Source organism: Maritalea porphyrae, assembly GCF_030159895.1.
GTDB classification, from domain to species: Bacteria; Pseudomonadota; Alphaproteobacteria; order Rhizobiales; family Devosiaceae; genus Maritalea; species Maritalea porphyrae.
This window is the reverse complement of the sequence record NZ_BSNI01000002.1, coordinates 245710-1079565: the sequence shown is the minus strand read 5'-3', so window position 1 is coordinate 1079565 and position 833856 is coordinate 245710. Positions and strand designations below refer to the sequence as shown.

Below are 833856 nucleotides of genomic sequence, written 5' to 3'. Positions count from 1 at the left end.
AGGCTAGAGATCACCTCGGTCAGCTTATCGCCTACCCGGTTGGTGTCGTTCTTTAGCTGCAGGAACGAGCCTTGATAGTCGCCTTCCATGCGCTTGGTCAGGTCCGTATTGGCCAAAGCCGCCAGCACTTCACCGGTTTCTGTGACCCCGCGGTCCACGGTTTCCACCAACTCGTTCACCCCATGGGCCAAACGGTTCAGCTCTTCATCAGGGAACTCGGCTTCCACCCGGCGGGTAAAGTCACCACTAACCGCTGCATCCACCACTTCACCAAAGGCACGCTGCAACTCTTGCATCATGTCTGCACGCTCTGCGGTGCGCTGCTTGGCGGCCATCTTCTCTTCTTCGGTCATTTCGTTCACCCGAAGACCGTTCGCTCTGAACACCTCAACAGCGCGCGCCATCTCACCAAGCTCGTTACTGCGTTGGGTGAAGGGTACATCCGCGTCTAGATCACCACCAGCCAAGTTGCGCATAGTTGTTGTGATCTTTTTAAGCGGTTGGGTAATCGTCCAACCAATTGCGAGACCAGCCAGCACCATTAGAAGCAACGCCACCCCAATAACAGACAGGATGAAGGTCCGCGCATTTTGTGTCACCTGAGCCAATTCAGTTCGCGCTGCTTGCCCTTTTACGTCTGCGTCTTCAATGATTATGGCGAGCTCACTGACCATGGACTGATACAATCCATCGAGCTGCGTTTGCATATCCAAATGCCGCGCTTTGGCGCCTGCATATTCGTCAAAACCAACATTGTAGACCTCAAGCAAGTCAGCCAATTCGATCCGCGCCATCGGGTCAACGTTCTGCTTTTGGGCGGCACGGAGAACTTTCTTGATCTGCTTATCGACGCCGAGAATATTTCGGTCACCGCCGGCGATCACAAAGTTGCGTTCTGCTAAGCGCATGCGGGTATATTCAAGATTGATGAGGTCTGATTTGAAGGGTTTAATTTTTGCCGCGACGGCTTTGTCTGCTTCGGTGAAATCGAAGAAGAAGCCACTATCGGCATTGGCGGAAATTTCAATGCTGGTCTCAACAAGAACGTCAAACAGACTTCGATATTCTTGCAGGTACGTTTGCGTTGCAGTGATATGAGCCATCATCTCGCTTTCGCCTGCCATGACTGCGAGTTGGTCTAACAATTCTGCTGATTTAGTGCTCTCAACGCGCTGAAGTTCAGCCAGAGCCAAATCGTCGCGCAAAATGAAGTCTTTTTCAAATTGGCGCATCAAAAGGTTTGAACGGCCGATAGACTGTGCAAGTTGCTGCACCGCTGCAAAGTGGCGTTCATCTTCAATCGCCGCCGTCTTTTGCTGTTCTGAGAGGATAAACATGGCGCCAACTGCCAACATCAAAAGAGCACTCATTGCTGAGCTGATGGCAATTCGGCTCGAGATTTTCAGCGATTTCAGTGTCGCGAAACTCGGCAATGTAAAAGAGATTTTCGGCGGCTTCACTTGGTTTCCTCCTCACCAAATTCAACTGCAGACTAAGCGTTAATGGTTTCTAATTGGTTACATACCAATTTAATACAAATGGAAGTAAAAAACGCCAACTGCTCGCGCAAAAAGCAATTGTGGGCAAAACCGAAAACGTAAATTTCAAGTGCGGAACATCAGTTGTCGATTTTTGCGACGCACAGCAAGTCCGCGTCTGATCTCACAATCATCGCTGGCATTAAAATTAACTAACGACAATTTTGAACGTTGCGCCTTTGTTGACTTCGCCATTGGCACTTATTGACCAATTGTGGCGGTCGCAAACTGCAGCACAGATGGCAAGTCCTATACCTGAACCATCATATTGTGCGGTCGAGTGAATGCGCGTGAACGGTTGAAACATCTTTTGTTTAAACCTCTCGTCGAACCCAACACCGTTATCTGAAATAGTTATTACGAATCCTGATTTTGATTTCTTCGCAGATATTTTGACAACTGGTGGCCGATCTTTGGATCGGTATTTAATCGCATTGCTGATAATGTTTCGAAAAAGTTGCTCGACGAGAATGCGGTCGCATTCAATTGTGGGCAGTTTGCCTACTTTGATTTGGGCACTTTCTTCCTGAATACGCACAGCAAGCTCATCTAGGATTGTTTGAACAACGGTATTCAGGTTCTCCTTTGCTAGGTTCAATTCTGTATTGTTGGTCTTGGAGAGATGCAGCAAGTCTTGAATTAGATTACTCATCCGTCTTGCGGATTGCGAAACCACGTCAATGAAGTACCGCCCCTCTTCATCCAGATATTCCTTTTTCGACGTGACCAAGAGTTCGCTAAATTGTCGGATTTTGCGCAGCGGCTCCTGTAGGTCGTGCGACGCAACATAAGCGAATTGATTTAGTCCTTCGTTGGCTTGTTCAAGCTCCTTGTTCTTGTCTTCAAGCCCTTGTCGTGCGCGATTTCGTTCCGTTACATCAACAAGCACACCTAGCAGCTGTTTTTCGCGCCCCGTTTCACCCAAATAGCCTGACAATTCCACGTCAATTATTTCGCCATTTTTGCGAACAAACTGGTACTGGATATTTTCTACGGTTTTGTTCTTTTCAAGCGTAGGTATGACATTCTTTGCTGCATGTTCAGCGGATTCCGGCGTTTGAAATTCGCCAATTTTTCGGCCAATGACCTTTTTGCGAGAATATCCCAAACTTTTGAGCCAATAGTCTGACACATCAATGATTGTCGCTTCCGGGGTGAGCGTGTGCATCATCACAGGGGTCTTATGGTAGAGACTTTGATATCTTTCTTTTTGTTGATCGAGTTCCTCATTTAGCTCAATAAGTCGTTTCTCGTTCGTCTTTAGCTCTGTAATGTCGGTCGCAACGACAACGATTGTCTGTTCACCTGTTTCGGAGTCAGTGAAAGGCACTTTATCGACTTTCACCCAAGCATCATTCCCATCGGGAAGGTCAAAATGCTCAATAATGTCGAGCAGAGGTTTGCCACTATTAATGGCCTGAAGGTCTTCCTGAAAATATCGATCGCTCAAATCAGGCAAGAGGTCCGCCGTATTGCGCCCCTCTATTTCTTCGACCGTTTTGCCCATCCACATGGCGGCGGTTTTGTTCGCCCGCAGGATGTTGTTTTTGTCATCTTTGTACCAAACTGCTGACGTCACACCGTCGAATATGTGCTGCAGAATGTTCTCAGATCGACGAACCGCGCGGAATTGGTTTGCTCGCTCAAGGCTTGCCCCGATCCAGCCAGCAAGAATACGTATGTAGCTGAGCTCAGTTTCAGTGAATTTGCGCGCTCTTGCTTTCTTCGTGGAGAAGAAACCGATCGTACCATATTGTTTTCCCGCCACCGAAACCGGACATCCAAGATAGCATTTCACGCCAAATTTTGCGACGGCGGGATGGTCGACCTTGTCGGTTTTTGATAGATTTGAATAGGCAACGATGTCGTTGGTGCGACGGACAAGTGAACACAAAATGTCATCCTCAGAGACCGCCTGATTATTTCCATAGGCATCGGGTTCTGAGCCTACATAGTATTTCTGGCGTACGTCGTTTCGTCCAAACTGTGTAATAAGTGCATGGTCCAGACCCAAATATTCTAAGCCGCAAGCCAAGAATTGTTCTGCCCGTTCTGCATAGTCGCCATCGCTGAGCATTTCGACATCCATCAACTTGCGCAAGGCCGTTTGATGGTTCACTTCAAGGGTCGCATCTCGCCCGGTTGCTTGATAAGCGACGACCTTGCCAGACTTGTCGGCAATTGAACGGACAGTCAGCCGCCGGAACTCTGTTTTTCCATTTTCGCGCCGTCGAACAGCCGTAAGCGGCAGTGTTTGGTTTGGCTTCAGGCCACTAATGATTTCATCAAGTTCGTGCTGCTGCTCGTCTTTGCCACCATAGCCTGTGACGAATTTTTTCTTTGAAAGCGTTTTACTGACATGTTCGCCAATTATTTCGTCGACAGACATCCCCTGAAGCTTTGCAAACTTTTCATTGCAATAGGTCACAATGCCATCCGCCTTGTCCCAGCGAATTATATATTCAGTGATGTCCGATAGAATACTCGCGTAATATTGCGCTTGCTTTTTCACGCTTTCTTGCGCTTCTTTAAGGTCTTTGATGTTGATCGTGGTAATTACAATGCCGTCAACGCCGGAGCCGCTTGTCGTGTACGGCAAGATCCGGAGCAAATACGGTATTTGATCGACCTCTACTTCAAGCTCAATGCGACGCTTTTTATCGCGGGACTCCTTGAGCAGTTCTTGGAGCTCGCCAAACTGAAATTTGTGCGTGAGGTGATTGATCGGCCGACCAATATCACCGTCCAATAGATTGAATGTTTCACTTGCTGCTGGTGTGAAACGACGAATGCTAAATTCGCTGTCCAAAAAAATCGTACCGATTTCCGTACCTTCGAGCAAATTATCCATATCATTAGTAAGCTCTACCAACTCGTCAATTTTGCGCTGGTGTTCAGATGACACGGTAAACAATTCTTCGTTGACCGAATGCAGCTCTTCGTTTGTACTCTGAAGTTCCTCGTTTGAGGCCATCAACTCCTCATTTGTGGCCTGAAGCTCCTCATTGCTTGTTTCGAGTTCTTCAATTGTCGTCTGCAAGTTCTCTTCAGTTGAAGCTAGGTCGCGCTCTAGCTCTTCTGTGCGCCGATGGAGGTTATCAATGAGTTCTTCACGGTTGGCGGTTTTTATATTCTTGTTTTTCTGTCTGTCGGTCGGCTTCACTTCCGACTTCTCAATCGTGAGCAACAGATAACTGTGTTCGCCTACAGGATTTCCCGCGCGCGAAATTGTAACGAAATATGTGTGAGCCTCGCCGCCTTTGGGCCCGTAGACAGCTTTGCGGCTATATGTTCCGCTCTTTGAAAGCTTAAACCGCTCAAGGCCAGCTTCAACTATTTGGCCAAGTTCGCGCGGCAGCAGTTCAGCAATTTTGTCGGTGAAATTACCTGTTTGAAGAGTCAGCAACTCAGCCGCATCGCGAAAGATGTGCACGATACGCCCGTCCGTCGTAATTAGATAACCTGGCGGGGCGTACTTCTTTACAATGTCCTGCAATGCGCTATCGATCAGCCGTCGTTCTTCAATGTTAGGGTTCGGCGCACGAGCACTGCGACGGCTTTCTAGCTTTTTGAGCTCACCGTTGCTTGCAGACGCCATGCCTAATGCGTTGGTGAGTATCTCTGGCTCTAAAAGCCGCACATCACGTAACTTTTGAAAGACGCGTGCTCTTTCGTCAATTGCGGTGAATTCGTCAGCCAATTTCCCCGGCGTTTCGCTCGTTCCTAAAAACAAAAAGCCTTTGTGCCGCAAGGCAAAGTGGAACATGAAAATAGCACGTTGCTGAGCCTTGTCGTTCAGATAAATCAGTACATTTCGACAACTAACAAGATCCATCCTTGTAAATGGTGGGTCAGAAAGCAAACTGTGCGGACTAAATGTAACAAGGCGTCTGATATCAGAGACGACCTGATATCTACTTTCGCTTATTGGGACAAAATATCGGCCAATTATGCCTTTAGATATCTTCGCAACACTTTCACCTGAATAGACGCCCTCGGTTGCCACATCTAAAGAGCGAGAGTGAATGTCTGTTGCAATGATTTTTGCGTTTAAATCTCGCTTATTCTTGCGAGCGGCTTCGGCAAGCAATATGGCAATAGAGTACGCCTCTTCACCACTGGCGCAGCCGGGCACCCAGATGCGCACTTGATAGTCGGGTGCCATTTTCTTGACAAGCTCAGGCACCACTTTTGTCTTTAAGGCCTTGAATGCCTTTTCGTCACGAAAGAACGAAGTCACTTCAATCAGCAGATCGTTGTATAATGCATCGAGTTCGTTGCGGTCCTCGTTGAGGTGCAAATAGTAACGTGAGAGCTCATTTATGTTGCACAATTCTGCTCTACGCCGAATACGACGTGCCACGGTGGTGTATTTATATTGTTCAAAATCGGTGCCATAACGATCGCGCAATAGACCAAATATCGAGCTGAGCACGGGGTTCCCAGCGCCTTGCCCATCTTGTGGTGCAAAGGTACCGTTCCGGGCAAATCGAATGACTTGTTTTGGAAGGTCATCGGGTGTTGTGACTATATCAGCTAGGCCAGCACTTATTACCGAGTTTGGCATGCCCTCAAATTTCGCACTATTTGGCGTTTGTACGAACACACCTCCACCTGCGGCGCGAATTGATGCACATCCCTTTGTACCATCTGAGCCGGTGCCGGAGAGGATGACACCTATTGACTGTGGGCCGTATTCACGTGCGGCGACTTCAAAAAAGCTGTTGATAGGCAGGTAAGGGCTCTCAAACTGGTCCAGTGGCTTAACAACGAAATGGCCGTTTTTAATATCCATGTGAACATGTGGGCGGTTGAGGTAAACATGATTTTCCTCAATTGCCATGCCATCTTCAACTTTGCGAATTTGCATTTTTGTGTGGCGGGCAAGCAGCTCATCCATCGAAGATTCAAAGTCTGGAGATAGGTGCTGAACGATGACGAAGGCGAGACCACTGTCGATGGGAACCGCGCCAAAGAACTCTTCAAATGGCGCTAGGCCGCCAGCACTGGCACCAATAACGACCATCTTTGTTTTCGTTTTTTTTGAGCTCGTTGAATCCGTTCGGTTCTGTTCGTTCATTTGCTCCACATTTTTACTTGTGGCACTGAGTTTGCTGGTCGTTCACCCAACGCACACTCGTTTAACAATTTTTTAACTATAATTTTGAAGATTAACAAAAATACTTAACTTTGGAAATGATTGTGCAGTCAAGTCAGCTAGAAAAAATGTCAGAGTTGTTGCTGTTGAAAGATCAAGTCAAAGAGCAACTCGAAACACTCGAAGTAGTAGCCACAAACCCGCAGAGCGTAGAAGCCCTAATTGCTATTAGTAGTGAGGTGAGGCGTGTTTCAAAACTAAGTCGTTCCTTGGCGCGTGAAATTACAGAACTTTCACATAGCCAACGTAGCGGAATGCGCCACTAAGTTAGCTCAAAGTCGCTCCATTTTACCAAAATCGTCTCAAATAGGGTCTTAAGCTCTGCTAAGCCTGCGGGTTTGGAATGTACTGCGCTGGCTCCGATATCCAAAGCGCTTTGAAGCATGGTTTTGTCCGTTGCCGTTGTGACGACTATGATTGGAGTGTCCTGGAATATGTTGTCGTTCTTCCAAGTTGCAAGAACCTCATATCCGTCAATTCCTGGCATGTTTAGATCTAACAATACAAGGTCAATTCCGCCAACAATACTTGAATTTTGATCCGCAAAATCAATTGCTTGCTGCCCGTCTGAACAGATGGTCACTGTAAAGTTCTGAGAATTACTTTCGATCTGAGCCAAAGTCCGCTTCATCAGAAATAGCTCTGCAGGGTCGTCATCGACAATAAGTAAGTTGGTGCAGTTTTGCAGTCGCGGTTTTTGCAATGTCTTTTACCAGTATGCTAGCTCAGCGCGTTTGGCACTTTCCTCCTCATATACCGCATTTTTCGCGCAAATTCTATTTGTGTAAAACGCGTAAATTTGGCGTTAACTTTTTGTTAACCATGGTTACTGCACACTTAATACTAAGCAGTTAGTAAAATAATGGAGAATATTACGGAGAGAAAAAATGGAAAATTTACATCGTGCTTCAAGAGCAACGCAACCAAAACCTCTTCAGGATATTGATCGCGAGCAGCTCTCTTGTTTCTTGCTAGATGACGATCATATCGACATTGGCTATTTGACTCACCAATTGGGCGCGATCGAACATATTGACTTTGATATTGTTACAGCACGTAATTTGGAAGATGCCCAAAGAATAGTTGATAACACCTCATTCGACTTATACTTAGTCGACTTCTGGCTCAGCTCTGAAACGGCTGTACCAATTATCTCCAAACTTGCTTCATCACAAAACAGAAAAGCGATTGTCGTGCTATCCACGCTTGAAGAGGCAACTTTTCAAGAAATGGGGTTACGTGCGGGCGCCGCACAGTTCTTATCCAAACAGGAGCTAACCCCATTTAACCTAGAAAGCTGCATTCGAAGTGCTCGCTCATTTGCAATGAAAGCGGAGGCGTTGGACGAAAAGCTCAATAGCTATCGAGCAAGCCAAGCAAAAGACTTAAACTGGCTTGCCCAATGGACCGAAAGTCTGGTCGATCGGCTGATGTTTGCAACCAGCAAAAACGGTGAACAAGATACAGAGGTTCTAGAGAAAATCCACGCGGATCTAACGACGATTTCCCATCGCCTCCGGATTTTTTCGGGGCAAAATCTTGAGCAAAATAGTTGCCTAATCGATGCAAATCAATTGCTTGAAGATTTTACCAGGTCGATGTTTGAAACTCCTTATCGCGTCGTGCAAGAAAGCCCATTTCATAAGATATTTGTACGATGCAACCGGGACGCGACGTTGGAAGTGTTAAAGATGGTTGCCGAGTTTTTGCATAACTCTAGTGACACCAAAGGTGCAATTCAGGTTGAGCTTTCCGATGATCAAAATTTTGGAAAATTTAGCTTCCGAGTGCGGCCGTGTCCGCAATTGCATGATGCACACCTCGAGTTATCGAGCGAATTCCCGCAGGCCGGCATTAAATCGTTGATGTCAAACGATGAAATAAACACCATGCAAGCAGTTCGTGCATTGTTGCAACGGATGGGCGGGAGCCTAAACACGCGCTCTGAAATGGAGGCCGTCATTTTCGAAGTGGCAGTGCCAAGCCAGGCGGCTACTTAGACTATTCTGACTGTTTACTCCTCGTGAGCGGGGCCGGTCTTTGTTGGTCTTAAGCCCTGCCGACGAAAAGTAACAGATTTCTTGCGAGTCTAAGAGAAATTGTCTCAGATTATCGCGCAGAACACGCCGGATGATCCTGTTGGAAATCCACTAGTGTATGAAGGAAATGGTGCACCGGGGAAGATTCGAACTCCCGACCCCTTGATTCGTAGTCAAGTACTCTATCCAGCTGAGCTACCGGTGCATTTTGACGTTGGGTAATTGCTACCCTCATCAGTGAGGCAAAGGCATATACTGGGCTGATTTGGAATGCAAGTACCTCAATTGTATCTTTTTTGTTTTTTATGCTTTTTTTCGATAACCAGGCAAATATGGTAAACCTAGTTAGTTGCTGGCTAGTGGCAATTCCACCGAAAAAACAGTGCCTTGTTCGCCCTCGAGGTAGGTTAGCTTACCCCCATGAGCCTCCGCAATCTCTTTGGCAATAACAAGTCCAAGGCCGGTGCCGCCAGCTCTTCCCGATCCATCAAACGCAACAAACAGGTTTTCTTTCGCACGTGGGGGCAGGCCGGGACCGTTGTCACCAATAAGTATTTGATTGCAATTGGAGCCCTCAATGCGTTTCACGTACACTTTTTTGCCGCCATCAGCTTTGGTATGACTTTCCAAAGCCTCACGGGCATTTTTCATGATATTGACGAACACGCGCGAAATTTGGTCTGGGTCGACATTGATTACAACGTCGTCCGGCACATCATTTTCGAATTCTATTGATGGGTGGGAACGCACGCCTGCATCGATTGCCGACTCGTCTATTAGCGCCCGCAAATCCACGTGCATAAACTTTGGCGGAATGGTCTTTTGACGACCATAATCTAGAACGGACTGGGCAAAATTGATGGCGCGATCCAGTGTGGTCACCAGACGTGGTGCCAGGCGTTGCACCTGAGGGTCCTCAAGCGTCGCCACTTGATCAGATAGCAATTGCGCAGCGCTTAGCGTGTTGCGTAAGTCGTGATTAATCTTGGCAACAGCTAACCCTAGGTCAGCCAAGTGTTGCTTTTGACGCAACATGGAGAAGATGTCTTGCTCCATCATGGCCAATTCACGTTCCGCAATGCCCACTTCGTCAGTCCTATTGGATGGGACGATGATGCGGTTCGCATCTTCAGGCGTTTTGCGGAAAGCAATCATATTTTGCGTCATGCGCCCGATTGGGCGCACCAACAAGCGGTTTAGGAAGAAGAAGATAGCGGCTGCAGTTGCAACGGCAACCAATAGCGACAGCCAGAAGATATTGCGCGAATAAGCCAACATTTCTTGTCTCAACCCTGCTTCACTCATCAGCACTTCAACCGCTAGGTCGGTCGAACCTGAAGGCACGCCAATGATACGCATGGTACGATTGCTGCCATTGATGATCACATCAAGTGCACCGATAATGAGTGGTAGAGAATCGCGCTGTCGGGTGTCAGCATCCACAACAGCGATTGGCATTGGCATATCAAGTCGTTCAATCAATTGAGACTTGTCATCCATTCGCACCACCAGTGCTTCGGCCTGCGCAGATTTGAGCAGATTATTGATCATATCCGGCGTTAGATCCATTGCGTCGGGCACGGTTTCAATTACGCGCGCAGCGACACCGGCAACTTGAATGCGGTCATCCAACCAACGAATGCGAAAATTGGCGACTGATGGCAGGTAAATCACAACTTCAACAATCATGATCATCGCAATGATCATTGTGATCAGCTTAACCGAAAGCCCAAAGCGCGCGCGCTGATATGGTTGATTCTGTGAAATGGCCATAGTGGAACACTAATCCAGTTTTGATCAGCCAAACAAACGGTTTAATGCAATCAACCCTTTGAGCAAGGGATTGTCTAATTTGTCTTTGTAAAATTCAATGCTGATGCGTTTTGCCACTTCAAACAATGTGGGATAGGGCGACACCATTTTTGTAAACGCGCCAACTTTCATATTGTTGGCAATTGCGAAGGCGTACATGTTGATCAATTCATCAGCATGCAATCCAACAGCCCCTGCCCCGATGATCTTACCAGAATTGTCGGTTAGGACTTTAAGAAGGCCATCGGTTTGGCGTTCGGCTCTTGCGCGGTCGTTTTCGTCAAAACTCCAGCGCAAAACCTTGAAACGATCACCATATTTCTCACGCGCTTCTTCTTCATTCATGCCGACCTGAGCGATTGCAGGATCGGTATAGGTGGCCCAAGGGATAATTTGACGGTTTTGCTTTACCGGCAATCCAAACAGAGCATTGCGAACAACCAGCCCAGCTTGATACCCAGCAACATGGGTGAACTGCAGTCCGCTTGCCACATCACCGATGGCGTAAACCCTGCGGTTGCTGGTTTTTAAGCCATCATTGATGTTGATACCGCGTTTGGTGTGTTCGACTTGGGCCGCTTCCAAATTCAGTTTTTCGACATTGGGCACGCGCCCTGCCGCCACCAATAGATGTGTGCCTACGATAGTTTCGATATCACCGTCCGGGTTCTCGATATCTACAGCGATTGCGCGCGACTTCTTTTTCACTTCGAGCACTTTTGTTCGCGCACGAATATCAACACCTTCACGTCGAATGTGACGCAACGCGATATCGGTAAATTCACGGTCGTCTTTAGCTAAGGGCTCCGCCATCTCAAGCACCGTAACATTGCAGCCAAGGCGCTGGTGCGCCTGTGCCAACTCCATGCCGATAGGGCCACCACCAACAATGATGAGATCGGCGGGCTTGCGGCGTTGTTCAAAAATCGTCTCGTTTGTCAGAAACGGCACATCGGCCAACCCCGGCACCGGCGGCACCATTGGACGCGAGCCTGTTGCGATCACAAATCGACGCGCGCGAATCTGCTCGTTTCCAACCTGCACGGTCCTTTTGTCGACAAAACTCGCTTCACCCTCGATCACATTGACGCCAAGACCGCGAAATCGTTCCACCGAATCGTTTGGCGCAATCCCAGCAATGACCTGTTTGATATGATCATTGATGCGACCAAAGTTTGGCTTTGGCTCCTCCGCCTGAATGCCAAATTCGGGAGCCGTGCGCATGAGCTGTGCGCGCGTGCCCGCCGCAATAAGCGCTTTTGAGGGCACGCACCCTGTGTTCAAGCAATCGCCACCCATCTTGTCGCGTTCGATCAGAACAACAGATGCGCCAAGTTGGGCAGCGGCCGCTGCAACTGTCAAACCGCCTGAGCCGGCACCAATTACGCAAAGGTCAGGTTTAAGATATTCAGCCATAAATGATGCCTTTTGTTCTAGCTGGTCGCATTATTCGCACGGAGGCGCTTAATCACAATAGGTAAAAGGGAAATAAGACCCAGTGCGGAAAACGCGATGATAAGTTCAGTCGTTACCAAATCCCCTGGCGACAGAGAGACCCCACAATTGTCTGATGCTGCTTGTGTGCAATCAGTAAAAGCGACGGATTGAGCTTCAACCAGCGACCGTATTCCTTCTCCCGCGTACGCATATGCAAAGGTGCCGGGGGCAATGCCGACAAGTGTTGTCCAAAAGAATATGCCAAACGGCACCCCTAGAATCGCTGGCACAATATTTACCAACGTAAATGGGAATGCTGGCACGAGCCTTAGGAAAAACATATAGTTCACCGCATCGTCTTGCATGCCTTTGCGTAATTTTTGCACAAACGGCCCAGCGCTCTCGCGCAAATGCTCTCCAAGTGAAGTGCTCGCAATCCAAAAAAGAATCGAAGCGCCAACAGTGGCAGATAAGATGGTAACAAAGCCTGCAATCCACCACCCAAAAAAGATACCACCGGCAATTGTAAGTACCCAAGCTGCAGGAAATGATAGCGCCACAGCAACCACATAAACCAGTCCAAAAATTCCAACCGATAGGCCAAGGTTTTGTGCGATAAAGGTTTGAAGCGCGTTGAAGTTTTCCAGCAGGGCCTCAAAGGAGAGGACTTTATAAGCCCCGGTCGCGGCAAAAACGCCCACAATCAACGCAAACACCGCCAAAGGCAGCCATCTTTTCATATTCTTTTGCAAGATTTCAGTCCTTCAACTATTGCGGCGTAAGTTCCCTGCGGTGGTTTTGCCTTGATTTTTAACGCAACATAGCGGCAAAAATGCTAAACATCTCATAGCCTCACTTGAATTTGACGTGACGTGATCAACCACTCAAGCGCTGTTGATAACAATTGAACGTGGGGCAAAGGCGAAAAGCACACATTCTTTGCCTCCTTTGAGATTGACTTGACGCCCCATTTTGCCTATACACCGCCCAACTCGGCCATAAATTGTGGCGCGACACCGATTTTCTGTTGCGTGCTGCTGACTACTAGAATGGCTACCTGTTTTTTAATTTTCGAGAGGAACAGTGCCGCGAACGGCATTGTGGATGAGCAATGAAGCGTACCTTTCAGCCTAGCAATCTTGTGCGCACTCGTCGTCACGGTTTCCGTGCACGCATGGCGACAAAAAATGGCCGTAAAATCTTGAACGCTCGCCGCGCACGCGGTCGCAAGCGTTTGTCTGCGTAAGAATGTTCTTGATGACCCGTTGGATTTGCCATGGGTCAGAACATTTGCAGGGGGTTGCATGCGCCGTTTGAAGCATCGGGCGCAGTTTTTACAAGCCGCGCGTGGACTGAAATCGGTCCGCCGCGGCTTTGTGCTGCAAGCAACAAAGTGTGACGACGCAGAGCCTGGAATCGGGTTTACGGTCACAAAGCGCGTCGGCAACGCCCCAGAACGCAACAGAATTAAGCGCCGATTGCGCGCGCTAAGTGAAAAAATAGCGCAAAAATTCAAGCCTAATTTCAACTATGTATTGATTGGGCGTAGAGAAGCGTTACATGAACCTTTTAGCCTTTTAGAAGAAGGCTTGGGTCGAGCGATCGAAAAAATACACAGTCCGCACGCAAAGCGGGTGGATGCACGGGAGCGGAAAGCAAAATCATGAATGGTGAAGGCCGCAATTATATCTTAGCGATCGGCTTGTCGATCTTGGTCCTTGTAGGTTGGCAATACTTTGTTGCTGGGCCGCAGTTGGAAAAGGCACAACAACAAGCCGAATTGGCTGCACAGCAAGCAGCTGAAACGGACCCTAATGCAGGCTTGCCAACGCCGGGAACTGTATCAACCAGCACGCAGGCTGATGCAGCATCAGCGTTGATTACCGGCACACGGGAAGAAGTGATTGCGGCAACAGATCGCGTCAAAATCTCGACAGGTGCGCTTGATGGCTCGATCAATCTTGTTGGCGGTCGGCTTGATGACCTTCACCTCACCCAATATCGTGAGACAATTGAAGACGACAGCCCAATCATCACATTGCTTTCTCCGCAAGGTACTCCAAAACCTTATTACGCGGAACAGGGCTGGACAGCGCTTGCCGGTTCAACGGTTAAATTGCCAAGGCCAACGACCGTTTGGTCAGTTGAAGGCAACCCGACGCTAAATGCGAACAATCCTGTTACCTTGACTTACGACAATGGCGAAGGCTTGGTTTTCAATCGCACATTTGAAGTCGATGAAAACTATCTCTTCACCGTTAAACAGACAGTCCAGAACAACTCTGCAGGCGATATTGCGCTTTACCCCTACTCTTACGTAGCGCGCCAAGAAACTCCTGAAACTTCAGGCTTCTTCATTTTGCATGAAGGCCCGATTGGCGTGTTGGGTGACGCAAACCTAGTTGAATTGGGTTACAAAGATTTGGTTGAAGATAGCCGCAAGAAGTATGATGCAAAATCAGGCTGGCTTGGCTTCACTGACAAATATTGGGCGGCGACTGTTTTCCCAGAGGCTGGCGCAATCATCAATGCTCAGTTTGATTACAAGAAAACTGACGGTCGTGACACTTATCGCGCAAGCTATGTAACAACCGAGCCAACCGTTGTGCCGGCAGGTTCAACAGCTGAACATCAAAGCTATATCTTTGCAGGTGCGAAAGTTGAGCGCATCATTGATTCCTATGAAAAGGGTCTTGGCCTTGATCGTTTGGAATTGCTGATCGACTGGGGTTGGTTCCATTTCATCACCAAACCACTATTCTACGTGATCCGTTTCTTGAACGACATTTTGGGCAACTTTGGTCTTGCGATTTTGGCCGTGACAGTTCTGATCAAGATCGCTTTCTTCTGGTTCGCTAACAAGTCTTACGCGTCAATGGCGGGGATGAAAAAAGTTCAGCCGGAAATGAAGGAAATTCAAGAACGGCACAAAGAAGACCGCATGGCCCAACAACAAGCCATGATGGAGCTTTATAAGCGCGAAAAAATCAACCCAATGAGTGGTTGTTGGCCGGTGCTTATCCAGATCCCTGTGTTCTTCTCGCTTTATAAAGTGCTGTTTGTCACCATTGAAATGCGCCAAGCGCCATTCTTTGGCTGGGTACAAGATTTGGCTGTGCCTGATCCAACAAACCTATTCAATCTGTTTGGATTGATCCCAGTGGATCCAACAGCTTTGCCTCTCATTGGTGGTTTCCTTGTACTCGGTGCATGGCCATTGATCATGGGTTTGACCATGTTCGTGCAAATGCGTTTGAACCCACCGCCAGCCGATGCAACTCAGGCTGCGATCTTTGCTTGGATGCCAGTGATCTTTACATTCATGTTGGCTGGTTTCCCAGCGGGTCTGGTGATCTATTGGGCATGGAACAACTTCTTGTCCATCTTGCAGCAATATTTCATCATGAAGCGCCACGGCGCAGATGTGGATATTCTTGGCAACATCATGGCGACTTTCAAAAAGAAATCGCCTGAAGGTGAAGCTAAATAAGTCTCGTCCTATAACTGGACCAGTACGGTACTAAAGATTAAAGTCGCGTCGCATATACGACGCGGCTTTTTTTGTGTGGTGATTTATGTTTGGCCCAAACCCAAATGATCCAACTCCTCTTCCTGGCATCGACCAGCTAATATTCTTGAAGAACCATATCACGCGGCCAGATATCGTGGTTGGCGACTATACCTACTATGATGATGAAGACGATGCGGCAGAATTTGAACGCCGCAATGTGCTTTATCACTATGAGTTTGTTGGCGATAAGCTGATCATCGGAAAATTCTGCTCGCTCGCGAAAGACTGCACATTTATGATGAATGGTGCCAACCATACCTTTACTTCGTTTTCGACTTTTCCTTTCGCTGTTTTTAAAAATGGTTGGGGCGATGGTGATGTTGAGCAGCTCAAAAGCCAGTCTCGCGGTGATACGATTGTTGGCAACGATGTTTGGATTGGCCGAGCGGCAACGATTATGCCGGGCGTACAAATCGGCGACGGTGCTATAATTGGCGCTCATGCCGTGGTTGGGCGAGACGTTCCACCTTACACAATCGTAGCCGGCAACCCTGCCCGGGAAATCCGCAAACGTTTCGACGGTGAAACCGTGAATGCTTTGCAAAACATCAAGTGGTGGGACTGGTCGATTGAAAAAATTACGAAGAATTTGGAAGCGATCACGAATGCGGACCTAGACGCATTGCGCAATGCGGTATAGACCGCACAGATGACCGAATTTAGAGAAGACGAAATTGAAGCAGGCAGACTGCTATTTGCGCGCCCTTGGCAGTTTATCAAGGGGTGCGTGCGTGTTGACGACCTTCCGCCGGGAGATCGGACCGAAATCGCATTTGCAGGCCGCTCCAACGTCGGCAAATCCTCTTTGATCAACGCACTAACCAATCGTGTAAATTTGGCGCGTACGTCAAACACGCCAGGCCGTACGCAAGAGCTCAATATCTTTGAAGCGGACGACGCGCCAATGCGGATTGTCGATATGCCGGGTTATGGCTTTGCTAAAGCGCCCAAAAAGACCGTTGAAAAATGGACAAGGCTCATCCACTCATACTTGAAAGGGCGCGCCACACTGCGCCGCGTTTTTGTGCTGATTGATGGACGCCACGGCCCAAAAGCAGCGGATGAAACCGTTATGAACGAACTGGATACGGCTGCTGTATCCTATCAGATCGTATTGACGAAAGCTGATAAGCCAAAGGCTGGAGAGTTAGAGCGCATTCAAGCCAAAACGGCGCAGATGATTGCAAAACACCCTGCGGCACATCCAGAGATGATTATCACTTCATCTGAAAAGGGTGTTGGAATTGAAGAATTACGAGCAACGATCGCCCGCTTCTAATTTGCAGTTCGCCTAGCTTTGGCAACCGCTTGTTCAGGACGCTTTGACCTGCGCCTTATAATCTTGCATGAAACGATTGAAGTCATGTGCTGACATCGGCTTGGCGTATAAGTACCCTTGCAGGGAATCAACGCCAAGTTCGCGCAACACTTGTGCCTGGCCTTCAGTTTCGACACCCTCTGCGAGCACTTCGATATTCAACGTCTTACCCATATCGATCATCGATTTTGTAAGTCGTCGTTGTTCATCAGATGTATCAATGGACGTTACAAACTGGCGGTCAATCTTGATGCGCTTTGGCTCAAGGTTTAGCAATCCAATTATTGATGCGTGACCAGTACCAAAATCATCGATTTCGATGTCGATGCCCATTTGTTTGATTTTCTCTAGATTGCGTTCAACCACTAGATCGCGGTCATCCAAGAAGATCGATTCAAGCAGTTCGAATGTGATGCGACCAGGCTCAATCTGCAATTCTTTAAGACGGCGTATTAGATTCTCATCGCGCAAACGTGGCGACGATATATTCACCGACGCATGTTCGACGGAAATGCCTTGTTCTTCCCAGAATTTCAAATCATTCAGGACAGTGGCCAATACGTCGTGATCGATATCGTCGATAACATTTATGTCTTCAGCGACTTTGAGAAATTCGAATGGGCTAAGCACGCCCTTGTCCGGATGATCCCAACGCGCAAGCGCTTCTACCCCAACAATTTCACCGCTATGCGCGTCGAACTGGGGCTGATAAAATGGAATGAACTGCCCTAACTCTAGGCCCCACAAAATCTCTTCAGAGACTTCACGTGCTTTGACAATTCGCGCCTGCTGATCATTTGAGAAGAACTCAAAGCAATTCCGACCCAGCTCTTTGGCTCGATACAGTGCTATATCTGACTTGGTCATCAAGTCGTTCAGATCGGCCTCGCCCTTATCAGCGTACGCAATGCCAACGCTTGCACCAAACCGACAAGGTTGCCCTTCATACATAACGGGAACCTTTAACGCATCAATTATCGAATCGGCGAGCGACGCCAACTCGGCTTTGTCAAAGGTACGCTCTACAATGATGACAAATTCATCGCCTCCGACACGGGCGACAAAGTCTGATTCATCCAAGGCTTTTGTTAAAACCGTCGCGACATGTCGCAGAACCGCATCGCCGGCCAAATGGCCAAGTGAATCGTTAATCTGCTTAAAGCGATCAAGATCAATCGCCAGCATGGCAACCGTATCATCGCTGTGCTCCTCAGCTGAGTAGTTTTCAATCGTCTGATCAAGGAAACGTCGGTTCGGCAACTTGGTCAATGGGTCATGCAACGCCAAGTGCTTAATGCGAATTTGCATGCCCTCGAGTTCTGCATTTCGGCTTTCAGCCAATCGTTTGGCGTCGAGTAACTCTTCGCGCATATTTACGTCAGCCGTGATATCCCAATTGACGCCGACCATTTTCGGGTCGCCATCAGCTGGTTGATAATAGGCACAACGCGACTGCAAATGCCTAATTTTACCGCTTGGCGTGATAATCCGAAACTCGGTACTCAGTTGAGACTTTGTACGTATCGCCTCATTAAACGATGTCATCACCCGATCCACATCATCGGGGTGCAAGGCATTGGTGAATACATCTGGAGAATAGGTCGTGTCAGCGGCTTCTAATCCAAACAAGAGGTTCGTTCGTCTGTCCCAGAAACGCTCACCTGTCACCAAATTGGCTTCCCAAACACCAATATCTGAAGATGATAGTGCAACGTTTAGCCGTTCCGAAATGAGTGCGATTTTTTCTTCGCGCGTTGCCAATTCATCTGTTTGGTTCTTTCGCTGTCGCATCAGGTGGCCTGAATAGGCGGTTGGCGCGAAGATCAACAAGCCGGCAAACAACATTGCGATACGCAAAGAAGTGAGATCGGCAGCATGCGCGGGCCATCCACCTTTTGGACAGGCCAGCATTTGCCAAGAACCGTTTGGCAGTCGGACATCGACCATTACAGCTTTTTCGTATCCGCGCTTGTCGGGTCCAAAAAACACCTCGCCTTGCGATCCCAACGCATCCTTGCCAACCAATGAAACGTCAATCGGCAAATCTGGATCGGTAAGCCCGCTATTTGCATAGAGTTTTTGAACGTCAATTACCGCTGAAACAATACCCCAAAAACGCTGCGTGCCGTCAGGGTTGTCCGTGAACACTGGAAAGCGTCCAATAAAACCTTGGCCGCCTTGGACAAGATTAACCGGACCGGCAAGAATTAGACTTCCACTATCGCGTGCGCGCAATGCGGCTGCGCGCTGGGCTGCATTCTTGTTGTAATCAAGACCCATGGCCTTCTCATTACCTTTACGCGGATAGATCATCTCAATAACAAGATCAGGTGCGCCAGCGATAATTATGAGTTCTGAATGGCCATCAAAGAGGTTCTTGGCGAGCCTTTCGAATTGCTGAGGCGTCATATCCGGTTGCCCAGAAAGCACCGACACCAACCCCTTCGCCAATTGAAGGTTTGAGTTGATATTGCCTTCGATGCGCGAGCGCAAAAGATTTGCCTGGCTCGTGACTTCTTCGCGGACAGATTGTTCGTAAATCGAGCGCGACTGATATTCCGAGTATTGCCAGAAACAAATGGTCAGAACGAGCGCAATCAGCGCTGGAATGTTTGTCAGACTCCAGACGTGCTTTTTGAACACATCTACAACTCGTTCCATCATACGCCTTTTTGTAGCTCGCTAAAGAAAACAACTATAAAGGACTTTATGAACGGAATGATTAATTATTGATTTAGGATGCGGCGTCCAAAAAGCGTCGAAAATACTCAGCCATCAGCATATTGTCGTTCTTTTCGCCCACTGATTTGATCGCACTCTCGCCTGTCGCTTTGTCGAACAGTTCGCCGGTTCGCAATTCATAGACGGCTGTTGCATATTCATTCGCAAATTCAGGGTGCGCTTGGATGCTTATTGCTGCGCCATTGTCATATTCCAGCATTGCGTATGGCGTAAACTCACTGCCTCCAACCACTTTGCTGTTTGGCGGAGGAGACAAGACCTGATCTTGATGGATTACATTGAATTGCATCTGATCGGGTGCATCGCCCATAAAACTAGGCTTCTGAGTAATTTTGTACTCATGGCGACCAAGACCCCAGCCTTTTTCTGACTTTTCAACGACGCCGCCAAGCGCGTCAGCCATGATTTGGTGCCCAAAGCACACTCCAATCATTGGAATTGAACGCGCGTAAGCGCCGCGAATAAACTCGCGCAATGGCTCCATCCAAGGCTTCTGATCGTAGACCCCAAGCGCTGAGCCTGTGATGATGATGGCCTCTGTTTTTTCAAGGGGCGGCAATGGCTCATCCTCGATCAAACTCACAGTTTCAAATGTGAATTTGCCACCTCCATCGCCGACAAGATCGGCGAACATTTTGCCATAATTGTCAAACTGGTTCCGCAACGGCTCTGCAACGAGCCCCGTTTGCAACACTGAAACCTTCATTTCCAACACCATTTTCTCATGCGCAAATTATGATCAAATAATTTGATCAAATTTAGATTGGCCACATTTTTGCGTCCGAAGCAAGACAAGTCGCGAAATTTTGTTTATGGGTGTTTTGTGACGGTGGAACGGGCGAGAAATACATTGAGCATTGATAAAACCAAAGAAGCAGCAATTTTGGCGCAAGCACTGCCATATATGCTGCGCTATGATCATCGCGTTGTCGTAGTAAAATATGGTGGCCACGCAATGGGCGACCCAGAACTTGCGCGCGCGTTTGCTCGCGACATTGTTTTGCTTCGTCAGTCTGGCGTAATGCCAATCGTGGTACATGGCGGCGGACCACAAATTGGCAAAATGCTCGATCGACTGAACATTGTATCCGAGTTCAAAGATGGCCTGCGTGTCACTGACCGCGCCACGGTTGATATCGTTGAGATGGTTTTGGCCGGTGCGATTAACAAGCAAATTGTAACCGCAATTACCCAAGAGGGCGGCCGGGCCATCGGGTTGTGCGGCAAAGATGCGGGCATGGTCGAAGCCAAAAAGCTCAAACGCACCTCAATGGACCCTGACAGCAACATTGAACGCATTATAGATTTGGGATTTGTGGGCGAACCAGCGGATGTGAACCCTGAGATACTCTACCGTCTGATCGGCGAAGAGATCATCCCCGTGATTGCGCCAATTGCAGCGGGCAAAAACGGCGACACATTTAATATCAATGCTGACACATTTGCCGGCGCGATTGCTTCTGCCATGGATGCAAAGCGCTTCTTGTTGCTGACAGATGTGGAAGGCGTCCTAGATCAAGACATGAAGTTGATCCCCGATATGGACATCGAAAAAGCACAAGAATTGATTGATTCTGGTGTCGCAAAGGGTGGCATGATCCCGAAACTTGAAACAGCCATCAATGCTGTGAAAAGTGGCGTACAAGGTGTGGTAATCGTGAACGGCAAGACCGAACATGCGGTTTTGCTTGAGTTGTTCACTGAGCATGGTGCTGGCACATTGATTCACCAGACCGGCGAAATCGGAGACGACGAATAATGCCACTCTCTGACGTCCGCCATTGGGTGTTTGATTTAGACAACACCCTCTACCCGCGCACATGTAGATTATTTGATCAGATTGACAAATTGATCACCGCATATGTGGCTGACGTAACCGGACTTGATCCAGTCCCTGCACGAAAGTTACAGAAAGACTTTTATCGCGATCACGGCACCACTTTGCGTGGTCTGATGGCGACGCGCGATATCGACCCTCACCACTTTTTGTCTAAAGTGCACAACATAGACTATTCGCCGGTTCAACCGAATCCTGATTTGATATCTGCCATAAAGGCGTTGCCCGGGCAGAAACTGATATTTACCAATGCGGATGTTGGCCATGCAGAAGCAGTGATTGATCGGCTCGGTGGCAGTGATGTGTTTGATGGTGTCTTTGGTATTGTAGAAGCAGACTTTGAACCGAAGCCGTTCCGACAACCATATGAAAAGTTTCTTCTAGATCATGGCGTCGACGCCAAACAAGCCGCTATGTTTGAAGATATGGAGAAAAACCTTCTTACGGCTCACGAAGTTGGCATGCGCACAGTGCATGTGATCCCAGATGCCAGTTTTGAAGATGACAGTTTGGAAGATTTTGAACTGCGACGCAAAGACGATCACGAGCATGTGCATCACGTCACAGACGATCTATCCTCGTTTTTAGCTCCTTTTACTGTTCGCTAAGTCGAGTACCGTTGCAAATAATCCGACAACTCCTGCCCAGCGGCAGGCGTGAACTTTTCTCGCGTCAACTCAATTTGGCTAATTCTGTCGACCCTAAAATCTCGAAAATCTTCTCGCGTCAAGCACCAAGCGGTCAAGAGCCATTTAGGCCCAAAGTTGGCAAGCGCTAGTGGATGCACCTGCCTTTCAGTTTGTTTCCCTTCAAGCGAACAATAGTTGAACCGAACAATTCGCCGTCCATCGATCGCTTTACGCAGCTGCCGGAGCGCTGAAGTCGGCATTTGAACACCCTCAGGCGGCACAACCATAAGGTGTGGGGTATCCAGTTTTGACTTGTGCGTTTCGGGCACAGCGTCGCGTATCTTTTCCAATGCCTCGCGCGCTGCAGATGAAAGATCATCATCCGCGATCAACGCCAGCGTCTTTGCCCCCAGCGCCAGCGCTTCGAGTTGTTCAAAGGTGAAACTTAATGGCGGCAAATCAAACTCGCCGCGCAGCATGAAACCGACCCCAGTTTCAGAATCGATTGGTGCGCCCGACCCGATCAGGTGCGCCATGTCCCGGTAGATAGAACGCTTAGAGGTTTCCAATCTGTCTGCAATTTGTTGCGCCGTAAGGGCACCGTTGGCGGTGCGAAGTATTTGAATTATCCGGAATAGCCGTTCTGCCCGTCGCATATATTCATCCTTGATCAAACACTATGGCCATAAGGGTGGCAACAGGGTGATGTTAATGCTCTTCCATCAACAATGGAAGGACATGAAAATGAGTACTATTTTTGAATTGGTTAGCTTCAAGGTGAAAAACGCAGACAAGGCTGCTCAGCTCCGACGCGAAGCGATGGAACACGCCAAACAGTTTAAAGGTTTCATCAATTATCGCGCACTGACAAACACGGAAGACCCCACACTTTTCACAGACCTTGTCGAATGGGCCAGCCTAGAAGACGCACAGGCCGCGGCTGAAAAAGTGATGACCTTACCTGAGTTTCAAGCGATGATGAGCGAAATTGAGGCCGTCGAAAGCATGAAACATTTCAGCATCGACAAAATAGTTGAATAGGCGAAAAAAAGAGCCCGGTGCATCGGCGCCGGGCTCGAATTTGTTAAAAAGATTTCTGTTACTCGACAACGCAGTCGCAGTTTTCGTCCGTAATGGTGGGCAGGTTATAGGCCTCACGAACCACGCACCAAGCTTCCTCTGCGGTATCAACAACTTTGAACAGATCAACATCATCGGGCGAAATAGTGCCTTCTTCCGCCAAAGCCTCAAGATTGATAACGCGTTTCCAGAAATGTGAGCCAAACAAAAGCACTGGCACACGTTCCATTCGACCAGTTTGGATCAATGTTAGAGTCTCGAAAAACTCATCCATGGTGCCGAATCCGCCTGGGAATACGGCGATGACCTTAGCGCGCAGCAAAAAGTGAATTTTTCGCGTTGCGAAGTAGTGGAAGTTAAAGCTGAGATCTGGTGTCACATAGAGGTTTGGAGCTTGCTCGTGTGGCAGAACAATGTTCAAGCCAATCGATGGTGCGCCAACTTCCGTTGCGCCTTTGTTGCCCGCTTCCATTACACCGGGTCCACCACCGGTCACAACGACATATTCTTTGTAATCAAGTGTCTCAGAGGTCAGCGAAGCCAATCGAGCAAATTTGCGCGCCTCATCGTAGTATTTAGAGTTTTTCTCAAGGTTCTTTTTTTGAATGTCATTCTTGGCCGCCCATGCTTCCGCGCCAGGTGCAGGCAAACGCGCACCACCAAAAAGGACCACTGTGGAATTGATGCCGCGTTCTTTGAGCCATAATTCAGGCTTCAGAATTTCAAGCTGCAATCGAATTGCACGCGTATCTTCTGATGTCATGAACTCTTCATCAGAAAACGCCAATCGATAGGCTGCAGATTCCGTTTGTGGTGTCTTTGGGACCCGCCTTGTGACGCTAATATCTTCTTGGGAAGTGCGTAACGAGGTGTGGCGGCGTTTTGACATATATATCTCCAATATTCTATTGCCCGCTATTATGCTCATAATCGCGTTAACGATCAGTGCCCTCAACCGGATTACACAATAGTGATTGTTTCGTGTGTCGACCAGTTGACACCCATGGCGACGGCGCTAATGTCGCGAGCAATCACTTAGATCAGTTGGAGAGCTTGGAAATATGTCATTTGCCGACTTGGCCCAGACCATTGATGCAGCGTTCGATGACCGCGAGAACGTAAATCTTAACACGCAGGGTGCCGTGCGCGATGCTGTAAATGAAGCGCTTGCGCTGATGGATGATGGCAAACTGCGGGTAGCGGAACAGAATGAAGCGGGCGAATGGACCGTCAACCAATGGGCGAAAAAGGCAGTTTTGTTGTCTTTCCGTCTCAACGATATGGAAACTATTCCAGGCGGACCAGGTGGTGCGACATGGTGGGACAAAGTTCCATCTAAATTCGCAGGTTGGAGCGAGAACCGTTTTCGTGAGGCTGGCTTTCGAGCGGTTCCGGGTTCCATCGTTCGCCATTCAGCACATATTGCACCCGGTGCCGTTTTGATGCCGTCATTTGTCAATCTTGGTGCCTATGTTGGCGAGAACACAATGGTCGACACATGGGCTGCGGTGGGTTCATGTGCCCAGATTGGTGCAAATGTTCACCTTTCCGGTGGCGTTGGCATCGGTGGTGTTTTAGAGCCATTGCAAGCAGATCCAGTAATTATTGAGGATGATTGTTTTATCGGTGCACGTTCTGAAATCGTTGAAGGCGTTCGGGTTGGCAAAGGCTCCGTGATTTCAATGGGCGTATTCATTGGCCAATCAACTAAAATCGTCAACCGCCACACAGGCGAAGTACATATGGGTGAAGTGCCACCATATTCTGTGGTTGTGTCTGGTTCTATGCCGGGCAAGCCATTGCCTGATGGCACGCCAGGACCAAGCCTTTATTGCGCAGTAATCGTGAAACAAGTGGACGAAAAGACACGTTCCAAGACATCGATTAACGATCTGTTGCGAGACTAGGACATGGCCGTCGCCCTAGATCTATTGCGAGACTTGATCCGCTGTAACTCTGTGACACCTGCAGACGACGGCGCGATTGATATTCTTGTGCAGTTTTTGGAGCCTTTGGGTTTTACCTGTACGCGCACGCCCTTTGAGGGCGACGGCAGCTATCGTGTTGAAAACCTGTTTGCTACGCGCGGTAATAGCGGACCGCACTTATTATTCGCTGGGCACACGGATGTGGTCCCGGTGGGTGATGCAGGGGCGTGGACACACGATCCTTTCTCAGCCGACGTCGACAACGAAGGCATTATGTGGGGCCGTGGCGCAGTAGATATGAAAAGTGGCGTCGCGGCCTTTTGCGCTGCACTACCAGCGTTTATCGAAAGCGGTGCAGCGGACAATTGCACAATCTCGTTGCTGATCACTGGCGATGAAGAAGCTGACGCCATCAATGGGACAGTCAAAGTGCTCAAGTGGGCGGCCGAACAGGGACACAAATTTGATTTCGGCCTTGTTGGCGAACCCTCTAGTGCGGAGTTTTTGGGTGATTTAGTTCGGATTGGTCGACGCGGATCAATGAGTTTTTCGGTGACAGTTGGCGGCGAGCAAGGTCATGTCGCCTATCCGCACAAAGCGAACAACCCCATTCCGATCCTTGCCGGCATTGCGACGCAACTGAGTTGCACTGCTTTGGATGAGGGCAACGAAAACTTCCCGCCATCAAATTTGGAGCTTACAACCGTTGATGTTGGGAACGCCGCAACAAATGTCATTCCTGCCAAGGGTACATTGAAAGGCAATATTCGGTTCAACGATATTTGGAATGCGCAGAAGCTGGAGTACTGGCTCGGGGAACAAATCCTGAAGGTTCCCGCAAAAGGCTGCGACGTTGAATTGAACATCAAACAGCCAGTGTCTCGCTCCTTCGTTTCAGACGGGTCGAAGCATGTCGACATGTTAGTTGATAGTGTTGCAACCGTTTCGGGAGTATCGCCCGAACGTTCAACAGGTGGCGGCACATCGGACGCGCGCTTCATCGCTGATTATTGCCCAGTGGCTGAGTTTGGCCTAGTTGGCAAAACGATGCACCAGGTCGACGAACGTGTATCCACACAAATGGTGCTTGAACTTCAAGCCGTTTATGCCCATTTTCTAGATAGTTTTGCTCAGCAAGGATAGCTTTTCGTGAATCCAAACAGCCTCATCGAAGAAATAGTTGCTGCCGCGCGCGGCTGTTGGGGCATTTTGTCTGGCAACCGATTAGAAGCGAACCGCCTGGACGGCAGTCTTGCAGGCATCTCGACATCAGCAATTGCTGTTTTGATTGCTTTTGGCGCGCAAGCCATGCTGCGTTTGCCGCTGCCAGCAGACGTGATCGCGCCAATGCCGCTATTAGTTTTGCTGCATCTGTTGGCAGTAAACGTGGCTGGATTTTATGGCGTCTATTTGTTTTTGCGCATGAAAGGAAACTTGGGCGACTTTGGCAGCTATATCACCGCGCACAACTGGTCGAACCTTTTCTTTTTGATTGTCGCCCTGCCCCTGGCAATTGTTTTGCCTGGGCTGATTGGCAGCCTGATCATCACAATCGCCACAGCCGTTTTCTATTTCCGAGCCGCTAATTTTTTGCTCGATATTCGTGGACCCGACCTCATTCTGATGATTGGTGCACAGCTTCTTGCAATGCTCGCCTGCATCATCGTGCTGATGTTCCTTGGCAGCATCGTCCCGGGATTGGGTTTTCGGATTATCGGCTAGGCCTAGTAATCGACTTGCGTCAAATACAGCCCACAAGCAGGCGCAACCGGCCCGCAAGCTTTGCGATCAGCTGCGTCTAAGGCCGCTTTGAAGTCAGCAAGGCTCCACTTGCCTTCACCAACCATCTTCAACGAACCTACGAATGAACGCACCTGGCTGTGCAAGAAACTTCGCGCAGAAACATTCACAAAGATCGTTTCACCATCGCGGGTCACATCCATACGATCGAGGGTTTTTATTGGCGACTTTGCTTGGCAAAGGCTGGCGCGGAAAGTTGAGAAGTCATGCTGTCCGAGTGCGAGTTGCGCTGCATCGTGCATCGCTTTGTCGTCCAAAGGCACCATGACGTGCCACACACGATTATGATCAAGGGCCGGACGTGAGCGACGATTTAAGATTTGATATTCATAGTGTCGTGCTTTGGCACTAAATCTTGCCTCGAAATCGTCAGCAACTTTTTCCCAGGTAAGAATAGATATGGGGTGCGGTTTGAGATGAAAATTGATCGCCTCACCGACTTTAAATGGGTCGTAGTCTCTTTCCAAATCGAAGTGGATCACTTGCCCCAGTGCGTGCACGCCGCTATCGGTGCGCCCAGCTGCTTGAATAACCGGACGCTCGCCAGCAAATTTCTCAATCGCCGCTTCGATTTTGTTCTGAACGGCGCGACCATCCTTCTGGCTTTGCCAGCCAGTATAGGGCGTCCCATCATATTCAACGGTGAGCTTATAGCGTGGCATTAGCTGAGCACTTTGCCTTCAAGAGAACCCGTGCCACGAACAAAGGTTTCGGCATCCATTACGCTTTTGCCTTCTCGCTGCACATGGGTCAGCGCAATCGCGCCATGTCCAGTTGCAACAGTTAGACCAGCATCCAAAATGGTGCCTGCTGCTCCTGTGCCTTCAGCCAATGCTGATTTGATTGCTTTAACGCGGGTTGGCTTGCCATTCAATTCAATTTCAAACCATGCACCTGGGAAAGGCGAGAGTCCGCGTATCTGATTATGGATGTCTTGTGCAGACCGAGACCAGTCAATCCGGGCTTCAGCTTTGTCAATTTTCTTTGCGTAGGTCACACCTTCTGTCGACTGGGGGACAAAATGCAAACTCTCGCGCTCCAGCGCCGGTAGCGCCCTTCCCATCAAGTCAGCACCACGGATCATCATCTGATCGTGCAGCTCACCGGCAGTCATGTTTTCAGAAATCGGGATTTCATCAATTAGACCGACGGCACCGGTGTCCAACCCTTCGTCCATTTGCATAACCATCAGACCGGTTTGTGTGTCGCCGGCCATGATCGCACGCTGGATTGGGGCCGCGCCACGCCAACGTGGTAACAATGAACCATGAAGGTTCAAGCAGCCTTTTGCTGGCGCTTCCAAAATCCGTTTAGGCAACAACAAGCCATAAGCAACGACCACTGCAACATCAGCATCCAAAGCTTCAAACGCCTCGATGTCTGCCTCATTTTTGAAATTGAGTGGTGTGCGCACTTCAAGGCCAAAACCCTCAGCGAGTTCATGCACAGGAGACTTACGCTCTTTTTTGCCTCGACCGGCAGGGCGCGGTGGCTGCGAATAGACGGCCACAACATCGTGGCCGCGTCCGATGATCTCGCTCAAGGTAGGCACCGCGATTTCTGGGGTGCCCATAAATATGACGCGCATGGATTAACCTGCTGCTCTCTTGGCCAGTTTCTGGAATTTTTTGGTTACACGTTCGCGTTTCAAACGCGATAGATAATCAATGAACAGCTTGCCATTCAGGTGATCAACCTCGTGTTGAACGATAGTCGACAATAGCCCTTCACACTCTAACTCGTGCGATTTACCGTCAATGTCGAGAAAAGCAACTCTACAAAGATCCGGCCGTTCCACATCTTCATAATATTCAGGGATCGACAGACACCCTTCTTGGTGCACGCGCAATTCTTCAGAGAACCACTTGATGTCTGGATTGATCATGGCAAGCGGCGCACGATCTTCCTCTTCGCCAGCAGGGTCCATTACTATCACCCGATGCATCACACCAATTTGCGGCGCAGCAAGCCCAACGCCGGGCGCGTCATACATGGTGTCGAACATGTCAGTGACAAGCGTTTTTATCTCATCATTGATCTCAACAACAGGCGCAGCCACTTCGCGCAAACAAGGGGTTGGAATGTGAAGAATGGGCCTAATAGCCATCGTGCAAGTTACCTTTGGTTCAATTTAACCGTGTCGATAGGATGAAAGGGCTTTGCGGGTCAAGACAAGCTTTCAAATTGCGTCTATCGACCTCCCACATATGTAGGTGTTTTTAGGCAATTTTCCAGATCGATTTGGTCAATGCGAAAATGGCGAATCAGATAGAATTAGGAAATGGAACAAGTTCTCTTTTCCGCCTTTGGGCGTGATTTCACATCGACCGAAACCGTATTGCTTTTCTTGGCGACGTTGTTGGTGCTTTCGATAGCGGCAATTATAACCATAATGCGCGCGAACCGGCGCCGCCAAGACGATGCCATTGCGCTCGCGCAACGCAACGCAGAAATGGAACGCCATATGGCCGACTTGATGCGTGTACAATCCGAAATGACGGGGCGCATGCACACGATGTCTGAGATTTTTGGCTCACGCACCTCGGATTTGGCACGCTTGCTTACGGAACGGATCGAAGGAGCAAGCCACCGCACCAATCAATCGGTGAACGAAACACGGGTCAAAACAGAAGAGAGCCTATCCAAACTAAATGAACGACTGGCCGTAATTGACCGGGCACAGTCCACGATTGCTGAATTGTCGACAGAAGTGGTGTCGCTGCGTGACATATTAGCGAACAAGCAAAGTCGTGGCGCTTTCGGCCAAGGTCGCATGGAAGCAATTGTTGCGGACGGTTTGCCAGCAGCAAGCTTTAATTTTCAAGCAACACTGTCCAACAACAATAGACCCGACTGTCTGGTCACATTGCCGAACGATGCACCAAACTTGGTGATTGATGCAAAGTTTCCGTTGGAAGCATGGCAGAGGTTGCAAGCGGCAGAAAGCCCAGAAGAGATCAAGCAGGCTATCGCCTCATTCCGCAACGATATGAAGGTGCACATAAAAGCCATCTCAGAGAAATATTTTATTCCAGGAGAGACGCACGACACTGCCTTTTTGTTCGTGCCGTCCGAAGCGATTTTTGCCGACATTCATGAGCGCTTTGAAGACATCGTACAACAGGCGCTACGCCAGCGCGTGGTGATTGTTTCACCGTCTTTATTGATGCTGTCAATTCAAGTGGTGCAAGCCTTATTGCGTGACGTGAAAATGCGAGAGCAAGCGCACATTATCCAACAAGAAGTATCGAACTTACTCACCGATGTGGGGCGGTTGTCTGATCGTGTCTTAAAGCTGCAATCGCACTTTCAACAAGCCAACAAAGATGTGGAGCAAATCCTGATCTCAACCGGCAAAGTAACCAAACGATCTGAACGTATAGAGCAGATGGACTTTGAAGATCGTGACTCGAATGAAGACAAAACCAAGCAACTGCCTCTTTAGTCCAACTAGAACGCTTCGAAACAATCGTAATTGCGCTGGCGAAAAATCAAACCATCTTTGAACTCGAAAATGCATGCGAAATGCGCAACCATTTCGTCGCCAACTTTTAGCGAAGCCACGGGCACGCTCATAGTTCCGCGCCAAATAAGTTCTGCGACCAGACTTTCTTCGCCTTCTACAATGTTGTTGATCGTGAATTCTTGTTTTTGCAGAATTTTCGCACCGCGCGCTGCACCATCCAAAATGGCGGCGATATCACGATCTACGCGCTCCGGGGTAATTTTGTTGGGAAACTCAGTTTGAACAACATCAGGATGAAAGTAAGCTGCAAGTTCATCGCCTTGCTTCAATTGGTTGAGCGCTGAAAGATAAGATCTAACCAGCTCCGCGTTTGACGACGTCATCACAATCTCCGCTTCAATCAAGGTTTTTAAAAATCGGTTCGCGCATTAAGCGCTTGGGTCAACGTCCCTTCGTCCAGATAGTCCAACTCGCCACCAACAGGTACGCCATGAGCAAGACGGGTGATCTTAACCTCAAAACTCTCAAGCCTGTCTGTTACATAGTGCGCTGTGGTTTGCCCATCAACTGTAGCGTTTACCGCTAACACAACCTCGCGCACATCGCCTTTTTCGACACGATCAACAAGTGTGTTGATGTTCAGATCTTCGGGACCTACGCCATCGAGGGGCGACAAAGTCCCGCCGAGCACATGATAAAGTGACTTATTAGCCCCTGCCCGCTCCAGCGCCCAAAGATCAGCTACGTCTTCGACAACGATCAATAGCCCTGATTCAATTCGGCGCGTATCACTACAAATGTTGCATGGAGATTTGGTATCAACATTGCCGCACTGGGCGCATGTCACCACTGTATCGACTGCGCGATCAAGCGCTGTGGCAAGCGGCACCATCAGGGTGTCTTTTTTCTTGATCAGATGCAAAACTGCGCGACGTGCAGAACGTGGCCCCAGCCCTGGCAGACGCGCCAAAAGCTGGACCAATTGCTCAATCTCTGGACCGCCATTTTGGTTGTTCATGAACGGGATCTTACATCCTTAGAATGGCAATTTCATGCCCGGAGGAATTGGCAAACCTGCTGTCATTTCCTGCATTTTTTCTTGGCTTAGTGCCTCTGCTTTTCCGCGTGCATCAGCATGAGCGGCGATGATCAAATCTTCCAAAATCTCCGCTTCTTCTTCCTTGAGCAAAGAAGGATCGATTTTCACACCGCGCATGTCGCCTTTGCCAGTCAAAGTGACAGTCACCATGCCAGCACCTGCGGTACCTTCAACTTCTGTTGCTTCCAGCTCAGCTTGCATTTCGCCAACTTTGGCCTGCATCTCCTGAGCCTTCTTCATCATGCCCATTATGTCTTTCATTCGTCTATTCCTTCGTCTCGTTCGCCATCATCCAGCCATTGTTCGGCTGGCGGTTCATCGTCAATTAGTGATTTTTCGTTGACCAAGCGTGCGCCTGGAAAAGCTGCAAGAATTGCTTTGACCGATGGGTCCTGCATTGCCTTGTCGAGCTTTTCTTGCGCGGCGCGGTCGCGCTGCTGACGAATGGTGTTTTCGGCCTTTTGCTTGGACACTGTGACCATCCAAGGTCGATTTGTCCATTCTTTGAGCTTTTGTGAAAGCTGCGACGCCACCGACTGATCAGTGTTAGGCGTCAAAGCGATTTCAATGCGACCATCGGCAACTGAAACCGGGCTTACATTCGCCTCCAGCGCATGTTTGAGGACAAGCTCGCGTTTTTCGCCGCACAGCGCAACAATCTCTTCAAAAGTTGAGATCGACATTGTTGGTTTGCTAACAGGCGAAGCTTGTGGCGCATGGTTGACGCTTACGGCTTGCATTCGTGCACCGCCACCCGCCGCGGCTTGCATTCCACCGCCACCGGTTGGGCGTCCTGAAGGTGCGGACTGTGCAGAAGCACTTCCGCCTTGTGGCGCATCACCGAGTTTTTTGATCAGCTCATCCGGCGTCGGCAAATCAGCGGCATAAGCCAAACGAATAAGCACCATTTCAGCGGCCTGGATAGCGTCGTGGGCATTGTTGATCTCTTGAATGCCTTTATTCAATATCTGCCAGGTGCGCGACAAAACTCGAATATTGAGCTTTTGCGCCATCTCTTTGCCGCGTGTCTTTTCGTCCGGGGTTAGCACAGGGTCTTTGTCGGCTCCCGGCACGACCTTGAGACGGGTGACCAGATGGGTGGTCGACGCCAAATCTGTAACGATGGTCGCTGCATCCGCGCCCGCATCATATTGATGTCGCAGCTGCTCAAGTGCGCTGGCCGCGTCGCCCTTCATTAAGGTCTCGAACAGATCAAGTGTTAGGGCTCTATCCGCAAGACCGAGCATCTGCCTTACGGTTTCCGCTTTAATATCTCCACCAGAATGGGCGATGGCCTGATCAAGCAAGGAGAGGTTATCGCGCACCGATCCTTCACCCGCTCGAATGACCAATTGCAAAGCATCTTGTTCAAACGTGATGCCTTCTTTTTCCAAGATACCACCAAGATAATCTTGCAGAGCCTCGGGACCAACACGACGCAGATCAAATCGTTGGCAGCGCGAAAGGATCGTGATCGGCACCTTGCGAATTTCTGTCGTGGCAAAAATGAACTTCACATATGGGGGGGGCTCTTCCAGCGTTTTCAACAGGCCGTTGAACGCCGCCTTAGAGAGCATGTGCACTTCGTCAATAATGAAAACTTTATAGGGCGCAGAAACCGGGCCATAGCGCACGCTATCGATAATTTCGCGGATATCATCAATGCCAGTATGTGACGCGGCATCCATTTCAATAATGTCGACGTGGCGGCTTTCAATAATCGCGCGGCAATGCTTGCCTTCTGTTTCCAAATCCAGGTTTGGGCGCGCCCCATTATCATCTTCAAAGTTCAACGCGCGTGCAAGAATACGGGCAGTTGTCGTCTTGCCGACCCCGCGGACACCGGTAAGCATGAAGGCGTGGGCGATGCGGTTTGCACTAAACGCATTTTTTAGCGTTTGCACCATCGCCTCTTGGCCGATGAATGTCGCAAAGCTCTCAGGGCGGTATTTGCGGGCAAGTACCAGATAAGATTCTTGTTTGTCCGCCAATTTTTGCCCCGCCAAAGATTTGTGAAAGTTGGTCGCGCTATTTGACACCGATTCTGAGGCGTCGCGCAAAGCAAAAGAAGGAGGCTGGCAACGACCCGTTCCTAACTCGTTAGGGCTGCTTCCTTCCGGACCTGACCCGGTTGGCGAGCGGTTCGTCCGCGCCAACCTCCCAACGCGACTATATGGTTGATCTTTGCCTAGATTGCAAGAGACCAACACAGGTTTCTAGTGATTGGGAAGCAGACTATTTCTCGTTGCCGCCTTCATCATAGCTTTTCTTGGATGGGTAGACCCCAAGAATGTTGATGTAGTCGGTGAAAAACTCCAACTCTTCCATGGCAAACTGAACACCCCGATCATCTGGGTGCCCTTCAATATCCGCATAGAATTGCGTGGCGGTGAAATTGCCATCAACCATGTAGCTTTCAAGCTTGGTCATGTTGATGCCATTGGTCGCAAATCCGCCCATCGCCTTATAGAGCGCGGCAGGGACGTTGCGAACACGGAATACGAAAGTGGTTTTCACATCTGGCGCGGGTTTAATGTCGAGCATTTCGCGCGACATGATGAGAAAGCGCGTTGTGTTATGGTCCTCATCCTCAATGTCTTCAGCCAACAAATCTAGGCCGTATATCTCGCCCGCTAACCGTGAAGCAATTGCGGCGCGACGCTTGTCGCCAAGTTCAGCGACTTCTCGCGCTGAGCCAGCAGTATCCACTGAGTTTATTGCTGTTAGATTGTGATCACGAATAAATTTACGGCATTGGCCAAGCGCAACGGAAAGACTTTGCACTTCTTCAATCTCGTCAATCTTCGTGCCCTTGATGCCCAGCAGGCACATATTCACACGGTGATAGTACTCGCCAATTATCTTCAGTCCACTTTCGGGCAAGATGTGGTGAATATCTGTAATACGGCCATATAGTGAGTTTTCCACTGGAACCATTGCGTAGTCTGCGTCACCATTTTGGACTGCTGCAATGGTGTTTTCAAAGGTAACGCAAGGCACTGCTTCTTCGTCAGGAAATACAGCATTGACTGCCGCATGACCGAATGCACCTTTTTCCCCTTGGAATGCGACCTTTAACATATCAATACCTTTGAAAACGCTTGTTAAACCGGTGGGCAATATCAACATCGACAAAGAAAGAGTCAATGCACTTGCCGCGCATATGCGTTCGGCGTCAAAACGGCGGAAATGTCGCATATTGCATGAAGGGAGTTGCACCTTTGCGGCGCAGTATATATGGTCCGCGCGCGAATAGCTGGTTTTGCAAATGGCTTGCGGGAATCAGTTTGGTTTGAATAGTGATATTTGAACGTTGCAGATTTAGCTGTCGGATATGGGGCGGCAGCGTGGAGAAGGCATAAAATGAATTGGATTGACCTGCAGAAAATTTTCGGTGCTGTTTTGGGCACGTTGTTGTTCATTATGGCGGGCGGCTTCCTGGCAGAAAGCATCTACCATCCTGTAGCTGGCGAAGGCGGCGGTTACACGATTGAGGTGGCGGACGCTGGACATGGCGATGACCATGGTGAAGAAGCGGCTGTGGAAGAAGTTTCTCTTGCGGCTTTGCTTGCGAACGCGGATGCATCAAAGGGCGAGAAAGTTATCAAGAAATGTACAGCTTGCCACTCGTTTGACGAAGGCGGAGCGAACAAAGTTGGCCCAGCGCTTTATGACATTGTTGGGCGCACGATCGCTGGTGTTGATGGTTTCGGATATTCTGACGTTTTCAACGAGTACAAGGCTGAAGGCCGTACATGGACGTACGAAGACCTTGATGCATTCTTGTTGAAGCCAAAAGATTACGCACCGGGTACAAAGATGAGCTTTGCTGGTTTGAAAAAAGAAACTGATCGTGCTGACTTGCTTGCATATTTGCAAACACTTTCAGCTGCGCCGGTTGCTTTCCCAACCGAGTAAGCGAACGCAAATCGCCTTTTGCGATTAGACGAACAAACAAGGTCGTGCCATAAAGGCGCGGCCTTTTTTGTTGGAGTTCTTTTATGACCATGTTGATGCATTTGAGTGATGTAAGCGAACGCGAATGGGCTGACGCCTTTCAGAAGGCACTGCCTAACCACAAAATCGTCACACGCGAAGACAAGTTCGACCTCAAAGAGATCAAATACCTTTATGTCTGGAAACCCGAAGCAGATGCCTTTGACGGTTTAGTCAACTTGGAAGTCATATTTTCGCTCGGTGCCGGAGTTGATGGCATCGTCAAACATCCCAAGCTGCCGCAAGGCGTGCCTGTTGTGCGATTTGTAGACGATGAATTGACTCAGTGTATGACCGACTATGTCGTAGCAAACGTGGCCATGCATCACAGGCAAGCCACGCGCTACAAGCGTGATCAAACGCAACGGCAATGGGATCAATACTATCCGGAGCGCGCATCCACAATCAATGTTGGCATTATGGGCCTCGGGCAACTGGGCGCTGATGCTGCTGAAAAGCTCAATTATCTTGGATACAATGTTGCTGGCTGGGCAAGATCTGCAAAAAATATAGCGGGGATCGAAGAATTTACAGGAGCAGAAACTTTCGACGCCTTCTTGAATCGCACCGACATTCTTGTTTGCCTTCTGCCGCTAACACCAGACACAACAGACATTTTGTGCATGAACAATTTCAAAAAGCTGCGCCGCGGTCATCTTCCCGGCGGCCCTTGCATCGTCAACGCTGCGCGCGGTGGTCACCAAAATGAAGACGATATCGTTACCGCCCTGCTCGATGGCACTTTAGGCGCGGCAAGCCTTGATGTATTTAAGGTTGAACCATTGCCATCGACAAGTGCGCTTTGGTCTTTTGATAATTGCTATATCACGCCACACATTGCAGCCATTTCTGGTCTGGACGCTGGTGTAAGGTTGGTCACAGAACAAATCACCCGATTTGAGCAATCGGGTGAATTGAAACATGTGGTTGATACAAAACGGGGTTACTAGCCAAATCGTTTTTTGAGCGCCAAATATGCAGCGCGTTGGCCCTGTTCAGTACCGCCTAATGGGCGACCAGGGCGCGGCTTATCAGCCCAAGCCATCATGTCCATGTGGCTCCAACTTTTGGCTTTCTTCACAAAGCGTCGCAAAAACAGAGCCGCTGTGATGGCGCCGCCAAATCCACCTGCAGAAATGTGATTCACATCTGCAATAGGTGAAGCGAGCATCTCATCATAATTGTCCCACAGCGGAAGCCGCCAAAGTGGATCAGACGCTGGCACCCCTTCCGCCATTATTTGGCTTGCGAAATCGTCGTCATTGGAAAACAGGGCGGCAAGCTCTGTGCCCACAGCGACGCGCGCGGCACCAGTAAGGGTTGCCATGTCTATCACGATTTCTGGGCTCTCCTCATCCGCCAATGTGAGAGCGTCTGCGAGTACCAAGCGTCCTTCCGCATCGGTATTTCCGATTTCAACGGTCATGCCATTGCGGGATGGCAGAATATCCCCTGGACGGAAGGCAGAACCCGAAATCGCATTTTCAACAACTGGAATAAGAACGCGCAAACGAACGTTCAGCTTGGCGCTCATAATGGCATGTGCGAGACCAAGCACGTTGGCCGAACCGCCCATATCCTTTTTCATCAGCAACATGCTCGCGGCCGGTTTGATATCTAGTCCGCCGCTGTCAAAAATAACGCCTTTGCCGACAAGCGTTACCTTTGGTGCATCTTCTTTTCCCCAAGTAAAATCAAGAAGGCGCGGCGCTTGCGCTGACGCGCGTCCAACCGCGTGGATCATTGGGTAATTTTGTGCCAACAAATCATCGCCAACGATTGAACGGACATCAGCCCCGTGTTTTTTGGCAAACTCTCGGATGGCGGTTTCGTAGTTATCGGGCCCGAGATCATTTGCTGGACGATTGATCAGGTCACGCGCAAGTTCCGCGGCTTCCGCCATCAATGCGACTTCCGATTTGTCCGCACCTTCGGCGCTACCCAAACTTACCTTATTCTCCGACTTTTTGAAGTCGGTGAACTGATAACCACCAAGACGAAAGCCAAGGGCTGCAATATTCGGGTTATCAAAGTCACCCTTTAGGTCAAACTCGCCGTCCTTGAGTTGAGCAGCCGCAAGCCCGGTCACCATAGGGTGCGACTTTCCGCGCTCGCCTAGGCCAAATACATACTGATCGATATCGCCATTTTCAGAAGGAATTGCCAAGAGTTCTCCGGCCTTTCCTTCAAACTTTGCCGCCTTCAGCCAGTTTGTCTGCGCGTCGCTTAGCGATTGAAGTTCGTTCGCAGTGCCTTGCCAAATACAAGTGATTGTCTTGCTCATAATATCCCGCTTGTTTTTGATTTGTTGGACCAGAAATAACGCGCATTTGAGCTGTTGGCAATTGGTTCGACCAAGTGAGTTTTAACCGCCTGTTAGGGTTAATGATTTATTGAAAATAGGAGTGCGCTCAGTTTAAGGGCGCCTGCTTTTTCGGAGAAGTTTTCGTGTTGTTCCATCGCTCCACTCACTTTAAGCAGTTCCGCGCTTTGGCGCTTGCGAGCGTTGCTGTTATCGCGCTTAGCGCGTGTGCTGCAAATCGTGGCGGAAGTGACATACGTACACCAGACTTCTCAGGGCTCACACAGGTTCAAAAACAAGCTGCGGTTCAGGACTTTTCTCAAAAATACCAGCAGAACCCGCGCGATACTCGCGTTGTGATTTACTATGCCGCGGCGCTTCGCGCCGCCGGACAGGCCGGCCAAGCTGTAACCGTTTTAGAACGTGCGCGAACAGAACAGCCGCGCAATCGAGATATTGCGCTAGCATTTGCAAAAGCGTTGGCAGCGAATGGGCAATTTGCCCAGGCGCTCAACATCATTGATGCGACAATCCGCGTTGAAGCACCTCACTGGAATACGCTTAGCGTCAAAGGGGCAATCCTTGATCAGATGGGGCGTAACGCTGAAGCACGTGCACTATATTCTCAAGCTATGGTCACAGCGCCAAACGAAGCCTCATTGCATGCCAATATGGGCCTATCTTTTGCCATGACCGGTGATTTGCAGCAGGCAGAAAAACACCTACGCAAAGCGAAGAGTTTACCAGGTGCGACGGGTAGAATTCGGCAGAACTTGGCATTGGTGATCGGTCTGCAAGGCAGATTTGATGAGGCACGCGCAATCTATGCAGCCGAACTTGAGCCCGAAGCAGTTGAGAGCAATATGGCATACATAAGAGCGCTCCTAACCCAGCAAAACAAATGGGATTTGATCAAGGGCAAAAAGTAAGGCTCTCGATCCTTGTTTCACCCTCACCTATCAGCATGCTTAAAGCCTGCATTGAAAACGATGCGAGCGATTTGCTTTAGCCTCTTTCTAGCCGGGCACGTTTGTGCTGAATGCGCTCATAAGCGCCGGTGCCATGATCATGATGAACAGAACTGGCAAGAAGAAAAGAATAAGAGGTACTGTTAGCTTTGGTGGCAATGCAGCTGCTTTTTGCTCTGCAGCCATCATACGCATTTCACGTCCCTCTTCGGCCATCACACGCAGCGAACTGCCCACAGATGTACCGTATTTGTCTGACTGAATCAGAGCTGTCATGACGGATTTAACTTCGTCCAACCCAGTACGTTCAGCCATGTTGTCAAAAGCGCGAGAACGCTTGTCCAAAAACGACAATTCCGCCGTGGTCAGCGTCAATTCTTCGCCAAGTTCTTCACTTTGAGTAGAGATTTCCTTGGCGACCTTTGCGAACGCATGTTCAATCGACATACCACTTTCCACACATAGCAGCATCAAATCTAGGCAATCCGACCAAGCGCTTCGAATAGATTGTTGGCGTTTGGTGGTTTTGTTTTTCAACAAGATTACGGGTAGGTACGAAGATAGTATGCCAACCCCAATTGAATAGGTAATTGAAAGGTAGAGCGGACCATCTTTTTGGAAGATGAAAACGAAATAGAACAACGCAATTGCGGTCATGCCCAATGGCACGACAAAACGTAGGAACACAAACGTCGTGATCGCGGCAGGTCCGCGGTAACCAGCACGCGCCAACTTCAGCGCCGTTTGGTCATCAGCGAATGCCTTTTTGAGCGAAAACTTCTCCACAATGTTTTTGACAGTATCGGAGTTTTCTACCTTACGTCGCGCATGCTTATCTTCACCGCGTAAACGGGAGATTTCTTCCACACGTAGTCTTTCGCGTTCAATCGCCACCTTTTTGATACGCGATTTCATGTCTTTGGATTCAGTGATTTGTGATCCAAAAGTGAAAACAATAGCAGCGACGGAAACTGCCGCAAGCACAGAGATCAAAAAATCTGAACTGGTAACTAGCCCTACGAAATCCATGTGTTTTCCTTGCCCCGAACCGGACGCATCTTAATAGTCAAACTGAATCATTTTGTGCATGACGAACACACCGAATGCCATCATGAAGCCTGCAATCCCAAGCCACATATTGCCCAGCGGCGTCGTGAAAAGCGGCAACATGTATGTCGGGCTAACCAGCGAAACCAAAATAGAAACTACAAATGGCAGCGCGCCGATGATGCCAGCAGAAGCCTTAGCTTCAGACGAAACTGCTTTCACCTTTGCTTTCATTTTCTTACGGTTCCGCAACACCACAGCGAGGTTACCCAGCGCTTCGGAAAGGTTACCACCTGACTGTTGTTGAACGGTGATCACGACAACAAAGAAGTTTACTTCTGCGATTGGTAGTCGCTCAAATAAAATTGGCACGGCTTCGGCAATGTTTTTGCCAACCGACTGCTGCTCAACGATCCGTGTAAACTCAGTCTTCACCGGCTCTTTTGCTTCGCTTGCAACGACGCGCATTGACTCGTTTAGCGGCATACCGGCCTTTACGCCACGCACGATGGATTCAACAGCGTTCGGAAATTCGTCGAGGAATTTGGTCTGATACTTCTTGGTACGTTGTTTGACGTACCACATTGGAACCACATATGTACCGGCTGCACCGAAGACAACCGCGAACCAAATTGGCACTCCGGTCAACCAGGCTATTAAGAACACCAAGGCGCCCAAAATAATGGAGTTTCGCCAAAACCCGCTCACCGAAATGCGCATACCTGCATGTGCAAGGCGCTTTTTCAGTGAAATTCTTTTGTTCTTTTTATTCTGCTCGCTTTGCTCGTCCAGAATGTCTTGCAAGGATTTGCGACGTTCCTGACGCATCTTTGCTGGATCTATCCGATCTTTGCGGCCGTTAGCACGCTCACCAGCCGTTAGCGCTTTCATGCGCTTATCGGCGCGACCACCGCCAACAAGGCCAGGCACAAAAGCCAGCGCTATTGCTCCAAACGCTACCGCTGATAGCAGTATCAAGACAAAAGGTGGCATCGTCTACGCGGCCCCCACATTTTCGGAATTGGCACGCTCAAGCGCTTCTACTAGGTTCAACTCTTCGCCGTAATAACGGGCGCGCTCTGCAAATTTCGGTTTTGTAATACCGGTTGAGCGGTGTCGCCCAATCAGGTCTCCGTTCGCATCTTCGCCAACAATGTCATAAACAAAGATATCTTGGGTGACGATCACATCACCCTCCATGCCCATGATTTCTGACACATGAGTGATACGTCGAGAACCATCACGCAAACGCGCTGCCTGAACAACGACATCAACGGAGGAAACGATCATTTCACGGATCGTGCGGGAAGGAAGCGAATAGCCACCCATTGTAATCATCGATTCAAGACGAGACAAAGCTTCACGCGGCGAGTTGGCGTGCAATGTCCCCATCGAGCCATCGTGACCGGTGTTCATCGCTTGAAGCAAATCAAACGCTTCTGGGCCACGCACCTCACCAACGATGATCCGCTCTGGACGCATCCGCAAGCAGTTCTTGACGAGATCACGCATGGTGATCTCACCTTCCCCTTCAAGGTTGGGCGGTCGAGTTTCCAAGCGGACAACATGCGGTTGTTGGAGCTGAAGCTCAGCACTATCTTCGCACGTGATAATCCGCTCGTCAGACTCAATAAACGCAGTCAGACAGTTCAAAAGGGTCGTCTTACCAGAGCCCGTACCGCCGGAGATCAAAACGTTTGCCCGAACTTTACCTAAGATTTGCAGAATCTGAGCACCGTCAGGAGAAATCGAGCCAAACTTGGTTAGTTGCTCAAGTGTCAGCTTGTCTTTCTTAAACTTACGAATGGTGAGCGCTGCACCATCAATTGCCAATGGCGGACCAATTACGTTTACACGTGAGCCATCAGGTAGACGCGCATCACATATTGGACTTGATTCATCAACGCGACGACCGACTTGGCTCACAATGCGTTGGCAAACATTCATCAGATGCGCATTGTCGCGGAACCGCACATTGGTCAGACGCACCTTGCCGTTCACTTCAATGTATGTTGTTGCAGCACCGTTGACCATAATGTCGGCGATATCATCGCGTGCGAGAAGCGGTTCAAGAGGACCATATCCAAGGACATCGTTACAAATATCTTCGAGCAAATCTTCCTGCTCAGATATGGACATTACAATCGATTTGAGGGCAATGATCTCGGATACGATGTCGCGGATTTCTTCGCGAGCAGATTCAATTTCCATCGTCGCCAGTTGGCTAAGGTCGATGCTGTCAATTAGCGCATTAAAGACTGACGATTTGGTTTTGAAATACTCACTGTCAACGCCACGATTTTTAACCTCGCCGTCGACATCCATCACCTGCTCTTTGGGCTCTCGAACTGGTGGCTTAGTTTTTTGAGCGGTTGGCGCAGGCGTTCGAGCCGTTGGCGCTTTTGGCGCAGGTGTAGCGGCTGGCGCTGGCTTTTGTGGCGCCGCGCCATTCGTATTGCCCCCAAAGCTTGTGCGTTTCCCAAACATATACTGCCTTACCCGTTCATTTTACCGCTAAGCGAGTTTCAATTTCTTCAACAAACCCGGTAGAACCCCACCTTGTTGTCCATATTCATTGAGCGAACGTCCGCTTGTCTTGAGCGCGAGATTTGTGAAAACCTCATTGACCTTGTGTGACGCATTTACTTCCGCAATCATTTGGCCATTATTTGCCGCAGAGCCAAACAACGCCGGATCAAATTGGATTTGCGCAAAGCACTCTGAATCTATTGACGCGCCAAATTCAGCCGCGGCAATTTCTGGCCGTTTCGCGATACCGACTTTGTTCAGAAGCAGAATTGGATCGGCCTCATCGGGGCGCAATTCTTTCAGTTTATCCAGAATTGTCTTGGTGTTTCTTAAGTTGGCCAAATCTGGTTCGGCAACGACAACAATTTCATCAACAGTAGACAGGGTGTGTCGAATCCAACCATTCCAGGCATGCGGCAAGTCGAGAACCACCAACGGCACATTATTCTGGCAAATCTCGACGATCTGCTCAAAGGAGCGTTCATCGAAATCGTAGTCACGATCTAGCGTGCCTGGTGCAGTTAACAAGTTTACGTGGTTCGCACATTTCGACATCAGCCGATCGATGACAACGTCGTCAACCACATCATTTGAGAACACTGCGTCCGCAAGACCGTGAGGCGGCTCTTGGTTATAGTTCAAACCCGCGGTGCCGAATGGCAGATCCATGTCCAATATCAAAACATCACGACGCACTGTTTGAGAAATTGCCCAAGCTGTATTGTGCGCCAGCGTAGACGAGCCTGCGCCACCTTTTGCAGACAGGAAGGCAATTGTGCGGCCAATTGGGGCTGCGCCCTCACCAGCAAACTGTTCAGAAATTGTATCAACCAGAGCACTGCTCGCGAACGGCATCACGAGATATTCTGAAACACCAAAACGGATGAGCTTTCTGTATAGCTCCACATCGTTTTGATGGCCGATGACAATCACCTTGGTAGATGCGTCACAGACACCTGCCAACTCGTCTAGGCTATCGATCAATTCTTCTGCCGCCAAGGTCGATTCAAGAACAATCAAGTTTGGTGTCGGATTGACCCGATAGACCTCAATTGCTGCGCTGATGCCACCATTGTGGGTTGTGAGCGCAACCTTGTTCATGCGGCGATCTGAAACCGCTTGCTCGATCGTCTGCGCGGTTTTTGCATTTTCGCAAAACGCTTGGATCGTAATGTGCGGCACAAGACGTGCACCCGCAATGGACGCGTCGTCTATTGCATTCGGATCGTTGTCATACTCACTCATTTAGATACTCCAAATTCAATCCGTGGCTACTAGTCCAACACAAAGCCAATAGAGCCTTGCAGGTTGCCGTTCTTTTGGTCGCCGACGCCGTACATTTTTTCCATGTGACCTAAGAAATAGGTGGAAGCGTCGTCCGACATCGTGAAATTGTCAGTTGGCAGAGTGTAATCTTGGCGGTGGCCCTCCTCTGCTAGATAAGGCGTTACCAAAACCAACAGTTCAGATTCCGAGCGCACAAAGTCCCGCGATCTAAACAAAGTTCCCAAAATCGGAATTTTACCTAGACCCGGTAGCTCATTGAATCGCTGCCTCTGATCTTCTTCAATCAATCCAGCGATTGCCAATGTTGACCCTGCCCGAAGTCGAACTGATGTCTTGGCATTGCGCTGCTTGATGGCCGGAATATTCACTGGACCAGCAGAATAGCCACCCTCAGCGTTGATTTCTGAGACCTTCGTTTCCACGTCCATTGAAATCTCATTGCCTGTATGAACAGTCGGTTTGAAATTCAGCTCGATGCCAAACTTCTTAAACTCGTATTCAATGGTGCCATCAACTGGGTCATAACCAACAGGTACAGGGAATTCGCCGCCGGCGAGGAATTCAGCTTCTGCCCCGGAGATAGCGGTGAGAACTGGTTCCGCAAGCATACGAATTGCACCGCGCCGTTCAAGCGCACGAATTGTTGCCTCAACCGACAAGCTGCCAAGTGAGAAGCCTGTTTTTGCAGAATTTGGTGCAACGACATTGGAAACGCCGCCCAAACCTGGTGCTGTCACAACTGTTGTCGACAGACCGCCAACACTCAATGTTGTGTTCAGATCGATGCCCAATTGTTTAACAGTCTCACGCTGAACTTCTGCCACGGTCACCTTGAGCATAACTTGTTGCGCACCATCAACTTTGATGATGTTGGCAACCGACTCTGCCCCTTCTTCCGTGAACTGACCGGCAATGGCCACTGCCTTTGCGACATCGTCAGCACTACGGGCTGTTCCGGATAGGACTAGTTTTCCGTTCAATGTTTGGACATCAATATTGCTGCCAGGTAGCAAGCGCCCGATTGTTGCTTGCAATCCTTTGCTAGATTGCTGAACGGTTACATCAAGCACCGCAATTGGTGTGCCGCGCTCGTTTAGGAACAAGTTGTTCGCTTCACCTAAGCTAACGCCCTGAATAATTGCGCGCCGCTTTGTACGAACAACCGCGGAAACGACGCCTGGGTTGGAGACAATTACTTCCTTCGCTGAAGCGGGAAGTTCAACCACAAGAGACTTGTTCAACCCAATTTCAACACGATGCTCTTTACCGATTTGATTTTGCGATATGCGTAAATAGCCCGGCGCGGCAATCGCGCTTGGCATCAAAGCCAACAACGTCAACAGCATCAGCATCATTGCGGCCGTCGTGCGCGCAATGTTGGGCATTCTGCTTTTGTTTGCTGCAAAGGAACAAGTCTTTGACATCTCTTAACTACTCCTATTGCAACGGCGGCGGGGTCGAACCACTGCCGGCGTTGTTGCCATAATTCTGGCTCGTACTATTACTAGTTGTGTTCATAAAAATAGGCTGCTGAATTGCAGATGTTGGCATCGCATCTACTTGCCCACTATCGCCGGGAATGCTGACCTTTGCCGAAACCGACTGCCCTGCACGGATTAGTTGGATCGTTGAATCGTTGCCCGTCGCATCTGCGGCAGGTCCGTCTGCAAAATCAACGATCGAGCGGAGAACAAGCGAAAGCTCGCCGACCTTCTGCGCGTTAACGATGGTCTCTGCTTGCGCCGGCGTTAATTCAAGAGTTGCGATCGTATCGTCTTCAAATACTTCGCCTTCTTCGGAAACTTCACCTGTGGAACCTTTTTCACCAAGCCTTGAGCCAAGCGCCAAAACACGCGCATTGGTCAAAATTGTCTGAGATACATCGCCAAAGGCAGTTGGTTGCGTCACGATGACATCCACGCGATCGTTTGGAACAATAAAGCCACCGGCGCCAGACACGGCGGAGACTTCAACTGAAACCCCACGCATTCCTTGTCCAATAACGGCGGATAGATATCCCTGGTCTGCCCGAACCAGTTTCGCTTCGCGGATTGGCTCACCGGTAAAGATTTCAAACCTTGCAACCACACCATCAAGTTGAGTGTCCGCATCCGGCATAGCCTCGCTGGTCACATATTCGGGCCGAACGGCATCTTCTGGCCACGCTTGCCATTCAAGCATGTCTGGTGAAATGCGTTGCCCTACACCAATAGTCTGATTGGCAATAAGCACCTTCATGCGCTCAACCACAGGCTCTGCAACTTGCACTGTCGATTCTTTGGGGCCGCTATTGACGGCAAAAAAAGCAGCTAGGCCACCTGCACCAAGTGCGACTGCTAAAAGTATTAAACGCGCCGGTTTCATTACACTTACACCCCGGTTTGGACACAACAAAGCACAGAAAATGCGCAAAGCTTTTGGAGCAGTATCGGGCCAAAGGGTCAAAACTTGGTTAACCGACCCTTTTGAATTAGTGTTAATAGAAACTAAATAACGTCAATGAGTTAGATGAATTGCTAGGCGGTTCCAAGCAGTGCTGCAAAGATAGGCGTATCCGCATAAACGACCATGGCGCCCGCAGCGAGCGCTATGCCGTATGGAACGCCTACTGTTTTGTCGTGCAAGCGCAAGATCCAATTCGCCTTAGGAAGCCACGATACGGGGAATTTCCAGCGAAACAGCAGTATGGCAAAGGTAAGGACGCCGCCAAAGAATGCTGAGTAGCCCACAAACTCGATTGCAGAGCCAGTACCCATCCAAAGGCCAATTGCGGCAGCCAGTTTGGCATCTCCACCACCAATCCAGCCAGGAATGAACAGCAAGAATGCTACAATGAGCACCGCGACACCGACCGCGAAGTGGTATCCGATTTCCATCAAAGGCATGCCAATAAAGAGTGCGCAAACCAGAAAACCAACAATGAGTGCTGCCGATATCCAATTTGGAATGCGCATGGTTAGAAGATCATAGGCGGCTGAAAACGCCATAAGCGTGGGAAATACTATCGCCAAAATTGCATTTATCATGCCGTATGACCTTTTCTCTTATTCTGTTTTGCACTCGCTTTTACTTGTTAATGGTTAGACCGGAGTAAACTAACCAACCACAAAACAAAAAAAGAGGGGCAAAGCCCCTCTTTAATACATCCATAAGATGCTCCGTCTGTCGACGGCAACAAATTATGCAGCTGGTGTCATGGCTGTTGTGATGCTTTCAAACACAGACTTGAGCTGACCGCCCATTGCTGTTGCAGCGCCAATGATTACCACTGAAATAAGTGCAGCGATTAGACCGTATTCAATTGCGGTCGCGCCAGACTCGTCTTTAAGAAACTTTTTTACCAAAGTCATTTTGTTGCTCCTTGCTCCTTGCCACGACGTGACAATTAAAACTGTCCGATCCTCACCATCGAACTCATGGACCAACTTATGCTTGCTTTCTTGAAATAGTGTTAATTTGGCAGGTCACTATCTAGCAAACACGACTGCCATTACTTATGATTACTACATTATTACTATTCATGGTTAACAAATATTTACCTCACCAAGCTTACCCCGCACCAAGAAACGTCCAATTCCTGCTAACTATTATATATAGACGATGAATTGGGTGCATTTGCCATTTGTTCACCATTATTGTGCATCTTGGGAATGAGTTTATAGTTACAGTTAGGTAAATCATGGCCTTTGCAAAATTTGTCGCTCAGTTAAGCGCAGGTGTTTTGGGGATCACAATTGCAACCGCATCATATGCTGCGGAAACGCAAAATGAGATCAGCGTCATGATGAATATGGCGCGCATTCTTCGCCTGCCATCGGCAGCGTCTACCGTTGTGATCGGTAACCCAGTTATCGCAGATGCGACGATACAAGATCCACAAACACTTGTTCTGACGGGCAAGGGTTATGGGTCTACTAACTTGATTGCGCTTGATGCCGTTGGAAATCCGATTGCCGATCTCATTATCAATGTGGGCGCGGACAGTTCTAGTTTAGTGACTGTTTTTATGGGTAGCGCAAAGACCTCGGTTTCATGCGCACCAAATTGCCAGCCAATGGCACTTGGCGGCGACCATCCCGATTTTGTCTCAGATGTTGCTAAGTCGCACAAAGAAGCAGCATCGGTTGGCAAGGATTCTGGTAGTTAAGAGCCATTTCCCTACGCATTCGAGTTTGTTTTTCAAGAGAACAGTAATGTTCTTGATCGATAATGCTTGAAAACGCCTGCAGGCATTTGGAATTGGATTACGCCTTGATCACGAACTTTCGAACATTGTTTGTACGATCTGCAAAAAATATCGCTCGCCGCGAAGAAGGGGCGACAGCGATTGAGTTTGCCTTGCTCGCATTTCCGTTTTTCGCGTTAATTGGAGCCATCCTGGAAACAGGTATGTTCTTACTAGGCAGCCAAGTATTTGATAGCGCCGTCGACGATGCATCGCGCGCAATTTTGGTTGGCGATGCAAAAAGCTACAACGCCGCTGATTTTCGGAACGAGATTTGTCAGCATACATTTGGCCTAATCAACTGCCCAGACATCAAGTTGCGCACTCGACCAATTGGATCGTTCTCTGCAGCAAACACTAGTCCACCTGTGGATGAAAATGGGGATTGGATCTTAAACGAGAAATTTGATCCAGGTAATTCTCGCCAAGTCATACTGGTAGAAGCCTATTATAAGTGGAATACTTTCTTAGGCTTTGACTTTGGTTTTTCAAAATATGGCAGCGCGACTGTTATTTCGGCTGCACGTGTATTCATGAACGAGCCATTCTGATGAGAGTCTTGGTCAAGAGTATTATAAAACAACTCAAGCGCTTTAGACGCGAAACGTCCGCGGTTGCGGCAGTTGAGTTTGCACTCATCCTACCTGCGCTGTTGTTTACCTATATTGGAACCGCCGAGGTAAGCCGGTTAATCATTATGGATCGCCGGCTGGCCGTAGTTGCCGGCTCGGTAGCGGATTTGGTCGCACGTGCCGACGGTTCGTTGCCCAATGCTACGCTGCAAGACTATTTTCAAGCCGCTCAATTCACCATGGAACCCTATCCCTCAGCGACTTTGCAGCAAGTCGTGACCAGCATTTATGTCGACAAAAATGGCAAAGCGAAAGTGAGGTGGAGTGAAGGCTTCAATGGCGGAAGCGCGCACCCTAAGAATTCAACATTCTCGGTCCCAAAAGAGATAAACAATCAGTCGAAAAAGAAGTACCTAATTGTTGGCGAAGCAACAGTTCAGTGGACGCCGATTGTCGATTTTATGTTCAAATCGGGCTTCACGCTAAGCCGCACCTACTACTTTCGACCTCGCTTTGATGCGGAAATCACAATAAACTAAGCCTAACTCACCCGAAAAAACGGAACAGATTTATGTCTGACTATTTGATCCCGGTCTTTGATCTGGGCGGCGTCTTTATTGACTGGAACCCTATGTATTTGTTCCGAAAGCTATTTGACACTGAAGAAGATGCACAGTGGTTCTATGATCATGTTTGCACAGGTATGTGGAACATCGAGTTTGACGCTGGCAAATCCTATGCCGAAGGCATCCAGGAGAAAACTAATCAGTTCCCGCAATATTTCGATCAAATCTCGGCTTTCGATCGTCGTTGGCACGAAATGATCGCTGGTGTTCATCAGGGTACAATTGCAATTCAAGAGGAGTTGATCGCGGCAAATATACCAACTTTTGCCATTACCAATTTCTCACGCGAAAAGTTCCATGAGTGTTTGGAGAAGTATGCGTTCTTGCGGAAATTTGATGGCATTGTCGTATCTGGAAACGAGCGGTTGATAAAACCAGATTACCGCATCTTCGCGTGCTTTTTGGATCGCTATAGCCTAGCAGCTGATCAATGCGTCTTAATTGACGATAGCTATCCTAATATTGCTGCTGCCCGCCACATGGGAATGAAAACTGTACACTTTGAAAATGCGGATCAAGCACGTAAAGAGCTGATTGCGTTGGGCATGCCTTTGGCTGCAAAGTCATAGCCGTTCGTAAGACTCGACCAGATATCCATCTGTATCGCCAAAACCGAGCCGCTTGAGGGGATAGATCCCCTCTTGCGTCAGAACACCGTCGACGAATGTGAGCTTGAAGGCAATCGACTGCCCTTCATAATTCGGGTAACTGCAATATTGAATGTGCTCGATATAGTCAGCTCCTGCTAGATCATACCGTCCACCGCCTGCATTGAAAGATTTTGCGCCGCGCAGCAGCTCCGCATCGGTTGCCTCTGCTGAAAAGGGAGCGCGATCCTCGGGCAGGCGCGTTAAAAACGCAAAGTGCGTCTGCGTGAAGATCTTCACAAACTCCCACTTTGGATCATAGATGCTTGTGGTTGAGCCTTTGGTGGTCAACTCTGCGCTAACAAGTCTCCATTCACCAAGCAAATCAGAGGCATTCATGATACTCCCCTATCGTGTGCCATACATGCGGTCGCCCGCATCACCTAAACCAGGAACGATATAACCTTTTTCATTGAGCTGTTCGTCAATCGCGGCGGTAAAAATCGGCACATCTGGATGTGCTTTTTGAAACGCCTTAATGCCCTCTGGTGCAGCCAACAGACACAAAAATCTTAGATTGTCCGCTCCGCGACGCTTGATCCGATCTACAGCAGTGATCGCAGAGTTCGCAGTGGCGAGCATTGGGTCAACCACAACGACTAGTCGATCTGCAACATCTGTCGGCGCTTTGAAGTAATATTCAATTGCCTCCAAACTTTCGGGATCGCGGTAGAGACCAATGTGAGACACGCGAGCAGATGGCACCAGATCCAGCATGCCTTCCAACAGGCCATTGCCAGCACGCAAAATCGAAGCAAATACCAGTTTCTTGCCCTTGAGCTTCGGCGATTTCATTGGCTGAATTGGCGTTTCAATATCGATATCTTCAAGTTCAAGGTCACGCGTAATCTCATAGCAAAGCAAATGAGAAATTTCGCGTAGCAACCGCCGAAAGCTTGCCGTCGACGTTTCCTTGTTACGCATGATGGTAAGCTTGTGCTGCACCAGAGGGTGATCAACAACCGTTACATTTTCCATATTCTTCGCCTCTGATTTCTTATAAGAACGCCGTGCCGTGCGGGCCGGCGGGCAATTTCAGCCATTGCGCCACTGTCTCACCAATATCAGCAAAAGTCGATCTTGCGCCCTTTGATCCTTTGGTCAAAGTTGGGGAAAACAATAAAACCGGCACCTGCTCTCGCGTGTGATCGTTCCCCTGCCATGTCGGATCACATCCATGATCCGCGGTTAAGACAAGTAAATCATCATCGCGCATCTTTGCGATAATTTCTGGCAAGCGTTGGTCAAACTGTTCAAGCGCAGCGGCATATCCAGGCACATCACGCCGATGGCCAAAGTGCATATCGAAATCCACAAAGTTGGTGAATATCAAATCGCCATCGCGAGCCATCTCCATGGCATCAAGTGTTGCATCAAACAGCTTCATGTTGCCGTTTGCCTTAATCTTGTGAGTTACACCTTGGGCTGCATAAATATCGGATATTTTGCCGACCGCAAAAACTTGTCGACCATTTCCCTTTGCGCGATCAAGCAAGGTTGGTTCTGGCGGCAATACTGAAAAATCGCGCCTGTTGCCAGTGCGTTCGAACGTATCGCTGGTTTCGCCCACGAAAGGTCGTGCGATGACGCGGCCGATGTTATACGGCTTGACCAATTCATAGGCGATTTCGCAAATCTCATATAATCGATCCAAACCAAAATGTGTTTCGTGCGCTGCAATTTGGAAAACGCTATCAGCGCTCGTGTAACAAATCGGTTTTCCTGATCGAATACTCTCTTCGCCAAGTTCTGCAATTACAAACGTACCGGAGGCGTGTTTATCTCCAAGAATACCCGGTAAATTCGCGCGTTTTACGAATGCATCCGTCAATTTACGTGGAAATGTGGGTTCTGTATCGGGAAAATAACCCCAGTCAAATTGCACCGGCACACCAGCAATTTCCCAATGTCCCGAGGGCGTGTCTTTTCCCTTGGAAACTTCTTTGGCATGCGCCCAGACGCCCGCTTTGTGGTCACCACTCAGACCAATTGGCAACTCTCCACTAGCTGCTTTTGCAGCTTGACCCAAGCCAAGCATATCCATATTTGGGATACGCAAGGGCCCATTGCGCAATCCATCTTGATTACCCTTACCAGCGGCGCAAAAAGCAGCGATATGCCCGAGCGTATTTGAGCCCTCGTCGCCGTACTCGGCTGCGTCGGGTGCACCGCCAATGCCAAAACTATCAAGAACACACAATATTACACGGGGCATATTGGCCTCCATTTGAATTATGACGCTTGTCGCCGCCTAGGCGGTGATCAAACCATGAAACAGCTCATGCGCCTCTTGCTCACCATCTAGTTGATAGGCATGCCGCAGGCGCGCTGACGCCTCTGCGGCGCTAGCTTCGTCGGCTGCATGTAGGCGGGCAATTGGCACATCTTTGCTCAAATTTGTCCCAATCGGCGCAATTTGGTCAAATCCCACCGCGTAATCCAATTGATCGGTTGGTGTTTTCCGCCCGCCACCGAGCACCACAACAGCCATGCCGACACCCTTTGCATCAATTGCACGAACTTGTGCTTCCCGCTCTGCGAACACATCTCTTACAATCGGCGCAACTGGCAGGTGATTATCATAGTTCTCGACAAAATCGACCGGTCCGCCCAGCAGGGAAACCATTTGGCCGAATTTTTCGGCTGCAGCGCCGCTATTCAAGGCGTTTAAGCATTTGCTGCGCGCCGTATCCATGTCACTTTCTAGGCCGGCCAGCCCAAGACCTAGGGCCGCCAATTCTATTGTGACGTCCAATAGACGATTGTCCTGATGCGCGCCTGACAAGAATTCGACGGCATTGCGCACTTCAAGGGCATTGCCTGCAGCGCTGGCCAAAGGTTCGTTCATGTCAGTGATAAGAGCGGAAGTTTTCACCCCTGCTCCATTTGCAACTTTCACCAGGCTATTGGCAAGTTCGTCCGCATCATCTGCTGTTCGCATAAATGCGCCTGTACCAACTTTCACATCAAGAACAAGCGCATCCAATCCGGCGGCTAATTTCTTTGATAGGATTGATGAGGTGATTAATGAGACATTTTCAACTGTCGCCGTGACGTCGCGAATGCCATACATGATCTTATCTGCCGGCGCTAAATCCGTCGTTTGACCAATAATGGCACAACCGACTTCGCGAACAACCTGCCGAAAAAGCGCATTATCCGGCGAAGTGGTATATCCCGGAATCGCATCAAATTTATCTAGCGTTCCACCCGTGTGTCCCAAACCGCGACCTGAGATCATCGGCACGTTCGCACCAACAGCCGCCCAGATCGGCGCCAACATCAAAGACACATTGTCGCCAACACCACCGGTTGAGTGCTTGTCTAAAATTGGGCCATCAAAGTCCGACCAGTCAAGAACTTCGCCGCTATCGCGCATAGCCTCAGTTAGCGAAATGCGTTCTTCTAGATCCATATTTTGGAAATAGATCGCCATCGCGAGTGCCGCGGCTTGCTCGTGCTTCACAGTGCCATTGTTCAGTCCGGCGATGAAGTACAATATCTCCTCTCGGGAAAGCTTCTCTCCGTCACGCTTTTTTGCAATTACTTCTTGGGGCAGAAAGACCATTTGGCACTACTTTACAATTTGTACAACCGAACTGGCGGCTTGTCGGCTCGTTTGATAACTTGTTTTGCTTCTAGGTCGAGCTGCACGCACTTTACCCACCAACCCGCTGTTTTACCGCCAGGGAAAAGTTCTTCTGGCAGATGTGGTTTGACCGCTTCGACCACGTCACCCGCCTTCATACCGGGCTCTTTTGTCGGTAGAACGGCGAGCATCGCTTTTTTCATGGCAGCATATTTCGCTGCATCTACGCGCTCAGATTTGCCAGGGTGGTTGATATTTTCAACGACAACCTTTTCCGACATCACTTCTGCCCTTCCATATTTTTTATGCGCCGTACGGCACCCACACATTTTTCACCTGGGTGGACCTTGCCATGAAGTACTCGCCTTCACAAACAGACTTGTCTGCCCAATCAATCGCTTTGCCCTTGTTGGTCCAAGTTTGTTTGAGATTGTGGATAGACATTTCCTCAACCCGTTTTCCGCCAGCTGCGTCGCCGACATAGAAATGGGCATCCACACCATCATGCTCAACCAGGGTGTTGGTAAGGCTCTCTTTTTCGCCTGTGACAATGTTTACAACGCCACCTGGCAAATCGGATGTTTCCAAAATCTGGTAGAAGTCTGTCATAGCCAAAGGAGAATGCTCTGATGGGATCAGCACCGCCGTATTGCCCATGGCAATGGCAGGGGCGAGCAGCGAGATCGCGCCGAGCAACGGCGCTTCGTCTGGCGCTGTTATGCCGATCACACCAATTGGCTCAACCATCGCGACGGTCATGGCACGCGTCGGGGGATTGTGAACCGCCCCATCATATTTATCAGCCCATCCTGCAAAGGCAAACAGACGTTCAATGGTTTGGTCGACTTCTTTTTTTGCAGCACCAACACTAGCACCTGTCATGGCGCGAATGCGGTCAGCAAACTCAGCTTTTCGATAGTCTAGATTTTCGCCCATGTAATATAGGATTTGCGAACGCAAGTGAGCAGTTTTGTTGCCCCAGCCGAGCGCACTTCGGGCTGCTTCAACCGCATTGCGGATGTCTTTCCGGTTACCTTCTCCAACTTCGGCGATCAGTTTGCCATCAGGTCCGGTTATCGCACGGGCATAGCCACCATCTGGACGAGACTGTTTGCCACCCACATAGAGTTTTGCTGTGCGGTCAATACCGTCTGTTTCAAATAGCTTTGGCGCAACTGGTTTTTGCGATGCTGGCAGGGCTTTGAGCTTAGTTTCCCAAGTGGGGCGCAAATAGGCTGCCATGCCTTCTTTACCACCCTCTCGACCAAACCCGCTTTCTTTGTAGCCACCAAAACCACAAGCTGCATCAAATTGGTTGGTTGAGTTTATCCAAACAATGCCTGCCTTCACGCGAGGTGCAATATCGAGTGCAAGATTGATGTTCTCGCTCCAAACACTGGCAGCAAGGCCATATAGTGAATTGTTCGCCAAAGACACTGCCTCGTCAGGCGTGCGGAAACTCATCGCTACCAGCACTGGGCCAAATACCTCTTCGCTGGCAATTGTGTTGGCAGGGCTGACATTTGTGAAAAGGGTTGGCTTCATGAAGCAGCCATCAGCAGGTAGCTCACCGTCCGGTTGATATCTTATCGCACCTTCCTGTTCGCCCTTTTTCATCAATTCGGCAACGCGCTCAACCTGGATAGGCGCAATCAGCGCACCAATATCAATCGCCTTGTCTAACGGGTCACCAATGCGCAGCTTCGCCATGCGGGCTTTGAGTTTTTTGATAAACCGCTTTTCAATGCTTTCTTGCACCAAAAGGCGGGAACCCGCGCAGCAAACCTGACCCTGATTAAACCATATTGCGTCGACCAGACCTTCAACGGCGCTATCAATGTCCGCATCTTCAAAAACGATAAATGGCGACTTGCCGCCTAGTTCCAGCGAAATGCCTTTGCCTGAACCGGCGGTTGCTTTGCGAATGGCTTTGCCTACGCCTGTTGACCCGGTAAAGGCAACTTTGTCGATATCCGGGTGGTCCATGATCGCAGCGCCGACTTCGCCATCGCCCGTGACGATATTCACAACACCGGGTGGAAGATCAATTTCGCGGCAAATTTCAGCGAACAGCAGTGCTGTAAGCGAAGTAAACTCCGCAGGTTTAAGCACAACGGTGTTACCAGCTGCCAGTGCAGGCGCGATCTTCCACGCCATCATCAACAACGGGAAATTCCATGGGATCACTTGGCCACAAACGCCATAGGGCTGATGATCTGGGAACTCGCGTTCAATATGTTGTGCCCAGCCTGCATGGTGATAGAAATGACGGGCGACAAGCGGAACATCAATATCTCGGCTTTCGCGGATCGGTTTGCCGTTGTCCATCGTTTCAAGCACTGCAAACAAGCGGGCGTGTTTCTGCACCTGACGTGCAATTGCATAAAGGTATTTTGCCCGTTCAAAACCGGACAAGGCCTGCCATGGCCCTGTTGCCTTACGCGCAGCTTTTAAGGCACGATCAAGGTCTGCCTTCGTGCTTTGCGTAATTTGCGCCAGTTCTTTGCCATTGGCTGGATTGATTGTGGCAAAGCCTTTTCCGGGCTTCGTGAAGGTGCCATCAATAAAGCTTCCGAACTTACGCCCGTGACTATCTAGCCAAGCAACCGCTTGCTCATCACCTTCAGGCGCAGGACCATATTCAAGGTTTTTGAAAATCTCAGGAATGTTCATTGTCCTAAACCATTGGCTGGCGATAGTCAGCTGAGTAGCGACCTGTCGCGTTGTGTTCGAGTTGTCTTTCAATATCGGTCAAGAGGCTGGACGCGCCGAAACGGAACAGATGTGGCTGCAACCAGTTGTCGCCCAATTCTTCCTTCATCAGCGCCATAAATGTCAGCGCGTCTTTGGCTTTGGAGATTCCGCCGGCAGGCTTGTAACCAATTTCAATGCCTGTTTCTTCGTGGAACCATCGGATCATACGGATCATGGACAGCGAGGTCTGCAGATCTGCATTGACTTTTTCTTTGCCCGTTGACGTTTTGATGAAATCCGCGCCAGCCAACATGCAAACAAGAGAAGCCTTTGCCACATTGGTTTGGGTGGCTAACTCGCCAGTTCCCAAAATGGTTTTCAAATGCGCTTCACCGCATGCTTCGCGGAATGCTTTCATTTGATCGTAGAGGGCTTGCCAATCACCATTCAAAACATGGTGACGTTCAATCACCACGTCGATTTCTTTGGCTCCAGCGGCAACGGATGCCTCAACTTCTTTGATGCGTGTTTCAAACGGGGTCAGACCTGCAGGGAAGCCAGTGGAAACCGCTGCCACTGGAATGCCCGTGCCCTTAAGTGCATTAACGGCTGTTTCGACAAAATTGTGGTAAACGCAGACCGCGCCAGGGTTTACCTTTAGTCCATCAGCGCCCAGCGCCTTCAGGATCTCAGGTCGGACAGGCTGACGGGCTTTGGCGCAAAGGCGCTCAACGCGGCCCGCGCTGTCGTCGCCATTTAGCGTTGTTAGATCAATGAACGTGATTGCGCGCAAAAGCCAAGCAGCCTGCCACTGTTTTTTGACAGAGCGCCGGGTGCCGATCGTTGAAGCACGACGCTCAAGCGCTGAGCGGTTCATCCGCACTTGGCGCATCCACCCAAGATCCAAGTCGAAACCAGGATTGCGCTGATGATTATGGTTATGTGCGCCCAAATCTACTGCCTTAAGGGTCATAGTTCCCCTACCAATCTCTCAAGCAATTGCTCAAGTTTTTTTGCGCCTTTCAGCGCCATTTCTTTGGTGTGCTGATGCGAGATATTCTCGTCGGACAATCCCGCGCCCATATTTGTTATTGATGAACAAGCCCAAACCCGCATGCCCAAAAATCGAGCCAATATGGCTTCTGGTACGGTAGACATGCCAACCGCATTCGCACCAAAGCCTTTGATCATGTTGATCTCGGCGGGCGTTTCAAACGTTGGTCCAGAATACCAAGCATAGACCCCTTCTTTCAAGGTCAGCCATAAATCGTCGGCAATCCCGGTAGCCAGCTTGCGCAATTGAGGATCATAAGCATCGACCATATTTACAAAACGGTCGTCTGTTGGCTCGCCGATCAGCGGGTTGAAACCGTTATAATTGATGTGATCAGAAATCATCATCAATTCGCCCGGCGGTATGTCTTTTTCCAACGAACCGGCAGAATTGGTGAGCAGGAGTGTCTTCACCCCGACTTCGCGCAGAGTTTCAAGCGCGGGGCGCATTACATCCGCTCGCCCTTCCTCATAATAGTGCGCACGCCCCGTCAGGATAGCAATTCGCTTGCCACTCAAGTTGCCAATGAGGAGAGACTTGCCGTGGCCAGAAACGCCACCTGTTGGAAACCCAACAAGCTCTTGATATTTGATCTCAACACGCTCTTCGAGCAGGTCACCAACGCCTGAAAGGCCCGAACCTAAGACAAGCGCGACTTCAATCGGCGCGTCTCCTGCATGATCATGTATAATTTCTGCATTTGCAGCGGCTTCGCTCATTTAACCGCCTCCAAGCTTTCAGGTCCAAAACTATCCGGCAGAATCTCGTTCATTGTGTAGCTTTTCGCGTCGCCGTCCTCTCCCGTGCAGATAATCACCGTGTCAGCGGTTGCAAATTCCCGAATGCGTTGTCGGCATCCGCCGCAGGGCGTCACAGGATCGACACCCTTACCGATGACGAAGATTCGGTGGATCTTTTTGGCACCCGCACCAACCATGGCTGAAATTGCGGAAGCTTCCGCGCACGACCCTTGTGGGTAAGCTGCGTTTTCAATATTGCAGCCTGCATACACATTTCCGTCGTCCGCCAAAATTGCCGCGCCAACTGGAAAGTCCGAATAAGGCACGTGAGCATGCTTGCGCACCTTTTGGGCCGCATCATAGAGGGCTTGCGTTACCGCATCCATTTTATCTCTCCTTGACGTAGGGCTGTCCAACAGCTTTTGGCGGAATAGCCCGTCCGATAAAGCCAGCAAGCAACACAACAGTGAGCACATATGGCAGCGCTTGAATAAACTGCACTGGCACCTCGCCGATCAGCGGGAACTCAACACCCTGCAAGCGGATTTGTGCCGCACTCAAAACACCAAACAACAAACATGTCCAAAGGGCATTCCAAGGTTTCCATTTTGCGAAAATCAACGCCGCAAGCGCAATAAATCCGCGGCCAGCAGTCATATTTTCACTGAAGTTTGCGCCTTGGGATGTCGACAAATATGCTCCAGCAACACCGCATAGGATACCGGTAATGATTAGCGCCTGATAACGCAGTTTAAATACTGAGATACCGGCTGTATCCAGCGCCTTTGGGTTTTCGCCCACAGCGCGCAAACGCAAACCAAGACGGGTTTTCATTAGCACCCATGCTGTTATCGGCACCGCTGCAAACGCAAAATAAACAATGATCGAATGACCCGAAATCAGCTGTTCGTAAATTGGGCCAACGAACGGAACTTGACCAATTTCAGCGGCAAATGGCAATTCGATTGGGCCAATCCGCACGTCTTTTGGCAAGTTTGGTGTCGTACCACCGCGCTTGAAAATTGAGTGGCCGATAAACACGGTTCCACCAAGAGCGAGGAAGTTCAACGCGACGCCCGATATCACTTGGTTGCCGCGCAAATTGATCGACGCAATCGCGTGGATCATAGACATGCAACAAGAAACAAAGATCGCGGCCAACATGCCATACCAAACATTGCCCGTCAGCGCTGCAACGGCCGCAGCAGCAAATGCTGCGCCGAGCATTTTGCCCTCGAGACCAATATCAACGATGCCCGAACGTTCAGAATAAAGACCAGCAATACACGCAAGAAGAAGTGGTACCGCGAAGCGTACGCTTGAATTGAGCAAAGGAATTATGTCTTCGAATCCCATCGTTACGCCTCCTCTGTTGCGGTTGAATCGTCGGTGCGTGGTTTTGATCTGAATGCGCCAAAGACGCGCTCTAAGACCGGCTTGAACATTTCATCCATTGCACCAGAGAACAGGATTACCAACGCCTGGATAACCAAGACAAGTTCGCTTGGCACTGCAGGCATAACGAATGCCAGTTCCACGCCACCTTGATATAGGGCGCCAAACAGAATTGCGGCCAAAACGATCCCAACCGGGTGAGCCCGACCCATGAATGCGACCGCAATGCCGATAAAACCAAAACCTTGCACATATCCAACAACAAGGCGCTTTTGCACGCTAACAGCTTCATTGACCGCCATCATCCCGGCTAGAGCGCCAGAGATTGCCATTGCGATCACAATAATCGAAACAGCAGAGATGCCGGCATATCGAGCTGCCTCTGGGTTTTGGCCCAATGTGCGGATCTTGAACCCAAGCTTTGTCCGCCAGAGCAGAATGTAGACACCAATCAATGCCAAAATGCCAAAGATCAACATAATGTTGACGGGTGAGTGTTTGAAAAACTCAAAATACTCGGACAGAAGCGGAATACGTCCAGTTTCCGCAATGGTACGTGTTTCTGCGTTAGCACCTGGGTTTGTAATCACCTGCGCCAACATATAGCTCATGAAAGCTGATGCGATGAAGTTGAACATGATCGTGGTGATCACGATGTGACTTCCGCGTTTTGCTTGCAAATAACCTGGAATGGCAGCCCAAAGCGCCCCAAGTGTCATTGCCCCGACAATTGAGCCAACAAGCACAAACACCCAATGGGTTTGATCAAGCCAAAGCGCCATCATTATGGCACCAAGTCCGGCCACATAGGCTTGCCCCTCACCGCCGATATTGAACAGTCCGGAGTGATAAGCCACCGCAACAGCCAAGCCCGTAAAAGTGAGGCTCGTGGCATAATGCAGTGTAAAGCCAAGTCCATAGCCGCTGCCGAATGCACCGTAGGCCAGGACACGCATAGCTTCGATTGGGTTTTCACCAATCAGGGCAACCGCAAGGCCACCTACAAACAGCGCCAGCAGCACATTCATGGCTGGCATGAGGACGTTTAACGCCCAACTTGGCAATGGTTGTCTTGCACCACTCATTGCAACTCCCCCGAAATTATTGTTGGGCTGGGTCTAGCCCGGCCATTGCCAATCCGAATTCTTTTTCGCTGGCGGTAGGTGGCAGCTCGGTGACAATTTCACCGTCGAACATTACCAGCACGCGGTCTGACAAAGCGCGCACCTCGTCCAGTTCCACAGACACCAGCAAAACCGCCTTACCTTGATCACGTAATTCAATGATTTGCTTATGGATAAACTCAATGGCGCCGATATCCACACCACGTGTTGGCTGACCAACGATCAAAATGTCTAGGTCGCGGTCCATTTCACGTGCCAAGACGATCTTTTGCTGGTTGCCACCTGAGAAATTCGCCGTTTTCAGCCTTGGGTTTTGCGGTCGAATGTCAAACATCTCAATGCGCTTTTGCGCATCAGCCCGAGCATTTGAAACTGACAAAATGGGACCATCGCCAAACTTTGGATCATCTTCATATCCAAGCATGGAGTTTTCCCACTCCTCAAAAGTGGTCACCAACCCCATCTTATGACGATCCTCGGGCACATGAGCGAGCCCCATGCGACGAACTTCATCCGCAACACCGGCGCCGCTAAACTCAATTTTCTTGCCGTTAATTCGCACTTCACCCAACAAGGGGGGAAACATGCCCGAAATGGCTTCGAGAAGTTGCGATTGACCGTTGCCCGCAACACCCGCAATACCGACAATCTCACCGGCACGCACGTCCAACGATACGTTTTTCACGCGCGGCACACCAATGTCGTCGGTAACCGATAGGTTCTCGACTTCCAAAACCTTGTCGCCGGGTTTTGATTCAGTCTTCTCGACCTGCAAAAGCACCCGACGGCCAACCATCATTTCAGCCAGTTGGTCTGGTGATGTATCTTTAGTGGCAACGGTTCCAACCATCGTGCCACGTCGCATCACGGAAACGGTATCCGTAATCGCCATGATTTCACGCAGCTTATGCGTGATCAAAATAATGGTTTTACCTTCATCGCGAAGCTGCTCAAGAATGCGGAAAAGCTGATCCGCTTCCGTTGGCGTCAAAACGCCCGTCGGCTCATCAAGAATGAGCACGTCAGCGCCACGATAAAGTGCTTTCAGGATTTCCACCCGCTGTTCTTGGCCCACAGAGAGGTCTTCAATGATGGCATCCGGATCAACATCTAGACCATAGTCATTTGCCAGTCGCGTCAGTTCTTCGCGCGCCGCAGCTTTGCTTGATGCCAGCAGATGATCGCCTTCAGCACCAAGAATGACGTTTTCCAAAACTGTAAAGTTTTCAACCAACATGAAATGCTGGTGCACCATGCCGATACCCAAATCGAGTGCATGGCTGGAATCTTTGATTTTCACCTTTGCGCCGTGAACAAAAATCTCACCAGCGTCGGCGGTATAAAACCCGTATAAGATCGACATCAATGTCGATTTGCCTGCTCCGTTTTCCCCCACAATACCATGAATGGAATTCCGTTTTACGGTCAGGTTTATGTCTTTGTTTGCCTGAACCGGACCAAAGGACTTTGACACGCCTTTAAGATCGATAGCAGAAATTGACTCAGCAGCCTGTGAAGGCTGCTGAGCTGTTTGCGTTTGGTTCTCAACCATGTCGAGTTACCGTTCCCAGTTCAGATTAAGATACTGGGCAAGAATTGTCTGAACGGTAATCGTGAACTACGATTTCGCCAGAGTTGATTTTAGCTGTGTAATCAGCCAAAGCCGCTTTCATTTCGTCTGAAAGCAATGGCTCGTTGTACTCATCAACTGCCGCGCCAACACCTTCTTCAGCCAAACCAAGAACTTGGATGCCTGATGTCCAGTTCCCGTTCAACTCGTCAGTGAAGGCGTTTTGAACCGCCACGTCAACGCGCTTCACCATTGATGAAAGCATGTTGCCTGGGAACAAGTAGTTTTGGTTGCTATCTACGCCGATACCATATTTACCAGCATCCGCAGCAGCTTGAAGCGCACCTTCGCCAGCAGCACCAGCAGCGGCATAAACCACGTCAGCGCCACGCTCTAGTTGCGAACGGCCAACTTCACCAGCTGTGTTGATGTCGTTAAAGGCAGCAAAGTCTGTGCCAATAAAGTTCTGCAACACTTGGATGTCTGCGTTTGCAGCTTTCGCGCCCTGGACATAGCCACAACCAAATGCTTGCAATAGTGGGAAATCAAACGCGGTTACATAACCAATTGTACCGGTTTCTGATTTCATGGCAGCCAATACGCCAACCAAGAATGAACCTTCTTGCTCTTTAAACAGAACAGAACGCACGTTCGGTAGATCTACAACACTGTCGATAATTGCAAAGTGTGTGTCTGGGAATTCTTTAGCCACAACGGTTAGCGGCTCAGCCCATGTGAAACCAGGCACCACGATTGGGCTCGCACCCTGCTGTGCAAAACGACGAAGCGCTTGCTCGCGTTGTGCGTCTGTTTGAATTTCGAGGTCTTGGTATGAATTGCCAGTTGCTTTTGCGTAAGCTTCGGCACCATTCCACGCCATTTCGTTGAATGATTTGTCGTTCTTGCCAGCCGCATCATAGATGAGTGCAGGATCAGCAAGCGCCACACCTGTCATCAAAGCAGTAAATGTTGCTGCGCCAAGTATGGCCTTTGCGCCAATAGAAATTTTCTTTTGGACGGTCATGAATGTCTCCCTTGTCACGTCGTCATATGGTTTAACACCGCAGGTCCGAAAACCTGAGATGCGTCCATTTGATGTTTTTAATTCAAGCGTTTTATGAGTTCCTCCGCAAGCAAAAACGCCAGCTTGCACACCTCAATCGTTAGCGGGTGCGAAAGAATATTTCAAGCATTTTTTGACCATTCGGTCAAACAGGTGGCTTTTCGCCAGTAAAACCATTGTGTTTTACTATATGGTAAAATTTTAAAGTGTGATTATTTGACCCCCAGAACTTTCAGCGTCCGCTTGATCGTGGGTCACCAAAAGTGTGGGAAGTTTCTTCGCTTTTGCTTGCGCAAAGACAAACTGGCGGACCTTTTCACGCAATCCAGAATCAAGCGCTGAAAATGGTTCATCCAAAAGCAAGGCTTTGGGCTCTGATAACAGCACCCGAACGAGCGCAATTCTTGACTGTTGACCGCCCGATAGCGTTAGCGGATCTCGCTCGCCTAAGTCTGCCATATGAACGGCATCTAGCGCGCTACGCACCCTTTCGCACCTCTCATGCTTTGTGCCCGCCGCTGGAAGTCCAAATAGAAGATTTTCTTCGACGCTGAGATGGGGAAACAATAATGGGTCTTGAAACATCAATCCCACTTTCCGTTGCTCTGGCGGGACTTCTGAAATGTCGACCCCATCAAGTATGACCCGCCCAGAAAAACTGAACGAAGGGGCAAGAAAGCCTGAAATCAAGTTGAGAAGCGTAGATTTGCCGGAACCTGAGGCCCCCATGATGGTCAGCACCTCTCCAGGCTTGACCGTCGCGTCGATGCTGAAAAGCTGCTTGCTGCCCTGAAAAAGTCTCAAGTCCTTGAGGCGAAGCGCGTGATCATTTTGTACCATTGTCATGACCTACCTGAAGAACTTCCTATTTGGATATGTAAGCCGTGGTATCATGACAGCTGCCAAGAATCCAATCGCAGGTAGTAGAGTTTGAACTAATGCATAGACGCCGATCAGCCGTCGATCACCGCCTGCTGCCAGCGCGACAGCCTCGGTCGTAATCGTTGGAACTCGTCCAGCGCCAATGAGCAAGGTTGGTAAATACTGGGCTATCGAAATAGCCATACCCAATGCTGTCGCAAGCAAGATTGGCTTTAATAGCATTGGCAGCCGCACGGCAAGCAGTGCCCTGTTTTGCGACTGACCAAGGCTTGTCGCCACACGCAGATAACGCCGGTCAAAGCTTCTAAACGGCGCTGCCAGTGATAGGAACACATAAGGTAGAACGAAGATGCTATGCGCGAGCGCCACCGGCCAAAAGCTGCCATCCCAACCGATCCGCACCAAAAGAACCGAGATACCGAACAAAAATGCGATCTGCGGGACAATCAACGGTAAATAGAGAATGCGCAGCGCAGCCGGCGTGAATTCGATGTCGCGGCGATATTCGTTCTCCAAACAAGCGATCGTTAAAAACAGCGAAATCGACGTCGCGGTTGCTGCAATCAACATTGCATTTATCACCGGCACCCACAGGGCGCCCGCACTTGCGATCCATTTCTTTGACGTGAATTGAACCGGCAAAGCATCGGGGAAGCGCCAAAATCCGGCTAATGACCAAATTGCCAAAATGACAAATGAGAGCAGAGAAATAATAACCACGCCAGTGATCAGAGTATTAGCACTGAAGCGAAACCAGCGATCATTTTGATGTCGGTGGCCATTTATTGTTGCGCGGCGTCCCATATAGGCAACCAACTCTTCGCCCAACCGCCAAACCAAAATTGCAAATAGGGTCGCGCCCAACTGCCAAACAGCACCAGCCGCAGCAACAAAACGCATTTCTAGTTCTGGATCATTCATCCATCGCAAAAGCTGCACAGGCAACATAGCGGGGAAGTTGGGGCCCAGAATAAGTGAGACATCAACGACAGAGGTGGCGTAGGCAATCACAGCATAAACGGGCAATCGCATTTGCTTATAGAGCGCGGGAAAAACCACAGTGAACCATGCCCAAACACGCCCATAGCCCAGGGAGCGCGCAACTTGAAGACGCTCGTCAACATTGATTTGGCTCGATACAGAAAGTGCCACCAAGAACAGAAATGGGATTTCTTTTAGTACTAAGCCAAACAGCAATGCTTGGCCCATAGGGTCATTGATGATCAGCCAATCTGGTGGATGATCAAACCCTGTAGCCCAAGGCGACACAAGTCGCACCAACCAGCCTGATGGCGCGATAAGAAAGGCGAAGCCAAAGGCCGCAGCGGCGTGCGGAACTGACATGAGCGGCGAAACAAAACGCGTAATGCGGTTGAAAAGTGTCGTCCCCCTCGAAGATGCGAAAAAGCTCGTGACAAGCGCCAATGAAATAAAGGTGGTTGCCAATCCAATCCAGATTGATAAATGCACGGAGTGCCAAAAACCGGGTTTAAGCGTAACCTCACGCATGAACTCAGTCGTTATCTGATTGCCGCCAAGGGATGGGAAATAGCCAATGGCCGGAAGCACGACACCAGCCAAGCCCGCCAAGAGCGGACCAGTTAGAACAATAATCATGACGACCGGGGCGAGTATCAAAGGATCGCCCCAGCCCTTGTTTCTAGTCTGCATTAGTTAGAGCGCACGTAGCGTTTTGCCCATTCTTCTTCTAACTTCACGGCCCAGCTTGCATCTGGCTCCAGCAATGTTGCGCCAAATTGATCCGCCGCCAAAGTCGCTGGACCACGTTCCAGCGCATCAAACAAGGCTTTGCCCTCTGCAGGCAGCGCATTGATATTAAGAACGGTTGGATCGCCCCAAATGTTCTCGTCAGCTTTGCGCGCTTGAGCTTCAGCTGAAAGCAAGAAATCCGCAACGACCATAGCGCCCGCTTTTGCGTTTGCGTTATATGGAATCGTCACAAAGTGTGAATTGCCCATCGAGCCGTAATCCAAAACGAATGAGCGAACGCTGTCCGGCAACTCTTGCTGCTTGATTGCTGAAGATGCCTCACCCGGGTTAAACGTCATCGCGATGCCAATTTCACCATCTGCAAGCAAATTCTTCAACTGGGTCGTATCCGACGCGTAGACTTCACCCTTACGCCAGAGGTTTGGTTTGAGACGATCAAGATACCCCCAAAGCGGCGCAGTCACAGTGTCAAAATCTGCATCTTCCGCTGGTTGGCGCAGTATAGATTGGTCCTCAACCACGCCGTAAAGCACCTGCTTAAGGAAAGTTGTACCGATGAAATTTGGTGGTGCGGCATAGGTAAAGCGGCCAGGATTTTCTTCAACCCACTGCGCCAAGTCTTCAAGGTTCTTCGGCGGCGTTTCAAGCCACGCGCTGTCATAATAAAATGTCAGCTGCGCCATCCCCCATGGGCTCTCTTGCCCGTCCACAGGCACCGTGAAATCATAAGTTAGCGTTGGTTTGCCTTCAATATCGGCAAATTGATAGTTTGGCAGCTTTTCGGACCAGTTGTCGTCGATCAACAGTCCCTGGCGTTTCATTGAGGCAAAATTTTCGCCATTGATCCAGATGAGATCAACCGAGCCGCCCTCGTTGCGACCCGCAGCCTTTTCGGTGACCACCCGATTTACTGCGTTAGCGGTATCGTCCAGTTTGACGTGATTAAGGGTCACACCATATTTGTCCTGAACTTGTTCGCCAACCCATGCGATGTAGGCGTTGATGTTTGGTGCCCCACCCCAGGCGTTGAAATATACTTCTTGGCCCTTTGCCGCTTCAACAACTGCAGGCCAATTTGATGGATCAACATCTTCGGCCAAACTGGCAGATGGCAAAGCCAACAAGGTTAGCGCGCTCGCGGCGGCGACAATTTTATTCAGCATAATCAACAAGGTCCCTCAAATTACGATATTGCCCACGGCCAGAAATGCCTTGGCCACTAAACAAGTGCAATACACTTTGATGTTATATCAATGTGAGAGAACAAATTGGAACGGGGTTTATTGCCGCGACAAGGCAGAACTATTGCACAGGTACTGCCGTTGCACCAAATTGCTCGGCAAAGTGCTCAAAGAATCGGTCAATCACGCCTTGGGCGGTGCCTGAAACAAGCTTTGAACCGATTTTTTCAATTGAACCAGAAACCTCGCCATAGGCTTCAAACAGCAATGTTGATCCATCCGCATGATCTGCCAATTCAATATCAGCAAAGCCCTTGGCCAGCCCAAGAAGCCCACCACGACCTTGTCCTGACAAAGTGTAGCTGCGCGCCGGATCAACATTTGAAAGCGACAAGTCACCAACGAACTTAGGTTTGGCCACGCCTAGATTCACTTTAATCGCTGCTTCCAAATTGGCGTCATCCACCCATTCGATGCGATGGCAACCAGGGATGCAGGCCTTTAGGACTTCAGTGTCATTCAATGCGTTCCAAACCGCAGTACGCGGCGCGGAAATTATGTAATGTCCAACAAATTTCATGTTTACCCTTTACCTGAGCGCCAAATGACACAATATCTCAAACACATGGTAACATGGTTGCAAGCTGTCAATCGTTAGCTGTAAAAAGCTACTTGAGACCAAAACCTAATTAAGGCTACAACACCGGGGAAGTATCATTATGTCAACTGAACTTGCTGAAAAGCCATTGCAATATCTGGACAAAGCAATGGGCGCCATTCGCGAAATGGGCCTGTGGCCTGAAAATGTAGAAGAAGCACCAATTACAGGTCTTTTGGAACAGATCACTGAGTTGGACGAAACCCGTGTAATTTTGATCGGGCGCACATTGAACCAAGCCAGCATTTTCAACGAAGTGGTGCGCGAACAAATCGCTGCGATGAGCATTGGTGAACGTTACGAAGATATCACCAAGGGCTTTGACAGCATTCGCGACGATGCCAAAGGCATGGTGGATCAGCTTCAAGATGGCAAATTGGACATGCTTGAACGGGCATCCAACGTATGGATGAAAGTGACGCGTGGCGACATTCCGACCCGTTTCGAAAAAATCCGCACAATCTATTTGGACGTCACCAAAGACACTAAAGATCAGATTGATCGCGAACACACCATCTTGGAAGCTTATCGTGACTTCCGCGGTGCGCTGAAACAATCTGAAGTGATGGCCCTAGAGGTTTTTGAAAAAGCTGAAGTTCACCTTCAGGAACGCAAAGATGCGCTATCAGCAGCCACTAAAGAGTTGGAAGACTTTGCAGAAGGTACACCGGCAGATCGAGCGCGCTTAGAGATGGCGCGTGACGAGCGTTTGCGCGAAATGCAGAACGAAGAACGTCGCTACCAAATCGCCAAAGATCTTTCTGACAACCTCACCATTTCTTACAATACTTCAGAAGTCGTGATGGCTCGGTTGGCGCAAACGACAAACGCAAAAGAACGCGTCTACCAGCAATCAATTTCGTTCTTCTCTACCAACGAGACCGTGCTAACTGCGCTCAGCGCGTCGTTTACAGGTTTGTTTGGCTTGCATGAAAGCACCGAAACGCTGAACGCAATGAAAGAAGGCATGTCAAAAAGCCTTGAGACATTGGCTGAGATTGGCGACACCGTGCAAGAAGAAGCACTTAAGGCAGGCTACGGCCCAACAATCCGTGCCGATGCTGTGATGAAGTTGGTTGATAGCGTTGTGAATTTCCAAGAAAAATCACGCGGGATCATCAATGAGATGCGTGAGCAATCAACACGCAACTCAGCCGAAATTCGCGATGCTGTTGAAGATGGCAAGCGGCGGTTGGCAAAATTGGCTTCTGAAGGCAACACCATTTTGCTTGAAGACAAGAGCTAAATGCCTGTTGGTCTGGTCCAAACGGACAAATGCATGTTGAGTTGAGCTGAATGACACGAGCTAAAAAAACAAAAGCTGCACCGCTAGATGAAGTGATGCTGGCAATGGATGTGGTGGACACACTGCGCCATAGCGATAATCTGGTTGCCCGCGAACTGGGTGAAGAGGATCGCGCTAGCGCGCTCATGGAACGGCTGCGTGAAGTGTATCGTCAGCAAGGCATCGATGTGCCAGACCGGATATTACGCGAAGGGGTGGCCGCGCTAAACGAAGCGCGGTTTGCCTACTCGCCGCCGTCTGGCGGTTTAGGTTATTGGTTAGCTCGCTTTTACGTCTCACGGCGGAAATGGGGCCGCCCAGTTACGATTATTCTACTTGCCGCAATCATTGGATTTGTAGGCTATAACTTTGCGTACAAGCCTTACCTAGAAGGACAAGCGCAGGCGGCAATTGAGCGTGTGCAGACTGAGCTGCCGCAAGAAATAGATCAACTGCTTGCACAAATCCAATCAACGGCAAAAGTTGAAACCGCGATTGCGACAGCAACAGAAATTGCGGAGCGCGGCAAAACAGCGGCCGCAGCAAAGGATGCTGTCCGCGCCGAATTGGCGGTTGCAGATTTGAATGCACTACTCGACAAATTGCGCGATGAATATCGCTTGCAAATTGTCAATCGCGAAGGCGCGGATACAGGCATTTGGACATTTCCAGATGTGAATGACAATGCGCGGAATTATTACCTCATTGTTGAAGCAATTGGCACCGACGGATCGGCTCAGACCAAATCGATTGTCAACGAAGAAACTGGCCAAGCTGAGCGCGTAACTCAATGGGGAGTGCGCGTTTCCGAAGTGGTGTTCAATGGTGTCAAAGATGACAAATTGGATGATGGGATTATTCAGAACAACATTCTGGGCCTCAAGCAGTATGGCTACTTGGATGCCGATTACGTCATTCCAGTATTGGGCGGTGAGATAACACAATGGTAAAGCGCAAAAGAAAAGTTTCCGGCCCCGAAGCCCTGCGCTCGCTTGATCGCGCGTTGGATGATATTCGCCGCGATGAGAAGCAAATGACGCGGCTATCTGCGGACGCAACAGCCCGTATCAGTCGGTTGCGTGAAATTGAAGCAGAGCAGTTTATTGCGTTGGCGGAATTGCGCTTGGACCCAGCACGCAAAACCGAAATCACCGGCGATATTTCACGTGCAGAAAAACAAGCTCGCTCTATTTTGGAAAAGCACGAAAGCCAGTTTAACGACATTGCTGAGAGGCTCGATTCAATTGATCAAGAGATCAAATCGATCGTTGAAAAACGGCAAAAGGCGCAGGAGGTTTATGAGAAAGCCGAAGCAGAACTGGATGCGCTGAGTGGCGAGGTCTTCAAAACGCTTAAGACCGATGAAAAGTATCAAGCCCAACTGACAAAAGCGAACGAAGCAAAGTCCGTTGCAGAACATGCATTGAAGAAAACCGAAGTTGCAGAAGCTGACCGCGAAGAAAAGGGCAAACCTTATCGCGAGGACCCATTGTTCATGTATCTTTGGGAAAGCGGCTACGGCACCAGCTCTTATAGCAGCAACAATTTGGTGCGCTTCTTTGATAAAATGATCGCAGACATGGTGCGCTATCATGATGCAAAACCAAACTTTGCTATATTGAACGAAATTCCGATGCGCTTGCGCGAGCATGCAGAGCGCTTGCTTGAAGATGCGGATAAAGAACACGCAAAACTGAAGAAGCTCGAAGACAAAGCGTTTGATGCTGCGGGTGGCAAATCATATCGCGTGAATTCAGAAAAAGCGGAAAAAGAAATCGCAGCGATTGATGAAGCGCAGGTGCGTCTTGAGGACGAACGTGATGAATTGGCCCGCAACCATTCGAAACTGGCAGATGGTGGCGACACAGCGTATCACGAGGCTGTTGAAACCCTTACTGACGGCTTGCAACGTGAAACGATTTCAGAGCTTTACGATCAAGCACGGCAAACGTCGAGCCGCGAAGACGATTTGATCATTCGCAAAATTGACGCCGTTCGCGAAGAGATTGTTGAACAAGAAACCGATCTTGCAGAAGCAAAGGGTCGGCTTAAGACATTGGCGGCACGGCGTCGCGAGTTGGAAGATATTGAATGGGAATTCAAGAAATCCAACTTTGACGATCCACGCATGAAATTTGACGATGATCTGATCGAAGATGTTTTGGAAGAGTTTTTGAAGGGCGCTATCACTGCCGCTGGATATTGGGGCCAATGGCAAGCGGCGCAAAAGGGCATGAATTACGGCTCGCGCTCAAAAAGCAAAACCACGCGTTCAAAGTCTGGCCCTTGGAGTAAAGGCAACTTAGATTTCGGCTCCTTTGGTTCGCCAAGCAGTGACTTTTCACGGCCACGCGGCTCTTCTCGCCGAGGTTCAAAAGGCAGCCGCAAGCATGGCAACTTTAAGACCGGCGGCAAATTCTAAAGGGAATTCGTAGATGTCAGACGTCCACGACAGCGCGGCAAAGGGATATCAATCCGCGGCCGACAAGTATCAGCGTGGACGCCCTGATTATGCAGTTCAAACATTAGACTGGCTTCTAGAAGACCTAGCAATCGCCCCACAAAGTTCTGTTGTTGATCTTGGCGCAGGCACTGGCAAATTCACCAAACGCCTATGCGAATTATCGGACCAAGTTATTGCCGTCGAACCAGTCGACGCAATGCGCGAAACGCTTGCCCAGAATTTGCCACAAGTCCGGGCCCTAAGAGGCACTGCCACCTCTATTCCACTAGAAAACGATTCTGTTGATGTTTTGGTTTGCGCGCAATCGTTTCACTGGTTCGCTTCAGACGAGTCTGTCGCTGAAATCCACCGCGTTTTAAAACCCGGCGGCCTGTTTGGTTTGATTTGGAATGTCCGCAAAGCGCGCGGCGATTGGGTAGACCAACTAACGCGGATTGTATCGCAATATGAAGGCGATGCGCCGCGCTACTCTACAGGGGCGTGGCGTAAACCCTTCCCAGCGCGTGGGTTTGGCCCGCTGCAAGAAAAGAGTTTCCCACATGCACATATTGGTGACCCTGAGGATGTAATCATCAATCGGTTTATGTCGGTCAGCTTTATTGCGGCGCAGGATGAAGCGACGCGCAGCGACATAGAAGGGCAAATCCGCAAATTAATCATCACGCACCCAGAGCTAAAGGGGCAAGCTGAAGTATCTTTCCCCTATGCCACTGAGTGTTTTTGGTGTGTCAAAGAAGTTTAGCAGTCTTTGATATCTTGTTGCTTGGCTTGCTTTAGCAAATCCATGATCGTCATATTGTCGATCAATGGCATCAAATCACCTTTGCCACCTTGCGCGATGTAAACGGAAAAGCGTTCCTGGCCATAGTCGATCGGCGCTGTTTTACAGAAATCCGGCTGTACGCCGATTGAGAGCTTTCCGCTTTTGGTCTCTTTTGATTTCATGTCGCGCATCGTCGCTTGCAACTCTAAAATCTTGGTCTTTGCTTCATCGTTAAATTGAAACAGCGAAAGTACTTTGCCACGGCTTCGCGGAAAACTGCTCAACGAAAGATTGTTTTGGTCCACTTGCACCAATGCAAAACGATGGGTCGATGGCCCCTGCCCCGCAGCCTCAATGGTCATTGAGAATGTTGAAGTGTCAGGCTGCGCCTTAAGGCTTGGCGTTGCCTGAACTCCAAACACCAGATTTGCCATATCACTGGTCAACGGATCGAAATTGGACATCGTCTGCATGGTTTTGATTGTTGACAATGACACACATGCATTCAGTGCCAAGGCTAAAGCGGCAATTGCCAAAAATTTCAAGTAAAACATTAAAAAAACACCCTCATGCTTGATCACAAGGGTGTTTTACTATTCAAAATGGGGTCGCAATGTGGCGAAATTAAAAAATCTCTCCTAATGCGTTTGCGCCTTTGTCGGCTGAGCTGACCAGCGCCCGCATGCCAGCAAACAATTCTCGGCCTAAGCCGTGATGAGAAGACGAAAGATCCTGTGTCGCCAATGGTCGCGCGTCAAACTCAGCTTGGTCCCCCAAAAACTCAAGTGTTCCCTTTTCAGCATCCAAGCGCAGCATATCGCCATCTTTAATCTTCGCGATCGGGCCACCATCCACTGCTTCTGGTGTCAAATGAATAGCGGCCGGAATTTTGCCTGATGCGCCAGACATGCGTCCGTCGGTGACCAATGCAACCTTGTAGCCACGCCCCTGCAAAATGCCTAGTGGCGGTGTCAATTTGTGCAATTCAGGCATACCAATGGCCTTTGGACCTGAGAACCGTACCACCGCAATCATATCTTGTTCCAGATCACCCTTTTTGAAAGCGTCTTGCATCTCATCTTGCGAGTGGAACACCTTTGCTGGCGCTTCAACAAACCGGTGCTCTTCTTTCACCGCAGAGATTTTGATAACTGACTGGCCCAAATTGCCTTTAAGCAATTTCAAGCCGCCAGTTTTGGCAAATGCCGCGTCTGTGCCCGCTAAGACTTTGTCGTTCCCGGTGGTTTTTGGCGCGGACACAAAGTGAATTTTGTCGCCATCAAGTTTAGGCTCCTGCGCATAAACATGTAGGCCCGACCCCCAGATGGTTTTCACGTCTTCATGCAGCGCACCATCATTGAGCAGCTGATCGATCATGAAACCCATGCCGCCAGCGGCGTGGAAGTGGTTCACGTCTGCCATCCCGTTGGGATATACCCGCGCGAGCAACGGTGTTGCGTCAGACAGGTCAGACATATCTTGCCATGTAATTTGAATGCCAGCAGCGGCGGCCATGGCAATCAGGTGAATGGTGTGGTTGGTCGACCCGCCTGTTGCGTGCAAACCGATCATACCATTCACTATTGCTTTTTCATCAATCACTTGGCCAACAGGCGTGAATTCATTGCCCAAAGCGGTAATTGCCAATGCGCGACGGGCCGCCTCTTTGGTCAATGCGGTTCGCATTGGCGTACCTGGATTGACGAAACTTGAGCCAGGAATATGCAGGCCCATAATTTCCATGAGCATCTGGTTGGTGTTCGCTGTCCCATAGAATGTGCAAGTGCCGGGCGAATGGTAGCTATCGCTTTCAGCTTGCAAGAGTTCATCGCGACCAACTTTGCCTTCTGCATATAGCTGACGAATGCGTGCTTTTTCATCGTTCGGCAAGCCGGTAGGCATTGGCCCAGCTGGCACAAATACCGCAGGGATATGACCAAATGTCAGAGCAGCAATAACCAGACCCGGCACAATCTTGTCGCAGATGCCAAGATACATGGCTGCGTCAAACATATTATGGCTTAGGCCAATCGCTGCTGACATGGCAATCACGTCGCGCGAGAACAAAGACAGGTCCATACCCGGTTGGCCTTGGGTAACGCCATCGCACATGGAAGGAACGCCGCCAGCCACTTGTGCAGTCGCGTTCATTTCGCGCGCTGCCTCTTTGATTAGATCCGGATAATCTTTATAGGGCTGATGGGCCGACAACATATCGTTGTAAGCGGTGATAATACCAATATTTGGCGTAATGTCGTCGGAGAGTTTTTCTTTCTCTGCCGGTGCGCAAGCTGCAAAACCGTGCGCAAGGTTACCGCAAGAAAGCGCAGACCGATGCACGCCGCGTCTAATCTGCGCGTCCATACGATCCAAATAGATCCGACGCGTTTTCTCACTACGCTTGATGATCCGGTCGGTGACGTCCTTGATTTGATTATTTACGCTCATCGGTCATCTCCAGTTCGTGTTGTGCCCTCAATCAGGGAGGATTATTTTAAGGGCACCAATAAATGTTGAGTGGCGTTCGATCCTGACGCAAAACGGCGCGGACTGGCATGTCATTTACATCGCCTTCGCCTTGCGCTGCTTCTAAGACTTCTTGCTTAGCCTCGCCTTCAATATGAAGCGCCAAAAGCTCTGTATTTAGCAAGGCCGGTAGCGTGAATGTGATGCGTTCTTCGCCCGCTCCAGCAGCGCGCATTGAAGAAAAGATCTGATCGTTTGCCAAATCGATCGCCGCTTCCAGATTGTCGCCACCTGGGAAAAAGCTGGCCGTGTGGCCGTCGGTGCCCATGCCTAAAATCACCACAGTGATCGGCTGCGCCATGCCATCAAAACGCGTTGTCAGCTCACCAATGCCGTCATCGGCACTTTTACCTTCGACAAACAAGGGTTCGAAGTGTGCATTAGCGGCATCACCTTGCAACAAGTTTTCGGCCACGAGTTTGGCGTTTGAGCGGTCCGAGGTTGGCGGCACCCAGCGTTCGTCAACCAACGAAATAAATACTTTTGACCAGTCAAGTTCAGCGCGGCCCAAATGCTGAAAGAATAGCTTTGGCGTCGATCCACCAGACACCAGCAGGCTCGCTTTGCCGTTGCGCGCAATCGCTGTGCGCAGCGCGCCGGCAACATCTTCGGCCAATGCGGCAGCAAGAATGTCTTTGTTGGCAAATTCGGTTTTAGAGGCCTTTTGGGTCATCTGCTTCCTCGTGCCATGTGCGTCCATCTCTTTCGATCAGCGCTATAGAGGCTGTTGGGCCCCAAGTGCCTGCGGTATAGCCGTGCAATTGGCTGGTGTCATTGTCCCAAGCTTCGCGGATCGGGTCGATCCAACGCCAAGCCGCTTCCAACTCGTCGCGGCGCATGAACAATGTCTGGTTACCACGAACCACGTCCATTAGTAGGCGCTCATAGGCTTCTGGTGTGCGCTGCACGAATGTGTCAGCAAATGACAGATTGAGTGGCACCTGGCGCAACCGCATGCCACCTGGGCCGGGGTCCTTAATCATAAGGAACATTTTCACGCCCTCATCTGGCTGCAAACGCAACACCAAACGGTTTGCTTTTGGCACGCCTTCGGAACGTGAGAAAATTGAATGCGGGATTTCGCGGAACTGGATTACGATCTCGGATGCGCGGGTTGCCATGCGCTTGCCGGTGCGCAAGTAGAATGGCACGCCATTCCAGCGCCAGTTTTCAACCTCAGCCTTGATCGCCACAAAGGTTTCGGTGTTTGAAGAAACGCCATCGCCGAGCTCTTCTAGATAGCCGGGGACTTTGGTTTCTTCAGAAGACACGCCGCGATACTGACCACGCACGGTGAGTTTTTCTACCGCATCGCCAACAATTGGCTTCAAAGCGCGCAGCACTTTGAGTTTTTCATCGCGCAGCGCATTGGCCTCATCAGAAGCTGGTGGTTCCATCGCCACAAGACACAAGAGCTGCAGCAAGTGGTTTTGCACCATATCGCGCAACGCGCCCGACTTTTCGTAATAGCTGCGACCGCCTGATCCGACGCTCTCCGCTACCGTGATCTGTACGTGATCGATATGCGCGGAGTTCCAAATCGGCTCGAACAGCGCATTTGCAAAACGCAAAGCAAGCAGGTTCTGAACTGTCTCTTTGCCCAGATAATGATCGATCCGATAGACTTGGTCTTCGCGGAAAACCTTGCCCACGGTGTCGTTGATATCGATTGAGCTCTCAAGGTCGCGCCCCAGTGGCTTTTCCAGCACTACTCGCGCATCGGGCGTCCAATAATTGCGGGTAGCCAAATAATCGCAAATCGGTTCGAAAAGGAACGGCGCAACCGCCAAATAGAATGCCCGCACAACCTCGGGGTCGTCGCGTAACGAATTGTCGAGCTCGGCCCAGCCGTCTTTGTCGGTTACATCGTTGGTGATGTAGGTGAAGATAGAAGCAAATTCGTGCAATTGCTCTTCATTGATCAGGGTCGCATCAACGAATTGGCGAACCGAAGCGATTGCAAAGGCTTGGAATTCCTCATCGGTCATTTCCGAGCGCGAAACGCCAATAATGCGCGAATTTGTATCGAATTGCTGATCGATAAATCGATGGAAAAGCGCCGGGATTAGTTTGCGTTGGCTCAGATCACCTGTGGCGCCAAACACCACATAATCAAACGGATCAACCGGGATAATTCGGCTCGACATTGCTTGCCTCCTAGCTTGCGGCTTTCGCCATCAATAGCGCACCATGCTGTGCGTCAGCTTGTGCACCCATCACATAATCACCATAGCGTTCTTTCAGCAGCGGCAGCAGACGCTCGCCAAACCCGCCAACGATGGCCAGTTTTTTTGCGCCGCGCGCCTTGAACCAATGAGCGAACTGATCCAGTTGCTCATATTCAAACGCCATCATTTCTTCAGCAATTGGATCGCCTTGCTCAACAAATTCCATGAACATCGGGATCAAGCTGGCAAAGTCTTTGGGCCACGCCTTAAACGACCACGCCATCATTGAATCCGTTGAGCCGCCTAGCTTTTCAACAACTGCCTCGGTTAAAGGCGAGCCTTCGCATAATCCATCCAGCGCCTCAATCGAGCGACGGGCAATCGCGCGGCCCAAAATGGCGCCCGATGCCGTATCAGAAATATGATAGCCCCAACCGCCTACAGGGTGGAGTTTGCCATCAACTTTGGCAAGGCCAGCTGAACCAGTACCGACAATCAACACTGCGCCATCTTCACCAAGATGCGCGCCTTCACGCGCTGTCTCAACGTCATTGTGAACTAGGGTTTTGGCAAAAGGGTAGTCGCGGGCAGCAAAATCACGTTTTGAGCTTTCCAAATGCGCACCAGCAAGACCAAGACAAGCAACGGTGTTGGCCATCTCTTTTTCGCCTAAACCGGCCTTTTCAAACACCTTATGGCTTACTTCGATAATCGAGCCATAGGCTTGGCTGCCATCACCAATGGTGGTGTTGGCCGGACCGCCCCGAGTTTCAGCGATTGTTTCGAGATTTTGATTGGCGAGGCGTGCGCGACAATTGGTGCCGCCGCCATCAATGCCAAGATAGTAATTTTGCACCGGGCGCTCTCCTAAAACTTTGCGCGGGTGAGATGATACGGCGCGATACATAAAGGCAAAACGTCTTAGACGAAAGTATTAATCGCCACTTTTGTAACAAAAAGTCCACCTCTTGCGTTTTTTCTCGTTTCGACGCACTTTCATGCGCTCCAAATCAGCCAAAACTTTTCGAGGGCGCATTGACCCAAAAACTGACCGTTTGCACCACCTGCAAATTTTCAAAAGAATCTGCATACGACAAAGACGGTCGCACCGGCGGTGAACTGTTGCGGAATCGATTGGAAGATTCACGAAGTGTTCGCGGACTTTCTCTGAACATTGTTGGTCACGAGTGTTTGTGGGCATGCAAGCACTCATGCGCTGTCTTATTAGAAGACGAGAAACGAACAGGTTATCTAGCTGGCTATTTCGCCCCCGAGGATAAAGACGCCGAAGCAATTTTGGATTGGTGCGAAGCACATGATCGCACTGAAGACGGAAACGTGCCGTTCATCGAATGGCCGCAGGGCATGCGTGGCCATTTCATCGCCCGTATTCCGGGCAAAGCGGAGACCAAATAAATGAGCGGACACCATTTGATTTTGGGCGGCGCCAAATCTGGCAAGACGTCTCACGCTGAACAGCTAGCGCTCAAATGCGTGGATAAACCTGTCTATTTGGCCACAGGACAGGCTTGGGATGATGAAATGCACGCACGAATTGATGCGCACAAAAACGACCGTGTCGACAAATTCATCACTGTGGAAGAGCCGTTAAATGTCATTTCGGCCTTGGAACATTGTCGCAGTGTCTCAAAGATAGTTCTTTTGGATTGCCTTACTCTTTGGATCACCAATTTGATGATGGCTGAAATGAGTGTAAGCGAGAGTGTCGATGCGCTCATACATTGGCTTCAGACCAATGCCGAGATGCAAGTAATTTTGGTTTCCAATGAAGTTGGACAAGGTATTGTGCCGGACAACAAAATGGCGCGTGAGTTTCGCGACCATGCCGGGGTCAGCCATCAAAAGCTCGCCACGATTTGTACTGACGTTACTTTCGTAACCGCGGGTATCGCCAAGAAACTAAAAGGCTAGCCAAAAATAAGTGCCAGCACAAAAAGAACGGCAAGCGTTGCCCATAAGCTATTGCTGTAAAGCTTTAATGCACGATCGATATCTTCTGGCTCGATAATATCCTTGCCTTCACCCATCGTCGCCAACTCGACCGTTTCACCATCATAGTCCCGAGCGCCACCGAGCTTGACACCAATCGCGCCTGCCATCGCCGCTTCGGGCCAACCGGCGTTGGGTGAACGGTGCTGGCTGGCATCGCGCTTGGCGGAGCGCCACGCCGCTTTGTGATCCATGCCGGAAGTTAAGCGCGCGGTTAGTGTAAAGATTAGTGCTGACAGTCGCGCAGGTATGAAGTTGGCCAGATCATCAAGTTTGGCGCTAGCAAAACCGAAATCGGCGAAACGCTCATTTTTGTGACCAACCATTGAATCTGCCGTATTGATCGCCTTGTAAAGTGCAACGCCTGGCAGTCCGAACAGTAGCAAATAAAAGATCGGGGCGATGATGCCGTCCGAGGTGTTTTCGGCCAAGCTTTCGACGGCGGCACGGGCAACCCCGTCTTCGTTCAGTTGTTCAGGATCACGCCCTACAATGTGAGACACCGCATGCCGTCCTTGAGTCAAACTCTCACGCAAACCATCAGCTACCGATTTAACCGCCATGCCCAATTCTTTTTGGGCGATTAGAGTGCTCGCAAGGAAAATCTCAACAGCCCAGCCAAATGGAATGTCGCGCAATGTCCAGACAACGAGCAGCGAGATAAAGGCTGTGGTGGCCAACAAAATGGCAAGCATTACAAAGCCATTTCGCCGACGTCGTGCAGCGCTAATCGCTGGATTGTTGGCGTTTTGCTCAAGGATTTCGATGAGTTTGCCCATCCACATCACAGGGTGGCCAACAGCGTTTAGGACTGGGCGCGGATAACCGATAAAGCGCTCCAACAAGGTGGCGGCGAAGGCAAGCACTGCACTAATCATGATGTTTTCCTGGCCTCTTTCATTGTGGCTGCGATTTGGTCGAGATTGACGTGATGTTCCAAATGGTTTGCGAACCCATCCAGTACTTGGTCAATGCGGCGTTCAAATTCAAGCGCTGCGCCGTTTGCTGCCCCCAATTGCGCAAGGAAGTGTCGACGAAATTCGTCTGAAGAGAACAGCCCATGCAGGTATGTGCCAATGACACGGCCATTCGGAGATACCGCACCTTCAGCATTGTCACCAACCATGGCGAATGGTCGATCTCGATCCGCGCCAATGGTTTCACCCATATGCATGTGATAACCAGCGAGTGGCATATCCGTACCGGACGAAACTGCATTTTCGAGCCGCAATTGTTTTTGCTCACTCAGTTCGGTTTTCACATCAAGAAGTCCCAGACCATTTGTCGATTTTGGCGAACCTTCGATGCCTTTTGGGTCTGCGATTGATTGCCCGAGCATTTGATACCCACCGCAAATGCCCAGAACGCTTTTCCCCTGGCGCACATGTGCTTTGATGTCCACGTCCCAGCCTTGCGAAACCAAAAACTCAAAGTCGGAAATGGTGGATTTAGAGCCAGGCAGAATGATCAAATCCGCATCCAAAGGCAGCGGGTTTCCGGGTTGAATAATGTGAACGGAAACGCCCTCTTCTTGGCGCAATGGATCAAGATCATCAAAGTTGGCGATGCGCGGCAAACGCGGCACCGCAATTTTGAACTCCCCCTTGCCCATCTCCTGCGGATGATCCAATGCCAACACATCTTCTGGCGGTAAAAGTCGCGCATCTGGGTAATCGGGCAATGGCCCCCAACAAAGCAAACCCGACCGATCTTCGATATATCGTCTGCCTTCATCAAAAAGGCTCGGATCACCGTGAAAACGATTGATCAACGAGCCAACGATCAGCGCTCGGTCTTTTGGGTCGATGACTTCAAGTGTGCCAATGATTGATGCGATGACACCGCCACGATGAATATCGCCGACCAACATCACGGGCAGATTGAGCGCACGGGCAAATCCAAAATTGGCAATGTCGGCGCTACGCAGGTTGATCTCTGACGCGCTGCCGGCCCCTTCTACGAAAACTAAGTCCGCCTCTGATTGCAGCTCTTCAAAAGCCGAAATTGCCTCAGGCAGATAGATGCTGCGCTTTTTGAAATATTCGCGTGCGGTCATAGAAGCGACTCGCTTGCCGCGCACAACCACTTGCGCCCCAGTTTCCTGTTCCGGTTTCAAAAGAACAGGGTTCATGGCCGTTGTCGGCTCTGTTTTGCAGGCGCGTGCCTGCAGTGCTTGCGCGCGGCCAATCTCGCCACCATCGGCAGTAACCGCTGCATTATTTGACATGTTTTGCGGCTTGAACGGGCGCACGCTAAATCCACGATTGGTAAAGGCACGGCACAGCCCAGCCGTAACGAGGCTTTTGCCCACGTCCGAGCCTGTTCCCATAATCATGAGCGATTTAGCCATGTCGCCTATTCCGCAGCTTGGTCGATAATATGAGCGTATGAACCCATAATGCTGCCCAGAACACAACCCATCGGCGCTACTGGCGTGCCTTGCGCGTCGGTTGCCTCAAACAAGCAGTTGTCTATCTCGCCAGATTGTGACGAATAGTGGAACTCATGTCCGCGCAATTTCTTGGGCCATGGCAACGGGCTTTGGTGGGATAGTTGCCGATAGCCAAGTTGCCTTCGTGGTTTGTTGATATTGCTACTATGTGGCAAAAGCCCCAGCATATTTTGGGTTTCGCCCTGCTTGTTAGTGAGGCTTTGCCCCAGCACCATATAGCCGCCGCACTCGCCATAGATCAGTTTGCCTGCATCGGTTGCAAGGTGCATGCCTTTGGCAAAGGTAGAAGCATTTGAGATGTGCTCAGCGTGCAGTTCTGGATAACCACCGGGTAGAAAAATCGCATCCGCATCTAATGCAGGCGCCTCGTCTCTCAACGGCGAGAAGAAGCTGATTTGGGCACCCATTCCCTGCCAGTCCGACAAAAAGTGCGGATAGATGAACGCAAATGCTGCGTCTCTCGCTACGGCGACGTGCTGCCCCAAGGGTGCTAGCCGCTTCGGCGTTGATGTATAACGAATTGGCATTGCGATTGATTGCAAGACACTTAGATCAATGTTCTTTTCAATCCGCTCAACCGATGTCATGGCCACCGCATTTGCGGCATCAAAGTCTTGCGGCAATGTCAGCCCGAGGTGGCGTGACGGGATCGTCAACTCATCATCGCGCCCCAGAGCGCCCAGATAAGATATATCGAGCGGCTCCAGCGCTGATTTGAGCATTTGCTCGTGTCGTGCGCTAGCGACGCGATTAAGGATTGCCCCTGCAACTTTGATGTCTTGCCTTAGGGTCGAAAAGCCATGCACAACGGCTGCGATCGATTGCGCCATTGAGCCAACATCGACAACCAAAATGATCGGCAAATCGAGCGCAGCCGCCAAATCGGCAGTGGACCCCTTCCCACTTACAGCGCCATCAAAAAGACCCATCACTCCTTCAATAAGCAACAGATCAGCGCCGTCTGCGGCCGTTGTGGCGCGCGCGCGCAATTGCTGTTCGGACATGGCCCATGGGTCAAGATTTGAAGCCGGTCTTTTGGTGGTCAGCGCGTGGAATGACGCATCTATATAATCGGGACCCGTTTTTGCGGAGGCGACCTTTACGCCGCGATTTTTCAACGCGCCGAGCAACCCCATCGTTATAAGGGTTTTTCCAGAACCAGAACTCGGTGCGGCAATGATCAACCCGTTAGCCAATTCGGTTCTCCGACGGTTTATACCAGTTCAATATCTCGCGATAATTGACCACTTGCCCGACCACCACAATCGCTGGGGTTGGCACATCTTCGCGCTCTACAAAAGCGCCCGCCTCGCCAAGTGTGGTGACCGCAACGGACTGTTCTGGCAAAGTTGTATTGGAAAGTATCGCCAACGCATCTTCTGGTTTACGACCCGCCGCCATTAGCTTTTCTGAGATCGACCCTAAATGCTTCACTGCCATAAACATAACAATCACCGGTGCGGCTGTGGCGATAGATTGCCAGTCGACAGCTTGGGGTACATTGCCGGTTTCATCGTGGCCGGTGAGGAATATCACCGCTTGGTTGGTGTCTCGGTGGGTGACCGGAATCCCTGCATAAGCAAGCCCGCCAATACCCGAGGTGATGCCTGGCACAATCCGGAACTTAATGCCCGCCTTGGCCAGCGTCTCGCTTTCTTCGCCACCACGCCCAAATACAAACGGATCGCCGCCTTTTAGGCGCAAAACCTTTTTGCCCTCTTTAGCCCAATCGATCAGACTGATTGAAATGTCTTTTTGCTTTGGCGAAGGTTTGCCGCCGCGTTTTCCTGCGTAGATGCATTGGGCATTGGGGTTGGCGTATTTTAGCAGCTCTTTTCCCACCAGCGCATCATAAACAATCACGTCGGCCTGACCTAAAGCGTAATATCCAAGCATTGAAATCAGCCCGGCAGCGCCCGGTCCTGCGCCAACGAGCCAAACAGTGCCCGGCTCAAACGCCGGGAAATCTGCATCATCCAACCGTCCGAAATGCCCACGTGGCTTTTCAGGCGCGAACAGATTTTTGAGGCGATGCAAAAAGCTCATTTAAACTTCTTTCTTTGCGGATAGCGCGTGGCCGCTATATAGAACATTGATATGAGTGCGGACAGCCCAAAACAAGACGGATCTGACCAATTGCGACGCGGCTGGACCACTGGCGCATGCGCCACCGCTGCAACTGTTGCGGCGCTCTCGGCTTTGCTCGAGGGCGAGTTTCCCGATCCTGTCGAAATCACGTTGCCGGGCGGACAAACGCCTAGCTTTGCTTTGGCTCAAGAAAAGCTGGGCGATGGTTTTGCGCGGTGTGGCATCATCAAAGATGCAGGCGACGATCCGGATGTCACCCATGGCGCGATGATTGTTTCGCGCGTTAAAAAGGGAACGTCGGGTAGCGGCGTAACGTTTAGAGCGGGCCAAGGCGTTGGCACATTTACCAAGCCCGGTTTGCCTTTGCCCCCCGGCGAACCAGCCATCAACCCAGTTCCTCGACAAATGATGCGTGAGCATGTGGAAGCAATTTGCAAAAAGCATGGTGTTGCCGCGGACGTTGAGATTACCATTTCGGTGCCCACTGGCGAAGAGCTGGCCGAAAAAACGTGGAACCCCCGGCTTGGCATTTTGGGCGGCATATCGATATTGGGCACCACCGGAATCGTCATTCCCTATAGCTGCTCGGCGTGGATTCATTCGATCCATCGAGGTATCGATGTAGCGCGTGCACAAGGTTTGACCCACGTGGTGGGCTCGACCGGCGACACGTCCGAAAAAGCAGCGATGGCGTATCTGAAATTGCCGCAGGAAGCTTTCTTGGATATGGGCGACTTTGTGGGTGGCTTGCTCAAATACATCAAGAAAAACCCGGTGCCACAACTGACCATTGCTGGCGGGTTTGCAAAATTGGTGAAGCTGGCGCAAGGCCATATGGATTTGCATTCAGGCCGCTCCCAAGTTGACTTCAACTGGTTGGCAGATGTTGCGTGCGACCTTGGCGGCGGCGATATGCTTTGCACAGAAATCCTTGGGGCCAAAACGGCCAAACATGTTCTGGAAATGTGCCAAGAAGCGGACATTGATATTGCGGTGCGTGTTGCTGAGCTGGCGAACAGCCAAGCGCAGGCCAAGTTGGATATCAACAAGACCAAAACAAGTGTTTTGGTGGTGGACCGAAATGGGGTTATAATCGCTACCAGATAATCGCAACTGGGAGGTGAGACTATGCGCATTTTGGTATTTGGCGGCACCGGAGAAGCGATTGATTTGGCGAACGGATTGGTTCGACAGGGCCATCAAGTCACCACGTCGCTTGCCGGTCGAACGCGCAAGCCACGACTGCCCAATGGGCACATTCACAAAGGTGGTTTTGGCGGCACGCAAGGGTTGGTGGATTTTATCAGCCGCAATGGCTTTGAAATGATCATTGACGCCACGCATGCTTTTGCGGCGACCATGTCCACGCACATTGTGGATGCATGCATTGAGTTGAACAAACCAATGCTGCGCCTTACCCGCGAAGCCTGGCAAGCAGGTGTGGACGATAATTGGCAACACGTATCGAGCATTGAAAGCGCGGCAAAAGAGCTGCCAACCGGCGCGCATGTTTTGGTGACAGTTGGCCGCCAGCATATTGAGCCTTTGGTGCTTTGCGAAAACTGCAAAGTCTTTGTGCGCGCGATTGAGCATCCCGAAATTATTTTGCCGCCACATGTGACGGTGATTTTGGAACGGCCACCGTTCCGTTTGAGCGATGAATTGGCGTTTATGCGCGAGCACGAAATCACGCATTTGGTGACCAAAAATGCCGGTGGTGATCAAACCGCTGCGAAGTTGGAAGCCGCGCGCATGGTGGGTGCCAAAGTGATCATGATCGAGCGACCGCTTTTGCCAGAGGCGCCCGAGGTTTATTCGGTTGATGCGGCTTTGGAGTTCGTCGCCGATCATTCGGCCTCCGCTGCCTGACGCTTTTTCTTCTTGCCTTTGTTGCGCAAGACATGAGCAAAATCGGCGCTATAGAGCTCGCTGTCGCGGAACTGTTTTTGGCCAAATACTTTGCCGACAAAGATCAACGCCGTGCGGGTGATTTTCTCTGCACGAACATCTGCACGCATGTCTTTCAAGGTAGTGGTGATGAACTTTTCGTCTGGCCAAGTGGCGCGATAGGCGATGATCACCGGACAATCCGCGCCATAGTAAGGTGTCAAAGTCTCCTCGACATATTTCAAGTTGCGAATGGAAAGGTGAATGGCGAGCGTTGCCCGCGATTGACCCAATATCTCAAGCGTCTCATGCTCAGGCATCGACGACGCCTTGCCTGATGTACGCGTAATGATGATGGTCTGTGCAATTTCTGGCAGCGTCAATTCAGTTTGCAGTTTTGCCGCGGCACCAGCAAAGGCGGGCACCCCGGGCACCACTTCATATGGAATGGCTAGATCATCAAGTCGACGCATTTGTTCAGCAACCGCCCCGTAAATCGAGGGATCGCCCGAATGCACGCGGGCGACATCTTCACCGCGCTCGTGGGCGCTTTTCATGTCTTCAATGATCTCGTCCAGGTTCATCGGCGCAGTGTCTTTCACCAACGCGCCTTCAGGTGCCGCTTCAACAATTTCTGTAGGGACCAATGAACCCGCAAAAAGACAGGTGGGGCAACGCTCAATCAGTTTGAGGCCGCGCACGGTGATCAAATCTGCAGCGCCGGGACCCGCGCCAATAAAATATACGGTCATGATGCTTGATCCAATTTTGCAGCTTTTTTTGCGTAGCCACGCGGGGTGAAGGCAACGGTTTCGCCCGAACCGCGCGTGAAGCTTTTTGATTGCGAAGAGCCGAACATGACGATGGTCAGCATGTCGATCTCTTCGGGGTTGAAATCGGCCAGCGTCACAACGCGCACATTTTCGGCAGGACGCCCAAGATTTGAAGCAATGACCACAGGCGTGCTATCTGGACGATGTTCTAGAAACTTTTGCTTTGCAATCTCAATGAGGTCCGTGCGGCGCATTGAACGTGGATTGTAGAAAGCCGTAACGAAATCCCCGGCTGCTGCTGCGTCCAACCGTTTGAGAATGTCCTCGCGCGGGGTTAGCAAATCCGACAGTGAGATGCAGCAGAAGTCGTGCCCAATTAGCGCACCGGATTTGGCAGCTGCAGCTTGGAATGCCGAAATTCCCGGGCATGTTTCAATCGCCACGCGATTTGCGGCATCTGATATGGCACGTTCGCCGGTTGCGGCGAGCAGTTCATAAATAAGCGCACCCATAGCGAAGATGTTCGCATCGCCTGAACAGATCAAGGCGACTTGTTTGCCCTTGCCTGCCAATTCGAGCGCGTGGCGCACACGCAATTCTTCCTCACCCAACGCGAACCGATGCTCTGTTTGATCGGTCTTTGCGTCTGCGGCAAGGTCAAGATAAAGGCCGTAACCAACCCAATCCGTGGTGCGGCGCAAGGCCATGTCGGCAACTGGCGTGCGCAATTTATTGGTGCCCGGGCCAAGGCCCACGAGATAAAGCGCGCCCGCGGGTGTGCCAAAGCTTTCGACATCAATAGGCGTTGCGCTAACACCAATAGCGCAGGTTGCTTTGCCGGTCTTTTGCTTTTCAACCAACAATTTGCCCGCATTGATCGCCGATGCCTCGGCGACTGAAGGGGTGCCAACTTCGCTCAACACAACCGTTGATGGGTTGGGCACACGGCTGGCTTCTTGCTTTAGTTCTTCAGCTGTGAATGTGCGCAACGGCACGCGAAAATGATTGGCTACTGCATTTAGTGCTGCCTCATCAGATTTGAGATCAATTGAAGCTATAACGGCAATTGCAAGTGGCGAAATATTGTTTGCTGCCAAGGTGTTTTCGACCAGTTCAATGACGTGGTCCGCGGGACAATGACGTTCACAACCAATGCCAACAACCAATTTCTGTGGCACAATATGCAGCACATCAGAATTCTGGCACAGGTGATCAACCACGACGTTTACTGCAGCTTCAAATGCGACCAACCCGCTTTGCTCTAACCAAGGCGCCTCGCCGATTAGGTTGATCTTTTCGCCCGCTAGCAACTCAGCCATTGCTGGTTTTGCAGCTTCAGGATTTGCAACCACATATCCCGTTGGCGGTTCATCCAATGAAACGCCAAGCTCGTTGTCAGACGCCGTTGTGATCGCGGCATTGCCACCAAGCAAACGCGACAATTCGCTGGCCAAATGGTTTGCGCCATGATGTCCGCCCAGCAGCGGCACCGTTTGAGATCCATCCGGGGACACTGCAAGAACTGCGGGTTCTGTTTGCTTGTCGTCAAGCAAGGGCGCAATGAAGCGCATCAAAATGCCCGCCGCGCACACACCAATTATGCTGCGCCCGGCACTAAATGCGGATTGGACAAGCGCTTTGCCGTCTTGCAAATTACCTTCGCTTTTCAACCAAAGCTGTGCATCAAGATGGTTCGCGATCCGGCGCGCCGTCGCATCACCGGCGGTAGAATATGAGACTACCAATGGTGGCTTTACTTGCCCCATGCTTCATCTCCTTTGTAGCAAAGAATGGTTGAAAAATACGGACGTTCGTCTTTGGCAAAGTCCAAAAGCGGCGTGATGACTTGGCGGTCTTGCGTGGCATATTCTACAACAATTGCGTTGTTGGCGTGCCCAGTTTTTGTGAGCACGTTGCGCACCCGATCAAAATGTCGACCGACTTTGATAATCGCAGCACTTTGAGTCTCGGTGAGTTCGGCGATGAGTTTTTCGTCATCGAGCGGTGCGGGCAAAACCTTTAGCGTTTCATTGCGCGCGGCAAGTGGTCGAGCAACTGCCGAGGCAGTTGCGGTGAGCGAAGTAATGCCTGGTACAATTGCAATTTGTGCCTCAGGCAATCGCTCAAGCAGATACATTGCCGACCCATAGAAAAGCGGATCGCCTTCACAAAGGTAAGCGACGGACTTTCCCTCATTCAACAGCGATGAAATGGCGGCAGCAATTTCATCATATGCAAGTTGTGCAGGTTTTCGCTCCACCTTCATCGGCATATTGACGGGCAAGCGGGTCGCTTGACCAGCAATGTGCATTTCAGCGATCGACAATGCGAGCGACTTCTCGCCCGGTTTTTGCGGATAGACGACAACATCTGCTGCACCAATGGCCTTAACGGCTTTCAGCGTCAAAAGCTCTGGGTCACCCGGCCCGACGCCAACAAGGGTTAGTTTTCCGCTCATCTGTCGCCCTCAATGGGTTTGGTCACATTCCATTGAGTAACCGCCATGCGTGGACGCAAAGTCTTGTGCGATCCAACAGTATCGAGATGCGAAACTTCGATACGGGCCAAATCACCACCATGCTTTTCAAGCCGTGCAACAAGTGCCGTTTCGCCATCAAGCGTAACCGCATTGGCAACCAAACGACCGCCTGGCTTCAGCGCCTCCCAACAAGCATCAAACAATTCTTGATTACCCACATCGCCGCCAATGAATATTGCGTCTGGTGATGGCAACGCGTCAAAGCTCTGCGGCGCCTGCCCAGCGACAATCTTCAACCCAGGCGCGCCCAGCGCCTTGCGATTTTTTTCGATCATTTCAATGCGTGCCGACATGCGTTCAAAACATGTTGCGGTGGCGCGTGGTGCTGCACGCATCCATTCAATGGCGATTGAACCGCAACCCGCGCCCACATCCCACAAATGTTGTGACGGCAAGGGTGCAAGTTTCGCCAATGTGGCGGCGCGCACCTCGCGCTTGGTCAATTGGCCATCATGCACAAACGCGCCATCAGGCAGTCCAGGCAGTGGCGGCAACACCGGCGCGCGTTCGTCCGCCACGCAATCAATGGCAACCGTATTGAGATTTCCCACGCCCTTATTGGTATGGTCCTTGGCTTTGAACGCTACCTGACTTTCCGTTTCACCGCCCATGGCATTAAGTACGGTCACTTGGCTTTCGCCATATCCGCGATTGGTCAAAATCTTAGCTATATCAGCCACCGTAGTCGCATCGCTGGTAAGCGCCAAAATGCGCTGACCGGGTACAATGTGACTGTGCAATATTTCTACTGGGCGTCCATGAACCGAGATACATTTAACGTTTTGCAGCGGCCATTTCATCCGCGCTGCGGCCAACGAAAAGGCGGAAGGCGCTGGATGAATTTCGAACTCATGTTCAGCAATATGTGCAGTCAGTGTTGCGCCAATACCAAACCATGTCGGATCACCTGTGGCCAATATGACCGTCGGGGTGCCGCGATAGGATAGAATTTGCTCAATCATCGCGCTCAAAGGCGATTGCCAAGTAACCAATCGATCATCCAGCTCGCGCACTTTTGGCAAACTACGTGGTGGGCCAATGATCACTTTGGCTTGGTCAAGCAAGAGCCGTTGCTCGGGTGCCAATGATTGCACACCACGCGCTGTGACGCCAATTACATGTAGCCAAGGCTCTGTCATGACCATTCCCTTCCGATTGTTGTGGCATTAAGGGCGGCGCTGGCCATTGCTGACCCGCCGCGCCGACCCAAAACAGTTACAAATGGTATGTTTAAATTTGCATCTGCCAAGGCCTGTTTAGATTCTGCAGCGCCAACAAATCCCACTGGTGTTGCGATGATCGCGGCCGGTTTCGGACCACCCCGCTCAATCAACTCAAGCAAATGAAAAAGGGTTGTCGGTGCGTTGCCAACAACAACCACAGCGCCCTCCAATTCGTCCTTCCACAACTCAACCGCAGCGGCTGAGCGGGTCGTCTGCATCTGCTTTGCAAGGGTTGGCACAGAGGGCTGGTTAAGCGTGCAAGTGGGCTCAAAACCTTCAGGCAAAAAACGACGAATAATGCCTGAGCGCACCATTTCGCAGTCACAAAAAATGGGCTTGCGCGCTGAAATTGCGTTGCCGACGGCTGAGGCCACATCGCCGAACCAGCGAATATCTGTTGTCAGATCAACCATGCCACACGCATGGATCATGCGCACAACGACAGCACGCAAAGCGGCAGGGAAATGCTCCAGCGCCGCTTCACGTTCAATTGTGGCAAAGCTCTCTTTGTAGATTGCTTGCGGGTCGCGTAGCCAGTCCACCGGCCCTACCCCTTACCTTTAGCCTGTTTTTCCATTGTTTTTGGCCCCAATGGATGGTCCGCAAACGGATAAGGGTGGTGATGGTGATCATGCGCATGATTGTGATCATCATGGTGATGATGGACGTGCGAATGATCATGGCTGTGATCGTGAGCATGGTCGTGGGAGTGGACAGGCGTCCATTCAAGCCCATGTTTCTTGCAAAACTCTTCATCACGACAGGAGGCGTCGCAATCTCCGTTGCACGGACAGTCTTCCATGCCACCGCCAATGCCTTCAACATGGTGATGGTGGCTTTCCTGCGCCAGCCCAACTTCCGCTTCAAAACCCAGTACCTGCTCGCGATATTTGCACATTTGGCAATTCATCACGTTTTCGCCGTTCAGCGTTTCTTCAATGCGGTCCATAAAGGTATCAACGACCAAATCATGATCGTTGAGGTAGCCGGCTTTAATAAACTCAATGTCAGGGTGTTCGGCAGCAACTTCGTCGGTATAACTATAAATCCGCTTCACCAAAACGCCGGTGAACAAGAAATATGGGAAAACAACGATCCGCTTGTAACCAAGCTTTGTCGCATGGCGAAGGGCTGGTGCTGTTAGCGGAAACGTTACGCCAGAATAGGCAACTTCCCCCCATCCAAAGCCCATGCCTTCCCAAAGCATACGCATAACTTTGGCAACGTTGGAGTTTGCATCTGGGTCAGAAGCACCGCGTCCAACGACCACCAAAAGCGTTTCTTCGCGCGGCACGTCGCCACCAGCGCTAGCCAACGCTTCTTCAATGCGGTCGCCAGCTGCACGGATCATCTTTAAGTCCACACCAAGCTCACGGCCATAAATGACTTCCATCTCAGGGTTTTGTGCCTGATAGCCGTTGAGCACTGATGGAATGTCATTCTTTGCATGACCGGCGGCAAACAGCATGCCCGGCACCGCAAGCACTTTTTTGATGCCCTGCTCTTTGAGCTGGTTCAAACCATGATGGATAACCGGATCGGCAAATTCTAAATAGCCATATTCAACCGGCACATCGCCTGCATGTTCTTTCAGCCGATCCTTCAGGTGTGCAAATTCGCCTACCGCCAATTTGTTGCGGCTTCCATGGCCGCACAGCATCACTGCTGTGTCGGCCGGCAAGTTGAGTTTACGCTTCACGATTTGCGGCCGCGTGCAAACAACACGAGCGCAATAACGGCAAGTCCCAACGCTACAGGCGCGGCGCTCATCAAAGCCAACTCAGCTAAGGTGTGGGCGTGCCCGTCAACCACTTCTGTATGGCCGGAATGTGCAAAAGCTGTGCCTGCAGTGGCAAGGGTGGCGATAGCTGAAAGGATAATTTTAGTCATTTTCTACCTCTGGATTTATATGAAAAGAGGCAGAGTTCATTTATTTCAAACGTCGAGCAGCTCAGGACTTGGCCCCCTAATTGGGTCGACCGCACCGGAATCGCTTTCAGTTCCTAAAGGAACGCTGCGAGAGCTGTTTTACGGCTTCGCCAACCATGGGTCAATGATTGAACAAGGTCTAAATGGATTAGTTCAGCTTTTAGTGTTTCGATCCAACTGCATTTAACGCGGGCCAGTTATTCTGACGTCACAAGTTCATCGACAAAGGGGTGGCGAAGATGAATAGGAAGCAAATCCCAATCTTGATCGAAAGTGGCAAGGGCGCCATTGGCATAACGGCTGCAGCGCTTATCATGGCGGAAATTGCCGTGTACTTTATCTATAGTGGATTTGGCGCTGAACGGCTCGTGTTTGAATTTCTTACCACCGCCTCGATCACCGCATTGGTGGCGCTTCCAATCGGCTTCTACATTTCATTGCAAAAAGCCAAGTTGCGACACTTATCGGTCAAATTGTCTTGGCTTGCTAATCACGACCCTTTGTCTGGCTTGCCCAACCGTCGCAAATTCCTAGGTGAGGTTCGCGAAAACGTTGAAAATAACCCTACCCATCGCGGCGTTGGCTCTTTCCTGGTTATTGATGCTGACCACTTCAAAACACTTAACGACACATTTGGCCATTCTGCTGGAGATGACGCGATCCGTCACATATCGGATGTTATAGAACAAAACCTTGGTGAGGGCGACGTCGCGGGACGAATTGGCGGCGAGGAATTCGGCGTGTTCTTGAACACAACACACTATCAAAGCGCGCTCAAGGTCGCGGAAAAGATTTGCAGAGGCGTGCGTCAAATCCGTTTCGAAGACGGCGACAATGGGCACCGAATGAGCGTTTCTATTGGTGTTTCAACCCACGAGCCTGGGCAATCTCTGCGCGAGTTTGTGCAAGCCGCGGATGAAAGCCTTACAATTGCAAAATCTGCTGGGCGCAACCAAATTGTCTTTGACTGCGACATGCGGCAAAGCCAGCAAGTGGCCCTAAACTGATCTCCTAGCGCAGCGAAGAGCTCAGAGAAATCAGACCGGACAACGGAAACGCCTTGTTAACCAATGTTTTCAGGCTGAAATTAACTGAATGGGCGTAGCTTGTTTCTGAAAATACGTAGAGTAGTGTTCGTCGGGAACCCAAAAATGTCCAAGAATGTTGATACACAAAAAGCAACCACACGCGATTTTTCCATAATTCTTGGTGCGGTCCGTGTTATGGTTTCTGCGGTCATTCTGGCCGAGATCTGTGTCTTCTCCATTTATTCATTTTTGGACCCCTCTGCCTTGCCGCGCGGCATGACGGTGACGTTTTTTGTAGCGACAGCCGTTGCCTTTCCAATCGGCTATTACATTCATAACCAAAATGCAAAGTTGCGAAAACTGTCACGACAGTTGGCGATCATTGCAAGCACCGACCAGATGTCAGGTTTGCTGAACCGTACTGCGTTTCTAGAGGCAGTGAAAGAGGCGCTACATACGCCAAAATCTGGGCCAACAGCTGGCAGCTTTCTGTTCATCGATGTCGATCATTTTAAAAAACTCAATGACGATTTTGGCCATTCTGTTGGTGATGAAGCGATCAAAGCAATTGCTGATGCGATCAAAGCAACGCCCGAGGAAAAGGCCCTTGTTGGCCGGATTGGCGGCGAAGAGTTTGGTATGTTTTTACCCTACGCAAACAAGAAGAAAGCCAAAATTGTTGCGGAGTCAATTCGTCGCAAAGTGCGCAAACTTGTTTACGAAAAAGGTGAGCATCGCCACCAGCTGAGTATATCTGTTGGCGGGGCGCTGCACCAAGCAGGGCAATCGCTTAGTGACTTTGTACAACGCGCTGATGAGTGCATGTATCTAGCAAAATCCCAAGGCCGCAATCGGGTCGTATTTGAGAAAACCAACCAACCGCAAATTCCCGAAAACGAGATTAGGCAGACTGCCTAAGAAAGCCGTTCTCAACGCTTTGCGCAAGGATGCTTGCAGCAAGTCTATGCAACTGTTTTGAGCCGTCAGCGATGACTGTGTGGCGTTGCGTAACCTCCTGAGAAGTCACGCCAAAAACGGCCCATCGCACGCCTTTTGTGTAGAAATTATTGAGCAATGGCGAGAGCCGATCCATTGCGCGAGCGAACTGTGCATCACTCGTTTGATGCGCTTCAAACTCCATCCAAAGTGCCTGCAGCTCTTCGCCAATCTCTGTTGGCAGCATCCCATAAATTCGGTTGGCGGCAGCGATTTCACGCTCTTCTTTTCCCTCTTGCGCCGCAAGGTCGTAAATGGGTGAATCGCCCGCATCAATTTCCACAATGTCGTGAACCAGCAGCATTTTGAGGACGCGCAAAAGGTCGATTTTTGTATTGGAATACTCCTCCAAAATCACGGACATTATCGCCAAATTCCAAGAATGTTCAGCATCATTCTCTAATCTGTCCACGCTGATCAATTGGGTTTGCCGAATGATGGATTTGAGCTTGTCCATCTCCGTCACAAAGCGAATGGTTTTGGTCAACGATGCATCATCAAATTCGATGGTCTGCATGTATTCAGCGAGCGCTATGTGGTCGTTCTTTGGATCAGCGCCCGGATTGTTACTGTCGCGCACAACTCCAAATTTTTGGTAGGTAGCGAGCAAGTGCTCGTACATGTTTTGAATGGCGGGCGAAGCGTCTGCCATGCTAACCATCTGGCTGCGCACCATCGCCTCATCCACCCCCTGGTCCACCCAGCACCCCTCGCCTGCAAAGCCGTAATAAATAAAGGGTGACAGACGATCGATTGCTTTGGCGAATTTCGCTTCTGCCGTTTCGCGCGCCTCAAACTCTTGCCATAGGGCGGTCAGTTCAACAGTTTGATCTTGCGGCAACAAACCAAAGATGCGTTTTGCGGCTTCAAGTTCACGCTCGTATTGCTCCTGTGCATCCGCGCCCGCGTAAATATAGGTGTCGCCCGCATCGATTTCGACGACATCGTGTACCAGCAAGAGCTTGATTACATGTTCAATATTTACTGGCTCAGCGGCAAATGGTTCCAACACCAACGCCATAAGCGCCACATGCCAAGAATGCTCCGCGTCGTTCTCCACACGATCTTCGCAAATGATCTTGGTCATCCGGTCAATGGATTTGAGTTTATCCATTTCCATGATGAAGGCGATCTGTTGCTCTAGGCGCGGATTTTCGATTTTGAGTTGGGGCATTTCGGTGGTCATGGTTTTGTGTCCTTGAACTTTGAAAAAGCAAATTTGTCCCTTCAAACGGATGCGTGAAGGGTGAAATAGGTCACAAGGCGCGGCGGGCGCCTAATGCTCTGTTTGACAGTGATTATGATCGCTCAAGACTTCGAGTATGCGGCATTTTTCAATGGTGCCATGCTGGCAATTTTTGAGCATGGATTGCAATTCTGCCTTCAAGCGCTCGAGCTTTTGAATACGCTGTGTGACATCGTTTAGATGATGCATGGTGATTTGGTCAAGGTCTTCGCATGGCGCTTCGGGGTGGCCCGCTAGGCGAATAAACTCGCGAATGGCATCAATAGAAAATCCAAGCGCTCGCGCATGGGCAATCATGCGAAGACGATCAAGCGCGTCGCTGAAATATCGCCGCTGGCCACCTTCTGTTCGATAAGGTTCTTCAAGCAACCCAATCTGTTCATAGTAGCGGATGGTAGGCACTTTCACGTCTGAAAGGCGCGACAATTGGCCGATTGAATATTCTTGCAGTTTTTCGTTCATTGGGGCTTGAACCTATAGTGACTAGAGCAATTATAGATATCACCAACGAGAAGAAAACAAAAGAAAGACACGTTGGAATGAGCGAAAAATGCTGCGGCCAAACCAAAACATTTGACGGGATGTCCGCCGAATATAAGAAACGCCTGATTTGGGTGACCATCATCAATTTGGTAATGTTCGTGGTCGAAATGGGCGGCGGGCAACTGTCAGGCTCACAAGCGCTCAAAGCGGATGCGTTAGACTTTTTGCAAGATGGGGTGACCTATGCGATCAGCTTTTGGGTGATCGGCCGTCCGCAAAGCGTTCGCGCAACTGCGGCCTTTTTTAAGGGGCTAACGCTTTTGGGCATGGGCTTGTGGGTTGCTGGTTCCACCGCCTATCAGTTCTTCTATGTTGGGGTACCTCATGCTGAAACCATGGGTCTGATTGGCTTTTTGGCGCTCACTGCAAATGTGGTCAGCGTCCTTCTTTTGATGGCTTATAAAGATGGCGACGCCAATGTACGGTCGGTTTGGCTGTGTTCGCGCAATGATGCGATTGGCAATGTGGGTGTGATGATCGCCGCGCTTGGCGTTTGGGGCACGGCTTCGGGTTGGCCCGATTTGATCGTTGCGATCATTATGGCCGGCTTGTTCTTGTCCTCAGCTTGGCAGGTACTGAACCAATCGATCCGCGAACTTAAAACTGGCGAGGCCACAAACAGCCACAGCCACTAGGGTCTAGCCCCTAAAGCGCGTTGATCAGTTCGAGCAATTTCCCCACGGTACGCCGATTACGCAAGGTAAGCGGCGTGCCAATTTTCTTTGCAAAGTTCAGCGCGCCAAGTTTTGAGCGGCCCGAACCATTGGCGAAATAAAAGTGCACCTGATTGCCAACAATTTGCACAAGCTCGTCGCCTTCGGCGACATTTGCTAATACAGTTTCAGCATCAGGTGCAAACCCGCCCTTGGCAAACCCTGTCATCATGAAACGCAGTTCGCGTTCCTCATTGAAAAAGGGGTAGTCGTCAAATACGGCCTGCAATTCCTTGTCACCGCGAACCATAATCTCGACCGCATAGCCAAACTGATCTTCGAATGCATTTTCCAAATGCGATTCAATTTCGTTTGGGCTGACATCACTTTGAAAAACCGCATTGCCAGATTGAATGTAGGTGGTAACCTTTTGACAATCAGCACCCTCTAGCATCGCTTTTAAATCGACCATTGTTATTTTATTGTGTCCGCCCACATTTAGGCCACGAAACAAGGCCACATATTTATACATCAGTCTGTCGCGCCTTCCTGGCAGAATCTAAAAGCTATTATTGAAGAAGTGAAACATGAACGCTCCCCAATCCGCAATTGAAAACAAACTGGGCGCTTGGCCCGATCAAGTCGAAGCCGTTGTTTTCGATATGGACGGGTTATTGCTCGACACTGAGCAAATCTACAAGCGGGTCATGCAACAGCTTTGCAAAGAATGGGGTTTTGAGCTTTCACACGATATGTTTGCTGCGTTTGTGGGCATTCCACAAACCGAAAATGTGCCAATCTATCAGCGCTTCTTTGGAAAAGACTTTGATGTTGAAACCTACGAAGGATTGATGGTGGAACGCGCGCACGCTGAGATGGCAAATGGTATTCCCCTAAAGCACGGCGCAAAGGAACTGGTGGCCGGGTTGAGCAAGCGCGGTGTGCCAATTGCGGTGGCAACTTCCACCGGTGCGTCAGCGCACAAGCATCTCGATCAAGCTGGTTTGCACAGCTATTTCGACACGATTGTCACCCGCGCAGATGTGAGCCAAGGCAAACCGCACCCAGAACCCTTTCTAACAGCAACAGAGCGTTTGGGCGTGAACCCAAGCAACTGCATTGCGTTTGAAGATAGCCATAATGGCGTACGCTCCGCGAGCGCTGCGGGTTTGGCCACGGTGATGGTGCCAGACATTCTAGACCCAACTGACGAAATTGCCGCCATGTGCGTCGCAATATTGCCGAGCCTTTTGCACTTCAAAGCTGAGATTGATCACTTCTTTGGGTGATGAAGTCGCCTCAAATTAGATCCAGATAAACCGCATGAACAAAAACAAAATTGAGCGCAAGCACTGGATAGGTGCAGGGATAACTTTGGCAAACGCTGCCAAATCGCTTCTTGATCGCGTTGACACGCTCGAACACGCTGAAAAAAGCAAAGTTCTACAGCCTTCAAAGGAGCCACGCCTCGGCGCACCAGATGGCTTTGGCATAAAACCTATGCTTCTGGCTCTCAGTATGGAAATTGCCCTCAAGGCGTGGATTGTGTTTGACCGGAAGAACTCAGAAGTGATCCGCGGACACAACCTTTCTGAGCTATTTGGTCAGCTCAATTCGCAAAGCAAAGAAAAACTGGAGCAACGCTTCCTGTCTGAAATTGTTGCACAATTTCCAAATCGCTTCCACCAAGAGTATAGAATTGGGAATTTACTCGAACAACACAAAAATGCGTTTCAGGATTGGCGGTACTTTTACGAGCAAGATCATCTGCACATGAATGTCGGTGAGTTTAAAGCCACAGTGGAAATGGTTATCCGTGAATTCAACAAGCGCCACTACATTGACGACGGTGTTCGCAATTCTTGAGCTGAAGAGAATTACCCTTCAGCTCAAGAATTCTCGCACAAATGAACTTATTCCTTGATTGCGGTATTGACCTACATCTGCGATGGCAAGAACAGCGATAGGGCTGGAATGCCAACAAGCAGAGCCAAGCGGATAATGTCTGCCACCCAAAATGGGGTAACCCCTTTAAAGATGGTGCCAGTGGACACGTCGCCAACAACGTTCTTCAAGATGAACACATTGAGCCCAACAGGTGGGGTGATGAGGCTGATTTCCGTCACCACCACAACCACGACGCCGAACCAAACCGGGTCAAAACCAAGGCCAATGACAAGCGGGAAGAAAATCGGCACCGTCAGCAACAGCATCGACAAGCTTTCAAAGATCATACCCAACACAATGTAGATGCCCAAAATGATGGCCATAACCATCCAAGGGGCAAGATTGTATGACGAGATCATGTCGCGCAACCCTTCGGTCAAACCGGCCACATTAATGAAGTTTGAGAATATCCACGCGCCGATCAACACGCTGAACAAGGACGCTGTGGTGATGGCCGTTTCTTTAAGCACTTCGCCAACTGCTTTGAACGTTAGGTTGCCACGGAACAGCGCGATCAAAAACGCACCTGCTGCGCCCATGCCTGCCGCTTCAGTTGGTGAGAATGTCAAATGAATGGGCCATACGTCCAAAACGCCATAAAGCCCACCGATCACCAAGAAGAACAAGATCAAAACGGCCCACACGCCGCGCAGTGCGCCAAGGCGTCCGACCCAGTTGGTGCGCTCGCCTGCTGGCCCAGCATTTGGGTTGCGGGTGACGGTATATTTGACCGCAAAAATGTAGAACAGAATGCCAAGCAAACCTGGAATGATGCCGGCCATAAACAATTTGCCAATTGAAGTTTCGGTCAGCAAACCATAGATCACCAAGATGACAGATGGCGGGATGAGAATGCCCAATGTTCCACCAGCGGCAATCGAGGCGGTGGAAAGGCTATCTTCATAGCCATATTTGCGCATTTGCGGCATGGCCACTTTGGACATGGTTGCAGCGGTTGCAAGCGAAGATCCACAAATAGCGGCAAAGCCACCACAAGCTAGAATGGTCGCCATGGCCAATCCGCCGCGCAAATGGCCCAAGAAAGCGTAAGAAACTTGATAGAGCTCGCGGGCGATACCGCCTTTATTGACGAACAAGCCCATTAGAATAAATAGCGGGACCACGGACAAGCCGTAATCTTGCGACGTATCGATGATCAGGCGCGACACCATCGATAGCGCACCGCGAAAACTTGTTTCGTGCATATAGCCAATCATGCCCACCAAACCCATGGCGAAAGCGATCGGCATACGCAACATAACCAGCACCAAAACGGCGCCAAACCCGATGACAGCTTCAATCATTTTGTTCTTCCAGATATTGAGGTGCAAACAAAGTGATGAGGCCACGGGCGATCAACACAAACGCACTGATAAAGGTCATGATGGCGATAAACCATCCAATGTAGAACTGAGGAATAGATAGATATTCGGTTACATCACCATAGTCGCGGGCGCGTTCTGCCAGCACGACAATACGTTGTGCGGGCCAGAGTAACATCGCGCCACAAGCGAGATTGATGATCGTATCCCGGATGCGCACCACCCATTTATTGGTGAAAAGCGGGTCTGCCAAATCCACCACAATATGCTCTTGTTTGCCCGAAATGATCGGCAAAATCAGGAACACTATGATGGCCATAAACATGCGTGTGAGTTCAGTTGCAGCTTCAATTGGTGAATTGAACGTTGAGCGCATGATCACATCTGCAAAGGTCATTGCCATGAGCAAAAACAAAACAGCAGACGCAAGAAAAATCGGGACTTGCGACAATTGCCGAACAAGTTTCAAGGCAGACTTCATGTGGGTTACCTCAGTTAAGCAAATGATTGGCGCAGGTCATGCTGACCCGCGCCGCATCTTATTGTCAAATCAAGGGCCGCTTATTGCGCGGCCATTTCAGCTTTGACCATGTCGTAGGCTGCTTGCGCATCAACGCCTGCCGCTTCTAGCTCTGCCAAGATTTTGGCAGTCACTTTGGTTGCGATTTCAGCGTAAGCCGCTTGATCCGCCTCAGAAGCCACAGTGATTGTGTTGCCTTCTGTTTCTTCAGTTGCAGCGCGACCGATATTGTCGATCTCATCCCAAGCAGCGCCAAGCATGCGGCTTGCTGGTTCGCCAAACACTTTTTCAGCAAGTGCTTTTTGAAGGTCTGCAGGCAAGCTATCAAATGTTTCTTGGCTCATCAAAAATGCGAATGAACCGCGATAGAAACCACCTGGCATTTCGTAGACATTTTCAGCCACTTCAGTCAGCTTGAAGCCTTTGCGGCTTTCAAACGGCATAGCCACCGCATCCGCTGCGTCGGAATCAAGTGTTTCATACACTTTCGGGGCAGGCACTTGAATGCCGATCAAGCCCAATTCGGCACCCACGTCACCAGCAACACCGCCACCGATACGGGTTTTCAAACCGTTCAAGTCAGCCAATGATTGCACTTCTTTATTGGAGTGAATTTGGCCTGGACCATGGGTTGTTAGGCCCATAAGTTTCACGCCACGGTGCTCATTGAGAGCTGCCAAGTGTGCTTCGTGGACACGCCAGTAGGCAACTGACGCCGCTTCTGCATTGCCTTCATAACCTGGCAATTCGATAAGCTTTGTGCCAACAAAACGGCCTGGCTGATAGCCGTGGAAAATGATGGTCATGTCGGCAGCGCCATCCATCACCAAATCCATTTGAGCAGGTGGTGGAGCAAGGCCAAGTTTCACTTCAGCTGTAACTTTTCCGTCCGTTGCTTCCTCGATCATTTTGATCAGGTTTGGCCACATGATGGCGTTGATGCCGTGACCAGGACCAGTCCAGCTTGAAATTGTGAGTTTGTGATCTGCCGCAAAAGCACTTGTGCCAGCGGTCAGTGCAACAGCGGCAGCGGCTGCGAGTTTAACAAATTTGTTCATTACTACCTCCCTGAATGAACTCTCCTACATTCGCACCGATTGCTCTTTAGCAATTGGAACGTCTCTTATTCGGGTTTGAAAAAAGCTACTGCTTTTCCAATCCTTTTATTCCGCCAATAAGCAAATCCGTTGCCAGATCGGCGTAATCTGATCGCGTCATCCCCTTGCCGCGGCGATACCAAAGATAGAACCAGTTCAGCATCCCAAACAGGGACATGGTGACTGGTCTAAGTGTCTCCTCGCGTTGTTCAAAACACATAGGAGATACTGCATTGATGGCATCGGAAAGTGTAACTACCAAGCGCCTTTGCATGTCTGCGAGCGTTTTTTGATTTGCCCTTGGTAGGGATGTCGTTGCTTCGAGCTGAAGCTTATGTTCAGCGTCTGCGTCGCGATATTGACCCAAAATAGCATGCACCAAATTGCGTAAATGCTGCTCTGGATCTTCGTTTTGTTTCACCGCATCAACCGCGTCCACCAAATCCTTCAAATGGGTAAAAATTATGTCGTAGAGAAGGACTTCTTTGCTCTCATAATAGTGATAGATGAGCGCCTTGGAGACACCACATTCAATAGCCAGTTGGCTCATTGATGATCTGTCAAAACCATTTTTGGCAAAGAACTTCGCTGCGGTCTTCAGAATGGCGAGGCGCTTTTCTTCATGGTCTTTTGCGATGGTGCGTACCACTAGCCCTGCCCCTCCGCTCGATTATCAATCACGCGAACGGCTTTGCCTTGTGAGCGCGGCACGCCGCCGGGCTCCTTGGTGATCACTTGTGCGGAGACGCCGATATTGTCTTTGATTTTTTTGGACAATAGTTTTGCAGATTGGGCGCGCGCATCGTCCGATGCTGCGTCTTTGGTCGCTTCCACATGCACGATCATCCCGTCCATTCGACCGTGATGGATCAATTCGATCTGGAAGTGGGGGGCAAGCCCCTCAACGGCCAAAACTTGCACTTCAACCTGGGTTGGGAACACATTGACACCGCGCAGGATGATCATGTCGTCCGAACGGCCAGTGATTTTCTCCATACGTCGCATAGAGCGTGCTGTGCCAGGCAACAATCGTGTTAGATCGCGGGTGCGGTAACGAATGATTGGCAGCGCCTCTTTGGTGAGTGACGTGAACACCAACTCGCCTTCTTCACCCTCTTCGACTAGTTCGCCGGTTTCCGGATTGATGATTTCTGGATAGAAGTGATCTTCCCAAATGTGCAAACCGTCTTTGGTTTCTACACATTCGTTGGCAACACCCGGCCCAATCACTTCGGACAGTCCGTAAATGTCAACCGCGTGCATATCAAAGGCCTGCTCAACTTCGAGGCGAGTTGCATTGGTCCAAGGCTCGGCGCCAAAAATCCCGACTTGCAGCGAGCTTTCCCGCGGATCGACACCTTGTTTGCGAAACTCATCCAAAATCGCCAGCATATAAGAAGGCGTAACCGTGATCGCGTGCGGTTGGAAATCTTGGATCAACTGCACCTGACGCGATGTCATGCCGCCGGAAATGGGCACCACTGAACAGCCTAAAGCTTCTGCGCCATAGTGGGCGCCCAAGCCGCCGGTGAACAAGCCATAGCCATAGGCATTGTGCAGGATATCACCTTTACGCACACCCGCAGCCCGCAGTGACCGCGCGACCACAGAAGACCACATTTCAATATCGTTTTTGGTGTAGCCAACCACTGTCGGTTTGCCCGTTGTGCCTGAGGAGGCGTGGATGCGGCTAACCTGCTCACGCGGCACGGCGAACATGCCAAAAGGGTAATTGTCACGAAGGTCAGTTTTGACCGTGAACGGGAACTTTGACAGGTCCGACAATGACTTCAGATCGTCAGGGTGAACACCCGCCTCATCGAATTTTTGCTTATAGAAAGGCACATTGTTGTAGGCATGAGCCAGAGTTGATTTCATCCGCTCAAGCTGCAATGCGGCGATTTCATCACGCGAGGCAATCTCAATCGGATCGAGATCAGCTTTATTTGGTGTAAGATCCTTCATAACTCCCCCTTACGCGCGCTCAAGCATCAGAGCGATGCCTTGGCCAACACCGATGCACATGGTGCACAGCGCGCGCTTACTGCCTGTATTTTGCAATTCAATGCCTGCGGTCAGCGCTAGGCGCGCACCGGACATTCCAAGCGGATGGCCAAGTGCAATGGCGCCACCATTTGGATTGACGAAATCCGCATCTTCGGCCACGCCTAATTGGCGCAAAACGGCAATACCTTGAGACGCAAATGCCTCGTTCAGTTCGATCAAATCGACGTCTGAAATCTTCAACCCTTGGCGGTCCAAGAGCTTTTGCGATGCCGGTGCTGGACCGATACCCATGATGCGCGGTTCAACGCCCGCCGTTGCAAGTCCAGTGATTTTAGCTTTTGGTTTCAGCCCATATTTTTCAACAGCGGCTTTTGACGCAATGATAATGGCAACTGCGCCATCATTGACACCAGATGCGTTGCCAGCAGTTACGGTTCCGCCTTCACGGAAAGGCGTAGCCAGCGACGCAAGCTTTTCCATGGTCGACGCGCGCGGGTGCTCGTCCTGCGCAAAGACAATTGGGTCTTTCTTGCGCTGCGGGATTTGAACAGAAACGATTTCTTGCGCCAATCGGCCCGAAGCAGTGGCCTTGGCCGCGCGCTCTTGAGATCGGAACGCGAAAGCGTCTTGATCTTGCCGCGAAACGTTAAAGTCCTCAGCAACATTTTCGCCGGTTTCGGGCATGGAATCGATGCCATACTGCTTCTTCATCAGTTTATTGACGAAGCGCCAGCCGATTGTAGTGTCGTAAATCTCTGCGTTGCGCGAAAAGGCGGTATCAGCTTTTGGCATCACAAATGGTGCGCGGCTCATGCTCTCAACGCCACCGGCCAGAATCACTTCTGCTTCGCCCGCTTTGATTGCACGTGCGGCCATGCCGACTGCATCCAAACCGGAACCGCAAAGACGATTGATGGTGGTACCCGGCACGCTTGTTGGCAACCCCGCAAGAAGTGTCGCCATACGCGCTACATTGCGGTTGTCTTCGCCCGCCTGGTTGGCGCACCCCATATAGCAATCATCGATGGCGGCTGGATCAAGATTTGGCGCCGCTTCCATTGTCTTTTTAATCACATGGGCGAGCATATCGTCTGGACGTACCGATGACAGCGTGCCGCCAAACCGACCAATTGGAGTTCTAAACCCTTCGCACAAATAGGCTTCGTTCACGCCTCATTCTCCGTAAAATGTGTACCTTTGATGGTGCGCGAGTGTCCGCGAAAATGCGCCAACGCCTCATCATTTTGATTTGTTATTGTCACGTCGTAGATGCCAGAACGCCCTGATTTACTGACTTCAACAGCCTTAGCGGTCAGCACGTCACCCTTTTTGCCGGGTGCGGAATAGGTGATAGAATTTTGATAGGCGACCGCGAGCTGATTATAGCTGTTGCAAGCGAAGGCAAACGCGCTATCGGCCAGCATAAAAATGTAACCGCCATGACAGATTTTGTGGCCGTTTAAATGCTGATCATCAATGATCATGGACAGGACAGCACTGCCAACGCCAACTTCAACGAGTTTCATACCAACGCGCTGCGACGCGGAATCATTATCCCACATGGCTTGTGCCGATTTTTGTGCGCGTTCCAGCGGCGTCATCATTCAATACCGCCGAATTTGGTTGGTCGCTTATCAAGAAACGCACTTACGCCTTCCGCATAATCTTTAGATCGCCCACAACGCCCCTGCATTTCAGCCTCAACAGCCAAATGCTCATCCAGTGAATGGTCGAATGATGTTTGCAAGGCTCGCTTCATCATGCCCAACCCAAACGTTGGGCCTTCTGCCATTTGCGCAGTGAACTTTCGCACCTCATCCATCAACTGATCATCTGGCAATGCCTGCCAGATCATACCCCATTCAACCGCTTGCTTTGCGGGAACAGGCGTTGCTGTCATGCAGATATATTTCGCGCGCGCCTCACCAATAAGACGCGGCAATATCCAACTACCACCAGCATCGGGCACCAAGCCAACTTTTGAAAAACTCTGGATGAATTTGGCACTTTCCGCCGCAAAAACCACATCGCAGCCGAGCGCAATATTGACACCCGCGCCTGCCGCTACGCCATTTACAGCACAAATGATTGGCTTGTTGATTGAGCGAATGAGTTTGACCAGCGGGTTGTAGAAATTTGAAATGGTCGCCTGCAAATCTGGTGGCGACGTCATTTTGCGTGGATCGCGCGCGTCCAGATCTTGCCCGGCACAGAATCCCCGCCCGGACCCTGTGAGCAAAATGGCCCGAACCGAATCATCATCTTTTGCTTCACCCAATGCCGCCTGTAATGCGCCGTGCATTTCGTCATTGAACGAATTCAATCGATCTGGTCGATTAAGCGCTATTTCCACCCAGCCATCGGCCTTTGTGACGATAATTGTGTCGCTCACGCGATCCTCCCCAGGATATCCCGACAAATGTTCGAGATTTACTTCTCATGTGAAATTTAGCTTTACATAAACCGACTGGTTGGTCAATATATGTTCGAAATTGGATGTTTCGACTTTTGGGGGATGGACGTTGTCGAACGTTGTAAGTTGCGAGATTAAGGGCGATATCGCTCTTGTTAAAATTGACAACCCACCGGTAAATGCAACTGGCGTTGCTGTTCGCATTGGGTTGCTAGATGCTGTGGCCGCAGCAGAAAAGGCAAACGCGAAAGCGGCAATTGTCTACTGCGCGGGACGCACCTTTGTTGCTGGCGGCGATATTTCAGAATTTGGCAAGCCGCCGCAAGAACCGCATTTGCCGGACGTCTATCAGACAATCGAAGACAGCTCAGTCCCCTGGATCGCAGCGACCCACGGAACCACACTTGGTGGCGGATTTGAATTGGCAATGGCGTGCGATTTTCGCCTCGCCCAAAAAGGCACGCGGTTCGGACTACCTGAGGTTAATCTCGGCTTAGTCCCTGGTGCGGCTGGATCACAGCGCTTGCCACGTCTCATCGGGGTTGAAGCCGCCGTCGAATTGGCCACGACAGGTCAACTGATTGACGCGCAAAAGCTATATGACCTTGGTGGGTTAGATGAGGTTTTTGATGGTGATCCGCTAGAAGCCGCAACTGCCTTTGCTGCAGATTTGCCAACTGTCTTGTCGCCGATCAGCCAGCGCACACCGGCTGTAGTTGCTTATGACTATTTTGAAAACAAACGCGCCGAGATCGTCAAACGAGCAAAAGGTCAAACATCGCCGCTCGACAATTTGCGCGCCATTGAGTGGGCCGCTACTTTGCCCTTCAAAGAGGGCCAACCCAAAGAACGCGCGCTGCACTTAGAGTTACGTGACAGCGCGCAATCAAAAGCACTGCGTCATGCCTTCTTCTCCGAACGTGCAGTGAGCAAACCTAAGGCAATTGAGGGCGGCACGCCGCTTGAAATCCGAAAAATCACTGTTGTTGGTGGCGGCTTGATGGGTGCAGGAATTGGCTTTGCGTGCCTCAATGCAGGTTATGACGTTACACTAATTGAGCGCGATCAAGCTGCCGCAGACGCAGGGCGGGAGCGCATTGAGGGTTTGATTGCCGGCGGTGTGAAGCGTGGCAAAATATCAGACGAGAAGGCTGAAAAGCTTAAATCCAACCTGATCGTTTCAGACGATTATGCCGCCTCGGCCGACGCAGATTTGGCCATAGAAGCCGTATTCGAAGATTTGAGCGTAAAGCAGCAAGTGTTCCAATCGCTTGCCAGCCACATGCGTGAAGATGCGATCTTGGCGACAAACACATCCTATATCGACCCAACGCAAATCTTTGACGGCATCACGAACCCCTCCCGCTTTATCGGGCTGCACTTCTTTTCGCCTGCCCACATCATGAAACTACTCGAAATTGTGCGTCTGCCGACAACATCAAAAGACGTGTTGGCCACTGGGTTTGATTTGGGCAAACGGCTGCGCAAAGTGGGTGTTCTTTCGGGCATATGCGACGGGTTTATTGGCAACCGCATTTTGTCGGCCTACCGCCGTCAAGCGGATTATTTGTTGATGGATGGTTGCACGCCAAAACAGATCGACGAGGCAATGCGCGGCTTTGGCATGCCGATGGGACCGTATGAGTTGCAGGACCTCACGGGTCTGCAAATCTCATGGGCTAATCGCAAACGCCAAGCGCCGACCCGTTCCCCCAATGAGCGTTACGTGCGCATTGGCGATTTGTTGTGTGAGGCAGAGCGTTTCGGGCAACGCAGCCAAAAAGGCTGGTACGCTTATGTCGAGGGCGACCGCAAACCCAATGAAGACAGCTTTGTCACCGATCTTATTGAGAAAGAGGCAAGTGAAGCTGGCATTGAACGACGTACCTTCACAGACCAAGAAATTATCGATCGGCTGCTAGCGGTGATGATCAATGAAGGCGCGCTGATTGTTGAAGAAGGCATCGCCGAACGTGACCTTGATGTGGATTTGGTAAAAATTCACGGCTACGGCTTCCCGCGCTGGCGCGGCGGCCCGATGCATTATGCCAACGAAATTGGCATTGATCGCGTCAAGAATGCGATAGCAGATGTGGCAGCGCAAAGCCCAAACAGCTGGCGACTTTCGGAGCGGCTCAAGTGACCACGATTGAGCGCGAGATGATAGAAGGGTTCGACCTGACAAATCCGCCAGATGGATTTGCTGAGGACCCGTTCCCCTTTTATCATGCGTTGCTCGAATACGCGCCCGTTTGCGCTCAGCCAGACGGGTCATTTGTTTTGACCCGCTACGCCGATCTCGACCGCATTTACCGCGACACAACGCTTTTTATCTCTGATAAGAAACGCGCCTTCCTGCCAAAATTTGGCGGCGACGCGCCGCTATATGAGCACCATACGACCTCGCTTGTATTCAACGAACCACCGCTACACACACGCGTACGCAAAATCATGGTCGGCGCACTCAATGCTCGCGCAATCGCCAATATGGAACCGGGGTTGATTGACACAATTGACATGCTTTTGGATCAGATGGATGGCCGGGAACAGGTTGACCTCATCGAGGATTTCGCCAGCAAGATCCCAATCCAAATCATTGGCAATATGTTTAATATGCCGATGGCAGATCGCGAGCCGCTACGTGATTGGTCGCTGGCGATTTTGGGCGCACTTGAACCAACGCTGACAGCAGAGCAACTCGCCAAAGGAAATCAATCTGTCATCGATTTCAAAGCCTATTTGAAAGACTTGGCTGATGATCGTCGCAGACACCCAGGTGATCCCGAGACCGATGTTTTGACGCGTTTGATTGAAAGCGAAGAAGGCGAACTATCCGAAACTGAGCTGCTGCAAAACTGCATCTTCATTCTAAACGCTGGCCACGAAACCACCACGAACCTGATCGGCAATGCGCTGGCTGCATTGCACGATTTCCCGGGGCAAAAATATGCCCTCAAGTCCAATCCCGAGATCATCAAAACCGGGGTCGATGAATTCTTGCGCTTCTTGTCACCCAACCAATTGGGCAACCGTGAAACAACGGCTGATATTGAAATTGACGGACATAAAATTCCGGCAGGCAGCAATTTGCATTTGGTGATTGGTGCAGCCAACCGCGACCCAGCACAATTTGACGATCCAGACGAGTTAAAATTGATGCGCAAACCAAACCGGCATTTGGCATTTGCGGGCGGACCGCACCTGTGCGTTGGCTTTCAACTGGCGCGAATGGAAGGGCGCATCGCGGTCAATCGCTTCCTCAAGAAATATCCAAACTATCAACTCACCGGCAATGCAGAGTTAGGCGGGCGTCTAAGATTCCGTGGCTATGCGAAATTGCCAGCAAAACTGAACTAAGGGTTTAAAATCAATGTCTATTATGCAGCTTGAAAGCTATGCAGGCGGCCAGTGGGTGGGACCATCTGGCAAGACACGCAAAATCTTCTCCGCCGTTACCGGTGAACACATTGCCAACGCTGGGTCTGACAGCTTGGATTTCCAAGCCGTGATCGACTACGCCAAACAAAAGGGCGGTCCGGCACTGCGCGCCATGACGTTTCATGATCGGGCGCGAATGCTCAAGGCGCTGGCGACCTATTTGAACGAGCGGCGCGACCCGCTTTATGAGCTTTCATACAAGACCGGTGCAACGCTTGCGGACAGTAAGATTGATATTGATGGTGGAATTGGCACCATGTTCGTATACGCCTCCAAAGGTCGTCGCGAAATGCCCGATGCACACATCTACCCGGACGGCGATCTCGAAATCCTTTCGCGCAACGGCACTTTTTTGGGTCAGCATTATTGCACGCCATTACTAGGCGTTGCGGTGCATATTAACGCGTTCAATTTTCCAATGTGGGGAATGTTAGAAAAGCTTGCGCCAACGCTATTGGCTGGCGTTCCAGCGATTGTGAAGCCGGCCACTTCAACATCGTATCTCACAGAAGCTTGCGTGAAGATGATGATAGAAAGCGGCATATTGCCAGAAGGTGCAGTGCAACTAATCATGGGGGGAACGGGCGATTTGCTGGACCGACTTGATTGCCAGGACGTGGTAAGCTTTACGGGCTCTGCGAACACGGCATCCTATCTGAAATCAAACGACAATATTTTGAAAAACGGCGTCCGCTTTGTCGCTGAACAGGATAGCCTGAATGCTTCCGTGCTTGGACCAGATGCAACACCGGATACGCCTGAGTTCGATCTCTTCATCAAAGAAGCATCGCGCGAAATGACCACAAAGGCTGGTCAAAAATGCACGGCCATTCGCCGCATGATTGTGCAGCAAGACAGAGTGCAAGATGTAATTGATGCGATGAGCGCGCGCCTGGCCAAAACAGTGATCGGCGATCCGACGGCGGATGGCACCCGCATGGGCGCACTTGCTTCGCTTGATCAAAAACGCGATGTGTTGGAAAAGGCGGCAGAAATTGGTTCTGAATGCACCCTCGCCTATGGCGATCAAGATGCACTTTCACTAAACGGCGACGATTTGGACAATGGCGCATTTGTTTCGCCGATGTTGTTCCATTGCGAAAATCCCGACACCGCTTCAATCGTCCACTCAACTGAGGCCTTTGGCCCGGTGGCCACGGTTATGGGCTATCGCGATCTCAATCATGCAATTGAGTTGATGAATAAAGGTGGCGGTTCGCTTGTAGCGTCAGTGATCACCAATGATCCAAGCGTTGCGCAGCAACTCACCATGGGCGCTGGCGCATTCCACGGTCGGCTATATTTCAACAACCGTGACTCAATGAAAGAGTCGACAGGCCACGGCTCGCCTTTGCCGCACATGGTTCATGGCGGCCCCGGTCGTGCCGGTGGTGGCGAGGAACTCGGCGGCGTGCGTGGTGTAACGCACTATATGCAGCGCACAGCAGTGCAAGGCAGCCCCGATTTGCTGACCGCAATTGGCGGCACCTATGTGAAGGGCGCAAAGTTTATTGAACCGCCTGCCCATCCTTTCACACGCACGTTCAACGAGCTGCAAATTGGCGAAACCGTGCACACACCCTCGCGCAAAGTAACGCTTGAAGATATCGAGCATTTCGCCCACTTCACAGGGGATACATTCTACGCGCATATGGATGAAGAAGCCGCAGCAGCCAATCCATTTTTCCCCGGGCGCGTTGCGCATGGCTATTTGCTCTTGAGCTTCGCCGCCGGCTTGTTTGTTGAACCGAACCCTGGTCCAGTTTTGGCCAATACGGGCTTAAATGATCTTAGCTTCCAAAAGCCTGTGAGCGCGGGCGACGAAGTGCGCGTGAGCATTACAGTGAAACGCAAAACCAAGCGCACCGACGAATATGGCGAGGTGCGCTGGCACGTCAATATGTTCAACCAGGATGATGAGCAAGTGGCTGAATATGAGCTTTTGACGATGGTGGCGTTTGAGCGTACATAGGAGTGCATGAGCACGGCTAACCCACTGATTCAACCATTGATTGACCATCTACATTCAGATGGTCGATTGCGCGTTTGGTCGGTGGTGATCACTATTTTCGGTGATGCTATACAACCACATGGCGGCACTGTCGCCATGTCGGACCTGCAAACGATTCTTGGCACAATGAATGTGGAAAGCGGCGCTTTGCGCACGGCGATGTCGCGGCTGGCCAAAGAGGGCTGGGTTACGCGCGAAAAGCAAGGCCGCAATAGCTTTTACCAGCTTTCCAAAGCGGGGTTGAAAAGTTTCATCCCAGCAACGCAGAAAATCTACAAAGCAGAGTTTTCGCCTGATCCTCAGAGTTTGATAATTGCGATTGGTCCCGACGTAATTGGCCATGCCCGCGAAACACAAAATGCCTTGCTAGATGCATTTGGCGGCCTGCAACTGCGCAACGGCGTTGCTTTGTTTGCCGACCCAAGTGAAAAAGTGCGCAAACAGCTAGCCGATGCGGACATGATCCAGATTGAGAGTCAAATCGATGCGTTGCCCGAATGGGTGGTTGAGAAGCTGGATTTGCAGTCATTGGCTGATGACTATCTGTCGTTGATCGAGCGGTTTGCGCCGCTGGTCGAGACACGATCCAAGTTGGAAACACTTTCGGCGCTTGAAGCACTGTGCGTCCGCACATTGCTAATTCATGATTGGCGGCGACTGATTTTGAAGCAACCTGCATTGCCAAAACACCTTCTGCCTATCGACTGGCCGGGCGCGCCCTGCCACGCTTTGGTGCGTGACCTGTATTTGTCGTTGCTCGAGCAGAGTCAAAACTGGTGGGATGCAGAACCCAAAAAAGCAGCGCAAGCTGAATTGATGCGCCGCTTCAAATCATAGAATTGCTAGTCTTCGATGTAGGCGAAAACGCCGGTTGAAGTCGTTGCAACTTTTTCGCTGCCTTCAGCAAAAATATCGACGCGCGTTGTCGCCAACCGCTTACCGTTCGACAGCACGGTTACTTTGTAAATAACATTACCCTCGGGCAATGGGCGCATGAAGTTAGTGGACATATCGACGGTAACGCAATTGCGGAAACGTCCGTTCAAGTAGCTCAGTGCTAGAAAGCTCACAGTGTCGGACCCAGCCATAAGCGCCTGACCTGAAACTAAGCCGCCATTGGGGCCACGATGACGCAGAATTTTTTCCGTCGCCGGCATGACGAATTGAGTTTCCGATTCGCTCAGTTCCCTGACCTTGATGCCCAATTCTTGCACCCAAGGTGCGCAAATCTCTTCGATCAATCCCTCAAGTTCAGCCGCATTTAGGCGTTTTTCCATCCCCAATACTCCAATACGTTACAAAATTTACTTGATATGTGAATTTTCGTCACCTATTATTATCAGGAACGGAGAGGGATGCCAATATGTATTCACAAGGATTGATCGGTGCGGACGGCACCACAGAAGAAACTGAAGAGTTTCTCGCCGCCTTTCAGGCGCGTATTGATCGCGAAGAAAAGATCGAACCAAACGACCCGATGCCAGAAGGCTATCGCAAAACATTGATCCGACAAATCGGCCAGCATGCGCATTCTGAAATTGTTGGCATGCTGCCTGAGGGCAATTGGATCACGCGCGCTCCATCGTTGCGCCGCAAGGCTGCTTTGTTGGCCAAAGTGCAGGATGAAGGTGGGCACGGTCTTTATCTTTATTCGGCAGCCGAAACACTCGGCGTCAGCCGTGAGCAAATGACCGAAGAACTGCTTTCAGGCAAAGCGAAATACTCGTCGATCTTCAACTACCCTACCCCAACTTGGGCAGATATGGGCACGATCGGATGGCTCGTTGATGGCGCGGCTATCATGAACCAAATTCCGCTGTGCCGCTGTTCATATGGGCCATACGCCCGCGCAATGATCCGCGTTTGCAAAGAAGAGAGTTTTCACCAGCGCCAAGGCTACGAGCTTCTAATCTCTTTGTGCAATGGCACCAAAGAGCAAAAGGACATGGCCCAGGATTCGATCAATCGCTGGTGGTGGCCATCGCTGATGATGTTCGGACCCCATGATGCAGATTCAAGCCATTCCGAACAGTCCATGAAATGGAAAATCAAACGTTTTTCAAACGACGAATTGCGCCAGAAATTTATCGACGCGACCGTTCCGCAGGCTGAGTATCTTGGCCTTACCGTTCCTGACCCGGACCTAAAATGGAATCCGGAAAAGAACAATGGAAAAGGCGGCTATGACCACGGTGAAATCAATTGGGTTGAGTTTTGGCAGGTTGTGAAAGGCCATGGCCAAATGAACCGTGACCGTATCAAAGCACGCAAAAAGGCTTGGAACGATGGTGAGTGGGTACGCGATGCTGCGCTCGCCCATGCTGAAAAACGGGCTGCGCGTCAAACCGCACAAGCTGCAGAATAGGGAAGAGAAAATGAGTAAAGAAACGCCACTTTGGGAAGTGTTTATCCGCCCGCGCAACGGTTTATCGCACAAGCATTGCGGGTCTTTGCATGCGGCTGATGAAGTTATGGCGCTACAAGCTGCGCGCGATACATATACGCGTCGCGGCGAAGGCCTTTCGATTTGGGTTGTGCCTTCAAAATCCATTTTTGCTTCTGATCCGGATCAGGCGGCTGAGAACTTTGAGCCAGGCGTCGACAAAGTCTATCGCCACCCAACATTCTATGACATCCCCGAAGAAGTGGGGCACATGTAATGTCTGTTGCTTTGTTTAATGCCTTGTTGGAGCTTGGGGATGATCACTTGATCCTTGGGCACCGGGTTTCTGAGTGGTGCGGCCATGCCCCATTGCTCGAAGAAGATTTGGCAATGCCAAATATGGCGCTTGATAATATCGGGGCGTCGCGCAACATCTACACCTATGCGGGCGAAGTTGAAGGCAAGGGTCGGGACGAAGACCAACTCGCTTATTTGCGCCTTGATCGGGAATATAAAAACTGCCTGTTGGTGGAACGCCCGAATGAAGATTTTGCCCACACGATGCTTAAGCAGCTCTATTTCTCAGCATTTATGGAGCCCTATTGGCAAGCAGCCCTATCGTCATCTGATGAGACCATTCGCGGCATTGCTGGAAAAGCTGTCAAGGAGATGGCGTACCATATTCGTCATGCTGGCGAGTGGGTGATCCGGCTCGGCGACGGCACCGAGGAAAGCGCCAAACGCATGAAGGAAGCAGTTGAAGAACTGACGCCTTACGTAGAAGAGCTTTTTGTTATGTCTGCAGATGCGCAAGAATGCGCAGATGATGGCATATTGCCGGACCGCGAAGCGCTTCGTGCGCAATGGAACCAGACCGTTGCAAACATCTTTGACCAAGCATTGTTGGAGTTGCCTGAAGTCAAATATCCGCAGCTTGGCGGACGCACTGGTCATCATGGCGAAGAGATGGGCTTCTTGTTAGCTGAATTACAGTATGTTCAGCGTGCTTATCCGGGCATGAGCTGGTAGCTATGGATCAGCTTCACCCCTCTCAAAAGCAACGCGATGCTGAGGCACAAAAGGTATGGGACGCAGCGGCAGTTGTGCCCGATCCTGAAGTGCCGTGCGTCAATGTGGCTGAGCTTGGGATATTGCGCAACGTCGAGATGATTGACGGGGAAGCGGTGGCATATGTCACACCAACATATACCGGTTGCCCCGCGGTTTTGGCCATTGAATTGGCGATTGAGGTTGCGTTGCGTGAAGCAGGGTTTGAGCCAAGAATTGAACGGGTGATTTCACCCGCATGGACAACCGACTGGATTAGCGATGAGGGACGCGAAAAACTTCGCGCCTATGGCATTGCGCCTCCGGTTGCTGGGTCCAACTCAAAGCTCGCGTTATTTGGCGAGACCATTGTGGCTTGTCCGCAGTGCGAAAGCGAAAACACCGAAAAGCTATCTGAATTTGGGTCGACAGCCTGCAAAGCACAATATCGCTGCAAAGACTGTCTTGAGCCCTTCGACTATTTCAAATGTATCTGAGGTCCGAACATGGCACCCAAATTTCACGAACTAACAATTTCTAAAGTTGAAGATCTAACGGACGATGCCAAAGCCATAAGCTTTGCGGTACCCGCCGAACTGAAAAGCGACTATCATTTCACGCCTGGGCAATATCTCACTTTGCGTGCCGATATTGAAGGCGATGATGTCCGTCGTTCCTATTCAATTTCCTCCCCGCTTGGGGCAAGAGACCTTACCGTTGGCATTCGGCGGGTTGAAGAGGGTAAGTTTTCGAGCTTTGCAACAGCGGACCTGCAGGTTGGCCAGAAACTGCAAGTGATGACACCCGAAGGCCGTTTCACCGCTGACATTGGCAACATCAAAGATGCACTTCTGATCGCCGCGGGTTCCGGCATCACCCCTATGATGTCGATCGCCCAGTCGCTACTAGAAGGCGATGAGGACGCAAACGTCACCTTGGTTTACGGCAACCGCGAAACTAAATCGATCATGTTCCGCGAGCAGCTGGAGTTCTTGAAAGACCGTTTTATGGAGCGGCTCACGTTGATCCATATCCTTAGCCGAGAAGACCAGGACGTACCAATTCTGAACGGGCGCATTGATGCGGATAAAATCAACGCACTGATCAACACATCAGCGATAGATCCAAAATCTGCGGACGGCGTGTTCATCTGTGGCCCTGGGGAAATGATCGAGGTTGTGCGGGCAACCTGCGAAGAAGTTGGCGTCGACAAATCTAAAATCCACTTCGAACTGTTCACACCGGCAGATGGCCAAGAACCGCGCAAAGCACCAACAAAAGAAATGCTAGAAGCAGCGGAACAGGGTGTTGCCGTTGAGATTATTCTGGACGGCTCAAAACGCAGCTTTAAACTCACTGACGCGAATGAAACGGTGCTAGAGGCAGCCAACAAGCACGGCCTTGAGCTGCCCTTTTCCTGCAAAGGCGGCATGTGCTGCACTTGTCGGTGCAAAGTGGCAAAAGGCAGCGCTGAAATGGCGGTGAATTACTCGCTGGAGCCTTGGGAAATCGAAGCTGGGTTTACCCTTGCATGCCAAGCACGGCCGACCAGCGACAATCTAACGTTGGATTTTGACGAGCTGTAAGCGCGTCAATCGGATAGCAGCAATGCAAAACGGAGGGCATCGCCCTCCGTTTTTGTTTGAACGCTTTATTCCACATCCTGAGTTTGCTATTTTTCGAAAATGGGCAAAAAGAACTACTTGATTGAGGGTGTTTCTTGCACCGGCAAGACTTCGGTTTGTTCGGCACTAGAAGCGCGTGGTTATCATGCCCTCAATGGGGATCGCGTTCTTGCATATTGTGGTGACCCAACCACCGGCGCGCCGCTTGATCACGTTGGACACGACACCCACATCTGGGACGTGAATAAGGTCAAAGAACTTGCAGAAGACCCTCAACATTGCGCCACTTTTTTCTGTGGCGGCAGTCGCAATTTCAACAAATTCATTCACTTATTTGACAAAGTTTTTGTACTAGAAATTGATCTGGCAACGCTCAACAAACGGCTGTCTGAGAGGCCGACGGATGATTGGGGCGGTCACGAATCCGAACGCGAGTTGATCCGACAACTTCATGCGAACGGCGGAGATGTGCCAGCATCTGGCACACGAATAGATGCCACCGCTCCAATTCAACAAGTGGTTGACCAGATTTTGGCGCACTGTGGACTAAGCCGTCGTCTTTGACATTGCGCTAAAAAATCAGCCCTTGGCAGCATTTCTGTATTTCTCAAGTGCTGCTTCTTTCACCACGCCGTAACCTTTGACCATCTCGACAAGCTTTGCACGTTCCATCGCTTGTGCATGGTTTTCAGCACTGAGATTGTCGGCCAACATGGCCACCAATTCAATATAGTCATCACGAAGCTGACGCTCGTCGCGACGATCTTTGCCCCATCCAAACACATCCAGCGCTGAACCCCGCAATGGACGCATGGCGTTCAACAACTTCAACGCGGGCAGTGCGACTACACCAGGAATGGCAAACTTTTTCGGTCGACCATTCGGCTCCTTAATCCAGTTGAGCATTGGTGGTGCCAAATGGAAGGTGAGCTTGCCGCCCTGTTTGAAGCGCTTTTGCGCCTCGCCCAAATGCTTTGTTTCAAGATGCAAGCGCGCCACTTCATATTCGTCCTTATAGGCCATGAGGCGCGAGAGTTGATGGGCGACAATTTCACTGAAGCCGGTTTTGCCAATCGATTGTTCCGCAGAGATTACGTTCGACATGATGTTCTTATACTGCGCGGCATAATTGGCATCTTGATAATCGACCAAAAACGCTTCGCGCTCAGCCACCAATTCATCCAGCGTTTGCTCTAACTCTGCCTTAAGGTCTTGAACGAACAGTTCGGGTTGTTCAGCAATCAAACGGCCCAATTCAAAGGCCTGTAGGTTAGCATCAATCGCTTTGCCATTTAACTCAACCGCGCGACGGATCGCATCGGCCTCCAAGGGCACTTGTCCCATTTGCCACGCCATGCCGGTCAGCATCATGTTTGAGAAAACACTATCGCCGAACAATTGCACTGATAAATCGGTTACATCGAAGGCGTCGACTTTTGCGGCATACTCCTTGAGCTTGTTCAATCTAATCTCTTCTTGGAAATCAGCAAGGCCGCGCAACACAAAGTCTGCGGTTGGTAGAATTTTCGTATTGGCAATCACATGGGTTTTGCCTTTGGCGAGCGTTGCCATTGGCTCCGGCATATTGGCAACCACCAAATCGCAAGCGATTAAGGCATCTGCGCAAGACTTGTCGATCCGCACCGGTGTTTCTAAACCGGGCTTTTCCAAGATTTTGAGGTGCGAGATCACCGCGCCACCTTTTTGCGCAAAGCCCATAAAGTCCAATACCGACGCACCTTTGCCTTGCAAGTGCGCCGCCATCGCCAAAACTGCACCGACGGTTACGACACCCGTGCCGCCAATCCCGGTGATTAGTATCTCTCCAGTTTTTGCCAGTTTTGGTTCTGGCAAAGAAGCAACATTTGAAAGCAAATGATTGCGCCGGTTTGCATCGCCGGTTGCTTTTTCTTCGTCGCCTTCAATGGTGACAAAGCTTGGGCAGAACCCTTCAACACACGAAAAATCTTTGTTGCATGAGGATTGATCAATGGTGCGCTTGACGCCCCATTTGGTTTTCACCGGACTGACGGAAATACAGTTTGACTGTACTGAGCAATCGCCGCAGCCTTCGCAAACGCTTGGATTGATGAACACCCGCTTTTTGGGGTCCTCAATCAGACCGCGCTTACGCTTACGCCGTTTTTCAGTGGCGCAACCTTGATCATAAATAAGCGCTGTCACGCCTTTAAGGTCTTTAAGTTCTTCTTGCACACCATCCAATTCTTTGCGGTGGTGTATGCTCATCCCTTCGCCGCGCATCAAATCCCAAGCAAAACGCTTCGGATTATCACTGACGAGTGCTATCCGCTTGATGCCTTCGGCACGCAGTTGCGCGATGATGGCTTCAACACTCAACTCACCGTCAACATCTTGTCCGCCTGTCATCGCGACGGCATGATTGTATAAGATTTTGTAGGTGACATTTGTTTGCGCCGCGATGGATTGGCGAATGGCCAAAAGCCCCGAATGGAAATAAGTCCCGTCGCCGAGATTTTGGAAAATATGCTCTCGGCCCGTATAGGGCGACATGCCGATCCAATTGATCCCCTCGCCACCCATTTGTACAATTCCGTTGGTCTCGCGCCCCATCCAAGACGCCATATAGTGGCAACCAATGCCGGGCAGTGCTTTGCTGCCTTCAGGCAAATTGGTGGAGCGGTTGTGTGGGCAACCTGAACAGAAATATGGGGTGCGGCGCCCCACCTCAATATCAGACAGGTTTGGCGCGGGCTGGGCATTAGGAGGTGTACCCGCAAGGTCCAAAAACTCATGAACCACCCGCGCCAAAATTGAAGGGCGAAGCTCGCCAGCTTCTGGCAACAAAGGTGCACCTTTTGCGTCCTTTTTGCCGACTATTGTGAAGCGATTGCCGTTCTGTTTGTTGAAAAACCAGTCTTTTAGCTGCGTTTCAACCACTGCTCGTTTTTCCTCAACGACCAATAGCTTGTCCGCATCTTGCAAGAAGCTTTCGAAGCCTGATGGCTCAATAGGCCACACGAGTCCAACTTTATAAACACCAACACCGTGGCGTTTCGCTGCGGCTTCGGAGACGCCTAGTTTTTTAAGTGTTTCAATCAGATCCGCGTAAGCCTTGCCAACTGCAACAATTGCTGTTTTCGGCTTCTTCGCCCCAAACGCAACTTTGTCGATTGGATTGGCTTTTGCGAACGCACGCATCGCATCAAGCCGCGCTAAGAGTTTTTGCTCAAGCACCGGACCAAAGCTGCTGGCGGGATCATGATTCAGATCGAATGGCGGGGTAAAGTCACTTGGCTCTTTGAATTTGCGTGGGTGCGGCACTTCAGTTGCAGCGCTAGATTCCAAAACTTCAGAAATGGTTTTGAAGCCAATCCAAGCGCCTGTGAAACGAGACGCAGCAAATCCATAAAGACCAAACGGAATATAGTCAGCAACACCAGCCGGGTGTAGCACAGGCATCATGAAGTGTTCGGCCGCTTGATCTGATTGGTGTGGCATAGATGATGACACGCAACCATGATCGTCGCCCAAAAAAGCTAGCACGCCGCCATGTTTAGAGCTGCCCAACGCGTTGCCATGTTTTAAGGCGTCGCCAGACCGGTCAACACCGGGGCCCTTGCCATACCAAATGCCAAAAACGCCATCCACTTCGACTTGCGGATCGCTCGCCACTTCCTGCGTACCAATTATCGCAGTTGCGGCCAAATCCTCATTGATTGCTGGTTTTACCGTGATCTTATACTCATCCAATGCCAGCTTGGCTTTCGCCATAGCTTGGTCATAAGCCCCCAGCGGCGAACCTCGATAACCAGAAACGAACCCTGCTGTGTTCAAACCGGCCGCAATATCGGCCTTTGCTTGCTCAATGGGAATGCGCACCAAAATGTCCGTACCGGACAAAAACACCCGCTCTTGGGTCAGCCCATCGCGCAGTTCATAGTCCGGATATGCGAAAACGCTCGCATTCGCTGGTGTCAGATCCATAATGTTCCCCTATTCCTTGAGAACCATTATCGCTGATTTTTATTGACATATCTGATCAGATTAGTGCTCAATTATATCAAAATTCGGCAATCCATTTCAGAAAGCCTTCAATTTTGAATAATCAATTCGCAATAGATCAAATTGACGGCAAAATCTTAGATTTGCTGCAACAAAACAGCCGTTTGTCAAATCAAGAGATCGCCAACCAAGTTGGCAGCTCTGTTTCCTCTGTATGGCGGCGGATCAACGCGTTGGAAGAAGCAGGTGTGATTACCGCTTACGGATTGACGGTTTCGCCCGAACTGATGGGCTACAGCGAGACCATTTTGCTGCAGGTCAGCCTAGGACAACACCATGATGATTATTTAGAAGAGTTCACAACTCTGGTGAATTCAATTCCCGAAATCTTGGAGTGTTATGCAACTACTGGCGAATATGATTACGTATTGAAAGTGCTTGCCACTGACATGAGGTCCTACCATCGGTTTTTGCGCAACAGTTTGATGAGCAAACCCTTTATTTCCAAGACTTTCTCTCAAGTGGTGATGGACAAAATCAAATTCCAGAAAGCGGTTCCAACGCTTGCGGCACGGACCAAACGATAATGGATGTTGTGCTCAGGAACCTACAACTTTCTGATTTGCGCGCGTATCGTCAGTTGATTTCACCTGATCGCGCGTTCCACCAGTTCAACGGTCCCTATTTCGGTCTTCCTGATGATGCAGAACAAGACCAATATGTCGAACGTTTGCGTGAGAAGTTGGAAAGCGAAACACCCGACTTAAGAAAGCAACTGATTGTCGACGCATCCACCGATCGAATTATAGGTGAAGTAAGCTGGTATTGGCGTTCTGAAGCAACTAATTGGATCGAGATTGGCATTCTGATCTTCAATCAATCAGACTGGTCAAAGGGAATTGGCGAGAACGCATTGCGTTTATGGATCGACCATTTGTTTTTAGAACGTGACGACCTTACCCGCCTTGGGCTGACAACTTGGAGCGGCAACAAAGGCATGATGCGCTTGGCCGAAAAGCTCGGCATGAGCCAAGAGGCTTGCTATCGCCAAGCACGACATTGGAAAGGCGAGTATTTCGATTCAGTGAGCTATGGCATACTGAAAGAGGAATGGGCTGCTTAGCTGCTTTCGGGCGAAATTATAGGTGCTTTAACGTCGCGCCAGGCGCCGAATCCGCCATCAATGTGCGCTACATTTTCGAACCCCATATCCCTTGCTGTTTTTGTGGCCAAGGCCGACCGCCACCCGGCGGCACAAAAGAAAACAAGTTTCTTGTCCGTCGCTAATTCAGGTTTATGATATGGGCTTTCTGGATCAATCCAAAACTCAAGCATGCCGCGCGGCACATGCACTGCGCCGCCAATTTTGCCTTCGCGCTTCAGTTCGCGAATATCGCGCAAGTCGACAAGTTGTATTTCACCTTGCGCAGCCAGTTTTTGAGCCAACTCAACTGGCAGAGTTTCGATTTCTGTAAGTGCTTGATCGACAAGCTGCTTAACGGTTTTCAACGCAAACTCCTTTATGCTGCTAGAACGTCGGCCCAGTCTTTGTGCCGCTTGAACTGCACGACAACGTAGGAACAAACAGGAACGATTTTGCGCCTGTTCTTGCGCGCAAACTCCACGCCCTCAACTACCAATTTCGCCGCAATACCTTGCCCCTCGAACTGTTTTGGAACACGCGTATGGTCTATGATCATTTGATTGTGGTTTCGCACAAATGTCATCTCAGCCACGTGCCCCTCACCAAGGTCCGCAAAGAAGCGCCCGCGCGTGTTATCTTCTTCAAATTCTATTTTGATGTCCTTGGTCATTTATCGGCCTTTGCGAGCAACTTTGTTGCGAGTTTTCGAATGGGATTATGCGAAGGCGCTAAGTCAAGCTTTGTGAGCGCCGTTGCAGAATGAAATGTGAGCTTGGTTGATTCCGCACTGATGCGCAATTGCGGCTCCGCAGATAGACGGGTCTTGAAAACTGACACATGGGTTTGGACGACATTTCCGTCATCATATGCACCTATGGTGCCCGGATCATCGAACAGCTTTACAAACTGCAGATCAAGACCAGATAAGCCGGTCTCTTCCTCCAATTCGCGGGCAGCACAATCCTTTGGCCTTTCATTGGGCTCGGCACTGCCACCTGGGAAACTCCATTGTCCATTGTCGCTGCGTTTCTCCAACAAAACACCGTCGCGCCAAAACAAGAGCGTGACAGCGCCGATTGCGAGAGGCCGATTGATCGGTGGCGCATCTTCTAGCCGCTCAAAGAATTTAGCCTCCTAGTGTGTCCAAAAAATCTATCGCGGCGCTAAGCGCAGTGACTTCAGTCCCGGCAAGTCCGGCCGACAAAAACAAGGTCAGGTCACCGCTGCTATAAGCATACTGGCTCGCGCCCAAATGTTGTATGTTCAAGTCCACATCGTGGAACATGTGCTTTTCGCCCTGTCCTTTGATCTGTTGCGGGCTGTCCGACACAAGCAGCCGGCAACGGTCAACAATATCAAGTGGCAATTCGTGTCGGCCAACAAATTTCGGACCAAGCGTTGAAACGTGTGCACCCTGTTTGAGCCAACCAGTCTCAATGACCGGCTTTGCAGAATTGGTAGCCAAAACGACCAGATCGGCATCGTGAACCGCTCTTTCAGCACTCGTGCTTGGGGTGATATTTACGCCGAACTTTTTCGCCATCTTAGCGGCAAAATCACCGCGTCTATCCAGCGAGCGGCTATAAACACTGATTTTGTTGATGGTCCGAAGGCTCAATATGGCCTCGAGTTGCGTCTGCGCCTGTAATCCAGTGCCAACCAGTGCCAGTTTTTCAATTCGGTTTTCGGGCACTAGCTTGTCTATGGCAACACCACCTAGGCATCCTGTGCGAATAGCGCCCAAGCGCTCGCCAACAGCGATCCCTTTTAGCTTTGCTGCCTGCCGATCATAGGCGACGACAAGTTGGTCTTCTTGTGCATTTTTGGCTTTAGGGAATGTATCATAGACCCGGAACCCGGCGACTTCTTTGTTGCCGCCGCAGGTAAACACCAGCGCGCCGGGGTCGAAGTTTACCGCATGGCGCGGCGGTGCAATGGCTTCGCCGCGCGCATCTGCTTCAACTTGCGCGCGAACTGCATCGAGAAAAACGCTGGTTGGAATGGCGTTTAGGTCTTCTTCTTGCAGTATGCGCATATGGCCTCTTTTTTAGTTGTTAGAACTCAATTCCTACTTGTGCTTTCACGCCGGAGCGGAATGGGTGTTTAACTTGGGTCATATCGGTGACCAAATCCGCAAACTCAATCAGCTCATCTTTAGCATTCCGACCTGTGATGATCACATGTTTCATCTCAGGTTTTTGCTCAAGGACTTCCAGCACTTCCTCGATGGGCAAATAGTCGTACCGCAACACGATATTTAGCTCATCACACAGAACCATGTCATGTTTGTCGTCCAAAATAAATGCCTTAGCTTGTTCCCAAGCAGCGCGGGCTGCATCGATGTCGCGCTGGCGGTCTTGAGTTTCCCAAGTAAAGCCCTCACCCATGGTCGCCAATGAAACTTGATCTGGGAACTTATCGAGCACATTGCGCTCGCCTGTGCCCCATTTGCCTTTCACGAACTGCACTACGGCGACCTTCATGCCATTGCCAAGCGCACGAAACACCATGCCAAAAGCTGCGGTAGATTTACCCTTGCCCTTGCCGGTATGAACAATAGTTAGGCCCTTTTCGATGGTCTTGGTGGCGATGATTTTATCGCGCGCCGCCTTCTTCTTTTTCATTTTTTCAGTATGGCGGGCATTGAGCTCTTCTTCGCTCATATTGTCGGTTTTCTTGCTCATAGCTGATCATTGCTCCCATCTAAAAAGGCATAGGTTGAATTGCGTTTTGGCGTCCAGAAGCCGCGCTCCATCGCCTCACGAAACTTGGCTATTAATTCGTCATAGCCATATTTATTGTTTTCTTGAATGAAGGTGCGCACCTCATCATCAAGAACAAAAGCGTCAAACGCAATATCGAAATGGTGCGACTTGACCGCGCCGGTTGTAGCGGCAAAGGCAAACATATAATCGGTTGTGGCGATGATTTCGAACGCGCCCTTATAGCCGTGGCGCATCACGCCTGAAATCCACTTTGGATTGACCACACGCGAGCGCATGACCTTGGCAATTTCTTCATCCAGCGTTTTGGCAACGGGACGTTCGGGGCGCGAATGGTCGTTGTGGTAGTTGATCGGCTGGTGCCCAGACAAAGCCGTAGCTGTCGCCGTTAATCCACCTTCAAACTGATAATAGTCATCGCTATCCAAAAGGTCATGTTCGCGGTTGTCTTGGTTGTGCACAATCGCCTCAACCGACTTTAAACGCGACACCAATTGCGCGCGTGCTTTTTGGCCTTTGGCTTTGGAGCCATAGGCATATTGACCCCAATTGAGGAAGGCTGTGGCGATATCATCAATATCTTGCCAATTGCCGCTATCCATAATGCCTTGGAGACCAGCGCCATAAGCGCCAGGTTTGGAGCCAAAAATCCGATAGCCCGCTTGCATTGCTGCATCGGCCTCAGACTGCCCCTCGCCCATCAGCGCGAGCGCATCTGTGCGCATCCGCTCGGCAATTGGGTTTTCGCTTGACGGTTCATCCAATGCGCCAATGGCGCGGATGGCTTTGTCGAACAAGTCAATTTGAGCAGGGAACGCATCGCGGAAGAAGCCTGAAATCCTCAAAGTGACATCAACACGCGGACGACCGAGTATGGCCAATGGGATAATCTCATAGCCTGAGACGCGATGCGACCCCACATCCCATTTTGGCTTTGCACCAATCAGCGCCAAGGCCTGGGCGATATCGTCACCGCCGGTGCGCATGTTTGAAGTTCCCCACACTGACAAAGCAATAGCCGACAAATAGGTGCCGTGATCTTGGAAGTGACGCGTAATCAGGTTTTCAGCAGACTTTTTGCCCAACTCCCAAGCGGTGGGTGTGGGTACGGCTCGGTTATCAACAGAATAGAAATTGCGCCCGGTGGGCAACACATCCAAACGCCCGCGCGTCGGCGCGCCCGACGATCCGGGCGAGACAAACTTACCAGAAAGGCCTTTGAGCAAATTGGCTCGCTCAAGCTGACCCGATTGCTCTAGCTTTGGCGCAATCGCATTTTCAATCTCGCCCAGCACCGCCGGGGTTGAAACCCAATCTGGGTCGCATTCCAACTCCGCGGCCACAAGTTTGGCGGCGAGCAATTCCAGCCGCTCAATTGTGTGGCCCATATGCCGCCAATTGTCGTCAGATTGTGCAACTAGGACTTCAGGTTTTGGACCATCCCAAAGCTCGCCCATCGGGGCCGAAAGTGGATCAAAGCCCAGCGCCAAATCGTCAGCCAAAGCGCGAATGAGCGATTTATCTTCTGCTCGATCTTCGCCGCGTGGCACACGGGCCAACGCGACCAGCAGATCGGTATGCAATCGACCTTTCGGCGCATGGCCGAATATGTGCAAACCGTCCCGCACCTGGGCTTCTTTGAGCTCGCACAAAAACGTGTCGATGGTCACCAACGCATCATCGTCGGGTTGATCCTCCAATCCCATATCCTTATCGAGACCGGTATCTTTGCAAAGGTCAAGAATGCGGGATTTGAGATCATTCAATCGACGCTGATCGAGCCCTGAGGCGTTGTAATATTCATCCGCCAGTGCCTCGAGGTCTTTGAGCGGACCATAGGTTTCCGCCCGCGTCAACGGCGGCGTCAAATGATCGATAATCACCGCACCGGTTCTCCGTTTGGCTTGCGTGCCTTCGCCCGGATCATTGACAATGAACGGATAGAAATGCGGCAAGCTTCCCCATAGCATTTGCGGGTAACAGTTGGGGCTTAGCGCATTGGCTTTGCCGGGCAGCCATTCCAAGTTTCCGTGCTTGCCATTGTGGATAATGGCTTGTGCGCCGAATTGATGGCGCAGCCACAAATAGGCGGCCAGATAGGCATGAGGCGGCACCAAATCCGGATCGTGATAACTCGCTTCAGCGTCCAAATGATAACCGCGCGCAGGCTGCAGCATTACCACCGCATTGCCATAATCAAGCACCGGCAAATGAAAGGTGTCATCGCGCACAAATGGATCGTTTGATGGCTCACCCCAGCGATCCGTCACGTCCTTTTGCACGGCTTCAGGCAAGGCAGAAAACAGCCTATGATAGTTCTCAAGCGTTAGTTTTGCAGGACTGGTGCCACGCATCGGATGAGCATTTGTTGGCCCCTGCTGCAAAGCTTCCACAAGGGCGTTGCTATTTTCAGGCAAGTCGCTCAACCCATTATCCGCCTGTTTGAGAAAGTTCAAAATCTCAACAGTTGATTGTGGCGCATCATAGCCAACGCCATTGGCAATTCGGCCGTCGCGAATAGGATAATTGGCTAAAACAATGCCAACTTTGCGCTCGGCTGCTTTGGTGTTCTTCAGCGCGATCCAGTTACGTGTTAGCTCCGCCGCTGCAGCAATGCCAGGCGCGTGTGGCTGGTTGGCGGACAAGGGACATTGGGTGCGTTCATGCCATATATTTTGTTCTTTATGGGCAATCAGAATATCGCCAATGCGTCCATCTAGTTCTGGCAGCACGACCTGCATCGCCAAGTCTTTGGCGCTTAAGCCCTGAATATCTTTATCCCAAACTTCTGCAGGGCGCCCGCCCTGTACCAATTGGATAATCGGCGCATCCGTGTTGGCAAATGGGTTTTGCATGCCGCTCAGATCGTTGATGCCAAGCGCAAAGCCGGTTGCGTTGAGGATCACATCGGGAAAGAACTTTTGGAAAGCGTTTTGCGCGAACTCAACACAATGTTGTTCTTTGAGCGATGCAACAACCAAAGGCAGTGCTTGAATGTCTTGTGCCGCTAGAGCATCCATTAGCGCATGGATGGGCGCCATATTGCCGCCATCCAAAAGTGCGCGATAAAAGATGATCGGTGCGATTGGTTTATGCGCGTCAAGAGCAACATCTTTAAGCGCCAGAACGCCCTTCTTCGGATCATAAATGCCCGCGCGTGGTGTTTGTTTTGGTGTAGGCAGATCGGCCATGTCGGCAGCAATTTGCTGCATGGCAATAAGCGTTGCTGCCATGTTGTCAGCACCACCGGCCACAAACAAAGCATGCAATGCATCATAGGCATCACCGCTGATCGTCGAGCGCGCCTGCAAGTCCGGATCCGGGTTTGCATCGCCAGGCAACAGGGCAAGCTTGATTCCGTTATCGGCGCAAATGGCCGAAAGCTGATCAACGCCATAGGACCAATAGGCGCGCCCGCCAAGCAAACGCACGACGATCAATTTGGCCTTGATCGCGGTTTGCTCTAACCAAAGATCGACCGAAAAATTGTGGCTGATGCGCATGGTGTTGGCCAAACGCAATTGAGCGAAATTTTGCGCGTCGGCAGCGTTGGCAAGCGCAGCCAGCTCTGTGTCGGCGGCAGAAAGAAACAGAATATCGGCAGGGCTCTGACCAAGGTCAATCGCTTCGCCTTCTTGCTGAATCTCGCCGGCTTGTGCGGTGAGGAGGTGCATTAGCCCTGCCCCAGCGCCGCCTGCAATTCTTGTGTAATTTGATCGCGATTTAGAGGTGCCTGACCAATGACGACCAGCGCGGTGCCGCGCTCGTCTTGCTCACCCCATACCTGATCAAAATATGTGTCGATACGTGGCCCCACAGCCTGCAAAGACAACCGCGCTGGCGCATCTTTGATCGCAGCAAATCCTTTGAGGCGCAAAATGTCATGCTTGCGAATGACGTTTTCTACCGCGTCCGACAATTGCTTTTTGTTGGCAATCTCGCCAAGGCGAATGGAGAAGCTGTCAAAATCATCATGCTCGTGATGATGATGATGGTGTTCATCTCCTTCGGCGGCATGGTGACGCTCATGATGCGACATGCGCTGTTCCATATCAGCTTCAGATTCGCTCTCGATGCCAAGTAGCGCCGCCATATCGACTTCGCCTTTTTGAGTACGCACCAGTTTCACACCGTCGCGCAAATGGCGGCGCAATTCAGCCTCAACTGCGTTCAACTTTTCTTCGTCCACGAGATCGGATTTGTTGAGCAAAATCAGATCGGCACAAACCAATTGATCCTCAAATAGTTCGCCCATAGGCGTATCATGATCCAGCATTTCATCTGACTGACGTTGCTTGTTCACCGCATCTTCGTCCGAGGCAAAGCGACCATCTGCCAAAGCGGCGGCATCGGCCACGGTAACCACACCATCAACGGTGACGTCAGCTTTTATCTCTGGCCAATTGAACGCGCGCACCAATGGCTGTGGCAGCGCCAAGCCCGACGTTTCAATAACGATGTGATCAGGGCGCGGCTCACGCGCCAAAAGCTGCGTGATGGTCGGGATAAAATCTTCAGCCACGGTGCAGCAAATGCACCCGTTGGCCAATTCAACCATATCTGTTTCGTCACATGCTTCGTCGCCGCAGCCCTTAAGCACGTCGCGGTCAACGCCCACATCACCAAACTCATTGATAATTAGCGCGATGCGTTTGCCCTTGGCATTGTTTAGAACGTGGCGCACAAGTGTGGTTTTGCCAGCACCCAAAAAGCCTGTGATTACCGTTGCCGGAATTTTCTTTTTCATTTCTAGTCCTTCTCCGTCCGCCCGACGGGTTAAATGGTATGTGCTTGCGCGAAAAAACGCGCCTTTGGTGTGGCAGGTCTCCTGGCTTGCGATTCGGACAACGGTTCTTCGCCTTCCCGACCCCAATGTAGGGTCAGTGGCAAATCAAAGAGCCGTCTCATCGCTCACAGTTGCGGGGGCAGCCATGGTTTTGGTCGCTTTTGCGTACGCCGCACCATGTTCCCTTTTCATCTCGTTGACGAACTACGCCAACAAGAACCACGTTGGATGATGTGACATTAAAGTGCGGGCAAGGTCAATCGCTGGATTGAAGCACGCCGCGCATCATTTCGCGCTTTCCCGCATGGCCGGCGCATTTTTCAACCGCAAAGCCTGCTGCCTGCAAGTTTCGACGCACCCAGCCAGCTGCTGTGTAAGTGGCGAATGTGCCTTCTGGGTTGGTCTTGTTTGCTAACTCATGCATCAATGCCTCTTCCCACATTTGCGGATTCTTTGACGGCGCAAAGCCATCAAGGAACCAAACGTCTGCTTTGTTGTTCCAGCCCGGCAGTGTTTCACGCACATCGCCAACAATCAGTTGAAACGTTGTTTGTGCGTCCAACTGGATCGATTTACCCAAGATGGCCTCGCTCCAGCTCTCAACAAGCGTATCCCGCATGATTTCAAGCATCGGCCAAGGGGCAATGGCGCGGGTAATCTCGTCTGCGGTCATGGGGTAAAGCTCAAACGAAGTAAACACAAGCTGCTGACCTTCGGATCGTTGCTCAATCCATTGCCGCCATGTTTCCAATAGGTTTAACCCGGTGCCAAATCCAAGCTCGCCAATGGAAAAATTGTTGGCACTGATCCAACGCACATGCACTTCATTGCCACGCAAAAAGACATGATCGCACTCCAAGCGTCCATCTGCGCGTGAGTAGAAATGATCATCAAAGCTTTGCGAAAATGGCAGGTCATTGTCGTGCCATTCAACATTATTGTCTTTGGTCATTGGTGGCATCCAGTCATCAAAAAGGGGCGACACCTTTTATCGGATGCGCCCCTTCAAATTCAGTGTTTTGCTCGCGGACTATGCAGCGGCGAACAACCGCTTTTCAAATATGCCGTTGTCTTTAAGGCCAGACAAGAACTTCGCGCCAGCAAGTGCACCAAGGTCTACAAGTGGCTCAACGATGATCACGGTCATATATGCAGCGCCGAATGAAAGAACGCTTGCTACATTTTCAGCGCCAAAGCCTTGGCCGTAAAATGCCCAGAACATCACCCAAGCGACAATACCGCCTTGGTAGAGTGTTGAAAGCTGCAACGCTTGGCCGTAACCAATGTCTTTGTATGCAGTTTTTGCGGGAATGATCTTTTGCGCCAAAGCAGCCATTGCGAACAATGGCACAAGCAATGTGGTTACGTTGATGCCGAATTGTGGCAAATCAAATGGTGCGAACAGCATGCCTTGCAGCAATAGTCCTAGCGTTAGACCGATTGCGGCAGGCGCTGCACCAAATAGCAGGAAAAGCGTTGAGCCCATGATCAAATGCACTTCAGACACGCCAACTGGGTGGTGCGGCAGCACTTGGAAATAAACAAACACCATTGCTGTGGTGAACAGGCTGCGAATTGCCAAAGAAGCCGCGCCATCATTTTTGACCATGTCCCACGCCATTTTGGCGGTGTAGCCCAATGCGCCAGTTGCTGTTGCGTATGAAAGGGTGATTTTTGCACCATCTACGATGCCGGGTTCGATATGCATATCGATTTTGTCCTTTAAACTCCGTCGCACTTACCCCGTGCGAATCGTCGTTACGTTTTAGACATTTGGGAGTGGTCTTCGAGCAGCGTGCACGTTGACATTTCTCCCCGAAATGTCCGGTTCCTTTTCACATCAGGCCGGTCTCCGGACTTATGAGTTGGGCAACATGCCCGGGTTTGATCGCCTTCCCACGAAAACGCAGTGGCTATTTGATCGCACCTAACACTCATCTACCGTTGCGGGGGCAGTGCTGGATTTGGTCCCCTAATTGGGTCGACCGGACCAGCTTCCCGTTTCATCCATTCAATTTGGCTTTGTCGCCGAATGGACACCTGAAGTGTTGTCGAACCTAAAATCAGCGCTATAGCTTGTCAATCAACTTTGAATGTGATCAACCCGAATTCATGAGCAATGTTTTGAGCAAAAATTATGATTTGGCGATTATCGGCGGCGGGGTCGTTGGCCTTTGGTGCGCCTATTTTGCGCAAAAGTCCGGGTTAAAAACCGCGCTGTTTGAAGCCAACACGATTGCCTCAGGTGCAAGTGGTGGGTTGTTGGGGGCATTGATGCCGCATATGCCAACCCAATGGAATGGCAAAAAGCAGTTTCAGTTTGACGGTTTGGTCGAGTTGGAAGATCTAGTTGCGGAGATAGAAGCAACGACCGGTGTGAGTTGCGGCTATGCCCGGGTTGGTCGTTTGCAACCCTTGTCGCGTCCGGAACACCTTAATGATGCACAAGAGCGCTGTGCCGCAGCTCACGACAGGTGGCAATACGGTGAGCGTCAGTTTGAAATGCGCATTGTCGACGAGCCGCACAGCTCGGGCTGGCCAGACAGCGATGTGATGCCGCATGGCGCAGTATTTGACGATCTTTCCGCCCATGTGAATCCGCGCGCTGTTACCGCTGCTTTGTTGAAATCCATCGCCGGCCAAGTGGACATATTTGAACACACACCCGTTACATCTGGCGAAAACAAAAAAATGACGCTGAACGATGGCACCATGATCAATGCGAAGGACTTCATCGTTGCAGCTGGGCTTGGGTCATTTGATATTCTAAAGCCCTTCACACCGTCGCTGGCAGGTCGCCCTGTAAAAGGGCAAGCCGCTCTTTTGGACACAAAACTTGACCCAAAGTTGCCGGTCCTCTTTCAACAAGGTGTCTATCTGATCGTACACGAGGATGGACGCACTGCGATTGGCAGCACGTCCGAGCGCGAGTTTGAGGATGCGCGTGCTACCGATCAGTTGCTTGAAGATGTAATTGCGAAGGCACGCATGATCTGCCCGGTGATCAAAGATGCACCTGTTGCAGAACGGTGGGCGAATTTGCGGATGCAGCCCATTGGCCGCGACCCACTATTGGGGCGATTGCCAGATCATGATGGCGTGCATATCGCCACTGGCGGCTTCAAGATCGGCTTTGGCATTGCCCATCGGATGGCGCAGGCGGTGCTGGCGCCGATTACCGGTTCAACACCGATTGAAATCCCTGAAAGCTTTCGGATCGAAAACAGGGTTAATCCAGCCTAGTCAAGGGTTTGACCGCGTTTAACCATAGATTTTCACTAAGCTTTTTAACGCTACCAACAAGATGGTCGCGCAACAATTTTTCTTTCTGATTATCTTGCACATGCTCAATGAATAATGAGCCCCAATTCATTTCGATCGACAAGCGGGAATAACCCGCGCTCGAAGGGAAACAGGGTAGGCGGATATTTAGGAGAGAATGATGGGACGCTGGACAAAAGTTGAAAAAGGCGGTGCGGACAATTTTGGTAAGGGCCAAGTCAGCATTCAACACAACCTCAATGACAGTGGGTTTTTCACAGATGACGCGCTAGCAGATCTTATTGATCGCTACCCGCGCGAATTTTACATGCTCAACACCATGACCAAGGTGGGTGAGGAAAAGGTTTGGCGCTCTGGCGACAAAGGCGACTTGTCAGGCAAAGAGATCATCAAAGCCATTCACGACGGTCAGGTTTGGATGTGTTTGCGCCGGTTTGACGTTGTGGCACCAGAGTACCACAAGTTGATCGACGACTCGTTTGAAGAGCTTGAAGAAGGCAACCCGAACCTGAAAACGTTCAAACGTGAATCAAGCTTGTTGATTTCGTCGCCGACAGCGCGGGTATTTTATCACACAGATATTCCGTTTATTTGCCTTTGGCACCTCCGCGGTAAAAAGCGCGTTTGGCTATATGATGCGGAAAACAAAACCCATCTGCCTGACGAAACGCTTGAGGGCGTGATCTTGCGCGAGACAGAAGAAGAAGTGGCGTACGACGCTGAATGGGACAAGAATGCACAAAGCGTCTTGCTTGAGCCCGGCCAAGCTCTTTCGTGGGAATTGAACGCACCGCACCGTGTGGACAATGTTGAGGGTCTCAACGTGTCGATCACCACAGAGTTCTTCACCCCAGAAGCGCAACGCAAATATGGTGTTTACTACACCAACGGCTATATGCGCCGCTATATGGGCATGCAGCCAAAATCAACAAACATTGATGGCTTGGGTGCATATGCTAAATGTGCGGCCGCTCTTGGCATCAAAAAGCTTGGATTGCTCAAGGGCAAAGAGCGCAAGATGATGTGTTCTTTCACCATGGATAAAAACGATCTGACAAAAATCGTCGATATCCCTGCTAATGAGCAGTGGGAAATCAAACAAGCTTAGTTTGATCCTTGCAAATGAAATTCGAGAGGCTGCAATTTTTGCGGCCTCTTTTTTTTGCTTCCCTGAAAGGGAATTGCTTTGCCTCCCTTTCAAGCTAAGCTTGGGCGATGAAAAGTAACTCACAAAAAGACGTAAGCGGGTTTGGTCGCTTATTGCGAAATCTGCGCGATCGACGAGGATTGAGCCAACTCGCTTTATCTTCAAATGCAGGCACAACGCCACGCCATCTTTCGTTCATTGAAACTGGCAGATCACGGCCCGGGCGCGATTTGATCTTGCGGCTCGCGGGTGCAATGCAATTACCGTCGCGCGAAATCAATCAACTTCTTGGCCTTGCTGGTTTACAGCCTGAGATGGCGGAATATAGCTTTGAACATCAAAAAATCGAACCCTATCGCGCGGCATTAGTAGCGGTTCTAGAAAAACACGACCCTTATCCGGGCTGTGCCATGAATGGTGCGGGTGACATTTTATTGGCAAATGAGGCCTACAAAGCATTTGCACCAAATTCCATGACAACCTCGCCAGAAGAGCGCGTTGAGATATTTTTCAACCCAGACGGCAATGCCCCCAAATTGGTTGAGAACTGGGCCGAAGTTGCCCACGGCTTATTGGATCGCCAACGTGCAGAGCTAGCCGGATGCTTCAACCACCGTCTTGAAAAAATGGTTTCTCGCATGGAGGAACTTCTTAAAAATGTTGAGCGACCTCCGCTTAGGGGCGGAGAAACAGACATTGTTCTTTCGCCAATTTTGATCGTTGGCGGGAAAAGGCTTTCGACCTTCTCGACATTTATGAAATTCTCTCATGCGCACGAAGTGACGTTGAGCGAGGTGCGTGTTGAATTGACTTTTCCGACAGATCAAACGACGCAAGAATTTTTCGAAGAATTGGCCGAAAAAACGCAGCCGCTTCCCTGATCGGGAATTGGGTTCGCGCCCCTTCATCATACATCCTTGGCGTTAGACAAGGAGACCGATATGAAAATGAAGTTCAGTATTGATATTGACGTGCCAGCAGAAAAGTCTTGGCACAAATTGTGCGATGGCTTTGGAAACACCGGGGAATGGACCAGCTTGCTGGATAGTTCGGCGATGATTGGTGATGTTGAGCCAGGGTCACATCGTGAATGCCATATTGGCAAGAAGGTTCTTACCGAGAACATTACCCACGTCGACAATCTGGCAATGCGCATCGACTATGATCTGATCAAGGGACGTCCTGCAATTGTCAATGCTGCTCGAAATAGTTGGCGCGTCACGAGCCTTGGCCCTAACCGCAGCAGAGTAACCATGTCGCCGAACATGGTAATGAAGTGGTGGGCAAAACCCATGGGTCCGCTTTTGGTCTTGGGGTTAAACCAAACCATGCCCAAAGTATTGGAAGAGTTCAAATTCTGGGCAGAAACAGGCCGGGTTCACCCAAGGAAAGCCAAAAGGAACAAAGATGGTAAGGCGCGACAGATGGCTGTGACGACCTGACGAAATATGTTGCTAGTTACGCCCGAAAAAAGGGGTTGGCATCTGCTCATCCATTTTTCTTCACATGTTTAGGAACATTTTCCTTCAACTTTAGAATCGTTCTAAGCTGTTGAATTTTCATTTGATTTTATATATGGATTGTGTAACTCCACTTAATTAGAGCTAGGGGAAGTCGCAATTTCTAGCGTGCAATTTTGATAAACGTGGAGCATTGGCGATTACCGCGCCAGTGAATTGAGATGAGAATTTTGAAGAATTTGGCAACCGCTGGCGCGATTGCATGTTTGATGACAACAAGTGCGCTCGCTGGCGGTCACGACGCAAAGGCTGTTTTGGACACCTACGCTGATATTGCACTTGCGGGTTATGAAGACAGCTTGGTGACGGCTAAAGCATTGGACGCAGCAATTGATCGGCTGCTTGCAGAACCAACTGCGGCTAATCTCGATGCGGCCCGTGCTGCATGGATTGCGGCGCGCGTGCCATACCAGCAAACAGAAGCCTATCGTTTCGGCAATCCAATTGTTGATGAGTGGGAAGGCAAAGTAAACGCTTGGCCGCTCGACGAGGGCCTAATCGATTATGTCGACCTAGGCTATTATGGCGCTGAAAGCGACGAAAACGGACTATTCACAGCAAATGTGATCGCCAACAAGCAAGTCTACATCAATGGCAAAACTGTAACGATTGAAAACATCACCGCTGACGTGATCGCGAATGAGTTGCACGAAGCGGGCGGCGTTGAAGCCAATGTGGCATCTGGTTATCACGCAATTGAGTTTTTGCTTTGGGGCCAAGACTTGAATGGAACGGGTCCGGGCGCAGGAAATCGACCCGCAACTGATTTTGACACCGAAAACTGTACTGGCGGCAGTTGCGATCGTCGTGGCGATTTCTTGCAAGCCGCATCAGAATTGATGATCGCTGACCTTGAAGAAATGGTGGCAAATTGGGCTGCTGGCGGCGCAGCGCGTGAAGCTGTCACATCGGGTGACGAGAAAGCGGGCCTTGCAACAATTCTGGCGGGTATGGGATCATTGTCTTATGGCGAGTTGGCCGGAGAACGTATGAAGCTTGGCCTTTTGGTGCATGATCCAGAAGAAGAGCATGATTGTTTTTCTGACAACACCCACTATTCACATTTCTACGACGCAAAGGGCATCCAAAACGTCTATTTGGGCAGCTATACACGCGTAGATGGCTCAGTGATTGCCGGACCATCATTGGCTGAATTCATCGCCCATATTGATGCAGACTTGGACAAAGAACTGCGGGACAAGTTGGATGCGACCATGGGCAAGATGCAAGCAATGGTGGATCGCGCTGAAACTGAAGCCTATGACCAAATGATTGGTGAAGGCAACGCTGAAGGTAACGCAGTTGTGCAAGCGGCAATTGATGCCTTGGTTGACCAAACCCGCTCAATCGAACGCGTAGTGGCAAAGCTTGATTTGGCCGATGTCGCGATTGAAGGTTCTGACAGCTTGGACAATCCGAACGCTGTATTTGAATAGCAACAATTATGGGATCGCCATTGGGGCGGTCCCTTTATCATTTGGAGATTACCAATGGCCCGCGACTTCTTAGTTGGGGTCGCATTGTTCCCTTTTTTGGTTGGACTTGCGGTCGCACAAGAGCACCATCCAGAACGCCACGATTTGAGCGCAGCCGAGCGCGAGCGCGTTCAGTCTGTCACTCGCCCCACATCAGATTTTTCAAAACCTGAAAAGTTTGAGAATATGCAGGGCGGCGCAGGCACGTCGCGCAAATTGGTATCGCGCGATGCTTTTTCGCACTTTTCGGCAAATCTAGATTTCGCCGACCAAGAAAAGTTCAATCTTGGCAACGGGTTTTTTGAAAAATTGTGGGTCTCGTCACCCTCCTCCACATTCGCCTCTGACGGGCTTGGCCCGCTTTTCAACGCCCGCGCCTGCCAATCTTGTCACCTCAAAGATGGACGAGGCCATGCCCCAGCCAACGAAGTTGACGATCGGGTATCAATGTTCCTGCGGCTTTCCGTTCCTCCGCAAACAGAAGAAGAAAAAGCAAAACTCGCCACCGGTGAGCTTCAAGTGATTGAAGAGCCAACCTATGGCAGGCAATTGCAGGATTTGGCTGTGCCTGGGGTGCCGGCGGAAGGGCAAATGCAAATCTCCTATGAAGAGAATGAGGTAAAGCTTGGCGATGGCGAAAGCGCCTATTTGCGCACACCGACCTACACAATCACCGATCTCAATTATGGCCCACTTGACCCCGATGTGATGATATCGCCGCGTGTTGCCCCGCAAATGATTGGGCTTGGGCTTCTGGAAGCAATCCACCCTACAGACATTTTGGCGCAAGCTGACCCAAATGACGTTGATGGCGACGGGATATCTGGGCGGGTCTCTTGGGTTTATTACCCTGGATACGACAAGCAAATTGGCCGCTTTGGTCACAAAGCATCACACGCAACAGTGCGTGCGCAAAGTGCCGGTGCGTTCGCAGGTGATCTAGGACTATCAACACCAGACGTCCCCAAACATTGGGGTGAATGCACCGACTTCCAAATGGCCTGCCTTGCCGCTGCGCACGGGGTACAGCAAAGCCAGGGCGATACTGAAGTGCCTGATCCAATTTTGGAACTTGTCACATTCTATGCGCAAAACCTGGCCGTACCGATGCGACGTGACGCTGATGACCCTGAAGTGCTGCGCGGCAAAGAATTATTCTACAATATCGGCTGTGCGAGTTGTCACACACCTAAATATGTCACGCGGCGTGACGCACCACACAAGGCTCAGCAGTTCCAATTGATCTGGCCGTACACCGATCTGCTTTTGCACGATATGGGCGACGGATTGGCTGACAATCGCCCGGTGGGCAGCGCTTCTGGGCGCGAATGGCGCACGCCACCATTGTGGGGCATCGGGCTAACAGAAACAGTGTCTGGACACACGCAGTTTTTGCATGATGGTCGCGCCCGCAATCTGCTTGAAGCCATTTTGTGGCATGGGGGCGAAGCGCAAGCCTCGCGTGACCAAGTTGTCGCCATGAATAAGCTTGACCGTTCCTCGCTTTTGAGTTTCTTGAATTCCCTATGATTAGATTTATTGCCCCTGCCCTTTTTGCCCTATCACTGTTCACAGCCAACGCTTTTGCCGATGGCATCGAAAAGCGCGTTGTGGATCAGTTCATCATGCCGCAATATCTCGCGTTTGAAGACGCAGCAGCCGCGCAAACTCACAAGTTGGAAACACTATGCGCGTCGCCAAGCACCGCACATTTGGAGGCAGCACGCAGTGCTTTTGCAGCATTGGCTTTGCAGTGGAGTCGCGCCGAAATTGTTCGATTTGGTCCGGTGCTGCAAGAAAACCGCTTAGAAAGAATCCTGTTCTGGCCGGACCGCAAGTCGATTGGTCTAAAGCAAGTTCAGCGCGCTATTGGCCAGAAAGATCAGACCGCCCTCACCATCGGGTCTTTGCAAAAAAAGAGTGTCGCCTTGCAAGGATTAGGTGCCCTTGAATTTGTTCTGTTTGGTACCGGTGCCGACGAAGCGCTTTTGCACCAAGATGATTATCGCTGCCAATTCGGTTTGACAATCTCCAGTGCTTTACTTGAAGTTGCTGCCGAAATTGTCACCGAATGGGACAAAGCTGGCGGGTTTGCTGATATTCTGGAAAACCCGGGTGAAAACAATCAGAATTATCGTGAATCTGCCGAGACAAAACGCGATATTCTGGGAACAATTGCGCACGGCCCTGGCATTTTTCATGACACCCGATTGAAGAACTATTTGGGCGATGATGCCGGATCAGCAAAACCCAAATCGGGTTTATTCTGGCGCAGCGGCTTGACGCTTAAGAGTATTGCGGCCAATGTCGAGGGCCTGAGTGACTTTACGCAAGCTGCTGATTTTAATACGCTTCTTGATGAGGAACAGCATTGGATAATTGACAGCTACTTGTTTGAAGCTAAAAACGCTGTTCACGCTACCAAGCTTGAAAGCCCCGTGCTTGAAGCGCCGATATCCAATGAGCGCAGCAAACTTGAATATTTGTCGCTCGTTCTACACTCCATGGCAGGAATTGCCACAGATGATCTGGCGCAAGCCCTTGGTTTAACTGCAGGTTTTTCATCGCTAGATGGTGACTAACATGTGGTCGCGGCGTAACTTCCTCACCATGGCAGGCGCCTCGTATTTGGGCGCATTGACTTCGTCTGCTTACGCCGCAATTTCCCAGTCCGATCAATTTTTTGCGTCCACTTGCCGCTTTAGAGACGGTGATTTTGGTGTCGTCATTCTCAATGCAGCGGGCGCCATTATTTCGAGCGAGAAATTGCCCGCTCGTGGACATGATTTAGTGCAATGTTCAACCACTGGAAACATCTTGGTTTTTGCGCGTCGGCCCGGCATTTTTGCAGCGCTTTTTGACCGTCGCGGCAGACCGCTTGGGCAAATAAATGCTGCTGCCGATCGGCACTTTTATGGACATGGTATCTTCTCAAAAGATGGCAAATATTTCTACGCCACCGAAAATGATTATGAGAGTGCGCGCGGCATTATTGGCATCTATCGGGTCGACGCTCAACACATTGAACGAATTGGCGAATTTTATTCAGGCGGCATTGGCCCGCACGACCTGCATCTAAGCGATGATGGGCAGAAATTGATAGTTGCAAATGGGGGCATTGAAACGCACCCGGACTTTGCGCGCACCAAACTCAACATTTCTACCATGCGCCCCAATGTTTGTTGGCTGAACACCAAAGACGGCAGCAATGTCACAACGTTCGAGCCGCCAACCGAATTGCATAAATTGTCGCTACGGCATATGGCAACGGCCGATGGGCAACGCGTTTGGGTGGGTGGCCAGTTGCAAGATGGCGCGCCCCCCGAAACCCCTTTGATCGCAAGTCTAAGTCTAGATGATGGGCTCGCATTTTTGGGGATTGAAGAGCAGACCCAAAGTGCCCTAAAGGGATATGTCGGCTCAATCGAGGTTTCGGCGGATGGTGAGCAGATTTGTGTGACCTCCCCCAAAGGCAATTTGGCTGTTTTGCTGGATAAATTCGGTAATGTCATACATCGGCAAACTGCGCCAAATGTCTGCGGTGCTGCGGTGGACGATACAAATCAATTTCGGCTCTCAACGGGTGCCGGAGAATTTGGTCAAGTCGGTCACAAGCTCCACGATATCGATGGTATAGATTTCGACAATCATATGGTTGCGCTAGCTTCGCTCAGATGAACATCGCCTATCGCTATTCATTGACATGTCACAAAATCAAAGTAGTGGTTTTTCGATCAGTGCTTTGTATTCCTTTGCGAAATATGTTTGCTTGATCACATGAAAGTCTAAGGCAGCGAGGCATTGCTTTGAGAATAACGATTGTTGGCGCAGGTTATGTAGGATTGGTGAGCGGTGCGTGCTTTGCCGACTTTGGGCATCACGTGACTTGTGTCGATAAGGACGCGACCAAAATTGACGCCCTGCGTAATGGCGATATACCGATCTTCGAACCACGGCTCGACGATTTAGTTGCTAAAAACAGCAAAGCTGATCGGCTTAAGTTCACCACTGAGTTGAAAGAGTCCGTTGCAGATGCAGACATTGTTTTTATTGCGGTAGGCACCCCAAGTCGACGTGGCGATGGGCATGCCGATTTGAGCTATGTTTATGATGCAGCAGGTGAGATTGCGGATGCCATTGAAGGGTTCACCGTGGTGGCCACTAAGTCCACAGTGCCGGTCGGCACCGGTGATGAAGTAGAAAGAATAATTCGCGAACGTAACCCGAAGGCTGATTTCGTTGTCGCATCAAACCCTGAGTTCTTGCGGGAAGGCGCCGCGATTGAAGACTTCAAGCACCCCGATCGCATTGTTGTCGGCATCGAAGATGAACGCGCACGCAGTCCAATGTCGGAGCTATACCGACCGATCTATCTGAACAAAGGGCCATTGGTCTTCACTTCTCGCCGCACTGCGGAGCTAATTAAATATGCGTCCAACAGCTTTTTGGCGATGAAGATAACCTTCATCAATGAAATGGCAGATCTGAGTGAAGCCGTTGGGGCTGATGTCCAGGATGTGGCGCGTGTAATTGGTCTTGATAAACGCATTGGTTCGAAGTTTCTAAACAGCGGGCCCGGCTTTGGCGGATCGTGCTTCCCAAAGGATACAACTGCGCTGGTCAAAACCGCTAATGATTATGAGCGCCCTCTCTCCCTGATTGAAACAACAATTGCGGTGAACGATCGACGTAAGCGCGCGATGGCGCGCAAAGTTATCGATGCGGTCGGCGGCAACGTTCGGGGCAAACGCATCGCTATGTTGGGTCTTACTTTTAAGCCCAACACCGACGACATGCGCGACGCGCCCTCTTTGGCCATTGCACAGGCATTAAAGGATGGCGGCGCCACAATCTCAGCATATGATCCCGAAGGCATGGAACAGGCCAGAGCTGAGTTGCCATTTCTAGACTTTTGCCATGATGCTTACGCGGCGGCAGAGAACGCAGAAGCGCTTGTGATTGTGACCGAATGGGACCAATTTCGCGCGCTCGATTTCACTCGCCTGAAGCAAGTTATGGCGCAACCAATTCTTGTTGACTTGCGCAATATATACCGCAAGTCAGAGATTGAGCCCTATGGGTTCAAATATCGCTGTGTCGGTCGCCCGCACGAAGAAATCTAGCCCAGCGATCATCCAATTGGATCGCGTTCATATCATTCCAGATGGAGCTGCGATCTCTTGCGATTGTCGGGCTTTATCTTTATTGGCTAGACATATATGTTGGTTCAAATGCGTTGCTGGTTGGCTTCGGCTCATTGGCAACGCATAAATAGAACATCAAACGTACGCGGCCATATGACCAATTCATCTGCCACATTTCACCATCATGGTGACCTTTCATCGTCTTCAACTGATACTGACGCAGGCGAAGCCGTTCGAGATGCACTGTTTGTGGGGTCGGTGGAAAAAGCTCTTCGTGTTTTGCAAGCCTTTAGCGGCGATAAGTCGGCGCTTAGCCTTTCCGAAATATCTGAACGCACCGGTTTGGGCAAAAGCGCTGCGCAACGATTTTGCCACACGCTAGTAAATTTAGGATATTTGTTGCGCGACGAACGCAGCCGGCAATTGCGTCCATCGCCGAAACTCCTAGAGTTCTCTTTTACCTTTTTGGCATCTGACCCACTGACGTCCATCGCTGCCCCTTTTTTGTTGCAGGCGCGCGAACTATCCGGTGAGGCAGTGAATTTGGCGCTACCGCATGGCCTTGATGTCATTTACATCACTCGGCTGCCTAGCCTTAATTCACATTTGGTCAACCCGCCTATTGGTGGCCGTGCACCAATGTTTTGCACTTCTAGCGGACGTGCTTATTTATCTGCTCTGCCAGAGGCAGAAGCTGAAGCGATTATTGACCGCTCAAATCTGCAGGCTATTACCCCGCATACAATTACAGATCGCGAACAAATATTGTCCCTGATTGCGCAAGCCCGCAAAGATGGGTTTGCCTCAGCGGTGCAAGAATGCATCAATGGCGAACTAACCGTTGGCTCGCCCATTTATGGCCGCGATGGCCGCGTTATTGCTTCGATGAATATTTGTGTTCATGGGCGCGCATGGAGCCCGGCGGAAGTGATCGAAAAACTCTCACCCATTGCCGTAAAGACAGCAACCGAAATATCCCAAGCATTGGCCACATCGCCACATATGTAGATGCTAGATGCAATTCTTGCGTCCCCTACAAAAAACCAACCCGCCGTAGCGGATTGGTCGGTTTGACTAGTCGTTTCGGGAGAAGGTGGACAAATAAGAAAATCTGCCCATGTCCAAAAGGCTATTCAGCGGCGAAATACATATCTTTCGCGTACCAGTTTTGCTGAACATTCTCGATTGGCCAGCCTTTAAGGGCTGGGTTTTTCATCATCACACTTGTGTAATGATAAATTGGAACAACCGGCATTTCTGCGGCCAAAATCTGCTCGATCTTGGTGTAAGCCGCGCTTGGGTCCTTTGAGGTTTTTGCCTCATCAAGAAGCGCATCAACATCTGCATTTGAGAAACTTGCCCAGTTTTGCGCGCCGCCTGTGCGGTGCAAATCAAGAAATGTTGAAGCTTCGTTGTAGTCTCCAATCCAAGCATAACGGATCATATCAAAGTTTTTACTCCGACCCGTTTCAAGCATGGTTTTCCATTCCATGTTTGTTGGCACAGCTTTTACGCCGAGCTTCTGCTCCCACATTGCAGAAATTGCTGTTGCAATTTTCTTGTGCGTTTCCGACGTGTTGTACAACAAGTCAAACTCTAGTGGATTATCCGCGCTGTAACCTGCCGCAGCCAATAGCTCTTTTGCTTTCGCATCTCGTTCTGCTTGAGACCAAGCCGCATAGTCGGTTTTTGGATCAACAAATCCGGCGGTTGCTGCAGGTGTTACATTGTATGCGGGGCGCTGACCACCTTGCAAAATATTGTCCGTGATGACATTTCGATCCACCGCATAAGACAAAGCCTGGCGCACGCGAACATCTTTGAACGCCTCTGGTCCGCTATCCGACATATTGAAGCTGTAGTAATAGGAGCCCAAATATGGCAGCGACAGAGTTTCGTCAGGACGCTCTTTTTTCAACCTTATGAATTGACCCGACGGCACCGCCGTAACATCCAATTCACCTGCAAGATAGCGAGTAAAAGCGATGTTTTCATCATTGATGACTTGGGTTTCGACACGCTCAATAATGGTTGCGTCATTGTTCCAATACATTGGGTTGCGTTCGCGAGCGGTACGTTCCTTTAGCACCCACTCGGTGAGTTTGTACGCACCGTTTGAGACCATGTTCTCAGGACGGGTCCACTCAGCGCCATGTGCTTCAACTGTTGCTTTGTGTACTGGAAACACTGTCGCTAGCACAGTCATTGATGCGAAATATGGAAGCGGTGCAGTGAGGCGGACTTCGAACGTGTAATCATCAACTGCGCGCACGCCAAGTTCTGACTTATCCAATTCCCCTGACAGAACCGCAGACGCGTTTTCAATCGACATCAGATCAACATACCAAGAATAAGGAGAACCCAATTCAGGGTCGACCGAACGTTGCCATGCGTAGACAAAGTCGTGAGCCGTGACTGGGTCACCGTTTGACCATTTTGCATTTTTACGCAAATTGAATGTGTAAACATCGTTGGATTCGTTGGCAGACCAGCTTTCAGCGACGCCAGGCACTAGGTTCCCGTCAGCGTCTTGGTTGAGAAGACCTTCAAACAAATCGCGTGCAAACGAGAACCCGGTTACGTCTTCCATCAATTGTGGATCGAGCGACGGAATACCATCAAGTAGACGCATACGCAGTACCTGATTGTCCGCCAGAGTTTCGCCAGTGACCGGGTGGGTTGCGGCTGCCAACGCGCTGCCCATTAGGGCTAGGCTTAGCGTTGCGCCAATTGCTGCGCTTTTCATCAATTTTGGAAAATTCATTATCCCTCCATATCTCAGGTCTCCCGCCTACCCTCCGCAAGCTTTGGCCTAAGTATTATATTGCAATAGAAAGAATTATATAAAGATACCAACCATTATGCAAGCATGGATTTCATCCAAAACTGAAGTCAAATGGCTGAACACACTTGATTGGTCCGCGCACCCGCCGTAAAGAAACTGGGCGCGCCTATTCTTCGCAATGCACCCAAACAGTCCAAAACTCAGCCAGGTTCGACCGACCAAGAAAAGCAGTTATGTCCATGCAATCGATTACATCACCATTTCTACTTCACCTAAATGATGGCTGGACAATTGAAAGTGCCGACAAATCAAAATGTGCGGATCTTAGGGTGCCTGGTGACGTGCATTCGGCACTACTTGCTTCTGAACAAACCCCAAATCCTTATTGGCGCGATACGGAGCAGTCACTTGATTGGATTCATGAGCAAGAATGGACGGCGTCGACCGACTTTGAATTTGAAGGCGATATCTGCAAACGCCATATTCTGACTTTCATGTCTGTTGATTGCGTTGCCACCGTACATTTGAACGACGTGGAAATTGGTCAGTGCAATAGTCAATTCAAGCGCTGGGATTTCGATACCAGCGCTGCGCTGAAGCTGGGCAAAAACGCCTTGCGTGTGACGTTCCACTCAAACAGTGAAGCTGCTGCCGATGCAGCAGCGCGTTCCACTATTCCAACGCCCTATCTGTCTTTCAATAATCGCTTGCCGCACTACAACTTCCTGCGCAAGACCCAGTGCCACGCTGGCTGGGACTGGAATATCGCCCTCTCCCCACTCGGTTTTTACGACGATATTTTTCTCAGCGTTGCGGACCCTGTGCAATTTGACGAGTTTATGGTGCGTCAGAAACACCATGAAAATGGTAACGTAACGCTTGAACTTGACGTCCATTTTGCAGCACATGGCGTAGGCGAAATTGAACTTGAAGCAAGCATTTGCGGCGTCGATACCAGTGCTTTGATCAACTACTATCCCGGCGAAAACAGACATTCAATTTCAATAGAGATCGACAACCCTGTCCTTTGGTGGCCCGTTGGTAGAGGCGAGCAAATCTTGCACAGGCTTGAAGTGCGATTGGGCGATGTAGTGCGCACGCGAAAAATCGGTTTTCGCGACATCAAGTTAGACACAAGCGCTGACGAAATTGGCAACCGATTTGCGTTTTGCATCAATGGCGAAGAAATGTTTATGCGCGGGGCCAATTGGATCCCGGCCGATGCATTGCCACAAAATTGCTCACCAGAGACAATCCGCGATCGCCTCCAATCGGCAGTTGACGCCAACATGAACATGATCCGAGTTTGGGGCGGCGGCCAGTATGAGCCGGATTGGTTTTATGACATGTGCTCGGAAATGGGCATCTTCGTCTGGCATGATTTCATGTTTGCCTGCAATCTATACCCAGCCCACGACAAAACGTGGCTGAAATCGGTACGCGAAGAGGCACGCTATCAAATAAAGCGCCTTTCTGGTCAGGCCTGCATGGCCCTTTGGTGCGGTGACAATGAGCTGGTTGGCGCGCTAAATTGGTACGATGAAGGCAAGGCCGATCGAGACCGCTATTTGGCGATTTATGATCGTCTCAACCATAGTCTGGAAGAGGCCGTTGATGAACTTGAACCCGACATTCCTTTCTGGCCATCCTCACCTTCTGTTGGACCACTAAACTTCAGCGATGGCTGGCATGATGACAGGTCGGGCGACATGCACTTTTGGGATGTGTGGCACTCGTCAAAAGACTTCGAGCACTATCGCACGGTGAAACCCCGCTTCTGCTCTGAATTTGGCTTTCAGTCATTCCCATCGATGAAGGTGATCGAAGGCTTTACTGAGCCTGAAGATCGCAATGTATCGTCGAAAGTGATGGACGTGCATCAGCGAAATGAAGGTGGCAATAGCCGTATTGTTGAAACGATCTCGCGCTACTTCCGGTTCCCTGATGGTTTTGAAAACATGGTCTATCTCAGCCAAGTCAGTCAGTCCCTTGCGATGAAAACGTCAATTGAGTTTTGGCGCGCGCAGGCGCCCAGATGTATGGGCACGCTATATTGGCAATTGAATGACACATGGCCAGTGGCGAGCTGGTCGAGCCTTGAATATGGCGGCAATTGGAAACTGACACACTATGCAGCAAAGCGCTTCTTTGCGCCTATCTTGATTACGGCACAGCCCGATGAGGAAAACGGGGACATTGTTTTTTATGCTGTTTCCGACCTAGAAGGCGCGAGCACACTCTCGCTGAATATTGAATTGGTAAGCATTTCAGGTGAAGTAAATACTCACAAAGTCTTGGACGTTGAATGTGTACCAAACAGCGCGCAATCAGTATACCGCATGAAGGCGTCCGATGTGCCCACGAATGCATTTTTGCACTTCACCTGGGCGGACAAAGCGGGGCGCAAAATGGGCGAAAATGACTATCTGCCGCAACGGCCCAAAGCGTACGCATTTGAAACGCCCGCTATTGAAGTGAGGCAATCGATTGCAGAAGATGGTGGCGCACAAGTTACCTTGGTTTCAGACACACCAGCACTGTTTGTTACTTTTGACCATGGTGGCGCGGACATTTATTCAGACAATTGTTTCACTCTATTGCCGAACAGGGAAAAGACGATCTACATCGCTCGCAAACGTGGCGGCGATACATTTAACACCGCCAAGTCTTTGCATTATTTAAAAGGCTAGCCGCGGCCGCGATAGGTTGGCACGTCTTGGCTTGGTATCCATACCGATTTCGGCGCGTCGCCCGTTTGCCAGAACACATCAATTGGGATGCCACCACGTGGGTACCAGTAACCGCCAATGCGCAACCATAGTGGATCGAGCAACTCAACGAGGCGACGGCCAATTGAAACCGTACAATCTTCGTGAAATGCGCCATGATTGCGGAATGCGCCGAGGAAGAGTTTTAAGGACTTGCTTTCGACTAGCCAATCGCTCGGAACGTAGTCAATCACCAAATGGGCAAAATCTGGTTGCCCTGTCATAGGGCAAAGAGAGGTAAATTCAGGTGCAGTGAACCGCACGCAATAATGTACGCCCACTTGCGGATTTGGCACCTTTTCTAGCACCGCTTCCTCAGGACTATTTGGCAATTTGGTTTCGCCACCCAATTGAGTGAGATTGGCGTAGATGTCTTTTTTGTCGGTCATTTTTTCTCTTCTAGTTAAACGCCACGTTGATTGCCCCAAAGCATAACATGCAGCTGAGGCAGCACTGTCGCGGTATACCAATGGGTTTGGTTGACCTTGTCGATCAACCACAACATGCGTTGGTTGATGCCTTCAAGATCAATCTGTGCGTTTTCATCTTCAGCTGGCGGTGGCGTGTGATTGCCGGGCTGCAGGTAAATTGGCAAATGTGGATGCGATGCTGCAACTTCTTGTGCAAACTCTAGGTCCAAATCGTCAAAAACCACAAACTTCAAAACTGTATTGCCAGCCGTTTCGCCCGCCTTCACGCAGGCGGCAAGCTGGCGGGCATCAAATACCATTTCGCTTGAAGGTGGTTTCGGGCTCAGCACTAAAACATCAAGATCCCCAAACCACGGCTTACACACACTGCCTTGCGTTTCCATTGCAAAAGTGAAGCCCTCGACCTTGCCTAATGCAAGCAACTCTTCAAAGGGCTGTATGGCAGGGTTGCCGCCAGAAAGGGTAATCATGATTGGCTTGTTGCCAGTAAGGGATTTGACTTGATCGAGTATTTCCCTTGCATGCATTGGCTTCCAATTTTGCCGATAATCATTATCAACGGCATGCAAGCTATCACACCAAACGCAGCGATAATCGCAACCACCTGTGCGGACAAAAACGGTTGGGCGCCCAATGACAACTCCTTCGCCCTGAATGGTGGGGCCAAAGATCTCGCTAACCTTTATGCGCTGCTCAAAACTTGTCATCTAGGTCGGTACTCTGCCCAGGTTTTTGGCGTTTCGCTGATGCGCACTGCTGCGGTTTCTGGGAATCGTTTCTTACACCAATCAAAAATGCTTTTTGCCAAAAACTCAGCGGTTACAGCGTCACTTTTGAACACTTCATTGAGGTGCCGGTGGTCAAGCGTATCGTCAATGTATGATTTAAGTGCTGCGAGTTCTTGATAGTCCCGAACAAATCCGAATTGATTTAAAGTCTCTGACTTTAGCTCCACCACAACCACATAATTGTGGCCATGAAGGCGCGCGCATTGGTGATCACTGGGCAAGTCGGTCAATTGATGAGAAGCCGAGAAGTGAAATTCTTTGGTGATGGTGTACATTATGTCTTCCCACCGGTTGCTTGCCGCCAAAAATTTGGATCGGCGTAGATGGTGGGATCTTCAACTCCAGCGATATCAAATGCCTCACGTCGCTCAACGCAGGTTCCACACCGCCCGCAATGTTGCTCGCCACCTTTATAGCAGGACCAAGTGGTTTCAAAAGGCACGCTATACTTTGCGCCATCCGTTACGATGTCGGCTTTCGATTGGTGCACATAGGGCGCCATCAGCTCTATCTGTGCATATCCATCTAGAGCGTGGTCCTGCATTTTTTGGAACGCATTGATGAAATCTGGTCGACAGTCTGGATAAATGAAATGATCGCCACCATGCACTGCCGCCGCCACTGCCTCTGCTCCATTTGCCGAGGCAATGCCAAAGGCAATTGCGAGCATGATCGCATTGCGGTTTGGCACCACGGTGACTCGCATTGTGTCTTCTTCATAGTGTCCATCGGGCACATCCAAATCGTCCGTTAGCGCGGAACCGGTAAGGCTTTGCCCTATATGTTGAATGTCGATGATTTGGTGACGAACACCAAGCTGCGCAGCGCAAAGCGCGGCGCTATCAATTTCTTTTTTGTGCCGCTGACCGTAGTCAAACGACAACAAGCCCATCAATTCATGTTCATTGTTGATCCGATACGCAAGCGTCACCGAATCCAATCCGCCTGAGCAGATTACGATGGTTTTCATTTGTCAGTCCTTGTTTTGTCCGGGTAGGCTGCGACCGGTTTCGGTGCCGTGTCTATCAGGCCAACGTGAATAGCGAAAGAGGGCAACACTCATTTTCAATTGCCCATCCAAAAGTAATATTCAATACCAACTGGAGGCGTGCATACATTGACCTAGGATCATGGGGCTGCTAAACATGAATCATCATTCATGTTTGTTGAGAGGCATCGTGACACCAAAGACGAAGCGCGGCAAAAACCGCCGCGAGAAAATTCTGCGAGCTGCCGAAAAAGTATTCGGCACAATGGGCTTTGCTGATGCCTCAATTACTGACATCACGCGAGAAGCGGACACTGCTCAAGGCACACTCTACATATACTTTAAAGGCAAGGAACAGGTGTTTTCCGAGCTTGTTGAAGAAATGGGCCACTTAACGCGCGAGGTGATTGCGCAAGCGGTCGCTGGGGCGGACACGCGGTTGGAAGCAGAACGACAAGGCCTAAAGGCATTTTTAGAGTTCGTGCGGGAACGCCCTGAACTCTACACCATTGTCGAAGAAGCCCGATTTGTTGACCCAGTGGCGTACAAATCCTACTTCGCCAATTTTGCCCAAGCATACCAAACCGGACTGGAAGAGGCGCAATCAACCGGTGAAATCAGTGCCGGCGACAGCGAAGTGCGAGCTTGGGCATTGATGGGAATAGCAAAGGCTTTGGGCGAACGGTATGCCATTATGGATCAGGCAACCGATATTGAACATGTCGTGAATGTCGCTTTTGACCTCATCGAAAATGGACTACGTGCATGACGACCCGGTTGGTGACATCATGCCCCATAGACAATTTGTCCAATCAATTGACGGGACGGCGGATCACCCTGAACAACCCCAAACGCAGCAATGCGCTGGTTCCTGAGCTAACACGAGAGCTACTTGTTGAGTTAGAAACCGTTAAAGATCGTGGAGAGAAAATTGTAATAATTGACGCCGAAGGCGCGCACTTCTCCACGGGTGGCGACATTGGTCGCTTCGCTGAACAGATTGATCAAAAAAACGGCCAATCCTTTGCCCACACATTGGTCGAACAACTGCAATTGATTGTGTTCAAGCTTCTAGCTATGGACGCGATTATTGTCACCGCCGCACAAGGGGCAATCACTGGCGGCAGCGCTGGGATTGTGTTTGCGTCAGACCTGGTCGTTTTTGACGAGACCAGTTTCATACAACCTTATTATCGCGAAGTAGGGTTTGCACCTGATGGTGGCTGGAGCGCCTTACTGCCAGAGATTATTGGTGCAAAACGTGCAGCCACAATACAGCTAGCCAACAAACGGATTGAACCGAAAGTGGCCGTTGAATGGGGTATCGGCCAACACCTAACCTCAGTCGGTAAAGCACAAGAAAAAGCACATTCAATCGCAATGGAACTTTCGCGGCTACCAAATTTCGATGCATTGACTATTGCGAAGCGTCTCGTCTGGAACGAAGAAAAGCTGGAAACAATTGAAAGAGGGCTAGAAGCCGAAACAGGTGCGTTTTTAAACCTATTTCGCGCTCCGCATATTCCGTCAACCCTTGCCGCATTTAGCACTGGTCGCGCGAGTTGAACATGCATGATTTCATCCCCGACATGGCTGCGAAGCGTGCAGAACTAACCCCGAAAGACATCGCCTTTACGACATATGAATCTGGCGAACAGTGGAGTTACGAGCGCGTCAATGAGGCGGCAAACAACCTTGCACACAGTCTTAAAGAACTTGGACTCGCGGCAGGTGACCGACTTGGCATTTTGACACGCAACAATGTGGAGTTCTTCGTTACGCTATTTGCTTGTCAAAAAGCGAAATTGGTTTTGGCCCCTTTAAATTGGCGACAGCCCGTCGCCGAATTGAAGCCGGTTATCGAAGGGGTTGGCATTTCCGCAATCATGTTTGACGAACCCAGCGCCGTCGCGGGTGCGCAGTTGGCAAAACAATTTGGCATCGCCTCAATCGGTATCAACGCAAAGGCAGCTCATTCTTTTGACGATCTATGCAAAGGCATAGGCAAGCCAATAAATGCGATGGTGGATGCGAATTCTGTCTGGTATCTGCTGTTCACTTCTGGAACGACCGGGGTGCCAAAAGCGGTGATTCAAACACCAAAAATGGCATGGGCAAATGCGATCAACATTGGACAAGCCATCGGGCTAACGCGGAGCGACCGCGCGGTGAACTATTTGCCGCTTTTTCACACCGCGGGCATAAATCTTTACACACTGCCGGTGTTCCTGAATGGCGGTCATTCAACAATCGTTCCGCAATTTGACGCGGATGCATTGGTGGCGATGATCGGGCGAAAAGAGGTTTCCAAATTCTTTGGCGTACCTGCGATATACCAAATGCTCAGCCTGCGAGATGACTTTGACAAAATAGATTTTGAAGGCATCAAATTCGGGTGCGGCGGTGCGGCATTGGCAGAGAACCTAATTGCAAAATATGCGGCCCGTAGCGCTCTTATTTGCAATGGGTTTGGGATGACTGAAACTGGTCCCACCGCATTCTATATGGACGAAGCTAGCGTTGAAGCGAAGATCGGGTCTGTGGGCAAGGTTCAATCGATGACAAATATGCGGCTAGCGAACGTTCCTGATGGGCAAGAGGGCACCGGCGAAATACAGTTTTGCGGCCCCGCAATAACACCGGGATATTTTCAAGACAATGCAGCGACCGATGCCGCTTTTACCCTCGATGGCTGGCTGAAATCAGGCGATGTTGGACGGCGCGATGCAGATGGTTATGTCTATGTAGTTGACCGCATAAAGGACATGTATATTTCTGGTGGCGAGAATGTTTATCCTGCAGAAGTGGAAAAAGTTCTCGTGACCCATCCAGATATTTTAGAAGCTGCAGTGATCGGTGTCGCTGACGAAAAGTGGGGCGAAGTTGGCGCCGCGTTTTTGCTGCCACGCCCTGACCACAACATCGACACTGCTGCACTAACAGAATGGTGCCGTGCGCGACTTGCGCCATACAAAATTTCAAAGAGTTTTCACGTGGTGGATGATTTTCCGCGCACAGCTGCTGGCAAAATCCGCAAACCCGATTTGAAGGAGATTTATCTCAATGCGCAAGTTTGAAGGTGTGTGGCACCCTACTCAGGCCGACTTTGATTTGTTTGCTGAGATTTCTGGCGACGATAATCCAATACATGTTGATACGGACTTTTCGGCCAAAACACGTTTTGGTCGCACTGTTTCGCACGGCATGTTGCTCTATTCAAAGCTCTGGGGGCTATTGCAGCAGAATGTGCCAGACGCACAACAAGCTTCGCAGGAATTAATGTTTCCGCGCCCGTGCTATGCGGGTGATGTGATCTCGCTAAAGATTGAAGAAACAGAGGCAAACAAGTTTTCAATTACTGCTACACGTCAAAGCAACAACGAGAACGTGTTGGAAGGCACGATGGAATTGACATGATGCACATCGATCAAATTGAGAAAACCACCCGCGCGTATTCTGCCAAAGATATTGAGAACTACGCGCTACAAACCGGTGTTGGTGTAGAAACTATCACGTCTATTCCAGAGCCTTTGTTGGCGGCGCAGATTTCATATCTGTTGGGTGTGAAGCTGCCCGGCAATGGCACCATGTATCTAAAACAAGAAATGGCATTTCCCAATCGCGCGCCGCTTGGCGAACCGATTACCACAAGTGTGCGGATTACAGATTTGCGCAAAGAAAAAGGTCTAGTCGATCTATGGGCGAGCTGTGAGACGGCCGATGGCACAGTGGTGTGCGAGGGACGCTCATTGGTCATGAATAAGGTCAATTGGGACTGAGTCAGTATCCTGATTGCAGCTACAGGCTGCGCGCAAATTCAGCCACAGTTTGAGCGAACTGCTTCGGCTCTTCAAAATGCGGCGCGTGGCCAGAAAGTGCAAAACCTTTCTTGGTCGCTTCTTGCGCCTGCGCAACGATCCAATTGGCCACTGGCTCACCATAGGCCCTGCTTTTTTCGCCATAGCAAACCAACATTGGCACATCAATTTTGGCGATGGTCGCGCGTTCGTCGAGCTTTGTTAGGTCTACCCACATTTGGTGCATCTGTTCAGGATCTTGCTCAGAAATTGTCTTTGCCGCTGCGCTGGCGGGCCAATGATCTGGTCCGGCTTCGGCAGCAAACATGCCCGATGCGACAGCCTTGGCACTCAATGCCCAATCGTCACGCAAATGGGCTGTACTGGCCGCGATGGTTTCTACTGTTCGACCAACAAGCCCCAATTCCCAATCGCCTTCGTTGACGATTTTTGGGCTCATATCAACCGTGATGAGGCCCGCGACTTTTGTTGATCCAAACCGGCGCAAATAGTTCCACGAGATCGCTGCACCCATGGACCAGCCGACAAGAACAATGTCGTTCAAGTCATTGCCAGCAATCAACTTGTGCACGAAATCCGCACACTCATCGATACTCGCCTTCAAATGGGCTGACCCGCCGTGTCCAGGCAGATCAGGGGTATAGCATTCAAAGGCGTCACCCAGTAGCTCAATCTGCTGATCAAAGGCGCTGCCATTCATTGTCCAGCCGTGCAGAAAGATGATCGTTTTTCTTTGTTTTTCCGCCCTCATTTACGTTCACCGCGCAAACGCCCAACAACGCCTTTGGGGAAGAAGTAAACGGAGAGAACAAACAAGATGCCGAGCCACAAAAGCCAACGATCTGGATTAAAGATCAGCGGCAAAAGGGGAAGTGAAGACGTAGCGTCGGCGGCCACCACCATTAGATTTTGCAGATAGTTTTGAGCAATGACAAAAATCGTTGCGCCAATAACCGCCCCGTAAATTGTACCCATACCGCCAATCACGACCATTAGCAGTATGTCGATCATAATCTCAAAACTCAGGGTTGTGTCCGGGCCAACATAGCGCAGCCAAATCGCATAAAGTGAACCAGCAACTGCGGCGCCCACCGCAGAAATGATTGATGCACCGGTGCGGAAAAACACAATCTTGTAGCCAACCGCTTCGGCTCGAAATTCATTTTCTCGGATCGCTTGCAACACCCGACCAAAAGGCGAGTTTACGACGCGTAGGAACACCAGAATAAGTGCCAGGCTGCCAAAGAACATCAAATAGTAATTCAGCAATTTACCATTGATCTTCACCCCCAGCACGGGATCAGCGAGATATTTTTGCGCTGATGTCTGGGCGCGCGGAATCTTGAAGTTCAAGCCATCTTCGCCACCTGTGATACCGGACATTTGGCTGAACAAAACAGCGACAGCTGTGGCCACAGCCAAGGTGATCATGGCAAAGAAAATAGCTCTAACACGCAGACTGAAAAGACCAATGATCGCCGCTAATATTGCCGCAACCAGCGCCCCGGCCAAAGTACCAGCGATCAGCGCATCAAACCCGCGCCCCATATGAACAGACGCGAGTGCAACGCCATATGCACCAACGCCAAAGAACATGGTGTGAGCAAAGCTGACAATACCCGTATAACCAAGCAGCAGATCGTAACTGGCAACCAACGCAATGAAGATGCAAATGCGCGCCGCCGTGTCCAACGACCGAGTGCCGGGGAAAAGGAAAGGGGCAAACGCAAGTCCCAAAAATATGACGACGAGGACAAGCGATAAGATTTTGCTGCGCGGCATGTCGCCAGAAAGGATGTGTTTCAGCATTTTACTTGGCCCTCACGACTGGCACCATGCCTTGGGGTCGCCACATCAAAATGAGCACCATCAATCCAATATTGGAAACAAGGGCGAGTTTGGGGTCGAGGAAGCCAACATAGTTTTGCAAAAGGCCGACCAGCAGCGCACCGATGAAGCATCCTTCAACCGAGCCGAGCCCGCCGATAATGACAACGATAAACACAAGCACCATCAAGTTGCCGCCCATATGCGCGGTGATGACCTCTTGGTATAAACCCCACATCACGCCGCCCAATCCGGCAAGCGCAGAACCTGCAATGAAAATCGAGATGAACACCAGACGCAGCGGATAGCCAAGTGCTTTCACCATCTCGCCATTTTCGACGCCAGCACGCACGATCAATCCAATTTTTGTATGCCGCAGCACCCAACGCATGGCAAAGAAAATGCCCAAGCCAAAAACGACGGCCAGCAAGCGGTATTTCTCAACGGCTGCGCCGAGAAAGATGAATGCGCCCTTGAGCGCTTCAGGGCGGTTGATGAATATCTCATCTGGTCCCCACAGCACCAAAATAAGTTGTTCGACAACGATCATGCCGCCCATGGTGACCAAAATCTGTTTGAGGTGCGCGCCATAGACGGGCTTGACGATGACCCGCTCAAACGCCCAGCCGAGCGCCCCTGCCCCAATCATTGCGCCAACGATTGCCGCTAGAATGGCAAGTATATTGAGGAATAAGGACGGTGCACCGGTGAGTGCGCCAAGGGAAAGCAAAATGGAAATGCCAATAAACGCACCCACCGAAACAAAGGCGCCGTGACCAAAATTGATCACATCCATGAGACCAAACACGAGCGTTAACCCCGAGGCCATGATGAAAATCATCATCCCCATAGCAAGCCCTGAGACTGTTAGCGTCATCCATGAGCTTGGTGCTTGGATTGCGACCATGCCCACCAGCATGAGCAAAGGCACCAGGGCGATTGGGATATAAGGTGCGAACCGATCTTTTAGGCTGGCTTGCCCTAAGGTTGGATTGTGTTGTGGGGCAGTGCTCATGATGCCTCCATGTTCAGGCCCATAAGCCTTTCTTGCAGCTCATTGTCTTGCGCCAACTCGTTCATCGGGCCAGTCCAGATAATCTTGCCATCTTCCATAACTGCGCAATGATCACCCAGATATTTGGCGACTTCGAAATTCTGTTCGACCATCAAAATTGTTGCCCCTTTTGCCTTAAGCTCGGAAAGAGCCGCCGCCATTGTGTTGATAATGGCTGGCGCCAAGCCTTTGGTCGGTTCGTCAATGAGGTAAAGCTGACGTTCTTCTGCCATTGCCCTTGCTATCGAAAGCATCTGTTTTTGACCGCCGGATAAGTTGCCTGCAGCCGAATGCCAAAAGGTCTTCAGCGGCGGAAATGCGAGGAAAATACGATCCATACGCTCTTGCGATAATGGTGCGCTGACCGCTGCCAGCCGCATGTTCTCTTCAACCGTTAGGTCAGAGAATATGCCCATATCCTCAGGCACATAGCCAACACCCTGTTTGGCGATTTGCGCGGTCGGTTGCCTGGTGACGTCCATGCCAGCTAACTCAATAGTGCCTGCGTGCGCCTGCCAAAGCCCCATAATTGTGCGCAATGTGGTTGTTTTGCCTGCGCCATTGCGCCCCAGCAACATAGTCACTTCGCCTTTGGGCACTTCAAGGTTTACGCCATGCAAAATGTTGTATTGGTGGATGTTCGCGTGCACATCTTTTAGCGACAGGAGACTATTCGACATGGCCGAGCGCCTTTCCCATATAGGCCTCTTGCACGATCGACGATGACATCACGGTTGAAGGGTCGCCATCAGCAACTAGCGCGCCATTGTGCAAAACAATAATTCGATCAGCCAGTGTGCGGATGACATCCATCTTGTGCTCAACAAGCAACACACACTTCGTTTGGTCATTTTTGAGCTGTTCGATCAACTCAAGCACCACGGGCGCTTCATCGGCGGACATGCCGGCGGTCGGCTCATCAAACATATAGATCAGCGGATCAAGCGCGATTAGCATCGCCACTTCAAGTTTGCGTTGATCGCCATGTGGTAGGGCCGAAACAATCGTATCGCGCTGGGCGAGCAAATTGACATTTTGCAGCACCTGATCGGCGTCTTCACGAATTTGCACATGATCATCAGCCATTGAAAACAGGTCAAAACCCTTTTTAGCTTTGGATTGGATGACCAGACGTACATTCTCGAACACAGTGAGATTAGGGAATAGATTGGTGAGCTGGAATGCACGCCCAATGCCTCTTTCAGCGCGTCGTGCCACTGGCAATCTAGAAATTTCTTCGCCTGCAACTTGCACTGACCCGGCAGTTGGTGTGATTTGTCCGCTGATCAGATTGAAGTAAGTCGTTTTGCCTGCGCCGTTTGGCCCGACAATGGCGGTTAACTCGCCTGCGGGAAACACACAGCTGATCGCATCAACCGCCACGTGGCCGCCAAATCGGACGGTCAGGTCTTTTGTTGCCAATAATGGATGTGACATTGTTCGCCAATTCATCTGGTTTGGCCGGGGCAAACCGCCCCAGCCAGATTTTTGTGACTATTGATTGCGAATTGGAATTGGCAATTCATCAATTGTCAATTCACGCACCAAACTTGGGATGCCGTAATCGACGTCATCTTTGACCACGGTTTTGAAGTGATACATGGTTTGCAGCGCCTGATGGTCTTCAGGACGGAATGTCATAGTGCCCTTTGGGGTCTCCCAAGACATGCCTTCCATCGCTTCAATCAGCGCTTCAGTATCTGTTGAACCAGCCTTCTTGATGGCTTCAACCGCAGCGATACCTGCTGCCATCCCACCAGCGGTGAAGAAATCTGGCGGGCTGTCATAGCGATCAAAATGCTCTTTAACGAGCCAATCGTTCACAGGGTTGTCGGGCAACTCGTAATAGTAATAGGTCGCCCCTTCCATGCCGGGAAACTCTTTGTAGGCTTTGAGTGCCGCCAAAATGTTGCCACCCGTTGCTATTTCAATGCCGAACCGTGACGGGTCCATAGCATTGATTTTGCTCATCGGGTTGCCACCACCGGCCCATATAATGAACAAGCGTTTTTCGCCTTCAAGGTCTTTCATTGCATTGAAAATACGCTCTGCCGCAGCCGTGAAATCGGTTGTGTCAGTTGGTGCATACTCTTCGTGCGCAATTGAGAAGCCCTTACTGTCCAGCGCTTCGCGGAAAGCAGTGATGCCATCTCGACCGAACGCATAGTCTTGTGCAAGGGTTGCGATGTGAACATTTTCGCCGCCCAGTGCAATCGCGTTGGCGACCGCATCCTGGCTTGAATTGCGACCCGTGCGGAAGATGTAGCGGTTCCAGTTAGATCCGGTGATTGAATCCGCAACTGCAGGTTCAACAATCAAGATCTTCTCATATTCTTCAGCAACTGGAAGCATGGCCAACGCAACACCAGAACTTACTGGGCCGATGGCCAAATCCACCTCATCGTCGCCATAGGCTTCTTCCAACAAAGCTTTGCCATTGTCTGGTTTTAGCTGTGTGTCTTTTTCAATGATGACGATCTTTTCGCCATTAATCTCCCATGTACCGCCCGTGGCATATTCAATGCCCATCTCAAGGCCTACATGGCTTTGTTTCGCATAGGCCTCAAACGGGCCGGTTTTTCCATAAATGTGCGCGATTTTGATGTCAGCGAGCGCGGTCGTGCTCATCAACAATGCGGTAGCTAACCCTAAAATTGGGGCTTTAGTCATCTGGTCCTCCCTCCAAACTAGAATTCATGAAATATGAATCATAATTCATGTTTAGACGAAAATGGAACACGCGTCAATCAAGCTGGCTTGGACAAGCGAACTCGAACGATGCCTAGAGGGCAGGTTTTCTCTGAATGTCAGAATACAAAATTGGCGGCGGGCACCTTGCCAGCCACCAAGCATTTAATGCGCAATCGAAGAGTACGACTAGTCGCGCAACAGGTCTTGCTGCTCCTTAGTGAGCAATCGTGGGGACAGGCCGTGCGTCAACAAAGTAAGCTTTGCCGTCTCTTCCAGCTCTTCAATGGCAAAAACTGCAGCTTCCAAGTCTTTTCCAGCAACGACCGGACCGTGATGGGCGAGAAGGACAGCAGATCGTTTTCCAGCCAGTCCCCGAACTGCATCTCCCATGGCAGGATCGCCAGGTACAAAAAATGGCAGCATCTTCAATTTGCCGACGCGCATAATGGAATAAGCCGTTAGAGGCGGCAACACGTCTTCTGGGTCAATATCGGGCAACAATGATAGCGCAACAGAATGGGTCGAGTGGAGATGAACTACTGCGCCAGTATTGTTTCGTGTTTCGTAAAATGCGCTATGAAGCGGCTTTTCTTTGGTTGGCTTTAAGCCGGAAACCAGCATTCCATCACTATTGAAATGGCTAATTTCGTTCGGATCCAAGAACCCCATAGATTTGCCCGTCGGCGTCACTAACAAATCCCCATTGGACAAGCGTACGGAAATATTGCCAGAGGCACCGCAGGTCAGCCCACGATCAAACATTGACTTGGCCCAAATGCAGATTTGTTCTTTCTGCTTATTGGCTTCGTGCATTTTCACCCCCAAGAACCGCCAATGCCTGCTTAAAGAAATTGGGCTCACCAAAATTTCCAGATTTAAGCGCCAATACTGTGTCGGTTCCAACAACGCTCAATGCGGGTACGCCTGGTGCAATTTCAGGTCCAACATCCATTGCGGCAACGCTTAGACCTTCAACCACAGCGCCGGAAGTTTCTCCGCCAGCAACAATTAGCCTTTCACCGCCAGCGTCAACGAACGCACATGCAAGCTGGGAAAAGAACTGCTCAAAAGCGCTCGCTATTTCTTCGCGGCCAAATTTCGCTTGTGCCTTTTTGACAATTCCAGGGTCAGCTGAAGAGTAGACCATTGGCGCTGTGTCTTGGGCGACCGCCCAGTCTGCAATTTCCTTGGCCGCATACGCGCCAGCAATCATTTGATCTGCTTTCAATTCAAGAACAGCGCCATCTGCCGTTTGTCTATAAAGCTCAACCTGCCCTCGCGTTGCGATTGAACACGAACCTGACAATATCAGAGCTTTGCCTTGCTTGCCTTCCCAATCGTTACCCTCAACAGTTGTGCCAAAGTTTGCAGGCAAGCCCATAGCAATGCCAGATCCCCCTACCAGCAGCTTTCGACCTTTCGCAGCAGCGCCAATTTCCATCAAATCTTGATTTTGGATCGCATCAACAATCACCATTTGCTTGGATGCCGGCATTGAATCTCGAATTGCCTCCGCGCCCTGACAAACAACCGAAAATGGTACGTTGCTCACTTCCCAACTGGTTTGCGGCTTCAAAACCTTGCGAAGATCCGGCTCAGTCATTGGCGTCAGCGGATGATTTTGCATCCCACTCTGATTGAGAAGTTTGTCCCCCACAAACAAATGCGCCTGAAAAACACTCCGACCATTTGCCGGAAATGCTGGGCAAACAAGCACCACAGGTTCACCCAATCTTTCAGCCAAGGCTTCAGCAACCGGGCCAATATTTCCTTCAGGTGTTGAGTCAAAGGTCGAGCACACCTTTAGAACGATCTGTTCTGCCCCCTGCTCCAGCAACCAATCACAAGCGCTAAGGGAGTTCGAGACCGCTTCTTCAATTGGGCAAGTTCGCGACTTAAGCGAAACAACACCCGCATCAACTTCACCAAAATCAGTGGTTGGCACGCCAACGAATTGGCGCGCATTCATGCCATTGGAGCGCAGCATCAATGCAATGTCAGAAGCGCCAGTAAAGTCGTCAGCAATTACACCGATTTTCATATTTCAAAGTCCTTGATCGGGCCCTGATCGAGCCGAAAAATGTGTGGAGCGACAACGCTTGGAAAGTGTTCTCTGACGAGCGGATCATGCCCCGGCACAATCAATTGCGGCTTTGAGGCGAGCGTCTTTAACTGTTCGAAACCTGCAAGCATTTCATCTTTGTCCACAACGATGGGGAAAAGCTTTTGGGCAAAGACATTTTCATAATAGTGAGCCGCATCCGATGCCAAACAAACATAACCCACATCAGTGCGCACCCGCACGGATTGCAGCCCCTTTGAATGCCCGCCAATGCAATGCACCGTTACGCCATCCGCCACTTGGGCGTCGCCATCAACAAATTCAACACGGCCAGAATAGACACGCTTTACCGCTTCGCAGATATGGTCTGCGGTGAACGGTGCGACAAGGGTTGGGTCGCACATGCACGGGCCAGTGGCAAACGCCATTTCGCGTTCCTGCAGATAGAGCTTTGCATTGGGGAACAAGGCCAAACCACCGGCGTGGTCATAATGTAGATGTGTGACAATAATCCGGTCGACATCCACAGCGCTCAACCCCAACGGTTTCAGCGCTTCACGCGGATCAATACTGATAGGACGACCTCGACGTTGACCTTCGTCCATGTCGTAACCAGTATCAACCAGAATGGTCTCTGTGCCTTTTTTGAGAACCCAAATGAAGTAGTCCATATGGTGCGGCACGTTGTGATGCGGATCGTCAATAAAGCTATCGGCGCGGGTTCGCGCATTGCGTTCTGCGTATTTAACCGCGTAGATTTCCCAATTTGACATCAGCTCACCTGACTAAAAGTCTCGACATGTTTTGTTTCGATCATATCAGAAACTTGCCGATCAAATGCGATGAAGTGCGCGCTTTTGAGATGATCACCAAATGCTTCGGGACTGTCGTAAATCTCGTAAAGCAACACCTCATTTGGTCGAGACGGGTCGGTGAGAACATCAAATTGCTTGCACAATGGCTCAAGCGAGACCGACGCATTGGCATTTTGCCTCATGAGGGGCATAAATGCCCCCCAATTTTCTGGTTTGATTTTGAACCTAACGACTACTGCGAACATGATAAGCCCCTTAGCTAAAAACGCCGACCATGGTCATGGAAACTGCAGGCACATAGGTGACAAGCAATAATGCTGCGATCGCGGCAATGTAGAGCAGAGCCATTTTCCGTGCGATGGTGAGCACCCCCACACCCGATATGCGCGAAGCCACATAAAGCGTTGCACCAACTGGTGGTGTAAATAGTCCAACAGCCACGTTACAGGTCATGATGACACCAAGGTGTACTGGGTCGACGCCAAATGTTTGCGCGGTTGGCAAAAACAATGGCGCGGTGAGCAAAATGGCTGGAACTGGATCAAGCACCAGACCCAAGATGAGCAGCACGATATTGACCAACAATAAGAACATCCAAGGGCTGTTAGAGAACTCTTGTACGAACGCCACCAAAATTTGCGGCATTTGCTCCAACGTGATCAGCCAACCCAACACGGTTGTTGCGCCAATAACAACCATCACAACGGCGCTCGTAACGAACGCATCAACGAGCAGTTTGGGCAAATCCTTGATGTGGAAATCGCGATAAACAAACATGGTTACAACTAGACCATAAACAACTGCAAGTGCCGCCGCTTCAGTTGGCGTGACCCAGCCGGTGAAGATACCACCAAGGATAAGGATGGGCATAAAGAGTGCGGGCGCGGTGCCAACAAATGATGTCCACAGCTCGCGGCGGCTCACCCGTTCTCCACCAGCGTCGCAGCCGGTTGATTTACCCACATAGTAACAAACGCCCATAAAGAAGACGCCAAAAATGATGCCAGGCACCATGCCAGCCAAAAACAGATCGGCCACGGAAACATTGCCAACAAATCCATAGATCAACATTGGAATCGATGGCGGAATTATTATGCCGATAGTTCCCGCGGAAGCCACAAGACCGGCTGAAAACCCTTTATCATAGCCCTTCTTGGCCATGTTCTTAATCATCACTGAGCCGATCGCAGCGCTATCTGCAATCGCAGAACCAGAGATGCCACCAAAGATCATTGATGCGCCAACGACGACCATGCCAAGTCCGCCTGGCATAAAACCAAATGAAGCGCGTGCGAAATTGATAATCCGTAGACCAACACCGCCGCGGCTCATCAATTCCCCAGCGATAATAAACAGGGGGATGGCCAAGAAGTGGTTTGGCTCAACGCCACCGATGAAGTTTAGGTAAAGCGCTTGAAGTGGGAAGCCAAGATCGAACACGATTATGGGTAAAACCGCGGTTAGCAAAATCGCCCACACGAGCGGCATACCGAGAAATACGGATGCCAGAAATACAAAAACGACGAACAATAGGGTCACGACAAATCCTCCAGATCGGCGCCGTCATTGTGGTGCGGCGATTGGTTGTCCTTAATCAGGTGAGGTGCGAAAAACTCGACCCCCACATTGTAGAGGTGAAAGATGAGACTTAGCGCCATACCAACGGGCATGGACGCATAGAGCAGCCCAACCGGCCAATAAAGAACCGTAGTTTTTTGCGCCCATGTATGGGTAGAAATAGACCACCCGGTAACAATCAAGCTCAAAAGCAGGAGGATGATGGCCAGATCGATAATCCGAGCGAGCCAAAGTTGAGCCACGGAGGGAAGAACCGTCTCAACGATTTCTGTGACGCGCATATGCGCGCCCCTCGCGACCGCTGCCGCGCAGCCCAGAAAAGTCACCCACAAAAGCAGAAAGGCAGTCACTTCCAGCGACCAAGCAAGGTCGAAACCAGCAAAACCGCGGAGCGACGCATTTGTGAATACTAAAATGACAATTGATGCACCGCCAAGCGCGAGCGCGAAATCGATTAGTCGGCTAAGCCAAACTAGACCAATTGGATAAATCGGTCGAAAGTCCATATCATCCTCCCAGTAGGGAAATGCCGGGGAAAGTTCCCCGACATTCTAAGCATTGTTACATTGCAGGCAGAGCTTCACGGATGTCCGCTGCGTCTTGCAAGATTTGGTTGACCTGCTCTTCGCCATAGACACCGCGTGCTTTTTCATACACTGGGAATACTGCGTTCCGGAATGGTAGGATTTCTGGAACAGCAACAACCGCACCTTCAGCTTTCATTTCTTCAAGCTGTTGTTCCACTGAGTTTTTCACCAAGTGGCGGCTAAAGACTGACGCTTCAGCAGCGGCTTTGCGCACAGCTTCTTTGTCTGCATCGGAGAACTTCTGCCACGTGGCTTCTGAAACAGTAAGCGGCAATGGGCTGTAAACGTGACGTGTAAGCGTGATGTTTGGTGCAACTTCATAAAAGCGAAGTGACTTGATCGTATCCACTGGGTTTTCTTGACCGTTTACGGTGCCCTGTTGGATTGACAAATATACGTCCGTGATTGGCATCACAACGGTTTGGAAACCAATTGCTTCCATAGACCAGCGGATCATATCGTTTGGATATACCCGCATTTTCTGGCCAACCGCATCTTCAGGCGAAGCCAAAGGATTTTTGGTTGTAAAGCTTCGGAAACCCGCTTCCCAAGTTGAAAGTACACGGAAGCCTTTTTCTGGAAGCTTGTCGAACTCACCCTGCAGCCACTTCGAATTATCATATAGCTCCCAACCTTGTTCATATGTATCCACCAAGAAAGGCATTGCCGTTAGGTTTAGCGAAGGCAAGTGGGTTGCGTATGAACCTGTTGCTGAAACGGTAAAATCGATGCCGCCCAACTGCAGCTGCTCAATCGCTTTTGGATCATTTGCAAGCTGGCCCGCTGGGAAAATTCGAACTTCGTAACGGCCTTCTGTATATTCCGCGACCTTTTCAGCAAACACTTCGGCTGCCGCTTGACGCGAACCGCCTGGGTTATCGGTGTGGCTAAACTTTAGCACTTCGGCGGCGTGTGCTGCCATGCCAGCAGCAGCCATCATGCCTGCTGCGATTGCAAGCGTTGAAATGAGTTTCTTCATCATGTTCCTCCCGAACATAAAAATTTTTGTTGCATTACATTGCGTATACATTAAATAATGCATTGTCAACAAACGTACATCAAAATGTGCGTGTGAAATGTGAGATGGAAAAATGTCAGGGACACAAATGGCCAACAAATTTGAGATCGCGGTTTTCAATGGTGATGGGATTGGACCCGAAATAATGGAACCAACGGTGGCCATTTTGAAATCACTTGCGGATGCAAGCGGCGCTTATAGTTTTAAATTCGATTTTGCAGACGCCGGCGCTAGTCACTATGCAAAAACAGGCGTTTCCTTGCCTGAGGCGTCTTTGGAAAGTGCGCGTAATGCCGATGCTATTTTGCTTTCCGCGATGGGTTTGCCCTCAGTTCGATACGAAGATGGCACAGAGATTTCACCGCAGATCGATCTGAGAAAAGAGCTCAACCTTTTTGCTGGTGTTCGCCCCGTCCGCATTGCACCAGGCCAAAAATCACCCCTCAAATTAGAAGAGAATCAGGCCATCGATTTCGTGCTTATTCGTGAAAGCACAGAAGGATTGTTCTATAGCCAAGGCAAAGGTGAAGTCACAAAGGACAGCGCCAGCGAAACCATGATGATTACGCGCCAGACCAGCGAAGACCTTTTTCAGTTTGCATTTTCGTTGGCGAAACAACGCAAGGCGCTAAACCAAGGCAAGGGCGAACTGACCTGCGTTGACAAGGCAAACGTATTCCGCGCGTTCGCATTCTTCCGCGATATTTTTGATAAAGAAGCTGCAAAACACACAGACGTGACCGCAAAACATGCCTATGTTGACGCTACGGCTTTGTGGATGGTTACAAAACCCTGGGACTTTGATGTCTTGGTAACCGAAAACATGTTTGGCGACATTCTTTCCGACCTAGGGGCAGGATTAATGGGTGGATTAGGCCTTGCGCCTTCTGCCGATATTGGCAAGCACAATGCCGTGTTCCAACCCTGTCACGGCTCAGCGCCTGATATTGCGGGGCAAAACATAGCCAATCCATTTGCAATGATACTATCCGCTGCAATGATGCTTGAATGGCTGGGCTTAAAAGCCGACAATCAGCAAATGATCAAGGATGCACAGCTGCTCCGCGATGCGGTAGATGCAGTTGTTGTTGATGGAAAGAAAACCACGCGCGATTTGGGCGGCTCCTCAAACACAACCCAGGCGGGTGAAGCAGTAATGGAACGATTGTAGTATGGCCAGTTCTAAACGCCTAATGGTTGCCTGTTATGGTGCTGGCTATTTTAGTCAGTTTCATTTTGACGCCTGGGATCGGATCAGAGACGCAAAACTTGTTGGAATTGCCAACCGCTCAGTCGACAAAATCCCAGACTTGGGCGTTGAAAAGTTTTCCGATGTTGACGTCATGCTTGCGGAAACGAACCCAGACATTCTCGACATCATTACGCCACCAGTTACGCATCTTTCGGCCATCAAAAGTGGCATTGCGAACGGCGTGCAAGCGATCATTTGCCAAAAACCATTCTGCGAAAACATGGCCCAAGCGAAAGATGCCACCCGACTGGCAAAGGAAGCTGGCGTTCCTCTAATCATTCACGAGAATTTTCGCTTTCAACCTTGGTATCGGCTAATAAAAGCCAAACTTGATGAGGGACTCATCGGCGACTTGCTACAACTGACTTTTCGGTTGCGCACTGGTGATGGCCAAGGAGCGGAAGCATATTTGGAGCGCCAACCCTTTTTTCGCGAGATGGACAAATTGTTGATCCACGAAACTGGCGTTCATTGGATCGACACGTTCAGATATTTATTGGGTGAACCCAAAAGCGTTTACGCTGATCTGCGCCAGCTCAACCCTGTCATCAAGGGAGAAGATGCCGGTTTCATGTTGTTCGACTATGGAAAGGGCAGACGCGCGCTATTTGATGGCAACAGATTATTGGACCACGATGCCAAAAACTGCCGAACAACTTTGGGCGAAGCCTTAGTTGAAGGCACAAGGGGCACACTCAATTTGCAGGGTAATGGAGCCGTGACATTTCGAAAGTTTGGTACTCAAGACACCGAGATTTTGTTAGAAGAACAGGACTGGGGCGGATTCGCTGGTGATTGTGTATTTGCCCTTCAACAACATGTGGTTGACGGAATTCTTGGACGTGGTCAATTTGAAAATGGGGCCGAAGACTACTTAAGAGTTATTGAAATCGAAGACGCTGCGTATAAATCTGCAGCGCAAAACAAACGGGTGGACATCTAATAAAGTGAGCCAAGAACAGCGGACGAAGTCACAAACGAAAACAGCGATTGATGGTTTGAAGGAGTTGATATTTTCTGGCGAACTGCCTGCCGGCTCTGACCATTTGGAGACTGAACTCGCTCAACGACTTGGCATGTCCCGGACCCCTGTTCGCGAGGCAACCCTAATGCTGGAGGGGCAAGGTTTGCTTGAAGTGCGTCCGCGTAAAGGTGTCCGTATTTTGTCGCTCTCCGTCGTTGACATGGACGAGATTTATGAGTTGCTCACTGAACTTGAAAGCCTTGCCGCTCGTCGGGCGGCAAACGCTGGACATAGCAAGGACGATTTGAGTGTTCTAGCGAACGCCATTGACGAGATGGAAACAGCGCTTGCAAGTGAAGATCGAGAATCCTGGGCACGCGCCGACGAAAAATTTCATACAGAATTAGTACGCTTGGGCGGAAATAGCCGGGTCATTTCAATTGTAGCAAACTTCAATAACCAAGTGCGCCGTGCGCGTGCGATGACGCTATATATTCGTCCATTGCCGGAAAAATCCAACGAAGACCACCGTGCTGTGTTGGAAGCTATTGCAGCTGGCGACGCGGCGCTTGCCTTTTCCGTTCACCATGAACACCGTTCGAATGCGCGCAAAATGCTTATTGAACTACTGAAGAAACACGGTTTGAAACACGTATAGAACACTTCTTGTTTTGCTTTTCAGAGCAAATCGCGCCACCATGCCCGAAAACACCATTGCATAATACCAACTAAATTTGCCGTCTACCTGCCCTCCCGTTGCGACAAGCAGCCTAGCATCCAAAATATCGAAGATGATCCGCACACAATAGCGCCACAAAAGATAGCTATTCAGCTTTTGCATCAACACCCCACGAAGGACGCTCCTAAAATGTCTAAATTGTCCGCAATCAAAAATGCAAAAGTCGTTCTTGGAGACGAAATCATAATTGGCAGCATCGGGGTGAGCGACGGAGAGATTATTTCCGTCGATCAAAGTAGCGGAACGACCGGATTGGATTTTCAGGGTGACTATTTGTTGCCGGGCCTTATAGAGCTTCATACTGACCAGCTCGAAAATCATTATCGACCAAGACCTGGCATATTCTGGAACCCTATGGCGGCCCTTCAAGCTCATGATGCGCAGGTCGCAGCATCAGGTATTACAACCGTTTACGATGCCGTTCGCCTTGGGTCGGATGCGGACACGAAAAATATGGGTGAGCATGTTGATGTTCTTGTTGGCGCAATTGAACAAGCCAATAGAGAACAGCGATTGCGCGCAGAACATCTTGTGCATTTGCGCTGCGAGTTATCATCGCATGACACCCTCGACCAATTTGACCAATATTGCGAACGAGAGATTGTCAAACTTGCCAGCTTGATGGACCACACACCGGGGCAAAGACAATTCGTCAAGATGGAGCAATATTACGCTTACTACCAAGGAAGAACAGGCAGATCCGATGCGGAAATGGAACGTTTCATTGCTGATCGCAAAGCGGATCAAGCTAAGTATTCAGATCGAAACCGAAGGGCGATTGTTGCGCGGAGCCGTGAAGCTGGTCTTGCGCTTGCAAGCCATGACGACGCCACCATTGCACATGTTGACGAGGCATTGGAAGACGGAGTCGCAATTTCTGAGTTCCCAACCACACTGGATGCAGCCCTTGCCGCCAGGAATGCGGAGCTAGCAATTTTGATGGGCGCACCAAATGTGGTTCGCGGTAAATCGCATTCTGGAAACATCTCTGCCACCGATTTGGCCGAACAAGGATTGCTCGATATTTTGAGCTCTGACTATGTTCCATTTTCGCTTCTGCAGGCAGCCTTTTCATTGACGAAAAACAGCGACCAAATATCCCTGCCTCAATCTGTTGCTCTGGTTACGAAAAACCCTGCAAAGGCTGCAGGGCTGGAGGATCGAGGTGAAATTGCGCAAGGCAAAAGAGCCGACTTAGTTCGCGTCACGCTTCCAGAGGATGGCGTGCCGATTGTACGCGCTGTGTGGCGCGACGGCTTACGGATAGCCTAAAGTGGTGCAAAAAAGGACCTACCCAGGGACATTGGTCTTGGTCGTCGGCAGCTCTGGAGTGGGAAAAGACAGCTTGTTGGCGGGGGCACGAAATCAACTCACAGGCCACGCCAGTTTCAGTTTCCCAAAGAGGCTGGTGACGCGCAAACCGGTTTCGGACCTTGAGGACCATGACACCGTTACATTCGACGAGTACTTGGGATTGGTCAGCAAAGGCAGCGCCGCACTAAGCTGGCAAGCGCATGGTCTCGGGTACATTATCCCCAAGACTATTGAAAATGACTTAGAAGTCGGCAAGGTCGTTGCGTGCAATGTCTCCCGCACCATAATCGCTGACGCCGCGAATAAATATCCGGTGCATGTCGTCAACATTGTTGCCGAGTTGGAACTGCGTGCAAAAAGACTGGCAAATAGGGGACGCGAGAACGAAGACAGCATTAGGCGTCGCCTCGCTCGAGAACCAATCGCACTCCCCACAGACATCCCAACAACTGAAATATCAAACAACGGCGAGATGAGAGTCGGCATAAAGGCTTTGGTTGATTTGCTTGTCTCGCTGCAGACACAAAATCAGGAATAACAGGTTCGCCCAGTCTGGGATGACATTAGAACGTGCACTGATCAAACCTAATATAAGGACCATGCCAAAGCCAGATTTTTGGTCTGGCAGCATCTTCCCAATTGCCATTATCATACTCTCTTGCAGCGATGGTTGTAACGCCTAAACCAATCCAACAAACGTGACCGAACCCGAATTAAGTTTGTCAATGCAAATGACCGAATGCGCTTGTTGTCCGGCAACAAATCCGCCGTATTCTGGGAACCGCTTGATAACGCTGGCTGGAACACTCGTAGCACATGCAAGCGCTTCTTCTAATTCTATTTGGGCAAAATCCCTTAGGTTTTGCACGCTGTTTGCAAGGTCAATATTTGCACCGGCTAATGTCCCATCTGAGAGCTCCAAGCGCTCATTTCGCATTTGCACCGTGCGGCCACCAAAGTTAAATTCGAGGGCCTCTGATCCCGTGAGTGCCATAGTGTCAGAAACTAGGAACAAGCCCCGAGACGGCGCTTTGGTTTGGAATGCAATGGAAACGTTGGTTGGATGCACATGATGTCCGTCAACAATTATGCCGGCTGCAAGGCACTTGTTGGAAAGAACAGCACCAACTAGACCAGGCGCCCGGCCGCAAGTCTGACTCATAGCGTTGAACAAATGCGTTGCACAAGTTGCTCCAGCTCTAATTGCAGCCATGCATGCCTCGTAATCGCCATTTGTGTGCCCAAGCGATACAATTGCACCTGCTCTGCAAAGCTTTTCGATTTGCTCTGGCGAAACAGATTCCACCGCTACAGTGACCATGAGGGTGGGCAAAAGCGCAGCGGCGGCGCATAGCACTTCGAGGTCTTTTTCGTCCATGGGCCGGATCAGGTCGGCGTCGTGCGCACCTTTCTTACAAACCGCTAGATGTGGACCTTCAAGGTGCAAACCCAAAATGCCTGGCACTTGATTTTCAATGGCCTTTGAAACTGCCGCTATCGCGAGATCAACTTGTTTCGGCGTGTCCGTTGTTAAGGTAGGCAACAACGCAGTGGTGCCTGTCTTAATGTGCACAGCAGACATGCGTGCTATGGTTTCAACTGATGGGTCATGGGTTAACAAAAGGCCACCCCCACCATTCACCTGCAGGTCAACAAAACCGGGTGCAACAATTTGACCAGGAAATGGCTTCACAAGGCAATTTGCGGGCACGAGGTTGTTTTCAAAGATGCCCTCGACGTTGCCGTTGTGAAGGACCAAGCTTTTTCCCCAATGCATGTTTTCACCGTCAAAAACGGCATCACCCGTAAAGGCAACCTTAGAATTCATTCAGAAACTCATTTTTCAAAATCGGGATTAAGTCTTTTGGAGTGTTTTGAAAACTCCGACAAAGCAATTGCGCCGACCAATGCACTGTCGTGCATCAAGTTTGCTGCAACAATATCTGGGCGAAACAGCTCTGGCTCAAAACTCAAGTGCTCTTGCACACTCGAAAGATAGCCCGGCGACAGACCAATTGAGCCACCAAGCGTAACTTTTTGTAGGCCGAGGGTCGTTGTTAGATCTGCGCATAGAATTGCAATGGCTTTCGCCGAGGTCTGCGTGATCTCAAGCGCCCAATTCGCGCCGTCAGCCGCAGCTTCAAAAACGTCGCGTGCGCTTCTGACTCTGTGGCCATTCTGATTTGCTATTCTGGATATGGCGCGACCGCCAGCTATGCTTTCTACCGTCGCTGTACGTCCGCTCCCGCAGATTGCGCTCGATAATCGGCTTGACGCAAACCCGACATGTCCAGCCAAACCATTGGGACTAGAAATTGGCATTCCATCAATTACAATGCCTCCACCTACTCCTGTAGATACGGTTACATAGGCAAAATGTGAAGTGCCAGCACCGCTGCCAAACCGGGCCTCAGCAAAGGCCGCCGCGATTGCATCGTTGCAGACAAAAACGGTGCAACCCAACCGCGCTTTCAGCAGTTCTTTGATCGGCGTATCTTGAATACTCGTCAGCGTGCCCACGTTGACTGCCGACCACACACCTTGTGTGGTGACGCGTCCGGCAACGGCAATGCTCACGGCATCAGGGATTTGCCAACCAACTTGGATCAATAGCCTTTCAATGGCATCGACTTGTTCACCCGGTGAAGCACCTGATGCCGTTGCACACTGAACACGTTCGGTGATTTTTCCATTTTCGATGCGGGCAGCGGCGAGCTTGGTGCCGCCCAAATCGACCGCAAATCCTTTCACACCCTCGATGTTTAGCTGTTGGTTCATCTGCGCTCTGCCGCATCCACGAACCAGCTGGTTGTAACTTCCAGCCGTGTCAAAGCACTTCCGACAGTAACCGCATTTGCGCCCTGCTCCAGCGCTAGGGCCGCCAACTCGGGGGTATTGAAACGTCCTTCCGCCATAACAAATGCATCAAGGGTTGCAAACTTCTGCACCAAGCTCAAATCGGGTGCATCGGTTGATGCAGAGTTGGTGCCAACATAACCAGAAAGCGTTGTCCCAACGATTTGCGCACCAGAATTTATCGCGTATTGCGCATCTTCGAAGCTAGCACAATCGGCCATTGCAATAACGTCCTGCTGCAGGATCGCTGCAACGATGTCTTCGCGCTGATCCGTGCGTGGTCTATCAGTTGCATCATAGGCAATCACATCAGCACCGGCTTTTGCTAAGGCTTCAACATCCTCAACAGAAGGCGTGATGCGCACATGAGTGCTGACCAAATCGCGCTTTGTGATCGCGATGATGGGCGCATTCACTAGCCGCCGCACCGCAATGGTGTTTTCAACACCTTCTACGCGGACCGCTATGGCACCACCTGCGATTGCTGCGGCTGCCATCGCTGCGATAATGTTGGGTTGATCCATTTGCCCATTGGGCACTGGCTGGCAGGACACAACGATCCCGCCATCCAAGGTTTTAAGGAGTTTCATTGATCACCCCATCAAACTTGGCAAACCAGTTGCCAATATCGGGAAAACACACACCAAAACCAGCACAATGATAGGTGGCAGGAGCCAAGGGAGGATCGCTTTTGCGAGCTTTTGGTATTGAATTCCCCCGACCTGCGCCACCACAAACAACGCCATTCCCATTGGCGGAGTTAGAATTGAGATCATCAAGTTTAAGACAATGATGATGCCAAAGTGGACCGGATCGATCCCAAATCCGGCCGCAATAGGCACCAGAATTGGCACGATAATGAGCAAGATTGCCAGTGATTCAACGAAGCAACCCAAAGCGAAGATCATCAGATTGACGGCAATGAGAAATGAGATTGGATCGCTGGCGATAGTGAGAAACATTTGTGCGATTTGTTGTGGGGCTTGCTCACGTGCCAAGACATATCCCAGAAGGCTAACGCCTGCGATGATCGTTGCGATAGATGCAGAAGTGGTGACTGTTTCGTAGAGGGCATCCCAAAGGCGTTTGAGTGTTAGCTCTCGGTAAAAAACAATGTCGATGGCGATCGCGTAAACAACAGTGATCGCCGCTGCTTCAGTTGGTGAAAACAATCCGCTAAAGATCCCACCAACAATAACGACAGGTGTCAGCAACGCTGGGAACGAGCGGATGAACAAGCCACCAATCTCGCGTTTGGTGCTTTTTTGATCGACAACGTAGTTTCTGCGCTTTGCCACAAAGTAGACCATGGCCATTAAAGAAAGTGCGCAAAGGACGCCCGGCACGATACCGCCAAGGAATAGTTTGCCAATCGATGTGTTGGAAGCCACGCCGTAAAGAACCATCGTAATCGACGGGGGCACCAATGGACCAATCATAGAGGATGCAGCAGTGACGGAACCAGAAAACTCGTCGTCATATCCCGCTTCGCGCATTACCTCGATTTCCATTTTCCCTAGGCCACCGGCATCTGCCAATGCCGAGCCAGACATGCCTGAGAAGAACAGAGAAGCAAGGACATTCACGTGACCAAGCCCGCCAGTAATATGACCTACAAGAGCGCGCGCAAACGCAAACAAATGATGGGTAATTCTTGATGAATTCAAAATGGCAGCAGCGAGAATAAAAAACGGGACCGCCAACATGGGAAAGCTGTTTAGTCCATCAACCATGCGCTGAACGGCAAAGGCTAACCCCATGCCAGTGAAATAGAAATACCCCATCGATACGAAGATCATCGCTATGCCAATAGGCACACCGAACAGCACGAGAAAGAGCCAAACAAGTCCAATTGTTCCAAGGATCATTTTGCTACGCCTCAGCCAGGAGTTCATTTTTGCGCTTGTTCAAACGCTGCAAAACACGAAATATTATGAAAAATGAAGCCACAAAAGCGGATGCGTAAAGCGCAGCATCGCTCGTTGGCAGGGTCACAGATTCATTGCGCAAGGTGCGCAAAACTGTTTTGTAGCCGATCCAACTTAGATTGCACAAAACAGCCAAATAGACCAAATCAATCAATGTGAACAAGGCGATACGAACGCGCTTTGCAAAAAGCTCGGTAATGAACCCCATGTTCAGCTGCGCATCGTTTCGCTCAACTTCAGCGATTGCCAAAAAGGCCATCCAAACCCACAGCCAACGGGCCAATTCCTCTGTCCACACGGGTCCCGCAACAATATTGGTACGGCCCAAGATCTGCAGCAGAACGACAAGCAACAGCACAATAAATATGAGCGATGCGATGATGCCTTCAAAGCTGTATCTGGAGTTCAATTTCACTGTGATTACCTTTTAGGTGAGCTGGGGGTCTCCCCCCAGCCCGAGGGAGTTACTCGCCAATTACTTCAGCGATTGCGCCCTCGCCGAACTCGGCTTCAAGCGTATCGTAGTATGGCTTCATTGCAGCACGGAATGGTGTTAGATCAGGATATGTGATTTCCAGACCACGCTCTTTGAATGTATCAATTAGGTCGTTTTCGGCGTCAATTGTCAGACTGTTGGATTTATCGCCACCCGCATCGACTGCCGCTGCAACCCAAGCTTGTTCTTGTGGGCTGAAACCGTCCCAGGTGGACTTTGAAATTTGAATAGCTGCCGATGCGATGAAGTGGTTTGTCATCGCGATATGGCTTTGAACTTCGTAGAACTTCATTGCGTCAATCGTTGGCAATGGGTTCTCTTCCGCATCAACTTGATTAGTTTGCAACGCAAGGTAAACCTCTTGGAAAGCAACTGGTGCAGGTGTTGCACCAGTGTTTTCAGCAAAGGCGATCAGGAATGGAACGTTTGGTGTGCGCAAACGCAAACCCTTCATATCGTCCATTGAATTGATCGCGCGGTTGGATGTTGTTTGGCGCGTGCCGTAGTACCAAACATCAAGAAGTTTGACGCCTTGATCTTGGAACTTGGCATCCATTTTTTGACCCCAAGGGCCCGCAATGATTTTCTTTAGATGGTCATAGCTTTCAACAACATATGGCGCGCCGATAAGCTTAAGCTCTGGAATGGTGTAGCTCATGTCTGGATAACCAGTCATGACCATATCAAGTTCACCCGCTTGAACTTGCGCCACCATGGCTTTGAAATCGCCCAAGGTGGCCGATGGGAAGAGTTTAACCTTCATCTCGCCGCCAGAAAGCGCTTCAAGATTTGCTTTGAATTCCAAAGCGCCTTGATAGACGTTTGAAACTTCATTGTCTTGCATACCAAAGGTTAGTTCTGTGGCGTGCACACTTGTCGTTGCTAACAACATGGCAGCTAAGCCACCAAGGATTTTCTTATTGTTTTTCATCGTTTCCTCCGTTTGATGATGAATGGCAAAGACAAGCTCCGCCAGCCGGTCAAGGCTTTTGTTCTTGCCCTGAAAGTTGAATTTGGTTCGAAAGATCAGCGTGTTTAGGCACCCGTAACCGCGCTCGATAGGAACGTGCTAGGTGCCGCTCGGTAACGTTTGTTGCTGTAACCACATCGCCGTTTAGGATCGCTTGATAGATTTCGCGATGTTCTTCATAGGCAATGGTGTCGTGCTTTTCAGGCTCTGGCATGGTCGGCCGATGTTCAAGCAACGCACTGACAAACATGTCGTGCAACTGCAAAATCACCGGGTTGCCAACAACCGACACAATCGCTCTGTGAAAAGCGATATCTGTCGCTGGGAATTCAGCCGTCCCGATTGAAGAAAAGTTCTTCTCTAGTGCTGTTTGCAGTTTTGTTATCTGCACATTGTCAGCACGGTTTGCAGCTTCTCTTGCAGCGCCTGCTTCAATAAATTGACGCATTTGCTCCAGATGGGCCGCACTTTCTGCATCACCCAAAATCTCGCGCAAATGCGATCCTGTTGTCATCAGAATGGCTTGGATGGAAGGCTTTGCGGCACGCGGACGCTTGCCCCCGCCTGTTTCCACATAACCTCGCATTTGCATTTGAGTGAGTGCTTCACGCACCGTCGGTCTAGAGGCAGAGAAATGCTCACACAATTCTCGCTCCGTCGGCAGTGCATCATTTAGTGTAATAGAACCATCACGAATTTGGCCGATCAATGCATCAGCTATCGCATCAGCTGCGCGCTTGGGCTCTTGCATTTGATTTTCTGTCGCCAATTTTCAGTCCTCCTCTTGATAAACAAAGACACCCCGAAGATAGGGCAAGAGCGCCAGTCGCTCAAGCCTCTGGTTTACCAAGTTGTCATTTTGGTATTACTAAATTTTCATATTGTCAAACAAAAATAATAAATGTATCAATTTTAAGCATACAAGAATGTCATTCAGGTGAGATTCTTTTACGAATGGACATAAGGAATGACAATGAATCGGCTAAAAGGCATGCACGCAGCGCTACTTACCGGACTTTCTGACGAAGGTGAGTTTTCCCCCACGCGCCAGCGGAGCATTAATGGGTATGTTTTACGACAAGGCCTGGACGGCCTCTATGTTGGAGGCAGTAGTGGCGAGTCTGGACTACTCACAATAGATGAATTGTTAGACCAACAGGCAATTGTCGCTGAGGATACAAAATCTGAAGACTGCCAACTGATCGCACATGTTGGCGCACCAAATTTACGTGATTCAATCCAGCTTGCTCAATCTGCGCAAAGACTCGGATATGACGCGCTAAGCGCCCTACCGCCTCATGCCTATCCGTTTTCTGACAAAGAAATCATTGCCTATTACACAGAGCTAAGTGCAGCAACAGACCTGCCCATGATTGTCTACGAAGTACCGATTCGAACAGGTAGGCCGCTAAGCAATGATGTCTTGGCGCAACTTCTCAATCTCAAAAATGTCGCTGGAATCAAGTTCACCTCAAGCGACATGTTCAAAATGGCGCGCCTGCGCAAGGCGCATCCGCAAAAACTGATTTTCTTCGGATTTGACGAGGTCTACTTGGCTGCTGCGGCACTTGGCGTAGATGGGGGCATCGGCACAACCTACAACATTCTGGGCAAACTGTATGCCGCGCTTCACACTGCAATTGCCAAACAAGACCTAACTCAGGCCCGGAAGCTTCAAGAATTATCACAAGAGTTTGTTGCGACCATTCTTTCAACAGGCGTTTTGCCCGGCGTGAAAGTCGCCATGCAGGAAATTGGTGTTGATTGCGGGCCAACGCGAGCGCCGTTTTTGGTGCAATCCACAGAGGGTGAAAAGGCCGTTAGAAGCCTCATTCGATCACCCGAATACCAACAATGGTTGGCGACATAAAATAATAAAAACAACAAGCGAGTTCACATTGCATTCACAGGAGGAAAAGATGCATTTGACGACTAAACTATTGGGCGCTGTATTTGGTGCTGCGGCACTGGTTGGGGGCATAACATCAGCCCACGCCGAAGCGTGGCCAGACCTGCCCCTAGGTTTGAAAAACGGCGTCGCCGTCAAAATCGACAACCAGATCATTGCAGGTCTAGGCACCGCTGGAAGTGCAATGTTTGCGCTAGATTTGGAGAACCTTGGCGACGGATGGCAAGCGATCGCATCTTTCTCGGGCCCAGCACCAGGGCAACCTGCTTTTGGCACTTCAAACGGCAAATTGTTTGTGTTCAGCGGGTCTGGCATGCAAGCAGACACAGATGTTGCACCCATCATTTTCGAGGACGTGCACGCCTATGACCCATCTTCAGACAGCTGGCAAAAAGTTGATGCCAAAACACCTGTGGGCTTTCTGGGTGCTTCAGGCCTATCTCTTTCTGATGGACGCATCGCAATAGTTGGCGGTTACAACAAAGAACTCTTTGACAAGTATCTGCATGAGGTCCTCACAACGGATAAAGCCGCGGAGCCTGAGAAGTGGGACAAAATTGTTGCTGATTACATGAGTATGGAACCGGCGGACTACCTTTGGAACAAAAAGCTTTGGGCGTTCGATCCGGCGACAGCCGGTTGGACAGATCTTGGCGAGAACCCATACGATCCGAACACAGGCAGCGGCATAGCTGTTCTTGGCGACGATGCGTTTATGGTCATCAACGGTGAGATCAAACCCGGCCTTAGAACCGATCAAGTCAAAACCATCGCCGTCGCTGACAACGAAGTGAGCTGGACGCTAAAACCAGAACTTCCGGCGCAAGATGGCGCGGAAGTTCAAGAGGGGTTGGCAGCTCCATATGTTGGCGTTTCCACCAACGGCGCTGTCCTTGTTGCGGGCGGCGCCAATTTCCCCGGCGCGCGCGCCAAAGCGCATCGTGGAGAATGGTTTGCCCATGAAGGTCTTAGCAAAGTGAGAGCCGATGGCGTGTTTACGTTCAACGATGACACCTGGAAACAAGTGGGTACATTGGATGAAGGCTTGGCTTATGGCGCCTCCATCACACTTGAAGAAGGCGTTTTGTTTATCGGTGGCGAAGACAACGACGGTAAACCACGCAACGAAGTGTTCCTGGTTGATTGGGACGGAGAAACGCTGACCATGAGTGACTAACCAGTTTTGGGGCGGCTTTGTTCGCCCCAAAACAATACATCAATGACAAATGTTGTTCATACTAATGCTGCGAGCTCGTCAAAGTGGTCAAATTGCACCTTCGCTCGTTTTCCCGTTAGTTCGCCGAAACCCTTTCGATGATATGCAAAATCGACGCCAGCTCTCTGTGAAGCTATTGCATCTACATCACTGTCTCCAACAAAAAGAGCGCTACTTTCCCGCACCCCAACAGCACCCAAACAGTATAGGATTGGACTCGGCTCGGGCTTTGGCGATGGTGTGGTTTCAAATCCAGCAACTGTATCAAAAAACTGACTGATCCCAACCGCCTTTACGATTGAAAACGCTCGATCAAAAGGACGATTGGTGCAAAGCCCAATTCTCGTGTCATTATCCCTCAACGTTTGTAACAGCGCTTCAACCCCTGGGTATAGTTTTGCCAATTTTTGCGAAGCGTCATAGGCTTTTTCAAAAGCAGAGGTGGTCGAAACCAGCTGCTCCGCAGTCAGATTTGCACCTGCACGCACAAGACAGCGGGCAATAAAAACCTCTTGCCCGTTGCCGACGAAGCTTTTGATTTCGTCTGCGTGCACTGCTTTATGGCCGATGCCTTCCAGCATCGCGTTGGCCGCTTGATGGAAACTGGGAAGACTATCCACCAGCGTACCATCGAGATCGAATATCACCGCCTCATAACTAAGCTGCATGTTGCTTTTGCCCCCGCGGCAAAAACACCGCGCTCTTTGAATTGATCACCAAACCAACCCTAAAACCGATATCAAGAATAGGTTGATCAACCGCGTGGCTCTGATCCACAACAATCTGCGTATTGGCGACATCCACCAAATAACGAACTTGAGCGCCCAAAAACTCTCGGTGTGATACAACGCCGTTGAGTTCTGACGCTTCAGAATTTTCACTTAAGGAAATGTTTTGTGGGCGCAACACCAAGCTACCTGTTCCCGTTGCTTCATTGTCTATTGGCAACTGTTCACCGGTTTCTAACATCAGGCGGGTTGAACCATTCGAGCGCACCAACTCACCCGCCAAAATGTTGGCGGTGCCAAGGAAACCTGCAACGAAAAGATTCTCCGGATGATCATAAAGCGTTTGCGGAGAACCAACTTGTTGCACGACCCCTTGGTCAAGTACTGCCATTCGGTCCGCGGTTGTGTTTGCTTCTTCCTGATCGTGGGTCACAAATATTGTTGTCAGTCCCAATTTGCGCTGCAGGGCCAGCAATTCGCGGCGCATTTGTACCCGCAAACTTGCATCAAGGTTAGACAGCGGTTCATCAAGCAATAAGACATCTGGCTTTGTAACGATTGTACGCGCCAAAGCGACACGCTGTTGCTGACCGCCGGAAAGCTGCGATGGCATGCGCTCGGCATAGTCCAGCAACCCCACCAACGACAGAGCAGCCTCAACCTTTTCATCGATCAGCCTCGTAGGCACCTTTTTTTCCACCAGCCCAAATGCAACATTCTTGCGGACAGACATATGAGGCCAAAGCGCGTAGCTTTGAAACACCATCCCCACATTTCGCTCCCAAGGGGGCAGGCCAGCCAAATTGCGATCGCCAACAAGGATTTGCCCCTGCGGTTGCGGGCCAAAGCCTGCAATGGCACGCAACAAAGTTGATTTACCCGATCCTGATGGCCCCAAAAAGGCAAAGAACTCGCCCGGTTCAATTTCAAGATTAACGCCGGTAAGTACCTTTGTACTGCCGAAGGATAGGTGCAAATCGCGAACGCTAATGCCAGATTTTGATTTGATATGTGTCATAATTATTCTCCCTAACTGAGCACCAACTAGTGCTCGCCTGTCCGTGCTTTGCGTTCCCGGTCAATAATGCACTGTGCAAGCATTGTGCCTGCAGCCACAATGACAACGGCCAGAATACCGAGGGCAGCGCCAGCGCCGCGTCCCGATGGTGTTTGCATGAATAGATAGATCCCGTAGGCCAACGGCGCATCGCTATCTGAGGACACCAGCATAATGGTGGCCGACAGCTCAACCGCAGCAGTTGCAAAGCTGGTGACAAAGCCAGCAAGAATGCCGCCCGACATCAGTGGAATAACCACTTTTCGGATTGTTCTTGAGCGTGTTGCGCCCAAATTTTCTGCCGCTTCCTCAAGTGACTGACTGACTTGTTGCAACGCGGCGGTGCAAGCCCGAAGGGCATAAGGCAAACGCCTGATCATTAGTGCAACAACAATGATGACCCACCAGCTTGCCAAAGGTTTGCCGACGAACGGCACTTCAAAATCATTGAACGTCCGCAGATAGCCAATGCCAAGCACAACTCCAGGAACGGCGAGCGCCGCAGTTGCCATATAATCGAGCCATTTCCGGCCGACAATTTTCGTACGCAACACGATATAGGCAATGGCTGTCGCCAACACGATGTCCAGGAACGCGGCGGCACCAGCATAAATCAACGTGTTTTTGATATATTGCCCGGACTGGCCGAACATGGTGTTGAAGTTTTCAAGCGTATAGCCATCTGGTAGTGGGCTGTACGACCAAATAGTGCCAAAGGCCAAAAGTCCAAGAGCGATATGTGGTGACAACACCAAAAGCAAAATTGCAATAACAATGCCATAAGCACCGATGTTTTCACGCGTTGATAGTTTTCTGCGGCTGAGACCGCCGCCGCCTTTTTGCGTGGTCGCGTAATCCTTGCCGCGCATCAACAAGAAGCTGGCCCACAAAGAAAACACAGAGAATGCCACCAAGATGAATGAGATTACATAACCCATTGGGTCTGAAATACCGATGGATGAAATCCGCAAATAGGCTTGTGGCGCGAGCATATTGTTGACGTTAAGAAGCAAAGGCGTTCCCAAATCGTCAAATACCTTGATGAACACAAGCGAAGCGCCCGCCAAATAGCCTGGTGCCGCCAAAGGAAACACAACACGCCGGAACAAGCGCAAACCATGGGCACCTAAGTTTTGCGCGCTTTCTTCCATTGAACGGTCAATATTGCGCAAGCTTGTCGACAGATTGATCAAGATGAACGGGAAATAGTGTACGCTTTGCACCAAAATCACGCCATTTAGCCCCTCCATGAAGGGAATGTTGATCCCATATTGAGCCAGCAACAAGTTGATTGAGCCATTGCGTCCGAAAAGAAGCTGCATTGCGATCGCGCCAACAAATGGTGGCATGATCAATGGAATGAAGCCCAAGCTTTGGATGAGCATAGCGCCGCTGAACTCAAAGCGCGATGTTATGTAGGCCAAAGGCAAGGCAAACACACTGGCCAGAACCACGGACATTGCCGAAACATAAAACGAGTTGAAAAACGATTCACGGAACAAGGAAGACGAGAAAAAATCGCCAAAGTTCTGAAGCGTCAACGCACCTGAATTTGGATCCAGGAATGCGACGTAAATAACCTTTGCGACTGGCAGGATGAGAAATCCAAATAGCAAAGTGGCAATGAATATTGCAGCGAGCGCTGTGCCTGAAAGTGAAGGAAATATTCGATCCGTAAGGGATCGCTTAATGCCCGGCTTGCCGCCTGCATCTTGTGTCGTCGTATCCATAATGAGGTCCTTTGGCAGACATGGTGTGTTGACGCCAGCGGCGTCAACACAGTTCCAAGGAGGGTGAAGCTACAAAAGGCTAGCAGCTTCGTTAGCGAGCTCGGTGGCGCGTTTGTAGTTTGCAACTACTTTTTCGTCCCACTGTTGCTCGATTTCTGCCTGGCGACCTTCAACAACGTCGGTCGCTTTCTTGCGCTTTTTCTTAAAGATGCCAGAGAAGTCCGGATCCAATGATGTGGCTTCATCAATCGGCACTTCGGCGATCAATGCGCGTGCCTCTGCGATGAGGGCTTTGGCTTGCGCATTGTCTGCATCACCAAGCTTTTCTTCGGCCATTTGCACGGCACGCACAGCTTCGCGCAGATCATCCAAACGATATGTGATCATCACATCAAACAAGGAGTTGACCACATTGTAGCGATCGCCAGATGTATTCACGTCGAAATTAACCGAGGCTTGGATCGAACCATCAAATGGATTTGGAAAACCTTCTGGTGCTGTGAAGTAAGCGTCAGCGTTCACTGGCAAACGACGAATTTCTGGCAGCATCAACAGCTCTTGCCCTTCAACGGACAGGAGGTAAGAAATGAAGGCCTTCGCCGCTTCTTCGTTCGGCGCGTTGGCAATCACGCCAACATTTGCCGGCACGATAGCGGTGGTTGATGGGTACACAAAATCAACTGGAAAACCAGATGCTTTTGATGCCAAGCCGAAGAAGTCAATCACGATCCCAAGGCCAAATTGACCTGAGTTCACACCATCTGGAACGCCAAAGCTACGCTCTGTTACGTTGGAGAAATTGCCCGCGATGAATTTCCATTTCTCCCAACCTTCTTCCCAACCGTCGCCTTGCAGTACTGTTTCTACAGTCAGGTGTGTGGTGCCAGAACGTGATGGCGCTGACATGCCGACGTGGCCAAAATATTCGGCCTTTGCCAGGTCATCCCACTCTTTTGCCGGCTCAAGATTTTTCGCTGCCAAGTAGCGCTCATTATGCATGATGCCATAACCCGCAGCGGCAAAACCGTTATAGAAGCCATCAGGATCGTTGATCGGATAACCGCCAACATCTGACGGGATTTTGGCATTAGAAACGCCGGACTTGATTAGCAGGCTGTCGCTTTTAAGAACCTCAAATGCGTCAGGCGCAGATGCCCAAAAAATGTCGCTTGTGTTCGAGGATGCTGTTTCTTGGATATACTTCACCGATGATGATGTGGACTTGTTGATCACCTCAACATCAATATCGGGGTACATAGCCTCAAAGCCTTTTTCAAAAGGCGTCGTAAGTGTTTTTGGAAATGATGTCACAACCACCAGCTTTTCGGCGGCCATTGCAGCGGTGCTCGCGAACGCGCAGATCGCCACGCCTGCTAGCAAGGCATTACGTAATAGTCTCATATTGGTTCCTCCCAAATATTTGGAGTGAGCAGTGGTGCTCACGCCCTTACATTTGCAACAGGTGTGCCAATATTGGTCCATCGTCTTAAGATGCTGAAATATATAACTTATACGCGGCGTGCGAAAGTTGAGACAAGCAGAACTACGCACCAAATGCGACCCGGATGTGTCAAGTTTGACACATCCGGAGACTACGAAGAAAAGTGTTTTGAAATGCCGTACTTTCTCATACGCAGATAGAGTTTTTTGCGCGGTATATCCAGAAGCGACGCTGCTTCGCCAATTGCACCAGCGGTTTGTTTTAGGGCTTCTTCAATTTTTTGTTTTTCAAATGCATCAATGGCTTCTTCCAAACCGGTTGCCGAGATCGTATTTCCATCACCATTGTTGGCAAAAGCAAGCGGGAGCCCGATTACAAAACGCTCGGCTGTGTTTTTTAGTTCCCGAATATTGCCGGGCCATTCATAGGCCAAAAGCTTGCGCCGTAGTTGGTCTGAGATTGTTGGCATTGGCCGATTGTGAAATGCCGCTGCTGCCTCAGCGAAACGACAAAACAACAACTCGATATCAGGCTTGCGCTGTTTGAGCGGTGCCAACTCAATCGACGCGACATTGAGCCTGTACATAAGATCAGCGCGCAATCTTTGAGCGGCCACAAGCGCGGATAGCTCCCCTTTCACCGCTGCAACCACTCGAAAATTTAGTTTTTTGGATTTGGCACCACCAAGCCTAGTCACTTCCCGTGTTTCCAAAACGCGCAACAAAATAGCCTGAAATGGCATGGGCATTGATTCTAGTTCGTCTAAGAACAGCGTGCCGCCGTCCGCCGCTTCGAAATACCCGATATGACTGGTATCGGCGCCCGTGAAGGCGCCACGCTCATGTCCAAAAAACGCGCTATCGACCAAGTTTGCTGGCAGCGCACCACAATTGACCGCGACAAATGGATGTGGCTTTCGCGCTGAGTTTTCGTGCAGACATCTTGCAACAAGGTCTTTGCCCGAACCGGTTTCGCCTTTGATGATTAGATCGACCTCCAAAGACGCCAAGGTTGCGACCTGCTGGCGCAATTGCTTGGCCGGTTCAGAGTTGCCAATTATTTGCGCTTCAAGTTGATCACTATTGAGCAGAGCTTTGAGTTTTTTGTTTTGCAGATGCAATGATCGCTTTTCGAGCGCGCGCCCAACAACCGCAGCAAGCTGGTTCGGGTCAATCGGCTTTTCCAAAAAATCATATGCTCCGGCCTTCATCGCAGCCGTTGCTTGGGCAACCTGCCCATGTCCCGTGATCATAATAAAAGGTATATCGGGATCGATTTCTCGCACCGCATCCAATAATGCATGACCATCCATCTTGGGCATCCGAACGTCGCTGATTACCACGATGTTGAGATCCTTTTCGATGCTGTTTTTTGCTACAACTGGATCGGAGTAAGTTTCAACATTGTTGCCTGCGAGTTCGAGATTTTCGGCAATCTCTTCCAAAAGATCCAAATCATCATCGACCAGAACTACTGTTTGTAGATTTGCACTCATTATGTTGCTCGTTCTAACTCGAAAAGGGCTGTGGCGCCTCTACCCTGATTGTTCTCTAAGCGCAATGCGCCGCCTAGATCTTGTGCGATTGTATAGGAAATGCTGAGGCCCAGACCTGTCCCTTTGCCAACTTCTTTTGTTGTCACAAATGGGTCGAACGGGTCTTTTTGATCCACCTGCAAACCAATGCCATTGTCGATGACTTTAACAGTGACCCGGCCTTCTGTCGCATCTGCCGTTATGCGGATTTTACCGTCTGTATTGTTGGCTTCAACGACGGCATCAACTGCGTTTGAAATCAGATTGACCAAAACCTGTTCCACCAAAAGCGGGTCTGCCATCACTTGGGCGTGCAACGCTTCACGGTCTAGGTCGATCGTCAGATTTTTCTGCTCCAAAATGCTTGGCTGCATCAATTCGATTGCGCGATCAACGGAAGGCAGCAAAGCCATATCGACAATTTTATAATCTGATCGGCGTGCGAAATGCGCAAATTGATTGACCAATGCAGACATTCGATCCGTCATTCGAATGATCTTGTTGAACGCTTTGTCGAGTGCCGTTTTATCCGTTTTCGACTCTAATCTAGTCAGCGCATTGTGTGCGGCAAAACGTGTTGCCGATATGGGTTGGTTGAGTTCGTGCGAGATGCCAGCGGACAATTGTCCCAACGCTGCCAACTTTCCGGCTTGAACCAGATCTGCTTGGGTCTTTTGCAATTGATCATTTGCGCGTTTACGCTCTTCGATTTCTGTTCTGAGACGAGCAAGGTTCTGTTCGCGCTCTTTAACCGATTGACGGAACACCTCCACCGCTTCGCCCATCCGCCCGATCTCATCGGTACCAACGGGGATCGCCGCACTATCTGTTTCGCCACGCGCAATTGCTCTTAGAGTGATTGAAAGATCCCGCAACCGCGCAACAATTCTCCGCCGCACATAAAAGATCACGATGGCCAGCGCTGCCATCAACCCAGCAATGGTTAGCGCAACGATCCGCCCGCTGGCCAGCTGCATTGCGGAAAGCGCATCGCCGGCAACCTGCACCGCTGTGGCACGTCGTGTCGACCCAATAGCGGACAGTTTTGATTGGAATTCAGAAAGGCTTTGCTGCGTTTGCGCCAGTTCCAATAGAACATTTTGCCTTGTTTGAACGAGTCGGCGCCCAACTGCAAAAATGCCATCATCACCCTGAGACAATTGACGAAGTTGCGCCAGAGACTGGCGCAATGTGATAAGGCCACCCGCATCGCCAAGTTCTGCCAATATGCGCGTTGCTCTGTCGAGACTGTCAGCTGATATATCGGAAAACTGATCTAGGCCATCAGTCGTTTGCGCATTGGCGGCTTGCAGCATCGCGGTGATGGCGAACGCCCCTTCCCGACCCGCATCTTGGACGAGGTCTCGCTTTGCACTTTCACTGCGCAGCAGTTCAAATTCAGATTGTGCCCAGCTTTCGCCTTGCGATTCATCCAGATGCGACAGCGCATTTTCGATATTGAAGGAAATATCAAGCAACAATGGGGAAATCTCACCTTGGAAATCGGCTTGTAGCCAACGGATTTCTTCGGCGCGACCAATCATCGCCTTTTCAAGCAAGAACTGTTGGTCGGAAAAAGCCAACAAAGCTTTGATGTGCGATTCAATCTCAAGCCGGGCGTCATCCAAACTGGATTCAGACGCCGAGCTGATTTTTTCCGCAAGCGATATCAGCGCTTGGTTCAAATTTTGCTGAAACTCCGGTTGGCTCGCACGCAAATGTGGTTCTGCAAGCAATGTTGCCATGGATGCCAGCTCAGTGGCACTCGCAGCAATTTCATTGATCTGCACAATTTCGGGCATTTGGTCATGGACGATTTCGTCAATATCATCACCAAGCTGCGTAAACTGGATCACCGTTGTGGCGGCAATGATCGACATGATGGCGGAGATCAACACAAATGACGCAAATAGCCGGCCCCAAACTGTCGAGGCACCTGGGAGCCGGTTTAGAAAGCCGCCAACTATCACATTTTTGGGTTGATCACTCATTCGCCCAAGGTCCGCAATTCCGCTTCAGCCTGCGCGAGCAGTGTATCTGCCTGCACACGCCATTGTTCTTGGAATCGCTTTTGCTCCGCTGTGTTGGGGGCATAGCGCGCGCCCGGACCTGGCATGGGGCTTGGTTGCATTGTGGCGACTTGGTGCTCCGCGATTGGCATCGTCAACAAGTAAACTTTTGCACGATTAAGACCCTGTTGCTGGTCGACGGTTAGGTCACTACGTTGCTCATACTGCCTGATCTGACGCCAAATACCACGTCTGCGGCTAAATTGTTGCGTGACGAATTGGTCAAAAATCTCATTGACCATCCAATAGCGCCGTGCCGCCATATTCGGGTCATAGCTTGCCCAACTCAATTTGAGCGCTGCCATAAGCGATGGATGCGATGAATAGTCCAATGTGTCGCGCAATTCCGCGTCAATTGGTATGCGGTTTAGCGTGGGTACCAATAAGAGTTTTTGCCCCGCACGCGACAGCACAAATTGAACAAATTTGTCCGCATTTGCAGGAGATGCTCCATGCCTTAGTTTTGCAATTCGGGCTGGCACCAATGTAACCGGACGACCATATCTAAATTCTAGGCCCGGCTCCGATGTGGCGAGAAAATCAATGCTTAGACCGATATCAAACCGACCGGTTTTCAACCCATCGACCACGCCAAAACTACGCGACGTAATGGTTGCGAAATTGGCGCTTAAGGCCAGAATATAGCTCCAGCCTTCTTCCCATCCACGGTCCTGCAAAAACTGTTCGAGCAGAACGTGAGTTGTGCCCGATCGTGACGGACGCGCGATTCCAATTTTGCCATCAAAGCGCGCATCAAGAAGATCGTTCCAACCACGGGGCGGTTCCTGCAACTGCTCTGATCGCCAGCTCCACCCCACTGATGACAGCGCAAATGCATGATGATGCTTGTCCCCTATCGGGGCGAGATGGCCGAAAGCGTCTAACATATCAAACGCTTCTGGCGAAGATGCCCAGAACAGGTCAAAACCCCGCTCATTCCCCAAGGAGATTTCACCAAGTGCGTGGTTGGTGTTCTTATTTAGAACAAGCACTTTGACCGCAGGATTGCGCTTTTCGAACTCTTCTACATATGGGCCAAAAACCCGCTCTGACATCGAGGTGAGAATTCTAAGCGTTTGATCGCGCTTTGATCCGCTCGACTGCGCATGGCCCACGGAAGAAACAGTGACAAGAGCAATGAAGAGACCAAATATTTTGTGAATAAGAGAATGGCGCGGCATTGGTCTAGGTTACATTCATTCCCGAATTGGTGACAATCAGTTTATGCAATTGTCGAACAATTTGGTTTTGTGGAACCTAATTCGCGGTCAAGTTGGTATTGAGCGGGTTCTGTCAAATGCTACCTGGCGTTCGCCCACAAATATGATCTATTGATACAAAAGTGTTCAACACAGCACGCGAGTTCATGGCGGCCACCGCACAGAAAATCAGAGGTAAAATCGGCTTATCGCGGACCCCACTTAACCCATTGGTAAATCGACAAAGAAAGTTGTCCCGCCCCTTGGGTTGTCATCAAAGCCAATGTTTCCGTTCATTGCATCAACGATTTCTTTTGAAATGAATAGACCTAGCCCGGCACCGCCTTGCGCTCGCGTTTCCGAACTATCCGCTTGAGAAAAGCGTCCAAATATCTTTGACTTAAAATCCTCTGGAATCCCTTCCCCATTGTCACTAACGAAAACCCTTACATCAGCAGCGCGCTGCTCTAGCCCCACACGAATTTCTCCAGGATTTGCAGAAAACTTTGCAGCGTTTGACAGCAAATTCGTAAGCACCTGCATCAGTCGATTTTTATCGACATCCAATTCCACTTCTGAATCGATTTTTTCAACTGAAATAGTGGCGTTTTGTTGGTCGGCATATGGCTGACTCAGGTCTGCTGCATGCTGAAGCAACTCACCAAGCTTGACCCTCTCGGGCTTTAGAACAAGATTACCGGACATTATGCCATTAATGTCTAGCAAGTCGTCTACAAGCCGACCCAAGCGCTCCACGTTGGCGTGAGCGACTGTCACAAGTTCAACGGCTTTGGGCGGCATGCCTTCTATAACGCCACCATTAAGCAAGCCGAGGGCGCCCTTGATAGATGTGAGTGGGGTTCTCAGCTCATGACTTACAGTTGCGACGAATTCTGTTTTGAGCCGGTCCAACTTCCTCAACTCAGAAATATCTTGAACGGTACCGGCAATTTTTGTTGGCTTGCCATTTTCTGTGACAAGCTCGACGTGTTGGATGACGTCAATGACATGTCCATCGGCTTGGACAAGCTGATGCTCAAAATTGGTCGGCCCTGTCAACAAGCTCTCCAACCTCAACTGTTTTCGCACCCTTTTGCGATCATCGGCTGCAAGAAAATCGTCTAGAAAGTCAATTGCAAACCGCTCAGGGACACTCTTAACGCCAATAATCCGCAACACCTCATCAGAGCACCAGAACGTCCCATTTTCGATATCGAACTCCCAGTTGCCCATGCTTGCAATTTCTTGCGCTTGGCCCAAACGGCGTTCGCTTTTAACCAAGTTCGCCGTTCGATCCATCACCAGCGCATTCAAACGTTCCTCACGCCCGCTAACAATAAGTACGAATATGCCAACCATGCTTGTGATCGCCAAACCAGCAACCATGACCAGCCAGGTGTTCTGCTGGCGCGTAGTTGCGACATATTCACGAGAAGGGAAAAACTCTGCGACCCAGTTTCGGCCACCAAAATCTATGTCGAAGGACGTTGTTAGATTTTCTTCTCCACCGAAGAGACCTTGCTCTTTTAGAACTCGAATGCCCTCCGTCTCTGGTCGATTTTCAAACAAGAACTGTTCACCTTTTGGCGCAGATGTATCTCTTAATTGAACCACAAATTGTTCCGCGCCAAAACTTGACAAAGCAGCCGTCGAAATGTCCCCACCTCTGAAAACTGCAACCATAAAGCCACGGACATTGGCTCGTCTTGTATCGATGTCAGGTGGCGCGGTCCGGCTGTTATAGACGGGCATAAAGGCAAGAACACCAAACTGTTTTGCACTCTCTTGAACCAGCGTAATGCGCTGCGTTGCGACAACCGTTCCTTTGTCTATGGCATTTTCAAATGCCGCCCGTCGGGCTTTATTGGAGCCGACGTCAAAGCCAAATGCCGATTTGTTTTGCTCAAAGGGTTCAATGAATTTCACACTGACATAATTGTCGCGCTGAGTTGCGGGAATAATTTCTCCATTCTCATCGCGTTCAACAATTGTGAACTCTGTGAATCCCTCGGCACGAACACTGTCCTCAAAGGTTTCGCGTTCAGCGTCGTAGATGTATGGGTTCCATGACAACGCTTGAAGACCACTAAAATTCTGCAAGAACCGCTGGCTGAAGTTCTGAAAGTCCGCCCGCGTCATGTTGTCGGAAGAAGATACGAACCCTTCCATATAGTGCAATATCTCTGTGTGATCCTTGAAAGCCTTGGACATCGATGTTCCAGCAAGATCGGCAACAGAGCTAAACTGCAATTGCAGGCGCTGACGCTCCCAAGCCGCACTCATGCTCACAACCAAAACTGTGATCCCAAAAGCCGCTAAAATAGCGCTGGTCACAGTAAGGCCGCGCTTCAACCAGTGTGTTGTATCAACAAAACTCCAAACCAGCACCAATGGGGCCGCGACAAACACGCCCACAACATCGCCAGCCCACCAGGTTGTGGCATTTACAATGAACTCGGACTGTTCAATACCGCCCAAGAGTAACAACGCCGTAGTCGACCAAATTGGATTAAACAGGCATGAAACCACTCCCCCCCAAAAGAGGAAGAGTAAAACACTTCGCTCATCATTCAATCGACTAGGAAACCGGCCAAATCTTCTTAGTAACCATGCCCCCAACAAAGCTTGGAATGCTGCACCAATTCCAATGATCGCTGGAATTGTCAGCGATTGAAGAAGTGTCGCAAAACTTGAGCTGAACTCATTTGTTGAGAAATTTACAATTATTGAGCCGAGCACAACGGCGAACGACATTCGCCAGCCCCAGATCAATACAGCACCTAGCGCCACCCCAGACGGCAACCAAACCAGAGTTGCATAGCCCGGCGGAATTGCCAAGGAAACACCAATTTTCCCAAGAACGCTATACAGCGCCAATACTGTTAGAAATCTGACGATAAACTTGGTTTGTAAAGCGCTTGTCATCAGACACCTATCATTTTGAGTTAAACACTTGAAGCAATTCTAGACGACTGGTCGTTAACGGATTGATGACAGCCAACATCTGTAGAATGTTTGCCAGTTTGAGTGTTTCCTGACCCGAACAGCAAGTAATCAAGTTGCACCCGCTTCACTAAAAGATCTTTAAAACAAACAACAACACCTATTGATCATCTAGAACAAGTATCACGCGCACAATCGCCACACTTTGCGGCAGGCGACCTAGAAACAGCCGATGAATATTTGGAACGTCTGATGCGACAACCTTGGAATGTGTTGTTTACACTATTGTGAGAACCTACTGGCAATTGACTTACTGCCAAGCATGCTTTGCTGGCATTAGAAGAATGAGAGCGTGTTTTGGATAGAGCATTTAGACAAGCCGCTGCGACAATGGCGAGCTTCATCTTTGCAATCATTAGCTTTGCAATGTCCGTTTCGCAATTAGATGCGTTGATTATTTGGCTGCCTGCCGGACTTGCAGTTTGGCTATTCCTTTTCCAAGTCCGCTATTCGCTTGTGATTGTTCTGGGAACAACCATATTCTCGCTCTTGTTGTTTTTTGACGTAACAAAGCAAGAAGCAAGCCTTGAAAATCATCATTTTGCCGCTCTCGCACTGACCGCACTGATTTCTCCTTTCTCCTCTTTAGTTGTTGCAAAGTTCTTGGGTCGCTTACGGGATGGCGCGCGCGAGCTTAGCACTGGAACAAGGGATTTTGCTTTGCTGGTATTGGTTTTTTCCATTTTAAGCATGTTACCAGCGTTGCTACTTATTCCCGGATATTCCCTCCCAATTGAAGAAATTGGCAATATTGCTGCGCGAGATTGGTTCGCTCAGTTCTTGGGCGTTGTTATATTTGCTCCAGCATATCTCGATTTCTTTCAAAGACGGCACCTGCAAGAGCATGCTAGGGCGCGCAAGCTCAGCGATTGGGTGGCCGTTTATGCTATTCCTGTGGCCGTATTCAGCAGTACCGTGTTTGCATGGCAAGCAACTCACTCGAGCTTAGAGCGCAGCGTAAACACACAGTTTGATGCATTGGTTTCGGAAAATGAAGACGCCCTCAAAAGCAAAATCCACTCCTATGAAAACGCTGTGCTAGGTAGTGCCGGTCTCATCTACGCTTCGGAAACCGTTAGCCGACAAGAATGGCGTTCCTATGTGCAGACGCTAAATGTCGCTGAGAGCTTTCCCGGGATAAGCGGAATTGGGTTCATAAAAAGCGTAGATCAACGCGACATGCGACAGTTTATTGCTTCGCAACAACGCGACGGGGCAGCCGAGTTTGCACCGCACCCGGAAGTTTTTGAAGACAGCAATTACATAATTCAATTCATAGAACCAATTGAGACTAATGCCCCCGCATTGGGCCTAAATATTGCGTTTGAACGCAATCGGAAGGCCGCGGCGGACTTAGCGGCCAAAACCCGAAATTCTGCAATTACAGACAGAATTCTATTAGTACAAGACAGCGAACAAACGCCAGGTTTCTTATTGCTGCATCCAATCTATGAAACCCCGCTGGCGCGCACCGAAGGCGAACCGATATCATCAACATTGCTTGGGTGGGTTTACGCGCCATTTATCGGCAAGAACTTGTTGCAGGACTTAACCTCAGCGCAAGGCTCATTGTTCAATGTTGCCATCTATGCAGGCAAAGCCGAAGACGAAGATAAACTGATCTATTCTAGTTCAAATGAAGTCGCGAGCCTGCCTAACAGTTTCAACCCACTAAAGCGCCAAAAAACCATAGACCTTCTGCAAAAGGAGTGGACAATAATCTGGTGCAGCACAACGGCATTTACGGCGCAAACAACAAATCACCAACCTGAATATATTCTTGTCGGCGGCTCGCTGATCTCTTGCTTGCTCGGCCTGTTTTTGGCGACGGTCACAAACTCGGCTGCTCGCGTCCGGGCAGAGGTGGACTACAAGACGAGCGAAATCGCGAATGCTAGGAATGGTCTACAGGCAGTATTGGACACTGTCGTCGACGGTGTTGTTCAAATTTCAAAGGACGGAAGGATTTTGGGGTTCAACCCTTCGGCAGAACGCATATTTGGATATGCCGCCGATGAAGTAATTGGCAAGAATGTGAACGTTCTCATGCCTGAGCCTTACCACTCCCAACATGATGGCTATATTCATAATTTCTTGTCGACCGGCAAAAAAAGAATAATCGGCATGGGCCGTACAGTTTCTGCAATGCGGAAAGACGGTTCAATTTTCCCAATGGAATTGGGCGTAAACCAAATTCAGCAAGACGGAGACATAGCTTTTGTTGGAAGCATTCGAGACATAACTGATCGAGTGGCCGCAGAAGAGGCTCTAAAACAAGAAGAACAAAACTTCAGACAAACCATGCAACTTGCGCCAATTCCTGCGGTTGCAATATCTCCTGAAGGTAAGTTGATCCGTGCGAACAACGCGTTGCAACAGTTGCTTGGCTACGAAGAAGATGAGTTGAAGGGTACAAACTCAAAGCTCTCACACCCCGATGACATTAGTTTAGACGCACAGCAGATGAAACAAGTTTTGGCTGGCGCTATTTCGTTCTATTCCGTTGAAAAACGCCTGATCACAAAGGCAGGTAAAATCGTTTGGGTGGAGCAACATGTTTCACTTGTAAAAAAGGCAAATGGCGAACCAAAGTACTTTTTGAAACAAATGATTAACCTAACGGAGAGAAAGAAAACCCAACTGATCAAGGACGAGTTTATCGCAACAGTAAGCCATGAATTGCGCACCCCTATAACATCAATTAGCGGAGCACTTGGGCTCATCATTGGCGCCTTCTCAAAGGATCTACCGGAGAAGGTTTCTGACTTGTTGCAGATCGCTCACAACAACAGCGAACGGCTGATTGCGATCGTGAACGACATTTTGGATATGGAGAAGCTCGGTTCGGGGCAAATGCATTATGAATTCAAAGACTTAAGCCTTGAATACTTGTTGACCCAATCACTTTCTCTCAATGCGTCGTACGCAGAAAAACACGAAGTTGAGCTTGAACTCATACAACCAGATAAAGCCCTAAAGCTGCATGTTGACGAACTGCGCTTCAACCAAGTGTTGACGAATTTTATATCAAACGCCTGCAAATTCTCGCCCGCCGGGGGCAGAGTTCGGGTGGAAACCAAGCGTGTCGGCAAACGGGTCAGAATTTGCGTTGCAGACAACGGATCAGGAATTCCCGACGAGTTTAGGAACCGGATATTTACTAAATTCGCTCAAGCTGACTCTTCGAGCACCCGAAAAAAGGGTGGAACAGGGTTGGGCTTGATGATTAGCAAACAAATTGTCGAGCAAATGAACGGTGCAATTGGATTTGAATCCACGCCGAACGTTGAGACAGTATTCTGGGCTGAATTCGAACCCGTTACCTAAGAGAATTGGAATTGGCACAACTCGATTGTGACATTGATAGGGGTTAGGAAATTTGAACACTCAGCAAATCGAAAAACCACACATACTATGTGTAGACGATGAAGCCGACATTCTAAGCGTTGCGAAGCTTTCACTCGAGACCGTCGGTGGGTTCCAGGTTTCGTGTTGTTCAAGCGGGATAGAAGCAATTCAAGAAATTGAAGGATTGGCACCCGATCTAGTATTGCTTGACGTAATGATGCCAACAATGGGCGGACCCGCAACGCTAAAGTCGCTCAAAGAAATGCCATCCAACGCTAACACGCCAATCGTTTTCATGACGGCACGCGTTCAGCCAGCAGAAGTCCAAGCATATTTGGAAATGGGCGCCTCAGCAGTTATCAGCAAACCATTTGACCCGATGGAATTACCGAACAAAGTGCGCGGCATTCTGGAAAAAGCTGCGACACAAAATTAGTGAGTTTGGCTGCGTAGTCGCCAAAAAGTAGTATCAATGAGCACATCAACAAACAGTAGTTTTGACATCGCAATGGATGATTTGCGGCTTCAATACTTGTCGTCCTTATCCGAGCGCGAGGAAGCGCTCTACGATTTCTTGATGAAACTCGCAATGGGCATTTTAGTTCAGTCAGATTTTGAGTTGGCAGCTGAGGTCGCGCATAATTTGGCGGGCACAGGCACCACTTATGGGCTACCGGACATAACGGACCGCGCCACTGAGCTCGAAGACTATCTTGGTCAAAGTGCGCCAATTGACTTAGAGCATGTTAAAACACTGACCGAAAATCTGTTGGATACGTGTAGCGCCGCACGCTCACGCAATGTACCTGTTCGCCCCAGTACCGCGGCGCCATCTGTCAAAGAGGTGATGGTACAACCGCCAACAAAACCCTTGATTAACGCGCGGGTGATGATTGTCGATGACGACAAGAATGCTCAAGATATTTTACGCCAGCTATTGGGACAAAGTGCAAACTGTTCAGTTTTTTCAAGCGCGGACGATGCATATGCTGCGATCGAAGCAGTCAATCCGCACTTGATTTTGTTGGATGACAAGATGCCGGGTAGCATGTCCGGATACGAATTGCTCCAAAGAATTAAGAGCGAACGCCGCTTTGCCGGAATCGAAGTCATCATGATTACTGCCGTCGACGAACCCAAATCTGTATTGCGATCTCTCTCAGCAGGCGCCGCCGACTACATTGTGAAACCGTTCGACCCAAACGTTGTAGGGCGCAAACTACGTCTTCGCATGAATCGACTTAGCCAAAGCATACTCTTGGTCGAGGACGATGACTCGACGCTCAACATGCTTTTGAACAAATTCAGATCGAAAGGTTACCCGTGTTCATTTGCGCGGGACGGCGTCCAAGCGCTCGAAATTCTCAAAACTAACCCGCCTAGCCTGGTGGTCCTTGATAGAATGATGCCTGGCTTGGACGGCCTTGCGCTTTTGCAAATGATCCGTCAGTTCCCGTCTTTGCGCTCATTGCCAGTCGTCATGCTTAGTGCAAAACGACTAGATAAAGATATTCAAGTGGGCCTCGAACAAGGTGCAACTGATTATGTTGTCAAGCCATTCAACATCGATGAGTTGGTTTTGCGTTGCGAGAAGCTCCTCGGCGAACAAGGTGAACGGGCGACACACTAGTTTGCACACTCCGAACCGATGGGGCAGAGAACAACCAAAACGATATGAAAGATTTGATCATTTCATTCCCTACACAAGCATTTCTGCAATTTGATCCGCTCGTTCTGATTTGGAATACAACGCTTGTTTTGGCCATTGTTTCGTGCGCAGTTCTTTTGATCTTGATTGTGAGGCGTTATTTCTCTGCGCGACGCAGGGATTTTGAAACCGAGCGTCGCAAGTATTTGAGCCAATTATTGTTGCACGCGCTAAACAGTCCAATAGATTTAGCAGACGACATAGCGAGCCAAATTAAGGCAAGCGACCATATGCTACTAATTGACATTGCGCTTGACTATGTGCGTTCGATGCAAGGCGAGGAACCTCGAAAAATAGTCGGTTTGGTTCACAAGTGGGTTGGGATCGACGCGTTTTCTGAATTGCTCGATAAGACAAAACGTGGCCCTAAAATCAGAATTCTTACCTTGTTGTCACATTTGAGCGACAAACCTTCATTCGATCTGTTGTTTAAATATGGTGATCATGCTGAACCCTATGTCCAACTTGCAGCGCTCCAGAGTTTGGCGAAAAGGTGTACGCCGGATCAAGTTGGCAAAGTTTTGAGGCTAGTTAGGCAAACTGGCAGAACAAACACCACTTATTTGGCCGATGTTCTAACTCAACTTGGTGTTGTGGCCGCGCCGCAACTTGTTCAGCTTTTGGACTCTGATGTAAATGACAGTGTTTGCGTCGCGATAATCGCTGCACTTGGCAATATCGGCGACGAAGCGGCCGTCGAAGCACTGAAGGCACGCACAAACTCAACCAATAGCCAAATAAGAACCACAATTGCTGCGTCACTTGGACAAATCGGAAGCAAAACGGCCGCCACTGAGCTCATCAAACTTGCAACTGATGGTAACGACGATGTTCGAAAAGCGGCCGTTGCGGCTCTTGGCAACCTCAATGAACCATCGGTACTTCCAACCATTTATGACGCGCTTTCGGACCCGGCCTGGTGGGTGAGATATACTGCCGGTACGGCGTTGGTGCGCTATGGGGACGGTGGCATTGCATTATTGCGGCTTATGTCTCGTCAAGATGGGCCTGCGGCGATTAACGCCAAACAAGTTCTGGCAGAATATCAGTTAGCGCGCACATGATTGAAAATTTTGGAACAAACGTCCTTTCCTACTTTGCAGCGAACCAAGGTTGGGTCCATCTTTTCTTATGGACGATCTTTGCAATCGGCATTTTACAAAACCTAATCAGCGCATTGCAGCTACCTTTCGCCTATTTTGAGTTAAAAAGGCACTCACAAACAGAAGACACAGAATCGAACTGGCAATTGCTTATTTCAGAAGAAGCGCCAGCCATGTCGATTTTGGTGCCCGCATACAATGAAAGTGCAACAATTGTCGCCAATGTCCGCTCAATGCTGTTCGTGCAATACCCAAATCTAGAGATTGTAGTGGCGAACGATGGATCAACCGACAATACATTAGATGAGTTGAAAAACGCTTTTTCACTAGAACCAGTGACGCGGGCTCATGAGCTAGTTGCTCCTCACGAACCAATTCGTGGTGTCTATGGGAGTAAGCTCTACCCAAACCTCTTGGTTGTCGACAAAGAAAATGGCGGCTGCAAAGCTGACGCTGTCAACGCAGCGCTGAATTTTTCTCGAAATCCGCTCTATTGTGTGGTCGATGCCGATTCTTTGCTTGAGCCAGAAGCATTGCTGCGCAGCGTCCGCCCTTTCATGGAAGAGCCCGACGAAATGGTGGCCGTTGGTGGGACAATCAGGGTCCTGAATGGCTGCACCGTTGAAAACGGTGAGATTGTGAAGTTTGACTTGCCACAACGCTTCCTTCCGCTGGTTCAGTCAATGGAATATATCCGCGCATTCTTGATGGCGCGTTTGGCATGGAGCAGTTGGGGAATGCTCTCCATCGTATCCGGCGCGTTCGGGATATTTAGGCGCGACGTTTCACTAGAAATTGGCGGCTGGTCTCTGGATACAATCGGCGAAGACTACGACTTTGTCGTGAAGTTGCACCGCTACATGGCGGACAAAAAGCGTGCGTATAAAATGCGTTATGTGCCAGAGCCCGTTTGTTGGACTGAAGCTCCCGAGGACCTCAAAATTCTCAAATCGCAGCGCACGCGGTGGCAGCGTGGCGCACTGGAAGTGGCTTTCAAAAACAAGGATATGGTGTTCAACCCTAAATATGGCAAATTCGGCATGTTCGCGATGCCAAACAACTATTTGGTTGACGTGATCGGCCCACTGGCTGAACTGATCGGATATCTGGTTTTGCCGCTATTTTTCTTCCTAGGCTGGATAAACTATCCATATCTTCTGGCATTTATTGCCATCTTTTTCGTTTTTGGAACATTCATTGGTGTCTCGACCCTTGTTCTAGAAGAATTAGAGCTTCAACGCTCCCCTCGTGCGTCTGATCTATTGAAACTGGGATTGGTCGCAGTGCTCGAAAACTTTGGATACCGACAACTAAACAGCATTTGGCGGGTAATCGGTTGGTATCAATTCATTCGTAAAGTTGAAGGCTGGGGTGAAATGACCCGCAAGGGCGACAAAAAGTAACCTTGCCCAAAGTGTTGTCTTCAAGTCCATTTCATACCGCAATGTTGCAGGTATCGGATCAGCAACCAGTGCAACATTCGGAACTCCCTGTGCTCCGCACAATTCAAGTTCAGATCTTGTACAAAAACGCAATGTCGACCTAGGGGCTGCTACCCACGTTCGCTCGCTTCGCAATTTAGCCGGACTTACTCGCTGGGATTGCATATGAGTTTTATGGCGGAGAGACAGGGATTCGAACCCTGGAGACGGTTACCCGCCTACACGCGTTCCAGGCGTGCGCCTTCGACCACTCGGCCACCTCTCCGACGCGACAGCAGAAGCTGCCAGAACATTACTTGCGTTTCGCAAAAAACACCCAAATCATTTGGGATGAGATTACGTTGCAATCGCGCGCACTATACTGATCGCGAAACTGATCGCAAGTGTTCACTTATGCGTTCACGCGCTTGAAACGCTTTTTTTGCGCGCCTATTGTCTTTTGGGAAGAAAAACAGACCAAACGGAACGATTCATGCGAACGATTGCACGGCTAATTGGCTCCATATTCTTGGCGCTTATGCTGATCATGATCATTATGGACGGCGCGAAAGTGCTAAGCTCCAATCAACTGGCATTCACCCCTTTAGGGCAGATCTGGTTCCAAATTGACCAAGCGCTTGGCACATTGACGCTGAACACGCTGCAAGCTGTCGTGCAACGTTACGTTCATCCATTTGTTTGGGACCCGATTTTCATAACCGTTTTGGGTGCCCCTGCATGGCTAATCAGTGCAATTTTCGGCGTGTTTTTTCTTTATTTGGGGCGGACACGTACACGCGAACGCTACAAACACATTGACGAGCTTTAAAAAGGTGAGCACATGGATATCGCAATGCACAACCTAGATCACTTTGTAAGTGGCAACCCTATTGGTGGCCCCTATCCCGATGGAAATGAAACCATCTATCTCGCATTGGGCTGTTTTTGGGGGGCTGAACGGCTTTTTTGGCGGCTTGATGGCGTGTGGGTGACAGCCGTAGGCTATCAAGGTGGCAGTGTCGACAATCCGAGCTACCAAGATGTTTGTACTGGCAACACCGGTCATGCCGAGGCCGTATTGGTCAACTTTGATCCAAACAAAATATCTCTTGAAGAGATTCTGGTGCATTTTTGGCAAGAACACGATCCTACCCAAGGCAATCGCCAGGGTAACGATGTTGGCAGCCAATATCGCAGCGCGATTTACTTCACTTCTGCTGAGCAAGAGGAAGTGGTGCAAAAGAGTTTTGAAGCCTATGCCCTTTCACTTAAGGACAGCGGCTTTGGCCCAATTACCACTGAAATTAGATCCGCCGACAAATTCTTCTTTGCGGAAGAGTATCATCAGCAATATTTGGCCAAAAACCCAAACGGCTATTGTGGCCTTAAAGGCACCGGCATAAGTTGCACCATAGGCGGTGCATAAAACCAATGCTGAACCGAGACCAATTCGAGAAATTCTGCTTTTCGCTGCCGAAGGTGACCCACGTTGTCCAATGGGGTAACGCTTCTGTTTTCAAAATTGGCGGCAAAATTTTTGCGATCTACAGCCATTGGGATGACGAAGACCGAGACACGATCAGCTTCAAATGTTCGAATGAATCGTTTGCCATTCTGCCTACTCAGGAAGGCATTTTTCCCGCCAAATATCTAGCACGTGCCAAATGGGTACAACTTACAGATGAGGCCGGGTGGGATGAAGAAACCTGCAAAGCCTATATCAGCCAAGCTTATGAGATTATTTGCAGCAAACTCACAAAGAAGGCACGAGCGGAGCTCGGTGTTTAGCGCTAAATCAGCTTGCGCCAGGCGTGTTCATTTGCACTAATAGCCTCAATTGGTTCTTAAGGAGCGTTGGATGCGTGTTCTGATATTATTTGTTTCAGTCTTGTTGCTTGGCTTGTTGGCGGGTTGCGCCACACTTAGCAAGGCACAGTGCCAGACTGGTGATTGGCAAAGTGTCGGTGAACTGGACGGTCGTGCTGGCTACCCATCTACACGTATTGCAGAACACAATGAAGCGTGTTCAAAGCATGGCGTTACTGTTGACCGAGCGCTTTACAATAAAGGTTATCAAGCTGGACTGAAAGCTTATTGCACCCCCAACAATGCTGCGAAAATTGGACTCGCTGGACGCGCATATAACAATGTTTGCACCGGTGAGAATGGCATCAGCTTCTTGCGGATATATCGTGAAGCAAACGACGTTTATACAATCGACCGCGAAATTGTAGCAATCCAAGATGAAGTTGTTGCACTAACGGAAAAACTAGCTGATCCAAACACTACTCAGGCCGAGCGCGATCAGATTGCGCGCCAAATTCGCTCACTAAACTCGCAGCTTTCATTGAAATTCAGCACACGAGCACGTGAAGATGCGGAGTTGCGGCAAGTGCTATTAGAAGAACAAAAAAGACTTTCGAGCCTCTAACAAAAAGGGCGACACTTTGTGTCGCCCTTTTTAGTCATCTTGTATCAAAACTTAGGCAGTTGGCTGCTTCACCACACGTAGATATGGCTTCACTTCGTTCCAGCCTTCTGGGAATTTTTTCGCTGCATCTTCGTTAGAAAGCGCTGGCACGATGATCACGTCTTCGCCGTCTCTCCAGTTCACAGGTGTTGCCACTTGATGGTTTGCCGTGAGCTGCAGTGAATCGATTACACGCAGCACCTCATCAAAGTTACGACCGGTCGATGCAGGATATTCGATTTTGAGTTTGATCTTCTTGTCTGGCCCAACCACGAATACCGAGCGAACAGTTAGCGTGTTGTCGGCAGACGGATGGATCATCGAATAAAGGTTGGCCACCTTTTTGTCTGGATCTGCGATCAGTGGGAAATTGAGGGCCGTACCTTGTGTTTCCTCAATATCGCCAACCCAAGCCTTGTGATCCTCAATCGGATCAACTGACAAGCCAAGCACTTTCACGCCGCGTTTTTCAAACTCTGGTTTTAGCTTCGCAGTGTAGCCTAGTTCTGTTGTGCAAACAGGCGTGAAGTTTTTCGGATGTGAGAACAAAACAGCCCAGCTTCCATCGATATAGTCGTGAAAGTTGATGTGGCCTTCTGTTGTGTCTGCTTCAAAATTAGGGGCTTCGTCGCCGATTAGCAATCCCATGGTGTTATCCCTTATCTGTTTTAGTATTGAGATTAATATGTGCTGCTTAATAGCAAAAGAAAACGCCCCGAAAGCGGAATATTTTTGCCAATTATGAGTTAAGTGCAAAAGCCCATTCTTTGGATTTAGCGATTTGCGACAATCGTTAAAAAAGCAGCCTAGAAAGGTCGGCTAAAATGCGCTTTTCGTGCATCAGAAAAACGATACATGGGGCAATGGAAAACAAAAGAGCAAACTGCCAACCTGCAGATGCAAACCTGGCAATGCCGTATGCGAGCAAGCCCGCGGCGGTCATAAACAGCAGTTCGACAATGTGAACATTTAGGAACCTTATCAGTTCGTGCATTTCTACATACCTACTCTGCCCCCAAAGCTGATCCTTGGGACGAGTATGCACAAATTGAATTTTATTGTGATGAAGTGGCTAAATGGCTTTTAAATCAAAAGCCATTTAGCTTTGCATGTAGTTTGTTCGCCTAATGGCCAGCGTCAAGACGACCAGTTTGCAGATCGTAGTCTGTCGCAACAGCGTATTCAGGATCATCTTCGGCGGGTTCAACCAGTTGCCCAGCCTTTTTCAACAGCGTTTTGCAGTCATTGGACAAGTGCCGCAACTTCAGCTTTGTACCGTTTGCTTCATATTTGGCGGCAAGTGCTTCAATTGCTTGTAGACCAGAGTGATCCACCACGCGGGAACCTGCAAAGTCGATTATCACTGTTTCAGGATCTTCTTTTGGATCGAATAAGGCCATAAAGCTTTCAATCGAGCCAAAGAACAAAGGCCCTTCCAGCTTGTAGATCTTTTCTTTGTCACCTTCATGGTAGCCAGGCGTGTTGGCGTGCATACGGGTGGAAGCATTCCAAGCATAGACCAATGCCGATACGATCACACCTACAACCACAGCGGTCGCGAGATCGGTCGCCACAGTAACAACGGTTACGAGCACGATAACAAATGCATCTGCGCGTGGAATTCGCATCATGATCTGGATTGAACGCCAAGCAAAAGTACCAATCACCACCATGAACATCACGCCAACCAGCGCCGCCAAGGGGATCATTTCAATCCACTGCGAGGCAAACAGGATAAAGATGAGCAAGAAAATTGCGGCTGAAATGCCAGACCATCGCGTGCGACCGCCAGACTTAACATTGATCATTGATTGACCGATCATGGCGCAACCGCCCATGCCGCCGAAAAAGCCGGTGACTAGGTTTGCCAAACCTTGAGCGATGCTTTCTTGCGAAGCGCCGCCTTTTGTTTCGGTGATTTCGGCAACCAGGTTGAGGGTCAGCAAAGACTCGATAAGTCCAATCGCTGCTAGGATTACCGCATAAGGCAAAATAATTTGTAGCGTTTCCAGCGTGAACGGAACCATTGGAATATGGAATTGCGGCAGTCCGCCTTTGATTGAAGCCAAGTCGCCAACGCGCGGCACATCAAGACCGAGCGCGATCACCGCAACCGAAACAGTACCGATAGCCAGCAAGGGCGCTGGAACGAATTTGATATATTTGCCACCAAAATGGATGATGCACATAGTTATGATCGTGAGTAGCAGCATCAAATATAGCGGCATGCCAGTCATCCATTCACCGCTGGCAACACCATGGCCACCGCCGTGGCTAGAGCCTGGCACTTGGAACTGGTTGAGCTGGGCTAAGAAAATCACAATGGCGAGGCCGTTCACAAACCCAAGCATTACTGGGTGCGGCACCATTCGAATGAACTTGCCCCAGCGCATTATGCCGACAATGATTTGGATAATGCCCATCAACACGACGGTTGCAAACAGATACTCAACACCATGTTGAGCCACCAAAGACACCATGACAACGGCCAGCGCACCAGTAGCACCTGAAATCATCCCTGGACGCCCGCCAATTGTCGCGGTGATAAGACCAACGATGAATGCCGCATATAGACCGACAAGTGGGTGTACGCCTGCGACAAAAGCAAAGGCGACAGCCTCCGGCACGAGGGCCAAGGCAACTGTTAATCCGGCTAAGATGTCGATGCGCAGTTGCGCAGGTGATGGCGCGACGAAACCGTCGGCGGAAGCGGCAAGAAATCGGTTGAACAAGATGAGTATACTCGCTGATCTGTTGGCAGGCAAAATCCTGCGTGAAACCCCTGAACTCCAGGCGTTTATCGCAGTTTGATATCGTTTGCAAGACAAGCACACATGCTTCTAGTGCTTCGCGCGTCCGCTTTGTCCCAAAGAACGTCCCATATGGCGTTCCAACCAACGCACAACTAAGGTGAGTGAAATAGTCATCACAAGATAAAGAAACGCAACGACATTGTAGGTTTCAAAAAACTTAAATGTTGATGCAGAATAAACCTTGCCCAATTGGGTGATATCCTGAACGCCAAGCACCGAAACAAGTGCGCTGTCCTTAATCATTGCGATCAGTTCGTTGCCCATGGGAGGCAAGATCAGCCGAAATGCCTGCGGGGCAACAATGAACCGAAAAGTGTGCCAACTCGAAAGCCCAAGTGCTTTGGCGGCTTCGACTTGCCCACGGTCAACGGCTTGAATACCTGCACGGAAAATTTCTGCGATAAAGGCTGAATAGGAAATGGTGAGCGCAATAATTGCACGCCAAGTAAAATCAAAACCGCGCACGGTCATTTTGCCGAAAAGCCCTGCCTCAATAAGCGGAGCCATTGCCCAATTGAAAGCATCAACAAACCAAGGGGCACCAACAAACGCTATATAGAAAAGCAGCACCAGCATCGGGATGCCGCGCACAATTTCGATATAAAAGGTCGCAACCTCGCGCAGAACGCGTGACGGAGAGATACGTGCCAGTACGACCACAGTTGCCAACAAGACACTTAGGGTGAAAGCAACAATAGTCACATATAGCGTTGTCGTTAATCCGCGGCTTAAGGCTGTGAATATGGTTTGATAGCCTTCATCGGCCACCAAAAACCAAAACACAATTGTGGCCCCCAAGATCGCTGCCAGCAACCAAAATGGAATCTCGCGGTTTTCAGATTTGGCAGATGGGGACATCAACTTATGGGCACTTTTTACTGAAAAAGAAGTGCCCGCCATAATAGCGGGCACAATCTGGTTTACTGACTAGCTTTATACTCAAAGAACCACTTCTGGTTCAGTTTTTCGAGTGTGCCATCTTCACGCATAGCCTTTAGTGCTGCGTTGATAGGTTCAACAAGGTCTGACCCTGGCGTAAAGATAAATCCAAAATCTTCTGTGCCCAACGCATCACCGACAACTTTGAATGCGCCGGGGTTTGCGCCCATATATCCTTGGGCAGAGGTGCTATCCATCAACACTGTGTCAACGTCGCCGGTTTTCAACGCTTGCACACTTGCACCGAAAGTCTCAAACAATTTGATGCGTGGGTTCGCTTCGTCACCGTCTAGCATGCTATAAACTGCAACATAGAAATTTGTTGTGCCAGGCTGCGCGCCAACCAACAATTCTGCGTCTTGCGCAAACTCGCCAGCATTTGAAAAACGATCCTCATCAGCACGTACAAGTAAGAACTGCTGCGATGTCATATATGGTTCTGAGAAGTCAATTTGGGTCGCCCGCTCTTCGGTGATGGTAATCCCATCCATTCCAACATCAAACTGGCCGTCGCGTACCGCTTGGATCATTGTGTCCCAGCTTGAAAGCTGCCAATCTACCTTGGCGTTAAGGCGTTTTGCAATTTCATTGAACGCATCATATTCCCAACCAATGCCCTCGCCTGTTTTCGGGTCAACAAAATTGAGTGGCGTATATGCATTTTCAGTAACAGCTACAATTGTGCGCCCTTCAAGATCCGGCAAATCAGACGCAATTGCAGGGCTGGTTACCCCCAAGAGCGCAGCAAGAGATGCTGCGATAAGCGATGTCAGTTTCATGAAAAACCTCCCAAATTCGATTCTGAAATAGTTGATTTGTTGGTCAAAACATTAGGGTGCAGATTGGCAATTGAAAACCCTTTTTGCAATTCATGCATTGAAGCGTTGCGCTATTCGCTGGACAAAGCACAACAATTGCATTGACAATCACGCCACTTGTCTATTTTTGGCAATCACAAGTGCCCATGTGGGCAACCTCACCGCATCGTGCGGTGCGCAACAGGAGATTATTCGAGTTGGAAACAAGGTTAGGTGCCGAGATCTACGGCATTGATCGCTGGGGACACCAAATACTGACCGTTCTAGCCAATGGCGATGCCGGGCTGGTTGATGTCATGAACCCCAAGGCTGCTCCGGTCAGCATTCCATCAATCGTGCAAGATTTGGGCGAGAGGGGTATCAACTCTCCAATTTTGTTGCGCGTAAACTCGTTTTTGCAGAATAGCCTGATTGAACTCAATCAAGGGTTCGCGAAAGCAATTTCTGACTACCAATTTGAAGGGCAATACCGCGGCGTGTTCCCGATCAAAGTCAACCAGCAAGCAGAAGTGGTTGAACGCCTTGTGGAGACCGGTCGCCAATTCAGTTATGGACTGGAGGTAGGATCCAAACCCGAATTGCTCATTGCTCTTTCGCAAAACCTGGCAAAAGACAGTTTGTTGATTTGTAATGGTGTGAAGGATGAGGAGTTCATTCGCCTTGCCATCCTTTCATGCAAAATTGGTTTCAACACCATCATAGTTCTGGAAAGCCCTAAGGAGCTGGACCTTGTAATCCGCGTTTCTAAGGCTTTGGGCGAAAAGCCACGACTTGGCGTACGGATTAAACTAACACATAAGATCACCGGCTATTGGGCTGAAAGTTCGGGCGACCGGTCGAGCTTTGGCATGACGACAGATAATGTTGTTGCGGTGGCTGAGCGGCTAAAAGCTGAAGGCATGGACGATTGTCTGATCTTGCAGCACTCTCATTTGGGATCTCAAATCTCGGACATTATTGATGTACGCCGGATCGTGAATGAAGCCTGTCGGTTCTTCACTGAGCTCAAAGCGCTCGGCATGCCATTGCAGTTCCTTGATTTGGGCGGCGGCTTGGGCGTTGATTACACGGGTGAAAAACAGTCGAACGAAAACTCGATCAACTATAGTTTGCCAGAATATTGCGAAGCGATTGTTGAAACCGTGAAATACGCCATGGATGAAGCCGGAATCGCACATCCCAATATCGTTACCGAAAGCGGACGCGGTGTTGTGGCTTTGTCATCGATGCTGATTTTCGATGTTCTGGACACCACACTTTATGACAGTGCAACATTGCCAGAGGTTGATAGCGACGCTCACCATTTGATTAGGGACTTGCTGGCCGTTCAGGACTATTTATCCACGAAACGCTTGCAGGAGTGCGTCAACGACGCGATTTATTATCGCGACGAGATGCGCGCCTTGTTCCGTCGTGGCAACATGGACATCAAGTCGTTGGCACAAGCAGAGACGGTTTTCCGTTTTCTTGTTGCGCAATTCAAAAAGCTGGCAGTCGACACGGAAACGTCGCCACAACTCGACGAGCAGCTTGGCCATTTTGCCGATATTTACCACGGCAACTTTTCGCTGTTCCAGTCTTTGCCTGATGTGTGGGCGATTGACCAATTGCACCCGATCATGCCGCTTCAGCGCTTGAACGAAACACCAACGCGACAAGCTATGCTCTCGGATATCACCTGCGATTCCGACGGCAAGGTTGATCGGTTCGTCTTAGCAGATGGTATTTCTAAAACGTTGCCTGTGCATGATTTGGCAGAAGATGAAGCTTATTATATCGGTGTCTTCTTTGTTGGTGCGTACCAGGAAACCCTTGGCGATTTGCACAATCTGTTTGGTGATACAAATGTTGTGACCGTGGCGCTTGGTGAAGATGGCAATTTCGACCTGATTCATGAGGTTGAAGGCGACACGATTGCTGAAGTACTCGACTATGTCGAATACGAAGCGCAGGCATGTCTATCCACATTCAGAAAACGAGTGGATCGGGCTGTAAGCGAAAAGCAATTATCAATCTCTGAACGCCGCGTTTTGATCGAGGCTTACAAAGACAGCCTTTCTGGCTACACTTACTTCGAAAAGTAGATTTTCACCCCAACCTAAAAGGGAAACTTTGATGGGCAAAACACTTGTCATTGGCGCCGGGGGCGTTGGATCAGTCGCTGTACACAAAATGGCGATGAATATAGATATCTTCACCGAAATCACTTTGGCCAGCCGCCGCAAATTTAAGTGCGACGACATTGCCAAGTCTGTTAAAGAGCGCACAGGCGTCGATATCAACACTGCAGAAATTGATGCGATGGACGTTGACGCAACCGCGGAGTTGATCAAAAAAACCGGTGCTGAGTTGGTGGTGAATTTGGCGTTGCCTTATCAGGATTTGGCAATCATGGATGCGTGCCTGAAAGCGGGCGCAAACTATCTTGATACTGCAAACTATGAGCCCGAAGATGAAGCCAAGTTTGAGTATCACTGGCAATGGGCCTATCAGGACAAGTTCAAGGAAGCTGGTCTAACTGCAATTTTGGGCTCAGGCTTTGACCCCGGCGTGACATCTGTATTTGCAACATGGCTCAAGAAGCACAAGCTAGACACGATCCGTCAGATCGACATTCTAGACTGCAATGGCGGTGACAACGGCAAAGCGTTTGCGACCAACTTCAATCCGGAAATCAACATCCGTGAGGTGACGGCCCCTGCCCGCCACTGGGAAAATGGTGACTGGGTGGAAACCCCTGCAATGACAACAAAATACAGCTTCGACTTTCCAGAAGTGGGCGAGAAGAACATGTATTTGATGTATCACGAAGAACTGGAGAGCCTTAAGACGCACTTCCCAGAGATTGAACGCGCGCGGTTCTGGATGACATTTGGTGATGCCTATATCAACCATGTCACCGTTCTTCAAAATATTGGGATGACATCAATTGAGCCAGTTGTACACGATGGCAAAGAAATCATTCCATTGCAGTTCTTGGCGACCGTGCTGCCGGACCCCAGCGACTTGGGTGAATTGACTAAGGGCAAAACCTGTATCGGTGATATCGCAACCGGCCAAGCCAAAGACGGTTCTGGCGAGAAAACATTCTACATCTACAATAATTGTGACCATGAAGAATGCTATGCGGAGGTCGGTTCACAAGCTGTTGCCTACACAACCGGTGTACCAGCCATGATTGGCGCAGCGCAATTCCTTAAAGGCAATTGGAATGAACCAGGCGTGTGGAACATGGAACAGCTTGATCCTGATGACTTTATGGACATGCTGAACAGCCACGGCTTGCCTTGGGAAGTAAAAGAACTTTCTGGTCCAGTTCAGTTCTAATCAAGACGAAGAGGCTGGGCGATGAGCGATTTGGGATTGCCGCAAAGTGGCGATGAAGGCGAGTTTGCAAAATTCGACCTTTATTCTGTGCCGTCGCCCTGTTTTGTGGTGGACGAGGTTGCCATAGAACGCAACCTCGCCATCTTGGCGGATGTAAAAGAACAGTCTGGCGCCAAGGTTTTATTGGCGCTAAAGGCGTTTTCAATGTTTGCTCTGGCGCCCCTGGTACAAAAATATTTGGATGGCACCTGTGCTTCGGGTCTTCATGAAGCACAATTGGCCGCCAAACATTTCGGCGGATCGCTGACAACGTTTTGTGCCGGCTACAAAGCACAGGATCTACCTGAGATTATTAATCTGAGCGATCACTTGATATTCAACTCGGTCGCACAAAAAAATCGTTTCGCTTCAATTGTTGAAAATGCTCGCTCAGCAAACCAAAATGTCTCGATTGGATTGAGGGTTAACCCAGAACATTCGGAGGGCCATACCGAAAAGTATGATCCTTGTGCACCCTGTTCGCGGCTGGGCATACCGGCATCCCAACTGAATGCGTCTGATTTTGATGGGATCGACGGCGTACACATGCACACTTTGTGTGAGCAAGGTTTTGAGCCGCTGGAACGGACCTGGGCTGCTGTGCTTCCCAAACTCAAGCCCTTTTTGAAGAACCTCAAATGGATCAATTTCGGCGGCGGACACCACATCACACGGCCTGACTATAATCGGGATGGGTTGATCAGCTTCATCAAAGATATTCGAAACGAATTTGATGTGGATGTCTATCTAGAGCCCGGCGAAGCATGTGCAATTGACGCGGGCATATTGGTTGGTGAAATACTCGACCTAACGACCAATGATAAACAATTGGCAATCACAGATATATCGGCGACATGCCACATGCCGGACGTTATTGAAGCCCCCTATCGACCCGCAATGCTGGGTGAAAAACAAAACGGGCAGAGCTTTTTGTTGGGTGGCCCCTCTTGTCTCGCAGGGGACGTGATTGGCAATTACCAGCCGGCCAAACCGTTTGAGATTGGTGACAGGTTCGCATTTTTGGACCAGGCTCATTATTCAATGGTCAAAACCAACACCTTTAACGGCGTGCCCTTGCCGTCAATTGCTGTTTGGAATTCAGCTACCAATCGAACTCGGATCATAAAGCAGTTTGGCTTTGTAGATTTTGAACAACGGCTTTCATAAGGACTTGCTGAATGGTTGATTTTCTTGACAGTGAATTGACATCCGCTGAGCGCAACATAGCGGGCGCGAAATTTGTAATTGTTCCGATGCCGTTAGAACGTACCGTTTCTTACGGCTCTGGCACCGCGGGTGGTCCAGAAGCAATTATTGAGGCATCGAATGAACTTGAGCGCATATGCCCTGAGGGCGAACCCTGCGTGCACGGCATCGCAACAGTTGACCCAATCCACTGTGATGGCCAGCTCCCTGAAGTTATGGCCAGACTAGCCCGCCAAACCGCGACCATCGCGGCACAAGGCAAAGTTCCGGTTACGCTTGGTGGCGAGCATTCCCTGACATATGGGGCGGTCAGCGGTGTCGCCGAAGCACTCGGCCGCAAAGTCGGGATCATTCAGATCGATGCACACGCTGACCTGCGCATCGCCTACCAAGGCGAAAAGCACTCACATGCATCTGTCATGAATTTGCTTTGTGAAGAAGGTCATTCCCTGGCACAGTTTGGCGTGCGTGCGCTATGCCAGCAGGAGGTCGAAGGCCGAGAAAAATTTGCTGTAGCTTTTGTTGATGGCGAAGAGCTGGTGACGAACAATATTCACTCGGTGACATTGCCCAAAGATTTTCCAAACGACGTTTACATCAGTTTTGATGTGGACGGCTTGGACCCTTCAATCATGCCCGCAACCGGCACGCCAGTTCCCGGTGGCTTGGGCTACTATCAGGCACTAAACATCGTGCGATCCGCTTTGAAGGGTCGCAAATGTGTCGGCATGGATATTGTAGAATTAGCACCCAATCGCGACAGCCAAGCGTGGGACTTCACCACCGCGCAGATCGTTTATCGATTGATGGGTATGGTCGCTTAAGCAAATTTGCGTTTAGTGCTAGTCGGCAAATATGCCGTCAAAATCTGCAAAGCCCTTTACCTCGATCGGGTTTCCCGATGGGTCGAAGAAGAACATTGTGGATTGTTCACCAGGTTCACCGGCAAAACGTGTTGTCGGTTCAATCACAAATTCAATTTGTGCAGATTGCAGCTTTGCAGCCAACGCATCCCATTCCGCTTTTGGCAGAATAACCCCTAAATGTGGCATCGGCACCATGTGCTCGCCAACTTTGCCTGTGTTCGCAACAGGAAATGGCTTGCCCAAATGCAGCGATATTTGATGGCCGAAGAAATCAAAATCCACCCATGTGTCGGTGCTGCGCCCTTCAGCGCACCCAAGCAAACCGGCGTAGAAAGCGCGCGCTTCATCTAAGTCTGTGACATGATAGGCAAGATGGAAGCGCGATTTCGACATTTTAGTTGTCACCCATTTTAAGCGCTTTGATGAACGCTTCTTGTGGAATTTCAACCTTGCCGAATTGGCGCATCTTTTTCTTACCAGCTTTTTGCTTGTCCAATAGCTTCCGCTTACGCGTGGCATCACCACCATAGCATTTCGCAGTAACGTCTTTACGCAAAGCAGAGATTGTCTCACGGGCAATAACTTTGCCGCCAATTGCTGCCTGAATCGGTATTTTGAACAAGTGTTGTGGGATCAGTTCTTTGAGCTTCTCACACATGACACGGCCGCGCGCTTCAGCGGCAGAACGGTGCACCAACATTGAAAGCGCATCAACAGGTTCGCCATTTACGAGCACAGACATTTTCACCAAATCGCCGGCGCGATAGTCCGAGATTTGATAGTCAAAACTCGCATAGCCTTTAGAGATCGACTTCAGGCGATCATAAAAATCAAACACGACTTCGTTTAGCGGCAAATCATACTGCACCATGGCACGTGTGCCGACATAAGTTAGGTCGGTTTGAATGCCTCGGCGGTCCTGACATAGTTTCAGGATCGGTCCCAAATACTCATCTGGCGTGAGGATGTTGGCTTTGATCCACGGCTCGCGGATCTCTTCAATCTTCATCACATCTGGCATATCTGCCGGGTTGTGAAGTTGTGTTTCGCTGCCATCGCGAAGCCCAAGTTCATAAACAACGCTTGGCGCTGTTGCGATCAAATCAAGATCGAATTCGCGGCTCAAGCGCTCTTGAATAATCTCAAGGTGCAACAATCCCAAAAAGCCACAACGGAAGCCGAAGCCCAAAGCGGCGGAAGTTTCCATTTCATATGAGAAACTCGCATCATTGAGACGCAGCTTGCCCATCGCCGCACGCAAATCTTCAAAGTCATTTGCATCCACAGGGAACAAACCGCAGAACACAACGGGCTGCGCCGGGCGGAAACCTTCAAGCGCTTGAGCGCATGGTTTCTTCGCGTCAGTGATTGTGTCACCAACGTTAGTGTCGGCAACTTCTTTGATCGAGGCAGTGATAAATCCAATTTCACCGGGACCAAGTTCTGGCATCTCGACAAGCTTAGGCGTGAACACACCCACACGATCCAAATCATAGATCGCGCCGGTATTCATCATTTTGACCTTCTGGCCCTTTTTGATGGTGCCATCAATCACGCGGATCAAAACAATCACACCTAGATAGGCATCGTACCAACTGTCCACCAACATCGCTTTGAGCGGCGCATCACGGTCGCCGATGGGTGATGGCAAGCGCTCAACGATAGCTTCAAGCACATCATCAATGCCGATGCCTGTTTTGGCTGAAATCTCAACCGCATCGGTTGCATCTAGTCCGATCACGTCTTCGATTTGCTGCTTGACCCGATCGGGTTCAGCCGCGGGCAGATCGATCTTGTTGAGGACCGGAACGATTTCGTGGTCTACTTCGATTGCCTGATACACGTTGGCTAGTGTTTGAGCTTCCACACCTTGTGAGGCATCAACCACCAGCAGCGAGCCTTCACAGGCTGCGAGTGACCGGTTCACTTCGTAGGCAAAATCTACGTGTCCCGGTGTATCGATCAGATTGAGCACATATGTCTCGCCATTGTTTGCCTTGTAGGACAAGCGAACGGTTTGGGCTTTAATGGTAATGCCACGCTCTCGCTCAATATCCATGCTGTCGAGAACTTGCTGCTGCATCTCACGCTCAGCCAGTCCGCCAGTTTTTTGAATCAACCGGTCAGCCAAAGTGGATTTGCCGTGGTCGATGTGAGCCACGATGGAGAAATTGCGAATGTGTTTCAAGTCAGTCATAGGGCGCTGATTATCAGCTTTATTGCGACACGAAAAGAGAAATTGCACGAGTTGGCGAAATTGGTGAAAACCAAGGCTAGATTGCATGTTTGGGCATATTCAAAGCCGCCAAAATTGCTGCGCAAATTGCGGTCAATCACAAGCTGCCAATGGTCGCACAAGAAACAGCCACATATAGGTTGATCCATTGCCCGCCATGACACAAACTACAAACCAAAATCATATTGAAGATTCTATCGCTCTCAGAGGTGAAGACAACATGTTGCGACGTGTTCTAGGTTGGCAAAAAAGACATTTTGACGAGTTGAGCGAAGCAGAAATATTAGCGCTGGCTATTTCTTCTGAAGAAGATGATGCGCGCATTTACGCCGCTTACGCCGAGATGCTTCGCGAAGAGTACCCAGCAAGCGCTGCCGTGTTCGACGGCATGGTCGAAGAAGAGAACGAGCACCGCCACCGACTGATTGCAGCCTATGAGAAGAAATTTGGTAGCAATATTCCACTGGTGCGACGCGAGCATGTGCGAGGCTTTTTAGACCGCAAACCCGTTTGGCTGGTGAAAAACCTACCGCTTGAGACCATTCGTCAACAGGCTTGGGAAATGGAAGAGGCCGCGCAAAACTTCTACCTCGAAGCCGTTAAGCGCACCAAGGATGCAAGCATTAGAAAGCTATTGGGCGATCTCGCAATCGCAGAACAGCATCACAAACGCGCTGCGAACGAACTTGAGGAAACGCACCTGCACGACGATGCAATTGCGGACGAAAAAGACCAAGCGCATCGCAAATTCTTGCTAACTTATGTGCAGCCTGGCCTAGCGGGACTAATGGATGGCTCTGTGTCGACCCTGGCCCCGATATTTGCGGCAGCATTTGCGACACAAAACACGTGGGAGACTTTCTTAGTTGGCTTGGCCGCATCAATTGGTGCGGGCATTTCGATGGGTTTCACTGAAGCAGCGTCCGATGATGGTAAACTTACAGGTCGTGGCTCGCCGATAAAGCGCGGCTTTGCCTCGGGCATTATGACGACAATCGGCGGATTGGGACACGCATTACCCTATCTGATCACAGATTTTTGGACTGCTACAATTACCGCCATAGTTGTTGTCTTTATTGAATTGTGGGCAATTGCCTGGATCCAAAACAAATATATGGATACGCCATTCTGGCGTGCGGTGATGCAAGTTGTGTTTGGTGGGTCATTAGTGTTTGCTGCAGGCATACTCATTGGCAATGCCGGCTAGCACATTAAAGGAATAAAATGAACGCGATTTCTGACGACCCGGTTGCACGGGAAAGCCTACCATTGTTGCCAGCAAAAACCGTTTCGGTTGGCCGGTTTGATATTTCCTATTGCGACATTGGCGCCAAAGATGCACCGACCATTGTACTTTGCCACGGGCTTGCATCAAGCGGACGGCAGTTTTCAGACGATGCGCTTTTCTTTGTTGAACATGGTTTTCGCGTCATCTTGCCGGACCTACGTGGGCACGGAAGGTCCAGTGTGCCGAAAAATCTCAAAGTTGATGAGTTTTCCATTCCCAATATGGCGAACGACCTTATCGCCATTTTGGATGATGCGAGCGTTGAAGCGGTCCATTATGTCGGAAATTCGCTTGGCGGCATTCTAGCTCTGCATTTGCTACCAACACACGCTGATCGGTTCATCACATTTACTACTTTTGGCACCTCCTATGCGCTCTCTACCCCGCGCTTTCCGGCAGATGCTGTGCCAAAAATCTATGATTTCATTGGGCCTGAATGGGTAGACAAAATCATTGCAGGCAGCACGTCAAAACGACGCTCTGCGCAGGAATTGGTTCATGAATTACTTGATGATTACGACATTACTGCTGTGAGCTATACGGCAAAGAATGTTGGCAATTATGACCTGATTAAGAACGCAAAGTCCTTCCAAAAACCCATTTTGATGCTGCGTGGCGGTGAAGATGTGTTGGTCAATGCAGCGCTTATGACCACAATGCATGAGATGAAGAAGCAACAGAATTTTGCTTATATGGATATTCCAAGAGGCGGTCACTGTGCCAATTTGGACGCGCAACAAGAAGTGCGCATCGCGTTGCTTGGCTTTTTCAAATTGCACGCGCCACTGGCGACGACCTAGGACGCGGAACAGTGAATGATCGGGCCAAAAATTTTATAGAACGCAAGGGCCACCATATTGCGTTCACAACATATGGCGATAAATCCGATTTGCCTTTGGTGATATGCCACGGTCTTGCCGCGAACGGCACTCAGTTCATTTCGGATGCTGAATATTTTGCCCAACAGGGTTTCTATGTAATTGTTCCGGATTTGCGTGGCCACGGACAGTCGCAGTTGCTGGTTGACCCAAACCTTCTCGAATTTTCAATCCCAGAACTGGCGAGTGACGTAATAGCTGTTTTGGACCATATGGGCTTAGATCAAGTGCACTTTGTTGGCAACTCGTTGGGAGGAGTTATCGGCCTGCAACTGATGGGAGAACACAGCAACCGATTAGCAACTTTTGCAAGCTTTGGCACCGCGTATGCGCTCAATTCATCACCAATTGCCATTTGGCTTTTGCCCCGAATGCTTAAGTTGTTAGGGAGCAGAATTGTTGCTGCAATGGGGGCGAAAAGCACTTCAGATAACCCAGATGTGCAAGCGATTGTTCACAAGATTTACGCCGAATCCAATTTACAGGTCGTGGCACGAATTTCAGCGGAGATTGGCAAATACGATCTCATTGACAACGCAATTGCTTTCAAAAAGCCACTATTGATGTTGAGAGGGGCCAAGGACAAAACGGTGAATTCAGAATTGGGCCCAACTTTGGAACGAATGCACGCACTAGAGAACTTCAAACTGGTGGAGATCGAAAATGCGGGCCACTGCGCAAACCTAGACGCCCCCGATCTTGTCCGCAGTGAACTGCTCAAACACTTCGCCAAGGCCTAACGAGCCATCTCCCATTTATTGCCAACTCTTATAAGCTTTTGGGGGATTAAGCCGAAAGGCTCGGGTACGACGTTTTGGGAAAAATCAAGCACTTCTAATTCGACAGCATCGAGCTTGATTAAAATATAGTCGTCCGCCTTTGGCCCTTCTGGAAAGAATAGACGCCAATAAGGCTTCCATTTTTTGGCTCGCGTTGCGACGTCGTCAACAATGCTTGCGGTCGCTTTTACAATCAGGTTTGAATTATCCTTTGTACTGGAAAAGGCCAGCGTTACCTGCGGGTTTGCATGCACTTGCTTCACTTTGCGAGAGGACGGGCTGGTGCCGACCCAAAATGTGAAGCTTTGATCATCAAATATTGGCTCGACCAACCGTGCATCAGGAGCAGCTTCATTGTCCGAATTAGTGACGATGAAGGCATACCGTGAGCGCGCGATTTGCCGCTTTGCACTGGCCAAAGCTTGTTCCGCTGTGTTTTGAAACCCCGCGCGTTTGCGCGATTTGTAACCGGAGAGCATCCAGTTCAGTAGTTTCTTCTTTATGGGTTTGATCACGTGCTACACCTTTCCCCTGCCAGTGGGCTGATCTTACATGGATTGAACGTGAGGCAAATACGCTTTATGCCGCAGTGCCTTTGCGATAGAGCCCAACAATCGCAAGCAAAACCATGGCCAAAAACAAGGTCCACTGCGGCATAACCCAAACACTAGCAAATAGATTGATGCCAGAGGCGATGAAGAGAATTGTTATGCCCGAATAAAGAGCAATAATTGTTAGCGATAATTCCGTTGGCGCTTTAGAGGTCCTTGCAGCGCGCCAAAACACCCAACCGCCCACAATCAACAACAATGTGATTTGGTTCCACATGACTTCGGCAATGCCTTTTGACAATTCTGGCGCATTCGAAGCGTTGAGCGGCGACATAATCTCTGGTGTTCCCCCAACGACGTGCAACGCGGTTGTTGCAAAGGAAAGCAATGCAGCGGCTAAGAGCCACATATTGTTTTGTTTAAAAAAGCTGTTCATGAGTGCGGCTCCCTGCCATAACATACGCATCCGTATTTAAATCAGTGCCGGCCGCAATACAATACGGCTCCGTATGTTAAATTGACGCAGGGTTAACCCGATGGGCAGAAAAGCAAAACACGACAAGCAAGATTGGATTTTGGCCGCATTCCAAACCTTGGGGGACAAGGGCGTTGACGGGGTCAAGGTTGAACGCATTGCAAAACAGCTTGGTACCACCAAAGGGTCATTCTACTGGCACTTTGCTGATCGTGGGGCACTGCTTGTCGAAATGCTCGACTTTTGGGATCAGCAGGGTACGCGCACAATTATTGAGCAATTGCGCGAAGCGGGTATACCGGCAGACGAACAACTAAGGCAACTTGGGCGCATAGCCACTGAAACGCGCACTCACGGACTGGATGCCATTGCAGTGGAAGGCGCTTTGCGCGCTTGGGCAGGACAAGATGAGAAAGTTGCTGCGCTCATATCAAAGACCGAAAACACACGCATCAAGTTTGTTGCGGGTCTGCTTGTCGACATCGGCTATGGTGAGCAAGAAGCTCATTCACTTGCTCACCAAATTTACCTGATGCTTTTGGGCGTCTATTCCATTTCCCGATATGATGCGAACCCAATCCATAGTCAAACCTACATTGAGTTCGTCGATCAATTGGCCGATCTCAAACGTTGAATTGATCTCCGCCAAAATCCTTCCCAGCGGTAATAGGCGCCGACGCCCAGTACAATTGTTGCAACGATTGCCATCGGTATCCACTCCAAATCTCTCAAACCAAAAATGTGTGCAAGCACGCGATCAGGAAGTAGGGCAAACGTAAAGGGGATGCATAGCGCGCCCCAATACATGGACCGCATTGACGCCCGGTGTGCAGCAATTCGCCCTGCCCGCGCATGGCTGATCGCTTGATAAAGCCCAATAAAGGTGACAGGCACAAAGATGTGTATGGGGCTAAATATCCAAATCATGCGCAATTGATGAATGAACGCGGCACTGATCGCCGCCCCCAACATCAGGACAACCCAAACCCAGCCAAGCACTCGATGATGTGCGTTACCCTTTTTGTTCAAGAGCACATAAAGCCCCAGAATTAAACTGGCGATTGCACAAACCATATGCACTTGAACGGCAAATGGGATTTCAAAGAATATGCTAAGCTTCACGTGTTCCGTCCTATTTTTTTCAAATGATAAAAGCGCTACTTGCATTCGCAGGACTATCTCGGCAAAAGTCTTTGAAACAATGATCGGTTCGCGAATGAAAGGGATGGTTCGTGATTGGCAACGCCTTGCAATTGACGCTTCGCGAAATGCGTGCGCTTTTCACAGCGCCTAAGGCACTTGCGGCGATGGCAATCCTTGGGATTATGCTGGGGTTGGTCGGCCCGTTTTCAACATTCGACTATTTCGAACCTATACCGCGCGTCGCCTATTGGATCTGCATGGTCTTTTTAGGATATGCAGCTGGCGCCTTTGGCGGCGGACTCGCTGTCAATCTGATCAATCAGGTTTGGAAATCCCCAAATGTCTGGCTTGTGATCTTATGTGCCGGAATTGGTTCGGGCATGTTGGTTTCAATTGTCGTTTACGTCGTCAACGCCGTGGTGATTGGAGACTGGGATATTGATGGTTTCTCCGGCATCCTGACGGCAGTGTATTGCGTGTTGATTTCAATTTGTGTTGCCGCCTTACACGTATTGTTTTTGCGTGAGGACCGACCGGGTGCATCAAAACAAATCGAGATTTTGGCCCGCTTACAAATCCAAAATCGCGGACAGTTGCTCTATATGTCGATGCAAGACCATTATGTGAATGTGGTCACATCTCGCGGACAGGAACTACTTCTGATGCGCATGAGCGACGCAATGAAAGAAGCCGAAGGGGTTGATGGACTAAAGATCCACCGGTCCCATTGGATTGCACGGGATGGCATCAAACGCGTAGACCGGCAAAATGGCAACTATATCGTTGAGATGTTAGATGGCACCAAATTGCCGGTTAGCCGTGGCCAAGTGCAAGCTGCGAAAGACGCCGGCATTCTCACCTGATGCAGTCTAGCTCGCTTGATCTTCCTTGGCGTTGAGCTTTCTTTGCTCTTCGCGCAATTGCTTCATGCGTTCTTTGTTAAGTTCAGCAAACCTTTTGGCCTGATCGCCGATATGTTCCTGACCACGCTCTTGGGCCAAACGGATTTGTTTTTCACGCTCTGCCGCCCGCGCTTTGCTCTTCTCGCTAATTTTATCAACGCAATGGTGACACTGTTGGCCCTCGATAAAATCCTTGTGTTGCATGTCTTCGGGCGACAATGGGAAACGGCACGCGCGACAAAGCGTAAGGTCACCTTCCACAAGGCCATGGCCAACCGAAACGCGTTCGTCAAAAACAAAGCACTCGCCATTCCACATGCTTTTGTCTTGAGGCGTTTCTTCCAAGTATTTTAGGATACCGCCCTTGAGGTGATAAACCTCCTCGAACCCCTTTGCGAGCATATAGGCCGACGCTTTTTCGCATCGAATGCCGCCAGTACAGAACATTGCAACTTTTTTGTTTTTCTTCGGATCAAGGTTCTTTTCGACAAAGTCTTTGAACTGCGTGAAATTCTCAGTTTGCGGATCAACCGCCCCTTCAAAGGTTCCAATTGCGACTTCATAATCGTTGCGCGTATCCAGAACCACTGTCTCGTCGTCTGATATGACATCGTTCCAGTTTTCTGGTTCAACATAGGTACCCACGACCTTGGTGGGATCGGCTTCCGGCGCGCGAAGGGTAACAATTTCTTTTTTCAACTTCACTTTCATGCGCATAAAAGGCATTTCGCTTGCTGCGGAGAACTTCACCTCTCCGCCTTTGAACCGCCCTTTGAACAGATTGCCGCGCTCTAAATATTCAACCAGCTTGTCAACGGATTCAGGTGTGCCTGCGACGGTGCCGTTTATGCCTTCTTCGGCAAGAAGCAGCGCTCCCTTGATCCCATGTTGAACACAAAAGTCATAAATCGGATCGCGCAAATCACGATAGTCCGGTAGCGCCACAAATTTGTACAGTGCAACCACTTTGAATTCAGACATATCTATCTACCTTAGATCTCATGCAAGCCGACGTTGGGGTTTAGCAAAACTTGCGCTTTTGGCCAAGTCCTAACCGCGCGCACCAAATTCTTTTGATTTTTTGCCTTGCCTTAGACCTACTCCAATAGACTAATCCTACCATCGGAACAATTTAATCGATTTGCAGGAGAACCAAATGGCGTACCGAGCTAGCGAAGATAGATATGACAATATGCAATACCGCAGAACTGGTCGCTCGGGATTGAAACTACCAGCGATTAGCCTTGGCCTGTGGCAGAATTTCGGCGGCACTCGTGACTACCCCAGCGCATTTAAAATCTTGAGCTACGCATTTGATCAAGGCGTCACTCATTTTGACTTGGCAAACAATTATGGCCCGCCTCCCGGGTCATCTGAAGAATTGTTTGGGCAAATGATGGTTCGCGATTTTGCACCATACCGGGATGAGATGATCATTTCTTCAAAAGCAGGATATGATATGTGGCCCGGTCCATATGGAGAATTTGGGTCCCGCAAATATCTCATAGCCAGTTGTGATCAGAGTTTGAAACGCTGCAACGTCGATTACTTTGACATTTTTTATTCACACCGGTTTGACCCAGAAACACCATTGGAAGAGACAATGGGGGCGCTTGCGTCGCTATACCATCAAGGCAAAGCACTTTATGTCGGTGTTTCATCCTATCCAAAAAAAGAAACAATCGAGGCAAGCCGCATCTTGAATGAAATGGGTGTACCACTCACCATCCATCAACCAAGCTATTCAATCCTGAACCGGTGGATCGAGGATGATGGAACCTTGGACACGCTAGGCGAATTGGGTGTCGGCTGCATTGCCTTCTCGCCTCTTGCGCAAGGTGTATTGAGCGGCAAATATTCTAAAGACAAAGCAACTGGCACGCGCGCAACGGAGCCAGGTTCATCATTGTTTGGCAGACATCTTGAAACTGGGGTTCTCGCTGCTGTCGATGCATTGCAGGACTTGGCTGACAAACGTGGCCAAACCTTGGTGCAGTTGGCTCTGGCTTGGGTCCTTCGCCGTGAAGAAATGACCTCGGCATTGATCGGTGTGCGCACGCTTGAACAACTCAAAGACAATTTGGGCGCTCTGAGCAATCTCGAACTTAGTGATGATGAGCTAAAAATTATTGACGATGCAGCAAAAGGCGGCATGATGGACCTGCATCCTCAACCAGGCGGTTGGTTGCGCTAGCCGCCGTCCTAAACACAGAGCTTGGCAATATGGACTTTCGTGTCGCGCGCCCCGATGAGCTTAAACAGATCGCCTCACTCTATCACCGCATCTGGCACGAAACACAGGCTCCGCATCAACATCCTGACATCGCAAAATTTCGCGATGTCAGGTTTATGCAAGACCGCATTAATGCATTCTATCCAAACATCATTATTGCGTTGGATGAACTCGACATTGTTGGCCTTGTCGTTGCAAAAGAAGCAAGATTGTCTCAGTTATTTGTCGACAGTCAGCAGCGCGGCAAAGGTGTTGGTCAGAAACTGTTGGCGTTGGCCGAAGCAAAGTTGCGCGCCGAAGGGGCAGTGCGCATCACGTTAAATTGTCTTGTAGGCAATGATGCGGCGCGACGCTTTTATGAGCGTAACGATTGGCGCGTTTCCAGAATGGAAACAAAAATGGGACAAACGCACAAAGGCGAAGTCCCAATTGAAGTATTCGAAATGGAAAGAACGCTAGACGTGCTTGATCATTTCGCTTGATTGCTTCCATCCCGATTTATCGTAGATTTCACGACCGGCATCTGATGCATGCAAAACTATCAGGCTTGCACCGCGTTTTTTGAGCTCGGCTTCCCCCAACGCCATCAGGCGACTGGCAATACCTTGGCGTCGACAATGATGTTCCACATAGACGTTGGAAATATAACCTCGTAAGTGATCCTTAGGGTGCAACACGTGCGGCGCCCAGTCGATAATCGACAAGCCAATTCCACCGGCCGGCTTGCCGCTTTCTTCAAGGATGAACCCGAAATACTCACCATTGTGAAGTCGCGGATTTAACCACTTGCGAAACTCGACAATCATCGCCTCAATGTTTTCGAGCGGCTCCCCAATATCGCGGAACATCTCAAACCGATGGTGGCAAATAAGATCTAAATCTGAGGTACGAATTTCGCGCTCGACAAGGCTCATGCTGGCTCCGGAAGTTTACCGATCTTTTTGCGCCAAATAGCAGGTGCAATATTGTGCACGCTTTCACCAGTGGCATCCACTGCTACTGTTACTGGCATATTTTCTACTTCAAATTCGTAAATGGCTTCCATACCAAGCTCTTCAAATGCCACTACGCGCGACGAGCGAATGGCTTTTGAGATCAGGTATGCCGCACCGCCAGTGGCCATCAAATAGGCTGCTTTGTGCTTTTTGATCGCGTCCAAACCAGATGGACCGCGTTCGGCTTTGCCGATCATTGCAACAAGACCAGTTTTGTCGAGCATCATCTCAGTAAACTTGTCCATGCGCGTGGCGGTCGTCGGTCCCGCAGGTCCCACGGCTTCTTCTCCAACCGGATCCACCGGCCCCACATAGTAAATCACACGGTCAGTGAAATCGACGCCATCTGGCAACCCTTCGCCGCTTTCATAAAGCGATTGAATACGCTTATGGGCGGCGTCTCGACCAGTAAGGATCTTGCCGTTGAGCAACAAACGATTACCCTGTTTCCAAGTGGCGACTTCTTCTTTTGTCAATTTGCCAAGGTCAACTGACTTTGCCTCACTAGATGGGGTCCATCCAATATCCGGCCATGCGCTCAATGGTGGCGGCGTCAGATCGGCTGCGCCAGTACCATCAAGTGTAAAATGTACATGGCGGTTGGCCGCGCAGTTTGGTGCCAAACCAACCGGTTTCGAAGCTGCGTGCGTTGGCAAGTCAAGCACCTTCACATCAACGACCGTCGTCAGACCGCCCAAGCCTTGCGCACCGATGCCTAACGCGTTGACCTTTTCAAACAGTTCAAGCCGCAATTCCTCTGCGGTAGAGTTCGGGCCGCGTTCAATGAGTTCTTGAATGTTGACCGGTGCCATCAATGATTTTTTCGCCAAATACATGGCCTTTTCTGGCGTTCCACCAATGCCTAGACCAAGCACGCCCGGCGGGCACCAGCCAGCACCCAGTGTGGGCACGGTTTTCAGCACCCATTCGACGATATCGTCAGACGGGTTAAGCATTGCCAATTTGGCTTTGTTCTCTGATCCCCCGCCTTTTGCTGCAACGGTTACGTCAACTTTGTCACCTGCAACCATTTCGTAATGGATTACCGCTGGTGCATTGTCGCCGGAATTGTTACGCTTTCCCGCAGGGTCCATCAAAATCGAGGCGCGCAACAAGTTCTCTTCAACACCCGTGTAGGCTTGGCGCACACCTTCGTTGACCATTTCGTCGATGGTCATATCTGTGTCCCAGCGCACATCTTGGCCAATTTCCAAGAACACCAAGGCAATGCCAGTATCCTGACAAATTGGCCTATGCCCCTCCGCACACATGCGCGAGTTGGTCAAAATCTGCGCGATCGCATCCTTTGCTGCCGGGTTTTCTTCCTTTTCATAGGCTTTAGCCACGGCTTGGACATAATCCAGCGGATGGTAATAAGAAATGAACTGAAAACCGTCCGCAATGGACTGGATGAAATCTTCTTTTTTAATTGCAGGCATTTTGGAACCCTCGCGACCAAGGAGAAATAATGTTGATCGCTTGTCCCACGAGTTGGGTTAATTTTCAACCAAACCTTTGGTTTAACTCGGAACCTGCGACGCTTTGGCTGCAGCCAATAGGAAGGCCAGTGAGAACCCATATAGTGTAGTAAGAAGGTCAAATCCAAACACAAAATCGGTTAGGCCGAATACAATGTATGCAGCCGGCAACAAAACCAAACCATAAACAGCGCGGGGGTTGGCGCGCAATTTCGGATCGATCGCCAGATTTATAATTGGCGCAGCAATGATGATGGCGTAGGCCATGAGCCCTAGAATTCCGCCAGCAACCGCAAAATCGGCAACGTCATTGTGATAGGAGAAATATTGCTTCACTGGCGCAAATATCTCTGGCGTAGGATGATTTGACACCAAAGCCTCCCAATGCCCTGCCCAACCATGTCCTACGAGCGGCGATTGCCAAAAGCCATTCCATGCGCCAACTAACATTTCGTACCGCAATTCAGACGAGTGCCCGGGCAGACGGCCAGCGGCGAGTTCTGCCATGGTTTGCACAAATCGGGTAATAAACCCGTTTGGGTCAACATACACGATGATTAAAAGCACACCGACAATGACACCCAGGACTGTGACGGTCGCCCGCTTTGATTGCCGCCATAGCTGCGGCAGGGCGACAGCCAGTGCCACCAACGACATTATCGGCACCGCAAGCAGTGTGCCACGAGATCCCGCTAGTATTATGATGAGTAAGGACGCAACCCACGCCGCGCAAAAAACCAAATTGGACAAAGAACGAAGGTCAGGTCGAACACCGACCAAGGCAAGGAAACCAAGCACGGCGGCTACTCGCGCGACCGCGTTGGGACCTGCTGAAACTGCGACCGTACGGCCAATTCCCAACCCATATCGCTGCGCGTGCGCAAACAGCAATCCCAGTAAACAACCCAGTGCACAATAAACAGCAATCCTGAAGAAGGAAGGCGGTTTAGGCAAATTGTTCAGGTATTGGTAGAGCAGAATGGGTAAAGCTAGGCCCAAAAAGCTGACTAGAAACGACATATCATTTGGCGTGTCTGCATTGATTGCAAAGGCAACACCTAGAAGCATAAACCCGCAAAGCAGCGCCGCAAGGGTTGGCTGCCAGGTAAACCGCGCACGTGCACCGCTGAAGTAGAAGCTGATTGCTGCAGCAAGCGACAGCAGAAGCGCTAAAACAATTGAAATCGATCCGAACAGAAGCGGTATAAGAAAGGTTGTCGCCAACAGTAGTGCCAAGCCAAATTGTGGCCAGAACGACTGCAGAGATCGGGTTCTATTTACCATTTAATCGGCTGCTTCTCGTGGATCAAGTCATCAAACAATTGGGGTTTATGTCGATTGACTTTCCAGCCAGTGTTGATCGCTTTAAAATGCAAAAAGTGTGCGTTCCCAATATATCGGCGACCTAAAAGCGGACGCCCTTCAATCCAATGCATATACGGGAAGACATTGTGTTTTGCTAGCCATTTTCGTGACGGATCAATTACCCATTTGCCGGCACTGACATACGATTCTTCTGGATTTTTTTTAACTGTTGAAAATGAGCGATGATCAACCTGGTCGGAACCTTCCTCTGCGATTGGCTCGATCCATACCCCTTTCATGGAAAGAATGCCTATATCTGTTGATTTTACCAAGCTACATATTTGGCCATCAGAAACGGCAAGTTCATCGATGTCCAAATTCACAATTGAGTTTGCATGTACACCAATTCGCCGCAATACAATACTCATACACGAGACCTGCAAAAACTGTGGCCAATATGGGTTGACTTTCAAAATATCGTCTTTGTAACCATATGGATAAGGGACTGAAATCACACATGTTTTTTCCAACCCAGGGATATCAGCCAGACAGGAGTGGATGGCATCAACATTGTAGGCATTTGATCCATTGTCAAAAAAGACAATAGCACTCACACCGTGATGTCGTACGTGATAATCTGCCCAATACTTTATCCACGCAAGATCATTGTTCTTTGAAAGAGTGAATAAGATATTCTCATTCGAAAATTCATTGGAAAGTGACGGTTGCACCTGAATTTGAAAGTTTTCGTTAGCAAAACACATCTCAATGTGGGTCGTCCCTATTGGCACATTTTGTAGGCGCGTCGACATAACTGACAGGGAAAAGAAGTGTTTGGCTTTTACGTCATGACCCGACGGTAGAGCACGGTACGTTGCTCGCTTGTAGTATTTCTTCAAATTCGTCGGTGCCGGTCCAATGCAAAGCACTTCGCCACCGTCATTGCTATAGAAACAGTCAAAATAAAGCGTTTGGGCGTCAAAATTACCTATGAACTTTTCGGGACGGATCCGATTAGGCGAACGAGGAAGCCGTTTGACATCGCTATTCGAATTTAAACGCACGGTAGACAGTTTGATGTCCATTTTTTTGCTAGAGTGCGAGTTCCGAAGACTCCCCGTTGATGCTCTGTCCATTTGCTTACCCAAAAATCTCGTCTAGTTTTTCGGCTAGGATTTCATCCTTTAGATGAAGTTCCGGATCAAAATTTTGTGCGAGATGCCTTTCATGTTGCCATTCACGCAACTCACCTTTTTGCGTGTTTGCGCGCCAGCCGGTATTGATGCCTGCAAAATGATAACACTTGAACTCCCGTGAAACCGGATATGGGTTCCAAACACCGTCAACCCAATGAGTATTGGGTTGTGCGACAAGCTGCCTTGGTTTCACCCGCCCTGGTGACATTGCCCACTTTTTAAATTTATCTTGCGGGCCCAGTTGCTTCCGGCTTCTGTACACAAAATCTGAAAAACTGACTGAATTGTTACCAGGGCTGCCGGGAGCCAAGACATTTTCAACGAGATATCTGTGAAACTTTGTACACCCGAACCACCGCTTTTCGGTCGCCTCAAATATCGACCGACCTTTGTTGGACAGTACAAGTTCGTCAATATCGACATTTAAAATTGAACGCGCCTTAGACGCCATACGAAGATACAGCGACATATACATAACCGGCTGGGCAAAGCGTACATATCCATTTTGCCCATTATCTTGTGCAATCTTGTCCATCGTGCCGAAGTGAAATGGCCAATCAACAACAATGGATTGATCCAAACCCTCAACACCTTCAAGGGCCGCGGATAGCTCACTCTTGGTGTATCTGCTCGAATTGTTATCAAAGACTACTACCGCATTTGCTGCATGCTCTTTTTGGTAGAACTTGGCCCAATCCGCTATCCAATTCAAATCGTTGTCGTTATTGATGCAGCACAACACGCGCATCCCAGCGAAGTCGCTAGATAGGTTTCTGCCTATGGTGGCACGCAGGGTTTGGGTCCCAATCCTCATAGTCAGGCCTACATCTTCTTCGGGAAGATCAACATATGCTACACACGCTGACCGGCTTTTTTGAAACTGCAGTTTAGCTACAACGCCAGATTGGTCCCCGACAACAATTGCTGCTTCTAACTCGCCTTTCAAATTGGCCGGACTTGGTCCAACAAACCAAATGCGCGCATCATTGATGTCGCGGAAAACATCGTAGAAAAGTCCAAATTCGTCAAAGCCCTCCCAAAAGAAGTCTGGCCGACTCAACTCCGACATATACGGTCGTCGCCTTAAACCTTCTTCTGGTTTGAGGAAGATGGGGTGCGGCGAGACGATTCTTTTCATTTGCAACTGACGGTTACTAACTTGGTTACCCGCGCAACATCGCGCCGGTTGCTTTTTCAACCGCTGCGATGATTTTATTGCTCACCGCTTCGATTTCTTCGTCCGTCAGCGTTTTTTGACGTGGCTGCAATGTGACTTCAATGGCGACAGATTTTTTACCTTCGCCCACATGTTCGCCTTCAAAAACGTCAAAGATCGAGGTGGACTGAATTAGTTTTTTGTCTGCCGAATTTGCTGCTTTGACGAGCTTACCTGCTTCAACATTGCGATCCGCAAGGAAGGCGAAGTCGCGACGAACGGGTTGCAAATCAGAGATGTCCAACGCGCCTTTTGCTTTGCTCGCCTTTTTACGTGGTGACGGGATTGCATCCAAGTTCAATTCAAATGCAACAACCGGTCCGGTTAAATCAAGCTCGGAAATCAGCGCTGGGTGCAATTCGCCAAACCAACCCAAGATCATTTTTGGCCCCAGTTGCAAGCGACCAGCGCGTCCTGGGTGGGCCCAATCGGCAGGCTCGGCCACAACTTGAATGTTGTTCACATCCATGCCCAACGCATCAAGAGCACCAAGCGCATCGGCTTTTGCATCAAACACATCAACTTTGTTGGCTTTGCCCTGCCAGTCGCGCCCAACTTGGGCAAACTTAGCCGTGCCTGCACGTACGCCAGTTGCGTAGTTGAGTTGACCGTCAATGCTGTCATTTTTAAAGACCTGACCGACCTCAAAAAGCGCCACATCCGCAAATCCGCGATTTGCATTGCGGCCAACGGCTGCCAAAAGACCGGGCAACAATGACGGACGCATATCTGTGAGGTCAGAAACAATTGGGTTTTCCAATTTCAATTCGTCAGCGCCACCGCCAAACAAAGTGGCTTCTTTTTCTGAAATGAACGACCAGGTGACGGCCTCGTGGAAACCGCGAGCAGCCAATGTGCGACGTGCAATGCGACGACGGTTTTGAATGGTTGTGAGCATTTTCGGCGCAACGCCTGAAAGACGAGGCAAAGGATCAACCGGCACTTTATCAACGCCAACGATTCGCATCACTTCTTCCACCAAATCGGCTTTGCCTTCAATGTCTGGACGATATGAAGGCACATTAACTTTGACCACATCGCCTGAACCAGCAACCCAGAAACCAAGCCGTGTTAGAATTGCTTTTGCTTCTGCAAATGGCACTTTCAGACCTGTCAAACGGGTGATTTCAGCTAGTGGAAACTCGATAACTTTTTCAGGTGATTTTACTTCACCGGCTACGGTTACTTCGTGCACTTCGCCGCCACAAATTTCCAAGATCATTTTGGTTGCAAGTTCGATGCCCGGCAATACAAACTCAGGGTCTGCATGACGTTCCAAGCGATAGCGCGCATCCGAAACGATGCCCGTTTTACGACCGGTTTGCGCAATTAGCAATGGTTCCCACCAAGCGCATTCCATGAAGATATTTGTGGTGTCCTCAGTACATCCGCTTTCCTCGCCGCCCATAATGCCGCCAATACAGAGCGGGCCATTGTCGTCGGCCAAGATACACATGGTCTCGTCAAGTTCGTAGGTCTTGCCATCAAGCGCGAGAATCTTCTCACCCTTTTTGGCGTTTCGCGCATGGAACTGACCATTGATTTTGTCAGCATCATAAGCATGCAGCGGGCGACCGCGATCATATGAAATATAGTTGGTAATATCGGCAAGCGCATTAATTGGGCGCAAGCCAATCGCGATCAAGCGCTTTTGCAACCACTCTGGTGAGGGACCGTTTTTCACGCCTTTGAACAAACGTCCTGCAAACATTTTACAAGCCTGCGGCTCGCCCTCGCCAAAGCGGAAGTCAACGGAGATGTCGCCTTCCCCATTCAACGTAGCGGGAACAGGTGCCACTATGCCGTCTTTCAATTCGCCGATGCCTGCAGCAGCCAAGTCGCGCGCAATGCCATAAATGCCTGTTGCATCACCTCGGTTTGGTGTAATTGCGATATCAACGACCACATCGTCAATGCCTGCATAGTCAACAAATTTGGTGCCAACCGGCGCGTCCTCTGGCAGATCAATAATGCCATCATGTTCGTCCGACAGCATCAGCTCGCGTTCAGAGCACAACATCCCGTTACTTTCTTCACCCCGAATATTGCCTTTGGTCAGGGTGAAATCGACGCCTGGCACATATGTGCCCACTGCAGCAAATACGCCCTTCATGCCTGTGCGCGCGTTCGGCGCGCCACAAACAACCTTCACCGGATCGCCTGAGCCTGTATTAACCATGCAGACGCGCAATTTGTCGGCATTTGGGTGCTTTTCAGCACTTATCACTTCGCAGACCGTGAAGTCGTTCAAAACTTTTGCTTGGTCTTCAACCTCTTCGACTTCCAAGCCGATCATGGTGAGGGTTTCAATGATCTCATCGTTTGACGCTTTGGTGTCGAGATGATCTTTGAGCCAATCAATTGTGAATTTCATCGGTCTACTCTTTTGTCGTTTCTTGTTCGAACACTTCAACTAATTCAAAGCGTTCGCAAACCAGTTTCATATCAGGTGAATACCCGCCATTGCGGGTGAAAAAATCAATGTGGGCTTGGCGCCAAAACTCAAATGAAAGGTCGCCCTCGCCTTCGGCGCGCGCAAAGTCTTCATCCACTTCGTCAAAGCTATTCACTTCCACAGATGTGGCTTGGATGATGCAGCGCGGGTTGCCATTCCAATCCGGAACAATGAATTGTTCTCCCACTTTGGGCAACGGCTCGCCCTCTTCCTCGTAGATCGAGAGCGATCCGCAAGTTGCCGTTTTTTTGCCTTCAACAATCAACCCAACCAATTCATCGCGCAACTCTTGCCCATCGCCAAACTCAGCAATCTCCAAATTGCGATATTTTGCGGCCAAACCACCAACGATGAAAATTCGCTTCAACAAATGGGCAAAACCACGGGCATCATCAATAGCGTAGTGTGTGTGCGGTTGGTTGCCGATCCAGCTATCCGGAACGCCACGGGTCGTCCATTTTTCATGCGGCGAGTTGGCGATTACACCCGCCATGGCGTAAATGTCTGCGCAGCCGCCAGCAAATACATTTTCTGAATGGTTCGGCGTTGCGAAAGCCCGCAAGCCCAAATAGGTATCGAGATAGTGGTCCACAAACGGGCCGTCAAAAATGAGCGGTGCCGCAGCAAATACCCGACGTCCTTCAAACCCCTTCACCCACGCAACAAAGTCTGCCATCGCCTTTTCTGGCGCAACTGCATTTGTCGTGGCGGCTTTGTAGGCCTCTGGTTCGGTCTTCCACCATTCCATTGTGTGCGGGTCCTGCTCGCGATCCGCACGCGGTTCCAACACGACTTCAAACTCACCCAAAAAATCGCCGCGACGGTTCATCGCCACAGATGCAAAACTCAGCATTGAGTTGCGCAACGGGCTAAGGCCATCTGCTTCAATGTCAGTGACGATATAGACCGCATTGTCCATATCGTTCGACGTTGATGTCACGATGAAAGGCCCCCAAACAATGTTGGTAGATCAAGAGGGCGGAAGCCATAATGCTCCATCCAACGTTTGTCGGCATCGAAAAAGTCGCGCAGGTCAGGCATGCCATATTTCAGCATCGCGATACGATCGATTCCCATGCCCCATGCAAACCCTTGGTAGATATCTGGATCAAGTCCGCAATTGCGGATCACATTTGGATGGACCATGCCGCAACCCAAAATCTCCAGCCAATCATTGCCTTCGCCAATTTTCACTTCCTTGCCGGAACGATCGCATTGCACGTCGACTTCCATTGATGGCTCGGTGAACGGGAAGAAGGATGGACGGAAGCGGGTTTTTACATTGTCCACTTCGAAATAGGCTTTGAGGAACTCTTCTAGTACCCAGCGCAACTGGCCAATGTGCGATGATTTGTCAATCACCAAACCTTCAAGCTGGTGAAACATTGGTGTGTGGGTCTGGTCACTGTCGCAACGATAAGTGCGACCGGGGATCACCACTCGGATTGGTGGCTCTTGGTTTTCCATTGTACGGATTTGCACAGGTGAAGTGTGCGTGCGCAGCACCATTTTGCTGCCGTTGTCGTCGCCTTCTTTGGCTTTCATGAAGAAGGTGTCATGCATTTCACGGGCCGGGTGACCTTCTGGGAAGTTCAGCGCGGTGAAATTATAGTAATCGCTTTCAATGTCCGGACCTTCAGCAATCGCAAAACCCATGTCAGAAAAGATAGCTGTAATCTCGTCCAGTGTTTGCGACACAGGGTGGATGGAACCACGCTGCATTGGACCAGGCTGCAATGGCAGTGTCACATCAACTTTTTCTGACGCCAAGCGCGCTTCCAGCGCCGCTTTTTTTAGCTCAGCAGACTTCGCCTCAATGAGCGCCGCCATATCGTTTTTCAAACCGTTGATCGCCGGTCCTGCACTTTTGCGCTCCTCTGGGGACATTTTGCCCAAAGATTTGAGCTGCTCGGAAACAGAACCCTTTTTGCCAAGCGCTGCGACACGCACAGCGTCCAGCGCCTTCTCATCACTTGCGTTTTCAATGTCGGCGGTGATTTGTTCGCGCAGCGTATCAAGTGAGATTACGTCGTTCATTTTGGACCTCTTGTCCCCTCATGCATCGAAGCTGAGTCCTGTTTAGACTCATTAATTTCTTTGTCGGTGATTTGTTGCGCACCTTACAAATGCACAAAGCCCTGCGCCACCCCTTTTGGGAGCGGCACAAGGCTTATAATTCGGCCTCAGTAAGTGAGGAAGAAAGCTTTACGCTGAAACCCGCTCGTGGGTTACTGCGTCAACTTCTTTGAGGTAGCCAAGTGCGCTTTTTGCAGTTGCAACCAAAGCAGCGAAGCTTTCTGGGTTGCGTACTGCCAAATCAGCGAGCACTTTACGGTCCACCGCAACCTCAGCCTTGCTGAGGCCGTCGATAAATCGACCGTATGTTAGGCCATGCTCGCGCACAGCAGCGTTGATACGCTGGATCCACAAAGCGCGGAAATTCCGCTTTCTTGCTTTACGGTCGCGATATGCGTACTGGCCAGCTTTTTCAACTGCCTGTTTAGCAATACGGATCGTATTCTTACGACGGCCGTAATAGCCTTTTGCAGCTTTAATTGTTTTCTTATGACGGGCGTGAGAAGTTACGCCTCTTTTTACACGTGACATGGAACTGTTTCCTTAAAAGTCGTGGTTAGGCGTAAGGCATGAATTTTTTCACCGTACGTGCATCCTGTGCGCACATCGCACTGGTGCCACGATTTTGGCGAATATATTTACCATTATGGCTGATCAAACGGTGACGTTTGCCAGCTGCTGCTGCCATGACTTTGCCAGTGCCAGTCACTTTAAAGCGCTTTTTTGCGCCTGACTTTGTCTTCAGTTTGGGCATTTTGCTCGTCCTTATTCTTTGCCTATTGGTTTAACCCACTAGGCGGGTTCAGCATTTTGGATCAACACGGCATACCCTTTGGCCGGCCGACCCGCTTGAAGTTCAGGGTTATAATCCCACTATTTCCAATATGCAAGCATTGAATCGAATGCCGGTAACAACAATCTACTCGTCGTGTTGATCAATCAAGATATTGTTTCCGTCGGGGTCTTGGAACATGGCCATTTTCGGATAGTCCTGCCCACCCATTTGGCGTGAATATTCCACACCTAGCTCATCAAGCTTCTTGTGGATTGGCGCAATGTCTTTAGGGTTGAACGTCATGATATTCGTATCAAACATTCCTTGAAAGATGCCGACCTTTGCATCGCCATTCTGCAATACCAGCCAATTCTGCTCTTCCACACCTGCGACTATTTCAAAGCCAAGTGATAAATAGAACTCTTTGGACTTTTTGATGTCCTTAACATTCAAACTAACTGAAAACCGTCCTAATTCCATTTTTATACCCTCTATGCTGTTTGCGCTTTCCGGCGCGTTAAATACCAATGGCCAATACTTGCCAAAATCGAAACCACAATCCCAATCATCCAGACTGTCGCGCCCATAACTAGAAACTGCATAATAGGCGAGGAGAACATTTCTTTTTGCGCCTCAGCCTCCGCTACAGCTTTTTCGAACTCGGGGCCCTCTTGCACCGGAAACTGGGAAATGTAGTAGGCGTAATAATCGTTCATGAAATCTGGGTTGATCCAGAAGGTATAAATATTATTGGTTAGTCCAAATATCGCGCCGGCAATAAGCGTTACGCCAAGCCCAAGCTTTAGCCGCTGCCAAATGCTAGTGTCAGGCGCTGCATCTTTAAAGTGCGCATTAATTGCCAGAACAATCACGAGCAACGCGGCAATCATGCCGATATAGCCCGCCACTTCGGCCATCGCATAGTCAACAGGCCCGTTTTGGAAGAACATGAAGTACGGTGCATATAGAAACACCGTCATCACGCCGCCGCAGATCAGTCCCCATTTCAAAATCGCATTGATCATTTTTCACTCCCTGATGTGAGAACTCTAGCACAGCGCAAAGCCAAGGCCACGTCATCACCCAAAAGGGTGAATTTGGTGCTTTTCAGTCTATGAACCCGCGCATTTTCGCTTCTGCGGCAGCTTCTGTACGGTTGGTGACGTCAAGTTTTACGAAAAGATTTTTGACATGGGTTTTCACCGTGTTTTGCGTCACGCCCAAGGATTGTGCGATTTCGGCATTGGAAAAGCCATGCACCAAATAAGAAAGCACATCGCGCTCACGTGCGCTGAGATCGTCCGTATGCCGAATTGCGGCGGGTGCGGGGCGTCTGCGCTTTGACTTGAAGTGAATGAATGACCAAGCCAGTGCAAAGCCGCCGATGAGAAAAACGATGGCGATAACTGCGAGATAGAATTCACTACTGACGATGCCAACTGTGTTGGCACGGCGCAAAAATTCCAACAGAAGCAAAAGGACGCCCAACACCGTTCCGTATCGTATAATTGTTTTCAGCATTGTTTCTGTTCAATCCGCATTCATTTCAAAAAAATGGTGACGGTAAAGGCGAGAAAATTCAAGTTAGAAACAAAAAACGGGCCCGAAGGCCCGTCAAAATTCGTTGGATTGCACCGCTTATTTCTGAGCGGTTGGCGCCAAGATCATAATCATTTGGCGACCTTCGGTTTTTGGCTGTGCCTCAACCTTTGAAATTTCGGTAACTTGATCGCGCACTTTGTGGAGCAATTGTAGGCCCAATTCTTGGTGAGCCATTTCGCGACCACGGAAACGCATGGTGACTTTCACTTTGTCGCCACCTTCCAAGAATTTCACAACATTACGCATCTTAACGTCGAAATCATGCGTGTCCGTGTTTGGACGCATCTTGATCTCTTTGACATCAATAATCTTTTGCTTTTTGCGCGCTTCAGCCGCCTTCTTTTGAGCTGCATATTTGTACTTGCCCAAGTCCAAAATCTTACAAACCGGCGGTTTCGCGTTGGGCGATATCTCCACAAGGTCAAGGCCAGCATCGCGGGCACGTTCCAATGCATCACGTGTACTCACTGTACCGTGGTTGGTGCCTTCTTCATCGATGAGTTGAACATCAGGGGAGGTAATTTCTCGATTTGAGCGCGGGCCATCTTTTTGAGGCTGCACGGGTCTTTGTGGACGACGAATGGTGACTTTTCCTTCTTTTGTGAAACCATTTGGATTTACGCGCATAAAATCTGGTTAAATCGCTTTAAAGTCAACCGTGAAACCGCATATTTGCTGTTGGATTGCGAAATAGTTGCAGCTCTTTTATCAAATAGCTCTGTTTTAGTGCGAATCGACGGCCATATGGATCAACCACCGCTCAACAAATTGACGATCGTCAATCAAGAATCCCCCCGCGAATTAGCGGTTTTGGCCAGAGAAGGCGGTTCACCCGGTCTATTTTGGTTGGGCGGTTACAATTCGGATATGGCGGGTCAAAAGGCTCAAGCAGTTGATGCTTTTGGCCATGATAATGGTCTCGCGGTCACACGCTTTGATTATACTGCCCATGGCCGATCCTCCGGTGATTTCATGCAAGCTTGCATCAGCACATGGCTGGAAGATGCAATAGCGGTTTTTGAGAACTACGCAGTTGGACCGCAGATTTTGATTGGCTCTTCAATGGGCGGTTGGCTGGCGATGTTGCTCAATCGGCATTTGACGAAATCCGGTAAGGGCAATCTGATCAAAGCCATGCTGCTGATTGCGCCAGCGGTCGACATAACCAAAGAACTGGTGCCGCAACGGTTTAGCGACCAGCAATTGGCAAAAATGAAGAGCGATGGGCACATTGAAGTGCCGAGCGCCTATTCTGAAGAGCCTTACATTTACACACAGAAGCTCATGGATGATGGCGAACAGCACCTATTGTTTGGCGCGCCTTTGGAAACGGGTTGTCCGGTTCATATATTGCAAGGTCAGCAGGACCCAGATGTGCCACCAGGGCATGCGCAGCGCCTGCTGCAACATCTCATGCTAGATGAGGCAACGCTGACCCTTGTGCCCGATGGCGATCACCGTCTTTCACGGCCGCAAGACCTTGAATTGATGGCCTCTATTTTGAATTCTCTTGTTCAAGAATAGACTGCAAACCTTCGCGATAGGTGGGGTATTTCAACGACAGCCCCAGGTCCTTTTTGAGCCGCGAATTGCCGCATCGTTTGTTATCACCGTAGAACGAGCGCGCCATCGGCGTCATGTCTGCGGTTTCAAACGGCTCTTCGGGTGGTGGGTCAATACCAAGCATTTGGGCCGCATGTTCAATCACCAAATTTGGCGGTGCTGGCTCATCGTCAGCGCCGTTAAACACACCAGTTGCCTGCATTGCGGCGGCTGCATTTACAATTTGGGCAATGTCTTCAACATGAATACGATTGAAAACTTGGCCCGGCTTCACGATCCGGCGCGACTTACCGTTGCGTAATTTGTCAAAGGTTGAACGCCCTGGCCCATAGATGCCAGCGAGCCGGAATATGGCGAAAGATACACCAACTTTCCGCGCATATTCTGCCCATTTCTGTTCAGCGTCCACACGCCATTTGCCGCGTTTAGAAACCGGGTTTGGTTTTGTGTCTTCCGAAATCCAAGCCCCGTCGAAATCGCCATAAACACCAACAGTAGAAAGATAGCCCAGCCATTTTAGCGCGGCAGCTTTTTCAAAAAAATCAGGGATCGCATTCAGAACCGGGTCACCCTGTTCGGAAGGTGACGCCGACAGCACAATATGGGTCGCGGAACGCAAATGCGCTGCCAACTCATCGGTTAGCTGACCATTGAAAACTACAGCTTCAAATCCATCTTTTTTAAGCTCAGCCACCCGCTCGGCTGAACGCGTTGTGCCAACAACTTCGCCTGGCCATCGTTGCGCAATCGCTTTGCCAGAATAGCCCATGCCAAAAATCAATAGCTTCATCAATTATGTCCCGTGCCATTCGGCAATTACAGTGTCGTCTGTTTCGCCTTTCAGGGCCCTCACCTTGTATCGATCAAACGCGTTTTCGCTCAAGTGCTGTTTAAGCGCCCAAATTGCAGCACCGCGCACAATTGGATTTTTGTCACTTGTGTGAGGCTCAATATGTTCGCTCATTTCGTGCCCCGCGGCATTTCCCATAGCAATCAGGACGTTGCGCAGAAATGCATCGCGCCCCAAACGTTTCACCGGCGAACCAGAAAAGAACTTTCGAAATGCTTCATCGTCTAACTTTGCCAATTCGATCAAGTCGGGGCTACGCAAATCATCGCGCATCTGCAATTTCTGATCCGCAGTGGTTTTTGCAAATTTGTTCCACGGGCAAACCGCCAAGCAGTCATCACAACCATAAATGCGATTGCCAATTGGTTTGCGAAATTCTTGTGGGATCACGCCCTTGAATTCATTGGTGAGATAGGCAATGCACTTGCGTGCATCCAACTTATAGGGCGCTGGGAATGCGTTTGTGGGGCATATGTCCAAGCATCTTGTGCAAGAACCACAATGGTCTATTTCAGGTGCTGTGTTTTCTAACTCAAGGTCCGTGAGAATTGTTCCAAGGAACAACCAGCAACCTTCGGATTTTGAAACCAAAACCGTGTGTTTGCCTTGCCAACCAATGCCTGCTTGCTGCGCCAATGGTTTTTCCATCAAGGGTGCAGTATCAACAAACACCTTTACTTCGGCCTCACCACGCCGAGCGAGGACGCCGGCGATTTCTTTCAGCTTGCCTTTGATGATGTCGTGATAATCTTTGTTGCGCGCATAAACTGAGACAATACCTTTGTCCGTTTGCGCTAGCATATCCATTGGATTGCTATCTGGCGTGTAATTATAGGCCAACACAATTGCAGACTTAGCCTCGGGCCAAAGTGCTTTTGGACTAATGCGACGGTCCAGTGTTTCGGCCATCCATTCCATATCGCCGTGCCATTGTTCCGAGATGGCATTTGTGAGGTTTTGCTGCCAGGATTCTGGCGCGTCTGCTGGCCCAATGCCAAATTGTACAAACCCGAGCTTTTCAGCACGGGCTTTAAGCTCAACAATGAGTTTATCGGTGGCCACTTGGCTCAAAAATCAAGGTCCGCGTAATTTGCAGAGGCAGGCATTCCCACTACCCGGTCCAGCAAAAGCGTGCGGAAAGCAGGACGAGACTTGAGACGTTGATACCAGTCTTTGACTTCCGGCACAGTGTCCCACGGCATTTCTGAAAGATAATCAAGCGTCGAGATTTGAGCCGCCAATGCAAAGTCGGCCAAGGTCATCTCGTCACCAGCCAGCCAACGGCGCGTGGCCAACAGATAGTTGAAGTAGGTCAAATGCTCAGTGAGATTTGCCCTTGCGGCGCGTAAGACTGATGTATCTGGCGTCCCACCCGGCAAATCGTTCTTGATGTACTTCTCTTCAACAATGTAACGGGTGACGTCGTCTGCAAGCTTATTGAGCGTCCAATCGACAAGACGACGGGTTTCAGCTCTGCCAATTGGATCTGTTGGCAACAAGACAGGTTGTGCGCCGAATTGTTCTTCGACAAAATAAATGACCGCACTTGCGCCAACCAGCGTTAGTTGATCATCCACATGCAACACTGGGACGTCACCACTTGGGTTGACCTCCAAAAAATCCGGTTCGCGACGCCACGCTTTTATGTGCACCAGTTCAACGTCCACGCCATACTCCGCGCACATAAGCCGCACCAAGCGAGACGTTGGATCAAGCGTATAATGGAGCAATTTTGGCTGAGACATTTTTCGACCCCATTGTGGTTTTAGTTGGTGTTTTGCAGCGAGAGCAAAAAGCGTTAGAGATACGATAACATCTTAACGTTAATTTGCGCCAAATTTTCGCCAATTGATAGGAGAACTCATGGCCGCCGATCAAGGCATTTTTGTGCCCCTGCTACTCGGGATTGTTGAAGGGTTAACAGAGTTTTTACCTGTGTCCTCCACCGCCCATATCCTCCTACTTGGTGAATGGCTTGGATTTGAGAACCCAGGCAGCTCTTTTGAAGTACTCATTCAATTGGGCGCAATTCTGGCAATTGTGACCATCTATTTCAAAAAACTATTGGATTTGGCCATTGATGCCCTGCGTGGCAAACCTTATGCGCTCAAATTTGCGTTGGGTGTATTGCTGGCTTCGGTTCCAGCGGCACTGGCTGGGGTCATGTTGCATGGCTATATCAAGACGGTGCTCTACAACACGCCACTCATCATTTGTTCAATGTTGATTACTGGTGGCATCATCTTGCTGATCGTTGATCGCATGAAATTGAAGCCAAAATACACTGACATTTACGAATATCCGCTGCCGCTTTGTTTTAGCATCGGCATATTTCAAATGTTGGCCTTGGTACCAGGCGTTTCGCGTTCGGGCGCAACAATTGTTGGCTCGATGCTCATGGGCACAGACAAACGCTCAGCCGCCGAATTCACATTCTTTATTGCCCTGCCCATTATGACAGGGGCATTTGGATATGATTTATACAAAAATATCGATCTAATCACTTTTGACGCTGGACTTGATATAGCCGTCGGCTTTGCCGCTGCGTTTATTGTGGGGGCGATTGTTGTGCGCTACCTGTTGGATTTCGTGTCGAAATACGGCTTTGCGCTTTTTGGCTGGTGGCGAATTATCGCTGGTGTTGTTGGGTTGTTTGCGCTTGGCCTCGTAGGCTAAGCGCAAACCAAATCAAACAGACCTAATTGGTCGTCGGCATATTTTCTTCATATTGGCCGTTTTTGCGGAAACGCCACATATAAGTCGGCAAAATTGCTGCCATAGTCGTTGCTTCAACGCCAAAAGCGCCTAGTGTGCGTTTCTGCTTTTGCGCTTCTTCGGAGACCACATTGTCATATTGAAGCAAGGTGACCTGATCCGAAGTCAACCAAGGGTTCGGCAAGATCTGAAGCACCGAACCAATGAATTTGGCAATTGGCGTTGGCACAGGCAACAACAGATTGTTCCGGCCGGTTTCTGCGAGCAGGCGCTCAAGCAGTTCGCGCATTGTTTCAACTTGTGGCCCACCAATTTCGTAGACCTTGCCGCCTTTTACGCCGCCCATTGCAGCAACAGCAAATGCTTCGGCTACGTCACCAACATAAATTGGCTGCATCTTGGTGTCGCCACCAACCAATGGCAAAATTGGGGAAAGCCGTGCAATCGCACCGAACAAATTGAAGAAGCCATCGTCCAATCCAAAAATGATGGATGGGCGAATGATCACAGCTTTTGGAAATTCTTTTAGAACAGCTTCTTCACCAAGAGCTTTTGAGCGCGCATATTCGCTTTGAGAGTCTTTGTCTGCGCCAATGGCCGACATGTGAACAAGCGTTTCAACACCTGCCACTTTTGCAGCTTCAGCAACGTTCTTTGCACCTTCGGTTTGCACAGCGTGGAAATTCTGCTTTCCACTTTCAAACAAGATGCCCGTGAGGTTGATAACAATGTCTGCGCCCTTGACTGCACGGATAACTGAATCGCGATAGCGCACATTGGCTTGAATGGGCACAACTTGGCCAACGCCACCTAGTGGCTTAACATCGCCGGCAAGATCGGGACGACGAACGGCCACGCGAATGCGATGTCCCTGCTTTGCAAGTTCTTGCACCACTTGGCGCCCAACAAAACCAGAACCACCAAAAATTGTGATCAATTTGCCCGCATTGTCGCTCATCTTTTTTTGAACCTTTAATCCATTGCGCGATTAGACATGCCAAGCCCTCAACGCTTGGTTGGCCTTTGTTTAGCTTGATCCTATTGGCTTTGTCGAGGGTTTAGACACGCGAATAATTGACGCAAACAAATTACCGCTGGCTCGGCATCCTTCAGATTGACAAATCAGAGCCTGATAAATAGAGAAATTGATGGTGTTGCCCTGGTGGCGGAATTGGTAGACGCGCTAGCTTCAGGTGCTAGTTTTCGCAAGGAAGTGGAAGTTCGAGTCTTCTCCAGGGCACCAACACATCACCCGAAAAATCAAATCAACAGCCGTGGCAGCCATAACACCAGTATTGGAAAGGCGATTAGCAATCCAACGCGAACCAATTCGGCTAAAAAGAATGGCAACACACCCTTAAAGGTCTCCGACATTGGCACATCTTCGGCGATGGACGAGATGACGAACACATTTAGCCCGACGGGTGGCGTGATTAATCCCAATTCAACGACAATCAACGCCAAGAGCCCAAACCAGATTTTGAGCTCGTCGGAACTCATGCCAAAGCCAGATCCCGCAGCGAGCTGATAATCGCCGCCATTGAGTTCCAAAAGCACGGGCCAGAAGAACGGGATGGCGAGCAAAATCATCGACAAAGAATCCATCAAGCAGCCAAGCGCAATGAGACTAATGAGCAATATGCCCAGCACCAACAATGGTGGCAGGCCAGATGTGGCCATCCATTCAGCCATCGCCTGTGGCACGCCCGCACGTGACATGAATATTTTGAGCATTTCAGCGCCCAATAAGATCAGATAGATCATGCCCGTTGTTTTGGCGGTTTCTTCAATCGCTTCACGGAGTTGCTCGAACCTAATGGATTTGCGCAAGCCGCCATATGCCAACACCAGAACAACGCCAACAGCAGCGGCCGGGGTTGGGTTGAACCACCCCAGATACATGCCGCCAATGACCAAACCAAATATGCCAATTACGGGCGCAACACCAAAGGTCGCCGCCATCCATTCTTTAGTCGAAACGCGTTCGGCATTTGGCGCGGCGCCCGGGAAAATCCGCGCGTAAATGCTGATGGCCAAAATGAACAAGATCACCGCCAATATACCAGGAACCAACGCTGCCATGAACATAGTGACAACATTGGCTTCAACAATAATTGAATAAATGATCAGAACGACCGATGGGGGGATGAGAATACCCAACACACCGCCGGCAGCGAGGGTGCCGGTGGCCAATGCCCCCGAGTATTTCTGTTCTCGCAACTGCGGCAGCGCCACTTTGCCCATGGTGGATGCCGTGGCTAAAGACGATCCGCAGACCGCACCAAATCCAGCGCAAGCAGCAACGGCGGCCATAGCGGAGCCGCCTCTAAATTGGCCGAACCAAGCCTTTGCGGCACGAAACAAATCATGGCTTAATCCAGCGCGCGTTGCCAGTGCCCCCATCAGCACAAACATGGGCAAAACCGACAGGTCGTAAATGGAGAATTGTCCATAGGCGAGGGTTTTGAGTTGGCTCAAAAATATGTCAGTGCCATTTAGAAGTGTTACGCCGATCCCACCAACCAAAATCATGGCGTAGGCGACGGGCATGCGCAATACGATCAACACAACTAGCGCGCCCAGACCGGCAAAACCGATCAGCAATGCATCAATCATTTGCGCCACCAGTTTTGGCCTCATGCAGGCTATGCCGCAGCGTAAGCATCGATGTGGCAACAAGCAGGCTAAGCGAGATGAGGATTGGGACGAATGCCAGCCAATGGGGCAAACGCAGAATTGAAGTGGTGTAGCCATATCGGTATTGGTCCAGCAGACCAAAGCTCATACGCCACAAAAGAATGAGCGAGAAAGCCAAGGCGACCATGCTGGCAAATGCTTTAAGCGCAGCGATCAGTCGTGGCGATGCTTTGGCCGTAAAAATATCGGCGGTGACGTTTGCGCCGTGCAGTTGGCAAAAAGGCAAAAAGGCAAATGCAGCGATAGCGACACCCATCTCGGTGAGTTCGAGATCGCCGGGAATGGGGTAGCCGAACATCGCGCCAAGGCTTGAGAGGAAGTTTACTGCAACAACAAAAAACAGCGCTACACCGCCGAACATCGCCCATAAGTGAACCAGCCGAGATAGTATCTGGCTTTTTGGTTCACTCTGCGATGGATCAACACTCAACGACATAGAACACTACATAAAGCAGTTGCTTGCTCTATTCCATGGGTTTGCGCGCGTTGATATCATCAGCGGGTGTTTGATGTGCTGTCGGCAAAGTAGATTTGCAGTGCCGCAAGCAAATTATCTGCATCTTTCTGACTGTTATACGCCGCGATCGACACCCGAACGATTGTTTGGTCCTGCCAGCTAAAAACTGGGATTTCGACTTTTCGTTCGTTCAGAAGAAATGCTTTGAGCTTACGCGGGTCGGTCTTGGGCACAGGCATTGCGACCATTTGTGGCGCGCAGAATTCTGGCGTACTCAAGGATGGCAGTTTTGTAAACGCGGCCACGCGTTGTGCTAGCTCTTGCGCACGCTGATTGCACGCTTTGCTGACCTCAGCCCAATTGTGGGTTTTGCGAAACTCTAGCGCTGCGGGGACCGCCAGCCAGGCGGACGGGTCTTGTGTGCCTTGAATTTCAAAACTGTCTAGAAACGCTGTGCGATCTTCTTTGCGATCCTTCACGTTCCAGCCGTGGCTAATCACCAAAGGTTCCAGCTTTTGGTGCCAGTTGGGGTGCGCCCACAAAAAGCCAGCGCCTTTTGGCGCTAGCAACCATTTATGGCAATTGCCCACGTAAAAATCTGCGCCAAGCGCATCCAAATCCAGATCGATCAGTCCCGGCGCGTGGGCGCCATCAATCACGGTAATGATGCCGCGTTTGCGTGCTTCATCAATGACCCGCTTTATTGGAAAACGAAGCGCTGTTGGTGATGTGATGTGACTGAGCAGCAAAATTTTGGTGCGCTTGCTCATTTGAGAGACAAGATCTTCAAAGAACACGTCTTCGCTTGCAAGCGGCAACGTCACTTGTGCACGAACGATTTTTGCACCGACCTTGCGCACCAAAAATTCCCAGGTATTTTCAACGGCTGCGTATTCATGATCGGTCGTTAGAATTTCGTCGCCTTCGGCCAACGCAATCGAACGTGCGATCGCATTTAAGCCCGTTGTTGCATTGGTCACGCGCACGAGATTTTGAGCCGAAGTGTTAAACTCTTTTGCCAATGCCTCTCTGGGTTTTGAGAGATTTGTAATTAAGTCGCGCTCTTGATCAAGAAAGGCGACTGGCTGGTTTTCCAACCGCAATTGCCAGTCCTGATAGTTTTGAAATACAGGCTTGGGACAGGAGCCAAACGAGCCGTGATTGAGAAAGGTTAAGCCCTCCTGCAACAAAAAATAGTCGGCAAAATTCGTCGTCATACTCAGCGACCCTTCAGTGTTGGATCAAGTGCATCGCGAAGCCCATCAGCAAACATGGTGACAACCAATACGGTGATCGCCAAGGCCAGCGTTGGAAACAGGGCAAGATGCCAATAATAGAACATAAAATTGATACCCAGATTAATCATCTGCCCCCAACTTGGTGTCGGTGGTGGAATACCCACGCCTAAAAAGCTCAAGCCTGCTTCTAGCATCATGGCAAGTGGTATTGCCAAAACAAACCCCACAATTACCGGTGAGATTGAATTTGGAATGATGTGGCGAAAAATGATGTACCAGGTCGAACCACCCAGCGCTTGAGCGGCTCGAATAAACTCTTTGGAACGAAATGCCATTACTTGCGCGCGCACCATCAAGCACACCTGTACCCAGCCAAACAATGCGGCGATCAAAACGATATTGAAGTAGCCACCTTTGGTAAGCGCGGCCAGCAACAAAGCGGCCAATAGCGGCGGCACAACGGAGAAAATTTCAATTATCCGCATGATAATCCAATCGACTTTTCCGCCGAAAAATCCAGCCAACGCCCCAAGCGGCAAACCTATGACGACACTAAATGTCGCGGCAGCCAAACCGATTGAAATGGAAACGCGCGCACCATGAATAATGCGGGAAAAATAGTCGCGACCCAAATCATCAATACCAAACCAATGTTGGGCAGAGGGGAAGGCCAAGGTGTTTGTTAGAAATTTCTGCTCGTTTGGCTCTGCACCTGTAAGGAATGGTGCAAACACGGCAACCAAAAGAATAAACAACAGCAATACGCCGGAAAACACCGCCCCCTTGTTTGCTAAGAAGCGATGCCAAGCATAATAGGCCGCGCCGCGAGAAATTGGGGCATCATTGCCCGTCAACGTCAATTGAGAATTGGCCATTTGCTATTTCCCCCCAAGTCGAATGCGCGGATTAAGGAGCGCATAGGCAATGTCTGCCAGAAAATAGGCGACACAAAACATAAGTGTAATGATCAGAACCAACGCCATTTCCAGCGGGTAGTCTCGAGATTCAATGCTCGACACAAAATAGGCACCAAGTCCAGGCACCCGGAACATGGCTTCAACAAAGATACTGCCTGTCGCTGTGCCGATAAACATGGGCAAAAACACCGTGACCATGGGAATGGCTGAGTTGCGCAGGACATGTTTGAAAATCACATCTCGCTCGGAAAGGCCCTTTGCACGCAACACGGTCACGAACGGCTTATTGAGGGTATCGAGCATCGCCGAACGCGTATAACGCGCATAAGTTGCTAGCGGAATTGCTGCATAGGCAATAATCGGCAATATCCAGCTCTCGGGGCTTCCCCAACCGCTTGCCGGCAGCCAGCCCAGCCAAACCGCGAAGACAAGAATGAGCAACATCGAAATCACAAATACGGGTATGGTGAGCCCAAGCGTCGCCAATGCAGACGCCAAATAGTCTATCCAGCTATTACGGTTGAGCGCGGCGCATAGGCCAAGGATGATCCCTAAGGGTGCGCCAATTAAAACGCCTGCTCCACCAAGCACCAAACTTGGAATCCAGGCGCGGCTCAGCAATTCAATCACGGTTTCACCTGGGCTTTGAAATGGCACCCCAAAATCAAAGTGCAACACGCCCCACATATATTTTAGGTACTGCATGTAGAGCGGTTGATCCAATCCATATTGGGCCATGATCTTTGCACGCACCGCTTCAGAAACTGGCATTTCGGTCGCGTCAAATGGCCCGCCCGGAATGGCATGCATCATTACAAAAACAAGGATCGATACAACCACAAAAGTGACGCTGATCGACAATAGGCGACGTACGATATAGCCGATCATGATGATGCTCCTTCCATTGGAATTGCTTCGACCAAATGCCCGTGCGCAATTTGCGCCATCTTTGGATTAGATTGCGAGGTAAACTGCGCTAACGGCAGCTTTGGTATTTCGGCCGCAATATCCTCTTGCGAGCGGAAACTTCTGCGCTTCCGCAATTTGGGGTTTAGAACCGGAATGCTGTCCAACAATGATTGCGTATATGGGTGCTGCGCGTTTTGGAAAATCTGCTCGGTTTCAGCATGCTCCACAATCCGCCCGCGATGCATCACCACGATTTCATCAACCAACGATCTGACAACCGATAGTTCATGGCTGATGAAAAGGATGGACAACCCCATTTCGTCGCTCAGATCATGTAGCAGATTAATCACCTGCGCTTTTACTGACACGTCTAAGGCCGATGTGGGTTCATCTGCGATCAACACTTTTGGCTTGAGCGCGAGCGCGTGGGCAATCGAAACACGCTGCCTTTGCCCACCTGAAAGCTCATGCGGGTATCGATTGGCAAACATGCCGCCCAGCCCCACGATTTCCAACAGCTCATTCGCTTTGGCACGACGGGTTTTTGTGTCGTGCATTTTGTGAATAACAAATGGCTCCGCAACAATCTCCCACAAAGTCATCATTGGGTTGAGCGACGAGTAGCTATCCTGAAAAATGATCTGCATCTGCGCACGATGCGGCTTCAACTCGTCAGACGACAGTTTAGTGATGTCCGTTCCGTTGAGAATTATCGCACCGTCTGAAGGTTCAAGTAGCCGCATGGCCATCAAACCGACAGTTGATTTGCCTGATCCACTTTCGCCGACCAAACCAACAATTTTGCGTTCCGGTATTTTGATCGAGACATCGTCAACCGCGCGATGCTCAACCAAATTTGAGCCAAAGAGCCCCAAACCACCCTGTTTTTTGTAAAAACTCTTATTCAGGCCCCTGAGTTCCAAAGCGTTGTTCATGACATCACCTTTAGGCATGCTGTTGCATGGTTTGGGCCGAAGCGTTGCAGAACAGGCATTTGCTCAACGCATTTGGCGTCAGCTTTTTCACACCTGAAATGAAATGGACACCCTGCCGGCGGCGCGAGCGGATTGGGCGCTTGGCCGGGAATTTCTCTCAGTTTGCGCTTTCCTGCCACTTGCCCTGGAATGCTGGCGAGTAAGGCTTGTGCGTATGGGTGACGTGGTGCCTCGAACAAATCAAACACCGTTGTTTGTTCCATCACCTTGCCGCCATACATCACCACGATATCATTGACGGTTTCTGCTACTACACCTAGGTCATGAGTGATCATGATAAGGCCCATACCTGTTTCTTGTTGCAGATCACCTATCAATTGCAGAATTTGCGCTTGCACCGTAACGTCGAGCGCCGTTGTTGGTTCATCGGCAATTAGAATTTTGGGTTCGCATATCAGGGCCATTGCGATCATCGCGCGTTGCAACATGCCACCAGAAAGTTGGTGGGGGTAGCTGGACATGACCCGGTTTGGATCCGGCATCTCCACTCTGTTCAACATCGACAATACTCGTTGCTCTGCCTCAGATTTGCTGACATCAAAGTGCGCAAGCACCGTTTCAGTGAGTTGATCGGCAATTTTGAACAAGGGATCAAACGATGCCATCGGATCTTGGAATATCAATGAGGCGACCTTGCCCCGCACTCCCGCTAGTTCATTTTTGGGACAGGTGAGCATATCGACGCCATCAAGCCTAAGCTTTGTCGCCCGAACCGTTGCTGATTGAGTTGGCAGCAATCGCAACAACGCCATAAGCGAAACTGACTTCCCAGAACCAGATTCACCAACAATGCCGAGGGACTGGCCGTGCTCCAAAGTTAGAGATACGTCTCTTACCGCTTGCACTTGCCCATCGGGACTTGAAAAGCTGACGCTTAAATTTTCTATTTCTACAAGAGGCATTTCGCTCACCAATTCCACTCAAATTTGCTGGCCGCAGCGCCCTGCCCCGTCGGGAGGAGATACAGGACGCTGCAGCCTTTGCAGCCTACTTCGTTACGTGTGTATAGAAGTAGGTAATGCGGGCATCCAATGGTGAGAAACCAAGCTTGTTTGGCGAGGTACCTTCACCCTTCACTTCGTTTTTGATGAGTGAAGTTGTGATCGGGTGCATTAGTGGAATAATCGACACATTGTTGATCAACTCCATTTCAGCTTTTTCATAGAGTTCGAGGCGAGTTTCCCAGTTTGGGTTGCTGTCTGCTTGAGCGACCAGCTCGTCATATGATGCGAGGTGGTGCGAGTGGCGGCCGCCGTTGTAGAAAATGCCGTAGAAGTTTGATGGGTCGAGATAGTCAAACTCATATGGTGACAAGAACAATGAGTTTTTCTTATTGAGCAACGCGTCCATCCATTCCTGGATGCTCATCACCTTGATGTCCATCTCAATGCCGAGATGCTCTTTATATTCGGCTTGCAAATATTGCAGCATTGGTGCGGTAATTGCGCCATTATAGCCACCTTGTTTGCGGTACCACACTTCTACTTTTGGAAAGCCTTCGCCGTTTGGATAGCCAGCTTTTGCCAGGTGCTCTCGAGCTTTTTCTGGGTCAAAAGTGGCGTATTGGGTCAAGCCTTCATTGTAACCTGGGAAACCCGGGGCCAGCAAAGATTTGGCTGGAATGGCTAGGTTTTTCAGCACGGTTGAGGTCATCTCCTCACGGTCAACCGCGTACCAAAGCGCTTTACGCACGTCGATATTGTTGAATGGTTCTGCTTCTAGGTCGAACGAGAAGTAGGACACCGCAAAGATTGCATTGGTACGCAATTGCTCTTTGAATTTTGCTTCAGCAAACGGGATTTGCCCAGCGTTCAGGTTTGTTAGGTCCGTATCGCCCGCCAAGTAAGCAGGGAAGCCAACTTCTGGTGCGCCAACAGAAGGATCAATGGTCACCTTGTCGATTTGTGCAGGCCATGGCCCGGCATAATCAGCACGTTTTGAGAACACCATTTTGTTGGTGGATTTTTCCCAGCTGTCCAGCTTGAACGCGCCTGAAGACACTAGCGTGTCCACATTTGCGGCATAGTCGTCACCGTGCTCATCCCAAATGTGTTTTGGCACCGGATACCAAAGCGAAATCACGCTCGGCAGATAGGGTTTTGCTGTTTCTGTTGTCACCGTCAGCGTATGCTCATCTGGTGCGCCAAGACCCAATTCAGCAACATCTGCGCTGCCTTCGGTTACTGGTTTCCAGTTTTTAATACCGCCAGCGAAATCCCAATACCAGGCAAAGTCATATCCTGATGTGGCCGCACGTTGTAGCGAGAACAAATAGTCTTCTGAAGTGAGAGGATGGCCATCGGACCAAGTCAAATTATTCCGCAGATTGATGGTCCATGTTAGTCCATCCTCGGATTGCGACCAGCTTTCAGCGGCAAGACCAACAAGATCATATTCTTTGTCGAAAGCGGTGAGCGGCAATTGCAGTAATTCAGGCTTACCAGCACGTGCATAGACCGTTTTCATATAGTCCATATATGTGCCCGACGTTGAATCATGGAAGCCGGTGATGCCGGTTTCAGCAACAACGGGCCCCTGTCCCAACATCAGCCCGGCTGCCAACAGCCCAGCAAATTTCATTATGCGTTTCATTTTCTTCTCCCTTTGTGCGCAGACACAGCTTTCCCGCTCTCAAAAATGAAGTTTTTTGAGTCATCTGCATGCTTTGAAATTTGGGTGCGCTAGATTGTTATTGTTCGACCCGCATCGCGCTCAAAGGGATCGTTGTTAGCTCTGTGAGACTGAGCGGACCTCCCGTTCCACCAAATCCAATATTTCAATTATTGCGGTGACGGCGTCGTCAGCTGATCGCCGCGCGATCGCCTCGCATAAATTGGCGTGCAGTGGCACCGAACGAAAACCAAATGCAGGATCTTCAAATGGCGAATTGTCCACTTTGGACGCGTGAAATGCATCATCCACATCGCGAATGACTTGCCCAAACATGGTGTTGCCGCTTGCCTCATAAATTACAGCGTGAAATTCGTGGTCTGCCTCGCGCCAACGCAAGCCATCATTGACCAAACGTTCCATCTTCTTATAAGCGGCGCGCATCTTCTCAATTTGCCCATCTGAAATGTTTTGCGCTGCGCGTTGCACCACTTCTTTTTCCAATGTACGACGCACATCCAGAATTCTAAGCAAGCCTTCGGCTTCAAGCTTTGTGGTGGTTGAACCCAAGCCTTTTGACGACTTAATGTTGGCAGTGATGTATGTACCGGACCCGCGGCGGCGGCGCACAAGCCCCAACCCTTCCCACCGATTTAGGGCTTCGCGGATAGTGGAACGGCCAACGCCCAATTGATCGGCAAGCAAAGTCTCCGATGGCAAAGCATCCCCAATTTGCAGATCCGCTGCTTCAATCATTTGCACCAAAGCGTCCAATACTTCTGCCGTGCGGCTCTTGCGCTCAATCTTGGGCAATAGCTTCGCAGCGCTCTTTTGATCATCGTGCTTTTTCGATTTCGACTTCACAGCAGCCAACGGCCCACTCCTCGTATTTATATGATGTAATATGTCTGACAACTTTAAGAGTCAACATTGAATGGACATAAAATGCCAATAAGTGTTCAACTTTTCACTAAAGGTCAGACAACTTACGTCTTTTGTGAAAACCTATTGTTTTGCGGAAGATCCCGTCAAATTGGGCTGGTCGCGCGCTCAACAAGTTCTAATAGGAACTGAGCTCAATATTTTCGAAGCATCGGAATTTTCTCGCGAGCCTTCGCAGAGCTAAGCAAGATTTCAAACCGTTTCAGCCGGGTTTCTTCCTTTTTGGCACTCATGACCCACCAAATTGAGTCGCGCTTGTAGGATGGTGCCAAGTCAGAAAAGAATGCCCAGGCTGTCTCGCTGGCTTTAAGTTGCTCTTCAAAATTGGGGTCGAGCGTCATGCGTCTACTGTTTGACGTGTACCCCTCTTTGTCTTCTCTTATGTTGTAAAGTGCCAAGCCTGCTGGCTTCATTTTGCCAAGCTTGATGAGCTCTTTGACTTTTTTGACGTTGACCGCGCTCCAGACACTTTTGGGGTTTCGGGGTGTAAATCGAATTTTGTAGCTTTGCGCATCGATGGACTTTCGCACACCATCGATCCATCCATAACAAAGGGCTGCATCAACAGACTGCGACCAGGTCAAACTTGGACGACCTGTGTCTTTTTTGTAGTAGCCAACCCAAAGCTCGCTCATATCGCTGTGGTTTTTCTCCAACCAATCAGCAAACTCCTCTTGTGTCGTGAAAAAGCGAACTTCGTCCATCTATAACAGCTTTCGACGGTTGGGTTCCGCTCTCCGAAGAGCCCAGAGAGCGGAAAGAGTTTTGGCTTGTTTGAGCGCTAACTTGTAGGTGTGTCTCCAAGCCATTTCAAGATTGCCGCATTTGTCTCATCTGGCTTTTCTTGTTGGATCCAGTGGCCGCAATCCAAACTCACCACATCAACATTTGGCACGAAGTCGGCTAGGTTCTCTGATTTCGGAATAACATCGCGGTCACCATAAATCATAAGCGCAGGCATTTTAACAATGGGGTCAATGTCGGCTAGGATATGCCAGTTCCGATCTAGATTTCGGTACCAGTTTATGCTGCTGGTAAATCCCGTTTTCTCAAACGACTGGGCAAATACCGCCAGCTCACCTTTATCCATCACTGGGTCCCCCAACGGCTCACCCGCCAGAGCGAGATTGATCATCATCATGCCCGGTTCAGGAGGCATCGGCGGTACGTTCTTGCGGAAAATATTGCGCAGAAATTGGTGTGTATTTTGATCCAGCACCGCATCTGCGACGCCCGGCTGCCGGTTGAAGTGCACGAAATAATGGTCCCCACCAAAGAACTCTTCCATCAACTCAATCCAAGGTTTTTCGGTTCGCGCCTGGTAAGGTAAAGCAAGATTTATGATCTTCTTCACGCGCTCGGGATGAAGCAGCGCCATCGACCAAACCACGTTTGCACCCCAGTCATGCCCCATGAAAACGGCATCATCATAGCCAAAATGATCAAGTAACCCACAAAGGTCGCCCGTAAGATGCTCGATGTCATACGCTGACACTTCGGTGGGGCAAGATGAGTTACCGTAACCGCGCTGGTTGGGCACAATGACATGATATCCCGCGTCTGCGAGAATTGGCATTTGATGACGCCATGAAAAAGCGTGCTCGGGCCAACCGTGACAAAGCACAATTGGGTTGCCCAAATTCTTACGACCCGCTTCAAATACTTCGATTTCCACGCCATTGAGCGAGACCATAGTTGGTGTTGGGAAATCACCTGAAACTGACATAACATTTTCTCCTTGCTGATATGTTCAACAAGTGCGTAAACTCAAATAGTGCCAAATTCTGGCACTATTTAATGTCAGGAATGACAAATGAACGTTCGCATGCGAAAAGACGCCATCGTGCGCAGTTTACGGCGCAATGGTACATCAACTGTCGCCCAACTATCTGAGGAGGTTGGTGCATCTAGGCGCACGATTTTGCGTGATATTTGCAGCTTGCGCGATGAAGGCTTTGTCATCCACTCTGAAACTGGCCGAGGTGGCGGGCTGCAGCTTGACCCGCAGTCCCTACAAACAACAGCACGCCTTTCCGTTGCGGAAGTTTTTGCGCTCCTCATCAGCGTCGCTTCCATGCGCGCCGCTGGTAATCTGCCATTTGCGGGCCTTGCTGATCGTGGGCTGGAAAAAATCGAAAAAGCACTGCCGCCCGACAAAGTGCGTGACCTGCGAAGGTTCTTGGATTGCCTCTATATAGGGACACTCGCACCGCAAATTGACACCAGCAATGTGGGCAAAATGGATGCTGAATTGTTGCCCGCGTTCGAAACCGCTTTCTTAAAACGGTTATACTTGAGATTTGCCTATCAAGACGCGAAAGGGGCAACTAGCACCCGCTGCGTCGAACCGCAGGCAATGCTCATTCTGCCCCCACTTTGGTATCTTGTTGCATGGGATCCAGAACGTAATGATTTTCGACATTTCCGCATGGATCGAATAAGCGCCCCAACGTTTGTCGAAGGCAAAACCTTTCGCCGACGCCATGTCCACTTTGATGACAATGTGCGCCCCGTTCGCTGAAACTTCGCTCTACTTGGACCTAAATTGCGGCTGTGACCTCTTCCAAGTAATCAGTCAAGTCACTAGGGATAATTGGCGAGAGCTTTTCACGCACCAACGCATGGTAGTTATTGAGCCATTTGAGCTCGCCGTTGGTCAACATTTCACGCACTACAGGTTTTGTCGAAATGGGAATCATGGACAAAGTTTCAAAACGTAAAAAGCCTTCGCCTGCCTCGACAATCTCAAACAGATTTTCGATGCGGATGCCATATTCACCAGCAACGTAGAAACCTGGTTCGTTGCTCAACACCATGCCGGGCACCAATTCGACTTCGTTGATGGCGCGGCCAATGCGTTGCGGCTGTTCGTGCACAGAAAGATTGTGCCCAACCCCGTGGCCGGTGCCATGATCATAGTCTTTATGCAACGCCCATAGCGGTGCGCGGGCGATGGCATCAAGATGATGGCCATAAGTTTTCTTGGGGAAGCGCACTTGTGCCAGCGCAATAAAGCCTTTGAGCACGGCTGTGTAATTCTTACAGAACTCATCATCTTGTTGCTGAAAAATGAATGTGCGGGTCGCATCAGTCGTGCCGTTAATGAACTGCCCGCCAGAATCGTGTAGATAGACATCGTTTTGCCCAATCGCCCGGTTGGACCGTTCGTTGACCTTATAGTGGCACATTGCACCATTGGGACCAGAACCCGAAATCACGTCAAAGCTTAGCTGTTCATAGCCATCCAGCTCTTCGCGGAAACGTTCAATTTGTCGCGCCGCTTCAAGTTCGGATAGCAGCTCTCCGCTCGCCTGCCGCGGACCAACATTGGTTTCGAGCCAATGACCCAACTGCACCCAAGCCACACCATCAGCAACGTGACATTCGCGCATACCTTGCAGCTCAATTTCATTTTTTTGCGCCTTGGCCAGGGTGATCGGGCTAGATTGCTTCACGATTTTCGGCGAGGCTTGCGCGGCAAACTTGACGGCGACGGGCACCATTGTTGGATCGCAGCTTAAGCGCTGGCCGTTTGATGCGGCCGTTTCGACTGCGCTTAGAAAGTCACTAGGTGCGCGAAAATTCACACCATCCAGTTCGAAGCTGGAACGATCTTGGGGAATTTTTTGCTGGTCGACAAACCAAATGACTTCACCATCTTTGTCTAATGTTAGGAACGAATTGACAAATGGGTTGTAGGCAATGTCATCTCCTCGAATATTAAGCAACCACGCAATATTGTCAGGTTGATTTTCGATCAGAATGTCAGCGCCCGATTGACTTAGTTTGGCTGCAATCTGTTGCCGTTTCACCAAGGAGTGTTCCCCACAAAGTGCTTCGCCAAAAGGTCTGGCTTGCGCATCCGAAGGTGCTGGCTGGTCATCCCACAATTGATCTATGAGATTGCCTTCAGTGGCGACCAAGAAGTTATGCGACTTTTGCACAGCCTCGCGAAAAGCTCGGTGCCAAGTGAACGGAATATGCATAGGGTCAAAGGCATAGGATTTGTTGCGCTCCGTGCTTTCACTAAACCATGCAGCCAGCGGCTCATCATGCAAATGACGATATTGGAACAACTCTTCAGGGCATTGTTCGCGCACTTGCACTGTATATCGGCCATCAACAAAGATTATCGCTTGATCCAACGTGATCAGTGCAACGCCGGCCGAGCCTGAAAAACCCGTTGCCCATTCAAGCCGACGGTCGCATGGCGCAATATATTCTGCCATATGCGCGTCAAATCGCGGAACAATCAGCCCGTCAAAGCCATTGGATTTCAGCGCGGCGCGAATGGCGTCCAGTCGTTCTTTTTGCAACGAAAATTGTTTGAGCATATTGATCCTAGTTTGCTGTGGGTTCCACCAGGTGGCAGGCAACTTGCCCGGATTTTGGATTACCTTCAAGTATTGGCTTTCGCTCGCGACAGATGTCCTGCGCAATTGGGCAGCGGCCATGGAATGCACAGCCTGAAGGGATGTTTAGTGGACTGGGCAGTTCGCCAGTAAGCACAATCTCATTTCCTTTTTCGTCCGGATTTAGGGACGGCGCAGCGCTCAGTAGCGCTTGAGAATAGGGATGCTTTGGATTGGCAAACAAGCCCTTGGCATCACCAATCTCGACGACAGAACCAAGATAAATTACCGCCACACGATGGGAAACATGCCGAACCAAGCGCAAGTCATGGGCAACGAACAAGACCGTTAAGCCCAACTCATCTTGTAAGCTGAGTAGCAAATTTACCACCTGCGCCTGCACTGACACATCAAGTGCCGATACCAATTCGTCCGCGATCAGCACTTCAGGTTCCACGCTCAATGCGCGCGCGATGGCGATGCGCTGACGTTGACCACCCGAAAACTCGTGCGGCAGTTTCTCAGCCGCATCGCGAGGTAGTCGCACCAAATCCAAAAGTTCATCGATGCGAGCGCCCACCGCTTCAGGCGGACACATATTGTGAACCGTCAGCGCCTCACGCAGCATGTCCCCAACCCGCAAGCGCGGATTGAGTGAAGAATAAGGGTCCTGAAAAATCATCTGTACGCGGCGGTTAAACTCGCGCAACGCGGCCCCCTTGTTCGAAGCGGTTGAACGACCGTGAAATGAAATGTCGCCAGACTGGGGTTTATAAAGCCCGGCAATGGCGCGGGCCAAGGTAGATTTACCGCAACCGCTTTCACCCACAATGCCAAGCGTTTCGCCTTTTTGCAGCGCGAGTGAAACCCCATTAAGGGCTTGGACAGCCTTTGCAGATTTAGCCAAAAACATGTCGAGCAAGGAACGATCTTTTTTGAAATGTAAAACCAGGTTTTCGGTTTGAAGTACAGGCTCACTCATTACGCCACCCCCTTGGTTGCTTCACCAGAATTTGTGGGGTTAAAGCAAGCGACTTGATGCTGTTCGCCAATCAGAGGTGGCTTCTTTTCCGCACAGTCAGCAACGCTATGCGCACATCGGGGTGCAAATGCACAACCAAGGGGCAAATTCATTAGACTGGGCGGCGTGCCGGGCAATGAAAACAGTGGTGTTCGCGGCTCGATATTTTCGGGAACTGACTGAAGCAAACCCATTGTATATCGATGCTTTGGCGCACGCAGCACCTCTCGCGTTGCGCCTGTTTCCACCAATTTGCCACCATACATGACCGCCAAGCGATCGCATGTTTGCGCAGCAACACCTAAATCGTGGGTAACCAAAATCACAGCCATGCCAAGGTCTTTGGACAAATCCAAAATCAGTTTTAGGATTTGCTTTTGAATGGTGACATCAAGTGCAGTTGTCGGTTCGTCCGCCAACAATAGCTTGGGATTGGAGGCAAGCGCGATGGCGATCATCACCCGTTGGCGCATGCCACCGGAAAACTGGTGGGGGTAGTCATTCAGCCGATTTTCAGCATCGGGAATGCCCACCATTTCCAACAATTCGATGGAACGGCGACGACGACCCGGTTTGTCCAGGCTAGTATGTTCGACGAGATTTTCGCCAATTTGCAGCCCGACAGTCAGCAAGGGATTAAGCGATGACATAGGTTCTTGGAAAATCATCGCGATGTCTTTACCGCGCACCTTGCGCAAGTCGCGTTCAAGCATAGCGACAAGGTTTTCCCCTTGCCAATTCACCTCTCCCGTCACTTCGCCGTATCGGCGCGATAGACCAATGATCGACCTTAGCGTGATCGACTTTCCCGAACCGCTTTCACCCACAATACCCAGCACTTCACCCTGATTAAGGTGGAAACTGACATTGTCGACGGCCTTAAGCTGTTTGCCCGCTACGTCAAAACTTGTCGAAAGGTTTTTGACGTCAAGAATGCGGGGGTGGGCGCTCGTGATGTGCGCATTTTCTAACATATTCCCTACCCCCTTGGCCGCATGAGATCGGCAATGCCGTCGCCGACCAGTGAAAACCCTAGCCCGGTCAGAACGATAGCAATGCCGGGCATCAGACTTAGCCACCATGCAGTTGTAATGAAGTTTCGGCCCTCGGCGATGAGTACACCCCATTCGGCTTGAGGCGGCTGTGCGCCAAGGCCCAGATAGCCCAGCGATGAGCCAAGCAAAATGGCCAGTGCCATATCGGTCATCCAATAGACAATTACGGGCGTAATGGCGTTTGGCAGCAAATGCCGAAAAATAATGCGACGATCTGAGTAACCCATCACTTTGCCAGCCGCTGCATAATCATTGGCCAACTGCCCCATGATTTCGGCGCGCATTAGACGTGCGTAGTAGACCCAACCGACCAATGTGATGGCAATGTACATATTGGTAAGACCCGGTCCCAAGACGGCAACAACCGCAATCACCAACACCAAGAAAGGAAAGGTGATAATCGCGTCCACACAGCGACCAAAAATTGCGTCGGCTATGCCACCATAGTAACCGACTAGCGAACCAACAGTTACGCCGATTATCAGTGCGAATATCGTGGCAACAAACGCCATTTGTATATTGACGGAATAGGCCCATATGACACGAGAAAACGTGTCGCGGCCCAAATTGTCTGTGCCAAACCAATGTTCAGCGGACGGTGGTTGTTTCAGCGCTGAATAGTTGAACGCATTCGGATCAAATGGCGCAAAAAAGCTTGGGAAAAGCGCGAGTGCAATTGAGCTGAGCAAAATGGCCAACCCGACAAGAAAACCGGGACGCAGCAAGACAAACAATTGGCTTTTGCGCAAGGAGAATGAACTGGTCATCATGACACCCGCAATCTTGGATCAAGCATGGCTTGAATCATGTCGGTGAGCAAAAAGATCAGTGAAACCAAAACCGCAAATGTTAGGGTAAGACCTTGGATGAGCGGGTAGTCGCGCGCAAAAATGGCGTCGAGCATCAAACGTCCAACACCGGGCACAGCAAACACGGTTTCAGTCACCAATGTGCCACTCATCAAATTGCCAATGGACAGACCTAGCAGCGTCACTGTTGAGATAAGTGCATTGCGCAAAATGTGGCGCCCCAAAATCACATGTTCGGGCAAGCCTTTGGCTCTTGCAAATTGCACATATTCTGCATCCATCACTTCGATGACCGACGAGCGCAGATTGCGCATGATGATTGCAGAGGTATAGAGCGCCACGGTGAGCGCTGGCAGAAGCAAATGATACATGTGCTCCCAAAACGTCGTTCCATATCCACCCACAGGGAACCAGCGCATCTGCGCCGCCAAGAAGGTAAGCAACAGCAAACCGATGTAAAAAACCGGGGTCGATAGACCAATTTGAAATACTGAGCGAATACCGACATCAATCCAACCATTGCGATTTAGCGCAGCGACAAAGGCCAGAGGTCCTGCAATTAATAGAGAGAACAAGACGGCGTACAGGGCAAGAAATCCTGAAGCGGGCAACCTTTCTAGTATGACTTCGGTAACAGGCGCTTTCATCAAGATGCTGTCGCCAAGGTTGCCAGTGAAAACATTCTTCACAAAATATGCGAACTGAACCCAAATCGGCTCATGCAAGCCAAGACGTTCGCGGATTTGCTCAAGTTGTTCGGCGGTTGCTTTGGCATCAGCCATTGCAATGGCTGGATCCCCTGGCAATGCGCGCACAAGCAAAAAGATAATGACCATCACGATCAAAAAGGTCGGAATGATCTGCAAAAGTCGCGAAATGAAATAGGAAAGCGACGACATAGAGAAAAGTCCTCAATGGGGGTTCATGCGGACGCTAAAAGCGCCCGCATGAGGGTTAGTCGAGGGGTAATTTATTAGCGATCAATCCAAGTTGTCGCGAACTCGTTATTGCCCAATGGCGTTTGCACATAGCCCTTAATGTCTTGAGACAAGGCAACTGCAAACGGGGTTTCATACATGAACAATAATGGCGCTTCAGCCGCATAGATTTCCTGCATCCGTGCATATTGTTCAGCACGTTTCGCAGGATCCATTTCGGTATTTGACGCTTCATAGAGACTGTTGAACTCATCATTGTTCCAGCCGGTTCCAACAGCTTTTGCCGTCGGGTTGTAACCAAGCCAGCCCGCAACTTGTGCCGGATCATTCACGTCGTTCACCCAACCATAGGTGTGGATATCAAAATCACCAGATCGGTTCTTTGCGCCACGTGTTGGGCCATCAACTTGCTCGACGTTTAGCTTGATACCGATGTCTGACCACATCTGTTGCAACGCCGCTAGGATAATGCCGTCATCTGCGGAACCTGCGAGAGTGGTTAGGGTGATCTCGGTGCCTTCGGCTCCCGCTTCTGCAACCAGCGCTTTGGCCTTTTCCAAATCATATTGATAGATCGGACCATTATCTGTTGCAAGCTGCGTGGTCGATGCCATCAAGCCAGAGCTAACCGGCTTTCCAGCGCCGTGCAAGACAAGTTGTACCAGCGCATCTTTGTTGGTTGCATAGTTTAATGCCTGGCGCAATTTGAGATCAGACAATGGGTTGGCGCTACCATCCGCACGCTCTGGTCGCGTGTTAATTGGTGAGTAGATAATGCGTGTTGATGGGAACAACTCCATATTGATGTTGGCATCTGCTTGCATTTCAGAAACGCGCGCAAAAGGAATAAACTCTGCCGCGTCAACCTCGCCAGCCTGCAACTTCAAAATGCGGGTTGCATCGTCTGGGATGACAAGGAAGTTGATGCCATCAATATATGGTAGAGGTTTGCCGTCTTCACCTTCACGCCAATAATGAGAGTTCGCTGCGAATTGCATCATTGAACCACGCTGGTGCGCTTTCATCACAAACGGACCTGAACCAACAAAGCCTTCCATCGATAGTGCTTTGGCTTTGTCCTGATCTGTTTCGCCGGCAGCTGATTCAAATGCATCAGCAGAAACAATCGCTGTGTTAAAAGTTGCCAACATCAACACAATTGTTGGGTCAGAGTTTTTCAGACCGATGGTGACCTTGTTACCTTCAGAGGTCACGTTATCGATTGAAGCGAGAAGCCCAGCCCACGGGCTAAGATCTGGGTTCGCCGCACGATTGAGTGAGAAAACAACGTCTTTGCCCTCAATTGCTGAGCCATCAGAGAATTTGATGCCGTCGCGAAGTGTTAGCTCAACACTCAGACCATCTTCCGCCACTTTGTAGCTGGCAGCCAGGCCTGAGGTGATGGTTTTTCCATCGGCTTCGGTGCGCAACAAAGTGTCATAGAGGTTAGTGACCATCCAAATATCGGGATTTCGATCCGCATAAATCGGGTCGATCAGCGTCGAATCGTCATAACGGGCAAATGTGAGCGAACCACCGCGCTCCAGCGCGATTGCTGGGAACGCTGACATCAAGGCTGTAGCCGCCACGGTTGCCATAAGGATTTTTTTCATCGTGCATTTCCTCCCTTGCAGATGAGATGCGTTGTTACGCATTGCAGATTGTATCCAATATCAAAATACGCACTATCCAACTTTGAAGTCAAACTAAAATTTATTTTAGTAAAAATTCAACAGCCCTTGCGCGATGTGATTTCACAGTGCAAGTTGCACGCTGAATGCAGCGCGTCGGGCTTTGCGAATGGATCATCGGAAGAAAAATTGAACGCACAACGACCAGAACCGAGTAACGAACAGATCGGCAGTTCGATCAGACGCCGCCGCAAAGCTCTTAGCAAAACACTTGTTCAAGTGGCCCAAGAGACAGAATTGACGGTTGGATTTATCTCACAAGTCGAACGCGGCATATGCGCGCCCTCCTTGTCATCGTTCATGCGCATTGCAACGTCTCTCAACACCAGCATTGAACAATTGCTAAACGTGTCAGAGAGTTTTGAAGCGGTCACCAAAGCCGAACATCGGCAAAGCTATAGCTTGGGCGAGGCTGGCCGTTGGTACGAAAAACTGGGGCCAGGCTTTTCAGGTTCTTTGTTCTATCCGTGTATCATCCACCGCCCGCCCGGACATGTGTCCGAACATATGCACCACAAGGGCGAAGTGTTTTGCTATTTGATTTCTGGCGAGCTGGAATATCATTTGGGTGATGCCGTTCACATGTTGGTTGCTGGGGACAGCATTCATCATGACACCAGCGTCAAACATTTCTCAAAAGTCATAAGCGAAGAAGAAACCACTGAATTGTGGGTCAGCTCCCATCCTTTGGCAGGCCACTAAACAAACCTGCCGATTTAGCAAAGCTTTAAGCGCCATTCCCCTATAATCCGCTACTTGCTGAAAGTGGATTTCAAGAATGGCCGCGAATATCGAAAAAGAAAACAGAGGGCATACCGCGCGATTGGTGCGCAATGTATGGCTGGGCTGTTTTGCATTCGTGGCGGCATTTGTGGGTGCGGTTTACCTGACTGTGCAATTTGCGGGTGAAGCGGCAAATGACATCAGCACAACGCGCGAGCTGCAATTGGTTGCCTTTGACGTGCAGCGAGTTGCCGACAACGCCATCGCCGCCCAACAAAGGATAGTGAAATCTGATCAGCTGTTTTTGGAAACAAAAAAGCCACTTAATGATGCGCGAGAGTTCGACAAGTTAATCGGCCTAAAAATGGCGCGTGAGCCTTTTTCTGTATTCTCAATCATCGATGATGAGAGCAATTTGGTTTACGCAGAAACTCAATTCAGCGTGAGTGCGCCCAAAGACCGAATAAAGTATGCTCAGCGACTAATCACAACCGCCAACGATTTGGTGCAGGACGTTTATCAGACGTTCGATGAAATGAAGGCGCCTTCTCAAGACGGCTATGTTGTGCCTTCACATTTCCTATATGATGAAAAGGCGATGACGGTTTTTGCCTTTAGGTACTTTGATGGCAAACTGCACTTGATCGTCGCTCAGCCAATTTTGGCAATGACCAGTTATATGCGCATCGATTCCGAGCATCCCTTCATATCGGTTGCGGCAATTCCCATTCCAAACTTGTACTTTTCGCAAACCGCATCTCAAATTGGCATGCAAAACCTTTATCCAGCCGCATTGCAAGATGCGGAAATGGGGAAAACTTCATTGCTACTGCCAAACGGCAATTTGCCAGCTGCCGCCCTGTTGGAATGGGATGCGACATCGCCGAAACTTACAATTTTGCAGGACGCAACGCCCTATCTGATCGCACTTTTGTTGATCATTTTGATATCGACCATCTTGGTCGCAACCAAGTTTGCAAGCGTTTTGACCACTTTGGGTTTGGTCAACCGACGCAATAGATTCATGGCGCGTCATTGCGGGCTAACCAACCTCGCAAATCGGTCCAAATTTGATGAGATGATCGACAAAGCGGCAAAGAACTGCCATGCGAAACCGTTTACGCTTTTGACCATTGATTTGGACAAGTTCAAGCCCCTCAACGACAATTTCGGACATGCCGCCGGCGATATGATTTTGGTTGAAATTGCCAAACGTTACCAAGAAGCCGTTGGCGAATTCGGCACTGTTGCGCGTGTCGGTGGCGATGAATTTATGGTCCTTTTGAAACAAAATTTTGGGCGCAACATCACCCAGCAACTTGCGCAAGAGCTGGTCGACCTTTCGTCTTGGCCAATCTCAACACCTTATGGGGAACTAAGCGTTGGCTGCTCAATTGGCATTGCAAATGCGCCAAAGGATGGCAGGACCGCGCCAGATGTGATGCGGCGCGCCGATGAGGCAATGTATCACTCAAAGCGCCAAGGCGGTAGTCGTGCAACATTTGCCGAAGATCGGGTGACGCATGACGACGCACCAGCAGAATTTCAATCGCACGCAAGCTAAGTTCCACGTTCTCAACGGAAGGGTGGCGCGTAGAGCAATCCACCTTTTTGCCATTGGGCATTTAGTCCACGCGTTAGCCCAATCGGCGTATCAAGCCCAATATTGCGGTCGAATATTTCCTCGTAATTACCAACGGCCTTTACAACGGAAACAACCCAATCGACTTCTACGCCCAAATGCGAGCCCAAACCATCTTGCGTGCCCAGCAGCCGGCCGATGTCGCGATGGGTTGTGGTTGCGGCCAGCGTCTCAACATTTTGCGACGTGATGCCCAACTCCTCGGCGGCAATCAAGGCGTTGAGCGTCCAGCGCACTAAATCGACCCAATTTTCGTCCCCTTGATTTACCACTGGGCCAAGTGGCTCTTTGGAAATAATCTCGGGCAAAATGGTGTGATCTTCGGGGTTATCTAATTTCGCTCGAGTCGCGGCGAGCGCTGAAGCATCTGCGGTATAAACGTCACATTCGCCCGTGGCGTATAACACTTCAGCGCTCGTTGCATCTTCAAATCGCACTGGAATATATCGAATTTTGTTAGCTTGGAAATAATCCGAAAGATTGAGCTCAGTCGTTGTGCCCACTTGCACACAAATCCGCGCGCCATTTAGGTCCAAGGCGGTTTCGATCTTGGTGCGTTTTGGAATTAGAAAACCTTGACCATCATAATAGGATGTACCAGCGAAACTCAGATGCAGCTTGGTGTCTCGCGAAAATGTCCATGTGGTGTTGCGCGACAAAAGATCAATCTCGCCGGATTGCAGCGCTTCAAATCTTTGCTTTGCTGTTAGTGCAACAAATCTGACCGCATCTCCATCACCAAAAATTGCGGCGGAAACTGCTCGACAGAAATCAACGTCAAACCCGGACCAGTTGCCTCGACTGTCCTGCTGCGCAAAACCGGCAAGTCCTGTATTTACACCGCAGTTGAGTGTCCCGCGTTCTTTGATTGTCTCAAGGGTACCTGCTTGAGCAGCAGAAACAGACATCACGATGTACGCTAACAATGCTAGGAGCTGAAAACTTCGGCGCATAGATCCTATGATCCCTTGCAGTTGATTAATTGTCACGCAAAACGACTACGAAGCAACTTACATTCAAAACATTGAAGCAATCTTGAGCAAGCGCAAATTATTGATCGATTGCCTTGCGCATTTCCTCAACAAATTTGCTCACCGCCACCGGCAAAGTCCGTTTGTGCAGTTGCCCAACGAACAAGAATCCTGGCTCAACCTCTCCTTGGTGCAAGGGAATACGAACCAAATCGCCATTGCCTTGATTGTCGTCGGCATGCGCATAGGAAAACGCGATCCCGCCATTCAGACTTGCAATATTCTTTACAAGCGTTGCGTCATCGGCCTCTACTGCTGGCACGCAATTTAGACCTTTACGAACAGCCGCTGCCTCTATGAGTTCACGCACTCCGTCTCCTCGTGGCGGCAGAATCGCGCCGTACTCCAAACAATCAACGAGCCGAAGTGCGCTGCGCTTTGCCAATGGGTGGGCCGTCGACATTAGACAGTGGATTTCCTGTTGCGTGTGAATAAGCGTATGCACATCAGCTAGGCGCAAAGGCTGAAACACAATCGCAATGTCCGCATCTAGATTGTGCAATTGCCGTTCAACTTCGTTGCGCGCAAAGGTTTCAATCGCAAAGGTCACGCCTGGGAAGTTTGTGCGATAGTCTTGGACCAGCTTAGGCAAAAGGTTCGCGCCAATTTCCTTTGTGGTGGCAATGCGTACATGCCCCAGCCGAACGCCGGATAGGTCCGCTATCCGCGAACGGACACGCTCCAGATCTGCCATTTGAGATCGGATGTGCTGGATAAACAACTCGCCCGCACTGTTGAGCCGTACACCTAAAGAGTGACGTTCGAAAATCTCGATTCCCAACTCTTCTTCCACAGCCAAAATACGTCGGTTCAATGCAGAAGGTGTGATGGCCAGAATTTCAGCTGCCGCCCGGATGGAGCCCGCTTTGGCCACTGCATCAATATATTTGAGCGCAAGCATGTGCCGCATTTCAACAAAATCCTAGCGTGTTGCATTTTTTGCAACACTTAGCGGAATTTTTAGCAGCAGACAACATCACGTGGTTTTGGCATCTTAAATTTAGGTCAACCATACTGACGCGAAACGGGTCGAACTCCTCCCGACACCGGCCCCAGAAAGGACCGAAATTGACGCCTGCTAAAACAATGAAGAAATCTATTGTCCCTCAACTTGCCGCTGCAATGCTCACCAGTGCTGCCGCAATCTTCGCACTAAGTAACGACGCTTTTGCTGACATGCTGGACGTAGAAAAGGACGAGCTGCGCTTGGGCTTTATCAAGCTCACGGACATGGCACCGTTGGCCATTGCCTATGAGAAAGGCTTTTTTGAAGATGAGGGCCTGTTCGTAACTCTCGAGCCGCAAGCGAACTGGAAAGTCCTACTTGATCGCACCATCACTGGCGAACTTGATGGCGCACACATGTTGGCAGGTCAACCTTTGGCTGCAACCATTGGGTACGGCACTAAAGCACATATTGTGACGCCATTTTCGATGGACTTGAATGGCAACGGCATCACCGTTTCAAACGAAGTTTGGGAAATGATGAAGCCGCACCTTGAATATGACGCAGATGGCAAACCGGTTCATCCGATCAGCGCGGCTTCACTGAAGCCAGTTGTTGAAGCCTTCGAAGCAGAGGGTAAGAATTTCAATATGGGCATGGTTTTCCCTGTGTCCACACACAATTACGAATTGCGTTACTGGCTAGCGGCAGGTGGCATCCACCCTGGGTTCTATTCTCCTTCCGATGTATCTGGTCAAATCGATGCTGATGCTTTGCTGTCAGTAACGCCGCCCCCACAAATGCCAGCCACGTTGGAAGCCGGTACTATCCACGGCTATTGCGTTGGTGAACCTTGGAACCAAGCGGCGGTGTTCAAAGGCATTGGCGTGCCGGTGATCACTGACTTTGAGATTTGGAAAAATAACCCTGAGAAGGTCTTTGGTCTCACCAAAGAGTTCACAGAAGAAAATCCAAACACAACGCTTGCGCTTACCAAAGCTCTTATCCGCGCCGCAAAATGGCTAGATGAGAATGACAACGCAAACCGTGCAGAAGCGGTGGAGATTTTGTCTCGCTCTGAATATGTGGGCGCTGATGCTGAAGTTATTGCCAACTCGATGACGGGCACATTTGAATATGAAAAGGGCGACAAACGCTCTGTGCCTGATTTCAATGTGTTCTATCGCTACAACGCGACTTACCCGTTCTACTCAGATGCTGTTTGGTACCTAACCCAAATGCGTCGCTGGGGGCAGATTGCGGAGCAAAAAGACGACACTTGGTATGACGATGTTGCCAAAAGTGTCTATCGCCCAGACATCTATTTGGAAGCTGCCAAAATGCTTTTGGAAGAAGGCTATGTGGCAGAGGCAGAGGTTCCTTGGGATAGCGACGGCTATAAAGCCCCAACACCTGGCTCCGACATAATTGACGGCATTCCATTCGATGCAAAACAGCCCAATGCCTATCTCGACAGCTTAGAAATCGGCCTTAAGACCGGTCAGCTTGTCGAACAAAACGGCAGCTAGGGCAAGGAGGGCGCTGGCTGGCGGATGGCCCCAAACAATCCACCAGCCAGCGACATTTCCACGTAAAATAAGGTTCGACAAACATGACTGATATTTCCACTCAAACTGCGCGGCCAGAAAGCACAATTCGCAAAAGCGCTCTAACATGGATCAATAAAGCAAGCTCTTGGCTCGAGGCCTTGGGCTTTGCGTGGTTGACGCCACTATTGAAAATGGCCGCCGGCGAAAGCCCACGTGAACAACTGCCTGTTCTCAAACAGGTATTAATGGTCCCAGTTTTAGGCATCACGGTGTTTTTGCTCGCTTGGGCAGCACTTGCGCCAACCGTTCAGACATCGCTCGGCGCGATACCCGGCCCGGTGCAGGTTTTCGAACAAACGCAAAATTTGTGGGCAGATCATGTACGAGAACGCGAAAAAGCAGCGGCTTTTTATCAGCGCCAGGACGAGCGCAACGCCAAACTGATCGCTGAGGGGAAAAACGACAAGGTCAAAAACCGGACATATACCGGCAAACCCACCTATATCGATCAAATCTTCACGTCGCTATTTACCGTGGCATTAGGGTTTATCATCGCCACCATCATCGCCGTGCCACTAGGCATCGCATCTGGTCTTTCAAAGACATTTAATGGCGCCATAAATCCGCTGATTCAGATTTTTAAGCCTGTTTCACCGCTCGCGTGGCTGCCAATTGTGACCATGATCATCTCGGCGACTTATGTGAACCCAGTTGATTGGCTTTCCAAGTCTATGGTGACTTCTGCGGTGACAGTGACGCTTTGTTCCTTGTGGCCATCCTTGATCAACACCGCTCTGGGTGTTGCATCGGTCGACAAAGAGTTGATGAATGTGGGTAAAGTGCTTCAGCTCCCGACATACAAAACAATCACTAAACTGGTTCTGCCATCTTCTTTGCCACTCATCTTTACTGGTCTACGCTTGTCCCTTGGCGTGGGTTGGATGGTTTTGATCGCGGCTGAAATGCTGGCGCAGAACCCAGGCTTGGGCAAATTCGTATGGGACGAGTTCCAAAACGGCTCTTCGCAAAGCTTGGCAAAGATCATGGTTGCTGTGCTGACCATTGGCATTGTTGGATTCATGCTTGATCGCCTGATGTTCGCGTTGCAACGCGCCTTCACCTTCTCAGCAAACCGCTAGGAGGGAGTACACAATGTCGATATTAGAAATTTCGAAATTGTCGGTGCATTTCGGCGAAGGAGACCAGTGTCAGAGGGTCCTCACTGACATTGATCTAAAGGTCGAAGAAGGAGAATTCATTGCAATTGTTGGGTTCTCCGGCACCGGCAAAACGACGCTGATCTCTGCCCTTGCTGGGCTGCAAGAACCCACCAGCGGTGGCGTTATTTATCGTGGGCAAGAAATTGATGGCCCCGGCGCAGAACGTGGCGTGGTGTTTCAATCTTACTCTTTGATGCCTTGGCTTACGGTTGAAGGCAATGTCAGCTTGGCTGTTGATCAAGTCTTCAAAGACAAGCCTAAGGCTGAACGCAAAGAAATCGTTGATCGGTACATCGACATGGTTGGATTAAGCCATGCGACAAACCGACGACCCGCTGAGTTGTCTGGTGGTATGCGGCAACGGGTTTCTGTGGCGCGCGCGCTTGCGATGCAGCCAGAGATTTTGCTGCTTGATGAACCACTATCAGCACTTGATGCCCTCACCCGCTCAAAGCTTCAAGATGAGTTTGCAGACATTTGCGAACGTGAGAAAAAGACAATCATCCTGATCACCAACGATGTGGATGAAGCGATTTTGCTAGCGGACCGGATTATTCCATTAAACCCCGGCCCTGATGCGACGCTTGGACCTCACTTTGAGGTAAATATCGAGCGTCCACGCGACCGTACAGCAATGAACAATGATGAGCGGTTTATCAAGCTGCGAGCGGCAGTAACCGACTATTTGATAACTGTTGGGGCTGAAGCACAGGAGAGCGATGAACTTGTAGCGCTGCCAAATATCGAACCGGTGCGGCTAGGTAAAAAAGAAGCCTTGCCGAAAGCCTATGCGGAGATGTCTGCGACTGGGCGCGAGGAACGCTATCTGGAGTTCTCTGAACTCACCAAGGTCTATCCAACACCAAAAGGCCCGCTAACCGTTGTCGACGGGTTCGACATGAAAATCAAAAAAGGTGAATTCATTACCCTGATTGGTCACTCTGGTTGCGGCAAGTCGACGGTTTTGTCGATGGCTGCGGGTCTAAATAAGATCACAGAAGGCGGCATTATTTTGGATGGCCATCACATCTCCAATGCGGGCCCAGACAAGGCGGTGGTGTTCCAGGCACCTAACCTCATGCCGTGGCTTACCGCCTATGAAAATGTGGAGCTGGGCGTTGATAAAGTATATCCAAACGCCAGCGCAGCTGAACGTCGCGATGTGGTTGAATATTACCTTTCCAAGCTTGGCCTTGCCGACAGCATGCAACGCCTTGCGGGTGACTTGTCCAACGGCATGAAACAGCGTGTTGGCATTGCCCGTGCATTTGCCCTTTCGCCAAAACTTTTATTGCTTGATGAGCCGTTTGGGATGCTCGACAGTCTAACACGCTGGGAATTGCAGGACGTGCTGATGGATGTGTGGAAGCGCACCCAAGTGACCGCAATTTGCGTAACCCACGACGTTGACGAAGCGATTTTGTTGGCCGACCGCGTGGTGATGATGTCGAACGGCCCGAACGCCAAAATCGGCAACATTATGGAAGTTGATTTGCCACGACCGCGTTCGCGCAAAGTCTTGCTTGATCACCCTGATTACTACGCTTACCGCGAAGAACTATTGGAGTTCTTGGAAGCTTATGAAGGTGGCGCCGACCCAAGCGAAGATCAGCTATCTGCCATTAAAGAAAAACGTGCCGCGCGCATTGCGCGCCAGCGTGCAGCATCAATTGCTGCGGCTGAGTAGGAGGCAAAAATGAAGAAACAAAAACTCGTTATTATCGGCAATGGCATGGCGCCGGGGCGTATGCTGGAGCATCTATTTGAAATGGCCCCTGACGCTTATGACGTCACCATTTTCAACGCTGAGCCGCGCGTCAATTATGACCGGATCATGCTATCGCCTGTCCTATCAGGCGAAAAGAGCTTTGAAGAAATCATCATCCATGGTGACGGTTGGTACATCAAGCATGGGATCATGCTGTACAAAGGCCACAAGATCGTTGAGATCGACCGGGAAAATAAAACCGTCACCTCAGACCAAGGCACAACCGAAAGCTACGACAAGCTGGCAATTGCCACCGGTTCAAACCCATTTATCATTCCTGTCCCCGGCCACGATATGGCTGGCGTTTTGTCTTACCGCGATTTGGACGATGTGACCGCTATGATGTTGGCGGCGCAAGCTCGCGACAAAGCCGTCGTCATTGGCGGCGGCTTGCTTGGTTTGGAAGCCGCGGCAGGTCTTCAGGCGCGTGGCATGGACGTAACTGTCGTACACTTGATGCCAACCTTGATGGAGCGCCAGCTAGATCCATCTGCTGGCTACTTATTGCAAAAGGAAATGGAAAGCCGCGGCATTGCGGTGAAAACCCAAGCAAACACCAAACGCATTTTGGGCGACAAAAAGGTCGAAGGACTTGAGCTCGAAAATGGCGAAGTGATCGATTGCTCGCTTGTTGTGATGGCGGTAGGCATTCGCCCCAATGGCATTTTGGGCTCCGAAGCAGATCTAAACGTCAATCGCGGCATTGTTGTTGATCCGCAAATGCGCACCAGCGACCCAGACATTTTGGCTTTGGGCGAATGCGCAGAGATTGACGGACAGGTCTATGGCTTGGTGGCACCCCTATACGAAATGGCACGTATCGCCGCTCACACATTGACGGGTGACGACAGCCAATCGTTCCAACACCAAGACACTGCAACAAAGCTCAAAGTTACGGGCATCGACTTGTTCTCGGTTGGTGACTTTGCTGAAGGCGAAGACCGCGACGAGATCGTTTTGCGCGATGCAAATGCGGGTATCTACAAACGCGTCATTTTGCAGGACAATAAAATCATTGGCACGGTTCTTTACGGTGAAACTTCGGATGGTGCGTGGTTTAACGACCTGAAGAAGAAAGAAACAGACGTTTCTGAAATGCGAGATACCTTGATATTCGGCCAAGCCTATCAAGGAGGGGCCGCAATGGACCCCATGGCGGCCGTTGCAGCGTTGCCCGATGATGCAGAAATCTGCGGCTGCAATGGCATTTGCAAATCTAAAATCGTCGGAACTATTCAAGAAAAAGGCCTCACTTCGCTAGATGAGGTGCGCGCCCACACTAAGGCTTCAGCGTCTTGCGGCACATGCACCGGTTTGGTTGAGCAGCTGATGGCGCTAACCTTAGGCGATGACTTCAGCGCAAATGCTGCGCAATCCATGTGCCCGTGCACTGATTTGGGACATGGCGATGTGCGCCGCCTGATCAAAGCAAAAGAGCTAAAATCTATCCCTGCTGTGATGCAGGAGCTAGAATGGAAAACTTCATGCGGTTGCGCCAAATGTCGCCCAGCACTCAACTACTATCTGGTGTGCGATTGGCCTGACGTTTACGCTGACGACTATCAGTCTCGCTACATTAATGAGCGTGTTCACGCCAACATCCAAAAAGACGGCACTTATTCGGTGGTTCCACGCATGTGGGGCGGCATGACATCATCCTCTGAGCTACGCGCCATAGCCGATGTGGTCGACAAGTTTGATATTCCCAGCGTCAAAGTTACGGGTGGTCAACGCATCGACATGTTGGGCATCAAAAAGGAAGACCTTCCCGCTGTTTGGGCGGATCTTGGAAAGGCAGGATTTGTTTCAGGACAAGCCTACGCCAAAGGTTTGCGCACGGTAAAGACATGCGTTGGCAGCGACTGGTGCCGTTTCGGCACCCAAGACAGCACAGGGTTAGGCATCAAGCTTGAGAAGTTTATGTGGGGGTCCTGGACACCTGCAAAACTGAAGCTTGCGGTTTCAGGCTGCCCTAGAAACTGCGCCGAAGCGACCTGCAAAGACATTGGCATTATCTGCGTTGATAGTGGCTACGAAATTCACTTCGCAGGCGCAGCCGGTCTCGACATAAAAGGCACTGAGATTTTGGGCAAGGTCACAACCGAAAATGAAGCGTTGGAACATGTGGTTGCACTCGCACAAATGTATCGCGAGCAAGGCTTCTACCTTGAGCGGATTTACAAATGGGCGGCCCGCATAGGCTTGGATGAAATTCGCAAGCAAATCATGGACGACGAGGACCGCAGAAAAGACTATTTCGACCGGTTTGTATTTAGCCAAAAATTTGCGCAAGTTGATCCGTGGTCCGAACGGGTTTCGGGCAAGGACAAACACGAATTCAAACCAATAGCCACGCTTGACTTGGAGGCGGCAGAATGAGCGCTGTAAATGTAGCAATGTCGCAAGACTGGATTGATGTAGGCGCAACCGAAGAAGTGCCACAACGTGGCGCGCGCTGCGTCAAAAAAGGCGATCTCACTATCGCAATTTTCCGCACCCAAGATGACCAGTTTTTTGCTTTGGAAGATAAGTGTCCACACAAGCATGGGCCGCTCAGCCAAGGCATTGTGCACGATGGCTGTGTCACCTGCCCATTGCACAATTGGGTGATTTCACTCAGTTCCGGTCAAGCACAGGGTGCTGACGAGGGTGAAACACGCACCTTCACTGTCGAAGTGCGTGATGGGCGCTTGCTACTTGATCTGGAGGAATTGCGCTAATGGTGGATAGCGGTACCATTCGCACCACTTGCCCCTATTGCGGGGTTGGTTGCGGCGTGTTGGCAACGCCGCAGCAAAATGGCCATGTCTCCATCGAAGGCGATCCAGGTCACCCAGCGAATTATGGTCGACTTTGCTCAAAGGGCAATGCATTGGGTGAAACATTGGGCCTAGACGGTCGCCTGCTCTACCCGGAAGTTGACGGCAAAACAGTTGGCTGGGACCAAGCGCTTGATCATGTGGCGCACAAACTCAACACCACCATTCAAAAACACGGCCCCGATTCTGTTGGCTTTTATTTGTCCGGGCAAATGCTGACCGAGGACTATTACATTGCCAACAAGCTGATGAAGGGCTTCATTGGCTCTGCCAATGTGGACACCAATTCGCGGCTTTGCATGTCTTCAACTGTAGCAGGACACAAGCGTGCCTTCGGCGCTGACACGGTGCCTGGGAATTATGAAGATCTGGAGCACGCAGACCTGGTGGTTCTGGTTGGCTCCAATATGACATGGTGCCACCCGGTTTTGTTTCAACGTCTAATGGCTGCAAAAGAACAGCGGCCCGGGCTCAATATTGTTGTGATTGACCCACGGCGCACCAAAACGGCTGAGCTGGCCAATCTGCATTTACCCATCAAGCCAGATGGCGATGTGGCGCTTTTCAACGGATTGTTGCAGCGCATCGTTGCCAGCCAAATGGTGGACACCAACTATGTGGGCGATCACACCACAGGATTTGCTGCAGCTGTAAACGCCACGCAAATCAGCCAAAAAGAGCTCATCAAACAAACAGGGCTAAGTGCTGCGCAGCTGGACGAGTTTTACTCACTCTTTGTGAACACCGAAAAAGTGGTGACCTGCTTTAGCCAAGGGGTCAACCAATCCACAAGTGGCACTGACAAAGTCAACGCCATTATCAATTGCCATCTCGCGACCGGTCGCATTGGGCGCAAGGGCATGGGGCCATTTTCACTTACCGGGCAACCCAATGCGATGGGTGGCCGCGAAGTGGGTGGATTGGCCAACATGCTCGCCGCGCATATGGATATGGAAAATCAAGAGCACCGCACGTTGGTGCAAGAGTTTTGGGGAGCGCCGAACCTCGCCCCCAAGCCCGGATTAAAAGCTGTCGAGCTTTTCCGGGCACTTAAAACGGGCAAGATCAAAGCCCTTTGGATCATGGGAACCAATCCCATGGTCAGCCTGCCAGAAACGGAAAATGTCGCCAAAGCATTGGCCAATTGCCCCACGGTCATCGTCTCTGACATCATGGCAGACACTGCCACCTCGCAGTTTGCAACCGTGAAACTGCCGGCCCTTGGTTGGGGGGAAAAGTCGGGCACGGTCACCAATTCTGAGCGCCGAGTGTCGCGCCAACGCGCCTTTTTGCCTGCACCGGGAGAAGCGAGACCTGATTGGTGGCATGTGGCTGAGGTGGGCAAAAAAATGGGCTTTGTTGACGCCTTTTCTTTCAAAAGCGCTGCAGAAATCTTTGCCGAACACGCAGCCCTTTCTGGCCACAAAAACGATGGAAAACGCGACTTCGACATTGGCGCTTATGCTGATGTTTCTGAAGCGGCTTACGATGCGCTTTCGCCATTTCAATGGCCACAACCGAAAAATGCAGAACCATCAATCACCCGCTTCTTCGCGAACGGTAGTTTTTACACGAAAGACAAACGCGCCAATTTCGTGCCAACGCGTCTGCAATCTCAAACCAAACCTGGTCGCGGCAAGCAAGTGCTAAACACTGGGCGGGTGCGCGACCACTGGCACACGATGACCCGGACCGGCAAAAGCCCGACTTTATCCGGCCACATTGCCGAGCCCTATTGTGAGATTGCCCGAAGTGACGCTTCGCGGCTTGGAATTGAAAGCGCCGATTTGGTTTTGTTGAGGTCAGGCAGAACAGAGATAATTTTGCGCGCACTGATCAGCGACAAGATCCAAACGGGCCACGTTTTTGCCCCCATGCATTGGAGTTCAAACCTTTCCTCACTGACGTCGGTCAACGCCATGGTGAAAGCGGACCTTGACCCCCATTCTGGCCAACCCGCACTGAAAAGCGGACGGGTGACTTTGGAGCGCGCCAGAATGGCAATTTTTGGATTTGCCGTGACGCGGCATGAACCTATGGATTTGCCCACAGCCTATTGGGCCAAGGCGATTACCAAATCAGGATGGCGCATTGAGTTTGCGCATAACAGCGCGCGTGCTCTCCCCAATTTGGTGAAAGCAATCGCGAATACCGATGTGGATACCGCCGATGTGGCGTTTCATGCCCCAAAAGAAAACCAGCAACGACTGGCTTGGTTTGATGGCGCGCACTTGCGCACGGCGATTTATTTTGGCGCTGAACCTGTAGCGGTGTCGCGCGATTGGGCTGTCGCGCAATTGGACGCGACATTTGACGATCCCACACGCCGCTATCGCATGGTTGCTGGGCGTCCCGGCAAGGATATGCCAGACCCGGGGCCAATTGTGTGTAGCTGCTTTTCAGTCGGTGCCAACCAGATATTGGAAGCAGCGGACAATGGCTGCCGGTCGGTTGCCGAGATTGGCCAAAAACTTAGTGCAGGCACCAATTGTGGGTCTTGCAAAGCGGAAATAGCGGAGTTGATACATGAACGCGCCCTTCTTGCGGCAGAGTAGTCGCCCGGTTACGCAAACGCGCAAAAAGCGCATCGATGAGCTGTCCGTATTGCCGGTTTTTTTCAACCTTACCGGCAAACAGGTGCTGATCATTGGCGGCACAGATGCTGCTGCGTGGAAGGCAGAGCTGCTCGCTGCGGCGGGTGCGAAAGTATTTGTTCACGCGGCGAGCTATAGCGATGACTTCAAGGCTTTGATCAAATCATCGGCCGACCGTTTCTACATCCGGCGGCAACATCAATTGGCGACAGACATTGCTGAAGCCTCCATGGTGATCTGCGATGCGCCCAACGCACATGCGGCAAAGCAAGTGAGATCAATTGCCAAGCTTTACGGCGTGCCTGTGAACATTATTGACCAGCCCGAGCATTGCGATTTTCAGTTCGGCTCAATCGTCAATCGCTCACCTGCCGTGATCGCGATTTCAACAAGCAGTGCCGCGCCCATTTTTGGTCAGGCCATTCGGCGTCGCATTGAAATGGTGTTGCCCGCCAAGCTATCGGCATGGGCTGCCCTGGCACAACAGTTTCGAGAAAAGGCCAATGCCATGTTGGCACCTGGCCATGAACGGCGCAGCTTTTGGGAGCGGTTTGTCGACAAAGCTTTTCGCGAAGAGGTCAAACCCTCAAGCACTGAAGAGTTAATTGAGGCGGCCAAAAACATCAAATCTGGCGCATCTCGGCCTTCAATTCTGACCCATATCGGCTATCGCGTTGACGATCCTGAAATGGTCACCATCAAAGCGATGCGGGCATTGCAGTCTGCCGATGTGATTGTGCACAGCTCAACTACGCCTGACGCAATATTAGAGTTAGCGCGGCGCGAAGCCAAAAGAGTTTGCGTCGATGATCCGAACATCGCCAATGCACCGGCGGGCAAGCACGTGGTCAAACTAATTGAGGGTAATCCATGCCTTTTTGATCAGCTAGAAGCTTCCCCAAAAACAACTTCATGTGTACCCGAAACAGCATGAATTTGCTCTTTGCTCATCAAGCAAAATGCCGTGGACAGGCCATCAGCACGTGCCGCTGATTTATCAATCACACTGATTGTTTGCCAGTTGCCACCCGGCAAGCCAGTACGCGGATCAAGAATGTGGCCAACAATGCCTTGCTGATCAAAGAATGTGCCATTTGGCGCTGATGTTGCGATCGCCGCATTTGAAAGCTGGCGCTGTTGATCCGCCAAAGTGATCGGCCAAGCGCCACCATCAGGGGCAATGCCAATCGCATTGATCTCGCCCGTATTGACCAACACGTCCGTTACGCCTTCTCGCCGCAGCAATTGCGCCACCTTGTCAGCAATATAGCCTTGGGCGATACCATTGAACGTCAACGCCATGCCGGGTTTGGAAAATGAAACCATTTCTGGCGACACGGTGATATTTTGAAATCCAACTCGGCTTCGCGCGTCCGCAATTTCGGCTTTTGAAGGTTTTGCTCCTGCCGCGTATCTTTGCGCATAAAGCGCCCATAAGGGTTGGATGGTTGGATCAAATGCGCCATTGGTTTCATTCACAATTCGGGCGCTGATATTGAGCAAATCTAGTAACTCGATTGCAGGCGCAGCAAGCGCGCCATAGCGGTTGAGAATTGAAAGTTGGCTATCGGACTGATACAAGGAAAACACTTTTTCCAACCGTGCAATTTCTTGCAAAGCACTATCAAGCAATGCGTCAGCGTTTGGATGATCGAGCACGATATTCGCATTTGCACCCAACGCAACGCCGCGCCAATTCACGACAGACGCGTTAGCGACTGTGCCAAGCACCGGCAATGCAGCTGCACCCGCCAAGATTGAAATCATGCGACGCCTAGTGATCATTGATCTGACCCTTCTTCATCTACCGGAGCCAGCACAGCCTGTGCTGAAATCTCGTCCAACAACTTCACTTCACCGCCACGAAGAGCGGCAAATTCAAGGGCTTTTTCCTTTGAAGAAAATGGCGCTAATTCAGGGGCACCCATTCCCCCTTTTGCGTCGGAGCCGACAACGTAATATGCCTCATCTGCTCTGATCCAATTCATATCACCTGGTTCTGACCAGCTTTTTGCTTTGCCCATATCATTGACATACATCACCAAAATCTCTGCCGATTGTTCGGGGGATTTGATGTAGGCAAGACCATCGCGTACTTGGGAAAACCACAATGGATTTTGCATGCCTGCAAGATACATCTGAGCCTTGGGCCCATCATGTTCCAAAATCACCATTTGGCAATAATGGCCCGCGGCCTCCTCGGTCAAAGCGATTGGGTCGGGTGCGTTTTGCACCGCCGCCTCACTGGAACACCCCACAAGAAACAACGCACTTCCAAGCAATGCTACAGTCCTAATATTGATCATGGCTCGACCTTTCTAAAGGCAAGAAGAGCGAACAAAAGGGCGACCACTGGCCACAGCAACAAAGAGGTCAATTGGCCATAGAAGCCAGTGACGCTGCTGGCGGCACCAAGGCCTGATGCAAGCATATTGACGGACTGATCCGGCATATTGAGCAAGCGGAAAGCATCAGCTGGATTTGCGACCAATGCATAGGGGAAAATGGTTTTTGAGAAGGTCCCGCCCGCATCTGCCACAAGCGCACCCAACAAACCCAAATCATAAAGCACTACTGCAATGAGCCAGAGACCAATCGCGACACCTGACGCAGCACCTGTTTGTTTGACCAAAGAGGAGATGGTGTAGCCGAGCCCAAGAAATGTTGCGCCAAGTGCCAACGAAGTAAAATAGAGTGCGGACAAGGGCCCCCACTCAATAGCGCCTACGCCGTGCCTTGAAGCAATAATCGCGGTGGTTAGGCCCAAGCCAATTGCGATAGCGGCGCCCAACACAACCATATGGGCAATGAATTTACCGAGCAGTATTTCAGCGCGCGACAATGGATAAGACAAACCCAAAGTCAGCGTGCCCCGTTCGGCTTCTCCTGCAATGGCGTCGAACGACAATAAGAGACCAATAAGTGGCACCAAATAGACGGACAAAGTTGTGATTGAAGTGATCGCGATGATCATCGGGCTTGCGCCCAGATCACCAGTTGGGGCGTTGCCGGCAATGGTCAAGACCACATTGAACAACGCCATCAATAGGATGGCCGTAGCTACCCAGAGATTGCGTCGGGCAATTAACAGTTCTAGTCGTGCAATGGACAGGATTGAGGTCATTTTGTTTGCTCCTCAACGTTGCTGAAATGGCGATAAAGCTCTTCCAAACTTGCTGGCGTGACATCCACATCCTTAACCACTGGGCCAAGCGCAGTAATTGCAGAGAGAACGCCGATTTTTTGATCTGGCGCGCACATCAGTTCCAGCGATTGGCAGTTGACCCGCTTGCCGCCCAACTGTTGGTTCACACCTTCAATGGTGTCATTAGACGCAGTGACTTTGAACTTGATGGGCAAGCTGGCGAGATCGCGCAGTTTTTGCAGACTGTCATTGGCCACCAATTGCCCCTTGGATAGGATTGCAATCCGATCGGTGCGCAGTTCTAACTCGGTTAGCGCGTGAGAGGACAACATCACAGCGGAGCCGTTATTCGCTAGCTCTTCAACGATATCGTAGAACTCATGGCGACTGACTGGATCGAGCCCGCTTGTGGGTTCATCCAAAATGGCCAGTTTCGGCTGCCCCAACACAACCTGCGCCAAGCCTATGCGTTGGCGCATACCCTTTGAATAGGTTCGAATTCTACGGTCAGCAGCGTGGGCCAATCCCACACGCTCAAGCAAATCATCCGCTGCTTTAAGGGAAGTGGATTTTAGCCGTGCGAAATGGTGCAATTGCTCACGCCCGGTAAGCGCACCATGAAACGCAACGCTTTCGGGCAAATATCCCGTTTGTTTTCGGGCGGCCGCCGTTCCGGGTGCATGACCGAGCACATCAATTGACCCAGCAGTTATCGGCATCAATCCCAGCACCATCTTGATGATGGTTGTTTTACCCGCACCATTATGGCCGAGCAGCGCGACACGTTCGCCTGGCTCCACATTAAGGGAAACGTCCGATACGGTTTCCAATGTGCCATGGCGTTTGATCACATGTTCGATTTTGAGGGCAGGCATTATCGTTCCTCCCATTCTTTCAGGTTTGGCAGCACTGGCTGCATCAATGGCGCTTTGTCGACCACGCCGCCGGGCAAAAGCGCGGGGAACGCTGATTGCGACCATCGGATCAACTGCACGGCAGGCGAGCCGAGCAGCGACTTGGCCGCAGGTTGTGTCCACAAAACATGGTCCATTATGTCGTTGGGGCGATAGGCAGCATCGGCGATGCCATTGCCATCTAGGTCAAAGGCTGAGTGATCGGACCAGAAGTTCCCTTTGCCTTCAACACTCCAGTCCACCCATTTGGACCCCACATATTTGACTTGTGTGCGATTTGAAATGAATGAATTTTGCGCGAATGTGTTGCGTTCAGAACCTGCGGTGAAGTGAATGCCAATTTGGCATTGGGCGAACAGATTTTGGTTAAACTGATTTTTGTGCGCATTGTAGATAAACACGCATTTCTCGCCACCTTCTTCAACTCGATTACCAATGATTGTGCTCTTGTTTGTGTAATTGAGCATGATGCCATGGTCGCGGTCGCCTCGGCTAAGATTGTTCTCAATCACCACATTGTCCGAATACATGATGGCGTAGCCAAGGTGATTGGCAAGCGAAGTGTTCCCCCGCACGACGGAATTGTTGGCGTGCATATAGTGGATCGCAAATCGCAAGTCGCGCATGCGATTGCCTTCAAAGACATTCTTTTTTGACGTGTTTACAAATATGCCGTCGCGCCCATAACGAATGTCATTTCCAATGACTTTGCTGCCGGTCGCGTTCCAGACATATACACCATTGCCTCGCGCATTCATGCGATGGTCTAGGCGGCCCTCGATTTTGTTTTTTTGCACCAAGGCATTTTTGGTGCCGTGAATATCGATTCCAACAAGATTGCCAATCAGCTCATTGTGCTCCACCAGCGCACGGTCGGCTGTTTTCGATATTGTGATGCCGGCGTCTTTGGTTTCACCGTCTGAACCAGAGCCTGTGATTTTGAGACCGCGCACGGTCACGTCTTTGGCTAAAATGGTTACGACAGACCCTTGTTCATTGCCTATCACGTGGGCATGGCTCTGCCCATCTAGAACGATTGATTTATCAATCTCAATTGGTCCTTTGTAAGTACCAGGCGCTAGGCGGATGATGTCACCCGCCTCAGCATTTTGCAAAGCGATTGCCAAGGCTTCACCTTCAGGCGCAATTTGCCATTCGCGGGCCATGGCGGTGGCCGCGCTGAACATAATCAGCAAAAGGGCAAGAAGGCGAAGCATTTGTTTGGCAGTCCTTATTTTGGCTCGACGAACATCCGGCCGCGCATTTCCATGTGCAGCGCATGACAGAACCACTGGCAATAGAACCAGTGAACGCCAGGACGACCCGCAATGAAAGTGATGGACGCTGTTGCTTGTGGTCCAACTTCCATAGCCACATTGTGGTTAGACAATGAGAAGCCGTGAGTTAGATCATCAATGTCATCAAGGTTTGTGACGTAGACGGTTACTTCGTCGCCTTGTTTCACTGTGAAGCTTTCAAGCGAGAAGTTTGGCGCCATTGATGTCATGTAGACACGCACTTTGTTGCCATCACGAATGACTTCTTCTGAACCTTCCTCCAAGTCCACACCATCAGCAGCAGCTTGAGCCTTCGCATCATCGAACATTGGATCATTGCGATCCCAAACATTGCTTGGGTTCACTTTTGAACGGTGCACGATGATTGAATCGTGAGGTTCTGCGAATGTTGGGCCATCGTGAACGATTTTCATCTCATCAGATGAAATGTCGATCAATTGCTCGTTTTCAGGCTTCAAAGGACCAACGTTCAAGAAACGGTCTTTTGAGAACTTGTTCATTGAAACAAGCCATTTGCCATCAGCTTCAGCTGTTTCACCCATAGAAGTTGAGTTGTGACCAGGCTGGTATGCAACGTCCACTTTTGAGATGATTGGATCAACGTCTTCACCCGCATAGAGGCGGATCGCTTTGTCGATGTTCCATTTTACAACTTGGCTGTCCAAGAACAGGGTTGTGAAAGCATTGCCCTTGCCATCATAGGCAGTGTGCAATGGACCAAGGCCCAATTCTGGTTCAGCAACGATTGCTGAACGTGGATCAGCATCTTCTTCGAACAATGCGTCTAGTTTTGTCACGTCGATCACTGAAACGGTTGGTGACAATTTACCAGCCACACAAACGTGTTTCTTATCAGGTGCTGTGTTGATGCCGTGTGGGCTGTTCGGGATAGGAATATAACGCGTATATTTCTTGTTTGATCCCTTACGACCATCGATTACTGGCACGCCGTTGAGCACTTGAACGTCGCCGTTTGCTACGCCTTTTTCGATCTCAGCAAGATTGAACACAACAACGTGGTCCATCTCGTTTTCGGTCATTTCAGCAAGGTTCATACCCATTTCTGAGTTGTAGCTTGTTGAGAAGGCATATTTGCCCTGATAGTCACAGTCCGTGTTATCAAGGTTACCAGAAACCATAACCTGCCAGCTTACCTTCATCTCATCGCCATCGATGGCTGAGAAAATGTTGGTATAAGTTGACACATCATGCATTGTTGAGCCGTCATTCACCAATGGTGCTTCGTGCTCACCGTTCGCAAACACATAACCAGTGCGCGGGAATTTCTGAGGACGAAGGCCGTGGATGTCATGGGCATTCGGAATCTCAATCATCTTGTCGCATTTCATAACGTCAAGACGCACACGCGCAACACGAGTGTTTGCTTTGTCGTTCATGAACAGATAGCGGCCATCATATGTGCCGTCTGTGAATGACATGTGTGGGTGGTGAAGGTCACCTTGGTCGTAGGTTTTTAGACCGCTTTGAGCGAGAAACTCTTTGGTTTCTTCTGTCAAACCTTCAGTCAGAATTTTCAGTGACTCGTTGGTTTGGCCCCAGCCAGTCGCTGAACAGCGGTTAAACACTGGAACGCGCATCAATTCACGCATTGAAGGTACACCAAGAACGCGCAATTCACCGGCTTGGCCTGATGACCAGAAACCGTAATATTCGTCCAACTCACCCGGTGCGAGTGAATGGCTACCTTCCGAAGCAGCAGCAGGTGTTGCCATCAGCGCGGCGCCACCAGTGGCAGCAATACCGCCAGCAAGAAATGCACCTGCACCTGTTCCTGAAAGCAAATCCCGGCGGGAAATACCTTCTTTTTTTACTTCATTGTCAGACATGTTAGCTCTCCTTTTCGCTACTGTCTTAAGTGGTCTTTTTGTTGAGCAGTTTTTCCATTGCTGCTCTGGAGGCTGCCTCGCTTGCGCTCCGACGCTCCCGTCCTTTTCGTTTTTTGATACAGACAGGGCATTTCTGGTCATCCTGGTAGAGCACTTGGCAGTGCAAACAGTTGACGCATTCGTTTGGATTGATTTCCCCAGTGGGGTGGATCGCCTGAACCGGACATTCGTTAGAACAAGTCTGGCAAGGGCTACCGCATTCTTTGTATCGTTTGAGCCAATCAAACATGCGGATCCGTGCAGGGATCGCTAGCGCCGCGCCCAAGGGGCAAAGATAGCGGCAATAAAAACGTTCGATGAACAGGCCAGCACCCAAAATGAGAGTGGCAAAAACAACGAACGGCCATGCGCGATCAAATTTGAGAATTATGGCTGTCTTAAATGGCTCAACTTCCGCATATTGCTCAGCCATTGGAATGGACACCAATGAGAGGCCAAACAATCCTAAAAAGATCATATATTTCAGTGGCCAAAGGCGCTCGTGCAGCCCCCATGGCAGCTCCCATTGGGGCACCTTGAAAAAGCGGGCAATTTGGTTGGTGATTTCCTGCAATGCGCCAAATGGGCAGAGCCATCCACAAAAAGCACCACGTCCCCAAAACAATAGGGCAGCCGCTACAGAGAACCACAAGATGAACACCAATGGATCGAGCAAGAACGCATCCCAACTGAAGCCGTGCTGCAAGCTTGCTGCGAGCGCCATCAAGTTGACGATCGACAATTGTGCGTTCTGGCCCCAGCCAAGAAACACCAATGTGACCACCAAAAAGCTCATGCGGAACCAGTAGAAAAAGCGCGCATTTTGTGTGAATTGTTTTTGAAAGAAGAATGTTGCGGTCAGTACAGCTAGCATGACGCCAAGCACAACAATCTCGAATTGTTTGTCGCGCCAAATGCGTTGCCAAAGTGCCGCGCGCGCAGCTTGGTCGTCAGTGACATCCACAGCCGATGCAACTGGCGCAACTTCTGGCAATGGAGCCAAATATTGTTCTGGCAACTTGTAACCAAGGTCGAATGTTAGAAATGTCTTATCAACCGGTCCAACTTCTCGGTGCGAGAGCAACTGCAAACGCCAAGGTTTTGTTGGATCAAACTCAGCATTTGCTGGAATTTTGAACAGGTCAAGTTCAGTGAAACTCGGCGCACCGTCAGCTGCGATTTCGCCTAAGCGACGCTGTTGTTTATCGTGAAAGCGGACAGAAATGTCGCCTTGGATCAGCTGGATGCGATCAAAGATGCCGCCGCGCACATATCCTGACCCTTTGAATGAATAGAGCCCACGGCCGGCGATCAAAATCGCCTGTTCGCCTTCGTCTAGCCACTCAACAAGGTTGGCATATTCAGCATCACCCAAAAGGCTTTTGCCTATGCTGGGTGCAGAGACCAACGCCGCATGCATATCAATATAGGTGGTTTCGGGATCTTTCTTGATAGGTCGTTTGATCGCGCGCGGGTCACCTGCTTCTTCAAAGGCTGCGTTGATCTGCCCCACATCCAATGTCATGCGGCGCACAGTGCCGTCACCTGACATGGTATGCCAATCATTGATCATTGTGTCGTCGGCGCTCAGTTCGCGCTGCGGACTATTGTCGGCGCTGGCGTTGCTCAACCCGCCCAAGCCCATTGCACGCGCCACTTTAATGGCGGACCGCACGATAGAATCGTCAATAATCATGATGGTCACAGTGGCGCCAGAAATGATCTCTAGATCATGCGCAGAGCCGCCTTCAGCCGCCTCTTTGACGATATCAAGGCCCTTATAGCTGGCGGTCAGCTTTTTGATTTTGCTATCTGGAATGCCGATCAAGACGATTGGCTCAGAGTGTTCAACCATCTCAGCGCCCAGCAGCTTTCCGTCCAAATCAATTGCAGCCATCACGTGGATGGGTTTGCCCGAATAGCCCGTGGTGCCAACAAAATCTGATGTGACGAATGTGTAGCCGACAATTTCGCTGCCGACGAGAATCGGCGCTACAGGCACATCAAGCTTGATGTCGCCATATGAACTTGCATCAGCATGGAACGTTTGCGCAGCGACCTTATCGATAAACTTTTCAAGTACCGGGCGCGCAGTTTGCCCAAGCGCTGCAGATGTGTTGAACGCAATGGCCAGTGAAATTACGGCCAAGATCAAAATGGGTGGAAATGCTAGTTTGAACTGCCTCATGAGAACGCTCCCACAAGGCTGGCGGGGAATGGATTTGGAAATAACATATTGACTTTACTTGTCATGGAAGGTGGTCCGCGCAGCATTTGGCTGTGGATCAAGTCAGTGACTATTCTGCGTTCTGTAGATGGGCTATCTGCTTTGAATTGCGCTGCGGCTAAGAATTGCTCTTTGTCGACAAGCGTCGCTAGCTGCCAAACGCTCGGTGTCGCGCAATCAGTGCACTTATTGCAATCTGGGCAATTCTGATCTTGTTCGACGCCATTCGCATCGACCACCAACACACCCTGCTCACCACAAATCACTTGCAAGTCAGGCGCTGCTTGCGCGGCGAAGGGCTGAGAAACAATCATCAAAACTGCAAAGATCATCAAGAACTCGCCGACGAGCTTGAAGGCAGCTCTTCGCGTGTCTGAGTTCTTGAATGTGTTGCTAAGCGCGTACATGATGCAAACCGATTTTCGTTACGGATGCTGGATACGCCTTGATGAACATCAAGACTTTGTTCTAGATCAAATTCAAGTTCTGTTGATCGAAATATTTTTACTAATGGTCAAAAATCGAGCGAGATGTTCGGCAACGCTTCAAATTATGGGCGCCAGTTTGCGCTGCATCAAATTGCCACCTTGTGTGTTGACCTATAAGTGCGCACAAGTTCGGTTCAACAATTTGGAGAGATCGTCTCATGAAACTTACAACTTTGGCATTGAGCGGGATGCTCGCCATTTCCACCTTTGGCTCTGCTGTCGTCGCGCAAGATTTTGACTCAGCAACCGAAATTGAAGCGGCAATCGCTGCGGGTGATCTGGCTAAGGGCGAGAAGGTTTTCAAAAAATGCAAAGGCTGTCACAAGGTTGGTGACAAGGCTAAGAACTCTGTCGGTCCGCAGCTGAACAACTTCTTTGCAATTGAACTTGGGTCGGCTGAAGGCTTTAAATACTCACAGCCATTGCTCGACAAAAAGGCCGAAGGCCAAATCTGGGATATTGAAGCGCTAGATGCGTTCTTGAAAAAGCCAAAAGACTATATTCCAAAAACTAAGATGACATTTGCTGGCCTTAAAAAAGATGCTGACCGCGCAAACGTAATCGCCTATTTGGCGAGCATTCAGGTCACAGAATAACAGCTATTCGCTGCCTCTAGCAGCGCACAATCGAAGTATATGAGGGGCATCAGTTGATGCCCCTTTTTTCGTCGGTTCTATGCGACTGATGCTTCTGGCACAGAGAGCGGAGCAGTGGTAGATGCGTGCAGCAACTGTTCATAGGCCCCGAAATACGAGCGAACCATTCTTTCAGCAGTAAAATGATCTAAATAGCGTCGCCGTGCGTTTTGGCCGAATTGCACCGCGGTTTCTTCATCATTCCATAACCTGTCCATTGCTGACCGCAATGCCAATGGTTCCGAATGCGGACAGATCAACCCCGTCACATTTCCCAGATTAACAAATGATGTTCCTGTACCGATCTCACAGGTGATCATGGGTTTTTCATGCATCGCGGCCTCAATTAACGACACCCCAAATGCCTCAGACCTAAGATTTGAAGGAAATACAAACCCAGAGCAGTTTTCGAGCAACGCACATTTTTCGTCTCCACTGACTTGACCAAGGAAGTGTACATTGTCTGCTCCTATCGAAGCCGCAAGCTGCTCCAATTCCGCGCGTTCCGGTCCGTCGCCAGCAATCGCAACCGGAAAAGGCGCATCCTTTGCTGCCAACACCAAATCACGCAATCCCTTGTAGTATCTAAGAACTCCTAAAAACAAAAAGAACCTGCTACCCAGTTTTTCCCGCCAACCGTCACGCAGGTTGGACGCGATAGGTGCGCCTAACCTGTCTGATAAACCCAATGGGATGACGCTTGTTTTGTGGGCAAATCGCTTCAACGTGGAACTTGTATCAATGTAGTTTTGCGATGTTGCGACAATCTGATCGACCCTATTTAAGAACATTCGTTTGAGCGGTGAATAAAGCAAAGCCATGGCTTTTTGACGCACAATATCTGAATGATAAGTCACAAGGGTTGGTTTCGTTGAATGCGACAAGAGATATGCTAGATCTGCAAACGGATATGGATAATGTAAGTGAATGATGTCCGCCCAGGCCGCATGATATGCAAAATCCGATATTGCTCTAAACGACATGGGCGTAGACGCATAATCCACCAGCGATTGAGACTGAAAAAGCTCGTATCCTTCCAAACGTATCGGCCTGTCTGCAGCGTGAGGGCTCATTGCGAGCACACGTGTCTGTACGCCCAAGGGCGCGGTGATCTTGGCCACTTGATCCACAAATTGCTCAACACCGCCAATCGTATCTGGCTTATGTGTTTTGTAAAAATGCAATACTTTCAACGTTTTTGCCTTTTTCAATCAATAAATTTTTGCATAGCATCTCGAATTCAATGGCCGCATTCTGCCAAGCGAATCTGTTGGAGTTCTCTCGAGCCCTACGGCCCAGATCAGCCCGCAATAGGGGCTCATCGATCAGACGCGCCATTGCTGCTCGTATGGTTTGGTAGTCGTGGGGATCGGCAAAAAGCGCGCCCCTACCTGCAACTTCGGGCATAGCGGAGACATTGGATGTCAGTACAGGCGTCGCATATTTTTGCGCTTCAATAATTGGCAGGCCAAACCCTTCAAACAACGAGGGAAGTACTAAGAATTTCGCAGCCTTGTAACTTTGCTCCAACTCGGCATCATCGACGAAACCAGACCAATGCACAAAACGAGAAATATCAAGTTGATTGGCCAGCTCCTTCAGGTGCCCCTGTTTCCAACCTGATGCGCCAATAATTCTAAGATGGCACTTCTGCTTTTGCATAGGGCTTAGTTCGGCATAAGCACGCAATAACGATTCAAGATTCTTCCTGGGTTCATTAGTTCCTACAAAAAGCATGAATGGCTGTTTTGACTTCTGCGTTGCTGCGTGGGTTGCCTCAACTGGTCGTGTTAGCCCAGGATAGATCGTCTGGCATCGGGAAGAAGCATCAGGAAACTCCAGCGCCACATCAGCTGCAGTGAACTTGGACATACAAACTATGCGATCAGCTTTGCCAATGGCCCGGGGCATCAAAAGCTTTTCACCCTGCAGACCCAATGCCGACATTGTTTCTGGATAACGCTTCCAAACCAAATCATGGATCGTCAAAACACACGGCACACCCAACGGAAACAGTGGCAGACGGTGCGCCGGGCCCCAAAAGAGATCTATGTCGCTTGCTCGAATTCTTTCCGGCAACACAAACTGGCTCCAAAACATCCCCCCCAATCGTCCAGAAAAATTGTCCGCTTTTAGCGTGATATTCGGGTGGTCAAATTCTGCGAGCGTCATATTCCGGGGCGCAAACAGCATAATTTCCACGCCATTGCAGGCTAACGCTTGCACCATGTTCAACACATAGCGCGAAATGCCCGAAAGTGAGCCACACAGATTTTTGGCATCAACTCCAATTCGCAAATTCGGAACCCCACAATGAAAAAACATCAACACAACTGCGGTTTCGCTGGACGAAATCCCGCACAATTCTCAAAATATCTCTCGTGTTATCGCACAAAAATCTGCTATATGCAATTTACTGCACGTGTATTCACTGCAGTTTTAATCACTGCACATACCTTCACTGCTGTTAATTTTGCTGTATGGTGGGTAGGTGGTGCATGTGCCACCGGTATGCCGCATTGTAAACCAATTACTTTTGGGTTACACAGCGGCACACTTTTATTGTTTGATCGGGCGTCTTACGCCTTTAAATTTTGCGTCGGTTGTTTTAGGTTTGGCATAAATGAAACAGATTTCACCACTTCAACAAGCATTTGGTAAATTCAGAAAGATCGTCGTAAGCACGCTAATCTTCAGCTTTGCGATCAACTGTCTATTGTTTGTCGGCCCCCTTTACATGCTGCAGATTTATGATCGCGTCTTGTCGAGCCGAAACGAAACAACTCTTGTCATGATCTCTCTGATAGCATTGGCAATGTTGATGGTTTACGGGATCATGGAGTTTGTGCGATCGCGAATGCTTGTGCGTGCAGGATTGCAGTTCGACGATGTGCTAACCAACACAATATTTCCGCGCGTCGTTAAAGCGCGACTAGCAAATCCCAACGGGGGTGCGGAATATATACTTTCAGATATCGACAAAGTTCGAGAATTTTTGACAGGTCAAGGGATTCTTACATTCTTTGATGCCCTTTGGGTCCCACTGTTTTTAGTCATATGCTATTTGTTCCACCCATGGCTTGGCGCAATCGCTGCAGGTGGCGCGATTGTCATCTTTGTCCTGGCATTTCTGAATGACTTCACAACTAAAAAACAACTTCAAGAAGCAAATAATGCCGTTCAAAGCGCCAACCAGTTTGCTGGCGCCGTACTTCAGAATGCTGAAGTAATCAAATCGATGGGTATGGAAAAACCACTTGGCGAGCGCTGGCAAGATCGGCATGCAACGATGCTGACTGCACAAGCTGGCGCTAGCGACAAAGCTGGTGCTGTGATGGCTTTTTCCAAGTTCATCCGTATGGCTCTACAATCTGCAATATTGGGAATGGGAGCTTACTTGGCGCTACAACAACAAGTCTCCCCTGGGGTAATGATCGCCGCGTCGATAATGATGGGTCGCGCGCTGTCGCCAGTCGAGCAGTCTGTTGCGCAATGGAAACAGTTCGTTGCCGCACGACAGGCGAGCCAACGCATGAAACGGCTATTCGACAGTGTGCCAGCGGATCTAGAGCGTACTGAATTGCCAAAACCCGTCGGTGAAATAAGCGTTGAACAATTCACCACCCTTGTTCCCGGCACGCGGACACCGCTTTTGAAAGGCATAAATTTTCAAGTTCCGGCGGGACAAACTCTCGCAGTTGTTGGACCAAGCGGTTCAGGAAAATCTACACTGCTGCGCAGCTTGGTAGGTGTCCAGCCAGCAGCAAATGGTACAATTCGTATAGATGGCGCAGAATTATCGCAGTGGAACGCAGAGCAGTTGGGTCAACACTTAGGCTACTTGCCTCAGGACGTGAAACTTTTTGCCGGAACAATCGCGGAGAACATTTCACGTTTTCGAGATGCTGATAGTGACGACGTCGTGCGAGCTGCAAAGATGGCCGGCGTACACGAAATGATCCTACATCTAAAGGATGGCTACGAAACGCAAATCGGCGACAACGGACACCAGCTTTCTGGAGGTCAAAGACAACGGGTTGGTTTGGCTCGCGCTCTGTTTGGTTTGCCGCAAATTGTCATTTTGGATGAACCAAATTCAAACTTGGATAATGACGGCGAAGCAGCACTAACCGATGCTATACGCTCTCTGAAGGAAATCGGTATTACTGTTATTGTTGCTACGCATAAAACCAACCTGCTGGCGGTTTGTGATAAGGTATTGGTGATGCAAGATGGAGCGGTTCGCGCCCTAACCACACCGCGCGAACTCCTCAAACCAGCAGAAAGTGTTGCACCTAAAAATCCGGCGAAGGCAGCTGCTGCACCCGTCGTCAACAATGTTGTAAACGTGCAGTAACGGGACCAGCCACAAATGAAGACTGAAGATAAAAAGAAGGTGCGGAATAGTCCGCGCGCTTTCGTGATCATTGGTTATGCCGTAATCCTCTTGACTTTTGGGGTTCTGGGCAGCTGGGCATCGTTTGCAAAAATTGACAGTGCCGTTATTGCCAGCGGAACCATTGCAGTAGAAAGCAACCGAAAAGCAATTCAGCACCTTGAAGGTGGCATTGTCGAAGCGATTTTGGTCAAAGAAGCTGAACGGGTCGAAGAAGGACAGGTTCTTGTTCGGTTAAACGGCATACAAGCAAAATCTACGCTTGGCGTTTTGCAGAACCGTTTGCGCATCGCATTGGCAAGTGAAGCGCGGTTACAAGCAGAGCGCAATGTGAAGCCGGAAATCGATTTCTCTTCTATCCAAGATGCAATGGACGAAGAAGAGGTTATGGCTTCGGTGAACGACCAGATCAGCATCTTCAACGACCGAACATCAATTTTGAACTCGCAAGTTGAGATTTTGAATGGTCGTATTGACCAGTTATATCGAGAAATAGATGGCTTAAACATCCAAAAGGAAGCCTTTGTTGAACGTGTCGAAATCTTGAGCAAGCAGCTCGAAAGATTGCGCGACGGCGTGGCAAAAGAGATTGTTCCTGAAAATGTCTTATCTGCTCGCGAGGAAGAGTTTGTCAGTGTGAAGGCCAATGTGGGCAAAATCGAAACTGAGCTCGCAAAGGTTGGTAAATCCATAGGCGAAACCAAACTGCAAATCATTCAAACAGAACAGCAGTTCAAAGAGCGCGCCAATGCAGAATTCAAGGAAGTCAATGCTCAGATCCAAGAGCTGCGGGAAAACCTCAAAGTTGCAGAGGAAGTTGTGGATCGCTTGGATGTCCGTGCGCCTGTAAGCGGCAGCGTACAAAACATCAAGATCCACACTGCGGGTGGCGTGGTGCGCCCGGGCGAAAAAATGATGGAAATTGTGCCAATCAACGATCAGCTCGTTATCAATGCACGGGTTTCCCCAATTGACATTGACAATGTGCACCCAGGTTTGCGGACAGAGGTGCGCTTTGTTGCCTTCCAAAGCCGGTTCTTGCCGATTGTGCTGGGCACAGTTGAAAGCGTGTCGCGCGATGTAATTGTGCCAGAAGATGGCCGGACGCCTGAATATTTCTTGGCACAAATTGATGTGATTGAGGATATGGTGCCGGAGGAAGTTCAGGGGCGATTGCGCGCGGGTATGCCTGCGGATGTGATCATCACAACGGGCGAACGCTCAGTAATTGACTATCTGGTTGCGCCAATGGCCGATGCTATTGCGAAATCAATGCGCGAGGAATAGCGGTTTGGCAATAGCAAAGCCCAAACCTTTTGCCTGACAAAACAAAAAAGCCCGATCGTCTGATCGGGCTTTTTTGATTGGCTAAACCACTGAGCCAACTAGTTAGTTGTTTCAATTTCGCCCTTTAGCACCTGTGCATAAGCATTGCGCGCTGTTTGAGCTATCGCGAGCTGGGCATTCAATCTTGAAATCTCAGCATCCGCCGCTTGAAGATTACCCAATTGCGACTTCGCCTGATCAGACAAGTCAGCGAGATTAAACTCTTTGCCATCAATTGTGATTGTGTTTATTTGCTCAGTCATAGTGAACTCTTCAATTCCATAAAAAATATTCGTTGTTGGACAATCAGTCCAACTTGGTTGGCTTATACACCCCCTACCGACAAGCTGAATTATTGTTCAACATTATGCGGTGGGTATATTTGTTACTGTACAGCTTCGTAGCGTAATATTCATACCATTGCAAGTGTCGAAATTGACTATCAGTTATCGCTGACAAATTGCTCATAGTGTTGTTTTAATGTGTATCATATTGGGAAAAACACTTACACATTTGCAATATTTGATGTGTTTGTTAACTCTTTATTGACAATAATCAATACTGCATGCGAACGGCCCGATAAACGAAAGTATATCGGTTCAACATATGAAACTGGGACACGAGGCGCAGATCGGCTCGATGTGTTTGTACAAGAATATGATACAATCAACGCCTCGTGTAATGGGTTATACGCAAGTTGATCATTTGCCCCGGGTTGCTCACCCATTTATTCCCTTAGCTACATCATGATCCGTTGATCGATCATTGGAAGCTTTTTTGAGCCGCCGTCGCGGTCTTGCGACCGCTTCCCCGGCACCCCCGCCAATTGCTGCTCAACACAAATGCAGAGCAAGCGAGGGAAAAAACTTCCAGAACAGCTTCAACTTGCTGCCCGATGAATTACGCCTGCCCTCGGTGTCGGACTGGACATATGATCATTTGCGGCACTGATTGCGACCAACCAGCACCCCACCCTTAATCCCTCCCCATCAAGGGGAGGGAAATGGGACCCCGCATCAAGTGCGGGGTGGTACGGTTAGGTTTGCTTTCCTTTCGCACCGTCCCGGCCTTGAGCCGGGACCAATTGGAGGACAGGCTCGTCATAACCCTAGATGTAGATCCCGGATCTACCCGCGCAAACCGAGCACCTTCCCGGGATGCCACGAGAAGAAGCCTCTGACCTTTTTTGATAGCGCCGCCGCCCAACAAAGAGGCCTCCCTCCCCTTGATGGGGAGGGATTGAGGGTGTGGGGTGAATGGCTTTGTTTGCGTCGACTTGGGAAATGGAAAATTCTCAAACGACCCCGCATCAAGTGCGGGGATTTCAAATGGTCTGCCGCTCACCAAACTCAAGTAGGGCGAACGCCCAAAACCCCATAAGGGGCATTCCCGGCCTTGAGCCGGGATCAAATAAAAGCGCAACGAACAACCATCCGCTTAGCCCCCCCAAAAAGCCAACAAAAATCCCGCCCCTCATTGTATGAAGGGCGGGACCAAAGAAGTACCAAGATCAGAACATGAGTGCCGAAGGGCGACACACAAATTCTTTGGATCAATTCCCCCGAGCAAAAAGCCCGGGGGAAATGGGATTAGATGTTGAAGTTTGCAGCAACGAAATCATCAATGTCAGAGCTACCAATTGTTCCAACGAGTGTCGCTGTGATATTGCCACCAGCATCAGACGTCGCAAAGAACACGTTTTGCGTTACTCCAGCATCGCTGCTTGCAGCAGTAACAAACACAGCTTTTGCACTATTAGCCATGTCGATGTTGGCGTATTCACCACCAACGGCCAGTGCGGCTGTTAGACCAGCTGCAGTTGTGATGTCTTCACCACCTGCAATGTCGACCAACAAGTTAACATCATTCTCAACACTTGAAGAAGCGCCAGGATTTACTGTCAATTTACCGTTCATTGCTGTTGCATTTAGGAACGCGTCGATATCGAGCACATCACCACCTGCACCGAGTGTAAAGTTGGTTATCGTGTCTGTACCGTTGTCTGCTGCTGTTGCCGCAGTGACAATAGTAAAGTCAGTTGCTGCACCCTCAGTATCCAGTTTGATGATATCGTTGCCTTTACCGCCAGTGATAAGGTTAGCAGTTACTGCAGCGTCGCCAGTTGCACCAGAAACGTCAATTGTGTCGTTTCCGTCACCACCGTTAACCACGATCGCACCGTCATGAGTTGCTGATGACACAACAGTGATCGTATCGTCACCTTTGCCGCCATTCAAAGTGATAAGGTTAGCAGAAGCTGCTGTAACTTCTTCTACTTTGATGGTGTCGTTACCATCTGCACCAGTCACATTGATGTCGCTTGCTACACCAGCCGTTGCATCAGTGTTCTTGAGGTCAACGCTGACAGCATTGGTACCAGTTAGGGCCGAAGCATCGATATTGACGTCATCAGCAGCAGCGCCCGTTGCCAAAGCATGTGCTTTGATGCCGAGTGTACCACCAACATTGGTCGCCAGAGTGTTAGCAAAGCCGCCAAGTGTCCAAGTCAAATCACCTGCGATGGCGCCGGTGAACTCAATTGTTTCAACATTTGTGATTGTGTTGAAAGTTGAGTCTGCAACTGTAAGTGTTGCAGTTGTAGCGTTTGCATCTGTGATCTGAACAGTGTCCGAACCCGCACCACCATCAATTGTTGCAGCTGCAACGTTTGCTTGGGTTCCGATTACTTTGTCATCTGCGGCACCAGCGTTGACAGTGGTTGTTCCACCTGCACCAACTGTGCCGATTGTGATCTCGTCTTTAGCAGCTGAGCCGGTAACAACCAACGCTCCAGTTTGACCGCCAGTCGCAATTTTCGCGCCGCCAGTAACACCAGATGCATCAATCGCTGTAACTTTCACAGCATTTGCACTTGCATTCAGATCAACTGCTTTTGAACCCGTTAGGTTGACAGTTTTAAGGTCTGCTGCAGAAGTAAACGACACAGCTGTAAGGTCCGTTGCAGTTGCAAGGTCCTTATCACCAGAATTTGCAACGAAATTGAGGGTTTCAAAACCATCAATAGTTGCTGTCGTCAAATCTGCAGATGTAGTTGCTGTGGCGTGAGCCGCAGTAACAGACAAAACGTCCGATGTGCCAGTTGCAGTGCTCAACGAGAATGTTGAACCCGCGTTGTCTGCCGTCAATGTAATGTCACCAGCCAAGGCCGCTTGCATTTTGGTCAAACCACCATCACCGATAGAGGCTTTCGTGATGGTCGTAGACGCACCAAACACTGACATATCAAGGTTTGAGTTTGTATCGCGCTGAATAACTTCAAAGTTAGTGTAACGACCTGCTTCGTCTGCAGTGCTAACATCTGCGTCAGCGGCAACAACAAGTGTATCTTCGCCTGCACCCGCATCAACAGCAAATTTGTCAGCTGCAGCAAAACCATCATCATCGGTTGTAACAGTGTCTTTGCCAGCACCAAGAGTGATTTTTGCGTCTTTGTTGTCTGCCGCAACTGTTAGAACCACACCACCTGTATTGCCTGATGCGTCAACAGTATCAAAATCATTGTCCAATTGACCGATTGTGGCTTTGCCAGCACCTGTGATGTTCAATGTGGCGTCCGCACCGGAAGTAACTACAGCACCTGCAGTCAAATCCACAGCGGCGTCAATTGCAACGGTTTTGGCACCTGCCGCATTCAAATCCTCTGTGGTAGATTTTGTACCGGAAGCTTTGAATGTCACGGTCTCCAGCTTTGCGCCAGTTACGACCACATCATCGTCACCAGTATTGTCTACTGAGACATTGTTCAATCCAACTGTGATCGCAGTTGCATCGGCGTGAGCAGCAATGGTGATACCATTGTTGCCGCCAGCATCTTTAAGGGCAATATCTGTAAGGCCAACAGTCGCAACATTCTTACCAACTGTTAGCTTCATGTCGCCATCGCCGCGAAGCAAATTCACTTCCGTCAAGCTAGCTTGCGCAGAAGCGGAAACGTCAAAGTCTGCATCTTGATCGTAGACATTGAGCTTTTCAACACTAGTCAAAGCTGGAAGTGCTGATGCTGATCCGTCTGAAAAAATGTTCAAAGTGTCAACACCGTCGCCACCGTTAAGTGTGTCGGCTGTTGAGGCAACATCTGTACCAGTGTCATCAGCGTTGAAGGTGTCTGCACCTGCACCACCGGTGAAAGTATCAATTGCCGTTGTCAAGGTGAACGACTGCGACGGAGCAGCACCACCAGCCACAAATGCGTCAGTTGCAGCAGCGGCAGCTGTTACAGTTGCGGCATCGTCTGTTACGCCATCAAGCACGGCAGCAGCGTTTGCTTTTGCAGCAGCGTTGTTTTCGTAATCAAGGCCAGAAACGTTAGCAAGATCAGTTGCCCAATCTACACCAGCGGTCACTTTGTTGTTCAGAGTTGTAAGATCGTTGCCGTTGGCATCGTCTTTAGCGCCTGACATGATATCGATGATCATTTGACCAACTGGCTTGCCGCCAGCAAGTTCAGCCAACCAATATGCTTTACCCGCTGTATCTGGCGCGCGATTAAACAGGTTCATGTAAACTGAATCGATGAATGAATCAGCAGAAGCCACAAGTGGGTTAGCCAAATAAGGATATTTGGTTGTTGATTCTGTTTGTACCGCAAATGAGTTTGCGATTTCGGCCAAAGTCATGCCAGCATTGGCACGGCCAATCCAGTAGTTCAAGCCGTCTGGATCTGGAGCGCGGTCGTAGTAACCAACGTAGATCTTGGTGATATCTTCTTTAATGCCCATTAGATAAATCCCTTCCCAATGGTCTTTTGTTTCATTTTGCTCAGCATTGGTGACGCGTTGCCAAAAAGCGCTGGCCACCTAATCCACCGAAGTCATCCACGCGCGCAGGCGCGCCTATTGCCGCCCTTTTCAGGCCAGCAAAGGCATCACTTGCATGCATGATGGTTTGGAGGTTGTATTTTCAACGTTGTGGCTGAGCCGCACAGACGCTGTGCAAGCCGTTGATTTTGCAACGGTTTGCAGAGTATCTGCTGGTTTGCTGAATGAGAGATTCAACCCCAGATTGTTAGTGAGGCTAACGGTCTGGTCCGCCAAAAATTTCAGCACACCTTCAGCCAAACCAAATATTGATAAGCTTTCATCTTGGCTTTTATTGACCGCAAGAATCGAAAGTGAAGTAACGTTATCGATGTGTGCTGATGATGCGCAAAGCATGATACGACCTCCCCTTAAAGTCTTGTCTTAAAGTCACGACCCACACCGAGCGGCGCTGGCCAAATTCAATACGCAACGGGCTTTGTGAGACCGCCGCCCGAAACTAAAAACACCTTGTTCCATGCACGCAGGCCGCATTGCGCAAGCCAACGCCAATGTACAGCAAAAGTGATACTCGGTTTTACTGTACGGTTCAAGGAAAAAAGTACAGCAAATTTCATACACCCGTCAGGCGTTGTTTTTTCGCAACAGTTTCAGCGTGTTAAAGTGAGGGGGAAAATGCGGATCGGTGCTTGATATAAGCGAATCGTGCAGTTTTGTTGTTGACGTTTTTACAACACATCCGATATAGTGAATTTCACTGTTAGATTTACGCGTGTTCGCGCGACTTAACCTTACTTTAGGATCGAGATAATGCTCACAAACAAAGCAACGCAAGTAAAGGAAACAAACTTGCTACGACAACAAGCAGGAGCTTGGTTCAAAGAGATGCGTGAGGCGAAGGGGATTTCGCAGCGCGAGATGGCGAGCCAACTCAACCTAGAGTATTACACCTTTATCTCCCAGTTGGAGAACGGGCGCGGTCGTATCCCGCAGAACCGTTATCGCGACTGGGCTGAAGTGTTGGGCGTGGACCCTAAAGACTTCGTGAAGAAGCTAATGTCCTTTTACGACCCGGAAACCTACGAGATTTTGTTCGGCGATATTGCCTCTTAAGCGATCCAATATAACCGCAGGGCGCGCGGTACTTTTCTAGCGTTCAATATTAGATTTTTTGTTTTGAGTTGCGTTTTAAGGATATTGCCGCCGGAGGTGGCAAAGGGGAAAATGGCCGAAATCATTTTATTCAAAGATAAGCGCGGGGGAACTGCAGGCAGCACGCAAAGCGCCGCTTCGCTCGCTTATAAAACTCAGCAAAATCAAGACTGGGGCAACCAAGAGCTTGCCGATCTTTATCGCGTCAAGCGGTTGCTTGACCAAGCAGGCGTTGTCATAGAAACCGACCGGGGCCTGACAGACGAAGGTGACCCTTGGTTTGTTTTTTGCCATCCAGATGGCGATGTGTTTGTGCACCTCTGCCGGTTCGATGGTGAATATTTGCTCGACAGCACCAGCATTGAAGCGCCATTGCGCGGCAACAGCTTTGCCGATTTGATCAATGAGTTTGTTGATCGTGCAATTGAAAAGCGCGCGGCAAACATTGTCCCATTGCGGCCTGGCGATGGGGTTTATCTACACCCTGCAATTATGTTGACAGCCCTTATTTGGACCATGTTCGTTGCCTCAGATGAGTTGATTGGAATTGCGCATGGCGCTGAGATTGACCAGTCCGAGCACGATTTTGATCTGTTGCTCAGCGCGCCAATGCCAGAAACGGATGGCGCGTTCGGTATTTTGCAGGCAGCGCTTGAAGAGCGCGGCGACAACGCAAATGTAGTCGCGAAAGAGAGCGCGGAACCTGCAGATCGCGAAACACAAATTACCTCGTCCAGCACAATTTTGCCGAACCCGATATCGCTTAGCCTTTCCGCCATCGCAGTGACCTTTGGGATGAGCACCAAGTCTAGCTTTGAGTTTTTGCAAAGCAGCAAGGAATCGAAGGCTCAGGACACATCAACACTTGTCGCGGAACTTGAGCAAGCGCTAGAGGCAGACGCCCAGACGGTGACACGCGAAGAAGAATTCGCAAATAGTCCGGATCTGGATAGTTCCAGGTCAGACGGAACGTCGTCTAAGCAGGGCTCGGACAAGGCCGAAGTCTCGGAAATCCACGTGTTTAACATCCCCAACGCCTTTTCCATGGCCCACGCAGCCGGGGAAAGCTTTGACACTGGCAAGTTGGACATCATTTTGCCAAGCATTTTTGATGTTTCGTTTGAGGGGCAATCCGCTTCATCTGGCTCTGAGGGTCCAACAGCGAGAAAAGGTGTGTCGACAAAACCCAACACATCGCAAGTTCACGAAGAAAGTGAAAACAACGCAGGTACCGGCATTCGTTTGGAAATAGCCTTCGGCCATAATGTGAGTTTGAGCGCCTATCAAATCGACAATCAAGAGTTATTCGCTAGCTTTGACATTTCAACGATACAAGGGTTCGATTGGTCTGGCATACTTGGTGACATTGAACTGAATGTGGTCGAGGAAAACAATGACGTGGCGGATACGCCATCGGTCTCACCAAAGCCAACCGGCGGCACAATTCGCGCCACAGAGGTCACAGAATATACGCAAACTGCGATGGACTTTGTTCGCTATCTGCTCTCGGAAAAAGACACAGTTGAAATGGTCGTACTTGAAGGCAAAATCATTCTTGTTGATCTGTCTGCTTTCGACGAAATCACAGATGTAAGCTACTTACGCAGCTGGACTTATGACGACATTGGTATAGTTTCAACCATTGGTCACTTATCAGACTTTGAAGCATTTGGCCTAGTTTCAGCCTAGGCAAAACCTGCAACAACGCTCAGCTGGAACCTTAACCGGATTTGTTTCGATGCAGCGCACGCATTAATCCAGACAATCGTCGACCGATTGTTGGGTAGCCGTGGGCTTCACGCCAGCGTTTTGCACCCCTAGCTTTGTTAAAGAAACTCTCGTCATTCTTGTTGCATGACGACACAATTTCGCGCACACCATCTGCGATGTCTTTTGGGCGAGCGCCAGGCAAATAATGCACTGCGTCCGCCACATCATCAAAAATGGGAGACGGTGAAACCAAAACCGGTTTACCCGTCGCTATGCCATAACGCACGGCGCCGCTCGCAGATTCGCCTGTTTGTTGATAGGGATAGACGAGCAAATCTACATCTTTGAGCAGTTGGAAGCTCTCATTATCAGTCAGAAACTCGTGATGCATTTCAACAAAGTCATTCAGCTCAAGTTCCAAAACGCGATCCTTCAAACGCTTTTCAAGTTGCATAGAAACATTCGCTGGGTATCGCGCATTGACGAGTTTCAGATGACAATTCACTCCATCGTCCCGCAAAAGCTTAACCGCCTCAACCAGCTCCAAAACCCCTTTGTTGGGCAGTAAAAATCCATAAGCGGCCAAGGTGAGTTTGACATTGCCAGCGGGCAGTATGAGATGTTCGCCACTATCAATGTTTGGAATGGTCAGACAGCCGTGCGGCAAAAGCGTTGCCTTGCGATCCAACCCAAGGCCCTTGAGACGATTTAGATCGTTGATCGAATGCACCAGCAAACGATCACACACATCCAAACCTGCCCTTAACAGGACGAGTTTTCTTGCGGGATCATGCGCTGGATCAATGGTGGAATGGAGCGTCACCACAACTGAGCGCCCCTCATCATGTTGGGTCAACAAGAATTTGTTGAGACGTTCAAAATCAAAGAACCCGTAATTGAATTGCAAATGGATAACATCCAATTTCCGCTCTCGGATCTCCTTGCAAAGAGTGCTCAAATCATCTGGTCCGCCTTCTACCCAACAGGGTACAACACTGTATTTATCTTCACGTTCCACTTTGGCTTGATCGTCCGCCAAAATTGCGACCGGCAGATCGAATTGGGCGAGCAAATGCGCCGAATAGGTGGCAATACCACATCGCTTACGAAAGGTCGTAATCCAGCCAATCTTGGGCAGGGACGATGTTGCGGATTCATGCGCGGCGACAATGTTACGTTTGGCAACCTCTGACCAGTCAAACTGCCGGCGCAACTCATTCGCTCGTTCTTGTTTTTGGGTTGGACCTAGATGATTTGCGCAAGCCTCTCTCATTAGCCTTGCAAGGTGATCGGCATCAGGCTCTGCCCAAACGCTATCAAAGATGTCTTCATGAGTATCTGCACGTGCAAATGAATAGTCGACGAGCTGACTATTCTGAACGTTACAAAAGTCCAATTGGCCGCTCCACCCTGTCGCTATAACACGTAGACCTGACAGCATCGCTTCGGCGATCGGCAAGCCAAACCCTTCAGCCCGACTTGGCGCAACCAAAATGTCACTTTGTTCGTACAGCGACTTCAGCTGTGCATCGCTCATATCATCAAAAATGATTTCGACGTGAGGGAAACCTGGTTCGCTGTTTCGCAAGCGCTCCAGTTGCTCGGCGATATGATTATGCGGGTTTTCAAAAGTCTTGATGATCAAAGACACATCATCTGTTTTACTGAACGCTTTGCCGAACGCAGTGAGTAAAACGTCTGCTCCTTTGCGTGGAAAACAGGATGAAACGTGCAAGATTTTGGTTGTTTTACCCGGCGCGATGTAGTTGGCATCAGCGACAATTCTGTCCCAGTGATCGACGCCATTCCCCACAACAGCAATCGGTAGGTCAACGCCATTGTCGATCAGTGTTTTTTTGCAGTGTTGCGACGTGACCGTAATAAATCGCAAATACTCGTTAAACGATTGGGCAAATGCATTTGGCATTGCCGTCTCTTCCCAGGCGTAGTTGTGCAACGCAGCATTAGGATGATCAATATCTGTAACGCGGGGCGGATACATATTGCGCGACAAAGTCTCAGGTTGCGTCCTTGCTCGCTCATCGCGAGCCCGCTGATAGAGCTTGTTAATGGATGGATTGGCTGAGAGAAAATCTGGATCAGGATCAAAATCGCCGGGCCCCTCTGACGACCAAAGTGCAACTTCTTGTCCGGACTGCTCAAGCGCGATTGCAAGTTCTCTATTTACAGACGCAAGACTGTAGCTTGAATCAAATGGCCCTTCCATTCGCCAGCTGTTGCCGCTCGCGCCACTTTGTGCAAATGCGCGTTCTAGTGCGGTACGATTGTCCGCCCAATTCTGTAAAATCGAGTTCTCTTCAAGCTCATTGAGTTTGTCATCCTCTTGCGCACCATGCAGCGCGCGCAGAAACCTTTCCTCGACCTGATCGAGATGCGCACGCACATTTTTCTGCTCAATGCTTTGAGACCGAGCTTTTGCGAACCGCTCCAATTGCTCAAGTATCAATTCAGCCGAACGCATCCAGCTAAAGGTCTTGGCGCGTTCAAAGCCTTGCGTTGCAAGCTGTTTCTTAAATGCCGGATCTGTCAGCACTTTATTGAGCAGCGTCGAAATCGACTCTGTGTTGTGGGGATCAAATAGTGCCTCTGGGTTTCCAATCACCTCAGGTATGCTCGAACAGTCCGAACCGATCGCCGCTGTACCACATTGCATTGCCTCGAGAGGCGGCAGTCCAAATCCCTCATGCATTGAGGGAAACACGAAAACCTCAGCCAAGCTAAATAGGGAAATGAGATCATCATCACTGATGTAACTGGTAAACACCAACCGATCCAAAACGCCGCGCTTGACTGCACGAGCCTTTATTTCATTCACCTCAAAATCCGGCATACTGCCAGCCAGCACCAGTTGGTGTGTGTTTTTGACATCGGCATCTAGCGCTGCGAACCCATCGACCAACCGCAGGAGGTTTTTGCGCGGGTCCGCGCCACCCGTATAGAATACAAATTTGTCATGCACCCCGAAACGTTCAAGCATTTGCGCGCGCTCAGTTTCATCAAAATGTCGCGGTTGAAATGCGTCGTCTGCAGCCTCAGACGCATTGACAATTTTATCCGGATCGAATCCCAAATACTCAATCGCTTCACCCCGCGCAGATTCCGAAATAGCAATTAGAGCATCAGCCAATTTTAAAGTCTCGATCTTCTCCAAATATACCGTTTTGAAATCTGGGTGTGGATCCAGATAACGAGGGGCATTTATCAGTGGAATCAAGTCATGGATGGTCACCACAAATGGCACTGTTGCAAACACACCCAAGCTGGTTACAGCGTCGTCGCTAAACCCTTCAAAAAAGCTAGGACAGAACACAACGTCTGGCGCGATGGCCTCAATTTGAGCCTCCCACACCAGTGCTGCTGCGCGTGAGCGGGAATGGTTGGCTGGCTGATTCAGTTCAATTTCTGATGGCAGATGAGTAACATGCAGCTTTTCCGGCCCGACTCGATCACCAAAATCATTAATGATTTCAACGAGACTGGCCTTTAGCGCTCCATTGGCGATTAGATGCACATCATGTTTTTGCCCACATAGCTCAATCAAGCATTTGGTCAGCTCGCGCGCATATCGGCCCATACCGCGTAGTCGGCTTTGTGTTTGGCACGCTTGTAGATCAATCAGTATACGCAACATAATTAGGTCTTATCTTTTGAGCTTTTGAGGGCTAAGTATCTTTCGCGCAGCTGGCTCGCCCGGGGGGTGAGCTGCCAAGTTGCTAATTGGTAATCTGCATTCAAATCCAACTGCGGGTTAGCCATGATGCGTCGCAACCGACGGCTAATGTATGGCGTTTTAGCCAACACCGCGACAATGAAGCGCCTCAAGGAAGGGTGCTTATTGACGAAACGTCCAACGATCCGAATGAGTTTCACAATGATGATTTTGGCGTGAAGAATAAGCTTGGAAATGAACGCGGACACTAGTTGGTTTCCTTGACCTTAAGCGGCTCAATTGACAGTTTTGGCGGAATCCAACTGGTGCCTTCAAAAAGCGCATATTTGGTATTTGCCACGGTGAAAGTCAGCGCAAGGTCGCGCCACTCATAGTTTTTGGTGATGTGGCTATCTGATTGATGCAATGCCACTTGGATTGAATAGTTGCCGTGGCCAATTTCAACATCAAATTCAAATTTATATCGATAGGATTCACCGGCCTTCAAGTCGGTCAAAATCTGTTTTGTGTGGAATGAATTCGTTCCGAAAACCGCCCGCCCGAGCCGATCTTTGATCATATAGCCCACAACAAGTTCTGGAATTGGCTGCTTCACTGCAACATCAATGATGATCGCGGCTTTGTCACCGACCAACAGGCTTTCGGCATCATCATCGTTTTCGTCAACCAGTTGAATGTTTTCTATTGTGGCTTCGCCCGTGCCTGAGATCGTCCGCACTCGTCCATCTTCTCCCTTGATTTGCTCCAGCTTGCTGCCCTCGCGCGCGGCAACCAATGCATTGTAGAAATCGAGCACTTCTTCGGGGTCACCATCCTTGGCCACTCGGCCTTCGTGGATCAGGAGTGCTCGATCACAAAGAGATGCGACCGACGCCCGATCATGAGAGACCAACAGAAGCGTTGTGCCTTGCTCCTGAAACTCACGGATGCGCGCAAAGCTCTTGTGCTGAAAATAGGCATCGCCAACCGACAAAGCTTCATCAACAATCAGGATGTCGGGCCGAAACGCCGTGGCAACCGAAAACGCCAGCCTCACTTGCATGCCGCTTGAGTAGGTGCGGATAGGCTCATCAAAATAGCTACCGATTTCGGCAAATGCTTCAATATCAGCCATCACATTTTCAATTTGGTCTTTGTCAAACCCCATCAGACCAGCCGTATTCCACACATTGGCGCGTCCGGTCATATCGGGGTTAAACCCCATACCAAGCTCCAAAAGCGCTGACACGCGACCGTTCAGCGAAACGGATCCTGCATTTGCCTGCATGGTGCCGGATATGATTTTGAGAAGTGTCGATTTCCCAGCGCCATTCTGTCCGATCAATCCAATGGCTTGTCTGGGCTCTACCTCAAAGCTGATATCTTCAAGAATAGTCTTTTCAATGAGCGGCGCCACATGAACACCCATCCAGCCAAGCACGCGGTGCCACTCAGATTTGTAAGTCTTGAAAGACTTAGTGATGTTTTGAACCGAGATTATGCTCATAAGACATCCACCATGTCTGGACCTGCGCGTCTGAAAACAACCAGCGCAAACAGGCTAAACGCTACCCCCATGGCCGCAACCAGAAGAACGCCCGCAAATGAGGGAACCAATGACTGAACAATGACTTGATGATAGAAATCGACGAACTGGTAAACCGGGTTCAACCGCATCCATTGCATGAACTTTTCTGGAATGATGTTGGCGGGGTAAACGATTGGCGTAAGCCAAAACAACACCTGCAGAACAATCGGCGTGACTTGCTCTACGTCGCGAATAAAAACATTTACCACGCCCAAGAATATGCCCAACCCCATGGCAAACATGGCAATGATTGGGATCATCAACAATATTAGCAAAAACGACCAGCCCGGTGGGTGCCCCAGTACAAAAAAGATGACGATCATAACTGCAAACAAAATCAGGTTATTGGTGACCGCGGCACCAACCTCGATAATTGGGAGGGTTACACGCGGGAAGTTCACTTTTTTGATGGCGTTTGCGTTTGCAACGAAAACTTTGATGCAACGATCCAGCACTTCAGAGAAAAGGTTCCAGGCCAACAGTCCAGACATCAAGTAGATCGCATAGCCGTAGGTATTGCTAATGCCTGGAACTTTGGCAGATAGCAGATTACTCAGAATGAAAGCATATATGAGCACCTGCGACAGCGGCTGAAACACAATCCAAGCGGCACCCAATCTTGAGCGTACAAAACGTGACTTAAAATCATTCCAGATCGAATTCATCAAAAAATGGCGATAAGCCCAAAGACTAAGAACAAGGTCTTTCATTCACAAAATGTCCTGCAGCCCAAGGGGCAAGTGTAGAGTAAAACTAATATAGGCAAGACAGTTACGCGGTTAGAAAGAGAAATTCAAGCGCTTGTTCTGCAAGTATCCGAATATGTAATCGAGAACGCGCACAGTCGGCCATCTAGGTTGAGCAAAAATACACGGCATTGCTACGACCTTCGTCGAATATGTCTATATATATTTGCCTGTTTTACCCCAGCGCTGTTGACGATCGCAAAGTGTCACGCCAAAACAGCAAGAAAAAACAAAAAAATCTTCATTCTGAGGACCTAGGGTTATGAATATTGAAGAGCTGGACGCACCCGGCTACGAACGCGTGGTTTATGCAAGCGATGAGAATAGTGGCCTAAAATCTATTATTGCCATTCACTCTACCAAACTTGGGCCCGCCGCAGGCGGCTGCCGGATGTATAAATATGGCACCGTTGAAGAAGCAAAAACCGATGCGTTGAACCTTGCCAAAGGCATGACTTACAAAAATGCCGCGGCCAGCCTGCCACTTGGTGGCGGCAAATCCGTTATCATTGCGGATCCTCACAAAGACAAAACGCCCGAACTCATGCAAGCCTTCGGTAAGTTCGTCAACGCACTTGAAGGGCGGTACTATACTGCAGAAGATGTTGGCATCTCAGTTGAAGATATTGCTGAAGCGGCGAAATTCACTTCCTATGCGGCGGGCCTTTCCGAAGGTCCATTTGGCAGCGGCGACCCATCTCCCGTCACCGCCCGTGGCGTATATTTATGCATGCAAGTTGCAGCGAAATATGGGCTGGGTTCAGCTGATTTGAAGGGCAAGACCATCGCCGTGCAGGGCCTTGGTCATGTGGGCATGTACCTTTGCGAATTTCTGGCTAATGCAGGCGCAAAGATTATTGCGACCGACATCAATCAAAAAGCCATTGAAGAGGCCAAATCACGATTTGATGCAACAATAGTTGCACCTGACGCGATTTATGCGGTGGAGGCTGACATTTTTGCACCATGCGCGATGGGTGGCAGCGTTTCTGCTAACTCAATCTCCCAGCTTAAGGCAAAAGTGGTTGCAGGTGCCGCCAACAACCAATTGGCGGATGCTGATTGCGGCCAACTACTCGCTGACAAAGGCATACTCTATGCGCCAGACTATGTGGTGAATGGCGGAGGGATCATTAACGTTGCGGCGGAGATATTGAAAATATCCGATCAAGCCTGGGTGAACGAAAAAGTGGAACGCTTGGCAACCACCACGGATCAAATCCTGAGTGAAGCAACCGCGAACAATGTGCTACCGCACAAGATTGCCGATCAATTTGTCGACAATATTTTGGCCAGCGCTTAGTCGCAAATCTAGTGCGAGAAAACCTACAGAAAAGGGGCCGGCAGAACCGACCCCCTCACTGCATGGATATGCTTAGCGACTTATTTTTTAGCCAATAGGTCGCGAATTTCACCCAATAGAACTTCTTCTTTTGAAGGTGCTGGCGGCGCCTTTGGCGCTTCTTCTTCCTTCTTTTTCATTGAGTTGATGCCCTTCACCACAAGGAAGATGGCAAAGGCAACGATCAAGAATTTCACGACAGCATTGATGAACAAGCCAATATTCATCGTAACTGCGCCTGCTTCTTGCGCTGCAGCCAAGGTCGCGTACGAACCTGCGGCTTCGTCTTTAAGAACAATGAACATGTTTGAGAAATCGACACCGCCGATAAGCAAGCCAATTACCGGCATAAACACGTCATCAACGAGCGAACCAACAATTGCACCGAAGGCCGCGCCAATAATTACACCTACGGCCAAATCGACCATGTTGCCCTTCATGGCAAACGCTTTAAACTCTTTGAGCATACTGATTTAATTCCCCTTTTGCCCTATCAATAGAACCACTTTTGTCTTTGCGTGGCCCTTGGTGCAAAACCATAACAAAATCTTAACTCATTGCAATTGCGTAAACGATATGAACGCTTTGTTCTACCATTTAGGACAATAAAGCCAGCGAGAGTCAATTTATACGGTTTCAATCTGCCCGCTTTCAGGTAAAAAGTATCTAACAATCAACAACACTTAAAAGGTGACCCAATGACCATTCGGCAACATGTCGGCGACCTTCCAAATCTTGATAATTATGGACGCCAAGTGGCAATTGACACCGAAACAATGGGGCTGAACCCATTGCGCGACCGTTTGTGTGTTGTGCAGCTTTCACCTGGTGATGGCACTGCGGACGTTGTGCGCATTGAACAGGGACAGACCGAAGCACCGAATTTGCAGAAATTGTTGGCCGATACCGAACGCACCAAGCTCTTCCACTTTGCCCGCTTTGATGTGGCGGCGCTTTACAATGCCTTTGGCACCATGACGACCCCATCCTATTGCACCAAAATTGCTTCGAAATTGGTTCGCACTTACACGGATCGGCACGGTTTGAAGGACTTGTCGCGCGAATTGTTGGGCGTCGACATGTCCAAACAGCAACAAAGCTCGGATTGGGGGGCTGATCAACTCAGCAACGCGCAACTAGAATACGCGGCAAGCGATGTTTTATATTTGCACGATTTGCGTCGTCACCTTGATCGGATGTTAAAACGCGAGGGCCGCATGGAAATGGCACAGTCTTGTTTTGACTTTTTGCCCACACGTGTGCAGCTTGATTTGGCTGGCTGGCCGGAAACAGACATTTTCGCGCATAGCTAAGCTGAAAACCAATTGGCGGTGTAATGGCAGAGCTGAAATCCATTAGCGCGGATCGCGATCTAGACCGTACTTTTAAGCATATCGGCATGCGGCGGCGGGTCATCCAGCTGTTGCGTTTCGCGGTGCCGCTTGCAGGCCTTGGGCTTTTTGCCTATTTGGTTTTGCCACTCATTATCAGTTCACTGTTCCCGGCCGCGCAATTTGACGCCATCCGCATTTCCAGCGACAGGTTGGTCATTGATGCACCGCGCGCCAAAGGCACACTGAGCGATGGTGGGCGCTATCGCGTTTCGGCACATAGCGCAGAAACTGGACTTGCAAATCAAGACATTGTGGATTTGGTAGATTTGGTCGGTGACTTGTTTTTCGTTGACGGCACAACAGCCAAGGCGATTTCAGACGACGGGCGCTATAGTTTTATAGATGAAACACTTGAATTGTTTTCAACTATTTATCTCACGTCTTCCAAGGGAGATAAGGGCACCATCGGCAATGGTGTGATTTATCTGAGCGAACAACGTTTTACCGGCGAAGACGGGGTGAAATTTGAGTTTATTGACGGCACAACACTTGATGCTGCCACAATGAAGTATGACAGTGCGCGCGGCAAATGGGAGTTTACCAAAGCAACACTTGTGTTGGCTCCTGAAACAGTTGAAGAGGCGCACAATTAATGTGGACTGGTTTTATGCGTAACATCGTTTTGGCACTATTTGTTACTTTGTGTGGACTTGTTGGCACCGTAAATGCCGAGGTTGGCGGCGCGGTCAATATCACCGCCGATTTGTTTGAAATTGATCAGCAAGCACAAACCGGAACCTTTACTGGGAATGTCTATGCGCACCAAGAGACATTTCAACTTTGGGCACCGCGCGTTGTCGCCTATTATGGCGAAGGTGGCCCCTCTGATCTTATCAAGATAACTGCGGATGGCCGCATCCGCGTGGAATTTGGCACACAAAAAGCGATTTCAGATCGTGGGGTCTACGATCCCAAAACACGTCTGCTCACTTTGCTCGGCAATGTGTCTGCCACTCAAGAGGGCAGCAGCGATGTAATTAACAGCCAAGAGATGGTGATTGATCTCAACAATGACACCACACGCTTTGAGGGCACTGGCACGGACAACGGTCGGGTCACCGCGACCTTTGGTTCAGGGAGTTAGGTGTGAGCGGAGCAATTGACCCAACTGGCTGGCTCGTTGCCCACTCGCTGGCCAAATCGTACGGCAAAAAGGTAGTCATTCGCGAAGTTTCCGTCGCGGTAAATCGCGGCGAAGCCGTTGGACTGTTAGGACCAAACGGTGCAGGCAAAACCACTGTTTTCTCTATGATCATGGGCATTGTGAAGCCGGACCAAGGGGAAATTCTGCTGCATGGCCGCCCGATCACGGGTCTACCGCTATTTCAACGCGGGCGGCTGGGCATGGGTTATTTGCCGCAAGAGCCATCCATTTTTCGCGGGATGGATGTGAAAGACAATATTCTGTCCATTCTTGAAGGCCACGTAAAATCGCGCAAAGCCCGACACGACAGATTAGACCAACTGTTGGATGAATTCTCAATCACCCATATTCGCGATGCAAACGCATTGTCCCTTTCCGGGGGCGAACGTCGACGTGTCGAAATTGCGCGCGCTTTGGCGGCAGACCCGGCCTTTATGCTGCTCGACGAGCCATTTGCCGGTGTCGATCCAATCGCCGTGGGCGAAATTCAAGGCCTTGTGAAACAGCTCACAGACAAGGGCATCGGCGTTTTGATTACCGACCACAATGTTCGCGAAACCTTGGGATTGGTTGATCGCGCTTACATCATCCATGGTGGCCAAGTCATGGTTCAAGGGCGCCCTGAAGACATCACCAATGATCCAGAGGCGCGCCGAGTATATCTTGGTGAGGACTTCTCACTCTAAAATATTCATATTAAAGCAAGAATATCTCCAAAAACTTGGCATGAAACTTGTATATGTTCGGCGATCCGTCTTGTAATGCGTGGGCAAATCGTGGCATTTTCAACTCGTTGAACAATCGCAACCACAATGGAGCGCCACTTTTATGGCGATAGGCCCTCGCCTTGAGTTAAGACAAGCCCAGACGCTTAAATTGACGCCGCAATTGATGCAGTCAATTAAGCTTTTGCAGCTATCTCATCTTGAGTTGAGCACCTTTGTTGAAAGCGAATTACTGCACAATCCGCTGCTTGAGCGCGGTGATCCCGATGGGGACAACGCCGTCGACAATGATCAGGGCGATAACGAAGCCCAACCCGCTGCCAGTGAAACCCAAGACATTGTCTCACGTTCAGAACAAATGGAAAGTGCGGTGTCGCTTGCGGGCGAAATGGACACGGATGCATCAAATCTGTTTCCCGAACAAGTGGGCCAAGATTCAGTTTCACAATCGACAACCAGTTGGCAGGAAAGTCGCGGACAATCTGTTGGGCCGGAGAAGGCTGAGATTGATCAATATGTTTCCTCGCAAAAGTCGCTAGGCGACCATTTAATTGAGCAAGTTCAGCTGATTTTGCGGCATCCGGGAGACCTGCTTATTGCTAGCGCAATCATCGAGAACCTCAATGAAGCAGGCTACCTCGACACCGAGTTGGACAACATCGCCGAGCAATTGGGCACCGAACTTGGCCATGTGGAAGCGGTTTTAGAGGCCATTCAGGGTTGCGATCCAATCGGCATTTTTGCCCGTAGCGTGCCAGAATGCTTGGCCATCCAGCTGCGTGAAAAAGATCGCCTCGACCCAATGATGCAGTCACTTCTGGACAATATCGATCTTGTGGCTGCCCACAAGTTTAAGGAACTGATGGCGCTCATTAGGTGCGATCAAGACGATCTTAAAGACATGCTCACCGAGATCAAGCGACTAAACCCGCGGCCTGGCGCATCATTTGAAGGATCTGCCATTCAATCTGTCGTGCCGGACGTCCATATTCGCCCAGCCAATGGTGGCGGTTGGCAAATTGAGTTGAATAACGAAGTCCTGCCTAACGTTTTGATCAACCGCACCTACTACGCGGAGATATCGGCCAAAGCGAAAAAGGGAGAGGAAAAGTCGTATTTGCAGGAATGTATGCAGACCGCGAATTGGCTGACCAAAAGTCTTGATCAGCGTGCACAGACTATTCTGAAAGTCACCAGCGAAATCGCTCGGCTGCAAGACGGTTTTTTGGTGCATGGCGTGTCCCATCTCAAACCTATGACGCTGAAAATGGTGGCTGAGGCGGTCGATATGCACGAGAGCACCATAAGCCGCGTCACGGCCAACAAATATGTTTCAACGCCCCGTGGTCTTTTTGAACTGCGGTACTTCTTTACCAGCGCGATTTCCAGCTCTACCAACGGCGATGATGATCACTCCGCCGAAGCAGTGCGGCACGAAATCAAGCAATTGATCGATGCCGAAGATCCGAAGAAAATTCTGTCTGATGACAAAATTGCAGCCATTTTAAACGAGAAGCATCAAATGGGCGTGGCCCGACGTACGGTCGCCAAATATCGCGAAGCGATGGGCATTCCCTCTTCCGTGCTGCGCCGCCGTCAAAAGCGCGAACTGTTGAGCTAGCAAGAATAGGCTAGAATATTGACCAATCTAGCGCTTCAACCACTTCTTCTAAGATTTGCGTTCCAATCAAAGAGTTGCCTTGTTTATCTAGTCCAGGCGACCACACTGCGATTGAAGCGACATTGGGGACAATCGCTAAAATCATGCCACTAACTCCGCTTTTTGCTGGGACACCAACGCGATAGGCGAAATCGCCTGAGCCATCATAGTGCCCGCAGGTGAGCATGATTGCCGCGATCCGTTTTGCTCGCTTTTTCGCAACAATTTGTGCGCCACCTGTGCCCAACCCGCCACCAAATGCTAGAAACCGGCCAGCCCGCGATAGTTGAGCGCAAGACATGGATAATGCGCATTGATGATAGTAGACACCCAAGGTGAGATCGGGTTCATTTCTCAGGTTATTGAAAGACAACAAATAGTTGGCCAACGCGCGATTGCGATGCCCTGTTTGTGTTTCGGATCGCGCCACCGCTTTGTCGATATGGATAGTGTCATCTTGGGCAAGACTTCGCGCAAAACGAACAATTTCACCCAAAGCTTCTTTGGGCTGGTAATTAGCCAATATCTCGTCGGTCACCACGATTGCGCCAGCGTTGACGAACGGATTTCGCGGAATACCCCGCTCATGCTCAAGCTGCAAAATAGAATCGAATGCAGAACCCGAGGGCTCACGCCCAACGCGGCTCCACAAACCGTCGCCAACGGTGCCCAACGCCATAGCCAATGTGAAAACCTTTGACACAGATTGGATGGTGCTTTGATCTTCAAAGTCACCAGCTCCAAACGTGTCGCCACTTGACAGCGTGACAGCGATGCCGGCCTTTTGGGGATTCGCTTTGGCCAACTCAGGAATATATGACGCCACTTCACCGCGCACGGCGCGCGTCGACGCATTTTCAATCGCATTGTTGATTGTTTTGCTGATTTGTTCGCGATCTACATTCATTTGAAGTATTCCATATTCCGACAGCATTTTGTTGGATGTTTTCCGACATTGAGGAACCCCAACAATAGTTGAACAACATGTTCGGGAGAACACGCACTTGAGAACCAAGTGACCCAGATCAACGCGCTGTTTTGGGGAATTTTGCATAGAATTAACCGCGCCGCGAAAAGCGGGGTGATTCATAAGTGCATAGCTAAAGATGTTAGCGTTTTTTTTAATCTAGTGGAAGGGAATTAGACAAGATAATCGCAAAATTGAGCGATTGCGTTTTCGCCAAATAGGGCGCTACACTTTCACTTATGAGAACAATTGTTCTCGGCTTTAAGAGCCCTTCAATAATTTAAACGAAATGGGGTACAAAATGAACTTACGTGTTTCAGGCAAGAACATGGATGTCGGCGATGCATTGCGCACAAAGGCATTGGACCATCTTGAATCAGCGGTCACCAAATATTTTGACGGCGGGTATGATGGCCATCTCACTTTGGAACATGAAGGAAACCGGTTCAGCGCCGATTGCCTCGTTCATTTGGATACAGGCGTTGTGTTGCAAGCAAGCGGCGAAGCAGCAGATGCGATTGCGGCCTTTGAAACTGCGGCAGAACACATTGAAAAACGTTTGCGCCGCTACAAGCGCAAACTGAAAAACCATCGCCGCGTAGCGGGCAGTTCTCCAACAGCCCAAAGCTATATTCTGGCGTCTCCAGACTTGGAAGAAGAGGTTGAAGAAGACTTCTCACCTGCCGTGATTGCGGAGAGCACTTCTGACCTTCATTCAATGAGCGTTGGTGAAGCCGTTATGGAACTCGACCTCAGCCAGCAGGACGTGCTCGTTTTCCGCCATGCTGGACATGGGCGCGTAAATGTGGTTTATCGCCGGGCTGATGGAAATATCGGCTGGGTTGACCCAGCGCAGCAAGACGCTTAAAACGCGTCGCTTCGGAAAGAAGTTTAAGAGAGATTTTTGATGGAACTCGCGGACATCCTTGCAAAACAAGCGATCGTGCCTTGCGCAAAGGCCACTTGCAAGCGGCAACTGTTGCAGCTTGCAGCGGACAAAGCTGCCGAGCTTGTTGAAGGCGACGCCCATGAAATCTTCAAAACGCTAACCGAACGCGAGCAATTGGGCACTACGGGGCTTGGCGAGGGAATCGCCATCCCCCACGGTAAAATTGAAGGCTTAAAAGGTGTGACCTGCATCTTTATCCGCCTCGACCATCCAATTGATTTTGAATCGGTGGACGACAAGCCGGTTGATTTGGCATTCGTGCTGCTTGCGCCAAAAGGTGCGGGCGCTGATCATCTCAAAGCCTTGTCACGCATTGCGCGCGTTGTGCGCTCAAACAATGTGGCAGAACAAGCGCGTACGATCCGCGATGCGGACGAACTTTATACGCTACTGACCAAGTCCAAAGGTCACTCCGACGCCGCTTAGGCACCTCGATTGACAATCATCAAGCTTTAGTCGCACCCTACCCTCCATTCTTTTTAAGAATTGGAGATGCAAGATGTTGCGCATACTTTTATTGATGTTTTTGATCGGCTCCAGCAGCGCCATGGCGTTCGAAGTGAAATTTGAATGGGGCGACACGCCGGCATGCAACACAGGCTGGCCAGATGTTATTAATAGCCCGGCATTTGAAATTGTCGATGTGCCAGACGGCACGAAAAAATTGAAATTCTTTCTAAAAGATCTTGATGCGCCTGGCTTTACGCATGGTGGCGGGACGGTGACCTACAATAGTGATGGCAAGATTGCAGCAGGTGCGTTCACCTACAAAGGCCCTTGCCCACCGAATGGGCAACATAGATACCAATGGACGGTAACTCCGTTTGATCGATATGGCGACAAACTGGGCAAGGCGACAGCCAAGCGCCTATTTCCGGAGAAGTAACGCAATATCAAGCGTCCGGCACTAGTGCCGGACCGCCATATTGTGTCCCGTTTCATCAAGCCATTCCAAAAGCGCAGCGGTATTGTCTGTGATCAGCACAGGCGTGCCATCAGCGGCAAATAGCGCTTCAAATTTGGCTTGTTCTGGCGCGTCTTTGGCTTCGGGAAACATCGCTTTGAGCTGTTTGCCGGTTAGATGACGTCGATAGACGATTTTATTTTCGCCAAGCGCAAGAAAGTCTTCCTTGCTCAATGGCAGGGCTTGGGTGGACTGAGCCATAATACTACTCCTTACACAAATGATGCTAAGCGCTGAACGTGGTCAAAGCGCGGCACAATACCGCTTGATCAATTCGCGGACTTGATCTTGATCCGCTTGGCGACCTTTTCGATATTCGGACGCCGGATCATGACATTGAGCAAACCATCGCGCAGCTCGGCACCATCAACCAACATGGCTTCAGCTAGCAAAAAACTGCGTTGGAATTGGCGCGCTGCAATACCGCGATGCAAAAACTCGCGCTTTGGATCTTCGGATTGACGCCCACGGATCAAAAGCTGATTGTCTTCAAGTGTGATTTCCAATTCATCCTCGGAAAAGCCCGCGACTGCAATTGAGATCAAGAAAGTCTCAGAGCCATCATCATCGGCAACACGTTCGATATTATATGGCGGATAGCCGTCAGCTGCCTTCGCAAGGCGATCTAGGCGCTGTTCGAACTCATCAAATCCGAGCAAGAATGGTGAGGAGAAAAATGACATACGTGACATAATCTAATTTCAAGAAAGCGATTGCAATTCAGCCAATGCGCCTTTTTGTCCTTTGTTCAAGCAACTGTTTTGGCCCGCGAAGCGGCACCGATAACAAAGATATGGTTCCCGAATTTCAAAAGTTCAAGATGCCGAGCATTTTTTGACCCCTTTGACTATTGTCAGCACAGCCCGCGCGCCCTAGCCTTTTTCGGCAGCTCCCTTTTGTCGAGGTCTCATGTTTATCTCCGTTGTCATGCCTGCCTATAGAGCACAGCACACCATCGCCAACAGCGTCAGAAGCGCTCTGGCGCAAACCCATGGGGATTTTGAACTCGTCATCTCTATTGATGACCAATTTGACTATGCCAAGCTTTTACACGATGCGGGTATCATTGATGATCGGATCAAGTTCACGGACACTGGTGCCGTTGGCACCGGTTCTTCGAACGCTCGAAACAAGGGACTAGAAAAAGCTACGGCGCGCTATATTGCTGTGCTTGATGCGGATGATCAGTTTACACCCAACAAGCTTCAAAAGGTGCGTGAGGCACTTGAAGAGCATTCGTTGGTGACAACAGGGCTTGACGTTCGAACCCAAGACAACAAGCATCTGCGTTTTGTTGGCTGCGATGGGAGCAATCGCCAGCTAAAAGCTAGTGAGTACAAATTCACCAACTTGTCGATGGACAGCATGGTCGCCCATGATCGGGTGAAGGTGCCAATTAAATATGATGTGGAATTGCCGTGCCTCGTCGATTTGGGGTTAATGCTCACAGCATTCACTTACGTTCCATATAGCTTTCATATCGCGGAGCCGTTGCACATATATTTTAAACAAAACCTGTCGATAAGCACCGGGCCCGAAGCGAGCACACGCTATATTCGAATCAAAAAGCTGCTACTTGAGCGCTTAAAGTCCAATTTCTACTCTCCTGCGGAAGGTGCGGCGGCCATAAATGGCATTGCAGGCTTCCTAGAACAATCATTGGCCGCCGAGGAAAATTTTGAAGCCGCATTGGCGGAAAATCCAGGTTTGATCTTTGAAAATCATCTAGAATCACGCCTATCAAATTTGACCCGCTGATCAAGATTCAGAGCTTTGTTGATGAATGGTAACCTCTGTCAGACAATTTCATCAAAATTTTTTTGATTTGTGGTTGCACCAATCATCAAAAGGAGCTTTGTTACGTGGGCTTGCGGCGTCCGAGTGCCGCAAATGATAATTGGAGGGAAACATTATCATGAGAAAATTTGGAAAGCTGTTGGCAGCAACAGCTCTAATGAGTGCGGCTATTGCAGGTTCTGCATATGCTAAGACGCTCGTATATTGCTCTGAGGGGTCTCCAGAGGGTTTCGACGTTGCGCCATATACTGCTGGTACAACTTTTGATGCTTCATCTAAGCCACTTTACAACCGTTTGGTTGAGTTCAAGCGCGGTACATCACAGGTAATTCCTGGATTGGCTGAAAGCTGGGAAGTGTCTGAAGATGGTTTGGAGTACACATTCAACCTACGTAAAGGCGTGAAGTTCCATACAACAAGCTTCTTCACACCAACACGCGACTTCAATGCGGACGACGTTTTGTTCTCATTTGATCGTCAGCGCAATGCTGATCACCCTTGGTACGAATATGTTCCTGGCATTTCTTGGGAATATTTCAACGGCATGTCTATGCCTGATCTGATTGCAGACATCGAAAAAGTCGATGACTACACAGTGAAGTTTAAACTGACACGTCCTGAAGCACCAATGGTTGCTAACCTTGCTATGGACTTCGCTTCAATCGTTTCTGCAGAATATGCAGCACAGCTTGAAGCTGATGGCCGCCAAGAAATGCTGAACCAAGAGCCAGTGGGCACAGGTCCATTTAGCTTTGTTGCATACCAAAAAGATGCTGTGATCCGCTATGCGGCACATGGCGACTATTGGGGTGGCAAGCAGCCAATCGACGATCTTGTATTCGCAATTACAACTGATGCCGCTGTTCGCGCGCAGAAGTTGAAAGCGGGTGAGTGTCACGTTGCGCCTTATCCAAACCCAGCTGATATTGAAAGCCTCGCCGCTGATCCAAACTTGGTGATGATGGAACAACAGGGCCTAAACGTTGGCTATTTGGCATACAACACGCAAGTTGCACCGTTCGACAACGCCAAAGTGCGTAAAGCGTTGAACATGGCAATCAACAAACAAGCGATCTTGGATTCAGTATTCCAAGGTGCTGGTTCTGCTGCGAAAAACCCAATTCCACCAACCATGTGGTCTTACAACGACGCAATCCAAGACGATCCATATGATCCAGCTGCTGCAAAGGCAATGTTGGAAGCAGAAGGCGTTTCAGGTCTTGAAATGGAAGTTTGGGCGATGCCTGTTCAGCGTCCATACAACCCGAATGCACGTCGTATGGCTGAGTTGATCCAAGCTGACTTTGCACAAGTTGGTGTGGATGTGAAAATTGTTTCTTACGAATGGGGTGAGTACCTTGCACGTTCGAAAGAATTGGATCGTAAAGGTGCAGTTCTTCTTGGCTGGACTGGTGACAATGGTGATCCAGACAACTTCCTAGCGGTTCTTCTGGGCTGTGACGGTGTTGGCGGTTCTAACCGTGCTCAGTGGTGTAACGAAGAATTTGACGCTTTGACCATCAAAGCGAAACAAGTTTCTGACATCGCAGAGCGCACCAAGCTTTATGAAGAAGCACAAGTTGTCTTCAAGCGTGAAGCACCTTGGGCGACTATTGCGCACTCTACAGTGTTCATGCCAATGTCAACCAAAGTTAAAGGCTATGTAATGGACCCATTGGGTGGCCACTGGTTTGACGGTGTTGATCTAGACCAGTAGGTCTTGGATCGAACTTAAGGGGACTGAAGCAGGCGCTGTACTTAACAGCGCCTGTTTTCTTAGAAAAAAACGAATGTTCAAATTCATCATCAGTAAGTTGGCCATGATTGTGCCGACATTTTTCGGGATCACGATTGTGGCTTTTGGCTTCGTTCGTGTTCTGCCAGGGGATCCAATCCTAGCGCTCGCGGGGGAGCGCGGGGTAAAGCCAGAGCGCTATCAAGAGCTACTGGTCCAGTTTGGCTTCGACAAGCCAATTTGGGAGCAATATTTCACCTATCTGGTCAATTTGTTCCAAGGTGATTTTGGCACTTCGATTGCCACCAAGCGCCCAGTGCTTGACGAGTTTTTGACGCTATTTCCAGCGACCGTTGAACTTGCGCTTTGCGCGATCGTCTTTGCGGTGTTACTCGGCATTCCAGCTGGCATTATCTCTGCGGTGAAGCGCGGATCTTGGTTTGACCAAACAACAATGGGCATCGCGCTTGCTGGTTATTCTATGCCTATTTTTTGGTGGGGGCTTTTGCTCATCATCTTCTTTTCAGGCACTTTGGGATGGACGCCGGTATCAGGCCGCATTTCGCTGCTTTACTATTTCCCACAGGTCACAGGCTTTATGCTGATTGATAGCTTCTTGTCCGGTCAGTCGGGGGCATTTAAATCCGCGTTTATGCATTTGATTTTGCCAACCATTGTTTTGGGCACGATCCCGTTGGCGGTGATTGCGCGCCAAACGCGTTCGGCAATGCTTGAAGTCTTGGGCGAAGATTATGTACGCACAGCGCGTGCCAAGGGTCTTGGCCAAGTGCAAGTGATCGGTGTTCACGCGCTACGCAACGCGTTGATCCCCGTGATTACAACCATTGGCTTGCAGGTGGGTGTATTGCTTGCTGGAGCGATTTTGACCGAAACCATTTTCTCTTGGCCGGGAATCGGCAAGTGGATGGTTGATAGTATTTTTAGACGGGATTACCCGTCCGTGCAGGGTGGTTTGGTTTTGATCGCGCTGATTGTGATGGTGGTGAACCTCACAGTTGACGTGCTCTACGGCCTTATTAACCCGCGCATCAGGCATCAGTGAGGATATCAAGATGACTGATACACAGACAAAAAACATTGACCAAACCGTTGTTAAAGCAGAAGTGCGCAACGCGCAGCTGCAAATGCTCAACGAGTTTTGGCACTATTTCAGCGCCAACAAAGGGGCGGTAATCGGCCTCGTCATTGTTGGCTTCATGGTCTTTGTGGCCGCGTTCGCCCCTTGGTTGGCCCCGCACGATGCGGGTCACCAATATCGGGATGCATTTTTGATGCCACCTGTTTGGGAAACTGGCGGTAGCTGGAAGTTCATTCTCGGTACTGATGCTGTGGGTCGAGACATGCTGTCACGCCTCATTCACGGTTCGCGCTTTTCGCTGTTTATCGGGGTGATCGTTGTATCGATCTCTTTGACCGGCGGAATTATTATCGGCCTCGTCGCTGGTTACTTCCGTGGCTGGGTTGATACGATCATCATGCGGATCATGGACATCATCTTGGCCTTTCCAAGCCTACTGATGGCATTGGTGTTGGTTGCAATTTTGGGTCCAGGCCTTGTCAACGCGATGATCGCGATTGCGATTGTGTTGCAGCCTCACTTTGCTCGCCTCACGCGTGCCGCGGTAATGAGCGAAGCAAACCGTGAATATGTGACGTCGGCCAAAGTGGCAGGCGCTGGGCATATGCGGCTTATGTTTAAAACCATTTTGCCTAACTGTTTGGCTCCATTGATTGTGCAAGCGACCTTGTCGTTCTCAACAGCAATTCTGGACGCGGCAGCACTTGGCTTCTTGGGCATGGGTGCACAGCCGCCGACCCCTGAATGGGGCACAATGCTCGCAGAAGCGCGTGAATTCGTGCTGCGTGCTTGGTGGGTTGTGACTTTCCCAGGTATTGCGATCCTTGTGACCGTGTTGGCGATCAATCTAGTCGGCGATGGTTTGCGCGATGCGCTTGATCCGAAATTGAAGCGGAGTTAGGGCCATGAACGTATTGGAAATTGAAAACCTAACCGTCACCTTTGATACCGCCGATGGGCCATTTAAAGCCGTCGATGGGGTCAACTTCAAAGTCGATCAAAACGACATTTTGGCAATCGTGGGCGAGAGTGGCTCAGGAAAGTCTGTTTCGATGCTCGCGGTGATGGGGCTGTTGCCCAAAACCGCAACCATCACCGCGGACAAAATGACATTTGAAGGCAAAGACATCCAAAACTTGTCTGAGCGGGAGCGGCGCGAGCTGATCGGCAAAGACATTTCGATGATCTTCCAGGAGCCAATTGCATCGCTTAATCCCTGTTTCACCGTTGGCTTCCAAATTGATGAGATGCTTAAAGCGCACACCAATCTGAGTGGACGTGAGCGGCAAGCAAGGTCTGTGGAGCTATTTGAGTTAGTGGGAATTCCAGACCCCGCAAAGAAGCTCAAAAGCTATCCGCACCAACTCTCTGGTGGTCAGTGTCAACGCGTGATGATTGCCATGGCAATTTCATGCAGCCCCAAACTTCTGATCGCTGACGAGCCAACCACGGCGCTTGACGTGACCATTCAAAAGCAGATCCTTGATTTGCTGCTTGATATTCAGCGCCAAAACAATATGGCACTGATCATGATCACTCACGATATGGGTGTGGTTGCAGAAACGGCCCAACGGGTTGTGGTGCAATATAAGGGCCGTCAGATGGAAGAAGCTGGGGTTTTGGAACTGTTCGAAAACCCACAAAATCCATATACCAAGGCTTTGCTTTCTGCCTTGCCAGAGCGTGCGGACGGGGATCGCCTGCCCACCGTTTCTGACTTTGCAGATACCTTCGAGCAAGAAGGAGCTTCATCATGAGTGACGCAATTCTAAGAGCCAAAGACATTACTCGTGACTATGTCACTAAGGGGTCAATGTTCAAAGCTGGCGATGTGGTTCACGCCCTCAAGGGCATCAGCTTTGACGTCAAAGAAGGAGAAACACTGGCGCTCGTTGGCGAAAGTGGATGCGGCAAGTCTACCCTTGCACGTATCCTCACCATGATTGATGCGCAAACATCGGGCGAGTTGGAAATTGAAGGTAAGAACATCAATATTGCCGATCAAAAACCAACGCCTGAAATGCGGCAGCGTATGCAAATTGTGTTTCAAAATCCATATGGTTCCTTGAACCCGCGCCAAAAAGTCGGTGACGTTTTGGAAGAGCCTTTGGTGATCAACACCAATATGGGCGCAGAAGAACGTCGTGAACGAGCTATGGAAATGCTGCAAAAGGTCGGGCTTGAGCCTGTACATTATGGACGTTATCCGCACATGTTCTCTGGTGGTCAACGCCAGCGGATCGCGATTGCGCGTGCCTTAATGCTGCGCCCGAAAATCTTGGTGCTTGATGAGCCTGTTTCGGCTTTGGACTTGTCCGTTCAAGCGCAGATTTTGAACTTGCTAGCCGATCTGCAGGACGAGTTTAACCTCTCCTACATCTTCATTTCGCACGATTTGTCTGTTGTCAAATATATCGCAGACCGGGTGATGGTGATGTATTTTGGTGAAATCGTTGAGCAGAATACGCGCGATGAGATTTTCAACAATCCGCAACACAGCTATACCAAGACTTTGTTGGCGGCAACGCCGCGGGCAACCGTTGATTCCATCAAGAAACGGTTGGGCGTCGCCTAGTCTTTTCCTGACTTTCGAATTGAATAAGGCGGAGCATTTGCTCCGCCTTTTTTGTTGCCTCGCGCAACTCACTGCCATTTGATTTTGCCTGCACAGCACACAAATGCTACCTATCCTGATAAGAGATAGGTAGGCCCCACATTGCGAGACAAATCCCACCCCATTTTTGGTGCGCAATATGCGCAATTGCCGGACCGCTTTTACGCGGCACAATCGGCAACGCCAGTTGCAGATCCGAAATGGATTGCGTTCAATCGCGATCTTGCAGCTACGCTGCAATTGGACGCAGACTTGCTATCTGGTGATGTAGGTTTGGCAATATTTGCCGGCAATCAAACGGCCCCTAACACGACGCCCTTAGCGATGGCCTATTCCGGCCACCAATTTGGTCATTGGAACCCACGATTGGGCGATGGGCGCGCATTGCTACTTGGTGATGCGCAAAGCAAAGACGGACAAGTATTTGACATTCAGCTCAAAGGCTCAGGCCCCACGCCATATTCCCGCAATGGCGATGGACGTGCCGCCCTTGGCCCTGTATTGCGCGAATATGTCTTGTCAGAAGCCATGCATGCTTTGGGCTTGCCCACCACGCGCGCGCTTGCAGCGGTTACCACGGGCGAAATGGTACGCCGCGAAACGCCTTTGCCAGGTGCAATTATCACCCGCGTAGCGAAAAGCTTTGTGCGCTTTGGCACTTTCCAATATTTTGTCGCACACGACGACAAAGAGGGGCTCAAAGCGCTTGCGGATTTTTCCATTATGCGGCACGAACCTGACCTTCAAGTAGCCGATCACCCCTATTTAGAATTACTCAAACGGGTTATTTCGCGGCAAGCAGAACTAATCGCCCAATGGCAGTTGATCGGGTTTATTCACGGGGTGATGAACACGGACAACGTATCGATCGCGGGTGAAACCATAGATTTTGGCCCATGCGCGTTTATGGATGAATATGATCCGGCAACTGTGTTCAGTTCAATCGATCAATTTGGCCGCTACGCCTATCAAAATCAGCCGCGCATAGGGCAATGGAACTTAAGCGTTTTAGCACAATCGATGTTGCCAATTTTACATGACGACGAAGATCAAGCACTGGCGCTTGCGCAAGACGCCATCAATGAATTCTCACCGCAATTTGACGATGCATTCCGCTCTGGAATACTGAAGAAAATCGGTATCGCAAACGAACGGCCCGGCGACTATGAATTGGCCATTGAACTATTGGATTTAATGAAGGAAGCGCGCGCCGATTTCACCAACACATTCCGCGCCCTTTGCAATCTTGAATTGCCCAATCCAACCGTCGCGGCGGCGCAGTTGCCGCTGACCGAATGGATTAATGATTGGGTGAGGCACACGGATGGTGGCAAGCGGGTCGACCAATCCCTAATGCGAAAAGTGAACCCTGCTTTCATCCCGCGCAATCACCGCGTTGAAGCCATGATTCAAGCGGCAACAGATGGTGACTTTTCCTTATTTGAAGAATTGATGCAGGTGCTTTCACGTCCTTTTGAGGACCAACCGGTTCACCATGCCTACACCTTGCCACCTGCGCCAGATGAACGTGTACACCAAACCTTTTGTGGAACTTAACTTGGCCTCGCAGGGCGTTCCGCATTTGGCATGACGGGCTAACACCGCCCTGTGCCAAATGCTGCCCTTCCGGCGGGCGCGCAAAAAGCTGCGCGAGATATCAACAAAGTGATCGGCACCAAAACAAAAAAAGGCGGCCCGGAGGCCGCCTTCAGTTTGGGAGGAGCTCCCTATTTATCTCGTTACGATTTCAGGTCCCATCATCGCATATGGCAGCGCTGTTGAAAGCGCGGGCCAGTAGGTCACGATAACCAAGAACACCATCAACACGGCCACGAATGGCAGTGCGGCTTTCACCACCTGCAGCAAACTCATGCCCGTGATCCCGGAGGTCACGAATAGGTTCAGCCCAATGGGCGGTGTGATCATGCCGATTTCCATGTTCACCACCATGATGATGCCCAGGTGAATAGGGTCCACGCCCAATTCAATCGCGATTGGGAACACCACTGGCGCAACAATCAGCAACAGGCCAGATGGCTCCATGAACTGGCCACCAATCAACAGCAAAATGTTGACCGCGATCAGGAAGGTGAACCAGTTAAAGCCAGCGTCCAGCATCAGAGCGGTAATTGCCTGCGGGATACGTTCTGAGGTCAAAACGTGGGCAAACAACAGGGCGTTGACGATGATGAACATCAACATCAGCGTTGTTTTTGATGCATCGACCAACACTTTGCGAGTGTCGTTGTGGAACATGGCCGTTGGGAATTTGCCAAACACCAGCCCCAGATTACGGCCCCAAATTGGCAAGCCTGCAACAATGTGTGAAGGCACCCGCGCAAGGCTAGATTCTGGGTCACGCCACATGGTGTAGGCGATCATCGCCGCCACACCTGCCACAAGGCCCGACCAGAAGCGTGCCGCAAGGCTTACCGCTTCATTGTCGCCAAAGGCAAAGAATGAAAGGGTCATCCAGAGACCAAATAGCGATAGACCATAAACGGTGGCAGAAAAGCCAATGCGGGTTTTGATCGGCGCATCTTCTGGCACCCAAGGAATGCCCTGCAATGGTCCCATGTCGCGATAAACAAAAATGGCGATAAAGAACGCATATACCGCAGCGACCGCTGCCGCCTCAGTTGGCGTGAACACGCCGCCATAAATACCGCCAAGGATGATAATGATGAGGAACAAGCCCCAACCGGCTTGCTTGCCGCCTTGCAGGATTTCGCCAAAGCCCTTCCAAGGCTCAGCTGGCAAGTTTTTCACCCGCGCCACAATGTAGATGGCAATCATCAGCATCGCACCAGCCACAAGGCCTGGGATAACACCAGCGAGGAACATACGGCCCACAGACACATCGGTTGCAGCCGCATAAACCACCATTACGATGGAAGGCGGAATGAGAATGCCCAAAGTACCCGCGTTGGCGATAATGCCGGCGGCGAACTCTTTAGAGTACCCCACCTGCATCATACCCGCGATGGCAATGGTGCCGATGGCCACAACGGTTGCCGGGGATGAGCCAGACAGAGCCGCAAACATCATACACGCAAGAACCGACGCCATGGCCAAACCACCACGGAAGTGTCCAACGGTCGCAATGGCGAAGCGGATAATGCGTTTTGCCACGCCGCCTGTAGACATAAAGGAAGCGGCAAGAATGAAGAACGGAATCGCCAGCAAAGTGTAATGCTGAGCGGAGTTGAACAATTGCAGCGCAACGGACGACATGGAGTCGTGTGATAGGAACGCAATAACAATGATAGATGATAGCCCAAGCGATACCGCCACCGGCACGCCTAGGAACAATAGCCCGAGTACGAGCGCGAATAGAATTGCAGCAGCCATTATGCACGCTCCTCTTTCAAGACATCTTTGTTTTCAGCCACCAGCTCTTCAGCTTCGTGACCGGCAATAATCAATTCGCGTTCCCCGCGAATAATCTGGATCATGGCTTGCAAAGATCTAAAGCCCAACAAGCCCAATCCAACAGGTAGGATCAAATAGGCCATCCAGCGCTTTACGCGTTCATCCAGACCCAATGGCTCTGAAATCCAGCTTGGATATTTCAGGTCCTCAAGCCCCAATTGTAGTTGATACATTTTTGACCAGTAGACCACGGCGCCGCCTTTTGACGAGACGCCAAAAATTTTCATCCAATCAACCGAAATCAGCATCACCGCATAGAGCAGTGTCGCTGCCGCGCCAAAGATTGCCGCGTAGCGCAAACCCTTTTTCGGCAACATCCGAATAAAGGCATCAACACCAAGGTGAGTGCCCATTTTCACCCCGTATGACATGCCGAACAGAATTAGCCATGCAAAGATGATGCGGGTCAGCTCCAGCGCGCCGCCAAAGCTTGCGTTAAATCCGTAGCGCATAACCACTTGCACAAATGAGATGATGGTGATGAGCGCCAAAAGGATTGCCAACACGTTTTCTTCGAGCCGTGTGACCGCGCTTTCCCAGCGCCGTTCGGCTAAAAAAAGCGCAAGGATGAGCAGTCCGGTGCCCGCATAAAGCCAGGTCGCAGCCATTGTCTTTCCCCAAAACTTAAGAATTGTCGATGCTTCATACTGGGCATCGTGCCAGATTTAGAAGCGGAGCGCGAATGGCGCGCCCCGCAATTGTGCATAAGTCGCTTTGAAGCCTACATGCCTGCAGCTACAGCAGCATCGATAACGTCTTGACCGATATCGTCAGCAAACTGTGCCCAAACTGGCTTCATTGTGTCGACCCAAACCTGACGTTGCTCAGGTGTTAGCTCGCGTACAACGCCACCTGCAGCCACGATGTTCTCACGTGCTTGCTCGTTCAAAGCTGTTGCTTTGGCGTTTGCTGCCACAACTTCTTCGTTGAAGATGGTGAGGAATTGATCACGAACTGCTGGGTCCAAACCGTCGAGCCACTCTTTTGAAGTGATCGCTAGGTATGTAAGCAATTGGTGGTTGGTTACAGTCACACCGTCTTGCACTTCAAAGAATTTCTTTGAGTAGATGTTTGACCATGTGTTTTCCTGACCGTCCACAACGCCAGTTTGCAGCGCGCCATAAACTTCAGAGAAGGCTAGCTTTTGCGCTGAACCGCCCATTGCTTCAATCATCGCCACAGCCACGTCAGATGTTTGAACGCGGAACTTGAGGCCAGATGCATCAGATGGTGCAATCAAAGGCTTCTTGGCTGAGAAGTGCTTTAGACCATTGTAGATATAGCCAAGGCCGACATAGCCTTTGTCGTTGATGGCGTTCAATAGGTCTTTACCTACCGGACCTTGTGTGAAGTTGTTTACAGCGTCCATGTCTGAGAACAAGAACGGTAGATCAAACACACGGTACTTCTTGGTAAAGCTTTCGAATTTTGAAAGCGAAGGTGCCGCCACTTGAACGTCGCCCAAAAGCAATGCTTCCATCACTTTGTTGTCGTCAAACAATGTTGAGTTGGCGAACACTTCCATACAGGCTGTGCCATTCATCTCTTCATTGATGCGTTTGGCAACCGCTGCAGCAGCTTCACCTTTTGGGTGACCAGTTTCTGCTGTCACGTGGCTGAATTTGATAACGATTTCGCCGCTGTCGCAATTCGCAAGAGCTGGTGATGCCATTAGGCCCGCGGTAACCGCAGCGCCAACAAGTAGTTTCTTGAACATTTATGTTCCTCCCCAAAGGATGTTTGAGTTTTGACGACCTCCTGCCGCCACTCGCAATTAACATTGCAAGCACCGTGCCAAACTCGCATCTCGAAACTAAATCGTTATTTTTCAATAACTTAAACAAAGGATACTGGGATCAAACGGCATGGAACTCAACCTATGTGTAGAAACGCACACAGCCAAATTGCTTCGATGTGTCGAAATCGACACATTAGCCATGTGGCGTTGAGATGTCGTATTTCTTCATTTTTTCGTAGAGCGCCTTGCGCGAAATTCCAAAAGCTTCGTAAGTGGCCTTGATCGAGCCTTGCTGTTTGGCAATTTCGCTTTCAATCAGCGCCTTTTCGTAGGCTGCCATTTTTTCAGGCAAGGTGCGGTCTGATTGATCCACTACAATATCTTCGCTATTGGGCAAACCAAGGCCCATGCCAAGGACAAATCGGTCCGCAGAATTTCGCAATTCACGCACATTGCCCGGCCAGTCATAGGCATGAAGCTGCGCCACGATTTCCGGCGTTACCTCAGGAATTTCTTTGCGGAATCGTGCACGCGCTTGGCGAGCAAGGCGATAGAACAACATCATGATGTCTTCACCGCGATCACGCAAAGGTGGCAGATCAATCGTGGCAACATTGAGCCTGAAATAAAGGTCCTGGCGAAACTCGCCATCATTGCTGGCAGCGGCCAAATCAACTTTGGATGCGCCCACAATTCGAATGTCTAATGGGATGGTTTTGTTGGACCCCAACCGTTCCAGTGTGCGCGTTTCCACAACCCGCAATAGCTTCACCTGCACATCAAGCGGCATGGATTCAATTTCATCCAGAAACAGCGTGCCGCCGTTGGCATATTCGATCTTGCCAACCCGCTTTTGCGTCGCGCCGGTAAAGGCGCCGGCTTCGTGCCCAAACAACTCACTTTCAATAATCTCTTTGGGCAATGCGCCGCAGTTTACCGCGACAAATGGCTTGTCTTTGCGGTTTGAGTGATCGTGCAGCGCGCGTGCCACAACGTCTTTGCCCGCGCCGGTTTCTCCATTGATCATAATATCAATGTCTGCATCGCCTAGCATCGTCACCTGTTGGCGAACCCGCACCATTTGCGCTGATTTGCCAATCAGCGTTTCGTCCAACAATCCATCCGCATCAATTTCTTCTCGAAGAATGCGGTTTTCAAGTACCAGCCGACGCTTTTCAATTGCGCGCGAAATCACTGCGGAGAGCTGGTTCGGGGGAAACGGTTTTTCGATGAAATCATATGCGCCGTCACGCATGGCGCTCACCGCCATTGCCACATCGCCATGCCCGGTAATGAAAATCACAGGAATGGCTGGGTCCACATGCATGACCTTTTTCAAAAACTCCTGACCCGTCATCCCCGGCATGCGCACATCAGAAATGACGGCACCGTGAAACTGAAAGGAAACAGACGACAAGGCCGATGCGGCACTGGCAAACGCTTTCACATCAAAACCATCTAGCTCAAGCGCTTGCACCAATGCGTGACGCAAATCGTCGTCATCGTCGATAAGCAGAACCTGCGGATCAGATATCGTCACTATTGTTCGCCTTTGTTTGTTGCGGCAACTTCACATAAAACGCGGCACCGCCCAATTGGCTGGCGCCAATTTCAATCTCGCCACCAAAATCGTGCACAATGTTGTACGCAATGGATAGCCCCAAACCCAAGCCTTCGCCAACATCCTTTTGGGTAACAAAGGGGTCAAAGATGCTCTCTTTGTCTTTTTCGGTGATGCCGTCCCCTGAATCTTCAACCGTAAAAATGACGCTTTCCGGGTCATGACTGACCGCTAGTCTCACTTGTTTCTTGGCGCTGTTTTCTGCTGCATCTACCCCATTGCTCAGCAAATTCACCAGCACTTGCGACAAGCGCAAACTGCCGCCGCGCACGGTTAAGTCAGCAGGAATATCTCCAAGTTCGATGTCGACTTTCTTGTCGCGCGCATGGGGCTCAACCAATGTTATCGACTCTTTGACCAGGCTAGGCACCGATACATCGCGCATACTCGTGCCAGGTTTTCGGGCAAATGATTTTAGCGTCTTGGAAAGCTTAGCCATGCGTTCAGTCATGGATGAAATGCGGGTTAGGTTGTCCCGTGCAGCGTCTTGTCGGTCTTTATCCAGAAAGGCTTGTGCATTATCCGCATAGGCACGAATAGCGGCAATGGGTTGATTATATTCGTGAGACAGTGCTGCGGACATTTGGCCAATTGATGCGAGCTTTGCAGATTGCATCAACTCATTCTGCGCCTGCCTAAGCGCCGCTTCTGCGGCAATCCGTTCCTCATATTCTTTGCGCAATTCATCGGTTCTTTTGCGCACCCGCTCTTCCAACTCTCGTGCGGTGGCTTGTTCTTCCGCCAAGCGAACCACTGCGATGTGGCGGCGTTGCAGCAATACGAAAATCATGCCCGCGACAATTATTGCGGATAACATAATGATCAATATTGTTTGCTCTCGCGCCACGGCGACGGGTCGATCATCCTCCAAAACATTGAGGTGCCAATCAAGCAATGGCAAATACTCACCTCGACCGACAAAACTGATCTGATTTGCGCCTTCGCCCACTTGAATAATTTGCGCCTTTTCGCCGTAAGATTTGAGCACTTCCGCTGGAAGTATCCCCGCCAACTGGTTCGCGACAATTTTCTGACCATTTGGGTTGGTCACAAAAATCGGCTCATTCAGCAGGCCCCACGCATCCCCCAATTGCTGCAAATTTACATAGACAACCACAATGCCAATAATGCGCCCATTCCAGCTCACGCCATGGGAAAAGCCATAGGCACTTTCTCCATCGCTGGTTAAGAGAGTAGCTCGTCCTAAACGCCCCTCTGCGCCCGCCCGGATCAGTTTCTCATCAATGATTTGTGGGGCAAATCCGGTTTCATTTGCTTGGGCAAGCACCGTGCCATCTGGACGGGCAAACTGAACATTGGCAGCGCCTGACAACCCGGCATATTGCACCACCAATTCATCTGCGATGTCTTTGGCAACATTTGGGTTTTGCATGCGGAACAATATTGCCACATTGGGTTGGCGCGCCACGACCCCAGTGAGCAATCGAAACTTGTCGAAAATGCCGTTGATGGTTTCTTTTTGCAAAGCCAAAACTTCATCAATTTCAGCATTGAGCCGTTGGCGCTCCCGTGCCTCTGTCCAGGGCACACCGAAATACAAAATCGCCAAAGTGCCAACGCTGACCACAACAAGCAGCGCTGCAATTTGCAGACGGAAATTTCTCACAATCGGATCAACAACACTCATGCCGCGACTATCTTATGCCCACATCGCATAAGTCAATCGAGCATTTTTGATGGTGCGAAGCGTTTAAGCCGACTTGATGATCGCTCCAACCACATTGACCGCGCTTGACAAAGTTTCATCTGAGAGGTGTGCATATCGCTCTGTGGTTTTGATATGCGCATGTCCGAGGAGCCGCTGCACTTCATAAAGCGAGCGACCAGAATTGACCAAGAAGCTCGCAAATGAATGACGCAAATCATGCATTCGAACCTCCGCCAACCCCGCGCGTTTTCGGGCTGTATCCCAGGCGTAAAAAATAGTTCGGAAGGGCTTTGCTGTTTCAGGATTGGCGAACAAATAGGCACTCCTATTTTTGCTTTTCAGCCGTTCAACCAACGCGATAGCCTCATCGCTCAGAGGCACTTTGCGCGCTTTACCTGATTTCGTAATGGGGATCACCCAAATGCGATTATTGAAATCGAAATCGGCCCACTGTGCGTCTAACACTTCGCGTTTCCGCGCACCTGTCAACAGCAACAAACTGACGATTGGTTCAAGCAGTGTGTTTGGCGATCTCTTGATCTCATCGAACAGGCGATTGACTTCAAGCGGGGTTAAAAAGCGTTGCCGTTCATTATTCAATCGAAACAACTCGACGCCGGAAGAAGGGTTAGACGATATGTTAGGCACTTGCCATTTGATGGCAAGATTATACATGAAGCGGATCAAAATCAGCACACGGTTGGCCGTGCCCGGCGCATAGCCCAAACCACACAATCCATGATGAAATTTTGAGATATCGCTGGTTGTTACAACGTCTAATCGCTTATGCCCAAACACCGGCGCCACATGGTTTCGGTAGATGCTCTCATCGCTCTTCCATGAGCGCTTATAGCCCTTCACATAGGGTAGATATCGCTCGGCAAAGAACTGATTAAAGCTTGGCACTTGGCGCAACGCCTTACGCTCTGAATGTGGATCCGCCCCCAAAGCCACCCGCGACATTGTTTGGATGGTGTGCCGTCGCGCGGCTTCCAAATCAATTGAGGTTGCATCCCCGATTTTGATGTTTTTCTGGTCACCATATTGATCTCGATAGCGAACATAGTAGGTTTTTCCACCACTCGCCCGCACTTCAAGAACTAACCCCTTAGTCTTTTGATCCGAAAATACAGTCTTTTGCTTTTCTTCTGGGCACTTTGCACTTTGTACAAATGTCCTTGTAAACTTCTTAATCGGCATTTTTCTTTTACACTTTTACTTTTAGTGCTTGGCGTTTCATCCCCATTCTTTTGCCAGTCAATCAAACCACAGTAGAAGCAAACCCTTTTTAGCACGTAATGCGCCAAATTAAGGTGATCCGTCCTGCAGTAGAAATTGACTATTATTTAAACGCGCGGCCAGTGACCTGACGCTAACATATTCACATTGCTGAATTTTTCATCAAATCAATGCAAAATAGACTTCAAAATGGGGAAGTCTGTTAACGCCTTATCGCGCGTTTATTCAAATAATTCAACACTATATATATGAACAATCAATTCACGATCGCGCATTTTTGGCGCTCTTTCGTGACTCTGTGAAATATCAACTCAATATACTAATCGAACAAATCAACCCTCCTCCCAATATTTATGCACATTTCACTTTAGACATACTTATAGCCTCACTAACAGTCTAGTCCGTAAAAAGTGCAATACTGTAGTTGTATTTGATTACTTAAAATCAACTACAAATTCACATAAGCAAATATTTAATCACAACCCACACCTTATCAGTGGTTGTACCACTGCGCATCCCCCAATTGTATCACGTAATTCTGCATACGAATTTTACGCAGCTTCTATCCAATGTGCGGCGCGTTTCGCACGTTTGACAGCAGCTGCATGGCATAGCGCCTGTGTGCGCCGTGCCGACCGCTCTGCTGGCAAAACCTCCAAGATCGTCAATCTTCCGCCCCATGTGGCCCCCCGCCTTTTGGTGGCGGATTTTGGCGAACTTGGGAGGTTGGGAGTGTGTTGAACAGTTTTCTGATCAGCACTGCATCTTAAAATCAAAGACCATTGGGAAGGGATTTATCTAATGGGCGCTAAAGAAACAATTACCCAGATTTACGTGGGTTACTATGACCGGGCACCAGATCCAGTTGGATTGCAGTACTGGATTGGACGCTTGAATGACGGCATGAGTGTTGCTGACATTGCGCAGTCATTTTCTGTTCAGGACGAATCGACTGCCAAATATCCATATTTGGTGACACCTGATGTGATTTCACCGAAATCATTCATCAATGATATCTACCAAAACTTGTTCAACCGCGCACCCGATGCTGAAGGCGAAGCTTATTGGTTGGCGCAACTTGCTGGTGGCACACCTGTTGGCGAAATGATCATCGACATCATTTCTGGTGCAAAAGATGATGACACCAACAAAGACAAAACAATGCTCGACAACAAAGTTGCCGTTGGTATTGATTTTGCAGAAGACACGGGCCTAATCTCTGGCTTGGACTATGAAAACAACACGGCAGCAAAGAAAGCTGCTGCTGACGTGCTTGACGGCGTTGACGCAACAGAAGCTTCTGTAACCGCTGCAAAAGCAGAAACAGATGCGTTTGTTTCTGGTGAAGGCGTTGTTGGTAAAACACTTAACCTGACCACTGGCATTGACCAGGGTGATGCATTTGTTGGCACTTCCAACAATGATACATTTGTCTCGGACAACACAGTCGGCGCCGCACCTACTGCTTCTGCGGCGGACATCCTTGACGGTGGTGCAGGCACAGACACACTGAATATCTATAGCGGTCCGGGCTTAGGCATTAGCGTTCCACAAATCTCAAATATCGAAAACGTTAACATTTTCGACGCTGATGTAAACGTTGATTTTTCTGGTGCAACAGGCGCGAAAATGGTCACCATGACACGTGGTGACGGTCAAAAAACCGTTACCGTGGCCGATGGCACTGAAGTTGGTTTTAAAGATATCACACTAGCAAGTGACGGTGCTGCCGTTGATCTTGGCGCGAATTTTGGTGGTACGGCAACTGCTGCAACTGTTCATCTTGACAAAATCTCAGCGGGCACAACACCAGGCAACGATGATGTTACGATCATGGGTGCAAAACTTACAGACGTAACAATCAAAACTGCCGGCACAAAAAGTGCTGTAAATTCACTGAACGTTGCCGGCGCAACCAAAGTTACTGTTGATGCCGGCGTTGATCTTTCAACCGCAGGGCTTAACACCACTGGTATTGATGGAACCCTAATGGTTACCGGCGCAGGCAAAATCACACTAGGCGCGCTGGACCCTGGCTTTGATACGATCGATGCGTCTGGCAACACTGGTGGTGTTTTAGCAACCCTTGATGGTGAAAAAGACACCAATTTCAAGGGCTCTTCCGGAGATGATACTGTAACTGCGGGTTCATCTTATGCTGCAAGTGCTACCGCTGCTATTGATGGCGGAGATGGCACCGACAGTTTGATTCTGACAAACTCGAATCAGATTGATGCCGCAGCCGAAGGCGCTCGTTACACAAACTTTGAAACTCTGAACCTATTCAACTCTGGCGCTGGCGCAGTGGACATGGATCACATCGCAGGCATCACAAAGGTTGTTTTGGATGACGACGGTGCGGGCGCATCTGTTAAAGACCTATCCGCAGCTCAAGCTGCTGCTATAACAGTTGCAGATGGATCCGGCGGCCTCGGCATCAACGTCAAGGGCGCTACAGACGTTGGTCAAAAAGACGTCGTAAAAGTATCAGCAACAACCCAAGAAACTGCTGGCGCCAACACTATCGCCTTTGGTGCGGTCAGCATGGCGGGCGTTGAAACGCTTGAAATCACTGGCAACAGCACGACATCTGATACCACAGCGGCGCTTTCAAAAACTGGTAGCGTTACTTTGACAACTGCAGGCGCGACAGCTTTGGAAAACATCAAGCTAGTCAATGGTGGTGTAAATAACACCAATGTTGCTGACAACAACAGCATCACAGTTGATGCTGGCCATACTGGTCTCAACCTTGTCGTTGACGCCTCAGGAACAACCGGTGACACAACAATCAATGCTGCTGCTTATAATACGGCGACGGGCACAAAATTGACCGGCGGCTCTGGCAACGACGTACTTAGTGGTTCAGGCCAAGCTGACACGATCGTCGGTGGTGCTGGCGACGATACAATCACTGGTGATGCGGCTACAACCGTCCTCACAGCAGGCACTGCGCAGGTATCAACATTGACTGTTGCGGGCACAATTGAAGTTGGAGACGTGTTCACTGCGACTGTGAATGGCACGGACTATAGCTTCACCGCAGCAGCGACAACTGCTGCCTCGGTGGCTACGGGACTTGCCGGTGTCATCGGCAATGCTGGTGGCGCACTTGGTGGTGCTGCATCTGCCGCCGGTGGCGTTGTAACTTTAACCGGCCAAGGAAATGGCTCGGCGTTTACTCTAAGCAGCACCGCTTCAAATGTGCAGGCTGTCAAGGAAACCTCGACGATTACTGTTGCCACAGGCACCTATGATGTTGGCGATGTGATTACGACGACAGTACAAGGCACGGCTGTAACATACACGGTCGCTGGCACACCTGAGGACCAAGACGCAGTTGCCGCAGGCATTGCCGCCGCAATCCAGGGCAACGGAGCAACCGCAGCGGTCGTTGATGCAACTGCAGCAACTAATATAGTCACTTTGACCAGTGACATTGCAGGTGTTGCATATTCGTTGACCTCAACGGTGACCACAAATGCTGCCGCTACTCAAGCCACCGAAACACTCACTCCGTCTGACCTTGAAACGGGCGAGCTGTTCACGGTGACGGTTGGCGGCTCCTCCTATAGCGAAGTGTTTAACACCGATGTTTCAACAACATTGGCCAACTTTGTGACTTCACACGGTGCGGCCATAAACGCGCAAACTGGCGGAACACTTTCATCTACAGCAACAACAGTAGTTATCACTGGGCCAGCAAGTGGTGCAGCCCTAACGGGCGGTGGCGTAGCTGCCGGCATTACCGGCGGCGATGGTGGCACCGTATCCGCAGCTTCTGTTGCAGGTGTCAGCGTAACAGCCAATGCCAACCCAACAGTTGCTGAAACTGTTGCTGCGGTTCAACAAGGCGCAACCAATACACAAGACCTGAACTCAGCAACCACTCAAACCGCAGTAGCCGAGGTGACATCAGGTGGTTCTGCTGCAGACAAACTAACTGGTGGCACTGGTGACGATGTGTTTACTTTCCTCGCTGGTGGCTCAAATGCTGCAAATGTGGACGTGATCACAGATCTTGATCTAGGTAGCAACGCTGCGTCCGGTTCAGTGGACACGCTAAGCTTCCAAGACACATTTGGCGGCACATTGACAACAACAACATTGGCGGCGTCAGAACCGACCATTGATGCTCAGGCAAATCTGACTGCTGCATTTGGTGTTGCAGTGGCCGCATTGTCAGACGGTGAGGCAGCAACCTTCACCTACGGGTCAAAGACTTACCTCGCCTTCGATGGTGCAACCAACGACTATTTGGTCGACGTGACCGGCATGACAGGCACACTAGACGCAAGCGATCTCGCTGTATTCTAGAACCTGCTAAACCAATCTCCCACCGCGTACGCGCGGTGGGTTCTTTGCTTCATATGAAGCGCTCAGTTTTCAAATCATTTAGGTTCAATTTCATTTTGTAAGTTTGATCATGTCCAATTATCACCCTTCTTCGCATCAAAACCAGTTTCTGCTGGATGGGGATAAGCGCATTTTTATGGATGATTTGAGCGACAATGCCAAAGCGCAGATGATCAATATCCAAGCCACGGATGATCAGATTTTGCACCTGCGACACCGCTTAGACCTGTTGCACCAGATGCGCGATGAAGTGGCGCGCGAGCTGTATCAACTTCTCAAAATTGATGGCCTTTTAGACTAGCTTCTGCTGATTGTTCCAAAATAGTTATCCCCGCCCCACGCACATCCCTTATGCTTGTTTCATCTTTGCTATTGGTTCCGCATGGGTTGTTGACGAACAATTGGAACAGCGTGGTGGCAGATTTTGGGGACGTAGAGCTTAGGCTTTCCCTAGTTTTTGCGATTACGCGAAGGCGAAGAGGCGGAAATATGGTCGGGCCGCCGATCATATCGCACAAATTGAATTGTCCAGTCTGACACCGAAGGCAGGCGTAAATCATTGGGCAGCAAGTTGAAGCTGTTCTGTTATGCACAGGCAAGGGAAAAGGAGGACGAAGCGATTTATCGCTGAGGACCTCGGGCGACGTTTCGCCCGCCCTGCCGGAGGGGCAGTATTTGTAATAGGACGGTTTTGGTCCGTCATGACAAATACGGTACGCCCCGTGAGGCAAAACAATGATCGATCAACGGATCATGGTGTAGCTAAGGGGATAAACGGGTGAGCACCCCGGGGCATTCAACTCGTTGCGCAAAAATTGCCGTCGCACGAGGCGTTTATTGTCTCAATTTTTATCTACAAAGCCGGAGCCAATATGCGCCTCGTGCCCCATAAACCCGATACCGCAAATGGCTTGCAGCCATGTTGCGTTAAATGTGCTGAATTGTCGAACTAAGTGGCTTTAGCCAGCAACACCTTGCGCGGGTCGAAATGGGCGATCACGGAGACATTGATCTTGAGGCGGCAATAATAATAGAGCAGCGCGGCGCGCACGATCTGCGATAAAGCGGTGCCGACCGCTGCACCTAAAATGCCAAAGATGGGCACCAGAGTAACCGAAACAGCAATGTTGAGCACCAATGCATAGGCAGCAATTAAAACGTTAAGCCGCTCGCGGCCGACAACAATGAGTAAGCTGGAGGCCTGTCCAACTATTGATTTACCAACCAAACCTAAGCCGATGACAGCCATGATGATCTGGCCGGACAAAAACTCCTCGCCAAACAACGACAGCAACAACGGGCCAGCGGCAAGGGTGACCAACACGGCGGGAATGGTGAGCCAAAATGTCCAGGTCGATGCCATGTGCACCCGATGCTGCAGCTCGGTCCGGTCGCCTACTGCGTTGGCCAGCGAGAATTCTCGGGCGAACACCAACATAAAGGCATAGTGAATGAAGCCAGCAATCGCCATACAGCGCAGGGCGGCAAAGTAAACTGACACGCTTTCAGAAGGCATCATAAACCCAAGGATGACGATATCAGACCAATAGAGCAGCTCTTCAACGCCGGTGACCACAACCAAAGGCACCGCGGCACAGATCCAGTATCGGCGCAAGCGTTTGCGGTGGTTCTGGCTGGTTGCAGGCTTAACCCGCTTAACGTGTAGCTTTATGAAAATCGCCTGCAACAAAATCAAGAACAGCGTTACGGCGATTGTTACTGCGAGCGCGAGTTCTGCGGTGAGTGGGATATTGTTGAGGCTGATAACAAATAGCGCCCCCATGACAATTAGCGGCCGAACGATAAACCCAGGCACCACCGCCATCATGGTCCAACCAAGACCGCGCGCAACGCCTTCAATGTATAATTCAAGCGCCAAAATCGGCAGGCCGACTGCCAGTACAATGGCTGAACCCATCATATTATCGGCAAGTAGGTGCCCAAAGAAATAGAGCGCCGAACCACACAATATTGCGGTGGCTATTGAAGTGGTGATGATGAATTTGAGGCCATTGCTCATGAAGCCATAAGTGAGATCTTCGCGCAGACGCGTTGCATATCGGGGCAAAAAGCGCACAGCGCTTTCGGAAAAACCCATCACCGAAATATGCGTAAGAATAACCTGCCAAGTCCAAAAGGTGACAAAGATGCCGTAATTTTCAATGCCCAAACTCTTGGCCAGGTAGATTTGGAAAATGTAGGCCAAGCCGGCGGCCAGAATGCGCGATGCCAATGCGGACATTGCCCTGATGACCGCTTGCAACTGCCCAACTCGTGAAAGCAGTTCCCGCGCCTTATGGCCAAGTTGATTTATCAATGTGGGAACGCCCTAATTGGAGGTTTGGCCGCGCAGGGCGCGCACAATGTGCAAAATCTTCAACCGCCAATTGCTTGGCAAGCGATTAAAATAGGATTTGACCTTTGGACGCACATGCAATTGCCACAACACGCCGACAAGTTTGCCGCGCCAAGAGCGCGCAATCACGCGCGTTTCGAGCGGAATGGCATTGTTGGACCAACTGTCCTTATATCCAGCGGGTTCCGCCAACAGATCATATTTGCCAACGCCAGTTTCAATTGCCCAGCGTAAAGCCTCCTCGATTTGGATTTTGCCAACTGAGTGCTCGCGCATGTCCCAATCGAACGCACCAATATAAGAATAATAATGTCCTTGCTGAAGAAATCCGACCTCTACCGCAACAGGTTTATCGTCGAGCATCAGCGCGCCAGCGACGGCGCCCGTCTTTGTGGCCTCATCGCCTGGCAGCGACAAAAGGCATTCGCTTAATCCAGCCATTGTCAGTTTGGCATCGTTGCGACCCGTCTGCTTCAACCAACCGGTCTTCATGTGCAGGGCGGCTTTCACCAAGCGCGCATATTCATCAGTTCCAGCGAAGAAACTTTGGTAAGTTACGTGGCCTAGTTTGGCCAATTTATTCTTGCGTTTGTTGCGATTGCGGCGCGTGGATTTCGAAATACTCGCTTGGTACTGCGCAAAATCTTGAAACTGGCTCAGATCAAAAATGGAGGCAACTTCGTTGACCGGCGCAACAAGACCTAAGTCCCAAGTCGCACTGTGTAAGGCGCTGTTGGTCGGAATTTTGGGTAAGCTGACAAGGTCGACATCGCACTTTGCAATAACCGCTGACACAAATTCACCAAGCCGTTTCGCATCAACACTTTCACTGTCCACAATCAGATTTGAGTATTCTGCATGTGGCGACGTGAAAGGCAGCATTGCCTTAGTGGATAGTGGAAGCAGATCAGAAACTAGCGGCCAGACAGCAACGAGTTCACCGTGCTGCCAAAGCGTAAATATCTCAATTTTTGCGTCTGGATTATGTTGGCCAACGGTGTGCCACCAATGATGACACCAATCATAGCTTTGAAAGAATATGAAGCCCTGGGTGCTTCGCTGCTCAAGGGCACGCCAGTGGGGCGCAAGTTCGGCGAACCGTTCAGCGGTTTGGATGTGTTCAATACAATCAGTCACTGGTGGCAAAGCGTCAACTCGGAATCCAATCGGTCGGCTCTTCAAAGACCGTTCGATTTTGCCATGCACCAAATCCATAATCACTCTTGCCTCGCCGCGGAAATGTCCGGTCTACAAATCCACCAATTCACCCCAACGCGCATGGGCAAGTGCAGCAGATCGAATCCATGCATTTATTTGCCAGAAAAGTGGCTAGCTTGTCGAACACTTGTCTCATTCTTCGTTAACAGCGAAAGCGCCGGCGAAGAGACGTTGATCGGAGCGAAAGAGCACCAAACCTAATTGCAACTTGATTCAACTGCACAATCTGGGAGCCAATCTATTGTTTACCAAAATACGCCCAATGACTTCGATCAAAAATCACAATCGAACAAACTCGGCAATTTGGGAGGACCGTCGAGCGTTCGGAATAGCATCTAGGGCCGCTCACCAACTAAACAAGCAATTGATATTGCTACGCATTTTCACCCACTCGGGATTTATTCAGTTCCTTGAAGGTTTTAGCGGCATCGATTTACGGTTCTGTAAGGCAATCAATATTAACCTTGGAAACAAGTAGTGCAGTTCTCAGGTCGTATCGCATGTTGAAATTCAATGGTCTTACACGTTTAAAAATATCGCAACGCATCTTGTTGCTCACCATTACTGGTGGCTTGTTGTTCTTAGTCTTAGGCGCAGGGTATTTCTATTCGCTTGTCACATCCGCATCGGTGAAAACCGAAGAACAGCGGTTTGCGCAGATCGATAGATCGGCAAACCAGCTTAAGGCGATGGTTTTGGATATGCAGTCGGTTGAAAAAAACTTCCTTCTGCACCCTTCTCTTGAAATGCTCGAGCAGGTCGCATCGGACGAAGCGGCAATTGCTGAGAAGCTCGCTGAATTGCGCACTCATCTTAAAGCTGAGCAGATGGTTGCTTTGGCAGATAGCATTGATGGGCAACTGGGCGAGCGCACGACATTGTTCAAAAATGTCGGCGATATAACCGTTGAGCTTGGACTTGCAGCAGATGAGGGCATTCGGGGCAACTTGCGCTCTGCTGTCAAAGCAGCAGAAGAAGAATTGCAGCGTGCTAACTTAGATGTTCTGACCATTAAAGTCTTGATGATGCGTCGGCACGAAAAAGACTTCATCATACGCGGCGATGAGAAATATATCGGCGATTTGGATTCGCGCGTGAGCGAATTTCAGATGCAGATCAACTGGACACCGCTTGCCGACGACAAAAAGAAAGAGATTTCGGAGCTTATTGGCACTTATCAGGCAGAGTTCAAGACCTTTGCAGCAAAGTCCAAAGAACTTGAAGCCGCAGTTGGCAGCCTAGATACGCTATATGGCCTATTGCTGCCCAACATTGATATGTTGCTCGACGAAGCTGATCTTGGGGTAACTGATGCGGTTGAGAACCTTGCAGCTGTTGAACGCAATTCGACGATTATCTTCTCAAGCGTCATTGGTTTCGCCCTATTGTTCATGATTGCGGCAGGCACGATTATTGGGCGATCAATCGCATTGCCACTCAATAAACTTGCAAATGTTGCCGAAGAGCTTGGTCAAGACAAGCTTGACGTGGAGATTGACGCCGACGACACCAAAACTGAAATTGGCACCCTTACCCGTGCGCTCATTGTGTTTAAAGAAAACGCCGTGAAGGTGGCTGAATTGGGCGCCGAAGAAGCTGCGCGTCAAAAGCAAATCGCGAAACGCGCTGAGATGATGGAAAATCTACAAGCTTCATTTGGTGAAGTTGTCGGCGCAGCGGCAGCAGGCGACTTCTCTAAACGCGTTGACGAGGATATCGCGGACCCTGAAATGGTGAAGCTTTCGCGCAGCGTGAACCACTTGATCACCACTGTTGATTCAGGACTGAAGAAAACCGGTGACGTGCTGGCGGCTTTGGCAAACACAGACCTGACCAAGCGGGTGGAGGGTAATTTTGAGGGCGCATTTGCACAGCTTCAGAATGACACGAACCGCGTTGCTGATCGCTTGACCGATGTGGTTGGCCAATTGCGTGACACCTCCAAAGCACTCAAAACAGCAACTACAGAAATTCTGGCCGGCGCGAACGATTTGTCTGAACGTACAACCCGCCAAGCGGCGACTATTGAAGAAACGTCAGCGGCAATGGAATCCTTGGCCGAAACGGTTTTGGAAAACGCCAAAGAAGCCGACAATGCGAGCGAAAATGCTGACCGCGTAAAAATGACCGCTGAAGAGGGCGGCGAAGTAATGCGCCAAGCCACAACAGCGATGGAACGCATTACAGAAAGCTCCGGCAAGATTTCCAACATTATTGGAATGATTGACGATATCGCGTTCCAAACCAATTTGCTGGCGCTAAACGCGTCTGTCGAAGCAGCACGTGCTGGTGAAGCTGGCAAGGGTTTTGCGGTGGTGGCCGTTGAAGTGCGACGCCTAGCGCAATCAGCGGCTGAGGCCTCTTCAGAAGTCAAAGCACTTATTGAGCAATCAGGCAACGAAGTTGATGGCGGCACCAAGCTTGTGGCCCAGGCTGCAGCAAGCCTTGAGCAAATGCTTGAAGCTGCACGCTCAAACAATGAATCTATGGTTTCTATTGCTGAGAAGAGCAAGTCTCAAGCCACAGCGATTGAAGAGATCAATATGGCTGTTCGTGAAATGGACGAAACAACCCAACACAACGCCGCACTTGTTGAAGAAACAAATGCCGCTATTGAGCAAACCGAAGCGCAAGCCAATGAGCTTGATCGGATCGTTGATGTGTTTGTAACGGAAAATGGCGGTACACCGCGCTTGCCGATTGGCGCGAACAATGAAGTGCCTGACGAATTGCCCGTTCAAACTGGCATTAAGGGGCTTCAGGAGAAGGTGCGAAGTGTTGCCAAAAGCTTCATCTCAAACGGCAATGCCGCCGTTGATGTTGACGCAGATGACGACTGGAAAGAGTTCTAATCGAACAACTTTAAAGCTACGAAAATGAATTAGGCGCCGCAGAAATGCGGCGCTTTTTTTTGTGGGCCTTGACATTGTGAATACAAATGCATACATTTGACATCAAATGCAGAAAGTTGATGACAATGCCAAAAACTGTACCGCTTTCCGTTCGCGTTTCAATGGAAGATGCTGATTTCATAGCTCAACTCAACATTGAAGGAGCGGTGACACCCAGCGACAAAATTCGCGCCATCATTGCAAATGCACGACTGCGCCAAAGTGAAGACCAAAACTATGAAGTGGCGTTACACAATGCACGAGATCAACTGGCAAGCTTGAACGATGCAGTAGGTCGCCTTGAATTGGAAGACCAAAAGCACTCGGAGCTGTTAGCGCTGTTTACAAATTGGCTTTCAGAGGCATTTGCATTTGTTCTCTCTGCTCGTCACAGATTACTAAATAATCTGATGACTTTGGAGCAATTTGAACATGGCATTTCTGAGCGAACTTTTCGTTTGATTGAAGCCGTTGCACGAATGGGTGTCACGTCTCAGGCACCATGCTATGAGAAAGGTATTGTTCGGCAGGGTTTCAACCCACTTATTGAGCTTTTAGACATGATTATAGAAAAACTAGAAAAGGATACTGATAATGGCTGAAGGAATTGCGAAGCGAGTTGGCCGCATCATTAGTGGCAGCGTGAATGCGCTGGTAGACGCTGTAGAAGATGCAACACCACAATTGTTGATGGAACAAGCTATACGAGAAGTCGACGAAGCCATCGATGAAGTGCGCGCCGAACTCGGTCGCGTAGTCGCTGGAAACCACCTAGCCAACAAGCACTTAGCAGACAAAAACGCAAAACACGCCGATCTTTCAGACAAGATCGAGTTAGCCATTTCTCAAAACCGCGAGGATCTTGCTGAAGCTGCCATCTCGGGACAACTGGACATCGAGGCACAAATTCCAGTGCTTGAACAGACCATTCGTGACAGTTCAGAGCAGCAAAAGGAGCTTGAGGGCTATATCGCTGCACTTCAAGCTAAAAAACGGGAAATGGAAGATGTATTGAAGGCGCAAAAAGTGGCCCGCAAAAGCCAAGCGACGATCAACCTCGACAACAATGCGAGCGGTTCACAAATCAACGTTGCCAGTAACGTGGCACGAAAGGTTGATGATGCAGGATCTGCATTTGACCGCATAATTGAAAAACAAACTGGTGTCTCGCTTGCGACTGGCCAAGTAAATGCTGATGCCGCCAAGATTGCTGAACTTGAAAAGCTAAGCAGAGACAGTCTGATCAAGAAACGTCTCGACGATTTGAAAAATCGAAGCGCGGGTGACGCTTAAGAAAGGGCACGTATATGATCGAATTTGTGCTGTCCCCTGCAAACTTGCCATTTAGCACGGCGCTGGCGGTGATGCTCATCATCGCCTTTCTTGAAGGCGTGGGCTCGCTGTTTGGCGCTGGCATTTCGAACATGTTTGGCGCACTTTTTCCAGACGTAGACTTTGACTTGGATGCAGATGGAGGTGATCTAGAATCACCGGGTGTCTTGGGTCGCTTACTGTCTTGGCTCAGAGTTGGCGAAGTGCCGATGCTTGTATTGTTCGTGGTTTTCTTAACCGCTTTCAGTCTCGCAGGATTTGCTGTTCAAAAGACCGCGCTTGATCTGTTTGGGTTGTACCTGCCAGCACTTGCTGCAATCATACCTGCCTTTATGGTGTCGATGCCGATTGTTCGTTTCTTTGGTGGCGTATTGGGACAAATCCTACCTAAAGACGAGACCGATGCTGTTTCAAAGATGAGCTTTGTTGGGCGCATGGCAAAAATCACCCTAGGCGTGTCCGCAAAGGGCTCTCCAGCCCAGGCCAAAGTACGCGATGAACACGGCAAGCTCCATTACATAATGGTGGAACCTGACATAATCGATGACATTTTCAAGCAGGGCGAAGATGTGTTGCTGGTACGCAGCGACGCCAACCTATTCTTCGCAATCCACCCAAAAAACAGCAGCCTTGGCACTGGCTAGCCTTATTACAACATTTGCGCGCACTTTGGCGCCAAGCGCAAACAATAGTTTAAAACATTAGTTAGGGAAGCAATATGTTCAACATAGGACTGATCAACATCCTCATTTCTGCCGGCATAATCGTAGTTGCACTGCTGACAATCGGCATCATTTTCTCGCGGCTATACCAACGCGCATCAAAGGAAATTTCTTTTGTCCGCACCGGTTTTGGCGGTCAAAAAGTCATTATGAACGGCGGCGCATTGGTATTTCCAGTTCTGCACGAAATTATAGCGGTCAACATGAATACGCTACGCCTACCTGTACAACGGGCAGAAGACCAAGCACTGATTACGCGGGACCGGATGCGCGTTGACGTCGTCGCAGAGTTTTACGTCCGCGTCCAGCCAACTGTTGAGTCAATCGCGAATGCGGCGCAAACGCTAGGTTCGCGCACCATGCGCCCTGACGAATTGCGGGTGTTGGTTGAAGGTAAATTTGTCGATGCGTTGCGCTCTGTCGCTGCGGAAATGAGCATGGAGGAATTGCACGAACAGCGTGTCGATTTCGTCCAAAAAGTACAACAAGTGGTGTCTGAAGATCTACTTAAGAACGGCCTAGAGTTGGAATCCGTTTCGCTCACCGGGCTCGATCAAACAGGAATGGACTATTTTAATCCCAACAACGCGTTCGATGCTGAAGGTTTAACGCGCCTCACCGAAGAAATTGAGAGCCGCAAGAAGATCCGAAACGACATTGAGCAAGATACGGCAGTGCAAATTCAGAACAAGAACCTGGAGGCATCTCGCCAGAAGTTCGAGCTGAGCAAAGAAGAAGAATATGCCCGCCTCCAGCAAGAACGTGAAATCGAAGTTAGACGTGCGCAGCAGGCTGCGGAAATTGCCACCGAGCAAGCTCAGAAGCAAAAGGACGCCGAGCGCGCCCGAATTGAAGCCCAGCAACAAATCAAGCAAGCTGAAATCGTTTCCGAGCGCGCAATTGAAGAAGAGCGCATTCAAAAAGAGCGGTTGATTGAGACACAAGATATCGACAAGCAAAAGACTGTTGAAATCGCCTCGCAAGATCGTCAGATTGCGATCGCTGAAAAATCCAAAGAACAATCTGTCGCAGAAGCTTTGGCTGATGAAGCACGGGCAAAGGCTGCTGAAGCGGAAGAGCGCGTGGCAACAGCTCGCCAACGTGAAATTGCTGAACGTCAGAAACAAATCGAGTTGATTGAAGCGGCAAAAGAGGCAGAACGTGATGCAATCAGCCTAAAGGTTGTCGCAGAAGCGCAAAAGGTTGCCGCAGCAGACAATGCAGAAGCTATTCGTGAAGAAGCCCGCGGTGAAGCGGATCGCATCACCATCACCGCCAACGCTGATGCAGAGGCAGAAAAAGTAAAAGCTGCTGCATCTGAGATCAGGTACGCCGTAGAAGCGTCAGGCAATCGTGCACTAAACGAAGCTGCAAACTTGCTATCGGACGAACAGATATCCATGCGCGTGAAATTACAGTTGATCGAGAACCTCGAGCAAATTATCCGCGAAAGCGCCAAGCCGATGGAAGCCATCGAAGGCATCAAGATTGTTCAAGTCGGCGGCCTCATGGGGAACGGTGAAGCGAGTGGAGCAGAAACTGGTGTTCCAGCGAACGGTGGGAACCTAGCAGACCAAGTCGTCAACAGTGCCTTGCGCTATCGCGCCCAGGCGCCACTTTTGGACAGTTTGCTAAAGGAAGTGGGCCTTGAAGGTGGTGACATCAATGGGCTGACCAATGTGGTGGACGAGCTCGTTTCTAAAACAAAAGGCAACGCTTCTATTGAAGCCGAACTGCCGACACCAGCACCCGAAGTGATTGCGAGCAGCAAGACCCAAAAACCAAATGGGGCGACAAAATCACCCAAAAAGAATGGATAGTTGACCGCTTACCCTATCTCCAACAGCAGCCGATGTTGGAGATATTAGGACAATCACTGAAGCGAGCCTTTGTGGCTCGCTTTTTTGTCTGCAGCAGCAAGCAAATTGCCAAATGTTTTGGTCTAGCAAATTGGTACGATAAACGATGCGGAAGGTTATTGGTGGAGCCAGACGGGATCGAACCGACGACCTCTTCGCTGCCAGCGAAGCGCTCTCCCAGCTGAGCTATGGCCCCACAAAAGGTGATCAACGTGGTCAAATCACCTTGGGTTATGGTGGCGCAAATTAGTCACAACGCGATTGTGTTGCAAGAGGGAATTTGCGCCCCAAACAAATTTTATAGATCTTCGTCTTTTTCGACCGGAATGTCCAAACCGATTTCATCATCGTCGTCGTCAGTCTCAAGGAATGTGTTGTCATCCTCAGAAGAAATTGGCTCGTCATCATCATCCAGATCAACGTCCGGGAGATTGTCGATCACATCATCTTCTTCGTCATCTTCTGCGTCGTCGAGTGAAATGACTTCAGCGCCTGCAACAACTGCCGCTGCATCAGTTTCCACTTCATCTGTGGCAACCTCTGCGACGACTTTTTCTTCTTTGATTTCTGGTGCGTCAGCTACGACAAGTTTAAATTCAGCGCCACAGCTTGGGCACAGAATAGGATCTCTGTTCAAATCGTAAAATTTGGTCGCACAGCTTTGGCACTGGCGCTTGGTTCCGCGGTCTGCTTTGGCCACTATTCTTACCTCGTTGAAAACTTAATTTGTTGGCAGGTTGGGTACGTAACGATCCCCGCTCTGTCAAATGCAAAATTGCAAAAAACGTCAAACAAGCCGTTCCAACCATTGTCGAGGTGTAATTTTGCGTGTTAGATGCGCTCGCGCAACATCAAACAACCTAAGAAAACAACTTTTACATGTCTAACCAACTTTCTAGCCCCACCCCATTGGCAGCAATGCGGTCGAACGGGCTTAAGGGCTCTATTGCCATGCCTGGCGATAAGTCAATTTCTCACCGCGCTTTGATGTTTGGCGCCATGGCGGTGGGTGAAACCGTAATTTCTGGCTTGCTGGAAGGCGAAGATGTGCTGGCCACTGGCCGTGCAATGAGCCAGCTTGGAGCAAAAATCGAAAAACGTGGCGAACATTGGCACGTGAACGGCGTGGGTGTCGGTGGCTTTTTGGAGCCGAACGACCCGCTTGATTTTGGCAATGCAGGGACAGGTGTACGTCTGGCCATGGGCCTTGTTGGCACTTATGATTTTGTGTCGCGATATACTGGTGACGCTTCGCTTTGCTCACGACCAATGGGCCGCGTGCTTGAACCGTTAAAGTCAATCGGCGTGCAAGTGCTTGAGCACAATGACGGCAAATTGCCCGTCGCATTGCGCGGACCTTCCATGCCCGTTCCAATCACCTATCACACGCCAGTTGCGTCAGCACAGGTTAAAAGCTGCATCATGCTCGCGGGTTTGATCATTCCTGGGATTACAACGGTAATTGAGGATATTTTCACCCGCGACCATACGGAAAAAATGCTGACCGGTTTCGGCGCGCATGTGCAAGTGACAACCGCCGCGGATGGTCAACGCACCATCGAGGTTGAGGGTCTACCAGACTTGCGTGGCCAAGAAGTGCAAGTGCCCGGCGATCCAAGCTCGGCGGCGTTTCCGATGGTTGCAGCACTGATTGTGCCGGGTTCTGACGTCACCATTGAAAATGTCCTGATGAACCCTACCCGCACCGGTTTGCTAATCACCTTGCAAGAAATGGGTGGCAACATTGAAGTTCTCAATGAACGGGTTTCCGGTGGCGAAGATATCGCTGATATTCGCGTGAAATATTCCGAACTTAAAGGCGTCACCGTTCCACCAGAACGCGCAGCTTCAATGATTGATGAATATCCGGTGCTGGCAGTTGCAGCCGCATTTGCGGAAGGGGCAACCTACATGCCTGGCATTGAAGAGTTGCGGGTGAAGGAAAGTGATCGTTTGTCCGCCGTTGCTGATGGCTTAAAAGCCAACGGCGTTGAATGTATTGAAGGCGAGGACTTCCTAACCGTTGAAGGTGGCTCGGGCAAAGTTGAAGGTGGTGGACGGGTGAAAACTCACTTAGATCACCGCATCGCCATGTGCTTTTTGGTGATGGGCATGGCCGCGCAAAAAGATGTCTCGATTGACGATAGTACTATGATTGCGACGAGCTTCCCCACCTTTACACCTGAAATGACGCGCCTTGGCGCTGAGTTTGGTCGTCCGAACAATTAAGGATCGTTGAGAGATGTTGATAGCCGTTGATGGGCCTGCTGCTTCTGGAAAAGGCACAATTGCCAAACGTTTGGCAGCCCATTACGGCTTATCACACCTTGACACGGGGCTCCTATATCGCGGCGTCGGCCAACAAATGATGGGACGAGAAGCCGATGCCAACTTTGAATCTCGCGCCATTGATGTGGCAATGAGCCTTGATACAGGCAATCTAGATGAAGAGGCACTCTCCACCGCAGAAGTGGGCCTTGCCGCTTCAAAAGTGGCGCAAATTCCTGAGGTGCGCAAAGCGCTTAATCGCTTGCAACGAGAGTTCATGGAGCGAGATGGCGGGGCGATATTGGATGGCCGCGATATTGGCACCCGAATATGCCCGCAAGCCGATGTGAAATTATTCATTACCGCGAATGCAGACACGCGTGCACGCCGACGCACCGAGCAGCTTTTGACTCGGGGCTTGGATGTGACTTATGATGGCATTCTTGAACAGATTGAAAAGCGCGACAAGGACGACCGGGAAAACCCCGCAGGTGCTTTTTTTCAAGCGGCGGATGCCCACTTGCTAGATACGTCAAAATTGAGTATAGAAGCGGCGTTCCAAGCGGCTCTTGATATTGTTGAGCGCGTTACTGGATAAAGACCAGCATCTTTGATGCTTAATCCATGTCTTTTTCCTTTGAGCGCCAGAAGCAAACAAGAATGAGGCATTTAGGCTCAACTGTTCTTGGATAAATCGGTGTATCAGACGTTGAATGCGGACCCTTTACGTGCCGGATTTGTTGGTTTCAACAATCGGGGTTAAGCGCATTTGGTATTTGATGCTTTTTGAAACACAAAACAAAATACGGCACGACGATCGGAGTACGCATGACAGACACTGCTGTCACGATGGAAGATTTCGAAGCACTATTGTTCGAAAGCTTTGAGGTTAATGAACCTGCAGAAGGCCACGTTGTAAAAGGCAAAATTGTTGCGATTGAAAAAGATCTCGCAGTAATCGACGTGGGTCTAAAAACAGAAGGCCGCGTGCCTTTGAAAGAGTTTGGCGCAGCTGGCCGTGACGGCACGCTTGAAGTCGGCTCTGAAGTAGAAGTTTATGTTGATCGCGTTGAAAACGCGATGGGCGAAGCGGTTCTTTCACGCGAGAAAGCTCGCCGCGAAGAGAGCTGGGTTCGTCTTGAAGAACTCTTCAACAAAAACGAACGTGTTGATGGCATCATCTTTAACCAAGTTAAAGGTGGCTTCACTGTTGACCTTGATGGCGCAACAGCGTTCTTGCCACGTTCTCAGGTAGATATTCGCCCAATCCGCGATATCGCACCTTTGATGAACATCTCACAGCCATTCCAAATCCTGAAAATGGACAAGCGCCGCGGCAACATCGTTGTTTCTCGTCGTGCTGTATTGGAAGAGAGCCGTGCAGAGCAGCGTTCTGAAATTGTTGGCAAGTTGGAAGAAGGTCAAGTTGTTGATGGTGTTGTTAAGAACATCACTGACTACGGTGCCTTTGTTGACTTGGGCGGCATTGATGGCTTGTTGCACGTCACTGACATTGCATGGCGTCGCGTCAACCACCCTTCAGAAGTTCTTACAATTGGTGAGACCATCAAGGTTCAAATCATCCGCGTGAATATGGAAACACACCGTATTTCACTTGGCATGAAGCAGCTTGAAGCTGATCCTTGGGAAACAATTGGTCAGAAGTACCCACTTGAAAGCCGCTTTACTGGCCGCATCACAAACATCACCGATTACGGTGCATTTGTTGAACTTGAGCCAGGCATTGAAGGTTTGATCCACGTTTCAGAAATGAGCTGGACCAAGAAGAACGTTCACCCAGGTAAGATCGTTTCTACTTCGCAAGAAGTTGAAGTTAAGGTTCTTGAAGTTGATCCAGAGAAGCGTCGTATTTCTCTTGGCCTCAAGCAGTGCCTAGACAATCCTTGGGAAGCATTCGCAGCTAAGTACCCACAAGGTACTGAAGTTGAAGGCGAAGTTAAGAACAAAACTGAATTTGGTTTGTTCATTGGCCTTGAAGACGATGTTGATGGCATGGTTCACTTGTCTGACCTTGATTGGAACCGCCAGGGCGAAGAAGCTTTGGAAGACTACAATCGCGGTGACATGGTGAAAGCTGTTGTTCTGGATGTTGATATTGACAAAGAGCGTGTTTCTTTGGGCATCAAGCAACTTTCAGGCGACCCATTTGCTGAAGCAACTGACGGCATGCGCAAAGGTTCAATCGTTACAACAACTGTAACGCAAGTGAACGATGGCGGCATTGAAGTTCAGTTGGCTGAAGGCGACCAGTTGGCATTCATTAAACGCAACGACCTAAGCCGTGACCGTTCTGAGCAGCGCCCTGAGCGTTTCGCAGTTGGTGACAAGGTTGACGCGCGTGTGATCCAGTTCGACAAGAAAACTCGTCGCATCACATTGTCAATTAAAGCCCTTGAAATCGCAGAAGAGAAAGAAGCTGTGGCCCAGTATGGTTCAACAGATTCTGGCGCTTCACTTGGCGATATTCTTGGTGCAGCTTTGCAGCAGAACACACCTAACGACTAAGCAACATTTGCTTTGTTGAAAAATTCGGACCGCCCGGCAGTTTTGTCGGGCGGTTTTTTATTGGAAAGCGTCAAGTATACGCGCTTGATTTTCAACGAAAGCCCGCGCTTCAATTTGCCAATGACGTAAGTGCCCTTCATCCTTGAGCTTAATCGCTGTCTTTTCACCAAGTAGTTTGAACATTTCTTCAAAGCTGCTCATAAAACTGAGCACCTCGGCAACCATTGCAAGAAGCTCTTGGATGTCGATGCCCCCGTATGTGTCGCAGATCAAATGCAGTCTTGGACACCCAGCTGCCAATTCGGCATTGGTAAATTCAACCAGATCATCCGCCGCGAATGACAATGGTGTCAGCCAATAGGCCAAGTAGGCAATGTCGCGAATTCGCGGGCCAGGACCGCAAAGATCGTAGTCAATTATGCCAGCCAGCTGGCCATTCTTGACGATTAAATTGTAGGGGCCAAAATCATTGTGGCAGATGGTTTGATGGCGTGCTTGATCGGGATAGGAAAATTGCCAATCATGCTCGGCAACCAGAAGCTGTGCCGAAAGGTCGTGGAAGAGCTGCAGCGCTTCCACCGCTTGCAGTAAAATGGGCTGAGACAAAAAGGTTTGTCCGACCAGCGCATCTTCTCCTTCAATATATGAAAGCATTTCACGCCCGCTATCATTACGACCCAAAAAGTGCGGCGCGTACTTAAACCCCTTCCTTTGCAGCTCCAGCAATAGGGCTTCGACAGCTCTTGATCCCTTCATGGGATGACGATGGACAACATTGCCAATACGCCCAACTTGATTGGTGTTGCCGCCAGAAAGCGCAATTTCGTCTTGTGCCATCGGCGTTCCTTCTAACAGATAATGGGTGCAAAATGACATTAGAGATTGGCTTGCTCGCCTTGCCAAGCCAATTGTTTATCACTAGGACTTTGCTGAGTGATTTTTTGCGAATACGGAGCCGCAACGGTGAGTAACTCTTCCCAAACCGAGCAGATTGACAGTGTGATGGCCCAGCGCCAAATGCGGAGATCACGTCGCAATTGGCGGTTTGTCGCTTTTGTGGCGATCGCAATTGCGGTGATTGCCGTGCTTGGCAAGGCGCTGGGCGGTTTTTCCGAGCCGGTCAAAGAGAACCATATAGCGCGAGTGGTGATTGACGGCACAATCGCCTCGGACCCAACGCGACGCGCGATCTTGCATGATTTAGCGAAAGACGAGAACATCTCGGCGGTCATCGTACAAATCAACAGCCCGGGTGGCACCACTGCTGGCGGCGAGGAACTATATGAAGGCCTGATGCGTTTGCGCGAGGCGAAACCCGTTGTTTCAGTGATCAATGAACTCGGCGCCTCCGCAGCCTATATGACGGCAGTTGGTTCAGACCGGATTTATGCACGTCGTTTGTCCATCGTTGGTTCGATTGGCGTTTTGGTGATGCATTTGGATGCTTCAAAACTGTTTGAGACCATCGGGCTTGATTATGACAAGGTATCAACCGGTCCATTGAAGGCCGAGCCAGACATTGATGAGCCAATGGCTGATGATGTGCGTGCCAGCTACCAGTCTTTGGTTGATGATTCCTACGATTGGTTTGTCGACATTGTTGCTGATCGACGCGAGTTGGACCGTTCAGATGTGTTGCGCTTGGCCGATGGCCGCGTTCTGACGGGCCGTCAGGCGCTGGATGAAAAACTGATTGATGCGATTGGCGATGAGACAAACGCGATTGATTGGCTCAAAGACACCCATGACATTGACGAGCAGAAAGTGCGCACTTACTTCCCACTGCCTGAGAGCGATTGGGAAAAAGCGTTAGACCTTTTAGGCTCAAGTGCGACGAATATTTTGGGATCAGGGTTAAAAAGCGTAACAACGCTTGACGGTCTCGTGTCAGTTTGGCAACCTACCAAATAGCTAATTCCCGTGGTGTAACAGTGAATTAGTGATTTTTGGGAGGCCCAAGTGATTAAATCGGAACTTATTCAGCAACTCGCAGATGAAAATCCGCACCTGTTTCAACGGGACGTTGAGAATATTGTAAATACGATTATTGATGAAATTGGTGATGCATTGGCCGAAGGCGGACGCGCTGAATTGCGCGGCTTTGGCGCATTCTCAGTTAAGAACCGCCCTGCCCGCGTAGGTCGCAACCCACGCACCGGTGAGAAGGTGGAAGTTGAAGAAAAATTTGTGCCGCAATTTAAAGCCGGCAAAGAAATCCGCGAGCGGCTGAACAAGTAGTTTTGCCACTTGCTCGGCGCTTGTTTTGCAAGCGCCCTTACCGCTAGGAATATAAGATGATCAAACGCATGGTGATGTGGTTTGTATTGATACCGCTTGGCTTACTGCTGGCGGTTTTTGCATTGGCAAACCGACATATTGTTCAAGTTGGCATTGACCCAATTGCACCGCAGACGCCATTTTGGGGACCCGTAGAGCTACCGCTTTTTGTGGTTATTTATGTGGCGTTGTTGTGTGGGGTCATTCTTGGCGGCGTTGGCGGTTGGTTTAGTCAAGGCAAACACCGTAAAGCGGAACGACAATTGCGGCGCGAGTTGAACAAACAGCAAAGCGAACCCAAACCTCAACCAGCAGCGAAGACGGAAGATCCGCTGGCACTGTTGGAAACCGACCGCACCTAAGAAACGCTCTTTGATGAACACGAAGCTGATTGCCTGGGATGGCGAGATCAGCTTTGATGTGCATGTGGCATAAAGGCAGAATGACAATGCAACTTCAGATCAAGATTTGCGGCTTGAAGTCCAAAGAGATGGTCGACACCGCGATCAATGCAGGTGCCGATTTGATCGGGTTTGTGCATTTTGCTAAGAGCCCGCGGCATTTGGAATTAGATGCGATTGGCGAGTTGATCAACTATGTTGGCGCGCGCGCACAATCCGTCATTCTAACGGTGAATCCGACCGACGAAATGATTTCACAATATGACCAGTTGCGCCCACACTATATTCAGCTGCATGGCAGCGAGAGCGTTGATCGTGTCAATGAAATCAAAGAAAAAGCACATGCACGTTTGATTAAAGCGCTGCCTGTGGGTGATTTTGAAGACTTGGCAGCGGTTGGTCAATATCATCCACTTGTGGATTGGGTGCTTTTGGATGCCAAACCACCGAAAGATGCAACGCGACCGGGCGGCAATGGCGAGGTATTTGACTGGTCCATCCTCAAAGCGCTTGACCCCAACCTGCGCTTCATGCTTTCCGGTGGGCTAAATGTTGAAAATGTGGCAGATGCGGTTAAACAAGTCCAACCTGCGGCCATCGACGTATCTTCAGGCGTGGAACGCGCCAAAGGCGAAAAAGACGCGGAGAAAATCCGCCGGTTCATCTCGCAGGCAACCATTGCCAGCGTATGAACTACAAATCAGGAGCGACAAGAAATGTCTGGTGAAAACAGTTTGAGAATGGGTCCGGACGAACGCGGACGCTTTGGGCATTTCGGCGGTCGATTTGTTGCTGAAACTTTGATGCCGCTGATCCTTGAATTGGATGAAGCGTATAAGGCGGCAAAAGCCGATCCAGCATTCAAAGAAGAGTTTGACTATTTGCTCAAGCATTATGTGGGCCGACCCTCTCCGCTCTATTATGCTGAACGCATGACCGAACATTTGGGCGGCGCAAAGATTTATTTCAAACGCGACGAGCTTAACCACACTGGTTCGCACAAGATCAACAATTGTATTGGCCAAATCTTGCTGGCCAAACGCATGGGAAAGCCACGCATTATCGCTGAAACTGGTGCTGGCCAACATGGCGTTGCGACAGCAACTGTGTGCGCACGATTTGGCTTCCCTTGCACCATCTATATGGGCGCAAAAGACGTGGAGCGCCAGGCGCCAAACGTATTCCGGATGAAGTTGCTGGGTGCTGAGATTATCCCGGTGACCGCAGGGCAGGGCACGCTGAAAGATTCAATGAATGAAGCGTTGCGCGATTGGGTGACCAATGTCGACGACACTTACTATTTGATTGGCACCGCGGCTGGGCCGCACCCTTATCCTGAGATGGTGCGCGATTTCCAATCGATTATTGGCCAAGAAACCAAAGAGCAAATGCAAGAAGCCGAAGGGCGTTTGCCCGATATGCTGATTGCAGCAGTTGGTGGCGGTTCAAACGCCATTGGCTTATTCCACCCGTTCCTTGATGATCGCGATGTGCGTATTGTTGGTGTTGAAGCCGGTGGTAAAGGTTTGGACACAGACGAACACTGCGCATCACTGACTGCGGGAAGCCCAGGCGTGTTGCACGGCAACCGTACTTACTTGCTGCAAAACTATGATGGTCAAATTGACGAAGGCGCATCAATTTCCGCTGGCCTTGATTATCCAGGCATTGGGCCGGAACACTCGTTCTTGAAAGATAGTGGCCGTGTTGAATATGTGCCGATCAATGATGAAGAAGCACTGGCAGCGTTCCAATTGCTCACACGTCTTGAAGGCATTATTCCAGCGCTTGAGCCATCTCACGCTTTGGCTGAAGTGGTGAAGCGCGCGCCAACAATGGACAAAGACCAAATCATCGTGATGAACCTTTGTGGCCGTGGCGACAAAGATGTGTTCACCGCTGCCAAGCATTTGGGCGTTGACCTTAATAGCGACTAACCGACACTTTTTCGGCGCTTGATCGCCAGTTGAGGACTTTGAATTATGACACAACGAATGGACGCACGGTTTGCAGCACTAAAAGCAGAGAACCGCCCTGCATTTGTGACCTTTGTGATGGCAGGCGACCCGGACCTTGAAACCGCGCAACAAATTGTTGATGGATTGCCGGGCGCTGGCGCTGATGTGATTGAAATCGGCATGCCGTTTTCTGACCCTATGGCGGATGGTCCAGCCATTCAAGCAGCAGGTCAACGCGCGCTTGAAGCGGGTCAAGACATGGTCAAGACCCTCACTCTGGTGAAAAATTTTCGCAAAAAAGACGATGCGACGCCAATCGTTTTGATGGGCTACTACAACCCGATCTACATTTATGGCGTTGATAAATTCATCAAAGACGCATTGGATGCTGGCGTTGATGGTTTCATTATTGTGGACCTGCCACCAGAAGAAGATGAAGAGTTTTGCCTGCCGGCTATCGCGAAAGGCCTCAATTTCATCCGACTGGCCGCACCGACCACAGACGATGCACGCCTGCCCACTGTGCTGAGCAACACGTCAGGCTTTGTCTACTATGTGTCAATGACAGGAGTTACCGGCTCAGCCCTGTCAAACCCTACCGATATTGCCGATCAAGTGACCCGCATCAAAAACCATACCGACCTGCCTGTATGCGTGGGCTTTGGTATTAAAACAGCAGACGATGCAAAACGTATCGGCGCGGATGCAGATGGTGTTGTTGTGGGCTCAGCCTTGGTGCAAGCGGTAGAAAAAAGCTTGGAAAATGGTAAAGCCACGGCCAATACGGCACGTGCCGTCCATGAATTGGTGGCAGACATTGCCAAGGGCGTGCGGGCTGCACGATCTTAAAAAAGGCGAATTCTTGACTATATTTGGCTGATGCGCATCAAAAAGATGTGCGACATGCGGTCAAAAAGCTGCCTCGCCAAGAATGTGGAGTTGCAGTATAATGGACAAAAGACTATGCATGCGCGACTAAAACTTGCGCTGCAACAAAGTAAAGCAACACAGGAAGGCCTGATAGCTTCATGAACTGGATCAATTCAGTTGTTCGCCCAAAAATCCGCTCATTCTTGAACAAGCGGGAAAGCCCTGAAAACCTTTGGGTGAAGTGCCCACAGAGCGGCGAAATGGTGTTCTATCGCGATTTGGAAGCCAACCAATGGGTGGTACCAAATTCTGGTTTTCACATGAAAATCAAAGCCCGCGATCGCATGAAGGCGTTTTTGGACAATGGTGAATATACCGAGCACGAAGTGCCAGATGTTGCCCATGATCCACTAAAGTTCCGCGCCACAAAGAAATATGCCGACCAATTGCGCGACTATCGCGCCAAAACAGACATGAAAGATTGTGTGTTGCTGGCCAGCGGCAAACTGATTGGTCGCGATGTAACCGTGGGTGTGCAAGATTTTGACTTTGGTGGTGGCTCGCTGGGTATGGCGGCTGGTGCGACCATTGTTAAGGGCCTTGAAATGGCGGTGAAGAACAAGACGCCATTTATCCTGTTTACCGCTTCTGGTGGCGCGCGCATGCAAGAGGGCATGCTTTCTTTGATGCAGATGCCACGTACAACTGTTGCCGTGCAGCGTCTGCGTGAAGCTGGCTTGCCTTACATTGTTGTATTTACCGACCCAACAACCGGCGGCGTGACCGCATCTTACGCGATGCTTGGTGATGTGCATATTGCTGAGCCAAACGCATTGATCGGCTTTGCAGGACAACGCGTGATTGAGCAAACAATTCGCGAAAGCTTGCCAAAAGGGTTCCAGCGTTCTGAATATCTTTTAGAGCATGGCATGATCGATATGGTTGTGCACCGCCACAATCTACGCTCAACCATCGGCAAGTTGGTTGGCATGTTCATGAAATCACCGCTCAACGATATGGAACTGGCCGCGCCGAAAAAGAAAACCGTTCGCGACGCGATTGTTGAAGCCGAAGGTGCTGGCGATGATGCTGACAACGCACCAGCTGAAAACAGCGAAGATGTTGCACCTCCACCTGTAGCGCACGCAGAATAAAACGTGACGACCACCCAGGTGATTACGCAGCGCCTATTGGCGCTGCATCCCAAAAAGATGGACCTGTCCTTGGAACGACTGAACCGCTTGTTGGCACAGTTGGACCATCCCGAACGTCGGCTGCCCCCTGTCATTCATGTGGCAGGTACCAACGGCAAGGGCTCAACCATCGCCTTTATGCGTGCCATGCTGGAAGCAGCGGGCAAACGTGTTCACGTATATTCAAGCCCGCATTTGGTGCATTTCAGAGAGCGTTTTCGGTTGGCTGGGCAGTTTGTTGATGAGCAAATGCTCAACGAAACACTGGAACGCGTCGAGCGCATCAATGACGGGCAGCAAATCACGTTCTTTGAAATTACCACCGCGGTTGCATTTGAATTGTTCGCCCAAGTTGAAGCGGATTATGTGTTGCTTGAAACCGGTCTTGGTGGTCGATTGGACAGCACCAATGTTGTGCCCAACCCACTTGGGTGTGTAATCACCCCAATATCCATCGACCACGTACAGTTCTTAGGCAACACGGTTGAAAAAATCGCGTTCGAAAAAGCCGGGATATTGAAACCCGGCGCTAAAGCTGTTTTCTCTCGCCAGCCTCACGACGCAATGGATGTGCTTGAGAAACGCGCAGCAGAGCTGAGCATTACCCCCTTCATATGCGGTCAAGATTTTGATGGCTATCCGGAGCGAGACCGCTTCGTCTATCAAGATACTGAAGGCTTGGAAGATCTGCCAACGCCAAAACTTATCGGCATTCACCAGTTCGAAAACGCCACCACGGCCATTGCCGCCCTTAAGCATTTTGGCACAGGCGTAAGCTCTGAAGAAATTGCTAGAGGTCTGCAATCTGTAATTTGGCCCGCTCGTATGCAGCCATTGCCTGGCCTTTTGCAAGACAAGTTGGCGCAAGGCAGCGATCTCTGGCTTGATGGCGGGCACAATGTGGCTGGCGCGCAAGTATTGGCGCAGGGCTTGGGCGACCTAAACGACAAGCAATCCCGCCCCCTTACGCTCATTTTGGGCATGTTGGGCAACAAGGATGTTGAAGGCTATCTGAGCTGTTTTGAGGGTTTGGCTAAAAAAGTCATCACCGTGCCTGTGCCAGCTGATGATCTGACAACGAATGCGGGTACATCGCCACAAGATTTGGCAGAACTTGCTATTCAGCATGGTTTTGCCGCAACGCACGCGCCAAGTGTGCAGGATGCCTTGCAACTTGTGACGCGTGATGAACCTCAGCGCGTGGTGATTTGCGGCTCTTTATATCTCACCGGGGACGTTTTGGCCCAAAACAAAACGCCGCCACAATAGTTGCGGCGGCGTCTACAATTCCTAGCAATGCAAAACCTACCTTTAGGCTGCGTGACCCTCTAGCCATTTTACAAGTCCAACGTGGGACAATGTTGCACCGACCTTGATGTCTGCGACCTCGCCACCTTTGAAAAGCAGGTAGGTGGGCATATTGCGCACGCCATATTGGCTCATGGTCGAAGGGTTGTCGGCGCAGTTGAGCTTTACAAGCTTTACCTTGCCGTCCAAGTCGCCAGCGGCTTGCTCCAAAATGGGGTCCATAGCCTTGCAGGGCGCGCACCATTCTGCCCAGAAGTCGACAAGAACAGGCTGATCGCTTTGCAGAACTTCTGTGGCGAAATTGTTGTCGTTGACATCTTTGAGCATCATGGTGTCCTTTTGAAAAATCTAAGCCGCGTGGCCTTCAAGCCATTTTACGAGGCCCGCTTTTGGTTCGCCTGCGCCCACCTTCATGTCCGCAGCTTCGCCGCCTTTAAACAGGATCATGGTTGGGATAGAGCGAATGCCATACTGAGCGGCAATGTTTGGATTTTCATCCACATTGACTTTTACGATCTTAACTTTGCCCGCCATCTCGTTGGAAATCTCGTCCAAAACTGGCGCAATCGCTTTACATGGGCCACACCATTCTGCCCAGAAGTCGACCAAAACTGGCACATCAGCGCCAAGAACTTCGTCAGAGAATTGTGCTTCAGAAACTTGGGTGGTCATAGCCTGCCCCTTTCATTTGTTATATCTGTTGACCAGAAAGTAAGAAGAGTCGCGGTCCGGTTCAAGCAAATCACGACGAGGTGAACGATTTTGTGGCACTTTGGAAATCAGAATCTAAGATTTTCGAAAATTGTGCATTCTCAGTCCACAGAATAGCGCAATGAATGGGTCGGCTTGGAAACTGATTGCGCAAAGCAGCACGATAGCGAAGTAGTTGCGTGCGGTAATTGCGTGGAATCTCAGCCATATCTTTGGGGGGATTGGCATCGGATTTGAAATCAACAATCAGCACTTCGTCATCCTTGACCAATAGCCGATCGATACGCCCTGTGATCCGTGACGGTTTGTCTTCAAATTCAATATCTGCAGCCACTGCGACCTCACCTCTTGAATTTGGGCCAAACAGCTCGGCGAAATCTTGATGATCGAGAATGGAATGTGCTTGGGCTATCATCTCGCCATGCAATTGAGGATGATGTGGCATCAATGTGAGCAACGCCTGAGCGGCCAACTTGTCTCGCTCCGTGCGATCAAACCTTGGCATGAATTGCAGGAGCGCATGCAGCGCTGTGCCGCGCAAACGAGCGGTTTCTCGGTCTAATCCACCGCCACCAGACTGCGCATGCGTTTCGTCATGCTTGGATGGCTCCACAATCCGTTTTGTAAGCGGCACAGGCGCCGGGTCTGTTACCCAGGCTGGCAGCGCCTTATCAGACACAGCCTTCGCCTCTATGTTGCTTTTATATTGATATTCAGCTGTCGCTGGATATCGCCAAACAATGGTTTGCTCATCTTGATCTTTTATCTCGCGGCAATGCTGGGCCAAGCCATCAAAAACCATTTGGTACCAGCTTTTTTCTTGCCCGCGCTTTTCAACGCCAGTGATATATAGTTCATCCTCGGCCCGGGTGAGTGCCACATAGAGCTTGCGGCGATACTCGGCTTGATCCTTTTCCTTTTCAAATTCAACAATGTCTTGAACGGCTGCAGCTTGGTTCTTCGACGAACCATTTGCCCAAATCAGATAAGCGTTTTGTGGCGCATCGTGGTCTGCACTTAGCAATATAGACTTAGCGTTCTGTCTGCCCGCAGGCGCTGAGGTGGCATCGATGGAAAACACAATCGGCGCTTCCAAACCTTTGGCGCCATGCACGGTCATTACGCGGATAGCGTCGCCTGCCTCACTCAATTCTCGTTTAATCTGGCTTTCGCTTTGGCGCATTGCGGTGACGAAACCAAGCATTGAAGGCTGATCTGTTTGCTCATGCGCCAGCGCCATATTGAGAAATTCATTGATCACATCATCAATCTCAGGGCCGAGACGTGCGTGAAACTTCTTCAACCCATCGTCTTTGAACAGAATGTGGGCGAAGAACTCATAAGGTCGATCTAGGTCGATCCGATTGCGCCATAGTCGGATTGCTTCAACTGATCGTTTGGCTTGCTTGTTGGTTTGTGCATCGTGCTGCAACTGGACCCAAAGCGGCCAAACTGGCGATTGATTTTGCATCCGAATTTTGCCAGCACGCTCGCCTCGCGCAAGCGCAAAAAGTTGATCTTCGTCCCAGCCAAACAATGGCGAACGCAGCAACGTGGCCAGGCCCAAATCATCGGCTGGATTCATCATCACGTCAGCGAGCACCAACAAATCTTCCACTGCAATATGGGTGGAAATAGTCAGCTTGTCTTCGCCAAGGTTGGGCAGCCCTTTTTGCTTTAAAGCGCGGATCATCGCCTTAAACATTGCGCCGCGCGATTGAACCAAAATCAAAATATCGCCCGGCGTTACGACTGCGTCCCGATTGCCCAATTGGCGGCCATGTCGCACCCACTCGTCAATGGTGGTCGCAATTTTGTCAGCCAATATGTCTTCGGGCCGAGCCCGAGGATCACTCGGAGCGGTTTTGTAGACCTGATCGCTTTCCGGCTCCTGCGGTTTTTCGATTGGCCGCCAAAGTTCAACAATGCCCCCATCCATAAGACGTGCTGCTTCATGCACAGTGCGCTCATCGTCGCCTGTCAAACCTTGGTGCGCGAAAGGATTGGCAAAAACCAAATCAACCGCTGAGAGAATGGTTTTAACCGTGCGAAAACTGGTTTTCAAAGTTAGGCTTTGCCACGTCCGCTGCGCGGTCATGGCTTGCAAGCCAAGCTTGCGCCCGGTTTCGCCGAACAGGCGTGGTTCGGCCCCTTGGAAACTGAAGATCGATTGCTTCTCGTCGCCCACGGCAAACACAGAACGCGGACGTTCAATGGCACTTTCACCGTCAAAGAAGTCGGCCAGTAGCGCTTCAACAATTCGCCATTGTTCAGGATTGGTGTCTTGGCTTTCATCCACCAAAATGTGGGTAATGCCCGCATCCAGCTTGTAGGCGATCCAATCCTTAAACTCAGACTGCTCAAGCAATTGGCGCAAATGGATAATCAGATCATCAAAATCGAGAAGTGAACGGGCTCGTTTTTGCGCATCATATTGGGCGAAAATTGCCTCAATCACCGCTAATAGCGAAAGCGAATGATCGAGTGTTTTAGCCGCCATGTAGGTTTGAAACAGTGCTTCGAGCCGATCCGTTTCCTGTTCTAATCGCTCCGCAAGTAATGGGTTGTGTTTAGCAACGCCGGAATGCGCCTCGTGACCTCTGCCGGGGCGCTGACCATCGGGCTTTAAAAACGTGCCAAGAATCAACTCTGCATCAATCGGTTGATCCGCGGCTTTAGCAAGTTTTTTGTTGAAATTTTTGGCGACACCCAAGTGGGCTAGTTCCGCAGAAACCGCACCATATTCGGACGGCGGGAGAATGGCCTCATTGACGATTCTATCTGCAATTGTTGCCAGATCGTCGGACGAAGAAAGCCCAAGAAGTTTTCGTAAGTTTACTTCGCAACGTACTTTGTTCTGTAACACCAAGCGCAGCTTTGCGCCGAATGACAAAGCGCCAGAAATCGCATCTTCCAAACCATTGTCCGAAGCGATTTCAAATAGCTTGTTTACAGCATGTTTGAGGTCGGCATCGTCAAAGCGTTGCGCCAGAGTTTTCTCTCGCGCTGATTGCAACAGTTCCATTTGCTGCGCATCGTCGATGACATGAAAATCAAATGGCACACCGGCTTCGAGCGGAAACCGGTGCAGCACGCTTTCTGAGAAGGCGTGGATCGTGTTGATTTTCAACCCGCCCGGTGTCTCAAGCGCTTTGGCAAACAATTGCCGCGCATGGTTGAGGCGCGTACGGTCTGGTCGCTTGTGCTCAAGATCGATGATGGCGCTCGACAGCTCTTCATCGTCCATTATCGCCCACTGACCAAGTTCTTTGGTCACTCGCGCGCGCATTTCTGCGGCAGCAGCCTTAGTGTAGGTAAGGCACAACACTTGCTCAGGTGGCACGCCATCGATCAGCAGGCGCAGAACGCGACGACTTAGCACATAGGTTTTCCCGGACCCTGCATTGGCCTTTACCCAAACATTGGCGGAAGGATCGGCAGCCTTTGTCTGATTGGACTTGGTTTCTTCAGAGATGGATAGTTCGCCGCGGGGATGCTCGCTCATTCGTCATCTCCTTGGTCGATCATCCATTCTTTTTGCCGCGCAAAATGATCATAATCGCCAGCAAATTGCTGGTTTTCTTTCGGCATTAATTGCGCCGCCATCGCAATGTGATCTTGCATCAACATGATCTGCGCATAGGCAGAGAAATGTTGCCAGTAATCATCAATAACGGCATCCAAGCTTTGCTTTCCGGTCGCAAAATTTGTCACTTCAAACGGATTTGGGCCATGAGATAGTTTGATATAGGTGAGCGCATCGCTGTCGGCCTGCGGAACGCCGCCAAAGCCTGCATGACGCAAGATCATTGCCTCCATTGGCAATTGCGGGCTCATGAAATTTTGCATGTCTTTATTTGTGGGGATCGAACCGGTTTTAAAGTCGATCAATTCAGCCGCACCGCTTTTCAGAATATCAATACGGTCTGCATCGCCATAAATGGTGACGTTTTCATTTGCCACGGGAAGGGTCATTGAGCCGCGAATTTCTGCATTGCGTTGGATGATGTTCACATGACGATTTCTTTCGAACGCAATGACTGTGTGAGCGATCGCTGAGAAGCGTTTCAACCAAATGTCTCGTCGGTCTGCGACATCATCAAGTTTTGCGTAAACTCCTAGCGCAATATCCATAAGCTGTTGATGCGCATCAGGCGCTGAAAAGTCCAATTCCTTTTGCACAAAGGTGGCCAACACTTCGTGGATCAAATTGCCGCGCTCTGCCGTGTCGGGAGCAGCGCCGAGCGCTCGCAATTTGCGCAAACCCAATACATGCCTGATGTAAATGGCGTATGGGTCACGCACCAATGTTTCAATCTCGGTGATCGACAGGCGGCGCGGACGAATATTTGCCGGCGGCGTCGGCGCAGGACGAGGGCTCAGCCTTACTGTTTCTGCCGCATCTATTTGGGTAATTAGTGTCTTGAAATGCGCTGACTTCCTATAGAGTGCTTTGCTTCGTTTCTCCCCTAGAAACGCTTCCAACCGTTGAATAAAGCGCGATGGATCAGACGGCGACGTACCGCGCCTTTTTGCATAGCTGATCAGCACTTTTGGTGCCCCCATCGCCATCAAGAAATCGTGGGCTGCAAGGCCAATTTTGCGCTCTGGCGGATCAAGCTTGATCGCCAATTTCATTCCCCGCGACAACCAAGGGCCAGGTTCGGCAATTTCGGGCCAGACACCTTCGTTTAGGCCGGCAAGTATCATGAGATCAGCGTGCAGTAACCGCGCTTCAATTCGACCCCAAATTTGCACGTCTTGGCGCGTCGTTTCTGGCGGCCGAACCGAAATATTTTGCATCAACAAATTGATCGATGCGATCACATCGTCGGGGCGCGCATTTGGTGAAAAATGTGTGCAGCGGGCCAAGTCTTCAGCCCATTTGAGCAATTCATCGACACCCTGCAGCATCCCACTTTGGGCAGCATCTTGGCCGCATATTTTGGCAATAAGGTTTGGAATAGCCCGAGCAATTCTCGCCATGTTCCAAACTGTTTCGCCATCAGTACAAATCGGTTCGACAGCGGTCTGCAGGTCATCAATCAAAGCAATCAAATCTAGCGCTTCTTCTTGCGTAAGACGCTTACTAACCCGTTTTGTTTCGCCACTCGCATTATCAGCAATTAGCTTCTTGATACCAACCAATCCATTGATTCCGCGCGCGCCGCGCAGCGTGCTCAGATCAAGCAGTTCGCGCAATTTGGAAATCTCGGCACGTTCGCGACCAAGTCGGACACTGCGATTAGCCAGAAATGCCACCAAATCCACGGGCTTGAAATTGGATTGCAGCGCGGCAAGCAGCTGTCGGAACCAACGCCCGGCAGGTGACTGACTAAGCGGCATACCTGCGCTATCATCAATGACAATATCGAAACGTTCAAGTTCAACCTTGATACGTCGCGCCAGATCTCGGTCGGGTGAAATTATGCCGACATTTTGCCCTGTCTCGACAGCCTCGCGCGCTGCGAGCGCAATAGCGCGCGCCTCATGATCAAGATTGTCGAGGGCCATGATGGAAACATTTTCAAGTGCGTCACTGAGCGCCTTGGTTTCAATTTGGGCGCGCTGATCATGCCAATAAGCTGTTTGCTCGATACGGGCCAATGTGGCGTTGAGAATGGATGCCCTGGCGCCGTTCGCATGGCCAAGGCTTTGAACCGCTTGCGGCCCCTCGCCAATTTCGCGCAGCAGCTTGGCCATACCAAACTGAGGGTGCGCATGGCATTGGTTTTTATCCTCAATTAGGTGAGCGTGTTCGTTTGGTGACATCGATACGTCAAAGCCGGGCAAAACAATTGCGGCATTTGGCAGATCTGAGATTGATTTTAGAAAGCGTCGGGTCGCTGGAACGGAGCCGGTTGAACCCGCAGCAATGACCGGGCGGTTGCCATAGCGCAAGCTTAATGACTTTGAGGCGAAGTCAAACCGTTGGCGGCGGAGCAAGGCGGCATCGATTTGCCCAATTTCACGCAAATGATCCGGCCATGCCGAAAAAGCAATGTCAAGGAACTTCAGCGTTTCTTGCCAGTTCTGCGCCAACTCTTCAGGCACAAGGTCTTTAATGCGCTCGAAACCCACTTCTTCGGTCAAAAAGTCATCAATGAGGCTGCCAAGACTTTGCGCCATTGCCAAGATTTCAGTTGTCGATGGCGGTGAAGAAAAGCCTGGCTGCTGGTTCTGCCCAGTGATCTCGGCCCATTTTTTGATGAGTTGACCCAAGATGGTGGTGCGGTAAAGCTTTGAGGTAACATCGAAACTATCTACGTCAGGATCGGTGAAAAACGCATTTTCTGCATCGTCTCCCTCACCCAAGGTGAAAATATTGGGCAGCAATTGCGTGCCGCCATTTAGCGCCAGCAATTGATCGATCAGCGCCAACCTAGCCCGCTTGGTGGGCACATAAATCGTGATATCACTTAGCCAAAACGCACCTTCGCGTGACCAGTCTGGCAACAAGGTGCCATCCATCAGGCTGCGCGCCAAAGTCGGCAGAAACGGCGCATCTGGCGCAATCGAAAACAGCTTTTGGTGGTGCATTTAGCAAGGCCTTAGGGCGGAGAAAACTAGCTGAGTAAAACTATATCAGAACTGGATTCGAGCTCTGCCGCAAGCATCTTTAAATCCTGCTGTTTTGCACCAATTACAACCAACCGCTCTTCGGCGGCATTGGGCACGTTCTTTATGTCCAACGCGAAACGAGCTTTTTGCGCAAGCTCTGGCAATCGATCTGGCCATTCGATGAGCAAAAGATTGTTGTCATCAAACAAGCCAAGTTCCTCTGCCTCACTCTCATCACTAAGGCGATAGAGATCGGCGTGCAGGCAGCTCATGTTGGCCAGCTGATAAGGTTGCACCAACGAAAAAGTCGGGCTGGGCACATCCATATGCTCGTCGCCTGCTAAAATACGTACGAGTTGTCTTGCAAAGAAAGACTTGCCGGCTCCTAGGTCTCCAGACAACAAAACAATGTCGCTAGGTTCAACCACACAAGCAAATGCCGCCGCCAATTCTGTTGTGCCGTTTTCGGTTTTGATTTGCAGTCGAATTTGGTCCGTCATGATCGGCCCAATCTACTCCGCTGCGCCCTGGGCGATCTGCTCTGCGGGCATATTTACAATAACCCGAGTGCCCTTTGGTTCGCGGCGCTCTATGGCAACGGTACCGCCATGCATATGAGCGAAGGTTTTCACAATCGACAACCCAAGACCGGCTCCACGTTGACGCCCAGCCACGGCACGGCCTTCGAACCGATCAAAGATTGAAGAAATCATGTCTTCAGGGATGCCTTCGCCTTCATCTTCCACGATGAACAAAATGCGCCCGGCTCGTTCAACCACATCCAAAGATACTTTGGCACCGGGTTCAGAGAACCGAACCGCGTTTGAAAGTAGATTGTAGAGCACTTGCACAATGCGCGCGCCGTCGGCCACAAATGTGGGCAAATTGTTGGCTACATTTATCGAAAGATTGATCGGCACGTCGGATTGCGCAACTTGCAAAGTGGCGACAACGCCAGCGGCAGCCTTTTCGACGAGCTTATGAACATCGAGCACCTCAGCATTGAGTTCAGCAATACCGGCATCAATCGTGGTGAGGTCCAAAATATTGTCGATCAGAAGACCAAGCGTGGCGCTTGAGGAGCGAATATAGTTGGCGTAGCTCTTTTGTTTTTCATTAAGTTCACCAGCTTCACCGGATGTGAGCAGATCGGCAAAGCCAATGATGTTGGTCAAAGGTGAACGGAACTCATATGAAACATTTTGCACAAAGGCGTCTTTGAGCTTGTCGGCGGTTTCAAGCGCTTCATTGCGTTCTTTCAATACCCGCTCATATGCCGCGTTTTCAGTGACATCAACAAATGTCACCAAGGTTTGACCGTCTGGTAGCCGCACAATCGCGTAGTCGATCAAGCGACCATCTGCACGTGCGATGCGACCAGTTTTGTTGGAGCGTTCCGGACTGATATCGATGATGAATGACTTTAGGTCGACCCAGATGTCGCGGCCATCCTCAGGCAAAGACTTGCCACACAGTTCGACAATGTCTGATATGTGCGTTTGCTTGTTCAACTCATTTAGGGGGATTTTCCAAACGCCCGAAAGCTGCGTGTTGTGCAGCTTCAGCCGTCCATCGGTGCCGAACACTGCAACAGCTTCACGCAGCGCGTTCAACGTTTCATCCTGCACATGGATAAGCGCATTGTAGCGGCTTTCCAGCGCCAGCTTTTCAGTCACATTGTGATAGACATAGATGACACCGCGCGCATTGGGTGCAGGTGAGGCAATCACGTTCAACACCTGGCCAGAGGGCAGATGCCACATATCTTCGCGCTTCTTCTTCAGCCCATAGCTCGAAAGGTGCGTCGAGCGCCATTTCTTATAGTCAGGCTCAAGTGGCAACTGACCTTCGGTGCGCAAGCGATCAAGAATAGCTTTCTCATTGGGGTGCGTGTCGAGCCACTTTGTATCTAAATCCCAAAAATCGGCAAAGCTCTTGTTGTAGTGGGTCAGTTGTGCGCTGCCATCGAAAACGGCCACCGGTGTGCGTAGCTCGTTAATTGCAGCGGTGAGGAAACTAGCGCGCGGGTCGTTCTTCTCTTCGTTTGAGGCGAGCCCCTGAACCGCATAACCGGCGGTTCCGTTTGCCAGCTTAAACTTGGTGACGTCCAGCGTGCCAAACTGTTGATGATGCTCGGTTACTGAATGCGGCCCCTCGCTGGTGGCCACTTCGCGCAGGCGCAACAATGCCGCATCGTCAAACAGCTCTGGCACCTCGCCTTCCCTGTTTTCTTCGGGCACACCAAGCAATTCGAAATAGGCTTGATTGACTTTGACAAGTTTGCCACGCACATCGCGCACCCACGCCGGGTGGTTCAGTTTTTCAAATAATTGCGAGCAGGTTTCGATATCAAGCTGGCTTTTGCTGGCGCTTGGCAGCACATATGGCGTTTCTTCTTCCGCAATGCGGCGCGCAATGCGCAGCACCGGACTACCAGCCACCAACTTACCACAAACACGGAAACGCTGCTCAGCGCTACCATTTGCGCCAAACTCAAATTCAGTTCCCTGCGCAAGAAGGTCAGCGAGCTTGAACTTGACCTCAATTGCGCTTTGCGCGGTGAGCCATCGATCAAAGTCCAAAACCATATCGTTGGTGACAAAATTCTCAATAACTTGGCGTACCGGCCCAACAACTGATGGCGCCGCGCTCGGATCACGCCAAATCACCGTGATCTCCGACATGCCATTCAGAATGTTTTCTTTTTCGTCCAATTCAGCGCTGAGATCAGTGAGTTGTTCTCTTGCTTCAGCGGCAACACGTTGGCTTTTGCGCTGTTGCATCAAAGACAAAAAGGTAGCGGCGGTGCCAAACAGGACAGCGCCTACGGCAATCGCGTAGGGTGTGGTCGATAAAAGTTGAGAAGATGAGAGTTCGTTTACCTGGGCAAAGGCCGGGCTTGTCAGCATAAGCGCAGCTGGCGCGCTTGCGAATCTTGCGACTCCTTTACTGATCGGGAAAGTTCCCGGCACCATGTCTTGCCCCTTAAACGAATAAAATACGAATTCGCCACCAAATCGAATCACCTAACCATAGCCCTTGGGCGAATCAGGCAACAAGAGTCAAAATGAAGCCATGAACAAAAAAGGGTGGCGCGGGGCCACCCTGATCTTGAAATGTTCTGCGAATGAATCGCAGTCGCAAAAACTTGCTTTGACTAGTAGCGATAAGCCTCTGGCTTAAATGGACCGTCTTTTGGCACGCCGATATAATCAGCTTGCTCTTGGCTCAGTTTTGTAAGCTTGGCACCAAGCTTTTCCAAATGCAGCTCTGCAACTTTCTCGTCCAAGTGTTTAGGCAAGACGTGAACAGCATTCGAATACTCTTCTGCTTTGGTCCACAACTCAATTTGCGCCAATGTTTGGTTGGCAAAAGAGGCGCTCATCACAAAGCTTGGGTGGCCCGTCGCGTTGCCCAAATTCACCAAGCGGCCTTCTGAGAGAAGGATGATGCGCTTATCTTCTGCAAGGTGTACCAAATCTACTTGCGGCTTCACATTGGTCCATTTGAAGTTCTGCAATTCAGCAACTTCAATCTCATTGTCGAAGTGACCAATGTTACACACAATCGCCATATCTTTTAGTTTGCGCATAGCGTCCAAGGTCACAATGCCTTTGTTGCCTGTGCATGACACAACAATGTCCGCGCGGTGCGCGGCATCTTCCAGTGTGACCACTTCAAAGCCGTCCATCGCTGCCTGCAGCGCACAAATTGGATCAACCTCGGTAACCAACACGCGTGCGCCAGCGCCCGCCAATGATTGAGCCGAACCCTTACCTACGTCACCGTAACCACAAACGATGGCCACTTTACCCGCCATCATGACGTCCGTGCCGCGACGGATCGCATCCACCAAGCTCTCACGACAGCCATATTTGTTGTCGAATTTTGACTTCGTTACGCTGTCATTCACATTGATCGCCGGGAACGGCAGTTCGCCACGCTCAGCCAATTGATACAAACGCATCACGCCAGTTGTTGTTTCTTCCGAAACGCCACGAAGGTTTTCGCGCACTTTTGAATAAAAACCAGGATCAGCTGCGATCCGCTTTTTGGCTTGAGCGGCAAAATACTCTTCTTCTTCGCTCTTGGGGTGATCAAGAACGCTGAGATCTTTTTCAGCCTTGGCGCCGGTAAGCACCAACATAGTGGCGTCGCCACCATCATCCAAAATCATGTTCGCGGTTTCGCCATTGCCCCAATCAAGGATGCGGTCAGCAAAGTCCCAATATTCTGCCAATGTTTCGCCTTTATGGGCAAAAACAGGAATGCCAGCCGCTGCAATTGCTGCGGCAGCATGATCTTGGGTTGAAAAAATGTTGCATGACGCCCAGCGCACTTCAGCGCCCAATGCCACCAATGTCTCGATCAAAACGGCGGTTTGAATGGTCATGTGCAAAGAACCAGCGATACGCGCGCCTTTTAGCGGCTGTGCTGCTGCAAATTCCTTGCGAATAGCCATGAGACCAGGCATTTCGATCTCAGCCATTTCGATTTCCGTGCGGCCCCACTCTGCCAAAGACAGGTCTTTTACCGCATATTCTTGTGTTAAGGCGCTCATTTTCGCGTCTCCTATTGAACCCGATTGCCGCTATACATACGCGGACAATCTTTATCATTCAATAAAGACATAAAGAATTATTTATATCCCGAACAGACCGTTAACGGGAAATACGAACGCGCCGCCGAAATGGGAATGCTAGAATGCCCCAAATGAAACGGAAAATCCCCCACCCGACGAGCAAACCCAAGCCAGCGAATGTAAACCCTGTTGGTGTTACAGGTACTGCGGGCTTATAACTTTCCAGCGTTGCCCGCATTAGCTTTGGATCAAGGTGACTTGCAAATGCTGTGAATTCTTCAACGGGACCCGCATTTTGGAGCGCGAACTGATGTGATCTCAGATTTTCATAGCGGGCAACTGTTTCGCTCATTGATTTGCCACGTTCAACGAGGAATTGGTCGCTTGATGCTTCATAACGCTTAAGCGCTTCATCGCGGGTTAGGCTCTGGCTTAACGCATCCTGATCGAAATTTTCAATAACTGTCGCCAATTCCTCAACAGCGCCGCCAAGGCGCTGATGGTATTGCTGGGCATATTCTGGATATTGAGATGCGGTTAGACCGCCTGCCAACGCTCCAGCCAGAAGAAACGGAGATCGCATCGAAACGTCCCTATGTTTGTTGCAACTCTGTTTGTGCGCACAACCCTTTGATGTGCTTTAGCTTAAGCCTGCTTTGCCTTGACGCCCTCTGTGTCTTCGTCAAAACCGGATTCGACCAGCGCAACAATTGCTTCAAGCGCTTCGCGTGCTTGCGGTCCTTTAGATTGCACCAAAATTGTTGACCCTGCACCTGCGGCCAACATCATCAATCCCATGATGGACGAACCGCCAACTGTCACCCCATCGCGCGTTACACTGATCTCAGCATCAAAGCACTCCACCGTGCGAGCGAACCGAGCTGACGCACGCGCATGCAAACCGCGTTGGTTGACAATGGTTAGGCGTTGGCCAAAGGCCTTTTCGGGTTGGCAGGAATTGGGCATGATTTTATCGATTAGACACCGCCCAACACGTCATTTGCCACATTGATATATTTGCGGCCAGCTTCCTGTGCTTCGTGAACAGCGTCGCGCATATTCATATCTGGCCGTACGCGCGCCAGTTTCACCAACATGGGCAAGTTCACGCCTGCGATCACATCCACTTCGCGGTTTTCCATGACGGAAATCGCCAAATTAGACGGCGTACCACCAAACATGTCTGTCAGGATTACCACGCCTTCGCCACTGTCGGCGCGATGGACCGCGTCCAAAATATCCTGGCGACGGTTCTCCATATCATCATCCGGGCCAATGCTTACGGCCTCGCATTGTTCTTGCGGGCCAACCACATGTTCAAGTGCCGAGCGAAACTCGTCCGCAAGCGCTCCGTGGGTCACCAACACCATACCAATCATATATATGACGCTCCTCAACAGATGAATTGATCATCTTTATTGTTCTTAGTTCTAGTTTTGACGGGGATATGGGCGGCTGGCAAGTCCAAAAGCACGTTGTGAATTGCGCAACAATGCCGCTCGATGATCCGAATCTTTGTTATTTTTGTTCCGCTTGCATAACGCGCTTGAGCGCTTCAACCACGAGCAGTCGCTGGTGTACGCTGTCAATTAGCGAACGAATGGGCACGGGACAACGGGGCACTTTTACGCCCATAATTTCGGTCTCAAACTCTTCGTTTTCCGGCATCCGGTCCAGCTCGCCAACTAGATCGATCACCAAATGAATCTTGGTCTGTTCGGTTGTTGGCCGCTCAATTACGCCGCAGCCACGCAATTCAATCTGACCAGCGATTTGCGGCGGGGAAGAGCACATCACGCTGCTGTCTTCGACATGCAGCAACACCCGGTCATCGGAGATCAAAAAGGCTTCCAAACCCATTGTGTCGGCACGATCCATAAGATCCAAAGCCAGCAAAGACTTACCTGCGCCAGATTGGCCGCGCAGCAGAATTCCATAGCCATCAAATGTGATGCCGGTTCCGAATGTATTTTCTGGTGTATCTGACATAATTGGCCTCTAAATAGTTGTCGGCAGGCTGACCACGAACTCAGCCCCCTGAGTGTCAATGCGATTGCGCGCGGTGATTGTACCGCGATGAGCCTCAACAATTTGTTGCGAAATGGAAAGACCGAGGCCCGAATGATTGCCAAAGCCATCACTTGTGGGTCGGTCTGTATAGAACCGCTTGAAAATCTGATCGGCGTCGCCGCGTATGCCGCGTCCTTGGTCTTTCACCGTGATGTGCACCATCTTGCCTGAACGATTCAGTTCAACATCAACAATAGCGCCTTCGGGGGAAAAAGAAACCGCATTATCAACCATATTGGTAATCACTTGTCCCAAACGCCCATCATGGCCGGGGAGCAATTGTTGGTTCGGTTTGAGATGATCTGCAAATTGAATGCTGACATTGCGTCGTGCTGCCACCTCTTGCTGTATATCAACAATGGTTGCCACAAGCCCAGAAATGTTCATCTCGCCAATTTCTTCGCGCGCTAATTCGGCATCAAGACGAGAGGCTTTTGAGATGTCGGTGATCAAACGATCAAGGCGCTTAACATCGTGTTGAATAATAGTCGTTAGGCGCTCGCGGTCTTCGTCGTTCTTGACCAATGGCAGGGTTTCTACGGCACTGCGCAAAGAAGTAAGCGGATTTTTCAGTTCGTGGGAAACGTCAGCGGCAAAGCTTTCAATTGCTTCGATACGATTATAAAGCGCGTTCGTCATCTCGCGAAGGGATCCAGACAGGTGTCCAATTTCGTCAGGTCGTTGAGTGTAATCGGGGATCTCTTCCCGCGCCGTCATAGATGTCCGCACACGTTGCGCGGCGGCGGACAGGCGACGCATGGGCCCTGCAATGGTGCCCGCCAACAGCAATGACATGATGGTGGTAATTGACGCCGCGATCAAAAAAATCTTGAAAACATTCCAGCGTTCTTTTTCAACCACATGATCGATATCGCCGGGCTCGGTTGATAGCAGCAGCACCCCCACATTGGTCTTTAGGCGGCGCACCGGCACTGCAACAGAGACCACCAAGCGATCATTAACATCAACACGCACAATTGATGCGGTTGCGCCATTTAGTGCTGTTTTCACCTCAGGATATTTTGCCCCTTCGGCCCCTGAATATTCTTGGTAGCGTGGGAATTCCCCAGCGCGCAGCCATCTGAAAAACCGGTTCCACCAATCAATCAGGAACAGGACTTCTTCGTCACTTGGCGCCGCCAATTGGCGCAACACCTCACCGCGCGCGTAAATATTATCGCTATCCAAAATCAGCAGCCCATCACGATCATAAATGCGCGCACGTGTTCCCGTCGGCGTAATCAGGTTCTGCAACAGCGGTGCAACCTGTTCGGGATTGATTGGAAATTCTAATGTCTGATCAAAAAAGCTGAGCGTTGCGACAGTGTCATCACTCTGCAATTGCAAAAACTTGTCTGGATCAACGGTAATGACATCACTATTGACCGTTGCAGATGCAGCGATAGCGCCGGCGATGATTTCTCCCTGCACGCGCAGACTATCGACACGCGCATCAATAAGGCCCGCACGCCATTGATTTAGATATAGAATGGCAATGACCAACGCGGCCAACGCCGCAAGATTGAGCACAACAATGCGACGGGTCAAAGAGGAGAAAATAGTATAGCCGAGCAGTCGGCTGAGGGGGGACCAAAGACGAGAAATGGAGGATTTGGGGCGCGATTTTTCTTCTTTCGCCGCTGGGTGGGGCTCATCCAGCGGTTCCGAATTGGAAAGCGATGATGCACGCTCCATTTTCAAAACGCTTATTGCTCCTTAAAGCGGTAGCCCACACCATATAGAGTTTCAATCATGTCAAACTCTTTGTCGACGACCCGAAACTTTTTGCGCAATCGTTTGATGTGGCTATCAATTGTGCGATCATCCACATAGACTTGGTCATCATAGGCTGCGTCCATCAGGCTGTCGCGGCTTTTCACAACACCTGGGCGTTGCGCCAATGCAAACAAGATCAAAAACTCTGTAACTGTTAGCGTTACGTTTTTTGCGTCCCAAGTGCAGGTGTGACGCTCTTGATCCATTGCCAATCGACCACGTTCCAACACTGACTTTGAAGGTGTGCCGTCTTGGGTGGCACTTGCCCCTTCAGGCTTTGCATGTGCGCGCCGCAAAATCGCTTTTACACGCTCCACGAGCAAACGTTGCGAGAACGGCTTGGTGATAAAATCATCGGCACCCATTTTTAGGCCAAACAGCTCGTCAATTTCATCATCTTTGGACGTCAGAAAAATAACCGGCAAGTCTGATTTTTGGCGCAAGCGGCGTAACAATTCCATGCCATCCATACGCGGCATTTTGATGTCGAGAATGGCCAAATCAGGCAAATCTGCGCTTAAGCCCTCAAGGCCAGATGCCCCATCGGTGTAGGTGCTCACATGATAACCTTCTGCCTGCAAGGTCATCGAGACCGAGGCGAGGATATTCTGGTCGTCATCAACTAGAGCGATTTTTGGCATCTTTATTCCTTTCGGCCACACCTTATATGATTGGCGTCAAATGAAAAATCAACATTGGTTGTTTCATTGCACCGACAATTGCGCACAAATTGTGACCTTAAAAGCCTAATTGTGAAGTGCGTGCTTACCATTTGGTCGTTCGCCCACATAGAAACCTGAGCCTGTGGACAAACACCAATAGGTAAAATTTACTATGTTTTTTAGCTATTTAGCCGAATTAGACAAAGGTCGTACGACCTATCGCCAGATGGAAAAACTGGTCCTGTTTCCTTAAGTTCTTTTGACCGAATGGGAGATTTTTCTCTTTCATGGCGGCATTTTTCTTAAAGGACAGCAGGATCAGCCCGATGAGCACCATCACACGGCGGGAAATTAATCAAACTATTCAAGCGAACGCAGCGTCGCTTTCTTATAACGACAAAGCACCGGTATTAGCTTCGCTCGCGGTCAAGCGCGATGAAGTGAAGTTTAGTGCCGATGGCGCGTTGGTTGCAGATACAGGCCAACATACTGGTCGCTCTGCCCAAGACAAGTTTATCGTTGATGATGCGCTGACCCATGACACTGTTTGGTGGGACAATGCCAAAGCCACATCGACTGAAAAGTTTGATTTGCTGCTTGCCGACCTTTTGGCTGCGACGAAAGACAAAGACCTTTTTGTCCAACAACTTTACGCTGGTGCAGATGTATCTCATCAGTTGAATGTTGAAGTGTTCACTGAAAATGCGTGGCACGCTTTGTTCATCCGCAATTTGTTGATCCGTCCAGCACTAAACGCATTGGGTGACTTTGAATCAAATGTAACCATTGTGCATTTGCCAAGCTTCAAAGCAGATCCTGCGCGCCATGGAACACGTTCAGAAACCGCAATTATGCTCGATTTCAGCCGCAATATGGTGCTCATTTGCGGAACTGCTTATGCAGGTGAAATCAAGAAATCTGTTTTCTCGCTGTTCAACTTCCATGCGCCGCAAAATGGTGTGTTGCCAATGCACTGTTCAGCCAATATCGGAAAAGATGGCGATACAGCATTGTTCTTCGGTCTATCAGGCACGGGCAAAACAACGCTTTCTACAGACCCTGAGCGTACACTGATCGGTGATGATGAGCATGGCTGGCACAAAGATGGCGTGTTCAACCTTGAAGGTGGTTGCTATGCCAAAACCATTAAGCTTTCGCGCGAAGCAGAGCCTGAGATTTTTGGCGCCACAGAACGTTTTGGCACTGTGCTTGAAAACGTTGTGTTGGATGAAGAAACGCTGAAGCCTGACTTCAATGACGGTTCGAAAACAGAAAACACACGTGCAGCATATCCATTGACCGCTTTGGACAATGTAAGCCGCACAGGCATGGGCCCAACGCCAAAGTCTGTGATTTTGCTGACAGCTGATGCATTTGGCGTACTGCCTCCAATTGCGCGCTTGACACCCGATCAAGCCATTTACCACTTCTTGTCTGGCTACACCGCAAAGGTTGCCGGCACAGAGCGCGGTGTAACTGAACCACAAGCAACCTTCTCTGCCTGCTTTGGCGCACCATTTATGTCACTGCATCCAAGTGTATATGGCAAAATGCTCAAAAAGCAGTTGGGTGAAAGCCTTGCGGAATGCTGGTTGCTCAACACTGGTTGGACCGGTGGTCCATACGGTGTTGGTGAACGCATCTCAATTAAAGACACACGCACCTTGCTCACTAGCGCTTTGTCTGGCGAGCTGGTGAACACACCGATGCGTGTTGATCCAATCTTTGGCTTTGAAGTGCCAACGGCAGTTGAAGGCATCAATGCTGGATTGCTTGAGCCACGAACCACTTGGGAAGATGCTGCTGCTTACGACGAACAAGCTGCGAAACTGGTCAAGCTGTTTGAAGAAAACTTCGCCAAATTTGGCGCAAGCGCAGACGAGCTCGCAGATGCCGGCCCAAGCCTAAGCAACGCTGCATAAAGCGCTTAAGTATAAATAATTACTCATATCTAGAGCTCGGGGGTACGCCCCCGGCTCGCCCCAAATTTCTAGACAATTGCCACATTATCTGATATTCCTCTGCGCATTGTTGAATTGGCCATTATCGGTTTGTTAACCATAAAGTGGCAGCGTATTTTTGAGGTATATTATGAGCGTTCTTGCACGAGCAGACTGGACTTTTGGCGCCTTTTGGGCGGTATTCACCGGTGTTTTGTTTGGAGCGGCGAGCGTTTTTGTCCTTGAACGTCCCCTTGATCTTGATTTCATTCTGACCAACATCGCTCTTTGGACGGTAGGCGGAATTGTTATGGCCGTTGCCATTGGCCTGAAACGCCGCTAGCGCTTTTCAAAAAAATCTAAAATTGGTGCTTGACCCTAACGCAGCGTGAGAGACTATCTCATTTGCCAGCGAAAGGATTTTGGCACATGAAAACCTACCAAGTTAAACAGGTGGCGCAGATGGCGGGCATATCGGTGCGCGCGCTGCATCACTACGATCAAATAGGTTTATTGTGCCCAGCCTTTGTTGGTGACAATGGATACCGCTACTACACGCGGGACGAATTGGTGCGTTTGCAAGAGATTTTGTTCTTCAAAGAAATGGGTATTGGGCTAAACGAAATTGCTCAGATATTGGAAGAACCCGATCACGAACGCGCGAAAATGCTTGAGCAACAGAAGTCCCGTTTGGAACAGGACCAGCGCCGCCAACTCCAGCTAATCAAAACGATTGAACGCTCAATTGATGAGTTAAATGGAGTAAGAAAGATGAATGTGAGCGACTTATACAAAGGGTTCTCAAAAGAGAAGCAAGCAGCGTATGAACAAGAGCTAATCGACAAGCTTGGTCCAGACATGGCCAAGGAAATCGAAGATGCAAAACAAAAACTCAAGCAGGACGGATTAGATGGTGAAAACCAGCTAATTGCACAGAGAATGGCAGAGTTGGCTGATATTGAAGGTGAAGTCGTACTGGCCCTACAAGGGGGAATTGCTGCCGATGATGCTGAGTTGGACAACGTGATTGCTCGTCACCACAATTGGGTCGGACAATGGTGGAAGAAACAGCCGGACCAAGCCGCCTATATCGGGCTATCGCAAATGTATCAGAGCCACGAAGATTTTGTGGCGCGATATGAAGCGTTGGCACCAGGCTTAACCGAGTACCTTGCAGCGGCGATGGTCGCCTATGCTAAGCGCCATCTTGGCTAGGCTTTGTCCGATAATGATAGTCATAAAGCTCGGCTGAAAAGCCGAGCTTTTTATATAGGGCCAGTGCGCCCACATTTTCTGACATGACTTGAAGTGCTGCCTTGTTTGCCCCCAAACGTCGACACTTGGCCAACAAACTTGAGAGCAGGCGAGCGGCGCGGCCTTGGCGCCGGAATTGAGGGGCGGTTTCGACTGATTCAATTATGGCGATGTCCTCCACTACTACTGCATAGGCGATAGCGGCAAGTTCCTGATCCTCTTCTATATGTGCAAACAAAATTGGATAGCCAATATTCAACAAAGCCTGCCGAAATTTCACGCGATGATCTGGCGGGAAATGCGCGCGCTCAAGCGCAAACTGCAACCATTTGTCGTCTGGATGCGTGGTGAGTTGAACATCGTGTTGCCATTCAAAACTTGTAAGCGTCGGCGCAAGCAGAGTTTTTGTGTGCGCACTTACATTTTCAAACCCAGACTTTGTCAGTTCGCCCGCTAAGCCTTCAGCGATTGTAGGCACTCGAAAAATCACCGATTGATTGTACCCAGCGTAAAAGCGCTCCGCATCGGCGACAAGCGCCGCTGTGCATGACTTGCTTTGAGACGTTGGATTTACGGAATTGATGCGCCGAGAAGGTGTGCTGCTTGTTTGTCGAAACTCATAGCCTTGGTGCTTTTCAACCTGTTCCGCAGGCCAAGCCAGTGCACATGCCTCTTCGACTTGCCAACAAAGATCGAGCGTCTGCGCGTCGGACATAACAAGCCTTCCCATTCAAACAAGAGTTGAGTGAAAAGTTAGCAGCGGATCAAAGCGGTGTATAGAAAATATGCGCGCCGATTTGTTTCACCGGCTGATAGGCAGAGGCCCAAGACGGCGATACGCGCTTTGCGTGGTAGAACAGTGTGGTATCTGGCAACAGGTCTACCGACTTCTGCTGTTGGAACTGCTTATAGGCGTGATTGGCGATCAAACCGGCCTTCACCCAACTTACGCGAACAATGCGGTTGCCATTTCCACCTGCATCGGATTTGCCGTCACAGGCAAAAGAAAACTGGCATCGATTTGCTTTATGGGCGTTTTGATATACCACGCCGCAAACCGTATTTGGATATTTGTGGTGTTTGACGCGGTTAAGAATAACTTGGGCAACTGCCCACTGACCCGCCTCAGGTTCGCCGCGCGCTTCATGGTAGATCGCCTTGGTCAGACAATCTTTTTCTTCAGCGGCGATTTGCAGTTTTTTAGCGGTCGGGGTGAATTTGGTTTTTGCATAGGCAGAGAGCAATTGTGGTGTGAGGTGGGCAGTTTGCTGCTGAGCAGCAGCAGGCAACACAGCAAGGAGCACAAGCGTGAATGCCAACCCGAATTGCTTCAAAAATCTTGCCACTAGCAAAGTCCCAAATTCCCCAACCCGACCGGCTGGATGCACCATATGAATTGTTGTAGCGCGAAGCTACCTCATTGTTAAGTCATGGTTAACCACATTTTTTCACATTTCGTTAATTGATGAGATTTCGTGGCATTTGCGCATCATTTATTCCCATTTTTTGAAGCTCTTGGAGTAAGTAAGGGGCTTGGCAGTTGCCATTTTTGGGCGTACCAATTCAATACTTGGGGCCAAATTCGCCCTTCCCATCTATCTTGCGCGTCAGCTTTAGGCTGGTTGAGCGCTGCTTTTTTTAGGAAAATTCATGTCGCTTGTGTCGCCCAGTCCGCCACTTTCTGAACTCACCGCGCGTCAATGGCAGTGGATTGGCGCTGGGTTGATGATGACGTTTGCGTCGATGGGCGGGCAAACACTATTTATCGCTCAGTTTAACAGTGATATCCGGGCACATTTTGGATTAACTGACGGACAATTTGCAGGTCTTTACACAGTCGCGACCCTTTTCAGCGCGATTTTGATCGCGGTCATCGGCCAAGTTACAGACAAGCTCGGTCCGCGTTTTCTCGCCATTATCTGCACGGTTGGTTTGGCATTGATGGCTTTGGCTATGTCGATGGTGGACCACTGGGTGCTTCTGTGCTTGGTTCTGTTCGGCCTACGCTTTTTCGGTCAAGGGATGCTGCCCCATATCGCACAAACTGCGATGGCGAGATGGTTTAATCGATTTCGTGGCCGTGCACTTGCCTTTTCGCAGATGGGGTACACCGCGGGTGAAGCTTTGTTGCCATTTATCATAACCGTTTCGCTGCTTAGCCTAAGCTGGCGTGATATTTGGGCGATTGGCGCTGGCTTTTTGATCATCATCATGTTGCCGCTGATCATATTCTTGTTGCGTGACCCACCAGATGGCAAGCGAGCAAAGGCGCGGGGTGACATAAATCCGGATGCAGCAGATGGCAACGCTTTGACTGGCGATGATTGGAAGCGACGCAAAGTATTGCGTGACCCATTGTTTTATGCGCTCGCCTTTGGCGCGATGACGTTGCCGGCACTAGCGACAATATACTTCTTTCACCAAGCGCATTTGGTAGGGGTAAAAGGCTGGTCCGTTTCCACCTACACAGCATGGTTCCCCATTATGTCAGTTACGGGCGTTTCGGTTTCCATTCTCACAGGCTTCTTGGTTGATCGGTTCGGCGCATTCCGACTGTTGCCCTTTATGTATTTGCCGATTGGCATAGCCTGCTTGATTATGGCGAGTTTGAACGACGTTTGGGCTATTCCTTTATTCTTGATGGTGCTTGCCATGGGCGGCGGCATGGCGCCTTCGGTCTTTGGCGCATTGTGGGCTGAGATGTATGGCACAACGCATATTGGTGCGGTGCGTTCGTTGGCAATTGCGGTGATGGTATTCGCTTCAGCTGCAGGTCCTGGCATTGCCGGCGGCTTGATCGACGTCGGCATCAACCTTGTTACCCAAAGCTGGTTCAACGCGGTTTATTGCCTTGGTATTACGGTGCTCTATTTGCTTTTGCAGGGTCGAATGGCGGCGCGAAAGAGTGAGTTAATGGCGCCTATTGGATAGCGGCAACCAACAACCTTATCGATAATTAATTAAAGTAATACTTTCATAAATTATCTTAAAGCTTGATATTGACTCTTCGAGTTGCAGCGCCATATATGGCGTTCAATTGATCGTGGAGTAAATCATGAAAAAGTACATTTTAGCGGGCGCAATTGCTCTATCTGCCACACTGCCGGGCTCGGCGAGCGACAAACTGCAAACCTACAAATCAAATGTGGAAGCAGCACTTGCCGATCAAGCAATACCCGGCGCTGCTCTTGCGCTAGTTGGCCCTGAAGGCGCCATCGGACAAATGTGTTTTGGCATCGCTGACCTGGAAACAGGTGCAGCTGTTACCAAGGACACGGCTTTCACGCTTGGTTCAACGTCAAAGATGGTGATTGGGATGGCAATTGTCCAGGCAGTTGAAAAGGGCATCATTCAACTCGATCAGAAAATTGCGCCACTGATTGACTTCGAAATCGGTTTTAAGAATGCCGACCAAATCACTTTTTCAGACCTTGCCCAACATAGAAGTGGCATTGTCGATCGAGAGGATGCCTATCTTTCTAAAGCCACATATTACCAAGGCGCTGACCACCCGACTTTGCTTGGTGATTACCTTAAGGCCTACTTGAGTGAAAGTGGGGAGCATTATCACGCAGCTACCAATTTTTCGAAACATGGCGAGTATCAGTATTCCAACATTGGCTCGGCTCTCGCGGCATACGCTTTAGAACAAGCGGTTGCCACTCCATTTGATAAGCTCACCACCTCCGACATTTTTGGACCACTCGGAATGGAAAACACCGCGTGGTTTCTAAGCGAATACCAGACGGATGAATTGGCGCGTCCGCACTATGATCTGGGCATGGAAGGGTTTGCACCAAATGAGTTTTACGGTTTGGCAACATGGCCCGATGGCGGCTTGCATTCTTCGATCAGTGATTTTTCGAAGTTCATAGCTATGATGATCAATGCGGGTGAACTGAGTGGCACACGCATCATCAACAAAGAAAATTTCGACTTGCTCTTTGCTGGGTTGAACGGTGACAACGAGCGTGGCTATGGCTTATTCTTGGAGAAATTTCGTCTGAAAGGATCATTGCCAGATCGCACAACCTTTTGGGGCCATACGGGAAGCGATCCTGGAGTAGTGACATTTGCAGTTTACAATTTGGATTGGAAACGGGGCGTCCTCTTGATGTTGAATGGCGAACCCGAAGAGGAAATGGTCAATGATTTCTTGGCTGCGAGTTTTGATCTTTTTGGCTTGGAAAATGAGTTTCGCATTGCACCGGATCACTGCAACAACCCGTTGCGCGTTGTCATCGACTGAGTTAGCCTTTTTGAGAAGGAAGAGTAAGGCATGGCTTGGTCGATTGTCGAAGTTACGAGCGAAAACAGTGATCTGCTGAACAATGTGGCCGAAGATGTTTTTGATTATGAGATTTCATCTGAACATCTTGGCCGCTACCTAGATCAGGCTGGCCATAAGCTATTTGTTGCCATTGCTGCTGGGGTTGTTGTTGGCCAAATTCGTGGCATGATCCATTATCAACCCGATGAGCCACCACATTTGTATATCGACAATTTGGGCGTCGCACCGACGCATAAACGGCAGGGGATCGCCCGAGCGCTATTCGTTGCACTGACCAGCTGGGCGAAATCCAAGGGATGCAGCAGCTTTTGGGTCGCAACGGAATGCGACAATGATGAAGGCAACGGCTTCTATCGCGGCATTAAGCTGAGCGGCGAAAAAATGTACTTCTACGAAGGCGTAATCGACTAGCCATTTGGGCGATTTTTCGAATTGAAAAGAAGCTGAATTGCAAACAGGACCCAGAACACCAAACCACCAGCGGCGAAGATGAATGTCAGCGGTAAAAACAGGCTTTCCTGCAAGACGCCATTTTCGTCGATACCACCATATATAGTCGCTTCTGCAATGCCACAAATGGCTGCAAGAACAAACATGGATATGCTGATGTAAAGCAAAAAGCTGCGCATGGGACTGCCTTCAAAACGAAACGACGCTTTGACCTTAAACACAGCATTTCGGTGACAGTTTGATCGTATTCAGGCCATTTCGAGGCTAAGTTGTGGCCAACGCAATTTCGCGCATGTGCCGCATATCAGTACCGCAGCACCCCCCAAATATGCGCATGTGCGGGTAGGTATTTTTAATCATTGCAAAATAGGTGCCCAGCTCTTTTGGGTCCCCATCATCCAGTTCTGTTGCTACGTCTAGTTCAGCATGGGAGCAACGCGATGCATTTGCGACCATACCTGCAATTCGCTCAATCCACGGACCATCATTTAGGTTCGGCAGAAAGTGTTCTGGATGTGCGCAATTGATAAGGAAATATTCGGCGTAGTTGTCGGTCGCTGCGTCAACCGCATCCAACGCTTCACCCAAAGGCATGCCAGTGGGCAACAACCCGTCCGTTTCAACCGTGAAAGAAATTGCGACCGGTAATTGGTGTTTTTGCGCCGCACGGACAATGCCGATGGCTTCTTCGGGATATGAGATGGTGAATGCACTAACTATGTCGGGTTTGGCTTTGGCCAACTGTGCGAGTTGATGTTGATGATATTGCTCTGCTTCGCCATCATCCATTTGACTGTCTGGCTTATAGCCATCACCGCGCGGCCCAACTTGTGCACTCAGTATTATTGGCACGTCGCAAATGTTGTCTCTAAGTTCACGGATGAACTGCACGGCATCGACATTGATTTGTTCCAATAGATTGGCACTGTAGCCGATTGCAGCCGCGCGATCTTTATTGGCGACCCAAGTCACACTTTCAAACATCAAGCCGCAACCCATTTCGCGTGCTAACTCGACTTGCTCCAGATATGACTTTGTGAGCAACTCCCGCCCTTCTTCGTTTTCCAACAATGGGAACGTTGCAAAGCCTGGCAGGTCGACGCCTTGATTGAAAATCAGGTCGGTTTCAATCCCGGTATAGCAAAGGAAAGGGCGATCCAGTTTTTCAAGTATCGTCACTAGTGCGCATCGTTCCAATTGTCTGCAGCGCGGGCATCAACCTGCAACGGCACAGTTAGCGAAATCGCCGGCATTGGCGCATCGATCATCACTTTAGAGATAACTGGAATAGCGTCCTCCGCCTCGCTTTCTGGCACCTCAAAAATCAATTCATCATGCACTTGCAAGAGCATGTCGGCAGGCACTTTCTTCGCCTCAAGCACCCCCTCCATTTGGATCATGGCACGGCGGATAATGTCTGCAGCAGAGCCCTGAATTGGTGCGTTAATTGCCGCGCGTTCATAGAAAGCGCGGTGGCCCGCATTCTTGGTATTGATTTCTGGAAAGAAAGCTTTTCGACCAAAAATGGTCGCCACATATCCTTTGTCGTGCACAAACTTCTTGGTTGCTTCCATATAGTCTTTGATGCCTGGAAAACGCTCGAAATAGGTTTTGATATAGTCGCTAGCTTCTGTGCGGGAAATGCCCAATTGATTGGCCAAACCAAATGCGGAAATCCCATAAATGATGCCAAAATTGATTGCTTTTGCGCGACGGCGAACCATTGGGTCCATACCTTCAATTGGCACGCCAAACATTTCTGAGGCAGTCATGGCGTGAATGTCGAGGCCGTCGGCAAAAGCTTTTTTCAATTCTGGAATATCTGCAATATGCGCCAGCACCCGCAATTCAATCTGACTATAGTCAGCAGAGATTAGTTTCTTTCCCGGCTCTGCCACAAAAGCTGTGCGGATCTTGCGGCCATCCTCTGTGCGAACAGGAATGTTTTGCAGGTTCGGATCTGACGATGAAAGCCGTCCAGTGGCGACCGCTGCCTGCGCATATGATGTGTGCACCCGACCGGTATTTGGGTTGATGAACTCTGGCAGAGCATCGGTATAGGTTGATTTTAGCTTCGAAAGACCGCGCCACTCCAAAATGGCCTTGGCCAAATCGTTGCCTTCGGCGGCCAAGTCTTCCAACACACCTGCACCGGTTTGCCACGCACCGGTTTTGGTTTTTTTGCCGCCGGGCAACCCCATCTTATCAAACAAGATTTCGCCCAACTGCTTTGGCGATCCAACATTGAACTTTTCACCAGCAAGCTCATGAATTTCGGCTTCAAGACCAGCTGCACGTTGCGCAAAATCGCCCGAGAGACGCGCCAAAATCTGGCGATCCACATGAATACCTCTCGCCTCCATACGCGCAAGAACCGGCACCAATGGACGTTCGATAGTTTCGTAAAGCGTGACTGCTTTTTGTGCGACAAGGCGCGGCTTAAGCACTTTCCACAATCGCAATGTTATGTCGGCATCTTCCGCCGCATATTTGGCCGCATCTTCAATTGGAATTTGGTCAAACGTCTTTTGTTTTTTACCCGTACCCGCCAAATCGGTGAACTTGATGGGTTTGTGATCGAGCCATTTTTCGCTCAGCGCATCCATACCGTTATTGCGTGCGCCATCGGTGGCGTAAGACATCAACATGGTGTCGTCGATTGGGTTCATCTCGATGCCATATCGCATCAAAAGCCCCATATCGTATTTCATGTTCTGACCGATTTTGAGGATCGATTGGTCTTCAAGAATCGGCTTGAGTTTTTCGATCACCTCTTTTGTCGGCAACTGATCTGGTGCCAAGCCACCGCCTAGCAGATCATCCTCACCAGAGGTATGAATAAGCGGAACATAGCAACCATTACCCACTTCAGTGGACAAGCAAACCCCAACCAAGTCAGCCTGCTGATTATCAAGACCCGTAGTCTCTGTATCGATCGCGACATAGCCCTTGTCTTTGATCGCATCGATCCATTTGTCCAACGCGTCAAGCGTGCGCACAATTTCATATTTTTCATGCTCAACCGGCATGCCTGAAAGCTCGAGCGCCACTTTCTCGGCCAGCGCGGAAGGTGTATTTGATCCTTCGGCTCCAGCCACGCTTTCCGTTTCTGGCAGAGGCTCGGGCGCAAGTGATGTATCCGCCTCGATTGCGTCGGCATCTGCATCAATAGCTGCTGCCACTCGTTTGGTGATGGTGGTAAACTCCATCGCCTTCAAAAATGGAATAATGGAAGTCGCATCGAGCGGTTGGCGAGCAAATTCGTCCAACTGCACTTCAACCGGCACATCAACTTTTAGCGTCACCAAGTCGCGTGAGACGCGGGCCTGGTCAGCAAATTCAATTAGATTTTCACGACGTTTGTTCTGTTTTATTTCGCCGGCACGCTCCAAAAGCGTATCAAGGCCACCATATTCCTCGATCAATTGCGCGGCCGTTTTAATCCCAATGCCGGGCACGCCGGGAACATTATCTACACTATCGCCAGCAAGCGATTGCACATCGATAACTTTGTCCGGGCCAACGCCAAATTTTTCACGCACTTCATCAGCACCGATCCATCGGTTTTTCATAGTGTCGAGCATTGAAATTTTGTCGGACACCAATTGCATCAAATCCTTGTCGGACGACACAATGGTCACATTCATGCCTTTGGCTTCTGCTTGACGTGCATATGTGGCAATCAAATCATCCGCTTCAAAGCCTTCTTGTTCCACCGAAGAAATTGAGAATGCCCGCGTCGCCTCCCGCGTTAACGGAAATTGCGGCACTAGATCCTCTGGCGCTGGCGGACGATGCGCTTTGTATTCGGGATAAAAATCATTGCGAAAGCTTTTTCCGGAATGATCAAAGATCACCGCCATGTGTGTTGGCGTTTCCAATTCTTCCGCTTCAAAATCAAGCGTGAGCCGATAGAGCATGTTGCAAAAGCCGGACACGGCGCCAACAGGCAAACCATCTGATTTACGCGACAAAGGAGGCAACGCATGATAGGCACGAAAAATGTATGTAGAGCCATCCACCAACAGCAAATGCATCGGTTATCCCCTTCCCCGGGCAACGTGAATCAAAACAAAACTTGAAACGCCAATCTAATCTGAACGGCGAAGCGGGTCCATGGCGGATTAGATTTGCGTCACAACTCAGTTAGCCGCGATATCCAACACCTTGGCAACGATTTCTTCAATCGACAAAGTGCCATCGACGACCAAGACATCGCTTTCCGTTTGACTCGGCCGTTCGAGCGTGTCGAGCTGGCTGTCCAACAAACTCACCGGCATGTAATGACCTGGCCGATTAGCCATACGGGTTTGCAGAGTAGCACGGTCTACGTCGAGAAAAACGAACCGACAACCAACGACATTCTTGCGAATTATGTCCCGATAGGCTTTCTTAAGTGCCGAGCACGCAAACGCTACGCGCGCATTGCTCGCTTCATTTGCTGCCGCAACAACTGTTCCTAGCCAACCCACCCGCATTTCATCGGTTAGGGGGATACCGTTTGACATGGCAGCGACATTTTCAGAAGGATGAAAATCATCAGCGTCGAGAAAAATGCCGTCAATCTCATGCGCAATTGCGCGTGCAATTGTGGACTTTCCTGTCCCGCTCACCCCGATCACAAAAATCGCGTTTCGGCTTGTCATGACGCCTACCCGTTTCTATTCCAATTATTTTGAAGCGATGTCGACATCAAGAATTGCAGAAGCTCATCGCAATTGGGAGGACGATGGCAGTTTTATCGACCATTTTTTCGCGCAATTTTGGCGAAAACCCCATTGTGAAGCGCGTGCTGTTCGGATAAGTTCGCGCCAGTTTCGCAATTTGCCTTCGCGCAAATTGCCAAAGCACCCGTAGCTCAGCTGGATAGAGCGCTGCCCTCCGAAGGCAGAGGCCACACGTTCGAATCGTGTCGGGTGCACCATCATCTCGGGTTAACTCGTTGTTATCTCAGTGTTTTCTTCAAGATTACGCTGGAGGGTAGACCATGGGGTTGACCAAAACAGGTCACTATTTGTTCGAAAAAAGAGGGTACCAATAGTTTTCTTGACGCGTTCCTAGTAATCTTTGGAGTTCAAACGAGACGACACGGACCAACCTGTCGCTGAGGACCAAATTTGCGCACATTGCGCTGTCTGGGGCGAAATCCTTATGTACCAAACCAGACGAGGAGCGGCAGGCTCTTTGTCTACACAGCAACCAATGCGTCTTGTCTGAACGGTAGCTTTGAATATTGTAGCTAGAGAGCCACATGATTAAGGTCACCACAGAGCTTCTTCACGACATGAATTCGATCGACCGGATGTTGCGTGCAAATCACGGCAATGTGCAGTCTTTTTTTAGGGAAATCAGAACGGCCGACTAATCGACCAAGACATCAGCGCTACGTTCGATAAGATCAGGAACAAACAGCTTTTGCAGCTTTTCCGGTCGTTCCCCATCAAGCAAGCGCAACATGAAACGGCCAAGCATCATGCTCGGCTTTGATATTGGCAAATAGCATGTGGTGATCGGCGGCGAGAAATATTGCGATACATTCAAATCGTCGGTTGCAATAACCACAGCATCTTTGCCGTGTTCGAGGCCACGCACATGAAAACCTGACAATACGCCAAGAGCGGTAGCTTCATTTGCGCAAATATAGGCTGTTGGCGGCGCATCCAGTGTCGACATTTCAAATAGTTGTTCGCGGCCAAACGCAGGGGTCAATCGACCGTTGGCCACAAGATCTTCGTCAAACTCTATATTTGCACGCGTAAGCGCGTCACAATAAGCGTCCAATCGATCACCGGTGTACATCAAATCCGCATCTGCATTCAGCATTGCAATGCGCTTGTGGCCCTTCGCGATTAGGCGTTCAACGCAAATTGAAACGATGCGCTTATTGTCGGTATCCACAAAGGCGTGGGGCTTTTCCGCATCGCTGGTTCCGTAGGTGACAAATGGAAAATCCTGCGCCTGCATATATTGGATGCGCTCATCGCCTGCTCGTGTGCCTGAGATAATCACGCCGTCTGCCTTGCGGTTAACGACAATGCGCTTGATCGTCTCCAAGCTTTCTTCAAAACTGCGGACCTGATATTGCACCACCCGATATGGTGTGCCTTCAAGCGCATGGCTTAAGCCGCTGATCAGCTGAGTGTAGCCGACCCCGCCCCATTCATCATCTTGCGGAGACGAAATTACCGTAACCATAGCGATTTGATAGGTCTTACCGGTGCGCAGCTGAACGCCAGAAATATTGAGTTCGTAGCCAAGTCTTTTTGCGACATCAAGAATTTTGTCACGGGTGACAGGACGCACCTGATCAGAGCCATTAAGCGCTTTTGAAACCGTTGCTGTTGATAAGCCGGTTTCTTTTGCAATTGTTTTTATCGTTGGGCGCGCGGGCATATTAGTACTCAAAATCAAGACCCACTCTGGTTAGCCAAAATATCTTTGAAACGCAAATAAACTGCGGATGTCCATGCAAAAGCTGGATCACGAAGACCCTCTCCGGTTAGCGCATTAAAGTTCTCAGCCATCCCAGAATGCTCGCATAGATTCACAAATTTTGTTGCAATTTTCTGAGCCAATTCAGTTGCGTGCTGCGCGACCAGTCCATCGTGTATGAGAAGTGTTGTGGGTGCCCAAATCGGCCCGCGCCAATATCCGTCAGCTTCGTAAAAATCACTATTGGGACTTTCTGTTGCCGGGCCCCAGTCGGTCAACAAATCGGACCTTTTGAACTCACTGACCAACTGCTCACCAATTTCATTGGGCAGCAAATCACCAAGCAGCATCGGCATAAACCCAATAAGGCTTTGACTGTTCTTTGGCGCATCTGCACCGTCAGACTTTCGAACCACAAAGTGACCATCACGCCAAAGCTGGTCGACGAGCAATTGGACCAAGCCAGCACAAATCTGTTCGAAATGCGCCGCGCTTTCTACATCGCCTAAGCGGCGCTTAATCCGCGCAATCGCTTGCGCTGTAAGCACTAGAAAGGTTGGCAGGTCGGGGCCCTCCACCGGTCCACCATTTGCAAAAAAGCTGGCATTGTCCCAACCGCTATCGTTGCCATGTGCGTAGCTTGGCAATTTGTCGGGGCCAGACCGCGTATGGGCGAGCCAATAGCTGAGTTGTTTTTCCAACTTGTCGGTCAAATAGGTCAATTGTTCGTCGTCAAAAACCGGACCGAAAGCGCAAAGAATGTGGTCAATTGCCCAACCATGTACCGGCGGTTTTGTGAAGGAAAACGATGCGCCTTGATCGTGCACGAAGTCAGGAAGCAAGCCGCTTGCGTCTTGCTGATCAAAAATCACAGCAAACTGTTCAAACGCACTTTTTGGACTGGTTTTGGCGACACCTATTGCCGAGAACGCATTGTCCCAACTCCAAATGTTGATCATGTGGTTTTTGGACATGTAAATGGCGGGGGCGCTCAAATGGCCTTTTGCGGGCACTGTATTTGCCCACAATATGTAATTGGCCAAACGAGCAGCCTGGCCAAGCTCTGCATCACCTATCCATTCCGCGAAGGCGTGCTCCGCATCTGCTTTTGCGCGCTCAAAACTGGAATGTGAGACATTAAGGCAAAGCCGTTCATGCAAGACGATACTGCCTTCGAATTGATCGCCCTTGAACGATATGGCAACGTCCTCAGCGTGGTCGCGACGCCATTCGCCACGAACGTTTAATTCCCCCACTTTCGCCACGGGCGTAAGCCGTAGATTCTCACCGGCTGCAACAACACAAGGTTCGCCCGCTGGGGTTTGGTATGCATAGTCGTAGCGCGAGCCTTGTAATTCAAAGCGCAGCTCTATCCCCTCACCCTTCACATGCAGCACTTCCCCATCGCCGATACAAAAAGCAGCTTTGCCGACCTGTTCATCGCCCTTTAGAAGCACAGCCTCTAGAGAGCCTGGCGACAGGGAGAAGGATGGCGTAAGCGAATTGCCTTGAAGATCGAAAAAGGTGACCAGACAAAGATTGCCAAGGCTTGGCCGCATATCGCCACCTGCAACATAGCGCAAACAGCATTGCCGCTCGCCATACCCGTCCGGCACCATCGATAGGGTCGTGAAGCGTTGGTGCCGAGAAAACGGCACTTTATTGAAATCAAATAGGCTCACACCCTACCCCTTTACGGAAGAACCGATGGCGCCATCCATAATGTAACGCTGCGCAAAGAAGAACAAGATTAGCGGCGGAATACAAAGAATCACGGTAATCGCGGCAATGGAGGTAATGTCCGTCTCATGCAGTCCTTTGAACATAGATAGCCCAAGGGTCAGCGTATATTTGGACTGATCGTTTAAATAGATCAGCGGCCCAAGATAGTCGTTCCATGCGTTCATGAAGTGGAATGTGCCGACCAACACCAGTGCAGGCATCATCAGCGGCAAATGGATGCGCCAATAAATCTGCCAAGAATTAGCGCCGTCCATGCGTGCCGCTTCATCAATTTCAATTGGCACATTCATAATGTACTGCCGTAGGAGAAAGACAAAGAATGCGTCTGCGAAATAGGCTGGAACAATCAGCGGTTTGAGCGTGTTGATCCAACCCAGCATGTTAAACTCCATATAGAGCGGGATCATTTTCACATCCCATGGGATCATCATAGTGGAGAGCAACAGAATAAAGATGGCGTCGCGCCCTTTGAACTGAAAACGCGCAAAACCAAATGCCACCAACGAGCTTGATAGCAACTGACCAAAGGTTGATAGAACAACCACGATCACTGAGTTTTTGAGATAGACATCAAACGGTTGTTTGAACCATGCGATGATGAAGTTTTCCCACTGTGCTTCGCTTGGCCAGAACACCGGCGGATATTGATAAAGCTCTGGAACCGATTTAATCGCGGTGATCAACGTCCAATAAAATGGCATGATGAAAAGCGCAGACAAAAAGATCAGCGCGCCATAAGTCAGCGTTCTAACCATCAGCTTGCTCCTTATTCTTCATCTCACCTTCGTAGTAGACCCAAGCGGAAGACGATTTCATCACCAGCATTGAAAGTGCCAGGATGATCAAGAACATCACCCAAGAGTTTGCGGCGGCAAAACCCATTTCGAAATATTGGAATGCGTTATCGTAGATATACATGGCGAAGAAATAGGTGCTTTCGAGCGGTCCACCACCTGTCAGCAATAGCGCGATGGTGAGCTGCTGAAATGCTGCAATGATCGACGTGATGAAGGTGAACAACAACATTGGCGACAACATCGGGATGGTGATGAACACCAACCGCGCCCAGGCAGGTACACCTGAGATTTTTGCCGCTTCATAGAGCTCTTTCGGAATTGACTGGAGCCCCGTTAGTAATATCAACATGGTACCGCCGAGCCCCCATAGAGAGGCCACAACGATAGCAAGCAACGACCAACTTGGATCGCCCAGCCAGTTTGGCCCCTCTATCCCGGCAAGGCCCAGGAGGAAGTTCAAAATTCCGTATTCGTGGCTATAAATCCATGCCCAAATGGTCACCAAGGCGACGCCTGAAATCACGCTCGGTAGGTAAAAGATTGTGCGGAAGATGCCGCTGCCAAGGACTTTTTGGTTGAGCAAGACCGCCAACAACAGACCAAGGATGATGTTGAAGGGGACAAAGAACAGGCCAAATTTGATGGTTACCCACAAACTGTCCCAAAATAGCGGATCTTCGGTGAGCATGACGCGGTAGTTATCCACGCCGACAAAGGTTCGCTCCCCCACCACTGGCCAATCGTAGAAACTCATGACCAGCGAGAAAATGAGAGGCCCCAGTGTGAAGAAGAGGAACCCCAATATCCAAGGGGAAATGAAAAGGTATGGCGTCAGCTTCTCGAAAAATCGATTGCGCTGCACTGCACTATCGGGATCTGTGCCCATAATACTCATTCCCCCTTGGAAACTCTTAGTTCAAGTGACGCTTGGAACGCTTAACAGCTTCGTCCAAGTGTTTCTTGGCATTACCTTTTTCAATCATCGTCGCTTCAATTGCGCGCTCGAGATTGGTTTGGATTTTGCCCCAGTTCTCGTGTTTCAAGAACGCATTTGACTCACGGTCTGATACTTTCAGGATGTCAAAGAAGGGCTTGAAAGTCGGGTCGGTAGTCATGTTGAGTTCTTTGGCAACACTTGTGCGGATCGGTAGATCATTTGTGCGTAGTTTCACCGCCTCTGGTGAGGAAAAGAACTTCACAAATTTCCAGGCCAGTTCAGCATTTTTTGTGTCTTTGGCAATCGACATGGCAGACGCACCGATTGAAGAGTGGATCGGCTTGTCGCCGAATGAAGGCAGAGTGGCAACACCATAGTTGATGCCCGCTTCTTCAATGCCGCTTTTTGACCACATCGCGCTTTGATACATGGCCAATTTGCTGCCCTTAAATAGAGCAGAGCCTGACGAGTTGTCCCCTATGCCAATAACAACGGCTTCTTCGTTTTTGGCCATATCAGCGAACATTGAAAGCACTTCGACTGCCTCGTCGCTGTTCATGTAACCGTCAACCGCGCTACCGTCTTCCGCAATAAAGCGTGTACCGTTTGACCAGAAGAATTGCTCATAGTCGAACGGATCTGGCTTGGCTTCAACCGCATAGCCATAGACCTTATTCTCCTTGTCACGGAACCTTGCAGCCTTTTCGCGCAACTCGGCCCATGTCCAATTTTCGCTGGGCTCTTCCACACCAGCGGCGGCAAACATGTCCTTATTGTAAAAAACAACATGGGTAGTAAAACCTGCTGGCATGCCATAAGCGTCACCATCGATGCGCGTCGTGTTGATCAACCCAGCCGGAATGTCGCTTAGGTTCATGGCCTCAGCATCACGCGCCATCAATTCATCAAGCGGCATCAAGGATTTGTAGTATTTTGGATAATTCCACATATACATTACATCCGGCGGGCTGCCTGCACCAAATGCCGCGATCAGCTTTTTGTCATAACCATCGGCATAAGGTTCAACCTGAACTTTCACGCCCGGATTGGCTGCCTCAAATCGCTTTGCGATTTCTTGCTGAATGGCAAGGCTTTCATCGCTGTCCCAAGTAGCGAAGCGAATTACTTCTTCCGCCATCGCCGTTCCGCCCAATGAAAGGGCAGCAACTGCTGATGCCAGTGCCAGTTTCTTTAGTTGTTTCATCGTTCCTCTCCTCTAGTCGTCGCGCCATGCGACTGTTTTTGTCGATCAATCAATGATCGAGTTTCCGCATCCAATGCGCGCGGAAGCGCCTCCCCCGCAGCATTGAAAATGTGACAGTGCTGCGCCGGAAATTTGAGATGGACACGCTCGCCAAAACTTACAGGGTGCGTGCCGCGCGTGATGATGGTGAAAGACTGACCGTTATCGAGATTTAGGTGCACCTGACTTTCAGTGCCCAATCGTTCAACAAGCACAACTTGCCCGTGGACATGGGCTTCGTGTTCTGCAACCAATTCTACATTGTCGGGCCGAATGCCCAATGTGTGCCCGCTGTTTTGCAACTCGCTGATTGGCACGTTGAGTGCCACATCGATAGTGCCATCTAGCTCCTCGCCACCTAGACGCACGGACCGCGCGCCCTCAAGCGTTGCATCGACGGACAGAAAGTTCATTTTTGGCGACCCGATGAAACCAGCCACGAATAGATTTTGGGGCGCATAAAACAATTCAAGCGGCGTGCCGAACTGAGCGACTTTCCCCTTGTCGAGAACGACAACCCGATTAGAGAGCGTCATCGCTTCCACTTGGTCATGGGTCACGTAGATCATTGTGACCCCCAGCCGCTTGTGCAGATTTGCCAGCTCCACCCGCATTGTCACCCGCAGCCCAGCATCCAGATTGGATAGCGGCTCATCAAGAAGGAACAGCTTTGGGTCGCGCACGATCGCGCGACCAATCGCGACGCGCTGGCGTTGCCCACCCGACAATTGCTTTGGTCGACGTTTCAAAAGCTCGGAAATTTGTAGAATTCGCGCCGCATTTTGCACACGCTCATCAATCTCAGCCCTCGGAACACCATTCAAGGAAAGGCCAAAAGACAGGTTTTTGTAGACATTCATGTGCGGATAAAGCGCATAGTTTTGAAAAACCATCGCAATGTCGCGCTTTGCTGGCGCCAATTGAGTGATCTCTCGATCACCTAAAATGACTGCGCCCGCATTGATATCCTCCAAACCGGCGATTGATCGCAGCAAAGTCGTCTTGCCGCATCCGGACGGGCCTAGAAAGCTGACGAATTCACCGTCGGCAATATCTAGGTCCACGCCAGATAGAACAGATAAATTGCCAAACTTCTTGTGCAGCTGATTGATTTGAACGCCAGCCATCTATTCCCACTCCCGAACTTGAATTTCAGCCAAAATATAAACGTTTAACTTTTGATGTAAAGTCATTCTTCAATTTCTTTTAGTCGTTTTTGGTCTGAACTGATCCATTTTTGGAATGAACGCCGCACCGGCCGCAGACGCCGTCACACCAAAGGTCACGCTCGCCATATCGCCACATCGAATGAAGGAACCGTTTTGCTGCCGACAAAAAATTCAACATCCTCGCTCACATCAAGCTCGACGCTTTCACCGCCAAAGTTGAAGGCGAAATTTAACGCCCCGCGCCGGGCGGTTCTCAATGTCGTTGCATTTTGTTGACCGAGCTCGACCCCAGCCCAACCGGCCAGTCTTTCAACCACCTCCGCCAGCAAGTCCGGCGTAAAATGCGTTGCGCCGTACCAGCACTTGTCGTTTCCAACCAGCGCAGGATCATTGTCACGATAGTCGGACATAAAATGCGCGATAACATTTTCTGAAGTGACTATGTGCTCGCGCCAATTGCCAACAGGGCCATGGATATCGCCGATTCTGACGCGGTCGCCAGCATAAGACGGCAACGATTCCACGCGGTTTACTTGTACATTTACAAGCTGTGAGAAACTACCAGGCGGCAGGTTGTCCGGGATGTGCATATCTGCTGTTTTGCTCCCGGTGCGAGCACCAAGATACACCTTTGCGTCACATGCTGTCAGCTTCTCCACAAAGTCAGGATTATCGACAACCATATCCGGCACGATTACCAGCTGATATCCGGCCAAATCCGAATGCGGCCCGACAATATCTAGATCCAACCCACGCGCTGAAAGGGCGGAGTACCAATCCATTGCGACACGCGCACTGGAGTAGTCGGCGCCCTGAGGCAGCGTTTCCGCTGCCCAACGGGACGTATAGTCCAACACCAACGCAACTTGCGCTTTTTGGCGCTCGCCTGGCTCGGGCAATGCCGCCATTTCTTTGGTAATTTGGGCAACCTCTAAGTACGCCCGATCTGGTTCGGAATTCGGCAATAGCAGCCCCGCATGGAACTGCTCCTGGGCGAACTTAGATTGCCGCCACCGGAAATAGCAGACCACATCTACACCATGAGCAAATGCCAGCCATGTCCATAGGCGCACCATGCCGTCTTGCGGGGCTTGATTGTGCTTTGCCCAATTCACAGGTCCGGGCTGCTGCTCCATAATCCATGCTTTTCCGCGCCCGACTTGACGGTAAAGATCATTATTAAATGCGGGCTGATCAGGAATGCCGACGCGCAGCAACCTTGCCTTGTCGTCGTCACTCATTCCCGCATAGACCAACGCGCCCATCGGGTAACTATCCCACGAGGCGAAATCGATATCTTCACCTACTTTGTAATGATCAAAGTCCGTATTGTGCCCCATAAAGTTATGCGTTACAGGCCGGCCAGGCGATAGTTCTCGCAGCACGTCGACCTGCGCTTTGTTAAATCGCACCACTTGATCGGAAGAAAACCTGTAGAAATCCAAAAGATGCGTTGGACTTGGTTCTTCAACCAACCCGTTTGGCAATTCGATTTGCGAAAAGGACTTATAAGCCATTCCCCAGAATACAGTGCCCCAGGCCTTATTTAGCGCCTCGATACTTTCGTAGCGCCCAGCCAACCATTGCTGGAAAGCCGACTGTGCAGCTGCGGAATAGCTATAGATCGTGTTGTGATCGCCATACTCGTTGTCGATCTGCCAAGCATGAACATATGGGTTTTGTCCGTAGCGCTGAGCGAATGCTCGCGCAATTCGCACAGCGTGCTCGCGGTAAATGTCACTTGAAAAGCAATAGTGACGGCGCGCGCCGAACTTTCGTACGTTGCCGCTTTCATCTACAGGCAATATTTCAGGGTGTTTATCCACCAGCCATTTAGGTGGCGCGGCAGTTGGCGTACACATAACAACTTGCAAACCTGCGTCGCCCAAAACCTTTACAGCGCGGTCGAGCCAACCCCAGTTGAACTCACCCTCACTTGGCTCAACCAATGACCACGTAAACTCGGCAATTCGCACCCATTTCAAACCAAGCTCAACCATTTTGCGGGCATCATCAGCCCACATTTCTTCTGGCCACTGCTCAGGATAATAACAAACACCAAGTTCCAACATAAACGCCCGCCAATCACACAACCCGCACCACCACTTCGCGGCACCGGAATCACAAATAACTAAAACTCTATCGCACACATCGAAAAAAAATTAAACGATTATATTTTACGATATCCAGTCTACAAACACGCGACCGCGAAAAAGGATGATTACCGAGTTGGCCCGAAACACCACAAAAGCACGACAAGAAATCCTTGTCTACGCAAGCGTTTTCAACGATCAACTTACGACAAGAGAAACGCAGATCTATTAAGCAGTTGCCCAGGTTCAAACAACCACTTTGGACACCAGACAGCCGCCTTATGTGAATTCGCAATTGGGCAACATCTGATAGCCTGAGGCTACAGTGGGTCGAACACAGAGCACGATCCTTATAGTCCTAGACTTCAACCCCTTTGTACTTGCAGACCTTGCTAATTGATCATCATGTGGAGGCGAATGGTGTTTTCCAACTGGCGAGATGCTTAGATTTGTTTCCTTTGCTCCCGGCACGAATCCCCATGACATTACTCACTTATTCTAGATGCTATTATGTTTTCACATGTGGGCGTGAGGCCGGTTGTGAAAGCAGCTGGGCCAAAGGAAATGCTGTCACGCCTCAATAGACTGTACGACCAATCTGTTTCCGACGCCCGGACGTTATGAGCTTATTCAATACAGACCTGAACCCTCATTTTACTATATGGAATGACTCATCACAAATTCTGTCGAAACAGACAAATCTTGATGTCTACCTCTCTCTGCCAAACACCATGCTCAGACATTCAACTTGATTACCAAGCACCAAAAACAGAGATGCGGCAAATTCAATTTCAAGTCCTACATGGGCATTCCCTGCAGGCAAGTAATTCCAACGGCTTATAGTCACGACATCAAAAACTACGCCGATTTACTCACCCCAACTAGAGCCATCTAATGAGCGCAAGGAGGTATACCGCTGCCAAAGACCGACAACTCTTGCTGAGTGTGGTTTCATCCTGATCGCCTCCATGTTTTATTGTTAGGAGATTTCTACCCCATATTAATGCATGAATGTCGTACTATCCAAATGATCTACTAGATTCAATAAACCGTCACGCCACATCCAATCATGACTGCATAGCGGCACGCCGCATAATGATCATTTCTCCAGTACTTGTGCATTGCTTAATGGAAGAAAAAAAGGATTTGTTTTTTTCCGCGCGATAAGAAATTGTAAAGGAATGTAAACTTTGCAAGAGGCTGCGCGACATGGGGAAACAGAAGATCCAGAATATGGAAGAGTTTGCCGAGTTTAGCGGCATATCGCGTCCCACACTCTCAAAGTACTTTAATGATCCAGATAGCGTTCGACCAAAAACTCGCGACAAAATCGAGCGGTCACTAGCGAAATGCAATTATCAACCGAATATTTTTGCCATCAATCAAAATAGAAAGCTGACAAAGAATGTTGGCATAGTGGTTCCTTACCTAGCGGATCCATTCTTTGCTGAGATGGCCCGCGGAATCGAGACATTTGTTATTGCGGCTGGATATCGGCCGATTTTGCTCAGCTCGCATGGTGATCCAGAGTTAGAGAAAGACAATTTGGCATCACTTCGGGCTATTAAGCCGGCAGGTGTTCTGATGGCGCCATTGGGACGCAGCTCAGACCGCGCTGCGATCGAAGCGTTTTGTGCGGACGTGCCCACGGTTTGCTTTGACGCAAATATTGAAGGCGTTGGCGCAGCATTTGTAGGACACAATAACGTCCAGGCAATGGAGTTGATGGTAGAGTATTTAGTTCGAAGCGGAGAACCTCCAACATTTTTCGAAATGCGCAACCCGCCGAACCCCAATGCGAATAAACGCCGCATGGCCTATATCGACACTATGGAAGCGCTGGGTCATACACCGCACGTCATTCAGGCAGAGGGCGAAGGTTGGAAAATTGAAGAAATTGGATTTCACGAAGGTCGAAAGGCTTTGATTGATGGCGCATTTGCGACGAAGACGGTTTTTTGTTCAAATGATCGGTTGGCCATCGGTTTTTTGGCGGCGGCTTATGAACTTGGATTGCGCGTTGGGCTAGGTGCAGATTGTGCGTTGCGTGTAGCTGGACACGACAATCATCCATTTTCGAGTTTCACCTGTCCCACCTTGACCACTGTTTCCCAAGACTATGCCGCGATTACGGCACGCTGTGTCGAAATGCTCGTTGAGTTGATCGAAGGACAACAGCAACAGAATACACGAGCAACAATACTGATTGATGGCAAATTGACCATGCGGGCATCTGCATAGCAAAACTTTACGCGCGTAAAATTAAATATTGACTGCCGTTGATTTTCTTAATATGGTTTCCTTCGTTGTCACTATCGAAGTGACAGTTCTTGGGAGGAAATTATGAGAACATTGAAATCCGCGGCTCTTGGCCTTGCGGTTTGCGCAACAAGCGCGATCGCTATCAACGCCGCAGAACTAACCATCGCGATCGTGAACAACGGTCACATGATCAACATGCAAAAAGTTGCAGAAGCCTATACCGCAGAAACAGGTGTGGAACTCAACTGGGTTTCACTGGAAGAAGGTGTGCTTCGCGAACAGGTGACATCTGATACAGCAACCGGTGGCGGCCAATACGACGTTATCAATATCGGCATGCAAGAAGCGCCTATTTGGGGAGCTGCAGGCTGGATTGAACCGCTCGAGTTTGGGGCTGACTACGACATAGAAGATATGCTTTCGCCTATCCGCAATGGCTTGTCGCATAACGGCACGCTTTACGCCGCACCATTCTACGGCGAATCTTCAATGGTCATGTACCGCAAAGATCTGACCGATGCTGCTGGTGTTACAATTAGCGACAGCGACAATTGGAACAATATTAAAGCCGCAGCCGCGGCCATCCACAACCCAGATGACGGCGTTTATGGCGTCTGCTTACGCGGAAAGCCTGGCTGGGGCGACAATATGGCGTTCATTACAACGGTTGTGAACTCGTTCGGCGGCGCTTGGTTTGATAAAGATATGCGCCCAACCATTGATTCAGATGAATGGCGTGCGGCGATTAATTTCTATGTCGATCTGCTTGGCACTTACGGCCCTCCAGGATCTGAAGGTAACTCGTTCAACGAAATCCTTGCGCTATATAATGAAGGCAAATGCGGCATGTGGATTGACGCCACTATCGCAGCTTCATTCCTAGAAGTTGATGGCGTTGCCTATGCGCAGTCACCTCACGCAGGTAACCCAGTTGGTGCCAACTGGTTGTGGGCTTGGGCAATGGCAGTTCCTGCTGGTTCGCCAAACGCCGATGAAGCCAAGAAATTCATCGAGTGGGCAACATCTAAGGATTATGTTTTGGCAGTTGCAAATCACCCAGATTTCGGATGGGGTTCGGTTCCTACCGGCACACGCGTCTCAACTTACGCGCACCAAGAGTTCCTTGCGGCGGCTCCCTTCGCCGAAGCTGAAATGATGGCGCTGCAATCTGCTGCTCCTGAAGCTACAGAAGTGAAGCCATATGTTGGCGTTCAGTTCGCTGCTATCCCAGAATTCCCGCAGGTTGGATCAGCGGTAGCACAAGAAATGGCTGCAGCCTTGTCTGGCGCAAAGTCAGTTGACGAAGCACTGGCAGCATCACAAGCTGCTGCAGATGCCATCATGTCAGAAGCCGGTTACTACTAAGCTTAGCCGGTAAGAATGAAGGGCCCGAATGCCTCCTGGCTCGGGCCCTTCAATCAAAAAGCATTCACGCATGAATGTTGATTGGAGCGAAGCCTTGCTCGCCTTTATGATGCAAACCCAATATGTCGCTCAATAAGTGGAATTGATATCATGTCCAAACGTACATTGCCTCGATTACTGCAAACACCAGCGGTCTTGCTGTTGCTGGTTTGGATGCTAGTCCCACTTTCAATCACACTATATTTTTCATTCATTCGATATGTTTTGGCGAGTTTAAACCGCCCAGAATGGACAACGCCAAGCATCACCAATTGGCGGGGCTTGGGGAACTATATATTTGTCTGGAACAATGATGGGTTCTGGCTTGCAATATACAATTCAGTTTTCATCGTCACATCAATTATCGTTTTGACGGTAGTCCTTGGTTTAGCAACCGCAATTCTGGTCAATAGGTCTTTCCCTGGTCGCGGAATCGTGCGCGTCCTGCTGATTTCTCCGTTTTTCGTGATGCCTGCGGTGAACGCCGTGCTTTGGATCAACATGATTTTGGACCCAGTACTTGGTCTTCAAGGAATTGCTGTAAGCGGAATAAACGAGTTTTCTGAAAACATGCGAAGTGCCCCGCTAATTGGATGGTTCTTCTCGCTCTGGCCAGAGCTTACGCCAATTTCATTTCGCGCTTCGCAAACGTCTGCGATCGCGGTGATCATGATGGTAACTTGGCAATGGACGCCATTTGCTGTGCTTATTTTTATGACCTCTCTTCAATCTGAGGATCAGCAACAAAAGGAAGCCGCAATTCTTGATGGCGCCGGAAAATGGGCAATGTTCCGCTTTTTGACGCTTCCTCACCTGGCACGTCCAATGTCGATCGTTGTGATGATCCAGGCGATTTTTCACCTCTCTTTGTACGCGGAAATCGAAATTGTCAGCCGCGGCAATGGAAACAAGAACTTGCCTTATCTTATTGGAGAAATGGCAACCAACAACATCGGCGCTGCAAGTGCAACAGGCATTTTTGCGGTCATTTTGGCAAACATCTTTGCGATCTTCCTTTTGCGAATGATCAGCAAGTCACTGATGGAGTAGGGATACATGGCTATCGTTGCAGAGCAATCTAGATTTTCCCGCATTTTCTGGCCGACATTGGCTTGGATTACCGCGATCGTCGTATTCTTCCCAATCTTTTGGTTAGTCTTCACGAGTTTTAAAACCGATGCAGACGCTGTGAAACCTGAATTCTTATTTAAGTTCACACCGACGCTCGAAAACTATTCAAATATGGTCGACAATTACGACTACTGGCGCTTCGCCGGTAATTCGATCATCACGTCAGTTTTTGCAACAATCTTTGCCTTGGTGGTCGGCGTACCGTGCGCCTATGCGATGGCATTTGACCCAACGCGCGCCACCAAAGATGTTTTGATGTGGATGTTGTCCACCAAGATGCTGCCAGCTGCAGCAGTGCTCTATCCAATGACGTTTCTCACAAAGAACTTCCTTGGGATCTATGACACCAAATTTCTCGTGATTGTGGTGTTGATGCTGGTCAATCTGCCAATTGTGATTTGGATGCTGTTTTCCTATTTCAAGGAAATTCCAAAGGAGATCATCGAAGCTGGAAAGATGGATGGTGTGGATACTTGGGGTGAGATCAAAGAGATTTTGATCCCTCTTGCATGGGGTGGCATCGCATCTACAGCGCTCCTAACGTTCATCTTTTGTTGGAACGAAGCATATTGGACCGTCCGGTTGACCACCACAGATGCCGCAACACTTTCCAGCCTTATTGAGGGAAATCGTGCCCCGGAAGGTTTGTTCTTCGGACGACTCTCTGCGGTGTCTACCGCAGCGATTGGCCCCATCGTGGTGCTGGGTTGGTTCTGTCAAAAACAATTGGTCAGGGGTCTGACCTTTGGCGCAGTGAAATAGGAATTCGAAATGGGAAGCATTAAGCTTAAAAACGTCACCAAATCATTTGGCGATACCGAAGTCATACCGCCACTAAACCTCGACATTGAAGAAGGTGAATTTGTCGTTTTCGTAGGTCCTTCAGGTTGCGGCAAATCAACATTGCTTCGTCTGATCGCGGGACTTGAGAATACAACGTCCGGCGAGGTGATTATTGACGGTGAAGACGTCACTGAAGTCACCCCATCAAAACGCGGCTTGGCCATGGTGTTTCAAACCTATGCCTTGTACCCGCACATGACCGTGCGGAAAAATATCGCCTTTCCTTTGCGCATGTCTGGAATGGACCCTGCCGAAATTGACAAGCGTGTCGCGGCGGCTTCGACTTCGCTGAACCTAAACGACTATTTGGACCGAAAGCCTGGGCAACTCTCTGGTGGTCAGCGTCAACGAGTTGCAATTGGTCGGGCGATCGTTCGTGATCCGTTAGCGTTCTTGTTCGACGAACCGCTTTCGAATTTGGATGCGGCACTGCGTGTTGGCATGCGGTTGGAAATTAGTGAGATGCACAAGCAAATGGGCACCACTATGATCTATGTTACGCACGATCAAGTCGAAGCCATGACTATGGCCGACAAAATTGTTGTGTTGCAATCTGGCCGAATTGAGCAGGTTGGCAGTCCACTGGAGCTCTATAATAGCCCGTGCAACACCTTTGTTGCTGGCTTCATCGGGTCGCCAAAGATGAACCTTTTATCTGGAAAAGCTGCCGAAAAATACAATGCCCATACCATTGGCGTACGGCCCGAACACTTGTCAATTTCAGATGTGAAAGGTGATTGGGAGGGCGTTGTTGGTGTGTCTGAACATCTTGGTTCAGATACGTTCGTCCATGTGCATTTCGACGGATCGAGCGAACCGCTTACTGTTCGGGCTGATGGTGATCTTGAGCTAGAATATGGCGCTAAGGTCTATTTGACTCCCGACTTGAAGAAACTGCACAGGTTTGATGAGAACGGCCGGGCTTTTAAATTATGAGACTGAAAGACAAAACGGCGCTCATCACTGGCGCGGCGCGCGGTATTGGACTTGCGTTTGCCCAAGCTTACGTCCGCGAAGGCGCCCGCGTTGCGATAGCTGATATCGATATAAAGCAGGCAAGAGAAGCAGCCGCGCGAATTGGAGACGCTGCGATCGCTGTAGAAATGGATGTGTCTAGACAAAGTAGCATCGATGCAGCAGTGCACGAGACTATCGAACAATTTGGGCAGATCGATATCTTAATCAACAACGCAGCGCGGTTCACCGCCGCCCCACTATTAGAAGTTGAGCGAGGCGAGTTTGACTCTATTTTCAACATCAATGTTGCTGGCACCTTGTTCACGATGCAAGCGGTAGCCAGCCATATGATCGAACGCGGCAAAGGTGGCAAGATAATTAACATGTCAAGCCAAGCTGGCCGACGGGGAGAAGCGCTGGTTTCAGTCTACTGCGCGTCAAAAGCTGCTGTGATCAGCTTAACGCAGTCAGCAGGTCTTGGTCTGATCAAGCATGAGATCAATGTAAATGCCATCGCACCTGGGGTTGTCGACGGCGAGCATTGGGATGAAGTGGATGCATTCTTTGCGAAGTATGAAGGCAAAAAACCTGGTCAGAAGAAAAAAGAAGTTGGCGACGCCGTTCCTTATGGGCGCATGGGCGTAGCTGAAGACCTTGTTGGCATGGCAATTTTCCTCGCGAGCAGCGAGAGCAATTACGTCGTCGCGCAAACTTACAATGTGGACGGCGGACAATGGATGAGCTGATGGAGAAACGTCCTTCTGAGTCTCAACCGGCGCCGGTGAAACTCAACGACGCAACACTGCAATCGTTACCAACAGCGATCCTGCGGCCCAAATATGATCGCGCGAGCCTTAGCGCTGGCATTCTACATATTGGCGTTGGCAACTTTCACCGTGCACATCAGGCATGGTACCTGCACAGGCTGATGCAGGAAGGAGAAGCCTTCGATTGGGCCATTGTCGGTGCGGGGATCCGTTCCTACGATGAAACGCAACGCAAGAAATTGAAAGCTCAGGATTACCTGACAACGCTTATTCAACTGAACCCCTTGGGCAGTTCTGCCGAAGTGACAGGCGCTATGATTGATTATGTGCCGGTCGATACGAACAATGCACCGCTTATCCATCGGATGAGCCAGCCTGACATAAGAATCGTCTCGCTTACCGTAACCGAGGGCGGGTATTACATTGACCCTGTAACGAAGACATTCAACGCAAAACATCCTGATATACTTCACGATGCTGAATGTCCTGACCAGCCAATTACAGCCTTTGGCGCAATGGTCGCCGCGCTTAAGCAGCGGCGTCAGACGGGAGCAGGTCCCTTCACTGGATTGTGCTGTGACAATTTGCAGGGAAATGGGGAAATATTGCGCCAAACTGTTGTCTCGTTAGCGCAGCTAACTGATCCCGATTTAGCCGATTGGATCAATACAAATTGCAGCTTCCCAAACTCGATGGTCGATTGCATAGTTCCGGCGACCGGACCAAATGAGCTGCGTCTAGCGAGCGACATTGGCGTAAACGATGCTGTTCCGGTAACTCATGAAGAATTCCGACAATGGGTAATTGAAGATGACTTCTGCGCGCAACGCCCGGCTTGGGAAAAAGTCGGTGTAACAATCACTAAGGATATTCACGGCTATGAAGCGATGAAAATCCGGTTGCTCAATGGCGGCCATCAAGTGATCTCTAATGTCGGGGAACTGTTGGGGGTTAAGACCATTGCCGACTGCATGGCGCATGAACAAATTGCAGCGCTCCTCAACAAAGTAGCACGCGAAGAGATTGCACCGCATGTGCAGTCTGTTCCCGGAAAAACCCCTGCAGAATATATCGACCTCATCGTTCATCGATTTAGCAATCCACGCATTGCAGATACGACCCGCCGGGTCGCATTCGATGGCTCGTCTCGTCACCCGGGATTTCTGATCCCATCGCTTCGAGATGCAATTGCAAAAGGCAGTCCGTTTGAAGGACTGGCGCTGGCTGAGGCTGCATGGGCGCGAATGTGCGAAGGCACCAGAGAAGATGGCAGCACGATTGAGCCAAATGATCCGAATTGGGATGAATTGCACATTGCGGCAACGCGCAGCAAACAAGATCCCGCCGTTTGGCGTGGGCAACGACAATATTATGGCGATTTAGCGGACAATCCCGAATTCTCCGACGCTTTTGATCGCTGGTTGGGCCTAATTTGGGACAAAGGGATAGGTGTCGCAATTGACACTTATCTTGGGAATTAGCTTGTAGGGTTTCGACAGGTCAGTTAACCACGATAATGCATTAATCCCGCAAAGACGACCGCTGCTGGTATATCTGGCAAACCGATGAATTGGCCACTCTATCAACTTCTAGTACGCCTTCTAGTGGGGAGAGACCTTGACCTTTTTACGACCACGTTATCTTGGCTGCTATAGTGACAGTCGCGACAACAATCTGAACCTTTTGCGATTTCTTGCTGCCTTCGCGGTTGTTTGGAGCCACGCAACATTGGTGGTAACGGGCGAAACGGCCACTGAGCCGTTGATGCAAGAGACCGGCTATACTCTAGGACATCTATCCGTAAATGTCTTTTTCATCATCAGCGGATTTCTGATCGCGCAAAGTTTGCAGCGTTCGAAAGACCTCATCGAATACTTCGTCGCCCGATTCTTGCGACTCGTACCAGGACTGTTCGTAACGGCCATTGTGACGGCTTTTGTCATAGGTCCATTCATGTCTGAATTGGGTGCGGCTGGATATTTTTCACAGCTGGCAACTTGGACATATGTGCCTCTCACCAGTTCGATGCTCATTGATAATGGCGAATTGCCGGGACTATTTGCAAATGCGCCGTCGGCATTTGAGGTAAATGGCTCACTTTGGACATTGCGATGGGAAGCAATGGCCTATGTTGGTCTGGCTTTGTTGGGTTCCGCCGGGTTGCTCGCAACACGGCTGCGCTTCGGTGTGTTTTTCGGTCTATTTCTGGCAATATATATCGCGATTACTATGTGGACCGATTTGCGAGAAACCATTGGCGCGGTTGATCACATAATGCGTTTCGGGTTGTGTTTTTTGCTCGGCACTTTTGCCTATGTATACCGCAAAAAAATCCCAGTCACCTTACTCATTGGACTGCCACTTGTTCTACTGCCAGTGTTGCTGCGTGAAACTGGTGTTTATCAACTGGCGCTAGTTCTGGCCATGGGCTATGCAGTCTTTTGGCTTGCGTATGTCCCAAACGGTCTGGTTCGGAAGTTCAATGGTTGGGGCGATTTTTCATATGGCATCTACATATATGGCTTCCCCGTCAAACAGGTCATGATCAGCCTGTTCCCGCAATTAGATGCGGCCACTTTGATGTTAATTGCATCGCCCATAATCCTACTACTTGCGATCGCCTCATTCTATTTGGTTGAGCGACCATCAATGCGCAAGCGAGGTGAACTTGTTAGCAGAATACGCAAATGGAAGCCGCTAAACGCGCGCGAGCAGACAGCCTCGTCGCCGGCCGAATGATTGTTATCGCCTAAAGCCGAAGACTTCATTTCGAACGGCGGCGTTCTCGCAACGCTAATCGAAATTTTGCGTCGGATGCGATCTATACAATTGAAGAAGAAATTGGTGGAGCCAGACGGGATCGAACCAAATTCCGGCGAGTGCATTTTGATCGTCTTCACATGGATACATTTCGTCAAAAACGAACTGGCACATGCTTGTTAGTGCCTCGTCCGATTTGCCAAAGCGTACGTGATTGGATTCGCAGAAGCTTTTTAGTTTTTCAATGCGTTCGTCAATCTGAGAAACGTACATCTCAAAATCTTGTCTTGCGACAGCGATATTACCTTCGGCAAGATCACCGTAACGCGGCGCTTGCAGCGGATAATAGGCGTCTAGATTGATGGTTGATGCCGCTGCAGATTGCACTTTGTGAATTGATTTGTTTGAGCGACCAAGATTGAGTATTTGGGCGAGCTGTCCAGCTATTCTATTCAACGTAAAACCTCGATCTAAAATATATGTATTCTGGATTATTGTTTAAGTAAGGGTGCGAGACCAATGGTCTCCAATATTCATCAACTCTAGCCTGATAATTGTTGTCCTGCCAACACTTGTCAGCAAGTTCCCGCAAGAGTGCAAAGACTAAAACGAAATCTGCGTGTCTGATTGGTTGATCAGCGCGTTGAGAAGCCCGGTTCGGGTGCTTTCAATGTGCTGTTGCATCAGGGACGTTGCAGCCTGGGCATCGCGCGTGCGAAGCGCCGCAATAATACCTTGATGATCGGAATTGGTTTCAAAGTTCACGTCGCGGGCGCGGGTGCCCATATATAAAAATCTAGTGCCCTCTTCCAAGTGCCGCTCGATCAGCGAAATCAGCCTTGGATTGTTCGAGGCTTTGGCGATGCCGATGTGAAACCGATGGTTGCTGGCTACAAAGCTCTTGGTGCTTTCGCCTTCGCCAATTTGATATTTTGCGCGCGCTAAGTCTTCAAGCTGATCGAGATTTTCTTCTGTTGTATTTTTGGCGGCAAGGCCTGCGGCCGCGCCCTCCAATATCGAGCGCAGTTCAAAGAGATTGTTCATGTCTTTTACGGTGACCGGGGTGACCCGATAGCCGCGCCGGGGGAACGCTTGCATCAACCCTTCAAGGCATAAACGCCCCATGGCCTCGCGCACCGGCGTTTTGCTCATCTCAAGCATGGCGGCAAGCTCTGCTTCTTTTACGTCCGCACCAGGGGGCAACTCGCACGTGATCACCTTTTCGCGCAAGGCAATATAGGCCTGCTCGGTCAGCGAAGATGCGGTGCGCTTTTCGGTCTGGTTCATGCAAATTCCAAGTCAGCTTTTTGGGCGTAATGCGTTCAATAGCACATTAACAAATCTCTTGTGATATATCACGTGATATTTTATAAAGACGGTTGCGCAATGCATCAGGTTTGAGGGGAAGGAACATGGCGAGAATTTTGGTGATCAACCCAAATAGTTCCAAAGTCATGACCCAATCGATGGCGCAATGCCTTGAGGGTATTGCAGACAAAACGACCCATCAGATCCACTGCATAGAATTGGCGAAATCACCGCCGGGCATCAATACGGATGAAGATGCAAAAGCCGTGGTGCCGCATATATTAGAAGCCGTCGAGCAAGAACAAGCCGATGCGATTGTTATTGGCTGCTTTTCTGACCCGGGCATTCAAGCGGTGCGCCAGCAGACGAGCGCACCGGTGTTTGGTATCGCCCAATGCGCATATTTAACGGCCCTCGGGCTGGGTCAAAGGTTTGGTATTTTGTCGATGGGGCCATCCTCGATTGGGCGGCATTTGCGCTATTTGCAAGAGCTTAAACTGGAACGCCGGATGGCGGGCGATCGGTCAATGAACCTAACCGTTGAAGATAGTTTGGGCCGTGACGTGTTTGAAAAAGTCAGCCACACAGCGCAAGCGCTGATTGCTGAAGACAAAGCTGACATTTTGATTTTGGGCTGCGCGGGCCTTGGCAATTATCGAGCGCAATTACAAAAGGAATTTGGCGTGCCAGTGATTGATCCGGTGCAGGCCGGGGCACAATGGGCGATCAACGCGCTTGATCTTAGTTATGGAGGCAACGCACATGCTTGATCTGGTTCTTAAAGGCGATGCGGTGTTGCCAGATGGTTTGCACAAAGATTGCTGGATTGGCGTTTCGGGGGGCAAGATCGCCGCGATTGGCGAAGGCGAAGCGCCTGACGCCAAAGAGGTTCGATCCGTTGAAAACGGTTTGATTTTACCCGGCATTGTGGATGGCCAAACCCATGCGTGTAGCTATGGCGGGTTGCCCGGTATTGAAAGCACCACACGCTCGGCCATTGCGGGCGGCGTGACCACGCTTGTGGATATGCCATATGACAACCCAGATCCTTTGAACACCAAAGCGCGGTTGGATGAAAAGGTGCAAGCGATTGAAAGCGTTTCCCATGCAGATATGGCGCTATACGCAACGGTTGCGCCGGGGCAAGACAATAGCGAAATTGAAGCGCTGATCGGCGGTGGCGTGGTCGCGTTTAAAATCTCAACGTTTGAGAGCAATCCAACCCGTTTTCCGCGCATTTCATCTGCGCAAATATTGCAGATATTTGAAGCGCTCGCGCCCACTGACATTCCATTGGGCGTGCATAATGAAGACCAAGAAATTGTTGAGTTCTTCATGCAAAAAGCCAAAGCGGCGGGGCAGAACGGACTTGTTGCGCATTCGCAAAGTCGCCCGCCTGCAGCAGAAATGGCAGCGACCGCGCAGTTTTTGGAACTCGGGGCGGCGGCGAATGCCCATGCGCATATTGTGCATTTGACCACGGGGCGCGGGTTCCAATTGGTTGATCAATATGCGGCGACAGGTTTTCGCAGCACCGGCGAATTGTGCGTTCACTATTTGTGGTTTGATCCTGAAAAAGACGGCGAACGGCTGGGCGCAAAGATGAAGGTGAATCCACCCATTCGCCCAAATGAAATTGAAACGCTGTGGGACGAGATTTTGAGCGGCCGCGTAGCGTTTATCAGTTCAGACCATTCAAGCTGGCCGATTGATAATAAGCTCACCCCTTCGATTTTTGACGCGGGCGCGGGTATTCCGGGGCTGGAGACCCTATTGCCGAGCTTCTACACTGCCGCAGAACAGCGCGGGTTGGATGCGGCTTCGATCACAGCAGAAATGTTGTGCGAGCGGCCAGCCAAGTTCTTTGGCCTTTGGCCGCAAAAGGGCGCGATCCAATTGGGCGCCGATGCAGATTTTGCCATTCTGTCTCTGGAGCCGCATGTTTGGGACGCTGCCAAAGCGCATGACGATCTAAATTGGAGCCCATTTGATGGGGTGGAGTTCTCGGCCAAAGTCACCGCCACTTATTTGGGTGGCGAGCTGGTTTGGGATGGCGAGCAAGTTATCGCCAAGCCCGGTGCGGGCAAATATTTGAAGCGATTAGACACCAACTGGTTTGACGCCTAAGGGGAAGACAATATGCAAATGATTTCAGCTCAATCCAAAGGCGTTTTTGTTATCGCTGCGACGCCGTTTTTGCCCAGCGGCGAAATCGATCTGGCAAGCACTGACAAGATGGTGGATTTCTACTTTGAAAAAGGCGCGGACGGCTTGACCATTTTGGGCATGATGGGCGAAGCGCCAAAACTGACCCATTCTGAAGCCCTGTCGATCACTAAGCAAATATTGAAACGCGCCGGCGACAAGCCCGTTGTGGTTGGTGTTTCTGCGCCTGGATTGGCCGCTATTGGCGAACTCACCAAAGCGGTGATGGATGAAGGCGCGGCAGGGGTGATGGTGGCCCCACCGGGCAGCTTGCGCACCAACGAGCAGATTATCGCCTATTATGCCAATGTGGTGCAGACCGTGGATGAAGATGTGCCGATCGTGTTGCAAGATTTTCCGCTGGCGACCGGCGTACATATTTCATCTGCAACCCTTGGCACGATCTTTGAGAACCACGCCAATATCGTGATGCTCAAACACGAAGATTGGCCGGGCCTGCAAAAAATATCGGACCTGCGCGCAGCCGAAGAAAAGGGCCGACGTCGGGTGTCAATCTTGTGTGGTAATGCCGGGGTGTTTCTGCCTGAAGAAATGGCGCGCGGTGCCGATGGTGCGATGACCGGCTTTGCCTACCCCGAAATGATGGTTAAGGTGTGCCGACTTTCAAATAGGGGCGAAACGGATAAGGCACGTGACCTGTTCGATGCCTATCTGCCGCTGATGCGATATGAGCAACAACCTGCGCTTGGGTTGGCGGTGCGCAAATATGTGTTGGCCAAACGCGGGGTAATCGCCCATGCAGCGCAAAGGAAACCGGGCGCTGATCTTTCGCCGCTTGCCGCTAAAGAAGTCGATATATTGATGGATCGGTTGGAAAAACGGCTTTCCGCGCTCCGCTAGCGAACCGATTTCGCGAAATTAGTTCGTGCGACTAAAGAACACTCAAATTTTCTTGCAACTCGATTGCGGTTAAAATATTGATGCGCGCAGGAAGCTTTTGATGGCTTCTCGCATTCTCTATGTGAGGCGACATTCAAAGCAATATCAGATGAGGAAGGTCGCAAACCATGGGCTTATATACGGATTATTTGAACGAGATTGAAACTCGAAAAGCTGACGGATTGCACCCCAAACCAATTGATGATGGCGCACTGGTTGCAGAACTTGTTAGCCAAATCAAAGACACAGGCAATGAGCACCGCGAACAAAGCCTGAAATTCTTCATCTACAACACGCTACCGGGCACCACGAGCGCTGCGGGTGTAAAGGCGAAATTCCTCAAAGAAATCATTCTTGGCCAAGAACAGGTTGCAGAGATTACCCCAACATTTGCGTTTGAATTGCTTTCGCACATGAAGGGTGGCCCTTCAATTGAAATGCTGCTTGATCTGGCATTGGGCGACGATGCTGCGATTGCTGAGCAAGCTGCTGAGGTTTTGAAAACCCAAGTGTTCCTCTACGATGCGGACACAAGCCGCTTGAAAGAAGCGTTTGAAGCAGGCAACGCCATCGCGAAAGATATTCTTGAAAGCTACGCAAACGCTGAGTTCTTCACCAAGCTTCCAGACATTGAAGAAGAAATTAAAGTCGTCACTTACATCGCCGGCGAAGGCGATATTTCAACCGACTTGCTCTCACCAGGCAACCAAGCGCACTCTCGCTCTGACCGCGAATTGCACGGCAAGTGCTTTATTTCCAAGAAAGCACAAGATGAGATTGAAGCGCTAAAGCTTCAGCACCCTGATAAGCGCGTAATGTTGATCGCGGAAAAAGGCACAATGGGCGTTGGTTCGTCTCGCATGTCTGGCATCAACAACGCCGCGCTTTGGACAGGCAAGCAAGCCAGCCCCTATGTGCCATTTGTCAATTTTGCCCCAATCGTTGCGGGCACCAATGGCATTTCGCCGATCTTCTTGACCACTGTTGGCGTGACCGGCGGTATCGGTATTGATTTGAAAAACTGGGTTAAGAAAAAAGGCCCAGACGGCAAGCCGATCATCAACAATAATGGTGATGCGGTCCTGGAAGAAAAGTACTCGGTTGAAACTGGCACTGTGTTGACCATCAACACCAAGAAGAAAAAGCTGATGGATGAAAACGGTGAGCAAGAGCATGCCGACATTTCTTCAGCTTTGACCGCGCAAAAGGTTGAGTTCATCAAGGCCGCTGGTTCTTACGCGATCGTGTTTGGTAAAAAACTGCAAACATTCGCTGCGGCGACTTTGGGCATTGAAGCACCGCTTGTTTTTGCGCCAGCCAAAGAAATCTCGCACGAGGGCCAGGGCCTTACAGCAGTTGAAAAGATCTTCAACAAAAATGCTGTTGGCGTGAAAAGCAAAACACCTTTGCACGCAGGTTCAGATGTGCGGGTTGAAGTGAACATTGTTGGCTCGCAAGACACAACAGGTTTGATGACTGCGCAAGAACTTGAAGCGATGGCTGCAACAACCATTTCGCCGATTGTTGACGGTGCATACCAATCAGGTTGTCACACCGCTTCTGTTTGGGACGTCAAAGCGCAAACCAACATTCCAAAGCTTATGAGCTTTATGAACAAGTTTGGTTTGATCACTGCTCGCGACCCTAAGGGCGAGTATCACGCCATGACCGACGTGATCCACAAAGTGCTTAACGATATTACGGTGGACGATTGGGCGATCATCATTGGTGGTGATAGCCACACCCGTATGTCTAAAGGCGTGGCGTTTGGTGCGGACAGCGGCACCGTGGCACTTGCTTTGGCGACTGGTGAAGCAACCATGCCAATTCCAGAATCTGTGAAGGTGACCTTTAAAGGCAAAATGGCCGACCACATGGATTTCCGTGATGTTGTGCATGCCACCCAATTGCAAATGCTTGAGCAATTTGGCGAGAACGTTTTCCAAGGCCGCATCATCGAAGTACATATCGGCACCTTGCTGGCTGACCAAGCCTTCACCTTTACCGATTGGACCGCTGAGATGAAGGCGAAAGCCTCGATCTGTATCTCGCAAGACGATACATTGATTGAGTCTTTGGAAATCGCAAAAAGCCGCATCCAAGTGATGATCGATAAGGGCATGGAAAATGAAGCCAAAACGCTTCACAGCCTGATCGCTATTGCCGATAAGCGTATCGCTGAAATCAAGTCCGGCGAAAAGCCTGCCTTGCGCCCAGACGACAATGCGAAATATGCGGCAGAAGTTGTTGTTGATCTCGACCAAATTGTTGAGCCAATGATTGCTGACCCTGATGTGAACAACATCGAAATTTCAAAGCGCTACACTCACGATACAATCCGCCCGATCAGCTATTATGGTTCGGAAAAGAAAGTGGATTTGGGCTTTGTTGGTTCATGCATGGTGCACAAGGGCGATATGAAAATCGTTGCTCAAATGCTGCGCAACCTTGAAAAAACCAATGGCAAGGTGGAGTTTAACGCACCGCTTGTTGTGGCTGCGCCAACTTACAACATCATTGATGAGCTCAAAGAAGAAGGCGACTGGGATATTTTGCAAAAATATTCAGGTTTTGAGTTTGACGACCTGAAGCCAAAAGCCCAAGCGCGCACCGAATATGAGAACATCATGTATCTAGAGCGCCCAGGTTGTAACCTTTGCATGGGTAACCAGGAAAAAGCGGCAAAAGGCGACACTGTGTTGGCCACCTCAACCCGCCTGTTCCAAGGCCGCGTTGTGGAAGATAGCGCAGAGAAAAAGGGCGAAAGCCTTCTCGCTTCAACCCCAATTGTGGTGCTTTCCGCCATCCTTGGCCGCACCCCAAGCCTTGATGAATACAAAACAGCGGTTGAGGGCATCGACCTCACCAAGTTCGCGCCACCAAAGGTGAAGCCAATCGACACCAAATCAGTGCACTTCTAGGCACTGTATAGATCGATTTGATATTTGATGCAGGGAGGCTTCGGCCTCCCTGTTTTTTTGTGGTGTGATAGCGTACTAGCGCGACACCAAATCTAACTATTGCTTGATCGCCATTGCCAGAACATGCTCTTCGGAGCGGTTGCATCCCATTCTTAGCCTAGCCGCTCAAAGTGATGACTTTACCAGAGTGTCTGATATGGTTTTTTGGGTTTTGAATAACGCCAAATTCTCACCCCTCCAAAATCAAGCGCGATTGCAGCAATTGGCCTTCGCGTTTCAAGATCGGGTAGGCGTTGGAGACGGTTTGGGCGTTTAGTTCTTTAAGGGCAGACAAGCATTCAAGGTGCAATTCGCTGGTGGCGACGCTGGTTTCCAAGCCATCCTTTAACCGCATCAAATGCCGCTTGCGCGAGCGGCCAACAAGCGCGCCCAACTCATCCTTATCGCGGAACAATTCGCGGGCAGATTCTGTGTCTTCATTGACCAGCAGATCGTAAGATTTAGTCATGTTTTGCAAAAGCTGCTCAGCAACACTTTGCAATTCCTTGGCCCCGCTTTCAGAAAAGTTTAGCTTCTCTTTTTGGCATGTTTCAATAACGCCAAGCAGGCGTTGCACCAAAATGTCAGCCGCGGCCTCCAGCGACAAAGCATAGTCCGCGAGATCGCGCATCCGTTTGAAATCGGTTTTGCTCATTTGCTTTGAGGGGATGCGGGTTACAAATTGGCGCACCGCCTGGCCTGCATTGTGAACCAGCTGGCTGTCGTGGCGCAGCAGGGTGGCATTGGGTTGGCTACCGCTAATGAACCAACCAAGTACTTCGCGGCAAAGTTGTTCGTTGAGCTGGGTAATGCGCACCACTTCGCGGCGCAGCGAGATTAGGGAAAGCGACGGCGACTTGAGGGCTTGTTCGTCCAATAGCGAGCGTTCGAGCATTGATCTCTCGGTGCTGTCGGCTTGCGGTTTTTCCGGCAAAAGTTTGATCATGAGATTGGCGAATAAGGACACAAACGGCAAATAGAGCAACAATAATAGGTTGAACCCGAGATGGGTGCCGATGATGCCCAGTTGGGCAATTGGCAGGAACCAGAGCAGCGATTTCGCGTAGAGCGTGGCAAATAGCGCTGCGGTAACGCCGCGCAACAACACGTTGAGATAGACCGCATGGCGCGCTTCAACCGGCATCGAACGGGTGATCCACATAGGCACCAATGCGCCGCCCAAATTGGCGCCGAGGACCAGCACCACGCCAACTTCAAGCGATAACGCACCAGCGGATACCGCAACGCCAAACATCAAAATTGAGGCAACGCTTGAATGCATGATGAAGGCCAGTACCGCGCCAACAAAGAAAGCCAGCACAGGGTCAGCGGCTAAAAACGCTTCGATCGCGGGCAGCAATTCGCTTGATTGCAAGGGCTCAATGGTGGCACGCAACATGCCTAGGGCGACGATTATTAGGGCGATGCCCAACAGGATGCGGCCGAATTGGCGGATGTTGCGGGTGTTGAATTTGAGGTAGAGCCAGCCACCAACGCCCAAAAGAATTGGGGCCAGCCAATGCAAGTCGAGTGATAGCATTTGCACCACAAAGGCTGAGCCTAAATCTGCGCCCAAAATGATCGCTAAACCCGTTGCTGCGCTGAGTGCGCCACCGATTGAAAAGCCGGAGGTGAGCACCGCGACAGCGGCGGAGCTTTGCAGCAGGATGGCGAGGAAAAACCCAGCAATTGAAGCACGATATGGGCTGCGGGTTTGGGTCAGCAAGCGGCGAAATTCGGGACCCTTGATCCGCTCAATCGAGTTTTGTACCAAGCGAACTGCGAACAGCAGCAGCATGGTGGCGCCAAAAATGGAGATCAAAAAGTCGATGAGGGCCATGGGCTATAGCGCCGCCGCGCCCGGGAATCGTGGGAATTCTTCTTGGTTTTCCAACGGTTTAGGCATCCACGCATAGCCGCGGCTCAGCAGTGCGTGTTGAACGCGGCCGGGATAATCTGAGACAATGCCGTCGACCCCAAGATCGATGGCGTTTTCTATGTCATTGATATCATTGGCCGTCCAGGTGATAACCAACAGGCCCAACTGATGCGCGCGCTCTATGTCTTTGGCCGCTAAGTCCTTGATATAAGGGCACCATAGTTGACCGCCAGCCTGTGCAACAAGGTCTGGAATTGACGCCGCATTTTGCAAATGTTTGCCAAAATTGGATGAAGAATCCTCGCCCACATGGTCGTCATTTTCCGGCAATTGGGTGAGAAAAGATGTTGGAATGTCGGGTGCGATTCTTTGACATTCTGCAAGAATCTCCCAATCAAAACTATGCAAGATTGTGCGGTGCGAAAGCCCGGTATTGCGGACATCTTGCACCACTTTTTCAACCGTTCGCGTCCGGGTCAGTTTTGGATCTGTCGCATGAGGGTCCGATTTTATCTCCAGCATCAACACGGCGCGTGAAAAACGCGGCTGGGTGATCAGCCGCAAGAGGTCGGCCAAGCGCGGCACTTTGATGTTGGATAAGAACATCTGCTCGGGGAAACGCATCCCATATTCAGAATTGCTGTCAATGCCGCCCACATCATAGGCGCAAATCTCTTCGTACGTTAGCTGCGCGATAGCTGGCTCTAAATCAGGCAGCCACTGCCCATCTGGCTGACGGGTGGTGGACGCGGTGAGGTGATGATTGTGCACAATCACAGGCACTTCATCTTTGGTGAGCAGCACGTCAAATTCTAGTGCTTCGATGCCCATGGACAAAGTCCATTCAAAACCGATCAGCGTGTTTTCTGGCATGAGGCCGCGTGCGCCACGATGACCCACAATGCGCACCAATTTGTCGCCGCCACGAAAAGCGTCAAGTTGCGAAATGGACATTATGGTTCCAATCGCTTGCCAGTTTTGGCGTCAAACATATGTAGGGCTTCTGGGGCAATGCTGAATTTCATCAGCGTACCTGGCTCTTCAGATACGTGCCCGGGCATGCTGGCAACAAATGGCTCGTCACTGTCTTTGAGTTTGCCATGCACCAATGTATTGGCGCCAAGCTGCTCAAACATTTCAACTTCCAACTCTAACGCGCCTTTTGCGTCGGCGACCACATGCTCGGGGCGAATGCCAAGGGTTATGTCTGCTGACAATTGGGTGTTTGAGTTGAGAATTGTGCCGTTGGGCAATTTAATTTTGCCGCTGTTTATTTTTGCCTTCATGAAATTCATCGCTGGGCTGCCAATAAAGCCAGCAACGAACACTGAAGCAGGGCGGTCATATAATTCAATCGGGGTGCCGAATTGTTCCACATAGCCGCCATTAAGCACCATCAAACGGTCGCCCAAAGTCATGGCTTCCACCTGGTCGTGGGTCACATAGATTGAGGTGACCCCCAAACGGCGCTGCAGTTTGCGAATTTCGAGCCGCATCTGCACCCGTAGTTTCGCATCAAGGTTCGACAATGGTTCATCGAACAAAAACACTTGCGGATCGCGCACAATGGCGCGGCCCATAGCAACCCGTTGGCGTTGCCCGCCAGAAAGCTGGCGCGGCTTGCGATCAAGATAGTCCTTGATCTCCAAGATCTCAGCCGCTTCTTCCACCCTTTTGTTGATTTCTTCCTTGGGCAGTTTGCGCAGCTTAAGCCCATAAGCCATGTTTTGGCGCACGCTCATATGCGGATAAAGCGCATAATTTTGGAAAACCATAGCGATGTCGCGGTCAGCCGGTTCAAGCTTGTTGACCATCTTGTCGCCAATATAGATCTCACCACCCGAAACGGTTTCCAGTCCAGCAATCATGCGCAAAAGGGTGGATTTGCCGCAACCGGAAGGCCCCACAATGACGATGAATTCGCCATCTTCAAACTGGCCAGCCACATGGTGCAAAACTTCTACTTTGCCGTAGTCTTTAACAAGGTCTTTTAGAACAATAGATGCCATGGTCTTTTCCTACTTATCCGTCTCGGTAAGGCCCTTGACGAAGAGCTTTTGCATTGCGACCACCACAAAAACAGGCGGCAGCATGGCCAATAGTGCGGTCATCATGATGATGTTCCATTGCGGTGATTGCTCTGCGGCTTCCAGCATTTGCTTAATGCTCATCACAATGGTGGTCATATCGGTGTCTGTGGTGATCAAAAGGGGCCACAAATATTGGTTCCAGCCGTAAATGAACAAAATCACAAACAGGGCTGCGATGTTGGTGCGGCTGAGCGGGATCAGAATATCCCAGAAAAATTGTAAGGGCTTTGCCCCATCAATCCGCGCGCTCTCTAGCATCTCATCTGGGATGGTCAAAAACACCTGACGGAACATGAAGGTGGCGGTTGCCGATGCGATTAGGGGAATTGAAAGACCCCAATAGCTATTGAGCAAGCCAAGGTCGGCCACCACTTCAAATGTTGGTAATATCCGAACTTCTACGGGCAACATGAGGGTGATGAAAATCATCCAGAAAAAGCCCATGCGGAAGGGGAATTTGAAATAGACAATGGCAAAGGCCGAGATTAGCGAAATGGCAATTTTGCCAATGGCAATCATCAGCGCCATGAACATCGAGTTCAATAACATGCGCCACACCGGCGCGGATTCGCTGCCAGATAGGCCAGAGCCAAAGAATGTCTTTGTGAAATTTTCAAAGAAGTAGCCACCGGGCAGCAAGGGCAAAGGCGCTTGCAACATGCGGGTTTCTTCATGAGTTGCCGCCACAAAGGTGATCCAGATCGGGAGCGCAACAATGGCTACACCCAAGATCAAAACAAGGTGCGTGACAACATTCAAAATCGGGCGATTTTCAACCATCAATATTCTACCTTGTTCTCAACATAACGGAATTGAATGAAGGTCATCACGATCACCAACAGCATCAAAATGACCGATTGTGCAGCACTGCCACCAAGATCAAGGCCAACAAATCCATCGTTAAACACCTTATAGACAAGGATGGTTGTGGAGTTGGCCGGGCCGCCCTGGGTGACCGCGTGGATGATGCCGAACGTATCAAAGAAGGCATAAACCGCATTGATGACCAGCAAGAAGAATGTGGTTGGCGACACCAATGGGAAGATCAAGGTCCAGAAGCGCCGGATTGGTCGTGCGCCATCAATTGCGCCGGCTTCAATAATTGATTTTGGAATGGCCTGCATGGCGGCAAGATAGAACAGAAAATTGTAGGCGACTTGCTTCCACGCGGCGGCCAGAATTACCAACAACATGGCTTGGTTGCCGTTGAGATAGTGGTTCCAATCATATCCGAAGAAGCCCAAAAAGTAGGGGAATATGCCAAGGGTTGGGTTGAACATAAACACCCACAATGCGCCAGCAAGTACTGGCGCAACGGCATATGGCCAGATCAAAAGAGTGCGATAGGCAGTGGCGCCGCGCACCACACGATCGGCAAAGCCTGCCAAGATCAGCGCAAATGACATAGAGATAAATGCCACAGCAGCTGAGAAAAATAGGGTGCGCACAAAGCTATCCAGATAGATCTCATCGCCCATCAGATATTCAAAATTTTCAAACCACACGAATTCGGTTGAAAGGCCAAATGCGTCTTCAATCAGAAATGACTGATAAACCGCTTGGCTGGCAGGCCAGATGAAGAACACCAGCGTGATGATGATCTGAGGTGCCACTAAAAGATAGGGCAATAGCGAGGAGTTAAAATGGACGCGCTTGAGCATTTTTGCCTCTCAGTGAGAAAGCTTGATGAACAAAGGGGACCCGCCGACCTTTGGCCGGCGGAGCCCACTAGCTAGGGTATTCACCCTAGAGGGGATGCTAGCTTATTTTACTGAACGTTCAAAACGGCGTAGCAATTCGTTGCCGCGTTTCACGGCTGTATCCATTGCTACTTTCGCTGTTTTGTCGCCAGCCCACAAAGCTTCCATTTCTTCGTTGATCACGTCGCGCACTTGCACGAAGTTACCAAAACGAATGCCACGAGAGTTTGGTGTTGGCTCATTCAAGCTAAGCTGCTTAATCGCCGTGTCAGTGCCTGGGTTTGATTCATAGAAGCCTTGGGCTTCACTCAACTCAGCTGCTGCTTTGGTGATTGGCACATAGCCAGTTTCTTGGTGCCACCAAGCTTGAACATTTGGAGAAGACATATAGGTGAGGAACTTGGCCAAACCTTTATATTCTTCGCTTTCATGCCCTGCCAATGCCCACAATGTCGCGCCACCAATGATGGAGTTTTGTGCTGCATCTGCAACAGATGTATCAAGTGGCAACATGGTTTGGCCGAAATTGAAGCCGGCTTGGCTCTTGATTGAACCATAATATGCAGATGAGTTCATCCACATGCCGCACTCACCATTGGTGAATAGTGGCAAGCTGTCGCCACGACGACCGCCATAAACGAAGTGCTTGTCTGCACCCATAGAGGCGATGTCGTCCAACCGGTTGATCACATGCTCATTGTTGAACGTAAACTCGGTGTCGAAACCAGCAAAGCCGTTTTCTTTTGTGCCAACAGGCAGGTTGTGCCAAGAAGAGAAGTTCTCAACCATCACCCAAGACTGCCAGCCAAACGAAAGGCCACAAGCCATGCCATTGTCCACCAATGCTTTGGCCGCTGATTTAACATCGTCCCAAGTTTTTGGCACTTCAACGCCCGCATCGCTTAGCGCATCCGCATTGTACCACAGCACAGGTGTTGAGCTGTTGAACGGCATTGAAAGCAATTCGCCTTCTGGTGTTTGATAATATGAAATCACCGCTGGCAAATAGTCTGACTTGTCAAACGGCTCGCCTGCATCAGCCATAAGCTGTTCAACCGGATAGATCGCGCCTTTCGCGGCCATCATGGTTGCGGTGCCCACTTCGAAAACCTGCACAAGGTGCGGATGTTCGCCAGCACGGAATGCCGCAATCGCTGCGGTCATGGTTTCGGTGTAGTTCCCTTTGTAAACAGGGGTAACTTTGTACTCAGATTGAGTTGCGTTGAAATCGGCGGCGATCTTGTCGACACGCTCGCCATTGGTGCCGCCCATAGCGTGCCACCATTGAATTTCAGTTTCAGCAAGCGCCGAGCTCGCCCCAAAAGTGAGCGCAGTGGTCGCCAAAAGAAGAGTTCTGATTGCCATTTTATCCTCCCAAATAGCAAATGAAGGCCCTAGCATTATCCAACAAATTCAATAACGCAAGCAGAATTTTTTTGCCAATTTCATAACATAATGTTATAGTTGTAGGCAGGTGTTGGACGTTGAAATAGGGTAAGTCGTTGAAATTTAAAATAAGACAGCTGGAGGCGTTTCAGGCCACAGCCAAAACTGGTTCCGTTACGCAAGCTGCAAAATTGCTGGGTGTTTCTCAGCCAGCGGTAAGTCGTTTATTGGCAGATTTCTCCTCTGCGGTTGGGTTTGAATTGTTTGAGCGAAAAAGCGGCACGCTCACCCCAACAAGCGAAGCGCGCTATATGCTGACCGAGGTCTCAAGGGTGTTTGAGAGCCTAAATCATCTCGAAGACCTGCGGCGCGATCTGAAAGAGCGCACAGCGGGTCATTTGCGCATTGCGTGTTTGCCAGGTTTTGCAACGAGCCACCTTCCCAAAGTTCTCACAGAATTCTTGGATCAGCGGCCAGGGGTCACCGTGACCCTTGAGCCGGACCGACCAGAGCGAATCCTTGAATGGATTATTGGCGAGCAATATGACTGTGGTATTACAGACGGATTTTCTGGCCACCCGGCGACCGAACGGATCGATATCCCGATCAAAACCGTTTGTATTTTGCCTCAGGGCCACGCGTTAGCGGACAAGAAAACCATCTCGCCGATTGATTTGCAGAATGAAAAGATCGTGCATTCGCGGCGCGATAGTCCGTTTCATGTGGCCCTATCGCAAAGCTTTGCGCAACAAGGTGTATCGCTCAACTCATGGATTGAAGTGCGTCAGTTTACCGGCGCCTGTACCATTGTTAGCCAAGGCAAAGGCGTCTCAATCGTCAGCGCGCTTGATGCCGCACAGTTCGAGGATAAAGGCGTGATCAGCCGCCCGTTTGAACCCAAATTGGAGCACCGGCTCTCCATCCTGCGCCCGCTCTCTGGCAACCGATCACTGCTGGTGCTCGACTTCATCGAAGCGTTCCAGGAAAGCTTGGCGCCATTTGTAGCGAAGTGAGGGGGGAAAACGAAATTCAAATGCCGCCCAAACCTTTGAGAAGCGAAACAATCTCGTCAACTCCTTGACCGGACTTCAAGTCAGCAAATACGAATGGTTTATCGCCTCGCACCATCTCAGTATCGCGGCGCATATTGTCGATTGAAACTTCGACATACGGCGCGAGCGCGGTTTTGTTGATCACCAAAATATCGGATCGCGTAAGCCCCAGACCACGTTTGCGTGGGATCTCTTCGCCCATGGCCACATCGATCATATAAATCGTTAGATCAGCCAATTCTGGGCTGAAAGTTGCAGCCAAATTGTCGCCGCCACTTTCAATGAGCACCAATTCTAGTTCTGGAAACTGGGCCGATAGTTCGTCAATGGCGGCCAAGTTTATCGAAGCGTCTTCGCGAATGGCGGTGTGCGGACAACCGCCAGTTTCCACCCCCCTGATGCGTTCAAGCGGCAGCACCTGCTTGCGCATCAAATGCTCTGCGTCCTCAGTGGTATAGATATCATTGGTCACAACAGCCATTGATAGTTCTGGGGCCAAAGCCAGACACAATTTCTCAGTCAATGTGGTTTTTCCAGCGCCGACGGGGCCACCGATGCCAACGCGTAACGGTCCGCTCATGTTCTAAACTGCCTTGGTTGTATAGTTTCATGCTGCATCGAAGCGAGATCGGCGAGAAAACTACAGCTGCCCACATCGTCCAGCGAGGCGCTAAGTGCATTTGTGGCGACGTCATCGATTTGGGGGAACAATTCCGCCAAGATTTGCTGCGCCTCGATCTGGCCAAGCGCCATCGAACGCGTTGCTGCAGAAATGAGATTTGACACGAAGGCATGGAGATAGACGGACAACAAATCTGAGAGCACTATGCCCTGCATTTTTGCGACATTGCCAACGACAACAGGCAGTGGTCCACCTTCAACTCTCTGCTTAGAAACCACGCTCACTGTTTTGGCAAATGCATCACCTTGTAGGCAGCTTTCAAGCTGCCGCTCTTTGCCTGCTGACAGCGCAATAGCAAGGTCGCGTAGCTGTTGAATTTCAGCTTCGGCATCTGCGTTATAAGCAGAAACAATCAGCAAACAATCGTTCCACCCACTGCCATGTCGCAGCAAATGTGTCAGCCAAGATTTCAAAGTTGCGCCGTCGGCAACGTCGCCGCACGCGATCGCAGCTTCAAGTCCATGGCTATAGCTAAATGCGCCAATGGGAAAAGCCGGTGAAAACCACGATATTAGACGATGCAGTTCAATGCTCATGACTATGTGTCCGACCCTGCCCGTATGCGCCACCTTCTGGGTTAAATGGCGCGTTAACATGCTTTACCTCAGCGCCAAGATGCTCAAGCATATGCTCAATCACGTGGTCTTGACGCAGCAGCAAATGATCCTCGTGCACTTCGCATGGCAAATGGCGGTTGCCAACATGCCAAGTGAGGCGCAACAAGTGATGATGCGACGATCCAAAAACGCTCATAAGCGGCTCGTTGGCGGCACGAACTCTGATGTGGTTGCCATTTTCCAACAAAAGATCGTCGCCCTCTTTGAGCTCCGTGGTTTTTTCAAGGTCCAGCAGCACCTCTAACCCACCATCACACACAAGCCTAATTCGGCGGCGAAACCTATCATCATAGGCAAGTGTGACCGTATCGAGAGGGTCGCTTTCTTGGCGTTGAATTTTCGTGGCGCGCAACATCAGAATAAAAAATACCTTTGTGCCATGGGTAGGGACTCGGCCGGTTCGCAGGTCAACAACTCACCATCGGCGCGAACTTCATAGGTCTCGGGATCAACTTCGATTGCGGGGCAATAATTGTTCATCACCATGTCGCTCTTGCCGATATCGCGGGTGTTTTGAACAGCCAGCGTTTGCTTTTTGAGCCCAAGTTTTCCAGCAATGTCGTTGTCCTGCGCCGCTGAAGAAACAAAGGTCACAGCGCTGTGATGCAAAGCGCTACCCAACGCCCCAAACATGGGTCGCGAATAGACCGGCTGCGGTGTTGGGATCGAGGCATTCGGGTCGCCCATTTGCGCCACAACAATCGACCCCGCCATCAATACCATTTCAGGCTTCACGCCAAAAAAGGCCGGGTCCCACAAAACCAAATCAGCGCGTTTACCTTCAACGATCGAACCAATTTCGTCAGAAATACCGTGGGCGATTGCTGGGTTGATCGTGTACTTAGCGATATAGCGCTTCACCCGCACATTGTCGTTGTTGCCCGTTTCATCCGGTAACTGGCCGCGTTGCACCTTCATTTTGTGCGCTGTTTGCCATGTGCGAATTAGCACCTCCCCGACTCGCCCCATAGCCTGGCTGTCCGAAGCGATGATTGAAAATGCACCCATATCGTGCAGGATGTCTTCGGCTGCAATTGTTTCTTTTCTGATCCGGCTTTCTGCAAAGGCCACGTCTTCAGGAATGCTTTTATCCAAATGGTGGCAAACCATCAGCATATCCAGATGTTCTTCTAGCGTATTGACCGTGTAGGGCCGCGTTGGATTGGTCGAACTTGGCAACACATGTTGCTCACCACAGATTTTGATGATGTCTGGCGCGTGCCCGCCGCCAGCGCCTTCAGTATGGAAGGCGTGGATTGTGCGCCCCTTTAGAGCGGCCACAGTGTTTTCAACAAAGCCACTTTCGTTCAACGTGTCCGTGTGGATCATCACTTGCACATCAAGTGCATCAGCAACCGACAAACAATTGTCAATCGCGGCAGGCGTCGTGCCCCAGTCTTCATGCAGTTTTAACGCGCATGCACCGCCCAGAATTTGCTCTTCCAAGGCTTGAGGCAGGGCCGCATTGCCTTTGCCTGCAAAAGCTAAGTTCATCGGCAAACTGTCCGCTGACTGTAGCATCCGGCCAATATGCCAAGGACCGGGCGTACATGTGGTCGCCAAAGTGCCGTGCGCTGGCCCCGTGCCACCCCCGAGCATTGTGGTGACACCTGAATGCAAAGCATCTTCGATTTGTTGCGGGCAAATATAGTGAATGTGGCTGTCAAAACCGCCAGCGGTCAGAATCCTGCCTTCGCCAGCAATAATCTCTGTGCCCGGACCAACGATTATGTCCACATTGGGTTGCGTGTCAGGATTGCCTGCCTTGCCGATTTTTGCGATACGACCGGACTTCAACCCAACATCTGCTTTAAAGATCCCATCGACATCAACAATCAACGCATTGGTGATGACTGTATCCATCGCACCTTCTGCATTGGTGATTTGGGATTGGCCCATACCGTCGCGGATGACTTTGCCACCGCCAAATTTTACCTCTTCACCGTAGGTGGTGAGGTCTTTTTCCACCTCAATAAACAGCTCTGTGTCAGCAAGCCGAACTTTGTCGCCTGTGGTTGGTCCATACATGTCAGCATACGTCGTGCGTGGTATTTCGCGTGCCATCTTACAGGTCTCCCATCACTTGCTGATTGAACCCGAACACCCGGCGCGCGCCAGCAATTTTGACCAACTCCACGTCCCTCTCTTGGCCCGGCTCAAACCGAACCGCCGTGCCCGCAGCAATGTTTAGGCGCATCCCATGCGCACGTTTTCGGTCAAAAAGCAGCGCCGAATTGGTTTCGGCAAAATGATAATGCGAGCCAACTTGCACGGGTCGATCGCCAGAATTTGCGACGCGAAGTGACACAATTTCCGCCCCTTCATTCAAAATGATTGGCTCTTCTTTTGTGATGATTTCGCCAGGCTTCATGTTCGTTGCTCCTTTTTCGGGGCATAGATGCGCAAATTGATAAATTATCGGATTGGGTGGTGTACGGTGACCAGCTTGGTTCCATCGGGGAAGGTCGCCTCGACCTGAACATCATGGATCATCTCTGGCACCCCTGACATGCACTGCTCAGCCGCGATTACTTTGCCCCCCTCCTCCATCAATTGAGCTACGGTTTTGCCATCTCGTGCTCCCTCGACAACAAAGTCGGTGATCAGGGCAATTGCTTCTGGATGGTTCAGCTTAACGCCGCGCGCTAAGCGATTTCGCGCCACCATGGCGGCAACGCTGATGAGCAATTTGTCTTTTTCTCGTGGTGTCAGTTTCATAAGTTTACCCTCAAAGCTGCCAAACGCGAGGCATGGCGGCGTGGCGGAAATTTTCAATTGTTGGAATGAGTGCCTTGCGCAAAACATAGGCATCGGCTGCAACAAATCGGGCGATCAACACGCCATCCCAAGCACTTGCGGCGCAACGCGCATTGCAGGTTTGCAATATTGCGCGCAATCGCTCCAAATGCAGATGTGCGTCAGGCGATGCGAAAACCATGGTTGCGAAGGCTAGATTTTCTTGCAACGCCGCAGGACCCAAAAGCGAACTCACGTCATCAATGCGCAATGCTTCAGCAAACACCAACTTGCCATCGCGCCGTATGTTCCACCGATCGTTGACCGCGCCCGTTGTAACTTGTTCGCCCATAGCTTTGCGGCCAAGCATAAAACTCTCAAGCAGCAAAATTTCGCTATTCGTGGAAAGCTCCACATCCAATTTGCGTTTTAGGTGTGCGCCATCAAAAATGATTGTTTCTTGTGGCAACCAGCAAAGCGAAGCGCCAATGCCGACTTGCAGTTTCACATCAATTCGCCCCGCGCCACCGTTGGATCGATAAACACGTTCAGCCGTCTGTGTGGTAAAAGTTGCTGAAGTTCTTTGTGTCAGACTGACGTCGATATTCAACTGATCATCACCAGCGATACCGCCAGCTGTGTTGACAAAAACAACTTCTGGCTCTTTTTCATGTGTGTTTGGCAAAATCGCTTTTAAGCACCCTGCTTGATGCAAATGCTGGAGCTTGGACTTGCCAGATTTTTGGACGAACCCAACCTCTGCACGACCACGGGCCCGCTGCAATTTTGGTGGGTTTAGTCGATCCAGCATGTTGCGCCCTACACACTCAATGTTTTCAAAACGTCAGCTTTTTTCAGCTTGCTCTTTTTACCTTCAAGAATGATCTCGCCGCGCCGCATCGAGTAGATCTGGTCAGCAAGTTGATAGGCAAACTCAAAATATTGCTCCACCAACAAAATCGCCATTGAACCTTGGTCATTTAGGAAGGAAATCACGCGTCCGATCTGTTGGATGACGTTGGGTTGAATGCCTTCTGTGGGTTCATCCAAAAGCAGCAGTTTGGGCCTGGTGATCAACGCACGCGCAATCGCTAATTGCTGTTGCTGCCCGCCAGAAAGGTCTCCACCGCGTCGGTTTTGCATTTCCTTGAGTACAGGAAACAGTTCAAACATTTCTTCAGGCACGCGCCGCTCAGACTTTTCTAAACAAGCAAAGCCAATTTCCATATTTTCGCGCACGCTCATTAGCGGAAAGATATCTCGACCTTGTGGGACATAGCCAACGCCAAGTTGTGCGAGTTCATAGGCTGCGCGGTTCTTTTGAAGTTCGCCGTCCAACTGGTACTCACCGCCTGAGTGCTTGTGCACGCCCGCAATCACTTTCAACAAGCTGGTTTTGCCGACGCCATTCACCCCCATCAGACAGGTGATTTTACCTTTTTCGGCCACCAGATCGACACCGTGCAGGATTTGACTTTGACCATAGTGAAGCGTGATATTTTTAAGTTCGAGCATCGCTTATCGTCCCAAATAAACGTCGATAACGTCTTGGTTTTCTGTCACATGATCCAGCGAGCCTTCAGCAAGGACCGAACCCTCGTGCAACACCGTCACGCGGCAATCCAGTTTTCGGACAAAATCCATATCGTGCTCCACCACAACCACCGCGCGCGTTTTGGCAGCGCGCCGCAACAGGGCCACTGTTTTATCACGCTCTTCCAATGTCATCCCTGCGGCAGGTTCATCCACCAGCAGAAGGCGTGGTTCTTGCGCTAAAAGCATGCCTATTTCGAGCCATTGTTTTTGCCCATGACTTAGGTCTCCAGCGCGACGTTCAAGCCGATCGGCTAAGCCAATTTCGGCGGCGATTTCTTCGATCTTGGCGTCGTCACTTTGGTTTCGTCGATAGAAAAGAACAGAAAGCGGTTGTCGGTCATTTTCGAGTGCCAGCAACAAGTTATCGTAGACTGATTGTTCCTCGAAAACGGTAGGCTTTTGAAACTTGCGACCAATGCCAAGCTGCGCGATTTGACTTTCTGACCGATTGAGAAGCGAGAAGTTTTTTTCGCCCCAGATCACCTCACCAGCATCAGGGCGAGTTTTACCGGTGACTATATCCATGAATGTAGTCTTGCCCGCGCCGTTTGGTCCAATAACGGCGCGCAACTCGCCCTCGAATATGCTGAATGACAGTTTGTTGATGGCTTTGAACCCATCAAATGACACTGAAATATTATTCACTTCCAGAAGTGCTTCATTCATTTCGAGCGCTCCGTTTTAAGAAGATCAAACAGGCCGCCAACCCCTTTTGGCGCATAAAGCGTTACGGCGACAAAGCTGAGCCCAAGCAATACCAACCACCAATCGACCCAGACGACCCTGAGCGGTCCAAGTTCGATATTAGGTGCCTGCCCGCCGGTAAACCAACTCGAAAGCATCGAGACAAGCGCTGCCCCAATCACAGCACCATAGATGCGACCACGTCCGCCAATAGCCACCCAAACGGCGAGATAGATCGACGCAATTGGTGCTATTTCGGCTGGGTTGATGATGCCTGCTTGCGGGTAATAAATGGCGCCGGCAATCGCTGCCATAATCGCTGTCAGTACAAAAATAAAGAGCTTGTAGGTCTCCACGTGATAGCCAAGAAACCGCACCCGCGCCTCGTTGTCGCGAATGCCCATAATGACGTTGCCCATTTTATTTTCGACGATCAGTTTGGCGATGAGGAACCCAACTCCGAGCGCAAGGGCCGAAAGCAGGAAGAAATAGATCGACAACTCTGATTGCGGCATTGCTTCCAAACCTGGAATGTTCTGTAGGCCCGACAAGCCGTTGTTACCGCGCAGGCCACTGTCGTTTTGGAACAAATAGAGTGCCAGCGCCAATGTCATAGCTTGGGTTAGGATCGACAAATATACGCCTGTCACTCGACTGCGGAATGCTAACCAACCAAACACGAATGCCAGCAATCCCGGTACCAGCGCAACCAAAGCGAGTTGTATGGGCAGAGAATGGGCGAACATCCAGATGGTTGGAATTTCTGCACCGCCAACGACACCAAAAATCTGGGTGCCGATCGCTTCTTGAATTTCAGCAGGCGTGGGTGGCAATGCGGCATTGGCCATTGAGTTTTCAACGATTAGACGCGTGCGCTCATACATGAGCCACATGCCAATCATATATCCGCCAAGGCCAAAAAAGGCGAAGTGCCCAAGGCTTAAAATGCCGCAATATCCCCACACCAAGTCCATCGCAATGGCAATGAGGCAGAAGCAGAGCGTTTTACCTAAGGTTTTGACCAAGGAGGTGGAGATAAATCCAACCCCGAATGCCTCGCTCCCGACCGTCACAAACAGGGTGAACACTGAGAGAATGCCAAGGAACACCAAGATGCTTGGGTGCTTCATCAGAAACTTTGTCAAAACGCCACCCATGATCAATCCCCCGCTGCGCGACCCTTGAGGGCAATGATGCCTCTTGGTCGGAACTGAATGAAAATAATGATGAAGATGATCATGTAGGTTTGCGCAGCGAGCGTATTTGCCGGGTTGAACCACTCAATGCCTTTTTGCAAAAAGCCGATCATCACAGCGCCAGCAAGTGTGCCCCAAATATTGCCGACACCACCAACCACGACCGTCATGAAGCTTTGCACGATATAGTCGCCGCCCATTTCCGAGGTGACTTTTGCATAAAGCCCAATCGCCACCCCTGCGATGCCGGCTATGCCCGATCCAAGGCCAAATGTGAGCATGTTGATTAGGTTTGGGTTGATGCCCATGTTCGCAGCCATCCGACGGTTTTGGGTAACCGCACGCGTTTCAAGCCCAAAACGGGTTTTGTTAAGCACAACCATCAGCACCACAAAGAATAGAATGCTCAATCCAAAAATCGCGATTCTGATCCAAGATATGGAGATAACGTCGTTAATCACCAGTGCGCCATCCAGCCATTCAGGGGCCGTTAGTGGGCGTGCTTGGGTGCCAAATATGTTTTTCGCCAATTGTTGCAGCGCAACTGATATCCCAAATGTTGCGAGCAATGTTTCCAACGGGCGATGATAGAGGTGACGGATAACGAGCCGCTCCATCAACACACCGGCCATAAATGTAACGCCAAATGCGAGCGGCACGGCAACGATGATCGAAACCGTGTAATTGGTGATGAACTGCTGCACCACATAGCCGGTATAAGCCCCCATCATGATGAATTCGCCATGGGCCATATTGATGACGCCCATCACGCCAAACGTGATTGCAAGGCCAATCGCGGCTAGAAAATAGATCGAGGCGAGCGAAAGTCCATCAAGCGCCACATCCGCAAATTCAGACATGGCGACCTTGCGTTCTATAGTATCAAGTGCAGCCATTGCCGCTGTCGTTACGTTGGCATCTGGTTCGTCAAAAACTTCAACAAACTCATATTGCGCGACCAGAATTTCAGCGTTTAGACCGGGTGACCAAAACGGTACTTTGCCGTCGGCAACCAAAGACAAATATGCTGCATCTCGATTTTTTTCGGTTGCCAAGTTGTGAATAGTGAAGCCATCTACCTTACCATTTTCGATATTGTCGATCAGGAGTTGCTTGCGCTCAGAAACCGTTGGGATGGGTTTCGCGAGATCTGCCGCAATCAGTAGATCGTATGCTTGCTCGACACTAAAATCTGTACTGCCAGGCGAAATAACGCGCGCAATATTCGCTGTTTCTGGCAGTTCAGAATTCAATTTTATTTGTGTTGCGACAATGCGATTAAGATTGGCCCGCGTATCAACTGAGAGGCTGTCTGTTGTGCTTTTGATCGCCTCAACGCGCTCTTGGCTTGTTTCCCCAAATTGAACCGTCAGCAACGTCTCAAGGCGCTGCATTTCGTTTTTCAAAACTTGGTCTTGCTCAATTAAAAGAGCTGCGCGCAATGGTTGAAGATGCTGCGCTTTGCCAGAACGAGCCAAGTTCGCCACTGCCTCCTGGCGAACCTGTTTGTCTTCATTGAGCAGACGAAACGCCACTAGTGATTCAGCAATTAGTGCACGAAGACCCGAGTTGGGTTTTATTTGCTTGATCTGCTTTTTGGGCAAATTCGCAACGACCTCAAGATTATTGAAATCTAGCAGATCAAAGGAGCCATCTTCTTGCTCTTTGACCGCAAATATCCGCTTGTCGGTTTTTCGATACCACAGGGATTTTTCCTGCCACAAAGAAAGAAAACGCATCGCAGCAGGGTCATCAGTCTCTACAAGTTCCGCAATAATCGGAGAAGCAGTTTTAACTGATCCCTTTATGATGTTGGGCGCGTTCTTTTCAACTGCAATGCTCAGTTTCGTCGCGACGATGTCGTTGGCTTCTTGCCCAACGATGGGCGTCACAGCAAAGAAAATAGCCATTAAGATAGTGAAAATTCGCAACATCTAATCCTTGCGCTCCAACCAGCGAAAAGGGCACGTATGCCCTTTTCTTTGTTCTTCGATTTCGTCTTAGTAGTTTGACTTGATCTGCACGCAGCTTTCAGTTTCGGTGTTGTACATTCCACAACCCAAGTCTTTCCAATCCGACTTAAGAACAGCCGATTCTGGCAAGAAGTCTGTCCATGCATCGCCCGGAACTTCTTCAGTTTGACTGATAATGTCGAACTGGCCGTCTTCTTGAATTTCACCGATTAGAACTGGCTTTGAGAGGTGGTGGTTCACAAGCATTTCAGCTGTACCGCCGGTCAAGTTTTCAAAAGTTTGGCCGTACATTGCATCGCGAACCGCATCAACATCAGTTGTGCCTGCTTGCTCAACCGCGTTCACCCACATATTGAAACCGATATAGTGCGCTTCCATTGGATCGTTGGTCACGCGGTCTTCGCCCATACGTGCTTTCCATGTTTCGATGAAGCCAGCGTTTGCGTCGCTTTCTGCAGATTGGAAGTAGTTCCAAGCGGCCAAGTGACCAACCAAGTTTGTTGTATCCAAACCGGCAAGCTCTTCCTCACCAACTGAGAAGGCAACAACCGGGATGTCATCGGCTGAAACACCCGCGGCCGCAAGTTCCTTATAGAAACCGATGTTTGCATCGCCATTGATTGTTGAAATCACGCCAACTTTTTTGCCATCTGCGCCAAGCGCAACAACGTCCGAGACGATTTTTGACCAATCAGAGTGACCAAACGGCGTGTAGTTTACAAAAACGTCGCTTTCGGCAATGCCCTTGTCTGCCAAATATTGCGCCAAGATTTTGTTGGTCGTGCGTGGATAGACATAGTCCGTGCCCAAAAGAGCGAACTTTTCAACACCTAGCTCGTCCAAGAAGTAATCAGTAGCTGGGATCGCTTGTTGGTTTGGCGCGGCACCTGTGTAGAAAACGTTCTTAGAAGACTCTTCGCCTTCATATTGAACTGGGTAGAACAGCAAGCCGTTCAACTCTTCGATGACAGGCAGAACCGACTTACGTGACACAGAAGTCCAGTTGCCAAAGATCACATCTACTTCGTGTACCGTGAGCAACTCTCGTGCTTTTTCGGCAAACAATGGCCAATCTGATGCTGGGTCAACAACCACAGGCACGATTTTTTCGCCGAGCAAACCGCCCTTTTCATTTTGTTGCTCAATGAGCATGAGCATTGTGTCTTTTAGTGTGGTTTCTGAAATCGCCATCGTTCCAGACAACGAGTGCAAAATTCCGACCTTGATCTCCGCAAATGCTGATGTGGTGGCAACCGCAGTAAGCGCGGTCGCAAGAAGCAGCTTTTTCATCGTTTCTCTCTCATTTTTGTTGCGAAAGCCCTGCGCATTTCGCCTGCATTTTTTGAGCCCATCACTGATCAGCATTTTGGACAGGTCTTATGGTTACGCAGCTGGAGTGGTGCTGTCTGCCGCAAAGAAAAGCGCTTAACGTTGCGTTTTTTGCACCATTGTGGTGAAAAGAGGCTATGAGACACCTGCAAACGTTCAAATATGTGAAAGCAATTGTTGAGGCTGGATCGATCCGCGGCGCGGCAGAAAACCTCGCCATCTCCCCTTCTGCGCTGAACCGAAACATCCAAGCGCTTGAGTATGATTTGGGGATATCTGTGTTCGACCGCTTATCACGAGGCGTTGCTTTGTCGGTTGAAGGGGAGTTATTTTACCGCTTCGCCTTGGAACAGATCGCCAGTTATGATCGGATGACCTCACAAATTGAAGGGGTTAAGGGGCTTCACACGGGCAAGGTGACCATTGGCATGGGCGAAGATATCAGCCCGGAATTTTTGTGTCAGTTGATCGCGGATTTTAAGTCAGAATTTCCTGAAATTGAATTGGCTGTGCAATATGTCCGGCAAAACCAACTTGAGGATCAATTGGTTAGTGGCGATATCGACTTTGCGCTTTTCTATCAGCCACAACTCAGTCGCCACATAAAAATCAACTATTCGAAACAGGTCGACATATATCTACTTGCGCCAAATGGCGCCAAACTAAGCAATGACAGAACAGTTAGGCTGCATCAGCTCGAAGGGTTGAACCTGATCACCCCACCAGCGCACACAGAGTTGATGACAAAAATCGATGGCGCTAGCGAGCGCCAAAGCATGACAATTACGCCTTATTTGTCTTGCGTCGACCAAACGCCATATCTATTGCACACGTCTATTGCCCTAATTGGTCTAACGATTTTGCCTGCCGCAAATCAAAAAAGCAGCATCCCAATTGGTTACAAAGCTGCCGTTTTGAACGAAAACGATGTTGGTACCGGATATCTAAACATTGTCATTGAGAAGAAAAGACACATGACGTTTGCGGCCAGCAAGTTTCATGAAAGGCTGACCGCGTTGCTCGATGCACATGCACAATCCTAAACAACGCGGCTTGCACCTACAGTCCCGCTAGGCACATATATTTTGTGTCCAAATAGTCGCTTAGGCCCTGACTGCCGCCCTCTTTACCTAAGCCACTTTCCTTTAAGCCACCAAACGGCGCCTCAACTGTGGTGATAAGGCCCGAGTTGATGCCTATGAGGCCATATTGGAGTTTTGTGTTCAAACGAAAAGCCCGAGCCATGTCTTTAGTAAAGGCATAAGCGGCAAGGCCATATTCGGTCGCGTTTGCCGCATCAATCGCTTCATCTTCATCTTCGAATTTAAAGATGGCGGACAACGGGCCAAAGATTTCTTCGGTTGCGAAACGCATTTCGCTCGTGGCGCCACTGATTATTGTTGGTTCAAAAAATGTACCGCCTTTTGGATGACGCTTGCCACCCTGTTCAATTTTGCCGCCCTTAGAAACCGCATCGTCGATAAGCTCTTCAACTTTTTCAACCGCAGGCATATTCACCAGAGGCCCCTGTTGGACACCTTCAGTGGAGCCATACCCAACATTAAGATCTGCGGTTGCGGCCTGTAATCGCCGCAAAAACTCGTCGTGGATACTTGCTTGGACATAGAAACGATTTGTGCAAACACAGGTTTGCCCCATATTGCGATATTTGGCGATCATCGCGCCTTCAATGGCTGCGTCTATGTCGGCATCATCAAAAACGATAAATGGCGCGTTGCCGCCAAGCTCCATCGATACTTTTTTCACTGTATCGGCTGACTGGCGAATGAGGGATTTTCCCACCTCTGTTGAGCCAGTGAAGGTCACTTTGCGCACATCGGGGCTCTGCATAATCGCTGCGCCAATTTCGCGGGAGCTGCCTGTCAAAATGTTCACTACGCCCTTCGGATAGCCCACTTCTTCTGCAAGTTTTGCCCAGGCCAGTGCAGAATATGGGGTGAGTGTGGCTGGCTTTGCCACCACGGTGCAACCTGCGGCAAGGGCTGGACCGAGTTTGCGCGCTAACATCGAAGATGGAAAATTCCACGGGGTAATTGCTGCCACAACACCCACAGGGTGATGCGTAACGAGCAAGCGACGATCGTTTGTTGGTGCGGGTACGATCTCCCCTTTGGCGCGCCGTATTTCTTCGGCATACCAACGGATATAGGCGGCACCAATCGCGATTTCACCGCGCGCCTCAAACAAGGGCTTACCCTGCTCGGCAGTTAACAGATGAGCCAGCGGTTCCTGATTATCCAGCAACGCATCATGCAAGTCTTGCAGCAACTTAACCCGTTGGGACAAATCGCTTTGCCCGAAGTCTGCAAAGGCATTCTTGGCCGCAATTATAGCGCGCCCTGTTTCGCCTGCGCCACAGTTTGGCACTGTCCCAATCACTTCGTCGGTTGCAGGGTTACGAACTTCAATGGTTTCGCCACTGTCCGCACCAACCCAAGCGCCATCGATCATGTTGGCTTCAACGAGAAACTTCTTGAATGTGGTCATCATAGATCCTTTGAGAAGATATATTGCGTGTGCTGTTCATACTGTTCGTCTGGTTGCAGCATTGCACTTGGAAAGTGTTCGTGGTGGTTGGCGTCTGGCCAGATTTGCGGCTCTAGGGCGACACCAGAATGGGCACTCATTTTCGCACCGACCAACCCCGGCTCATCAATATCGATTTTTGCCCCATCATAGACCTGCAAACCCGGCTCTGTGGTTAAGCATTTCATCATCACATTTGATGTTTTGCTAGATAGCCGCGCCACTTCGCGCAACGGTTGACGACTTTTTGCAACGCAATAATTGTGATCTAGCAAGTGATAGTTTGAAGCCAAGGCGATGCGCTTTGGATGTCGAAAATCAAAAACCGTGTTGGCAACTTGTCTTACTTCGCCAGTTGGGATTAGCTCTTGATCAACGGGCAAATAGGTATTTGCATGCACAGCCAAGTCGTGATCAAGGATGGTGTTCTCGCCCGAAAGATTGAAATAAGAATGGTGCGCGAGATTGCACAAGGTTGGCCCATCACTTGATGCGCGATAAACGATATCGAAAGTTGAGTTGTCCAAAAGCGAAAAACGCGCGGTCGCATCAAGTTGTGCAGGGTAGCCCATTTCTCGATCAACAAGCCGAATGGAAAATTGTACGCTATGGTCATCAACTTCATCAATTTGCCACACCCGCTTACCCATGCTTAGTGCACCGCCATGCAGGCTGTGTTTGCCTAGAAAATTACGATCAAGTTGATAAACATTGCCCGAAATCTCCAAATGCCCGTCTCTGATACGATTTGCGCAACGTCCGGCTGTTGCCCCAAAATAGGGCGATTTCATTAGATATGGCGCAAAGCTTTCAAAGCCCAAGACCAACGGCTTGTTGTGTCCATCAAGTCGCAAATCCTGCAATACGGTGCCGTAGGTTAGGAATTGCGCCGTCAGACCGCCACCGCTTATCGAAATACGGTGAACCGGTTCGCCATTTGGTAGCTGACCAAACTCTTCCATTTGACCCTATAGCTCCACCGCTTGACCGGAACGCGCACTTTGCTCGGCAGCTTCACCAACCAAGACAGACCAAAGACCGTCTTCCAGCGTTACTTCTGGTTGCCCTTTGCCTGCAAGCACAAGATCACGGAATTTTTGATGTTGAAAATATGTTGAGCCGTGATGGTCGCCCGCACCCAGAATCTCATGATCAACCTCGATTGGGATCACATCAACCTGCTTGGTTTCGCGGTGTGATATTTCCACTTCGGATTGGCGTTCTTTGCCATCCACGCTAAATCGTGCAGGACCGGGAACCTTCGCATCAATGCGCGCTTTTGGACCGGTCACCGACACAATTTCTTGCCAATATGATCCTTCAGCAAACATGCACAAATCGAGCATGCCACGCGTACCATTTTCGAAATCCACAATTACAAATGCGTTGTCCAATATGTCTGGCTTCTGATCGCCGTATGTTTCGTCCAAAAAGTTCACATCCATATTGCCGGAGGCATAAACTCGCACTGGGTTGCTTTTCAGGGTTAAGCGCATCAAGTCCCAAAAGTGGCAGCACTTTTCCACCAAGGTGCCGCCAGTGCGAGCGTTAAAGCGGTTCCAATCGCCCACTTTTGGCAAAAATGGAAAGCGGTGTTCCTTTATCGCTATCATCACTGGTTTACCCACTGTGCCGGCATTTACCTCATCCAGCATACGCGCCACCGGTGGCATATAACGATATTCCATCGTTACCCAAACGGGAGCATTTCTGCCCTGGGCTTTAGCCACCAATTGTTTGCAATCAGAAGTAGTTGTGCAAAGTGGCTTTTCGCACAGAATTGGCAAGTCTGTCTCAAGGAGATCGAGCATGATTGCGTGGTGCGTGTCGTTTGGCGACACCACAAGCAATGCATCCAGTTTCTCTTGCGATAACATATCTTTATAATTGGCGTAGCTGTTAGCTGCACCAAGTGCGGTTTCAACCGACAGTGCCCGCATATCGGCATCTGGATCAGCAATTGCAGCAACTTGGCAGCCTTCCAGCAAATTAAGATTGCGGATATGCTCTTGGCCCATCATTCCAGAGCCGATCAGTCCGTACCGAATGGTCATTCTATATCTCCAAAAGTGGTAAGCCTATTGCGCCAGCCGTCGCCCGCAGGGCGTTGCGGTGGTCACCATAGGTAAGCGCCATATGATGTTCTAATCCGCTGGCCAAAATGTCTGCCAAAACGACATCGGCTGGGCGCGCAAAGCGCACAACCCCTGATGTACCCGTAAAGGCCATCGGTCGTTTGAGCATTTCGCCGAAAGCTAAAATCATCTTTGGTTGATTATAGGATTGGCTGATGCGCACCAAGGTTACCGGGCCAGGCTTGAGCGGAAACTGATAAAGCAACGGTTGCTTGCGATTGGTGTGCACGGTTGCTGTAGCCTGAACGGTTTCGTCACACATTGACAATGGTGCTTGCCCGCAATGCCACACGACGCCAGAATTATCCTCTGCGTCCATGTCCACAAGGTCCGTCAAAAATACGGGCTGATTTGATGCTGTCTGTAAAACCATTTGCGTCAGCGCACCATAGACATCCGCCTCGCATGCGCACGGCACTTTTGCTTCGCTTTGCATGCCAGCCGGGCCACACATTGCACCGCCATATTCTGTGAAGACTTCGGGCCAGCATCTTAGAGCGAACGCATCATAGCCTCCTTCACTTCTGATTTGGTCTAATCCAAGTTTAAGGCGTAGCGAACGATCAAGCTGAGCTTGATCTACACTTTCAGCGTCTGGCACTTGGCTATCCAAAACTGCGCGCAATTTATCAACGTTTTCGTTGCTCGCGGATTTCGCGCGATCGAACAAATCCTCCAATTGCAGAGCATCAACTTGAACGCCCGCAAGTTCTTCGATTTTCTTAGGCTCATACGCACAAGTGTCAAATCCAACTGGGTGCTCCCCAATTCGCCCAATGCGTCGACCATGCAGCTTTTGTGCAATGGCCTCACCGGCTGGCGTACTCTCTGGCACAATGGTGGCATCTTTGCGCTGAACCAGTTCTCTTCCAGCAAAAAGGCTTTTCAGATCATCTAAATCGGCAACGAACGGTGACTTGTAAAATGAAGAAAATGCGCGTCCGTTCAGGCTGAGTGCGTGCGAGGCCAAGTTCAGTCCGCAAAAGGCGTTCAAACGCAATCTGCCACCTGAACGAGGTTCAGGTACTGCCCAGATAGAAATGGGCTGTTCAAACGCATTTGCAGCCGCCACTGCCATAGACGCGTCAGTAAACGTTACCTGCAGGATGAGCAGCTGATCAATGGACTGTTTTTTCAATTCGTCGATAGCCGCGAGCGTTGACGCCTCATCGAACAAAAGCGTGCGCGGCCCGCATATGTCTTCGCCTGTCTGCTCCAGAATATTCAGCATCAGTTGTAGCTGCTCTTGAGCGTATGGCACGTCAAATGTTGGCCGCCCGAGCGGAAGTATACCTATGTTCATTTGACGTCCTAAAAGCCTTCATATTGATGTCGGAAACTGGCATCTGCCGGCGCAAAGTGCGCACCCATAGCACCATAACACTTATGTGTTTGCCAGCTCTTTGCTTGGCTGTCTGCAAGCGACCCGATATCTTTGAGGTAAGCGACGGCGTCCGTTTCTAACTCTTTGCGGATTTGATCCCAATTGGGATAAGCATTAAATGCATCGAGCCAAATGGCACGCCCTGCAAGAAAACCGGACGCCCCGGCGGCAAATGCATGTTCAAGAATATTCTTGAACTCAGCCTTTCCCGATCCGGCTGAGAGCATCACCCAAGGGCGCCCGGCAAGTCTGCCCATTTCGTCAAAGATTGCTTGGGTTTTTGCAGATCCATCCGCATCTTCAGCATTTACTGGGCTTTCAAGTTTAAAAACGTCAATGCCATATTCTGGCTTGGCGAACTCCTCCACAGACTGCAACACATGGTCAGAGTTCTTGCCTTTCATCTCGACATATTCCTTTGTCTGATGTTGATCGCTTGCCAACGGGTAAACCAACAATTCAAACAGAAACGGAATATCGTATTTCGCGCATTGTTCCCCTAAGCGCTTCACATAATCTTGCTGAGCTTTGCACACGCGCTCAGCAGCGTCAGGTCGGTACCAGGCCAACACCTTCACCGCGTCACCGCCCATGCGTTTGATCTTTTCAACTGACCAATCATCAATATCAGCGCTGGTTCGCCCGCCTTCATCCTCTTGGAACAAGCTGTCCTCAAGCGTTACGATGAGACCTTTGGTTGGATCAACTTTGTCAATCGAATGTGGAATGGCAAAATGTGGATCGAGCAACATTGCGGTGCTATTTGCCTGTAATGTTTCAACAAGCAAACCTTTGAACCCAGCGACCTGATCCCAAGGGGCATGTTCCACGCCCAACTGAGCAGCAATTGGCCCTTTTATTGGAGGTCGCTGATCAACCGCGGTCATCTTAAAAATACCGTTTTGGTCGGCCATCCTACGCAGCCCCCAAAGTTTACCGGGCGTTGGGTTCATCATACTCTCCCCTTCAAGAAGTTATCTAATTCGGCGCGCGTCGGTGCGCCGGCTCTACCGCCGGGCCGCGTACATTTGAGCGCCGCTACTGCATTTGCAAATCTTACGGATTCAATTTCGGATTGACCTTCTGCCAGCGCGAGCGCAAATGCACCGTGCCAAACATCTCCTGCCCCGAGCGTATCTACGACGGCCACCGAAAAGGCGGGCACGTGCGATACAACGCCTGCGTCTGAAAACCAAACCCCGTTTTGCCCGTCTGTAACCGCAGCCCACACTTGGTATTCAGTTGCCGCCAGTTGAACAGCTTCTGCAGGAGAGACATCAGGGTACAGCGATTGAATGCCTTGTTCTGAAAAAGCGACATGGCTGGCTTCGACCAAAATCGCTTGATCAATTGGCGCCTCACCGTCGACAATGCCTGGAACATTTTGAATTCTAGCCAACTTAAGCGCAGCAATTGCTGCTGCGGGAAGACGGGTATCGACCAAAACAGCATTAAATCTAGGCGCATGTTCGAGCTTTGCGCTGTCAAAGCGAAGGTTTTCACCTCGATAGTTCGCAATCTGGCGTTCACCCACATCATTTATGTAAACTGAGGAGTAAGAGGAACGTGCATTTTCAGTTTGGGTGACCAATGACAGGTCAACACCCTCCGCCTTCAAGTCCTTGCGCACCAACTCACCGGTTGTATCGTCGCCCAATTGCGCCGCCAAATATGCTTCGCCGCCCAAGCGCGATATTGCTACTGCCGCGTTGGCTGCAATGCCGCCGCCAACAATGTCGGCCGATTTTGCCACAAATTTTTCAGCGCGATCTGGTAGTTCATCAAAAGAGAAGATGAAGTCAACGACGGCTGATCCAACACAAAGTACGCGGGTCACTTAATCACCTCCAAGCCACTGGGCACAGTTTCTGGCACACCAAAAACGGGGTCTGTTACGCTTTTCGTTCCTGTTAGGCTGTGCAGAAAAGCCAGCAAATCAGCTATTTCACTGTCCGTCAGACTGATCGGCTCGATGTCAATTTTCTGCGCCACTTTTTGCAGCTCCCGCGGGTTGTCCCAAATAGCAAAATCGACATGTTCTATTTCAGGCACCGGCACCAAATTTGTCTGCGCTTTGTCCCAAGCAGCAAAACTGGAAACGGGATCGAGATGGTGTCGTATGATCCCCTCCAAAGTGGCAAAGGCGCCATTGTGGCCATAAGGTGCTGTCAGCGTGACATTGCGCAGCATCGGCGTCCGAAATCGGTAGGCATCGTTCACATCATTGCTTTCACCCATATGCCCAACATCGCGCACCATGGGGTCAAATCCACGTGTACGCCCTGGCCCAAAGGGAGGGACCGCCAGTGCGTGAAACTTCTGATCTGACAAAAGCGCACCGGAATGGCATGAGCTGCAGTTTGCCTTACCGTCAAAAAGGGCTAACCCACGTTTTTCTTGCGCCGTTAAAGCACTATCGTCACCAAGAAGGAATTGGTCATAGCGTGTGTCAACACTCTGCCATTCAATCGCCATGAACGCGGCCAAGGCATTTGCGATATGCGCAATTGTGACGTCCTCTGGTTTTGAAACATTCTCGAAAAACTTCGTGAACATTGCCCCATATTCTGGGATGGTACGCACCCGCTTCGCGATGATCGGCCAAGCCGCATCAATCCGATCATGAACTGCGCCAGCAATCTCGTTTTCCTTCGGATTGCCAGCCATTTCAAACTGCGCAACAAGCGGAAAAATTGCTTGCGCCGCCAGAATGCTCTCTAGGCCATCTGGCAGCCACTCTTCAGCCGGACTATCAAAGCCATTTTCATAGGTTTCTGACGCGGATAGTCGACCGTCGTGAAACAAAACGTCAATATCCTTAGCACCCAAATTCCAAAGTGCGGGAGCGTTTCGCGGGATACGTTTTTTAATGCGGTTTTCGCCTGTTGCCGAAACGCGTTTTGGCCCCAAACCTTGACCGCCTTCACCCACCCCCAATGACAGGCCATCACTTGTACCAAATTTCGGATGATGACATGCAGCACAGGAGATATTCTTGTTTCCTGACAATATCTTATCGTAAAAGAGAAATTGTCCGATTTGCGCTTTTTTTTGATCAAATTGGATGAAATCCTGTTGCGTCAACGGCTTCAATGTTGCAGCATTGAGAGGCGAATTCAGAGCCAAAAGAAAGGCTAGAAAATGAAAAAACTTGCGCTGATTTTGATGTTGTCTTGCACGCCCGCGATGGCTGGTGTTGAACAGGGTCGCGATTTTATGGAAGAGGGAAATTTCGCCGCCGCGATGGCGGAGTTTTTGCCCGCCGCGAAATCGGGAAATGCAGACGCTGAAGAACTTATTGGCGTTATGTATGCCATGGGTCTTGGCGTTGAGCGCGATGATCAACGCGCGTTTGAATGGTATTTGCGCAGCGCCATGAAAGGGCATCCGGGCGCGCAGTCTGGCATTGGTTGGTACTACGAAATTGGCCGCGGCATGCCCCAACGGGACTTGGTTCGCGCCTATATGTGGTACACTTTGTCGGCTATTGGTGGCGATCCTGACGCCGCGATTTCGCTCGAGGAAGTCGTCAAGAAAATGACCAAAGCTGAAATTGAAAAGTCTCATATTCTCGTCAACGACTATAAAGAGTGGATGTATCCATTTCGGTGATCCTGCATCATTTCTGGCTTCACCGCTTTTTTAGGAGGGCGTCCAGCAATTGCCGGGCGCCCTTAGTTTGGAAGGATTAGAGGAAGCCTATTCCATATCCAAATTGCGCGCGGCGTTCACTTGGCTTTCGGCGTCAGCAACTGCGCTTTCAAGCGCCGCAAAGATTTCATCACCACGGTTTACGTTGGCTTTGAACCAATCATAAACAGGCGCGGCTGCTTGGCGGAATTCAGACTTCTGCGCTGGCGTTGGCACATAGAGATCGCCGCCACCGGCAACAAAGTCTTCGTAAGCTTGGATCGACTTGCGTTTAGGCGAAGCAAAAGTTGCTTGTTGCAGAGCATAGAAGCCATCAACTACAACTGCGCGCATGCCCTCAGGCATTGCTTGGAATTTTGCTTCTGACATCCACCAAAGGGCGCCCATATAGGCATGGCCGTCAAGAGTTACATATTGAAGGCCCGCATCAGGGAACTTCATGCCCATAATGTCGGTAATGCCGTTCTTTGATCCTTCAACAACGCCGGTTTGGAACGAAGTGAACAATTCAGGCCATGGAATTGGTGTGGGTGATGCACCAAGGGCTTTCACCAACTCTTGTGGCAAGTCTGCAACCACTGTACGGATTTTCAAACCAGCCATATCAGAGGGTGATTCAACACGGCGTTTTGTGTTGGCAAAGTTGCGCCAGCCGCCTGTGTTACCAATGGTCATAAGGCGAATTGCGCCTTGGCTGTCTTCCAGCGCCATCTGACGCATTTTGCGGGTAAAGTTGCCCGACAAAACATGCTCCGCAATGCGGTCATCGGCCATCATGTAAGGAAGATCTAGCACTTGGACGTAAGGGAAAATACCAGACGCGCCACCTGATGTTGAAATGTACACATCGATTGAGCCATCAGCTACACCCTGAAGGCACTCTGCGCCATTGGAGCAAAGCTGTGTACCGATGAACAATTCAACTTCAATTGCACCGTTACTTGCTGATTCAACGTAGTTTTTGAAAACAACGAGACCGTCATAGTCCTCGTCATTTTCGTTTGAATTTGCTGTTGCACGGATTGTGTAATCCGCCGCCGCAGCGCTGCTGACGATTGATGTGGCCAACATGGCCGCAACCGTTAGCGTTTTGATGGTTGTCTTGAGCATATTTTCTCCTCCCGAGTGGTACTCAAATTTTAGTTAGCAAACCCAGTCAAACGTGGGATTGTCATTGAAATTGCAGGGAAATAGGTGATTAGGAAAATCACAACAATCTCCACAGCAAGAAATGGCAGAATGGCTTTCGCGATTGCTTCGACGCGCTCTTTTGCAACCGCAGAGGCAACAAATAGCACGAGCCCCATTGGCGGCGTCGCCAAACCGACAGTTAGGTTGACGCTCATGATGATTGCGAAGTGAATTGGGTCGATGCCCAAATCAACAAATATTGGCCCAAGAATCGGTCCCAAGATGATGATGGCAGGGCCGGCATCTAAGAACATTCCGACAATGAACAACAGCAGGTTGATCAGGAACAACAAGATCAAGGGATTTTCAGACAGGGTTAAGATGAAAGCCGCCAATTGTTCTGGGGCGTGAGAAAGCGACACAACGGTTTTGAACGCCATTGCGGCACCGACCAGCAAAAGCACCACAGCAGATGTTAGGCCGGAACGTTGAAGAATTCCCGGGACATCACCCACTTTGAGTGTGCGCATCACAAAAAACCCGATAAACAACGCATATGCCACCGCAACCGCTGCTGCTTCAGTTGGCGTGAACACCCCAGCCAAGATGCCGCCAAGTATAATCACAGGCGTCAAAAGAGGAAAAAACGCCTTAAGGCTAGCTTGCCCACGTTCACCCCAGGTCGCTTTTTCACGCGCAACTGGAAAGTCATATTTGTCGGCCATAAATTTGACCATCACCATCAGGCCAACACCGACAAGAATGCCGGGAACAATACCGGCCAAAAATAGCGCCGCGACGCTTTCACCCATCACATAGGCGTAAATAATCATAATTCCTGAAGGTGGAATGATTGGGCCAATAACGGAACTTGCTGCTGTTATCGCTGCTGCAAACTTACGGCTATATCCTTGCTTTTCCATTGCAGGAATGAGCATCGACCCAAGGGCCGAAGTATCCGCGACTGCTGAGCCCGACAATCCGGCAAACAACATTGATGAGAGGACGTTGACGTGGGCAAGACCTCCGCGCAAGTGGCCCATCATCGCTTGCGAAAACTCGACCAGACGCATGGTAATGCCGCCTCGGTTCATCAATTCGCCCGCAAGCATGAAGAAGGGAATGGCCATGAGCGGGAAGCTGTCCATGCCATTGTACACGTTGCGGTAAAGAAGGGTGATGTCGCGCTCTTGTCCTGACATCCACAACAGAATTCCAGGCGCGGCCAATAGTGCAAAAAATACCGGCAGCCCAACAAGCAGCAAAATCAAGAATGCGGGCAGAAACCAAATAAGCATTAACTCGCCCCTTCAACAATTGGGTGCTGTTCTTCGCGCAGATCCTTGCCTGTGAACAGCGCAACAATTGTCTTCAGGATCAGTTCGAGGTTCACCAAACTTAAAAGACAAACACCGACAAAAAGTGCGCTCATCATCCAAGAGCGCGGCAAACGAAACCAACTATCGAAAGTTATCGATGTGGGCAGGTAGAGCGAGGCGGTCGTGAATTTGCCGCCAAATCCTGTCACTTCTCCCCAACCGATCCGGACGGCCACGACCAGCACGACCATTGAAAGACACAAGAGAACAAGGCTAAGCAACCCAGCGACGATGCGCGGCAGCATATAGAGGAGCATATCGATGGCAACAAAACCGCCATTGCGATAGGCGATCGGCGCCATAAGGCCCGTCATCCAAAGCATACAGAAGCGCGCCGCCTCGTCAGGCCAAGGCAACGCATTATTCAAGCCGTAACGAAAAAACACTTGAATCAAGATGGCGATGACCATGATGGCGACAGCAATGCTACCAACCACGCGGCCCACAGCCAGCAAAGCCGTTATGACCGCTGAAAGCGGTCTTAGGATGTAAGCCAAAGTGTCCTCCCTTTTGGCTCAACGCAACAACGCGACTCGCACTCGAACGTTCGTTTATGCGTTCGTTATTTTCGATTTGGTAGCATTTCGCGCCTTAAGTCAAGCGCAATTTTCGTTTCCGAAACTAATTTGCGATCTGTGCTTGCACATTGTGTGCATCACACAGGGCTTTGAGCTCTTTGCTCATGCCGCTATCTGTAACCAAAGTATTCACTTGGGAAATATGCCCGAAAGTTATTGGCGCGCTTTGGCCAAACTTTTTACTATCCGCCGCCAAAATTACGCTGCGGGCAGAATCAATAATTGATTTTGTAACTGCGGCCTCACGCAGATCATAGTCAAGCAAAGCGCCGTCTTTTGCGATCGCCGCAGAGCCGATGATAGCAAGGTCTGCTCTGAATTGGCGAATGAAATCGACAGCACTCTCGCCAAGTACGACACCATCGGATGAACGCACGATGCCCGCGGGAATCATGACTTCAAGACCAACATGTTCACGCAATCCGTTCGCCATGTAGACTGAGTCTGTGACAACCTTCAGGCCCAAATGGTTCGAAAAATATGGCATCGATGCCGCTGTGGTTGTCCCAGCATTGATGATGACCACACTATTGTTGGGCACCAGGCCGGCAATCGCACGACCGATTTTATCTTTCTCTTCACGTGCAATTTCACGCCGCGTGTCGACACCCAAATACTCACTACCCGCAACAAGTGACGCGCCACCATGAAAGCGGATGATTTGGTTATCTTGCTCAAGCGCCGTAAGGTCTTTGCGTATGGTTTGCGGGGTAGTTTGAAACAGCTCGGCCAGATCATCCACAGAGGCACGACCATTGTCTTTTAGATATCCAAGAATTGAGAGTTGGCGAGCACTAGCGTTTCGCGTCTGTTTCATGAGTTGTCCCGCCTATCTAATTGAGTGCTACTGAGTAATTTACTTTGTCCGTCCGAAACACACTGTGACGGATTTCAACAACCCGTTCCAACAGGTCGTATGCCTGCCGATGCGCCACCAGAACCGGGGTCGTTGGTGTTACACCCAATATGCCAGCCTCCTCACGTGCCAATCCCGCGGACAGCGAATCCTGTGCCGATATGATCGCACACGCATAGGCCTGCTGGAACAAGACATATAGAGTATTTGGCAAAGGCGCTCGTTCCAAAAGCCCTGGGAAAAGTGCGCATGAGACAATGCTGGTCTCTAACCCAAGCGGCGTGCCGTCAAAGCTTCTTAGTCGCCGAACCTCAAAAACCTGATCCGGTGCCCCACTAAGCAGTTCGCGTTCCTTGGTCGATGCGGCGCGGCGCTTCACGTCTTCGAACGACAAGTCCGGCACGACTTGCGCGCCTGACTTGTCCCGCAAACGAAAGAAATGAAATAAAGAATTTTCGGGCGTACGTAAGGTAACGAAAGTTCCTTTACCCTGCCGACGTTCAACTATGCGCTTTTTTTCAAGTTCAATGAGGGCTTTTCGGGCTGTTCCTTGGCTTACGCCAAAGTTGGCCGCGATATCAAACTCGTTGGGCAACATGGTGCCTGGTCCATATTCGCCACCCACAATGCGTTCAATGATTCCATCAAACACCGCTTGATAAAGCTTTTTGTGCACTCAACGTCTCCTGTTTCGTTTGCCTTAGCACAAAGCGCAATCAGGGCTCAATGATTTACATTGACTCTTATATAAGATTAAATATACAAGTTGCTGCAATTTCCAAAATCGAAAGGAACGGCTATGCCAATTCCCCAATTGCTGGTGCACGATCACAAGGACAATGTTGGCGTTGTTGTTGTTGAAGGGCTTGAGGCAAACACAAAAATGCTTTGCTGCGTAACCCATGACAATTCGACATTTGAATTGGAATCAATCGCGGCTGTGCCCATTGGCCACAAGATCGCGCTGAAAGACCTCAAGGCAGGCGACACCGCTTTTAAGTATGGCGAAGACATTGGCAAAATCATTGCCGACGTGAAAAAGGGTGATCATTTGCACACCCACAATTGCAAAACGAAACGCTGGTAGGTGCACAATGACCATGGACTATTCAAACTTAACTGTTCAGGGATATCGGCGCGAAAATGGCCGTGTTGGCGTGCGCAATCACGTCGTCATTCTGCCATTGGATGACATCTCAAACGCGGCGTGCGAAGCAGTAGCGAACAACATCAAAGGCACTTTGGCCATTCCACACGCCTATGGTCGCCTTCAATTTGGTGAAGACCTGGATCTCCATTTCCGTACAATTATCGGCACAGGTGCGAACCCAAATGTTGCCGCCTGTGTGGTTATTGGCATTGAGCCGAGCTGGACACAAAAAGTCGTTGATGGCATCGCAGCAACCGGCAAGCCAGTGCAAGGCTTTTCTATTGAGCAAAATGGTGATCTGAAAACCATTATGGATGCGTCCCGCGCCGCGAAAGAAATGGTGCATTTCGCAACTGAATTGCAGCGGGAAGAATGCCCGCTTTCCGAGCTTTGGATTTCAACGAAATGCGGCGAGAGCGATACCACAACAGGCTTAGGTTCATGCCCCACGGTGGGCAACATGTACGACAAGCTTCTGCCTGAAGGCATTTACGGCTTCTTTGGTGAAACATCTGAAATCACAGGCGCAGAACATATTTGTCAAAAACGGGCGATCAACGAAGAAGTTGGCGAGCGTTGGTACAAAATGTGGAAAGCCTATCAAGACGATGTGATTTTCGCGCACCAAACGGACGATTTGTCGGACAGTCAGCCCACCAAAGGCAATATCGAAGGTGGCTTGACCACCATTGAAGAGAAGGCGCTTGGCAACCTCGAAAAGATTGGCCGCACATCAAAATATATCGAAATTTTGGAGCCAGCTGAGGCCCCCAAAAGTGGCAATGGCCTATACTTTATGGACTCGTCCTCTGCAGCCGCGGAGTGCGTAACGCTCATGGCGGCAGGCGGGGCCGTTGTCCATACATTCCCGACCGGACAGGGCAATGTTATCGGCAATCCAATCGTGCCTGTGATTAAAATCACAGCCAACCCGCGGACTGTGCGCACCATGAGCGAACATGTGGATTTGGACGTCTCTGGTATTTTGCGTCGCGAAATGACAATCGACGAGGCTGGCGATGCGCTAATCGACATGGTTGCGCGGACCGCAAACGGTCGCAACACCGCCGCTGAAGCGCTCGGGCACCGCGAATTCTCGATGACCAAACTATATCGCTCGGCATAGTCGCAATGAATGTTCTTGTGACCGAGTTCATGAATGAAGCCGCTCTTGAGGAATTTGGGAGCGGTTTCAACATAAATTATCAACCTAAATTGGTGGATGACCGAACCGCATTGCTTGGCGAAGTGGCCAGTGCCGATGCGATAATTGTGCGCAATCGCACGCAAGTGGATGCTGAATTGCTGATTGCTGCGCCAAAGCTAAAGGCTGTGGGTCGATTGGGAGTCGGCCTTGATAATATCGATGTGCCTGCATGCACAGAAAAGGGCATAGCTGTCTTACCGGCCACGGGCGCAAATGCCATTTCCGTCGCCGAATATGTTATTTGCACTGCTCTTTCACTCACGCGCGGCGCTTTCGCATCAAATGAGGAAATGATTGAAGGTCATTGGCCTCGGGCACAGCTTGGTAATGGCGGTGAGGTCTTTGGTCGTCAACTCGGCCTTCTGGGATTCGGCACCATTGCGCAGCAAGTAGCAAAGCGCGCGCTGTCGCTGGGCATGCGGGTGGCGGCATATGATCCGTTTTTGCCGTCCAGCGATGCCGCATGGACAGACGTGGACAACCTTGAAATCGACCAATTGTTACGCACCTCAGACATCGTTAGTCTTCATGTTCCATTGACTGAAAAAACCCGCAACATGATAGATGCGACCGAATTGCGGATCATGAAATCGAATGCGATTTTGATCAACACGGCGCGCGGCGGCATTGTCAATGAACCGTCTCTAATTGCCGCGCTCAAAAGCAACAAAATTGCTGGTGCAGCACTTGATGTGTTTGAGCATGAACCGTTAGATCGCGCCGCTGGCGCCCGATTTGCGAATTGTCCAAATCTGATCCTCACACCACATATTGCAGGCGTTACAGCTGAAGGGAATGAGCGCGTCAGCGCACTTACCGTTGCGAATGTGAAGGCTGCACTAAGTGAGGCCAAACATGGGTGAAATTCTTTCCATAGATGACGCACAAAACTTGATTTGCCGCGCACTAGAAAAAAACGATGTCGCCCCACAAATTGCCACCATTGTGGCAAAAGCACTTGTAGGGGCAGAAATCGATGGTCAAAAAGGGCACGGGTTTTCTCGCGTTGCTTCATATGCTGCGCAAGCAAAATCAGGCAAGGTTGATGGCAATGCATTGCCGTCGGTAAAAAAAGCCTTTGAAGCAAGCGTGATTGTCGACGCACGCAATGGATTTGCCTTTCCCGCAATTGATGCTGCGATCGAAGCAACATGCCAGTTGGTCGATAAGACAGGCATAGCATTTGCTGGCATTTTTCGGTCACACCATTGCGGGCAACTTGGTGCACATGTGGAACGCGTTGCAGAGCGCGGCTATTTGGCCATTATGGTCTCAAATTCGCCCAAAGCTATGGCGCCTTGGGGCGGTGCCAAACCGCTTTTTGGGACAAACCCGATCGCATTTGCCGCACCGCGTGTAAACAACGGGCTGCTTGTTGTCGATTTGTCATTGTCCAAAGTTGCCCGCGGCAAAGTCATGGCCGCTGCCAAAGCGGGCGAATCCATACCTGAAGGTTGGGCTCTAGATGCAAATGGTCAGCCAACCACTGATCCTAATGAAGCATTGAAAGGTACAATGGTGCCAGCAGGGGATGCAAAAGGCGCAGCTCTTGCCTTAATGGTCGAAGTGCTTTCTGCAACTCTAGTTGGCGCCAACCATTCTTATGAAGCCACTTCATTCTTTGATGCCGAAGGCGCGCCACCCGGCATCGGGCACACGTTGATTGTGCTAAACCCAATGCTTGCAACTTCACGAAGCTATTTTGACCGGATCGAAAATCTGATCAGTGAAATTCTTCAACAAGATGGCACTCGATTGCCCGGCGGAAACAAACTTGCCGCGCGCAATGCAGCGATGACCAAAGGTATATCAATAGCTTCGCACTTGCTTGACGAGATCAAAGCGTTAAGTTGATGGTCTTTTGCACCTCACCTTCGATATGAAAGCGATATTCATGCTTTTGGACCCGTTCCGCCGCTTCGCTGTAACAATCAGTGCGGATAATCTTCGTGCACTTGCACCTGGTCTTTTGCTGTGTGGCCTAATCGCTTTAGCTGCACAGTTCTTGTCGGAGCATTATGGTGCCCCGGCTATGCTAATGTCGCTCCTACTTGGCCTAGCGGTTCATCCGCTCGCAGATGAAGGATCAAAGGCGACGGCAGGTGTTGCCTTTTCCGCCAAAACCGTTCTGCGCTTAGGTGTTGCATTGCTGGGTGCGCGTATATCATTCGATATTTTCGTTGCGCTTGGGTTTGAAGTTCTTGTGCTTATTGTCGCTGCGTTGACGGCAACAATTGCTATAAGTTTTTTGCTGGCACGTTTGCTTGGGCGCGGGTGGCGTCTTGCGATACTAACGGGCGGCGCGGTCTCAATCTGTGGCGCATCTGCCGCACTTGCAATTTCTGCCATCTTACCCCGCAATGAATACACAGAACGCAATCTCAGTTTCACTGTTTTCAGTGTCACTTTGTTGAGCACCCTAGCGATGATCGCCTATCCGATCGCAATCAACCTATTGGGTTTTGACGATCATCAAGCTGGGATATTTCTTGGTGGAACCATTCATGATGTAGCGCAGGTGGTTGGGGCTGGATTTTCGATTTCTGATGCGGCCGGCGAAACGGCAACGACGGTTAAGCTGTTACGTGTTTCATTACTTGCGCCGATTGTGCTGGTTCTTGGTGTGGCGATGAGCCAGTTAAAACTAAGTTCCGACGACATGGGGAAAACACCCCCACTTGTTCCGGGGTTCATTGTCGGCTTCGCCGCTCTGGTAATTGCAAATTCACTTGGATGGTTACCGACGCAGGTTCAAGAAGCGGCGGCAAATGTTTCTCGATGGGCGATGCTCGTCGCAATCGCTGCTGTTGGCGTGAAGACTGAATTGAAACGCTTAAGCGAAATCCCAATTCAGTCCATTATCCTTGTTTGCCTACAAACATTATTCATCGCCGCGTTCATCTATTTCGGCACGCTGTGGATAGGTTAAACAATCTATTGGGTCGCACACATATTCGATGTGGCGGCCAATTTCTAAGCGCTTATGGAAGATGCCGCATCCGCTAGAAGCTGAAGATTGTTTGCCGTAACAACGCTATCTGGGTCCAGCGCCTGGGCTTTTTTGAAATTTGTGTAAGCCGCACTTAGATTGCCACGCAGCATCTGCGAATAGCCAACATTGTTGTAGTATTGCGCGGTGCCACCGGTAAGCTTGTGCATTGCTTTGTATACACGATCCGCCAATTCAAACCGGCCCAACATGTCATAAGATGCGCCTAAACCGACATAACCTTTTGGGTCCTTTGGTGCCAACTCAACTGCTCGCTTATAAAAGGCCGCAGAATAGCCAAAATTGTTGTTTCGGAAATGGCCTTGAGCTTCTCTGAGCGCGCCAGCCGCTGTGTAGCTGCCTTTGTCTGAAATGTCAGCGACTTCAAGGCGTTTACCGCCAAAGGCGCTCGATCCGGTTAAACCCGCTGTCGTGCAACCTGAAAGCATCAAAGCCAGACCTAAGATCAGCATAAAATGCAAGCGCAAGTTTTTCAGAATATCTACAAACATGTTTGTTGCCCCGAAGCTCTACCCAGCGAGCGATTATCTCGTTCGCTATTTCTGAGATCAGTTTAGGCAGAGGGCTGATTAGACTTGGTAAATGTACGCAGACTACTTGCAACTAGACTTAACACGGGCTTAAACGATTAGAGTGGAAATGTGGAGCCTACTAAACGATCTGGCCCTCAGTCGACTTCTACTCTTCGGCGCTTTCAGGCTCAGGCACAACACGCCCATTTTCACCCAGTCCCGTGGTGTCGTTCATTGACGATGAAGATGGATCGGTTGTTGTCATTGCCATGTTGGCTTTGATGGCTTCGCCAGCATTTTGTGAAACGCGATCCGTGTGCTGACTATAATCATACATGCACCCACCAAGCGATGCGGCAAGCATAAGAACGCATAGAGAAGAGAGCAATTTGATGCTTGATCTTTGATCGGTCAATTTGTGCTCTCCTCACCCAAGTCGATGACGTATCCATAAGCACCGACAACGCCAGCACCTTTGCGGAAACCCTTTATCATTTTTGGTGTGACTTCCATTTTACCAAGCGCAAAGAACTCAAAATCATTGGCGGGCAAGCTATTCTCAAGCGGCGAGGCCAATACTTGACCTGGCACCGTCGGCTGCACCAATCGCGGTGTCACGATAACAACTAGTTCTGTGTCGTTTTTCTTGTAGCCGGAGGACTTAAACAAGGAACCAAGTACCGGCACATTGCCGATCCACGGGAGTTGATCCTGCGACAAGTTGGTGTTGTTTTGCAGCAGTCCTGCAACCGAAAAACTCTGTCCATCACGCAACTCGACAGTTGCATCTAAATTGCGCGTGTTGAAAATCGGATCGCCGGCCGTTGTGAAACTACCAATATTGCTAACCTCAGGCGTAAGATGGATTTGGATCCGGTCGTCTTCCATCACAACAGGTGTGAACACTAGGCGGACACCAAAGTCACGATATTCAAGTGTCGTTGATCCATCAGTATCGCGCACCCGAATAGGCACCTGCCCGCCGGCAAGGAAACTGGCCTTGATCCCTGAAAGGGTGGTCAAGTTGGGTTCTGCCAGCGTGCGAACGAGACGCTTAGATTCAAGTGCATTTATGGTTGCACTCAAATTGGTGCCGACGCCGCCGGACAAAACTGTAGCGACAAAGGAGGAGAAAGATGTAGCGGACGCGGCTGGACTATCGATGCCATTGTTGCCGATGCTCGTGGTTACACCGCCAACGCTGCCGCCCCACTTGATACCAAGCTCTCTGCCTGCAGATCGTTCTGCTTCAAGAATGCGCACCTCTAGATTGACTTGCTGACCGCCACTTAGTGTCATTGTATTGATCACTGCGGGGCTGCCATATTGATCGACAATTTCGAGCACTTTTTGCATCGAGTATGCATCTGGCACCGTGCCGGAGACACGAATCCGACCGTTTATGGTGTGCACTTTCACTTTTGAATTGGGAATTGCGGCGCGAATGGATCTGGTCATATCACCAACATCTGCGCTGATTTCAACCGCAACTAAACCTACAGGGGTTCCGTCCTCGGCAAACAGGTTTACTGTTGTCGTGCCAAACGAGCGCGCAACTAGGTACAAAGATTTGTCGGTGATCGGTTGAGCTTCTGCGATTTTTGGATCTGCACTAACAATCTTAGCAACCGGATCAGAAACCACGACCGTAACCGCCTGGGATATCGGCAAATTTATCCGTAACACGGAAGTGGTACTCAGATCATAATTGATGGATTGGGCGGACGCTGTACCGGCAAAAGCCAAAAGCGTTGAAACGAACAACATGAAAGTTACGGCTAGTTTTCGGCCGAACAAACATAGTTGTTTGCAGATCAAAACATCCCACCAGATCAGGCTCTTTGTTGCTACTGACAATGTACGCTACTCTATTTGATACTATTGCTACTCTTGTCAGGAATGCTAGCAATCCAACGTCAATATCGACTTAACATCAAATTGGCGGCAGACAATTCAAGAAATATACTTTCCAAATCGTCAATAAAGCGCGCTGCCGTCTTTTGGTGGATTCCAGAATGGACTTGTTAGTCGAATATTCTGATTGATCCCACTGCGCATGGCGCTCTTGTTCTGCTTGAAGTCAGCCATAGAACGCAAAACCAATGCAAATGTGCCAAGGCTTGTAGCGCCGACAATGATCTCCGCTTCCGCCGGGTCAAGTTCCAACGTTGCAATGACGTTATCATCCAGCATTTCGGCTTGTAGTTCTTCGCGCCCAGCTTGCACGCCTGTGTCACCGAGTTCACCAACCCGCGCATTAATCGCAAGTACACGCACATTTCGCAAAACTGTTTCAGAAATCAAACCCTGCGGCGCTTCGCGCGTTAGCACAACATCGACGCGATCATTGGGTACAATGAACCCACCAGATGCCGCTTGACCATCGACAGATACGGAAACACCGCGCATGCCTTGATTGATCACAGCGGAAAGGTATCCACCGACGCCGCGCGCCAGTTTTTGTTCTCGTATTGGTTCGCCTTCAAAAAATTCAAAGCGCGTCAGCGTGCCGTCTAGCTCCGCGATTGCTTCAGGACTGTTTTCAATAGTTATAAAGTCATCGCGCATAAGATCTGTCGGCCAGTCCTGCCATTGCACTTGATCAGCGCTTATGCGTTGGCCGGTGCTAATCGTTTGCTTCGCCACCAAGATTTGCGGCAAGATTTCAACGACAGGAGCGGCTTCTTCGATCATAGGCTGTTCGGCGACAGGCTGGGGCGCGCGCTGCGTCACCAAGAATGCGGCGAGCCCGCCGGCAAATAGCGCAATTGCCAACAACACCAATCTTGCTGGTTTGAATTTCGACCTTGCACTGCCTTTGAACCCCATGCCGCGCAAGATTTTGTTCTCGACTTCTGGTGCCAATTGCCAATGCAAATCATTCCGTAGCCGATCCATTGAGCGCCGATCACCCTTGCGACGCTCGGGTCCAGTGTAATTCGGATCCTGCGCTTTGCGACGATCGCCGCTGCGACGTTCTTTCCCAGTTGGCGAGCCCTCGTCCAACTCTGGCTTCACAACTTCAAGTGGTGATTTGTCCGGTTCGGGATGCACTTCAACTTCAGGAACAAGATCAGGTGCTGATCCGTCAGCCTCGACGGTTTCAGGTACAAAGTCCTCATCCATCTTTATAGGTGGCGTTACAATGCGGCGGTGCAATTGACCCTCTTCCACTTTTTTCGCCAACCACGCATAGGTGATCCAGCAAATTCCTCGATCGAAACAGTCTACGATAGAGAAATCACTGGTTGGTTCTAAAAACGATTAAAAGGGAAATGAAGTCGTTGCCATTTAGTTAACCAAATTGGGCGCTCTTTCACGTTCAAAAATCGAGCTCTTTCCACCCCCTACCGCCTTGGCCATTTTGCACGCCCTCTGCAAACAAAGGACGCAAGACTTCTTGCTTAAGTCCACCTTCTTGCTTTGGCACGGGGTAGTTAGCATCGAGGGCTGCAACAAGAATTTGCCACCCATTGGCGCGCGCAAATTGGGCGCTTGAACGTATGGTGTTGCGCGTACTAATTTTAATCGCCGTGCCGAACGAGCGTTCCAATATCTCTATCTTTGAGGGTGCCACTAAGCGAAATTCTCGATCGATCTTGCCGTTCATCAGCAAATATAGTCTTGGTTTAGTCCTTAGTTTGGGCGAAACCGACGAAGCAAGCATTGCCTCTGGGATCAGCATAGCATTTCCGGAAACACCACCATCGACATGCATTTCTTTGAATTTTGTATTACCAGACTGCACTTCGATGAGCTGTGGCGGCAAGAGACCCGGCACACTAACCGACGCCAGAAGCACCTGGTGGAACAGCGCTTTTTTGTCCTTGTGATCACTCGCGGCAATCGCACCCATATTCCAAATCGCGGTTCGCTGAGTATCAATATTGGTGGTCAACACCAGCAAAAGTCGACCCTTGTTGTGCTCTGTTGCAATTTGAGCAAGTAGGTCGTCGTCAATATACCGATCCACCATTTTTGCGAGTGGCCTGTTGGAAAACACGGCCGACCCAAAAAGAGCGTCGAGGCCGGCAATGCGGATCAATTTGTTCGTCTGCTCCTTGGTGAACATTCGTTCCAAATACGGATCATAATCTTTGCCCAAAAAGGCAAATGGAGCGATAAGTGCGCCTACGCTCGTTCCCGTTACAATATCAAACTGCGGTCTGCCGCCATTTTTGCTCCAGCCAGTGAGAAACCCGGCTCCAAAAGCTCCCTCGCTGCCTCCACCTGACAAGGCGAGTACGTTGAACGACTTAGATCGCTTGGTAATAGGCGAAGTGCGCAAAGCTTTAAAGATAGCTTCTTGGTCATCAGCCCAAACCCGAACGTCTTCAATTTGGGGAACGCGCCCGTTTTCGCTCATTTGAAAGCTATACAAGGTGCGCGTCGGGCCGCATCCTGTAACGGACAACGACAATAAAACTAATAATACTAGTACTTTACATCTAACAACTAACTGCACGCCATGTTCCATCTATCTCACCAACTAGACAAAACTAGCAAAACAAAAGGCGCTCAGAATTGATCTCAAACAAAGTTCAGCACGATAGAAATTGCTTTGCACGACTTTGATATTTGCGTGCCAATACTTGGCGACATACGGTTAACTAAGTTGGGGTAAACTCTCGCGATAGTACCGACATGATGGGCATTATCGCCGAATGACCACACGAGTTGAAATTGAAGAAAAACTAGATCGCGCTTTCCAATACTATATGGACGGTGAGCCGCAAATGGCACTGCGCAGCGATCTTGAAGCATTGCAACTTTCCAAGGATCTTGGAGAGGTGGAGTTGATTGCGCGTTGCGGCATTGAGGTTTCCCGTTCCTATCGCTGGCTGCACAAACCCAAGCTGGCATTGGATGCTATCCATGAAGCGCTCGCGTTGTTTTCCCAATTTCAAAACGACGAGCTTCTGGCTTATGCGCAGCTTATCCATGCTCGCGTATTGCTTCAGGTTGGCCTAACAGATGATGCATATGGTGAAGCAGCAAAAGTAATAAAGTGGGCCAACCGGTCGGAAAACTTAGAGTTGAAAGCGCGCGCGTTCGATGTGCAAGCAATTGTGTTTATTCTGGCATCAAACTTTGAAAAAGCGACACATTTGCTTGAGCAAATTCAGGACATTCAAGACGAGCACAATTTTGAATCGTTACGTGTTGTGCTGCCCGTTCACCACGGCTTCCTCCATTCACGATGTGCCGAACACGCCCTAGAACAAGGTGAAACCCAAGCCCACCAGGACCATTTTCATATCGCGCTAATGTGGACGGAACAGGCCGTGGCGGCGGCTGAAGAATCAAAGCAAAGCTGGTATCACTTTGTGAGTCTTTGCAATGCGGCCGAATTCGCGGCTGTGCGCGGCAAGTTTGCCTTTGCCGAACAATTGCTTGCGAAAGTGAAGGAACTGCCAAAGGGGTTAATGGACGTTGGTGCGGTGCACTACCTTTACACGTGTAGCGAGGTTGCAAACCGTTCTGGCAACACCAAAGCTGCGATTCAATTTGGGTTGGACGCACTTGAGGCGGCAAAAGAAAACCCTGACGCGGATAATGTGATGAACGCGCACCGAAGGGTCGCTGAAGCCTACGAGGCAGATCGTGACTTTGAGGCTGCGCTTAAAGCATACAAACAATATCAATGCCAGTTTAAGCGGTCATTAGCTCGGCGCGCATACTGGCAGGACCGGATGGCTGAATATAAAAGCAATGTCAAAGTCATGCGTGACCAATTGCAGCGCGCAAATGTACATGCTGAGAAAATGACAAAAGAAGCGCATCAGGATGCACTGACCGGTTTGGGAAATAGGCGAGCGTTCGACCAAAGGCTTCTGCAACTTGAAACTGATCCAAATGCGAAATTTGCAATCGCCATCTTGGATCTAGATCATTTCAAAGCGATCAACGACAATTTTTCTCACCTTGTGGGGGATGACGTTCTTCGACATGTGGCGGACATAATGCAAGAGCATTGTCGCGCTGAAGATTTGGTTACACGGATTGGGGGCGAGGAATTTGCAATTTTGTTGCCCAGCGCATCCCAGGAACGAGCGCGCATCGTCTGTGAGCGCATTCGCAAACATATCGGCGGTTGGGACTGGAGCTCGCTCGTGGACGAGCTTGTCGTAACCGTCAGTGCGGGCGTTGCGACTTCAGAAGAGGGGCGCAGCACATTGGACGTGTTTGCGGTTGCGGATTCTCGGCTCTATCAGGCCAAAACCAGCGGTCGCGACCTTGTGGAGGCATTTGCAAACCCAGGCAACGCTGTTGGCTGGGCTTGATTGTTGCAAAAACTAGTCGCGTGTAAGCCTGCGCATAAGGCTTGACGTGTCCCAGCGGTTTCCGCCCATGGCTTGAATCTCTTTATAGAACTGATCAACCAACGCAGTAAGTGGCAAGGACGCGCCATTACGGTCCGCTTCTGCAAGACACATGCCCAAATCTTTACGCATCCAATCGACTGCAAATCCAAAATCAAATTCATCTTTGAGCATTGTCGATCCGCGATTTTCCATCTGCCACGACCCTGCGGCACCTTTTGAAATCACGTCCAACACAGCATCACCATCAAGGCCAGCACGCTGGGCAAAATTCATACCTTCTGCCAACCCTTGGACGACACCGGCAATGCAAATCTGGTTGACCATTTTTGTCAGTTGCCCGGCGCCAGGATCACCTAACAACTTGCAAGACCGTGCAAAGATATCGATGATGGGGACGGCTTTTTCGAAGACCTCTTCGTCCCCACCACACATCACAGTAAGCACACCGTTTTCGGCACCCGCTTGACCACCCGAGACTGGCGCATCAATAAAACCAAAACCGCGCGATTGCGCATCGGCATAAAGCTCACGTGCAACTGCCGCGCTCGCAGTTGTGTGATCAACAAAAATAGCGCCGTCTTTCATAGAGCCAAACGCGCCATTTTCACCAATCGTTACAGCACGCAGATCGTCATCATTGCCGACACAAGCGAATACAAAATCGCAGTTTTTTGCGGCTTGAGCAGGTGTTAGCGCCATGCTGCCACCATATTGCTCAACCCATTCTTCAGCGCGACTGGTCGTGCGATTGTAAACTGTTACGTCGTGGCCTGCTTTTTGGAGATGACCTGCCATCGGCCCGCCCATGACCCCTAAACCAATCCAAGCGATTTTGCTCATGCGCGTTCTCCTTTATGACCCGAGATGAAATGCCATTTGGCTTTGCTGCGGATCATTTCAAATTGCAGCTTCTTGAGCAAGGCCACGCTTGCGAAGAAGTGACGCGCAACGCAATAAACTGTACCGCCCTTACAAACGGAACGATTTAGGTGATGTCCGATTCGTTGGTCGGCCACATTGCGGGCGCAGAACGGAGCGGCCCAGCTTCACTTTTCCAGCTTTGTTCAATTCCATTCAAATTGATTGGGGAATGAAGGCGCTTTGCTGGACCGCAATGGGTCATCTCGATCGCCTTGGAGAAGTCATGCTCATCAGCCGCAATTGTGGCGCCCTGTTTTTGCGGTGATGCTGATTGCGCTAACAAGTGCGCGACGCGCGCCAAAGACGTGCGCGCTGAAATGGCACCGCCGTCATGTTTTTGTCGCTTGAGGGCAGCCAGCGTTGCCGCGGCCATCAAATAGCCCGTTGCATGATCAAGCGCTTGCACAGGTAGTGGCACGGGCACTTTTGCGTCTGATGACTTCATCCCAAAATCAGCGATGCCAGCGCTCATTTGCACGAGGCTGTCAAAACCACGTCGGTTTTTCCACGGACCTGTCCAGCCGTAAGCATTGTGTGCGACATCCACAAGGTTTGGATTGATGGCGTGTAACTGATCACGCGAATATCCCAGTTTCTCCAGCGCGTCGGCACGCAAGCCATGCACCAATACATGCGCGTCTTTCAGCAATTGTTCGAACTGTTTTCGACCGGAGTTCGACTTGAGATCAAGGTGCGCACAGTTTTTCCCGATGGTGAGGTCTTCATAAAGGCCAGGCTCTTCCCAATCCTCAGGATCAATACGAAGAACTGTTGCGCCATATCCTGCAAGTATGCGCGTGGTCACCGGACCGGCAATGACGCGTGTTATGTCCAAAACACGCAAACCTTCGAGCGGTGCTTTCTTGTTTTGGATTGAAAACGGGCAATTGCCCTCAAACTGCGAAACCTTAAAATCAACTAAGGGTTCGGCGGCAACGGCCCTGCCCTGGGGGTGTTCTTGCCAATCGCGCAGAGATCGCATTTGCGCCGCACATCCCCCAGCATCCACAATGGCACTTTCGAGCGCTCGCGCGTCCCATTTTTTGACTGCCCTTGCAACCAATTCACGGTTCTGCGGAACACCAAGCACATTGAGCGCCGCTGTTTTGTGATGCGACGCGTTGGTATGTAGCCTGATCCATCCGTCGGCACATTGATAATCTCCTGCAATTGCATCCCATGGATTAGGTTGAGAACCCTCCACAAGGTTTAGGCTTGTACCAAACCAAAGTGAAGCGAGACGCTGGTCAACTTCCAATGTGGGGGGCATCGCCAACTTGTGCGATACCAGAAGTGCCTTTAACGCCTCGCCAAACGCGAGAAATGAACTGGCTGCCAATTCTGAAACGGCAAAAAAGCTGGGCAACTTTTCTTGATTTATAATCCTAACTGCACCTCCTTCATGCGGCGCGCTCAGACCAAGGCTCGCAAATATCTCTTTGGTGAAGTGCATGAACTCGTTCCTTCGTTCAGTTTGCACACAACAAAACAAGCCTTTACGCGGCGGTCAATCTTGATCAATATAATCAATATGAAAAATGCCCCGCACAATTCGCCCTACTCGATGGAAGCCAAAGAAGTCTGCACGCAATTGCAGATATCTCCAGACACGCTGTATGCCTATGTTAGCCGTGGGATAATCCGCAAGATTGCCCACCCACAAGATGGTCGCCGCAGTCTTTATCATCGTCACGATTTTGAAAAATTGCTGTGCAAAAAGAAAACTGGCCGCTCGCGCAGCGCGGTGGCTGCTTCAACTATCAGCTGGGGAGAGCCGGTTCTGAAATCTTCAATCACCGAGATTGCAGACGAGCAAGTTTTTTATCGCGGTCAAAATGCGGTGGATTTGGCAAAGTCATTCAAATTCGAACAGATTTTTGAGTTGCTGCTTGGCGAAGCATTTCGGGCTCCACCTCCTGAAGTCAACAGGTACGTTTTGCAACAAATTAATCAAGACTGGCCTCCGATAAATAGGTTGATGGCGATGTTGACCCATGAAGCCGCGACACTGGGCTCTGCAGGCCGCGTACAAACGGCCCGCCGATTATTGCGCCAATCGGCTATGGTGATCGCTGGAACCGTCGAAGACTACATGGATTACGATATCGCTGAACTGTTGGCGAAGCACTGGCACATTGCCAAGCACGGCGACGATATTTTGAATCAGGCGCTCATTCTGTGTGCTGATCATGAATTAAATGCATCGGCTTACGCTGCGCGCGTCGCTGCGTCTGCAAAGGCAAATTTGCCTGCATCACTGCTTGCAGGTGTTACTACGCTTACCGGTGATGCACATGGCGGCATGACCACTTTGGCGCGTGAGTGGAAAGAGACCGCCCAAATGTCGCAAATGAACGGCGAAGAACCACCCATTCTTGCGAGCGGCCAAACACCGCCCGGCTTTGGGCACCCCTTTTATCCGAATGGGGATCCCAGAGCACTCGCTCTAATTGATGTCTGTGGTTCGCCATCGGATTGGATTTCGCTAAAAACTTCAGTGTTTGAAAAAACCGGCAAGACTCCATCGTTGGACTTTGGATTGGCGCTTGTGGAAGAGCATCTCGGCTTGCCGGTCGGGAGTGGGCTTGGTCTTTTTGCCTTAGGTCGGATGGCTGGGTGGATGGCGCATATATTTGAACAACGAAAGAAAGGGAAACTGATCCGCCCTAGAGCAATCTACGCTGGCAAACGCCACAAAGTCACTGCTGCCAACGCATGATTTGGCAATTCTTGCGCCGCGATATACTGTTGAGTGCGGCTCTTATTGTGGGAGGGGAGCATGGTCAGGCTAGTCTTTATGACACTTTGTTTTGTTGTTGGCTCGACCTTGGGCGCATTTGCTTGCTCTTGCGCGGACAATTCAAACGCGATTGAAGCGATGGATTTACAGATTGCAGAGCGGCAAGCGAAACTGAAATTTGTCGTGGGCGGTGGCCGGGAAAGCACATCTCGTTTCACCAACGACCCCTTGATCTTAGCGCGTGAGATTCGCGAAATATCAATAGTCCGAGATCGATTCATTCAAGAACAAACGGACTGTCGAAAACGCTGCGCTCGACAACTCGACAAGAGCATTTTCGACCCTGACACAACCTCACCCGTGCTGATTGCGCAATGCCCTGAATGCGAAAAACTCTATGATAAAATGAATGCGGCAGACGCTCGTTTGTCGCTAGCAATCCGAAATCTGTCGCTCTTCAAACAAGACAACGAACAAGCCCTCTGGGAAGGCATCAAGCCAATTGCGGCTGGTCCAACAAAACAAGCATACGACAACGCGTTGCAAACATATGCGCAGGCATATGGGGTGTACGAATATCTACTTGATCGAAAGGAGCGTGCGTGCAAATCGGCAACCCGCTTGCCCAACAATCGTTCAAGTTACTATCACCCAGAAGCGTTTGATGAAGAAGAGCCTCTGCCGCCCACTGGGTTTGAAGAAGGCGACCCCTCGCTTGATCCCGACCGTCCAATCCTGGATGAGGATGGAAATGAAATCATCGTATTTGATGGCTTCGGCAACATTATTCCGCCTCGTGAAGTACGCGCACGAGCAAGAAAAATCGAAGAGCTTAAGGCCGGGCTTGAGACAATAGTGGGGTTGCCGGCCGACATGGTGCAACATGTTGGCGAAGAAATTGACCAGCTAATTGACCTTGTTCGTTCCAACGACATCGACATCCCTCATGGCATGGAGCTGACGGAATATGGCGAATGTTTGCGATGGACGAGACTAGCTGACCAACATCTTGAGCGTTTTCTAATGCCCGCAGATTTAGCGCTCAGCCAAGCGGCTCAACGGTTGCCCGGTGGAAGCGCGGCGAAGTTCAAAGAATTGCGGGAGTTGGAGAAATCGGTCCGCGATGCCCGTGCTGAACGAGATGCGGCAATGGATGCACTCATCGACTGCAACGCAAAGCTATGTCGCGAAAAACCAAAGGTCACCCAAGAGTTCATTGATGAACCTGAGGTACCCAACGTCGAGCAGGGCGCTATCGATTTGCCGCTTCCTATCGCGCCACCCGCTTTCGATCCGCTGCCAATTGAGCCTCTGCCATTTGAGCAATTGCCGCTACCCGTGCCACCAAAAACCGGTCCAGAAAGCGGCAGTGTTCACATTCCTAGCTTGCCAATTCCGGCGACAGACAATCCGGTTTTGCCACTAGAGACGATCCCGCCCAACACCAATGCTGGGGAAGGCCGGATAACTCTTCCATTTGATACGTCGCCCGAGGCGTTAATCGCACAGCGAGAAAAAGCAATTGCTACCGGCCAGATGCGAGATCCAGATGGAGTATGTGAGTTTGACTTAGATGATGTCTGTTTCAAACTTGGTGACGAGGAAGCCGAGCAATGCAGAATTCAAGTTTCACTCTGGCGTGACGAATGTAGGTCCGTACGCGATTACGCTCCCACCCGATCGTTGGGCTATTGTTACGCGCGATGCGATGTACAAGCGACTGCGGCGAGCAACGCCAATATCTTGCAAAAACTCGTGCTTCGCGTGCTGGAGCAAAATGATCCCGCTAATTCATCGAGTCGTGTGGCGCAACTGCAAACCAATGCGGAGATGATGGCAAACGCGATTGTTGAACTGCAGGCTCTTGAAGATAGATTGTCGGAAAAGAAAATCCAAATCTATACCAACACGGAAACAGGCGCGATTATCCAACACAATGGGCCATTTTTTGAACCCAAACCGCCTTTGATTCACACTGGTGAAATGGCCGCGCCACTTTCCGAAATAGAACTCGAGCGCCGCACCATTCTGAGCGAGCGCATTGAACGCCTAGCAAGAGAAGCCGCCGCGCTATCGACAGAGCCCACAGAGCTTAGCGTTTGGCGGCAAAAGGCCCGCGCTTTTTGGCAAGGCACCAGTGGCTATTCGCCCGTTGCATGTACGCCGGATCAAATTGATCCGAAATTGTCTGAATGTCGCGCGTTTTGCGATGCACAAATGCCCATTCCGCCTAATGCTGGCGGTGGTCCGGCGCCGTTGGATTTCTGCAAACCAAATGGAATATTGGGGTTGTTACATCAGCCATACTCTCGCCAATGGCTTTATCCACCTGGCCATCCATGGCAGACGCCGGGGTTTGGAAGATAATTAGGGGTTACACGGCACTAGCGCTGTCCAAACTTGCGAAGCGACAATTTCATCATTCGCCTTGTTTTTCGTTTCCAGCCGTATCCCGACATATCCGCGCTCGCCGTTCGTCGATTTTTTTAGGCTTATCACTTCTGCATCCACATAGATTGTGGTGTTTGGATACACGGGTTTTGCAAACTTGAGTTCGTCAATGCGCATACCGATAAGCGGATTACTGCCGAAGGGTTTTTCAAGCGCCATTAAGCGCATAGATGCTGACAAGGTCTGCCAACCCGAAGCGATGATGGTGCCAAAGGGCCCCTCTTTTGCAGCGTCCTCGTCCACATGGATAAATTGCGGATCGTATTCGGATGCGAATTCATGCACTTTTTCCGCGGTTAGATCGAAAGTGCTTGTCCTAATCTTCTCGCCAATTTGAATGTCTTCGAAGTAACGTGTCTTGGTCATGTCATGCTCATATTTTGTTGGTTGATTTAATGCGTGACACAACGTCCTCGCTAATGAAATCAACAATTGTTCGGATGCGCGTCAGGTGCGCAAAATCTTCTGGCACTGTGAGCCAAAGCTCTCGTTCAAGCTCGATCGCATCATCAAGTACAGGCACCAAGGTGTCATAGTTTCGAGCGATATAATCGGGCAAGATGCACACCCCTGCGCCTGCCAATGCCATCTGCAATTGCACGTGAAGGCTGGTTGAGGTGAGGTGGGCTTTTAAGCTTGGGTCAACGCTTGGGATATAGTCGAGTTCTTTATCAAAAATCATATCGGGAACATAGCCAATGCCGCGCAATTTGGAGAGATCTTTCTTGTGCTTGATTGGCTGATTGCGCGCCACATAATTGCGTTCGCCGTAAATGTGGAGCGGGTAAGTGGCTAGTTTTTTGATTTTTACGCGTCCCGTTTGCGGCCGCGTACCTGTAAGCACCAAATCAGCCTCGCGCTTGGACATTGAGAATGAACGCGGCACGGCCAGCAATTGCACTTCTAAACCAGGATGCAGTCTGCAAAGCGCGGCAGCACTTTCTGCCAGAAGAAACGAAGCGATACCCACATGCGTCGCAATACGCACTGAACCGGTTAGGCTTGTTGACGCGCCTGCCACCTCATCAAACACCCGCATCGCGTCGCTTTCAAGCTGTTCCGCCAGCGGCAACATTTTGTACCCTTGGTCCGTTGGGCTATAGCCCTGTGGCGAACGATGGAACAGGGGTACACCAAGCCCTTCCTCTAATGCCGTGATCCGGCGGCCCACAGTTGCATGGTCGACGCCCAAATAGCTACCCGCTCGCGACAAGGTCCCGTGGCGTGCCACGGCGAGAAAAAACCGAAAATCATCCCAATTGTTTCGCATGGGCAAATATTGCCAGATATGCTATACTTTAACCAGTGCATTTTTGCACAATGATTTTGCTTGTTTGATTATTGATATTGCGTTTGCGCACAATATGATGTGCGCCAACTTTATACTACACGCGCGGCAATGCCTGCGCTTAGCGGCTTCAGGGAGGCGACCGCAATGAACGAGATCACTCATTTCATCAATGGCGAACATGTTAAAGGCACATCGGGCAGATTTGCTGATGTTTACAACCCTGCAACTGGACAGGTCGAAAGCAAAGTACCGCTAGCAAGCAGAGCGGAACTAGATGCGGCAATTGCGAACGCAAAAGAGGCGCAAGTTGGCTGGGCGAATGTAAACCCACAAAAGCGCGCTCGCGTAATGATGAAATTCGTTGAACTGCTGCACCGCGACATGGACAAGCTTGCTGAAGCTTTGTCACGCGAGCATGGCAAGACAATTCCTGACGCAAAAGGCGACGTAATCCGCGGTTTGGAAGTGGCGGAGTTTTCTATTGGTGTGCCACATTTCCTAAAAGGTGAATACACCGCTGGAGCAGCAACGGGCATCGATATTTATTCGATGCGCCAACCTTTGGGCGTTGTAGCAGGCATCACGCCATTTAACTTCCCAGCGATGATCCCAATGTGGAAATTCTGCCCAGCGATTGCCGCGGGCAATGCGTTTATCCTGAAGCCTTCCGAGCGTGATCCGTCTGTGCCAAATATGTTGGCTGAATTGATGATTGAAGCAGGACTGCCAAAAGGCGTGTTGAACGTTGTGCATGGCGACAAAGAAGCCGTGGATGGCATTCTGGATCATGAAGATATTCACGCGATTGGCTTTGTGGGGTCCACGCCGATTGCTGAATACATCTATTCACGCGGGTCGGCGAACGGCAAACGTGTTCAGTGTTTTGGCGGTGCGAAAAACCACATGATCATCATGCCCGATGCGGACATGAACCAGGTTGTTGATGCGTTGGTTGGCGCCGGTTATGGCGCGGCCGGCGAACGCTGCATGGCGATTTCTGTGGCTGTACCCGTGGGCAAAGAAACTGCCGATAAGCTGGTTGCAGCGCTTAAAGACCGTGTGGAAGCCCTACGGGTTGGACCATACACTGCAGGCGACGACGTGGACTTTGGTCCGCTTGTGACCAAAGAAGCGCAAGAACGTGTTCGCGGCTTGGTCGACCAGGGCGTAAGCGAAGGCGCAACACTCGTGGTTGATGGACGCGATTTCGTGGCCAAAGGCAGTGAAGACGGCTTCTTTATCGGGCCATGCTTGTTCGACAATGTGACCGAGGAAATGGAAATCTACAAACAAGAGATTTTCGGTCCGGTACTGTGTATTGCCCGCGCAGAAACTTACGAAGAAGGTTTACGCCTTGCAATGGAACACGAATATGGCAACGGCGTTGCAATCTTTACACGCGATGGCGACACAGCACGCGATTTCACCTTCCGCATTAATGTGGGCATGGTGGGTGTGAATGTTCCGATCCCAGTGCCGTTGGCATACTACACATTTGGTGGCTGGAAACGCTCGGGCTTTGGTGATCTGAACCAGCATGGTCCAGATGCATTCCGCTTCTACACCAAAACAAAAACGGTAACGTCGCGCTGGCCATCAGGCACAAAAGAAGGCGCTTCCTTCACCATTCCAACCATGGAGTAATCCAAAATGGACTTTGCGCTCACCGAAGAACAATCAGCGATTTTTGAGATGGCGCGCGAGTTCGCCATGGAAAACATTGCGCCCAATGCGATTGAATGGGATCAGGCCAAGCATTTTCCGCTTGATGTGATCAAACAAACCGCGGAATTGGGCATGGCAGGGATTTACACACGCGACGATATAGGTGGGTCTGATTTGACCCGCCTTGATGCGGCGTTGATCTTTGAAGCCCTGTCGCACGGCTGTCCCGCCACCGCATCGTTCCTTTCCATTCACAATATGTGTTCTTGGATGATCGACACGTTTGGCGCAGAAGAAATGCGCCAAAAATGGGGCCCAAAACTCACCAGCATGGAAACGGTGGCCAGCTATTGTTTGACCGAGCCGGGTTCTGGATCAGATGCAGCTGCGCTTAAGACCACTGCAAAACGTGATGGCGAAAATTATGTTCTGAAAGGCACCAAAACCTTTATTTCCGGCGGCGGCGTTTCAGACCTTTACATCGTCATGGCGCGTACCGGCGAAGCTGGCCCCAAAGGCATTTCTGCGTTCTTGATCGAAAAAGGCACACCTGGTCTTTCATTCGGCGCGAACGAAAAAAAGATGGGTTGGAATGTGCAGCCAACGACCGAAGTGGTCATGGATGATGTGGTCATCCCTGCATCAAACCTTTTGGGTAATGAAGGCGATGGTTTTAAATATGCCATGAAGGGCCTTGATGGCGGACGGTTGAACATTGCCGCAAGCGCTTTAGGTGCTGCACAAGCGGCACTTGATAAAACGCTTAGCTACATGTCTGAACGCAAAGCTTTCGGCAAGTCGATCAACCAATTCCAAGCTTTGCAATTCCGCTTAGCAGACATGGAAATTGAACTGCAAGCCGCGCGCGTGTTCTTATACAAAGCCGCATGGACCTACGACCAAGGATTACCTGAAGGCACCAAATATTGCGCCATGGCAAAACGCTTTGTCACCGACACGGCATTTGAGGTGGCTAACCAAGCGCTGCAATTGCATGGCGGTTACGGTTATTTGGCAGACTATGGCATTGAAAAAATCGTTCGCGACCTTCGGGTGCACCAAATTTTGGAAGGCACCAACGAGATTATGCGCCTTATCGTTTCACGCCAACTATTGAGTGAGTAACTGATGAACGATTTGATTGTTCAAATTGAGGGCAATGTAGGGGTGATCACGCTTGATCGCCCAAAGGCTCTGAACGCCCTTAGCCACACAATGCTTGATGGCATTCGTGATGCTCTAATTGCATGGGCCGACAATGACGACGTGCATTGTGTTTTGATTGAGGGTGCCGGTGAGCGCGCCTTTTGCGCAGGTGGCGACATTCAAGCGATTTACGAAAATGGTCCGAAAGACCCTGACGGATCGCTCGAGTTTTGGCGTGATGAATACAAACTCAATGCAATGATCGCCAACTACAAGAAACCGTATATCGCATTGATGCACGGTTTTGCGATGGGTGGCGGTGTTGGTGTTTCTGCGCACGGCTCGCACCGGATTGTGACCGATGGATCAATCATCTCAATGCCTGAAGTGGGCATTGGATTTTTGCCCGATGTGGGCGGCACTTGGTTGCTGCATAACGCGCCCAAAGGCGTTGGCGCCTATTACGGCATCTCTGGCGCGCGCATGGGACCAGACGATGCAATCTTTTTGGGGTTTGCGGACGCTTATGTGCCCAATGGCAAGTTCGCCACCATCAAACCTCGTCTCGTCGCAGGGGAAAACATCGACGCGATATTGGCCGACATTAGTGAAACGCCTAATGAAGGCGATGCGCGTTGGCACCAAAATGATATCGCCCGGTGGTTCGACGCTGACAATTTTGACGAAGTTCTGGCAAACATTGAAGCGGATGGCAGTGAGTTTGCGCAAGGGGCACTAAAGCTTTTGCGACGCCAATGCCCGTTAAGTGTGAAGTCGACATTTCATGCGCTTCGTGAAGTGCAGAACTACACTTCTGTCGAACAAAGCCTGCAACTTGAGTTTCGGTTTTGCGCTTGGAGCCTTCGCGGCAAGAACTTCTATGAAGGTATTCGCGCCGCGGTGATCGACAAGGACCGCAACCCAAAATGGGAACCGGCAAAATTGGGCGAGGTTACCGACAAGATGGTTGAGGATATGTTTGCCCCATTGGGTGGCAAAGAATTGGTCTTTTAAAGGGCCCAGCAAATAGAGGGAGTGGGAACATGAACGTTGCATTTATTGGCCTTGGCAATATGGGTGGTCCCATGGCCATCAATTTGGTCAAAGAGGGTCATAATGTCTTAGGTTTTGACCTAATGGCGGAAAACGCCGACAAAGCAAAAGAAGGCGGCGTGAGTTTAGCGGCCAGTGCTGAGGAAGCAGTCGCCACTGCAGATGCGGTCGTCACCATGCTGCCAAATGGCCAGATCGTTCTTTCTGTATTTGATCAATTGCTTGGTAAGGCACCCAAAGGCGCGGTCTTTGTTGATTGCTCGACCATTGATGTGGCAAGCGCGCGCGAAGCACACAAAAAGGCGCAAGATGCCGGCATGCTGAGTTTGGACGCCCCTGTTTCGGGTGGTGTTGGCGGCGCTGCTGGTGGCACGCTAACCTTCATGGTGGGTGGCAGCGATGCCGCCTTTGAAAAGGCAAAGCCACTATTTGATATTATGGGCCAAAAGGCGGTGCATTGTGGTGCTGACGGCGCGGGGCAATCGGCAAAGATTTGCAACAACATGCTGTTGGGCATTTCGATGATTGGTGCGTCTGAAGCTTTCAATCTAGCTGACGCGCTCGGTCTCGATAAATCCGCATTATTTGATGTCATTTCGACATCAAGTGGGTCTTGCTGGTCGGTCAATAACTATTGCCCTGTGCCTGGCGTTGGCCCGCAAAGCCCTGCAGACAATGGATATTTACCCGGATTTGACGCGGCGCTTATGCTTAAGGACCTTAAGCTATCACAAGACGCTGCCGGTCAATCTGGCGCGGTGACACCTCTTGGCGAACACGCCACAAAGTTGTATGACGCTTTCGTGGAAAAGAACGGCGTGGGGCATGACTTTTCTGGAATAATTAATGAACTGAAGGGGCAAAAGCGCTCTTAACAGTGAGTTGGTGCCCAAAATAAAGGCTGTTCAAATGACCGATACCATTCTGGTCGAAAAACTCGACCGCGTAGTGCACATCACCCTAAATCGTCCTGAGGCGCTGAATGCGCTCAACCTTAAAGTGATGGACGAAGTTACCGCAACGCTTGAACAATATGATAGCGACCCATCTGTCGGTTGTTTCGTGATTTCAGGGTCGCCCAAAGCATTTGCAGCGGGTGCTGATATCAAAGAAATGCAAAGCCAAAGCTATACCGACATGCTGAAGGCCAATTGGTTTGCTGGTTGGGATAAGTTGACCCGCACGCGCACCCCAATTTTGGCGGCGGTGAACGGCTACGCGCTTGGCGGCGGCTGTGAACTGGCGATGATGTGCGATGTGGTCTATGCGGGCGATCGCGCGAAATTTGGCCAACCTGAGATTAAGCTTGGCGTCATTCCCGGAATGGGTGGCTCACAGCGCTTGACCAAATTGGTGGGCAAATCAAAAGCTATGGATATGGTGCTGACAGGCCGCATGATGGATGCCGAAGAAGCAGAACGTTCTGGTCTCGCGGCGCGGGTTTTCCCAGCGGACGAATTGGTCGGAGAAGTGCTCAAAATTGCCGCTGAGATTGCAGGCTTTGGAAAGCTGGCGACGCAAACTGCAAAAGAAGCGGTGAACCAAGCCGAAGAAATGGGCATTAGCCAGGGCGTCTTGTTTGAGCGTCGCACCTTCCACGCATTGTTTGCAACCGCGGATCAAAAAGAGGGCATGGCGGCATTTGCTGAAAAACGTGACCCTGACTTTAAAGGCGAATAGGACTTTTATTCATGCAAATTAATTCTAATTTGGCAGTTGTCATTACCGGTGGAGCCTCTGGCTTGGGTGAAGGCGTTGCGCGCCATTTGGCCGCGAAGGGCGTTAAGGTCGGCTTGTTCGATTTGAACGAGGAACGTGGCGAAGAAATCGCAAAGGAACTTGGTGGCACATTCGCGCGCGTTGACGTTTCTGACGCTGCAAGCGTTGCGTCAGGTTTTGAAAAAGTGCGCGCCGCAAATGGCCAAGAACGAGTTGTTGTGAACTGCGCAGGTATCGCGCCGGGCGCCAAAACGATTGATCGTGAGGGCAATCCGCACGATCCGGGACTGTTTGCCAAAACTATTGGCGTAAACCTTGTTGGCACATTCCATTGCGCTTCAATGGGCGCTGCGGGCATGGCAAAGCTGGATACCGTGGGCGATGATTTGGAGCGCGGTTTGATTATCAATACTGCCTCGGTTGCCGCTTATGAAGGACAAGTTGGTCAGATCGCCTACTCCGCATCAAAAGGCGGTGTTGTTGGCATGATGCTGCCGATGGCGCGCGACTTAAGCCGCGATGGCATTCGCGTTGTCACCATTGCACCGGGTATATTTATGACGCCAATGATGGCTGGCTTCAGCCAAGAAGTTCAAGACAGTCTTGCTGCAAACACACCATTTCCAAAACGGTTGGGCACACCAGCGGACTATGCGTCACTGGCAGAAGAGATTATTCGCAACTCAATGATCAATGGTGAAACCATCCGCATTGATGGCGCTGTGCGCCTGCAACCACGATAAAGCGCATCTCCCAGAAGTGGGAACCGGTTGTGGGACAAAGATATGCGAAAACAAACAGAGCATGGCCGAACGGCAATTCGAATAAGGCAAGCTCTAGGAGGGACGACAAATGAGTGATAATCCAATTGTAATTGTTGGTGCAGCCCGAACCCCGATGGGCGGTTTTCAAGGGGAGCTTGGTGCTGTTGCCGCGCCAACACTTGGCGCCGTCGCGATCAAGGCAGCGCTTGAAGGCGCAAAAATTGACGGCGCGGATGTTTCTGAAGTGTTGATGGGCAATGTGTTGTCTGCGGGGTTGGGCCAAGCCCCTGCCCGCCAAGCAACTCTTGGTGCTGATCTGCCGCTTGGCACGCCATCCACGACCATCTCCAAAGTGTGCGGTTCCGGCATGAAAGCCGTGATGATGGCGCATGACCAACTCAAAGCAGGCAACGGTGAAGTGTTGGTTGCCGGCGGCATGGAAAGCATGACCAACGCGCCATACATTCTACCAAAGATGCGCGGAGGTGCCCGGATGGGCCACGCAGAAGTTGTGGACCATATGTTCTTTGACGGGCTCCAAAACGCCTATGACGGCCATGACTTGATGGGCAACTTTGCCGAGCAATGTGCCGGTAAATACGAGTTCTCCCGCGAAGCCCAAGACGAATTTGCCATAGGCTCTTTGAACAAAGCTCTTGAAGCGCAAAAGTCAGGCGCCTTTGACGCGGAGATTGCCCCAGTGACGATCAAGTCGCGCAAGGGCGAAGTGACCATTTCAGAAGATGAACAGCCCAAAAATGCGCGTCCTGAGAAAATTCCAACTCTACGCCCCGCCTTTGCAAAAGATGGCACGGTAACCGCTGCGAACGCCTCGTCGATTTCGGACGGTGCTGCGGCTTTGGTGTTGATGCGAGAAAGCGATGCGAAAGCCAAGGGTTTGAACATTCGCGCCCGGATTGTTGGCCATCAAAGCCATGCGCATGAGCCTGGTTGGTTCACTACTGCGCCGGTGCCAGCAATGCAAAAGCTTTTGGAAAAGGTAACCTGGTCTGTTGACGACGTTGACCTTTGGGAAATCAATGAGGCGTTTGCGGTGGTCACTATGGCCGCGCAAAAAGACCTCAACATTGACGCGAACAAGATCAATATCAATGGCGGCGCGTGTGCTCTTGGCCATCCAATTGGCGCATCTGGTGCACGTATTTTGGTTACCTTATTGCATGCGCTTGAGCGCACCTCTAAAAGACGAGGCGTCGCATCACTTTGTATCGGTGGCGGAGAAGCCACAGCTATCGCGATTGAGATCGCTTAAACTTCCATTTCAGGAGTTGATTGAAAATGAAAATCCTCGTCCCCGTTAAGCGGGTAGTTGACTATAATGTCAAAATCCGGGTGAAAGCAGACGGTTCTGGCGTAGACTTGAACAATGTCAAAATGAGCATGAACCCATTTGATGAAATCGCGGTTGAAGAAGCTTTGAAGCTGAAAGAAGCAGGCAAAGCTGAAGAAGTGATTGTGGTTTCAATCGGCCCCGACAAAGCGCAAGAAACTTTGCGCACCGGTTTGGCCATGGGCGCTGATCGCGCAATTTTGGTGCAAGCTGAAGGCACTGTTGAACCGCTTGATGTGGCAAAGATTCTCAAAGGCGTTGTAGAGGCAGAGAACCCAGAACTCGTGATTTTGGGCAAGCAAGCCATCGACGACGATAGCAACCAAACAGGTCAAATGTTGGCTGCATTGCTTGGCTGGGGCCAAGGCACTTTCGCCTTTAAAGTCGAGATGGCGGATGGCACCGTTGATGTGACCCGTGAAGTTGATGGCGGATTGCAAACCGTTAAGCTGAACCTGCCAACGATTATCACCACCGATTTGCGGTTGAACCAACCACGCTATGCGTCGTTGCCAAACATTATGAAAGCCAAGAAAAAGCCATTGGATGTGAAAACACCGGGTGATTTTGGCGTTGAAGTGAAAAACCGTCTCACCGTTCTAGAAACAACAGAACCAGCACCACGCAAAGCGGGCATCAAAGTCGGTTCGGTTGCTGAATTGGTCGACAAATTGAAAAACGAAGCGGGGGCGATCTAATGGCTACACTTCTTCTTGCTGAACATGACAATGCCAACCTAAATGATGCCACATTGCGCGCTGCAAACGCAGCTGCACAGTTGGGCACAGAAGTACATGTGTTGGTTGCTGGTGAAGGTTGTGCCTCTGTTGGCGAAGCGGCATCTAAAATTGCTGGCGTTTCAAAAGTGCTCGTCGCGGACGATACGGCTTTTGCAAACCAATTGGCGGAACCTGTCGCCGATCTGATAGTTTCGTTGGCTGGCGGCTATGATGCGTTCGTTGCGCCTGCCACATCAAATGGCAAAAATACAATGCCACGCGTTGCAGCATTGCTTGATGTAATGCAACTTTCGGACGTCACTGAAGTTGTCTCAGCTGACACGTTTGTGCGCCCGATCTATGCGGGCAACGCATTCCAGAAAGTGCAGACGTCTGACGCGAAAAAAGTGCTCACCGTTCGCACCACAACGTTTGATGCCGTTGCCACTGACGGTTCTGCGAGCGTTGAAGCTACGGGCACCGATGTAGGAAATGGCGTTTCAAGCTTTGTCGGCGCCGAAATCGCTGGCGGAGATCGTGTTGATCTCGCGTCGGCGAAAGTTGTGGTCTCTGGTGGTCGCGCTTTGGGATCAAAAGAAAAGTTCAACGAACTGTTGGAGCCATTGGCAGACAAACTTGGCGCAGCGCTTGGCGCATCCCGCGCCGCAGTTGACGCTGGCTTTGCCCCGAACGATTGGCAGGTGGGACAAACCGGTAAAGTGGTTGCACCTGATCTTTACATCGCCATCGGCATTTCCGGCGCGATCCAACATCTGGCGGGCATGAAAGACAGCACCACCATTGTGGCGATCAACACTGATGAAGATGCTCCAATCTTCTCAATTGCTGATTATGGCTTGGTGGCAGACTTGTTTGAAGCCGTACCCGAGCTGACAAGCTCAATCTAAAGAACGAAGGGGTCGCGCGAATGTCAGATATGCCAAAGCTCAAAGATGCGCTGCTGGATGTTTCTGACAAGGTTGCGACCCTTACATTTAACCGGGATGACGTACGGAACGCACTGACCGGCACGAACCTGATCGACGACATAATCGATACGCTTGATTGGGTCGAGCATTCGAGCGAAGTGAATGTGCTGGTGATCACTGGCAATGGCAAGGGCTTCTCGTCCGGTGGCAATGTCAAAGACATGCATGAGCGCACCGGCATGTTCTCTGGCAGTGTTGAAGATATCGCCGCAGCTTACAAAGCCACAATTCAACGGATCCCCCTAAAGTTCTCCGAAATCAGCTTTCCCGTTATCGCAGCAATTAATGGTGCGGCGGTTGGCGCCGGGTTTGATCTTACCGGCATGTGCGACATACGCATTGCCTCGACACGTGCGAAATTTGGCGAAAACTTCGTGAATATCGGCCTTATTCCAGGAGATGGCGGCGCTTATTTCTTGCAGCGTGTGGTGGGATATCAACGAGCTGCAGAGCTGACCTTTACAGGGCGTTTGTTCGAAGCGGAAGAAGCCAAAGACATTGGCTATGTCCTAGATGTCGTCGAGCCGGACAAATTGTTGTCGGCCGCGACTGCACTGGCCAAAGAAATTGCCTCAAAGCCCAGCTACCAAGTCCGCCAAGCCAAGCTATTGATGCGCAAGGCACAGGTGATGGGCTTACCTGACTTTTTGGACCACACCGCCATTGTGCAAGGCACGTGTCATCACACAGATGCGCATAAACAAGCGGTAGCAGAATTCGTCAAACGCCGCTAAACTCCGCCCAAAAACTTTGGGGGATTTCATGACTTATTCAATCGTTGCACGCGATCCAGAAACCAATGCCGTAGGGGTAATTGTTGCTAGTCGGTTTTTTGCAGCTGGGGCCATGGTGCCTTATGTCGGGCCCGACTATGCAATCGCTTCCCAGAGTTGGGTGAACCCTTTGTGGGGGACCGATGGTGTGGGGCTGCTTGCAGACGGTGAGAGCGCTCTAAGCGTGCTTGATGGCATGGTGCAAAAAGATGAGGGCCAAGCGACGCGCCAAGCACACATGATCGATCGCAAAGGCAATGTGGCGGCATTCACAGGTGAAGAGTGCACAGATTGGGCAGGGCACGAATTGGGCGACGGGTTCTCGGTTGCTGGGAACATGCTTGCGGGCAAAGACGTGGTTGGCGACACGGCCCGCGCCTATCAAGACAATCTGGACAAACCTTTTGCCGAACGGCTGCTATTGGCGATGGAGGCCGGCGAACGCGCCGGTGGCGACAAGCGCGGCAAACAGTCTGCGGGATTGTTGATCCATCGAGGTGAAGCCTATCCATGGCTTGATATTCGCGCCGACGATCATGCGGATCCGCTTCAAGAACTGCGCCGTCTTTATACTGTGGCTCAAGAAACCTATTTGATTGTCGCCGATTACTTGCCCACCAAAGACAGGTTCAGCGGCCATCAAAATGAAGATGAACTGGCGGCTAAAATGGAAGCGGCAAACGAGGAACGCGAAGCGCGGGGCTATGAAAGTCCGTCTCTAGCCTCAGGAACAATCTTGTAAGCAAAGTGCTACTTCACCCAGCTTGCTTTGCGCTTGTCAAAGAAAGCCGAAATGCCTTCATGTGCTTCTGGGTCTTCCCAGCAATCGGCCAATTGGTTCACGGTGAAATCAATCACTTGCTCGTCAATTTTGGGGCCGAGTGAACGAGCCAATTGCTTGGCGCGTGCAACCGCACCGGGCGCAGTCTGCAAATAGGGCAGAACCTCTGTTTCAACTGCTGCATCTAGCTCTTCAGTCGGACAGGACTTAGCCACAAGATTTAGCGCCATCGCTTCTTGGGTGTCGAACAGTCGCGCTGACATAAACACGCGCCGCGCTCTGTCCTCACCCATCCGGGCCAACACATAGGGGCTGATGGTTGCAGGGATCAAGCCAAGCTTTGTTTCGGTGAGGCCGAACTTTGCGCCTTCCACTGCCACCACAACATCGCAAACGGACATCATGCCAATGCCGCCACCAAAAGCATTGCCTTGCACTTTGCCAATGAGAGGCTTCTCAAGCGTATTGAGCGCAAAAAGCATGTTGGCCAAGCGCTTTGCTTCGGCAATGCGAACTTCTCGCGTAGCGTCAAATTGCTGCCGCATCCAGGCCAAATCACCACCCGCGCAAAAGCTTTTGCCACTGGCAGCCAGTATCACAACGCGAATAGAACTATTGTTATTGATCTCGCCGACCACAGCTTTAATCTCGTCGCACATGTCAGCATTGAGCGCATTATGCTTGTCCGCGCGATCCAATGTGAGTGTCGCAACACCGCGTTCATCCGTTTGAAACTGGATATATTGAAATGTCATTTCATTGTCCTTTCAATGAACGCGCAAAGGTGCTGGCGCTTGCCAGCTTTTTCATATCAATGCCTGTTGCAAAGCCTTTTGCGGCTAGCATTTCGACCACCGCTTCTGTGGCTACATTGCCCTTTGCTCCAGGCGCATAAGGACATCCGCCCAAGCCACCAACGGCTGCATCGAAGGTGCGCAGACCATAGCCTAGGCACACCTCAATGTTTTCAAGCGCGCGGCCCTTGGTATCATGGAAGTGCCCAGCCAGCTTTGAAACCGGCACGTATTTCTGCACTGCCTCGAGCATCTTTGAAGTGGTTTCTGGTGTCGCCGCTCCGATTGTGTCGCCAAGGCTAATTTCATAGCAACCCAAATCAAGCAATTGCTTGGCGACATTGGCCACGCTTTGGGGTGGCGTTGGACCATCATATGGGCAATCTGTGACGCAAGAAACATAACCACGGACAGGCATATTATCGGCCTTTGCCGCCCCTAAAACGGGTTTAAAACGCTCAATACTCTCAGCTATCGAGCAGTTGATATTTTTTTGGCTGAACCCTTCAGACGCTGATGCAAAGATCGCCACCTCGTCTGCTTTTGCTGCACGTGCACCTTCATAGCCGCGCAGGTTTGGCGTCAACACGGCATAAGAAACGCCATCACGACGTGAAATGCCTGCCATCACATCAGTTGCATCCGCCATCTGTGGCACCCATTTGGGCGAAACAAAACTTGTCACTTCTATCTTTGAAAAGCCGCAATCGGAGAGCTGGTTGACGAGCTTAATTTTGTCGGCTGTTGCAATTTGTTGCTTTTCATTCTGCAACCCATCGCGTGGTCCCATTTCAAAAATAGTGACCTTATCACTCATCGTCACTCTCCAATTGGATCAGCAACGCGCCATCCTCAACTTGATCGCCTAGACTCACAAAAACTGCCTCGATTATGCCGTCACGCGGTGCGAGCAATGCGTGTTCCATTTTCATGGCTTCAACAACGACAAGTTTGTCGCCTTCCTGTACCTGTTGCCCCACATCTGCATTGAGCGAAACAACAGAGCCTGGCATCGGTGACAGAACGGCATCACCCGATTGGGCACCTTCGCCCGCTAGTTCCAGAGTGACGCGATCAAAACTGAACGTTTCTTCGCCAGTGAAGATTGAGATGAATTCATCATTGGCGAAGAAACCAAGCTGATGGCGCTGTCCATTCACCACAAGCGAGATGTTGCTTTGATCTGCGCTCAGCAATTCCACATCCAAATCTGTATCGTCATCAGAGATATGAAACTTTGACCCGTTGCCCAAGGCAACGTCAAAACTCAAGCGCGCACCATCATGATCAAATGCAATATTGTCAGTATCGCCAGACCATGTACGCCAACCCGCCAATTGATCCCATGGATCGTTTGACGTTTGAACACGCGCTAATTCCAAGCCGATCAATGTGGCGGCAGCAATGGCTGCTTCAGTTGGTTTAGGCGCAACAATCAAACCAACAAGATCACGATCTATGAGCCCGGTATCCACATCGCCTTCGGCAAACCCTTTGTGGGCGCACAACGCAGCTAGAAACGCGCGGTTGGTAACCGAACCGGCAATTTCTGATTTGCCAAGAGCGGATGCCAAGCCATTAAGCGCTTCTTTGCGGCTTTCGCCGTGCACTGTGATTTTGGCGATCATTGGATCATAGAAAGGCGAGATCACATCGCCTGTCACCACGCCTGAATCAATGCGTGCACTGTCTTGGGGCAATGCAAGGTGCGCCAATGTGCCAGTGGCGGGCAAGAACCCTTTTGGCACATCTTCGGCATATAGCCGCGCTTCAAACGCCCAACCATTGATCGATAATTCGTCTTGTGTTTTGGGCAAAGTCTCGCCACTTGCCACCCGCAACTGCCACGCGACCAAATCTTGGCCTGTGATCATCTCGGTCACCGGATGCTCCACCTGCAGGCGCGTATTCATTTCCATGAAATAGAAGCCGTTTGGGTTAAGCCCATTGGACGCATCAACAATAAATTCAATTGTGCCAGCGCCAGAATAGTTGATGGCTTTTGCCGCTTTAACCGCAGCATCGCCCATGGCGTTGCGCATATCTTGGGTCATGCCCGGAGCAGGTGCTTCCTCAATCACCTTTTGGTGGCGGCGCTGCAATGAACAATCACGTTCAAACAAATGCACCGCATTGCCATGATCATCACCGAACACCTGAATTTCGATATGGCGCGGCGTGGTGATGTATTTTTCGATCAACACGCGACCATCGCCAAAACTCGATTGGCCTTCGCGAGATGCGCTTTCAAGCGAGGTTTTAAACTCGGCCGGATCGTCAACGCGACGCATGCCTTTGCCCCCGCCGCCAGCTCGCGCTTTAATCAAAACCGGATAGCCAATCTTGTCCGCTTCTGCGGCGAGGAAATCAGGGTCTTGATTGTCGCCATGATAGCCTGGCACCACCGGAACATCGGCTTTTTCCATCAAAGCTTTGGCTGCGTCTTTTAGGCCCATAGCGCGGATCGCATCCGCTGACGGACCGATAAAGCGCACGCCAATTTTGTCCAGTTCCGCGACAAAGTCAGGGTTTTCCGACAGAAATCCATAGCCGGGATGCACGGCCTCAGCACCTGAAAATTGAATGGCTTCAATGATTTTGTCGACCCGCAAATAGCTTTCGGCAACTGGAGCTGGACCAAGCCGATAGGCTTCGTCTGCCATTTTCACGTGCTGTGCGTTTGCGTCTGCATCTGAGTAGACCGCCACACATTTGACGCCCATCATTTGCGCTGTGCGCATCACCCGACAAGCAATTTCACCGCGGTTGGCAATGAGGATTTTTTTGAACATTATTTAACCTCTTTTGTAATTCGGCCAACTTTTTCTCGACTAACAAAATGATAGCTTGAAGTTGATGGTTCAAACAGCAGGAGGTAGTCGCTGAGTGAAAGCGTCAATTGGTATTCGGCACATTCGGGTGCACAGACTTCCACCAATGAAAATTGCTTTGAAATCGAACTTGATTGCCAGTTTCCTAAACTGAAACCACAAATTGCGAAAGCGACCAGAGCCCCAAGCCAGTTTTGATCATACATTCGATCAACACATACGATTGAAAGATATGCCGAAAACATCATGCCCGTTAGAACCACACTCACGTCAAGTTGAAGGTCTGAAAAATAATCAGCAATTGTAAGCACAAAGAAAACAACGATGAGACTAAGAAACAAAATATCTCGATGGCGACGAAGCCAGGCGACTCGATTCTCACCCAAATATGCGTGGAAAAAGTGCACAAACCCGCCGAAAAATGATATCCATAAAATTGGTTGTACTGAATGGTTCAGGTAGTCTTTGTAGTCAGCTGAGCCCAGTAGTGATAAATCAATGCGCCACAGACTTCCCACAAGATAAGCGCCACCGAGCATCACAAGCGCAATGGGAAATAAAGGCATCAACTTGAGAAAGTCACCATAGTTTTTCATGATTAGATCTCTTTACATTCTAAACACGCCGAATTGCGTATCTGCAATCGGGGCGTTCAAGCTTGCGGAAAGTGATAAGGCCAGTTGGTCACGCGTGCGGGCCGGGTGAATGATGCCATCGTCCCACAGGCGGGCAGAGGCATAAAGTGGGTGCGATTGAGTTTCAAACTGATCAATGATTGGCTGTTTGAACGCGGCTTCATCTTCGGCGGACCAGTCTTCACCTTTACGCTCATAGCCATCGCGTTTAACTGTTGCGAGCACGCCCGCTGCCTGCTCGCCGCCCATCACCGAGATACGCGAGTTTGGCCAGGTCCAAAGGAATCGCGGCTGGTAGGCGCGGCCACACATGCCGTAATTGCCAGCGCCAAATGAGCCACCAACCAACACGGTGACTTTCGGCACAGACGTGGTCGCAACCGCTGTCACCAGCTTCGCGCCATGCTTGGCAATGCCCTCATTCTCGTATTTGCGACCCACCATAAAGCCGGTGATGTTTTGCAAGAATACCAGCGGGATTTTGCGCTGCGAACATAGTTCGACAAAGTGAGCACCCTTCACAGCGCTTTCTGAGAACAGCACACCATTATTGGCGATGATGCCAACAGGCATGCCGTGAATATGGGCAAAGCCACATACGAGCGTGTTGCCATAGCGTGCTTTAAACTCATCAAAGCGCGACCCGTCCACAGTACGCGCAATCACTTCGCGGATATCGTATGGGGTTTTAAGATCGCCCGGGACGACGCCAATGATCTCATCAGGGTCGTAAAGCGGCGCTTCCACCGATTGGAGCTGCAATTGATTTGGCTTGATCCGGTTTAGTTTGGATACAGCCTGCCGTGCCAAAAGCAATGCATGTTCATCATTTTCAGCCAGATGATCCGCAACACCTGAAAGGCGCGTATGCACATCGCCACCGCCCAAATCTTCAGCTGAGACCACTTCGCCGGTCGCTGCCTTCACAAGAGGCGGGCCAGCCAAAAAGATCGTGCCTTGCTCTTTCACGATGATGGTTTCGTCGGACATGGCAGGCACGTATGCACCGCCCGCTGTGCATGATCCCATCACCACGGCAATTTGCGGAATACCGCGCGCCGACATGTTTGCTTGATTGTAGAAGATGCGGCCAAAGTGATCACGGTCTGCGAACACCTCGTCCTGGTTGGGCAAATTCGCGCCGCCACTATCCACCAAATAAACGCATGGCAGATTGTTTTCGAGCGCAATTTCTTGCGCCCGCAAATGCTTTTTCACGGTCATCGGGTAGTAGGTGCCACCCTTCACGGTGGCGTCGTTGCATACAACCATCACTTCGTGACCAGCAACACGACCGATACCGGCGATCAAACCTGCACCGGGTGCTGCACCATCGTAAAGTGCATAGGCTGCGGTTGCACCCACTTCCATGAAAGGAGAGCCCGGATCGAGCAATTTGGTGACCCGATCTCGCGGCAGCAATTTACCACGCGACAGATGTCGTTCGCGCGCTCGTTCACCACCGCCAGCACGCGCCAATTCAGTCGCCGCCACGATGTCGGCCATTTGGCCCTCTAGCGCCTTCTTGTTGGCAATGAATTGCTCGGACTTGGTCGAGATTTGAGACTTGATAACCGACATGACGGCGTTCCCCTTTATGGCGACTATTTTGTTTCCGCAAACATTTCGCGACCGATCAACATCCGGCGAATTTCGCTGGTGCCTGCACCGATTTCGTAAAGTTTTGCGTCACGCAACAAACGGCCAGTTGGGTATTCATTAATATAGCCATTGCCGCCCAAAAGCTGGATACCGTCGAGCGCGCATTGAGTTGCTTTCTCCGCTGCGTAGAGAATGCAGCCTGCGGCGTCTTTGCGGGTCGTTTCGCCACGGTCGCAAGCCTGGGCAACCCCATAAACATAGGCGCGGCATGCATTCATAGTGGTATACACATCAGCCAATTTGCCTTGAACCAATTGAAACTCGCCAATCGCTTGGCCGAACTGCTTGCGTTCATGCACATATGGTACAACCACATCGAGTACTGCGTGCATGATGCCCACAGGACCAGCTGCGAGCACCACGCGCTCATAGTCTAGGCCTGACATTAGGACGCGCACGCCTTTGCCCACTTCGCCAAGAACATTTTCTTCTGGTACGAAACAGTTTTCAAAGACCAATTCGCAAGTATTGGAACCGCGCATGCCGAGTTTGTCGAGCTTTTGTGCGGTTGAGAAACCGTCGAAGCCTTTTTCAACGATGAAAGCTGTCATGCCTTTTGATCCAGCCTCTGGATCGGTTTTGGCGTAAACCACCAACGTGTTGGCATCTGGACCGTTGGTGATCCACATTTTGTTGCCATTCAATAGATAACCACCTTGCGCCGCTTCGGCTTTAAGCTGCATCGACACAACGTCCGACCCGGCACCTGGCTCAGACATGGCCAATGCGCCAACATGTTCACCGGTGATTAGTTTTGGAAGGTATTTTGCGCGTTGCTCTTCGTTGCCGTTGCGGAAAATCTGGTTCACACAAAGGTTTGAGTGCGCACCATATGAAAGCCCGACAGATGCGGAAGCACGGCTGATTTCTTCAACGATGATGCAATGGGCCAAATAGCCCATGTTCGCGCCGCCATATTCCTCTGAAACGGTAACGCCCAACAGGCCCAGTTCACCAAACTCTTCCCAAAGCTCGTTCGGGAACTGATTGCTCTCATCAATTTCTGCCGCCATTGGGGCAATGCGATCTTGGGCAAAACGGTGAACCATATCGCGCAGCGCTTCAAGGTCTTCACCCAATGCAAAATTCATTCCGGTGGTGAACATATCTAAATTTCCTCCGATGATTGTGCACCAACGCTTTGGCACACAAGTTGTGTGTAAATTTCTTCAATTTTCTGCTGGCTGAGGCGCCCTTTGGCTCGGTACCAAGTGGTCACGCCGGTCAATTGCGCAAGGATCGCCATAGTCGTGACGTGGACATCTTCTAAGACAAACTGTCCTTGGTCGTGTCCGCGCTTGAGAATATCTTTGAGCGCCGCCTCATATTTACGGCGGAGCTCTTCAACTTTTGAGAAGTTTTCTGGCTCAAGATTTCGCAGCTCCATATAGGAGATGAAAACCTGATCTGGGCGCTGAACGTGATAGCGAATATGGAACAGAACAAACGCCTTTAGTGCATCCAAAGGTGCCATGGCGTTTGGGTCCAGATCTGCCCAAGCCTTGAGCAAGTCGTTCATGTGCTCGACCATTAGTCGCGCCAAAAGGTCTTGCTTGTTCGGGCTATAGTTGTAAAGCGCGCCGGCTTGCACCCCAACTTCGCGGGCAATCTCTCGCATAGACACGGCTGCATAGCCTTTTTGCGCGAACAATTTCAGCGCAACTTCATCAATGCGCTTGGCCGTTTCTTCGCCGTTTGATCCCGTGGTCCGCGCCATCCGTCCGCCTATAGCCTCCCCGCTATCAAGTTCAAATTCGACTCGAATTAAATGAACGTTCGTTTATTTAACACAAATAGGAGAAACCATCAATGGGAAAGCGTCGCCCAGAGTATTTGGTACAGACAACAAAAAACCCACGCTGAAAACAGCGTGGGTTGTGATCATAAATGTTTAGTTGATCTATTGAGTGTTGGTTTCAATATCAACGTAATCCAATGCCTTGGTTGGATCGGCTTGAAGTGCCATGATTTGTGGCATGCCAACGCCTGTCTCTGATTTTGAGGTAATAGCGATACCGATATATTTGTTTTCGCCACCTACAAATCCTGAAACTGCACTGCCAAGATCAACCGCCTGATCAACGCCACCAAGCAAGCCAACGATCATGCCATTTGCCATGGCCGAAAGTTGAGTTTGGAATGCATCAACTGGCGCGCCTTGTTCTGCTGCTGCTTGCGCAAGTACGATATCAAGGAAGCCTTCATTGTCCATTTCTATATCAAGCTCTTTAACGCCCAAACCCATTGCAGCAATCATGGCCATTTGTGGGTCTGTTGCGAACAGCTCTTCGCTGGCACCAACAAGGTAGCCAGAGATATCAATTGTACCCAATTGCTCGCCTGTAAACATTAGACGCGCGATATCAATTGCTTGTGCTGCTTCATCCCAACCCAAAGTCAGTTCATAGCCAACATTTAGGCGCTCAAGACCCATTGCGCGAAGTTGCTTTAGGCCATCTTCGGATGGGTTTTCAGGGATGTCCGCCTGCACGCCCGAAGACGACAATGAAATCTTTGATGGGATGCCATTGATGTAGTCTGCAAGGCTAACGTCAAAGCTTTCCATTTCGACCACGACACGTTGATCGCCATTTTTGTCATCAGGCACATCGGCAAAGAAGTTATCAATCGATAGACCCGCAAATGCAGGAATGAACGAGCGGAAATTCCTCTCGAACCACTCTGCGTCAACTGCTGTGATGTCTTCAATGTTATTGTAGGCTTCAACGGTTGGATTGAAGTCGATCTCTTTGAACGTGAAGTTGCCAAGAGTGAATTCGCCGTTTTCTTTGCCCGACACTTTGATCGCTATGTCGTTTGCTGAAACGGCTGGGTAAATGCCATTGCCCATGGCACCCATGGTGACTTTGCCCATGGACATTTCAAAATTCATATCGTCATCAGAACCGGCGCAATTTAAGCCGTCAAACTCCACAGGCGATGTCTCGAATGAATATAGAAGGTCAGCATAGAAATCGATGAGTTTGACCATCTGCTCTGGCGACGGTTCTTTGCTTGCTTCGAGTTCGCCTGCGAGTGCCATCAATTCTGGGTAAGAGATTTTCATTGCGCGGGCTTTATATTCACCCGATTGATATTTACCGATATCGCAGTGCACGGGGCCGATGTCGAGTGTGCCGCCAGCAACAATATAGTCTTGATAAACGCGGACCATCTCATCACTCTTTGGAGTGATCATGCCATAGGCATTGAGCAACGCGCCTAGGTTGAACTGGGTGATGGTGGATTGGCCAAATGCCATTTTGAAAGGCACGTCCATATCAGCCGCTTTGTTAGGCGACATGTCGCCAGACACGGACTCCATAGAAGCGGTTTGCGCCACACCGTCTTTGACGTTGGTCAGTGCGATATTTTTGAATACAAACAAGTTGTCCGAAACATTGCCATCAACCTCGATTGTGTAGGTCAACTTAATTTCAGGGATCAAGATGCTCTTGGCGTTCAGGCCAGCCAATGCGTTTGCATTCTCGACCAATTTGCCCGAAATGATGTTGCGAATTGTTTCTGCATCGACATTTGAATCCACGGCATCGATCGGTCCAACTTCCAGCGCATATTTCATGGAGGAAGATGTAATGGTCGCGCTGTGGCTGGTTGGCTCAGATGTTGTGCTGTCTTGTGCAAATGTCACGCTTGCGCCAAGCGCTAAGGTCGCGGTACCAGCGAGAAGACATGTTTTGAGGCCCTTTGTCGCCCCGCCTAAAAATTGTTTTTGCATGATGTCGGCTTTCCAAAAATTCCCAAATTGATGACCGCTAGATATCCCTTTGTTCTTAAAGAACGGTGGACGGTTCACTTCGTCTAACAGTCAATTGTGACGACGCGTTGGCATCATCATAACCTCGCAATCAAAAGAGTATGTGCCCGAGCAAAGTAAGGTGTCAAATCGCTAAGCCAATGGTAAAGGCACCCCATCGCTGAATTCACTCTTCAACTGTGATAGTGTATTATGTAAGCAACACACCCGAATAATCAAGAGGCGCCGGAAAAAATTTTGACTAAGCAGGAATTTAGTTTGAGCTTTATTCGTCTACAACGCAGAGAGACAGCGATCTAGACGCCAATCGCGCGACGATCTTCAATGACTTTGCCATCATTTGGCAAACTATCAAGAGGCACGATTTTAATGTCCGCACGCAATCGGCACTCTGACCTTACACTCTGCGCAATCTGTTCAGAGACCGCATCGTCGTTTTGGGGAAACTCGCAGATGAAGGTCATCTGGTCTTTGCCCTCGTTTTCGCTCACCTCAAGTCGCGCGCGACCCATTTGCGGGAAAGACTTCACAATTTTGGCAATTTGACGCGGATGTACGAACATGCCGCGAACTTTTGTGGTTTGATCGGCGCGGCCCATCCAACCTTTGAGACGGGCATTGGTACGCCCGCAGGCTGATTGCCCTGGCAAAATGGCCGACAGATCACCTGTCGCAAAACGAATGAGCGGATAGTTGGGGTCAAATGTGGTCACAACCACTTCACCCACTTCACCGGGCGCCACTGGGTCCGAAGTGCCTGGGCGAACAATCTCAACAATGCAGTTTTCGGCGATCACCATGCCGTTTTCTGCGCTGTCTGTTTCATACGAAATCAAACCGAGCTCGGCCGTACCGTAGCACTGCTTGATGTTCACGCCTTCTTGCTTGTACCAATCACGCATAACAGGAAACAAGGGCCCGCCAGACACCAGAGCGTTCTTAACGCTCGTAATATCATGGCCCAAGGACTTCGCTTTTTCCAAAATGATCTGCAAGAAATCTGGCGTGCCCACATAGCCGGAAATGGCGAAATGGTTGAAGGCTTCAACCAATGTATCGGTGTTGCCAACGCCTGCTGGGAAAGTCACACAACCCAAATTTGCAGCGGCTTCATCAAACATAAAGCCAGCGGGCGTCAAATGATAGCTAAAGCAATTTGCAATCACATCGCCGCGCCGCATCCCGGCAGCAAAAAGCGCGGAACTCATGCGCCAAGGGTCAGTGCCGCCGGGTTGCGGCTCAACGATGGGTCCGGGAGAATAAAAGACCCGTCGCACATCACTATTGGCCGGCGCAATGCCGCCAAAAAGAGGTTTTTTGTCTTGCAGTTCGACCAAGTCGCTTTTCGAAAGCACCGGTAGGTTTGCCAGCGCCTCTCGGTCCGTAACCGTTTCAATATCAACTTCTTTGAGCTGGGTCGCCCAATAGGGCGAGTTCGCAACCGCACTTTTCAAGTGCGCGCGCAAAGCGACAAAAAGCGATTCTTCGCGCTCCATCGGCGCACGCGCCTCCAAGGGAGAAAAGTAGTTATGACCGTTTGATGCACTGTCATTCATAGCTGTTACTCCAACTACAACCAGCGCTTCCGGCGCTTATAGCTTTTAATATCTTTAAAAGAGCGGCGCTCACCGCCACCGCCAAGGTAAAACTCTTTAACGTCCTCGTTGTCCATCAGCTCTTGAGCCGTGCCATCCAGAACAATCTTGCCGTTTTCCATGATGTAGCCATCATCCGCCACATGCAGAGCCATATTGGCGTTTTGTTCCACCAGCAGAATTGAAATGCCGAGCTCTTTGTTCAAACGCTTGATGATGCGGAACACTTCCTTCACCAGCAAAGGCGAGAGTCCCATCGAGGGTTCGTCCATCAAAATCAGTTTGGGTTTCGCCATCAAGGCACGGCCAATGGCGAGCATTTGTTGCTCTCCGCCGGACAGATACCCGGCGAGCCCGGTGCGCTCTTTGAGGCGTGGGAAATATTTGAAAACTTGTTCGATCTCTTCATCGATCTTTGCGTCAGGTCGCGAATAGGCGCCAAGGCGCAAATTCTCGATCACGGTCATATCCTGCAAAATGCCGCGCCCTTCCATCACCAAAAACACGCCTTTACGCACCAGCGCTTCAGGGCCGACTTCGGTCACATCATCATCTTCATAAGAGATTGAGCCGCGTGTCACTTCACCATCTTCTGTGGCAAGCAAGTTTGTGATCGCTTTAAGCGTTGTGGACTTGCCCGCACCATTTGTGCCGAGCAATGCGGTGATTTTTCCGCGCGCCACTTTGAGGTTGAGGCCGCGTAGAACGAGAATAACCTCGTTGAATACGACCTCAATATTGTTGACGGAAAGGATGGTCTCATTCGCCAGGCCATTCCCGGTTGCAGCAATTTGTGGTTTCATGATGCTCATCCTTTTCCGTCTTCAGATTAGATTACAGGCCCAACCAGTCGTCACGACGTGGCAGAGTTGTTTCTGAAATCCGTTTGATGGTGATCTCGCCGCCATTGTATGAACCTTGGTTCACAGCAACAGTCATCAGGCCGCGGTGATCTTTGTCAGTCCAAGTTGATGGCAAGCATACGCCCTCAAGACCTTCAGGCACCCAATCTTGACGCGCATACATACCGGCTTTGATGTTTTCGCCTGTAATGCCGCCATTGGCTTTCGCCCACTTCATCGCGTCCATCATGTAGTAAGCTGAACAGATGCCACGGATATAGTGGTGAGTAGGCTTGTTTTCGCCGTTGCCTTCACCAGCAGCTGCGATTTTTTCAACCAATGCCATACCCGGCACGTCTTGACCAAAGAATGGAGTTGAAGACGGGAAGATTAGGTTCTCGGCTTGTGCCGCTGTGATAGTTAGGTAGTCACCTGCCCACACATTGCCCATATAGTTGGCTTCAACACCTACTGTGCCACATGATTTCAATAGTGAAACCACTGAACCACCTAGGTTGCCCATATAAACATATTGAGCGCCAGTATCTTTGATGGTTAGGCATTGCGCTTTAAAGTCACCTGGCTTCATTGGCACAACAATTGGATCAGCCACTGTTAGGCCCAATTCCGTTGCGTAAGCCGCACAAGCTTCTTTTGGTGCGTTTGGATAAGGGTGGTTATCACCAGCATGCAAGAAAATCGGGTTTTCAATACCTTTTTCTTTTGCATCTGTAGCTGCCCACTGTGCCAAAGCGCGGCAAGTGTCAGAATATGATGGGCCATAGAAGAAGTTATATGGCGCAGGCTTTTTGGTTGCTGGGTTAGAGCCTTGTGGATCGGTCAAGTGTGCCGAATAAGACGCTGAGTAAACCGGGATCTTGTCTTTGGCTACAAACGAGATCAAAGCCTCTGTGTCAGCTGTGCCCCAACCTTGCATTGCGACCATGCCGCGTGATGACCATGCTTTATAAGCGGCCAATGCTTCTGGCACCTTATAGGCATAGTCGATCTGCGTTAGCTCGATCTTGGTGCCATCAATGCCGCCATTTGCGTTCACATAGTTGATCGCATCCGAAACGCCAGGACCATAGTGTTTACCCACAAAAGCGGTTGGGCCTGTATAGTCGACCAAGTGGCCAACAAAGACGCTGTCTTGCGCCATCGCAGCAGAGCCAGCGAGTAGGCTGGTGGCTAATGCTGCCAGTGATAATGATTTCAAATTCACGTTGTTTCTCCTCTTTAAAAGTTCGGCATTTTGTTCGTCAGCACCTCTTATTTTGCCGAGTTCGGGTGCTTTTTTATTTCGCCTTATCTTGAGAAGGGGAACAGCTTCCAGCTGGCACGAATTTGTTGCCAACGGTGGACAAGCCCCTCAGGTTCAAAGATCAGGAATAGGATGATGGCGGCGCCAATTGACATTTGCTTGACGTATGCCTTGCCGCTTTCCATTGCAGGGAACGCGACAGCCATGATGGATGTGGCGCTTTCCATAAATTGGGGCAGCAGCAAGATAAATGCCGCGCCCAATATTGAGCCATAAACAGATCCCAAGCCGCCGATGATGATCATAGCCAAAAACTGGATCGACAAGAGAATGGTGAAGCCTTCGACCGACACATATTCAAGATAATGCCCGAACAAGGCACCAGCCAAGCCTGCAAAGAACGATGAAATGCCGAATGACAGAATACGGTATTTGGTAAGGTTCACGCCCATCACTTCTGCAGACAGATAGTGATCACGAACAGCAACCAATGCGCGTCCATCACGTGAGCGCAAAAGGTTCGACACCCCAATCACGCTAATCACCAGCCAGAACAGTACTAGGTAGAAATATTTCAGGTCGGTATCGAGCATATAGCCGAAAATGTCGGGGCGATCGGCTAGCGCGCCATATACACCGCCAGAGAACCAATCTGCGCGAGCGAAGAAATCTTCCAAGATGAATTGTGACGCCAAGGTTGCGATGGCCAGATATAGGCCCTTGATCCGCGCAGCTGGCACGCCGAAAATCATGCCAACCGCTGTGGTCATCAACGCCGCTGCTGGCATGGACACCAACGTTGGCACATTAAAACTCGTCGCGAGCCAAGCACTGGCGAATGCGCCAAAACCGAAGAATGCGCCATGACCGAGCGAGATTTGGCCGGTGGTGCCCACCAAGATGTTCAAACCAATTGCTGCGATGGCATAGATGCCGATCAAAATCAGTTGTGTGATCCAGTAAGCGCCCAAGAATGGTGCAACCGCGATAAGGAGCAACACAACGCCAATCGCTGCATATTTCTCGAAGTGTGTTTTGAACAAACGGTTGTCATCAATATATGACGTTCTGAAGTCGCCAGCCGGGCGTGGATTAGGTACGTGTCCCACCGCTAAATCCTCTCAATGTCTTTGGTGCCAAACAGGCCGTAAGGTTTAATCATCAAGATGATGATGAGCACGTAGAACGGTGCGATGGTATAGAGGTTGCCGATTTTCAGCCACTGCCCATCGGCATATTCCGCCATGTTTTCCAGCACACCAATAATGATGCCGCCAACAACCGCGCCAACAATGGAATCTAGCCCGCCCAAAATGACCGCTGGGAACACTTTGATGCCCACAAATGCCAGGGAGTTTGAAACCGAGTTCACGATGCCAATCACGATACCTGCGACGCCCGAAACCATGGCGGAGATTGCCCATGCCATCGCAAAGGTCTGCTTTACTGAAATACCCAAGCTCTGTGCGATTTGTTGGTCAAACGCTGTGGCCCGCATCGCCAAGCCGTGACGGGTGAAGCGGAAGAACCAGAAGAATACCGCCATAATCACGAGGGAGAGAACCAGCGAAAGCAGATAGGCCACTTCCACGTTCAACCCCATGATCGAAACCACGTCTGAGGTGCCGAACACGTCGGGGAAACGCTTTGCATCGTTGCCAAAAATCCAGTTCATCAGCGATTGCATAAAGATCGATAGGCCAATGGTGACCATGATCACCGAGATGATTGGCTCACCGATGAGCGGTCTCAAAATCACCGTTTGCACGACAATACCGAAGATCGCCATAAAGACGAGAGTGAAGATAAAGGCGAGGAAAAACGGCAGTTGCATTTGAGTGACAAGTGCTAGGCACACCCACGCACCAAGCACCAAAAACTCACCTTGGGCAAAGTTCACAACTTGCGTTGATTTGTAGATCAACACGAAACACATGGCGACCACGCCGTAAAGCATCCCGACGATTAAACCATTGACGAGGAGTTGGAAAAGTAAGTCCCACTTCATGATGCCATGCTCCCTTCCATCGCGCTCTTGTCGTCGAGGCGTTGAACTTTGAGTGATGTTTTGATGCGCTGCTTCGTGCCGTCTTGGAATGCAATCACGGTGTCGATATCCACATGCGTATCGTCGGAGTAGATTTTGCCGATAATATCCGCATATTTGTCTGCGATTACGCCGCGACGGACCTTTTTGGTGCGCGTTAGTTCGCCATCATCTGCATCGAGTTCTTTGTAAAGCAGCACGAATTTCTTGATCCGCTGCGCTTCAGGCAGATGTTCATTAACTGCTTCAACTTCTTTGCGCAGCAACTCGTAAATCTCCGGACGCGACGCCAAATCCGTATAAGTGGTGAAAGCGATCCGTCGCTGCTCTGCCCATTTTGAAACAATTGGATAGCGGATACAGATCATCGCTGAAATATAGGGCTGATCTTTGCCCAAAATTACCGCCTCCGCCACAAAGGTGGAGAATTTGAGTTTGTTCTCGATGAATTGAGGGGAGAACTTGATGCCCTTGCTCGTTTCGGACAAATCTTTGATCCGATCGACAACAACCAAGTGGTTCTTGTCGTTCAAATAACCAGCGTCGCCAGTAAGGAAATTGCCGTCCTGGTCAAAGGCTTCATCGGTATCATCAGTGTTCTTATAATAGCCTGTCATCAAGTTGGGGTGATTGACGATGATTTCGCCCATGCCCTCGTCATCCGCGTTGCGGATCTTGATGGTGCAGTCATTCATTGGGAAGCCAACCGTATCATGGTCAATATCATCCCATTTGTGGATGGTATAAGCGCCCAACCCCTCAGTTTGCCCATATAGCTGCTTGAGCGGCACGCCCATAGCTTGGAAGAATTTGAACGTATCTGGCCCCATCGCCGCACCGCCGGTGGCAGCGGACTTGAGCCGCGAAAAGCCAAGCCGGTCGCGCAATGCACGGAAGAGAATAAGCTCTGCGGCTTGCGAGCGCTCGCCACGTTCCACCGCGCTAATACCCGCCTTCACGCCCCAATCAAAAATTGTTTGCTTCCAAGGGGAGCTTTCCATCATCCGGGCACGGATATCGGCTGCAACAACTTCCCAAACGCGCGGCGACAGCAGCACAAAGTGCGGCCCGATTTCGCGCAAGTCGGACATTGCGGTTTCTTCTTCTTCGGGGAAATTGACAATCATGCGGGCAACCAAATTCCAGGCCACCGAATACATTTGTTCCATCACCCAAGAGAGCGGCAAAACCGCTAGATATTCATCGCCCGCACCCATTGGATCCGCACGGAGATAGTTTACCGCATGACCCAAAAATGCCGAGTGCTTCCACATCGCCAATTTTGGATTTGAGGTGGTGCCTGACGTTGTGCACAAAACCGCCACATCGTCTGTCTGGGTCGCCGCAACGAGCTCTTCATAGCGGCCCGGATTTTTCGCCGCCGCTTCTTCGCCCATTTTTTCCAGGTCCGCCAAAAAGATTAGACGCGGATCGTCATATTTCTTCATCCCGCGTGGGTCGTGATAGATGATCTTTTCAATTGAAGGGATGCGATCGCCAAGTTCGAGGAACTTATCAACCTGCTCTTCGTCTTCTGCCACCACCACTTTTGGCTTTGCGTAATCCACAAGATAGGCGATTTCTTCTTCGAGCGCTTCGCGATAAATGCCCAAGCTCATAGCCTTTACGGTGTGTGCAGCGATTTCGCCCCACACCCATTCAGGTCTGTTGTCGCCAATGATTGCAACCACGTCACCTTGCTTGACGCCAAGTTGGTCAAACGCAAGCGCCATGTTTTTCACGTGGGAATTGAATTTACCCCATGTGATTTCGTTCCAAATACCGAAGTCTTTTTCGCGTTGAGCCACATCATTTGGATAGGCCTTAGCGTTCGCCAACAGCATTTTCGGCAAGGTGTCATTTGCTTGAACAGCCGCAGCATGGTTCGCGCCTGCGTCCCATTTGATTTTCGATCCTGAAATCTCGCGATGCACAGTCATTTACCCAACCTCCTCTTCATCGAGGCTGAAATCGTCTACGCCGAGATAAGCGGTTTTAACTTGCTCATCTTCCACCACTTCGTGCGGCAGGCCCTCGGCAATTTTTTGGCCAAAATCGAGCACAGCGACCCGGTGCGAAATGTCAACAACCACACCCATATCGTGCTCAATCATCACAACCGTGATGCCATATTGCTCGTTCAGCTCGATAATGTAGCGAGCCATGTCCTCTTTTTCTTCCAAATTCATGCCGGCCATTGGCTCGTCGAGCAGCATCAATTTTGGCTTGATCGCGATGGCGCGAGCCAATTCGACGCGCTTGCGCAAGCCATAAGACAATGATCCCGCGGGCTCGTTGCGCACATGCTGGATTTCCAGGAAGTCGATAATGTCTTCGATATCGGCGCGGGCCGCTTCTTCTTCTTTTTGCGCGCCGCCAACCCAATAGAACATGCCGGTGACAAAATTGTTTTTCAAAAGATGGTGCTGGCCGACCAAGATATTGTCGATCACCGACATATGGCCGAACAGCGCCAAGTTTTGAAACGTACGACCAATACCAATTGCTGCGCGGTCATTAATCGAGCGCTTCAATAGGTCTTGCCCATCATAAGTAATGCTACCCTCTTGCGGGCGGTAACGACCTGAAATGCAATTAAGCATTGAAGTCTTGCCGGCTCCATTGGGCCCAATGAGTGAGAAAATCTCGTTTTCATTTACGTGAAACGAAATATCTGTCAGCGCTTTAACACCGCCAAAGCGCAGCGACACATTTTCCACGTCCAACATTTTTGTTGGTGCAATCAATTTACTTCCCTCCCCAGCGCCTTCACATTTTTATCTCTTGACCGATTAGACAAATTGAGTTTCGTCTATGGCAATGTGATGCGCAACGTCCTTATGACCCTTTTAGACAGTTCTTCTTGCAAGAATTTGCCCAAATTGTACGCAATTGTGACAAGCGCATCTGAGGGAGGAAATATTGGCAGATCAGGGTGACCTATCCGACTCTCAAGCCATTGAATTGCTTATTCAAATTGAGGCAGGGCTTGATAATATCGATCAAGGCATAACCGTGTTCGATAAAAACCTAAGATTGGTTTTTGCCAATAAAAGACTGGGCGAATTGCTTGATGTTCCACAGCAGCTCTTGACCCGCGGCACCACCTTTGAGGATGTCATTCGTTATAACTCCGAACATGGCGAGTATGGGCCGGGTGACGTTGAAGAGCAGGTGCAGGAGCGTATTCGCGTCGCACGCGAGTTTCGCGCACATACGGTTGAACGGGTGCGGCCCAATGGACGAGTAATCCGCGTCAGCGGCGCCCCGCTGGCCAAAGGTGGTTTTGCCACCATCTATACCGACATCACCCAGCAACGCCATTATGAGATTGAGCTGCAGCGGCGCATTGAAGAGCAAACCCGCGACCTACGCCGATCCGAAGAACGGCTTCGATTGATTGCCAATGAAGTACCCGCGGGTATCGCCTATCTTGATCAAGATGAGGTGTTTCAATTCGTCAATCGGCGCTTTGCACAAAGCTATGGGTTGAATGTTGATGAGGTTTTAGGGCGCAGCACCCATGAGATTTTGGCACGTGCCATCCATGAGGTTTCTGCTCCCTATTTTGCACGCGCCAAACTTGGTGAAGCGACCGAATTTGACCTTGATTTTACCCATATTGATGGGCGGGAGTTGGATATTCGCACCTTTTTGCGCCCCGATCTGCGGATCGACAAAACCGTGCGCGGTTTCTACGTCCTCTCAATCAACATGACCAAGCAACGCGCTGCCGCCCAAGCGCTCAGTCAGGCGCAAAAGATGGAAGCAATTGGGCGATTATCGAGCGGCATCTCCCATGATTTCAACAATTTGCTGACGATCATTTTGGGCAATTTGCGCCCATTGGCTGAGCGGGTTGAAGACGCAGAGTTAATCAAAGAAATGATCAATCCCTCCTTGCGCGCCGCCAAACGCGGGGCGGAATTGACCCGACAGCTCTTGACCGTTGCGCGCCGCCAGCCGCTCGATGCGCGGATTATTGATGTGCGGGACGTATTTGAAGGATTGCGCGAATTGATCAAACCGTCGTTGCCGCCCAACATTGGGTTGGACATGGTGGTGGAAGGAAAAGACCTTTTTGCGCGCGTCGACCCGGGGCAGATGGAGAACGCACTTCTAAACCTCGCGCTCAACGCCAAAAGCGCGATTGATGACGCGCATAAAACTGAACCTGGACGGATCGGGTTGATGCTTCGGTCGGTCAATTTGGGCGATATTCAAGCAGAGCGATTTGGGTTACCGGCAGGCGACTATATCGAAATCAGCTGCGAAGATAATGGGGCGGGCATGCCCGCCGCAGTGCAAAAACAGATTTTTGACCCATTCTTTTCCACCCGCAATGAGGCTGGCGGCACAGGTCTTGGCCTATCGATGGCGCAAAGTTTTGTTGATGTGTCCGCCGGCCACATTGCGGTGCAAAGCGAGATGGGTAAAGGCACCATATTCACCATTTTTATTCCGCAGGTGAATGAGCGCCCGACCCAAGACGAAATGATTGCACCAGAGTTTAAAACACAGTTCGACGGGCAAATAGCATTGTTGGTTGAAGATCAAGACGAGGTACGCGCTGTCTTGCGACGTGAGCTCGTATCGCTTGGGTTTTCGGTGATCGAAGCGGAACATGGAGACGAAGCGAAAGAGCTCGTCCAATCCATCGATGGAATTGATTTAGTGCTCTCCGACATCTCCATGCCGGGTCAAACCAATGGCGTTGAGCTGGCCAGTTTTGTCGCGCAAAAGTTCCCATTAACTTCAATCGTCTTGATGACCGGACAAGCGCAAATCGACCACGACCAAAGCATTAAGCACCCTTTGTTGCGCAAACCATTTGAGCAGCATAAGCTGATTGAAGCGATCCAGTATGCACAAATTGCGCGCAGCGATTATGGTCATATGTCGCCAAACGAGTGAGTACCAACGAGCCAATGACCAGCAAGATCATCTATATTTTGGAAGATGATGCCGATGTGCGTGCGCTCTATGAGCGTGAGTTGAAAACCCATGGTTTCGCCATTCAATCTTTTGGCACAATCGCAGATTTTGACGCTGCTTTGACCTCCAGCGCCCCTGATCTTTGCATCATTGACTTATCGTTACCCGACGGGGACGCCTTGGTTTTGTTGCGTGACACGCTTGGGGAAATGGACATCCCCACCATTGTCGTCAGTGGCCGCGGGGCATTGGGTGATCGGGTGCTGGGCCTAGACTTTGGCGCTGACGACTATTTGGTCAAACCGATCAATACAATTGAACTTGCCGCGCGCGCACGCAGCCTGTTGCGCCGGGTCGAAAAAATGGCAACAGCCCCCTCTGATCGGATGGAGAAGGTGCGCTTTGCTGAGTGGTGTGCAGATTTTTCAACGCTTGAACTTACAAACCCGCAAGGTGAAACGGAGCAAATGAGTGCTGCCGACGCACGATTGCTCAAGGCATTTGTGTCCTCTCCGGGCAAAGTCCTGTCGCGTGACCGCTTGATGGATCTTTACGCGGAAGACAATGATGCGTTCGACCGCTCGATAGATGCGCAAGTTTCGCGCTTACGCAAGAAATTGCAGGACACGGCGAAAAACCCAATGCTCATTCGCACCGTTTATGGCGCAGGATATGTATTCACCCCGCAAGTCGAAGCTGTCGATTAAGACGGATTTGGCAAGCGATTGCGCTTAACGATTCTTCTAAGCGCAAAACGCGAGCGGATCATCCTAATCCCTGGAACCCGCGTAAGTTTTTCCTGCAAAAACCGCTCGTAAGAAGCCAAGTCTGCGGCAACGACGCGCATTAAGAAGTCCTGGCTACCGGTCATGATGAAGCATTCCATGACCTCTTCAAACGAAACAACATCTTGTTCGAAACGCTGCAGTGCTTCAGCGCCTTGGTTTTCCAATTCCACGGAGACAAAAATTGAAATAGGTAATCCCATTTTGTCTTGATTGACGGTCGCTGTGTAACCGGTAATCACACCCTCTTCTTCAAGCCGAACGATACGTCGCGCGCACGGCGTTGGCGACAATCCAACACGCTCCGCCAAATCAATTGTGCGGATGCGGCCTTCCTGCTGCAAAATAGCGACTATCTTTCTATCTAGTGCATCAAGCTTCATTTTTTGCCTAATTTGGTGTATGATTTTAGCCATTATAGCCAAAATACTACTGTCGCACAGCATACTTTAGTGAAAAAGCGCGTCAACAATGTTGAAAATAGCGAAGGAAAGCCCGGGGGGAGCTAGGGTTTGAAAATTAGGTCAGGAAAACTGACATTTATTCCTTCCGGACGAGATGTGTTTTAATTGGCGCGTGCCGAACCAAAGCGGCAGGTTTGGAGGACAAATGGCAGATAATAAAGAAAGCGGCCACAAAGGCCCGCTCAGCATTCATATTCCAGAGCCTCCCGGACGCCCCGGGGACAAGCCTGATTTCTCTCACATCAAAATCCCAAAAGCTGGTGAGACCCGCTGCCCAGACCTTGATACCAAGGCTGAGGATATGCGCGACATGGCTTATTCCATTGTCCGCGTTTTAGATCGTAAGGGAAACGCTGTTGGCCCATGGGCTGAGTATTTGGGCGACGACTTGACCGATGAGACATTGCTGCGCGGCTTAAAAGACATGATGGTCACACGCGCATTTGACCAGCGTATGCAAACAGCGCAACGCCAAGGCAAAACCTCATTCTATGTGCAGTGCACTGGCGAAGAAGCAATTGCCACTGGTTTCCAACGCATGATGCGCCCGGGAGATATGAACTTCCCCACCTACCGTCAGCAGGGTTTGTTGATCGCGGCGGAATGTCCGCTAATTGATATGATGAACCAGATCTACTCGAACGAAAAAGATCCGCTTGATGGCAAGCAATTGCCCGCGCTCTATTCGTTTAAAGATCATGGGTTTTTCACCATCTCTGGCAACCTGGGCACTCAATATGTGCAGGCGGTTGGTTGGGCAATGGCATCAGCGATTTCCGGCGACGACAAAATTTCATCGGCTTGGATTGGCGACGGTTCTACCGCTGAAACAGATTTCCATTCCGGCATGTTGTTTGCCTCGGTTTATAAGCCACCGGTTGTGTTGAACATTGTGAATAACCAATGGGCCATTTCCTCCTCCAATGCGATTGCTGGTAGTCAAAACACCACATTCGCCGCCCGCGCCCTTGGTTATGGGTTCCCATCGATCCGCGTCGATGGGAACGACTATTTGGCCGTTTTGGCCGCTTCAAAATGGGCCACAGAACGCGCGCGCCGCAATCTTGGCCCAACACTAATTGAATGGGTAACCTATCGAGTTGCCGCGCACTCAACATCAGACGATCCAACTGCATATCGCCCGCAAACCGAAAGCGATGCGTGGCCATTGGGTGATCCGATCGAGCGCCTAAAATTGCACCTTATCGCCAATTCAGATTGGACCGAAGAGCGCCATACCCAAGCGAAGGCTGAAATTGAGAGCGAGATCATTCGCATCCAAAAAGAAGCTGAAAGCCATGGCACGCTCAATAAGGGTCACGGCCCGGACGCTGAGATGATGTTTGAAGGCGTTTACAAAGAAATGCCGGAGCATCTGGTGCGCCAACGCATTGAATTTGAGAAGCAAGGATTGGAGGGCTAGCATCATGGCACGTATGACAATGATTGAAGCCATCCGCGATGCGATGGACGTTAAAATGGGTCAAGACGAGGACGTCGTGGTCTTTGGCGAAGATGTTGGCTATTTCGGCGGCGTTTTCCGCTGCACCCATGGCTTGCAAGCCAAATATGGCAAAGAGCGCTGTTTTGATGCACCGATCAATGAAAGCGCAATTGTTGGCGCGGGAATTGGCATGGCGACTTATGGCAAACGGCCCTGCATTGAGATCCAATTCGCGGATTATGTTCTGCCAGCTTATGACCAGATCGTTTCCGAAGCTGCGCGTATGCGGCACCGATCGAACGGCGAGTTCACTTGCCCAATGGTTGTCCGCATGCCCACCGGTGGTGGCATTTTTGGTGGGCAAACCCACTCGCAAAGTCCTGAGGCGATCTTTACCCATGTCAGTGGTTTGAAAACGGTCATTCCGTCAAACCCCTACGATGCAAAAGGTTTGCTGATCGCAGCGATTGAAGATGATGATCCCGTGATCTTTTTGGAGCCGAAGCGCCTTTATAATGGACCATTTGATGGACATCACGAGCTGGCGGTGACGCCTTGGTCCAAGCACGAAAAAGGCGAGGTGCCGGAAGGGCACTACACAGTGCCAATTGGCAAAGCGCAAATTGTCCGCGAAGGCAGCGATGTCACCATTTTAGCCTATGGCACGATGGTATTTGTGGCTGAAGCCGCCGCACGCGAACAAGGCATTGATGCTGAGGTGATTGACCTGCGCAGTCTACTGCCGCTGGATCTTGAGACCATTCAAAAATCTGTCGAAAAAACTGGCCGTTGTGTTGTGGTACATGAAGCCACGCTCACTTCTGGCTTCGGCGCAGAATTGGCCGCTTTGGTTCAACAACACTGTTTTTATTCGCTTGAAGCACCGGTGAAACGGGTTGCGGGCTGGGACACACCATATCCGCATGCGCAGGAGTGGGATTATTTCCCGGGACCCAAAAGAGTTGGCGCTGCGCTTAAAGCAACATTGGAGGCAAAATAATGGGTACGCATGTCATTAAATTGCCCGATGTGGGCGAAGGCGTTGCAGAAGCTGAGTTGGTGGAGTGGAATGTAGAAGTCGGCGATGTCGTTGCTGAGGATGACATTATCGGCGCGGTGATGACCGACAAAGCAACCGTTGAAATCCCCTCACCTGTTCAAGGCACTATCTCTTGGCTTGGTGCTGAAATTGGGGATACGGTGATTGTTGGCGCTGACTTGATCAAGCTTGACGTAATCGGTGAAGGCAATTCAGATGAAGTCTCGGAGGAAGAAGTAACTCCTGAAATTGCGGCGCAACCGGCTGAAGCAGCTTCTGTTGCAGCGCCTCCTACCGCTGCATCTACGCCAACTGCCGCCACCTTGCCTGCGGGCCAAGCATTGGCCAAGTCAGATGGTGGAAAAGTATTGGCATCGCCGGCGGTGCGCAAACGCGGTCAGTTCCTCAACCTCGATCTGTCGCAGTTTAAGGGAACGGGCCCGAATGGGATAATTACCCATGAAGACCTCGATCGGCATTTGCTGAGCATGAAAGGTTCTGGCGCTGCGGTTGCGATGACCCCATATGACAAGCCGCAAGGTGCTGAGACCACTGAGGTCAAGGTCATTGGCTTGCGACGCAAAATTGCAGAGCAAATGAGCCGCGCCAAATCACGCATCCCCCACATCACATATGTGGAAGAGATTGATGTCACAGAACTTGAAGGATTGCGGCAGAACCTCAACGGATCACGCGAAGAAGGTCAGCCAAAACTGAGCCTGTTGCCATTCTTGATGCGCGCCATGGTGATGGCGATTGAAGACCAACCTGGCCTGAACGCACATTATGATGATGAAAATGGCATCATCCACCAGCATAAGAGCATCAATATTGGTATTGCGGCGCAAACCGACAATGGTTTGATGGTGCCGGTTGTGCGAGATGTCCAAAAGCTTGGGCTTTGGCGCAGTGCCGCTGAAGTGTCTCGATTGGCGCAGGCGGCAAGAGACAACACCGCAAAGCGTGAAGAACTGACAGGCTCGACGATCACCATCACTTCGTTGGGCAAAATGGGGGGCATTGTGACAACCCCGGTAATCAACCACCCAGAAGTGGCGATCATCGGCGTAAACAAGATGGAAACAAAGCCTGTTTGGGACGGCGAGAAATTTGTGCCCCGCCAAACCATGAACTTAAGCTCGAGCTTTGACCACCGCGTTGTTGATGGTTGGGATGCAGCTGTGTTTGTTCAGCGGATCAAATCTTTGCTCGAAAAACCTTTGTTGATCTTCTCTTAAGGTCAGCAAAATCAAGTAGAACGATCAATAAATATTGGGGCCAAAAGGCCCCTTTATTTTATCGTAAACACTTTATTACCTTTATGTGGTTCATTCTTCTCAGGGCTGGAGAAGTTTGATGACGAATGTTGTAGTGCAAAAGCGTACTGAAATAGATGAATCCACGCATGTGAATCTCAACGAGCTTGGACAACGTGCTTCCAAGTTAGGCGTTGAAATTGCTGATGTTAATGGCGTTGTCAGTGACCTGAATGACATTGGCAGAGCACAAGCCACCCATGTTCAGGCCGCGGTAAGCGCATCGCAGCAAATGGACCGCGCGAATCAAAAACTATCCTCATCAATGGGCGAAACAAAGCAGTCTGCTGACCGCGCACGCGACATTTTGAGCTATAGCGCAGAAAAAGTTGCAGCAACTGTTGAAGGTAGCGCCACAAAAATGCGCGCACTGAGCGAGAACGCAATCGAGTTTCGCGACACGCTAGGCTCAGTTGATGAAACGGCAAAGAAAGTTCAATCTGCATCCGTTTCAATTTCTCAGATTGCGCGCGAAACCCAACTGCTTTCATTGAACGCAAGTGTTGAAGCTGCACGAGCGGGCGAAAGCGGCAAAGGTTTTGCCATTATCGCCACGGCTGTGAAAACCTTGGCGGACGAAATTCAAGGCTTTGCCAACCAAAATGCTGAGAACCTTGAAAAGCTGATGGAAATCTTGCATGGCTTGCAAGAGCGAAGCGCCGGCAGCGTTGAACTAGCAAACGAAGCAATTAAAGATGCCGGAGAAGCCGCCCGCACCGGTGAGCAGCTGAACGAGCTCGTTGATTCCGTTGGCGTGATGGTCAAAGACATTGAATCAATGACCCAACCCGTCGAAGAAAATCTGCAAGCCGCGCGCTCAATCAGTCATGAGTTAAAAGAACTCAACGGTACCTTGCAAACGAGCCAAGAACGATTGGGCGTCGCCAAGCATCGCACGAACAACATTCTTGGTATCAGCGAAGGGCTGATGGAATTCATCGTTAATAGTGGCGTTGAAGTTGATGACAGCAAATTCATTCGTGCCGCGCAGCAAGTTGCGCAGCAGATCGCTGACATATTCGAGAATGCACTTGCCCAGCGCGAGATCAGCCTCAACGATCTATTCGATCACAACTATCAACCAATAGCGGGCACCGACCCACAGCAGGTTACAACACGATATCTGAACCTTACAGATTCTCGGCTTTTGGGACTTCAGGACAGCGTCCTCAAACTTGATCCGCGGGTCGCTTTTTGTGCGGCGGTTGATACAAATGGCTATTTGCCAACCCACAATTCGATCTATTCCAAACCACAAAGCTCTGATCCTGTTTGGAACGCGGCAAATTGTCGGAATCGTCGAATTTTTGATGATCGCACCGGCTTGTCCGCAGGGCAAAGCACCAAACCGTTCCTGCTACAGACTTATCGGCGGGATATGGGCGGCGGCAAATTCGCCCTTATGAAAGACGTTTCTGCCCCGATTTACGTTGGTGGACGCCACTGGGGTGGCCTCAGAATTGGCTACAAAGTCTAGTCAAACGTTAATTTTTGACTTTTTGATAAAAAAATCTCCAAAACGGGGCAAACGACGCTTGCCTCTTTAAATCATTGTCGACATACTTTATCGCAATATTCAAACGAATATGACGGGGTGAGGCATTGGTTCAGGGGGAGGCCCTTCTAAAACTAGAAGGCATTTCAAAATATTACGGCACGTTTAAAGCCAACGATCGGATTTCTTTAGAAATCCAACCCGGTGAGATTCACGCGCTATTGGGGGAAAATGGCGCAGGCAAATCAACCCTGGTGAAAATGCTTTATGGCAGTCTACAGCCCGATGAAGGTCGGATTGTATGGCAGGGCGAAGGCGTTGAAATCCCAAATCCGGCGACCGCTCGCGACTTGGGCATTGGCATGGTGTTTCAGCACTTTTCGTTGTTTGACGCGCTTACCGTTGCCGAAAATGTGGCGCTTGCGCTGCCACCGGGCAAATCGCTCAAACAGGTTTCCAAAGAGTTAGAGGAGATTTCCTCTTCTTACGGTTTGCCGCTTAAGGCAAGCGCGCGCATACACGATCTTTCGGTCGGTGAACGACAGCGCGTAGAAATTGTTCGCTGCCTGCTACAGCACCCCAAATTGATCATCATGGATGAGCCCACATCGGTTCTAACACCACAAGAAGCTGAAGACTTGTTCAAGGTGCTGCGTCGACTTTCTGATGAGGGCAAAGCGATCCTTTATATTTCGCACAAATTGGCTGAAGTGCAGGCGCTTTGCCAAGAGGCAACTATTTTGCGACATGGCAAGGTGGTTGGCGAGTGTGTGCCAGCAGATGAGACCCCGATCAGCCTCGCGAAAATGATGGTTGGTTCCGACATTCATGAGATTTCACCGCGCGATGTGCCTGTGGCGCATGGCGAGGTGATGTTGCAAGTCAAAGACCTTTCTCTTGCGGGGATTAGTGGCTTCGACACGGCGCTCAAAGACATAAATTTCATGCTGCACAAAGGTGAAATCTCTGGCGTTGCAGGCATTGCTGGCAATGGGCAAAACGAATTGTTTGATGCAGTTTCCGGCGAACGCTTGAGTGGCAAAGACAATGTGACCATCAAAGGCGAACCTGTTGGGCATCTCAACATCCAAAAGCGTCGCAAATTGGGTGCCATGTTTATATCCGAAGAACGATTGGGGCACGCAGCGGTGCCTGAGTTCTCGTTAAGTGAAAACGTTATTCTGACCCGTCACGGTTTGGAAAAAGACCTAAACAAAGGGCCATTCGTTTCAAGGCGGTCCGCACGCAAAGTAAAAGATAAAATCGTTGAACAATTTGACGTGCGCAAAGGGTCAGACGATCCAGTTGCTCAATCTCTATCGGGCGGCAATTTGCAAAAATTCGTCTTGGGTCGCGAGGTGATGGGCGACGCTGAAATCATCGTGGTCAACCAACCGACTTGGGGTGTGGACGCTGGATCTGCGGCCCATATTCGCCAGACATTGGTGGATTTGGCGGCCAAGGGCGCTGCCATTTTGGTGATTTCGCAAGATTTGGATGAATTGTTTGAGGTGGCGGACGCGATCGCAACACTGAGTGAGGGCAGGCTTTCGCCATTCGTGCCAACGCGCTCAACAGACCGGCATAAGATCGGATTACAAATGACCAGTGGGACCGTTGAAAACGCGTAAGGGCTTTACGTTGTAAAACACCACTTCTGGGGGGAAGGGTAAACTAAATTGAGATTGGAACTTACAAAGCGCAGTACGCCATCAAACCTGATGACTTATCTGTCGCCAATTATTGGGCTCGCTTTGGCCCTGATCGCCGGTGCGATCATGTTCTCGTTTTTGGGCAAACCACCGCTTGGGGCGCTTTACGCCTATTTCATTGAACCGGTCAGCGAAATGTGGAGCGTACATGAGCTTTTGATCAAAGCAGCTCCATTGATATTGATGGGCGCTGGGCTTTGCGTTTGCTACCAATCCAACAATTGGAATATTGGTGCTGAGGGTCAAATGATTATGGGCGGGATGGCCGGCTCAATTCTGCCCGTTATGTTCCCGCAAATTGCCGGTCCATTTGTGTTGCCCGCAATGCTTATCATGGGCGTTTTAGGTGGCATGGCCTATGCGGCGATCCCAGCGCTTTTGAAAACAAAGTTCAAAACCAACGAGATTTTGACCAGCCTAATGCTCGTCTATATCGCCCAACTGTTTCTTGATTGGACAGTGCGCGGCGCGTGGCGCAACCCACAGGGCCTAAACTTTCCTGAAACCCGTCGTTTCGATGACTTTGCACGCATTGCGGAAATGATGCCTGCCGATGGCCGGGCCAATTTCGGCTTTGTTATTGCAATCGTTGTCGCTCTGGCCATTTGGGTGATGATGGCGAAGTCAATGAAAGGCTTTCAAGTCAAAGTGATTGGCGCGAGCCCGAAGGCAGCACGTTTTGCTGGTTTTGATGCAAAGAAAATGGTGTTTTTCGCCTTTTTGCTCGCTGGCGCGACCGCCGGTTTAGCCGGCATCGTCGAAGTCGCAGGCGCATCGGGACAATTGCGCACAACCATTTCACCAGGATACGGCTTTACCGCCATCATTGTTGCCTTTTTGGGAAGATTGAACCCCATTGGCGCCATCGTTGCTGGACTTGTTCTGGCGCTTACTTTTTTGGGCGGTGAAGCCGCGCAAATCTCGCTTGGGGTATCAGACAAAGTTGCCCGGGTTTTCCAAGGGTTGATCCTGTTCTTCGTGCTCGCGTGTGACACGCTCATTCTATATCGCATCCGATTGGTATTTTCTGCCAAACCGGCTAGTCAAAAGGGAGCTGCATAATGGGTATGACCGAAGCAATTTTGCTCACCATTGCCACCGCAGCAACGCCTTTGTTGATCGCGGCGATTGGCGAATTGGTGGTTGAGCGTTCGGGGGTTTTGAACCTTGGGGTTGAAGGCATGATGATTATGGGCGCCGTTGGCGGCTTCATGGCCGCGAACCTAACGGGAAACCCATGGGCTGGCGTCTTGGTTGCCATCGTTTTTGGAGCGCTTACCTCGCTCGCCTTTGCCTTTCTCACCCTTTCATTGGCTGCCAACCAAGTCGCAACAGGCTTGGCTCTAACCATTCTCGGCCTAGGTCTTTCTGGGCTATTGGGTGAAGGGTTTGTTGGCCAAGCGGGCGTTAAGCTGACCAATGTCAACATTCCGGTACTGAGCGATATGCCACTTGTTGGGCCGCTTGTATTTGGCCAAGATCCAATTTTCTACATGTCGATCGCACTTGTTATTGGGGTCAGCTGGTTTTTGTTCACCACGCGCGCGGGCCTTACTTTGCGATCGATTGGTGACAACCACATCTCCGCCCACGCTTTGGGAATCCCGGTTCTGCGTTATCGCTATCTTGCGGTGATGTTTGGCGGTGCTTGCGCGGGCCTTGCGGGCGGGCACCTTTCGCTGGTCTACACGCCACAATGGGTTGAAAATATGAGTGCTGGGCGCGGATGGATAGCGTTGGCGTTGGTGGTATTTGCCTCTTGGCGGCCGTTGCGCGTGCTGGCCGGAGCGTATTTGTTTGGCGCGGTATCGATTGGTCAATTGCACGCCCAAGCCTTGGGCGTTGGTGTGCCATCGCAATTGCTAACTGCCTTGCCATATGTCGCCACAATTGTGGTGCTTGTGTTGATCTCACAAAATGTGCGCACCACACTTATCAACACGCCGGCAATGCTTGGTCGCGCATTTGTACCGGATAGATAGAATCACTTAAACAACGAATAAGAGAAAGTTCTAAACAGGAGAGAAGTCATGAAAAAACTGATTATCGGTCTTGCAGGTGTTGCTGCAATGACCCTTGGTATGGCCTCCGCTGCCGTTGCTGCTGACAAAACAAAGGTTTGCTTTGTTTATGTTGGTTCAAAAACAGACGGTGGCTGGACACAGGCGCACGACATTGGGCGTCAAGAAGTTGAAACTCACTTTGGTGACAAGGTTGAAACTGCTTTTATCGAGAATGTTGCTGAGGGCCCGCAAGCTACAGCGGTTATCGAACGTTTCGCCCGCGCAAAATGTGACATCATTTTCACAACAAGCTTTGGCTTTATGGACCCAACGTTGGAAGTTGCTGCAAAGTTCCCAGACGTGAAATTTGAGCACGCGACAGGTTACAAAACGGCAGACAATGTAACAAGCTACAACTCGCGTTTCTATGAAGGCCGTTACATTCTAGGACAAATCGCTGCCAAGACATCTGAAAAGGGTGTTGCGGGTTACATCGCTTCGTTCCCAATTCCAGAAGTTGTGCAAGGCATCAATGCCTTCACTTTGGGTGCCCAAAGCGTAAACCCAGATTTCAAACTGAAAGTGGTTTGGGTCAACTCATGGTTCGATGCGGGTAAAGAAGCAGATGCTGCAAAAGCTTTGATCGACCAAGGCGTTGACATCTTGACCCAGCACACTGATTCAACTGCCCCAATGCAAGTTGCAGCGGAGCGCGGGATCAAAGCGTTTGGTCAAGCATCTGACATGATTGCAGCGGGTCCAGAAACTCAGCTAACCGCGATCATCGATACTTGGGGCGCATACTACATCAAGCGTGTTCAAGCTGTCATGGATGGCACTTGGGAAACCCAATCAACTTGGGACGGTTTGGTTGACGGCATTCTAGATATGGCGCCTTACACCAACATGCCAGATGATGTGAAAGCAATGGCTGAAGCTACAGAAGCAGCGATTATCGCTGGTGATCTGCACCCATTCACTGGCCCTGTGATGAAGCAAGACGGCTCTGTTTGGCTAGAAGACGGTGAAGTGGCAGAAGACGGCGTGCTTCTGGGTCTAAACTTCTACGTTAAAGGCGTAGACGACCAGCTGCCACAATAGTAGCGATCAAATATTTGTTTTAGGGCGGCCTCCGGGTCGCCCTTTTTCGTTTTGATCAGCCGGTAAAATGCTAGCAACACCAGACAAAAAGCGCTAAGATTTCGCATGGAAAAAAGCATACTCGACAAAGCCACTTTATCCCGCATGATCAAAGCGGGTGCGAACAAAGAACCTGCCGATTTAGTGATTAAAAACGTCCAGCTTCTGGACGTGATGAGCGGTGAAATAAACTCGTCCGATGTCGCAATAGTTGCAGATCGGATTGTGGGCACCCACTCCACATATGTTGGCAAAGAAGAGATTGATGGCGCTGGCCGTTATTGTGTGCCGGGCTTCATAGATACGCATTTACATATTGAAAGTTCGTTGGTCACACCGCTTGAGTTTGACCGTTGCGTGTTGCCCTATGGGGTGACAACTGTGATCTGCGATCCGCACGAAATCGCCAATGTGTTGGGTCGCGAAGGAATTGAGTATTTCTTAGCCTCGTCCGAACGCTCGATCATGGACATCAAGATCAATTTGTCCTCCTGCGTTCCGGCAACCGCTTTTGAAACCGCTGGCGCTGAATTGCTGATTGAGGATTTGCTGCCCTATCGTGATCATCCAAGCGTTATCGGTTTGGCAGAGTTCATGAATTTTCCTGGGGTGCTTGCCTGCGCGCCGGAAGTGATCGACAAACTCCATGCTTTCCAAGACGGACATATTGATGGGCATGCACCGCTCCTTTCCGGCGACGACCTCAATGGCTATCTCGCGGCTGCGATCCGCACCGACCATGAGGCGACGAGCGCCCAAGAGGCCCGCGAGAAACTTAAGAAAGGCATGGCTATTTTGATCCGTGAAGGATCAGTTTCAAAGGATCTGAATGCCCTAGCCGAAGTATTGGATGAGAACACGTCAAGTTTTATGGGGCTTTGCACGGACGACCGCAATCCACTCGATATTCATGAAGAAGGTCACTTGGACAGCTTAATCCGTCGCCTGATTGCCAAGGGTTGCCCAACCCATCATGTCTATCGCGCGGCCGGCACGTCAGCAGCGCGCATATTCGGATTGAACGATCGCGGCATGGTCGCACCGGGCTGGAAGGCCGATTTTGTGCTGCTTGATAGCTTAGAAGAATGCCGGGTTTCAGATGTGATCATGTCTGGTGAATTGGTCACCAATGAGCGCTTCGCGCAACGCGAGATGGTGGACGCTGTCGGATTGTCTTCAATGAAGGCAAAACCGCAAACAGCTGAAAGCTTCAAGGTGCCGGTGAAGCCGGGGCGTAACTTAACGCCGATGATGGGTGTGAAGCCAGGACTGATCCTGACCTTCCGCGAAGAAGGCGCTTTGCCGGTCGACAATGGCTTCTTACAGCCGGATATCGCACAAGACGCCGTGCAGGTTTCAGTCGTTGAACGGCATGGGATCAACGGCAATATTGGTCATGGCTTTGTTAAAGGGTTTGGCCTACAGCGCGGCGCCATTGGCTCATCCGTTGGGCATGACAGCCACAACATCACGGTGATTGGTGCCACCCACGAAGACATGGCCGTGGCCACAAACCGCATTATTGAAATGCGGGGTGGTTTTGTGGTCGCCGACAAAGGCAAGGTGGTTGCTGAATTGGCACTGCCAATTGCCGGGTTGATGAGCGAATTGCCGTTTGAAGAGGTGGCGCATGAGCTTGAAAAATTACGCGAAGCCGCACACGAACTAGGGTGCGTATTGCCCGAACCATTTTTGCAGGTGGCTTTCCTCGCCCTGCCGGTCATCCCGCACCTCAAGATGACAGATCGCGGCTTGTTCGACGTGGACGTATTTGATTTCGTAGATTGAGTTTTTACGCGCAGCCGTCGCGAACATTCGTTCGCTTCCCCGGCACCCCCTAAATCTTTTTTGCGCCGCCGTCGCGAACATTCGTTCGCTTCCCCGGCACCCCCGCCAAATGGTGCCACGCGCTAGCGTTGCCAGCTTGATTGGTTCCGGATCGTGGGCCGGGACGGTGACAAAAGAAAACTCGACGACCCGAACCGCCCCGCACTCGATGCGGGGCCAAGAACCCGTGTTAGTTTAGACCGGTTTTCAAGGCTTCACCGGCCACATAGGTTTCTACAATCGTGCGGTCGTCGCCGGCTGTTTGCAATAAGAACAGCTCCTCTTCGAGTGTTGTGACGGTTTCCATACGCACTTGCATTGCTGGAGTTGCGTTGGCGTTGAGCACCACAATGTCGGCATCTGTGCCAACATCTAACGTGCCGATCTTGTCTTCAAGCGACAGGGCACGCGCATTGCCCAATGTGATCTGATAAATCGACGTCAGCGGGTTCATGCGCTGACCTTGCAAATTGAGGATTTTATAACCCTCATCAAGCGTTCGAAGCATTGAATAGTTGGTGCCCCCACCCACATCAGTGGCAATGGCGATTCGACCCTTCCCCTCAGGCCCGGCAACCCGATTCCAGTTGAACAAGCCCGATCCGATAAACAGATTTGAGGTAGGGCAAAACACCGCGACAGACCCCGTTTCGATCATCGCGTCGCGTTCGCGGTCTTCAAGGTGGATACAATGGCCAAATAACGCCTTCTCACCTGTCAGCCCATAGTGCTCGTAGATATCGAAATAGTCCTTGCGCTCGGGATAAAGCGATTTGGTGAACTCAATCTCCGCTTTGTTTTCACTCAAATGGGTTTGGATGTGCAGATCGGGATGCTCGTTGGCCAACGCCCCGGCCATTTCCAATTGTTCAGGCGTTGAGGTGATCGCAAAGCGCGGGGTGATCGCATAATGGTTGCGGCCCTTGCCGTGCCATTTCTCAATCAATGTTTTGCTGTCGTCATAGCTTGATTGCGGCGTGTCGGTCAGCGCTTTTGGCGCCTCCCGGTCCATCATCACTTTACCGCCCAGCATAAGCATGTTGCGCCGCATCGCTTCGTCAAAATATGCGTCAACGGATTCAGGGTGCACCGAGCAATAGGCAACAGCTGTGGTGGTGCCGTGCCGGATGATTTCATCATAGAAGTGGCCTGCGATCTTTTTGGCGTGTGCCTGATCGCCAAAGCGCTGTTCTTCGACGAATGTGTAGGTATTCAACCATTCTAGAAGCGAGCCTGCGTAAGATCCCAAAACTTGCATTTGCGGGAAATGAATGTGGGTATCGATAAATCCTGCAGTGATGATATGCGGGCGGTGGTCAACCACTGCAACGCCATCTGTCGCTTGCGCTTTGACATCGGCAAACTCACCGCGCGCAACAATGGTGTCACCATCGATCAGAAGCGCACCATCTTCAATGTAAGTATAGCATTCATGATCTTCGCGCGCCTTTGGCGCGTCGTTGAAACTCAAGACGCGGCCCCGCAAAATCTTTTGGGTCATCTTTGACTATCCTTTTGAAGCGCTTTTGTACCATGTGATGAGCAATTGACGTTCTTCGTCGCTCATCTCAGTGACATTGCCCGGCGGCATCGCGTGGGTGCGCCCCGCTTGAATGTATATTTCGTGGGCGTAAGTAGCAATCGCGACATCATTGTCCAAAATCACGTCTTTTGGTGCTTGCGCAACGCCATCCCAAACAGGTTCCGCCGTATGGCACATTGAACAGCGACCAATTACGGTGTCGCGTGCTTCTTCAAAATGCGTGTCGGCCATCATGATCTCAGCTTGCTTGCTGGCCACAGTGTCTTCGGTAATACCGCCAATTTTAGGATTGGTAGAAAGCCACATAATGCAAATGAACAAAACGGCAGCCACAAACCATGTCCAATAAAGGTTTTCACCTTTGAGGTGCTTGGTGTTGAAGAAGTGCCGAATGAGCACGCCGATTAAGAACACCAGTGCCGCAATCACCCAATTATACTGCGTGGCGAATGCTAGCGGATAATGGGTGGACAACATCAAGAACAGAACTGGCAGTGTGAGATAATTATTGTGCACCGACCGTTGTTTGGATTGTTTGCCCAAGGCCGGGTCCGGTGATTTACCTGCTTTTAGATCAACAACGATGATTTTTTGGTTCGGGATGATGATGAAAAACACATTGGCTGACATGATGGTAGCTGTGAACGCGCCCAAATGCAGCAACGCGGCGCGCCCAGTGAAGAGCTGCGTGTAGCCCCAAGCCATCGCCACCAGCACCACAAACAAAAAGAGCATCAAACCAATGTCAGATTTGCCCAAAGGCGATTTGCACAATTGGTCATATATGATCCAACCGACAGTCAGGGAGGCAATGGAAATAAGGATTGCGACAGGCGACGAGACGTCCAGCACATTGCGATCGATCAGATAAAGATCCGCGCCCACATAATAAACGATAGCGAGCATGGCAAAGCCTGAAAGCCAAGTTGAATAGGCTTCCCATTTGAACCAAATGAGATGCTCAGGCATGTTTTTTGGCGCAACCATGTATTTTTGGATGTGGTAGAATCCACCGCCATGCACTTGCCATTCTTCGCCTTGCACGCCTTTGGGCAGAGATTCGGTTTTACGCAAACCTAAATCGAGTGCGATAAAGTAAAAGCTGGAGCCTATCCACGCGATGCCGGCGATCACATGCAGCCACCTAACGCCAAAGCTCAGCCATTCGAACATAATTGCACTATCTGGCATCGACCATTCCCCCACCTGTATGATTAGCGACCAGTTGCCCCATCTGGTCCAACGTCTGCATAATCTCAGCAACAACGAAAGCGGCGATAATTTCGGGCCGCTTGTCTGTTCCCTTTTGCACACCTATTGGGCAAATCAATTTTCCAGCGTCCACATCCCCGTCATAAGCCTCGCGCAACCAGCTCTTGAATGTCGCGCGTTTTGTTTTCGATCCGATCATGCCCACGTAAGAAAAATGACCAAGGGACAATGCTTCCCCTGCGATCAGAAAATCAAGCGCGTGATCATGTGTCAGCACCACAATTGCACTGCCAGGTTTTGCGTCGCGCAACTCAGCCTCTGGCAAAGGGGATAGTCGCTTCTCAACGCCCTTAATCGACGGCAGTTCGCTTTCGCGCTGATCAATCAATATCGGGTTCACTGGCAACAAGCTAAGCGCGCGTGCAAGGGCCTTGCCCACATGGCCCGCGCCAAAAATCAAAATGTCAGGCTGCGCAAAACGCTCGGCTTCCGACCGTTGCAAGATCATCTCTGATGCGGCAACAGCCAAATTGATGCGCACATGTCCGCCGCAACATTGGCCAATTTCAGGGCCAAGTGGCACGTCCAAGTGTTTTGATGATTGCCCATTGCGCAGCATTTTGCGCGCTTCATCGGTCATCATATATTCCAGTTGCCCGCCGCCAATGGTGCCGATCACATCATGTGCGCTCACTAGCATCCATGCGCCAACCTCACGCGGTGACGATCCTTTGACACCGCTAATCTGCACATCAATGGCAGGGTCGGCATCCAAGAAATTTTGCACTTGTGTGGGTGAAAGCGCCATTGCCTTGCTAGTTCCCCTTGAGCCTATTGACCGCCATCAAAATCCGTTCAGGCGTTGCGGGCGCGTCAAGGCGCGGGCACTTCTTGTAGTCAGCGACCGAGGCAACTGCCATCGACAAAGCTTCAAGCACGGAGATCGCTAACATAAATGGTGGCTCGCCGACCGCCTTTGAGCGTCGGATGGTTTGTTTGTGGTTTTCTGACCAGTTGACCAAATTCACATTGAATTGGCGCGGTCTGTCGGACGCAACGGGGATTTTGTAAGTTGAAGGCGCATGGGTTTTCAACTGACCTTCTTTTGACCACCACAATTCTTCGGTGGTCAGCCAGCCCATACCTTGCACAAATGCACCTTCCACTTGGCCCTTATCAATCGCCTCATTGATTGAGCGCCCGACATCGTGCAGCACGTCAGTGCGCTCAACGAAATACTCGCCCGTCAGCGTATCGATCACCACTTCAGAAATCGCAGCGCCATAAGAGAAGTAGTAAAATGGCGTGCCTTTACCCGCGTCACGGTCCCAGTGAATATCCGGCGTTTTGTAAAATCCGGTGGCTGATAGCTGCACCCGGTTCATATAGGCGTCTTTGACCAATTCCGCGAATGGGATTTTGGTGTCGCCCATTACAAGATGGTTGTCGACAAATCGTGCTTCCGCCGGACCGATGCCGTACTTTTCGGTGGCGAACGCAATCAAACGACCTTTGATTTTTTGCGCCGCATCTGCAGCTGCCATGCCGTTCAAATCTGTGCCCGATGAGGCGGCTGTGGCAGATGTGTTCGGCACTTTGTCGGTGCGTGTTGCCGTTACTTTAATGGTTGAAATATCAACCTGAAATTCATCCGCCACCACTTGCGCCACTTTGGTGTAGAGACCCTGGCCCATCTCTGTGCCGCCATGGTTGAGCTGGATGGTGCCATCATTATATACATGCACCAATGCTCCGGCCTGATTGTACCAGGTGGCGGTGAAAGAGATGCCGAATTTGACCGGCGTCAACGCTATGCCTTTTTTCAGGATGCGGCTGGACTTATTGAACTCAATAACCGCTGCGCGACGTTCTTGGTAGTCGGCACTTGTCTCAAGTTCATCAACAATGCGCTCAATAATACAGTCGGTTACTTCTTGGTGGTAAGGCGTAAGGTTCCTGTCTTTGCCGCCGTAGAAATTCGCACGCCGTACCTCAAGCGGGTCCTTGCCCAGCGCATAGGCGATCTCTTCGATCAACCGCTCACCACCCAACATGCCTTGCGGGCCACCAAAGCCCCTAAAGGCGGTATTGGATACCGTGTTGGTTTTTAGTGGCAGCGAGCGCAGCTCTACGTCCGGTAGGAAATAGCAGTTGTCGACATGAAAAAGTGCGCGGTCGGTCACGGGCCCTGACAGGTCGGCAGAGAATCCGCAGCGTGCCGCAAAATCTGCGTCCAGCGCTAAGATTTTGCCATTCTCGTCAAAGCCCACATCATAGCTTGCGACAAAGTCGTGCCGCTTGCCGGTCGCGACTATATCGTCATCGCGGTCAGGTCGGATTTTAACCGCTCGGTTGTGCTTTTTAGCCGCCAATGCCGCAACCGCTGCAAACAGACTGCCTTGGGTCTCCTTGCCGCCAAATCCGCCGCCCATGCGTCGCACTTGCACATTAACCGCATTCGCCGAGGTGCCCAAAACATGGCCGACCATATGCTGGATTTCGGTTGGGTGCTGGGTGGAGGAAAAAACCGTCACCTCATCATCTTCGCCCGGGATTGCCATGGCGATATGTCCTTCAAGATAGAAGTGATCTTGCCCGCCAATTTCCATTTCGCCTTTGATACGATTTGGGGCATTTTCAAGCGCGGGTTTTGGATCACCGCGTTTTAGTTTTAGTGGCTTGGTGACCAATTCTGCGCCAGCTTGTTGCGCAGACTTCACGTCTAGAAGCGCTTCTGCTTGGTCATATTCAACCTTAGCCAAATGCGCGGCGCGGCGCGCTTGATCGCGGGTTTCAGCGATAACCGCGAACATGGGTTGTCCGTAAAACTGCACTTCGGCATCGGCAAAAACCGGCTCATCATGCAACCCTGTTGGGCTGACGTCATTTTCACCCGGGATATCATCTTTCGTCAGCACATCAATCACACCGGGAGCTCGGCGCACAGCATCCAAGTTCATCGAAATGATTTGACCATGGGCACAAGTTGAGAGCCCAAGATATGCGTGCAACGTGCCTGCAGGCTCGATCATATCGTCGAGATATTCGGCTTGTCCTGCTACATGTTTATGCGCTGATTCATGAGCTAGAGATTGGTGCACGCCCCCTTTTATTGGCTTGTTCATGACAGCGCCTCCAAAGTTGAGGCCTGGTGCAACTCATCCAAGCTCACCGCGTTCTCATCGGCATTTTCAAAATAGAAGCGCTCGAGCAGGTTCTGCGCCGCTGCCATGCGATATTCAGCTGAAGCACGCCAATCGCTAAGCGGTTTGTAATCTTGTTCAAACAAAGATTTGGCATCAAGGATTGACCGCTCAGACCATGGTGCACCGGTCAGCGCCTGTTCGACTTGCGTTGCGCGTTTGGGCGTGCCCGCCATGCCGCCAAAGGCGATGCGGATATCTTTGATCCGTCCGTCTTCGATCTGCGCACTGAAGGCACCGCAAAGTGCAGAAATGTCTTCGTCGCGACGTTTTGAGATTTTGTAGCAGTTGAACACTTGATCTTCCGATGGCAGCGGAATGGCTACTTGTTCCACGAACTCACCGGGCACACGATCTTGCTTGCCATATTCAATGAAGAAATTTTCTAGGTCCAACGTGCGCCGCTCATCACCTTTGCGCAATGTGATAGTTGCACCTAGCGCTATTAGCGGTGGTGGCGTATCACCGATGGGTGAGCCGTTGGCGATGTTGCCGCCTACGGTGCCCATATTGCGCACTTGCTCGCCGCCAATTCGGCGCCAAAACTGCGAAATTTGCGGTATATGATCATCAATTACCGTCAGCATGTCCGAATAGCTCGCGCCACCGTCAATCTTGATTGCCTCATCACAAACTTCGATATTGCGGAAATCATTGAGCCTTGCGGTAAAAACCACCGGCGAGATATCGCGCATGAATTTGGTGACCCAAAGCCCCACATCGGTTGAACCGGCAACAATCGTCGCTTCAGGGTTTTGCGCAAAAATTTGTGCGAATTGATTAAGCGTTGCCGGGGCAAACAGTTTTTCACCATCGGCTTCAATTGCTAGCATTTGATCATCTTGAATTGATTTCAATTGCGCGATGATGTTCGCTTTCTCAGCGATCAAATAGTCGTCTTTGAGTTTGCCGTGCGCGTTGATATCCAACGCGGCTTTGATGATTGGCTGATAGCCTGTGCAACGGCACAGATTGCCCTGCAAATAGCGCTCAATCATTGCCACATCTGGGTCGGTTTCGTTCATCCACATGGCATATAGCGACATCACAAAGCCGGGTGTGCAAAAGCCGCATTGGGAGCCGTGATGCTCAACCATCGCCTGCTGGATCGGATGAAGCTGACCGTCGTTGCCTTTAAGATGCTCGATGGTGACCACATGACAGCCATCAAGCGATCCAACAAAGCGGATACAGGCATTGACGCTTTCATATTTCAGTTGCTCGCCATCAAACCGCCCAACCAAAACGGTGCACGCGCCACAGTCACCTTCCGCACAACCCTCTTTGGTGCCACGCAGGGTCTGATCAAGCCGCAAGAAATCCAGCAATGTTTGGGTGGCAGGCACCGCGTCTCGTTCAATGAGCTGATCGTTGAGCAGGAATTTCAATGTATGGCGCATCGACAAGATCTAGCTCCCGCGATAGGTGGAAAAACCGTAAGGCGAAACCAGTAGCGGCACGTGATAATGCGCTGTTTCATCCGCTACGACAAATTGGATGGGCACCACATCCAAGAACTGGCCATTTTCAAGCACTGTGCCCTGCGCGGCAAAATAGTTGCTCACATGAAAGCGCAATTCATAACGACCCTTCCGCAGGTTAGTTGCATCGCGCATGGGGGCGTCACAACGACCATCATCGTTTGTTTGGGTACTTACAAGCGGTTCAGTATTTCCGGTTTCTAGGTCGAACAATTCGATTTTCATGCCCGCTGCGGGGCAACCGCGCGCGGTGTCCAGAACATGGGTTGTCAGCTTGCCTGTGGTGTTTGGATTGGTCATTTGTCCCCCTAGTCGACACCCTTTGTCCTTCAAAACACTGGTAAAAGTCAAGATTTTTTAACAAATGGTCAAAAATTAACGCTTGAGCTATAATACGCAATGAATGCTTGTGCGATTGACCAAATCAGGCGCACGGCTCATCTTAACAAAAACTATTAGATTTGGCGCGCAAAGGCCAATGAGATCTATGACGGACAAACAAGTGACGAAATCTATTCGATATGACCGCGATATGCTTGGCTATGGTGCGAACCCGCCTAAAGCCAACTGGCCCAACAATGCAAAAATCGCCATGCAATTTGTATTGAATTATGAAGAAGGCGGCGAAAACTGCCTTTTGCATGGAGATGCCGCATCAGAAGCCTTCTTGTCCGAGATTGTGGGCGCGCAGCAATGGCCGGGGCAACGCCATTGGAATATGGAATCGATTTACGAATATGGATCGCGCGCCGGTTTTTGGCGGTTGCACCGCTTATTCACCGAGCATGATGTGCCTGTCACCGTTTATGGTGTGGCCACGGCCCTAGCCCGCTCACCAGAGCAAGTGGCTGCGATGCAGGATGCGGATTGGGAAATTGCATCGCATGGGTTGAAGTGGATTGAATATAAAGACTTTGATCGCGACGCCGAAGAAGCCCATATGCGGGAAGCTATTCAACTCCATTATGAAGTAACGGGCGAACACCCAAAGGGCTGGTACACCGGGCGATGTTCTGCCAATACGGTCGATCTGGCTAGCGAAATTGGTGATTTTGCCTATGTGTCGGATAGCTACGCGGACGATTTGCCCTATTGGTACGACAATGGCGACAAGGCGCAATTGGTTATCCCTTATACGCTGGATACAAATGATATGCGCTTCGCGGCCGTACAAGGCTTTAATGCGGGCGACCAGTTTTATTGCTACCTCAAAGACAGCTTTGACAGTCTTTACGCAGAGGGTGCGGCTGGCACTCCGAAAATGCTCAATATCGGATTGCACTGCCGTTTGGTCGGACGCCCGGGGCGCATTGCAGCGCTTAAGCGCTTTATCGAATATGTAAAAAGCCATGATGATGTGTGGATTGCCAAGCGCATCGAGATCGCTGATCATTGGGCAAAAACACACCCATTCGTGAAACGGGCCAACCGCCCATCAACAATGACCAAGCCCAAATTTGTTGAACAATTTGGTGGCATTTTTGAGCATTCGCCTTGGATTGCAGAACGGGCCTATGAACGCGAAATGGGTGCCGCCCACGACACGGCGATTGGGGTACATTCCGTACTTGCGGCAGAATTTCGCAAAGCCAGTAATGATGAGCGCATGGGGGTGTTGCGAGCGCACCCTGATTTGGCGGGCAAGTTAGCCGCAGCCAAACGCCTAACCGCAGAATCGACCGCCGAACAGGCATCCGCCGGACTTGATGCGTTGACCGATGAGGAACGCGCGCGCTTTACCGAGTTAAACCAAGCCTATGTGAAAAAGCATGGTTTCCCATTTATCATTGCGGTGAAAGGTCTCAACAAGGATCAAATTCTTGCGCAGTTTGAACTGCGCATTCACAATGACAGTGAAACTGAGTTTTCAACCGCGTGCCGCCAAGTTGAACGAATTGCACTGCTGCGCTTAAAGGACATGCTGGACTGATATGAGCCGTTCAAAATACTACGCCCCCACCGGTGGCTTGCCACCACAAAGCCAATTGATGACCGGTCGCGCCATCTTCACAGATGCCTATGCGGTGATCCCCAAAGGCGTGATGAGCGACATCGTTACCTCTTATTTGCCCCACTGGAACAAAACACGCGCATGGATTATTGCGCGACCATTGTCGGGCTTTGCTGAGACCTTTTCGCAATATATCGTCGAGGTTTCGCCGGGCGGAGGTTCCGACCAACCAGAACCCGATCAAGGCGCGCAGGGCGTATTGTTTGTGGTGGAAGGCGAATTGGACATCACCATTGATGGCACCGCGCATCGGATGGCCGAGGGAGGCTATGCGTTTATCCCAGCGGCCACTCATTGGACCGCACAGAACAAGACAGACCACCCCGCCAAATTCCATTGGATTAGAAAGCAATATGAAGCGGCTGATGGCATCCCAGCGCCAACCGCATTTGTCACCAATGAAAAACTAGTTGCCGCCAACCCAATGCCCGACACGAACGGCGCATGGGCCACCACGCGCTTTGTCGAGCCGGACGATTTGCGGCACGACATGCACGTCAACATCGTCACGTTTGAACCGGGCGGCGTGATCCCGTTTGAGGAAACCCATGTAATGGAGCATGGGCTTTATGTGCTTGAGGGCAAAGCGGTTTACAAGCTCAACACCGACTGGGTTGAAGTGGAAGCGGGTGACTTTATGTGGCTTCGCGCATTTTGCCCGCAAGCGTGTTACGCTGGTGGCCCGGGCAAGTTCCGCTATTTACTTTATAAGGATGTGAACCGGCACCCTAAGTTGCGCATTGGAGGTTAGGCAAATGGAACGCATCAATATTGAGCCATTGACCGAAGAGCAATTTGCGCCATTTGGTGAGGTCATTGATCTAAACAAGGCCGAGAATTTTGAGATTAATAATGGCATGTGCACGCGCTTCAATGATCTCGCTACCGTTGAATTGGGTGGCAAAGATGCGCGACCATTGGTGAATGTGTTTCGTGGCAAGCCCTATGACTTGCCGCTGCATTTAAAGATGGTTGAGCGCCACCCTTTGGGTTCGCAAGCCTTTATCCCCATGACCAAGCGTCCCTTCTTGGTGATCGTTGCGCCAGATACGGATGGTGTTCCTGGCACGCCTTTGGCATTTCTGACCAAGCCGGGGCAAGGCATCAATATTGGGCAAAATGTCTGGCATGGCGTACTCACCACACTGGGTGAAGTCAGCGATTTTGTGGTGGTTGACCGCGGCGGCCGCGGCGAGAACCTAGAAGAGTATTTCTTTGACGAAGGCTATTTGGTCGATTTCGCGGACTAACGGCGATCCAATTTGCGGCCTAACACCAGTGAGCTTTGCGTGCGGCGCACGCCGGGGATCAAAGCAATCTCATCGATCACTTCATCAATATCTTCAAGCTGAGGCGCTTCAACCGAGACAAGCAAATCGAACTCGCCACTAATAGCAAGGCTTAGTTTCACCTCGGGAAAGCTGGCGAGCTTTTCGTTGATCTGCTTGTTTTGCTGCTGCAAAACTTCAATCAACACAAACGCCTCAACCATTTGCTGCCCTGGATCTTGCGCAAGTTTCACCGTGTAACCGGTTATATATCCAAGCCGTTCCAGCCGCGTGATACGCTCATGCACTGTGGTGCGGGCAATGCCGAGTTTTTTGGCAATTTCGGAGGTTTTTGCGCGGGCGTTGGCCTGAAGCAACGCCACGAGTTCGCGGTCCAAATCGTCTCGTAATATGCGCGTTGCCAACCTGCCCTCCAAATCTTTTGTGACGATTCCCCGTCATTATGACGATATCCCTCATTTGCCTTTTTCGCAATTGATTCAGCGAAAAGCTTGGTTAATCAACTCTTTACAACCGTCATTATGACGAAAAAATCTATCCTTTTGCGTGAAAATGACGAGAAACAGTCTTTTGGATTGCTATGTTCTGACAATGAATTGGAGGACAATCGGGGCAATATCTTTTCCAACTTTGAGGGACAAATATGAATTGGGAAGTTTTGGTTGTTGGCGGCGGTAAGATTGGCCGTATGGTTGCGGTGATCTTGCAAAACGCTCCAGAGTTCAACGTCACAATTGCTGACGCAGACGAGAAAATGCTTGCCGAAGTGGCTGCACTTGGCATTGCAACGCAGAAAGTCGATGTTGGTAACGAGGCGGAGCTTTTGAGCGCACTTGATGGCAAGAACGCTGTTCTAAGCGCTGCGCCCTATTTCTTGACCCCAGCAATCGCTACCGCTGCGAAAAAAGCTGGCGCGAACTATTTCGACCTCACCGAAGATGTGAAGTCCACCAAATTTGTGATGGAATTGGCTAAAGACGCCAAATCCGCCTTTATGCCACAGTGTGGCTTGGCACCTGGATTTGTTGGCATTGCAGGCTATCACTTGGCCAAACAGTTTGACAGCATCGAAGACTTGTCAATGCGCGTCGGCGCGTTGCCACGTTACCCAACAAATGCACTTAAATATAATCTGACCTGGTCGACCGAAGGTTTGGTCAACGAATATTGCAACCCATGCGAAGCATTGGTTGATGGCAAACTCAAAGAAGTTGCGCCGCTTGAGAATTTGGAAAATTTCTCACTTGATGGCATCGACTATGAAGCATTTAACACGTCTGGTGGTTTGGGCACGTTGTGCGATACGCTCGCTGGCCGCGCGCAGAATGTTTCTTACCGCTCAATTCGCTATCCGGGTCACCGCGACATTCTGAATATCTTGCTCAACGACCTAAAACTGAACAAGCGCCAAGACCTAATGTGCGAGATCTTTGAAAATGGATTGCCGCGCACACGCCAAGACCAAGTCACTGTGTTCTGCACTGCAACCGGCATGATTGATGGACAGTTTGAAGAGCGCTCGTTCGTCAACGTATCCACATCAATGGAAGTTGCTGGTCGTGATTGGAGCGCGATCCAAATCACAACCGCCGCAGGGGTGACCGCTGCGATGGATCTGATGCGTCAGGGCCGCTTGCCAAATGAAGGCTTTGTTCGCCAAGAGCAAATCGACCTAGAAGAGTTTTTGGCGAACCGCTTTGGTGCCCTATATCTGGGCAAACCATTTGAAACACGGGGTGCGACACCAAAAGCGGCATAAGGGTTCGCTCGCTGAACCACTATACAATTTGCGCAAAACACATGCACAAATTGCAAAATGAGGGGTCACTTTTGAGCATATCTTTGTCTATTCAAAAGATTGCTGACCCTTCATAATCAATTTTCGCGATGTCGGTGAAAGCTGACATTGCGTTCGTCACGAGAGGGGTGACAGGTTTTGGTTGGAGGACCGAAGCCAAGCGTGAACGCTCGACAAATGAGCAAGCGCCTAAATGAGGGAGGAACATGGCTATTCCATTTTGCCGACAAGAACACTTGTTCAATCGACAGTGCGTGCGCATCATTGCGCGGCGTGGAAATGTGTGCCAATTGCGTTCCCGAAAAACAAATAATAGTAGGGTAACGGACAATTTTGCTGCGATGAGCGTGCTTAAGCCTATGCAATCGTTTCAAAATATGTCTACTCTTTGACCAAAGAGTTCAAGAAAGCACAGATGCCAGAAAATCAAGTTCCCGTCATTGAAATCCGCGATCTTCACAAGAGCTACGGCGCTTTGGAAGTTTTAAAGGGCGTCGACATTGTCGCCAACAAAGGTGACGTGGTGAGCCTGATTGGCTCATCGGGTTCAGGCAAATCGACATTGCTGCGTTGCGCAAACTTGCTCGAAGACAGTCAGCAAGGTGAAATCCTGTTTGATGGCGCCCCAATCAAATGGAAGGGCGAAGGGCTGAACCGGCACCCGGCGGACAAGGCACAAGTGATCGCGGTGCGCACAAACCTTTCCATGGTGTTCCAGCAGTTCAATCTGTGGTCGCACATGACGATTTTGCAAAATGTGATGGAAGCGCCGCTGACCGTTTTGGGCCAAGACCCTGCCGAAGTTGAGGAGCGCGCCCGCATGCTGTTGGACAAGGTCGGCATTGGCGACAAGTGCGATGTGTTCCCCGCTATGCTTTCTGGCGGGCAACAGCAACGCGCAGCGATTGCCCGCGCGTTGGCAATGGAACCTGAAGCCTTGTTGTTTGACGAGCCAACATCTGCGCTTGATCCTGAATTGGAGCAAGAGGTGGTGAAGGTGATCAAGGACTTGGCCAAAGAAGGGCGCACCATGCTTCTGGTGACCCACGATATGAAATTGGCCGCCGATGTTTCGGACAATGTTGTGTTTTTGCACCAAGGCAAATTGGAAGAGCAAGGCCCACCGGCCGAGCTGTTTGGCAATCCGAAATCGGAACGGCTTAAGCAATTCCTGAGCGCTGGAAATCACGCCTAGCGTTTGGGCAATAACAAGCGAGAAAACGAGCTTTACTAAGGGAGACCAAAATGAAGAAACTACTTTTGTCAGCCGCTGTGTTGGCGATGAGCACAAGCTTTGCATTTGCGGACACAGTTCGCATGGGCACAGAGGGCGCATACCCTCCATATAACTTCATCAACGATGCTGGCGAAGTTGACGGTTTTGAGCGTGAGTTGGGCGATGAGCTCTGCAAACGCGCTGAGTTGACTTGTGAGTGGGTAACTAACGAGTGGGATTCTATTATCCCGAACTTGGTTTCAGGCAACTACGACACAATCATCGCTGGCATGTCAGTGACGGATGAGCGTGACGAAGTGATCGACTTCACACAAGACTACATTCCACCAAGCCCATCTGCGATTGCAGCTCTGTCTGACGGCATCAATTTGGGCTCTGCGGTTATCGCGGCGCAAACAGGCACAATTCAAGCGGCATACATTGCTGAATCTGGCGCAACCTTGGTTGAGTTTGCAACACCAGACGAAACAATTGCCGCTGTGAAAAATGGCGAAGCTGACGCTGTTTTGGCCGACAAAGACTTCCTTGCGCCAATCGTTGCAGAATCAAATGGCGAACTTGTATTCACTGGCCCTGATGTATCAATCGGCGGCGGTGTAGGCATGGGCCTTCGCGAATCTGACGGCGAACTACGCGCTAAGTTCAACACTGCTATCTCTTCAATGAAGGCTGATGGCACATTGAACACTATGCTGAAAAAGTGGTTCGGCGACGAAATCGCAACCTACGAATAAGCACAAATAAACAGATTGGCGGGGCGGCACTTGGCTGCCCCTCCAATTGCAACTACATCGAGATTTCATGTTTTCATTTTGCGCAGAACCTAAAACGCTCGAAGGCGTGACTTGGCTCGCCTGCTACCTCACCACTGGCAAACATATCGCATTTTATGGCTCGTTCATCACCGTTATGGTGTTGATCGCGATCACCGCGCCTGTTGCCTTGTTGTTTGGATTTGGCGGCGCAACCGCAGCACGCTCAACCATTGCGCCATTGCGCTGGTTTGGCAAAGGCTACACAGCCATAGTGCGCGGCATCCCTGACATTGCGTTCTTTTTGTTCTTCGTGATCGCACTCGATCAAGCTTTTGAGTTTTTGCGCCACAAGGTGCTTTGCCCCGAATGGACGGACCCGATCCGCCAGGGCAATGATTTTGTGGTTTGCTCCGCGGCCAAATTGCCGCTTTCTTCTTCTCCACAATGGGTGCATGAAACCTACGGCTTTTTCTTGGCCGTCTTAACATTCGCCATTGTTTTTGGCGCTTTTGCGGCCAACGTTTTATATGGCGGCATGCGCGCCGTGCCGCGCGGCCAACTGGAAACGGCCGAAGCATATGGCATGTCGCGTCGCCAGACATTTTGGCGCATTTTGGTGCCACAAATGTGGGTCTATGCGCTGCCTGGCCTGTCCAATCTTTGGATGATTTTGATCAAGGCGACCCCTTTGCTGTTCCTGCTTGGCGTTGAGGATATTGTTTATTGGGCACGCGAACTTGGTGGCTCGAAAACCCAAGTCTTCTCCTATCCGCATGGGGATTGGCGGCTTTATTATTTCCTTGGCCTTTTGGTATTCTATCTTGCGCTGACCAAGGTAAGCGAAGTGGCCCTTGCCAAACTGATGGCGCGCCTAACCAAAGGCCAAGCCACAATGGGCGGCGAAGCCCAGCGTAAGGCGGTGGCATCATGAACGCTTGCTTGCAAACCATCGCAGATTACAGCTTCCGCTCAATTGGTTTTGGCGAACGTTTACTGCCAAAAACTGACTTCACCTTGTGCCAACAATTCACCCTTATTGGGTCGGGCATGTTGTGGAACATCTATTTTGGCCTCATCGCATTGATTGCTGGATTCTTTTTGGCGACCGCAATTGCGGTGGCGAAAAACTCCAATAGCTATTGGGTGCGAAAGCCCGCCGAGTGGTTCATCTTTTTATTCCGCGGCTCGCCTTTGTTTATTCAGTTTTTCCTCGCCTATGAGACCTTTGTTCTGCTGCCAAAGGTTGGCGTTGATATCAATTTGGGCTTTACCGAAATCACCGCTGAAACCCGCTGGTTGACCAAGGCTTGGTTGGGCGCAGCCATTGTGTTGTTCCTCAATACCGCCGCTTATTCTGGCGAGATTTTTTATGGCGCATTGAAGTCTGTGCCCAAGGGCGACGTCGAGGCCGCCGACGCTTATGGGCTAAGCGGTTGGCCGCGATTTAAACGGATCATTTGGCCGACCATGTTGCGGCTTGCTTGGCCGGCTTACACCAACGAAGCGATCTTTTTGTTCCATGCGACGACCTTGGTTTTCTTCTCCGGTTTCCCCGCTTGGCAACAACGCGGAGACGCACTTTATTACGCGAATTATTTCGCCGATAAGACGTTCAACCCGTTTGTGCCCTATCCGATCTTGGGTTTCTATTTCATCATTCTGACCCTGTGCGTGATTGGGGTTTATGGTTTGATCAACAAGCGGTTGAACCGTCATCTGCCAGAAAACCAGCGGCAACGGATCAAGGTGCGGCCGCAGATCATTCGGTAGTTTTTGGCCCCATCATCCGGCGGGTAATCCTCAACTCATTCAATTGATCCCGGCTCAAGGCCGGGATTGCCTTTTTGGGAAGATGTTGCCTCGCCATCTATTCTTGTTGCCCTCATCCTGAGCTTATCGAAGGATAAAGTTTCACAAACTACCTTATCTCCCTCGTGTTTCGACGGGCTCACCATGAGGGCTGTGGCCAACATTTCCGCACACCCCACCCTTAATCCCTCCCCATCAAGGGGAGGGAGATTACGCGGCTCTTTTTTGCGCTCACGCCGCCGTCGTGACCTTGACGCTTCCCCGGCCACCCCCTCTCCGGTCATCCCCGCGTAGGCGGGGATCCGGGCAGGAATGTCAAAAGTACCAAAGCGCTTCATTTCAACCGACAGTCAGACCTAGATTCCCGCCTTCGTGGGAATGACAGCAGTACGTTATAGATGCTTTATCCTTTCCGGTTGCCTTTCTTCAACCACCAACATCTCCGCCATGTTTCCATGCGAAGTTTACCAAGTGATGCGATAGCGCGAGACAATGAATGGCTCTGTAGTTGCGCAAAAAGTTGTTAGAGACAAACAATGTCTCGCGCTCAGCCAAATGCTGCATGATCACAAATCGCCCCGAGGTGCTCACCCATTTATCCTCTCAGCAACATCATGACCCGTTGATCGGTCATTGGAATATCTTTTTGAGCCGTCGTCGGCATTAACGGGCCTTCCCCGGCACCCCCGCCAATTGCCGCCTAACACAAATGCCGAGCAAGCGAGGGAAAAGGTGGACGAGGCAACTCGTTGCCGAGGACCCCGGCCAACTTTTTGGCCGCGCCGCGCAGGGGCAACAAATCGAATAGGACGGCTTTAGTCCGTCATGAGATTTGTGTTGCGCCCCGTGAGCGAAAAGACTTCCAGAACAGCTTCAACGTGCTGTTCAATGGTTTACGCCTGCCTTCGGCGTCAGACTGGACAATTTGCAACCAAGCGAAGCGCAAACGTCTTGCACTTCATTTGACCCAGCTTTCTTTATGAAGTGGTTGCTCTTTTTGACGCCGCCGTCGCAGCCTTATGGCTGCTTCCCCGGCACCCCCGCCAATTGCTGCCCAACACTTGCACTGAGCAAGCGAGGGACAAGATGGACGAGCACTCCGTGCGAGGACCCCGGCGGACTTTTCCGCCGCGTCCGCGCAGGTGCAGTGATTTACAAAGGGCGGACACACTTGTGTGTAGCCCGTCATGAAAATCACGGTGTGCACCGTGAGCGAAGAAGAGTTCTTCACGACCCCAACAACGCGTCCGTTGTCCGCATGGGTCTTCAAGAAAGCTGCACACAGTTTAGCGCCACCAAAAGGGGCGGGGATAAGTTTTGGCGATTTTATTGTCGCTGTGGGCGCGCCCAACAATTTGGCAAATCCAATTCTCACAGAAAAGTACTTTGCTTTGAACCAAGGATTGAAAGGGAGTTTTTTGCGGTTTTTCCGGCGTCTTGTATGAAGCGATTTCAAACCCATATGTTTGAAACAATAGTTGTTGACGATGATGGGGGATTACAATGCGGAGCGAATTTCGAACTTTGGATATTGTCAAATATCTTGCGCTAGCAATGATTCTGTCTGCATTGCCAATCAGTTTGGTGTTGATAGGTGTTTTGCCCAGCGGCGCGATTCAACTTGGCGCCCTGAGCCCGAGTATTGCTGCATTCGTGTTTGCTTTTGCAAATGGTGGAAAAGATGCGCTCTATAGCCTTTTGAAACGCGGCATTGCTTGGCGAGCGCCCACGCATATCTGGTTTTTCGCCCTCTTTTTTCTGCTTATCCCCGCCATCGTCTCTGTCTATTTGACCGGGTTAATAACCGGAAACGCGTTCAGTCTAGAATCCTTGCCACCTCTGGTTTCAGTTATTCCAATGATCGTGGTCCTCACAATCCTTGCTGGGTTCGGCGAGGAATATGGCTGGCGTGGATATTTGATGCCAAAACTTATGAACGGGCACAATGCTGTCGTCGCTAGCCTGATCGTGGGCTTAGCCTGGGGCGTTTGGCACATGCCGCTGTTTTTCACGCCCGGATCTGTGCAACAGGAATGGGCAGCGCAGGCCGGTATGTTTAGTGCAATTGCCGGCTATACGCTGTTTTGCATCGTCTGGTCGGTTCAATATGCTTGGATCTATGTCCATTCAAAGGGCAGCGTACTGCTTGCAGCGATATTCCATGGTGCCGGAAATGCTTGGATTGGTGGTTATATCGATGTCTATAGGGGAGACGTCACAGGGGTTTTTGTCTTCACAGTCGTAATGGCCGTTTGCTCGCTGCTTCTGTATTTGGCCTTCGGCAGACATTTGGGTGGTCGAAAGGATCAATCCTAAATTGGTTTGACTGCCAACTCCTGTTGAATTTTGGCCCCAAAGAATCGTTCTAGAAATCCTTGCGCAAGGATGGCAACATCGCAGAATGGCACAAACCGCAAAACACCAAAATAACCGATATGATTCTGCTGCGCCCAAATGGGGCGATAAAATGCGCGCCCTTGGGTATTACGACGGGTATCTCAAGTTTCTTTCGGCGGGCAAAAGTGAATTAAGAAATGACGCACGTATCATTGATGTTGGTGCTGGGACCGCATCGTTTGCGCAGGCTTGGATTGCGGTCAACGGTGTACCGCGTGAATTGACGCTGCTTGACCCAAGCCAAGAGATGCTTAAACGCGGACGTGCGGCGTTGCGCCGATATGAAGTCGAGCCTGTGCTTGTGCAGGCTTTTCTTGGAGAAGTAGACCTAGAGCTCGCAGACGACGTCCTTGCCGCTCATGTCATCGAACATTGCGCCGATCCCTTGATCGCCTTAACGCAGCTACGCGATCTTTTGTGCCGTGACGGCCGCCTCCATCTCGTGGTTTCAAAGCCACATTGGTGCAATGCAATCATTTGGTTGCAATGGCGCCATCGCACATTTCAAGAGGACGAAATTTTAGAATTGGTTCGAAAAGCGGGGTTTGAAATAGAACTGGTCTACCCATTCCCATCTGGCCCGCCATCAAGAACCAGCAGAGGTATTATTGCAAAGAGAAAAGGGGAATAATTTGGCCCGCTCCTGCATCAAATCCGTGCACGCTACTATTCGCCCAACAACCACCTTCAATCCGTCCTTTTGGCGATGCGCGACTTGTATTGAATAGTTTTGTTATTAAGTTAGCCTCCTATTGGCGGACGGACTTGTTAGTTGAGGGACAATATGGCGGATACTCAATTTAATTGGGCGCAAACAAAGCAGCTTAATCCGGTGCAGCTTTTCATCGCGTTTGCCGTTCCCAGTGCAGTGGCTTTCACTGGCTTCCGGTTTGTTCTACCCGCGCTTTATGCGGGCGGCATGCCAGCAATCGTTGCTTGGCCCATCATTGCGTCGATAATGCTGCTTTGCTTCACCATTGTGCCGCTTTGGCTGATGAACAGGGAAGCAAAAGAGCTCGGCATCAGCTTAAAAAGCCGAATGTGCCTGAAACCTCTTGATCGACGTCAGTGGTTATTTTCAGTTTTGTTGTTGATTGTTGGTCTTGCTGTAGCGGGTGGTGCAGCCAGCGCTGTTCCGCTTTGGATCGACATTTCGGGCCTTAGTGTACCGGAATATTTCCCATTCTTTTTGAACCCGACCGTTGATCCAATGTCGACGCCAATTGCCGAACTAACACCGGGTTTTGAGCTAAAAGGCGCTTATTGGCTCATCGGGCTGATGGTCGTTACCCTATTTTTGAATATATTGGTTGAAGAGCTCTATTTCCGCGCATGGCTATTGCCAAAAATGATTGGTTTGGGTGCTGCTGCGTGGCTAATTAATGGCATTGCGTTTGCCTTCTACCACACATTTCAGCTTTGGCTCTTGCCGCAGCTGATACCGCTTAGCCTGATGATGGCATTTGTGGTCTACAAAACCCGTAGTATTTGGCCCGCCTTCGCGATCCACCTGCTTGTGAATTCACTTAATGTGGTCGCCATCGCGTATTTGATTGTCGCTTAGAAGCGATATTTCCTGCGAATTTGCTACACCAAATCCGCGCATGCCTTTTGAATTCTCAATACAGCCTCTTCCAACTCGCTCTTCGCTGCCGCATATGAAATGCGGAAATAGGGCGACAGGCCAAAAGCCGAACCGGGAACAATAGCCACGTGGGCGCTTTCCAAAATGTAGCGACAGAAGTCGCTGTCCGTTTCAATCACCTGACCGTCCGGTGTGGATTTGCCAATCAACCCAGCGCAAGACGAGAAGGTATAAAACGCGCCTTCTGGTGTGCGACACTCAACGCCATCAATGGCGTTAAGGCCAGCAACCACCAAATCACGGCGCTCTTGGAATGAAGCGGCGCGGGTCTTTAAAAATGTCTCATCACCGTCAAGCGCTTCAATGGCCGCAGCTTGCGAAATGGATGAAGGACAAGAGGTTGCTTGGCTTTGAATGACCGCCATGGCGCGGATCAATTCAACAGGCCCAGCGCCGAAGCCCAAGCGCCAACCTGTCATGGCGTGGGATTTTGAAACGCCATTGATGATCAGTGCGCGATCTTTCAGGCGTGGCTCGACCTGCACTGGGGTAACGAACTGAAAATCATCATAAATGATATGCTCGTAAATATCGTCGCTCATCAACCAAACATGCGGGTGATCGAGCAACACATTGGCGATTTGCTGCAATTCATCTGCATTGTACGCTGCGCCTGTGGGGTTACTCGGTGAGTTTAGGAGCAACCAGCGGGTTTTGTCACTAATTGCTTCCGCCAATTGCTCAGGCTGGAGCTTAAAGCCGTTTTCGCCCGGGCATTGCACAAGCACCGGCACACCGCCGCAAATGCGAATAATGTCAGCATAAGTGGTCCAAAACGGGGTGGGAATAACCACCTCGTCACCCTCATTCAGGGTGGCCATGAACGCGTTATAGAGCACCTGTTTCGCACCGGCGGAAACCGAAATATTTTGCGGCTCATATTTGAGGCCATTGCCGCGTGCCAGTTTCCGGCACACGGCTTGTTTCATTTCTGGCGTACCATCGAGCGGGGTATATTTGGTCATCCCAGCGTCAATGGCTTTATGCGCAGCTTGTTTGACATGATCAGGCGTGTCGAAATCCGGCTCGCCTGCCCCCAAAATAATCACTGGCTTCCCCTCGGCCTTCAACTCGCGGGCGCGGGTTGAAATCTTGATGATTTCTGACACCGAAATGTCAGAAATACGATTGGCGCGACGGAATGTAGATGGCGATTGCGTTGGGGCGTTCATATCAAAATGCTTTTATGTTTGCGGTTGCCAATTAGATATCGAAAGAAACGCCCTGAGCCAATGGCAATTCGGTGCCATAGTTCACAGTGTTGGTGGCGCGGCGCATATAAGCTTTCCACGCGTCCGATCCACTTTCACGGCCGCCACCTGTTTCTTTTTCGCCACCAAAGGCGCCGCCAATTTCCGCACCTGATGTGCCGATATTGACGTTGGCAATACCGCAGTCTGAACCAGAAGCTGACAAGAATTGCTCGGCTTCGCGCACATTCAACGTAAAGACCATTGAAGAAAGGCCAGCGCCAACAGCGTTTTGCATGTCGATGGCGTCGTCAAAGTCTGAATATTTCACCACATAAAGAATTGGGGCAAAGGTCTCTTCGAACATGGGGCCAGACTGTTCTGGCATTTCAACGATTGCGGGACGGTAGTAGTAAGCATCTTCGTTGCCCTCAACATCCACGCGTTCGCCGCCAACAATGGAACCACCAGCCGCTTTTGCTGCTGCCAAGGCTTTTTCCATATTGTCAGCTGCGTCTTTGTCGATCAGCGGACCAACCAACGCACCAGAGGTAAGTGGGTTGCCAATTGAAACGCCTTCATAGGCTTTCTTGAGTTGTGGCACGAGTTTGTCGTAAACGCTTTCATGCACGAACAAGCGGCGTGTTGAAGTACAGCGCTGACCAGCGGTGCCCATTGCACCAAAGGCGATGGCGCGTACCGCCATACCCAAGTCAGCTGATGGGCAAACGATACCCGCATTGTTGCCGCCAAGTTCCAAAATCGTACGGCCAAAGCGTTTTGCCACACGTGGACCAACTTCGCGCCCCATACGGGTTGAGCCGGTCGCTGAAACAAGCGCCACTTTTTGATGGTCGACCATTACTTCGCCGCCTTCACGCTCAGCGATGAAGATTGTTGCCAATCCTTCAGGTGAATCGCCAAATTTGGCCAGTGCTTTGTCCATGATCGCTTGGCAGGCCATGGCGGTCAAAGGTGTCTTTTCAGATGGCTTCCAAATGGTGGCGTTGCCACACACAAGCGCAAGCGCTGCGTTCCAAGACCAAACAGCCACTGGGAAGTTGAAGGCTGAGATGATGCCAACAACCCCAAGGGGGTGCCATGTTTCCATCATGCGGTGTTCAGCACGCTCGGTGGCAATGGTTAGGCCATAAAGCTGGCGCGAAAGACCAACAGCAAAGTCGCAAATGTCGATCATTTCTTGCACTTCGCCCAAACCTTCAGAGGGGATTTTGCCCGCTTCGATTGAAACCAAAGTGCCTAGATCATCTTTGTGGGCGCGCAATTCTTCACCCAGCAAACGTACCAATTCGCCACGACGCGGGGCTGGCACTTTGCGCCATGCTTTAAATGCATCGTGGGCCTTGTCGATTTGTGCAGAAATCTCGCTGGCGCTCGCTGTTTTCACATTGGCGATTGTTTCGCCTGTTGTTGGCGTGCGCACGGCCAGATCACCGCCTTCAAGGGCTGCGGCATCAACGCCGAGTTTTGCCAGCAAGTCTTTGGTTTGGGTTTTGACGCTCATGATTGGCTCCAAATTAATCGACTGACCTATCCAAATCTATGTTTGGACCTGTCAGCACGCAAGAGTTGAAATGGGTGGTTGTCGCGACCTTAATACCTTAGACGGATCAAGGCGGCGCAGCCTTTTAAATTCGTAATTCTCATGATAAAGCAATGAAACGCCCTAAAGAAGCAATGATTTTTCATTACTTGATGAGGAAATCTTATGCATACCAGTCGTCGCAACTTCCCCTCAATCAACACATTGAGCGCGTTTGAGTGCGCTGCACGGCACCTCAATTTCACCCGTGCAGCGGAAGAGATGAACCTCACCCAAAGCGCTATATCGCGGCAAATCCGGGATTTGGAGTTGCAATTGGGTGTGACGCTTTTTGAGCGTATTCGCAAACGGGTGGTCCTGACAGAGGCTGGCGCACGCTTTTTGGTGGACGCGAAATATCTGATTGAGCAAACCGAGGGGCTTGTTTATCGCACCATGGCATCGGCCAAAGCTGACGCCACCTTATCGGTGGCGACCCTGCCCACCTTTGGGTCGCATTGGCTGGCGCCCCGATTGCCACAGTTCTTGGAAAACAACCCTAAGTTGGCCGTTAATCTTGAAAGCCGCTGGACACCCTTTTCGTTGCAAGAACAGTTTTTTGATGTGGCTATCCACTATGGTCGTCCGATTTGGGCAGGGGCATCGTGTCAGCCACTATGTGCTGAATATATGCTGCCTGTCGCCTCGCCTGAACTGATTGCTAATTTCAAGGTGAAAAGCGCTGAACATTTGCCAAAGGCGCCATTGTTGCATTTGCAATCTCGGCCCACCGCATGGCGCGATTGGTTCGAACAACACAATATTGAAAACGACGAACCGTTTCGCGGTCATCGGTTTGATCAGTTCTCAATGATTATTGAAGCTTGCGTGGCCGGGTTGGGCGTTGGCTTGTTGCCCCAATATTTGATTGAAAGCCAAATTGAAGTGGGGCGTTTGCAGGTGATCGACAAGCGCCCGCTGCAAACAGAAGACGCCTACTTTTTGGCAATACCTGATGACAAGGCGGAAAAGCCCGGCGTTGTCGAATTTACCAACTGGATCAAGGCGCAGATTAGCCATCCGGTGGTGGAAACGGCTGAATAAACAGCCGTTTCAATTGTTGCGCTCAACCTAGTCGAACTTGATTTCGTTATCGCCCAGATACACATTTGTTGCTTGGCAGATATCGATTGAGATCGGCTCGTCCATTACTTCGGAGCCATCGCCACCTAACCAGCCAACCTGGAACAGCTGATCGCAAGAACCTGTTTCAGCGAAAAACTCAGCGCTCGCCGATTGACCCGGCATCATATGGTCGCCCAACCAGTTGTTGGACCAGCCCGTACCATCATTGGTGTAAAAGCCAACAACCACATTGCCCGCTGTGTCATTGTAAATGGTGAATGTCCCCTCAGCGCCAGACTGCGCCAAAGCAGCACTGCCCAGCATACCAGCTGTGAGCAGCCCAGCTACAGCAATGGTTTTTGAAATCAAATTCATGTTTTTATTCTCCCTCAATGAGCAAGAATGTACGTGAAATTCACTAGTTGGACAAGTGCAACATTATGACGCTAAGCTATTTGACTTACTGGTAAAAATCTATTCAGCACGCTCAACATGATTCATTCTTGAACGTTGCTACCAGAGGTTGAAAACCAAGCAATCAGTTCTGCGGTGTTTTTCACACCAATTGCCTTCATGGTACGGGCACGGTGGGCTTCAACTGTGCGCTTGGATAGGCCAAGTTCTTTTGCGATGGCAGCGTTGGTTTTGCCTTGCGCGACCAATGTGATGATCTGGTTTTGCCGATCGGTTAGATGATCACTATTTGGACGCAATGGACGATGCAGCGGCTCAAAACAATAGATGGCGCGTGCAAACGGATCCCCCAAACTCATTGAACGCCCCCGAACCTGACACCAAAATTCTGACTTGTCAGCGCGGCGCATTATGCGCTCATCATAATAGGTGACACCGCCTGCAAAGTTTGACTTCCACATCTCGCCGGTGCGCACAAAATCGGCAAATTTTGGATAGAGCAAATGGAAGCTTGTGTTCTTGAGTTCCTCAGGCGTGTAGCCGAAAATCGTAGCAAATTCTATATTGCATTCGCGGATGATCCGATGCTCGGCGAACACCAAAGGCACAGGCATTTCAGCCAATTCAAAGCGGTTTTTTGGGGCCGATTGGGGTGAATTTTCAACTGCAGTCATTGCGTATAAATACGACTAAACAATGGACCATTGCAAGCCCTAAGGTTTGTGGCATCTTGACGAATTGCTTGTGGCGAGGAGGCCAAATATGTCCAATTCAGATGTTGTTTTGCTTAGTGCCAAACGTACCGCCATCGGTGGTCTAACCGGCACACTCGCAGGGTTTAGCGCCGCGCAGTTGGGCACCATTGCCATCAAAGCGGCGGTGGAACAATCCGGCGTTGCCCCAGAAAAAATCGATGAAACCATTATGGGTCAGGTGCTGACCGCAGGTGTTGGTATGAACCCAGCACGGCAAGCGGCGCGCCATGCGGGTCTGCCCGATCATGCCCCTGCAATGACGATCAACCAGGTTTGTGGTTCGGGCCTGCGCGCTATCATGCTCGGGGCTCAGCAAATTCAAACCGGCATGGCCAATTATGTGGTTGCTGGCGGCCAAGAAAGCATGACCAACGCGCCGCACGTGGCCGCTGTTCGTCAAGGCAAGAAGGCGGGCAATCTCGAACTAGTCGACACTATGATGCATGATGCGCTAACCGACGTGTTCCACAACTACCCAATGGGCAACACAGCGGAAAATGTGGCGCAGAAATATAACCTAACGCGTCAAGAGCAAGATGAGTTTGCGCTACGTTCGCACCAGAACGCGGCTGCGGCGCAAAGCGCTGGCTTCTTTGACAAAGAAATCGTGCCGATTGAGATCAAAACCCGCAAATCGACATTTGAGTTTGGCGCGGACGAAGGCGTTCGCGCTGACAGTAATATTGAAACAATGGCCAAACTGCGCCCGATTTTTGATGCGGATGGCACGGTGACCGCTGCAAACTCTTCAAGCATCAATGATGGTGCAGCAGCGGTTGTTTTGGCACGTGGTGAGAGCGCAACGGCTGAAGGTTTGAGCCCGATAGCAACCATCAAGGCGTTCGCCCACACTGGGCTTGATCCGGCCTATATGGGCCTTGGCCCCATTTCTGCGTCGCGTTTGGCGGCAAAGCGTGCCGGTTGGTCACTTGATGAGATTGACCTGTTTGAATTCAACGAAGCGTTTGCGGCGCAAAGCTTAGCTGTGGTGAAAGATTTGGACGTTGACCCGAAAAAGGTCAATATTCATGGGGGTGCGATTGCGCTTGGCCACCCGGTGGGCATGTCCGGCACGCGGGTTTTGGGCACATTGGCTTATGCGCTTGAAAAACGCGGTGGCGGACGCGGCATTGCCAGCCTGTGCATTGGCGGCGGCATGGGCGTTGCCATGGCGATTGAAGTTTAGCCGTTAAGGCGGTTTGAGGGAGAAAGATATGAACAAAGTTTATAGCTCACCTGAGGAAGCCCTAAGCGGCATTCTTCATGATGATATGTTAATTGCCGCAGGTGGTTTCGGCCTTTGCGGCATTCCTGAATTGCTTTTGGACGCCATCAAAAAGTCGGGCGTGAAAAATCTCACCTTCGCATCCAACAATGCGGGCGTTGATGATTTTGGCATTGGCATTTTGTTGCAAACCAAGCAGGTCAAAAAAATGATTTCGTCCTATGTGGGCGAAAATGCTGAATTTATGCGTCAATATCTGTCTGGCGAGTTGGAACTTGAGTTTAACCCACAAGGCACATTGGCCGAGCGCATGCGTGCAGGTGGCGCGGGCATCCCAGGCTTTTACACCAAAACCGGCGTGGGCACGGTAATTGCCGAAGGCAAAGACCATAAAGACTTCAACGGCGAAACCTACATTATGGAAGAAGGCATTTTTGCCGATCTTTCCATCGTGAAGGCATGGAAAGCCGATGAGACCGGCAACGCGATTTTTAGAAAAACCGCACGCAACTTCAATTTGCCTGCAGCGACATGCGGCAAGATTTGCGTAATGGAAGTCGAAGAGATCGTTCCCGTAGGTTCGCTTGACCCGGACAACATCCATCTGCCGGGCATTTATGTGCATCGGGTTGTGCAAGGTGAGCACGAAAAGCGGATTGAGCAACGCACAGTGAGGGAGGCATAGACATGGGCTGGACTAGAGATCAAATGGCCGCGCGCGCAGCGCAAGAATTAGAAGACGGCACATATGTAAACCTTGGCATTGGCATTCCCACAATGGTCGCCAACTACATCCCCGAAGGGGTGAATGTGACGCTTCAATCGGAAAATGGCATGCTCGGCATGGGCCCGTTTCCAACCGAAGATGAAATTGATGCTGACCTGATCAATGCGGGCAAACAAACCATTACCGAATTGCCGCAAACTGCTTATTTTGACAGTGCAACATCTTTTGCGATGATCCGTGGCGGCAAAATTGCCATGGCGATTTTGGGCGCAATGGAAGTGGCCGAAAATGGCGACTTGGCAAACTGGATGATTCCCAAAAAGCTGGTAAAAGGCATGGGCGGCGCCATGGATTTGGTGGCCGGGGTTGGTCGTGTTGTTGTGGTGATGGACCACACCAATAAGCATGGCGATTCCAAAATTCTAAAGGAATGCACGCTGCCACTAACAGGCACAGGCGTCGTGGATCGCATCATCACCAATCTTGGCGTGTTTGACGTGAAAGAAGGTGGATTGGAAATCGTTGAGATGGCACCGGATGTGTCAAAAGACGACATTCTGCAAGCGACCGAAGCCAAAATCATCAATTAGATTTAGCAAGGGGCAACTGAGGTTGCCCCTTCTTTTTTAAACGACGACCACGTCGCGAGATCGCTCTGACAGGACTTCAGGGCCGTCGGCACGCAAGAACACAATCTCTTCCAAACGCACACCAAACTTACCCGGCATATAAATGCCCGGCTCGATGGAAAACACCATTCCCTCATCCAGCACCACATCCGAGCTTGCTGAAATGTATGGCGGTTCGTGAATTTCAATGCCCAGACCATGGCCCGCGCGATGGGTGAAATATTCCCCATAGCCAGCCTTTTCGATCACTGAGCGCGCGGCGTTGTCCACATCTCGCGCAACAACACCAGGCTTTGCGGCGGCAAGCGCTGCCTCAACCGCCTCATTCACAATGGCGTGGACTTTCTTGTATTCATCGCTCGGCTCACCAATAGAAACCATGCGGGTAATGTCGCTTGGATAGCCTTGTTTGAACCCGCCCAAATCAACAACGACCGTATCGCCATCTTTGAGCACACGATCGCTGGTGTGATGATGCGGAAACGCGCCATTTTCACTGGCGCCGACAATGTCAAAAGCTGGCTTTGCATCATTATTGATGAAGTGCGCTTTGATCGCATCTGCCACTTGAGATTCAGTCACCCCCGGCTTGATCGCATCTGCGGCAGCTTGCTGCGCTCCATCAGCCAGCAAAGCGTTCATTTTAAGCAGCTTGAACTCTTCTTCCGTTTTGCGCATCCGCAATGCGCCCACGGTGCTTTCGGTGAAGATATGAGCTGCGCCTGGCAGTTCAGCCATCAGATTGAGCGCAAAGTCGGCGCGCATGGTTTCATCCAGCGCCACGTTTTTAACATTGGCGGGAGCGATTTTGGCCAGAGCCGTTTTCAATGCCTCTTGATAGCCTTGTGCATCTGCCCAAGTGAAAAATTCGATATCGGTGTGCGCGCGCACGGCGTCGGCGTTCAGTTTTGGCATAACGAATCCATGTGCATCGGGGCCAACAAGAAGCAAGCACATGCGCTCATCTGGATAGGGGTGATAGTTCAACAACCACTGAACATGGGCACCGGGACCAAGCGCGACCAAGTCCACTTGCTTGCTTCTCATGCGTTCGCGCAAACGCGACAGTTTCTCATCCACATTGTTTGTCATGCGATTCCCCCAAATTGAGCCGTCGTCAAATTCAAACGCGATCGGCCCATCAAAATTATTTTGATAAGCTCAATATATTTTTGATCGCTTTGTCAATGAGGGGAGATGGAGAAGGGTTGGTTGACCACAAAAGCGGTCAACTAACAATTTGCAAAATTAGCGTGCGACGCAATCAAGATCCGGCGCTTCGCTGCCTCGGACAACCAAACGTTGATTGTCGATCACTGCGCTTGTGCGGGCCCAAACATTTTGAGTTCGACCTGCAACGCTTGCACGATGGAACCCGATTTGGCCGCCGACAATCGAGAAACCATGATTTGGTGCGACCAACACATGGGTTTGCCGCGCGCCGCAGCGATATGTTTTCACAAACGCCTCGCGGTCCGCTTGCCCCATATTGTCTTTGATCGAGAACACCACATCATTGTTTGGCGAAGCAAAGCTGGTGAGGCAGCCACCATTGCGGCGGCGCACTTCCCAGGACTGGCCCGCATCAGCTGTTACCGTAAGCCGAGCACCGGGCGGAATATCCCGCACTCGGACGCGCTGACCGTTCGGCTGGATCTGATAGAGGTCCACAAGGTCAGAACTATTGTTGGCAAAACCCGATTTCACCTGACGGTTGCCAAGTGAGGTCGGCACACGTGCTTCATCGCAGAAGAAGTTCGGATTATTGCGATAGTCCTGCAACACCTTTTTGGCCGCAGCGCTCGGGCTGTTGATTTCCACCTGCAATTTACCGTCGCTTTGATCGGATAGATTGTTGAAGATGTCAGCAATGGTGTTAAACACTTCTTCTTCCGCGCTTGGGCGATCAGGTGTCAGATTATCAATTGGCTCTGGCTCAGGTTCAGGTTCTGGCACGTAAGGGCGACAAGCGGCCACAAACTCACGTACAGGCTTAGCGCTGCCTTTGAGCGAATAAGTGCTCATACGATCACCGTCCATGGCAATATGCACGATATTGCCCGCTGCAAGGCTTGGCCATAACCGATCCTCAACATCCATGGTTGCAATTGGCACAGCACCCCAATCGATCCCCTCAACCGTGCGGGTTCTTGCATTGAGCTTGCCTTGATTGCCTACTGTGTCCCAGAAAATTGAAATGTTGCGACCATCGGTCATTTGGCCTGGCGCAGAAGCAAACATCACTTCCGCATAGCCTGAATTTGGCTCACATCGCGCCGCGAACCCAATCCGATCCGTGCTCGCATCGCCAAATTGCAACTGCTGAGCGCCGTTAGAGGTGGTGGTACGCGACCACTTTAGGGAACTGTCTTCGGTAACATCGCCGATTACAGAAGGGCCGTCAAATCGTTGGTTGCATGCGCGCACAAAATCACGCACAGGGCCGGCGCTGCCCTTTAGCGACATACGCAAGCGGTGCTCATCATCTGCGATAAGTGTATATGCAGATCCAGCGATCAAGCCATTCCAAAGCCCATGACTTGTGGAGATGTTGAAGAAAGGCGCAGCATTATCTGGTCCGCCCGGCGCACGGCCAGCTGTAGCGCTTTGTTTGCCCTGATAACGGCCCGCCCACATTTCAAGGTCGGTGCGATTGCCAAGTCCAGCGCGATTTGGGAAGCCTGCAATATAAACATCAACTGAACGGCTGCCCGGTTCACAAAGAGCGACAAAACCTGCGGCGCGATTGTTTGACGCGAAACGCAATTGCGCATTGTCGAACGCATCACGCGGCGCAGTGAAACGCCAGCTGAATGGTGAGGCTAGGCTTGTGTCAGTGATATATTGCGGTGTTGGCGTCAGCGTGACATCGAAATTTTCTGCGCAGATGTCGATCTTGTCTGATGCTTTTGCACCTGAGGCAAAACCAACTTCAATTGTTGCTTCGCATCTGAAAGAAGGCGCGCCAGCGGCAAGCCGTGTGCGCACCCCACCTGAAATCCAACGCAGGATAGGGACTTTGCGGCCATCCACACGCACAGATGAAATACGGTCATCCTTGATGCTTGAGCGGACCGTAAACACTTCAAAATATTCGCGTTTTGGTTCGAGATCGAGCACCACTTCATTGTTATTGGCGCAAAGGTCGACCTGCTCCTTATAACTGTTTCCGTTCGAAAGAAGCGCTTCAAGTTCGGTTGAACATTTATAGCCCGAAGGGCCGCGGCGCAGCGTAAACTCCACCCGGTTTGAATCCATAAAAGCGGTAAAGCTTTGCGGCTTACCGTTTAGGGACAAAGAGAAAATCCGCACCTTTGGATCGGAGGGAACAATCGAAATTTGCTTCTGGGATGCACCGCTGCCATCATCTTCAAAACTCACATCGATTTGCCAAACATTTTCGCAAAGATCGAATTGCTTACGCAAGAAGCGCCCATTTTCAGCAATGATCGAGAGGGTATATTTACAGCGGAAATCATTCACATCTGCTCGGATTTCAACAAAGGCATACCCACTTTGATTGGATATGATTTTCGCCCGCTGCCCATCAATAAACACGGATTGCAATTTTGTGTCCGCTGGCATGGTGCGGATGGTGAGAACCCGCGTTGAAAGCTGTGCGTTTGCGTTCATGGCAAACATGAAAGTGAGTGACAACGCCAATGAAAAGATGGCGAAAATCTGCTTGGCACGATGCATTTTTTGATCCCTCAATTGATCGACGCCCCCCGCGTCTTTCATTTGAGTATATTCAATATCGCCAATATGTCTAAATTATGTGATCTGATTTTTTGGCGCGCACATTAATGCACGCGCCAATTCAGCGACTAGAGAATGCCGGGCAAGTTGAGCCCCTTCTCCCGTGCGCAGTCTTGCGCAATTTGATAGCCTGCATCGGCATGACGCATAACGCCGGTCGCTGGGTCGTTCCATAAGACACGTTCAAGTCGTTTTGCCGCTTCTGGGGTGCCATCGGCAACGATGACCACGCCAGAATGCTGCGAGTAACCCATGCCAACGCCACCGCCATGGTGCAGTGAAACCCAAGTAGCACCAGAAGCTGTGTTCAATAAAGCATTGAGCAATGGCCAATCGGAAACAGCATCTGAGCCGTCCATCATCGCTTCGGTTTCGCGGTTTGGTGAGGCTACAGAACCGCTATCGAGATGATCACGGCCAATCACCACTGGCGCATCCAACTCGCCATTGGCGACCATTTCATTAAACGCCATGCCTAAGCGATGGCGATCACCCAAACCAACCCAACAAATCCGCGCCGGCAAACCTTGGAACGCAATCCGCTCGCGCGCCATATCCAGCCAATTGTGCAGGTGCTTATTGTGCGGCAAAATCTCTTTGACCTTTTGATCGGTCTTGTAAATATCCTCTGGATTTCCAGACAAGGCCGCCCAACGGAATGGGCCAACGCCGCGACAAAAGAGCGGGCGAATATAGGCAGGTACAAAGCCGGGGAAATCGAAGGCGTTTTCAAGCCCCTCATCTTTTGCCACTTGGCGGATGTTGTTGCCATAGTCAACTGTTGGAATACCCGCTGCGTGAAAATCGAGCATGGCTTGCACTTGCACCTTCATTGAGGCGCGAGCTGCTTTTTCAACTTCCTTCGGCGCAGTTTCGCGCTTGTCGCGCCAATCCGCCATAGACCAGCCAATAGGCAGGTAGCCATTGATTGGGTCATGAGCTGAGGTTTGGTCGGTGACGATGTCAGGACGCACGCCGCGCTTGACCAGTTCTGGGAAAATGTCCGCCGCATTGCCGAGCAAGCCAACCGACTTGGCTTCGCCCGCTTTGGTCCAGCGCTCAATCATTTCAAGCGCTTCATCAAGGCTATCGGTTTTCTCGTCGATATAGCGGGTGCGCAGGCGGAAATCGATGCTTTCCGGATTGCACTCAACGGCCAAGCAAGAAGCACCGGCCATCACGGCCGCAAGAGGCTGCGCGCCGCCCATGCCGCCAAGGCCGCCGGTCAAAATCCACTTGCCCGTCAAATCGCCATTGTAGTGCTGACGCCCGGCTTCTGCGAAGGTTTCGTATGTGCCCTGCACAATGCCTTGGGACCCAATATAAATCCACGAGCCCGCCGTCATCTGGCCATACATGGCTAAGCCCTTTTTATCGAGCTCGTTGAAATGGTCCCAGTTCGCCCATTTGGGCACGAGGTTTGAGTTGGCGATCAACACACGTGGTGCATCTGAATGGGTTTTAAAAACGCCAACAGGTTTGCCCGATTGCACCAGCAAGGTTTCGTCTGTCTTGAGCGTTTTAAGTGTATCAACGATTTTGTCGAAATCGCCCCAGGTGCGCGCGGCGCGGCCAATACCGCCATAGACCACCAATTCATGCGGGTTTTCCGCCACATCTGGGTCCAAATTGTTCATCAACATGCGCATGGGCGCTTCCGTGGTCCAGTCGCCACAAATCAAATCTTGGCCAATCGGCGAGCGCACAGTGCGGGCATTTTTGCGTGGATTGTCGGTCATAATCTATTTCCCCTCGTTGCGCGCGTTGGCAGCGCAAAAATCTGTCATCATTGTCAAAAGTTCTTTGAGCACAGGGCGCAATTTGTTGGCTTTTGTCTCATCGTAGGTCCAAGGCGCTTGCTCCTTGGTGAGGTAAGCGCTTTGTGCAGTTTCCATTTGAAACGCATGCACACCCTTTGCTGGATGTGCATAATGGCGGGTAGTCCAGCCCCCCTTAAAACGGCCATTCAGAACCGTTGAAAATCCAGACCGTGCGCAAATTTGATAGGCGTCATGCTGGATTTCAGGCGCACATGTTGCGCCGTCATTGGTGCCGATATTGAGATCCGGTAGTGTGCCTTCGAACAAAAACGGCAGTTCAGAACGGATCGAATGACAATCATAAAGCACCACATTACTGTGCGATTGTTTTAGACGTGCAATCTCATCGGTGATGGCTTGGTGATAGGGCGCATGGAAATGCAAGCGGCGCTCTTTAACCTCACCGTCTGTCGGTTCTTCGCCTGCAAAATAAATCGGTTCGCCTTCAAAGTCCGTCGTGGGGCACAATGTTGTGGTGTTTTGCCCAGGATAAAGCGAAACGCCTTTCGGGTCACGGTTCGCATCGATCACATAGCGCGAGAAGGTGGCGCGCACGATGGTCACATCATCGATCAAACCATTATAAAGTTTGTCGATATGCCAATCTGTATCGGTGAGCTTTTGCCCACGCGGGTTCAGTTTGTCTTTCACATCATCTGGCACAAATGTGCCGGTGTGCGGCATGCCTAGAATGATCGGGCCATTGCCCCTTTTGATCTCAACTGGATGCATTATGGCAACAACTCCAATTGTTGCGCCGCATCAGCGAGCAAATCTTGCTCAAGCACATAGTGACCCGATTGCACCAGCTCCGGTGACATATATCGATCTTCTTGCAAAGCCGGGATTTGCTTGCGCAATTTTTCAATCAGCGCTTCCAGTTTCGGCGAGGTTTTGAGCGGACCGCGCAATTCGACCCCCTGAACGGCACTCAACAGTTCAATGCCCAAAATGTGCGACAGGTTGATGTTCATTTCGAGCAAGCGCCGGGCGGCGTGACAGGCCATCGAGACATGATCTTCTTGGTTGGCACTTGTGGGGGTTGAATCCACCGAGCAAGGCGAAGCCTTTTGCTTGTTCTCCGACATTAAGGCTGCCGAGGTGACCTCTGCGATCATGAAGCCAGAATTCAAACCCGGATTTGGCGTAAGAAATGCGGGCAAGCCGAACGACAATGCTGGGTCCACCAACAGCGCAATGCGGCGTTGGGCGATGGCACCGATCTCAGAAATGGCGAGGGCGATTTGGTCTGCGGCGAATGCCACGGGCTCGGCGTGGAAATTACCGCCTGAAATAATATCGTCATTGTCAACGATGAGCGGATTGTCGGTTACCGCATTGGCTTCGATATGAAGGGTTTTTGCGGTCTGGCGCAATAGATCAAGGCAGGCGCCCATCACTTGAGGTTGGCAGCGCAAACAGTAAGGATCTTGCACGCGCTCATCATTTTCGCGGTGACTTTCGCGAATTTCGGACCCTTCAAGCAGATCTCGCAGCATGGCCGCCGCATCAATTTGGCCTTGGTGACCGCGTAGGGTTTGAATTTCTTCGCGGAACGGCGCGTATGACCCCATGGCCGCGTCAGTGGACAGCGCCCCGGTCACCAATGCGGTTTTGGCTAAGCGCCAGGCATCAAACAATCCAGCCAGCGCCAGTGCAGTTGAGGTTTGCGTGCCATTGATCATGGCGAGGCCCTCTTTGGGACCTAAGATAATGGGCGACAAGCCAGCAGCTATGAGCGCTTTTTTGCCGCTTAAGCGTTCGCCTTTGAAAAAGGCTTCGCCTTCGCCAATCATTACGGCGGTCAAATGAGCCAGCGGCGCAAGATCACCCGATGCACCGACCGAGCCTTGCCCGGGGATCACAGGCACCACGCCTTTGGCGAGCATTTGCTGCAACAGCTCCACCGTTTCCCACTTGGTGCCGGACGCGCCACGCCCAAGCGACAAAAGCTTAAGCGTCATGATGAGGCGCACAATGTTTTCGCTTAGCGGCTCGCCGACGCCGGAGGCGTGCGACAAGATGAGGTTGCGCTGCAACGTAGAAGTATCCTTTGGCGCGATCCGGGTTTTGGCCAATTTGCCAAAGCCGGTATTGACCCCATAAACAGCATCGCCGCCCGCCGCCGCGCGTTCAATAACCTGTGCAGCACGATCAATTTTTGGCCGAGCCGCATCAATCAAACGCGCAGGTGTGCCATTTCTGTAAATGTCTTCTAGTTGATCGAGCGTTGCCGCGCCGGGGGTTAGACTAATCACGAAGGATGCCTCCAAAAATCGAAAATTTGATTGGGTTGAACCCAATTCTATAAGTGAGTTCGGCTGGGCTTTTGACATCCCAGACCGCGAGGTCGGCGCGTTTGCCGACCGCAATTGAACCGGTGTTTTTGTCTAATCCAAGTGCCTTTGCGGCATTGATGGTCACGCCGCGCAACGCCTCTTCAGGCGTCATACGAAATAGGGTTGCTGCCATGTTCATGGTAAGGAGCAATGAAGTGAGCGGCGACGAGCCGGGATTGCTGTCGGTGGCGATGGCGATATTGACTTTGTGTTGGCGCAAAAGCTCAATTGGCGGCAATTGGGTTTCGCGCAATGTGTAAAAAGCGCCGGGCAGCAACACTGCAGCCGTGTCTGATTTTGCCAAGGCTTTGACGCCATCCTCTTCCAAATATTCAAGATGATCTGCGGACAATGCGCCATTGGCGGCGGCCATTGCCGCCCCACCTAGATTGCTCAATTGTTCGGCGTGCAGTTTGATCGGCAGCCCCAGTTTTTGAGCCGCGTCGAATACAACTTGCATTTGCGCCAGCGAGAAGGCGATGCCTTCACAAAACCCGTCTACCGCGTCCACCAACCCCTCTGCGGCGAGCGCTGGCAGCATTTCTTTCGCGACATGTTGGACATAGTCATCGTCCCGACCTTTGAATTCTGGTGAGGTGGCATGTGCACCCAAGAAAGTTGTTTTGATGTTTATGGGTCGCAGTTCGGCAAGTTTGCGCGCCGCCAAAAGCATGTTGCGCTCAGTTGCTAAGTCCAAGCCATAACCTGATTTGATCTCAACGGTCGTGACGCCTTCTGCCAGCAGCGCGTCCAGCCGTGGCAGAGCCATGGCCACCAATTCTTCAACAGAGGCGGCGCGGGTTGCGTTGACGGTTGATAGAATGCCACCACCGGCGCGGGCCACCTCTTCATAAGATGCGCCATCGAGCCGCATTTCAAATTCGTTGGCGCGGTTGCCGCCATAAACCAAATGGGTGTGGCAATCGATCAGGCCAGGTGTGACCAACGCACCGCCTAAATCGCGCTTGTCCCAACCTTCAAACTCGGTTGGGACTTGATCCGCTGGTCCGACCCAAACGACCTTTTCGCCTTCAATCGCAATCGCCCCGTTTTCTATCAACCCGCCATAACGCGCGTTCACATCGTGCATGGTCGCGATGCTTGTATTGATCAACAAATAATTGGCGCTGTTTGACATCAACGAGACCTGATTTTGATTTGAAGATTGGGCGAGACGATGCTTGCCTCTTGTCCAAATATGTATATGCTTATTTTTAATATGTCCATACATATTCAATCTGTCAAATGGAATTGAAATGCAGCAAATTTTCGTAAAATCCGCCTTGTTGGCGACCGGCTGGGCGCAAAATGTGCGCCTTACCCTAAGGGACGGCAAAATTGATGATATCGCTGTTGGCGCGGCAAAGGGCGCGGCGGATATCGATCTGAGCGACCAGCTTTTGCTGCCTGCGATTGCTAACCTGCATAGCCACACATTTCAGCGCGCAATGGCAGGTCTTTCTGAACGGCGTGGCGCATCAACTGACAGTTTTTGGACGTGGCGCGATGTGATGTATCGCTTCTTGGATCAGCTTTCGCCTGACGATATTCACACCATCGCGGGGTTCACTTTTATGGAGATGGCAGAAGCTGGGTTCGCCTCAGTTGGTGAGTTCCATTATGTGCACCACCAACAGGGCGGCGCGCCTTACGCCAACCCTGCCGAAACAAGTTTGCAGATCATCTCTGCGGCGCAACAAGTGGGTTTGGGCCTAACGCATTTACCCGTGCTTTATTGCTTTGGCGGGGTAAATGGCGAAGCATTAAAAGGTGGGCAGCAGCGTTTTGGCAGCGATTTCGATCTGTTCACCAAAATGCTTGAGGGTACCAAAACGGCACTGAAAGATGCACCACTAGACTTTCACTTGGGCGTTGCACCCCACTCCCTGCGGGCGGTGAACAAGGACTTGATCGATCAGGTCGCCACGCTTTTGCCAGAAGCGCCGGTGCATATGCATATCGCTGAGCAATTGGCAGAAGTCGAGGACGTGAAGACCCATTGGGGTGCACGGCCAATTGAGTGGCTATTGGACAATGTGAACGTTGATAAACATTGGTGCTTGATCCATTGCACACATATGCAACCTGAGGAAACAATTGGCCTGGCGAAAAGTGGTGCGGTGGCTGGGCTTTGCCCAATCACTGAAGCCAATTTGGGCGACGGGATATTTAACGCCGTGCGGTTTTTGGAAAATGGCGGCCGTTTTGGCATTGGCTCAGACAGCGATTTGCGGATTTCCTTGACCGAAGAGTTGCGCACGCTAGAGCATTCGCAACGCTATAAGACCAACCAGCGCACCGTATTGGCAAAACCTCATGGTTCAAACGCCGAGTATTTGCTGACCCAGGCCGCGACTGGCGGCGCCCAGGCGCTTGGTCGACAGTCTGGCAGCCTGGAAGTGGGGCAATGGGCGGACATGTTCACCATCGATCCAAAGGCGATTTTGGCCGATGGCTTAGAGGAGAGTTTGGCGCTTGATTATTGGCTGTTTGCCGCCCGCCAAGACAATGTTGAGAACCTATGGTCAGCAGGGCGGCATATTGTTAAAGATGGGCAACACATTATGCGCGCTGAATTTGAACAGGGGTTCAAGAAGACAGTGCGCAAGCTCAGGGCACTCTTATAGTTCATGACCACCAATTCAGACCCGGTATATCTAAAAATCAAAAAAGAGCTGTTGCAGCGTATTCGCCAGGGCGAATTGCGGCCGGGTGACAAAGTGGAACACGAAGAAATTATCGCCCAGCAATATGATTGCGCGCGTGCAACAGTGCATCGCGCTATTCGTGAACTGGCAGAAGAAGGCTATGTGGAACGCAAACGTCGTGCCGGCACGCGAGTGGCATCGGCGGGGAACCGTGCGACACGCGTCACTATTCCACTGGTGCGTCAAGAAATTGAGGCGCGTGGCGCCAAATATCGGTTCAACGTTTTAGAACGCGAAATTGTGACGCCAAGCGGTGTCGCTGGTGCGGCCTTGTCTTCCGATCGGGCTTTGTTTTTGCGCCTCATTCATTTTGCCAATGAAGCGCCCTTTCAACTGGAGGAACGCTGGATTAATCTTGAAACGGTGCCACAAGCTGAACATGCCACTTTTGAGATGACGAACCCAAATGAATGGTTGGTTGAGACATCACCCTATTCCGAGGCTGAGCATTTCTTTTCCGCCGAAAACGCCAACAAAGCACAAGCCAAACTGCTTGAATTGGATGAAAATGACGCATTATTCGTCATTGAGCGGCGCACGCATTTAGAAGGCGACGCGATTACCTATGCGCGGCTTTTGCACCCCGGTGCAAATTATCGGATGACCGCTGAAAACTTTAGTTTTTCGACAAAAAATTAACTCCTCTCCTATAGTTTTAGTAATGTAATTCACTATCCGGTTAAGTTAACATGTTAAATTGTTAGCGGCCCGGCCATAAGAGTAGCTTGACGTGATTAGTTTTGACTTCGCAGCAAATATGGGGACCAACCCCAATTCAAAATCGCTGATCGGCGACATATGCGCCGATTTGGGGTTCAAAACTGTGCGCCCTTATTTGGGTTTGCAGGATGCGGAGCGTTTGAGCAAAGTGAACCCAATCATCTTCTATCTGTTCGACTATTCGCCTGATTTTGAGCGATCAAAGATGCAAATCAACGAGTTGCGCGCCAGCCACCAATTGCGTGTACGGTTCGCGCCGCTGATTTGCTTTGTGGAGAGCCCTTCAAAAGAATCAATCATTGAATGCGTCAACGCAGGATTTGATGATGTTTTGACCATTCCTTGGGTCGCATCGACCATCAAGGAGCGTCTGTCTAAACAGGTGAACACGAAAAGCATCTACTTTGAAACAGACAGCTATTTCGGGCCCGACCGGCGACGCTTCTCTGACGACAAATCAAAACGTGGCACCACGGCGCCAGCGGCAGGCTTTGGTTTCCGGCGCTACGAATTTGTGCGCAACAATTTTGCTGGCGTGCAGATTATGCAGGACAAAGTGATCGGCAAGGCACCAAAACGCCAAAGCGCGGCATCCCAAGGCGGTGTGCAACACCGGATGAGCGTCTAGCGCACCCCGGCACATGCGCATTTGTGCGTAAGGTCCCCCAAATCAGCAATTAACCACGAAGCGGCGACACTGGCTTGAACTTTCAACCATTGCGAGCCGACAAATGTTTAAACTTCCTGCATTGAAAATCGCTTATCGCCTGCCTTTGGCCCTAACGGGGTCCGCACTTGCCATTGGCATAGGGCTGGGCGTTGCAAGCTTCATCATCAGTTCCAACACGGTCAGCCAAATGACGCGCACCAAATTGGAGACGATTGTTGAAAGCCGCGAGGTTGCCCTCAAGAACTATTTTGAAGGCGTGAAGTCAGATCTGTTTATCGAAGCGCAGAATCCAGTTGCGATTAACGGCATTCAAGATTTTTCCATTGCTTGGTCGCAAATACAGGGCAACCCCGAACAGGTTCTGCAAAACGCCTATATCAACGACAATCCCTATCCGCTTGGCGAGCGTCATTTGTTGCAAGGCGCGCAAACTGGTGAATGGTATGACAAGATTCACACAAAATATCACCCCTACTTCACAGCCCTTTTGGAGCAGATGGGTTACTATGATATTTTCTTGTTCGATAATAATGGGCAACTTTTATATACGGTTGCCAAAGAGAACGATTTTGCCACAAACTTTGCGCCCAATGGTGGGCGTTGGGCAGCCAGCGATTTGGGCAAAGCCTTTCAAGCCGCTTCGCTTATGCAGCCGGGTGAATTCAAATTCTTGGACATCTTCCCCTATCCTCCATCCAATGATGCGCCAGCAAGTTTCATCTCCACGCCCGTGTTTGATAAGGGCGAACGAATTGGCGTACTGGCCTATCAAATCCCGGTAGATCAGTTCACCAAAATCATGCACGACAAAACCGGCTTGGGCAAAACAGGTGAGACCTTCATCGTTGGCGCAGACCATTCTTTCCGCAACGATTCTGTGTTCACAGATCAGAATGATATTCTATCAACTAAGCTCGACTATGCCGCAATAGATGACGCCCTAGCGGGCAAATATGGCTACACGGTCACCGATACATATCGGGGTGAAGAGCTGAATCTTTTAAGCGTGCCATTTGAATTTGCTGGGGTGAATTGGGCCGTTGTCGCGGTGCAGGGCGTCTCTGAGAGCAATGCACCAGTCGATCAATTGCGCAATTTACTGATCGCAATCGGTTCGGTGATCTTGGGTGTGATTATGATCGCTGGCTTTTTGTTTGCCCGCACCATCACCCGTCCGATCGCCAATCTTTCATCCACCATGGCAGACTTGGCCGAAGGCAATTTGGATGTTGATGTAGAAGGCACCGAAGGCCAAGACGAATTGGGCGATATGGCCCGGGCCGTTGACGTGTTTAAAGAAAACGCAATTGCCCGCCGTCGCCTAGAAGAAGAAAGCGAGCAAGAAGCAAATGCGCGGCTTGCGCGCCAATCCAAAGTCGAAACGCTCATCTCGCAATTTAGAGGATCTGTGGGCGAGGCGCTTGAAACGGTATCGCGCAACACCAGCCAAATGACGGAAACCGCCAATGTGCTGACCGGCATTGCCACCGACACATCTGGGCAGGCCAATGAAGTGGCCAGCGCCTCAAAAGAAGCGAGTGCCAATGTAAAGGCTGTGGCCGCCGCAGCCGAAGAACTTGCCGCCTCGATTGAGGAGATATCTCGACAAGTCTCCAAGACCAATTCAATTGTCAACACGGCGGCTGAAGCGGCACAAAGCACCAACGGCAAGGTTACCCGACTTGCCGACGCTGCACAGCGGATTGGCGACGTCGTAGCACTTATTCAAGACATTGCGGAGCAAACCAATTTGCTGGCGCTCAACACTTCGATTGAAGCGGCACGCGCGGGGGAAATGGGCAAGGGCTTTGCGGTTGTCGCCACCGAAGTAAAAAGCCTCGCCAACCAAACCGCTAGCGCCACAGAAGAAATTGCCAACCAAATCACTGAAATTCAGGACAGCACCAAAGAGGCGGTGAACGCGATTGAGCAAATTGCTGAAACCATGGCTGAAGTTACGAGTTACACCACCTCAATTGCCTCGGCAGTGGAAGAACAGGGCGCCGCAACCGCTGAGATTAGCCAAAGCGTTACCCAAGCCGCTACTGGTACCGAGCAAGTGGCAGGCTCGATCAATCTGGTGACCACATCAGCGGGTGAAACCAACCAAAGTGCGAACCAAGTGTTGGTGGCTTCAGAAGATATGGCCAAGCAAGCACAAACCCTACAATCCACCGTGGATACATTCTTATCCGAAGTTGCTGCAGCTTAGGGTCTAGACCCAAAACACATTCCTCCCCGTTTTTGCTGCACAAATGGCCCCTCAATAGAGGGGTCATTTTTCATTTGCGCCCAAAACGTTTTGCGCATAGCGTTCAGGCTCCCTCCTTGATGCAAATGAGCACCCGTCCATGATCAAATCCCAACATAGAATCTACGCGATTTTTTTCCTGTTCGCTTTTGGGCTTGGCTCGATGCTTTCGCGGCTGGCCGATATTCAAGAGCAGCTGCAAATTCAAGAAGGTCAGTTGGGTTTGGCGTTGATGTGCAGCTCTTTCGGTATGCTGATATTTCTGACATTGGGCGCGCCACTTGTTGAACGCATCGGCACCAAGCGCACTTTTATTATTGGCAATATCGCCATGGCAGCGCTCTATATTTTGGTCGCCAGCTCATCCCTCTATTGGGTGGTTATCGCCACGATCTTTTTGGGTGGCATGGCTGTGGGCGCCATGGAGATTTCCATCAATGTTGAAGCGGATCGCCTAGAAGCGCAAATTGGTCGCCGCATCATGAACCGTTGCCATGGTTTTTGGAGTTTCGGCTTTTTTGCCGCAGCGCTCGTAGGTGGGTTCATGCGCCAGTTCGACGTTACGCCTTTCATGCATATGCTGATCGCCTTTCCCATTGTCGCGCTGGGCACCGTTTTTGCCGTGATGGGGCAAACCATGGCACCTGAAAAAGCTGATGCATCCGCTGACAAGCCAAGCATGTTCGCACGCCCTACACCCTTCATTCTGGCGCTTTGTGCCGTGTCATTTGGTGCGCTGATTGCAGAAGGCGCGGGCATTGATTGGTCGGTTATCTATATGCGCGATAGCTTTGAAATCGCACAATTTGTGGAAAGCTCAAGCCTGATTGCCTTTACTTTTGTGATGGCACTGATACGCTTTTTTGCCGATCCCGTGGTGGAGAAATTCGGCACAGTGATCATGGCTCGTCTGTCGCTTGGCATCACCATTGTCGGTGTTGCGCTTGTGGGGGTTGCGCCAACATTTTGGATTGCCATATTGGGATTCATGCTGTTGGGCATGGGTTCCTCAATCATCTATCCATTGGCGGTTTCCGCCGCCGCCCGCCGTCAGGATCGCCCATCTTCTATCAATGTGGCTTCACTCGCTCAAACCGCATTTTTGGTGTTCTTTATTGGCCCGGCCAGCCTTGGATTCATCGCGGAGAGTTTTGGCATTCGTGTGGCTTTGATGGCACCGTTGCCCTTATTGGTCATCGGGTTGATCTTTGCCGGCATATTGGACGAAAGCCGGTTCCCGGCGACAAAGAAATCCGTTAATTTGGGTGCATGACGTCACATTTGGAAAATCTGCCCCCAATCATTGATGGGCGCCAATCCGAAACCGCATTGCGGGTGCAGCGCGGCACCATGCGCCTTATGCGCGAACGGTTTGATTTTTGCTGTTACGCGGAAGTGTCACTTGCCAGCGGTCGCCGCGCGGATGTGTTGGGTGTCGGGCCAAAAGGCGAGATTTGGATCATCGAGATCAAATCCAGTTTGCAAGACTATCAGGTCGATAAGAAGTGGCCCGAATATCACGAATTTTGTGATCGGTTCTTTTTTGCCAAACCACCCGAACTAGACGGCGATATTTTCCCTGAAGATCAGGGCTTGATTGTTGCCGATGGACATGGCGCTGAAATTATCCGCAATGCTGACGAGGATAAATTGTCAGCCGCGCGCCGCAAGGCGATGATGTTGCGCATCGCACGCATGGGAGCAGACCGCATTCATCAACTGATGGACCCGGGCCCCAGCGCAATTTAGTAACGCTGCGGCGCATAATTGCGCCAAGGACGCAGGCGAAACGCCGTGATGTCTGGATCAGAAATATTGTCGATGGCTCTCCCACCATGCGAGGCAAGGTCGGCAATCGCACGGGTTCTTTTTTCGACAACAAAGTCCTCGTTCATTCGACGTTGTGTGCTCTTCACTTCAGATTTGACAATCAAATAGAAGGGATTGAAGTTGATTTCATACGTCTGGGGTTGACCATTAAACAAACCGAAGTCGGCTCTTCCATAATCAACATTTGCCAGTTCAAACACTTCTCGAAAATGCGCTGCAAATCTGTTTTGCTCTATGTGTTGACGGTCCAATGCATATTGTTCTTCGCTCAGCAAATCCTCTTCATCATATTTCACCAACCAAGATTTCCCAACATTGATAAAACTTTGAAAGACTTGATCGCCAATTTTGTACATTGAGAATTTCTGGTGAACTCCGGGTGCGAACTGGTCTGCGCAGAACTCGATAATCACCAAATCATCAAGTGGCTCTGCTTTTTCTGCCAATTGATTGATTGCATGATCAAGCTCTAACTGATTGTTTAGCAGCGTAGACAAAGGCGCCGTACTTATCGAATTGCGACGGATGAAAACGGGAAAACGCTCGGGCTTTGGGTCATCAATTGCCAAATAGGCGTTGAAAGCATTCAGTCCCTGCCCATATAGCCCGCACAACAAGCGATACCGACCCTTGCCGTGAGCCGGATCATTTAACGCGCTAAAACCTTTACCAGCAGCCCTTATGTGCCGAAAGACTTTGCCCGCAAGTCGGCGCTCATTGGCATCCAAACGGTCGATGCCAGTAAAAACATAAGTCGCCGCTGGCAACTTGAACGTGCGGAAGAGCCAATTATAACTCTTAAACGCGAATTTTGGCGCCTGCTGGTGTTTGCGCAATCGCGTAATGTTCGAGCGCTGGCGATTTGTTCCGATAAATATGATCATTCGCAATTGGTCTCTTAAGTAACTCTAGTACCGCTGCGGCGCATAGTTACGCCAGGGGCGAAATCGAAATGCAGTGATGTCTGGATCAGAGATATTCCCCACAGATTTCGCTTTGGTCGGTTGCATGAGCGTGCGCATCGCGTTCATCCGGCGATCCGCTGCAAAGATTGCATTTTTGAGCCGCTGCGGGTCTGTGGTTTGATATTCATCAACGGTGAATTGTGGATTAAAGTTGACCTCGTAGAATTGCGGCTTGCCCCCAACGAGCGAAAAGTCGACGCGCCCATACTCCACATTTGCCAATTCAAAAACCTTCTTAGCCTCTTCAACGTAGGTGTTGTTTTGCAGCAGTTCCCATTCTAATTCGCTCGCATTTGGCGGCGCGATATCTGGCCCGTCCCATTTCACGTACCAACCTTTTGAGTAGATAAACAAATCCGAACAATATTGATCATGAATTCGATAGGCTGACATCTTAACGAAATGCTCGCCCATATAAGGTTCACTGCAATATCCAATGACCACCAGATCATCGAGCGGCTCGCCGCGATTGGCAAGCTCTTCAATCTTTTGATCAAGTTCCGCTTGGTTTTTTATTAGTCCAGAAAGCGGCGGCAAACTAATAGACAATTGCCGAATGAAAACCGGAAAACGAGATGGTTTTGGATGATCTATCGCTAGGTAGGCGTTGAATTCATTAATGCCTTGGTCGTGCAATTGTCGCAAAAGTCGATAACGACCCAATGCTTTTGCAGGATCATTAAGTGCCTTGAATCCCAAACCCGCGCCATTTATGTGTCGATATATCTTGCCGGCGAGCCGGCGTTCATTCGCATCCAGCCGGTCTACCATCGTAAAGATGTATGTCGCAGAAGGCAGCTTGGTAGTTCGGAACAACCAATTATAGGTTTTGAACTTGTATTTCGGCTTATTCGGATGCTGCTGCATGCCGTAAAGATTGTGGCGCTGGCGGCGGTTGCCAATGAAGATGATCATAAAACTCAATAACGTTGCGGGGCATAGTTGCGCCAGGGGCGCAAGCGAAAGGCCGTGATGTCAGGATCTGATAAATTGCCAACCGACCCGCTTTGCTGGGCATCAAGTTGCGCAATATGCTGCACGCGGCGTTTCACGGCGAAAAGCACATTTTGTTTTCTTTGCTCAACCAGCGACTTGGCTTCCATTGTCCGGAATTCGGGGTTGAAATTAATCTCGTAGAATTGGGGCTCGCCGTCAACCAAACCAAAATCGACACGGCCATATTCAATGTGCGCTATTTCAAAGACGCGACGGACTTGGTCTTCAAATGCGTTTCGCTCGAGCAACTCTAACTCTTGCGCATAAAAATGCTCTTCGATGATGTCGATCTCGCCATATTTGACGAGCCAGCTGCTTTCGCTAATGGCATAGTTGAGCGATATCTGACCACCCGCATTATAGGCTGACCATTTTTGGAAGATGCCTGGCGCCACTTCACGCGCGCAATATTCGATGACAATTAGATCATCCAAAGGTTCGCCTTCGCGTTCAAGTTCGGCAATGGTTTGTTCTAGTTCGGCTTGTGAATTGATTAGACCCGAAAGCGGTGCCGTACTCAGACTGTTGCGACGTATGAATACCGGAAACTGGCTCGGCTTTGGCGCATCATAAGCCAGATAAACGTTGAACTGGTTGATCCCCGCTTCATATAGCGCACAGAGCAAACGAAAGCGCCCCATGGCATGGGCCGGGTCGTTAAGCGCGCGAAATCCATTACCGGCCTTATTGATATGACGATAGATTTTGCCCGCAAGGCGACGCTCATTGGCGTCTAAACGATCAATTGAGGTGAAAATGTAAGTCGCGGCCGGAAGCCGAAATGCGCGGAATAGCCAATTATATGACCGGTAATCATATTTGGGGGCATCTGCATGCTCGCGCAAAGACGCAACATTGCTGCGGTGCCTATTTGGCCCAATAAAGATGATCACCTGCGCCCCCTCATATCCAGTATATTGAATATGAGGGAAGACCGCCAATGTCTACAAATTACTGTTTAGAAATAACAGCCTGCAGCTTCTTGATCAGCTCAAGTCGCTCTTTGTCGCTTGGTTGTGCTGAAAGCAAATGACCAAATTCGATTGAGAATTGAGCGTATTCGCTGGTCCAATCCGCCCGGAACTGTTCGGGGTCAATACGCGGTTGCGGGGTATGGGTTACCCCTGCAATGCCGGTCGCGCGCAACTCGAAACTATCATCCAGTTGTGGTGCCCGCACTTTCTCGCCATTCAGGCCTTTTTCCGCCAGCGCTTTTTGCATCGCCTTGCGTCCCTCATCTTCACCATGGGTGAGGAAAATAGCGCCGTGTGCCGGTAGTCGCTCGGCAATCCAATCCATCAATTCTGTGTGGTCGCCATGGGCCGAATAATTGCCAATGCGGCGAATGTCAGCGCGCACCACATGGTTGTTGCCGTGGATCCGCACCTCTGGTTTGCCTGATTGAATGACGTGGCCAAGCGTACCAGGCGCTTGGTAGCCAACGAACAAGACGGTTGATTTTGGATCAGAGATATTGTTGCGCAAATGGTGTTTGATGCGCCCCGCATCACACATGCCCGATGCTGCCATGATGATGGCACCGCCATTGATCTTGTTGATGCCTTTGGATTCTTCAACTGATTCAACAATGCGGAAACGATCGTCGGCAAATAGCTCTTCTGGACTAAGCTCCATGTCCTGAAGTTCTGCTGCGTGTCGCTTGAATACAGATGTGACTTTGCGCGCCAATGGCGAATCTAGGAACACCAATTGGGGATCAATTTCGCCATTTTTGATCAAAAGACCGATGTCATGCAGTAATTCTTGGCTACGCTCCACTGCGAATGCGGGTATGACCAAATTGCCGCCTTTGCCAAGCGCGCGATTGATTTCTGCCTTAAGCGCCTCGCGACGCTGATCAAGCGAATAGTCGTCGCGATCGCGGCCCCCATAAGTGCTTTCACAAAGTATATAATCAAAACCAGCAGGTGCATCAGGTTCGAGATAGAACACTTTTTCATCTGGTCCGATATCGCCGGAGAACAGGATGTGGATTGGTTTGCCATCTTCGTCTTGCACCTGAACTTCAATTGAAGATGATCCAAGAATATGCCCCGCATTCCAGAATCGTGCTTTCACGCCGGGTCCCGGTTCAAACCAGTTTTGATAATCGTAGCCTTTGGCGCGGCTCAAGGCCTCTTCAGCATCTTCGCGGGTATAGAGCGGATCAATCGGCGCCTTGCCTTTGCGCTTACGACGGCGGTTCTCGCGCTCGGCCTCAGATTCTTGGATACCTGCGCTATCAGGCAGCAAATAATCCATCAAGCCGGTTGTCGCTTCAGTGGCATGAATAGGACCAGCAAACCCGTGCTTAACCAATTTCGGGATCAACCCCGCATGGTCAATATGTGCGTGGGTTAAAAGCATGAAGTCGATATCTGCTGGGCGAAACGGGAACGGCTTATTGTTGAGCGCGCGCACCGTTTTGTTGCCTTGGAACAGACCACAATCCACCAAAAACTGCCCTTTGGGGTGGGTAATTCTGTAGCTAGAACCAGTGACGGTGCCTGCAGCACCATGGAAAGACAATGTGACCGTCATAAGTGACCTTTTATGCTCGCAACAAATTCCTCACCACGCTAGCAGGGCGCGGCAATGGATTAAACAGTTTGGTGAAATATATTGACCTAGCGCGGCGCGCGTTTTGCCAAAATGCGTTGCAATGTCCGGCGGTGCATATTGAGACGGCGCGCTGTTTCAGAAACATTGCGGTCGCAAAGTTCGTACACGCGCTGAATATGCTCCCAGCGCACACGGTCCGCAGACATTGGATTTTCTGGCGGGTCGGCTTTGATCTCATCGTCAGAGGCCATCAGCGCTTTAAACACATCATCCGCATCAGCGGGCTTTGCCAAATAATCAACTGCACCGAGTTTTACAGCGGTAACGGCGGTGGCAATATTGCCATAGCCGGTGAGTACAACTGCGCGCGCATCTGGTCGCTTATCGTTTAGTGCTGAAACGACCTGTAAGCCGTTTCCATCTTCCAGTCGCATATCGACAACGGCAAAGGCCGGTGGATTTGATTTCACCTGCGCTAGGCCCGCCGCAACGCTGTCCGCTACCCGCACATCAAACCCGCGCTTCTGCATGGCCCGCTCAAGCCGGGTGAGGAACGGCTTGTCGTCATCCACAAGCAGCAAGGACAGATCCTTATCCATCAATTCTTGCACATTGGTCATATACTTACCTCGCAATCATTGCAGCCTATGTCACACTTTGCCGCGCGACAATAGCTCATCTCATCTCCCCGGCGGGGACCATATCGGACTTTTCGATTTCAATCACCTGTCTGGGCCAGCGTATATTGACGCAGGCTGATCCGGTGGCGTTTATATTGGCAAACGCGATTTGCGCACCGGAACGCTCCAGCAGCGTTTTGGCGATAAATACACCCAAACCAAGCCCGCCCGGCTCGGTCGGGTCGCGGTCGACGACGCCGTCTTTTGGGCGGGTGGTCAGATAGGGTTCACCCAAGCGCACCAGCATCTCCGGCGCAAAGCCAGGACCATCATCTTGGATGTTGATCGAGATTTGATCCTTGGTCCAAGACAGGTCGATATTGACCTTCTGGTCGGCGAAGTCGACAGCATTTTCGATGAAGTTGCCCAAGCCGTAAATCAGCCCAGCATTGCGAGCAATTTGTGGTTCATCGCCATCACCGACTTTTTTTATCGAAATATCAATGCCGAAAAACTTATGCGGCTCCACCACCTCGGCGACAAGATCAGAAAGCGTCAATTCGCTAAACGGATCTTCGCCAGCGTTTAAGTTGCGTAGTTTTTGCAAGATCGCTCGACAGCGCGCCGCTTGTTCGGAAATCAGCTCAAGGTCTTTCTTCACCGATTCAGGATCGTTCAAATCGGAAAGCGCCTCTTTGCCCGCGAGCGCAATCGTGGCCAACGGAGTGCCCAATTCATGTGCGGCGGCAGCTGCCAATCCATCAAGCGCTGTAATATGGGTTTCGCGCGCTAAAACCAATTCCGTGGCGCTTAGGGCGTCCGCCAATTGCCGCGCTTCGTGGGCAACGCGGTTTGTATAAGCTGAAATAAAACTCACGCCACACACGATACCGACCCAAATGCCAAAGCTATAAAGGGCAGGCAATTGCACCGGTTCATTCGGGTCCCATGGAAGTGGAAAATGAAAGAAACCCAAGATAGTGGCGATGAGGACGACTAGCGCGCTCAGACCAACGGTCCATCTAAATGGTAATGTGGTCGCTGAAACCGAAATTGGCGCGAGCAGCAAAATCGCAAATGGGTTTGACAGGCCACCTGTTAGATAGAGCAGGCCACCCAATTGCAGACAATCATAGGCCAAAAGCGCTGCGGCATAGTGTGAGCGCAGGCGATAGTTTGCCGGATAGCGGATCAGCAAAATCACATTAAGCCATGCGGACAAGGCAATCAATGTAAAGCACGCGCCTAAGGGCAATTGATAGTTCAGCACAAAGGCAACAACCAGAACGCCTGCGGATTGGCCGACCACCGCCAACCAGCGCAAGCGCACCAACGTTTCAAGCCGAAGGCGGTGATGAGAGCCAATATTTCTTGCCGTATATGCGGTCATTTTGCTCGTTTTACTTCTCAATTGGGGCATTCAATACGCAATTGCAGCTGAAATTCCTATGCGAAATACGGCTAATTGGCCCCGAATGGTTCAATTTTTGTGCGTTTCAAGGGGCAAAATCCACTTTTTTGCTGCTTGAAGCCCCGGCTTTGCTCCCCAAATCTTGTGTATCGTTGATGAAGGAAGAAAAAATGAGCACAGCAATTATTAAACCCCATTGGTCCCCGATAAACATTGCCCTGATGGTTTTGGGCTTTGTTTTCTTCTGGCCGCTTGGCCTTGCCATGCTCGCCTACATTTTGTGGGGCGAACATTACGGTGGCACAAGCGACAAGGCTGAAAAATGGATGCATAAACAAAAGTGCAAAATGCGCAGCCGTCGTTCTCGCTATGGTCGTCACTCAGCAACAGGCAACGCTGCATTCGACGAATATCGTGAAGCAGAAATCCGTCGCCTAGAAGAAGAGCGCATGCGCCTTGAGCAAGAGCGCGCTGACTTTGAAGACTTCTTGCGCAATCTACACATGGCGCGTGACCGTGAAGAATTTGATCGCTTTAAATCTGAGCACAAAGCCAAAAGCTTTGACGAAGATGACGCCGAAGAAGTGGCGAAGCCGAAGAAGAAAAAGCGTTCTGAAGACGACGAATAGACATTACCAGCGAAGCTGCAAAGCGTCGCTATCCTCCTCTCCCCGCCGGTTGACCCTGGCACCCTAGTAAGCGCCTGCTCATGATTGAGTGGGCGCTTTTTTCTATCCGATGCAATCTTGGCTTGCCAAAGCCGAAGCGATCAGCAAGATCATTGCCATGTTCTTTGCCCGAAAATCGCAAACGATCCCTGAGCGCACTCAATTAGAGATTGATGGCGAGCCACAAGAAATTGTGGTGCGGCAAAACAATCGTGCGCGCCGCTACAGGATAACGCTAGATAGCCGGCAGGGGATCGTTCTAACCGTGCCCAAGTCTGGCACATGGCGAGATGCAGAGCGCTTTTTGCACAAGCAGCGCCATTGGCTCGCCGCAAGGCAACACCATGTGGTGACGCCCAAGCCGATTGAATTAGGAGCAATCATTCCATTGCGTGGCGTGGATACGCGCGTTCATGGCACAGGTACGCTGCGTGGTGTACCTCGCATCGAGGAAAGCGATGAGATGCAGATCTTGCATATGCCGGGGGCGGACGAACATATAGGTCGGCGCACAGTGGATTGGCTGAAACGCGAAGCAAAGGCTGACATTGCCGCTTCGGTTGCTGTTCACACGTCACGGTTGGGGGTAACCCACAAAGCGATCAGCATGCGCGATCAATCGACACGCTGGGGCTCATGTTCGTCTGCGGGCAATCTCAATTTTAATTGGCGGCTGATATTGGCGCCGCCCTTTGTCTTGGACTATGTGGCAGCCCATGAGGTGGCTCACCTCATCGAAATGAACCACAGCCAAGCCTTTTGGGATCAAGTGGAGCGTACATTGCCCGACATGCAGCGCGGCCGCACCTGGCTCAAGGTGCATGGCCGCACGCTTTTTGCCTACCAATAATGCCTAGACTTCGCCTATATATTCGCCGCGTGCGGGATAGTTATTCTTAATCGCAAAGTCGAGCGCGCTAACCAGTTCTGAGAAATGAGGACGGACGAACGGCATCGTTTGCACCGACCCATAATATAGCGTTTGCTCAGGTGTCACCATGAAAAGGCCGGGTTCAGAAAACAAAGCTGGTTCCTCGATTCCGATTGATGTTTTACCGCGCGACGTTGAAATATATAGGCCCCAGTTGCGTGCTTCCTGCAAAGCAAGGTCATACCCAATTCGCAGTTTTTCGGCGCCAATTTTGTCTGCCATGGCGCGCGCGCGTTCTTCACCATCCGAGCTCACTGCTATTGTTTTTACGCCGCGTTTTGCGAAGTCCTCAACGCGGGCTTCCAACTCTTTGAGATAAGTTGCGCAGATGGGGCAATGCAGCCCTCGGTAGAAGCAGATCACAGTACCGAGTTCAGGTTTGTCACTACTCAAATCAAATGAACCATGATCGAGCGTTTCTAGTTTCAAATTTGGCGTTTTCTGACGTGGCATCAACATTTTTTTGCGCTCCTTTGGTTTTCCATTCCCTTCTCTATACCCGTTTTTGATTGGATAATTCCGAATAAACCGACTATAACACCGAAATGAACACTTATGATCGACTTACAGCCCTGATGGAGCGATTTAACTTATCGGTCCAAGTCGCGACACCAGACAGTGCGCAATTGGTTGTGCTGAAACCGCATGTAGACGGATCGCAAACCGTCTTGCTGAATACAAAAAGTAGCGGTTTCAAGGTTGATCCGGCCGACATGTTGTTATGTGCTTCAGTTGATTGGGGCGGTGACTCCAACCCTCTGTTTTCTGCTTTACCGCCCATCTTGGACATCTCCTTTTCAAAGGACGATGATGTTGTCCCGCTTCTTGATCTCACGCATCGCGAAATCGAACGGCAACGTTGTGGTTCGGCTTCAGTTGTGAACCGGTTTTGCGAAATCCTTATCGTCAAGATCTTGCGCGCCAAGATTGAGCAGGGCAGCGACGAACCAGGACTTCTGGCCGGTCTAGCCGACCCTAGATTGAGCCGTGCAATTGTTGCGCTGCACGATAAACCGGAGCACAATTGGGATAATCAACAACTGGCAGAAATTGCTGGCCTTTCCCTTAGCCGATTTGCCGAACTGTTTGCTCTTCAAGTCGGTGTAACCCCGACGGCCTATTTGCGCGGCTGGCGCATGGTACTTGCACGCAAGGACATTCGGGCTGGCGCGCGTATATCAACTGTTGCGCGTCGTTATGGCTATCGCACAGGCGAAGGGTTTTCGCGCGCGTTTCACAAGCATTTTGGCGTGAACCCGATCCAGCAGCGCACACAGCTTGCTCTTGGACAGAGCCACTAAGAGCCCATTCGTTCATTGCATTTTCATACAGAATAATGCCGATCCTTGACATCTCCGTCTACATTCACATATCTAATACATACCGAACGTTCGGTTTGTTGCGATAGTTGAAAGACACCTGTTTGTGATCAGCGGATTGTCGAGTTCATGGAATCCATTTGGAGAAAAGGTTCGATATGGAAAAGGATGCATTGAGCAAACTAAGCGTAAAAGACCGGCTCACCTTCTCCGCCTTCCAGCTGTTTTTGCAAAAGGGCGTCGATGGCACCGGCATTGATGAGATCGTCAGCATCGCTTCAGTTTCTAAGGGCGCGCTGTACCATCATTTCGGATCAAAAGACGGGCTCTATGATGCCGTGCTTGAGCGTTATTTCTTGCGCGGCTTTTCTCAGTTTGATGCGGCGGTTTTCGCTGACCTTTCGTTCGAAGCGCAAAAGACAGCGCTGATTGATGGGCTGAATGATATGTATATGGAAATGGAGATGCGCTATGACGCGGAAAAATCGCGCTATTTTGCGCTTTATTTCGACAGTTTGAGCCGTTCACAGAAATTCCAATCTGCCGTTCAATTTTACTATGCCACTTTGCTTGCCGCTCTTGAGGCCAAACAAACCGCACCAAAATTGGCACAACAATTTTTGACCCAATTGGAAGGCGAGATTTATCTCGCCACCGTTTTCAACCGACATCCTGATTTTACCTCAATTGATCCACGCGAGGATTAAATGCTTGATCTTTATGCGAACAAGGGTTCTGCCCTTCCCCAAAAACTCACTATTACAGCGCTTGAACTGGGGTTCATCGCATTTTCATATTTCTTACTGTTTGGGGATGGCGACGCAATAATCTCTTCCCTATTTGGCTGGCCTGTTTTGGAAAACACGCCAGCACGGCGGGGAATCATCTTTGCTTTTAATCTGATCATTCTCGCCCGCATGGGTGTGATGATGTTTATGTTCTTGAAACGCCAAATCCCATGGTCCGAAGCGCTGAGCGTGCCGGTTGCGTTTGCTATCTATTATGTCGGTTTTGCCATTTTGGTGCTGCCAAATTCCGCACCTCTCGGCACATTCGATTATGTCGGGATTGGCATTTTTGCCCTCGGATGTATCCTAAATACAGGGTCTGAATGGCAACGTCATATTTTCAAGTCTGACCCAGCCAACAAGGGCAAACTATTTACCGGAGGCCTGTTTGCGTATTCGATGCACATCAACTTTTTCGGCGATGTGTTGTGGGTTCTTGGCTATGCAATGATTGCTGGTCACCTGTTCGGATATGCGCTGCCAATCTTACTCCTGAGCTTCTTTGCGTTTTTTAACGTACCAAAGCTCGATGATTATTTACGCGCACGTTATGGCCAGCCTTTCAAAAACTATGAAACAGCGACCAAACGACTAATCCCGTTTGTTTGGTGAGCAATTGGGCGCTTTCTAGCGCCCAAAGATATCCGAGATAAGATCGCCAATAGAGCGACGCTGCGGTTGTTGACGTTCCGCTTGCTGGCCAATTGGCTCAAGCGGCGTGCGGTCAAAGCGACCATCGCCACCCGGCAATTGCGCCACGGCCCAATTGGAGTGGGCCTTTTGCATAAATTCGCGCCACACATCAACGGGGAATGACCCCCCGCCTACCTTTTGCATGGGGCTGCCATCATCGTTCCCGAGCCAAACACCAGTGACCAAACGCGCCGAATAGCCCACGAACACTGCATCGCGATTGCTTTGCGAAGTGCCGGTTTTGCCCGCCACTGGCCAACTGCCAAACGCAGCTTTTCGGCCTGTGCCCACTTCGATGGCGTGGGACAGCATATCATTCATTTTCCCAACCGCATCTGGGGCCACCACTTGGCCCGGCCCCGATGGAATGTGAGAATAAAGCACTTGGCCGTCCGGGGTTTCAATTGATGTGATCACATGGGCGATAATACCTTGGCCACCATTGGCGAATGGCGCATAGGCTGCGGTTAGTTCGAGAAGCGAAATCTCCGGTGTGCCGAGCGCAATTGACGGAAGGGCTTTGATGTTTGACGAAATGCCAAGCTTATAGGCGGTGTTGACCACATTTTGTGGACCCAATTCGATGGCAAGTTTGCCTGCCACGAGATTAGATGATTGCGCAAGCGCATCGCGCAATTGCATCTGCCCCTTGAATTTGCCATTGGCATTTTCGGGTGCCCAACCTTTGTAGGTAAAGGGGCTATCATCAACAACCGTGTTGGGTGAATAGCCATTTTCAACGGCTGTGAGATAAACGAACGGCTTGAAAGCAGAACCTGGTTGGCGCTTAGCGGTGATGGCGCGGTTATATTGGCTCTTTGTGTAATCGGTGCCGCCGACCACTGCCTGAACCGCCCCGTCTGGCCGCATCGCCACCAGTGCGCCTTGCGAGAACGCGCGCTCTTCACCGTGTTCGCGAATAATCTCTTTGATCAAGAACTCTGCTTCTTTTTGCAGTTCCCAATCGATTGTTGTGCGCACAATTACGTCTTGGTCGACAGTGCCAAGATAGCTATCCATCAGCACCTCAACCCAATCGGCTACATAATATTCGGTGCCGGTGATGCGGGTGCGGATACGTTTGTTTGGATCAATGGCGGCGGCTTGTGCTTCTTTTTCAGAAATGAAGCCTTCTTCTGCCATGGCATTGAGCACCAGCCGCGCCCGGTCCGCTGCCCCTTCAGGGTTTTTGTTTGGCGCGAGGCGCGATGGGGCTTTCAAAACCCCTGCCAAAATTGCTGCTTCACCCAAAGATAGATTACGTGCTGATTTGCCAAAATAGCGCTGGCTGGCCGCTTCGATGCCATAGGTTCCTGCACCGAAATACATGCGGTTGAGGTAGAGCTCGATAATCTCTGGTTTAGAATAGTTTTGCTCCAGCCACACTGAAAGCAACACTTCTTGGATTTTCCGACCGTAATTCTGGTCAGGGGTTAGAAACAAGTTCTTTGCCACTTGCTGGGTAATTGTTGACCCGCCATGGCCCGACAAGGGCATGCGCCCCTCGGTGACGTTGATGCGCATCGCTCCCAGAATACCGATAGGGTCGAAGCCTGGATGATCGTAGAACCGTCGATCTTCAATAGCAATGACCGCATTTGGCACATAATGGGGCAATTCATGAATGGCGACGGCTTCGCCGCCCATTTTGCCACGGTTTGAAATCAAACGCCCGTCGCTTGCCACAATACGGATATTGGCTGGTCGGTCTGGCACCGCCCAAGTGTCAGAAGATGGCAATTGCATCCCATAATAGACGATGATGCCGGTGACCGCGATGACGCCCCAAACGGCTGCGACCATGCCCCAGTAGAACGCCTTCTTAAACAGCCACCAGAACCACGATTGTTTCTTTTTCGCTGCTGATTTTTTGCGCGGCGCAGCCTTTGCCTTTGTGGTCTTGGCGCGCGTTTTTTTAGCCGCGGTTTTGCGGGTTGTCTTTTTGCCCGTACCCACACGATCTTTCTGGGTCAGACGCAAATCTGAACTTTTGTTGTTGGGTCGCTTTGCCAAGTTATTCGCTCACTGAAGGATTGGCCGATCAAATCTATGATTGGCGCTTATATCTAACTTAATTGTGGCCGGTTTATGGGGCGTAAATAAGGGCACGCGAAATTGGCCCTTCACCAGCTGGATCGGGCTTCATACAAAGATTTTCCGATGGCGCGGAGCAAATCATGCTTCCAGTGCGCTAAATATCTGTTTGGTGTGGAGCATAATCGCCCCGCGCCCTTGGCAGGTTGCCTGTTTTGTTCGTCGCCCCGGGGTGCTCACCCGTTTATCCCCTTAGCTACATCATGACCTGTTATCTGATCATTGGAAGATTTTGTACCTCACGGGGCGCACCACAATTTACATGACGGTCTAAAACCGACCTATGCAAATTGTTGCCCCTCCGGCGGGTCGGCCAAAAAGTTGGCCGAGGTCCTCGCCTTTGGCTCGTCCGTCATTTACCTCGCTTGTTCAGCGCTTGTGAAAAGCACCAGTTGGCGGGGGTGCCGGGGTCGGGAGCGAAAGCGACCAACGGCGGCACAAAAAACAACGAACCAAAAACTTCCAAGAACGGCTACAACTTGCCGCCCGATGATTTACGCCTGCCTTCGGTGTCAGACTGGACCACTTACAAAACAGGCAAATTCGCAGGTGCGACCACCCACGAACTGCCAAACATCTACTCACCTCAAAAATGATGTGCCCTATTTGCCCGTCGGCAATCGGAAGGGAAACTGTAGATGCAGGTGTTAGACTACCACCACAAAAAACACCGGGGATAAGTTTGGCGAAAGTTTAATAGGCGCGGCTGGTTTTTGATGATAGGCATCATCAAAAAATTGGACAAAGGAAAAGCACATGCGGGTGACAGAAGCGGTGGTTGCGCAAAACCATGAGCGCATTTTGGAAACCGCCGCAATGCTGTTTCGCAAAAAGGGAATCAAGCAAACCAGCTTGCCTGAAGTGATGAGCCAGTCGGGGATGACCCATGGCGGATTCTATCGCCATTTCAAATCCAAAAATCACTTGGTTGCCGCTGCATTGCAGCGCTGCATGGACAAAACCATTGCCGACCTCAGCCCGACACGCAACATGCTTGCGGGCCAAGAATTGCTTGATGCGTTCTTGGAGCAATATTTGTGCGACAGACATTTGCACAATCCGCATGATGGGTGTGCGGTGGTGGCGCTATCGAGTGAGGTCTATCGCGCAGATAGTTCAATCCGCGATGTTTATACTGACGGGATCAAACGTTGGATTGAAGTGCTTGCAGATCTGCTACACGGAGAAGCACCAGCCAGGCGCCAAACGGCAATTGAGATCATCTCAACCCTTGTTGGCACCATGATGGTCGCGCGCGCCGTGAATGATGAAGCGCTGAGCCAAGAGTTTATGCGCGCCGCCATTGATCGCGTGGACGACATTTTATTGCCAGAAGGTGAAGACCGCGCGCTTGAACCACTCAAGACTCATGGGGTTGAAAGGCACGGTATCTAGCGATTTAGGATTATCGTCATAGGACGAGTAGGCCCCGGCTCTTTTCGCGCCGCCGTCGCAGCCTTGCGGCTGCTTCCCCGGCACCCCCGGCTCTTTTTGATGCCGCCGTCGCAGCCTTACGGCTGCTTCCCCGGCACCCCCGCCAATTGCTGCCCAACGCGAAAGCTGAACAAGCGAAAAAAGGGCGGACGAAACAACTTATTGTTGAGGACCTCGGCCAATTTTTTGGACGCGCCCGCGCAGGGGCAACAAAAGGCATAGCGCGGTTTTAGCGCGTCATGCGTTTTGCGGTGCGCCCCGTGAGCGAAATTAAGCGTCGATGTTCGTGGCGCTTAGGGCGTTTTCTTGAATGAAATCACGGCGCGGTTCCACCAGATCACCCATCAATTTGGTGAAGGTTTCGTCCGCCACATCGCTTTCTTTGATGTGCACTTGCAACAATGAACGCACATTTGGATCAAGCGTTGTTTCCCACAATTGCTCTGGGTTCATTTCGCCCAAGCCCTTATAGCGCTGCATTGAAATGCCCTTACGCCCAAAGCTGGTGACCGCTTCATAAAGCGTGAATGGACCGTAGATTTCCTCAGCACTTGCCTTACGTTCGAACTTGGCTACACCCTCAAAAATCTCGCCAATTTCAGAGGCGATCTTTTCGAGATTACGTGCATCAAGCGAGTTGATCAGGGCAAGATCGACATTGTGACGCTCTTCCACGCCGCGCACGGTACGGGCAAAACTATAGCCGGTTGCAGCGTCAAAGTTGCCAGACCAGTCTTTTTCAGTTTCCGCAGAAATGACACCCAAGCGGTCCGCCACTGTCTGCGCCATCGCGTTGGCTTTGTTATTGTCTTCAAGCACGGCTTGGCTAAGCGCACCAGAGATCGCGCATTGCTCAACAATCTGACGATTATAGCGCGCGTTGAGCGCATTGATGATGTGCACCATGTCTCGTGCTTTTGCTGCCACATCGGCCAAATCATTGCCGCCACGGGCAACGCCCGCTGCTGTTGTGAGCACAGAATCCTCTAAACCAACGGCCAGCAAATATTCTTCCAGCGCGCGCTCGTCTTTTAGATATTGCTCAGACTGACCGCGCTTAACTTTGTAGAGCGGAGGTTGAGCAATATAGATGTGGCCGCGTTCCACCAGTTCAGGCATTTGCCGATAGAAGAAGGTGAGCAAAAGGGTACGAATGTGCGCACCATCCACGTCCGCATCGGTCATGATGATGATTTTATGGTAGCGCAGCTTTTCAATATTGAACTCTTCGCGCCCAATTGAAGTGCCAAGCGCCATAACCAAATTGCCAATCTCTTGGCTTGATAGCATCTTGTCGAACCGTGCGCGCTCAACGTTCAGAATTTTACCGCGCAGAGGCAGCACCGCTTGGGTCGCACGATCGCGCCCTTGGGTTGCTGACCCGCCCGCTGAATCACCCTCCACCAGGAAGAGTTCTGAAAGGGTGGGGTCTTTTTCCGAACAGTCTTTGAGTTTACCAGCCAAGAACGACACATCAAGCGACGACTTACGCCGGGTCAATTCACGCGCTTTGCGCGCCGCTTCACGAGCGGCTGCAGCTTCCACCACTTTCGAAACAATTTGCTTGGCTTCTGCTGGGTGCTCTTCAAACCATTGGTTAAGGCGCTCATTGACCACAGATTCGACCACGGGGCGAACTTCAGAGGAAACAAGCTTGTCTTTGGTTTGAGATGAGAATTTTGGGTCCGGTACTTTCACCGACAAGACGCAAGTCAAACCTTCGCGTGTATCATCGCCGGTTGGTGAGACTTTTTCTTTTTTCAAAATCCCGCTTGAATCGGCATAGCCGATCACTTGCCGGGTTAACCCACCGCGCAAACCAGCCAAGTGGGTGCCGCCATCACGTTGCGGGATATTGTTGGTAAAGCACAAGACTTTTTCGTGGTAGCTATCGTTCCACCAAAGCGCCAGCTCAACCGTAATATCGTCTTTTTCAGACGTAATGTAGATCGGGTCTTGGATCATGGACTGTTTGGACTTGTCCAAATAGCGCACGAATTCTTGCAAGCCACCATCATAGTGCAGTTCAACTGACACTTCTTCAGGGTGGCGCTTATCGGTGAGGATGATGCGCACGCCTGAGTTCAAAAACGCCAGTTCGCGCAAGCGGTGTTCAAGCGTTGCATAGTCAAACTCGACCATGGTGAAGGTGTCAGGCGAAGGCATAAAGGTCACCTTGGTGCCTTTTTCATCTCCGCAATCGCCAACCTTGGCCAATGGCGCATCTGGCTCACCGTGGGTGAAGCGCATCATGTGATGCTCGCCATCACGCTTAATGTCCAATTCAAGCCAAACAGATAGCGCGTTCACAACAGAAACGCCCACGCCGTGCAAACCGCCTGAAACCTTGTAGGAATTGGAATCAAACTTGCCGCCAGCATGGAGCTGCGTCATGATCAATTCAGCGGCTGAGACGCCTTCTTCTTCGTGAATGCCGGTGGGAATTCCACGACCATTATCGGTGACCGAAACCGAGCCGTCCGCATTGATGGTGACCGTGACATAGTCAGCGTGGCCAGCAAGGGCTTCGTCAATGGCGTTATCCACCACCTCGTAAACCATGTGGTGCAAACCCGAACCATCGTCGGTATCGCCAATATACATGCCTGGGCGCTTGCGCACCGCATCAAGACCTTTGAGAACCTTGATGCTATCCGCACCATAATCGCCATTTTCTGGGACTGAATTTTCGTCGCTCATTTGCACCGAATCATTTCATGTTAGACTTAGTTATTTCTAGACTTTTTTTGAGCGAAACCAAAGGGCTGAGGCCCGATTTCAACCATTGCAGGCCATATTGCATAGCTTGAAGGCCTTATTGCGGCTCAAACGGGCTTAAAAGCGCATCTTGGACCGTGAAAAACTGCGCATCTGCCCCCAAGGAGTCAAATAGCAGTTGATCGGTGCCGGTCATCCAGCACTGCGTGCCCAAGGCATTGAGCAGCGCAAACAGACTTGCCCGTCGATTTGCATCCAAATGCGCAGCAATTTCATCAAGCAGAAGAAGCGGTGAAATGCCCGTCATTTGCTTGACGAGCCGCGCATGCGCCATGATCAGCCCCACCAGCAGCGCCTTTTGCTCGCCAGTTGAACAGATATTGGCGGGAACCTGTTTGTCGGTGTTTGTCACCAAAATATCGGTGCGATGCGGCCCAATTGTTGTGCGCCCTGCTGCACGATCTAAATGTCGGCGTTCGCGCCAAACATTGATGTAGGCTTCCTCCAATTCAGTTGATGTTTGAAATTCCCCAACATGCTCTTGGCTCTCAATTTCCAAATAGGCTGAAGGGAACCCCGATCCATCATCGTGCTGAAGCAATTCATTCAAATGCGCAATGGTATCAAGGCGCGAAAAATGCATTGCCGCTGCATGTGCTGCCATCTGCGCTTCGATGGCCGCGGCCCATGCAGCATCGCCATATTCATCAAGTAATTTGTTGCGCTGGCGCATGGCTTTTTCAAACTGCGCCACTTCAGCGCCATGGCCCGGAATAAGGGCCAGCACCAAACGATCAAAAAAGCGGCGTCGATCTGCAGCTGGGCCAGTGAACAACCCGTCTTGTGCAGGGGTGAGCCACAAAATGCGCAAATATTCGCCCAATTGATCGACCGACTTTGCCGCTGCGCCATTGATTTTGACACGGCGTCCGGTGGTTGCGTCTGGTTCTAACCCTGTCCCCAGATCGACGGTGCCATATTGGGTTTCAATTGACGCGGCAACGGCCCATCCGCCAGTGCCACTATGCAAGGCCAGTGTATCGAAATTGGCCCGCCGCAAACCACGCCCCGGGGAAAGTAAGGAAATGGCTTCAAGCAGGTTTGTTTTGCCCGCACCGTTAGGCCCGGTGAGCACAACATGGCGATCATCGGGGTCCAGCGCGGCGCTGACATAATTGCGGTAGTTCGACAACCGCAAGCGCGATACGAAGTGGCTTGGGGTTACGCGAGTTGGGGTTTGGCGAATCTCCGCCATTGAAGGATTTACCCCCTTTGGGCCATTGCGTCCTAAACGCGCATTGGCATCAAAACATAAAGCGCATCATCGTCATTTTCAGACTGCACAATGGTTGGTGAACCCGCATCTGAAAGCATGAAGATCGCAGCGTCAGATTTTACCTGATCGATAATGTCCAACAGATAACGCGCGTTAAAGCCAATCTCGAACCCATCATCTTCAAACTCAATCGGCAACTCTTCACGCGCTGTGCCGTGATCTGGGTTGGTGACGCTCATCTCCAACAAACCATTGCTCAATGCCAGCTTAACGGCTTTGCCGCCTCGGTCTGATGCGATGGTCGACACCCGATCAACGGCCTGCTTGAAGCTGGCGGTGTCGACGGTGAGTTGCTTATCGTTATTTTGTGGGATTACACGCTCATAATCTGGGAAGGTGCCTTCGATGAGTTTTGACAACAGAACAACGCCTGACACTTCAAAGCGGATCTTTGTATCTGAGAGTTCAACTGCCACATCGTCATCATCGCCTGATAAGAGCTTTTGCACTTCAGCAACCGTTTTACGCGGCACAATAATCGATGGCATGCCTTGCGACCCCTCAGGCGCGTTGACTTGCGCGCGAGCGAGACGGTGTCCATCAGTTGCAACCGCGCGCATGATCACGTTGGCGCCATCGTCCATGGTGTGGAAGAAAATACCATTGAGATAATAGCGGGTTTCTTCCGATGAAATCGCAAACTGCGTGCAATCGATCAACTGACGCAACGCGCCAGCTTTGATGGTGAATTGGTGGCTGAAATCACCAGACTTAAGATCTGGAAAGCCATCGGCTGCTAGACAAGTCAGATTAAACTTTGAACGACCAGAGGTGATGGCCATTTGCTCGCCAGCGCCGTCAACTTCGATGTTCACTTCCGCGCCATCAGATAGCTTGCGCACGATCTCATATAGTGTGTGGGCAGGAACAGTCGTGGTGCCCGGTGTGCCCACCATTGCAGGCACCGATTCTGTAACTTCAATATCAAGATCAGTTGCCCGCAGCTGCAGACCACCATCACTTGCATTGAGCAAGACGTTAGAAAGGATGGGGTAGGTGGTGCGGCGTTCAACGACGCGATGCACATGCCCAAGCGATTTCAACAGGTGATTTCTCTCAAGCGTAACTTTCATTGGTGTCTACTCCCGGTATCTCGCCGCTTTTCTTTTGAACGGCACAATTCGTCTTTGCCCAATGTGGGACAAGGAAAATGACCTTTTGAGCTGCAAAAGGCAAGGAAAAAACGGCCCTTTTCCCGATTATGAATCGGGCAAATGATTATCCGATTTGCCTCAGACTTGCAATTTGCCAAATCCACACCATATTGATATCATAATGATATCGTTTTTGGAGCAGTATTATGAACGAAAAGCAAGCTTGGTCGATTTCCGGCTATCCAATAATCATCGTTGTGTTGGCATGGATTGCACTTTGGCTATTTATGTTGATCAACGGCATTATGTATGATGGCGGCGCGCGGGCAATTGTGCCCTACCTCATTGGCGGCCCGATCACCACAGCGGCCTTGGCCGCAGGATTTGTGATGGTGCAACCCAAACAATCAAAAGTGTTGGTGTTGTTTGGCGCCTATAATGGCACGTTGAGTGAAACGGGCTTACGTTGGGTCAATCCTTTCAACTATCCTCGCATCCCAGTGTCGTTGCGTCTAAGAAATTTTGAAAGCGGCAAAAACAAAGTCAATGACGCCAATGGCAACCCCATTGAAATTGCCGCCATTGTGGTTTGGCGGGTCACCGATACGGCTGAAGCAACATTTGAAGTGGATAATTACAAGGACTTTGTGGCCGTGCAATCAGAGGCGGCAGTACGCACATTGGCCAGCCGCTATGCCTATGATTTGAAAGACAGCAAAGAAAGCACAGCCGTGTCGCTGCGCGCCAACCCGACAGAAGTGGCGGACATGCTGCAACACGAAATTCAAGAACGTTTGACCAAAGCGGGCGTTGAAGTGGTCGAGGCGCGGATTAGCCACTTGGCCTATGCACAAGAAATCGCTGCTGCCATGTTGCAACGTCAACAAGCCAGCGCCATTGTGGACGCGCGCGAAACGATTGTTGAAGGTGCAGTTGGCATGGTGGAAATGGCGCTCAATCAGCTCTCTGAACGAGAAGTGGTTGAACTGGATGCCGAGCGCAAAGCGACAATGGTTTCCAATTTGCTGGTGGTCTTATGCGGTCAGCACGATGCCCAACCAGTGGTGAACACAGGCAGCCTATACTAAGGAACTTCCATGGCTTCAAAGAAAGCATTTGCATTACGCGTATCGCCGCAAGTGATGGATGCGATGCAAAGGTGGGCTGATGATGATCTGCGCAGTTTAAACGCGCAGATCGAATATGTGTTGCGCGATGCGCTTGTCAAAGCGGGTCGCGTGAAATTGGTTCAGCGTACGGTCACCGATATCGTGAGCTTAGATGAGGGCCAAGAAGACACGGAGTAAACAAGCGCCCCTTTATCGATAAAATGACAAAGGGGCTAAGTTTGGTCGTCTTTGGGAGGAAATTCTTCTTTTGAATTCCTGTGCCGCATTTGCGGTTTTGCTTGGGACCCTAGTCTTCGATCATCCGCTTGAGCAATTCCACTTCTTGAGCGAACCCATTGTCTTCCGACATAAGTTGCTCAACTTTGCGCACTGCATGCAGAACCGTTGTGTGGTCACGGTTGCCGAAACGGCGGCCGATCTCTGGCAACGAGCGCGAAGTCAACATTTTTGACAAATACATGGCGATCTGACGCGGCCGCACCACAGAGCGTGAACGACGCGACGACAAAAGATCAGGCTTTGACACCTTAAAGTGTTTGGCCACCATGATTTGAATTTCATCAATCTTGACGCGACGCGTATCGCGGGTACGCATCAGATCGTGCAATGCTTTTTCCGCCAAATCAATGGTGATCGGCTCGCCAGTAAGTTGGTTTGCAGCAACCAAGCGATTGATTGAACCATCTAGATCGCGACCGTGAGAAATCACTTTCTTGGCCACATAGTCGAGCACTTGGCTTGGAATGTGCAGGCCGGGATATTTTGCCAATGCCTGTTCGGCACGCTTTTCAACAATCGCACGGCGCAATTCTTCGTCCAGTGAACGGATCGGCACCACAAGACCGCCAGAAAGACGAGAGCGCAGACGATCATCGAGCATTTCCAAACCATTTGGTGGCGCATCCCCGGCAACAACCACTTGCTTAGCACCAGACAATAGGGCGCTTAGCGCTTGGCCAAACTCGGTGACAGACTTGCCTTGTAGGAATTGCATGTCGTCGATCAACAATACATCAATACCGCGCAACCACTCTTTGAAGCTGATCGCAGACTGACGCTGCACCGCTGAAATGAAGTGGTACATGAAATGGTCGGCCGTGAGATAAACCACATTGCGCGATTTGTCCGCGCCACCTGCGGCCCACGCGATCGCGTTCAGCAGGTGAGACTTACCCAAACCAACAGAAGAGTGAATATAGACGGGGTTAAATGTAACCGCATTTTGCGCCACGGCTTGCGCCACTTGCTTGGCCGCACCTAAAGCCATTTCGTTGGCGCTACCGGCAACGAATGTGTCAAAGGTCAGCTTTGGATCAAGAGCTGAACCAGACAAGGCGTCGCCCTGTTTGATACGTGCATTGTGTTTTGCACCTGTGCGGATGGTCGCTGACACTTTAGGTGTTGGTGTCGTTTGCGCTGCAGGCTCGTCCTGCTTCGCTGTTTGTTTGGTTTGCACCTGACCATTTACACGTACCGTGATCTGCAATGTCTGCACATCTTGGTTTTCACCCTGAAACGCTTCAATGATCCGATCTTGATAGTTGGACAGGATCCAAGAACACAAGAATCGTGTTGGTACGGAAAGGTGTGCGAGGTCCCCATCAAGCTCCACCAATTCAAGCCGTGCGAACCAAGAGTTGAAAACGTCTTCCCCGACGCTGGCCCAAAGCCGTTTCTTCACCCGTGTCCAAAGTTGTTTGTTGTCGCCCCCCGACAAATCCATTGCTGTCCCGCCTTGCTGTTTTGCATCTGTCGCCGCTGGTTTTTGATGTCTTTGTGCATCTTCTTCCTTGCGCGCCAACATTGTGAATTGATCCATTTGTGCCTCTTTCAATTTCGAGCAACGCACCATCCGCATTAAAGCGCGTTGATCAGCTGATCGGAACTCTCGATCAGACAAACCCCTAACGTTCGCTGAAAGTATTCAACGTCGTTTATTCGGTCATTTACTTTGAATTTGGCGCTAAACTCGCGCCGGTTACTCTACTCGGTGTTGTTTTTTGTCCTGGCTAGCTATGACGTGGCGCTGGTCTCAAATGGAAGACTGGAAATTTGGCTTGAACGCACATTTTCCTCTTTGCACACATCGTCATCGGCCCCCGTTATATTTGCCGCCTCTTTATGAATACAGAGGCCGCCGCCATTTCTTTTATCAACAGATTTAGTTTAGCCCTTTTAGTGGATGCGTTTCAACTGGTGAATCGTTGAAAAACCCTCTTGACTCTAGGGGGCTGATTTGGGTTGGCGCGACAGCGAGAATCTAGTCATTCTTAAGAGCTTGGATTTGCTTAATGAATCGAAATTCAAGTCAAAAATGCCTCGCAAAAAAAAATTTACTTTTTGTTAAGGATCCGCTCATTTTGGGGTATCCAACCCACTTTTTGCGCGAACAACACGACAGCATAAACAATTGAAATGTTTAGCGTTTTTCATACTCCAATTATCTAGTATGTCAATTTTATGAATGAATTCAAAGGGTTCAATTTATACGTTAATTTGCGTGTTATGTGTCCAACATTACTAAACGCTGGATTTATCGTTACGTGAACAATAGCCGGAAAAATAGTTAGTTCTACTGATACGGCCTAGATGCTGCAAAACTGCGGCCAAGAACGCAAAAAGGCCGCCCGGAGGCGACCTTTAAAACGACTAAGTAAAATCAAAGTAGAGCCTTACGCGCTCAGTGCTTTGATCCGACCTGAAAGACGTGAAATTTTGCGAGAAGCATGGTTCTTATGAACGATGCCTTTTTGCGCAGCGCGCATGATTTCTGGCTGAGCAGCTTGCAAAGCAGTTTTTGCTTCAGCGCTATCGCCTTTAGTGATTGCTTCTTCCACGTTGCGGATGAAGGTGCGCATGCGTGAACGACGAGCTTTGTTCACTTCAGTGCGGCGCGCAATTTTACGTACGGCTTTTTTTGCCGAAGGAGTATTGGCCATGTGGTCCTCTTTGTGCCTCTTCACGCCCTGCCCAATGACAGAATCGCGAAATAAAAGCGGCGGCACCAAAGGCCGCCAGAAATTCAGGTTGGGCGGGTTATAGTTTGAAGTTTGGTTTTGGTCAATAGGAAAAGCGGTGAAAATGCCCGCAAAGCCCCAGCCACAGACTCCTTTTAGCTATCGCTGGCACGAAGGGCAATAAAAGGTTGAACGCCCCGATTGTACGATGCGCGCGATCTTGCTGCCACAGTTTGGCGTTGCGCAGGTTTCTCCCTCCCGACCATAGACCTTGAACCGATGCTGGAAATAGCCCAGTTCCCCATCTGCATGTTTAAAGTCTTTCAAGGTCGACCCGCCGGCTGCAATCGCCTCATTGAGCACATTCACAATGGCGGGGGCGAGCACTTCTAGTTGCTTCTTTGGCTTGCCATCTGCGCGCACCAACGTGCCCACAGGGCGCGTTGGATCAATCTTTGAAATGAACAGTGCCTCGCACACATATATATTGCCAAGCCCAGCCACATTGCGCTGATCCAAAAGAGCCGATTTGATCGGGGTTTTCTTGTTCAGGAAACGGTCCGCAAGATGCTGGGCGCTGAACTGGTTGCCTAATGGCTCTGGCCCCATTTTGGCAAAGTGAGGGCAATCCGTTTCTTCTGCAAACAGATCCATATATCCGAAGCGGCGTGGGTCATTATATATAATGTCAACGCGACCTTTTTCAGGATGCTCGATTTCAAGGATAACATGGTCGTGCTTTTCATGGGCCAATGGCACGAGTTTACGGCCCTGCCCTTCAACCAATTCAGCATTGATTTTAAAGCTGCCGCTCATCCCCAAATGAGCCAGCATATTGGTGCCCGACTGCAACGGCACGATGAGATATTTGGCCCGGCGTCGAAGTTGCCCGATTTGCTGCCCCTCTAGTTGAGAGGCAAAACCTTGGGGGAAAGGAAAACGCAAGTTTTCACGATTCAAAATCACCCGCGAAATGGTGGCTTGGTCCATAAAGGGTGCAAGGCCATTTTTGACGGTTTCAACCTCGGGCAATTCAGGCAATTGGGAAGTCCTTTTGATCAACCATAGTGTGGCAATGACGCGCAGGCTACATGTTCTCCTCAACCGTAGAAAAGCTGAGGCGCTTCAGGTATGGTGCGCCAACATTGATGATTTGCAAGTGACCATAAAGATGAGTGAAGCGCAACAAACAACCCATTTTGGTGAACGCGAAGTCCCGTTGGAAGAAAAACAGGGCCTCGTAAATGACGTGTTCCACAAAGTGGCTGATCGCTACGATTTGATGAATGACTTGATGAGCGGCGGCATGCATCGGGTTTGGAAGGATGCGTTTGTGGCCAATCTTGCACCGCCACGTGCAGGCAAACGTCCATTTGAAGTTTTAGATATGGCTGGTGGCACTGGTGATATTGCACAGCGGATCAAAAATGCTTCGCACGGCTATGCCAAAGTGACCGTATCCGATATCAACACAGACATGTTGCGGGTCGGCGCGGAGCGCGCAAAAAGCTGGCGCTATCAAGATGGCGTTGAATTCGTTGAAGCCAACGCTGAAGAGCTGCCATTTGAAAACAATCGATTTGATGCCTACACCATATCATTTGGCATGCGAAACGTGCCACAGATCGACAAAGCCTTGCGCGAAGCGTATCGGGTCTTAAAGCGTGGTGGCCGACTGATGGTAATGGAGTTTTCCGAAGTTGATGTGCCGGTGCTTGATAAAATTTATGACTTATTCTCTGAACATGTGATCCCGCCAATTGGTGGCGTTGTGACTGGCGACGAACAGCCTTATCAATATTTGATTGAGAGCATTCGCAAATTTCCAAAGCCCAAACAGTTCTGCACCATGATTGAGGATGCGGGCTTTTCGCGGGTGACGCATACGCCACTTAGCGGCAATATTGCCGCTGTCCATTCTGGCTGGAAACTGAGATAGGCGGCAACAAAAATGGGTCTTTTTGCTTATCTGCGGTTGGTGCGGGCCGGATATGTGTTGGCGCGCGAAGGTGCCTTTTCACTCACTGAGGGTCAGGGCATCAAAGGCCCTGCCGCTACTGCCATTTGGTTTGCGCGACTAATTGAACGCCCATCTGTGCGCAAAACAGGCCGGGTGGAGCGTTTGTCTGCCGCTTTGCAAAAGCTTGGACCAACCTACGTAAAACTTGGCCAATTGCTGGCTACCCGCGCTGACATTGTCGGCCCAGTGGTTGCTAAAGACTTGGCCAACTTACAAGACAAGATGCCGCCCTTCGATCAGACCTTGGTGCCTGCCATTTTGGAAGAGGCGCTTGGTGAAAAAGCCACAACGCTGACCGAGGTTTCTGGTCCTGTGGCAGCCGCCTCGATTGCGCAAGTTCATAGTGCGCAACTGGTGGATAGCAATGGCACACCACAAAAGGTGGCGATCAAATTGCTACGCCCCGATGTTGAGGTGCGGTTCAAAAAAGATCTGGCCTCGTTGAAAGCCGCCGCTGGTTTTTTTGAACTTATTGCCCCAAAGGCAAAACGCCTAAAACCAAAAGATATTGTTGAAACGCTTGAGCGCTCTGCGATCCTTGAAATGGATTTGCGGATGGAAGCAGCCGCGATTTCTGAACTTTACGACAATACCAAGGATGATGAGGGATTTGAGATCCCCACCATCCATTGGCCGCAAACCGGGCGCAATGTGATGGTGACCTCCTGGATGGATGGCATTCCCATTCGCGATCACGAGGCAATCGATAAAGCCGGGCTAGACCGCAAGAAAATTGCCAAAGAGCTGATGCAGCACTTTTTGCGTCATGCGATCCGTGACGGCTATTTCCACGCGGATATGCACCCGGGCAATTTGTTCGTTGATCCTAAAACTGGACACGTACGGGCAGTTGATTTTGGCATTATGGGGCGGATCGGAAAGCCAGAGCAAAAGTTTTTAGCCGAAATCCTTTATGGGTTCATCCGTCGCGACTATCGCCATATCTCCCAATTGCACTTTGATATTGGCTACGTGCCCAAACACCAATCAGTTGATGATTTTGCGCAGTCTTTGCGCGCGATCGGCGAGCCTTTGGTTGGGCGCACCGCAAATGAGATATCAATGGCCAAGGTTTTGGCCCAACTGCTGGATAATACGGCCCTGTTCGAAATGGAAGCGCGCACCGAATTGGTGATGCTGCAAAAAAACATGGTGCTGGTCGAGGGCGTTGCCCGGACATTGGACCCAGAACTAAACATTTGGGAAGTGTCAGAACCGATCGTTTCGAAATGGGTAAAACGCAATGTGGGGCCGATTGGCATTGCCGAAGAAGCCCGCGACACAGGCGTTGCTCTTTATAGCGCTGCGAAAAAAGTGCCGCTTTTGGTGCAACGATATGAGGCGATGTTGGACCAGGCAGAAAAAGACAGAGCCAATCCACCATTTTTCATGCGCACCTGGTTTACTGTGCTTGTGGTTGGATTGATGATTGCGGTTGGCGCTGCGGCGATAAAGACGCTAGTTTAGCGCCAAATCATTTGCAACGGAGTATGCCCAACATGCTGGCAGGCCGGAAAACATTGCTAATCGTCACTGGTGGCATTGCTGCTTTTAAGGCAATTGATCTTATTCGATTGATCAAAAAGGCAGGCGGTGAGGTGCAGCCGATTCTAACCCAATCGGCGCAAGAGTTTGTGACACCACTGACCGCTGGCACGTTAGCGGGCAATGCGGCACTATCTGAATTGTTTGATCTAACCCGCGAAAGCGAGATTGGGCATATCGAGCTTGTGCGCGATGCCGATTTGGTGGTGGTTGCCCCGTGCACGGCCAACTTTATGGCCAAGATGGCGCATGGCTTGGCTGATGATTTGGCATCAACAGCCATTTTAGCGCGAGACAAGCATGTGATTGTCGCGCCCGCAATGAACGTAAAGATGTGGGAAGCGGCACCCACCCAGCGCAACCTTGCAACCTTAATCGATGACGGCATGCAAATTGTTGGACCGGACGATGGGGAAATGGCATGCGGTGAATTTGGCCCTGGACGCATGGCTGAGCCTGACACCATTTTTGCCGCGATTGAAGATTATTTTCAGGCCACTGACGACACATTGCCACTTGCTGGCAAGCGCATTTTGGTGACTTCGGGCGCCACTCGTGAACCATTAGACCCTGTGCGGTATTTGACAAACGCCTCTTCTGGCAAGCAAGGCACCGCAATTGCCGCGGCGTTGCGTGCAGCAGGTGCTGATGTTGAGTTTATTACAGGTGTGGCCGAAGTGCCGCCACCAAACGGGGTGAATGTGACCAACATCACCACAGCGCAAGACATGTATGACGCCGTGCATGAAGCCCTGCCGTGCGACGTGGCAATTTTTTGCGCCGCGGTGTCCGATTGGCGCCCCAGACAAGCGGGCACTGAAAAGATCAAGAAAAAGGGCGACGGTGAAGCGCCGAGCCTTGAAATGGTTTTGAACCCTGACATCCTGAAATCTGTCGCAGCATTGGACCCAAGTGAGCGCCCAGAATTGGTGATTGGGTTTGCGGCGGAAACAGAAAATGTGATTGAACACGCCAAAGCCAAACGTGAACGCAAGGGATGTGATTGGCTGTTGGCTAATGATGTGAGCGCCGGCACGGGCACCTTTGGCGGTGACAGCAATTCAATTATCTTCTTCGATGATCAGGGCCATGAAGTTTGGCCGAGAATGAGCAAACAAGAAGTGGGCATGGCACTGACCGACCGCATTGCGTCTGCGCTAAACTCACAAAAATAGAGACCCGATATGACCGCATTGAATGTGCCATTTATGTATTTGCCACACGGCGAGGGTTTGCCCGTGCCTTTTCAAGCAACAGCAGGTGCGGCGGGTCTAGACCTTTGTGCAGCGGTGCCTGAAGATCAACCAATGGTAATCGCGCCTGGTGCGCACGACATTGTGCCAACCGGTTTTGCACTTGGTCTGCCTGAAGGTTACGAAGCGCAGATCCGCCCGCGTTCTGGCTTGGCGGCGAAATTTGCAGTGACAACCTTGAACGCACCGGGCACAATTGATGCAGACTATCGCGGGGAAGTGCGGGTCATTTTGATCAACCATGGCAAAGAGCCTTTCACAGTTAAACGCGGTGATCGGATTGCACAAATGGTGATCGCACCTGTACCGCGCATTGCCATGATCGAGACAAAAACGCTTGATACAACGGATCGTGGAGCGGGCGGTTTTGGTTCTACGGGGGTTGCATCCCCGTCAGAATAATGAGGGAGCAACTTTAATGTTTAGGGCACTAATTTCTTTTTTTGTTATCGCGCTTTTGAGCGTTTCATCTGTTTTTGCGGCGGAGCGGGCCGAGTTTGATTTGATCGGCTATTCCCATGGCGGCAAATATTTCGCTTTTGAGGAATATGGGATTCAAGATGGGTCCGGCTTTGCCTATTCGACCATCTATGTCCTCAGTTTAGAAAATGATGCGTGGGTTGGTGGGTCGCCATTTCACGTGCAAGCGGGTGATGAAACCACCCAATTAGCAGAAATTCGCAGCCAAGCCTTACGCGCAGCAATGGGGCCGCTTGGCACCTACGATATTTCTACCCCAGCACGGCTGATCGCGTTGAATGGCGATGGTGAACCAGAATCGGACGAGCTAACTTTGGATTTTGGCGTGCCGGGCTATTCCGATCCCTCTTCGCATTTTGGGTCGTACGAATTGAGTTTTGACATTTTTAGCGCCCCATCGGGCGAAAACTGCATGGACTATTTTGGCGATGAGGCCAAAGGCTTTCGTCTAAAGCTTAGTGACGGCACAACAACGAGCATTTTGCACGAGGACACGCGCGTGCCAACTTCACGTGGCTGCCCGGTAACTTATCGAGCGAGCGCTGTTGTTATTCCGTTTGACGCATATGACATTGATCATGGTGTTGCGCTTATATCTGTATGGTCTTATGGCTTTGAAGGGATGGATCGGCGGTTTATTGCCGTTCCGCTCAACAAGGGGAACTAAGCTTTGCTCACCGCTGACGAAATCAAGCGCTACCAGCGCCATATAGTATTGAAAAATGTCGGCGGGCCGGGGCAGCAAAAGCTGAAAGCCGCCAAAGTGCTGATTATTGGTGCAGGCGGCTTGGGTAGCCCCGTCATAGCTTATTTGGTGGCGGCAGGCGTTGGCACCATCGGCGTGGTGGACGACGACATTGTTTCTCTGTCCAATTTGCAGCGGCAGATGGTGCACCGCACGCGGGATGAGGGCGTGGCAAAGGTCGAAAGCGCTAGGCGCTTTGCCAATGATCTAAACGACCATGTGGACTTTCAGGCGATCAACGCGCGGTTGGATGAAACCAACGGCGCAGAGATCATCGCGCCATATGATTTTGTGGTCGACGGGTCTGACAATTTTGACACCCGCGCCTTGGTGGCGACGCTTTGCGAGAAAGCGCAAAAGCCATTGGTGGCGGGTGCTGTCTCTCTGTTTGATGGCAATCTCACGGTTTTTGCACCGCACCAAAATGACAATCCGCGATTTGCCGATCTTTATCCGCAACGCCCCTCACCTGATCAACTCCCTTCTTGCGAAGAGGCAGGCATTTTAGGACCAATCACCGCAGTGATTGGCGGGTTGCAAGCGATGGAAGCGGTGAAACTGATCACCGGTGTCGGTGAGCCGTTGATTGGCCGCCTATTGACCTATGATGGCCGCGACGCGCGCTTCCGCGAGATGAAATATCGACGCAAAGCTTAACTGGTGCTAGCCTTCCCATCAAAACTGAGGGGATAGGCAGATGGACGACAGAACATCCGTTGCAGTGATTGGCTTAGGCATTATGGGCCGGCGCATGTTGGAAGCCCTTTCATCGCACGACAAATTCTACGCCAGTCACATTTGGGACCCAAATGCCGATGCTGTCGCCAAAGCCCGGCAAATTGCACCTGACGCCGTTGTGCCAGACATGGCGGAGCTCGCGATCGAATCTGCTGAAGTGACTTATCTTGCGTGCCCGCCCGACCCGCGTCGGCTCTACGCCATGATGGCGGCAGATTGCGCCAAGCCGATCTTTTTAGAAAAGCCTCTGGGGATCAACCTGGCCGCCAGCCGCGCCATGGTCACCCATTTGGAAAAAGCACAAGTGCCTGCCGCCGTTAATTTTGTGCAAGCAACAGGTGAACCGCTAGCGGTGGTGCAAGCCGCTTTACAATCCGGCGAAATGGGCGAACTAGTTGGCATTGATATTGAGGTTTCTTACGCCCAATGGCCGCGTATTTGGCAGCAAGAAGCGGACTGGCTTCGGTTCAAGGCAGAAGGCGGGATGACCCGCGAGGTGATTTCACATTTTGTGTTTTTTGCCGAGAGATTGCTGGGGCCAACAATGCTGAAATGGTCACACCCAACCTATCCAAATGAATATTTGTGCGAGACCAATTTGGCCGCACATCTCAGTAATAGCGAGCATCTGCCGCTAAACGTTTTTGCCAATGTGGGTGGTGCGCAGCCAGATAAGCAGCGCGTTCTCATCAAAGGCAGCAAGAAGAGCTTCAAGGTTGAGCAGTTTAGCGAACTATGGGTCAGCGAAGGCGATGCGTTCAAACAAATTGTCCGCCCGTCCGAAAATGCGCGCATTGATGGGCTGCACGTGCAGCTTGATCATTTTGACAGATGCATGCGCGGCGAACCGCACCAGTTGGCCACCATACAGGAGGCATTGAGTGTGCAAGAGAAAATAGAAGGCATGTTGGCGGGGTAGGATATTCTATTGCCCTCGCCACTACTTTGATGCTTTAGAGAAACAACACACCATATTTAAGCGCTTACTTTATGAAATTTGTAATTTTGATTGGCCCGCAAGCAGTGGGCAAAATGACGGTGGGGCAAGAGCTGGAAAAGCTCACTGGCCTGAAACTGTTTCACAATCATATGACGATTGATTTGGTATCGAGATATTTTGATTTCGGTACACCTGAGGGACAAAAACTGGTTGAGAACCTGCGCTTTGAGTTTTTTCAAGCGTTTGCAGCAAGCGATCAGCCGGGTTTCATCTTCACGCTAATGTGGTGTTTTGACGATCCGGATGACCGCGTCTTCATTGAACACATTACCAAGGTTTTTGAAGATCAAAATGCAGATGTTTATTGGATTGAACTGGAGACAGATTTTGAAGAGCGCCTGATACGCAACCGAAGTGAGAACCGCTTGGCGCATAAACCATCTAAGCGCAATGTTGAAAAATCTGAATCTCATCTCGTTAAAACGTACAAGCAATATCGCCTGAATTCGCACGTGGGTGAAATTCAGCGACATAACTATATCAAGATCGAGAATACGAATTTAGGGGCGCAGGAGACTGCGAAACAGATCCAGAGTTTTATTGGGCTTTGACGCCCCGCGCTTTGTCTCTCTCCATTAAGGGGAGGAAATTTTCCATTAACGCGCCCACAACCCCACCATCAGGCCAACACCAAATCCCAGGACGATAGCGATGAGGATGAGCCCGATTGGCAAGTTGATCTCTTGGCGGGTATCTGCGCTTGTTTCTGCGATTTCACCTAAATCAAGATCCAAGACTGCGCAAATAGCCTGCGCGGTTTCGGCAGAAAGTGAACCGATGGTTTCTGCCCGCTGAACAGTTCGAGCCGAGATGCCAGCAACATTTGCTAAGTGCTCTTGCGTCCATCCTTTTTTTGTACGCGCTTGTGCAATTGTGTTTACTTTGACGCGCATCAGGAAAAGAACCTACCCTCAAGATAGCCGACTAAATATCCAATAGCGCCAGAGACCATAAAGACCACAGGCAACGTCCACCACTTGTAGATTTGCTTAGTGTCATCGAACAATTTCTCGCCGTTTTGAAAGGCAGACATTCTCAAAGCGCCGGTGAGCATATTCAACCATTGAACGACCACTTGGTAATCATCACCATTATGTTGAAATTCGTGTACAGTCCGAAACCTCAGACTATACGTACTTGAGATTTGCTCTCCGTTTATCCAGACGGTTTCGCGCGTTGTCCAGTTGGCAAAAACTTTTAGTGTAAAATCATCGGAAGTGTATTCAACCCAACGCTCCTTCCAACTCGCATATGACTCTAAATCGACATCGTTTTGCACTTTTCTCTCCATGTTTTCAGAACAGAGTCTGCACACAACAAGGAAAACTCAACGCCACAATTGCGACTGTCGTAAAACTGTCTGAGAGAAATTGCTTAGTAATCAATTGTTACGGCGTAAGCGCCTGACGACCCTCATCAGTCAATAGCCAGCTTTCGCCACCTTCAAACACCGCCGTGGAGAGCGGTTTGCCATAACCAGCGCCAGAATCAAGGTTGATGCGATTACCATAGTGCGTGGCCGCATCGATGGTTGTGTGTCCATGGACAACAAGCCAAGGGTACGGTGCTGTATGGTCCAAAAACCCTTCTCTGATCCAAACCAGATCGTCTGGATGTTGTTCTTTGAGGGCAAGGCCCGGTTTGATGCCCGCATGGACGAACAGCAAATTGTCTTGCTCTAGCGTGAGCGGCAAGGTGCTTAAGAAATCCAAATGGGATTGCGGCACTGCTTGTTTGGCTTCTTCATGGATTTGAAACAGGCGGCGTTCGCTATGCACTTCAACGCCATACGCAGCCATGGTTTCAACGCCGCCGATATTTTTGTGGAACCAATCATAGCCGGGTTTGAGGCGATAATCTGTGCGCGGATAGTCCTCTAGGAACATGGTGAACATGCGGTCGTGATTGCCCAAGAGACAGGTCCAATTTTTACCTGCTTGAACGCCATCCATCAGAAGCTCGATCACTTTGTCGCTGCTTGCACCACGGTCAACATAGTCACCCAAGAACACAATCTTTGCGTCTTTGCCGCCATCGCGCTCGATTCTTTCAAGCGATTCATGCAGCATTTCAATTTGGCCATGAATGTCGCCAATGGCGTAGATAGGTCGGGTCATAAACATCACATAAGCTAAAACAAGAAAGGGGCCAAACGGCCCCTCAATAAATTGCCGCCGTCGGCCCAAATGGGCCTACCCCGGCACCCCCGCCAATTAGTGAAAACTGTATCGGCGGGGAAGAACGCTGTTACGCGTCTGGGTGCTTGAACACCAAGGTTGCGTTGGTGCCGCCAAAGCCAAAAGAGTTGGACATGACGCAACCAATATTTTGATTGTCGCGACGTTCCTGCAAGATCGGCATGTCTTCAAACTCTGGGTCAAGCTCAAAGATGTTCGCGGATTTGCACAAGAAGCCTTCATTCATCATCATGACGGAATAAATCGATTCTTGAACACCCACCGCGCCCAGTGAGTGACCGGTCAAAGACTTGGTTGCCGACAAAGGCGGACACTTGTCTTCGTTGCCAAACACTTTGCGGATGGCTTCAATTTCTTTGATGTCGCCAACTGGAGTCGAAGTGGCATGTGGGTTGATATAGTCAATTGGCATATTGACCGTTTCAAGCGCCATGCGCATGCAGCGTTCCGCGCCTTCGCCCGAAGGAGCAACCATGTCGTAGCCATCAGATGTAGCGCCATAGCCAACAATCTCAGCCAAAATAGTCGCACCGCGCGCTTTGGCGTGCTCATATTCTTCTAGGACCATCACACCAGCGCCACCAGCGATAATGAAACCATCACGGTTTTTGTCATATGCGCGAGAAGATGTTTCAGGCGTGTCATTATATTTCGATGTCATCGCGCCAAGCGCATCGAACATGTTGGACATTGACCATTCAAGGTCTTCCGAACCACCCGCAAAAACGATATCTTGCTTACCCATTTGGATTTGCTCGTAGGCATTGCCAATACAGTGCTTTGACGTCGCACAAGCTGAGGTGATTGTGTAGTTCACACCCTTGATTTTAAACGCTGTTGCCAATGTCGCAGACGCTGTGGAGCTCATCGCTTTTGGCACAGCCAACGGGCCGATGCGCTTAGGGCTGAGATTTTTGCGCGTAAGGTCGGCGGCGTTGATCAAAGTCTCGGTTGAAGGACCGCCGGAACCCATCACAATACCAGTGCGCGGGTTTGAAATATTTGCTTCTTCAAGTCCAGCTTGCTCAATCGCTTCTTGCATAGCGATATAGTTCCATGCCGCACCGCGGGCCATGAAACGGGTTGTGCGCCGATCAAGAATTTCAAATGGATTAAGGGTTGGCTCGCCATGCACTTGGCTGCGGAATCCATATTCCACATGCTTTTCTGCCCGGGTGATTCCCGGCTTGGCGTCGTGCAGGCTCTGCAACACTTCTTTACGGTTATTGCCGATTGAGGAGACAATCCCCATGCCTGTGATGACAACTCTTTTCATATATTCCTCTTTATTGCGTGCGCGCAAAAGCTGGCTTATTTCAAACGCTTACTTATCTTCTAGGCCGATGAGGCCAACACGCAAATTTTCCGCCTTATAAATGATCTCACCATCTGCTTTTACCCAGCCTGTGGCCACGCCAAACGGCAATGGTGATTTCATGTGTTTTTTGATGTCCACATGATATTGTAGCAGCTTTTTGTCATTTGTGGCTTGGCCAACAAATTTAATTGATCCGCCCAATGCACGACCACGCCCCGGAGAGCCAGCCCAAGAAAGGTAAAAACCAATCATTTGCCACAAAGCATCTAGCCCCAAACAACCAGGCATAACTGGATCACCAATGAAGTGACACTGATAGAACCATAGGTCTGGGTTAAGATCCAACTCGGCAGTTACGCTGCCTTTGCCGAACTCGCCTGCATCATCATTAATGTTGGTGATACGATCAAACATCAGCATCGGTGGCGCTGGCAGTTTTGCATCGCCCTGACCTGGCAATTCACCCTTGCCGTGCAAGATCAATTCTTCATAGCTAAACTGGTTGGCACGTTCTGTCATAAGCCAAACTTCCCATCTGTTTTTTGATTGCTGCGGCCAAATTTGATTTTGATCGTGGCTCGGCCCAGACATGCTTTTGGCCGTGCATAACATTTTTGCGGCCCAACGCAAAGCAATTGCGGCCCAGAATCGTGCATTTTTGAAAATCTGCTGTATGGGGAGCAACCGCCCACAATTCCGGGTGTTGGCGCGTTTTTAGCATCCTCTATTCGTCTTTTGGCTAAGAAAATCCTTCACACGTTCACCACGCGACAAAAGGTCTGTTGTTTGGCGAGATGAAATTGCCTATAATTCGCAACTAGAGATCAAATAGACGCGAAAAACAAACGAATGACTGCACATATCGGCAATCACAGACAAATGCTTGGCTCGCGTGGCCCATGCCTAACCGCGGTGCTGCGGATGGCTGGTTTGCGCCCAACTCGGCAGCGCCTTGCATTAGCTGATCTGCTCTATGGTGGCGGCCACCGCCATGTTAGCGCTGAGGCACTACACGCAGAAGCCACAACGGACGGGGTAACCGTTTCTTTGGCCACCGTCTACAACACGTTGCGCCAGTTCAAAGATGCTGGTCTTCTGCGCGAAGTCACCGTCGATGCGGCGCGCACCTATTTTGATACCAACACATCTGATCACCATCATTTCTTCATCGAAGATGAGGATCGTGTGGTGGATATTCCGACAAATGACATTGAGATTTCTGGTTTGCCGGACGCGCCAAAGGGCATGAAAATTACCCATGTAGATGTGGTGGTGCGGGTGAAAAGCCTAAGCTAGTCCTATTTCACCAACTCGCCTTGATAGACGCCCCAAAGCGCTACTTGGTTTATCCAGCCTTTGAAGTTCTGGCTCTTGTCCCCTGACGGATCAGGCTTGTAGCGACCTGAAACCTCGCACCAGCTTGTCTCGCATTTCTCAACGGTCACCATTACCTTTGGCTGCAAAATGGCGCGGCGCGGCGCAGTCGCATCTGCACGCGCATAGATGGGTGTTCCAGCGACAGCATCATCAAGCCATGGCGTAACCAGTGCCGTGCGGCGACCTGAGAGTAAGGTTTTATGGATCCAGCCCTCTGCGCCTTCCGAATCGCGAATCTTTCGCCAGGCGTCAAATTCCTGAATTATTTCGATTGGCAGCCCATTTTGCACAAATATCCAAGCCACCTCATATTTTTGGCCTGGCCCAACGCGCACATTGATTTTTGATGAGCCAAGCGAAGCGAAACGCGGCAATGGTAGGCCCGATGCGCCGACAGATTGCGCAAAAACAGGGCTAGTGGCAGCAAAAAACACCACCACAAAGGCCATAAGGGCGGCAAAGATTGGAAGCGGTTGGACGTTCAATTTGGGCATTGATTTTGATGGTCTTTCCACGGGCAAAGATTTCACCTATTTATTAGGGTCAGGACCTTAAAGTATAGCTAAGAATGATTGCGCTATGGCTTTTGGGGACTATAGCGACAATGGAGCTTTAATGACAGGATCAACCGCCAAGGTTTTTGTAAGCCGCCGTTTGCCCGTGCTGATTGAAGAACGTATGGCGGCACTGTTTGATACGCGTTTTATTGGCGAGGATCGCCCGCAAACGCAAGAAGAATTGATTGCGCAATCGTTGAATTGCGAAATCTTGGTTTCCACAATTACTGATCGTCTTGATGCTGAAATGATCTCAGCGCTTGGACCAAACGTGCGCATGATCGCCCAGTTTGGCAATGGGGTGGACAATATTGACATCAACGCCGCCGCCAAGCGCGGCATTACCGTAACCAACACACCAAGTGTTCTCACCGACGATACGGCGGATATGACCATGGCGTTGATTTTGGCGGTGCCAAGACGGTTGATTGAAGGTTCGCAAACCCTATTGAAGGACGGCACCTGGCCAGGCTGGTCGCCCAATTGGATGCTGGGTCGCCGATTGGCGGGGAAGCGGCTCGGCATTGTTGGTCTGGGCCGCATCGGCATGGCGGTGGCGCGCCGCGCCCGCGCTTTTGGCCTTGAAATTCATTATTTCGGGCGCTCACGCAAACCTGGCGTCGTAGAAGAAGAATTGGATGCCCATTATTGGGATAATCTCGATGAGATGCTGGCAGCGGTGGACATTGTCACCCTGCACACACCTTCCACCGAAAAGACCCACAATATCATCAATAAAGAGCGCTTGGCGCTCATGAAGGATGACGCTTATTTGGTCAATCTGGCGCGCCCCAGCTTGATTGATGAGCAAGCACTTATTGAAGCGGTGTCGAGCGGCGAAATCTCAGGTGCGGCATTGGATGTGTTTGAGCATCACAAAGCCATCAATCCAAAGCTTTTGGAGCTAGCGCGACAAGACAAGGTTGTTTTGACCGCGCATATGGGGTCGGCAACGCTTGAAGGGCGTGTCGAGATGGGCGAAACCGTCATTGTGAATATGCGAGCATTTCTTGATGGGCACCAGCCACCACACCGCGTTCTACCGGATCGGGTTGGGTAGCATTTTCGCGCCACCGTTGGTCGCTGCGACTTCGGCACGCGCGGTAGTTTTGCACTACCGCCGTCGGCCCTTCGGGCCTTCCCCGGCACCCCCGCCAATTGAACGTGGCCATTTAAGTTCACAACAAGTAGCAAATGGTCCCGGATCAAGTCCGGGACGGTACAAAGTCTTTGCTTATCTTTTCCGCTCGCACCACCCGGCACTAGATGCGGGGTCGCTACAAAATCTGTTCATCGGCCTCTCTCCTAGCGCGAAGTGCAACTAATGCGCGTAGGACCGGAGGCAATTTGGCAATGACCTGGAAAAACACGCAAAGGTCCCCATATTGATGAAATACTCTAATTTCATTTTGGAGGGTCAATGTTTGATTTTATTGCAGCTGTGTTTGAGGCCGTCGTAGAGGCGCTCTTGCCGCCCTATGGATCAAAAAAGCAAGAAAAACGTCAGCGCGACGACGACAGTGAGCGCAATGATGGATGAAATCCTTACATACCCAGTTGCCTATATTGCCTTGGCAATCACCGATGCAATTGCAGAAGTCTATAAATTAGGACAGCATGGTCTCTCATGCCGACCGATTAAAGACCGCAAGCCAACCAAGAAAAAGCCCGACGCTGATTTAGCAACGCCAGGCTTTTCTAATTTTAACAAAGCTCAGAAGTGACTACTCGTCAGCTTCTTCTTCTTTTTTGAACTCTTCGCCAGTTTCCTGGTCGACGACTTTCATTGACAAGCGAACTTTGCCGCGATCGTCAAAGCCCATCAATTTGACATAGACTTTTTCGCCTTCTTTGACGACGTCTGTTGTCTTTTCAACGCGCTTGTCGGCCAATTGTGAGATGTGCACAAGGCCATCACGTGGACCGAAGAAGTTCACGAACGCACCAAAGTCCACGCATTTTACAACGGTACCTTGGTAGATTTCGCCAACTTCAGGCTCGTCTGTGATTGACTTGATCCACTTAACCGCAGCATCGATGGCTTTGCCATCGCTTGAAGCGATTTTGATGGTGCCATCGTCTTCGATGTTCACTTTCGCGCCGGTTTTTTCAACGATTTCACGGATCACTTTACCGCCAGTACCGATCACTTCACGGATCTTGTCGGTTGGGATCTTCATGGTTTCGATGCGAGGCGCAAACTCACCAACTTCTTCACGAGCACCATCAAGTGCTTTTGACATCTCATCAAGAATATGATGACGACCGCCCTTGGCTTGCTCAAGCGCCGTTTTCATAATCTCTTCGGTGATGCCTGCAATTTTGATGTCCATTTGAAGTGATGTGATACCTTCAGAAGTACCTGCCACTTTAAAGTCCATATCGCCCAGGTGATCTTCGTCGCCCAAGATATCTGAAAGAACAGCGAAGCGCTCACCTTCCAAGATAAGACCCATTGCGATACCAGAAACCGGACGTGGTAGCGGAACACCCGCATCCATAAGTGCCAATGATGCACCACAAACAGACGCCATTGAAGACGAGCCGTTTGATTCTGTGATCTCTGATACCAAGCGAATGGTGTAAGGGAATTCTTCAACGCTTGGACGTACTGGGTTGATTGCGCGCCATGCCAATTTGCCGTGACCTGTTTCACGACGGCTTGTGCCGCCCATGCGGCCAGCTTCACCCACAGAATATGGAGGGAAGTTGTAGTGCAGCATGAAGTTTTGTTTGTATGTGCCGTCTAGGCTGTCGATGAACTGCTCATCATCGCCTGTGCCCAATGTGGCCACAACCAATGCTTGAGTTTCACCGCGTGTGAATACAGCTGAACCGTGCGTACGTGGCAAGACGCCAGCTTCTGCAACAATTGGGCGAACGGTTGAAAGGTCACGACCGTCGATACGCTTGCCGGTATCCAGAATGCTGTTGCGCACAACTTTGGCTTGTAGCGATTTAAACACAGCGCCGATTTGCTCAGCGGTATATTTCGCTTCTTCGCCTTCAGCTGGGGCAAAATGTTCTTTCACTTTTGCTTTTGCGGCATCAAGCGCTTCATAGCGATCAGCTTTTTCTGTGATCTTGTACGCTTCAGCGATATCGCCTTCAACGACTTTAAGCATTTCTGCTTCAAGTCCAGACAGATCTTCAGGCTCGAACTCACGTGGCTCTTTCGCTGCAAGTTCAGCAAGCTTGATGATTGCGTCGATTACTTTTTGAGATTGCTCATGACCATACATGACCGCTTTGAGCATTTGCTCTTCAGTCAATTCTTTGGCTTCTGATTCAACCATCAACACAGCGTCTTGCGTGCCTGCCATAACAAGATCCAATTTTGAATCTGTGTCTTGCTCAGGGGCAAAGTTCAAAACATATTCGCCGTCAATATAGCCAACACGTGCCGCGCCGATTGGGCCCATAAATGGAACGCCAGAGATCGTAAGGGCAGCAGACGCGGCAACAAGACCAACAATGTCAGGACGGTTTTCAAGGTCGTACTGAAGTACAGTTACAACAACTTGAGTTTCGTTTTTATAGCCTTCAGGGAATAGCGGGCGAATTGGGCGGTCAATCAGACGTGAAATCAATGTTTCAGCTTCTGTTGGGCGACCTTCGCGCTTGAAGTAACCGCCAGGGATCTTACCTGCGGCATAGAATTTTTCTTGGTAGTTTACGGTTAGCGGGAAGAAGTCTTGACCCGGCTTAGCCGATTTGGCTGAAACAACAGTTGCCAAAACAACGGTTTCGCCCAATGTTGCAAGAACAGCGCCGTCTGCCTGACGTGCCATTTTGCCTGTTTCAAGGGTGAGCGGCTGACCGCCCCAGTTTAGTTCCACCTTATGGTGATCAAACATATTATCTTATCCTATAAGGCCTTGCCGGATGTGTCCCTCATGGCCACACCTTCATCGTCGACAAGGCGTCTTTCGTTCAAATTTGGCGAAACGGATAAGTGAGCCAGGATGGCAAGACGCTTTTGAAATGACTTAAAAACTATCATCAAAAGCGACCGACGATCCTGTTCGCTTGGCCGTTTCGCCCAATACCGATCAACCAATTGACCGATATTGTGGTTTGTATTCGGATAGACCGTCTTTTAGTCAATTGATCCGAATGAAATGAAAAGACGCGGCAACCAAAATGGCCACCGCGCCAATTCTATTGTTGACTAGCGACGCAAGCCAAGACGCTCGATAAGCGACTTGTAGCGCTCTTCGTCTTTTTTCTTGACGTAATCAAGCAAACGACGACGTAGGCTAACCATCTTCAAAAGACCACGACGAGAGTGGTTATCTTTCTTGTGATCTTTGAAGTGTTCCGTGAGGTTTGAAATACGCTCTGAAAGGATCGCAACCTGTACTTCTGGTGAACCAGTGTCACCTGCTTTGGTTGCGTATTCTTTGATAAGCTCTTCTTTGCGCTCAGCAGTAATCGACATCGCATTTCCCTTCTAAATATCTAAAGGAGTTAAAAGCCGCCATGCGCCAAGATGTCGTCCAGCGCTGGCCCGAATTAGCCGCCCGTTAGAACATAGTCACTAAGGCGGTTGCGCTGGCTTATACAGGAAAATACGTCATATGAAAAGAGGCGTTTAATGGCCACCAAATTTACGATGCAACGATCACGCGACTCGGTTTGAACTGACCTTTTTCGACAAATCCAAGAGCCACCATTTCACCCTTATAGGTTGCGTAGGCTTCGTCCAAAGCAATGGGCGCATTGCGCCCAATCAAAAGCGCTGGATTGCCCATTCGCACCAATTGTGCTTGGCGATCGTCTAGTGCAACTTCTGGCAAATGCCCCACCGCGTCATTAAGTGGTCGAAGCGCCGCATCACGTTCGTGCAACTCTAACGCTTCAATCTCATTAATCGTCACCGCATCGTCATCAGTAAAAGGGCCAACGGCTGCGCGATGAAGACGTGAAACATGCCCCTTTGATCCCAAGCTTTCGGCAATATCGCGTGCAAGGGCTCGCACATAGGTGCCTTTTTGGCAGGTCACCCGAAAGGTCGATAAATCCTGGCCGTGCGCAATCAACTCAAACGCATCAATTTCCACTTCGCGCGGCGGCACGTCGACCTTTTCACCTGCGCGCGCGAGATCATAAGCGCGCTCACCATTGATTTTAATGGCAGAAAAAGCCGGTGGAACCTGCGTTATGACGCCGGTGAACTGTGGCAAAACCGCTTCGAGCTGATCTTTGGTCGGGCGCACATCAGAAGTGGCAGTTACTTCACCTTCCACATCATCTGTTGTGGTGGTGCTGCCCCATTTGAGATCAAATTCGTAAATCTTGACCCCGTCTTGCACATGCGGCACGGTTTTGGTGGCCTCGCCCAATGCAATTGGCAAAATGCCTGTCGCCAAAGGGTCTAGAGTGCCTGCATGTCCGCCCTTTTTGGCACTATAGAGCCATTTGATCTTCCCCACCGCTTGGGTCGAGGTTACATCATAAGGCTTATTGAGAATGATCCAGCCGGATATCGCGCGTTTTTGGCGCTTTTGTTGGGTCATTGGGACGGCCTATTTGCAGGTTTAGTGGTCTTGAATGTCGTCGTCTTGATCTTCGTGATCAAGGTCTTGTGCAACATGGTCAGAGCGCAAGAGCTGATCGATACGACCTGCCTCATCAAACGTTTCGTCGGCATAGAACCGAAACTGTGGCGCATATTTAAGATCAAGTTTTGGGGCAACCTGGCCGCGGATGAACTTCTGATTGCGGTTCAGCGCATCAACCACAACGTCGACCTTCTGACCACCCAAAGGCATCACATAGACTTTGGCCAGCTTCAAATCTGGCGTCATACGAACTTCTGGAACGGTGATAAAGGCACCATCCAAATCTGGATCAAGGATTTCATCGCGCGACAAAAAGGCCGATAGGGCATGTCGCACCAATTCGCCAACGCGCAATTGCCGCTGCGATGGGAGTTTTTCGCCACTCATGGTTTTAGACCTCAATGTAGAAATAGATATCCGGCGGCACTATGCCGCCGGACAAAATCGGATCGTCGCTTAAAGCGTACGTTCAATCGATTCAACGCGGAAACATTCGATAACATCGCCTGCGCGCATATCTTCATATTTCTCAAATGCCATGCCGCACTCTTGGCCAGCTTGAACATCTTTCACTTCGTCTTTGAAGCGCTTCAATGTTGAAAGCTTGCCTTCGTGGATAACGACATCGTCGCGGATCAAACGGACGCCAGCGCCACGTTCAACCATACCATCCACAACACGACAACCAGCCACGCGGCCAACTTTGGTGATGTTGAACACTTCCAGAATCTCAGCGTTACCGATGAAGGTTTCGCGTACCTCTGGAGACAACAGACCAGACATGGCCGCTTTCACATCGTCCACGAGATCGTAGATGATGTTGTAATAACGGATTTCAACGCCTTCACGAGCAGCCGCTTCACGGGCCTGCTTGTTGGCACGTGTGTTAAAGCCGATCACAATCGCATTTGATGCCGCAGCCAAAGTCACATCACTTTCCGTGATACCACCTACACCGCCGATCAACACTTGTGCTGACACTTCATCAGTTGCCAGTTTATCAAGTGCGCCGTTAATCGCTTCAACAGAACCTTGCACGTCACCTTTAATGACCAAAGGAATCTTGGCCAAATCTTCGGTTTTGAGCTGGTTCATCATCTGCTCAAGTGACGTTACGCCGCCAGCTGCAGATTTTTCACGTTTTGTACGTTGACGGTATTCAGTAATCTCACGCGCTTTCGCCTCGTGCTCAACCGCACCGAACAAATCACCTGCATCAGGTACACCAGTGAAACCTAAGACTTCAACAGGGGTTGATGGACCAGCGGTTTTAACTTGCTCGCCTTTATCATTGATCAAAGCGCGAACTTTGGCCCACTGCGATCCAGCAACCACAATGTCGCCAACGGCCAATTCGCCGTTTTGTACCAACACGGTCGCAACCGCGCCACGACCCTTGTCGAGCTTGGCTTCGATAACGATACCCTGCGCGCGTCCGGTTGGGTTGGCTTGGAGTTCCAAGATTTCAGACTGCAATACGATTGCGTCCAAAATGCCCTCAAGGTTTTGTTTCTGCATGGCAGAAACTTCAACATCCAGGATTTCACCGCCCATGGATTCAACAAACACCTCGTGTTGCAACAGCTCGTTGCGCACGCGGTTTGGATCAGCTTCTGGCTTATCCATTTTGTTGATCGCAACGATAATTGGCACTTCGGCCGCTTTAGCGTGTTTGATCGATTCAATGGTCTGCGGCATTACGCCATCGTCAGCAGCAACAACCAACACAGCAATATCGGTGGCTTGCGCACCACGTGCACGCATTGCCGTAAAGGCTTCGTGCCCAGGTGTATCAAGGAACGTAATTTCGTGTCCGTCACGCTCAACCTGATACGCACCAATATGCTGAGTGATACCGCCCGCTTCACCGGAAACCACATTGGCTTCACGGATCGCATCCAGAAGTGAAGTCTTACCGTGGTCAACGTGGCCCATGATGGTCACAACTGGCGCACGAGATTCCATCTCGTCAGGATTTTGGTCAGCTTTTTGCTCGAATAGACCTTCTTCCACATCAGATTCAGCAACACGTTTTACGGTGTGGTTCATCTCTGTGGCGATCAATTCGGCAGTATCGGCGTCCAACACATCATTGATGGTTGCCATTTGACCCTGTTGCATCAACAGTTTGATCACGTCAACGGCACGTTCTGCCATACGGTTTGCCAATTCCTGTACCGTAATGGCTTCTGGAATGGTCACCTCACGAGAAATCTTCTCTTTAGGTGTCTGTGGGCCTTTGCCACGTTGTTTTTCACGACGACGACGCATCGCAGCCAATGATGGACCACGATCGCGCTCACTATCACCACGTGTTGCAGAGGTCACAGTCAAACGAGACTGACGACGATCATTGCCACCAGCGCGCTTGCTTGGCTGCGGCTTGGCAGCGCGTTTTGCGCGCTCAAGTTCGTCTTCGCGCACCAATGGTGCGTTTTTCTTGCGGCCTTGATCCGGTTGTTTGGAATTAGCGCGTTCAACTGGCGGCGCAGGTGGCTCCTCTGGCTCAGCCTGTGGCTTTGCTTTAGCAGCAGGTTTTGCCTTGGCTTTTGTTGCCTTAACCTTTTCCTCAGCTTCTTCGCGCTCACGATCTTTGCGTTCAGCTTCTAGACGTGCTTCTTCTTCAGCCTTAATGCGCTCAGCTTCTTCACGTTCAGCCTTGCGACGCGCTGCATCATCGATGCGACGCTGTTCAGCTTCTTGCTGGGCGCGACGTTCTTCATCCGCCCGTGCAGCCGCAGCGCGCAAAGCGCGTTCACGCTTTTCCGCTTCAGAATTGGTTAGTCCGGTATTGACTGGCTCTTGGCGACGACCGCCCTGACCCTGCCGGTTCCGGTTACCATCTTGACGACGCTGTTGATTGCGTTGACCACCAGAACGCGATCCACCTGGCTGACCGCTCGGCTGTCCAGACGGGCGACCGCTAGGCGCGCCTTCGCTTGCCTTTGGACGGGGCGCAGCTGCACCTTTTGAGGGTGCGGTAAAGGTGCGGCTTCGCTTTTCAACCACGACGGTCCGAGACCGGCCGCCACCTGGACGCCCGCCACCAGCAGGTCCGCCCTTTAGCGAAAGAGGTTTCTTTTCCCCATCGCTCGGTGTTGCGTCTGATCTTTTATCGTTGTCACTCATATATTCGCCACTCATCCATTATCTTTTGCCACATAGCGCACAAGTCGTTTGTACTGCTCAATGGCCGAATTTGCTGCTGCGCCGCCTACCAGCGCAGCATGTATCACATTTTTACCGCCAAAAGCCAAACTCAATTGTTCGGCACTTAGCAGGTCGATATGAGGCAATGTCTCTTCGAGTTCTAGAACCCGAACCAATTGCATCATTTTTCGTCGACCATCGTCGCTTGCATCGCGCGCCGTAATCAGCGCGCGCGCTTTATCTTTTTCCAGGGCACTGCGGACCTTAGCGGACCCCATCACAAAGAACCCGCCTTTGCGTGCCAATTGCAGTGCTCCTATGAGCCGGTTTTCCAAATGACTTTGGGTTAAACCTGCAAGGTCATCGGGCAATTTGACCGCCATCTTAAGACCACGGGCAAACGCCTTTTTGTTCTGCGCTTCAGCTACCGCATCAGCTGTTGCGGTTACCCATACGCCTCGACCGCCAGCTTTTCCAGTCACATCTGGAAAAATCTGCCCGTCTGGCCCAACAACAAACCTAATAAGGTCGGTTTTTGGCAAAATTGCCTTGGTCACGCAACATTCACGTGTCGCAATTTGCTTATTTGCCGGCATTGGCTTGTTGTTGCACCCTTAGACTAGTTGTTTATTCAGCCGGTGATGCTGGATCTTCAGCTGCCACTTCGGCATCCTGACCTTCATCACCTTCAACAAACTCAGCACCCTCTTCAACTTCTTCATCGTCAGAGATCTCATCAAGAGTAACCCACCCGGCTTTCAAGCGTGCACTCATGATCATCTCTTCCGCTTCTTCCCGGCTTACCGGAAACTCGGTGAAAGTACCTTCAAATCGTTTGACTTCGCCGTCTTTCTTTTCGGTCCAACCTACAAGGTCGTCCGCAGCACAGCCGGCAAAATCTTCAATATTTTTGATCTCTTCTTTGCCCAATGCCACAAGCATTGCTGCATTGAGGCCAGGAATGTCATAGAGCTCGTCTTCAACACCAAGTTTTTTGCGCTCTTCATCGCGCTCACGCTCGGCTTGCTCGAGGAACTCTGCGGCACGTGCCTGAATTTCAGCAGCAGTGTCGTCATCAAAGCCTTCAATCGACGCGATTTCAACTGGCTCAACATAGGCCACTTCTTCCAAGGAAGAGAAACCTTCTGACGCCAACAATTGCGCAACCATTTCGTCAACATTCATCGCGTTCATGAACAATTCTGAGCGTTCAACGAACTCTTTCTGACGACGTTCTGACTCTTCTTGTTCGGTGAGAATATCAATATCCCAACCGATCAACTGAGATGCCAAACGCACATTCTGGCCGCGACGACCGATGGCCAATGACAATTGCTCGTCTGGCACCACCACTTCAATCCGTTCGGCTTGCTCATCAAGCACCACTTTGACAACTTCCGCTGGCTGAAGCGCAGAAACCACAAGGTCCGCAAGGCTTTCAGTCCAAGGAATGATGTCGATTTTTTCGCCTTGCAGCTCATTGACCACAGCTTGAACCCGTGAACCGCGCATACCAACGCACGCACCTACCGGATCAATTGAAGAATCGTTTGAAGTTACAGCGATTTTGGCGCGCGACCCTGGGTCACGTGAAATCGAGCGAATATTGATGATGCCGTCATAAATTTCAGGCACTTCTTGCATGAACAATTTCGCCATGAATTGTGGATGCGTGCGTGACAAGAAAATCTGTGGTCCACGTTGCTCTTGGCGCACATCATGAATGTATGCACGCACACGGTCGCCATAGCGGAATGTTTCGCGTGGGATCAACTCATCACGACGGATAATCGCTTCACCACGGCCAAGGTCAACAATCACATTGCCATATTCAACGCGCTTGACTGTGCCGTTGATGATCTCACCAATGCGGTCTTTAAACTCGTCATACATGCGCTCGCGTTCAGCATCGCGCACTTTTTGAACGATAACCTGCTTTGCAGATTGCGCGGCAATCCGGCCAAATTCGATTGGCGGCAATGGCTCTGTAATAAAGTCGCCTAGGTTCGCATCAGAATTGCGATGCTGTGCTTCTTCTAAAGAGATTTGGCGGCCATATTCTTCAACCGTTTCTACAATCTCAAGCAAACGCCACATCCGCAATTCGCCGGTTGAAGGATTGATCTCAGCGCGAATTTCAGTTTCAGCGCCATAGCGAGAGCGGGCCGCTTTTTGAATAGCGTCCTGCATCGCTTCGATAACGATCATTCGGTCGATAGACTTTTCGCGCGCAACTGCATCCGCGATTTGCAATAGTTCGAGCCTATTTGCACTAACAGCCATTTATCATTCTCCTCGATTAAGGAATATGAGACGCTTGTTAAGCGTCTCCATCATTTTCGCCAGCCGCATCGGTCTGGTCAATTTCGGTTTCAATTTCAGGGTCGCTCAATGGGTTGGCCGCTTCTTGTCGCGCACGTGCCTCATCGAGCAATTCATCAGTCATGACCAATTTGGCTTCCGCCAAATTCTCAATATCAATTTTGTGTAGGTCTTCGCCGCCTTCTGGCACATCAGGTAAGCGCACCAAGATTTGGCGGCCTTCAACACCTTCAATAATGCCACGATAACGGCGGCGGCCATTGACCATGTTTTGAATCTCGATTTTGGCGTCGTGACCAATCCATTGTTCAAAATCGGACAGGCGCACCAGTGGTCGATCAATTCCGGGGGAAGAAACTTCCAAATGATATTCGCGGCTAATCGGATCTTCGACGTCCAATATTGGCGAAATCTCATTTGAAAACTTTTCACAGTCGGTAATGTTGAAATCACCCTGCGCATTCTCTGCCATGATTTGCAACGTGCAGCCATTATCTTGAGTGACGCGCACACGCACCAAGCGATAACCCATATCTTCAGCGACTGGCTCAAGGATCGCTGACACGCGCTGCTCTTGACCCGATTCACGACAATATCGCTGCTCTTTTAAGTCCAATTCGACCTGCATTTGACCCTTTTGGTATTAAAAAAGAGCGGGGCCGGTTGGCACCCACTCTCATATTTTTTCGAGATTTTGAGCTTATATACTGCCAAAGCCATCCCATTGCAAGCGGTTTGACTTTGGTCAACGCGCTTTGATTAAAGGTGCCGTTTGATACTTAAAGACTTAGAGTAGAAAGCCCGTTGCCATGTTCAAGACGATCCTTTTATCAAGTTTTCTTGTTTTAGGCATTATTGCCGCTTTTGCGGGCATGGTGGCGCTGTGGCAAAATTTCACTGACCAGCGCCAAATTGAAGAAATCAATTGGGCGATATCAACTCAACGAGACCCCGCACAGGGTATATATGACCCTAATATGGTGACCCATTTGCCTGACGCAGTTCAGCGCTACTTCAACTTCATGATCTCGCCCGGCGCCCGCTTAAGCACAATCTCACGCATAGAAATGCGCGGCCAATTTGGCTTAGGAGATGTTTCAACGCACAATTACTACCCTTTCACAGCAACCCAATATAATGCACCACCGACAAACTTCACTTGGTCGCTCAAAACCTACGACACGCTAATGGCTATGAATGGCAGCGATGCGGTTTGGAATGGCGAGAGCTGGACTAAATTCTGGTTACTTGGTGTTTTTCCAGTTGCGCGGGCTGGTGGAGATGAAGACTATTTACGATCTGGCATCGGTCGCATGGTTGTCGAAATGGCGGCCTGGGCGCCGGTTTCGTTGTTGCCACAATTTGGCATCACATGGGAGGAATTGTCGCCCGATCTAATCCGCGCAAGCGTCACATCGCATGGCTTCACGCAAACGGTTGACATAAAGATCGATGAGAATGGCGCACCGCTAGAATTTGTGCTGCCCAGATGGAGCAATGCCAACCCAAGCCAAACCTTTGTGCTGCAGCCCTTTGGCGGTTATGCGCATGATTATGTCACTGTTGATGGCATCACGATTGTCAGTGATGTGGAGGCGGGCAACTTTTTTGGCACAAGTGACTATTTCGCCTTTTTCAAGGCACAAGTGACCAAGGTCGAATACGACCTCAGCCAATAGTATCTAGATACGCACAAAACTAAAATAGAACGAGACATGCCGTCCTTCTTTTCGTGCCTTCTGCTCGTAACGCGTAGGTTGCCAGTCTGACCATGGATTGTGCCACGATCCAGCGTTTTGGGCCGGCCAAACGAACTGATCATGGCGCATGACATGGCCAAGTACCCAAGTGGCGTAGTCCTCAATGTCTGTTGCAACGCGGAATTCAGCGCCCGGTTTTAGAATGCGCGCCAATGCGCTCAACGTTACAGGATTGATAAAACGACGTTTGTGATGGCGTTTCTTTGGCCAAGGATCAGGGTAGAGCAAATAGGCGCCATCGAAGGAAGCTTCGGGCAGTGCCTTAATTAGATGCAACGCATCGTCAGTATAGAGCTTCACATTTTTAAGCTCAGCATCGTCGATTGCGGCGAGCATTTTGCCAATGCCACCAATAAAGGGCTCACACCCGATATAATTTGCGTCGCGATTGTTCTGGGCTTGACGTGCCAAGTGCTCCCCACCGCCATAGCCAATTTCGATGAAATTCTTTTGCCGTTGCTGCTCAAAAGCATTTTCAAGCGACAATGGGCCATCTGGTAATTGGAGTTTGACCTTTGGCAATAGCTCATCAGCCAGCCGTTGCTGGGTGGGATGGAGCTTGTGGGCCGAACGGCGACCAAAGAAGGCCTTTCGTTCGGCCTCGGGCCCATAGTCCGCTTTTCGCAAATGTGACGTCGATACTGGTGACATTATCTAGGTGAGTTCCGACTTAATCGCGTCAGCGAGGTTGGTGCGTTCCCAAGAGAAGCCGCCGTCATTCGTTGGGTTGCGACCAAAATGACCGTAAGCTGCGGTGCGCTCATAGATCGGCTTGTTCAACTCAAGTGCTTCACGAATGCCTCGAGGTGAAAGGTCCATCACTTTATTGAGCACATTGCCGAGTTTGTCTTCATCCACTGAGCCCGTGCCGAAGGTGTCTACAAAGATCGATAGCGGCTTGGAAACACCAATCGCATAGGACAGCTGGATAACACATTTTTTCGCCAAACCAGCGGCGACCACGTTCTTGGCCAAATAGCGCGCAGCATAGGCAGCCGAACGGTCAACTTTGGTCGGGTCTTTACCCGAAAAGGCGCCGCCGCCGTGGGGCGCTGCGCCACCATATGTGTCGACGATAATCTTACGACCCGTAAGACCCGCATCCCCATCAGGTCCGCCAATGACAAAGGCACCCGTTGGGTTTACATAGAAATCGTCTTCTGGGCACATCCAACCGTCGGGCAGCGCGTTGACCACAAACGGGCGGACAATGTCGCGCACCTCTTGCTGGCTCACGCCTTCAAGATGCTGGGTTGAGACCACCACAGAAGTGGTGCCAACTGGCTTGCCATTTTCATATTTCAATGTGACTTGGCTTTTCGCGTCTGGCGCCAATTGCGGCACTTCGCCCGCATGACGAGCTGTAGCCATGGTGCGCAAGATTTTGTGTGCATATTGAATTGGCGCCGGCATAAGCTCTGGGGTTTCGTCAGTGGCAAAACCAAACATAATGCCTTGGTCACCCGCGCCTTCATCCTTATTGTCTGAAGCATCAACGCCTTGAGCAATCTCAGCAGACTGCTCATGCACATACACATCAATATCGCAGTTTTCCCAGTGGAAGCCTTCCTGCTCATAGCCGATGTTTTTGATGCAACGACGCGCGATCGCTTCCATTGCCGCCTTGTCAATACTGTCGGGGCCGCGCACTTCACCAGCCAGCACCACTTTATTTGTCGTGGCTAATGTTTCCACGGCGACGCGCGAATAGGGGTCTTTTTCCAAGAAGGCATCAAGGATCGCGTCTGAAATGCGGTCGCAGATTTTGTCGGGATGCCCCTCTGAAACTGATTCAGAGGTGAAAAGATAGGACGAATTTGCCACAAGCAAAGCCTTTCATTCAGGGCTCAGGACGCGCGTTTTGCGCGAAAGTTGGCCCTACAGATATTCATTGGCGTTCATAATTGCAATATGGATATAAAGAATTCGTTATATCAAACCGAACTCATTCACTTTTTTGTAGGCGTTGGGTCGCCGCCATTTGGTCCGCGATATCCAAAAGCGCGTTTTTGGCAACCGATGTGGGTATCGCATCAAATGCATTGAGAAGTCGTTGCTTTTCCGCAGATAGACCCGAAAACGGAGATTGCGCACCCTCACCAAAGGAGTGTTGGGGCAATTCAGCGTAAAAATCTCCAGGTGAGCAACCCAGTAGTTCTGCGATCATGGCTAAGCGCGAAACGGGGATACGATTTGATCCGGTTTCGTATTTTTGCACCTGTTGATAGGTAATTCCTAAGCTTTGGGCGAGGCTTTTCATAGACATGCGGCAAGCCTTGCGGCGCGTGCGCACCATCTGTCCAACTTGCTCATCAATTTGGTCAGGCTGACGTGGGCGAGGGATTGGCAAACTAGTTCTCCCAATTACGGCGCCATCGATTCCTTAGTATGACGGAAAGTAACACTGCGCCAATTATCAAATAAAATATGGTATGACGGTATTGCGAAAACAAAGTTTTCTCAAGTCTTTGCGGCAAATTTGCATTAAGAACCGCCGCTTTATCCATTGCCAGAGATGCTGTGATGCGACCAAATGCATCAATTACAGCGGTTCGGCCCGTATTTGCAACGCGCACCAGCGGCACACCCTCCTCCACCGCCCGCATGCGCGCATGTTCAAAATGTTGGGCTGGGCCGATGGTGTGTTGGAACCACGCATCATTGGTGAGATTCAACATCCATTCAGATTGGCGAATAGTGTCACCAAGCCCGCCTGAGAATATCACTTCGTAACAAATCAGGGGCAAAAGTGGTGGTGTACCAAGTGGGGTAAATGCTTTGCGCGGCGGTGTGCCATGCACAAAACTATCTGACGCCGAAACCATTTCACGAATGCCCAACAACGAAAGGACCGGTTTAAGCGGCACATATTCGCCAAAAGGTACCAATCGATATTTGTCGTAAGTGGCATTGATTTCGCCTTGGTCATTAAACGACAGAATAGAATTCAACACGCCTGCTTCTGACTGATCTCCTAGAGTGAGATCGACCCTATTTCGAGCAGCGCCGGCGATCAAATTGGTTCCATTTGGCAATAGACGAGCGATTAGGGCCAGTGCTTGGGGCCGTTCGGCCACCAAAAATGGAAATACCGATTCGGGCCAGATCAAATGGGTTGTTGCAATTAGTCCAGGGTCGTCCGGAGAAGATCGCTCTGCGGAAAGTGCCAACAATTTCTCAAAGATCGGCCCAACATTCTCAGGCTTCCATTTTTCAGCTTGCGGAATATTTGGTTGAACCAAGCGCAGGCGCACGTCACGGCGAAACTCTGTTGGGTTTGCGCTCAATTGCCACTGTCCAAAGGCAAAAAGCCCGGCCAATGCGCACAGTGCGCCAATGAAAGGCGCGAAGCGATCAATTTTTGATTGTTCGAGATTTGGCCATATGGTCGCTGGGCTCATTGCCATGATCAGCATCAAAAATGTCAGCCCGTAAATCCCAACAATCGAGCCAAATTGCATGGTCTGGTCACTCAGTCCAAGGGCATATCCGTGCAGATTCCATGGGAAGCCGGTAAATAGATGGCCGCGCAAAAACTCTGTGACGCTCAGGGCCCCTGCGAGCGCGAAAAGGCGCTGTCCGTAATCGGACCACATGAGATGCGCAATTGAAGCGCCAAAGCCCCAAAAAATTGCAAGCAGTGCAGGTAGCCCGAATAGACCTAGAGGCAACGCCCATAAAAACAAATCTGGTTCGACAAAAAAAGCACCAGACATCCAGTGCAGCGACAGGGTGAAATAGCCAAAGCCAAAACTCCACCCAATGCGAAAAGCGGGTCCGAATAGTTTTTGTCGCCAAGACAGTTGTGTCTCGACCCCATCAAGCAACCAAACCAGAATAGGAAAGGCGACGAACAAAGCGGGCAGAACATAGAGTGGCGGCATTGAAAGGGCCGCTAGCGCACCCGCTGCAAACGCAACCAGAAGCCGTCGCCAGCCATGCACCAACAAGCACCATTGTGCAAAATTTTCGAACATGTTGCGTGGCTACCTATTTCGCAAATCACTCTGCTCACATTGCTGGCGGTTCAATGTGGCTACGTCAAGGCTTTCACGCTGAAAACTATTCTGCAGCGGTCTTGGTGTTGTTGGCCTCGTCAGCAGTTTCAATTTTGAGCTTACGCGGCCGCGGTCGCGCCATGCGTTTGCGACGGGTCACTTTGATGGTTTTTACACGCCGTGGGTCCGCTTGGATAATCTCAAACTCAAACCCGCGTAGTTTTGAAATCACTTCGCCACGTACCGGTACGCGATCGACCATTGAGGTCACCAAACCGCCGAGCGTGTCGACGTCTTCTGCATGCTCACCTGGGTCAAATTCTGGACCCAATGCTTGTGCGAGATCTTCAAGCTCACAACGGGCATCCACCACATAAGTGTTCTCGTCGATGGTGCTGATTTGAATTTCTTCAGCTTCGTCGTGCTCGTCTTCAATGTCGCCAACGACCTCTTCGATAAGGTCTTCAATGGTCACCAGACCATCCGTGCCACCATATTCATCAACCACTATCGCCATGTGAATGCGGGTGGCTTGCATAGATTGAAGCAAATTGCCAACAGGCATTGCGGGAGGCACATAAAGCACGTCGCGAACCAAATTCGTATTGGCAATTCTTGTACGCAATGTGCCCGATTTCAGTTTTTCAGGCTGCGCGCTTTTGCTTTCAACTTCTTGTGGATCAGACAAGCTAAGCAGCAAATCTTTGATGTGCACCATGCCCACAATATTATCGAGCATATCGTCATAAACCGGCAAGCGGGAATGTCCGGCTTCACGGAAACGCGCGATCAGTGTGGAGACGGTATCGTCAACCTCTGTCGCCTCAATATCGGCGCGGTTGACCATGACGTCTTCAACTCGAATTTTTGACAGGTTGAGAACATTTTGAATAAGGGCACGCTCGCCATCAGAGAAGGCGGCATCAAAGCCATTATTGGTTGTGTCTTCGAGCGCTTCTTGCAGATCTTGACGCAAGGTGGGGGCACGGAATGCCAGTTTCGCTCGGATTTTGCCCCAAAAAGACAGTTTGCGATCTATTGATTGCGTTTCGTCTTTTTTTGAATTTTGGGTTTGCGCACTGTCGTCATTTTGACGATGCGGCCGTTGCGCCGCGGCGATGGGCTGATCTTTGTCGTTCATTTCGATACGGCCGAAGGGCCGGTTTCACTCCTTAAAAGTCTCAACTATTCTCTGCAATTTCGGCATATGGGTCAGCAATTTCAAGGGACAAAAGTATTTCCCTTTCAAGCTGCTCCATTTTTTCTGCTTCGTCACTGGTGAGATGATCATAGCCTAAAATATGCAAAAATCCATGTACACAAAGGTGTGAGACGTGATCGGCAAAGCTTTTGCCTTCCATCTGCGCCTCTTTTGCAACGGTTTCGTAGGCCAATGATATGTCGCCAATAAGGCCAGCAACTGGTGCAAAGGGCTCAATTTGGGGAAACGACAGAACATTGGTGCTAGATTGTTTTTCCCGCCATTGCGCATTCAATTCTTGTTGGTGGGCATCATTGGTCAACAAAACCGACAATTCTGTTGGTGCTTGCGGCTTGATATCGAGATGCGAAATAGCTGCCTCAATCGCTGTCAAAATGGTTGCCTCAAGATCATTGGACCACGCTTCGTCCTCGATCAAAACATCAATTTCAATTTGAAAATCTGGCAAAAGCTCTTCCAAAACGCAGCTATTCAGCGTTGTTTTTGGCCTTTTTCTCAGCTTTGTCATATGCGCGAATGATACGGGCTACCAATTCATGCCGCACCACATCTTTATCTGTAAAGCGGGTGACGTGTATGCCTTGCACACCTGACAAGAAATCCAGCGCTTCAACCAACCCAGAACGCACACCACGCGGCAAATCTACCTGCGAGGGATCGCCCGTGATGATCATTTTTGAGTTTTCACCCAGACGGGTCAAAAACATCTTCATTTGCTGGGCGGTTGTGTTCTGCGCTTCATCCAAAATCACCACTGCATTGGACAAAGTCCGCCCACGCATAAAGGCAAGCGGCGCCACTTCAATGGTGTGGTTTTCAATGCAGCGATCAACAATTTCTGGCTGCATCATATCATAAAGTGCATCATATAGCGGACGTAGATATGGATCGACTTTGTCTTTCATATCACCGGGCAAGAAACCCAAATGCTCGCCCGCTTCAACCGCCGGACGAGACAGAATTATGCGCGAAATATCACCACGCTCGAGCAGCGTTGCCGCGTATGCAACGGCCAAATATGTTTTGCCTGTACCCGCAGGGCCAACACCAAACACCAATTCGGTGCGGTCCATTGCGCGGATATAGCCGTCTTGCGCGGGTGAGCGCGCCACAATGGTTGATTTGCGGGTCGCAATTTGCGCCATGCGCACCCGTCCCTTTTTCTCAAAAGTAGGTAGGGTGAGTTGGCTATCTTCAGTGATGATCATGCGAATAACGCCATCGACATCTCCAATAGAGATATCTTGACCGTCTTCAAGCTGCGCGTAAAGCGATTCAAGGGTTCGGCGCGCTTGATCTACATTGATCGCGCTGCCGGATAACATGACATGATTGCCGCGGGTGTTGGCGCGTACGCCGAGCTTTTGTTCGATCAGAGCCAGATTTTGGTCAAACTCGCCATAAAGTTGAGACGCTAAACGATTGTCTTCAAACGCCATTTCCAAATCTGTTGTGTCCGATTTATGGCCTTCGGGTGACCATGATTTTGTCAAACAATAGCTCCTTTGTGTCTTCGACTCACTGTCGTTTCAGTATGACCCATAATTGGGGCAAAACCCCTAACTATTTATGACAATCTTACCAAAAAGTGAAAATTTCCCTACCGAATCGATAAAAACATCACGAATTGTGCCGATATGAGACGGGTCTGCCTCCACCTGGACAGGCTGCAAATAAGGAGAGCGCCCAACAATCTGGCCCGGATCGCGGCCGGTTTTCTCGAACAAAACCGGCATTGTGGTACCAATGCGGGACTTGTTGAATTCGGTCTGTTGGTGGTTCAGCAGTTCTTGCAAGCGCTGCAAACGTTCAGACTTCACCTCTTCTGGCACTTGATTATCCATCGTCGCGCCAGGTGTGCCGGGCCGAGTTGAATATTTGAAGGAGTAGGCTTGCGCATACTCAACGTCGCGCACCAATTTTAATGTACCTTCAAAATCCTCGTCGGTTTCGCCGGGGAAGCCAACGATAAAATCACCCGACAACGCTATGTCAGGGCGCGCTTCGCGAATGCGCTCAAGCAATCGCATATAGTCTTCAACCGTATGTTGACGGTTCATGGATTTCAAAATGCTGTCCGAACCCGCCTGAACAGGCAAATGCAAGTAAGGCATCAACATATCAAGATCGCGGTGCGCATTAATCAGCGCATCATCCATATCGCGTGGGTGCGAAGTGGTGTAGCGCAGCCGATCAAGGCCATCGATGTCGGCAAGCTTATAGAGTAGTTGGGCCAGCCCTTGAGTTTCGCCATTCGCATCAAGCCCGTGATAAGCGTTCACATTTTGCCCGAGCAACGTGATCTCTTTCACCCCTGCATCCACCAAATCCTGTGCTTCGGTGATGATTTGGTGCACCGGGCGAGAAACCTCTGCACCACGCGTATAGGGCACAACACAGAACGAGCAGAATTTGTCGCAACCTTCTTGGACCGTTAGGAACGAAGTGAGGCCACGTGCGATGGTTGTTTCTTTTTTCGGCTTGGGCAGGTGCTCAAACTTATCTTCGGCGGGAAAATCCGTTTCAACCACTTTTTTGGTTTGTGCCTGCTCAACGAGATCGGGCAATCGGTGATATGATTGGGGACCAAATACCAAATCAACCACTGGTGCGCGGCGGACAATCTCTTCGCCCTCGGCTTGCGCGACACAGCCGGCGATGCCGATCATCATCTCACCGCCTTTTTGCTCTTTTTTCTGGCGCATGATGCGCAAACGACCAAGCTCGGAATAGACTTTTTCCGCCGCTTTTTCGCGAATATGGCATGTGTTGAGCACCACCAAATCGGCTTCATCAATATCCGTCGTCGCCTCATAGCCCGAAGGGGCAAGCGCATCTGCCATGCGATCGCTGTCATAGACATTCATCTGGCAGCCATAGGTTTTGATGAATAGCTTTTTCATGGGGCTAAAACCGGATCTTTTGCAGGTTAAAATTGGATTGAGGCGACTTGTTACACCAAAGCGCGAAGCGACGCAAAGGAAACTACTGGCTAGCCCTTATGCGCAGGAGGTAGCGGCATTTGGCGATTATTCGCCACCAGCATTTCACGCACCTTTTCTTCCGCTTGTTTGGTCGCCAGTTTCCGATCATCGCCGCGCTTGATGGTGATCGGTTCGCCAAACATGATGGTCGTGGTTTTTGCGCCGACCGACAAAATGTCAAGAATATTATCTTCAATGCCCATATCACCAATCCAGGCGATTTTTGAACGTTCGGCTGCCGAGATCGGCAATCCGTTTAGGTGCGTATATGCAATGACCATGGGCTGAATATACATTTCTTCAATATGGTCATTTTCCATGGCGCGCTGAGTGCCCCCCACAAGGGCCGAGCGAAATGGCAAGACATGGAGGCCAACATCTGAGGTACCCTCAGCAAATAGAACCACTGCGCGCCCATCGGACATGCGTTCGCCCATTTCATTAGCGACGCGCCCAGTGTCCGTTTTTTTCTGCCGATCCACGAAAATCGTCTTTTGCAACCTAGCCAGGAAGCCAACAATGGGCCAACGCCCGACTTCGGCTTTGGCAACAAAGGAAATTGGCACAATTGAACCAATCGCTGGGATATCCATCCAAGAGATATGGTTGGACACCAACAATGTCGGTTTATCGCTGGCAGGTTTGCCAATTTGTCTGACTTTGACGCCCAAATTAAAGCAAACCAGCTTATGCGCTAAAATCGGTACAAAATTCCAATTCTTGAATTTGAACGCCAGCACCAACCACTGAATAAGCGCGAGTACTAACAACACTGGTAACGTGATGAGAAAAAAGAAGACTATCCGCCAAATCATTGGCCCGAACCATCCTCTTTTTTCTTGTCGCCTAGTGGCACACCATAAAGCTCGAGCCGGTGATCAACGAGCTTAAAACCAAGCTTGCGCGCGATCACTTCTTGAATGGCTTCAATTTCCTCGTTGCGAAATTCAATGACTTTGCCAGTGCGCACATCGATCAAATGGTCATGATGTTCATCCGGAATTTGTTCGAAGCGGGCGCGGCCATCTTTGAAGTCGTGCTTTGTCACCAAACCAGCTTCTTCGAACAGGTTCACCGTGCGATAAACGGTTGAAAGCGAGATTTTTGGATCGATCTCGGATGCTCGACGATAAAGCTCTTCCACGTCAGGGTGATCGGTTGCGCCTTCTAAAACCCGCGCAATAATTCGGCGCTGCTCGGTCATGCGCATGCCAGATGTTTCGCACTGCTGTTCCAGATTTGCGTTTTCGCCGGGATTACTCATGGATCAGCCTTTAGACTTCAAGTGCGGTCGATGATTTGAATTTGGCTTAGCCGAGTTCAGCTTTCATGACAAGAGCGGTGGCGGTTTTGCCATCTGGTCGGGGATAATAGCCGCGACGTTCGCCGATTTGGCTAAAGCCAAAACGTTGATAGAGCTTGCGCGCAGGCTGATTGTCTTCATCCACTTCCAAGAACATCTTGGTGACCGGGCTCATCATCAAGTCTTCAAACATGGCCTGCATCAAAGCCGTTGAGAGACGTTTGCCTTTAAACTTCTTGCTCACCACGATGGTCATCAGTTCACATTCATCGCCAGAAATGCGCAACATTGAAAAACCCGCGATCTTGTGCTTGGCGTCACACGCCACATAGATGGGGGTTTCAGCATTTCGTAAATAGGACTGAAAATCGGCAACCGTCCAGCCGCGAAAAAAGCCTTCCGCATGCAGTTTAGCTAAGTCTTTTTCGTCACCTATTTGGGCGGGTTCGATATGAAGCCCGACAGGGGCCATCCAGATTTTCATAAGCGTTCAATATGTTTTGCGCTTTGCGGTTTCGCGTCCGCTGCCCGAATATAGCATGGTTCGGGCGGGTAAACCGTTGGATCAGCCATTTGGCCAAATTCGGCAAGTTTAACCACATTGATGAAAGTGCGCATATCTGGATCGCGTGCCAATTCCACATTTTGGGCACCGCAATCGCGCGCAGCCCATTCAGCACCAGAGCCAAGCACACGGCTTTGTTCATTCAAGTCTTTTAGCGCAACATCATTGCCCAATGCTGCCGGTTCCGAAACTGGCTTGCCGGGAGCTGAGAAATCTTGACGATAATGCTGATCACGTCGCGCATCGATGAGCACCGTCAATGGGCTGTTTTCACGGCCGCTCAGTGAGAGTGCAAGCATGGTTGGTATCCCTAAACACGGAATATCAAGCGCAACTGCTAGTCCACGCGCAGCGGCCAACCCGACCCGCAACCCTGTGAAGGAACCGGGCCCAGACGAGACAATAATGCGATCGAGATCGTCATATTCGCGCTGCGCATTGTCCAAAAGCGCATCGATCTGATCCATCAAATATTCGGCGTGCCCACGCGCCCGCGCCTCCGACATGGCATAGCTGGTGCCATCAGCGTCGATAAGCGCGCATTGGCAACAAGCTTGCGCCGTGTCGATGGCGAGAGTGATGGGGAATTGGGTCATCTAGCGATCAAAACGCTAGATTTGTTGAACATCTTCTACACCGGGCACAAAATGGCGTAAGAGATTCTCAATTCCATTTTTAAGTGTCGCAGTGGAAGAAGGGCAACCTGAACATGCGCCTTGCATATGCAGATATACAGTGCCTTGCTTGAAACCCTTAAAGATAATGTCGCCACCATCCATCGCGACGGCCGGTCGCACACGGGTGTCGAGCAATTCCTTGATTACTTCCACCATCTCAGTGTCAGATTCTTCAAAGAACTCGTCACCTTCGTCGGCTTTGGCTTCTTGCGCCCCATCAGCCAACAAGGGTTGACCAGACATGAAATGCTCCATGATCGAGCCCAAAACAGCAGGTTTGATGTGCGCCCAATCGGTGTCGTCTTTCGTTACGGCGATGAAATCACTACCGAAAAACACACCAGTCACACCGTTGATGGTGAACAAGGCCGTGGCCAATGGCGAAGATTCAGCGGCTTCTTCTGAGCGGAAGTCCATCGGCTCACCCGGCAATACGTCGCGGCCCGGCAAAAACTTCAATGTTTGCGGGTTTGGTGTTGCCTCAGTTTGAATAAACATGATTAGGGTCTCCGAGTTCGCACGCCCAGCAAAGGGCGAAATCTTCTTTAGAATGGTTATAAAATAGTATTTCTGTGGCCAAAGGCAAGCGCTTTCCGCCATTTTGCGACGCAATAGCGCAACAGTTTGATTTTGCGCAAATAGAGGTTAGGCAAGCTCTTCAATTTGCTCGTCAGTCAAAAAGCCCGGCACGATTGCAACGGGAATGGGCAACGCATTGGCACCGCGTGCTGCTATTGAGCTAACCAAAGGCCCTGGACCATCGGTTGATTTGGACGAGGCAAGCACCAAAATCGAGATGTCTTTGTCCTCTGCGATGGCCGCCTCTAGCTCATCAGCTTTTGGACCCTCGCGTATTTCGCGCTCAACCGGGATATCGCCTAATGCTTTGATGCGCGCTTCAGCGTCGTCGAGCCACCGGTTCGCCTCTTCAAAGGCCTCGGCGCGCATGACATTTTCCACGCCGATCCAGTGTTGAAACTGATCGGGTTCAATGACCACAAGCAATTTAACGATGCCACCGGTGCGTCGCATACGACAACCAGCAAAGGTTACCGCAACCGCGCATTCGTCGGTGCCGTCCAAAACCGCTAAAAACTTGCGATTATATTTGGGTCGATCTAATCGTGCCGCATTTTCCATGGGGCGCATGCTGCCATTTGCAGCCCCATTTGCCAAGATGGAAAAAGGGCCGCAAATTATGAGGCTTGGCTTAGCTTAGAAAACCAACGATTTGGCGCACATGCTTCATTGTTTCTTCCGCAATCTCGCCAGCTCGTTCCGCACCATCGCGCAAAATAGAATCAATTTCATCAGGATCTGCCAACATACGGCTGATCTCGGATGAGATCGGGCTAAGATGGGCAACGGCCAAATCTGCAAGTGCTGGCTTGAACGCGCCAAAGCCTTGTCCACCAAACTCTTTGAGCACATCTTCGCTGCTTTGATTGGACAAAGCCGCGTAGATTTCGACCAAGTTCCGGGCTTCTGGTCGACCTTCAAGACCCTCAAGCTCTGATGGCAGAGGTTCTGGGTCAGTTTTTGCTTTTCTGAACTTTTGCGCAATTTTGTCGGCATCATCCATCAATGCGATACATGACATCTCGGACGGATCAGATTTTGACATTTTCTTTGAGCCGTCACGCAAAGACATGATCCGCATGGCTGGACCAGAAATTAGTGGCTCAGTGATGGGGAAGAAATCACCATCTTCAAAGCCCTCTTCGATAATCTCATTTTTGAAATCATTGTTGAATTTGCCCGCAATGTCGCGCGTGAGTTCAAGGTGCTGTTTTTGATCATCGCCAACCGGCACATGGGTGCCGCGATAGAGCAAAATGTCAGCGGCCATCAAACTTGGATAGGCATAAAGGCCCAAAGACGCATTTTCGCGGTTCTTGCCCGCCTTGTCTTTGAACTGTGTCATGCGGTTCATCCAGCCGATGCGTGCCACACAATTGAACACCCAAGCCAGTTCAGCATGCTGCATCACTTGGCTTTGGTTGAAAATAATCGAACGTTTTGGATCTACGCCAGTGGCGATGTATGCGGCAGCAACTTCGCGGGTTTTTTGACGCAAGGCTTTTGGGTCCTGCCAAACGGTGATCGCATGCATGTCAACGACGCAGAAGATGCAGTCGAATTGGTCTTGCATTGGGGCAAAACGGCGGATAGCGCCAAGATAGTTGCCCAAGTGGAGATCGCCGGTTGGCTGTACGCCTGAAAAGAGGCGATTATGGAAATCAGTCATGGTTTGGACCCAAGCCTTTTATTTGGAAATGAATTTGAAGCGTCTACCTAGCCGATGAAGGCTAAAATTGTAAACAAAGAAGTGCTCAAGCGGATTGCGGCATCAAGATTTGATGAAGTCTCGCCATCGCCCAAGCCGCTGAATGCCGAACAAATGCAGCATCAAAAAATAGCTTGCGGCGCCAAGCACAATGAGCAAGGCAAGCGCCCCACTGCGCCAATAAAGCGGCAATTGTTCAACAATGAACTGAGGCGCCAAATAGTTAGCCGCAAAGAAAAGAATGATGCCCATGATAAGGCTCACCGACAGAAGCGAGAGCACTCGACCGATGATAGATTTTGGCAACATCAATTCGCGCCAAAAGGCCAAAGTTGTCACCAACATCAAGACATTTGCCCAACCCGAAATTGTCGTCGCCCAGGCGATGCCCACATGGCCCAAACGCGGAAACATAAGCAGGGAAAAGGCAATATTCAGTACAACTGAAACGGCTGCGAATATGGCAGGAGTGCGTGTATCTTCGCGCGCAAAATAGCTGGGTTGAAACACTTTCACCAACACAAATGCGGGTAATCCAAGCGCAAAGATTTGCAGCGCTTTAGCACTTTGTTTGGCCGCTTCAGCATCAAATGCGCCGCGTTGGAACAGCGTTGCAATGACGGGTTCAGCGATTACAAACAGTGCTACGGCCGAAGGCAAAGTGAGCAAAAGGCCAAAGAACAGGCTTCGCTCTTGGACATTCGCCGCCTTTTCTGGCTGTCCGGACTTTAGAAGTCGCGACAGTTCAGGCAACAAGACGATGCCGATGGCAATACCGATCATTCCAAGTGGCAGCTGGTACAATCGATCTGCGTAATAGAGATAGGCAATGGCGCTTTCTTGCGCGGATGCGATGTTGGTGCCCACCAAAATATTGATCTGGGTAACGCCACCCGTAAGGATTGCTGGAATGGCCAGCGCCCAGAATTTTTTCAACCCGGAATCCAATTTAGGTAGTGTGAGCCTTGGAAAATAACCGGTGCGTGCAAGTGCCCACGCAACAAGTCCAATCTGCGCAACACCACCCACAAGCACACCCCAAGAAATGACATATCCTGAATAGACGGTGTCGTTACTTGCAATAATCAGATAGGCGAGCAACGGGACCAAAACCACATTGAGCAATGTTGGGGCCAGAGCGGCGATGAAAAACTTGCGCAAACCATTTAGGATTGCGCCGTAGGCAGCCATCAGCGACATGCAGGCCAAATATGGGAAGCAAATGCGGGCCAGCAGCACAGTTAGATCAAATTTTTCTGGGTCGTCAGCGAAGCCCGTCGTCAATACCAAGATCAATTGCGGCATGAAAATCTCAGCCAAAACGGTCAAGATGATCAATATATAGATCAGCGATGAGATGATGTTTGCGGCCAGCCGCTTTGCTTCTTCTTCACCCTTTTGCTCAATCGCCTTTGCGAATAACGGGATGAAGGCGGTGTTGAAGACCCCTTCGGCTAAAATGCGCCGAAACATGTTGGGCAATCGGAACGCAGCAACGAATGCGTCCGCTACAGGCCCGGCACCCAAGATACCCGCCATCATGATGTCGCGCGCAAAGCCAAGCAACCGCGACAAAAGAGTCGCGCCGCCAACGCTTGCGAAGTTTTTGATCAGGCTCACGCACTCAACTCTTTGGGCTTTTTCTTGATTGGTATTTTACCATTATGGGCTTCAAATGTCGCAATTAGGGCATCTTTGATTTTTGCCTGACGCTTATCATCGACAATTTTCATGCCTGTCAGATCGGTGACATAAAAAACGTCGATCGCGCGCGCGCCAAACGTTCCAATGTGCGCAGAGCCGATGGTGAGATTAAGGTCGGCAATGGACTTGGTGAGGTCATGGAGCAGGCCAGAACGGTCTAAGCCTGACGCCTCAATCACAGTGAACTTCTTCGACAGTGAATTCGTGATGATCACATCTGTTGGCACCGAAAACGGCTTGAGGCGCTTGTTGAGCTTTGATCCAACGCCCAATTCTTGCGGCAATCGTTTTTCACCACTGAGAAGTTTTTGCACCATTTCAATGATTTTTAGCGCTCGGATGCGCTCATCTTCATCTGAGGTGAAGCTGCGCTTTAAACGCAAGGTATCCAGCGCCTTACCGTCACGCATTAGGGTAATCTGCGCGCCAACAATGTCAGCGTTGGACAGGGTACATGCCCCAGCAATCATCGAGAGCAGGCGTGGATGGTCGGGCGTATAGATTGACACTTCGGTCACATCTTCAAAGCTTTTAATGCCGACGCAACCCGCAAATGGTTGCCCCAACTGATTGGCCTTGCGGATCATGTGCGCGTGATCAATTTGCAGCTGAAATTCAGAGCGAATCCAGTAGGCCGGATAATGGCGTTCTAAATATTCGTCAGCTTGGGCTTTTGGCCAATCACGCAAGGCTTGCGCCAAACGCTCTTTGGCCGCTTTGATCCGATCTGCTTGACTGATTTGTGAATGACCGCCTGACAGCAATGGCTCTGTTGCATAATAAAGTGCGCGCAGTAGCGAACCTTTCCAGCCGGTCCAAACACCTGGCCCGACAGCACGAATGTCACAGGCGGTAAGCACCAACAACAAGCTAAGCCGCGCTGGGCTTTGCACGATCTGCGCAAAATTTGCTGCAGTCTCAGGATCTTGCACGTCGCGTGCTTGCGAGATTTCGCTCATCACAAGGTGCTTTTCAATCAACCAAGCGACAGTGTCGGTTTCCGCAGCACTTAGTCCAAAACGTGGGCACAGACGACGCGCAACTCTTGCCCCAGCGGTGGAGTGATCCTCGGGGCGACCTTTGGCGATATCGTGCAAAAATAGCGCGACAAACAATAGCTTCACATCAGCCAAATGGGGCAGCAACTCATGCGTAAGCGGCAACTCGTCTTTTAGCCCGCCTTGGACAATTTCTGCCATCACGCCAACCGCGCGGATCAAGTGTTCGTCAACGGTGTAGTGGTGATACATGTTGAATTGCATCAGTGCCACGATGCGGCCAAACTCTGGCACAAACCGGCCCAACACTTCCGCCTCATTCATGCGACGCAATATCCGTTCAACAGAAGGGGCGTGGGTCAATATCTCAAGAAAATAGCGGTTCGCGTCAGGATTTGTGCGCAGATCTTTATCGATCAGTTTACGTGAGCGGTTGATTTGTTTGAGGCTATCGGGATGAAAGAGTATTCCTTCGCGCCCAGCAATGTAGAAGATTTTGATCAGATTAACCGGGTCTTTGGTGAATACATCATCGCTAACAATGTTGAGCCGACCGCGATCAATCACAAAATCGGTTTCGCCTTTGATTTTGCGTCTGCGTGATAGAGTTTTGCGAACCCGCCCCATCATGTCCACATCTTTGGCGTGATTAAACTCAAGCGAAGTGCAGAAAATACGGGTAAGATCACCAACATCTTTCGCCACCGCAAAATAGCGTTTCATCAACCGCTCCACAGGCTTTAGCCCTGCGCGGCCCGTAACGTTAAGACGATTGGCCAACTCTTGCTGCAGCTCGAAACTAAGCTTCTCTTCTGCCCGACCGGTGAGGAAGTGCAGGTGGCAACGGATCGCCCATAAAAACTCTTCAGACCGACGGAAACGGCGATATTCAGCGACTGAGAACACGCCCTTTTTGCTCAACTCTTTTGCCTTTTCGACGCGATAAAAATATTTCGCGATCCAGAACAATGTGTTGAGATCTCGTAGGCCGCCCTTGCCCTCTTTTATGTTCGGCTCCACCACAAATCGAGTATTGCCAATCTTTTCGTGACGTTCATCGCGCTCAGCCATTTTGGCGGCGATAAATTCAGGGCCCGTATCGGCAACAATTTCTTCGCTGAACCGGTTCTGCAGCTCCTTAAAGAGCACCTTATCGCCCGTAATGTAGCGCGATTCCAAGGTCGCTGTGCGAATGGTCATATCCGCTTTAGCCATGCGCAAGCACTCATCAATCGAGCGCACCGCGTGGCCGACCTTTTGGCCTAAATCCCAGAGCAGATAGAGCACATATTCGGTAACGCTCTCGCCCCACGGCGTTTGCTTGTAGGGCAGGATGAAAAGCAGATCGATATCCGAGCCTGGTGCGAGGGTGCCACGCCCATACCCACCAACCGCTGCAATTGAAAGGGTTTCAGCATCAGATCGATTGGTCACCGGGTAAACATATTCGGACGCGAAACGAAACGCCATCCGGATCAACTCGTCTTGCGCATTGTTTAGGTTCTTGGCGCAAGCGCGTCCCTTGCCATTTGCAATCAAATCAGCTTCGGCTTGTTGATGCGCGGTAGCCAAAATCTCTTTGGCTTTCTTCAAAACAATTGACCGCGCCTTCGACCCAGCGGGGTTTTCATCGCCAATTTCTTGCAAAATATCGCTGATCACATCATCAGCTTTAGCAAGCGTAAATTCTAGTTTTGGGCGGCTAGCGTTCGGCATGTTTTTGGCTAAGCTTTTTCAGTTCGTACAGTAGATCAATCGCCATACGTGGCGTCAATTCATCTGGGTTGATTTGGTCGACACGTTTTTTAAGTGCATCGTCTGATTTTGGTTTTGGCGTCGGGCGGCGCTCGGCAAACAAGGGCAATTGCGCAACGCCGGCAGCTACATCTGCGGTTTCGCGCTTTTCCAGAATGTCCAAGACTTCTTGGGCGCGTTCCACAACATGAGTTGGCAATCCGGCGAGTTTTGCCACCTGAATGCCGTAGGAGCGGTCTGCGGTGCCGTTCGCCACCTCATGCAAAAAGACCACATCGCCTTCCCACTCGCGCACTTTCATTGTGTGGTTGGAAACGCGGTCCAAGCGGTCCGACAAGGCGGTTAACTCATGATAGTGCGTGGCAAAGAGCGCCCGACACCCGGTATTTTCATGCAAGGCCTCAACAGCGGCCCAAGCGATAGATAATCCGTCAAATGTGGCGGTTCCACGTCCAATTTCATCGAGCACCACAAGTGATGCTGCGGTCGCGCGGTTCAAAATGGCAGCGGTTTCCACCATTTCAACCATAAATGTTGAACGCCCATGCGCAATATCATCGGCGGCACCGACCCGAGAAAACACTCTATCGATTACCCCAATATGCGCCGAACTGGCAGGCACGAATGATCCCATTTGAGCCATAATCGCAATCAGCGCATTCTGACGCAGGAAGGTCGATTTACCGCCCATGTTAGGGCCGGTAATGAGCCAAAGCGCGCCATTTTTCTGCTCGCCTTGAGGCGACAAATCACAGTCATTGGCAACAAAAGAAGTTTGGCCCGCTTGTTCCAGCATCACCTCGACAACGGGGTGGCGTCCATCTTTGATCTCAAACGCGTTCGAATTATCAATTTTTGGGCGACAATAGTTTTGCTCCAACGCCAGCTGTCCAAGCGCCGACGTTACGTCGAGCTCCGCCAACGCATCGGCGAGTTTTTGTAATTTCGCTGTTTTGCTCAAAATCTGGTTGCGCAATTCTTCAAATATGCGCAATTCAATCGCTTGAGCGGCATCGCTTGCATGGGTGATCTTACTTTGCAACTCGGACAGCTCCGCGGTATTAAAGCGCACCGCATTGGCCAAGGTCTGGCGATGGATGAAGGTTTGATTTAGCGGCTCCGCCATAAGCTTATTGCCGTGGCTTGCTGGCACTTCGACAAAGTAGCCAAGCACATTGTTGTGCTTGACTTTGATGGCTTTTATGCCGGTTTCATCGGCATAGCGCGCCTGCAATGCAGCAATGATTTGCCGGCTTTGCGTGGCAAGTGTGCGGAACTCGTCAAGCTCTGCGTCAAACCCCTCGCGCACAAATCCACCGTCGCGGGGCAGAAGCGGCACCTCATCCTTCAAACACCCAGAAATCTCATGCGCGAGATCAGTGGGTGTAGATTGCAATATTTCAATCAGCCGCTGATTGCCTTCGTTTGGCAAATCAAGCGCAGACATTTCACCAACCAGTTCAGCTGCGACTTGGATTGCAGATCTAATCGCCAGCATTTCCCGCGGACCGCCACGCCCAAGCGCCAAGCGGGTCAGGCCGCGCACAATGTCAGGTGTTGACTTGAGTTTGGCGCGTAGAAGCGAAGTCACCAAACTATTACCAACGAAATCGCCTACCATATTGTGGCGTTCGGTAATGGCTGCGGCGTCGCAAAGTGGGGCGCTAATACGAGATGATAAAAGGCGCGAACCTGCAGCGGTCACGCATTTATCCATTGTCGCGCGCAAAGCGCCCTTGGTTTCGCCCCGGTTTGTGCGCAACAACTCAAGCGACATGCGGGTGGCCGCATCGATTTGCATGAGCTTATCGCCTGCCCGTTGAGGCAACCGAAGTGGCACCTTAGCGCCCTTTTGGGTTTCTTGAATGTAAGTGATCGCCGCCGCAATTGCAGACCTTACAATGCGCGATTGCCCCAAAATTCCTTGCGCATCTTCACCAAAGCTAGATTTAAGAACATCGCTAGCGGCTTCTGAGTTGAAAATTTCGCTGGGTTGCACCGCTAATTGTCCTGCAAACGCGATGGGTAGCAAATTGTTTTGTTCGATGTAGCGTTGCGTTTGTTCTGAGACGATCAGTTCCGTCGGTTCAATACGTGCCAATTCATCTGACAACTGCTCGGCGCTCACATCGGTGAAGAACATCTCGCCAGTTGAAATGTCCGTGTAGCAAATCGCAAAATCAGCATCGCCATGCTGGATCATTGAAAGGCTGGCAAGATAGTTGTTCGCGCTACTATCTAGCAAATCATCTTCTGTGAGCGTTCCTGCTGTCACCAGGCGCACCACATCGCGCTTCACAACCGATTTTGAACCGCGCTTTTTTGCTTCCGCCGGGTCTTCCATTTGCTCGCAAACGGCCACGCGGTGGCCAAGCGCGATCAGTTTTTTCAAATAGTCTTGAGCTGCGTGGACGGGCACGCCGCACATTGGAATGTCTTGGTCCAAGTGCTTGCCGCGCTTGGTCAATGCAATACCCAGCGCGCGTGATGCGATTTCAGCATCGTCAAAGAACAATTCGTAGAAATCGCCCATTCGATAGAATAGCAAATAGCCCGGATTGACGGCCCGGATTTCGAAGAACTGCGCCATCATGGGCGTGGGTTGCGCCGCACCATTTGATTTGGTTGCTTTTTTGCTTTTTTGGTCTGCAACAATCGGCGCCGCACCCTCTAATGGGGTTTGCTGAATATCATCGCTTGGCTGCGCATATTGGATGTTTTTGTCGTTCATTATCGTCGTTGTAGCCGGATCAGTCCGCTGTTCGGAAGGCCAAGACTAGGCCAAGCCGTCCATGCTGCCAACAATAAAGCAGATATTATACCTAGTTTTTGCGATCTACTTATGGCGCTTGACTACCAGCGTGAAAATTCCAGGTATTTTTTCTGACTCCCATGCTGGTTCTTCACTAAATGAAACGATGCCCAGCTCTGGAACCAAAAAAGCACTTAGTATGTCGGATAACTTCCACCTCCGGACCAAGCATGGTGGAAGCTTGTAACCCAAAACTTCCTCATAGGGAGTCGGCGCGCGCTCGGCCACTGTAGAAAAATAGTCACCACCAACTTCTATCCTATCCTCACCAAATCTGAGTAGCTTTTTCGTAAACGGGTGGAAATCGACAAGAATGATTATTCCATTGGGCTTAGTAATCTGAACAAGTGCAGATACAAATTCAGGCAGTGAGTGAAAATAGTGTAAGATGCCAAGTTCCATCACCGTTGCGTCAAAACAGTTATGGTAATCCTCACACCGCTCAACAAAGTCACCAACAACATATTCAACACTTGCGCCTGCTGCTTTGGCAAGCGCTGTTCCATATTTCGCATTGGAAGAAGAAATATCAAACACTTTTGCTTTTGCACCTAGCAATGACAAAGCCGTTGCCAATCGACCATGTGAGCCTAGCGGGTTTGCAATTAGAAGGTCTTTGGGGTTTTGGAGATGTGGTAGGATGCGACGAGCGGTATGCTCAGGATTGCTAGCAATCTGAGAAGCAGCAGCTTCTGGTTCGCCGTACTTTTTTACCCATGCCTCGAACGCAGAGGTTTCCCAAGCAACTCGGTTGATTCGACTTAGTTCATTTTGGTTATTCAAAAGCTGCTCCAAAACCCCTTAGTCGAATTGTCGCCAGGGCCTAACTGTTTTTGCGATCTAGCCCTGTGGCATGCACAAAGTGCTGTTTGTAGCGCTCTGGCATTTGGTCCAGGAGCGTGACAATCATCACGTCAGTGGTGCCAAATTGATGATCGACAAATGCACCATCACCCACAAACGCCCCGATCCGCAAATAGCCTTTGATCAGCGGTGGCAACGATTTGACAATTTCGCGCTGATTAAGAGTCTCGGCGGGTTTATATTCAACGCTTACGCCAACATCAGGTCGGGCAGAAACCCCCCACTTTTCCGGCGGTTTCGCGGTGTGATGCAACAAACTTAACCCGTCAATGTGGGCCTGTGGGTCTGTACCCTCAAAACTTGCCACACCAAAATAGACGTCAATGTCGTAAAGAACCGCATAAGCCCATAATCCAATCCACAGCGCTTCCATGGTGCGGCGATCGCGATATTTGGGCAATACACATGAACGCCCGACTTCGCAAAAGCCATGCTGCCAGTTCTTTGCCAACATGGATTTGAGATCAAATTCGGCTGCAGAGTAAAATCCGTTGCAAGCATTGGCTACATCAGCACGTAGCGCACGGTAAGTGCCAACAATTTTGGGGCGATTGGACAAGCCCTCAGTTTCATCATGATCGACCACAATAATGTGGTCGCAGATGGGATCGAACTCATCCGCATCACGCTTGGTGCGCGCCACACGCGCGTCTGGAATTGCAGACATTTCTTCGTAAAACACTGCATAGCGCAGACGCTGTGCGCGCCGCACTTCGCTTGCGGTCTGCGCCAGGCGCACTTCAAGTGCGCCAATGCGCGCGAGTGAGGCGGGGTCTTTTTGTTCCAGTTGAACTTGTTTGCTGCGCCCAATCGCTGCTGTGCTGGAGCCAATGATTTGAGGGGTCGAGGAGGGCAACAATTGTTCGTACCAGCGTTTCGGCCGCCGGTGAACCGGTGCCAACTCCCGTGGTTTTAGATCGAACATGAACATATACTACTACCCCAATGCCAAACGAATGGCCGCAACTCTATGCCCAATATTATATTCGAGGGTGAGAATGGATGCAATCAACTCATTTTGGCATATAGGTTTTCCGGTTTGGTTGCTGCATCAATGTGGAAGCGGTGATCGGCTGGTGGATGCGCACGTTGTCCGCACTCAAGACGCGGACAAATGCGGCAACCAACGCCAATCGGCACAACTTGGCTCAAGTTTTTAAGGTCCACGCCATCCGAATAAATCATCTCTTTTGCATGGGAGATATGACAGCCCAAACCAATTGAAAGGTGCCTGCGGGGCGCATTGTGTCGATAACCGCCCTTTGCAATTGACTTGGCGATGCAAAAATACATTTCGCTATCGGGCATTTGCGAAATTTGAATGTTGATCTTTTCGGGCTGCAAAAAGGCAGAATAGATATTCCATCGCGGGCAGGCCCCCGAATGGCGTGGAATATGAATCCCCGAAAGTGAAAAGCGCTTTGAGATATTGCCAGCGATGTCTGTTCGAACCAAATGAAGCGGGATGCCTTGCGCACCTGGACGCTGCAAAGTCGTCATGCGGTGGCAAACTTGTTCAAAGCTTGCGCCGAAACGGCGCGACAGGCGCTCCACGTCATATCGATAATCCCGACATGCGGCGAGAAATGGCGTGTAGGGCATCACCAGCGCAGCAGCAAAATAAGAGGCAAGTACATTTTTCGCCAATATTGGTGCATCCCCTTCAGGCAAGTTTGATTGGTCTACGATTTCTTCAATTTCGCGCTCAGCGGTCAACAAGGCTGCCCGGTGCGCCATTGAGAACAACGCCGATTCTGGGCTGGAAATGTCCGAAATAAACAGCTTGTTTGTGTCTTCATCCAGCTTTTGTGCGATGCCGGCTGGCAGAGACGCCATTTTAACCTCAAATCCGAATACGTTGAACAAATAGGTTTTCAACCCCAATTCAAAGCTATCGGACGCATGGTCAATATCATGCCGCACGCGCTCTGCGGACGCTTCTAGGGCCGGAAAATGATTGGCATTTTCTTGAATGAAGTCAGAAATTGCTTCCGTTGCCATGTGATATCCGGTGGTTGATGGTTCCGCATCGCTTGCGCTTTCACCGCCTGAGCGACCGGACCGCACCTCCTGATATTTGTCGAACAGGCGCAAAATGGCTTTTGCTGCCGTTGGGTTTGAGGAAGCTAAATCGCGGATTTCATGATTTGTAAGATCGGTGTCGGCAAAGATATCGTCGCCGAACAATTCCATCAAATCGCCGGTCAACTGACTTTCGTCACTCTCAACCAACTCACCTGGTTCGATGCCAAAGTGCCCAGCAAGCTTAAACAAAAGCGGCACTGTTATGTTGCGCCGATTGTGCTCAAGTAGGTTCAAATAGCTGGCGGAGATGCCTAGCGCTGCGGCCAGATCGGCTTGGCTAGTGTGCTTTTGACGCCGTAAGCGCCTGATTTTGCCGCCAATTTGGGGTCCGGTCTTTTCCATTTGAGCCTCCAGCTCTGCTTGTAAACTTTACAAGACTTTACAATTTTATCAAAGCCGCTTTACTGATCTTTACATCTTAACACCTTGATTTATCGAATTATCTTGCATTTTCCCGGCAAATGTCAAATCTTTACATCATCACTTCTCGGAACGGTTCCGGGGAACGGAGGAAAAAATGACACACACAATCGACAACCGGCAGAACACGCAAGACGAATACATCACAATTATTGCGCGTACCGTTGCAGACGCGATGCGCCAGTTTAAAGCCAAAGGACTTGATCAGTTGGGCTTTGCGATTGTGGGTCCAGTCGACAAGCACCAGTTTTCGCTGGCTGATGGCACAGACACAGCTCGCGACATGTTTGAAGGCGCGCCGATGATCGCCGCCACTTTCAAACGCAGCACAATGGCGCAATAAGCGCACAAGAAAACCTAACCCCTTAACTCTCTAACCCTCCAACGCTCCTTGGTTCGACCCTGCAGGTCGCGCCAAGGGACGGCGGAGCTTTAGCCAAAGTGCTAAAAATATAGGAATTTTCACTATGCTTGACCGCAACAAACAACAATTTGCAACGCCTGAATGGGCACCTGATCGTTGGGACAATATCGCTCGCACTTACACGCCTGAAGATGTGGCTAAATTGGCTGGCTCTTTGCCCATTCAACATTCATTGGCTGAAAATGGCGCGAAAAAGCTCTGGCAGCTTCTGCACACAGAAGATTATGTACCGACGTTGGGCACATTCACCGGCAATCAGGCCGTCCAACAGGTTAAAGCTGGCTTGAAGGCGATCTACTTGTCAGGTTGGCAAGTAGCAGCAGATGCCAACAATTCGGGCAATATGTACCCAGATCAGAGCCTGTACCCAGCGGACAGCGTTCCAGCGATTGTTAAGCGCATCAACAAAGCATTGCAGCGCGCTGACCAGATCCAAACCATGGAAAAGCTTTCTGGTGAAGACACAACCGACCTTGATTTCTTTGTTCCCATCATTGCAGATGCGGAAGCTGGCTTTGGCGGTCAATTGAATGCCTTTGAATTGATGAAGGGGATGATCGAAGCCGGTGCGGCAGCTGTTCATTTTGAAGATCAGCTGGCATCTGAAAAGAAATGCGGCCATTTGGGCGGCAAGGTTTTGGTCCCAACAAAAACATTTGTTCGCACATTGAACGCAGCGCGTTTGGCATCTGATGTTATGGGCGTTCCAACATTGATTATGGCGCGCACAGATGCAGAAGCTGCACGCTTGATCACGTCAGATGTTGATGAATATGATGCGCCATTTGTAACCGGTGAACGCACCGAAGAAGGTTTCTATCGTCTCAAGGGTGGCTTTGACGCAGCGATTGCGCGTGGTTTGGCTTATGCGCCATATGCGGATCTGATTTGGTGTGAAACTTCAACGCCAAACCTTGATGATGCACGTCGCTTTGCCGAAGCCATCAAAAAGGAATTCCCTGACCAAATGTTGGCATATAACTGTTCGCCATCATTTAACTGGGCGAAGCATATGGATGAGAGCCAAATGGCGAAGTTCCAAGCTGAATTGGGCGCGATGGGCTACAAATATCAGTTCATCACCTTGGCTGGGTTCCACAACCTTAGCTACACCACATTTGATTTGGCGAGCCGTTATAAAGATCGTGGCATGGCTGCATACTCTGAACTGCAACAAGCTGAATTTGGCGCAGAAAGCCGCGGTTTCTCAGCTACACGCCACCAGCGCGAAGTTGGCACCAGCTACTTTGATGCAGTTTCCATGGCTGTTAGCCAGGGCGCAAGCTCCACAACAGCGATGGCTGAATCAACCGAAACTGCTCAGTTTTAAAACGAACTGAGCGATAAAATTCCAACTTTTAGCCGTTGGCACGCGTCCCCACTATTAGTCGTGCCAACATGTTGGGAAACTTGAACCGACGGGTACGCCCGTCGGTTTTTCTATTTAGCATATTTCGCCATGCCGACCGATTTAGGAGCGGTTTCTTGAAAACCAAACTTCTTATAAAGCTCCTTTGCTGTGCCATCGGCAAAAAGATTGACAAAGGCACCTGCCGGCAAATTCTGATCAACATAATCCATTAGTTCTTGCATGATGCGACGACCAAGCCCCTTGCCTTGATGGTCTGGATGTACCGCGATGTCACAGACTTGGACGAAGCATCCGCCATCGCCTACCAAGCGCCCCATAGCGAGCAAATGGTTTTGATTATCTCGCACGGTTACAGCGAAGAGAGAATTTGGCAGACCAATCGCGGCAGATTCTGCAGATTTTGGCGATAAACCTGCATCAATACGTAGTTGGCAATATTCTTGAATTGAAGGCGCCGAATGCGAAACGGAAAAATGAGTGGTCACTGAAAATCCTGATGGGTTTGATGATTATTCAACTGCGAATCGATCCAATTGAGGAACAATCATAAGCGCTGACGTAGAATGGATTAATCAAATCAGCGAATACATTCTATATCGATAATCAGTTTCACAAATTCCAGCGACTTTTCTAACCTTAGCAAGCTAGCGGTGGCGCACTGCGCCAATCGGTAGAAATTGATAGGGGGAAGAAATGGAACTGTTTACTTCATTTGAGGGGCGCATTTCGCGCAAAAGCTTTTGGATTGGCATTTTAGGTATTGGACTAATCTCATTGGTCTTAGCCTTCGGCATTTATCCATTGCTCAGCAGTGGCGGCATAGTGTTGATGCTGGCACAGCTAATCCTAACCATAGCGATTTTTTATCTTTGGTCTGCTGTGTTGATCAAACGACTGCACGACCGTGACAAAAGCGCTGTGCCATGGGCGATCATTTTCATGGGTCCAAGTGCGATAATGTCACTCATGTCGATATTTCGGATCGACTACACAGCAATGGACTTGGCCGGCACAACTCTTATGGTGCCTGGCGCTATTGCAATGGGCGTGACTTGGATATCAACAGCTGTATCTCTATGGATGATTGTTGAACTTGGCTTTTTGAAAGGCACGCCTGGCCAAAACCGATTTGGTATGAACCCGCTTGCCGGACCAGATGGTGTGCCTGAGGGCAGCTCGGTTTAATGCAAACCGCAACAAAACCGACAAGCTTGTCGACTAAGATCAGCATGGCGTTTTTCGCCATGTTGACAGCAGCGGTCCTTTGCACAGCAGCGTACTTGTTTTGGGTGGATAGCGAGATCTATGTTTCGGGAAACGAGACCACCGCAACAATTGTTGGAAAATGGACAAAAGTGCGAAATACGCCGCGCAACCGCGAAGCGTTGACACATAATATTGCGCATTATGTACGCTATAGATTCACGCCATATGGCAGTCCATCGTTCGCCGATAGTCAGATCGTATCAAAAGGGTTTTATGACAGCGTCACAGTGGGCACAAAAGTCACAGTACGATATGCAAAGAACAACCCCGATTTTAGCCAAGTTGATCGCGCCGAGGGCAGCATCGGCAAGTTTGTTGCGCTAGCCATCGGCTTAGCGCTGGCCGCTGGCCTATTCTATGCCTGGCGACATGCGAAAAGGGCAATCCCTCATAATCAAGCAATGGCCAGGTCGATCTAATGATGGCACATTCAAACGCCGATGGGTGGGTGCAAAGATTTGGTGGCGAACGCGGACTTGGATTTATTTTGCCGCTGCTGTTTGCGGCCATGCTAGCAGCGCTCGCCATTTATCAGAACCAGCGATTTGTCCAACTTGAATTGGCGGGTGAAACTGGGATCGCCACCATCCAGTCCAAATGGTCTGGCCCCTCCTATGAAGGTAGCCGCAACGGGTCAACACAATATCGCATGCAAGTGAGTTTCACTGTGGGCGAGATCATGCGTCGGGGCGAAGTTAGCGTCAGCCATCGTTTCTACTATGCACACAATGAAGGGGAGCAGGTTGCCATCCGCTATTTGCCCGACACCCCCCAAATTCGGGAAATTGATCCCTCTCGCCAAGCGAAATTTGTCAAAGAATGGTTGCTGATCATTGGCCTTTTGGTCGCCATCTCAATCTATAATCTTTTGTTCTTAAAACCAGCGACAAAGGCAAAAAAGGAGGAAAATTATGATGATATTTGGCGTTAGCCTATCAGAAGTTGACCCGCTCGGGCTTTGGCTTATTGCGTCAATTCTTGTTGCCGCGATTGGCTTTGTGGGTGGGCAGCTGGTCCAGCTATTTGTAGGCTCAAAAGCGATTGTGGGCCAAAAAGAAGATGAGCCGAAATTCAGCGCTGTTCGCGAGACCGTGCTGCCCGGCTATCTGGCCAATAAGCGATTTAAACGCATGATCTACCGCCGCACCGGCAACACCTTGATCGGCAATGTTTTCTTCTACGCTTTTGTTGGGGGCTTACTCAGTGTTTTGTGTGCTGGCGCATTTATTGCCACAACAAATGGATAGAATGCGATCAAGGCTCAAAAGTTAGACAGGTCTGCTTCCTTCAAACCAAGTTCTTCCAGGTCGCGAGCACGCTCTGCGTGATCTGATGAGAACATGAACTCATCTAGCTGTGGGGGTGCGACGCTTGTGCCTGCAAACATTGCATGCGCTTGCCCGCGATGGTGAATTTGGTGCTGAAATAAGTGACTTAGAATATTCCCTATGGGTTCGTTGAAGCGATAAAACTGTAAGTTTTGCGCAAGCATATCGAACGTTAGCTCACTGCAAATACCAATCAAGCGAAAATCAACCTGCTTTTGCGCGACTTTGAGATCAACAGGATTGTCAAACGGCTCTTCAACCGCCCAAGCTTTAGCGCCCAAGGTTCCGCCTTCCAACGCATCTACATAAAACCAATCTACCGTTATGTTGTGGTTTAGAGTCTTTTTGATTGAGGGGAAAAATCCGGTGCGCTTTGTTTCAAATTCACCTTGTTGCAGTTCTTCCGCCGCACTGAGCAGTCTATGGTTTGCCAATAAGTTATTATAGGCAAATTGCTGAAAAACTTTGATCATTCAAACTAGGTTCCAAATCCAATACGATATCCAAGTGCTTCAGCAATATGCGGCTTTTTGATATGTTCCGCACCCCCTAAATCCGCCAATGTACGCGCAACTTTAAGCACCCGGTGATAGGCCCGTGCCGATAGATTGAATTTTTCTGCCGCCTGCACCAGCAATTTTTTGCTCTCTTCATCAGGTTGGGCAACTTGTTCAATCTGCTTCGCGCTGGTGGCCGCATTGTTGTAAACAGCGGTTGCACCAAGTCTAAAATATCGATCAGCTTGTATTTGGCGGGCCCGCGAAACGCGTTTCGCAACGCTTTCGCTCGGCTCTGCTTCGCCCGGCTCAATCATATCAAGGGCTGTGACCGCAGGCACATCAATGCGAATATCAATGCGATCCAAAAAAGGGCCTGAAAGCCGTGCTTGATAGTCTGAAGCACAGCGATCACCACGCTTGCAGGTGTGCCCGGGCGAGCCCGCCATTCCACATTTGCACGGATTCATCGCAGCCACCAATTGTACACGCGAGGGGTAAACCACCCGGTGATTGGCACGGGCAATAACCGTTTCGCCACTTTCAAGGGGCTGGCGCAACCCGTCAATCACTTGCGGGGCGAATTCGGGCAACTCATCCAAAAACAGCACCCCATTGTGCGCCAACGAGACTTCGCCTGGGCGAACTTTTAATCCACCGCCAATCAAAGCGGCCATCGATGCTGAGTGGTGAGGCGCGCGAAATGGTCGGCTATCGGACAGTTGCCCTCCGGCCAATTCACCAGCGATAGATTGCACCATTGATACATCGAGCAACTCGCGTGGATTGAGCGGCGGCAAAATAGAAGGCAGGCGCGCTGCGAGCATAGATTTTCCCGCACCTGGTGGGCCGATCATTAGAAAATTGTGGCCACCAGCGGCCGCCACCTCTAATGCTCGTTTAGCGCCTTCCTGACCCTTGATTTCATTCATGTCCGGCAAATTGATATTTTGATCGCGCCGCTTCGCAATCGGTCGCGCACACAATTGGTTGCCGGTGAGGTGATTGACCAACGCAAGGAGATTGACCGGGGCGATAATGTTCAATTCCTCCCCAGCCCAAGCTGCTTCAGGGCCACAGCTTTCTGGGCATATTAGACCCAGTTCGCGCGCTTGCGCCGAAATAGCCGCCGGCAGGGTGCCTGCGACCGGCGAAATTCGACCATCAAGCGCGAGTTCGCCAAGCACCACATATTCATCCAAACTATCGCCGGGAATGGCACCTATGGCTGCCATAAGACCCAACGCGATCGGTAAATCATAATGCGAGCCTTCCTTTGGAAGGTCTGCGGGGGCCAAATTGATGGTGATACGCTTTGGTGGCAGTGAAAGCCCTGATGATGTGAGCGCCGAGCGAACCCGTTCCTTACTTTCGCCAACAGCCTTGTCCGGCAGCCCGACAATATTAAATGCAGGCATGCCGTTGGCGACTTGCACTTGCACGTCTACTGGGAGAGCCTCGATGCCTTGAAATGCAACGGTTTGTACGCGGGTGACCATAATTGATCCTGAAATGTCCTTAAGTATTGAAACGAAGGCTAGCAGGGCGCGCAACGCAACTCAAGAACATTCCAAGAACAGGCAACTATTGATGTCGCCGCGGTGCGTTAAAGTCTGTAAACCCGATGTCGCGCAACAAGTGCGGATTGAGTTCAACCATGCGCTCGTTTGGCACGCTTGGGCGTTTTGCTTGGTGTGGACGTGGCTGCATTTGACGCAGACCATTCAAGAGGTCCAAAAACCAACGGCCTATACGACGATAATAAGATTCACGTGGAACATTGTTTGTGGATATGTATGTCATTTTGATCTCCTTTGTTGAACTCAAGATGATCCGTTTTGGACTTGATGACCAACAAAAGCTCAGCTACCTTGCATAAGGAGATTTTATGCATGGCTTTAGACCCCTTACCCCCGCTCACCGCCCTCCGTGCCTTTGAGGCTGCGGCGCGACACAAGAGTTTTACTAATGCTGCCAATGAGTTAAATATGACCCAAGCAGCGGTGAGCTATCAAATCAAGCAATTAGAAGACCGGTTTGGCGAACCGCTTTTTATACGCGGCACACGACAGGTCAGTTTATCTGATGCCGGTGCACGACTTGCCCCCTCCATCACCGAAGCATTTGAGATTATTCGACGATCGTTTGCTGAGGCAAAAGGGAAGACTGACGACCTATTGACCATCACAACGGCGCAAACATTTGCCAGCTCATGGCTTGCCAAGCACTTCGGCGCATTCACAATTTGCTGTGCGGCACTTGCCGTTAAATTGGACATATCAAGCACGGCATATAGCGATTTTCAGTCAGCTGGCGTTGATGTTGCCATAAGAACCGGCAACGGCAATTGGCCCGGCCTTGTGGCGAAAAAGCTGATGCATTTTGACTATACGCCTATGCTTTCGCCAAAGCTCGCTGAACAGCACGAATTGAATGAACCCGCAGACATTTTGAAGCTGCCTATGGCCAGCCCATCGGATCCTTGGTGGCACAGTTGGTTCAGCGCGATGAATGTGGATACTTCTGCGCTTAAAAAAGCAACCGGCCCAATTCTGGATGTTCAATATATTCATGGGGTTGCGGCAATATCGGGGAGTTCTGTTGCTTTGTTGACCCCATCATTTTATCGCGAAGAGTTGGCAACGGGCACATTGATTCAACCATTTGAACATATTGAAAAAGAAGATCACGCAATTTGGCTCTGCTATCCAGAACATCGACAAAACTGGAAGAAGATTCAGATATTTGAGGAATGGTTGTTCCCCATGCTTGACGAAACAATGCCTGACCGGCGGGTCTAAGCGCTAAAGCGGAATTTGCTTCACCAACGCAATGACCACAGAAACGGTTGCGACCGAGATGACGGTCGACACTAGAATGGACGCTGAAATCTTTTGCGGGTTGATCTGATAATGCTGCGCCAAAATGTAGATATTGCCCGCCACCGGTAGCGCCGCGCAGGCAATCATCACGCTGGCGGCAAATGGCTCCACAGGGAAAAGCCAGAGCGCAGCAATTGCGACCGCAATTGGATGGATAAACAGTTTTAATCCGCTCAACCAAAAAGCGGGCACCAGACCGCGCGCTTTGATGGTCGACAAGGACGCGCCAATCGCTACCAGAGCGCCAGGTGTTGCGGCGGCACCTAGAATGGTGACGAAATCGTCCAGCGGCTGCCACATCGGGATGTTGAACGCAGACCAAAGCAAGCCAATTGAAATAGACACGATCATTGGATTGGCTGCCAAGCCCGAAATTGCCGCCTTTAGCGCACCAACTGGAGACGTGCTGCCTTTCGAGGAGGTGACCAATATCACCACTAGGGATCCAAAAACGGTTAGATCCATTGCCAGCACGAGAATAACGGGCCCAACGGCAGCTTCCCCGAGCAACAGCACAAGCATCGGCACGCCCAGGAACCCAACATTTCCGATAACCGATGTATGCGCCTCAAACGCAATTTCAGCGATGGATAAGCCGCGACGTACAGCGATGAGTGCAGTAAACGCATAAACTGCAAAGCTGCCGACAAGATAGGCGCCGACAAATGCCCAATCGAAAATCTCACCCAGCGAGAGGTTGGCGGCGAAGCGGAACAACATGGCTGACAAGGCGAAATAGAACACAAATTTGGTGAGATAGGCGATCGCTTCTTTGGAGAAAAATCCAGTGCGCCCCGCACCGTAACCCAATGCGATGAGGGCAAAGAATGGCAATGTTTTCAAAAAAATTTCGACCATGAGGATAAATCTAGCGCCGATTGGAATAGGTGACGAGCCGCGTGAGCGTGAATTAGTCTTTTAGGTGAGGCCGGGAATAAGCCCAGAGGTGCGAATACCATCAAAGATAAATTGGATAGAAAGCGCTGCCAACAATACGCCCACAACTCGAGACACAACGTGCAGGATAGTCACGCCAAGGATCTTTTGTAGCTGCGTTGCGCCAAGCAGCAACACATAGGTTGCCATGAGAATGATCATCAAACCACCAACCACCGCAGCTTGCCGTGCGGGTTCGCCCGATGCGTCTGCAATAAGCAAAATGGTAGCACCTATGGCACCCGGCCCCGCAATCAACGGGGTCGCAAGTGGAAACACCGATATGTCATTGCTTGAAGCAGCCTCGGCATTTTCTTCGTCTGTTGTGGAGGTGGCGCTTGAATCGCGGGCGAACACCATGTCGATTGATATCAACAAAAGCAGAATACCCCCCGCCGCCCGCAATGCGGGCAAGCCAATGCCGAAAATGTGCAAAATCGCTTCGCCAAATAGCGCAAAGAACAAAAGCACTAAGCCACCAATAACCGTGCCCTTTAGCGCCATCGCTCGTCGCTCTTTTGCGGTAGCGCCGGCGGTTAACGCCGCAAACAGGACCACAATATCGGCGGGGCCGATAGTAGCGAAATAGGTGGTGAGCGCGATTAGAAACGTATCAAGTGGCATGGGGTGACCTTAAACGATCAGCGCCGCTTTTCAATAGCGTCCAAAATCATCACAGCAATGTCTGGCCCGCCAAATCTCTTGATCTCGCGTATGCCCGTTGGCGATGTCACATTAATTTCGGTGATATAGTCGCCAATCACATCAATGCCGACAAAGATGAAGTCACGTTCTTTCAGCGCTGGTGCGATTTTGGCGCAAATCTCTTTTTCGCGCTCTGTCAAATCACTCAACTCAGGACGGCCACCCACATGCATGTTGGAGCGCGCCTCACCTTCGGCAGGCACACGATTGAGGCCCGCCACAGGCTCGCCATCAATGATGATGATGCGTTTGTCGCCTTTGCGCACATCTGGAAGGTATTTTTGGATCATAAAGGGTTCGGGGAAACTATCCTCGAACATTTCAAGCAAGGAAACTAGGTTTTGATCGTCTTTTTTGAGCAGAAACACCCCAGCGCCGCCATTGCCAAACAAGGGTTTAACGATGATGTCACCGTGGGTTTCTCGGAACTTTTGTATTCTTGAGCGATCACGGGTAACCAATGTTGGCGGCATCAAGTCTGGAAACTCGGTGACCAAAATCTTCTCTGGTGCGTTGCGCACAGGGTCCGGCGCATTCACCACTAGGGTTTGTGGGTGCAGCCGCTCAAGGAGATGCGTTGTGGTGATGTAATTCATGTCAAATGGCGGATCTTGGCGCAGCATGATCACATCCATTTCAGAAAGATCTGTAATTTTGCTTTCGCCCAACTCAAACCAGTTTTGCGTGTCATCAATCAGCTTAATTGGGAAGACATTTGCGCTGACCACGTTGTTTTCCAGCGCCAGTGTCGTTGGCACATAATAGAAGCACTCATGTCCACGCGATTGGGCCTCCAGCATCATGGCAAAGCTTGAATCACCTACCGGATTGATGCTTTCGATTGGGTCCATCTGCACCGCAATTTTGAGTTTTTTCGCCGTCGCCATAAAGCTCTTGTCCAATCAATTGGTTTGAAACGCATCAACGATATGCACAGGCCAAACGAAAGGTGCAAGGCCGATCACATCAAATCTTATTGTATAGTCACTATATTGCGGGTTTTGAGATAGGAAATAACGCGCTGCATTTATGATGCGATCTTGGCGCACGCCCTCGTAAGCTTCTGCAAGCATTGTGCGCTTGCGGCGGGCTTTTACTTCTACAAAGGCCAAGGTCTTGCCGCGTGTCACAATCAGATCAATTTCGCCACCCCGAGCTTTGAACCGCTCATGGATGATCCGAAACCCTTTGAGCAATAGATAGCATTTCGCCCAGAACTCGGCCCGCCGTCCGAACTTTTCGGCTTGGGCGCGTTGATCAGTCCTCATTTTTCAGCTCAAGAGCTGTTTGATAGACTTGCTTTCGCTTTAGGCCAAAGTCGGCCGCAATCTTGTCGACAGCGCCGCGCAAGGGCAGTTCGTCCATCAGTTCTCTAAGGGCATCGCGCCATTCACCAGGATCAATTGCCGCCGTTTTGTCTGCCCCGGCAGACAAAATCACAACTTCCCCTTTTACATTTTCGCCCTCGAACTGGGTGGCCAGTTCACCTGCGGTGCCACGGTATAGTGTTTCAAATCGCTTTGTAAGTTCACGCGCCACGACGATTTGCCGGGTCGCGCCAAAAACTTCGGCCACCGCGCTTAGTGTTGCTGCCGTGCGTTTGGGCGATTCATAGAACACAAGCGTTGCGGTTTGGTCTTTCAACTCGTCGAGGCGGGAAAGCCGCGCTTGTTGTTTCGGAGGCAGAAAGCCGTAAAAGCAAAAACTGTCTGTGGGTAGACCGCTCACAGCGAGCGCACTCAACACAGCAGAAGCGCCCGGAATTGCAATGATGGGTATGTCTTTTTCCGCCGCCACACGCACCAAAGGAAAGCCCGGGTCAGAGATTAGAGGGGTGCCCGCATCTGAAATAAGACATATCGCCTTACCCGCAATGACCTCATCCACAATATTTTGCGCCTGGGCTGTCTCGTTATGCTCATGAAGCGAGGCTTTTTGGGTTTTGATGCCATATGCGTTGAGCAATTTAGCTGACGTACGTGTATCTTCACACAGCACAAGGTCAGACCCTGCAAGGGTTTCCAGCGCTCTTATTGATATGTCTTTGAGATTGCCAATTGGTGTCGAGACCAGGTAGAGCGCTGGGGCAAGTTTTGGGCAGGTGAAGGCGTGACCTGAGATAATAAACTGTTGCTCCGCCATGAAATCTGCTCATTGTCCCAATAATTGTTCGATTGACTCTTTAAGCTTTGGTGCCTGTTTTGTATAGCTATTGCAAGAATTGCGTATAGCTTGCTTAGAAAAGCTTAGGCGCAATATGCGGCGAATTGGAATTTTGGGGTAGATAAACAATGTTGGCAATGTGTTTGAAACCGTTTGCAACCAGCGCAAAGCTGGCGGCTGGACTTGTTGCTGCACTAGGGCTCTTTGCCTGCACACCGGACTTCAACTTTGGACCGTCAAATCGATCCTCAATTCAACAAAAACCATTGCTGCAAGGAAACTTGCCTGCGGCAAATGGCGAAGTGTTGGGCGAAGGCGCTGTCCGCATTGTCTTGTTGACTCCAACGAGCGGCGAAGGTGGATTGGGCACAGTCGGCCTTTCGATCCGCAATGGCGCGAAGATGGCCATCGATAAAATCAATTCGAGCCCGCAGTTCGCCTCCAACATTCATTTGGTGGTCAAAGATACCGGCGGTAGCGCCGTAAAAGCTAAGGCACTTGCTGCACAGGCGGTGAGTGAAGGCGCTAGCTTGATCCTTGGTCCTTTACGCGCTGACAGTGTGCGGGCCGCTGGGAGCGTCGCACGTGCGGCAGGAATACCGCTCATTGGATATTCCAATAATTCTGGCGCGTCCGCGCCAGGCATCTATTTGCTAAACGTCTTGCCTGAAACCGAAGTCTTGCGTTCGGTCAAATATGCGCAAAATTTTGGGCGGAAAAGCTTTGCGGCCATTGTGCCTCGCACCGATTTTGGACAAATCCAAGAAGGGGCATTCCGCGTCGCCGCAGCACAAACCGGCGCAGCGGTACATGGTATTTATCAATTCTCAAATGAGGAAGAAGCCCGCACGGCCGTTGAGCAATTGGTGCCTTTTTTGATTTCGGGCACGGTTGATGCGATTTTCTTGCCTGATCGCGCCACCGCCCCTTCCATTGCCGTGTTGCTTGAATCCGCCCAAATTGAAAAGACTGACATAACCATTATTGGTTCAGCTGACTGGGATGGTGACGTAAAAGTTTCGCAAACGCCATTTTTGACCGGTGCGTTTTTCCCGGCGGTGGATGGCGCGGGTTATGAGCGGCTGAAGCCTGAATATGAAACCATTTATGGTTCTGCCCCTCACCCTATGGCGACGTTTGCTTATACATCGGTTTTGCTGGCCAATTCATCTTCGCTTGCCAATGCAACCCCACGTTATGACCGTAGTCAACTCACGCGTCCGTCAGGTTTTGCTGGGCAAGACGGTGTCTTCCGCTTCCTTGACAATGGCACAAACCAACATGCGCTGGTGATGAAGCAGGTGGTGATTGATGGTAGCCGCATCGTTGACGATGCGAAGATGCCCTAAGGAAAGAGCGATTTGAAGACCTTTAGAATTTGGGCGCCTTATGGCGCCCAATTTTATTTCAGGCTTAGTGCATACTCTTCAAGCTGATCGACCACTGTGCCCCATCCATCAAAGAAACCCATATCTTCATGTGTTTTGCGCGATTCAATTGAACGGTGTCGGGCCACGGCTGTGTATGTCGTACCGCCATCTTCCCCATCTTCAAAGATCACAAATGCCGTCATAAATGGGTCAGGTGCAGGCTTCCAACCTTCGCTATAGGCATCCGTGAAAACGAGCTTCTTTTGGTCAATGATTTCAAGATAAACACCATTGTTGGCCATTTCAGCGCCGTCAACTTCAAAGGTTGTGTTGAACTTGCCACCGACGCGTAAATCGATCTCACAAGAGACAATTTTGTGTGGGCGAGGAACAAAGAAATGTTTGATGTGCTCAGGTGTGGTCCAGCATTCCCACAATAGTGCCCGAGGCGCTTTGAGTTGCCGCGTAAAACTGAGATCAGTTTCAGGATCAAGGTTCATCGTTTTTCCCTTTCAATAACGACAATGCATATTCATCAAATTGATCAAGCCGCTTGACCCATTGGTCAGCTTGTTGATCTAGCCAGTGCTGCGCTGGCGCGATGCCATCAGGCGACAGCCGACAATAGCGGGTTCTGCCCTTCTTAGCGGTCTCGATCATGCCTGCAGCTTCGAGTTTTGTGATGTGCCCCATGAATGAGGGGAGCGCCATTTCGTGATGGGATGCCAATTCACCCACCGTGGCAGGGCCACGCGACAGGCGCACCAAAATTGCACGACGCGTTTCATCGCTCAGCGCCGCAAAGATCAGATTTAGATTCACATCATACTTAGTCATATTCCTAAGTATTCACACAAAGAAAGCACCTGTCAAGATAGTTAGTCAATTTGCTAAGTTTTATGCAGCCAAATCCGCAACCACAGCATCAAGTACCGGCCAGCCTTTGTCGGTCACCCGAAGATTTCCGTCTGCTAGGATTTCGACGAAACCAATTTCCGTGAGATGGTCAATCTGTTCTTGGCGTAACTTTTGCCCCGCCAGCGCTTCAAACCGGCTTGGCGAAATCCCCGTTTTAAGGCGCAACCCCATCAGCAAATATTCGTCCGCTTGTTCGCCTCGGCTCAGCGCGTCAAATTCGACAAAGCCATCGCCTTTCGCCGACACATATTCTGCCCATTTGAATGGCATGCGTTCGGTGGACGTTGCATGGCGCTGTCCGTCAATCAGCAGACGCCCATGCGCCCCAGGACCAATGCCTGCATATTCTCCATATTGCCAATAAGTGAGATTGTGACGGCTTTCTTCGCCAGGCGCTGCATGGTTTGAAATTTCATAAGCGGGCAAACCTCGCGCTTCGCAGATTTCCTGCGTCAACTCGTAAAAGTCCGCTGATAGTTCAGGGTCAGGCATCGCCAGTTTACCTGCATGGAACAAATCGTAATAGCGAGTGCCATGCTCGATGGTGAGGGCATAAAGCGAGATGTGTTCGCGCGCTAGATCCAGCGCTTCATTCAATTCATCGCGCCACTCATCCAATGTTTGGTTAGGGCGAGCATAAATTAGATCATAGCTGACACGGTCAAAATTGGACTGCGCCAGTTTTACCGCCGCCACGGCATCTTCCACCGAATGCAAGCGACCTAGCGCCGCCAGGGGATCGGCGCGCAAAGATTGCACACCGAGCGAAACACGATTTACTCCGGCCAAACGAATAGCTTGGAATTTTTCCTGTTCTACGCTTGTCGGATTCGCTTCTAATGTGATTTCAACATCGTTCGACAATTGCCACTTGGTTGAAATCGCATTGATGATTTTTTCAACCGATTGGGGTTGCATCAAAGAAGGCGTGCCGCCGCCAAAAAAGATCGAACGTACAGTGCGATTTGGCACCAATTCAGCGGTTTGGCTTATCTCGGTGAGATAGTTTTCAACATATGCGTCTTCATCGAACGGACCGCGATGGACGTGCGAGTTGAAGTCGCAATAAGGGCATTTGGCCGCGCAAAACGGCCAATGCACATAAACACCAAAAAGATCAGGCTCAGTCGTCAGGGCAACAGTCCTTCACAAATTCAGAGAATGCACGTGAACGATGCGAAAGGCCGATTTTGTCTTTTGACCAGCTGTGCTTTTCCGCTTCGCTCATTTCGCCAAATGTCCGCATATGCCCTTTTGGCTGAAACATTGGATCATAACCAAAACCCTGATTACCGCGCGGCGGCCAAACCAAAGTGCCTTCGGCACGACCTTCAAAACAAACGGTTTCGCCCGCAGGATTGGCCAAGCACAGAACCGCGACAAAGGCTGCGGTGCGCTGACCCGGTGCCATGGCACCTTTTTCCATCAATGATGTATGGACTTTGACCATTGCATCATCAAAATTCTTGTCTGGTCCCGCCCAACGCGCAGAATAAATGCCCGGATCGCCGTCTAAACCATCAACGCTTAACCCTGAGTCATCTGACAACGCCCAAAGTCCGGATGCTGTTGTGGCAGCAAGCGCTTTTATCTTGGCGTTTTCTTCATAGGTCAAACCGGTTTCTTCAGGTTCGGGAAGATCAAGTTCACCAGCAGACACCAATTCCAAGCCGAACGGCTCAAGCAGGGTTTTAAACTCGCGAAGCTTGCCCGCATTATGTGTCGCAACAACCAGTTTTTGACCGCGTTCTAGTTTGAGCATTACTGATCCTTTAGCGCAGCTTTTTGCAATTCGACCAACTCGTTTACGCCTTTTTGCGCCAAACCGATCAATTGTGCCAGCTCATCTGCTGAAAACGGGCTTTCTTCGGCGGTGCCTTGAATTTCAACAAAACCACCTTTGCCCGTCATGACAAAGTTGGCGTCCGTTTCAGCTGCGCTATCTTCGTCATAATCTAAATCAAGCACCGGTGTGCCGCGATAGATGCCGCAAGAAATTGCCGCCAAATGATCGGAAACCACATTGTCACCAACCAAATCGCGCTCTTTCATCCAAGAAAGTGCATCCATCATGGCCACAAACGCGCCTGTAATCGAGGCTGTTCGCGTGCCGCCGTCCGCTTCAATTACGTCGCAATCTACCGTGATTTGATTTTCGCCAAGCGCTTTCATATCCACGACAGCGCGCAGCGAGCGACCGATCAAACGTTGGATTTCTTGGGTGCGACCTGATTGTTTGCCAGCCGTCGCCTCCCGGCGCATGCGTTGTCCGGTTGAACGGGGCAACATACCGTATTCTGCAGTGACCCAGCCTAAGCCTTGTCCGCGACGCCAGGGCGGCAAGTTGGTCTCAACGCTTGCGGTACACAATACTTTGGTGCCGCCAAATGAGATCATGCATGACCCTTCGGCGTGGGAAGAGACATGACGCTGAATTTTGACTTCGCGCATTTGATCTGAAGCGCGTTTTGACGGCCGCATATATTTCCCCTTTATATGCCATGGAAACTGGCATTTGACAGATGTTGGCTTTGCTTGGCTGAATTTTGGCCCAACATCAAGAGCAAAGCATGCCAATTGCCCAATTTTGCTCAAAGTTCAGGTGCTATATGCTTGGCGTTCTCGCATTTTGCGCCTAAATAAGTCTATCAGCACAAGGTTTGGTGAGGCAATTTTGAGTACGCCATCTGTCAATCAAGATTTTTTGTCAGTCCTCAACGAACGCTCGCAGGGTATTTTCAAACGCCTTGTGGAACGTTTTTTGGAAACCGGCGAACCTGTAGGTTCGCGGCAGCTTTCGCGCGCTTTAGAGGTTAACCTATCCGCAGCGTCCGTTCGCAACGTTATGGCAGATCTCGAAGATCTTGGGTTAATCGCGGCACCTCATACCTCGGCTGGACGCGCGCCGACACAAGCTGGCTTGCGCTTCTTTGTTGATGCAATGCTTGAGGTCGGCTCAATCGGCAAAGAAGAACGACTAAACATTGAGCGTCATATTGATGACAGCGCCCACAATGAAAAAATTGAAGATGTCTTAGCCCAAGCTAGCCAAGTGCTATCGGGTCTCTCCCATGGCGCAGGGCTTGTACTTGCGCCAAAGGCCGACATTGTGCTCAAGCATATCGAATTTGTGCGGCTAGATGCACAATTGGCAATGGCGGTTTTGGTGGGTGAAGATGGGCATGTGGAAAATCGGGTCTTCTCCATTCCACCCGGCCTGACCGCTAGCGAACTGACGCAAGCGAGCAACTTTTTGTCGCATCATGTGGTTGGCCGGACTTTACGCGAACTGCGCACAACCCTGAAAGAGCAACAGATTGCACATAAGGCCGAACTTGACGCCCTGACCAAACAGTTGGTGGATGAAGGTTTGGCAACACTTGCCGAGCCTCGGGGCGATGAAACCCCGACTTTGATTGTGCGTGGCCGAGCTAATTTGATTGCCGATACCATGGCAAATGAAGAATTGGACCGCGTACGCCAGCTATTTGACGAACTAGAATCCAAAAAATCGATTATTGATCTGCTTGCGGACACACAAGATGCAGATGGCGTGCGGATATTTATCGGCTCCGAAAACAAGCTGTTTTCCCTCTCTGGCTCGTCTGTGATTTTATCGCCTTATCGAGACCACAATGCCAACGTTGTTGGGATTGTTGGCGTCATTGGTCCAACGCGTCTTAACTATGCTCGGATCGTGCCTGCTGTAGATTATACCGCTCATGTGGTCTCAAAGTTGATCAATAAACGCAGTGTTTAACGGCAAAAAATAGCACTCATGTAATTTGAGTGCTTGAAATTTGCCCAGCAATGGTCGATATCCGGGTCAATTATTTCACCAAAATGAAACAAGCGAATTGAAACAATGAGTGACGAAGAGTTCCAAAACGAAGCAAATCAAAATGAGCAAGAAAACGCGGAAGCTCAAGAGAATGCTGCGGACGAACAGAACGCGGCGTCTCCTATAGAAGCGCTTGAAGCTGAAAACGCCAAGCTGAAAGACCGTTTGCTGCGCGCTGTTGCGGAGATGGAAAATCTGCGTAAGCGCACAGAACGCGATGTAAAAGATGCGCGCTCCTATGCAATGGCCAACTTCGCGCGCGATATGCTTACCGCAACTGACAATTTGTCTCGTGCATTGCTGACCATGTCTGACGAAGCCAAGGCAGAAGCTGACGGCGCTTTCAAATCTTTGATTGAAGGTGTTGAGATGACCGAGCGCGAAATGCATCGTTTGCTCGAGAAGAACGGCATTACCAAGCTAGAGCCAAAGGGCGAAAAGTTTGACCCCAACTTCCACCAAGCGATGTTTGAAATTCCCAACAACGATGTTGCGGACGGCACTGTTATGGAAGTTGTTCAAGCGGGCTATGTGATTGGTGAGCGCGTATTGCGTCCAGCAATGGTTGGCGTGGCAAAAGGTGGCCCAAAAGTTGCGCCAGTGCCAAATGGCGAAGCCACTGCAGCGCCAAGTGAAGGCGAAAATGTGGACCGCTCCGTTTAAACTAGTCCAATTGATCTGAGAATCTGAAAGCCGGTGCCATTAGGTGCCGGCTTTATTCATTGACCTCTTGAAACACCTGTTCAGAAGTCTTTCGCTGACTTTGTGCATTTGCAAAGTCATAAAAATCGGGTTTTTGATCAACAAAGATCTCGAGATTGACCTTAAAGTCCTTGTCATCGTTTTGGAACAAACCTGCAGAGTAGAAGTATTCCATGGTGCCGACAGTAAGGTGATAAAAAAGCGGCGTTCCGCACTGGGTGCAAAACCCACGTTCCGCCCAATCGGATGACTTATATCGCCCGATATGCTCTGCCCCTTTAGCATCAATTTGCTCAGTGCCGTGCACTGCCATAAAAGCACTTCCGCCGCTAAAACGACGACACATAGTACAATGGCAGGCCCCAATTTTGTCAGCGGCAGCCGAAATGGAAATCTCGACGGCACCACAAAGGCACTTTCCAACGCGTTTTGCTCTGGTCATTTTGTTTCTCTATCCTTTTCAACTCGCTTCAAAACAAGTCTATCCGATTCTTGATTGACCAATCCTGCGGATATGGTTGCGCGATGTTAATCAACTCTCAACCATCGACGAACACCGAATAATTAACCAAGGCGCATGAATTGCATGCGCATGTTGGTTGCACTTTATGTTTTTTTACCCACTCGCCCTTAGCCTTACTCGGATAGTAGAAATGGGTAAGTGCAATGCAAAAAACTCATAAACGCAATTGGATTATCTCGCTGGGCCTTTTTGCCATCGGCGTCGCCACAATCGGGGCGAGTGTGTACTCAGCGCAAAAAGTCATGGATGATTTGTTGCGTAAAGATGCGGTCTCAAACGGGATGAGTTGGGCACAACATGTTGCCGACACAACAGATGGGTTAAATGCTGTCGTCTCAGGATATGCCCCAGCGTCAGATGTTGAAGGGGTTTTGGGCAGACTCGCGGCCGTTGGCGACATCTACCAATTTGCTTTTATCTCACCGCATGGTGAGCTGATTTTTAAAACAGGGTCTTATCACCCTCCAGCTGAGGCGGGCGAAGCCGCGCACCACGCTCACTCACATGACCCAGCGCCACAATTGGGCGCAGATGTGGAACATGTCCAACACGACAACCATACCACGCACGCTGCCAGCGCGTCCAACACACCAACGAGCCATGATCACGGTGCTCATGCACACGATCATGCGGCCCCTCAAGAACCGCAAGCGCATGGTGAACACGACCACGCGGCGGCATATCCGGGCAGTTCGACACAACCGCATTTGCAGCATTCGACCAAGCTAATGATTGGTGACGGCGAAACAGATCCTATTCACTTTGCCGAAGTCAACCACCCAGTCACCGTAAACGGTGAAATTCAATATGTTATTCGATTGCGGCTCGACCAAACGGAACGGTTTGAGATCTATCAAGCTGCAGTTTCAACGCTTTCCATTATCCTAGCGTCAATTGTGCTGCTTGCGGTTGGCATTCCCGCCCTTTTGGCACTGCGGAGCCGCAAACAGGCAGAGCTTGCTGACCAGCAGGTGCATTTTTTGGCACGCCATGATCCGTTGACCGGACTGCTCAATCGGAGCAGCTTTCTTGATCAATTGGAACATGCGGCGCAAACCCGGCGTGGTATCAATGAGCAAATTGGCTTGTTCATCATCGATCTAGATGGCTTTAAGGGAATCAATGACGGATTTGGCCACGATGTCGGTGACGAATTATTGCGCCAATTGGCCGACTCTTTGAAGTTTCAAGGTGAAGACTTAGATGCGATAGCCCGACTTGGCGGCGATGAATTTGCAGCGTTTGTTAGCTTTGATCCAGATGAGGTAGACCTGCACGATCTAGCCAATCACACATTGGCGTCTTTAACGGGCATCTACGAAGTGAATGGCCATGATGTGGTGACAACGGCCAGCATTGGTGTTGCACTTTGTCCTGATGATGCTGAATTGCCCGCGGAACTGATGCAGAAGGCGGATATAGCCCTCTACAATGTGAAAACAAATGGCCGCAATGGCTATGCCTTCTTCGAGCGCGGCATGGAAAAACGAATGAAGAAGCGTCGCAATATGGAAGCGTTGCTGCGCCAGGCTCGTCATGACCAAGCATTTGAATTGCATTTCCAACCACTATTTGACCAAAAATCTCGAGCTCTCATTGCTTTTGAGACTTTGGTGCGGATGCGCGACGAAAAGGGTGAATTTGTACCCCCAGATGTCTTTATCCCTGTGGCTGAGGATATGGGTATGATGGAGGAGCTCGGCGAATTCATTTTGCGCGAAGCCACAAAAACCGCGATGAACTGGCCAGACCAGGTTGGTTTGGCCGTTAATCTATCGCCAAAGCAGTTTGAAAGCGGCAAACTCCTCAGCATCGTCAGCTCAGCGCTAGTGCGCAGCGGATTAAAACCCGAACGCCTGGAGCTGGAAATAACCGAGAGCCTTTTGATGAGCAATTCGCAACGTAATTTGCGCCAGCTTGAATTGCTCAAGGAAATTGGTGTTTCAATTGCAATGGATGATTTTGGCACCGGCTATTCGTCGCTTGGATATTTGTGGAAGTTCCCCTTCGACAAAATCAAAATCGATAAATCATTTTTAGGCGGCATGGAAAATGTCGACGAAAAAGCCAATCAGATTGTTTCAACCATCATTGCTTTAGGTCACACGTTGGAGATGTGTGTGACCGCCGAAGGGGTGGAAACTGAAGCACAGGCTGAGTTTTTGAACGCTCACAAATGCGATCAGCTACAAGGCTTTTTGCTTGGTCGACCAATGCCAAAAGAAGAGATCGATAGATTTATTCTTGAGGGCAAAAACAAAAAGGCTGAACTGCAGATTGTTAGCTAGAGCGAATTGCGTCGGGTTTCGTCACTCGACGCAATGTCAAATTGATCCGCCCCCCATTTGGAAAATGTGTCCGGTTTTCAAGCAAATTTGATGAACCTTGGAACACCTTATCGATGCCGTGATAGGCAAGTCGCGTTTCCTTTTCCAGTATCAACACATCGCCTGAACTGATCTCTATTGCAGAGGTCTTGCCGCCACGTTTGGTGCCCCCCAGTCTAAAGCGGGCGCGATCGCCTAAAGAAATTGACAGAACGGGCGCATCAAAATCATGCTCGTCCTTGTCCTGATGCATACCCATTTTGGCACCTGGCGCGTAGTAGTTCACCAAACAGGCTTCAGGTGGCGCAGGATAACCCGTCAGTTCCTCCCACAAATCCGTCAGAATGCTTGGAATATGCGGCCAAGGTTTGCCCGTTTCCAAATGTTCTTTCTGATAACGGTATCCATTCTTTTGGTCTGACACCCAACCCAAGACGCCAAAATTGGTCATGCGTACGGAAAAAGGTTTTCCGGTACGCGGCATTTTCGGCACGAACAAAGGCGCATGGATCAAGGCTTGTTCGATATGATCCAACAGTTCGATTTGCTGGCTTTTTTGTAGCTTTGAAGGAAAAATTCGCATGTTTTTTGTAATTTTGGTGTCGCTTTTGAAATCAATCTTGTCTATATAACCGCGCTTGTTCTTTACGGTCCAAACTATTCGCACATGCGTTGATCGAAAAAGGGCTGCAACAAAGGTCGCATTAAAGATGTCAAAGAATCTTGTTTTTGACGCTTGAAGGGCAAAATGTTGCTTCCTATATACCGGTTAACCAGTGATTTGGGCGCGGCGGTGTCCTTGTCATGAATATGAGGGACCCAAACGGCGAAATGCCGGTGAAAGACTGCTGGAAACGGGGTCAGACAAAGGGTCTGCCAACAAAGAGGTTTATAAATGGGTAAAGTAATTGGAATTGACCTTGGTACCACCAACTCGTGTATCGCGATCATGGATGGTTCCGAGCCAAAAATCGTTGAAAACGCAGAAGGTGCGCGGACAACGCCTTCAATGGTCGCGTTCACTGACGACGACCGCTTGGTTGGACAGCCAGCGAAACGCCAAGCTGTAACCAACCCTGAGAACACTCTTTTTGCGATCAAGCGTTTGATCGGCCGTCGGTTCGATGATCCGATGGTGAAAAAAGACAAAGATCTTGTTCCATACAAAATTGTAAAAGCCGATAGCGGCGATGCATGGGTTGAAGCGAAAGGTGAGAAATACTCTCCTTCACAGATTTCGGCCATGATCCTTCAAAAAATGAAGGAAACTGCGGAAAGCTATTTGGGTGAAACTGTATCACAGGCTGTGATCACGGTTCCTGCTTACTTTAATGACAGCCAACGCCAAGCGACAAAAGACGCAGGCAAGATTGCTGGTTTGGAAGTTTTGCGGATCATCAACGAGCCAACTGCAGCGGCGCTTGCATACGGTTTGGACAAACAAGAAGCTGGCACCATTGCGGTTTATGACCTTGGTGGTGGTACGTTTGACGTGTCGATCCTCGAGATTGGCGACGGCGTATTTGAAGTGAAATCGACCAATGGTGATACATTCCTTGGTGGTGAAGACTTCGACATGCGCTTGGTCGACTATTTGGCTGACGAGTTTAACCGTGAAAACGGTATCGATCTGCGTGGCGATAAGCTTGCTCTACAGCGCTTGAAAGAAGCCGCTGAAAAGGCAAAGATCGAATTGTCATCAGCCACACAAACCGAAGTCAACTTGCCGTTTATCACTGCGGACCAATCTGGTCCAAAGCACTTGCAGCTTAAATTGACACGCGCGAAGCTTGAATCTTTGGTTGAAGACTTCATCAAACGCACAATTGAGCCATGTAAAGCAGCGCTCAAAGATGCTGGCGTAACTGCAGGCGAGATTGACGAAGTGGTTTTGGTTGGCGGTATGACCCGCATGCCTAAGATCCAAGAAACTGTAAAAGAATTCTTTGGCAAAGAACCACATAAGGGTGTGAACCCTGATGAGGTTGTGGCAGCAGGTGCAGCTATTCAGGCTGGCGTGTTGCAAGGTGATGTTAAAGACGTTCTGCTTTTGGACGTGACACCACTGTCACTGGGCATTGAGACTTTGGGTGGCGTGTTCACTCGTTTGATCGACCGCAACACAACTATCCCAACCAAGAAGAGCCAAGTGTTCTCTACAGCTGAAGACAATCAGTCTGCGGTGACCATTCGGGTTTCTCAGGGTGAACGTGAAATGGCTGCGGACAACAAAATGCTCGGCCAGTTCGATTTGGTCGGTATTCCGCCTGCACCACGTGGCGTTCCTCAGGTTGAAGTGACATTCGACATTGATGCGAACGGTATCGTGAACGTATCGGCTAAAGACAAAGGTACCGGCAAAGAGCAGCAAATCCGCATTCAAGCTTCAGGTGGTCTATCTGATGATGAGATCGAAGCAATGGTTAAAGATGCGGAAGCAAATGCTGACGCTGACCAGAAGAAGCGTGAAGCGGTTGAAGCCAAGAACCAAGGCGAAGCTTTGGTCCACTCAACTGAGAACTCTTTGAAAGAGCATGGCGACAAGGTTGACGAAGAAACACGCGAATCAATCGAAGGTGCTTTGGAAGAACTGAAATCTGCCCTTGAGGGTGACGATGCAGATTTGATCAAAGAAAAAACCACAGCCTTGGCTCAAAGCTCAATGAAACTTGGTGAAGCCATGTATCAGGCAAGCCAAGAAGATGACAGCGAAGAGTTTGACGGCGGTGACGCAGCAGACGATGATGTTGTGGACGCTGACTTTGAAGAAGTTAAAGACGAAGACCAAAAGTCATAAGTCTTAACCGACCAAACTGATCATAATTGGCGGGGCAGCTTGCACTGGTTTTGCAAGCGGGTCCCGCCAACGATCTTGGAGCGATCGCGCCATGTCAAAAAAAGATTTCTACGATGTTTTGGGGGTCGGCCGTGAGGTTGATGAAAAAGCCCTGAAATCTGCCTATCGCAAACTCGCGATGAAATATCACCCGGACAGAAACCCGGGAGATGAAGCCGCTGAGGCATCATTTAAAGAAGTTTCTGAAGCATATGACACACTAAAAGACCCGCAAAAACGCGCAGCTTACGATCGATTTGGTCATGCCGCGTTCCAAAATGGTGGCGGTGGTGGCCAACACGGATTTGGCGCCGATTTCTCTTCATCCATGTCTGACATTTTTGAAGATATTTTTGGCGACTTCATGGGCGGCCAAGGTGGTCGACGCGAGCGCAGCTCTGCCATGCGCGGCTCTGACCTACGATATAATCTTGAAGTATCGCTGGAAGAGGCATTTGAGGGCCAAACCGTTGATATTGACGTACCCTCATTGGTTGGTTGCGACACGTGCGATGGCAATGGCGCAAAACCGGGCACTGGCTTTTCCACCTGCGGCACATGCCAAGGACATGGCAAAGTGCGTGCTGCGCAGGGCTTCTTCACCATTGAGCGCACCTGCCCACAATGCCATGGACGCGGCGAAACAATGGATCAACCTTGTACCGATTGTAATGGACAAGGACGCAAACAAAAATCTCGTTCATTGTCCGTAGATGTGCCAAAAGGCATTGAGGACGGCACGCGCATTCGCCTCTCTGGTGAAGGCGAAGCAGGCATGCGCGGCGGCCCTGCTGGCGATCTCTACATTTTTGTATCGATCCGTCCACACGATTTGTTCCAACGCGATGGGGCAGATCTTTTCTGCCGTGTCCCCATTTCGATGACCACCGCAGCGCTTGGCGGCGAGTTTGAAGTGCCCGCGCTTGGCGGAGGCCGCGCTAAGGTGAAGGTGCCACAAGGCACTCAAGCTGGTCAGCGCGTACGCTTAAAAGGCAAAGGCATGCCAGTTCTGCGCTCTCAACAAATGGGCGATCTATACATTCAAATGGACGTGGAAACACCGCAAAATTTGACCAAACGCCAGCGCGAGTTGCTCGAAGAGTTTGATGAGATCACCACAAAAGAGACCAACCCGACATCTGCTGGGTTCTTTAAAAAGATCAAAGGCCTTTTTGAAGGGCTGAGCGAACACGCGCGCAAAGACTAGGCGGGACGAATTGAGTTTGCGGGTTGTCATCTGAAAGCTGATCTGATCCGTTATGAAATGGATAGGGACACTTCATGACAAAAATTCTCGCAATTTCGGGGTCGATACGTAAAGACTCTTTCAATGCCAAATTGGCCCACATGATGGTTCGGCATTTGCGCGCTCGGGGCGCGGATGCTGCCTATTTGGACCTTTCCAATTTTGAAATGCCGCTGTTCAACGAGGATTTGTTGCGTGAAGAACAGCCAAAATGCGCACTTGAATTAGCGAATTTACTGGCCCAAGCCGATGCCGTTTTCATCGCATCGCCAGAGTATAATGGTTCTCTCACACCTTTGTTGAAAAACACCATTGATTGGGTTCATCACCAAAAACTAGGGGCCTTTGCCAAAGCAACATTTGGCATTGGATCCGTCTCGAGTGGTTCGCTTGCCGGCATTATGGCGCTTTCGCACTTGCGCGACGTACTTTCCAAAGTTGGCGCATTGATCGCCCCGACTGCCTTAGGTGTTGGTATGGCCGCGCGTGCCTTTAATGAGAGTGACGAGTTAGCCGACCAGCGCGTGGCTGCCCGTGCCGAAGCGTTGGTGAACGAGTTGATGACCCTTAAGCGATAATCGGATGGGAAGATCTTTCTATCTCACACACCCTGAAGTGACCATTGATCCCGAAATGCACGCCACATTTTGGTCGCTCTCACGCATTGGTCGCCAACGCATCGAAAATGCTGCATCGCGTGGCACGTTTGCTTCCATCACGCAAATCATTTGCTCCAAAGAGAAAAAAGCACAGCAAGCCGCGACGATCATCTCCAAGCATATCGGCATTGGCGTTATCGAAGAGCCCTTGTGTAATGAAAATGAACGTTTAGCGACCGGCTTTTTAACCAAAGAAGAGTTCGAGAACACCCTCAATTTGCTTTATGAAAGGCCGAACGAGCGTGCCAACGGCTGGGAAAGCGCTAGTGATACATTGAATCGCATGATCGCAGCGCTAAATTCGCACCTGGTAAATGACATGAACGACAACACCTTGTTTGTCGGCCATGGTACGATTGGCACACTTCTGAAATGCCATATAGGCAATCGCTCAATTGCTCGCACCGAAGATCAACGGCTGATGGCCGCAAAAGGAGGTGGAAACATGTTCGCCTTTGAATGGTCAACGCAGAAACTGCTCACGGACTGGATAGCGTTAGAAGACTGGCCACAACATTAGCTTGTTGTTTTTGGTAAACTGTGCCAGTTAACAGCTCCGACGCTTATGACCGCCGGAGACCCACCCTCAATGACCAATGCTACCCCTCAATTGATTACCGCACTTGATGTTTCGACCCGCAAGGAGGCTGAAGCACTTGTCGAAAAAATCGATGATAATGGGGTGTTCTTCAAAATTGGCTATCAGTTGATTTACGGCGATGATGGTCTGGGATTGGCAAAGGCGCTCAAAGCTGCGGGGAAGAAGGTCTTTTGCGATGTCAAATTGCTCGATATCCCGAACACAGTTGAAAAGGGTGTCGCAGGGCTTGTGGATATTGGCGCAGACATTGTCACCATCCACGCAGAACCCCATTGCATGACCGCTGCGAAACGGGCTGCAGAAGGCTCATCGACTAAACTGATGGGCGTTACTGTGATGACCTCTTTAGATGATGATGACCTTAAGGCAAGCGGCTATGCCTATGGTGTTCGTGATCTGGTGGAGCGCCGCGCCAAACAGGCTGCGGGCATTGGCATTGACGGGGTGATTTGCTCGGCCCACGAGATTGAGCTAGTGAAACAGGCTAGTGGGGGCAAGTTGATGGCCGTAACGCCCGGCATTCGCCCAGCAGGTAGCGCCACAGACGATCAAAAACGCATTTTGACCCCCAGCCAAGCGATTGAAATTGGCGCTGACCATTTGGTCGTTGGCCGCCCCATTTATCGCGCTGATGATCCTTATGCCGCCGCTAGCGCGGTCAACGATGAGATATTTGCAGCCAATCAAAACATCACAAGCTTTCGCGCTGCCGATGCAACGGACGCTGAAGCACTAAGCGCAATTGAAGACAATGCAGCCATTGTGTTCAGGCAGCTTGGTGGCAGGTTTGCAGATATTGATTTCTCCGCCATGACACCGCAATTCTACATTGATGCAATCGGGCAGAACCAAATCATCTGGCTCGTGGAATTGCGCGGCGAACCGGTTGGGTTTTTGCGGGCGAAGCCCGTTGATAATATCTTATATTGCGCTGAAATGTCTGTGCTCAAACATCATCACGGCAAAGGCCTTGGCGAAAAGCTGATCAATCATTTTGTTAATTTTGCCAAGGCAGAAGGGTTCAGCGGCGTTGCTGGGATTACCTACAAAAATGTACCCTGGAACGGGCCATATTATTTGCGTCTTGGCTTTAGTTATCTCGATGATGCACATATTGGCGAAGAATTGCGTGCAATCAAGACTTCTGAGATAGAAAACGCCTTGTCGCATGCGGGCGAACGGGTTGTATTTGGCCAACGGTTTTAATTCCTTTGTGCATGTGAGATAACCTTAGGAAAAGCGCGGCAATTAGAGGTCATTCAAGATGCAAAAGATCACAGTTTTAGGCGCAACGGGCCGAATGGGCCAGGCGATAATACACGCGATAGCGCAAATTGATGGCGCGGCCCTTTACAGTGCGCTTGAGCGCGAAGGCGTCGATGCGATCGGCAAAGATGCGCGGGCCCTTACAGGGTTAGAGCCATCAGGCGTATTGATCACCTCGAACGTGGATGAAGCGCTTGACGGCTCAGATGCCATTATCGATTTCACCGCGCCGCAAGTCTCAATCGATTACGCGAAGAAGGCACACGCGCTTGGTCTTGTTCATGTGATTGGCACCACAGGCTGGACCGCCGAAGAAGACGCTGAAATCGCTTCTTTGTCAGGCAATGGCCGCTTGGTTAAAGCGGGCAACATGTCATTGGGTGTCAACTTGCTGATGGGTTTGGTGAAAAAAGCGGCAGCGGCCTTGCCTGAGGACTTTGACATTGAGGTTTTGGAAATGCACCACCGCATGAAGGTGGATGCGCCGTCTGGCACAGCTTTGATGCTGGGGGAAGCAGCAGCTGAGGGCCGAGAAATTGACCTTGCCAGCAACGCCGTGCGTGCGCGCGACGGGATTACTGGCGCTCGTGAGCCTGGCACAATTGGTTTCGCCACTTTGCGCGGCGGCACGGTGATAGGTGATCATTCCGTTGTGTTTGCCGGCAGCAATGAGCGGATCGAACTCAGCCACCATGCGCAAGATCGCTCTATATTTGCCAATGGCGCAGTACATGCCTCACTTTGGGCGCAAGATAAGGCGCCTGGACTTTATTCAATGGCCGACGTTCTTGGCCTTTAACCCCACAATTTCAAGGGAACTTCTAAATGGATCGTAGACTGATTCTTGTTCGCCACGGGCAGAGCGAATGGAACCTCAAAAACCTATTCACGGGTTGGAAAAACCCAGGCCTTACGGAAAAAGGTGTTGAAGAAGCAATTGCTGCTGGCAAATTGCTCAAATCGCGCGGTTACGAGATTGAGTTGTGTTACACATCAGCGCTAACGCGCGCACAACGCACACTCGATTTGATCTTGGAGAATATGGACATCGTCAATATGACGATCATCCGCAACCAAGCGTTAAATGAGCGAGACTATGGCGACCTTGCAGGCTTGAACAAAGATGATGCCCGCGAAAAATGGGGCGAAGAACAGGTTCATATTTGGCGCCGTTCATATGACACCCCACCTCCAGGCGGCGAAAGCTTAAAAGATACTGCAGAGCGCGTTTTGCCTTACTACGAAGCCGAAATTGCACCTCGTGTTGCAGATGGCGGCACAATTTTGGTCGCCGCGCACGGCAACTCGCTCCGCGCTTTGGTGATGAAGCTTGAAGGGCTAACCCCGGAGCAGATCTTGAAACGCGAAATCGCCACCGGTAAACCGATTATCTATGATTTTGATGCGGACGGAAACGTCACCAACGTCGAAAACATCGAATAGAACAAAAGGCGGTCTTCGGACCGCCTTTTTTATGTCTGCGCCACCAACCCGGCTTCCCAACCTAAAATGGCTTGTTTGCGGGTTAAGCCCCAATGATAACCAGTTAGCTTTGCGTTCTTGCCGATGACCCGGTGGCAAGGCACAACGAAAGAAATTGGGTTGCGGCCAACCGCTGCGCCTACAGCGCGCGCGGCTTTTGGTTTGCCGATATGGGCGGCGATTTCCCCATAAGATGTGGCTTGCCCTGGTTTGATGCCTAACAGAGTTTGCCAAACCCGCACCTCAAAGTCGGTGCCGATCATCACCACTTTTATGGGCTGATCTTTATCCCACTTATTGGGATCAAAAATCTTTTCTGCCCATTGTCGGGTTTCTTGATTTTCAGCGTGAACATAGTTTGCTTTGGGCCAACGTCGTGTCATGTCTTCTAGCGCCGCCTGTTCTTCGCCTTCATCACAAAACGCTTGTCCTGCCAATCCGTAGTCAGTGACCATGATCAGCGCTTGGCCAAATGGTGACGGGTGGAAACCATAGCGGATTTCCAGCCCCTCTCCCTTTGCTTTATAGGCCCCTGGTGGCATCGCATCGTGCGTGACAAACAAATCGTAAAGCCGTGCAGCAGATGAAAGCCCTAGCTCATAGCTTGTATCGAGCAAAGGCGCATTTTCGCGCAACATTTGCCTGGCGCGATTAAGCGTCACGCATTGCGAAAAGGCTTTCGGGGTTAGCCCGGCCCAGCGTTTAAAGAGCGCGGTCAACTGGCGTGAAGTCATTGATAGGTCACGTGCCAAAGCTTCAAAATCGTGTTCGTCGGCGGGCCGAAGAGATATTTCCTCGATCACCTTTTTGACGATTTGATAGTCCTGCGCCTTGGCAAAAAGTGGTGTCATGTCATTCATAGTTGCATCAGATTATTCACAATCTGTTGGTTTTGCGACCCGAATTTAACACGATCAGATATATGCTAGCGTTTCACCCGATATAGAGCGTTAGACAATGCCGAAGCGAAACTCTTCTTGTCGTCAGGGTTGAGAAATGTGCCAATTTTGAGCGAGCGCTCCTTTGATTTCAAAACGATGTCTGTCACCCGATCTTCAAAGTCTTTGAACACCTCAATTTTGGTCCAGAATGGATTGAACTGAAATCTGGTCTCCCGCCCTTTTGGGCTTACCCTTCTTATGTCCAAACTGTCAGGATATAGGGTAACTTCTTCAAAACCATTGACCTGTTTTCGTGATTTTGAAAGCGCCCAAAATAGCAAGGCAACATCCAATCCCAAAAACCCAACGATTGGCCAGGCACCCATTAGAAAAAATACAATTCCTGGAATTGCGGCCAAGATGCAGGTGATGATCATCACAATTTGCACGCCATTTTGATCCAGCGCGCGATGGGGTGTGAGTACCGCACAGAAATGCGGCTTTTGCTCTTTTAATTCCATCTGTCTCATGCCCTAATCTAATGGTCTTGAACCAGAAACGCGATTGCTATGGCTAAACGCTCACGCCTTACGAAACAGACCATCCATCAGATGTTCGCCAATTTTGCCGCGAATGACCCTGAACCGCAAGGGGAACTCGATTATGTGAACGAGTTCACCTTGTTGGTGGCAGTGGTTTTGAGCGCACAGGCAACCGATGTGGGGGTCAACAAAGCCACGAGATCCCTATTTGAAATCGCGCCGACCCCCGAACTGATGTACGGGTTGGGCGAAGAGAAAATTCGCGACTATATCAAGACGATCGGGCTTTTTCGCAACAAAGCGAAAAATGTCTATGCTCTTTGCAAAGAACTAATCGAAAAACACAATAGCCAAGTACCGCAGACACGTGATGAACTAGAAGCCTTACCGGGGGTGGGGCGAAAAACAGCAAATGTGGTCCTCAACATCGCATTTGGTCATCCGACAATCGCTGTGGATACCCATCTGTTTCGCATTTCAAACCGTACAGGCCTTGCCCCAGGCAAGACCCCGTTAGCGGTTGAATTGCTGCTTGAGCGGATCATTCCCAAAGAGTTTTTGCTACATGCGCACCATTGGCTGATTTTACACGGGCGATATATCTGCAAAGCGCGTAAACCGGAATGCTATCGCTGCATAATCATTGATCAATGCAAATTTAAGGACAAAGTCCTAGAACCTTAAGGGTTAGCGGTTGACCCGTGCGCCGAGCGCACTAAAAGAAAACCGGGCGATCTTTGGAGAAAATGATATGGCAGATGCCAAGTTCGATGTGCTCACGATTGGCAATGCCATTGTGGATGTGTTTGCAAAAGTTGATGATGCCTTCCTGGAAAAAGAAGGCATGGACAAATCCATTATGCATTTGGTGGACGCGGAACGCTCCGAATATCTCTATTCTCGCTTGCCCGGCAGCCCACAACATATTTCAGGCGGTTCATGCTGCAACACGGCGGTTGGCGTGTCTTCACTGGGCGGCAATGGCGCTTTTATCGGCAAAGTCGCCGAAGATGATTTGGGCAATATTTATCGCAAAGACCTCACAAAGGCGGGCGTCTTTTACAATACGCCAACCCTGATCCATGGCACCTCCACTGCGCGCTCAATGATTGTGATTACCCCGGACGGGGAGCGCACCATGAACACCTATCTTGGCGCCTGCCAAGAGCTCACTGTAGCTGACATGGACGAGGACTTGATTGCCGCATCTGCATTGACCTTTATGGAAGGATATTTGTGGGACCCGCCAGAGGCCAAGCGGGCATTTGTGAAGGCTGGCGAATTGGCGCACAAACATGGCCGCAAGACCGGTATCACCCTGTCTGACCCATTTTGCGTTGATCGTTTCCGTGATGAATTTGTTGGTCTTATTCGTGATAAAACCATTGATGTTTTGCTGGCCAATGATGATGAGATCAAATCGCTTTATCAGGTGGGCGATCTCAATGAGGCGATCGCAGCCGTTCAAAAAGACTGTTCCACTGTCGCGATTACGCTAGGTGCAAAAGGCGCCATGGCCATCAAAGATGGTGAAGTGAGCGAAGTGCCCGCATTTGCAGTTGAACAGGTGGAAGATGTAACCGGCGCCGGCGATCTATTTGCATCGGGCTTTCTTTATGGGTTGGCACGCGGCCAAACCATGGAGCAAAGCCTATCGCTTGGCTGCTTAAGTGCTTCTGAGGTGATTTCGCACGTGGGTGCACGCCCAAATGTAAGTCTAAAAGATCTAGCGACACAGAACCGTTTAGCGCTTTAGGTCGACTAGAGTTTACGCAAAGCAACCTTATCGATGGTGTGATCCAAGCCTTTGGTGAGGATCAAGTCCGCGCGTCCGCGGGTGGGCAGAATATTGTCGACCAAGTTGGGCAAATTGATCTGTTCCCAAATCGATACCGCGAGCTCCTTGGCTTCATCAATGCTGAGCTTTGAAAACTGATGAAAGAAGCTTGTTGGGTCACGGAAGGCCGTTTCGCGCAAGCGCAAAAACCGCTCCACATACCATTTGCGCAAGTTGGGTTCTTCGGCGTCGATATAGACGGAGAAATCCAGATAGTCTGAGGCAAACAGGATCGGTTTGCCATCTTTGGGCAATTCACCAGGCTGCAAGATGTTCAAACCCTCAACAATGAGGATATTGGGGCGATCCACGACCACTTCTTCACCGGGCACCACATCATAAACGAGGTGCGAATAAGTGGGCACGCTGACATTGGGTTCGCCCGCTTTGATCTGCGCTAAGAACTTCAAAAAGGCACCGCGATCATAGCTTTCAGGGAAGCCCTTACGCTCCATCAGCCCGCGCTTTTCAAGTTCGGCATTGGGCAACAAAAACCCGTCTGTCGTTACCAAATCAACTTGTGGCGAAGAGGGCCAGCGCTGCAACAGTGCGCGCAAAATTCGCGCTGTGGTGGATTTTCCGACCGACACAGACCCGGCAACCCCAATAATAAAGGGTGCCTTATCGCCATTGTGCTGCAAGAATTTGCCAGCCGCCAAGTGCAGGCCCTGCACTGCTTCCACATAGAACGACAAAAGCCGCGTAATCGGCAAATAGACTTTTTCAGCCTCACTTAAAGAAATAGGGTCGTTCAGAGACTGTAGTCGCACCAGATCTTCTGCGGTCAACGTCATCGGCTCTCCAGCGCGGAGCGCCGCCCATTCCGTTTTTGAAAACTGGTAATAGGGCGATGGGTAGGATGCGTTGGTGATCTGGTCCAAACCTTACCTCTTTCTGGATGCCTTTTCGGCCAAGCCTGACTGCGCTGTGCGGCGCTCCAACTCGGCCAAAACATCATCCAATGGCACCTGATTGCCTTTTAGCACCACAAGCAAGTGATAAAGCACGTCGGCGGCTTCTTTGGTCAATTCCGCGCGGTCATTGCTGATCGCCGCGATCACGGTTTCCACCGCTTCTTCCCCAAGCTTTTTCGCCGCCTCTTTGCCGTTGTTCTGCAACAGCTTCGCCGTATAGGATTTATCCGGTGATGCGGCGGATTTGGTGGCGATGATCTGTTCGAGATCACTTAGGGTAAATGTCATAGCCTATCCTTTAGCCACATTGTCTTGGCGCACCGCAATACCACTTTGGGCCATGTGCTGTTTGGCCTCACCAATGGAGTAGGTGCCAAAGTGGAATATGGATGCAGCCAGTACGGCGCTGGCGCGGCCCTCATTGACCCCATCTACCAGGTGATCGAGTGTACCAACGCCACCAGAGGCGATCACCGGCACTTCCACCGCATCTGAAATGGCGCGGGTCAATTCCAGATCAAAACCAATTTTTGTGCCGTCACGATCCATCGAGGTCACCAGCAGCTCCCCTGCCCCGCGTTTGACCATATCCTTGGCAAATTCAATCGCATCAATGCCCGTAGCGTTGCGGCCCCCATGGGTATAGATTTCCCACTTGGATTGCCCCTCCACCAGCGCATCCTCGGCGCGACGTTTGGCGTCAACCGATACCACAATGCATTGATTGCCAAACTTGTCGGCGGCACGATTGATGAAATCTGGGTCTTTTACGGCCGCTGAATTGATCGATACCTTATCCGCGCCAGACAATAGCAGTTTTCGGATGTCTTCTACGGTGCGGATGCCACCGCCAACCGTTAGAGGCATGAAGCAATGCGCTGCGGTACGTGCGACTACATCATAGATCGTTTCGCGGCCTTCATGGCTTGCGGTGATATCCAAGAAGCATAATTCGTCGGCGCCAGCCGCATCATAAGCAATTGCTGATTCAACCGGATCACCAGCATCAACGAGGTCAACGAAGTTTACGCCTTTGACAACGCGACCGTCTTTGACATCAAGGCATGGAATGAGACGGGTTTTAAGGGTCATGATGCATCCTTGATCTTTTGCAGCGCTAACGGCACATCAATTCGGCCGTCATAAAGCGCACGGCCAGAAATCGCGCCTTCAAGCACCTGCATTTCCGGTTTTGTCATTATCTCAATGTCATCCATTGACGCCAAGCCGCCTGATGCAACCACCGGAATGGAAACCGCTTTCGCAAGTTCAAGCGTTGCATCCCAATTGATACCGGTGAGAATTCCATCACGATCAATGTCAGTGAAAATGATGGCCGCCACACCAGCGCCTTCAAATTTTTTCGCCAGTTCGATCACATCAAGTTCAGACGTTTCGGCCCAACCTTCAACGGCCACTTTGCCACCACGAGCATCAATGCCCACTGCAATTTGGCCAGGGAACTTCTTACACGCTTCTTTGACCAATTCAGGGTCACGCACAGCGATTGTGCCCAAAATCACACGGGCAAGCCCACGGTCGAGCCACGCTTGAATATGGTCGATGGTGCGAATGCCACCACCCAATTGTACCGGCATTTCAACCGATCTAATGATGGCTTCAACTGCATCACCATTGACGCTTTCGCCAGCAAAGGCGCCATTTAGATCGACTACATGAAGATATTCAAAGCCTTGATCTTCAAATTGCTTGGCCTGGTCGGCTGGATTGTCGTTAAACACGGTCACCGCATCCATGTCGCCTTTTTGTAGGCGCACACATTTGCCGTCTTTCAAATCGATCGCTGGAAACAAAATCATTTTACGCGGCCTTTCGTTAAAGCGACCAATTGAGGAAATTTGAAATGAACTTTAAGCCAAGGCTTTGGCTCTTTTCTGGGTGAAATTGGGTGGCAATCAGATTATCGCGCCCAACAATAGCTGTGAGCGTTTGCCCATATTCAACCGTTGCCAGCAGATGAGCTGGGTCCGCCACTTCAAAGTGATAAGAGTGAACGAAATAGGCGTTTAAACCATCTGGCCCGATATCCAAATCATCCAGCATTGGGTGTGGATTGGTTTGGGTGAGCGTGTTCCACCCCATATGCGGCACTTTAAGCGTTTTGTCGTTCGGCTCGATATGTTTGACGATCCCCGGGATCCAATCAAGGCCATGGGTATAAATCTTCTCGCGGCCCTCGCTGGCCAGCAATTGCATGCCCACGCAAATGCCAAGGAACGGCACGGCGTCCAAAATCACGCGCTTGTGCATTGCTTCGATCATACCCTCAACAGCGGTTAGCCCCGCCATACAATCAGCAAAGGCGCCAACGCCCGGCAAGATAACCCGGTCAGCATTTTGCACATCTTTGGGGTCGCTTGATACCACAACTTCAAACCCACCGCCCAGCTCACGCGCAGCACGTTGAGTGGCATTTTGCGCTGATTTCAAGTTCCCAGCACCATAGTCAACGATTACGATTTTCTGGCTCATTGTATGGCTCCTGACGGGCGCTCATTTGACAAGAGCGTTGTTGAAATATTCGTAGGGGCCTGATCGCTCGTTGAAGGGGGCGTTTCCGACGCTTTCTTGGTCGGTTGGTCCAATTGTCCCGCCACATAGCACCATTCCGCATCTCGCGCTGATTGGGCCAGCACGCCACCTTTGAACAAATAGCCTTTTCGCTGCAAGGCATAGCCGCGTATGGAAGATGCCTCCAACCCAATAAGGACGGCCACCAAAAAGCCAACCCAAGCCGATGCGCTTTCACCCACAAAGAAGGCTACAAAGCCCAAGACGAAGGCAACGCCGACATAGGCGACCAACTCAAGCCAAAGCTTGTGCCAGACACACCAAATGGGGGTGAGCAGGCACGCAAAGATGGAGAAACGATCTTTGATCACTTCAACTTCTTCATTGGCCAAAGTTTGCGGCAGGTCAGGTGCCGCTGGTTTTGCGTAAATGGCAAAAAGGCTCATATTCGCCTCGAATATCTGCCCAAAGGCTTATGTGCTAAAGCACGCCCTTGGTGGAAGGAATTCTGTCCGCGTTGCGCGGGTCGATTTCGATGGCGTCGCGCAAGGCACGGGCCAACGCTTTAAAGCAGCTTTCTGCGATATGATGGGCATTGTCGCCATAGACATTTTCCACATGCAAGGTGATGCCTGCATTCATGGCAAATGCCTGGAACCATTCTTGGAACAGTTCCGTGTCAAAATCGCCAACCTTGTCGCGTTTAAACTCAACGCGCCACACAAGGAAAGGGCGACCTGAAATATCCAACGCCGCACGAGACAAGGCTTCATCCATTGGCAAATCGCATGAGGCGTAGCGGCGGATGCCTTTTTTGTCGCCCAAAGCCTCTTTGATGGCTTGGCCAAGCGCAATGCCCACATCTTCTGTGGTGTGGTGCGCATCAATGTGCAAATCGCCATTGGCTTTAATGTCGATATCGATCATGCCATGTCGAGCAACCTGATCCAGCATATGATCGAGAAAACCAACACCTGTATTGATGTTTGATTTACCTGTACCATCCAAATCAACGGATACAGAAATATCTGTCTCATTGGTCTTGCGGGTCAGTTTTGCTTGGCGCATGGTCTTAGCCAACCTTTTGTCTTGAAGCGTTCGATATCGCTTCGCCTTTAGAATTTGTCGCGTCTTATTAGCACCTCTTGTTGCGGGCGAAAAGTCGCTAAAGTCGCGAAGTGATTGTAATTGGCCGCAGAAGTCCTAAATAGGAACGGTTATTGCAGGAGAAAATCAAACTATGCAACAAAATCAGCAAGGTTCAGCGGGATGGCGCGGCACAACTATTTTGACGGTTCGCAAGAACAATAAAGTGGTTGTGGCTGGAGATGGCCAAGTCTCATTGGGCCCGACAGTGATTAAACATGGCGCGCGTAAAGTACGGCGCTTAGCTGGTGGAAAAGTCATTACAGGATTTGCAGGAGCTACTGCGGATGCCTTCACCCTTTTTGAACGCCTCGAAGCAAAACTAGAACAATATCCTGATCAATTGATGCGCGCCTGCGTTGAATTGGCCAAAGATTGGCGCACAGACCGCTATTTGCGCCGTCTAGAAGCCATGATGATTGTCGCAGACAAATCCGATAGCCTTGTTCTAACCGGCACAGGTGACGTTTTGTCGCCCGATAGCGGTGTGATGGGCATTGGCTCTGGTGGCAATTATGCCCTAGCCGCGGCAAGCGCTTTGATGGACACGGACTATGACGCAGAAGATGTGGCACGCCGTGCCATGAAGATTGCGGCAGACATATGTGTTTACACCAATGAAAGTCTAACCGTTGAAACGATAGATTTGGACGCATGAATTTTGCCATTCGCCGCCTAGATGCACGTGATGCCCAGATGTTTCGAACCGTACGGCTTGAAGCGTTCAAAACGCATCCGGATGCATTTGGCTCTTCATATGACGAACTGGTGTCAAAACCAGTATCGCACTTTGAAGAATGGCTAACCGACATGGTGGCGTTTGGTGCCTTTGTGGACGATCAACTACTGGGCATCGGCGCCTATTTTCGCGAACGCGGATTAAAGATGCGCCACCGTGCCTATGTGATTTCCATGTATTGCGCGCCAGAACTGCGTGGCAAAGGAGCAGCGGGTCAGATTATCGATCACATTGCCGAACATGCGAAATCAAAAGGCATTGTTCAATTGCATTTGGGCGTTGGCAGCCACAATGAGGCGGCGAAAAAATCCTATGAAAAGGCAGGCTTTAAGACCTATGGCGTCGAGCCGCGCAGCCTTTTCGTACATAACAAATATATAGATGAAGAACTGATGGTGCGCTTTTTAGACGAGGCACCGAAAGGGATAAAAGAATGAGTGAATTGAGTTTTTCTCCACGCGAAATCGTATCTGAATTGGACCGCTATATTGTGGGTCAAAAAGATGCAAAGCGTGCTGTGGCCGTGGCGCTGCGCAACCGTTGGCGCCGCCAACAACTTGATAGCGATTTGCGCCAGGAAGTTAGCCCGAAAAACATTCTAATGATTGGCCCAACTGGTGTTGGTAAAACCGAAATTTCGCGGCGGTTGGCCAAATTGGCGCAAGCGCCCTTTGTAAAAGTGGAAGCAACCAAGTTCACCGAAGTAGGCTATGTGGGCCGTGATGTGGAACAGATCGTTCGTGATCTGGTGGAAGCCGGCATTTCCCTATTGCGCGACAAACGCCGAAAAGAAGTGCAAGCCAAGGCGCATTTGCAAGCTGAGGAGCGGGTTTTGGACGCATTGGTTGGCCAGTCCGCCACCCCTTCGACGCGCGAAAGCTTCCGCAATAAACTGCGAAGCAATGAGTTGGACGACAAAGAAATCGAAATTGAAGTGGCTGCGCCACAAGGTAATGGAATGTTTGAAATTCCAGGCATGCCAGGCGCAAATATGGGCATGATCGATTTATCTGACATGCTTGGCAAAGCTTTCAAACAACCCGGCGTCAAACGCACAGTGAAAGTGAAAGATAGCTACGAAATCCTGATCAACGAAGAAGCAGACAAGCTACTTGATCAAGACAAAGTAAAAGCAGACGCTATTGATCTGGTTGAAAATCACGGCATCGTTTTCTTAGATGAAATCGACAAAATATGCGTGCGCGATGGCCGCTCTGGCGGCGATGTGTCCCGTGAAGGGGTGCAACGCGACCTGTTGCCTTTGATTGAAGGTACCACCGTGTCGACCAAATATGGGCCTGTGAAAACTGACCATATTTTGTTCATTGCTTCCGGCGCGTTTCATGTGGCGAAGCCTTCTGATTTGCTGCCCGAGTTGCAAGGTCGTTTGCCAATTCGCGTTGAACTGCGCGCGCTGGTGCATGAAGACTTTGTGCGCATTCTCAATGACACAGACGCCAGCCTGATCAAGCAATATGTAGCGCTAATGGGCACCGAAGGCGTAACGCTAGATTTTACCGACGATGCGATTGATGTGATCGCGGAGCTGGCTGTGGCGATTAACTCAAAGATTGAGAATATCGGCGCGCGGCGCCTGCAGACTGTGATGGAAAAATTGGTTGAAGAAATTTCATTCGACGCGCCAGATAAGAATGGCGAAACCATCCAAATCGATGGCGATTATGTGCGCAAGCAAGTAGGTGAATTGGCAGGCGACACTGATTTGAGCCGCTTTATTCTCTAGAAAGTGCCCATAATCTGAATGCTGAAAAAGCGTGCGTCCTTTTTTGAAAAACGCACGCTTTTTCTTTTCTTGCAGCGCCGGGGCAAAGGGACGCGGCAATGCTAAAGTTCTAATGACTAGGCGGGCTTGAAAGTCAGCGCCAACCCATTAAGACAATGGCGCTTACCCGTTGGCTCTGGGCCATCATCAAATATATGACCAAAATGTCCGCCACAACGACGGCAATGAACCTCGGTTCGAGCGGAAAAGAGTGTATTATCTGGCTTTGTGCGCACGGCATTTTCAATCGATGCCCAAAAGCTTGGCCAGCCTGTGCCGCTTTCATATTTTGTGTCGGACGGATAGACCGCCAGATCACATCCAGCGCAATGATAGGTGCCTTTGCGGTTTTCTTTAAGTAAAACAGATGTGTAGGGACGCTCTGTCTTTTCTTCACGCAGAATAAAATATTGGTTTTCTGTAAGTAGCGCCTTCCATTCATCGGGCGTGCGCTCACTCTCAAAACTGCCCTCTGCCGCAATTGCACTATTTTGGCCATCGCTTTGCCAAATAAAGGCACTGGCGCCCAAACCAGCTACCGCAAACCCGCCAAACAAAAAACCACTCTTCTTTATCAAGTTGCGTCGATTGATTTTACCGTCGTTTTTCATGACATTTCCTTCGTGTGCAGGGTCAATATGGTCGCAATTTGGTGGCCGACCCCGAAGGGTCGACCTTCCATTTTGACCTATTTTGGAACCAATACAGAGCTCACAACATGGATCACACCATTTGACTGTATCACGTCAGCAATTGTGACTTTTGCCGCATTCATATTTTCATCGATGATGTAAAGCTGGCCATTTTGGACCTGTGCTGTCAGCGTGTCGCCACTTACGGCTTTAAATGCCCATGTGCCGCCATTCTCTTCCGCTTTGGCCATAATGTCCGCGCCTGTCCAACTGCCAGCCGCAACGTGCGCGGTTAGCACTTTTACCAGCATTTCTTTGTTCTCAGGCTTCAACAATGTGTCCACTGTGCCCTCGGGCAAAGCCGCAAAGGCGTCATTTACCGGTGCAAACACTGTAAACGGACCCTCGGACGCCAGCGTCTCGACCAGACCAGCAGCTTTTACCGCGGCAACCAAAGTTGTGTGGTCTTTTGAATTCACGGCGTTTTCAACAATGTTCATTGTTTCGTACATTGGAGCGCCGCCAACCATAGGATTTTCCGCTGATGCGGGCGCTGCTGCAAAAGCAATACCTGCTGCCATTACAAGTGCAGTTGATGACTTCAAAATTGACTTAATCATTTGTGTTCTCCGTTTTCAAATTACCCCCTGTTTTTGGGGTTATTGAAGCTACGGAGGTGTGTTGCAATTTGTTTCAAAAAAGTTTGAGTTTTATTGAAACGCATTAAAACTCAATGCTTTACCCTTGCGTTAGAGTACCAACAGCGATTACCGGGCCAGTGGGAAGGCCGGTTGGGGAGCCCCCAATTGGTTCTTCAGAAACTGCAAGTGTTGCGCCTTGTGTAAGCAAATCTGTTATTTCTGTTGGCAGGGCCAATTCGGCTGTGCCACTTGGTGCGATAATGCCCATTGAAATCGGGGCTGCTTGCCCGTCGGCGATGATCCAAAGTTCATAATCGCCCCTCTCCACAACTCGCATATTTGTTGTGATAAGCAATTTGCCGGATTTTGAATCATAATTTGCAATCATTGCAGATTGCACCTGCTCACCGCTCAAAGTCGCCGTGAGAATTGGTCCAGATTGAGAAGTGAATGAAGGCAAATAGTTTATGCCAACCACCAAAAGAAGCACCGCCAGCGCGCCAGAGACCAGAGCAAATTTGCTGCTGAATAGATTTGCTATCCAGCCCGACTTTTCGTGCATGTTCTGATTTAACGCCCGTTCAATCCCGCGCCAAACTTTTGGCGAAGGCTGCATTTCTGCCACCTCGTCAAGCATCGGAGCAAGGCGCTCAGACCACTGGTCGACCTCATGGCGAAAGACAAGTTCTTGATCGTAGCGCTTTTGCGCCTCATCAAGCAGCTCGTTTTCCAACGTGCCGAGCGCAAATTCGGCCGCGAACATCTGATCACGTTCATTTAAGGGAGAAGTCATTTTTCCAAGCACTCCCTAAGCTGCATGAGTGATCGTCTAATCCATGTTTTGACCGTGTTGAGAGGTACATCCAACTTATCTGCGGCCTCTTGATATGACCAGCCAGACAAATAGGTTTGGCGCACCGCAATTGCGTGTGATTGTTTTAAAGAATCAAGGCAAATTTCTATTTCACGTTTTTGGTGAAGCTGCACAACCGCTTGTTCGGGATCGGGCATCTCATCTTTGATGTCATGATGATCATCCAGATCGTCTGTAGGTTTTCCACGCGCACGATAGCGGTCAATTGCCTGATTACGTGCAATTGTAGCCATCCAAGCGATTACGCTTGCACGTCCAGTGGCAAATTGGTCTGCCTTGTTCCAAATTTTTATGTAAATCTCTTGCAACACGTCTTCTGCTTCGCTCCGATCATTTAAGATACGGAAGCAAACGCCAAAAAGTTTCGAGCTGGTGCGATGATATAGCTCCGCAAATGCGGATTTGTCGCGAAGTGCCGTACGCGCGATTAAATCTTCAAGTTCAGCCGCTGCTGCAACTGACCCTGACGCATTATGTGCTTGATCGCCCATACAACGATCCTTTTGCCCTTGTTCGCTGATTATACGTGCAAGGCGCTAAGTCGGATCAGTGTTTTGCCAAAAGGCATGAAATTTAAGCTTTTTTTGCGCGCGCGCGTGCGCCGCGTTGCTCTATTTCCTGCACCAGGAACTGCAAATCGTCATCTTCTAAACTATCAATATTTTGGGATAACCTATTGGTCAATTCGGTAGCCTTTGGGGACATGCCTGCAGTATCAATTGTGATTTTAGGGTCTGAAATTTCCGCTAAGCGCTGCAACTCTTCTGCTTCGTCCCAAATCACATTGAAATATGAGATGATACGTTGGAGCATAAACCAAGTGGGCGTACCGCGATGGCCGTGCTCGAGCGCAGAAAGATAAGCGCTTGAAACATTAAGGTCCGCTGCCATCTGCTTTAGAGAAATATCTCTATCCTTGCGGATTTTTCTAATCTTTGCGCCAAGTGGGGTCATTTGCCCGCCCTCTTAAGACGCACATATAGTGCCCCTGCCCCGCCGTGATTTTGGGCCGCGGCGTCGATACCTGCTACCATATGCACCAGCGCTGGCTCCTTCAACCAAGCAGGCACGAGGTGGCGCAATACACCTTTTTGTTCAAATTCTGCATAGCCGGTGCGTTTTACGCCCTTGCCGGTAATGACCAGAATATTGCGATCACCACGATGAAATGCGGTGGAAACGAAGTGGATCAACGCCGAATGTGCTTCCAGCTGACGCATGCCGTGCAGATCCAGCGTCGCATCGATAGAAACACGGCCGCGCGCGATTTTGCGGCGCAGTTTTTGATCCATTGGCTTCTCCGCTTTTTGCGGAATGGCAACAGAATTGAAGTGCGGCAAATGGCGATCTGTGTTGTGAATATGTGTTGCCAGTGGCGCCCAACTTTTTGATGTTGGGCGCACTTTGATGCGCGGTGCCGGTTTTTGAGATTTATCGAGCGCGCCGGGCAATTCAGCCCGCTTGACACGCAAGATGTTTTCATCAGCTGGTTTGAGCGGCGACACAGATTTTGTCACTTCTGTCCAAAGGTGCCAATCGGCTAGATCTTTTGGCGGCTTTTTGGCGCGTGACATTGATAATATCGCCTGTGAATTAATCCAGCTGGTTGGTGCCGATAAGTTTCCAATTCGGATCGCGAGACTTTACATTTCGTGAGAATGTCCACTCGTCGGCAATATTTACAACAGCCTCTTCGTCGCCATCGATCAATTCGCCATCCGCATTTTTGGTCGCAGAGACAACTTGTGCAGCATAACGCACGGTAACATTGGCGTTTTTGCCGTCCATCTCCGCGGCGACCATATTGACATCCGAGAAGCCAACGAAAGTGAAATCAACTGTCTCCCCGCGGCCCTCGCGCTCAACAATCGCTGATTCAAACCCTTCGTAAACGGGCTTATCAAGGATCATTTTCAAGGTCTTGCGGTCGCCTTGCGCAAACGCCACCACAACCATTTCATAAGCAGAAATCGCACCGTCCATGAAGCCTTTAGGGCTAAAGCTATCATCTGCGGCAATAACCTCATTCAAACCAGCTGTAAGATCCGCGTCGCCTTTGGCAAAGCGCTCGATTTCCGCTTCAACTTTAAGACGTTGCTTTTCTTTGTCCAAATTCGCTGGTGCAACCGTGCGATCACGGTTGGGCAAGCTCACCACATTATCTGCATCGGAGTCGTTTTCGCTTTTGCGTGCATCTGGGCGCTCCGGCGGACGTTCGAATCCGTCTCGCGTGCCCAGGACATTTCGAAGACGTAGCAATACAACCACCGCAACGATTAGGAAGAATAATGTTGGAATGTCTAAGAAGTCGCCCATATCTGCCTCAATAATGTACTGTCTCGCAGCACTCGCATTCTTTGTTAATCGCTCCTATATATAGAACGAAACTGGCTCGTGACCAGCGTTGATACGCTCTATTTATGTGATTTGGTTCACTTTGTCCGGGTTTTTATGAGAAAGGTTTGATCATTGGGACGCTTTTTGTTCGCGCTATTTTTGGTGGTGCCTATTATTGAGATTGCCATTTTTGTCGCCATGGGCGGCATTATTGGCTTTTGGTGGACCATGGGTGGCGTGGTATTTACAGCGCTTTTGGGGTCTTACTTGTTGCGCATGCAAGGATTTGCTGTTTGGACCGACGTCCAAGGCAAAATGCGCGCTGGGCAATTCCCAGGACAGTCGATTGTTGATGGCATCATGCTTGCCATTGCAGGTGCTTTGTTGCTTACACCAGGCTTTTTCACCGACGCGGTGGGTTTTGCGCTGTTTGTGCCCCAAGTGCGCTATTTCATTTTTGAACAATTGCGAAAGCGCGTAAGCGTGGTGTCCGCGACAAGCTATAGCCAATATTCAGCTCATCACCCGTCGTCAAACAGCCAACCCGAACGTCAAGAAGACGGCATTATTGACCTTGATGATGAGAATTGGCGCGGTAAATCCTAAATAGGTTTTGTGCGGCGAAAATGCTTCGCCGCTTGCCGCTTGTGCCTAAAGATGTTAGCCACATGCCAACGATTTTTCATGACAAAGAATGAGCAAATAAATGGCCGAAGAAACACCAAACACAGCCGCTAATCAGGATGCGCCACAACCTTCATTGCACATTGTGGGCCAATATATCAAAGATTTGAGCTTTGAAAATCCAAATGCGCCGGCTTCACTTGCACCAGGCGCTGCGCCACAAATTGGCATCAGCATCAATGTTGGTGCGCAAAAGCAAGAAAACGACATTTATGCAGTTGAATTGACCATCAACGCAAAGGCTGAGCGTGAAGGCACTGTGTTGTTTAATGTTGAGCTGGTCTATGGCGGCCTGTTCAGCATCCAAAACTTCGCTGAAAATCAAATTCACCCATTGGTGATGATCGAATGTCCTCGTTTGATTTTCCCATTTGCACGTCAGATCCTATCAACTGTCACCCAAAATGGCGGCTTCCCACCATTGTTGATGGAACCAGTAGATTTCAGCGCGATCTATCGCCAAAACCTAGAAGCTGCTGCTGCGAAAATCAAAGAAGGTGAAGACGCAAGCGTTAACTAAGCGCTTGTTCTTAAACCTTTATCACTGATCATCCGTCCGGTATTTTTGCCATATGGGCGCATCAGACATTTGAGCGATGAAGTCCTTGTGACTTTGTCGCTCATTTTCTGTCAGGCGTGACGCTAGTGGCTCTGGGCGCTTTTTGACCTCGCGATTTGCAATAGTCACCCCAGAATCATCTTTGGTGTCTTGCGCTAGGCTAAACGCCACCTGTCGCCCACCAATAAGCTCAAGATAAACCTCGGCTAGGATTTCACTGTCGAGTAGCGCACCGTGCAACGTACGGCGCGACAAATCGATGCCATAGTTTCGGCACAAGGCATCCAAGTTCACCCGCGCGCCGGGATGAACCTTTCTGGCCAAGAGCACAGTATCAATCACATCATTATTGATACGCGGCATTTTCGACCATTCGAGTTCGGCTTGCAAAAAGCCCATATCGAAGGGCGCATTATGAATGATCAGCACCGAGTCACCGATAAAATCGAGAAAGTCTTGGGCGATATCCTTAAAAAGGGGCTTATCAGCCAAAAACTCTTCAGAAAGCCCGTGTACTTTAAAGGCCTCGTCGGGCATGTCACGTTCTGGGTTGCAATATTTGTGAAATGTTTTGCCGGTCGGAATGTGATTGATCAGTTCAACACAGCCAATTTCCACCAAACGGTCGCCATTGGCGGCGCTTAGTCCCGTGGTTTCTGTATCAAGTACAATTTCGCGAATGGCCATTATGCTCTTTATCTACCCGATTGCATTTTTGGCTAGAGTTTAGTCATTCACCAGCTGTCGGCAAGTTTTGATCACGTCATCCACCACTTGTTGGGTTTCAACTGGGCTCAGACCTGTATCAATTAGGAAGTCGGCGCGCTGTTTTTTCTCACTTTGTGGCATTTGGCGAGCTTTGATCGCTTCAAACTTCTCTTCCGTCATACCTTCACGGGCCAGCGCCCGCTGTTTTTGGATTTCGTCAGCACAAAAAGTGACCGCGATTTTGTCGAGCGGATAGTCTTTGCCCGTTTCAAACAAAAGCGGAATTTCTAAGATCACTAGCGTTTCACCGGATCGCTGATTTTGCGCCAAAAATTCGTGCATTTTCTGATGGACAAGCGGGTGCACAAGCGCTTCAAGCTGCGCCAGTTTTTCCTTGTCGCCAAGTACGAGTTTTGACAAAGCTTTTCGATCAATTTTGCCATCCATAATTGCATCGGGAAAATGCGCGCCCACTACAGGCACTGCTTCACCTTCATATAGGTCGTGCACAGCTTTATCCGCGTCATAGATTGGGATATCGCGCTTTGCGAACATTGCAGCAACCGTAGATTTACCGGTTGCCATTGAACCAGTTAGGCCAAGTCTAATCATTAGTTGGCTCCCAAAATCTTTTGTCGCAATTCTTCGGTCACAGTCGGGCGCAAACCAAACCAGCGCTCAAACCCGGGCACGGCTTGATGGAGCAGCATGCCAATGCCATCGACAACGCGCAATCCTTGCGCTTTGGCATCCAACAGCAAAGGCGTTTCAAGCGGTGTATAGACAATGTCCGTAACAATTGCTGTTCTTGGCAAGGTTTTAAGCGACAGGCCTTCGAATTTGCTGCCTCCCATCCCGACAGCACTTGTATTGACCACCAAATCCGCGTGATCGCTTAGTATGTTGAATTGGCTGATATTTTTTGATTGCAATGCATTGGTGTTAAGCGCCTTGTTTAATTCTTGGCACAAGGCGTCAGCCCGCTCAATAGTGCGGTTTAGAACGAAAATTGTTTTGTAGCCTCGCTCAACAAGACCAACCAAAATCGCTCTTGCAGCACCGCCAGCACCGAGCACAATCGCGCAATCATTTTGTTGGTCCCAGCCATGGAGTTGCTGATCCAGATTAGCCAAAAACCCATATTTGTCGGTGTTGTCGCCGCACAATTTACCGTTCTGAAGCCAAAGCGTATTAACCGCGCCAATTTTTTGAGCTGTTTCGCTTATTTGATCACAAAACGCCATAATTGCTTCCTTATGGGGAACGGTGACATTGCCACCGACATGGCTGCCATTTTTTAGACGTGCAGCAAAATCGCTTAGCTTTTCTGGAGCGACGTCTAGGGCGCTATATGTTGCATCAATCTTGTGCGTGTCTATCCAATGGCCATGCAACAAAGGCGATTTTGAGTGCGCAATCGGGTGACCAATGACAAAGGCTTCTTTCATTTAGATTGCTTTCAATTCACGGAGTGCAGTGAGGAGCGGCAAAAGTGGTAGGCCAAGAATAGTGAAATAGTCGCCATCAATTCTTTCAAATAGTTGGATGGAGGGCCCCTCCAATCGGTATCCGCCAACGCTTTTGAGCAGTTTATCGCCCTCTAGCTTAATCACGTGATCCGCTTCTGCGTCCGAAAATTCTCGCATAGTCATCTTGGCATCGCTTTGTTGCCCCCAGAGTACTTCACCATCGCGACAGACAGAAACAGCTGCACACAATATATGAGTTTTGCCGCGCAAAAGCTGCAATTGGTCGCGCAAAGCATCAAAATTTGCCGGTTTATGCAGGTAAGAATCGTTAATACTCAAGGTTTGGTCCGCACCAACTACAAGCGCCTGTGGATGACGCGAGGAGACGTTTTTTGCTTTTGCATCAGCAAGATTTTGCGTTAGGTTTTGTTGATCGAACGTGCTGCTAGTGGCAGACGATTCGATTTCACGCTCGTCGATTCGTGCGGTTTCGGTCTTAAAATCTATGCCCGTATTTGCGAGAAGTTGAATGCGTGTTTGGCTTTTCGTTGCTAAAATAATCATGTTTTCAAGATGTTACGTCTTACCGAATTGGGTTATCCACACACTTATCCAGCCTATTTGTTATTTACAGGGCAAACGCGTGTGAGGAAGTTTTATTCACCGATTTGTACCCGCTGGTTTGAATCTCATCCACAGCTTATCCATTGTGAATTGTCGAAACGCGAATCCATAGCAATTGTGGAGTGAAATTTTACGTCAAAACTTATCCCATTTTTTGCACAGCATATTCAGTTAATATCCACAAAGGTAAGAGGTGTTAACTTTCCAGTAACCATGCCTTTTAGGGATTTGTTCATCTTTTGCGATTGAACGCAAAGAAAGAATACGCACAGCAGCTGCCGAAATGCCGCATGTGGACAAGACTTGTGGAAACAAAAGAATTCCTGCAAAACACAGGCATAAAGAAGAAGAAGAATCTAAAAATAGAATCTTATTTAGATAGGGGTCGTTTGGAAACGTGGTAGAAAAAACCGGTCGGAAGTTACTAGATTGTGTAAGAGGCTTTGTTGATGATGTGCCCCCTATGTGGATTATGCGGCAAGCAGGACGCTATTTGCCCGAATACCGCGAAGTCAGGGCATCCACTTCAGGTTTTCTCGATTTGTGTTACACGCCGGAAAAGGCAATTGAAGTAACACTACAACCACTACGTCGCTTCGATTTAGATGCAGCAATTTTGTTTTCTGACATCTTAGTTATACCAGATGCGCTTGGGCAAGATGTTAGGTTCGAAGTAGGTGAAGGACCAATATTGAAAGAGATTGAAACCGCTGAAGATTTGGCGAAGCTCGATGTCTCTAAGGTTCTTGATCATTTAGCACCAGTTTTAGAAACTGTGCGTGGCGTTCGCGCTGGTATTGATGAGGACAAGACCTTAATTGGTTTTTGCGGTGCTCCTTGGACCGTTGCCACATATATGCTCGGCGGCCGCGGATCGCCTGACCAAGCAAAAGCAAGATTATTTGCATTGGCGCAACCTGACCTGTTTCAAAAATTGATGGATATATTGGTTGATGCGAGCGCTGAATATTTGTTAGCGCAGTTGGATGCCGGCGCTGACGTGGTTCAGATCTTTGAAAGCTGGGCACTTAATCTTGATGAAGTGAATTTTGAAAACTTTGTGGTGAAACCGACGGTTCGCCTTGTTCAGAAAGTGCGTGAAAAGCGTCCTGATGCGCCTATTATTGGTTTTCCTCGCGGTGCAGCTGCGATGATCCCAGGATATATTAAGGCGACAGGGGTAAATGCTGTTGGTCTAGATTATGCGATGCCGCTGGATTTTGCACGTGAGCACATTTCGCCTTTGGCAACAGTTCAGGGCAATTTGGATCCGCTACGTTTGGTTTCTGGTGGCAAACAAATGCTCGATCGAGCAGATGAGATTTTGCACGCCTTTAAAGGGCGTCCGCATATCTTTAACCTGGGACACGGAATTGTGCCCCAAACGCCAATTGCGAACGTGGAAGCACTTGTGAACCACGTGAAAGGCAACTAGCGCGATGGAATGGGTTAAAGCCTTACATGTGATTTCTGTTATTGCTTGGATGGCAGGTCTTTTGTATCTGCCGCGGCTTTTTGTTTATCATTGTGATGCGGAAGCTGGTTCAAAACAGTCTGAAACCTTTATTGTTATGGAGCGTCGATTGCTTAAGGCGATTATGACTCCGGCTATGATCAGTTCTTGGGTTTTTGGACTGTGGTTGGCTTTTGGTTTTCAGATGGTGGCCATTGACGATATTTGGGCTTGGGTGAAAGGTTTTTCTATCATCGGCCTAACCGGCGTTCATTTTCATCTAGCTTCCTATCAGCGGGCTTTTGCGCAAAATGAAAACACAAAATCTACAAAGTTTTTCCGCATGATCAACGAGGTGCCAACCTTGTTGATGATTGTCATTGTTATCATGGTGATTGTGAAGCCGTTTTAACGTTACGTTTGGTCGCAGGTAATGATTTTTCCTTGTCACACAGGGTTTTTTGCGATATACACCGCCAACTCTAACGAAACACATTGGTCCTTTTAAAGAAATCGACCTCGGTTTACGTCTCCCCACCCCTTAATTGTTATCTGCCAGCCTCAGGGTACGTCCTTTATGCAGAATATGAAGCTCAGCGAGCTTAAGGCTAAAAATCCAGCCGAACTCTTGGCTTTTGCCGAACAGGTAGAAGTTGAAAATGCAAGCACTTTGCGCAAACAGGAATTGATGTTTGCTATATTGAAGCAACTTGCATCTAACGATGTCGACATTACCGGTGAAGGCGTTGTTGAGGTTTTACCGGATGGATTTGGTTTTCTGCGTAGTCCTGATGCGAACTATTTGCCTGGCCCCGATGATATCTATGTAAGTCCTTCGCAAATAAGAAAATTTTCTTTGCGTACTGGGGATACTGTTGAAGGACAAATTCGCTCGCCAAAGGATGGTGAACGTTATTTTGCGCTTTTAAAAGTCAATACAGTTAACTTTGAAGAGCCTGAGCGTGCTCGCCACAAAATCAACTTTGATAACCTAACGCCACTTTATCCGGATGAGCGCTTCAATATGGAAGTGCAGGACCCGGCAGTAAAAGACAAAAGCGCCCGGATTATTGATTTGGTTGCGCCGCTTGGTAAAGGCCAACGTGCATTGATCGTTGCGCCGCCAAGAACTGGTAAAACCGTATTGCTGCAAAATATTGCTCAATCAATCGCGACCAATCATCCAGAGTGTTATTTGATCGTTCTGTTAATTGACGAACGTCCAGAAGAAGTGACCGATATGCAACGTTCTGTGCGCGGTGAGGTTATTTCATCAACATTTGATGAACCGGCCAGTCGACACGTTCAAGTGGCTGAAATGGTTATCGAAAAAGCAAAACGGCTTGTTGAACACAAGCGTGATGTTGTAATCCTCCTCGATTCGATCACCCGTTTGGGTCGTGCTTATAACACTGTTGTACCATCGTCGGGTAAAGTATTGACCGGTGGTGTGGACGCAAATGCACTGCAGCGCCCAAAACGATTCTTTGGTGCTGCGCGTAATATCGAAGATGGCGGCTCTCTGACCATTATTTCTACCGCTTTGATTGATACGGGTAGCCGGATGGATGAAGTGATCTTTGAAGAATTTAAGGGTACAGGTAACTCTGAAATTGTTCTTGATCGCAAAGTTGCTGACAAGCGCGTGTTCCCAGCCATCGACATCACGAAGTCAGGTACACGTAAAGAAGACCTGTTGGTTGCACCTGATCTTTTGAAAAAGATGTATGTGTTGCGCCGTATCTTGAACCCAATGGGCACTGTTGATGCTATTGAGTTCTTGCTCGACAAACTTCGTCAGACAAAAACAAATTCTGACTTCTTTGACTCCATGAATACATAACGAGCCCACAAATGACACAAGGACAGCATCAAGACACCATCGTCGCGCTGTCATCGGGTCAATTGCCGTCGGGTGTTGCTGTAATCCGGGCTTCTGGGCCCGGTGCCAGGACTATTTGCGCGCATTTTGGTATTCTATTACCTGATGCGCGCGTCGCAAAATTTGCGAAACTGATATCGCCAATTGATGGCATTGTCGTTGACGAAGGACTTGTCCTCTTTTTTCCAAATCCAAATAGTTTCAGCGGTGAAGATCTGTTGGAATTGCAGTTGCATGGTAGTCGCGCCGTTGTGCAGTTCGTTTTGGATCAAATGACGGCGTTAGAACATGTTCGTCTTGCAGAACCTGGGGAATTCACCCGTCGAGCGTTTGAGAATGGCAAACTTGATCTAACACGTGTTGAAGGCATTGCTGATCTTATTGATGCTCGAACGGAGAGCCAACGACGTCTCGCTGTTTCGCGTATGCGGGGTGGATTGAACGACAAGATCATAGATTGGCGGCAACAAATGCTTCGTCTTCGCGCAGAAATTGAGGCGCGTCTGGATTTCTCCGACGAAGATGATGTCCCGTTTGATCTTCCACAAAACTATTTGAATGAATTGACCGCGCTGCGAAGCACCATCAATGTTGAGCTACAAAGTTTTGATCATGGGCGGATGATTAGGGAAGGGGTCCGCGTCGCTTTGGTTGGCAAGCCCAATGTTGGCAAGTCTTCGCTCCTTAATTACCTAGCCAGATCAGATACGGCAATTGTCACAGATGTGCCGGGCACCACGCGTGATGTTATCGAAGTGGAAATTGATCTTGATGGGGTTCTATTTGTCTTGGCGGATACGGCAGGCGTAAGAGAAACCATAGATGAAGTGGAACAAATCGGTATTGAGCGTTCAATTCGTTCTGCAAAAAATGCTGATATCGTGATTGGTCTAACAGACGATGGCACGCTTCCTGTTGGCTTTGATTTCGATATGGTAATTGGTACCAAGCGAGATTCACGTGAAACAACCATTGAATGTTTGGATGTGAATTGTGAAATCAGTGTTAAAAGCGGTGAGGGGATTGACGAACTGAAGCGGCTGTTGAAAGCGTGCGTATATGCTGAACATGATTCACGTGAAACAGGTCTAATATCGCATGCACGAGACAAGCAAGCTTTATCACTATCGATTGATGCGCTGGATCGTGCTGCCAATTTGGTGTATGCACCTGAACTCTTAGCAGAAGAACTCAGAATTTCTTCATACAGTTTAGCACGGCTTATTGGTGAAGTTGGTACTGAAGACGTTTTGGATGAGTTGTTTTCCGGCTTCTGTATCGGAAAATGATTCACGTGAAACATAGGTGTTTTGATGGAAAGATTTGACGTCATTATTGTAGGTGGTGGACATGCGGGCTGTGAAGCCGCTGCCGCATCTGCACGCCTTGGTGCACGTACAGCTCTGGTTACTCATAGCCGCGCAAAGATTGGCGAAATGTCTTGTAATCCAGCAATTGGCGGATTGGGAAAAGGCCACTTGGTGCGTGAAATTGATGCGCTTGATGGCTTAATGGCGCGCGTTGCTGACCAGGCCTGCATTCAATATCGGCTGCTCAATCGACGTAAGGGTCCAGCAGTGCGTGGTCCGCGCATGCAGGCAGATCGCAAGCTTTACCGCAATGCCATGCAGGCAGCGATTGCCCAACAATCGAACCTTGCGGTTATTGAAGGTGAAGTTGACGATCTGATCGTAGACAATGGTGTGATCGCTGGTGTCGTGTTGGGGGATAGTACACGGATTGGTGCGCGTGAAGTTGTATTGACAACGGGTACTTTCTTGCGCGGTCTTATCCACTTGGGCGAAAAGCAGATACCTGCGGGTCGCGTGGGTGAAAAGCCAGTGCTTGGCCTATCTAAGCGCTTGGAATCATTGGGACTACAGTTGGGTCGACTAAAGACCGGCACCCCACCTCGGTTAGATCGAAACAGTATAAACTGGGACGTTCTAGAGGTTCAGCATGGCGATGTTGACCTGGAACCCATGTCTGCACTGACTGAGAAGATTACTGTGCAGCAGGTGCCTTGTTACGTTACGCGTACTCATGCAGGTACACATAAGATTATCGAAGACAATCTTTCTAAATCGGCAATGTATTCAGGTCGTATTGAGAGCAAAGGCCCACGCTATTGTCCGTCGATTGAAGATAAGATCGTACGGTTCGCAGATCGAGATTCGCACCAAATTTTCTTAGAACCCGAAGGGTTGGATGACGACAATATCTATCCGAATGGTATTTCGACGAGTTTGCCTGAGGATGTTCAATTGGATATCGTGCGTTCCCTGCCTGGGTGCGAAAATGCTATAATCAATCAGTCTGGCTACGCCATAGAATATGACTATATTGATCCAAGAGAATTGGATCATACGCTGCAATTGAAGAAATTGCTTGGTTTGTCTTTGGCTGGGCAGATTAACGGGACAACCGGCTACGAAGAAGCTGGGGCACAGGGGCTGTTGGCGGGTGCTAATGCGGCAAAGCGTGCAACCGGCGGCGAACCTATCCGGTTTTCTCGGACTGAAAGCTATATAGCTGTGATGGTTGATGATTTGGTGACACGCGGCGTGACAGAACCTTATCGCATGTTTACCAGCCGGGCGGAATTCCGCCTGCATTTGCGTTCTGACAATGCAGATCAACGTTTAACTCAACATGGCATTGATTGTGGTTTAGTTGGCGAAGAGCGCCGACGCGTTTTCGAAGCGCGTATGGCGGCGCTGAATGAAGCCCGATCGCTGCTAGAACGCCTTCAACTGACGCCAACCGAGGCAAAAGCACATGGGATCAAGGTAAATGCTGACGGTGTTCGGCGAAGCGCATTCCAACTGCTCTCCCATCCCGATGTTGAATTGGAGACCATTGCCAGGATTTGGCCAGAGGTAAACAAGTTTACGTCTGACATTTTGGAACAAGTTTGTGTTGATGCTCAATACGCTGTCTATTTGGACCGGCAGCGTGCCGATGTGGAAGCGGTGCGCCGGGATGAAAATCGACGCATTCCCGAAGGCATCGATTATGAAGGCTTAGATGGCCTGTCGAAGGAAATGTGTCAAAAATTGCGTCTTCACAACCCAACGACGATAGCACAGGCACAACGTATTGAAGGCATGACGCCGGCCGCGATTATGCTCATTCTTGCGGCGGCGAAGCGCTGGGATTCACGTGAAACATCTATCGGCAAAGTCGGATAATTCATTATGATCTCGGAACAGGACGCTTTGAAAGAAATTGAAAAGCTCTGTATGGATATGGACCTGTCGACACAAACCATCATTCCAGACCTGCAAAAATACGCACAGGAGCTTGTTCGGTGGCAAAAGGTCAAAAACCTTGTTTCACGTGAAACATTGTCAGAAATTTGGTCCAGACACTTTCTAGATAGTTTTCAACTTGCAAAGCATATAGATCCAAATCGCGGCATTATTCTGGACTATGGAAGTGGCGGGGGATTGCCTGCCATAGTATTGGCAATTGCTTTTAAGCAGACAGACCTTAAGGTTCATCTGATTGAGGCGAATAGCCGTAAATGCTCGTTTTTACGTCATATTTCTCGCACACTTGGCCTAAACTGCACGGTCCACGATGTTCGCGCTGAGTCATTTGTACTGCCCGAGAATGTGTATGTGGGTACAATCACTGCCCGAGGTTTTACGGATTTGTCTTCGATGTTCGAGATTTGTATGCCGCATTTTGGCGTCGATTCGGTGGCCTTATTGCAAAAAGGCCGTGGATATGATGAAGAAATTGCAGCATCGAAGTCAAATTGGAGCTATGATATTGCGACATTTAGCAGTGTTGTAGCACCCGATTCCGTCATATTGGCTATTTCTGGTCTCAAACAGCGCTAAAATCTGTTGTTGGAGGAGCTTGTGGTACAGCCGCGCATTCTTACATTGGCAAACCAGAAGGGTGGCGTTGGTAAAACAACGACCGCTATCAACTTGGCGACGGCACTTGCAGCGATTGGCGAGCGCGTGTTGATTGTTGATATTGACCCTCAAGGCAATGCCAGTACAGGCTTTGGTATTGACCGGCAGGCGCGGCAGTATTCTGCATATGATTTGATGACGGGCGAAGTTGAACTTCAAGACGCCATTGTCAGCACAAATGTGCCAAATGTGGTGGTTGTGCCTTCAACCATGGATCTTTTGGGCCTCGAGATGGCGATTTCTGACCATGGAGACCGGGCGTTTCGTTTGCGCAATGCCTTAAGTAGGGCGGGCGATATCATATTTGATGGTAAGCCAATTACCTACATTTTGATTGATTGTCCGCCATCACTTAACCTGCTTACGATTAATTCTCTGGCGGCGGCTGACGCTGTTTTGGTTCCGATGCAATGTGAGTTCTTCGCGCTCGAAGGGCTAAGTCAGTTGCTACAGACAATTGAGCAAATCAAATCAAGTCTTAATCCTAACCTTTATATTCAAGGTGTGGTTATGACGATGTATGACAAGAGAAATAATCTTTCAAATCAGGTGCTTAGCGATGTGCGGTCGCATCTTGGTGATCTGGTATATGAAACCGTTATCCCAAGAAATGTACGGCTTTCTGAGGCCCCTTCATATGGGAAACCGGCATTGTTATATGATTTGAAATGTGCGGGAAGCCAGGCCTATTTGCATCTGGCCACTGAAGTGATCAAGCGTGAACGTCGATTGACGGCGGCATAGGACGACAAAATGAACGATAAAAACACAAATTCTAGACTTGGTCGTGGTTTGGCAGCCTTGATTGGTGATGTGCCCCCGGTGGAAGCAACACGTATCACAAGCGGTGACGGTATTCGTCGTCTGCCTGTGGAGTTCATTATTGCAAGTCCTAATAACCCACGCCGGCATTTTGCTCCCGAAGACCTGGAAGATCTAACAAATTCGATCCGTGAAAAGGGTGTGATGCAGCCACTGTTGGTGCGTCCGAGCCCGGTTGAGCCGGATCAGTATGAATTGGTGGCTGGTGAGCGCCGCTGGCGTGCAGCGCAGCGAGCTGGTCTACACGAGGTGCCGGTGATTATCCGCGAGGTGGATGATCGTGAGGCACTTGAGCTTGCTATTATTGAAAACGTGCAGCGTGCTGACCTTAATTCTATCGAAGAATCAAAAGGTTATGATCAATTGATGCAGCAGTTTGGCTATACGCAAGCTGATCTGGCCCAAGTGATTGGTAAGAGCCGAAGCCATGTGGCGAATACGCTACGATTGATGAAATTGCCTACTGACGTTCAGCAAGCCGTTTCCGATGGCGCCTTGTCAGCCGGTCACGCCCGGGCATTGATTACAGCTTCAAACCCGAGTGAACTTGCCAAGCGAATAATTGATGGTGGTTTGAGCGTACGTGAAGCTGAGAATTTAGCGCAGAAGCAGGCACAGTCAGAAGCAACAAGCGATAAACCATCCAAATCTGCTAAAGCTGCAAAAGATGCTGACACTTTGGCGCTTGAAAAAACGCTGAGCGATGTGCTGGGGCTAAAAGTATCTATTGATCACAAAGAGCGCGGCGGCAAACTTGAGATTAAATATCGCACGCTTGAACAGTTGGATGACATTTGTCAGCGATTGCAATCTCGATAGACTTTATATGCCTTTTAGGATTGAGATTTTGGGGACGCCAATTTGGCGTCCCTTTTTGTTTCACGGCATTTCGAGCATGTTGTAGGGACTGGGAACAAATTTGAATCGGTGAGCCCCTAAAATGATGAAATTGCAAAAAAGGGGTAGAAATGGGTCGATTTGATGCGATTCCGAACATCACCAAAAACGGCAATTGAAGATAAATTTTATATTTAAATTCAATGAGTTACCTAGAAAACACGTCATAAATGCTGAGTTGTGTTGTGCTGTCTGGTGACTCAGCTTGTCCCATAGGTCAATTAAATTAAATCTGCTCGACGAGAGAGCCGTTTTTTGCAACGCGAAAAACAAAATCTGAGTTGGTTTTATGCAAGCCAAAATGTTTCACGGCAGAATTGAGTGAAACCAAATGACATAGATTTCAGTTGCGCGCCGCAATAGTTGCAATTGCTAACAGGGCTTGTCTTGTGTGCTCGGTGTCCAGATTAGCATTCTTGCGGGTTTCAAGAACGGTGGTTTGTAGACGTGCGCATGCTGCGGCCAGGTTTTGTGCCGACCAAGACCTAACCTGACTTTCCATTGCGCTCTTGCGCGAAAAGTGAACCCGAAACCGGCCGCCGCTTAGAATCTCTTGCAATGTCTTACCTTGATCATAGGCGGCACGCATTTCGCGAAGGTTCGAGAAGTGCATCAGCGAGCGGGTGAGAATTGCCGACGAATGGGTGCCTGAACTAAAGGCGCGGGAAAGTGCGGTGTCCAGTTTTTGAACATGGCCAGTGCCCGCGCTGTCCAAAATTTCGTCCATAGTTTCAGCTGCATTATCGCCGCATAAAACCATCACGTCATTATAGGTGACCTGTTTGCTGTCTTGCGCAAATAGAATTAGCTTTTCAACTTCAAGGCGGGTGATTTGTCGATCGTTGCCCAATACATCGATCAGACCGCGAAGGGCGTCAGAATCAATCGATATTTGCGCCTTTTGAAACATTTCACGCGCGAGCTGCGTTAAGCTGCGCGCATCATCTGCGAAACAAGGGACCGCACGGGCTGTTTTTTGTTTTTCAGCCATTTTGCGCAATGCATCTTTTGGGGTGAGGTTGCCTGCTTCAACAAGCAAAATGGCATCAAAGCCTTCATCTACTGTTTGTTCAATCTCCTTGGCGAAGGCATTGGTGGCGCCGCGTACGCGGATCACACGTTGGTCACCAAACATAGAGGGTGTGTTTGCTTCGACCGATATACGTTCGCCTGGGTTTTCAAAGTCGCCAAACTGTAAGCTGACCAGTGCCATTGGATCAGCATCTTTAGAATGGAAATGTGCCTGCAGGCGGTCTGTGGTTTCACGCACGCGGCCAGCGTCCGGACCATAAATGAGGATCATACCAGCGGTCAGATCAGGTTTTGCAACAAAACCCTCAACGTCGCGTGCTTTCAAAGCCGTCAAGGTTTGTCCTCATTGAGCGCAGCGATGATCAGCAGTTCAATTTGGCGTGCAACGTCCTTGGCCGCGCGCTGATAGGCATCAGCAACGGCGGTATTATTGGCGATATTTTGGCTGCTGTTCTGGTAAACTGCAGATGCAAATCGTTCACCTGCTGCAATTTGTTCGTCTGTATCAATGTTCTTTAGAACGAATTTTGAGCGAACTGTTGCTTCGGTCTCAGAGCGGACAAACTGCGAAGAAACACCATGAATGGCGCGTGTGCTTGTCGATGTTGAAAGCGAGAGCTGGTAGGCAGGGTTCGATGAACGGCCGAGCTTAAATGCCAACTCTTGAATGATTGTCTGCTCTACAACAGAGGCAGGTTTGGTATAGCTGATCTGGTATTTGCTGTTGGTGTTGTCTTGATAGACAGGGGTGAGGGTGCAACCAGCCAGCATAAATATGCTGGCTAGTGCGACGATTGTTTTTCTTTTAGGGCGACTAAACAACGACATTCACAATTCTACCTGGCACGACGATCACCTTTTTGGGTGCTTGCCCATCCAAGATGCGTGAAACCGCATCAAGTGACAAGGCCGCATCTTCAATTTGATCTTTTGGCAGATCCTTCATGACTTCAATTTCGCCACGTCGTTTGCCGTTTACCTGAACAGGCAAGATGATTGTGTCATCTTTGAGATATTGTTCGTCTGCCTCCGGCCAAGTTTCATCGGCCAAAATGGAGGTGTTGCCCAAATGCGCCCAACAGGTTTCGGTGACGTGCGGTACAATTGGATTGCACAATTTCACAAGGAATGTCGTTGCCACGCGGATGGCTGTTCGCTCTTTTACCGAAGGGTTGTGTTTAACAGCGGCAACGGCTTTGCTCAACACGTTGGTTAGCTCGTAAATCAGCGCGATTGCGCGGTTGAACCGTAGGTTCTCATATGAATCTGAGACCTGGTCCACCGCCCGGTGTGCTGCCTTAAGCAAAGCCTCACTATCAAAACTTTCAGTCGCCGAATCTTCATTATTGTCGATGATGGCTTTTGCATCGTCGACCAAGCGCCAGACCTTTTGCACAAAGCGCCAAACGCCTTCAATGCCAGATTCTGTCCATTGCACGTCACGCTCAGGTGGTGAATCAGAAAGCACAAACCATCGTGTTGCATCCGCGCCAAAGCTTTCAGCCATGGCTGTCATGTCAATCACGTTGAGTTTTGACTTTGACATCTTTTCGATGGAGCCAATTTTTAGCTCTTCGCCACTTGCTTTGTGGATCGCTTTGCGCTCGTCACCGCCACCTTCAAAGCTGATTTCTTCGGGCGAAACCCAATCGCCACTGGCGGTCTTGTAGGTTTCGTGGGTCACCATGCCTTGAGTGAACAAACCTTTGAACGGTTCGGTCACGTTCAAATGGCCTGCCTTTTTCATCGCGCGTGCAAAGAAGCGCGAATAAAGGAGGTGCAAAATCGCATGTTCGACGCCGCCAATATATTGATCAACAGGCAACCATTCATCGGCCATTTTTGGGTTCGTCGGAGACGAGGCCGTAGGTGCAGTGAAACGCGCGAAATACCAGGATGAATCAACAAATGTGTCCATCGTATCTGTTTCACGTCGAGCCGACGCCCCACATGTTGGACAGTGCGTGTCTTTCCAAGTCGGGTGGTGATCAAGCGGATTACCCGGTTTATCAAAGCTGACATCTTCGGGCAGTTTAACGGGCAAGTCTTCATCAGGAACCGGAACGATGCCGCAATTATCGCAATGGATAATTGGGATCGGACAACCCCAATAGCGTTGGCGCGAAATGCCCCAATCGCGCAAACGGTAATTCACTTTGCGCTCGCCTTGCACCTGTCCGTTGGTATCAACATTTGCCAATCGGTTGGCAACTTCGTCAAAGGCTTCTTGCGGTGTCATACCATCAAGGAAGGATGAGTTGATCATCACTCCTTCACCGGTATAGGCCTCGTTTTCGATCGCAAAGCTGGAAGCGTCTTCACCCTCAGGCATCACAACTGCTTTCACCGGCAAATCATATTTGCGGGCAAAATCCAAATCGCGTTGGTCACCAGAAGGGCAGCCAAAAATTGCGCCGGTGCCATAGTCCATCAGAACGAAGTTGGCGACATAGATTGGTAGGGTCCAGTTTTCGTCAAACGGGTGTTTCACGTGAATCCCAGTATTGAAACCTCGTTTTTCCGCGGTTTCCAAAGCGGCAACTGATGTGCCCAAACGGCGGCATTCTTCAATGAAGTCCTGCAATTCCGGATTTGATTTTGCGGCTTCTTGTGCCAACGGGTGGTCAGCCGCGACCGCCATAAAGCTTGCGCCAAAAATGGTATCTGGGCGCGTGGTGTAAACTTCAAGATCGCAATAACCTTCGGGCGCCGTTGCTGCATCCAACTCCCAACGAATGGTCAGGCCTTCGGATTTGCCAATCCAGTTCTTTTGCATCAAGCGAACTTTTTCGGGCCAATCATTTAGATTGTCGATTTCGTTCAACAAGTCCTCGGCATAGTCCGTGATTTTGAAGAACCATTGGGTCAATTCTTTTTGTTCAACCAATGCGCCTGACCGCCAACCGCGGCCATCAATCACCTGCTCGTTGGCAAGCACAGTGTGGTCAACAGGGTCCCAATTCACTTTTGAACTTTTGCGATAAATTAGGTCGTTGCTCAAAAAGTCGATGAATAGCTTTTGCTGCTGCGCGTAATATTCTGGATCACAGGTGGCAAATTCCCGCGTCCAATCAAGGCTGAAACCCATCGATTGAAGCTGTGTTTTCATCGAGGCGATGTTTTGGTAGGTCCAGCTCTTTGGATGCGCGTCATTTTTCATGGCGGCGTTTTCAGCCGGCATGCCGAATGCATCCCAGCCCATTGGGTGCAAAACGTTAAAGCCTTTGGCGCGTTTATACCGCGCGATCACATCACCCATCGTATAGTTACGGGCATGACCCACATGGCAACGGCCGGACGGGTAGGGGAACATCTCAAGGACGTAATATTTCTCGCGATCATCTTCATTGGATGAAACAAAGCTTTTGCGCTCGTCCCAAACTTTTTGCCAATGGGGTTCACTCTCGCGCGGATTATACCGTTCTGAATTGTTGCCGGTCACGTCTTCGGGTCCTTTTAGGTCGTCATTTTCGATCGGGTCTTTTTCCCCATCTTCAAGCGTTACACGGACCTTCACCAGATTTGGGGGGTGGGGTCAATATAGATTGCCTTCGAATCGTTGCCCCGTGGCGAAAAATGATTCAAATAGAGGGGTGGAAGTGATTTGAGGTGCATTATGGGCGTTGCGCAATTAGATGAAGTTAATAACCGGATCGCTGAAGCAGCGAAGCGTTTTGGCCCGCTTGATGACAATGCGCCAAAGCCAAAGCTGATCGCTGTTTCAAAAACATTTGCGGCCGAAGACATTCAGCCGATCCTGGAAGCTGGGCAAGTTGATTTTGGTGAAAACCGGGTCCAAGAAGCGCAAGGCAAATGGCCGACATTGAAGGAAGCTTTTCCAAATACGGTTTTGCATTTGATTGGCCCGTTGCAAACCAACAAGGTGAAAGATGCGGTTCAGCTATTTGATGTGATCCATTCGGTGGATCGGGAGAAATTGGCTAAATCGCTTGCCAAAGAATTTGCGGCCACAGGAAAGAATCTTCCTGTGTTCATTCAGGTCAATATTGGTGAGGAACCGCAAAAGGCTGGCATCGCTCCAGAAGATGCGGTGGCGTTCGTGGCGCTTTGCCAAAATACTTACAATTTGGATGTGCGTGGATTGATGTGCATCCCGCCAGCCGGGGAGCCGGCAGCGCCTTATTTTGCACAATTGGCGGGTCTGGCAAAGCAGGCGAATTTAAATGAATTGTCTATGGGCATGAGCGCTGACTTTGACACTGCGGTAGAGATGGGCGCAACATATGTGCGCGTAGGGTCAGCGATATTTGGGCAACGTGACTACCCTTAGACGTTAACCAACACAAAAATCACACAAGCTTGTGATTGGGATGTTAACGCTGAATACCTACATTAGAGACAAATGAAATTTTGGTGATGGCCAACGAAGGGCAATAATATGAATAAGCGTCGGCTTTTGATTGTGGATGATGAAGATGAATTGCGCCAATCATTGGTGGATCAGTTGTCCCACTATCGCGAATTTGAAATCACCCAAGGGGCGGATGCCGCCACAGCGCTGCGCGAAGTCAAAGCCGCGCCATTTGATCTGGTGCTGCTAGATGTTGGTCTGCCCGATATGGATGGGCGCGAAGCGGTTAAGATCATGCGCCAAGATGGTTTTAAGAGTCCAATTCTAATGCTCACCGGACACGATAGCGATTCCGATGAAATTCTTGGGCTTGAAAGTGGTGCAAACGATTATGTCACCAAGCCGTTTCGTTTCTCAGTTTTACTTGCGCGGGTGCGCGCATTGTTGCGCCAGCATGATCAAAGTGAAGATGTGGTATTCACTATCGGGCAATATAATTTTCAACCCGCAACCAAAACGCTTGAAAGTGAAGATGGGTCAAAGGTCCGCTTAACCGATAAAGAGACGTCGATTTTGAAGTTCCTTTATCGTCAGGGTTCAAAAACCGTATCGCGCGACATCTTGTTGCAAGAGGTTTGGGGTTACAATAATCGGGTGACAACGCACACGCTTGAGACACACATTTATCGCTTGCGACAGAAAATTGAACGTGATCCAAGTAATGCAAGATTGTTGGTCACGGAAGAGGGCGGTTATCGCCTGGTGCCATAAGGGCAGGGATTGGTATGTCGCTGGATGAAATCACCGCAATATTGAAACTGGCGGACCCATTTCAAACGCTCAATGAAGAGCAGCTAAAGCTTATTGGGTTTGTTAGTGACAGCCGAAAATTGGCAGCTGATGAAGTGTTGTTCTCAGAAGGGGCAATTGCGGATGGCGCTTATATTTTGGTGACGGGCGCTTTGCAGTCGACACATGAAGGCGCAAAGTCCGAAGGGCCAATATTGCGCGAGAAGGGCACGACCTTTGGTGAATTGGCATTGATCGTTGATAAACCACGCCCAGCTTCAGTGACGGCGCTTTCAAATACCGAGTTGGTATTTGTTCCGCGCAAACACTTTAAGCGCTTGATGGAGAACTATCCTGAACTGGCTTCAAAGGTAGCTGCGCGGATCAAGATGTCGATCTCGCGCTATGTCCATGCTCTCGGTTCAGCAGACGTCCACTAACCCGCCTATCCAAAACGCGAAATAATGGGCACGTGGTCAGAAGGCTTTTCTGTCCAGCCGCGGGCATCGCGCAACACAATAGTTTCAGTGCTGTGTTCTGCTACATCGGGTGTTGACCAAATATGATCGAGACGGCGGCCCTTGTTTGATGCGCTCCAATCTTTCGAGCGGTAGCTCCACCAGCTAAACAGTTTTTCCTCATGTGGGATATGCTTGCGTACCACATCAACCCAATTGCGACGCGCCTGCAATGCATCTAAAAACTCAGTTTCGATTGGGGTGTGGCTGACCACTTTTAGAAGCTGCTTGTGGGACCACACATCGTTTTCGTGTGGAGCGATATTGAAATCACCAACGATCACATGACCATTGTCGAAATCTTGATGGTCGAACCAGTCTTGCAGCTCGTTCAAGAAATCGAGCTTGTGTTTGAACTTTGGGTTTTTGACCGGATCGGCTTCGTCGCCACCTGCAGGGATATAAAAATTGTGGATGCGGGTTTTGCCTGAAGGGGCATCAACGACACCACTTATGTGACGGGCGTCACCCATTTGGCAGAACTCGCGAGCATGATGATCTTCAAGCGGAATGCGAGAAACGATGGCGACACCGTGATAGCTTTTTTGGCCGTTCACCGCTTGGTAGGTGTAGCCGGATTCTTCAAATGCTTTAGTGGGGAACTGATCGTTCTGGCATTTGATTTCTTGTAGGCACAAAACATCAGGTTGGTGATCGGACAAAAAATCCTGCACCATTGGCAAGCGCAAACGCACAGAATTGATGTTCCAAGTGGCTACTGAAATCGACATAAATCTTCCCCGCTGATTGTTGAGCGAATCGCCAACAAACTAATATTGGCAAATTGGCAGGCAGGGTCCAGCCGTTTTTGACCCCTGACTTATTTATAGTCGGGCAAGTAGAAATAGGCTTTAGGGATATCGATCTCTGTGGTCGTGTCATAGATCGAAAATGTCACCTCATTGCCATTGGGCTCAGTGAGGGTCCATTGTTCAATCTCTTTTGTTTCCAGATTGAAGATCATGGTGACAGAAACTGGGCCAGCGGGCGTCTCGTCTGAAACACCTACCGCAATCATTTCTTCGGTCTTGATGACGTCGGTAATATTGGCGGAAAAGAGATCAATCTCGTCCGATAGGAATTGACGCAACGGCACCCGGGATTGCGGATAAGCGAACTTTGATTGCTCTTTGCGGTTAATGACATAGAAGCCTTTGCCAACGGAAATGACCTCTTCATAAGAAGGGGGGGCATATTTGAAGCGGATTTTGTTTGGCCGCTTGAGGTAAAAAATACCTTCGCTTCGATTGCCACCGCTATCCAATTGCAAGAAACGTCCGGCCATTTGTTCGACGCCAGAATGGTGTTGGCTAATGTCGGTAATGATTTGAATTTCTTCTTCGGTCAATGGCCGTTCCAGCGAGGAGCTGGCTGTTGCCATGCTGAGAAAAAGTCCGAAGGCTAGAAGAGCTTTTGCAATGGGGCGCATAGTTATTTCGCAAATCTTTTGGTGTCGTTCAGGAGCACTGATAGGTGCACATTATGGCATTAAGATGAGGGCGCCGCGCAAAAGTTTCACGTGAATCAGAACGGCGCTTCTTCGTCTCCACCCACCAGCACTTCGCGCTTGCCCGCATGGTTGGCCGGGGAGATGACCCCTTCTTGTTCCATACGTTCGATCAGCGTGGCGGCGCGGTTGTAGCCAATAGAGAGGCGGCGTTGGATATAGCTCGTAGAGGCTTTGCGATCCGACAAAACAATATTGACGGCCTTGTCGTATAATTCATCGCCTGAATTGCCCAAGTTGGAGTTGCCAACGCCAGCGTCCTCTTCGCTCTCTTCAGTCACGCTTTCAAGATATTCAGGCGAGCCTTGAGCCTTAAGGTGGTTTACGACGGTTTCAACTTCAGCGTCTGCCACGAACGGTCCGTGCAAACGTTTGGTGCGACCGCCGCCTGCCATATAGAGCATGTCACCCATGCCGAGCAATTGCTCCGCGCCTTGCTCGCCAAGAATGGTGCGGCTATCGATTTTCGAAGTCACCTGGAACGAAATCCGTGTTGGGAAGTTGGCTTTGATCGTGCCCGTGATCACATCAACCGATGGGCGCTGTGTCGCCATAATGAGGTGAATGCCAGCGGCACGTGCCATTTGCGCCAAGCGCTGGATCGCGCCTTCAATGTCTTTGCCCGCGACCATCATAAGGTCGGCCATCTCGTCAACGATCACCACGATAAATGGTAATGGTTCGAGATCAAATTCTTCGCTTTCAAAAATCGCTTCGCCCGTTTCTTTGTCGAAACCGGTTTGAACGGTGCGGGTGATGATCTCACCCTTCTTCTTTGATTCAGCAACTTTTTGGTTGAAGCCATCAATGTTGCGCACGCCGATTTTTGACATCTTTTTATAGCGATCTTCCATCTCGCGTACGGCCCATTTAAGCGCCGTTACAGCCTTGGCTGGATCGGTCACCACAGGGGTGAGCAGATGTGGAATGCCATCATAGATCGAAAGCTCGAGCATTTTTGGATCGATCATGATCAAACGACATTGCTCTGGCGTCCAACGATAAAGGAGCGAGAGAATAAATGTGTTCACCGCAACTGATTTACCTGAACCGGTGGTACCAGCGATCAGCAAGTGCGGCATGCGGGCCAGGTCGGCGATGACGGGTTCGCCACCGATGGTTTTGCCCAAGCAAAGTGGCAGCTTGCCTTTGACCTTTTCAAAGTCCGCTGAGCCGAGCATTTCGCGCAGATAAACTGTTTCGCGGGTTTTGTTTGGCAACTCGATGCCAATGGCGTTGCGCCCGGGCACTACGGCGACACGCGCAGATATGGCGCTCATGGAGCGGGCGATATCGTCGGCCAAGCCAATCACGCGAGATGATTTGATGCCGGGTGCGGGTTCCAATTCGTAAAGCGTTACAACCGGGCCAGGACGAACATTGATGATGTCACCGCGTACGCCAAAGTCTTCCAATACGCCTTCCAGGAGCCGCGCATTTTCTTCCAAGACTTCTGGCAAATGTTCGCGCGCGGTTTTGGTGGTTGGCGGTTCAGCCATATAGCTGAGCTCTGGCAATTCAAATGTGTCATTGCCAAGAAAGCTTTGCTGCGCTTCAGCCACCATCCGACGACCAGGCGCTGGCCGTGGCGCCGGTGCGGCAACGCGCGGGCTTGGTTTGGCAGATGCGGCTGACGGTGCTGCAGGTTGCGTCGGTGCGGGATTTTCATGTTCTGGCGCAGCATAAGGCTGCGCATATTCGGCCGGGTCCACATCAACATAGTCGTCAGGATATTGATCTGTGGGACCTTCAGCCCAGTTGGCTTGGTCGGGCGATGGCGCATTTGGACCTTCAAACCGCGGCTCAATTCGACGTTGATGCTGTTGAGCTTGGGCTGGGTGTGGGTTGTGTAGAGCCGGTTCGTGCTCACCTTGTCGCCAAGGTTGCTCTTCGGCCTGTTGCTTTTCAGCCTTGCGGGCAGCCCAGGACTTTTTGATGCTCACATGGGTTGAAAAGATCACATGGGTGATTGCGCCAAGTAGAATGGTGAACATGGCAGTGAGTTTTGCCCCAATCCATTGGATCAGCGTTTTTGGCTCGTCGGATTTCTGGTCAGTCGTGGCAACAGCATTGGCGTCTTGGGTTTCAAGACCAAAGCGCGCGCCAGCTCTGACGGCCATCCAAAAACTGACGAGGGCAGGGGTTGCTAGAATAACAGCGAATAACCAACCCGCCGCCTGAAGCACTTCAGGTCCAACAACAAAACTGGCAACCGCAGAAAAACCAAGGCCGATGATTCCACCCAAGCCTGTTGGCAGGGGCCAGCTGGTTGGAGAAGGGATGAAGGCAAGAACGCCACAAGTTAAAAACAACGCGCAGGCCCACATCAATACGCGCAGTCCAAAACCCAAAGGCACTTTTTTGCGCACAAGAGACAAAGACCAAATCGCCGGGGGGATGATGTAGAGGATGCCACCTAGGCCAAAAAATTGCAGCATAATGTCCGCAACTACGGCGCCGGGATAGCCAAGCCAATTGTTCACGGCTTCGCTTGAAGCATAGCTCAAACTTGGATCATTTACCGACCATGACATCAGCGCAAAAATGATGAAGGCGACAGAGACCAAACAAAGAATACCGATCAAGCGCAGTGGGATTTTCACAGCGATTGCGGTTTGGGCGTCTTGATGTTTTTCCAAAGCGGACGATGTATGAACAGACAAGGATCGATCTCGTTTTACGCACTAACTCAATCGTCAGACTAGATCGCCATGGTTAATTTGTGGCTAACTTTTGACAGAAAAATGGGCCCAAGCGGGAATGCCGCTGGGCCCAGTTTCTTGTCAATATGCGCTCACACAATTGACAGATTTGGGAGGGGTTTGAGTGTTAGAACTCTGGGTATGCCTCAACGCCCACTTCAGCTTTATCAAGCCCAAGCGCTTCGTCTTCAGCGGATACGCGGATACCCATTGTTGCTTTAAGGACAAACCAGATCACACCTGAAAGGATCATTGTGAAGGCGCCAATGGCAACGATGCCTACGATTTGTGTGCCGTAGTTGCCTGAACCTGAAAGTGGAGTGATGAATGTGCCCCAGATACCTGCAAGCAAGTGAACAGGGATCGCACCAACCACGTCGTCAATTTTCAGTTTGTCGAGCAATGGCACAGCAAAGATCACGATCACACCACCGATGGCACCGATGAACAATGCAGCAGGTACGCTTGGTGCAAGTGGTTCAGCTGTAATGGAAACCAAGCCAGCCAAAGCGCCGTTGATGACCATGGTCACGTCGATCTTTTTGTAGATCACTTGTAGCAAGATGATTGTTGTCACAGCACCGGCAGCAGCAGCAAGGTTTGTGTTTACAAAGATGCGTGAAACATCGCCAGCATCAGCAATGGTGCCCAAAGCAAGTTGAGATGCGCCGTTAAAGCCGAACCAACCAAGCCACAGGATAAACATACCCAATGTTGCAAGTGGGATAGATGAACCAGGCATTGGTGTTACTTCACCATTTGGACCATAACGTCCAGCACGAGCACCCAGGATAAGTGCGCCAGCAAGAGCAGCCCAACCACCAACAGAGTGAACCAATGTTGAACCAGCGAAATCTGAGAAGCCCATTTCAGCCAACCAGCCGCCGCCCCACTGCCAAGAGCCAGTGATTGGGTAAAGGATACCAGTTAGGATTGCAGTGAAGATGATGAACGGCCAGAACTTAATGCGCTCGGCCAATGTGCCTGAAACGATTGAAGCTGTTGTGGCACAGAACACCATTTGGAAGAACCAATCAGAGGCAACTGAATAGCCTGCGCTACCATCATCGGCGCCTGGCGCTGGGAAATTGTACCAACCGAAGCTGCCCATGAAGCCGCCATCAACGCCTGTATACATAAGGTTGTAGCCAGTGAACCAGAACATGATGCCGGCAACTGAATAAAGCGCGATGTTTTTCAAGCCCTGCATGGATACGTTTTTCTGACGCACCAAGCCCATTTCAAGCATGGCGAAACCAGCGGCCATCCACATGACAAGGAAACCACCCACCAAGAAGAGCAGGGTGTTAAAGATATTGATATATTCAGGCGCTGCTTCTTGAGCAAATGCCGGTGCGCTTAGTGCTGCCAACATTGTTGGTACGGCGAGCGCTAGGATTGTTTTTTTCTTATTGTTGATCATTTTTTGGACCTCCAAAATGTCCTTCAATGGGTTCAAAGTGCTTCCGTGCCGCGTTCGCCTGTGCGGATGCGGATTGCGTCTTCCAAGTCGAGAACAAAAATCTTGCCGTCACCGATGCGGCCCGAACGAGCGGCTTCAGACACCAAGTCGATCACTTCGCTGAGTTGATCGGCAGTTACTGCGACTTCCACTTTGAGTTTTGGGATGAAGTTCACGGCATATTCGGCGCCGCGATAAATTTCTGTGTGGCCTTTTTGACGACCATAACCGCGCACCTCGGTGACGGTCATGCCATGAATGTCCTTGGCGCTGAGGGCATTGCGCACAGCGTCCAAGCGAGAGGGTTTGATGATTGCAGCGAGTAGTTTCATGAGCAAAATCCTTTGCAAGCGGCGTTTTTCCTGCCCCTTACCCAACAAGTTGCGTGCCAAACTGAATTGTAACTATCTAAATTGTTGAATCTTTTGCTTGAATCGGGATCTAAGACTCAATTGGTCTGCAGCTACGCATTTTCACTAATGATTAATTTATGTGCAGAATCAAATCAGTGACTAAAAAATGAACAGCGTGCGACAAAGCAGTTCTTGCCCGTGCAGGGAAAGAGATTAGAATGCACTACAGATGATTTGCGAGAAATGATGATGGCGAAGACAGCAAAATTTGACGTGATGATTGTTGGGGCAGGGCCAGTGGGTTTGACCATGGCGTTAGCGCTAAAACGATTCTCGCCTGAAATGCGGGTTGCCATTAATGATGTGCGCCCCTTGGTGGTCCCCAAGGATGAGCGCTCTTCGGCCTTGGCGCTGGGGGTCACATCGGTATTTGAGGCGCTCGGCGTTTGGGATCAAATGACGAGCGAAGCCGAACCCATCAAGGGCATGAAAATCACCGATAGTGATGATGCGGATATTTTCCGCCCCTTGTTCCTTAAATTCGAAGGTGATGTGAAACCGGGCAAGCCGTTTGCGCATATGGTGCCTAATCGTGTGACGTTGAAAGCGTTGATCGACGCTGTTGAAGAATCAGGTGTTGAGATTTTTGCGCCAAACCCCGCCACAGACTTTGAGTTTGAAGCTTCGCATGTGGATGTGACGTTGGAAGATGGCACGCAGATCGAAACCAGTTTGGTGATCGCCGCAGATGGCGCGCGTTCTGCCCTTCGTGAGCGGATGAAAATTGGCACCGTTGGGCACGATTATAAACAGTCAGGTATCGTGACGACTTTTGCGCACGAACTAGATCATCATCAAATCGCTTACGAGCATTTTCTACCCGCAGGTCCTTTTGCCACTTTGCCTCTGCCCAACAAACGCTCGAGCTTGGTTTGGACGGAATGTAGCCAAGATGTTCAGCAATATTTGGATATGGATTTGGATGCTGTCGCGAGGGAAATTGAAAAGCGTATGGGGTCAAGCTTTGGCAAGGTCACAGTGGAAGCGCCATTGCAGGCCTTTCCTTTGAAGTTGCAAATTGCCAAGAGTTTTTTCGCTAATCGAGTTGCGCTTATCGGCGATGCTGCTCATGTGGTGCACCCGATTGCGGGGCAGGGCATGAATTTGGGTATCAAGGATGTGGCGGCTTTGGCTGAAGTGTTAATCCTCGCCATGCGGCACGGCGAAGATATTGGTCACGAAGCCGTATTAGAGCGCTATGAGAAGTGGCGCCGGGTTGATATTGGCCTAATGGCTGTTGCAACCGATGGACTAAACAAGTTGTTTTCAAACAATTTGCCTCCGCTTCGGGTGTTGCGCGACTTTGGGCTTGGGGTGGTGGATCGACTACCCATTCTCAAAAATGCCTTCATTGGGCATGCTGCCGCTGCCCAAAGCAATGGCCCGCGCTTGCTCAGCGGGCGGCCGATCTAGCGGCTTGGTTTCAAATTATTTCTGATTGGGGTTACGCTGCTCTTCGTCATTGAGCTGTCGCGCCTCGTCCAATATCAACAGAGGCACATTGTTGCGAATTGGAAATGCCAGCCGCGCGGCATAGGATATCAATTCACTTTTGTCTTTTGACCATTCGAGCCGGGTCTTGGTGAATGGGCACACCATCATCTCCAGCATCTTTGGGTCAAGTTTTGGAGATTGCTTGGTCATTATTGCATGGTGATGTTGGCGTCTTGGCGCGACATTTCGATCTCAGCAAACGCCATGAGCATTTCAGCACGGGTGGCCAACGTCTCAGCTTCCAATAGGGCTTGTCTTTCACGCGCTGCATATGGGCTGGCCATCGAACATGTGTTGATCAGATCTTCCAAGCCAGCTTCGTTGATCTCGTCCCAATCCAATTCAAAATCTGCAAATTCAGCGTAAGAGCGCAGCAAGTTCACAAAGCGGGCGCGATCAATATTGTTTTCGCCGAAACCGGCAATCAAATCGGTTTTGAAGGCTGAGGTGCTTATGTTGCCCACGCGATAAGGCAAACCGGATTGGTCTTGCTCGCTTTCAAGCGCAAACCGGCAAAGTCCGGTTAAACCGATCATGTAGCGATCTTCTTCGATTTCTTCAAAGTGGGTGATTTTACCCAATGTGCCGATGGATTGAAGCTCTGGCTTGTCAGCTTCATCACCATCGTTTTGTGGCTGGATGAGGCCAATCAGTCGATTGGTGGCAAAAGCATCGTCGACCATTTGCAAATAACGCGGTTCAAAAATATTGAGCGGCAGCACAGCGCGCGGAAATAACAGCGCGCCTTCAAGTGGAAATAGTGAGACCGTTTTTGTTGCGACAAGCTTGTCGTTTTTTGAAGAGCCCATAAAGATATATTACCTTAAAAGGGCTTAGCTGAAAAGCACAGCCGACAGCATGCGACGGCCTTTGACGGATGCAGGGTCCATCGGTCCCCAGGCTTCAAACAGCTCCAAAAGCTTTGTGCGCGCACCGTCTTCATTCCAGTCGCGATCCTTTTTGATGATCGCCACCAAGTTTTCAGCAGCTTTTAACTTGTCACCAGCCGCATTGTAAGCAATTGCGAGATCAAAGCGCATTTGGTGATTTTCTGGATCGGCAGCGAGTTTGGCTTCAAGCGCATCGGTTTCTTCAAGCCCTTCAGCTTCCGCCGCCAAATTTAGCGCCGCGTTCAGCTTTTGATAGCTTTCAAGCATTTGCCCTTCTTCACTCACGGCCATTAATGTCTGTTGTGCTTTGTCATTATCGCCAAGTTTCACGTGAATCGTTGCGATGCCGATAATCGCTTCATCGTTTTGCTGATCGAATTGCAAAATTTGCGAGTAAATTTGGGAGGCGGTGGCAAAGTCGCCAGCATCCATTGCGCCCTGAGCTTGTTCAAGCGCCGCTGCGATTTGCGCCGCAGGATCTTCTGGAGCAGGGGGGGCAGCCTTAAGTACCTTGTCAATAAAGGCGTTGATTTCGCTTTCAGGGATCGCGCCCATAAATCCATCAACCGGGCGACCGCCAACAAAGGCAATAACTGCAGGGATGGATTGGATGCCCATTTGCCCAGCAATGGCTTGGTTTTGGTCGATATCAACTTTGACCAATTTTACCTTGCCGCCAGCATTTGTTACCGCGCGCTCAATCATTGGGCCCAATTGCTTGCACGGGCCACACCATGGTGCCCAGAAGTCAACAAGAACTGGAACTTGCTGAGAGGCTTCAAGTACATCTGCCGCAAAATTCTGCGTGTCCGAATCTTTTATCAGATCCGCTGATTGCGCTGGCGCGGCACCATTAATAAGATCTGAGGTTATCATTGAATTCCATTCATCGAATTTGCGTTTTGCGATTGATTGCCAATTTGGTTCTTTCTTGCGACAAAAACAAGGCGCTGGCTAGGCCTTGGGGCCAATCAATTTTCAATTTCGGGGGTAATTTTGCCGCGTGATCATGGTTTTTTTTGTTTGAGTCAAAAAAGGTGAAAAATATGGCTTGCAATTGCTAAAAGGTTTGGGCATATAAGCGCGCACCAGCCACGTTGAAAAAAACGCACATAGGCTTGGTACGGATGCGGGCGTAGCTCAGTGGTAGAGCACAACCTTGCCAAGGTTGGGGTCGTGAGTTCGAATCTCATCGCCCGCTCCAAATTTTCTCCCAATAGCAGAACTATTTTAAGTGCGAATAATACCGCATTTCTGACTCGCGCTCCGCGCGCGTGCGCGTTTCTACGTATGAGCGCGCGCAACAGATCACGCACGATTTTCAACAAATTTGTTATCGATCCAGTTTGCTCAAAGCCCCGTAACCCTCTCCGACACGTCAATCGTGCAACGGTGACCCACGGTTTGGGTTTTGAAAACGAACTTGGAGATACATCATGCGGAAATCAATTATTGGTGCAGCTTTGGCATTGAGCGTAGCGGTAGCCCCAGCAGCTTATGCGGGCAATATTGTGGAAACAGCTCAAGAAGCGGGTGCATTCAACACACTATTGGCAGCAGCAGGCGCTGCAGGTTTGGCCGGTGCGTTGGCCGACGGCGAAAACCTAACCGTTTTTGCGCCAACTGACGAAGCGTTCGCAGCATTGCCAGAAGGCACAGTGGAAACCCTTTTGAAGCCAGAGAACAAGCAACAGCTGATCGACATTCTTTCATACCATGTTCTGCCTGTAAAAATTACATCATCTGAATTGCCAGCGGGCACGAATGATGTAGCAACCTTGAAAAAGGGTGGTGATGAAACAGTGACCGTTTCCGTGATGGGCGGCAAAGTGATGGTCGATGGTGCCACAGTCGTGACTGCTGATGTGATGGCAGACAATGGTGTAATCCATGTGATCGACAAAGTGATTTTGCCATCTGACTAAGGTCAAATTGTAATTATGGGGGCGGTCAACTGGCCGCCTTCTTTGTTTAGCAAATGAGGGCAGCTCGTTGAATAGGGCCGCATTTGCACAGTATTCCAATTTCGGAGATTAATATGCGGAAGATTCTTTTGAGCGCCGTTTTAGGACTAGGCGTTATTTCAGCCCCGGCAGCTTATGCGGGTAATATTGTGGAAACAGCGCAAGAAGCGGGTGTTTTTAACACACTTTTGGCAGCAGCAGGCGCTGCAGGTTTGGCCGGTGCGTTGGCCGATGGTGAAAACTTAACAGTATTTGCACCAACTGATGAAGCGTTCGCAGCTTTGCCAGCGGGCACAGTGGAAACGCTTTTGAAGCCAGAGAACAAGCAACAGCTGATCGACATTCTTTCATACCATGTTCTGCCACGTAAATTTACATCCAACATGTTACCTGGTCGTACGATCCACGTGAAAACCATTAAGCAAGGCGGCGATATTTTGCTCGCTGTTGGTGTGGAAAATGGCAGTGTTATGATTGACGATGCGAAAGTGATTACGGCGGACATTATGGCAGACAATGGTGTGATCCATGTGATCGACAAAGTGATTTTGCCATCTGACTAAGCTCTTCAACATCGCATGAAGAGGCATTTTAAAAGGGTGCTGCGCAAGCAGCGCCCTTTTTATCGATCTAGTTTTGATTTTTTCGGTGCCAGCAAAATATTGGTTTCGGTGAGCGACACCCCTTCAATCAAACGAATACGGCGTAAGACATCATCAAACTCGATTAAGTCTGCGGTCTCCAGCTCAGCAATTAGATCCCACTTGCCGTTGGTGGTGTGCAAAGAGCGCACTTGTGGCAGGCCCATCATAGAGCGCACCACCGCGTCGGCGCTGCGTCCTCCCACCTCAATCAACGCAATGGCATGAATGGATTTGTCATCGCTGGGTGAGCCAGTGATGATTGTAAAGCCAGCAATTACACCCGTGCCGACCAGCCGGTCGATGCGCGACTTTGCGGTTGCGCGTGAGATATTGAGCGTCATCGCAATAGTTGCAATAGGCGTGCGGGCATCGTGGCGCAACAGTGAGATTAGTTTGTTATCGAGGTCATCCATTGATCATTTTGCTCATTTTGGTGCAGCATTTTGACAAAGGATATATCAGATTTGCACATATTTCCATCTATTCGTTGTACGCAATTGGGTTCTATGCTGGCTATAACCAGAAACAAAGAGTTCTGGGCAAAAAGAGCTAGGGTACATTTATGGTTGAGCATACTTCACGCGGGTCAGTTGCGCTGATCGGCGCGCCTGTTGACGGCGGCGCAGGACTTTCGGGTTGTATTATGGGGCCCGCTGCATTGCGGGTTGCGGGCTTGGCCACATCGTTAGCCGATCTTGGGGTTGAGGTGCGCGATCTAGGGGATGTGACACCGGACCAGGTGTCGCTCAAATTGGCAGGCGCGACCCATCATGAAAATGAAGTGGCAGGCTTTGCCCGCGCACTCAACCGCCAAGGTTATGAAGCTCTAAAATCTGGTGCCACGCCGATATTTATGGGCGGTGACCATTCCCTTTCAATGGGGTCAGTGACTGGCGTTGCCAAATATGCAGCAGAGCAGGGAAAGAAGTTGCATGTTTTGTGGCTCGATGCACACCCTGATTATAATACCCCGGACACTTCAACCTCAGGAAACATGCACGGCATGTCTGCCGCTCTGTTCTGTGGTGAACCCGGCTTTGATGGCGTACTTGACGAGCCTATTCATCCTGTAGATCCAAAGAATTATCACGTATTTGGTGCGCGCTCGATTGATGAAGATGAGGGCACCTTGCTGCTCAAACGTGGCGTCAATGTAATGGATATGCGTCGGATTGATGAGCGCGGTGTTGTTGCGCTAATCAATGGCGTTTTGGACGCGGTTCGTGCGGACGATGCGATGTTTCACGTGAGTCTTGATGTGGATTTCCTTGATCCGCAATTTGCACCCGGTGTTGGCACAACGGTTCCAGGCGGTGCGACCTATCGCGAAGCGCATTTGGCGATGGAAATGATCTGCGATAGCGGATTGATGAGCTCGATGGATTTGGTTGAGTTGAACCCTTACCTTGACGATCGGGGCAAGAGTGCGCGCATGTTGGTGGCTTTGACCGAAAGTGGCTTTGGACGTCGGGTCTTTGACCGTCCAACATCTACCGGCTAGTTCCAGCTACTCTTTTACGGTTTCCATCGCCACAAATGTCGAGGTTTGCGCCACATGGGGCAGGGCGGAGATGACTTCGCCCAAAACCCGTCGATAGGCTGAAATGTCTTTGGTTCTGACTTTCAATAAATAGTCAAAGCTTGCTGCAATCATGTGGCATTGCGCAATTTCAGGGGTTTGCCGCACGGCATCGTTGAACGCATCAAGCGCAGCGGCGCGGGTGTCGTTCAGTGTTACCTGCACAAAGGCAATATGTCCTCTGCCGGTTTTTTCAAAATTGATCCGCGCGCCATAGCCCAGAATAATCCCATCCCGTTCAAGCTTTTTCACCCGCGCCTGGGTTGGGCTTTTCGATAAGCCGACTTTATCTGCCAATTCCGCCATTGAGAGGCGTGCATTTGCGGAAAGCGCGTGAACGATTTTCTTGTCTATCTGGTCCATATGATCTGTATCTATTACTTTTGTGGAACAAACAAGGCAAAAAATAGATGTACTACGGGACGAAAGCCTTCCAAATTCACTGTCAACGGGACAATAGGCTGTCCGGAATTTGCTAGGATCTCCTCACTATTTGTTTTTGCGGCTATATTGGCTGCAGTCAGATTAAGGGTGGAGCCCGATGTTGGACAAAATTCGCGAAGAGATTAGAGCACACTATCTGCCGGATGAGGGCAAAGTCGTTGAGCAATTGGTGCAGCAAAGCCGGCTGACAGAGACCGACCGTGCGGCCATTGTTGATGACGCGGCGAATTTGGTTTCGACGCTGCGGGATCAATCCAAGCAAGGGTTGATGGAAACTTTCTTGGCTGAATATGGTCTGTCGACAGATGAAGGCGTTGCCTTGATGTGTTTGGCTGAAGCCATGTTGCGCGTGCCGGACGGGCCGACCGTTGATGATTTGATTGCGGATAAAATTGTTGATGAGGATTGGCTGAAGCATTTGGGCGTTGCCGAAAGCTATTTGGTTAAAGCCTCGACCTTGGGTTTGGTGGTCAGCTCGGCGCTTTTGGATGACGAGGGCTCTGGCATTATGAAGCCGATCGCCCAAGTGAGCCGCCGCTTGTCTGCGCCGGTTATTCGCACAGCAGTTGGCCAAGCCATGCGCATCATGGGGTCTCAATTCGTTTTGGGTCGGGACATCAATGAAGCATTGAAGAATGGCGCGGGTCCGGTTGCCAAAGGCTATACCTATTCGTTTGACATGTTGGGTGAAGGCGCGCGCACTGAAGAAGATGCACAGCGTTACCACAAAGCCTATTTGGATGCGATTGAACGATTGGCCAAAGAATCGACTTTTGGCGATGTGCGCAAGAACCCAGGTATCTCCATCAAATTGTCGGCGTTGCATCCGCGCTATGAATATATCAAGCGTGAAACGGTTGTTGATGAGATGGTGCAACGTGTCATCGCGCTGGTGAAACCCGCGGCCGCTGCTCAGATGGGGCTCAACATCGATGCAGAAGAAGCGGACCGGTTGGATATCTCGCTTGATATCATCGAGAAGGTCTTGAAGCACAAAGAACTTGAAGGCTGGGACGGGTTTGGCGTTGTGGTGCAGGCCTATGGGCCGCGCGCTTCGTTTGTGCTTGATTGGCTTTACGCATTGGCCGAAAAGCTCGATCGCAAGATCATGGTGCGTTTGGTCAAGGGCGCTTATTGGGACACAGAAGTCAAGCGCGCTCAAGTGATGGGTCTTGCGGGTTATCCTGTGTTCACCCGCAAAGTGAACACTGACATTTCGTACCTCGGCTGCGCGCGCAAACTCTTGGATATGCAAGACCGAATTTATCCGCAATTCGCAACCCATAATGCGCATACGACTTCGGCTGTTTTGCGCATGGCAGGTAATGATCGGCAAGGGTTTGAATTTCAACGTCTGCATGGCATGGGTGAAGGCTTGCATGATGTGTTGCGGGCGCAAAATGGTACGCGTTGCCGTATCTACGCACCGGTCGGTGCACACCGGGATTTGCTGGCCTATTTGGTGCGGCGCTTGCTTGAAAATGGCGCAAATTCGAGTTTTGTGAACCAAGCATATGACAAAAATATTCCACCACGGGCTATTGTGTCCGATCCAATTGCAGCGCATTTGGATCATGCGAGCGCGCACAATTCGAATTTGCCATTGCCGCGCGAGATATTTGGCGTTGGTCGCAAGAATGCAAAGGGTTGGGATTTCACAGACGTGGTGACGGTCCGTCAAATTCACGAAGAAAGTCGCAAGTTTGCCGCCCCGTTTCAGTGGCGGGCGAAGGCGTCCAAGCAATTGGGGGATGGGGCTAAGGATCAGCCGATCTTTAACCCGACAAATCCAAGTGAAATTGTTGGCTTTGCTGAGAATGTCACTGCCGATCAAGCGCGCGCTGCTATTGGCGTGGCGATGGAGGGCCAGAAAGCCTGGGGGGCAATGGATGTGGTTGATCGCGCGGGGATATTGAAGCGCGCCGCCACCATGTTTGAAGAGCGCGCCACCGAGTTTTTTGCGCTTGCCACAAGAGAGGCGGGCAAGAGCTTGGCGGATGGTATTGCGGAAGTGCGGGAGGCCGTCGACTTTTTGCGCTACTATGCGAATGAAGCGTTGAAGGCGGAGCATAATGGCGATCCGCGTGGTGTGATCGTCTGTATTTCGCCGTGGAATTTCCCGTTGGCGATCTTTTCTGGGCAAGTGGCTGCTGCGCTGGTGACCGGCAATGCGGTTGTCGCCAAACCTGCCGAGCAAAGCCCATTGATGGGCGGGTTGGCCGTTTCGATTTTGCATGAAGCCGGCGTGCCCAAAGACGCGCTTTTGCTGGCGGCTGGCGCAGGTGATATCGGCGCGGCGCTGACCGGGGATCCGAGGATTGGCGGTGTGTGCTTTACCGGCTCGACTGAAGTGGCAAAGTTGATCGATATGCAAATGGCCAAGTCTGCCGCAAGTGATGCAATGTTGATTGCTGAAACCGGTGGGTTGAACGCCATGATTGTGGACAGCACTGCACTTGCTGAACAAGCTGTGCGTGACATTGTGGCGTCTGCGTTCCAATCGGCTGGTCAGCGCTGCTCGGCTTTGCGCATGCTCTATGTGCAGCAAGATATCGCCGATGATTTGTTGGACATGCTCAAAGGTGCGATGGATGCGCTGGCGCTTGGTGATCCGTGGGATGATGCAACCGACGTGGGCCCGGTGATTGATCAAGATGCACAGGCTGAGATTTTGGCCTATTGCGCTGATTTGGAACAGCAAGGGCGTTTGCTGCATAAGCTTAATGCGCCCAAAAAAGGCTATTTTGTTGCGCCGCATCTGTTCAAAGTCAGCGGCATCGAAGACCTTAGCCGAGAGATTTTTGGTCCAATTTTGCATGTGGCAACTTTCAAAGCGCGTGAGATTGACCAAGTTATTGAAAATGTAAATGCGCGTGGGTTTGGCCTGACCTTTGGTTTGCATACGCGGGTTGATGACCGCATTGAGAAGATTGGCAGCCAGATTAAGGTTGGCAACTTCTATGTGAATCGAAACCAAATCGGTGCGATTGTTGGATCGCAACCCTTTGGCGGTGAGGGCTATTCGGGGACCGGCCCCAAGGCAGGTGGCCCGAATTATCTCAATCGCTTCCGCAACGTCTCCAAGGCGCGTGAATTGAATGTTGAAACCGCCACAATCGATGCGCAGCAAATTCAAAACGCATTTGAAGGGCTGAAAGCCACCACACCACAGTTGCGCGCCGATATTGCGGAACAGCTTGGGTTTGACGCAATTGAAATGCAAATTGAGTTGCCTGGACCAACCGGTGAGTTCAATCGGTTGTCTTATACGCCGCGTGGCAAAATGCTGTTGGTTGGCGCTGGTGAATCATTGGTCGATTTGGCGAAGTCTGCGCTGGTTTATGGCAACAAAGTTGTCGTGGTGACACCAAGCGTTTCGGCACAGATGGCGCAATTGCAAATGGTTGGGGCTCCTTTGTCGATTATTGAGGGACAGTTTGATCCTTCAATTCTAAGCGACTTGAATATTGATGGCTTTGGGCTTGCAGGCGGCGGCAAATTTGCCACGGCGGTACGTCATGAATTGGCAAAGCGCGATGGACCAATTGTTAGTGTGATAACAAACCCCTTTGATGTGGCTGGCTTCGTGCACGAGCGTGCGATTTGTGTGGACACAACAGCAGCAGGCGGCAACGCCTCGTTGCTGGCACAGAGCAGCTAAATTCCTTCCAATTACCTTGCGGGCCGGTTCGGTTCTTGAACTGGCCCGTTTCTTTTTTGCCGCCGTCGTGGGAATGTCGAAAAGAAAAGACCCTTACGCCGCAAAAAACTTCTTCATTGCCCAATATTCGTTCACGTCTTGGACAGTCTTAGAAATGGTAGGTGCATTATCGCACGCGTTTTTGGTGCGGGGATAAGTTTCGTATGTATCCGAATGCGCAAACAAAAAACCCGGCGCGATGGCCGGGTTTTCATAAATTCTAGCGATGAAGCAAAGGGGCTGATTATTCAGCGCTTGCTTCGCCTTCAGCAGTGGCTGCAGCTTCAGCCGCTTTGGCAGCTTCCGCTGCTTCTTTAGCAGCAGCTTTTTCAGCTTCGCGGGTTGCTTTTGCATCCGCAGCAGCTTGACGCTCGCCGTCTTGAATACGCTTTGTACGAGCGTTTGTTGATTCAAAGATACGAGCAGATTTACCGCGCAACTCACGAAGGTAGTAAAGCTTCGCACGACGGACTTTACCGCGGCGCAGCACTTCGATTTTGTCGACAACTGGTGAGTAAAGCGGGAATACACGCTCTACGCCTTCGCCGTATGAAATTTTGCGAACTGTGAAGCTCTCATTGATTCCAGAGCCAGAACGCGCAATCACAACGCCTTCGTAGGCCTGCAAACGTTCTTTTTCGCCTTCGCGGATTTTCACCCAAACTTTAACGGTATCACCGTGAGAAAATTCTGGGGTTTCGCGCTTTGCGGCAAGTTCTTCGAGCTGCTCTTTTTCAAGCTGTTGAATGATATTCATGTTTTTCGTCCGTTGATTCTCGCCGATCAGAGCGTCCCTAAAAGTCTAAGCCAGAAGGGGCGGGTACACCGGTCTTGGTGTTTAGTGACAAAATAGATTGGCGGGCTATACCGCAAATGGGGCTAAGAGTCTATGGGTTTGTTGCGTTTTTGCTGAATTGAGGGTGCTTCTTTTCGCTCACGGTGCGCACCGCTAATCGCATGACGCGCAAAAACCGCGCTATGCGATTAGTTGCACCTGCGCGGACGCGGCCAAAAAGTTGGCCGGGGTCCTCAACAGCAAGTTGTTTCGTCCGTCTTTTCCCTTGCTTGCTCGGTATTTTTATCGGGCACGAATTGGCGGGGGGTGCCGGGGTCGGGAGCGCAGCGACCAACGGCGGCGCGAAAAAGTGAAATAGTGCCGCGAGGCATGCTAACCCAACAACAATCCCGCCGCATCGCCTTTGCGAACAGCGTTATCCGGCGGGGGTGCCGGGGTCGGAAGCGCAGCGACCAACGGCGGCGCGAAAAACTTTTGCAGCATGCGAGGCCTATAAAGTCTCGATTTGTGCAAATAAAAACTGAGACCATAAAGACCTCGCATGTGGTGGATTTGCGTCCAAACAATTCGCCCCGGGGTGCTCACCCTTTTATCCCCTTACCTGCGCTTGCAAGCTGCTCGCGTTGATAACGCCTTGCAATCAATTTGAGATGGACGAGCAATGCCCATCACGGCTTACGGCTGCCCTTGGTGTCGGACTGGACGTATTTGTTTGGGCTTAAAACAGCATCGTCATCACTGTTCACCACCATCTTTCAAAAGAAAAGCCATACTGGCTCTTCCGACCACCTCTCGCTCGTCAGCAAGCTGCGTGGCTAAATGAAAGACGAGGACATGATGGCACAAGAGTTGGGGGCGGGGATAAGTTTTTTGGAATGACGTCCATTTTTTGTTTCACCCCACCCTTGATCCCTCCCCATCAAGGGGAGGGAGATAAATGCTGAATTCGATGTCGACATTTCAATTGTTGCTAAGTTGAGTTGACAAGCGAAGCGAACCGCAATCTGGTGTGGCCAATTGTTCGATAAAACTGATTGCTTTATGGACCTTGTTCTCCTTCACGCCCTGCCTTTTGATGGTTCAATGTGGCATGCACATTTGAATATGTTGCCCGGCCATACACACGCGCCTTCGCTTTATGCTTGCGGGGATAACCTGACCGATTGGGCGCGCAAAGCACTCGAGGGGGTTTCTTCCGATAAGCTGATTGTGGTCGGCAATTCGGTTGGCGGCTCATGTGCGCTGGAAATGGCGGCATTGGCACCTGAGCGCATTTCGGCACTGGTTTTGGTGGGTGCAAAAGCGGCGCGGCGCATTGATTCTAAGCTTCAAGACGAGTGTATTGAGCTCATTCAAAATTGTGGTTTGGAAGCCGCATGGGACAAATATTGGGCGTCATTTTTTGCCGCAAATATTGATGAACATGTTTTGGTCTCTGCCAAAGAAATGGCGTTGCAGCTTTCTCCTGAACATGTTGCGCATGGCGTGCGGGCTTTTCACACCCGTCCATCGAGATTTGAGCTTCTTGCAGAACTGGACTGTCCCGTCATTTGCGTCACGGGCGAACATGATATCGCGCCAGGCATTGAAACCATGCAAGCGCAAGCAAATGCCGCAAAGAACGGACAACTGATCGTGGTGCCAGATTGCGGACATTATGTGCCGATAGAAAAGCCAAAAGTGATGCGGGCGATCATTAGAGATACGATAGAAGCCGCTAGCTAGAGCTTTTGCGGATACTGAACTAAATTTTTGAGAGCATAATGTCGAACAGATTATCTGAAATACTTGCGGGCTTTCGCGAGGAAAATGCTGAAGAGACTTACGGCGCGTATTATCAATTTTGCGCAACAGCGAACTTGGATGCTGTAGGTGCTGCGAACGCCCTAGAGCAGATTGTTTCTTGGATTGCTGACGCAGATCGAGCGATAGCCAAGTCATATGGATTGCTGATGCTGGGCGGGTTGGTTGATTGCGGCAAGCTACAAGCCAAAACATCGATGCCTTTGATTGCTGAACAGTTTGTGCGGCAGGCCGATAGAATTTCAGAATTTGATGTGCTCAATGGCGAATATCGATTTGTACATTTTGTCAGTCATTTTGCCTATTTGGCTGGTTCGCTTTGTACGCAATTTGCTGATCAGAAACAGGGAGTTGAGGCAATTGTTTTTGCGCTGGTTGATCTCTATTTGCGCGCGCCTTCGGCATATTGGTGCGGCGAAGAATTGTTGCTGGCGCGCGTTATTGTGGATGCGAATATGGTTGAACAAAAGCGTGATGAACTGTTTGCAAAGCTAGTGCCAATTGGAGCGCCGCAGGATGCGGATGGTTGGGATGCTGCGGCTGCGCGCCAGTGGCAGGCAGCGCGGATTGAGGAGAATCACAAGCGCCAGTTGGTGATGGCGCTTAACGCCGTTAATCAGAAGAGAGCAAATGAAGTGCCAGTTTCGCCAGTCGCTACCCTTGTTGATGCGCATTATGGCGCGATGTTTGGGTCAATTGGTCCCGCATCAAGTGCGGGACGGTGTAATTTCTTAAGCTTACATTTTGAAACAACCCACCAGGTGTGAACGAACCCTCGTGGTGCGGAATAGTACGAATAGATTGGTGCGTCCCGCACCATCCCGCGCTTGACGCGGGATCCGCTTCAAGGGAGTTATTTTTCGCCCTCAAACTTTGCCCACAAATCGGGCCGACGTTCTTTGGTCAGTTTCTCAGATTGCTCTTGCCGCCAACGTCCAAGTTTCTTGTGGTCACCAGAGGTGACAACCGGTGGAATGGGTTCGCCTTCAAAGGTGGCGGGGCGGGTATATTGGGGATATTCGAGCAAGCCATTTTCAAAGCTCTCGTCCATCTCGCTTTCGTTTGATCCCATCACACCCGGCAACAGCCTTGTGGTGGCTTCAAGTAAGGTCATAGCGGCGACTTCGCCGCCGCACAAAACATAGTCACCAACCGAGACTTCGATCAGGTTACGTTTGTCGATCACGCGCTGGTCGACGCCCTCAAAACGGCCACATACGATCACAGCGCCGGGGCCAACCGAGAGTTCGCGCACATAGTCTTGTGTAAGCGGTTTGCCGCGAGGGCTCATCAATAGGCGCGGACGTGGGTCGTCGCTTGGCGAAATATCATCAATGGCGCGGGCCAGAATGTCGGGTTTAAGCACCAAGCCGGGGCCACCGCCTGCTGGCGTATCGTCGACCTTTTTGTGTTTATCAAATGCATAGTCGCGCAGTTGGTGCGCTTTCAACGTCCATGTGCCTTTTTCCATCGCGCGACCAATGATCGAGGCGCCTAAAGGGCCGGGGAACAGTTCTGGAAATAGCGTGATAATGTCGGCGCGAAACATTTGAACCTCTCGACAGTGTCTATTTTTTCGCTTTGAGAGTTTTAAGATGACGCGCTTTGTTGTGAAAAACTAGTCTTCGAACGCTTCATTGTCGTCCACCTCAATTTCGGTGGGCGGTACAAAGGTCACAAAACCATCCGCGATATTGATGGTGGGGATGATGCGTTTGGTAAAGGGGTAGAGTTCGGATGGGCCGCGCAAGGGGCGCACTTCCAAAACGTCGCCAGCGCCATGATTTTGAATGGCGGTAATGGTGCCGTATTTTGTGCCGTCTTCAAGCTGCACATCCAATCCGATCAAATCGGTTTGGTAGAATTCTTCTTCGTCTTCGGTGTCGGGCAATTGATCGCGGCTGACATAAAGCTTCACGCCGTTTAGCGTTTCGGCTGTGTTGCGATCGGTAACCCCTTCAAGGGTGGCGACGATGACCGATTTATTCAATCGCGCTTTTTTGATGGTGATCTCAAGGCCGGGCCGATTGGTGGTGAGCGGTGAATAGTTTTTCAGCGCCAGCGGGTCGTCAGTGTGCGATTTGATGCGCACTTGGCCCTGAATGCCGTGGGCAGCCCCAATCTGGCCCATAAGAACCCGATTGGTAAATTTGTCTTTTTCGCTGCCCATGGCTTGTTCTTTCTAAAAAGAGTGCAGAAGAGAGTGAATTACTCTGCTGCAGCTTCTTCTGCTGGTGCTTCTGCTTCGGCGGCAGCAGCTTCAGCAGCGGCAGCTTTTGCATCTTCTTCAGCTTGACGTTTTTCGTCCAAACGCTCTTGCGCTTTTTTACCAGGCTTAGCTTTTTCTGGGTTGTTGCGTGCGTCGCGCTTCAAAAGACCAGCCGCATCAAGGAAGCGGTGTACACGGTCAGTTGGCTGTGCGCCGGCATCTAGCCAGTGCTGAATGCGCTCTTGGTCAAGTTTGATGCGGTTTTCGTCGTCTTTTGAAAGCATTGGGTTATATGCACCAACGCGCTCGATGAAACGACCATCACGTGGTGCGCGAACGTCGGCTACAACGATGTGGTAGTAAGGACGCTTTTTAGAGCCGCCACGGGCCAAACGAATTTTAGTTGCCATTTTGTATCTCCTTAGATGGACTTTGAACCGCTTATTGGAAGCGGTAATTTCGGTTTATTCATTGAAGGGGGAAGCTACTTCTTGCCCCCCAATTTCGGGCCAAGGCCGGGAAGGCCTGGGAATCGAGGTGCTGCGCCGCCCTTGAGCAAATCATCAACGCTAGCAGGAAGTTCTTTGGCTGGGCTTGGTGCCGCTAGGCCCCCAAGGTCTGGCATTTGCCCGCCCATTTGTTTTTCCATTTCAGCGAGCATTTTTGGATCAAGCTGCGAGGGATCAATATCGGGCATATTGCCGCCAAACATACCGCCCAATGCGCCAGCCAAACCACCTTTGCCTTTGGACATTTTTTTCATCATGTCGGCCATTTGGCGGTGCTGTTTGATTAGTTTGTTGATTTCTTGCACTGAAGTGCCAGAGCCAGCGGCAACGCGCTTACGGCGTGAAGCGTTTAGCAAAGCAGGGGTTGCGCGTTCTTTTTTGGTCATGGATTGGATGATGGCGACTTGCCGGTCGAACACTTTCTCATCCAAATTGGCGCCAGCAAGCTGCTTTTTCATCTTGCCCATGCCAGGCATCATGCCCATTAGGCCGCCCATGCCGCCCATTTTTTTCATCTGAAGAAGTTGGTTTTTCAAATCATCAAGATCGAAAACCCCTTTCTTCATTTTTTTGGCCATTTTGGCCGCTTCATCAGCAGAAACGGTCTCAGCAGCTTTTTCAACAAGCGATACAATATCGCCCATGCCCAAGATGCGATCAGCAACCCGGCTTGGGTGGAAGTCTTCTAGGTCTTCAAGCTTTTCGCCTGTACCCAACAGCTTGATCGGCTTGCCAGTAACCGCGCGCATGGAAAGCGCTGCACCGCCACGGCCATCGCCATCAATACGGGTGAGCATGATGCCTGTAATCGCCACGCGCTCATCAAATGAGCGCGCAAGGTTCACCGCGTCTTGACCGGTGAGGGCATCAGCTACGAGAAGAATTTCATGTGGGTTGGTGGCCGCTTTAATCTCAGCGGTTTCCGCCATCAGCTCTTCATCGATATGGGTGCGACCCGCTGTATCAAGGAAGAGAACGTCATAGCCACCAAGCTTTGCTTCTTTTTGCGCGCGCTTGGCAATCTCAACTGCGGATTGGCCTTTAATGATCTCTAGAGTATCAACGCCAACCTGATCACCGAGAACCTTGAGCTGCTCCATCGCCGCCGGGCGACGTGTATCAAGAGATGCAAGAAGGACTTTCTTGCCTTGCTTTTCTTTGAGACGCTTGGCGATCTTACCGGTGGCGGTGGTTTTACCCGCGCCTTGCAAACCCACCATCATCACCGCAACAGGTGGTGTGGATTTTAGATCAAGCGGCACGGCCTCGGTGCCCAACACAGCGACCAATTCGTCATTGACGATTTTGACCACTTGCTGGCCGGGCGTGATTGATTTGGTAACTTCAGCGCCAACCGCACGGTCGCGCACTTGCTCAACAAATCCGCGTACAACTTCAAGGGAAACATCTGCTTCAATCAATGCCCGGCGAACTTCGCGCAGGGCTTTGTTCACGTCGTCTTCTGAAAGAGCGCCGCGGCCTGTCAATCCATCAAAAATACCGCTTAAGCGGTCGGAGAGGCTTTGAAACATAATTTGGTCCCACTTTGTTTTAAGTCTGCTGTACGTATCGCCTCGTTCATATGGTGATAATGGCGCTTAATAAAAAGCCCAATATTGCATATGACTTTGACACCCACGGGCGCAACGCGCTGATGGATGTTGACCCCTTGATTGAAACGGATTCAAACAAGGTAGTGGCTCGAGAACTGCTCGACAGATAAACTTAATTCGTGCGTGCAATAGTCGATTGGCCCTAAAGAGTCAATCAAAGAAGCATTATGGGCGGTCAAACTTGGCGTGATATGGGTGGTAATTGGCCTTCAAGTGCGCCATATAAGGCAACCAAGTGATAAAAATATAGGCATTGAGATGAGCGGCGACGCGGTTTCTTATTTGAAAATGAATGGTTTGGGCAATGATTTCGTGGTCATCGATGCGCGAAAACGTGCGCTCACATTCACTGATGATAGGGTGCGCTGGATCGCGGATCGAGAGCAAGGCGTTGGCTGTGATCAATTGATCATCATGGAAGTGCCCAAGGATGAAGAAGCCGATATCTATATGCGGATCTATAACGCTGAAGGCGGCGAAGTGGATGCTTGTGGTAACGCGACCCGTTGCATTGGCCATCTGATGGCTGAAGAGTTGGGGCGACCCAATGTGGTAATTGAAACCAATGCTGGTCTTTTGCGCTCTGTTAAAGATGGCGATCAGGTCACCGTCGATATGGGTGTGCCGCGCCTTCAATGGCAGCTAATTCCGTTGGCGGAGCAATTTGAAGATACGACTGGGATTGAGTTGCAAATTGGCCCGATTGATGCGCCAGTTTTGCATACCCCGTCGGTTGTGAATGTGGGTAATCCACATGCGATTTTCTGGGTTGATGATTTGGACGCGCATGATCTCAGCCTTGCTGGGCCGTTGCTTGAAAATCATCCAATTTTTCCAGAGCGGGCGAACATTTCTTTGGCACAGGTGATCTCTGAAGATCACATCAAGGTGCGCGTATGGGAGCGCGGCGCTGGATTGACCCAAGCATGTGGCACAGCGGCTTGTGCTGTAGGTGTTGCTGCGGTGCGCAAAGGCTTTGTTGAGGGCGAAGTTGATGTGGAATTGCCAGGTGGCATTTTAAAGATTGAATGGCGCGATAGCGACAAGCACATCATGATGACCGGACCATATGAAATTGAAGGCGAAGGGGAGTTGCCTGCAGATCTATTTGAAAGTGATGCTGCATGAGTGTCGAAACGCTAACATTTGGCTGTCGGCTCAACACATTTGAATCTGAAGTAATGAAAGATCAGGCCAAACAAGCGGGTTTGGATGATGTGATCATTGTCAATTCATGTGCGGTGACCCAAGAGGCTGTGCGCCAAACCCGCCAAGCGATCCGCAAAGCGCGCCGGGAAAACCCTGATGTCAAAATCATCGTTACTGGCTGCGCTGCGCAAACCGATGCGCAAAGCTTTGCCGATATGGGCGAAGTTGATTTGGTAATGGGCAATGCCGAAAAAATGAAAGCTGAGACCTATGAAGGGCTCAAGTTTGGCATTGGCGGCAATTCCAAAATTCTTGTCGACGACATTATGAGCGTCAAGGAAACGGCCGGGCACTTAATTGAGGGCATGGACGGGCGCGCGCGGGCGTTTGTGCAGGTGCAAAATGGCTGCGATCACCGCTGCACTTTTTGCATTATTCCTTATGGCCGCGGACCATCGCGCTCGGTGCCAATGGGCGTTGTGGTTGATCAGATCAAAAAGCTTGCGGACAATGATGTGGGCGAAGTGGTGCTCACTGGGGTGGATATCACCTCCTACGGCCCTGATTTGCCGGGCAAGCCTAGCTTGGGCAAATTGACACAGCAAATTCTGACTCATGTGCCGCAGCTTAAGCGCTTGCGCATATCCTCCATTGACAGCATCGAAGCTGATGACGCGCTGATGGAAGCCTTGCAAAGCGAACAGCGCTTGATGCCGCATCTGCACCTGTCGCTGCAATCTGGCGACAATATGATCTTGAAACGCATGAAGCGCCGGCATTTGCGCGAAGATACGATTGATTTCGTCAATCAAGCCCGCGCACTGCGCCCTGATATGGTTTTTGGTGCGGACATTATTGCAGGCTTTCCCACCGAAACGGATGAAATGTTCGCCAACTCAATGAAGATCATTGAAGAGTGCAACCTGACCTATTTGCATGTGTTTCCCTATTCGATTAGGCCGGGCACCCCAGCTGCAAAAATGCCGCAAGTGGACAAGCAGGTGGCCAAAGCGCGTGCGGCGAAATTGCGGGCAGCTGGCGAAAAACAGCATGAAAAGTTTTTGGGTCGGCAAATTGGCGAGACCCATTCGGTTTTGATTGAGCGCAATGGCATTGGGCGTACTGAGCAATTTGCGCCGATCATGATTGAGGGCACCGAGCCGGGCCAAATACTAGAAGCGCAAGTGACAGGCATTGGCGAACATGGACTTGTGGGATCACCGATCCAACAGGTAGCATAAGAGGATTTATGGCAGAGAAGAAACCAGGCTTTTTCGGCCGGCTATTTGGCAAAAAGGATGATCCTGCAACGGACAAGGCGGAAGAGGTTGCGCCTGAAGTCGTTGAGGATGCACCCGCCATTGATGCGGAAGCGCCCATTGATGAGCCAATTGATGCGCCTGTGGACCAGAAATCGATTGTCACAGAACCTGAAGAGCTAACAATCGTTCCAGAGCCAGAGGTGTCTGATGTGCCGCCGTCGCAGGCTGCGCCTGCTTCCCCGGCACCCCCGCCAGTTCCCACTGACGTTGGAGTAGAGGAAGCTCCGATTGTGAATGCTGCTGCAGATGCGGAGCCTCCAGAGCCAGAGCCAGAGCCAGAGCCAGAGCCAGAGCCAGAGCCGAAGAAGAACTGGTTCCAGCGGCTCACGTCGGGTCTTAAAAAATCATCCGATCAGCTCACGGATAATATTGCGGCGGTTTTCACCAAGAAGAAGCTGGACGACGAGACACTCGAGCAACTTGAAGATGTGCTGATTCAAGCGGATCTGGGCATTGATACAGCTGTTGAAATTACCGAGCGGCTGGCCAAAGATCGTTTTGACAAAGAGATTTCGGTTGATGAAATCCGCCAAGTTTTGCGCGATGAGGTGGCAAAGGTTCTAGAGCCTGTGGCGCAACCTCTAATGCTTGACGGTGGCCATAGTCCGCATGTGATCTTGATGGTTGGGGTCAATGGTTCGGGCAAAACCACAACGATAGGCAAATTGACCGCGAAACTGACCGCTGAGGGCAAGAAGGTTGTGTTGGCGGCCGGTGATACGTTCCGGGCCGCGGCCGTCGAGCAACTTCAGGTATGGGGTGAGCGTTCAAATGTTGAGGTGATCACCCGGCCAACCGGGGCGGACGCGTCTGGTTTGGCGTTTGACGCGGTGACAGAAGCCAAAGCACAAGGCGCTGACGTGTTGATTATCGATACGGCAGGGCGCTTGCAGAACCGTGATGAATTGATGGCGGAATTGGAAAAGATCATCCGCGTGATCAAAAAGATCGACGAAACAGCGCCGCACACCACATTGCTGACCTTGGATGCGACCACAGGGCAAAATGCGCTCAATCAAGTGGAAATCTTTGGAAAACGGGCGAATGTTAGCGGTTTGGTAATGACAAAACTAGATGGAACCGCCCGTGGCGGCATTCTGGTGGCGATCGCGAAGAAATATAAACTTCCTGTGCATTTTATTGGTGTAGGTGAATCTATTGGTGATCTTGAACCGTTCGCGGCGCAAGATTTTGCCGAGGCAATAGCGGGGGCAAGCGACGTCACCTAGAAACGGTACTTGAGGAGAGGGCAGATGATCGACCGACACCAGATGGAAAAATGTGTGTATGTGCTGCCCAATTTCGCGCCACCCAATATTGCGGAAACACTGAAATCAATTGCTGAAAGCGATCACGCTTTTTTACCCGCTGACATTTATGGGCAAGGCGGCGCCTGCGAAGAAGTGGCGACGCGGCTTAAAAAGATGTTTGATAAGCCGGCAGCGCGGTTCTGTGTAAAAGGCATGATCGCTCAAATGGCGGTGTTGCGCGCTGTTACCGAATTTACCGGCAACAACCGCGTCGTGGTGCATCGTGCATCTCATCTGGATTATGATGAGATGGAAGCGGTTGAGATTTTGCACCCCATTCAGTTTTTACGAGCGGGCAATCACCACCACCCCTTTACGGTTGATGATTTGGACGCGCTGGGCGAAAAGCCAGCAGCAGTGTGTGTTGAACTGCCCTTGCGTCGCGCAAGCTATCGGCTGATGCCGTTTGCTGAATTGCAGAAAATCTCCACCTGGTGCCACGTGCATGATGTGCATTTGCACATTGATGGGGCGCGGATTTTTGGTGCGGCAGCGGCCTATGGCAAAAAGTTCAGTGAAATTGCGATGCTGTGCGACAGCATCTATGTTTCATTTTACAAAGAACTCAAAGGCTTAGGCGGTTGCGGCATTGTCGGCAGCAAAGCGTTGATGGATGCGGTTGAAGTTTGGGTGACCCGAATGGGTGGCGAACTGCCATTCCAATTCCCATATGCCATTTCAGCGCTGATGGGCATGGATAAGCATTTGGGCGAAATCCCGCATTACGTGGCCGCAGCGCGGACTATTGCGATGTTGATCAACCAAATTCCAGACGTCACCACGTCACCCGAAGTGCCGCACACAAGTGGCTTCCAAGTGCACATTAAGGGCGACCGCAAAAAAATAGAAAAAGCGCTCAAGCACATGATTGAATATGAGCGCATTTGGATCGCAGGCGGGGTGATGGAAACCGCGTTTGATCATGTATATGGCTTTGACGTAGAGATCGGCGAAAGTGCAATGGCACTGGCGCCGGAGCGCTGGGCGTTCTATATCGAGAAGCTAACGCAATTGATGCGTGAAGATTAGGGAAATTATGAGCGACACCAAACAGCAGCCAGAAGAAGTAAACTGGGACGAACTTAAACCTCAATTGATCAAACTGGCGCTAGAACTTGGGCCATTGGTTTTGTTTTTCTTCGTCAATGCGCGCGGAAAAGATTTTTTGGCTGGGTTCCCTATTCTTGAGACTTGGTTTGGCCCTCAGCCTATTATCTTCGCGACAGCAGTGTTTATGTTGGCGATGAGCATTTCACTGCTTCTGAGCTGGCTTTTGCTCAAGCGCGTCGCGGTTATGCCGCTGGTGACGGGCGTTGTCGTTCTGGTTTTCGGCGGACTTACCTTGTGGTTGCAGGATGATACGTTCATCAAGCTTAAGCCCACAATTGTGAATATGCTGTTTGGCTCTGTGCTGCTTGGCGGTTTGCTGTTCGGCCAAAGCCTTCTCAAATATGTGTTTGGTGATGTTTATAAGCTCAAAGCTGAGGGTTGGCGCATTCTAACATGGCGCTGGACCATCTTCTTTTTTGTGCTCGCCGCGATCAACGAGATCGTGTGGCGGAACTTTTCAACCGACTTTTGGGTCGCGTTTAAAGTTTGGGGCATCATGCCTTTGACGTTGGTATTCTCGTTCGCATTGGTGGTGCCAATTTTGACGAAATATGCGCCTGAAGCCGAATAAGTTTTAGGTGTTTGAAAGGGCTTCCAACGTTTTTTCAATCGCCGGGACCACGTCCTTTTGAAAGCTTTGGGCGTTGATCGGGCCGGTGTGTTTATAAACGATCTTGCCGCTCTGGTTGACCAAGTAGCTTTCGGGTACCCCATATACGCCCCAATCTAGGCTAACGCGACGGTTGCGGTCTGCGCCGATCGCGTCATAGGGGTTACCCAGTTCGGCCAAGAAGGCACGCGCATTCTCGGGCTGGTCGTTATAGTTTATCCCGTAAATTTTCACGTCACCGCGTTTGGCCAGCTCAATCAAGAACTCATGCTCGTCGCGGCACGGTACGCACCAGCTGGCAAACACATTCACCAAGGTGACTTGACCAATTAGATCTTTGGTTGAAAAACCTGATTGATTGTGGCCCTCAATCGGCCCGAGTTCAAATTGTGGCGCGTCTTTGTTTAACAGTGCTGAGGGCAGCAGGTTTGGGTCCTCGTTGATTTGGCTGGCAAATAGCGCGAACAGGCCACCGGCAAGGACAAGCGGCACCAAATAGATCCAGATACGCTTCATTTCTTGTTCTCTTCAGATCGGCGGCGTAGGCCCTTAGCTTCTAGATCGGCAAGCCGTTTTTCTTGCACGTGATAGTCGCGATTGACCAAGATCACCAATGCGCCAACCAAGGCGCAAGTGACCAGATAGGAGCCCAGAATAAATTCAAAATGCTGGCTGATATCGATCATGATTGTTGTTCCCGCAAACGTTGGGCATTTCGGCGCTCAAGGGCGCGGACGCGGCGGCGCAGTATTTCAGCGCGCATCGAAATGAAGTGCAACAGCAAAAACAAAAATGAAAAGCCAAAGAACATCACAAATAAGGGCAGCAATATCGACATGGGCATGGTTGGTCCATCAGGTCGAAATACGCTTGCTGGTTGATGGAGGGTGTTCCACCATTCAACCGAGAATTTGATGATGGGAATATTGATCGCGCCGACAAGTGTGATCACGGCAATGATGCGCCCGGCGCGGGCCTGATCTTCAAAAGTGCGCCACAAAGCGATGATGCCGAGATAGATGAACAGCATGACCAAAGTTGATGTCATGCGCCCGTCCCATTCCCAAAAAGTGCCCCAAGTGGGCGCGCCCCAAAGTGCGCCGGTGGCGAGGGCAACCGCTGTAAAAGTCGCGCCCAAGGGGGCGGCAGCTTTTGCGGAAACGTCGGCCAGCGGATGCCGCCAAACAAGGGAACCAACAGAGGCGACAACCATCACCGCATAGCAAAACTGCGATAGCCAGGCGTTGGGCACATGCACATACATGATGCGTACTGTGTCGCCTTGTTGGTAGTCAGCGGGCGAGTTGAAGAACGCCAAATAGGTGCCGAACGCCAACAGCACCACGGTGATGATGGTCAAGGGCGTTAGCCAATATTTTGACCATTGCAAAAAGTATCCCGGATGCGCGATGCGGGAGAAAAAGCCCAAATCTTGAGGCGTTGGTTCAATAGATGCGTTTTTTGACATATATACTCTTTACTCGGCTCCCATTTTAAGCGCAAGCGCTGTCGCAAAGGGGGTGAACACCAATGCCAATAGCGTAAAACCAGCTAAGAACAGCAGTGCAGAACTAGACGCTGTTTCAATTGCACCGGTTGAGAGGGCACTTACCCCAAAAATCAGCGTGGGGATGGAAAGTGGCAAAATAAGGATTGGGGCGATCAGACCGCCGCGCTTTATTGTCACGGTAACCGCTGCGCCAATTGCGCCAAAACACACCAGTGCGGGGGTGCCGATCAATAGGGTGAAAATCACTTTGATGGTTTGGCTAGCATCCAAGTTGAGCAAAATCGCCAATAGGGGCGTTGCAATAATCAATGGCGCTGCATTGGTCAGCCAGTGGGCGATTAGCTTGGCGAGCACAATCATTTCGAGCGGCAGATGGGCTTGTCGCATGGCGATGAGTGAGCCGTCTTCGTGGTCGGTGCGGAACAAGCGATCAAGCGCGAGCAGCAGTGACAGAAGCGCCGAAATCCAAATGATGGCGGGTCCGAGTTTCATCAGCAGCACTTTGTCTGGCCCAATCGCAAAGGGCATGATGGCGCCAACCATAATGTAAAACAGCACGACGGTCAGCGCATCACCGCCAATGCGGGTGGCGAGTTTGATGTCGCGCAAGACAACAGCCCAAAACGCCTTCATGCTGCTGCTCCGTTGATCATCACTGTTTTGATTTTGTCCGCTGGCACGTGCGGAATATCAAGGTGCGTTGCGGCAATGACGATGCCGCCTTTCTTGGCGTGTTCAGCAATTAAATGTCCAACCCATGCATCGCCTTGTTTATCAAGCGCGGAAGTTGGCTCGTCCAAAATCCAAATCGGGCGTTCAGCGACCAGTAAACGAGCCAGTGCCAAACGCCGTGTTTGACCGGCGGACAAAATTGAAGCGTCGCTATCGGCAATTGGATGCAGTCCCGCTGCGTCGATGGCATTGTCGACATCATTGGACCCGCCATAAAGGTCAGCCCAAAACTGCAAGTTCTCGCGTACGGTGAGGGTGGTTTTCACCCCGGGCACATGCCCGATCACATGGATTAGTTCGCGGGGCGAGCGTTCTTCGTCATCCAGTTCAATATCGATGATGCCATGGGTAGGGTGCAGTGCGCCGTGCAGGGCTGCAAGGCAGGTGGATTTGCCTGCGCCATTGGGGCCGCGCAACAAAACAACTTCACCGGGGTTTGCATCGAAGGAAACATCCTCAAAAATAACAAAGCCGCCGCGCGAAACTGACAATTCGCGCACCTTTACGGATGTCTTTTCAACGATTTGTGAGCTCTCTATCATGGTGCAGTGATATTGGAATAGACTACGCACTGGCAAGAGAAGATTATATTCACTATATATCGGCGTGAGCACCACCGTGGGGACAGCGGTGTTCGTTTCATGCTTTTTGACCAAAAGTGAAACGAGATGCTTTTGGTCAGAGCCAGTTCGAAATTCGAATAGATAGGCAGTTGACGTGACAAATAGCTCATTGAACAGTTTTAACGCCAAGCAAACGCTTAAAGTTGGCGACAAAAATTACACATATTTTTCCCTTCCGGAAGCTGAGAAAAACGGGCTTGCAGGGATATCCAAGCTTCCCAATTCTTTAAAGGTGGTGTTGGAAAACCTGTTGCGCTTTGAAGATGGCCGCACGGTGACAAAAGAAGACATTCTTGCGTGCGCAGATTGGCTTAAAACCAAATCATCTGCGCAAGAGATTTCTTATCGTCCAGCCCGTGTATTGATGCAGGATTTTACAGGCGTACCCGCAGTTGTGGATTTGGCTGCAATGCGCGATGCGACAGCAAAGCTTGGCGCAGATCCGCAAAAGATCAATCCGCAAGTCCCAGTTGACTTGGTGATTGACCACTCGGTGATGGTTGATTTTTTCGGCACCGGCAATGCCTTTACGCAAAATGTGGAGCGCGAATATGAGCGCAATGGCGAGCGCTATGAGTTTTTGCGCTGGGGCCAAGAAGCATTTGATAACTTCCGCGTGGTGCCACCGGGCACCGGTATTTGCCACCAAGTGAACCTTGAATATTTAGCCCAGACCGTTTGGACCAAGGAAGAGAATGGGGAAACCATTGCCTATCCAGACACGTTGGTGGGCACCGATAGTCACACCACCATGATCAATGGCTTGTCCGTTCTGGGGTGGGGTGTTGGCGGCATCGAAGCGGAAGCGGCAATGCTTGGGCAACCGATTTCGATGCTGATCCCTGAAGTGATTGGCTTTAAGCTTGAAGGCAATATGCGCGATGGGATCACCGCCACTGACTTGGTGCTTAAGGTTGTTGAGATGCTGCGTGAACGCGGCGTTGTTGGCAAGTTCGTTGAGTTCTTTGGCCCCGGGCTCGATAATCTAACGTTGGAAGATCAAGCCACCATTGCCAATATGGCACCTGAATATGGTGCGACTTGCGGCTTTTTCCCGGTCGACGATGACACGCTTGATTATTTGCGCACATCTGGGCGCGAAGAAGAGCGGGTGGCACTGGTTGAAGCCTATTCAAAGGCGCAAGGCATGTTCCGCGACGGATCAACCGTTGATGCGGAATATACAGACACGCTTTATCTCGACCTAGATGAAGTGGTGCCGTCAATTTCTGGACCGAAACGTCCGCAAGATCGGATCAATCTTGACGAGGCGAAGCCGAAATTTGTGGCCGCGCTTGCAGATGAATTTGGCAAAACAGATCAACCCAAAGCAGCTGTCGAAGGTAAGGATTTTTCCATCACCCATGGTGATGTGGTGATTGCAGCGATTACCTCTTGCACCAATACGTCAAACCCGGCGGTTTTGGTTGCCGCCGGATTGGTGGCGCGCAAAGCGCGGGCGCTTGGTTTGGAAGTGAAACCTTGGGTGAAAACATCTCTTGCACCGGGCTCGCAAGTAGTGACGGATTATCTCACCTCATCTGGTTTGCAAGATGATCTGGATGCGCTTGGCTTTAATCTTGTGGGCTATGGCTGCACCACTTGTATTGGCAATTCAGGTCCTTTGCCGCCTGAGATTTCAAAAGCGGTCAATGAACATGATTTGGTGGCATGCTCGGTCTTGTCCGGCAACCGGAACTTTGAGGGCCGGGTGAACCCAGATGTTAAAGCCAACTATTTGGCGTCACCGCCATTGGTTGTAGCCTATGCGCTGGCGGGCAATATGAGTTTGGATATCACAACAGAAGCATTGGGCAATGATGCCGACGGCAATCCAGTCTATTTGAAAGACTTGTGGCCAACGAGCGAAGAAATCAAACAAATTGTACGTGAAAACGTCACGCCAGAAATGTTCAACAAACGCTATTCCGATGTCTTTAAAGGCGATGCGGGTTGGCGCGACATTAAGGTTGAAGGTGGCGAAACCTATGCGTGGAATTCATCTTCCACCTATGTCCAAAACCCGCCATATTTTGAGGGTCTGACCAAAGAGCCAGCGCCGGTTCAGGACGTGAAAAATGCGCGGATTTTGAGCCTGTTTGGTGACAGCATTACAACTGACCATATTTCGCCTGCGGGATCGTTTAAATCGGACACGCCAGCGGGCAAATATTTGCTGGAACGGCAAGTTGGGGTGAAAGACTTTAACTCCTATGGCTCGCGACGCGGCAATCATGAAATTATGATGCGCGGCACGTTTGCCAATATTCGGATCAAGAACCAAATGGTGCCTGGTGTGGAAGGCGGTTTCACAAAAGACCCATCTGGGGAAGTCGCCGCCATGTATGATGCGGCGATGGCCTATGCCGACCAAGGCACGCCATTGGTGGTGTTTGGCGGCAAAGAATATGGCACAGGTTCATCTCGAGATTGGGCGGCGAAAGGTACGATTTTGCTTGGTGTTCGCGCGGTGATTGTTGAAAGCTTTGAACGTATTCACCGCTCAAACCTTGTGGGCATGGGCGTGTTGCCGTTGCAGTTCAAAGATGGTGCAAGTTGGACCTCTTTGGGCCTTACCGGCGATGAGGAAATCAGCATTGAAGGCTTAGCGGATATAACACCGCGTTGTGATGTCACCGTGAAAGTGAAGTCCCCTAACGGTTCTGATAGGAGCTTTGAAGCGCTTTGCCGGATCGATACGGAGGACGAGCTCGACTATTACCGCAATGGCGGCATTTTGCACTATGTATTGCGCAATTTGGTGAGCTAATAGTATTGCCAATTGAATTGAGAGCGCGGCGACTAGGCCGCGCTCTTTTGTTTTTGGGGCTTTAGGCTGAACCCCAATTGATAGGTCTGGTTCAACTTTTCTTTGAGTTGCTTTTCGTTCATGGTGCGCATTGGCGAAATATGGGTAAACCGAATTGGCTTTAGGCCGATGAATTTTAGGATTTGATTCTTCATCAATTGCGTTTGCGCGCTGTGATAGCCAATCTTGTAAAACCAATTCGGCGTGTCTGAGGTCATAATCACCTCCGCCGTTTTGCCCTTAAGGTGCCCAACAGGGAAGGCGTTGCCCTGCTCATAACTATAGGCCTTGCCGGACACCAATAGGCGATCAAAAAGCAGTTTCAGTTCCCCAGGCATTGATCCCCACCATAAGGGGTGGGCGATAACGATATGGTCAGCTTCCAACATATGTTGCCACAGACGATCAAGGTCACTGGACCAGCTTTCGTGTGAAGGCTTTGGAGCGACAGGGTCGTGCCCGATTTCAAGCTGATGCAACATCATAAGGGATGTTTGATGGCCAGCCGCCTGTGCGCCTTCAACATAGGCCTTGCTCAGCTGTTCAGTGAAACTGTTTGGGCGCGGATGGCCGGATAGAACTAGAATATTGGTCACAAAATTCTCCATAAATTGACCGTGGTCAACTTTATATAATGCACTTTTTGACTGCGGTCAATTGTGCTAAGGGTAAGTCATGAATATTCGTGTTGAAGGCAAACAAGAGCGGGCGCTCAAAACCCGCAAAGCAATCCAAAGTGCTTATGATCGGTTGGCGCTGACAAAGGCCTTCGACGAGATTTCGATTTCGGCGATTGCTATAGAAGCGGGCGTGGGGAAGGGCACAGTGCTGGCCCATTACAGCGAAAAATTAGCGCTGCCGGCGGCGTTGTTCGCTCAAAAACTGGATGAACTGTGCGACCACATTGCGCAAATGCCAGATGATATTTCCCCAAAGGAACTGATAGATCCACTTGTTCAGTTTCTGGACTTTGCATTTTCAGACGACGTTTATGGGCGCATTATGCTTTGGGATGGCCATGATATTTGTGAACGCATAATTGGTCCTGTTGAAGCGCGGTTCTATGCAGTAATTGCTGTGCACCTGCCGCCATCTAAAGACTTACGTACCGACCAGAAGCTTGAGATTTTGCGGGCATTTTTGGTTCACGCCATTGTTATGCATCGCGCTTGCCAAAGCGCAGAAGATACAAAAGACCAATTTGAAAACCTAATGCTTGCCACTTTGTTTTGATGTGTAAAGCCAGATGCTCACGAATTAGTCAGTTTGTGTGACTGGTGGTTGAAGACATATTCAATTATGACTTTTGCCATGATGAAGTTGATCTCAAAATTTGCTGGAGCGCTGGGGCTGGTTCTCACCAGCATTGCGCCGATTTCTGCCATGGACATTAAGGCAGAACCCGTTGCTGTGCTTGAGTTGTTTACCTCTCAGGGTTGTTCATCTTGTCCGCCTGCAGATGAAATTCTGGGCGAATTGGCAAAGGATAAGCGGTTTATCACACTCGCCTATCATGTAGATTATTGGAATTATATTGGCTGGGAAGACACGTTTAGCCAAAAAGCGCATTCTGATTTGCAGCGCCAATATGCCCGTGCGAATGGTGAGAAACGCATTTATACGCCTCAAATGATCATCAATGGTCGCACAGATGTGGTTGGGTCCTATCGCGATGAGATCGATAAGCTTACCGCGCAGGCTAGCCTCAATGTGAAAGTGGAAGTTGCCGAAGTTGGCGACATGCTTTCGATTAGTATTCCGCCGGCGGATATTGATCTAAAAGATGCGACGGTGTGGTTGGTGCCCTTTGTGGCAAATGCCAAGGTTGATATTGGCCGGGGCGAGAACCGAGGTCGATCAATCACCTATTCCTCAATTGTCAAAAACCGACAGCTTGTGGGCATGTGGATGCCGCAAAAAGGCGTTGAGTTGAGTTTGCCTGTGCCGCAAATGATGAATGATGAGATTAACGGCCTTGCGATTTTGGTGCAGGAGCGCACCGCTAAAGGCCTGCCCGGACGCATACTTGGCGCGGTTTCGATGCTGCGCTAAGCCGCTCTCAATCCAAAATTTTGACAAAAAAGAACCCCCAATTTGGAGCTTTGGGGGTTTTCGCATCTTTGATGCTGATTTTTGGGGGTCCGGCGCCTTGGAACTGCTCTTCGATTGGGGGCTAAAACAGTCCAAGGGCCGGGGTACTGGAGGCTATGATTAATAGATAGTGATGCTTTTCGGCGAGAAAAGGGGCGAATTGTGACGATTTAGAGGCTTTTTTATCCCTTGCCTTAACCAATATTTGGCGCAATCATGCGAAGATATAGATGTGCTGAGGAGGTTTGACTTTGACTGAACATTCGTTGCCAAAATCACCAGTGAAGTTAAAGCTGGTTCATTCAAGTGATGACGTTGTTAAAGCCAAACCTAAACCCATTCCCGAAATAGTTTCTTTTGACCGCAAAGAGCTTTCCGTTCTTCTAAATGTTTATGGTCGGCAAGTGGCCAATGGTGAATGGAAAGACTATGCGATTGATATGCTTAAAGATCGGGCGGTGTTTTCGATCTTTAAACGCGCAAGCGAAATGCCCGTCTTCCGGATCGAAAAAGACCCGAAATTGCGCAAGAAGCAGGGCATGTACCGTGTGCTCGGCCATGCGGGGCAAGTGCTAAAGCGCGGCCATGAATTGCATCAGGTGCTGCGCGTGCTCGATGGGAATATCGCTGCCGTACGCTAGGGTATTTTGGACAAAGATCGCTGCAGGATCGAAACGCCATGCCACTTGTTAAATTTGCGACCCACTTCAGGCAAATAGCCGACTTTTTTAAATCCGAACTTCTGATGTAATTTAATGGACGCCTTAGCGTCGTCCGCAATCATGGCGATCGCTAGGTGAAATTGCTCCGCTGCTTGCAACGCTTCAATTAAAGCATTCATCAATGCGCTGCCGACCCCTTGGCCTTGTGCCGCGGGGTCGACATAGATCGTGACTTCTGCCGAATGCTGATAGGCACGCTTTGGGCGGTATGAACTTGCATAGGCATAGCCAGCCAGCTTGTTGCTATCATTTGTGGCCACAAGCACGGGATAGCCATCGTGCAAAAGACCATGGAGCTTTTCAGCCATTTGGCTTTCGCTTGGCGGATCAAGATCAAAGGTGATGGCCGTGGTGCCCACATAATGGGCGTAGAGCGCGGTGATCTCAGATGTCTGAGATGTTCTGAACTGTGTGATCTGCATCGTTGGCTCCGACAACAAAGAAGGCTCCGCACAAATGTACGGAGCCTTCTTGGATTATTCAAAGCCAAAGTTTGGCTTTGCCTTACCTATTCGCGATTGCCGAACAAACGCAACAGCATGATGAATAGGTTGATGAAATCAAGGTACAAGGTCAAAGCACCCATGAGCATTTTCTTGCCCATTGCGTCAGCGCCATCACCCTCAAAATACATCATTTTGATTTTTTGCGTGTCATAGGCTGTAAGGCCGACAAACACCAACACACCGATTACTGAAATGGCGAAAGCCAAAGGACCAGAAGCGAGGAAGATGTTGACGATCGAAGCAATGATAATGCCGATCAAGCCCATCATCAAAAACGAGCCCATGCCGGTCAGGTCACGCTTAGTGGTATAGCCATAAAGGCTCATGGCACCAAATGTACCTGCGGTGATGAAGAACACACGCGCGATCGATTCACCTGTATATTGCAGGAAGATCGAAGATAGTGAGAGACCCATTGCAACCGCAAAGCCCCAAAAGACCATCTGCGCGGTCGCGAAGCGCATCTTGTTGATGCCAAAGCTAAGGCCGAACACAAAGGCCAAAGGCGCAAGAGCAACTACCCACTGCAAAGGCGAACCATAAAGTGTGACGCCCAATTGGGTGAGATAGTGGCTGCCCATTTGTGCAACCGCCGCATCCGGATTGGTTGTGGTGGTCAAAAAGGTCAGGAAATAGGCGACAACGCCGGTGATGCCGAGCGCGATACCCATATAGTTGTAGATGCCCAGCATGTAGCTGCGCAGGCCCTCGTCGATAACGGCCTGTGTGCCGCTCTGAGTGGCCGATGTTTGACGATCATATTGTGCCATTGATGATAACCTCTTTTATCAATTGCAGCGTTAAGGGAGCCCAAAGCTCATGCTTTGCGCCATTCGAGAGCTAATATGGCGATGGTTTGTGGAAAATACAAGGCGGTCGACATTAAATATTGTTGAGCGTGCTGAGCGGAAACCTAAATAAAACAATGTGTTGCGCAGCTTGTGGCGCATTGTCAGAAATTTGTGATGCGAATCATGGTATATTTTTGGCGCTGGGACTTGGATTTGGTTTCAGCTTTTAGTGGTCTACGTCACGAAGAGTGAGGTTTTATGCCGCGTTTATTTACTGGCTTGGAGATACCAAGCGATGTGTCATTTGCGCTTTCCTTAAAGCGCGGCGGGCTTGGCAAGTCTCGCTGGATTGACCCCTCCAACTACCACATTACACTGCGCTATATCGGTGATGTGGACAATCACACCGGAAATGCGATCGCGAATTGTTTGGATGAATTACGCGTCGAGCCGCCATTCACCGTCACGGTAAATCATCTTGGCGTTTTTGGGGGCAATAGGCCGCGCATCCTTTATGCGGGGCTTGAACCGTGTGATCAGTTGACCGCCCTGCATGAAATGCATGAGCGTGCGTTGCAGCGATTGGGTTTAAAGCCAGATGGGCGCAAATTTGTCCCCCACATCACATTGGCGAGGCTAAACGGCGAGAGCGCTGATGACATGGCCCGACATATACAATTGGCCGGTGCATTCTTTCCGCTCACCTTCACAGTTGATCAGTTTGTTTTGTATTCTGCAAAAGACTCTGTGGGCGGCGGACCATATTTGGTGGAAGAGCGCTACGACTTGGTGGCGTAGTTCTCAAGTTCAGTTCGCTTGCGCCAAAAGATGAAACCGACGATCAAGCCGCTCAAGGTCAGGGCTAAGCCGGCTTCTGACAAGATGTAGGCCGACCACTCGGTTTCTTGGAATAGTGGCGAGATATCTTGCAGGAATGAATTGTGTGTGGCGTGCAGCAGCACCGCCGTCCAAACACTGCCGGATTTGATGCGCAGCCAGTTGATGACGATGTTGACGCTGAAGGCGAGGATGGTGAAGCAGATCAGCCTAAACCACAAGGGGCTGTCGCCTGCATTATAATCGGCAAAGACAAAGATTGGCAGGTGAACCGCGACCCACACGATGCCAACCAGGGCTGAGGCGTGTGCAAAGCTCGTGAGTTTGCACAGTTGTGGCAGTAAGAAGCCGCGCCAGCCAATTTCTTCACCCATCACCAGAACACACAAAATCAGAATATTGACGAGGAAGAATTGCAGCACATCCACCGCGCCGAGCGTGCTCGTGGCGTGTGGGTCCAGCAACACCCAGCCAGCGGCAATCGAAATAAAATAGGGGATCGTGATGTAGAGAATGGGGATGGCGTAGGCCATTGCCAAATATTTCAGCTTTCCTAATCCCCAACCGAAATCTTTGATGCTTTTATGGACAGCAAAACTGACGGCCATCGCAAGAATCGCAGGCGAGAGCATCAGCACTAGGGCGTAAGGGATGTTTTGCGAAAGTCCTCGACCGTCAAGGATGATCAACGCGCTGAAGATACTGACAACGATTGCTTCCAAAATCAGGAAGATAATTACGGCTTGTTTGGTTCTGTTCATGGAAAACACCACCGATGGTTTGATGGTGTTGTTCTAGTTTAGGTGCCATTTGCGCGGATTGCGTTCGATCAATTTGATTGGCTTCTTTATGCGAAAAGCTATCGCTTTAGTTTTTGCAGCAGTCCATCGCTTGCCGCTTCGATTAGGTCGAGCACTTCTTCGAACCCTTGCGCGCCGCCATAGTAGGGATCGGGCACCTCGCGCGTGGCGCTGGGTTCATAATCCAAGAACATTTCAATTCGTGCATGTGGATTTTTTGGCGCAGCGCGAACTAGATCGTCAAAGTTCTGCAGGTCCATGGCCAAGATCAAATCAAAGTGATCGAAGTCTGTCGGGGCGACGGCGCGGGCGCGCAGCGGCGTCAGATCATAGCCGCGTTTTTTTGCGTGAGCGGTTGCACGCTTGTCTGGTGGGTTGCCCACATGCCAGGCGCCGGTGCCCGCGCTATCAATGATTAGGTCCTTGTGGCCGAGATTGATCGCACGCTTTGTGAACACAGCCTCTGCCGTGGGTGAACGACAAATGTTGCCAAGGCAAACAAACAGGATTGATCGGGTCAAACGGGCCTCGTTTTCGGGTTTTGTTAAGACTTCATTCACCTTGAAGGGTGAAACAAGGGAAAAGCTTTGGCAAGCGCCAAATTACTGCCCAATTCTGGGCTATGTTGGCATTTGTATAAAATGCTGCGGATTTTTGCAGCTTGGTAACTTCGTTGGCGGATAATGATGCGGGAAGCGGGTATTTTGAACAGGAACCCAAAAATGATGACGGCAAAAGATATGAAAAAGTTCGCAATGGCAGCTGGACTTGCTGCGCTCTCAACATTTGCAGTTGTAGGTAGCGCTGATGCAGCGACGAAGTTGGCAACACACAAATTCTGGACCGCTTGGACAGATAAAGATGCCAATGGAAAGATTTGTTATATTTCGGCAACGCCGAAAGACAGCCAGCCAACAAATGTGAAACGCGGTCCGATCCATTTTTTGGTAACGCACCGGATGGGCACTAAGGCAAAGAACGAAGTGGCGACGATGATCGGCTATCCTTATAAGGAAAAAGCTGAAGCTTCAGCCACGATTGATGGCAAAGCCTATCCAATGGTCACGGATCCGAAATTGGAAGCTGCGTGGCTTTATAAAGAGCATGAAACTGGTTTTGTTGAAGCCATGAAGCGCGGCACCGAAATGGTGGTACGCGGTATTTCTTCGCGTGGCACACGCACCACAGATACATATTCATTGTCAGGTGTAACCGCTGCGATGAATGAGATCGACAAGGCTTGCAACTAGAAATTGCTGCACTTTTATCGGTTTTGTGGTTTAGTGCCGCAAAACCGATTGTCCCGAACTAAGTCTGCTCGATTTATGATCCGTCTTCTCCTTAGAGTTTTTGTATCTGTTTGCTTGTTAGTGCTTGCACTGCTGCCACAAGCGGCAAGTGCGCAGTCGGTTCAATCTTTGGGCGAGTTTAAAGCTTGGTCAGCCTATTCAACGACCCGCTCGGCGACACCTTTTTGCTTCGTTCATTCAAAGCCTATTTCGGTTGAACCAGAGCTTGAGGGGCTTACCCAGCCATACTTTTATGTGACGCATCGTCCAAGCGCGGGCATTGCACATGAGATGAATTTGGTTGCTGGGTTTGAGTTTGGCACTGATAGCCTGGCCACCGCCAAAATTGGCGGATCTGAGTTTTCGATGTTCACGCAAGATGATGCAGCTTGGCTTGAAGATCCATCTCAGTCGTCAGAAATGGCGTCAGCCATGCGTCGCGGCACGAAGATGGAAATTGAAGGCATTAACAAACAGGGTGCGCGGGTTACGCTGACATTTTCTTTGTCCGGTGCGACCGCTTCCATGCGGAAAATTGATAGCGCTTGCAATCAATAGCAAAAAGCCAAAATTACACTATAATCTTGTTCAATTGGCACCATGTGTGATAGGTGGGCCAACTTGAATTTTTGAACGCGAATTGAGATGGGCCGGTTCTTGGCAAAAGAATAGGCCTTCGCGTAGCTGGTGAACTTTGATGAACGTTACCCTTGACTTGACCGCGGCAACGCCGGCGGCACCCAAAAAGCAATCGCTGATCGGCATGGATCGCGCGCAATTGAGCGAGGCCTTGGCGTCTCTTGGCTTGCCGGAAAAGCAAATCCGCATGCGGGTATCTCAATTGTGGAATTGGCTCTATGTGAACGGTGTCACAGACTTTGACGATATGCTCAATATCGCCAAGGGACTGCGCGAACAGCTCAAAGAGAGGTTCGTTCTTCATCGTCCGGAGATTGTTTCTGAACAGGTTTCAACCGATGGTACACGTAAATGGTTGTTTCGCTTCACTGATCCAGAGCAGCCCAATATGCCGCCAGTGGATGTTGAAACCGTCTATATTCCGGAAGAAGATCGCGGCACTTTGTGTGTGTCCTCGCAGGTGGGTTGCACACTTACCTGCACGTTTTGTCATACCGGCACACAGAAATTGGTGCGTAACCTAACCGCTGGTGAAATTGTTTCTCAGGTGCTTATGGCGCGTGAGCGTTTGGGCGATTTCCCAGGTGGCACTCGGCCAACGGACGGCGTTGTGCCAAAAGAGGGCCTGCGTGCCATTACCAATGTGGTGATGATGGGCATGGGCGAACCGCTTTATAATACGGAAAATGTGAAACGCGCTATGTTGTTAATGGCGGATGGCGATGGCATTTCGTTGTCCAAACGTCGGATTACACTTTCGACTTCTGGCGTTGTGCCTGCGATTGCCGAAATTGGTGAAGAGACTGGCGTTATGCTGGCTATTTCGCTGCATGCTGTGCGTGACGAATTGCGCGATATCTTGGTGCCGATCAACAAGAAGTATCCGCTTGAGGAATTGCTTGAGGCTTGCCGGAATTATCCGGGGCTGTCGAACGCAAGACGCATTACGTTTGAATATGTGATGCTTAAAGGGGTCAATGATTCAATTGCTGACGCCAAAGCACTGGTGAGATTGCTTGATGGCATTCCCGCAAAGATCAATCTTATTCCGTTTAACCCGTGGCCGGGTTCAGAATATGAATGTTCAAGCTGGGCGCAGATCGAAAAGTTTGCCGATGTGGTCAATATTGCTGGCTATGCGAGCCCTGTGCGGACGCCACGTGGTCGGGATATTTTTGCGGCTTGCGGACAGCTCAAATCCGAATCTGAACGGATGAAGAAAAAAGACCGCGACGCGCTGCAAGCTGCGCAATAGCGACCAACTAGCTTTGTTCAATAATCCATTGCCTGACGGTTGAAACGGCGGGCGATGAATTGTGATTTTTGCTGATCAGGTGAAACTTGATTTCGGTATTTAGGTCAAATTCTTTAGGCAGTGCGCGGACAAGCTGACCATTTTCAATGAGTTCAGTCACCAAGACCAATGGCACAAGCGCAATGCCCAGCCCGTTGATTGCCGCATCAATGGCGTGATTGGTTTGGCCAAAGTCGAGTGGTTTTGTGGGTAGTTTTTTGGCGAAGTTTTTCGCCCAGCGATCCCAAAGCCGATGCCCGTCATTAATCAGGGGGTTGCCGTCAAGCGCATCAGTTTCGTTAGGATTTTTTGGCGCAATTGATGGGCTCGCAACCGCAATAATGGTGTTGGACAAAATCGGTGTGACGTTGACGTCGCTGCTCGGTGTACCGCCCCAACGTATTGCAATATCAACGGCCTCAGGGCCGGTGAAACGCCTTAGCTTTTCACTTGCATCGATAGCGATCACAATGTCGGAATGTTCTAGATAGAAGCTAGACAGTTTGGGGATGAGCCACCGGCTGGCAATTGATGGGGTTGTGCTGACCGTTACTTGATTGGTGGTTGTGCGATCATGTTCGGCAAGGGTTGCTGTGGCTTGCGCAATCCGATCGAGCGCTGGTTCGATTTCAGCAAGATAATTCAAACAAGTCGGTGTTGGCCGCAGTCCGCGCGCCCATCTTTCAAACAGTTTAAACCCTAGCCGTTCTTCAAATTGCCTTACTGATTGGGCGACAGCGCCCTGGGTGACACCCAATTGCTCGGCTGCAGCGCTGAAACTGCCGGCATCGGCGGTGGCGCGCAGTGCGTTGAGGGTTTGAGTGCTGGGTGTGTTGATTGCCATGATCATCGAGCCGATAGAAAAACTACTATCTTGTTGCACGAAAACTGATTTGTGTCGAACAATCTAGGCTGTAATGGTGATAGAAATATTATTGACGGAGTCATATTATGATGGATCAAAAAGTAGCGCTTGTGGTCGGTGGAGGTTCTGGCATTGGGGCTGGGGCCGCAAAACATTTGGCGGCGCAGGGCTGGAGTGTCGGCATTCTTTCATCCTCGGGCAAGGGCGAAGCGTTGGCCAGTGAACTTGGCGGTATCGGTGTAACCGGCTCGAACCAAAATGTAAGCGATCTACAACGGCTGGTTGATGCGGCAATGGAAAAATGGGGCCGTACTGATGCGGTTGTTTCAAGTGCTGGGCATGGCCCAAAGGGCCCAATACTCGACATTTCAGATGACGATTGGCATGTGGGTATGGATGTCTATTTGATGAATGTGGTGCGCATCGCCAAGTTGGTCACACCGATTATGCAAAGCCAGGGTGGTGGCTCATTCGTCAATATTTCAACATACGCAACATTTGAGCCTGAAGCCTTGTTCCCAACGTCTGGGGTTTTCCGCGCGTCGTTGGCAGCCTTTTCAAAACTTTTCGCCGATAAATATGCGGCAGCGAACATTCGGATGAATAATGTGCTGCCCGGCTTCATAGATAGCTTGCCTGAAACTGAAGATCGTCGGGTCCGTATTCCGATGGGTCGCTATGGCAGGGTCGATGAGGTATCGGAGCTGGTCGGGTTTCTAGCGTCAGACAAATCTAGCTATATGACTGGGCAAAATATTCGCATTGATGGTGGGATAACCCGTTCGGTCTAGGCGTTGCCAATTTGTTGGTCACGCCATTGGGTGGGCGATAATTGGTGGTGTTTTTGCCAAGCGCGACGGAAATGTCGCGATGAACCAAAGCCCAGATCGCCCACTAAATGTTCGATATTGACCTTTTGCGCGCGCAAAGCGTTTTCGGCGATGGCAATCCGCAATCCATTTACATAGTCTGGCACGGACAGGCCTGTTTGGGCATTGAACAGTCGTGAGAAATGCCGGGCGCTCATATGGGCTTCGCGCGATAGGGTTTGCACATCCCAGTCTTTGGTTGGGTCGGCAGCGATTAGATCTTGGATGCGATGCACGGTTGGGTGCAAATGGCTGCGCCCTTGCACAAATGGCGAAAGTTGTGGCGCATCGCCATTGCGGCGCGCAAATACAACCATGTGTTTGGCAATATCAGCCGCTGCTGCAAGCCCAAGTTTTTTGCCCACAATATGCAGCATTAAGTCGGTGCCTGACGTGATGCCGGCGCTGGCGAACCGGTTGCGGTCCTCGGTGAAGAGACGGTTTTCTTCAATCCTGATGTGCGGGCTGATGCTGCGCAATTCGTCTAAGCATTCATGATGGGTGGTGCAGCGATAGCCATCAAATAGTCCAGCGTGCGCTGCCAGCAGAGCGCCGGAGCAGATGGTCAGCAAAGTTTGATCTTTGGTGACGATATTGCGCAGCCAAGAAATGATAGTTTGCTTGTCTTTTTCAATTTGCGCGCGTGATGGGGTGTCACCTGATCCCAATATGTCTGCGGTGGTGCCAGAGATCATCAGATAGCTTTTCGACGGCAGATATTTGGGCAATTTGCCGAGGCCCGAAACGGGCAGGCCGGCAGATGTCATCATCTCTGCGTGGGGCGCGATATATTCTACAGCAAAGACAAAGTCTGTTTGAATTTTGTTGGCGCGGCGCAGCACCTCAACCGGTCCGGCAAAATCCAACATCAACGGATTTGGGGCCAAGAGTATGAAGATTTTAATGTGCTGCGCCATGATCCTTAAGCCGAAAAATTGTTGATTGCTTCGTCCACGGAGCAAATGATGGCGAAGCGACCCGCAAGAACCGTTTCGGTGCGGTGTTTAATCTGATCTGCGGTGAGGGCTGAACCGTCTGGATGTTGCATATCGAAGGTGAGCGTTGCGTCGGTCACGTAATTGACCTTGTAGCCAATGTCCGATCCGTGACGGGTGGTGGTCTCACAGCATTGTTCGCTGCGAATGCCGCAGATAGTTATATGGTTGATGCCATGTTCTTTGAGCCAAATATCAAGCGTGGTGCCGGCAAAAGCGGAATGGCGATGTTTTTCAATTATTGTTGTTGGCTCGATTTCGATGGGGGCAAGGGTTTTGATATTGCCTGATGCTTTTGAAAATGCCCCGGTTGGTTCCACATGAAAAATTTGGACAATTGGGATGCCCGCATCCTTGGCGCCATTGATTAGCTTTTGGCAACTCTCAACAAAAACTGGAACGTATTTTTCCTGATAGTAATCCCGGTGTGGGAAGCTTTCTTGTACGTCGACAACAAGCAATGCGTGATTTGATTGGGACATGATCTGCCTTTCAACTTAGGTGAGTTGAATGCAGTTTTATCTATTTCTCAAGTCACATATATGTGATTTTGAGACGATGAAGGGACATTTTGCGCCATCGAGTTATGCGGGCTAGTCTTCGTTGTATATCCAATCAATATCGAAGCTGCCTTTGCCTTCGGGTGCAAGGATTGGCAGAAGCTGCGGGAAAATGATGTTGAGTTCATCAGGCAAGGTATATGGCGGATTGACCACAATCATGCCGGTGCCGTGCATTGTCGGCGGGTTGGTCGACTTGCCGATTTTAAACTCTGCACGCAGGACCTTTTTGATCCCGGTATTGTAGAGTTGGGTGGCAAATGTTTCGGCTTGAGCGACATCTTTAATCGGATACCACAAAGCGTATGTGCCCGTGCTGAAGCGTTTATGCGCTCTAAAGAGCCCTGATGCCATGCGGGTAAACTCTTGTGGCTTTTCAAATGGTGGGTCCACCAAAATCAATCCACGTTTTTCTTTTGGTGGCATGTGAGCGACAAGGGCTTGCCAGCCGTCTAGCTCAATCGCCTTTACCTGAATGTCGCCTTCAAAGTGCGATTTGAGTTTTATGGCATCTTTGGGATGTAACTCGGTTGCCGTGAGGCGGTCTTGCTCACGCAACAATTTGCGGGTCAGCAATGGTGAGCCAGGGTATTTCTTGAGTTCGTCAGACGGGTTCATTGCCCGCACCACATCCAAATATGGCTTGATCAATGCGTCCAACTCTTTTGAGCGGTCGGCATTAAGCAGGGCTTGGATGCCTTTTTGCCATTCAGGCGAACGCTGTGCTTCCTCACTGGTGAGGTCATAAAGGCCCGTGCCTGCGTGTGTGTCTAGCACGCGGAAAGCTTTGTCTTTCTTCTGCAGATAGCAGATGATCCGCGTTAGAATGATGTGCTTGATAACATCGGCAAAATTGCCAGCGTGGAAGGCGTGACGATAGTTCATAATTCGTATTAGTGCCTTGTTTGTGCGGTTAGAATAACCGCTGCGAAGCTAGCGAATATGGCGGCAAAGCCATAGTTCATGGCGCGGCCTACCCATTTTGATTTCGTCAATGCAATGGCGAGCCAGTCTGCACCAAATATCATCATGATCAAAAGCGGTAGTGAGATGATATTGAAAAGAATGCCTAGGCTAAAGAGCTTGTAGGCCGCATAAGGGTCGGCGCTTGAAACAAATTGCGGCAAAAACGTAATGAAAAACAGTACGATTTTGGGGTTCAGCAGATTGATGCCCAGCCCGGTTAGGTAGCTGTTTTTTAGCTTGGGTTTTGCACCATCATTTTTCTTCGCTAGAGCAAAGTTCTGTCCTGCACGCAGGGCGGAAATGGCGAGCCACAACAAATAGAGCGCGCCAACGATCTTTAGGGCGAAAAAGGCGATCGGCGCGGTTGTAATTAGAACCGACACGCCAAAGACCACGAGGGCTGTGTGAATCATGACCCCGGTGAGCGCGCCGAGCATCGCCATAATTCCATGCGCCTTGCCAAAATTGATGGCGCGGGACAGGAACAGCGCCATATCTGGTCCGGGCGTAATGGCGAGAATAATGGCGGCTGCGCTAAATGCCATCAGCATGGGCCATTCGGGCAAAAAGATGTGTAGTAGATCGTGCATTTTGACGTCCTTGTTGGCAATCAAGGCCACTGATTTGGCCATATGATCCAGCAATTGGACGTTTGTCTAGCAAAATGACATTGCGCCAATCCGGTGGTTTGCCATATGGTGCGGCAAAATCCTTGGATCTCAACGAAAAGACGGCGTTTTTCATGAGCAAAGACATCAATAAAGTTGTGCTCGCCTATTCAGGCGGCCTTGATACTTCCATTATTCTGAAATGGCTGAAAGTGGCATATGACTGTGAAGTGGTGACGTTTACCGCTGATCTTGGTCAAGGTGAAGAGCTGGAGCCAGCCCGCAAAAAAGCTGAATTGATGGGCATCAAAGAGATCTTTATTGAAGATGTGCGTGAAGAATTTGTGCGCGACTTTGTGTTCCCAATGTTCCGCGCTAATGCGCTTTACGAAGGGGTCTATTTGCTCGGCACCTCAATCGCGCGTCCATTGATCTCAAAGCGTCTTGTTGAAATTGCCCACGAAGTTGGTGCGGATGCGATTTCGCATGGTGCAACGGGTAAGGGCAATGACCAAGTGCGGTTCGAATTGTCTGCTTATGCGCTTGATCCTTCGATCAAAGTGATTGCGCCTTGGCGTGAATGGGACTTGCAGTCTCGCACAAAGCTTTTGGAATTTGCTGAGCAACATCAAATTCCAGTGCCAAAAGACAAGCGTGGCGAAGCGCCATTCTCAGTAGATGCGAACCTGTTGCACACTTCATCTGAAGGCAAGGTGCTTGAAGACCCTGCAGATGTTGCGCCTGAATATGTTTATCAGCGCACCGTTTCGCCAGAAGATGCGCCAGACAAGGCTGAGATCATCACCATCGGTTTTGAAAAAGGCGATGCTGTTTCGATCAATGGTGAAGCGATGAGCCCGGCCACTTTGTTGACTAAACTAAACGAGCTTGGCGGCAAGCACGGTATTGGCCGTTTGGACTTGGTGGAAAACCGGTTCGTTGGCATGAAATCGCGCGGCATTTATGAAACACCAGGCGGCACGATTTTGCTTGATGCGCACCGTGGTATTGAATCGATCACATTGGATCGTGGCGCGGCGCACCTTAAAGATGAGATTATGCCGCGCTATGCTGAGCTGATTTATAATGGTTTCTGGTATTCGCCAGAGCGTGAAATGCTGCAAGCATTGATCGATAATAGCCAAGAAATGGTGGCCGGTGAGGTGACCATGAAGCTCTATAAAGGCAGCGCAACAGTGATCGCCCGCACTTCGCCATATTCTTTGTATTCCGAAGACTTGGTGACCTTTGAAGAAGGTTCTGGCACTTACGATCATCATGATGCGCAAGGCTTTATCAAGCTCAACGCGTTGCGGTTGAAGACGTTTGCTGCGCGTAAAAAGATCATCGGCTAGCCTGATTTGATGCTTAAGTTTGATCACATAGCGCTTGGTGCGCGTGATCTAGAAAAATCTAGCGAAACGCTGAGCGAACAGCTCGGCGTTTTGCCGTTTGGGGGTGGCGAACACGAATTGTTTGGCACCCACAACAAATTGTGGCGGATCGAAACGCAAACCTATCCAATCTATCTTGAACTACTGGCCATTAATCCAAAGGCAGCACCACAACGCTCGCGCTGGTTTGGTTTGGAAACGTCGATCGAAAGTGACGGCATTCAGCTTTTAGGGTTTGTGGCCGGGACAGATAACATTGCGTCCGCTGCGGCACAGCCACCGTTTGACCATAAATTGACACCAATTGATGTGGCGCGGGGCGATCTGCGCTGGAAATTTGGCATCACCAAAGATGGTGGTTTGGTTGAAAATGGCGCGTTGCCTTATCTGATTGAGTGGCAGAATGGTCGGCATCCGACAGATAGAATTGCGCCGCAGGGCATAAATCTGTTGCGGGTTGGCGGTGCGTTGCTTCATCAGTTGGACCTTGACTGGCCTTGTGAGGTTGCGCCCGAAACCACGACATTATTCGAGGTTCAGCTGCGTGGTGCTGCGGGCAACTTGTTGTATTTTGTACGACCGCCCCGCGACTAAGATTTTTCCAAGATTATCAACAAAGACCATTCGTCTGTGTTGCAACACTGCTGTGTAGCTACGGGGCAAAACGCTTGCCCTTGCCAAGATCGCACACATCCTGCTAAATATTGTCTGACAATATTGTAGGAGAATAAGATGCCGTTGGTACACCCGTTAGACAAAGACCATGATGCCGAAGTGATGGAGTTGGCCACATTTTTCAATGAAACACTCGGGTTTCCGCCCAATTCAGTATTGACCATGCAGCGCCGCCCACGCATTGCCAAAGCCTTTATTGAATTGAACAAGGCGGTGATGGACAATCAGGCGCGTGTGACGTCTGAACAAAAAAGATTGATCGGATATATCGCTTCAACCGCGGCAGGGTGTCGCTATTGCCAAGCCCATACCGCTTTGGCTGCGGAACGCTATGGCGCAAGCCAAGAGCGCATTGAGAATGTCTGGTCGTTCCGCACCAGCGATCTTTATACAGATGGTGAAAAGGCAGCATTTGAGCTGGCGATTGCAGCATCTAGTGTGCCGAACGGTGTTGATGAAACGGTCATTGGCAATATGCGCGCGCACTGGGATGACGGTGAAATTGTTGAGATTTTAGGCGTCATCGCGCTGTTTGGCTATCTGAACCGTTGGAACGATTCAATGGGGACGACGCTTGAAAGTGGCGCTGAGGATGCAGGCAATAAATTGCTCGCAACCCAAGGTTGGGAAAAAGGCAAACACGTTTGAGTTGACGTGCACTTTGCGGGTGGGGTTTGTGTGATTGGCCCGGTTTTGGTCTACGCAGAAACCGGCATAACTTAAAGAAAATCAAGTGATTGGTATCTATTTGGTTCTCTTGTCACCATACCAATTGCTGTGCAATATCGCGCCCGCATCATTGATGCATTGTGAACTCCCTTGTTGCTTTGTGATGGCTTTAAGGGGAACTTGCCCCGGCGCTATTGGCGACCGGGGCCCTTTTATTTTTGGGGGATGAATTTTGAGGCGCTCAAAATAGCAATGCCCGCAAGCAATCCCCAAAATGCGCCGGATATGCCAAAAAAGCTGACCCCTGATGCCGTGATGAGAAATGTCACCGCCGCGGCATGACGATCTTTTTCGCTGTTTAGTGCGCCATAGCCCGCGGCTGCAAATGCGCCAACAAGCGCAAGTCCAGCAACTGCTTCGACCAAAACGGCAGGCGCCAGGGAAATAAAGGTGATGGCCACGCCTGCGAATATGCCGATGATGATATAGACGATGCCAGCGACGATGGCAGCCCAATAGCGTTTGTCTTTGTCCGGATGGGCATCGGGGCTGGCGCACATTGCGGCGGTAATTGCAGCCAAATTCACAGCATGGGAGCCAAAAGGCGCCGCAACAAGTGAAAACACACCGGTCAATGTGAAGAGCGGGCCGGCTTTGGTTTCATAATTGTTGGCCTTCAGCACTGCCATGCCGGGGATGTTCTGCGATGCCATAGTGACAATGTATAACGGCAGTGCCAGCGAAATGACTGCTGCAATATCAAAAATGGGCACGGTGAAAACCATATTTGGCAGCAAAGAATTCGCGAGTTGATCCATTGTATCGGCGGGCAATTCAACACCGAAGATAATCACCAGCACAAATGCCAAAAGCGCTGCTGGCACAGCGGCGAGTTTGTTGAAGAACCCAACCACCAGCCAAGCAAGCGCGATGGGTAGGCCAAGCATCGGGTCAAAGCCAATGGCTTTTATGGGAGCAAAGCATAAGGGCATCAAAATACCAGCAAGCATCGCGTTGGCAAGAGATACAGGTAGCCGCTCAACAGCTCGGCCGAAGGGGCGCCAAATGCCAGAAAGAATAATCAGCGCGGCGCAGACCAAAAAAGCACCAGTTGCAGCGGCAAAGCCTCCGGAGAGTGTGCCCGAATTGACCATCAAAGCTGCGCCGGGGGTCGACCAAGCAACAGAAATTGGCATTTTGCGTTGTGCGCTTAAAATGATGGCGCAAACCCCCATGGCGATGCACATGGCGGTGAGGCCGCTTGCGGCTTGTTCAGGGCTTGCGCCGACAGCAAAAAGCCCTTGCAAAACAATGGCGAAAGAACTGGAAAAACCAACAAAACCGGTAATAAGCCCCATAATGAGGGCTTGGGGGGAGAAGTCGCGCAACATGGGTTTGAACTCGACAAGGAGAGAATATGATGTGCAGCTTAGCTGGCCTTCTTGGGATTGCAACCCGACAAATTAAGCAAAAGCGCAGCTTTTCAGGCCGTTCAAGCAATTAAACCTTGCCCTTTTGGGGCTTTCGCCGTAAAGCACCGCTTTAAGAGATGAATTCCCATATTTGATTGGATCTGAATAATGGCATTGCGCAATATCGCCATCATCGCGCACGTTGACCATGGCAAAACTACGCTTATTGACGTGTTGTTGAAGCAATCTGGCTCGTTTCGCGAGAACCAACGCGTGGAAGAACGCGCGATGGACAGCAATGATTTGGAACGTGAGCGTGGCATTACCATTCTAGCGAAGGTGACTTCGGTGGATTGGAAAGACACCCAAATCAACATCGTTGATACACCAGGACACGCCGACTTTGGTGGTGAAGTTGAGCGTATTCTCAACATGGTGGACGGCGCGATCATTTTGGTCGATGCGGCCGAGGGCCCGATGCCTCAGACCAAGTTCGTTTTGGGCAAGGCGCTTAAAATTGGTCTAAAGCCAATTGTTGCGATCAACAAAATCGATAAAGCTGACGAGCGTCACGAAGAAGTTCTTGACGAAATCTTTGATCTGTTTGTGTCTTTGGACGCAAATGAAGAACAGCTCGACTTTAAAGTGCTTTATGGTTCTGCCAAGCAGGGTTGGATGGCTGAAGAGCCAACCGGTCCTCAAGAGGGCATGACACCACTTCTTGATATGGTGATTGACCATGTTGATGAGCCGCATGTTGAAGAAGGTCCGTTCCGGATGCTGGCAACGACAATTGAATCTAACCCATTTTTGGGTCGGATTTTGACCGGTCGTGTGTTGTCTGGTTCGATCAAGCCAAATGATCAAGTGCATGCATTGTCAGCTGATGGTTCAATCATTGAACGTGGTCGTGTATCAAAGGTTCTTAAATTTAAGGGCCTGGAGCGTGAGCCGGTTGAAGAAGCAAATGCTGGTGATATTGTTGCGATTTCTGGCTTGGTAACCGCAACAGTTGCGGACACAATTGCAGCGCCGGGCGTTACTGAAGCCTTGCAAGCGCAGCCAATTGATCCGCCAACATTGTCCATGTCATTCCGGGTGAATGATGGACCTTTGGCTGGTCAAGAAGGCGACAAAGTTCAGTCTCGGGTGATCCGTGATCGTTTGTACGCAGAAGCTGAAGGCAATGTGGCGCTTAAAGTGACTGACGGTGAAGATGGCGACAGCTATGAAGTCGCGGGTCGCGGCGAATTGCTTTTGTCTGTGTTGATTGAGACCATGCGTCGCGAAGGCTTTGAATTGTGCCTTGGTCGTCCGAAAGTGGTTTACCGCGAGGAAAATGGTCAAAAGCTTGAGCCGATCGAAGAAGTGATCATCGATGTGGATGAAGAGTTTTCAGGTCCAGTTGTGCAAAAACTTGCAGAGCGCAAGGGCGATCTGATTGAGATGAAGCCATCAGGTGGCGGCCGTACACGACTTGTGTTCCATGTGCCAACACGTGGTTTGATCGGCTATCAGCCTGAATTGCTTTCGGATACACGCGGCACAGCGATCTTTAACCGTGTGTTCCATGAATATGCACCATTCCGGGGCAAGATGCAGGGCCGTCGTACAGGCGTTTTGATTTCTAACGCGACTGGTAAGTCTGTTGCTTTTGCGATGTTCAACCTTGAAGATCGTGGCCCAATGATTATTGAGCCGGGCGTTGATGTTTATGAAGGCATGATCGTTGGTGAGCACTCTCGCGGCAACGATTTGGAAGTGAACGTGTTGAAGGGTAAGCAGCTCACCAACATGCGTGCCTCTGGTAAGGATGAAGCGGTTAAACTAACCACGCCAAAGAAAATGTCTTTGGAGCAGGCTTTGTCTTACATCGCTGATGACGAGTATGTGGAAGTGACGCCAAAGAGCATCCGTATCCGCAAAATCATGCTTGATCCACATGATCGCAAACGCGCTTCTCGCGCAGCAGCGAAAGAAGCAAGCTAAGCGCTTTCGCTTTCATTTCAGAAGAATTATTCAGCGGCGTCGGGTTTTAACTCTGACGCCGTTGTTGCATCATAGCGTAGAGGGCGCGCAAGTTCTGCCTCAAAAGCCATGTGGCGACGCAAGCTCTCAAAAAAGCCACGCAGCATATAGCCTGTGGCATCGGCTGCTTGTATGGGTTTACCTTCACCATAAGACATCAGCACATCGCGCACCTCTTCGCCAAAGCAGCGATCTTCGTAGTGCTCTGCGCGAAGACGGTCAAAAATCATGGTTTGATCAAGTGTGCCGTGATGAAATTTAATCAGCGCTGGATAGAGAATTTCTTCTTCATACGCATGGGCCTTTTTCAGGATTGGCTCAATAGCGCGTGCCGTTGTGGCGCAGATTTGACGATCTATATTGTCTGGCAACCCATCGGCGATTTCTTCCAACCGATCGCATAGCGCCATCTTGTCGTGATGGGCTTTGCGCAGTTGTGCGACCAACTCATTTTGGTTGATGTGGGCCATTTTGCCATCAGCTCTTTCAGTTCACGCGCTCTAAGCCCCTTCTTTGTTTAAAAAGTCCTCCGGCTAAAGCTGCATGCTGGTTGTGTTTTATCTGTGAGACATTTGGCCACAAGCGACATAGAGTAACCTTGACCTAGATCAACGTAGGTTGTTTCAAGTGAAACTAGATTGCACCCTAGCGGATAGGGGCGCTATCGTGCTTTTTGAGGCTAATGCGAGAACTATTGCGGGGAAAACATGAAGAATTTAGGCTGGACCATCGTTTTGGGACTGGCGGCGCTGGCCGCTGTCCTTGCCGCCGCTTTCGGGCAAGATCAACTTTATCAAACACATGCTTGGATATTGGCAGGGGTAACTGCCATTGGTGCGATTATTATGTTGCGCCAAGTTGGTGTTGCGGGTGAAGGCCCGGGCGACAAAACAGGATATATGGATGATCCCATCCGTTATGGGGTTATTCTAACGACATTTTGGGGTGTTGTTGGGTTTTTGGTGGGTGTAGTTGCAGCCTTGCAACTGGCTTTTCCTGAGCTCAATATTGAACCCTATTTGAATTTTGGTCGTGTACGGCCATTGCACACTTCGGCGGTGATTTTTGCGTTCGGTGGTACCGCGCTTATTACCTCAAGCCTTTATGTGGTGCAGCGCACCTGCCAAACCCGCGTACTCTCAGACAATCTGACCTGGTTCGTTTTCTGGGGCTATCAGTTGTTCATCGTTTTGGCAGCAACGGGCTATTTGCTTGGTTCGACCCAAGGTCGTGAATATGCGGAACCTGAATGGTATGTAGATCTTTGGTTGACCATTGTTTGGGTTGGCTATCTCGTTCTGTTCATGGGCACGCTGATCAAGCGTAAAGAGCCGCATATTTATGTGGCAAACTGGTTCTATCTCGCTTTCATTTTCACGATCGCGCTGTTGCATGTGGTCAACAACCTGTCGATGCCAGTCTCGCTTTTGGGCTCTAAGAGCTATTCAGCTTTCGCTGGCGTACAAGATGCGTTGACCCAGTGGTGGTACGGCCACAATGCGGTTGGCTTCTTCCTCACTGCAGGTTTCTTGGGCATGATGTACTATTTCATGCCAAAACAGGCTAATCGCCCGGTTTACTCTTATCGCTTGTCGATCATCCACTTCTGGTCATTGATCTTCATGTATATTTGGGCGGGGCCACACCACTTGCACTACACAGCGTTGCCCGATTGGGCACAGACGCTGGGCATGGTGTTCTCGATTATGCTTTGGATGCCTTCATGGGGCGGCATGATCAACGGTTTGATGACGCTATCTGGCGCATGGGACAAAATCCGCACCGATCCGATTATTCGCATGATGGTCATCGCGGTGGCGTTCTACGGCATGTCCACATTTGAAGGCCCGATGATGTCTATTAAGGCAGTGAACGGTCTTTCACACTATACAGATTGGACCATTGGTCACGTGCATTCAGGTGCGTTGGGCTGGGTGGGTATGATCAGCTTCGGCATGGTTTACTTCCTCGTGCCACGTTTGTGGAACCGCAAGCAGCTTTACTCATTGCGCATGGTCAACTGGCACTTCTGGCTCGCAACCCTTGGCATTGTGGTTTACGCCGCGGTGATGTGGGTGTCTGGCATCACACAAGGTTTGATGTGGCGCGAATATGATGCGGAAGGCTTCCTTGTTTATTCCTTCGCTGAATCAGTTGCCGCTTTGAAACCTTACTACATCCTTCGGGCTATTGGTGGTGCGATGTATCTGGCTGGTGGATTGGTGATGGCTTACAACGTGTGGATGACCATTAAGGGCAAGACACGCGATGAAAAGCCAATTGTTGTGGCGCATGCCGCATCAGCGCAACCAGCAGAATAGGGGAGAAATCTAATGGGACTTTTAGATAAGCACGGCGCGATTGAGCGTAACGCCACCCTATTGCTTGTTGGTGGTTTGGTTGTGGTGAGCATTGGTGGCATTGTTGAGATTGCCCCACTGTTCTACCTCGAAAACACAATTGAGAAAGTGGAGGGGATGCGTCCTTATTCACCGCTCGAATTGGCGGGGCGTAACATTTACATCCGTGAGGGTTGTTACAACTGTCACAGCCAAATGATCCGCCCATTCCGCGATGAAGTGGAGCGTTATGGTCACTATTCATTGGCGGCGGAAAGCATGTATGACCACCCATTCCAGTGGGGGTCAAAACGAACCGGGCCAGATTTGGCACGGGTTGGCGATCGCTATTCGAATGAATGGCATGTTCAGCACTTGAAGGACCCACAATCTGTGGTGCCTGAGAGCATTATGCCTTCTTACGGGTTCTTGGCGAAAGCGGAGCTGGGCTACAAAAACATCGGTGATCACTTAATCGCAAACCAACGTGTTGGTGTGCCTTACACTGATGAGATGGTGGCAAACGCTTATGCCGATATGACGGCACAAGCGGATCCTGAGGCCGATTGGGAGGGTGTCGAAACCCGTTATCCAAAAGCGGTTTTGGGTGACTTTGATGGCGATCCAACCAAGCTGACCGAAATGGATGCGCTGGTGGCCTATATGCAAATGTTGGGCACGCTCGTTGATTTGAGCGCGTACAATGCAGAAGAAAACTATCGATAGGAGCTGACAATGATTGATTATAATTCATTCCGGCACTTTGCCGATAGTTGGGGCCTTTTATACATGCTGGTCGTCTTTATTGGCGTGATCTTGTTCATGTTCCGTCCTGGGGCAAAAGACCATGCAAAAGCTGCAGCACAAATTGCGTTGAAGGATGATCGCGCACCTGAGGGGAAGGAATAGGTCAATGAGTGATAAAAAAGAAATTGACGACATCTCCGGTGTTGAAACAACAGGCCACGAATGGGACGGCATCAAAGAGCTGAACAACCCACTGCCGCGTTGGTGGTTGTGGACATTTTACGGCACGGTTGCGTGGGCGATTGTCTACGTGATCCTGTTTCCAGCTATTCCCCTATTGAATGGCGCAACGCCAGGTATTCTTGGCTATTCAAGCCGCGGCGAATTGGCCAAAGAGGTTGCCGCTGCGGATGAAGCCAAGGCTGAGTTTGTCACCAAAATCGAAGCGACAGATGTCACTGAGATTTTGGGTGATAGCGATCTGACTCGCTTTGCGGTTCAGGGCGGAAAATCTGCATACAAAGTTTATTGTTCGCAGTGTCATGGTGCGGGCGCAGAAGGTGCTTCAGGCTATCCAAACCTAAACGACGATGATTGGCTTTGGGGCGGCACGGTTGACGAGATTTACACAACCATTGCCCACGGTGTTCGCTATGAAGCTGATGACGACACACGTGCTTCTGAGATGCCGGCATTTGGCGACATTTTGGAAACAGCTGATATTCGAGCCACTGCTGATTTTGTGGCTAGCCTATCTGGCATTGAGCACGATGCTGCACATGTTGAAACAGGCAAAGCGGTTTACGAAGAAAACTGTGCGTCCTGTCATGGAGATAGTGGCGAAGGCATTCGTGAGCTTGGTGCGCCAAAACTCAATGATGCTTTGTGGCTATATGGCGGTACGGTTGATGAGATCGCAACCCAAATTGCCAAGCCAAAACACGGCATGATGCCAGCTTGGCAAGCGCGTTTGGGTGACGCCACTGTGAAGCAATTGGCGATCTATGTGCACTCACTAGGTGGCGGCGAGTAAAGCTGGCAACCAATGTGAAGAGTTGTTCCTTGGAGGGAGCAAGCCCCGGGAAGCCGCAAGGCCCCCGGGGATTTTTTTGACTTATTTGGCGCCGCCGTTGCAGCCATGCGGCTGCATTCCCCAGCACCCCAACTTTGTATTGCGCCGCCGTCGGCCTTACGGCCCTTCCCCGGCACCCCCGCCAATTGGAGGTGCCCCTTTGGGCGCGGTAAATAAAATCTGGTTTACGCTGCGACGTTTCGGGTGAAGCGATTGGCGATGTCGGTGACCCGTTGACCCAACAATTTGGCGCTTTCCAGGTCTGAATTAATGGGGCCATGTTCTGGACCTTGATCGGCGTTAGATTGTGCCATTGCGCCCAAAGATGAGCCGAGACGATTAATGTCTTCGACTGATCCTGTGGATGAATTGTTGCCTGGCATTTGACCAAGGCTGACCCACAACATGCCATGTTGCGCTGCGAGCAAGGAAAGCTGCTGTAGCGTTGAGTGCTTGTCGCCATTTTGGCTTGAAGAGTTTGTGAACCCGGCGGCGATTTTGTCTTTCCATCCCTGTTCGAACCACACTTTTGATGACTTGTCCGCAAAGGTTTTAAATTGCGCAGAAACCGAACCCATATAAGTTGGCGAGCCGAAAATGATCGCGTCTGACGCGGCGAGTGTGTCCCAATGCTCATCGGCTTCGTCGACCGGAATCAAGTGCACTTCGTCATTGGTGTTGGCGGCAGCGCCATCGCGTACAGCTTCAGCTTGTTTTTGGGTGTGGCCGTAGCCTGAATGATAGACAATAGAAATTTTTGACATGTTTTTACTCGTTTGTTGGTTCCACCCAAGCGAGGTGATGCATTGTTCGCTTGCACTGCTTGGTTGACAGAAAAATGCGCATTAGGATAAAAAGAGCAAGAAGGCACTAAAATGTGATGTAGATACAAAAAGTATACTATCAAATTTGTGCCCAAAGGATTTGCAAGGCATTGCGGCTGAAATTGCCTTAAGTACGCGGAGAAAAAAATGTGTGACCTAGAGCATCAAACGGGCGTGAAGCTGCCGGACAATCTGAGTGAAAAGGAAAAATCAGAGTTGTGCCCGGTGGTTTATGCAATCTCACATTTGGGCGGCAAATGGAAATTGATCGTGTTGCATCAGCTCATGGAGCAGCCGATGCGGTTTGGTGAATTGCGGCGCGCTATTCCAGGGATCACGCAGCGGATGCTAACTTTGACACTTCGCGAGCTTGAGGAAGATGGCATCGTCAACCGTAAAGTGTTTGAGGTTGTGCCGCCGCATGTTGAATACTCTTTGACCGAATTGGGCACACAGCTTGAACCGGTTATGGATAGTTTGCGCAGTTGGGGACGCGCTAATTTTGTAGCCAAGCAATTCGTGGCGGCCTAAGTCTATTTCACGTTTGCGCGGAAGAAGTCGATTGTGGCGCGAAGACGTGCTGGCATGAATCTTTGAGGTGCGTAAATCAACCATGCAGCGGTGTTAAAGCTGGTTGCGGTTACCTGCCAATCGGCAAAGTGTTGCACCAATCGTCCTGTTTTAAGATCATCCTTGATCAACCAATTTGGCAGTAGCGCAGGGCCCAGCCCCAAGCGTGCTGCCTCACGCAGCGCAAGCGGGTTCGACATCCGTATGGTGCCGTTGACGGCCACGGCGTGCTCCTTCGTGCCCTTTTGGAACTTCCAAACATCGCGGTACTTAGGCAGATCAAGTAGCGGGCAATTGACGTTTGCAAGATCGCTTGGATGCTCAAGGGGTGCGTTGAACGCAGGCGATGAGACAATCTGATAGTGAGTGTCCATCAGCTTTGTGCAAATCAAATCACTTTTGGGTTGATCAGTTAGTCTGATCGCCAAGTCGATTTGATGATCAGTTAGGTCAAGGTTTTGATCGGTGAGCTGCAATTGCAACTCAATTTGCGGCAGCTGAGCGGTAAACTCTTCTATCAGCGGCAAGATGACTTGATTGCCAAAAGCCGTCGACGCCGTTAGCCGAACCAATCCCGACGGTTTTTGGTTTTGCGACAGCGCTTCAGATATCGCGTTTTGTAACTCCTCCACCAACGGGTTTATTCTTTGAACATATGTTTGCCCAGCACTTGTGAGCGACATCTTTCGGGTGGTGCGGTGAAACAGCGCAAAGCCGAGTTGGCTTTCAATGCTGGAAATGGTGCGTGAAACCATGCTGGGGTCGACATTGCGCCGCCGTGCCACTTCTGCAAAGCTTAAATGCTCAGCAACTTCCTTCAGTAATGCAAGATCTTCTACGTCCATTCATGCGCTAATAGCATTAATATCGTGGGGATTGATAGCTTTATTGTTTGGGCCGCGTCGTTATGTTGGGGCAAGTATTTCGTGGAGGCACTTATGGCAAGAACAGATAAATTTGCAGGCACAACAGTTTTGATTACCGGAGCAAGTCGTGGAATCGGTCGCGCGAGCGCATGCTATTTCCATCAAAATGGCGCCAATTTGGTGCTCGCAGCCCGCTCGAAAGCTGCACTGGACGAGCTCGTATCTGAAATTCAGACGGATGGCGGCCATGCCGTGGCTGTGGCGTGTGATGTTGGCAATGCGCAAGATGTGCAAAGGGCTGTGGATGCTGCAAGCGTGTTTGGCGGTGTCGATATTCTTGTCAACAATGCTGGGCTGATTGATCCGATTGCGCGGATTGATGAAAGCGATCCAGACGCGTGGAGCCAGATCGTCGATGTAAACTTGAAAGGCCCATATTATGCGACCCGTGCGGTGTTGCCAGGGATGGTAGAGAAAGGAAGCGGCACGATCATCAATATCAGCTCCGGCGCGGCCACAGGTGCGCTAGAGGGTTGGAGCCATTATTGCGCAACCAAGGCAGGTTTGTTGTCGCTTACGAAATGCAGCGACAAAGAATATCGCGACCTTGGCGTGCGGGTGATTGGATTGAGCCCGGGCACCGTGGCAACGGAAATGCAGGTGCAAATTAAAGCGTCCGGCATAAATCCCGTGAGCCAGTTGGACCCTGATGCGCATATCTCGCCGGACTGGGTGGCGAAAGCAATTGGCTATTTGTGCGGCGAGGGCGGAGACCCCTATTTGGGTACAGACTTTTCGATGAAAACCAATGAGGGCCGGAATGCGTTGGGGCTGCCGTTGATCAGCTAAGATAGTTCAATCTGACCTCATTTATGCAGCGCTGGCGAGATGATCGCTGGCGCTCATGGGGTGCAAATTGTGGTTCAACTCCATCAAGTGCATCCACTAATTGGCTCAAATATGAGCGCGGAATTCCGTCTAGCCGAACTGAGGCATTTCGGGCAATGAATGAATCGATCAGGGTCACCAGTACCTGCTTCTTGGCAACGGTGTCGGGTAATCCATCTTTGGTGCATACGCCGTAAGTGCCTTCTAGGAAATGTTGCCAAGTGGCGTTCAGCATATGGTCGGTTAGTTGAGGCATAACGAGTTGCAACTGATGAGCCACGGCACTTAGTTCTGACTGTTCAAGCTTGTGCCGTGCTTCGCGAAAGATTTGCAAGAATAGCGCTTTCGCGGCTTGTTCCTCTGCAACGTTTTCCTGCTGCAGTTGGGCGATCCATTTAAGTTGGCCCTTTGAGAAAAACTGAAGAACTGCTTCGTCATTGTGGATGCCGAAATAGGATGCACAGCGTTGCTGGGTACTGACCACATATGAAGGATTGGGGGCACATCTATTGGCAATATATTGTTCAAAGAGGTTTGCTTTATCCTCCAGCTTAGCGACTATTTTCGCTCTCTCATCGAAGTTTTCAAATAGGTAGCTGAGCATTCACGCCTCCGGATTGTCCTTTTGAAATAGCGCAAAGTGCTCAGCAATTGTTTCGGTGTGGACCGAACCTTGTCATTCACGCTTCGTGAATGACATTTCGATGTCGATTGGCGTAGTTTTTAGCTGCGTCGACGCAACAACGGGTGCATCTCCGGCTCTCAAAGCTATTGATTGCAGCATCACATTTTTGCAAATGCGGAGAAGATGCATGTTTGTTGAGATTTTAAAGAATACCCCGCCTTGGGTTTGGCCATTGTTGGTTGTTTTGATTGTACTCGGGTTGCGCGCCAGTCGAACGCGGTGGATGCCGGCGGCGATGATCTATTTCATGCCTTTGCTGGGCTTGTTGTCCGTTAACAACTTGCTGGCACTGCCCAATCAGATAGTGGTTTGGAGCGCCTTCTTTTTCGCTTATGCATTGGGGGCGCTTTTGGGCATGCGGCTGCAACAAAGTTGGACCCTTGCCAGGAAAGGTAATCGCGTCCACGTGGCGGGTGAGTGGGTGACCATGTTGACCATTGTCACCGTGTTTGTTGCCAGCTTTTTAAATGGCATGTTTGTGGCGATCATGCCTGAACTGATTGGATTGCCGATCGTTTATCTTGGTCTAACCGTGATCAAAGCGAGTGTAGCGGGTGTGTTTATTGGCCGCGCAGCCTATGTTTGGCACTACATGCAGCGCCAAACCATTGCCGAACTTGACGCTTAATCGCGGGGCATTTCCAATTTCCAATTCAAGTTCGCTTTCACACTGGGCCACTCACTTGGAATAATCGAGTAAACTGCGGTGTCGCGCACTGTGCCATTGGTCAGAACGCTGTGACGCCGCAACACGCCATCCAGTTTTGCGCCCAGCCGTTCAATCGCATTTCTGCTTTGGTGGTTCATAAAATGGGTGCGGAACTCGACGGCAATTGCTTCTAATGTTTCAAAAGCATGGCTGAGAAGCAAAATCTTGCACTCTGTGTTAAGCGGCGAGCGCTGTACTGACTTGCGATACCAGGTGGAGCCAATTTCAAGGCGTTTGTTGGTGCTGTCGATGTTCATGTAGGTGGTCATCCCCACCACCGCGCCGGACTTTTTATCAATGATGGAAAAAGGCAACATCGAACCCTCTGCCATTAATCGCAACCGCCGAGAAATTTCAGCGTCTACTTTGTCTGGGGCGGGCACGCTGGTGTACCAAAGCTTGTGTAGTTCGCCATCTTGCGCCGCTTCTTCTAAGTCCACCGCGTGATCGTGTGATAGCGGCATGAGTTTTACATATTTCCCCTCAAGGGTTACCGGTTCAATCCAATTTGACATCGACAACTCCTAAATCTCCACTTTGACGGCAGCGGTTTTTTCATCGCCCGAATTAGGTGTGCCCTTCGGTTCAATCAACAGGACGCTTGCGCCGTTCTTGGTTGATGGTTTGTGCTCAACTCCTTTTGGCACGACATACATCTCGCCGGGGCCAAGTGTGACGGTCTTGTCAGGCATTTCAATGGTGACATCACCTTCAATGACGAGGAAAAAGTCGTCTGTGTCTGGGTGGGAATGCCACACAAACTCGCCCTCAAACTTGGCAAGCATCACCTCATTGCCATTGTAGGTCGAGATGATTTTGGGTGACCAACAGTCTGAGAACTTCGAGAGCTTCTGACTAAGATTTACGGCGGTCATGATGATGTCCTTTTATGGCGAAATCGGAACCATTGGATAATTCCAATGATTGAAATGATGATCCAGAAGAATTCAATCAGCGCCGAGGCGAGATTGAAGTTTACATAAAGCGACGCGCCGATCAGTAAAGAGCCGAGCAGGTTGATAACGGGAAAGCCGAGATCGGTGGCACTCATCAGTCTCATTTGCGTCAAGAAGTAAGCGGTTACAACCATCAAAGTCCCGAATGATCCGACATAATCGATCCAAGTGATGTGGGCTAAAAAGTCAAACATTGGTTTTCGCATATTGATGTGGCGGGATGTTCATCAAAGCGCAATTTGGGCGCACGCGCTAGTGAAATGGCACCCCGTTTGACATCTTCTTGCGAAAAAGTGATTTGAGTTGGCCAATGTCCGGGGCCACAGTTTTTGGTGTGGAGGAAGAAATGTCAGCGATAAATGTACAACTTGAAACACAGATTGCATGTCCCGAATGCGGGCATGTTTCAATTGAAACCATGCCGACGGATGCTTGCCAATATTTTTATGACTGCAAGGGGTGCGGCGCGGTCTTAAAGCCGAAGCCCGGAGACTGCTGTGTTTATTGCTCATATGGGACGGTGCCGTGCCCACCGATTCAAGAGGGCAAGAGCTGTTGCTAGACGCGCTTCACGCCTTCAAATCCAGTCCATTTGTCATATGGCATGCGTCCACGCCAGCGGATGAAGGGAATGAGATAATATAGAAGTCCGGCGATATAGATGGCGATCAAACCATACCAGAAAGCGGGCACCGTCACACTTTGAACGAGAGTGGCAATTGTGTCGCCCGTGTTGCTTGCGGAAATAACAATCAAATAAGAAATTGATGCAACGGCAAAAAACACAAATGGTGCAAAACGAAGATATTCACGACCAATCAGACGAAGTAAAGAGGGCTTTTGTCCGAAATTATAGAGTTGTATGCCGACAATATTTTTTCCCGGTGTTGCGCGAAATTTGAAGACATAGAGCGCGTAAACTAGTGGCGTTAGGATCATGAATACGCTCTCAAAATCAAACGGTGTGATGATATTGAGTTCTTCATCAACATAGACACCAATCCGCAACGAGTAGCTTGTGTTCTCGTCCTCAGCGGTGATGACCTTCACGTTAAGCTTGTTATGTTCAAAAAGACCGAAAACGGAGGTTGTGCATAGCGTAAACTCGCGTGGTAATTTGAGCGTTGGGTCGACCATTTCCGCAAACTTGAGTAGCTTTGGGCTCTCATCTAAAGTTTTGCAATAATTCATCCCAATTGGCGGTGAGATTATGACTTTCCCGGGCACTAGCGGTTGCGCAAGTGCCATCAGAACAAAGAAAAACACTTGGATGAGAAGCACATCAATGATGAGTGCAATGAACCGACGCCACATATAGCGTTTGGGTTGGGCGGGTGCAGAAGTCATAGAATCTCAAATCAAAATGGCAAAAATATGCAGCAAATTTAGCAGCAAATAATTTTGAGTAAATACTGATCTTGTCAGCCATCAAGCTCATAGAGTTTTGCAATCGCGGTTAGGGCACGAGCGCTTCGGGTGTCAATTTCTGCTTTGGTAGGCTGTTTGGTTGCGCCGATTGCGCGACGGATTTGCTGATCGCCAACAAGTAAATCAAGAAATGTAATGGCTGCGTTTACGGCCTCTTCGTTCGGCAATCTTGGGAACCGCTCAAAGGTTTGGATAATGAGCGGAAAAACGCTTTCCTTGCCTGAGCGGGACAGGATCCTGCCCAATTCTCCGGTTGGGTCAGCAGCCGCGGCGCGGTTGAGGGCCACGGCCCGATCGCCGAGCAGCAAGGTGAGCAATTCTGGGGCCAATTGTTTGAGCGTTTTAAGCGGTGAAAGGTCTTTTTCAGTTTGCTTTTGTAAAAGGTCGCGCACTTGGTGTGCGTTTTGTTCAATCAGCTCTTTGAACAAGCCTTGCTTGTCGCCATACCAATTATAAAGCGTCTCGTTCGAGGCTTTGGCGCGTTTTGCGATGGCGAGCATTGAGGTGCCCAAGTATCCTTTTTCTTCGATCAAAGCATAGGCCGCCTCAGCGATGGCTTGCCTTTTTGCGGCTCGTTTTTCTTCGCGCATAGTTTTTCCAAATTTGTTGCTTGACAATTCCGTACACTAGATTACGTATATTGGCAACCGTACACCAAATTACGTTTTAGGAGAAGAAGATGATTAAATATGTAAAACCGTCTTTGACCATGCTGATTGCCTTGCAGCTCACCATGATTTTTTCGCTGTTTTTTAAGGTGCCGCCACATCCGCCAATTGCCATTCCAATTTCAGGAATTGGTCCCCTAATTGGTGTTTCCGTTGGGGTTGCGTTGATGGCTATTTTGATTGACCCAGCAAAGGACCGGGTTGGGCGCATTTTGTCAGTCGTGGCGGTGGCGCTAGCCCTCATTTCATACGGGCCGCAAAAGTATATCGATCCGCAGTTTCCACTGATTTGGCCCGCTGTGATCGCAGCGCAAATGGCAAGTTTGGCCATTCTGGCTGGCATTTTTTACAAAAGACAGGAGGCTTAAGTGACAAGGATTGCTACCCCATCAATTAACTTGATAGACGGCCTTCTGATCTTGTCATTGCTCGCTGGCGGTCTAATCTTGGGGTTCTTTTACGCTTGGATTTGTTCGACCATGTGGGGGCTGGATGCAACTGACCCGCGCATCGCAATTGGTGCGATGCAGGCCATGAATGCGTCGGTGCGCAATTTTGCATTTGGTCCGGTGTTTTTTGGGACACCCTTTGTGCTTTTCATCACCGCGCTTGTGGGCTGGCAGCAGGGCGCGCGCAAAACGTCATTCTTGCTTGGCGTTGCGGGTTTGGTGTTTTTGTTTGGCTATTTGGTTCTAACCGTAACCATCAATGTGCCGATGAATGAGGCGCTGGGAAAACAGATTGTGCCGCAAGACTTAGGTGCGGCACAAGAAATGTGGAATGACTATAGCCAAACTTGGCAGTTTTGGAACACGACGCGGTTCTTCGCGACCAGTTCAGGCTTTCTTCTCACCGCCTATGTTGCGGTTTTAGTTTGGCCTGTTGAGCGACTAGCTTTGCGGCAACAAGTCCAATAGGTCGCCATAACCTTCTTGTTCCATTTTCTCTTTTGGGACAAAACGCAACGAGGCGGAATTGATGCAATAGCGCAATCCGCCTTGTTCTGGTGGGCCGTCAGGGAAAACGTGGCCCAGGTGGCTGTCGCCATCGCGCGAGCGCACTTCGGTGCGTACCATCCCATGGGCAGTGTCTGTTTTTTCAACAATGTGATCCTGATTGATCGGTTGGGTGAAACTTGGCCAACCGCAGCCCGCGTCATATTTGGTTGACGAAACAAAGAGCGGCTCACCGGATACAATGTCTACATAGATGCCAATATCGTTTTTGTCCCAAAACTCATTTTGAAATGGGCGTTCAGTACCGTTTTCTTGGGTCACCCGATATTGTTCGGGCGTTAGATTTTTAATTGCGTCATCGGTTTTCTGATAGCGTTTGGTCATAGTCGTTTTGGCAACCTCGCTTGGTTATGTGCTCATCTCAAATGCTTAGATAAGCGGCAACGGCACGCAACTCAAGCAATAGCTCATTCACAACAGTTGAGCATTGTGTGATCGACGATCTATCCGGGTGCGACAGGCTGCCTCGTGCGACAGCTTGTGCGATCTGTTTGACCCATATCAACGCTATAACAGACAAATACTGTCAAAAAGCGTAATATAGCGATCGATAGGGACCTGATCGGCATGAATGAACAAGCACAACCTGGCGTAAAACCGGGCGTTGATCAATTTGATGTAGAAGCGGTAAATGCGGCGGGCAAGCGCCCAGCGCTCTATGCACCGCGCAAGAAGATTTTCCCAAAACGAGCTTCTGGTTTTTTCAGGCAGCTCAAATGGGTGATCATGATTGTCACATTGGGCATCTACTATCTTACGCCTTGGCTGCGATTTGATCGCGGTGAATTTGCGCCTGATCAGGCCGTATTGGTGGATTTGGCCAATCGGCGCTTCTATTTCTTCTTCATCGAGATTTGGCCGCAAGAGTTTTACTATGTTGCGGGCATGTTGGTGATGGCTGGTGTTGGCTTGTTTCTGGTCACATCAACCGTCGGGCGCGCGTGGTGCGGCTACACTTGTCCGCAAACCGTGTGGGTGGATTTGTTCTTGCTGGTTGAGCGATTCTTTGAAGGGGATCGCAACCAACGTATCAAGCTCGATAAAGGGCGGTATGATTTCAACAAAATTTGGCGACGGGTGGCAAAGCACACCAGTTGGATTTTGATCGGCGTTGCCACCGGCGGCGCTTGGGTTTTTTACTTCGCTGACGCGCCAACCCTGTTTGCAGATGTTGTGCGGTTTGAAGCGCCAGCGATCGCTTATTTCACCATCCTGATCTTGACCGCGACCACCTATACTTTTGGTGGTTTGATGCGTGAGCAAGTGTGCACCTATATGTGCCCTTGGCCACGAATTCAGGGCGCAATGCTGGATGAGTTTTCGCTTACCGTCACCTATAATGATTGGCGTGGCGAACCGCGCACGAAGCATGCGAAAAAGGCCATTAAAGAAGGCAAAGTTGTCGGCGATTGCGTTGATTGCAATGCCTGCGTGGTGGTGTGCCCGATGGGTATTGATATTCGCGACGGCCAGCAACTTGAATGTATCACCTGCGCTTTGTGCATTGATGCGTGCGACAACGTGATGGACAAGCTGGGCAAAGAGCGCGGGCTGATCTCTTACGCAACGCTCAATGATTATAATTCCAATATGCAATTGGCCACAGATGGCGGCGATCGTATTCACCCTGAGCGGTTGCGCGATAAAGCGGGTCGATTGGTGGATGCTGTTACCCACACCAGTTTGCAGACCATTATTCGTTGGCGCACGCTGATCTATTTCTGCGTATGGGCGGCGATTGGTGTGGCGATGTTGATCGTATTGTCCATGCGCGATCGCTTGGATGTGAATGTGCAACATGACCGCAATCCGCTTTATGTGATGCTTAGCGATGGGGCCGTGCGCAATGGCTATGATGTGAAAATTCTCAATATGACACCTGAACCGCGCACCATGAAATTGTCGATTGTTGGGTTGCCGGGCGGCGAGATGACACTGGCAAGCTCGCAAAATGACCCACAACAAGTGATCGTGTTGGATGTGGAACCAGACCGGGTATTGCCGCTACGCGTATATGTTCGGGCAGATCCTAAGCTTTTGAGAGAGCAACCCACGCGATTTACGTTTAGAGTTGAAGATGTGTTTGGCGACGAATCGTCAGAAGAGTTGGTGAAATTTGAAACACCAAAAATAGGGGAATGATGATGGATCAGCCAAAACAACGCGAGTTTACTGGCAAACATATGCTTTTGGTGGTGGGGCTGTTCTTTGGCACCATCATTACGGTCAATCTGATCATGGCCTATTTTGCCACATCGAGCTGGACCGGACTGGTCGTAAAAAACTCTTATGTGGCGAGCCAAGGGTTCAATGAAAAACTGGCGGCCGAGAAAGCGCAAGATGCGCTTGGTTGGAATGCTGATGTTGGCTATGTGGATGGTGCTATTCGCTACCAGTTGCTTGATGCGGCGGGCAAGCCAGTGATTGCCGATTTTGCAGAAGCCGAACTAAAGCGCCCAAGCCATGAGCGTGAGGATCAAATCATCACTTTGTTGCCAACAGATGGCTACTTTGTTGCTGATTTTGAACTGGCAAATGGCGCTTGGGATATATTTGTGACCCTAAAAAGCGAAAACGGAACGCCATATGTGCACCGTCAACGCATTGTGGTGCAATAGGGGGCAAGATGAGCTGCTGTGCACCGGGCATTGAGGCGGCCAACGAGCTGGCCGACAAAGGCCAAACAAAAATCGACAATGAAAGTCTAATCGCGGGTTCAATCGATCTTAAAGATGGCCGTCGTCAATTGGAGCTGGCGGTGCCGGATGTCCATTGTGCGGCCTGTATGCGTTCAATTGAAACTGAATTGGGTGCGCTTAGCGCTGTTGAGTTGGGCCGGGTGAACCTGTCCACCAAACGGGTAAAGGTGATTTGGCACACGCAGGGGTTTGCCCCCGAACAAATCGTTGAAGCCGTTAATCGGGCAGGCTACCGGGCGATGTTGCTCGAAGCGGAAGATGAGAGTGCCAAAGACAAGACATTTTCTCAGTTGGTACGCGCTTTAGCGGTGTCTGGCTTTGCGGCGATGAACATCATGCTGTTTTCGATTTCAATTTGGTCAGGCGCAGACGCTTCAACCCGTGATCTGTTCCATTGGATTTCGGCGCTGATCGCCATTCCTGCGGTGGCGTTTGCCGGGCAGCACTTTTATCGATCTGCTTGGGCCGCGTTAAAAGTGGGGCGGCTCAATATGGACGTGCCAATTTCTCTCGCGGTGATTTTGGCGCTGGGGCTGAGTGTTTTTGAAACCGCCAATTCAGGCGAACATGCCTATTTTGATGCGGCGGTCACCCTGTTGTTCTTTCTGTTGATTGGGCGCACGCTTGATCACTTAATGCGCGAACGGGCGCGCTCTGCGGTGCGCAATCTTGCTTCATTGGCGCCGCGCGGTGCGTTGCAGCGCTTGGATGATGGTAGCCATCAGTTTGTGAAGCTTAACCAAATTGAAGTTGGCATGCAGCTTGATATTGCCGCAGGCGAGCGCATTCCCGTGGATGGCAAGGTGCTGCTTGGTCAATCCGATGTGGATTTGAGTTTGGTCACTGGGGAATCGGCACCGGAACCACTTCAAAAGGGAAGTGTTCTGCTGGCTGGGGCAACCAATATTTCTAGCCCGATCACCATGGAAGTTTCAAAACCTGCGCATGAGAGTTTCTTGGCGCGCATGGTGGCGATGATGGAAGCTGCAGAAGGGTCGCGCGCTGGCTATAAACGGATTGCGGACCGGGCCGCTGAGATTTATGCGCCGGTTGTTCATTTGCTGGCTTTGTTCACGTTTCTTGGTTGGGGCTTCTACAATGGTGATTGGCACCATGCGCTGGTCACCGCGATTGCTGTGCTGATCATCACCTGTCCGTGCGCGCTGGCGCTGGCGGTGCCGATTGTGCATGTGGTGGCCGCTGGGCGCTTGTTCGAACAAGGGATGATGATGCGCGATGGCGCAGCGCTCGAGCGATTGGCGCAGATCGACTATGTGGCGTTTGACAAGACCGGCACACTCACCCAAGGCAAACCGCAATTTGTGGCGACGCTTTTGGGTGGTGATGGGGAACTAGCAATGGCTGTGCAGTTGGCGCGATTGAGCCATCACCCGTTCGCCAAAGCTTTGGCAAACGCGCATAAGTCGGTGCCGATTTTGGCTTTTGATCAGGTCAGTGAATTTGCAGGTCAGGGGGTTGAAGCCCAGCTTGCTGGCGATCAATGGCGACTGGGTCGTGCAGAATTTTGCTTTGCGCAAGATGCAGGTGACGACGGTTCCAGCCGTGTGCATTTGGCAAAGAATGGCGCGCACGTAGCAAGCTTTGAATTTGAAGATCAATTGCGCGCAGAAGTGCCAAAATTGATGCCGCAATTAAATGCCCTGGTGAAAGGCATTTCTTTGTTGTCCGGTGACCGCAAGGCACCTGTGCAACAAGTGGCGGATCAGTTGGGTTTGAAACACGTGCATTGGGGGCTGACACCTGAAGAAAAGCTAGCGCAACTGACGGCATTGGAAGATGCTCAGCGCCGTGTGTTGATGGTTGGTGATGGCATAAATGATGCACCGAGCCTGCAGGCTGCATATGTGTCGATGGCACCCTCAAGCGCTGCCGATGTGGGGCGCAACGCGGCGGATTTTGTGCTGACTAGAGACAGTTTAGCGCAAATTCCATTTGTTTTGACCTTGGCCAAGCGCGCCGCGCGTGCCGTGAAACAAAATTTTGGATTGGCGCTTTGTTATAATGCGGTGGCCATTCCCTTGGCGGTGATGGGTTTTGCTACACCGTTGGTGGCATCGATTGCCATGTCCAGTTCTTCGGTCTTGGTGACCCTTAATGCATTGCGCTTGCGGATCGACAAAAAACCGCGCACAGTTGAGCAAGAAATTGAAATGCAAACCAAAGTGATGCCAGCTGAATGACCCCATTATTGATTATCATTCCGGTTGTGCTTTTGGTGGGCGTTTTAGCGCTTGGTGCCTTCATGTGGTCGCTGCGGGCCGGACAATATGAAGATATGGATGGCGCGGCGCAGCGCATATTGGACGACAGCGCCGATGACGCCCCACCGGATAAGCGTTAAGCACTAAGGCACAATCTGGAAGGAGAGGCGATATGGCTAAACTACAAGGCGATGACTTGGAAAAGGCTCTGGCAAAACTTCCAAATTGGGTGAGAATTGAGGAACGCGATGGTATTGCGCGGCGGTTTAAATTCTCAAACTTTGTGCAGGCATTTGGCTTTATGAGCCAAGTTGCGATATTGGCAGAGAAGCACAATCATCACCCCGAATGGTCCAACGTCTATTCAGAAGTCGATATCTTTTTGACCACACATGACGAGGGTGGGCTAAGCCAGAAAGATATTGATCTTTCCTTGGCCATCGATAGGCTGCTTTAGGCGTCTGAACCTAGTAACGCTGAATTTTGTAAATCGCCAACCAGGCAAGTGTTGCGGACAGCATGAGCGCTGTGACCAGCTGCGCGCTGGGGCTTAGTGCGAAAAGGCGAGGCACGGCATAAGCGATTGTGGCGATGGGAAGAGTGAGTCCCAGTGACTTGTCGACCTTGCCAAGCGGGTAGAGCCAGAACCCGAGTAAGATTGATCCGAATATCAGCAACGTCTGTGCTGCGTTAAAAAGCGTCTTGCCAAAATGACTTGAATGTTCAGTGATCCCGAACGCCATAATGTCGAATTGGAAAAAAGCTGATGCAAAGAAGCCAAAGATCAAGGCAACTGCGCCAAATCGATTATTCATTGGGGCATAGGGGATAAATAAGAACCGTAGCGAGCTGATTGCCAGTAGCAACATAGCCAACATCAAAACGCTTGCATTGATGGGGTCATGTTTGTTGGCGGCAAACAGCATGGTCTCGCCCAAAACCAGCAGAAAGATCGCGATGAAATTGACGGTTCGAAGCATAAATCAACCTAGTTTTATTTGCGATTTGTAAGGCACGCACACCATTTTGATTGGGTTGGAGCTTGAGACTTGATGTTTGACAGTCTACATGTGCACTTAAACCTTTAATAGCGGCAGGGTGTGAAATGTTCGAGGCAATCACCAAATTATTCGGCAGCAAAAATGGGCATGAAGATGATGACCCGATGTTGGACCCGAAAGTTTGTGCGGCTGCATTGCTGGTGCACTTGTCTGCAGTGGACGGTGAGGTGAGTGTAGAAGAGCGTAAGACCATCAAGCGTACGCTTACAGAACACTACAAGCTAAGCGCGGCGGAAGTGGCTGATTTGGTGGCGCTTGCCACGGAAAAAGACCATGAAGCGGTTGATTTTTATGGCTTTACTCAAACGCTCAACAAACTTGAGCAACATGAAAAACTCGAAATTATCAAAATGATGTGGCAAGTAGTTTTTGCTGACAGCGAAAATCATGAGCTGGAAGATAATATGGTTTGGCGCGTTGCCGAACTTATCGGTGTGTCGTCGCGGGACCGTACCGTTTTGCGCGCGCAAGTGCGTGGTGAAACCGACGACGCAAGCTAGCGTTTCTCGTTGCAAGTTTTTGTTCACATTCGCAAGCTGCAAGGGCTGACGTCTGTGATTTGCAATTTGCAATGCAGGGTGCGACAGAAGTTTTTGCAACAGTTAATGAAAACAATGTAAGGCCCAGATTTTCAAGGCCTTTTGTAAATTTCTGCCATGCTAAAAACTGGCACGCTTCGTGCACTCTATTTTGCGTCGAAAGATTAGTTTTGCGTATTCGACACAGTATTGATGGCTCGCTCGTCCGGCGTATTTCGGGGGCGGGCCATAATTTTAACTTCAATTTGAATGATTTTCGCAGCTTATGCGGTTGCCCTTGTCGATTGGGGGCTTAGTCGCTACATATGCAGATATGCTTTGGCGACACACGTCGCCCCCAAAGCGGCGCAAAAGTGGAGAATCGAATGCGGGCAATTCTTGATATTATCTTGTTGGTTTTGCAGCTTTATTGGCTGGTTGCGGTGGTGATGATCGTAATGAGCTGGCTGTTTGCCTTTAATGTGATCAATGGTTCAAACCAGTTTGTTGCTGCCGTTTGGCGGTTGGTCAACGGATTGACGGAACCTGTTTTGCGACCCATTCGAAAGGTGATCCCGAACTTTGGCGGCCTGGATATATCGCCAATTATTCTGTTCCTTGGCATCATCTTTATCCAAAACGTCATTCGTTATTACATCTATCCAAACGTATTTTAGCGTTGGACAAGCATTTGGCCTGGCGGCAAGTGGCTGCCGGGCTGGAAGTTTCTTTGCGGGTCACCCCAAATGCCCGGACCGAGCAAATAGGTCCGGTTGAACGCCGCGATGACGGTCGTTCCTATCTGAGCGTCAAAGTGCGTGCCATTCCGGACAAAGGCAAAGCCAATGCAGCCGTGCTGGCGCTGTTTGCTAAGCACTTTGATTTGCGCAAGTTGGATCTTGAGATCACCAAAGGGCAGCAGGCGCGGCAAAAGACCTTGCTGGTTAAAGCTAACAACACTGCCTCCTTGGTTCAGCGCCTAGTCGATCTTTGATGGTCACTCGCCTCATATTGGCTTATCCTGAAGCAATCGAATTGCGAATAGCGAGGTATGTCCATGCCAGCCAAACTTGATGACATTGACCGACGGTTCTTGGATATAGCCTTCGAAGAAGCGAAGGCAGGTTTTGACGAGGGCGGTTGCCCAATTGGTTCGGTGCTGGCGCGTGGCGACAAACTGATCGCGCAAGGGCGCAACCAGCGGGTGCAGGGCGGTGACCCAATTGCGCATGGGGAAATGGATTGCTTGCGCAACGCTGGTCGCCAGAAATCCTATAAAGGCATGACGCTCTATACTTCGCTGTCGCCCTGCATGATGTGCTCGGGCACTATTGTACAATTTGGCATTGAACGTGTGGTGGTGGGTGAAAACCAGAATTTTGGCGGCAACGAAGATTTCTTGCGTGACCGGGGCGTTGAAGTGATTGTGGTCAATGATCAAAAATGCATCGACTTGATGGCCCGCTTTATCCACGAAAAGCCAGAGCTCTGGGCCGAAGATATTGCAGAGGACGAGGTCGACTAGCCGCAGCGTAGCTCGAGGCGTTCCATGCTTGGCACGATGAAGGTGCGGTTGTGCTCGATTTGAATCACATCATCTTTGCGCAATTTGGTGAGCTGCCGCGAAACCGTTTCAACGGTGAGGCCTAAAAAGTCTGCAATATCGACCCGGGTGAGGGGCAAATCAAACTTAGCAGAAGTCATTTCGTCCGGGTCGAGGCTTGGGTCGATATGCGTGGCAATGAGATAGAGGAAGCTCGCTACTTTTTCAGCCGCAGTTTTGCGACCCAGCGTCACCATCCAATCGCGTGCTTCATCGAGTTCTTTAAGCGTTTGCATCAAGAGTCGATGTTCAAGCTCTGGGCTTTCTTTCATCATTGCTTCAAGCGCTTTGCGCGGAATTTTGCACAAGGACACGTCCGATGCGGCTTCGGCGCTCATTTTGCTTTCGGTGGCAAAAGGGCGGCCCAAGAAGTCTGGGGCAAATTGCAAACCGATCACTTGTTGGCGGCCGTCGGATAGCATTTTGGTGAGCTTTACCACGCCTTGCATGACGTTGGCGTATGAATTGACTTCTTCCGAATCGGCAACCAATTCCGCGCCACTATGCTGCTTGACTTGGCGCGTGTGCTTGGCCAATTCGATCAGTTGATCGGAGTCGAGTGCACCACAAATGCCGCGGTGTCGCGCTTCACACGATTTGCAAAGTACCGGAATTTCCGAATTATGAATGTCTTTTCTCGTCGTCACGCCAATCTCCCGCAAAGTATTTCATAGCATAAAAAACAAGTTTTGCGACAGGCCAACAAAAATAGTTGCATTTTGTTGCGTATGTAGCGTTTTAGATTGTTGAACAATTGTTCATTTGTTCAGCATCTATCCTGGATTGTGCGCTTTGCGACAGTTTGGGGTAAGCGGTCACGTTAGATTGACCTTTGGAAATAGCGCGCTACAATCGGCTTGTTCAATATATTGGAATTGTGTCAATCGGATGCCAAAAAAACTTGTTCCGCCGCCCCATTTGGGCGCAATCGTACGCAAAGCGCGCAAAGACCATAACCTAACGCTTGAAATGTTGGCAGAGCGTTGTGGCGTATCAAAATCGATGCTTAGTCAAATTGAGCGCGGGGCCGTGAACCCGACTTTTACGTTGGTTTGGAACTTGACACAGGCGCTGGGGCTTGACCTTTCTTTGTTGGGCGAGCGTGCAGTTTCGGATCATATGATCACTCATATTCCAGCCTATTCGACGCCTTCAAAGGGCAGTGCGGATGGAAAATGCTTGGTGAAACTGCTTAATCCACCGCGCACAGCGATGCCCGTTGAGTGGTATGACTATAGCGCAGAACCCGGTGGGAGTTTAGTTTCCGAGCCCCATGCGGCCGGTACGATGGAGCATTTAACCTGTATTTCGGGAACGATAGAAGTACAGGCGGGCGACCTGCGTGCGGAAGCGCATGCCGGTGATACATTGCGCTATCGGGCGGACCAGCCGCATGCGATTAAAAATGTTGGGAGCGACAAGGCGCAGGCGTTCTTGGTGGTTGCGTTGCCGCAATAGCCAGGAACTGGTGAAAATTTGACCAAAGACGATGTTGAATTGTCTTAGAATTCCGATATATTGGAATTATTCCAATATAAACGAGTTTTGCCATGTCGCATCGATTGATCAAAGACACAGAAAATGCACTAGAGACCTTGCGTGGCGAGGGGTTATTTAAGAGCGAATATGAGATTACTTCGCCTCAAGCTGCCAATATCGCGGTGAAAAATCCAGACGGTGGCGACGATCTGCCTCTGCTCAATATGTGTGCAAATAATTATCTGGGTTTGGCCAACAATGAACGTTTGGGCAAAGCGGCAATCTCTGCGATTGAGGAACATGGACTTGGCATGGCGTCGGTCCGCTTTATTTGCGGTACGCAGGCGTTGCACCATCGGCTTGAGGCACGGCTTTCTGAGTTTTTGGGCACGGAAGATACAATTTTGTTCGCTTCTTGTTTTGATGCGAATGCGGGCATATTTGAAAGTCTTTTGACGGCTGAAGATGCGATCATTTCTGATGCTTTAAACCACGCGTCGATTATTGATGGGGTCCGTTTGTGCAAGGCGCAGCGGTTCCGTTATGCGAATAATGACATGGCTGATTTGGAAGCAAAGTTGAAGCAGGCGCAGGGTGCGCGGCACCGATTGATTGTTACGGACGGTGTTTTTTCCATGGATGGCATTATCGCTGATCTGCCGGGCATTTGTGATTTGGCGGAAAAGTATGATGCGTTGGTGATGGTTGATGATAGCCATGCTGTCGGGTTTATGGGCCCGAAAGGCCAAGGCACGCCACACCATCATGGTGTGGCGGATCGTGTGCATCTTTATTCCGGCACGTTTGGCAAAGCACTAGGCGGTGCCGCGGGGGGCTATATTTCTGGTCCGAAACCTTTGGTCACCATGCTTCGACAAAACGCGCGGCCCTATTTGTTCTCCAATGCTTTGCCGCCAATGATTGTGGCGGCGACACTGGAAGCGTTGGACATTGTTGAAACCAGTCCAAAACTTCGGCCAACCCTGATGATCAACGCCAAATATTTCCGCAAACAGATGAGTGATTTGGGCTTTGATTTGGTGCCAGGTGAACATGCAATTATTCCGGTGATGCTGGGTGACGCGGTGCTGGCGCAAAAATTTGCAAAAGCAATGCTTGATCGCGGTATCTATGTGACAGCGTTTTCGTTTCCGGTAGTGCCAAAAGGGCAGGCGCGGATACGAACGCAAATGTCTGCCGCGCACACAAAAGATGATTTGGATCGGGCGGTTGCTGCGTTTGCCGAAGTGGGCCGCGAACTGGGCGTGATTTCATGAAGGCGCTGGTGAAGGCGCACGACGCGCCAGGTCTTGAATTGCAGCAAGTGGATAAGCCAACCATTGGGGTGCATGATGTTCTGATCCGCGTCAAAAAGGCATCGATTTGCGGCACCGATATGCATATTTGGCACTGGGATGCCTGGGCACAAAAAACCGTGCCTGTGCCAATGGTCACCGGTCATGAATATGTTGGCGTTGTTGAAGCTATTGGCGATGAGGTAACCGAGGTTGAAGTGGGCCAGCGGGTTTCTGGTGAGGGGCATATTCCTTGCGGGCATTGCCGCAATTGCCAATCTGGCCGCGCGCACATTTGCGCCAACACAAAAGGCATTGGTGTGAATACGCCGGGCGCTTTTGCTGAATATATCGCTATTCCAGAAGCCAATGTGCGCATTTTGCCTGAAAGCATAAGCGATGATGTGGCATCGATTTTGGACCCGCTCGGCAATGCGGTGAACACGGCATTAGCGTTTGATGTGTCAGGCGAAGATGTGTTGATCACCGGTGCTGGGCCGATTGGGTGCATGGCGGTTGCTGTATGCCGGCATGTAGGCGCGCGACATATTGTGGTGACGGACCTCAATGATGAACGCCTAGCGCTGGCTGAAAAAATGGGCGCGACACGGGGCGTTAGAGCAGACAAAGAAAACCTAAAAGACGTAATGTCTGAATTGGGCATGCGCGAGGGTTTTGATATTGGGCTTGAAATGTCGGGCGCAGCGCCCGCTTTATCCGCTATGGTGGACGCTATGATCACAGGCGGCAAAGTTGCACTGCTTGGCTTGTTTCCGGGCAAGGTTGAAATGGACCTGAACACCGCGATTTTTAAAGGCCTGACCTTTGAAGGCATTTACGGCCGCAAGATGTTTGAGACATGGCACAAAATGTTGGCGATGCTTGAAAGCGGTATGGATGTGACGCCCGTGATTTCACATCATTTGCCATTTGAAGACTTTGCCAAGGGCTTTGAAGCGGTGGCAAAAGGGGAAGCCAACAAAGTGATTTTGGATATCGCCAACTAGGCAATTCGAGTATCGATGACTATGTATAAGAGGCGCTGGTATTTCTAGCGTCTCTTTTTGTTTTTGGAAATGTTTTTTAGATTTATGATTTTAAAATTTTCGCGCCGGATGGCGTTTGCGATTTTGAGTTCTGTTTTGCTTTCTACTGCAATATTAGCCGACGATGAAAGCTGCTTTGAGCAGTTCAAGTCTTCTATCTGTTCTTTAAATGAAAATGGCGAAAAGCTCTGCGGCGAACAGCACGCACAAAACCAACCTTACATTGAAAAACTTGGAACGGTGTTCGAACTTATGCCGCCCATTTCTCAGAAGCTGATGTGTTCTCTATCCGGAATAGAAATCGTAGATGATATGGGTAATGCGGATGGTCGCTACTTCGACGAGACACGTTCGGTCCGGGTCATCAAGGACGTCTTTGAGCCAAATAAAGGTATATATCAAACGCTTCTCATCTACGAAGAAAGCACAATAGAAATTCATTCTGAAAGTGAAGTGCTCATTAGCGCTGAACAACTTAAGGATAGAAAACTTTTGACGATCCCCGAAGGTCGCTTGTACTGGGTTTTAACCCATGAAATTGGTCACCACCTGGATGAAATTGCAACATTTGATACATCTTTCTCTTGCCTGAATAATGACAGTGGTGGGAACCGGTTTGGTGCTCCATACTTTTATGACGTTCTTGAGAATTTTGATGGTTCGGGGGCATTGATACCCGCGAAAGCCATGCCTGAGCTATATGAATGGTTGAATCAAAATGCGTTTGTGTCGATGTATGCGCTGACAGGCGATTACGAAGATTTTGCGGAGACTTTCGCCTATTATATTTTGTTTCACAAAACCTCCGCTTTCCTACAGTTCAAGGTAGATGGCAAAGAAGTCTATAGCACGCGGTCTTCCGCCTTCACTGAAAGCAAAGCTAAGAAGTTCGCGACCTTGGAATATCTGATTGATGCCTATATGGCAGATGACGACACCGTCGGATTGAAAATGCTCACTTGCGACTATCTTGACGAATTGGATATCAATTGAACAGGCGGGACTTGCCTCCTTTAACGGAACCACCTAGCGTTTCTGCCATGAAAAACATAGCAATCATAACGGGCGGCAGCCGCGGCATTGGCGCAGCAACGGCCATACTATTGGCCAAATCTGGCGTCGATATTTGCCTTTCTTATCAAAGCGACAAAGCAAGCGCTGATGCGGTTGTGGCGACGTGTCTTGCTCAAGGCGTTCAAGCGATTGCAGTGCAAGCGGATGTTGGCATGCGCGAAGATATAGTGCGTTTATTTGCGACCTGTGATGCTGAGTTGGGCTGCCCTAACGTTCTAATCAACAATGCTGGCATTGTCGGAGAAGCTGGAAAGCTTGTCGATTTGAAGCCCGCCGTGCTTCAGCGTGTGTTTGAGGTTAATCTGTTTGGCGCTGTTTATTGCTGCCAAGAAGCAATCAAACGCATGGCAAAGTCGGCTGGTGGCGCAGGCGGTTCTATCGTCAATATTTCGTCGATGGCGGCAAAGTTTGGCAGCCCGAACGAGTATATTCACTATGCCGCTTCAAAGGGCGCGCTCGACAGCATGACCATTGGTTTGGCAAAGGAAGTTGGACCTGAAGGTATTCGCGTAAACGCCATTCATTCGGGCACGGCCGACACAGATATTCATGAACGTTCCGGTAATCCAGACCGTCCAGCGATGGTGGCCAGTATCAACCCGCTGGGTCGGGTGGCGCGGCCAGAAGAAATTGCGGAAGCGGCAGTGTGGTTGGCGCTTGAAAAATCAAGTTATACCAATGGCGCCATAATGCCTGTAACGGGCGGGATGTGATTTGTCGGGCGCATGAGATTGCGCCCGACTTTTGTTCACGAAAAACTAGTTATTCTGCAATTGGCTTTCGCGATGCGCGATGAACAACGACGCCGCAATAATCAGCGCTGCGCCTAGCCATAAGTTGCCACCGGGCACCCAGCCAAACACGTAAAAGCCTGCCAAGACATTGAACGGCAATTTGAGGTGGTCAAATGGCTGCACATAGGCGGCGTCCGCTGTGGCATATGCCTTGGTGATGAACCATTGCGCCAAAGCAACGAGCACGCCCGCGATGACAATCCATTGGATGGCCGCGCCGGTTGAGATGGCAATTCCGCTTGGTGTGCCAAGGGTCAGCGCCAAATTGATCGGCGTGAGCAACAACAACAGATATAAAGTGATTGATTGCGGGTTTTCAGTTTTGGTCAGCTCCTTAGTGAAGAGCGACGTCACCGCCCAGAAAAAGGCGGCGCCGATTGGAAGGAGTGTTTTGAGTTCAAACGCATCGGACCAAGGCTGCAAGATGATCATGCCGCCAGCAAAACCAACCAATGTGGCCAACCAACGTGCAGGGCCAACCTTTTCTTTCAGCACGATGGCCGCGCCAATGGTGACAAAGAATGTGGAAGTCATGATCAAAGCGATAGCTTGCCAAATTGGCACGCCAAGCGACAAACCGTAGACCCACAATTGCACGCCAATGGTGGCAGCAACAACACGCAGAATGTGCATGGTGAGGTGGTTGGTTTTTAGGCCAGCAAGGCCAGCTTTGAGGACAAACGGTACGCTTAAAACAGCGGCGATGGCATATTGCCAGAATGCGGCGGAAGTTGAAGATGTGCCTTCAACCATGGTGGCCAATTGGGTGAGTGAGTTGACGGCAGCAAAGGCAATGCCAGCACCAACCATATAAAGCCCGGCAATAATGGCGGGGCTTTTGACATTTAGACCTGTAGCGGAAGCTTTTACGGTCTGATCCATTTTTCGTTCCTTTCCAAGAACTCTTATGAATCAGGGCGCGATTGGGAGCATGAAATGCTAGACGACCCACAATTGCGCACAATTGTGGCAAGGGTGGCGTTGGCATTCTTCAACCCCTTCTCTCTCATCCGGACTATGACCGTCGGCTCTGGAGTTGCACCAGATCTGCTGGACCCTCAATCCTTCAAAAAAGAACTGAAGCGCTCGCGGGCTTCTTGAAAATTCAAGTTACCGCCGGTGGGGAATTTCGCCCCGCCCTGAGAAGGTTATGCTGCTGAGCTATTTCAACAGCGAGGCAGTTTTTAGCATGTGAAGGAGCGCGCCGACAAGCGCCGAATGGGGAAAACCATTTTGCAAATGTGCACAATGGTTGACTTTTTATACCTTTATAGGGGTTTTGGTGCCATGTTTGTTGCGAAGTCTTTTGTGCGGGATATAAAGTGAAAAAACATGATGTGATCATAATCGGTGCGGGCGCTGCGGGCATGATGTGTGCCACGGAGGCGGGCAAGCGCGGGCGCGATGTGCTGATTGTGGATCATGCGAAAAAGCCGGGTGAAAAGATCCGGATTTCAGGCGGCGGGCGCTGCAACTTCACCAACATCAACACCAGCTATAAGCAGTTTTTGAGCGAAAACTCGCGCTTTGCGATCTCGCCCCTTAAGAGGTTCAGTCAGCACGATTTCATTGAGCGTGTGCGGGCACGGGGTATTGCTTTTCACGAAAAAACGCTCGGGCAATTGTTTTGTGATGAGAGCGCCCAGCAAATTATTGACATGTTGGTTGATGATATGCGCGAAGCTGGCGTGGTGATGAAACTGGGCGTTGAGGTGACGCATATTGCCAAGATGGACGCGCACTTTCACCTCACGATTGATGGGGTGCATTACCAAGCTGACAAGCTGGTTGTCGCCTGTGGCGGCAAATCGATTCCGAAGATGGGAGCTAGCGGGTTGGGCTACGAAGTGGCGCAGCATTTTGGGCTAGACATTGTGCAAACGCGTCCCGCTTTGGTGCCGCTGACATTTGACCCTTCAATCTTGTCAGGCACGAAAGAGCTGTCTGGCATTTCGGTGGACGATGCGGTGGTCAGCCACGGCAAAGTGAGTTTTTCTGAGGCAATGTTGTTTACCCATCGTGGGCTTTCTGGCCCGTCAATTCTGCAAATATCTTCGTATTGGCGGGAAGGGGATGAAATCAAAATTGCGATGTTGCCTGATTTGGACATTCTGGCGGTTCTCAAACAAGCGCGGCAGGATAACGGCAAGCAAGAAATTCAGACCCTATTGGCACAGTATTTGCCAAAGAAGCTGGTGGGGTTTGTGCTTTCCCAATCCGCAACAGATGGACGCTTGGCCGACTTAAATGACAAAAAACTGCAACGGGTTGCCGACCAAATTAATCATTGGCGGATTAAACCCACGGGGTCAGAAGGCTATCGCACCGCAGAGGTGACGCTTGGCGGCGTGTCGACCGATGCGCTTGACAATAAAACCATGGAAGCCAAAGACGTGCCCGGACTTTATTTCATTGGCGAAGTCGTGGATATGACCGGTTGGCTTGGCGGCTACAATTTTCAATGGGCTTGGTCGTCTGGCTGGGTTGCTGGAAATAGTGTTTAACATATTCGCGCCGCCGTTGGTCGCGTTGCCCCCGACCCCGGCACCCCCGCCAATTGGCGCCCAAGGGCTAGCGCCAATCTCTACCCTCATCCTGAGCTTGTCGAAGGATGGAATGCCGCCCCTCGTGGTTCGACAAGCTCACCATGAGGGCTTTGATGTGCTGTGTGTTGCCGCTAATGAAAATCCCTTGATTTCGGGATTACCCGCACATTGCGCGGGTGGCGCGGTGCGGTGTCTGGTTTGATGCGGCTGTCATAATCGACATTTGAAACGACCTCGTCGGCGGGTGTGTGCACATCACGCATATGTTGGTTGGATAGGGTTTCAAGCCAGTGGGTGCGATCAACCAATTTGCGCACCACGAGATGCATCACATTATCTTCTGTTTGCACTTGGCCATGTACCTCGACAAACTTGGCGGTCATTACCACTTTGCGATATTTTTCCAAAACCTTGCTCCAAACGATGAGATTGGTCACCCCGGTTTCGTCCTCTAGTGTGATGAATACGACCCCATTGGCTGTGCCGGGACGTTGGCGCACCAATATGATCCCGGCGGTGCTAGCCCATCGATTGTTGGGGAGCTTTCTAATTTCTTGTGCGGTGATGATGCGGCGTTTTGAAAGGCTCTCGCGTAAGAATGACATTGGGTGCGCTTTAAGCGAAAAACGCAAAGCTTGGTAATCTGCGATGACATGTTCGGACAAACGCATTTGAGGCAGTTTTGCTTGCTGCTCGTCTCCCTGTTCCGCGGCATTGGCTTGATCAAACAAAGGTAATGGTTTGGCGCGCGTAAGTGCGCGTGCATCCCACTTAGCTTGGCGTCGATCTAAACCGATAGAGCGGAAGGCGTCGGCTTCTGCTAGTTTCTCAACATCGAAAATGCGCAGATTGGCGCGTTTATGCAGATCCTGGACCGATGTGAATTTGCGTTGTGCGCGGGCGGAAATCAGCTGTTCAGCATAGTGTTTGTGCAAGCCATCCACTTGCCGTAAACCAATGCGCAACGCCCATTTTTTAGGAGGATAGAGCGCGCGCCACAGCAAAGATTTTTTATCAATTGCTTGGCCCGGCGGTGGGGTGTGCATCTTGTTGGGATCGGGTGGAGGCGGGACATATTCCTCATACGGTGCCGGTTCCAATGTGTAATCCCATTGCGAATGGTTGATATCAACAGGTAAGATTTTGACATTATGTTCTGCTGCATCTCGGATAATCTGTGCCGGCGCGTAAAAGCCCATAGGTTGTGAATTTAGCAAAGCTGCAGCGAACACATCGGGATGATAATGTTTGAGCCAGCACGACACATAGACAAGCAAGGAAAAACTGGCTGAATGGCTTTCGGGGAAGCCATATTCGGAAAAGCCCTTGATTTGGTTGAAGCAACGCTGGGCGAATTCTTCATCATAACCACGTATGACCATGCGTTTGACCATGCGCTCTTCTAGCGTGTGGATTGTGCCTGAGCGTCGAAAGGTTGCCATGGCGTGGCGCAATTCATCCAGTTCTTTTGGGGAGAATTTGGCCGCATCCATTGCAATGCGCATGGCTTGTTCTTGAAACAATGGCACGCCTAAGGTTTTACCCAATATCTGTTCAAGTTCATCAGGTGGCCCCGATTTCGGATCGGGTGAGGGGAACTCCACAGGTTCAAGCCCTTTACGGCGGCGCAAATAGGGGTGGACCATATCTCCTTGAATTGGTCCTGGGCGGACAATCGCTACTTCAATCACCAGATCGTAAAAACGACGTGGCAATAGACGGGGCAACATGCTCATTTGCGCGCGGCTTTCAATTTGGAAAACACCTAGCGTATCCGCGCGGCAGATCATGTCGTAAACTGGCATATCGTTGTGTTCGATTGAAGCCAGGGTGTGGTCGATATTGTAGTGGGCGCGCAACAGATCAAAGGCTTTGCGAATGCAGGTGAGCATGCCCAAAGCGAGTATATCGACTTTGAGAATGCCCAACGTTTCAATGTCATCTTTGTCCCACTCAATGAAGGTTCTATCGTCCATGGCGGCATTGCCGATGGGTACGGTTTCGATAAGGGGGCGCTCAGTTAAAACAAATCCGCCTACATGTTGCGATAGGTGCCGGGGGAAGCCGATTAGTTCGCGGGTGAGCTCGATCACGCGCACCAAATAAGGGTCTTCAAAATCAAGACCCGATTGATCGATATGTTTGTCTGCCCCTTTGCCCCACGATCCCCAAATAGTGGAAGCCATAGCGGCAGTTACATCTTCGGTCAGCCCCATTACCTTTCCGACTTCGCGGATGGCGGAGCGGGATCGATAGGTGATTACAGTGGCGGTGAGACCTGCGCGATGACGACCAAATCGCTGATAAATATATTGGATGACTTCTTCACGGCGCTCATGTTCAAAATCCACATCGATGTCAGGTGGTTCGTTTCGATTTTCCGTGATGAAGCGCTCGAATAAGAGATCTAGTTCGTTTGGGTCAACTGAGGTAATGCCCAAGCAATAGCAAACAGTAGAGTTTGCTGCAGAGCCGCGTCCCTGGCACAGTATTTCATCAAACCGACCCTTATCCGGCTGGGGAGTTCGGGCATATTTGACGATGTCATAAACCGTGAGAAAATAGGGTGCATATTGTTTTTGTGCGATCAGTTTAAATTCTTTTTCAATATTGGTTTTGATTTTATCGGGTATGCCCTGTGGGTAACGCCAATTGGCGCCCTCCCATGTGATTTGTTCTAAATATTCTTGCGCTGTTGTGCCTTTTGGGACGGTTTCTTCTGGGTATTCATATTTAAGTTCAGACAAGTTGAAGGTGCAGGCGCGCGTAATTTCTAGGGAGGCGTCTAATGCATGTTCAAACCCTTCAAAAAGCTGTGCCATTTCTTCAGGACGTTTGAGGTGGCGTTCGGCATTAGCTGAGAGCAGAAAACCAGCTTTGTCGATGGTGGTTTTCTCGCGAATACATGTCAGCACATCTTGCAATGGCCGACGAGATTTGTCGTGGTAAAGCACATTATTGGTCGCCAAAAGCTGTGTGCTCAATTGGATTGAAAGGCTATTGAGCATGGCGATGTGTGCTCGGTCGTTACCACGATATAATGAACTGGCAACCAAATAGACGGGTTTGGGTAATGCCTTGGCCATTTTGCCCATTTGCTGAATGTCGGTTTGGGTTATTTTTTCAGGTGGAATTAGAGCAAAAATACTGTCACGACAGTGGTTCACTACATCCTCAAATTGTAAATGGCATTCACCTTTTTCCGCGCGCATTTTGCCGACAGACAGCATGGTGCATAGTCGCCCGAAAGCATCGCGGTTTTTGGGGTAAGCGAGAAGGCTATAACCATCTTCTAAGTCAATCCGAAGACCAACGACAAGTTTGAAATCTTCGATGTGTCGCGCTTCGCGATGGGCGCGCACAATGCCAGCAAAAGAGTTGCGGTCGGTAACAGCGATGGCGGTTAAGGCTTTCATATAACCGGTGGCCACCAGCTCGCCAGGATGTGAGCCGCCACGCAAGAAGGAATAGTTTGAGGTGGTTTGGAGTTCTGCATACATTACGTCACACTCTCTTTGCTCGCATTTTCGTGCGTGTAATAGCTATGCGGCTTTTGTTAAAAGTGCTCATGCAAACAACCCATGCAAACGCCATGCAGGTGCACCTTTTTCCATAGGGTCATCATAATGTCCTTCACGAAAAACCCAGTAGCGAAGGCCCTTATGATCTTCGATTTCAAAGTAATCGCGCACCCGCAACCTGTCGGCCAGATCAGCCCACCATTCAGGTAGGATGCGTTCAGGACCTTGAGCATAAACAATGTGTCGAAGCACTTTGCGCCATAAGAATTTTATCGGGGGTCCTTCGGGAACTTGAGCGATCACCTCAATTGGTTCGGGATGGGTAAAAAGCATGGCGGGGCGACGTAAATTATGTGGCCATTTTTCCCAATCTTGAGGTTTCAATGGATGTACGGTTTTTTGCGACTGCTCGGGCAGATGACTCTCACGCGGGGCAAGGCGATAAACAGCGCCGGGGCCAATCCGGTTGGCGACCCGGTCGAGTAATGGGGAAAGATTTTCATCTTGTCGCGTGGTTTGAGTGTAGGTATCTAGCTGGAGTTGATGGGCAGGCAGTTGATCAATTTTGTTGGCGTTTAACACTAATGCGTCAATGCCAAATCCGGGGTCAATGGTGACCAGCTTTTCGTCAAATAGACGTTTGATGTGTGGCTTTGAGCGGCTGGGCTGAGCAAGCCGAATGGGAAAGCTTTTAATTTTCCCATCGCCAAAAAAACAATCAAGTCGTAAGTGCAGCACGCCTTGTTGGAGTTTATCTAAAAGCGCGAACAATTGATCGAGCAATTCATAAAAACTGCGCTCAATGGTGGGTAAGTCGATGAAGGGATCGATAGGGGCCGCGGTGAAACGGAAATCTGGTTGATGCTCCGGGGCTATGAGTGGTTCTTCATAGCTTCCTACGGCTTGGTCGAGACGCTTAAGTACAGCTTCGCCGTGATCGGGTTCAGGGAATCGACGGGTAAGGCTGGCGCGCGGCAGATCGAATAATTGACCGATATTTTTTAATCCTAATTGATAGAGAGCATTGGCCTGCTCAGGGGTGAGGCGTAGGGCGGTAACGGGTAGAAAGGCTAAGCCTTGATGTGGCTCGCCGGGCGGCAAAATGGTTTTGTTGTTTTTCTCATATTTGGCCAAAGCCCAAGCTGCGCCGATTGTATCACCTAGCCCTAAACGTACAGCGTGGCCAAGTTTTTGCAGTTCGGTATGGATTTGATGCAACATGTTGTACTCACCTCCAAAAAGGTGGTCGCAGCCGGTAATGTCTAGAAAAATCACATCTGGCAGATGCGGTACGATAATGGGGGAAAAGCGTAGCAACCAAGCGGCGCGGCGCATTAATAGCTTTTGATCGGCCTCAGGCTCATGATGTAATGTTTCAAGATTATGACATATCGCCTTGGCATCATTTAAGCGCATACCGGTGCGCACCCCAGCTTGGCTGGCCGCAGGATTGACGGCGAAGATTTTGATGCCTTTTGGTGTTTGTTCCAACAAAGCCAAAGGTTTCTTTTGCAGTTTTGTTTTGGAACTTCCTTTAGCTGGCGAACCCGTGGCCATCTTTGGCGCGGCGGGATGGGTTTGGCGCCACATGAGGCGCAAATTTTCGATTGGCAGCTGCGGGAACCATAAGCAAAGGATACGTCGATGTTTCATATTCTAGGTTCCATGATCCGGTTTGCCCGGTGCGACATCGCAAAAGCTCTGCACGCAGTCGCCTTGTGCCGGGCGCGCGTTCATCAAAAGGGTTTTGGGTGCTTAGTTGGCTTTCAATTTGCCAACGGGAAAAGGCTGCGCTTGCCCCATGGCAATGGTGTGGTCGATGCAAAAAAAGGGGTGTAACCCCTTGTTGGGTGGCCAGCGATAAGCGTCTTGTTTGGGTGAAGCTTAAATCATTAATATGACCAATCACAGCGGCAAAGCTTTGGACGCGAGTGGCCTCTTCCAAAACCCACAAAAGCTCTGTGTCGCTTTTGGTGTTGACCATTATGAAGCGGTTTGGGTTTAGACCAAATGATCGCAAACCGGGGGCAAAAATTTGACCTCTATCATGGGTTTGATGGCGGGTGCTTGCCCATAGAATTGGGGTGTCGCCAGCATGGTGAGCAAGCAGGTTTTTAAGTGCTAACAGTAAAAAGCTGGTGCTGGCCGGATCTCCGTAGTTTTTGGCGTGCACCTCATGCAAAACCGGTTGGGTTAAAATGTCTGAGGTGAGGTTTGGGACCAGTTGTGGCAATTGGGTGGCCACCAAGCCCTGCGCCTTTGTGGGGAGGGGCGGCAGTTGGAGCGGCTTTGGTGGCTTATCATCATTGGCTGGAGCAAAGTGCTTGGCCACTGTTGCCGTTTGCACGGACCCTGCGCTGTGTTTTTGCATGTCAGCACGTTCTAGATTGCGCACATGCTGGCGTAAATTATCAAGCTCCTTATGTTTTTCTCTAGTAGGCATAGTCTGGCCCTTTGAACGCTTTATGTGATAGAGCCTTGATCCGACTCTATAAATTCCAGACTCCTTAAATGTTCATGTTTTGTTCTTTTTGTCAATTTCAATGTGAAGAGCTGGGTGTGACAGCGCGTTGCATTTAGGTGAAAGGTGGGAAGAGGGCACCATAACTACGTAAAATCCTTCTTGACGCCAAGGTGCCGAAACGACAGATTGTGCTCGATTTTTTGATTTATTTTTGGAGTATTTATGCTGAGCGTAGAGATCATCAAACGCAGCTTTTTGGCTATTATCAATAATTGGGATGTGGCGTTTAAAGTAAGCGGCTTTTGGTGGCCGATAATTGTTGTTCTAACGTTACCATATGTCATTCAATCGCCGATTGTTGATCCTACAACGGGGGCCATTGATTATCTCCCTTTCATGTTCGCGCAGGGTATGGTTTTGAACCTGCTTTATGGGGTAATATATGCTGCAGTTTGCCTTGCCGGCTTTAGCGTAATGGCTATTGGTTGGCATCGTTTTTTGATCAATGGCTGGCAGCCAAGTAGACTGCTTATGCTTGAGAAAGATTGGCCATGGGGGCAGTATTTTTGGGCAGGTTTTCTGCTTTCACTCATAGCTATTCCAATTGCCGTAATACCAACCATTTTTGTTTATGCTGACCCGGCGAACGTGGACCAAGAGTTGATCGGATATAATGCGATTGGCGTGAATTTTATGATCCAATTGGCGGTGTTACTCCCATTTACATATTTGGGTTTGATTTTGCCCTCGATTGCAATTGATCAAAGCAAGACTGGTGAAAATCGAATTGGCTTTTCTCAATCTTGGGGCATTACCAAATCGAACGGGGTTGAAGTTTTGATGTTGGTTGTCATGGCAGCGCTGATCTACACGATAGTAATCTCAACAACAGAACAGATTTTTGGGTCAGGTGAAATTAGATATGTCAATGCGACGAGCATTTTGGGCTTTGTCGTTGGTTCAATTGAAACATGGCTGATTACAATGTTTGGTGTAGGCCTTTTGTCAGAGCTTTACAAAGCTTTGGTGCAAAATCGTCAATCACAAGAAGCCATGGCCTAATCAAACGTCACATGGCTTAGTTTTTCTGGGTTGCGGATGATATAAATCTTGGCGATTTGGCCATCCGCTGTCCAGGACATGGACCAGGCTTGTATGTCGCCCTCTTCATCGCGAACCAACAAGCCGGGTGCGCCATTGATGGTTGTGGGTCTGATGTCATCAGGGCCCGGCCGGCCGAATTTCTTGGTGACGCCGAAGAAGAAGCGCATAATTTTGTCGCGCCCATAGATGGGGAGCAAAGTTGCTGATTTGATGCCGCCACCATCGCTGAACAACACGGCGTCTTCTGCGATAAAATCTACAAATTCCTCCAATTCGCCTGTTTTCAGAGCGGTCAGAAATGAGGCAACTAGCGGCTCATTTGCGGGGCGTGGCAGTGTTTCACCGCCGTCGGTTCGCACCTTTTGGCGCGCGCGGGATGCAAGTTTGCGGCAAGACGCTTCACTACGATCAAGTGTTTTGGCGATTTCCTCAAACGATAAATCAAATATGTCGTGCAGCAAAAAGGCGGCGCGTTCTGGGGCGGAGAGCTTTTCCAGCGTGAACATGAGCGCAAAGGAGATGTCGTCCGCTTTCTGCGCAATTTCATCAGGTCCTTCTGCTGTTTCAGACAATAGGGGCTCAGGCAACCACTCACCAACATACTTTTCTCGTTTGGTTTTCGCCGATTTCAAGTGATCAAGCGACAGGCGTGTGATGATGGTGGTGAGGAACGCTTGCGGGTTATTGATGGTTGGAAAATCCACCTTGCTCCACCGCACAAATGCGTCTTGCACCATGTCTTCAGCGTCAGCGACTGAGCCCAACATGCGATAGGCAAGCCCAAACAGTCTTTTGCGCTCATGTTCAAACACATGATTTAGATCTTGATCCTGCATTTTGCGCTCCTTTGTTAGCCATAAGACGATTGGGCTTTAAAAAATGTGACCTTATTTGGTCACAAAACCAAGTGCGTCGTCGTCTTCTTTTCAAACAAAGGAGAAAAGTAAGATGGCACGGTTTGTTCAATGGTTGCTTGTTGGCTGGTTCTTGATGCTGGCCATTTGGATGCTTTCTAGCCCCATGAGTTGGTATCAAACAACGCCTGGTGTTGTAGATACGGGCCCATTCAATATGCATTTTGTTATGGATATTGGGCTTGTGTTTTTGATGAGCGCAGGGGCAATGGCCTATGGACTGCGCCAGCAAAATCAAACAGCGATTATTTGCGGCGCAGTGTGGCCGGCCCTTCACGCAGCTTTTCATATTTATATCTGGTTTGAACGCGGTATCCCGTTCGACCTTGTCGCATTGAGCAACCTAGTCGGCATTCAGTTGCCAGCATGGACCGCTTTGTTGCTTGCACTGAGTTCAAACAAAAGGAGCATTCGCTATGCTTAAGTTTATTTTGCACAACAGCACCCGCAATTTTGAAAAACAATATGCCTATGATGCAGGCTACATGCATCACATGATCGATGTTTCTAGTGGTGCAGGTTTGCGCCTTGGCTTGCTTCCGATCCTGAGCCAATATCGCGGTCCAAAGGTGGCAGTCAACATCTGGGCCGGGGCGGCGCTAGCCTCAACTTTAGATGCGGATTGTGGGTCCTGCGCACAGTTGATTGTGGATCAGTCAATTGAACTTGGTGTGAACCCAAAAGAGCTTGAAGCCTGTACCAAAGGGAAAGCGCGAACTGATAATGATTGCGGCTTGGGTTTTTTGTTCGCTCAAGGCGCCATAAGTGGCGGGACGGATACGCTTGAGCTGCGGAAAGAAATTGTACGCCGATATGGTGAAGAGGCGGCAGTCGCTGCAAGCTTTGCAGCGGCATGCGGACGGATCTATCCTGTGTTGAAACGCGCCACGGGCGAAGTTGCTGCATGCGATATCCTGCGATTTGACACTGAACTAAAGATCGCCGCCCAATAAGCCAAACACCATTGCCCCCCTCTCATTTTTAGGTATTCTAATGGTTCCTTGAGGGGGGGGGATCTATGAGCGAGCAGGGATTGCAGGCCTATCAGCCACCAAAATTACCAAGCGTGAACGTAATTCGATTTGCCGATGTGCGTGAAGCGCTTGGCGCCGGGTGGCAAGATTTTAAACAGGCACCAGCCTTGGGGCTGTTTTTTGGGGGATTTTACGCCATTGGAGGGTTGGCAATTTGGGCCGGATTAATTGTCTACAATATGCCGTGGATGATCATTCCTTTGGCCATTGGCTTTCCGCTGCTGGGGCCTTTCGTCGCAGTGGGCACCTATGAAGTTAGCCGCAGGCTGCTTGCTGGCAAACCTTTGGTTTGGCGCGAAATCTTCTTTCTCATCATTGGGCAACGCGAACGCCAACTCGGCTGGATGGCATTTGTTGTGCTGTTTATCTTTTGGATTTGGGTCTATCAAATCCGATTGGTGATGGCCTTGTTCTTGGGGTTCAAGAGCTATGCAACGCTTGGCGATTTTGTTGTGCAGGTCACAACGACCCCGGAAGGGCTTGGGTTTTTGGCCGTTGGCAGCCTAATTGGCGCCTTGATTTCATTTTCCCTTTTCGCCGCCACCGTTGTGTCGATGCCGTTGTTGATGGCAAAAGATATTGATTTTGTGTCAGCGATAATTGTGAGTTTTAAAGCGGTGCGTGCCAACTTCTTCCCCATGTTGGGTTTTGCCATTATTGTTGGGGCGCTTACCCTTTTGGCAATGCTTCCGGCCTTTTTAGGGTTGCTCGTGGTGTTGCCAGTTTTGGGCCATGCCACATGGCATCTTTACACACGTGTTGTGGAGCAGTCATAGTTTGATCACGTGATGGCACTGCGCCAAAACGGGATTGGACTTAAAGTGATAAACAAGAGATTTGTGGCAATATTGGCATCAGTGCTGATGGCCTTTTCAACCGGCGCTAGCTGCGCTCAAGAGTTGGATGGGGTAGCGCAAGTGGTCGAGGGCAATTCGGCCAAAGCCGTTCAATTTTTGACGGATCAATTCGCGCAATCCAACGAGCCGTTGAATTGGCAGAACACTTTTTTGCTCACTTATGCTTTGTGGCAGGACAATCGGCTCGAACCTATTGAGCAAGATTTTTTGCGAGAGTTTGCCAGTGCCAATCCGTCCGTGATGGTTACACTGGGGGATGGCAGTGAAATAGAATTTCCACCAGGTGATGAACAGGCTAAATACATTGCTGGCCTTTTGGCGGACACACCTAATCTGAATGAGTGGTGGTTGGTGGACCAAACCGCAATGTCCAATTTAGCGATTGTTGCTTATACCGGCGATGCGGCGTGGAACAGAATTGTAAATTTTTTCGCCAGTAAGTTTTACGTCGCTTGGCAAGAAAGCAACATTGGCAACGGGTACAAGCCGATACGTGACTTGCTGGTTCAAACCTACCAATTTTACGATAAAGAGGGCCGGATAAATTATTCAGGGCGCGGCCTTATTTTTGATGCGATGGCGGTGATCAATGATCATGTGAACGATGCAGTTCCAAGCTTTATCTACAATTGGATTGAACCCAAGCCTGCCCCCTATCGCCCCTATGATCGGCTGTTGGAAACACAGCACGAACAACAAGCGCCAGACTTGAGTGGTGCAACAGCAAAACCTGGCGAAACACCGGATATCGGTGCGGTTGTTTGTTTGCCATTTGTTGGCTGTTAAGCAGGAGGGACATGTGAGAAAACTCGTTGTTTTGGTCGCAGTTTGCTGTGTCCTACTTGGATCAAGTGTGGCCCAAGCGGCCAGCTTTATTCCCGAAGATCATCTTTGTGCGATGCGCTACATGATCGTTGTTAAAAACATGCAAGAAGGGCACCCTCAGCGCAAAGATTATGAGGGGCGATTTTACAAAAGCCTTGATCATTTTGGGGAGAAGTTCCCAGAGGTTGAACACGAAGACATGGTGCGCGAAATAAGTTCTGGGGCGCAAAGTCTCTACAACCAAATTGCACAAGGCGCAGTTACGCCAGATAGTTTTTGGGATGACGTCATCATTTGTGATGGGGAATATGGATTTGCAAAAACCGTAAAGCCTTGACGCCTTTTCGAAAACTCGGTCGGTATTCACAGTTGACGTGCGTCAATGCGCAAATGCTGGGTTCAACATAGTGTTATCTTGTTCGGTACTCCAATGGGAGCAACTAAGCGCTTGAGAATTGGCAAGCGTTTCGGGCAAGAAACTAAATTGGTGGTTGTCTTGGCGGGTTCCCTTAACTGAAAGGAACATGAGACCATGCAAGTGCAAGATATTATGACCCAAAATGTCATCACGGTTGCGCCAAATGCGACCGTTGAGCAGGCCACGCAGTTGATGGTGAACCATCATATTAGTGCGCTGCCCGTGATCGATGAAAAAGGCGCAATTCTTGGTATTGTGAGTGAAGGCGATTTGATGCGGCGCGTTGAAGGCGCAAGTGATCAGAAGAAGTCTTGGTGGCTCCATTTGTTTGCCGACAAGGTTGATAGTGCGGCGGATTTTATTGCGCTAAAGGGCCGCTTTGTGCGCGATGTGATGACCAGCCAGGTTGTAACCGTGACGCCTGAAATGGCGGTTGGCGAAGTGGCTAGGTTGCTGGCTGAGAAACACATCAAACGTGCGCCAGTCGTCAAAAATGATCGTTTGGTCGGCATTGTCAGCCGCGCCAATTTGTTGCATGCGCTGGCGGTTATCCCGCAGCAAAAAGTGAATGCGCAGGCGAGTGACTTGGAAAAACGAGAAATTATCCTTAGCACCTTGGCGAAGGTGCCTGAATTGAACATCAATCATCTCAACGTTGTTGTTGAAGGTGATCAGGTCGATGTATGGGGCGTGGCATCGTCCAAGGAAGAAGAGCGTGCGATTAAAGTGGCGCTGGAAAACATCAGCGGACTTGGCCAGGTTTCTTATAATCTAGGGCGACTTCCGGGATATGCTTGGGGCATCTAATTGTTCTTCAAAATCGGTTAAAAAAACAATGGCATTCGATCGTTAGATTGAGTGCCATTTTTCTTGTTTATGACAACCTGCTTGACATAATTTGAAAATCAATATCAGTTTGTGCGTGTAACCAGGGGGGCTCTGACAAAGAGCTGAGAGGTCGCTGGAATGATATTTCATTCAGCGCGACGACCCTTTGAACCTGATCCAGTTAACGCTGGCGTAGGGACGGTCATTTTGCGTTGGTCATCGCCCGAAATGGGTGAAATGTACGCCGCAACTGCACTTTCTTGAAGCCTAGACGTATCAATTGGGTCCCACTTTTGAATAAGGGGCGACTTGATGAACGCGATATCTCCAAAAATTACCACCGGGCCTTTGCCCGCTTCGCGCAAAATTTACAAAACTGGCACATTGAATCCAGACATTTTGGTGCCGATGCGCGAGATCGAATTGAACCCAAGTGCTATGGAACCACCAGTGGTGGTCTATGATAGTTCTGGCCCATATACCGATCCCAACATCAATATTTCAATCGAACGTGGCGTGCCGCGCATTCGCGAGAAATGGATTGAAGCGCGAGGTGATGTTGAAGCTTATCAGGGACGTGAGATCACAGCGGCGGACAATGGGTTTGTTTCGGACACAAAACTGACCCCGCAATTTCCAAATTTGCACCAACCAAAGCGTGGTAAAGAGGGCAAGGCGGTAACTCAACTTGCTTACGCGCGCGCTGGCATCGTGACGCCGGAGATGGAATTCATCGCCATTCGCGAGAATTTGGGTCGTCGCCAATTAAAAGAAAAGCTCAAACGTGATGGCGAGGATTGGGGGGCATCCATCCCTGATTTTGTCACGCCTGAATTTGTGCGCGATGAGGTTGCTGCAGGTCGTGCGGTGATCCCTGCGAACATCAATCACCCAGAGGTGGAGCCGATGATTATTGGGCGCAACTTCTTGGTGAAGATCAATGCCAACATTGGCAATTCGGCGGTTACCTCTTCGATGGAAGAAGAGGTGGACAAGATGGTGTGGGCGATCCGTTGGGGTGGTGACACGGTGATGGACCTGTCCACCGGTCGCAACATTCACAATATTCGTGAGTGGATCATCCGCAATTCGCCTGTGCCAATTGGTACGGTGCCAATTTATCAGGCGCTTGAGAAGGTCAATGGCATTGCCGAAGATCTCACTTGGGAAGTGTTCCGCGACACACTGATTGAACAGGCAGAGCAGGGGGTGGATTATTTCACCATTCATGCTGGGGTGCGCTTGCACTATGTGCCGCTAACCGCTGAGCGGGTCACTGGCATTGTGTCACGTGGTGGTTCGATCATGGCCAAGTGGTGCTTGCATCACCACAAAGAGAGCTTTCTTTATGAGAATTTTGAAGAGATTTGCGACATTTGCGCCAAATATGATGTGTCATTTTCGCTGGGCGATGGACTGCGCCCAGGCTCAATTGCTGATGCCAATGACGCAGCGCAATTTGCAGAACTTGAAACGCTTGGCGAACTGACTCAAGTGGCATGGGCCAAGAATTGTCAGGTGATGATTGAAGGGCCTGGGCATGTGCCCATGCACAAGATCAAAGAGAATATGGATAAGCAACTTAAGACCTGTGGTGAAGCGCCGTTTTATACGCTTGGGCCGCTGACAACAGACATCGCGCCGGGCTATGATCATATCACTTCAGGTATTGGTGCGGCGATTATCGGCTGGTTTGGCACCGCTATGCTTTGCTATGTGACGCCAAAGGAACATTTGGGTTTGCCAGACCGTGACGATGTGAAAGTTGGGGTGATCACCTATAAGATCGCAGCCCATGCGGCGGATTTGGCCAAAGGTCATCCAGCGGCACAAATTCGAGATGATGCGCTAAGTCGGGCGCGGTTTGAGTTTAGATGGGAAGATCAGTTTAACCTCTCGCTCGACCCGGATACGGCGCGAGATTTCCACGATCAGACTTTGCCAAAAGAGGCGCACAAAGTGGCGCATTTTTGTTCCATGTGTGGCCCCAAATTCTGCTCCATGAAGATTTCCCAAGACATTCGCAATGAAGCCAATGAAGAGGGCATGGCAGCAATGGCGGAGAAGTATAAGTCAGGCGGAAATCTTTATATGACGCCTGAGGAACTCGCGGCGCTCAACAGGAGTTAGGGCCATGCGGGTGACCATTTTGGGGGCCGGCGTTGCTGGCCTCACCGCCGCCACCGAATTGGTGGCGCGCGGGGTGGATGTCGAGATTGTCGAACGCGGTCCTGCGCCGGGCGCGCAAAGCTGTTCTTGGTATGCAGGGGGCATGTTGGCACCTGAATGTGAAGCGGATTTGGCTGAGCCAATCGTCGTGGAACTGGGCCGCGAAGCGCTTGCGTGGTGGCAAAAATATGTGCCGCAACTGATCAAAAGAAACGGTTCGATTGTGGTGAGCGCTGGCCGTGATCGCAATGAATTGAAGCGCTTCGCGTCGCGCACAAATCAGCATCAAATGCTGGATCAGGAGGCATTGCTGGCGCTGGAACCTGACCTTGGCGATCGCTTTTCTGAGGCGCTTTATTTTGAACATGAAGCGCATATGGATCCACGCGCAGCACTAGTCGGACTGACTGAATATCTAAAAGAACGCGGCGCTCTATTTCACTATGGCGCGATGCTTGAAGATGTGGTGCCGGGTGACAAGATCATTGATGCACGCGGTTTGGCGGCGCGGGATTGCTTGCCCCAATTGCGCGGTGTGCGTGGTGAAATGCTGGTGGTCAAATGTGATGATGTGCAATTGAACCGTCCGGTGCGGCTCGCGCACCCAAGGTTTCCCGTTTACATCGTGCCGCGCGGTGAAGGGCATTTTATGATTGGGGCAACGCAAATTGAAAGCGAGCGCCAAGGCGGGATTAGCGCCAAATCCATGGTGGATTTGATCAATGCGGCTTATGCGGTACACCCCGCTTTTGCGGAGGCAGAAATTATCGAAACAGGTGCGGAATTACGCCCTGCATTCCCAGACAATTTACCGCGTGTCAATTGGGTTGAAGACCGCTTGCATGTTAACGGGCTTTTTCGACATGGCTATTTGCTGAGCCCAGCCTGCGCGCGCATGGCGGCGGATATTTTGATGCGGTCCAACAACAAAGCGGAGTTTATGGATGAAGATCATAATCAATGGGCAACCGCTTGAGGTTACGGGCAAAAGCCTTGGTGACGTAATGATTGAACTGGGGTTTGTTGACCGGCGGGTAGCGGTTGCAAAAAATGGTGAATTCGTGCCGCAAGATGATTGGGCAAAAACCGACTTAGAAGCAGGGGATGCGCTGGAAGTGCTGGCCCCCATGCAAGGTGGGTGAAACCTATGATCTCATTGTATGGAGTAAAGATTAGTTCTCGTCTTTTGTTGGGAACGGCGCTTTATCCTTCGCCTCAAATTATGGCCGACGCAGTTAAGGCATCGGGCACTGAAATTGTTACGGTGTCGCTGCGACGCGAGGGTGTGCAGCCGGGCGCAGGCGCAAGTTTTTGGCGGTTGGTTGAAGGGCTTGGCGTCAAAGTGTTGCCCAACACAGCAGGCTGTCACACGGTCAAAGAAGCGGTCACTACGGCGAAAATGGCGCGCGAGGTTTTTGGCACAAATTGGATCAAACTCGAACTGATCGCGGACAATGACACGCTTTGCCCGGACGTGGTGGCACTGGTTGAAGCGGCGCGGATATTGAGCGCTGAAGGGTTTAAGGTCTTTCCCTATTGCACCGAGGATTTATCAGTGGCGGAGCGGTTGTTGCGCGCGGGCTGCGAAGTGTTGATGCCTTGGGGAGCGCCAATTGGCACTGGGCTGGGACTGAATAACCCATATGGGCTGAAAGCGATGCGCGCACATTTTGACGATGTGCCGTTGATCATTGATGCTGGATTGGGGGCACCTTCGCACGCTGCGTTAGCAATGGAGATGGGGTTTGATGCGGTTTTGTTGAACACAGCCGTCGCTAGAGCGGGTGATCCAGAACTTATGGCAAATGCGTTTGCAAAAGCGCTGGAGGCGGGGCGATTGGCATTTGATGCTGAACCGATGTTGCCAAATGACATGGCTGCCCCTTCAACGCCAGTTCTCGGTAAGGCGGTGTTTTGATGGTCAAACTTGATCCCTTCTATTTGATTGTCGAAAGCTTTGCATGGATTGAGCGATTGGTGCCGCTTGGTGTGAAGCTTGTGCAGTTGCGCATCAAGGACAAGCCGACTGATGAGCTGCGTGCGGAGATTGAAAAGGCGCGTGATTTTTGTCAGGCGCATGAATGCCAGTTGGTCGTGAACGATTATTGGCAGCTCGCGATTGAATTAAATTGCGATTTTGTGCATTTGGGGCAGGAGGACTTGGCCGACGCTGACCTGACCGCAATCCGTTCTGCTGGATTAAGAATTGGCCTTTCAACTCACGATCACGCGGAGCTTGATTTAGCGCTTTCGCACAAACCCGACTATGTGGCGTTGGGGCCGGTCTATCCAACAATTTTGAAAAAGATGAAGTGGGCACCACAGGGGCTTGATCGATTGCGCGAATGGAAGGCCCATATTGGCGATGTGCCGCTGGTGGCGATTGGCGGCCTGAATGTGGATCGAATAAAGGGTGTGTTCGACCATCGAGCGGACAGTGCGGCGGTAGTGACTGACATTACGGCACGGGATGACCCTGAGACACGGACCAAGCTGTGGCTCTCGGCAACGCGAAGGTTTATGTCATGAGCCGTTATCAACGCCAGGAGCAAATGGCTCAAATAGGGATTGAAGGGCAAGCCAAATTGGGTGCCGCTCATGTGGTTTTGGTTGGTGCAGGTGGGCTAGGACACCCCGTGGCGAGCTATCTAACCGGAGCTGGCGTTGGGCGGCTCACCATTATTGATCACGACTTGGTTGAATTGAGCAATCTGCATCGGCAGGTCTGCTTTGATGAAGCAGATATCGGGCGGTTGAAGGCCATCGTCTTGGCAGAAAAATGTGTTGCACAAAACAGGCAAATTGCGGTGATGTCGCGACCCGAAAGACTTGAGCCAGACAATGTGGTTGCCCATTGCACCGATGCGGATTTGATTATTGATGCCGCGGATAGTTTTGCGGTGACTTATATTCTTTCAGACTTCTGTCGCGACCATGGTGTTCCGCTTATCTCTGCCTCTGTGCTTGGATTTGAAGGCTATGTTGGCGCATTTTGCGGCGAGCATGCGCCAAGTGTTCGTGCGGTGTTCCCGCAAATGCCAAAGGGTGCACAAAACTGTGCAAGTGCTGGGGTGTCGGGTCCGGCCGTTGGCGCGATTGGTGCGGTGCAGGCGCAGATGGCGTTTAATCTTATCGCTGGTATTGAGCCAAACCCTTTGGGTGCGATGGTTCGATTTGATTTTCAGCGATTTACATCATCTCGCTTTTCGTTTGGCAAGGCGCCTGAGCCCAAGGCAGGTTTTGGGTTCATCTCAGCAAGCCAGATTGGTGGTGATGATCGGGTAATCGAATTGCGGTCGGAAAAAGAGTCTTCAATTGCAGTAACGCCAAGCGCTTTGCGCGTTGATATTGAAGAAATCCCAGATATTGGAAGTGTTTCAAAGCGCACGGTTATTTGCTGCCGTTCTGGTTTGCGCGCTTGGAACGCTGCCTTGCAATTGCAAGCGAAAGGGCAGGCAGAAATTGCGCTTGTGGCGGCGGGCTGATGGCAGATGTGATTGTGATTGGCGGGACTGATAGCAGCGGCGGTGCGGGGCTTTCACGCGATATCGCAACATTGGCGTCGCTCGGTGCAAAGGCGGTGCCTGTTGTGACGGCGGTTACAGCACAAACGGATGATCAAGTTAAGAAAATTCAGGTATTGCCCCCTGAAATGGTGGAGGCGCAACTTGAATGCGCGCTAAGGACGCGTGTCGTCGGTGCGATTAAGATCGGCATGTTGGGCAATGCACTCACCGTTGCGCTTATTGCCGGCATTTTATCGAAGCTCAAAAATGTGCCCATTGTGCTTGATCCGGTTTTGATTTCGTCTTCTGGCACGCGATTGCTGGATGTGGATGCTGAGGAGGCCCTGAAACACCAATTGTTGCCATTGAGCGAAGTGGTGACGCCTAACCTGCTTGAAGCTGCAATGCTCACGGGCATGCCGATCGGTGATGGTGCGGCGACGCTTGAGAAACAGGCCTTTCATTTCCGCGCGATGGGGGTGCCCAATGTTTTGATAAAGGGTGGCCATTCAACCGGCGATGTTGTTGTGGACGTGCTTTTTGATGCCTGGGGAGATCATGTTGAATTTGTTCAAACACGACAAATGGGCAGCATGCGCGGCACAGGTTGCATGTTGGCGAGTGCAATCGCTGGGCAATTGGCGCAAGGGGTGGCGCTTGAGGTTGCCTGCCATATCGGTCAGCAGATGGTAGGCCAAGCCTTTGCGTTGCGGGCAAAGAACCAAGACGGGGTTGCGACTGCGGATTTAGCCCAATAGGCCTTTGCGCAATAGGTTTAGTCCCGCGATGGTGAGCACAAGCAAAGTGATTTGGCGGAACCGTTGTTGGTCGAGTTTGTTCAGAAGCTGGAAGCCAACCCACATGCCTGCAAGCGCAAAAGGCACCAAAATGGCTGAAAGTGCAACGGTTTTGGTGTTCAAGACGCCTGACTGAATGTGGGCAAACAATAGCGTAATTGAGCCAAGACCATAGATAACTCCTTGCACGGTGATCTGCTTCATCTTTTCAGTTTTCATGGCGAGCAAATACAAAACAGTTGTCGGGCCCCAAGTGCCGACGAGGCCACCAAGAGTGCCGGAAATGGCGGCGATGACCCATTCCGCCCACCATTTGTGTCGATCTGAGATCGTGAGTTGAAGGCCGAAGAGTTGCACCAAAGATAAGCCCACCACTGGGACGCCCAACACGAAATAAAAGATGTTTCGCGGAATGATTGGAACCAACTGGGCAGCGACAAAAATCATGAAACACACAACGACAAGATATCGCCAATGCTCGTTGCTTGCTTGGATTGCCGGGGCAATGCCATGACGCAAAGTTTGCCAGCCATTGCTGGCAACAATGGGCAATATGATGGCGGCGATGGCGATTTTGGGATCTACAAAAGAGCTGAGTGCCGACACCATGATCAGCGGCATCGCGAAGCCAATAGCGCCCTTAATAATGCCAGCAACAATGGTGATGGCAAATGCGAGCGCTAGAGTGGCTGGCCATAGTTCAAGAAGCAATTCAAACGACATGGTTGGCAAATCCAAGTTTAGTCTTTGTGTGCTGATGCTAAAGGCTGGTGCCGCTGATAGGACTTGAACCTACGACCCCATCATTACGAATTGTTTTTCGTAACGATCTCAGGTGGTTAGATGTGATGTCAGTTTGTTGGACGCTTTTGCACAAGTCGTTGGCCAGACTCTGCTTTTTCAGATGGAAAGGTAGCACATCGTGTCACCATGTTGCCGCCCCTTTGACCCCGCAACCCTACTAGCGGATTACTAATCCTGATTTGCCCTACTAATCGCGAATCTCGCCCTGTGTGCCAGACCTCCCCCTATCAACGGGTTTGTGCATTTTGGGCGGGGGTGGGAGCCTGTGGATGTCGGGGTGTCCCGGTTATTCGAAATCTTGAAAATGGAAACCAAAACGACTCATTTAGACACCTGCGCAAACAGTATTCGGCTCGGCACGAACATAAGAGCGGTGTTTATACGATAAGGCAACAGCAGGGGCTCCACTTCTTTCCAATTATGAGTTACATATATCGAATCTCAAACGGGGCCTGCACGCCTTTGTAAACTGTGGAGTGACGCGCTTGCGATGAATACACCAGAAAGTAGTCTTGAGGCGTCTCTTGTTACGAAACTGCAGGACTTGAAATATGAATATCGTCCGGATATTCGGGATCGCGCCTCGCTGGAGCAGAATTTCCGGGAGAAGTTCGAAGCGCTGAATGGTGTCCGCCTTACCGATGCCGAGTTCGCCCGGCTTCTCGACGAGATTGTTAATCCCGACGTATTCACCGCTGCTCGAACGCTGCGCGAGCGCAACAGCTTTATTCGTGATGACGACACGCCGCTGAATTACACGCTCGTGAACATTAGAGACTGGTGTAAGAATTCCTTCGAAGTGGTCAACCAGCTCCGTATCAACACGGACTACAGCCACCATCGCTATGACGTCATTCTTCTGATCAACGGCGTGCCAGTCGTTCAGATCGAACTCAAGACTCTCGGCATAAGCCCGCGCCGCGCCATGGAACAGATCGTCGAATACAAGAACGACCCCGGCAATGGATACACCAAGACACTCTTGTGCTTCCTACAGCTGTTCATTGTCAGCAACCGTGATCGGACATTCTACTTCGCGAACAACAATACGCGCCACTTTGCCTTCAATGCCGAAGAGCGCTTCCTGCCAGTTTATGAGTTTGCGGATGTAGACAACAAAAAGATCGTCCATCTCGACAGCTTCGCCGAGACGTTCCTCGTCAAGTGCACGCTTGGCCAGACGATCAGCCGCTACATGATTCTGGTCGCAAGCGAGCAAAAACTTCTGATGATGCGGCCCTATCAGGTCTATGCTGTGAAGGCGATTGTCGATTCCATCGCCCAGGACTGCGGCAATGGTTATGTCTGGCACACCACTGGCAGCGGTAAAACGCTCACCTCCTTCAAGGCGTCAACGCTGCTGAAGGACAATCCGGACATTGAGAAGTGCCTCTTCGTTGTGGATCGCAAGGATCTGGATCGGCAGACGCGCGAGGAGTTCAACAAGTTCCAGCAAGGCTGCGTCGAGGAAAACACCAATACCGCCTCCCTTGTTCGTCGCCTCCTTTCGGATGACTACGCCGACAAGGTCATTGTCTGCACGATCCAGAAGCTGGGGCTTGCGCTGGACGAGAACAGCAGGCGCAACAAGCAGCAGAAGAAAGACGGTAAGAAGAGCTTCAAGGAGCAGCTCGAACCCCTGCGCGACAAGCGCATCGCCTTCATTTTTGACGAGTGTCATCGGTCACAGTTCGGCGAAAACCATAAGGCGATCAAGGAGTTCTTCCCGCGCGCCCAGCTCTTCGGCTTCACCGGAACCCCGATCTTTGAACAGAATGCCGCCCAGCAAAAGATCGAAGACACTCAAGCCAGCATGAAAACGACGGAAGACCTCTTCCCGCAGCGCCTTCACACCTACACGATCACCCATGCCATTGAAGACGGAAACGTCCTTAGGTTCCATGTCGACTACTTTAAGCCGGAGGGCAAGAGCGTGCCCAAGCCCGGCGAAGCATTGGCGAAACGCGCGGTGATTGAGGCAATTCTCGCCAAGCATGACCAAGCCACTGGACAGCGCCGCTTCAACGCCTTGTTGGCTACAGCGTCGATCAATGACGCCATTGAATACTACGACCTGTTCAAGACCCTGCAGGCCGAGAAGCTGGCCGCCGATCCCGGCTTCCGGCCGCTGAACATCGCTTGCGTCTTTTCCCCGCCTGCCCAGCTTGCGGAAACCCCTGAGGCGAAGAAGGACATCGAACAGCTTTCGGAGGACCTTGAGAACGAGAGGGAAGACAACAAGGTAGATCCTGAAAAGAAGAAAGAGGCGCTGAAGGCCATCCTCGTCGATTACAATGCCCACTTCGGCACCAACCACAAGATCGGTGAATTCGATCTCTACTATCAGGACGTGCAGAAGCGGATCAAAGACCAGCAATGGCCCGGAGCCGACTTAAAGAAGGCTTATCCCAACCAGCCGCACCACAAGATCGACATCACAATCGTGGTGGACATGCTGCTGACCGGTTTTGATTCCAAGTTCCTGAATACCCTCTACGTCGACAAGAACCTGAAGCATCACGGCTTGATCCAAGCCTTTTCGCGCACCAACCGCGTGCTCAACGCCACCAAGCCCTATGGCAACATCCTCGACTTCCGCCAGCAGCAGGGCGCGGTCGATGCTGCCATCGCCCTCTTCTCGGGTGAGGCCGCAGCCGAGAAGGCCCGCGAAATCTGGCTGGTCGACAAGGCGCCCGTGGTCATCCAGAAACTGGAAACAGCCGTCCAGAAGCTTGACGCCTTCATGACATCGCAGGGCCTCGACTGCGCCCCCGAAGAGGTGCCGAACCTCAAAGGCGATGCGGCCCGTGCGGCCTTCGTCGAGCATTTCAAGGAGGTCCAGCGCCTTAAGACACAGCTGGACCAGTACACCGACCTGACCGATGAGAACCGTAACACCATCGAAGAGGTCCTGCCGCGTGACAACCTTCGGGGTTTCCGTGGCGCCTATCTCGAAACCGCTCAGCGACTGCGAGCCCAGCAGGGCAAGAGCGCGGACACGCCAAGCCAAGACACCGACCAACTGGATTTCGAGTTCGTCCTCTTCGCCTCTGCAGTTATCGACTATGATTACATCATGGGCCTGATCGCCCGTTATTCCGAGGCGACGCCCGGCAAACAGAAGATGAGCCGCGAGGAACTGATTGGCCTGATTCAGTCCGACGCCAAGTTCATGGATGAGCGCGAAGATATCGCGGCCTATATCAATACCCTCAAGGCGGGCGAGGGCCTCAGTGAAAAGGCCATCCGCGACGGCTACAGCCGCTTCAAGGCAGAGAAGAACGCGGCGGAACTGGCGGCCATCGCGGACAGGCACGGGCTGGCGAAAGAGGCGTTGCAAGGCTTTGTCGACACCATCCTGCAACGAATGATCTTTGACGGCGAGGCGCTGACCGACCTGATGGAACCCCTTGACCTGAACTGGAAGGCGCGACGGGTGAAAGAACTGGACCTTATGGCCGACCTGATGCCGTTGCTACTCAAGCGCGCCGGGGGGCGCGAGATTTCGGGGCTGAGCGCTTATGAGTAGTAAGGGGAAATCATCTGCTGTGACGGGCGGCGGGGCGGCTTTGGTGCCGAAGCAGCGGTTTCCCGAGTTTCTTGGTGCAGGGCCTTGGGAGAGCGTTTCCCTTGGATCCTTGGTGTCAATCAGCACCAAGAAGGTTGGGGACAAGACATGTGTCCCGATGAGTATCACTTCGGGCGTTGGTCTTGTCAGCCAAATGGAGAAGTTCGGGCGCATCATCGCTGGGGATTCTTACAAGAATTATTTGCAGCTTAAGAAGAATGACTTCGCCTACAACAAGAGCGCGACAAAAGAATACCCCGAGGGATTTATTGCGCTTTACACAGGCGAAGAGCTGGCTGCCGTCCCGAACAGCATATTCACTTGCTTTCGCATCAAGGGCGAGGCGGTATCCCCGAAATATTTGAACTACCTGTTTCTGGGCAATCTGCACGGGCGGTGGTTGCGAAAGTTCATTGAAGTTGGAGCCCGCGCCCATGGTTCTCTCAGCATTAACAACAGTGATCTCTTGGCTTTGTCCGTGCCTGTCCCACCGGGTCCAAATTCTCTCAAGGAACAACAAAAGATTGCCGACTGTCTGGCTTCAGCGGATGCGCTGATCGAGGCGCAGGGACGGAAGGTGGAGGCCCTCAAGGCCCACAAGAAGGGCCTGATGCAGCAGCTCTTCCCCCAGGAAGGCGAAACCAAACCCCGCCTCCGCTTCCCCGAGTTTGATGGGACGGGGAAATGGGAGGAATGCGAGTTCCCAAACGTTATCTTTTTTCAAGAAGGCCCGGGCATTATGGCCGTGGACTTTCATGACCATGGAGTTCCGCTGGTGCGCCTATCCGGACTAAGTGGTCAAAGCGTGACGTTGGAAGGCTGCAACTATCTGGATCCTGCGAAAGTCCTAAAGAAGTGGGAGCATTTCCGTCTCGAAGTTGGGGATATTGTGGTTTCTTGTAGTGCTACATTGGGGCGGCCCGCCATAGTCGATGATGCAGCAGCGGGCGCCGTATTCTATACCGGCTTAATCCGCTTTAGGCCCAAGAGCCGCCGATTGGATGCCGGTTATCTTGAGGTCTTTTTAGGCAGCCCTAGCTTTTCGTGGCAGGCTGAGGCTGCTGCTGTAGGCGGTGGAATTAGACATTTTGGACCGACGCATTTGCGAGGAATGAAGGCTCCTCTGCCGCCGAGCGTCGACGAACAACAACGCATCGCCGATTGCCTTACCTCTCTCGATGTCCTCATCACCGCCGAGACCCAAAAGCTTGACACGCTCAAGACCCACAAGAAGGGGCTGATGCAGCAGCTTTTCCCGCAGATTGGGGAGACGGACGTATGAGCAAGTACAAAAATCTCAAAACACTTGTGGCGCGGCTTCGCGACGATCTGAACAATCCCACAAAATCGACTTCGCTGGTCCTAATCTATGCCTACAATCGCACCGGCAAGACGCGCCTGTCGATGGAGTTCAAGGACACGGGCAAACGCAAGCATAAGAAGATGAACCCGACAGGCACGCCCGACACGCTCTATTTCAACGCCTTCACCGAGGATTTGTTCGTCTGGGAAAACGACTTTGAAAGCGATAGCGAGCGTCGTCTGCAACTGAATGAGAAGTCGTCATTTTTCGATGCGATGACGGAACTCGCGCTGGATGAGACAATCGCTCAGTACCTGTCTCGATACGCCGATTTCAGTTTCGACTTTACCTATAAAGAGGTCCGACAGGGCAGTGCGACGATCTCCAAGCCTGATTATGTGAGCTTTAGCAAGGGCGACGAGAGCAACATTAAGGTGTCGCGCGGCGAACAGAACATCTTCATCTGGTGCATCTTTATGGCCATCTGCGAACGGATGCTGGATGGGCATGAATCCTATCAGGGGAAGAAGTTCCTCTATATCGACGACCCGATCTCGTCTCTGGATGATAACAATGCGATTTCGGTGGCGTGTGACCTCGCCAAGCTCCTCCGCCGGGCGGCCACGCGAACGGACGGTGACGGCAAGCCCTCCCCGATCAAAGTGATCTTCTCGTCCCACCACGCCCTCTTCTTCAACGTGATGTGCAATGAATTAGGCCGAAAGATTGATGACGCGCCTTCGGTTAACCACCGGCGCTATTTCCTGCATCGGCCGAGCGGTGATGGCGGCTACACGCTTCAGGCGACAGAGGACACGCCCTTCTTTCACCATGTGGCGACGCTCGCCGAATTGCAGCGTGCGGCTGATCCGAGGAAGGGTACGCTCTATACATTCCACTTCAACGCTCTGCGCAGCGTCATGGAGAAGACAGCCTCTTTCTTCGGGCACACGAGCATCGCCTTTTGCCTTAAGGCGTTGGACAACGAGGAAGATAGAGCGCTGTTCAACCGGGCGCTGAACCTTCTAAGCCACGGCGCCTATGCCATCCATGAACCGACTGAGATGGGAGAGGACAACAAGGAACTCTTCCGTCGCATCCTTCGCGAGTTCGTCACGCGGTTCGAGTTCGCTTTGCCGGGCGCCGTTCCCGCCCCATCCAGAACACCAGCCGCAGCGCCCGCGCCTGTCCCAGAGGAAGCACCCGCACAATGAACGACCAAACTCAAAAACAACTGGGCAAGACGCTCTGGAATATCGCCGATACGCTGCGCGGCGCGATGAACGCGGACGATTTTCGCGACTATATGCTGTCCTTCCTGTTCTTGCGCTATCTGTCGGATAACTATGAGGCGGCAGCAAAGCGAGAACTGGGCTCAGATTACCCAAGCGACGCAGACCTTGCCGCCGAACAGGAACGGATTTCAGCGCTGAGGGCGGAAGCCGCTGAAAAGGCCAACAAATCTCGGAAGCACTCGCGGAGCGTTGAAGAGACACAATTTGATGATTCAGATTCGAGCAATTCGACCATCGCAACTCCTCTACAGCTTTGGTATCGGCGCAATTCGAACGACATCGCCGAATTCGAGAAGCAAATGCGCCGCAAGGTTCATTATGTGATCAAGCCCGAACACCTCTGGGCCAACATTGCCCATATGGCGCGCACCCAGAACGGCGAACTGCTGAACACCCTGCAGGCTGGCTTCAAATACATCGAGAACGAGTCGTTCCAGAGCACGTTCGGCGGCCTGTTCTCGGAAATTAATCTCGCTTCTGAAAAGCTTGGCCGGACATACCCAGATCGCAACGCCAAACTCTGCGCCATCATCACCGAGATCGCCGAAGGGCTCGCCGACTTCTCCGCTGACGTCGATGCGCTGGGCGACGCCTACGAATATCTGATCGGCCAGTTTGCCGCCGGTTCGGGCAAGAAAGCCGGCGAGTTCTACACCCCTCAGCAGGTATCAGACATCCTGTCCGCCATCGTGACGCTCGACAGCCAGGAGCCCGCGACCGGAAAGAAGGATCGGCTCGCCAGCGTGCTCGACTTCGCGTGCGGGTCCGGCTCGCTGCTGTTGAACGTGCGCAAGCGCATGGGTCCGCACGGCATCGGCAAGATCTACGGGCAGGAAAAGAACATCACCACCTACAACCTCGCCCGCATGAACATGCTGCTGCATGGCGTGAAGGACACGGAATTCGAAATCTACCACGGCGACACGCTGACCAATGACTGGGACATCCTGCGCGAGTTGAACCCAGCCAAGAAGCCTTCCTTCGATGCCATCGTGGCCAACCCGCCCTTCAGCCTGCGTTGGACCCCGAGCGAGGCCATGGGGGACGATGTGCGGTTCAAGAATTACGGGCTGGCGCCCAAATCAGCTGCAGACTTTGCCTTCCTGCTGCACGGTTTTCACTACCTCAAGGACGAAGGCGTGATGGCCATCATCCTTCCCCATGGCGTTCTGTTTAGGGGGGGGGCGGAGGAGCGCATTCGGACGAAGCTGCTGAAAGACGGGCACATCGACACGGTTATCGGCCTGCCCGCGAACCTGTTTTATTCGACGGGCATCCCAGTCTGCATACTCGTGTTGAAGAAGTGCAAGAAGCCCGATGACGTGCTCTTCATCAACGCGGCCGAGCATTTCGCGAAGGGCAAGCGCCAGAACCAGCTCACTGAAGAGCATATTGGCAAGATCATCGAGACGTACCAGTTCCGCAAGGAAGAGGATCGCTACTCAAAGCGCGTGAGCATGGAGCGTATTGCTGAGGAGGGATACAACCTCAACATCTCGCGCTACATCAGTACAGCCGAACCGGAGCCCGAAATTGATCTGTCAGCCACCCACGAAACGCTGGTTGAGCTCGACAAAGAAGTCCGTGAGGCAACGGAGAAGCACAACGCATTTTTGCAGGAACTTGGCCTTCCCCTACTGCCACCAGTCGATAAGTGATGACGACTGCGGGTGCCTTGATATGCGTGCAAGGATACCGCAGTGAACGCCTTCAATCTAACGGAGTAAAAGTTTCGGCGGAAACTGGATAGTAGTAGCTAGGCTCGACTGACACTACCGATTCCGATGTTCGTCCGATCGCGCGTGCGCGGGCGTTGGACTGTGTTTCCAATTCTATCACATAGCCTCTTTTTGTGTCATAAGTCTCTGACATCACTTGTAATTTAAGATTGTTGGGTTAGGTTGAGTTGAGGCCGAAAGGAGGTCTCAAATGCCAAACCTACGTCTTACACGTCACGCGGTTGACGCCATTCCCTTTCCCCAAACGGGTCAGGTATTTTACCGCGATACCCTGCTTCCCGGTTTCGGGTTGCGGGTCGGCACCAAGTCCAAAGTGTATTTTGCCGAGAAGCAGGTGCAGCGGCGCACCTGCCGGGTCACCATTGGCCGCGCCGATCTGTTCGCGCCCGAAACTGCCCGCAAGAAGGCGCTGGCACTCTTGGGCGAGATGGCCGAGGGGCGTAACCCCAACAAGGAAAAGAAGCAGGAGGTCGTGACCAAGCTGACGTTGGCTGACGCTTTCGACAGCTTCTTTAAAGCACGTCCGCACCTTTCGCCGCATACCGTCGAAAACTATTCGCGTTCGGCACGGCTGTATCTAAGGGCATGGCGCAAAAAGCCGATCCATGAAATCACGCGGCAGATGGTGCTCAAGCGCCACCAAGAGCTTTCGGCGCAAGTTGGCAAAACCACCGCCAACAACGTCATGCGGCATCTGCGGTCGGTCTATAACTATGCTGCAGCAACGCATGACGAGTTCCCGCCCAACCCGGTGCAGATATTAACGCAGGCGCAGGCGTGGCATCGTGAGCAGCGTCGGTAGACAGTGGTGACGGCGCAAGACCTGCCCTTATGGTGGAAGGCGGTGTTGGTCGAGCCGGACTACTCTCGCGACTTTCTACTCATGGCTTTGTTTACCGGTATGCGCCGGGGTGAACTGATGAAACTGCGGTGGGAGAATGTGAACCTCGAAACGCGCACGCTCTATCTGCCCAAGACGAAGAATGGCGATCCGCTTATGTTGCCGATGTCCAATTTTCTCACGGACCTGCTGAAGGAGCGGCATGCGCGCGCCACAAGCCTTGATTGGGTCTTTCCTGGGCCGGGGAAAACTGGCCATATGGTTGAGACCAAGAAATTTCTGCTCCGGGTTAGCGCTGGTTCAGGTGTCAGCTTCACTTTACACGATTTACGGCGTACTTTTATCACTATCGCCGAGAGCCTCGACGTGCCTTATTATGCACTGAAGCGATTGCTGAACCACCGCACCAATAGTGACGTGACGGGTGGTTATATTGTTGTAGACGCGGAACGCTTGCGCGGACCGGTGCAAAGGGTGGCCGACCGGATTTTGGAGTTGGTTGGCGAATATAGCTGACCGGTACACTTGGAGAATATTGGACAGCGTTGCACGGACAGCGCTTTTCTCTTGAGCGCCCAAAACGAATATGCCACTATTTTCATAAATGCACTGACACGCATTTGCCGGAGGCAACTCCGGTCGGACGGGTGACCTTAGGCGATTGCTTCATGCAACTGACCTTCTGGACCACATCCAAGCGGGGATTAACCCCGGTCCTGGTCGATCACACAGAGCTTAATACAACCATCATGGCGTCGCCGTGGTGAGATCTGGATTCGACAAGAAGGGAACCTGCCATGTCGACAATTCTAAAAGAAGTGCGCGCAACCGTTCAGAAATGCGGCGACGTGCTCCTTAACACACAACAGGCAGCGGCCTATTGCGGGCTGAGTGCGTCACGACTCGAAAAGTTTCGGGTGTACGGTGGCGGACCTGGCTTCTATCGGCTGGGCGGGCGGGTATTCTACCGCCTTTCCAAGCTGGACGAGTGGATAGAAGTCAACTTCCATCCATCGCCCGACAGAAGTCTACATTAAATGCAGGCTGCTCGGCGCGGTAAATCGGGAAGCTGGTAGAGGCCCAATAAAGTAATGCGCCCGCAATGGCGAGGTGTGCTAAGTTGCTGTATTATATACATATATTATATATATAATTAGTATATAATAATAAGGGTACTTGGCTTTACACAAAACGCCGCTGCGGCCCACGCGCCACTTTTACCAGCCCGCCCGTTTTACCCTCCGACTGCAACGCAGTGGTGCAAAGGGCTTATAAAGCCCTATCGCCTAGTCGCCAGAAAAAAACCGCAATTACAAGCTGCTACGGGCCTATTTGTTTAGGCCTGTAGCACTCATTGCCTCCACTTTGAATTCTCAGGAAGGACTTTCAAATGGTTGAGTTCAAACGACCCCGAATAACGGCAGACGGACAAAAGTTGTTCTACCTGTCGGACTATGACAGCAGTAACCCGCGCTTTCGCTTGGCTGACCCGCAAAACATCCTGATTCAACTCAAGCTCTACAAATGGTGCATGAGCGACAAGTATCATTCACCCGTCGTTAAAGATAAGTTGGTGCGCTCGCTCTTTGGGCAGATCGCGCCGGACATTACCACCAATGCTGTTGGCCGGGTCATGGCAAAGCTGGTGACCTACAAACCCCATAAGCAGATCAATAAGACCGAGGGTGGGTTTGTCAGGATCAAAATGCACTGGCGGTTTTTCCATCAGCTCGATATGCGCTTTGGGCTCGAATATCTGATCTATCTCTGGTTGCCCAAGCTTATGGCCATGGAAGGCGATTCTGTCGAGACGTGGGATGAGTTCGAGGAAGAGCTGGAAATCATAATCCATGCCTCGGACGACGACCTAATGACCAATTACGTTCGACCGTCGATCCAGCGCCAACTGAGTTTCTATCAGTTTTGAGCGTGAAGCAGTGGCGGGGCCATTTGCGGCCCTGCTGCCTTGTCCGAGGGCCACGCTGTTGTACTTTGGCGGTTTAATGGCCAACGCCACTGCATAAACCGCGCCTCAGACATGCTCTGAAGGCCAGCGCGGCGGGGTTACGTGCGGCGGGTTGGGTTTTGCGGCGCGTGAGGTTCGCGGTTGGGTGGGTCAAGCAGCAATATGGTCGGCTGCACGTCGAATTCCTGCATGTGGGTAACAATCTGGAATTGGTCGTCCTTGTCCCTGTAGACCGAATAAACCAGCTTGCCGGTGCGTCCGTGGTTTGCCCCATTCCTCTCGATCCGCGACCTCATTATCAGTGAGACCAAGCCCAAGGTGAAGGCTGGCGGCACAATCAGCCACGCGAATTTCATCCAGTCCGATAGCGACTGGTATGTGTCGAAAAAGTCTTTCCAGAAATTGTAATCGCCTTCCACGTGACTACTCCCCAAATCCGTTTCAAATGAAAACGGCCACCAGAGATTCCCTCTGGCAGCCGGGGAGTTAGTAAGCCGCCGTCAGACGACCGCGATGGCCTTTAGGCCGAAGCCCTGGACATGCGCCAGCGCCTCCCCGACCATAAGGTTCGAGGAGGTATCGTTGCGGTCGATACCGACCGCTGACGGAGGGGTTACTACGCCCCGGGATTGGCAAACGCCAAGCCTGCAAACATATTAGTATGATTTTGGGGAAATCGAAAGGGCGCTGATCTCAGGAATTTTCCGCAGCACATAGTTTTGAAGTGACATCTATTGCCTCTGGAGTTGCCCAGACTTCATCGCGCAGCATAAACTTGTAGCTGTTGGTGTGCTTTACATAAACGGAACGGGAGACAACGCACTTTGCAGGCAAAATGATGGCTTTGCTGACCTTATAAGAATCATCGAAAAGCGCAGCTGCAAGGAAATCAAATCCTGAAAAATCACGGATTGAAGAAAGCTGCCTTGATTTGTTCCGACGATGAACTCTGCGCCCCTTAATCTGGTATCTGATGCCATCGCTGTCTGTTGCGTCGAAGCTTTTTTCAGAATTTGGAGCCTGCTGCCAGCCAAAAGCTAAACAAAACAAATACTCTGTCAAATCGCCGGTCGGATTATTATTGCTGCGTAAAACCCCACGCGTCCGTAGCTCTTCATTCACGTCAATATGTAGTTTGAGGAGCTCGCCAAGTGTGCTTTCCCTAAGTTCTGCCATTTTTCGAGTGTCTTTCAAAGTATGTAATTGTTTGAGTTCTGTTGTCAGTGGTTAGAAAATGATTTAAATTCAGAATGTTGACTGGTGCCGCTGGAGAGATTTGAACTCCCGACCTTGTCTTTACGAAAGACCTGCTCTACCCCTGAGCTACAGCGGCTTGTTAATTCGGCGCAGACCCTACTAATAGCCTACTAATTTATGCCTTGCATTGCCAACTCATTGGCATCGAACGCAATTCCCAGACCGACCCGCTAATTACGAATGACGTGCTCTACCAACTGAGCTACAGCGGCGGTGGGAGATGTTTGAGTTAAGATTATCTGATATTTGGTCCGGCGCAAGAGGTTAGAATATCCTCAAACAAAAGGGTCGTGACCCTTTTGAAGTCACGACCCAATCTCATTAATTCATAAAGGCTAAAGCCCCGGGCATGCAGAAGAGAGCTGCATTTTGCCCCGAAAAGAGTGGTGTTAACGGTGCGTTGGCCCCGCTACATTCACCTCAATTCCAAAGCCCATACCTTTTTGCGAATAATGATTAGACATTGGATCACCTCCTCTCGAATTGTTGACGTTGGGGTAAGTGAACGCTGGAATTGAATTTTGGTCAAGTGGTTTTCCTATTGATTGTAAACTACAATTATTGTATATAGCAATTATTATGATGGATTTTGAAAATATATCTTTGCATTGGATCAATCGGCTGAGCTTTCTTGTGCGGCGGGAATTGGCGGACAAGTTCAAACTCGCCGGACACAATGTTGGCGCAGAAGAATGGGCCGTTCTGCTGTTGCTTTGGAAAAAAGATGGTCGGGCGCCAAGTGAAATTGCCGACGCTACAATTCGCGATAGAACAACCATTACGCGGTTTCTCGACGCGATGGAAAAGAAACAATTCATAGTGCGCAAGGTCGACCCAAGTGACAGGCGTCGGGCGCAAGTCTTTCTAACGCCGGCGGGGCGTGACCTAAAGCAAGAATTGGTGCCAATCGCCAGCCAGATTATCGATGAAGCGCAGCAAGGACTCGATGCACAAGAGCAAACGCAGCTGGTGAAATTGCTGCGCAAAATGACAAGCAATTTGACAGAATAGGAGGGTTTGATGGCTCACTACAATTATGATGAGTTTTCAACCAATGATTACAACCTTGATCAGTTCAATGGGCCGGATTTGGGTCATAAAGCACCAGATTTTGCACTAGAAGATGTGGCAGGCAATCGGGTCAATTTGCTTGATTTTGAAGGCGACTTTTTGGTTCTCGAACTGGGGTCGATTACTTGTCCGCTTTTTCAAGGTCGTCGGAAATCTATGCGTGGACTTGTCGAAAAGCATCCAAATGTAGTTTTTGCAATTCTATATGTTCGTGAAGCACATCCGGGCAACCGCATTGGTGCGCATCAAGACTTTAGCGAAAAACAGGCATGCGCTTGCAAACTCACAGCCGATGGAGAGGGGCGCCGCATCCTAATTGATGACATTGAAGGCACCGCGCACGCCGCATATGGGTCTTATCCCAACGCGGTTTTCATCATCAATAGAAATGGATGTGTTCTTTTTTGCGCAGACTGGAACAATCCGGAGGCAACCGCTAAGGCGTTGGACCGATTGGTGCAAGGCAAGCCGGCACATGTGAAAAGCTATTTCAAACCTGTACGACCTGACATTGCGATTAAGACACTGCGGGCCAGCGGAGAAGGTTCTGTGGCCGACTTTTTTAAGGGTTTGCCGCTGCTCATTTGGAAAAACGTCATCCGACGCAACTTCTTGCTTTTGCTCAACCGCGAGAAAAAGATAGCGCCCGATGTGAGATGTTGAACGGCTAGTTCTGCGAAAAGGCGCCCGTGCAGGATTTGTGCTGTCTCGCCAATTGCAGTTTCTTGCTATCAGTTAGCTTGCCGAAATTCAGAATTGTTTTGATCGTGTTCACTTTTCCTTTGAGCTTTTCGGACTGAAGGTGGCGTGCTGAGCTGAAAATCTCGCGATCGTCGACAATTGCCGTGAAGTTTCGGTTTAAGTGCTCTGACATAATGTATGCGGTATAGGTTTCAGCGAAATCCTCAGCCTTTGAGCACGTTGCATATAGGGACACCACATTAGAATTTTGCAGCTTTTCGAGTAGCGTAATGTCTTGATCGGGGTGAAGATATTTTTCGCAATATGCTGATGCTTCCGGTTCTATCAGTGGCAAACCCTGTTGCTCCTCAAGCTTAGGCAAGCAGTGGAATGCTGGCTTTTTGAGATCGGCTTCAACAAGATGAGCAACCTCATGGAAGATCATTTGTGCCAATGTGTAATTAAGCCCAGGTTTGAAATCGCTTTCATCGTCCATTTTGATTTTTATAAATTCTGCACCCTTGATTGAATTAAAGCGGTTTTCGCCAATATAACCTGTGAGCATGCCGTGGAGGAATGATTCAAAAGGTGTGAAAATATTCTGCCAGAGCGCCAGATTAATTCCGATGGCCTCATAGTTGGTGAACGCGCCCACCCAAGGTTCTATACCATTGCCGGGGTGTGCCACTACAAAGGCACTTGTTGTGCACATTTTGCCTTTTACTTGTTCAGGTGCGACTTCAAACACACCAAAAATCCGGTCTTCTAATACGTCAAACCGCTTTTCATCTAAACCACATTCAGCAATCCCCTGAGAGTCAAGAAAACATAGTTTTTCACGCAATGGCATGCCGCAAGTCACTTTGTATGCAGGAGGCGGCGTTGACGATATTGAGAATGAAAACGAAAAAGAAACAAGAATAAGAATGGCGACACAGCCAAACAAAATTGGTTTGAAATTCAATGCGTGGACTTTCAATTTAGTGCAAAGGCGCCCGTGCAGGATTTGTGATCTGCTCTAGCTAGTTGGCGACCTTCGGGGGTCGAAAAGTCATATGAAAGCAGGGCGCGGGCAGTTTGAATTTTTGGTTGCAGGGCCTTGGCGTTGAGCAGCAAGTTTTGATCCAGCAGCAAATCGGTTTCAATGTAGATTTTGTACGCCACACCCAAATGTTCACGCATCAGAAGTGCGGAAAAGCTTTGGGCGAATTGTTTGGTTGGATCGCAAATGTCATACGGCTTGGTGAAAGCATTAAACGGGTCTTCGTCCATGTTCCATGCACTGTTGCCATGGCTTTGGCGAACAGGTGAGGTGCAATTTGTGAGCTTGGAAACAAACGATTTGGGCGTGCAATTGTCGACCCCCGCGCTTAGATATTCTTTCGCGATTTTGGTTGCAAGTTCATGATAAAGAACCGTTGCTACATCAAGTCCAACCAACCCTTTTGTTTCCTCTGGCTGCGTGAAGTCGATGAATAAGTCTCGACGGTCGCGATATTTTACAAATGCATCTTTGAAAACGTAACCCGCTTGGGACCAAAGGAGCCGGTCAGTGAAGAGAAAATTGCGTTCTTTAAGCATGCTCCAAGAGATATCAAGCTGGTTGTCGCGCAATCGAATTTTGCCCGGCATATCGGTAAGGTAGCGAATGACGTTAATCTGATCGAGGGAACATGTCGCTTGCTTGACGATTTCAGGTGATGCAATGAAGACGCGCACCAGCGAGCGCTCGGCGCGATCAAATTCAGGGTCTGCGGGTTTGCACGCACCGTTTGGGTCAAGCTCGTCTTGAAAACAAGTATAGTCTTCAATTGGCTTGCCGCATTCGAAAGCAAAGATCTGCTTGGTGACAACATAGTCATAGAATGTGGGAACAGTGATCAGCAAGCAGCAAAAGAAAAAGCTGCCAAGAAATAAAGGATAAAAGCGCATAAGGAGACTCAAAGTAAGATTTGAGTGCAACCTATCGCAGCAATTGGTTGCTTGCCAATTGGTATTTTCCGCAAATCATCTCAATTCCATTGCTGCGCGGTCAAACAAAATGCCGCTGGCCCGCAATGGACCAACGGCACCTCAAAATAATTAGATGAAAGCGATTACGCAGCGGATAGTCGAGGCGACTTGTCTGCTTTCTCGATGGTGAATAGTTCAACGATCTGATCAAGTTCAGAGGCTTGCCCTTCTGTTTGTTCAATCGCGGCATTGGTTTCCTCAACAAGCGCTGCGTTGTGCTGGGTCATCTCATTCATTTGCCGCACTGCGGTGCCAACGCTGTCGATGGAGTGGGACTGTTCTCGGCTGGCCGCGAAAATTTCCGCCATCAGGGTCGCATTTTCGTTTACCGCCCCTAACATTGATTCGAGTTTCTTGGACGCTTCCGCGACCAATTTTGATCCATCCGAAACTTCTTTTCCGCTCTGCTCGATGAGCTCTTTAACTTCTGAAGATGCTTGGGCTGCACTTTGGGCTAACCGGCGCACTTCAACGGCCACTACCGCAAAGCCTTTGCCTGCTTCGCCAGCGCGTGCTGCTTCAACAGAAGCGTTGAGGGCCAATAGGTTGGTTTGGAACGCGATGTCGTCAATCAAGCCAATAATGTTTGAGATTTTTTCGGACGAGGTGGTAATTCGCTCCATTGCGTTGTTTGCAGCGTCCATACCCTTGCCGCCCTCAGCAGCAAGCGCGGCAGCGATTTTTGTTTTGTCAGTGGCGTCTTCCGCCTTTTTGGCGTTTTCGCTGACAGTATCGGCCAGTTGTTCCATCGCCGCAGATGTCTCTTCGATGGTTGCGGCCTGGCGCGTTGTGCGTTGGCCCAGATCATTTGCACCAGCCAAGATTTCACTGGTCGCTGTTTTTAGTCCACCGGATGTTTTGCGCAAGCGGCCAACAATTTCGGTCAAGCGGTCACCAACTTGGTTGGTGTTGGATTTTAGATTTGCAAATGCGCCTTCATACTCGCCCGTCACCCGCAATGTCAGGTCAGCGTTGGCGAGTGCAGACAACACCTCTTCAGTTTCGCGGATTCCACGATCTACCGTTTGAACAAGTTCATTGATACCCGTTGCCAGTTGGTTGAGTGCCTCGTCTGGGAATTCGCGGTCAACTCGTTTTGAGAAATCGCCTTTGACGGCGGCGGTGACCACGGTGCCAAACGCCTCTTGCAGGGATTGCATCATTTGCGCGCGGTCAGCTGCTCGTTGTGTCGAGGCTTCTTGCATCTCATTGGACATTTCATTGATCTTGAGACCATTGCGTCTAAAAGATTCAACGGCGCGGGCCATTTCGCCGATTTCATTTGTATTTTCTGTGTAAGGCACTTCTGCGCTCGCTGGGTCCTGTTCTACAGTTTCCATAGCGTTTGCGAGCCGAGCGAGTGGGCGGATGAGACGATTTGCAACAATGGTAACGAGAACACCCATAATGACGAACACAATGGCGCTTACGATGGTGAGCAACATTAGTGTGTTGGTTTTGATCGCATCGATTGGAGCGCTTAGAATGCCAACATAGATTACGCCGCCAACCACATCCTCTTTGCCAAACAGTGGCACATAGACGCCATAGTAGGAGTTACCGAAAAGCGTTTCTTTAGCGTAGTGGGCATTGCCAGCCATGGTCTCGACAAAGATCGGATTGTCTTTGGCGATAATTTCACCAACGGCACGGTTGCCTTCTTCGTCAATGACAATACTTGAAGTTGATGTGACCAGTTCGCCGGTATTTTTGTCAATCTTGTAGAATGCGGCTTGCTGACCCGTGGAGGCGGTAATTTGATCAAACAAGATGTTGTTGAAGAATTTCGGAATCTTGCTGGTCGTGACCTTGGCAACTTCGTTCTGTTCGTTCATTTCCAATGACACGCCTGGCGTGCTCTTTTGGAACAGGTTTGCAGTTATCCTAAGGTTTGCTTCAAGCTGTGACTTTGCGGATTCGCTAACCCCGCTTGCGATGTTGAAATATACAACGCCAATGGCAAGCGTTAGCGCAATAGCTAGGCTGCCGATGGCTAACACAACAATGGATGTTGAGAACTTAATACCGCCGAACAATGACTTTGATTTGGTCATGCTCTCCTCCAGACATGGTCAACTGCCGCAAAGACAGAATGGGCGCAGCTTAAGCCCGGGAGGTTAATAAGTTGTAATCGATTGCATGGCAGTAAATAGCGGTGGTTTAACCAACGCTTAGCGTTGTTTTACATGGTGTTGGCAATAAAGCTGCAAATGAGTATTTGCCTGAATGCCGTCTTTTTATTGTGGCGCTGTGCGGTCAGTTTCAGGTGATTTCGCATCTGATGAGATCGCTGCAACTTCGTCTTTGACATCTTTTGACGTGCCGCTGTTCGCCGTAGCTGCCGATTGTTTGGACATTGCACGTTGTGGGGCTTTCCATTCAAAAGCGTCTAATTTGCCGGTTAGGGGCGAGGTTGGCTCCCATTCGTCTGAGCTAATGCCATCGGCAATCCAGCTTTTTTCTGATGCTGCAGTAATCGCGCGGCCGAGCCAAGCACGAGCTTTACCTTGGTCGCCGGTCTGTCCCTGTTCGATCTGCGCCATGAGCGCGCAAACCGCTTGGGTTGGATTGTCGTCAACATATTGCTGCAGGGCCGCCCGCGCCAAATCCCATTCGTGAGCCTCAATTGCGGCTGTCGCCAAAACAATTTGTGCTTCGAGATTATTGGTTGTTTCGGCAACTAGGCTTTTGGTGCGTTTCAAGCGTTCAACTGCTGAGGCGCCGGGCTGAGCGTTGGCGTATAGCATTGCGATATGTGGGTGTGGGTCTGCGCGCCAGACGCGTCGCAATAGGCCGGAAGTTTTGCGGACTTCGCCGCGGTTGATGTATATACGAGCCGCGATGAGGGCCGCAGGCACAAATTCTGGAATGCGCTTTAGGGCGTCATTGGCAAATTGAATTGCCTTGTCCGGATCAGATTCTTCATCCCGCTTAGCAATGGCGGTGCGTAGCACACCATCCAAGCGCTTAATCTTGGCGCGGTCCGCTCGGCTTGACGGCATGTTGGTCAAATGCTCAAGCGCATCTTCAAACTGCTCGTTTTTTGTAAGGTCGTTAAATACCGCCTCATTTGCCCATTCCAACTTTGGTGCGAGCGTGACAGCCTTCTGGGCGAACTTCAGCGCGGCATCTTCTCGCCCCTGCTGACGGGCTTGTTCATAAAGGCCGGTAAGTGCGGCCACCGCAGTATCAGGGTTGGCAATCATATCCCGATATTGTTCGCGTGCATCGTTCCAATTGCCTAGCTTGACGCTGGCCTGTGCCTCGAGCAATTGAGCAGCGCTATTGCCATTTAGCTTTACCCGCGCTTCGCGCGCGAGTTGTTTTGCCTTTGCAGGGTCGCCTGTTTGCAAAGCAATAATGGCGTTTGATAGGGCATCAACGCCGCGATTATGCTTGCGCTTAGCCGCAGCGCGAGAAAAAAGTGCTGGAATGCCAAAGATCCGGCGCAGAATTGCCCAAACAAAAATGGTGAGCAGCATCAACAGAATAAGACCAAATACGGTCAATCCTAAGCCAGGTTGCATCTGATACCCAAAGGCCTCGATTGTCACATTGCCGGGTAGGCTAATGATCCAACTGGCACCAAGAGCAATGGCGAGCGACAGTGCAATTACAAGGAACATGCGGATCATTGTGTTGCTCCTTGGGTGGTGGCGATTTTCAGAGCGGCTTGTCTGGCTTCTGCAAGCAATTGCTCGGCGCCAAGACGGCCATTGAGGTGCTCTTCAAACTGGCCCGAAGAGGATTTGAGGTTTTCAGGTAGCCGACTAAATGCCGATCGTGCTGCCGCCAAATCTTGTTGTTTAAGCGCAGCCTCAATTCTTGCAATAAGCGCAAGCGGGTCGCTGCCGGTCTGATCTAGCGGGCGCAGTCCAATGGCAGATTTCACTTGCGCAGCGAGTTTGTCGTACCAAGCCGCATCGTCGGGCAATTCAGCGTTGGATTTCACCATTTGGGGAATCAAGTTGCTAAACTCGCTTTGCAAAGCTGCAATCGTTGAGACGCCATTTTCAGCCGTTGCCAATTGCTCTTCACTAGGTTGCAGGTTCGGCAAAATGGCGTTCGCGCCGATAACGAAATCAGCATATGGCGTGCCATTGCGCAACGCATTTTCCCAAGCATCAATGATGAGTGGTAAGTTGGCGGTTGCAGGCAATTCGACCGGTGCAGGTTTTTGCGCCATTGCGGTTTGTACTTCGGCCAATCCCGTTTTCAATTCCGCTAGGCTTGAAGCTAGGGTTGCAATGGAATCTTTGTTTCCAGATTGGGTCGTTTCCAGCGCAGAAATTTTTGATATGGCTTCAGCCAACTTTTGGTTTTGCTCTAATTGTGCTTCTAGCGCTCTCGAATTGTCAGGCGATAACTCCAGTATGGAAGCTTTCAGCCCATCAAGTTCACTCTGAAGAGAATTGATGACTGCGGGATCGATTGTCGATGTTGGCGTTGGTTCGGCGCTTGAGAGCTCGGAAATTTCCAATTGCAGTTGCGCTACTTGATCAGCGACGGCACTCATTTGGGCCGTTGCTGCGTCTAACGCACTCTTGTCTGCGTACGCGCTCAAATTGTCCGCCGTTAGATAAGTGCTTAAATCGGCTTTTGGAGCATTTTCCAAATCATAGACCCGCTTTTGCAGCGCTTCCATTTTGGTGTTGAACTGCACGCTCGGCACCGCTTTTTCAAACGGGCTAATGCCGTTTAGGGCCATAAAACTTGTACCGCCGATGCCCAAAGCACCGCCGACGATGCTAGCGACAATAAGTGTCGTGAGCGAAAATCCGTTTGCGGTTTTTTGTCCATCATTTTGTTTTGAGGACGGTTTGTTATTAGCTGCGCCAGTTGGCTGAGATGTTGGCTTCGTGCCATCAGCTTTGGCGGCCGTAGAGGCGTTGGGCGTGGTTTTTGGATTTGGGCGCGACGAAGCAGTTGCGGGTTTGTTGCCCGCGTCTGCCTTGTCTGTCGGTTTTGCGTCAATGATCGGGGGTTTAACCGGACCTTTTTTGCTGTCGTCTGCCATAAATCTTGTCCCTTATGCCGCAAATGGGAGATCAGTATGATTTAAGCCTTGTTAGGCTGATTTGCCATCAGACAAAATGTCAATTTGCGCAAATAATGCATTTTCGTTTGGTTCTTCGGCTACCCGGCCTAATTTTGCGCCCGATGATTCCAGCCTATGCCAGATAGATGGCGATAAGCAGACGAAATTCAATTTTGAAATATCAATATCTTCTGTTTCGCAAAGTTGAGCAAAATGCGCTGCCGCCCGTTCAGAATATAAAAGCACAGCGTCGATCAAATGTTCTTTAAGGCGATTGATCACCGGCTTTGGCAAGGATTTTGCAGCAATCATCTCGTAAACGGGTGTCGAGCGCACAGTCACTTCAGTGCCAGCAAAGGCTTGCTCGATGTCTGATTTTCGATCAATGGCGCAAGGGTAGAAATAGTCGCCGCCCAAGCCCATTTTTTTGATCATAGCGATCAGGTCTTGGACATTACCCTTGGCGTTGATCACATTGTGAAAGCCATTGTTCTCAGCTACTTGCGCGGTGGTGTCGCCCACGGTGAAACAGGGCAGCAATTGATGGCCGATTTCCAGTTCGGCCGACAGCACGGCGTTTACCGCGTTGGCTGATGTGAAAATAGTGGCCACCATATTGTGTGGCGAAGGCACATCAAATGGCAAAATACGTTTTGAAAAGAGCGGGGCGGCCATTGGTTGATGTCCCAAATCCATCAGGCTGGCGACCGTTTTTTGCCCACCAGGGAAGGGACGTGTGACCAATAGAGTTTTGCCGCTCATTACCGCACCTCAAAGCTTTCAAAGAAGTTTTCGCCTGCCTGTTCGCGCAAGATTTGCGCTAGATGCTGGCCGATTTCTGCACAATCCGCAACATGTCCCGTGACTTCACCTTCAAAAGCGGTGGTGCCATTGATCGACAATATTTGCCCGATCACCTTCATGTCGTTGCCGTCTATCTCAGTGTAAGCGCCAATTGGGGTGCGGCAAGATCCATCAAGTCCATGCAAGAAATGGCGCTCGGCGACTAACGCGGCCGCGGTCCCCGCATGGTTGAGAACGGTAATAAGTTCACGGGTGCGCGTGTCATCTTCCCTACATTCAATACCAATTGCCCCTTGGGCGGGGGCGGGCATAAATACATTGGGGTCAATCATTTGCTTGGCGATATGGGTTTGGCCCAAGCGCCTCAAGCCAGCATAGGCGAGCAATGTGGCATCAGCGACGCCTGCTTCAAGCTTTTTCATGCGGGTTTGCACATTGCCGCGAAATTCAACAATTTTGAGGTCAGGTCGATGACGCAACATTTGCGCCGCGCGGCGTAACGATGAGGTGCCAAAGATGGCCCCTTCTGGCATGTCGTCGAGCGATTTATGCTTTAGCGATACAAATGCATCGCGCACATCCTCGCGCTTTAAAAATGCATATAGTCCCAAACCGTCGGGCAGTTGAGTGGCCACGTCTTTTGATGAGTGCACACCAATATCGACGCGGTTCTCAAGCAACGCGACTTCAATTTCTTTGGTGAACAAGCCTTTGCCGCCAACCTCTGAAAGGGGGCGATCTTGAATGATGTCGCCTGAGGTTTTGATCACCTCGATATGAATATCTGTGGTCTCGACCTTATGGAACTTGGCAAGCTTGGATTGGACCAATTTTGCTTGGGCCAAAGCGAGCAAGGAGCCGCGAGTGCCGATACGCAAAAATGGTTTAGTTGTTTGATTTGATTGCAATGGGCTTTCCACTTGATGTAGGCAAAGGCAGTTATCACTATAGGGCTTAACCAAAGACGGTCTATGTCGCAAGCACGTACCATCATTCTTGGCATTGAAACCAGTTGCGATGAAACCGCCGCCGCCATTGTTGCACGCAATGCAAATGGCCAAGGCGAGGTGCTTTCCAACATAGTGCGCACCCAATTGGATGAACACAAGGCATTTGGCGGTGTCGTACCTGAAATTGCTGCACGTTCACATGTACAATGGTTGGATCATATCGTCGCACAAGCGCTTGACGCAGCAAATCTTGGCTATAAAGACCTTGATGGGGTAGCGGCAACTGCTGGCCCCGGATTGATCGGCGGGGTTTTGGTTGGACTGACAACTGCCAAAGCAATAGCCCGGGCAATTGGTCGCCCTTTGATCGGGGTAAATCACTTAGAGGGCCATGCGCTCACTGCGCGGTTGACCAACAATACCCAATTTCCGTTTCTGCTATTGCTGGTTTCGGGTGGCCATAGCCAATTTGTTTTGGTTAAGGGCGTTGGTGAGTATGAGCGTTGGGGCACCACCATTGATGATGCGTTGGGCGAAGCCTTTGATAAGGTTGCGAAAATGCTCAATTTGGGCTTTCCCGGTGGTCCGAAGGTAGAAGAGTGGGCAAAAAAGGGTGACGCAAACCGGTTTAAGTTTCCGCGCCCTTTGCTCAAAGAAAAGCGTCTCGATTTTTCGTTTTCCGGCTTAAAAACGGCTGTGCGGTTGGCGGCTGAAGCCGCTGCGCCCTTGTCGGATCAAGATGTGGCGGATATTTGCGCTAGTTTTCAATCCACTATTGTCGCTGTTCTGGAGAGAAGATGCGCGCAGGCGCTTGAACGTTTCCAAGAAGAATTTCCTGACGAGGTTGCGCAAATGGTGGTTGCCGGTGGGGTTGCGGCGAACCAGCAAATCGGAGAGGCTTTGCGCCAAGTGGCGTTTGAGCACGGTGCTGAACTCATTGTGCCGCCAATGAAGCTCTGCACGGATAATGGCGCAATGATTGCCTGGGCAGGGGCTGAGCGTTTGGCATTGGGGCAAGTGGATCGATCAAATATTGCGGCGCGTCCGCGCTGGCCGCTTGATAGTGACGATATGAAGTTGGGGGACCACCATGTCTAAAGAGATTTTTGTGGTTGGCGCTGGTGCGTGGGGCGTTGCATTGGCACATGCCGCGGCAACTGGTGGATGCAGTGTTACCCTTTGTGGGCGTGATCAAGCAGTTGTTGATACGATTAATAATAGCAATGTTAACCCTCAATATCCGAAATTGGCGCAAGTCGACGACAAAGTGCAGGCGCAACTGGGCTATGACGGCATTGATGGTGTCAAGACGATATTGATGGTGGTGCCTGCCCAGGTGACACGGCAAGTTATTTTAGACATTGGCGTGGATCGTCTTGCGGGCAAAAACATCGTTCTATGTGCCAAAGGATTAGAACAAGGCACGCTCAAGCGGCAAAGTGAAATTGTACGCGAGCTGGCCCAAGATGCGGTGCCATTTTCTCTTTCGGGACCGAGCTTTGCCATTGATGTTGCGCAGTCTAAACCGACGGCGGTGACATTGGCTGGTCCTTCGATGGATCAAGCACGAGAAATGGTTGATTTGTTAGCGGGACCTACCTTTAGACCCTATTCTAGCGACGACCTTGTGGGCGTTGAATTAGCTGGGGCGCTTAAAAACATATATGCGCTTGGCGCTGGCGCGGTTGAAGGCGCGGGGCTTGGCTATTCGGCGCGATCATCGCTCATCGCGCGAGGCTTCGCGGAGATGGGGCGCTTGGTAGAGGCACTAGGTGGATCTGCTGCAACACTGAATGGTTTGGCAGGTTTGGGTGACCTCACCATGAGCTGCACGGCGCGCGAATCGCGCAATTACGAGTTTGGCTATCGCCTTGGTGCGGGTGAAACCGTGCAGCAAATTCTTGATAGTGGTGCAAAATTAGCCGAAGGGGTGTTCTCCACGCCGGTGGGCTTCAACCTAGCGCACCAAAATGGCGTGGATGTGCCCATCATCGGTGCGGTGAATGCGTTGCTTGACGGCAAAGTGACAATTGATGTGTTGGTTTCAAAACTGATGGCGCGACCATTGCGATCTGAATAAATATTGGTGCTAATGTAACGCGAAAGCAGCTGAAGCGATCTCGAGGAAAGAATGTCAATTGTATTCGGAGCTATTGTAAAGGGCAAACTTGCGATTGGGTGCGATTCTGGTTCCTCAGCGGGCAATTTGGTTTACCCCGCAAGTGAAAAAAGCAGTTGGCAGAAGATCCATCAGATTGGGCCAGCATTCATTGGTCATGTGGGCAATCCTGTCTATCACACTGTTCTAGACAATTTGGCATTGCACCATTCGGAGCTATTTGATTTTTCCGATCGCGTGTCTATCCACCGTTCGTTCGATCGGATGCAGGCTCTGTTGGTGAATGATTATGGGTTGCGGCCACAGGGCGACGACTTTGCTGGTAGTGGTTTGTATCTCCTTATCGCTGTAAACGGAAAGCTCTATTCCGTAGGCACCGAACGAGGTGTTGATGAGTATAAGCGTTTTTGGGCGATTGGATCCGGTGACCAAATTGCTTTAGGAGCTGCCGAAGCAAGTTATGCGGGTGCCAAATCTGCAAAACAGCTGGTTCAAGATGTTATAACCATTGCTTGCAAGTATGATTTGCACTCGATGGAGCCGATGCAAATTTTGGAGTTATAGGTCTGGGCCCTTGAGCTTGAACATGTCCAGTTGAATTGAGATATATGTTTCAACAAATGAATCGTAGAATTCCTAAACCGAAGAGGCAGAGATTTGTATTTTGTGATTTCAGGGCGTGATCGCCCGGATGCATTGGAAAAAAGAAAAGCAACCCGCGCGGCACATTTGTCTTACTGGGGTGATCTGGGTGCAGATCTGAAATTGGCCGGTCCTTATCTGGATGAAAATGGCAATCCGTCTGGTAGCCTGATCATCATTGAAGCGCCGACATTGCTTGCGGCGCGCACATATGCCGAAGCTGACCCATATGTGACCCAAGGGGTGTTTGAATCTGTTGGCGTGACCGAATGGATGTGGGCAGTGAATGAGCCGGAAAAGGCAACAAGCTAATGGCATATTGGTTGTTCAAAAGTGAGCCGGGCACTTGGGGCTGGGAAGATCAAGTGAAGAAGGGCGCACCTGAGCAATGGGACGGGGTCCGCAACTATCAGGCGCGCAATAATATGCGTGAGATGAAAGTTGGAGAATTGGGCTTTTTCTATCACTCGGTGAATGAGAAACGCATTATGGGTGTTGTTCGCGTCGCAGCGGAAGCACATCCTGACAGCACGACAGACGATGAGCGTTGGGAATGCGTGGATATTGAAGCGGTTAAACCGTTTGAGACTCCCATTACGTTGGAAGATATCAAAGTGCATCCTGAATTATCCGATATGGTGTTGGTCAACAATTCCCGCCTTTCCGTGCAGCCTGTGGCGGAAAAGGAATGGCAGATCATTTGCAAGATGGGTGGTGTCACGCCATAGTGACAATATGCAACCACACATTGTGGGGGTGAAAATGCAAATGACAAATGGGAGATTTTGGGGACATGTCACATTTTGCAGATATTAATTGGCTGGCTGTTTTGCTGGCGACAGTGGCGAGTATGGCGCTTGGCATGGCGTGGTACACCATTTTAGGAAATCAGTGGATGGCTGCGCTGGGTAAAACCAGAGAGGAGCTGATGCCAGAGGGCAAAAACGCTTCGATGCCATTTGTAATTGCCGGTGTTTGTCAGTTGGTCATGGTATATTTCATGTTGCTTTTGACACGCTCGATCATGGACACAAGTGCTGTCGATATTCAGGTTTGGGATGCGGTCTTGGTGGGTGCGCATATGTGGTTTGGTTTTGTCCTAACCTCAACTTTGCTCAACCATGCCTATCAGGGGCAAAAATTGTCACTCACGATTATTGATACGGGTTACCTGTTGGGCGTGCTGCTGGTGCAGGGCGTGGTGATTGGATTATTGGCGTAGATTCACATTAATTCTTGATGATTTCTTGAACCGTCCCAGCATTGTTTGGGACGGTTTTTTTTAATCCTTTTTGGCGGCTCGCGCGTATCCTTTTCAAGAAGCACTTGGGGGTCAAAAGTGATGAGCAAAAAAACAATAGTGTGGTTTCGTCAAGATTTGCGCGTAGCGGATAATCCGGCATTGAACGAAGCGGCTGAGCGTGGCGATGTGCTGCCGATATTAATCGTTGACGAAACGGACCAAGACATGGCTTTGCGCGGCACAGCGCGCGCGGTTTGGTTGCATCATTCGCTTTTGGCGCTTGATAAGAAGTTGGGCGGCCACTTGCAGGTTTTTGCCGGTGATCCCGAACAAATATTGTTGGCGGTAGCGGCGGAGAATGGTGCGGATGCGGTATTCTGGAACAGATGTTACACCCCTCATCGCATTATCGCAGACAAGCAGATCAAACAGTTTTTGAGCGAACGAGACCTGGCGGCGAGATCTTTCAATGGGTCTCTTCTTTGGGAGCCTTGGCAGGTGCTCAAAAAGGATAAAACGCCTTACAAAGTCTTCACGCCTTTTTACAAAAAAGGATGTTTGAGTGCGCAAGCGCCTAGGGCGACTGTTGCCGCACCTAGCGATATCTCGTTTGTTGGGGAGGCGTCTGATCAATCAATGATTGATGGTCTTGAGCTTTTGCCACGTCACGATTGGGCGGCCAAAATGATGGCGGATTGGCAGCCCGGCGAACAAGGTGCGCGCGAAGCTTGGGCACAGTTCGCAGACAACGGTCTTATGGGCTATAAGAACGGGCGTAATTTTCCAGCAAAGGCCAATGTTTCGCGCTTGTCGCCGCATTTGGCATTTGGTGAGATTTCACCGCATCAGATTTGGGCAGCGTTGGAGCATCAGCCTCAAAATGAAGATGTTGCCCATTTCCGCTCTGAGCTCGCATGGCGTGAATTTTCAGCTTATTTGCTCTATCATTTCCCAACTTTGCCGTTCGAGAATTTCAACTCCAAATTTGATCAGATGCCTTGGCAAATTGACCAAACTGCGCTGGAGAAATGGCAGCGTGGTCAAACCGGTATCCCGATCGTTGACGCGGGCATGCGCGAACTTTGGCAAACTGGCTATATGCACAATCGCGTTCGTATGATTGTGGCCTCATTTCTAACCAAGAATTTGGGTGTTGATTGGCGTGAAGGGGCAAAATGGTTCGAGCATTGTTTGGTTGATGCTGACTACGCCAATAATCGAGCCAGTTGGCAGTGGGTTGCGGGAAGTGGCGCGGATGCTGCGCCTTATTTCAGGGTGTTCAACCCGGTTTTGCAAGCGGAGAAGTTTGATCCTCTTGGCGCTTACATAAGGACATTTGTGCCCGAAATCGCTGAACTACCTAACAAGTTTTTGGGGAAGCCGTTTGAAGCACCGGCGCAAGTTCTCGCAGATGCAGGGCTTGAACTTGGTATAGCTTATCCGCATCCAATCGTTGATTTGAAGCAGTCAAGAAACCGAGCGCTTGCCGCATATCAGACGATGCGCGGACAGGACATGGTGGAGCCGGCCTAAAAGTCCGACGCAATGCCTTTATTTTCCCAATCACCATAGCGGGCAGGGTCCGGGCCATCTTTGCCGTTGATCTCTCGCGGTGCGGTTTCGCTGACTTTGTCGATTTGCGCGCGCCGCGCCTTGGCTTCTTCAAGGGCTTGTTTGGCAATTTTGGGATCGGGGCGTTTGGCGTTGGGGTCTGTTTTGGCCATATTTATTCGCTTTCTTTGACAGTCTTGAGACGATGCTTGACCCTTGTCAGTGCCACAATTGCGCACCATCTATAGCATCGTAGGCAAGGAAATAGGAGTTTTGCATGTTCAATGCAATAAGAACGACATTTTTGCTGGCGGTGATGACCGGACTGTTTATGGCGGTTGGGTTTGTTGTGGCGGGCAGTTTTGGTATGTTCTTTGCGCTGGCGATAGCGCTTGTCACAAACCTTATCGCTTATTGGAATTCGGACAAGGTTGTCCTGCGGATGCAGCGTGCGCGCCTGTTGGGGTGGCGCGATAGCCCTGATCTATTTGATATGGTTGAGCGGCTGTCGTTGCGGGCGGGCATTCCAATGCCAAAGCTTTATTTGATTGACAGCAAACAACCCAACGCCTTTGCGACCGGACGCAACCCGGACAATGCAGCAGTTGCTGTTTCGACGGGCCTGTTGAGCCATCTTGAATATGACGAGATTGGTGCAGTTATTGCCCACGAGTTGGCGCATATTCGTTCGCGCGACACATTGACCATGACGGTGACAGCGACCTTTGCCGGTGCGATTTCAATGTTGGCGCAGTTCGGTCTGTTCTTTGGCGCGCGCAATTCCAACAGCCCAGTGGGGCCCATTGGAGCGCTTGTTATGATTATTGTTGCGCCATTGGCGGCGCTGATGGTGCAAATGGCTGTTAGCCGCACCAGAGAGTACGAAGCGGATGCAGACGGCGCTCAAATTTGTGGTGATCCACTTGCCCTGGCACGTGCGCTTGAGAAAATCTCAAAGCTTTCGAAGAATTTTGAAAACCCATTTGCGCGCCGTTCCCCCGGCATGGCGCATATGTTCATCATTAATCCCTTGGCTGGCAAAGGCGCGGACAATTTGTTTTCAACACACCCCAATGTTGAAAACCGAGTTGCGGCTTTGGTTGAAATCTCCAAGCAAATGAGGCTACAAGAGCGCCAACTGCACGGCATTGACCGCAAATTGCGGTCAGATCAGCCGGAACAATCGGGATGGCGGACACCAAATAGCCACGTTTCTAATCGAAACCGGCCCAAAGGCCCGTGGGGCTGATCCACTTTAGGAAGCTTTTTTGATGAGCAGACATTCTCAAGCCACCGGGTTTGACATTCGGCGCGCTGCAGCTCAGCGCTTGCAACTCGTTCTTACCGGTGCGCCGTTTGTGCCGTTTCAACAGCGCGAAATAGCAGATAGTCGCGATCGGGCGTTGGCCAATAAGCTTGTGACAGTGTCATTGCGTCGCCACGGTCAAATCAGCCAGATATTAGGATCTGTTCTTGAAAAGGGCATGCCCAAACGCGCTGGCTTATTTGAAGCTGCGTTGCGGATTGGTGTGGCTCAGCTGCTTTTCTTGCCTGAAATGGGCGAACATGCGGCGATCCATCTCGCGGTTGAAGTGATCAAAAAAGATCGCCGTGCCGGACGGTTTGCAAAGCTTGCAAATGCGGCGCTGCGGAATGTTCAACGCGGGTTCAGTGTCGAGGATTTGGACCCAAAAGACCTCGTGCCGACTTGGGTGTTTGCTCGTTGGGAACGCCATTATGGTGCAGAAACCGCGGTCGAAATGGCGAAGGCTGTGCTCGAGCCTGTGCCTTTGGATTTGACTGGACAATCTGGTGACGAACAATCTGACATATTTGATGAGATGGGTGCTGTGCACCTAATTGGTGCAAGTTATCGTCTTGATGATCGGGATGTGCCGGTTGAAGAATTGCCAGGATATGCCGATGGCAAATGGTGGGTTCAAGATGTTGCTGCGACTTTGCCCGTTCAATTGGCAGCGGTGACCGCGGGGCAATCCGTGCTCGACATATGTGCTGCGCCGGGTGGCAAGACCGGGCAATTGGCTGCAAATGGCGCAGAAGTGACGGCCGTTGATTTGGACGGCAAGCGCCTAGAGCGCGTTAAAGAAAACTTAGAGCGCTTGAAGCTGAACGCGAAGCTGGTTGAGGCGGATGCCACTAATTTGAGTGCCGAAAAGCAGTATGATGTGGTCGTGCTTGATGCGCCATGTAGTGCCACAGGGACTTATCGGCGTCACCCGGAGGTGATTTGGCATCGCCGCGAAAAGGACATCAAACAGCGTGCGCAGCTGCAGTCAGAAATGCTGAAGAATGCCGCGCATTTGGTTAAGCCAGGTGGCACGCTTGTGTTTTGCACATGTTCTTTGGAGCCTGAAGAGGGTGAAAAGCAGATGGGTGCATTTTTGCAATCTCACCCTCAGTTTGAAGTGCGCGCGATCATGCCAGAAGAGCTGGAAGGCTGGGCAGAGCCGGTCATTGAAGGCGGTTTTTTGCGGACAACGCCAAACATGTCTTTGCCGAAAAATGGCAAAGGGTTGGACGGGTTTTTTGCGGCGCGTTTGCAACGCACCAAATAAATTTGTTTGCAATTATTTTCACTAAGTGAGAATCGATTGCGCTCGTGCTATCCTTCATTCCCATAGTTGAGGAAAACATATTCGTGTCAGGCGGACCATTTTTGCGTCGTACATTAGGGGCCATTGCGGATGGGTTTGTAACAAGCCCTGCATTCCGCTGGACTTGGTCTGCTCCGGACAACAAAAGCGTTAAGCACAAATTATTGGAAATTCGCCCATCAGACGCCTTCAATGTGGCTGACATGATGATCGGGCAATATTTGCTTGCACAGCGTCTTGTTGATACCGGCGGCACAACGCCTTTCGCAATAGATTATGCTAGTGATGAATGGTTTGACGAGCTGCACAGTTTTACCTGGTTGCGGCATTTTTCTGCTGTGCAGGATGAAGGGTCGAAAAAATTCGCTGGCACATTGGCGATGGACTGGGTGTCTCGTTATGGCAGTTTTTCCAAACGAGTCTGGGACAATAAACTAACCGCATTGCGGGTGCTCAATTGGATCAAGCATTTTGATCAGCTCTGTTTTGGTCTGAATGATGCGCGCAAGAAGATTGTTGAGCGGAGCCTTGCGGAACAAGTGCAATGTTTGCGCATACGGATCAATTTTGAGGCGGATCCCGCGCGACGTTTGCTTATGCGTTTGGCGCTATTGGGGGCAGCAATTGCGCTGCAATCGCCAACCGACGATATCAATAGGTTGTTGGAACGTACGACCTTGTCGCTTAGCCGGCAGATTGATGAAAAGGGTATGCACCGCTCACGCAATGGCGAGCTGCAATTCTTATTATTGCTTGAAATGATCCCAGTGCGTCATGCGGTAACCCCAATTTCAATGGAAGCTGGCCGGGAGTTTGCAGCCGTTTTGGACAAAATGCATCATAGTTTGGCGCTGTTGATGCATACCACGGGCGAATTGTCTTATTTCAATAATGCAAGGGCGATCCCCCACGAAATGCTGTTGGCGGTACAATCTCGTGCAAACAGCAATTTGGAAATCAATCGCGGCGAATATAATGCAGGCTATGCGGCACTGGTTGGTCAAGATTCAAAGCTGATTGTCGACGGTGGCGCTGAGATGGGCGATGACTTTCGAGGTGGATTGTTCGCGGGAGCGGCCAGTTTTGAATATAGCTTTCGGAATGATTTGATTGTTTCAAACTGTGGCCCAGGGCCGTCAACTTTGGGTGATGATGCTGATCTTTTCCGTTTGCCCGCGTCGCATTCGAGTTTGGAAATTGAGTATCGGGGAAAGTACCCGTTTAAGTCGCAAAATCTGATGAGTGCGCATATGCGAGCCAACCGAGACGCGGCGCCAAAAGTTGATTTGGATGAGCGGCGTGTTGATCTGATTAATAATGGTTATGAGCGTTTGGCTGGGGTCAAACATGAGCGTTCGCTAAATATTTTGCCACGCGAAGGTGATGCCTTGTTGGGCCAAGATATTATTCGATGTGACCTTAACCACAAGAGTGCCCCGGATCAGTTTTTGCTGCGCTTTCACCTAGGGCCGGGGATTGAAGCGGCGCTTGACGACAGTCTAAACCAAATTGAGCTGCAATTACGCTCGGGTTCGACTTGGGCCTTTATTTGGGAAGGAGCGGACGCGATGATTGAAGAAAGTGTGCGCTATTCGGCCCACAAGGGTCTAGAACCAATTCGACAAATTGTGTTGAGCGGCAATATCAGCGCTCACCAAGAAGTGGTATGGACCTTTATGCCACGGGCATAAATTGGTTGGTTTGTTCGGCAAAAACCGTGCAGCAATGGTTTCTTTTTGAAAAAGTTCGTGCTAGCCAAGCGGCTTCAGCGCTTATAGCGCTATTTGGACCCAACAACAGATGAGTTTCTCCGTGACCATCAAACGCGCCCTTCTTTCCGTATCAGACAAAACCGGCCTTGCCGACTTCGCCCGTCATCTTGTTGCCAATGGAGTTGAGTTGATCTCAACTGGCGGCACAAAGAAAATGTTGGAGGACGAAAACATCCCCGTTGTGGATGTGGCCGAGGTGACAGGTTTTCCAGAAATCATGGATGGACGTGTGAAAACATTGCACCCCAAAATCCATGGCGGATTGTTGGGCCGACGCGATAGCGATAGTCACAAAAGCGCAATGCGCATTCATCAGATTTCAAACATCGATATGCTGGTTTCAAACCTTTATCCGTTTGTGGCAACCGTTAAGTCCGGTGCTGACTACGATACGGTGATCGAAAATATCGACATTGGTGGCCCAGCGATGATCCGCGCAGCGGCAAAGAACCACGCCGCAGTCACCGTTATTGTTGATCCTGACGACTATGAAAAGGTGATGGAAGAGATCAATGAGCACGGCGAAGTGCCGCTCAAGTCTCGCCAACGTTTCGCTGCCAAAGCCTATGCGCGTACCGCAGCATATGATGCCGCTATTTCAAGCTGGTTTGCTGAAACGCTAGAATTTGACGATATTCCTTATCGCAGCTTTTCGGGCAAACTTGATCAGGTGATGCGCTATGGCGAAAACCCACATCAGTGGGCAGCGTTTTACAAAGATGGTTCTGATCGCGTTGGGGTTGCAACTGCTGAGCAAATTCAGGGTAAGGCGCTTTCATACAACAATATCAACGACACAGATGCTGCGTTTGAATTGGTTTCTGAGTTTGATCCCAAGGAGCACGCCGCAGTTGCCATCATCAAGCATGCTAATCCATGTGGTGTTGGTCTGGGTGCAGATCTGGCAGAAGCCTATGAGAAGGCTTTGCGCTGTGATCCCGTTTCAGCGTTTGGCGGCATTGTGGCGTTGAACCGCGAGATCGATGCCGATGTGGCTGAGAAAATCGTGGAAGTCTTTACAGAAGTGATTATTGCGCCGAGCGCGACACCACAGGCGTTGGCGGTTTTTGAGGCGAAGAAAAACCTTCGCTTGCTTCTAACAGGTGATCTGACGAACACAAAAGCTGAAGGGCTCACCGTAAAGTCAGTTTCAGGTGGATTGCTGGTACAGTCTCGAGACAATAAGAGTGTTGCTGATTGTGACCTCAATGTTGTCACGAAACGACAGCCAACCGAGCAAGAAATGCTTGATCTAAAGGTTGCCGCGATTGTCGCCAAACATGTGAAATCAAATGCCGTTATTTACACCAAAGATGGTGCGACGGTTGGCATTGGTGCTGGGCAAATGAGCCGTGTAGATTCATCTCGTACAGCGCACAGAAAATCTAAAGATGCTGCAAAAGCGATGAAGCAAAAGGGTGCGTTGACTGAAGGTTCGGTTGTCGCATCTGATGCGTTCTTCCCATTCGCTGACGGATTGTTGGCAGCAGTAGATGCTGGTGCAACTGCCGTTATTCAACCTGGCGGTTCAATTCGGGATGACGAAGTGATTGCAGCTGCAGACGAAGCTGGGATTGCAATGGTGTTTACCGGGATGCGTCACTTCCGGCACTAGCAAACCCATTCTTTTGCGCCTTGAGTGCGATTTGTTGGCGCTGCGATCCTCAAATATCAATGATATTATGCGGTTCTCGCATCTTCCAAATCACACTCAAGCCATCAAAACCTTTGGGTTTGGCGGCTACGGGCGCTCAGACTGATTCCAAAGGATGCAACCAGCTCTTACTGGCCCCATTCAATGGGCTGGTTAGAACAGTCAAATGTTTCCGCAACACTGTCGGCAAGGTCGCGTGCAATTTGATTGGCGTTTTTGTACTTGCTGGCGTTGACGCGCGCGACTTGGCAGGTGGAGCCTTGTTTGATTTTGGTGACAATTAGATGCTGTTGTTTGTCGCCCATGCCATCATCTGTGTAATAGCGCAAAATCGTCGCAATAGGCGTCCAGCCAAATTCTCTTTTCGCCAACCGCCATTCCAAAGTGTCGTTTATCGTATTAAATGCTGGTAGCGTTTGCTCTGCCGCGACTTCGTTTAGTGAATCAAGGCCGAAACTGACAAACATGCGCAGGTCACCTTCCGCCACCATCACCGGATAGCCTTTATATCCAGGACAGGCAAAAGTGGCACCCATTTCGTGTGCTTCGGTTAGCGAGCAATCTTCATCCAAATTAATTTTGGTGTAAACGCTGTCGTTTGATTGGGCGAATGCGCCCGTGCTCAATAGAGCTAAAAAGGTGAGATTGGCCAAAATGGTGCCAAAAATGGTTTTCCGCATGACAGATTATCCTCCCGAACCGGTCAAAATATCGCAATTACCCCATTATGGCTTGCAATCATGGCATCGGCTAGGCATTAGTTCTGGCGAAATCTGATAAATGATCATCAAAGGGAGCAGATTGATGGATCTCAATGCAATTGGTGCGGGTAAAAATCCACCAGAGGAAATCAATGTTGTGATCGAGGTGCCGATTGGCGGCGAGCCGATCAAGTATGAATTCGATAAAGATAGCGGTGCAATTTTTGTAGACCGTTTCTTGCACACACCGATGCGCTACCCAGGCAACTATGGCTTTGTGCCAAACACTTTGTGTGGTGATGGCGATCCATTGGACGTTGTGGTGATGAATTCACGCCCAATTATGCCAGGTGCGGTGATCAAGTGTCGCCCAATTGGTGTTTTGGTGATGGAAGATGATGGCGGCATGGACGAAAAGCTGCTCGCTCTACCAATTTCAAAGCTCACAAAGTCATTTGAAGGCATCAATGATGTATCTGATATGCCTGAGATTGAAGTGGCTAAAGTTGAGCACTTCTTCAAGCACTATAAAGATCTTGAGCCGGGCAAGTGGGCAAAGATTGAGGGCATCAAGGGTGTTGATGTGGCCAAGCAGATTATTTTGGACAGCATCGAGCTGCACAACAAACAAGGCTAGTTAGCGCTGCTAGCAAGTGACGAATTTAGGGGTCGGCTTAATCAGCCGGCCCTTTTTGTTTGACGAAATATAGTCCAATTAGGCCAAGCAACATCAACACGACAATTGGCGATATGCCAATTTGCTGAGAGCCGGATATGCCCGTGGCGATCGCCACGGCAAATGGGCCGATAAAGGCCGTTGCGCGGCCGGAGAAGGCGTAAAGGCCAAAGGCTTCGGTTACTTCTTCGTGACGCACTTGATGGACTAGCAATGTGCGTGATGCCGCTTGAATGGAGCCGCCAAAGGCGCCGATTAGAGTGCCTGCAAAATAGAAAGTGAGTAGTGGTGCACTGCTTGCGGGATCAACGGGAAATGCGAACAGAACATAAGTCTGGGTTGTCGAAACTACCAACAAACAGGCTAGCACAAGGATCAAGCAAGAGGCCGCGACAACCGGTTTAGGACCAAACTTCTTATCTGCTTTGCCGCCCAAAAACGCACCGAGCGCGCCTGCAATAGCGGCAATAATACCAAAGATGCCGACCTGCGTAACGCTTAGACCCAAGACGCCAGCCGCATAGATGCCGCCAAAGGCATAAAGCGCGTTCAGTCCGTCGCGATAGAAAAGCGAGGATGCTAGGAACGCAAAATAGCTCCTGCGCTCAGGCAATGTCTTTATGGTGGCCCAGAGTTTATGTAGCCCAAGCGAAATCGCATTTTTCGCTGCGCGCTTCTTCGCTGCGTCTGGCACAAACAAGAACAGCGGAATAACGAAGATCAAATACCAAATGGCCGTGAAGGGCCCTGAAGCACGATCACCTTCATAGTTAAATCCATCAAGACCAAATAGAGGCGTGAAGCCAAAAAGGGTTTTGCCAGTTTCTGGATCTGAGGTGGCCATAAAGGCAAGAATAAAAATAAGCGATGTCACGCCACCCACATAACCAAGTGCCCAACCATTGCCGGATAGCTCACCAAGGTCTTTGCGGCTGACCAGATCGGGCATCATTGCGTTGTTGAAAATTGCGGCAAATTCAAAGCCAATCATCGCAATAACCAAGCCAACGAGCGCGATCATGACCGCATTCTCGGTACCGGGTGTTGCGAAAAACATGCTGAAGGCACCAGCTATGGCGAGGACTGAAAACAAAGCGATATAGGGCTTACGTGGACCAGTTGCGTCTGAAATTGCGCCTAGAATTGGGGCGAGAAATGCAATGATGAGGCCACCTATGGCTACAGCCCAACCCCACCAGGTCTGCGCCTCAGCGCCCGATGCAGCGATATGGTGGGCGAAGTAGGGACCAAAAATGAAGGTGAGAATGACAGTGTGGAAGGGCTGTGCTGCCCAATCAAATAGCATCCAGCTTACGCGTGCTTTCTTGTCGGCACCTGCATGCGGCTGTGCCGTTGCTGCTGTTTCGCTCATGGTTCCCCCCCAGGCTTTGATGTAGCTTAGTGCGCATTTGTGGTTTGGGGAATAGGCGAGATTTGTGACGTGTGCATGAAAAAGCCCCGGCGAGAAGAAATCACCGGGGCCAAACATTGTTTTTGGTTGTTGTTTAGCCTCGTGCCAAATCTGACAAGAGACCAGCCGCTACGGAAAGCCGCGACACGCTCAGCGTGCTTTCAGTGATATTGGCGACCATTTCGCGGCTACGCTCAATATCTTCTCGACGAGCTTCGTGCCATGCCGCCAGCCCTGTATCGACATCCGCACTGTCAAAGCTGAGCACATCCAATGTGATGTCCCGTTGTGCGCGCATCAGGTTGGCAATCGCGCGATCAAGTGCCATGCGGTCATAATAGTCTTTCACCTCAATGGTATGGACTTGCTCGGTGATGTGACCCAACTGGAAGGTTTCAAGAACAGCAAAATAGGTCTTTGCTGCGTCTTCAACCGAGATTTCCGCCCGTTCGCTGACCAGCACCACTTCGGTGGCGAGCGTCAGCGCGGAGAGCTGAGCAATACGCTTCGCCAGTGCATCTGGTGTGCCACCATCTTTAAAGCTCTGTGCCTGTTCAGAGACAGAGTTGGACACAAAGGCTGGCAAAACATCGTCGAGCATTGATCTAATGACTTCGATGCCTTTTGAATAGGTTTCGACAACCGTTGATATGCCATCGGCAAAGTTGACGTTCCGCAAGAACCAAGCGGTTTGCTGAAGGAGCAATGTGCGCAACTCGTCATAGAGTTTAAGTTGCGTCTCACCATTCATCTTTGTGTCCAAAGCGTCGATGGCAAGGTTCATATCGGTGAGGCCAAAACTATCACGAGCAGCGGCGTAAGCTGCCGCGACCTGGGATGGCACAGCGCCTGTTGCGGCTGAAATGCGATGCACAAAATCTGGCCCGCCGCGGTTGATCATGGCGTTGCACAATACCGTTGCAATTACTTCCCGACGAAGGCGGTGATTTTTGATGGTATCGGGATGCTCGTCTGCCAATTGATCAGGGAAGTAGCGGAACAGTTCTTTGCCCAGATATGGATCGTCCGGCACTTCGCTTTCCAGCAACTCAGCATAGAGCGTGTTTTTGGCATATGCCAAAATAACCGCGAGTTCGGGTCGATAGAGCCCTTCGCCTTGTTCTTCGCGCTCCATCAAGTCCACATGTTTTGGCAAATATTCAACCTTGCGGTTGAGGTGGCCTGCCGCTTCGAGTGCTTTCATAAAGTCGGCATGATAGGGCAAGTCTGCCAAATTGCGGCGTTCGGCCAAGGAGATGGCCAGTGTCTGCAAATAGTTATTGCGCAAGCACAGTTCAGCCACTTCATCGGTCATCGCTGCAAGGAATGCATTGCGCTCTTCGTAAGTGAAAGTGCCTTCGCGCACCAATGTGCCAAGTGCGATTTTAATGTTCACTTCCAAGTCAGACGAGTTTACGCCGGCTGAGTTGTCAATCGCATCTGTGTTGATGCGGCCACCGCTCTTTGCAAACTCGACACGGCCCAATTGGGTGATGCCAAGGTTCGCGCCTTCGCCAATAACTTTG

Annotated in this window: 797 protein-coding genes, 7 tRNA genes, 1 other RNA gene, 3 pseudogenes and 4 riboswitches (1 of these 812 only partly in view); of the genes and pseudogenes, 359 read left to right on the top strand and 449 right to left on the bottom strand. The window is 50.4% G+C overall.

Annotated elements, in window-relative coordinates; all coding sequences use genetic code 11:
• The 3 genes from QQL65_RS08675 to QQL65_RS08665 form a co-directional block, all read right to left on the bottom strand.
• Positions 1–1460, bottom strand: a 1460-nt coding sequence (locus QQL65_RS08675) for a HAMP domain-containing protein (protein ID WP_284363684.1), incomplete at its 3' end; no start/stop codon positions are given.
• A gap of 226 nt (positions 1461–1686) precedes the next feature.
• Positions 1687–6564 carry a CheR family methyltransferase gene (locus tag QQL65_RS08670; RefSeq protein ID WP_284363682.1) on the bottom strand — a complete coding sequence of 1626 codons (4878 nt, stop codon included), beginning with the start codon at positions 6562–6564 and terminating at the stop codon, positions 1687–1689.
• Positions 6565–6958: 394 nt separating this feature from the next.
• Positions 6959–7399, bottom strand: coding sequence for a response regulator (locus QQL65_RS08665; RefSeq protein ID WP_284363680.1), 441 nt, complete (start codon positions 7397–7399; stop codon positions 6959–6961).
• A gap of 184 nt (positions 7400–7583) precedes the next feature.
• Here QQL65_RS08665 and QQL65_RS08660 point away from each other — a divergent pair, with 184 nt between their 5' ends.
• Positions 7584–8696 (top strand): response regulator, encoded by a 1113-nt coding sequence (locus QQL65_RS08660; RefSeq protein ID WP_284363678.1) that lies wholly within the window; start codon positions 7584–7586, stop codon positions 8694–8696.
• Positions 8697–8863: 167 nt separating this feature from the next.
• Here QQL65_RS08660 and QQL65_RS08655 read toward each other — a convergent pair.
• The 4 genes from QQL65_RS08655 to QQL65_RS08640 all read right to left on the bottom strand — a co-directional run bounded on the left by QQL65_RS08655 (position 8864) and on the right by QQL65_RS08640 (position 12724).
• Positions 8864–8940: transfer RNA gene (locus QQL65_RS08655), tRNA-Arg, on the bottom strand.
• A 140-nt stretch (positions 8941–9080) separates the two neighbouring features.
• A complete protein-coding gene (locus tag QQL65_RS08650; protein ID WP_284363676.1) occupies positions 9081–10508 on the bottom strand; it encodes a sensor histidine kinase in 1428 nt (475 codons plus the stop codon).
• Between the two features lie 24 nt (positions 10509–10532).
• The gene (locus QQL65_RS08645; protein ID WP_284363673.1) at positions 10533–11963 is read right to left on the bottom strand and encodes a dihydrolipoyl dehydrogenase family protein; all 1431 of its coding nucleotides are present in this window, start codon (positions 11961–11963) and stop codon (positions 10533–10535) included.
• Between the two features lie 17 nt (positions 11964–11980).
• Complete coding sequence (locus QQL65_RS08640; protein ID WP_284363671.1) at positions 11981–12724, bottom strand: TVP38/TMEM64 family protein; 744 nt, start codon at positions 12722–12724, stop codon at positions 11981–11983.
• A 371-nt stretch (positions 12725–13095) separates the two neighbouring features.
• Between QQL65_RS08640 and rpmH the strand changes: the two genes are divergently transcribed.
• The 5 genes from rpmH to yihA all read left to right on the top strand — a co-directional run bounded on the left by rpmH (position 13096) and on the right by yihA (position 16834).
• The gene (gene rpmH / locus QQL65_RS08635; protein ID WP_084633949.1) at positions 13096–13230 is read left to right on the top strand and encodes a 50S ribosomal protein L34; all 135 of its coding nucleotides are present in this window, start codon (positions 13096–13098) and stop codon (positions 13228–13230) included.
• Positions 13231–13288: 58 nt separating this feature from the next.
• Positions 13289–13651: a ribonuclease P protein component gene (rnpA, locus tag QQL65_RS08630; protein ID WP_284363663.1), complete on the top strand. Its 363-nt coding sequence runs from the start codon at positions 13289–13291 to the stop codon at positions 13649–13651.
• Positions 13648–15474, top strand: coding sequence for a membrane protein insertase YidC (gene yidC, locus QQL65_RS08625; protein WP_284363661.1), 1827 nt, complete (start codon positions 13648–13650; stop codon positions 15472–15474). The genes rnpA and yidC overlap by 4 nt, the downstream gene beginning before the upstream one ends.
• Before the next feature lie 85 nt (positions 15475–15559).
• The gene (locus tag QQL65_RS08620; RefSeq protein WP_284363660.1) at positions 15560–16195 is read left to right on the top strand and encodes a CatB-related O-acetyltransferase; all 636 of its coding nucleotides are present in this window, start codon (positions 15560–15562) and stop codon (positions 16193–16195) included.
• A 9-nt stretch (positions 16196–16204) separates the two neighbouring features.
• Complete coding sequence (yihA, locus tag QQL65_RS08615) at positions 16205–16834, top strand: ribosome biogenesis GTP-binding protein YihA/YsxC (protein ID WP_284363659.1); 630 nt, start codon at positions 16205–16207, stop codon at positions 16832–16834.
• Positions 16835–16867: 33 nt separating this feature from the next.
• Here yihA and QQL65_RS08610 read toward each other — a convergent pair whose 3' ends face one another.
• On the bottom strand, positions 16868–19537 hold the full coding sequence (locus tag QQL65_RS08610; RefSeq protein WP_284363658.1) for a bifunctional diguanylate cyclase/phosphodiesterase: 2670 nt from the start codon (positions 19535–19537) through the stop codon (positions 16868–16870).
• A 70-nt stretch (positions 19538–19607) separates the two neighbouring features.
• Entirely contained in the window at positions 19608–20321 is a 714-nt protein-coding gene (locus QQL65_RS08605; protein WP_284363656.1) for a type 1 glutamine amidotransferase, read from the bottom strand.
• A 198-nt stretch (positions 20322–20519) separates the two neighbouring features.
• On the opposite strand from QQL65_RS08605, the gene argB reads away from it, so the two are divergent.
• Both argB and QQL65_RS08595 read left to right on the top strand, forming a co-directional pair.
• Complete coding sequence (gene argB, locus QQL65_RS08600; protein ID WP_284366253.1) at positions 20520–21374, top strand: acetylglutamate kinase; 855 nt, start codon at positions 20520–20522, stop codon at positions 21372–21374.
• On the top strand, positions 21374–22060 hold the full coding sequence (locus tag QQL65_RS08595; RefSeq protein ID WP_284363654.1) for a pyrimidine 5'-nucleotidase: 687 nt from the start codon (positions 21374–21376) through the stop codon (positions 22058–22060). The genes argB and QQL65_RS08595 overlap by 1 nt, the downstream gene beginning before the upstream one ends.
• Here QQL65_RS08595 and QQL65_RS08590 read toward each other — a convergent pair.
• The gene (locus tag QQL65_RS08590) at positions 22057–22737 is read right to left on the bottom strand and encodes a helix-turn-helix transcriptional regulator (protein WP_284363652.1); all 681 of its coding nucleotides are present in this window, start codon (positions 22735–22737) and stop codon (positions 22057–22059) included. The genes QQL65_RS08595 and QQL65_RS08590 overlap by 4 nt on opposite strands.
• A gap of 88 nt (positions 22738–22825) precedes the next feature.
• Here QQL65_RS08590 and QQL65_RS08585 point away from each other — a divergent pair, with 88 nt between their 5' ends.
• Positions 22826–23122 carry an antibiotic biosynthesis monooxygenase family protein gene (locus QQL65_RS08585; protein WP_284363650.1) on the top strand — a complete coding sequence of 99 codons (297 nt, stop codon included), beginning with the start codon at positions 22826–22828 and terminating at the stop codon, positions 23120–23122.
• A 58-nt stretch (positions 23123–23180) separates the two neighbouring features.
• Here QQL65_RS08585 and QQL65_RS08580 read toward each other — a convergent pair whose 3' ends face one another.
• Positions 23181–24050 carry an LOG family protein gene (locus tag QQL65_RS08580; RefSeq protein WP_284363649.1) on the bottom strand — a complete coding sequence of 290 codons (870 nt, stop codon included), beginning with the start codon at positions 24048–24050 and terminating at the stop codon, positions 23181–23183.
• Positions 24051–24222: 172 nt separating this feature from the next.
• Here QQL65_RS08580 and dapD point away from each other — a divergent pair, with 172 nt between their 5' ends.
• The 3 genes from dapD to QQL65_RS08565 are packed head-to-tail and all read left to right on the top strand — an operon-like array spanning position 24223 to position 26811.
• The gene (gene dapD / locus QQL65_RS08575) at positions 24223–25068 is read left to right on the top strand and encodes a 2,3,4,5-tetrahydropyridine-2,6-dicarboxylate N-succinyltransferase (protein WP_284363648.1); all 846 of its coding nucleotides are present in this window, start codon (positions 24223–24225) and stop codon (positions 25066–25068) included.
• A 3-nt stretch (positions 25069–25071) separates the two neighbouring features.
• The gene (dapE, locus tag QQL65_RS08570) at positions 25072–26232 is read left to right on the top strand and encodes a succinyl-diaminopimelate desuccinylase (RefSeq protein WP_284363647.1); all 1161 of its coding nucleotides are present in this window, start codon (positions 25072–25074) and stop codon (positions 26230–26232) included.
• Positions 26233–26238: 6 nt separating this feature from the next.
• Positions 26239–26811 (top strand): hypothetical protein, encoded by a 573-nt coding sequence (locus QQL65_RS08565; protein ID WP_284363645.1) that lies wholly within the window; start codon positions 26239–26241, stop codon positions 26809–26811.
• Between the two features lie 2 nt (positions 26812–26813).
• On the opposite strand, the gene truA is transcribed toward QQL65_RS08565, so the two are convergent.
• The 3 genes from truA to def are packed head-to-tail and all read right to left on the bottom strand — an operon-like array spanning position 26814 to position 28996.
• On the bottom strand, positions 26814–27551 hold the full coding sequence (gene truA / locus QQL65_RS08560; protein WP_284363644.1) for a tRNA pseudouridine(38-40) synthase TruA: 738 nt from the start codon (positions 27549–27551) through the stop codon (positions 26814–26816).
• Positions 27551–28477, bottom strand: a complete 927-nt coding sequence (gene fmt / locus QQL65_RS08555; RefSeq protein ID WP_284363643.1) for a methionyl-tRNA formyltransferase — start codon at positions 28475–28477, stop codon at positions 27551–27553. The genes truA and fmt overlap by 1 nt, the downstream gene beginning before the upstream one ends.
• A 3-nt stretch (positions 28478–28480) precedes the next feature.
• A complete protein-coding gene (gene def, locus QQL65_RS08550) occupies positions 28481–28996 on the bottom strand; it encodes a peptide deformylase (RefSeq protein ID WP_284363642.1) in 516 nt (171 codons plus the stop codon).
• A gap of 174 nt (positions 28997–29170) precedes the next feature.
• On the opposite strand from def, the gene QQL65_RS08545 reads away from it, so the two are divergent.
• A complete protein-coding gene (locus tag QQL65_RS08545) occupies positions 29171–30334 on the top strand; it encodes a DNA recombination protein RmuC (protein WP_348529140.1) in 1164 nt (387 codons plus the stop codon).
• 5 nt (positions 30335–30339) lie between these two features.
• Here the strand turns inward: QQL65_RS08545 and QQL65_RS08540 are convergent, their stop codons facing one another.
• The 6 genes from QQL65_RS08540 to QQL65_RS08515 all read right to left on the bottom strand — a co-directional run bounded on the left by QQL65_RS08540 (position 30340) and on the right by QQL65_RS08515 (position 34535).
• Positions 30340–30738 carry a nuclear transport factor 2 family protein gene (locus tag QQL65_RS08540; RefSeq protein WP_284363640.1) on the bottom strand — a complete coding sequence of 133 codons (399 nt, stop codon included), beginning with the start codon at positions 30736–30738 and terminating at the stop codon, positions 30340–30342.
• A 26-nt stretch (positions 30739–30764) separates the two neighbouring features.
• Positions 30765–31373 (bottom strand): recombination mediator RecR, encoded by a 609-nt coding sequence (recR, locus tag QQL65_RS08535; RefSeq protein WP_284363639.1) that lies wholly within the window; start codon positions 31371–31373, stop codon positions 30765–30767.
• A gap of 18 nt (positions 31374–31391) precedes the next feature.
• Positions 31392–31715: a YbaB/EbfC family nucleoid-associated protein gene (locus QQL65_RS08530; RefSeq protein WP_284363638.1), complete on the bottom strand. Its 324-nt coding sequence runs from the start codon at positions 31713–31715 to the stop codon at positions 31392–31394.
• Positions 31712–33493 carry a DNA polymerase III subunit gamma/tau gene (locus QQL65_RS08525; RefSeq protein ID WP_284363637.1) on the bottom strand — a complete coding sequence of 594 codons (1782 nt, stop codon included), beginning with the start codon at positions 33491–33493 and terminating at the stop codon, positions 31712–31714. Before QQL65_RS08525 ends, QQL65_RS08530 begins: the two co-directional genes overlap by 4 nt.
• Before the next feature lie 27 nt (positions 33494–33520).
• Positions 33521–33616, bottom strand: an RNA gene (gene ffs, locus QQL65_RS08520) — signal recognition particle sRNA small type.
• A 73-nt stretch (positions 33617–33689) separates the two neighbouring features.
• On the bottom strand, positions 33690–34535 hold the full coding sequence (locus QQL65_RS08515) for a prephenate dehydratase (RefSeq protein ID WP_284363635.1): 846 nt from the start codon (positions 34533–34535) through the stop codon (positions 33690–33692).
• Positions 34536–34817: 282 nt separating this feature from the next.
• Here QQL65_RS08515 and QQL65_RS08510 point away from each other — a divergent pair, with 282 nt between their 5' ends.
• Complete coding sequence (locus QQL65_RS08510; protein WP_284363633.1) at positions 34818–35372, top strand: c-type cytochrome; 555 nt, start codon at positions 34818–34820, stop codon at positions 35370–35372.
• Positions 35373–35455: 83 nt separating this feature from the next.
• Entirely contained in the window at positions 35456–36400 is a 945-nt protein-coding gene (locus QQL65_RS08505; RefSeq protein WP_284363631.1) for a 2-hydroxyacid dehydrogenase, read from the top strand.
• Here the strand turns inward: QQL65_RS08505 and QQL65_RS08500 are convergent.
• Positions 36397–37767, bottom strand: a complete 1371-nt coding sequence (locus tag QQL65_RS08500; protein WP_379863727.1) for a leucyl aminopeptidase family protein — start codon at positions 37765–37767, stop codon at positions 36397–36399. The genes QQL65_RS08505 and QQL65_RS08500 overlap by 4 nt on opposite strands.
• 131 nt (positions 37768–37898) lie before the next feature.
• Between QQL65_RS08500 and QQL65_RS08495 the strand changes: the two genes are divergently transcribed.
• Positions 37899–38681 (top strand): tetratricopeptide repeat protein, encoded by a 783-nt coding sequence (locus QQL65_RS08495; protein ID WP_284363625.1) that lies wholly within the window; start codon positions 37899–37901, stop codon positions 38679–38681.
• Between the two features lie 87 nt (positions 38682–38768).
• On the opposite strand, the gene QQL65_RS08490 is transcribed toward QQL65_RS08495, so the two are convergent.
• The 8 genes from QQL65_RS08490 to QQL65_RS08455 all read right to left on the bottom strand — a co-directional run bounded on the left by QQL65_RS08490 (position 38769) and on the right by QQL65_RS08455 (position 46933).
• On the bottom strand, positions 38769–39749 hold the full coding sequence (locus QQL65_RS08490) for a type II secretion system F family protein (protein WP_284363623.1): 981 nt from the start codon (positions 39747–39749) through the stop codon (positions 38769–38771).
• Between the two features lie 30 nt (positions 39750–39779).
• The gene (locus QQL65_RS08485; RefSeq protein ID WP_284363622.1) at positions 39780–40760 is read right to left on the bottom strand and encodes a type II secretion system F family protein; all 981 of its coding nucleotides are present in this window, start codon (positions 40758–40760) and stop codon (positions 39780–39782) included.
• A gap of 3 nt (positions 40761–40763) precedes the next feature.
• On the bottom strand, positions 40764–42254 hold the full coding sequence (locus QQL65_RS08480; protein WP_284363621.1) for a TadA family conjugal transfer-associated ATPase: 1491 nt from the start codon (positions 42252–42254) through the stop codon (positions 40764–40766).
• 27 nt (positions 42255–42281) lie between these two features.
• Positions 42282–43541 (bottom strand): CpaE/TadZ family protein, encoded by a 1260-nt coding sequence (locus QQL65_RS08475; protein WP_284363617.1) that lies wholly within the window; start codon positions 43539–43541, stop codon positions 42282–42284.
• 29 nt (positions 43542–43570) lie between these two features.
• The gene (locus QQL65_RS08470; RefSeq protein ID WP_284363616.1) at positions 43571–44968 is read right to left on the bottom strand and encodes a type II and III secretion system protein family protein; all 1398 of its coding nucleotides are present in this window, start codon (positions 44966–44968) and stop codon (positions 43571–43573) included.
• 52 nt (positions 44969–45020) lie between these two features.
• On the bottom strand, positions 45021–45947 hold the full coding sequence (cpaB, locus tag QQL65_RS08465) for a Flp pilus assembly protein CpaB (protein ID WP_284363614.1): 927 nt from the start codon (positions 45945–45947) through the stop codon (positions 45021–45023).
• 152 nt (positions 45948–46099) lie between these two features.
• Positions 46100–46609, bottom strand: coding sequence for an A24 family peptidase (locus QQL65_RS08460; protein WP_284363611.1), 510 nt, complete (start codon positions 46607–46609; stop codon positions 46100–46102).
• 153 nt (positions 46610–46762) lie between these two features.
• The gene (locus QQL65_RS08455) at positions 46763–46933 is read right to left on the bottom strand and encodes a Flp family type IVb pilin (RefSeq protein WP_284363609.1); all 171 of its coding nucleotides are present in this window, start codon (positions 46931–46933) and stop codon (positions 46763–46765) included.
• 329 nt (positions 46934–47262) lie between these two features.
• On the opposite strand from QQL65_RS08455, the gene QQL65_RS08450 reads away from it, so the two are divergent.
• The 4 genes from QQL65_RS08450 (at position 47263) to QQL65_RS08435 (ending at position 49575) form a co-directional block, all read left to right on the top strand.
• Positions 47263–47730, top strand: a complete 468-nt coding sequence (locus QQL65_RS08450) for a pilus assembly protein N-terminal domain-containing protein (protein WP_284363607.1) — start codon at positions 47263–47265, stop codon at positions 47728–47730.
• Positions 47731–47834: 104 nt separating this feature from the next.
• Positions 47835–48359 carry a TadE/TadG family type IV pilus assembly protein gene (locus tag QQL65_RS08445; protein WP_284363604.1) on the top strand — a complete coding sequence of 175 codons (525 nt, stop codon included), beginning with the start codon at positions 47835–47837 and terminating at the stop codon, positions 48357–48359.
• A gap of 8 nt (positions 48360–48367) precedes the next feature.
• Complete coding sequence (locus tag QQL65_RS08440; protein ID WP_284363603.1) at positions 48368–48919, top strand: TadE/TadG family type IV pilus assembly protein; 552 nt, start codon at positions 48368–48370, stop codon at positions 48917–48919.
• Positions 48920–48951: 32 nt separating this feature from the next.
• A complete protein-coding gene (locus tag QQL65_RS08435; RefSeq protein ID WP_284363602.1) occupies positions 48952–49575 on the top strand; it encodes an HAD family hydrolase in 624 nt (207 codons plus the stop codon).
• Here QQL65_RS08435 and QQL65_RS08430 read toward each other — a convergent pair.
• The 17 genes from QQL65_RS08430 to QQL65_RS08350 all read right to left on the bottom strand — a co-directional run bounded on the left by QQL65_RS08430 (position 49570) and on the right by QQL65_RS08350 (position 67256).
• Positions 49570–49992, bottom strand: a complete 423-nt coding sequence (locus tag QQL65_RS08430) for a lipocalin-like domain-containing protein (RefSeq protein ID WP_284363600.1) — start codon at positions 49990–49992, stop codon at positions 49570–49572. The two genes, QQL65_RS08435 and QQL65_RS08430, sit on opposite strands and share 6 nt — an antisense overlap.
• A 9-nt stretch (positions 49993–50001) precedes the next feature.
• Entirely contained in the window at positions 50002–50631 is a 630-nt protein-coding gene (gene upp, locus QQL65_RS08425; RefSeq protein ID WP_284363597.1) for a uracil phosphoribosyltransferase, read from the bottom strand.
• Positions 50632–50650: 19 nt separating this feature from the next.
• A complete protein-coding gene (locus tag QQL65_RS08420; RefSeq protein ID WP_284363595.1) occupies positions 50651–51868 on the bottom strand; it encodes a phosphopentomutase in 1218 nt (405 codons plus the stop codon).
• 36 nt (positions 51869–51904) lie between these two features.
• Entirely contained in the window at positions 51905–53221 is a 1317-nt protein-coding gene (gene deoA, locus QQL65_RS08415) for a thymidine phosphorylase (RefSeq protein WP_284363594.1), read from the bottom strand.
• 11 nt (positions 53222–53232) lie between these two features.
• Entirely contained in the window at positions 53233–53523 is a 291-nt protein-coding gene (locus QQL65_RS08410) for a DUF6958 family protein (protein ID WP_284363592.1), read from the bottom strand.
• A 22-nt stretch (positions 53524–53545) separates the two neighbouring features.
• The gene (locus QQL65_RS08405; RefSeq protein ID WP_284363590.1) at positions 53546–55915 is read right to left on the bottom strand and encodes an aldehyde dehydrogenase family protein; all 2370 of its coding nucleotides are present in this window, start codon (positions 55913–55915) and stop codon (positions 53546–53548) included.
• Between the two features lie 4 nt (positions 55916–55919).
• Positions 55920–56909 (bottom strand): deoxyribose-phosphate aldolase, encoded by a 990-nt coding sequence (gene deoC / locus QQL65_RS08400; protein WP_284363589.1) that lies wholly within the window; start codon positions 56907–56909, stop codon positions 55920–55922.
• Entirely contained in the window at positions 56906–57709 is an 804-nt protein-coding gene (locus QQL65_RS08395) for a purine-nucleoside phosphorylase (protein ID WP_284363588.1), read from the bottom strand. The genes deoC and QQL65_RS08395 overlap by 4 nt, the downstream gene beginning before the upstream one ends.
• Entirely contained in the window at positions 57706–58116 is a 411-nt protein-coding gene (locus QQL65_RS08390; RefSeq protein ID WP_284363587.1) for a cytidine deaminase, read from the bottom strand. Before QQL65_RS08390 ends, QQL65_RS08395 begins: the two co-directional genes overlap by 4 nt.
• Position 58117: 1 nt before the next feature.
• On the bottom strand, positions 58118–59086 hold the full coding sequence (locus QQL65_RS08385) for an ABC transporter permease (protein ID WP_284363586.1): 969 nt from the start codon (positions 59084–59086) through the stop codon (positions 58118–58120).
• 2 nt (positions 59087–59088) lie between these two features.
• A complete protein-coding gene (locus QQL65_RS08380; protein WP_284363585.1) occupies positions 59089–60210 on the bottom strand; it encodes an ABC transporter permease in 1122 nt (373 codons plus the stop codon).
• A gap of 16 nt (positions 60211–60226) precedes the next feature.
• Entirely contained in the window at positions 60227–61801 is a 1575-nt protein-coding gene (locus tag QQL65_RS08375) for an ABC transporter ATP-binding protein (RefSeq protein WP_284363584.1), read from the bottom strand.
• Between the two features lie 25 nt (positions 61802–61826).
• Positions 61827–62843: a BMP family lipoprotein gene (locus QQL65_RS08370; protein WP_284363583.1), complete on the bottom strand. Its 1017-nt coding sequence runs from the start codon at positions 62841–62843 to the stop codon at positions 61827–61829.
• A gap of 240 nt (positions 62844–63083) precedes the next feature.
• Positions 63084–63722 (bottom strand): ATP-binding cassette domain-containing protein, encoded by a 639-nt coding sequence (locus QQL65_RS08365; protein ID WP_284363582.1) that lies wholly within the window; start codon positions 63720–63722, stop codon positions 63084–63086.
• A gap of 9 nt (positions 63723–63731) precedes the next feature.
• On the bottom strand, positions 63732–65435 hold the full coding sequence (locus tag QQL65_RS08360; RefSeq protein ID WP_284363581.1) for an ABC transporter permease: 1704 nt from the start codon (positions 65433–65435) through the stop codon (positions 63732–63734).
• Entirely contained in the window at positions 65435–66667 is a 1233-nt protein-coding gene (locus QQL65_RS08355) for an ABC transporter substrate-binding protein (protein ID WP_379863498.1), read from the bottom strand. The genes QQL65_RS08360 and QQL65_RS08355 overlap by 1 nt, the downstream gene beginning before the upstream one ends.
• A 130-nt stretch (positions 66668–66797) precedes the next feature.
• The gene (locus tag QQL65_RS08350) at positions 66798–67256 is read right to left on the bottom strand and encodes an SRPBCC family protein (protein WP_284363578.1); all 459 of its coding nucleotides are present in this window, start codon (positions 67254–67256) and stop codon (positions 66798–66800) included.
• 139 nt (positions 67257–67395) lie between these two features.
• Between QQL65_RS08350 and QQL65_RS08345 the strand changes: the two genes are divergently transcribed.
• Genes QQL65_RS08345 through QQL65_RS08330 form a run of 4 tightly spaced genes read left to right on the top strand, consistent with a single transcriptional unit; the run spans position 67396 to position 71825 of the window.
• Positions 67396–68580, top strand: a complete 1185-nt coding sequence (locus tag QQL65_RS08345; RefSeq protein ID WP_284363577.1) for a cell surface protein — start codon at positions 67396–67398, stop codon at positions 68578–68580.
• Between the two features lie 50 nt (positions 68581–68630).
• Positions 68631–69569 carry a DUF6384 family protein gene (locus QQL65_RS08340; protein ID WP_284363575.1) on the top strand — a complete coding sequence of 313 codons (939 nt, stop codon included), beginning with the start codon at positions 68631–68633 and terminating at the stop codon, positions 69567–69569.
• Positions 69563–71041 (top strand): coiled-coil domain-containing protein, encoded by a 1479-nt coding sequence (locus QQL65_RS08335; RefSeq protein WP_284363574.1) that lies wholly within the window; start codon positions 69563–69565, stop codon positions 71039–71041. Before QQL65_RS08340 ends, QQL65_RS08335 begins: the two co-directional genes overlap by 7 nt.
• A gap of 13 nt (positions 71042–71054) precedes the next feature.
• Positions 71055–71825, top strand: coding sequence for a class I SAM-dependent methyltransferase (locus QQL65_RS08330; protein ID WP_284363573.1), 771 nt, complete (start codon positions 71055–71057; stop codon positions 71823–71825).
• Here QQL65_RS08330 and QQL65_RS08325 read toward each other — a convergent pair.
• The 5 genes from QQL65_RS08325 to QQL65_RS08305 all read right to left on the bottom strand — a co-directional run bounded on the left by QQL65_RS08325 (position 71822) and on the right by QQL65_RS08305 (position 77396).
• Positions 71822–72400: a hypothetical protein gene (locus QQL65_RS08325; RefSeq protein WP_284363572.1), complete on the bottom strand. Its 579-nt coding sequence runs from the start codon at positions 72398–72400 to the stop codon at positions 71822–71824. The genes QQL65_RS08330 and QQL65_RS08325 overlap by 4 nt on opposite strands.
• Before the next feature lie 70 nt (positions 72401–72470).
• Positions 72471–74294 carry a phosphogluconate dehydratase gene (gene edd, locus QQL65_RS08320; RefSeq protein ID WP_284363571.1) on the bottom strand — a complete coding sequence of 608 codons (1824 nt, stop codon included), beginning with the start codon at positions 74292–74294 and terminating at the stop codon, positions 72471–72473.
• Positions 74295–74340: 46 nt separating this feature from the next.
• Positions 74341–75045, bottom strand: coding sequence for a 6-phosphogluconolactonase (gene pgl / locus QQL65_RS08315; protein ID WP_284363570.1), 705 nt, complete (start codon positions 75043–75045; stop codon positions 74341–74343).
• Positions 75026–76519, bottom strand: coding sequence for a glucose-6-phosphate dehydrogenase (gene zwf / locus QQL65_RS08310; RefSeq protein ID WP_284363569.1), 1494 nt, complete (start codon positions 76517–76519; stop codon positions 75026–75028). Before zwf ends, pgl begins: the two co-directional genes overlap by 20 nt.
• 10 nt (positions 76520–76529) lie before the next feature.
• Positions 76530–77396, bottom strand: coding sequence for a glucosamine kinase nucleotide-binding domain-containing protein (locus tag QQL65_RS08305; protein WP_284363568.1), 867 nt, complete (start codon positions 77394–77396; stop codon positions 76530–76532).
• Between the two features lie 179 nt (positions 77397–77575).
• Between QQL65_RS08305 and QQL65_RS08300 the strand changes: the two genes are divergently transcribed.
• Both QQL65_RS08300 and cobU read left to right on the top strand, forming a co-directional pair.
• On the top strand, positions 77576–77956 hold the full coding sequence (locus tag QQL65_RS08300) for a DUF1636 family protein (RefSeq protein ID WP_284363566.1): 381 nt from the start codon (positions 77576–77578) through the stop codon (positions 77954–77956).
• Complete coding sequence (gene cobU / locus QQL65_RS08295; protein WP_284363564.1) at positions 77957–78472, top strand: bifunctional adenosylcobinamide kinase/adenosylcobinamide-phosphate guanylyltransferase; 516 nt, start codon at positions 77957–77959, stop codon at positions 78470–78472.
• Here the strand turns inward: cobU and cbiB are convergent.
• Genes cbiB through cobA form a run of 4 tightly spaced genes read right to left on the bottom strand, consistent with a single transcriptional unit; the run spans position 78469 to position 82982 of the window.
• The gene (cbiB, locus tag QQL65_RS08290; protein WP_284363562.1) at positions 78469–79428 is read right to left on the bottom strand and encodes an adenosylcobinamide-phosphate synthase CbiB; all 960 of its coding nucleotides are present in this window, start codon (positions 79426–79428) and stop codon (positions 78469–78471) included. The two genes, cobU and cbiB, sit on opposite strands and share 4 nt — an antisense overlap.
• On the bottom strand, positions 79425–80900 hold the full coding sequence (locus tag QQL65_RS08285) for a cobyric acid synthase (RefSeq protein ID WP_284363561.1): 1476 nt from the start codon (positions 80898–80900) through the stop codon (positions 79425–79427). Before QQL65_RS08285 ends, cbiB begins: the two co-directional genes overlap by 4 nt.
• A gap of 5 nt (positions 80901–80905) precedes the next feature.
• Positions 80906–82198 carry a cobyrinic acid a,c-diamide synthase CobB gene (locus QQL65_RS08280; protein WP_284363559.1) on the bottom strand — a complete coding sequence of 431 codons (1293 nt, stop codon included), beginning with the start codon at positions 82196–82198 and terminating at the stop codon, positions 80906–80908.
• Positions 82191–82982 carry a uroporphyrinogen-III C-methyltransferase gene (gene cobA, locus QQL65_RS08275; protein ID WP_379863729.1) on the bottom strand — a complete coding sequence of 264 codons (792 nt, stop codon included), beginning with the start codon at positions 82980–82982 and terminating at the stop codon, positions 82191–82193. The genes QQL65_RS08280 and cobA overlap by 8 nt, the downstream gene beginning before the upstream one ends.
• A 117-nt stretch (positions 82983–83099) precedes the next feature.
• On the opposite strand from cobA, the gene QQL65_RS08270 reads away from it, so the two are divergent.
• Together QQL65_RS08270 and QQL65_RS08265 are read left to right on the top strand one after the other, a co-directional pair.
• Positions 83100–84197, top strand: a complete 1098-nt coding sequence (locus tag QQL65_RS08270) for a cobalt-precorrin-5B (C(1))-methyltransferase (protein ID WP_284363557.1) — start codon at positions 83100–83102, stop codon at positions 84195–84197.
• Between the two features lie 21 nt (positions 84198–84218).
• Positions 84219–84959 (top strand): cobalt-precorrin-6A reductase, encoded by a 741-nt coding sequence (locus QQL65_RS08265; protein WP_284363556.1) that lies wholly within the window; start codon positions 84219–84221, stop codon positions 84957–84959.
• On the opposite strand, the gene cobM is transcribed toward QQL65_RS08265, so the two are convergent.
• The 7 genes from cobM to QQL65_RS08230 are packed head-to-tail and all read right to left on the bottom strand — an operon-like array spanning position 84938 to position 91402.
• Complete coding sequence (gene cobM / locus QQL65_RS08260; protein ID WP_284363554.1) at positions 84938–85729, bottom strand: precorrin-4 C(11)-methyltransferase; 792 nt, start codon at positions 85727–85729, stop codon at positions 84938–84940. The genes QQL65_RS08265 and cobM overlap by 22 nt on opposite strands.
• On the bottom strand, positions 85726–87516 hold the full coding sequence (locus tag QQL65_RS08255) for a bifunctional cobalt-precorrin 5A hydrolase/precorrin-3B C(17)-methyltransferase (RefSeq protein ID WP_284363553.1): 1791 nt from the start codon (positions 87514–87516) through the stop codon (positions 85726–85728). The genes cobM and QQL65_RS08255 overlap by 4 nt, the downstream gene beginning before the upstream one ends.
• Positions 87504–88208 (bottom strand): precorrin-2 C(20)-methyltransferase, encoded by a 705-nt coding sequence (cobI, locus tag QQL65_RS08250; protein WP_284363552.1) that lies wholly within the window; start codon positions 88206–88208, stop codon positions 87504–87506. The genes QQL65_RS08255 and cobI overlap by 13 nt, the downstream gene beginning before the upstream one ends.
• Positions 88205–89428 carry a precorrin-6y C5,15-methyltransferase (decarboxylating) subunit CbiE gene (cbiE, locus tag QQL65_RS08245; RefSeq protein ID WP_284363551.1) on the bottom strand — a complete coding sequence of 408 codons (1224 nt, stop codon included), beginning with the start codon at positions 89426–89428 and terminating at the stop codon, positions 88205–88207. Before cbiE ends, cobI begins: the two co-directional genes overlap by 4 nt.
• Positions 89425–90054, bottom strand: a complete 630-nt coding sequence (locus QQL65_RS08240; protein WP_284363550.1) for a precorrin-8X methylmutase — start codon at positions 90052–90054, stop codon at positions 89425–89427. Before QQL65_RS08240 ends, cbiE begins: the two co-directional genes overlap by 4 nt.
• Positions 90055–90059: 5 nt before the next feature.
• Entirely contained in the window at positions 90060–91211 is a 1152-nt protein-coding gene (locus tag QQL65_RS08235) for a sirohydrochlorin chelatase (protein ID WP_284363548.1), read from the bottom strand.
• Positions 91208–91402: a hypothetical protein gene (locus tag QQL65_RS08230; protein ID WP_284363546.1), complete on the bottom strand. Its 195-nt coding sequence runs from the start codon at positions 91400–91402 to the stop codon at positions 91208–91210. Before QQL65_RS08230 ends, QQL65_RS08235 begins: the two co-directional genes overlap by 4 nt.
• A 278-nt stretch (positions 91403–91680) precedes the next feature.
• Between QQL65_RS08230 and QQL65_RS08225 the strand changes: the two genes are divergently transcribed.
• Both QQL65_RS08225 and QQL65_RS08220 read left to right on the top strand, forming a co-directional pair.
• Positions 91681–92448 carry a GGDEF domain-containing protein gene (locus QQL65_RS08225; RefSeq protein WP_284363545.1) on the top strand — a complete coding sequence of 256 codons (768 nt, stop codon included), beginning with the start codon at positions 91681–91683 and terminating at the stop codon, positions 92446–92448.
• 144 nt (positions 92449–92592) lie between these two features.
• Positions 92593–93387 carry a GGDEF domain-containing protein gene (locus QQL65_RS08220; RefSeq protein ID WP_284363543.1) on the top strand — a complete coding sequence of 265 codons (795 nt, stop codon included), beginning with the start codon at positions 92593–92595 and terminating at the stop codon, positions 93385–93387.
• Here QQL65_RS08220 and QQL65_RS08215 read toward each other — a convergent pair.
• On the bottom strand, positions 93371–94651 hold the full coding sequence (locus QQL65_RS08215; RefSeq protein WP_284363539.1) for an HD domain-containing protein: 1281 nt from the start codon (positions 94649–94651) through the stop codon (positions 93371–93373). The genes QQL65_RS08220 and QQL65_RS08215 overlap by 17 nt on opposite strands.
• A 90-nt stretch (positions 94652–94741) precedes the next feature.
• Positions 94742–95173, bottom strand: coding sequence for a MerR family transcriptional regulator (locus tag QQL65_RS08210; protein WP_284363536.1), 432 nt, complete (start codon positions 95171–95173; stop codon positions 94742–94744).
• Between the two features lie 77 nt (positions 95174–95250).
• Between QQL65_RS08210 and QQL65_RS08205 the strand changes: the two genes are divergently transcribed.
• Positions 95251–95889, top strand: coding sequence for a cation efflux transmembrane domain-containing protein (locus tag QQL65_RS08205; protein WP_284363534.1), 639 nt, complete (start codon positions 95251–95253; stop codon positions 95887–95889).
• A 10-nt stretch (positions 95890–95899) separates the two neighbouring features.
• Here the strand turns inward: QQL65_RS08205 and QQL65_RS08200 are convergent, their stop codons facing one another.
• Entirely contained in the window at positions 95900–96439 is a 540-nt protein-coding gene (locus QQL65_RS08200; protein WP_284363532.1) for a DUF1697 domain-containing protein, read from the bottom strand.
• Between the two features lie 55 nt (positions 96440–96494).
• Between QQL65_RS08200 and QQL65_RS08195 the strand changes: the two genes are divergently transcribed.
• Both QQL65_RS08195 and QQL65_RS08190 read left to right on the top strand, forming a co-directional pair.
• Positions 96495–97196 carry an HAD family hydrolase gene (locus QQL65_RS08195; RefSeq protein ID WP_284363530.1) on the top strand — a complete coding sequence of 234 codons (702 nt, stop codon included), beginning with the start codon at positions 96495–96497 and terminating at the stop codon, positions 97194–97196.
• Positions 97197–97230: 34 nt separating this feature from the next.
• Positions 97231–97773 carry a hypothetical protein gene (locus tag QQL65_RS08190; protein ID WP_284363527.1) on the top strand — a complete coding sequence of 181 codons (543 nt, stop codon included), beginning with the start codon at positions 97231–97233 and terminating at the stop codon, positions 97771–97773.
• A 71-nt stretch (positions 97774–97844) separates the two neighbouring features.
• Here QQL65_RS08190 and QQL65_RS08185 read toward each other — a convergent pair whose 3' ends face one another.
• From QQL65_RS08185 to paaG, 8 genes are all read right to left on the bottom strand, one after another.
• A complete protein-coding gene (locus QQL65_RS08185) occupies positions 97845–99158 on the bottom strand; it encodes a TRAP transporter large permease (protein ID WP_284363525.1) in 1314 nt (437 codons plus the stop codon).
• Positions 99151–99657 (bottom strand): TRAP transporter small permease, encoded by a 507-nt coding sequence (locus QQL65_RS08180; RefSeq protein WP_284363524.1) that lies wholly within the window; start codon positions 99655–99657, stop codon positions 99151–99153. The genes QQL65_RS08185 and QQL65_RS08180 overlap by 8 nt, the downstream gene beginning before the upstream one ends.
• 80 nt (positions 99658–99737) lie before the next feature.
• Complete coding sequence (locus QQL65_RS08175; RefSeq protein ID WP_284363522.1) at positions 99738–100754, bottom strand: TRAP transporter substrate-binding protein; 1017 nt, start codon at positions 100752–100754, stop codon at positions 99738–99740.
• Positions 100755–100839: 85 nt separating this feature from the next.
• A complete protein-coding gene (locus QQL65_RS08170; RefSeq protein WP_284363520.1) occupies positions 100840–101442 on the bottom strand; it encodes a TetR/AcrR family transcriptional regulator in 603 nt (200 codons plus the stop codon).
• Positions 101442–102758 carry a phenylacetate--CoA ligase PaaK gene (gene paaK, locus QQL65_RS08165; RefSeq protein WP_284363519.1) on the bottom strand — a complete coding sequence of 439 codons (1317 nt, stop codon included), beginning with the start codon at positions 102756–102758 and terminating at the stop codon, positions 101442–101444. The genes QQL65_RS08170 and paaK overlap by 1 nt, the downstream gene beginning before the upstream one ends.
• Before the next feature lie 9 nt (positions 102759–102767).
• Positions 102768–103970 carry a 3-oxoadipyl-CoA thiolase gene (gene pcaF / locus QQL65_RS08160; RefSeq protein WP_284363518.1) on the bottom strand — a complete coding sequence of 401 codons (1203 nt, stop codon included), beginning with the start codon at positions 103968–103970 and terminating at the stop codon, positions 102768–102770.
• Positions 103967–104404 carry a hydroxyphenylacetyl-CoA thioesterase PaaI gene (gene paaI / locus QQL65_RS08155; protein WP_284363516.1) on the bottom strand — a complete coding sequence of 146 codons (438 nt, stop codon included), beginning with the start codon at positions 104402–104404 and terminating at the stop codon, positions 103967–103969. Before paaI ends, pcaF begins: the two co-directional genes overlap by 4 nt.
• Complete coding sequence (paaG, locus tag QQL65_RS08150; protein ID WP_284363514.1) at positions 104401–105192, bottom strand: 2-(1,2-epoxy-1,2-dihydrophenyl)acetyl-CoA isomerase PaaG; 792 nt, start codon at positions 105190–105192, stop codon at positions 104401–104403. Before paaG ends, paaI begins: the two co-directional genes overlap by 4 nt.
• A gap of 130 nt (positions 105193–105322) precedes the next feature.
• Here paaG and QQL65_RS08145 point away from each other — a divergent pair, with 130 nt between their 5' ends.
• From QQL65_RS08145 to QQL65_RS08130, 4 genes are read left to right on the top strand one after another with little or no spacing between them, the layout of a single operon-like run.
• Positions 105323–107356 (top strand): 3-hydroxyacyl-CoA dehydrogenase NAD-binding domain-containing protein, encoded by a 2034-nt coding sequence (locus QQL65_RS08145; protein ID WP_284363512.1) that lies wholly within the window; start codon positions 105323–105325, stop codon positions 107354–107356.
• Positions 107353–108570: a cytochrome P450 gene (locus tag QQL65_RS08140; protein WP_379863508.1), complete on the top strand. Its 1218-nt coding sequence runs from the start codon at positions 107353–107355 to the stop codon at positions 108568–108570. Before QQL65_RS08145 ends, QQL65_RS08140 begins: the two co-directional genes overlap by 4 nt.
• A gap of 13 nt (positions 108571–108583) precedes the next feature.
• Positions 108584–110623 carry a phenylacetic acid degradation bifunctional protein PaaZ gene (gene paaZ / locus QQL65_RS08135; RefSeq protein ID WP_284363510.1) on the top strand — a complete coding sequence of 680 codons (2040 nt, stop codon included), beginning with the start codon at positions 108584–108586 and terminating at the stop codon, positions 110621–110623.
• 6 nt (positions 110624–110629) lie between these two features.
• A complete protein-coding gene (locus tag QQL65_RS08130) occupies positions 110630–111499 on the top strand; it encodes a PaaX family transcriptional regulator (protein WP_284363505.1) in 870 nt (289 codons plus the stop codon).
• 5 nt (positions 111500–111504) lie between these two features.
• On the opposite strand, the gene QQL65_RS08125 is transcribed toward QQL65_RS08130, so the two are convergent.
• Positions 111505–111939, bottom strand: a complete 435-nt coding sequence (locus QQL65_RS08125) for a PaaI family thioesterase (RefSeq protein WP_284363504.1) — start codon at positions 111937–111939, stop codon at positions 111505–111507.
• An 86-nt stretch (positions 111940–112025) separates the two neighbouring features.
• On the opposite strand from QQL65_RS08125, the gene paaA reads away from it, so the two are divergent.
• The 6 genes from paaA (at position 112026) to QQL65_RS08095 (ending at position 116281) form a co-directional block, all read left to right on the top strand.
• Positions 112026–113027, top strand: a complete 1002-nt coding sequence (paaA, locus tag QQL65_RS08120; RefSeq protein WP_284363502.1) for a 1,2-phenylacetyl-CoA epoxidase subunit PaaA — start codon at positions 112026–112028, stop codon at positions 113025–113027.
• Between the two features lie 10 nt (positions 113028–113037).
• On the top strand, positions 113038–113322 hold the full coding sequence (paaB, locus tag QQL65_RS08115; RefSeq protein ID WP_284363500.1) for a 1,2-phenylacetyl-CoA epoxidase subunit PaaB: 285 nt from the start codon (positions 113038–113040) through the stop codon (positions 113320–113322).
• Positions 113322–114074, top strand: coding sequence for a 1,2-phenylacetyl-CoA epoxidase subunit PaaC (gene paaC / locus QQL65_RS08110; protein ID WP_284363498.1), 753 nt, complete (start codon positions 113322–113324; stop codon positions 114072–114074). The genes paaB and paaC overlap by 1 nt, the downstream gene beginning before the upstream one ends.
• 2 nt (positions 114075–114076) lie before the next feature.
• Complete coding sequence (gene paaD, locus QQL65_RS08105) at positions 114077–114589, top strand: 1,2-phenylacetyl-CoA epoxidase subunit PaaD (RefSeq protein ID WP_284363496.1); 513 nt, start codon at positions 114077–114079, stop codon at positions 114587–114589.
• 9 nt (positions 114590–114598) lie between these two features.
• Positions 114599–115678: a 2Fe-2S iron-sulfur cluster-binding protein gene (locus QQL65_RS08100; protein ID WP_284363494.1), complete on the top strand. Its 1080-nt coding sequence runs from the start codon at positions 114599–114601 to the stop codon at positions 115676–115678.
• Between the two features lie 99 nt (positions 115679–115777).
• Positions 115778–116281: an AAA family ATPase gene (locus QQL65_RS08095; RefSeq protein WP_284363492.1), complete on the top strand. Its 504-nt coding sequence runs from the start codon at positions 115778–115780 to the stop codon at positions 116279–116281.
• A 15-nt stretch (positions 116282–116296) separates the two neighbouring features.
• Here QQL65_RS08095 and QQL65_RS08090 read toward each other — a convergent pair whose 3' ends face one another.
• On the bottom strand, positions 116297–119683 hold the full coding sequence (locus QQL65_RS08090; RefSeq protein ID WP_284363489.1) for an indolepyruvate ferredoxin oxidoreductase family protein: 3387 nt from the start codon (positions 119681–119683) through the stop codon (positions 116297–116299).
• A 113-nt stretch (positions 119684–119796) separates the two neighbouring features.
• Between QQL65_RS08090 and QQL65_RS08085 the strand changes: the two genes are divergently transcribed.
• The gene (locus QQL65_RS08085) at positions 119797–120288 is read left to right on the top strand and encodes an Lrp/AsnC family transcriptional regulator (protein ID WP_284363488.1); all 492 of its coding nucleotides are present in this window, start codon (positions 119797–119799) and stop codon (positions 120286–120288) included.
• Positions 120288–120824: a GNAT family N-acetyltransferase gene (locus tag QQL65_RS08080; RefSeq protein WP_284363486.1), complete on the top strand. Its 537-nt coding sequence runs from the start codon at positions 120288–120290 to the stop codon at positions 120822–120824. Before QQL65_RS08085 ends, QQL65_RS08080 begins: the two co-directional genes overlap by 1 nt.
• On the opposite strand, the gene QQL65_RS08075 is transcribed toward QQL65_RS08080, so the two are convergent.
• The 9 genes from QQL65_RS08075 to QQL65_RS08035 all read right to left on the bottom strand — a co-directional run bounded on the left by QQL65_RS08075 (position 120821) and on the right by QQL65_RS08035 (position 130062).
• The gene (locus QQL65_RS08075) at positions 120821–121210 is read right to left on the bottom strand and encodes a rhodanese-like domain-containing protein (protein WP_284363484.1); all 390 of its coding nucleotides are present in this window, start codon (positions 121208–121210) and stop codon (positions 120821–120823) included. The two genes, QQL65_RS08080 and QQL65_RS08075, sit on opposite strands and share 4 nt — an antisense overlap.
• Before the next feature lie 11 nt (positions 121211–121221).
• Positions 121222–121515 carry a GNAT family N-acetyltransferase gene (locus QQL65_RS08070; protein WP_284363482.1) on the bottom strand — a complete coding sequence of 98 codons (294 nt, stop codon included), beginning with the start codon at positions 121513–121515 and terminating at the stop codon, positions 121222–121224.
• On the bottom strand, positions 121512–121904 hold the full coding sequence (locus tag QQL65_RS08065; RefSeq protein WP_284363480.1) for an NUDIX domain-containing protein: 393 nt from the start codon (positions 121902–121904) through the stop codon (positions 121512–121514). The genes QQL65_RS08070 and QQL65_RS08065 overlap by 4 nt, the downstream gene beginning before the upstream one ends.
• A 67-nt stretch (positions 121905–121971) precedes the next feature.
• Entirely contained in the window at positions 121972–122880 is a 909-nt protein-coding gene (locus QQL65_RS08060) for an ornithine cyclodeaminase family protein (protein ID WP_284363479.1), read from the bottom strand.
• Between the two features lie 19 nt (positions 122881–122899).
• On the bottom strand, positions 122900–123529 hold the full coding sequence (cobO, locus tag QQL65_RS08055) for a cob(I)yrinic acid a,c-diamide adenosyltransferase (protein WP_284363478.1): 630 nt from the start codon (positions 123527–123529) through the stop codon (positions 122900–122902).
• Complete coding sequence (gene cobN, locus QQL65_RS08050; RefSeq protein ID WP_284363477.1) at positions 123526–127242, bottom strand: cobaltochelatase subunit CobN; 3717 nt, start codon at positions 127240–127242, stop codon at positions 123526–123528. Before cobN ends, cobO begins: the two co-directional genes overlap by 4 nt.
• A complete protein-coding gene (cobW, locus tag QQL65_RS08045; protein WP_284363476.1) occupies positions 127242–128315 on the bottom strand; it encodes a cobalamin biosynthesis protein CobW in 1074 nt (357 codons plus the stop codon). Before cobW ends, cobN begins: the two co-directional genes overlap by 1 nt.
• Before the next feature lie 54 nt (positions 128316–128369).
• Positions 128370–128593, bottom strand: a riboswitch (cobalamin riboswitch).
• 17 nt (positions 128594–128610) lie between these two features.
• Positions 128611–129306, bottom strand: a complete 696-nt coding sequence (mnmC2, locus tag QQL65_RS08040; protein WP_284363475.1) for a tRNA (5-methylaminomethyl-2-thiouridine)(34)-methyltransferase MnmC2 — start codon at positions 129304–129306, stop codon at positions 128611–128613.
• A gap of 78 nt (positions 129307–129384) precedes the next feature.
• Positions 129385–130062: an energy-coupling factor ABC transporter permease gene (locus tag QQL65_RS08035; protein WP_284363474.1), complete on the bottom strand. Its 678-nt coding sequence runs from the start codon at positions 130060–130062 to the stop codon at positions 129385–129387.
• Between the two features lie 118 nt (positions 130063–130180).
• Positions 130181–130413: riboswitch (cobalamin riboswitch) on the bottom strand.
• Between the two features lie 65 nt (positions 130414–130478).
• Between QQL65_RS08035 and QQL65_RS08030 the strand changes: the two genes are divergently transcribed.
• From QQL65_RS08030 to QQL65_RS07985, 10 genes are all read left to right on the top strand, one after another.
• The gene (locus QQL65_RS08030) at positions 130479–131597 is read left to right on the top strand and encodes an NAD(P)/FAD-dependent oxidoreductase (protein ID WP_284363472.1); all 1119 of its coding nucleotides are present in this window, start codon (positions 130479–130481) and stop codon (positions 131595–131597) included.
• A 199-nt stretch (positions 131598–131796) separates the two neighbouring features.
• Positions 131797–132744, top strand: a complete 948-nt coding sequence (locus QQL65_RS08025) for a hypothetical protein (RefSeq protein WP_284363470.1) — start codon at positions 131797–131799, stop codon at positions 132742–132744.
• Between the two features lie 107 nt (positions 132745–132851).
• Positions 132852–133664 carry an MmyB family transcriptional regulator gene (locus QQL65_RS08020; protein ID WP_284363468.1) on the top strand — a complete coding sequence of 271 codons (813 nt, stop codon included), beginning with the start codon at positions 132852–132854 and terminating at the stop codon, positions 133662–133664.
• 60 nt (positions 133665–133724) lie between these two features.
• Positions 133725–134225: an SRPBCC family protein gene (locus QQL65_RS08015; protein WP_284363466.1), complete on the top strand. Its 501-nt coding sequence runs from the start codon at positions 133725–133727 to the stop codon at positions 134223–134225.
• Between the two features lie 245 nt (positions 134226–134470).
• On the top strand, positions 134471–135739 hold the full coding sequence (locus QQL65_RS08010; RefSeq protein ID WP_379863730.1) for an imelysin family protein: 1269 nt from the start codon (positions 134471–134473) through the stop codon (positions 135737–135739).
• A 54-nt stretch (positions 135740–135793) separates the two neighbouring features.
• A complete protein-coding gene (locus tag QQL65_RS08005) occupies positions 135794–137308 on the top strand; it encodes a di-heme oxidoreductase family protein (RefSeq protein WP_284363463.1) in 1515 nt (504 codons plus the stop codon).
• Positions 137305–138360 carry an imelysin family protein gene (locus QQL65_RS08000; RefSeq protein WP_284363461.1) on the top strand — a complete coding sequence of 352 codons (1056 nt, stop codon included), beginning with the start codon at positions 137305–137307 and terminating at the stop codon, positions 138358–138360. Before QQL65_RS08005 ends, QQL65_RS08000 begins: the two co-directional genes overlap by 4 nt.
• Before the next feature lies 1 nt (position 138361).
• Positions 138362–139456 (top strand): DUF1513 domain-containing protein, encoded by a 1095-nt coding sequence (locus QQL65_RS07995; protein WP_284363460.1) that lies wholly within the window; start codon positions 138362–138364, stop codon positions 139454–139456.
• A gap of 128 nt (positions 139457–139584) precedes the next feature.
• Positions 139585–140901, top strand: a complete 1317-nt coding sequence (locus tag QQL65_RS07990) for a UDP-glucose dehydrogenase family protein (RefSeq protein ID WP_284363458.1) — start codon at positions 139585–139587, stop codon at positions 140899–140901.
• A gap of 174 nt (positions 140902–141075) precedes the next feature.
• A complete protein-coding gene (locus QQL65_RS07985) occupies positions 141076–141930 on the top strand; it encodes an IclR family transcriptional regulator (RefSeq protein WP_284363457.1) in 855 nt (284 codons plus the stop codon).
• A 121-nt stretch (positions 141931–142051) separates the two neighbouring features.
• Here the strand turns inward: QQL65_RS07985 and QQL65_RS07980 are convergent, their stop codons facing one another.
• Positions 142052–143686 carry a peptide ABC transporter substrate-binding protein gene (locus QQL65_RS07980; RefSeq protein WP_284363456.1) on the bottom strand — a complete coding sequence of 545 codons (1635 nt, stop codon included), beginning with the start codon at positions 143684–143686 and terminating at the stop codon, positions 142052–142054.
• Positions 143687–143946: 260 nt separating this feature from the next.
• Between QQL65_RS07980 and QQL65_RS07975 the strand changes: the two genes are divergently transcribed.
• Positions 143947–146397 (top strand): beta-mannosidase, encoded by a 2451-nt coding sequence (locus tag QQL65_RS07975; RefSeq protein ID WP_284363454.1) that lies wholly within the window; start codon positions 143947–143949, stop codon positions 146395–146397.
• Here the strand turns inward: QQL65_RS07975 and queF are convergent.
• From queF to queC, 4 genes are read right to left on the bottom strand one after another with little or no spacing between them, the layout of a single operon-like run.
• The gene (gene queF, locus QQL65_RS07970; RefSeq protein WP_284363451.1) at positions 146394–146864 is read right to left on the bottom strand and encodes a preQ(1) synthase; all 471 of its coding nucleotides are present in this window, start codon (positions 146862–146864) and stop codon (positions 146394–146396) included. The two genes, QQL65_RS07975 and queF, sit on opposite strands and share 4 nt — an antisense overlap.
• 14 nt (positions 146865–146878) lie before the next feature.
• On the bottom strand, positions 146879–147613 hold the full coding sequence (queE, locus tag QQL65_RS07965; RefSeq protein WP_284363448.1) for a 7-carboxy-7-deazaguanine synthase QueE: 735 nt from the start codon (positions 147611–147613) through the stop codon (positions 146879–146881).
• Positions 147610–147969 carry a 6-carboxytetrahydropterin synthase QueD gene (gene queD / locus QQL65_RS07960; RefSeq protein ID WP_284363445.1) on the bottom strand — a complete coding sequence of 120 codons (360 nt, stop codon included), beginning with the start codon at positions 147967–147969 and terminating at the stop codon, positions 147610–147612. The genes queE and queD overlap by 4 nt, the downstream gene beginning before the upstream one ends.
• Positions 147969–148664, bottom strand: a complete 696-nt coding sequence (gene queC, locus QQL65_RS07955) for a 7-cyano-7-deazaguanine synthase QueC (RefSeq protein WP_284363442.1) — start codon at positions 148662–148664, stop codon at positions 147969–147971. Before queC ends, queD begins: the two co-directional genes overlap by 1 nt.
• A gap of 208 nt (positions 148665–148872) precedes the next feature.
• Between queC and QQL65_RS07950 the strand changes: the two genes are divergently transcribed.
• The 5 genes from QQL65_RS07950 to QQL65_RS07930 are packed head-to-tail and all read left to right on the top strand — an operon-like array spanning position 148873 to position 152461.
• A complete protein-coding gene (locus tag QQL65_RS07950) occupies positions 148873–149451 on the top strand; it encodes a TetR/AcrR family transcriptional regulator (RefSeq protein ID WP_284363438.1) in 579 nt (192 codons plus the stop codon).
• Entirely contained in the window at positions 149448–150248 is an 801-nt protein-coding gene (locus tag QQL65_RS07945) for an enoyl-CoA hydratase/isomerase family protein (RefSeq protein WP_284363436.1), read from the top strand. Before QQL65_RS07950 ends, QQL65_RS07945 begins: the two co-directional genes overlap by 4 nt.
• Positions 150249–150250: 2 nt before the next feature.
• A complete protein-coding gene (locus tag QQL65_RS07940) occupies positions 150251–151759 on the top strand; it encodes a class I adenylate-forming enzyme family protein (RefSeq protein WP_284363433.1) in 1509 nt (502 codons plus the stop codon).
• Positions 151746–152099: a MaoC/PaaZ C-terminal domain-containing protein gene (locus tag QQL65_RS07935; RefSeq protein WP_284363430.1), complete on the top strand. Its 354-nt coding sequence runs from the start codon at positions 151746–151748 to the stop codon at positions 152097–152099. The genes QQL65_RS07940 and QQL65_RS07935 overlap by 14 nt, the downstream gene beginning before the upstream one ends.
• A complete protein-coding gene (locus QQL65_RS07930; protein ID WP_284363427.1) occupies positions 152096–152461 on the top strand; it encodes a hotdog family protein in 366 nt (121 codons plus the stop codon). Before QQL65_RS07935 ends, QQL65_RS07930 begins: the two co-directional genes overlap by 4 nt.
• Before the next feature lie 19 nt (positions 152462–152480).
• Here the strand turns inward: QQL65_RS07930 and QQL65_RS07925 are convergent, their stop codons facing one another.
• The 13 genes from QQL65_RS07925 to QQL65_RS07865 all read right to left on the bottom strand — a co-directional run bounded on the left by QQL65_RS07925 (position 152481) and on the right by QQL65_RS07865 (position 164096).
• Positions 152481–153251 (bottom strand): alpha/beta fold hydrolase, encoded by a 771-nt coding sequence (locus QQL65_RS07925; RefSeq protein ID WP_284363424.1) that lies wholly within the window; start codon positions 153249–153251, stop codon positions 152481–152483.
• A complete protein-coding gene (locus QQL65_RS07920; protein ID WP_284363422.1) occupies positions 153248–154309 on the bottom strand; it encodes a branched-chain amino acid ABC transporter permease in 1062 nt (353 codons plus the stop codon). Before QQL65_RS07920 ends, QQL65_RS07925 begins: the two co-directional genes overlap by 4 nt.
• A gap of 1 nt (position 154310) precedes the next feature.
• Complete coding sequence (locus tag QQL65_RS07915) at positions 154311–155342, bottom strand: branched-chain amino acid ABC transporter permease (RefSeq protein WP_284363419.1); 1032 nt, start codon at positions 155340–155342, stop codon at positions 154311–154313.
• Complete coding sequence (locus QQL65_RS07910) at positions 155339–156061, bottom strand: ABC transporter ATP-binding protein (RefSeq protein ID WP_284363416.1); 723 nt, start codon at positions 156059–156061, stop codon at positions 155339–155341. Before QQL65_RS07910 ends, QQL65_RS07915 begins: the two co-directional genes overlap by 4 nt.
• The gene (locus tag QQL65_RS07905) at positions 156051–156818 is read right to left on the bottom strand and encodes an ABC transporter ATP-binding protein (protein WP_284363413.1); all 768 of its coding nucleotides are present in this window, start codon (positions 156816–156818) and stop codon (positions 156051–156053) included. Before QQL65_RS07905 ends, QQL65_RS07910 begins: the two co-directional genes overlap by 11 nt.
• A gap of 57 nt (positions 156819–156875) precedes the next feature.
• Entirely contained in the window at positions 156876–158051 is a 1176-nt protein-coding gene (locus tag QQL65_RS07900) for a substrate-binding domain-containing protein (protein ID WP_284363410.1), read from the bottom strand.
• A gap of 207 nt (positions 158052–158258) precedes the next feature.
• Positions 158259–158885 carry a 3-oxo-tetronate 4-phosphate decarboxylase gene (gene otnC, locus QQL65_RS07895; protein WP_284363407.1) on the bottom strand — a complete coding sequence of 209 codons (627 nt, stop codon included), beginning with the start codon at positions 158883–158885 and terminating at the stop codon, positions 158259–158261.
• Positions 158869–160113, bottom strand: a complete 1245-nt coding sequence (gene otnK, locus QQL65_RS07890; protein ID WP_284363404.1) for a 3-oxo-tetronate kinase — start codon at positions 160111–160113, stop codon at positions 158869–158871. The genes otnC and otnK overlap by 17 nt, the downstream gene beginning before the upstream one ends.
• Positions 160110–160907, bottom strand: coding sequence for an N-acyl homoserine lactonase family protein (locus tag QQL65_RS07885; RefSeq protein WP_284363401.1), 798 nt, complete (start codon positions 160905–160907; stop codon positions 160110–160112). The genes otnK and QQL65_RS07885 overlap by 4 nt, the downstream gene beginning before the upstream one ends.
• Entirely contained in the window at positions 160907–161194 is a 288-nt protein-coding gene (locus tag QQL65_RS07880; RefSeq protein WP_284363399.1) for a putative quinol monooxygenase, read from the bottom strand. Before QQL65_RS07880 ends, QQL65_RS07885 begins: the two co-directional genes overlap by 1 nt.
• 10 nt (positions 161195–161204) lie before the next feature.
• Positions 161205–162488, bottom strand: coding sequence for a TRAP transporter large permease (locus tag QQL65_RS07875; RefSeq protein WP_284363397.1), 1284 nt, complete (start codon positions 162486–162488; stop codon positions 161205–161207).
• The gene (locus QQL65_RS07870; protein WP_284363394.1) at positions 162485–163033 is read right to left on the bottom strand and encodes a TRAP transporter small permease; all 549 of its coding nucleotides are present in this window, start codon (positions 163031–163033) and stop codon (positions 162485–162487) included. Before QQL65_RS07870 ends, QQL65_RS07875 begins: the two co-directional genes overlap by 4 nt.
• A 55-nt stretch (positions 163034–163088) precedes the next feature.
• Positions 163089–164096 (bottom strand): TRAP transporter substrate-binding protein, encoded by a 1008-nt coding sequence (locus QQL65_RS07865; protein ID WP_284363392.1) that lies wholly within the window; start codon positions 164094–164096, stop codon positions 163089–163091.
• A gap of 109 nt (positions 164097–164205) precedes the next feature.
• On the opposite strand from QQL65_RS07865, the gene QQL65_RS07860 reads away from it, so the two are divergent.
• The 5 genes from QQL65_RS07860 to phnN all read left to right on the top strand — a co-directional run bounded on the left by QQL65_RS07860 (position 164206) and on the right by phnN (position 168939).
• On the top strand, positions 164206–165303 hold the full coding sequence (locus QQL65_RS07860; protein WP_284363388.1) for an isocitrate/isopropylmalate dehydrogenase family protein: 1098 nt from the start codon (positions 164206–164208) through the stop codon (positions 165301–165303).
• A 1-nt stretch (position 165304) separates the two neighbouring features.
• Entirely contained in the window at positions 165305–166327 is a 1023-nt protein-coding gene (locus QQL65_RS07855) for a Gfo/Idh/MocA family protein (protein WP_284363386.1), read from the top strand.
• A 4-nt stretch (positions 166328–166331) separates the two neighbouring features.
• Positions 166332–167006 carry a GntR family transcriptional regulator gene (locus QQL65_RS07850; RefSeq protein WP_284363382.1) on the top strand — a complete coding sequence of 225 codons (675 nt, stop codon included), beginning with the start codon at positions 166332–166334 and terminating at the stop codon, positions 167004–167006.
• Between the two features lie 210 nt (positions 167007–167216).
• Positions 167217–168359 carry an alpha-D-ribose 1-methylphosphonate 5-triphosphate diphosphatase gene (locus QQL65_RS07845; protein WP_284363380.1) on the top strand — a complete coding sequence of 381 codons (1143 nt, stop codon included), beginning with the start codon at positions 167217–167219 and terminating at the stop codon, positions 168357–168359.
• Between the two features lies 1 nt (position 168360).
• Entirely contained in the window at positions 168361–168939 is a 579-nt protein-coding gene (gene phnN / locus QQL65_RS07840; protein ID WP_348529139.1) for a phosphonate metabolism protein/1,5-bisphosphokinase (PRPP-forming) PhnN, read from the top strand.
• Between the two features lie 141 nt (positions 168940–169080).
• Here the strand turns inward: phnN and nagA are convergent, their stop codons facing one another.
• From nagA to QQL65_RS07805, 7 genes are read right to left on the bottom strand one after another with little or no spacing between them, the layout of a single operon-like run.
• Positions 169081–170229, bottom strand: coding sequence for an N-acetylglucosamine-6-phosphate deacetylase (gene nagA / locus QQL65_RS07835; protein WP_284363377.1), 1149 nt, complete (start codon positions 170227–170229; stop codon positions 169081–169083).
• Positions 170230–170237: 8 nt separating this feature from the next.
• Complete coding sequence (locus QQL65_RS07830; protein ID WP_284363376.1) at positions 170238–171179, bottom strand: ROK family protein; 942 nt, start codon at positions 171177–171179, stop codon at positions 170238–170240.
• The gene (locus QQL65_RS07825; protein WP_284363373.1) at positions 171176–171847 is read right to left on the bottom strand and encodes an N-acetylmannosamine-6-phosphate 2-epimerase; all 672 of its coding nucleotides are present in this window, start codon (positions 171845–171847) and stop codon (positions 171176–171178) included. Before QQL65_RS07825 ends, QQL65_RS07830 begins: the two co-directional genes overlap by 4 nt.
• Positions 171848–171850: 3 nt before the next feature.
• On the bottom strand, positions 171851–173125 hold the full coding sequence (locus QQL65_RS07820) for a TRAP transporter large permease (protein ID WP_284363370.1): 1275 nt from the start codon (positions 173123–173125) through the stop codon (positions 171851–171853).
• Between the two features lie 4 nt (positions 173126–173129).
• The gene (locus QQL65_RS07815; RefSeq protein WP_284363368.1) at positions 173130–173600 is read right to left on the bottom strand and encodes a TRAP transporter small permease; all 471 of its coding nucleotides are present in this window, start codon (positions 173598–173600) and stop codon (positions 173130–173132) included.
• A 49-nt stretch (positions 173601–173649) separates the two neighbouring features.
• A complete protein-coding gene (locus QQL65_RS07810) occupies positions 173650–174612 on the bottom strand; it encodes a sialic acid TRAP transporter substrate-binding protein SiaP (RefSeq protein ID WP_284363365.1) in 963 nt (320 codons plus the stop codon).
• 49 nt (positions 174613–174661) lie between these two features.
• Positions 174662–175420, bottom strand: coding sequence for an FCD domain-containing protein (locus QQL65_RS07805; RefSeq protein WP_284363364.1), 759 nt, complete (start codon positions 175418–175420; stop codon positions 174662–174664).
• Positions 175421–175624: 204 nt separating this feature from the next.
• Between QQL65_RS07805 and QQL65_RS07800 the strand changes: the two genes are divergently transcribed.
• Together QQL65_RS07800 and QQL65_RS07795 are read left to right on the top strand one after the other, a co-directional pair.
• Positions 175625–176521, top strand: coding sequence for a dihydrodipicolinate synthase family protein (locus tag QQL65_RS07800; RefSeq protein WP_284363363.1), 897 nt, complete (start codon positions 175625–175627; stop codon positions 176519–176521).
• A gap of 49 nt (positions 176522–176570) precedes the next feature.
• A complete protein-coding gene (locus tag QQL65_RS07795) occupies positions 176571–177737 on the top strand; it encodes a YjhT family mutarotase (protein WP_284363361.1) in 1167 nt (388 codons plus the stop codon).
• A 56-nt stretch (positions 177738–177793) separates the two neighbouring features.
• Here the strand turns inward: QQL65_RS07795 and QQL65_RS07790 are convergent, their stop codons facing one another.
• The 8 genes from QQL65_RS07790 to QQL65_RS07755 all read right to left on the bottom strand — a co-directional run bounded on the left by QQL65_RS07790 (position 177794) and on the right by QQL65_RS07755 (position 190459).
• Positions 177794–178444: an HAD family hydrolase gene (locus QQL65_RS07790; RefSeq protein ID WP_284363360.1), complete on the bottom strand. Its 651-nt coding sequence runs from the start codon at positions 178442–178444 to the stop codon at positions 177794–177796.
• Positions 178434–179522: an ABC transporter ATP-binding protein gene (locus QQL65_RS07785; RefSeq protein ID WP_284363358.1), complete on the bottom strand. Its 1089-nt coding sequence runs from the start codon at positions 179520–179522 to the stop codon at positions 178434–178436. Before QQL65_RS07785 ends, QQL65_RS07790 begins: the two co-directional genes overlap by 11 nt.
• Positions 179523–179548: 26 nt before the next feature.
• Complete coding sequence (locus QQL65_RS07780) at positions 179549–181291, bottom strand: ABC transporter permease (RefSeq protein ID WP_284363357.1); 1743 nt, start codon at positions 181289–181291, stop codon at positions 179549–179551.
• A gap of 69 nt (positions 181292–181360) precedes the next feature.
• Positions 181361–182692: an extracellular solute-binding protein gene (locus QQL65_RS07775; RefSeq protein WP_284363355.1), complete on the bottom strand. Its 1332-nt coding sequence runs from the start codon at positions 182690–182692 to the stop codon at positions 181361–181363.
• 191 nt (positions 182693–182883) lie between these two features.
• The gene (locus QQL65_RS07770) at positions 182884–184227 is read right to left on the bottom strand and encodes a sigma-54-dependent transcriptional regulator (RefSeq protein ID WP_284363354.1); all 1344 of its coding nucleotides are present in this window, start codon (positions 184225–184227) and stop codon (positions 182884–182886) included.
• Positions 184227–186257 carry an ATP-binding protein gene (locus tag QQL65_RS07765; protein WP_284363353.1) on the bottom strand — a complete coding sequence of 677 codons (2031 nt, stop codon included), beginning with the start codon at positions 186255–186257 and terminating at the stop codon, positions 184227–184229. The genes QQL65_RS07770 and QQL65_RS07765 overlap by 1 nt, the downstream gene beginning before the upstream one ends.
• Positions 186254–187390, bottom strand: coding sequence for an ABC transporter substrate-binding protein (locus tag QQL65_RS07760; RefSeq protein ID WP_348529138.1), 1137 nt, complete (start codon positions 187388–187390; stop codon positions 186254–186256). Before QQL65_RS07760 ends, QQL65_RS07765 begins: the two co-directional genes overlap by 4 nt.
• A 366-nt stretch (positions 187391–187756) precedes the next feature.
• Entirely contained in the window at positions 187757–190459 is a 2703-nt protein-coding gene (locus tag QQL65_RS07755) for a CHASE domain-containing protein (RefSeq protein ID WP_284363348.1), read from the bottom strand.
• A 375-nt stretch (positions 190460–190834) separates the two neighbouring features.
• Between QQL65_RS07755 and QQL65_RS07750 the strand changes: the two genes are divergently transcribed.
• The 5 genes from QQL65_RS07750 to QQL65_RS07730 are packed head-to-tail and all read left to right on the top strand — an operon-like array spanning position 190835 to position 198099.
• Positions 190835–193864 carry a PAS domain S-box protein gene (locus QQL65_RS07750; RefSeq protein WP_284363346.1) on the top strand — a complete coding sequence of 1010 codons (3030 nt, stop codon included), beginning with the start codon at positions 190835–190837 and terminating at the stop codon, positions 193862–193864.
• A gap of 52 nt (positions 193865–193916) precedes the next feature.
• Complete coding sequence (locus QQL65_RS07745) at positions 193917–194321, top strand: response regulator (RefSeq protein WP_284363344.1); 405 nt, start codon at positions 193917–193919, stop codon at positions 194319–194321.
• Between the two features lie 36 nt (positions 194322–194357).
• Positions 194358–195515 carry a response regulator gene (locus tag QQL65_RS07740; protein WP_284363341.1) on the top strand — a complete coding sequence of 386 codons (1158 nt, stop codon included), beginning with the start codon at positions 194358–194360 and terminating at the stop codon, positions 195513–195515.
• 44 nt (positions 195516–195559) lie between these two features.
• Complete coding sequence (locus QQL65_RS07735; RefSeq protein ID WP_284363336.1) at positions 195560–196657, top strand: HEAT repeat domain-containing protein; 1098 nt, start codon at positions 195560–195562, stop codon at positions 196655–196657.
• Positions 196654–198099: a glycosyltransferase family 2 protein gene (locus tag QQL65_RS07730; RefSeq protein ID WP_284363335.1), complete on the top strand. Its 1446-nt coding sequence runs from the start codon at positions 196654–196656 to the stop codon at positions 198097–198099. Before QQL65_RS07735 ends, QQL65_RS07730 begins: the two co-directional genes overlap by 4 nt.
• A 214-nt stretch (positions 198100–198313) precedes the next feature.
• Here the strand turns inward: QQL65_RS07730 and QQL65_RS07725 are convergent.
• Positions 198314–198403 (bottom strand) — tRNA-Ser (locus tag QQL65_RS07725).
• Between the two features lie 207 nt (positions 198404–198610).
• Here QQL65_RS07725 and QQL65_RS07720 point away from each other — a divergent pair.
• From QQL65_RS07720 to QQL65_RS07705, 4 genes are all read left to right on the top strand, one after another.
• A complete protein-coding gene (locus QQL65_RS07720; RefSeq protein WP_284363334.1) occupies positions 198611–198946 on the top strand; it encodes a hypothetical protein in 336 nt (111 codons plus the stop codon).
• A 12-nt stretch (positions 198947–198958) separates the two neighbouring features.
• Positions 198959–199543, top strand: a complete 585-nt coding sequence (gene msrA, locus QQL65_RS07715; protein ID WP_284363332.1) for a peptide-methionine (S)-S-oxide reductase MsrA — start codon at positions 198959–198961, stop codon at positions 199541–199543.
• 5 nt (positions 199544–199548) lie between these two features.
• Positions 199549–199905 (top strand): MmcQ/YjbR family DNA-binding protein, encoded by a 357-nt coding sequence (locus tag QQL65_RS07710; protein WP_284363329.1) that lies wholly within the window; start codon positions 199549–199551, stop codon positions 199903–199905.
• A gap of 70 nt (positions 199906–199975) precedes the next feature.
• Positions 199976–200548, top strand: a complete 573-nt coding sequence (locus QQL65_RS07705; RefSeq protein ID WP_284363326.1) for a DUF2799 domain-containing protein — start codon at positions 199976–199978, stop codon at positions 200546–200548.
• 51 nt (positions 200549–200599) lie between these two features.
• Here the strand turns inward: QQL65_RS07705 and QQL65_RS07700 are convergent, their stop codons facing one another.
• The 5 genes from QQL65_RS07700 to QQL65_RS07680 form a co-directional block, all read right to left on the bottom strand.
• Complete coding sequence (locus QQL65_RS07700; RefSeq protein ID WP_284363324.1) at positions 200600–201235, bottom strand: peroxiredoxin; 636 nt, start codon at positions 201233–201235, stop codon at positions 200600–200602.
• 145 nt (positions 201236–201380) lie between these two features.
• Positions 201381–201581 (bottom strand): hypothetical protein, encoded by a 201-nt coding sequence (locus QQL65_RS07695; protein ID WP_284363322.1) that lies wholly within the window; start codon positions 201579–201581, stop codon positions 201381–201383.
• A gap of 130 nt (positions 201582–201711) precedes the next feature.
• Complete coding sequence (locus QQL65_RS07690) at positions 201712–203319, bottom strand: SulP family inorganic anion transporter (RefSeq protein ID WP_284363320.1); 1608 nt, start codon at positions 203317–203319, stop codon at positions 201712–201714.
• Positions 203320–203427: 108 nt separating this feature from the next.
• Positions 203428–204258 (bottom strand): amino acid ABC transporter permease, encoded by an 831-nt coding sequence (locus QQL65_RS07685; protein WP_284363319.1) that lies wholly within the window; start codon positions 204256–204258, stop codon positions 203428–203430.
• A 62-nt stretch (positions 204259–204320) separates the two neighbouring features.
• The gene (locus QQL65_RS07680) at positions 204321–205118 is read right to left on the bottom strand and encodes a transporter substrate-binding domain-containing protein (protein WP_284363318.1); all 798 of its coding nucleotides are present in this window, start codon (positions 205116–205118) and stop codon (positions 204321–204323) included.
• Between the two features lie 236 nt (positions 205119–205354).
• On the opposite strand from QQL65_RS07680, the gene speA reads away from it, so the two are divergent.
• Genes speA through speB form a run of 4 tightly spaced genes read left to right on the top strand, consistent with a single transcriptional unit; the run spans position 205355 to position 210553 of the window.
• Positions 205355–207241 (top strand): biosynthetic arginine decarboxylase, encoded by a 1887-nt coding sequence (speA, locus tag QQL65_RS07675; RefSeq protein WP_284363315.1) that lies wholly within the window; start codon positions 205355–205357, stop codon positions 207239–207241.
• A gap of 31 nt (positions 207242–207272) precedes the next feature.
• On the top strand, positions 207273–208484 hold the full coding sequence (locus QQL65_RS07670) for a saccharopine dehydrogenase family protein (protein WP_284363314.1): 1212 nt from the start codon (positions 207273–207275) through the stop codon (positions 208482–208484).
• A gap of 21 nt (positions 208485–208505) precedes the next feature.
• Entirely contained in the window at positions 208506–209690 is a 1185-nt protein-coding gene (nspC, locus tag QQL65_RS07665; RefSeq protein ID WP_284363312.1) for a carboxynorspermidine decarboxylase, read from the top strand.
• Positions 209691–209701: 11 nt separating this feature from the next.
• Entirely contained in the window at positions 209702–210553 is an 852-nt protein-coding gene (speB, locus tag QQL65_RS07660; protein WP_284363310.1) for an agmatinase, read from the top strand.
• A gap of 18 nt (positions 210554–210571) precedes the next feature.
• On the opposite strand, the gene QQL65_RS07655 is transcribed toward speB, so the two are convergent.
• Complete coding sequence (locus QQL65_RS07655; RefSeq protein WP_284363308.1) at positions 210572–210988, bottom strand: VOC family protein; 417 nt, start codon at positions 210986–210988, stop codon at positions 210572–210574.
• A 1-nt stretch (position 210989) separates the two neighbouring features.
• The gene (gene lepA / locus QQL65_RS07650; protein ID WP_284363306.1) at positions 210990–212792 is read right to left on the bottom strand and encodes a translation elongation factor 4; all 1803 of its coding nucleotides are present in this window, start codon (positions 212790–212792) and stop codon (positions 210990–210992) included.
• Positions 212793–213051: 259 nt separating this feature from the next.
• On the opposite strand from lepA, the gene mbfA reads away from it, so the two are divergent.
• The 3 genes from mbfA to QQL65_RS07635 are packed head-to-tail and all read left to right on the top strand — an operon-like array spanning position 213052 to position 215737.
• Complete coding sequence (gene mbfA / locus QQL65_RS07645; RefSeq protein ID WP_284363304.1) at positions 213052–214038, top strand: iron exporter MbfA; 987 nt, start codon at positions 213052–213054, stop codon at positions 214036–214038.
• 17 nt (positions 214039–214055) lie between these two features.
• Positions 214056–214919 (top strand): alpha/beta fold hydrolase, encoded by an 864-nt coding sequence (locus tag QQL65_RS07640; protein ID WP_284363303.1) that lies wholly within the window; start codon positions 214056–214058, stop codon positions 214917–214919.
• 11 nt (positions 214920–214930) lie between these two features.
• Positions 214931–215737, top strand: coding sequence for an alpha/beta fold hydrolase (locus tag QQL65_RS07635; RefSeq protein ID WP_284363301.1), 807 nt, complete (start codon positions 214931–214933; stop codon positions 215735–215737).
• On the opposite strand, the gene QQL65_RS07630 is transcribed toward QQL65_RS07635, so the two are convergent.
• Both QQL65_RS07630 and QQL65_RS07625 read right to left on the bottom strand, forming a co-directional pair.
• On the bottom strand, positions 215734–216291 hold the full coding sequence (locus QQL65_RS07630) for a pyridoxamine 5'-phosphate oxidase family protein (RefSeq protein ID WP_284363299.1): 558 nt from the start codon (positions 216289–216291) through the stop codon (positions 215734–215736). The two genes, QQL65_RS07635 and QQL65_RS07630, sit on opposite strands and share 4 nt — an antisense overlap.
• A 64-nt stretch (positions 216292–216355) precedes the next feature.
• Entirely contained in the window at positions 216356–216763 is a 408-nt protein-coding gene (locus QQL65_RS07625) for a hypothetical protein (RefSeq protein WP_284363298.1), read from the bottom strand.
• A gap of 100 nt (positions 216764–216863) precedes the next feature.
• Here QQL65_RS07625 and QQL65_RS07620 point away from each other — a divergent pair, with 100 nt between their 5' ends.
• Entirely contained in the window at positions 216864–217436 is a 573-nt protein-coding gene (locus QQL65_RS07620) for a TetR/AcrR family transcriptional regulator (protein ID WP_284363297.1), read from the top strand.
• Here the strand turns inward: QQL65_RS07620 and QQL65_RS07615 are convergent.
• Entirely contained in the window at positions 217412–217924 is a 513-nt protein-coding gene (locus QQL65_RS07615; protein ID WP_284363296.1) for a DUF2306 domain-containing protein, read from the bottom strand. The two genes, QQL65_RS07620 and QQL65_RS07615, sit on opposite strands and share 25 nt — an antisense overlap.
• Positions 217925–218034: 110 nt before the next feature.
• Between QQL65_RS07615 and QQL65_RS07610 the strand changes: the two genes are divergently transcribed.
• Positions 218035–218808 (top strand): LytTR family DNA-binding domain-containing protein, encoded by a 774-nt coding sequence (locus tag QQL65_RS07610; protein ID WP_284363295.1) that lies wholly within the window; start codon positions 218035–218037, stop codon positions 218806–218808.
• 6 nt (positions 218809–218814) lie between these two features.
• On the opposite strand, the gene trhO is transcribed toward QQL65_RS07610, so the two are convergent.
• Positions 218815–219828 (bottom strand): oxygen-dependent tRNA uridine(34) hydroxylase TrhO, encoded by a 1014-nt coding sequence (gene trhO, locus QQL65_RS07605; RefSeq protein ID WP_284363293.1) that lies wholly within the window; start codon positions 219826–219828, stop codon positions 218815–218817.
• A gap of 175 nt (positions 219829–220003) precedes the next feature.
• On the opposite strand from trhO, the gene QQL65_RS07600 reads away from it, so the two are divergent.
• Positions 220004–221041 (top strand): aldo/keto reductase, encoded by a 1038-nt coding sequence (locus QQL65_RS07600; protein WP_284363290.1) that lies wholly within the window; start codon positions 220004–220006, stop codon positions 221039–221041.
• Between the two features lie 29 nt (positions 221042–221070).
• Complete coding sequence (locus QQL65_RS07595; protein WP_284363288.1) at positions 221071–221562, top strand: GNAT family N-acetyltransferase; 492 nt, start codon at positions 221071–221073, stop codon at positions 221560–221562.
• Here the strand turns inward: QQL65_RS07595 and QQL65_RS07590 are convergent.
• The 14 genes from QQL65_RS07590 to infC all read right to left on the bottom strand — a co-directional run bounded on the left by QQL65_RS07590 (position 221536) and on the right by infC (position 234760).
• A complete protein-coding gene (locus QQL65_RS07590; protein ID WP_284363285.1) occupies positions 221536–221994 on the bottom strand; it encodes a GNAT family N-acetyltransferase in 459 nt (152 codons plus the stop codon). The genes QQL65_RS07595 and QQL65_RS07590 overlap by 27 nt on opposite strands.
• Positions 221991–223514, bottom strand: a complete 1524-nt coding sequence (locus QQL65_RS07585; protein WP_284363282.1) for a fumarate hydratase — start codon at positions 223512–223514, stop codon at positions 221991–221993. The genes QQL65_RS07590 and QQL65_RS07585 overlap by 4 nt, the downstream gene beginning before the upstream one ends.
• A gap of 81 nt (positions 223515–223595) precedes the next feature.
• Positions 223596–224837: an O-antigen ligase family protein gene (locus QQL65_RS07580; RefSeq protein WP_284363281.1), complete on the bottom strand. Its 1242-nt coding sequence runs from the start codon at positions 224835–224837 to the stop codon at positions 223596–223598.
• The gene (locus QQL65_RS07575) at positions 224831–225943 is read right to left on the bottom strand and encodes a hypothetical protein (protein ID WP_284363280.1); all 1113 of its coding nucleotides are present in this window, start codon (positions 225941–225943) and stop codon (positions 224831–224833) included. The genes QQL65_RS07580 and QQL65_RS07575 overlap by 7 nt, the downstream gene beginning before the upstream one ends.
• 55 nt (positions 225944–225998) lie before the next feature.
• Positions 225999–227123 (bottom strand): hypothetical protein, encoded by a 1125-nt coding sequence (locus tag QQL65_RS07570; protein ID WP_284363278.1) that lies wholly within the window; start codon positions 227121–227123, stop codon positions 225999–226001.
• A gap of 94 nt (positions 227124–227217) precedes the next feature.
• Positions 227218–229644, bottom strand: coding sequence for a phenylalanine--tRNA ligase subunit beta (pheT, locus tag QQL65_RS07565; RefSeq protein ID WP_284363276.1), 2427 nt, complete (start codon positions 229642–229644; stop codon positions 227218–227220).
• A gap of 4 nt (positions 229645–229648) precedes the next feature.
• Positions 229649–230665, bottom strand: coding sequence for an ASCH domain-containing protein (locus QQL65_RS16545; protein WP_348529137.1), 1017 nt, complete (start codon positions 230663–230665; stop codon positions 229649–229651).
• Positions 230662–231762 (bottom strand): phenylalanine--tRNA ligase subunit alpha, encoded by a 1101-nt coding sequence (pheS, locus tag QQL65_RS07555; protein ID WP_284363274.1) that lies wholly within the window; start codon positions 231760–231762, stop codon positions 230662–230664. Before pheS ends, QQL65_RS16545 begins: the two co-directional genes overlap by 4 nt.
• Positions 231763–231930: 168 nt before the next feature.
• Positions 231931–232332 carry a 50S ribosomal protein L20 gene (gene rplT / locus QQL65_RS07550; protein ID WP_284363273.1) on the bottom strand — a complete coding sequence of 134 codons (402 nt, stop codon included), beginning with the start codon at positions 232330–232332 and terminating at the stop codon, positions 231931–231933.
• A gap of 25 nt (positions 232333–232357) precedes the next feature.
• The gene (gene rpmI, locus QQL65_RS07545; protein ID WP_284363272.1) at positions 232358–232555 is read right to left on the bottom strand and encodes a 50S ribosomal protein L35; all 198 of its coding nucleotides are present in this window, start codon (positions 232553–232555) and stop codon (positions 232358–232360) included.
• Between the two features lie 165 nt (positions 232556–232720).
• Positions 232721–233056, bottom strand: coding sequence for a VOC family protein (locus tag QQL65_RS07540; protein WP_284363271.1), 336 nt, complete (start codon positions 233054–233056; stop codon positions 232721–232723).
• Positions 233057–233067: 11 nt separating this feature from the next.
• Positions 233068–233601, bottom strand: coding sequence for a DUF4199 domain-containing protein (locus QQL65_RS07535; RefSeq protein ID WP_284363267.1), 534 nt, complete (start codon positions 233599–233601; stop codon positions 233068–233070).
• Positions 233602–233683: 82 nt separating this feature from the next.
• Positions 233684–234097, bottom strand: a complete 414-nt coding sequence (locus QQL65_RS07530; protein WP_284363264.1) for a helix-turn-helix transcriptional regulator — start codon at positions 234095–234097, stop codon at positions 233684–233686.
• Positions 234098–234214: 117 nt separating this feature from the next.
• Positions 234215–234760, bottom strand: coding sequence for a translation initiation factor IF-3 (gene infC / locus QQL65_RS07525; RefSeq protein WP_284366246.1), 546 nt, complete (start codon positions 234758–234760; stop codon positions 234215–234217).
• A gap of 162 nt (positions 234761–234922) precedes the next feature.
• On the opposite strand from infC, the gene QQL65_RS07520 reads away from it, so the two are divergent.
• Positions 234923–235702 (top strand): alpha/beta hydrolase, encoded by a 780-nt coding sequence (locus tag QQL65_RS07520; RefSeq protein ID WP_284363261.1) that lies wholly within the window; start codon positions 234923–234925, stop codon positions 235700–235702.
• Here QQL65_RS07520 and QQL65_RS07515 read toward each other — a convergent pair.
• From QQL65_RS07515 to QQL65_RS07505, 3 genes are read right to left on the bottom strand one after another with little or no spacing between them, the layout of a single operon-like run.
• Positions 235674–236531, bottom strand: coding sequence for an SDR family oxidoreductase (locus tag QQL65_RS07515; protein ID WP_284363259.1), 858 nt, complete (start codon positions 236529–236531; stop codon positions 235674–235676). The two genes, QQL65_RS07520 and QQL65_RS07515, sit on opposite strands and share 29 nt — an antisense overlap.
• A gap of 3 nt (positions 236532–236534) precedes the next feature.
• The gene (queG, locus tag QQL65_RS07510; RefSeq protein WP_284363257.1) at positions 236535–237653 is read right to left on the bottom strand and encodes a tRNA epoxyqueuosine(34) reductase QueG; all 1119 of its coding nucleotides are present in this window, start codon (positions 237651–237653) and stop codon (positions 236535–236537) included.
• Between the two features lie 5 nt (positions 237654–237658).
• Positions 237659–238336: a glutathione S-transferase family protein gene (locus tag QQL65_RS07505; RefSeq protein WP_284363255.1), complete on the bottom strand. Its 678-nt coding sequence runs from the start codon at positions 238334–238336 to the stop codon at positions 237659–237661.
• 118 nt (positions 238337–238454) lie between these two features.
• Here QQL65_RS07505 and QQL65_RS07500 point away from each other — a divergent pair, with 118 nt between their 5' ends.
• Positions 238455–239267, top strand: coding sequence for an undecaprenyl-diphosphate phosphatase (locus tag QQL65_RS07500; RefSeq protein ID WP_284363253.1), 813 nt, complete (start codon positions 238455–238457; stop codon positions 239265–239267).
• A gap of 22 nt (positions 239268–239289) precedes the next feature.
• On the opposite strand, the gene QQL65_RS07495 is transcribed toward QQL65_RS07500, so the two are convergent.
• On the bottom strand, positions 239290–240264 hold the full coding sequence (locus QQL65_RS07495) for a complex I NDUFA9 subunit family protein (RefSeq protein WP_284363251.1): 975 nt from the start codon (positions 240262–240264) through the stop codon (positions 239290–239292).
• Positions 240265–240462: 198 nt separating this feature from the next.
• On the opposite strand from QQL65_RS07495, the gene QQL65_RS07490 reads away from it, so the two are divergent.
• Positions 240463–240549: transfer RNA gene (locus tag QQL65_RS07490), tRNA-Leu, on the top strand.
• Between the two features lie 17 nt (positions 240550–240566).
• On the opposite strand, the gene QQL65_RS07485 is transcribed toward QQL65_RS07490, so the two are convergent.
• The 11 genes from QQL65_RS07485 to QQL65_RS07435 form a co-directional block, all read right to left on the bottom strand.
• A complete protein-coding gene (locus QQL65_RS07485; RefSeq protein WP_284363249.1) occupies positions 240567–241922 on the bottom strand; it encodes a TRAP transporter large permease in 1356 nt (451 codons plus the stop codon).
• On the bottom strand, positions 241915–242439 hold the full coding sequence (locus tag QQL65_RS07480) for a TRAP transporter small permease (protein ID WP_284363247.1): 525 nt from the start codon (positions 242437–242439) through the stop codon (positions 241915–241917). Before QQL65_RS07480 ends, QQL65_RS07485 begins: the two co-directional genes overlap by 8 nt.
• Positions 242440–242498: 59 nt before the next feature.
• Positions 242499–243677 (bottom strand): aminotransferase class V-fold PLP-dependent enzyme, encoded by a 1179-nt coding sequence (locus QQL65_RS07475; RefSeq protein WP_284363244.1) that lies wholly within the window; start codon positions 243675–243677, stop codon positions 242499–242501.
• 2 nt (positions 243678–243679) lie between these two features.
• A complete protein-coding gene (locus QQL65_RS07470) occupies positions 243680–244573 on the bottom strand; it encodes an ABC transporter permease (protein ID WP_284363241.1) in 894 nt (297 codons plus the stop codon).
• 3 nt (positions 244574–244576) lie between these two features.
• Positions 244577–245503 (bottom strand): ABC transporter permease, encoded by a 927-nt coding sequence (locus QQL65_RS07465; protein ID WP_284363239.1) that lies wholly within the window; start codon positions 245501–245503, stop codon positions 244577–244579.
• Complete coding sequence (locus QQL65_RS07460) at positions 245500–246459, bottom strand: ATP-binding cassette domain-containing protein (protein ID WP_284363236.1); 960 nt, start codon at positions 246457–246459, stop codon at positions 245500–245502. Before QQL65_RS07460 ends, QQL65_RS07465 begins: the two co-directional genes overlap by 4 nt.
• Positions 246456–247421 (bottom strand): ABC transporter ATP-binding protein, encoded by a 966-nt coding sequence (locus tag QQL65_RS07455; RefSeq protein WP_284363234.1) that lies wholly within the window; start codon positions 247419–247421, stop codon positions 246456–246458. The genes QQL65_RS07460 and QQL65_RS07455 overlap by 4 nt, the downstream gene beginning before the upstream one ends.
• Positions 247422–247506: 85 nt before the next feature.
• Positions 247507–249111, bottom strand: coding sequence for a peptide ABC transporter substrate-binding protein (locus tag QQL65_RS07450; RefSeq protein WP_284363233.1), 1605 nt, complete (start codon positions 249109–249111; stop codon positions 247507–247509).
• Positions 249112–249246: 135 nt separating this feature from the next.
• Positions 249247–249993 carry a FadR/GntR family transcriptional regulator gene (locus QQL65_RS07445; RefSeq protein WP_284366244.1) on the bottom strand — a complete coding sequence of 249 codons (747 nt, stop codon included), beginning with the start codon at positions 249991–249993 and terminating at the stop codon, positions 249247–249249.
• Between the two features lie 212 nt (positions 249994–250205).
• Positions 250206–250775, bottom strand: coding sequence for a YdeI/OmpD-associated family protein (locus QQL65_RS07440; protein WP_284363232.1), 570 nt, complete (start codon positions 250773–250775; stop codon positions 250206–250208).
• Positions 250776–250852: 77 nt separating this feature from the next.
• The gene (locus QQL65_RS07435; RefSeq protein ID WP_284363230.1) at positions 250853–251797 is read right to left on the bottom strand and encodes an alpha/beta fold hydrolase; all 945 of its coding nucleotides are present in this window, start codon (positions 251795–251797) and stop codon (positions 250853–250855) included.
• Between the two features lie 87 nt (positions 251798–251884).
• On the opposite strand from QQL65_RS07435, the gene QQL65_RS07430 reads away from it, so the two are divergent.
• Entirely contained in the window at positions 251885–252592 is a 708-nt protein-coding gene (locus QQL65_RS07430) for a helix-turn-helix transcriptional regulator (RefSeq protein ID WP_284363228.1), read from the top strand.
• Between the two features lie 19 nt (positions 252593–252611).
• Here QQL65_RS07430 and QQL65_RS07425 read toward each other — a convergent pair whose 3' ends face one another.
• The 6 genes from QQL65_RS07425 to QQL65_RS07400 all read right to left on the bottom strand — a co-directional run bounded on the left by QQL65_RS07425 (position 252612) and on the right by QQL65_RS07400 (position 259859).
• Entirely contained in the window at positions 252612–254405 is a 1794-nt protein-coding gene (locus tag QQL65_RS07425) for an aminopeptidase P family protein (RefSeq protein WP_284363227.1), read from the bottom strand.
• Positions 254406–254412: 7 nt separating this feature from the next.
• The gene (locus tag QQL65_RS07420) at positions 254413–255405 is read right to left on the bottom strand and encodes an ABC transporter ATP-binding protein (protein WP_284363226.1); all 993 of its coding nucleotides are present in this window, start codon (positions 255403–255405) and stop codon (positions 254413–254415) included.
• On the bottom strand, positions 255405–256418 hold the full coding sequence (locus QQL65_RS07415) for an ABC transporter ATP-binding protein (RefSeq protein WP_284363225.1): 1014 nt from the start codon (positions 256416–256418) through the stop codon (positions 255405–255407). The genes QQL65_RS07420 and QQL65_RS07415 overlap by 1 nt, the downstream gene beginning before the upstream one ends.
• A gap of 5 nt (positions 256419–256423) precedes the next feature.
• A complete protein-coding gene (locus tag QQL65_RS07410) occupies positions 256424–257269 on the bottom strand; it encodes an ABC transporter permease (protein ID WP_284363224.1) in 846 nt (281 codons plus the stop codon).
• A complete protein-coding gene (locus tag QQL65_RS07405) occupies positions 257266–258207 on the bottom strand; it encodes an ABC transporter permease (protein ID WP_284363222.1) in 942 nt (313 codons plus the stop codon). The genes QQL65_RS07410 and QQL65_RS07405 overlap by 4 nt, the downstream gene beginning before the upstream one ends.
• 74 nt (positions 258208–258281) lie before the next feature.
• Entirely contained in the window at positions 258282–259859 is a 1578-nt protein-coding gene (locus QQL65_RS07400) for an ABC transporter substrate-binding protein (protein ID WP_284363221.1), read from the bottom strand.
• A gap of 207 nt (positions 259860–260066) precedes the next feature.
• Here QQL65_RS07400 and QQL65_RS07395 point away from each other — a divergent pair, with 207 nt between their 5' ends.
• Both QQL65_RS07395 and QQL65_RS07390 read left to right on the top strand, forming a co-directional pair.
• Positions 260067–260639, top strand: a complete 573-nt coding sequence (locus QQL65_RS07395) for a helix-turn-helix domain-containing protein (protein ID WP_284363220.1) — start codon at positions 260067–260069, stop codon at positions 260637–260639.
• Positions 260640–260715: 76 nt separating this feature from the next.
• Positions 260716–262224 carry a GGDEF domain-containing protein gene (locus QQL65_RS07390; protein WP_284363219.1) on the top strand — a complete coding sequence of 503 codons (1509 nt, stop codon included), beginning with the start codon at positions 260716–260718 and terminating at the stop codon, positions 262222–262224.
• Between the two features lie 11 nt (positions 262225–262235).
• Here the strand turns inward: QQL65_RS07390 and QQL65_RS07385 are convergent, their stop codons facing one another.
• Both QQL65_RS07385 and QQL65_RS07380 read right to left on the bottom strand, forming a co-directional pair.
• The gene (locus tag QQL65_RS07385; protein ID WP_284363218.1) at positions 262236–263255 is read right to left on the bottom strand and encodes an amino acid ABC transporter substrate-binding protein; all 1020 of its coding nucleotides are present in this window, start codon (positions 263253–263255) and stop codon (positions 262236–262238) included.
• A 97-nt stretch (positions 263256–263352) separates the two neighbouring features.
• Positions 263353–264243: a LysR family transcriptional regulator gene (locus QQL65_RS07380; protein WP_284363216.1), complete on the bottom strand. Its 891-nt coding sequence runs from the start codon at positions 264241–264243 to the stop codon at positions 263353–263355.
• A 212-nt stretch (positions 264244–264455) separates the two neighbouring features.
• On the opposite strand from QQL65_RS07380, the gene QQL65_RS07375 reads away from it, so the two are divergent.
• The 7 genes from QQL65_RS07375 to QQL65_RS07345 all read left to right on the top strand — a co-directional run bounded on the left by QQL65_RS07375 (position 264456) and on the right by QQL65_RS07345 (position 275164).
• A complete protein-coding gene (locus tag QQL65_RS07375; RefSeq protein WP_284366242.1) occupies positions 264456–265808 on the top strand; it encodes a CmpA/NrtA family ABC transporter substrate-binding protein in 1353 nt (450 codons plus the stop codon).
• Positions 265809–265891: 83 nt separating this feature from the next.
• The gene (locus tag QQL65_RS07370) at positions 265892–266968 is read left to right on the top strand and encodes an ABC transporter permease (protein WP_284363214.1); all 1077 of its coding nucleotides are present in this window, start codon (positions 265892–265894) and stop codon (positions 266966–266968) included.
• 13 nt (positions 266969–266981) lie between these two features.
• Positions 266982–268736 carry an ABC transporter ATP-binding protein gene (locus QQL65_RS07365; protein WP_284363210.1) on the top strand — a complete coding sequence of 585 codons (1755 nt, stop codon included), beginning with the start codon at positions 266982–266984 and terminating at the stop codon, positions 268734–268736.
• A 9-nt stretch (positions 268737–268745) separates the two neighbouring features.
• On the top strand, positions 268746–271196 hold the full coding sequence (gene nirB, locus QQL65_RS07360) for a nitrite reductase large subunit NirB (protein WP_284363208.1): 2451 nt from the start codon (positions 268746–268748) through the stop codon (positions 271194–271196).
• A gap of 17 nt (positions 271197–271213) precedes the next feature.
• Positions 271214–271537: a nitrite reductase small subunit NirD gene (nirD, locus tag QQL65_RS07355; RefSeq protein ID WP_284366241.1), complete on the top strand. Its 324-nt coding sequence runs from the start codon at positions 271214–271216 to the stop codon at positions 271535–271537.
• Complete coding sequence (locus QQL65_RS07350; protein WP_284363207.1) at positions 271537–274191, top strand: nitrate reductase; 2655 nt, start codon at positions 271537–271539, stop codon at positions 274189–274191. Before nirD ends, QQL65_RS07350 begins: the two co-directional genes overlap by 1 nt.
• Positions 274163–275164 (top strand): NAD(P)-dependent oxidoreductase, encoded by a 1002-nt coding sequence (locus tag QQL65_RS07345; protein ID WP_284363206.1) that lies wholly within the window; start codon positions 274163–274165, stop codon positions 275162–275164. Before QQL65_RS07350 ends, QQL65_RS07345 begins: the two co-directional genes overlap by 29 nt.
• Here QQL65_RS07345 and QQL65_RS07340 read toward each other — a convergent pair.
• From QQL65_RS07340 to QQL65_RS07305, 8 genes are read right to left on the bottom strand one after another with little or no spacing between them, the layout of a single operon-like run.
• Complete coding sequence (locus tag QQL65_RS07340) at positions 275113–276015, bottom strand: FAD:protein FMN transferase (RefSeq protein WP_284363204.1); 903 nt, start codon at positions 276013–276015, stop codon at positions 275113–275115. The two genes, QQL65_RS07345 and QQL65_RS07340, sit on opposite strands and share 52 nt — an antisense overlap.
• On the bottom strand, positions 276012–276536 hold the full coding sequence (locus QQL65_RS07335) for a nitrous oxide reductase accessory protein NosL (RefSeq protein ID WP_284363202.1): 525 nt from the start codon (positions 276534–276536) through the stop codon (positions 276012–276014). The genes QQL65_RS07340 and QQL65_RS07335 overlap by 4 nt, the downstream gene beginning before the upstream one ends.
• Positions 276533–277354: an ABC transporter permease gene (locus tag QQL65_RS07330; RefSeq protein ID WP_284363201.1), complete on the bottom strand. Its 822-nt coding sequence runs from the start codon at positions 277352–277354 to the stop codon at positions 276533–276535. Before QQL65_RS07330 ends, QQL65_RS07335 begins: the two co-directional genes overlap by 4 nt.
• The gene (locus QQL65_RS07325) at positions 277351–278250 is read right to left on the bottom strand and encodes an ABC transporter ATP-binding protein (RefSeq protein WP_284363200.1); all 900 of its coding nucleotides are present in this window, start codon (positions 278248–278250) and stop codon (positions 277351–277353) included. Before QQL65_RS07325 ends, QQL65_RS07330 begins: the two co-directional genes overlap by 4 nt.
• Positions 278250–279506, bottom strand: coding sequence for a nitrous oxide reductase family maturation protein NosD (locus QQL65_RS07320; protein WP_284363199.1), 1257 nt, complete (start codon positions 279504–279506; stop codon positions 278250–278252). The genes QQL65_RS07325 and QQL65_RS07320 overlap by 1 nt, the downstream gene beginning before the upstream one ends.
• Before the next feature lie 14 nt (positions 279507–279520).
• Complete coding sequence (nosZ, locus tag QQL65_RS07315) at positions 279521–281434, bottom strand: TAT-dependent nitrous-oxide reductase (RefSeq protein ID WP_284363198.1); 1914 nt, start codon at positions 281432–281434, stop codon at positions 279521–279523.
• 25 nt (positions 281435–281459) lie between these two features.
• Entirely contained in the window at positions 281460–283661 is a 2202-nt protein-coding gene (locus tag QQL65_RS07310; RefSeq protein ID WP_284363195.1) for a NosR/NirI family protein, read from the bottom strand.
• On the bottom strand, positions 283658–284107 hold the full coding sequence (locus QQL65_RS07305) for a hypothetical protein (RefSeq protein ID WP_284363193.1): 450 nt from the start codon (positions 284105–284107) through the stop codon (positions 283658–283660). Before QQL65_RS07305 ends, QQL65_RS07310 begins: the two co-directional genes overlap by 4 nt.
• 239 nt (positions 284108–284346) lie before the next feature.
• Here QQL65_RS07305 and QQL65_RS07300 point away from each other — a divergent pair, with 239 nt between their 5' ends.
• A complete protein-coding gene (locus QQL65_RS07300) occupies positions 284347–284784 on the top strand; it encodes a c-type cytochrome (protein ID WP_284363191.1) in 438 nt (145 codons plus the stop codon).
• A gap of 77 nt (positions 284785–284861) precedes the next feature.
• On the opposite strand, the gene QQL65_RS07295 is transcribed toward QQL65_RS07300, so the two are convergent.
• Together QQL65_RS07295 and QQL65_RS07290 are read right to left on the bottom strand one after the other, a co-directional pair.
• Positions 284862–286016, bottom strand: a complete 1155-nt coding sequence (locus tag QQL65_RS07295; RefSeq protein ID WP_284363189.1) for a glycosyltransferase — start codon at positions 286014–286016, stop codon at positions 284862–284864.
• A complete protein-coding gene (locus QQL65_RS07290; protein ID WP_284363187.1) occupies positions 285985–287148 on the bottom strand; it encodes a glycosyltransferase family 4 protein in 1164 nt (387 codons plus the stop codon). The genes QQL65_RS07295 and QQL65_RS07290 overlap by 32 nt, the downstream gene beginning before the upstream one ends.
• A gap of 298 nt (positions 287149–287446) precedes the next feature.
• Here QQL65_RS07290 and QQL65_RS07285 point away from each other — a divergent pair, with 298 nt between their 5' ends.
• Complete coding sequence (locus tag QQL65_RS07285) at positions 287447–289180, top strand: type I secretion system permease/ATPase (protein WP_284363185.1); 1734 nt, start codon at positions 287447–287449, stop codon at positions 289178–289180.
• A gap of 15 nt (positions 289181–289195) precedes the next feature.
• Entirely contained in the window at positions 289196–290506 is a 1311-nt protein-coding gene (locus tag QQL65_RS07280) for an HlyD family type I secretion periplasmic adaptor subunit (protein WP_284363183.1), read from the top strand.
• A gap of 98 nt (positions 290507–290604) precedes the next feature.
• On the opposite strand, the gene QQL65_RS07275 is transcribed toward QQL65_RS07280, so the two are convergent.
• Positions 290605–290808 carry a DUF6447 family protein gene (locus tag QQL65_RS07275; protein ID WP_284363181.1) on the bottom strand — a complete coding sequence of 68 codons (204 nt, stop codon included), beginning with the start codon at positions 290806–290808 and terminating at the stop codon, positions 290605–290607.
• Between the two features lie 1326 nt (positions 290809–292134).
• Positions 292135–295362: a DUF4214 domain-containing protein gene (locus QQL65_RS07270; RefSeq protein ID WP_284363179.1), complete on the bottom strand. Its 3228-nt coding sequence runs from the start codon at positions 295360–295362 to the stop codon at positions 292135–292137.
• Between the two features lie 771 nt (positions 295363–296133).
• Between QQL65_RS07270 and QQL65_RS07265 the strand changes: the two genes are divergently transcribed.
• Together QQL65_RS07265 and QQL65_RS07260 are read left to right on the top strand one after the other, a co-directional pair.
• Positions 296134–296436, top strand: coding sequence for a helix-turn-helix domain-containing protein (locus QQL65_RS07265; RefSeq protein WP_284363178.1), 303 nt, complete (start codon positions 296134–296136; stop codon positions 296434–296436).
• A gap of 111 nt (positions 296437–296547) precedes the next feature.
• Entirely contained in the window at positions 296548–298164 is a 1617-nt protein-coding gene (locus QQL65_RS07260; RefSeq protein WP_284363176.1) for a hypothetical protein, read from the top strand.
• A gap of 31 nt (positions 298165–298195) precedes the next feature.
• Here QQL65_RS07260 and QQL65_RS07255 read toward each other — a convergent pair whose 3' ends face one another.
• Genes QQL65_RS07255 through QQL65_RS07240 form a run of 4 tightly spaced genes read right to left on the bottom strand, consistent with a single transcriptional unit; the run spans position 298196 to position 304153 of the window.
• Positions 298196–301837, bottom strand: coding sequence for a glycosyltransferase (locus QQL65_RS07255; RefSeq protein WP_284363173.1), 3642 nt, complete (start codon positions 301835–301837; stop codon positions 298196–298198).
• A 2-nt stretch (positions 301838–301839) separates the two neighbouring features.
• A complete protein-coding gene (locus QQL65_RS07250) occupies positions 301840–302124 on the bottom strand; it encodes a hypothetical protein (protein WP_284363171.1) in 285 nt (94 codons plus the stop codon).
• The gene (locus QQL65_RS07245) at positions 302124–303362 is read right to left on the bottom strand and encodes an ABC transporter ATP-binding protein (RefSeq protein ID WP_284363170.1); all 1239 of its coding nucleotides are present in this window, start codon (positions 303360–303362) and stop codon (positions 302124–302126) included. The genes QQL65_RS07250 and QQL65_RS07245 overlap by 1 nt, the downstream gene beginning before the upstream one ends.
• Positions 303359–304153 carry an ABC transporter permease gene (locus tag QQL65_RS07240; RefSeq protein WP_284363169.1) on the bottom strand — a complete coding sequence of 265 codons (795 nt, stop codon included), beginning with the start codon at positions 304151–304153 and terminating at the stop codon, positions 303359–303361. The genes QQL65_RS07245 and QQL65_RS07240 overlap by 4 nt, the downstream gene beginning before the upstream one ends.
• A gap of 298 nt (positions 304154–304451) precedes the next feature.
• Here QQL65_RS07240 and QQL65_RS07235 point away from each other — a divergent pair, with 298 nt between their 5' ends.
• Positions 304452–305492, top strand: a complete 1041-nt coding sequence (locus QQL65_RS07235; protein ID WP_284363168.1) for a Glu/Leu/Phe/Val family dehydrogenase — start codon at positions 304452–304454, stop codon at positions 305490–305492.
• A gap of 80 nt (positions 305493–305572) precedes the next feature.
• On the opposite strand, the gene mscL is transcribed toward QQL65_RS07235, so the two are convergent.
• Entirely contained in the window at positions 305573–305998 is a 426-nt protein-coding gene (gene mscL / locus QQL65_RS07230; protein ID WP_284363165.1) for a large conductance mechanosensitive channel protein MscL, read from the bottom strand.
• Between the two features lie 231 nt (positions 305999–306229).
• On the opposite strand from mscL, the gene QQL65_RS07225 reads away from it, so the two are divergent.
• The 5 genes from QQL65_RS07225 to rpoN all read left to right on the top strand — a co-directional run bounded on the left by QQL65_RS07225 (position 306230) and on the right by rpoN (position 310415).
• Positions 306230–306844: a ribonuclease D gene (locus QQL65_RS07225; RefSeq protein ID WP_284363164.1), complete on the top strand. Its 615-nt coding sequence runs from the start codon at positions 306230–306232 to the stop codon at positions 306842–306844.
• A 23-nt stretch (positions 306845–306867) separates the two neighbouring features.
• Positions 306868–307518, top strand: a complete 651-nt coding sequence (locus tag QQL65_RS07220; protein WP_284363163.1) for a hypothetical protein — start codon at positions 306868–306870, stop codon at positions 307516–307518.
• A gap of 14 nt (positions 307519–307532) precedes the next feature.
• Positions 307533–308009, top strand: coding sequence for an LptA/OstA family protein (locus QQL65_RS07215; protein ID WP_284363162.1), 477 nt, complete (start codon positions 307533–307535; stop codon positions 308007–308009).
• 2 nt (positions 308010–308011) lie between these two features.
• Complete coding sequence (gene lptB / locus QQL65_RS07210) at positions 308012–308755, top strand: LPS export ABC transporter ATP-binding protein (RefSeq protein WP_284363161.1); 744 nt, start codon at positions 308012–308014, stop codon at positions 308753–308755.
• Between the two features lie 142 nt (positions 308756–308897).
• Positions 308898–310415 carry an RNA polymerase factor sigma-54 gene (gene rpoN, locus QQL65_RS07205; protein WP_284363160.1) on the top strand — a complete coding sequence of 506 codons (1518 nt, stop codon included), beginning with the start codon at positions 308898–308900 and terminating at the stop codon, positions 310413–310415.
• A 10-nt stretch (positions 310416–310425) separates the two neighbouring features.
• On the opposite strand, the gene QQL65_RS07200 is transcribed toward rpoN, so the two are convergent.
• Complete coding sequence (locus tag QQL65_RS07200) at positions 310426–311361, bottom strand: glutaminase (protein ID WP_284363159.1); 936 nt, start codon at positions 311359–311361, stop codon at positions 310426–310428.
• Between the two features lie 361 nt (positions 311362–311722).
• Here QQL65_RS07200 and hpf point away from each other — a divergent pair, with 361 nt between their 5' ends.
• From hpf to QQL65_RS07185, 3 genes are all read left to right on the top strand, one after another.
• Positions 311723–312289 (top strand): ribosome hibernation-promoting factor, HPF/YfiA family, encoded by a 567-nt coding sequence (gene hpf / locus QQL65_RS07195; RefSeq protein ID WP_284363158.1) that lies wholly within the window; start codon positions 311723–311725, stop codon positions 312287–312289.
• A 39-nt stretch (positions 312290–312328) separates the two neighbouring features.
• Complete coding sequence (ptsN, locus tag QQL65_RS07190; RefSeq protein WP_284363156.1) at positions 312329–312796, top strand: PTS IIA-like nitrogen regulatory protein PtsN; 468 nt, start codon at positions 312329–312331, stop codon at positions 312794–312796.
• 73 nt (positions 312797–312869) lie between these two features.
• Positions 312870–313256: a YbhB/YbcL family Raf kinase inhibitor-like protein gene (locus tag QQL65_RS07185; protein WP_284363155.1), complete on the top strand. Its 387-nt coding sequence runs from the start codon at positions 312870–312872 to the stop codon at positions 313254–313256.
• Between the two features lie 21 nt (positions 313257–313277).
• Here QQL65_RS07185 and QQL65_RS07180 read toward each other — a convergent pair whose 3' ends face one another.
• Complete coding sequence (locus QQL65_RS07180) at positions 313278–313535, bottom strand: DUF1150 family protein (protein WP_284363154.1); 258 nt, start codon at positions 313533–313535, stop codon at positions 313278–313280.
• A gap of 68 nt (positions 313536–313603) precedes the next feature.
• Positions 313604–314026, bottom strand: a complete 423-nt coding sequence (locus QQL65_RS07175; RefSeq protein WP_284363153.1) for an Hsp20 family protein — start codon at positions 314024–314026, stop codon at positions 313604–313606.
• Between the two features lie 217 nt (positions 314027–314243).
• Between QQL65_RS07175 and QQL65_RS07170 the strand changes: the two genes are divergently transcribed.
• From QQL65_RS07170 to QQL65_RS07140, 7 genes are all read left to right on the top strand, one after another.
• Entirely contained in the window at positions 314244–315092 is an 849-nt protein-coding gene (locus QQL65_RS07170; RefSeq protein ID WP_284363152.1) for a glycosyltransferase family 2 protein, read from the top strand.
• Between the two features lie 157 nt (positions 315093–315249).
• Complete coding sequence (locus QQL65_RS07165; protein WP_284363151.1) at positions 315250–316848, top strand: ABC transporter substrate-binding protein; 1599 nt, start codon at positions 315250–315252, stop codon at positions 316846–316848.
• A gap of 73 nt (positions 316849–316921) precedes the next feature.
• Positions 316922–317929: an ABC transporter permease subunit gene (locus QQL65_RS07160; RefSeq protein WP_284363150.1), complete on the top strand. Its 1008-nt coding sequence runs from the start codon at positions 316922–316924 to the stop codon at positions 317927–317929.
• Between the two features lie 82 nt (positions 317930–318011).
• Positions 318012–318866: an ABC transporter permease subunit gene (locus tag QQL65_RS07155; RefSeq protein WP_284366240.1), complete on the top strand. Its 855-nt coding sequence runs from the start codon at positions 318012–318014 to the stop codon at positions 318864–318866.
• A gap of 4 nt (positions 318867–318870) precedes the next feature.
• A complete protein-coding gene (locus tag QQL65_RS07150; RefSeq protein ID WP_284363148.1) occupies positions 318871–319722 on the top strand; it encodes an ABC transporter ATP-binding protein in 852 nt (283 codons plus the stop codon).
• The gene (locus tag QQL65_RS07145; RefSeq protein WP_284363144.1) at positions 319719–320540 is read left to right on the top strand and encodes an ABC transporter ATP-binding protein; all 822 of its coding nucleotides are present in this window, start codon (positions 319719–319721) and stop codon (positions 320538–320540) included. Before QQL65_RS07150 ends, QQL65_RS07145 begins: the two co-directional genes overlap by 4 nt.
• A 141-nt stretch (positions 320541–320681) precedes the next feature.
• Entirely contained in the window at positions 320682–322136 is a 1455-nt protein-coding gene (locus QQL65_RS07140; RefSeq protein ID WP_284363142.1) for a protein adenylyltransferase SelO, read from the top strand.
• A gap of 174 nt (positions 322137–322310) precedes the next feature.
• On the opposite strand, the gene QQL65_RS07135 is transcribed toward QQL65_RS07140, so the two are convergent.
• The 6 genes from QQL65_RS07135 to QQL65_RS07110 form a co-directional block, all read right to left on the bottom strand.
• Complete coding sequence (locus tag QQL65_RS07135; protein WP_284363140.1) at positions 322311–323930, bottom strand: TRAP transporter large permease; 1620 nt, start codon at positions 323928–323930, stop codon at positions 322311–322313.
• Positions 323930–324619: a TRAP transporter small permease gene (locus tag QQL65_RS07130; RefSeq protein WP_284363138.1), complete on the bottom strand. Its 690-nt coding sequence runs from the start codon at positions 324617–324619 to the stop codon at positions 323930–323932. The genes QQL65_RS07135 and QQL65_RS07130 overlap by 1 nt, the downstream gene beginning before the upstream one ends.
• A gap of 113 nt (positions 324620–324732) precedes the next feature.
• Positions 324733–325728, bottom strand: coding sequence for a DctP family TRAP transporter solute-binding subunit (locus QQL65_RS07125; protein WP_284363136.1), 996 nt, complete (start codon positions 325726–325728; stop codon positions 324733–324735).
• A gap of 214 nt (positions 325729–325942) precedes the next feature.
• On the bottom strand, positions 325943–327283 hold the full coding sequence (locus QQL65_RS07120) for a sigma-54-dependent transcriptional regulator (RefSeq protein WP_284366239.1): 1341 nt from the start codon (positions 327281–327283) through the stop codon (positions 325943–325945).
• The gene (locus QQL65_RS07115; RefSeq protein ID WP_284363134.1) at positions 327276–329018 is read right to left on the bottom strand and encodes a sensor histidine kinase; all 1743 of its coding nucleotides are present in this window, start codon (positions 329016–329018) and stop codon (positions 327276–327278) included. The genes QQL65_RS07120 and QQL65_RS07115 overlap by 8 nt, the downstream gene beginning before the upstream one ends.
• Before the next feature lie 63 nt (positions 329019–329081).
• Positions 329082–330239, bottom strand: coding sequence for a site-specific integrase (locus QQL65_RS07110; RefSeq protein WP_284363132.1), 1158 nt, complete (start codon positions 330237–330239; stop codon positions 329082–329084).
• 840 nt (positions 330240–331079) lie between these two features.
• On the opposite strand from QQL65_RS07110, the gene QQL65_RS07105 reads away from it, so the two are divergent.
• Positions 331080–334595, top strand: coding sequence for a DUF4214 domain-containing protein (locus tag QQL65_RS07105; RefSeq protein WP_284363130.1), 3516 nt, complete (start codon positions 331080–331082; stop codon positions 334593–334595).
• 109 nt (positions 334596–334704) lie between these two features.
• Positions 334705–334935, top strand: coding sequence for a DUF6447 family protein (locus QQL65_RS07100; protein WP_284363128.1), 231 nt, complete (start codon positions 334705–334707; stop codon positions 334933–334935).
• A 648-nt stretch (positions 334936–335583) separates the two neighbouring features.
• Here QQL65_RS07100 and QQL65_RS07095 read toward each other — a convergent pair.
• Positions 335584–336951 (bottom strand): oligosaccharide flippase family protein, encoded by a 1368-nt coding sequence (locus QQL65_RS07095; RefSeq protein ID WP_284363126.1) that lies wholly within the window; start codon positions 336949–336951, stop codon positions 335584–335586.
• A 12-nt stretch (positions 336952–336963) separates the two neighbouring features.
• Complete coding sequence (locus tag QQL65_RS07090) at positions 336964–338205, bottom strand: GNAT family N-acetyltransferase (protein WP_284366238.1); 1242 nt, start codon at positions 338203–338205, stop codon at positions 336964–336966.
• A gap of 503 nt (positions 338206–338708) precedes the next feature.
• Between QQL65_RS07090 and QQL65_RS07085 the strand changes: the two genes are divergently transcribed.
• From QQL65_RS07085 to QQL65_RS07065, 5 genes are all read left to right on the top strand, one after another.
• The gene (locus QQL65_RS07085; RefSeq protein ID WP_284363125.1) at positions 338709–341060 is read left to right on the top strand and encodes a methyl-accepting chemotaxis protein; all 2352 of its coding nucleotides are present in this window, start codon (positions 338709–338711) and stop codon (positions 341058–341060) included.
• Positions 341061–341179: 119 nt separating this feature from the next.
• A complete protein-coding gene (locus QQL65_RS07080; protein ID WP_284363123.1) occupies positions 341180–341701 on the top strand; it encodes a hypothetical protein in 522 nt (173 codons plus the stop codon).
• Positions 341694–342392: a PspA/IM30 family protein gene (locus QQL65_RS07075; protein WP_284363122.1), complete on the top strand. Its 699-nt coding sequence runs from the start codon at positions 341694–341696 to the stop codon at positions 342390–342392. Before QQL65_RS07080 ends, QQL65_RS07075 begins: the two co-directional genes overlap by 8 nt.
• 14 nt (positions 342393–342406) lie before the next feature.
• Positions 342407–343075, top strand: coding sequence for a YqiJ family protein (locus QQL65_RS07070; protein ID WP_284363121.1), 669 nt, complete (start codon positions 342407–342409; stop codon positions 343073–343075).
• 74 nt (positions 343076–343149) lie between these two features.
• On the top strand, positions 343150–344973 hold the full coding sequence (locus QQL65_RS07065) for a flotillin family protein (RefSeq protein ID WP_284363120.1): 1824 nt from the start codon (positions 343150–343152) through the stop codon (positions 344971–344973).
• Positions 344974–345132: 159 nt separating this feature from the next.
• Here QQL65_RS07065 and QQL65_RS07060 read toward each other — a convergent pair.
• Both QQL65_RS07060 and QQL65_RS07055 read right to left on the bottom strand, forming a co-directional pair.
• Positions 345133–345208, bottom strand: a tRNA-Ala gene (locus QQL65_RS07060).
• A 102-nt stretch (positions 345209–345310) separates the two neighbouring features.
• Entirely contained in the window at positions 345311–345712 is a 402-nt protein-coding gene (locus tag QQL65_RS07055) for a TIGR02300 family protein (RefSeq protein ID WP_284363119.1), read from the bottom strand.
• A gap of 179 nt (positions 345713–345891) precedes the next feature.
• On the opposite strand from QQL65_RS07055, the gene aroA reads away from it, so the two are divergent.
• The 3 genes from aroA to rpsA all read left to right on the top strand — a co-directional run bounded on the left by aroA (position 345892) and on the right by rpsA (position 349806).
• Complete coding sequence (gene aroA, locus QQL65_RS07050) at positions 345892–347241, top strand: 3-phosphoshikimate 1-carboxyvinyltransferase (protein WP_284363118.1); 1350 nt, start codon at positions 345892–345894, stop codon at positions 347239–347241.
• Between the two features lie 13 nt (positions 347242–347254).
• Positions 347255–347878, top strand: coding sequence for a (d)CMP kinase (gene cmk, locus QQL65_RS07045; RefSeq protein WP_284363117.1), 624 nt, complete (start codon positions 347255–347257; stop codon positions 347876–347878).
• A gap of 230 nt (positions 347879–348108) precedes the next feature.
• On the top strand, positions 348109–349806 hold the full coding sequence (gene rpsA, locus QQL65_RS07040) for a 30S ribosomal protein S1 (RefSeq protein ID WP_284363115.1): 1698 nt from the start codon (positions 348109–348111) through the stop codon (positions 349804–349806).
• Positions 349807–349863: 57 nt separating this feature from the next.
• Here the strand turns inward: rpsA and QQL65_RS07035 are convergent, their stop codons facing one another.
• Positions 349864–350643, bottom strand: coding sequence for a phosphotransferase (locus tag QQL65_RS07035; protein ID WP_284363114.1), 780 nt, complete (start codon positions 350641–350643; stop codon positions 349864–349866).
• Positions 350644–350769: 126 nt separating this feature from the next.
• Between QQL65_RS07035 and sppA the strand changes: the two genes are divergently transcribed.
• The 8 genes from sppA to QQL65_RS06995 all read left to right on the top strand — a co-directional run bounded on the left by sppA (position 350770) and on the right by QQL65_RS06995 (position 357774).
• Positions 350770–351717, top strand: coding sequence for a signal peptide peptidase SppA (sppA, locus tag QQL65_RS07030; protein WP_284363113.1), 948 nt, complete (start codon positions 350770–350772; stop codon positions 351715–351717).
• A 48-nt stretch (positions 351718–351765) separates the two neighbouring features.
• Positions 351766–352044 carry an integration host factor subunit beta gene (locus QQL65_RS07025; protein ID WP_269393143.1) on the top strand — a complete coding sequence of 93 codons (279 nt, stop codon included), beginning with the start codon at positions 351766–351768 and terminating at the stop codon, positions 352042–352044.
• A gap of 56 nt (positions 352045–352100) precedes the next feature.
• Entirely contained in the window at positions 352101–352445 is a 345-nt protein-coding gene (locus QQL65_RS07020) for a LapA family protein (protein ID WP_284363108.1), read from the top strand.
• A gap of 86 nt (positions 352446–352531) precedes the next feature.
• Positions 352532–353176 (top strand): phosphoribosylanthranilate isomerase, encoded by a 645-nt coding sequence (locus QQL65_RS07015; RefSeq protein ID WP_284363105.1) that lies wholly within the window; start codon positions 352532–352534, stop codon positions 353174–353176.
• A 24-nt stretch (positions 353177–353200) separates the two neighbouring features.
• The gene (trpB, locus tag QQL65_RS07010) at positions 353201–354421 is read left to right on the top strand and encodes a tryptophan synthase subunit beta (RefSeq protein WP_284363102.1); all 1221 of its coding nucleotides are present in this window, start codon (positions 353201–353203) and stop codon (positions 354419–354421) included.
• Positions 354422–354466: 45 nt separating this feature from the next.
• Positions 354467–355291: a tryptophan synthase subunit alpha gene (gene trpA / locus QQL65_RS07005; RefSeq protein ID WP_284363100.1), complete on the top strand. Its 825-nt coding sequence runs from the start codon at positions 354467–354469 to the stop codon at positions 355289–355291.
• A gap of 179 nt (positions 355292–355470) precedes the next feature.
• A complete protein-coding gene (gene accD / locus QQL65_RS07000) occupies positions 355471–356466 on the top strand; it encodes an acetyl-CoA carboxylase, carboxyltransferase subunit beta (RefSeq protein WP_284363098.1) in 996 nt (331 codons plus the stop codon).
• Between the two features lie 3 nt (positions 356467–356469).
• On the top strand, positions 356470–357774 hold the full coding sequence (locus QQL65_RS06995; protein WP_284363096.1) for a bifunctional folylpolyglutamate synthase/dihydrofolate synthase: 1305 nt from the start codon (positions 356470–356472) through the stop codon (positions 357772–357774).
• A 42-nt stretch (positions 357775–357816) separates the two neighbouring features.
• On the opposite strand, the gene trxA (QQL65_RS06990) is transcribed toward QQL65_RS06995, so the two are convergent.
• The 13 genes from trxA (QQL65_RS06990) to QQL65_RS06930 all read right to left on the bottom strand — a co-directional run bounded on the left by trxA (QQL65_RS06990) (position 357817) and on the right by QQL65_RS06930 (position 374154).
• Complete coding sequence (gene trxA, locus QQL65_RS06990; RefSeq protein WP_284363094.1) at positions 357817–358140, bottom strand: thioredoxin; 324 nt, start codon at positions 358138–358140, stop codon at positions 357817–357819.
• Positions 358141–358161: 21 nt separating this feature from the next.
• Complete coding sequence (gene trxA, locus QQL65_RS06985) at positions 358162–358485, bottom strand: thioredoxin (RefSeq protein WP_284363092.1); 324 nt, start codon at positions 358483–358485, stop codon at positions 358162–358164.
• Positions 358486–358555: 70 nt separating this feature from the next.
• Positions 358556–362029, bottom strand: coding sequence for a double-strand break repair helicase AddA (gene addA, locus QQL65_RS06980; RefSeq protein ID WP_284363090.1), 3474 nt, complete (start codon positions 362027–362029; stop codon positions 358556–358558).
• Positions 362026–365064 carry a double-strand break repair protein AddB gene (addB, locus tag QQL65_RS06975; RefSeq protein WP_284363089.1) on the bottom strand — a complete coding sequence of 1013 codons (3039 nt, stop codon included), beginning with the start codon at positions 365062–365064 and terminating at the stop codon, positions 362026–362028. The genes addA and addB overlap by 4 nt, the downstream gene beginning before the upstream one ends.
• A gap of 26 nt (positions 365065–365090) precedes the next feature.
• Positions 365091–365585 carry a tRNA (adenosine(37)-N6)-threonylcarbamoyltransferase complex ATPase subunit type 1 TsaE gene (gene tsaE / locus QQL65_RS06970; RefSeq protein WP_284363088.1) on the bottom strand — a complete coding sequence of 165 codons (495 nt, stop codon included), beginning with the start codon at positions 365583–365585 and terminating at the stop codon, positions 365091–365093.
• Between the two features lie 12 nt (positions 365586–365597).
• Complete coding sequence (locus tag QQL65_RS06965; protein ID WP_284363087.1) at positions 365598–368111, bottom strand: sensor histidine kinase; 2514 nt, start codon at positions 368109–368111, stop codon at positions 365598–365600.
• Positions 368112–368242: 131 nt separating this feature from the next.
• A complete protein-coding gene (ahcY, locus tag QQL65_RS06960) occupies positions 368243–369646 on the bottom strand; it encodes an adenosylhomocysteinase (protein WP_284363085.1) in 1404 nt (467 codons plus the stop codon).
• Between the two features lie 100 nt (positions 369647–369746).
• A complete protein-coding gene (locus QQL65_RS06955) occupies positions 369747–370250 on the bottom strand; it encodes a DUF2937 family protein (RefSeq protein WP_284363083.1) in 504 nt (167 codons plus the stop codon).
• Between the two features lie 62 nt (positions 370251–370312).
• Positions 370313–370633: an HPr family phosphocarrier protein gene (locus QQL65_RS06950; protein WP_284363080.1), complete on the bottom strand. Its 321-nt coding sequence runs from the start codon at positions 370631–370633 to the stop codon at positions 370313–370315.
• A gap of 11 nt (positions 370634–370644) precedes the next feature.
• A complete protein-coding gene (locus QQL65_RS06945; protein WP_284363078.1) occupies positions 370645–371046 on the bottom strand; it encodes a PTS sugar transporter subunit IIA in 402 nt (133 codons plus the stop codon).
• Between the two features lie 139 nt (positions 371047–371185).
• The gene (locus tag QQL65_RS06940) at positions 371186–371656 is read right to left on the bottom strand and encodes an HPr kinase/phosphorylase (RefSeq protein WP_284363077.1); all 471 of its coding nucleotides are present in this window, start codon (positions 371654–371656) and stop codon (positions 371186–371188) included.
• A gap of 9 nt (positions 371657–371665) precedes the next feature.
• Complete coding sequence (locus tag QQL65_RS06935; RefSeq protein ID WP_284363075.1) at positions 371666–373432, bottom strand: stimulus-sensing domain-containing protein; 1767 nt, start codon at positions 373430–373432, stop codon at positions 371666–371668.
• A gap of 11 nt (positions 373433–373443) precedes the next feature.
• A complete protein-coding gene (locus QQL65_RS06930) occupies positions 373444–374154 on the bottom strand; it encodes a response regulator transcription factor (RefSeq protein ID WP_284363074.1) in 711 nt (236 codons plus the stop codon).
• Between the two features lie 347 nt (positions 374155–374501).
• Here QQL65_RS06930 and QQL65_RS06925 point away from each other — a divergent pair, with 347 nt between their 5' ends.
• The 3 genes from QQL65_RS06925 (at position 374502) to QQL65_RS06915 (ending at position 377330) form a co-directional block, all read left to right on the top strand.
• On the top strand, positions 374502–376097 hold the full coding sequence (locus QQL65_RS06925; RefSeq protein ID WP_284363072.1) for a phosphoenolpyruvate carboxykinase: 1596 nt from the start codon (positions 374502–374504) through the stop codon (positions 376095–376097).
• A gap of 169 nt (positions 376098–376266) precedes the next feature.
• On the top strand, positions 376267–376458 hold the full coding sequence (locus QQL65_RS06920) for a hypothetical protein (protein WP_284363069.1): 192 nt from the start codon (positions 376267–376269) through the stop codon (positions 376456–376458).
• Between the two features lie 86 nt (positions 376459–376544).
• Complete coding sequence (locus QQL65_RS06915) at positions 376545–377330, top strand: MerR family transcriptional regulator (protein ID WP_284363067.1); 786 nt, start codon at positions 376545–376547, stop codon at positions 377328–377330.
• On the opposite strand, the gene QQL65_RS06910 is transcribed toward QQL65_RS06915, so the two are convergent.
• Positions 377311–378084 (bottom strand): GNAT family N-acetyltransferase, encoded by a 774-nt coding sequence (locus QQL65_RS06910; RefSeq protein WP_284363065.1) that lies wholly within the window; start codon positions 378082–378084, stop codon positions 377311–377313. The genes QQL65_RS06915 and QQL65_RS06910 overlap by 20 nt on opposite strands.
• 49 nt (positions 378085–378133) lie before the next feature.
• Positions 378134–378715 carry a cell wall hydrolase gene (locus tag QQL65_RS06905; RefSeq protein WP_284363063.1) on the bottom strand — a complete coding sequence of 194 codons (582 nt, stop codon included), beginning with the start codon at positions 378713–378715 and terminating at the stop codon, positions 378134–378136.
• Between the two features lie 304 nt (positions 378716–379019).
• Between QQL65_RS06905 and QQL65_RS06900 the strand changes: the two genes are divergently transcribed.
• From QQL65_RS06900 to QQL65_RS06890, 3 genes are all read left to right on the top strand, one after another.
• Positions 379020–380300, top strand: coding sequence for an MFS transporter (locus tag QQL65_RS06900; RefSeq protein ID WP_284363062.1), 1281 nt, complete (start codon positions 379020–379022; stop codon positions 380298–380300).
• Positions 380301–380424: 124 nt separating this feature from the next.
• Positions 380425–381618, top strand: coding sequence for a serine hydrolase domain-containing protein (locus tag QQL65_RS06895; protein WP_284363060.1), 1194 nt, complete (start codon positions 380425–380427; stop codon positions 381616–381618).
• 30 nt (positions 381619–381648) lie between these two features.
• Positions 381649–382071, top strand: coding sequence for a GNAT family N-acetyltransferase (locus QQL65_RS06890; protein WP_284363058.1), 423 nt, complete (start codon positions 381649–381651; stop codon positions 382069–382071).
• Here QQL65_RS06890 and QQL65_RS06885 read toward each other — a convergent pair.
• The 4 genes from QQL65_RS06885 to QQL65_RS06870 all read right to left on the bottom strand — a co-directional run bounded on the left by QQL65_RS06885 (position 382068) and on the right by QQL65_RS06870 (position 386756).
• Positions 382068–382289 carry a DUF3955 domain-containing protein gene (locus QQL65_RS06885; protein ID WP_284363056.1) on the bottom strand — a complete coding sequence of 74 codons (222 nt, stop codon included), beginning with the start codon at positions 382287–382289 and terminating at the stop codon, positions 382068–382070. The two genes, QQL65_RS06890 and QQL65_RS06885, sit on opposite strands and share 4 nt — an antisense overlap.
• A gap of 85 nt (positions 382290–382374) precedes the next feature.
• A complete protein-coding gene (locus QQL65_RS06880; protein ID WP_284363054.1) occupies positions 382375–383289 on the bottom strand; it encodes a homocysteine S-methyltransferase family protein in 915 nt (304 codons plus the stop codon).
• A complete protein-coding gene (gene polA, locus QQL65_RS06875; RefSeq protein WP_284363052.1) occupies positions 383289–386147 on the bottom strand; it encodes a DNA polymerase I in 2859 nt (952 codons plus the stop codon). The genes QQL65_RS06880 and polA overlap by 1 nt, the downstream gene beginning before the upstream one ends.
• Positions 386148–386252: 105 nt before the next feature.
• Positions 386253–386756: a gluconokinase gene (locus tag QQL65_RS06870; protein WP_284363050.1), complete on the bottom strand. Its 504-nt coding sequence runs from the start codon at positions 386754–386756 to the stop codon at positions 386253–386255.
• A gap of 201 nt (positions 386757–386957) precedes the next feature.
• Between QQL65_RS06870 and QQL65_RS06865 the strand changes: the two genes are divergently transcribed.
• Positions 386958–387034: transfer RNA gene (locus QQL65_RS06865), tRNA-Arg, on the top strand.
• Positions 387035–387471: 437 nt separating this feature from the next.
• On the opposite strand, the gene QQL65_RS06860 is transcribed toward QQL65_RS06865, so the two are convergent.
• The 7 genes from QQL65_RS06860 to QQL65_RS06830 form a co-directional block, all read right to left on the bottom strand.
• The gene (locus tag QQL65_RS06860) at positions 387472–388503 is read right to left on the bottom strand and encodes a LacI family DNA-binding transcriptional regulator (protein ID WP_284363048.1); all 1032 of its coding nucleotides are present in this window, start codon (positions 388501–388503) and stop codon (positions 387472–387474) included.
• Between the two features lie 14 nt (positions 388504–388517).
• A complete protein-coding gene (locus QQL65_RS06855; RefSeq protein ID WP_284363046.1) occupies positions 388518–390224 on the bottom strand; it encodes an amylo-alpha-1,6-glucosidase in 1707 nt (568 codons plus the stop codon).
• Between the two features lie 3 nt (positions 390225–390227).
• Complete coding sequence (locus QQL65_RS06850) at positions 390228–391040, bottom strand: carbohydrate ABC transporter permease (RefSeq protein WP_284363044.1); 813 nt, start codon at positions 391038–391040, stop codon at positions 390228–390230.
• A complete protein-coding gene (locus QQL65_RS06845; protein ID WP_284363041.1) occupies positions 391033–391968 on the bottom strand; it encodes a carbohydrate ABC transporter permease in 936 nt (311 codons plus the stop codon). Before QQL65_RS06845 ends, QQL65_RS06850 begins: the two co-directional genes overlap by 8 nt.
• A 25-nt stretch (positions 391969–391993) precedes the next feature.
• Positions 391994–393223, bottom strand: coding sequence for an ABC transporter substrate-binding protein (locus QQL65_RS06840; RefSeq protein WP_284363039.1), 1230 nt, complete (start codon positions 393221–393223; stop codon positions 391994–391996).
• Entirely contained in the window at positions 393220–394389 is a 1170-nt protein-coding gene (locus QQL65_RS06835) for an ABC transporter ATP-binding protein (RefSeq protein ID WP_284363036.1), read from the bottom strand. Before QQL65_RS06835 ends, QQL65_RS06840 begins: the two co-directional genes overlap by 4 nt.
• A 155-nt stretch (positions 394390–394544) precedes the next feature.
• Complete coding sequence (locus QQL65_RS06830) at positions 394545–396503, bottom strand: beta-galactosidase (protein ID WP_284363034.1); 1959 nt, start codon at positions 396501–396503, stop codon at positions 394545–394547.
• Positions 396504–397733: 1230 nt separating this feature from the next.
• On the opposite strand from QQL65_RS06830, the gene QQL65_RS06825 reads away from it, so the two are divergent.
• From QQL65_RS06825 to QQL65_RS06790, 8 genes are all read left to right on the top strand, one after another.
• Positions 397734–398765 (top strand): LacI family DNA-binding transcriptional regulator, encoded by a 1032-nt coding sequence (locus QQL65_RS06825; protein WP_348529136.1) that lies wholly within the window; start codon positions 397734–397736, stop codon positions 398763–398765.
• Positions 398766–398867: 102 nt separating this feature from the next.
• Positions 398868–400151: an ABC transporter substrate-binding protein gene (locus QQL65_RS06820; RefSeq protein ID WP_284363032.1), complete on the top strand. Its 1284-nt coding sequence runs from the start codon at positions 398868–398870 to the stop codon at positions 400149–400151.
• 150 nt (positions 400152–400301) lie between these two features.
• A complete protein-coding gene (locus tag QQL65_RS06815; RefSeq protein ID WP_284363029.1) occupies positions 400302–401240 on the top strand; it encodes a carbohydrate ABC transporter permease in 939 nt (312 codons plus the stop codon).
• Between the two features lie 6 nt (positions 401241–401246).
• Positions 401247–402083 carry a carbohydrate ABC transporter permease gene (locus tag QQL65_RS06810; protein WP_284363027.1) on the top strand — a complete coding sequence of 279 codons (837 nt, stop codon included), beginning with the start codon at positions 401247–401249 and terminating at the stop codon, positions 402081–402083.
• Between the two features lie 9 nt (positions 402084–402092).
• Positions 402093–403100, top strand: a complete 1008-nt coding sequence (locus tag QQL65_RS06805; RefSeq protein WP_284363025.1) for an ABC transporter ATP-binding protein — start codon at positions 402093–402095, stop codon at positions 403098–403100.
• Positions 403094–403867, top strand: coding sequence for an L-iditol 2-dehydrogenase (locus tag QQL65_RS06800; RefSeq protein ID WP_284366236.1), 774 nt, complete (start codon positions 403094–403096; stop codon positions 403865–403867). The genes QQL65_RS06805 and QQL65_RS06800 overlap by 7 nt, the downstream gene beginning before the upstream one ends.
• Complete coding sequence (locus QQL65_RS06795) at positions 403855–405369, top strand: mannitol dehydrogenase family protein (RefSeq protein WP_284363023.1); 1515 nt, start codon at positions 403855–403857, stop codon at positions 405367–405369. The genes QQL65_RS06800 and QQL65_RS06795 overlap by 13 nt, the downstream gene beginning before the upstream one ends.
• A gap of 136 nt (positions 405370–405505) precedes the next feature.
• Positions 405506–406627, top strand: a complete 1122-nt coding sequence (locus tag QQL65_RS06790) for an acyltransferase family protein (protein ID WP_284363021.1) — start codon at positions 405506–405508, stop codon at positions 406625–406627.
• A 54-nt stretch (positions 406628–406681) separates the two neighbouring features.
• On the opposite strand, the gene QQL65_RS06785 is transcribed toward QQL65_RS06790, so the two are convergent.
• On the bottom strand, positions 406682–407035 hold the full coding sequence (locus tag QQL65_RS06785) for a hypothetical protein (RefSeq protein WP_284363016.1): 354 nt from the start codon (positions 407033–407035) through the stop codon (positions 406682–406684).
• A gap of 216 nt (positions 407036–407251) precedes the next feature.
• Positions 407252–407935, bottom strand: a complete 684-nt coding sequence (locus tag QQL65_RS06780; RefSeq protein ID WP_284363013.1) for a GntR family transcriptional regulator — start codon at positions 407933–407935, stop codon at positions 407252–407254.
• Between the two features lie 125 nt (positions 407936–408060).
• Between QQL65_RS06780 and QQL65_RS06775 the strand changes: the two genes are divergently transcribed.
• The 4 genes from QQL65_RS06775 (at position 408061) to QQL65_RS06760 (ending at position 413982) form a co-directional block, all read left to right on the top strand.
• Entirely contained in the window at positions 408061–408726 is a 666-nt protein-coding gene (locus QQL65_RS06775) for an aspartate/glutamate racemase family protein (protein ID WP_284363012.1), read from the top strand.
• Complete coding sequence (locus QQL65_RS06770) at positions 408719–410083, top strand: dihydroorotase (RefSeq protein WP_284363009.1); 1365 nt, start codon at positions 408719–408721, stop codon at positions 410081–410083. The genes QQL65_RS06775 and QQL65_RS06770 overlap by 8 nt, the downstream gene beginning before the upstream one ends.
• Positions 410084–410095: 12 nt before the next feature.
• On the top strand, positions 410096–411022 hold the full coding sequence (locus QQL65_RS06765; protein ID WP_284363006.1) for a dihydrodipicolinate synthase family protein: 927 nt from the start codon (positions 410096–410098) through the stop codon (positions 411020–411022).
• A 167-nt stretch (positions 411023–411189) separates the two neighbouring features.
• Positions 411190–413982: a bifunctional aconitate hydratase 2/2-methylisocitrate dehydratase gene (locus QQL65_RS06760; protein WP_284363004.1), complete on the top strand. Its 2793-nt coding sequence runs from the start codon at positions 411190–411192 to the stop codon at positions 413980–413982.
• Positions 413983–414211: 229 nt separating this feature from the next.
• On the opposite strand, the gene QQL65_RS06755 is transcribed toward QQL65_RS06760, so the two are convergent.
• The 6 genes from QQL65_RS06755 to ugpB all read right to left on the bottom strand — a co-directional run bounded on the left by QQL65_RS06755 (position 414212) and on the right by ugpB (position 421055).
• Positions 414212–415861 (bottom strand): Na/Pi cotransporter family protein, encoded by a 1650-nt coding sequence (locus QQL65_RS06755; protein ID WP_284363001.1) that lies wholly within the window; start codon positions 415859–415861, stop codon positions 414212–414214.
• 3 nt (positions 415862–415864) lie between these two features.
• Complete coding sequence (locus QQL65_RS06750; protein WP_284362999.1) at positions 415865–416854, bottom strand: glycerophosphodiester phosphodiesterase family protein; 990 nt, start codon at positions 416852–416854, stop codon at positions 415865–415867.
• Entirely contained in the window at positions 416854–417909 is a 1056-nt protein-coding gene (locus tag QQL65_RS06745; RefSeq protein WP_284362997.1) for a sn-glycerol-3-phosphate import ATP-binding protein UgpC, read from the bottom strand. The genes QQL65_RS06750 and QQL65_RS06745 overlap by 1 nt, the downstream gene beginning before the upstream one ends.
• 9 nt (positions 417910–417918) lie before the next feature.
• Positions 417919–418770, bottom strand: coding sequence for a sn-glycerol-3-phosphate ABC transporter permease UgpE (ugpE, locus tag QQL65_RS06740; protein ID WP_284362995.1), 852 nt, complete (start codon positions 418768–418770; stop codon positions 417919–417921).
• Positions 418770–419651, bottom strand: coding sequence for a sn-glycerol-3-phosphate ABC transporter permease UgpA (gene ugpA / locus QQL65_RS06735; RefSeq protein WP_284362993.1), 882 nt, complete (start codon positions 419649–419651; stop codon positions 418770–418772). The genes ugpE and ugpA overlap by 1 nt, the downstream gene beginning before the upstream one ends.
• 102 nt (positions 419652–419753) lie before the next feature.
• The gene (ugpB, locus tag QQL65_RS06730; RefSeq protein ID WP_284362992.1) at positions 419754–421055 is read right to left on the bottom strand and encodes a sn-glycerol-3-phosphate ABC transporter substrate-binding protein UgpB; all 1302 of its coding nucleotides are present in this window, start codon (positions 421053–421055) and stop codon (positions 419754–419756) included.
• Positions 421056–421192: 137 nt separating this feature from the next.
• Between ugpB and QQL65_RS06725 the strand changes: the two genes are divergently transcribed.
• Positions 421193–422089 carry a LysR substrate-binding domain-containing protein gene (locus tag QQL65_RS06725; protein WP_284362991.1) on the top strand — a complete coding sequence of 299 codons (897 nt, stop codon included), beginning with the start codon at positions 421193–421195 and terminating at the stop codon, positions 422087–422089.
• 16 nt (positions 422090–422105) lie between these two features.
• On the opposite strand, the gene ureG is transcribed toward QQL65_RS06725, so the two are convergent.
• From ureG to urtA, 12 genes are all read right to left on the bottom strand, one after another.
• Positions 422106–422708, bottom strand: a complete 603-nt coding sequence (gene ureG, locus QQL65_RS06720) for an urease accessory protein UreG (RefSeq protein WP_284362990.1) — start codon at positions 422706–422708, stop codon at positions 422106–422108.
• The gene (locus tag QQL65_RS06715) at positions 422705–423346 is read right to left on the bottom strand and encodes an urease accessory protein UreF (protein ID WP_284362989.1); all 642 of its coding nucleotides are present in this window, start codon (positions 423344–423346) and stop codon (positions 422705–422707) included. Before QQL65_RS06715 ends, ureG begins: the two co-directional genes overlap by 4 nt.
• On the bottom strand, positions 423336–423782 hold the full coding sequence (locus QQL65_RS06710) for an urease accessory protein UreE (protein WP_284362984.1): 447 nt from the start codon (positions 423780–423782) through the stop codon (positions 423336–423338). Before QQL65_RS06710 ends, QQL65_RS06715 begins: the two co-directional genes overlap by 11 nt.
• On the bottom strand, positions 423782–425491 hold the full coding sequence (gene ureC / locus QQL65_RS06705) for an urease subunit alpha (RefSeq protein ID WP_284362981.1): 1710 nt from the start codon (positions 425489–425491) through the stop codon (positions 423782–423784). Before ureC ends, QQL65_RS06710 begins: the two co-directional genes overlap by 1 nt.
• Position 425492: 1 nt before the next feature.
• On the bottom strand, positions 425493–425798 hold the full coding sequence (locus QQL65_RS06700) for an urease subunit beta (protein ID WP_284362980.1): 306 nt from the start codon (positions 425796–425798) through the stop codon (positions 425493–425495).
• A 44-nt stretch (positions 425799–425842) separates the two neighbouring features.
• On the bottom strand, positions 425843–426145 hold the full coding sequence (locus QQL65_RS06695; RefSeq protein WP_284362979.1) for an urease subunit gamma: 303 nt from the start codon (positions 426143–426145) through the stop codon (positions 425843–425845).
• 10 nt (positions 426146–426155) lie between these two features.
• Positions 426156–426974 carry an urease accessory protein UreD gene (locus QQL65_RS06690; RefSeq protein ID WP_284362976.1) on the bottom strand — a complete coding sequence of 273 codons (819 nt, stop codon included), beginning with the start codon at positions 426972–426974 and terminating at the stop codon, positions 426156–426158.
• 8 nt (positions 426975–426982) lie between these two features.
• On the bottom strand, positions 426983–427678 hold the full coding sequence (gene urtE / locus QQL65_RS06685) for an urea ABC transporter ATP-binding subunit UrtE (RefSeq protein WP_284362974.1): 696 nt from the start codon (positions 427676–427678) through the stop codon (positions 426983–426985).
• 3 nt (positions 427679–427681) lie between these two features.
• The gene (gene urtD / locus QQL65_RS06680; protein ID WP_284362972.1) at positions 427682–428425 is read right to left on the bottom strand and encodes an urea ABC transporter ATP-binding protein UrtD; all 744 of its coding nucleotides are present in this window, start codon (positions 428423–428425) and stop codon (positions 427682–427684) included.
• Entirely contained in the window at positions 428422–429600 is a 1179-nt protein-coding gene (urtC, locus tag QQL65_RS06675) for an urea ABC transporter permease subunit UrtC (protein WP_284362969.1), read from the bottom strand. Before urtC ends, urtD begins: the two co-directional genes overlap by 4 nt.
• 2 nt (positions 429601–429602) lie before the next feature.
• Entirely contained in the window at positions 429603–431573 is a 1971-nt protein-coding gene (gene urtB, locus QQL65_RS06670) for an urea ABC transporter permease subunit UrtB (RefSeq protein WP_284362968.1), read from the bottom strand.
• Between the two features lie 66 nt (positions 431574–431639).
• Positions 431640–432902 carry an urea ABC transporter substrate-binding protein gene (gene urtA / locus QQL65_RS06665; RefSeq protein ID WP_284362967.1) on the bottom strand — a complete coding sequence of 421 codons (1263 nt, stop codon included), beginning with the start codon at positions 432900–432902 and terminating at the stop codon, positions 431640–431642.
• 176 nt (positions 432903–433078) lie between these two features.
• Here urtA and QQL65_RS06660 point away from each other — a divergent pair, with 176 nt between their 5' ends.
• Positions 433079–433984 (top strand): LysR family transcriptional regulator, encoded by a 906-nt coding sequence (locus QQL65_RS06660; RefSeq protein ID WP_284362963.1) that lies wholly within the window; start codon positions 433079–433081, stop codon positions 433982–433984.
• Positions 433985–434000: 16 nt separating this feature from the next.
• Here QQL65_RS06660 and QQL65_RS06655 read toward each other — a convergent pair whose 3' ends face one another.
• The 7 genes from QQL65_RS06655 to QQL65_RS06625 are packed head-to-tail and all read right to left on the bottom strand — an operon-like array spanning position 434001 to position 442091.
• Positions 434001–435452 (bottom strand): NAD-dependent succinate-semialdehyde dehydrogenase, encoded by a 1452-nt coding sequence (locus QQL65_RS06655; protein WP_379863574.1) that lies wholly within the window; start codon positions 435450–435452, stop codon positions 434001–434003.
• Complete coding sequence (locus QQL65_RS06650) at positions 435449–436450, bottom strand: aldose epimerase family protein (protein ID WP_284362959.1); 1002 nt, start codon at positions 436448–436450, stop codon at positions 435449–435451. Before QQL65_RS06650 ends, QQL65_RS06655 begins: the two co-directional genes overlap by 4 nt.
• 6 nt (positions 436451–436456) lie before the next feature.
• Positions 436457–437542, bottom strand: coding sequence for a Gfo/Idh/MocA family protein (locus tag QQL65_RS06645; protein ID WP_284362957.1), 1086 nt, complete (start codon positions 437540–437542; stop codon positions 436457–436459).
• Position 437543: 1 nt separating this feature from the next.
• Entirely contained in the window at positions 437544–438926 is a 1383-nt protein-coding gene (locus QQL65_RS06640) for an L-fucose/L-arabinose isomerase family protein (protein WP_284362956.1), read from the bottom strand.
• Between the two features lie 8 nt (positions 438927–438934).
• Positions 438935–439960 carry a tagatose 1,6-diphosphate aldolase gene (locus QQL65_RS06635; RefSeq protein WP_284366235.1) on the bottom strand — a complete coding sequence of 342 codons (1026 nt, stop codon included), beginning with the start codon at positions 439958–439960 and terminating at the stop codon, positions 438935–438937.
• Positions 439960–440844 carry a PfkB family carbohydrate kinase gene (locus tag QQL65_RS06630; RefSeq protein ID WP_284362955.1) on the bottom strand — a complete coding sequence of 295 codons (885 nt, stop codon included), beginning with the start codon at positions 440842–440844 and terminating at the stop codon, positions 439960–439962. The genes QQL65_RS06635 and QQL65_RS06630 overlap by 1 nt, the downstream gene beginning before the upstream one ends.
• A complete protein-coding gene (locus QQL65_RS06625) occupies positions 440841–442091 on the bottom strand; it encodes a cytochrome-c peroxidase (protein WP_284366233.1) in 1251 nt (416 codons plus the stop codon). The genes QQL65_RS06630 and QQL65_RS06625 overlap by 4 nt, the downstream gene beginning before the upstream one ends.
• A 57-nt stretch (positions 442092–442148) precedes the next feature.
• On the opposite strand from QQL65_RS06625, the gene QQL65_RS06620 reads away from it, so the two are divergent.
• Complete coding sequence (locus QQL65_RS06620) at positions 442149–442619, top strand: tetratricopeptide repeat protein (RefSeq protein ID WP_284362954.1); 471 nt, start codon at positions 442149–442151, stop codon at positions 442617–442619.
• An 87-nt stretch (positions 442620–442706) separates the two neighbouring features.
• Here QQL65_RS06620 and QQL65_RS06615 read toward each other — a convergent pair whose 3' ends face one another.
• From QQL65_RS06615 to QQL65_RS06595, 5 genes are all read right to left on the bottom strand, one after another.
• Positions 442707–443768 (bottom strand): TRAP transporter substrate-binding protein, encoded by a 1062-nt coding sequence (locus QQL65_RS06615; protein WP_284362953.1) that lies wholly within the window; start codon positions 443766–443768, stop codon positions 442707–442709.
• A 29-nt stretch (positions 443769–443797) separates the two neighbouring features.
• Complete coding sequence (locus QQL65_RS06610; RefSeq protein WP_284362951.1) at positions 443798–445087, bottom strand: TRAP transporter large permease; 1290 nt, start codon at positions 445085–445087, stop codon at positions 443798–443800.
• Positions 445087–445665, bottom strand: a complete 579-nt coding sequence (locus QQL65_RS06605) for a TRAP transporter small permease (protein WP_284362950.1) — start codon at positions 445663–445665, stop codon at positions 445087–445089. The genes QQL65_RS06610 and QQL65_RS06605 overlap by 1 nt, the downstream gene beginning before the upstream one ends.
• Before the next feature lie 124 nt (positions 445666–445789).
• Positions 445790–446563: a DeoR/GlpR family DNA-binding transcription regulator gene (locus QQL65_RS06600; RefSeq protein ID WP_284362948.1), complete on the bottom strand. Its 774-nt coding sequence runs from the start codon at positions 446561–446563 to the stop codon at positions 445790–445792.
• A 16-nt stretch (positions 446564–446579) separates the two neighbouring features.
• Positions 446580–447278 carry a GntR family transcriptional regulator gene (locus QQL65_RS06595; protein ID WP_284362947.1) on the bottom strand — a complete coding sequence of 233 codons (699 nt, stop codon included), beginning with the start codon at positions 447276–447278 and terminating at the stop codon, positions 446580–446582.
• A gap of 123 nt (positions 447279–447401) precedes the next feature.
• On the opposite strand from QQL65_RS06595, the gene QQL65_RS06590 reads away from it, so the two are divergent.
• From QQL65_RS06590 to QQL65_RS06570, 5 genes are read left to right on the top strand one after another with little or no spacing between them, the layout of a single operon-like run.
• The gene (locus QQL65_RS06590; RefSeq protein ID WP_284362946.1) at positions 447402–447689 is read left to right on the top strand and encodes a UxaA family hydrolase; all 288 of its coding nucleotides are present in this window, start codon (positions 447402–447404) and stop codon (positions 447687–447689) included.
• Positions 447690–447696: 7 nt separating this feature from the next.
• The gene (locus QQL65_RS06585) at positions 447697–448878 is read left to right on the top strand and encodes a UxaA family hydrolase (RefSeq protein WP_284362945.1); all 1182 of its coding nucleotides are present in this window, start codon (positions 447697–447699) and stop codon (positions 448876–448878) included.
• A gap of 5 nt (positions 448879–448883) precedes the next feature.
• Positions 448884–449822 carry a hydroxyacid dehydrogenase gene (locus QQL65_RS06580; protein WP_284362944.1) on the top strand — a complete coding sequence of 313 codons (939 nt, stop codon included), beginning with the start codon at positions 448884–448886 and terminating at the stop codon, positions 449820–449822.
• Positions 449815–450813: an Ldh family oxidoreductase gene (locus QQL65_RS06575; protein WP_284362942.1), complete on the top strand. Its 999-nt coding sequence runs from the start codon at positions 449815–449817 to the stop codon at positions 450811–450813. Before QQL65_RS06580 ends, QQL65_RS06575 begins: the two co-directional genes overlap by 8 nt.
• Before the next feature lie 40 nt (positions 450814–450853).
• The gene (locus tag QQL65_RS06570; protein ID WP_284362941.1) at positions 450854–451888 is read left to right on the top strand and encodes a YeiH family protein; all 1035 of its coding nucleotides are present in this window, start codon (positions 450854–450856) and stop codon (positions 451886–451888) included.
• Between the two features lie 44 nt (positions 451889–451932).
• Here the strand turns inward: QQL65_RS06570 and QQL65_RS06565 are convergent, their stop codons facing one another.
• From QQL65_RS06565 to QQL65_RS06545, 5 genes are all read right to left on the bottom strand, one after another.
• Positions 451933–452460 (bottom strand): tetratricopeptide repeat protein, encoded by a 528-nt coding sequence (locus tag QQL65_RS06565; RefSeq protein WP_284362940.1) that lies wholly within the window; start codon positions 452458–452460, stop codon positions 451933–451935.
• 187 nt (positions 452461–452647) lie between these two features.
• Positions 452648–452896 (bottom strand): hypothetical protein, encoded by a 249-nt coding sequence (locus QQL65_RS06560; RefSeq protein WP_284362939.1) that lies wholly within the window; start codon positions 452894–452896, stop codon positions 452648–452650.
• The gene (locus QQL65_RS06555; protein WP_284362937.1) at positions 452893–454338 is read right to left on the bottom strand and encodes a type II and III secretion system protein family protein; all 1446 of its coding nucleotides are present in this window, start codon (positions 454336–454338) and stop codon (positions 452893–452895) included. Before QQL65_RS06555 ends, QQL65_RS06560 begins: the two co-directional genes overlap by 4 nt.
• A gap of 120 nt (positions 454339–454458) precedes the next feature.
• Complete coding sequence (gene cpaB, locus QQL65_RS06550) at positions 454459–455655, bottom strand: Flp pilus assembly protein CpaB (protein ID WP_284362936.1); 1197 nt, start codon at positions 455653–455655, stop codon at positions 454459–454461.
• 148 nt (positions 455656–455803) lie between these two features.
• Positions 455804–456958: a patatin-like phospholipase family protein gene (locus QQL65_RS06545; RefSeq protein ID WP_284362934.1), complete on the bottom strand. Its 1155-nt coding sequence runs from the start codon at positions 456956–456958 to the stop codon at positions 455804–455806.
• Positions 456959–457145: 187 nt separating this feature from the next.
• Here QQL65_RS06545 and QQL65_RS06540 point away from each other — a divergent pair, with 187 nt between their 5' ends.
• On the top strand, positions 457146–458765 hold the full coding sequence (locus tag QQL65_RS06540; RefSeq protein ID WP_284362931.1) for a GGDEF domain-containing protein: 1620 nt from the start codon (positions 457146–457148) through the stop codon (positions 458763–458765).
• A 12-nt stretch (positions 458766–458777) separates the two neighbouring features.
• On the opposite strand, the gene QQL65_RS06535 is transcribed toward QQL65_RS06540, so the two are convergent.
• A complete protein-coding gene (locus QQL65_RS06535; protein ID WP_284362930.1) occupies positions 458778–459647 on the bottom strand; it encodes an NAD(P)-dependent oxidoreductase in 870 nt (289 codons plus the stop codon).
• A 14-nt stretch (positions 459648–459661) separates the two neighbouring features.
• Here QQL65_RS06535 and QQL65_RS06530 point away from each other — a divergent pair, with 14 nt between their 5' ends.
• Entirely contained in the window at positions 459662–459796 is a 135-nt protein-coding gene (locus QQL65_RS06530; RefSeq protein ID WP_284362929.1) for a hypothetical protein, read from the top strand.
• Here QQL65_RS06530 and QQL65_RS06525 read toward each other — a convergent pair.
• Entirely contained in the window at positions 459793–461181 is a 1389-nt protein-coding gene (locus tag QQL65_RS06525; protein ID WP_284362927.1) for a CoA transferase, read from the bottom strand. The genes QQL65_RS06530 and QQL65_RS06525 overlap by 4 nt on opposite strands.
• A 60-nt stretch (positions 461182–461241) precedes the next feature.
• On the opposite strand from QQL65_RS06525, the gene QQL65_RS06520 reads away from it, so the two are divergent.
• Together QQL65_RS06520 and QQL65_RS06515 are read left to right on the top strand one after the other, a co-directional pair.
• A complete protein-coding gene (locus tag QQL65_RS06520) occupies positions 461242–462447 on the top strand; it encodes a citrate synthase family protein (protein WP_284362926.1) in 1206 nt (401 codons plus the stop codon).
• A gap of 60 nt (positions 462448–462507) precedes the next feature.
• Positions 462508–464835, top strand: a complete 2328-nt coding sequence (locus tag QQL65_RS06515) for a hypothetical protein (RefSeq protein ID WP_284362924.1) — start codon at positions 462508–462510, stop codon at positions 464833–464835.
• Here QQL65_RS06515 and QQL65_RS06510 read toward each other — a convergent pair whose 3' ends face one another.
• Both QQL65_RS06510 and QQL65_RS06505 read right to left on the bottom strand, forming a co-directional pair.
• Positions 464836–465285 (bottom strand): MaoC/PaaZ C-terminal domain-containing protein, encoded by a 450-nt coding sequence (locus tag QQL65_RS06510; RefSeq protein WP_284362923.1) that lies wholly within the window; start codon positions 465283–465285, stop codon positions 464836–464838. It abuts the gene before it with no gap.
• A gap of 7 nt (positions 465286–465292) precedes the next feature.
• Entirely contained in the window at positions 465293–466189 is an 897-nt protein-coding gene (locus tag QQL65_RS06505) for a LysR family transcriptional regulator (protein WP_284362922.1), read from the bottom strand.
• Positions 466190–466354: 165 nt separating this feature from the next.
• On the opposite strand from QQL65_RS06505, the gene QQL65_RS06500 reads away from it, so the two are divergent.
• The 11 genes from QQL65_RS06500 to QQL65_RS06450 all read left to right on the top strand — a co-directional run bounded on the left by QQL65_RS06500 (position 466355) and on the right by QQL65_RS06450 (position 477131).
• Positions 466355–467854: a CoA-acylating methylmalonate-semialdehyde dehydrogenase gene (locus QQL65_RS06500; protein WP_284362920.1), complete on the top strand. Its 1500-nt coding sequence runs from the start codon at positions 466355–466357 to the stop codon at positions 467852–467854.
• A 6-nt stretch (positions 467855–467860) separates the two neighbouring features.
• Positions 467861–469000 (top strand): acyl-CoA dehydrogenase family protein, encoded by a 1140-nt coding sequence (locus QQL65_RS06495; protein WP_284362919.1) that lies wholly within the window; start codon positions 467861–467863, stop codon positions 468998–469000.
• 3 nt (positions 469001–469003) lie between these two features.
• Positions 469004–470035, top strand: a complete 1032-nt coding sequence (locus tag QQL65_RS06490; protein WP_284362917.1) for an enoyl-CoA hydratase/isomerase family protein — start codon at positions 469004–469006, stop codon at positions 470033–470035.
• Positions 470036–470064: 29 nt separating this feature from the next.
• Positions 470065–470949: a 3-hydroxyisobutyrate dehydrogenase gene (mmsB, locus tag QQL65_RS06485; protein ID WP_284362916.1), complete on the top strand. Its 885-nt coding sequence runs from the start codon at positions 470065–470067 to the stop codon at positions 470947–470949.
• 34 nt (positions 470950–470983) lie between these two features.
• Positions 470984–471754, top strand: coding sequence for an enoyl-CoA hydratase (locus QQL65_RS06480; RefSeq protein ID WP_284362915.1), 771 nt, complete (start codon positions 470984–470986; stop codon positions 471752–471754).
• A gap of 11 nt (positions 471755–471765) precedes the next feature.
• Positions 471766–472536 (top strand): SDR family NAD(P)-dependent oxidoreductase, encoded by a 771-nt coding sequence (locus QQL65_RS06475; protein WP_284362914.1) that lies wholly within the window; start codon positions 471766–471768, stop codon positions 472534–472536.
• 109 nt (positions 472537–472645) lie between these two features.
• Entirely contained in the window at positions 472646–473830 is a 1185-nt protein-coding gene (locus QQL65_RS06470) for an acetyl-CoA C-acyltransferase (RefSeq protein ID WP_284362913.1), read from the top strand.
• Between the two features lie 26 nt (positions 473831–473856).
• On the top strand, positions 473857–474606 hold the full coding sequence (locus QQL65_RS06465) for an electron transfer flavoprotein subunit beta/FixA family protein (protein ID WP_284362912.1): 750 nt from the start codon (positions 473857–473859) through the stop codon (positions 474604–474606).
• The gene (locus tag QQL65_RS06460; protein ID WP_284362910.1) at positions 474606–475535 is read left to right on the top strand and encodes an electron transfer flavoprotein subunit alpha/FixB family protein; all 930 of its coding nucleotides are present in this window, start codon (positions 474606–474608) and stop codon (positions 475533–475535) included. The genes QQL65_RS06465 and QQL65_RS06460 overlap by 1 nt, the downstream gene beginning before the upstream one ends.
• Before the next feature lie 20 nt (positions 475536–475555).
• Positions 475556–476350, top strand: coding sequence for an enoyl-CoA hydratase-related protein (locus QQL65_RS06455; protein ID WP_284362909.1), 795 nt, complete (start codon positions 475556–475558; stop codon positions 476348–476350).
• 28 nt (positions 476351–476378) lie between these two features.
• Positions 476379–477131, top strand: a complete 753-nt coding sequence (locus QQL65_RS06450; protein WP_284362908.1) for a DUF1028 domain-containing protein — start codon at positions 476379–476381, stop codon at positions 477129–477131.
• An 8-nt stretch (positions 477132–477139) separates the two neighbouring features.
• Here QQL65_RS06450 and QQL65_RS06445 read toward each other — a convergent pair whose 3' ends face one another.
• The 15 genes from QQL65_RS06445 to QQL65_RS06375 form a co-directional block, all read right to left on the bottom strand.
• Positions 477140–477925 carry a crotonase/enoyl-CoA hydratase family protein gene (locus QQL65_RS06445; RefSeq protein ID WP_284362906.1) on the bottom strand — a complete coding sequence of 262 codons (786 nt, stop codon included), beginning with the start codon at positions 477923–477925 and terminating at the stop codon, positions 477140–477142.
• Position 477926: 1 nt separating this feature from the next.
• A complete protein-coding gene (locus QQL65_RS06440) occupies positions 477927–478781 on the bottom strand; it encodes a hydroxymethylglutaryl-CoA lyase (protein ID WP_284362904.1) in 855 nt (284 codons plus the stop codon).
• Entirely contained in the window at positions 478774–480756 is a 1983-nt protein-coding gene (locus QQL65_RS06435; protein ID WP_284362903.1) for an acetyl/propionyl/methylcrotonyl-CoA carboxylase subunit alpha, read from the bottom strand. Before QQL65_RS06435 ends, QQL65_RS06440 begins: the two co-directional genes overlap by 8 nt.
• Positions 480756–481391: a hypothetical protein gene (locus tag QQL65_RS06430; RefSeq protein ID WP_284362902.1), complete on the bottom strand. Its 636-nt coding sequence runs from the start codon at positions 481389–481391 to the stop codon at positions 480756–480758. Before QQL65_RS06430 ends, QQL65_RS06435 begins: the two co-directional genes overlap by 1 nt.
• A gap of 12 nt (positions 481392–481403) precedes the next feature.
• Positions 481404–483011: a carboxyl transferase domain-containing protein gene (locus QQL65_RS06425; RefSeq protein ID WP_284362901.1), complete on the bottom strand. Its 1608-nt coding sequence runs from the start codon at positions 483009–483011 to the stop codon at positions 481404–481406.
• Positions 483012–483034: 23 nt separating this feature from the next.
• Positions 483035–484183, bottom strand: a complete 1149-nt coding sequence (locus QQL65_RS06420; protein WP_284366231.1) for an isovaleryl-CoA dehydrogenase — start codon at positions 484181–484183, stop codon at positions 483035–483037.
• 17 nt (positions 484184–484200) lie between these two features.
• Complete coding sequence (locus QQL65_RS06415; RefSeq protein ID WP_284362900.1) at positions 484201–484809, bottom strand: TetR/AcrR family transcriptional regulator; 609 nt, start codon at positions 484807–484809, stop codon at positions 484201–484203.
• 183 nt (positions 484810–484992) lie between these two features.
• Positions 484993–486831, bottom strand: a complete 1839-nt coding sequence (locus tag QQL65_RS06410) for a hypothetical protein (RefSeq protein ID WP_284362899.1) — start codon at positions 486829–486831, stop codon at positions 484993–484995.
• Between the two features lie 335 nt (positions 486832–487166).
• Positions 487167–488426: a phenylacetate--CoA ligase family protein gene (locus tag QQL65_RS06405; RefSeq protein WP_284362898.1), complete on the bottom strand. Its 1260-nt coding sequence runs from the start codon at positions 488424–488426 to the stop codon at positions 487167–487169.
• A 14-nt stretch (positions 488427–488440) separates the two neighbouring features.
• Complete coding sequence (locus tag QQL65_RS06400) at positions 488441–489268, bottom strand: ABC transporter ATP-binding protein (protein ID WP_284362897.1); 828 nt, start codon at positions 489266–489268, stop codon at positions 488441–488443.
• A 31-nt stretch (positions 489269–489299) separates the two neighbouring features.
• A complete protein-coding gene (locus QQL65_RS06395; protein WP_284362896.1) occupies positions 489300–490532 on the bottom strand; it encodes an ABC transporter substrate-binding protein in 1233 nt (410 codons plus the stop codon).
• 83 nt (positions 490533–490615) lie between these two features.
• Positions 490616–491680 carry a branched-chain amino acid ABC transporter permease gene (locus QQL65_RS06390; protein WP_284362894.1) on the bottom strand — a complete coding sequence of 355 codons (1065 nt, stop codon included), beginning with the start codon at positions 491678–491680 and terminating at the stop codon, positions 490616–490618.
• A 2-nt stretch (positions 491681–491682) separates the two neighbouring features.
• Positions 491683–492579, bottom strand: a complete 897-nt coding sequence (locus QQL65_RS06385) for a branched-chain amino acid ABC transporter permease (protein ID WP_284362893.1) — start codon at positions 492577–492579, stop codon at positions 491683–491685.
• A complete protein-coding gene (locus QQL65_RS06380; protein WP_379863589.1) occupies positions 492576–494558 on the bottom strand; it encodes a long-chain fatty acid--CoA ligase in 1983 nt (660 codons plus the stop codon). Before QQL65_RS06380 ends, QQL65_RS06385 begins: the two co-directional genes overlap by 4 nt.
• Positions 494559–495347, bottom strand: a complete 789-nt coding sequence (locus QQL65_RS06375) for an ABC transporter ATP-binding protein (protein ID WP_284366228.1) — start codon at positions 495345–495347, stop codon at positions 494559–494561.
• Positions 495348–495540: 193 nt separating this feature from the next.
• Here QQL65_RS06375 and QQL65_RS06370 point away from each other — a divergent pair, with 193 nt between their 5' ends.
• Together QQL65_RS06370 and QQL65_RS06365 are read left to right on the top strand one after the other, a co-directional pair.
• Positions 495541–497532 (top strand): hybrid sensor histidine kinase/response regulator, encoded by a 1992-nt coding sequence (locus QQL65_RS06370; RefSeq protein ID WP_284362892.1) that lies wholly within the window; start codon positions 495541–495543, stop codon positions 497530–497532.
• A 14-nt stretch (positions 497533–497546) separates the two neighbouring features.
• On the top strand, positions 497547–498260 hold the full coding sequence (locus QQL65_RS06365; RefSeq protein WP_284362891.1) for a winged helix-turn-helix domain-containing protein: 714 nt from the start codon (positions 497547–497549) through the stop codon (positions 498258–498260).
• Here the strand turns inward: QQL65_RS06365 and QQL65_RS06360 are convergent.
• The gene (locus QQL65_RS06360) at positions 498257–498721 is read right to left on the bottom strand and encodes an Lrp/AsnC family transcriptional regulator (RefSeq protein ID WP_284362889.1); all 465 of its coding nucleotides are present in this window, start codon (positions 498719–498721) and stop codon (positions 498257–498259) included. The two genes, QQL65_RS06365 and QQL65_RS06360, sit on opposite strands and share 4 nt — an antisense overlap.
• Positions 498722–498947: 226 nt before the next feature.
• On the opposite strand from QQL65_RS06360, the gene QQL65_RS06355 reads away from it, so the two are divergent.
• From QQL65_RS06355 to ade, 9 genes are all read left to right on the top strand, one after another.
• Positions 498948–500225: a 3-methyl-2-oxobutanoate dehydrogenase (2-methylpropanoyl-transferring) subunit alpha gene (locus QQL65_RS06355; RefSeq protein ID WP_284362888.1), complete on the top strand. Its 1278-nt coding sequence runs from the start codon at positions 498948–498950 to the stop codon at positions 500223–500225.
• A 4-nt stretch (positions 500226–500229) separates the two neighbouring features.
• A complete protein-coding gene (locus tag QQL65_RS06350) occupies positions 500230–501246 on the top strand; it encodes an alpha-ketoacid dehydrogenase subunit beta (RefSeq protein WP_284362885.1) in 1017 nt (338 codons plus the stop codon).
• The gene (locus tag QQL65_RS06345; RefSeq protein WP_284362884.1) at positions 501246–502523 is read left to right on the top strand and encodes a dihydrolipoamide acetyltransferase family protein; all 1278 of its coding nucleotides are present in this window, start codon (positions 501246–501248) and stop codon (positions 502521–502523) included. Before QQL65_RS06350 ends, QQL65_RS06345 begins: the two co-directional genes overlap by 1 nt.
• Positions 502524–502641: 118 nt before the next feature.
• Positions 502642–504078: a methyl-accepting chemotaxis protein gene (locus QQL65_RS06340; protein ID WP_284362883.1), complete on the top strand. Its 1437-nt coding sequence runs from the start codon at positions 502642–502644 to the stop codon at positions 504076–504078.
• A 125-nt stretch (positions 504079–504203) separates the two neighbouring features.
• Positions 504204–505727: an ABC transporter ATP-binding protein gene (locus tag QQL65_RS06335; RefSeq protein ID WP_284362882.1), complete on the top strand. Its 1524-nt coding sequence runs from the start codon at positions 504204–504206 to the stop codon at positions 505725–505727.
• A gap of 48 nt (positions 505728–505775) precedes the next feature.
• Positions 505776–506870 (top strand): ABC transporter permease, encoded by a 1095-nt coding sequence (locus QQL65_RS06330; RefSeq protein WP_284362881.1) that lies wholly within the window; start codon positions 505776–505778, stop codon positions 506868–506870.
• Complete coding sequence (locus QQL65_RS06325) at positions 506870–507790, top strand: ABC transporter permease (protein WP_284362880.1); 921 nt, start codon at positions 506870–506872, stop codon at positions 507788–507790. The genes QQL65_RS06330 and QQL65_RS06325 overlap by 1 nt, the downstream gene beginning before the upstream one ends.
• 48 nt (positions 507791–507838) lie before the next feature.
• Positions 507839–508912 (top strand): BMP family ABC transporter substrate-binding protein, encoded by a 1074-nt coding sequence (locus tag QQL65_RS06320; RefSeq protein WP_284362878.1) that lies wholly within the window; start codon positions 507839–507841, stop codon positions 508910–508912.
• A 105-nt stretch (positions 508913–509017) separates the two neighbouring features.
• Entirely contained in the window at positions 509018–510739 is a 1722-nt protein-coding gene (ade, locus tag QQL65_RS06315) for an adenine deaminase (protein ID WP_284362876.1), read from the top strand.
• Between the two features lie 229 nt (positions 510740–510968).
• Here the strand turns inward: ade and guaD are convergent, their stop codons facing one another.
• From guaD to uraH, 6 genes are read right to left on the bottom strand one after another with little or no spacing between them, the layout of a single operon-like run.
• Positions 510969–512279, bottom strand: a complete 1311-nt coding sequence (gene guaD / locus QQL65_RS06310; protein WP_284362874.1) for a guanine deaminase — start codon at positions 512277–512279, stop codon at positions 510969–510971.
• Positions 512280–512285: 6 nt separating this feature from the next.
• Positions 512286–513512, bottom strand: coding sequence for a urate hydroxylase PuuD (locus QQL65_RS06305; RefSeq protein WP_284362872.1), 1227 nt, complete (start codon positions 513510–513512; stop codon positions 512286–512288).
• Complete coding sequence (xdhC, locus tag QQL65_RS06300; protein ID WP_284362870.1) at positions 513502–514341, bottom strand: xanthine dehydrogenase accessory protein XdhC; 840 nt, start codon at positions 514339–514341, stop codon at positions 513502–513504. The genes QQL65_RS06305 and xdhC overlap by 11 nt, the downstream gene beginning before the upstream one ends.
• 7 nt (positions 514342–514348) lie before the next feature.
• A complete protein-coding gene (xdhB, locus tag QQL65_RS06295) occupies positions 514349–516658 on the bottom strand; it encodes a xanthine dehydrogenase molybdopterin binding subunit (RefSeq protein ID WP_284362869.1) in 2310 nt (769 codons plus the stop codon).
• A complete protein-coding gene (xdhA, locus tag QQL65_RS06290; protein WP_284362868.1) occupies positions 516655–518136 on the bottom strand; it encodes a xanthine dehydrogenase small subunit in 1482 nt (493 codons plus the stop codon). Before xdhA ends, xdhB begins: the two co-directional genes overlap by 4 nt.
• Before the next feature lie 9 nt (positions 518137–518145).
• Complete coding sequence (uraH, locus tag QQL65_RS06285; protein ID WP_284362867.1) at positions 518146–518517, bottom strand: hydroxyisourate hydrolase; 372 nt, start codon at positions 518515–518517, stop codon at positions 518146–518148.
• Between the two features lie 214 nt (positions 518518–518731).
• Here uraH and puuE point away from each other — a divergent pair, with 214 nt between their 5' ends.
• From puuE to QQL65_RS06270, 3 genes are read left to right on the top strand one after another with little or no spacing between them, the layout of a single operon-like run.
• Positions 518732–520147 (top strand): allantoinase PuuE, encoded by a 1416-nt coding sequence (gene puuE, locus QQL65_RS06280; RefSeq protein WP_284366227.1) that lies wholly within the window; start codon positions 518732–518734, stop codon positions 520145–520147.
• A 1-nt stretch (position 520148) separates the two neighbouring features.
• Complete coding sequence (locus tag QQL65_RS06275) at positions 520149–520979, top strand: bifunctional allantoicase/(S)-ureidoglycine aminohydrolase (protein WP_284362865.1); 831 nt, start codon at positions 520149–520151, stop codon at positions 520977–520979.
• 4 nt (positions 520980–520983) lie between these two features.
• Positions 520984–521478: an ureidoglycolate lyase gene (locus QQL65_RS06270; RefSeq protein ID WP_284362863.1), complete on the top strand. Its 495-nt coding sequence runs from the start codon at positions 520984–520986 to the stop codon at positions 521476–521478.
• Here the strand turns inward: QQL65_RS06270 and QQL65_RS06265 are convergent.
• Positions 521475–521921: an Lrp/AsnC family transcriptional regulator gene (locus tag QQL65_RS06265; protein ID WP_284362860.1), complete on the bottom strand. Its 447-nt coding sequence runs from the start codon at positions 521919–521921 to the stop codon at positions 521475–521477. The two genes, QQL65_RS06270 and QQL65_RS06265, sit on opposite strands and share 4 nt — an antisense overlap.
• A gap of 239 nt (positions 521922–522160) precedes the next feature.
• Here QQL65_RS06265 and QQL65_RS06260 point away from each other — a divergent pair, with 239 nt between their 5' ends.
• From QQL65_RS06260 to QQL65_RS06225, 8 genes are all read left to right on the top strand, one after another.
• The gene (locus tag QQL65_RS06260; RefSeq protein ID WP_284362858.1) at positions 522161–523276 is read left to right on the top strand and encodes a saccharopine dehydrogenase family protein; all 1116 of its coding nucleotides are present in this window, start codon (positions 522161–522163) and stop codon (positions 523274–523276) included.
• A gap of 454 nt (positions 523277–523730) precedes the next feature.
• Positions 523731–524510: an ABC transporter ATP-binding protein gene (locus tag QQL65_RS06255; protein ID WP_284362855.1), complete on the top strand. Its 780-nt coding sequence runs from the start codon at positions 523731–523733 to the stop codon at positions 524508–524510.
• A gap of 50 nt (positions 524511–524560) precedes the next feature.
• Positions 524561–525286 carry a transporter substrate-binding domain-containing protein gene (locus QQL65_RS06250; protein WP_284362853.1) on the top strand — a complete coding sequence of 242 codons (726 nt, stop codon included), beginning with the start codon at positions 524561–524563 and terminating at the stop codon, positions 525284–525286.
• A gap of 67 nt (positions 525287–525353) precedes the next feature.
• Complete coding sequence (locus QQL65_RS06245; protein WP_284362852.1) at positions 525354–526238, top strand: ABC transporter permease; 885 nt, start codon at positions 525354–525356, stop codon at positions 526236–526238.
• Positions 526235–527077 carry an ABC transporter permease gene (locus QQL65_RS06240; protein ID WP_284362850.1) on the top strand — a complete coding sequence of 281 codons (843 nt, stop codon included), beginning with the start codon at positions 526235–526237 and terminating at the stop codon, positions 527075–527077. The genes QQL65_RS06245 and QQL65_RS06240 overlap by 4 nt, the downstream gene beginning before the upstream one ends.
• A 1542-nt stretch (positions 527078–528619) precedes the next feature.
• Positions 528620–529432, top strand: a complete 813-nt coding sequence (locus QQL65_RS06235) for a CPBP family intramembrane glutamic endopeptidase (protein WP_284362849.1) — start codon at positions 528620–528622, stop codon at positions 529430–529432.
• Between the two features lie 85 nt (positions 529433–529517).
• Positions 529518–530144: a class I SAM-dependent methyltransferase gene (locus QQL65_RS06230; RefSeq protein ID WP_284362847.1), complete on the top strand. Its 627-nt coding sequence runs from the start codon at positions 529518–529520 to the stop codon at positions 530142–530144.
• A gap of 153 nt (positions 530145–530297) precedes the next feature.
• The gene (locus tag QQL65_RS06225; RefSeq protein ID WP_284362844.1) at positions 530298–531077 is read left to right on the top strand and encodes a CPBP family intramembrane glutamic endopeptidase; all 780 of its coding nucleotides are present in this window, start codon (positions 530298–530300) and stop codon (positions 531075–531077) included.
• 23 nt (positions 531078–531100) lie between these two features.
• On the opposite strand, the gene QQL65_RS06220 is transcribed toward QQL65_RS06225, so the two are convergent.
• Positions 531101–532330, bottom strand: coding sequence for a pyridoxal phosphate-dependent aminotransferase (locus tag QQL65_RS06220; RefSeq protein ID WP_284362841.1), 1230 nt, complete (start codon positions 532328–532330; stop codon positions 531101–531103).
• Between the two features lie 31 nt (positions 532331–532361).
• The gene (gene amaB / locus QQL65_RS06215; protein WP_284362839.1) at positions 532362–533873 is read right to left on the bottom strand and encodes an L-piperidine-6-carboxylate dehydrogenase; all 1512 of its coding nucleotides are present in this window, start codon (positions 533871–533873) and stop codon (positions 532362–532364) included.
• 204 nt (positions 533874–534077) lie between these two features.
• Here amaB and QQL65_RS06210 point away from each other — a divergent pair, with 204 nt between their 5' ends.
• On the top strand, positions 534078–534995 hold the full coding sequence (locus QQL65_RS06210; protein WP_284362837.1) for a LysR substrate-binding domain-containing protein: 918 nt from the start codon (positions 534078–534080) through the stop codon (positions 534993–534995).
• Between the two features lie 27 nt (positions 534996–535022).
• On the opposite strand, the gene QQL65_RS06205 is transcribed toward QQL65_RS06210, so the two are convergent.
• The gene (locus QQL65_RS06205; RefSeq protein WP_284362834.1) at positions 535023–535391 is read right to left on the bottom strand and encodes a hypothetical protein; all 369 of its coding nucleotides are present in this window, start codon (positions 535389–535391) and stop codon (positions 535023–535025) included.
• Between the two features lie 122 nt (positions 535392–535513).
• Positions 535514–536104, bottom strand: a complete 591-nt coding sequence (locus QQL65_RS06200; RefSeq protein ID WP_284362830.1) for a PAS and helix-turn-helix domain-containing protein — start codon at positions 536102–536104, stop codon at positions 535514–535516.
• Between the two features lie 88 nt (positions 536105–536192).
• Between QQL65_RS06200 and QQL65_RS06195 the strand changes: the two genes are divergently transcribed.
• The 3 genes from QQL65_RS06195 to QQL65_RS06185 are packed head-to-tail and all read left to right on the top strand — an operon-like array spanning position 536193 to position 538727.
• Positions 536193–537371, top strand: a complete 1179-nt coding sequence (locus QQL65_RS06195; protein WP_284362829.1) for an acetyl-CoA C-acetyltransferase — start codon at positions 536193–536195, stop codon at positions 537369–537371.
• Between the two features lie 28 nt (positions 537372–537399).
• Entirely contained in the window at positions 537400–538095 is a 696-nt protein-coding gene (locus QQL65_RS06190; RefSeq protein WP_284362827.1) for a CoA transferase subunit A, read from the top strand.
• Between the two features lie 2 nt (positions 538096–538097).
• Positions 538098–538727, top strand: coding sequence for a 3-oxoacid CoA-transferase subunit B (locus QQL65_RS06185; RefSeq protein ID WP_284362825.1), 630 nt, complete (start codon positions 538098–538100; stop codon positions 538725–538727).
• 36 nt (positions 538728–538763) lie between these two features.
• Here the strand turns inward: QQL65_RS06185 and QQL65_RS06180 are convergent, their stop codons facing one another.
• The 6 genes from QQL65_RS06180 to hutI all read right to left on the bottom strand — a co-directional run bounded on the left by QQL65_RS06180 (position 538764) and on the right by hutI (position 547822).
• Positions 538764–539858 (bottom strand): M24 family metallopeptidase, encoded by a 1095-nt coding sequence (locus tag QQL65_RS06180; RefSeq protein ID WP_284362824.1) that lies wholly within the window; start codon positions 539856–539858, stop codon positions 538764–538766.
• A 156-nt stretch (positions 539859–540014) separates the two neighbouring features.
• Entirely contained in the window at positions 540015–542465 is a 2451-nt protein-coding gene (locus QQL65_RS06175; protein WP_284362822.1) for a hypothetical protein, read from the bottom strand.
• Positions 542466–542593: 128 nt separating this feature from the next.
• Positions 542594–544264, bottom strand: a complete 1671-nt coding sequence (gene hutU, locus QQL65_RS06170; RefSeq protein ID WP_284362821.1) for a urocanate hydratase — start codon at positions 544262–544264, stop codon at positions 542594–542596.
• A gap of 3 nt (positions 544265–544267) precedes the next feature.
• Positions 544268–545077: an N-formylglutamate deformylase gene (gene hutG / locus QQL65_RS06165; RefSeq protein ID WP_284362819.1), complete on the bottom strand. Its 810-nt coding sequence runs from the start codon at positions 545075–545077 to the stop codon at positions 544268–544270.
• Positions 545077–546618 carry a histidine ammonia-lyase gene (hutH, locus tag QQL65_RS06160; RefSeq protein ID WP_379863739.1) on the bottom strand — a complete coding sequence of 514 codons (1542 nt, stop codon included), beginning with the start codon at positions 546616–546618 and terminating at the stop codon, positions 545077–545079. Before hutH ends, hutG begins: the two co-directional genes overlap by 1 nt.
• Complete coding sequence (gene hutI / locus QQL65_RS06155) at positions 546596–547822, bottom strand: imidazolonepropionase (RefSeq protein ID WP_284362815.1); 1227 nt, start codon at positions 547820–547822, stop codon at positions 546596–546598. The genes hutH and hutI overlap by 23 nt, the downstream gene beginning before the upstream one ends.
• Positions 547823–547940: 118 nt before the next feature.
• On the opposite strand from hutI, the gene QQL65_RS06150 reads away from it, so the two are divergent.
• The 6 genes from QQL65_RS06150 (at position 547941) to QQL65_RS06125 (ending at position 554782) form a co-directional block, all read left to right on the top strand.
• A complete protein-coding gene (locus QQL65_RS06150) occupies positions 547941–549311 on the top strand; it encodes a formimidoylglutamate deiminase (protein WP_284362813.1) in 1371 nt (456 codons plus the stop codon).
• Positions 549312–549314: 3 nt separating this feature from the next.
• Positions 549315–550031, top strand: a complete 717-nt coding sequence (gene hutC / locus QQL65_RS06145) for a histidine utilization transcriptional repressor HutC (RefSeq protein WP_284362810.1) — start codon at positions 549315–549317, stop codon at positions 550029–550031.
• A 91-nt stretch (positions 550032–550122) separates the two neighbouring features.
• A complete protein-coding gene (locus tag QQL65_RS06140) occupies positions 550123–550740 on the top strand; it encodes a hypothetical protein (protein ID WP_284362808.1) in 618 nt (205 codons plus the stop codon).
• Between the two features lie 103 nt (positions 550741–550843).
• Positions 550844–552994 carry a methyl-accepting chemotaxis protein gene (locus tag QQL65_RS06135; RefSeq protein ID WP_284362806.1) on the top strand — a complete coding sequence of 717 codons (2151 nt, stop codon included), beginning with the start codon at positions 550844–550846 and terminating at the stop codon, positions 552992–552994.
• Between the two features lie 139 nt (positions 552995–553133).
• A complete protein-coding gene (locus QQL65_RS06130; RefSeq protein WP_284362805.1) occupies positions 553134–554306 on the top strand; it encodes an MFS transporter in 1173 nt (390 codons plus the stop codon).
• Positions 554303–554782 (top strand): MmcB family DNA repair protein, encoded by a 480-nt coding sequence (locus QQL65_RS06125; RefSeq protein WP_284362803.1) that lies wholly within the window; start codon positions 554303–554305, stop codon positions 554780–554782. The genes QQL65_RS06130 and QQL65_RS06125 overlap by 4 nt, the downstream gene beginning before the upstream one ends.
• Here the strand turns inward: QQL65_RS06125 and QQL65_RS06120 are convergent.
• The 6 genes from QQL65_RS06120 to QQL65_RS06095 all read right to left on the bottom strand — a co-directional run bounded on the left by QQL65_RS06120 (position 554779) and on the right by QQL65_RS06095 (position 561396).
• The gene (locus tag QQL65_RS06120) at positions 554779–555747 is read right to left on the bottom strand and encodes a hypothetical protein (RefSeq protein ID WP_284362801.1); all 969 of its coding nucleotides are present in this window, start codon (positions 555745–555747) and stop codon (positions 554779–554781) included. The two genes, QQL65_RS06125 and QQL65_RS06120, sit on opposite strands and share 4 nt — an antisense overlap.
• 24 nt (positions 555748–555771) lie before the next feature.
• Positions 555772–556743 carry a hypothetical protein gene (locus QQL65_RS06115; RefSeq protein WP_284362800.1) on the bottom strand — a complete coding sequence of 324 codons (972 nt, stop codon included), beginning with the start codon at positions 556741–556743 and terminating at the stop codon, positions 555772–555774.
• 5 nt (positions 556744–556748) lie between these two features.
• Complete coding sequence (locus QQL65_RS06110) at positions 556749–557717, bottom strand: ATP-grasp domain-containing protein (protein WP_284362799.1); 969 nt, start codon at positions 557715–557717, stop codon at positions 556749–556751.
• 58 nt (positions 557718–557775) lie between these two features.
• Positions 557776–559365 carry an MBL fold metallo-hydrolase gene (locus QQL65_RS06105; RefSeq protein ID WP_284362798.1) on the bottom strand — a complete coding sequence of 530 codons (1590 nt, stop codon included), beginning with the start codon at positions 559363–559365 and terminating at the stop codon, positions 557776–557778.
• A gap of 86 nt (positions 559366–559451) precedes the next feature.
• Positions 559452–560006 (bottom strand): ActR/PrrA/RegA family redox response regulator transcription factor, encoded by a 555-nt coding sequence (locus QQL65_RS06100; RefSeq protein ID WP_284362796.1) that lies wholly within the window; start codon positions 560004–560006, stop codon positions 559452–559454.
• 55 nt (positions 560007–560061) lie between these two features.
• The gene (locus QQL65_RS06095) at positions 560062–561396 is read right to left on the bottom strand and encodes an ActS/PrrB/RegB family redox-sensitive histidine kinase (RefSeq protein ID WP_284362795.1); all 1335 of its coding nucleotides are present in this window, start codon (positions 561394–561396) and stop codon (positions 560062–560064) included.
• Positions 561397–561587: 191 nt separating this feature from the next.
• Between QQL65_RS06095 and QQL65_RS06090 the strand changes: the two genes are divergently transcribed.
• Positions 561588–562046 carry a DUF2852 domain-containing protein gene (locus QQL65_RS06090; RefSeq protein WP_284362794.1) on the top strand — a complete coding sequence of 153 codons (459 nt, stop codon included), beginning with the start codon at positions 561588–561590 and terminating at the stop codon, positions 562044–562046.
• Between the two features lie 109 nt (positions 562047–562155).
• Positions 562156–562935: a M48 family metallopeptidase gene (locus QQL65_RS06085; RefSeq protein WP_284362791.1), complete on the top strand. Its 780-nt coding sequence runs from the start codon at positions 562156–562158 to the stop codon at positions 562933–562935.
• A gap of 3 nt (positions 562936–562938) precedes the next feature.
• On the opposite strand, the gene QQL65_RS06080 is transcribed toward QQL65_RS06085, so the two are convergent.
• Complete coding sequence (locus tag QQL65_RS06080) at positions 562939–563475, bottom strand: peroxiredoxin-like family protein (RefSeq protein ID WP_284362789.1); 537 nt, start codon at positions 563473–563475, stop codon at positions 562939–562941.
• An 86-nt stretch (positions 563476–563561) separates the two neighbouring features.
• Between QQL65_RS06080 and QQL65_RS06075 the strand changes: the two genes are divergently transcribed.
• From QQL65_RS06075 to QQL65_RS06065, 3 genes are all read left to right on the top strand, one after another.
• The gene (locus QQL65_RS06075) at positions 563562–564317 is read left to right on the top strand and encodes a helix-turn-helix transcriptional regulator (protein WP_284362788.1); all 756 of its coding nucleotides are present in this window, start codon (positions 563562–563564) and stop codon (positions 564315–564317) included.
• A 176-nt stretch (positions 564318–564493) separates the two neighbouring features.
• Positions 564494–565042, top strand: a complete 549-nt coding sequence (locus QQL65_RS06070; protein ID WP_284362786.1) for a TetR/AcrR family transcriptional regulator — start codon at positions 564494–564496, stop codon at positions 565040–565042.
• Positions 565043–565735: a DUF1295 domain-containing protein gene (locus tag QQL65_RS06065; protein ID WP_284362785.1), complete on the top strand. Its 693-nt coding sequence runs from the start codon at positions 565043–565045 to the stop codon at positions 565733–565735. It begins immediately after the preceding gene.
• Between the two features lie 15 nt (positions 565736–565750).
• Here the strand turns inward: QQL65_RS06065 and QQL65_RS06060 are convergent, their stop codons facing one another.
• Complete coding sequence (locus QQL65_RS06060) at positions 565751–567829, bottom strand: transglycosylase domain-containing protein (RefSeq protein WP_284362784.1); 2079 nt, start codon at positions 567827–567829, stop codon at positions 565751–565753.
• A gap of 837 nt (positions 567830–568666) precedes the next feature.
• On the opposite strand from QQL65_RS06060, the gene QQL65_RS06055 reads away from it, so the two are divergent.
• The gene (locus QQL65_RS06055; protein WP_284362783.1) at positions 568667–569305 is read left to right on the top strand and encodes a TetR/AcrR family transcriptional regulator; all 639 of its coding nucleotides are present in this window, start codon (positions 568667–568669) and stop codon (positions 569303–569305) included.
• Positions 569306–569614: 309 nt separating this feature from the next.
• Here the strand turns inward: QQL65_RS06055 and gyrB are convergent, their stop codons facing one another.
• The 3 genes from gyrB to dnaN all read right to left on the bottom strand — a co-directional run bounded on the left by gyrB (position 569615) and on the right by dnaN (position 574471).
• Positions 569615–572044 (bottom strand): DNA topoisomerase (ATP-hydrolyzing) subunit B, encoded by a 2430-nt coding sequence (gene gyrB / locus QQL65_RS06050; protein ID WP_284362782.1) that lies wholly within the window; start codon positions 572042–572044, stop codon positions 569615–569617.
• Positions 572045–572159: 115 nt separating this feature from the next.
• Positions 572160–573317 carry a DNA replication/repair protein RecF gene (recF, locus tag QQL65_RS06045; RefSeq protein WP_284362779.1) on the bottom strand — a complete coding sequence of 386 codons (1158 nt, stop codon included), beginning with the start codon at positions 573315–573317 and terminating at the stop codon, positions 572160–572162.
• 32 nt (positions 573318–573349) lie between these two features.
• Positions 573350–574471: a DNA polymerase III subunit beta gene (gene dnaN, locus QQL65_RS06040; RefSeq protein WP_284362777.1), complete on the bottom strand. Its 1122-nt coding sequence runs from the start codon at positions 574469–574471 to the stop codon at positions 573350–573352.
• A 227-nt stretch (positions 574472–574698) separates the two neighbouring features.
• Here dnaN and QQL65_RS06035 point away from each other — a divergent pair, with 227 nt between their 5' ends.
• Together QQL65_RS06035 and QQL65_RS06030 are read left to right on the top strand one after the other, a co-directional pair.
• On the top strand, positions 574699–575580 hold the full coding sequence (locus QQL65_RS06035; protein ID WP_284362775.1) for an SPFH domain-containing protein: 882 nt from the start codon (positions 574699–574701) through the stop codon (positions 575578–575580).
• Between the two features lie 9 nt (positions 575581–575589).
• Positions 575590–575799, top strand: a complete 210-nt coding sequence (locus QQL65_RS06030; protein WP_284362773.1) for a type II toxin-antitoxin system antitoxin — start codon at positions 575590–575592, stop codon at positions 575797–575799.
• Between the two features lie 109 nt (positions 575800–575908).
• Here the strand turns inward: QQL65_RS06030 and dnaA are convergent, their stop codons facing one another.
• The 3 genes from dnaA to mutM all read right to left on the bottom strand — a co-directional run bounded on the left by dnaA (position 575909) and on the right by mutM (position 579620).
• A complete protein-coding gene (dnaA, locus tag QQL65_RS06025; protein ID WP_348529135.1) occupies positions 575909–577441 on the bottom strand; it encodes a chromosomal replication initiator protein DnaA in 1533 nt (510 codons plus the stop codon).
• Positions 577442–578294: 853 nt separating this feature from the next.
• Complete coding sequence (gene rpsT / locus QQL65_RS06020; RefSeq protein WP_284362771.1) at positions 578295–578561, bottom strand: 30S ribosomal protein S20; 267 nt, start codon at positions 578559–578561, stop codon at positions 578295–578297.
• 177 nt (positions 578562–578738) lie between these two features.
• The gene (gene mutM / locus QQL65_RS06015; protein ID WP_284362770.1) at positions 578739–579620 is read right to left on the bottom strand and encodes a bifunctional DNA-formamidopyrimidine glycosylase/DNA-(apurinic or apyrimidinic site) lyase; all 882 of its coding nucleotides are present in this window, start codon (positions 579618–579620) and stop codon (positions 578739–578741) included.
• A gap of 130 nt (positions 579621–579750) precedes the next feature.
• On the opposite strand from mutM, the gene ubiE reads away from it, so the two are divergent.
• The 8 genes from ubiE (at position 579751) to QQL65_RS05975 (ending at position 586911) form a co-directional block, all read left to right on the top strand.
• On the top strand, positions 579751–580518 hold the full coding sequence (gene ubiE, locus QQL65_RS06010; RefSeq protein WP_284366225.1) for a bifunctional demethylmenaquinone methyltransferase/2-methoxy-6-polyprenyl-1,4-benzoquinol methylase UbiE: 768 nt from the start codon (positions 579751–579753) through the stop codon (positions 580516–580518).
• A 12-nt stretch (positions 580519–580530) separates the two neighbouring features.
• A complete protein-coding gene (gene ubiB / locus QQL65_RS06005; RefSeq protein WP_284362769.1) occupies positions 580531–582066 on the top strand; it encodes a 2-polyprenylphenol 6-hydroxylase in 1536 nt (511 codons plus the stop codon).
• 23 nt (positions 582067–582089) lie between these two features.
• Complete coding sequence (gene coaBC, locus QQL65_RS06000; RefSeq protein ID WP_284362767.1) at positions 582090–583319, top strand: bifunctional phosphopantothenoylcysteine decarboxylase/phosphopantothenate--cysteine ligase CoaBC; 1230 nt, start codon at positions 582090–582092, stop codon at positions 583317–583319.
• 9 nt (positions 583320–583328) lie between these two features.
• The gene (gene dut, locus QQL65_RS05995) at positions 583329–583799 is read left to right on the top strand and encodes a dUTP diphosphatase (protein WP_284362765.1); all 471 of its coding nucleotides are present in this window, start codon (positions 583329–583331) and stop codon (positions 583797–583799) included.
• A 16-nt stretch (positions 583800–583815) separates the two neighbouring features.
• Positions 583816–584544 (top strand): DUF2259 domain-containing protein, encoded by a 729-nt coding sequence (locus QQL65_RS05990; protein WP_284362763.1) that lies wholly within the window; start codon positions 583816–583818, stop codon positions 584542–584544.
• Positions 584545–584547: 3 nt separating this feature from the next.
• Complete coding sequence (gene moeB / locus QQL65_RS05985) at positions 584548–585279, top strand: molybdopterin-synthase adenylyltransferase MoeB (RefSeq protein WP_284362762.1); 732 nt, start codon at positions 584548–584550, stop codon at positions 585277–585279.
• Positions 585280–585319: 40 nt separating this feature from the next.
• Positions 585320–586279, top strand: a complete 960-nt coding sequence (locus QQL65_RS05980; RefSeq protein ID WP_284362760.1) for a Gfo/Idh/MocA family protein — start codon at positions 585320–585322, stop codon at positions 586277–586279.
• 71 nt (positions 586280–586350) lie between these two features.
• On the top strand, positions 586351–586911 hold the full coding sequence (locus QQL65_RS05975; protein ID WP_284362759.1) for an AAA family ATPase: 561 nt from the start codon (positions 586351–586353) through the stop codon (positions 586909–586911).
• A gap of 45 nt (positions 586912–586956) precedes the next feature.
• Here the strand turns inward: QQL65_RS05975 and QQL65_RS05970 are convergent, their stop codons facing one another.
• The 5 genes from QQL65_RS05970 to fabA form a co-directional block, all read right to left on the bottom strand.
• Complete coding sequence (locus QQL65_RS05970; RefSeq protein WP_284362758.1) at positions 586957–587253, bottom strand: helix-turn-helix transcriptional regulator; 297 nt, start codon at positions 587251–587253, stop codon at positions 586957–586959.
• The gene (locus QQL65_RS05965) at positions 587253–587639 is read right to left on the bottom strand and encodes a hypothetical protein (protein WP_284362757.1); all 387 of its coding nucleotides are present in this window, start codon (positions 587637–587639) and stop codon (positions 587253–587255) included. Before QQL65_RS05965 ends, QQL65_RS05970 begins: the two co-directional genes overlap by 1 nt.
• Positions 587640–587748: 109 nt before the next feature.
• On the bottom strand, positions 587749–588477 hold the full coding sequence (locus tag QQL65_RS05960) for a metallophosphoesterase family protein (protein ID WP_284362756.1): 729 nt from the start codon (positions 588475–588477) through the stop codon (positions 587749–587751).
• Between the two features lie 130 nt (positions 588478–588607).
• Positions 588608–589834: a beta-ketoacyl-ACP synthase I gene (fabB, locus tag QQL65_RS05955; protein ID WP_284362755.1), complete on the bottom strand. Its 1227-nt coding sequence runs from the start codon at positions 589832–589834 to the stop codon at positions 588608–588610.
• 48 nt (positions 589835–589882) lie between these two features.
• Entirely contained in the window at positions 589883–590395 is a 513-nt protein-coding gene (gene fabA, locus QQL65_RS05950) for a bifunctional 3-hydroxydecanoyl-ACP dehydratase/trans-2-decenoyl-ACP isomerase (RefSeq protein ID WP_284362754.1), read from the bottom strand.
• A 360-nt stretch (positions 590396–590755) separates the two neighbouring features.
• Here fabA and irrA point away from each other — a divergent pair, with 360 nt between their 5' ends.
• Complete coding sequence (irrA, locus tag QQL65_RS05945; RefSeq protein WP_284366223.1) at positions 590756–591172, top strand: iron response transcriptional regulator IrrA; 417 nt, start codon at positions 590756–590758, stop codon at positions 591170–591172.
• A gap of 2 nt (positions 591173–591174) precedes the next feature.
• On the opposite strand, the gene QQL65_RS05940 is transcribed toward irrA, so the two are convergent.
• Positions 591175–591747, bottom strand: a complete 573-nt coding sequence (locus QQL65_RS05940) for an SH3 domain-containing protein (RefSeq protein ID WP_284362753.1) — start codon at positions 591745–591747, stop codon at positions 591175–591177.
• 121 nt (positions 591748–591868) lie between these two features.
• Here QQL65_RS05940 and QQL65_RS05935 point away from each other — a divergent pair, with 121 nt between their 5' ends.
• Positions 591869–592870, top strand: coding sequence for a 2-hydroxyacid dehydrogenase (locus tag QQL65_RS05935; protein WP_284362751.1), 1002 nt, complete (start codon positions 591869–591871; stop codon positions 592868–592870).
• Between the two features lie 469 nt (positions 592871–593339).
• Positions 593340–593534, top strand: coding sequence for a hypothetical protein (locus QQL65_RS05930; protein WP_284362750.1), 195 nt, complete (start codon positions 593340–593342; stop codon positions 593532–593534).
• Here QQL65_RS05930 and pnp read toward each other — a convergent pair whose 3' ends face one another.
• From pnp to rimP, 8 genes are all read right to left on the bottom strand, one after another.
• Positions 593535–595667, bottom strand: a complete 2133-nt coding sequence (pnp, locus tag QQL65_RS05925; protein ID WP_284362749.1) for a polyribonucleotide nucleotidyltransferase — start codon at positions 595665–595667, stop codon at positions 593535–593537. It lies immediately after the preceding gene.
• Between the two features lie 314 nt (positions 595668–595981).
• The gene (gene rpsO, locus QQL65_RS05920) at positions 595982–596251 is read right to left on the bottom strand and encodes a 30S ribosomal protein S15 (RefSeq protein ID WP_284362748.1); all 270 of its coding nucleotides are present in this window, start codon (positions 596249–596251) and stop codon (positions 595982–595984) included.
• 169 nt (positions 596252–596420) lie between these two features.
• Positions 596421–597329, bottom strand: a complete 909-nt coding sequence (gene truB, locus QQL65_RS05915; RefSeq protein WP_284362746.1) for a tRNA pseudouridine(55) synthase TruB — start codon at positions 597327–597329, stop codon at positions 596421–596423.
• 21 nt (positions 597330–597350) lie between these two features.
• Entirely contained in the window at positions 597351–597761 is a 411-nt protein-coding gene (gene rbfA / locus QQL65_RS05910) for a 30S ribosome-binding factor RbfA (RefSeq protein WP_284362745.1), read from the bottom strand.
• Positions 597762–597830: 69 nt separating this feature from the next.
• Positions 597831–600503 (bottom strand): translation initiation factor IF-2, encoded by a 2673-nt coding sequence (gene infB, locus QQL65_RS05905; protein ID WP_284362744.1) that lies wholly within the window; start codon positions 600501–600503, stop codon positions 597831–597833.
• A gap of 11 nt (positions 600504–600514) precedes the next feature.
• A complete protein-coding gene (locus QQL65_RS05900; protein ID WP_284362742.1) occupies positions 600515–601120 on the bottom strand; it encodes an RNA-binding protein in 606 nt (201 codons plus the stop codon).
• A gap of 31 nt (positions 601121–601151) precedes the next feature.
• Positions 601152–602807: a transcription termination factor NusA gene (gene nusA, locus QQL65_RS05895; RefSeq protein ID WP_284362741.1), complete on the bottom strand. Its 1656-nt coding sequence runs from the start codon at positions 602805–602807 to the stop codon at positions 601152–601154.
• A 37-nt stretch (positions 602808–602844) separates the two neighbouring features.
• Complete coding sequence (gene rimP, locus QQL65_RS05890; RefSeq protein ID WP_284362740.1) at positions 602845–603474, bottom strand: ribosome maturation factor RimP; 630 nt, start codon at positions 603472–603474, stop codon at positions 602845–602847.
• 181 nt (positions 603475–603655) lie between these two features.
• Between rimP and QQL65_RS05885 the strand changes: the two genes are divergently transcribed.
• Complete coding sequence (locus QQL65_RS05885; RefSeq protein ID WP_284362739.1) at positions 603656–604525, top strand: DUF6544 family protein; 870 nt, start codon at positions 603656–603658, stop codon at positions 604523–604525.
• A 3-nt stretch (positions 604526–604528) separates the two neighbouring features.
• On the opposite strand, the gene trmB is transcribed toward QQL65_RS05885, so the two are convergent.
• The 21 genes from trmB to QQL65_RS05780 form a co-directional block, all read right to left on the bottom strand.
• Positions 604529–605257, bottom strand: a complete 729-nt coding sequence (trmB, locus tag QQL65_RS05880) for a tRNA (guanosine(46)-N7)-methyltransferase TrmB (protein WP_284362737.1) — start codon at positions 605255–605257, stop codon at positions 604529–604531.
• A gap of 3 nt (positions 605258–605260) precedes the next feature.
• Positions 605261–606430, bottom strand: a complete 1170-nt coding sequence (gene metK, locus QQL65_RS05875) for a methionine adenosyltransferase (RefSeq protein WP_284362735.1) — start codon at positions 606428–606430, stop codon at positions 605261–605263.
• Between the two features lie 121 nt (positions 606431–606551).
• Entirely contained in the window at positions 606552–606956 is a 405-nt protein-coding gene (locus QQL65_RS05870) for a helix-turn-helix domain-containing protein (protein WP_284362733.1), read from the bottom strand.
• A gap of 1 nt (position 606957) precedes the next feature.
• Positions 606958–608583: an apolipoprotein N-acyltransferase gene (lnt, locus tag QQL65_RS05865; RefSeq protein ID WP_284362731.1), complete on the bottom strand. Its 1626-nt coding sequence runs from the start codon at positions 608581–608583 to the stop codon at positions 606958–606960.
• A gap of 85 nt (positions 608584–608668) precedes the next feature.
• A complete protein-coding gene (locus tag QQL65_RS05860; RefSeq protein ID WP_284362729.1) occupies positions 608669–609745 on the bottom strand; it encodes a hemolysin family protein in 1077 nt (358 codons plus the stop codon).
• A gap of 40 nt (positions 609746–609785) precedes the next feature.
• Positions 609786–610274 carry an rRNA maturation RNase YbeY gene (ybeY, locus tag QQL65_RS05855; RefSeq protein ID WP_284362728.1) on the bottom strand — a complete coding sequence of 163 codons (489 nt, stop codon included), beginning with the start codon at positions 610272–610274 and terminating at the stop codon, positions 609786–609788.
• A 19-nt stretch (positions 610275–610293) separates the two neighbouring features.
• Positions 610294–611265 carry a PhoH family protein gene (locus QQL65_RS05850; RefSeq protein ID WP_284366221.1) on the bottom strand — a complete coding sequence of 324 codons (972 nt, stop codon included), beginning with the start codon at positions 611263–611265 and terminating at the stop codon, positions 610294–610296.
• Between the two features lie 120 nt (positions 611266–611385).
• On the bottom strand, positions 611386–612729 hold the full coding sequence (miaB, locus tag QQL65_RS05845; protein ID WP_284362727.1) for a tRNA (N6-isopentenyl adenosine(37)-C2)-methylthiotransferase MiaB: 1344 nt from the start codon (positions 612727–612729) through the stop codon (positions 611386–611388).
• An 89-nt stretch (positions 612730–612818) separates the two neighbouring features.
• Positions 612819–613625, bottom strand: coding sequence for a lysophospholipid acyltransferase family protein (locus tag QQL65_RS05840; RefSeq protein ID WP_284362725.1), 807 nt, complete (start codon positions 613623–613625; stop codon positions 612819–612821).
• On the bottom strand, positions 613622–614074 hold the full coding sequence (locus tag QQL65_RS05835; protein WP_284362724.1) for a Fur family transcriptional regulator: 453 nt from the start codon (positions 614072–614074) through the stop codon (positions 613622–613624). The genes QQL65_RS05840 and QQL65_RS05835 overlap by 4 nt, the downstream gene beginning before the upstream one ends.
• 46 nt (positions 614075–614120) lie before the next feature.
• Complete coding sequence (gene rimI / locus QQL65_RS05830; protein ID WP_284362722.1) at positions 614121–614597, bottom strand: ribosomal protein S18-alanine N-acetyltransferase; 477 nt, start codon at positions 614595–614597, stop codon at positions 614121–614123.
• Positions 614594–615274: a tRNA (adenosine(37)-N6)-threonylcarbamoyltransferase complex dimerization subunit type 1 TsaB gene (tsaB, locus tag QQL65_RS05825; protein ID WP_284362720.1), complete on the bottom strand. Its 681-nt coding sequence runs from the start codon at positions 615272–615274 to the stop codon at positions 614594–614596. The genes rimI and tsaB overlap by 4 nt, the downstream gene beginning before the upstream one ends.
• A gap of 15 nt (positions 615275–615289) precedes the next feature.
• A complete protein-coding gene (locus QQL65_RS05820) occupies positions 615290–615853 on the bottom strand; it encodes a NifU family protein (RefSeq protein ID WP_284362719.1) in 564 nt (187 codons plus the stop codon).
• A gap of 147 nt (positions 615854–616000) precedes the next feature.
• On the bottom strand, positions 616001–616495 hold the full coding sequence (locus QQL65_RS05815; RefSeq protein WP_284362718.1) for a universal stress protein: 495 nt from the start codon (positions 616493–616495) through the stop codon (positions 616001–616003).
• 70 nt (positions 616496–616565) lie between these two features.
• Positions 616566–617603, bottom strand: a complete 1038-nt coding sequence (gene trpS / locus QQL65_RS05810; RefSeq protein ID WP_284362717.1) for a tryptophan--tRNA ligase — start codon at positions 617601–617603, stop codon at positions 616566–616568.
• 102 nt (positions 617604–617705) lie between these two features.
• Positions 617706–619262 (bottom strand): murein biosynthesis integral membrane protein MurJ, encoded by a 1557-nt coding sequence (gene murJ, locus QQL65_RS05805; RefSeq protein ID WP_284362716.1) that lies wholly within the window; start codon positions 619260–619262, stop codon positions 617706–617708.
• On the bottom strand, positions 619259–622060 hold the full coding sequence (locus QQL65_RS05800; protein WP_284362714.1) for a [protein-PII] uridylyltransferase: 2802 nt from the start codon (positions 622058–622060) through the stop codon (positions 619259–619261). Before QQL65_RS05800 ends, murJ begins: the two co-directional genes overlap by 4 nt.
• Positions 622047–624692: a DNA mismatch repair protein MutS gene (gene mutS / locus QQL65_RS05795; protein ID WP_431357089.1), complete on the bottom strand. Its 2646-nt coding sequence runs from the start codon at positions 624690–624692 to the stop codon at positions 622047–622049. The genes QQL65_RS05800 and mutS overlap by 14 nt, the downstream gene beginning before the upstream one ends.
• Before the next feature lie 243 nt (positions 624693–624935).
• On the bottom strand, positions 624936–625694 hold the full coding sequence (locus QQL65_RS05790) for a class I SAM-dependent methyltransferase (protein ID WP_284362711.1): 759 nt from the start codon (positions 625692–625694) through the stop codon (positions 624936–624938).
• Between the two features lie 40 nt (positions 625695–625734).
• Positions 625735–626700, bottom strand: coding sequence for a l-ornithine N(alpha)-acyltransferase (gene olsB, locus QQL65_RS05785; protein ID WP_284362709.1), 966 nt, complete (start codon positions 626698–626700; stop codon positions 625735–625737).
• 83 nt (positions 626701–626783) lie between these two features.
• On the bottom strand, positions 626784–628202 hold the full coding sequence (locus QQL65_RS05780; RefSeq protein ID WP_284362708.1) for a helix-turn-helix domain-containing protein: 1419 nt from the start codon (positions 628200–628202) through the stop codon (positions 626784–626786).
• Positions 628203–628377: 175 nt separating this feature from the next.
• On the opposite strand from QQL65_RS05780, the gene QQL65_RS05775 reads away from it, so the two are divergent.
• Both QQL65_RS05775 and aceA read left to right on the top strand, forming a co-directional pair.
• Entirely contained in the window at positions 628378–628623 is a 246-nt protein-coding gene (locus QQL65_RS05775) for a hypothetical protein (protein ID WP_284362707.1), read from the top strand.
• 124 nt (positions 628624–628747) lie between these two features.
• Positions 628748–630034: an isocitrate lyase gene (gene aceA, locus QQL65_RS05770; protein WP_284362705.1), complete on the top strand. Its 1287-nt coding sequence runs from the start codon at positions 628748–628750 to the stop codon at positions 630032–630034.
• Between the two features lie 110 nt (positions 630035–630144).
• Here the strand turns inward: aceA and QQL65_RS05765 are convergent, their stop codons facing one another.
• A complete protein-coding gene (locus QQL65_RS05765) occupies positions 630145–630561 on the bottom strand; it encodes a GNAT family N-acetyltransferase (RefSeq protein ID WP_284362703.1) in 417 nt (138 codons plus the stop codon).
• 208 nt (positions 630562–630769) lie between these two features.
• Here QQL65_RS05765 and QQL65_RS05760 point away from each other — a divergent pair, with 208 nt between their 5' ends.
• From QQL65_RS05760 to QQL65_RS05745, 4 genes are read left to right on the top strand one after another with little or no spacing between them, the layout of a single operon-like run.
• Entirely contained in the window at positions 630770–631261 is a 492-nt protein-coding gene (locus tag QQL65_RS05760; RefSeq protein WP_284362701.1) for a DUF805 domain-containing protein, read from the top strand.
• Complete coding sequence (locus tag QQL65_RS05755; RefSeq protein WP_284362700.1) at positions 631261–631761, top strand: DUF3592 domain-containing protein; 501 nt, start codon at positions 631261–631263, stop codon at positions 631759–631761. The genes QQL65_RS05760 and QQL65_RS05755 overlap by 1 nt, the downstream gene beginning before the upstream one ends.
• Positions 631761–632273 (top strand): DUF3592 domain-containing protein, encoded by a 513-nt coding sequence (locus tag QQL65_RS05750; protein ID WP_284362699.1) that lies wholly within the window; start codon positions 631761–631763, stop codon positions 632271–632273. The genes QQL65_RS05755 and QQL65_RS05750 overlap by 1 nt, the downstream gene beginning before the upstream one ends.
• Positions 632254–632589, top strand: coding sequence for a hypothetical protein (locus tag QQL65_RS05745; protein WP_284362697.1), 336 nt, complete (start codon positions 632254–632256; stop codon positions 632587–632589). Before QQL65_RS05750 ends, QQL65_RS05745 begins: the two co-directional genes overlap by 20 nt.
• 14 nt (positions 632590–632603) lie before the next feature.
• Here the strand turns inward: QQL65_RS05745 and QQL65_RS05740 are convergent, their stop codons facing one another.
• The 3 genes from QQL65_RS05740 to QQL65_RS05730 form a co-directional block, all read right to left on the bottom strand.
• Complete coding sequence (locus QQL65_RS05740) at positions 632604–633143, bottom strand: DinB family protein (RefSeq protein ID WP_284362696.1); 540 nt, start codon at positions 633141–633143, stop codon at positions 632604–632606.
• Between the two features lie 5 nt (positions 633144–633148).
• Positions 633149–634666, bottom strand: coding sequence for a YifB family Mg chelatase-like AAA ATPase (locus tag QQL65_RS05735; protein WP_284362694.1), 1518 nt, complete (start codon positions 634664–634666; stop codon positions 633149–633151).
• A gap of 85 nt (positions 634667–634751) precedes the next feature.
• Positions 634752–634970 (bottom strand): hypothetical protein, encoded by a 219-nt coding sequence (locus QQL65_RS05730; protein WP_284362692.1) that lies wholly within the window; start codon positions 634968–634970, stop codon positions 634752–634754.
• 89 nt (positions 634971–635059) lie between these two features.
• Between QQL65_RS05730 and QQL65_RS05725 the strand changes: the two genes are divergently transcribed.
• Positions 635060–635968: a LysR family transcriptional regulator gene (locus tag QQL65_RS05725; RefSeq protein WP_284362691.1), complete on the top strand. Its 909-nt coding sequence runs from the start codon at positions 635060–635062 to the stop codon at positions 635966–635968.
• 3 nt (positions 635969–635971) lie between these two features.
• On the opposite strand, the gene QQL65_RS05720 is transcribed toward QQL65_RS05725, so the two are convergent.
• From QQL65_RS05720 to rsmI, 5 genes are read right to left on the bottom strand one after another with little or no spacing between them, the layout of a single operon-like run.
• The gene (locus tag QQL65_RS05720; RefSeq protein WP_284362690.1) at positions 635972–636907 is read right to left on the bottom strand and encodes an AEC family transporter; all 936 of its coding nucleotides are present in this window, start codon (positions 636905–636907) and stop codon (positions 635972–635974) included.
• Between the two features lie 60 nt (positions 636908–636967).
• A complete protein-coding gene (locus QQL65_RS05715) occupies positions 636968–637609 on the bottom strand; it encodes a MarC family protein (protein WP_284362688.1) in 642 nt (213 codons plus the stop codon).
• A 17-nt stretch (positions 637610–637626) separates the two neighbouring features.
• A complete protein-coding gene (gene gshB, locus QQL65_RS05710; protein WP_284362686.1) occupies positions 637627–638577 on the bottom strand; it encodes a glutathione synthase in 951 nt (316 codons plus the stop codon).
• 15 nt (positions 638578–638592) lie between these two features.
• Entirely contained in the window at positions 638593–638958 is a 366-nt protein-coding gene (locus QQL65_RS05705) for a YraN family protein (RefSeq protein WP_284362684.1), read from the bottom strand.
• Positions 638948–639832: a 16S rRNA (cytidine(1402)-2'-O)-methyltransferase gene (gene rsmI, locus QQL65_RS05700; protein WP_284362683.1), complete on the bottom strand. Its 885-nt coding sequence runs from the start codon at positions 639830–639832 to the stop codon at positions 638948–638950. The genes QQL65_RS05705 and rsmI overlap by 11 nt, the downstream gene beginning before the upstream one ends.
• 164 nt (positions 639833–639996) lie before the next feature.
• Here rsmI and QQL65_RS05695 point away from each other — a divergent pair, with 164 nt between their 5' ends.
• A complete protein-coding gene (locus tag QQL65_RS05695; RefSeq protein ID WP_284362682.1) occupies positions 639997–641202 on the top strand; it encodes a penicillin-binding protein activator in 1206 nt (401 codons plus the stop codon).
• 53 nt (positions 641203–641255) lie between these two features.
• On the opposite strand, the gene QQL65_RS05690 is transcribed toward QQL65_RS05695, so the two are convergent.
• From QQL65_RS05690 to rph, 5 genes are read right to left on the bottom strand one after another with little or no spacing between them, the layout of a single operon-like run.
• Positions 641256–641723, bottom strand: coding sequence for an SRPBCC family protein (locus tag QQL65_RS05690; protein WP_284362681.1), 468 nt, complete (start codon positions 641721–641723; stop codon positions 641256–641258).
• On the bottom strand, positions 641713–642060 hold the full coding sequence (locus tag QQL65_RS05685) for an ArsR/SmtB family transcription factor (RefSeq protein ID WP_284362679.1): 348 nt from the start codon (positions 642058–642060) through the stop codon (positions 641713–641715). The genes QQL65_RS05690 and QQL65_RS05685 overlap by 11 nt, the downstream gene beginning before the upstream one ends.
• 60 nt (positions 642061–642120) lie before the next feature.
• Positions 642121–643242, bottom strand: coding sequence for a radical SAM family heme chaperone HemW (gene hemW, locus QQL65_RS05680; protein ID WP_284362678.1), 1122 nt, complete (start codon positions 643240–643242; stop codon positions 642121–642123).
• Positions 643243–643264: 22 nt separating this feature from the next.
• Positions 643265–643903: an RdgB/HAM1 family non-canonical purine NTP pyrophosphatase gene (rdgB, locus tag QQL65_RS05675; protein WP_284362676.1), complete on the bottom strand. Its 639-nt coding sequence runs from the start codon at positions 643901–643903 to the stop codon at positions 643265–643267.
• Positions 643903–644622 carry a ribonuclease PH gene (gene rph, locus QQL65_RS05670; RefSeq protein ID WP_284362674.1) on the bottom strand — a complete coding sequence of 240 codons (720 nt, stop codon included), beginning with the start codon at positions 644620–644622 and terminating at the stop codon, positions 643903–643905. The genes rdgB and rph overlap by 1 nt, the downstream gene beginning before the upstream one ends.
• Positions 644623–644815: 193 nt before the next feature.
• Here rph and hrcA point away from each other — a divergent pair, with 193 nt between their 5' ends.
• Both hrcA and grpE read left to right on the top strand, forming a co-directional pair.
• Positions 644816–645901, top strand: coding sequence for a heat-inducible transcriptional repressor HrcA (gene hrcA / locus QQL65_RS05665; protein WP_348529134.1), 1086 nt, complete (start codon positions 644816–644818; stop codon positions 645899–645901).
• A 105-nt stretch (positions 645902–646006) separates the two neighbouring features.
• Complete coding sequence (gene grpE, locus QQL65_RS05660) at positions 646007–646645, top strand: nucleotide exchange factor GrpE (RefSeq protein WP_284362673.1); 639 nt, start codon at positions 646007–646009, stop codon at positions 646643–646645.
• A 52-nt stretch (positions 646646–646697) separates the two neighbouring features.
• Here the strand turns inward: grpE and QQL65_RS05655 are convergent, their stop codons facing one another.
• Positions 646698–647126, bottom strand: coding sequence for a GFA family protein (locus QQL65_RS05655; RefSeq protein WP_284362672.1), 429 nt, complete (start codon positions 647124–647126; stop codon positions 646698–646700).
• Between the two features lie 224 nt (positions 647127–647350).
• On the opposite strand from QQL65_RS05655, the gene QQL65_RS05650 reads away from it, so the two are divergent.
• Entirely contained in the window at positions 647351–649495 is a 2145-nt protein-coding gene (locus tag QQL65_RS05650) for a putative bifunctional diguanylate cyclase/phosphodiesterase (RefSeq protein ID WP_284362670.1), read from the top strand.
• Here QQL65_RS05650 and QQL65_RS05645 read toward each other — a convergent pair.
• Complete coding sequence (locus QQL65_RS05645) at positions 649488–650117, bottom strand: alpha-ketoglutarate-dependent dioxygenase AlkB (RefSeq protein ID WP_284362668.1); 630 nt, start codon at positions 650115–650117, stop codon at positions 649488–649490. The two genes, QQL65_RS05650 and QQL65_RS05645, sit on opposite strands and share 8 nt — an antisense overlap.
• 312 nt (positions 650118–650429) lie before the next feature.
• On the opposite strand from QQL65_RS05645, the gene dnaK reads away from it, so the two are divergent.
• The 8 genes and pseudogenes from dnaK to QQL65_RS05605 all read left to right on the top strand — a co-directional run bounded on the left by dnaK (position 650430) and on the right by QQL65_RS05605 (position 657585).
• Complete coding sequence (dnaK, locus tag QQL65_RS05640) at positions 650430–652331, top strand: molecular chaperone DnaK (RefSeq protein WP_284362666.1); 1902 nt, start codon at positions 650430–650432, stop codon at positions 652329–652331.
• A 91-nt stretch (positions 652332–652422) separates the two neighbouring features.
• A complete protein-coding gene (dnaJ, locus tag QQL65_RS05635; RefSeq protein WP_284362664.1) occupies positions 652423–653577 on the top strand; it encodes a molecular chaperone DnaJ in 1155 nt (384 codons plus the stop codon).
• Positions 653578–653651: 74 nt separating this feature from the next.
• Positions 653652–654194 (top strand): NADPH-dependent FMN reductase, encoded by a 543-nt coding sequence (locus QQL65_RS05630; RefSeq protein WP_284362662.1) that lies wholly within the window; start codon positions 653652–653654, stop codon positions 654192–654194.
• A gap of 4 nt (positions 654195–654198) precedes the next feature.
• Positions 654199–654795 (top strand): histidine phosphatase family protein, encoded by a 597-nt coding sequence (locus QQL65_RS05625; protein ID WP_284362661.1) that lies wholly within the window; start codon positions 654199–654201, stop codon positions 654793–654795.
• Positions 654796–654864: 69 nt separating this feature from the next.
• Positions 654865–655560, top strand: a pseudogene (gene pyrF / locus QQL65_RS05620) (orotidine-5'-phosphate decarboxylase); the annotation flags it as partial.
• Positions 655561–655686: 126 nt separating this feature from the next.
• A complete protein-coding gene (locus QQL65_RS05615) occupies positions 655687–656082 on the top strand; it encodes a GNAT family N-acetyltransferase (protein WP_284366218.1) in 396 nt (131 codons plus the stop codon).
• A gap of 58 nt (positions 656083–656140) precedes the next feature.
• Complete coding sequence (dapB, locus tag QQL65_RS05610; protein WP_284362659.1) at positions 656141–656941, top strand: 4-hydroxy-tetrahydrodipicolinate reductase; 801 nt, start codon at positions 656141–656143, stop codon at positions 656939–656941.
• A gap of 26 nt (positions 656942–656967) precedes the next feature.
• Positions 656968–657585 (top strand): 2,3-bisphosphoglycerate-dependent phosphoglycerate mutase, encoded by a 618-nt coding sequence (locus tag QQL65_RS05605; protein ID WP_284362658.1) that lies wholly within the window; start codon positions 656968–656970, stop codon positions 657583–657585.
• A gap of 29 nt (positions 657586–657614) precedes the next feature.
• Here QQL65_RS05605 and QQL65_RS05600 read toward each other — a convergent pair whose 3' ends face one another.
• Both QQL65_RS05600 and QQL65_RS05595 read right to left on the bottom strand, forming a co-directional pair.
• A complete protein-coding gene (locus QQL65_RS05600) occupies positions 657615–658484 on the bottom strand; it encodes a methylated-DNA--[protein]-cysteine S-methyltransferase (protein WP_284362657.1) in 870 nt (289 codons plus the stop codon).
• 65 nt (positions 658485–658549) lie between these two features.
• Positions 658550–659026 (bottom strand): DUF2244 domain-containing protein, encoded by a 477-nt coding sequence (locus tag QQL65_RS05595; RefSeq protein WP_284362656.1) that lies wholly within the window; start codon positions 659024–659026, stop codon positions 658550–658552.
• A 48-nt stretch (positions 659027–659074) separates the two neighbouring features.
• Between QQL65_RS05595 and nth the strand changes: the two genes are divergently transcribed.
• Positions 659075–659731, top strand: coding sequence for an endonuclease III (gene nth, locus QQL65_RS05590; protein WP_284362655.1), 657 nt, complete (start codon positions 659075–659077; stop codon positions 659729–659731).
• 67 nt (positions 659732–659798) lie between these two features.
• A complete protein-coding gene (locus QQL65_RS05585; protein WP_284362653.1) occupies positions 659799–660803 on the top strand; it encodes an adenosine kinase in 1005 nt (334 codons plus the stop codon).
• 5 nt (positions 660804–660808) lie between these two features.
• Here the strand turns inward: QQL65_RS05585 and coaA are convergent, their stop codons facing one another.
• Genes coaA through hisB form a run of 7 tightly spaced genes read right to left on the bottom strand, consistent with a single transcriptional unit; the run spans position 660809 to position 665398 of the window.
• Complete coding sequence (coaA, locus tag QQL65_RS05580) at positions 660809–661765, bottom strand: type I pantothenate kinase (RefSeq protein ID WP_379863615.1); 957 nt, start codon at positions 661763–661765, stop codon at positions 660809–660811.
• A 3-nt stretch (positions 661766–661768) separates the two neighbouring features.
• Positions 661769–662086: a phosphoribosyl-ATP diphosphatase gene (locus QQL65_RS05575; protein WP_284362652.1), complete on the bottom strand. Its 318-nt coding sequence runs from the start codon at positions 662084–662086 to the stop codon at positions 661769–661771.
• A 3-nt stretch (positions 662087–662089) separates the two neighbouring features.
• Positions 662090–662890: an imidazole glycerol phosphate synthase subunit HisF gene (gene hisF, locus QQL65_RS05570; protein WP_284362651.1), complete on the bottom strand. Its 801-nt coding sequence runs from the start codon at positions 662888–662890 to the stop codon at positions 662090–662092.
• Complete coding sequence (gene hisA / locus QQL65_RS05565; protein WP_284362650.1) at positions 662887–663618, bottom strand: 1-(5-phosphoribosyl)-5-[(5-phosphoribosylamino)methylideneamino]imidazole-4-carboxamide isomerase; 732 nt, start codon at positions 663616–663618, stop codon at positions 662887–662889. Before hisA ends, hisF begins: the two co-directional genes overlap by 4 nt.
• Before the next feature lie 16 nt (positions 663619–663634).
• On the bottom strand, positions 663635–664291 hold the full coding sequence (hisH, locus tag QQL65_RS05560; protein WP_284362649.1) for an imidazole glycerol phosphate synthase subunit HisH: 657 nt from the start codon (positions 664289–664291) through the stop codon (positions 663635–663637).
• On the bottom strand, positions 664288–664776 hold the full coding sequence (locus QQL65_RS05555; protein ID WP_284362648.1) for a DUF2628 domain-containing protein: 489 nt from the start codon (positions 664774–664776) through the stop codon (positions 664288–664290). Before QQL65_RS05555 ends, hisH begins: the two co-directional genes overlap by 4 nt.
• A gap of 34 nt (positions 664777–664810) precedes the next feature.
• Entirely contained in the window at positions 664811–665398 is a 588-nt protein-coding gene (gene hisB, locus QQL65_RS05550) for an imidazoleglycerol-phosphate dehydratase HisB (protein WP_284362647.1), read from the bottom strand.
• Positions 665399–665570: 172 nt separating this feature from the next.
• Here hisB and hslV point away from each other — a divergent pair, with 172 nt between their 5' ends.
• The 3 genes from hslV to hslU are packed head-to-tail and all read left to right on the top strand — an operon-like array spanning position 665571 to position 667959.
• The gene (hslV, locus tag QQL65_RS05545) at positions 665571–666134 is read left to right on the top strand and encodes an ATP-dependent protease subunit HslV (RefSeq protein ID WP_284362646.1); all 564 of its coding nucleotides are present in this window, start codon (positions 665571–665573) and stop codon (positions 666132–666134) included.
• Entirely contained in the window at positions 666131–666652 is a 522-nt protein-coding gene (locus QQL65_RS05540; protein ID WP_284362643.1) for a GNAT family N-acetyltransferase, read from the top strand. The genes hslV and QQL65_RS05540 overlap by 4 nt, the downstream gene beginning before the upstream one ends.
• Complete coding sequence (hslU, locus tag QQL65_RS05535) at positions 666649–667959, top strand: ATP-dependent protease ATPase subunit HslU (protein WP_284362642.1); 1311 nt, start codon at positions 666649–666651, stop codon at positions 667957–667959. Before QQL65_RS05540 ends, hslU begins: the two co-directional genes overlap by 4 nt.
• Before the next feature lie 116 nt (positions 667960–668075).
• On the opposite strand, the gene msrB (QQL65_RS05530) is transcribed toward hslU, so the two are convergent.
• The 7 genes from msrB (QQL65_RS05530) to QQL65_RS05500 all read right to left on the bottom strand — a co-directional run bounded on the left by msrB (QQL65_RS05530) (position 668076) and on the right by QQL65_RS05500 (position 672461).
• Positions 668076–668609, bottom strand: a complete 534-nt coding sequence (msrB, locus tag QQL65_RS05530; RefSeq protein WP_284362641.1) for a peptide-methionine (R)-S-oxide reductase MsrB — start codon at positions 668607–668609, stop codon at positions 668076–668078.
• 77 nt (positions 668610–668686) lie between these two features.
• Positions 668687–669211 (bottom strand): fasciclin domain-containing protein, encoded by a 525-nt coding sequence (locus QQL65_RS05525; RefSeq protein WP_379863741.1) that lies wholly within the window; start codon positions 669209–669211, stop codon positions 668687–668689.
• Positions 669212–669368: 157 nt separating this feature from the next.
• Complete coding sequence (locus QQL65_RS05520) at positions 669369–670064, bottom strand: anti-sigma factor (RefSeq protein WP_284362638.1); 696 nt, start codon at positions 670062–670064, stop codon at positions 669369–669371.
• Positions 670061–670636, bottom strand: a complete 576-nt coding sequence (locus QQL65_RS05515; RefSeq protein WP_284362637.1) for a sigma-70 family RNA polymerase sigma factor — start codon at positions 670634–670636, stop codon at positions 670061–670063. Before QQL65_RS05515 ends, QQL65_RS05520 begins: the two co-directional genes overlap by 4 nt.
• 82 nt (positions 670637–670718) lie before the next feature.
• Positions 670719–671099: a helix-turn-helix domain-containing protein gene (locus tag QQL65_RS05510; protein ID WP_284362636.1), complete on the bottom strand. Its 381-nt coding sequence runs from the start codon at positions 671097–671099 to the stop codon at positions 670719–670721.
• Entirely contained in the window at positions 671096–671719 is a 624-nt protein-coding gene (locus QQL65_RS05505; RefSeq protein WP_284362634.1) for a Smr/MutS family protein, read from the bottom strand. Before QQL65_RS05505 ends, QQL65_RS05510 begins: the two co-directional genes overlap by 4 nt.
• Positions 671720–671738: 19 nt before the next feature.
• Positions 671739–672461: a Tim44/TimA family putative adaptor protein gene (locus tag QQL65_RS05500; protein ID WP_284362633.1), complete on the bottom strand. Its 723-nt coding sequence runs from the start codon at positions 672459–672461 to the stop codon at positions 671739–671741.
• Between the two features lie 165 nt (positions 672462–672626).
• Between QQL65_RS05500 and QQL65_RS05495 the strand changes: the two genes are divergently transcribed.
• Positions 672627–673088: an FxsA family protein gene (locus QQL65_RS05495; RefSeq protein WP_284362631.1), complete on the top strand. Its 462-nt coding sequence runs from the start codon at positions 672627–672629 to the stop codon at positions 673086–673088.
• Between the two features lie 100 nt (positions 673089–673188).
• Positions 673189–673686, top strand: coding sequence for a protein-export chaperone SecB (gene secB / locus QQL65_RS05490; RefSeq protein WP_284362629.1), 498 nt, complete (start codon positions 673189–673191; stop codon positions 673684–673686).
• A gap of 21 nt (positions 673687–673707) precedes the next feature.
• Here secB and dnaQ read toward each other — a convergent pair whose 3' ends face one another.
• Genes dnaQ through QQL65_RS05470 form a run of 4 tightly spaced genes read right to left on the bottom strand, consistent with a single transcriptional unit; the run spans position 673708 to position 676466 of the window.
• Entirely contained in the window at positions 673708–674406 is a 699-nt protein-coding gene (gene dnaQ / locus QQL65_RS05485; RefSeq protein WP_284366216.1) for a DNA polymerase III subunit epsilon, read from the bottom strand.
• 45 nt (positions 674407–674451) lie between these two features.
• Entirely contained in the window at positions 674452–675045 is a 594-nt protein-coding gene (coaE, locus tag QQL65_RS05480; protein ID WP_284362627.1) for a dephospho-CoA kinase, read from the bottom strand.
• Entirely contained in the window at positions 675045–675881 is an 837-nt protein-coding gene (locus tag QQL65_RS05475; RefSeq protein WP_284362625.1) for a shikimate dehydrogenase, read from the bottom strand. Before QQL65_RS05475 ends, coaE begins: the two co-directional genes overlap by 1 nt.
• On the bottom strand, positions 675882–676466 hold the full coding sequence (locus tag QQL65_RS05470; RefSeq protein WP_284362623.1) for a Maf family protein: 585 nt from the start codon (positions 676464–676466) through the stop codon (positions 675882–675884). It abuts the gene before it with no gap.
• Between the two features lie 457 nt (positions 676467–676923).
• On the opposite strand from QQL65_RS05470, the gene hemE reads away from it, so the two are divergent.
• From hemE to QQL65_RS05430, 8 genes are all read left to right on the top strand, one after another.
• The gene (gene hemE, locus QQL65_RS05465; RefSeq protein ID WP_284362622.1) at positions 676924–677961 is read left to right on the top strand and encodes a uroporphyrinogen decarboxylase; all 1038 of its coding nucleotides are present in this window, start codon (positions 676924–676926) and stop codon (positions 677959–677961) included.
• Positions 677962–677965: 4 nt separating this feature from the next.
• A complete protein-coding gene (gene hemJ / locus QQL65_RS05460) occupies positions 677966–678391 on the top strand; it encodes a protoporphyrinogen oxidase HemJ (protein WP_284362621.1) in 426 nt (141 codons plus the stop codon).
• 165 nt (positions 678392–678556) lie between these two features.
• Positions 678557–679822 carry a transcription termination factor Rho gene (rho, locus tag QQL65_RS05455; RefSeq protein ID WP_284362620.1) on the top strand — a complete coding sequence of 422 codons (1266 nt, stop codon included), beginning with the start codon at positions 678557–678559 and terminating at the stop codon, positions 679820–679822.
• A gap of 11 nt (positions 679823–679833) precedes the next feature.
• Positions 679834–681150 (top strand): tRNA uridine-5-carboxymethylaminomethyl(34) synthesis GTPase MnmE, encoded by a 1317-nt coding sequence (gene mnmE / locus QQL65_RS05450; protein ID WP_284362619.1) that lies wholly within the window; start codon positions 679834–679836, stop codon positions 681148–681150.
• Positions 681151–681174: 24 nt separating this feature from the next.
• Complete coding sequence (gene mnmG, locus QQL65_RS05445; protein WP_284362618.1) at positions 681175–683052, top strand: tRNA uridine-5-carboxymethylaminomethyl(34) synthesis enzyme MnmG; 1878 nt, start codon at positions 681175–681177, stop codon at positions 683050–683052.
• Between the two features lie 6 nt (positions 683053–683058).
• Positions 683059–683709, top strand: a complete 651-nt coding sequence (rsmG, locus tag QQL65_RS05440) for a 16S rRNA (guanine(527)-N(7))-methyltransferase RsmG (RefSeq protein WP_284362617.1) — start codon at positions 683059–683061, stop codon at positions 683707–683709.
• A gap of 21 nt (positions 683710–683730) precedes the next feature.
• Positions 683731–684534 (top strand): ParA family protein, encoded by an 804-nt coding sequence (locus QQL65_RS05435; protein WP_284362615.1) that lies wholly within the window; start codon positions 683731–683733, stop codon positions 684532–684534.
• Between the two features lie 9 nt (positions 684535–684543).
• Positions 684544–685431: a ParB/RepB/Spo0J family partition protein gene (locus tag QQL65_RS05430; RefSeq protein ID WP_284362614.1), complete on the top strand. Its 888-nt coding sequence runs from the start codon at positions 684544–684546 to the stop codon at positions 685429–685431.
• Between the two features lie 421 nt (positions 685432–685852).
• Here QQL65_RS05430 and holA read toward each other — a convergent pair whose 3' ends face one another.
• From holA to leuS, 3 genes are read right to left on the bottom strand one after another with little or no spacing between them, the layout of a single operon-like run.
• Positions 685853–686875: a DNA polymerase III subunit delta gene (holA, locus tag QQL65_RS05425; protein ID WP_284362613.1), complete on the bottom strand. Its 1023-nt coding sequence runs from the start codon at positions 686873–686875 to the stop codon at positions 685853–685855.
• Entirely contained in the window at positions 686872–687369 is a 498-nt protein-coding gene (locus QQL65_RS05420; RefSeq protein ID WP_284362611.1) for a hypothetical protein, read from the bottom strand. The genes holA and QQL65_RS05420 overlap by 4 nt, the downstream gene beginning before the upstream one ends.
• Positions 687356–689983 carry a leucine--tRNA ligase gene (gene leuS / locus QQL65_RS05415; RefSeq protein ID WP_284366215.1) on the bottom strand — a complete coding sequence of 876 codons (2628 nt, stop codon included), beginning with the start codon at positions 689981–689983 and terminating at the stop codon, positions 687356–687358. Before leuS ends, QQL65_RS05420 begins: the two co-directional genes overlap by 14 nt.
• Positions 689984–690157: 174 nt before the next feature.
• Between leuS and QQL65_RS05410 the strand changes: the two genes are divergently transcribed.
• The 3 genes from QQL65_RS05410 to QQL65_RS05400 all read left to right on the top strand — a co-directional run bounded on the left by QQL65_RS05410 (position 690158) and on the right by QQL65_RS05400 (position 692082).
• Positions 690158–690832 carry a YggS family pyridoxal phosphate-dependent enzyme gene (locus QQL65_RS05410; protein WP_284362610.1) on the top strand — a complete coding sequence of 225 codons (675 nt, stop codon included), beginning with the start codon at positions 690158–690160 and terminating at the stop codon, positions 690830–690832.
• A 108-nt stretch (positions 690833–690940) separates the two neighbouring features.
• A complete protein-coding gene (locus tag QQL65_RS05405; RefSeq protein ID WP_284362608.1) occupies positions 690941–691624 on the top strand; it encodes a response regulator transcription factor in 684 nt (227 codons plus the stop codon).
• Positions 691625–691638: 14 nt separating this feature from the next.
• Entirely contained in the window at positions 691639–692082 is a 444-nt protein-coding gene (locus QQL65_RS05400; protein ID WP_284362607.1) for a cyclic nucleotide-binding domain-containing protein, read from the top strand.
• Positions 692083–692087: 5 nt separating this feature from the next.
• Here QQL65_RS05400 and xth read toward each other — a convergent pair whose 3' ends face one another.
• The 5 genes from xth to QQL65_RS05375 all read right to left on the bottom strand — a co-directional run bounded on the left by xth (position 692088) and on the right by QQL65_RS05375 (position 698163).
• Positions 692088–692891 carry an exodeoxyribonuclease III gene (gene xth / locus QQL65_RS05395; protein ID WP_284362605.1) on the bottom strand — a complete coding sequence of 268 codons (804 nt, stop codon included), beginning with the start codon at positions 692889–692891 and terminating at the stop codon, positions 692088–692090.
• Between the two features lie 89 nt (positions 692892–692980).
• Positions 692981–693541 carry a LolA family protein gene (locus QQL65_RS05390; protein WP_284362604.1) on the bottom strand — a complete coding sequence of 187 codons (561 nt, stop codon included), beginning with the start codon at positions 693539–693541 and terminating at the stop codon, positions 692981–692983.
• A gap of 143 nt (positions 693542–693684) precedes the next feature.
• Positions 693685–696330 (bottom strand): FtsK/SpoIIIE family DNA translocase, encoded by a 2646-nt coding sequence (locus tag QQL65_RS05385; RefSeq protein ID WP_284362603.1) that lies wholly within the window; start codon positions 696328–696330, stop codon positions 693685–693687.
• Between the two features lie 166 nt (positions 696331–696496).
• Positions 696497–697792 carry an ammonium transporter family protein gene (locus tag QQL65_RS05380; RefSeq protein ID WP_284362602.1) on the bottom strand — a complete coding sequence of 432 codons (1296 nt, stop codon included), beginning with the start codon at positions 697790–697792 and terminating at the stop codon, positions 696497–696499.
• A 32-nt stretch (positions 697793–697824) separates the two neighbouring features.
• Positions 697825–698163: a P-II family nitrogen regulator gene (locus QQL65_RS05375; protein ID WP_284362601.1), complete on the bottom strand. Its 339-nt coding sequence runs from the start codon at positions 698161–698163 to the stop codon at positions 697825–697827.
• Positions 698164–698433: 270 nt separating this feature from the next.
• Between QQL65_RS05375 and QQL65_RS05370 the strand changes: the two genes are divergently transcribed.
• Complete coding sequence (locus QQL65_RS05370) at positions 698434–699657, top strand: FAD-dependent monooxygenase (RefSeq protein ID WP_284362599.1); 1224 nt, start codon at positions 698434–698436, stop codon at positions 699655–699657.
• 15 nt (positions 699658–699672) lie between these two features.
• On the opposite strand, the gene QQL65_RS05365 is transcribed toward QQL65_RS05370, so the two are convergent.
• The 3 genes from QQL65_RS05365 to trxA (QQL65_RS05355) are packed head-to-tail and all read right to left on the bottom strand — an operon-like array spanning position 699673 to position 701504.
• Positions 699673–699888, bottom strand: coding sequence for a Trm112 family protein (locus QQL65_RS05365; RefSeq protein WP_284362597.1), 216 nt, complete (start codon positions 699886–699888; stop codon positions 699673–699675).
• The gene (locus QQL65_RS05360) at positions 699888–700547 is read right to left on the bottom strand and encodes an LON peptidase substrate-binding domain-containing protein (protein ID WP_284362596.1); all 660 of its coding nucleotides are present in this window, start codon (positions 700545–700547) and stop codon (positions 699888–699890) included. The genes QQL65_RS05365 and QQL65_RS05360 overlap by 1 nt, the downstream gene beginning before the upstream one ends.
• 24 nt (positions 700548–700571) lie before the next feature.
• Positions 700572–701504, bottom strand: coding sequence for a thioredoxin (trxA, locus tag QQL65_RS05355; protein WP_284362595.1), 933 nt, complete (start codon positions 701502–701504; stop codon positions 700572–700574).
• Positions 701505–701757: 253 nt separating this feature from the next.
• On the opposite strand from trxA (QQL65_RS05355), the gene QQL65_RS05350 reads away from it, so the two are divergent.
• From QQL65_RS05350 to QQL65_RS05340, 3 genes are all read left to right on the top strand, one after another.
• Positions 701758–701832: transfer RNA gene (locus QQL65_RS05350), tRNA-Gly, on the top strand.
• Positions 701833–702064: 232 nt separating this feature from the next.
• A complete protein-coding gene (locus QQL65_RS05345; RefSeq protein WP_284362593.1) occupies positions 702065–702553 on the top strand; it encodes a fasciclin domain-containing protein in 489 nt (162 codons plus the stop codon).
• Between the two features lie 113 nt (positions 702554–702666).
• Positions 702667–703155, top strand: coding sequence for a fasciclin domain-containing protein (locus tag QQL65_RS05340; protein ID WP_284362592.1), 489 nt, complete (start codon positions 702667–702669; stop codon positions 703153–703155).
• Between the two features lie 59 nt (positions 703156–703214).
• On the opposite strand, the gene QQL65_RS05335 is transcribed toward QQL65_RS05340, so the two are convergent.
• Positions 703215–703649 carry an Lrp/AsnC family transcriptional regulator gene (locus QQL65_RS05335; RefSeq protein ID WP_284362591.1) on the bottom strand — a complete coding sequence of 145 codons (435 nt, stop codon included), beginning with the start codon at positions 703647–703649 and terminating at the stop codon, positions 703215–703217.
• Between the two features lie 149 nt (positions 703650–703798).
• On the opposite strand from QQL65_RS05335, the gene rocF reads away from it, so the two are divergent.
• On the top strand, positions 703799–704737 hold the full coding sequence (rocF, locus tag QQL65_RS05330; RefSeq protein ID WP_284362589.1) for an arginase: 939 nt from the start codon (positions 703799–703801) through the stop codon (positions 704735–704737).
• 6 nt (positions 704738–704743) lie between these two features.
• Here rocF and QQL65_RS05325 read toward each other — a convergent pair whose 3' ends face one another.
• On the bottom strand, positions 704744–705178 hold the full coding sequence (locus tag QQL65_RS05325) for an Lrp/AsnC family transcriptional regulator (protein WP_284362586.1): 435 nt from the start codon (positions 705176–705178) through the stop codon (positions 704744–704746).
• A gap of 178 nt (positions 705179–705356) precedes the next feature.
• Here QQL65_RS05325 and putA point away from each other — a divergent pair, with 178 nt between their 5' ends.
• Entirely contained in the window at positions 705357–708920 is a 3564-nt protein-coding gene (gene putA, locus QQL65_RS05320) for a bifunctional proline dehydrogenase/L-glutamate gamma-semialdehyde dehydrogenase PutA (protein WP_284362584.1), read from the top strand.
• Positions 708921–709203: 283 nt separating this feature from the next.
• On the opposite strand, the gene rplS is transcribed toward putA, so the two are convergent.
• On the bottom strand, positions 709204–709716 hold the full coding sequence (gene rplS, locus QQL65_RS05315; RefSeq protein ID WP_284362582.1) for a 50S ribosomal protein L19: 513 nt from the start codon (positions 709714–709716) through the stop codon (positions 709204–709206).
• A gap of 1080 nt (positions 709717–710796) precedes the next feature.
• Between rplS and QQL65_RS05310 the strand changes: the two genes are divergently transcribed.
• Positions 710797–711480 (top strand): alpha/beta fold hydrolase, encoded by a 684-nt coding sequence (locus QQL65_RS05310; RefSeq protein ID WP_284362580.1) that lies wholly within the window; start codon positions 710797–710799, stop codon positions 711478–711480.
• Between the two features lie 38 nt (positions 711481–711518).
• Positions 711519–712325, top strand: coding sequence for a hypothetical protein (locus tag QQL65_RS05305; RefSeq protein WP_284362578.1), 807 nt, complete (start codon positions 711519–711521; stop codon positions 712323–712325).
• An 86-nt stretch (positions 712326–712411) separates the two neighbouring features.
• On the opposite strand, the gene trmD is transcribed toward QQL65_RS05305, so the two are convergent.
• The 4 genes from trmD to ffh form a co-directional block, all read right to left on the bottom strand.
• Positions 712412–713107 carry a tRNA (guanosine(37)-N1)-methyltransferase TrmD gene (gene trmD / locus QQL65_RS05300; protein WP_284362576.1) on the bottom strand — a complete coding sequence of 232 codons (696 nt, stop codon included), beginning with the start codon at positions 713105–713107 and terminating at the stop codon, positions 712412–712414.
• 69 nt (positions 713108–713176) lie between these two features.
• Positions 713177–713728: a ribosome maturation factor RimM gene (gene rimM, locus QQL65_RS05295; RefSeq protein WP_284362574.1), complete on the bottom strand. Its 552-nt coding sequence runs from the start codon at positions 713726–713728 to the stop codon at positions 713177–713179.
• A gap of 38 nt (positions 713729–713766) precedes the next feature.
• On the bottom strand, positions 713767–714177 hold the full coding sequence (gene rpsP, locus QQL65_RS05290) for a 30S ribosomal protein S16 (RefSeq protein ID WP_284362572.1): 411 nt from the start codon (positions 714175–714177) through the stop codon (positions 713767–713769).
• A gap of 74 nt (positions 714178–714251) precedes the next feature.
• On the bottom strand, positions 714252–715808 hold the full coding sequence (ffh, locus tag QQL65_RS05285) for a signal recognition particle protein (protein WP_284362570.1): 1557 nt from the start codon (positions 715806–715808) through the stop codon (positions 714252–714254).
• Between the two features lie 339 nt (positions 715809–716147).
• On the opposite strand from ffh, the gene dapF reads away from it, so the two are divergent.
• Genes dapF through QQL65_RS05260 form a run of 5 tightly spaced genes read left to right on the top strand, consistent with a single transcriptional unit; the run spans position 716148 to position 721351 of the window.
• Positions 716148–717017: a diaminopimelate epimerase gene (gene dapF / locus QQL65_RS05280; protein ID WP_284362568.1), complete on the top strand. Its 870-nt coding sequence runs from the start codon at positions 716148–716150 to the stop codon at positions 717015–717017.
• Positions 717014–718279: a tRNA (N(6)-L-threonylcarbamoyladenosine(37)-C(2))-methylthiotransferase MtaB gene (gene mtaB / locus QQL65_RS05275; protein ID WP_284362565.1), complete on the top strand. Its 1266-nt coding sequence runs from the start codon at positions 717014–717016 to the stop codon at positions 718277–718279. Before dapF ends, mtaB begins: the two co-directional genes overlap by 4 nt.
• An 8-nt stretch (positions 718280–718287) precedes the next feature.
• On the top strand, positions 718288–719589 hold the full coding sequence (ftsY, locus tag QQL65_RS05270) for a signal recognition particle-docking protein FtsY (protein WP_284362562.1): 1302 nt from the start codon (positions 718288–718290) through the stop codon (positions 719587–719589).
• A 24-nt stretch (positions 719590–719613) separates the two neighbouring features.
• Positions 719614–720699 carry a threonine aldolase family protein gene (locus QQL65_RS05265; protein ID WP_284362560.1) on the top strand — a complete coding sequence of 362 codons (1086 nt, stop codon included), beginning with the start codon at positions 719614–719616 and terminating at the stop codon, positions 720697–720699.
• 7 nt (positions 720700–720706) lie between these two features.
• Positions 720707–721351: a septation protein A gene (locus QQL65_RS05260; RefSeq protein ID WP_284362557.1), complete on the top strand. Its 645-nt coding sequence runs from the start codon at positions 720707–720709 to the stop codon at positions 721349–721351.
• 3 nt (positions 721352–721354) lie between these two features.
• On the opposite strand, the gene QQL65_RS05255 is transcribed toward QQL65_RS05260, so the two are convergent.
• From QQL65_RS05255 to ccmA, 5 genes are read right to left on the bottom strand one after another with little or no spacing between them, the layout of a single operon-like run.
• Entirely contained in the window at positions 721355–721906 is a 552-nt protein-coding gene (locus QQL65_RS05255; protein ID WP_284362555.1) for a DsbE family thiol:disulfide interchange protein, read from the bottom strand.
• A complete protein-coding gene (gene ccmD / locus QQL65_RS05250) occupies positions 721903–722076 on the bottom strand; it encodes a heme exporter protein CcmD (RefSeq protein ID WP_284362554.1) in 174 nt (57 codons plus the stop codon). Before ccmD ends, QQL65_RS05255 begins: the two co-directional genes overlap by 4 nt.
• Complete coding sequence (locus QQL65_RS05245; RefSeq protein WP_284362553.1) at positions 722073–722858, bottom strand: heme ABC transporter permease; 786 nt, start codon at positions 722856–722858, stop codon at positions 722073–722075. Before QQL65_RS05245 ends, ccmD begins: the two co-directional genes overlap by 4 nt.
• Before the next feature lie 9 nt (positions 722859–722867).
• Positions 722868–723533, bottom strand: a complete 666-nt coding sequence (ccmB, locus tag QQL65_RS05240; RefSeq protein ID WP_284362551.1) for a heme exporter protein CcmB — start codon at positions 723531–723533, stop codon at positions 722868–722870.
• Positions 723530–724174: a heme ABC exporter ATP-binding protein CcmA gene (ccmA, locus tag QQL65_RS05235; protein WP_284362549.1), complete on the bottom strand. Its 645-nt coding sequence runs from the start codon at positions 724172–724174 to the stop codon at positions 723530–723532. The genes ccmB and ccmA overlap by 4 nt, the downstream gene beginning before the upstream one ends.
• A gap of 175 nt (positions 724175–724349) precedes the next feature.
• Between ccmA and acnA the strand changes: the two genes are divergently transcribed.
• The gene (gene acnA, locus QQL65_RS05230) at positions 724350–727025 is read left to right on the top strand and encodes an aconitate hydratase AcnA (protein ID WP_284362547.1); all 2676 of its coding nucleotides are present in this window, start codon (positions 724350–724352) and stop codon (positions 727023–727025) included.
• Positions 727026–727057: 32 nt separating this feature from the next.
• On the opposite strand, the gene QQL65_RS05225 is transcribed toward acnA, so the two are convergent.
• Positions 727058–727660 carry an NAD(P)H-dependent oxidoreductase gene (locus QQL65_RS05225; protein WP_284362545.1) on the bottom strand — a complete coding sequence of 201 codons (603 nt, stop codon included), beginning with the start codon at positions 727658–727660 and terminating at the stop codon, positions 727058–727060.
• A gap of 79 nt (positions 727661–727739) precedes the next feature.
• On the opposite strand from QQL65_RS05225, the gene QQL65_RS05220 reads away from it, so the two are divergent.
• From QQL65_RS05220 to QQL65_RS05210, 3 genes are all read left to right on the top strand, one after another.
• Positions 727740–728297 (top strand): TetR/AcrR family transcriptional regulator, encoded by a 558-nt coding sequence (locus QQL65_RS05220; protein ID WP_284362544.1) that lies wholly within the window; start codon positions 727740–727742, stop codon positions 728295–728297.
• A 78-nt stretch (positions 728298–728375) separates the two neighbouring features.
• A complete protein-coding gene (locus QQL65_RS05215) occupies positions 728376–729116 on the top strand; it encodes a DUF1223 domain-containing protein (protein ID WP_284362541.1) in 741 nt (246 codons plus the stop codon).
• Between the two features lie 332 nt (positions 729117–729448).
• Entirely contained in the window at positions 729449–729796 is a 348-nt protein-coding gene (locus tag QQL65_RS05210; RefSeq protein ID WP_284366214.1) for a DUF2794 domain-containing protein, read from the top strand.
• Here QQL65_RS05210 and QQL65_RS05205 read toward each other — a convergent pair.
• Together QQL65_RS05205 and QQL65_RS05200 are read right to left on the bottom strand one after the other, a co-directional pair.
• Positions 729793–730299: a GNAT family N-acetyltransferase gene (locus tag QQL65_RS05205; protein WP_284362539.1), complete on the bottom strand. Its 507-nt coding sequence runs from the start codon at positions 730297–730299 to the stop codon at positions 729793–729795. The genes QQL65_RS05210 and QQL65_RS05205 overlap by 4 nt on opposite strands.
• An 86-nt stretch (positions 730300–730385) precedes the next feature.
• On the bottom strand, positions 730386–731153 hold the full coding sequence (locus QQL65_RS05200; RefSeq protein ID WP_284362537.1) for a Bax inhibitor-1/YccA family protein: 768 nt from the start codon (positions 731151–731153) through the stop codon (positions 730386–730388).
• A 279-nt stretch (positions 731154–731432) separates the two neighbouring features.
• Between QQL65_RS05200 and thpR the strand changes: the two genes are divergently transcribed.
• A complete protein-coding gene (thpR, locus tag QQL65_RS05195; protein ID WP_284362536.1) occupies positions 731433–731972 on the top strand; it encodes an RNA 2',3'-cyclic phosphodiesterase in 540 nt (179 codons plus the stop codon).
• Here thpR and QQL65_RS05190 read toward each other — a convergent pair.
• Positions 731954–732772, bottom strand: a complete 819-nt coding sequence (locus tag QQL65_RS05190) for a CPBP family intramembrane glutamic endopeptidase (protein WP_284362534.1) — start codon at positions 732770–732772, stop codon at positions 731954–731956. The genes thpR and QQL65_RS05190 overlap by 19 nt on opposite strands.
• 98 nt (positions 732773–732870) lie before the next feature.
• Positions 732871–733332 carry a low molecular weight protein-tyrosine-phosphatase gene (locus QQL65_RS05185; protein ID WP_284362532.1) on the bottom strand — a complete coding sequence of 154 codons (462 nt, stop codon included), beginning with the start codon at positions 733330–733332 and terminating at the stop codon, positions 732871–732873.
• A gap of 201 nt (positions 733333–733533) precedes the next feature.
• Between QQL65_RS05185 and QQL65_RS05180 the strand changes: the two genes are divergently transcribed.
• The 3 genes from QQL65_RS05180 to rlmN all read left to right on the top strand — a co-directional run bounded on the left by QQL65_RS05180 (position 733534) and on the right by rlmN (position 735994).
• The gene (locus QQL65_RS05180; protein ID WP_284362531.1) at positions 733534–734061 is read left to right on the top strand and encodes an invasion associated locus B family protein; all 528 of its coding nucleotides are present in this window, start codon (positions 733534–733536) and stop codon (positions 734059–734061) included.
• Positions 734062–734136: 75 nt separating this feature from the next.
• A complete protein-coding gene (locus QQL65_RS05175) occupies positions 734137–734658 on the top strand; it encodes an invasion associated locus B family protein (protein WP_284362530.1) in 522 nt (173 codons plus the stop codon).
• Positions 734659–734797: 139 nt separating this feature from the next.
• A complete protein-coding gene (gene rlmN / locus QQL65_RS05170) occupies positions 734798–735994 on the top strand; it encodes a dual-specificity RNA methyltransferase RlmN (RefSeq protein ID WP_284362528.1) in 1197 nt (398 codons plus the stop codon).
• Between the two features lie 7 nt (positions 735995–736001).
• On the opposite strand, the gene QQL65_RS05165 is transcribed toward rlmN, so the two are convergent.
• On the bottom strand, positions 736002–736916 hold the full coding sequence (locus QQL65_RS05165) for a LysR substrate-binding domain-containing protein (RefSeq protein WP_284362526.1): 915 nt from the start codon (positions 736914–736916) through the stop codon (positions 736002–736004).
• A 68-nt stretch (positions 736917–736984) separates the two neighbouring features.
• Here QQL65_RS05165 and QQL65_RS05160 point away from each other — a divergent pair, with 68 nt between their 5' ends.
• Complete coding sequence (locus tag QQL65_RS05160; RefSeq protein WP_284362525.1) at positions 736985–737689, top strand: SDR family oxidoreductase; 705 nt, start codon at positions 736985–736987, stop codon at positions 737687–737689.
• On the opposite strand, the gene QQL65_RS05155 is transcribed toward QQL65_RS05160, so the two are convergent.
• The 4 genes from QQL65_RS05155 to QQL65_RS05140 all read right to left on the bottom strand — a co-directional run bounded on the left by QQL65_RS05155 (position 737686) and on the right by QQL65_RS05140 (position 740878).
• Positions 737686–738684, bottom strand: a complete 999-nt coding sequence (locus tag QQL65_RS05155; RefSeq protein WP_284362524.1) for a GlxA family transcriptional regulator — start codon at positions 738682–738684, stop codon at positions 737686–737688. The genes QQL65_RS05160 and QQL65_RS05155 overlap by 4 nt on opposite strands.
• A 5-nt stretch (positions 738685–738689) precedes the next feature.
• The gene (locus QQL65_RS05150; protein WP_284362522.1) at positions 738690–739244 is read right to left on the bottom strand and encodes an isochorismatase family protein; all 555 of its coding nucleotides are present in this window, start codon (positions 739242–739244) and stop codon (positions 738690–738692) included.
• Positions 739245–739355: 111 nt separating this feature from the next.
• Positions 739356–740207 (bottom strand): 23S rRNA (adenine(2030)-N(6))-methyltransferase RlmJ, encoded by an 852-nt coding sequence (locus QQL65_RS05145; RefSeq protein WP_284362520.1) that lies wholly within the window; start codon positions 740205–740207, stop codon positions 739356–739358.
• Between the two features lie 8 nt (positions 740208–740215).
• Entirely contained in the window at positions 740216–740878 is a 663-nt protein-coding gene (locus QQL65_RS05140) for a LysE family translocator (RefSeq protein ID WP_284362518.1), read from the bottom strand.
• A 152-nt stretch (positions 740879–741030) separates the two neighbouring features.
• On the opposite strand from QQL65_RS05140, the gene QQL65_RS05135 reads away from it, so the two are divergent.
• The 3 genes from QQL65_RS05135 to QQL65_RS05125 all read left to right on the top strand — a co-directional run bounded on the left by QQL65_RS05135 (position 741031) and on the right by QQL65_RS05125 (position 743613).
• Positions 741031–742251, top strand: a complete 1221-nt coding sequence (locus QQL65_RS05135) for an argininosuccinate synthase (RefSeq protein WP_284366213.1) — start codon at positions 741031–741033, stop codon at positions 742249–742251.
• A gap of 9 nt (positions 742252–742260) precedes the next feature.
• Entirely contained in the window at positions 742261–742884 is a 624-nt protein-coding gene (locus QQL65_RS05130; RefSeq protein WP_284362516.1) for a VOC family protein, read from the top strand.
• 138 nt (positions 742885–743022) lie between these two features.
• The gene (locus QQL65_RS05125; RefSeq protein ID WP_284362514.1) at positions 743023–743613 is read left to right on the top strand and encodes a carboxymuconolactone decarboxylase family protein; all 591 of its coding nucleotides are present in this window, start codon (positions 743023–743025) and stop codon (positions 743611–743613) included.
• Positions 743614–743846: 233 nt separating this feature from the next.
• Here QQL65_RS05125 and QQL65_RS05120 read toward each other — a convergent pair whose 3' ends face one another.
• Complete coding sequence (locus tag QQL65_RS05120; RefSeq protein ID WP_284362512.1) at positions 743847–745025, bottom strand: benzoate/H(+) symporter BenE family transporter; 1179 nt, start codon at positions 745023–745025, stop codon at positions 743847–743849.
• 189 nt (positions 745026–745214) lie between these two features.
• Here QQL65_RS05120 and typA point away from each other — a divergent pair, with 189 nt between their 5' ends.
• Positions 745215–747035, top strand: coding sequence for a translational GTPase TypA (typA, locus tag QQL65_RS05115; RefSeq protein WP_284362511.1), 1821 nt, complete (start codon positions 745215–745217; stop codon positions 747033–747035).
• A gap of 26 nt (positions 747036–747061) precedes the next feature.
• Here typA and QQL65_RS05110 read toward each other — a convergent pair whose 3' ends face one another.
• The gene (locus tag QQL65_RS05110) at positions 747062–747544 is read right to left on the bottom strand and encodes a hemerythrin domain-containing protein (protein ID WP_284362509.1); all 483 of its coding nucleotides are present in this window, start codon (positions 747542–747544) and stop codon (positions 747062–747064) included.
• 237 nt (positions 747545–747781) lie between these two features.
• On the opposite strand from QQL65_RS05110, the gene ccoN reads away from it, so the two are divergent.
• The 4 genes from ccoN to ccoP are packed head-to-tail and all read left to right on the top strand — an operon-like array spanning position 747782 to position 751193.
• Positions 747782–749395 carry a cytochrome-c oxidase, cbb3-type subunit I gene (gene ccoN / locus QQL65_RS05105; RefSeq protein WP_284362507.1) on the top strand — a complete coding sequence of 538 codons (1614 nt, stop codon included), beginning with the start codon at positions 747782–747784 and terminating at the stop codon, positions 749393–749395.
• A gap of 12 nt (positions 749396–749407) precedes the next feature.
• Positions 749408–750139 (top strand): cytochrome-c oxidase, cbb3-type subunit II, encoded by a 732-nt coding sequence (gene ccoO / locus QQL65_RS05100; RefSeq protein ID WP_284362505.1) that lies wholly within the window; start codon positions 749408–749410, stop codon positions 750137–750139.
• Between the two features lie 9 nt (positions 750140–750148).
• Positions 750149–750322 carry a cbb3-type cytochrome c oxidase subunit 3 gene (locus tag QQL65_RS05095; RefSeq protein WP_284362504.1) on the top strand — a complete coding sequence of 58 codons (174 nt, stop codon included), beginning with the start codon at positions 750149–750151 and terminating at the stop codon, positions 750320–750322.
• Between the two features lie 4 nt (positions 750323–750326).
• The gene (gene ccoP / locus QQL65_RS05090; protein ID WP_284362503.1) at positions 750327–751193 is read left to right on the top strand and encodes a cytochrome-c oxidase, cbb3-type subunit III; all 867 of its coding nucleotides are present in this window, start codon (positions 750327–750329) and stop codon (positions 751191–751193) included.
• A 224-nt stretch (positions 751194–751417) separates the two neighbouring features.
• Here ccoP and QQL65_RS05085 read toward each other — a convergent pair whose 3' ends face one another.
• Positions 751418–751996 (bottom strand): flavodoxin family protein, encoded by a 579-nt coding sequence (locus tag QQL65_RS05085; RefSeq protein ID WP_284362502.1) that lies wholly within the window; start codon positions 751994–751996, stop codon positions 751418–751420.
• Positions 751997–752203: 207 nt separating this feature from the next.
• On the opposite strand from QQL65_RS05085, the gene QQL65_RS05080 reads away from it, so the two are divergent.
• Complete coding sequence (locus tag QQL65_RS05080) at positions 752204–752587, top strand: winged helix-turn-helix transcriptional regulator (RefSeq protein WP_284362501.1); 384 nt, start codon at positions 752204–752206, stop codon at positions 752585–752587.
• Positions 752588–752589: 2 nt separating this feature from the next.
• Here QQL65_RS05080 and QQL65_RS05075 read toward each other — a convergent pair whose 3' ends face one another.
• Complete coding sequence (locus QQL65_RS05075; protein ID WP_284362500.1) at positions 752590–753471, bottom strand: LysR family transcriptional regulator; 882 nt, start codon at positions 753469–753471, stop codon at positions 752590–752592.
• Positions 753472–753564: 93 nt separating this feature from the next.
• On the opposite strand from QQL65_RS05075, the gene QQL65_RS05070 reads away from it, so the two are divergent.
• Complete coding sequence (locus QQL65_RS05070) at positions 753565–754341, top strand: SDR family oxidoreductase (protein ID WP_284362499.1); 777 nt, start codon at positions 753565–753567, stop codon at positions 754339–754341.
• On the opposite strand, the gene QQL65_RS05065 is transcribed toward QQL65_RS05070, so the two are convergent.
• Positions 754334–754984, bottom strand: a complete 651-nt coding sequence (locus tag QQL65_RS05065) for a DUF6058 family natural product biosynthesis protein (RefSeq protein ID WP_284362498.1) — start codon at positions 754982–754984, stop codon at positions 754334–754336. The two genes, QQL65_RS05070 and QQL65_RS05065, sit on opposite strands and share 8 nt — an antisense overlap.
• Positions 754985–755192: 208 nt before the next feature.
• On the opposite strand from QQL65_RS05065, the gene QQL65_RS05060 reads away from it, so the two are divergent.
• A complete protein-coding gene (locus QQL65_RS05060; RefSeq protein ID WP_284362496.1) occupies positions 755193–755693 on the top strand; it encodes a hypothetical protein in 501 nt (166 codons plus the stop codon).
• Here the strand turns inward: QQL65_RS05060 and QQL65_RS05055 are convergent.
• Genes QQL65_RS05055 through QQL65_RS05045 form a run of 3 tightly spaced genes read right to left on the bottom strand, consistent with a single transcriptional unit; the run spans position 755690 to position 756924 of the window.
• On the bottom strand, positions 755690–756289 hold the full coding sequence (locus tag QQL65_RS05055) for a GNAT family N-acetyltransferase (protein WP_284362495.1): 600 nt from the start codon (positions 756287–756289) through the stop codon (positions 755690–755692). The two genes, QQL65_RS05060 and QQL65_RS05055, sit on opposite strands and share 4 nt — an antisense overlap.
• Positions 756290–756298: 9 nt before the next feature.
• Positions 756299–756652, bottom strand: coding sequence for a cupin domain-containing protein (locus QQL65_RS05050; RefSeq protein WP_284366212.1), 354 nt, complete (start codon positions 756650–756652; stop codon positions 756299–756301).
• On the bottom strand, positions 756646–756924 hold the full coding sequence (locus tag QQL65_RS05045) for a CBU_0592 family membrane protein (protein ID WP_284362493.1): 279 nt from the start codon (positions 756922–756924) through the stop codon (positions 756646–756648). Before QQL65_RS05045 ends, QQL65_RS05050 begins: the two co-directional genes overlap by 7 nt.
• Before the next feature lie 152 nt (positions 756925–757076).
• Between QQL65_RS05045 and QQL65_RS05040 the strand changes: the two genes are divergently transcribed.
• Entirely contained in the window at positions 757077–757292 is a 216-nt protein-coding gene (locus tag QQL65_RS05040; protein ID WP_284362492.1) for a GDCCVxC domain-containing (seleno)protein, read from the top strand.
• On the opposite strand, the gene QQL65_RS05035 is transcribed toward QQL65_RS05040, so the two are convergent.
• Positions 757289–758077: an RDD family protein gene (locus QQL65_RS05035; RefSeq protein ID WP_284362490.1), complete on the bottom strand. Its 789-nt coding sequence runs from the start codon at positions 758075–758077 to the stop codon at positions 757289–757291. The genes QQL65_RS05040 and QQL65_RS05035 overlap by 4 nt on opposite strands.
• Positions 758078–758151: 74 nt before the next feature.
• Positions 758152–758748 (bottom strand): TetR/AcrR family transcriptional regulator, encoded by a 597-nt coding sequence (locus tag QQL65_RS05030; protein ID WP_284362489.1) that lies wholly within the window; start codon positions 758746–758748, stop codon positions 758152–758154.
• A gap of 89 nt (positions 758749–758837) precedes the next feature.
• Between QQL65_RS05030 and QQL65_RS05025 the strand changes: the two genes are divergently transcribed.
• Complete coding sequence (locus QQL65_RS05025) at positions 758838–759194, top strand: hypothetical protein (protein ID WP_284362488.1); 357 nt, start codon at positions 758838–758840, stop codon at positions 759192–759194.
• The gene (locus tag QQL65_RS05020) at positions 759195–759743 is read left to right on the top strand and encodes an anthrone oxygenase family protein (RefSeq protein WP_284362487.1); all 549 of its coding nucleotides are present in this window, start codon (positions 759195–759197) and stop codon (positions 759741–759743) included.
• On the opposite strand, the gene msrB (QQL65_RS05015) is transcribed toward QQL65_RS05020, so the two are convergent.
• A complete protein-coding gene (msrB, locus tag QQL65_RS05015; protein ID WP_284362486.1) occupies positions 759717–760166 on the bottom strand; it encodes a peptide-methionine (R)-S-oxide reductase MsrB in 450 nt (149 codons plus the stop codon). The two genes, QQL65_RS05020 and msrB (QQL65_RS05015), sit on opposite strands and share 27 nt — an antisense overlap.
• A gap of 243 nt (positions 760167–760409) precedes the next feature.
• On the opposite strand from msrB (QQL65_RS05015), the gene ccoG reads away from it, so the two are divergent.
• Genes ccoG through QQL65_RS04990 form a run of 5 tightly spaced genes read left to right on the top strand, consistent with a single transcriptional unit; the run spans position 760410 to position 765220 of the window.
• Positions 760410–761984: a cytochrome c oxidase accessory protein CcoG gene (gene ccoG, locus QQL65_RS05010; protein ID WP_284362485.1), complete on the top strand. Its 1575-nt coding sequence runs from the start codon at positions 760410–760412 to the stop codon at positions 761982–761984.
• A gap of 2 nt (positions 761985–761986) precedes the next feature.
• On the top strand, positions 761987–762460 hold the full coding sequence (locus QQL65_RS05005; protein ID WP_284362483.1) for a FixH family protein: 474 nt from the start codon (positions 761987–761989) through the stop codon (positions 762458–762460).
• A gap of 8 nt (positions 762461–762468) precedes the next feature.
• Positions 762469–764742, top strand: coding sequence for a heavy metal translocating P-type ATPase (locus QQL65_RS05000; protein WP_284362481.1), 2274 nt, complete (start codon positions 762469–762471; stop codon positions 764740–764742).
• Entirely contained in the window at positions 764739–764903 is a 165-nt protein-coding gene (ccoS, locus tag QQL65_RS04995; protein WP_284362479.1) for a cbb3-type cytochrome oxidase assembly protein CcoS, read from the top strand. Before QQL65_RS05000 ends, ccoS begins: the two co-directional genes overlap by 4 nt.
• Positions 764904–764935: 32 nt before the next feature.
• A complete protein-coding gene (locus tag QQL65_RS04990; RefSeq protein ID WP_284362477.1) occupies positions 764936–765220 on the top strand; it encodes a 4a-hydroxytetrahydrobiopterin dehydratase in 285 nt (94 codons plus the stop codon).
• A 10-nt stretch (positions 765221–765230) separates the two neighbouring features.
• On the opposite strand, the gene QQL65_RS04985 is transcribed toward QQL65_RS04990, so the two are convergent.
• Positions 765231–765743, bottom strand: a complete 513-nt coding sequence (locus tag QQL65_RS04985) for a hypothetical protein (protein ID WP_284362476.1) — start codon at positions 765741–765743, stop codon at positions 765231–765233.
• A gap of 125 nt (positions 765744–765868) precedes the next feature.
• On the opposite strand from QQL65_RS04985, the gene QQL65_RS04980 reads away from it, so the two are divergent.
• From QQL65_RS04980 to QQL65_RS04965, 4 genes are all read left to right on the top strand, one after another.
• On the top strand, positions 765869–766324 hold the full coding sequence (locus tag QQL65_RS04980) for a tellurite resistance TerB family protein (RefSeq protein WP_284362475.1): 456 nt from the start codon (positions 765869–765871) through the stop codon (positions 766322–766324).
• Positions 766325–766728: 404 nt separating this feature from the next.
• Complete coding sequence (locus QQL65_RS04975) at positions 766729–767019, top strand: YggT family protein (protein WP_284362473.1); 291 nt, start codon at positions 766729–766731, stop codon at positions 767017–767019.
• 14 nt (positions 767020–767033) lie between these two features.
• On the top strand, positions 767034–767336 hold the full coding sequence (locus QQL65_RS04970) for a DUF167 domain-containing protein (protein WP_284362471.1): 303 nt from the start codon (positions 767034–767036) through the stop codon (positions 767334–767336).
• 63 nt (positions 767337–767399) lie between these two features.
• Positions 767400–767867, top strand: coding sequence for a nucleoside deaminase (locus tag QQL65_RS04965; protein ID WP_284362470.1), 468 nt, complete (start codon positions 767400–767402; stop codon positions 767865–767867).
• Here QQL65_RS04965 and QQL65_RS04960 read toward each other — a convergent pair.
• Positions 767864–768592, bottom strand: coding sequence for a Crp/Fnr family transcriptional regulator (locus QQL65_RS04960; protein WP_284362468.1), 729 nt, complete (start codon positions 768590–768592; stop codon positions 767864–767866). The genes QQL65_RS04965 and QQL65_RS04960 overlap by 4 nt on opposite strands.
• 241 nt (positions 768593–768833) lie before the next feature.
• Between QQL65_RS04960 and QQL65_RS04955 the strand changes: the two genes are divergently transcribed.
• The 5 genes from QQL65_RS04955 to QQL65_RS04935 all read left to right on the top strand — a co-directional run bounded on the left by QQL65_RS04955 (position 768834) and on the right by QQL65_RS04935 (position 773552).
• Entirely contained in the window at positions 768834–769403 is a 570-nt protein-coding gene (locus QQL65_RS04955) for a helix-turn-helix domain-containing protein (protein ID WP_284362466.1), read from the top strand.
• 92 nt (positions 769404–769495) lie between these two features.
• Positions 769496–770701 (top strand): glycine C-acetyltransferase, encoded by a 1206-nt coding sequence (locus QQL65_RS04950; RefSeq protein WP_284362464.1) that lies wholly within the window; start codon positions 769496–769498, stop codon positions 770699–770701.
• Entirely contained in the window at positions 770698–771726 is a 1029-nt protein-coding gene (gene tdh / locus QQL65_RS04945) for an L-threonine 3-dehydrogenase (RefSeq protein ID WP_284362463.1), read from the top strand. The genes QQL65_RS04950 and tdh overlap by 4 nt, the downstream gene beginning before the upstream one ends.
• 69 nt (positions 771727–771795) lie before the next feature.
• Complete coding sequence (locus QQL65_RS04940; RefSeq protein ID WP_284362462.1) at positions 771796–772758, top strand: putative zinc-binding metallopeptidase; 963 nt, start codon at positions 771796–771798, stop codon at positions 772756–772758.
• A gap of 47 nt (positions 772759–772805) precedes the next feature.
• Positions 772806–773552, top strand: a complete 747-nt coding sequence (locus QQL65_RS04935; protein WP_284362460.1) for an SDR family oxidoreductase — start codon at positions 772806–772808, stop codon at positions 773550–773552.
• 45 nt (positions 773553–773597) lie between these two features.
• On the opposite strand, the gene QQL65_RS04930 is transcribed toward QQL65_RS04935, so the two are convergent.
• Positions 773598–774515: a DMT family transporter gene (locus QQL65_RS04930; RefSeq protein WP_284362459.1), complete on the bottom strand. Its 918-nt coding sequence runs from the start codon at positions 774513–774515 to the stop codon at positions 773598–773600.
• 112 nt (positions 774516–774627) lie between these two features.
• A riboswitch (FMN riboswitch) is annotated at positions 774628–774784 on the bottom strand.
• A 171-nt stretch (positions 774785–774955) separates the two neighbouring features.
• On the opposite strand from QQL65_RS04930, the gene QQL65_RS04925 reads away from it, so the two are divergent.
• The gene (locus QQL65_RS04925) at positions 774956–776137 is read left to right on the top strand and encodes a BaiN/RdsA family NAD(P)/FAD-dependent oxidoreductase (protein ID WP_284362458.1); all 1182 of its coding nucleotides are present in this window, start codon (positions 774956–774958) and stop codon (positions 776135–776137) included.
• 173 nt (positions 776138–776310) lie between these two features.
• Here QQL65_RS04925 and QQL65_RS04920 read toward each other — a convergent pair whose 3' ends face one another.
• The 4 genes and pseudogenes from QQL65_RS04920 to QQL65_RS04910 all read right to left on the bottom strand — a co-directional run bounded on the left by QQL65_RS04920 (position 776311) and on the right by QQL65_RS04910 (position 782143).
• Positions 776311–779679, bottom strand: coding sequence for an error-prone DNA polymerase (locus QQL65_RS04920; protein ID WP_284362456.1), 3369 nt, complete (start codon positions 779677–779679; stop codon positions 776311–776313).
• A 66-nt stretch (positions 779680–779745) separates the two neighbouring features.
• Positions 779746–780834 carry a DNA polymerase Y subunit UmuC family protein gene (locus QQL65_RS04915; protein ID WP_284362455.1) on the bottom strand — a complete coding sequence of 363 codons (1089 nt, stop codon included), beginning with the start codon at positions 780832–780834 and terminating at the stop codon, positions 779746–779748.
• Positions 780835–780843: 9 nt separating this feature from the next.
• Positions 780844–781257 (bottom strand): annotated as a pseudogene (locus tag QQL65_RS16565) (Y-family DNA polymerase); the annotation flags it as partial.
• On the bottom strand, positions 781235–782143 hold the full coding sequence (locus QQL65_RS04910) for an ImuA family protein (protein WP_284362454.1): 909 nt from the start codon (positions 782141–782143) through the stop codon (positions 781235–781237). The gene QQL65_RS04910 and the pseudogene QQL65_RS16565, both read right to left, overlap by 23 nt.
• A gap of 243 nt (positions 782144–782386) precedes the next feature.
• On the opposite strand from QQL65_RS04910, the gene QQL65_RS04905 reads away from it, so the two are divergent.
• Positions 782387–783226 (top strand): hypothetical protein, encoded by an 840-nt coding sequence (locus QQL65_RS04905; protein ID WP_284362452.1) that lies wholly within the window; start codon positions 782387–782389, stop codon positions 783224–783226.
• Here the strand turns inward: QQL65_RS04905 and QQL65_RS04900 are convergent.
• Entirely contained in the window at positions 783223–784104 is an 882-nt protein-coding gene (locus tag QQL65_RS04900; RefSeq protein ID WP_284362451.1) for a sigma-70 family RNA polymerase sigma factor, read from the bottom strand. The two genes, QQL65_RS04905 and QQL65_RS04900, sit on opposite strands and share 4 nt — an antisense overlap.
• Before the next feature lie 112 nt (positions 784105–784216).
• Here QQL65_RS04900 and QQL65_RS04895 point away from each other — a divergent pair, with 112 nt between their 5' ends.
• From QQL65_RS04895 to thiD, 13 genes are all read left to right on the top strand, one after another.
• Complete coding sequence (locus QQL65_RS04895) at positions 784217–784606, top strand: hypothetical protein (protein ID WP_284362449.1); 390 nt, start codon at positions 784217–784219, stop codon at positions 784604–784606.
• Positions 784599–785135, top strand: coding sequence for a hypothetical protein (locus QQL65_RS04890; protein WP_284362448.1), 537 nt, complete (start codon positions 784599–784601; stop codon positions 785133–785135). Before QQL65_RS04895 ends, QQL65_RS04890 begins: the two co-directional genes overlap by 8 nt.
• Positions 785136–785200: 65 nt before the next feature.
• Positions 785201–785992 (top strand): DUF2189 domain-containing protein, encoded by a 792-nt coding sequence (locus QQL65_RS04885; protein ID WP_284362446.1) that lies wholly within the window; start codon positions 785201–785203, stop codon positions 785990–785992.
• 12 nt (positions 785993–786004) lie between these two features.
• Entirely contained in the window at positions 786005–786859 is an 855-nt protein-coding gene (locus QQL65_RS04880) for a hypothetical protein (RefSeq protein WP_284362445.1), read from the top strand.
• Between the two features lie 13 nt (positions 786860–786872).
• The gene (locus QQL65_RS04875; RefSeq protein ID WP_284362444.1) at positions 786873–787235 is read left to right on the top strand and encodes a hypothetical protein; all 363 of its coding nucleotides are present in this window, start codon (positions 786873–786875) and stop codon (positions 787233–787235) included.
• Positions 787236–787448: 213 nt separating this feature from the next.
• Positions 787449–788123 (top strand): CBS domain-containing protein, encoded by a 675-nt coding sequence (locus QQL65_RS04870; protein ID WP_284362443.1) that lies wholly within the window; start codon positions 787449–787451, stop codon positions 788121–788123.
• Between the two features lie 113 nt (positions 788124–788236).
• Positions 788237–788361: riboswitch (TPP riboswitch) on the top strand.
• 95 nt (positions 788362–788456) lie between these two features.
• Positions 788457–790274: a phosphomethylpyrimidine synthase ThiC gene (gene thiC / locus QQL65_RS04865; RefSeq protein WP_284362442.1), complete on the top strand. Its 1818-nt coding sequence runs from the start codon at positions 788457–788459 to the stop codon at positions 790272–790274.
• A gap of 4 nt (positions 790275–790278) precedes the next feature.
• Positions 790279–791289 carry a glycine oxidase ThiO gene (gene thiO, locus QQL65_RS04860; RefSeq protein ID WP_284362440.1) on the top strand — a complete coding sequence of 337 codons (1011 nt, stop codon included), beginning with the start codon at positions 790279–790281 and terminating at the stop codon, positions 791287–791289.
• Complete coding sequence (gene thiS / locus QQL65_RS04855) at positions 791258–791455, top strand: sulfur carrier protein ThiS (protein ID WP_284362439.1); 198 nt, start codon at positions 791258–791260, stop codon at positions 791453–791455. The genes thiO and thiS overlap by 32 nt, the downstream gene beginning before the upstream one ends.
• A 5-nt stretch (positions 791456–791460) precedes the next feature.
• The gene (locus tag QQL65_RS04850; RefSeq protein ID WP_284362437.1) at positions 791461–792231 is read left to right on the top strand and encodes a thiazole synthase; all 771 of its coding nucleotides are present in this window, start codon (positions 791461–791463) and stop codon (positions 792229–792231) included.
• Positions 792231–792842: a thiamine phosphate synthase gene (locus tag QQL65_RS04845; RefSeq protein ID WP_284362435.1), complete on the top strand. Its 612-nt coding sequence runs from the start codon at positions 792231–792233 to the stop codon at positions 792840–792842. The genes QQL65_RS04850 and QQL65_RS04845 overlap by 1 nt, the downstream gene beginning before the upstream one ends.
• Positions 792839–793798 (top strand): HesA/MoeB/ThiF family protein, encoded by a 960-nt coding sequence (locus QQL65_RS04840; protein ID WP_284362434.1) that lies wholly within the window; start codon positions 792839–792841, stop codon positions 793796–793798. The genes QQL65_RS04845 and QQL65_RS04840 overlap by 4 nt, the downstream gene beginning before the upstream one ends.
• Complete coding sequence (thiD, locus tag QQL65_RS04835) at positions 793798–794577, top strand: bifunctional hydroxymethylpyrimidine kinase/phosphomethylpyrimidine kinase (RefSeq protein ID WP_284362433.1); 780 nt, start codon at positions 793798–793800, stop codon at positions 794575–794577. The genes QQL65_RS04840 and thiD overlap by 1 nt, the downstream gene beginning before the upstream one ends.
• On the opposite strand, the gene QQL65_RS04830 is transcribed toward thiD, so the two are convergent.
• The gene (locus QQL65_RS04830) at positions 794566–795339 is read right to left on the bottom strand and encodes a sulfite exporter TauE/SafE family protein (RefSeq protein WP_284362431.1); all 774 of its coding nucleotides are present in this window, start codon (positions 795337–795339) and stop codon (positions 794566–794568) included. The two genes, thiD and QQL65_RS04830, sit on opposite strands and share 12 nt — an antisense overlap.
• A gap of 571 nt (positions 795340–795910) precedes the next feature.
• On the opposite strand from QQL65_RS04830, the gene QQL65_RS04825 reads away from it, so the two are divergent.
• From QQL65_RS04825 to QQL65_RS04790, 9 genes and pseudogenes are all read left to right on the top strand, one after another.
• Positions 795911–798949 (top strand): type I restriction endonuclease subunit R, encoded by a 3039-nt coding sequence (locus QQL65_RS04825; RefSeq protein ID WP_284362430.1) that lies wholly within the window; start codon positions 795911–795913, stop codon positions 798947–798949.
• Positions 798950–799106: 157 nt separating this feature from the next.
• A complete protein-coding gene (locus tag QQL65_RS04820) occupies positions 799107–800270 on the top strand; it encodes a restriction endonuclease subunit S (protein ID WP_284362429.1) in 1164 nt (387 codons plus the stop codon).
• A complete protein-coding gene (locus QQL65_RS04815) occupies positions 800267–801505 on the top strand; it encodes an AAA family ATPase (RefSeq protein ID WP_284362428.1) in 1239 nt (412 codons plus the stop codon). The genes QQL65_RS04820 and QQL65_RS04815 overlap by 4 nt, the downstream gene beginning before the upstream one ends.
• Positions 801502–803244 (top strand): type I restriction-modification system subunit M, encoded by a 1743-nt coding sequence (locus QQL65_RS04810; RefSeq protein WP_284362426.1) that lies wholly within the window; start codon positions 801502–801504, stop codon positions 803242–803244. The genes QQL65_RS04815 and QQL65_RS04810 overlap by 4 nt, the downstream gene beginning before the upstream one ends.
• Positions 803245–803515: 271 nt before the next feature.
• A pseudogene (locus QQL65_RS16540) lies at positions 803516–803782 on the top strand (integrase arm-type DNA-binding domain-containing protein); the annotation flags it as partial.
• Positions 803783–803797: 15 nt separating this feature from the next.
• Positions 803798–804127 (top strand): site-specific integrase, encoded by a 330-nt coding sequence (locus tag QQL65_RS16535; RefSeq protein WP_348529152.1) that lies wholly within the window; start codon positions 803798–803800, stop codon positions 804125–804127.
• A gap of 6 nt (positions 804128–804133) precedes the next feature.
• Positions 804134–804682, top strand: a complete 549-nt coding sequence (locus QQL65_RS04800) for a tyrosine-type recombinase/integrase (protein WP_284362424.1) — start codon at positions 804134–804136, stop codon at positions 804680–804682.
• A gap of 281 nt (positions 804683–804963) precedes the next feature.
• Positions 804964–805203: a helix-turn-helix transcriptional regulator gene (locus tag QQL65_RS04795; RefSeq protein ID WP_284362422.1), complete on the top strand. Its 240-nt coding sequence runs from the start codon at positions 804964–804966 to the stop codon at positions 805201–805203.
• 353 nt (positions 805204–805556) lie between these two features.
• Positions 805557–806093 (top strand): hypothetical protein, encoded by a 537-nt coding sequence (locus QQL65_RS04790; RefSeq protein ID WP_284362420.1) that lies wholly within the window; start codon positions 805557–805559, stop codon positions 806091–806093.
• A 137-nt stretch (positions 806094–806230) separates the two neighbouring features.
• Here the strand turns inward: QQL65_RS04790 and QQL65_RS04785 are convergent, their stop codons facing one another.
• The 3 genes from QQL65_RS04785 to QQL65_RS04775 form a co-directional block, all read right to left on the bottom strand.
• Positions 806231–806551 (bottom strand): hypothetical protein, encoded by a 321-nt coding sequence (locus QQL65_RS04785; protein WP_284362419.1) that lies wholly within the window; start codon positions 806549–806551, stop codon positions 806231–806233.
• 274 nt (positions 806552–806825) lie between these two features.
• A complete protein-coding gene (locus QQL65_RS04780) occupies positions 806826–807326 on the bottom strand; it encodes a hypothetical protein (protein WP_284362417.1) in 501 nt (166 codons plus the stop codon).
• A 64-nt stretch (positions 807327–807390) separates the two neighbouring features.
• Positions 807391–807465, bottom strand: a tRNA-Thr gene (locus QQL65_RS04775).
• A gap of 503 nt (positions 807466–807968) precedes the next feature.
• On the opposite strand from QQL65_RS04775, the gene QQL65_RS04770 reads away from it, so the two are divergent.
• Together QQL65_RS04770 and QQL65_RS04765 are read left to right on the top strand one after the other, a co-directional pair.
• Positions 807969–808400 carry a MarR family winged helix-turn-helix transcriptional regulator gene (locus QQL65_RS04770; RefSeq protein ID WP_284362416.1) on the top strand — a complete coding sequence of 144 codons (432 nt, stop codon included), beginning with the start codon at positions 807969–807971 and terminating at the stop codon, positions 808398–808400.
• Between the two features lie 9 nt (positions 808401–808409).
• Complete coding sequence (locus tag QQL65_RS04765; protein WP_284362414.1) at positions 808410–809123, top strand: deiodinase-like protein; 714 nt, start codon at positions 808410–808412, stop codon at positions 809121–809123.
• Positions 809124–809127: 4 nt separating this feature from the next.
• Here the strand turns inward: QQL65_RS04765 and QQL65_RS04760 are convergent, their stop codons facing one another.
• The 7 genes from QQL65_RS04760 to hemC form a co-directional block, all read right to left on the bottom strand.
• Entirely contained in the window at positions 809128–809991 is an 864-nt protein-coding gene (locus tag QQL65_RS04760; RefSeq protein WP_284362412.1) for a hypothetical protein, read from the bottom strand.
• Positions 809992–810116: 125 nt separating this feature from the next.
• The gene (locus QQL65_RS04755; RefSeq protein ID WP_284362411.1) at positions 810117–811073 is read right to left on the bottom strand and encodes a hypothetical protein; all 957 of its coding nucleotides are present in this window, start codon (positions 811071–811073) and stop codon (positions 810117–810119) included.
• 164 nt (positions 811074–811237) lie between these two features.
• Positions 811238–813208: a methyl-accepting chemotaxis protein gene (locus tag QQL65_RS04750; RefSeq protein WP_284362410.1), complete on the bottom strand. Its 1971-nt coding sequence runs from the start codon at positions 813206–813208 to the stop codon at positions 811238–811240.
• A 183-nt stretch (positions 813209–813391) separates the two neighbouring features.
• Positions 813392–814789 (bottom strand): heme biosynthesis protein HemY, encoded by a 1398-nt coding sequence (locus tag QQL65_RS04745; protein ID WP_284362409.1) that lies wholly within the window; start codon positions 814787–814789, stop codon positions 813392–813394.
• Positions 814786–816171: a COG4223 family protein gene (locus tag QQL65_RS04740; protein WP_284362408.1), complete on the bottom strand. Its 1386-nt coding sequence runs from the start codon at positions 816169–816171 to the stop codon at positions 814786–814788. Before QQL65_RS04740 ends, QQL65_RS04745 begins: the two co-directional genes overlap by 4 nt.
• A 51-nt stretch (positions 816172–816222) precedes the next feature.
• Entirely contained in the window at positions 816223–816954 is a 732-nt protein-coding gene (locus QQL65_RS04735) for a uroporphyrinogen-III synthase (RefSeq protein WP_284362406.1), read from the bottom strand.
• Positions 816954–817904, bottom strand: a complete 951-nt coding sequence (gene hemC, locus QQL65_RS04730; protein ID WP_284362405.1) for a hydroxymethylbilane synthase — start codon at positions 817902–817904, stop codon at positions 816954–816956. Before hemC ends, QQL65_RS04735 begins: the two co-directional genes overlap by 1 nt.
• Before the next feature lie 63 nt (positions 817905–817967).
• On the opposite strand from hemC, the gene tsaD reads away from it, so the two are divergent.
• The 7 genes from tsaD to QQL65_RS04695 all read left to right on the top strand — a co-directional run bounded on the left by tsaD (position 817968) and on the right by QQL65_RS04695 (position 823483).
• Positions 817968–819044 (top strand): tRNA (adenosine(37)-N6)-threonylcarbamoyltransferase complex transferase subunit TsaD, encoded by a 1077-nt coding sequence (gene tsaD, locus QQL65_RS04725; protein ID WP_284362403.1) that lies wholly within the window; start codon positions 817968–817970, stop codon positions 819042–819044.
• Positions 819037–820026, top strand: coding sequence for an NAD(P)H-dependent glycerol-3-phosphate dehydrogenase (locus tag QQL65_RS04720; protein ID WP_284362401.1), 990 nt, complete (start codon positions 819037–819039; stop codon positions 820024–820026). The genes tsaD and QQL65_RS04720 overlap by 8 nt, the downstream gene beginning before the upstream one ends.
• Before the next feature lie 51 nt (positions 820027–820077).
• Positions 820078–820629 carry an Ntn hydrolase family protein gene (locus tag QQL65_RS04715; RefSeq protein ID WP_284362399.1) on the top strand — a complete coding sequence of 184 codons (552 nt, stop codon included), beginning with the start codon at positions 820078–820080 and terminating at the stop codon, positions 820627–820629.
• A gap of 102 nt (positions 820630–820731) precedes the next feature.
• The gene (locus QQL65_RS04710; RefSeq protein WP_284366211.1) at positions 820732–821019 is read left to right on the top strand and encodes a YciI family protein; all 288 of its coding nucleotides are present in this window, start codon (positions 820732–820734) and stop codon (positions 821017–821019) included.
• Positions 821019–821435: an EVE domain-containing protein gene (locus QQL65_RS04705; RefSeq protein ID WP_284362397.1), complete on the top strand. Its 417-nt coding sequence runs from the start codon at positions 821019–821021 to the stop codon at positions 821433–821435. Before QQL65_RS04710 ends, QQL65_RS04705 begins: the two co-directional genes overlap by 1 nt.
• A gap of 65 nt (positions 821436–821500) precedes the next feature.
• A complete protein-coding gene (locus QQL65_RS04700) occupies positions 821501–821929 on the top strand; it encodes a DUF1761 domain-containing protein (RefSeq protein ID WP_284362395.1) in 429 nt (142 codons plus the stop codon).
• 120 nt (positions 821930–822049) lie between these two features.
• Positions 822050–823483 carry a cryptochrome/photolyase family protein gene (locus QQL65_RS04695; protein ID WP_284362394.1) on the top strand — a complete coding sequence of 478 codons (1434 nt, stop codon included), beginning with the start codon at positions 822050–822052 and terminating at the stop codon, positions 823481–823483.
• Here the strand turns inward: QQL65_RS04695 and QQL65_RS04690 are convergent.
• Positions 823480–823674, bottom strand: a complete 195-nt coding sequence (locus QQL65_RS04690) for a DUF1674 domain-containing protein (RefSeq protein ID WP_284362392.1) — start codon at positions 823672–823674, stop codon at positions 823480–823482. The genes QQL65_RS04695 and QQL65_RS04690 overlap by 4 nt on opposite strands.
• 104 nt (positions 823675–823778) lie before the next feature.
• Here QQL65_RS04690 and htpX point away from each other — a divergent pair, with 104 nt between their 5' ends.
• From htpX to purH, 4 genes are all read left to right on the top strand, one after another.
• Positions 823779–824750 carry a zinc metalloprotease HtpX gene (htpX, locus tag QQL65_RS04685; protein ID WP_284362391.1) on the top strand — a complete coding sequence of 324 codons (972 nt, stop codon included), beginning with the start codon at positions 823779–823781 and terminating at the stop codon, positions 824748–824750.
• A 22-nt stretch (positions 824751–824772) separates the two neighbouring features.
• On the top strand, positions 824773–826077 hold the full coding sequence (locus QQL65_RS04680; RefSeq protein ID WP_284362390.1) for an RsmB/NOP family class I SAM-dependent RNA methyltransferase: 1305 nt from the start codon (positions 824773–824775) through the stop codon (positions 826075–826077).
• An 83-nt stretch (positions 826078–826160) separates the two neighbouring features.
• The gene (locus QQL65_RS04675; protein ID WP_284362388.1) at positions 826161–827807 is read left to right on the top strand and encodes a heparinase II/III family protein; all 1647 of its coding nucleotides are present in this window, start codon (positions 826161–826163) and stop codon (positions 827805–827807) included.
• Between the two features lie 121 nt (positions 827808–827928).
• A complete protein-coding gene (gene purH, locus QQL65_RS04670; RefSeq protein ID WP_284362386.1) occupies positions 827929–829503 on the top strand; it encodes a bifunctional phosphoribosylaminoimidazolecarboxamide formyltransferase/IMP cyclohydrolase in 1575 nt (524 codons plus the stop codon).
• Positions 829504–829670: 167 nt separating this feature from the next.
• Here purH and QQL65_RS04665 read toward each other — a convergent pair whose 3' ends face one another.
• A complete protein-coding gene (locus QQL65_RS04665; RefSeq protein ID WP_284362385.1) occupies positions 829671–830222 on the bottom strand; it encodes a hypothetical protein in 552 nt (183 codons plus the stop codon).
• A gap of 124 nt (positions 830223–830346) precedes the next feature.
• Between QQL65_RS04665 and ppa the strand changes: the two genes are divergently transcribed.
• Positions 830347–830880 (top strand): inorganic diphosphatase, encoded by a 534-nt coding sequence (gene ppa, locus QQL65_RS04660; RefSeq protein WP_284362384.1) that lies wholly within the window; start codon positions 830347–830349, stop codon positions 830878–830880.
• Positions 830881–830917: 37 nt separating this feature from the next.
• Here the strand turns inward: ppa and QQL65_RS04655 are convergent, their stop codons facing one another.
• Positions 830918–832291, bottom strand: coding sequence for an MFS transporter (locus QQL65_RS04655; protein ID WP_284362382.1), 1374 nt, complete (start codon positions 832289–832291; stop codon positions 830918–830920).
• A 133-nt stretch (positions 832292–832424) separates the two neighbouring features.
• On the bottom strand, positions 832425–833856 hold the final stretch of the coding sequence (locus QQL65_RS04650) for an NAD-glutamate dehydrogenase (RefSeq protein ID WP_284362380.1). 3350 nt of this gene lie beyond the right edge of the window; 1432 of the gene's 4782 nt are visible here — the last part of the coding sequence; the start codon falls outside the window, past its right edge; its stop codon occupies positions 832425–832427.

Excerpts from the sequence above, each read along its gene's own strand:
- ccmD (WP_284362554.1), bottom strand. The coding sequence starts at position 722,076 with ATGATCGATATCAGCCAGCATTTTGAATTTATTCTGGGCTCCTATCTG.
- QQL65_RS07685 (WP_284363319.1), bottom strand. The coding sequence starts at position 204,258 with ATGTCCCCATCTGCCAAATCTGAAAACCGCGAGATTCCATTTTGGTTG.
- ptsN (WP_284363156.1), top strand. The coding sequence starts at position 312,329 with ATGGAACTCGCGGACATCCTTGCAAAACAAGCGATCGTGCCTTGCGCA.
- QQL65_RS07350 (WP_284363207.1), top strand. The coding sequence starts at position 271,537 with ATGGTGGATAGCGGTACCATTCGCACCACTTGCCCCTATTGCGGGGTT.
- addB (WP_284363089.1), bottom strand. The coding sequence starts at position 365,064 with ATGCACCACCAAAAGCTGTTTTCGATTGCGCCAGATGCGCCGTTTCTG.
- QQL65_RS08035 (WP_284363474.1), bottom strand. The coding sequence starts at position 130,062 with ATGCATATCGAACCCGGCATCGTAGATGGTGCAAAAATCACCCTTTCA.
- QQL65_RS07920 (WP_284363422.1), bottom strand. The coding sequence starts at position 154,309 with ATGCTGAAACACATCCTTTCTGGCGACATGCCGCGCAGCAAAATCTTA.
- QQL65_RS07300 (WP_284363191.1), top strand. The coding sequence starts at position 284,347 with ATGAAACTTACAACTTTGGCATTGAGCGGGATGCTCGCCATTTCCACC.
- QQL65_RS04795 (WP_284362422.1), top strand. The coding sequence starts at position 804,964 with ATGTCGACAATTCTAAAAGAAGTGCGCGCAACCGTTCAGAAATGCGGC.
- QQL65_RS06200 (WP_284362830.1), bottom strand. The coding sequence starts at position 536,104 with ATGACTGCAGTTGAAAATTCACCCCAATCGGCCCCAAAAAACCGCTTT.
- QQL65_RS05430 (WP_284362614.1), top strand. The coding sequence starts at position 684,544 with ATGAACGATAAAAACACAAATTCTAGACTTGGTCGTGGTTTGGCAGCC.
- QQL65_RS07365 (WP_284363210.1), top strand. The coding sequence starts at position 266,982 with ATGTCGATATTAGAAATTTCGAAATTGTCGGTGCATTTCGGCGAAGGA.
- nagA (WP_284363377.1), bottom strand. The coding sequence starts at position 170,229 with ATGAATTCTAAGGTTGCCTTTACGGGTGATGCCGTTTTTGACGGTGAA.
- QQL65_RS06525 (WP_284362927.1), bottom strand. The coding sequence starts at position 461,181 with ATGCACTTCACCAAAGAGATATTTGCGAGCCTTGGTCTGAGCGCGCCG.
- QQL65_RS06260 (WP_284362858.1), top strand. The coding sequence starts at position 522,161 with ATGAATTGGGAAGTTTTGGTTGTTGGCGGCGGTAAGATTGGCCGTATG.
- QQL65_RS08475 (WP_284363617.1), bottom strand. The coding sequence starts at position 43,541 with ATGAGTGAGTATGACAACGATCCGAATGCAATAGACGACGCGTCCATT.
- queE (WP_284363448.1), bottom strand. The coding sequence starts at position 147,613 with ATGACAAGTTTTGAGCAGCGCATAAAGGTTAGCGAGATCTTTGGCCCC.
- QQL65_RS05510 (WP_284362636.1), bottom strand. The coding sequence starts at position 671,099 with ATGACCCCACTTGGCGCAAAGATTAGAAAAATCCGCAAGGATAGAGAT.
- ubiB (WP_284362769.1), top strand. The coding sequence starts at position 580,531 with ATGGGTCTTTTTGCTTATCTGCGGTTGGTGCGGGCCGGATATGTGTTG.
- QQL65_RS07020 (WP_284363108.1), top strand. The coding sequence starts at position 352,101 with ATGATCAAACGCATGGTGATGTGGTTTGTATTGATACCGCTTGGCTTA.
- QQL65_RS06580 (WP_284362944.1), top strand. The coding sequence starts at position 448,884 with ATGAATGTTCTTGTGACCGAGTTCATGAATGAAGCCGCTCTTGAGGAA.
- ugpA (WP_284362993.1), bottom strand. The coding sequence starts at position 419,651 with ATGCTCAAGCGCGTCCATTTTAACTCCTCGCTATTGCCCTATCTTTTA.
- QQL65_RS06835 (WP_284363036.1), bottom strand. The coding sequence starts at position 394,389 with ATGGCTGGCGTTCAAATCAATCAGCTGCACAAGAAGTTTGGCAATTTA.
- QQL65_RS08640 (WP_284363671.1), bottom strand. The coding sequence starts at position 12,724 with ATGAAAAGATGGCTGCCTTTGGCGGTGTTTGCGTTGATTGTGGGCGTT.
- QQL65_RS08020 (WP_284363468.1), top strand. The coding sequence starts at position 132,852 with ATGAAAAGTAACTCACAAAAAGACGTAAGCGGGTTTGGTCGCTTATTG.
- QQL65_RS07485 (WP_284363249.1), bottom strand. The coding sequence starts at position 241,922 with ATGATTGATGCATTGCTGATCGGTTTTGCCGGTCTGGGCGCGCTAGTT.
- pgl (WP_284363570.1), bottom strand. The coding sequence starts at position 75,045 with ATGACCCAAAAGGCCTCTAAAACCGAATTTGCCAACAAAGACATTCTT.
- thiC (WP_284362442.1), top strand. The coding sequence starts at position 788,457 with ATGAACGCGATATCTCCAAAAATTACCACCGGGCCTTTGCCCGCTTCG.
- QQL65_RS06420 (WP_284366231.1), bottom strand. The coding sequence starts at position 484,183 with ATGAATTTTGCATTGGGTGAAGACCTTGAAGCGCTGCGCGATATGGTT.
- QQL65_RS05305 (WP_284362578.1), top strand. The coding sequence starts at position 711,519 with ATGTCGAACAGATTATCTGAAATACTTGCGGGCTTTCGCGAGGAAAAT.
- QQL65_RS07655 (WP_284363308.1), bottom strand. The coding sequence starts at position 210,988 with ATGTCGAAATCGCGCTTCCATCTTGCCTATCATGTCACAGACTTAGAT.
- QQL65_RS05420 (WP_284362611.1), bottom strand. The coding sequence starts at position 687,369 with ATGTCGTTGTTTAGTCGCCCTAAAAGAAAAACAATCGTCGCACTAGCC.
- cobI (WP_284363552.1), bottom strand. The coding sequence starts at position 88,208 with ATGAGCGGAAAACTAACCCTTGTTGGCGTCGGGCCGGGTGACCCAGAG.
- QQL65_RS06460 (WP_284362910.1), top strand. The coding sequence starts at position 474,606 with ATGGCTACACTTCTTCTTGCTGAACATGACAATGCCAACCTAAATGAT.
- QQL65_RS07065 (WP_284363120.1), top strand. The coding sequence starts at position 343,150 with ATGTTCAACATAGGACTGATCAACATCCTCATTTCTGCCGGCATAATC.
- QQL65_RS07235 (WP_284363168.1), top strand. The coding sequence starts at position 304,452 with ATGAATATTGAAGAGCTGGACGCACCCGGCTACGAACGCGTGGTTTAT.
- QQL65_RS06820 (WP_284363032.1), top strand. The coding sequence starts at position 398,868 with ATGAGAACATTGAAATCCGCGGCTCTTGGCCTTGCGGTTTGCGCAACA.
- QQL65_RS06305 (WP_284362872.1), bottom strand. The coding sequence starts at position 513,512 with ATGCCAGATAGTGCAATTATGTTCGAATGGCTGAGCTTTGGCGTTAGG.
- queC (WP_284363442.1), bottom strand. The coding sequence starts at position 148,664 with ATGAAAACCATCGTAATCTGCTCAGGCGGATTGGATTCGGTGACGCTT.
- QQL65_RS06210 (WP_284362837.1), top strand. The coding sequence starts at position 534,078 with ATGCATACCAGTCGTCGCAACTTCCCCTCAATCAACACATTGAGCGCG.
- QQL65_RS05215 (WP_284362541.1), top strand. The coding sequence starts at position 728,376 with ATGATGAAGTTGATCTCAAAATTTGCTGGAGCGCTGGGGCTGGTTCTC.
- QQL65_RS07410 (WP_284363224.1), bottom strand. The coding sequence starts at position 257,269 with ATGATGACCAGTTCATTCTCCTTGCGCAAAAGCCAATTGTTTGTCTTG.
- QQL65_RS08670 (WP_284363682.1), bottom strand. The coding sequence starts at position 6,564 with ATGGTCGTTATTGGTGCCAGTGCTGGCGGCCTAGCGCCATTTGAAGAG.
- QQL65_RS04965 (WP_284362470.1), top strand. The coding sequence starts at position 767,400 with ATGCCAGCCAAACTTGATGACATTGACCGACGGTTCTTGGATATAGCC.
- QQL65_RS08610 (WP_284363658.1), bottom strand. The coding sequence starts at position 19,537 with ATGATGGAACGAGTTGTAGATGTGTTCAAAAAGCACGTCTGGAGTCTG.
- typA (WP_284362511.1), top strand. The coding sequence starts at position 745,215 with ATGGCATTGCGCAATATCGCCATCATCGCGCACGTTGACCATGGCAAA.
- QQL65_RS06795 (WP_284363023.1), top strand. The coding sequence starts at position 403,855 with ATGGATGAGCTGATGGAGAAACGTCCTTCTGAGTCTCAACCGGCGCCG.
- QQL65_RS04735 (WP_284362406.1), bottom strand. The coding sequence starts at position 816,954 with ATGAGCGGCAAAACTCTATTGGTCACACGTCCCTTCCCTGGTGGGCAA.
- QQL65_RS07090 (WP_284366238.1), bottom strand. The coding sequence starts at position 338,205 with ATGGATTTGGTGCATGGCAAAATCGAACGGTCTTTGAAGAGCCGACCG.
- QQL65_RS06700 (WP_284362980.1), bottom strand. The coding sequence starts at position 425,798 with ATGAAGCCTGGCGAAATCATCACAAAAGAAGAGCCAATCATTTTGAAT.
- QQL65_RS04720 (WP_284362401.1), top strand. The coding sequence starts at position 819,037 with ATGTCTAAAGAGATTTTTGTGGTTGGCGCTGGTGCGTGGGGCGTTGCA.
- QQL65_RS06490 (WP_284362917.1), top strand. The coding sequence starts at position 469,004 with ATGAACGATTTGATTGTTCAAATTGAGGGCAATGTAGGGGTGATCACG.
- QQL65_RS05130 (WP_284362516.1), top strand. The coding sequence starts at position 742,261 with ATGCTTAAGTTTGATCACATAGCGCTTGGTGCGCGTGATCTAGAAAAA.
- QQL65_RS07450 (WP_284363233.1), bottom strand. The coding sequence starts at position 249,111 with ATGAAACGCATAATGAAATTTGCTGGGCTGTTGGCAGCCGGGCTGATG.
- QQL65_RS06035 (WP_284362775.1), top strand. The coding sequence starts at position 574,699 with ATGAACGAAAAGCAAGCTTGGTCGATTTCCGGCTATCCAATAATCATC.
- QQL65_RS04745 (WP_284362409.1), bottom strand. The coding sequence starts at position 814,789 with ATGATCCGCATGTTCCTTGTAATTGCACTGTCGCTCGCCATTGCTCTT.
- QQL65_RS07670 (WP_284363314.1), top strand. The coding sequence starts at position 207,273 with ATGGGCAAAACACTTGTCATTGGCGCCGGGGGCGTTGGATCAGTCGCT.
- QQL65_RS04880 (WP_284362445.1), top strand. The coding sequence starts at position 786,005 with ATGGCACTGCGCCAAAACGGGATTGGACTTAAAGTGATAAACAAGAGA.
- fmt (WP_284363643.1), bottom strand. The coding sequence starts at position 28,477 with ATGCGCGTCATATTTATGGGCACCCCAGAAATCGCGGTGCCTACCTTG.
- QQL65_RS05740 (WP_284362696.1), bottom strand. The coding sequence starts at position 633,143 with ATGATCAAAGTTTTTCAGCAATTTGCCTATAATAACTTATTGGCAAAC.
- QQL65_RS05840 (WP_284362725.1), bottom strand. The coding sequence starts at position 613,625 with ATGATTTGGCGGATAGTCTTCTTTTTTCTCATCACGTTACCAGTGTTG.
- QQL65_RS07465 (WP_284363239.1), bottom strand. The coding sequence starts at position 245,503 with ATGATCGGCTATATCGTACGTCGCCTATTGTCGATCAGCGTCACTTTT.
- rsmI (WP_284362683.1), bottom strand. The coding sequence starts at position 639,832 with ATGGCGGAGCAACAGTTTATTATCTCAGGTCACGCCTTCACCTGCCCA.
- QQL65_RS07680 (WP_284363318.1), bottom strand. The coding sequence starts at position 205,118 with ATGAAACTGACATCGCTTATCGCAGCATCTCTTGCTGCGCTCTTGGGG.
- QQL65_RS04955 (WP_284362466.1), top strand. The coding sequence starts at position 768,834 with ATGCCAAAAAAACTTGTTCCGCCGCCCCATTTGGGCGCAATCGTACGC.
- fabB (WP_284362755.1), bottom strand. The coding sequence starts at position 589,834 with ATGAAAAGAGTTGTCATCACAGGCATGGGGATTGTCTCCTCAATCGGC.
- QQL65_RS06230 (WP_284362847.1), top strand. The coding sequence starts at position 529,518 with ATGGCACAAACCGCAAAACACCAAAATAACCGATATGATTCTGCTGCG.
- QQL65_RS06440 (WP_284362904.1), bottom strand. The coding sequence starts at position 478,781 with ATGAGTGATAAGGTCACTATTTTTGAAATGGGACCACGCGATGGGTTG.
- QQL65_RS05525 (WP_379863741.1), bottom strand. The coding sequence starts at position 669,211 with ATGGCAGCAGGTATTGCTTTTGCAGCAGCGCCCGCATCAGCGGAAAAT.
- QQL65_RS05935 (WP_284362751.1), top strand. The coding sequence starts at position 591,869 with ATGACAGGATCAACCGCCAAGGTTTTTGTAAGCCGCCGTTTGCCCGTG.
- ugpE (WP_284362995.1), bottom strand. The coding sequence starts at position 418,770 with ATGGTTGAAAATCGCCCGATTTTGAATGTTGTCACGCACCTTGTTTTG.
- QQL65_RS07080 (WP_284363123.1), top strand. The coding sequence starts at position 341,180 with ATGACAATGCCAAAAACTGTACCGCTTTCCGTTCGCGTTTCAATGGAA.
- QQL65_RS06240 (WP_284362850.1), top strand. The coding sequence starts at position 526,235 with ATGAACGCTTGCTTGCAAACCATCGCAGATTACAGCTTCCGCTCAATT.
- QQL65_RS05735 (WP_284362694.1), bottom strand. The coding sequence starts at position 634,666 with ATGGTCACCCGCGTACAAACCGTTGCATTTCAAGGCATCGAGGCTCTC.
- hemJ (WP_284362621.1), top strand. The coding sequence starts at position 677,966 with ATGGAATGGGTTAAAGCCTTACATGTGATTTCTGTTATTGCTTGGATG.
- QQL65_RS07375 (WP_284366242.1), top strand. The coding sequence starts at position 264,456 with ATGCTCACCAGTGCTGCCGCAATCTTCGCACTAAGTAACGACGCTTTT.
- ccoO (WP_284362505.1), top strand. The coding sequence starts at position 749,408 with ATGGGACTTTTAGATAAGCACGGCGCGATTGAGCGTAACGCCACCCTA.
- QQL65_RS06175 (WP_284362822.1), bottom strand. The coding sequence starts at position 542,465 with ATGCATCGTGCCAAGCAGATTTTCGCCATCTTTTCATTGGCGTTGTCA.
- QQL65_RS07995 (WP_284363460.1), top strand. The coding sequence starts at position 138,362 with ATGTGGTCGCGGCGTAACTTCCTCACCATGGCAGGCGCCTCGTATTTG.
- QQL65_RS05860 (WP_284362729.1), bottom strand. The coding sequence starts at position 609,745 with ATGAACGACAAAGATCAGCCCATCGCCGCGGCGCAACGGCCGCATCGT.
- QQL65_RS08195 (WP_284363530.1), top strand. The coding sequence starts at position 96,495 with ATGAACGCTCCCCAATCCGCAATTGAAAACAAACTGGGCGCTTGGCCC.
- gshB (WP_284362686.1), bottom strand. The coding sequence starts at position 638,577 with ATGGCGACGGCGAAAAAACTCAAAATTGCGGTGCAGATGGACCCAATC.
- QQL65_RS06410 (WP_284362899.1), bottom strand. The coding sequence starts at position 486,831 with ATGCAAAAACAATTTTTAGGCGGGGCGACAAAGGGCCTCAAAACATGT.
- QQL65_RS05135 (WP_284366213.1), top strand. The coding sequence starts at position 741,031 with ATGAGCAAAGACATCAATAAAGTTGTGCTCGCCTATTCAGGCGGCCTT.
- QQL65_RS04815 (WP_284362428.1), top strand. The coding sequence starts at position 800,267 with ATGAGCAAGTACAAAAATCTCAAAACACTTGTGGCGCGGCTTCGCGAC.
- QQL65_RS07640 (WP_284363303.1), top strand. The coding sequence starts at position 214,056 with ATGAACGCGATTTCTGACGACCCGGTTGCACGGGAAAGCCTACCATTG.
- hutU (WP_284362821.1), bottom strand. The coding sequence starts at position 544,264 with ATGACCGACAATCCACGCAAAAATGCCCGCACTGTGCGCTCGCCGATT.
- QQL65_RS07580 (WP_284363281.1), bottom strand. The coding sequence starts at position 224,837 with ATGGTAAATAGAACCCGATCTCTGCAGTCGTTCTGGCCACAATTTGGC.
- QQL65_RS05820 (WP_284362719.1), bottom strand. The coding sequence starts at position 615,853 with ATGTTTATTCAAACTGAGGCAACACCAAACCCGCAAACATTGAAGTTT.
- ccoN (WP_284362507.1), top strand. The coding sequence starts at position 747,782 with ATGAAGAATTTAGGCTGGACCATCGTTTTGGGACTGGCGGCGCTGGCC.
- QQL65_RS05745 (WP_284362697.1), top strand. The coding sequence starts at position 632,254 with ATGATGATATTTGGCGTTAGCCTATCAGAAGTTGACCCGCTCGGGCTT.
- QQL65_RS05625 (WP_284362661.1), top strand. The coding sequence starts at position 654,199 with ATGGGAAGATCTTTCTATCTCACACACCCTGAAGTGACCATTGATCCC.
- QQL65_RS07925 (WP_284363424.1), bottom strand. The coding sequence starts at position 153,251 with ATGAGGGCGGAAAAACAAAGAAAAACGATCATCTTTCTGCACGGCTGG.
- paaD (WP_284363496.1), top strand. The coding sequence starts at position 114,077 with ATGGATCAGCTTCACCCCTCTCAAAAGCAACGCGATGCTGAGGCACAA.
- QQL65_RS04715 (WP_284362399.1), top strand. The coding sequence starts at position 820,078 with ATGTCAATTGTATTCGGAGCTATTGTAAAGGGCAAACTTGCGATTGGG.
- nirD (WP_284366241.1), top strand. The coding sequence starts at position 271,214 with ATGTCGCAAGACTGGATTGATGTAGGCGCAACCGAAGAAGTGCCACAA.
- QQL65_RS08285 (WP_284363561.1), bottom strand. The coding sequence starts at position 80,900 with ATGGCTAAATCGCTCATGATTATGGGAACAGGCTCGGACGTGGGCAAA.
- truA (WP_284363644.1), bottom strand. The coding sequence starts at position 27,551 with ATGCCACGCTATAAGCTCACCGTTGAATATGATGGGACGCCCTATACT.
- QQL65_RS05125 (WP_284362514.1), top strand. The coding sequence starts at position 743,023 with ATGCCGTTGGTACACCCGTTAGACAAAGACCATGATGCCGAAGTGATG.
- QQL65_RS07280 (WP_284363183.1), top strand. The coding sequence starts at position 289,196 with ATGAAGACTGAAGATAAAAAGAAGGTGCGGAATAGTCCGCGCGCTTTC.
- QQL65_RS06900 (WP_284363062.1), top strand. The coding sequence starts at position 379,020 with ATGTCGCTTGTGTCGCCCAGTCCGCCACTTTCTGAACTCACCGCGCGT.
- QQL65_RS04825 (WP_284362430.1), top strand. The coding sequence starts at position 795,911 with ATGAATACACCAGAAAGTAGTCTTGAGGCGTCTCTTGTTACGAAACTG.
- QQL65_RS06075 (WP_284362788.1), top strand. The coding sequence starts at position 563,562 with ATGAACACTTATGATCGACTTACAGCCCTGATGGAGCGATTTAACTTA.
- QQL65_RS05685 (WP_284362679.1), bottom strand. The coding sequence starts at position 642,060 with ATGACTAAGTATGATGTGAATCTAAATCTGATCTTTGCGGCGCTGAGC.
- QQL65_RS05080 (WP_284362501.1), top strand. The coding sequence starts at position 752,204 with ATGTGTGACCTAGAGCATCAAACGGGCGTGAAGCTGCCGGACAATCTG.
- QQL65_RS05970 (WP_284362758.1), bottom strand. The coding sequence starts at position 587,253 with ATGCGCGTCAAAGTAAACACAATTGCACAAGCGCGTACAAAAAAAGGA.
- QQL65_RS06435 (WP_284362903.1), bottom strand. The coding sequence starts at position 480,756 with ATGTTCAAAAAAATCCTCATTGCCAACCGCGGTGAAATTGCTTGTCGG.
- deoA (WP_284363594.1), bottom strand. The coding sequence starts at position 53,221 with ATGGTCTTTCTGCCCCAAGAAGTAATTGCAAAAAAGCGTGACGGAGAG.
- cmk (WP_284363117.1), top strand. The coding sequence starts at position 347,255 with ATGTTGATAGCCGTTGATGGGCCTGCTGCTTCTGGAAAAGGCACAATT.
- QQL65_RS06815 (WP_284363029.1), top strand. The coding sequence starts at position 400,302 with ATGTCCAAACGTACATTGCCTCGATTACTGCAAACACCAGCGGTCTTG.
- QQL65_RS06530 (WP_284362929.1), top strand. The coding sequence starts at position 459,662 with ATGACCCGAGATGAAATGCCATTTGGCTTTGCTGCGGATCATTTCAAA.
- QQL65_RS04830 (WP_284362431.1), bottom strand. The coding sequence starts at position 795,339 with ATGTCGTTTGAATTGCTTCTTGAACTATGGCCAGCCACTCTAGCGCTC.
- rimM (WP_284362574.1), bottom strand. The coding sequence starts at position 713,728 with ATGGGCAGCGAAAAAGACAAATTTACCAATCGGGTTCTTATGGGCCAG.
- dut (WP_284362765.1), top strand. The coding sequence starts at position 583,329 with ATGACCGCATTGAATGTGCCATTTATGTATTTGCCACACGGCGAGGGT.
- QQL65_RS06600 (WP_284362948.1), bottom strand. The coding sequence starts at position 446,563 with ATGAAACAGACGCGAAACGCTAGTGCTCGCCAACTCTCAATTCTTGGA.
- QQL65_RS07535 (WP_284363267.1), bottom strand. The coding sequence starts at position 233,601 with ATGATCAATGCGATTTTGAAATGGGGACTGATCTGCGGCGGCGTGATG.
- QQL65_RS04885 (WP_284362446.1), top strand. The coding sequence starts at position 785,201 with ATGAGCGAGCAGGGATTGCAGGCCTATCAGCCACCAAAATTACCAAGC.
- QQL65_RS08645 (WP_284363673.1), bottom strand. The coding sequence starts at position 11,963 with ATGGCTGAATATCTTAAACCTGACCTTTGCGTAATTGGTGCCGGCTCA.
- QQL65_RS08205 (WP_284363534.1), top strand. The coding sequence starts at position 95,251 with ATGAGCGAAAAATGCTGCGGCCAAACCAAAACATTTGACGGGATGTCC.
- QQL65_RS08100 (WP_284363494.1), top strand. The coding sequence starts at position 114,599 with ATGGCACCCAAATTTCACGAACTAACAATTTCTAAAGTTGAAGATCTA.
- dapE (WP_284363647.1), top strand. The coding sequence starts at position 25,072 with ATGGCCGTCGCCCTAGATCTATTGCGAGACTTGATCCGCTGTAACTCT.
- hpf (WP_284363158.1), top strand. The coding sequence starts at position 311,723 with ATGAACTTACGTGTTTCAGGCAAGAACATGGATGTCGGCGATGCATTG.
- QQL65_RS06070 (WP_284362786.1), top strand. The coding sequence starts at position 564,494 with ATGGAAAAGGATGCATTGAGCAAACTAAGCGTAAAAGACCGGCTCACC.
- QQL65_RS06030 (WP_284362773.1), top strand. The coding sequence starts at position 575,590 with ATGGCTTCAAAGAAAGCATTTGCATTACGCGTATCGCCGCAAGTGATG.
- QQL65_RS07070 (WP_284363121.1), top strand. The coding sequence starts at position 342,407 with ATGATCGAATTTGTGCTGTCCCCTGCAAACTTGCCATTTAGCACGGCG.
- rimI (WP_284362722.1), bottom strand. The coding sequence starts at position 614,597 with ATGAAAATCTGGATGGCCCCTGTCGGGCTTCATATCGAACCCGCCCAA.
- QQL65_RS05025 (WP_284362488.1), top strand. The coding sequence starts at position 758,838 with ATGATTAAATATGTAAAACCGTCTTTGACCATGCTGATTGCCTTGCAG.
- QQL65_RS06710 (WP_284362984.1), bottom strand. The coding sequence starts at position 423,782 with ATGTTGCGCGCCACGAAAATTCAACGCCAAGAAAGCGACCCTCTCGAT.
- QQL65_RS08660 (WP_284363678.1), top strand. The coding sequence starts at position 7,584 with ATGGAAAATTTACATCGTGCTTCAAGAGCAACGCAACCAAAACCTCTT.
- QQL65_RS08585 (WP_284363650.1), top strand. The coding sequence starts at position 22,826 with ATGAGTACTATTTTTGAATTGGTTAGCTTCAAGGTGAAAAACGCAGAC.
- QQL65_RS07710 (WP_284363329.1), top strand. The coding sequence starts at position 199,549 with ATGCTGAACCGAGACCAATTCGAGAAATTCTGCTTTTCGCTGCCGAAG.
- QQL65_RS08025 (WP_284363470.1), top strand. The coding sequence starts at position 131,797 with ATGGGACGCTGGACAAAAGTTGAAAAAGGCGGTGCGGACAATTTTGGT.
- msrA (WP_284363332.1), top strand. The coding sequence starts at position 198,959 with ATGGATATCGCAATGCACAACCTAGATCACTTTGTAAGTGGCAACCCT.
- QQL65_RS05200 (WP_284362537.1), bottom strand. The coding sequence starts at position 731,153 with ATGGCACAATATGATCGTCAAACATCGGCCACTCAGAGCGGCACACAG.
- QQL65_RS07430 (WP_284363228.1), top strand. The coding sequence starts at position 251,885 with ATGAACGTTCGCATGCGAAAAGACGCCATCGTGCGCAGTTTACGGCGC.
- QQL65_RS06430 (WP_284362902.1), bottom strand. The coding sequence starts at position 481,391 with ATGAAAAACTATGGTGACTTTCTCAAGTTGATGCCTTTATTTCCCATT.
- QQL65_RS07770 (WP_284363354.1), bottom strand. The coding sequence starts at position 184,227 with ATGAGTGCAAATCTACAAACAGTAGTTCTGGTCGATGATGATTTGGAT.
- QQL65_RS07015 (WP_284363105.1), top strand. The coding sequence starts at position 352,532 with ATGCAACTTCAGATCAAGATTTGCGGCTTGAAGTCCAAAGAGATGGTC.
- hisB (WP_284362647.1), bottom strand. The coding sequence starts at position 665,398 with ATGCGCCAAGCAAAACTGACCCGCAAGACCAATGAGACAGATATTTCT.
- QQL65_RS05255 (WP_284362555.1), bottom strand. The coding sequence starts at position 721,906 with ATGAAGCGTATCTGGATCTATTTGGTGCCGCTTGTCCTTGCCGGTGGC.
- dapB (WP_284362659.1), top strand. The coding sequence starts at position 656,141 with ATGCAAAAGATCACAGTTTTAGGCGCAACGGGCCGAATGGGCCAGGCG.
- QQL65_RS07405 (WP_284363222.1), bottom strand. The coding sequence starts at position 258,207 with ATGTCGTCGCTTTCCTATTTCATTTCGCGACTTTTGCAGATCATTCCG.
- QQL65_RS07325 (WP_284363200.1), bottom strand. The coding sequence starts at position 278,250 with ATGCCTGCCCTCAAAATCGAACATGTGATCAAACGCCATGGCACATTG.
- pheT (WP_284363276.1), bottom strand. The coding sequence starts at position 229,644 with ATGAAATTCACAATTGATTGGCTCAAAGATCATCTCGACACCAAAGCG.
- QQL65_RS07415 (WP_284363225.1), bottom strand. The coding sequence starts at position 256,418 with ATGTTAGAAAATGCGCACATCACGAGCGCCCACCCCCGCATTCTTGAC.
- QQL65_RS05220 (WP_284362544.1), top strand. The coding sequence starts at position 727,740 with ATGAATATTCGTGTTGAAGGCAAACAAGAGCGGGCGCTCAAAACCCGC.
- QQL65_RS07775 (WP_284363355.1), bottom strand. The coding sequence starts at position 182,692 with ATGAGACTATTACGTAATGCCTTGCTAGCAGGCGTGGCGATCTGCGCG.
- QQL65_RS05585 (WP_284362653.1), top strand. The coding sequence starts at position 659,799 with ATGGCAGATGCCAAGTTCGATGTGCTCACGATTGGCAATGCCATTGTG.
- QQL65_RS07310 (WP_284363195.1), bottom strand. The coding sequence starts at position 283,661 with ATGAGGCAGTTCAAACTAGCATTTCCACCCATTTTGATCTTGGCCGTA.
- cobU (WP_284363564.1), top strand. The coding sequence starts at position 77,957 with ATGAGCGGACACCATTTGATTTTGGGCGGCGCCAAATCTGGCAAGACG.
- ppa (WP_284362384.1), top strand. The coding sequence starts at position 830,347 with ATGGATCTCAATGCAATTGGTGCGGGTAAAAATCCACCAGAGGAAATC.
- QQL65_RS07385 (WP_284363218.1), bottom strand. The coding sequence starts at position 263,255 with ATGCGCCGAAGTTTTCAGCTCCTAGCATTGTTAGCGTACATCGTGATG.
- QQL65_RS05730 (WP_284362692.1), bottom strand. The coding sequence starts at position 634,970 with ATGACATACATATCCACAAACAATGTTCCACGTGAATCTTATTATCGT.
- QQL65_RS05595 (WP_284362656.1), bottom strand. The coding sequence starts at position 659,026 with ATGGAATTAAAAGAGCAAAAGCCGCATTTCTGTGCGGTACTCACACCC.
- ccmA (WP_284362549.1), bottom strand. The coding sequence starts at position 724,174 with ATGATAGAGAGCTCACAAATCGTTGAAAAGACATCCGTAAAGGTGCGC.
- pnp (WP_284362749.1), bottom strand. The coding sequence starts at position 595,667 with ATGTTTGATCACCATAAGGTGGAACTAAACTGGGGCGGTCAGCCGCTC.
- QQL65_RS06080 (WP_284362789.1), bottom strand. The coding sequence starts at position 563,475 with ATGTTGATGCCACGTCAGAAAACGCCAAATTTGAAACTAGAAACGCTC.
- QQL65_RS04755 (WP_284362411.1), bottom strand. The coding sequence starts at position 811,073 with ATGCGCTTTTATCCTTTATTTCTTGGCAGCTTTTTCTTTTGCTGCTTG.
- rlmN (WP_284362528.1), top strand. The coding sequence starts at position 734,798 with ATGAACGTTACCCTTGACTTGACCGCGGCAACGCCGGCGGCACCCAAA.
- paaB (WP_284363500.1), top strand. The coding sequence starts at position 113,038 with ATGAGTAAAGAAACGCCACTTTGGGAAGTGTTTATCCGCCCGCGCAAC.
- QQL65_RS07255 (WP_284363173.1), bottom strand. The coding sequence starts at position 301,837 with ATGTTGCGTATACTGATTGATCTACAAGCGTGCCAAACACAAAGCCGA.
- QQL65_RS08225 (WP_284363545.1), top strand. The coding sequence starts at position 91,681 with ATGAATAGGAAGCAAATCCCAATCTTGATCGAAAGTGGCAAGGGCGCC.
- otnK (WP_284363404.1), bottom strand. The coding sequence starts at position 160,113 with ATGAAAATCGGTGTAATTGCTGACGACTTTACTGGCGCTTCTGACATT.
- trxA (WP_284363094.1), bottom strand. The coding sequence starts at position 358,140 with ATGCTCAAAGATGTCAACGACAACAATTTCGCCACAGAAGTTCTGCAA.
- QQL65_RS07905 (WP_284363413.1), bottom strand. The coding sequence starts at position 156,818 with ATGTCACATCCATTATTGGCAACAAAAGACCTGACCGTCCGATTTGGC.
- xth (WP_284362605.1), bottom strand. The coding sequence starts at position 692,891 with ATGTCGATTTCAGTAGCCACTTGGAACATCAATTCTGTGCGTTTGCGC.
- QQL65_RS06450 (WP_284362908.1), top strand. The coding sequence starts at position 476,379 with ATGACTTATTCAATCGTTGCACGCGATCCAGAAACCAATGCCGTAGGG.
- QQL65_RS07930 (WP_284363427.1), top strand. The coding sequence starts at position 152,096 with ATGATGCACATCGATCAAATTGAGAAAACCACCCGCGCGTATTCTGCC.
- QQL65_RS07335 (WP_284363202.1), bottom strand. The coding sequence starts at position 276,536 with ATGATCAATATTAGGACTGTAGCATTGCTTGGAAGTGCGTTGTTTCTT.
- rsmG (WP_284362617.1), top strand. The coding sequence starts at position 683,059 with ATGATCTCGGAACAGGACGCTTTGAAAGAAATTGAAAAGCTCTGTATG.
- QQL65_RS06465 (WP_284362912.1), top strand. The coding sequence starts at position 473,857 with ATGAAAATCCTCGTCCCCGTTAAGCGGGTAGTTGACTATAATGTCAAA.
- fabA (WP_284362754.1), bottom strand. The coding sequence starts at position 590,395 with ATGACAGAACGTGCCAACCAGTTTAGCTATGAAGAATTGATCTTGCAC.
- QQL65_RS07765 (WP_284363353.1), bottom strand. The coding sequence starts at position 186,257 with ATGAGTGATCAACCCAAAAATGTGATAGTTGGCGGCTTTCTAAACCGG.
- secB (WP_284362629.1), top strand. The coding sequence starts at position 673,189 with ATGGCCGAAGAAACACCAAACACAGCCGCTAATCAGGATGCGCCACAA.
- QQL65_RS08370 (WP_284363583.1), bottom strand. The coding sequence starts at position 62,843 with ATGACCGTCCAAAAGAAAATTTCTATTGGCGCAAAGGCCATACTTGGC.
- cbiB (WP_284363562.1), bottom strand. The coding sequence starts at position 79,428 with ATGATTAGTGCAGTGCTTGCCTTCGCCGCCACCTTGTTGGAGCGCTTT.
- rdgB (WP_284362676.1), bottom strand. The coding sequence starts at position 643,903 with ATGCTCAAACTAGAACGCGGTCAAAAACTGGTTGTTGCGACACATAAT.
- ubiE (WP_284366225.1), top strand. The coding sequence starts at position 579,751 with ATGAGTGAAGCGCAACAAACAACCCATTTTGGTGAACGCGAAGTCCCG.
- mtaB (WP_284362565.1), top strand. The coding sequence starts at position 717,014 with ATGAGTGTCGAAACGCTAACATTTGGCTGTCGGCTCAACACATTTGAA.
- QQL65_RS04895 (WP_284362449.1), top strand. The coding sequence starts at position 784,217 with ATGGCACGGTTTGTTCAATGGTTGCTTGTTGGCTGGTTCTTGATGCTG.
- QQL65_RS08545 (WP_348529140.1), top strand. The coding sequence starts at position 29,171 with ATGGAACAAGTTCTCTTTTCCGCCTTTGGGCGTGATTTCACATCGACC.
- pheS (WP_284363274.1), bottom strand. The coding sequence starts at position 231,762 with ATGAACGACGTAATCTCACTTGATACGCTGCGCGAACAAATCACCGCC.
- trpS (WP_284362717.1), bottom strand. The coding sequence starts at position 617,603 with ATGACTGATTTCCATAATCGCCTCTTTTCAGGCGTACAGCCAACCGGC.
- QQL65_RS07420 (WP_284363226.1), bottom strand. The coding sequence starts at position 255,405 with ATGAGTGAGCCTGTACTTCAAACCGAAAACCTGGTTTTACATTTCAAA.
- QQL65_RS05520 (WP_284362638.1), bottom strand. The coding sequence starts at position 670,064 with ATGACTTCTCCCTTAAATGAACGTGATCAGATGTTCGCGGCCGAATTT.
- cobM (WP_284363554.1), bottom strand. The coding sequence starts at position 85,729 with ATGACCGTATATTTTATTGGCGCGGGTCCCGGCGCTGCAGATTTGATC.
- QQL65_RS05055 (WP_284362495.1), bottom strand. The coding sequence starts at position 756,289 with ATGTCAAATTGGATTGAACCGGTAACCCTTGAGGGGAAATATGTAAAA.
- def (WP_284363642.1), bottom strand. The coding sequence starts at position 28,996 with ATGGCTATTAGGCCCATTCTTCACATTCCAACCCCTTGTTTGCGCGAA.
- QQL65_RS06810 (WP_284363027.1), top strand. The coding sequence starts at position 401,247 with ATGGCTATCGTTGCAGAGCAATCTAGATTTTCCCGCATTTTCTGGCCG.
- accD (WP_284363098.1), top strand. The coding sequence starts at position 355,471 with ATGAACTGGATCAATTCAGTTGTTCGCCCAAAAATCCGCTCATTCTTG.
- QQL65_RS07900 (WP_284363410.1), bottom strand. The coding sequence starts at position 158,051 with ATGACTAAAGCCCCAATTTTAGGGTTAGCTACCGCATTGTTGATGAGC.
- QQL65_RS06380 (WP_379863589.1), bottom strand. The coding sequence starts at position 494,558 with ATGACTGTGCATCGCGAGATTTCAGGATCGAAAATCAAATGGGACGCA.
- deoC (WP_284363589.1), bottom strand. The coding sequence starts at position 56,909 with ATGACCCTTAAGGCAGTAGATTTGGGCGCACATAACCATAATCATCAG.
- rph (WP_284362674.1), bottom strand. The coding sequence starts at position 644,622 with ATGCGGCCGTCAAAACGCGCTTCAGATCAAATGCGCGAAGTCAAAATT.
- QQL65_RS06225 (WP_284362844.1), top strand. The coding sequence starts at position 530,298 with ATGGCGGATACTCAATTTAATTGGGCGCAAACAAAGCAGCTTAATCCG.
- QQL65_RS06825 (WP_348529136.1), top strand. The coding sequence starts at position 397,734 with ATGGGGAAACAGAAGATCCAGAATATGGAAGAGTTTGCCGAGTTTAGC.
- QQL65_RS07520 (WP_284363261.1), top strand. The coding sequence starts at position 234,923 with ATGGATCAACCACCGCTCAACAAATTGACGATCGTCAATCAAGAATCC.
- dnaK (WP_284362666.1), top strand. The coding sequence starts at position 650,430 with ATGGGTAAAGTAATTGGAATTGACCTTGGTACCACCAACTCGTGTATC.
- QQL65_RS05800 (WP_284362714.1), bottom strand. The coding sequence starts at position 622,060 with ATGCCGAACGCTAGCCGCCCAAAACTAGAATTTACGCTTGCTAAAGCT.
- gyrB (WP_284362782.1), bottom strand. The coding sequence starts at position 572,044 with ATGAGCGACGAAAATTCAGTCCCAGAAAATGGCGATTATGGTGCGGAT.
- QQL65_RS06925 (WP_284363072.1), top strand. The coding sequence starts at position 374,502 with ATGAGCACCATCACACGGCGGGAAATTAATCAAACTATTCAAGCGAAC.
- QQL65_RS07035 (WP_284363114.1), bottom strand. The coding sequence starts at position 350,643 with ATGGCACAAGACGAAATTGCGCTTTCTGGCGGCAACACCAATCAAGTT.
- QQL65_RS06445 (WP_284362906.1), bottom strand. The coding sequence starts at position 477,925 with ATGACATTTCAATATATCCAGTTTCAAACGGATGAACGCGGTGTTGCG.
- QQL65_RS06935 (WP_284363075.1), bottom strand. The coding sequence starts at position 373,432 with ATGGAGCGTGCATCATCGCTTTCCAATTCGGAACCGCTGGATGAGCCC.
- QQL65_RS05190 (WP_284362534.1), bottom strand. The coding sequence starts at position 732,772 with ATGAACAGAACCAAACAAGCCGTAATTATCTTCCTGATTTTGGAAGCA.
- QQL65_RS08330 (WP_284363573.1), top strand. The coding sequence starts at position 71,055 with ATGTCAGACGTCCACGACAGCGCGGCAAAGGGATATCAATCCGCGGCC.
- QQL65_RS08420 (WP_284363595.1), bottom strand. The coding sequence starts at position 51,868 with ATGCCCCGTGTAATATTGTGTGTTCTTGATAGTTTTGGCATTGGCGGT.
- QQL65_RS05780 (WP_284362708.1), bottom strand. The coding sequence starts at position 628,202 with ATGGAAAAGACCGGACCCCAAATTGGCGGCAAAATCAGGCGCTTACGG.
- QQL65_RS07885 (WP_284363401.1), bottom strand. The coding sequence starts at position 160,907 with ATGTCAAATTGGGAAATCTACGCGGTTAAATACGCAGAACGCAATGCG.
- QQL65_RS07170 (WP_284363152.1), top strand. The coding sequence starts at position 314,244 with ATGTTTATCTCCGTTGTCATGCCTGCCTATAGAGCACAGCACACCATC.
- irrA (WP_284366223.1), top strand. The coding sequence starts at position 590,756 with ATGCTTGGCTCGCGTGGCCCATGCCTAACCGCGGTGCTGCGGATGGCT.
- QQL65_RS04850 (WP_284362437.1), top strand. The coding sequence starts at position 791,461 with ATGATCTCATTGTATGGAGTAAAGATTAGTTCTCGTCTTTTGTTGGGA.
- QQL65_RS06455 (WP_284362909.1), top strand. The coding sequence starts at position 475,556 with ATGTCAGATATGCCAAAGCTCAAAGATGCGCTGCTGGATGTTTCTGAC.
- QQL65_RS04910 (WP_284362454.1), bottom strand. The coding sequence starts at position 782,143 with ATGCCTACTAGAGAAAAACATAAGGAGCTTGATAATTTACGCCAGCAT.
- cobO (WP_284363478.1), bottom strand. The coding sequence starts at position 123,529 with ATGAGCAAGAAAACCGACAATATGAGCGAAGAAGAGCTCAATGCCCGC.
- QQL65_RS05475 (WP_284362625.1), bottom strand. The coding sequence starts at position 675,881 with ATGAAAGAAGCCTTTGTCATTGGTCACCCGATTGCGCACTCAAAATCG.
- QQL65_RS06745 (WP_284362997.1), bottom strand. The coding sequence starts at position 417,909 with ATGGCATCTATTGTTCTAAAAGACCTTGTTAAAGACTACGGCAAAGTA.
- QQL65_RS08410 (WP_284363592.1), bottom strand. The coding sequence starts at position 53,523 with ATGTCGGAAAAGGTTGTCGTTGAAAATATCAACCACCCTGGCAAATCT.
- QQL65_RS07975 (WP_284363454.1), top strand. The coding sequence starts at position 143,947 with ATGCAATCGATTACATCACCATTTCTACTTCACCTAAATGATGGCTGG.
- QQL65_RS07755 (WP_284363348.1), bottom strand. The coding sequence starts at position 190,459 with ATGACAAGCGCTTTACAAACCAAGTTTATCGTCAGATTTCTAACAGTA.
- QQL65_RS06195 (WP_284362829.1), top strand. The coding sequence starts at position 536,193 with ATGTCCAATTCAGATGTTGTTTTGCTTAGTGCCAAACGTACCGCCATC.
- QQL65_RS04920 (WP_284362456.1), bottom strand. The coding sequence starts at position 779,679 with ATGTATGCAGAACTCCAAACCACCTCAAACTATTCCTTCTTGCGTGGC.
- QQL65_RS05405 (WP_284362608.1), top strand. The coding sequence starts at position 690,941 with ATGAATAAGCGTCGGCTTTTGATTGTGGATGATGAAGATGAATTGCGC.
- QQL65_RS07475 (WP_284363244.1), bottom strand. The coding sequence starts at position 243,677 with ATGACGACGAATTTTGCCGACTATTTTTTGTTGCAGGAGGGCTTAACC.
- guaD (WP_284362874.1), bottom strand. The coding sequence starts at position 512,279 with ATGACCCAAAAGATTTTGCGGGGCCGCGTCTTGAGTTTCAACGACGCG.
- rpsO (WP_284362748.1), bottom strand. The coding sequence starts at position 596,251 with ATGTCGATTACTGCTGAGCGCAAAGAAGAGCTTATCAAAGAATACGCA.
- hslV (WP_284362646.1), top strand. The coding sequence starts at position 665,571 with ATGCAACAAAATCAGCAAGGTTCAGCGGGATGGCGCGGCACAACTATT.
- ccoS (WP_284362479.1), top strand. The coding sequence starts at position 764,739 with ATGACCCCATTATTGATTATCATTCCGGTTGTGCTTTTGGTGGGCGTT.
- QQL65_RS08395 (WP_284363588.1), bottom strand. The coding sequence starts at position 57,709 with ATGAGCGAAGCCGCTGCAAATGCAGAAATTATACATGATCATGCAGGA.
- QQL65_RS05060 (WP_284362496.1), top strand. The coding sequence starts at position 755,193 with ATGTTTGTTGAGATTTTAAAGAATACCCCGCCTTGGGTTTGGCCATTG.
- QQL65_RS07125 (WP_284363136.1), bottom strand. The coding sequence starts at position 325,728 with ATGTTCAAGAAACTACTTGTTGGCGCTGCGGTTACCGCGGGCCTAATG.
- QQL65_RS04655 (WP_284362382.1), bottom strand. The coding sequence starts at position 832,291 with ATGAGCGAAACAGCAGCAACGGCACAGCCGCATGCAGGTGCCGACAAG.
- ccmB (WP_284362551.1), bottom strand. The coding sequence starts at position 723,533 with ATGAAGGCGTTTTGGGCTGTTGTCTTGCGCGACATCAAACTCGCCACC.
- QQL65_RS07155 (WP_284366240.1), top strand. The coding sequence starts at position 318,012 with ATGCTCAACGAGTTTTGGCACTATTTCAGCGCCAACAAAGGGGCGGTA.
- QQL65_RS07400 (WP_284363221.1), bottom strand. The coding sequence starts at position 259,859 with ATGAAAAAAATCCTTATGGCAACCGTGGCGGCTACAGCCTTGATGTCA.
- dapD (WP_284363648.1), top strand. The coding sequence starts at position 24,223 with ATGTCATTTGCCGACTTGGCCCAGACCATTGATGCAGCGTTCGATGAC.
- QQL65_RS05930 (WP_284362750.1), top strand. The coding sequence starts at position 593,340 with ATGATGGATGAAATCCTTACATACCCAGTTGCCTATATTGCCTTGGCA.
- QQL65_RS05410 (WP_284362610.1), top strand. The coding sequence starts at position 690,158 with ATGGGCGTTGCGCAATTAGATGAAGTTAATAACCGGATCGCTGAAGCA.
- QQL65_RS06185 (WP_284362825.1), top strand. The coding sequence starts at position 538,098 with ATGGGCTGGACTAGAGATCAAATGGCCGCGCGCGCAGCGCAAGAATTA.
- recF (WP_284362779.1), bottom strand. The coding sequence starts at position 573,317 with ATGGCGGAGATTCGCCAAACCCCAACTCGCGTAACCCCAAGCCACTTC.
- QQL65_RS05365 (WP_284362597.1), bottom strand. The coding sequence starts at position 699,888 with ATGACCAAGCAATCTCCAAAACTTGACCCAAAGATGCTGGAGATGATG.
- hutI (WP_284362815.1), bottom strand. The coding sequence starts at position 547,822 with ATGTCAAACAGCGCCAATTATTTGTTGATCAATACAAGCATCGCGACC.
- thpR (WP_284362536.1), top strand. The coding sequence starts at position 731,433 with ATGCCGCGTTTATTTACTGGCTTGGAGATACCAAGCGATGTGTCATTT.
- ftsY (WP_284362562.1), top strand. The coding sequence starts at position 718,288 with ATGGCAGAGAAGAAACCAGGCTTTTTCGGCCGGCTATTTGGCAAAAAG.
- QQL65_RS07515 (WP_284363259.1), bottom strand. The coding sequence starts at position 236,531 with ATGAAGCTATTGATTTTTGGCATGGGCTATTCTGGCAAAGCGATTGCG.
- QQL65_RS07380 (WP_284363216.1), bottom strand. The coding sequence starts at position 264,243 with ATGCGGCACATGCTTGCGCTCAAATATATTGATGCAGTGGCCAAAGCG.
- QQL65_RS08185 (WP_284363525.1), bottom strand. The coding sequence starts at position 99,158 with ATGATTGAAGCTGTCATCGGGTTTGGCGCCGTTTTGGTGCTGGTTATG.
- dapF (WP_284362568.1), top strand. The coding sequence starts at position 716,148 with ATGAGCGGCGACGCGGTTTCTTATTTGAAAATGAATGGTTTGGGCAAT.
- QQL65_RS04950 (WP_284362464.1), top strand. The coding sequence starts at position 769,496 with ATGTCGCATCGATTGATCAAAGACACAGAAAATGCACTAGAGACCTTG.
- QQL65_RS06910 (WP_284363065.1), bottom strand. The coding sequence starts at position 378,084 with ATGTCCGACGCGCAGACGCTCGATCTTTGTTGGCAAGTCGAAGAGGCA.
- QQL65_RS07810 (WP_284363365.1), bottom strand. The coding sequence starts at position 174,612 with ATGAAAAACAATAAGAAAATCCTTGGTGGCTTAGCTGCCATGTTGTTA.
- QQL65_RS06775 (WP_284363012.1), top strand. The coding sequence starts at position 408,061 with ATGGCGAGAATTTTGGTGATCAACCCAAATAGTTCCAAAGTCATGACC.
- QQL65_RS04820 (WP_284362429.1), top strand. The coding sequence starts at position 799,107 with ATGAGTATCACTTCGGGCGTTGGTCTTGTCAGCCAAATGGAGAAGTTC.
- QQL65_RS06270 (WP_284362863.1), top strand. The coding sequence starts at position 520,984 with ATGGAACGCATCAATATTGAGCCATTGACCGAAGAGCAATTTGCGCCA.
- QQL65_RS04985 (WP_284362476.1), bottom strand. The coding sequence starts at position 765,743 with ATGCTTCGAACCGTCAATTTCATCGCGATCTTTCTGCTGGTTTTGGGC.
- QQL65_RS08485 (WP_284363622.1), bottom strand. The coding sequence starts at position 40,760 with ATGCCACCTTTTGTCTTGATACTGCTATCAGCGGTAGCGTTTGGAGCA.
- trhO (WP_284363293.1), bottom strand. The coding sequence starts at position 219,828 with ATGTCTGAATTCAAAGTGGTTGCACTGTACAAATTTGTGGCGCTACCG.
- rplT (WP_284363273.1), bottom strand. The coding sequence starts at position 232,332 with ATGTCACGTGTAAAAAGAGGCGTAACTTCTCACGCCCGTCATAAGAAA.
- edd (WP_284363571.1), bottom strand. The coding sequence starts at position 74,294 with ATGAGCGTAAATAATCAAATCAAGGACGTCACCGACCGGATCATCAAG.
- QQL65_RS05630 (WP_284362662.1), top strand. The coding sequence starts at position 653,652 with ATGACAAAAATTCTCGCAATTTCGGGGTCGATACGTAAAGACTCTTTC.
- xdhA (WP_284362868.1), bottom strand. The coding sequence starts at position 518,136 with ATGCGCCATACATTGAAATTCCTGCTCAACGATCAGCTCATTGAACGA.
- QQL65_RS04905 (WP_284362452.1), top strand. The coding sequence starts at position 782,387 with ATGCTGAGCGTAGAGATCATCAAACGCAGCTTTTTGGCTATTATCAAT.
- QQL65_RS07085 (WP_284363125.1), top strand. The coding sequence starts at position 338,709 with ATGTTGAAATTCAATGGTCTTACACGTTTAAAAATATCGCAACGCATC.
- ahcY (WP_284363085.1), bottom strand. The coding sequence starts at position 369,646 with ATGAGCGCCTTAACACAAGAATATGCGGTAAAAGACCTGTCTTTGGCA.
- mnmE (WP_284362619.1), top strand. The coding sequence starts at position 679,834 with ATGACACAAGGACAGCATCAAGACACCATCGTCGCGCTGTCATCGGGT.
- trxA (WP_284363092.1), bottom strand. The coding sequence starts at position 358,485 with ATGACCACCCAAGTTTCTGAAGCACAATTCTCTGACGAAGTTCTTGGC.
- cobN (WP_284363477.1), bottom strand. The coding sequence starts at position 127,242 with ATGCACCTCCTCACCGCACAAGCCGGCGAGATTCAGCAAGAAGGCGAA.
- QQL65_RS07795 (WP_284363361.1), top strand. The coding sequence starts at position 176,571 with ATGCATTTGACGACTAAACTATTGGGCGCTGTATTTGGTGCTGCGGCA.
- ureG (WP_284362990.1), bottom strand. The coding sequence starts at position 422,708 with ATGAGCGGACCGTTACGCGTTGGCATCGGTGGCCCCGTCGGCGCTGGA.
- queF (WP_284363451.1), bottom strand. The coding sequence starts at position 146,864 with ATGACCGACAAAAAAGACATCTACGCCAATCTCACTCAATTGGGTGGC.
- QQL65_RS07865 (WP_284363392.1), bottom strand. The coding sequence starts at position 164,096 with ATGATGAAGAAACTCATTTCAACGCTTGCAATCGCAGCAGGCATGATG.
- QQL65_RS07860 (WP_284363388.1), top strand. The coding sequence starts at position 164,206 with ATGTCAGGGACACAAATGGCCAACAAATTTGAGATCGCGGTTTTCAAT.
- QQL65_RS07370 (WP_284363214.1), top strand. The coding sequence starts at position 265,892 with ATGACTGATATTTCCACTCAAACTGCGCGGCCAGAAAGCACAATTCGC.
- QQL65_RS05600 (WP_284362657.1), bottom strand. The coding sequence starts at position 658,484 with ATGAATGACATGACACCACTTTTTGCCAAGGCGCAGGACTATCAAATC.
- QQL65_RS05725 (WP_284362691.1), top strand. The coding sequence starts at position 635,060 with ATGGCTTTAGACCCCTTACCCCCGCTCACCGCCCTCCGTGCCTTTGAG.
- QQL65_RS06850 (WP_284363044.1), bottom strand. The coding sequence starts at position 391,040 with ATGGTTAGAACGCTGACTTATGGCGCGCTGATCTTTTTGTCTGCGCTT.
- QQL65_RS06575 (WP_284362942.1), top strand. The coding sequence starts at position 449,815 with ATGGGTGAAATTCTTTCCATAGATGACGCACAAAACTTGATTTGCCGC.
- QQL65_RS06345 (WP_284362884.1), top strand. The coding sequence starts at position 501,246 with ATGGGTACGCATGTCATTAAATTGCCCGATGTGGGCGAAGGCGTTGCA.
- QQL65_RS05245 (WP_284362553.1), bottom strand. The coding sequence starts at position 722,858 with ATGTCAAAAAACGCATCTATTGAACCAACGCCTCAAGATTTGGGCTTT.
- QQL65_RS05575 (WP_284362652.1), bottom strand. The coding sequence starts at position 662,086 with ATGACATTTACCCTAAGTGATCTCGAACAGATCATCGCCACCAAATCC.
- QQL65_RS08265 (WP_284363556.1), top strand. The coding sequence starts at position 84,219 with ATGCGCATTTTGGTATTTGGCGGCACCGGAGAAGCGATTGATTTGGCG.
- QQL65_RS08460 (WP_284363611.1), bottom strand. The coding sequence starts at position 46,609 with ATGATAAATGCAATTTTGGCGATAGTATTTCCCACGCTTATGGCGTTT.
- QQL65_RS07135 (WP_284363140.1), bottom strand. The coding sequence starts at position 323,930 with ATGGCTGCTGCAATTCTATTCGCGCTCGTACTCGGGCTATTGTTCCTA.
- ugpB (WP_284362992.1), bottom strand. The coding sequence starts at position 421,055 with ATGGCAATCAGAACTCTTCTTTTGGCGACCACTGCGCTCACTTTTGGG.
- cpaB (WP_284363614.1), bottom strand. The coding sequence starts at position 45,947 with ATGAAACCGGCGCGTTTAATACTTTTAGCAGTCGCACTTGGTGCAGGT.
- QQL65_RS07910 (WP_284363416.1), bottom strand. The coding sequence starts at position 156,061 with ATGTCGAATAGTCTCCTGTCGCTAAAAGATGTGCACGCGAACATCCAC.
- QQL65_RS06350 (WP_284362885.1), top strand. The coding sequence starts at position 500,230 with ATGGCACGTATGACAATGATTGAAGCCATCCGCGATGCGATGGACGTT.
- QQL65_RS05775 (WP_284362707.1), top strand. The coding sequence starts at position 628,378 with ATGACACACACAATCGACAACCGGCAGAACACGCAAGACGAATACATC.
- QQL65_RS07245 (WP_284363170.1), bottom strand. The coding sequence starts at position 303,362 with ATGAGCATAATCTCGGTTCAAAACATCACTAAGTCTTTCAAGACTTAC.
- QQL65_RS08335 (WP_284363574.1), top strand. The coding sequence starts at position 69,563 with ATGGTAAAGCGCAAAAGAAAAGTTTCCGGCCCCGAAGCCCTGCGCTCG.
- hisA (WP_284362650.1), bottom strand. The coding sequence starts at position 663,618 with ATGATTTTGTTTCCAGCGATCGATTTGAAAGACGGCAAATGTGTGCGC.
- QQL65_RS05760 (WP_284362701.1), top strand. The coding sequence starts at position 630,770 with ATGGAACTGTTTACTTCATTTGAGGGGCGCATTTCGCGCAAAAGCTTT.
- QQL65_RS05605 (WP_284362658.1), top strand. The coding sequence starts at position 656,968 with ATGGATCGTAGACTGATTCTTGTTCGCCACGGGCAGAGCGAATGGAAC.
- QQL65_RS06805 (WP_284363025.1), top strand. The coding sequence starts at position 402,093 with ATGGGAAGCATTAAGCTTAAAAACGTCACCAAATCATTTGGCGATACC.
- QQL65_RS08345 (WP_284363577.1), top strand. The coding sequence starts at position 67,396 with ATGTCAACTGAACTTGCTGAAAAGCCATTGCAATATCTGGACAAAGCA.
- QQL65_RS06415 (WP_284362900.1), bottom strand. The coding sequence starts at position 484,809 with ATGGCGCGGACCACGGGATCAAACGGCGAAGAAACGGCCAAGCGCATT.
- QQL65_RS07720 (WP_284363334.1), top strand. The coding sequence starts at position 198,611 with ATGCGAACGATTGCACGGCTAATTGGCTCCATATTCTTGGCGCTTATG.
- QQL65_RS07585 (WP_284363282.1), bottom strand. The coding sequence starts at position 223,514 with ATGCCTGCAATTAAAAAAGAAGATTTCATCCAGTCCATTGCGGACGGT.
- QQL65_RS06545 (WP_284362934.1), bottom strand. The coding sequence starts at position 456,958 with ATGGAACATGGCGTGCAGTTAGTTGTTAGATGTAAAGTACTAGTATTA.
- QQL65_RS05755 (WP_284362700.1), top strand. The coding sequence starts at position 631,261 with ATGCAAACCGCAACAAAACCGACAAGCTTGTCGACTAAGATCAGCATG.
- dnaN (WP_284362777.1), bottom strand. The coding sequence starts at position 574,471 with ATGAAAGTTACGCTTGAGAGAAATCACCTGTTGAAATCGCTTGGGCAT.
- tdh (WP_284362463.1), top strand. The coding sequence starts at position 770,698 with ATGAAGGCGCTGGTGAAGGCGCACGACGCGCCAGGTCTTGAATTGCAG.
- QQL65_RS08430 (WP_284363600.1), bottom strand. The coding sequence starts at position 49,992 with ATGAATGCCTCTGATTTGCTTGGTGAATGGAGACTTGTTAGCGCAGAG.
- lepA (WP_284363306.1), bottom strand. The coding sequence starts at position 212,792 with ATGACTGACTTGAAACACATTCGCAATTTCTCCATCGTGGCTCACATC.
- QQL65_RS07845 (WP_284363380.1), top strand. The coding sequence starts at position 167,217 with ATGTCTAAATTGTCCGCAATCAAAAATGCAAAAGTCGTTCTTGGAGAC.
- QQL65_RS08650 (WP_284363676.1), bottom strand. The coding sequence starts at position 10,508 with ATGGCCATTTCACAGAATCAACCATATCAGCGCGCGCGCTTTGGGCTT.
- ffh (WP_284362570.1), bottom strand. The coding sequence starts at position 715,808 with ATGTTTCAAAGCCTCTCCGACCGCTTAAGCGGTATTTTTGATGGATTG.
- QQL65_RS08325 (WP_284363572.1), bottom strand. The coding sequence starts at position 72,400 with ATGTTTTACTTGAAATTTTTGGCAATTGCCGCTTTAGCCTTGGCACTG.
- QQL65_RS08200 (WP_284363532.1), bottom strand. The coding sequence starts at position 96,439 with ATGTATAAATATGTGGCCTTGTTTCGTGGCCTAAATGTGGGCGGACAC.
- QQL65_RS04810 (WP_284362426.1), top strand. The coding sequence starts at position 801,502 with ATGAACGACCAAACTCAAAAACAACTGGGCAAGACGCTCTGGAATATC.
- QQL65_RS07590 (WP_284363285.1), bottom strand. The coding sequence starts at position 221,994 with ATGAGCCTTGTCGAGCGCGAAATTCGTACCTCAGATTTAGATCTTATT.
- QQL65_RS08365 (WP_284363582.1), bottom strand. The coding sequence starts at position 63,722 with ATGGTACAAAATGATCACGCGCTTCGCCTCAAGGACTTGAGACTTTTT.
- QQL65_RS06890 (WP_284363058.1), top strand. The coding sequence starts at position 381,649 with ATGGCTTGGTCGATTGTCGAAGTTACGAGCGAAAACAGTGATCTGCTG.
- mscL (WP_284363165.1), bottom strand. The coding sequence starts at position 305,998 with ATGCTCAAAGAGTTTAAAGCGTTTGCCATGAAGGGCAACATGGTCGAT.
- QQL65_RS04760 (WP_284362412.1), bottom strand. The coding sequence starts at position 809,991 with ATGCCATTGCGTGAAAAACTATGTTTTCTTGACTCTCAGGGGATTGCT.
- QQL65_RS07330 (WP_284363201.1), bottom strand. The coding sequence starts at position 277,354 with ATGACCTCAATCCTGTCCATTGCACGACTAGAACTGTTAATTGCCCGA.
- QQL65_RS06540 (WP_284362931.1), top strand. The coding sequence starts at position 457,146 with ATGACCACACGAGTTGAAATTGAAGAAAAACTAGATCGCGCTTTCCAA.
- QQL65_RS07595 (WP_284363288.1), top strand. The coding sequence starts at position 221,071 with ATGGACTTTCGTGTCGCGCGCCCCGATGAGCTTAAACAGATCGCCTCA.
- rplS (WP_284362582.1), bottom strand. The coding sequence starts at position 709,716 with ATGAATATCATTCAACAGCTTGAAAAAGAGCAGCTCGAAGAACTTGCC.
- QQL65_RS05380 (WP_284362602.1), bottom strand. The coding sequence starts at position 697,792 with ATGATCAACAATAAGAAAAAAACAATCCTAGCGCTCGCCGTACCAACA.
- QQL65_RS06830 (WP_284363034.1), bottom strand. The coding sequence starts at position 396,503 with ATGTTGGAACTTGGTGTTTGTTATTATCCTGAGCAGTGGCCAGAAGAA.
- QQL65_RS08230 (WP_284363546.1), bottom strand. The coding sequence starts at position 91,402 with ATGACTAAAATTATCCTTTCAGCTATCGCCACCCTTGCCACTGCAGGC.
- QQL65_RS07730 (WP_284363335.1), top strand. The coding sequence starts at position 196,654 with ATGATTGAAAATTTTGGAACAAACGTCCTTTCCTACTTTGCAGCGAAC.
- QQL65_RS07705 (WP_284363326.1), top strand. The coding sequence starts at position 199,976 with ATGCGTGTTCTGATATTATTTGTTTCAGTCTTGTTGCTTGGCTTGTTG.
- QQL65_RS06755 (WP_284363001.1), bottom strand. The coding sequence starts at position 415,861 with ATGGCCCTCATCGACTTTTTGATCTCCATTTTTGGCGCCACCATGCTG.
- QQL65_RS06780 (WP_284363013.1), bottom strand. The coding sequence starts at position 407,935 with ATGAACCAGACCGAAAAGCGCACCGCATCTTCGCTGACCGAGCAGGCC.
- QQL65_RS04900 (WP_284362451.1), bottom strand. The coding sequence starts at position 784,104 with ATGCAGGATCAAGATCTAAATCATGTGTTTGAACATGAGCGCAAAAGA.
- QQL65_RS06275 (WP_284362865.1), top strand. The coding sequence starts at position 520,149 with ATGAGCCGTTCAAAATACTACGCCCCCACCGGTGGCTTGCCACCACAA.
- trpB (WP_284363102.1), top strand. The coding sequence starts at position 353,201 with ATGTCTGGTGAAAACAGTTTGAGAATGGGTCCGGACGAACGCGGACGC.
- QQL65_RS06250 (WP_284362853.1), top strand. The coding sequence starts at position 524,561 with ATGAAGAAACTACTTTTGTCAGCCGCTGTGTTGGCGATGAGCACAAGC.
- QQL65_RS05150 (WP_284362522.1), bottom strand. The coding sequence starts at position 739,244 with ATGTCCCAATCAAATCACGCATTGCTTGTTGTCGACGTACAAGAAAGC.
- QQL65_RS07175 (WP_284363153.1), bottom strand. The coding sequence starts at position 314,026 with ATGTCACGTATGTCATTTTTCTCCTCACCATTCTTGCTCGGATTTGAT.
- htpX (WP_284362391.1), top strand. The coding sequence starts at position 823,779 with ATGTTCAATGCAATAAGAACGACATTTTTGCTGGCGGTGATGACCGGA.
- QQL65_RS06115 (WP_284362800.1), bottom strand. The coding sequence starts at position 556,743 with ATGATCATCTTCATTGGCAACCGCCGCCAGCGCCACAATCTTTACGGC.
- QQL65_RS05155 (WP_284362524.1), bottom strand. The coding sequence starts at position 738,684 with ATGGCGCAGCACATTAAAATCTTCATACTCTTGGCCCCAAATCCGTTG.
- QQL65_RS07275 (WP_284363181.1), bottom strand. The coding sequence starts at position 290,808 with ATGACTGAGCAAATAAACACAATCACAATTGATGGCAAAGAGTTTAAT.
- QQL65_RS08590 (WP_284363652.1), bottom strand. The coding sequence starts at position 22,737 with ATGCGACGGGCAGAACGGCTATTCCGGATAATTCAAATACTTCGCACC.
- QQL65_RS06320 (WP_284362878.1), top strand. The coding sequence starts at position 507,839 with ATGAAAAAACTGATTATCGGTCTTGCAGGTGTTGCTGCAATGACCCTT.
- QQL65_RS05035 (WP_284362490.1), bottom strand. The coding sequence starts at position 758,077 with ATGACTTCTGCACCCGCCCAACCCAAACGCTATATGTGGCGTCGGTTC.
- msrB (WP_284362641.1), bottom strand. The coding sequence starts at position 668,609 with ATGAAAAACGACGGTAAAATCAATCGACGCAACTTGATAAAGAAGAGT.
- QQL65_RS08620 (WP_284363660.1), top strand. The coding sequence starts at position 15,560 with ATGTTTGGCCCAAACCCAAATGATCCAACTCCTCTTCCTGGCATCGAC.
- QQL65_RS05990 (WP_284362763.1), top strand. The coding sequence starts at position 583,816 with ATGTTTAGGGCACTAATTTCTTTTTTTGTTATCGCGCTTTTGAGCGTT.
- QQL65_RS07620 (WP_284363297.1), top strand. The coding sequence starts at position 216,864 with ATGGGCAGAAAAGCAAAACACGACAAGCAAGATTGGATTTTGGCCGCA.
- dnaA (WP_348529135.1), bottom strand. The coding sequence starts at position 577,441 with ATGGATCAATTCACAATGTTGGCGCGCAAGGAAGAAGATGCACAAAGA.
- ccoG (WP_284362485.1), top strand. The coding sequence starts at position 760,410 with ATGAATGAACAAGCACAACCTGGCGTAAAACCGGGCGTTGATCAATTT.
- QQL65_RS04770 (WP_284362416.1), top strand. The coding sequence starts at position 807,969 with ATGATGGATTTTGAAAATATATCTTTGCATTGGATCAATCGGCTGAGC.
- xdhB (WP_284362869.1), bottom strand. The coding sequence starts at position 516,658 with ATGAACAAGCCAATAAAAGGGGGCGTGCACCAATCTCTAGCTCATGAA.
- QQL65_RS06895 (WP_284363060.1), top strand. The coding sequence starts at position 380,425 with ATGAAAAAGTACATTTTAGCGGGCGCAATTGCTCTATCTGCCACACTG.
- QQL65_RS07540 (WP_284363271.1), bottom strand. The coding sequence starts at position 233,056 with ATGGAATTAGGACGGTTTTCAGTTAGTTTGAATGTTAAGGACATCAAA.
- QQL65_RS06590 (WP_284362946.1), top strand. The coding sequence starts at position 447,402 with ATGCCAATTCCCCAATTGCTGGTGCACGATCACAAGGACAATGTTGGC.
- QQL65_RS06620 (WP_284362954.1), top strand. The coding sequence starts at position 442,149 with ATGAAAAAACTTGCGCTGATTTTGATGTTGTCTTGCACGCCCGCGATG.
- QQL65_RS06615 (WP_284362953.1), bottom strand. The coding sequence starts at position 443,768 with ATGCTCAAGACAACCATCAAAACGCTAACGGTTGCGGCCATGTTGGCC.
- QQL65_RS05360 (WP_284362596.1), bottom strand. The coding sequence starts at position 700,547 with ATGGGCTCTTCAAAAAACGACAAGCTTGTCGCAACAAAAACGGTCTCA.
- coaE (WP_284362627.1), bottom strand. The coding sequence starts at position 675,045 with ATGATTAGACTTGGCCTAACTGGTTCAATGGCAACCGGTAAATCTACG.
- QQL65_RS06915 (WP_284363067.1), top strand. The coding sequence starts at position 376,545 with ATGAAAACCTACCAAGTTAAACAGGTGGCGCAGATGGCGGGCATATCG.
- QQL65_RS08350 (WP_284363578.1), bottom strand. The coding sequence starts at position 67,256 with ATGAAATTTGTTGGACATTACATAATTTCCGCGCCGCGTACTGCGGTT.
- otnC (WP_284363407.1), bottom strand. The coding sequence starts at position 158,885 with ATGCACGAAGCCAATAAGCAGAAAGAACAAATCTGCATTTGGGCCAAG.
- QQL65_RS05655 (WP_284362672.1), bottom strand. The coding sequence starts at position 647,126 with ATGACCAGAGCAAAACGCGTTGGAAAGTGCCTTTGTGGTGCCGTCGAG.
- QQL65_RS05390 (WP_284362604.1), bottom strand. The coding sequence starts at position 693,541 with ATGGCAACAGCCAGCTCCTCGCTGGAACGGCCATTGACCGAAGAAGAA.
- QQL65_RS04975 (WP_284362473.1), top strand. The coding sequence starts at position 766,729 with ATGCGGGCAATTCTTGATATTATCTTGTTGGTTTTGCAGCTTTATTGG.
- QQL65_RS07075 (WP_284363122.1), top strand. The coding sequence starts at position 341,694 with ATGGCTGAAGGAATTGCGAAGCGAGTTGGCCGCATCATTAGTGGCAGC.
- QQL65_RS06135 (WP_284362806.1), top strand. The coding sequence starts at position 550,844 with ATGTTTAAACTTCCTGCATTGAAAATCGCTTATCGCCTGCCTTTGGCC.
- QQL65_RS08130 (WP_284363505.1), top strand. The coding sequence starts at position 110,630 with ATGAGCACGGCTAACCCACTGATTCAACCATTGATTGACCATCTACAT.
- QQL65_RS05180 (WP_284362531.1), top strand. The coding sequence starts at position 733,534 with ATGATGACGGCAAAAGATATGAAAAAGTTCGCAATGGCAGCTGGACTT.
- QQL65_RS05045 (WP_284362493.1), bottom strand. The coding sequence starts at position 756,924 with ATGTTTGACTTTTTAGCCCACATCACTTGGATCGATTATGTCGGATCA.
- recR (WP_284363639.1), bottom strand. The coding sequence starts at position 31,373 with ATGAACAACCAAAATGGCGGTCCAGAGATTGAGCAATTGGTCCAGCTT.
- infB (WP_284362744.1), bottom strand. The coding sequence starts at position 600,503 with ATGAGTGACAACGATAAAAGATCAGACGCAACACCGAGCGATGGGGAA.
- QQL65_RS05265 (WP_284362560.1), top strand. The coding sequence starts at position 719,614 with ATGATCGACCGACACCAGATGGAAAAATGTGTGTATGTGCTGCCCAAT.
- QQL65_RS07150 (WP_284363148.1), top strand. The coding sequence starts at position 318,871 with ATGAACGTATTGGAAATTGAAAACCTAACCGTCACCTTTGATACCGCC.
- QQL65_RS08540 (WP_284363640.1), bottom strand. The coding sequence starts at position 30,738 with ATGACGTCGTCAAACGCGGAGCTGGTTAGATCTTATCTTTCAGCGCTC.
- mnmG (WP_284362618.1), top strand. The coding sequence starts at position 681,175 with ATGGAAAGATTTGACGTCATTATTGTAGGTGGTGGACATGCGGGCTGT.
- QQL65_RS06640 (WP_284362956.1), bottom strand. The coding sequence starts at position 438,926 with ATGAACATAGGTATACTTCCGCTCGGGCGGCCAACATTTGACGTGCCA.
- paaZ (WP_284363510.1), top strand. The coding sequence starts at position 108,584 with ATGTCTATTATGCAGCTTGAAAGCTATGCAGGCGGCCAGTGGGTGGGA.
- QQL65_RS05835 (WP_284362724.1), bottom strand. The coding sequence starts at position 614,074 with ATGAGTAATCCCGGCGAAAACGCAAATCTGGAACAGCAGTGCGAAACA.
- QQL65_RS06385 (WP_284362893.1), bottom strand. The coding sequence starts at position 492,579 with ATGAAGTGGGACTTACTTTTCCAACTCCTCGTCAATGGTTTAATCGTC.
- QQL65_RS04935 (WP_284362460.1), top strand. The coding sequence starts at position 772,806 with ATGAAAAACATAGCAATCATAACGGGCGGCAGCCGCGGCATTGGCGCA.
- QQL65_RS04690 (WP_284362392.1), bottom strand. The coding sequence starts at position 823,674 with ATGGCCAAAACAGACCCCAACGCCAAACGCCCCGATCCCAAAATTGCC.
- grpE (WP_284362673.1), top strand. The coding sequence starts at position 646,007 with ATGAGTGACGAAGAGTTCCAAAACGAAGCAAATCAAAATGAGCAAGAA.
- aroA (WP_284363118.1), top strand. The coding sequence starts at position 345,892 with ATGTCTAACCAACTTTCTAGCCCCACCCCATTGGCAGCAATGCGGTCG.
- QQL65_RS07390 (WP_284363219.1), top strand. The coding sequence starts at position 260,716 with ATGGCCGCGAATATCGAAAAAGAAAACAGAGGGCATACCGCGCGATTG.
- QQL65_RS05140 (WP_284362518.1), bottom strand. The coding sequence starts at position 740,878 with ATGCACGATCTACTACACATCTTTTTGCCCGAATGGCCCATGCTGATG.
- yihA (WP_284363659.1), top strand. The coding sequence starts at position 16,205 with ATGACCGAATTTAGAGAAGACGAAATTGAAGCAGGCAGACTGCTATTT.
- QQL65_RS07575 (WP_284363280.1), bottom strand. The coding sequence starts at position 225,943 with ATGGACATCAAACTGTCTACCGTGCGTTTAAATTCGAATAGCGATGTC.
- miaB (WP_284362727.1), bottom strand. The coding sequence starts at position 612,729 with ATGAAAAAGCTATTCATCAAAACCTATGGCTGCCAGATGAATGTCTAT.
- QQL65_RS06930 (WP_284363074.1), bottom strand. The coding sequence starts at position 374,154 with ATGCCAAAAATCGCTCTAGTTGATGACGACCAGAATATCCTCGCCTCG.
- hisH (WP_284362649.1), bottom strand. The coding sequence starts at position 664,291 with ATGAGCCAGAAAATCGTAATCGTTGACTATGGTGCTGGGAACTTGAAA.
- QQL65_RS07455 (WP_284363234.1), bottom strand. The coding sequence starts at position 247,421 with ATGCCTCTTGTAGAAATAGAAAATTTAAGCGTCAGCTTTTCAAGTCCC.
- QQL65_RS06715 (WP_284362989.1), bottom strand. The coding sequence starts at position 423,346 with ATGAGCATTGAACTGCATCGTCTAATATCGTGGTTTTCACCGGCTTTT.
- QQL65_RS07915 (WP_284363419.1), bottom strand. The coding sequence starts at position 155,342 with ATGAGCACTGCCCCACAACACAATCCAACCTTAGGGCAAGCCAGCCTA.
- paaK (WP_284363519.1), bottom strand. The coding sequence starts at position 102,758 with ATGAAGGATCTTACACCAAATAAAGCTGATCTCGATCCGATTGAGATT.
- QQL65_RS06235 (WP_284362849.1), top strand. The coding sequence starts at position 528,620 with ATGCGGAGCGAATTTCGAACTTTGGATATTGTCAAATATCTTGCGCTA.
- QQL65_RS05070 (WP_284362499.1), top strand. The coding sequence starts at position 753,565 with ATGGCAAGAACAGATAAATTTGCAGGCACAACAGTTTTGATTACCGGA.
- QQL65_RS07425 (WP_284363227.1), bottom strand. The coding sequence starts at position 254,405 with ATGCTCAAACAATTTTCGTTGCAAAAAGAACGACTGGACGCCATTCGC.
- urtB (WP_284362968.1), bottom strand. The coding sequence starts at position 431,573 with ATGTTGCGAATTTTCACTATCTTAATGGCTATTTTCTTTGCTGTGACG.
- QQL65_RS07855 (WP_284363386.1), top strand. The coding sequence starts at position 165,305 with ATGGCCAGTTCTAAACGCCTAATGGTTGCCTGTTATGGTGCTGGCTAT.
- QQL65_RS06425 (WP_284362901.1), bottom strand. The coding sequence starts at position 483,011 with ATGTCGGTTATCAAGTCTCAAATCTCGACCAAGTCCGAGCAATTCATT.
- QQL65_RS08605 (WP_284363656.1), bottom strand. The coding sequence starts at position 20,321 with ATGAAGGTTTCAGTGTTGCAAACGGGGCTCGTTGCAGAGCCGTTGCGG.
- speB (WP_284363310.1), top strand. The coding sequence starts at position 209,702 with ATGGTTGATTTTCTTGACAGTGAATTGACATCCGCTGAGCGCAACATA.
- QQL65_RS05325 (WP_284362586.1), bottom strand. The coding sequence starts at position 705,178 with ATGGACCAGATAGACAAGAAAATCGTTCACGCGCTTTCCGCAAATGCA.
- QQL65_RS06655 (WP_379863574.1), bottom strand. The coding sequence starts at position 435,452 with ATGATGACCACATTCAAGAAGTTTCTCGTTGAAGCCAACATGATCGAT.
- truB (WP_284362746.1), bottom strand. The coding sequence starts at position 597,329 with ATGACCCAACAAAAGCGCCAAAAACGCGCGATATCCGGCTGGATCATT.
- QQL65_RS05815 (WP_284362718.1), bottom strand. The coding sequence starts at position 616,495 with ATGGAAAATGCGGCACGATTAGATCGACCCAAATATAATCGCAAGTTT.
- QQL65_RS05555 (WP_284362648.1), bottom strand. The coding sequence starts at position 664,776 with ATGAGCCTTTTTGCCATTTACGCAAAACCAGCGGCACCTGACCTGCCG.
- rpmH (WP_084633949.1), top strand. The coding sequence starts at position 13,096 with ATGAAGCGTACCTTTCAGCCTAGCAATCTTGTGCGCACTCGTCGTCAC.
- QQL65_RS04980 (WP_284362475.1), top strand. The coding sequence starts at position 765,869 with ATGTTCGAGGCAATCACCAAATTATTCGGCAGCAAAAATGGGCATGAA.
- trmB (WP_284362737.1), bottom strand. The coding sequence starts at position 605,257 with ATGTCACCAGTATCGACGTCACATTTGCGAAAAGCGGACTATGGGCCC.
- QQL65_RS08470 (WP_284363616.1), bottom strand. The coding sequence starts at position 44,968 with ATGCCCAACATTGCGCGCACGACGGCCGCAATGATGCTGATGCTGTTG.
- QQL65_RS08480 (WP_284363621.1), bottom strand. The coding sequence starts at position 42,254 with ATGTTTGGGAAACGCACAAGCTTTGGGGGCAATACGAATGGCGCGGCG.
- QQL65_RS07880 (WP_284363399.1), bottom strand. The coding sequence starts at position 161,194 with ATGTTCGCAGTAGTCGTTAGGTTCAAAATCAAACCAGAAAATTGGGGG.
- QQL65_RS07460 (WP_284363236.1), bottom strand. The coding sequence starts at position 246,459 with ATGAACAACGCTTTGGAACTCAGGGGCCTGAATAAGAGTTTTTACAAA.
- QQL65_RS06130 (WP_284362805.1), top strand. The coding sequence starts at position 553,134 with ATGATCAAATCCCAACATAGAATCTACGCGATTTTTTTCCTGTTCGCT.
- QQL65_RS07505 (WP_284363255.1), bottom strand. The coding sequence starts at position 238,336 with ATGTCTCAGCCAAAATTGCTCCATTATACGCTTGATCCAACGTCTCGC.
- QQL65_RS05120 (WP_284362512.1), bottom strand. The coding sequence starts at position 745,025 with ATGTTGCGCGACTTCTCCCCCCAAGCCCTCATTATGGGGCTTATTACC.
- QQL65_RS04705 (WP_284362397.1), top strand. The coding sequence starts at position 821,019 with ATGGCATATTGGTTGTTCAAAAGTGAGCCGGGCACTTGGGGCTGGGAA.
- QQL65_RS04695 (WP_284362394.1), top strand. The coding sequence starts at position 822,050 with ATGAGCAAAAAAACAATAGTGTGGTTTCGTCAAGATTTGCGCGTAGCG.
- QQL65_RS06340 (WP_284362883.1), top strand. The coding sequence starts at position 502,642 with ATGACGAATGTTGTAGTGCAAAAGCGTACTGAAATAGATGAATCCACG.
- QQL65_RS07320 (WP_284363199.1), bottom strand. The coding sequence starts at position 279,506 with ATGCTTCGCCTTCTTGCCCTTTTGCTGATTATGTTCAGCGCGGCCACC.
- QQL65_RS08380 (WP_284363585.1), bottom strand. The coding sequence starts at position 60,210 with ATGAGTGGTGCAAGACAACCATTGCCAAGTTGGGCGTTAAACGTCCTC.
- QQL65_RS06750 (WP_284362999.1), bottom strand. The coding sequence starts at position 416,854 with ATGTCCATTTCGCAACTTGACGCTTTTCGTGGCGGCGACAAATTGGTG.
- QQL65_RS06505 (WP_284362922.1), bottom strand. The coding sequence starts at position 466,189 with ATGCGAAACAATTGGGATGATTTTCGGTTTTTTCTCGCCGTGGCACGC.
- QQL65_RS06515 (WP_284362924.1), top strand. The coding sequence starts at position 462,508 with ATGGTCAGGCTAGTCTTTATGACACTTTGTTTTGTTGTTGGCTCGACC.
- QQL65_RS08080 (WP_284363486.1), top strand. The coding sequence starts at position 120,288 with ATGGATGTTGTGCTCAGGAACCTACAACTTTCTGATTTGCGCGCGTAT.
- QQL65_RS08405 (WP_284363590.1), bottom strand. The coding sequence starts at position 55,915 with ATGAACATTCCTGAGATTTTCAAAAACCTTGAATATGGTCCTGCGCCT.
- QQL65_RS08005 (WP_284363463.1), top strand. The coding sequence starts at position 135,794 with ATGGCCCGCGACTTCTTAGTTGGGGTCGCATTGTTCCCTTTTTTGGTT.
- QQL65_RS05400 (WP_284362607.1), top strand. The coding sequence starts at position 691,639 with ATGTCGCTGGATGAAATCACCGCAATATTGAAACTGGCGGACCCATTT.
- QQL65_RS08595 (WP_284363654.1), top strand. The coding sequence starts at position 21,374 with ATGCCACTCTCTGACGTCCGCCATTGGGTGTTTGATTTAGACAACACC.
- QQL65_RS06065 (WP_284362785.1), top strand. The coding sequence starts at position 565,043 with ATGCTTGATCTTTATGCGAACAAGGGTTCTGCCCTTCCCCAAAAACTC.
- paaC (WP_284363498.1), top strand. The coding sequence starts at position 113,322 with ATGTCTGTTGCTTTGTTTAATGCCTTGTTGGAGCTTGGGGATGATCAC.
- QQL65_RS08175 (WP_284363522.1), bottom strand. The coding sequence starts at position 100,754 with ATGAACAAATTTGTTAAACTCGCAGCCGCTGCCGCTGTTGCACTGACC.
- QQL65_RS07735 (WP_284363336.1), top strand. The coding sequence starts at position 195,560 with ATGAAAGATTTGATCATTTCATTCCCTACACAAGCATTTCTGCAATTT.
- QQL65_RS06360 (WP_284362889.1), bottom strand. The coding sequence starts at position 498,721 with ATGAAGCTTGATGCACTAGATAGAAAGATAGTCGCTATTTTGCAGCAG.
- ade (WP_284362876.1), top strand. The coding sequence starts at position 509,018 with ATGGAAAAAAGCATACTCGACAAAGCCACTTTATCCCGCATGATCAAA.
- QQL65_RS06480 (WP_284362915.1), top strand. The coding sequence starts at position 470,984 with ATGACCGATACCATTCTGGTCGAAAAACTCGACCGCGTAGTGCACATC.
- QQL65_RS05690 (WP_284362681.1), bottom strand. The coding sequence starts at position 641,723 with ATGAACCTTGATCCTGAAACTGATCTCAGTTTTACGCGGCAACTCAAA.
- QQL65_RS06095 (WP_284362795.1), bottom strand. The coding sequence starts at position 561,396 with ATGACCGCATATACGGCAAGAAATATTGGCTCTCATCACCGCCTTCGG.
- QQL65_RS07185 (WP_284363155.1), top strand. The coding sequence starts at position 312,870 with ATGTTGCGCATACTTTTATTGATGTTTTTGATCGGCTCCAGCAGCGCC.
- QQL65_RS05040 (WP_284362492.1), top strand. The coding sequence starts at position 757,077 with ATGTCAGCGATAAATGTACAACTTGAAACACAGATTGCATGTCCCGAA.
- putA (WP_284362584.1), top strand. The coding sequence starts at position 705,357 with ATGTTGGACAAAATTCGCGAAGAGATTAGAGCACACTATCTGCCGGAT.
- paaI (WP_284363516.1), bottom strand. The coding sequence starts at position 104,404 with ATGATGACGCCGCTGGAACGCGCACAAAAATCGGCACAAGCCATGTGG.
- QQL65_RS05310 (WP_284362580.1), top strand. The coding sequence starts at position 710,797 with ATGGACCTTGTTCTCCTTCACGCCCTGCCTTTTGATGGTTCAATGTGG.
- QQL65_RS06500 (WP_284362920.1), top strand. The coding sequence starts at position 466,355 with ATGAACGAGATCACTCATTTCATCAATGGCGAACATGTTAAAGGCACA.
- QQL65_RS06220 (WP_284362841.1), bottom strand. The coding sequence starts at position 532,330 with ATGAACGCCCCAACGCAATCGCCATCTACATTCCGTCGCGCCAATCGT.
- QQL65_RS07260 (WP_284363176.1), top strand. The coding sequence starts at position 296,548 with ATGGCCGAAATCATTTTATTCAAAGATAAGCGCGGGGGAACTGCAGGC.
- QQL65_RS05175 (WP_284362530.1), top strand. The coding sequence starts at position 734,137 with ATGATCCGTCTTCTCCTTAGAGTTTTTGTATCTGTTTGCTTGTTAGTG.
- QQL65_RS08190 (WP_284363527.1), top strand. The coding sequence starts at position 97,231 with ATGAACAAAAACAAAATTGAGCGCAAGCACTGGATAGGTGCAGGGATA.
- QQL65_RS06760 (WP_284363004.1), top strand. The coding sequence starts at position 411,190 with ATGGGCTTATATACGGATTATTTGAACGAGATTGAAACTCGAAAAGCT.
- QQL65_RS04845 (WP_284362435.1), top strand. The coding sequence starts at position 792,231 with ATGGTCAAACTTGATCCCTTCTATTTGATTGTCGAAAGCTTTGCATGG.
- QQL65_RS07600 (WP_284363290.1), top strand. The coding sequence starts at position 220,004 with ATGGCGTACCGAGCTAGCGAAGATAGATATGACAATATGCAATACCGC.
- rpsA (WP_284363115.1), top strand. The coding sequence starts at position 348,109 with ATGACAGACACTGCTGTCACGATGGAAGATTTCGAAGCACTATTGTTC.
- QQL65_RS07145 (WP_284363144.1), top strand. The coding sequence starts at position 319,719 with ATGAGTGACGCAATTCTAAGAGCCAAAGACATTACTCGTGACTATGTC.
- QQL65_RS05540 (WP_284362643.1), top strand. The coding sequence starts at position 666,131 with ATGAATTTTGCCATTCGCCGCCTAGATGCACGTGATGCCCAGATGTTT.
- QQL65_RS07740 (WP_284363341.1), top strand. The coding sequence starts at position 194,358 with ATGAGCACATCAACAAACAGTAGTTTTGACATCGCAATGGATGATTTG.
- QQL65_RS06885 (WP_284363056.1), bottom strand. The coding sequence starts at position 382,289 with ATGCGCAGCTTTTTGCTTTACATCAGCATATCCATGTTTGTTCTTGCA.
- QQL65_RS05650 (WP_284362670.1), top strand. The coding sequence starts at position 647,351 with ATGCAAAAAACTCATAAACGCAATTGGATTATCTCGCTGGGCCTTTTT.
- QQL65_RS08215 (WP_284363539.1), bottom strand. The coding sequence starts at position 94,651 with ATGACCACCGAAATGCCCCAACTCAAAATCGAAAATCCGCGCCTAGAG.
- rpsT (WP_284362771.1), bottom strand. The coding sequence starts at position 578,561 with ATGGCCAATACTCCTTCGGCAAAAAAAGCCGTACGTAAAATTGCGCGC.
- paaA (WP_284363502.1), top strand. The coding sequence starts at position 112,026 with ATGTATTCACAAGGATTGATCGGTGCGGACGGCACCACAGAAGAAACT.
- rpoN (WP_284363160.1), top strand. The coding sequence starts at position 308,898 with ATGGCGATAGGCCCTCGCCTTGAGTTAAGACAAGCCCAGACGCTTAAA.
- QQL65_RS06535 (WP_284362930.1), bottom strand. The coding sequence starts at position 459,647 with ATGAGCAAAATCGCTTGGATTGGTTTAGGGGTCATGGGCGGGCCGATG.
- QQL65_RS04890 (WP_284362448.1), top strand. The coding sequence starts at position 784,599 with ATGCTTAAGTTTATTTTGCACAACAGCACCCGCAATTTTGAAAAACAA.
- QQL65_RS05975 (WP_284362759.1), top strand. The coding sequence starts at position 586,351 with ATGAAATTTGTAATTTTGATTGGCCCGCAAGCAGTGGGCAAAATGACG.
- trpA (WP_284363100.1), top strand. The coding sequence starts at position 354,467 with ATGACACAACGAATGGACGCACGGTTTGCAGCACTAAAAGCAGAGAAC.
- QQL65_RS07935 (WP_284363430.1), top strand. The coding sequence starts at position 151,746 with ATGCGCAAGTTTGAAGGTGTGTGGCACCCTACTCAGGCCGACTTTGAT.
- QQL65_RS07200 (WP_284363159.1), bottom strand. The coding sequence starts at position 311,361 with ATGAATGTAGATCGCGAACAAATCAGCAAAACAATCAACAATGCGATT.
- QQL65_RS06375 (WP_284366228.1), bottom strand. The coding sequence starts at position 495,347 with ATGTTGGACGTGGAAAATGTGTCGCTGCGCTTTGGCGGTGTTAAAGCG.
- QQL65_RS08095 (WP_284363492.1), top strand. The coding sequence starts at position 115,778 with ATGGGCAAAAAGAACTACTTGATTGAGGGTGTTTCTTGCACCGGCAAG.
- nosZ (WP_284363198.1), bottom strand. The coding sequence starts at position 281,434 with ATGTCTGACAATGAAGTAAAAAAAGAAGGTATTTCCCGCCGGGATTTG.
- QQL65_RS05065 (WP_284362498.1), bottom strand. The coding sequence starts at position 754,984 with ATGCTCAGCTACCTATTTGAAAACTTCGATGAGAGAGCGAAAATAGTC.
- QQL65_RS07800 (WP_284363363.1), top strand. The coding sequence starts at position 175,625 with ATGAATCGGCTAAAAGGCATGCACGCAGCGCTACTTACCGGACTTTCT.
- mnmC2 (WP_284363475.1), bottom strand. The coding sequence starts at position 129,306 with ATGACCAAAGACAATAATGTTGAATGGCACGACAATGACCTGCCATTT.
- QQL65_RS08390 (WP_284363587.1), bottom strand. The coding sequence starts at position 58,116 with ATGGATGCGGTAACGCAAGCCCTCTATGATGCGGCCCAAAAGGTGCGC.
- polA (WP_284363052.1), bottom strand. The coding sequence starts at position 386,147 with ATGCATTTGCTGTTGGTGGATGGCTCTACATACATTTTTCGTGCCTAT.
- QQL65_RS04740 (WP_284362408.1), bottom strand. The coding sequence starts at position 816,171 with ATGGCAGACGACAGCAAAAAAGGTCCGGTTAAACCCCCGATCATTGAC.
- upp (WP_284363597.1), bottom strand. The coding sequence starts at position 50,631 with ATGGAAAATGTAACGGTTGTTGATCACCCTCTGGTGCAGCACAAGCTT.
- QQL65_RS08375 (WP_284363584.1), bottom strand. The coding sequence starts at position 61,801 with ATGGTTGAGAACCAAACGCAAACAGCTCAGCAGCCTTCACAGGCTGCT.
- QQL65_RS07985 (WP_284363457.1), top strand. The coding sequence starts at position 141,076 with ATGACCAATTCATCTGCCACATTTCACCATCATGGTGACCTTTCATCG.
- QQL65_RS06635 (WP_284366235.1), bottom strand. The coding sequence starts at position 439,960 with ATGAACCCAACGCCCGGTAAACTTTGGGGGCTGCGTAGGATGGCCGAC.
- QQL65_RS06495 (WP_284362919.1), top strand. The coding sequence starts at position 467,861 with ATGGACTTTGCGCTCACCGAAGAACAATCAGCGATTTTTGAGATGGCG.
- rho (WP_284362620.1), top strand. The coding sequence starts at position 678,557 with ATGCAGAATATGAAGCTCAGCGAGCTTAAGGCTAAAAATCCAGCCGAA.
- QQL65_RS08270 (WP_284363557.1), top strand. The coding sequence starts at position 83,100 with ATGAGTGCGGACAGCCCAAAACAAGACGGATCTGACCAATTGCGACGC.
- nirB (WP_284363208.1), top strand. The coding sequence starts at position 268,746 with ATGAAGAAACAAAAACTCGTTATTATCGGCAATGGCATGGCGCCGGGG.
- rpmI (WP_284363272.1), bottom strand. The coding sequence starts at position 232,555 with ATGCCCAAACTGAAGACAAAGTCAGGCGCAAAAAAGCGCTTTAAAGTG.
- rocF (WP_284362589.1), top strand. The coding sequence starts at position 703,799 with ATGGTTGAGCATACTTCACGCGGGTCAGTTGCGCTGATCGGCGCGCCT.
- QQL65_RS06055 (WP_284362783.1), top strand. The coding sequence starts at position 568,667 with ATGCGGGTGACAGAAGCGGTGGTTGCGCAAAACCATGAGCGCATTTTG.
- ureC (WP_284362981.1), bottom strand. The coding sequence starts at position 425,491 with ATGGCACGCGAAATACCACGCACGACGTATGCTGACATGTATGGACCA.
- QQL65_RS06765 (WP_284363006.1), top strand. The coding sequence starts at position 410,096 with ATGCAAATGATTTCAGCTCAATCCAAAGGCGTTTTTGTTATCGCTGCG.
- QQL65_RS05340 (WP_284362592.1), top strand. The coding sequence starts at position 702,667 with ATGCGGAAGATTCTTTTGAGCGCCGTTTTAGGACTAGGCGTTATTTCA.
- QQL65_RS06365 (WP_284362891.1), top strand. The coding sequence starts at position 497,547 with ATGACCAGCAAGATCATCTATATTTTGGAAGATGATGCCGATGTGCGT.
- QQL65_RS06695 (WP_284362979.1), bottom strand. The coding sequence starts at position 426,145 with ATGAAACTGACACCACGAGAAAAAGACAAATTGCTCATCAGCGTTGCC.
- urtC (WP_284362969.1), bottom strand. The coding sequence starts at position 429,600 with ATGGGTGGCGTTTTGACAAAGTTTCTGATGAAGCACCCAAGCATCTTG.
- QQL65_RS08060 (WP_284363479.1), bottom strand. The coding sequence starts at position 122,880 with ATGCGCATACTGCAAGAAGAAGACCTAAACGCCATTCCAACCAGCGTT.
- argB (WP_284366253.1), top strand. The coding sequence starts at position 20,520 with ATGCTGCGCTATGATCATCGCGTTGTCGTAGTAAAATATGGTGGCCAC.
- QQL65_RS06255 (WP_284362855.1), top strand. The coding sequence starts at position 523,731 with ATGCCAGAAAATCAAGTTCCCGTCATTGAAATCCGCGATCTTCACAAG.
- tsaD (WP_284362403.1), top strand. The coding sequence starts at position 817,968 with ATGTCGCAAGCACGTACCATCATTCTTGGCATTGAAACCAGTTGCGAT.
- QQL65_RS05005 (WP_284362483.1), top strand. The coding sequence starts at position 761,987 with ATGGATCAGCCAAAACAACGCGAGTTTACTGGCAAACATATGCTTTTG.
- QQL65_RS05645 (WP_284362668.1), bottom strand. The coding sequence starts at position 650,117 with ATGCGAATTTTTCCTTCAAAGCTACAAAAAAGCCAGCAAATCGAACTG.
- thiD (WP_284362433.1), top strand. The coding sequence starts at position 793,798 with ATGGCAGATGTGATTGTGATTGGCGGGACTGATAGCAGCGGCGGTGCG.
- QQL65_RS05345 (WP_284362593.1), top strand. The coding sequence starts at position 702,065 with ATGCGGAAATCAATTATTGGTGCAGCTTTGGCATTGAGCGTAGCGGTA.
- mbfA (WP_284363304.1), top strand. The coding sequence starts at position 213,052 with ATGTTGCGACGTGTTCTAGGTTGGCAAAAAAGACATTTTGACGAGTTG.
- QQL65_RS05160 (WP_284362525.1), top strand. The coding sequence starts at position 736,985 with ATGATGGATCAAAAAGTAGCGCTTGTGGTCGGTGGAGGTTCTGGCATT.
- QQL65_RS07570 (WP_284363278.1), bottom strand. The coding sequence starts at position 227,123 with ATGTCGGAGTTGAGTCGGCCAGACTTCTTTTGGGAGGGCTTTGACGAA.
- QQL65_RS07625 (WP_284363298.1), bottom strand. The coding sequence starts at position 216,763 with ATGAACAGCTTTTTTAAACAAAACAATATGTGGCTCTTAGCCGCTGCA.
- tsaE (WP_284363088.1), bottom strand. The coding sequence starts at position 365,585 with ATGACGGACCAAATTCGACTGCAAATCAAAACCGAAAACGGCACAACA.
- xdhC (WP_284362870.1), bottom strand. The coding sequence starts at position 514,341 with ATGGCGCTTTCACCCACACAAGTGCAAAATTTCTTGGATGCCGACCCT.
- QQL65_RS05750 (WP_284362699.1), top strand. The coding sequence starts at position 631,761 with ATGATGGCACATTCAAACGCCGATGGGTGGGTGCAAAGATTTGGTGGC.
- QQL65_RS06085 (WP_284362791.1), top strand. The coding sequence starts at position 562,156 with ATGCAATCTTGGCTTGCCAAAGCCGAAGCGATCAGCAAGATCATTGCC.
- QQL65_RS05720 (WP_284362690.1), bottom strand. The coding sequence starts at position 636,907 with ATGGTCGAAATTTTTTTGAAAACATTGCCATTCTTTGCCCTCATCGCA.
- queD (WP_284363445.1), bottom strand. The coding sequence starts at position 147,969 with ATGTACACCATCACCAAAGAATTTCACTTCTCGGCTTCTCATCAATTG.
- rpsP (WP_284362572.1), bottom strand. The coding sequence starts at position 714,177 with ATGGCAACTAAAATTCGTTTGGCCCGTGGCGGCTCTAAAAAGCGTCCT.
- QQL65_RS05000 (WP_284362481.1), top strand. The coding sequence starts at position 762,469 with ATGAGCTGCTGTGCACCGGGCATTGAGGCGGCCAACGAGCTGGCCGAC.
- rbfA (WP_284362745.1), bottom strand. The coding sequence starts at position 597,761 with ATGAGTGGCGAAAAACTCCCATCGCAGCGGCAATTGCGCGTTGGCGAA.
- rnpA (WP_284363663.1), top strand. The coding sequence starts at position 13,289 with ATGCGCCGTTTGAAGCATCGGGCGCAGTTTTTACAAGCCGCGCGTGGA.
- QQL65_RS08435 (WP_284363602.1), top strand. The coding sequence starts at position 48,952 with ATGTCTGACTATTTGATCCCGGTCTTTGATCTGGGCGGCGTCTTTATT.
- QQL65_RS06945 (WP_284363078.1), bottom strand. The coding sequence starts at position 371,046 with ATGATTGGTATGGTGTTGGTGACCCACGGAGCGCTTGCGGACGAGTTT.
- QQL65_RS08515 (WP_284363635.1), bottom strand. The coding sequence starts at position 34,535 with ATGTTAAAGGTCGCATTCCAAGGGGAAAAAGGTGCATTCGGTCATGCG.
- QQL65_RS04765 (WP_284362414.1), top strand. The coding sequence starts at position 808,410 with ATGGCTCACTACAATTATGATGAGTTTTCAACCAATGATTACAACCTT.
- QQL65_RS07870 (WP_284363394.1), bottom strand. The coding sequence starts at position 163,033 with ATGGACTTTCGACCGATTTATCCAATTGGTCTAGTTTGGCTTAGCCGA.
- QQL65_RS07100 (WP_284363128.1), top strand. The coding sequence starts at position 334,705 with ATGTCCAATTATCACCCTTCTTCGCATCAAAACCAGTTTCTGCTGGAT.
- QQL65_RS06325 (WP_284362880.1), top strand. The coding sequence starts at position 506,870 with ATGGGTATGACCGAAGCAATTTTGCTCACCATTGCCACCGCAGCAACG.
- QQL65_RS06190 (WP_284362827.1), top strand. The coding sequence starts at position 537,400 with ATGAACAAAGTTTATAGCTCACCTGAGGAAGCCCTAAGCGGCATTCTT.
- thiS (WP_284362439.1), top strand. The coding sequence starts at position 791,258 with ATGAAGATCATAATCAATGGGCAACCGCTTGAGGTTACGGGCAAAAGC.
- QQL65_RS06180 (WP_284362824.1), bottom strand. The coding sequence starts at position 539,858 with ATGACAAACAATGTGGATGAGAAACTGTCGCGTTTGCGCGAACGCATG.
- QQL65_RS07820 (WP_284363370.1), bottom strand. The coding sequence starts at position 173,125 with ATGATCCTTGGAACAATTGGACTTGTTTGGCTCTTTCTCGTGCTGTTC.
- QQL65_RS06120 (WP_284362801.1), bottom strand. The coding sequence starts at position 555,747 with ATGATCATATTTATCGGAACAAATCGCCAGCGCTCGAACATTACGCGA.
- QQL65_RS07695 (WP_284363322.1), bottom strand. The coding sequence starts at position 201,581 with ATGCACGAACTGATAAGGTTCCTAAATGTTCACATTGTCGAACTGCTG.
- QQL65_RS07500 (WP_284363253.1), top strand. The coding sequence starts at position 238,455 with ATGGCCGCCGATCAAGGCATTTTTGTGCCCCTGCTACTCGGGATTGTT.
- lnt (WP_284362731.1), bottom strand. The coding sequence starts at position 608,583 with ATGTTCGAAAATTTTGCACAATGGTGCTTGTTGGTGCATGGCTGGCGA.
- QQL65_RS05505 (WP_284362634.1), bottom strand. The coding sequence starts at position 671,719 with ATGTCACGCGCCAAAAAGCCGCCAAAAGATCTAGCCGATTGGCACCTT.
- QQL65_RS07980 (WP_284363456.1), bottom strand. The coding sequence starts at position 143,686 with ATGAATTTTCCAAAATTGATGAAAAGCGCAGCAATTGGCGCAACGCTA.
- QQL65_RS05940 (WP_284362753.1), bottom strand. The coding sequence starts at position 591,747 with ATGCCCAAATTGAACGTCCAACCGCTTCCAATCTTTGCCGCCCTTATG.
- QQL65_RS07435 (WP_284363230.1), bottom strand. The coding sequence starts at position 251,797 with ATGTCAGTTTCAGGTGATTTCCCAACACCAACTATGGTCTCGCTCAAT.
- QQL65_RS07700 (WP_284363324.1), bottom strand. The coding sequence starts at position 201,235 with ATGGGATTGCTAATCGGCGACGAAGCCCCTAATTTTGAAGCAGACACA.
- QQL65_RS08505 (WP_284363631.1), top strand. The coding sequence starts at position 35,456 with ATGACCATGTTGATGCATTTGAGTGATGTAAGCGAACGCGAATGGGCT.
- QQL65_RS06690 (WP_284362976.1), bottom strand. The coding sequence starts at position 426,974 with ATGCTGGATCGACTAAACCCACCAAAATTGCAGCGGGCCCGTGGTCGT.
- QQL65_RS06840 (WP_284363039.1), bottom strand. The coding sequence starts at position 393,223 with ATGAAACAACTAAAGAAACTGGCACTGGCATCAGCAGTTGCTGCCCTT.
- QQL65_RS06950 (WP_284363080.1), bottom strand. The coding sequence starts at position 370,633 with ATGCCCAATTCCTGCCAACCCGAAAAGGCCTTTGGCCAACGCCTAACC.
- QQL65_RS08530 (WP_284363638.1), bottom strand. The coding sequence starts at position 31,715 with ATGAAAGACATAATGGGCATGATGAAGAAGGCTCAGGAGATGCAGGCC.
- QQL65_RS06770 (WP_284363009.1), top strand. The coding sequence starts at position 408,719 with ATGCTTGATCTGGTTCTTAAAGGCGATGCGGTGTTGCCAGATGGTTTG.
- QQL65_RS07215 (WP_284363162.1), top strand. The coding sequence starts at position 307,533 with ATGCGTAACATCGTTTTGGCACTATTTGTTACTTTGTGTGGACTTGTT.
- olsB (WP_284362709.1), bottom strand. The coding sequence starts at position 626,700 with ATGTTCGATCTAAAACCACGGGAGTTGGCACCGGTTCACCGGCGGCCG.
- QQL65_RS05515 (WP_284362637.1), bottom strand. The coding sequence starts at position 670,636 with ATGGGCGATCAAGCACATAATGCGTCAGGGTCAGTTGCAGCAGCGGCT.
- nusA (WP_284362741.1), bottom strand. The coding sequence starts at position 602,807 with ATGGCTGTTAGTGCAAATAGGCTCGAACTATTGCAAATCGCGGATGCA.
- QQL65_RS08340 (WP_284363575.1), top strand. The coding sequence starts at position 68,631 with ATGACACGAGCTAAAAAAACAAAAGCTGCACCGCTAGATGAAGTGATG.
- QQL65_RS08385 (WP_284363586.1), bottom strand. The coding sequence starts at position 59,086 with ATGGGATTCGAAGACATAATTCCTTTGCTCAATTCAAGCGTACGCTTC.
- QQL65_RS08580 (WP_284363649.1), bottom strand. The coding sequence starts at position 24,050 with ATGTCAAAACGCCGCCACACCTCGTTACGCACTTCCCAAGAAGATATT.
- QQL65_RS07240 (WP_284363169.1), bottom strand. The coding sequence starts at position 304,153 with ATGAAAGACCTTGTTCTTAGTCTTTGGGCTTATCGCCATTTTTTGATG.
- QQL65_RS07180 (WP_284363154.1), bottom strand. The coding sequence starts at position 313,535 with ATGGCTCAGTCCACCCAAGCCCTGCCATTGAGCAAGGAAGACTTTCTT.
- QQL65_RS06955 (WP_284363083.1), bottom strand. The coding sequence starts at position 370,250 with ATGCGATCTCCGTTTCTTCTGGCTGGAGCGTTGGCAGGCGGTCTAACC.
- QQL65_RS04990 (WP_284362477.1), top strand. The coding sequence starts at position 764,936 with ATGGCTAAACTACAAGGCGATGACTTGGAAAAGGCTCTGGCAAAACTT.
- QQL65_RS08490 (WP_284363623.1), bottom strand. The coding sequence starts at position 39,749 with ATGGATTTCGTAGGGCTAGTTACCAGTTCAGATTTTTTGATCTCTGTG.
- QQL65_RS07105 (WP_284363130.1), top strand. The coding sequence starts at position 331,080 with ATGGGCGCTAAAGAAACAATTACCCAGATTTACGTGGGTTACTATGAC.
- QQL65_RS05470 (WP_284362623.1), bottom strand. The coding sequence starts at position 676,466 with ATGATTATTTTAGCAACGAAAAGCCAAACACGCATTCAACTTCTCGCA.
- QQL65_RS08125 (WP_284363504.1), bottom strand. The coding sequence starts at position 111,939 with ATGGAAAAACGCCTAAATGCGGCTGAACTTGAGGGATTGATCGAAGAG.
- QQL65_RS07790 (WP_284363360.1), bottom strand. The coding sequence starts at position 178,444 with ATGCAGCTTAGTTATGAGGCGGTGATATTCGATCTCGATGGTACGCTG.
- QQL65_RS08000 (WP_284363461.1), top strand. The coding sequence starts at position 137,305 with ATGATTAGATTTATTGCCCCTGCCCTTTTTGCCCTATCACTGTTCACA.
- QQL65_RS05145 (WP_284362520.1), bottom strand. The coding sequence starts at position 740,207 with ATGAACTATCGTCACGCCTTCCACGCTGGCAATTTTGCCGATGTTATC.
- QQL65_RS05335 (WP_284362591.1), bottom strand. The coding sequence starts at position 703,649 with ATGGATGACCTCGATAACAAACTAATCTCACTGTTGCGCCACGATGCC.
- amaB (WP_284362839.1), bottom strand. The coding sequence starts at position 533,873 with ATGAGCGTCAAAACCCAAACCAAAGACTTGCTGGCAAAACTCGGCGTT.
- QQL65_RS06100 (WP_284362796.1), bottom strand. The coding sequence starts at position 560,006 with ATGACCAATGTGCAAGAATTGATGGATAAGGATCTGTCCTTGCTGCTT.
- QQL65_RS06920 (WP_284363069.1), top strand. The coding sequence starts at position 376,267 with ATGAGCGTTCTTGCACGAGCAGACTGGACTTTTGGCGCCTTTTGGGCG.
- QQL65_RS06125 (WP_284362803.1), top strand. The coding sequence starts at position 554,303 with ATGACGTCACATTTGGAAAATCTGCCCCCAATCATTGATGGGCGCCAA.
- QQL65_RS06470 (WP_284362913.1), top strand. The coding sequence starts at position 472,646 with ATGAGTGATAATCCAATTGTAATTGTTGGTGCAGCCCGAACCCCGATG.
- QQL65_RS07115 (WP_284363134.1), bottom strand. The coding sequence starts at position 329,018 with ATGAGTGTTGTTGATCCGATTGTGAGAAATTTCCGTCTGCAAATTGCA.
- QQL65_RS05980 (WP_284362760.1), top strand. The coding sequence starts at position 585,320 with ATGGACGACAGAACATCCGTTGCAGTGATTGGCTTAGGCATTATGGGC.
- QQL65_RS08360 (WP_284363581.1), bottom strand. The coding sequence starts at position 65,435 with ATGCAGACTAGAAACAAGGGCTGGGGCGATCCTTTGATACTCGCCCCG.
- trmD (WP_284362576.1), bottom strand. The coding sequence starts at position 713,107 with ATGTTTCGCGCCGACATTATCACGCTATTTCCAGAACTGTTCCCCGGC.
- QQL65_RS08070 (WP_284363482.1), bottom strand. The coding sequence starts at position 121,515 with ATGACCAAGGACATCAAAATAGAATTTGAAGAAGATAACACGCGCGGG.
- QQL65_RS06475 (WP_284362914.1), top strand. The coding sequence starts at position 471,766 with ATGCAAATTAATTCTAATTTGGCAGTTGTCATTACCGGTGGAGCCTCT.
- QQL65_RS07480 (WP_284363247.1), bottom strand. The coding sequence starts at position 242,439 with ATGTCGTTGAGTGTTGATCCATCGCAGAGTGAACCAAAAAGCCAGATA.
- QQL65_RS05500 (WP_284362633.1), bottom strand. The coding sequence starts at position 672,461 with ATGGGCGACTTCTTAGACATTCCAACATTATTCTTCCTAATCGTTGCG.
- QQL65_RS04930 (WP_284362459.1), bottom strand. The coding sequence starts at position 774,515 with ATGGATCAGACCGTAAAAGCTTCCGCTACAGGTCTAAATGTCAAAAGC.
- QQL65_RS04665 (WP_284362385.1), bottom strand. The coding sequence starts at position 830,222 with ATGCGGAAAACCATTTTTGGCACCATTTTGGCCAATCTCACCTTTTTA.
- QQL65_RS04750 (WP_284362410.1), bottom strand. The coding sequence starts at position 813,208 with ATGACCAAATCAAAGTCATTGTTCGGCGGTATTAAGTTCTCAACATCC.
- yidC (WP_284363661.1), top strand. The coding sequence starts at position 13,648 with ATGAATGGTGAAGGCCGCAATTATATCTTAGCGATCGGCTTGTCGATC.
- QQL65_RS07760 (WP_348529138.1), bottom strand. The coding sequence starts at position 187,390 with ATGTCAGAGCGGGTTTTTGGCCCATATGTAGAAGAGTTCGAAAAGCGC.
- QQL65_RS08455 (WP_284363609.1), bottom strand. The coding sequence starts at position 46,933 with ATGACTTTGGTAAAAAAGTTTCTTAAAGACGAGTCTGGCGCGACCGCA.
- QQL65_RS05900 (WP_284362742.1), bottom strand. The coding sequence starts at position 601,120 with ATGCCGGCAAATAAGCAAATTGCGACACGTGAATGTTGCGTGACCAAG.
- dnaJ (WP_284362664.1), top strand. The coding sequence starts at position 652,423 with ATGTCAAAAAAAGATTTCTACGATGTTTTGGGGGTCGGCCGTGAGGTT.
- QQL65_RS07945 (WP_284363436.1), top strand. The coding sequence starts at position 149,448 with ATGACGACCCGGTTGGTGACATCATGCCCCATAGACAATTTGTCCAAT.
- QQL65_RS07285 (WP_284363185.1), top strand. The coding sequence starts at position 287,447 with ATGAAACAGATTTCACCACTTCAACAAGCATTTGGTAAATTCAGAAAG.
- QQL65_RS06400 (WP_284362897.1), bottom strand. The coding sequence starts at position 489,268 with ATGAAACCACAAATTGCTGCAACCGGGAATGGCCTGGCGAATGAGACC.
- addA (WP_284363090.1), bottom strand. The coding sequence starts at position 362,029 with ATGAGCGAGCATCCCCGCGGCGAACTATCCATCTCTGAAGAAACCAAG.
- hslU (WP_284362642.1), top strand. The coding sequence starts at position 666,649 with ATGAGTGAATTGAGTTTTTCTCCACGCGAAATCGTATCTGAATTGGAC.
- QQL65_RS05205 (WP_284362539.1), bottom strand. The coding sequence starts at position 730,299 with ATGCAGATCACACAGTTCAGAACATCTCAGACATCTGAGATCACCGCG.
- QQL65_RS06585 (WP_284362945.1), top strand. The coding sequence starts at position 447,697 with ATGACCATGGACTATTCAAACTTAACTGTTCAGGGATATCGGCGCGAA.
- QQL65_RS04700 (WP_284362395.1), top strand. The coding sequence starts at position 821,501 with ATGTCACATTTTGCAGATATTAATTGGCTGGCTGTTTTGCTGGCGACA.
- tsaB (WP_284362720.1), bottom strand. The coding sequence starts at position 615,274 with ATGACCCAATTCCCCATCACTCTCGCCATCGACACGGCGCAAGCTTGT.
- QQL65_RS05095 (WP_284362504.1), top strand. The coding sequence starts at position 750,149 with ATGATTGATTATAATTCATTCCGGCACTTTGCCGATAGTTGGGGCCTT.
- QQL65_RS08180 (WP_284363524.1), bottom strand. The coding sequence starts at position 99,657 with ATGAAGTCTGCCTTGAAACTTGTTCGGCAATTGTCGCAAGTCCCGATT.
- QQL65_RS07340 (WP_284363204.1), bottom strand. The coding sequence starts at position 276,015 with ATGATCACTAGGCGTCGCATGATTTCAATCTTGGCGGGTGCAGCTGCA.
- QQL65_RS06845 (WP_284363041.1), bottom strand. The coding sequence starts at position 391,968 with ATGGGCACAGATCCCGATAGTGCAGTGCAGCGCAATCGATTTTTCGAG.
- ccoP (WP_284362503.1), top strand. The coding sequence starts at position 750,327 with ATGAGTGATAAAAAAGAAATTGACGACATCTCCGGTGTTGAAACAACA.
- QQL65_RS07440 (WP_284363232.1), bottom strand. The coding sequence starts at position 250,775 with ATGGACGAAGTTCGCTTTTTCACGACACAAGAGGAGTTTGCTGATTGG.
- aceA (WP_284362705.1), top strand. The coding sequence starts at position 628,748 with ATGCTTGACCGCAACAAACAACAATTTGCAACGCCTGAATGGGCACCT.
- hisF (WP_284362651.1), bottom strand. The coding sequence starts at position 662,890 with ATGACCCTTAAAACCCGTCTCATTCCATGCCTTGATGTCAAAGACGGT.
- QQL65_RS06355 (WP_284362888.1), top strand. The coding sequence starts at position 498,948 with ATGGCAGATAATAAAGAAAGCGGCCACAAAGGCCCGCTCAGCATTCAT.
- QQL65_RS06860 (WP_284363048.1), bottom strand. The coding sequence starts at position 388,503 with ATGCCCGCGCGCCCAACGATAAAAACAATTGCAAAAGAAACCGGCTTA.
- QQL65_RS04870 (WP_284362443.1), top strand. The coding sequence starts at position 787,449 with ATGACCCAAAATGTCATCACGGTTGCGCCAAATGCGACCGTTGAGCAG.
- QQL65_RS07825 (WP_284363373.1), bottom strand. The coding sequence starts at position 171,847 with ATGAAACTCCTTAAAACCTTGGATGGCGGGATCGTTGTGTCCTGCCAG.
- hutG (WP_284362819.1), bottom strand. The coding sequence starts at position 545,077 with ATGCATCCAGTTGAGATCAAAAGGGGCAATGGCCCGATCATTCTAGGC.
- mmsB (WP_284362916.1), top strand. The coding sequence starts at position 470,065 with ATGAACGTTGCATTTATTGGCCTTGGCAATATGGGTGGTCCCATGGCC.
- QQL65_RS07940 (WP_284363433.1), top strand. The coding sequence starts at position 150,251 with ATGCATGATTTCATCCCCGACATGGCTGCGAAGCGTGCAGAACTAACC.
- QQL65_RS05370 (WP_284362599.1), top strand. The coding sequence starts at position 698,434 with ATGGCGAAGACAGCAAAATTTGACGTGATGATTGTTGGGGCAGGGCCA.
- QQL65_RS08220 (WP_284363543.1), top strand. The coding sequence starts at position 92,593 with ATGTCCAAGAATGTTGATACACAAAAAGCAACCACACGCGATTTTTCC.
- QQL65_RS06650 (WP_284362959.1), bottom strand. The coding sequence starts at position 436,450 with ATGGAAGAGTTTGGTCAGCTACCAAATGGCGAACCGGTTCACCGTATT.
- QQL65_RS05885 (WP_284362739.1), top strand. The coding sequence starts at position 603,656 with ATGTTCAAGACGATCCTTTTATCAAGTTTTCTTGTTTTAGGCATTATT.
- QQL65_RS07290 (WP_284363187.1), bottom strand. The coding sequence starts at position 287,148 with ATGTTTTTTCATTGTGGGGTTCCGAATTTGCGAATTGGAGTTGATGCC.
- QQL65_RS05850 (WP_284366221.1), bottom strand. The coding sequence starts at position 611,265 with ATGGCGTTTGAAGACAATCGTTTAGCGTCTCAACTTTATGGCGAGTTT.
- QQL65_RS04840 (WP_284362434.1), top strand. The coding sequence starts at position 792,839 with ATGAGCCGTTATCAACGCCAGGAGCAAATGGCTCAAATAGGGATTGAA.
- QQL65_RS07305 (WP_284363193.1), bottom strand. The coding sequence starts at position 284,107 with ATGTACGCGCTTAGCAACACATTCAAGAACTCAGACACGCGAAGAGCT.
- QQL65_RS07780 (WP_284363357.1), bottom strand. The coding sequence starts at position 181,291 with ATGGATACGACGACACAAGATGCAGGCGGCAAGCCGGGCATTAAGCGA.
- nspC (WP_284363312.1), top strand. The coding sequence starts at position 208,506 with ATGAGCGATTTGGGATTGCCGCAAAGTGGCGATGAAGGCGAGTTTGCA.
- QQL65_RS07495 (WP_284363251.1), bottom strand. The coding sequence starts at position 240,264 with ATGAGCGACAATGCGGGCAAATTGATCACAATTTTTGGTGGTTCTGGT.
- urtA (WP_284362967.1), bottom strand. The coding sequence starts at position 432,902 with ATGAAAAAGCTGCTTCTTGCGACCGCGCTTACTGCGGTTGCCACCACA.
- QQL65_RS08210 (WP_284363536.1), bottom strand. The coding sequence starts at position 95,173 with ATGAACGAAAAACTGCAAGAATATTCAATCGGCCAATTGTCGCGCCTT.
- QQL65_RS06245 (WP_284362852.1), top strand. The coding sequence starts at position 525,354 with ATGTTTTCATTTTGCGCAGAACCTAAAACGCTCGAAGGCGTGACTTGG.
- QQL65_RS05715 (WP_284362688.1), bottom strand. The coding sequence starts at position 637,609 with ATGCCACTTGATACGTTTCTAATCGCGCTCACCACCTATTTCGCTACT.
- uraH (WP_284362867.1), bottom strand. The coding sequence starts at position 518,517 with ATGACCAATCCAAACACCACAGGCAAGCTGACAACCCATGTTCTGGAC.
- QQL65_RS05260 (WP_284362557.1), top strand. The coding sequence starts at position 720,707 with ATGAGCGACACCAAACAGCAGCCAGAAGAAGTAAACTGGGACGAACTT.
- QQL65_RS05110 (WP_284362509.1), bottom strand. The coding sequence starts at position 747,544 with ATGGCCCACATCAACCAAAATGAGTTGGTCGCACAACTGCGCAAAGCC.
- QQL65_RS06660 (WP_284362963.1), top strand. The coding sequence starts at position 433,079 with ATGAGACACCTGCAAACGTTCAAATATGTGAAAGCAATTGTTGAGGCT.
- QQL65_RS05960 (WP_284362756.1), bottom strand. The coding sequence starts at position 588,477 with ATGACCCGACCTATCTACGCCATTGGCGACATTCATGGCCAAATTGAA.
- QQL65_RS07345 (WP_284363206.1), top strand. The coding sequence starts at position 274,163 with ATGAACGCGCCCTTCTTGCGGCAGAGTAGTCGCCCGGTTACGCAAACG.
- QQL65_RS06645 (WP_284362957.1), bottom strand. The coding sequence starts at position 437,542 with ATGACCATTCGGTACGGACTGATCGGCTCTGGAATGATGGGCCAAGAG.
- QQL65_RS04790 (WP_284362420.1), top strand. The coding sequence starts at position 805,557 with ATGGTTGAGTTCAAACGACCCCGAATAACGGCAGACGGACAAAAGTTG.
- cbiE (WP_284363551.1), bottom strand. The coding sequence starts at position 89,428 with ATGACAGAGCCTTGGCTACATGTAATTGGCGTCACAGCGCGTGGTGTG.
- QQL65_RS07830 (WP_284363376.1), bottom strand. The coding sequence starts at position 171,179 with ATGAACCAACAGCTAAACATCGAGGGTGTGAAAGGATTTGCGGTCGAT.
- QQL65_RS06090 (WP_284362794.1), top strand. The coding sequence starts at position 561,588 with ATGAGCACAGCAATTATTAAACCCCATTGGTCCCCGATAAACATTGCC.
- rimP (WP_284362740.1), bottom strand. The coding sequence starts at position 603,474 with ATGCAGGTCGAATTGGACTTAAAAGAGCAGCGATATTGTCGTGAATCG.
- QQL65_RS06405 (WP_284362898.1), bottom strand. The coding sequence starts at position 488,426 with ATGAATGACAGTGCATCAAACGGTCATAACTACTTTTCTCCCTTGGAG.
- QQL65_RS05085 (WP_284362502.1), bottom strand. The coding sequence starts at position 751,996 with ATGTCAAAAATTTCTATTGTCTATCATTCAGGCTACGGCCACACCCAA.
- QQL65_RS06105 (WP_284362798.1), bottom strand. The coding sequence starts at position 559,365 with ATGACGGTCACATTGTCTTTCCATGGTGCTGCAGGCACCGTCACTGGT.
- QQL65_RS06610 (WP_284362951.1), bottom strand. The coding sequence starts at position 445,087 with ATGCTTATTTGGTTTCTGCCCGCATTCTTGATTTTGCTGCTTGTTGGG.
- mutS (WP_431357089.1), bottom strand. The coding sequence starts at position 624,692 with ATGATGGCGCAGTTCTTCGAAATCCGGGCCGTCAATCCGGGCTATTTG.
- QQL65_RS04680 (WP_284362390.1), top strand. The coding sequence starts at position 824,773 with ATGAGCAGACATTCTCAAGCCACCGGGTTTGACATTCGGCGCGCTGCA.
- QQL65_RS08450 (WP_284363607.1), top strand. The coding sequence starts at position 47,263 with ATGGCCTTTGCAAAATTTGTCGCTCAGTTAAGCGCAGGTGTTTTGGGG.
- QQL65_RS08090 (WP_284363489.1), bottom strand. The coding sequence starts at position 119,683 with ATGGATCTGACACCAGCGAATGCGAGCGTTTTCGCATATCCGGACTAT.
- QQL65_RS08015 (WP_284363466.1), top strand. The coding sequence starts at position 133,725 with ATGAAAATGAAGTTCAGTATTGATATTGACGTGCCAGCAGAAAAGTCT.
- QQL65_RS06940 (WP_284363077.1), bottom strand. The coding sequence starts at position 371,656 with ATGTCAGATACACCAGAAAATACATTCGGAACCGGCATCACATTTGAT.
- QQL65_RS07785 (WP_284363358.1), bottom strand. The coding sequence starts at position 179,522 with ATGACACATATCAAATCAAAATCTGGCATTAGCGTTCGCGATTTGCAC.
- QQL65_RS07265 (WP_284363178.1), top strand. The coding sequence starts at position 296,134 with ATGCTCACAAACAAAGCAACGCAAGTAAAGGAAACAAACTTGCTACGA.
- zwf (WP_284363569.1), bottom strand. The coding sequence starts at position 76,519 with ATGTCGAGCCGAATTATCCCGGTTGATCCGTTTGATTATGTGGTGTTT.
- QQL65_RS07130 (WP_284363138.1), bottom strand. The coding sequence starts at position 324,619 with ATGGCTGCGACCTGGCTTTATGCGGGCACCGGACTGCTCATCCTTGCG.
- QQL65_RS07160 (WP_284363150.1), top strand. The coding sequence starts at position 316,922 with ATGTTCAAATTCATCATCAGTAAGTTGGCCATGATTGTGCCGACATTT.
- QQL65_RS06150 (WP_284362813.1), top strand. The coding sequence starts at position 547,941 with ATGCAGCAAATTTTCGTAAAATCCGCCTTGTTGGCGACCGGCTGGGCG.
- QQL65_RS06510 (WP_284362923.1), bottom strand. The coding sequence starts at position 465,285 with ATGACCAAGACACGTTACTTCGAAGACATTCAAATTGGCGAGAAGATT.
- msrB (WP_284362486.1), bottom strand. The coding sequence starts at position 760,166 with ATGACCAAACGCTATCAGAAAACCGATGACGCAATTAAAAATCTAACG.
- QQL65_RS08510 (WP_284363633.1), top strand. The coding sequence starts at position 34,818 with ATGAATTGGATTGACCTGCAGAAAATTTTCGGTGCTGTTTTGGGCACG.
- thiO (WP_284362440.1), top strand. The coding sequence starts at position 790,279 with ATGCGGGTGACCATTTTGGGGGCCGGCGTTGCTGGCCTCACCGCCGCC.
- QQL65_RS06870 (WP_284363050.1), bottom strand. The coding sequence starts at position 386,756 with ATGACAAGCCGAAACGCGATTTTTGTGATCGGGGTGAGCGGGACAGGA.
- QQL65_RS07110 (WP_284363132.1), bottom strand. The coding sequence starts at position 330,239 with ATGCCGATTAAGAAGTTTACAAGGACATTTGTACAAAGTGCAAAGTGC.
- QQL65_RS05615 (WP_284366218.1), top strand. The coding sequence starts at position 655,687 with ATGACACCGCAATTCTACATTGATGCAATCGGGCAGAACCAAATCATC.
- hutC (WP_284362810.1), top strand. The coding sequence starts at position 549,315 with ATGACCACCAATTCAGACCCGGTATATCTAAAAATCAAAAAAGAGCTG.
- QQL65_RS08255 (WP_284363553.1), bottom strand. The coding sequence starts at position 87,516 with ATGGGGCAAGTAAAGCCACCATTGGTAGTCTCATATTCTACCGCCGGT.
- QQL65_RS07220 (WP_284363163.1), top strand. The coding sequence starts at position 306,868 with ATGGCAGAGCTGAAATCCATTAGCGCGGATCGCGATCTAGACCGTACT.
- urtD (WP_284362972.1), bottom strand. The coding sequence starts at position 428,425 with ATGAATGAAGCACTTCTGGAAGTGAATAATATTTCAGTGTCATTTGAT.
- QQL65_RS07530 (WP_284363264.1), bottom strand. The coding sequence starts at position 234,097 with ATGCTGAAAACAATTATACGATACGGAACGGTGTTGGGCGTCCTTTTG.
- QQL65_RS07165 (WP_284363151.1), top strand. The coding sequence starts at position 315,250 with ATGAGAAAATTTGGAAAGCTGTTGGCAGCAACAGCTCTAATGAGTGCG.
- QQL65_RS07470 (WP_284363241.1), bottom strand. The coding sequence starts at position 244,573 with ATGGCCAATTCTCAATTGACGTTGACGGGCAATGATGCCCCAATTTCT.
- QQL65_RS05705 (WP_284362684.1), bottom strand. The coding sequence starts at position 638,958 with ATGAGGACTGATCAACGCGCCCAAGCCGAAAAGTTCGGACGGCGGGCC.
- nth (WP_284362655.1), top strand. The coding sequence starts at position 659,075 with ATGGCTAAACGCTCACGCCTTACGAAACAGACCATCCATCAGATGTTC.
- QQL65_RS05375 (WP_284362601.1), bottom strand. The coding sequence starts at position 698,163 with ATGAAACTACTCGCTGCAATCATCAAACCCTCTCGCTTGGACGCTGTG.
- QQL65_RS05075 (WP_284362500.1), bottom strand. The coding sequence starts at position 753,471 with ATGGACGTAGAAGATCTTGCATTACTGAAGGAAGTTGCTGAGCATTTA.
- urtE (WP_284362974.1), bottom strand. The coding sequence starts at position 427,678 with ATGCTCGAACTTAAAAATATCACGCTTCACTATGGTCAAAGTCAAATC.
- QQL65_RS04940 (WP_284362462.1), top strand. The coding sequence starts at position 771,796 with ATGTTTTTTAGATTTATGATTTTAAAATTTTCGCGCCGGATGGCGTTT.
- trxA (WP_284362595.1), bottom strand. The coding sequence starts at position 701,504 with ATGATAACCTCAGATCTTATTAATGGTGCCGCGCCAGCGCAATCAGCG.
- QQL65_RS06205 (WP_284362834.1), bottom strand. The coding sequence starts at position 535,391 with ATGAATTTGATTTCAAAAACCATTGCTGTAGCTGGGCTGCTCACAGCT.
- cobW (WP_284363476.1), bottom strand. The coding sequence starts at position 128,315 with ATGAAAAAGAAAATTCCGGCAACGGTAATCACAGGCTTTTTGGGTGCT.
- QQL65_RS06570 (WP_284362941.1), top strand. The coding sequence starts at position 450,854 with ATGCTTTTGGACCCGTTCCGCCGCTTCGCTGTAACAATCAGTGCGGAT.
- coaBC (WP_284362767.1), top strand. The coding sequence starts at position 582,090 with ATGCCCAACATGCTGGCAGGCCGGAAAACATTGCTAATCGTCACTGGT.
- QQL65_RS06565 (WP_284362940.1), bottom strand. The coding sequence starts at position 452,460 with ATGTTTGTAGATATTCTGAAAAACTTGCGCTTGCATTTTATGCTGATC.
- QQL65_RS07225 (WP_284363164.1), top strand. The coding sequence starts at position 306,230 with ATGACCATTCGGCAACATGTCGGCGACCTTCCAAATCTTGATAATTAT.
- QQL65_RS05030 (WP_284362489.1), bottom strand. The coding sequence starts at position 758,748 with ATGCGCGAAGAAAAACGAGCCGCAAAAAGGCAAGCCATCGCTGAGGCG.